We start from the raw sequence: 784,638 nt of genomic DNA, 5'->3' as shown, positions 1-784,638 counted from the left end.
CGGCGCCGGATCATCTCGGGACCCCACGCTGGGACGCTGTGACGTCGCCCGGTGCGGTGGCCGGGTTCGCCGATCTACGTCCGGTCATGCCGTTCGAGTGCGAACTGCCACCGCCGACCGCCCTGCAGCCGGGCACCCTTGATCTGAACCTGTATGTGCAGCCGCAGTGGCGTCGACGAGGGATCGGATCGCGGCTGCTGGCCGCCGTCGGTGCATACGCCGTGGGACGGCGGCTGATCGTGGAGATCGCCCCGGATCCGGCCGCGCAGTCGTTCTGCGAGCGGCACGGATTTCGGCGCACCGGATCCAGGATCCATGACCTGCTCGCCTACCGCGATATTCGCCATGCCTGGCTGGGTGAGTTGGTCGACGTCGAGCACCCCGGATACCGACTGCGTCACTGGACCGGGGACCCGACTGGCGCGAACAGCGTCGAGCAACTACTTCGGTATCCGAGCCGACCGGGTAATGCGGTGGTGAGCACCGCCGAGGCGGACGGTGGCGTGGTCGCCTATGTCTTGGCGATGACGGGTGCACCGTCGCAGCGTCGCGCCCGCCAGTACGGCCCTGCCGTGCTCGTCGGTCATCGCGGACGGCGGCTGGGGCTGTGGGTCAACGCCGCTCTGCTCACGCGACTGCGCGAGATCCACCCACACGTCGAGGAGATCGAGACTCGCACCGCCGACGAGGACTCCGACCTGGTCGCCCTGCATCGACACCTGGGCTTCCGCCCTCTCGGGCGGCGTCTCCGCTACGAACTCACCCTGCCGTAACCCGCGGCCCTGACCCCGGTCCAGCAGCACCGGGCCGACGCGTCCCGCTGAAGAGAGGTTGTCATGAAAGATGCTCTCCGCCCCCGGACGCGCACCCACGACCGCCGGATGCGGGCTTGGTTCGCCGCCACGCACCTACAGCTACGTGCCGGCCACGTGGAACAACTCAGCGAGAGGACCGGCTGACGCCGGCACCCGCCGCGACGGCGGTGCCCGGGGCGAAGAGAACCTCAGAGGGGAATGGCGAGTAATGGAGACTGACGTAATCATCGTGGGCGCCGGTCCGGCGGGCCTGATGTTGGCCGGGGAATTGCGCCTGGCCGGAGCCCGAACGGTGGTGCTGGAGCGCCACCCGCAGCCGCGAGACATCCCGAAGGCCAGCGGCCTCGGCGGGCGGATCCTGGACCTGCTGCGCCACCGGGGAATTCTGGAGCGATTCGAGGAGGCCAGCAGCAATCCCCAGGTGGCCCCTCGATTTCCGTTCGGCACCATGCACCTGGACTTCACGCACCTGGTGGATCCGCCGATGCGGGCGATGCCAATTCCGCAGCGGGAGGTCGAGCGACTGCTCGAGGAACGCGCGCGGGAACTCGGCGCTGACGTCCGTCGCGGACACGACGTGGTCGGGGTGACCCAGGACGATGCCACGGTGACCGCGGACGTGCGTGGGCCGGACGGGCCCGCGCGAGTGACCGCTCGATACCTGGTCGGTTGCGACGGTGGGCGCAGCCGGATCCGCGACCTCGCGGGGATCGCGTTCCCCGGCGTGACCTACCCGGAGGTCAACAGGCTGGGCCAAGTCACCGTGCCCGACTCGGTGACGGTGCTGGACAACGGTGACATCGACGTTCCCGGGCTGGGCCGGATCCGCGCGGGGTTCACGCGGACGGACCGCGGTGTGTTCGCGTTCGCGATCACCTCCGGCGTCATGTCCGTGCAGATCACCGAGGACGACACCACCGAGTACGACGACGACGAACCGCTGACCCTGACCGAACTCGCAGACAGCGCTCGGCGTGTGCTCGGCGCGGACCTTCCCCTGGGGAAGCCGATCCGGCTGTCGCGCTACACGTTCAAGGATCGGCAGGCCGAACGATACCGCCACGGGCGGATCATGCTGGCGGGCGACGCAGCCCACCTGTTCCCCGCCACCGGTACGGCACTCACCGTCGGCATGCTCGACACGGTCAACCTCGCCTGGAAGCTGGGTGCCGACATCCACGGCTGGGCGCCGGCCGGCCTGCTGGACACGTACCACGACGAGCGCCACCTCGCCGGTGCACGTGCACAGCTGCAGACCCGAGCCCAGGCGGCCATGAGGCGCGGACAAGACCCGGCCGCCGAAGCGCTCCGGCAGGTCTTCCAGGAACTGGTCGCCGACGAGCCGGCGCTGCGCCGGATGGGAGCACTCGTCGCTCATGCCGACGTCCGCTACCCGATGCCGGGCACCGGCCACCACGCCTTGGCCGGCACCTTCGCACCCGACCTCACCCTGCACACCGACCAGGGCATCACCAGCGTCGCGGAACTCATGCACACCGCACGGCCCGTCCTCCTCGACCTTGCCGACCGCCCCGAGTTGCGCCAGATTGCCAGAGACTGGGTCGCCCGCGTCGACATTCGCACCGCGAAGACCGACACCCGACCAGCAGACGTCCTCCTGATCCGTCCCGACGGGCACGTCGCCTGGGCCGCGACGCTCGACGAACCCACCGTCACCGCCGGGGCCACGTTGCGAGACGCGCTCTCCCGCTGGTTCGGCACACCGCCAAAGCCAAGGGGAGTGCCAGCTGTCGAGTACGGATGCTCGAACGGGCCGGCGTCGTGAAGGTGGTACGGACGCGGAAGCTGCGGGGACAGCTGGGGGCGCGGTTACAGGCCCCGGTCGCTCTGTTCCACCCGGCACCGCGCGAGCGCGTCGAGGGAGGTGCCAGGCGACCTCAGACGTGCGGAGGTTGCCGGCCGGGTTCGGGCGGCTGTGGGCTGCGCCTCGACACCCTCGCGGTCGACCAACCCGCCGCCTGGCAGCGGGCCGACGAACTCATCGCCACGAAGAAACCCCGCGTGTGGCTCCTGGGGCTGTCGATGCACTCATTCGATCGGGTTGCTGCCACGGGGTCGTCAAGCGCCACCATCGGCCCCAGTTCGTCCTCCACCTGCTGCCCGGCCGCGACGACCTGGTCGTAGTCGGCCATCTCCACCTCGACGGACAGCGCTCGGCTGCCAACCGCGCGTTACCTCGGCGGCGGCGTCCCAGTCCGGTGCGTTTGTGGCCAGCGGCGCGATGGCGATGACCCGCTGGGCGAGCAGCCGGGCCGCGACCCGGCCAAGCGGGCGCCCGCGCACGCGCTCGTGCCGCTGCGCGGCCCCGCACGTCCGCGCATCGGTTCGGGGCTCGGATCTGGCTTGGGACACGGGTCTGCTCTCTGTGGGTGACCGGCAGATGACGTGAGCGTGATCCTCATGTTTGACTATGTGTATGCGGGCGGGGGAGGCGCGGCTATCGATCGATTGCGGCACGGCGACCACCAAGGCGGTCCTCGCTTGGCCCGATGGCAGCTCGACGTCGTTGTCGTTCGACGCCGCCCCGTACCTGCCCAGCGCGGTCTACGTGTCGCCACATGGTGAGATGTGGACGGGCCAGCCGGCGCGACAGGCCGCCGCAGGGGAGCCGAACCGGCTCATCCCGAGCCCCCGCCATCCCGCCGATGACGATGCGGTCGTGGACGGGACGGCGGTGGATGTGCTGGAGCTGGCGGCAGCGCCGCTGCGCCGCGTCGGGGTGGAGGCGGAGCGGGTTGCGGGTGGGCCGGTGCGGGATGTGCGGCTGGTGGTGCCGGCGGGCTGGGGCCCGAGACGGCGCACCTGGATCCGGCAGGTCGCACACCGTGCTGGGTTGTCGCAGCCGCGTCTGGTGGAGGCTCCGGTGGCCGTCGCAGGGCACCTGCTTTCCACCGGTGTGCACCTGCCGGTGGGGTCGTTCATCGTCGTCTGTGACGTCGGGGCGGGTGCGGAGGTGACTGTGTTGCGCCGCGGTCCCTTAGGTTTCGAGGTGCTGGCGACTCTCGCCGACGCGTCCGCCGGCGGCACTGCCATCGACCGGGCGCTGACCGCGGCCCTCACCGGCGCTTTGGACGCGCCCGACGGGGGTACTCGTCCCCGCACGCGCGGGGATACTCCAGTGGACGCCGCGCTCGTCCGCGTCGGCGTCGACTCGTCCCCGCACGCGCGGGGATACTCCGAGCGCGGCGCCGGCCGAAGCCAGGACGACCGCCTCGTCCCCGCACGCGCGGGGATACTCCGGGGGTCATCGCGCACCGTCCTCGGCGTCGCGCCTCGTCCCCGCACGCGCGGGGATACTCCCCGAGCTGCACCGTCGACGAGCTGCCGCCCCTGCTCGTCCCCGCACGCGCGGGGATACTCCGCCGTACACCGACGCGGACGTGCTCGACCTGCACTCGTCCCCGCACGCGCGGGGATACTCCCCCGGACCTCTGCCGGGTGTCCGTGGTGACGCTCTCGTCCCCGCACGCGCGGGGATACTCCGGGCCGCCGCGACGTCTACGAAGCACTGCGCAACTCGTCCCCGCACGCGCGGGGATACTCCCGGCTCGCAGTTCGTCGAGCTGATCCCGAGCACCTCGTCCCCGCACGCGCGGGGATACTCCCCCGTGGGTCGCGCAGCGCGTCCGGCCGGGCTTCTCGTCCCCGCACGCGCGGGGATACTCCGGTCTCGGGCGTACAGCGGGTTCCCGTCCAGGGCTCGTCCCCGCACGCGCGGGGATACTCCGCCGATCGCGGGCAGGCCGGTGCGGGCGTGGATCTCGTCCCCGCACGCGCGGGGATACTCCGGCCGTGCAGCGGCACCTGAACGCCCACGGGGCCTCGTCCCCGCACGCGCGGGGATACTCCCGGGTACGGATCACGTCGCACAGTGCCTCCCACCTCGTCCCCGCACGCGCGGGGGTACTCGCTCCCGATCACCGATGAACACCTTCACGTCGAACTCGTCCCCGCACCCGCGGGGGTACTCCCGCCGGCCCGCAACCGTACGCCCACACGGTGCCCTCGGCCCCGCACACGCGGGGGTACTCCCACGCCATGGGCGGGCGCGAAGCGGCCGCTGGGCTCGTCCTCGCACGCGCGCGGTACTCCGACCCTGGACAGTGGTAGCCCTGCCCGCGCCGACTCGTCCCCGCACGCGCGGGAGTACTCCGGCCAAGGACGGGCAGATCCGGGTACGTTGACGACTCGTCCCCCCGCACGCGCGGGGGTACCCCCCACACCGCCCAGGCCGTCCTCGACGCCCTGGCACGTTCCGCACGCGCGGGGGTCTTCCCGGGCGGCGTAGCTACAGCGGCACGCTGCGGTCGTCCCCGCATGGGCGGGGGTCTTCCCGTCAGCTCCAGCGTGTAGTCCGGCTTCGGTTTGTCCCGCAGATGCGGGGGTTTCCGGAGGGATCGTTTCACCTGAACGACGGCGCGGCGTCGGACCCACGCGCGGGGGTCTTCCCCTCTCCCGGATCACCACGCCGACCGGGGTCGGGTCGTCCCCGCACGCAGGCGGCGGACTTCCGTGGGATGCCTGATCAGGTGGTGGTGTCCGGCCTGCCTGTCGTCCCCGCGCCCGTGCCCTATTGCCGGCCGCCGCGGCACGGGTTGCCTGAGCCTGGGGTCTGTAACGTCGCGTGGCCATCGGGTCAACGTCGCGTGGCCATCGGGTCGTTCGGGTCGGTGATCACCGAGGCTGAGCATGGACAGGCCGCGAGGAGGCGTCGGATGAGTGGAGCCCAAGATCATCGGGTGAGCGGGCAGAGCCTGGCGTTGACGCAATTGATCCGCCCGGTCGGACACGCCGAGTTCGATGGCGACGGTGAACGGGACCCGTCGTTGAGATGTTGCTGATTGTCGTGATCTTCGATGATGTGTGGGATGTATGCTCTCCAGCAGGTGCCAACCCGGGTCAACCAGTTGCACCACCCGCCAACCCGGGCCACGGGCCCCGGTCGTCGACGTGATCCGTGTGGTCGACGTGTGGTCGGCGTGTGGTCATCGCCTGCCCGTACGGGCTGATCAACCCAGGTCAACGCGGGCCAGTCCCTGCCATCCCGGGTCGACGCGCAGGTCGCTAGACTGAGCGCTCGCGCCCTCGTAGCTCAGGGGATAGAGCAACGGTTTCCTAAACCGTGTGTCGCAGGTTCGAATCCTGCCGGGGGCACCAGGCATACGTAGATCCGTGGGAGACGATCCCTCGGTTGGGGTCTCCCGGGGTCACCGGCTCGCGTCCGGCGGCCACCACCCCGCAGCCCGTCGCCACCGCGCCGAGATCATCCGTTCCCTCCCCTCGTACGCGCCAGCGGCCCGTGAACTCTTTCCTCGCCTCCTGCGGATAACAGGGTGAAGGTTCCCGGCGCTGCGGAAGGTCGTGCATGAATCGATTGAGACGAGCGAAGCCGGCCGACGTCGGCGCGCTGACGGACGCGGCGGTCATCCAGCGGTCCGTTCGAAATCCCGAGAGCTTCGCGGTGATCTTCGACCGGCACGCGCCCCACATCCACCGCTACCTGGCCCGGCGGCTCGGTGCGGTGATCGCGGACGACCTGGTCGCCGAGACGTTCCTGGCGGCGTTCCGGCGCCGAGAGCGGTTCGACACCGCCCACCCGGACGCCCGGCCGTGGCTGTACGGCATCGCCACCAACATCCTCAGCCAGTACCGGCGCGAGGAGGAGCGCGAGTACCGGCTGCGGCAGGCGTACGCCCCGGCGACGAGCGAGGTGTCGCACGCCGATCGGGTCGCCGCCGTGGTGACCGCGCAGTCACTGCGCGGGACGCTGTTCGGCGCCCTGACCGCGCTCTCACCCGGAGACCGCGACGTGCTGCTCCTGATCGCGTGGGAGGAGCTGACCTACGAGGAGACGGCCGCCGCGCTGGCGATCCCCGTCGGCACCGTGCGATCCCGACTCAACCGAGCCCGCAAGCTGCTCCGCGACGAGCTGAGCGGCGATCCCACCCTCACCATCGAGGAGGCACTGAGCAATGGATGACCTGCGACTGCTCCGGCAGGTCGGCGAGGAGATCCCGCCGGCATCCCCTGAGCGGCTGGCCCCGGCCCGCGACCGGCTCCTGGGCGCGATGACCACATCGCCCGCTCCCACGACGATCCGGCGTCCGACCCGGACCCGCTGGCGGCTCGCGTTCAGCGGGGTGGCGGCGGCGGGGGTGGCGGCAGCCGTCACCTCGGTGCTCGTGCTCGCGCCGGACCGGTTCGGCGGTGACGCGCCACCCGCCCGCGCGGACGCCGGCCAGGTGCTGCGGAACGCGGCGGCCGCCTCGCTCCGCACGCCGGACGTCGCCCCCCGCCCCGACCAGTTCATCTACCGGCGCATCCAGAGCGGGCCGTCGACGCACGAGAGTTGGATGTCGGTGGACGGCACCCGGGACGGCGTGGTGCGCGAGACCACCGCGAGCGGCGTCACGGAGACGCCGGTTCCGGGGTGCCGCAACGGGCGGATGGCGGCGGTGAAGGGCGGCCAGGTGGTGCCGGGACGCACCGAGCGGTGCACGCCGGAACCCGCGTACCGCTCCGACGTGCCCACCGACGCGGCGGCCATGCGGGCCTACCTGGCCGGGCAGCGTGGCGACGACGAGCCGGGCGACTCCAACGCCGCCGGTAAGGACGTGCTCCACCTCGCCGAGACCTATCTGCGGCCGCAGGCGCGGGCGGCGCTGTACGAGGCCGGGGCGACGGTCCCGGGCCTGCGCGCCGTGCAGGACGTCACGGACGGTGCGGGCCGCCCCGGCATCGGGATCGCCTGGCCGTCCACCCGTGGAGCGGGGGAGATCGTTCTCGTGTTCGACGCCGGGACCTACGCCTACCTCGGCGTCTCGGGCGCGGCGGGATCCTCGGCGATGCTGGCCCTCGACGTGGTCGACGAGGTCGGTCAGACCAGCTGAGCTCGCGTACCACGGCAGGCGGGTCGCCACGCGCGGCCCGCCTGCCGGTGCGCGCGGGCTGACCGCGACTCAACCCTGGCCCGCCTCCGCGCGGTACCGCGCGATCCACTGCCGGTTGAGGTCGTCGGCCTGCCGCTGGTGGCGCGCGACGACGGTCCCGCCCCGCGGCGCGGCGAGCCCGAGGAAGTCGAGGATGCGGTGCGTGGTGGCGACCATGTCCGTGTCGAGTTCCTCGTACGACAGGGTGAGCGGGTGGATCCCCCGCGACGCGAACCAGGCCTCCCAGGCGGCGTTCTGCTCCCGGATCGTGTCGAGGTGGCCCCGGATCCCGTCCGCGTCGAAGCGGGGCGCCCGCCCGTTGCCCGCGCTGCCGCTGATCTCCCCGTTGCCGCCGACGAACCAGGCGGCGGTCTGCTCCGCGCGTAGCCAGGACACCGCCTGCGCCAGCACGTCGTGGCGGCGCAGGAACACGAAACGGGTGCGGCCGAACGCCCGCTCCAGCAGCGCCACGTCGTCGCCGCGCAGGTCGGGGTGGACCCCGGCGAGCTTGTCGACCACCTCGTCCAGCGTGCCCCACATGAGCTTCGCGCCGAAGACGCCGTTGCCCGTCCGCCCGGCCCTCAGCGCGGCCCGCACGTAGTCGGCGTAGTCGAAGCCGCCGTCGGCCGTGCGGGGCAGCCGCCACCGCTGCGCCCACAGCGGCTCGTCCGGGGAGCGGAAGTACGCCTGGGGGCGGCCGGCGACCCCCGTGGACTCCAGCAACCCGAGCAGCAGCGAGCTGCCGGTTCGCGGGGTCGCGCAGATCAGGTACGAGTCGGCGCGGTCCTCGGCGTCCGTCGGCATGCCCCGAGGTAACCGCAGGGCAGGGCCACGGGCAACCGGATTCCCCACCACGGGGCGCCGCCGGCCGCTGACCAGGGGGTACCCGGCCGGCGGCCGTCCGGCGGCGCCCGCGACGGTCGTGGGCGCGGGAGTCAGACGAGCCCGCCGAGCGCCGGGTCGGTGATGCTGTCCCTGCCGTTCTCGACGTGGCCGGCGCAGCGGTACGCGAAGCGCGGGTCGCCCGACAGGGTGACGGTGAGGTCGTACCAGCCGTGGGTCCGGGCGAGCGTCCAGTGTGCGCGGTCCGTCCCGCCGGGGCGCAGGGTCAGTTCGACGGGGCGCGAGTGGTAGCCGTCCCGGACCGTCACCACGATCCGCTTCGATCCGTGGTTCCGCAGGTCGAGGGTGATCCTGTGGTCGTGCTCGTCGTACGACGGGGTGACGTCGAGGACCGCGTCGACACCCGCGAACCGCCGGAAGAACCCGTTCGGCCCGTGGACCGACAGGTCGTAGCCGGATCCGATCTCCCAGGTGTCCGTCAGGCGCTTGCCGGGCTCGACCGTGTAGGTGCGCGGCGCGTCCGGGCTGCCGGCCCGGCGCACGTGGAAGACCGCGCCCGCCTCGCCCGCGTTGCGGAAGTCGACGCGGAACCCGTCCGCCCCGATCCGCCCGTCGGCGTGCAGGGTGTACGGCAGGGCCCGCGCCGGTCGTACGCCCCGCTCCTGCTTCGGAAGCCGCTGGTCCACCGGCGGGACCGGTACCTCGTCGGGGTGCCGCACCAGCTCCTCGGGCTTGAAGTCGTCGGTGTCCGGCAGCGTGATCCGCTCCGACCGGTTGGGGTGGCGGAAGTCGAAGGCCGTGGTGAGGTCACCGACGACCGCGCGGCGCCACGGCGTGATGTTGGTTTCGACCAGGTCCGGCCGGCCGTCGCCGAACCGCGCCTCGAGAAACCTGATGAGGGAGGTGTGGTCGAACAGCTGGGAGTTGACCCAGCCGCCGCGCGTCCAGGGCGAGACGACGATCATCGGGACCCGGACGCCGAGGCCGTAGGGGCCGGCCGTCAGGTTGGCGTCGCCCGGGAAGATCTCGTTGGTGATCGGCACCGTCGAGAGTCCGTGCGCCCGCGTGCGCGGGGGCGTCGGCGGGACCACGTGGTCGAAGAAGCCACCCTCCTCGTCGTAGGTGACGAAGAGGGCCATCTTGCTCCAGACCTTCGGGTTCGAGGCGAGGATGTCGACGACCTGGGAGATGTACCAGGCGCCGAAGGCCGGCCCCCAGTTCGGGTGCTCCGTGTACGCCTCGGGGGCGGTGATCCAGGAGACCTGCGGCAGGCGGTCGTGTTCGACGTCGGCGCGGAAGTCGGCCAGCAACGCCTCGGGGTCGCGGCCCTCGGTCCTGATCTCGGTGCCGGTCTTGGCCCGGTCGGCCAGCGGCGTTCCCGGCGCCGCGTTCTGGTACTGGTGGAAGTAGAGCAGCGAGTTGTCGCCGTAGTTGCCGATGTACGGGTCGCTGGTCCAGCCCCAGGAGCCGGCGGCGTCGAGGCCGGTGCCGATGTCCTGGTAGACGCGCCAGGAGACGCCGTTGCGCTCCAGCCGTTCCGGGTACGTCGACCAGTCGTAGCCCGCCTCGGCGTTGGTGACGACCGGTCCACCGCCCTCGCCGTCGTTGCCGACCCAGCCGCTCCACATGTGGTAGCGGTTGGGGTCGGTCGGCCCCATGAGAGAGCAGTGGTAGTTGTCGCAGACGGTGAAGGCGTCGGCGAGCGCGAAGTGGTAGGGCAGGTCCTCACGGGTGTGGTAGGTCATCGCCGTGACGCCCTTGTTCGGCACCCACTGGTCGAAGCGGCCGTCGTTCCAGGCGGCGTGTCCGTCGTTCCAGCCGTGCGGCGGGTCCGGCAAGAAGGTCTGGCCGAGGTCCGGGACCTCGGGCCGGAACGGCAGCAGCTCGCCACCGCCGTTGCGCTGGTGCCACACGCTCTTGCCGGAGGGCAGGGTCACCGGGTGCGGGTCCCCGAAGCCGCGGACGCCCCGCATCGTGCCGAAGTAATGGTCGAAGGAGCGGTTCTCCTGCATCAGGATGATGACGTGTTCGACGTCCCTGATGGAGCCTGTCCGGTTGTTGGCCGGGATGGCGAGTGCCTTGCTGAGGTCGGGCAGCGCCGCCCCGACCGCGGGCGCTCCCACCATCTTGAGAAACGTACGGCGATCCGTGCCCATGGCTCACCCCTCGTGATTGCTGTCCGGGAACCTGGCGACGGGACGCTATCGGCGCCCGGTGGACGGGAGATGGCCGTGACGGGGTGGTTCTCCGACCGTTCGGGCGACCCGGGGTGGCCGGAGGGGTCCTGGACCGCCCCTACCGCTCCGCGCGGTGTTGTCCATCGTGGATGGGTCTGCGCGCCACCAGGTACGCCTGTGGCGTCGACTCCGTCCCGCCCGCGTACGGCTCCGGTTCCCGCAGCAGCTGCGCGCGCATCTCGAACCCGGCGGCCAGCAGCAGCTCCGTGACCTGTTCCGGGCGCCGGCGGCGGAAGGCCAGCGAGATCTGGCGGCCGAACGCCTCGGTGCGGACCACCGGCTCGTCACCGACCTGGAAGACCATGGCGAGGTGACCGCCGGGGACGAGCGCGCGGTGGAACCCGGCGAAGGTCGCCGCGAGCAGCTCGTCGGGCACGTGGATGATCGAGTACCAGGCGGTGATACCGCCGAGGCCGTGCTCGGGGAGGTCGAGGGCGGTCATCGAGGCCTCCTCGAACCGCAGCCCGGGGTGGTGGCGCCGGGCCACCGCGAGCATCTCCGGCGAGAGGTCGATGCCGAAGACGTCCAGTCCGAGACCGGCGAGGAACCCGGTGACGTTCCCGGTGCCGCAGCCGATGTCGGCGACCAGGCCGTTCCCGTCCCGCCGCACCAGTTCCGCGAATGCGGTGAGCATGGCGCGGTCGAACGGCTTGCTGGCCAGCTCGTCCCGGAACTGGCGGGCCATGTCGGTGGCCACCGCGTCGTAGGCGGCCCGGGTCTCGCGCAGGAAGTCCGCTTCGATCATCCCGGCACGCTACGCCGCGGCACCGGCGACCCGGGGGTACGCCGCACCGGGGTCACGTAACCACCCCGCCCGCGAGCGCGGGCGGGGTGGTGAGCCGGACGTGTTCAGAGAGCGGAGCGGATCGCCTCGGCCAGGGTGACCGGCTCGCGGCCGATCAGCTGCCGCAGGTCGTCACCCTCGACCCGCAGCTCGCCCTGCGCCAGGCCACGGTCACCGTCGGCGAGGACGGCGGCGTAGTCGGCGGGCACGCCGGCGCCGACCAGGACCTCGATGTACTTCTCGCCGGGCAGGTCGGTGTAGGTCACCTCACGGCCGGTCTGCCGGGACAGCTCCGCGGCGAACTCGGCCATCGTGAAGGGCGCCCCGCCCAGCTCGTACACCTTGCCGGCGTGGCCCTCGGTGACCACCACGGCGGCGGCCGCGTCGGCGTAGTCGGCGCGCGCGGCGGCGCTGACCCGGCCGTCACCGGCCGCGCCGGCGATGCCGTGCTCCAGGTACGTGGGGATCTGGGGGAGGTAGTTCTCGAAGTACCAGCTGTTGCGCAGAAAGACGTACGGCAAGCCGGAGGCCCGGATCTCCTGCTCGGTGCCGCGGTGCTCCTCGGCGAGGATCAGGCTGGAGGTGTCCGCCCGGGGGATGCTGGTGTAGGCGATCAGCCCGACGCCGGCCTCCCTGGCGGCGGCCACCACGTTGCGGGCCTGCTCGACTCGCCGGCCGATCTCGGTGCCCGAGACGAACACGAGCTTCTCGGCGCCGGCGAAGGCGGCCCGCAGCGACGCGGGGTCGTTGTAGTCGGCCCGCCGGACGGTCACCCCGCGCTCGGCGAGGTCGGCGAGGCGGTCGGTGGCCCGGCCGAGGGCCACGATCCGATCGTCCGGTACGCCCCGGTTGAGCAGGGATTCGACGGTGAGGCGGCCGAGGTGACCGGTGGCGCCGGTGACGACGATGGACATGCGCGCTTCCTTTCGGGTTGCGGAACATCCCCTTCAACCGGAGCGCCGACTCATCACTTCCCAACAGAGAGTAGGCACCTTGAAGTGCGTAACGCCCTGTGGGAGAGTGGAGAGGTGGAACCGGACCTCTACGACCGCAAATGCGGCAGCCGGCAGGTCCTCGACCGGATCGGCGACCGGTGGAGCGTCCTCGTGGTGCTGACGCTCGCCGACGAGACCAAGCGCTACGGCGACCTGGCCCGACGGATCGACGGGATCAGCCAGAAGATGCTCACCCAGACGCTGCGTGGGCTGGAACGCGACGGACTGGTGACCCGCGAGGTGCACGCCTCCGTGCCACCCCGGGTCGACTACGCCCTCACCGACCTGGGGCGCAGTCTGCTGGATCTGGTCTCCGGCCTGGAGTCGTGGGCCACCACCCACCTCGCCGAGGTGGAGGCCGCCCGGGCCCGCTACGACGCGAGCCAGACCGTTCAGTGATGTAACAAGAATTCGTGCGAAGACGCTGCGACGCGAGCGGGCGCGCCGCAATTCCTCCGCACATAGGCTCGCACTTATCGACAATCGACAGATTGTGGCATTCCCACGGTCGGCCGTCGGACGCGAATGAGGGGGCGTGTCCGGCACCGGTGTGGGTGCCTGTGCGATTCGGCCTGGCTGAGCCGGGACGACGGCGGCCGGCGGGACCATCGCCGGCCGCCGTCGCGTCTCAACCGGCCGGCAGCTCCTCGGCCCGGGTGATCACCTGGTCGATCAGCCCGTACTCGCGTGCCTGCTCGGCGGTGAACCAGCGGTCGCGGTCCCAGTCCCGCTGGATCTCGTCCAGCGTGCGCCCGCTGTGCTGGGCGATGAGCTCCTGCATCGTGCGCTTCACGTGCAGCATGTTCATGGCCTGGATCGTGATGTCCGCGGCGGTGCCGCCCATTCCCCCCGAGGGCTGGTGCATCATGATCCGCGAGTGCGGCAGGGCGTAGCGTTTGCCGGCCGCCCCGGCGCAGAGCAGGAACTGCCCCATCGACCCGGCGAAGCCGAGTGCCAGGGTCGCGACGTCGTTGCGGACGTAGCGCATGGTGTCGTAGACCGCCATGCCCGCGCTCACCGAGCCGCCCGGCGAATTGATGTAGAGGTAGATGTCCCGCCCGGGATCCTCGGCGGCGAGCAGCAGGATCTGGGCGCAGATCTGGTTGGCCGTCTCGTCGGTGACCTCGGTGCCGAGGAAGACGATCCGCTCCCTGAGCAGCCGTTGGAACACCTGGTCGCCGAAGGACGGCTGCCCGCCGTCCAGCATCCGCACCGGCTCGTACCCGATCATCGTGCCCGCCTTCCACCGCGCCGGCGGGCGGTGGGACCGCCCGGGGGACCGGCCCCTCCAGCGTGCGCCCGGCGGTGGTGGCGTCCCCAGCCGTTCTGCCGGCGGCAGATTCGCCGTCGGCAGAACGCCCGCTAGACCGCGGTCAGGCTCCGGCCGGTGTGGGCCCGGCGGCAGCCGAGCAGCCCGCCGGTGCGCGGGCCGGAGCGCCCGGCCGGCGCGGGACCGGAGCGGCCGACCCGCAGCGTCGGGCCCCCCGCGCCCGGGCCGCGGTGCAGGATCGCCCGTGGGGTGCGCGGACCGACCCGCGGGCGGGGCCCCGACTCGGGCCGGGGCGCCGGCAGCGCCACCAGCGTGGCCGGCCCGGAGCGGGGCGCGACCGGCAGGCGGGGCTCGACCTGGCGCAGGTCGTCCCGGGCCTCCTCCAACAGCTCGGAGAGGTGGATGCCGAGAGCCCGGCAGATCGCCGCGAGCACCTCGGAGGAGGCCTCCTTGCGCCCGCGTTCCACCTCGGACAGGTAGGGCACGGAGACCCCGGCGGCCTCGGCCACCTCACGCAGCGTCCGGCCCTGGCGCAGCCGCAGCCGCCGCAACACCCCACCGATCACCCGTCGCAGCAACGACATGCCGGCCTCGCTTCCACGCCTCGTCGTCCCGGGGACACCTCCATCATGCCCGCTGCGGCTGCTCCGGGCCGCCCCGGAGGCCCACCCGGTGGCCGGGGACGGCGCGGACGGGCACGTGGCCGCGCACCCCGGTCGTGACCCGCCCCCGGCCTGGCCGGGCCGAGGTCACCACCCGGACATGCGACATTCGCCGCACCCGCTATGTTGTGCACGTGCAGGCGACGGGGCAGGTGCGACGGTGATCCATTTTCCCGCGCAGCGCCGGAGTCCGCTGAGTGCGCTCAGCCTGCGACTGGCCGCTGCGCTGGCGCTGGTGTTCGCCACCGTCGCGGTGGTCTACCTGGACCGCGCCGGCTACCGCGACGTCAACGAGGACGGGCTCACCCTCCTCGACTGCTTCTACTACGCCGTGGTGACCCTCTCCACCACCGGCTACGGCGACATCACACCGGTCAGCCACAGCGCGCGGCTGGTGAACGTCCTGTTCATCACGCCGGCCCGGGTGATCTTCCTGATCATCCTGGTCGGCACCACCCTCGAAGTCCTGACCGAGCAGTACCGGACCGGCCGGCGCCTGACCCGGTGGAGGAAGACCGTGAAGGATCACGTGATCATCTGCGGCTACGGCACCAAGGGCCGTAGCGCGGTCTCCGCCCTGCTCGAGAACGGGCTGGACAAGTCACGCATCATCGTCGTCGAGCGCAGCGGCGCCGCGCTGCGGCAGGCCACCGCGGCGGGGCTCGTGGCGATCGAGGGCTCCGCGACCCGGTCGGCGACGCTGAACGAGGCGCACGTGAAGAACGCCAAGGCGGTGATCATCGCGACCGACAGCGACGACGCGTCGGTGCTGGTGGCGCTGACCGTCCGGCAGCTCACGGCCGGGCAGGTGCGGATCATCGCGGCCGCCCGCGAGGCGGAGAACGCCCCGCTGCTGAAGCAGAGCGGAGCGCATCACGTGATCGTCTCGTCGGCGACGGCGGGTCGGCTGCTCGGTCTCTCCACGTCCGCGCCGCCGCTGATCGACGTCGTCGAGGATCTGCTCACCCCCGGTCAGGGGATGGCGCTGGCCATGCGCTCGGCCGAGCGCAGCGAGGTGGGCCGCTCGCCGCGGGAGTTGGACTCGCTGGTCATCGCCCTGGTGCGGCGGGGCAAGGTGGTCACGCTGGCGGACCGGGCCGGTGCGGTCATCGAGACCGGAGACATGCTGGTTCACGTCCGGGACGACCGGCCGCACACCACCACGTACTGAACGGGGCCGGCGCGACGTCAGCAGGCGTTCGGGTCGGCGCCGTCCTCCGTGGCAGTGCAGATGATCTGCCAGCCGTGGGTGGCCCGGCGGAGTAGGCAGTAGAGCGACTCCCGCTCGCTCGGTTCCAGCGCGCCGAGCACCTCGTCCTCCGCCGTCTCGAGGGCGCACTCGGCTTCGCGGAGCCGCTTCTCGCCGCTCTCGGTGAGGAACACGACGTGCCGGCGGCGGTCCTCGGGTGACCGTCGTCGCTCCACCAGCTGCGCCGTCTCCAGGTCGTTGAGCAGCCCGACCACGTTCGTCCCGTCGATCTGAAGGGTGGCGGCGAGGGCCTGCTGGCCGATTCCCCCGGCGTCGCGCAGCACGGTGAGCGCGACGAGGTGTCGCGGCCGCAGGCCGAGCGGCGCCAGCACGGACTCCGACCTGAGTCGCATCCGCCGGGACAGGTGATCGAGCAACGGCCCGACGCGGCGCTCCGGGTGGACGACCGGCAGGTCAGGCATGTGAGCCAGTTTACCTCGACGCCCAGGATCGGTCTGCTATAAATGGTTGGCGCTACATCAACGATCCATGGTTCGCGGAGGATTAGTTCATGGCACACCTGTTGCACATCGACTCCAGCATCCGGGGCGAGCACTCGATCAGCCGACGGCTCACCGCCCGGGCCGCCGCGGCCTGGCGGGCCGCCCACCCGGACGGCACGGTGACCTACCGGGACCTCGGCAAGGAGCCGCTGCCCCACCTGGACGCGGCGGGTGGCCTGGCGAGGCTCGTGCCCCTCGACCAGCACACCCCGGAGCAGCGCGCGTCCTGGGAGCTGACCGAGCAGCTGGTCGCCGAGGTGAAGCAGGCCACGACGGTGCTGCTGGGCCTGCCGCTCTACAACTACGCGGCGCCGAGCAGCGTGAAGACCTGGGTCGACCACCTCATCGCGCCCGGCATCGCGTACGACCCGGCGACGGGTGCGGGGCTGCTCGGTGACCGCGAGTTCATCGTGCTGGCCAGCCGCGGCGGCGGCTACGGGCCGGGCACGCCCCGGGAGGGCTGGGACCACGCCGAGCCCTGGCTGCCGCACGGCATCTCGCAGACCGGCCTGGAGCCACGGTTCATCGCCGCCGAGCTCACGCTCGCCCCGGTGAACCCGGCCATGGCTGAGCTGATCCCGCTGCACGAGGAGAGCCTCGCCGCGGCCGAGCGCGCCGTCGACGAGCTCTGGATGCCGGCCCGGACCGCCGCCTGACCCCGGGCCCCGGTCGACTCCCGCCGGGCACGCGAGGCGAGCCCGGTACGAACGAGCGGGCGGGCCGTTCCCGTGGGAACGACCCGCCCGCTTCGTGTGTGTCGCGTCAGAGGATGGTCCAGGTGTCCCCGCTGCTGAGGAGACCGGCGAGCTGCTGCTCCGGGGTCTCGGTGACCTCCGCCCGCGCGGCGTCGAGCTGGGCCCGCACCACGTTGTCGTAGGAGGGCCGCTCCACCGACCGGAAGACGCCGATCGGGGTGTTGCGCAGGTCGAGGCCCGGCAGCCGGGAGAGCGCGAAGGCGTACGCCGGGTCGGTGACGGTCGCGTCGTGCACGACGATCTCCTCCGGGGCCGTCGCCGCGGTCTCGCGTACCTCCAGGCCGAAACCGCCCGGGGGGTGTACGACGCAGAACTGGCCGTCCTTGCCGAACGTGATCGGCTGCCCGTGCTCCAACCGGATGAGGTAGTCGTCCCGGGTGGCCGGCTCCTTCAGCTGGTCGAACGCGCCGTCGTTGAAGATGTTGCAGTTCTGGTAGATCTCCACGAAGGCCGAGCCCTGGTGCTCCGCGGCGGCGCGCAGCACCGACTGGAGGTGCTTGCGGTCGGAGTCGATGGTGCGGGCCACGAAGGTCGCCTCGGCGCCGAGCGCCAGCGAGATCGGGTTGAACGGCGAGTCCGCGGAGCCGACCGGCGTCGACTTCGTGATCTTGCCGACCTCGGAGGTGGGCGAGTACTGGCCCTTGGTCAGCCCGTAGATCCGGTTGTTGAAGAGCAGGATCTTGAGGTTGACGTTGCGGCGCAGCGCGTGGATCAGGTGGTTGCCGCCGATCGAGAGCGCGTCGCCGTCGCCGGTCACGACCCAGACCGAGAGGTCCGGCCGGGTCGCCGACAGACCGGTGGCGATCGCCGGGGCGCGGCCGTGGATCGAGTGCATCCCGTAGGTGTTCATGTAGTACGGGAAGCGGGACGAGCAACCGATGCCCGAGATGAAGACGATCCGCTCCCGCGGGATGTTCAGCTCCGGCATGAAACCCTGAACGGCGGCCAGGATCGCGTAGTCACCGCACCCGGGGCACCAGCGCACCTCCTGGTCGGACTTGAAGTCCTTGGCGGTGAGCTTGAGGGCGATGGGCTCAGACATTCTTCAGGACCTCTTCCAGCATCGTCTCCAGCTCAGCGGCCGTGAAGGGCAGGCCGCGGACCTGGTTGTAGCCGATCGCGTCGACCAGGTACCTCGCGCGGATCACGTGCGCCAGCTGGCCCAGGTTCATCTCGGGGATGACCACCCGGTCGTACGAGCGCAGCACCGACTCCAGGTTGGCCGGCATCGGGTTCAGGTGCCGCAGGTGTGCCTGGGCGACCGGCAGCCCCCGCTGGCGCAGGGCGCGGCAGGCGGCCCCGATCGGGCCGTACGTCGAACCCCAGCCGAGCACCAGCACCCGGGCGTCGCCGTCCGGGTCGTCGACCTCGACGTCCGGCACCGGGATCGTCTCGATCCGGGCGGCCCGGGTACGGACCATGAAGTCGTGGTTCGCCGGGTCGTACGAGATGTCGCCCGTCTTGTCGGCCTTCTCCAGCCCGCCGATCCGGTGCTCCAGCCCGGGGGTGCCGGGGATGGCCCACGGCCGGGCCAGGGTCTCCGGGTCGCGCAGGTACGGCAGGAAGGTGCTGCCGTCCTCGCTGTTGGGCGCGGCGGCGAACTCCACCCGGAGGTCGGGCAGGCTCTCCACGTCGGGCAGCAGCCACGGCTCCGACCCGTTGGCGACGTAGTTGTCCGACAGCAGGATCACCGGGGTGCGGTAGGTGAGGGCGATCCGGGCCGCCTCCAGGGCCGCGTAGAAGCAGTCGGCCGGCGACTTCGGCGCGATCACCGCGACCGGCGCCTCACCGTGGCGACCGTAGAGCGCCATGTTCAGGTCGGCCTGCTCGGTCTTGGTCGGCATGCCGGTGGAGGGCCCCGCCCGCTGCACGTCGACGATGACCAGCGGCAGCTCCAGCGCCACCGCCAGCGAGATCGTCTCGCTCTTGAGCGCGACGCCCGGGCCGCTCGTGGTGGTGACCCCGAGCGCGCCACCGTACGACGCGCCCAGCGCCGCGCCGACCGCGGCGATCTCGTCCTCGGCCTGCATGGTGAGCACGCCGAACCGCTTGTGCTTGCTCAGCTCGTGGAGGATGTCGGAGGCCGGGGTGATCGGGTACGCGCCGAGGAAGACCGGCAACCCGGAGCGGACCCCGGCGGCCACCAGCCCCAGCGACAGCGCGGCGTTGCCGGTGATGTTGCGGTAGGTGCCCGGCGGCATCTGCGCCGGCTTGACCTCGTAGCGGACCGCGAAGTCCTCGGTGGTCTCGCCGAAGTTCCATCCGGCGCGGAAGGCGGCGATGTTCGCCGCCACCAGCTCCGGCCGGCGCGCGAACTTGCGCTCCAGGAACCGCAGCGTCGACTCGTAGGGACGCGAGTACATCCAGCTGAGCAGACCGAGGGCGAACATGTTCTTGGCCCGCTCGGCGTCCTTCTTGGACACGTCCTGGTCGGCGAGGGCGCCGATCGTCATCGAGGTCAGCGCCACGGGGTGCACCACGTAGCCCGCGAGCGTGTCGTCGTCGAGCGGGTTGACCTGGTAGCCCACCTTGGCGAGGTTGCGCTTGGTGAACTCGTCGGTGTTGACGATGATGTCGGCGCCGCGCGGCAGGTCGGCCAGGTTGGCCTTGAGCGCCGCGGGATTCATCGCCACCAGCACGTTCGGCGCGTCGCCGGGCGTGAGGATGTCGTAGTCGGCGAAGTGCACCTGGAAGCTCGACACCCCGGGCAGCGTGCCGGCGGGCGCGCGGATCTCGGCGGGGAAGTTGGGCAGTGTCGAGATGTCGTTGCCGAGCTGGGCCGTCTCCGACGTGAACCGGTCACCGGTCAGCTGCATGCCGTCGCCGGAGTCGCCGGCGAACCGGATGACCACCCGGTCCAGTTGACGGATCTGCTTGCTCACGCCTGCACCTCGCTTCGCTGCGCGCGGTGGCGGCCCGAGTTGATGGTGGTCTCGCCTTGCCCGGCCACTCGACCTCCTGACGCACCGTGGCACCGCGCCGGCCGTGGCTGGTCCGGCCCGCATGTGGTTTCTCACCTCAGAGCCTACGTCGGACCGACCCGTCACTTTCCCCGGAGGTTCGCGGACTGGGACCGGATCGGGGGGTGAAATTCACCACTTCGTGGCGTTTCGCGTCTCTGGTCGGTAACGGAGATCACCGTCGGCCGATGTCCGTCCGGACCCGTGATCGACTCGTCGGGCGGCTGCCCGCGTCACTCCTGCGGCGGGACCACCGGGTCGGTGAGGCGCCCGCGCAGCGACCGTACCGCCAGCCAGAGCGCCAGGGCGACCAGCACCGTCGACCCCGCGATGAGAGCGATCACCAGTCGGCGCACCGAGGCGCCGTCCGGGGGGTCCGAGGCCGCCGGGGCGGCCGCGCCCAGCACGCCCTGCGAGCCGGTCGGCGCCGGTGCCGCCACCGGGATCGCCAGCGCGGCGACCGCCGTGATCCGGAAGCTCATCCGCACCTCCCGCGGCGCTCCGCTGCGCGGGTCGAGCCGGCCGACCACCGCTCCCGCCAGCGGGGCGTCCCGCTGGGCCGAGGCGGTCGCCTCGACCGGCAGGCGCAGGTCGAGGCGCTCTCCGGCCGCAACCGCGCCCAGGTCGCACCGGGTCCGGGTGGGGTCGAGCGGTTGGCAGCCCGCCGGCGGGGCGGGCACCGTCACCCCGGCGGGGAGCACCACGTCGATCCGGCCCGTGGCGTCCACGGTGCCCGTGTTGGCGAGCCGGACGGCGAGGTCCGTGCCGGCCCCGCTGACGTCGAAGGTCACCTCGTCCGCCTCCAGCCGGATGCCGGGCGACGGGGGCCCCGGCGGGAAGAGGACCGCGAAGCCCTCGTCGTCACTCGCCGTGCCGGCCACCCCGGGGGCGCTCGCGGTGACCGCGACCGACCCGACCAGCGGCATCCGCCGCCAGGCGTCGCCGGAGACCCGGACGCGGATCAGGGTGCTGAACCGCGCGCCGGCCCGCACCGTCCACTCCCCGCAGCGGTACGCGCCGTTCCCGGCGCTCGCGCACCCGGCCGTGCCGGCGTCGGTCAGCCCGGCGGGGAGCGAGTAGGAGAGGCGGATGCGCTCCGCGACGCCGCCGGTGTTGGTCACGGTGACGCGCAGCGTGGTGACCGTGCTGCCGGCGTTCCAGTACCCGCCGCCCAGCGTGACGTCCCCCGTGGTCACCCGCACCCCGAGCGGGTCCGGCGCCGGGCTGCCCACCGGCGCCGACGGGCGGACGGGCGGGGTCGCCGGACGGGTGGGCACCTCCGGGGTCGGCGGCGCGGTCGTGGGCGCGACGGTCGCCGGCGAGCTGGTCGCCGGGGCCGGGGTGCCGCTCGTGGGCGGCGGGGTCGTCTCCTCCGGCGGCTCGATCGTGGGCGGCGCGGTGGTGGGTGCCGGTTCCACCGTGGGCTCCGCCGGCGGGGTCTCCCCGCCCTGGTCGCCGGGCTCGGTGGCCGTCACGACCGGAGGGGCGGTGGCGCCGAGGGCGACCGCCCCGCCGGACGGCACGACGAGCGCGGCGAGCACGGCGAGGGCGAGCGGCACGCCGTACGCCGGCAGGTGTCGCCGACTGCGCGCCCGTCGCGCGGGCGGTACGTCCACGGCCATCGGGTCCTCCGCTGACGACGGATCAGGAGTCCCATCGTCGGTACTGTTGTCACCCGGCACTAGTCCCGTCCGGAAACAAATTCGTAACGTGTCCGGTACCGCAGTCCGAACCGGGCGGTAGGCTGCCGAGCGTGACCGGTTACCTGGGCTCGTACGCGACGCTCGGGCTCCTGCTGCTCGTCAGCGTGCTCTTCTTCGCCGTGGCGTTCACCGCCAACCGGGTGCTGCATCCGGGGCGCCCCGCCGACCCGCCGGGCAAGCGGGCGACCTACGAATGCGGGCTCGATCCGGTCGGCGGCGACTGGGCGCAGATGCAGATCCGCTACTACGTGTACGCGTACCTCTACGTCCTCTTCGCCGTCGAGGCGGTGTTCCTGTTCCCCTGGGCCGTGGTCTTCGACCGGCCCGGGTTCGGCCTCGTCACGGTCGTCGAGATGGCGATCTTCGTGGCCGTGCTGGCCCTCGGCATCCTCTACGCCTGGCGCCGCAACATCCTGCGCTGGACCTGAGCGCGCACGACGACGGGTCAGGCGAGGCCGCGCCGGGTCGCCACCGGCGGGCGGTCGCCGCGGATCGAGGCCACCATGTCGAGCACCCGGCGGGTGGGACGCACCTGGTGGGCCCGGAACACCCGGGCGCCCAGCCAGGCCGAGACCGCCGTCGCGGCGAGCGTGCCCTCCAGCCGCTCGGTGACCGGCAGGTCCAGCGTCTCGCCGACGAAGTCCTTGTTGGAGAGCGCGACCAGCAGCGGCCAACCGGTGGCGGTCAGCTCGTCGAGCCGGCGGGTGATCTCCAGCGAGTGGCGGGTGTTCTTGCCGAAGTCGTGCGCGGGGTCGATGAGGATCCCGTCCGGGCGTACGCCCAGCGCCACCGCGCGTTCGGCGAGCCCGGTCACCGTCGCGACCACGTCGCCCACCACGTCGTCGAAGGCGGCCCGGTGCGGGCGGGTCCGTGGGGCGAGCCCGCCGGCGTGCGAGCAGACCAGCCCCGCGCCGGTCTCGGCGGCGACCCGGGCCAGCGCCGGGTCGGCCCCGGACCAGGTGTCGTTGAGCAGGTCGGCGCCGGCGGCGACGGCCTCCACCGCGACCTCGGCCCGCCAGGTGTCGATGGAGATCACCACGTCGGGGAAGGCGGCCCGGACGGCGGCGATAGTGCCGACCGTGCGCCGGATCTCCTCGGCCGCGTCGACCTCGGCGCCCGGGCCGGCCTTCACCCCGCCGATGTCGATGATCTCCGCGCCCTCGGTCACCGCGCGCTCCACGGCGCGCAGCGCGCTGTCCGCCGCGAAGGTGGCCCCACGGTCGAAGAACGAGTCCGGCGTGCGGTTGACGATGGCCATCACCACCAGCTCGCCCGGGCCGAACGTCCGCCCACCGAGCCGAAGCTCACCGGCCATTGCCGCCTCCCTCGCCGACGCACCGCCGGCGGAGCCCGCCGCCGGCCGGTCCGACGCTAACCGGTCGGTCGACCCGGCGTCCGCGCGGTCCGCCGCGCCGGCGTCGGTGGCGGGGTCGCTCCGGCCCGGCCGGCATGCCACGATCTGTGCATGGGTCAGGTTCTGCTGATGCTCGTCGCGGCGCTGACCGTCGCGGCGGTGGTGTTCGGGGTGACGGTGCTGGTCACCGGCCGTGATCCGGGCCTGGTGCCGGCCGAGCCGGACGGGCGCGCCGTGCCGTTGCCGGGCGACCGCCCGCTCCGGGAGTCGGACATCACCGACGTCCGGTTCGACACCGCCCTGCGCGGCTACCAGATGGCCCAGGTCGACCGCGCGTTGCGGCGCGCCGCCTACGACATCGGCTACAAGTCGGAGCTGATCAGCGTGCTGGAGGCGGAGGTGACGGCGCTGCGGGACGGGCGGACGGCCGACGCGGACGTCCTGCGGCGCGCACGCGAGCAGGCCGCCGGTCAGGCCACGTCCGTCAACGGCGTCGCGGCGGTGCCCGGCACGGCCCCCGGGAGCGACCGGGCCGCCGAGCCCACCGACGGCCACCCCGAGGTGGTGGTCGCCGCCGCCCCGTTCGCGCCGGTCGCCGACGACGCCGAGCCCCGGCGCGGCGGCGCGGACGAGCGGAAGGCGGCCAACGGAGGCTTCGACGTCATCTCGTCCGAGGACCGGACCGGCGGCCGGCCCGCCCGGGGCGACCGGGCCGACGCGGCCGACGCCGGGCCCACCGACGAGGAGTCGGCGGACGAGTCGGAGAAGCCGGGCCCGGCGGTGCGCTCGGAGTCGGTGTGACCGCAGCGGAGGGCGGGGAAGACCTGCCCGGGGCGGCCCAACCGGGCGCCGGAGAGGTGACCGCGACGGTCATCGTCGACGCCCCGGCGGAGCGGGTCTTCGCGGCGCTGCTGGCGTGGGAGCGGCAGTCGGAGTGGATCCCCTTCACCCGGGTGCGGGTCGTCGAGGGCGACGGCCGCGAGGGCAGCCTCGTCGAGGCGGTGACCGGCCTCGGTCCGGCGGAGGTGCGCGACGAGATGCGCGTGGTCCGCGTCGACGAGCCCTACGAGATCGGGGTGGTGCACTGCGGCCGGCTGCTGCGCGGTCCGGGCGTGCTGCGCTGCACCCCGCTGGCGCGCGACCGCACCCAGGTGGTGTGGCACGAGTGGTTCCACCTGCCCGGCGGCCCGGCCGGTCGCGTCGCCTGGCCGGTGATCTGGCCCGGCTCGAAGGTCGGGCTGACCCGGGCGCTGCGGCGGTTCGGCCGGCTGGTCGAGCAGGGCCGGCTGCCCTGACGGGTCAGGCCGGCCGGCCGGGTGCCGGCGTCGGCGCGGCCGCCAGCGGCTCGCCGGAGGTCGGGGGCACCGGTCCGGCCGGGTCCGGCCGCCACCCGGGCGAGCGGAACAGGTGCCCGGCCCGGTGCCGCCAGTTCGCGGCGGCCCGCAGGTCGCGGCCGATCGAAGCGTACTCGTGGAAGGCCACCCGGAGCGGGTTGTACGTCCCGATGTTCTTGGTCAGCCCGTAGACGCAGCGTTCCCGCTCGGGAGCGAACGTGCCGAAGAGCCGGTCCCAGACGATCAGGATTCCGCCGAAGTTGCGGTCCAGGTAGCTGCCCTGCGACGCGTGGTGGACCCGGTGGTGCGACGGCGTGTTGAACACCGCCTCGTACCACCGGGGGAGCTTGTCGATCCGCTCCGTGTGGATCCAGAACTGGTAGAGCAGGTTGACCGAGCCGGCGAACGCGACGACCGCGGGGTGCACGCCGAGCAGGATCATCGGGATGTAGAAGACCCAGCCGGTCACGCTCGTCCACGGCTGGCGCAGCGCGGTGGAGAGGTTGAACCGCTGCGACGAGTGGTGCACCACGTGCGACGCCCAGAGGATCCGGATCACGTGGTGCCCCCGGTGCGACCAGTAGTAGCAGAAGTCCTGGGCGAGCAGGATCAGCGGCCAGGTCCACCACACCTCGGCCACGCGCAGCGGGGTGAGGGCGTAGAGCAGCGAGTACGCGGCGGCGATCGGCACCTTCCAGAGCAGGTCGGTGAAGACGCTGCCCAGCCCCATCGTGAGGCTCGCCGCGGTGTCGGCCCCTCCGTAGCCGATGTCGTCGTCGTCGCGGTGGAGCAGGTAGGAGATCCGCTCCAGCACGATCAGCAGCAGGAAGGCCGGGATCGACCAGGCGATGATGTCCGGGAACTCCTTCATGGCAGCCTCCCCGCGTGCCCCGGGCGTCGTGCCCGCCGGATCGTCCGGCGACGCCGCGCTCCTACTGGCCGGTAACCATGCACGATAGGCAGCCTTCGCTGGACTGGCAATGGGGTGTCGGAGGTTTGGCCTAGCCTGTGGGCCGTGACTGACCTGGTGATCGGCGCCGACGGGCTGCCGCGCTGCGCCTGGGGGGCGAGCACTCCCGACTACGCCGTCTACCACGACACCGAGTGGGGGCAGCCGCTGCACGGCGACGACGCGCTCTACGAACGGATGACGTTGGAGGCGTTCCAGTCGGGGCTGTCCTGGCTGACCATCCTGCGCAAGCGGCCCGCCTTCCGGCTCGCCTTCGACGAGTTCCGCATCCCGACCGTGGCCGCCTACGGCGAGTCCGACGTCGCCCGGCTCCTGGCCGACGCGGGCATCGTCCGCAACCGGGCCAAGATCGAAGCGGCCATCGCGAACGCGCGCGCGGCCATGGAGCTGTCCGAGGGGCTCTCCGCGCTGCTCTGGTCGTTCGCCCCGGCTCCGCGGCCGGCTCGCCCGGCCTCCTTCGCCGAGGTCCCGGCGATCACCCCGGAGTCCACGGCCATGGCCAAGGCGCTCAAGAAGCGCGGCTTCCGGTTCGTCGGGCCCACCACGGCCTACGCGCTGATGCAGGCCACCGGCATGGTCGACGACCATCTCGACGGCTGCCATGTGAAGCCGACGGGGACGGCGTGATGGGATGGTGGGCATGACGACCGACACCGCGCACCGGGCGGGCGGGGCGAGCCGGGCGCCGCGCACCGGCGCCTGGGCCGTCCTCCTGCCCGCCGGCCGCTACGACGCCGAACGGCTGGTGCATCACGACACGCTCGAACTGACCGGCCTGGACGAGACCGTGCGTCCCCGCCCCGGCGACGACGTGGCGGTGCTGATCGACGAGCCGCCGCGGGTCGTGGCGCTCGGCCGCGTCGCCGCGCCGACCGGCGTGCGGGCCGACGACCCGGACGACCCGCAGTCCGACCGCGAGGCAGCGCTGGTGGTGACCTACAGCAGGCGGGCCTTCGACGACCCCGTGCCAGCCGGCCCGCTCACCCTCGACGGCCCGGTGACCCCGCTCGACCCGCAGGTGCACCGGGCACTGGCCGACCGGCTCGGCCCGCCGCCACCGCGACGCACCTGGCTGGTCAGCCTCGACCTGCCGATCGAGGCCGACTCACCGGCCGAGGCGGTGCGCCTCTTCTGGGCGTACGTGCAGGAGCTGGGCCCGCGCGAGCTGCCCGCGTTCGTCTCGCCCGCCGGCGACGAGCTGGCCATGCAGGCGTTCGTGCTCGGCGCCGAGGCCAACCAGGATCCGGAAGAGGACGACTGACCCACCGGGGGCGAGCTGCTCAGCGCCCCTCGAAGACGGGCCGCTCCTTGGCCACGAACGCCTTGGTGGCGGCCCGGTGGTCGGCGGTCGCCCCGCAAATCGCCTGCGCCTGGCCCTCGGCCGCGAGCGCGTCGGCGAGTGTGCCGGCGTCGGCGATGGAGAGCTGGCGCTTGATCGCCCCGTACGCGACCGTCGGCCCGGCGGCCAGCCGCGCCGCCAACTCCTGGGCGACCGGCAGCACCTGCTCGTCGTCGTCGACCAGGCGGTTCAGCAGCCCCAGCCGGCACGCCTCCTCGGCGCGCACCGGCTCGGCCAGCATCAGCAGTTCGATGGCCTTGGCGTGACCGACCAGCCGGGGCAGCGTCCACGAGGCGCCGGTGTCGGCGGCGAGCCCGACCTTGGCGAACGCCATGAGGAAGCTGGTGCTCGGGCCACCGATGCGGATGTCGGCCAGGAAGGCCAGTGAGGCGCCCGCCCCGGCGGCCATGCCTCGCACCGCGGCCACCACCGGCTTCGGCAGGTTCGCGAGCCGGGCGGCGATCGGGTTGTAGTGCGCCCGCACGGTGGCGAGCGGGTCGTCGTTGCCGGACTCCAGCGTCGCCACGTGCTCGCGCAGGTCCTGGCCGGCGCTGAACGACCCGCCCGCGCCGGCGAGCACCACGGCCCGGCAGCTCCGGTCGGTCTCCAGGTCGGACAGGGCGTCCCGGAGTGCCTCCTTGAGCGCCACGTCGAACGCGTTCATCGCCTTCGGGCGGTTCAGCGTCAGCGTGACGACGGCGTCGGTCCGGTCGACGAGCAGTGGCTCGGTCACTTGATCAACGACCCTTCTGTCGGGCGATGCGGTTGCCGGCGTCGAGGCACTGCTCGACGTACCGGTCGGCGGCCGGCCGCAGCCGGGCCGCGTGCCGGTCGAAGAAGCTCGCCGCGGCGGTGCCGGGCCAGCGTTCGGGGAGCAGGGCGGGGGGCAGCTGCGGGTCCCGGAAGAGGAAGGTACGCCACGCGTGCACCAGCCGGAACCGGGCGGCGTACGCCTCCTCGTCCTCGCTGCGGACGGTCACCTTCGTCAGCAGTGGCCGCTGCTCCGCCACGAAGCGCTCGTACGCCCGCCCGATCTCGTGCAGGTCCCAGGCGCGACGAACCACCGCCATGGCGCCCGGCGTGCCGGCCGCGTGCGCCGCGGTGAACCGCTCGTACCGCACGCCCGTCTCGTTGAGCAGCACGTCCACGTCCTCACCGGGGCGGGTGGCCACCCAGGTGCACTCGTCGAGCGTGCCGTAGCCCAGGAAGGTCAGGTTGGCGGCGAGCCGCTGGCGTTCCCGCCGCGACGTCGGCGCCTCCAGCACCAGGAGGTCGAACCGGCCGTCCCAGCTGACCCGCCCGGTCCGGTAGATCCGGGCCGCCGCCTCGTCGAGCCGACGGGCGGCTTTCGCGGTGATCGAATACCCCGGCCCGGACGGCAGTTTGAGCGGGTCGAGCCAGCCCTGGCGGACCATGCGCGAGACCGCGGTGCGTACGGCCGGAGGGGCGATGCCGAGGGGCGCCAACAGCTTGACCAGGGCGGCCACCGGTGCCCGGCCACCCCTCGACCGGAGGTAGTCGCCGTACAGGTCGAAGAGTGCCGACCGTGCCTGCATGACCGCACATTGTGACAGGCCTTCTCAAGATAAGCTAGATGCTGTTACATCAATGCTGCTTCGGTTTGGGTCCGGCGGTGTTCATCAGGGAAAATCGTTGGTCGACGCCCCCGCGATGGTTGCGGGTGGTCGTGACGAAGTGGCTGTGGGGCAACCCACCGACCCTGGTGTAGGTCTGAGGGGAGACAACATGGCGGCGATGAAGCCGCGGACGGGCGACGGTCCGCTGGAAGTCACCAAGGAGGGCCGGGGCATCGTCATGCGGGTCCCGCTGGAGGGCGGTGGCCGGCTCGTCGTCGAGATGACTCCCGACGAGGCGAACGCGCTCGGTGACGCGCTGAAGGCGGCCGCCGGCTGATCGAGGAGCGGTCCGGGCGGCGTCCGCCGTCCTGACGGTTCGTCATACCCTGAGCCACCGGCCCCGGCCGGTGGCTCAGGGCTTCACCGGTGCGGAACGTCCCGCGCCGCGATCTTCCTTGGAGGTGCGGTCCCGCGTGCTCGCGATCCGTCTGCTCGCCGAGCCCGACCGGCTCGACACGCTCGTGCTACCCGTCCGACCGGGCGAGACGACGGAGGGCGGGGACGCCCCGGCCGCGCCGCTCCCGACCGCCGGCCCGCTGCCCGACGGCGTCGCCGACGAGGCCGCCGCGCTGGCCCCGGCGGCCCGGCTCACCGGCCGCGCCGGTGAGGTCCGCGCCCAGCTCCGTCCGGGGCGTACCCCCGGCGTGCTGGTCCTGGTCGGCGTGGGCGACGGCGACGAGGCGGGCTGGCGGCGGGCGGGCGCCGCGGTCGCCCGGGCCGTGGCGGACGAGGAGCACGCGACGATCGCGCTGCCGGCCGACGCGACCCCGGCCACCGTGCGCGGACTCTGCGAGGGGCTGCTGCTGGCGTCGTACCGGTTCCGGCTGACCGATGCCGGGGAGAAGCCCGCGTTGACCGGGATCGACCTGCTCGTGGCCGACCCGGCCGAGAACCGGACCGCCGTCGAGACGGCCCGTGCCACCGCCCGAGTGACGTGGTGGGCCCGGGACCTGACCAACACCCCGTCCTCGGTGAAGAACCCGGAGTGGTTCGCCGGGCAGGTGGCCGAGGCCGCCACCGGCGTGCCCGACCTGCGCCTGCGGGTGCGCGGGCCCGCCGAGCTGGCCGCCGAGGGCTTCGGCGCGATCCTCGCCGTCGGTGGCGGGTCGGCCAGCGGCCCCCGCCTCGTGGAGCTGGACTGGCACCCGGCCGACGCGCGCACCCACGTGGTGCTCGTCGGCAAGGGCATCACCTTCGACACCGGCGGCATCTCGATCAAGCCGGTGCCCGCGATGAAGCTGATGCGCAAGGACATGGGCGGGGCGGCCGCCGTCGTCGCCGCCACCCTCGGCGCGGCGACGATGCGGCTGCCCGTCCGGGTCACCACGCTGGCGCCGCTCGCGGAGAACGCCGTCAGCGGGTCGGCGTTCCGCCCCGGCGACGTCATCCGCCACTACGGCGGGCTCACCAGCGAAACGGTCAACTCGGACGCCGAGGGCCGCCTGGTGCTCGCCGACGCGATCAGCTACGCCGTCCGGGAACTCAAGCCGGACCTGCTCGTCGACCTGGCCACGCTCACCGGCGCGAACGCGGTCGCGCTCGGCAAGCGCACCGCCGCTCTCTACAGCGACAACGACGGGCTGGCCGCCGACCTGCTCGCCGCCGTCGAGGAGGCCGGCGAAGCGGCGTGGCGGATGCCGCTGCCGACCGACTACGTCGAGTACCTCGGCAGCGAGGTGGCCGACCTGTTCAGCGCCCCCTCGGAGGGGGCCGGCTCGGTGGTCGCCGCGCTCTACCTGCGCGAGTTCACCGGCGACCTGCGCGACCGCTGGGTGCACGTCGACATGTCGGCGCCGTCGTGGGCCGACGCGGACGACGCCGAGCTGACCAGGGGCGCGACCGGTTGGGGCGTACGCTCCCTGCTGCGCTGGCTGGCGACGCTCAGCTGAGCGGCGGAGGGTGCCCACGCCCGGCGCGGCGCCGGCCCGCCGGGCGGCTCAGCACTTCACCGCGGCGAGCAGCCCGTGCCCGGTCGGCAGCAGCGCGGGGATCCAGTGCTCCGACTCCCGGATCGCCTTGATCGTCTCGCGGACGGTGACCGTCTCCGCGTCCCGGGCGGCCGGGTCCCCGATCCGGCCGGCGGCCAGGGCGCCGTTCAGCACGAGCACCCCGCCCGGGCGCAGCAGTCGCAGGGCCGCGTCGACGCAGGCGTGGAAGCCGGTCGCCTCGGCGTCGACGAAGACCAGGTCGTACGCGCCGTCCGCGAGCCGGGGCAGCACGTCGAGGGCCCGGCCGGTGATGATCCGGGTGCGGCCGGCCGGGAAGCCCGCCTCGGTGAAGATCCGCCGCGCGATGCGCTGGTGCTCCACCTCGACGTCGATCGTGGTGAGCACGCCGTCCGCGCGCATCCCGCGCAGCAGCCAGACCCCGCTGACCCCGGTGCCGGTGCCGATCTCCACCACCGCCCGCGCGTTGCCGGCGGCCGCGAGGAGCCGCAGCGCGGCGCCCGCGCCCGGGGTCACCGCGTCCAGACCCACCTCGTGCGCGAGGCTGCGGGCGGTGCGCAGGACGAGGTCCTCGGTGACGTACGACTCGGCGAACGACAGGGCCGAGTTCGTCGAACTGCCGGAACCGGCGACCGTGGCGATGGGGCACCTCCGGGCGGCGAGTGGTGCGAGGGGCGTTGGCGGCTATGAGCCTAGAGCCGCCCGTCCGTACGCGCAGCCGCGCGTCCCGCCCACGCGATCAAGGCGGCAACCGCTGACCCCATCCGGGACATCCGTGCAATCCTGGAAGCGGTGTCCCGTCAGTCGCGGCCTGGGCGCTTCGAGGGCCGTGCGACGCGGGGCACGGGGGACGGACTGGGAGGCACCGACGTGACCGACGGCTGGGACTGGCGCCGGCCCGGTGATGCGACGGCATCGACGGCACCGCCGGGGGCGGGCGGCCCGGCCACCGGGCCGGGGAGCCCCGGAAACCAGGGTGCGTCGCCGTGGTGGTCCGACGCGCTGGCCGATCCGTGGCGCGATCCGACGGCGCCCGCCGCGGTGGTCGTACCGGCGGCGACCGGTGTCGGCACCGAACTGGAGCCGGTCAGCGACCCGGACGCCCCCGGCCGGCCGAAGCTCCGCCAGTTGCTGCTCATCCCGCTGATCACCGCGCTGCTCGCCGGCTCTCTCGGTGGTGCCCTCGGGTACGCGCTGGCGGTGCGCGGGGGCGCGGCCGCCACCGTCCTCGGCGCCGACCCGGGTCAGGCGCCCGCGATCGCCCAGCGGCGACCGGACTCGCTGGCCGGGGTCGCCGAACGGGTACTGCCCAGCGTGGTCACCGTCCGGATGAGCAGCCTCGGCGGGACGAGCGAGGGCTCGGGCTTCATCGTGAGCGCCGACGGGCACGTGATCACCAACGACCACGTAGTGGCCGGCGGCACCGGCAAGGCCTCGGTGATCTTCAACGACGGGAGCTCGGCCCCCGCGACCCTGGTGGGCCAGGACCCGGAGTCGGACATCGCCGTCATCAAGGTCGAGCGCCGCAACGGGCTGCGACCCGTGGAGTTCGGCGACTCCGACGCGTTGGCCGTCGGCGATCCGGTGCTCGCGATCGGTTCGCCGCTGTCGCTGGCCAACACGGTCACCGCCGGCATCGTGAGTGCCCTCGACCGGACCATGCAGGCCGGTGAGCCGGGCGGTCCGGTGCGCTACTACGCGGCCATCCAGACCGACGCGGCGGTCAACCACGGCAACTCGGGCGGCCCGCTGGTGGATGGCGCCGGCCGGGTGGTCGGGGTCAACTCGACGATCAAGTCGCTGGTCTCGGACGGGCAGGAGGCCGGCAACATCGGCCTCGCCTTCGCGATCCCGATCAACCAGGCGAAGCGGGTGACGCAGGACATCATCGGCACGGGCAAGGCCCGGCGTACGGTGATCGGCGCCCAGGTCGGCGGGCCCGGCGCGGCCGTGCCCGGTGGTGGGGTCCGGCTGGCGTCGGTGGAGCCGTCCGGCCCGGCCGCGGAGGCGGGTCTCCGGACCGGCGACGTGATCATGCGCCTGAACGGCCGGCCGATGACCGAGCCGAGCGACCTCATCGCGCTGGTCCGGAAGTTCGCCCCCGGCTCGGTGGTCACCGTGGAGTACCGGCGGGGTTCGACCAGGCAGAACGCCTCGGTGACGTTGGCCGCAGATGCGAAGTGAACACTGGGTCACCCCCTCCCCGGCAGGGCCGCCCCGTGCGTAGTCTTGCTGCTGACGCCGAGAGGGGGCCCGCAGGATGCTCGACAACCTGAACTGGTGGGAGATCGGTGCGCTGCTTCTCGTGGCGCTGCTGATCTTCGGCGACCGGCTGCCCGCGGTCATCAGCGACGGGCTGCGGATGGTGCGCAACCTGCGCAACATGGCCCGTAACGCCACCACCGACCTGAGCCGCGAGCTCGGCACCGACATCCAGCTCGAGGACCTGCACCCGAAGGCGTTCATCCGCAAGCACCTCCTCAGCGAGGAGGACGAGCAGGCGATCCGGAAGCCGCTGCAGGGCGTCTACGACAACCTGCGCGCGGACGTGACGGGCGTGCACAACGAGCTGAAGGACGTGGCCAACGCGGCCGACCCGCGGTCGAACGGCCGGACGTCCACCGCCACGGACAGCGCCTCCCCGGCGCCCGCGCCCGCCCAGCGCGTCAGCTACGACGACGCCACCTGACCCCTACGTGACGTGCCGCCCTGCGCGGCGCGCGGTGTCAGCGGCCGGACGGCTTGAGGCCCAGCGGCTTGCCCAGCAGCGACTCCCGCCGCACGGCGAGCCGGTCGGCCACCTTGCCGAGCGCCACCGCCGCCGGCGACTCCGGCTCGGCCAGCACGATCGGGTCGCCCGCGTCGCCGGCCTCCCGCACCCGCGTGTCGAGCGGGATCTGCCCCAGCAGCGGCACCTGGGCGCCGATGGTGCGGGTCAGCGACTCGGCGACGGTCTGCCCGCCCCCGGCACCGAAGATCTCCATCCGCGAGCCGTCCGGCAGCTCCAACCAGGACATGTTCTCGATCACACCGACCACCCGCTGGTGGGTCTGCAGCGCGATCGCCCCGGCGCGCTCCGCCACCTCGGCGGCCGCGGCCTGCGGGGTGGTGACCACGAGGATCTCCGAGTTGGGCAGCAGCTGGGCCAGCGAGATGGCCACGTCGCCGGTGCCGGGCGGCAGGTCGAGCAGGAGCACGTCCAGGTCGCCCCAGTAGACGTCCGCGAGGAACTGCTGCAACGCGCGGTGCAGCATCGGCCCACGCCACACCACGGCGGCGTTGCCGGCGGTGAACATGCCGATAGAGATGACCTTCACGCCGTGCGCCTGCGGCGGCATGATCATGTCTTCCACCCGGGTCGGGAGACCGTCCGCACCGAGCATCCGCGGCACCGAGTGGCCGTAGATGTCGGCGTCGACCACGCCGACGGAGAGCCCGCGGGACGCCAGCGCGGCCGCCAGGTTCACGGTGACGCTGGACTTGCCGACACCGCCCTTGCCGCTGGCCACCGCGTAGACGCGGGTGCGGGAGCCGGGCTGGGCGAACGGAATCACCGGCTCGGCGCTCGCCGCACCGCCCCGCAGCTTCGCCTGCAGCGACTGGCGCTGCTCGGGGCTCATCACCCCGAAGTCGATCTCCACGCCGGTGACCCCGGGCACCGCGGCGACCGCGGCGGTGATGTCCTCGCGCAGCTTGTCCCGCAGCGGGCAGCCGGCGACGGTGAGGAGCAGCTCGACCCGTACCACGCCGTCCGGGCCGATCACGGCGGACCGGACCATGCCCAGGTCGGTGATGGGGCGGCGGATCTCCGGGTCGTTGACCGTGGCCAGAGCGGCCTGGATCGCGTCCTCGACGGTGCTGGCGGGTGCTGACATGCCCGCAATGCTACGTCGGCGGTGATCCGTGGCCGTCGCAGCGGGGGCCGGTGTGAGCGAATCGATGGTGCCCGACGAGGGCCGGACGAGGGCTGGACGGGGAACCGGCGAAGTGGGACGATCGAGACGAACGCCGCTCGCCTGGCCCCTTGAGGCGCGCGGCGTTCAGGTGTTCCCGGGCCGGCTCACCCCTCGCTGCCGCGAGGTGACGTCGAGCCCGGCTGCCCGTCCCGGCTGAAGTCGCCGTCCAGCTCGTCCCGGGGCTCCTCCAGCCCGTCCGGGCCGGCGCCGCGGCCCGCCTTCTCCTGCTGGCGCCGCTCGAGTCGCTGGCGGCGCTGGCTCGCCTCGTCCAACTCCTCGGCCAACCGGGCCAACTCCGTACGGACGAAGTCGCGGGTCGCCACCTCACCCAGGGCGATCCGCAGCGCGGCGATCTCCCGGGCCAGGTACTCGGTGTCGGCCTTCTGCGCCGTCGCCCGCCGCCGGTCCTCCTCCAGGGCCACCCGGTCCCGGTCGGCCTGCCGGTTCTGCGCCAGCAGGATCAGCGGCGCGGCGTAACTGGCCTGCAGGGACAGCACCAGGGTGAGGAACGTGAAGGTGTACGGGTCGAAGCGCAGGTGGGGTGGCGCCAGGGTGTTCCAGCCGAACCAGATCCCGATCACCGCCGTCATGTAGACGATGAAGTTGGCGGTGCCCATGCTCCGGGCGATCCCCTCCGACCAGCGGCCGAACGCCTCCGGGTCGAAGCGGGGCAGCTTCACCCCGCGCGGCTCGCGCGGCTGGTCCAGCCGCTCCGCGCGACGCTGCTCAGCCATCGGTCTCGTCCAGCGTCTCGGTTGCCGCCGGGGCGGGGATCGCGTCCCGGTCTCGCCAGTCCCGAGGGAGGGAGTGGTCCAGCACGTCGTCGACGGTCACCGCACCCACCAGCCGGTTGTTGTGGTCGATGACCGGCATGGCCACCAGGTCGTACGTGGCCATCCGGCGGGTGATCTCCGGCAGTGGAGTGCTGGGCTGCAGCGGGTCGATGTCGTTGACGACCACGCCGCCCAGCAGGTCGGCCGGCGGCTCGCGGAGCAGCCGCTGGAAGTGGACCATGCCGAGGTAGCGCCCGGTGGGGGTCGTCATCGGCGCGCGGGCCACGAACACCTGCGCCGCCACGGCGGGGGAGAGCTGCGGCTCGCGGATCCGCGCCAGCGCCTCGGCCACCGTGGCGTCCGGCGGCAGGATCACCGGCTCGGAGGTCATCACACTGCCCGCGGTGCCGGGGCTGTACTTGAGCAGCTGGCGCACCGGGTCGGCCTCGTCCGGCTGCATCAGGTCGAGCAGCACGTCCTGCTCCGGCGGGGGCAGCTCGCTCAGCAGGTCGGCGGCGTCGTCCGGATCCATCTCCTCCAGGATGTCGGCGGCCCGCTCCCGGTCCAGCGCGGCGAGGATCTCCACCTGGTCGTGCTCGGGCAGCTCGCTCAGGACGTCGGCGAGGCGCTCGTCGTCCAGCGCGGCGGCGACCTCGTTGCGTCGCGCGTCCGGCAGGTCCTGCAGGGCGTTGGCCAGGTCGGCCGGGCGCATCTCCTCCAGGACCGCGAGCAGGTTGGCCGTGCCCCGGCTGTCGGCGATGCCGGTGAGTCCGCGCACCCGCTCCCAGTCAACCTGGTGCAGGTGGCCACGCCGGGTGAGCCGGCCGGTGTGCTCGCGGACGGCGACCCGGGTGAGCGACCACTCGCCGCCCCGGCTGCACTCCATCGCCACGTCCACCACGGTGCCGGCCTGGCCGCCCGGGTCGAGGCTCACCCGCCGGTCCAGCAGCTCCTGGAGCACCAGCAGCTCGTTCGGGCGCTTCTCGAAGCGGCGCAGGTTGAGCGTGCCGGTGCCGAGCACGACGGCCTCGGCGTCGATCGAGGTGATCCGGTTGATGGAGAGGAAGATCCGCCGGCGCATCGGCATCTCGGCGACGAGCCCCACCACCTCCGGCGGACGCTGGGTCGGTCGGAGCCGGGCCACCGCGTCGCGGACACGGCCCACCTGGTCGCCGTTGGGATCGAAGACGGCGACTCCGGCGAGCCGGGCGATGTAGACCCGGGTCGGGGTTGTCACGGCCACCAGCCTAAGCGCCTAGGGTTTATCAGCATGTCGACCTTGTCCTACGAGATCGTGGACGTCTTCACCGACCGTCCGTTCGCCGGAAACCCGCTCGCCGTGGTGTTCGGCGCGGAAGCCCTGGCCGCCGAGCAGATGCAGGCACTCGCGCTGGAGTTCAACCTCTCCGAGACGGTGTTCGTGCTGCCGCCCACGCAGGTCGGCGCCACCTACCGGGCCCGCATCTTCACACCCGCGGAGGAGCTGCCGTTCGCCGGGCACCCCAGCGTGGGGGCGGCGGTGGCGGCGAGCCGGCGGGGCATGTTCGGCGAGGGCCAGGTCATGCAGGAGTGCGGTGCCGGCGTGCTGCCGATCGAGGTCACCGCGACCGGCGCGACGCTGACCGGCGGGCTGCCCACCCTGGGGCCCGAGCTGGACCCGGAGCCGTTGCTGGAGATCGCGAGCCTGCGCGCCGACGACCACGCGGGCCCGGCGCCCCGGGTGGCGGGGTGCGGGCTGGAGTTCCCCTACCTGCCGGTGCGCCCGGAGGCGGTCGCCCGGGCCCGGGTCAACCCGGCGGCGGCCCAGCGGTACGGCGTGGATCATGTGTGCGTCTTCTCCTGGGACGCGGCCACGCAAACCGCGCACAGCCGGGTCTTCGTGCCGGGCCTCGGCGTTCCGGAGGATCCGGCGACCGGCTCGGCGGCCCTCGGTCTCGGCGTGTGGCTGGTCGCGACCGGGCTGCTCCCCGGCGACGGTCGGGCCACCTACGACGTGCGTCAGGGCATCGAGATCAGGCGCCCGTCCGCGCTGGCCTGCACGGTGACGGCGGCGAACGGCGCGGCGGTGGGTGCCACCGTGGCCGGGCAGGTCGTCCCGGTGGCCCGTGGCGAGATCATGGTGCCGCCGTTCGTGGGCTGAGCGGCGCGGCACATCCGGCAAGGCTGACGTGATCGAACCGGCGTGGGGGAGGATGCCGCTGTGACGGACGAGGACGGGCGGCAGAGCACGCCCCTGGTCGACGAGGTCGTCAAGAAGGCAGCCGTGGCCTGGGTGGCCGTCTCCGGTGGCCCGCCCCGGGCACTGTGGTGCGCCACGCTGGAGAACTCGCTGCTGGTGGTCAGCGGCCCCGGCGAGCAGGCCGCGCCCGGGCTGGCCGACGCCACCGAGGCGCAGGTCACCATGCGCGGCGACCACGGCGGCCGGATCGTGACCTGGCCGGCGCGGGTGAACCGGTTGCGGCCGGGCACCGAGGAGTGGGAGACGGTCGCGCCGCTGGTGGCCGCGAAGCGGTTGAACGCGCCCGGGCCGACCGCCGAGCTGGTGCGGCGCTGGGCCGACGAGGGGTGCGCGCTCACCCGGCTCACCCCGGCCGGCGAGCCGGTCTCCGGCGACGCCCTGCCGAGCGGGTCGCTGGCCGAGCCGCCGCGGGAGACCCCGGCGGCCCGCCCCACACGCCGGCCGTTCCGGCTGCACCGGGTGCGCCGCCGCTGACCGTCGCGCCCGTCACGAGGGTTGTCTCGCCCATCGGCGGGAGAACCAGCCCGGCCCGCAGCGCCGGCGCGAACGGCGGGGCAGGGCGGGGTGGTCGAGCGGACGACCGGCCGGGACGGCGCCGGTGTCGGCGTCGACCAGGTCGAGCACCTCGCCCAGCGAGCCGAGCACCGGGCCGCGCCAGGTGAGGTCGGCGTTGAACACCATGTGCTCGGCCAGGTCGGGCGCGGCCAGCCGGGCGGCGCTCATCCCGGCGCGTTCCGCGCCGGTGAGTTCCTGGCTGCCGCCGTCGCCGACGTAGAGGCAGTCCTCCGGGGCCAGCCCGAGCCGGCGGCACGCCGCCAGGTAGAGCTCCGGATCCGGTTTGCAGCGCCCCACCTGCACGGAGAAGACACGGACGTCGAGCAGCGGGGCGACCGCCAGGTCCGGCAGGAAGGCTGGCAGCTCGTGGGTGCAGTCGCTGATCACACCGGTGCGCAGGCCGCGTCCGCGCAGTGCGGCCAGCGTCGTCACGGCGTCGGGGCGCAGCCGCGTGTCCGCGCGTACGGCCAGGTGCCGGGCTGCCACGGCCGCGCGCAGCGCGCTGTCCGGCGGGTGCACGCCGGCCTGGGCGCAGACCCAGCGCAGGGTCGCCTCGGCGTTCCCGAGCCGGCCGGTGGCGCGCTCGTAGAAGGTGCGGTCCAGCACCTCGGTGAAGGTGTCGGGAGGACAGCCCAGCAACCGCGCGGTGCCCTGATGGCCGGCGCCGCGCCGCACCGACCGGGTCAGCGTGCCGAAGAAGTCGAAGAGCACCGCCTGGAACCTGGGCATGAGGGAGCGCCTCCGGGCGTGAGGGGTCACCAGCGCGGACCGCGTGATCGTAACCGAGTGCTGACGGTCCGTGGTGGCCCGGGGCGTGTGACTATTGCTCACCGTGTCCCCCGCTCAACACCGCCCGCCGCTCGACCCGGTGACCACCGGGGCGCTCGTCCTGGCCGTGGCCGCCGTCTCGTCCTCCGCCCCGCTGATCGCGTTCGCGGCCGCCCCCGCCCTGGCCGTCGCGTTCTGGCGCAACCTGTTCTCGGTGGCGGCGCTCGGGCCGTTCGCGGCGACCCGCCGGCGCGCGGAGCTGCGGGCACTCACGGTGGGCGCGGGCCGGCGCGAGGGCTGGTACTGCGTGCTCTCCGGCGTCGCGCTCGCCGCCCACTTCGCGACCTGGATGCCGAGCGCGCAGCTGACCTCGGTCGCCGCGGCGACCGCCCTCGGCGCCACGCAGCCGGTGTGGCAGGGGCTGATCGCCCGGGCGCAGGGGCGGCGGCTGCCCGTGGTGGTCTGGGCCGGCATCGGCGTGGCGGTCGCGGGTGCCATGTTCGCCACCGGAGCCGACTTCGCGGCCTCCGGCCGCGCGTTCGCCGGTGACCTGCTCGCGGTCGCGGGCGGGATGTTCGCCGCGATCTACACCGCGTTCGGCGAACGGGCCCGCGCGACCGTCAGCACCACGGCGTACACCACGATCTGTTACAGCGTCTGCGCCCTGATCCTGCTGGTCGTCTGCCTCGTCGGCGGAGTGCCGGTGGTGGGCTTCGACGGCCGGACCTGGCTGGCGATCCTCGCCCTGGTGGCGGGCGCCCAGCTGCTGGGGCACTCGATGTTCAACTACGCGCTGCGGCGCGTCTCCGCCACGACCGTGAGCGTGCTCGTCCTGCTGGAGGCGCCGGGCGCCGCCCTGATCGGCTGGGCCTGGCTCGGTCAACTGCCCCGGCCGCTCGCCCTGCCGGGGCTGGCCCTGCTGCTCGCCGGTGTCGTCGTGGTGGTGCTCGGCGGCGCCCGGGCCGGCCGCCGTCCCGAGCCCGCCCCCGTACCCGCCGACGCGGCTCCGCTGGCCGACTGACGCCCTGCCCGTGGCGAGTGTCGCCATTCCGCCCCTGAGTCGCGCCCTTTCGGTGAGAGTGCGGAAGGAGGGCGCGAGGAGGGGCGGGCCATGCGGCGGCGCGGCGGCGGGCAGGACGAGGGCACACCGGGGACGGTGGTCACGCCCTCGGCCGAGTTCCCGCCGCTGGACGAGGAGGAGCTGGGCGCGCTGCGCCGCATCGGCGAGCAGTGGCGGGCCGCCGCGGACGGGCCCCCGCCCGGTCCGGAACAGATCCCGCTCGATCCGACCCTCCACCGCCACCACGCCGAACCCGTGCCCGGCCGGTTCGGCCGGCTCGCCCCGATCGCCCTGTTCACCGCGGGCGATCCGGGTGAGCTCGTCGCCACCGAGCCGGCGAACGCGCCGGGCACCCCGGCCGGCCGGGCGCTGACCCGGTTCCGGCGGGCGCTGCTCGGGCCGCCGCTCACCAGCGCGGCCGTGCTCTACGAGCGGATGCGCAAGCTGGTGGCCCTTCCGGTGCTCTCCTCCGACCTGCTCAGCTCCGTGGCCTACGGGCCGGAGGCGATGCTGGCCGTGCTGGTGCTCGCGGGCGGGGGCGCGCTCGGCCTGTCGCTGCCGCTGGCGGCCGTGCTGGCCGTGCTCATGGTCGCCGTGGGGCTGTCGTACCGGCAGACCGTGATCGCCTATCCGCACGGCGCCGGCTCCTACGTGGTGGCCACCGACAACCTCGGCGTACGGCCGGGTCTCGCCGCCGCGGCGGGCCTGCTGGTCGACTACGTGCTGACGGTCGCGGTGTCGGTGGCGGCCGGGGTGCACGCGGTCACCTCAGCGATCCCCGCGCTGACCCGGTACGCCGTCCCCCTGGGCGTGCTCACCATCGTCGTGCTGCTCGCCGGCAACCTGCGTGGCGTGCGGGCCGCCGGCAACCTCTTCGTCTGGCCGACGTACGTCTTCGTCCTCGCGCTGCTCGCGGTGCTCGTGGTCGGCTACGCGCGGGCCGGCGCACGCGGTTTCGAGCCGGTGCCCGCCCCGGCGGTGCCGGCCACCGAGGGGCTGGGTCTGCTGCTGGTGCTGCGCGCGTTCGCCTCCGGCGCGGTCTCCATGACCGGGATCGAGGCCGTGTCGAACGCGGTTCCCGCGTTCCGACCGCCGGAGTCCCGCAACGCGCGCACCACACTCAGCTGGATGGTGGGCATGCTGGTCGTGCTCTTCGTCGGGTTGACCGTGCTGATCCACCTGGGCGGGCTGGTGCCGAGACCGGAGGCCACCCTGCTGTCCCAACTGGCGCGGGCCACGTTCCCCACCGGCCCCTGGTACGCGCTCGTGCAGGCCGCCACCGCGCTGATCCTGCTGCTGGCCGCGAACACCGCCTTCAACGGCTTTCCACGCCTGCTGTTCTTCATGGCCCGGGCCGGGCACGCGCCGCGCCGGTTCCTGCACATGGGCGACCGGCTGGCGTTCAGCGGCGGTCTCGTCGCGCTCGCCGTCGCGGCGGGGGCGGTCTTCGTCGCGTTCCGTGGTCTCACGGCGTCGCTGATCCCGCTCTACGCGGTCGGGGTCTTCCTCGCCTTCACCCTCTCCCAGGTCGGAATGGTGGTGCACTGGCACCGGCGGCGTGGCCGCGGCTGGCGGCGGCGGCTGGCGGTCAACGCGTTGGGCGGCGCCCTCTCCGGCCTGGTGTTGGTCATCTCGGCGCTCACCAAGTTCACCGAGGGCGCGTGGGTGGTCGTCGCGGCCGTGCCGCTGCTCATGCTGCTGTCCCTCGCCATCCACCGGCACTACCGACGGCTGCGCGAGTCGCTGGCGCTGCACCCGCCGCCGAACGGCCGACCTCCCGGGCCGATGGCCACGGCGCCGCTGCCCGGCGCGGTCGAGCCCGGGGCGCCGGGCGAGGCCCAGGAGCTCCCACAGCAGGTGCGGCACCTCGTGGTGGTCCCCGTCGCCCGGCTGAACCGGGCCTCGCTGCGGGCCCTCGCGTACGCGGCGTCGCTGCGCCAGCCGACCCTCGCCGTCCACATCGCGCCGGAGGACGCCGAGTCGGACCGGTTCCGGGAGCAGTGGCAGGCCTGGGGCGACCACGTACGGCTGGAGACGATCGTGGCGCCGTACCGGACGGTGATCGGCCCGCTCGCGCACTACCTGGAGGCGCTGCACGTCTCCCGGCCCGACGTGCTGGTCACCGTGGTGGTGCCCGAGGTGGTGGTACGCGGTCCCTGGCAGCGGCTGCTGCACAGCCGGGCCGAGCACCGGCTGCGCCGGGCCCTGCGGGCCCTGCCGGGAGTGGTGGTGACCAGCCTGCCCGTGCACCTGGCCGACTGACGATCCGTCCGCGTCGGGCTCGCCGCCCCCGGTCGGCCGCCGCAGAATGAGCCTCCGGGGCGGAGTCTCCTTCCCTCCACGGTGGCCCCGCCGGGCGTCTGTCCGGGGGAGGAGGGTGACTTGAGCACTGAGGAGCGGGCACGATCCGACTTCGCCGACTTCGTGCGGGCCCAGAACGCCGGGCTCACCCGGTTCGCGTACCTGCTCGTCGGCGACCGGCACCACGCCGAGGACCTGGTGCAGACCGCGCTGGCCCGGGTGGCGGTGCACTGGGAGCGAATCGACGACCCGGCGGCGTACGTGCGGCGGACCCTCTGCACCCAGGCGGCGAGCTGGTGGCGGTGGCGCCGGGCCCGCCCGCCGGAGCAGCTCGGTGCCACCCTGCCGGAGAGCACCTCCCGCCCGGTCGACGACGCCGACCTGCGGCTCGTGCTGCGGGCGGCGCTGGCCCGGCTGACCGTCCGCCAACGGGCCGTGCTGGTGCTGCGCTACTACGAGGACCGGTCCGAGTCGGAGACCGCCACGCTGCTCGGCTGCCGGGTCGGCACCGTCAAGAGTCAGACCCGGCACGCGCTCGCCCGGCTGCGCGTCCTCGCCCCCGAACTGGCCGACCTGGTCGGTGACACCCCGCAGGAGGTGACGCGATGAGCAGCCGCCTCACCGACGCGCTGCGGCGGCTCGCGGACGAGGTGCCGGCCGCCGCCGTACCGGAGGGGCTCTTCGACACCGCGCGGACCCGGCGCCGTCGTCGCCGGGCCGCCGCCGCCACCGCCGTCGCCATCCTCATGCTGCTGGCCGGCACCGGGTACGCGCTGCGCCCGGTCGCGCTGCCGGCGCCCGCGGCCCCGCGGGTGGACGCGCCCGGTCTCCCGACCCGCCTCGTCGCCCCGCCGCTGCGCACCGCGTCGGTGCGCGACTCGGCCCCCGGCGCGGTGGCGATGCTCTTCGGCGGCCCGGACCTGCGCACCGACTGGTTCGAGCACCGGCTGGGGGTGGTGGCCGCCGACGCCGACCGGTACCGGGTGCTGGACGCCGGTCCGCGCGTGCCCGGCTTCGAGGTGCTGCTCTCGCCGGACGGCCGCCTTCTGTGGGAACAGGGACGGCTGCTCGACCTGACCACCGGCCGGTCCGTGCCGGACGCGCCGCCCGACCATCCGCTGGCCTTCGCGCCCGCCGGTGACCGGCTGGCGTACGCCGGTCCGGAGACCTTCTCCCCGCCGAACACCTACGCCACCCCGTACGTCGGCGTGTACGACCGCGGGCTCCGGGCCGAGGTGCTCCGGGTGCCGGTGGGAAGCGCGTGGATCCCGCCGGGGCAGGCCGCCGCGCTCTCGCCGGACGGCGGGGAGCTGGCCCTCCAGGTGCGCGACGAGGTGTGGCTGACCCGCGTCGGCGACGCGGGCGCGGATCGCACGGCCGCGCCGTACCGGAAGCTGCCGCTGGCCGGGGGTCGCCTGGCCGGGGCCGGGTCCTGGTCGCCGGACGGCCGGTCCGTGGCCGTCCTGGAGCGCTCGCGGTGCACCGACTGCCCGGTGCCGTCGTACCCGCGCACGTGGCGGCTCGCGACCCGGGCCGCCGCCGAGGACGCCCCACGGGCCGGCGCCCCCTTCCCCGAGCTGCGTTCGCGCACCTACGTCCAGGTGCTCGGCTGGCGTTCGGCCGACGAGGCGGTGGCGCTGGTCGGCGTGCCCGGGCGCGCGGCCGTGGACCGCCCCGACGACCACGACATCGCCTGGAGCCCCTACCAGGAACCGGGCACCGAGGCGGTCGAGCTGGTGCTGCTACGCCGGGGCGCGCCCGCGCCGGAGGTGCTCTTCCGCACGCCGGCCGGGATCACCGACCTGTCGGTCGCCGCCGACCTCGCCATCGACGGCGCCGTACGCCCGTCGGGTCGCCCCGACTTCGGCCCGCCGCCGTTCTGGCTGGTCGCGCTCGGCCTGCTCGGCGTGGCGGCCGTCGCCGTCCCGGCGCTCGCCCTGCTGAGCCGCTGGCGGGCACGTCGGGGTTCGCGCGGGCGGAGGTGGGCCCCCGGGCCCTGATCCCGCGTGTCCCGTCCCGCCGAGGGACCCCGGCCGCCGCCGGTGCGGACGCCGCTCCGGTTATTCGGGGACGCCGACGGCCTTGGCGCTGGCCGTCCAGAGCCGGGCGGCCAGCTGCGGGTCGGTCGCCTTGCGCAGCGGGCGGCGGAGCCGGCGGTCGTAGTAGTAGCCGCCGCGGACCAGCCGCGCCGGGTCGGAGTTGACCAGCCAGAGCAGCGTCTGTGCCCCCTTCTCGGGGCTGCGGAACGGCAGCAGCCGCATGCCGAGCGCCACGAGGCGGCTCTCGTTGCCGAACCGGGTGCGCACCACGCCCGGGTGGAAGCTGTGCGCGGCGACCTCCGGCCAGCGCCGGGCCGCCTCCGCGGTGAAGAGGATGTTCGCCTGTTTGCTGGTGCCGTACGCGGTCATCGCCCGGTAGCGGCGCAGCGGACGGTTGAGGTCGTCCGGGTCCAGGATGCCGCTGCGGTGCGCGCCAGAAGCGGTGACGACCATTCGGCCGATCCGGTCGCGCAGCAGGTTGCTGAGTAGGAACGGAGCCAGGTGGTTGGCCTGGATGGAGAGCTCGAACCCGTCGACCGTGGTGACCGGCTGGAGCACGATCGCCCCGGCGTTGTTGACCAGCACGTCGATCCGGTCGTACGCGGACCGCAGCTTCTCGGCCAGCCGGCGTACGTCGTCGAGCACCGCGAAGTCGGCCCGGAACAGCTCCGGCCGCTCCCCGGACGCGTCGCGCACCCGGTCACCGGCGGCTTGGAGGCGGGCCGGGTCCCGCCCGACCAGTACCACCTGGTCACCGCGGCGCGCCAGGTCGACCGCGGCCGCCAGGCCGATGCCCGAGCTGGCGCCGGTCACCACCACCAGGCGGCGCCCAGTGAGATCTTCCACAGCTCCATTCACCGCGGTCATGGCGTGAGGTTACCGTGGCGTAACACCCTTTGGGATCGTTAAGTACCCGGTCTTCGTCAGCTGGCGTCGGCGTGCCCGTCGGACGCCGGAAGGAGCGCATCCATGGCCGCTGTCGGTCGCCCCCGCCGGTCCTGCCTCGCGGTACCGGGATCCAGCGTCAAGATGCTCGGCAAGGCCCAGGGCCTCCCGGCCGACCAGGTCTTCCTCGACCTGGAGGACGCCGTGGCGCCGCTGGCCAAGCCCGACGCCCGCAAGAACATCGTGGCCGCGCTCAACGAGGGCGACTGGGCCGGCAAGACCCGGGTCGTACGCGTCAACGACCTCACCACCCCGTGGACCTACCGGGACGTCATCGAGGTCGTGGAGGGCGCCGGCGCCAACCTGGACTGCGTCATGCTGCCGAAGGTGCAGAACGCCGGCCAGGTGCAGTGGCTCGACCTGACCCTCACCCAGCTGGAGAAGACGCTCGGCCTGGAGGTCGGCCGGATCGGCATCGAGGCGCAGATCGAGAACGCGGCCGGCCTGGTCAACGTGGACGAGATCGCCGCCGCGTCGCCACGCGTGGAGACCATCATCTTCGGTCCGGCCGACTTCATGGCCTCGATCAACATGAGGTCGCTGGCGGTCGGCGCGCTGATCCCGGACTACCCCGGCGATCCCTACCATTACATCCTCATGCGGATCCTCATGGCCGCCCGGATGCACGACAAGCAGGCCATCGACGGCCCGTTCCTCCAGATCCGCGACGTGGACGGATTCCGCGAGGTGGCCAAGCGCTCCGCCGCGCTGGGCTTCGACGGCAAGTGGGTGCTGCACCCCGGCCAGATCGACGCGGCGAACGAGGTCTACTCGCCGGCCCAGGCCGACTACGACCACGCCGAGCTGATCCTCGACGCGTACGAGCACTACACGTCCGAGGCGGGCGGCAGGCTCGGCGCCGTGATGCTCGGCGACGAGATGATCGACGAGGCGTCCCGGAAGATGGCGCTGGTCATCGCGGCCAAGGGCCGGGCGGCCGGGATGACCCGCACGTCCTGGTTCACCCCACCCGCCGAGTGAACGCGCGCGTGCCGTCCGGGACGCCCCGGACGGCACGACCGCGCTCAGGGCTGGTTCGCCGCGTAGACGATCGCGATGATGATGCCCGCCGCGGCGAGCAGCGCGATGGCCGTGGAGACCCAACCCATGATGATGCCGGCGGTGGCCATGCCCTCGCCGCTCTCGCCCCGTTCACGGATCTGCCGCTTGGCGATGTGACCGAGGATCGCGCCGACGACACCGATGATGCCGCCGACGCCGTAGCCGCAGAGACCCATGATGCCGGTGATGCCGACGACCATCGCGGCGACCGCCATCCCGTTGGTCTGGGGCGCGGGCGGGTAGCCGTAACCCGGGTAGCCCGGCGGGTAGCCGGGCGTGCCGTACGGGGTGGCGGCGGGCGGTTGCGGCGCGGCGGCGTACGGGTCGACCGGCGCGTACGGGTCGACCGGGCCGGGCTGGGTGGGCACCGGCTGGCCGGTGAACGGCACTGTCGGGTCGACCGGCGGGGTCGACGGCGGACCCGGTTGCTGAGCCGACCCCGCCGGATCGTTCCAGCCGGACGGTGGGGGATAGGTCATGCGTCCTCTCCATTGCGTGAAGGTGCCGTCAGGGTAGCCAGCACAGCGCAAACCCGATGACCTGCGCCCCGGGTGCCGCGTTGCCCTGACCGGCCGGAACGGGCAGGATCCCAGGCATGGCCATCGACGCGCGCGCCGCGGACCGTTCCGGCAGCCGACCGAGGAGGGACGCCAGCCGTCCGGTCTTCGCCCGGCGCAGCCGTGCGTCCGCACCATCCACTCTGGCCGACGTGGACGAACCCGCCGCGCTGCCCGAGCCCGTGACGATGCGGCTGGACGGCCGGGTCGCCCTGGTCACCGGGGCGGGCAGCCCGGACGGCATCGGTTACGCGACGGCCCGGCGACTCGCCGATCTCGGCGCCCGGGTGGCCATCGTGTCCACCACCCGGCGGATCCACGAGCGGGCCGAGGAGCTCGGGGTGACCGGCTTCGTCGCCGACCTGACCGACGAGTCGGAGGTGGGCGCCCTGGCCGACGCGGTCGCCGAGCAACTCGGCGACGTCGAGGTGCTGGTCAACAACGCCGGCCTGGCGAGCCGGGCCAGCCCGGAGGTGCTCCGGCCGGTCGCCCAGCTCACCTACGACGAGTGGCGCGGCGAGATCGACCGCAACCTGACGACCGCGTTCCTGTGCAGCCGGGCGTTCATCGGCGGGATGGCCGAGCGTGGCTGGGGGCGGATCGTGAACCTGGCCGCCACCGCGGGGCCGGTCAACGCCCTGCCGACCGAGGCGGCGTACGCGGCGGCCAAGGCGGGCGTCGTGGGTCTGACCCGCGCGCTCGCCATGGAGGCGATCGCCGACGGGGTGACGGTGAACGCCGTCGCGCCCGGCACCATCTACACGGCGGCGTCCACAATGGCCGAGATCAAGCAGGGCCTCGGCACGCCGGTCGGCCGGCCGGGCACACCCGACGAGGTGGCCGCCGCCATCGCCTTCCTCTGCTCGCCGGCCGCGTCCTACATCACCGGGCAGATGCTCGTGGTGGATGGCGGCAACAGCGTCCGCGAGGGCCAGTTCCGCTGACTCCGCCGGTGGCGGCGCCCGCCGCGCGACCGGTCAGTAGGTGGTGTTGTTCACGCCGGTGAGCAGCACCACCGCGATCCAGCCGCAGCAGGCCAGCAGCCCCAGGCCGGTGAAGACGTAGCTGAGGATCAGCCCCCAGGTGGCGAGCTGGTCGCCCTCCTCGCCGCTGGTGCGCAGCTGCCGCTTGGCCAGGTGGCCGAGGACGATGCCGGCCGGCGCGAAGACGAACGCGAAGATGAGGGACAGGATCGCGAGGACGTTCGTGCGGACCGGGCCGGTGGGTGCGGGACCGTACTGCCCGTAGGGCGGCTGCGGGGCGTACGGCGGCTGGTGCCCCCACTGCGGCCCGGGCGGGTAGCCGCCGCCCGGCTGCCCGAAGGGCGGCTGGTCGGGTGCGGGTGGGGTCGGCTGGTCGCTGGGCGGGCCGTACGGCGAGCGCTCGGGTGGCGGCCCGAACGGTGACGGGTCGTCCGGGGGCGGTGCGTAGGGCGAACGATCCGACGGGGGCTCGTACGGCGACGGAGGCTGCTCCCGGCCGGACGGCTCGGACGGGTCGGGCGGCGGCGGGTTCGTCACGGTCTCCTCCTCCTGCCGGCGCTGGTCGTGAGCCCTCTTGCCGGACGCTACCCGCAGCGGTGAACCTTTTCACAGCGGTTGTGTGGACTGGTCACCTTGGCCTCGCCGCCCCGGCGACCGATACTGACCGAGCGTTCAGTTACCCATGAGTAATGCGCCGACCCCGGAGGCTCACATGGCTCGACTCGCCCAGACGCCCGGCCTGACCGATGTGCAGCGGTCGATCCTGGAGACCGTCCGGGAGTTCGCCGACAAGGAGATCATCCCGCACGCGCAGCGGCTCGAGCACGCCGACGAGTACCCGACCGACATCATCGACGGGATGCGCGAGATGGGGCTCTTCGGCCTCACCATCGCCGAGGAGCACGGTGGGCTCGGTGAGTCCCTGCTGACGTACGCCCTGGTGGTCGAGGAGCTCTCCCGGGCCTGGATGTCCATCTCCGGCATCGTCAACACCCACTTCATCGTGGCGTACCTGATCTCCCAGCACGGCTCCGCCGAGCAGAAGGCCCGGCTGCTGCCGAAGATGGCCACCGGCGAGGTGCGCGGCGCCTTCTCCATGTCCGAGCCCGAGTGCGGCTCCGACGTCTCCGCCATCAAGTCCAGGGCGGTCCGCGACGGCGACACCTACGTCCTCAACGGCCAGAAGATGTGGCTGACCAACGGGGCGTACTCCTCGGTCGTCGCCACCCTCGTGAAGACCGACACCGGGGCCGACTCCGTCTACGGCAACATGAGCACCTTCCTGCTGGAGAAGGAGCCCGGCTTCGGTGAGACCGCCCCCGGCCTCACCATCCCCGGCAAGATCGAGAAGATGGGCTACAAGGGCGTCGAGACCACGGAGATGATCCTCGACGGCGTGACCGTCCCCGCCTCCGCCGTCCTCGGCGGCGAGGAGAGGGTCGGCCGCGGCTTCTACCAGATGATGGACGGCATCGAGGTCGGCCGCGTCAACGTGGCCGCCCGCGCCTGCGGCATCTCCATCCGGGCCTTCGAACTCGCCGTCGCGTACGCCCAGCAGCGCCACACCTTCGGCCAGCCGCTCGCCCGGCACCAGGCCGTCGCGTTCAAGCTCGCCGAGATGGGTACGAAGATCGAGGCCGCCCACGCCCTCATGGTGAACGCGGCCCGGCTCAAGGACGCCGGCCAGCGCAACGACGTCGAGGCGGGCATGGCCAAGCTGCTCGCCTCCGAGTACTGCGCCGAGGTCGTGCAGGAGGCGTTCCGCATCCACGGCGGCTACGGCTACTCCAAGGAGTACGAGATCGAGCGCCTCATGCGCGAGGCACCCTTCCTGCTCATCGGCGAGGGCACCTCGGAGATCCAGAAGACGATCATCTCCCGCGGGCTGCTCAAGGAGTACAGGCTCTGAGGCACTACGCCGTGCGCAGCAGCCGCAGCTGACCGATCTCCGCCACGTTCTTCATCAGCTCGGCATTGACCCAGGCGACGGTGTGCGCGGCGGTGTTCCCCGAGTCGGGCGGCCAGGGGAAGCCGGTGGCGGCGCCGAGGTCGGCGTCGGCGAAGCCGTCGAGGAGCGCCAGCCACTCGGCGCGCAGCCCTCGCAACCAGGAGACCGTCGCCTCGCCGGGCCCCGGCCACCCGACGTCCTCGCGCCGCCGGGCGGGTCGCCCGCGCAGCTCGTCGATCGCCACCGACCACCACCAGCCGACATGCCAGGTGAGCCAGGCGATCGTCGGCACCGGAACCGGGTCCGGTTCGGTGTCCGCCCAGTCGGGTGTCCACCCGCCGTCGGGCTTCGGGTGCAGCGTCCAGCAGGACCCGGCCGGCTCCCAGAGGAAGTCACCCGGTTCGAGCCGTTCGAGGTGGTACTCGAACAGCGACCAGGTCAGGTCGAACTGCCAGCGTAGGAGCGTCCGGGGCGGCGGGGGCATCCCGGATGATGCCGCCGGCGTGCCGTCCGGGCGACCGAATTTCAGCCCCGCCGGGTGAGAGCGCCGACCGCGCGCTCCACGGCCAGGCAGCGGTCCTCGACGTAGTCGACTCCCGCCTCCTCGGCGATCCGCCGCGCCTCCGCCGACACGATGCCGAGCTGAAGCCACACGGCCGGCGCACCGATCTCGACCGCCTGCCGCACCACCTCCACCGCGTCCTTCGCGGGCCGGAACACGTTCACGAGGTCCACCGGGTGCGGAATGTCGGCCAGTGACCGGTAGACCCGCTCCCCGAAGAGTTCGTCGGCCGTCGGGTTGACGGGGATGATCCGCCAGCCGTGCCGCTGCATCTGCAACGGGACGCTGTGCGCCGGTTTGAGGGGGTCGCGGGACGCGCCGACGACGGCGATCACGGCGGATTCGGCGAGGATCTGCTGAGCGGTACGCACCCGGCGACTGTAGCTCCGGATGCCGGGATCCGCCGGCGCCGGTCAGAGCAGGGTGAGCTGCTCGGCGGCCGGGGGTGACGACTGCGGCAGGTCGCGGTTGTCGCCCCGCTCACCCCGGTGCAGACCGTGCCGGCGCGCGGCGATCCGCACCCGCGCGGTCAGCTCCCGCTGGTAGGCCTGCGGCGCGTAGGAGCCGGCGCGGTAGAGCTCCCGGTAGCGGGGCACCAGGTGCGGGAACTCGCGGGCCAGCCAGTGGGCGTACCACTCCCGGGCGCCGGGGCGCAGGTGCAGCGGGATGGCTGTCACACCGGTCGCCCCGGCCGCGGCGATCGCCGCCACCGTGGCGTCGATCGACTCGTCGTCGTCGCTGAGGCCGGGCAGGATCGGCGCCATCAGCACGCCCACCGAGAAGCCCGCGTCGGTGAGCGCCCGCACGGCGTCCAGCCGGCGACGGGGGCTCGGGGTGCCCGGCTCGACGGCACGCCAGAGCCGCTCGTCGACGAAGCCGACCGAGTAGGAGATGCCGACCCGGGTGACCTCGGCGGCCTGACGCAGCAGCGGGAGGTCGCGCAGCAGCAGGGTGCCCTTGGTGAGGATCGAGAACGGGTTGGCGAAGTCGCGCAGCGCGGCAATGATCTGCGGCATGAGCCGGTAGCGCCCCTCGGCCCGCTGGTAGCAGTCCACGTTCGTGCCCATGGCGATGTGGGCACCCCGCCAGCGCGGCGCGGCCAGCTCCCGCCGGACCAGCTCACCGGCGTTGACCTTGACGATCACCTTCCGGTCGAAGTCGGCCCCGGCGTCCAGGTCGAGATAGGTGTGGGTGTTCCTCGCGAAGCAGTAGACGCAGGCGTGGCTGCAGCCCCGGTAGGGGTTGATCGTCCACTCGAACGGGACGCGCGAGGCGCCCGGCACCCGGTTGATGATCGACTTGGCCTGCACCTCGTAGAACGTCATCCCCGTGAAGCCGGGAGTGTCGAAGGTGCGGACGGTCGCGCCGGGCAGCGCCAGCGGCAGGGGTGGCGTCGCTGGCGCTGCCCGCTCGGGAGCCCCCTCGGCCGGGGGAGCGGCGAGGTTGTCCCAGCGCATGGCCAATATTCGAACACACGTTCTAGCGCTGCGCAACCCGGCTCGCCCGGCCGGCGCGATGGTGCCGGGCGAGAGTGAGTGCCCGAGCCTGGCGGTGACACGGTGTGTCGACACGCACCGTAGGTGCGGCGGAGCGGCGACCGACCCGGGCTTCCCGCGCTTTGCTCTGCACCTGCTGGTGCACCACCCCGCTGACCTCGCTGGACGGTCCCGGCGCCGCACGGCGGCGTGCGGTGTCACCACGCAGGGTGACCGGTGCAGATCGGGGTGCAGAGCAAAGGGGGGCGAGGGGTGGGGCCGGGGCGACGTCCTCGTCACCGTCCGTGTCCAGGCCCGGCGTGTGCCCCGCCACCTCAACGTTCCGGCCGCGGCCCGCGGGTGGAGGATGGAGGCATGGAGACGTCGACGTTCGTCTACGACGGGGACTGCGCGTTCTGCACCCGCTGCGCCGAGTTCATCGAGCGCCACATCCCCACCTCGGCCCGCGTGCTGCCGTGGCAGTTCGCCGACCTGGCCGCGCTGGGCCTGACCGAAGTCGAGTGCGAGCAGGCCGTCCAGTGGGTCGGCGTCGACGGCGTACGGGCCGCCGGCCCCGACGCCATCGCCCGGCTGCTCGGCGACAGCGGGCCGCTATGGCGGGTTGCCGGTGCGGGGCTGCGCCTCGCGCCGGTACGCGCCGCCGCCTGGCCCGCGTACCGCTGGGTGGCCCGCAACCGCCACCGGATGCCCGGCGGCACGGCGGCGTGCGCGGTGCCCACGGCCCGGCAGCACTGAGCCCCGTCAGCCGGGCAGCCCCGTGCAGGCGGTGTCGTCGACCGCGCAGGCGGTCGGTGCGGAGCTGACGGGCGCGCCGCCCACCCGGAACGTCACGCGGGCCGAGCCCCGGCCGGGTAGCGGAGCGGTCCCGTCGGGCACGAACGTCCAGGTGGCGCCGTCGCGGCTGGCGCGCGCGCCGGTCACCGCGCTGACCGTGAGCGACTCGCGGGGCAGCGTGACCACGAGTGTCCAGTCCGGGGCTGGGGCCGCCCCCGGGTTGTTGATGGTGACCGCCGCCCGGTAGCTGAGCAGGGCGCTCTCCTCGATCGCGAACTCCGCCCGCAGCGGCACGGGGGCCGGTGCGGACGTGGCCGTGGCACTGCGCGACGGCGGTGCGATGGTCGGGCTCGGCGTTCCGGACGTGCGCCTCGGCGGGGGATGGGCGGAGGCGGCCGGTCGGGCCTCCGCACCCGGAGTGCCGGGGTCGGACGCGGCCGGGACGGGGGGTTGGGGCGGCGGGTCGAGGGCGACGGGCGCCAGGCGCTCAGGGGTCCGCAGCACGAGTACGACGGGTATCACGGTGGCGACCAGCATCACCAGCGAGGCGAGGAGCACGAAACGGGTGGCCGGCGACCCGGTGGCCAGACCGGCGACCGTGCTCCGGAGTGTCCTGGCGAACGCGACGATCCGGTCGAACACGATGATCGCCACGGTCCGTCGTGGCTGCGGCGGTGATGCCGGCACTACCTACTTCCCCCTTCAGATGGTCCGACGGCGCCGTCGGGGCGAGCCCGTCGCGGTGGGCCGCCCGTTCAGAGCGCGCGGAGCCCGGCGAGCAGCTCCCTGAGGAGTTCCTCGGAGGGCAGCTCCGCGAGCGTCGGCGGTTCGTGGGTCTCGATCATTCCGGCGGCGAGCAGGTCCCCGAGGAGCACCCGGACGGTGCCGACCGGCAGGTCCAGCTCCGCGCCGATCTCCGCCACCGACAGCGGCCGGACGCACATCTCGACGATCGCCGCCTGCTCGGGGAAGAGCCGCCCGGTCGCGGGCAGCGGACCCCGGGCGACGACCAGCGTGATGAGGTCGAACCGGCCCCGATCCGGGGCGGCCCGGCCCCCGGTCATGGTGTACGGCCGGACGACCGGCCCGGCGTCGTCGTCGTACCACGCCTCGTCAGCGGCGCCCGTCGGCTGCACCGATCTCCCCGCCCGTCGCAGTGGAGACCGGCTCCAGGTACACCGGCAGGTGCCGCTCGGCCTGCCCCACGAAGAGCGCCACCTCGTACGCCATGTCACCCACCTCGGCGTCGGCGCCGATGCGGACGGTGAGGATCGCGCCGTGGCGGGTGGTGGCGACGAAGAGGAACGCGCGTGCCATCTGCACGACGATCTGCCGCAGCGCGCCGCCGACGCAGACGCGGGTGGCGGCGAGCCCGAGCGCCTCCAGCCCGGCTACCAGGCTGGAGAGCTGCCCGGCCAGCTCGTCGTCGACGTCGCGGCTGGCGCCGAGCAGCAGCCCGTCGGGGGAGAGCACCACCGCGAACTCGGCGCCGTGCACCCGGTCGACCAGGTCGTTCAGGGCGTCGGTCAGGCCGTCGGCGGTGACCACTGGATGCGTCATGAGTGTCCTCTCGCTGCTCTGGGGACCGGTATCTCGACCGTGTCGGGCCCGACCCGGCCCGGCCCGGGCCACCCGTGCCCGGGGTGTCGGGTCCGCACCGGCAGCTCGCCGGCGGCGCCCGGTCCGGCGGCCGACCGCGCCGACGGGGCGGGCCGGTGGCCACGCGGTCCGGGCGCCGCGCCGTCCGGCCCGGTCTGCGCGACCAGGGTGCTCGGGAGCAGCACGGTCGCCGCCGTTCCGCCGCGGGGACCGGATTGCAGCCAGATCCGGGCACCGCACCGGGCGGCGAGCAGGGCAGCAGCGTACAGGCCGGTGTGGCCGATCGGGGGGCCCGCCGTCGGCGGATCGGCCAGGAGCCGGTTGGCCGCGGCGAGAGCGGCCGGGTCGAGGCCCGGTCCGTCGTCGGTCACGACGACGGCGTACCCGTCGACCCGCCGTTCGCCGGCCACGCGGACGGCGGTGTCGGCGGCCGAGAACGTCAGCGCGTTCTCGATCAGCTCGGCGAGCAGGTGGATGACGTCGGTGACCGCCGGGCCGGCGAGCGACCACGGCCAGTGCGGCGCGACGAGCACGCGCTGGTAGTCGGGGACCTCCGCGACGGCGCCGCGCGCCACGTCGAGCAGGGGCACCGGCCGGCGCCAACGCCGGGCCGGTCGGGCGCCGGCGAGGGTGACGAGCTTCTCGACGTTGCGCCGCAGACGGGTGGCGAGGTGGTCCAGGTGGAACAGCTCGGCGGTCTCCTCGGCGTTGTGCTCCCGGCGCTCCATCGTGTCCAGCAGGATGAGCTGTTCACGCAGCAGGGCCTGGTTTCGCTTCGTGAGGTGGAGGAAGAACTCGCGGGTGGCCGCCCCGGGGTCGCCGTCGTGCCGGTCCCGAGCGGCGGCGGGTTCCGGCGTCCGCATCGGAGGGACCGGTCGCGAGCGGTCACCGGGCGTGGCCACCGCGGGAGACGGTTGCGGCACCACGGGGACCGGCTCCGTCGTCGCGGCGTCCGGCCAGGGCGTTCCCGCGTGCTCGGGCGCGGCGGTCAGCCGGCGGAGGGTACGGGCCCCGGTGACAAGCAGCACGGGTAGCGCTATCAGGCCGAGTCCCAGCACCAGACCGGAGCGGGCGACCACCAGGGCGGCGCCGGGCGTGGCCCGCTCGACGCTGTCCCGGGCCGTGGAGCGGACCAGTTCGTGCAGCCCGGCCAGCGCGGGAATCGCCGCCGCCTGCCACTCCTCGGCGTCCGGTCCGGCGGGGTCGTCGCCGGGTCGCAGCAGTCGGTCCTCCAGACCGCGCAGCGCGGCGAACCGGGGGCCCTGCGTGAGGGCCGCGTAACTCTCCTGGTCACTCCCGGGCAGCCCGGCCACGGCCTCGGTGAGCGCGTACCGGCGAACGTTGACCAGCTCGGTGAGGCGGCGGCGGTCGTCGACGGTGACCCGACCGCCGGTGAGGGCACCGGTGAGCAGGGTGTCCTCCCGGGCGAGCAGTTCCCGGGCGCGGGCGAGCGCCACCACCGCGCGCGTCTCGGCGGCCAGATCGCTCTCCCGGGCGCCCCACTCCGGGCCGTAGACCGCGAAGGCGCTGTCGATGAGCTGGTCGTAGCCGCTGACCGCCTCGACCCGGCCGCTGTCCGCCTCACCGCGTAGTTGGGTCAGCGCGTCGAGTTGGCGGAGCAGGGTGTCGGCCCGGTCACGTACCGCGCCGGCGGTGAGCAGCCGCAGGTCGGTGCCGCCGGCGGCGTCGCGGAGCGCGGCCGTCGCGCCGTCGGTGGCGTTGCGCGCCTCGCCGAGCGCGGCCCGTTCCCGGGTACCGCCGGCGATCGCGCCCGCGGTGAGACGGCGTTCGGCCTGCAGGTCGAGGATCAACCGGTCGGTGGGCTGTCCGAGGGTCTCCGCCAGGGCCCGGATCCGCAGCAGGTCGGCGGCGTCGCGACCGGTCTGTACGGCGGCGTACGACCAGAGCGCGACCAGCACCACGGCGGCGGTCGCGAAGAGCCGCCGCAGCGGTGGGCGGCTCGTCGGCACGTGCGCGTTCACCGGGTCGGCCGTTCCGGCCAGGGCTGCCCGGCGGCGGTGTCCGGCCGGTGCGCCACGATGGTCCGCAGCAGGGCCAGCAGCTCCGCCCGGCTCGCGCAGTTGAGCCGGGACCGCATGCGGGCCACGTGGTGCTCCACGGTCTTCGCGGAGATGAAGAGCCGGTCGCCGATCTCCCGGTAGGTGAGGCCCGACAGCACCAACTCGGCGACCTCCCGCTCGCGGTCGCTGAGCCGGTGCGCCGCCGGCGCCGTGATCGCGTCCGCGACGGGACCGTCGCCGCTGCCGGAGGGCCCCTGGCCCGCCCGGGCTCCGGTGGGCCGTCCCTGGAGCATCCGGGCGCAGTCCAGCAGCGTGGTCATGGCCCGCCGGTCGGCGGTGCGGATGGCGGCCTGCCCGGCGAGGCGAGCGCCGTCCCAGCAGAGTCCCGCGTCGTGCAGGCCCCGGGCGGCGGCTTCCACGCGCACCGGGTCGATCACTCCGCGCAGCACGTCCACCCAGCTCGCGGCAGCCGCGGCCACCACACCGGCGTACCGGCTGTGTGGCGCGGCGGCGAGCAGCGCGGCCACGTGCTCGTCGGCGACGGCCGGTTCCTCGGTGAGGATCGCCGCGTGCAGGCCGCTCCAGTGCAGGGGTGCGCTCCACAGCGGCGGATCGCCGAGCCGGGCGAGCAGCGTGCGGGCCTGGTGCAGGTGCGGCGCCAGCCGATCCAGTTCGCCGAGGCGGGCGCCGACGACGGCCAGCTCGCCGAGGGGGAGGAGCGTGAACAGGTCCACCGGGTGGCGAACCACCGCTTCCAGGGCGTGCCCCCAGCGGCGCTGGAGCGCACCGAGGTCGCTGTTGCGCCGTGCGATGCCCAGCTCCAGCGCGGTGGCGAAGAGCAGGTCGCGCGACTCGAGCGGCCGGCCGCGGCCGACGACCGTGCCGAGGCGGTCGAGGGCGTCGGCGGTGCGGCCCCGGACCATCAGGATCCACGCCTGGAGCAGCCGGTGTCGGCGGTACAGCAGGGGACCGCCGATGCCGGTGGCCACCGCCCGGTCGAGCACCCGCTCGGCGATGTCGAGTTCACCGCAGTGCACGGCGGTCAGGGCGGCGAGCGCGGCCGGGCTGTCCGGCAGCAGCACGGCCCGTCCGTCCGGCTCCAGCAGCGCAGCCGCCTGCACCAGGGTGGACAGCGCGGCGGTGGGTGCGCCCGCGATGCTCTCCCGCACCCCGTCGGCCATCAGGCGGGCAGCGCCGGCGTGCAGGGTGGGCGGCCCGTCGTGGTCGTCGGCACGGCTGCCGGCCGGGTCGGTGGGATCGCCGCCGGCGAGCGCGCCGATCGCGGCGAACGCCGCGGCGGGGGCGGCGCCCGACCAGCGGTAGAGCTCCACGCTGCGGCCGACCTGGCCCCGGTGGGCGAGTGCCGTCGCGGCGACCAGTGCCGCCTCGCCGCGTTCCGTGGGGCTCGCGGAGGCGAGCAGCCGGTCGGCGAGGCGGAGGGCGGCGTCGAGGTCGCCGGCGAGCGCGGCGGCGACCGCCTGGCGGGCGGCGGCCGGTCGCCCCGCGGCCGCCGCCGCGGCGAAGAGCTCGGCCGCGAGCGCCGGCTCGGAGGTCAGCGCCTCTTCGGCGGCCGCCTCGAGCGTCCCGGCCGGGCAGTCGCCGACCACGCCGGCCGCGAGCAGCGCGCGGACCAGGGGCAGCACCGGGCCGCCCCGGGCCAGCTGCACCTCGCTGAGCCGGCGCCAGACCGCGGTGCGTTCGGTGGCCGGGCTGAGCGCGGTCACCGCCCGGCGTACCAGCGGTGCGAGGCGGCCGTCGGCGCCGAGCAGGCCGGCGGCCCGGGTCGCGGCGACGAGCGCGTCGACCTCGGCGGGCTCGCGGCCGAGGAGCGCCCCGAGCAGGTCCACCGGCAGTGGTACGCCGGCCGCGACGGCCAGCAGCAGCCGCCGGACGTCGGGTGCGAGGTCGTCGAGGTCGGGACCGAATTCGAGGACGACCCGCCGGGGCGGCTCGGTCACGCCGTCCGGCCGGTGCTCCTCCCCGCGCAGCGCCCGGACCAGCCGCTCGACGTCGCGGGGTACGCCGGCCGTCTGCGCGTGCACGAAGTCGACGAGGTCGGCGCGCCGCCCCAGCTCGGGTACGGCGGCGAGGTAGGCCGCGGTCTGCTCGCGGGCGAACGGGGTGAGCAGGACGAGCTGGCCCTCCCGCCGGACGGCGTCGGCCAGCTCGACCAGCGCGGCCGGCCGCGGCCAGGGCCGGTAGCCGACGACGAGCCGGTGCCGTCGTTCGGCGACGAGCCGGCGCAGCGTGCGGAGGCGGGCGTCGTCGAGCAGGTGCGCGTCGTCGACCAGGAGCACGGCGTCCGGGTCCACGGCGTCGGGCGCCTCCGGTGCGGACTCGTGCACCGCGATCCCGGCCCGCCGGTAGATCCGGGCGAGTTCCTGGAGGTAGGCGGTGCGACCGTGCCCGCCGGGGCCGGCGACCGCCAGCAGGAGCGGTCCGGTCGGCTCGGCGGCGACCCGGTCGAGCAGGGCCCGCGGCGCGGGGTCCAGCACCAGCCGGTGTCCGGCGAGGGCGCTCATCGTCATCGTGGTCATCCTTCGCGTCCCCGGCTCCGGCTCAGGACGAGGCGCGAGGGCCTCGGCAGCTCCAGCGGAGTGATCCGGACCGGCGGCCGGGGTGGCGGTTCACTGTGGACCAGGCGGTCGTGGTGGGGGCGTCGCTGTGCGGGCACGGCGGGCGCGGTGTCGCGGCGGGGCTGCCCGGCGGCGGGCGTCCGGGCGGGCTCGGCCGGCCGGGGCCGTGGTGACACCACCTGACAGGCGGCCAGCGCCGCGCCGGTGGCGGCGGTGAGTTGCGGGTCGGGTTCCAGCTCGACCGGCACCGGGAAGGCGGCGGTGAGCAGCTCGGCGACGAGCGGGATGCGGGTGGAGCCGCCGGTCAGCAGGACGGCGTCGAGGTCGGCCGGTCGCAGCCCCGCGGAGAGCACGGTGCGCGACAGCAGCTCCACCGTGGCGCGCACCACGGGACGGATCATCTCCTCGAACTCCGCCCGGGTCACCGGTACGCGGACGGGCCCGCCGGGCAGGGTGAGCACCACGTCGGCCTCGGTGCCGACGGTCAGGTCGCGCTTGGCCCGTTCGCACTCGGCGCGCAGGGCGCGCAGGGTCGCGTACGTCTCGCGCCGCCCGGCGGTGGCGAGTTCGCGGGCCAGCGCGGCGCGTACGTGTGCGGCGAGGGCCTCGTCGAAGTCGGCGCCGCCGACGTGGTCCAGCCGTTGCGGCAGCCCGAGGGTCTCGTACCGGCCGTGCGGATTGCGCCGGACCAGGGCCGCCTCGAAGCTGTCGCCACCGAGGGCGTAGACGGCCGCCGTGCTGCCGGCGTACCCGCGTGCGGCGTGGCTCTCGGCCACCGTGACGGTGCGTGGCAGCAGCGTCACGTGGGACAGTCCCAGCTCCCAGAGGGAGGCGTGCAGCAACTCGCGACGGTGCCGGCCCCAGCCGGCGGGGTGGCTGAGCACGACCGCCTCGGCCGGCTCGCCCTCCCGGTCGAGGACCCGCTCCACCACCCAGGTCGCCAGGACGGCGGTCAGCAGCTGGGGTGGGCAGGCCTCGCCGGCGAGCAGCAGGGGCACGTCGTCGCCGACCCGGTGCACGAAGCCACGGGCCGTGCGGGTGCCGTCGTCGGTGCCGGACTCGCCGACCACCAGGGTGCCGTCCGCGCCGAGGTGCAGCACCGACGGCACGGTCGCCGTGGCGGTGTCGAGGGCCACGACCTCGGGGCGGGACCAGCCGGCCCCGCTCCGCCGGGCCAGGGTGGCCGCGGTGGTCGTGCTCCCGATGTCTATCCCCAGGACGTACGCCATGCCATCTTCCTTCACCGCGAGTCGGCCGGCCGCGGGCCGCGGGTTTCCCGCGGAGTGAACGACCCACCCCCGGCGAATCCCCGTGGGCTCCTACGTTCGTACCAGAAGTAGCTCCGGCATCAAGACCCTAAATCTGGCCCGCCCGGCCCCCCCATTCCCCCTAACGGACGAGGGGGCGGCGACCCTAACCGAGCGGGTACGGATTGCGGGCCGATCCCCGATGACCGGTGCGGCCCGGTGCCCATAGCGTCGCTCTCGATCAGCGGCGACCGACGACGCACACATCCGAGGAGAGACCGGCACATGGATCAGACCCTGCACGACTTCGTGCTCAACCTGCTCACCGACCCCGACGCCAAGTCGGCGTTCGACCTCGACCCGGAGGGTGCGCTGCGGGCCGCGGGCCTCACCGACATCACCGCCGCGGACGTGCAGGACGTGGTGCCGCTGGTGGTCGACTACGCCCCGGTGCAGGGGCTCGCGCCGGTCGCCCCGGTGGTCGGTGAGCTCGGCGCCGAGCCGCTTGTGACGGACGTGACCGACGTGGTCGGCCAGCTGCAGACCGTCACCCAGCAGCTCGCCGTGACCAGCAGCTACTCCGGTGTGGACGTGAAGGCCGGCGTGCTCGGCACCATCGCGGTGGACCCGAGCGCGGTCGCCGTCGGGGCCACGGTGCTGCCCGGTGTGGGCGTCGGCGTCGGACCCGGCGGGATCTCGACCGACCTGACCGGTGTGCACGACGTCGCGCACACCCTGGACGCCGACGTGGTCGGCACCGTGGACTCGGTGGCGGACCCGGTGGTCGGCGACGTGACCAGCACGGTCGGCAGCCCGACCACCGTGCTCGACGCGACCGACCACGGTCTGCTCGGCACCCCGGACGGCCTGCTCGGAGGGACCCTCTCCGGCACCACGGGTCAGGTCGGCGGCCTCGTCGACTCGCTCGGCGTGGACGACACGCTGGGCGGGCTCGGGCTGCACGACGGCGGCAGCGGCGTCGTCCCGCCGCTCGACGTGCCGGGCACGGTCGGCGGCGTGACGCACCAGGTCGACGGACTTCTTTCCGGCGTCACCGGCACGGTGGGCAGCGTGACCGGTGGCGTCACCGACGGTGTGACCGGCGACGCCGGGGTCCACGGGGACGCTTCCGCGTCTCACGGCGGCGGTCTGCTGGGCATCACCGACGGTCTGCTCTGACCGCCCCCGGTCCGAGCGGGGAGGCCGGGTCGCCTACGGGCGGCCCGGCCCTTCCCCGTTCCCGGCCCCTCTTGATAATTGAGCCGAAATCAGCACACTTGGTGCGGTGATAGCGGGGATCTGGCTGGACGTGCTCGACGAGATCGCCCGCACGTGCCGCGAACACGGGCGTGGTGACCTGCTCCAGGCAGTCCGGCAGAAGCGCGCGCAACTGCTCGACCCGACGCTGCGCGTGCTGGTGGTGGGGGAACCCAACCAGGGCAAGAGCCAACTGGTCAACGCCATCGTCAACGCGCCGGTCTGCCCGGTGGGCGACGGGCGCACCACCGTGCTGCCGACCGTGGTGCAGCACGCCGACGCGGCGGCGGCCGCGGTCGTACAGGCGCCGCCGGCCGCCCCCGGCCGGTCCGCCACCGCGCTCGCGACCACCATGGAGCGCACGCCGGTGCCCGTGGACCGGATCGCGGCCGGTGTGGCCGGCACGTACGGCCGCCGGCCGGGTGGTGGCCCGGCGTACGTCGAGATCGGACTCCCGCGCGCACTGCTCGGCGCCGGTCTGGTCCTCGTGGACACACCCGGCAGCGACGAGGCGGGCGCGTTCGGCGCGGGCGCTCCCGTCACCGCACTGAACCGGGCCGACGCCGTGCTGCTCGTCTCCGACTCCACCCGGGAACTCTCCGTCGCCGAGCTGAACGTGCTGCTGCACGTCACCCGCTCCCACCCCAACGTGGTCGTCGTGCAGACCAAAATCGACCTGGTGCCGGACTGGCGGGCGGTCGCCGAGCGCAACCGGCGGCACCTGGCCGAGGCGGGTGTGCCCGCCACGCTGATCCCGGTGTCGGCGGCGCTGCGGCTGCGCGCGGCCGCCGCGGACGACCGCGCGCTCAACGCCGAGTCCGGCTTCCCCGCGCTCATCAGCCGGCTCCAGCGCGACCTCGCCGGCAAGGGTGACGTGCTGGCCCGGGCGGCGGTGGGGCTGACCGCCCGCACGGTGGTCGAGCAGCTCGCCGCCCCGTTGCGCGCCGAGCTGGAGAGCCAGCAGGCCGAGGAGCAGACCGGGCCGATGTCCCGGCTGCACGCGGCGCAGCGTGAGGTCGAGGAGTTGCGCCGGTGCTCCGTACGGTGGCAGAACACGCTCAACGACGAGATGGCCGACCTGCTCTCCGACATCGAGTACGACCTGCGTGACCGGACCCGGCAGATCCTGCGGGAGGTCGACGACGCGTTCGAGACCGCGGATCCCCTGGTCGCCTGGGAGACCTTCCAGGAGTGGCTGGCGCGCAGCCTCACCGAGGCGGCCGAGGCCAACCACGAGTGGCTGGTGCAGCGGTGCGACTTCGTGGCCCGGCGGGTGGCGGGCAACTTCGCCCGGTACGGCTACGACCTGCTGCCGCCCTGGTCGATGACCGTGCCGGACGACCTGGCCGAGCGGCTGCCGGAGATAGAACGCCCGAGCATCGACCGCTTCACGGCCAGCCAGAAGGTGATCACCGGTATGAAGGGCTCGTACGGGGGCCTGCTGATGTTCGGCCTGGCGATGACGCTCGCCGGGATGCCCATGATCAATCCGGTCTCGATCGGTGCGGGCGCGCTGTTCGGCGGCAAGAGCATTCGGGACGAGAGCAAGCAGCTGCTGCGCCGCCGGCAGGCCACGGTCAAGACGGCGGTCCAGCGACACGTCGACGACTTCTTCGTCCGGGTGGTGAAGGACTGCCGGGACGCGACCCGCCAGGTGCAGCGGATGCTGCGGGACCACTTCGCCGCGCTGACCGACGAACTCCAGGTGGGCATCGTCGAGTCCCTGCGTAACGCCAAGCAGGCCGCCGACACCGACGCGGCGGTGCGCGACCAGCGCCAACGGGAGATCAAGGTGAAGATGACCCGGCTGGCGGCGCTCTACGAGCAGGCCCAGCAGCTGACCGCCGCGCGGCCGGCGGCGGTGCCGCTGGAGCCGCGGGTATGACCGTCGGCCTGCGGCTCGACGAGGCTGTCTGGGGACTGCTGCACCGGGCCGTCGAGCTCTACCGGGACAATCCCCGGGCCACCGGGCACCTGCGGCGCCAGCTGGCCCGCCTGGAGGAGCCGTTGCGCCTCGCGATCGCGGGCCCGTGGCGGGCCGGCAAGTCGACGCTGCTCAACGCGCTGATGGGTGAGGAGGTCGCCCCGGTCGTCGGCGCCGACGGCAGCGGCGTGTTCACCTGGTACGAGGACGGTCCGCAGGCGTCGGCGACCGCGTACTCGGCCCAGCATCCGCCGCAGGAGCTGGCGATGGCGAAGTCGGCCACCGGGATGCGGGTGGACCTCGTCGGCTGGCGGGCCGGCGAGCTGAGCGACATCGTGGTGCGCTGGCCCACCCGGGCGCTACGGCAGGTGACCCTCATCGACACGCCCGCGATCGGCGGGCCGGGTGAGCACGGCCGGTCGCCGGTGATGGACCGGGTGCTGCGGGACGCGGACGCGGTGCTCTACCTGACGCGCGACGGCCGCCCGAGCGACCTGCGGGTGCTGGAGGCCGCCCGGGAGAGCGCGGTGGGCCAGGCCGCGCCGGTGAACGTGATCATGGTGCTGTCCCGGACCGACGAGACCGGCGGCGGGAAGATCGACGCGCTGCTCACCGCCCGGCAGCTCGCCCGGCGCCAGCACCGCGACCCGAGAGTCGACGCGCTCAGCGTGACCGTGGTGGCGTGCAGCGGTCTGATCGGGCTGGCCGGCCGGGTGCTCAGCGAGTCCGATTTCGCGGCGCTCGCCCAGCTGGCCGCGGTGCCCCGCCCGGAGCTGGAGGCGTACCTGCTCTCCGCGGACCGGTTCCTCCGCGGCGAACTGCCGGTGCCGGTGGACGCCGACGTACGCGGTGGCCTGCTGGACCGGCTCGGCCTGTTCGGGGTGCGGCTCGCCACGACCCTGGTCCGGACCGGCTGCGACAGCCGCGCCAGCCTCTCGGCGGAGCTGATCCGCCGCAGCGGTCTGACCGAGCTGCGCGAGTCGGTGCACCGGTTCTTCGTCGACCGGCGGGAGACCCTCAAGTCCCGCTCGGCGCTGGCCGCCGTGGAGGCGCTGCTGCGCGCCGAGCCCGGCCCGGGCACCGCCGAGCTGCTCGGCACCGTCGAGCAGATCCTCGCCGGCGCGCACGAGTTCCAGGAGCTGCGCCTGCTCGCCGCGCTACGCGACGCCCGGCTCGGGTTCGACGCCGAGCTCACCGCGGAGGCGCGACGGCTTGTCGGCGGGGACGGTGTCGGCCTGGCCGCCCGGCTCGGGGTCGAGCACGACGCCGGCGTGCAGCGGCTCTGGGAGGTCGCCGCCGACGCCCAGTGGCGCTGGCGGGACCGCGCCGAGGACCCCCTGCTCGGGCTTGCCCAACGGCGCGGCGCGCAGGTCGTCGTCCGCAGTTGCGAGGGGATGCTCGCCGAGCTGGCCGAGGGCGGTCGGTGACGAACGGTTCCACCGCCCGCGCAGCCAGTGGATCGGGCGCACCCGCTCCAGGGGGAGGAAGGCGGCCATCGCCGCCAGGTGCGGGGCGAACGAGATCGTGATGGTCGCGAACGTGACCACGTGGAACGAGTAGAAGAAGCCCACGGTGGCGAGCCGCCAGCGCTCGGGCAGCACGAAGACCAGGGGGCTGGCCAGCTCGAAGACGATGATCCCGAACTGGGCGACGATCAGCAGGTAGGGCACCTGCGCGATGAGGTCGGCCAGCTCGGTGCCCCGCCGGATGATCGCCCGGGCCAGCACCGAGCCGGTCAGCCAGTCCAGACCGCCGAAGCGCAGCTTCGCCCAGGCCGCCAGGAAGTACGTGCACACCACCGCGATCTGGGTGACCCGCAGGGCCCAGCCGGCCGCCTCGGCGCGGGTCTGGTCGCCGTGGCGGGCGCGTCCCGCGGTGGGGAGCACGGCGAGCGCGACGAGCAGGCCGAACCGGTCGTGGTCGACCTTGCCGTAGCTCATCGCGATGATCATCCACTCGAGGTAGAGCGCGAAGACCGACCAGCCGAGCAGCCGCGGCGCCCGTCCGGTCGCGGCGAGCAGCGCGAGCGCCAGCAGGGCCCAGAAGATCACCGCCACCAGCGTCGGCGTCGGTGTCGGCAGGTGCAGCAGCCGACCGATCAGCAGCGGCTGGTACAGCTCGCCGGGCACGCTCACCCGGGTGCGTACCCAGGGGGTGAAGAAGACCAGGTCGGCGGCGACGAAGAGGTAGATGAGCGTGCGGAAGGCGGCGACCCGCCCACGCGGCACCGGCTCGGTCAACCAGCGGATCATTGGGGCACCCGCCAGCTGACCACGGTCTCGTCGGTGTATCCGCCGGTCGGGCGGCCGGCCTCGATGCCGAACCAGCGGATCACGATCCGCACCTCGACGAGGTCGGGGGCGTCGGGGTGCCGTTCGGTGTACGCGTCGGCCACCTCGGCGAGGCGTGCCGGGTCGGTCACGTACCGGCTCTGCTGGCCCTCGATCTCGGCCCGGCGGATGCCGGTCGCCTCCTGGCCGAGGCTCACCACGGCGCCGGTGCGGTCGACACCCTCGACCCGCGTGTCGGGTGCGGGCGCGTTCGGCGGGTTCGAGGTGGCGTACATCCGGAACGGGCCGAACGGGAAGTCGTCGTCGCTACCCCAGAGCGTGCCGGCGAGCAGCACGGCGAGGCCGAGCGCCGTCGCGCCGACACGCACTGCCCGTCCCCGGCGGGTCAAGGTCTCCATCGGTTCGTGACCATACGGGAAGGAACGCCCGGTCCGGGTCCCACCGGCGGTCAGCGTCCCTCGACCGGTACGCCGACGGCCGGGCTCCCGAGGGGCCCGGCCGTCGGCGGTGCGGCTCTGCTGTCGCAGGCCTCAGTGCTTGTGCTCGGCCAGCTGTCGGCGGACGTCGTCCATGTCGAGGGCCTCGACCTGCTCGATCAGGTTCTCCAGCGCCGACTCCGGAAGGGCGCCCGGCTGCGCGAAGACGATGACGCCGTCACGGATCGCCATGATGGTCGGGATGGAGCGGATGTCGAACTTGGCGCCCAGCTCCTGCTGCGCCTCGGTGTCGACCTTGCCGAAGACGATGTTCGGGTGCTTCTCGGACGAGCGCTCGTAGACGGGGGCGAACCGCTTGCACGGGCCACACCAGTCGGCCCAGAAGTCGACCAGGACGATCCCGTCCTTGCCGGTCACCTCGTCGAAGTTCGCCGTGGTCAGCTCGACGGTTGCCATTTGCACTCTCCGATCACCGCGGATTACCTACGACCCGTAGAACCAGGGATGACCGCAACGCATTCCCGGCCCACCGCGGGCCAAACCGCCGCCGCGCCGGTCGCACCGCGGGTCATCGACCCGCGTCTGTCCGTAGCCGCCGTGCGGAACGCAAGTGCATGTCGCAGTTGCGTGACGCCTTGTGATGGGAGCGTTTCCAAGGAGATCCACACGATTGACCGGCGCGAATCGGTAACCGGGGGCTTGACAAGCCGCTATCCCGCAGTGGAGATCGCCTTTCGGGCAATCCCCGATTACTCACCGTAGTGTTACAAAAGAATAAATGTGATCCAGCTCTCTGTCCGAGCAGGACACGCGTACGGCAGAATCTTCCGCATCAGAGCGTGGGCGGCGGGTGCCGGGGAGGGCCCCGCCGCTCATTGCGTCTCCCCCCGGATGTGGCCGGTGTGACATTTCCGCCCGCCGCCCGACCCGAGCAGCGCCTTAACAATCGATAAGGCATGCTGTGCCGAACTCATCGCCCTCCGTCGAAGGGGACCAGGATGCAGTTCGGCCGCTACTACGAGGAGTTCGAGGTCGGCGCGGTCTACCGGCACTGGCCGGGCAAGACCGTCACCGAGTACGACGACCACCTCTTCTGCCTGCTCACCATGAACCACCACCCCCTGCACATGGACGCCCACTACGCCCAGTCGGCGACCCAGTTCAAGCGCAACGTCGTGGTCGGCAACTACATCTACTCGCTGCTGCTGGGCATGTCCGTCCCTGACGTCAGCGGCAAGGCCATCGCCAACCTGGAGGTGGAGTCCCTCCGGCACGTCGCCCCCACCTTCCACGGCGACACCATCTACGGCGAGACGACGGTGCTGGACAAGCGGGAGTCCGCCTCCAAGCCCGACCGGGGCGTGGTCTCCGTGGAGACCCGCGGCTACAACCAGGACGGCACGATGGTCTGCGTCTTCCGCCGCCGGGTGATGGTGCCCAAGCGGGAGTACGCCGCCAGCACGGTGCCCGAGGGCGTGGACCCGGAGCGGCCGAGCTTCCCCGACCCGCGCTGACGATCGGCCGCCCGCGCGGAGCCGACGGCCGCGCCGGGGTGACCTGCTCAGGGCGGCCTCCGCGGGCCCTCCCCGACCGGCGTTGACGATCGGCCGCCGCGGCGGCCCGCCCCTGCCGGTGGTGAGAGTCGGTCGCCGGCGGCGGCGGTCCGGCGTCCCCGGCCGGCGGTGATCCGTGGTCGACCTCGTCGGGGTGTCGCGGGAGCCCCTTCCCTCGGTCCCCCGGCCACCGGGCGGAGTTCCGCCACGGCGCGCCCGGCGTTCCCCTGGGAAGGGGCTCTTTTCGCGTTCCGGGGCATATGCTGACGCCGGAGGTCCCCATGAGCCACTCCGTCGCCGGAGAGCCGCCCTCTGCCGGCCGTCGCGCCGCACCACTGACCACCGCCGCCTACTCCGCCACCGAGTGGCACCTGCTCACCGACCTGCCCGGGCGGGTCATCGTGGCCGCCACCGCGCCCGGCCCCGGCCGGCCCCGCCGGGGCACCGCCGAAGGCCTTGCCGGCCTGGAGGCGGTCGCGGCGGGACGCTCCTTCGACAGCGATCTGGTGCGCGCGGTGGTCACCGCGATCTACGCCCGCGACGACGGCCAGCCGCTGCCCGAGGACCGCGGTGGCGACCTGGTCGACCTGCTCGCCGCCTGCCGGGCGGCGGTACGGGTGCTCGACCGGCGAGCCGATCCGGCGGACTCGGCGGCGTACCGCCAGTGGGTGCAGTCGATCGCGGCACGGGTGTGCCGGGCCGTCCCGCCGGGCCGGACCCGGCCCCTGGTGGACTCACCCGCTCCCGCCGACCGCCGCTTCCTGGACCGCCTGGGTGACGCCCTGGGCCTCCGCTGACCCCGCCCACCCCGCCCCCGGCACCTCGCCCCCGCCCCGCCCGCGGCCGGCCCCGCCCCGGCGATCATGCAGATGTGGTGGTGGAGGAGAGCCGCTGACCGGGGCATCTCGGGTGCCACAAGTGCATGATCGACGAGGAGGGCGGCGGGGGCGGTGGTCCGGCGGGTCCGTACGCTCTGATGACCGTGACCGATGACCAGCTCGACGTCGGTGTGGGCCCCTGGGTGGGTGACCCGCCGGACGACCCGCGCTACGATCCCGAGCTGCTCGCCGCGGGTGACCGCCGCAACGTGGTCGACCGCTACCGCTACTGGCGACGGGAGGCGATCGTCGCAGACCTCGACCGGCGCCGGCACGACTTCCATGTGGCGATCGAGAACTGGCAGCACGACTTCAACATCGGCACGGTGGTCCGCAACGCCAACGCGTTCCTCGCCGCCGAGGTGCACATCGTGGGACGGCGGCGGTGGAACCGGCGCGGCGCGATGGTGACCGACCGCTACCAGCACGTCCGGCACCACGAGACGATCGAGGAGTTCGTGGCCTGGGCGGCGGCGCGGGATTTGCCGGTGGTCGGCATCGACAACCTGCCCGGGTCCCGACCGCTGGAGACCGCCACCCTGCCCCGGCGGTGCGTCCTCCTCTTCGGTCAGGAGGGGCCGGGCCTCTCCGAGCCGGCGCGGTTCGCCTGCGGCCAGGTCTTCTCGATCGCCCAGTACGGCTCCACCCGTTCGATCAACGCCGGCGTCGCCAGCGGCATCGCCATGCACGCGTGGATCCGTACGCACGCCGGCCCGCCGCCCGACTGAACCGGTCGGCGGGCCCGCCCGTCCCGGCGGACCCGCGCGACGAGCGGTCCCCCCGGACCCCGGTGGCGTGTCCTCGCCGCGCCCACGGACGGGTGACGGCACGGCGTGTCGCCCCTTCTCCCCACCCGGCGGGGATCTGGCCGCTCCGCTTGACGGCACCGCCCGGCGGGGTGACGGTGGGTTCATGAGTGTCACGGTGAGCTGTCCACGATGCGGTGGGTCGGTCCGGCCACCGGGCCTCATGGACTCCGAGTCGCGGTGCGTGCGGTGCGGGCCTGTCGCGCCGCTGCACGTGCCGGAGCACATTGGAGCCGAGATCGTGGCGAGCGTGGTGGAGCGGATCGTCGCCGACGCCGACCCGCCGGGGCGGCTCCCCGCGCCGCTGTGGTGCCCCTGGCCGCTGCCACCGGGTTGGACGATGACCGGGGTGGCGTACGCGGGTGACGACCGCACCGGCGTACGGGCCACCGCCGTCGCCTGCGCGGGCCCCGCTCCGCTCGGCGGCGGCCCGGCCGACCTCGTCTTCGTCGCCGAGGAGCCCGGCGTGGGGCTCGGCACCCGGTTCGCCGGCATGGCCGGGCCGGATCCCGGGCCGCAGCTCGCGGAGGCGTTGACCGATCCGGGCCCCGGCCATCCCGAGCACGTCGGCCAGGCGCGGATCAGGGTGGCCGGTCACCCCACTCCACTGTGGCTGGTGCACTCGCCGGAGGATCGAAGCGCGTACGCCGGCGAGGCTCGGGGATTGTGGCTCCATGCGATAGCCTGGCCGGCGAGCGCGGGGCATCTGCTCGCGGAGGACGTGGCGCTGCACGACCTCACCGAGTGGACTCCACCCGAACTCGTGTACGGCGCACCGTCTCCGTACCTGCACGGGAAGGCTTGACAGCCCGACCGGAATGACGGAGAACGGACGCAGATATTCACTGTACGACACCGCACTGATACTCTGGGTGCCGCTGCGGTAATGGGACCCGGCGCCGCGCGAGAGGATGGCCCGCCATGGTCAAGAAGGTCCTCACCTGGGCCGGTATCGCATTCTTGATCTTCTTTGTCGCCTACCGGCCGAACTCCGCCGCGGACGTGTTCAAGTCCCTCGGCGGCGGGATCATGGACATCGCCCAGGGCTTCGGCGACTTCTTCACCAGCCTGGTGGCCTGATCGCCGATGGGTAGCCCCTCCGGTCCGCCCTTCGACCCCGACGACCCCGACCGGGAACGTCGGGAACGCGACACGGAGCCGATCCCCCGAGTGCCCCCGGACGAGGGGCCGGGCTACGGCTCCGGTCCCGGGCTCTCCGACGGTCCCTCCCTTTCGGACGACGCCGGCTACGGCGACGGTCCCGGCTACGCCGGTGAGGGCCGCTCCGGGCGTGCCTGGATCCGCGACCCGGAGGGCGGCTACCAGCCCCCGGTGATCTCGGAGGACGAGCTGGCCGGGCTGCGTGCCGACGCGGCCGGCAACACCCCCCGGCGGGTGCTCCCGCTGGAGGACGAGCCCAGCTCGCTGGTCGCCCGCTACCTCTTCCCGACCGAGCGCTACCGCGGCGAGTGGAAGCGGCACTGGATCCACCTCGCCACCCCGATCCTCGTCGGGATCGCGGCCACGTTCGTGCTCGGCTACCTCTCCGGCTTCCTCGCCGGGCAGGACGTCGGCGCGCTCACCACGGTCGCGGTGCTGCTCTGGTTCGCGGTGATGGGTTGGGTGGCCTGGCGGGTCGCCGACTGGTGGTACGACCGCTTCATCCTCACCAACAAGCGGGTGATGGTGGTCAACGGCATCATCACCCGCCGGGTGGCCATGATGCCGCTCGTCCGTGTCACCGACATGAAGTACGAGCAGACCCCCACCGGCCGCGCCCTCAACTACGGCACCTTCGTCCTGGAGTCCGCCGGTCAGGAGCAGGCGCTCCGGGAGATCAAGAACCTGCCCAACCCCAACGAGCTCTACCTGCGTGTGGTCGAGGAGATGTACGAGCCGCAGGCGGTCGAGGCCCGGCTGGGCAAGGAGGCGGACGAGGCCAAGGCGGACGACGGGGCCTGACGTCTTCGCCCGAACATAGGACGAACTGCACACCTTTGGACCTCGACCTGGGCGTTCCCGCCGTGTCAGCCTTGACCGCCCGGGTGTGGAGGTGCGCAGTGGCAGACAGGGATCAGCTGGAGGAGGAGTTCCGCGAGTTCGTCGCGGCTCGCTCCGCAGCCCTGCTGCGCACCGCGTACCTGCTGGCCGGCGACTGGGCCACCGCCGAGGACCTGCTCCAGACCGCGTTGACCAAGACGTACCTCGCACTGCGCCGGCTCGGCGGGATCGAGGCGATCGAGCCGTACGCCCGACGCGTCCTGATCAACACCTCGACCAGCTGGTGGCGGCGGCGTTGGCACGGCGAGCGCCCCACCGAGGTCCTCCCGGAGCGACCCGGCGTCGACGAGATCGAGCAGCAGCTCGACCGGGACCTGCTCTGGCGGCACCTGAACGCCCTCCCCGCCCGGCAGCGGGCGGTCCTCGTGCTGCGCTTCTACGAGGACCTGTCCGAGGCGCAGACGGCCGCGTTGCTCGGTATCTCGGCGGGCACGGTGAAGAGCCAGACCAACCGGGCCCTGACCACGCTGCGCCGCCGGATGGGCGCCGACGCCGCGCTCGACCTGACGGCGGATCCGGCGCAGCCGGGCGGAGCGGTTCGGGCCGCGCGCCCGTCCCGCCCCCGGCCGGTCGAGCCGCGCGTCGACCCGGGTGTGCCGGCGCAGAGGTCCGCGCAGCCCACCGACGGCCGGTCCGGCGCGTCGCCGGAGCCCGTCAACGCGCCGCTCGCCGCGGCGGTGTCCGACGACGTACCGACGGGCCTGCCGACCGCCGCGACGCGTCGCTTCCCGGCGCCGCCGGACGGCGCCACCCCGGCCCCCGTCGTCGTCGCCCTCTCCGGTGCGCCGACGGCGGCCACCTCCGGGGAACAGTCATGACCCCGCGCGGGAGTGACAACCGTTCCGGCACCCCGACGCGTCCATTCCACGTGACGCAGGACGAGCTGGAACGGGCGGTCCGGGAGACGTTCGCCCAGCAGGTCGCCGCGCCCCGACCACACGCCGTGGACCCGGCCGGCGCGGCGATCCGGCGCGCCCGGCGGATCCAGCGGCGGCGCGCCGTGACCGGGCTCGCGCTGGCCGCCGTGGCGACCGTGGGGGTCAGCGCCGGGGTGGCGCAAGTGGGCGACGCGACGGGCGGGAGCAAGCCCCCCACCATCGTGCTCGGCGACCCGTCCCAGCAGGCCCGACCCGAGCCGCTGCCCTCGACCTCGGCCGGCCCGGGCGGTCCGCCCGTCGGCGCGGCGGCCGACCTCCTTGTCGGGAACGAGATCGTCAGCGCCGACGGTGAGCGGGTGCGGCTGACCGGCATCGGCCCGGCGGAGCGGGTCCAGCGGCTGCCGGAGAACGCCGGGTGGCTGGTCACCGGCGCCTCCGCGACCGCCGGGCGGTCGCTCTGGGCGGTGCCGCGTGAGGGCACCCCACAGGTGTTGCTCGCCGGTGCCGACGCCATCGCGATCTCGCCGGACGCCCGCCAGGTGGCCTGGCGCGACGGCGACGGACTGGCCACCGCCGGGGTCGTCGCCAACCAGTTGATCGCGCCGGTCCGTACGCCCGCTCCGGCCCCCGCGGTGCCCGTCGGCTTCGTCGGGAACGCCGTGCTGGTCCGGCTGGACCCGGAACGGCCCGGTCACACGCTCTGGAGTCCGGCCGGCGCGGCTCTCGATGCCGGCCGGGACCGGGAGACGCTGAACATCTACGGCGCGCTGCCCGACGGTCGACTCGTCGGCCAGGTGCCCGACAAGACCTCCGAGAATCCGTGCCTGGCCCTGCTCAACCCGGGCGACTCGCTGGCCCCGGTGCAGACCGCGTGCGGCCCGGCGTTCAGCGAGGACGGGCTGGGCGCGGTCTCGCCGGACGGGCGTTGGCTGTTGCTCAACGGCCGGACCACCGGCTCGACCGGCTCGCTGCTCGTCGACCTGACCCGGATCGGCAGCGTCCGACCATCCGGGTCCGACGGGCAGCTGACGGCCCGCCGCGCCGGCCCTCCCCTGACCGGAGGGGTCGCCTGGACGTCGGCCGAGGGGGCGACGTACGTCGACGACTCCGGCCGGCTGGTGGAGCTGCGGACCGACCGGGTGCAGGCCGGTGAGGCGGGCACCGTGAGGTCGGTCACCGGCGCCGACGCGGCGAACCCCCCGGTGGTGGTGACCGGCTCCTGACCCGGGCCTCGTCCGGGTGCCGGACCGGCACCCTCGGCGGCGGGGCGCCCGTGCCCGGTCAGCCGGGCGGCGCGAGCGGGGGGCGGCTCCTCCGGCACGCGGGCGGCGGGTCCGGCCGGTGGCGGGGGAGGCCGGCGGGGCCGGTAGCGTCGGGCGGTGACCTCCCGTACCGGGCCGGTGCAGCGGATCGACCTGCACGCCCACTCCACGGCCAGCGACGGCACGCTGAGCCCCGCCGAGCTGGTCCGGGCTGCCGCCGACGCCGGGCTGGACGTGGTGGCGATCACCGACCACGACACCACGGCCGGCTGGGCGGCCGCGGTGGCCGCACTGCCGTCCGGACTGCGCCTGGTGCGGGGCGCCGAAATCTCCTGCCGCTGGTTCGGCGCGGATCCGCCGGTCCCGCTGCACCTGCTCGCGTACCTCTTCGACCCGGAGCATTCGGAGCTGGTGGCCGAGCTGGCGCGGGTGCGGGCGGCGCGGGAGGAGCGCGGCGAGCGGATCGTCGGCCTGCTGCGCGCCGACGGGATCGACATCAGCTGGGCGGAGATCCTCACCGCCGCGGGTGGCGGCACGGTCGGTCGGCCGCACATCGCCCAGGCGCTGATCCGGGCCGGTCTCGTCGGCACCACCAGCGAGGCGTTCGGGCCGGACTGGCTGGGCGAGCGCTACCGGCTACCGAAGGAGGACATCGAGGTCTTCCACGCGGTCCGGCTGGTCCGGGCCGCCGGGGGCGTCCCGGTCTTCGCGCACCCGCGGGCCACCCGTCGCGGCCGGGTCGTGCCGGACGAGCTGATAGCCGAGCTGGCCGCCGCCGGGCTCGCCGGCCTGGAGGCCGACCACGAGGACCACTCGCCGGCCGAGCGGGCGCACGTCCGCCGCCTCGCCGCCGAGCTGGGCCTGCTGGTGACCGGCTCGTCCGACTTCCACGGCACGCACAAGACCGTCCGGCTCGGCGCGTTCACCACCGACCCCGAGGCGTACGAGAGGATCGTCGCCGGTGCCGGCGGCGTGACCGGGATCGCTTCCGGCTGATCCGCGTTTCGGCTCCGGAGAGCGCGGCTAGGTTGATCGCGTGGATCTGAAGCTTCTCGGCGAGGTCTTCGTGACCCTGCTGGTGATCACCGACCCACCGGGCATGATGCCGATCTTCCTCGCCCTGACCGGCCCGTTGCCGGCGAAGGACCGCAACCGTGCGGCCTGGCAGGCGGTCGCGCTGGCGCTCGGTGTGATCGTGGTCTTCGCGGTGGCCGGGCAGACGCTCCTGGACTACCTGCACGTCGACCTGCCGGCCCTCCAAGCGGCCGGCGGCCTGCTCCTCGTGCTCGTCGCCTTGGAGCTGCTGACGGGCAAGGGCGACGAACCGAGCGGCCAGTCCACGTCGAACATCGCGCTGGTGCCGCTGGGCACACCGCTGCTGGCCGGTCCCGGTGCGATCGTGGCCACCATGCTCTTCGTCCAGCAGGCCGAGGGGCTGGGCGACTACAGCGCCATCGCCGCCGGGATCATCGCCGTGATGATCGCGGTCTGGATCGTCCTGCGCTTCTCCGGTGGGATCGTCAAGATCCTGCGGCCGGGTGGGATCGAGGTGCTCACCCGGATCGCCGGCCTGCTGCTGGCCGCGATCGCCGTGCAGCTCATCGCGGACGCGGTGGCCGCGTTCGTCAGGCACTACATCGCCACGGCCTGAGCGGCGGCGCCGCTGTCGTACCGGGATGGCAGGATCCCAGGCGTGCGACGACCCTCCCCAGCCGGACGACCCTCCGCCGGTGGCCGAGCCCCCCGCCCCCGCGAGGGGCAGGCCGAGCAGCTCGGCTTCGAGGGCATGCCGGAGCGGCTCTTCGTCTGCACCCCGAGCAAGCTCGGCACCTATGCCGACTGCCCCCGTCGCTACCGCTACTCCTACCTCGACCGTCCGTCCCCGCCGAAGGGGCCGCCGTGGGCGCACAACTCCCTCGGCGCCAGCGTGCACACCGCCCTGCGCAACTGGTACGCCTTGCCGCCCGACCGCCGTCGGCCAGAGGCGCTGGCCGGGCTGCTGCGCGGCACCTGGGTGCGAGAGGGCTACCGCGACGAGGAGCAGGAGCGGGCCGCCTACCGACGAGCGCTGGGCTGGCTGGAGGCGTACGTCGATACGTTGGAGCCGGATGCCGACCCGCTCGGCGTGGAGCGGGTGGTCGCGGTGAAGACGGCGGTGCTCGCCTTCAACGGGCGAGCCGACCGCATCGACTCCCGCCCCGGCCCGGAAGGCCCGGAGCTGGTCATCGTCGACTACAAGACCGGGCGCACGGGGCTCGACGCCGACGACGCCCGAGGCTCGCAGGCGCTGGCGCTCTACGCGTACGCGGCCGAGCGGACATTCCGCCGGCCGTGCCGGCGGGTGGAGCTGCACCACCTGCCGACGGGCACGGTCGCCGGGCACGAGCACACCGTCGAGTCGCTGGCCCGGCAGGTGAGCCGGGCGGAGGAGACCGCCCGCGACATCATGGCCGCCGAACGGGCGGTCGCCGAGGGCGCCGATCCGGACGCCGCCTTCCCCACCACCCCGAGCCCCCGGTGCGGCTGGTGCGACTACCGGCGCGTCTGCCCGGCCGGCGCGCAGACGCCGGGTAAGGAGCCGTGGGCGGCGGTCGAGCGCCCCGCCGAGGGGGCCCCGGCCGGGGAGTGATGCCGTCCCGCCGCATCGCCCGGCCGACCGGCGACGTGGTCAGGCGTGCGCGGCGGCGACGCGGGCGGCGCGCTCCTTCGCGGCCTGCAGCAACGGGCCCTCCCGCCAGCGTTGCGGCAGCGCGGCGAGCGCGAGCCGGAGCCCCCGGACGCTCAGGTCGGCCGACAGGGCCGTGGTCGGCAGGCCGAGGCCGCCGTACATCCGGCGGGCCCAGGGTGGCAGCAGGGCGAGGGCGGTGCCGGCGATGCCCAGGTACGCCCACCGCGGCGGGCCCAGCGTGAGCCCGAGCCGCAGGGGCAGGCTCACCTTCCACGGCAGCGGCGGTGCGGTCAGGAAGAGGGCCGTCTCCGCGGCCTCCCGGGTCATCCGCAGCTCCGGCCGGACGCCGCGGTAGTACTCCGCCACCTCGGCGGCGGTGCCGGGGACGGTGGCCGGGTCCAGCCCGACCAGCGCGGCGGCCCGCCGCTGCTCGGTGTAGTAGCCGTCCACCTCGGCGGGCGTCAGCGGCAGGCCGGCCCGGCGTGCCGTGTCGAGGAACGACTCGACCTCGGCCACGTGCACCCAGCGCAGCAGGTCGGGCTCGTCGACGCGGAACCGCTCGCCGGTGGCCGGGTCGACCGCGGACATCCGGGCGTGCAGCCGGCGCAACCGCCGCCCCGCCTCCTCGGCCTCGGCCGTGGTGCCGTAGACGGTGGTGGCGACGTAGGTGGCGGTGCGCACGAGGCGCCCCCAGGAATCGGTGCGGTAGTTGCTGTTCTGGGCCACGCCGGCCATCGCTCTCGGATGCAGCGCCTGGAGGTAGAGGGAGCGGAGGCCGGCGACGATCAGGATCGGCTCCGCGTGCACCTTCCAGGTGACCGAACCGGGACCGAAGAGGCCGAGGTCATCGGAGTCCACTGACCCAGGGTGCCACGACGCGGCCGTGGGCGGGTCACTCGTCGATGCCGCGCCGGGCCTGACAGCTCGGGCAGAGCCCCCAGAAGGTCACTTCCGCCTCGTCGACCTGGAAGCCGTGGGCCATGTCCGCGTCCAGGCAGGGGGCGGCGCCGACGGCGCAGTCGACGTCGGCGACCTCGCCGCAGCCCCGGCAGACCACGTGGTGGTGGTTGTCGCCGACCCGGGCCTCGTAGCGAGCCGGGCTGCCGGCCGGCTCGATGCGGCGCGACAGGCCGGCCCGGGACAGGGCGCCGAGGACGTCGTACACCGCCTGCGTCGAGACCGAGTCGAGGCGTTCCCGCACGCGGCGGGTGATCTCCTCGACCTCGAGGTGGCCGCCGGCGGCGAGCACGTCCAGCACGGCGAGGCGGGGCCGGGTGACCCGCAGGCCCTTCGACCGGAGCAACTCCTCAGCACTGGACATCTGCCAATGACAGCACGGGTCACGGGGGTCGACAACCGGGTGGTGGCCGCGGACACAGCGCGGAAAGGGGTCCGCGGCGGGTGAACCGGTTTCGGACCCGGTGCGTGTAGCCGATCGAGAACCCTGCGCGCGACGGGTCTGCACGTAGGCTGGCAACCCGCGACGGTGATCTTCCGGAGGTGCCGATGTTCGAGCGGATTATGGGTCTGCCGGTCCACGTCCTGGTGGTGCACGCGGTCGTCGTGTTCGTGCCGCTGCTGGCGCTGCTCGCGGTGGCCTATGTGGCGCTGCCGAGGTGGCGTGGTCGGCTGGACTGGGCGGTGGGGATCCTCGCCGTGATCGCGCCGGTCACCACGTTCGTCGCGGTCCAGTCGGGGGAGGCCTTCACCGACGCGCTCGTGGCCCGCGGTTTCCAGGGGCCGGTCCTCGACCAGATCTTCGACCACTCCCGCTACGGGGACATCCTGTTCCGGATCGTCGTCCCGCTCGGCGTCGTGGTCCTCCTGCTGCTGGCGGCGACGAGCGGCCACCGCCGGGTCGCGAACCTGCCGCGACTGGTCACCCCGGTGCTGTCCGTGGCGGTGTTCGGTCTGGCGGTCGCCGCGCTGGTCTACGTCTACCTGACCGGTCACTCCGGTGCCGAGACGGTGTGGGGCAACACGTTCTGACGCCCGGCCGACGGACGGCTCAGAAGAGGACCCGCGAGCAGAGCAGGCACACGAGGACCAGCAGCACCACCCCGGCCACCGCGCCGACGGAGTAGGTGAGGCGCTGGGCCCGTTGTTCGGCCGCGTCGAGGCCGGCCATGTCCTGTGCGGGCAGGGTGCGTGGCGGGGCCGGCTCCACGTGCAGGGGCGGACGCCAGCCGGCCGGCGGCGGCGTGCTCCTCGGCGGCCCGGTGTATCCGCCGGCTGCCGCGCCGCCAGCTGCCGCGCCGGGCCCGGCCTGCGGCGGTGCCGACTGCTCCGGCGGCCCGTCGCCGCCCGCCGGAGGCCGCCGCCAGTAGTCGTCGGGGGAGCTTCCGCCGGTGGGGGTCGTCACGCCGTCCGACGCTACCAACGCGGTCGTCCGCCCGCCCGGACGACGCGGCCGAGCGCCCGGGCCGGTGAGGCGCGGTCGTTGGCCGGTAGGGCGGCCGGAGTGTCTGGGTGGGGGTGTGGCGCCCTTCGGGGCTGATGCGAGTCAGCGGGCGGCGGCGTGCCGCGCGCCGGGCGTGTCCGGCCGACCGGCTCGGCCGCGCCGCTGCGCTACCCTTACGGCTCGTGAGCACCGAGGACCCGGGTTTCCGCCGCGACGACGACCGCACCGTCGAGCTGAGCGACGAGTTCGTGGTGCTGCCCGAGCAGACGAGCGACGACACCGACCACGGCTGGGGCGAGCGGGCCGCCGGCAACGACGACTGGCTGCTCGCCGAGCGCCCCCCGCACTGGGACTGACCCGGCGCGGGCGAGGAGACGCTGCGGCTCGTCGCCCGCCGACCCGAGCCTGACGGCGGGCTCTCCGTGAGCGCGGGCGGCGAGTTGCCGCACGTCTCACCCCCGTACGACGACCGCGAACCGGCTGCCCTCCGGCTGGCCGACGGTGCGCTGGGCCTGCTCGGCGCTGAGCGCCAGGTAGAGCGAGGCCGAGCCGTCGGTCTCGCCGACGCCCATCACGTCGAGCACGAGGGCGCGGCCCGCCAGCAGGGTCGCCTCACCGGGGCGACCGCCGGCCGGCGCCGAGAGCAGGTCGACCCGGGCGCCGGGGCGTACGACCGCGAGGGCCGCCGGCTCGGCCAGCCGGACCGGCACGCCGACGCTGCCGGTGGGCAGCGGCAGCGGGCCCTCGCCCCGGCGTACGCCCTCGGGCTCCGCCGCCGCCCCCGGCCGGGTGGCTGATCCCTCCGCCGACCGGGGCGTCACCGGGGCCGGGGTCGGGCCGGAGCCTGCGCTCGGCGGCGCCTGGGCGACCGGCGGCGGGCAGCCGGCGGGGGCGTGCAGCAGGGCCGCGGCCAGGCCCAGGAGCGCGGCGACCAGGGCGGTGCGCAGCAGCGTGGTGCGGCGCGGCAGGCGCGGCCGGCGTACGGGGCGCAGTGGATCCGCCGTGCCCGCCATCGTGCCTCCCGTCGCCGGTCGGGCGCCCGCGCGGCGCCCCCTTGGCGAGCAGGCTAGGGGCCGCCGGGGCCGCGGACGGTGCCCCGGGAGGCGACCTGTGGACAACCGGGCGGCCTGTGGACAACGCCCGTGTCGAGGCCGGATCTGCTAGCCGCACGACCCGGCGGGCCGGGGGAAGAGACGGCGACCCGGGTCACCGTGCTGGTGACCCGGGTCGGGTGTTCGGGGTGCGGCGTGCGCGTCAGGAGGTGGTGCCGGCGCTGCTGGCCGCCGGGGCCTTGGCCGACGACGAGCCGCCACCGGACGACGAGCCGCTGGAGGACGAGCCGCTGGACGACGAGCTGCCCGACGAACCGTTCGACGAGGAGCCGTTCGACGTGGTCGAGCCGGCGGAGTCGGCCTTGGCCGGCTTGCTGGAGGCGTCGGAGCCGGACGAGCGCGAGTCGGTGCGGTAGAAGCCCGAGCCCTTGAACACGATGCCGACCGAGTTGAAGACCTTGCGCAGCCGGCCCGCGCACTCCGGGCACTCGGTCAGCGGCGCGTCAGAGAAGGACTGCACCGCCTCGAGCTGGTGGCCGCACGCGGTGCAGGCGTACTGGTACGTGGGCACGTTCTCCTCCGGATGGCATTCGGCCGGTTGGCACTCGACGTCTTCGAGTGCCAATGTTGCGTCATCCGCCCCGGGTTCGTCCAGCGGAAGTGTGGGGCGCGACACCCGGCGGCGTGACCCCGCCGTCGGGTAGGGCGGGGTCAAGCGTACGCAGGCCGTCGGCGGGTGTGACCACCGCGCGGACCGGCCGGTCGTGCGGCTCGGCGGGCACGGCGGGGACCAGCTCGCCGTCGTGCAGCGGCACCACGGTCAGGGTCGCCGCCGGCACCCGGGCCAGCGCCCGGTCGTAGGAGCCGCCGCCGCGCCCCAGGCGCAGCCCGCGCCGGTCGACCGCGACGGCCGGCAGCACCACCAGCCCGGCGCCGGCGACGGCGTCCACCCCGAGCCGGGGGCCGGTGGGCTCGCGCATCCCCCGACCGGCGGCGGCGAGGGAGTCCGGCCCGGCGTAGGCGGCCCAGTCCAGGTCGAGGTCGGGGAGGAGCACCGGCAGCAGCAGCTCGCCGCCGGTCGGCAGCGCGTCGCGCAGCACCTCCGGAAGCTCCGGCCCGCCCGGCTCGGTGCCCACCGGGACGTACGCCGTCACGCGGGCCGGGCGGAGCCGGCGCACGAGCGCGACCAGCTCGGCCTGGACGCGGGCGGCGGCCCGGGCCCGGTCCTCGGCGGTCAGTTCCCGGCGGCGGGCGAGCAGGGCGACCCGCATCTTGCGTTTCGCCACATGGGTCACTTCCGCTCCATCAGAAAAATCCGGCACGCAACACTCCTGACGCAACGCCTCCCACACGGTTGCTCTGTGTCAGCATCGCAACAACGGAGGCGAAACTTCCGGGGGGACCGAGTGACGCTACGTGGGCGGTTGACGGCGGCCTTCCTCGCGGTGGTCCTCGGCCCGGTCCTGCTCGGCGCGCTCTTCGTCGCCTCGACACTGCACTCCGTGGACCGTAGCCGCTCCACGGAACGGCTGGCCGTGGCCGCGGCCGCGGTGCGTACCTCCGTCGACGCGCTCTGCCAGCAGTTGCGTGCGGCGGCCGACGCGGTCGCGGTCAGCGGCGGCGACCCGGCGGGCGCCGCGGGCCAGGTGGTGAGCCGCGGCCTGGCCGCGGCGGTGGTGGTCAGCGACGTCTCCGGGCAGGTCACCTTCACCACGCCGGGTGCGCCGTCGGCCCCCTGGCAGGAGTGCGCGGGCGCGGCGACGAGCGGCCCGGTCCGCGCGCTGACGGTCCGGGTGGACCGGCGCGACCGCGGCGGCGCGACGCTCGGCACGGTGGCCGCGGCACAGCCCGTCGACCCGGCGTTCGTGGCCCGGCTGGCCGCGGTGACCGGCGTCGCGGTCACCCTGCTCGACGACGACGCCGGGCCCGCGCGGGTCAGCCACACGACCGAGGCGAGCGAGGTACGCGACGCCGTGCTGGCGGCCGCCGGCACGCTCGACGACGAGCAGGTCACCGAGACCGCCGACGGCCGGTACGTGCGCCGGATCGGCCCGTCGTCCGGTCAGCCGTTGCCGCTCGTGCTCTCGGTGCCCAGCGAACGGCCGCCCGGGCTGCACTCCGCGCTGGTCGCGGCCGTGGTGCTGGCCGCGCTGCTCGCCGTGCTGGCCGCGTGGCGGCTGGCCCGGGTGACCACCCGTCCCCTGGTCGAGCTGGCGGCGGCGGTCGACCGGGTCGCGCACGGCGACCTCGGCGCCCGGGTGCCGGTACGCAGCCGCGACGAGCTGGGCCGGCTCGCCGGGGCGTTCAACCGGATGACCCGGGAGACCGGTGCGTACGTGGCGGCGTTGACCAGCAGCCGCGACCAGCTGCGCGGGCACCTGGCCGTCCTCGGGGACACCCTGGCCAGCACCCACGACCTGCAACGCATCCTGCGGGTGATCCTGCACAGCGCGATCGCCGCGACCGGGGCCCGCGCCGGCGCCGTGCTGCTCGTCGACTCCGGTGGGGTGCTCGTCGCCCAGTGCACCGACGGGCTGGACGGGCGCTGGCCGACCGCGGACGGCCCCACGACCCTGCGGGTGCCCGTCGGCAGCGGCATCGTGGGCGCGGTCGCCGCCACCGGGGTGCCGTTGCGCGGCCGGATGGGCCCGGACGACGTACCGCCGGGAGAGCCGCGCTGCCGCACCTACGTCGCGGTGCCGTTCGCGACCCCGGCCGGTCCCGGCGGTCCGGCCGGTCCCGGCGGTCCGGCCGGTCCCGGCGGTCCGGCCGGTCCCGGTGCTTCCGGCGGAATCGGGACCTCCCGCGCGGACGCGCCCGCCCCTGGCGAGCCGGGACGGGGCGGCGAACCGGGACCGACCGGAGCATCCGGCAGGCCCCGTGAGGTCGGCGGGCCCGGCCAGGGCCCCGTGACCCCTGCCGGGCCCCCGGTCACCGGCGGACCCGACGACACGCCGACCGTCGAACTTCTCGGCGGCCGGGCGGGCGGCACGGACGGGGCCGCCGCGCTCGGCGTGCTCGCCCTCTACGACCGGCTCGGCGCGGACGAGTTCGACGACGACGACCTGGTCACGCTGCGGACCTTCGCCAGCCACGCCGCCGTGGCGGTGGAGAACGTGCGGATGCACGAGGAGGCGCAGCGGCTCTCGCTCACCGACCCGCTGACCGGGCTGTGGAACTACCGCTACCTGCGCGAATCCATCCGCCGGGAGGTCGAGCGGGCCAGCCGGTTCGGCCGGATGCTCAGCGTCCTGGCCCTGGACCTGGACCGGTTCAAGACCGTCAACGACACCTACGGGCACGCCGCCGGGGACACGGTGCTGGCCGAGTTCGCCCGCCGGGTGCGCGGCGAGATCCGCGAGGTCGACCTGGCCTTCCGGCAGGGCGGCGAGGAGTTCGTCCTGCTGCTGCCGGAGACCGACGCCCGCGGCGCGGCGATCGTCGCGGAGCGGCTCGGCGCGGTGATCCGGGACACCTCGATCGCGGTCGAGACGCACGCCGGGGCGCCCGTCCAGGTGCGGGTGACCGTCTCCGTCGGCATCGCCGTCTACCCCGACCACGCGGCCACCGGCCAGCAGGTGCTCGACGCGGCCGACGACGCGCTGTACGCCGCGAAGGCGGCGGGCCGGAACACCTACCGGGTGAGCACCCGCCGGCCGCTGACCGCCCGGGAACTGCCCGTGCCGGCGGCCGCCGTGAGCCCGCCGGACGGGCTGCCGCGAGCCGGCCGCGCCACCGTGCCCACCCGTGCCGAGCCGCTCGCGCCGGCCTGCGCGGACGCGGCGCCCGCGCAGGCCGGCACCGGGGACGACGCGCTCGGCCCGGCGCTCACCGGTCCCGACGTCACCCGCGCCGGACCCGGTGCCCCGCGACCCGCCTCCGGAGGCGGCGCGTCTTCCGGGCCACACCCGCCGCGGCAGAGCCGTGGCCGATAGTCTCGCGACATGTCGGTGCACTCAGCGAACTCCTCAGCGACGGCCGCCGCGACCGGTCGTTCCCGCGCGGTGAAGGCCGTGATCCCGGCCGCCGGTCTCGCCACCCGGTTCCTGCCAGCCACGAAGGCGGTGCCCAAGGAACTACTGCCGGTGGTCGACCGGCCGGTGTTGCAGTACATCGTCGAGGAGGCCACCCAGGCCGGCATCAACGACGTGCTGTTGATCACCGGACGGGGTAAGACCTCGATGGTGGACCACTTCGACCGCCGCCCCGACCTGGAGGCCCGGCTGGAGGAGAAGGGTGACGAGAAGACACTCGCCGCCGTGCGCCGCCCCAGCGAGCTTGCCGAGATCTACACCTGCCGGCAGCCGGAGCAGCTCGGCCTCGGCCACGCCGTGGGGTACGCCGAGTCGCACGTGGGCGACCAGCCGTTCGCGGTGCTGCTCGGCGACGAGTTCGTGAAGCTCGACCAGCCGCTGTTGCCGGCCATGCTGGAGCTCCAGGCCCGCACCGGCGGTGTGGTGCTCGCGTTCTTCGAGGTCGACCCGGCCGAGACGAAGCGCTACGGGATCGCGTCGGTCGAGCCCGCCGAGTCCGAGCTGACCGACATCGGAGAGGTCGTCAAGGTCACCGGCATGGTCGAGAAGCCCAAGCCGGAGGAGGCGCCGAGCAACCTCGCGGTCCTCGGCCGGTACGTGTTGCCGGGCCGGATCTTCGACGCGATCCGGCGTACGGAGCCGGGCAGCGGCGGCGAGATCCAGCTGACCGACGCGATGGAGCTGCTGCGCACCGAGGGCACACCGGTGCACGCGATCGTCTACCGGGGCACCCGCTACGACACCGGCATGCCGCTCGGTTACCTCCAGACGGTCGTGCAGATCGCCGCCGAGCGGGAGGACTTCGGCGCCGAGTTCCGCAAGTGGCTTGTCGACTTCGTCAACTCCGACGCGTCGGGCGGTTCCAATACATGACCGCGACGGCCGACGCCGAGGCGGCCGCGAACGAGTTGACGCCGCTCGCCGACTACCTGGGCAGTGTGCTGCGCAGGTTACGCGCGCTGCCTCCGCTCGACCTCGACCTCACCCAGGCGTACGGCAACGTCCTCGCTGAGGACGTCGTCGCGCCGCACGCGTTCCCGGCCTTCGACCAGGCGGCTGTGGACGGGTACGCGGCGCGCTGGGAGGACATCTCCGGCGCGGGCCGGGCCGCCGGTGGACGGGCGGTCCGGCTCAACGTCGTCGGCGACCTCGGCGCGGCCAGCTGGCGGCCGGTCCGGCTCACCCCGGGGTCCTGCTTCTCGGTGGCCGCCGGGGCGCCGCTGCCGATCGCCGCCGACGTCGTGGTGCCCGTGGAGTGGACCGACCAGGGCATGGCCGCGGTGGAGATCTACCGCACCCCCAAGCGGGGGTACGGGGTGCGCCGGGCCGGGGAGGAGCTGCCCGCCGGGGCGCTGCTCGCCCGGGCCGGCACGTACGTCACCCCGGCGCTGGTCGCGGTCTTCGCCGCCACGGGCATCGGGCACGTGGTGGTCCGCCCCAGCCCGCGGGTGGTCGTGGTGGCCACCGGCGACGAGCTGGTCGACGTGGGCCGGGGCAGCCAGCCCGGCCAGGTGGTGGACGCGAACTCGCACGCGCTGACCGCGGCGGCGGCCGAGGCCGGCGCGCTCGCGTACCGGGTCGGGATCTGCGACGACGACCCGGAGGGGCTGCGCGGGCTGCTGGAGGACCAGACCCTGCGCGCCGACCTGATCATCACGACCGGCGGCACCGGCACCGGCCCCGGTGACATGGTCCGCCGCATCCTCTCCCGCCGCGAGGGTGGCCGGGCCGGGCCGGTCACGTTCACCGACGTGGCGCTCTATCCCGGCACGGCGCTCGGGTTCGGCACGGTCGGGGCGGAGGAGGTGCCGGTGGTGTGCCTCCCCGGCGACCCGGGCGCGGCGCTGATCGGGTTCGAGGTGCTGGCCCGGCCGGCGATCCAGCTGCTCGCCGGCGCCGAGCCGGTGTTCCGGCCCAGCGTCCGGGCGCACCTGCTGGAGACGGTCTCGTCCCCCGGCGGGCTGCGCGAGTTCCGCCCCGCCCACGTGGCCGAGCGGCGCGGCGGCGGCTACACGGTCCAGCCGCTCAGCGGCGGGCCGTTCACCCTGGCCGGGCTCGCCGAGGCCAACGGGCTGCTCGTGCTCGGCGAGCGGGTCACCACGGCTGCCGCCGGTTCCACCGTGGACGTGCTCCTGCTGGACCGCCGGCGGTGACCGTGCCCGCCGGTTCGCCCCCGAGTCCCGAGTGGAGGACGTGCCGGGGGAGCCGGCGGAGCACCCTCGCGAGCCGTCGGGTCGTGGGCGTAGGGTCCGCCCCGTGAGCCTCTTCGGAACCGGACGCGCGCCCGGTTGGCCGGTCGTCCTGGTGGACGGTCCGGTGGTGCTGCGCCCGTACCGGCGGTCGGACGCTGCCGCCTGGTCGGAGGTGCGGCGGGCCAACCAGAGGTGGCTGGCGCCGTGGGAGTCGTCGTTGCCCGGCGACTGGGACGAGCTGAACTCCCGGGCCGCGTTCCGCTGGGTCTACCGCGACCAGAGGCGCTCGGCGCGTACCGGCGAGGGGATGCCGTTCGCCGTCTGCCTGCGCGAGGACGGGCAGGAGCGGCTCGTGGGGCACCTCAACCTCGGCAGCATCGTCCGGCGGGCGTTCTGTTCGGGGTACGCGGGCTACTGGGTCGACCACCGGGTCGCTGGCCGCGGGGTGATCCCCACCGCGCTGGCGCTCGCCGTGGACCACGCGTTCGGCCCGGGCGGCCTGCACCGGATCGAGGTCAACATCCGCCCCGAGAACCGGCCCTCCCGCCGGGTGGTGGAGAAGCTCGGCTTCCGCGAGGAGTCGTACCACGTGCGCTACATGCACATCGACGGTGCCTGGCGTGACCACATCGGATACGCGATGACCAGCGAGGAGGTCGCCGCCGAGGGCGGGCTGCTGGCCCGATGGCACCGCGTACGCGCCGGGGCCAGGTGAACCGTCCCACGCACGGGATCGGCGCGGCGCGTCGGCATCACGCTCCGTCGCCCGTAACCTCAAGTAACTGCAAGCTGTGGCAAGCGCTGCCCGTTCGTACGATCGACGCGGCCGACACCGGTCGGCGAAAGATCCTTCGGCCGGGCAGGGGTTGCTCCGAATTCGGTGACGGGAGGGGTGAGGGTGCCGACCTCGGTGCTCCTCGCCGTCCTCGCCGCCGCCGGCCTGCTCGCCCTCGCGCCGGCGCTCGTCCGCCGGTACGACGCCACCGAGCGGCTGGTGGCGGAGCGGGCGCAGTCGACGGCGCGGGTGCTCCAGCGCCAGCGCCGCCGCCGCACTGTGCCGGGACGGCGGCCGGTGCGCCCGCCGCGACACCTCGTCGTCATCCTCAGTGAAGATCCGGCCACGGGCCGTCTCGACAGGCCCGTCTCCGCGCCACCCGCCCCCGCGCGCCGCTCGGGGCGGCTGCGCGCCGTACCGCCCGCACCGAACCGGGCCCGCCGCCGGCCGCCGAGGCGCCGCCACACCCCGGCCGTCTACCGGCGCCGTCGGGTGCTCGCCGCGCTGCTGCTGCTCAACGGCGTCGAGCTGATCGGTGTCGTGGTGGTCGGCCCCGGGTTCTGGATCAGTTTCGCCGTCACGGGCACGCTGCTCGTGGCGTACGTCGTGCACCTGCGGCACCGTGCCATCGCCGACCAGCGCCGGCGGCGGGCGCGGGCCCGGGAGGCGGCCTGGCTGGCCGCCCGGCAGGCGGAGGTACGCCGGGAGCAGGCCCGCCGCGCGGCGGCCCGCCGGGAGGCGCAGCGCCGGCTCGCGGCCCAGCGGGAGGTCGTGCGCCGCGCCGCCATGGGCCTGGACCGGCCGGCCGACCTGCCGCCCGCGGCCAGCGGCGGCTCGGTCTCCTACCGGCGGGCCGGCGGCCTCCGCGGCCGTGCCTACGAGGCCGGCCGGGGCAGCCACACGGCCTGAGCGCCGCGTCCCCCCGGGCCCCTTCGGTGATCAACGCACGCTCGGCGAGCGGCCGCTTCGGGCCGGGACGCCACCGGATCGCCGACCCCGACCCGGGTGGACCAACGGCGCGCCTGCCGGGGGTGATTCGCGGTGGAGGCACCGGACCTGTTAGCCTTGTCGCCGGCCCGCCCGGTGAAAGCCGGGTGGGACCGACGCCGGCACGCCGGCGGAGGGGCTGTGGCGCAGACCGGTAGCGCACCTCGTTCGCATCGAGGGGGTCAGGGGTTCAAATCCCCTCAGCTCCACCCAACTTGAAGGCCGTTTCCGCTCGCCGGAGACGGCCTTTTCGATCTTGTGCAGCGGTGTCGCTGGGGGCGACACGTCGCTCTTCTACGTCAACCTCGGAGCTGTCCCTAGCCGGGGAGGACGTCGCTGGGGAAGCGCTCGTGGCCCAGCACCCGCAGCAGTTGGAGCTTCTCGTAGCCCTCGGTGCGCGGCGGCGCCGTGAGCACGAGCAGCGCCTGGGACTGGTCCTCGGTGAACAGCGCCTGGCAGTCCAGCTCGATCCCGCCGAGTTCGGGGTGGATGAGCGTCTTGTGGTCCTCGAAGCGCTTGCCGACCTCGTGCCGCTCCCACAGCCCGGCGAACTCGGGGCTGATCTTCCGCAGCGCCCGGACCAGCTCGCCGGCCCGCGACTGCGCGCCCATCGACCCGTACGCGGCGCGCAGGTTCGCCACCAGGGCCCGGCTCTGCCGGTCGCGGTCGTCCTCCGGGTAGTGCAGCCGCTCGGTCGGGTCGGTGAACCAGCGGTAGATCTCGCTGCGGGCCAGGCCGGTGTAGCCGGACTTGTCCCCGAACAGCGCCGCGGCCATCCGGTTCTGGACGAGCGTCTCCCCGAGGTTGGACAGGATCAGTGCCGGGGTGTCGTCGAGCCGGTCGAGCACGCGCAGCAATGCGGGCGCGACGTGCGTCGTGGCCGGCACGGTGGAGGGGGCGTTGCGCCCGGCCACCCGGAACAGGTAGTCGCGTTCGCTGCTGGTCAGCCGCAGCGCCCGGGCCAGCGACGCGAGCATCTGCTCACTCGGCTGCGGGCCGCGCTGCTGCTCCAGCCGGGTGTAGTAGTCGGTCGACATCGCGGCGAGCGACGCGACCTCCTCCCGCTTCAGCCCCCGGGCGCGGCGCCGTGGCCCCGGCGGCAGCCCGACGTCCTCGGGCTGCAGCGCCTCCCGGCGGTGGCGCAGGAAGTCGGCGAGTGCGGCGCGGTCCATGATCCCAGTATCCGCCGGGGGAGGGCGCGAACCAGGGATTGGCGGTCCCCCGACGAGCGCTCTCTGCCCCCGTTCCGCGCCGTCGCCCAGTCTCGAAGCATGAACATCTCCGGAAACACCATCTTCATCCCGGGCTCGACGAGCGGGATCGGTCTGGCCCTCGCCCTCCAGCTGCGCGCTCGTGGCAACACGGTCATCGTCGGCGGTCGCCGTACCGACCTGCTACGGCAGATCGCCGAGGAGCACCCGGGCATCGACACCGTGGAGATCGACACGGCGGACGCGGCGAGCGTGGACGCGGCGGCGAAGGAGGTGCTGGCGCGGCACCCGGACCTCAACGTCCTGATCACGATGGCCGGCATCATGCGCGTCGAGGACTGGCGCCGGCGGGAGACCTTCCTCGCGTCGGCGGAGTCGGTCGTGACCACGAACGTGCTCGGGCCGATCCGTCTCATCGCCGCCTTCATCGAGCACCTGCAGACCCGGCCGGACGCCACGATCGTCACCGTCTCCTCCGGTCTCGCGTTCAGCCCGCTGAAGGTCACCCCCAGCTACAACGCCTCCAAGGCCGCGATCCACATGCTGAGCGAGTCGCTGCGGCTCCAGCTGGCCGGCACGAGCGTCAAGGTGCAGGAGCTGGTGCCCCCGTCCGTGCGTACCGGGCTGGTGCCGGGTCAGGAGAGCAACGAGCTGGCCATGCCGCTCGACGAGTTCGTGACGGAGGCCGTCCACCTGCTGGAGACGCAGCCCGACGCCAGGGAGATCCACGTGGAGCGGGTGAAGTTCCTGCGCTTCGGTGAGGTGCGCGGCGACTACGACCAGGTCGTCGCGACGCTGAACGCGCACGACCCGCACGGGAAGTAGCGGGCGCCGGTGCGGGGCGCCCCGTGCCGCGAGCGGTGGTCCCGCCCGCCGGGATCACCGCTCGTCGAGGCGCCCCGAGCGCAGCTCCGTGCAGTGGGCGACCGTGGCGTCGTCCGGAACGAGACCGTCAGGGCCCGTGGTGGACCGGGCTTCGGCCAGCCGTACGCGGCGGATGATCTCGGCCGGCCCGGCGGCTGCCAGCAGATCCCGCAGGCCGGACCAGGTGGTCAGGCCGTACGGGCTGACGATGCGGCTGGCGCCGTTGCTGAGCAGCGCGACGCCGTCCAGGTCGTCGAGGGGCCGGCTGCCGCTCACCGCCTCCTCGGCCGCCCGCGGATCGTCCTTCGCGATCCAGTAGCCGCCCGGCTGGTTCCGGCGAACCCGCAGCGCCCGGGCGCAGGATTCCCGGACGCGGTCGTACTCCGGGGTGCCCCTCACCAGCCCGTCCAGGGGCGCGGAGCAGGCGCGCCGGGCGGCCACCTCACGCTCGTCCGTGACGACCTGCGGGTGGTCGCGGCCCGGGTCGAGGACGAGAAAGGTGTCCGCGAGCAGGAGATGCTCCAGGCGGCCCCGGTGGGCGCGGACGATCAGCACCGTGGCCTGCGGGCTGGCGGGGTGCCGGAGGTCGCAGGTGCCACGGTGACCGGCGGCTGTCTCGTCGATCGCGTCGGCGAGGACGGCCGCGAGGTCCGGCCCGTCGTCCCGCGACAGCCGGCCGAGCAGCGCACCACCGAGCCGCCGGACATACCAGGCGACGCCGTGGGAGCAGATCGACCCGGTGCCGGGGATGCCCGCGCCGTCGAGCAGCACCGCGGCGCCGGGCACCGCGCCCGCGAAGTCCTCGTTCGGCCGGCCGGTCCGACCGGCGCTGGTCGCCATGCTGACGCGCACTCGAAAAGCTCCTCGGGCCCGGCATCGCCGTACCCCAGCATCGTCCCGGTCCGGGCGGGACACCTCAACGTGGGGCGCTAGCGTCCGACGCTGATCCGGTCGGCCGCGTACAGCTCGCGGGAGCCGTCGGCCCGGAAGATCACGATGACCGGGATGCCCTCGCCGATCCCCAACTCCCGCCGCTCGGTCGCGGTCGGCATCCGGGCGGAGGCCGTGTCGCCCTTGAGCAGGGTGACCGTCTCGGCCGGCTCACCGGCGCGGACGAAGGCGCCGCGCGGCGGGTCCTCGACGACGAGGCCTTCCGACCGGAGCAGGGCCACGGCCTCGCGGACGCTGGTGCGGCTCAGCCCGTGCTCCTCCATCAGCCGCGACTCGCTGGGCAGCGACGCGCCGGGCGCGAGATCACCGGACGTGATCTGGTCACGCAGCAGGTCGGCGAGCTGCTGGTGCACGGCCCGATCGGCGCTGGGGTCGATCACGGATGACACGCTACGTGCCGGCCCGCCCGCGGTCGGGCCGTATCGGCGGCGCTCCGTCGTTACGGTGACTGCTGCCGGTTTTGTCCCCTACACCCCGATCGGTGACAGAGTGAACGCCATGGCGACTGATCGGGCATCCGGTGTCGACGACCCGGGCTACGCGGCCGCGCTGGACACGGCGGAGCGACTCCTGGGCTTCCGCCTGGAGCGCTTCCTCGGCCCCACCCCCGGCGAGCCCGCCAACGGCGCCGACTTCAAGCGCATCGCCACGACGCACGCCTTCGGCGACGTCTGGCCCCGCACCGAGCACCTCGACACGCCGACGCGAGCGCTCGTCTCCGTGGCCATCGCGGCTGCGCTCGGCCTCTCCGAGCCGCTACGCGGTCAGCTCCGCATCGCGCTCCACGCCGGCGCCACCCGGGAGTCGGTCGTCGAGGTCTTCCTCCAGATCGCGGTGTACGCCGGCGTGGCGCGCGCGTTCGACGGCTACCAGATCGCCGCCGAGGTGTTCGCGGAGAATCCGCGGCGCTGAGCGGCTGTCCCGGCCCGCCTAGCGCAGCGACCGGAACCCGGCGCGGATCTCCTCCGAGAGCAGCTGCGGCTGCTCCCACGCGGCGAAGTGCCCGCCCCGGTCGAGCCGGTTGTAGTGGATGAGGTTCGGATACGCCTGCTCGGCCCAGCTGCGCGGCGCCTGGTAGAGCTCGTCGGGGAAGACGCTCACGGCGGTCGGGACCGAGACGCCCTTGGTGGCGAAGAACGAGAGCTTGTTCTCCGCGTACAGGCGGCCGGCGGAGACCGCCGTGTTCGTGAGCCAGAAGAGCGTCATGTTGTCGAGGACGTCGTCCCGGGACAGACCTTCCGGCTGCCCCGCGAAGGATCGGGAGATCAGTGCCAGGCTGGCCGCGTCGTGGTCGAGCAGGAACGCCGCCATGCCGACCGGCGAGTCCGCGAGGGCCGTCAGCGTCTGCGGACGCGACGCCGAGATGACCGCGTAGCCGACGTGCTTCCAGACGAAGTCCAGCTGCTCGCAGGCGCGCATCTCCTCGTCCGACAGGTTGGCCGGCAACCTGCTCATGGCGTTGGTCGCGCCGGTGATGTCGGATTGGAACAGCGCGTCGATCTCGGGCGGCACGGTGCCGGGCATGTTGGTGTGGATGCCCAGCAGCTCCGGCGGCGCCTGCACACCCATCAGGTCCGTGACGATCGCGCCCCAGTCGCCGCCCTGCGCCACGAACCGGTCGTATCCCAGGCGCCTCATCAGCTCGATCCAGGCCCGGGCGATCCGCTCCGGCCCCCAACCGGTCGTGGTCGGCTTGCCGGAGAAGCCGTAGCCGGGCATCGACGGGATCACCAGGTGGAACGCGTCGGACGCGGCGCCGCCGTGCGTCGTCGGGTCCGTGAGTGGCCCGACGATCTTCAGCTGTTCGATGATCGAGCCGGGCCATCCGTGCGTGACGATGAGCGGCAGGGCGTTCTCGTGCCGTGAGCGCACGTGGACGAAGTGGATGTCGAGCCCGTCGATCTCGGTGATGAACTGCGGAAGCGCGTTCAGTCTCGCCTCGACCCCGCGCCAGTCGTACTCCCTCTCCCAGTAGCGCGCTACCTCCTGGATCAGCCCGAGCGGCACGCCCTGCGACTGGTCGGGCACGGTCTCCTTCTCCGGCCAGCGGGTGGCCGCGATGCGCGCGCGCAGATCCTCGAGTTGCCGCTCGGGGATCTCCACCGTGAACGGCCGCATCTGGGCGGTGCCGGCCGGCGCTTCGGTCTTGACAGCCATGCGTGCCTGCCTCTCCGTTTCGGCTCGCCGGAGGTCGAGCGGTACCCCTGGTCCTCCTGCTGCGACGGACGGCGTCTCCCCAGGTACGTGCCCTCGACCGGGCAAGCCGCTCCGATCGGAGCGTAAAACTCTTCACGTTCATCTCGGGGCGGTACGGGGATTTCCAGGCCGCGGGCCCGCCCCGGCCGGCACGGCGGCTGGTTGAATCTCGACATGGAGGATCAGCCGCTGCTGTCCGCCGACGAACTGCTGGACGTCGTCGACGAGCACGACCGGGTGGTGGGGCAGGCGCGGCGCGCCGAGGTGTACGCGAAACGGCTGCGGCACCGCTGCGCGTTCGTCCTGGCGAGGGACGCGGAGGGGCGCGTCTTCGTGCACCGCCGCACGGACCGGAAGCTCGTCTTCCCGTCGCTCTACGACATGTTCGTCGGCGGCGTGGTCGGCGCGGGCGAGTCGTACGACGAGGCCGCGCTGCGTGAGGCCGAGGAGGAGCTGGGCGTACGGGGGCTCCCCGCACCGGTGCACCTGTTCACGTTCCTCTACGAGACGCCCGAGCACAGCTGGTGGTCCGCCGTCTACGAGGTGCGCTGCCCCTCGACCGTCGAGCCGCAGACCGACGAGGTCGCCTGGTACGCGTTCCTTCCCGAGGACGAGGTGACGCGGCGGCTGGCCGAGTGGCCGTGGGTGCCCGACGGCCTGGCGGCGTACCGGCGGCTGCTCGCCTGGCGCGGCGCGCACGCCGTCGGCGACCCGGACGGCGCGCGCTGACCCGACGGCCGACGGGCGCGGGGGCCGGCTCACGGAGCCGGCCCCCGCGCGCCGTCAGGGCCGCCAGGATCCGGCGGTCTGGAAGCGGTGCAGGTACTCGATCACGCCGTCCTTGTCCGCCACGTTGAAGACGACCGTGCCGGTCCGGGTGCGGCCCGCGGTGACCTCGCCCGGGTCGAGGTTCTTGCCGCAGCCGGAGAACATCCCGGCGATGGCGTTCGTCTCCGTGCCGTCCGCCGCGACCCATTGGAAGAAGAGCGGGTTCACCGAGGCGCTGCCCTTGGTGACCTCGATGGTGACGTCCGCGATCAGGTAGACGCCCTTGTCCGGTTCCGGCGCGAACGAGGTGCAGCCCTTCGTCCTGGTGCTGACCTTCGTCACGGTGATCTCGACGGCGCTGTCGTCGTCCGTGATCACCAGCGTGTCCCCGATCGCCATGTTCCGCGTCTCGCCGTCGGTCGTCCCGCTCGCGCCGTCGCTGGGTTCGGCGGGAAGGGTCGGCGCGGCGGTCGGCGCCCCGCCGGCGTCCGTGGTCGTGCCCGGGGTGGGCAGCGACTCGGCGATCTCGTCCGCCTGGTTCGCGCCGTAGATCAACGCCGCGCCGCCGCCCACGCAGCAGAGCAGCCCCAGCACGGCCACCACGATGAGCACGATGAGCAGGGTTTTGTTCGACTTCTTCTGCGGCGGCTGCGGTCCACCCGGCGGGAAGCCCGCCCCACCAGGTGGGAAGCCCGTCCCACCAGGCGGATATCCGCCGGGCGTCGCGGTGTAGGGGGCCTGCGGCGGGTACGGCCCGGGCGGCGTCGGCTGGTGTGCACCCGGCGCGGCCCACGGACTCCCGGCGACCGGGGGCTGCGGTGCCCCGGACACCGGCGGCTGGGGTGTGCCGGGCGCGGCCCACGGACTCCCGGAGACCGGGGGTTGCGGCGCGCCGGAGACCGGCGGCTGCGGCGCGGCCCACGACTCGCCGGGCGCGGGCGGGGCGGAGGTGGGCGGCTGCGGCGCGCCGGCGAGCGGCGCGGTGGGAGCCGGCGGTGGCGCAGTCGGTGCCGCCCACGGGCTGGTCGGTGCCGGCGGTTGTGGGGCGCCGGAGACCGGGGTGCCCGGGACCGGCTGCTGGGGAACCGTGGGCACCTCGCCGGGCTGCGAGGCACCGCCGATCGGCCCCCAGGGGTTGTGCGGCATCGGCGTGGTCGCGTCCGCCGAGGCGGCCGGCGGCATCGCCACGGTCGAATCGCCGGAGGCGGACGGGGCGGCGGGCATCGCGACGGTCGGGTCGGCCGGGGCCGGCGGCATCGGGGTGGTCGCCTCACCGGAGGCGGGCGGGGCCGCGGGCATCGCCACGGTCGGATCGGCCGGCGCGGGCGACATCGGCAGGGTCGCGTCGCCGGGCGCCGGCTGCATCGGAACGGTCGCCTCACCGGCGGTCCCGCCCTGCGGCGCCGGCGGCATGGGGGCCGTCGGGAACGCCTCGGTCGGCGGCTCCGGGTGCGGCTGGTCGGGGTCGTGCGGCCGGGGCGGCTCGGGGTGGCTCACCGTGCTCCTTGATGGTGGCGTGGGAGGGCGGGACCCGCCGACGCTACCGCGCGCGGGCAACGCGCTCCGCCCCGCGTGAGCCCGGCGGCCGACGGTCAGGGCAGGAGGAGCACCGCGGCGGTGCGGACCAGCCCGTCGGCCACCGTGAACCGGCCGCGTACGGTCGTCGGCGGCGCCTCGACGGGCGCGGCGTCGACGCGGGCGGGCGCGATCCGGGCGGTGAACGCGCCGGCCTCCGGGTCGATCTCCAGCCGGGCGTCGGCGAAGTCGAGCCAGGTGCCGACCACCGGGTGCCACACCTTGTAGACGGTCTCCTTCGCGCTGAACAGCACGGCCGGCCAGGAGACGCCGCCGGGCAGGCGGGCGAGGTGCTCCTCCTCCTCGGGCAGGCAGATCAGCCGGCGTACCCCCGCGCTCAGCTCCCGGTGCTGCTCCGCGTCCATCCCCACCGAGCGGACCTCGCTGCTGCGGGCCGCGGCCGCCGCGCAGTAGCCGCGCGTGTGGGTGATGGTGCCGACCACTCCGGCCGGCCAGAGCGGCGCCCGGTCGGCGGCGGCCGGCACCGGTGCCACCGGCAGTCCGAGGGCCGTCATGGCCCGCCGGGCGCAGACCCGCCCGGCGGTGAAGTCCCGTCGCCGGCTCTCCACCGCGCGTTCGCTGAGGCAGGCCAACTCCTCCGCGAGCAGGTGGCCGGTCCAGTCGTCGGGGCCCGCCACGGCGACCGCGACCTCGGGCGGCAGGAGGTCACGCACGGCCCGTCACACCGGCGTACGCCCGGCCGACATCGACCCGATGACCCGGCCCGCGACCGGTGCCGTGCCGGCTGTCCCGCGCGGACCGTTGCACCGACCGCGCGAATTCCGGGCCAACCGTCAACTTTCTGACTGTCATGAATGGCCAAAGTACCGGAAGCATGTAACACCGGATCGTCTCGAAGCGCTGAGGTCCACGCGCGGCACGGGGGAGATCGTTGGCCGCCGCGATCGATCCCGAGCCGGCCGAGGCGTTCGGCCCTGTGAGGAACCGAGAGGGAGTGCGATGACCCGTGGTGCGGAGCCGCCCGGCCCGGCGAGCGACGAACACGCCCCCGTGACGCCCGGCTGGAGCTGCGGCTCCTGCGGGGAGGAGTGGCCCTGCGCGACGAAGCGCGGCCGGCTGCTCCAGGAGTACGGCGACCGGGCGACGCTCAGCGTCTATCTCGGGTCCTGCCTCGCCGCCGCCAGCGAGGACCTTCGCGCCGGCTCGGTGAGTGCGCTCCAGGACCGGTTCATCGGGTGGCTGCCCCGAGGTCCGCGGACAAACTGACCTTCCGTCCGCCGGTTCCGCCCCGGGCTCGGTGGCCCGGGGCGGAACCGGTCGCGGATGGCGCCGCCGGCTGGTCGCGCCGGTGCGGACGCGTCAGCCGCGCCGCGGACGGCGGGACGGCCGGTCAGCGCGAAGGCGGCGGCGCCGGTGCGGACGCGTCAGCCGCGCCGCGGACGGCGGGTCAGCGCGAAGCCGACCACGCCGGCCACCGCGGCGAGGACGCCACCGACGCTGGTCCAGATCCAACGGGAGCCCAGCGCGGGCAACAGGTCGTCCAGCCAGCCGCCCTGCTCCTGCGCGTCCGCCGCCGGTGCGGCGGCCCGCTCGTCGGTGAGCAGCGCGCCGGCGCGGGTGTTCGGGACCAGCGGTACGGCCAGTTCGCCGTCGTCGGCCGGTACACCGCCCTCGCCGTCGGTGCCCACCAGCAGCTCCACCTCGACCGGTGCGCCGAGGTCCGGCTCCGGGATGTCGGTGACCGAGAGCCGGATGTAGTAGGTGCCGGGCAGCGGGTCGCCGGACCAGGGCTCCGCCCACGGTCGTACCTCACGCAGGGTGCAGCCGAGCGCGGTGCTCTCGGCCGTCGCGTCGACCGTCGGGGTCTGCGCCCCGGCCGTGCACGCCTGCCGGCGACGCAGGCCGTCGAAGATCTCGATGGTCCACGTGGAGGCGCCGCTGCGGTCGCGGGGGAAGGAGATCGCCGCGGTGATGTCGTGCACCTGCCCGGCCTTGGCGTCGAACGACCAGTAGAGGTAGTCGCCCGTGGAGGCGTCGACCCGGACCGGCTGGCCCGCGGAGATCGCCGTGGCGGTGAGGAACGAGGTGCCGGCCCGCGTCACCGTCGCCGCGCCGGGGGACGGGGTCGGCGGGTCGGTCGGCGCGGCGAGCGCCGCGGCGGGCAGCAGCGTGGCCCCGGCGGTGGCCACCAGCCCCGCCAGCGACCGGGTCAGAGTGGTACGCACGCTCACTTCTCCCTCCAGGTGGCCACCCACCAGCGGGTGAGCAGTCCGGCCAGCAGGCCGGTGACCAGGCCGGCCAGGGTGAGCAGGGCGAGCAGCGCCCAGCCCCGGCCGAGGTCGGGGCCCTCGGGAGCGGGCGAGGCGGCCACCACGTCGACGGTCAGCTCGACCGGCATGCCGGGGCTCGTCCCGGTCCCGGCACGCGGGGCGAACGAGTTGCTGACCACCAGGCACACGGTCGTCGGCGCCGCCGCCTCCGGGTCGGTCGCCGCATCGTCGTCGCGCCCGCCGTCGTCGCGGTCGTCCGTGTCCTCGTCCCGGTCGTCCGACCAGCGCAGGCCGGCGGAGACGACGTCTGCCCGACCGCTGCCCGCGTCCGCGCCGCGTACCAGCTCGCGGCCGTCCGTCGCCACGGCCCGCAGCAGTACGCCGTAGTCCGGGTTGACCGGCCGGTCCAGCGCGACGCTCACCGAGGCCCGCAGCTCCTGGCCCGGCCGGACCGGGACCCGGTACCAGCGGTGCTCGGAGAACTTCTCCCGGTCGGTGTAGACGCCGGGGGCGAGCAGCGGCGCGCCCTCGCAGACCGCGCCGCCGCCGACCACGGTCGGCGTCCGCGTGTAGGTCTCCCGGGCGCGGTCCACCAGCTGCTTGATCCGGTTGGTCAGCTGGTCGGTGCTCTGCGCCGCGGTGTACGTGCCACCGGTGGCGGCGGCGATGCAGAGCAGCTGCCGGCGCACCTTCTCGTCGGGAGCCAGTCCCAGCGTGTCCACCACCAGGCGGGTGCCCTGGGCGGCCAGCTCGCGGGCGACCTCGCACGGGTCGGGCGGGGCGCAGGTGTCCTCCCCGTCGGTGATCAGCACGATCCGGCGGGTGGTGGCGCCGGTGCCGAGGTCCTGGGCGGCCGCGCGCAGGGCGAGCCCGACCGGGGTGAAGCCCGTCGGTCGCAGTGTGGCCACGGCGTCCTTCGCCTGGACCCGGTTCACCGGGCCGACCGGGACGATCTGCTGGGTGTCCTGGCAGCCGACCTTCTTGTCGTCACCCCTGTACGTCGCGCCGAGTACCCGGATGCCGAGCTGGGTCTCCTCCGGCAGCGCGTCGACGACCTCGTTGAACGCCTGCTGGGCCACCGAGATCCGGCTGCGGCCGTCGATGTCGCGGGCCCGCATCGAGCCGCTCACGTCGAGGACCAGCTCCACCCGGGGTGGCTCGGCGGGAGTCGGCTCGTCGGCCACCGCGGGCACCGGCCCGAGCAGCGCGGAAGCCACCACCAGTCCGGCGAGGACGGTGGTGCCACGTCTTAAGTTGATCACCGGGCGAAGTGTAGTGAGGTCCACATTGGATGATCATCCGGGTGGGGCGGCGCTGCCGGGCGCCGCGACGGCCCGGCGGGGGTGGCCGTGCCCCTGGTCCGGGCCTGGGGGGCGGATACCACTCGATCCAGGAGACAGCGCGGTCGTGGCGCGGGCGCGGTCACTGTCCAGCAGGGACGTGCCGGACGCTTGACCGTGACCCACCGTCAGCTGCTGATTCGTTCCCGTCACCACTGGGGTGTCCGTCGGAAATCTGACCCAAGTCGACCCGTTGTGCCGGTGGTGCCCGGTGGTTAAGCTTTTCGTGCGCGCCCCAATCGCCCGCTTCCCCCGTGGCAGGCGATCGGGGCGCGCTTCTACGTCTCACGGGCCCGGCCGCGTGCGCGTCCGGACCCGTCGGCGTCCGACGGTCGCCGTCAGATCCAGCGGCCGCCCAGCCACATCCGGGCCGACCAGTCCGCGTACGGCATGACGGTGCCGACGAAGATCGGATGGAAGTACGCGAAGCAGAGCGCCACGAGCAGGACGTAGGCGCCCGCGATGACGCTGCCGATCAACCGCCGGTCGTACCCCGCTCCGCCCGTTTCGCGGCTCTCGGCGACCCCCGCCCCGGCCGGCGAGATGATCGCGCCGAGCACGTAGACCACCGCCAGCACCAGGAACGGCAACGCCGGCGCGGTGTAGAAGGAGAACATCGTGCGGCCCTCGGTCACCGCGAACCAGAACCAGGGGAGCAGGCCGGCGGCCACGCAGAGCAGGATCGCCCCGGCCCGCCAGTCGCGGCGTGCCAGGCCGAGCCAGGCGACCGCCACCAGGGCCGGCAGGAACGACCACCAGAGCAGCGGGGTGCCCAGCAGCAGGACCTCCGAGGCGCAGCTCGCCGCGCCGCAGGGGCCGTTGCTCGACCAGTGGAACGCCACCGGGCGGCCGAGGAGGAGCCACTGCCACGGCCAGGACTGGTACTTGTGCGGGTCGTCCAGCTGCGAGTGGAACCCGTACGCCGCCTGGTGGTACTCGAAGAGGTTGATCAGCGGCCCGATCACGGGTCTGTCGCTGAGCGGGGCGCCCGGGTAGTTGGCGGCGAGGCGGTAGTAGCCGTCGTCGGTGAAGAGCCAGCCGGACCAGGTGGCCAGGTAGGTGACGACCATCAGCACTCCGGCCAGCGCCAGCCAGGGCACCTCGTCCAGGAGCGCGGACCGCCACGGCCGGCGCACTCCCGCGGAGCGGCGCAGGCCGACCGACCAGAGGATCACCAGCAGCGCGAACGCCGGCAGGAAGTAGAGCGCGCTCCACTTGACGGCGCAGGCGCAGCCGAACAGCACCCCGGCGGCGAGCCGCCACCACGGCCAGCCCCGCCATCCGTCGGCCGGTCGCCCGGCCCGCCCCGGCTCGGTCGGGTCCAGCCCCGCGTCGAGGGCGCGCGCCCACTGGCGCCGGCGGGCGTCGCGGTCGAGCACCAGCGCGCCGAACGCGGCCAGCACGAAGAAGAGCAGGAAGATGTCGAGCAGCGCCGTGCGGGAGAGCACGAGGTGGAAGCCGTCCAGGGCGAGGAGCAGGCCGGCGGCGCAGCCGAGCGCGGTGGACCGGAACAGCCGCCGACCGATCCGCACGAGCAGCAGCACCGACAGGGTGCCGATGACCGCCGCCGAGAAGCGCCACCCGAACTCGGGCGCGGTGGTGAGGAGGTGCCCCGGCACCGAGATGCCGCTCTCCGCGTCCTGGTAGCCGAAGGCCCACTCCCCGAGCCCGATGAGCCACTTGCCCAGCGGCGGGTGCACCACGTACGACGGGCCGCCGTCCTTGTAGTTCCACTCGACGCCACGGGAGATGAGCCCGTACGCGTCCTTGGCGTAGTAGGTCTCGTCGAAGATCTTTCCCGGCGGGTCGGCGAGGCCGACGAAGCGCAGGATGCCGGCGATCAGCACGACGACGCCGGTGGCCAGCCACGACCGCCCGTCGAGCCGCGCGTCGATCGTGGCCAGGCGGGCGCGGACGACGCCGGGGACCGTCGCGGGGGTCGTGGCGGCCGGTCCGCCCTCGCCCGTACGCTCCGACGCCACCCGGGCCGCGTTCGCGCTCTGTGCTGTCGACGCACTCGTCACCCGGCGATCGTAGGCTGCGGAGGTGGCCGGTGGCGTACGTCGCCCCCAATCCCGCCACCGCCGTCGATCGAGGAGCAGCGACCCGTGGGTGATATGTCGGATGAGGGGCGTCTCGTCCTGCTCGGCGCGCCGCTGGGAAACCCGGGCGACGCCTCCGCCCGGTTCCGGGAAATGCTCGCCAGCGCCGACGTGGTGGCGGCTGAGGACACCCGCCGGCTGACCCGGCTGGCCCGGGACCTCGGCGTCACCGTGCCGGGCCGGATCGTCTCCTACTTCGAGGGCAACGAGGAGCGGCGTACGCCGGAACTGGTGGAGGTGATCAAGGCCGGCTACGTCGTCGCCCTGGTCACCGACGGCGGCATGCCCAGCGTCTCCGACCCCGGCTACCGGCTGGTCCGAGCCACGCTGGACGCGGGCGCGCCGGTCACCGCCGCGCCCGGGCCGAGCGCCGTCACCACCGCTCTCGCCCTTTCCGGGCTGCCCTCCGACCGGTTCTGTTTCGAGGGGTTCCTGCCCCGCTCGCCCGGCGCCCGGCGGTCCCGGCTGCGGGCACTCGCCGGCGAGGAACGCACCCTGGTCCTCTTCGAGGCGCCGCACCGCGTCACCGGCGCGCTGGCCGATCTGGCCGACGCGTTCGGCCCCGACCGGCCGGCCGCGCTCTGCCGGGAGTTGACCAAGACGTACGAGGAGGTGCTCCGCCGGCCTCTCGGCGAGCTGGCCCAATGGGCCGCCGAGGGCGCACCGCGCGGTGAGATCACGCTGGTGGTGGCCGGTGCGCCCGCGACCGTGTCCGAGCGCCCCGACGACGACACCCTCCGGGCGGCGGTGGCCGACCGGGAGGCGGCCGGCATGTCCCGCCGGGACGCGATCAGCGACGTCGCCACCGCCTACGGGCTGCGCCGACGGGACGTCTACGACGTCGTGCACCGCTGACCGGGTTCCCGGCGAGGCCCCCCGGCCGTCGCCCGGAGGTGCGCCAGGCGAGCCGGAGTGACGGTCACCAGGCCGCGACGAGGAAGCCGACGGTGATCAGCGCCGGGCCGGCGAACGCCGCGCCGATCGCCCAGCGTCGGGCGCGCTGCCCGGTCAGTCGGGTGGCGCCCGTCCAGCGGGCGATCCCGGCGCCGCAGCCCGCCACGGCCAGCAGACCGAGCAGCCAGCGCAGGTGCGGGCCGGTGCCGCCGGTGTCGACGTACGCGGTCCCACCGTCCGGTCCGGTCATCCGGGCCGCCAGGGTGCTGCCGGCCGCGCTCCGGTCCGAGGGCACGCCGCTCACGCGTACGCCGTGGGCCACGAAACGCCCGCCGTCGGCCGTGAAGATCCCCCGGCAGCGCTGGGCGAGCCCGCTGCCGGTGCAGTCGGTGACCACCGCCGTGCCGCCCGTGGCGTGGCCCAGCGCGACCCACAGCGGGCCGGCGCTCACCCAGGCGAAGAACGCCGCGACCAGGCTGAGCGCCAGCAGCGCGGCGAGACCGGGCAGGGGATCCGGCGGATGCGCGGTGCGGCGGGCGCGCCGGCCGCGGGCCTCGCGGGCCGGACGGTCCCGATCCTGCGCGGGCTCCTCCCGGATCGGGGTGCCGTCCCAGTGCACCTACTCGATGGGCGGCCAGAACGCCGGGTCGTCCTCGGCCGCCGCGTCGCCGCCGCCGCGGGCGAGGCGACGCCGGAGCTTCGGCTGCCGTACCGGCACGCGGCGGGGCAGCGCGTCCCGCGGCGCCCCGGTCGTCGGTTCCACCTCGTCGGCCGGCTCGTCGCGCCCCTCGGTCGGGGCGGATCCGGCCGCCCGGCGGGGCGCCGCCACCCGGGGCGGGCCGGCGGACGGCGGGTCGTCCCGGTCGGGACCGGCGGGCGGTGGGGGCGCCGGCCGCGCGGGAGGGGTGGGGCGTGCGGGGGCGGTCGGCTTGGCCGGCGGGGCCGTCTGGTCGGGCCGTGGCCTCCGGGCCGGTGGGGTGGTCTGGGGTGGCCGGCTGGGGGCGGGTGGGGTGTCCGCCCCGGGCACCGGCCGGGGCTGCGGTGCGACGCCGGCCCCACGGCCCGGGCCGGGGCGCGGGGGCCCCTCGCCGGGCGCGCGGTCCCCGGCGGCGTCCCCGCCGGCCGGAACGGTCTGCCGGCTTGGAGCGTCGCCGGCGGCGGGGTCACCCCGGCCGTGAGCGAGCGCCGCCCCCGAGGGGCGTTCGTCCTGCTTACGAGGCGCTCGTCTGCCAGCCACGACGTTCATTGCACACCCGTCGCGGGGGCGCGCCGGGCAGCTGGGGCCGCGTGTCGGGGACAAATCGGACCAACGGCCGACCCCGTCCCACCGGACCGCCGACCCGCGGGCCCTATTGGTTCGCGGCTGCCCGGCACGGGTCACTACGCTTGCTGGTCATGAGTCACGTTCTCGCGGCGGTTGCCTGGCCCTACGCCAACGGCCCGCGCCACATCGGCCACGTCTCCGGTTTCGGCGTTCCCTCCGACGTCTTCAGCCGGTACATGCGGATGGCCGGACACGACGTGCTCATGGTCTCCGGCACGGACGAGCACGGCACCCCGATCCAGGTGCAGGCCGACGCCGAGGGGGTCACCCCGCGCGAGCTGGCAGACCGCTACAACCGGGTGATCGTGGAGGACCTGCACGGCCTCGGCCTGTCCTACGACCTGTTCACCCGCACCACGACCCGCAACCACTACACGGTCGTGCAGGAGCTGTTCGAGGGGTTGTACCGCAACGGCTACATCGTGCCGAAGACCACGATGGGGGCGATCTCCCCGTCCACCGGCCGGACGCTGCCCGACCGCTACATCGAGGGCACCTGCCCGATCTGCGGCTACACCAGTGCCCGGGGCGACCAGTGCGACAACTGCGGCAACCAGCTCGACCCGATCGACCTCATCGACCCGAAGTCGAAGATCAACGGGGAGACGCCGGAGTTCGTCGAGACCGAGCACTTCTTCCTGGACCTGCCCGCCCTGGCCGACGTGCTGCGAGGATGGCTGGACACCCGGGAGGGCTGGCGCCCCAACGTGCTGCGCTTCTCGAAGAACCTCCTCGACGACCTCCAGCCCCGGGCGATCACCCGGGACCTGGAGTGGGGTGTGCCGATCCCGCTGGAGGGCTGGCGCGACCGCCCCGACAAGCGCATCTACGTCTGGTTCGACGCCGTGATCGGTTACCTCTCCGCGTCGATCGAGTGGGCCCGCCGCTCCGGCGACCCGCAGGCGTGGCGCAGGTGGTGGTCCGCCGACGGGGAGGGCAAGGACGCCCGGGCCTACTACTTCATGGGTAAGGACAACATCGTCTTCCACTCGGTGATCTGGCCGTCGCTGCTCGCCGGCTACTCGGGCGAGGGATCGCGCGACGGCGAGCCGGGCGAGCTGGGCCGGCTCAACCTGCCCACCGAGGTCGTCTCCAGCGAGTACCTGACGATGGAGGGTCGCAAGTTCTCGTCGTCCCGCCGGGTAGTCATCTACGTGCGCGACTTCCTGGAGCGCTACGACGCCGACGCGCTGCGCTACTTCATCGCCGCCGCCGGCCCGGAGAGCAACGACACCGACTTCACCTGGGCGGAGTTCCTGCGCCGCAACAACGACGAGCTGGTCGCCGGCTGGGGCAACCTGGTCAACCGGTCCATCTCGATGGCGGCGAAGAACTTCGGCGCCATCCCGCCGGTCGATCCGGCCGGGCTCACCGAGGCCGACGAGGCGCTGCTCGCCACCGCCCGGGCCGGCTTCGCCACGGTCGGCGACCTGATCGGCCGCCACCGGCAGAAGCAGGCGATCGGCGAGGCGATGCGGGTGGTCGCCGAGGCCAACCGCTACCTCTCCGAGCAGGCCCCCTGGAAGCTCAAGAGCGAGGCCGAGAAGCCCCGCATGGGCACCATCCTGCACGTCGCCCTCCAGGTGGTCAGCGACGCCAACACGCTGCTCACCCCGTTCCTGCCGCACTCCGCACAGAAGGTGCACGAGCTGCTCGGCGGCACCGGCGTGCACGCGCCCATGCCGTCGATCGTCGAGGTGGAGGACCTGGACGGCGGGCCGTCGTACCCGGTGCTCACCGGGGACTACACGCAGGGCGCGCGCTGGGAGTCCGTACCCCTGGAGGTGGGCCGGCCGCTCGCGGCGCCGAAGCCGGTGTTCCGCAAGCTCGACCCCTCCATCGTCGACGAGGAGCTGGCCCGGCTGGGCGGCTGACCGACGGCCCACGGCGCCCGTCTGGGCGTCGGACCGGGCACCGGTCGCGGAGACGGCGGTGCGGCCCGGGGCATCCCCGGACCGCACCTCACCGGCCGGCCGTTCGGGCCGGCCGTGCCCGGCCCGCGCCCCGCACCGGGCGCGGGCACGGGGTGGCGTCAGGCGCGAGCCATAGCCGGCGCGCCGATGAAGTCCATGATCGCCCTGTTGACCTCGTCGGCGTTCGTCCACGGGATGCCGTGCGGGGCACCCTTCAGCGTGATCAGCTGGCTGCCGGCGAGCATCGGTTGCAACCGCTGGCCGGTCTTCGCGTACGGCAGCACGTTGTCCTTGTCGCCCTGCACGATCAGCACCGGCACGTCGATCTGCGGCAGGTCCCCCCGGAAGTCGGTCAGCCAGGCGTCGACGGAGTCGTACGTGCCCTTCGCCGAGGCCCGCGCGCCGATCTCCCAGTGCGCCCGGTACGCCTCCTCGCTGACCAGCTTCCCCTTGTTCTCGTCCCAGTTGAAGAAGTTGTTGCAGAACTGCGTGAGGAAGGCGAACCGGTCGGAGATGATCGCCTGCTGGAACCCGTCGAAGAGGCTCTTCTCGACCCCCTCCGGGTTGTCCGACGTCTTCAGCAAGAACGGTGCCAGCGGCGCGAGCAGCACCGCGCGGTTCACCCGCTGCGACCCGTACGCGCCGAGGTAGCGGGTCACCTCACCGGTGCCCATCGAGTGCCCGATCAGGATCGTGTCGCGCAGGTCCAGCTCGGACATCAGGACGTCGAGGTCCGCGGCGAAGGTGTCGTAGTCGTAGCCCATCGTCGGCTGTGCGGAGTTGCCGAACCCCCGCCGGTCGTACGTGATCACCCGGTACCCGGCGTCGAGCAGCGGCATGGTCTGCTTCTCCCACGTCGCCCCGTTGAACGGGAAGCCGTGGATCAGCACGATCGGCTGGCCGGAGCCATGATCCTCGTAGTACAGGTCGATGGGCGCGGAGTTCTCCGTCCCCACGGTGATGAACGGCATGCTCTTCTCCTGAAGTCGGGCTCGGTTTCTCCTCGCCCGCCCGCATTCCCGCCCGGTGCGCCGATATGCCGACCGCTCAGAGGGCGTACCGGACGTCCACCACCTGGTCGTCCGTCACCTCCGGGCCCGGCGCCCAGGTCTCGTAGACGCCCCGGTCGTGGCACTGTGCCCCGGTGACCGCCACGGCGTCCGGATCCGGTCGGCGCAGCCGCAGCCGCAGCCAGCCCGCCTCCTCGCGCAGCACCAGGCAGGGCACGCCCCGCCACCGGGCGACGCGCAGCCGCCGGGCCGCCGCCTCCACCGGGTAGCGGGCCGCGCGGGTCATGGCCAGCACCCGGAACCCGCCGGGCAGGTCGGCCACCGCCTCGTACTCGTTCCCGCCGTACGCACCGACCAGCTGGGTGGAGCGGGGCGCCTCGCCGGTCGGCAGGTACTCCTGGTCCGGTGACAGCCCGGGCACGCTGGCGAGCAGGTGCCGCCACTGCGGCCCGACCATCCGCAGCCAGCCCCGCTGCTCGGCCTGGTAGGTGTAGAGCACGACCTCCACCCCCTCCGCCGGGTAGGCGAGCAGGGTGGCGTTCGCCGGCATCGGCAGGTCGGCGAACTCCCGGGTGACGAACTCCGGGATCAGTTGGGTGCTGCTGGGCACGAAACCGGTGCCGAGCACCGGGGGGCCCACCCGGTCCCGGGGGGACAGCGCGGCCAACCCGGCGTGCGCGCCGCCCACCGGCACGTCGTAGTCGTCCGGGTCGACGGCCCGCCAGCGCAGCGCGTACGCCACGTCCAGACCGTCGCGGCCCACCTCGCCGTCGGTGCGCAGCAGGGCCGCCGCGGCCGGCGTACGCAGGTGCGCGACGTCGTACTCGCGGTAGCAGAAGCCGTGCGGCAGCCAGCCCCGCACGTAGCCGGCCAACTGCTGCGCGGAGAGCATCTTCACCATCCGGGTGCCCCGCCGGATGACCGCCGACGCCCGCACCGCGGTGAGCACGGGATCGCCGGCCGCGTCCGGTCGTTGGCTGAGCTGGTGCACGTACGCCCAGCCCCGCTCCCGGTGCGCCGGCATCATGAGCGGCGTCTCCGGCTCCTCCGACGGCTCGGGCGCCCCGTGCACCGCGGTCACCTCGGTGACGTGCACGAAACGCCGCCACGGCAGGACCGAACCGGGGCGTGGCGACCACTCGAAGCCGGGCACCTCGTCGGCGCTGAACAATTCGTACGCGGCGCCCTTGGCGATCTCCTCCGCCGGATAGACGGCGCCGCCGTACGCCACCCGCAACCCGGTCCGTTCGCCCGCGGCGCCGCTGGCCTGAGGTGCGCTGCTCATCGCGTCACCTCGTCCCTGCCGGCGCGTCCCGCCCACTCGCGTCGCCGCTGTGCGCCGGCGCGAGCGCCACGCCGCGGTGCCGGATGGTTCGCTGCGTTCCGCTCGCTCACGCCGCGACCGTAGAGTCGCCCTCGGTAATCGAGGTGAACAGCAGGTGGCGGGCGGGTGGACCGGCCCGGTGTGTGATCCTTTGGTTGATGAGCCAGCCAACCGAACAGACGACCGAGTCCCGGCGCGCCCGGGCGGCGCGCCGGGCGGGTGAGTTCCCGCCCGCTCCCGAGCCGCTGCCCCGCCCGGTGCTCGACAGCCACACCCACCTGGACATCACGGTCAGCGAGGCCGGTGTGCCCGGCGGCGGCCCCACCGACGACCCGGTCGCCACCGCCATCGAGGTTGCCGCCCGCGTCGGCGTGGACCGCCTCGTGCAGGTCGGGGTGGACGTCCCCTCCTCCCGGTGGGGTGTGGAGACCGCCGAGCGGTACCCCGCGGTGGTGGCCACCGTGGCGCTGCACCCCAACGACGCGCCCCGCCTGCCCGACCTCGACGAGGCGCTGCGGGAGATCGAGGCGCTCGCCGCCCACGACCGGGTCCGCGGGGTCGGCGAGACCGGCATGGACTTCTTCCGTACCGGTGACGAGGGGCGCGCCGCGCAGGAGGAGAGCTTCCGCGCCCACATCGCCATCGCCAAGCGGTACGGCAAGGCGCTGGTCATCCACGACCGCGACGCGCACGCCGAGGTGCTGCGGATCCTCGATGACGAGGGCGCCCCGGAGACGGTCGTGCTGCACTGCTTCTCCGGTGACGCCGACTTCGCCGCCGAGTGCGTACGTCGCGGCTACCTGCTCAGCTTCGCCGGCACGGTGACGTTCGCCAGCGCGGGAGCGCTGCGGGAGGCCGCCGCGCTGACCCCGCTCGACCAGACCCTCGTGGAGACCGACGCGCCGTACCTGACCCCGACCCCGCACCGGGGCCGCCCCAACGCGTCCTACCTGGTCCCGCTGACCGTCCGGGCGCTCGCCGCGACCACCGGCGCCGACCTCGACGCGCTCTGCGCCGCCATCTCCGCGACCGGCGACCGCGTCTTCGGCCCCTGGTGAGAGCGTCGGCCCCGCACCCGGGTCCCCTCGGTGCGTCCCGACCCGGCCGCATACGCTGCTGCGCATGACCGGTCTCCTCGGCCCGGCGGAGATCCGGGAACTGGCCGCGCGGCTGGGCGTCGCACCCACGAAGAAGCTCGGGCAGAACTTCGTGCACGACCCGAACACCGTGCGGCGCATCGTCACCACCGCCGGCCTCGCCCCCGACGACGTGGCGCTGGAGGTCGGCCCCGGGCTCGGGTCGCTGACGCTGGCCCTGCTGCCGGTCGCCGCCCACGTGCACGTGGTGGAGATCGATCCGGTGCTGGCCGGGGCGCTGCCCGAGACCGCCGCCCGCCACGCCGGGCCGTACGCCGACCGGCTCACCGTGCACCACGCCGACGCGCTGCGGGTCCACGCGGCGGACCTCACCGACCCGACGCCCACCGCGCTGGTCGCGAACCTGCCGTACAACGTCGCCGTGCCGGTGGTGCTGCACCTGCTCGCCGAGCTGCCCGAGCTGCGGTACGGCCTCGTGATGGTGCAGAAGGAGGTCGCCGACCGGCTCGTCGCCGGTCCCGGCTCCAAGGTGTACGGGATCCCGTCGGTCAAGCTCGCCTGGTACGCCCGCGCCCGCGCCGCCGGGCGGGTCCCGCCGAACGTCTTCTGGCCGGTGCCGAACGTCGACTCCGGCCTGGTCGCCTTCACCCGACGGGAGCCGCCCCGCGACGACGTGCCACGGGAGCGGGTCTTCGCGGTGGTCGACGCGGCCTTCGCCCAGCGGCGCAAGACGCTGCGGGCCGCCCTGGCCGGCTGGGCCGGCGGCGCGGACCGGGCCGCCGCCGCGCTCATCGCGGCGGGGGTCGACCCGGGGGCCCGCGGCGAATCGCTCACCGTCGAGCAGTTCGCCGCCATCGCCGCGTCGGCTCCGGCCGCCGCGCCCGCCGGGCAGTAGGCTGGCGCGGTGCCCGCCGGCCACGCCGACGTGGGCATCCCGCACCACCGGCGGATCCCGGGGGATCCGCAGCACGGGTACGCGTACGACCCGGGTGGCGGCCGGCGCGAGCCGGTGGCCGACCCTGCCGAGGAGCTGATCGTGGAGAAGCCGTCCGACATCCACCCGCGTCTGCGAGGCGTCGCCCCGTGACCGAGGCCTGGCGTCCGGGGGGCGAGGACGAGCGGCGCGGCACCGGCGGCCCGGTGAAGGTCCGGGTGCCGGCGAAGGTGAACCTGCATCTCGGGGTGGGTCCGCTGCGCCGCGACGGCTACCACGAGCTGAACACCGTCTACCACGCGATCTCCATCCACGACGAGCTGACCGCGCGCCCGGGGGACCGCCTCACCCTCACCATGGAGGGCGAGGGCGCCGGCGAGCTGGCCCTGGACGACTCCAACCTGGTGATCCGCGCGGCCCACGCGCTCGCCGGGTACGCGGGGGTGCTCCCGCAGGCCCGGCTGCACCTGCGCAAGCAGATCCCGCTCGCCGGCGGGCTGGCCGGCGGCAGCGCCGACGCGGCGGCCACCCTGGTCGCCTGCGACGCCCTGTGGGGCACCGGGCTCTCCCGCGACGAGCTGGCCGGCATCGCCGCCGACCTCGGTTCGGACGTCCCGTTCCTGATCCACGGCGGCACCGCGCTCGGCACCGGCCGCGGCGAGGCGGTCAGCCCGGTGCTGGCCCGCCCGACCTCCTGGCACTGGGTGGTCGGCATCGCCGACGGCGGCCTCTCCACCCCGGCCGCCTACCGCGAGCTGGACCGGCTCCGGGAGGCCGGCACCGCCGGCCCGCCGCTCGGCAGCACCGACGGCCTGCTCGCCGCGCTGCGCCAGCGCGATCCCCGGGTGCTCGCCGCCGCGCTCGGCAACGACCTCCAGGACGCCGCCCTCGCCATGCGCCCGGCGCTGGCCGACACGCTGAAGGCCGGCGAGGCGGCCGGTGCGCTCGCCGGCATCGTCTCCGGCTCCGGGCCCACCTGCGTCTTCCTCGCCGCCGACGAGGGGCACGCCGAACGGATCGCCGCCGACCTGGCCGCCGCCGGCGTGTGCCGGGAGGTGCGGGTGGCCCACGGCCCGGTGGCCGGCGCCCGGATCGTCTGAGCCGCCCGCGGCCCCTCGGGGCGTGATCCGATCCGGATCGGCGGCACGGCGCGCCCGGGGGACGCCCCGCGCCCCGCCGGCGGCCGGGCCGCGGCGGCCGGGAGGTCCGCGTACGCTGGTAGGCCAGGCGTCCCGTGCCCGACCGGCACCGGGACGCTTTGATCATGGAAGGTAGGTCGTGGCCAACATCGTCAACCTGGACCGCGTGTCCAAGGGCTACGGGGCCGCCGGGCCCCTGCTCACCGACGTCTCCCTCGGCCTCGACGACGCCGACCGGATCGGCGTGGTCGGCCTCAACGGCGCCGGGAAGTCCACCCTGCTGCGGCTGATCACCCGCACCGAGTCGCCGGACGACGGCCGCGTCACCCACCGCCGCGACCTGCGGGTCGCCTGGCTGCCGCAGAGCCTCACCCTCGCGCCGGACGCCACCGTGCGCGACGTCGTGCTCGGCACCGAGTGGCTCGACGAGAGCATGGGCGCCGAGCACGAGTGGGCCGGCGACGCCGGCGTCCGCGCGATCCTCGACGGCCTCGGCATGCCGCACCTCGGCCTCGACCAGCCGGTCGGGCCGATGTCCGGCGGTGAGCGCCGCCGCGTCGCGCTCGCCGCCCTGCTGGTCCGCGACTCCGACCTGCTGATCCTCGACGAGCCCACCAACCACCTCGACGTCGGCGGCGTGGACTGGCTCGCCCGGCACCTGCTCGGCCGCAAGGGCGCCCTCGTCGTGGTCACCCACGACCGGTGGTTCCTCGACGCCGTCTGCACGACCACCTGGGAGGTCGCCGACCAGACCGTCCGCTCCTACGACGGCGGCTTCGCCGCCTGGACGCTCGCCCGCGCCGAGCGGGAGCGGGTGGCCGCCGCCACCGAGGCCCGCCGGCAGAACCTCCTCCGCAAGGAGATCGCCTGGCTGCGCCGCGGCGCCCCGGCCCGCACCTCCAAGCCGCGGTTCCGGATCGAGGCGGCCAACGCCCTGATCGCCGACGTCCCACCGCCGCGCGACACCATGTCGCTGCAACGGCTCGCCACCGCCCGGCTCGGCAAGCAGGTGTACGACCTGGAGAACGTCACCCTGCACGCCGGCCCCAAGGAGATCCTGCGGGACGTCACCTGGCAGGTCGGCCCCGGCGACCGGATCGCCATCCTGGGCGCGAACGGCGCCGGCAAGACCACCCTGCTGCGGATGCTGGCCGGGGTGACCCGCCCGGACGCCGGCCGCTTCGCCGCCGGCTCCACCGTCCGCCCGGCGTTCCTCTCCCAGGAGCTGGCGGAACTCCCCGGCCACCTGCGGGTGCTGGAGGCCGTCGAGGAGGTGGCCCGCCGGGTGCAGTTCGGCGACCGGGAGATCTCGGCCGCGCAGCTCGCCGAGATGTTCGGCTTCACCGACCGGCGCCTGTGGACCCCGGTCGGCGACCTCTCCGGCGGCGAGCGCCGCCGGCTGCAGATGCTCCGGCTCCTCGCCGGCGAGCCGAACGTGCTCCTCTTCGACGAGCCCACCAACGACCTGGACACCGACACGCTCGCCGCGCTGGAGGACCTGCTCGACTCCTGGCCGGGCACGCTGGTCGTGGCCAGCCACGACCGGTATCTCATCGAGCGGGTCACCGACGTCGCGTACGGCATGTTCGGCGACGGCCGGCTGGTGCATCTGCCGGGCGGGGTGGACGAGTACCTGGAGCGCGCGGCCGCCCGCCCCGGCTCGGCCCGCGCCGAGGCCGTCCCGGCGGCCACCCCGGAGGCGCCGGCGCGTTCCGGCCTCTCCGCGGCCGAGGTGCGGCAGGCCCGCAAGGAGCTGACCCGGCTCGAACGGCAGATCGGCAAGCTGGAGCAGCGTGAGGCGGCGCTGCTCGACCAGCTCGCCGAGCACGCCACCGACTACGCGAAGGTCGCCGAGCTGGACGGCCAGCTCAAGGACCTGCGGGTCGAGCGGGAACGCACCGAGGAGGCCTGGCTGGCGCTGGCGGAGGAGCTTCCCGCCGACTGACGAATGTGCGGTGGAGGTCGCGGGCCGTCCGGCGCCAGGCCGTCGGCCGACGGCCGGCGGCGAGTGGCGCGTCCCCGCGCAGGTGGGGGCCCGTGTGCGGCGTCACAATCCGACATGCGGGAGAATCGTCGTCGACCCTCACCCGAACGGCGTTGGAGACTCAGACATGGCCCACACCCCCGTCAACCACCCCGCGCGGCCGATCTACCGGGCGATCGGCGGGCTGACCGGTCTGTACCTGGTCGTCTTCGGTGTGCTCGGCATCATCGCGAGCGCCGGCGGCGAGGTCCTCGCCCAGGACGACACCCAGGTCCTGGGGCAGGGCACCAACCTCGGCTTCTCGCTGCTCAGCACCCTGCTCGGGATCCTGGTGCTCGCCGGCACCGCGCTCGGCCGCAACATCGACGTGGTGATCAACCAGTGGCTGGCGTACGTCCTCATGGCCCTCAGCCTCGCCGGGCTCGCGTTCATCCGGACCGACGCCAACATCTTCAACTTCACCGTCCCCACCGTCATCGTCCTCATGGTGGCGGGCCTGGTGCTGCTGATGGTCGGCATGTACGGCAAGGTCGGCACCGACGAGGAGAAGGAGGCGTGGCAGAAGGCCCGCCTCGTCCTGTGACTTCCCGGGCACGCCGGGACCCGACCGCTCCGGGCGGTCGGATCTGACCGTCGCCGCGGTCGGGTTCCGGTGGCACCCGTCGTGGTCCCGCTCCGTCCGGCGCCTCCGGGCAGGTGGAGCGGGACCTCTTCGTTGCCGGGCACCGACCGGTGGGTTCGCCGGACAGCCGGCACCCCGACGAGCGACAATCCTCCGGAACCGGTCATCTCGGGCGGAGGAGAGGCTCATGGCGCACTTCCCGGTGAACCATCCGGCGCGGCCGATCTACCGGGTCCTCTCCGGGCTCATCGGGCTCTACATCCTGGTCTTCGGCGCCTGGGGCGTCGCGCAGACCGCCGGCGAGGCGCTGTTCGGGCGCGGCAGCCACTGGGTGCTCGGCCTCCGCACCAACCTCGCGTTCTCGATCGCGTCGGTGATCTTCGGCGCCTTCCTGCTGATCGGCGCGTCCCGACGCACCAACCTCGGCCACTACATGAACCTGACCGCCGGGATCGTCTTCCTGGTCACCAGCATCCTCATGATGTCGCTGCTGCAGACCGAGGCGAACTTCCTCAACTTCTCCATGTCGACAGTGATCGTGTCGATGATCTTCGGCCTGGTGCTGCTCGGCACCGGCCTCTACGACAAGGTCGGCACGCCGGAGCACGCCGAGGCCGAGCGGCGCCGCCGCGACCACCAGATCTCCCAGGCGAACAGCCGCTGAGACCAGCCCGCCCGGCGCGACACCAGGCCCCGGCTCAGCGCCCCCGGGACGAGATCAGCGTCGGCTTCTGCTCCAGGTGCGACAGACCGTTCCAGGCCAGGTTCACCAGGTGCCCCGCCACCGTCTCCTTGCGCGGCTTGCGCACCTCCAGCCACCAGCGGCCCGTCAACGCCACCATGCCGACCAACGCCTGCGCGTACAGCTCGGCGAGCTTCGGGTCGTACCCCCGGCTCTTGAACTCGGCACCCAGGATGTGCTCGACCTGGTGGGCCACGTCGTTGAGCACGCTGCTGAAGTTGCCCGTCGCGGACAGCAACGGTGACTCCCGGACCAGCACCCGGAACCCGCTCGTCTCCTCCTCGATGTAGCTCAGCAGGGCCATCGCCGCCTGCTCCAGCAGCTCCCGAGGGTGACCGGCGGTCAACGCCGTGGTGATCCGGTCCAGCAGCGCCCGCACCTCCCGGTCGACGACGACCGCGTAGAGGCCCTCCTTGCCGCCGAAGTGCTCGTAGACGACCGGCTTGGAGACCTTCGCCCGCGCCGCCACCTCCTCGACCGAGGTCGCGTCGAAGCCGCGCTCCGCGAAGAGCTGCCGGCCGATCGAAATCAGCTGTTCCCGGCGCTGGGCCGCCGACATGCGCACCCGCGACGACGACTTGCCGCCGGCCGCGGGCACCGCCCGCCGCCGGCTCGTGCCATCGTCGTTGCCTGGGCTGTCCGCCATCTCGTCACCTCGCTGGCGCTCGGTGACGCCCTGCCGTGGGATGGTGCCTCCGCTGTGCCCGCTCACATCGCCGCCTCACTGGCGTACGGCCGGATGGCGCTGACGCGCCGCCCGACCGTACCCGTCCCGCGCAGGGCCCCCCTGATGCCGTGGCGCGCGACCTGCCCCCCGCCTCGTTCGGTCACCTGGCCATACTGCCAGGTAACCTCCGAGCACATCGTCCGGATCACCGGGTGGCCGGCGACACCATCTTCGCCGCGAGCCGCTCCGGCTTCGGCCAGCGCACGTCGTACGCCGCGCCGACCTTCTCGAAGAACCAGATCACCCGGGCCGAGATGTCCACCTGGCCACGCAGGACCCCGTGCCGGGCGCAGGTCGGGTCGGCGTGGTGCAGGTTGTGCCAGCTCTCGCCGAAGGAGAGGATCGCCAGCGGCCAGAAGTTGGCGGCACGGTCGCCCTGGCGCATCACGAACGGGCGCTCGCCGTAGACGTGGCAGACCGAGTTGATCGCCCACGTCACGTGGTGCAGCAGCGCGACGCGGACCAGGCCGCCCCAGAAGAGCGCGGTGAGCGCGCCCTGCCACGACCAGGTCAGCAGGCCGCCCATGAGCGCGGGGCCGAGCAGCGAGGTCGTGACGAGCAGCGGGAAGAGCCGGTCGACGCGGTTGATGTCGCGGTCGGCGACGAGATCCGGGGCGAACCGGCTCCGGTTGGACAGCTCGCGCTTGAACATCCAGCCGATGTGCGCGTGGAACAGCCCGCGGGTCAGGCCCCACACGCTCTCACCGAACCGCCAGGGGGAGTGCGGGTCGCCCTCGACGTCGGAGTACGCGTGGTGCCGGCGGTGGTCCGCCACCCACTGGATGATCTCGCCCTGCACCGCGAGCGAACCGGAGACCGCGAGGCCCACCCGCAGCCAACGGCGGGCCTTGAAGGAGCCGTGGGTGAAGTAGCGGTGGTAGCCGACCGTGACGCCGAGACCGGACAGCACGTACCAGAAGGCGGCGATGCCCACGTCGGTCCAGCTCAGCCAGCCGCCCCACGCCACCGGCACGGCGGCGACCAGGGCCAGGAACGGGATCACCACGAACGCCCAGAGGGCGATCAGAATGCCGGGCGACTGCGTGCCCTGGGTAAGCGGTTTTGGTCCGGACGCCTTCGGTTCGAGCAGAGCGGTCGACATGGCACCTCGCAGCACAGGGGTTGGGGAAGATCGGAAGCTACGCTTACGTCACCGTAACTTACGGAACCGTAGATCGCACGGGGAAGTTCGTGAAGAGGCTTCGTCGTACCGTCGCCCTAGCGTCGACCCATGACCGACCCCCTGGCCGCCGAGGTGCGCCGCCTCCGCACCGTCGAACAGCTCTCCGTTCGCCAGATCCGGGAACGCACCGGGCTGGGCCGCAACCGGGTGTACGAGTTGCTCCGAGGCGTTGCCCCACCGGAGTGGACCCGCCGCCCCAACGCGAAGGACGATCTGCGCGCCAGGGCGATCTACCTCCGCACCCGGGGATGCTCGCTGTCGGAGATCGCCAGCCGCATTGGAGTGGCGAAGTCGACGGCCTACCAGTGGGTGCGCGACGTCCCGCCCCTGGCTGACGAAGAGTCTGTCCGCGTACGGCGTCGGGCGCACGCGAAGGCCATGACGGACGCCCGCTGGGCCGCGCGCCGGGCGGAGCGTGAGGCGGCCCGTGCCGGGGTGCATGCCATGGCGTCCGCCGCGGTCGGGCGGCTCGACGACCGAGACCTGCTTCTCCTCGGGGCCGCCATCTACTGGTGCGAAGGGGCCAAGTCCAAGCCATGGCGCCGGGACGACCGTGTGCAGTTCATCAACAGCGACCGGGGCCTGTTGGCCCTGTTCCTGCGTTTCCTGGAAACCTGCGGCATCGACCGGTCGATGCCGACCTACCGCGTCAGCATCCACGAGACCGCGGACGCCGACGCCGCCGCCAGTTGGTGGGCGCACGAACTCGCTCTGCCCGTCGAACGTTTCCGCCGGCCGACGGTGAAGCGGCATCGCCCGGCCACCGTCCGCCGGAACACCGGTGCCGGCTATCACGGATGCCTTGTGATCACCGTGCCGCGTAGCCGCGAGCTCTATTGGCGGATCGAAGGTATGATCGCCGAGCTGTTCCAGAAAGCAGGCGGCGCGGGCCTTGAAATAGCGGACCGTTAGGCTTGACATTCATTGGGGTGTGGGGTAACGGCAACCCGCAGGCCTTTGGAGCCTTGAGCTCCTGGTTCGAATCCAGGCACCCCAGCTCGACACGCAGGTCCGCCGCATTCGTCACGGCCCTGCAAATGACCGGTCGATGTCTGGATAGCATGGCCGCGAACGTGTCGCCGTCCCGACGGGAGCCTCGTCGTGTCCCAGCCCCACCTCCGCACCGTTGTCGTGCTCGCCGCCGGTGAGGGCAAGCGGATGAAGTCGGCACTGCCGAAGGTGCTGCACCCGCTGCTCGGCCGTACGCTGCTGGGCCACGTGCTGAGCGCCGCGGCTCCGCTGCACGCGGATCGGACCGTGGTGGTCGTCGGTCACGGCGCTGACCAGGTCCGCGCGCACCTGAGCGAGATCGCGCCGGACGCGATCCCGGTGCTCCAGGCCCAGCAGCTCGGCACCGGTCACGCGGTGCGGATCGCGCTGGAGGCGGTGCCGGACGCCACCGGCACGGTGGTCGTGATCAACGGGGACGTGCCGCTGCTGCGCCCGGAGACGGTCAGCGCCCTGGTCCACGCGCACGAGGAGGCCGGTGCCGCCGCGACGGTGCTCGCCGCCGAGGTGCCCGACCCGACCGGCCTGGGCCGGATCGTGCGGTCGGCCGACGGCCGGTTGGAGCAGATCGTCGAGGAGCGGGACGCCACGCCGGCGCAGCGCGCCATCCGCGAGATCAACGCGGGCAGCTACGCGTTCGACGTGGTGCGGCTGCGCGACGCGCTGGGCAAGCTCTCCACCGACAACGACCAGGGCGAGGAGTACCTGACCGACGTCTTCGGCCTGCTGGGCTCGGCGGGCGAGCCGGTGACGGTGCACGTCGCGCCGGACCACGTGGAGACGCTGGGCTGCAATGACCGGGTCGAGCTGGCGGCGCTGCGCCGGCTGCTGCGCGACCGGATCAACGAGGGCTGGATGCGCACCGGGGTGAGCCTGCTCGACCCGGAGACCACCTGGATCGACGTGACCGTGGCGCTGGACCGGGACGCGGTGATCGACCAGAACACCCAGCTGCGCGGCTCCACGGTGGTCGGCTCGGGCGCGGTGGTCGGCCCGGACGTGACGCTCGTCGACACGGTGGTCGGCGAGGGCGCGACGGTGCTGCGCAGCCACGCGGTGGGCGCCGAGGTGGGCCCGGGGGCGAGCGTCGGCCCGTACGCCTATCTGCGTCCGGCCGCCCGCCTCGCGGAGAAGTCGAAGGTCGGCACGTTCGTCGAGGTGAAGAACACCGAGGTCGGCCCGGGTGCGAAGGTGCCGCACCTGTCGTACGTGGGTGACGCGACGATCGGCGCCAAGGCGAACATCGGCGCGGCGACGATCTTCGTGAACTACGACGGGGTCAACAAGCACCGGACGGTCGTCGGCGAGGGCGCGTTCATCGGCTGTGACACCAGCCTGATCGCGCCGGTCGAGGTGGGCGCCGGGGCGTACGTGGCGGCGGGGAGCGCGATCAGCCAGGACGTGCCGCCGGGCGCGTTGGCGGTGACGCGGGCGCCGCAGCGCGCCATCGAGGGCTGGGTGGCCCGTAAGCGTCCGGGCACGGTCTCGGCCGAGGCGGCGGAGCGGGCACTGCGTGCCGCCGAGGGTGGCGCGGCGGGGGGCGCGGCGGCAAGCGAAGGTGAGGCAATCCACGGGGATGCCCAGGCCCTGGGCGGGGAATCCCGTGAGGGAGATACTGCAACCGACTAGTCCCCGGCCCACCACCACCGTGCCGGGCACCACCGACCAACGGGAGCAGACGGGCCCATGGGCAGCATCGTCGCCGAAAACCGCAAGAGCCTGATGCTCTTCACCGGACGTGGCTTTCCGGAGCTGGCCAAGGAGATCGGCGAGGTGCTCGGCGTCGCGCCGACCCCGGCCGACGCGTACGAGTTCGCCAACGGCGAGATCTTCGTGCGGTACAGGGACTCCGTGCGTGGTTCGGACGCCTTCGTGGTGCAGTCCGTCACGCACGGTGTGAACACCTGGGTCATGGAGACCCTGATCATGATCGACGCGCTGAAGCGCGGCTCGGCCAAGCGGATCACCGTCGTCCTGCCGTTCTACCCGTACTCCCGGCAGGACAAGAAGCACCGCGGCCGGGAGCCGATCTCGGCCCGCCTGATCGCCGACCTGCTCAAGACCGCGGGGGCGAACCGGATCCTGACCGTGGACCTGCACACCGCGCAGATCCAGGGCTTCTTCGACGGGCCGGTCGACCACCTCTTCGCGATGGACGTCCTGGCCGAGTACGTCGAGCGGCAGTACGCGGGCCGGCCGATGACGGTCGTCGCCCCGGACTCGGGCCGGGTGCGGGTCGCCGAGCGCTGGACGGACCGCCTGGGCGGCTGTCCGCTGGCGTTCATCCACAAGACCCGGGACCCGCTGAAGCCGAACCAGGTGGTGGCGAACCGGGTCGTCGGTGACGTCGAGGGCCGGGTCTGCCTCATCGTGGACGACATGATCGACACGGGCGGCACGATCTGCCGGGCGGCCGACATCCTGAAGGAGTCCGGCGCCGCAGACGTGATCGTGGCGTCGACGCACGCGCTGCTCAGCGACCCGGCGACGGAGCGGTTGAAGAACAGCCCGATCAGCGAGGTCGTGGTGACGAACACGCTGCCGTTGCCGCCGGAGAAGCAGCTCGACAAGATCACCGTACTGTCGATCGCCCCGCTGCTGGCGCGGGCGATCCGGGAGGTCTTCGACGACGGCTCGGTGACCACCCTCTTCGGTGGCCTGAGCTGAGGGCGCGCTGACGGGTCGGTGGCTGTCGCCGACGGTCACCGACCCGGCTGCGGCACCCCGACGGGCGGGCGGGGGTCGGCAGCCCGCGGGAGGGCGGCAGACGACCCGCGGAGACGGCCTGCGGGCGGGCGTCGACCGTGATACGGGGACTGGCGGAAGGCCGGGAATTCGCTCGGGTAGACTGGTGCGGTTGCCACGGCGAGGGTGCCCGGCGGGCCGCTGACGAAGCGCCGCACGGAGGCACCGTCATCGACGCGGTGCTCCGGGCAGTCGTTCATGACGCATGAGCCCCAGCGAGCCCCTCGCCCCCAGCACCGCCAGACGACAAGCCGCCGTAGCGAAGCATCAGGAGTTTCCCCGTGTCCGAGGTAAAGATCAGCGCCGAGCCCCGCACCGAGTTCGGCAAGGGTGGTGCCCGTCGTACCCGCCGGGCCGGCAAGGTGCCCGCCGTGCTGTACGGCCACGGCGAGAAGCCGAAGCACATCGCGCTGCCGGCCCGCGAGTTCGCGGCCGCGATCCGCAAGGGTGGCGCGAACCAGCTCTTCGCCATCGAGGTGAGCGACGGCACCCAGGTGCTGGCGCTGCCGAAGGCGATCCAGCGTGACCCGATCAAGGACACCTTCGAGCACGTCGACCTGCTGCTGGTCCGCCGTGGCGAGAAGGTCACGGTCGAGGTTCCGGTCGAGCTGACCGGCGAGGCCGCGAACAACACCCTGATCGTGCACGACCACGACACCCTCTCGGTGACCGCCGACGCGACCCGCGTGCCGGACCACCTGGAGGCCTCGATCGAGGGTGCCGAGCCGGGCGTCCAGGTGACCGCCGCCGACGTGAAGCTGCCGAGCGGCGTCGAGCTGGCCGCCGACCCGGAGCTGCCGGTCGCCACGGTGACCGCGGCGCCGACGGCCGAGCAGCTCGAGGCCACCCTGCCCGAGGTCGAGGAGGCCACCGAGGAGGCCGAGGCCGAGGTCGGCGAGGTCACCGAGGGTTCCGAGGGTGCGGAGGCCGCTCCGGCCGCCGAGGGCGAGGAGAACGCCGAGGCGCGCACCCAGGCCTGATTTTCGGCCGCATGCCGTGCGACAGGCGTCCCCGAGCCGTCGGGGGCGCCTGTCGGCGTATCAGGGTCCGGGTGACGGGGACTGCGGGAAGGGCGAGTGGTGACGGACGAGGCGGGGCCGTGGCTGGTGGTCGGCCTGGGCAACCCGGGCAGGGAGTACGCCGGTAACCGGCACAACGTCGGTTTCATGGTGGCGGACCTGCTCGCGCAGCGGGTGGGTGCGAGGTTCGGGCGGCACCGGCGGGCGGTGGCGGAGGTGGCCGAGGGGCGGTTGGGCTTCGGCGGCCCGCGGCTGGTGCTGGTGAAGCCGCTGACCTATATGAACCTGTCCGGTGGGCCGGTGGCCGCGCTGGCCCAGTTCTACAAGGTGGTGCCGGGGCAGGTCGTCGCGGTGCACGACGAGCTGGACATCGGCTACGGGCAGCTGCGGGTGAAGTGCGGTGGCGGCGAGGGCGGCCACAACGGGCTGCGTTCGATGACGAAGTCGCTCGGCACGAAGGACTACGTGCGGGTGCGGTTCGGCATCGGTCGCCCGCCGGGGCGGCAGGACCCGGCCGACTACGTACTGTCGGATTTCGGCTCGGTCGAGCGCAAGGAGCTGGATTTCCTGGTCGACCGGGCGGCTGACGTGGTGGAGTCGGTCATCACCCGGGGCGTCGAGCCCACGCAGAACCTCTACCACGGCGGCTGAGCCGGGCGGGGCGTACGCGTCTCCACCGGCGCGGGCCGGTAGTCTGCGCCTTTCGATGTGGGCGACCGGTGGCGCGGGTCGCGGGGGACGATCCGGGCCGTGGCGAGGCGACGGGAGCGGGACCATGGGCAGTCCTCCGATGATCGACGGTGCGTTCGCCCGGTGGCTGGCGGCGCGGGCGGGCCAGGCGCTGCTGGGGTTGCGGACGGAGATGGGGTTCGCCGACCCGGGGGCGTTGAAGTCGGCCGGGGACAAAATCTCGCACGACCTGATCCGTACGGAGCTGGCGAAGTGGCGTCCGGGTGACGGGGTGCTCTCCGAGGAGGACGAGGGGTCGCGCCTGGCCTGGGCGGCGGAGGTGAACGCCGGGACGGTGTCGCGGTTGACCGCGGACCGGGTCTGGATCGTGGACCCGCTGGACGGCACCCGGGAGTTCGCCGAGGACGGCCGGTCGGACTGGGCGGTGCACGTGGCGCTCTGGTCGCGCACCGCGCCGACCCCGCACGGGCTGGTCGCCGCGGCGGTCGGGCTGCCCGCGCAGCACCGGGTGCTGGCCACGGACTATCCGCCGGCCTACCCGCCGATGACGCTGGAGGCGGCGACCGCCGGCGGCCGGGTGATCCGGTTGGCGGCGAGCCGGAGCCGGCCGCCGGTGTTCCTGACCGACCTCGCCGAGGACGTGGGGGCGCACCTGGTGCCGATGGGGTCGGCCGGGGCGAAGATCGCCGCGGTGGTGACCGGTGAGGTCGACGCGTACATCCACGCCGGTGGTCAGTACGAGTGGGACTCGGCGGCGCCGGTGGCTGTGGCGACGGCCACCGGACTCCACGCTTCCCGGATCGATGGTTCTGCGCTGAAATACAACGAGGCGGATCCGCGCCTGCCTGACCTGCTGGTCTGTCGCAAGGATCTCGCCCCCCGGTTGCTTGCGGCGCTGCAGAGGCATTCCGGGTAGCCTGAGCGCACTTCTTGACATGCCCGACCTGAAAGGTCTGGAAATCGGATGAGCGAGCGAATCGAGCCCGGGTCATGACCGCCCCCGCCTACCAGGTCTCGCACCTCGACGCCTTGGAGGCCGAGAGCGTCTTCGTGATGCGCGAGGTGGTCGCCGAGATGGAGCGGCCGGTGCTGCTCTTCTCCGGCGGCAAGGACTCGATCGTGATGCTGCGGCTGGCGCAGAAGGCGTTCGCGCCGGCGAACGTGCCGTTCCCCGTGATGCACGTCGACACGGGGCACAACTTCCCGGAGGTCCTGGACTACCGCGACCGTCGGGTGGCGGAGCTGGGCCTGCACCTGGTGGTGGCGAGCGTGCCGGACGCGCTGGCGCGCGGCCTGGTGCGCGAGTCGCCCGACGGCACGCGCAACCGGATCCAGACCCCGGTGCTGCTGGAGGCGGTGGAGCGGCACCGCTTCGACGCCCTCTTCGGTGGCGCCCGCCGGGACGAGGAGAAGGCCCGGGCGAAGGAGCGGGTGTTCAGCTTCCGCGACGAGTTCGGCCAGTGGGACCCGAAGAACCAGCGCCCCGAGCTGTGGGCGCTCTACAACGGCCGGCACCACCCGGGCGAGTCGATCCGGGTGTTCCCGCTGTCGAACTGGACCGAGTTGGACGTCTGGCACTACATCGCCCGGGAGCGGATCGAGCTGCCGTCGATCTACTACGCGCACGAGCGTGAGGTGGTCGAGCGCGACGGCATGCTCTACGCGGTCAACGAGTTCATCCGGCCCCGGGCGGGTGAGGAGCAGTTCAAGGCGCGGGTGCGGTACCGGACGGTGGGCGACGCGTCCTGCACGGCCGCGGTGCGTTCGGACGCCGACACGGTGGAGAAGGTCATCGAGGAGGTCGCGGCGACCCGGATCACCGAGCGGGGCGCGACCCGCGGTGACGACCGGGTCAGCGAGGCCGCCATGGAGGACCGCAAGCGGGAGGGTTACTTCTGATGACCGTGGAGATCGCCGCGCCGGCCGGCGCGGACGCGGCGTCCGCCGGGGCGCGGCGCATGGACCTGCTGCGCTTCGCCACCGCGGGCAGTGTGGACGACGGCAAGTCGACGCTGATCGGCCGGCTGCTCTACGACACGAAGTCGCTCTTCACCGACCAGTTGGCCGCCGTGGAGGCGGTCAGCGCGGCGCGCGGCGACGAGTACACGAACCTGGCGCTGCTCACCGACGGCCTGCGGGCGGAGCGGGAGCAGGGCATCACGATCGACGTGGCCTACCGGTACTTCGCCACACCGCGGCGGAAGTTCATCATCGCCGACACCCCGGGGCACATCCAGTACACCCGGAACATGGTCACCGGGGCGTCCACGGCGGACCTGGCGCTGATCCTCGTCGACGCGCGCAAGGGCCTGGTGGAGCAGTCCCGCCGGCACGCGTTCCTCTGCTCCCTGCTGCGGGTGCCGCACCTGGTGCTGTGCGTCAACAAGATGGACCTGGTCGACTTCTCGCAGGAGGTCTTCGAGCGGATCGCCGACGAGTTCACGGCGTTCGCCGCGAAGCTCGACGTGCCGGACCTGACGGTGGTGCCGGTCTCCGCGCTGAAGGGCGACAACATCGTCACCCGGTCGGAGAACATGCCCTGGTACGAGGGGCCAGCGCTGCTGCACCACCTGGAGCGGGTGCACATCGCCAGCGACCGCAACCTGGTCGACGTCCGTTTCCCGGTGCAGTACGTGATCCGTCCGCAGTCGACGACCGTCACCGACTACCGGGGCTACGCGGGGCAGGTCGCCTCCGGGGTGCTGAAGCCGGGCGACGAGGTGATGGTGCTGCCGTCCGGCTTCACCAGCCGGATCGCCTCGGTGGAGACCGCCGACGGGCCGGTCGCCGAGGCGTTCCCGCCGATGTCGGTGACCGTGCGGCTGACCGACGAGATCGACATCTCGCGGGGCGACATGATCTGCCGGCCGAACAACGCCCCGGCGGTGGCGCAGGACATCGAGGCGATGGTCTGCTGGATGGACGAGACCCGACCGCTCCAGGTCGGCGGCAAGTACGCGATCAAGCACACGACCCGGTCGGCCCGGGCGATCGTCCGGGGGCTGCACTACCGGCTCGACATCAACTCGCTGCACCGCGACGACTCGGCGGCCGAGCTGCGGCTCAACGAGATCGGCCGGGTGCGGCTGCGCACGACGGTCCCGCTGCTGGCCGACGAGTACCGCCGCAACCGCACCACGGGCGGGTTCATCATCATCGACGAGACGACCAACCGTACGGTGGGCGCCGGCATGATCGTCGAGGCCGGCTGACGGGTCCGGCGCGGCTCGGGAGGCCGTCGGCGGACCTCCCGCTCACCCCTTCGGGGTGACGGTGGCGCGCGCGGCCAGGCGGCCCCAGAGCCGGTACCCGAGCCAGCGGATCGCCGGGTTCGCCCGGCGGGAGAGCTGCCGCCACAGGCGGACGGCGAGCACCGCGCCGGCCGGCGCCAGCAGCAGGGCGCTGAGCGCTCCGGCCGGGCTCTCCGTGGCCGGCGCGAGGCCGTTGAGCACCAGCGCGCCGGTCGCGGCCAGGGTGGCCAGCGCGCAGACCCCGACGCTCGTCGAGCGCAGCTGCCGGCGTAGCTGCCAGCGCACCGCCTCCGGTTGTCCGCGCCACACGAGCGCCGCCCACCCGGCGACGGCCGCGAGGGGGAGCAGCGCGGCGGCGAGCCGTACGGGGCGGGCCGGCTCGGCGAGCAGCGCGAACAGCGTCCAGTGCGCCACGGCGGCGAGCGCCACCACGTCGAACACCCGCCAGATCAGGGCGGCGGCGACGGCCGCGTGCCCGATGGCGGCCCGCGCCTGCTGGGGGTCGGCGGCGAGCGCGTCGGTGAACCCGCGGGCGGCCCGCCGGGTGCGGTCCTGCCCGGCGTCGAGCAGGGCGAGCTGACGCAGCGCCGGCTCGTACGTCGGGTCGAGGTGCAACGCCCGCCGGCAGGCCTCCCGGGCGGCCCGGAGCCGGCCGGTGCGGGTGTGCAGCCGGGCGTCGAGCAGGTGCACGTCGGGGACCTGCGGGGCGAGTTCGAGCGCGGTGTCGGCGTACCGGCGGGCGACCACGACCCGGGTGGGCCCGCCGGTCGTGAGCAGGGCCTCGGCCAGCAGGGCGTGCGCCTCCCAGAGGCGCGGCGCCCGCTCCAGCGCGGCGTGCGCCGCGGCGGCCGCGAACCGCGGCTCACCGGCGGCGAGCAGGATGCGGGCCTTCTCGGTGAGCAGGTGCTCCTGGGCCGAGGCGACACCGAGTGCCTGGTCGATCAGGCGCATGGCGTCGGCGAGCCGGCCGAGCGCGCGGTGGCAGCGGGCCAGTTGGTGCAGCGCCCCGACATGCTCGGGCCGCTCGGCGAGCAGGCCGTGCAGCACGGCGATCGCCTCGGGGTAGCGCCCCACCTGCATGAGCGCCGCCGCCCGCTGCTGGACGTCCGGGCCGGTGTCCGTCACGTCGCCTCCCCCGGTGATGTCGCGGACGCCGGACAGGTCCGAGATCGCGGTGGCCTGCCCCGGTCGGGGCGACACATTACCGACCGTCGCTTCCGGACGCACCGGGGCGGCCGGCCGGGATCGACCGGCCGGCCGCGCGGGCGCTCAGTCCAGGCGGGCGGCGCCGGCGGCGGGAAGCACGGTGACGTGCCCCGGGGCCTGGAAGCCCTGCTCGGCGTACGCGGCGGTGACGGCGTCGGCCACCTTGTCGGCGGCGTCCGCCTCGACCAGGGCGAGCACGCAGCCGCCGAAGCCGCCACCGGTCATGCGGGCGCCGAGCGCGCCGGCCGAGAGCGCCGCCTCGACGGCGGTGTCGATCTCCGGCACGGTGATCTCGAAGTCGTCGCGCATCGAGACGTGGGACGCGGTGAGCAGCGGCCCGATCTCGCGGGCGCGGCCGGCGCGCAGCAGCGCCACGGTGTCCAGCACCCGCTGGTCCTCGGTGACGACGTGGCGGACCCGGCGGCGGGTCTCCGGGTCGTCGAGGCGGGCGAGCGCGGCGTCGAGCTGAGCCACGTCGATGTCGCGCAGCGCCGCCACGCCGAGCTGGGCGGCCCCGGCCTCGCAGGAGCGGCGGCGGGCGGCGTACTCGCCGTCGGCGTGGCGGTGCGGGGCGTGGCTGTCGATCACCAGGACGGCGAGCCCGGCGGCCTGGAGGTCGAACGGGATGTGCTCGACGGCCTCGGTGCGGCAGTCGAGGAAGAGTGCGTGCCCGGCACGGCAGCGGATGGCCGCGGACTGGTCCATGATCCCGGTGGGCGCGCCCACGTAGCGGTTCTCGGCGCGCTGGGCGAGCCGGGGCTGCCGCTCGGCGGGCAGGTCGAGGCCGCCCAGGTCGACGAGGGCGGTCAGCACCGCCGCCTCCAGGGCGGCCGAGGAGGACAGCCCCGCGCCGAGCGGTACGTCGGAGGCGATGGCCAGGCGGGCGCCCGGCACGTCGTGGCCGGCCTCGCGCAGTGCCCAGACCACCCCGGCGACGTACGCGCCCCAGCCGGTGACTCCGCCCGGTTCGTCGACCTCGTGGGCGCCGAAGCTGATCGTCTCGCCGGACAGCTCCGACCAGACCGTCCAGCGTGCGCCGTCCTGCCGGTCGGCGGCGGCCACCGTGCGCAGGGGCAGCGCGAAGGGGAGGACGAAGCCGTCGTTGTAGTCGGTGTGCTCACCGATGAGGTTGACCCGCCCCGGCGCCGCCCAGCGGCCGGCGGGCGCCTCGCCGAACTGCTGGCGGAAGCCGTCGGCGGCCCGGTCGGCGATCCGGCTCATGCCTGCTCCAGGATGTGCGTGCGGTAGAAGGCCCAGGCGTCACCGACCATGTCGTGCAGCGTCGGCTTGCGCGGCACCCAGCCCAGTTCCTCGCGGGCCAGGTGGGAGCTGGCGACCAGCTCGGCGGGGTCGCCTTCGCGACGCGGCGCGACCTCCACGGGCAGCGGGTGCCCGGTGACCTCGCGGACCACGTCGACCACCTGCCGGTTGGTGAAGCCGTTGCCGTTGCCCAGGTTGTAGATCCGGTGCTGGCCGGGGGTGGCGGCGTCCAGCGCGAGCAGGTGGGCGCGGGCGAGGTCGGCCACGTGGATGTAGTCGCGTACGCAGGTGCCGTCGACGGTGGGGTAGTCGTCGCCGAAGAGCTGGAGCTTCTCCCGCCGGCCGGCGGCGACCTCCAGCGCGATGGGGATGAGGTGGGTCTCCGGGTCGTGCCGCTCGCCGAGGGCGAGGTCGCCGGTGAGGTGGGCGCCGGCCACGTTGAAGTAGCGCAGCGAGACGGCGGCGAGGCCGTGCCCGATCGCCTCGGACGTGAGCGCCATGTCAACGGCGAGCTTCGTCGCCCCGTACGTGTTGGTCGGCGCGGTCACGGCCGTCTCCGGGATCGGCAGCTCGGTGGGGTTGCCGTAGACCGCGGCGGTGGAGGAGAAGACCATGCGGGGTACCCCCGCGGCGCGGACCGCGTCGATCAGCGCGATCGACCCGATGGTGTTGGTGTGCCAGTAGAGCTCCGGCTTCACCATCGACTCGCCGGCGGCGATGAGGGCGGCGAAGTGCAGCACCCCGTCGAAGCCCGCCTCCCGGGTGACCACCTTGGCCGCCTCGTGCACCGGTAGGTCGACGTGGGTGGCCTCGGGGGCGAGCGCCACCCGGTGCCCGGTGCGCAGGTCGTCGAGGACGACCACCTCGTGGCCGGCGTCGAGCAGCATCCGGGTCACCACGCTGCCGATGTAACCGGCGCCCCCGGTGACGAGAAGTTTCACCTCGTAGCCTCCTGCCTGGCCGGCTCGGCGCGCGGCCGGTATCGGTGCTCACCCTACGGGCGGGCGCGGCGGCCCTGCTCCGCCCGCCGGGAAAACTGATTCCATCATAAACTCTCACGATTCAACAGAGTTGAACACGGTGGCGGGGTCGCGGACCCGGCGCCGGGGGCCGGGCGACGCGCGGTCGCCGGTGGCCGAAGGCCGGTGCGGGAAGGCCGCCGCTGTCTACCATCTCTGACATGCGGGAAGCGGGCGGTCCCGAGCACCGGCGACGCGCGCGGCGACGCCCCGGCCGGGAACCGGGGCCCGTCGCCCGCGCCGTGGCCCGGATGGTGGTGCGGGCCGCCGACGCGGCGACCCGGCGCGTCACCGGCCTGCTCGGGGCGAGCCCCGCGGCCGGCCGGGAACGCATCAGCGAGGCCGAGCTGCGTGACCTGGTGGCGGCGAACACCCTGCTCGACGCGGACGAGCGCCGGATCATCGACGAGGTGCTGGTGGCCGGCGCGCGGCTGGTGCGCGAGGTGATGATGCCCCGCACCGAGGTCGTCTTCCTCCCCGCCGCGCTCACCATCGTCGAGGCGGCACGGCTGGTCCGCCAGGAGACGCACACCCGCTACCCGGTCACCGACGGCACCCACGACGACGTGGTCGGCTTCGTCCACCTGCGCGACGTGCTGCTGCGCCCGGACGTCGACCCGTGCGTCACCGTCGGCGAGCTGACCCGGGAGGTGAAGCGGCTGCCCGGCAGCAAACGGGTGCTCGCCGCGCTGACCGAGATGCGCCGGGAGGGGCAGCACCTCGCGGTCATCGTCGACGAGTACGGCGGCACCGCGGGGATCGTCACCCTGGAAGACCTGATCGAGGAGCTGGTCGGCGAGATCCACGACGAGTACGACGACGCGCCCGACCCGGTGTACGCCGGACTGCCCGCCGTCGTCGACGGTCGGCTCAACCTCGCCGACTTCGCCGAGCGGACCGGGATCCCGCTCCCCGCGGGTCCGTACGAGACGGTCGGCGGGTACGTGATGGCGGCGCTGGGACGGCTGCCGGTCGCCGGCGACGAGGTGCCGGTGCCGCCCGGACCGGCCGACACCGGCGCCGGTGGACCGGGCGAGCAGCCCGGCGGCTGGCTGCTGCGGGTGCTGGCGCTGGAGGGCCGGCGGGTGGCCCGGCTCGCGGTCTCCGCCGTACGCCTGCCGGAGCAGCGGCGGGAGGTCGCGACGCCGGCGCCGGCACGCGGCGGCCGACCCGCCGGGCCGTCATGACGGCCGCTCGGGCGTGCTGACAGAATTGACGCCATGCCCGACGTTCCCGCCCGACCCCGCGTCTTCTCCGGCATCCAGCCGACGGCCGACTCGTTCCACCTCGGCAACTACCTGGGCGCGTTGCGGCACTGGGTGGCGTTGCAGGACACGCACGAGGCGTTCTACTGCGTGGTCGACCTGCACGCGATCACCGCCGGGCACGACCCGAAGGTGCTCCGGCAGCGGTCCCGGATCGCCGCGGCGCAGCTCTTCGGCCTGGGCCTCGACCCGGAGCGCAGCACCCTCTTCGTCCAGTCGCAGGTGCCCGAGCACCCGCAGCTGGCCTGGGTGCTCGGCTGCATCACCGGGTTCGGCGAGGCCAGCCGGATGACCCAGTTCAAGGACAAGTCGCAGAAGCAGGGCAGCGACCGCTCCAGCGTCGGCCTCTTCACCTACCCGATCCTCCAGGCCGCCGACATCCTGCTCTACCAGGCCGACGCGGTGCCGGTCGGCGAGGACCAGCGGCAGCACCTGGAGCTCTCCCGCGACCTGGCGCAGCGGTTCAACTCGCTGTTCGGCAAGACCTTCACGGTGCCCGCGCCGCACATCGTGAAGGACACCGCGAAGATCACCGACCTGCAGGAACCGACCGCGAAGATGTCGAAGTCGTCGTCCTCACCGGCCGGCATCATCGACCTGCTGGAAGATCCGGCGCGCACGGCCAAGAAGATCCGCTCGGCGGTCACCGACACCGGCCGGGAGATCGTCTTCGACGCCGAGGGCAAGCCGGGCGTGTCCAACCTGCTCACGATCTACTCGGCGCTCGCCGGTCGCGACATCGACGACCTGGTCGCCGCGTACGCCGGCAAGGGCTACGGCGACCTCAAGAAGGACCTGGCCGAGGTGGTGGCTGAGTTCGTCCGCCCGATCCAGGAGCGCACCCGCGGCTACCTGGACGACCCGGCCCAGCTGGACAAGCTGCTCGCGACCGGCGCCGAGAAGGCCCGCGCGGTGGCCGCACCGACGCTGGCCACCACGTACGAGCGGATCGGCTTCTTCCCGCCCGTGCGCGGCGAGTAGTCGACGCGACGCGAGGCGGTGGGACGGGCCGGTGGCCGGAGAGGTGGCGCAGAGCGTGGAGCGCAGGGACGAGGCGCCGAGGGAGGGCGACCTCATCCAGATCGGCGTCGCCGTGGACATCCCGGAGCCGTGGGGCGCCCAGCTCACCCGGCGACGGGCCGAGGCGGGTGACCCACAGGCGGCGGACATCCCCGCGCACGTGACACTGCTCGGGCCGACCGAGATCCCGGTGGCCGCGCTGCCCGCCGTGGAGCGACACCTCGCCGGGGTCGCCGCCGCGCACCTGCCGTTCACGCTGCACCTGCGGGGCACCGGCACCTTCCGCCCGGTCACGCAGGTGGTGTTCGTGGCGGTCGCGGCCGGCATCAGCGAGTGCGAGCTGCTCGCCGCCGCCATCGGCGCCGCGCCGGAGCTGCGCCGGGAGGCACGGTTCCCCTACCACCCGCACGTCACGGTCGCGCAGGACGTCGCGCCGGAGGCGCTCGACAAGGCGTACGAGGACCTGGCCGACTTCTCGGCCATGTTCGAGGTGGAGGCGTTCACTCTCTTCTCGCACAGCGGGCAGGCCCGGTGGCAGCCACGCCGGGACTTCCGGCTGGGCGCCTGACCGCCCGGGCCGCGGGCTCGCCCGGGAGGGTTGCTCCCGCAACGCGACGACATCGGCGAGGATGACGGCGTGAACGTGATCGGCCGGGTCGAGGCGGCGATCGGTCGCCGGGTGGAGGCCGCCCGCGGCCGGTCACCGGTCTTCGACCACGTCTGGCGTGCGGGTGAGCTGTACGGCCGGGTGATCGGCGGCCGGCTGGCCGCCGCGATGGCCTACTACGGCTTCTTCGCCGTCTTCGCGCTCGCGCTGGTCGCGTACGCGATCTTCGGCGCGATCCTGGACGACAACGACGAGGTCAGCGCCGCCGCGGCCGACTTCCTCCGGGACAACCTCCCGTTCCTCGACCCGGAACAGATCAACAACAGCAGCGGCACCGTCGGCGTCATCGGCCTCGTCATCCTGGCCTTCACGGGCATCGGGTGGATCGAGGCCATCCGGTCGTCCCAGCGGCTGATCTACGGGTTCAACCAGCAGCCCGGCAACTTCGTCATCCGCCGGCTCGTGGACATCGGCGTGATGGTCGTCGTCTTCGTGCTGCTCGGCCTGTCGGTGGCCGCTGTCGACGCGCTCGAGTCGGTGCTGCGCTGGCTGCTGCGCAGCACCGGGTCGCTCGGTCTCACGACGCTCAGCGCGGTGCTCAGCGTGGTGGTCAACGCGGTCCTCGCCACGCTGCTGCTGGTCGCGGTGCCCCGGCTGCGGATGAGCCGGTCGCGGCTGCGCCCGGTGGTGTGGCTGATGGCGGTCGGCATCACGCTGCTCAACACGGTCGGCCGGTACTACGTCGTGCGCACCGAGCGGAACCCGGCGTACACCGTGGTGGCCGGCGCGGTCGGGTTGCTGCTCTACCTCTACCTGCTCAACCAGTTGCTGCTGTTCGGCGCGGCCCTCGCCGCGACCAGCAGACGGGGCCGCGTGGTCGACCTGGCGGAGGGGCCGGCCCCGGCGGACCTCGACGAGGAGACCGAGCCCGGCGTACCGGGAGGTGCCGGATGACCAGCCAGGAGCCGGACATGTTGATCTCGGTGGACCTGAACTCGTCCGTGCCGCCGTACGAGCAGGTACGGGGGCAGCTGGCCGAGATGATCGGGGACGGCCGGCTGCCCGTCGGCACCCGGCTGCCGACCGTGCGGCAGCTCGCCGCCGACCTCCACCTCGCGCCGAACACGGTTGCCCGGGCGTACCGCGAACTGGAGGGCGCCGGGCTGCTCGAGACGCGGGGTCGCAACGGCACGTTCGTGGCGCCGGGGCGCGACGACGCGATGGACCGGTTGCAGCGGGCCGCCGCGGAGTACGCCTCCGTGGCCCGCCGGCTCGGTGTGCCGCCGGGCGCGGCGCTCGCGCTTGTGCGTTCGGCCCTCGACGCGTCCCGGCCCGGCTGAGGCGCCGGGCGAGCACGTCCGCGACCCCTGCCGGACGGGAGGAGGATCGGGCGAATCCTCCACGGAGGTTCGGGGTAACGGACCATGATGAGCCGGTGGGCGCACTCGTGACGTTGGACCTGCCGAGCGACTCGCCGATGCTCGGCCTGCCGTGGATCATCACGTTCGGCCCGCTCGGTGACGACGACGAGTGGGAGCCGGTGGTTTGCGGCCCGTACGAGCGCCCACACGCGCTCGCCCTGGCCGAGGCGGTGGTCGCCGAGGAGCAGCTGATGGCCGTCGTGGAGCCGCTGCTGCCGGCCCTCTCCGCCGAGGAGATCCGCAGTGAGATCGCGGCCGCGCAGATCGCCGCGGCCGACGAGGCGGCGCAGGCCGACCAGGCCGACCTCTACGGCGACTTCGAGGACACCATCGACGAGGAGTTGGACGCGGCGGCGGACGAGGCCGGGCGCGGGGAGCCGGTCGCCCCGCCGACCGAGGCCGAGCTGCGGGCCGGGTTCCGCCGCATCGCGGAGATCCTCACCGCCAAGGGAGCCTGAGCGGAGACCGCTCGCGCCTCCCGGTCGACCGCGCCGCCACGCATCCGCAGCAGGTGCCGAGCCGCCGGCGGCGGGCCGGCGCGTGCGGGTGAACGCGCGTGTCCGCCGACCGGGGCGCGAGGCGGCCCGGTCAGGGTCGGACCGGTGCCTGGTCCAGCACGCAGAACTCGTTGCCCTCGGGGTCGACGAGCACCACGAACTGCTCGTCACCGGTCTGGCCGACGTCCGCCGTCCGCGCGCCCAGGCCGACGAGGCGTCGTACCTCCGCCTCCGCGTCCCCGTCGCTGACCAGGTCGAGGTGCAGCCGGTTCTTGCCGTGCTTGGCGGTGCCGGAGCCCTGGAGCCACATGGTCGGCCCGCTCTCACCTCGCGGCGGCCAGAGCTTCGCGCTGCCGTCGTCGCCCTTCGCCACGGTGTAGCCGAGCGCGGCGGACCAGAAGGCCACCATGAGGTCGATGTCCTCGACGTCGAGCGTGTACTGGGTCACCCGTGCCACCATCACGCCACCTCCGATCCCGGTCCCCCTTGCGGTACCCGGGCGGGACGGCGCCGACACACGGGACCGGCCACTGTGGCGCGACGAGGTCGGCGAACCGGTCTTCGCCGGACCCGGGACGGGCGCCGGCCACGGGTCGGGCGGGCGGCGCGGACGGACGCCGGCGCCCCGCGGAGCGGAACCCCGCGAGGCGCCGGTGCCACCTCACCCCCCACCACAAGGGGTCGGTGCCCAGCCGCCCGCCGGCGCGGAGCACGACGGACGACCAGGTCGCTGACGGCTTACCCGCTCAGCGGCGTTCGAACCAGGCGGCGGCGTCGACCGGGAGCAGGTGACCGCCGTTCCGGGCGGTGAGCGGCTCGCTGGTGACGACAGGGTCGCCGTATCCGCTGATCAGCGCCGGTGCGTCGCTGATATTGACCACGCAGGTCAGCACGGCGTCGCCTCCGGTCCGGGAGAAGGCCAGCACGCCGGGCGCGGTCTCCAGCCAGGTGATCCCGCCGTCGGCGGCGGCCAGCGCCGGGTGCGCGCGCCGGACCCGCAGCGCGGCGCGGTACAGCTCCAGGGTCGAGCCGGGCACGCCGGTCTGGGCGGCGACCGAGAGCGCGGCCCAGGTCGCCGGGGCCGGCAGCCAGCTCAGCTCGCACCCGTCCGGCCCGAAGCCGTACGGGGGCAGCTCGCCGCTCCACGGGATCGGCACCCGGCACCCGTCCCGGCTCTCGCCGGTGCGCCGGAACGCCGGGTCCTGGCGTAGCTCGTCGGGCAGGTCGAGCACCTCCGGCAGGCCCAGCTCCTCGCCCTGGTAGACGTACGCGCACCCGGGCAGGGCGAGCATGAGCAGGGCGGCGGCGCGGGCCCGCCGCAGGCCCTCCGGCCCGTCGCCGTAGCGCGTGACGTGCCGCTGCTTGTCGTGGTTCGACAGCACCCAGGTGGTCGGCGCGCCGACGATGGCCGCCTCGGCCAGGGCGGTGTCGATCACCTTGCGGAAGGATTCGGCCGACCAGGTGGCGTCGAGGAAGTCGAAGTTGAACGCCTGGTGCAGCTCGTCCGGGCCGATGTAGCGGGCGAGCCGCTGCGGGGTCTCGGCCCACGCCTCGGCGACCGCCATGCGTCCGCCCGGGTAGCTGTCCAGGATGGGTCGCCAGGCCCGGTAGATCTCGTGGATCTCGTCCTGGTCGAAGTAGGGGAGCCGCCCCTTGCCGAGCAGCTCGACCTGTCGCCGGCCGGTGGTCATCGTGCTGAAGCCGACGTCCGGCAGCCCCTCGGCCTTGATCATTCCGTGGGCCACGTCGATCCGGAAGCCGTCGACCCCACGGTCCAGCCAGAAGCGGAGGATCTCCTCGAACTCGGCGCGGACCTCGGGGTGCCGCCAGTTCAGGTCCGGCTGGGCCGGGTCGAACAGGTGCAGGTACCACTGGCCGTCGGGCACCCGCGTCCAGGCGGGGCCGCCGAAGATGCTCTCCCAGTCGTTGGGCGGCAGTTCGCCCTGCTCGCCCCGGCCGTCGGCGAAGAGGTAGCGGGCGCGCTCCGGCGAGCCGGGCCAGGCGGCGAGTGCCGCGACGAACCAGGGGTGCGCGCTGGAGGTGTGGTTGGGCACCAGGTCGACGATGATCCGCAGCCCCAGGGTGTGCGCGGTGTCGATCATCGCGTCGAAGTCGGCGAGCGTGCCGAAGATGGGGTCGACGTCGCGGTAGTCGGCCACGTCGTACCCGCCGTCGATCATCGGCGAGGTGTAGAAGGGGGTCAGCCAGAGCGCGTCGACGCCGAGGTCACGCAGGTACGGCAGGCGCCGCCGGATGCCGGCCAGGTCACCGACGCCGTCACCGTTCGCGTCGGCGAAGCTGCGGACGTAGACCTGGTAGACGACTGCGGAGCGCCACCAGTCGGGGTCGTCGGTCAGCGGGGTGGGGCGGTTGGCGGTCATGGGACGGTCCCCGTTCTCAGGCGCGGTACGGCGGCGCCCGGCACGCGGACGGCACGGGCGTCTGAGCAGAATGCCGGCCGGAAGCTGAAAGCGTCAAGCATTTCTTGCGCAAGAGTTTCGTCGCTCGTGGAGCGCCGCTCGCCGTTCGGCGCTGGCGCTCGTCGCGCGTTCGCTCGCGGAGCGCCGCGGGCGTCAGGCCGGTACGGCCAGCGCGGGCGGGGACGGGCGGCGCCCGCCCGCCGCGGCCCCGGCCGGGCGGGCCGGCGCCGCGGGCGCGACCGCGGTGGAGCCGCGGACCACCAGCTCGGGGCGGAACAGGTACTCCGAGTTCGGGGCGCCATGCCCATTGATCTCGTCGACCAGGGCCCGCACGGCGGCCACCGCCATCGCGGTCACCGGCTGCCGCATGGTGGTCAGCGGCGGGTCGGTGAAGGCCATCAGCGGCGAGTCGTCGTAACCGACCACGGACAGGTCGGCCGGCACGGACAGGCCGCGCTGCCGGGCCGCCCGGACGGCGCCGAGGGCCATCAGGTCGGAGCCGCAGACCACGCCGGTGACCCCGCGGTCGAGCAGCCGGCCGGCCGCCGCCTCGCCGCCCTCGACGCCGAAGAGGGTCAGCTCGGCCAGCTCGTCCAGGTCGGACTCGGAGAGGCCGGCCAGCCGGGTCATGGCGTTGCGCCAGCCGGCGACCTTGCGCCGCACCGGCACGAACCGGTCGGGGCCGGTGATGAGGCCGATGCGCCGGTGGCCGAGCGCGACCAGGTGCGCGACGGCCAGCTCGGCCGCCTCGCTGTCGTCGCAGGAGACGAAGGGGGCGGCGACGTCCGGCACGTACCCGTTGATCATCACGATCGGGAGCGGGCGGGCGATCAGCGCCCGGTAGCGGTCGTGGTTGGCCGCGGTGTCGGCGTGCAGGCCGGAGACGAAGACGATCCCGGAGACCTGCCGGTCCAGCAGCATCTCGACGTACTCGTCCTCGGTGACACCGCCGGCCGTCTGCGTGCAGAGCACCGGGGTGAAGCCGCTCTGCGCGAGGGTCGACTCGATGACCTGGGCGAAGGCGGGGAAGATCGGGTTGTCCAGCTCCGGCACCACCAGGCCCACCAGGCCGGCGCTGCGCTTGCGCAACCGGGCCGGGCGCTCGTAGCCGAGCACGTCGAGGGCGGTGAGGACGGCCTGGCGGGTCTCCGGGGCGACACCGGGGCGGTCGTTGAGCACCCGCGACACCGTGGCCTCGCTGACTTCGGCCTGTTGGGCGATGTCGGACAGTCGAGCGCGCATGGCGGCACTCTAGCCCAAGGGCAAGTTCTTGCGTACAGGCTTGCAAGCCCTTCCATTATCTGAAACCCCTTGCTAACGTCCCGGCAACACACGTGAGCAGCGGCGCTGCGTACGCGCGCCGGTTGGCAAGAACCTTCGGAACGTTTCCACTGGCGGCCCGCCCTTCCCCCGGCAGCGCCGCCATGACGACAGGAGTACCGATGCGCATCCGTACCGCGGGTGTGGTCGCCGTCCTCGCCCTGGCACTCGCCGCCTCCGGCTGTGGCGGCGACAGCGACGAGCCGGCCACGAACGAGTCCCCCACGGCGACCGGCGGCAAGCTGGTCATCTGGGCCGACGACAAGCGGACCGAGGCCCTCAAGCCGTTCGCCGAGAAGTTCGGCCAGGAGAACGGCGTCACCGTCGAGGTGCAGGCCGTCTCGAAGGACCTGCAGACCAACTTCGTGACCGCCTCGCAGCAGGGCAGCGGCCCGGACGTCGTCGTCGGCGCGCACGACTGGATCGGCAACATGGTGCAGAACGGCGCCATCGATCCGGTGCAGCTCGCCGCCGACCAGAAGAGCGCGTTCAACGAGACCGCCGTCAAGGCCGTCACGTTCAACGGTCAGGTCTACGGCGTGCCGTACGCCATGGAGAACCTGGCGCTGATCCGCAACACGGCGCTGGCCCCCGAGGCGCCGAAGACCATCGAGGACCTGGTCGCCACGGGTAAGAAGCTCAAGGCGGACAAGAAGGCCAGCGAGATCCTCTGCCTCCAGTCCGGGCAGAACGGCGACGCCTACCACATCTACCCGCTCTACACCTCGGCCGGCGGCTACCTCTTCGGCACCGGGGCGAACGGTGACTACGACCCGAAGGACCTGGGCGTCGGCAAGCCGGAGTCGATCGAGGCGTTCAAGAAGATCGGCGCGCTGGGGGAGAAGGGCGAGGGGGCGTTGAAGCGCTCCATCACGCCGGAGAACTCGATCGCCACCTTCACCGGCAAGAAGTGCGCCTTCCTCGTCTCCGGGCCGTGGGCCGTGGCGGACGTCAAGAAGGCCAACATCACCTACGACATCACCCCGATCCCGGGCTTCGCGGGCGGCAAGGAGGCGCAGCCGTTCGTCGGCGTGCAGGCCTTCTACGTCGCGTCGAAGGGCAAGAACAAGGCCCTGGCGCAGGAGTTCGTGACGAACTACGTGACCAAGCCGGACCTGGCCGTCGCCCTGTACCAGGCCGAGCCCCGGCCGCCGGCGCTCACCGCCGCGCTCGACCAGGTCAAGGGCTCCGACCCGGACCTGACCAAGTTCACCGAGGCCGGCAGGAACGGCCAGGTCCTCCCGGCGATCCCCGCGATGGCCGCGATCTGGGACCCGTTCGGCAAGGCGGAGGCGGCCGTCATCGGCGGCGCCGACCCGGCCAAGACCATCACCGCGGCCGGCCAGACCATCGCAGGCCAGATCAAGTAATGAGCACGTCGCTGTCCGGCCCGGGGTCCGCGCAGGCCCCGGGCCGGGAGCCCGTCGGCTCCCGGCCCGCGAAGCGCCGTACCGCGCGTGACCACGCGCCGACCACCCTGACCGGCCTCGCGGTCAAGGTGGTCCTGCTCGGCCTCGTGGCCGGGATCGCGATCTGGGCGGCCTTCCCGCTGGTAGAGGCGGAGAAGTGGGTCGGGCTGGCCCTGCTGGTCGCCACCACCGCCGGCCTGTTCTACCTCTATCTCACGCGTCGGCACGTCCCGGCCAAGTACCTGGTGCCGGGCACCCTCTTCCTGATCGCGTTCCAGGTCTTCCCGGTGCTCTACACCGCCAGCACGGCGTTCACGAACTTCGGTGACGGGCACCGGGGCAGCAAGCAGGACGCGGTGGTCGCCATCCAGACCGCCTCGGTGAAGCAGGTGCCCGGTTCCACCGAGTACGCCCTCTCCGTCGCCACCGAGGGCGATCCGGCCACCGGTGCGCTGGTCTTCCTGGTCACCGACCCGGGCACCGGCACCGTCTCGGTCGGCGACGCCGACGGGCTGCGCCGGCTCGACGCCGGGGACGTCACCGTGGCGCCGGGCGGGAGGGTCACCGCCGCCGACGGCTACACCGTGCTGAACTTCGGCCAGGCCAGCGCGCGCAGCCAGGAGATCACCGAACTGGTCGTGCCGACCGCCGGGGGCGCCCTGCGCTCCGCGGGCCTGTCCCGCGCCTACGAGGGCAAGGCGGTCCGGGCGTACGACGCCGCGTGCGACTGCGTCCGCGACACCGAGACCGGCCGGACCTGGACGGCGGACGAGTCCGTCGGCTCCTTCGTGTCCGACGACGGCGAGCGGCTGGCGCAGGGGTGGAAGGTCAACGTCGGGCTGCACAACTTCACCCGGGTGCTCACCGACCCGAACATCTCCGGACCGTTCCTCGGCACGCTGATCTGGAACTTCGCCTTCGCCATCGGCTCCACCGGGGGCACGTTCCTCCTGGGCACGCTGGTCGCGCTCGCGCTGCACTCGCCGCGGGTGCGGGGCACCAACCTCTACCGGGTGCTGCTGATCCTGCCGTACGCCATGCCGTCGTTCGCGATGCTGCTCGTCTGGCGGGACATGTTCAACACCGACTTCGGCCTCATCAACAACCTCTTCGGGCTCGGCGTGAACTGGTTCGGCCAGGAGTGGTCGGCCCGGGCCGCGGTGCTGCTCGTGCAGCTCTGGCTCGGCTACCCGTACATGTTCCTGGTGGCCACCGGGGCGCTCCAGGCCATCCCGCGCGAGCTGACCGAGGCGACCTCGGTGGACGGCGCCTCACCGTGGCAGTCGTTCCGCGCCGTCACGCTGCCGCTGCTGCTCGTCGCGCTCTCGCCGCTGCTGATCTCGTCGTTCGCGTACAACTTCAACAACTTCAACGCGATCTACCTGACCACCGAGGGTGGGCCCTTCCCGGCCGACAACTCGACCAACGGCGCCACCGACCTGCTGATCACCTACACCTACCGGTTGGCGTTCGGTGGGCAGGGCGCCGAGTTCGGGTTCGCCGCGGCCATCTCGCTCTTCATCTTCACGATCGTCGCGGTGGTCTCGGCCGTCAGCTTCCGGCGCACCCGCCAGCACGAGGAGGTGTACGCGTGACCGTCCGCACCGCTCCCGCCGGTGGAGGTGTGACCGGCTCCCCGCCGACCGGGCGCCCCGCCGGCCGGCGGAACGACCGCTGGTTCGCGCAGGTCGGCTGGCGGCACCTCGTCGCCGTGCTCGCCGTCCTGTTCAGTCTCTTCCCGATCGTGTTCGTGCTCTCCGCGGCGCTCAACCCGCTGGGCACCCTCTCCTCGACCGCGCTGGTGCCGACCGAGGGGGTGTCGTTCGGCAACGTCGGCGAACTGTTCGCGCGGACCGCGTTCGAACGATGGTTCGTCAACTCGCTGCTCGTGGCCGGCCTCGCCTCGCTGGCCTCGATCGTCCTCTCGGCGCTGGCGGCGTACGCCTTCTCCCGGATGCGGTTCCGCGGCCGCCGGGTCGGGCTGCTCTCGCTGCTGCTGATCCAGATGTTCCCGCAGTTCCTGGCGATCGTGGCGATCTTCCTGATCTTCACGACGGTCACCGACCTGTGGCCGGCGATCGGCTTCAACACGCCCTGGGGGCTCTTCCTCCTCTACATGGGTGGCGCGCTGGGGGTGAACACCTGGCTCATGAAGGGCTTCTTCGACACCCTGCCGAGGGAGCTGGACGAGTCGGCCACGATGGACGGCGCCTCGCACGCCCAGATCTTCTTCCGGATCATGCTGCCGCTGGTGACGCCGATCCTCGCGGTGACCGGGCTGCTCGCTTTCATCGGCACCATCAACGAGTTCCTGATGGCGAACGTGTTCCTCACGAACACCGGGTCGAAGACCCTCGCGGTCGGCATGTACGGCCTGCTGCAGGGCGACGAGCGCAACAACAACTTCGGGATCTTCGCGGTGGCCACGCTGCTCACCGCGATCCCCACCGTGCTGGTCTTCCAGTTCCTCCAGCGCTACATCGTCTCCGGCCTCACCTCCGGAGCGGTGAAGGGATAGCTCCGTGCCTCTCGAACCTCACCACGACGGTTCCGCGCTGTACGTCCCCGAGCAGGCCCCGTCGCTCGGGGACACCGTCGACGTCCTCGTCCGGGTGCCGGCCGGGACGGACGTCCGCCAGGTGCACGTGCGGACGACAGGCGACGGTGAGCCCCGGTTCACCGAGGCGGTGGTGGATCGGGTCGACGGTGACGAGGTGTGGTGGCGGGCGCCGGTCGAGGTGCGCAACCCGGTGAGCAACTACCGGTTCCTGCTCACCGGCGCCCGCGGCTACCGCTGGCTCAACGCGGCCGGCCTGGTCGACCACGACGTTCCGGACCATGGCGACTTCCGGCTGGTCAGCCACGCCCCGCCGCCCGACTGGGCGCGCGACGCCGTGATCTACCAGATCTTCCCGGACCGGTTCGCCCGATCGGCGGCGGCCGAGGGAAGGGTCCTGCCCGGGTGGGCGATCCCGTGCGACTGGGACACCCCGGTGATCGGCCGGGGCCCGGAGACGCCGTACCAGGTCTACGGCGGCGACCTGGACGGGATCACCGAGCACCTGGACCACCTGGACCGGCTCGGGGTGAACACCGTCTACCTGACCCCGATCTTCCCGGCCCGCTCCAACCACCGCTACGACGCGTCCGACTTCGACTCGGTGGATCCGCTGCTCGGCGGGGACGCCGCGCTGGCCCGGCTCGCCGACGCGGTGCACGCCCGCGGGTGGCGGCTGCTCGGCGACATCACGAGCAACCACACCGGTGACGCCCACCGGTGGTTCACCGCCGCGGCCTCGGACGTACGGGCGGCGGAGCGTGGCCTGTACTACTTCGACGAGGTGACCGGCGACTACGAGTCGTGGAACGGGGTGAAGTCGCTGCCGAAGCTCAACTGGGGCAGCGCGGAGCTGCGCCGCCGGTTCGCCACCGCGCCGGACTCGGTGCTGCGGCGCTGGCTGCGCGAGCCGTACGGGCTCGACGGGTGGCGCGTCGACGTCGCCAACATGACGGGCCGGCGGGGCGCCGACGCGTACACCCACGAGGTGGCGGCGCTGCTACGCGCGGTGGTCACGCAGACCCGACCGGACGGCCTGCTGATGGCCGAGCACGGTCACGACCACACCGGTGACCTGGACCGGGACGGCTGGCACGGCACGATGAACTACGTCGGCTTCACCGACCCGGTGTGGTCCTGGCTGCGTCACGGCGACCAGCCGGTGCCGAACTTCCTCGGCACGCCCGGTGGGGTCCGCCACCGCGACGCCGGTGCGGTGCTCGCCACCATGAACGCCTACCGCAGCCTGGTGTCGTGGCGCTCGTACGCGCACTCGTGGCAGCTGCTCGGCTCGCACGACTCGGCGCGCATCCGGACGGTCGTCGGTGACGCCGCCCGGCAGGAGGTGGCCGCCGGCCTGCTCGCCACGATGCCGGGCACTCCGATGATCTTCGCGGGGGACGAGCTGGGGCTGACCGGCACCAACGGCGAGGCGTCCCGTACGCCGATGCCGTGGCACCGGCCGGACCGGTGGGACGAGACGACGTTCGCGGCGTACCGCGCGCTGGTCGCGCTGCGCCGCCGCGAGCCGGCGCTGCGCCACGGCGGCCTGCGCTGGGTGCACCACGACCCGGACACCCTGGTCTTCCTGCGCGAGTCCCCGGCCGGCAGCGTCCTGGTGCTGGCCCGCCGCGCGGCCACCGGCCCGGTCCGGCTGTCCGGACTGCGGGCCGCGGAGAACGTCTACGGCGGCGCGCCCGCGTTGCGCCCGGACTCCGGCGGCACGGTGTCGCTGCCCGGTGACGGCCCGACCTTCCAGGTGTGGCGCATCGGCTGACGCGTTCCGTGGAGTGTCCGAGCGGGACCGTCGGTGTCGGATTGACGGAAGCTCGTGGAGCGCGACCGGGGCGGCGGTCTACGCCGGGCGTGCGGTGCCGCCGAGCAGGGCGCGGACCCCGGCGAGGTACGTGGCCCGGTCCGGGCCGCCGGTCAGGATGCGCTGGGTGAACCAGCCGGGGACCAGGGCGAACAGCGCCGCCGCGGTGGCGTCCGGATCGGCGTCGGCGGGCAGTTCGCCGGTCTGCTGGGCGCGCCGGACCAGCACGCCGAACTGGGTGCGGAACCCGGAGTAGGTCTCCGCCACGAAGGCGGCGAGCGTGGGGTCGCGTTGGGCCTCGCCCCACACCTGGATCGCGATGGGCAGGACGCCGTCCGGGCCGAGCTGGGTCTCCACGAAGCCCAGCAGCCGATCCAGCGCCTCCAGCAGCGGCAGCGGCGGCTCCTGCTGGGCCACGTCGGCCAGCACCTGGCCGGCGCCGCCGATGGCCTGCTCGGCGATGGCGTTGATCAGGTCGTTCTTGCTGGGGAAGTAGCGGTAGACCGCGCCGACGGAGAGGCCGGCCTCGGCGATCACGTCCTGCATCGAGGTGCGGTGGAAGCCCTCCCGCAGAAAGCACCGGCGCGCGGCGTCGATGATCTGCCGGCGTCGCGCGGCGCGGTGTTCGTCGGAGACTCGTGGCACGTCGCACAGCTTAAAGCGAACGTTCGTTCTTGACAGGGGTGGTGGCGACAGCGCAGCCTCGTATCAGAGAACGAGCGTTCGTTTTATGAGGAGACCGCGATGTCCCCGACACCCATCCACAGCCGCCCGCCCGTGCGGCTGGCCCTCCTGGTCGCCGTCCTGGCCGTGGCGGTGCAGGCGCTGCTCGTACCGCTCTTCGCCGCCCCGGCGGCCAACCTGGCGCCGCGCGACCTCCCGGTCGCGGTGGCCGGACCCGCGCCCGTGGCCGCCGAACTGGCCGGCCGACTCGCCGCCGCCCGGCCCGGCGCCTTCGCCGTGACCACGCTGCCCGACGCCGCGGCGGCCGACCGGGCGCTACGCGACCGGGACGTGTACGCCGCGTTCGTGGCCGGCCCGGACGGCGTCGCCCTGCACACCGCGCCAGCGGCCAGCCCCACCGTGGCCGCTCTGCTCACCGAGGCGGCCGGGCAACTCTCCGGCGGTCAGGCGGTGCCGGTCGTGGCGGTCGTGCCGGCCGCTCCGGACGACCCGCGTGGCGCCGGGTTCGCCGCCGGCTTCCTGCCGTTGGTGATGACCAGCATGCTCGCCGGGATCCTGCTGGCCCTGCTGGTGCGGGGCCGGGCCGCCCGGCTGACCGGGCTGGTGGCCTACGCCGTGCTGGCCGGCGCGGTGGGCGCGGTCGTGCTGCACGACTGGCTCGGCGTGCTCGGCGGGAACCGCCTCGCCGAGGCGGGCGTGGTGGGGCTCTTCGCGCTGGCGGCCGCTGCCACGGTGGCCGGGCTGGGTGCGGTCCTCGGCCGGCCGGGGATCGGGCTCGGCGCCCTGCTCGTCTTCCTGATCGGCAACCCGCTCTCGGCGGTCTCCGCCGCCCCGGAGCTGCTTGCGCGACCGTGGGGCGAAGTCGGGCAGTGGCTGCCGGTGGGTGCCGGCGGCACGGCGCTGCGGTCGACGGCCTTCTTCGACGGCGCGGGTGCGGGCCCGGCCCTGGCGGTCCTGGCGGCGTACGCCCTGGTCGGACTGGCCCTGGTGCTGGTCGCCCGCCGGGCCGCCCCGGAGCGGGCGCCGGCGGACCGCGGCACCGTCGTGGCCCCACCTCCGGCGGTGGCGGCGAGCTGAGGAGGTTCCGGGGCGCGACGCGCCCCGGGCCCCCTACTACAAACTGTCGTTGATAGGGGAGGATGGGGTGCGTGGAAGCACTGAGGCTGATCCTTCTCTACGTCCATCTGATCGGATTCGCGCTGCTGCTGGGTGGCTCCCTGGCCCAGTACTTCAGCGGTCGGCTGCGCATCAATGCGGCCATGCTCTGGGGCGCCGTGATCCAGCTACTCACCGGCATCGGGCTCGCCGCCCCGCTGCGGGACGGCGACGAGCCGTCACCGGCGAAGCTCGCCACCAAGGGCGTGATCGCCGTGCTGATCTTCGTCATGGTCTTCTTCTCGCGGAAGCGGGAAACGGTCAACCGGGGGCACTTCCTCGCAATCATCGGGTTGACCCTGGTCAACGCGGCGGTCGCCGTCTTCTGGCGGTAACGTCGGCCGTAGCGGACGCCTCCGGAACCGGACTTTCACGACGCGGGGTGCAGGTCCACCAACACGAAGAGTGATCTGCCCCACGCAACGGTTACGTAGGGGTAACAGCCACTCAACAGTCGTGCACGATTGTCGGCCGGTGGGTGGGCGCGGGCGTACGCTCCCGTCCGTAATCTGGGATGCCGGCGGCCTAATCGCAGGCCGGCTCAAGGGCAGCCACCGCACAAGGCGCGGTGTGCGATGGGAAGGAGACGTCTTGCGCTCGGTGCGTGGGATGCGGATCGCCTCGATCGTGGCGGCGGGTGGGCTCGTGCTGAGCGCCGCCGCGTGTGGGGAGGCGCCGGATGAGAACAACGGCGCCGGTGACGGTGGCAAGAAGTTCAGCGCCTGCATGGTGACCGACGTCGGCGGCATCGACGACAAGTCGTTCAACGCCTCGGCCTGGAAGGGTCTCGAGGAGGCCAAGGCCGCCAACAGCAACATCGACATCAAGTACGTCGCGTCGAAGGCCGAGGCCGACTACGAGCCGAACCTGACGCAGTACGTCAACCAGAAGTGCGACTTCATCCTGGCCGTCGGCGGCCTGATGGAGAACGCCACCAAGAAGATTGCCCAGGCGAACCCGAACCAGCAGTTCGGCATCGTCGACGCCAACCCCGGTGTGGACAACATCTACCCGATGCAGTTCGACACCGCCCAGGCCGCGTTCCAGGCCGGTTACCTGGCCGCCGGTATGACCAAGACCGGCAAGGTGGGCACCTACGGCGCGATTCCGATCCCGCCGGTGACCATCTTCATGGACGGCTTCGTGGACGGCGTGGCGTACTACAACCAGACCAAGGGCAAGAACGTCCAGGCGCTGGGCTGGAACAAGGAGACCCAGCAGGGCTCCTTCACCAACGACTTCGCCAAGCAGGACGAGGGCAAGAAGGTCTCCGACACCCTGGTCGCGCAGGGCGCGGACATCGTCATGCCGGTCGCCGGTGGCTCCGGCCTCGGCACCACCGCCGCGGCGAAGGCCTCGAACGGCCGGTTCAGCACCATCTGGGTGGACGTCGACGGCTGCGAGAGCACCCCGGACTGCTCGGCGATCCTGACCACCGTGGTCAAGAACATCCCGGACGCCGTCAAGGAGGCCGTGCTCAAGGCCGCCGGTGGCGAGAAGCTCCAGGCCAAGCCCGGCTTCGTCGGCACCCTGGCCAACAACGGCGTCTCCCTCGCCCCGTACCACGACTTCGACAGCAAGGTCCCGGCCGAGCTGAAGTCCGAGGTCGACAAGATCAAGGCGGACATCGCCGCCGGCACCATCACCGTCACCTCGAAGGCGCAGCCGACCAAGTGACGATCGGCCGGCCCTCCCGGTGGGAGCATCGGGGAGCCGGCGGGCACCAGGTACGACCGATCCGGCCGCTCCGGCTCCGCGGGTAACCGTCGGGCCGGGGCGGCCGGTCGCGCGCCACGGCGACCGGCGCCGAGGCCGCGCCGGCCAGCAGCTACGCTGCACCATCGCTCGCACTCCCGGGAGGTTGCGCTGAGACTCGAACTGCGCGGCATCACCAAGCGGTTCGGTGATCTGGTCGCCAACGACCACATCGATCTGACGGTGGAGCCTGGTGAGATCCACGCCCTGCTCGGCGAGAACGGCGCGGGCAAGTCGACCCTGATGAACGTGCTCTACGGGCTCTACCAGCCCGACGAGGGCGAGATCCTGGTCGACGGCGAGCCGCTGAAGCTGCGCGGGCCCTCCGACGCCATCGCGGCGGGGATCGGCATGGTGCACCAGCACTTCATGCTGGTGCCGGTCTTCACCGTCGCCGAGAACATCATGCTCGGTGCCGAGCAGGTCCGGGGCGGCATCGCCGGTTTCCTGGACCGGCGCCGGGCCCGCCGGGAGGTCCTCGAGGTCTCCGAACGGTACGGCCTGCGGGTCGACCCCGACGCGGTGATCGAGGACCTCCCGGTCGGCATCCAGCAGCGGGTGGAGATCGTCAAGGCGCTCACCCGCGACGTCGACCTGCTGATCCTGGACGAGCCGACCGCGGTGCTCACCCCCCAGGAGACCGAGGAACTGCTCACGGTCATGCGGTCGCTCAAGGCGGCCGGCAAGTCGATCGTGTTCATCACCCACAAGCTGGGCGAGGTGAAGGCGATCGCCGACCGCATCACCGTGATCCGGCGCGGCCGGACCGTCGGCACCGCCTCCCCCGAGGCCAGCCGGGACGAGCTGGCCGCACTCATGGTCGGCCGTAACGTCCGGCTCACCGTCGAGAAGGCCCCGGCGAAGCCCGGCAAGCCGGTGCTCGAGGTGGCCGGCCTGGTCGTCGACGACGACCGCCAGATCCGCGCCGTCGACGGCATCGACCTGACCGTGCACGCGGGTGAGGTGCTCGGCGTGGCGGGTGTGCAGGGCAACGGCCAGACCGAGCTGATCGAGGCGATCATGGGCCTGCGCCCGGCGCTCGCCGGCTCTGTCACCCTCGACGGTGAGCGGATCGACGGCTGGTCGACCAAGAAGGTGCTCCGCGCCGGTGTGGGCTACGTGCCCGAGGACCGCAGCGTGGACGGGCTGGTCAAGGAGTTCAGCGTCGCCGAGAACCTGGTGCTGGACATCTACGACCGGCCGCCGTTCGCGGGTGGGCTCGCGCTCAAGCCGGACGCGATCGCGAGCTCGGCGAAGGAGCGGATCGCGCAGTTCGACGTCCGTACCTCCTCCGCCGAGGCGCCGGTGGGCACCCTGTCCGGCGGCAACCAGCAGAAGGTCATCGTGGCCCGGGAACTCTCCCGGCCGCTCAAGCTCTTCATCGCCGCGCAGCCGACGCGCGGCGTCGACGTCGGGTCGATCGAGTTCATCCACAGCCAGGTCATCCACGAGCGGGACATCGGCACCGGGGTCCTGGTGGTCTCCAGCGAGCTGGACGAGGTGCTCGGGCTGGCCGACCGCGTCGCGGTCATGTACCGGGGCCGGATCATCGGCATCGTGAGCCCGGACACCCCCCGTGAGGAGATCGGCCTGCTCATGGCCGGCATCAGCCCGGAGGTCGCGGCCGAGCGGACCGGCGCCGCGGCGGACGGTGACGGGGCGGCGGCGAGCACCGAGGGCCCAGGTAGCGAGGACGAGGCATGAGCGAGCGTCAGCGAGCGGATCATCAGTACGGCGCGGTGATGCCCCGTGGCGGCGCCGAGCGCAGCGAGGTGACGGCATGAGTTCCCCCCACGCGCAGTCGGGCTCGCCGGACAAGGAGCCGGCGAGCAAGGCGCAGGCGGCCCGGGACTCGCTCGACAACACCGAGCGCGCCGAGGCGGCCACCATCCCGCAGGCCGGGCCGGCGGGTGGCGGTCCGGGCGTTACGCCGGAGCCGAAGCCGTCCCTGGGCCGGCTCTTCGTGGACAACCTCTGGGCCGCGAACACGGTCACCGTGACCCTGCTGTCGCTGGTGCTGGCGATCGTGGTCGGCGGGATCCTCATGATCATCTCTGATCCGGAGGTCCTGTCCACGTACTCCTACATCACGGCCCGCCCCTCGGACGCGCTCGAGTCGAGCTGGACGCTCGTCAGCGAGGCGTACGCCAACCTCTTCAAGGGTGCGGTCTTCGACCCCGAGGCGTTCTCCGGCTGGTTGAACGGCGACAACGGCTGGCAGGCCGTCCTGGCGCCGATCTCCGAGACGCTCACCTACACCGCGCCGCTGGTCTTCACCGGCCTGTCGGTCGCGCTCGCGTTCCGCGGCGGCCTCTTCAACATCGGCGCGCAGGGTCAGGCCACGATCGGCGTGATCCTGGCCGCGCTGGCCGGCTTCCTGCTGCCGCTCCCGCCCGGCCTGCACCTGATCGTCGCGGTGCTCGCCGGCGCCCTCGGCGGCGCGATCTGGGGCTTCATCCCGGGCATCCTCAAGGCGCGTACCGGCGCCCACGAGGTGATCATCACGATCATGCTCAACTACGTCGCCACGTACTTCCTGACCTGGCTGATCGTGCAGAACGGGGTGCAGGACCCGACCCGCACCGACGCGATCAGCAGGCCGGTGGACGCCTCGGCGCAGCTGCCGCGGCTGCTCGGCGACAACCTGCGGGTGCACGCCGGCATCCTGCTGGCCGTCCTGGCGACCTGGGCGGTGGCGTGGCTGCTGAACCGCTCCACGCTCGGCTTCGAACTGCGGGCCGTGGGGGCCAACCCCGACGCCGCCCGCACCGCCGGCATCAGCGTCACCCGGACCTTCGTCCTCATCATGGTCTTCGCCGGTCTCCTCGCCGGCATGGGCGGGTCGAACATGGTGCTCGGCTCGACCGCCAGCGCGCTCACGCCGCTGGTGGTGGCCCAGATCGGATTCGACGGCATCCTGGTGGCGCTGCTCGGCCGCCTGAAGCCGTGGGGGGTGGCGCTCGCCGCGCTGCTCTTCGGCGCGTTGCAGGCCGGTGGCAACCGGATGCAGTCGTACTCCGGGATCTCGCTGGAGCTGGTCACCGTGCTCCAGGCGTTGATCGTCATCTTCATCGCCGCGCCGGCCCTGGTGAAGGCGATCTTCCAGCTCCGGGCCGCACGGGCCGCCCGGTTGCAGACGAGCCTGGCGAAGGGCTGGTAACTCATGTCCACCATGGCTGTCCCCGACGTGGCGGTCGCCCCGGTCGACGAGGGATTCTGGACCCGCAGCCGCAAGGCAGGCCTCGTGCTGCTGGCGCTCGGCCTGCTCGCGGCGGTGCTCTTCGGCGCGCTCGCGACCGACCAGCAGGCCCGCTTCACGCTCAGCGAGGACGCGGCCGGTGCCGCGCTGAAGATCAACGGCACGTTCGGCGCGATCCTCTTCGGTGCGATCGCGGCCGCCGCCGGCGCGGTGCTGCTCGCCGCGCTGCCGAAGCGGTGGTTCCTCCCCGTGCTCGTCGTCGGGCTCGTCGCGTTCGTGCTGTCGTTCCTCTGCTGGCAGGTCTCCGCGGCCCCGGCCGGGCAGAACTTCATGCCGTTGGTCAACATCATCCGTGGCACGTTCATCCTGGCCCTGCCACTGATCTTCGGCGCGCTCGCCGGTGTGCTCTGCGAGCGGTCCGGCGTGGTCAACGTGGCCATCGAGGGGCAGCTGCTGATGGGCGCCTTCAGCGGCGCCCTCTTCGGCAGCATCTCCGGCAGCGTCTGGGTGGGCCTGGTCGCCGCGGCGATCGGTGGAGCGGTCATCTCGCTGCTGCTCGCCGTGTTCTCCATCCGCTATCTGGTCGACCAGACGGTCATGGGGATCGTGCTCAACCTGCTCGCGGTGGGTGTCACCGGCTTCCTCTACGAGCGGCTGATGCAGACCAACGCGGAGAAGTACAACAGCGCGCCTCGGTTCAGCAACTGGGAGATCCCGCTGCTCAAGGACATCCCGGTGCTCGGGCCGGCGCTGTTCCGGGCCAACATCTTCCTCTACCTCGGCCTGCTGCTGGTGCTGGTGATCCACTTCGGGCTGTTCCGCACCCGGTGGGGCCTGCGGACCCGTTCGGTCGGCGAGCACCCGACCGCCGCCGACACGCTGGGCGTACGGGTGCTCGGGCTGCGCTACCGCAACGTGCTGCTGGCCGGTGTGGTCGCCGGCATCGGTGGCGCCTCCTACACGCTGGCGCTCTACTCGTTCACCAAGAACATGATCGGCGGCAAGGGCTTCATCGCCCTGGCCGCGCTGATCTTCGGCCGGTGGAACCCGACGGGGGCGCTCCTGGCGGCCCTCTTCTTCGGCTTCGCCGACCAGCTCGCCACCTACCTGGGCGCGATCAACAGTGTGATCCCCAGCCAGTTCCTGGCCATGCTGCCCTACCTGGCGACGATCCTGGCCGTGGCCGGGCTGGTCGGTAGGGTGCGGGCACCGGCCGCCGACGGCAAGCCGTACGTCAAGGGCTGACAGGAGAGCACGACATGGAGATCGACTGGGCGCGGCTGCGCGCCGCCGCCACCGAGGTGATGCGGCACGCGTACGTGCCGTACTCGAAGTTCCCGGTCGGCGCGGCGGCCCTGGTCGACGACGGCCGGGTGGTGGTGGGCTGCAACGTGGAGAACGCCGCGTACGGCGTGGTGCTCTGCGCCGAGTGCGGCGTGGTCTCGTCGCTGCACGCCACCGGCGGGGGCCGGATCGTGGCCCTGTCCTGCGTCGACGCGACCGGCGAGCCGCTGATGCCGTGTGGCCGCTGCCGGCAGCTGCTCTGGGAGAACGGTGGCCCGGAGTGCCTCATCGAGGCGAAGACCCGCCCGCTGCGCATGGCCGAGCTGCTGCCGTACGCCTTCGGCGTCGAGGATCTGGAGGCGGTGACCGGCGAGACGCCGCTGCCCGTGGTGCCGGAGCGCCTGGCGGCGTGGCGGGGCCGCGGCACGGTGTTCGTGCACCCGGACCTCTCCGCCGGGCAGCAGGTCTGGACGGCGTACTGGGAGCGGTCGGCCGGGGACGACGTGGACGCCGAGACCGGCGTGCTGGAGGAGGGGCCGAGCTGGGACGACCCGGCGGAGGCGATCACCTGGGGGTTGGCGCGTACCCCCCGGGTGGTGGTGGTCGACGCGACCGGCACCATCTTCTGGGCCGGTGAGGGTGAGCCGCCGCTGGAGATCCCGGTCCGCTGGGCGGGCTCCTGAGCTGCCGCCCCTTCGCCCGCAGGTCAAGCTCGGGGATCGGCGCGATCCTCGGTGGTGGCGGAGTCCCGTCGGTCACCGCCGTGGGTGTCTCCGTGGTCGCCGGCGGCGGGCCGGTATCGCCATGACAACGAGGAAAGATCTTTCTGATGAGTGGTTTTGCGGCCGTTGACGTCATCCGGACGAAGCGGGACGGGGGTGTGCTGTCGGACGCCCAGATCGACTGGGTGGTCGACGCGTACACCCGGGGCCTGGTGGCCGACGAGCAGATGTCGGCGCTGGCCATGGCGATCCTGCTGCGCGGCATGAGCGCCCCGGAGATCGCCCGGTGGACCGCCGCGATGATCGCCAGCGGTGAGCGCCTGGACCTCTCCGCCGTCGACCGGCCGACCGTGGACAAGCACTCGACGGGCGGCGTCGGTGACAAGATCACCCTGCCGCTCACCCCGCTCGTCGCGGCCTGCGGCGCCGCCGTGCCACAGCTCTCCGGGCGGGGCCTCGGCCACACCGGCGGCACGCTGGACAAGCTCGAGTCGATCCCGGGCTGGCGGGCCGCGCTCACCAACGACGAGTTCATCGCCCAGCTGCGCGACGTCGGGGCGGTGATCTGCGCGGCCGGCGCCGGGCTCGCCCCCGCCGACCGGAAGCTGTACGCGCTGCGCGACGTGACCGGCACCGTCGAGGCCATCCCGCTGATCGCCAGCTCGATCATGAGCAAGAAGATCGCGGAGGGCACCGGCGCCCTGGTGCTCGACGTGAAGGTCGGGTCCGGCGCCTTCATGAAGTCCGTGGAGCACGCCCGCGAGCTGGCCCGCACCATGGTCGAGCTGGGCGGCGCCCACGGCGTCCGCACCGTCGCGCTGCTCACCGACATGTCCACCCCGCTCGGCCTGGCCATCGGCAACGCCGTCGAGGTGACCGAGTCGGTGGAGGTGCTGGCCGGCGGCGGGCCGGCCGACGTGGTCGAGCTGACCCTCGCCCTCGCCCGCGAGATGCTCGACGCGGCCGGCCTGACCGACGTGGACCCGCAGGTGGCGCTCCGCGACGGCCGGGCGATGGACGTGTGGCGGGCGATGATCCGCGCCCAGGGGGGCGACCCGGACGCGCCGATGCCGACCGCGCCGGAGGTGGAGGTGGTCCGGGCGGAGGCCGACGGTTACGTCGAGGAGATCGACGCGTACGCGATGGGTCTGGCAGCCTGGCGGCTCGGCGCGGGCCGGGCGCGCAAGGAGGACCCGGTGAGCGTCCCGGCCGGGGTGGTGCTGCACAAGCGACCCGGTGACGCGGTGCGCGCCGGTGACCCCCTGTACGAGCTGCGCGCCGAGCAGGCCGACCGGATTCCCGCCGGGCTGGCCGACGCGGCCCGCGCGGTGCGGATCTCGCCGACTCCGCCGGCCGCGTCGCCGCTGGTGATCGAGCGGATCGGCTGACCGCTCACGGGCGGGGCGGCATGGTGCGCAACCCGGTGGAGCGCTATCCTCCCTGGCCAGGGGGGACCACCGGCGCCTGGCCGCCGCGAGCAAGGGAAACGCCGTGACCGTACCTGCCCCCGACCCACGTGAGGTGCGCGAGGCGAGCCTGGACGAGCTGTCCCGGCTGGGCCTGCCACTGCCGCCGCCGCAGTTCCCGCTCGTGTGGGAGCCGGGAGACCAGATCGAGCTGAGGCCCATTGCGGAGATCGAGGCGCGGATCGCCGTGCTGCACCTCATCCTCGCCCGCTGTTTCGGGATGCCGCCGCAGGCCGCGATGAGCTGGCTGCTCGCCTCGCATCTCGTGGAGATGGTGACCCCGCCCGAGTGGCAGTTCGTCACCGGCAGCAAGGGTGACCACCGCTCGTTCGTGCTGCACCACGACGCGCTGTTCTCGTTGGCCTGGGTGCTCGGCCTGACGAAGCTGCTCGACCCGACGCTGCCCGTGGACGAGCGGCTGGTCGAGCGGATGCCGGACATCGCCCGCGGGGAGACCTTCGCCCAGTGGCGGTCCCGGATCCTCGCCGCGCCGCAGCACCCCGCCGACGCGGCCGCCCTGCTCGACCTGCACTACTGCCTGGACTGGGCGTACCTGGAGCTGGAACGGCACGGCGGGACGCCGCCCGGGCTGGTCGACGCGAACGCCATCGGCCAGCGACGGTGGGCATTGGAGTGGGCGGTGATCCTGCGCGGGCCGTACCACGACGAGCCGCCGGGCTGGGAAGAGGTCGACCTCTCCACCTGAGCGGCGGTCAGCGCGGCGCCGGGAGCCACACGGCGAGCCGGACGGCCGCGGTGACCCGGACCGGTTCGGCCAGCGCGGCGATCCGCGCCGCCAGCCCCGCCGGGTCGGTGTGCCAGGCGCTGGGCCCCATGCCGACCAGCGTCGCCACCTCCGGCCGGGTCAACGCCAGCTCGCGGCGGTGCACGGCGACGCGCCCCCGCGCGAAGTGCCCGCCCAGGCTGCCGGCCACCCGCTCCTCCTTCGCGGGGTCGACCCGCAGCAGCCCGAGCGGGCCGACCAGCTCTGCCAGGTGGTCGTCGGCCGGCGTCACCACGAGCAGCGCCCCGCCCGGGGCCAGCACCCGGGAGAACTCCGCGCCGTTGCGCGGTGCGAACACGTTCAGCAGCAGGGCGGCGGCGCCGTCGGCGAGCGGCAGCCGCTGCCAGGTGTCGGCCAGCGCGGCGGCCGCTCTCGAGTGCGCCCGGGCGGCCCGTCGCAGCGCCGGCTTCGACACGTCCAGCGCCAGGCCGAGGGCCTGCGGCAGCGCGTCCAGCACCGCCGCGAGGTGCCGGCCCGTCCCGGCGCCGGCGTCCACTACCAGGGGGTACGCCCCGGCGGTCGGCCCGATCGCGGCCCGCGCCGCGTCGGCGAGCGCCCCGGAGATCAGGTCGTAGTGGCCGGCGGCCAGGAAATCGGCCCGGGCGGCGACCATCTCGGTGCTGTCACCGGGGTGCGGTGCGCGCCCGGCGACCAGGTTGACGTATCCCTGTCGGGCCACGTCGAAGCTGTGCCGTCGCGGGCAGCGCAGCGTGCGGGCCGTGCCGGCCTCGGACTCGGCCAGCGGTTCGCCGCACACCGGGCAGCGAAGCCGGTCGAGGATGCGGGGGTGCATGTCAGGCGTCCAGATAGGTCAGCACCGCGCGGACCCGGCGGTGGTCGTCGTCGCAGTCGTGCAGGTCCAGCTTTGCGAAGATCGAGTTGATGTGTTTGCTGACCGCCTTCTCGGTGATCGTCAGCCGTTGGGCGATGGCACCGTTCGCGCGCCCCTCCGCCATCAGTGTCAGCACCTCGTGCTCCCGGGGGGTCAGCCGGCGCAGCGGTGCGGCCCGGGCCGGCCGTGCCAGCAGCTGCGCGATCACCTCCGGGTCCATCGCCGTCCCGCCGCCGGCCACCCGGTGCACGGCCTCGACGAACTGGGTCACATCGGCCACCCGGTCCTTCAGCAGGTAGCCGACCGCACCGGCGCCGTCGGAGAGCAGCTCCCGCGCGTAGAGCTGCTCTACGTACTGGGAGAGGACGAGCACCGGCAGGCCGGGTAGCCGGTCCCGGGCGGCCAGCGCGGCGCGCAGCCCCTCGTCGGTGTGCCCGGGCGGCAGCCGCACGTCCACCACCGCCACGTCCGGGCGGTGCTCCAGCAGGGCCGCGAGCAGGTCGTCGCCGGTCTCCACGGCGGCCACCACCTCGTCGCCGTACGCGGTGAGGAGGCGGATCAGGCCGTCGCGGAGCAGCACGAGATCCTCCGCGATCACGATCCGCATGGCAGCTCCACGTCGACCACGGTAGGCCCACCCTCCGGCGAGTCGATCCGCACCCGGCCGTCGAAGGCCGCGAGCCGGCGGCGGATGCCGGCGAGACCGCTGCCCCGGTCCGGGTCGGCGCCGCCGTGCCCGTCGTCCCGGACGACGAGCCGGACCGCTCCGCCGTCCCGCCACAGTCTCACCTCGACCCGGGTCGCCCCGCTGTGCCGGGCGGCGTTGGTGATCAGCTCGGCCACCGTGAAGTAGAGCGCCGACTCCAGCGGGGGCGCCAGCCGCTCGGGCAGGTCGACCTCCGAGGTGACCGGCACCGGGGCGCCGAGGGCGAGCGCCGCCACCCCGCCCGCGAGACCCCGGTCGGCGAGCACCGGCGGGTGGATGCCGCGTACGACGTCGCGCAGCTCGGCCAGGGCGGTGCCGGCGGCCGACCGTGCCTCGGCGACCAGGTCGCGGGCCGACTCGGGGTCGTGCGCGATGAGCTGCTCCGCGAGGCCGAGGTTCATGGCCACCGCCACGAGTCGGGCCTGCGCGCCGTCGTGGAGGTCCCGCTCGATGCGGCGCAGCTCGGCGGCCTGGGCGTCGACCGTCTGTGCCCGGGTGCCGGCGAGCTCCTGCACGCGCTCGGTCAGCGCCGCGCGGGCGGTCGGCCCCAGCAGCGCCCGGGTCAGCCGGCCCTCCAGGTGCACGAGGCCGCGCGGCAGCCAGTACGCGCCGGTCGCCACGATCAGCCCGGCGAGGGTGACGAGCCAGGCGTCGCGGGGGGACCCGACCGGAATCCCCAGGTAGGCGCCGATCAGGCTGGGTCGGACCTCGTGCAGGACGGGCATGGCCACCCCCTGCGCCGCGCCCAGCCAGAACGCCACCGGTAGCAGCACCCCGGCCAGGCTCAGCGGGAGGTGGGCGAACTGGAACACGAGGTCCCGGTAGGAGGCGGGATCGGTGAGCAGCACCGGCAGGCGGAGGAGGAACGGTCCGCTGGCGGGACGGTACGGGGACGGTACCGGCTCGCCCGGCACCCGCCGGCGCTGCCGGTCGAGGAGCGACCGGGAGCGGGTCACCGCCCAGTCGAGCAACGGCAGCCCGATGCCGAGCAGGCTCATCGTGGCGGCGACCACGGTGGCGACGCCGAGCAATCCGCCGGCCAGCGCGACCGGCACCGCCGCCACCAGGTGGCGCAGGTCCCGTATCGCCTGGCGCGCGAGGCTCACCGGTTCATTCTCCCCGCCGTTCCCGGCCGCGGCGGTGGGCCGGGAAGTCATCGCCGGGCCACCGAGCCCCGTCACCGCCGTCGTCTCCATCGCCGCCTCCGCGAGCGCCGTCGGCCTACTGTGCCGATGTCCCGACGGTAGGCCGCTCCCGGCGGCACTTCGATGGTGCTCGCACGAGACCTCATGGTGGTGCTGGCACCACCTGCGGGACTCGCCGCCCGGTGGCTCTGCGGCGTGGTCGGCGGCTGACTAGGGTCTGGGCATGGTCGCGACTATCCGGTACGAGGACATCGTCAAGGTCCCGAAGGCGTTGCTGCACGACCACCTCGACGGCGGCCTGCGCCCGGCGACGATCGTGGAGCTGGCCGCGGAGGTGGGGCACGAGCTGCCCAGCACCGACCCGGACGCCCTCGGGCGCTGGTTCGCGGAGTCCGCCGACTCCGGTTCGCTGGAGCGTTACCTGGAGACGTTCGCGCACACCGTCGCCGTGATGCAGACCGCGCCCGCCCTGCGGCGGGTCGCCCGGGAGTGCGCGCTCGACCTGGCCGCCGACGGGGTGGTCTACGCCGAGGTGCGCTTCGCGCCCGAGCAGCACCTGGAGCGGGACCTGACCCTCGACGAGGTGGTGCAGGCGGTGCTCGCCGGCTTCGCCGAGGGCAGCAGCGAGGCGGCCGCGGCCGGCACGCCGATCCGGGTGGGCACCCTGCTCACCGCGATGCGGCACGCCGCCCGCTCGCAGGAGATCGCCGAGCTGGCCGTCCGGCACCGGGACGTGGGCGTGGTCGGCTTCGACATCGCCGGCGCGGAGGCGGGGTTCCCACCCACCCGGCACCTGGACGCCTTCGAGTACCTCCAGCGGGAGAACTTCCACTTCACCATCCACGCCGGGGAGGCGTTCGGTCTGCCGTCGATCTGGCAGGCGATCCAGTGGTGCGGCGCGGACCGGCTCGGCCACGGGGTGCGGATCGTCGACGACATCGCCTCCGACGGGTCGGAGCCCGTCCTCGGCCGGTTGGCCGCGTACGTCCGGGACAAGCGGATCCCGCTGGAGCTCTGCCCGTCGTCGAACGTGCAGACCGGCGCGGCCGCGTCGATCGCCGAGCACCCGATCGGCCTGCTGCGCGATCTCCGCTTCCGGGTGACGGTCAACACGGACAACCGCCTGATGAGCGGCACCTCGATGTCCCGGGAGATGGCGCTGCTGGTGGACGCGTTCGGTTACGGCTGGGCCGAGCTGCGCTGGTTCACGATCAACGCGATGAAGAGCGCCTTCATCCCGTTCGACGAGCGGCTGCGGATCATCGACGAGGTGATCAAGCCGGCCTACGAGCCGCTGCTGCGGGGCTGAGAGGTCCGGTGGGGGTGGCCGGCGAGCAGCACGGCCACCCGGTGCAGGACCTCCCGGCCGCGGGCCGCCTCGGCGCCCAGCCCGGTCTGCCGGCGCAGCACCGCCGGTTCGGCGCGGAGCAGGGCCACGCCCCGCTGGAGCAGGATCCGGGGTGCCTTGCGCTGTTCCGACAGGTCGCGGGCGAGGCGGCGGAGGAAGGTCGCGCCGCGGGGGCGGCGAAGCGCGTACGCCCCGGCGAGCACTCCCCGTCGGCGGCATTCCGCGACAATGTCGGCGGCGAAAATCCCTTCGGCGACAAAAAGTGGCGATCCGGCCAGATCGAATGTCCGGGTGGCCACTCGTCGATCGGCGCCGATCGCATAAACGGGCACTTCTGCCCGACCCTCCCGGGCCAACCGGGCAATCGTTTCCACCGCCGCTTCGGCATCCCAGGACAGGGGCGACTCCCAGTCCACCTGGCCGTCTCGTCGCGGCAACGTAGGGTCATCACCGTCCTTGTAAAAGTCGTCCAGGCAGAGCACCGGAAGACCGGTTCGCTCAGCTATGTACGACTTTCCGGAGCCCGAGGGGCCGGCGAGCAGGACGACGCGGTGGGGATGATCCATTACCTTCAGTAACTCCGGCCAGACGGACTGCTATCAAAACGCTTCAACATCTCATCACACCATCGGCGGCGGCCAACCTGGGCTTTCTTCTTGCCGGGCGGCGTGATGGAATCTCGGGGGTCCGACCCGCCGGGTCGGTCGCTGGGCGTTGCCCGGGGCAACGCGCGGAAGCTGCATTCACGAGGGCGGTGACGTGAGCAAACGGCCAAAGACGGCGGGCTCCTTCCTGTCGCGGCTGCGCCAGCCGGCCAGCCGGCTCCGGGACATGCCGATCTGGTCCAAGCTCGGTCTCATCATGATCGTGCCGACCATCGCCACAGTCGTGGTGGGCACCAACGGCCTGGTCAATCACCTGGAGACACTCAACAATGCCAACCGGGCGGGCGACCTGGCCAACCTCTCCGGCTACTCCGGTGACCTGATCGACACCCTCCAGGACGAGCGCACCACCGCCGTCCTGCTGCTGGTGTCCCCTCCCGGCCAGGCGAGAGCGCAGTACCAGGAGGCGTACAACCGGGTCAACACCCGGGTGGACCAGTCGAAGAACCCCTACCTGCGGCAGCGCGCGACGATCAGCGACCTCCCGAACAGCCTGGAAGGGCTGCTCGACGCCATCGACCAGACCCTGACCGACCTCCCGGGTGTCCGCAGCCAGGTCTACAACGGCAAGCTGCGACCGACCGACGCGGCCCAGGAGTACGAGGGCCTGATCACCCAGCTGCTCGCCATCCGCGACTCGGCCACCCAGCTGGCCGGTGACAACGACCTGAGCGACCGGATGCGGGCCGCCGCCGCGGTGGCGCGGGAGAAGGAGTTCCTCTCCGTACGCCGGATCGTGGTGCACCAGGCGTTGGCGCAGGAGCGGCTGAGCCCGAACCTGCGCACCCAGTACATCGCCAGTGGCACCGGCGAGGAGCAGGCGGTCCAGAGCTTCAAGGCCGTGGCCACCGAGGACGAGATCCGGTTCCACGACCAGACCATCGCCGGCGGTGACCGGCGCCAGGCCGAGCAGTACATCGGCTGGATGAACAGCAACAACACCGGTGACATGAAGAACGCGCCGTTCGGGCCCGACCAGTGGGACGCGGCGATGGTGGCCAACGCGAAGCTGATCCGGACCGTCGAGACGAAGCTCGACCGGGACGCCGTCGGCATGGCGGAGGAGATCCGCTCCGACGTGCAGCGGCAGGTCTTCCTGGAGACCGGCCTGCTGCTGAGCATGCTGTTGCTCGCCATCCTCTTCGCCTACCTGGTCGCCCGCTCGATGGCCCGGTCGCTGCGCGAGCTGCGGCAGGGTGCCCTCGCGGTGGCCCAGTACGGCCTGCCGCAGGCCGTGGCCCGCCTGCGTGATCCGCAGGTCACCGGCCAGCTCACCCCGGCGCAGCTGGCCAACCAGATCGCCGAGCCGCTGCCGGTGCGCAGCAAGGACGAGTTCGGCCAGGTGACCGAGGCGTTCAACGCCGTCCACCTGGAGGCCGTCCGCACCGCCGCCGAGCAGGCGGCACTGCGTGCCTCCGTCGCGACGATGTTCGTCAACCTGGCCCGCCGGTCACAGATCCTGGTCGACCGCCTGATCGGTCACCTCGACCGGCTGGAGCGCGGCGAGGAGGACCCGGACCGCCTGGCCGAGCTGTTCCAGCTCGACCACCTCGCGACCCGGATGCGCCGCAACGACGAGAACCTGCTGGTGCTCGCGGGCGCCGACTCCACCCGTGTCCAGCGGGAGCCGGCCGCCCTGATCGACGTGCTCCGAGCCGCCCAGTCCGAGGTCGAGCACTACACCCGGATCGAGTTCGGCGTCATCGACCGGGACATCGAGATCGCCTCGCACGCCGTCAACGACCTGGTGCACCTCGTCGCCGAGCTGTTCGACAACGCCACCGCGTTCTCGCCGCCGGACTCCCAGGTGATGGTCGAGGCCCGCCGCGTCGGTGACCGCGCCTCGCTCTACGTCGAGGACCGGGGCATCGGCATCAGCGCCGACCAGCTGGCGGAGCTGAACGAGCGGCTCGCCACGCCGCCGCAGGTGGACGTGGCCGTCTCCCGGATGATGGGCCTGGTCGTGGTCGCCCGGCTGGCGTCCCGGCACGGCGTGCGCGTGGAGCTGCGCCCCGGCTCCCAGCGGGGCACCGTGGCGGATGTCACGCTCCCCACCTCGGTCCTGGTGCCGCGTGCCCTCTCCGGCCGCGTCCAGCAGCCCGCGGCGCTGCCCGCCACGGCGGGCGCCCCGCCGGCGGCCGGGCCGGGCGCGGGTCCGGTGCCGGCCTTCGGCGCGCTGCCGGCGCTCGGCATGCGGCAGAGCGAGTCCGGCAACCAGGTGACCCTGGGCGGTCGACCGTTCGACCCGACGACGCGCAACGGCGCCGACGACTCGGCGTTGACCGGGCCGACGCGGGGCATGCCTGCCTGGTCGGACCTCACCGGCGCCGCGGGGACGAACGGTGTCAGCCCCTTCACGCCGCGCCCCGCCAACGGGCAGCCGATCGATCCCCTGCCGCAGCGGCGGTCCGGTGACGAAGGCGACATGGCCAACGGCCAGCAGCCCGCCATCCCGCGGCAGCTGCCGAGCAGCCCGGAGGCCCCCTACTCGCCGCCGCCCGTCTCCGCGCCGCCGACCTCGGGCGGCCCGGTGTCCGGCTCGCCGGTCTCCGCGCAGCCCTACTCGAGCCCGCCGGTCTCGGCCTCGCCCTACGCGGGCGCACCCACCTCGGCCTCGCCCTACGCGGGTCCGCCGACGTCCGCGTCGCCGTACGCCGGCTCGCCGGTCTCGGCGCAGCCGTACTCGGCGCCGCCCGTCTCGGGTCAGCCGTACTCGGCCCCGCCGGCCGGCGCCCGGCCCTACTCGGCCCCGCCGGCGGTCGGCCAGCCGTACTCCGCCCCGCCGGCCGTCGGCCAGCCGTACTCGGCCCCGCCGGCCACCGGGCAGCCGGAGTCGGCCACCCCGCTGCCGTCCCGCCCGACGACGAGTGCCTCGGCGCCGCCCGCCTGGCCGCCGGTCGCCGGCACGGAGCGCGACGCGGCCACCCCGCCGGTGCCCGAGCGCCTCGCCGCGGCGCTGGACATGACCACCGAGCTGCCGCGCGTGTCGCGGCCGGAGGGTCAGCCGGCCGCCGGGCCGACGCCGCCCCCCGCCGCGCCGCAGACGCCCAGCCGGCCCGCGCCGGCCCCTCAGGCCCAGACCCAGCAGCGGTACGCGGACGAGACGATGGAGCTGCCGATCTTCCGGGAGCTCGAGTCGGCCTGGTTCCGCACGCGCCGGCCGGGGCCGGAGGAGGCGGCCGCTGCCGCACGGCCGGCGGCGACGACGAACGGTGCGGCGACCCAGCAGTTCGCCGCGGTCGACGCCACCGGTCAGGCCGTCCAGAAGACACCACCCGGGACGACAGGTAACGCACCGATGGCAGACACTCCGACGGCCGCGGGGGCGGCGTGGGAGAGCGGGCCGAGCGTGAGCGGGGGCAACCCCAACGGCGCCGAGAGCCTGCCCACCCGCCGGCCTTCGCAGCAGACCAACGGTTGGCAGACCGCCGCCGACGACGGGTGGCGGGCCGCCACGGCGGCCAGCGAGGTCCCGGTACGGGCGACCACGCCGACGGGGCTGCCGAAGCGCACCCCGATGGCGCAGCTGGTGCCGGGCGCGGTGGAGAAGCCCTCCACGTCCGTCCAGCGGCGTACGCCCGAGGGCGTCCGCGGCCTGCTCTCGGCGTACCACCGAGGCGTGCAGCGCGGTCGCACCAACCCCTCGGAGAGCAACCCGACCAGCCCGGAGGCGACTCCGGGAGGGCAGCAATCCTCGCAGTCTGACTCAGGCCCTGTGGCCGGGAGCGGGCAGAAGGAGCAAGAACGATGACTAGTACGCAGGATCTCGGTTGGCTGCTCGCCAACTTCGCCGACCGGGTGCCGGGGGTCGCGCACGCGGTCGCCGTCTCGGCGGACGGCCTGCTCCTGGCGGCGTCACGGGATCTCCCGCGGGACCGGGCCGACCAGCTGGCGGCGATCGCCTCCGGCCTGGTCAGCCTGACCCAGGGTGCGGCCCGTTGCTTCGAGGGAGGCGCGGTGCTGCAGACAGTCGTGGAGATGGACAATGGCTTCCTGTTCCTGATGTCCATCTCGGACGGCTCGTCCTTCGCGGTCCTGGCCGCCCGCAGCTCCGACGTGGGCCAGGTCGGCTACGAAATGGCGTTGCTCGTCGACCGGGTGGGTGACGCGCTCACCCCGGCGCCGCGAGCGGCTGCGGGAATGTTGGGCTGACGCTCTGCTGACCGACGTCGGCGGGGCAGCAACGACGACAAGTGCGGCTCCACCGCGTGGAGCCGGTGCCGGGTACGAAGGAGGTGAGCGGCGACATGGCCGATCGTGACGAACCGACCGGAGCATTGGTCCGTCCCTACGCCGTGACCCGTGGTCGTACCCGGCCCCGACTCGACATCGCGCTGGAGGCGCTGGTCGAGACGACGGTGCGCGGCCGGGCCGCTGCGAACGGCAGTGGCGGCCAGGGCCGCGAGCACCAGTACATCGCCGCGCTGTGTGACGGACGCGTGCAGTCGCTCGCCGAGATCGCGGCGCGGATGCAGCTCCCGCTCGGTGTGGCCCGGGTGCTCATCGCCGACATGGCGACGGACGGCCTGGTCGCGGTCCACGAGCCGACCATCCTGGACGACTCGGACGACGCGGTGGGCACTGAACTGCTGGAGAGGGTGCTGAGTGGACTTCGCAGGCTCTGACATGTCGCACCGCCCGCCGACGCCGAGCGGGCGCGTGACGTCGGCGAAGATCGTTATCGCCGGTGGTTTCGGCGTCGGCAAGACGACGCTGGTCGGCTCGGTCTCGGAGATCACGCCGCTGACCACGGAGGCGATCATGACCTCCGCCGGCGTGGGCGTCGACGACACCCGGCAGGTGCCGGGCAAGGCGACGACCACCGTGGCCATGGACTTCGGCCGTATCACCATCGACCGGGACCTGATCCTGTACCTGTTCGGTACGCCGGGTCAGACGCGGTTCTGGTTCATGTGGGACGAGCTGGTGCGCGGCGCGATCGGCGCCGTCGTGCTGGTGGATACCCGCCGGCTGGCCGACTGCTTCGCGGCGATCGATTTCTTCGAGCACCGGCGGCTGCCGTACCTGGTGGCCATCAACTGCTTCGACGGGATGCAGTACCACGACCCGCAGGACGTCCGCGAGGCGCTGGCGATCTCTAGCGACGTGCCGGTGGTGGCCTGCGACGCCCGTAACCGGGAGTCGACGAAGCACGTGCTGATCTCCCTGGTCGAGTACGTGCTCACGATGCGTCGCTCCCGCGCGGTCGCGCCGGCCTGACCGACAGCTGCCACGCGCCCGGTGCGGTCCCGACCGCACCGGGCGCTCGTCGCTGCCCGGTCCACAGTGGCCGAAGGATCAGGTGAGGCGGGAACTTCCCTGAAGTAGTGCGATCTCGTCTGCCGCCTCTGTGCGGATCCGGGTGCCGTCTGGCGTGGACACCGCACCGTCCCGGCGATCCTGCCGCCATCCCCCCAGGCGCGCCCGCGCGTCCGCTGTGGACCCGACAGGTGTCCACCGCCGACGGCCGACACGGATCGCCGACCCGGCGCCGATCACCGGCACAGCGAAGAGCCCCCGCCCCGATCCGGCCTCGGCCGGGCCCGGGCAGGGGCTCTCGTGGTAAAGGTCAGGAGCGGTAGCCGGCGGACCGGTACTCGTACTCCCGGTCGTCGTCGCGGTCGCCGTGGTCGCGGCTGAAGTCCCAGCCACCGGCGGCCTCCCGGCCGGGGCGTCCGCCCACCGCGAACCCGCCGATCTCCTGGCCGCGGCGCCAACCGCGGAAGTAGCCGGTGGTGTTCTCGGCGAGGCTCGCGGCGTCGCGAACTATCCGCAGTGGACGCTCCTCACGCAGCGGCGAGCCCGGCACCAGGTTGGCCTGCGGCACCCGCTTGGGCAGCCCGGCCCTGGTTTCCGCGCCCACCGCGGGGCGGGCGGCCTGCTCGGCTGCCTGCCAGCCGGTGTCGGCCGTCGTCGACCAGTCCAGGTCGACGTCGTCGGTGTGCCCCACGAACCAGGCCGACTTCGCCTGGGCGAAGATCAGCAGATCACCGTCACCGCTCTCCTCGGCCACCGGCGGCGGCCGGTGTTCGACCGGTGGTGGCGGCCGGTGCTCCACCGGCGGGCGCTCGCTGCGGGCCGCGGAGCGCGGATTCCGGCCGGAGTCCGGGCCGTCGACCAGCCGCAGCGGGGGCGTCTCCAACTGTGGGTCGGTGTTCTCCCGCAGTGCGCGATCGGCCAGCGGCGGCGGCTCCACGAGCCGCAGCATCGGCGGTTCCTGGGGCAGGTCGTCGGCGAGCCACGGCGGCGTCACCCGCCCCTCGCCCGTGCCGGGATCGGTCGGCGCGTCCACGCCGCGACCACCGTAGGAGTAGGCGGGCGGGTTGTTCGCGGAGCTGTCGGCCGGGTCCTCCGGGTTGTTGACGAGCGGCCAGTTGGCCCGGGAGCCGGGCGGCGCCGACTCCTGGTCGGGCCGGGGGGCGGGCACGGGGACGCTCAAATCGGTGACGCTGAAGCCACCGGTGGGCGGCTCGGCGCCGCCGTTGGTCTTCGGCCTGGGCGGGATCACGGTGCGCTGCCGCTCGGCCCGGGCACTGTTGATCGCCGCCGTCGTCAGCGTGGGCCGGAACGGCTCGCCGGCCTCGGCGGGCGGCACCTTGCCCCGCTGCACCGGAGCGATCGGAGTGATGCCCGGCGGCGGCGGAGGCGGCGAGGAGACCGGACGGTTCGTCGGCGCGTCGACCGGACCCGCCGGTCGCGCGGGCGGGGAGGAGACCGGGGGACCGGCCACCGCGGCGGGGGTCACGGGCTCGGGCGCGACCGGCGGCGGGGCGACCGGCTCGGGCGCGACCGGCGGGGGCGTGAGGGGCCGGGGCGCGGGCGACGGGCTGCCCGCGGAGATCGGCTCGGGACGACTGCGGCGGCCACCCGAGGCGGGCTCGGTCGTGGCCGGACGGATCGTGCGGAGCCCGGAGGTGCTGCCGGTCAGCCCGGGCAGCTCGCCCACCGTCTCACCGCGACGGGCGGCGGCACGCCGGCCGGCGGCCGGAGCGGGCGTGGTGACGCGGGCGTTGAGAGCGCCCACGAGAGCATCGCAGCCGGCATCGCAGGCCCGGACCGAGGCGACCGCCTGCCGGACCGTCTCCGCCACCGCGGAGGTGAGGGCCCGGTTCACGGTGGCCCGGCGGGGGGTCTCGGAGATGGCCACCCGCAGCGCGGTCACGGCCTCGTCGATCTCCTCCGCGTCGGCGACGCCGTCCGCGGCGAGGTGCGCGGCGACGGCGTCGGCCGCGACGGAGGCGTCCCGGCCGCGAGTGGCGGTGCCGCCCAGCATGCCCGGCTCGGGCAGCGCGTCCAGCACGGCCAGCGGCACCGGCTCGGCCGGGTCGGGGTACGCCCGCAGCGCCGCCGGGTAGAGCTCGCGGAGCACCTCGCGCAGCGCCACGGCGGCGGAGTGCCGACCACTGGCGAGCGCGGCGTGCGCGGAGAGGACCTGCTTGTAGCCGGCGAGGTCCCGCGGGGCGGGGAGGGTCACCGCGGAGAGCGCGCCGGCCTGCAGCGCCCGGGCCAGGCCGACCGCGCGGCGCTCGACCTGCGGCGACTGCATCTCCTCCAGCGAGTCGTCGTCGGCGAACCGCTCGGCGAAGTCGTCGACGGAGTCGTCGTCCGCGATGGCGAGCGGGCGCCCGGCGGCGCTGAGCAGCGACGTGACCGTGTGGTCGTCGCTGTCGGCGGCGATCGCCGCACCGCTCGGCCCGCCCGACCGCTCCACGAGCAGCGCGACCAGTTGGGCGTAGCCAGCCGGGTCGTCACCGATCTCGCAGACATGCAGCAGACGGCCTGCGTCGTCGACCACAGCGGACGTCAGCGTCGAGCCGGCCGAGGCCGGTCGGTCGGCCGGATCCGCCGAGGCCAGACCGCAGTACACGCGCACGAGCGCCACGGCGTCGTCCTCCTCCCGGGACAGGTGTTCCTCTGCCAGAGACTGATGCTCCCCGGTGAGGGGTCAGTCGCGCCAGTCCACGACCGCAGAGATCTTGCCGACAATGGTGCGCCAACCGAGACTTGCGGTTTGTGCCCCGATTTTCTTGAGCCGGCGGCGACCGAGGAAACCGCCGATCCCGCCGTTGACCGTGGCCCGCAGCGCCTCGTCCAGGTCGTCGAGGCTGGAGCCGGCGGAGAGCATGTCGAGCACGGCGGGTAGCCGCAGGGCGTACGAGATGTCACGCGCGACCTCGCCGGCCTCGATCAGGAGCGTGGGATCCCACGTGTCGTGCCCGCCGCGGAGGTTCTCCACGACCAGGTCGAGCTCGTAGATGTCCTCGTCCAGCGGGGCGATGTCGCCCGGTTCCACCCGTTCGGACAGTTCTCCCCAGCTGTCCAGTTGGGACAGATCGTTGGGCGCGCCGGATCGGATGAAACTGACCAGGGACTCCGGGGACTTGAAGAGCAGCAGCCGGCCCTTGTGGCTGAGGAAGACCGGCACCTCCTCGTCGCCGGCCTCGTCGGCGGCCTCGTCCTCGTCGGTGTCGGCCTCGTCCGACTCCCGGCGGCGGAGCTGGTCCTCCTTGTCGCTCTCGGCGAACTCCTCGGCCAGCTCCTCGTCGAGGATCACGACGGTCTCGTCGTCGTCCTCCTCCTCGATGACCTGGCGACGAGCGAGGAACGGGTCGTCCTCGTCGCGCTCGGCCACGTCGGTCGGGGTCAGCTCCCGGGCCGGCCGGTACGCCCGCAGTGTGAACCCGGTGCCGGCGGGAAGGGCGATCTCCACCGGGTCGATCCGGACCGCTTCCCAGAGCGACCGGTCGATGTCGACCGCGGGGCGACCGGCCTCGGTCTCCTCCGTCTCGGCCGGTTCGGCGGTGTCGTCGAGCTCGGGCTCGTCGGCGTCGGGCCGTTGAGGCGACTGGCGGGCCACGCTGACCTCCGTGTGCTTCGGGCTGCCCACCCCCCGGCGCTCCGCCGGCGAGTGACTCTGGGCACATACCCTAGTGGGCCGCTCCGGAACACCGGTGGCCGCACCCCGTGGGTCCGTCGTCGCCGGTGGCGCTCCGGCGCGTAGACAAGTAGCGTAGCTACGTATGAAGGCCCAGGCGCTGCACGGACACCTCGACGCCCTGCTGCTGGCGGTGCTGGAGGGGGGAGCGCTGCACGGCTACGCCATCATCGAGGCGCTGCGCGCGCGCAGCGGCGGCACTCTCGACCTGCCGACCGGCACCATCTATCCCGCCCTGCGCCGGCTGGAGCGGGCCGGGCACGTGGTGAGCACGTGGAGCACCGTCAACGGACGCGAGCGGCGGACGTACCAGCTCACCGACGCCGGCAACCGGGCGCTCGCCGGCGAGCGGGCCGGCTGGCGCGAGTTCAGCGCCACCGTGGGGCGGTTCCTCGACCCCGGCACCGCACCGGCCTGATCCGGCCGGCCGCCGGTCACCCTCGCCGACCGGCGAGCGGGGGGCACGCCACCCCATCCGGGCCGCCGCGCGTCTGCCCGCCCCCGAGGGCGCTGCCGTCAGCGGGCGGCGAGCACCCAGCCGCGTGCGGCGTGCCCCACCCACAGGTAGCCCGCACCCGCCAGCAGCGCACCGATGATCATCGGCGGCCAGGTGAGGGCGGCGTCCCAGAGGAGGGCCGACCAGGCGAAGAGGCCCGCTCCGGCCGGCACGCCCAGCACCAGAGACGCGGTGAGCCCGGTGCCGACCAGCCGGGCGAGCACGGTGAGGGCGGGACGGGCCGACCGGGCGGCCAGGCCGACCAGCAGGAAGCCGGCGACCGACAGCGCGAGGGCGGCCACCCAGAGCCCGCTCACCGAGGCGGAGAGGAGCAGGTAACCGGCGGGTGGGCGGCCGCCGGTCCAGCTCGCCCCGCGCCAGGTGAGATCGCCGGCGGCGACCAGCGTCGAGGCGACCGCGAGGGCCCGCAGGGACAGCCCGCGCAGGGCTCCCATCGCCAGCTCCGCCTGCCAGGTCGGCACCAGCTGCGCCGGGCTGCCGAACTCGGCCACCGCGCGCCGCTCGGCCTCCGTCTCCGGCAGACCGTCCGCGCGGTACGCCTCGGCCGCGTCGAGCAGCCCGTGCCGCGCCTCCGTCAGCAGGTCGGCCTTCATCCTGGCCGGCCCGCGCAGCCGCTCGGCCAGCTCTCGCAGGCGGTCCTCCATCAGGGCGTCGTCGCAGCGCGGCATGAGACCCACACTGCCACGGCGGGGCGGCTCACGTTGTCCGGGAAAACCCTGGTTGGACCCGGAGAGCGGTCACGGGGCCAGCGACAGGTAACCGCGTTCGGCCGCCTCCTGGAGCAGCCACTGGTCCCGGTACCAACCGGGGCTGGCCACCAGGTCGGCGTGCCGCCCGCGCTGCGCCACCCGCCCGGCCTCGAGCACGACGACCTCGTCCAGCTCGGCGAGGCCGGTGAGCCGGTGACTGATCAGCAGCACCGAGTGCCCGGCGGGTGTGGCGGCCAGCGCGGACGCGAGCACCGCGTCGGCGGTCGCGGGGTCCAGCCCCTCGGTGGGCTCGTCGAGCACCAGCACCGGCGGCGCCGCGAGCAGGGCCCGGGCCAGGGCGAGCCGCTGTCGCTGCCCGCCGGAGAGCTGCCCGCCCTCCTCACCGACGACCGTGTCCCAGCCGGCCGGTTGCGCGCGTACCCAGTCGCGGAGCCCGGCCGCGGCCGCGGCGTCGGCGAGGTCGTCCTCGCCCGCACCGGGCCGGCCGAGCATCAGGTTCTCCCGGACGGTGGCGTGGAAGACGTACGCCTCGGCGAGCAGGCCGCCGACCACGCGCGGCAGCTCGTCCTCGGCGTAGGTGCCGATGTCGCGGCCACCGACGGTGACCTCACCGTCGGTGGGCCGCACCGCGCCCGTCAGGACGGCGGCCAGGGTGCTCTTGCCGGCCCCGCTGGGCCCGACCACCGCGACCCGCCGGCCCGCCGGCAGGTCGAGGCTCACCCGGTCGAGCGCCGGCGCGGCGCCGCTGCGGTAGCGGACCGTCACAGCGTCGAGCCGGACCTCCGTCGGTCCCGCCTCCGGGGTCGTGCCGACGGCCGGGGGCGCGGCCTCGGCGGAGTCGCCGAGCAGCGCGGCCACCCGGGTCAGGCCGGTGCCGAGCTGGGTCCGCTGCCGGGCCGCGCCGACCAGCGCCAGCGCGATCTCGACCGCGCTCAGCGTCCCCACGGCCAGTACGCCCACCAGCACCCCCGGCACGTCCGCGGCGAGCGCGACGAACACCACCGCGCCGGCCGTGAGCCCGGCAACCAGCGTGCCGGCCGCGTCCACCGCGAACCCGGCGGCGGCGAGCCGGCGTTCCAGCCGGGCCAGCCGCCCGGCGCGGCCGGTGGCGGCGCGCAGCGCGGAGTCGGTGGCCCCGAACGCGGCGAGGTCGGCCGCGCCATGGGTCAGGTCGATCGCGTCGGCGGCGAGCGCGCCGCGCAACGGCGCCAGCTCGGCCGCGCTGCGGCGCGTCAGCGCGGTGGCCAGTACGGGCAGTCCCACCCCGGCGACGAGCAGACCGACGGCGAGCACCGCGGCGGCCGGCGGCGACACGAGCGCGGCCCAGCCCACCGCCAGCACGCTCACCAGGGTGGCCGCGGCACCCGGGACCAACACCCGCAGCAGCAGGTCCTGGACGGTCTCCACGTCCGACACGAGCCGGCTCAGCGCGTCGCCGGTGCGCGGCGGGGCGGCCCGCCGGGCGGCGAGCGTCGCGAAGACCCGGGCCCGGACGTCGGTGATCAGTCGGAGCACCGCGTCGTGCCCGGCGAGCCGTTCCGTGTAGCGGAACACGCCGCGGCTGATCGCGAGCGCGCGGACGGCGACGATGGCGACCGTGAGCCGGTCCAGCGGCGGCCGGCCGGCGGCGCTCATGAGCAGCCAGGTCGCGGTCGCCATCAGGGCCAGGCCGGCGGCCTCGGTGGCCGCGGCGAGCAGCCCGGCCCCGACCAGCCGGCCGAGGTACGGCCGGGCCAGCCGCAGCACCGCCCGCTCCGCCGCGCCGGCGCGCCCGGCCGGCTCCGCCCGGTCGGCCGGGTCGGGCATCCGGACGGCCGGGTCCACGGCGGCGGGCCCCGCCACGTCGAAGCCGGCGGCCACACCGGCCGGAGCCGGCGGGACCGCGCCGGCCACGGGCGGGCCGATCGCACCCGCTGCGTCGAGGCCGCCGGGGTCGACCGCGCCGGCCGCGTCGAGGCCGCCGGGGCCCACCGCCGCGCCGCCAGGGTCGGCGGTGTTGTCGGGGCCGGTCGGAGTCGGGCGGGCCCGGCCGCCCGGGTCCGGTACGGGGTCGCGTCGTGGTGCGGGGCTCACGGGGCCGCCTCTCCGGTCGGCACGGGGGTCAGCTCGGTGACCCTGCCGTCCTCGACCCGCAGGATCCGGTCGGCGTCGGAGAGCAGGGCCGGGCGGTGCGCGACCAGCAGTGCCGTACGCCCGGCGACCAACCGGTGGGTGGCCGCCAGCACCACGGCCTCCGAGGCGCTGTCGAGCCGCGCGGTCGGCTCGTCGAGCAGCACCACCGGGGCGTCCCGGAGGAACGCGCGGGCCAGCGCCACCCGCTGCCGCTGCCCGCTGGAGAGGCCGTGCCCGCGCTCGCCCAGCACGGTGTCGAGCCCGTCGGGCAGGCCGGCGAGCACCTCGTCGAGGGCGGCGTCGTGGATCGCCGCGGCGAGCCGGTCGTCCGGGGTGTCGGGGGCACCGAGGCGGATGTTGTCGGCCACGGAGGCGGCGAAGAGGTGGGCGCGCTGCGGCACCCAGGCGACCTGGCGGCGCCAGGCGTCCAGGTCGGTGTCGGCGAGGTCCACCCCGTCGACGATGACCCGGCCGCTGGTCGGGGTGACGAAGCCGAGCAGCAGCCCGAGCAGGGTGCTCTTGCCGGCGCCGCTGGGCCCGATGACCGCGATCCGCTCGCCCGGTCGGACGGTCAGCGTGACGTCGCGCAGGGCGGTGGTGCGTTCGTACGCCACGGTCACCGACTCGAACCGGATCTCGCCGCGGCCGTCGGGCACCCGGCGGACCTCCCGCCCGCCCTGTGGCACGGGCGCGCCGGCCTCCACGGCGAACGCCTCGTTGAGCGCGGTCAGGCCCTCCATGCTGGCGTGGAACCGGCTGCCGGCGGCCCGCAGCGGCAGGTACGCCTCCGGCGTGAGCAGCAGCACCAGCAGCGCGGTCTGGAGGGCGAGCCCGCCGCCGAGCAGGCGGATGCCGACCGGCACCGCGACGAGCGCCACGGACAGGGTGGCGACCAGCTCCAGCACCAGGGCGGAGAGGAAGGCGATGCGGAGGGTACGCATGGTGGCGACCCGGTGCCCGTCGGCCATCCGGCGCACCACACCGACCTGGGCGCGGGCACGGCCGAAGGCCCGCAGGGTGGGCAGCCCGGCGATCATGTCGAGGAAGTGCCCGCCGAGCAGGGACAGCCGCCGCCACTGGCGTTCGGTGGCGGCCTGCGCCTGCCAGCCGAGCAGCGCACCGAAGATCGGGATCAGCGGCAGGGTCAGCGCGATGATCAGCGCCGAACTCCAGTCGGCGAGACCGATCCGGGCGAGCACGGCCAGCGGGACGGTGACGCTGAGCACCAGTTGCGGCAGGTATCCGGTGAAGTACGCGTCCAGCGCGTCCAGCCCGCGCCCGGCCAGGGTGGCGAGCTGACCGGCGCGCTGCCCGGCGACCCAGCCGGGCCCGTTGCGGCCCACGGCGGCGAGCAGGTCGGCGCGCAGCGCGGCCTTGACCGTCGCGGCCGCCCGGGCGGCCACCGTGCCCTGCGCCCACACGACGAGCGCGCGGGCCCCGACGGTGGCGGCGAAGCCGGCCAGGGCGGGGCGGTCCAACCGACCGTCGAACGCGGTGGCGAGCAGCGCGGCCAGCGCGGTCGCCTGTGCGACCACCAGCCCCGCGGCGAGGACGCCCAGCAGCGCGAGCAGCGCAAGGTCGCGGCGGGCCGCGGGGACCCGACGCAGCAGACGCGGGTCGAAGGGGCGGCGGTTCACCAGTACACCGGTGCCCTGCCGTCCGTCCGTCCCCGGAACACCCACCAGCACATCAGTTGAAAGCCTAGTAGGGCCGGTACGAGGGGCAGCGCGAGCCAGCCGAGCAGGCGGAGGGTGGGCGCGCTCGCGGCGGCGTCGGCCACGGTCAGGGACGCGCCCGGATCGACCGTGGAGACCAGCACGTACGGCCACAGGGTCGCGCCGACCAGCGCCACCGGTAACGCCAGGGCCACCGCGGTGGCGGCGAAGGCCCGGCCGGGTCGCCGCCGGGCGAGCGCCGCGCGGGCCGCGAGCAGCGCCGCGACCAGCAGGACCGGCAGCAGTACGCCGACCAGTGGCCGCTGTGCGGTGGCGCGTACCCGGTCGGAGAGGAGACCGACGACGGTGGCCGCGCCGACCGCGGCGAGCGCCACCGGGACGAGCCGGCGGGCCAGCCGCCCGACCCCGGCGGCGTCGGCGGCCGGGAGCCGGAGCGTGAGGAACGTCGCACCGTGCACGGCCACCAGCGCGACCATGGCCAGTCCGGCGGCGGCGGCGAACGGGGTGAACAGGTGGGTGAGCCCGACGACGTGACCGTCGGCGTGCAGGGGCACCCCCTGGAGCAGCCCGGCGAGCACGGCGCCCCAGCCGAGCGCGGCCAGCACGCTGCCGACGACCACGACCCGGTCCCACCGCGCGCGGACCCGTTCGCGGGCCGGGCGGCTGCGCAGCTGCACACCGGCGGTCACCAGGATCACCCCGGCGAGCGCGCCGAGCACCGCTGGGTAGAACCCGGAGAGCAGCTCGCCCTCGAGCACCGGGAAGGCGCCGAACAGGATGCCGACGGCCGCCACCAGCCAGACCTCGTTGCCGAGGAAGAACGGGCCGACGGCGTTGAGCGCGGCGCGACGGCGGCCGGGTTCGGCGCTGCGGGCGAGCAGCAGACCCACGCCGTAGTCGTAGCCGCCGAGCACCAGGTAGCTGGCGAAGAAGAGACCGAGCAGGGCGTACCAGGCGAGTTCCACGGTCGGCTCCTCAGGCGAAGGCGGGTTCGGAGGGGAGGTCGGCCGCCTGCCCCGGTGGGCGGCCGAGGGCCGGGTCGAGCGCTCCCCGCGCGGCGTGCCGCGCCATGAGCACCCAGTTGGTGACGGCGAGCGTGCCGAGCAGCAGGCTGAAGCCGATCAGCGAGGCGAGCATCACGGGCGCGGCGACCGGCGAGACGGCCTGGTCGACGGGGAGCAGCCCGTACGCGGCCCAGGGCTGGCGGCCGACCTCGCGCGCGATCCAGCCGAGGATCGCCGCGACGAAGGGCAGCGGCAGGGCGAGCAGGATCAGCCAGAGCGGGAACCGCAGCCGGATGATCCAGTCGCGCCAGAGCAGCGGGAGGAGCAGCCAGAGCGCGCCGAGGGTGAGGCCGATCAGGATCATGAAGCCGAGCCCGACGTTGGCGAGCACGGGCGGGGTGTAGTCGCCGGGCCCGAACCGGGTCGTCCACTCGGCGGCCAGGGCCTCCGCGTCGGGGCCCGCGCCGAACTTGGTGGGCTGCACCTCGCCGACCGGGCCGAACTGGGCGAAGCCGAACCCCTGCACCATCGAGATCGCCAGCGCGGCGGTGACCAGACCGATCCGCAGCGAGGTGCGGTGCAGCGCGTGGTCCGCTGTGCGCCGGATGAGGTGGCCGGCGCTGACGGCGGCCATCAGCATCCCGCCGACCAGCAGCGCCGCGGAGACGACGTGGCCGAAGGCCATGCCGAGGCTGGGATTGGCGAGCAGCGCGGCGAAGTCCGTGAGGTGCGCCAGGCCGTCGCGCAGCTCGTAGCCGACGGGGTTCTGCAACCAGGAGTTGGCCACCATGATCCAGAACGCCGACGCGTACGCGGTCAGCGCGACGCCCCAGAGCAGCGCGAGGTGCGCCCCACGCCGGAGCCGGTGCCATCCGAAGATCCACATCCCGAGGAACGTGGACTCCAGGAAGAAGGCGACCAGCGTCTCGATCGCCAGGGGCGCGCCGAAGACGTTGCCGACGTAACGGGAGAGGCCGCTCCAGTTCAGCCCGAACTGGAACTCCATCACGATGCCGGTCGCGATGCCCAGCACGTAGTTGATCACGTAGAGCTGCCCCCAGAACCGGGTCAGCCGCTCGTACTTCTGTTTGCCCGTGAGCACCCACGCCGTCTGGAGCCCGACCAGGAGGGTGACCAGGCCGAGCGTGACGATCACGAAGAGGAAGTGGATCGACGTGGTGGTGGCGAACTGCAGTCGGGCGAGGAGCAGGGTGTCCATGCCGGCACTCCAACGGTTGGCTCGCTTGTCGTAGCGAGCCTACACGTAGATTCACTACACATCACTACTACGTGCTGTCGTAGTAAATATTACGACAGGACGTAGTAGCCCGGTAGGTGCCGGATCAGTTGAGGAAGAGCGAGATCGGAAGCGCCACGAGTGTGGAGGCGACCGCCAACGCGACGGCGCCGACCAGCCGGGCCGGCTCGTCCGCGACCAGCAGGCGCTGGACCCGGACGTCCAGGTCCCGGTCGCCGAGACCGAGCGCCCCGGCCGGGGTGATCCGGTGACCGGCCGTGGCGAACCGCCGCAGCGCGCCGGCCAGCGGGGCCTCGGCGTGCAACTCCCGGGCCTTGTCGTCGGCCCGCATCTCGACCAGCAGGGCGACCCGCTCGTGCGCGTCGCGTACCCACCCGAACCAGGGCAGCGCCCGGCCGAGCGCGGTGAACGGCAACAGCACGAGATCGTGGCGCTCCTGCGCGTGCGCCCGCTCGTGGGTGAGCACCGCGGCCAGCTCGGCGCGGTCCAGCAGGCTCAGCGTGCCGGCGCTCACCACCACCTGCGGCTTCACGCCGGGCAGGCAGTAGGCGGCAGCGCTCGGGTGGTCGAGCACCAGCGCGCCGGGCGCGGCCGGGTCGTCCCGCGCCACGAGGGTCAGCAGGTCCCGGTGGCGGCGCTGGGCGCGGAGGGTGGCGTGGATGCTGCGCACCGTCGTGGTCAGCAGCACCGCCCCGATGCCGAAGCCGACGCCCACACCGGCCAGGTGCAGCACGTTCACCCCGGCGGGGAGCCGGTTGTGCAACAGGTCGTCGAAGAGCGCGACCAGCGCGCTGCCCGGCGGCAGGTCGTACGCGCTGAGACCCAGGGACATCGGCAGGCCCATCGCGGAGAGGCCGAGCGCCAGCCCCACGGACTGCCAGCAGACGATGGCGACGCGCGGGCTGCGCCACGGCCAGGTCGAGCGGGCCAGCACCTGGGCGGTCACCCAGCAGGCCAGTATCGTCAGGGCGAAGTGCAGGGCGTACGCCATGGCCGCCGCCCTACCTGTCCGCTGCCTCGTCGGAGGTCGGGCGGTCGACCCGCCCGCTGGTCGGCGCCTCGATCCGGTCGGTCAACCCGGCGGGCCCCGCGTCCCGCGCCTCGGCCCCGAGCGCCGCGCGCAGCACCTCGGCCTCGGTGCCGGTCACTGAGCGGGCGAAGCGCACGAGTGCCGCGTCCCGGCTGCCGCCGAGGTCGAGCGCGTCGAGCATCAGCTGGGCGATGTGTGCCTCCCGGCTGGCCGCGGCCCGGTAACGCCAGGCCCGCCCCTCCCGTTGGCGCTGCACCATGCCCTTGCCGGCCAGCCGGTCCAGCACCGTCATCACGGTGGTGTAGGCCAGCTCCCGGCCGGCCAGCGCGTCGGCGACCTCGCGCACGGTCACGCCGTCCGACGTGCTCGGGACCGAGTCCCACAGCACGTCCATCACCGCACGTTCGAGATCACCGAGCCGAGTCACGCACCAATCCTACCCCCGGTAGTAGACCCAGCCACTCCGACCGGCCCACCGACCCCCGCCGGGCCGCACCCCCCGGTGGGCGGCCCCGCCGCGGCGGCGAGGCCGTACCTTCCGCGAGGTAGTGGCCTCGACCCCGCAGGGAGACGACAACTTCCGGGACGTCGCTCGGATCATGACGGGCTAGGGGCTACCGGACCCGCAGCGGGACGACCGGGACGGCCCTCACACGCCCTTCGGGTGCCAGACCGTCTTCGTCTCCAGCAGCGCGGTCATGCGGGTCAGGCCCGGGTCGGCGAACCAGTCGTGGTCGGCCGGGGCCGGGCGCAGCACCCGCTTCAGGTTCTCCGCCGCCTTGACCTCCAGGTCCGCCGCCAGGTCGGCGTCGTCCACGCCGGTCAGGTCGATGGCGTTGACGTCCATGTGCGCGGCCAGCGTCGGCACCGTCTCGGCGATCCGCCCGGTGAGGATGTTGACCACACCGCCGGGCAGGTCGGAGGTGGCCAGCACCTCGGCCAGGGTGACCGCCGCGAGCGGCTCCGCCGGCGACGCCGCCGCCACCACGGTGTTGCCGGTCACGATGGCCGGGGCGATCACGCTGACCAGCCCGAGCAGCGCCGGCCGCTCCGGGGCGACCACGGCCACCACACCGGTCGGCTCGGGCGCGGAGAGGTTGAAGTACGGGCCCGCGACGGGGTTGGCGCCGCCGTACACCTGGGCGAGCTTGTCGGACCAGCCCGCGTACCAGACCCAGCGGTCGATCGCCGCGTCCACCTCGTCGACGGACGCGCCGAGCGCCACGAACTGGTCGCGGCGGCCCTCCAGCATCTCGGCGACCCGGTAGAGGATCTGACCCCGGTTGTACGCGGTCGCCCCGGCCCACCCCTTCACAGCGGCGCGGGCGGCGACCACGGCGTCCCGCGCGTCCTTGCGCGAGGCAAGTGCCACATTCACAGTGCCGTCACCGCTCTGCACGAGATACGACCGTCCCGACTCGCTGCGGGGGAACTTCCCGCCGATGAAGAGCTTGTACGTCTTGCGTACCGCGACCCGCTCAGACATTGAGGTACGCCTCCAGCCCGTGCCGGCCGCCCTCGCGACCGTAGCCCGACTCCTTGTAGCCGCCGAAGGGCGACGTGGGGTCGAACTTGTTGAACGTGTTGGCCCAGACGACGCCGGCGCGCAGCCGGTCGGCCATCCAGAGGATCCGGGAGCCCTTGTCGGTCCAGATCCCGGCCGACAGCCCGTACGGCGTGTTGTTCGCCTTCTCCACGGCCTCGGCCGGCGTGCGGAACGTGAGCACCGACAGGACAGGCCCGAAGATCTCCTCGCGGGCGATCCGGTGCGCCTGGGTGACCCCGGTGAAGATGGTCGGGGCGAACCAGAAGCCCCGGTCGGGCAGCTCACACGGGGCGGACCAGCGCTCGGCGCCCTCGGCCGAGCCGGCGTCGGAGAGTTCCCGGATCCGGGCCAGCTGGGCGGCGGAGTTGATCGCGCCGATGTCGGTGTTCTTGTCCAGCGGGTCGCCGAGCCGCAACTGGCTCATCCGCCGCTTCAGCGACTCCAGGACCCGGTCGGCGACCGACTCCTGCACGAGCAGGCGGGAACCGGCGCAGCAGACGTGGCCCTGGTTGAAGAAGATGCCGTTGACGATGCCCTCGACGGCCTGGTCGATCGGCGCGTCGTCGAAGACGATGTTCGCCGCCTTGCCGCCCAGCTCCAGAGTCAGTTTCTTCCGGGTGCCGGCGACCGAGCGGGCGATCGCCCGGCCGACCTCGGTCGAGCCGGTGAAGGCGACCTTGTCCACGCCCGGGTGCTCGACGAGGGCCCGGCCGGTCTCCCCGGCGCCGGTGACGATGTTGACCACACCGGGGGGCAGGTCGGCCTGCTGGCAGATCTCGGCGAAGAGCAGCGCGGTGAGCGGCGTCGTCTCGGCGGGCTTCAGCACCACGGTGTTGCCGGCGGCCAGCGCCGGCGCGATCTTCCAGGCCAGCATCAGCAGCGGGAAGTTCCACGGGATGACCTGCGCGGCCACGCCGAGCGGCCGGGGAGCCGGGCCGAACCCGGCGTGCTCCAGCTTGTCGGCCCAGCCGGCGTAGTAGAAGAAGTGGGCGGCGACCAGTGGAAGATCGACGTCCCGGGACTCCTTGATCGGCTTGCCGTTGTCCAGGGACTCCAGCACCGCCAGCTCGCGGGAGCGCTCCTGGATGATCCGGGCGATCCGGAACAGGTACTTGGCCCGGTCGCGGCCCGGCATCGGGCCCCACACCGTGTCGTACGCCGCCCGGGCCGCGCGGACCGCCCGGTCCACGTCGCCGGTGCCGCCCTCGGCGATCTCGGCGAGCACCTCCTCGCTGGCCGGGTTGATCGACTTGAAGCTGCCGCCGTCGGCCGGCTCGACGAACTTCCCGTCGATGAAAAGCCCGTACGCGGGCTTGATGTCCACCACCGAGCGGGACTCGGGGGCGGGGGCGTATTCGAACATCGCGCTCAGTCCAGGGTGAAGTAGTCGGGACCGGCGTAGACGCCGGTCTTCAGCTTGGTGCGCTGCATCAGCAGGTCGTTCAGGAGGCTGGAGGCGCCGAAGCGGAACCAGTCCGGGTCCAGCCAGTCCGGGCCGACCGTCTCGTTCACCATCACCAGGTACTTGATCGCGTCCTTGGTGGTGCGGATTCCGCCGGCCGGCTTCACCCCCACCTGACGGCCGGTGGCCTCGCGGAAGTCGCGGACGGCCTCCAGCATCACGAGGGTCACCGGCGGGGTGGCGGCCACCGGGACCTTGCCGGTAGAGGTCTTGATGAAGTCGGCACCGGCCAGCATCGCGAGCCAGGAGGCGCGCCGGACGTTGTCGTAGGTGGCCAGCTCGCCGGTCTCCAGGATCACCTTGAGGTGGGCGTCGCCGCAGGCCTCCTTGGTGGCGACGATCTCGTCGTAGACCTCGGCGTAGCGGCCGGCCAGGAACGCGCCCCGGTTGATCACCATGTCGATCTCGTCGGCGCCGGCCGCGACGGCGGCCCGGGTGTCGGCGAGCTTGACCTCCAGCGGCGCCTGCCCGGACGGGAAGGCCGTCGCCACGCTGGCCAGGTGCACCTGGGATCCGCGCAGCACCTCGGCGACGTACGGGACCATGGCCGGATAGACGCAGACGGCGCCCACGTGCGGGCACGACGGGTCGGCCGGGTCGGGGCGCAGCGCCTTCGTCGCCAGCGCCCGCACCTTGCCCGGGGTGTCCGCGCCCTCCAGGGTGGTGAGGTCGACCATCCGGATCGCGAGGTCGATCGCCTCGGCCTTGGCGGTGGTCTTGATGGAGCGGGTGCCGAGCTGTGCCGCCCGCTGCTCCGCGCCGACCTGGTCCACGCCGGGCAGGCCGTGCAGGAAGGTCCGCAGAGCGGTCTCGGATCGTCCCAGCTCGGAGAGGTCCGACCGGGCCGACGTCGCTGTCGCCGTCATGGCAGGAAGTCTACGCATCCCGCCCGTGGGTGATCTTGGTCACGTGGGCGTCGCCCGTCCGGGGTGAGCGGCGTCGCCCCGTCACCCCGCGCCGGCACCGCAGCGCGGGGTGGGGCGGTAGGTTGAGCGATCGTGGATGTACACGTCATTGACCACCCGCTGGCGCAGTCCCGACTGACCGCCATGCGGGACGAGCGCACCGACTCCGCCTCCTTCCGGGCGGCGCTGCACGAACTCACCACCATGCTGGTGTACGAGGCGGCGCGCTCCTTCCCGGTCGAGCGGTACCCCGTACAGACTCCGGTGACCGGCACCGAGGGCACCCGGTTGGCCAACCCGCCGCTGCTGGTGCCGGTACTGCGCGCCGGTCTGGGCATGGCCGACGCCGCCCTTGGGCTGCTGCCCGAGTCCTCGATGGGCTTCGTGGGGCTCGCCCGGGACGAGCAGACCTACGAGCCGCGCGCCTACATGGAGTCCCTGCCCCGCGACCTGACCGGCCTGCCGGTGCTGGTGCTGGACCCGATGCTGGCCACCGGCGGGTCGCTGGAGCACTGCTGCCGGCTGCTCGCCGACCGGGGCTGCGACGACATCACCGTGCTCTGCGTGCTCGCCGCGCCGGCCGGCATCGCGCGGCTGGAGCGCTCCGGCCTGCCGCTGCGCCTCGTCACCGCCTCGATCGACGAGGGCCTCAACGACCGGATGTTCATCGTGCCCGGCCTCGGTGACGCCGGGGACCGCCAGTTCGGCGGCATGCCCCGCTTCTGACGCCCCGCCCCACCGGGCCCACCAAGCGGTGGACCGGCAGGCACGGCCTGCTCCGACGGCCCGCCGACCCCAGCGGTCGGCGGGCCGTCGCCATGTGACGGCCGGGCCGACACGCGGTGCCTGCTCCTTGCCGGTGTCGCGCTGACCGGTAACGATCCGCCCCCGTCGCGACACATAACCGTTGTCCATGCAGCGACGACGGTCGGGAGAGCGATCTGATGAAACCCGTGGGTGAGCGGGGCGAGGACTGGTTCACCAGCCTCTACGCCACGCACTACCCGGACATCGTCCGGTACGGCCTACGCCGGCTCCCCGACGCCGAAACGGCTGCGGAGCTTGCCCAGGACGTGTTCGTCGTCGCCTGGCGGCGGCGGAGCGAGGTGCCCGAACGGGCCCTCCCGTGGCTCTACACCGTGGCCCGCCACACCATGGCGAACCGGTGGCGGCACGGGCGGGGCGTGCCCACGCTGCTTCCGTTGGCCGAGGCGGACCGGGTGCCGGGGCGGCTCGTCGACCCCGACGCCCTGGCGCCGATCCTCGACCTGCGTCGCGCGCTGCGCGCGCTACCGGAGGCGGACCAGGAGATCCTCCGGCTGGTCGGCTGGGAGGACCTCAGCGTCGGGGACGCCGCCGCCGTCCTGCGTTGCAGCCGGTCCGCCGCGGCGGTGCGACTCTTCCGAGCCCGACGTCGACTCCGCGCCGCCCTGGCCGCAGCCACTCCGGCCCACCACTCACGGCCGGCGTCCGCCCATGTCTGAGAGGAGCAGCATGCGAGCGCAGCAGCAGGTTCGGGACCTTCTGGGCCCGGCCGATCCGGCGCGGGACGCGGTCGTGACACCGGCGCCCCTCACCGCGCACGACGTGATCCTTCGCGCGGAGAGCACCATGCCGTCCCCGCCGATGCCGTCCCACCGGCTGCACCGCCGCACCCTGATGGCCGGTGCGGCCGCGACGGTGACGGTGCTCGCCTCCGCCGGGGTGGCGCCGCTCCTGCGGGACCGGACGGCGCACCCATCGGCGCCGGTCGGCGGGGCCGTCCTCGAACCGGTGGCGTACGAGATCGCCACCGACACCGAACCGGCCGGCCCGCACCTGCGGGCGCTCGCCGCGCGCCTCGTGGAGGCGCCGTACGACCGGGCGCGGGGCCGGTACGCGTACCACCGGGTCACGTCGTGGGGCGGCGCGATCCAGGAGTCGCCCGAGGGGCACGTGGCCAGCTACGTGGAGGAACGCCGTAGTTGGGTGACGGACGACGGCAGGCGCTGGTCGGAGCGGCGGACCCTGGACATCGAGTACCCCGACGAGGCGTCCCGGGACTACTGGACGGCACGCCTGCCGCGCACCGTGGACCCGAGCCCCGGCCAGCCGTCTCCGGACGGGGGCCCGGTCGAGGAGCCGCGTGAGCCGGACGCCCGGCGGCTGCCCACCGATCGGGCGGAACTCGCGCGCCGGCTCCGGACCGACCTGCCGGCCGGCGACGTGGCGAGGGCGGTGTACCAGACGTACGCCCGGCACCTGGTGCCGCGCGGGACGCGGGCGGACATCCTCACCGTCCTCGCGGGTGAGCCCGGTTTCGTGTGGCGCGGACGGGTCGTCGACCGGGCAGGTCGCCCGGGTCTGGCCGTCACCGCCGACCTCGTTCCGCCGGCGGATCGGCCGCAGAACCCGGAGAAGGCACAGATGTTGCTGATCTTCGACCCGTCCACCGGTGTGCTGCTCGCCCACGAGTATGTCGAGCTGGCGCCGCAGCGCCGGGTGCTCTACTACGGGCTGCTGCGCGACGCCGGTCGCACCGACGCGCTCGGCTGACGGTGACGCCGGCGAACAGGGGCGGCGTTACCGGGGCGGCGGGGCGCCCCACCGGCGCGGAGTCGTGCGCGCCCGTGCGGGAAGCGGCTACCGTTCCGGGCCATGACTGGTGTTGCGCTCGCCGAAGAGTTGCTGCTGCTGGCGTACGACGACGAGACGGGCAAGGCGACCATGCCGCGGATCAGCCTCGACCTGGGGATGGCCGCCGCGGTCCTGATCGAGCTGGCCCTGGCCGGCCGGATCGCGTACACCGACGGGAACCTGACCGTCGTCGACCCGACGCCCACCGGCGAGCCGGTCACCGACGGGGTGCTGGCCCGGATCGCCGCCGACACGCCGCACACCCCGTCCTCCTGGGTGCAGCGGCTGCGCCACGGCCTGCGCGACCGGATCCTCGGCGACCTGTGCAGCCAGGGTGTGGTGCGGGACGTGGACGAGACCGAGCTGGGCTTCATCCACGTGCACCGCTACCCCGTGGTGGACGCGTCCGTGGAGGCGGACACCCGGCGGCGGCTGGCGACGGCGCTCACCGGCGGTGTGGCCCCCGACGAGCGCACCGCCGCGCTGGCCACCCTGGTGGCCGTGCTGCGCATGGAGTCCGCGCTGGGGGTGAGCGGTGAGGCGGCCGAGGACGCCCGGCGCCGGCTCGCCGAGATCGCGAGTGGCGCGGGCTTCTCGGGTGAGGTGAGCCTGGACGACTCCGTGGTCCGCCCCTCGGTGGGCCTGGTGGTGGCCGCCCTGGCCCGGGCGGTGGACGCCGCCCTCGGCCCCCGCCGCTGACCCGCCCCACCGCCGACCGCCCCCCGTTGACCAAGAGGTTCCCGTCAGGATCACGCTCCCGGTGACGCGAACCTCTTGGTCAACACGTCAGAGGCCGAGGGCGGTGGCGATCTCGGTGCGGAGGCTGGTGACCGAGGATTCCGCGCGGGTGCGGGCGGCGGCCACGTCGCCGTCGGCGGCGACGGGCTCCACCACCTCCAGGTACGCCTTCAGCTTCGGCTCGGTGCCCGACGGGCGGATCACCACGCGGGCCGTGGCGGTCCGCAGGATCACCACGTCCGCCTCGGGAAGCAGGTCCTCGGCCTTCTCGACCGGGTGCCCGAGCAGGCTGGTGGGGGTGGCGGCCCGGATGCGGGCCATCGCGTCCGCGATCTCCCGCAGGTCGTCGACGCGCACCGAGAGCTGGTCGGTGTGGTGCACACCGAACTCGGCGGCCAGCTCGTCGAGCCGGTCGGTGAGCGTGCGCCCCTGCGCCTTGAGACCGGCCGCCAGCTCGGCGACGGTCAGCGCGGCGGTGATGCCGTCCTTGTCGCGTACCAGGTCGGGGGCGACGCAGTAGCCGAGCGCCTCCTCGTAGCCGAAGACCAGCGGCGTCGAGCCGCCACCGGCCCGGACGATCCACTTGAACCCGGTGAGGGTCTCGTCGTACGGCAGGTCCCGAGCGGCGCACATGGCTTTCAGCAGGGACGACGAGACGATCGTCGTGGCGTAGAGGCCAGCGACCCCGCGACGCATCAGGTGGTCGGCGAGCAGCACACCCACCTCGTCACCGCGGAGCATCCGCCAGCCCGCCCCACCGCGGTCGCGTACGGCAACCGCGCAGCGGTCCGCGTCGGGGTCGTTCGCGATGGCGATGTCCGCCCCGGTGGTGTTGGCGAGCCCGACCAGCAGGTCCACCGCGCCCGGCTCCTCCGGGTTGGGAAAGGAGACCGTCGGGAAGGCCGGGTCCGGCTCGGCCTGCTCGGGCACGATCCCGGGCACCGGGAAGCCGGCCCGCGCGAAGGCGGCGGTGAGCACCGCGGCGCCCACGCCGTGCAGCGGGGTGTACGCCACCGACAGGTCCCGCGGGCCGTCCGGCGCGATCACGGCGGCGGCCCGCTCGACGTAGGACGCCACCAGGTCGTCGCCCAGCACCGTGCCGGGCGGGCCGAGCGGCACCTCCGCCAGCGGGCCGACCGACCGGATCGCGGCCTCGATCCCGGTGTCGGCGGGGGGCACGATCTGCGCACCGGCGCCGAGGGCCCCGCCCAACTGCGCACCGAGGTAGACCTTGTAGCCGTTGTCCTGGGGCGGGTTGTGGCTGGCGGTGACCATCACCCCGGCGACGGCGTCGAGGCGCCGCACCGCGTACGCCAGCACGGGGGTGGGCAGCGGGCGGGGCAGCAGCAGCGCGGGCCGTCCCGCCCCGGTCGCCACCTGCGCGGTGCGCTCGGCGAACTGGCGGGAGCCGTGCCGGGCGTCGTACCCGATCACCAGTGGCCCGGTCCCTCCCTGGGCGGCGAGCCAGGCGACCAGCCCGGCGGCCGCCTGGGTGACCACGGCGAGGTTCATCCCGTTCGGGCCGGCGCGCAGCGGGCCGCGCAGCCCGGCGGTGCCGAAGGTCAGCGGCCCGGCGAACCGGTCGGCGAGGTCCGGTGCGCTCGCGGGCAGGGCGTCGAGGACGGCCTGCAGCTCCGCCCGGCTGGCCGGGTCCGGGTCGTCGTCGAGCCAGCGCCGGGCTTGCTCGCGAATGTCGTCGATGTCAGTGGTGTCCGCCGGCATGCCTCTTGATAGCACGCCGGCGGATCACCGCTGACAGTTCCCTCCGCTCAGCTGGCGTCGGTGAGCTTGAAGGTCCTGACCATCTCGTCGAAGATCGGCTTGCTCTCGGCGAACCGGGCGTCGGTCGAGGTCAGGTAGAACGAGTAGGACTTGCCGCCGGCCGCCACCCCACGCCACACGCCGTGCCGCATGGCGTCGCCCTCGCCGCAGGTGTACTCGAACTCGGCGGCCGCCTTTCCGGCCAGCTGCTGCTCGGTCATGGAGATCTGGTTGTAGGGCGACGGGCAGCTCTTGGCCTTCTTGAGACCGTTCGCGGCCACCTCCGCCCACCGGGCGGAGGTGCTGGTCCACTTCTCGGTGATGATGCGGACCTTGCGGCCGTTGTCCTCCGGGTCGATGTAGTCGACGTAGCTGCCGCCGGTCGCCCGCTCCCAGCCCTTGGGCACCATCACCTGGACACCCCGGGCGGCGTGCTCCTGCATCTCGATCCCCGGCCCGTCCGGCGCGGTGGCCGTCGGCTGCGCCTGCGGGGCCGGCGGGGTCTCGTCGTCGCCGCCGGACAGCGCGACCACCCCGACCAGGAGGACCACGGCGAGCCCGCCGGCGGCGGCCAGCTGGATCTTGCGCGGCCAGCCCCGCACCGTACGGACCAGCTCGGAGCCCATCCGGCGCACCCGGTCGACCGGGCTGCCACCGGCGGCGGACGGGCCGGCCGGCGCGGCCCATGGCTGCCCCGTGCCCGGCACCGACCACTGGCCGCCGCCGTAGGTGCCGCCCACCCGCTGGGTGGCGTCGGGCGCCCCCGCGTACGGCACCGCCTGCGTGGCGTCCGGCCGGACACCCCACCTGACCGGCTGCGTCGCGTCGGGCTGGGCGCCGGCGTCCACCCGCTGGGTCGCCTCCGCGCCCCCGTAGGTGCGGCCCGGGGCCGGCATGGTGCCGGTGGGGGTGTGCAGGGGACCGGCGAGCGCGTCGGCGCTGGTCTCGTCGAGGGCGGCCGCGCCCGTCCCGGCGGGCGACGTGGGCTTCTCACCGCGACGCAGCGCCGCCAGCCGGTCGGTCAGCGACTCGCCCGGCGCGAGCATGGCCCGCCCGCCGATCTGGCCGGACGGCTTCGGCTCCGGCTGGATGGCCGGAGGCGGGCTGACGGGCCGCTGCACCGGCACCACCGAGTACGGGTCGGTCACCGAGTGCACGGCGGCGGCGTTGTTGCTCAGCGCGCCGGCCAGCAGCTCGCGGAGCATGGCCCGGGAGGTGTGCACGTCCAGCCGGCGGGCCGGGTCCTTCTCCAGCAGCCCCATCAGCACGCCGGTCAGAGGGCCGCTGCGCTGCGGCGGTGCGGGCGGGTCCTCCACCACGGCGTGCATGGTCTCGATCGGGTCGCCCTTGTCGAACGGGGGTCGCCCCTCCACCGCGGTGTAGAGCGTCACGCCGAGCGAGAAGAGGTCGCTGGGCGGGCCGAACTCCTGCCCCATGGCCCGTTCCGGCGAGATGAAGTGCGGGGAACCCAGCACCATCCCGGGCGTGGTGAGCTGGACGTCGGTCGGCATCCGCGCCACACCGAAGTCGGTGAGCACGCAGCGCCCGTCGGTGCAGATCAGCACGTTGGCCGGCTTCACGTCGCGGTGCAGCACGCCGATCGCGTGCGCCACCTCGAGCGCGCCGAGCAGCGCGATGCCGATCTTGGCGACCACCCGGGGGGCCACCGGCCCGTCCTCGATCACCATGTCGGCGAGGCTGCGGGCGTCCAGCAGTTCCATGACGATCCACGGCCGGCCACCCTCGGTGACCACGTCGTAGACCTGCACCACCGCGGGGTGCTGGATCGCCGCGGCCGCCCGGGCCTCGCGAAGGGTCCGTTCGTACATGGCGTCGCGGTCGCTGGGGGCCAGCCCCGGGGGGAGGACGACCTCCTTCACCGCCACGTCCCGCCGCAGCAGGGTGTCTGTCGCACGCCAGACCGTACCCATGCCGCCGTTGCCCACCGCGGAGCGCAGCTCGTAGCGACCACCGATGGTGGTGCCGGGTGCCGCGCGTCCACTGGGGGGACTGACAGGTCCGCCGCTCCAGGTCGGGATCTGAGTCACAGAAGAGCCACCGGGGGATATCGAGGGGGCTGGGACACAACCCCCCTATCTTGCTTGTTCGGACGCCCGATGCGGAAGCCGACGCGTCGGACGTTTATCGAAGTCGACAATCCGTGCCCGGGCGTTCACCTGCCGTCGACCTTCCGGGACGCAGTGTGCGGTATCCCTCACCCGCAGCCGTCGCGGCTCGTCCTACCATCCGGGGATGAGCGAACGGCGGTCAAGCGAGTCCGGTTTTCCGATCAAGGGCGTCTATACGGCGTCCGACCTCCCGGAGAACCTGGACGCGCGGCTCGGCGCACCGGGGGACTTCCCGTACACCCGCGGGGTCTACCCGACCATGTACACGTCCCGCCCGTGGACGATGCGCCAGTACGCCGGCTTCGGCACGGCCACCGAGTCCAACGCCCGCTACCACCAGCTGCTGCGCGCGGGGACGATGGGCCTCTCGGTCGCCTTCGACCTGCCTACCCAGATGGGCTACGACTCCGACGACCCGATCGCGCACGGCGAGGTGGGCAAGGTCGGGGTGGCGATCGACTCCATCGAGGACATGCGGCTGCTCTTCGACGGCATCCCGCTGGACAAGGTGTCCACCTCGATGACCATCAACGCGCCCGGCTCGGTGCTGCTCCTGCTCTACCAGCTGGTCGCCGAGGAGAACGGCGTGGCCGGTCCCGCCCTGAACGGGACCATCCAGAACGACATCCTCAAGGAGTACATCGCCCGCGGGACGTACATCTTCCCGCCGAAGCCCTCGCTGCGGCTGGTCGCCGACACGTTCGGCTACTGCCGCAAGGAGGTGCCGAAGTGGAACACCATCTCCATCTCCGGCTACCACATGGCCGAGGCCGGGGCGAGCCCCGCGCAGGAGATCGCGTTCACCCTGGCCAACGGCGTGGAGTACGTCCGGGCCGCGCTCGCCGCGGGGCTGGCCGTCGACGACTTCGCCCCCCGCCTGTCGTTCTTCTTCGTGGCCCGCACCACGCTGCTGGAGGAGGTCGCGAAGTTCCGCGCCGCGCGACGGATCTGGGCCCGGCTCATGCGCGACGAGTTCGGCGCGAAGAACCCGAAGTCGATGATGCTGCGCTTCCACACCCAGACCGCGGGCGTGCAGCTCACCGCCCAGCAGCCCGAGGTCAACCTCGTCCGGGTCGCGGTGCAGGGGCTGGCGGCGGTGCTCGGCGGCACCCAGTCCCTGCACACCAACAGCTTCGACGAGGCGATCGCGCTGCCCACCGAGAAGGCGGCCCGGCTCGCGCTGCGTACGCAGCAGGTGCTGGCGTACGAGACGGACCTGACCGCCACCGTCGACCCGTTCGCCGGCTCGTACGTGGTCGAGGCGATGACCGCCGAGCTGGAGGCGGCGGCGACCGAGCTGATGGACCGGGTGTTCGACCACGGGTCGGCCGTGGACGCCATCGAGGCCGGCTTCCAGAAGCGGGAGATCGAGCAGTCGGCGTACCGGATCGCCCAGGAGATCGATTCGGGTGAGCGGGTGGTGGTCGGGCTCAACCGGTTCCAGATCGACGAGGAGGAGCCGTACGAGCCGCTGCGGGTCGACCCGGCGATCGAGGCGGCGCAGGCGGAGCGCCTGGCCGAGCTGCGGCGCACCCGCGACGGTGCCGCCGTGCGGCGGGCCCTCGACGAGCTGCGGGCGGCCGCCTCGGGCACCGAGAACGTGCTCTACCCCATGAAGGAGGCGCTGCGGGCCCGGGCCACCGTCGGCGAGGTCTGCGGGACGCTGCGGGAGGTGTGGGGCCAGTACCGGCCCAGCGACCGCTTCTGACCGCCCGTCGTCAGCCGCCCGGTGCCCGGCGCCACCCGGGCGGCTGACGTGTTTCCGCTGGTCAGACGCTCGGCCGGCGGCCTCGTGGGGAGCTACAGTCGAAGCAGTTCCTCGGCCGGCGCGACGTGGCTTCGCCCCCGGGGCGGTACGCGCGGCGTTGCCCGTGCCGTCGCGGGTCGCAGCGGGGCGGCGCGGCCCCTGACGGGACGCCGGCGTGTGTCCGCGAGGTTTGCGGGTACCCCGGCCGGGTGAACGGTGACGGACACCATGTGCGTTCCTGTCGTACGGCTGCGTGTGAGCGTCTGTTCCGGCTCGTTGCGGAGAGTGGTCGGCTAATTGTCGGAGTGTCAGTTAACCAGCCCGACTAATGCGACAATTCGCAACGAAGGCCCACGTAGGGCGCGCTCGGATTCGTGACCGCCGATTCGGTTACGCGTTGTAGGAGGTGAGGCGGCAGATGACGGCGTTCGACCGCGATCTACCTGCTGTCCCTCGTATCTCCGAGCGCTCCCAGCAGGGCATTCGTGACGCTGCGCGCTCCGATCGCTACCGGAACGAGGTTGCGCAGCGTCACCGGCGGAGGTCTAGGCTGTCTGCGGTTCATGATGATCCATCCATCTCTAGTGAACGAGAATTCGACGTGACGAGTGCGTTGACGCTGCCGACGAGCAGCCAACTGGCGTCCTCCTGGCCGGAGGCGCCGTCCGGGTCCCAACCGCTGCCCTTCGCGCTGGACGAGTTGCTCGCGCTCCGCGTACCCGGGCTCATCGCCACCCGTCGTCACATCCACGCGCACCCCGAACTCTCCGGCAACGAGTTCGACACCGCCGCCCTGATCGCCCGGGAGCTGACCCTGGCCGGGCTGAACCCGCGGCTGCTGCCGAAGGGCAACGGGGTGCTCTGCGACATCGACGGCCGTCCGGACGGCCCGGTGGTGGCCCTGCGCGCCGACATCGACGCGCTGCCGCTCACCGACATCAAGGACGTGCCCTACCGCTCCACGGTGGAGGGCGTCTGCCACGCCTGCGGCCACGACGTGCACACCACGATCATGCTGGGTGTCGCGATGCTGCTGGGCAAGCTGGCCGAGCGCGGCGAGCTCGACGGCCGCGTCCGGCTGATCTTCCAGCCGGCCGAGGAGATCCTGCCCTGCGGCTCCCTCGAGGTCATCGAGGCCGGCGGCCTGGACGACGTGGTGCAGATCTTCGCGCTGCACTGCGACCCCAACCAGCCGGTCGGCCGGATCGGCCTGCGGGTCGGTCCCATCACGGCGGCCGCGGACAACGTCACCGTCCGGCTGACGGGCCCCGGCGGGCACACGGCCCGCCCGCACCTGACCGTCGACCTGGTCGACGCGCTCGGCCGGCTGGTCACCGAGGTGCCGGCGCTGGTGAGTCGCCGGGTGCCGGCCAACAGCGGGCTGCTGCTGGTCTTCGGCCACGCCTCGGCCGGCACCCGCTACAACGTCATCCCCTCGGAGGCGTGCGCGGCCGGCACCCTGCGGGTGATGGACCGCGACACCTGGGAGCTCGCGCCGAAGATCGTCGGTCAGGTCGTCCGGGACGTGATCGCGCCGACCGGCGCCACCGTGGACCTGGAGTACCTGCGCGGTCGCCCACCGGTCAGCAACGACGCCAAGGCGATCCAGATCCTCACGGCGGCCACCACGGCGGCGCTCGGCCCCGAGGGGGTCGCCGAGACGCCGCAGAGCATGGGCGGCGAGGACTTCTCCTGGTACCTGGAGTACGTCCCCGGCGCGCTCGCCCGCCTGGGCGTCGGCCGCTCCGGGCCCAACGTCGACCTGCACCGCGCGTCGTTCGACGTCGACGAGCGGGCCATCCCGGTCGGCATCCGGGTCATGGTGCAGACCGCGCTGCGGGCACTGGAGGCGGCGCGCTGACCGGTGGCTCCGGGCGCCGGCGTCGCCGCCGGCGCAGCACCGCGAGCAGCACCGCCAGCGGTACGCCGAGCGCCACCAGCCACGGCAGCAGTGCCCCGAGCACGGTCAGCAGGAGGGTCATCGAGGTCAGGAAGACCTTCCAGCCGCCCTTCAGCCCGGTCAGGAAGCCCAGCTCCGTCTCCTCCTCCGGCACGGTCGTCTCCGGGCCGACCAGGGACAGCGTGATCGTGGAGAGGGCGGTCAGGTCGGCCAGGCGGCGCTTCTTCGCCTCCAGCGAGGCGAGGTCGGCCTCCCGCCGGCCCAACTCGTTCTCCAGCGACACGAGGTCACCGATGGTCGTGGCCCGGCTGAGCAGCCTCCGGGCACTGTCCACCCGCGCGCGCTGGGTGGCGATGCGGGCGTCCAGGTCGACGACCGCCTCGGTGACGTCCTCCGTGTTGATCTCGCGCTGCTCCGGCCGCCCGAGCGTGGCCAGCTCGTCGACGACCGCGGTGAACCGCGCCGCCGGCACCCGCAGCTGCAGGTCGGCCCGGGCGTCGTCGTCGGAGCTGTGCCGCTGGTCACCGCCCACGAAACCGCCGGCCGCGGTGACCACCCGGACGGCGGCCCGCGCCGAGGCGTCCACATCGTCCACCCGTACCCGCATCGATCCCGTGTAGATGATCGACCGCTGGTCGACCCGCAGGTCGGGGGTGGCCGCGCCGCCCTCGGCGGGGGCGCCCGCACCGCTCTCGGCGGGGGCGCCCGCACCGGCGTCAGCGTGCTCCGGCGCGACCGCGCCCGTCGCGGCGGTGTCGCTCGTGGCCTCGTCGCCCCCCGACGAGCTGCATCCGCCCACCGCCAGCGCCGCCACCAGCACCACCGCCAGCGCGGCGACGTGCCGGCGTCCTCTCCGTACGTCCATCCCCACTCCCATCTCCGCCCGCCAGGTGGGCGATAGCTCGGACGTGGCGCGCCAGCACGCCGGTTCCGGCAGACTGCGCTCAGGACGTCACGATTCGATAATCGAGGAGTCACGATGCAGCTCACCAAGTACGCCCACTCCTGCGTCCGGGTGGAGCACGACGGGGGAGTGCTCGTCATCGACCCCGGCGTGTTCAGTGACCCGGCGGCGCTGGACGGGGCGGACGCGGTGCTGATCACCCACGAGCACCCGGACCACCTGAACCTCGAGGCGGTCACCCGGCAGCTCGACCGACGGCCCTTCGTGGTGCACGGCCCGGCCGCGCTCTCCGCCGCCCTCGGCGACGCGGCCGAGGTGCTGCGTCCGGTCCAGCCCGGCGAGCAGTTCACCGCCGCCGGGGTGGCCGTCCGCGCCTACGGCGGACGCCACGCGGTGATCCACCCGGACATCCCCGTGGTGGAGAACCTCGGCTACCTCGTCAACGACGTGGTCTACCACCCGGGTGACGCGCTGGTGGTGCCGGACCTCCCGGTCGACACGCTCTTCGCGCCGATCCACGCCCCCTGGTCGAAGTTCTCCGAGGTGGTCGACTTCATCCGGGCGGTCGCGCCACGGCGGGCGTACGCGCTGCACGACGCCCTGCTGAACGACAACGGGTTCGCGGTGCTCGACCGCCAGTACGCGGCGCTGTCCCGCACCGAGTACCGGCGGCTGGAGCCCGGCACCCGGGTGGACGCCTGAGGCGATGCCCGGCCCCTCGCCCGAGCTGGTCCAGCAGCTCTACAGCACGCCGCCCGACCGGTTCGTCGCCGCCCGGGACGCGGCCGTCGCCGAGGCCCGCCGCGCCGGGGACGCGGCCGCCGCCCGGCAGATCGCCCGGCTGCGCCGCCCCACCGTCGCCGCCTGGCTGGTCAACCTGCTCGCCATCCGCCGTCCCGAGCTCGTGGCCGATCTCGTGCAGCTCGCCGAGGCGCTGCGCGCCGCCCAGCGGGAGCTGCGCGGGCCGCGGCTGCGGGAACTCTCCGCGCAGCGCCGGGCGGTGGTCGGCGCGCTCGTCGCCGAGGTGCGAAAGCTGGCCGCGCAGGCCGGTGGGCCGTCGGCCGGCAAGCTCCCCCTGGCCGAGGTGGAGCAGACCCTCAACGCGGCGCTCTCCGACACCGAGGTGGCCGAGCAGGTCCGCGCCGGCCGGCTGCTGCGGGCCGCCAGCTACGCCGGCTTCGGTGAGGTGCCCCGCCCGCAGCTGCGCCTGGTCACCGGGGGCGAGGACGAGGAGAGGACGGGGCGACGGGAGAAGGGGCGGGCGCCCGCCCAGCGGGAGCCCGGCGGGCGGGCGGCCGAGCGGGCCGCGGAACGGGCCGAGCGGGCGGCGCGCGCCGAGCGGACACGGCAGCGTCGGGCGTTGGACCGCGAGCTGGCGAAGGCGCGTACCGAACAGGAGCGGGCGGAGTCCGAGCTGGCGGCGGCCGTGGCGGCCGAGCGCGACGGCGCCGCCACGCTCGACCGGATCGAGACGGAGCTGGCCGAGCTGGAGCGGCGGCGGGCGGTCGCCGAGCAGGAGCTGAGCCGCGCGAAGCTGGCGCGACGCGGCGCGGAGCGGGGGCTCACCGCGGCCCGGCGGCGCACCGGCGAGGTCGAGGCCGCCGTGGAGGCGTGGGAGGCGGAGGAGGAGGGGGCTGCCGGGACGGGCGCCGGCGAGGCAGACTGACGTCGATGGACGGACGTGGGGTACGGGTGCGGTGGGCCGGCCGGCGCGGAGGGTCCCGGTGACACCCGAGCAGGTCGCCGCGGCGAGTAAGCCGCTCGTGCTCGACCTCGGTGACGCGTTCAGCCGCTGCCCGGTCACGCTGCGCCGGGCCCGGCTGCTCGGCATCTCCGGTTGGGCCTTCTACGTCACCGGCCGGGCCGGCGCGCTCGGTGACGTCCGCGCCGAGACGGTGGCCGCCGCGCTCGGGTTCCTCGCGCCGGACGCGGTCGCGGACGGCTGGGCCGGCGCCGTCCGCACGGTCCGGCCGTCCGAGGTGGCCGCCGCGACCCTCGCCGAGTGCTGTCGGTGGGGTTCGCAGCACCTGGACGGCGCACCCCGGGTCGAGCGGCTCGTCGGGTTGCTCGAGCGGGTGGTCCACGCGGCCGACGCCAGTGGGATGCCGCTCTTCGCGGCCTGGCGGGCGATGCCGGCCCCGGGGGGCACCTCCGGGTCGCGGGCGGCCGTCGCGCTGCGCCTGCTGCGGGAGTACTACACCGGCGCCTACCTGGTGGCGGTCCGCGCCAGCGGGATGACACCCCTGGAGGCGGTGCTGGCCGGGCCGGAGGGCGAAGCCGGTGCGATGACCTGCGGCTGGGCGCCCCCGTACCCGCCGGTGGGGCCGCTGGTCCGGCGGCGCCTCTGGGCGGAGGCGGTGACCGACCGCCTCGCCGCGCCCGCGTTCGCGGCGCTCGGGTCGGTCGACGGCGCCGAGCTCGTCGAGCTGCTGACCGTGACCCGGGCGCATCTCGGCACGGTGGCCCGCTCGCACCCGGCCGCCTGACCTGTGGGGCGGCTAATTGGGGAGCGCGGGCGGGGCGTGCCCTGCCAGGATCGCGCCGTGACCCTTCCTGCTGGCTGGACCGCGCGCCGCCCCGCCCTCGACGACGTCCCGGCGATCCTCGCGGTGGTGCACGCCGCCGACACCTTCGCCGTCGGCTACCCCGACTTCGACGCCTCCGACGTGGAGGCGGCGCTGACCGCCCCCCACGTCGACCCGTCCCGAGACTCCTGGCTGGTGCAGGACCCGGAGGGCGCCGTCGTCGGATGGTCGATCGTCGACAATCCGACGGGTGTCGGCCGGGAGTTCGTGGAGGTCTACGTCGACCCGGAGCGGGGCGCGCACGTCCGCGGGCCGCTGCTGGCCCGCCAGCTCGACCGGGTCGCCGAGCGGGCCGCCGAACGGTCGGTGCCGGCACTCACCGTGCGCTGCGCGGTGTTCGAGCCGGAGCGGGACTGGGAGCGCATCCTGCGCGAGACCGGGTTCACCCTGGCGAAGCGGTACGTCCGCATGAGCCGCTCGCTGGCCGACCTGCCCGCCGAGCCACCTCCGCCGGCCGGGGTGACGGTCCGCCCGGTCCGGCCCGACGACGACCGTGACCTGCGGGAGTTCCACCGGATCTTCGACACCGCCTTCCGGGACACGCCGGACTACGAGCCGGTGGGCTACGCCGAGTGGCGCAAGAAGATCACACAGCACGGCACCACCTGGGACGAGTGGTTCGTCGCCGAGGTGGACGGCGTCGCGGCCGGCGCCCTCCAGTCGTCCGACCAGGCGCTCGACCAGGACGAGGGCTTCGTCCGGAGTCTGTCGGTGCTGCCCGCCTTCCGGCGGCGGGGCGTGGGAGCCGCCCTGCTGCGGCGGGCCTTCGCCCGGTACGCCGAGAAGGGGCGGACCGCCGCGGGCCTGGGGGTGGACCTCACCAACCCGACCACCCCGCTGTCGCTCTACCGCTCCGTGGGGCTGCGGGAGACCCGCTGGACGGACATGTACGAGCTGGTCGTCCCCGCCGCGCCGCCGTCGGCCGGCTGAACGGCGTCGACGAGGCGGGGCGGTGGTCGGCTGTCCCCGTCGTTCCGGGCGGGGAGGCCGCGCGCGGTGTGTGATGGGCGACCCTCGTGGGGGCCGACGGGCCGCGCGGGCAGGGCCGGGAGCAGACTGGACGGGTGCGATGGACGCTACGCCGACGCGGTGCCGGTGGGGCGGGACCGCAGCTCCGTGACGTAGTCGTCCGGCGCTCCCGCCTTCTCGGCCGCGTTCGCGATCTCCGACAGGTACCACGAGGTCGGCAGGCCGCCCTCGTACCCGTCGAAGACATAGATCCAGGCCGTCACGTCCCCGTCGAGCGTGGAGACCCGGACGTGCAGCTTCCGGTAGGTGCCGGCCGTCACGCCCTCGATCTCGTCGAGCTGGGCGGCGTCGTACGGGTGGATGTCGTAGAGCGCCACGAAGACCCGGTCGCCGGGGGACTCGACCACGGTGCTCACCGCGCCCTCCCAGCCGATCACGTCCTCGCCCGCGAAGGTCAGCCGCCAGCCCTCCAGCCAGCCGGTGCCCACCATCGGCGAATGCGGGCAGTAGGCGCGCATCCGGCCGGGGTCGAGGTTTGAGCCGTAGGCGGCGTGAAGACGCACGGCGATGACGATAGCCGGGTGAACCGGTGGGGGAGAATACGACGGTGCGTGTCGGACGCGTTCAGGAGAAGAAAGTCACTGTGAGCATCGACGAAGGGCGAGCGCTGTGAGCCGCATCGTGATCATCGGCGGCGGGCCGGCCGGCTACGAGGCGGCCCTGGTGGCCGCACAGCTGGACGCCGACGTGACCGTCGTGGAGGCCGAGGGCGCCGGCGGGGCCTGCGTGCTGTCCGACTGCGTACCGTCGAAGACCTTCATCGCCAGCTCCGAGGTGGTGACCGGCTACCGGGACACCGAGGAGTTCGGCGTGCACTCCGACGGCCTGGAGGCGGTCACGGTCGACGCGCGGGCGGTGCACGAGCGGGTCAAGCGGCTCGCGCTCGCCCAGTCGGCCGACATCCACGCCAAGCTGCTCAAGGCCGGGGTCACCTTCGTGGCCGGCACGGCCCGGCTCGGCGAGGACACGCTCGGTCACACCCACCGGGTGGTGGTCAACCCCGCCGATGGTGAGGGGGAGTACACGATCGACGCCTCGACGGTGCTGATCGCGACCGGCGCCACCCCGCGCCAGCTGCCGACCGCCGTCCCGGACGGCGAGCGGATCCTCACCTGGCGTCAGGTGTACGACCTGCCCGAGCTGCCGGAGCACCTCATCGTGGTCGGCTCCGGCGTGACCGGCGCCGAGTTCGCCAGCGCGTACCTGGCGATGGGGATCGAGGTGACCCTCGTCTCCAGCCGCGACCGGGTCATGCCGCACGAGGACGCCGACGCGGCCCAGGCGATCGAGCGGGTCTTCCGGGGCCGGGGGATGAGCATCCTCAACAACTCCCGCGCCAACGCCGTCCGTCGCACCGAGACCGGCGTCGAGGTCGAGCTCTCCGACGGCCGCAAGGTGTACGGCTCGCACGCGCTGATCGCGGTCGGCTCGATCCCGAACACCGCCAACCTGGGCCTCGCCGAGTACGGCGTGGAGCTGGCCGAGGGCGGCTACGTCACCGTCGACCGGGTGTCCCGCACGAACGTGCCCGGCATCTACGCCGCCGGTGACTGCACCGGGGTGCTCCCGCTGGCCAGCGTCGCGGCGATGCAGGGCCGGATCGCCATGTGGCACGCGCTCGGCGAGGCGGTCCGCCCGCTGCGCCTGCGCACGGTCGCCGCGAACGTCTTCACCGACCCCGAGCTGGCGACCGTCGGCGTCTCCCAGGACGAGGTGGACGCCGGCAAGGTCCCGGCGCGGCAGGTGATGCTGCCGCTGGCGGGCAACGCCCGGGCGAAGATGGACGACCTCGCCGACGGCTTCGTGAAGCTCTTCTGCCGGCCCGCCAGCGGCCAGGTCGTCGGTGGCGTGGTGGTCGCCCCGAAGGCCAGCGAGCTGATCCTGCCGATCACGATGGCCGTGGAGAACAACCTCACGGTCAACGAGCTGGCCCAGACGATCACCATCTACCCGAGCCTCTCCGGCTCGATCACCGAGGCCGCCCGCCAGCTCATGCTCCACGAGTTGGAGTAGCGGCCGCCCGCCGGCCCGCGCCGATCATGCGCTCGTGGCGCCCGCCTCCTGACGGTTCGCCCAGTACGCGAGGTGTCACAACTGCGTGATCGCGGGGCACTCGGCGGGACAGGGCCACGCTCAACGCGAGCGTGGTGATCAGGGCCACCTCGGTCACGATGAGCACCCGCTCGACCAGACCGATGAGCACCCGGTCGCCCGGGTACGCCGACCAGACCATCGCGGCGGCGAGCACGCCGCTGGCGATCGCGAGCCGGCGTACCCACCGCGCGGCGGTGCCGGGCAGCCGGCCGGTCAGCAGCCACCCACCGACCGGCATGGCCAGGAACGCGACGACCGAGGCGTACCGGTGGACGTACGCCGCCGCGTCCATCGGTGAGCCGGGTTCGTTCGTGGGGATCACCGCGGCCAGCAGCAGCCCGCCCACCCAGGCGACGACGAGGGCCTCGGCCCACGCGTACCCGCGTGGCCGGCCGGGGCCGACGGGCCCGCCGGCGGCGGCGAGACCCCGGGGCGGCGGCGTGGGCCGGGCCCGGCGCAGGGCGGGCAGCAGTGCCGCGGTGGCCGCCGCGAGCACCACCATCGCGACGTCGATGACGCCGCCCCGGTCGGAGACGGCGAAGTCGCTGACGGTCAGCGACCAGGGCGACAGGTCTTCGTTCACCTCGACGTGGCCGATCACCGCCAACACCGCCGCGAGGGCGATGCCGCCGAGGGCGAGCAGGCCGGCGTTCCGGGTTCCAGGCATGCCTCAGCCTGTCGCCGGAGCCACCCGAAACGGATCGGGGCCGGCCACCGAAATCGAACCCGGGGACGACCCCTAGGAGCCGCGCGCCGCGACCCGGAGAACCGGTCGGCGCGTCGTCACGTCCTGGACGACTCGGCGACGGGCGCCGGGACGGGGAGCTCGGCGTCGCGGCGACGGGCGCCGACGATGGTCATCACCCAACCGGCGGCGGCGAAGCCGGTCGCCGCGATGGCCGCGATCACGGCGAGCCGCCAGGTGGACGAGGTCAGCGCGGTCCCGCCGAGGTGTCCGACCAGAGCCCCGTAGCTCGCCCAGGCCAGCGCCGCGATCGTCTCGTAGAGCAGGAACAGGCGGTACGGGTAGCGGCTGCGGCCGGCGGAGAAGCAGGCGGCCATCCGGCCCCCGGGCACGAAGCGGCACAGCAGGATCACCATGGGCCCCGGGCGGCGGAGACCGCGGGTCACCCGGTTGGCCACCCGGCGGGTGCGGCTCGACGGGCCGGGCGGGCGTGCCCGCCGGTCCGGCGCCGTCCGCCCGAGCAGGTAGCACGCGAGGTCCCCGGCGATCACGCCGGCCGCGCCCACGGCGATCGTCAGGGGCAGGTCCAGGCCGCCGTAGACGGTGAGCGCCCCGCTGGTGATCATGATGACCTGGGTGGGGATCACCGGGACGAAGGCGTCCAGGAGCAGCAGGGCGAGCAGCAGCAGGTACGCCCACGTCGGCGACGCGACGTCAGTCAGAAGTTCGGGCACGCCTGCCACCTCGTCGGATGCGGCCGATCGGATGTACCGAGCCTGACGACGTGTCCGCCGTCACCGAGGGGAGCCCTGGCCGGGGGTGACCACGGACACGGCAGGGCCACCCAGGTACAACGACCCGCCGGCACTCCGGTGACGGTCGGCGGATCGGCAGGCGTCGGCGTACCGTTGCGGGCGCGGCTCCCCGTCGGGTCCCCCGTTCTCGACGACCGGGCCGCACCGGGCCGCCGGCAGGTCCCGTGCCGGCGGCCCACCCCGGCCGCCCGCCCCCCGCTGGAAATGCGGGTGCGGCCGCCCTCCACCCACGCGTACCGTCGCGGCATGCGCAGTGCGAATCCGACCACGACGCCGGGAGACCCCGGCGTGCCGCACTGACGTTTCCGTCCAGAGGCCCCGGGGCGATCCGCCCCCGAGGGCCTCGCGGCGTTCGGTGACCAGGTCGCCTCCGGGTCGTACGCGATCAAGGAGAGCGACATGATCGACCACCGGAGGCTCGGCCGCGAGCTGGAGTTGTTCGTCTCCGACCCGCTCGCCGGCGCCGGGCTGCCGATCTGGCTGCCGGCCGGCGCCGCTGCCCGGCACGCCGTCGAGGAGTACGTCCGCGAGCTGGAGCGGCGGGCCGGCTACCGCCACGTCTACTCGCCGCCGCTCGGCAAGCGGGAACTCTTCGAACGTTCCGGGCACCTCGGCTACTTCGCCGACGACATGTTCCCCCCGATGCGCCTGTCGGCCGACGACGAGTTCGTCCTCCGGCCGGCGCTCTGCCCGCACCACGCGCTGGTGTTCGCCGCCCGCGGCCGCTCCTACCGGGAGCTGCCGCTGCGCGTCGCCGAGCTGGGCGGAATGTACCGCGCCGAACGCTCCGGCGTGCTCGGCGGCCTCTCCCGGGTACGGGCCATCTCGCTCAACGACGCACACAACTTCTGTGCGCTGGACCAGGTGGGGGAGGAGGTCGCCGAGATCCTCCGGCTGATCCGCGAGGCGCACGCGGCGCTCGGCGTACGGCCCGCCGGGTTCCGGTTGTCGCTGCGCGGGCCCGATCAGCGGTACGCCGGCGACGACGCGCAGTGGGCCCGTGCCGAGGAGCTGCTGCGGGCCGCCCTGGACGGCATGGAGTACGTCGAGGCGCCCGGCGACGCCGCCTTCTACGGCCCGAAGATCGACATCCAGATCGTGGACGCGGGGGGCCGGGAGTCGACCCTGTCGACCGTGCAGCTCGACTTCGACAAGCCGGAGCGGTTCGACCTGTCGTACACCGACCGGGACGGGGCGCGGCGGCGGCCGGTGATGGTGCACCGGAGCCTGGTCGGCAGCATGGAGCGGCTCTTCGCGTACCTCATCGAGGTGCACGAGGGCGCCTTCCCGGCCTGGTACGCCCCGGTCCAGCTGGTGGTGCTGCCGGTGGACGACGCGCAGGGCGGCGCCGCGGCCGACCTGGCCGGGCGGGCCGAGGCGGCCGGGCTGCGGGTCGACGTCGACGCGGCCGGCTCGCTGGGCGCCCGGATCCGGGACGCGTCCCGCCGCCGGGTGCCGTACGCCGCGGTGGTCGGCGCCCGCGAGGCCGCCGCCGGCCGGGTGTCGCTGCGGCTGCGTGACGGGCGGGTGCTGGACCCGCTGCCCGTCGACGCCGCCCTCGGCCTGATCGGTGACGTGGTGGCCGCGCGCTCGGCCGAGCTGCTGCCCGGCTGACGCGGCAGCGACGTCGCCCACCCGGCGGTCGGTGGCGTGGGGCAGTCCGCCCCACGCCCGGCCGGCCGGGGCGCGCGCGGGACGCCCGCCCGCCCCGGCCGGCTCGTGGCCGAGCCCCCGCCCGGTCGGTCGGGTCACCCCGACAGCGCCCCCTGGGCCGGTGCCGGCTGCCGAGGCGCGCCGTCCACCTGCTCCTCCTCCTCGGTGAGCGCCTGGCTGAACTGCGACAGGTAGAGCCGGTGGTACGCGCCCCGCGCGGCCAGCAGCTGCTCGTGGGTGCCCTGCTCGACGATCCGGCCGCTCTCCATCATGAGGATCAGGTCGGCGTCCCGGATGGTGGAGAGCCGGTGCGCGATCACGAAGCTGGTCCGGTCGGAGCGCAGCGCGGCCATCGCCCGTTGCAGCAGCACCTCGGTGCGGGTGTCGACCGAGCTGGTCGCCTCGTCGAGGATCAGCAGCGACGGCTCGGCGAGGAAGGCCCGCGCGATCGTGATGAGCTGCTTCTCGCCCGCGCTGACGTTGCTGCCCTCCTCGTCGATGACCGTGTCGTACCCGTCGGGCAGGCTGCGGACGAACCGGTCCACGAAGGTGGCCCGGGCGGCCGCGAGGATCTCCTCCTCGGTGGCGTCCGGTCGGCCGTAGGCGATGTTGTCCCGGATGGTGCCGCCGAAGAGCCAGGTGTCCTGGAGCACCATCCCGATCCGGCCGCGCAGGTCGTCGCGGCGCATCGTGGTGATGTCCACGCCGTCCAGCGTGATCCGGCCGGCGTCCAGCTCGTAGAAGCGCATGATCAGGTTGACCAGCGTCGTCTTGCCCGCGCCGGTCGGCCCGACGATCGCCACCGTGTGGCCCGGCTCGGCGACGAGGGACAGGTCCTCGATGAGCGGCTTGTCCGGCTCGTAGCGGAAGGACACGTCCTCGAACTCGACCCGGCCGTGCGGCTGCGCCACCCGGGCCGGCCGGATCGGGTCGGTGCTCTGCTCGTCGGCGTCCAGCACGGCGAAGACCCGTTCCGCCGACGCCACCCCGGACTGGAGCAGGTTGGCCATCGAGGCCACCTGGGTCAGCGGCTGGGTGAACTGCCGGGAGTACTGGATGAACGCCTGCACGTCGCCGAGGCTCATCGACCCCGAGGCGACCCGGAGCCCGCCGACCACGGCGATCGCCACGTAGCTCAGGTTTCCGATGAACATCATCGACGGCATGATGATCCCGGAGATGAACTGCGCCCCGAAGGCGGCCTTGAACAGCTGCTCGTTCTTCTCGGTGAACGCGGCCTCGACCTCGCGCTGCCGTCCGAAGACCTTCACCAGCTCGTGGCCGGTGAACGCCTCCTCGATCTGGCCGTTCAGCTCACCGGTGTGCGCCCACTGGGCGATGAACTGCTTCTGCGACCGCTTCGCGATGCGCTGGGTGACCAGCACGGACAGCGGTACGGCGACCAGCGCCACCAGGGCCAGCAGCGGCGAGATCCAGAACATCATGCCGAGGACGCCGACCACCGTGAGCAGCGAGGTGAGCAGCTGACTCAGCGTCTGCTGGAGGCTCTGCGAGATGTTGTCGATGTCGTTGGTGACCCGGCTGAGCAGCTCGCCCCGCGGCTGCCGGTCGAAGTAGGGCAGTGGCAGCCGGTTGAGCTTGTCCTCCACGTCGGAGCGCAGCTTCAGCACGGTCCGCTGCACGATGCCGTTGAGCAGCCAGCCCTGCCACCACATGAGCAGGCTCGCGGCGAGGTAGAGGCCGAGCGCCAGCAGCAGCACCCGGCCCAGCGCGTCGAAGTCGATGCCGGCGCCGGGCACCGGGTCCATCCGGGCCAGCATGTCGGCGAAGGCGTCGTTGCCGCTGGCGCGGGCCGCCGCGACGGCCTGCTCGGTGGTGGTGCCGGCCGGGAGCTGCCGGCCGATCACTCCCGTGAAGATCAGGTCGGTCGCGTGGCCCAGGATCTTCGGCCCGGTGACGCTGAACCCGACGCTCACCACCGCCAGCGCGATCACCACGCCCAGCTGGAACCGCTGCGGCCGGAGCCGGGCGAGCAACCGACGCGCCGACGGCCCGAAGTTCATCGACCGCTCGGCGGGCATCCCCGCCCCCATGTGCGGACCGCCGCGCCCACCGGGGGGCAGGCGGCGCGGCGTCGGATCGCCGGCGGCGGGTTTCTGCGCGGGTACGGCCGAGGCACGCTCGCTCATGCCGCCACCTCCCTGCGGTCGGCGGCGGCATGAGGCTCGTCCGCACTGTGCCCGATGATTCGCTCGCTGCGCTCGCTCATGCCCGCCACCTCCCTGCGGTCGGCGGCGGCATGAGGCTCGTCCGCACTGTGCCCGATGATTCGCTCGCTGCGCTCGCTCATGCCGCCACCTCCGCGGTCTGCTGGGAGGCCACGATCTCGGCGTATGTCGGGCAGGTCTTTCGCAGTTCCTCGTGTCGTCCCATCCCGACGACTCCCCCGTCCTCGAGCACGATGATCTGGTCGGCGTCGACGATCGTGGAGACCCGTTGGGCCACGATCACGACGGCGGCGTCCGCGGTGACCGGCCGCAGCGCCGCTCGCAACCGCGCGTCGGTGCCCAGGTCGAGCGCGGAGAACGAGTCGTCGAAGAGGTAGATCTCCGGTTTCCGGACCAGGGCCCGTGCGATGGCCAGTCGTTGCCGCTGCCCGCCGGAGACGTTGGTGCCGCCCTGCGTGATCGGGGCGTCCAGGCCCCCGGGCATCTCCGCCACGAAGTCGGCGGCCTGGGCGATCTCCAGTGCGGCCCAGAGGTCGCCGTCGGTGGCGTCGGGGTTGCCGTAGCGCAGGTTGCTGGCGACGGTGCCGGTGAACAGGTACGGCCGTTGGGGCACCAGGCCGATGCGCCGCCACAGCTGCTCCGGCGCCAGGTCGCGCACGTCCACCCGGTCGACGAGCACCGCGCCGGCGGTGACGTCGACCAACCGGGGAATCAGCGACAGCAGCGTGGTCTTGCCCGCCCCGGTGCTGCCGATGATCGCCGTGGTGGTGCCCGGCGTGACCCGGAAGGAGATGTCCCGCAGCACCGGCTCGGCCGCGCCCGGGTACTGGAACCGGACGTCGCGCAACTCCAACTCGGCGTGCGCGGGCACCTCGACGACGGGTGCCGCGGGCGGCGCCACCGAGGTGTCGGTGCCGAGCACCTCGACGACGCGCTCGGCGCAGACCGCGGCGCGGGGCACCATCATCAGCATGAAGGTGGCCATCATGACGGCCATCAGGATCTGCATGAGGTACTGGAGGAAGGCGGTCAGCGCGCCCACCTGGATGGCGCCGGCGTCGACCCGCTGCGCGCCGAACCAGAGCACCGCGACGCTGGAGAGGTTGAGCACCAGCATCACGACGGGGAAGATCAGTGCCAGCAGGCGGCCGACCCGGAGCGCGGTCGCGGTCAGGTCCTCGTTGGCCGTGCCGAAGCGCCGCGTCTCGTACGGCTCGCGGACGAAGGCCCGGACCACGCGGATCCCGGTGATCTGTTCGCGCAGCACCCGGTTGACCGTGTCGATGCGGGTCTGCATGAGCCGGAAACCGGGGACCATCCGCCGGATGACCAGCGCCAGCGCGACGGCGAGCACCGGTACGCAGACGAGCATGAGCCAGGAGAGGCCAAGGTCCTCCCGCAGGGCCATCACCACCCCGCCGACGCTCATGATCGGAGCGGCCACCAGCATGGTGCAGCTCATCAGCACGAGCATCTGCACCTGCTGCACGTCGTTGGTGGTGCGGGTGATCAGCGAGGGCGCGCCGAAGCGGGCGACCTCGCGGGCGGAGAAGCGGTTCACGTGGCCGAAGATGGCGGCGCGTACGTCTCGCCCGAAGCCCATCGCCGTGCGCGCGCCGAGGTAGACCGCGGCGATCGAGCAGACGATCTGGACCAGGCTGACGGCCAGCATCCAGCCGCCCGTCCGCACGATGTAGCCCGTGTCACCGCGGGCCACGCCGTTGTCGATGATGTCGGCGTTGAGGCTCGGCAGGTAGAGCGAGGCCATGGTGCCGACGAACTGGAGCAGCACCACCGCCGTGAGCGGTCCCGGGTAGGGCCGCAGGTGGTCGCGGAGCAGTCGGATCAGCACCGGCGACCTCCTGGTTCGTCCGTGGACGCGGTCATGCGCGGGTCCTCTCCACTACCGATGGCCTCCAGCAGGAATGCGCGGATCACGGCTGCCTTCTCCGGGTCGGCGTCCACGGAGGTGAGCGGCCTCCGGGAGCGGATCAGGGCGGTGAGCGCGGCCACCCGTTCCCGACCGGCGGGGGTGATGGCGAGCCGTACGCTGCGCCGGTCGTTCTCGTCCCGCTGCCGCTCGACCAGCCCGTCGCGTTCGAGGGTGTCGATGATCCCGGTCAGCGTGGCGGGCCGGACGAAGCCGCGCTGGGCCACCTCACGGTGCGGGAGCGCGCCGTGTTCGGCGAGCGTCATGAGGGTGACCATGCCGGCCTGGGTGAGGTTGAACTTCTCGGCCAGGAAGCGGTTCCACCGCTGACTGACCACGTGGCCGGCGACCACGAGGAGTCGGGCCAGCGGCACGTCGTTGAGGGTGACCAGATCCACGAGGAGCAGATTAGCCCCCTAATCGTCAGGGGCCAAACGAAATAACCGCGGCGGTGGCGAGGAACAGGACCTGCAGGGCCGTACGTGGCGCCAGCGGGGTGACGGGCCGCCCGGCCAGCGTCAGTCGACGCCGGGCCGCCGAGACGTTGGCCGGGAACATGGCGAGCATCAGGAGCCCCAGCCCGGCGGCCGCCCAGCGTGCCGTGGCGGGGATCAGCAGGCCCACCGCGCCGACCAGCTCCAGCACCCCGGTCAGCGTGACCAGCGGACCGGGGTGCGGCAGCCGTGGCGGCACCATGGCGATCAACCCGGAGCGGCGGGGCTCGGCGAAGTGCGCGACACCGGTGAGGACGAACATCACGGCCAGCCCCACCCGCAGGGCGGCCAGCCAGCCGTCCAGGGGGTCGAACCCGGCCAGGCCGGCGACGCGCGCGAGTGCGGTGCCGGCGATCAGTGCGATCAGGGGGGCCATGGGTCATCTCCCGTCGTCGAACTTGTCGGTGACAAGATGCCGTGCCGTGCGCCATCTTGTCAATGGCAAGATACGATCGCGGCATGACCCCGACGCGTGGTTACCATCACGGAGACCTCCGGCGTGCGCTGCTCGACGCCGCGGTGGCGGTGATCGGCGAGTCCGGCCCCGGCGCGCTCAGCCTGCGCGACCTCGCTCGGCGGGCCGGCGTCTCACACGCCGCGCCCGCGCACCATTTCGGGGACAAGGCGGGCCTGCTCACCGCGCTCGCCGTGCAGGGCTTCGACCTGCTCGCCGAGACACTGCGCGGCGCCGGTGACGACCTCCTCGGCGCCGGCGTCGCGTACGTCGACTTCGCGGTCAGCAACCGTGCGCACTTCGAGGTGATGTTCCGGCCCGACCTCTACCGCGCGGACGATCCCGCCGTGCGGGCGGCCAGTGACCGGGCCGGCGACGTGCTCCGCGCCCGGGTCGCCGGTTTGCCGGCGCGTGACGGCGGGCGGAGCGACCCGGGGCGGGACGCCCTCGCCGCGTGGTCGATCGTGCACGGGTTCGCGACGCTCTGGCTCGCGGGCGCGCTGCCGCCCCGCATCGGCGACGACCCGCGCGAGGCGGCCCGGGTCGTCATCCGCCGGCTCTTCGAGTGACGGCCGACAGCCGCGTCACCAACTGGTCGGCAGCGGCATCCCCTCGGTGTAGCCCGCCGTGCTCTGCACGCCGACGACAGCCCGCTCGTGGAACTCCGGAAGGTTGCGGGCGCCCGCGTAGGTGAAGGCGCTGCGCACGCCCGCGATGATCTCGTCGATCAGGTCCTCGACGCCCGGGCGGTTCGGGTCGAGGTACATCCGGGCGGTGGAGATGCCCTCCTCGAAGACCGCCTTGCGGGCCCGGTCGTACGGGCTGTCCTCGGCCGTGCGGGCGCTGACCGCCCGGGCCGAGGCCATGCCGAAGCTCTCCTTGTAACGCCGGCCGTCGGGGTCGGTGTAGAGGTCGCCCGGCGACTCGTAGGTACCGGCGAACCACGAGCCGATCATCACGTTCGAGGCTCCGGCGGCGAGCGCGAGCGCCACGTCCCGCGGATGCCGGACGCCGCCGTCGGCCCAGACGTGCCGCCCGAGCGACCGGGCCGCCGCCGCGCAGTCCAGGACGGCGGAGAACTGCGGCCGTCCCACCCCGGTCATCATCCGCGTGGTGCACATCGCGCCCGGCCCGACCCCGACCTTCACGATGTCGGCGCCCGCCTCGACCAGGTCGCGTACGCCCTCGGCGGTGACCACGTTGCCGGCCGCCACCGGCACCGCCGGGTCGAGCTTGCGCACCGCCCGCAGCGCGGAGATCATCCGTTCCTGGTGACCGTGCGCGGTGTCCACGACGAGCGTGTCCACCCCGGCCTCCAGCAGGGCGGCGGCCTTGCCGGTGACGTCGCCGTTGATGCCGATGGCCGCCGCGATGCGCAGCCGCCCCTGGTCGTCGACCGCCGGCCGGTAGAGGGTGGCGCGCAGCGCGCCCTGCCGGGTGAGCACGCCGACGAGCCGTCCGCCCGGGTCGACCACCGGGGCGAGCCGGCGGCGACCGGCGGAGAGCAGGTCGAACCCGGAGCGCGGGTCTGCGTCGACGGGCACCGTGTGCAGCTCCGAGGACATGACGTGGCGCAGCTGAGCGAACCGGTCCACGCCCACGGTGTCCGCCTCGGTGACCACCCCGAGCGGCCGGCCGGCCTCGTCCACCACGATCACCGCCCCGTGCGCCCGCTTCGGCAGCAGGTGGATGGCGTCGCCAACGGTGTCCGTCGGGCCGAGCGTGATCGGCGTGTCGTACACCAGGTGCCGCCGCTTGACCCAGGCCACCACGGTGGTCACGACGTCGATCGGGATGTCCTGCGGGATGACCGCGATCCCGCCGCGCCGGGCCACCGTCTCGGCCATCCGCCGGCCGGAGACGGCCGTCATGTTCGACACGACGAGCGGGATGGTGGTGCCCGTGCCGTCGCCGGTGGAGAGGTCGACGTCGAGTCGGGAGCCGAGGTCGGAGCGGGACGGCGCCATGAAGACGTCGTTGTAGGTCAGGTCGTGCGCGGGGACCGCGCCGTGAAGGAACCGCACCCGGCAATCATGGCTGGCCGACGCGCCTCCCGCCCCCGCCGGTAGCGGAAAACACCCCCGTCCCCGCCCCGGCCGGCCCGCCCCGGGAGGGCTAGGTGAGCAGGAGGGTCGCCGCCAGGGCGGTCATCAGGGTGGCGATGGCGCCGTCCAGGAGGCGCCAGGCGGCTGGCCGCGCCAGCAGCGGCGCGAGCCGGTGCGCCCCGACGCCGAGCGCCGTGAACCAGACCACGCTGGCCAGGGCGGCGCCCACGCCGAAGAGCCAGCGGTGCGGGTGCTGCTGGGCGATCCCGCCGACGAGCAGCACGGTGTCCAGGTAGACGTGCGGGTTGAGGTAGGTGAAGGCGAGGCAGGCCAGCAGGGTCGCGCCGAGGGTGGCGGGGGGCCGCTCGGTCGGCACCAGCGCGCCCGGGCGCAGCGCGCGGCGGGCGGCGAGCGCGGCGTAGCAGAGCAGGAACGCGGCGCCGCCCCAACGGACCGCGGTGAGCAGCCCCGGGCGGCCGGCCACCAGCGTGCCGAGCCCGCCGATGCCCGCCGAGATCAGCAGCGCGTCCGAGGCGGCACAGGTCAGGACGACCGGTACGACGTGCTCACGGCGCAGCCCCTGCCGCAGGACGAAGGCGTTCTGTGCCCCGATGGCGACGATCAGGGCGATGGACACGGTGAAACCGGCGACGGCGGAGCTGAGCATGCGACCGAAGGTAGTGAGCATCGCCGAATCAGTCGAACTAAACATTCTGAGGTTACTTAAGCTGGACTGATGGAAGGTCTCGACTTCGCGCAGCTGCGCACCCTCGCGGCCGTGGTCTCCGAGGGCAGCTTCGACGCGGCGGCGCGGCTGCTGCACGTCACCCCGTCGGCGGTCAGCCAGCGGGTCAAGGCGCTGGAGGAGGCGGTCGGTCAGGTGCTCGTCCGCCGGTCCCGACCCTGCGTCGCCACGGACGCGGGTGCGCCGCTGCTGCGCCTCGCCGGTCAGCTCGTGCTCCTGGAACGGGAGGCCCTGGCCGACGCCCGCGGCCCGCTGACCGGGGGCGGCGCCCGGACCCGGCTGGCCGTGGTGGTGAACGCCGACTCGCTGGCCACCTGGTTCCCCGCCGCGCTGGCCCGGCTGCCGCACGGGCTCGGTCTCTCCTTCGACATCCGGCAGGACGACCAGGACCACACCGCCGAACTGCTCCGCGACGGTGTCGTGACGGCGGCGGTGACCGCCCAGCGCGAGGCGGTGCAGGGCTGTCGCGTACGCCGGCTCGGGGCGATGCGCTACCGTGCCCTCGCCGCGCCGGCGCTGGTCGAGGCGTACTTCGCCGACGGGCTGACCCCGGCGGCGCTCGCCGCCGCCCCGATGGTCGTCTTCGACCGGAAGGACCGGGTCCAGCACCGCTTCGTCCGCGCCGTGACGGGGCAGGTGCTGGATCCGCCCGTGCACTACGTGCCGTCGGTGCCGGCGTTCGGCGCGGCCGTACGACTGGGCCTCGGCTGGGGCATGGTGCCCGAGCAGATCGCCGGGGACGATCTCGCCGCCGGGCGCTACGTCGACATCGCGCCCGGACGGCATCTCGACGTGCCCCTGTACTGGCAGCACTGGCGGCTGGAGTCCGACGCGCTGAACGCCCTCACCACGGCCGTGCGCGCGGTGGCCGCCGACGTCCTCCGCTGAGCGGCGGGGCCTCGGTGGGAGGCCCCGCCGGGGCGGTTCAGGAGATGGTGCAGATCGCGGCGCCGGCGGTGATCACCGCGCCGACCTCGGCGGTCAGTCCACTGACGGTGCCCCCCTTGTGGGCGTGCAGCGGCTGCTCCATCTTCATCGCCTCGAGCACCACGACGAGGTCGCCCTCGGCGACGGTGTCCCCGTCGGCCACGGCGATCTTCACGATCGTGCCCTGCATGGGGGAGGTGAGCGCGTCACCGCTGACGGTGGCGCCGGCCTTGGCGGCACCGCCGCCCCGGCGGGCCGGCTTGCGGCCGGCCGGTGCGGCGGTGGCCGTACCGGCGCCGAGGCCGGCGGGGAGCGTGACCTCCAGCCGCTTGCCGCCCACCTGACCACGACGGTTTCCCGCTCGGCCGGCTCCGCGACCGGGCCGGCGGTGGGGCTGAACGGCGGGACCGTGTTGTCGAACTCGGTTTCGATCCACCGGGTGTGGACGGTGAACGGCTCGGCCGTGAAGGCCGGGTCCCGGACCACCAGGCGGTGGAAGGGCAGCGCGGTCGCCATGCCGTCGACCACCATCTCGTCGAGCGCGCGGCGGGCCCGCTCCAGGGCCTCCGTACGCGTCTCGCCCACGATGATCACCTTGGCCAGCAGCGAGTCGAAGTTGCCGCCGATCACGTCACCGGCCGTGATGCCGGCGTCCACCCGGACGCCGGGGCCGCTCGGCAGCCGCAGGGCGGTGATGGCGCCCGGGGCGGGCAGGAAGCTGCGGCCCGGGTCCTCGCCGTTGATGCGGAACTCGATGGCGTGCCCGCGCGGGGTCGGGTCCTCGGTGAGGCGCAGCTTCTCCCCGTCGGCGATGCGGAACTGCTCGCGTACCAGGTCGATGCCGGCGGTCTCCTCGGTGACCGGGTGCTCGACCTGGAGCCGGGTGTTGACCTCGAGGAAGGAGATGGTGCCGTCCGCGCCGACCAGGTACTCGACCGTGCCGGCGCCGTGGTAGCCGGCCTCGCGGCAGATGGCCTTGGCGCTGTCGTGGATCTGGGCCCGCTGGGCGTCGGTGAGGAACGGCGCGGGCGCCTCCTCGACCAGCTTCTGGTGCCGCCGCTGGAGCGAGCAGTCCCGCGTGCCCACCACGATCACGTTGCCGTGCTGGTCGGCCAGCACCTGCGCCTCGACGTGGCGGGGCTTGTCCAGGTAGCGCTCGACGAAGCACTCGCCCCGACCGAACGCGGCGACCGCCTCGCGGGTGGCCGACTCGAACAGCTGGGGGATCTCCTCCATGGTGCGGGCCACCTTGAGCCCGCGACCGCCGCCGCCGAAGGCCGCCTTGATGGCGACCGGCAGGCCGTGGTCGACCGCGAAGGCCATCACCTCGTCGGCGCTGCCCACGGGGTCCGGGGTGCCGGGCACCAGGGGGGCGCCGGCACGCTGCGCGATGTGCCGGGCGGTCACCTTGTCGCCGAGGTCGCGGATCGCCTGCGGCGTCGGGCCGATCCAGGTCAGCCCGGCGTCGATGACGGCCTGGGCGAAGTCGGCGTTCTCGGAGAGGAAGCCGTAGCCGGGGTGGACCGCGTCGGCGCCGGACTTGGCGGCGACGTCGATCAGCTTGTCGATGCGCAGGTAGCTGTCGGCCGCCGTGTCCCCGCCGAGGGCGTACGCCTCGTCGGCGAGCGTGGCGTGCAGTGCGTCCCGGTCGGAGTCCGCGTAGACCGCGACGCTCTCCAGGCCGGCGTCGCGGCAGGCGCGGATGACGCGGACGGCGATCTCGCCGCGGTTGGCGATGAGTACCTTGCGCACCGTGGGGGCTCCTCCCGGGAGGTCGTTGACCGGGAGTGTATAGGCCGAGCTGCGGGCCCTAACGATCGCTCAATGTGGGATGGCGCACGATCACATCGCGCTCTAGTCAAACTTGCTTATTACGCTTGTGCGATGTCCGCCACTCGCATGATGATTCTCGGCCTGGTGCGCTGGATGCAGCCCGTCCACGGCTACGACGTGCGGCGCGAGTTGCTCAGCTGGAGCGCCGACAAGTGGGCCAACGTGCAGCCCGGTTCGATCTACCACGCGCTGCGCAAGCTGACCGAGGAGGGGCTGTTGCGCGCGGTCGCGACCGAGCAGGTGGGTGGTCGGCCGGCCCGCACCACGTACGAGATCACCGAGAAGGGGCAGGACGAGTTCGAGTCCCTGCTGCGCGGGCTCTGGTGGCAGCTCGACGAGCCGGCGGACCCGTTCGTGGCGGCGTTCTCCTTCCTGCCCGCGATGCCCCGGGAGGAGGCGGCGGCCGCGCTGCGCAACCGGGCGAACCTGCTCCGGGCCGGCATCGCCTGGATGCAGACGTCACTGGAGTCGGGCTGGCTGCGCGACACGAAGCCGGTGCACGTGGGGTGGATGTTCGAGCTCTGGACGGCCCGCGCGGAGGCGGAGATCGCCTGGTGCGAGCGCGTCGCGGAACGGGTCGAGTCAGGCGTGTCGTACCTGCCTCCGGGGCTCGAGCGGGCGGAGGGTTGGTCCGGGTGGCAGGAACGCCTGCCCGAGCGACCGGAGAACGAACAATAATCAACGTTGACCACAGACGTTATATCGCGTTAGCCTCTCCCGCGAACGTGACGCGGCGCCCGGCGCTGCCCACCGACGGACCGTTGGCCGGCCGCACCGGCCCGGACGACCAGGAGCACGCATGATCGAGACCAGAGGGTTACGCAAGTCCTTCCGCTCGCGTGCCGGGCGGGAGACGAAGACCGTGGAGGCGGTGCGCGGCGTCGACCTCACCGTCGCCGAGGGGGAGATCTTCGGGTTCCTCGGCCCGAACGGCGCCGGCAAGACCACCACCCTGCGGATGCTCGCCACACTCATCGAGCCGGACGACGGCCACGCCACCATCGCGGGAGCCGACCTGCGCAAGGCGCCCGGCGAGGTGCGCCGCCGCATCGGCTACGTGGCGCAGGGCGGCAGCACCTGGGACGAGTCCACCGCCCGGGAGGAGCTGGTGCTCCAGGCCCGCCTCTACGGCATCGGCAAGGCCGAGGCGCACCGGCGCGCCGTCCGCGCCCTGGAGGCCTTCCAGCTCAGCGAGTTCGCCGACCGCAAGTGCAAGACCTACTCCGGCGGGCAGCGCCGGCGCGTCGAGATCGCCCTCGGCATCATCCACGAGCCGAAGATCGTCTTCCTGGACGAGCCGACCACCGGCCTCGACCCGCAGAGCCGCGCGCACATGTGGGACGAGATCCGCCGACTGCGCAGCGACGGCATGACCGTCTTCATCACCACGCACTACCTCGACGAGGCGGACGCGCTCTGCGACCGGATCGCGATCATGGACCACGGCGAGGTGGTCGCCGAGGGCACCCCCGCCGACCTCAAGCGGGAGATCTCCGGCGACGTCGTCCAGGTCGGCCTGGACGTCACCGTCACGCCACAGGCCGCGAAGGCGCTCGACGGCGAGGCGTACGTCCGGAAGTTGGAGACCGTCGAGGAGGGCGGCCTGCGGTTGTACGTGGACGAGGGGGCGACCGCCATCCCGCAGATCCTCCGCCGGCTGGACCAGTCGGGCCTCGCGCTCTCCTCGATCGAGCTGCACCGCCCCAGCCTGGACGACGTCTTCCTCACCAAGACCGGCCGCTCGCTGCGCGAGTCCTGACCACCCGGAGACCGATCATGAAGCTCGCCCGCGACACCTGGCTGATCTTCCAACGCCAGTTCCAGCTGCTCATCCGCAACCCGGTGTGGGTCTTCGTCGGCGTCTTCCAGCCGGTGATGTACCTGCTGCTCTTCGCCCCGCTGCTCAAGCCGGCGCTGAACGCGCCGACCCAGGCCGAGGCGTACAAGATCTTCGTCCCCGGCCTGCTGGTGCTGCTCGCCATCTTCGGTGGCCTGTTCCAGGGCTTCGGCCTCATCGCCGAGCTGCGTGCCGGAGTCATCGAGCGGTCCCGGGTCACCCCGGTCAGCCGACTCGCCCTGCTGCTCGGCCGCTCGCTGCGCGACGTCGTCTCGCTCATCGTGCAGGCGGTCATCATCACCCTGCTGGCCCTGCTGTTCGACCTGCGGGTCGTCCTCGGCGACCTGCTGCTCGCGTACCTCATGCTGGCGCTCATCGCGCTCATGACCTCGGCCGTCTCCTACGGCGTGGCACTGAAGGTCAAGAGCGAGGACGCGCTCGCCCCGCTCATGAACACCGTCGCCCAGCCGGTGCTGCTGCTCTCCGGCATCCTGCTGCCGCTCAGCTTCGCGCCCGGCTGGCTGCAGGGCATCGCCGACTGGAACCCGTTCTCCTGGGCGGTCGACGGCACCCGGGCCCTCTTCGCCGGTGATCTCGGCAACGACAAGGTCTGGCAGGGGCTGACGATCATCGCGGTGCTCGCGGCGCTCGGCGTCTTCTGGGCGGCCCGACAGTTCGCCCGCAGCGTCCGCTGACGGGGAGAGTTCGCTCTCACCAGGGGCGGGGCGCCGGACCTGCGCTTGTAGCGTAAGGGCCGTGCCCCGCCTCGCCCATGACCGGATCACCTGGCTGATGTACGCCCAGCTGGGGCTGTGGGGCTTCTTCCTCTACGGCTTCGGCCCGATCGTGCCGCTGCTGCGCGACGAGCAGAACACCAGCGCGGCCGTCGCCGGCCTGCACAGCACCGCCATCGCGGTCGGATCGCTGGTGGGCGGGGCGGTGTTCGCCCCGCTCGCCGCGCGGATCGGCCGCGGCCCCGCGATCTGGACCGGCCTGGCCGGCGTGGCCGCCGGCGTCGTCGCGTTCGGCACCCTCCGGACGCTGCCCGCCACGCTCACCGCCGCAGCCGTGATCGCCACCTTCGGCATGATGGTGATCAGCGGGGTCTCCGTGGTGCTCACCGCGCGGCACGGCCCGGCCGCGCCCGCCGCGCTGACCGAGGCGAACGCCGCGGCGGCCGGCATGGGCATCCTCGCCCCGCTGGTGATCGGCGCGTCCGTCGGCACCGCGCTCGGCTGGCGGCTGGTGCTGGCCGTCGAGGTCGGGCTGATCGCGCTGGTCGCGCTCGCCGCGACCGGGTTTCGCGTACGGATTCCGAGGGGCGGGTCCGCTGCCGCGGCTACCGACGAGCAGCCCGGTGTGACCGCCGCCTCCGTCACCGACCCGCCCGGTGCGGCTGTGACCGAACGGCCCGGCGCCGTGCCCCCGGCCTCCGTCGGCCGAGCACCCGCGCCCGACGCGTCGGAGCGGCTGCCGAGGGCGTACTGGATCGCGTGGGCCCTGATGGCCGTCACCGGCTCGATCGAGGTCTGCCTGTCGCTGTGGACCGCCGACGTGCTCCGCTCGCACGCCGGGCTCAGCGCCGGCACGGCCAGCGCCGCCGTCGCCGCCATCGTCTGCGGGATGTTCCTGGGCCGGCTCGCCGGTGGACGCGTCGCCCTGCGGCTGCCGCCGGTGCCGCTGCTGCTCGGCGCGCTCGGGGTGTCGCTGACGGGTTTCCTCGTCTTCTGGACGGCGACGGTCGGATGGCTGGCGGTCACCGGGCTGGTCGTGCTCGGCCTGGGCAACGCGCTGCACTATCCGCTGGCGCTCTCCATCGCGCTGCGGGTGGCCGGCGCGGCCGCGGACCGGGCGGCCGGCGCGTCGGCGTACTCGATGGGCATCGGCTTCGGTATCGCTCCGGTGGTGCTCGGCCGGGTGGCGGACGGCATCGGCGCGCACACGGCGTTCCTGCTGCTCCCGGCGTTCATCGCCGTGGCCGTGCTGCTCGCCGTCCGCCTCGGCCGTTCACTGCGGGTCAGCCGACCGAGCGGGGAGCGCGAACTCGCCCCGTCCAGAGCCTGAGCCCCCCTTCCGCCGGTGCCCGGCCGGTGGCGGCCTCCGGCACCGACCGGTGGCCGGTCCCGCCTCCGGTCAGTGCACGCGGGCCAGGGTCACCCCGTCCGCGATCGGCAGCATCACCGCGTCCACCCGCACGTCGGCGAGCACCTCGTCGTTGAAGGCGGCGATGGCCCGGTCGTCGGCGTTCTGCGGTGCGATCACCCGGCCACCGCGCAGGACGTTGTCGACGGCGATCACACCGCCGGGCCGCATGCGCGGCACCAGCTCGGCCCAGTAGATCGGGTAGCCCGTCTTGTCGGCGTCGATGAACGCGAAGTCCAGGTACCGCTCGTGCGGCAGCTCGCGCAGCGTCTCCCCGGCCGGGCCGATGCGCAGCTCGATCCGGTCGTCGACGCCGGCGCGCGCCCAGTAGCGGCGGGCCACCCCCGTGTACTCCTCCGAGATGTCGAAGCAGGTGAGCCGGCCGCCCTCGGCGAGCCCCCGGGCGATGGCCAGGGACGAGAGCCCCGTGAACGTGCCCACCTCCACCGCCTGCCGTACGCCCAGCAGCCGGGTCAGGAAGGTCAGGAACGCGGCCTGTTCCGGTGCGACCTGCATGCTCGCCCGGTCGGGCAGCAGTGCGCGGGTCTCCTCCGCGAGGTCACGGATGATCTCGTCGGGCGGGGAGCCGTGCCCGACGAGGTACGCGTGCATCTCGTCGGTGAGCGGGATCGACTTGGTCGTCATGGGTGGACGCTAACCGAGCGGCTCGACGGATTGGCCCCCCGGCGCGACCTTCGTCCAGAGGTCGGTGATCCGCAGGTCGAGTTCGGCGAGCAGGCGACGCAGCAGCGGCAGTGAGAGGCCGACGACCGTGCTCGGATCCCCCTCGATCCGCTCCAGGAACGGGCCACCCAACCCGTCGATCGTGAAGGCACCGGCCACGGCAAGCGGCTCACCCGTCGCGACGTACGCCTCGATCTCCTGATCGCTGATGTCGGCGAAGTGCACGACGGTGGACGCGACCGCCTCGGCCCGCCGCCCGGCCGTCGCGTCGATCAGGCAGTGCCCGCTGTGCAGCACCCCGCTGCGGCCACGCATCCGGTGCCAGCGCCGCGTGGCGTCCGCGGCGTCGGCCGGCTTGCCGTACGTCTCCCCGTCGAACTCGAGCACCGAGTCGCAGCCGATGACGAGAGTGCGCTCGTCGGCGGCCGGCCGCAGCCGCGTCAGCACCGCCTGCGCCTTCAGCCGGGCCAGTTCCAGGCAGAGCAGGTCTGCCCGGTCGGTGACCACCTGGGATTCGTCGACGCCGCTGACCAGCACGTCCGGCTCGACGCCGGCGGCCTGAAGGATCTTGCGGCGGGCGGGACTCGCGGAGGCGAGCACGAGGCGGAGCGGCAACTGGTCACGCACCCCGCTGACGTTACCGGCTGCCGGACCCCCGCCCACACGATGGCTCGCGGCGGCCGCGCCAGCGGGTGCGGTGCCTCGCGCGGTTCCCGGTGCTCCTGCGATGCCCCGCGGCTCTCGGTGGCCCGCGCAGGAAGGTGGTCTCGCCGCGTCACCGTCTCGTGTGACCGTCTCGCAACGTCAGGGAGGTAGTGGCCTCCGCGCGTCACCGCCTCGCAACGTCAGGGAAGTAGTGGCCTCCGGCCGCGGGAGGGAACTACTTCCTTGAAGTGGTTGCCTCCACGGGTGACCGTGCGCATGACGCAGTTCAGTGGCTGATTCGGGGCGGAGGGTCGTCGCTGCGTCGCCGCCGCCGGGCGATGAGGGCCCAGGTCACCCCGCCCGCCACGATCACACCGAGCGTGACCAGCCCTCGGATTGTGGCGGCCTGATCGCTGGCACCCTCGTCTCCGGTCGGATCCGCGCCAGCCGTCGTGCTCGCGTCGCCCGCCGGCGCGCTCGCCGTCGCCGACTCAAAACCCAGCGGTGGTACGTCCGCAGTCAGCGCCGCCACGATGTCGATGACCCCGTAGCCGTACTCGTCGTCGCGCCCGGGTGGCCCCTTGTCGACCGCTGTGGCGGTCAACCGGTGTACGACCTCCCGCGCGGGAAGGTGCGGGTACTTGGATCGGATGAGCGCCACAGCCCCGGCCACGATCGCCGTAGCACCCGATGTCCCCGTGCCCTTCGAGTACTTCCCGTCGTAGCTGGTGCTGTAGATATCCACTGCCGGCGCGACCACGTCGACTTCTGGTCCGGTAACGGAAACGTCCGCATGGTCCCCCGATCGCCCCACACCACCGACGGCTATAACGCCTTCCTCGGACGCCGGAAAAGCGACAGTGCCATCTGAGGGCAAGTTCCCTGCGCTTGCTACGACAACGATGTCTGAGGCGAGGGCAGTCTGGATCGCTTGCCGAAGACGTGGAGTAGTGCCACCTCCACTAGAGACACTGATGATGCCGACCTTGTGTTCAATCGCGTATTCGACGGCCTGTGCTAGTGCATCGGGTTGGCCATCGTGCTGGGGTGGCGAATCGTATATCGGAAGGATCTTTGCCTGGGGTGCAACCCCGAGTGCCCCGGTGTCGCCGCTCTGTCCGTGGGCAGCGATAAGGCCAGCCATCGACGTCCCATGGCCATCTCTGTCTTGCTGGCCGGTCCCTGATCCACCCGGGATTATGTCGACTCCTGGCAGCAGGTTCCTTCGCAAATCAGGATGCTTGTCGACGCCGGTGTCTGGAACGGCGACTACTACACCAGCGCCTCGGGAAATCTTATGGGCTTCCGAGATGCGGAGGAAGCTCAAGTGCCACTGGTTTCTTCGAATGGGATTCGTGGTTGCGTAGTCGAGATTAGCCGGCTCTTGTGCCGAGGTTGGCTTAACGGGCAAGCAGATTGCGGTGAGTGCTGTTAATAACGCAAGTGCAGCGGTCGTCGCGCGAGTGTTCAACGGTTCGTACCGATGGCCGGGCCTGGGTCGATGGGGCCGTTTTCCTCCGGCGGCTCGAGGACGGGAGGAACACCAGGGTCAACTACCCATGGCTCATCAGGGTTCCAGGTTCGGTGTTCGCTGCTTCCAGCACCCTGCTCCGAAGTTCGATCCCGGTTTAATCCGGCTCGCGTAGCGGTGCTGGTTGGCCCGGCAGCATGCGAAATGCCAGCGGGGGGATTACCGAAGCTGCGACTACCCCCTGGGCGAGAGCCGGCCCCGCCCGTTGGTGCCGTACCTGCATTGCCGCCACCGATCAATCCGCCGATCGGATTAATTCGACGTGCCTGCGAATTGGCGGTTGGATGGCCCGTGATCGCGCCTGGAGTACCCCCAATTACCCCTCCATGTGGCACCGGAGATTGTGGAGCACGTGGAGCAGACGGATTTACGTTGGGAGCATTGCTTCGGCCGAGAGGACTTGGTGAATCGCCGGGTCTTAACGGCGGCGACCATGGACTGTAATTTGGCAGCCGGTGTGATGTTGTTGGCAGGTGGCCAATTGTAGATTCCGGGCCTTTGGGGGGACCCGGAGGGACCGATCCCGTCACCTGCGCTGGATCGAGGCGAGGAGCCGCGCCGATGCCAGCGCCGCCGAGTACTGGCCCCGAGTTGGATGTGGAGGGCGTCCCGGGCGGTCGGGTGTCCGCGCTTTCTGGAAACCTTGGTTGAGGTCGATTAGTAGCGTCGTACGTCACCGGAACGATTGGGGGGATAATTGGTGCCGAACTAGTGCCGTAGACGTCAGGGTTGCCCTCCTGTTGCGGCGGCCTTGTCGGTGGAGGGGGCTGGCGGAGCGTTACCTGGGCTTGTTGGAGTTCCGCGCTGAGGCCGTACATGATGCCGCGCGCCTGGACGTTCAACTGCTCCAGATCGGCGTCGGTCACCGGACGGTCCGGTACGCGGCTGCCCATGGCGGCCTTCGGGTCGGCCGCCGTCGCCTCGTACGCCTGCTTCTGCTGGAGCTTGGCCGCGTACTCCTGGTGAATCTTCTCCAGCCGCGCGCGCGTGCCGCCGATGGCCTGCGTGGCGGCGGCGAGCGCCGTGTAATTGGTGGCGGCGGCGTCGTGGGTGCGCCGCACCTTCTCGATGAGCTCGTCGAGTTGGGCGAGGTACGCGCGGGCGGCCTCGTTTGTGGCCGGCGGCCAGGCCTCGGCGAGGCCCCGCCGGTATTGCTGGAGTCGGCTCAGGTGCGTCTGCGCCAGGTCGCAGATCTTGCGCCAGCCGGCGACCTGCTTCCAGTGGTTGGTGGTGTCGTGGTCCTGAAGGCAGGCCCACATGCTGTCCACGTCCATCAGGTGCCAGTCCGTGAGGCCGGACGTGCGGCCGCCGCCCCGCTCGATCATGGCAGCACCACCGGCCCGGTCTCGGCCGCGGTGGGATCCCGCAGCACGACCGGCGGTGTGCCCGCGGACGTGACCATGCGCGGGTCCGCGAGGGCGTGCTCGACGTCGACGACGCGGGCGGCGGAGAAGGCGTCGGTGTCGGCGTACCGCTCGGCGATGGTGCCCGCGGCGGCGGCGAGGTGACCGGTGGCCCCGCACACGCCCCAGACCATGTCGACGCTGGCCTGCTGGGTCTCGTGGTGCGCCTGCAGAAAGTGGACCAGCTCGATGAAGGCGTCGCAGGGGTTGGGCAGTGGGGCCGTCACATCCTCGGCGATGTGCGACAGGTGCGGCGCGTAGTTGCGTTCCACCTCGGCCGCGAGCCGGTCGGCGAACTCCCGCAGCTGCCGGATGTCGGCGTCGATCGCGCCGTTCCCGCTCAGCCACGCCGCGGGGCGATCCTCCTCAGGGATCATCGACCCTCCCATACCGTCACCGCACCGTTTCCCTGAGTGAGGTTAACGGCTCCCAGCCACCCTGGCAGCCCCACGACGAGTGGGATCCGCCGCGACCGCCGCTGGACGGGCGTGCCCCGACGGAGGCGCACCGATCTCATTCAGACGGGCGCGACCAGGCAGAACTGAGGCTTGCCCGCGCGACCCACGTGTGACGACGGGGGCGCCGGCCGCATGCGACAGCGCCCCAGGCCCGAGCGCTCGGCCGGCCGGCGTGACGAGGGCTCAGTGAGGCAGGCCGGAGGCCCGCCACGCCCCGGGCCCGGCGGCGATGCCGCCACCGGTCGGCCGTCCGCTGCGCGCCCAGGCGGACGCCGGAACGGGGGCGGGTGCGGCGGCGGGCCGGGACCGGGTGACGATCGCGCCCACCAGCGCGGCCAGTTCCTCGGCGGTGGGGACCCCGCGGACGACCCGGAACAGCGGCTCTTCGGCAGACATGCGGCCAGCGTACGCGCCCGGGAAGTTGACCTTCGCCGCACTGTGGCGTGCCGGCGGTGTGCCTGTCGGCGTCGCCGGGTACCGTCTCTGCGATGTCGAACGCGCTTCCCCAACTCGTCGCTGACCGATACCGGCTCATCTCGCCGCTCGGTCAGGGTGGCATGGGTCGGGTGTGGAAGGCGCGCGACGAGGTGCTGCACCGCGACGTGGCGATCAAGGAACTGGTCCCGCCGCCCAGCCTCACCGACGACGAGCGGCGCGAGATGCGGGAGCGCTCGCTGCGGGAGGCGCGGGCCATCGCCCGCCTCAACCACATCAACGTCGTCCGCATCTTCGACGTGCTGCGCACCGACGGCGATCCGTGGATCGTCATGGAGTACGTCCCGTCGAAGTCGTTGCAGGACACCCTCGCCGAGTCCGGCCCGGTGCCGCCAGCCCAGGCGATCGAGATCGGTCTCGGCGTGCTGGGGGCGTTGAAGGCCGCGCACAAGGCCGGTGTGATGCACCGCGACGTCAAGCCGGGCAACGTGCTCCTCGGCAACGACGGGCGCGTGGTGCTGACGGACTTCGGTCTCGCGACGATCCCCGGCGACCCGAACGTCACCCGCACCGGCATGGTGCTCGGCTCGCCCGCCTACATCGCACCCGAGCGGGCACGCGACGGCACCGCCGGGCCGGAGGCCGACCTCTGGTCGCTGGGCGCCACGCTCTACGCGGCGGTGGAGGGCAAGTCGCCGTACGCCCGGCCGTCGGCGATCGCCACGCTCGCGGCGCTGGCCACCGAGCCGTTGCCGCCGCCGAAGAACGCCGGCCCGCTCAAGCCGGTGCTCCAGGGCCTGCTGCGTAAGGACCCGAGCGAGCGGATGAACGCCGAGACGGCGGAGCGGTTGCTACGCCGCGCCAACGGTCGGCGCTCACGGGGCATCTCGCTGCTCGAAGGCGTACGCCGGCCGGGGCCGAACGGTCCGCGCGTGCCCCGCCCGACCGTCCTGCCGGCACCGCGACCCGCCGAACCGTCCGCTCCGCCGGTCACTCCACCGACGCCGCGCACCCCGTCGACCGTGCGTGGCGCGGCCATGGCGGGCGCGGCGGACGCCACCGCGAAGGTGTCGGCCGACGCCGCGCCGACGGCGAAGGTGGACCGGCCGGCGTCCGCGGTGGACGCCGCGCCGACCGCGAAGGTCGAGCCGCCGACGACCGGCACGGAGCCGAAGGCCGACCGTCCGACCTCCGACGCCGAGCCGACCGCGAAGGTGGAAGCCTCGACCGCCGGGGCCGGCGACGACGCCACGACCAAGGTCGACGGCAGGGCCGTCGGGGCGGACGCCGATCCCACCACGACGGTCGACGGCCGGGGGGTCGGGGCGGTCACCGAACCGACCACGACGGTCGAGGGCCGGGCGGTCGGTGTGGACGCCGACCCGGCCACGACGGTCGACGGCCGGGCTGCCGAGGCGGACGCCGACACGAGCGGCGCCGGGGAGCCGGCCACGAGCGCCGGCCACACGGCTGAGAAGGCGGCCGCCGGCCCGACGACCGAGGCCGGGACCACGACCGAGGCCGACGGGTCGACCGCCACGGTGGAGAGGGCCGCCGACCAGGCCGGGTCGACGCGGACGCAGCCGGCCGCCGAGCGGCGGCCCGAGGCGACGGCACCCGAGCCGCGTCGACCCGCCCCGACCTCCCTGCTGCCGGCGACTCCGGCGGCCGCCCCGACCGGGCGGGCGTCGATCCCGGCGGTCGCCACCACGACGACCGACCACAAGCGGCGCAACCTGCTCGTCGGCGCGCTGGTGGCCGTACTCCTGATCGGCCTCGCGGTGGTCGTGCCGCTGCTGAGCAGCGGCGACGACCCCGAGGGCGGTGATACGCCGCAGGCCGGCAACAGCAGCGTCGCGTCGGCGTCGGCGACCGCGCCGCAGACCTCCGCGCCCGCCGCCCCGCCCCCGACCAGCGGCGCGCCGAGTGTGACTCCGAGCGCCAGCCCGTCGGCGAGTACCTCCCCGGGTGCCGGCCTGCCGCCCGGGTGGACGCTTCGCCGGGACCCGGTCGGTTTCCACCTGCCGGTGCCGGACGGGTGGACCCGCAGCGCCGGGGGCACCTGGGTCAAGTACGAGGACCCGAACGGCGTCGGCGAGCTGACCATCGACCGGACGGACCGCCCGGGATCGGACGCCGAGCAGGCCTGGCGGGACATCGAGCCGGCCCGGAAGAACCTGGTGAGCAACTACCGGCTCCTCGGCATCCGGTCGATCGACTGTCGCTGGAGGACCTGCGCGGACTGGGACTGGCTGGAGCGGCGGGACGGCACGCAGATCCACGTCCGCAACCGTGGCTTCGTGACCGCCAGCAACCGGGGCTTCGCCCTGCGCTGGGAGGTCGCGGACAAGGACTGGAACGCCCAGCTGCCCAACTTCGAGATGATCTTCCGCGAGTTCGTGCCGGACCGGCAGGACTGACCGCGGGATTCGCGCAGGTGCGAGTGGCGCTCGCATGACCTCCCCCCGTCCGGGGTATCTGGAGCCGGACGACGGAAGGAGGTACGACATGGGTTACCGACGGAGGGACACCCGGCCGCGGATCGCACTGTGGATGCTCGTCGCGCTCGGCGACGCGGTCCTGCTCCTGGCCAGTGTCGGGATCCCGGCGCTTGTCGCGCTGTTCAGCGTCGTGGCCGTCACCGTCGCCGGGGTGGGCGCCTGGCTGGTCTCCCGGCGCGGCGCGCTGGTCCGCGAGGAGGCGCTGCCGGCCCGGGTCGCGGTGCCGGTGGGCGACCGGCGACGGGCCTGATCCCGCACACGCCGCGGTGGCGGCAGCCGGACCGTCTGTCGACCGTACGGTGACAGTCGACCCCGCTGCCGCCACCTGCCACGCGGGATCAGGCGGTGTTGTTCGCCAGGGCGATCAGCCGGGTGCGGTCGCCGTTCCAGTAGTTGCGGTCGACGTTGCCGCTGATGCCGGGGACGCTGCCGGTGCTGGTGTACTGCCAGAAGCTCCAGAACGGGGCGCCGGCCGGCAGGGTGCCGGGCGCGCTGGCCCAGCGGGCGATCCACAGCGGGTGGTTGCCCCACGGGCCGCTCCAACTGCCGGTGCACTGGTTCCACCAGCTGGTGGTGGTGTAGATGACCGCGTAGCGGCCGGTGCGTGAGCGGTAGGTGTTGAGGAAGTCCTGCACCCAGTTGCGCATACCGGTGGTGCTGAGGCCGTAGCAGTAGCCGCCGCTGTACGGGTTCGCCTCCAGGTCCAGCGCAGCGGGCAGGGTGCGGCTGTCGGCGGACCAGGCGCCGCCGTTGGACGCCAGGTAGTTCGCCTGGACCGCGCCGGACGAGATGTTGGGCCGGGCGAAGTGGTACGCGCCGCGGATCACGCCCGCGTTGTACGCGGCCACGTAGTTGGTGTTGAACTGCGGGTCCTTGTAGCTCGTGCCCTCGGTGGCCTTGATGAAGGCGAACTGGATGCCGGCGTTGCGGACGCTGGTCCAGTTGATGGAGCCCTGGTAGTGCGAGACGTCGATGCCGGGGACCGTGGCGGCCGCGGCGGGTCCGGCGGTGGCGACGAGCGTCGCGGCCGCGGTGGCGAGGACGGTGAGGCCGGCCGCGAGGAACCGGCGCAGCGGCGATCTGGGGGTCATGGGGGTGCCTCCAACCGGGGGTAATCGATTGATGTAAATCATTGGAGGTATCCGCCCAAGGTCGCAAGAGTGCCTAAAGAAATTTTCATCGTCGACCGGGTGGCGGGCCTTCGCCGGGACCGTGCGTGTTCGGTGGATCACGTCACGTGACGATCGGTATCGGTCTCGACGTCCGGACGCGACGGACCGGTAGGCTCGCGCCCCATGGTGTCGTTCGACGGGCTGACCGACCTCTGGGACCGGCTGTTCGGCGCGCAGCCGGACCCGCCGCCGCTGCTGGTGCTGCTGACCGGGCTCGCCGCGCTGCTCGTGGTCTCGACCCGGCTGCCCTGGCGGGTCGCCCGCAACGCGATCACCATCGCGCACGAGGGCGGGCACGCGCTGGTCGCCCTGCTCACCGGACGGAAGCTCCGGGGCATCCGGCTGCACTCGGACACCTCGGGGCTGACCCTCTCCGCCGGCCGGCCCACCGGACCGGGCATGATCCTCACCCTGCTCGCCGGCTACGTCGCCCCGCCGCTGGTCGGGCTGGCCGGCGCGTGGCTGCTCGGCGGCAACCGGATCACCCTGCTGCTGTGGGTGGCCGTGGTCCTGCTGCTGGCGATGCTCGTCATGATCCGCAACGCCTTCGGCGTGGTGTCGCTCCTGGTCACCGGTGGTGTGGTGCTCGCCGTCTCCTGGTACGCCTCGCCCCAGGTCCAGGCGGCGTTCGCGTACACCGGGGTGTGGTTCCTGCTGCTCGGCGGCGTACGGCCGGTGGTCGAGCTGCAACGGCTGCGGTCCCGGGGCCGGATGCCCGCCTCGGACGCCGACCAGCTCGCCGGACTCACCCCGTTCCCGGCGTTCTTCTGGGTCGCCGTCTTCGCCCTCGTCAACCTGGCCGTACTGGCCCTGGGCGCCGTCCTCCTGGCCAACCCCCTCCTGGAAACCCCCCTGCCCACCCTCTGACATCCCACCCCTTGACCGCGACGGCAAGGGAGGGCGGACGTGGAGGGCAGAATGAGCGGCGTGCGGTACGTGATCATTGGGGCCGGCGCGGTCGGCGGGACCATCGGCGGGCGGCTGGCCGCCGCCGGGCACGACGTGACGCTCGTGGCGCGGGGCGGGCACCTCGCGGCGATCCGGGAGCGTGGGCTCACCCTGCGACAGCCGGAGCAGGAGCAGACCCTACGGCTGCCCGCGGTGGACGGACCGGACGGGCGACCGCTGCCGGCCGACACCGTGCTGCTGCTCACCGTCAAGTCGCAGGACACCGCCGCGGCCCTCGCCGCCTGGGTGGACGCGCCCGTGGCCGGTGGCGGTACCGCGGGTGAGCGGCTGCCGCTGTTCACGGCGCAGAACGGGGTCGCCAACGAGCCGGCCGCCCTGCGACTCTTCGCCCGGGTCCACGGCGTGTGCGTCTGGCTCCCCGCCACCCATCTCGAACCGGGCGTGGTGGTGGCCAACGGTCACCCGCACCCGGGGATGCTCCACCTCGGCCGCTACCCGTCCGGTTCGGACGACACCGACCGGGCGGTGGCCGCCGACCTGACCGCCGCCGGCTTCGTCGCCCCGGTGCGGCCGGACGTGATGCGCTGGAAGTACGGCAAGCTGCTCGGCAACCTCGGCAACGGGCTCCAGGCGCTTTTCGGTCGTGATCTCCCGGAGCACCTGGCCGAGCGGATCCGGGCCGAGGGCGAGGCGGTGCTCGCCGCGGCCGGCGTCGCGCACACCACCCGGGCGGAGGAGGCCGACGACCGCGGCGACCTCGTGCAGCACCGCCCGGTCGGCGGTGCGCAGCGGGCCGGCGGGTCCACCTGGCAGAGCCTGGCGCGGGGCACCGGCTCGGTCGAGACCGACCACCTCAACGGTGAGATCGTGCTGCTGGGCCGGCTGCACGGCGTCGACACGCCGGTCAACGCCGCGGTGCAGCGGGCGGTCCGGCGCGCGGCGCGGGAGCGGATCCCGGCCGGGGAGTTCCCCGAGGCCGAGTTGACGAAAATGCTCGGCTGACCGGGCAACCGTGGGGAGCCTCCGGCGCGTGTCTCCTGCGAGCCACGGGGGAGGTAGCAGGTGCCCGACGTCGAAGGCTTCGACGAGTTCTACCGGGGCAGCCGGCAACGGCTGCTCGGGTTCGTCTACGTGCTCACCGGCAACCTCGCCGAGGCGCAGGACGCGGTCCAGGAGGCGTACATCCGGGCCTGGCAGCGGTGGTCGACGGTGGGTGGCTACGAGGACCCCGAGGCGTGGACGCGGGTGGTGGCCACGCGGATCGCGGTCAGCCGGTGGCGGAGCCTGCGGAGCCGGGCGCGGGCGTACCTGCGCCACGGCGCCGTCGAGACCGCCCCACCGCCCGGCACGGAGACCGTCGACGTGGTCGCCGCGCTGCGGCGTCTTCCCGAGGAGCAGCGCACCGCGATCGCGCTCTACTACCTGCTCGGCATGCCGGTCGCCGAGGTCGCCCGGGAGACCGAGGCCCCGGTCGGGACCGTCAAGGCCCGCCTCTCCCGGGGGCGCGCCGCGCTCGCCGGGCTGCTCGCCGTCTCTGACCTGGAGGAGGCCGCCGATGCGTGACCACGACCCGCGCTTCGTCGAACGGGTCCAGCGGGACCTGCGCGACGTGCGGTGGCCGGAGCCGGCCGAGATCCGGGCGACCGCCCGGCGACGCAGCCGGCGGACCATGCTGGCCGCCACCGTGGCGCTCGCCCTCGCGGGGACCGGCGCCGTCGCCCTGATGGGTCCCGATCGTTCCTCGACCCCCCCGGTCGCCGCACCCGGCCCGGCCGCGTCCCCCCGGGCCGAGATCACATCGGAGGCTCTGCTCCGGCCGGCCGACCTGGGGTTGGCGTCGGCGGACACCCAGCTCACCGGCTCGGGGCTCGCGGAACCCATCCGGATCGACGACCTGCTCGAAGCCTGTCGGACGAGCAAGGGGCTGTCGCAGACCTGGCCGTCCCGCTGGTCGCGCTCGCAGACTCTCCTCAGCGAGCGGGCCGACGGCGTCGACCTCGCCGGTGACGTCCTGGCGATGCAGGACGTCTACCGGCTCACACCGGAGGGCGCCAGGGCGTTCCTCGCCGACCTCGACCAGGTCGTCGCCCCGTGCGCCCAGTGGCGCAGCGTCGGGCCGTACGAGTGGGAGGGGCGGGCCGGCACGGCGGAGGCGGTGCACGAGTGGCGGATCGTCCGGCGCGGTTTCGCGGGCGACGACGCCGCCATGGTGCGGCACGTCGCGTCCCGGCCGCGCGACGTGAAGACCGGTGAGACGTACGGCGACGAGCCGCAGCCGACCTACCGGGCGGTCATCCGGGTCGGTGACCTCGTGGCCGTGCTCGGCCTCGGGCGGTCCGCCACCGAGTCCGAGCTGCTCCAGCTCGCCGTGGTGGCCGCGGCGCGGATGTGTCAGGCGGCCAACCCGGGCTGCTGAGCGCCCGTCGATCCGCGCACCTTCGGAGAGAGCAGGCTCTCCCGCCCTCGGGAGGCGACACCGCCGAAGGTGCGCGGATCTCGGCTACAGCGGGATGTTGCCGTGCTTCTTCGGCGGCAGGGTCTCGCGCTTGGTGCGCAGCACCCGCAGCGCCCGCACGATCTGGGTCCGGGTCTCGTGCGGCGGGATGACCGAGTCGACGTACCCGCGCTCGGCGGCGACGTACGGGTTGGCGAGGGTGTCCTCGTATTCGGTGATCTTCTCGGCGCGCAGCGCCGCCGGGTCCTCGGCGTTCGCCAGCTCCGAGCGGTAGAGGATGTTCACCGCACCCTGCGCGCCCATCACCGCGATCTGCGCGGTCGGCCAGGCGAAGTTCAGGTCCGCCCCGAGGTGCTTGGAGCCCATCACGTCGTACGCCCCGCCGTACGCCTTCCGCGTGATCACGGTGACCTTCGGCACCGTGGCCTCGGCGTACGCGTAGATGAGCTTCGCGCCCCGACGGATGATGCCGTCCCACTCCTGCCCGGTGCCGGGCAGGAACCCGGGAACGTCCACGAAGGTCAGCACCGGGATGTTGAACGCGTCGCAGGTGCGGACGAACCGGGCGGCCTTCTCCGAGGCGGCGATGTCCAGGGTGCCGGCGAAGTGCATCGGCTGGTTCGCCACCACGCCGACCGGACGCCCCTCGACCCGGCCGTAGCCGACGACGATGTTCTGCGCGTACAGGGGCTGGACCTCCAGGAACTCCCCGTCGTCCAGCACGTGCTCGATCACCCGGTGCATGTCGTACGGCTGGTTGGCCGAGTCGGGGATCAGCGTGTCCAGCTCCCGGTCGGTGTCGGTGACGTCCAGGTCGGCCGGCGCGTCGTAGACGACCGGCTCGTCGAGGTTGTTCGACGGCAGGTACGACAGCAGCGCCTTCACGTACTCGATCGCGTCCTCCTCGTCGCTGGCGAGGTAGTGCGCGTTGCCGCTGCGGGTGTTGTGGGTGCGGGCGCCGCCGAGCTCCTCCATGCCCACGTCCTCGCCGGTGACCGTCTTGATGACGTCCGGGCCGGTGATGAACATGTGCGAGGTCTGGTCGACCATGACGGTGAAGTCGGTGACGGCCGGTGAGTAGACCGCGCCACCCGCGCACGGGCCCATGACCAGCGAGATCTGGGGGATGACGCCCGAGGCGCGCACGTTGCGGAAGAAGATCTCGCCGTAGAGGCCGAGGCTGACCACGCCCTCCTGGATGCGGGCGCCACCGGAGTCGTTGATGCCGATGACCGGGCAACCGATCTTCATGGCGAGGTCCATGACCTTCACGATCTTCTCGCCGAAGACCTCGCCGAGGGAGCCGCCGAAGACGGTGAAGTCCTGGGCGAAGACGCAGACCTGCCGGCCGTCCACCGTGCCGTAGCCGGTCACGACACCGTCGCCGTACGGGCGGGTCTTCTCCAGCCCGAAGTTGGTCGACCGGTGCCGGGCCAGCTCGTCCAGCTCGACGAAGGAGCCCTCGTCGAGCAGCATCTCGATGCGCTCCCGGGCGGTCTTCTTGCCCCGGGCGTGCTGCTTCTCGACCGCCCGCGCCGATCCGGCGTGCACCGCCTCGTCGACCCGGCGCTCCAGGTCCGCCAGTTTGCCCGACGTGGTGTGGGTGTTGATCCCGGTCTCGGTAGTCACCCAGGGAATATAACGATGGTTCAGCGGCGGGCCGCTGTGCAGTACACCTCAGTACCCGCCGCCGGCCCGGCCCGTAGGCTGGCGGGATGCCGGGCTCCCCGTACACCGATCTGGACCGCCCGCCGCTGTCGGCGGCGCGGCTGCGCCGGGCGTTGGTCGCCCCGTACGGCCCGTGGGCCCGGCTGGAGCTGCGGGCCGAGACCGGCTCGACCAACGCCGACGCGGCGGAGGCCGCGCGCGCCGGTGAACCCGAGGGCCTCGTGGTGGTCGCCGAGCGGCAGACCGCCGGGCGTGGGCGGCGGGGGAGGGTGTGGCAGTCGCCACCGCGCGCCGGCATCGCGACCAGCGTGCTGCTCCGCCCCGGCCTGGCCGTGCCGGAGCGCGGCTGGTCGGCCGCGCCCGCTACCGGGTACGGCTGGCTGCCGTTGCTGGCCGGCGTCGCGCTGGTGGAGGCGGTGGCCCGCCTGGCCGAGCTGGACGCCGCGCTGAAGTGGCCCAACGACCTGCTGATCGACGGCGCGAAGTGCGCCGGGGTGCTCGCCGAGGCGGTGCCCGGCGCCTCGCCGGCCCAGCCACCGGCCATCGTCATCGGCATCGGGCTCAACGTCACCGTGCGGGCCACCGAGCTGCCGGCGAACCCCACCGGTCTGCCGGCCACCTCGCTCCAGCTCGCCGGGGCCGCGGCCACCGACCGGGACCCGCTGCTGCGGGCGCTGCTGCGCTCGCTCGCCGACTGGTACGACCGCTGGCGCACGGCCGGCGGGGACGCGGTCGCGAGCGGCCTGCGGGAGGCGTACGTGGCGGCCTGCGGCACGATCGACCGGCCGGTGCGGGTGCTGCTGCCCGACGGGGCGGAGCTGACCGGCACGGCGACCGGCGTGGACCCCGACGGTCAGCTGATCGTCGAGACGTCCGAGGGGACACGCCACCTGGCCGCGGGGGACGTCCTGCACCTGCGCTGAACGGGATCGGTGGGGCCGGTGACGCCCGACCGCGCGGCGGATGGTCGGATGTGCGGCGACCGGTTACGGTCACCGCGTCCGTTTCTGCGAGGAGGTTCGCGTGGCGTTCCCTGAAGACGTGCTCACCGCGGACGAGCATGTCGTGTTGCACCTGCACCCGCACTGGAAGGCCCTGATCCGGCCGGTCGTGGTGCTGGTGCTGGCCGTCGCCGCGGTGGTGGCCGGCGCGGTCCTGCTCCCCTCCGGTACGGGCGGGTCCATCGGGCTGGCCGTGATCGGTGCGCTCGCCCTGGTGGCGGTGATCTGGTTCGCGCTCTGGCCGTTCCTGGTGTGGCGCACCACCCACTACCTCTTCACCAACGAGCGGGTGCTGCTCCAGCACGGTGTCTTCTCTCGGGACCGGCGGGACATCCCGCTCACCCGGGTGAACGACCACGCCATGAGCCAGCGGTTCGTCGAGCGGCTGCTGGGCTGCGGCACGCTGACCATCGAGTCGGCCGGCGAGCGGGGCCAGACGGTCCTCGCCGACGTGCCCGGGGTCGGCCAGGTGCAGACGAAGCTGTACGAGCTGGTCGAGGAGCAGCACGACAAGCATTCGCTGGGCGACGGCGAGATGCGGGAGATCCTGGCGGACATGCGCGAGGGCAAGCCGCTGCGCGACCCTTCCGCCTGACCGGGCCCGCGACCTGAGCCACCCCGCCCGCTGGCGCAGAGACGCGGCCGGGGTGGGCTCAGCGGCGGGGCCTGGGCGGGGTGATCGGTTCGAGCTGGGCGGCCAGCTCCGCGTCCAGGTCGGCGTCGGCGAAGCCCGGGTCGAGCCCGGCCAGCCGCTTCTGGGCCGGCGGGGTCAGCCTGCCGTTCGTGGGCGTCCCGGCCGGGCGGCTCTGGTCGCTGCCCGACGACTCGGCCTCCTCCAGCTCGGAGACCGACTCGGCCAGCTCGGCGACCGGGTCCATCTCGGCCATCGTGTCCCACTCGTCCCGCGGGATGCTGTGCCACGTCTTCTCTTCCTTCGCCGCCGCCGCGGGCGCGGGCTGGAAGACGAACGTGCGGTAGGACCAGAAGCGGAACATCGTGGCCAGCAGGACACCGGCCGTCTTGGCGACGTTCAGGGCCAACAGGCTGGTCACGCCGAGGCCGTACTTGGCGGCCGCCAGCACGCCCAGCTCGATGAGCAGGCCGGTGGCGTTGAAGAGGAAGAACAGGGCGTACTCGCGACGGAGGGCCGATTTCGGCCGATCCCGGTACGTCCAGTGACGATTCATCAGATACGAGGTGATCGTCGCCACCACGGTGGCGATGACCGTCGCCTTCAGCTGACCGTCGACAAAAACGGTCAGTGCCAGCGCATTGAACACCGCGTAATTGATGACGGTGTTGATGCCACCAACGATGCCGAATTTGAGCGCCTCGTGGATGAACTTCTGCCAGCGCTCGGGCAGCAGACGGACAAGACGCATGCGGAACACCTTAGGGCAGTGAGTTGGGCCGGCAGGTTCCGGCCGGACGGGATGGGCGGCAGGTCACGCCCCGTGGTCTCGGTCGTGCTTCACTTCCGGCACCGCTGGGGTTCCCGCTTCGGGGAAGACGAACCGCCGGTAGGACCAGAACCGGAACAGCGTGCCGAGCCCGGTGCCGACGACGAAGCTGGCGATGTTGTCGGCGAGCGGGGTCCGGAACACCTCCGGCCAGAGGCTGCCCAGCCCGTAGCGGCTGATCGCGAGGCAGGCGACCGCGATGCCCAGGCCGACGCCGTTGAAGAAGAAGAAGAGAGCGTACTCGCGCGCGGGGTTGTTGCGCTGGCGGTGTCGCCACGTCCAGAAGCGGTTGCCCAGGAAGGCGATGGTGGCGGCGAGGACCGTCGAGATGATCTTCGCGGTGACCTGCTCCGCGCCCTGGACGAAGGCCAGGTAGTTGAAGAGTGCGAAGTCGATCAGGAAGGCGATGCCGCCCACGGTCGCGAACTTGCTCAGCTCGCGGATGAGGTGGCCGAAACGGTCGAGCAGCGCGCCGATCAGACCTCTCCGGGTCTGTTGAGAGCTTTCCTGCTCTCCCGTCATGGTCACGGCCACCCGGCGAGCTTACCGGCTCGGAGCGGACGGCACGGGGAGCAACGGCGAGCAGGCACGGCCCGCCTCGCCGGAACCCGCGGCGGCCGTGCTGGACATGAACAGAGCGTAATCGGGTGGACCACGGATCCGGGCCGGATCGGTGGAAGCCGTACGCCCCGGCGGTTCGCGTCCGGAACGCGCCGGTCGATCGCCGGCCGATCCCCGAGCGAGAGGTTCACCGCAGGATTTGCGTGAAACTGCGCGCAAAAACGGGTATCAGATCGCGATGCCGCAGCGTGGCCGTACCTTGTGCAGTTCTTCACAACCAGTCCCACTGACTGGGGAGGCTGCCCGGTTTACGCTGAGGCCAATCCCAGGTTTCCACGAAGGCGCAGCGGTTCCCGCCCGCCGAGACTCGTGCATCCCATAGATCGGTCAGCGTCGACCACAAGGAGATGTGTCATGGTTGCTCCGGCTACTGTTCGGGGTATCGATCAGGCCCCGACGTCCCATCCGAAACTGCTCGCCTGGGTTCGTGAGGTCGCGGAACTGACCACACCCGACCGGGTGGTCTGGGTGGACGGGTCCGACGAGGAGTGGCGCCGCCTCACCGACGAGCTCGTGGAAGCCGGCACGCTGATCCGGCTGAACCCGGAGAAGAAGCCGAACTCGTTCTACGCCCGTACCGACCCCACCGACGTGGCCCGGGTCGAGGAGCGCACCTTCATCTGCTCGGTGGACGAGGCGGACGCCGGCCCCACCAACAACTGGATGGCCCCGGCCGAGATGAAGCGCGTCATGACGGACCTCTACCGGGGTTCGATGCGCGGCCGCACCATGTACGTCATTCCGTTCGTGATGGGGCCGGTCGAGGCGGAAAGCCCCATGTTCGGCGTGGAGATCACCGACAGCCCGTACGTGGTGGCCTCGATGCGGATCATGACCCGGATGGGCCGGAAGATCCTCGACGCGATGGGCACCGACGCGGACTTCGTTCACGCGCTGCACTCGATCGGCGCGCCGCTCGCCCCCGGCCAGAAGGACGTGGCCTGGCCGTGCAACGAGACCAAGTACATCTCGCACTTCCCGGAGACCCGTGAGATCTGGTCGTACGGCTCCGGTTACGGCGGCAACTCGCTGCTGGGCAAGAAGTGCTACTCGCTGCGGATCGCCAGCGTGATGGGCCGGGACGAGGGCTGGCTCGCCGAGCACATGCTGATCCTGAAGATCACCTCGCCCGAGGGGCGGGTCTACCACATCGCCGGCGCCTTCCCGTCGGCGTGCGGCAAGACGAACCTGGCCATGCTCGAACCGACCATTCCCGGCTGGAAGGTCGAGACGATCGGCGACGACATCGCCTGGATGCGGTTCGGCCCGGACGGCCGGCTCTACGCGGTCAACCCGGAGTACGGCCTCTTCGGCGTCGCGCCCGGCACCGACTGGAAGACCAACGCCAACGCGATGCGGACGCTCGACCGGGGCAACTCCATCTTCACCAACGTGGCCCTCACCGACGACGGCGACATCTGGTGGGAGGGGATGGGCGAGCCGCCGGCCCACCTCATCGACTGGAAGGGCAACGACTGGACGCCGGAGAGCGACAGCCTCTCCTCGCACGCGAACAGCCGTTTCTGCACCCCGATCACCCAATGCCCGATCCTGGCCGAGGACTACTACGACCCGAACGGCGTGCCGATCGACGCGATCCTCTTCGGTGGCCGGCGGCGGGACACCATCCCGCTGGTGACCGAGGCGCGCGACTGGGTGCACGGCGTCTACATGGGCGCCACGCTCTCCTCGGAGACCACGGCGGCCGCCTCCGGCGCCGTCGGTGTGGTCCGGCGCGACCCGATGGCCATGCTGCCGTTCATCGGCTACCACGCCGGTGACTACTTCCGGCACTGGATCGAGATGGGCAAGGGCGCCGACGGCGACGAGTCCAAGCTGCCCCGGATCTACTACGTCAACTGGTTCCGCAAGGACCCGGAGGGCAACTTCCTCTGGCCCGGCTTCGGCGAGAACTCCCGTGTGCTCAAGTGGATCGTCGAGCGCATCGAGGGGCGCGCCGAGGCGGTCGAGACGCCCATCGGCATGGTGCCGGCGCCCGACGCGCTCGACGTCGAGGGCCTGGACATGACGCCGGAGGACGTCCGGATCGCGCTGAAGGTCGACCCGGAGGAGTGGCGCAACGAGCTGCCGCTGGTCACCGAGTGGTTCGAGAAGTTCGGCGACAAGCTGCCCGGGGTCCTCTGGGCCGAGCTGGACGCCCTGCGCGCCCGGCTCGACGCGGAGCAGCCGCAGCGATAGGTGTACGCCGCCCCGTGGCGGGGCATCATCGGATCCCATGAGGACGGCCGCCGAGACCGAGGTCCGGCGGCCGTCCGCCGTCCGGGCGCTGACCGCGCTGCTCGCGGTGACCGCGGCGGCCACCGTCGCGGTCGAGCTGCTCAACTGGTGGTACGCCCCGGAGCAGGGCGTCGGCTTCGCGGTGCGGACGGGCTGGGCGATGCTGCGCTCGCTCGGCTTCCTGGTGCTGATCGGGCACGTCCGTCGCGGTCGGACGGTCGCCCGCCCGTTCGGGCTGATCCTCGCCGTCACCACGGTCTTCGCCGTCGGGCGGCTCGTCGTGCCCCGGGCCGGCGTCCCGCCGCTGCCCGGTGTCCTCGGCTTCGCCCTGCTCACGGGGCTCTGCGTGGCCGTGGTCTGGCTCCTCTACCGTTCACCGGCGCTGGCCGGCCACCTCGTCCGGCACCGTCCCCGGCTGGTCATCGGCCGCTCCGGTGTCTCCTGGCGGGAGGTTCCGCCGCGCCGCCCGGAGGTCAGCGGCTGGCTGCTCACGAGCCGCGCGGCGGCGTTCACGTACAGCCCGCTCATGCTCGTGCCGGCGCTGGTCGCCGTGGGAGCGGCGCTGGACGGGCGGCTGATCGCCGTCCCGGCCGTGCTGGCCTGGATCGGCGCCGGGATCGCCGCGAGTTACGCGGTGCTGTTCTGCACGGCCTTCCTCCTGCGTGGCCGCCGCTGGGCCCGCGGTCTGCTGGTCGTGGTCACGGTGCTCGTGCTCGCCGTCGACCTGCCGCTGTGCCGGTGGCTGCTCGGCGTGGACGGGCTGGTCCGCGACGGCGGGCCGCTGGTCGTCGCCGCCGGGGTGGCCCTGTACGGCGTCTGGCGCGCCGGCCGGGCCGAGCGGGCCGCCCCACCGCCCCCACCCGGTTGATCCCGACGTCCACGGCGGCCCCGACCGCCCCGAGCCTCCCGATCGGTGGGCGATCGGGGAGGAAGCCCGGTGCGGTGACCGTGCTCCCGCGCGTGGACGGGGCAGGATGGGCCCACGGGGCGAGCCGACCCGGTGCCTCGGGTGACTGCCGGAGGAGGACGCGGTGAGCGACGACTTCGACGTGGTGGTGGTCGGGGCCGGCCCGGCGGGATCGGCCGCCGCCCTGGCGGCCCGGCGGGCCGGTGCCCGGGTGCTCCTGCTCGACCGGTCCGACTTCCCCCGGGACAAGGCCTGCGGGGACGGTATCGCCGCGCACACCCTGGACGTCCTCGCCGAGCTGGGCGTGCCGGACGCGGTCGCCGGCTACCCGCCGCTGCCGGCGCTGCGGCTGGTCGGCCCGGGCGGCGGCAGCGTGGCCCGGCCGCTGCCCCGGCCCGCGTACACCGTGCCGCGGACGGTCTTCGACGCCCGGCTGGTCGCCGCAGCGGTGGCGGCCGGGGCGGAGCTGCGGCGGCACACCGTGCGCCAGGTGGAGCAGCGCGACGACGTCGTCGTCCTCGACGGGGAGCTGACCGCCCGGGCCGTGGTCGGCGCGGACGGCGCCGGTTCCGTCGTGCGGCGGGCGCTCGGGAACCCCGTGAACCCCGACCGTCACCTCGCGCTGGCCATGCGGGGGTACGCGCCGGCACTCCCCGGCCCCACGGAACAGCTCATCGTCACCTCGCAGGCGCGCTGGCCGGCGTACGCCTGGTCGTTCCCGATCGGCGACGGGCGGGCGAACGTCGGGTACGGGGAGGTGCTGCGGGGCGAGCCGCTGACCCGCGCGTACCTCCTCGACCGGCTCGCGTCGCTGCTCCCGGAGATCGACCCGGCGACGGTCGAGGCGCTCCGCGCCCATCACCTGCCGCTGTCGACCCACCGTCCGCCACCCGGGCGGGGGCGGGTGGTGCTGGCCGGTGACGCGCTGTCGCTGATCAACCCGTTCACCGGCGAGGGGATCTTCTACGCCCTGCTCTCCGGAGCGCTGGCGGGCGCCGCCGCCGCCGCGGCGCCGGCGCAGGCCGCCCGCCGGTACGCCCACTCCCTGCGCCGGCGGCTCGGCACCCACCTGCGGCACAGCTCGGTCGCGGCCTGGCTGGCCCGGCACCGTCGGGTGGTCGACGCGGCGGTCCGTGCGGCCCGGCGGGACGAGCGGGTCTACCGGGGCGTCGTGGAGCTGGGCCTGGGCGACGGACGGCTGGACGCGCGTACCCTCGTGATGATCGGCATTGGTCTTCCGGGCCGGGATGAGGCTCCGCGGCGCTGATCCCGCCGGCAGGTCGCTACGCTGCTAGGTGATGTCTGTGCGGAACCTTGTCTACTCCGTGTACGAGCGACGCCTCAAGGCGAAGCTCGTCGGCAAGCCGGTGCCCCGGCACGTCGGCGTCATGTGCGACGGCAACCGCAGGTGGGCCCGGGAGATGGGGTACGTCGACCCGAATGACGGGCACCGGGTCGGCGCCGCCAAGATCAAGCACGTGTTGGGCTGGTGCGACCAGGCCGGAATCGAGCACGTCACCCTCTACCTGCTGGCCACCGACAACCTCCGCCGCCCGGCCAGCGAGCTGGATCCCCTGCTCCAGATCATCGAGGACCTGGTGGTGGAGCTGGCCGAGGAGGGCAACCCCTGGCGGCTGCGGATGGTCGGCGCGCTCGACCTGCTCCCCGCGCAGACCGCGGCCGCCCTCAAGGCGGCCGAGGAGCGCACCCGCGGGCGCAGCGGCGGGGCCGAGGTCAACATCGCGGTCGGCTACGGCGGGCGGCGGGAGATCATCGACGCGGTGCGCTCGCTGCTGCTGGAGCACGCCGCGACCGGCGGCACCATCGAGGAGCTGGCCGAGGAGCTGGACGTCGAGCACATCGCGGAGCACCTCTACACCCGTGGGCAGCCCGACCCGGACCTGGTGATCCGCACCAGCGGGGAGCAGCGTCTGTCCGGGTTCATGCTGTGGCAGTCGGCGCACTCCGAGTTCTACTTCTGCGAGTTGAACTGGCCCGACTTCCGCCACATCGACTTCCTCCGCGCGCTGCGCTCGTACGCCAACCGCCAACGCCGCTACGGCGCCTGACCCGCCCCCTTCTTCCGGCCGCCCTTCTCCGCCCGCCCCTTCTCGTCGATCACGCAGTTGTGGCGCCCGGATCGCCCCTTCGGTGGCTTTTGTGAGGTGCCACCAGTGCATGATCGACGCGACCGGGGCTGAGGGCCGGTGCGGGGTGGGGGCCTGGGAGCGGGGGCCGTCAGGTGAGGCGGTTGGTCGCCTCGGTGAGGAAGTCGCCCAGCGCCGCGGGGGAGTCGATGGTGAGGTCGGCGGCGTCCGCGACCTCCTGGCCGGTCTCCGGGTTGTTCACGGCGACGCACACCCCGAAGAAGTCGGGGTCGGCGGCCGCCCGCGCCCGCAGCGCCGCGAAGGCCTTGATGTCGGAGACGTCGTCACCGAAGTACCAGGCGGCGTGCGCCCCCTGGATGACCTCGCCGATCACCATGCCCTTGTCGCGGTCGACCGGCGGCTTGAGCTCCAGCACCATGCGACCACCCTGCACCCGCAGGCCGAGGCGGTCGGCCTGGGCCCGGCCCCACTCCTGCACCGCCTCGCCGAGCTGTGGCGCGGTGCGCCAGTGCAGCGCCACCGACAGCCTCTTGAACTCGACCAGCGTGCCCAGCGGAAGCTCGGCCCGGGCCAGGTCGGCCAGCTCGGCCATGGTGGGCACCCAGGGCAGCGCGGCCGGCTCGGTCACCGTCTCGCCGCCCGAGTGGCTGTGCTCGAGGCCGTAGAGACCGTAGAGATCCACCCCGGCGAGGCCGCCGAGGCGGTCACGGAGGAAGTCCACCGGTCGGGCGGAGACGATCGCGATGCGGCGCACCAGGGGAGCGAGCGCCTCGATCGCGGCCAGCACCTTCGGTGCGGGCTGGACCGCGGTCGGGTCGTCGCCGACCGGCGCGAGGGTGCCGTCGAAGTCGAAGAAGAGCACCGTCCCGGATGCCCGGTCGGCGGTGGTCCGCCAGGCCTCGTCGGCGTTCAACGGGGTCCCTGGCTGCTGGTTGCCCAAGTTCAACGGCGGCACGCGCGTCAGCGTACCCCGGCTTCGGCGGCTCAATCGTGGCCGAGCGTGGCCCCTCGGCTCGGGCGGTGGATCACCGTTCGGCGGCTCCCCGCTCCCGCCGTCCGAACGGCACGACCGCCGCCTCCTGGCCGTGGCTGAGCAGGTAGCCCTCCACGAACCCGGTGTTGCGGTCGCCGGCGCGTGACTCGATCTCGTTCAACCGCGCGACCAGGAACTCGGTGAGCGCACTGACCCGGTCGTTCATCCGCTCGTGCAGCTCGGCCAGTACGGCGAGAACCACCGCGGTGCCGGCGGCGGTGAGCGCGAAGAGATTGACGAGCAGGGGAAGCTGCCCGCCGTCGACCACGAGTGTCACCGCGTTACCTGTGACGCACAGTGTCATGGACACGGTGGCCACCACGACTGCCAACCATTTCAGGGTCATGAAAAGACCCCTCCTTCTGTCCCGCAGGGCTGGGTTCGGCCTTGTCCCGTCCCCCCGCCGACGACGAGCCCAAGCAGTACGAATACGGACGCTAGCGTGCCCGTTCCTGCCCCGGAGCGAAACGAAAGAGTCTGACCTGCCGTTCTTTCGCTATCTGAGGAACTACCCGGCCTGTTTACCCCGTTTACGGACATCGACCGGGAGAGTCGGGCGATAAGCGAGGTATCGAATGGTTTCGCGAATGTGGAACTTCTCCGCGTCCGACACGTTCGGATCCACCAGCCGGCGCAGCAACGCCTCCACGTCCGGGTCCATCGGCGGGGCGGGTTCGTTGCCGCGCGGGGCGGTGGCGGTCCGGTCCCAGCCGAGCGCGGCGAAGGCGGTGGCGGGATTCAGGCCCAGGCCCTCGCAGAAGGCGACCACGCGCTCCGCCTCCGGATCGCTCGCCCAGTCGCCGCGGACCCACCGGTTGATCGTCTGCCGGGAGACGCCGGTGCGTCGGGAGACCTCTGTGCCACTCCAGGCCCGTGTCGCCCGCGCCTCGTCGAGCGCGCGGCGGACGAAGGTGGCGAATGCGATCTTCCGTGCGTTGGCGGTCTCGGTCACCTCGTGACGGTACGACCAGTCGACTCGGGACGCCGACCCTGGCACGCGGTTGTCACGCGAACGTGACGGGGTGCTCGGATTTCCGGTAAACGATCCAGCACCGCTTCTGAGGGGCATCACGCGGGCAGAATAGATGACCGTAGGTGTCGGCGTAAACGGACGAAAAGCTGATACTGTCACGTCCATGGGACATCCTACGGTGTGTCACGTGCCTGAGACGACTGGTGCTCACATGCGTCACGCCCCCGGTGCGAGGGGGGTGTGGTGACCGAACTCGCGACGCGTGCCCAGGCCTTCGGCCTGATCGCCGAGGGCGTCGCCGCCGGCCTGAGCGCCCCCTGGCGCCTCTATCTGGCCCGGGGCTGCCGTTACCTCTCGCTGAGCGTGGGCGACCGGACCGAGTGGGACGCCTGGCGTACCCACCTCGGCTGCCCGGAGCTGAGCGTGCGGGTCTACGACGCCGGCGGGGAGATCCGCCGGTCGTCGGTGGCGGAGGTCGTCCTCGACGGCTGCCGGATCAGCGTCGAGCTGGTCGAGGAGATCGGCACCGCGGACCTGGACAAGCTGCTGCTCCCGGACCCCGCCTCGGCCGAGCCGGAGGAGCGATGAGCCCCTTCCTCGCGATCTTCCTCGTGCTGGTCCTCGGCGCGACCAGTTACGCGGCCGGGCGGCTGCACGGCCAGTTGAGCTACCGCATCGGCTACCGGTTCGGCTACCGGCAGGGCTACTTCGACGGAGACCGGGGCGCGTGGAACCGGCGCCGTCGGGACGCCCAGGCGGCCATCGCGTCGGCGCTCGCCGCGTCCCCGCCCAGCACCATCCGGGTGAGCGGGACGGTGGCCGGTCCCGGCACCACCTACACTGGCTCGTCGTTCTCGGCGCCGGCCGCCCCGGTCACCGGGCGGCACCCGACCGGCACCCTGGTCAGACGGACCGGTTGAGACGGCCGGCGGAGGCGCCCCGGCCGCGCCCCGCCGACCGGCACCAGGCGCGGTGCGTCGTCCGCGGCGGACACGCACCGTCGGGGCCACGTCAGACCGGTGACGGTGGTCCCACCGGCCGGGATGCGCGCAGGGGGCATGCATCCCGGCCGGCTCCGCCGCCCGCGGCTCGGTAGCCGGCGCGCCCGATCGCGCCGGCTACCGCTGTGACGTGCTGTTCATGTACCGGTCGGCGGAGAGCCACGGCCAACCTCTAGCCGGGATGCCCGTACGCCGCTAGCGTCTAGGCATGGCACGGGGTTCTCCCGGGCCAACCGGCAAGCCCGGACCTGCGATCCTCGCACACGGGGCCCGCATCCGACCCCGTGTCCCCGGGCACCGGAGGAGGCGGAACGCGGATGGCCGGGTGCACATCCGCCGGAGCAGGCCTGTGACGACTCGCCGTACCACCGCCGGTGCCGACCAGACCCCGGCCGCGACTGCCACGACCCGCCGCGCCACCCGGAGCCGCCGCACGGCGGCCAGCGCGCCGGCCGACGCCAAGGAGCCCCGACCAGCCGGCCAGGCCTTCGTCCTGGACACCTCGGTGCTGCTCTCCGATCCGGCGGCGTTCCACCGCTTCGCCGAGCACGAGGTGGTGCTACCGCTCGTGGTGATCTCCGAGCTTGAGGGGAAGCGGCACCACCCGGAGCTGGGCTGGTTCGCCCGGCAGTCGCTGCGCATGCTCGACGAGCTGCGCGTGCGACACGGCCGGCTCGACCGGCCGGTGCCCGCCAACGACCTCGGCGGCACGCTCCGGGTGGAGCTCAACCACACCGACGACGGGGTCCTCCCGCCCGGCTTCCGCAACGAGAGCAACGACGCCCGCATCCTCTCCGTGGCGCTCAACCTGGCCGCCGAGGGGCGGGAGGTCACGCTGGTCAGCAAGGACATGCCGCTGCGCGTGAAGGCCGCCTCGGTGGGCCTGCGCGCCGACGAGTACCGGCACGGCCAGGCCAGCGACCCGACCTGGACGGGCATGGCCGAGTTGCAACTGACCGAGGAGCAGATCGGTCAGCTGTACGCCGGAGAGACGCTCGACGTGGACGAGGCGGCCGGCCTGCCCTGCCACACCGGGCTGGTGCTCCACTCCACCCGGGGGTCGGCGCTCGGCCGGGTCCTGCCGGACAAGACGGTGCGCCTCGTCCGCGGCGACCGGGAGGCGTTCGGCGTCCACGGCCGCTCGGCCGAGCAGCGGATCGCTCTGGACCTGCTGCTGGACGAGTCGGTCGGCATCGTGTCGCTCGGCGGCCGGGCCGGCACCGGCAAGTCCGCGCTCGCCCTCTGCGCCGGCCTGGAGGCCGTGATGGAGCGTCGCCGGCACAAAAAGGTGATCGTCTTCCGCCCGCTGTACGCCGTCGGCGGCCAGGAGCTGGGCTACCTGCCCGGCACCGAGTCGGAGAAGATGTCGCCCTGGGCCCAGGCGGTGTTCGACACGCTCGGTGCGGTGGTGCACGAGCACGTGCTGGAGGAGGTCACCTCCAGAGGCCTGCTCGAGGTGCTCCCGCTCACCCACATCCGGGGCCGCAGCCTGCACGACGCGTTCGTGATCGTGGACGAGGCGCAGTCCCTGGAGCGCGGGGTGCTGCTCACCGTGCTCTCCCGGATCGGGCAGGGCTCCCGGGTCGTGCTGACCCACGACGTCGCGCAGCGGGACAACCTGCGGGTCGGCCGGCACGACGGGGTGACGGCGGTCATCGAGGCGTTGAAGGGCCATCCGCTCTTCGCGCACGTCACGCTCAGCCGTTCGGAGCGGTCGCCGATCGCCGCAATGGTGACGGACCTGCTGGAGGACATCCCGACGTGATGACCCGTTAGTGGGCTTTTGCCTACATAAATTCTGTGGCGCAAGTCACAAATCCGTCTCTTGGTTTCCCATCGGCCTCACCGTGCGCGATGGTGTCCCACGAGCGCCCACGCACCGGAAAGATCGTCAGGGATCATTCGTCACACCCGCCACGACACCGGTACGTCGGCTGCGGCCGGCGACGGTCGGGGCGCTCACGGCGCGGGACCGGCCCTCGACGGCCCGGCACCGCGCCGTGTCCTTGCCCCCGACGAAGGGACCACTTCGTGAGTCGGCTGTGGAGCCGGTTGGGTGCCCGTACGGCCGCCGTCGCGTTGCTCTCCGTGGGCGTCGCCGGCGGCTTCTATCTGGGCGAAGACCGACAGACCCAGCAACAGGGCCTGACCGCGCAGGTCGGCGCGGAGGTCGACCAGGCGGAGTACGAGTACCAGCGCGAGCGTCAGGCCGTCCACCAGGTGCAGTCGGCCCGGCAGCGTGCCGCCGAGTACCAGGCCAAGCTCCGGGCCGCCGAGGCGGCCAAGGAGGCCGCCGAGCGGGCCCGCCGGGCCGAGGAGGCGGCGGCGTCCCGCAAGCGGCAGCGCGAGGCCGAGAACGCCGCCCCGAAGCCGTACGACGGACCGATCCCGGCCTCGTGCGAGGAGTACAGCGGCAACCGGAAGATCGGTTGCGCGGAGATGATCAATGCGGGCTTCCCCATCAAGGAGTTCCCCTGCCTGGAGAAGCTCTGGACGAAGGAGAGCGGCTGGAACCACAAGGCCCGCAACTCCTCGTCGGGCGCCTACGGCATCCCGCAGGCCTACCCGGGCAGCAAGATGGGTTCCGTCGCGGACGACTGGCAGACCAACCCGGCCACCCAGATCAAGTGGGGGCTGGGCTACATCAAGGGTAGGTACGACACGCCCTGCGGAGCCTGGGGCTACTTCCAGAGCAACGGCCACTACTGACGCGGTCGACGGTGGGGGGTGGGTCGACCACCGCCCCACCGTCGCTCGTACCGGCCCGCCCGGGCGGGACGCGAGTGGCGGCCGGCCGCATTTACTGATAGCAGTTGGAGGGTGACCCTGCTCCCCGGCAACGGCGACCCGCACCGGTTCGGCACCGAGGCGTTCTACGCCTCCATCGGCCGGGCGTTCGTCGCGATGTGCGCGGTGGTGCCGTTCCTCTTCCTCATCGAGGTCGCCGACCAGGGTCTCGCGTTCGGCCTGGACGCCACGGCGGGCATCATTCCGAAGCGCATCGACGGGCTCGACGGGGTCTTCTTCTCGCCCTTCCTGCACCACGGGTTCGACCACCTCTACAGCAACAGCATCCCCCTGATCCTGCTCGGTACGTTCGTGCTCGCGGCTGGCGCGCGCCGCTTCCTCTGGTCGACGCTGTTGATCATCCTGGTGAGCGGCCTCGGCGTCTGGTTCACCGGCTCGCCGAACTCGGTGGTCGTCGGCGCCAGCGGTGTGATCTTCGGCTATCTCGGCATCCTGCTCACCCGGGGCATCTTCGAACGCAGCTGGTGGAACTTCGCCGTCTTCCTGCTGGTCGGGCTCCTCTACGGCTGGCAGCTGGTGGGCGTCCTGCCCACCGACGAGCGGATCTCCTGGCAGGGGCACCTGTTCGGGCTGCTCGGCGGGGTGATCGCGGCCATCCTGTTCCGCCGCCGCCGCCACGACCCCTACCGCTCCGAGTCCACGCTCTCCCTGCCCTGAGGCGCGCCGTCCGGGACGTGCTTGCCCCGGGCCGCCACGTCGCCCTACCGTCGGCATCAGCACGCGTTGATCGCCGAGCGGGAAGCGACGGTACGCCATGCGCGAGGTCGATGTCGCCGTCATCGGAGCCGGCCCTGCCGGCCTCTTCGCCGCGTACTACGCGGGCTTCCGGGGGCTGTCGGTGGCACTGATCGACGCGCTGCCCGAGCCGGGCGGCCAGGTCACCGCCATGTACCCGGAGAAGCTGATCCTCGACGTCGCCGGGTTCCCGTCGATCAAGGGGCGCGAGCTGGTGGCCAACCTGGTCGCCCAGGCCGCGCCGTTCGACCCGTGCTACCTGTTGGGCACGCGCGCCGAGCGGCTCTCCTACGACGACGGGCGGCCGGTGCTGGGGCTCGCCGGGGGAGGGCAGCTCCGCTGCGGCGCGGTGATCGTGACCGGTGGGCTGGGCAGCTTCACGCCGCGCCCGCTGCCCGTCGCCGAACACTTCGCCGGCAAGGGGATCGTCTACTTCGTACCGCAGCCGGCGGAGCTGGCCGAGAAGGACGTGCTGATCGTCGGGGGAGGCGACTCCGCCTTCGACTGGGCGCTCACGCTGCATCCCCTGGCCCGCTCGGTGACCCTGGTCCACCGGCGGGAGCGGTTCCGGGCGCACGCCGCGACCGTCGCCCGGGTGCTGGCGCTGCCGATCAGGGTGGTCGTCAACGCCGAGGTCACCCGGCTGTACGGAGACGGCGCGGTCAGCGGCGCCGAGATCACCGTCCGGGGCGGTGCGGCCGAGACCCTGCCGGTCGACGCCGTGGTCGCCGCGCTCGGGTTCACCGCCGACCTGGGCCCGCTCGCCGACTGGGGGCTGCGGCTGGACCGCAGGCACGTCCTCGTGGACAGCAGGATGGCCACCAACCTGCCCCGGGTCTTCGCGGCCGGCGACATCACCGAGTACCCCGGCAAGGTCCGGCTGATCGCCACCGGGTTCGGGGAGGCCGCCACGGCGGTGAACAACGCGGCGGTGGCCATCGACCCGAACGCGCACCTCTTCCCGGGCCACTCCTCCGACGGCGGTTGAGCCCCCACCGGTACGGATCCACAGCGCGGGTCGTGCTGCTGCTGGCCGCGTTGGTGGTGCTCGTTCCACCGGGCTCGCCGTCGCCGCGTTCTTCGCGCTCGCACCCCTGCTGCTCGTGTGGCGGCGTGGCGACGTACCCCTCCGTGTCGACCGCGCCGTGGGCCCTGACCGCCGTTCCGGCCCGCGTCGCTCCGGCCCCGTCCGGGTACGGCTCGCCGGTGAGGCGTGCGCGTGCTCAGCGGGGCGCGGGCGGTGCCAGGGCGGCGACCAGCACGGCGACCAGCGTCAGGGCGGCGCCGGCGAGGGTGGTGAGACCGGGGTGTGAGGCCGCCGTCGGCAGCGCCAGGTCGAGCAGGACGGCGCCGACGACCTGGCCCGCGATGGTGGCCAGGCCGAGCAGCAGCACGCCGGTGAAGCGGACGATCGCCGCGGCGAGGGCGATGAAGACGATGCCGATGGGGCCGCCCAGGTAGAGCCAGGGCTCGGCGGGCAGGCTCCCCGCGGGCCAGCCCCGCACCGCGATGTCGACGGCGAACGCGACGAGCAGGGCCACCGTGCCGACGGCGAAGTTCACCAGCGTGGCGGTCAGCGCGCTCCCCGAGGCCACCCGTACCCGCCCGTTGACCGCCTGCTGCCAGGCGATGGCCACGCCCGCGAGCAGCGGAAGCACGGCCAGGACCAGGGCGTCCGGCTGCCCGAGCCGGTCGCTGACCGCCAGGAGCACCGCGACCACGGTGAGCGCCGCGCCGACCAGGCGTTGACCGGTGACCGGCTGCCGGCCGGTCGGGCCGAGGCCCAGACCGTCGACCGCCAGGCTGCTGCCGGACTGACCGGCCACCACCGCCACGGTGAAGACGGCCACCCCCAGCGTGCCGATGGTCAGGCCCTGGGTCGCCACCAGGAACGCGCCGCACACGCCGCCCAGGCACTGCCAGGGCCGCAGCGTGCCGGCACTGAGCGCCTCCCGCAGGGCGACCAGCCCGCGCCGCCCGGTCGGGGCGGCGGGGACCAGCACCAGCAGCACGATCAGCCCGAGGCCGAAGGAGATCACCGCGGCGGCGAAGCCGTCGTCGAGGCGTACGCCCAACTCGCCGTTGATCCGCGACTGCACGGCCACGGCGAGGCCGGAGAGGGTCGCGAGTCCCACGCCCACGATCCGCTGGGTCGCGGGCAGGAGGGACCGTTCGGTCGTCGCGGTGCTCACTCCTGCTCGGCCAGCGGTCGGCCGTCGAAGTCGACGGCCGAGTAGAGCGCGAGCTTCTCCAGCCGGTGGTACGAGTCGATCACCCGGATGGTGCCGCTCTTCGAGCGCATCACGATCGACTGCGTGTACGCCCCACCGGCCCGGTAGCGCACCCCGCGCAGCAGGTCGCCGGAGGTGACGCCGGTGGCCACGAAGAAGCAGTTGTCCCCGGTCACCAGGTCGTCGGTGAACAGCACGCGGTCGAGGTCGTGCCCGGCGGCCAGCGCCTTCTCCCGCTCCTCGTCGTCCTTGGGCCAGAGCTTGGCCTGCATCACCCCGCCCATGCACTTCAGCGCGCAGGCCGCGGTGATCCCCTCCGGCGTGCCGCCGATGCCCATCAGCACGTCGACGTCCGACTCGCCCCGGGCGGCCGCGATGGCGCCCGCGATGTCGCCGTCGGAGATGAAGCGGATGCCCGCCCCCGCCCGCCGGATCTGGTCGACCAGGTCCTTGTGGCGCGGCCGGTCGAGGACGCAGACCGTCACCTCGGAGACGTCGGTGCCCTTGACGCGGGCGATGCGCCGCAGGTTCTCGGCCACACCCGCGTTGATGTCCACCACGTCGGCGTAGAGCGGGCCGACGGCGAGCTTCTCCATGTAGAAGACGGCGCTCGGGTCGAACATGGCACCCCGCTCGGCCACCGCCAGCACCGCGAGGGCGTTCGGCATCCCCTTGCTCATCAGCGTGGTGCCGTCGATCGGGTCGACCGCGACGTCCACCTCCGGACCGGTGCCGTCGCCGACCTCCTCGCCGTTGAAGAGCATCGGGGCGTTGTCCTTCTCGCCCTCGCCGATCACCACGACGCCCCGCATCGGGATCGAGTTGATCAGCTTGCGCATGGCGTCGACGGCGGCCCCGTCGCCGCCCTCCTTGTCGCCACGGCCGACCCACCGGCCGGCGGCCATCGCGGCCGCCTCGGTGACCCGAACCAGGTCCAGGGCGAGGTTGCGGTCCAGATTCTGCGGGATCCGGGTCCTGGTGTTCGTCATGACGGCTCCTCCTCGCGACGTTGCGGGGCGGACCGGCGTCACGGATGTCCGTCGCCGCCGGCTCTGTCGCTGATCCTCACACGATGGCGGACGGAGCGCCGGAGCGGGGCGGCGATGGCCCGGATACCGCCGGTCGGGGCGGCTGCGAGAATGGAGAGGTGGAACCCGCACACCCTGCCGACCGCGTACCCGCCGACCGGAATCCGACCGACGACCCGGCTGCCGGAGCCGACCCCGGCGTGGCCCGCACCGGTGCCGTGGGCGCGCCGGACGCCGAGGCCCGCGGTGTCGTTCCCGCACCGGACGCCCCGACCCTCGCCGGCGCGGCCGACCGCCCGGCGGCGGAGGCGGTAGGGGAGCCGGCGCTCGTCGAGCCGGCGGGAGCGCGGCGGGAGCCGGCGACCGTCGGGGCCGGGACTGCCGAGGACGTCACGGTGGACGCGCCGGCCCCTCCGGCCGTCACCGACGCGCGCCGCTCCGACGGCCGTTCGCCGAAGGACATGGCGATCTCGCTGCTGGTGCTGCTGATCCCGATCGCCCTGCTGCTGGCCTTCTACCGGGGCTTCCTCGGTGGTGACCAGCCGACCCAGGTCGACGCCACTGCCGCGATCGACCAGGCCCGGGCGGCGAACGCCTTCACCGTGAGCCAGCCCGCCGACCTCGGCGACGACTGGCGTACGGTCAACGCCCGCTACCAGACGGTGGAGGGCGGCTCGACGCTGCGGCTCGGCTACGTCACCCCGGAGGGGCGGGGCGCCCAACTGCTGCAGAGCAACGTCCCCGCCGAGCGGTTGCTCCCGAGCGAGCTGAGCGACCGGGCGCAGCCGCAGGGGCAGATCGAACTGGGCGGACGCACCTGGCAGCGCTACGACGCGCGGGAGAACGAGCAGGCGCTGGTGCTGCTGGAGCCCGGCCGGACGGTGATCGTGGTGGGCGACGCCCGGGAGAACGAGCTGCGCCGCCTCGCCGTGTCGTTGCGCTGACGTCGTGCCGGTCGGGTGGTCCGGTCTCGCGCCGGCGGGCGTCGCGCGGAAACCGGACAGCCGGGTGATTGTGTGACCCCGGGGCAGGGAACAGGAGTGGTGTGAGCCGAGCGGGCCGGCGGACCGCCGGAACCTGGGCTCGCGCGACGCAGCCGAGGACCGCTGCGTCGCCCGTTCCCGGCGCGCGAGCCCGCGCCCGGTGACTCTCGGGAGACACTGATGACTGTTCGAAGGCTGGGCGCCGGTCTGGTGGCCGCCGCCCTGTTCACCCCGGGTCTCGCCGCCTGCAACGCCACCGGCACCCCGTCGGCCTCGCCGAGCGCGTCCGGTTCGGCGTCCGCCTCCGCCACCGGCACCGCCGCGCCGGTGACCGGCACGGCCTCCGCCGGCGCGGGCGACGCGAAGCAGGCGTTGCTGGCCTCCACCAGCGCGATCCGTGACGGCAACTTCCGCTTCACGATCAGCGGCGGCGGCAGCAACGCGGAGGGGCAGGTGCACGAGCCGAGCCAGAGCGCCCAGATGCGGGTGTCGCTCGGTGACGCCTCGTCGGACCTGTCGATGACCCTCGACGTGATCCACTCCAGGCCCGACAGCTGGGTGAAGGTGGACCTGGGGGGCCGGGCGGCGAGCAGCATTCCCGGCCACGAGCGGCTCAACCTCGGCAAGTACCAGCACCTCGACCAGACCCGGATCAAGGGCGATCGCAACCTGGGCTTCGACTTCGACCGGCTCGACCCGGCCGGCAGCGAGGTGCTGACCCAGGGCATCACCGAGGTCCGGCAGACCGGCGAGGGCGCGTACGCGGGCACCATCGACGTGTCCAGGGCGGCCGAGGCCGGCTCGCTCGACGCCAGCATGATCAGCGCGCTCGGGGCGCAGGCCCGGTCGGTGCCGTTCACCGCGAAGCTCGATCCGCAGGGTCGACTCGGCGAGCTGGTGATCCAGATCCCGGCCGCCGGTCAGCACAAGGCGCAGGACGTGAAGATCACCTACTCCGACTACGGCGCCGCCACCGCGGCCCAGAAGCCGCCGGCCGACCAGGTCGTGGAGGCCCCGCCGGAGCTCTACAACCTGTTCAACTGACCCGCCCTGCTCGCTCGCCCGCCCGACCCAGCGGCGGGCCGGGCGCGCGGGCTTGGGTCAGGTGGGTTGGTTCTCGCGGGCGGCGTCCAGGCGGGCGCGGGCGCCGTCCAGCCAGCGCTGGCAGATCACCGCCAGGGCCTCGCCCCGCTCCCACAGTGCCAGCGACTCCTCCAGCGAGGTGCCGCCGGCCTCCAACCGCTCCACCACCGACGCCAGTTCGGCGCGCGCCTGCTCGTAGCTCAGCCGCTCGTCCGGCCCGGCCTTCGTCTCCTCAGTCATCGGCTCCATCCCAGCACACGGCCACCCCGTCCGGCGAGCGGCGCCACGTCGCACGCGACCCACGGCCCGGGCGAGACCGTCACCCGTCCACCGTCGCGGCCAGCTCGCCGTCGGCGAGGCGTACGCGCAGCGGGTCGCCCTTGCCCACCTCGGCCGCCGCCCGGACCACGTGCCCGTCGGCGCGCTGGACGATCGCGTAACCCCGCTCCAGCGTGGCCGCCGGGGAGAGCGCACGCAGCCGCGCGAGGGTGTGGCGCAGCTCGTCCTCGCCGGCCGTCAGTCGGTGCTGCAGGCAGCGCCCGGCCCGCTGGCGCAGCATTCCCAGCTCGGTGGCCCGCTGGTCGACCATCAGCTGCGGTCGGGCCAGCACCGGGCGGGAGCGCAGCGCGTCGAGCCGGTGCGCCTCGCGGTCGACCAGGTTGCGTACGGCCCGTTCCAGGCGGTGCCGGGCCTGACCGATGAGGCGCACCTCCTCCGCCAGATCGGGCACCACGCGCTTCGCCGCGTCGGTGGGCGTCGACGCGCGCAGGTCGGCGACGTAGTCGAGCAGCGGGGCGTCCGTCTCGTGGCCGATGGCGCTGACGACCGGGGTGCGGCACGCGAAGACCGCCCGGCAGAGCGCCTCGTCGGAGAACGGGAGCAGGTCCTCGATGCTGCCGCCACCCCGGGCGATGATGATCACGTCGATGGCCGGGTCGGCGTCCAGCACCTTGAGCGCGTCGACGATCTGCGGCACCGCGCTCGGCCCCTGCACGGCCACGTTGACCGTGCGGAACTCGACGGCCGGCCAGCGCCGGCGGGCGTTTGTCAGCACGTCCCGCTCGGCCGCGGAGGCCCGCCCGGTGATCAGGCCGACCCGGTTGGGCAGGAACGGCGGGCGACGTTTGCGGGCCCGGTCGAAGAGGCCCTCGGCGGCGAGCAGCTTCTTGAGCTTCTCCAGCCGGGCCAGCAGCTCGCCGAGGCCCACCTGGCGGATCTCGTCGGCCCGCAGGCTCAGGGTGCCCCGGGCCGGATAGAACTCGGGCTTCGCGTGCAGCACGACCCGTGCGCCCTCGCGCAGCTCCGGCGCGCCGATGTCGAGCACGTCCCGGTTGGTGGTGACCGTCAGACTCAGGTCGGCCGACGGGTCCCGCAGGGTGAGGAAGACGGTGCTCGCCCCGGGGCGGCGGCTGATCTGCGCCACCTGACCGTCGACCCACACCCAGCCGAGCCGGGCGATCCAGGCCCCGATCTTCTGGCTGACCACCCGGACCGGCCACGGCTCCTCGGACGTGCTCCGCTCCACCTCACCCGTGCTCACGAGCCCACCCTACGGCCCGCCCCCGACCGGTCCGTGTCGATCATGCACGGGAACGGCGGTGTCGATCTCGTGGTGACGGTCGCAGCCGATGTCGGGTTCCCCGCCGGCACGTACGATGGGCGGGTGACCGAGGCTCAGGCGACCCCCCAGACCGGCAAGCGCGTGCTCCTGGCCAAGCCCCGCGGCTACTGCGCGGGAGTCGACCGCGCGGTGCAGACCGTGCAGGAGGCGCTCAAGCTCTACGGCGCCCCGATCTACGTGCGTAAGCAGATCGTGCACAACAAGCACGTCGTGCGGACGCTGGAGGCCGAGGGGGCGATCTTCGTGGAGGAGAACGAGGAGGTGCCGGAGGGCGCCACCGTCATCTTCTCCGCGCACGGCGTCGCCCCCGAGGTGTACGAGCAGGCGAAGGCGCGCTCGCTGAAGGCGATCGACGCGACCTGCCCACTGGTCACCAAGGTCCACCAGGAGGCGAAGCGCTTCGCCGCCGAGGACTACGACATCCTGCTGATCGGTCACGAGGGGCACGAGGAGGTCATCGGCACCTCCGGCGAAGCCCCGGAGCACATCCAGCTCGTCGACGGCCCCGACGCCGCCGACACGATCACCGTCCGCGACCCGAACAAGGTCGTCTGGCTCTCCCAGACCACCCTCTCCGTCGACGAGACGCTGGAGACGGTCGCCCGGCTCAAGAAGCGGCTGCCCCTGCTCCAGTCGCCGCCCAGCGACGACATCTGCTACGCCACCTCCAACCGGCAGCACGTGGTCAAGCAGATCGCGCCGGAGTGCGACGTGGTGATCGTCGTCGGCTCGCGCAACTCCTCCAACTCGGTGCGGTTGGTCGAGGTGGCGCTCGACGCCGGCGCCCGCGCCGGCCACCTGGTCGACTTCGCGCACGAGATCGACGACGCCTGGTTGACCGGCGCCCGCACGGTCGGTGTGACCTCCGGGGCGAGCGTGCCGGAGGACCTGGTGGAGCAGGTGCTCGCACACCTCGCCGAGCGCGGCTTCACCGACGTCGACGAGGTCACCACGGCCAACGAGCGGCTCACCTTCTCGCTGCCGCAGGAGCTGAAGCGTGACATGCGGGCCGCCGCGGCGGCGCGTGGCTGACCGGGCGGAACTTCCGGCCGCCCCGAGACGTCCGATACCGGTATGAGGACCCTTCGGCTCGCCGCCGTCGCCCTGGTCGCCGCCGCCGCGCTCAGCGCCTGCGGTAACGCGGACGACGGCACTCCGACCACCATGCCCACGTCGACGGGAGTCTCCCCGGTGACCGAGCAGCCCAGCCCGTCTACCGACCCGGCCACGCCGACCCCACCGACCGCGTCCCCGCCGGCCGTCCCGACGAAGAGCCCGGGTGGCCCCACCCTGCCGCCGCCGGTGGGCGCCACCGAGCTGACGGGCACGGTCGTCGCCGGCGTCGAGCCCAACTGCCTGCTGCTCGACGACTACCTGCTCATCGGCGGCCCGCGGGACGTGCTCGCCGTGGGCGCGACGGTGGTCGTCACCGGCCGCGTGGAGCCCGGCATGATGACCACCTGCCAGCAGGGCACGCCGTTCGTCGTGGAGGGCGCCCGACGCGGCTGACCCCGCCCGCCGCGCGGGGTCAGCGGGCCGGAAGGTCCCCGTCGGCCGGGTCGAGCAGTTCGGGCGCCTGCGGCTGCCGGGGTGCCAGCTCGACCTGCGCCGGGGCGGCCAGCTCCTGGTCGGAGACGCCCAGCTCCGCGAGCTTGCGGGCGCTGACCAGCACCCGCGCCTCCAGCGAGCCGACCGCCCGGTTGTACGCCGTCACCGCGCTGCCCAACGCCGAGCCGAGCTTGCCGACGTGCTCGCCGAGCGTGGCCAGCCGGCCGTGCAGCTCCCGGGCCAGCGAGTGCACGGCGGCCGCGTTGCGGGCCAGCGCCTCCTGCCGCCAGGAGTAGGCCACCGTGCGCAGCAGCGCGACGAGCGTGGCCGGGGTGGCCAGCACCACGTTGCGGGCGAAGGCGTGCTCCAGCAGCGTCGGGTCGCGCTGGAGGGCCACGTCGAGGAACGGGTCGGCCGGCACGAACAGCACCACGAACTCCGGGGTGCTGTCGAAGGCGGCCCAGTAGGTCTTCGCCGCCAGTGCGTCGACGTGGGCGCGCAGGTGCCGGGCGTGCGCGTCGAGGTGGCTGTCCCGGCCGCGTTCGTCGCGCGCCTCCATCGCGGTCAGGTAGGCGTCGAAGGGCGCCTTCGCGTCGACCACCACCGACCGACCGCCGTGCAGCCGGACGACCAGGTCGGGGCGGACCCCCTGGTGGTCGGTGGCCGCCGTCACCTGCTCGGCGAAGTCGCAGTGCTCGAGCATGCCGGCCGCCTCGACGATGCGGCGCAGCTGGTGCTCGCCCCAGCGGCCCCGCACCTGGGGGGCACGCAGCGCCGCCACGAGTTGCTTGGTCTCGGTGCGCAGCTCACCGGAGACGACGCTCATCGAGCGCACCTGCTCGCGCAGCTCGGCGTAGGCGTCGACCCGATCGCGCTCCAGCTCGGCCACCCGCTGCTCGTAACGGCGCAGGGTCTCGTGCAGCGGGGCGACGGCCCGGGCCACCGCCTCCTGCGACTGGGCGGTCGCCTCGTAGCTCAGCGCCCGCAGGGACTGCTCCAGCCGCCCCTCGCCGTCGCGGGTGGCCCGCAGGGTGGCGTCCAGCCGGGCGATCTCGGTCGCGGAGCGGGCCCGGGCGGCGAGCCACCCCACCGCGCCGCCGGCGCCGAGACAGACCACCACCACGGCCAGCGTCGGGAAGTCCATCACCGAAGCTTGCCAAACGGGTACGACCTTGCCGTCGTGGGTACCGTCGTGGTCATGGAACTTCTGCTGGTGGTCCTGCTGGCGGTGCTGGTGGTGCTGGTGATCGGCGCGGCCGTCTGGTGGCGGCGCGAGGCCGTCGCCCGCCAGGCCCGCGAGCTGGCCGACGCGCGGGCCGACGCCCAGCGCTGGTACGAGCGCCTCGGCGGCCAGGTGATGAACCTGCACGGGGACACCCCGGCGGTGCGGCAGGCGCTCGTCGACGCCGGGGAGCGCTACAACGCGGCCGGCAGCCAGCTCGAACAGGCCCGCACGGTGCAGCAGTACCGGCTGGCCCGGGAGACCGCGCTGGAGGGCCTGGCCTACGTGCGGGCCGCCCGCGTCGCGCTGGGCATCGACCCCGGCCCCGACCTGCCCCCGCTGGCCGCCGCGGCGGGCGCCGGGCAGCTCACCCGGGAGCGCCAGGTCGAGGTGCAGGGGCAGACGTTCAAGGCCGGGCCTCAGCCGGGGCGGGACACCCCCTACTACTACCCGGGTGGGCGTTTCCAGGGCCGGCCCGTGCCCGCCGGTTGGTACTCGACGCCCTGGTGGAAGACGGCGCTCGGCGCCGGCGCCGGGGTGCTCGGCGGCCTGCTGATCGCCGACGCGCTCTTCTCGCCCGCGTTCGCCGACCCCGGTTACGGCTACGAGGCCGGCTACCAGGAGGGCTTCGGCGACGGCGCCGACTACGGCGACCAGGGCGACGTCGGTGGCGACCAGGCGCAGGCCGGTGACTTCGGGGGCGGCGACTACGGCGGCTTCGGCGGCGGCGACTTCGGCGGCGGCGACTTCGGCGGTGGCGGCGACTTCTGACCCGCTGGGGTGAGCGGCGCGCGGTGGTTCGCTGCTCGGGTGCCTCGCCGGGTCCGTGGCCCGTGCGGGGCGCGACCGCCGCGGGGACGGCACCGGCCGCGAGCCGGATGCCGTCGAGCACGACCCCGAGGCATCCGGCGTCGACGAGGAGCCCGGGCCGGGGCCCCGGTGCGGAGGGTCAGCCGGTGTTGCGCATGCCGGCCGCGATGCCGTTGACCGTGGTCAGCAGCGCCCGCTCCAGCGCCGTACCGTCGCTCGGCGGCCGGCGGCCACCCGGCGCGGTGGCGACCGCCCGGCCGGCGGCGCCGGAGTCCCGGTACTGGCGCAGCAGCGCCACCTGGAGGTGGTGCAGCGGCTGGAGGTAGGTGTCGCGCACCGCCAGGGTGCGCTGGAGGACCGGGGAGTTGTCGAGCAGTGCGGGCGAGGCCGTCACGGCCAGCACCTCGCGCCTCGTCAGCTCGTACTCCTGCTCGATCTTGTGGAAGATCGGGTGGAGCTGCTCCGGCACCAGCGTCTCGACGTACCGACGGGCGATGGTCAGGTCGGTCTTCGTCAGCATCATCTCGACGTTCGACAGGAACGTCCGGAAGAAGTGCCAGTTGCGGTGCATCTCGGCCAGCACGTCGGCCAGCCCGGCCTCCCGCGCGGCGGCCAACCCGGAGCCGACGCCGAACCAGCCCGGGACGATCTGCCGGGTCTGCGTCCAGCCGAACACCCAGGGGATGGCCCGCAGCCCGGACAGGCCGGCGCCGGTGTTCGGCCGCTTCGCGGGACGGGAACCGATGTTGAGCGCGCCGAGCAGCTCCGTCGGGGTGGATGCCCAGAAGTAGGCCGGCAGGTCCGGGTCCTCCACGAGGGAGCGGTACGACCGGTACGCCGACTCGGAGACCACGTCCATCGTGGCGTCCCAGCGTTCGAGCAGCTCGGCGGGCTGCCGGGGCGCGGTGTGCAGCAGGGTGGCCTGCAGTACCGCCGCCAGGGTGAGCTCCAGGTTCTCCCGGGCCAGCGACGGCAGGGTGTACTTGTCGGAGATCACCTCGCCCTGCTCGGTCACCTTGATCGCGCCGTCGAGGGTGCCGTACGGCTGGGCCAGGATCGCCTCGTGCGTCGGCCCGCCGCCGCGCCCGACCGTGCCGCCGCGGCCGTGGAAGAGGCGCAGGTGCACCCCGTGCCGGGCGGCCACGTCGCGCAGCGCGCGCTGCGCCCGGTGGATCGACCACTGGCTGGTGGTGATCCCCGCCTCCTTGTTGGAGTCGGAGTAGCCCAGCATGACCTCCTGCACGTCGCCGCGCGCGGCGACCAGCGCCCGGTACGCCGGCAACGAGAGCAGTTCGTCGAGCAGCTCGCCGCCGGCGTTGAGCTCGGCCGGGGTCTCCAGCAGCGGCACGAACCCGATGCGGGCGCGGCCGCTGTGCACGTCCACCAGGCCGGCCTCGCGGGCGAGCACCACGGCGGCGAGCACGTCGTCCACGCCGAGGGTCATGGAGATGATGTACGACTCGATGACCTCGCTGCCGAACCGGTCCTGCGCCTCGCGGATGGTGCCGAAGACGTCGAACGTCTTGCGGGCGGCCTCGGTGAGCGGGGTGTCCAGGGTGGAGAGGGGACGGCGACCGGTCAGCTCGTCGGCGAGGAGCTTGGTGCGCTCCAGCCGGGTCAGCGACGGATAGTCGGAGACCTCGCCGACGGCGGCGTAGAGCTGGGCCAGCACCGCGTGGTGCGCCTCGGCGTGCTCCCGGACGTCCATCGTGGCCAGGTGCAGGCCGAACGCGGAGACCGTGCGGATGGTGGAGGCGAGCCGGCCGACCGCGGTCAGCTGACCGGAGTTGCGGGCCAGCGAGGCGCGCAGCAGCTCCAGGTCGGCGATCAGCTCGGCCGAGCCGCGGTAGTCGCGGCCGGGCACGTGCGGGGTGCCCTGACGCAGCCGCTCCCGCGTGTTGGCCAGCTTGGCCTTCACGCAGCGGGCCTTGAGGCGGTAGGGCTCCTCGGCGTTCACGCGGCGGAACCGGGGTGCGACCTCCGGCAGCGCGTCGAGGTCGGCGGCGAGGCTGGCGGAGAGGTCGAGGGACACGCCGCGCAGCCGACGGGAGACGGAGACCTCGTTGATCAGGTGCTCCATGGCCGACTCGGTGGCCTGGATGCCGTGCTCGTGCTGGATCCGCAGCACCTCACGGGTCACCGTCGGAGTGACGAACGGGTTGCCGTCCCGGTCCCCGCCGATCCAGGTGCCGAACGTCAGCGGGCGGGCGGTCGGCGAGGTCTCCACGCCGAGGGCGCGCAGCGTGTCGGCGAGGTCGTCGAGCACCTGCGGGGCGGCGTCGGCGTACAGGTCGCGCAGGTAGTAGATGGCGTTGCGGGCCTCGTCGGTCGGGTCCGGCCGGTCCAGGCGCAGCTCGTCGGTCTGCCACATGAGATCCAGCAGCTCGGCCAGGCGCCGGTTCGTCGGCCCCTCGTCGCTCGCGCCGTAGAGGATCGCGTTGGCGGTCTCGGCGTCCAGCTCGTCGGCGATCGCGCGCAGCTTGGACAGGATCGACCGGCGGGCCGCCTCGGTGGGGTGCGCGGTGAAGACCGGGCGTACGGCGAGGCGCCGGGCCACCGCGGCGATCTCCTCCGCCGGTACCCCGCGCTCGGCGATCATCTTGGCGGCCTGGTCCAGCCAGCCGCCGTGCGTCGCGCGGCGTCGGCGCAGGTCGCGGGCCCGGTGCACCTGTTCGGTGATGTTGGCCAGGTGGAAGTAGGTGGAGAAGGCGCGGGCCAGCTTGGTGCCGGTGGTGACGTCGAGGGTGGCCAGCCGCTGGGCGGCGGTCGGGGCGTCGGAGCGGACCAGCGCGCGGATCTCCTCGACGAGGTCGAGCAGTGGGCGGCCCTCCTGGCGGGCCAGCGTCTGGCCGAGCAGGGTGCCGAGGCGGCGGATGTCGGCTCGCAGGGCGGCGTCGGGGCCGTCGTGGTCGTGCTGGTCGGTCACGGGGCGCTCCTTACGTGGCGTACGAAGGACAGCGCTGTCCGACTATCTCGAATCGTATCCGCGAGGACGGGGATGGAAGGAGGGGACCCGTGTTATCGCCTTTCTCATAGGAGGGGTGCTTGCGTTCGCCTCAGCCGTCGGGTCGGAATGCCTGTGCGGTGGCGGCGGCGGTTCGGCGGCGGGCGCGGAACAGGGTGGCGGTGAGCAGCCCGACGGCGCCCGCGACCGCCCAGAGCGCCAGGCCGGCGGCCGGCCAGCCGGCCGACCGCCAGTCGAAGTAGACCACCGACTTGGTCAGGTCGTTGGCCAGCCCGGGCGCGTTCCACCGGTGCATGCCGCGCAGCGGATCGGGCAGGAACTCGGGGGCGAAGATGCCGCCGGAGCCGGGATTGCCGAGCACCACCAGGAGCAGGATGACCAGCGCCGTGCCGAGGATCCCCAGCCAGCCCTGGATGGCCGTGGCGATCATCGCCGCCGCGAAGACGGTCAGCGTGCCGGTCGCGATGATCGCTGGCACGTCGTGGTGCCAGATCCCCAGGCCCGGCCCGACGAGCAGCGCACCGGCGACGCCGAGCAGCAGGCTGTAGACGGCGAGCGCAGCGATCCGCAGGCCGGCGCGGCGCAGCGAGCGCGGGGTCGTGCCGACGCCGATCCCGAGCACCGTCGAGGCGAGGTAGCCGCCGAGCACGAACCCGACGTTGAGGTAGAACGGCACCACCCCTCGCGGGTCGGTCGAGGCGACCGGCACTTCGTCGGTCACGGTCAGCGGGGTGCCGGCGCGTCCGGCGGCGGCGCGGAACACCTCGGTGACCGCACCCGTGGCGGACGGCCCGGACGCACTGGCCACGGTGAGCAGCAGGCCCTGCGGATCGGAGCGGAGGACCGCGTACACCTGGCGGTCCCGCAGGCCGTCGTCGGCGTCACCCGGGTTGTCGTACTCCACCGGTTTGACGATGTTCGTCTGGTTTCGTACGGCCAACAGGGTCTGCGTCGCGCGCTGGTCGCTCAGCACGAAGCCGACGGGCAGGTCCCGGGGCGTGGGGTCGTGCAGGGCGCCGACGTACGCGGCGATGAACGCGGTCGCGAGCACGAGGGTGCCGAGGAGCAGGCCGGCCGTGCGTGGCAGCCAGTCCCGCGTCCACCTCTCCGCCGACTCCGCCACGCCGTCAGCGTATGGGGATCCGGTCGCTTCTGTGGCGTTTCGTCTTGGCGGAAAACCGGTGGTCGCGCCCGCTAGCGTTCGATCATGGAACCGTTGCGATACCCCCCGAAACCGAGGCCGGGCGACCGGGTCGCGGTCGTCTCACCGTCCGCGGGGCTGCCGGCTGTCTTCCCCCACGTGTACGAGCTGGGCCTGCGCCGGCTGCGCGAGGAGTTCGGCCTGGAGCCCGTCGAATACCCGACCACGCGGACCATGGGCGCGGACCCACGCGACCGGGCCCGCGACCTCACGGCGGCCTTCGCCGACCCGACGATCACCGCGGTGCTCGCCACCGTCGGCGGCGACGACCTGATCACGGTCACCCCGCACCTCGACGACGAGGTGATCCGCGCCAACCCGAAGCCGTACTTCGGGTACTCGGACAACACCAACATCCTCAACCACCTCTACCGGCTCGGCATGGTCGCCTACCACGGCGGATCTGTCCTGGTGCACCTCGGCCGCCCCGGCGCGCCGCACCCGCTGACCTTCGACTCGCTGCGCGCCGCGCTCTTCACGTCCGACTGGTACGAGCTGACGGCGGCGAAGGAGTGGGGCGACGAGCCGCGCGACTGGCGTGACCCGGCGACGCTGCGCGAGGAACCGGTGATGTTCCCCGGCGAGGGGTGGCGCTGGCAGGGCCCGGCGCGCGTGGTGCAGGGGAGGACCTGGGGCGGCAACCTGGAGATCCTGCACTGGCTGATGGCCGCCGACCGGATCCCGTCGGCGGCGGAACTGGCCGGATCCGTGCTGATCCTCGAGACCTCCGAGGAGCTGCCGTCCGCCACCGAGGTCTTCCGGATCGTGCGCAACATGGGGGAGCGGGGGCTGCTGGCGGCCTTCCCGGCGATCGTGGTCGGCCGCCCCAAGGCGTGGGACTTCGAGAAGCCGCACACCCTGGAACAGCGGCTGGACTGGGCCGCCGCGCAGCGGGAGGCCGTCACGAGGGCACTGTCGGCGTACCACCCGGACGTCGTGGCGGTCTTCGACGTCGACCTCGGCCACACCGACCCGCAGGTGATCATCCCCTACGGCGGGGAGATCCGGGTGGACGCCGTCGAGCGCCGGATCGCGGTGCGTTACTGACCCCGGCTGGTCCGGGGTGCCGGGTGGGCCTTCCGGGCCGGTGCGGCCGGCCGGCCGCCGTCCTCAGGCGTCGACGACCGCGAACGCGCGGGCGGGGAAGGTGCCCATGCCGGCGACCCGGGGCGGGGCGGCGGTGAAGCGGAAACCCTCCGGCGGCAGCGCGTCGAGGCCGGTCAGGTGCTCCACGATCGGGATTCCGGCGGCCAGCAGAGCGGTGTGCGCGGGGCGCTCCCCGCCCGCGGCTCGGCTCATGTCGTCGATGTTGATCGAGTCGATGCCGACCAGCGCGGCGCCCGCCTCGGCCAGGGCCCCCGCCGCCTCGCCGGAGAGGTACGGCGCGTCCGGCGACCCGTACCGCTCGGTGCCGAAGTACGCGTCCCAGCCCGTGTGCAGCAGGACCGCCTTCCCGGCCACGTCGTACGGGGCGAGCATCAGCCGATCCACCGCCCGCGTGCCGGCCGGCAGCCGGACCACGAGCCCGGGCAGGTCGGCGAGGCGGTCCAGCGGCATCCCGGCGAGGTCCACGCCGTCGGCGAACCGGTGGGCCGGGGTGTCCACGTACGTGCCGGTGTTGGCGATCATGTCGATCCGGGCGACCCGGAACTCGGTGCCGGGCGCGTAGTTCGCCCGGGACGCCGCGAAGGTCAGCCAGTCGTCGATCCGCGGCGACGGCCAGCCGGGCAGGGTGACCATGCCGTCACTGATCACGTGGCTGAGCTCGACCAGTCGCCGTCCCGGCCCCGGCTCGGTGGCGTCGACAGCGCGACCGCCCTTGTGCGGCTCCCGGACGACCGTCTTGTTGCTCACCCGCACCTCGGCCACCATCAGCAGGCCGAGATGCCGCACCAGCAGCGCGCCCAGGTCCGCGTCGCTGATCTCCCGGCCGGGGATGTCGAGCCGGAACCCCTCCGTACGCAGCCCGCCGCCGTTGGCGAAGCTCACCTCCGCGTCGAACTGTGCCCGCCACTGCTCGCTCATCCCGAAACAGGACCACGCCCGCCCGGCCAGGTCAAGATCCACGCAACTTCAGGGAACTGGTGGGGTCGCGGTAGCTCCAACGCCACTACTTCCGTGAACCTGCGGCCTCGGAGGGCAGGGTGCCCGGACTCGCAGGTGGTGGGCGGGGGCGGGTCGGGGACTGGTGTCGGTCGGCGGAGATAGGCTGGATTCGTGCACCCCCCGTCCGTCCGGGCGCGGGGGATCTGTCGTGTGCCGCGAGTGCACCCCGCGCGTCGACTCCCCTGGAAGTGATCGCAGATGCTCACCGGACTGTTCTCCGCCGCCCTGGCCGACCCCGGGCTGGCCCGGGCGCGTGACCTGGCGCGCTCCGGTGCCGCGCGGGTCGACGGGCTCGACATCACCGCCCCGACCGCGCTGCGTCCGTTCGCGGTCGCCGCCGTCGCGGCCGACCCCGGCGACGCCGGCCCGGACGGCAAGCCGACCGGTGGTGCGGGGCGGCCGGTGCTCGCGGTCACGGCGACCACCCGGGAGGCCGAGGATCTCGCCGCCGCGCTGGGCAGCCTGCTCCCGCCCGAGCAGGTGGCGGTCTACCCGTCCTGGGAGACGCTGCCGCACGAGCGGCTCTCGCCCCGGTCCGACACGGTCGGAAGGCGGCTCGCCGTGCTGCGCCGGCTCGCGCACCCGGAGGCCGCCGACGCGCACGGGCGCACCGGCCCACTGCGGGTCGTGGTCGCGCCGGTGCGTTCGCTGCTGCAACCGCAGCTCAAGGGCCTCGGCGACCTGGAGCCGGTGCAGCTGTCCCCGGGCGCCGAGGCCGACCTGGAGGAGGTCGCCCGCCGGCTCACCGACATGGCGTACGCGCGGGTCGACCTGGTCACCAAGCGTGGCGAGTTCGCGGTGCGCGGTGGCATCCTCGACGTCTTCCCGCCCACCGACGAGCACCCGTCCCGGGTCGAGTTCTGGGGCGACGAGGTGGAGGAGATCCGCACCTTCGCCGTCGCCGACCAGCGCACCATCGAGCAGGTCGAGCGGCTGTGGGCGCCGCCCTGCCGGGAGCTGCTGCTGACGCCGGACGTGCGTGAGCGGGCCGCGGCGCTGGCCGAGCGGCACCCGGAGCTCGCCGAGATCCTGGACAAGCTCGCCGAGGGCATCCCGGTCGAGGGGATGGAGTCGCTGGTTCCGGCGCTGCTGGGCAACGAGAGCCTGGAGCTGCTGCTGGACGTGATGCCGGCCGGCACCCACGTCCTGCTCTGCGATCCGGAGCGGATCCGCACCCGGGCACACGACCTGGTGCGTACCTCCGAGGAGTTCCTCCAGGCCAGCTGGGCCGCGGCGGCCGTCGGCGGCCAGGCCCCGGTCGACCTCGGCGCCGCCGCCTTCCGCGGCCTCGCGGAGGTACGCGCGGCCGCTGGCAAGCTGGGGCAGCCGTGGTGGACGCTGTCCCCGTTCGGGCTGGCCGAGGCGGAGGCGGCCCCGGCGAGGCAGCCGTGGGAGGACGAGCCGGCCGAGGTCAGCGTCACGCCTGACGACGCGATCGCCGTGACGCTCGCCGCGCAGCCGGCGCCGCTCTACCACGGTGAGACGTCCCGGGTGGTCGACGACCTGAAGCGGTGGGCCGGCGAGGGCTGGTCCGTCGCGCTGGTCTTCGAGGGGCACGGGCCTGCCCAGCGGGCGGTCGAGGTGCTCCGCGACGGCGGGCTGGGCGCCCGGCTCATCGAGCACGTGTCGAGCGCGCCGGCCGCCGGGGAGCTGCTGGTCACCTGCGGGTCGCTGAGCGCGGGGTTCGTCGACGAGGCGTCCCGCCTGGTCCTGCTCACCGGCAACGACCTCACGGGCGGGCGGGGCACGTCGACCCGCGACATGCGCAAGATGCCGAGCCGGCGGCGCAACACCATCGACCCGCTGGAGCTGAAGGCCGGCGACTACGTGGTGCACGAGCAGCACGGCATCGGCCGCTACATCGAGCTGGTGCAGCGCACGGTCAACGGCGCCAGCCGGGAGTACCTGGTCATCGAGTACGCGCCCAGCAAGCGCGGCCAACCCGGTGACCGGCTCTTCGTCCCCACCGACCAGCTCGACCAGCTCAGCCGGTACGTCGGCGGTGAGCAGCCCACCCTGCACAAGATGGGCGGCTCGGACTGGCAGAAGTCCAAGGCCCGGGCCCGCAAGGCGGTCCGCGAGATCGCCGCCCAGCTGATCCAGCTCTACGCCGCCCGCAAGGCGTCCAAGGGGCACTCGTTCGGCCCGGACACCCCGTGGCAGCGGGAGCTGGAGGACGCGTTCCCGTGGCAGGAGACGCCCGACCAGCTCGCCGCGATCGAGGAGGTCAAGCGGGACATGGAGCAGTCGGTCCCGATGGACCGGCTGATCTGCGGCGACGTCGGCTACGGCAAGACCGAGATCGCGGTTCGGGCGGCGTTCAAGGCGGTGCAGGACGGCAAGCAGGTCGCCGTGCTGGTGCCCACGACGCTGCTGGTGCAGCAGCACTACAACACGTTCGCCGAGCGGATGAGCCAGTTCCCGGTGACGATCCGGCAACTGTCCCGGTTCCAGACGCCCAAGGAGGCGGAGCAGACGCTGGCCATGGCGGCCGACGGCACGGTCGACATCGTCATCGGCACGCACCGCCTGCTCCAGTCGGCGACCCGGTTCAAGCAGCTCGGGCTCGTGATCGTCGACGAGGAGCAGCGGTTCGGCGTCGAGCACAAGGAGCACCTGAAGACGATGCGGGCCTCGGTCGACGTGCTCAGCATGTCGGCCACCCCGATCCCGCGCACGCTGGAGATGGCGATCACGGGTATCCGCGAGATGTCCACGATCGCCACGCCGCCGGAGGAGCGGCACCCGGTGCTCACCGCCGTCGGGGCGTACGACGACCGGCAGGTGGCCGCCGCCATCCACCGGGAGCTGCTCCGCGACGGGCAGGTCTTCTACCTGCACAACCGGGTCGAGTCGATCGAGCGGGCGGCGCGGCGCATCCGTGAGCTGGTGCCCGAGGCGCGCGTGGCGGTGGCGCACGGGCAGATGAGCGAGGAGGCGCTCGAGAAGGTCATGGTCGGCTTCTGGGAGAAGGAGTTCGACGTGCTGGTCTGCACGACCATCGTGGAGTCCGGCATCGACATCCCGAACGCCAACACCCTGATCGTGGAGCGCGCCGACCTGCTCGGCCTCGCCCAGCTGCACCAGATCCGCGGCCGGGTGGGCCGGGGCCGGGAGCGGGCGTACGCGTACTTCCTCTACCCGCCGGACAAGCCGCTCACCGAGCACGCGCACGAGCGGCTGGCCACCATCGCCCAGCACACCGAGCTGGGCGCCGGCATGTACGTGGCCATGAAGGACCTCGAGATCCGTGGCGCCGGCAACCTGCTCGGCGGCGAACAGTCCGGGCACATCGAGGGCGTCGGCTTCGACCTGTACGTGCGGATGGTCGGCGAGGCGGTGCAGGCGTTCAAGGGCGAGCGCCCCGAGGAGGAGACCGACGTCAAGATCGACCTTCCGGTCGACGCGCACCTGCCGCACGACTACGTCGGGGTGGAGCGGCTGCGGCTGGAGATGTACCGCAAGCTCGCTGAGGCGCGGGACGAGGAGCGGCTGCGCGAGGTGGTCGCCGAGATGACCGACCGCTACGGCGAGCCGCCCGCGCCGGTGCAGAACCTGGTGGCGGTGGCCCGGTTCCGGCTGCTGGCCCGCCGCTACGGCCTCACCGACGTCTCGATGCAGGGCAAGCACGTGCGGTTCGGCCCGCTGCCGCTGCCGGACTCGAAGCAGATGCGGCTCAAGCGCTACCACCCGGACGCGGTCTACAAGCAGGCCACCGACCAGGTCAGCGTTCCCCGGCCGAGCACGCGGCGGGTCGGTGGCGAGCCGCTGCGCGACCAGGCGCTGCTGGAGTGGTGCGCCCAGCTCCTGAAGGACGTGCTGGGCGAGCCCGCCCTGGTGGCGGCGAGCTGACCACTCCCGCGCCGCCGCGCCCCGCGTACCCGGGACGCGGCGGCGGGCGGCGGGGACGCGCGGCGCGTGGTGTGGTGGGGGGCGTCACAGGTGCCGGCCCGGCATGAGAGAGTGACGCACATGCGTGCTCGTCGTCTGATCGCCGCCGCCGGCGTCGCAGCCCTCGGTCTTGTCTCCCTCACCGCCTGTGGCAGGTCCGCTCCGGACGTCGCCGCGTACGTCGGCGACACCGCCTACCGGGTGGACCGGGTCGACGCGATCCACGAGGAGGCCCGGGCGACGTACGTCGAGTCCGTCCGCGGGGCGGCCCGGCAGGAGAACGGCCCGTCCGCCTCGACCAGCCCGGAACAGCCGCGGTGGGACGTCGAGCGGCAGGACGTCCTGAACCTGCTCGTCGGGCTGGACCTGGCCAAGCGGATCGCCGCGGAGAAGCGGATCCAGGTGCCGAGGCAGGTCGATGCCCAGCAGCTCGGCCAGGAGCTCTCCGTTCCCGACACCGAGTACGCGGCGCTGGCCGCCGACTGGTACGACCACTACCTGGCACTCCAGGGCTCCCTGCCCCTCACGGAGCTGACCGACGAGGCGCGGGCCACGGTCTACGACCGGATGGTGGAGGCCGGTGTCGCACCGCCCGGATGGTCGGTCGACGACCAGCGCATGCAGTTCGGGCAGCCGGAGATCGCCGGGCAGGTGGCGGCGGTGGTGGCGCTCAGCCGGGAGTTCCAGGAGGAGGTGGGCCGGGAGGACGTCGTGGTCAACCCGCGTTACTCCGCACTGGAGATTCCGGCGCTCCTCCAGTTGCCGGGTGCGGGTGTCCGCTTCTACGACCTGCCCTACCTCAGCCAGGAGACCCCGGTCACCGACATCTCCACTCCGGAGCCGCCGACGGCGTCCGAGCCGGCTGAGGCCGCCGGCACCGACGGTTGAGCATGACCGCTCGGATCGTCCTGCTGGTCACCTCACCCCGGCTGCCGGCCGGGCTGCTGACCGCCGCCGCCTGGGACGTCGTCCGTTCCGCGCCGGTGCTGGCCGGTGCGGAGAGCGAGTTGACCGTCGCGATCCGCAACGCGGGTGGCACGGTCAGCGTGGTGGACGGGCCGGCGACGCAGGCGTTGCTCGACGCGGTCGACGCGCACGGCACCGTGGTCTGGCTGGCCGGGCCGACCGGTGACGAGTCCCTGGCCCGCGAGTTGGGGCTGCGGCTGGCCCGGGAGCCGGGCCTGGCCGAGCTGGAGCTGATGTACGGCTCGTGGGACCCGCCGGGTGCCCGGCTGCTCGACGCGGTGGCGGTGATGGACCGGTTGGCCTCGCCCGGCGGCGACCCGTGGAAGCGGGCGCAGACGCACCAGAGCCTGGCCCGGTTCCTGCTGGAGGAGTGCTACGAGGCGTACGACGCCATCAACGCCGCGGACACCGACGCCCTCCGCGAGGAGCTGGGCGACGTGCTGCTCCAGGTGCTGCTGCACGCACGGCTCGCCGAGGAGCTGCCCGAGGGCGAGCGGTGGAATGTGGACGACGTCGCCGGCGGGCTGGTCGACAAGATGATCCGCCGCAACCCGCACGTCTTCGCGGGCGCCGAGGCGGGCACCCTGGACGAGATCACGGCCAACTGGGAGCGGATCAAGCGCATCGAGAAGCCCCGCGGCTCGGTGCTGGACGGTGTTTCGCCCAGCCAGCCGGCGCTCGCCCTGGCCGCGCAGATCCTGGAGCGTGCCGGCCGGATCGGGCTGGCGGTGCCGCCGCCGCTGGCCGAGGGGCAGGTCGATCCGGAGGCACGCCTCGGCGCGGGCCTCCTGGCCACGGTCGCCGCGGGCCGCGAGGCGGGGCTGGACGCCGAGGCCGCCCTCCGCCGGGCCGCCCTGGCCTACGCCGACGCCGTCCGCGCCGCCGAACCCCGCGCCCCCGGACCCGCCCCCGGCCAGGCGAGTTGACCAAGAGGTTCGCGTCGGGATCTCCGCCGCTGGTGACGCGAACTTCTTGATCACGGCGGACGAGGTGGGGGCGGGTGCCGGTAGGGTCGGCGGGTGGAATCGTTCGCCCCGCTGGCCGAGCGGATCGTCGAGGCGCTGCTGGAGAGCCGTCCCGGGCTCGCCACGTCCGCCGGTGACCACCGCTTCGACGACCGGCTGCCCGACTTCTCGCCCGACGGCCGCGCCGCCGACCGCAGCATGCTCACCGAGGCGGCCAACGCGCTCTCCGACCTCGACCCGGGCATGCTGGAGGTCGAGGAGCAGGTCGACCACGCCCTGCTCAGCGCGCTCGTCGACCGGGAGCTGTTCGAGCTGACCGAGATCCGGTCGTACGAGTGGGACCCGCTGCGGCACAACCCCGGCCCGCTGCTGCACGCGATCGTCGCCCGCCCGTACGCCCCCGCGGACGTACGGCTGACCCAGCTCGCCGGGCGGCTCGCCGCCATCCCGGACACGCTGGCGATCGCCCGCGGAACGCTGCGGGACATGCCGAGGATCCACGCGGAGACCGCGGTCGGGCAGTTCACCGGCACGGCGGCGCTGATCCGCGACGAGGTGCCGGCGCTGCTGACCCAGGCCCCGGAGCTGCACGACCGGGTCGAGCCGGCCGCCACCGCGGCGATCGCCGCGCTGGAGGAGTTCGTCGCCTGGCTGCGGGCCGGGCTGGCCGCCGACTCCGGCCCTGGGCGAGACCCGCGGCTGGGCCGGCGCCGCTGGGAGGCCCGCCTCTGGCACACCCTCGACACCGAGCTGGGCGCCGCGGAGATCCTCAAGCGCGCGTGGGCCAACCTGGACCGGGTCACCGCGCAGATCCGGGAGGCGGCCGTCGAGCTGGTCGGCGGCCCGGCCGACGACGAGACCGTACGGCGGGCGCTGGACCTGCTCGCCGCCGAGCACCCGGACGACCACACCATCGTGGACCTGGCGGGGGTGACCCTGGACGAGGCGACCGACTTCGTCCGCGCCCACGACCTCGTGACCCTGGTCGACGACCCGTGCGTGATCCAGGAGATGCCGGAGTTCGCCCGGGGCGTGGCGGTGGCCTACTGCGACTCGCCGGGCCCGCTGGAGACGGCGGATGTGCCCACGTTCTACTGCATCGCGCCGACCCCGGTGGACTGGCCGGCGCACCGGGTCGAGTCGTTCTACCGCGAGTACAACGACCACATGGTCCGCAACCTCACCGTGCACGAGGCGATGCCCGGGCACTTCCTCCAGCTCGCGCACGCCCGCCGCCACGCCGGGACGACGCGGGTGCGGGCGCTGGCGCGCTCCGGCCCCTTCATCGAGGGCTGGGCGGTCTACGCCGAGGAGGTGATGACCGGGCTCGGCTTCGGCGGGCTGCCGGTGCGGTTGCAGCAGCTCAAGATGCAGCTGCGGATGACCATCAACGCGTTGCTCGACCAGCTGGTGCACTGCGAGGAGCTGCCCGAGGCGGAGGCGATGGCGCTGATGACCGGGCGCGGATTCCAGGAGGAGGGTGAGGCGGCCGGGAAGTGGCGGCGGGCGCTGCTCACCTCCACCCAGCTCTCCACGTACTTCGTGGGCTACAGCGAGATCGCCGATATCGCGGCGGCCCGGCCGGAGGGCGTGTCGCGGCGCGACTGGCACGATGCGATGCTCGCCCACAACTGCCCGCCGCCGCGCCATCTGCGCACCCTTCTCGGCCTCTGACCCCGCGCGCCTCAGCCCGGCGGGGCGACGCCGGGAGACGGGCGGCGGGCGCCGGTCGCGGCGGCGTCGATCAGCCAGCGGGAGATGGAGTACGCGGGCGGCAGCTCGGTCGGCAGCGCGTCGAGCGGGAACCAGCGCGCCCGCACGAGTTCCCGGCCGTCCACCACCGGCTCGGCGTTCGGCTCGGCGGCCGTGGCGGTGAAGCCGGTGAGCAGCACACCGGGGCCGGACATCGCCCAGGGCTGGCTGCCGAAGTAGGCCAGGTCGGTGACGGCCACGCCGACCTCCTCGCCGACCTCCCGGTGCACCGCCGCCTCCAGGGTCTCGCCCGCCTCGACGAAGCCGGCCACCAGTGCCCACAGCCCGGTCGGCCCGTACGAGTGCCGCACCAGCAGCAGCTCGTCGGGGCGGTTGGCGGGCCCGGGACGGGTGATCGCCACCAGCACCGCGGGGGAGAGCTGCATCGGCACGTAGAGCGCGCAGTCGGGGCAGCGGCGGGCCGCCTCTCCCGGCACGTCGGTCATCTCGGCGCGGCAGGCTCCGCACCAGCGGTGGCTGTGCCGCCAGGCCGTCACCTGCAGGGCGCGACCGGCCAGCGCGGCGAGCGAGCCGGGCAGTTCGGCGGCGAGGACCGGCCAGGTGACCCAGCGCCCGGGCGCGCCGGCCGTGACCGTGGTGCCCCAGGCCGGCACACCGTCCAGCCGGCCGAGTGGCACCCAGCCGGTGCCCGTGGGCACGTCGGCGATCCGGGGAAACCGCCCGTCGGGGCCGAGCAGCAGCTTGCGGTCGGCCACCGCCAGGGCGACTTGCTGCGGCTCGGGCGTACCGGCGATCGCGGCGCCGGGCACGAACACCGGCTCGCCCGCGCCGGGCCGGTCGGGCGAGGGCCGGTCGGTCACGAGGTGGTCGAGCGCCGGTCGACGACGCCGGCGCCGGGCGGCAGCTCGAACGCCGCGCCGTCGACCGTCTCCGAGTAGTTGCTCAGCGCCAGCTCCACGGACCGGCCGTCGACCAGCCCGGTGAAGCTGCCCAGCGCCCCCTCGGTGGTCACGCAGGCGCTGAACTCCTCGCCCGTACGGTCCACCTCGACGCAGGTGGCGTGGTGCCCGGCCACGGTGGTGTCGCTCTGCTCGATGACCGCCGCGGGGTCGAGCGCGGCGGCCGTCAGCATGCCCACCACCACCGGCGGGGTGACCAGGCCGCGCCGCTTGGCCTCGGTGAAGACGGCCACCGAGGGCTTGCCGCCGGGCACCGGCGGCGGGGCCAGCGTGCAGACCGTACGGTCGCCGGCCGCCTCGCACAGGGTGGTCGCCTCGTCGGTGACGGTGACCTTGCCGCCCGGATAGCTGTACGCGGACCGGGCCGGGTCCTGCGCCTGGGCGATGGAGGCGGTCTTCCCGCCGGAGAGCTGGTAGTCGGCCGAGTACGTCAGCTCGAGCGCCCGGTCCAGCCGGGAGGCGAGGTCGTTGACGAGATCGGCTCGCCCGACCACCTGTCCGGCGTCGTCCAGGGTCTGACAGCCGGTTACCGTGAGCGACGCGATCACCGTCGCGGCGAGCATGCGGAGTTTCGTCGAGGCGGCGGGCATGTGACCCAGCCTTATAGATCGAGTCCACACGACGCAAACCCGTTGCCGGTTGAGGCCGGAGAATCCGGGAATGTCCGGGCACGATGTTGCGAACGGCAGGTTTCGGATGGGCGTCCGTGCGCCCGGACCGCCCGCGCCCAATCGTCGCCCGCTACGCTGCGTTCAACACCTGCCTCAGCCGCACCGTCGCGGCCCGCACCCGAACGACACATACGAGGAGCGACTCAGTGGCAACCATCGAGGGAATCGTCGCCCGGGAGATTCTCGACTCGCGGGGCAACCCGACCGTCGAGGTCGAGGTCGGCCTGGACGACGGCACGGTGGCTCGCGCCGCGGTGCCCTCCGGCGCCTCCACCGGCGCCTTCGAGGCGCTCGAGCTGCGCGACGGTGACGCCGACCGCTACCAGGGCAAGGGCGTCGAGAAGGCCGTCTCGAACATCGAGGACCGCATCGTCGACCAGATCATCGGCTACGAGGCCAGCGAGCAGCGCCTGATCGACCAGAAGATGCTCGACATCGACGGCACGGACACCAAGTCCGAGCTGGGCGCGAACGCGATCCTCGGGGTTTCCCTGGCGGTAGCGAAGGCGGCGGCGGGCAGCGCCGAGCTGAGCCTCTTCCGCTACCTGGGCGGCCCGAACGCGCACCTCCTGCCGGTGCCGATGATGAACATCCTCAACGGTGGCGCCCACGCCGACTCCAACGTCGACATCCAGGAGTTCATGATCGCGCCGATCGGCGCGCCCAGCTTCCGCGAGGCGCTGCGCTCCGGCGCGGAGGTCTACCACGCGCTGAAGTCGGTGCTGAAGAAGAAGGACCTCTCCACCGGCCTCGGCGACGAGGGCGGCTTCGCGCCGAACCTCCCGACCAACTCGGCGGCCCTGGACCTGATCGCCGAGGCGGTCGAGAAGGCTGGCTACCGGCTCGGCAGCGACATCGTGTTCGCGCTCGACGTGGCCGCGACGGAGTTCTGCGAGAACGGCGTCTACACGTTCGAGGGCGCGCAGAAGTCCGCCGAGGAGATGAGCAACTACTACACCAAGCTCATCGGCGACTACCCGATCGTGTCGATCGAGGACCCGCTCTCCGAGGACGACTGGAGCGGCTGGCAGACGCTGACCGCCGCGGTCGGCGACCGCATCCAGATCGTCGGCGACGACCTGTTCGTGACGAACCCGCAGCGCATCGCCCGGGGCATCGCCGAGAAGGCGGCCAACGCGGTGCTGGTCAAGGTGAACCAGATCGGCTCGCTCACCGAGACCCTCGACGCGGTGGACCTGGCCCACCGGGCCGGCTTCATGTGCATGATGAGCCACCGCTCCGGCGAGACCGAGGACACCACCATCGCCGACCTCGCCGTGGCCACCGGCTGCGGCCAGATCAAGACGGGCGCCCCGGCCCGTTCCGACCGGGTCGCCAAGTACAACCAGCTCCTGCGGATCGAGGAGGAGCTGGGCGACGCGGCGCGGTACGCCGGCGCGGGCGCGTTCCCGCGCTACCGTTCCGCCTGAGACGCGCGAGGCCTCGGGGGAGGGGTGTGACGATGCAGCAGCGCCGCACACCGGGTGGTCAGCGTCCCGCCCGCCGGCCCGGCCAGTCCGGCCGGCCGGGCGGGGCCCGCGCCGCCCGGCCGGTCCGGGAGGCCGGCGTCCGGGCCGAGCCGCGGGGCACCGCCGGCCGCGCGCCGGGTGCCGTGCGCGGCGTCGACGGCGTACGCTCCGCGAGCCGACCGGCCGCGGCCCGGCGCACCGGCGCCGGTGGCCCGGTCAAGCGGCTGTCCGCACCCCGCCCCCGACGCTTCACCGGTCGGGCCACAGTCCTCTTCGCGGTGCTCATCGCGCTCGCGCTGGCCTACACCTACCCGGTGCGGGTCTACCTCGACCAGCAGGCCGACATCGAGCGGATGGAGGCCGCCCAGGCGGAGCAGGAGCGGCTGATCGCCCGGCTGTCGGCCGAGGCGGAGAACTGGAACGACCCGGCCTTCATCGAGACGAAGGCCCGGGAACGCTTCTTCTACGGTCGGCCCGGGGAGAAGCTGGTGATCGTGCTCAACGACCCGGAGGGCGCGGCCCGGGACGCGGGGCGGACGACGCCGAGCGCGCCGGCGGAGCCGGATCCGTGGTACGACACGCTCTGGTCGAGCGTGCGGGCGGCGAACGGCGAGCAGCCCACCAACTGAGCACCAGCCGAGCAGCGAACGAGAGATGGGGACCGTGACTGTCGTACCACCGCAGGAGCCGGCGGCGGATTCCGTGAGCCCGCCGGAGCGGGAACCGGCCACCGAGGCCGACCTCGCGGCGGTGGCCGCGCAGCTGGGCCGCCCGCCGCGTGGCACCCGGGCGGTGGCGCACCGCTGCCCGTGCGGCCTGCCCGACGTGGTGGAGACGACGCCGCGGCTCGCCGACGGCACCCCCTTCCCGACGCTGTTCTACCTGACCTGCCCTCGCGCGACGGGGGCGTGCAGCCGGCTGGAGTCGGCCGGGCTCATGAAGGAGATGGCCGAGCGGCTGGCGGCCGACCCGGAGCTGGCCGACCGCTACCGGGCCGCGCACGAGGACTACCTGGCCCGCCGCGAGGCGATCGGCCACGTCCCGGAGATCGCGGGCATCTCCGCGGGCGGGATGCCGGGGCGGGTGAAGTGCCTGCACGTGCACCTGGGCCACGCGCTGGCCGCGGGCCCCGGGGTGAACCCGTTCGGCGACGAGACGTTGTCGCTCGTCGAGCCCTGGTGGACCACGGGGCCGTGCGTGGACGTGCCGGCGGCCGAGTGAGCCCGCGGTGACCGACGAGATCGTGGTACGGCGTGCCCGCACCCGTGACGTGCGGGGGATCCGCCGGCTGGTGGACACCTACACCGACGACCGCCGGTTGCTCAGCAAGGCGACCGTCACGCTCTACGAGGACGTGCAGGAGTTCCGGGTCGCGGCGCGCGCCGACGACGACACCGTGGTCGGGTGCGGCGCCCTGCACGTGATGTGGGAGGACCTCGCCGAGATCCGTACGGTCGCCGTCGACCCCACCTACCGGGGGCGGAAGATCGGGCACCGCATCGTCGGCGAGCTGATCGACGCGGCGCGAGAGCTGGGTGTCGCCCGGATCTTCGTGCTCACCTTCGAGACCCGGTTCTTCGGGTCGTTCGGCTTCACCGAGATCGACGGCGCTCCGGTGCCGCAGCCGGTCTTCGAGCAGTTGCTGCGCTCGTACGACGAGGGCGTCGCGGAGTTCCTCGACCTGGAGCGGGTGAAGCCGAACACGCTCGGCAACACCCGGATGCTGCTGCGACTCTGACCAGCGAGCCGTTCCGGTCAGGAGCGGCGCGGGTGGGCGGCGAAGAATTCCCAGATCAGCTCGGTGGCGGTGAGCCCCGCGTCGGGGTCGGCGAGCTGTCCGCTGGTCGCTCCGGGCCACGAGTGACCCATCTCGGGCAGGGTGTGGACGACCACGTCGCTGCCGTCGGCACAGCGGGCCTCGGTACGGCTCGCTCCGCGCGGGCCGGCCGGACCGGCCGGTGCCGCCTCGCACCTCAGCCGTCGCTGCCAGGTCCGCACGCCGTCGCGGAAGACGTCGGCGTAACGGTCCTGCCCGCCGATGAAGGTGATCACCGACACGGGCTGCTTCGGCACGTAGTCGTCCGGCTCGGTGCGAGGGCCGCTGTAGCCGCCGCTGACCGCGCCGATGGCGGCGAAGACACCGGCCGCCTCCACGGCGGCCCGGAAACTCATGTCACCGCCGTTCGAGATGCCCGTGAGGTAGATCCGGTCGGGATCGGCGCCCCAGGCGTCCACCAGATGCGTGGTGAGGGCGGTGAGGAAGCCGACGTCGTCCTCGTCGCCGCAGCAGATGAGGGCGTTGAAGCCGCCCGAGACTCCGTCCGGGTAGGCCACCAGGGCGTTCTCCCGGTCGGCGACGGCGTCGAACCCGGTCATCTCCCGCATCGCGGCGCCGGTGCCCGGATAGGGGTGCAGCGCGACGATCAGGGGGATCGGCTCCGTCCGGTCGTAGGCGGGCGGGGCGTGCAGGAGATAGCTGCGCTCGCCCCCGCCGTGGCTGAGGGTCAGCCGGTGGTCGCCGGGGCCCGGCGCCACCGTGCTGCCGGTCGCCGAGGGCCCTGGCGTGGCGGCGCCCCCGTCACACGCGGTACCGGTGAGCACCAGTCCCGCCGCCGCCAGCGCCAGAAGCCGTCGCATGCCCCGTCCCTTCGTCCCCGATGGCGCACACCCTCGGACGCGAGCCGGCGCCCGGTCAACCCTTTCGGCGACGGCCGAAGGCGGGCAGGCTCATCGCATGCTTCGACTCCGGCTCCGCCCGGCGGACCTGCGCAACGTCCGCTTCGCCGACCGCCTGCACCCGGTCGGCACGGCGGTGCTCGCCAGCCAGGCGCTGCGCGGTCCGACGGCCGCCGCCACCGCGCCCGCACTGGCGGAGCGGGCCGCCGAGGTGGCGGCGTACGACGACGTGCGGGCCGCCGCCGCCGCGCTCCGGCACCTGCTGCCCGCCCGTGGCCGGCTCCCGGACTTCCTGACCCCGTTCGACGGGCTCGACTCGCTGGCGGCGGGCCTGGACGCGATCCGCGCCACGCCGGTCCGACGGGTGCGGGCGGACGTCGTCGACGCGTACGCCGAGCTGCCGGCCACGCCACTGCGCCGGCGCTTCGCGGCCGCCGACCCGGAGGTGTTCGACCTGCTCGCCCGGGCGACTCGCACCTGGTTCGACGCGGTGCTCGCACCGCACTGGGCGGACCTGGCGCTCGCCCACCGCCGTCAGGTGACCGCGGCGGCCGAGCGGTACGCCACCACCGGGCTGGATGGGCTGCTCGGCGGGCTGCACCCGCTCATCCGCTGGAACCCGCCGGTGCTGGACGTCGACACGTGGTGGGACGGCGACCTGCCGGGCACCGGCCACGGGTTGATCCTGGTGCCGTCCGCGCTGGCCGGGCTGCGTCCCCGGGTGCGCGTGGAACCGGGCCGACCGGTGCTGCTGGTCTATCCCGTCGCGGTCGGTGCTCCCGCGCGGGCACCCGAGGGGGATCCGCTCGCCCGGGTGCTCGGCCGGACCCGGGCCGCGGTGCTTCGCCGCCTCGCCGAGCCGGGCACGCACAGCACCACGACGCTCGCGCGGGCCACCGGGATCAGTCTCGCCTCGGCGTCGGAGCACGCCACGGCCTTGCGCGCGGCCGGTCTGCTCGCCACCGACCGCGACGGCGGGGCCGTCCGGCACCGGTTGACGTCGCTGGGCGAACACCTGCTCGGCGCGCCCCCGCCGTGACGTCGTGACGCGTGGGCCGGCGGCGGGGAGCGGCGGGGACTCCGGTCCGGGCCCGCGGGCTGCCGTAGGGTGGCGGGCGTGACGACGCGCGTGGCCGCCATCGACTGCGGAACGAACTCGATCCGGCTCCTGGTCGCCGACCTGCCCGACCCCGACGCCGGGCCGGAGGCGCCGCTGGCCGACCTCAGCCGGCGGATGGAGATCGTTCGGCTCGGGCAGGGCGTGGACCGGACGGGTCGGCTCGCCCCGGAGGCGATCGAGCGGACCCGGGTGGCTCTGGCCGACTACGCCGCCGAGATCGAGCGGTTCGGGGCTGAGCGGGTCCGCATGGCCGCCACCTCGGCGACCCGTGACGCCGCGAACGCCGACGAGTTCCGTGCCATGGTCGAGCGGACCCTGGGGGTCGCTCCCGAGGTGGTCAGCGGTGACGAGGAGGCGCGGCTGTCGTTCACGGGTGCGGTGCGGGGCCTGCCCCGCGACGCGAAGGAGCCGTTTCTCGTGGTGGACATCGGCGGTGGCTCCACGGAGTTCGTGGTGGGGTCCCGCGAGGGCGGGGTGCGGGCGGCGGTGTCGATGGACATCGGCTGCGTCCGGATGACCGAGCGGCATCTGCATGGTGACCCGCCCACCCCGGACGAGGTGGCCGCCGCGCAGGCCGACATCGCGGCCGCCGTCGACCGGGCGCTGGAGGTCGTACCGGGCCGCGAGGCGGCCACGCTGGTCGGGCTCGCCGGGTCGGTCACGACCGTGGTGGCCATCGCCCTGGGCCTCGAGGCGTACGACCCGGGGCGCATCCACCACGCCCGGGTTCCCTACGAGGCGGTCGCGGAGGTGACCGGGGACCTGCTGACCAGGAAGCGGGAGCAGCGGCTGGCCATCCCGGTCATGCACCCGGGCCGGGCGGACGTGATCGGTGCGGGTGCACTCGTGCTGCGAGTGATCATGGAACGGGCCGGCATGCCCTCCGTGGTCGCCTCCGAGCACGACATCCTCGACGGCATCGCCTGGAGCCTCGCGTAGCCGACGGCGCCCGCCCGTGGGGTGCGCGCCGGGCCGGGACGTCCGGGGACGGGCGGTCGCGCGGGCGACCCCTTGTCGCGGTGGTCAGGCGCGTTCGGTGGCGAGGCGGACGCCGAAGCCGAGCAGGGCGACCCCGGTGAGGCCGTCCAGCCAGCGGCGGACCCGCCGTCGGGAGAGCACCTGCCGGGCGCGGTGCAGCGCGCCGACCAGGACGAGCAGGTAGGCCAGCGAGAGCACCGCGTGGCTGAGCGCGAAGGCGACGAGCACGGCGAGAGGCGCCGACCCGCCGACGAACTGGGGGAGCACCGCCAGATAGAAGGCCAGCACCTTCGGGTTGGTGATGTTGGACAGGAAGCCCTGCCGGAAGCCGGTGAGCGCCTGGCCGGGCGGGGCCTCACCGTCGACGAGCGGCGGATAGTGCCCCAACCACGCCGAACGCCACGCCTGCACACCGAGGTAGGCCAGGTAGGCCACGCCGGCCCAGCGGATCGCCTCGAACAGCGGCTGGGAGCGGACGACGAGCGCGCCGAGCCCGGCCGCCGCCGCGATGCCCTGGACGGCGTTGGAGACGGTCACGCCGAGGGCGCTCCACCTCCCACGACGCCGGCCGGAGGCCAGGGTGTTGCGGGTGACCACCGCGAAGTCCGGGCCCGGGATGAGGATCAGCACCAGGGCGAAGACCAGGAACGATCCGTAGCTGCCCCACGACATGGTTCGACCCTACGCCGCCCCGCCGACACACCACCGGCCCCGCGGACCGCCCGTGCGGCGCAGGGCCGGTCCACTGTGCACCGTCAGGCGACGCGGCGTCGCTACCGCGTCCTTGACGGTATTACGCATCGCGCACTAGTGTGCGATGCGTGGATACCACCCAGCTCCTCAAGGGCGTGCTGGATCTCGCCGTGCTCGCGGTGCTCCGTGACGAGGACGGTTACGGCTACGACATCCTCCGCAGGCTGCGGGAGGCCGGTCTCGACGAGGTCGGTGACGCGTCGGTCTACGGCACCCTGCGCCGGCTCTTCGCCGCCGGGCTGCTGACGACCTACGTCGTGCCGAGCGAGTCCGGCCCGCACCGGAAGTACTACTCGCTGAACGCGGCCGGGCGGGACCAGCTGACCCGCTCCGGCAAGACCTGGCGCTCGTTCGCCACCACCATGGACACACTGCTCGACGAACGGGGGGTGGCGGCGTGACCGTCACGGAGCAGGAGATCACGGATTACGTCGGCCGGGTCCGGGCGGCCCTGGCCGACCTGCCGCCGTCGGTGCTCGACGAGTTGACCGAGGACCTGGCCGAGCACCTGGCCGAGGTCGCCGCGGAGGCGGGCGGCTCGCTGGTCGACCGCCTCGGCGCACCCGAGACGTACGCGGCCGAGCTGCGGGCCGCGGCCGGCGCGCCGGCGCGCTCCGGACGCAACCTCGACCAGCGGCTGGCCGTCGCCGTGGGTCGGGTGCGCCGCCGGTTGCGCGCCCTCGACGTCCGGCTGGGCCCCCCGCTGGGGTACGCGACCGCGAGTGACTTCCTGCGACTGCTCCGACCGGCCTGGTGGGTGCTGCGCGGCTATCTGGCCGCCCTGCTGGTCGCCACGATGCTCGGGGCCGACTTCGGCCTCCTGCCCCGGCCGTTCCTGAGCGAGTTCGCCGGGCTGGTGCTGCTCGTCGGCTGCGTGCTCGCCTCGATCTGGCTCGGCCGTCGTGGCGTCCGACGGCGGTGGCCGCGCTACGCGCTGTACGCCGCCACGGTGGTGCTCGTCTTCTTCGGCCTGGTGACGGTGGTCAACGTCGACGAGCGCGCCCAGTGGGGCGGCGACTACGGCTACCACCCCGCGGGCGTGGTCAACCCGTACGACGAGGTCCGGGACGTCTTCGTCTACGACAGCGAGGGGCGGCTCGTGGAGAACGCCCGGCTCTTCGACCAGAACGGCAACCCCATCCGGCTCGGCTATCCGGACTGTGTGGACGAACGGGACCCGTACCACGGCAACCCGCTGCTGCGCCCGTACCCCTACTGCCCGGAGCAGGCGCCCTTCGCGCCGCGGGCGCCGAGCGGCGCGTCGCCGTCGCCGGTCCTGCCACCGCTCGCGACCCCGTCGTCGACCGGCGCGCCGGACCCCACGGCCAGTGCCGGTGCGAGCGCCACGGTGGCCCCGAGCGCGACGCCGGCGCCGACTGCCAGCTCCGCGCCGACGGCCACGCCCAGCGCCACCCGCTGAACGTCCGCCGCGGGCTCCCGGTCGCCGCCACCCGGCCGACCGGGAGCCCGAAGCTGTGAGGTAGCTGGACAAGCTGGGAAATGGCTGAACGGATGAGGCCGACGGGGCGGCGGGCGGAGTTGATGATCGCTACGGTGTCGTCTGCTCATCCACCCCTCGGAAGGAACCCCCGTGTCAGAGCAGGTCGCACCGCCCCCCTCGGCCAACCCCGAGCAGCCTCAGCCGGGCGCGCAGCCCGAGCCGGGCGCACAGGTGCCGCCCCCGGCCGAGCCGGAGGCGAAGAAGTCCGGCGCGAAGAAGGCGCTCGGCATCGTCGGCGCGATCGTCGTGTTCGTGGTCATCGCGGGTCTCAAGTTCGGCCTCGCCAGCGCGATCGGCAACTTCTTCGACAAGGACCCCACGGCGGAGGCGAAGGCCGGCGACTGCATCGCCGAGCTGCCCGAGGTCACCGGCACCGAGGAGGAGGAGGTCGACGACGCCAAGGTCGTCGACTGCACCTCGACCGAGGCGGCGTACAACGTGGTCGGTCGCGTCGACGGGCAGACCGAGGCGCAGGCCCAGGCCGGCACCGCGTGCGAGCAGTACATCAAGGAGAACGAGGAGGGCTACCTCTTCTACAGCATCGAGCCGGGCAAGACCGGCTACCTGCTCTGCCTGACCAAGAAGTCCTGACCACCCCCGGCCGGCCGGTTCGACCGGCGTGAGCCATCGACGACGGCGGCGCGAGCTCCTCGCGCCGCCGTCGCCGTACCCGGCGCGAGCACCGGTGAACGGGAGGTGAATGCCACTGCTCCGGCGTCTTCCCGGCGCGGTCCCGGCGTGGCAGGCTACCGGCACTGGGCGACCAGCCAACGATGACTGACCGCTGGGAGGATGGGCCGATGGGCGAAATGGTGAGGTACCGCAGTGAGGGCGCGGGTGAGGGGTATCTCGCGATACCCTCCGGCGGTGCGGCCAGCCCGGCGGTCATCGTCATCCAGGACTGGTGGGGTCTCGTGCCCCACGTACGGGCTGTCGTCGACCGGTTCGCCGAGGCGGGCTTCGTGGCCCTCGCTCCGGACTTCCGGCACGGCGGGCCGGCCAGCAAGCCGAGCGAGCCGCGGCAGATCCTGAACAGCGTGCAGATGGACGAGGCGGCGGCCGACATCTCCGCCGCGGCCGACTACCTCGCCGGCCGCACCGAGGTCGCCGGCAAAATCGGGTGCGCCGGCTTCTGCGCCGGGGCCAGCCTCGCCCTCTGGGCGGCCACCAAGTCGGAGCGGATCGTGGCCACCGCGGCCTTCTACCCCCGCCTTCCCTGGGACGGGATGAGCGGCGAGTGGCACGACTACGCGGGCAAGGCGGCGGTCGTGCACTGCTCCGAGGCCGACGGCACCTCCGCCGACGAGGGCGTGCAGACCGTACGCCGGGCCATCGAGACCGCCGGCGGCACCTGCCAGACGTACGACTACCCGGGCACCGCGCACGCCTTCTTCAACGAGGACCGGCCGGAGAACTACGACCAGCGTGCCGCCGCCACCGCCTGGGCCCGCACCCTCGAACTCTTCCGGGCCAAGCTTGGCTGAGCCGCGTACGCCCGACGAGGTGGTCGACCGCGCGTCGCGGGCGACCAGCCTCGCGGACCTCGACGCCGCCGTGAGCGACTGCTCCGCCTGCCCCCGGCTCGTCGACTGGCGGGAGGAGGTCGCGCGGGTGCGTCGCGCGGCCTTCCGGAACCAGCGGTACTGGGGCCGCCCGGTGCCCGGCTTCGGAGCCCCGGACGCCCGGATCGCCATCCTCGGCCTGGCCCCCGCCGCGCACGGCGGCAACCGGACCGGCCGGATCTTCACCGGTGACCGCTCCGGCGACGTCCTCTTCGCCGCGCTGCACCGTGCCGGCCTGGCCAACCAGCCGACCAGCGTCGCCGCCGACGACGGCCTCACCCTGCGCGACACCCGGATCTTCGCCGCGGTGCGCTGCGCTCCGCCGGACAACAAACCGACGCCGGGGGAGCGCGACACGTGCGCGCCCTGGCTGCATCGCGAGGTGACACTGGTCCGGCCCACGCTTCGCGTGGTCGTCGCGCTGGGCGCCTTCGCCTGGGCCGCCTGGTGGCCGGCGCTGCGCGCCGTGTACGGAATGCACCCGCCCAGCCCGCGACCGGCCTTCGGGCATGGGGCACACTGGTCCGGCACGGCCGTACCGGACCTGCTCGGTTGCTACCACGTCAGCCAGCAGAACACCTTCACGGGGCGGCTGACACCAGGAATGCTGGACGATGTGTTCGCCCGGGCGAAGCAGCTGGCCGGAGTGGACTGAAACCGCGTGGGACGGTGGCGATGACGGACGGCACGCGCCAGGCCACGTCGTACGCCCCGGGCGCCGAGGGTGGCGGGCGGACCGCTCTGGCCCGGCTCCGGCGCTGGTGGCCGGTGGCGGCGGTGGCCCTGCTGCTCGCCGCCGCCGCGGTGTCCGCCGCCCACTCGTCGATCGGGGCGAGCCGGATCCCGCCCGCCGCGGAGGACATCCCGTGGGTTCCCGAGTATCCGACGGCCGAGCCGTCGCCGTCGATCCCCATCGAGCCCCGCGACGCCGGTGAGGCGACCCGGGCGCACGTACCGCGGTGGATCACCACCGTCGCGATCGTCCTGCTCGGGCTCGCCGTCCTCGCCGCGCTCGGCTACCTGGTCTGGGTGCTGCTCCGGGGCGCGCTGCGCCGCACCAGCCGGGCGCTGCCCCGGCAGCGGGGCCGGCGCACCGCCGCCGGCACCGCCGAGGAGGTGATGGCCGCCGTCGACGCCGGCCTCATCGACCTGGACGACCGGGACGTCGACCCCCGGGTGGCCGTCATCGCCTGCTGGGTCCGGTTGGAGGAGGCCGCTGGTGCGGCGGGGGTGCCGCGGCTGGCCGGCGACACGTCGACCGACCTGGTCACGCGGCTGCTGCGCGGGGATCCCGCCGCCGGTGTGCCGGCGATCGTGAGCGCCGACGTGCTGGCCGAGTTCGCCCACGTCTACCGCGAGGCGCGGTACGCGACCCGGCCGGTCGACGAGCGCACCCGCGACCAGGCGCGGGCCGCGTTGCGCCGGCTGCGCGGCGAACTGACCCTGGGCGAGGTGCCGGCATGAGCGGGCGGGGCGCGCGGGGAGGGCTCGCATGAGTGGCAGCGCGAGCATCGACGACCTGCTCACCTTCGAGGAGGAGCGCCCTCGCCGGGGGGAGCGGGACGGTCGCAGCCGGCTGGGGCAGCTGCTGCGCCTGCTGCTGGGGGTGGCGTCGGTCGTCGTCGTCCTGATCGTCGGCCTGCGCGCGGTCGGGCTGAAGGTCTCGCTGCTGATCCTCGTCGCCGGCGTCCTCGCGCTGTTCGTCGTGCGCCGGATCGTCGCCACGCTCGCGCCCGGGCCGCTCCCGCCCGCGTCCCGGCCGGCCGCCGGCGTGACCGCGCCGGACGACGGCACCTGGAACTGGGGCGCCCGGGACGCGCTGCGCACCGCCATCAACGGCTGGGAGGTCCCGCTGGACTGGTCCACCACCCGGCCCGAACGGTTCACCGGTGTGATCCTTCCCCGCCTCGGCGAACTGGCCGACGAGCGGCTGCGCCTGAGACACGGCGTGACGCGCGAGTCGGACCCGGCCCGCGCCCGCAGCCTGCTGGGCGAGCGGCTCTGGACGTTCCTGGAGTCCCCGCCCCGCCGCACCCCGTCGCCGCGCGACCTCGCGGTGATCGTCGCCGAACTGGAGAGGATCTGATGAACGACGTGGACCGGAGCATGCCCGCCGTGGAGGTCGGCCACCTGGCCCGAGCGGTGCTGGACGCGGTCGGCTCGGTCGTGGTCGGCAAGCGGGACGCGCTGGAACTGGTCCTCGCCGGCATCCTGGCCGGTGGGCACGTCCTGCTGGAGGACCTCCCGGGGCTCGGCAAGACGCTGACGGCGCGCTCGTTCGCCCAGGCGCTGGGGCTGGACTTCCGTCGGCTCCAGTTCACCCCCGACCTGCTGCCCGCCGACGTCACCGGCTCGTTCCTCTACGACCAGCGCAGCGGCGACTTCTCCTTCCGGGCCGGTCCGGTCTTCACCAACCTCCTGCTCGCCGACGAGATCAACCGGACTCCGCCGAAGACGCAGTCGGCGCTGCTGGAGGCGATGCAGGAGAAGCAGGTGTCGGTCGAGGGCGTCACCTACCGGCTGGACGAGCCCTTCCACGTCCTGGCCACCGCCAATCCGGTCGAGTACGAGGGCACGTACCCGCTGCCCGAGGCGCAGCTCGACCGCTTCCTGCTCCGCGTCTCCTTCGGCTACCCGGAGCACGAGGAGGAGTGGGAGGTGCTGCGCCGGCGCATGGCCCGCCGCCGCGAGGAGGCCGAGATCAAGCCGGTGGTGGACGCCGCCACCCTGCGTGCCATGCAGGCCGCGCTGGAGGACGTGGTGGTCGAGGACTCGATCGGCCGCTACATCGTGGCGCTCACCGCGGCCACCCGCGAGCACGCGTCCGTGCTGGTCGGCGCGTCGCCCCGCGGATCCCTGGCGCTGCTGCTGCTCTCGCGGGTCCGGGCCGTGTTCGCCGGCCGGGACTACGTGGTGCCGGAGGATGTCAAGGAGGTCGCGGTGCCGGCGCTCGCGCACCGGATCACGCTGCGCCCCGAGATGTGGCTGCGGCGGGTCGATCCGTCCTTCGTGGTCGGTGAGGTGCTGGAGGCCACCCCCGCGCCCGCCAGCGGCGCCCTGCCCAGCTACGCGGCCGGCCGGCCGGGGCGCTGATGGCCGGAGCGGGCGTGTCGGACCAGCAGCCGACGACCGGCTGGGTGCCCACCCGGGCGCTCGGCCGGGCCGTGCTGCTCACCGGCCTGCTGCTGGTGGCCGCGGTGGTCCTCGGCCGGATCGACCTGATCGTGCTGGCCACCCCGTTCGCGCTCGGCACCGCGTACGCGCTGCGCCGCCGGCCCGTCGCGCTGCCGCAGGTCTGGGTGGAGGGGGAGGACGGCCACCTGGTCGAGGGTGGTGAGCTGGCCGGCAGGGTCAGCGTCGGCAACCCGGACGAGGTGGAGTACGAGGTAGCCGTGGTCCGGAGCCGCGTCTCGCCGTGGCTGCGGATCGAGCGGGCCACCCTCGCCGGTGGTGCCCGGGTCGAGGGGGCCGCGCTGACCGACCGCCCGTTCGTGACGTCGGTGCCCGCCACGGCGGCGGTCGACCTGGAGCTGGTCGGCACCGCGCTGCGGTGGGGGCGGCACCCGCTCGGCCCGGCGGGCGCCCGGGTCGCCACGGCCGGCGGGCTGCTGATCTCCCGTGCCGTGGTCACCGAACCCGCCCTCGTGCGCGTGTACCCGAAGACCGAACCGTTCGACGCCGTGGAGGCCATGCCCCGGGCCGCCGGGCTGGTCGGCGCACACCACTCCCGCCGCTCGGGCGAGGGCGGTGAGCTGGCCGGCGTACGGATCTTCGCGCCGGGGGATCGGCTGCGGCGGATCGACTGGCGCGTGTCCCTGCGGGCGCGGCAACTGCACGTGGCCGCCACCCTCTCCGACCGGGACGCCGAGGTGGTGGTGCTGCTCGACGTGCTCGCCGAGGCGGGCCGCTCGGGCGGCGTCTCGGGCGCGGCGTCGGTGCTCGACACCACGGTGCGGGCGTCCGCGGCCATCGCCGAGCACTACCTGCACCGCGGGGACCGGGTGTCCCTGCTGGAGTACGGGCCGGCCGCCCGCCGCCTGCGCCCGGCGACCGGTCGCCGGCAGTACCTGACCGTCCTGGAGTGGCTGCTCGACGTCCGCGCCGAGGCCAGCCCGCACGAGCCGTACGACCAGGTCTTCGGTCCGCAGCTGCTCTCGGCGGACGCGCTCGTGGTCGTGCTCACCCCGTTGCTGGACGAACGGTCGGCGCAGATGCTGGCCCGCCTCGCCCGCTCCGGCCGTTTCGTGGTGGCGGTGGACACCCTCCCCGCCGACCTGACGCCCCCGACGGACCGGGGATGGGCCGAGGTCGCGTACCGGTTGTGGCGACTGGACCGGGACACGATGATCGCGCAGCTGCGTGAGCACGGTGTGCCGGTGGTGCGCTGGGCCGGCGCGGGCAGCCTGGACGAGGTGCTGCGCGACGTGGCCCGGCTGGCCACCGCACCGCGGGTGGGTGCCCGGTGATCGAGGCCCTGACCGAGCGGGTGCGGACCCTGCGGTCGGTCGTCGTCCGTGTCAGCCTGACGCCGCTGCTGGTGCGGGCCGCCGTCTTCCTCACCGTGCTGGCCGGCTTCGTGCTGGCCTTCCCGGCGCAGGCGCTCACCGGCCGCGCGCTCGGCCTGCTGGTCATCGCGGCGCTGCTGCCCACCGTCGGGCCGCGTCGCGTCTGGCCGACGTTCGCGGCGCTGGTCACGGTGGGCGGGTGGCTGCTCGCCTCCGACGGGTACGACCGGTCGGTGGCGCTCTGGCGGCTGCTCGCCCTGACCGCTCTGCTCTACCTGGCGCACACCCTCTGTGCGCTGGCCGCGCTGCTGCCGTACGACGCGGTGGTGGATCCCGAGCTGATCACCCGCTGGCTGCTCCGGGCGGGTGCGGTGCTGTTGGCGTCCGCGGTGCTCGGCGTGCTGCTGACGGCGGCCGGCGGTCTGGGCGGCGACGGCGGCCACCGGCTCGCCACGGTGGCGGGGCTCCTGGTCGCCGTGGCGGTGACGGCGATGCTCGCCTGGCTGCTGCGCCGGCGGTGAAACCGGCTCCCCGGGAACGTTGCGCAGGTCACAGCGGTTGTGCTCCGTCACATAAGGGGGGCGCGATCGGGATTAGCTGAGCGGGCCGGGGAAAGATAGTAGGCGTGAATCCGAAGCGGATCCTTGTGGTGGGTGCCGGTCACGTCGGCCTCTACGCGGCCCTGCGCCTGTCGAAGAAGCTCAGCTCTCTCGAGGCTGAGGTCATCGTGGTGGACCCCCAGCCGCACATGACCTACCAGCCCTTCCTGCCGGAGGCCTCGGCGGGCAACATCTCCCCCCGGCACTCCGTGGTGCCGCTGCGACGGGAGTTGCGCCGCTGCACGGTGGTGGCTGGTGCGGTCACCCGGATCGAGCACGCCCGCAAGGTCGCGACGGTGCAGCCGATCGCCGGCCCGCCGCGGGAGATCTCCTACGACCACGTGATCGTGGCGCCGGGCTCGGTCTCCCGCACGCTGCCGATTCCCGGCCTGCACGAGCACGGCATCGGCTTCAAGACCATCGGCGAGGCCATCTACCTGCGCAACCACGTGCTGGAGCGGCTGGACGTCGCCGCGGCGACCTCCGATCCGGAGATCCGCCGCACCGCGCTGACCTTCGTCTTCGTGGGCGGTGGCTACGCCGGCATCGAGGCGCTCGCCGAGATGGAGGACATGGCCCGGGACGCCCTGCGCTACTACCCGGAGCTCAAGCCGGAGGACATGCGCTGGGTGCTGGTCGAGGCCACCCAGCGGGTGCTTCCCGAGGTCGACCGGGACATGGGCGCCTACACGGTGCAGCAGCTACTCAAGCGGAACATGGACATCCGGCTGGACACCCGGCTCGAGTCCTGCGTCGACGGCGTGGTCAAGCTCTCCGACGGCGACAGCTTCCCGGCCGGCACCATCGTCTGGACGGCCGGCGTCAAGCCGTCGCCGCTGCTCGACAAGACGGACCTGCCGCGCGGTGAGCGGGGCCACATCACCTGCGTGCCGACGCTCCAGGTGGTCGACGGTGACCGGATCGTCGAGGGCGCGTGGAGCGCGGGCGACTGCGCCGCCGTGCCCGACCTGACGAAGCCGCCGGGCGCCTACTGCTCGCCGAGCGCCCAGCACGCCGTGCGTCAGGCCGCCCGGCTGGCGGACAACATCGCCGCCGTGATCCGGGGCCGGGAGCCGGTGGAGTACCGCCACAAGCACGCCGGCAGCGTCGCCAGCCTCGGCCTGCACAAGGGCGTGGGCCAGGTGTACGGGTTCAAGGTGAAGGGCTGGCCGGCCTGGTTCATGCACCGCACGTACCACATGAGCCGGATCCCCTCCTTCAACCGCAAGGTCCGGGTCGTGGTGGACTGGAGCCTGGCGTTCTTCCTCAAGCGTGAGGTGATCGCCCTGAACCAGCTGCACGACCCGCGCGAGGAGTTCCTCGAGGCGTCGCAGCCGGTGCCCGCCCGCCAGGGCTGACCCGTGTCGACGCGGCCCCTCCGCGCCGCGGCGGAGGGGCCGCGTCGTGTCTGCCCCCGGTCACCCGGCCGCGCTCACACCCGCCAGATCCAGGCGTCGGCGACGCGGGTGGCCGGACCGTAGAGCTGTTCCAGTGTGGCCCGCAGACTGTCGCCGTGCGGGGTGCCGTCGGCCAGCACGACACAGGACGCGCCCCAGTGGTCGACGTCCCGCGCCGCCTGCCGGCGCTGCTCGCCGCCGATGACCGGTCGGTCGCCGCGCCGGGCCACCTCGGCCAGCAGGCCGGACGTCGGGCGCGGGTAGGCGCCGAAGGCGGCGCTGCCCCGGCGGCCGTACGGGCCGATGAAGAAGCCCTCCGGCAGGCGGAAGGCCGCGTCGGCGGCCGCCGCCCAGCGCATCGGCCAGGGCTCCTTGGGGCTGGGCAGGGGCACGGGCACCAGGACGCCGCCCGGTGGGACGCACGCCCGCCAGTGCCCGCCCGTCACGAACTCGGGCAGCGGCGGCCGGTCGGCGGTCGGCAACGGCCCGGGGACGAGCGGCAGCAGCGCGGCGCCGACCGCCGCCGGCACCAGCCGCCGGGCGCGCCCGGTGCCGCGCAGCGCCCGGTCCACGGCCAGCACCAGCAGCGTCCCGGAGAGCGGGAGCACGGCGAGGGCGAAGCGCATCGGCAGCGCGCCGTCCACGACCGGCAGCCCGGAGAGCAGGACGTACGGGCCGGGCAGGCCGGTGCGGGTGCCGCCGACCACCAGGCTCGGGCCGAGCGCCAGCGCGCCCATCACCAGCGCGGCCACCGCGCAGGCGAACGCGGCGAGCGTACGGCGGCCGAGCCGGACCGCGCAGGCCACGGTGACGAGCAGCAGGGGCCAGCCCAGGAACGTGTTGTACTCGGCCGGCCCGGTGGTCAACCCGGCCGCCTCCGCGCTGCCGCCCACCGACAGCGGCGAGATCGCCCACCAGCTGCGCAGGTCGGCCGAGAAGTGGCGCGGATCGAAGACGCCGTCGGCGACGCCCTGCGGGCCGGCGAACTGGAACCACAGCGGGTACGCGAGCACCAGCAGCGCCAGTCCGGTGGCGAGCGCCATTCCGCCGGCGAAGCCGGGCAGCGCGCGGCGGGCCAGGTCCCGGTCCACCACCGCGCAGGTGACCGCCATGACCAGCAGGGTCACCGCCGCGAGGAACAGCACCTCCTCGCCGATGAAGACCTGGGCGGTCACCGCGGCGGCGAGGCCGGCCGCCGAGCTGACGATGCGGCGTACGTCCCGGCGTGGCGCGCCTGCGGCCCCCGTACGGGCCGGATCGGCCGCGCGCAACAGCCGCACCACCAGCCAGACGATCACCGGGACCAGCCACTGCGCGGTCATGTGCAGGTGGCTGTTCGACTGCGACACCATGCCCGGGCCGAAACCGCACAGGCCCGCCCCGAGCCCGGCGGCGAGCCGGCGGGCCCGCAGGGTCCGGGTGAAGAACAGGTACCAGGCGATCGCCGTGCCGGCCAGGTTGCCCGCCGCCAGCAGGGCGAAGGTGACCGGCGGGCCGAGGAGCAGGGTGATCGGGGCGAACACGACGCCGAGCGCGATGACGCTGGTGTTCGCCATCAGGTTCACCCCGTCGGGTGCGTTCAACCGGTCGGTGAGCAGCCCGAAGTCACCGAGCAGGGCCCGCGCGTCGACCGCGAGGAACCACTCGTAGAGAGCCTGGTCGGCGGGGTTCAGCGCCAGCGTCCGGGCGGTCGGGTCGGGCCAGAGCCCGTGGGTGAGCCACCCCGCCGAGACGACGAAGAACAGGGCGACGGCGAGGTCCGGGCGGTGCCGCCCGAGCGCGGCCCGGAGCCGGGCCGGTCGGGACCGGCCGGTGGCCCGTCCGGTCGGCCGCGGAACGGGCTCGGGGACGACGTCGGTGGTCGTGGGGGCAGCCATGCTCACAATCCGGCAACGGCGGCGGGGTACGCCGGGTCGCGGCCGACCCGATAACGTGGCACTGCACCGCTGCGTGTCGACGCGCCGGTGCCGACCGGCCCGGGTGGTGGAACGGCAGACACGGCCGCCTTAAAAGCGGCTGCCGCAAGGCGTGCGGGTTCGACCCCCGCCCCGGGCACCGGCATATTTGCCCCTTCCTCGTACGGTCGGTGATCTCCATGGACCGGCGCGGCCGTTTACTCTTGTGTGTGCGCGTTCACGTGCATGACGACCCCCTGAGGGAGGCCAGACAGTGAAGACCTCGAACCCGGTGCTCGCCCGGCTCGGCCAGGCGGCCGAGCGCGAGCGCTCCGCCGGGTACGCCCCGACCGGGCCGTACGGCGCGCCCGGCATTCCGCAGCAGTACCCGACCCAGGCCGGCTACCCGGCGGCGCCGCCCACCGTCGCCCCCATGTCCATCGACGACGTGGTGGTCAAGACCGTCGCCCTGCTCGGCATCCTCGGCGTCTCCGCCGCGGCCGCCTGGGTGCTCGTTCCCGACGCCCTGACCGGCGTGGCCTGGATCGGTGCCGCGGTCGTCGGCCTGGTCCTCGGCCTGATCATCTCCTTCTCCCGGATGGCGAACCCGGCGCTGGTCGTCACCTACGCCGTCGTCGAGGGTGTCTTCGTCGGCATGGTGAGCAAGACCTTCGAACGGGCCTACGACGGCATCGTGCTCCAGGCCGTGGTGGCGAGCTTCGGTGTCTTCTTCCTGATGGCCATGCTCTACAAGGCGCGGGTCATCCGGGCCACCCCGGCGTTCGTCAAGGGCATGATCGCCGTGATGGCCGGCCTCTTCGCCGTCATGCTGATCAATCTGGTGCTGGCGTTCGCCGGTGTCAACACCCATCTGCGCGACGGCAGCAAGTTGGCCATCGGCTTCAGCCTGCTCTGCATCGTGGTCGCCGCGCTGAGCTTCGTGCTCAGCTTCAAGGAGGTCGAGGACGGCGTCCGGATGGGGCTGCCGCAGCGCTACTCCTGGGTGGCCGCGTTCGGCATCCTGGTCAGCCTCGTCTGGCTCTACCTGGAGCTGCTGCGCCTGCTGAGCTACTTCCAGGGCGACGACTGACGCTCCGCCCGCCCGACACCGGCGCCCGTCCCCGCACCGCGGGGGCGGGCGCCGTCGTGTGCGACCCCCGGCCCGCGCCGGCCGGCCCCGCCGTTTTCCCGCCGCCGTGGCACGCACCGGTGCAGAGTGACTGCGAGGGGTACGGGCGGCGAGGGGGGTGGCGCGGTGCGCAGCAGCAACCCGGTGCTGAACCGGCTCGACGAGACCACCCGGCTCGAGGGCCGGGTGCTCGGCGTCGGCGTCGCGGACGAGATGACCGTCGACGACGTGGTCGTGCGCACCGTCGGCCTGCTCCTGCTCACCGGGGGCACGGCCCTGGTGGCGTGGCTGTTCGTGCCGCAGGCGGTGTGGCTGCCGGCCGCGCTCGCCGGCAGCGCCCTGGCCGCCGTCGTGCTGGTGTTGGTGATCTCGCTGCGCGGCATCACCCACCCGGCGCCCATCGTCGGGTACGCGGTGGTGCAGGGCGCGCTGCTCGGCGTGGCGAGCCGCTCGTTCGAGCTGGTCTACCCGGGCATCGTGGCGCAGGCGGTGGCCGGGACCTTCGGCGTCTTCCTCGGCATGGCGGCGCTCTACCGGGCCCGGCTGGTCCGGGCGACGCCCCGGATGGCCCGGCTGGTCATCGGCACCCTGCTCGGCATCGTGGCGATCACCGTGGTGAACCTGGTGATCTACCTGGTGACCGGACGGCAGGGCGTGCAGGTCTACAGCCTGACCGGGAACGTCGGCGGATGGGCGTACGTGATCGCCGTGATCGCGATCATCGCGGGGGCGTTCAGCTTCATCCTCGACTTCGACCTCGTCGAGCGGTCGGTCCGGGCGGGACGGCCCCGCCGGTACGCGTGGCTCTGCGCGTTCGGGCTGCTCACCGGCCTGGTCTTCCTGTACTGGCAGCTGCTGCGCCTGCTCAGCTACGTTCGCCGGTGACTCCCGGCCGGTCCGCCCGACCGGGGCGCGTGCGGGCACCCGGCCGCCGGCCGGTCCGTACACTCGGCGGCGATGAGCGCAGCAGAACTGGAACGGGCCGTGGAGCTGCTGGTGCGCCAGGTCGGGCACTGGCAGCAGCCCCGCTGGGCGGCCAAGGCGGATGCCGGCAACGCGCCCCGCGCGGACGTGGTGCACCGGCTGGTGCAGGAGATCGCCAACCTGGCGGCCGACGCCGAGGGCCTGCCACGTCGTACGGTGCCCCGGTTGCCGAACGACCTGGCCCTGCCGGACCAGCTCCGGGTGGTCGCCGCGGACCTGATCACGGCCGGTGCGACGCCGGAGGTGCTGGCCCGGGCCGCCGCCGAGGTGACGGCGACCCGGAGCGCGCTCTGATCCGCGCCGGCCAGCGGGCGGCTGCCCGGCTCAGCTGAGCCGCTCGACGACCATGGCCATGCCCTGGCCGCCACCGACGCACATCGTCTCCAGGCCGATGGTCTTGTCGTGCCACTCCAGGGCGTTGAGCAGGGTGCCGGTGATCCGGGCACCGGTCATGCCGAACGGGTGGCCGACGGCGATCGCGCCGCCCATCACGTTCAGCTTCTCCAACGGGATGCCGAGCTGCCGGTACGACGGGATGACCTGGGCGGCGAACGCCTCGTTGATCTCGACGAGGTCGACGTCGTCGATGGTCATACCGGCCCGCGCCAGCGCCTGCCGGGACGCCTCCACGGGGCCCAGCCCCATGATCTCCGGGGAGAGCGCGGTGACGCCGGTGGAGACGATCCGGGCCAGCGGCGTGATGCCGAGGTCCCGCGCGCGCTGGGCGCTCATGACCACCACGGCGGCGGCGCCGTCGTTGAGCGGGCAGCAGTTGCCCGCGGTGATCCGCCCGTCGGGCCGGAACACCGGCTTCAGGCCGGACACGCCCTCCAGGGTCACGCCGGGGCGCGGACCGTCGTCGGTGCCGACCACGGTGCCGTCCGGCGTGGTGACCGGCGTGATCTCCCGCGCCCAGAAGCCGTCGGCGATGGCTTTCTCGGCGAGGTTCTGGCTGCGTACGCCGAACTCGTCCATCTCCTCGCGGGTCACGTCGTACACCTGGGCGAGGTTCTCCGCCGTCTGCCCCATGGCCAGGTAGATGTCGGGCAGCTCGCCGGACTCGCGGGGGTCGGTCCAGACCTCGGCGCCGCCCTGGGCGCGAGCCTTCGACCGCTCCCGCGCGGCCGCGAAGCGCGGGTTCTCCCAGCCGCCGCCGACCAGGGCCTGCGCCTCGGGAGGGAGACCGTCGGAGTTGCCCCGGGCGTAGCGGGAGACGGTCTCGACGCCGGCCGAGATGAAGACGTCACCCTCGCCGGCCCGGATCGCGTGCATCGCCATGCGGGTGGTCTGGAGCGAGGAGGCACAGTAGCGGGTGAGGGTGGCACCGGGAAGGCCGTCCAGACCCATCAGGGTGGCGACGACGCGGGCCATGTTGAAGCCCTGCTCGCCGCCGGGCAGGCCGCAGCCGAGGTAGAGGTCGTCGATCTCGGTGGGGTCGAGCTGGGGGATCTTGTCGAGGGCGGCCTGGACGATGGTGGCGGCCAGGTCGTCCGGGCGTACCTCGCGCAGGGAACCCTTGTGGGCCCGGCCGATGGGGGAGCGGGCGGTGGCGACGATGACGGCGTCGCGGGACGACTCAGTCGACATGGAGCAACGTTAACTCGTCGGTAACATGGCGCGGAAGCTGCCCGCCCGACGGGAAATGTCACTCCCGGCCACTCCGGACCCGCGCGGGTGCCGGCCGCGGCCGCCACGTCACGAGCGGCCCCAGGACGGGTGGACGGGGTCAGCGCGGCGAGGCGACCGCGGCCGCCGCGGCGACCGCGGGAAGCAGGGCGTGGGCCCAGACCCGGTAACCGTCGGCCGAGGGGTGGTAGCCGTCGTGGCAGAGGGTGCCGGCGTCGGCCCGGAAGACCGGGCCCGTCTCGGTCGCCAGGTCGACCACCGAGCCGCCGGCGTCCAGCACGGCGACGGTCTGCGCGCGGGCGACCCGCCGCCCGGACCAGCCGACCACCTGGCGCAGCGGTGGGGCGATCGCGCGGACCGCGCCGAGATCGGGACAGGTGCCGACCACCACCTCCACCCCGGCCTCACGCAGCCGGTGCACGGCCGCGCCCAGGTAGGCCGCCGCGTCGGCGGGACGGCGCAGCCCGGTGGCGTCGTTCGCCCCGATGAGGATCAACGCCACGTCGGGTCGCTCGCCGAGCAGCGCCCGGGCCACCTGGGTGGCCAGGTCGGTCGAGCGGGAGCCGGAGACCGCCACGCTGGAGAGATGCACGAGACGGCCGTTGGGCCCCTCCGCCAGCAGGTTGGCCAGCTGGCCGCCGATCGTCTCGTCGAGCCGGTCGACGCCGACGCCCAGGGCCGACGAGTCGCCGAGCAGCACCAGCCGCAGCGGTGACGCGCCGGCCCGGCCGACGGTCGCGCGCAGGGCCAGCCCGAGTTGGGGCTCGGCGTAGCGCCGATGCCGGGCGAGGAACGCCTCGCCGGCCAGCACCGCGGCGCCGCCCACCGTGCCGGCGATCAGGGTGAGCGCGGCCGCGCGGCCGAGCCGGCCGGCGACCCTCCTGGCGACCTCCCGCTCGCTCATGCCGCCGCCTCGCTGCGCTCGGCGCCGGCACGAGGCACCAGCGCACCGTGCTGATGATTCGCTCGCTGACGCTCGCTCATGCCAGTCCCTCCACTGTGGGTGAATCGGAGGCGGGACCGGACTGCGGTACCGCTCCGACGCCGAAGAACGCCCGACGTCGCAGCTGAGCCCACCGGCCGGCCGGCCCGCGGTCGTGGCCCCGGACCTGGGCCCCGCTGACCTCCGTGCCGGCGTGCCGGGCCGCCTCCTGCGCCGCCTCGGGAAGTGACCGTACGCCCCGAGCCAGCACCGGTGCTGCCCGCCGCTCCGGCCCGACGCCGAGCGCGGAGAGCACGGTGGGCAGCATGGCGGCGGCGGCCACCGCGTAGCCCTCGGCCGACGGGTGGAACCGGTCCCAGGCGAACATCCGGGCCGGCTCGGCCGCGAACCGGGGGCCGAGCAGGTCCCCGAGGGAGACGGTCCAACCGCCGGCCTCGACCACCGCCACCGTCTGGGCCGCGGCGAGCTGGCGGCTCCACCGCCGGGCCAGCCAGCGCAGCGGCGGCTGGATGGGCTGGATCGCCCCCAGGTCCGGGCAGGTGCCGACGACCACCTCGCAGCCGGCCGCGCGCAACGCGCGGACGGCCTCGACCAGGTAGCGCACCGCCAGGGTGGGCGGGGTGCGGTTGGTGACGTCGTTGCCGCCGATGAGGATCACGGCGACGTCGGGCTGGCACTCCAGCGCCGCCTCGACCTGGTGCCGGAGGCCGGCCGAGATCGCGCCGACGACGGCGAAGCGGCGCAGCCGCACCGGCCGCTGCGTACGCCGGGACAGCCCGGTGGCGAGCAGCGCGCCGGGTGTCTCCCGGCGACGGTGCACGCCGTAGCCGGCGGCCGAGGAGTCACCCAGCACGACCATGGTGAGCGGGGGGCCGTGGAACTTCGCGCCGTAGACGCCGTCGCAGCGCGGCGGAGGGGCCTCGGCCATCGGGATGGTGCGCCGGGCCTGACGGGCCTGCCCGAGCAGCACACCGGCGGTGGCCACCACGGCCGCGGCGGTGGCGCCCGTGCCGATCGCCGCGAGGCGGGCGACCTGCCGGGCGCGCTGCCAGCGCGGACCAACCGGTGCGACGGAACCAGCCACCCCCATACCGCGACAGTATCGCGCCGGGCCGACAGACCGCTGTCGTCGCAGCGGCAGAGCGAGTGGGACGCACCGCGCCCATCTGGGTACTACCTCCCGCGACCCGTCCGGCGCGGTCGGGTCCGCCTCCGGAGCGGCCGGGCGCCCGGCGGACCCGCCACGAGGGGCCGGTCCGGCCGGGCCGCGTCACCCGGGCCCGACCGTCGTCCGTGCTTGCGCCCGGACGGCATGCTGACCGCGGGAAGGAGCACGAGGATGGCGAAGACACTGAAGCGGAGCGCCGCGTTCGCGGCCCTGGCCCGGGCTCTGGCCTCCGGTTCGCGCGGCGGCCCGCCGCTCGGCGCCCGGCTGGTCGCGCTGCCCCGGATGATCAGGGCGACCGCCCGGGGGGAGTACGACGGCGGCCTCCGGCTGGCGCTCATGGCCGCCGCGACGGCGTACATCGCCTCCCCGGTGGACCTGGTGCCGGAGATCCCGCTGGCGATCTTCGGCCTGGCCGACGACGCGGTCATGGTCGCCTGGCTGGCCGGCAGCGTGCTCGCCGAGACGGAGCGCTTCCTGGAGTGGGAGGCGCGTCGTGAGCAGGTCATCCCCGGGCGTGTGGTGCCCTGACGGCACGTACCCTGGGCGCTGGGACCCCGCCCAGTCGCCCGGCCGCCCGACGCCGGCGCCGAGGAGAAGGACACATCGAGGTGCAGTACTACGACAACGTCGTCGACATGATCGGAAACACCCCGCTGGTACGCCTGCGGAGCGTCACGGAGGGCATCCAGGCCACCGTGTTGGCGAAGGTGGAGTACCTCAACCCGGGCGGCTCGGTGAAGGACCGCATCGCGCTGCGCATGGTGGAGGACGCGGAGGCCGCCGGCCTGCTGAAGCCGGGCGGCACCATCGTCGAGCCGACCAGCGGCAACACGGGCGTCGGCCTGGCTCTGGTGGCCCAGCTCAAGGGCTACCGCTGCGTGTTCGTCTGCCCGGACAAGGTCAGCCAGGACAAGCAGGACGTGCTGCGGGCGTACGGCGCCGAGGTGGTGGTCTGCCCCACCGCGGTCGCCCCGGAGGACCCGCGCTCGTACTACAACGTCTCCAACCGCCTGGCCCGTGAGATCCCCGGCGCGTGGAAGCCGGACCAGTACAGCAACCCGGCCAACCCGCGCTCCCACTACGAGACCACCGGCCCCGAGGTGTGGAAGCAGACCGAGGGCCGGATCACGCACTTCGTGGCGGGCGTCGGCACCGGCGGCACCATCTCCGGCATCGGCCGCTACCTGAAGGAGGCCTCCGACGGGCGCGTGCGCGTCGTCGGCGCCGACCCGGAGGGCTCGGTCTACTCGGGCGGCACCGGCCGGCCCTACCTGGTGGAGGGGGTCGGCGAGGACTTCTGGCCGGAGACGTACGACCGCGGCGTCGCCGACGAGATCGTCGAGGTCTCGGACAAGGCCTCGTTCGAGATGACCCGGCGGCTGGCCCGCGAGGAGGGCCTGCTGGTGGGCGGATCCTGCGGCATGGCCGTGGTGGCCGCCCTGGAGGTGGCCCGCAAGGCCGGCCCGGACGACGTGGTGGTGGTGCTGCTGCCGGACGGCGGCCGCGGCTACCTCTCCAAGATCTTCAACGACGACTGGATGGCCCGGTACGGCTTCCTCGACAACTCCGGCACCGAGCCGACCGTGGCCGACGCGCTCGCGAGCAAGCCCGGCGGCCTGCCCGAACTGGTGCACGTGCACCCGACCGAGACCGTCCGCGACGCGATCGACTACATGCGCGAGTACGGCGTCTCGCAGCTGCCCGTGCTGAAGGCCGAGCCCCCGGTGGTCACCGGCGAGGTGGCCGGCTCGATCGCCGAGCGGGACCTGCTCGACGCGCTCTTCACCGGCCAGGCGCACCTGCACGACACGATCGAGCGGCACATGGCCGCGCCGCTGCCGATGATCGGTGGCGGGCAGCCGGTGACCGAGGCCGTCGCCCTGCTGGAGAAGTCCGACGCCGCGCTGGTGCTGGTCGACGGCAAGCCCAAGGGCGTGCTCACCCGGCAGGACCTGCTGGCCCACCTCGGCGCCCGCTGACGAAAGTCCGCCGACCCGCGACAGCCCGCCGACCCGCGACCGGGCCCCTTCTCGTACGGGAAGGGGCCCGGTCGTGCGGTGGCACCGGTGCGGCGCTCAGCGACCGAGCTCGGTGGGTACCGCCACCACGTCGACGAACGCCCCCTTGCGCAGCACCGTCACCGGCAGGCGGTTGCCGATCGCCGAGCCGAGCATGAGTCGTTGCAGCCCCTGGCCATCACCGATCGGGCGACCCCCGGCCGAGAGGATCACGTCGCCCAGGTAGATCCCGGCCAGTCCGGCCGGGCTGCCCGGCACCACCTCGACGACCCGCAGCCCGCGCCGCTGGCCGGTACGCGCCGCCACCTCCGGCGGCAGCGGCACCGGGGCCCCCGCGACGCCCAGCCAGGCCCGGCGCACCCGGCCGTCGCTCGCGAGGTCCGCGATGATCTGGCGGGTGGTGGCGTTGATCGGCACGGCGAGCCCCAGCCCGTACCCGGCGACCGCGGTGTTCACCCCGATGACGCGTCCGGCCGAGTCGGCCAGGGCGCCACCCGAGTTGCCCGGGTTCAGCGCCGCGTCGGTCTGGATCACGTCCTCGATGAGCCGGGTCACCCGGCCGTCGCGGGCCGGCAGCGACCGGCCGAGACCGGAGACCACGCCGGCGGTGACCGAGCCGGCCAGCCCCATCGGGTTGCCGACGGCCACCACGAGCTGGCCGATGCGCAGCCCGTCGGCGTCGCCCAGCTCGACCGGCGGGACGGTGGTCTCGTCCACCCGCAGCACGGCGAGGTCCGACAGCGGATCGGCGCCGACCACCCGGAAGCGGGCCTCGGTGCCGTCGCCGAACGCGGCCGTGCCGTCCCGCGCGCCCTGCACGACGTGTGCGCTGGTCAGCAGGAGGCCGTCGGTGCCCACGGTGACCGCCGAACCGGCGCCGGCCCCGCGCGCGGTCCGCACCGACAGGGCGGCCACGCTGGGCAGCACCCGGGCCGCCACGGTCGTGACCACCTGGGAGTACGCGTCGAGAGCGGCGGCCTCGGCCCGCTCCGGCGCGGTGTGCTCGGTGTCCATGACGGGAGCAACGCGGCCCGATCGACGGTCATGCCCGGACCGGCTCCGCCCAGAGCGAACAGCCCGCCGCCCGGCGGCGCATCGGGACGGGGAGCGCACCGCCGGGGTGGGGGGACAGCACCGGTGCGCCAGCGTGCCGGATCGGGTGCCCTTCGGTCTACAGCGGGCGGGTGTAGCGCAGCTGGGTGACGGGCGCCGAGCCGATGAGGTCGACGCGCTCGCCGCCGGTCGGGGTCCAGCCGCCGCGCGCGTAGAAGCGCCGGGCGTGCGCGTTCCGTTCGAGCACCCACAGCGCCGCCCGCCGCCACCCCCGGTCCCGCATGGTGGCCAGCACGTCGATCATCAGGGTCCGGCCGGTGCCCCGGCCGCGCTCGGCCGGGTCCAGATGGATCGCGTTGAGCAGGCCGGTGGCCGGGTCGTCCTCGTCGTCCGGGCCGAGGTAGCTGAAGCCGACCAGCTCCCCGTCGCGCTCGGCGACCGTCATGAGGTGGCTGTCGCGCTCCCACCCCCAGCGCTCCACCCAGTACCGCCCCATCGCCTCGGCGGTCGGCTCGGCGAGCGCCTCCGGCGGCAGGAAGGGCGAGTACGCGGCGACCCGCGACCGCTGGTGCAGGGCGCCGACCGCCATCAGGTCGTCGGCGGTGGCCGGGCGGAGCGTGACCGTCACCCGGCCGAGGCTACCCGGCGGGGCGGGACCTGCACCGTGGTCAGGTCCGCAGCGATGACCAGGTCCCCGTCGAAGTGCGCCCGCGCCTCGTCGAGGAACCGGCGCGGATCCGCGTACCGCTGGGAGAAGTGGGTGAGCACGAGCCGGCGTACGCCCGACTCGGCCGCCACCCGCGCGGCCTGGGCTGCCGTGAGGTGGCCGACCTCGGCGGCGAGGGCGGCCTCCGGCTCCAGGAAGGTCGACTCGATGACCAGCAGGTCGGCGTGCTCGGCGAGGGCGTACACGCCGTCGCAGAGGCCGGTGTCCATCACGAAGGCGAACCGCTGCCCGGGCCGGGCCACGCTCACCTCGTCGCGGCTGACGCGGCGGCCGTCGAGGTCGAGGTGGCCGACGCGGATCAGCTCCCCGACGGCCGGGCCGGCGATGCCGTACGCCGCCAGCCTCTCCGGCAGCATCCGGTGGCCGTCCGGCTCCACCAGCCGGTAGCCGTACGTCTCAATGGGGTGGCGCAGCCGGCGCGCCTCCAGCGTGCCGCAGCGCAGCGCGATCCGCTGCCCGTCGGTCTCGATCGGCTCGACCCGCAGCTCGGCGGTCTCGTAGAAGCTCGTGGCGTACCGCAGCCGGGCGAAGTACTCCGCGCCGCCGGCCGGGAAGTGCACCGCCACGGGGTGCGGCACCCGGTCCAGGGAGAGACGTTGGATGGTGCCGGGCAGGCCGAGGCAGTGGTCGCCGTGGAAGTGGGTCACGCAGATCCGGGTCAGGTCGGTGGCGGTGACCGTGGTGTGCAACAGCTGTCGTTGGCTGCCCTCACCCGGGTCGAAGAGGATCACCTCGTCGTCCCAGCGCAGCACGTAGCCGTTGTGGTTGCGCTGCCGGGTCGGCGCCTGGCTGGCCGTCCCGAGCACCACCAGCTCGCGCATCGACACGGTGTCCTCCGGCGCATATGAAGCGACCCCCGGGGTGTCCGCGCTCGCGCGCGGGCCGGCTGGACTTGGGCCGGCACCCCGGGGGTCGGGTGGCTGTCGTGGATTCGCCGCACCGCTGCCACACGGTCTCGACGATGGTGCCTGTGCCCGCCTCGCGGCGGACGGGATTACTGTCGAGGACAGCGGCTAGCGGACAGCCACCTCACGAGTCCGATTGCTATACAAGTCTGGACCACCTCCTTTCCCGTGTACCGCCACGCTATCCAGTCCCCGGTGGCCTCGGCAACGGATTTCGATCACAGCGGTGGTGGGAATGCGCGCCGCCCGCGGCGCGGGGCCACGGGCGGCGGGATCGGTGGGTATGTCGGGTCAGCCGGCGGTGCGCGCGATGCCGACCGGGCAGCTCAGCCCGTTCGGCCCGTGGTTGCAGTAGCCGTTGGGGTTCTTGGTGGGGGCGAGGTACTGCTGGTGGTAGTCCTCGGCGAGGTAGTACGCACCGAGCCGGTCGATCTCCGTGGTGATCTCACCCTTGCCGGCGCGCGCCACGATCGGCGCGAACGCGTCGCGGGAGGCGGTCGCGGTGGCCAGCTGCTCGTCGGTGGTCGCGTAGATCGCCGACCGGTACTGGGTGCCCACGTCGTTACCCTGGCGCATGCCCTGCGTCGGGTCGTGGTTCTCCCAGAAGACCTTGAGCAGGTCCTCGTAGGTGATCTTCGTGGGGTCGTAGACGACCTGGACCACCTCGGCGTGCCCGGTCATCCCGGAGCAGACCTCCTCGTACGTCGGGTTCGGCGTGTAGCCGCCCGCGTAGCCGGCGGAGGTGGTGATCACGCCCGGCAGGGTCCAGAACAGCCGCTCGGCGCCCCAGAAACACCCCATGCCGAAGACGGCGACCTGGCTGCCCTCCGGGAAGGGCCCCTTCAGCGGGGTGCCGAGGACCTCGTGCCGGTCGGCGACCGGCATGGCGATCAGGCGGCCCGGCAGGGCTCGGTCAGGGGAGATCATCTCGGCCTTCATGCGGCGAAGGAACACGGTGGGACTCCTCTCTTGGCTTTCCCAGCCTGTGCAACACCGCCGGGTCACCCATCCTTACCCGCTGAGCCTGCGCGCAGGCAGGTCCCGCCGGCTCGACAGAGATCTTGGTGGTGGCCGGCCTCTCCCCGGGCCTGTTCCGACCAGGATCTCGACGGATCAGAGGGCCTTCGTCACCCGGTCGGCGTACGACCGCGCCTCGGCGTCGTCGGTGTAGCGGGTGCGGGGCCAGAAGAAACCCCGCAGCCCGTCGCCCTTCGTCCTCGGCACGACGTGGGTGTGCAGGTGCGGGACGGACTGCGACACCTTGTTGTTCATGGCCACGAACGTCCCACCGGCCCCCAGACCGGACTCGACCGCCACCGCCAGCCGCTGCACGAGCCCGAAGTAGCCGGCCAGCGAGTCGGCGGGCAGCTCGGCGAGCGTCACCAGGTGGGTGCGCGGCACCACCAGCACGTGCCCCTTGAAGACCGGCCGGGTGTCCAGGAAGGCCACGCCGTCCGGCTCGTCGGCCACCCGGAACGCCGGCACCGTACCCGCCACGATCCCGCAGAAGACACATTCCGCCACGCCGCCAGGCTATGCGGCGCCCCTGTCCGGCACCACAACGCCGATCCGGCGGGGCGGCGGGTCGGGACCCCGCCACCGCGGCGACCCGCCGCCCACGCGCGCCGCCGCCCGCGGATCCGGCCGGCCGGATGACGTCGTGACGCGCGCCGGGTTGCGCCCGGTCTGCGGGGCCGGCGGACTAACGTCACGGGAATGAGTCACGGCTTCGAGACGCTCGCCATCCACGCCGGTCAGGACCCCGAGGCCCGCACCGGCGCGGTGATCCCACCCATCTACCAGACCAGCACGTACGCGCAGGACGCGGTCGGCGCGCCCCGGCTCGGCTACGAGTACAGCCGGTCCGGCAACCCGACCCGCGACGCGCTCCAGGAGTGCCTGGCCGCGCTGGAGGGCGGCGCGGTCGGGCTCGCGTTCGCCAGCGGGCTGGCGGCCGAGGACACGCTGCTGCGTACCGTCTGCAAGCCCGGTGACCACGTGGTCATCCCGGACGACGCGTACGGCGGCACCTACCGGCTCTTCGCGCGGGTGGTCGAGCGGTGGGGGCTGGAGTTCACCCCCGCCAAGGTCTCCGACCCGGACGCGATCCGGGCCGCGATCCGCCCGGGCAGCACGAAGATCGTCTGGGTGGAGACGCCCACCAACCCCCTGCTCGGCATCGCCGACATCGCCGTCCTGGCCGCCGTCGCGCACGACGCGGGCGCCCTGCTGGTGGTCGACAACACGTTCGCCTCGCCGTACCTGCAGCAGCCGATCGCCCTCGGCGCGGACGTGGTGGTCCACTCGACGACCAAGTACATCGGTGGTCACTCCGACGTGGTGGGCGGCGCCCTGATCACCGCCGACGCCGCGCTCGGCGAGGAGCTGCGGTACCACCAGAACGCCATGGGCGCCGTCAACGGGCCCTTCGACGCGTGGCTCACCCTGCGCGGCCTCAAGACGCTGGGCGTACGGATGGACCGGCACTGCGACAACGCGGAGCGGCTGGCCGCGTACCTCGACGGGCACGCCAAGGTGGCGCAGGTGATCTACCCGGGGCTGCCCTCGCACCCCGGCCACGAGGTGGCCGCGAAGCAGATGCGGCGGTTCGGCGGCATGATCTCCTTCCGCGCGGCCGGGGGCGAGGACCACGCGGTCGAGATCTGCAACCGGGCCAAGCTGTTCGTGCTCGCCGAGTCGCTCGGCGGCGTGGAATCCCTGATCGAGCACCCGGGCCGGATGACACACGCAAGCGCTGCGGGCTCGCCGCTTGAAGTTCCCGGCGATCTCGTGCGACTGTCTGTCGGCATCGAGACGGTCGACGACCTGCTCGCCGATCTGGAGCAGGCGCTGGGCTGACCGCTGGCTGGGGAGGGTGGCCGTGCAGGACATCATGCCGACCTGGGTCGGGGCGACCGCCAAGCAGATCGCCCGGGGCGTACGGCGGGGCGACGTCTCCGCCACCCAGGTCGTCGCGGACCACCTCGACCACATCGTGCGGGCCGACGCCGACCTCGCCGCGTTCCGCGCGGTGCGCGGCGGGGAGGCGATCACCGAGGCGGAGAAGGTCGACGAGCAGGAGGACCTGGCGAACCTCCCGCTGGCCGGGGTGCCGGTGGCGGTGAAGGAGAACACCCCGGTCGCCGGCCTGCCCACCTGGAACGGGTCGGCCGCCGTCCGTACGCCCGTCGCCGAGGCCGACCACGAGGTGGTCCGCCGCCTGCGCGGCGCCGGTGCGGTGATCCTCGGGGTGACCCGGATGCCGGAGCTCGGCCTCTGGGCGCTCACCGACGACGAGAGCGGCGTGACGCGCAACCCCTGGGACACCCGGCGTACGCCCGGCGGGTCCTCCGGCGGCGCGGCGGCCGCGGTGGCCGCCGGCCTGGTGCCGATCGCGCACGGCAACGACGGCCTCGGCTCCATCCGCATCCCCGCGGCCTGCTGCGGCCTGGTCGGGCTCAAGCCCGGCCGGGGTGTCATCCCCTGCCAGCTCGGCGCGGACGACTGGTTCGGTCTCACCGAGCACGGGATGCTGACGACGACGGTCGCCGACGCGGCGGTGGGCTTCTCGGTGCTGGCCGGGCGCCGCCCGGAGAAGCTGGTGCCTCCGCAGCGGCTGCGGGTCGGCGTGTCGCTGCGCTCCCCGGTGCGCGGGGTGTCGCCGGACGCCCCCAACCGGGACGCGGTCGCCGCCGCGGGGCGGCTGCTCGCCGCCGCCGGGCACGACACCGTGCCCGCCGACCCGGTCTACCCGACGCGGCTCGGCCTCCAGGGGATCGCCACCTGGTTCGCGGCGGCCGCCGCCGAGGTGCAGGCGAGCGGCGTCGACCGGCACGGCCTCCAGCGGCGCAGCCGCCGGCACGTGGCGCTGGGCGAGTGGGCACAGCGGCGCGGGTACGTGCGGGAGGCCGACCGGGCCGCCTGGCGGGACCGCTCCATCGGCTTCTTCACCGACCACTCGGTCGACGTGCTGCTCACCCCGGCGCTGGCCGGGCCGCCACCGGAGGCGACCGGCTGGTCGTCCCGCTCGTGGCGCGCCAACATGGCGGCCAACATCCGGTACGCCCCGTACGCGGCGCCGTGGAACATCGCCGGCCTGCCGTCGATCGTGGTGCCCGTGGGGCGGCGCCCGGACGGGCTGCCGGTCGCCGTGCAACTGGTCGGGCCACCCGGGTCGGAGCTGCTGCTGCTCGGCGTCGCCGGCCAGTTCGAGATGCAGTCCCCGTGGCCGCGGCACGCTCCCGGCTACCCGAGGGTGGGCACCGGATCGCCCGCCGTGGCGTGATCATCCGGCCTGTGTCGCGAGGCTGACGGCCCGGGGGCGTCGCCGCCGGAGCCGGCGTGGCCGGGTGGCACGATCGGGGCATGACGGAACTGGTCGGTCTCGCCGACGTACGGGCCGCGCGGGAACTGCTCGCCGGCGTCACCCGCACCACCCCCCTGGAGCCTTCCCGGCCGCTCAGCGCCGTCCTGGGTGGCCCGGCCTGGCTGAAGTGCGAGAACGTGCAGCGGGCCGGGTCGTACAAGGTGCGCGGCGCGTACGTGCGGATCTCCCGGCTGTCGGAGGAGGAGCGGGCGCTGGGGGTCGTCGCCGCGAGCGCCGGCAACCACGCCCAGGGCGTGGCGCTGGCGGCCGGGCTGGTCGGCACGCACGCCACGGTCTTCATGCCGGTGAACGCGCCGCTGCCGAAGGTGGCGGCTACCAAGGGGTACGGCGCGCAGGTCGAGCTGGTCGGCAACACCGTCGACGAGTCGCTGGTGGCCGCACAGACGTACGCGGAGCGCACCGGGGCGGTGCTGATCCACCCGTTCGACCACCGGGACGTGATCGCCGGCCAGGGCACGGTGGCGCTGGAGATCCTCGAGCAGTGCCCGGACGTCAAGACGATCATCACCGGCGTGGGCGGTGGCGGCCTCGTCTCCGGGATCGCGGTGGCCGCCAAGGCGCTGCGCCCCGACATTCGGGTGATCGGCGTCCAGGCGGTCGGCGCCGCCGCGTACCCGCCCTCGCTGAGCGCCGGGGAGCCGGTGCGGCTGCCGGCGTTCAGCACCATCGCCGACGGCATCGCGGTGGGCCGCCCCGGTGATCTCACCTTCACCCACGTGCGGAAGCTCGTGGACGAGGTGGTCACCGTCTCCGAGGAGGACATCTCCCGGGCGTTGCTCATGCTGCTGGAGCGGGGCAAGCAGGTCGTCGAGCCGGCCGGGGCGGTCGGCGTCGCGGCACTGCTGGCCGGGGTCGTGCAGGTCGAGGCGCCGGTGGTCGCGGTGCTCTCCGGCGGGAACATCGACCCGCTGCTCATGCTGCGGGTCATCGAGCACGGGTTGGCCGCCGCCGGCCGCTACCTGCGGTTCACGGTGCGCTGCTCGGACCGCCCGGGCCAGCTCGCCTCGCTCCTCGGCGAGATCGCCGAGCACCGGGCGAACGTCGTGGACGTGGTGCACCAGCGGGCCCACCCGCACCTGCACCTCGGCGAGGTGGAGGTCGCGCTGTCGGTGGAGACGCGCGGCGTGGAGCACTCCGACACGCTGATCAGCGCCCTGCGGGCGAGCGGCTACCAGGTCGTCTTCGCCGACGAAGCCTAACCCCCGTCCCCGCCCGATCTTGGTGGGTACGTGCGCGTGGTGGGGCTGAACGGCACCACCATCCCTTGCTTCCCGGGGCCCTCAGGCGGCGAGGCGTGGCACCGATGGTGCCACGCCTCGCGAGGTCGGGTGCGGGGCCGGTCGAGCGGCCCGCGGGGCTCAGCCGCCGAACGGCTCGAAGCTGACCACCGTCACCTTGATCTCGGCGCCGCTGGGCGCCGTGTAGGTGCAGGTCTGACCGGCGCGGCCGCCCATGATGGCCTTGCCCAGCGCCGACTCCGGGCTGTAGACGGTGAGGTCGGTCGTGGACGCGATCTCCCGCGAACCGAGCAGGAAGGTCTCGGTGTCGTCCTTGTCGTCGTCGAAGTAGATCGTCACCACCATGCCGGGTGCCACCGCGTCGGCCGACGGCGCCTCGCCGACCTTGGCGGTGCGCAGGAGCTCCTGGAGGTAGCGGATGCGCCCCTCGGCCTTGCCCTGCTCCTCACGGGCGGCGTGGTAGCCGCCGTTCTCGCGCAGGTCGCCCTCCTCGCGCCGAGCGTTGATCTCGGCGGCGATGACCGGACGGTTGGCGATCAGCTCGTCGAGCTCCGCCTGGAGTCGGTCGTAAGCGTCCTGCGACAGCCAGGTGGCGGGCGCCTCGTTGCCAGTGGACACAGGCGATCTCCTCAGATGTGCGTGGCCGGCTACAGGTGAACCTCCAAGTTACCAGTGCGCTACGACACGGCGTGGCGACGATCACCACCGGTGGGCGCTCCGGGCACCGGCGGTGAGCCGCCCCGCCGGCGCGCGGGCGCGGCCGCGTTCGCCGCGTACGCCCTGGTCAGCAGGCTGTCGGCGGCGCTGGCGTCAGGCCGCCGGCCGGCACCGCAGCACCTCGCCGATGAAGGCGCGGCCGGTGGTCGTCAGCCGGTGCTGGACGGTCACGTGGCGTTCCCCGGCCGGCGCGGTCACGGTGACCTCCTCGCGGGCCACCTCGTTGCCGGCCCGGTCACGGGCGCGCAGCACGCAGACCGCCGAGCCGCCGGACGGAACGGTCACCCGGAAGTCGACCCGCACGTGGGTGTCCGTGACGTCGGTGTAGGTGACGACCTGGGCGTCGTAGTTCGGGTCGCCGTACTGCCGGTAGAGGCGGACCGCGATCACGCTCAGCACGGCGAGCAGCGCGACCAGCGCCACCACCGCCAGGACCTTCGGACCGCGCCCGCCCGGCTCCCGGCGGCGGCCGTAACGGCCGGGCGGGAATACCGGGGCTCCCGGTGTGATTGTGGTGTGCGTCTCGCTCACCGGCGGGTATCTCCTGGCGTCGTTGTCGGCGGCATCGGCAAGAATGGCTCTTGTCCATCCTCTCAGCCCGGATCCGCCTCAAGCATGGCAGGTCGGCTGTCGGAGGTGACCGCCCGGCGGGGCGCCGGGTGGGAGGATTTTGGCAGGTCACCGGCCCGGCCGGGTCGACCGCCCCAGACGAGGAGTGCCCACGTTGGCAGAACAGCTGCGCCTCATGGCCGTCCACGCGCACCCGGACGACGAATCCAGCAAGGGTGCCGCCACCATGGCCAAGTACGTGGCCGAGGGCGTGGAGGTCCTCGTGGCGACGTGCACCGGGGGTGAGCGCGGCAGCGTGCTCAACCCGAAGCTCGACCGGCCCGACGTGTGGGCCAACATCGGGGAGATCCGGCGCGCCGAGATGGACGCGGCCCGCGCCATCCTCGGCGTCGAGCAGGCCTGGCTCGGCTTCGTCGACTCCGGGCTGCCGGAGGGCGACCCGCTGCCGCCGCTGCCCGGGGGGTGCTTCGCCCTCCAGGAGGTCGAGGTCGCCGCCGGCCCGCTGGTGCGGCTCATGCGCGAGTTCCGTCCGCACGTCGTGACGACGTACGACGAGCGCGGCGGCTACCCCCACCCCGACCACATCATGTGCCACAAGATCACCGTGGCCGCCTTCGACGCCGCGGGCGACCCGGAGCGCTACCCCGACCTGGGCGAGCCGTGGCAGCCGCTGAAGCTCTACTACGACGCCGGGTTCTCCCGGGGCAAGATCATGGCCCTGCACGAGGCGATGCTCGCCGCCGGGCTGGAGTCGCCCTACCAGGACTGGCTCAAGCGCTGGGAGGAGGAGCCGGACGACGCGCGTCCGGAGATCACCACCCGGGTGCCGTGCGGGGAGTACTTCCCCGTCCGCGACGACGCGCTGCGGGCCCACGCCACCCAGGTCGACCCGGACGGCTTCTGGTTCCGCGTGCCGATGGAGATCCAGCAGAGCGCCTGGCCCACCGAGGACTTCCACCTGGCCCGCTCGCTGGTGGACAGCCCGGTCCCCGAGTCGGACCTCTTCGCCGGCGTCCGTGAGACGGTGCATGCTCGCTGATCCGGGGCGGCGCTACGCTGGTCACCAACCGCATCTCGGAGGAACGCCATGCTGACCGCTGCACAGGTGCTCGCGGAGAACAACTTCGGGGACACCCGCACGGGTGGCCTGGCCGGCCCGATGGGTCTCTTCCTCATCCTGCTGCTGGGCACCGCCACCGTCCTGCTGATCCGCAACATGAACTCGCGGCTGCGCCGCCTGCCCGACCGGTTCCCCCGGCAGGGGCGACCGGGTGAGCCCGGCCGGGCGGACGCGGCGGCCGTCGATCCGACGGACGGGACCGGAGGACAGGATTCATCCGCGGACGCTCCCACCGGGCACCAGCAGCGCCGAAACGGGTAGTTCGCGCGTGAATCACGCTGAACCCGGCGGTCGCCCCCTGTTGCGACCATCGGGTTTGGCTTAGCCTTCCGCCGGGGGGACCGAAAGTCCCCGAGCCGTGCGCGGGAGGGGGCGCCGATGACCGTCACAGCAGCGGCTGCCCGCCGTACGGCCCCACGGGCAGCCCACGGAGCGGGTCGGTGACGTCCGGCAGGGCCGGCGAGCAGGCCGATCGGCTCGGGGTGCGCGGGGTCGCGCCGCAGGTGCTGGTGCTGACCGTCGCGGTCGCCCTCACCAGCCTCGCGGCCGCGCTGGTCGGGCTCACCCTGCCCCACCGGCTGCCCGCCGACGACCCGCTCCCCCCGGCGGCCCGCTACGGCATCGCGGTCGTCGTGGTCGCCCTGGCCCAGCTGGTCCGGCTGCGGTTCCGCGCCCCGGCCGGCATGGTGAGCATCGGCTGGGGCGAGGCCGCCCTGATCATCTGCCTCCACCTGGTGCCCACCGGCTGGATCCCCTCCGCCACCCTGCTCGGCGCCGGGCTCGCCTGGTCGGCGCTCTCCGCGTTCGGTGAGCGCCGACCGGTGCTGGAGACCGTCCGGATCGCGGCGTCGCTGGCGGCCGCGTCCGCCCTCGCCGTGGCCGTCACCACCGCGCTCGGGCAGCCGCTCCTGGCGCCCTTCACGCCGGGGCTGGCGGCGGCCCTGATCGCCGGTGCGGTGACCTACCTGCTCGTCACGGTCGGCCTCAGCGCGGCCACGTTGGGCCTGCGGCACGGCGTCTCGATCGGGGCGCTGCTGCTCGCCACGCTGCGCGGGAAGCTGCTGATGTTCGTCGGCAACGTCGTGGTGGGTCTGGTGGTGGTGCTGCTGCTCCAGATCGACCCGCGCTGGCTGCTGCTGCTCCCGCCGCCACTGTGGCTGCTCCACCAGACCTACCGGCACCGACTCCGGGCCGACCAGGAACGCCGCACCTGGCGTACCTTCGCCGAGGCCACCTCGGCGCTCAACCAGCTCGACGAGCGGGGCGTGGCCGCCGCCGCCGTCAACGGGGCGCTGGCCCTGTTCCACGCCGAACTGGTCGACGTGGACGTGGCCCGGGGTGACGGGCGCTGGCGGCGCTACCGCGGGGACGCCGCGGGCGGCCTGGTCGACCGGGAAATCGCCGAGCCGGGGCCGGGGGAGCCCGTGGACCACGAGCTGGTGCGCCTGCTCACGGTCGGCGACACGCCGGTCGGGCGGCTGCGGGTCCGCTTCCCCCGGTCGGCGCCGCCGAACGGACGGGAAAGGGACGCGGTGGCCGCCTTCGGCGACGCGCTCGCCGCCGCGCTGCACGACGCCGCGACCCACCGCGAGCTGCGCCTCGTCACCGCGCGGTCGTCGTACGAGGCGGTGCACGATCCGCTCACCGGGCTGGTCAACCGCTCGGCCATGCTCAGCAAGGGCGACCAGGCGTTGCGGCAGCTCGCCCACGACCACCCGGTGGCGCTGCTGCTGCTCGACATCGACCAGTTCAAGGAGGTCAACGACACCCTCGGGCACGCGGCCGGTGACCAGTTGCTGCGGTTGGCCGCCAACCGGCTGAGCGCGCTGGCCCGTCCCGGCGACCTGCTGGGCCGGCTCGGCGGCGACGAGTTCGCGCTGCTACTCACGTCGGTCCCGGTGATCGGCGACCGCGCCGCGCCGATGGCGTACGCGCTGCGACAGGCCCGCGAGATCGCCGAGCGGCTGGCCGCGCCCACCGAGGTCGCCGGGGTGCGGATGTCCGTCGAGGTGTCCGTGGGCGTCGTGGTGGCCGACGCCGGCACCGCCGACCTGACGGAGCTGCTCCGCCGGGCCGACATCGCGATGTACCAGGCCAAGGAGGGCGGCGGCAACGTCGCCGCGTACGACAGCACCCGGGACGCGGCGAGCACCGACCAGCTCGCTCTCCTGGCCGAGCTGCGGGAGGCCCTGGAGGTGGAGGACCAGCTCGTCCTGGCGTTGCAGCCGGCGGTCGACCTGGCCACCGGCGCGCCGACCGGCGTGGAGGCGCTGATCCGGTGGCGGCACCCGCGGCGCGGCTGGCTCAGCCCGGTCGACTTCATCCGGCCCGTGGAGAACAGCGAGCAGCTCGGCACGTTCACCCGGTACGTGCTGGACAAGGCCCTGGCGGTCGCCGCCGGCTGGGGTCGGCAGGGGTTGGACATCCCGATCTCGGTCAACCTCTCCGCGCGCAGCCTGCTCGACCCGCGCCTGCCCGACGAGATCGCCGAGGCGCTGCGCCGCCACCAGGTGCCCGCGCACCGCCTGGTGCTGGAGATCACCGAGACGGTGGTGATGAGCGAGCTGGAGGTCATCGACGAGGTGCTGGCCACGCTCCGGTCGATGGGCGTGCAGCTCGCCGTGGACGACTTCGGCACCGGCTTCTCGTCGCTGACGTTCCTCACCCGGATCGCCGTGGACGAGCTGAAGGTGGACCGCTCCTTCGTGATCCGGATGGCCGATTCGCCGGAGGCGGCGGCGATCGTGCGTACCACCGTCGGTCTCGCCCACGAGCTGGGCCTGCGGGTCGTCGCGGAGGGGGTGGAGACCGCCGAGCAGCGCACAGCGCTGGCCGAGCTGGGCTGCACCGCCGCCCAGGGCTACCACTTCTTCAAGCCCATGCCGGCCGACAAGATCGGGGCGGTCCTCGGCACCCTGCTCGACGACGCCCGCCCCAACGTCTTCCCCCTCCGCGCCGACGGCGCCTCCTGACCCCCTGAGCCCGGTGATCAGGAGATCCCCTCATCGCGGGCGGCGGTTTCCTGACGCGGCGCCCCTGCTCACCGAGCAGGTGGGCGGGGGGCGGACGGGCGGAGCGCGGGCGGGGTACGCGCCGGCTGGTTATGGTCGTCGGGTGAACCGACTCGCTGACGCCACGAGCCCCTATCTGCTCCAGCACGCCGGCAACCCGGTCGACTGGTGGCCGTGGTGCGAGGAGGCGTTCGCCGAGGCGCGCCGGCGTGACGTGCCCGTGCTCATCTCGGTCGGCTACGCCGCCTGCCACTGGTGTCACGTGATGGCACACGAGTCGTTCGAGGACGAGTCGGTCGCCGCCCTGATGAACGCCGACTTCGTGTCGGTGAAGGTGGACCGGGAGGAACGGCCGGACGTCGACGCGGTCTACATGACCGCCACGCAGGCCATGACGGGCCAGGGCGGCTGGCCCATGACCGTCTTCGCCACCCCGGACGGCACGCCGTTCTTCTGCGGCACCTACTACCCGAAGGCCACGTTCCTGCGCCTGCTGTCGTCGGTGAGCACCGCCTGGCGCGACCAGCGGGACGACGTGCTGCGCCAGGGCGCCGCGGTGGTCGAGGCGATCGGCGGCGCCCAGGCCGTGGGCGGCCCGTCCGCCCCGCTGGAGGCCGCGCTGCTCGACGGCGCGGCCGCTCAGCTCGCCAAGGAGTACGACGGGACGAACGGCGGCTTCGGCGGCGCCCCGAAGTTCCCGCCGCACATGAACCTGCTCTTCCTGCTCCGGCACCACCAGCGCACCGGCTCGGAGCACAGCCTGGAGATCGTGCGGCACACCTGCGAGGCGATGGCGCGCGGCGGCATCTACGACCAGCTCGCCGGTGGCTTCGCCCGCTACTCCGTCGACGCGCACTGGACCGTGCCGCACTTCGAGAAGATGCTGTACGACAACGCGCTGCTGCTGCGGACGTACACCCAACTGTGGCGGCTGACCGGTGACCCGATGGCGGCCCGGATCGCCGCCGAGACCGCCGCGTTCATGATCGACGACCTGGGCACCCCGGAGGGCGGTCTCGCCTCCGCGTTGGACGCGGACACCGAGGGCGTCGAGGGGCTCACCTACTCCTGGACGCCGGCCCAGCTCGTCGAGGCGCTCGGCGAGGAGGACGGCCGGTTCGCCGCCGACCTGTTCGCGGTCACCGAGGCGGGCTCCTTCGAGCACGGCACCAGCGTGCTGCGCCTCGCACGCGACGTGGACGACGTGGACCCGGCCGTCGGCGCGCGGTGGGAGCGGGTCCGAGCCCGGCTGCGCGAGGCCCGCGACGCCCGCCCGCAGCCGGCCCGCGACGACAAGGTAGTCGCCTCCTGGAACGGCCTGGCGGTCACCGCGCTGGTCGAGCACACGGCGCTGACCGGCGACCCGGTCACCGGCGCCGCCGCGATCCGGATCGCCGAGGTGCTCGCCGAGCGGCACCTCGTCGACGGCCGGCTGCGGCGCGTCTCCCGGGGCGGTGTGGTGGGCGAGCCGGCGGGGGTGCTGGAGGACTACGGCTGCGTGGCGGAGGCGTTCTGCGCCGTGCACCAGCTCACCGGCGAGGGGCGGTGGCTGGAGCTGGCCGGTCGGCTGCTCGACGTCGCACTGGAGCGGTTCGCCGCCGGTGACGGCGGGTTCTTCGACACCGCCGACGACGCCGAGCAGCTGGTCACCCGGCCAGCGGACCCGACCGACAACGCCACCCCGTCCGGCCGCTCGGCGATCGCCGCCGCGCTGGTGGCGTACGCCGCGCTGACCGGCGAGACCCGGTACCGGGAGGCGGCCGACGCCGCCCTCGCCACCGTCTCCCCGATCGTCGCCCCGCACGCCCGCTTCACCGGGTACGCGGCGACCGTCGGAGAGGCCCTGCTCTCCGGGCCGTACGAGATCGCCGTCGTCACCGACCAGCCGGCCGGCGAGCCGCTGCTCGCGGCGGCGCACCGGCACGCCCCGCCCGGCGCGGTGATCGTGGCGGGTCGGCCCGACCAGCCCGGGGTGCCGCTGCTCGCGGACCGGCCGATGATCGACGGGCGGCCCACCGCGTACGCCTGTCGGGGTTTCGTGTGCGAGCGCCCGGTCACGGAGGTGGACGACCTGGTCGGCCAGCTCGGCCGGCGCTGAGCCCGCCACGGACGGACGTGTGATTCGCCATCCGGCGACGGTGTCGACCAGCGGCCCCGATAGGCTGGCGCCGCTATGGATTCCCGTACCGGTCTGCCCGTTGTCGGCATGGTGGGTGGCGGCCAGCTGGCCCGGATGACCCACCAGGCCGCGATCGCCCTCGGCCAGTCACTGCGCGTGCTCGCGCTCGCCCCCGACGACGGCGCCGCGCTGGTCGCCGCCGACGTCCAGTACGGCGACCACACCGACCTCGCGGCGCTGCGCACCTTCGCGAAGGGCTGTGACGTGGTCACCTTCGACCACGAGCACGTGCCGAACGAGCACGTCCGCACCCTCGCGGCGGAGGGCGCGACGCTCTACCCGCCGGCCGACGCGCTGCGCTACGCGCAGGACAAGCGGGCGATGCGGGAGCGGCTCACGGAGCTCGGCGCCCCGGTGCCGGCCTGGCGGCCGGTGGGCACGCCGGACGACCTCGTGACGTTCGGTGCCGAGGTCGGCTGGCCGGTGGTGCTGAAGGCGGCGCGCGGCGGCTACGACGGTCGGGGCGTCTGGATGGTGACCGACGCCGCGCACGCCGCGGAACTCGCCGCCACGTTGCTCGCCGGAGGCACCGAACTCATCGTCGAGGAGCGGGTCCCGCTCCGCCGGGAACTCGCCGTGCAGGTGGCCCGTTCTCCGTTCGGTCAGGTCGCCGCGTATCCGGTGGTCGAGACCGTGCAGGTGGACGGCATCTGCGTGGAGGTCCTGGCCCCGGCGCCGGACCTGCCCGAGGAGCTGGCGCTCGGCGCCCAGCAGCTCGCCATCGACCTGGCCACGTCACTCGGCGTGGTGGGTCTGCTGGCGGTCGAGCTGTTCGAGGTGGTGGACGCCGCCGGCCGCCCGGCGATCGTCGTCAACGAGCTGGCGATGCGCCCGCACAACTCCGGGCACTGGACCATCGAGGGTGCGCGGACGTCGCAGTTCGAGCAGCACCTGCGGGCGGTGCTCGACTACCCGATGGGGGACACCTCGCTCGCCGCGCCGGTCGTGGTGATGGCGAACGTGCTCGGCGGCGAGCCCGGCGGAATGTCGATCGACGAGCGGCTGCACCACCTCTTCGCCGCCGAACCGGGCGCGAAGGTGCACCTCTACGGCAAGCAGGTCCGGCCGGGCCGCAAGATCGGGCACGTCACGGTGCTCGGCGACGACCTGGACGACGTACGGGCGCGGGCGGCGCGGGCCGCCCGCTGGCTGCGGGAGGGGCAGGAGTGACCACGGTCGGGCTGATCATGGGCAGTGACTCGGACTGGCCGACCATGAAGGCCGCCGCCGAGGTCCTCGACGACTTCGCGGTGCCCTACGAGGTAAGCGTGGTCTCCGCGCACCGCACCCCGGTGAAGATGATCGAGTACGGCCAGACCGCGGTCGAGCGGGGCCTCAAGGTGATCATCGCGGGGGCGGGCGGCGCAGCCGCTCTGCCCGGTATGGTCGCCTCGGTCACCCCGTTGCCGGTGATCGGCGTGCCGGTGCCCCTCAAGCACCTGGACGGCATGGACTCGCTGCTGTCCATCGTGCAGATGCCGGCCGGCATCCCGGTCGCCACGGTCTCGATCGGCAATGCCCGCAACGCCGGCCTGCTCGCCGTCCGGATCCTCGGCGCCGCCGACCCGGAGCTGCGCGCCCGGATGGCGACGTTCCAGGAGGACCTGGAGCAGATGATCAACGAGAAGGACGCGGCGCTGCGCGCCGCCGTGGCTTCGCCGGCCTGATCGACGCTCTCGGTCCGCCGCGACCTCTTCCCCCTGATCGGCGCTCTCGGCTCGCGCTGTCGCGCGACCCCTTCCCCCTGATCGGCGCTCTCGGCTCGCGCTGTCGCGCGACCCCTTCCCCCTGATCGACCGGCTCTCGGCGTACGTTCCCCACCGCGTCGCTCTCCACCGAGCCGGGAATTCCTGATCACCCGGTCAGTTCCGCTGGCCCACCCGGGGCCACTCTCCGTGTTCACCAGGAGAGAAACGACTCTCGCTTGCGCGTCCTTTGCTCTGCACCCGTATCTGCGCCACGTGCGGACAGTGACGAGGGGTGCGGCCGAGGCTGGACGAGGCTCGCGGGTTTCCCCTGGTAGGGAGGGGTGGTGCACACAGGGGTGCAGAGCAAAGGAGAGCAGGTGGGGTGGGCCCGCTCGCCACGCGGTCACGTTCCGTGATGAGGGCGGGATGTAACGATGAGTGAAACTCTGGGGCACGGCCGGCCCGGTCAGCGCATGCCGCGCAGCGCCGTCTGGAGGCGCTCCTGGGCGCGGCGGCGGCGTTCGTTGCTCGCACCGAGCACGAGCAGCAGGATGCCGATGGGGATCAGCGCCAGCCACGGCCCGAAGGCGAAGAGCGCGTGGATGGCGGTGATCGCCGTGACCGTCGCGCCGACGATCACCGGCGCCTGCTGCCGGCTCGACGAACCGAAGATCAGCACCGCGACGGCGCCGAGCAGCAGCAACACCTGCCGCAGCGTCGTCGACCCGGTGGCGAGCACGATGGCCAGGCTCGGCAGGAACGCGGTGACGAGCGCCGGGCCGTACGCCACCCAGCTGCTGAGATCCGGCCGATGGCGGAGTTCGAGCACGCCCACGAGCAGAGCCAGCGCCGCGAACGGCAGTGTGTACGCCTCGGGCAGCGCCACGTCGGCGACCCGCATGAGGATCCACCAGGCGGTGATCTCGCAGATCACGACCGCCCAGAACAGGACGCGACGCTCCACCGGCCGGCGGTTGGGCCGCGTCGCCGCCACCCCGAGCACCGCGCCCCACGCGGCCAGCAGCGCGGCGATGTGCCGGGGCGAGTCGAACGCCAGCGCCAGCGCGATCAGGGCGGCGGCGTGCCCGCTCCACTCCACGGTGGCCGCCTCGCGCTGCGCCTCCGGCCGGCGCAGGCGCGGCAGCAGGGCGGCGAAAACCTGTAGCGCGGCACCGACGGCGAGGACCCCGAACGCGGACCAGACCGCGGCGAACCCGGCGACCAGGCCGGCGGTCAGCACGAAGAGTTGCGCCATCAGTGAGGCGAAGAGCCAGCCCAGGATCCGCGCCCGCTGCGTCGTGCCGAAGAGCGCCGCGACGGTGCCGACACCGACGGCGCCGCCCAGCGTGAAGAGGGTCAGCTCCCGGGTGGCCAGGCTGCCGGCGAGCCCGGCGCCGCCGGCGGCCAGACCGATGAGGAAGACCAGGACGCGGGCCAACCGCAGCGACCGAGCCGGCTCCACCAGCGGTGGGGGCGGCGTCAGGGCCAGCCCGAGCATCGAGATCGTGAACACCGCCAGCGCGGCGAGGACACTGGCCGGCCAGCCGTTGCCCAACGCGGTCGGCGTGATGAGCAGCGTGACCGCCGCGCCGGGCAGCACCACCGGCACCGCCCGCGTACGCCGGCCGCCGCTGAAGCCGGTGGCCGCGAGGGCGGCCGTCGCGGTCAGCAGGAGCGCGGTCAGCACGTGCGTCGGGTCGACCGCCCCGGGCGCCGGGGTCAGCAGCTCCGGCGGTGGTCCCTCCCAGACACGGGCCAGCGTCCGATGTGGCTCCACGAGAGCCACTTCCAACGCCCGCGCGATCGAGGCGAGCGCAAGGATGGTGGGCAGGACCGCCGCGGCCAGCGCACCGGCGGCCGGGCTGACGCGCCAGCGACGCTGGTCCGGGTCGTCCGGCAACCGGCGGAGCGCCCCGTCCAGCAGCACCGACCAGCGGCGGACCGGCTGGGCCGCGCCGGCCGGCGGAACCGTGGCGCCACGGACCAGCTCGGCCAGCACGCCGAGCAGCGCCGCGGCGGCGGCGTACACGCCGACGGCGAGGCCCGTGGGGAAGGCGGCCAAGGCGCTGATCGTGGCACCGCCGGCCACCGCCACGCTCGCCCAGGGCAGGTACTGGGGGATCCGGCGGCGGGCGGCGGCCACGGCCGCCAGCCCGAGACTGGACGCCGCCAGCGCGGCGGTCAGCACCACCTGTGCCGAGTGGCCGAACTCGGCGGACAGCGCGGCCAGCGCGCCGGGGAGCGCGAGCAGCGCCGCCCCGGCCGCCGCGCCACCGATCTGCGCCAGGTGCGGCGGCATGCCCTCGGTCTCGACGTCGTCCACCAGCGTGCCGGAGAGGTTGCGGGCCAGCGCCGCAACGACGAGACCGATCAGCGCGATGCTGCCCAGCGCGAGCGCGGTCGTCCACGGACGGACGAGGCCGGCGCCCGCCGCGTGCAGGGCCACCACCCCGGCGACGGTGGCCCGGGACAGCGCGGCGCGCGGCTCGACGGCCGCCACGGCGGCCATGGCGAAGACCGTGGCGACCATCGCGCCGACCAGGATCGGCGACCACCAGGGCAGCGCGAACGCGGCCGGCGTCCCGATCGTCGCCAGGACGACCGCAGCGCCGGAGACGTCGTACTTCCAGGGCGGTGGCAGCAGGATCGCGGCCGCCAGGGCGAGCAGCACCAGGGCGACCGGCGCTTGCCAGCTGGAGCCGCCGGTCGGCGCCGCCGGCCAGCCGGAGAGGTCACCGGCCCAGATCGGGCCGGGCGTGGCCAGCACGCCGACGCCGCCGCGCAGGGCGGTCCAGCCGGCCACCAGACCGATCAGCAGGCCGCCCACGGCCATGCCGAGGATCGGCCCTCGCCGCCACTCCTCCGGCAGCGCGCGGGCGGCCACGGCCACCACGAGCACCAGGCCGGCGGCGACCGCGAGCTGGCCGCCCGGGGCGAGGACCGCCGCGATGCGGACCAGCGTGGCGATCAGCGCGGCGGTGACCGCGGCGGCCGCGAGGTCCGACCCGTCGAGGGTGAGATCGGAACGGCGCCCGGCGTCGATCGACGGGGCCAGGAAGAGCAGCACGGCGGCGACCAGCAGCAGCGCGCCGACCCAGGCGTCGGCCACGGTGGCGCCGGGCGCGCCGAAGGCGGCGGCGGTCACCACCAGCGCGCCGAGCCCCGTGCCGACCGCCAGCGGTGCGGGGATGTGCCGCTGGGACACCTGCACGATCGCCGCGTAGCCGAGGGTCACGCAGACCGCCAGGAAGGCCGCCGCGAGCACCGGCACCGTCGCCTCGCGCAGGCTCGCCGGCGTGGGCGTCGCGCCGGTCGGCACGGTGGCGGCGACGAAGGCGGCCACGGCGCCGGGCAGGGCGAACGCCGCGCCGCCGGCGGCCCAGGCGGAGACCAGGTCAGCCGGCGCAGGGGCGATCCGGACCCGGGGCGCCACCGCGACGAGGACACCCGCCACGAAGAGCACGATCAGCACCGCCGCCGTGAGCGCCGGCCGGGCCAGCGCGGCACCCGCCCCGAAGAGGCCGACCGCCGCCGCGGCCACCGAGTGCGCCTGCGCGGCCCGCGGGGTGCGGGCGGAGAGCCCCGTGGCCCCGATGCCCACGGCGGCCAGCACCATCGGCCACGGCGCGGCCGCCCAGCCCAGGCCGAGCGAGGCGGGTACGGCCAGCGCCGTCAGCGCCGCCCCGGCCACGGCGAACTCCCGGCGGATGTCGGCCGGCAGCGCCAGCACCGCGGCGATCGTGAGCAGGAAGGCGCTCGCGGCCAGCTGCCAGGCGGTCGGACCGACCGCGGCGGCCAGCTCGGCGGCGTACCCGTCAAGGTCGGCGGCCCACGCGGGGAGCGCGGCGCGTACGGGGGCCACGCCGGCGCGCAGCGCGCCCCCGGCCACGACCATCCCGCTCACGGTGAGCGCCACCGCGGAGGCGAGCTGAGGGCCGCGCCGGGCGGCCTCCGGCACGGCGCGGACGGCCAGGCCGGTGACCGCGATGACCGCCGCGATCAGCAGCAGCGCCCGACCCGGCAGCGCCACCGAGGCGACGCGGCTCAGCGCACCGATGACGGCGAGGGTGAGGATGCCGGCGCCGACGTCGGGCAGGGGTGGACGGCGCAGCGCCAGAGTGCCGGCCAGGCTCGCGGTGGCGGCGAGCAGCAGCACCAGTCCGGCGCCGACCGCGGCCGGTACCGTAGCGGCGCGCAGCAGGGCGGTGACCGCGTACGCCAGGGCGATCGCGACGGCGATCCCGTGCAGCAGCCAGGTCAGCTCCCGCAACCCGGGCACCGGTCGGGCGGGGGCGTCGACCGCCACGGCCTCGGGCGGTGACACCACCTCCCCGGCTTCCTCCGGGGCCCCCTCCGGGCGGGTGTCGCCGGACCGTTGCCGCGGCGCGGTCGGCGTGGTCGGAGGCTCCGACGGCGGCTCGGGCAGGTCGCGGCGGACGGGCCGTTCCACGACGACGCCGGAGCGGGCCAGCCAGAGGTCGAGCAGGGCGACCGCGGTGAGCGCCAGCGCCCAGCCGACGGGCCCGCTGATCCGGTCGTACGCCAGCAGTGGCACCACGGGTTGGGCGGCGAGCACGGTGGCGAACCGGGGTGCGCGCAGCCCGGTCCAGGCGGCGTAACCGACCGAGACGCCGGCGGTGGCCGCGAAGATCAGGCCGGCGAAGACCGCGCCGGATGCGCCGCCGTTGCCGATCCGGTCCACGGCCCAGAGGGCGTACCCGGCGAGCGGCACCAGCAGCAGGCCGACCGCGGCGATCGTCTCGGCGGTGGAGGTGAGCCCGCGTCGGGCGAGGAACGGCGGCGCGAGGAGCAGCAGCACGGTGGCGACGAGCAGGATGCCGAGCCGGGCGAGGGCGTCCATGGAGCTGGTCGCCACGGCGGCGAACACCACCGCGGCCACCCCGAGCAGCAGGGCGCCGAGCCCGAGCGGGATGTTCTGCACCTCGCGCGAGGACGCCTCCGGCGGGTGCTCCGGGTTGTCGGCGTCGAGCCAGGTGGCGGTGGGCGGTGGTGGTGGCGGCTCGCTGGCGCCGGGTGGGGTGCCCTGCCGGGGAACCCGGGGCGGGGCGCCGGTGGTGGCGGTCGGGGGACGGCGGCCGGGGCGGCGACGCAGCACCCGGCGTGGCCGGGTGGCCTGCTTGAGTCGCTCCTCACCGGCGTGCGCGAGGATGTCCCGTTGGAAGAGCGCGGCCTGCATCTTCGCGGCGATCTGCCGCTGCTCGCGGGCGATGGCGGCGTCGCGCGCCTTCATCTCCGCGATGGAGCGCTCGATCTCCGCCAGGTGCTCGACCCACTGTGGCTGTTCGGCACCGCAGTGCGGGCAACGGACGGCCGGCTTGATGTCCCGGCCGCACGAGGAGCACTGAAAGCTCGCCACGACACCCCTCCACCCGCACTGTGGACTCCCACTGTCGCAGCATGCCCAAATCCGGCGCGTTTTTCGACAGTTGTCGGCGGGTCCAGGACCAACGAGTCGGCTCCGCAAAGGAAACGGCCGGCCGCGGAACAGGTCCGCGGCCGGCCGTGGTGGCTCGTCCGGGTCAGGGTCGGCCGAGGCCGCGGTACTCCCAGCCGGCCTGCGTCCACAGTGCCGGGTCGAGGCAGTTCCGCCCGTCGACGACCTTCCGGCCGGCGGCCAGCTCGCCCAGCGCCACCGGGTCGGCGTTGCGGAAGTCGGCCCACTCGGTGAGGACGCAGACCAGGTCCGCGCCGGTCACCGCGTCGACGATGCTGGCCTCGTAGGTGAGTTCCGGCATCGCCCGGCGGGCGTTCCCCATGCCCTCGGGGTCGTAGACGTGCACGTCGGCGCCGGCCTTGTGCAGCAGGCCGGCGACGGCGAGCGCCGGCGCGTCGCGTACGTCGTCGGTGTTGGGCTTGAACGTGGCGCCGAGAACGGCGATCCGGGTGCCGGAGAGGTCCGGGCCGGCCGGGCCGGAGCGGCGGCCGAGCAGCTCCGCGGCGAGTTGCAGCACACGGGTGCGGCGGCGCAGGTTGATGAGGTCGACCTCGTGCAGGAAGCGCAGCGCCTCGCCCGCGCCCAGCTCCTGGGCCCGGGCCTGGAAGGCGCGGATGTCCTTGGGCAGGCACGCGCCGCCGAAACCGAGGCCGGCCTGGAGGAACCGGTTGCCGATCCGCGGGTCGAAGCCGATCGCCCGGGCGAGCTGGGTGACGTCGCCGCCGGCGACCTCGCAGACCTCGGCCATGGCGTTGATGAACGAGATCTTGGTGGCCAGGAAGGCGTTCGCGGCGACCTTGACCAGCTCGGCGGTGGCGAAGTCGGTGACGACCAGCGGGACCTCGCGGTCCTCGGTGGCGGCCAGGTCGAAGACGCCCTTGTGGGCGGCGTAGAGCATGCCGTTGGCCCACTCGCTCTTCACGCCGACGACGATCCGGTTGGGGCGCAGCACGTCGTCGACGGCGAAGCCCTCCTGGAGGAACTCGGGGCTCCACGCCACCTCGACGCCGAGGTCGGCCGGGGTGTGCTTGCCGACCAGCTGCTCCACCCACTCGGCGGTGCCGACCGGCACGGTGGACTTGCCGACGATCAGCGCCTTGCGGGTCAGGTGCTGGGCGAGGCTGGTCACCGACGCCTCGACGTACGACAGGTCGGCACCCATGCCGTCGGCCCGCTGCGGGGTGCCGACGCAGATGAAGTGGACGTCGCCGAAGTCGGCGGTCTCCGCGATGTCGGTGCTGAACCGCAGTCGACCGGCGGCGAGGTTCCGCTTGAGCAGCTCGTCGAGGCCGGGCTCGTGGATCGGCACCTCACCGGCGTTCAGCTTGGCGATCTTGTCGGCGTCCACGTCGAAGCCGAGCACCTCGTAGCCCAGTTCCGCGTAGCAGATCGCGTAGGTCGCGCCGAGATAGCCGGTGCCGAGGAACGTCACGCGGGGTCGGGAGGCACCCGACGGCGGCGTGACCGCGGTGATGGGAGGCACCGGCTGGCTGTTGGGGTACGGGGTCGTCACGCCTGATTTCTCCGCTCGCACTGGGCGGCGCACCGTCGCGTCGCGTACTGCTGCGGCGCCTGGCTGGGCACCGAGGGGAATCCGTTGTTCTTCTATGGTCACCCGGCGACGTTGGCGTTCGTCGAGAACTAGCCTACGCCGCGGTAACTTGTAGCTAAACCTTGTCGCTATCCTTCAGTCTGCGCGGTGACCGGTCAGGAGACCGTACAGACTGCGCATGATAGCGGTGAAGGGGAGGGGCCGGCATGCCCGCTGAGGAGTCGTTCGACGTCTACCGTCTGCCGGAGGAGCACGAGGCGATCCGGGAAGCGGTTCGTGAGGTCTGCGCGGCGAAGGTCGCCCCGCACGCCGCGGAGGCGGACGAGACCGGCGAGTTTCCGAAGGCGTCCTACGACGCCCTGCGCGCCGCGGACTTCCACGCGCCGCACATCCCCGTCGAGTACGGCGGCGCCGGCGCGGACGCCCTGGCCACCGCCATCGTGATCGAGGAGGTGGCCCGGGCCTGCGCCGCCTCGTCCCTGATCCCGGCCGTGAACAAGCTCGGCACCATGCCGCTGCTGCTGGCCGGCTCCGAGGAGCTCAAGCGCCGGTACCTGACCCCGGTGGCCGCGGGTGACGCGATGTTCTCGTACTGCCTCTCCGAGCCGGAGGCCGGCAGCGACGCGGCGTCGATGACCACCCGGGCGGTGCGTGACGGGGACCACTGGGTGCTCAACGGTGTGAAGCGGTGGATCACGAACGCCGGTGTCTCCGAGTACTACACGGTCTTCGCGGTGACCGACCCGTCCGCCCGGTCGAAGGGCATCTCCGCCTTCGTGGTGGAGAAGTCGGACGCGGGGGTCAGCTTCGGGGCGCCGGAGAAGAAGCTCGGCATCAAGGGCTCGCCGACCCGCGAGGTCTACCTGGACAACGTGCGGATTCCGGCGGACCGGATGATCGGCGCGGAGGGGACGGGCTTCGCCACGGCGATGCGGACCCTCGACCACACCCGGGTGACGATCGCCGCGCAGGCCGTCGGCATCGCCCAGGGCGCGCTGGACTACGCGAAGGGCTACGTCCAGGAGCGCCGGCAGTTCGGCAAGGCCGTCGCGGAGTTCCAGGGAATCCAGTTCATGCTCGCCGACATGGGCATGAAGCTGGAGGCGGCCCGGCAGTTGACGTACACCGCGGCCGGCAAGTCCGAGCGTGGTGACGCGGATCTCACCTACTTCGGCGCGGCGGCCAAGTGCTTCGCCTCGGACGCGGCCATGGAGATCACCACGGACGCGGTGCAGCTCCTCGGCGGCTACGGCTACACCAAGGACTACCCGGTCGAGCGGATGATGCGGGACGCCAAGATCACTCAGATCTACGAGGGCACCAACCAGGTGCAGCGCATCGTCATGGCCCGTCAGCTGCTGCGCGGCTGACGCGGCACACGGCATCGGCGCGGTCCGTCACGGCGGGATCCGCGCGCTGGTCGGGGGCGGGCCGGGGTGACCCGGCCCGCCCGCGGTCTCAGCGGATGCCGCTGCTCTCCTCCGGCTTGCGCGGCGGCGCCGACCACGGCGACTCGCCGGCGGTGCGCCGGGGCAGCGGTTCGGTGGGCGTGGAGTCGGGGTACGCCAGCGTGATCGGGGCGGTCGTCTCCTGGTCGGCCGAGCTGGCCGGCGGCCAGTCGGTCAGGGTGTCGTCGGTCTTGCCGTTCCCGGTCGCCTCCGCCACCGCCGCCGGCTCCGGTGCCGGGGCCGGCCAGCGGCGCCAGCGCTGCACGCTGAACGTCGCCATGATCAACAGCAGGCCGATCAGGAACAGGGTGCCGTTCTCCACCGGAAGTTGAAGCGGCAGCGGATCGCCGAACACCTTCCAGCCGTCGGGGATGCGGTCGCGCACCTCGAACGGCGCGACGAACATCCCGACGTACGGGGTGACCAGCAGCAGCCCGGCCACCAGCGGGCCGAGCGGCGAGATGCGCAGCGTGCCGAGCAGGCCCAGGAGGACGCCGCCGACACCGAGGTAGACGGCCGGTTCGATCAGGTTGGCGGTGTTGAACTTTCCGATCTCCGCCCAACGGCTGACCGTGCCGCCCGACCCGTCCTGCCCGAGCGTGACCAGCACCCACGTGACAGGCGCCACCACCAACCCGGCGAGGAAGCTCCAGAGATGTCGCATCCGCGCACCGTACCGTTTTCGTCATGACCGAGCACCCCTCGACCTCACCGGCGGGAAAGCCGACCTCCTACTCCCGGGTCACGCTGAGCCGCATCATGACCGCCGTCGACGTCAACCTCTACGGCACCGTGCACGGCGGCGTGCTGATGAAGTTCGTCGACGACGTGGCGGGGGCGGCGGCGGCCCGGCACAGCGGCGGGACGGCGGTTACGGCGGCGATCGACGAGATCGTCTTCTCCGAGCCGGTGCGGGTCGGCGACCTGGTGCACGCCCACGCCCAGGTCAACTGGACCGGCCACAGCTCGATGGAGGTCGGTGTGCGGGTCGTCGCCGAGCGGTGGGACTCGGCCGAGGACCAGCCGATCCGGGTGGCCACGGCGTACCTGGTGTTCGTCAGCGTCGACGTGGGCGGCTCGCCACGCCCGGTCCGGCCGGTGCTGCCGGAGACGCCGGAGGACGAGCGGCGTTACCGGGAGGCGGAGATCCGTCGGGCACACCGGCTGGCCCGCCGCCGCGCCATCCAGGCGCACCGCGCGGGCTGAACCCCACACAGGAGGCCTGGTCGGCATGTGGGCCGGCCATGCCCCCTCCGGGCCGGCGGGTGCGGACAATGGCGCTTCGAGGTAGGGCAAGATGGCGCCACGGCCCATCGCACAGTGTCGTGTCCGGGGCCGGGGGAGGGTGGAGCAGTGGGTGACGTGCTGTGGACGCCGCCGGCGGACGTACGCGAGCGGTCCCGGATCGGGAACTACCTGCGCTGGCTGCGGGAGCACCGCGGCCTCGACTTCGCCGACTACGACGCGCTGTGGCGGTGGTCGGTCACCGACCTGGAGGCCTTCTGGCGCTCGATCTGGGACCACTTCGAGGTGGTGGCGCACACCCCGGCGACCGCCACGCTGGCGGACCGGGCGATGCCGGGGGCGCGCTGGTTCCCCGGCGCGACGCTCAACTACGCCGAGAACGTGCTGCGGATGCCCGGGCGGGCCGACGACGACCCGGTGGTGATCGCGCACGGCCAGACCCGGCCGCCGGTCACGCTGACCGCCGCCGAGCTGCGCGATCAGGTCCGCCGGGTGGCGGCCGGGCTGCGCCGGCTGGGTGTCACGGCCGGTGACCGGGTGGCGGCGTACGCGCCGAACATCCCGGAGACGTACGTGCTGCTGCTCGCTACGAGCAGCATCGGCGCCATCTTCTCCTCCTGCGCGCCCGAGTTCGGCACCCGCAGCGTCACCGACCGCTGGCAGCAGATCGAGCCGACGGTGCTGGTGGCCGTCGACGGCTACCGGTACGGCGGGAAGGCCGTGGACCGGCGGGCCGAGGTGGCGGCGATCCGCGCCGCCCTGCCGTCGCTGCGGCACACCGTCGGCATCGCGTACCTCGACGAGGCCGGGGCCGACGGTCGCGATCCGGCCTCCGCTCCCGACGGCGTGATCCCCTGGGCCGACCTGGCGGCGCCGACCGACGAGCCGCTCACCTTCACGCCGGTCGCCTTCGACCACCCGCTCTACGTGCTCTACTCGTCCGGCACCACCGGGCTGCCCAAGCCGATCGTGCACGGGCACGGGGGCATCCTGCTGGAGCACCTGAAGATGCTGGCCCTGCACCACGACCTCGGCCCGGCCGACCGGTTCTTCTGGTTCACCACGACCGGCTGGATGATGTGGAACTTCCTGGTGTCCGGCCCGGCCGTGGGCGCCACGATCGTGCTCTTCGACGGCAACCCCGGTCACCCCGATCTCGGCGCGTTGTGGCGGTTGGCCGAGGAGAGCGGCACCACGTACTTCGGCACCTCCGCGCCGTTCCTGCTGGCCTGCCGCAAGGCCGGCCTGGTGCCGAGGGAGATCGCCGACCTCTCCGCGCTGCGGGGCCTCGGCTCCACCGGCGCGCCGCTGCCCGCCGAGGGCTTCACCTGGGTGTACGAGGCGGTCGGCGATGGCCTCCAGTTGCAGTCCCTCTCCGGCGGCACCGACGTGTGCACCGGTTTCGTCGGCGGCGTGCCGCTGCTGCCCGTGCACGCCGGGGAGATCACCTGTCGGGCGCTCGGCGCCAAGGTCGAGGCGCGCTCGGCCGACGGCACGCCGGTCATCGACGAGCTGGGCGAGCTGGTGATCACCGAGCCCATGCCGAGCATGCCGGTGGGCTTCTGGAACGACCCGGACGGCTCGCGCTACCGGGAGGCGTACTTCGACGTCTACCCGGGCGTCTGGCGGCACGGCGACTGGATCACGATCAACTCGCGGGGCGGCTGCGTGATCACCGGCCGCTCCGACGCGACCCTCAACCGGGGCGGCGTACGCCTGGGCACGGCGGAGTTCTACTCCGTGGTCGAGGGGCTGGACGAGGTGGTCGACTCCGTCGTGGTGCACCTGGAGGACGACGAGGGCGGCGCTGGTGAGCTGCTGCTCTTCGTGGTGCTCGCCGAGGGCCTTGAGCTGGACGACGCCCTGCGCGCGAAGATCTGCCGCGAGCTGCGGACGGCGCTCTCGCCGCGGCACGTGCCCGACGAGATCCACCAGGTGCGGGCGGTGCCGCGCACGCTGTCGGCCAAGAAGCTCGAGGTGCCGGTCAAGAAGATCCTCACCGGCACCCCGGTCGACCGGGCCGCGGCGACGGGCGCCCTGGCGAACCCGGAGTCCCTCACCGCGTTCGCCCAACTGGCCCAGCGCCGAGCCCCCGAGGACCACCGGACCCCGGCCTGACCGACCCCGCCGCCGCCCCCGCCCCGCCGACCGGGGCGTGGGCCGGCGGGGGAGAGTTCAGGCCAGGATCCTGGTGATCTTCTCCGCGGTCTCGCGGGTGCGCAGGTGGGACGCGTCCAGGTTGCCGCAGAGCACCACGGTGGCGCCCGCGGTGAGCGGGGCGAGCAGCCAGTCCACCGGGTCGGGATGGCGGGCGGCGTCGATCAGCACCCGGTCACCCGGGGCGAGACCGAACTCCTCGGCCCGGGCGCGCGCCGCGCCGATCAGGTCCGCGTCGGCCGCGCCGCCCGGGGCGTACGGAGTGAAGTCGTCGCCGTACCCGCGTACCTCGACCACGTAGTCGACGAAGCCGGTGGGCACCTCGCGCAGCGGCAGGGCGAACGGGGCCAGCGCGAGTGCGTACCGCTCGTTCGCGGGCCAGGCGTCCGCCTCGGCCACCCGGTCGGCGGCGGCGAAGAGCACGTCGACGGGGCCCGGCGCCTCGGCCACCGTGAGCCCGGCGGACCAGCAGCCGAGCAGCACGGCGGCGGCCTGCCAGTGCGGCGGGAGGAGCACCCCGGCGGTGTCGTCGGGACCGAGCGCCATCCCGTCGACCAGCAGGTTGCCGGTCTTGGCCACCCAGTTGGCGAGGGTGGCGCCGGAGAGTTCGGTGCGTTCGCCGGTGGCGTCGTCGTACCAGGTGAGCAACGGTCGGGTCGGGTCGGGCGTGATCGCGTCGGCGAAGACCCGGGAAATGTTCTCGGCCATCGGCGCGAACGATACGCCGCCGCGGTCCGTACCTGACGGCGATGACAAGTCCGCGTACCGTCGGGTCGCAGTCACCGCCCGGGCGGGGCTCGGGCGTAGGCTTGCCACCGGAGTGTCCTTCCCCACATACCCGCCAGCAAGGAGTCGCCCCGTGACCGCCGGTCGCCCGCCCCGCGTGCTCATCGACGCCACGAGTGTCCCCGCCGACCGCGGCGGCGTCGGTAGATACGTCGATGGCCTGCTCGGCGCGTTGGGAAAGGTGTGCGGGTCGGGCCTGGAACTGGTCGTGGTGAGCCTCCGCACCGACCTGGAGCGCTACTCCCGGATGCTGCCCGACGCCGAGATCGTTCCGGCACCGGCGGCCGTGGCGCACCGGCCGGCCCGGCTCGCCTGGGAGCAGACGGGGCTGCCCCTGCTCGCCCAGCAGGTCGGGGCGCAGGTGCTGCACTCGCCCTTCTACACGTGCCCTCTGCGGGCGGGATGTCCGGTCACGGTGACCGTGCACGACGCGACGTTCTTCACCGAGCCGGAGCACTACGACAAGTCACGCCGCACGTTCTTCCGCAGCGCCATCAAGACGTCGCTGCGCCGCGCCGACCGGGTCATCGTCCCGAGCAAGGCCACGCGGGACGAGCTGATCCGCCTGCTGGACGCCGACCCGACCCGGATCGACGTCGCCTACCACGGTGTCGACCACGCCGCCTTCCACGCCCCCAGCGAGGAGGAGAAGGCGCGGGTGCGCGCCCGCCTGGGTCTGGGCAGCAGCAGCTACGTCGCCTTCCTGGGCGCCAAGGAGCCGCGCAAGAACGTGCCGAACCTGATCCGGGGCTGGGCCCGGGCGGTCGCCGACCGGCCCAACCCGCCGGCGCTCGTGATCGCCGGTGGTCAGGGGCACGACGACGACATCGACCGCGCCGTCGCCGAGGTGCCCTCGCACCTGCGCCTGCTGCGCCCCGGCTACCTGCGCTACGCGGACCTGCCCGGCTTCCTGGGCGGGGCGCTCGTCGCGGCCTACCCGTCCTACGGTGAGGGCTTCGGGCTGCCGATCCTGGAGGCGATGGCCTGCGCCGCACCGGTGCTCACGACGCCCCGGCTCTCGCTGCCGGAGGTGGGCGGTGACGCCGTGGCGTACACCAGCGAGAGCCCCGACCAGATCGCGACCGACCTGGCCGCTCTGCTCGACGACGAGCCGCGCCGGTTGACGCTGGCGAAGGCCGGGTTCGACCGGGCGAAGGAGTTCACCTGGGAGTCGTCGGCCGAGGTGCACATCGCGGCGTGGAGCCGGGCCCGGTCCTGACGACGGGGGCAACCTCCCTTCCCCACGTGCGCCCGTCGGGCATGATGTGCTGATGCTCTATGCCGTCATTCCGGCGGGTGGCAGCGGCACAAGGTTGTGGCCGCTCTCGCGTGCCGGTCACCCCAAGTTCCTCCACCCGCTCACCGGGACGTCCGCGTCGCTGCTCCAGGCGACCGTGGAGCGGCTGGCGCCGCTGACAACACCCGAGCGGACACTGGTGGTGACCGGGGCGGCGCACGTGGCCGCGGTGGCCCGGCAGCTCACCGGCCTGCCGGAGGAGAACATCCTGGTCGAGCCCTCGCCGCGCGACTCCTGCGCGGCGATCGCGCTGGCCGCCGCGGTGATCGCGCTGCGCGACCCGGACGCGGTGATGGGCTCCTTCGCCGCCGACCACCTGATCGGTGACCCGCAGCGGTGGGCCGAGACCGTACGTGAGGCGATGCGCGGCGCCGAGCAGGGCCTGCTCATGACGGTGGGCATCACCCCGACCCGGCCGGAGACCGGCTACGGCTACCTGGAGTGCGGGAACCTGATCGGTGACGGCCCGCTGCGCATGGTCGCCGAGTTCAAGGAGAAGCCGGCCTTCGACGTGGCCGAGGCGTACGTGCGCTCCGGGCGGCACCTCTGGAACGCCAGCATGTTCGTGTGGCGGGTGGACGTGTTCCTCGCCGAGCTGGCCCGCCAGCAGCCGGCGCTGCACGCCGGTGTCACGGCGATCGCGGCGGCGTGGGGCACCCCGGAGCAGGACGAGGTGCTCGGGGCGGTCTGGCCGACCCTGCCGAAGATCTCCGTCGACTACGCGGTCATGGAGGGCGCGGCGACGGCCGGGCGGGTGGCGACGGTCCCCGGCGACTTCGGCTGGAACGACGTCGGCGACTTCCACACCCTCGGCGACGTGCTGGCCGCCGACCCGGCGGGCAACGTGGTGCTCGGCGCCGCGAAGCCGGGCGTGCTGCTGCGCGACAGCAGCGGTCTGGTCGTGGTGCCGCACTCGGGGCGCCTGGTGGCCGCGCTCGGGGTGCGTGACCTCGTGGTGGTGGACACCCCGGACGCGGTGCTGGTGTGCCCGCGCGAGCGGGCCCAGGACGTCAAGGCCCTGGTCGACGAGCTCAAGGAGCGGGGCGAAGAGGGCTACGTCTGAGGGCTGCCCGGGCCGGCGCGACGAGTTGGACGGTCGCGTCGGCCAGCGGCTCGGGCAGCCGGTCGGGCGGGAACCAACCGAGCGCGGCGGACTCGTCGCTGACCCGCTCCACCGCACCCGCCGGGGCCACCACGGCGAAGCGCACGTCGTAGTGCAGCGACCCGCCCTGGCAGCCGACGGGGTGGATGTCCACGTCGATCGGCACCGGGTCGATCCGCAGACCGCGGATGCCGGATTCCTCGGTGGCCTCGCGCAGCGCCGCGCCGGCGAGGGTCCGGTCCCCGGCCTCGCAGTGACCGCCGAGCTGCACCCAGCGCCGGAGCTTGCCGTGCAGGCAGAGCAGCACCCGCGTGCCGGTGGCGTCCAGCACCAGGGCGCTCGCGGTGACGTGGCCGGGTCGGTGCGCCCGGCTCATCGCCACCGGCCCGGCGTCGAGCAGCGCCAGGGTGCGTTCCCGGGCCGCGGCTGCCCCCGGGCTGGTCGGGGTCCAGCGGCCGAGCAGGGCGGTGGCGTCCGCGTGCAGGGCCGCGAACGTGTCGTCGGTGTCCGCGGGTCGGGTCGGCCGGGGGTCGGTGGGCGCGGGCGGGGCGTCGGGCATCCCGCCACTGTACGAGCCGGCCCCGCCTACCCTGGCCGGGTGACCCTGCGACTCGTCGAGTTCGTCGTCGCCGGCAACGAGGCCAGCGACCTGCTGCCGGTCCGGTCGGCGGCGTTGCTGCGCGCCCACCATGCCCGGCGCGGCTTCTGGACGGTGCTGGACGAGGGGCCGGTGGAGCGCTGCCTCGCCCTGCTGCTGGAGCGGGAGGACGGCACCTGGGTCGCCCACCACGTGCCCGCCGACGCCGGGGCGGAGAACGGCCGGACCGAGGACGGCGAGGCCCTCGCCCACCACGACGGCTGGGTGTACGTCTTCGGCTCCCACTTCGGCTCCAAGGCGGGCCCGCTGCGGCCCCGGCGGGCGTTCGTGGCCCGCTTCCGTGAGGAGGACGCGGCTCGCGGTCCGCTGCCGGTGCACGTGGTGCGGAACCGGTTCCGGGCGCACCGGGCGATCAACGACGCGTTGGCCGGCTCGGCGCTGACCCCGCTGCCGCCCGGGGAGCGGGTCCGGGCCCGGTTCATCGTCGAGACCCTGGCGCGGGGCACCGCCCGGGCCAAGAGCTGGGTCAGCCGGTTGAGCCCGGACGACCTGCCGCTGAACGTGGAGGCGGCCGCCTTCACGGCGGCCGGGACCGTGCTGCTGGGGCTGCGTTTTCCGGTCACCGTGGACGGTGAGCCGATCCTGGTCGAGCTGGCCGACGTGCCGGCCATGTTCGACACCGAACCCGCCTGGCCGCGCCCGGTCGGTGCGTACGCCCTGACCGGGGTGACCCCGCCCGGCGCGCTGACCGGCTTCCGTGCGATCGCGCCCACCCGCGACGGCGGGTACGCGGCGGTGACCGGCTCGATCGACGCGCTCGGCAAGGGCTCGGTGCTGCTCGACGACCATCCGTTGGGTGGGGACGTCACGTCGCGCCACGTCCGGTTCCGCCTCCCCGACGCCAACAGCGTGGGGCGTGCGGGCGGGTCGACCCATCTGCTCGCCGGTGAGGTGGTCGCCGACCTGGCGCCGTTCCGCCACGTGGAGGGGCTCGCCGAGCTGGACGGGCAGTGCTTCTACGTCACCGACGAGGACCATCGGGTGGCGCTCTGGGTCGGCTGACCGGAGGCGACGGGCGGGTCACGTCGGCGGGGGAGCGGCCGGGCGGCACCCCTGCGGTGCAAGGGCCGCAGACCCTCGTGGTGCCGCCCGGTCGCCGGCCCTCCCCGGCCCCGGTGCCCGGTGCCGTGCGCGGTCGACGCGCCGGCACCACCGGGCAGCGCAAGCATGCCCAACGGGGGGCGGGGACGTCGAGCTTTTTCAGCTCACGCTTAAAGATGGAGATAAGTGCCGGCCGGTAGAGTGCAAGAGGTCGCTCGGCACCCCCATGCCGGGCGAGCGGGAGCGCGCCATGTTGAAGATCTACTTTTCGGGTGAGGACGTCCTGCGGACCCGCGTCGCACCGGCAGCCGACGCGGTCTGGGAGCTGATCCTCAGCCTGCACCTGCTGCAGGGCCGCAGCCGGGATCCGCTGATGGCCACCTGGCGGCGTACGGTGGCCCGCGGCCTGCGCCAGGACAGCGCCTCCGACCAGCTGCGCCTCCTGTTCGCGCTGAACCCGCCCCGCGGCTACTTCCCCGACTTCCTCACCCCGTACGCGAGCCTGAGCGGCTTCGAGGCGGGCCTGGACGCGGTGCGCAGCACGCCGACCCCGCTGCTCGAGCACGACCTGACCGTGCTCGCCTCGGAGAACGCGCTGCCCACGTCGACGTCCGCGCTGGCCCGGGGTGAGCCGCAGGCCCTGCGGCACCTGACCGATTCGATGGAGCAGTACCGCGCGGTGGCGATCAGCCCGTACTGGGCGCGGATCCAGGCCGCGGTGGAGGCCGACCGGACGCGGCGGGCCCGCGCCCTGCTCGATGGCGGCGTGGAGGGGCTGCTCGCCAGCCTGCGGCCGGCGATGCGCTGGGACTCCGGCGTGCTGGAGGTACGCGACTATCCGGACAGCCGGGAACTGCACCTCGACGGCCGGGGACTGCTGCTCGTGCCGTCGTTCTTCTGCGCGCGTACCCCGGTGGCGCTGCTCAACCCGGCGCTCCCGCCGGTCCTGGTCTACCCGGTCGACCGGCTCGGCGGGCTGCTCCCGGCCGGGAGCGAGGGCGGCGTCGCCGGCCCGGCGGCCGGTCGGGAGGCGCTCGCCGCGCTGCTCGGCCGGACGCGGGCGGCGGTCCTGGAGGCCAGCGACGACGGCTGCACCACCGGGGAGGTGGCCCGCCGGCTGAACATCTCGGCCGCGGCGGCCAGCCAGCACACGGCGGTGCTGCGCAACGCCGGCCTGCTGGTGAGCCAGCGGGACCGCAACACGGTGCTGCACACCCTCACCCCGCTGGGCCGGGCCATGCTCAACGCCTGACCGGCCGGGGTCGGCGGCTCCTACAGCGCCAGCGAGGCGTTGGCGGTGCTGGCGGGGGGTGGTGGCAGGAGCAGGGACGGGACCCCTTCCACGGCCAGCGCGATGCGCAGCCGGTGCAGGTCGGCGCCGAAGCGGACCAGGTCGGTCGGGTCGACGGGGGTGGGCGCCGCGCCGAGGATCAGCGCGGTGGCCCGCTCCGGCCAGCCGGGGACGGCGGCGGTGAGCCCGGGACGCGTGTCCTCGTCGACGAGCGTGAAGACCGTGCCGGGCGCCACGAGCCCGGCCACCGCGTCGATCGCGCGCCGTACGGCGGCCGGGTCGGCCGGCTCCGGGCCCGGCCCGTCCGGCAGGGCGGCCCCGGCGGCGAGGCCCGCGGCCCGCGCCTCGGCGGTGCCGAGGGAGAAGAGGTCCTGCGCCGCCTCCCGGACCAGCGTCGCCGCCCCCGGGCCGTCCTCGTCCAGCGGAGCGGTGAGGTAGCCGCGGATCACCGCGACGGGCACCTGGTCGATCTTCCCCTTGATCAGCTCACCGGCGGCGGCCAGTTCGTCCACGACCGCCATCTGGGTCACGTGCAGTTCGTTGCCGTACGGGTCGACCTCGCCGCGATGGTCACGGATGGCGGCCATCCCGGCCACGCCGAGCGCCACGTCGGTGAGGCCGTTGCGCCACGGCCGGCCCATGGTGTCGGTGACGATCACGGCGACGTCGAGGTCGTACCGCTCGCGGAACGCGGCGCGCAGCAACCGGGCCGACGTGTCCGGGTCCTTCGGCAGGAGCACCAGGTGGGTCCTGTCGACGTTCGAGGCGTCGATGCCCGCCGAGGCCATCACGAAGCCGTGGTGGGTCTGCACGATCCGGGTCGTGCCCCGGGTGGCGACCACCCGGGCCGTCTCCGCGGCCAGCACGTCGTCGCGGGCGACCTGCCGCTCCGGGTCGTCGGCGGGGATCTCCACCAGCCGGCCCTCCGCCTTGGAGACGATCTTGCTGGTCACCACCAGCACGTCCCCGTCGCGCAGCCAGGGCGCCGCGGTCGCGATCAGGGCAGCCAGGTCGTCACCCTCGGACACGTGGCCGATGCCCAGCACCGGCAGGATCTCCAGCTTCACCGCATCTCCACCGCGGCGCGGACCATCGCCGCCGTCGCCGCCTCGTCGGTCATCCGCAGCGGTACCGCGCGGACGGTCACCTCCGGCACCAGGGTGCCCTCGTCCTCCTCGGCGACCAGCCAACCGTCCAGCAGGCCGCCCGTCGACCGGCCGCCGTAGAGGCCGCCCACCCCCGCCGCGCTGCACTCCACGCCGAGCACGGCGAGGCAGCGGTCGGCCATCCCGCGTACCGGGGCGCCACCGATGATCGGCGACACGCCGACCACCGGCGCCGGTCCGTCGGTGACCGCCTCGCGCAGGCCCGGCACGGCCAGGATCGGCGCGATGCTGACCACCGGGTTGCTCGGGGCGACCAGCACGACGTCGGCGGAGCCGATCGCGTCGAGCACGCCGGGCGCCGGCTTGGCGGTCTCCGCACCGACGAAGACGAACCGGTGGGTCGGCACGTCCGCGCGGTGACGCACCCACCACTCCTGGAAGTGGATCGCCCGCTGGCCGCCGTCGAGGTCGACCACCGCGTGCGTCTCCAGCCGGTCGTCCGTGGCGGGCAGCAGGCGTACGCCGGGCTGCCAGCGCGTCGCCAGCGCCTCGGTCACCGCGGAGAGCGGGTAACCGCCGGTGATCATGGTGGTCCGCACCAGGTGGGTGGCGATGTCCTTGTCGCCCAGACCGAACCAGGTGGGCTCCGCCCCGTACGCGGCGAGCTCCGACTTGACCGTCCAGCTCTCGCCCACACGCCCCCAGCCCCGCTCCGGGTCGGCGCCGCCACCGAGCGTGTACATGACGCTGTCCAGGTCGGGGCAGATCTTCAGGCCGTGCAGGTACAGGTCGTCGCCGACGTTGACCACGGCGGTCACCTCGGCGCCCACCTCACGGGCGTACGCGCGTACGCCCACCAGGAACCGGGCGCCTCCGATGCCACCCGCGAGTACCACGATGCGCATGGCAACCATCCTCCCGCACGCCACGCCTGCGGTCCGCCGGTGGCCCGGGAGACTAGGCTCACGTCGGCAACTGTCCGCTTCGCCCCAGGGAGAGCTCGTGACCAGCCCCGCCGAGCCCGCGTCCGCCACCGACGCGACGCAGGCCCGCCAGCTGACCAAGCCGCTACGCGAACTGGCCGCGCTCGCGCTGCTCGGCGCGAACGCCGTACTGCTCTTCGTCGGCCTCATCCGCCTGCTGGCACCGACCGACTACGGCGACTTCACCGGCCGGGCGGGCAACGCCTTCTTCGCGTTCGTCGGCGTCGAGGCGGTGGTGCTGCCGGTGCTGGCCGTGCTGCTCGCCACGCACGTCTCGCCGGTGCTGTCGAAGGCGAAGACCATCACGCAGGTGGCGCTGGTCGAGTACGCGGTCAGCGCCTTCTTCGGTGCGCTGACCGTGCTCATCTGGACGGTCGGCCGACTGGCCCGGGCGGAGGTGCTCGACGCGCTGCTCGGCCTGCTCACCCGGCTGGCCTGGATGGCGATCTTCGCGGTCGCCGCCTTCGTGGTCTGGACCGTCTGGCGTGCGCTCTACTACGTGCCGAAGCCCAAGCCGCAACCGGGCGTCTACGGGTCGCCGCAGCCCGGCTGGCCGCAGCAGCCCGGTGGCTGGCCCGGCGCCGGCCAGCCCGGCGGCTACCCGGTGCCCGGTCAGCCCGGGGCGTACCCCGCCCCCGGCCAGCCGTCCGGCCCGTACCCCGGACACCCCGGCCAGTACGGCCAGCCGACTCCGCCGTTCACCCCGGCGCCGCAGTCCGCGCCGCCGGCGAACCCCGCGCCGCAGTCCGCGCCGCCGGCCAACCCCGCCCCGCCGTACGGTCAGCCGCAGCCTGCCCCGCCGTTCGGCCAGCCGCCGTCGGCCGACCCGACGCAGGCGATTCCGCGTCAGCCCGCCGAACCGACCCAGGCGCTCCCGCGCCCGACCGAGGGCGGGAGCGACCGGACCCAGGCGATCAACCCCGGCGACGACCCGAACAACAACCCGCGCTGACCGACACCAGCGGGACCACCCGGCCGCGCCCGAGGGGGCGGAGCCTCCGCACGCACCTTCAAGGGGTGCCTCCCCGCGGTTGGAAGGCGACAACTTCCCGGAAGTCGTCGCCTTCACGGCGCCGGGCCGTGCCCGGCCGTCGGCTCGACCCGGCCACCGGCGGGCGCCCGGGTCGGGTTCGCCCGTCCGGGGTGTGGGATCGCGGAGGTGTGGTTCCCCACGGAGCGGGCGGAGCCGTCGGGGCCGCGCCGATCACCGCTTAGTCTGGGCGGATGGTTGATCGAACCGACTCCGCGCCGACCGAGGCCGGCGTGCGCAGGGCACTGCGCCGGGCCGCCACGGGTCGGGCGCTGGACGTCGACGAGGCGACCGCGCTGCTCGGCGCGCGCGGCGACGCCCTCGACGAGCTACTGGGCATCGCCGCCGGGATCCGCGACGCCGGCCTGCGGGACGCCGGGCGGCCGGGCGTCGTCACGTACTCCAAGAAGGTCTTCATCCCGCTCACCCGGCTCTGCCGGGACCGGTGCCACTACTGCACGTTCGCCACGGTGCCGCACCGGCTCCCGGCGCCCTACCTGGACCGCGACGAGGTGCTGGCGATCGCCCGGGCGGGCGCGGCGCAGGGCTGCAAGGAGGCCCTGTTCACCCTCGGCGACCGGCCGGAGGAGCGCTGGCCGGCGGCCCGGCGCTGGCTGGACGAGCGCGGCTACGACTCCACCCTGGACTACCTGCGCGCCTGCGCGGTGGCCGTGCTGGAGGAGACCGGCCTGCTGCCGCACCTGAACCCGGGGGTGCTCTCCTGGTCGGAGCTGCAACGGCTCAAGCCGGTGGCGCCGAGCATGGGGATGATGCTGGAGACCACGGCGACCCGGCTCTGGTCGGAGCCGGGCGGGCCGCACTTCGGTTCGCCGGACAAGGAGCCCGCCGTGCGCCTGCGGGTGCTCGACGACGCGGGCCGGGTCGGCGTGCCGTTCACCACGGGGATCCTCATCGGCATCGGGGAGACCCACGCCGAACGCGTCGACGCGCTCTTCGCGATCCGCCGGGCGCACCGGGAGTACGGCCACCTCCAGGAGGTGATCGTGCAGAACTTCCGCGCCAAGCCGGACACCGCGATGCGCGGCATGCCGGACGCGGAGCTGCACGACCTGGCCGCCACGGTGGCCGTCGCCCGGGTGCTGCTCGGCCCGCGGGCGCGCATCCAGGCGCCGCCGAACCTGATCGAGGGCGAGTACGACCTGCTGCTGCGCGCCGGGATCGACGACTGGGGCGGCGTCTCACCGGTGACACCGGACCACGTGAACCCGGAACGCCCGTGGCCGCAGCTGGACGAGCTGGCCCGGCGTACGGCCGACGGCGGCTTCACCCTGCGTGAGCGGCTCACGATCTACCCGGAGTACGTCCGCGCCGGCGACCCGTGGCTCGATCCGCGCCTGCTGGCGCACGTGAGCGCCCTGGCCGACCCGGCGACCGGGCTGGCCGTCGAGGACGCCCGTCCGGTGGGCCGGCCGTGGCAGGAGCCGGAGGAGGTGTTCGGCGGGCGGACCGACCTGCACGTCACGATCGACACCACCGGCCGTACCGACGACCGGCGTGGCGACTTCGACAGCGTCTACGGCGACTGGGCCGAGGTGGCCACGAAGGTGACCACCGGTCCGGCCGCGGCCGGTGACCGGGACCTGCGTGCCGGGCTGCGGCTCGCCGCCGAGGACCCGGCGGCGTTGCTGGAGCCGCGGCACACCGACGCCGCGCTGGCGTTGTTCGGGGCCGACGGCCGGGAGCTGGACGAGCTGTGCCGGATCGCCGACGACGTGCGGCGCGCGACGGTCGGCGATGACGTCACCTACGTGGTCAACCGCAACATCAACTTCAGCAACGTCTGCTACGTGGGCTGCCGGTTCTGCGCCTTCGCCCAACGTGAGCGGGACGCGGACGCGTACCGGCTCTCGGTGGACCAGGTCGCCGACCGGGCCGAGGAGGCGTGGGCCGCCGGGGCGACCGAGGTGTGCCTCCAGGGCGGCATCGACCCGAAGATGCCGGTGACCGGATACGCCGACATCGTCCGGGCGATCAAGGCGCGGGTGCCGGAGATGCACGTGCACGCGTTCTCGCCCATGGAGATCGTCACGGCGGCCGCCAAGGCGGGCGTGCCGGTGCGCGAGTGGCTGACGCGGCTGCGCGAGGCCGGGTTGGACACCATTCCGGGGACCGCCGCGGAGATCCTCGACGACGAGGTCCGCTGGGTGCTGACCAAGGGGAAGCTGCCGGCCGCCGCCTGGGTCGAGGTGGTCAGCACCGCGCACGAGCTGGGCATCCGGTCCAGCTCCACGATGATGTACGGGCACGTCGACCACCCGGGGCAGTGGCTCGCCCACTTCCGGGTGCTGGCCGGGGTGCAGGACCGCACGGGCGGCTTCACCGAGTTCGTGGCGCTGCCGTTCGTGCACACCAACGCCCCGATCTACCTGGCCGGGATCGCCCGCCCCGGGCCGACGTGGCGGGAGAACCGGGTCGTGCACGCGATGGCCCGGCTGCTGCTGCACGGTCGGATCGACAACATCCAGTGCTCCTGGGTGAAGCTCGGTGACGCCGGAACGGTGGCGATGCTCCAGGGTGGCTGCAACGACCTGGGCGGCACGCTCATGGAGGAGACCATCTCGCGGATGGCGGGTTCGGCCAACGGCTCGGCTCGTACGGAGGAGCAGTTGAGGGCCATCGCGGCCGCCGCGGGCCGGCCGGCGCGCCGGCGGACCACCGCGTACGGCGCCGTACGACCCTGAGGTCGAACCGTTCCGCGCCGCCGGCCGTACCCCTGGGGGCCGGGACTCCGAACAGGGAACCCCAGACCGGGACCAGGGACCGGGAGCGGAGACCGGGGATCGGGATCGGGGAGCGGGAGCGGAGACCCGGGACCGGAGACCGGAGGTTGGGGCAGAGTTCGCGCGAGGGCCGAGACCGTCCCACAACCCGGGCGTGCTGACGTCGGCTCCGCGCGCCGCTGCGCCACAAGATCCGCGCAACATCAGGAAAACAGTGGCTTCGCGAGCCCTCGAAGCCACAACTTCCCTGAAGTTGTGCGGATCTTGTTAGGTCTCATGCGGGTTCTGCACGGGACGGGACGGGGAGCAGGGACCGCACGGGAGCTGAACGGCCGCGGGGCCGGGACCGGGCGGGAGCAGGGACCCGACGGGAGCGGCGGCGCTCGCCGTACGGCGGTGCCGGTTCGCGGACCGGGATCGACGCGGCGGGTGGCGTTTCCGGGCCGGGAAAGGCTCTTCTCCCGGCCGCTCTCGTGGAGAACGCCCGCACGATGATCGCCGATTGAGTGACGTAGCAACGTGAGGCGGACGACGCCCTCGGTTCGGGACGGCGTGTCGGCCACGAGACCGATATCGGGTCGCCGCGCCGGCTTCACCGCGCCGGCGAATTCGTCTCCGGGTGCGAATTCGCGCAGCTTTCTTTACCGATCGCGACGGGTGGGGCTCGGGGGAAACGGATCGCGGATCCGTCCCGGATCGCGGGGCGGGTCCGTGCGGACGTGCCGGTCGGGTAACCCGTTGTTCACACGAGCCGGTTCCGGCCGCCCCGACCGCGAACCGGTGGCGGCGCGCCCGTCCGGTCGCTGCCGCAATGGCGCGTCGCCCCCCCGGGGGCTGCCCTGTGGACGGTGCCCGGCAGCAGCCAGGTCGGTGACGGGCCCTCCGTCGCGGGCGCTCCTCCACTGTGCCGTCCGGCGCGCCCCACCCGGGCCGTGTACCGGTCAGTGGGACGACCGGATGCCGGATCAGCCACTGTGTCCGTAGGTCCGCGGCGGGCGGGGTTCGGCCGATGGCCCAGGATGTCGGCCGGACGGCGGCCGTCCGGTCCGACGCGCGCGACCTGCTCCGTCCATCATGTGGAAACGGTGCCCTCGTGCGGAGCCGCTCGACGGGCGGTCCGGCGTGAGTCGCGTTAACCTGTGCCCCACCAAGATCAGCATGGCTGTTCGGGGCGCGCCCCGGCGTCTCGCCGCGGGCTCCGTGCGGGCCGGTGCCGGAGCGCCACGGGAGAAAACTCCGGCAACTCGCCGGAGAGGGCGTTACTCGGCCGGGGTCTGAATCGATAGGGCAGGTTGCGAGGCCGGGTGGTCGGATGGCCGTCCGGGGCGTGTCGGGAGGGCGACTCCATTATCAAGTTTGGCTTGACGGCGCACGCATTACACGCGTGTAATTTGAATGGGGTTGTTCGCACGGAACGCATCAAAACGGGACCGGACGGACAAGCACGCCTTTCGCGTGGGGGGTTGCAGCGGCGATGACGCCGGTGCGCGACAAGGAGGCATTTGATGGACGGCCAGCTTGAGGTGGCCGACCTGCTCGGAAACGCGCCGGAGTGGCAGGAGCGGGCGCTCTGCTCGCAGACCGACCCGGAGGCGTTCTTTCCCGAGAAGGGCGGCTCGACCCGCGAGGCGAAGCGGATCTGCTCGCGCTGCGAGGTCAAGACGGAATGCCTCGAATACGCTCTCGGCCACGATGAGCGGTTCGGGATCTGGGGCGGCCTCTCCGAGCGGGAGCGGCGGAAGCTGAAGCGGCGGGCCGCCTGACGAGAACGCCGGGCCCGGGCGGTGGGGGCCGCCCGGCTCAGGTGTCGACACGCGGCGGCACCGCGTGTCGGGCCGCTCAGGCCAGCTCGTCCGGGTCGACCCCGAGCAGGTTCGCCACCTGCTCGATGATCACGTCGTGCACCAGGTCGGCGAGATCCTCGCGGTCCATCGCCCGGAACTCCAGCGGCCGCCGGTAGAGCACGATCCGGGGCGGCACCTCCTGCCGGCCTGGCCGGCCGGGCAGCAGGCGGGCCAGCGGCACCTCGCCGTCCTCCAGGACGTCCGAGTCGTAGACGTTCAGCTCCGGCGGGACGTCCTCCACCGCGAACTCGACGCCGGCCAACTCCTTGGCGAACCGCCGTTCGAGCGTCTCCACCGTGTCCAGGACGAGGTCGTCGAAGACCTCCGCCTTGGTCCGGGCGAGGGGCACCGTGGCCGGCACCAGCCGTCCGCGCAGGCCGCGCCCGTGACGGTCGCGGTGGGCGCGCCGGCCGGAGCCGGGGCGGCGGTGTTCCGGGCTCGTCATGAGGCAAAGGGTAGCCCGCCCACCGGCCTGGCCTGCGGTAGCGCCACCACTGCGGCGCGCCGGACGCCGGACGGCGCGTCGGCACGGTGAATTGTGATCACCACGACGGGCGTGTCGCAACGCGAACCGGTGCGCCGGACCCGGTAATGGAGATACCCTGCCGCCGTGAGGTCACCACGGCGCTGCTCCCGTAACGGCTGCCCCCGGCAAGCGGTCGCCACGCTGACCTATGTCTACAACGAGTCCACCGCGGTGGTGGGTCCCCTCGCGGCCTTCGCCGAGCCGCACACGTACGACCTCTGCGAGCCGCACGCCCGCAACCTGACCGCGCCGCGCGGCTGGGACGTGGTCCGTCACGAGGGCGAGTTCGAGCCCCCGCCCCCGACCACCGACGACCTGGTCGCCCTGGCCGAGGCGGTCCGTGAGGCCGCCCGCCCGGCTCCGCGCCCGCCGGGCGACGACCAGGATCCGCAGACGAACCCCACCGGCCGCCGCGGCCACCTCCGGGTCATCCCGCCGAACGCCTGACCGGCGGCAGCGCGCCGTGCCGGCCCCGGTGCTCAGCCCAGCGGCACCTGGACCGCGACGTCGTGCCTCGGGTAGTAGTCCCGCACCTGGTCCGCGCCGTACTTCTCCCGGAACATCGCCACCACGTGGCCGACGCGGTCCGGCTCGGTGATGGGCGTGGCGGTCGAGTTCACCGCCGTGCCGTTCGCCGACACCCGGATCACCGGCGTCCGCTGGATGTTCTTGAACCAGTCGCTCTCCGAGCCGGTGACCGGCACCAGGAACATGCTCTGCTCCTCCTGCACGAACCACACGGGGTGCGTGATCTGCCGCCCGGTCCTCCGCCCGGTCACGGTGATCTCGACCTCGCGCTCGTCCGCGAACGCGTCCATGACCGCCTCAGTGCTCACCCTGGCCTCCGTTACGGGCTCCGAGCCGTTCCCTGCTGTTCAGGCTAGGCAGCCGGCCGGCGGGTCGGTGCCGGTTCCGGCACACCCGGGGGACGGCCGCCGGGGTCAGTGGCCGAGGAAGCGACCGAACAGCGCGGCACGCCGCGACGGGCGGCCGCTGCGCGCCTCCGCCGCGTCGGCCGAGAACATCACCCGCAGGCCCGCGTTCACCGCGAGCCAGCGCAGCGGCTCCGGCTCCCAGCGCGGTGACCGGTGCCCCACCCACGGCAGCCTGGTGAGGTCGCTCGGCACGCCCCGGATCAGGTCGGCGAGCGTACGCCCGGCGAGGTTGGTGGTGGAGACCCCGTCGCCGACGTAGCCGCCGGCCCGGGCGAGCCCGGTGGCCCCGTCCAGCCCGACCGAGGGCGACCAGTCCCGGGGCACTCCGAGCGGACCGCCCCACGCGTGCGTGACCGGCACGTCCGGCCCGAGCACCGGGAAGAGGTCGCCGAGCGTACGACGCAACGCGGCGAAGACCCCGGGTTCCCGGTCGTAGGCGGCGCGGACCCGGGACCCGAAGTGGTAGGGGGCGCCCCGCCCGCCGAACGCCAGCCGCCCGTCCGCGGTGCGCTGCCCGTAGATGATCACGTGCCGGTGGTCCGAGAAGGTCTCCCGCTCGGCCAGCCCGATCCGGGCCCAGGTCTCCTCGGGGATCGGCTCGGTGGCGATCATCAGCGAGTACACCGGCACCACGGCCCGCCGCTGGCCCGGCAGGGTCGGTGTGTAGCCCTCGGTGGCCCGGACCACCACGGGCGCCCGCACCCGCCCGCCGGGGGTCGAGACGACGCCGGGCCGGACCCCGACGACCGGCGTCCCCTCGTGGATCGTCACTCCGCGCCGCTCCACCGCCCGCGCCAGCCCTCGGACCAGCTTCGCGGGATGCACCGCCGCGCAGTGCGGCGTGTACGTGCCGCCGCGGACACCCTCGGCGGCGCAGCGCGCGGCGGCCTCGGCGGCGTCGAGCAACGTCAGGTCCTCCGGGCCGAAGCCGAACGCCCGTGCCTCCTCGACCGCGGCGCGGGCCCGGCTGAGCTGGACGTCGCCGCGGGCGAGCACCACCGTGCCACCGGCCGCCCAGTCGCAGTCGATCCCCTCGGCCGCGACGACCCGACCCACCTCGCGCACCGTCTCCTGCATGGCCCGCTGCATGGCGATCGCGGCGTCCCGGCCGTGCCGCCGGGCCAGGCCGGTGAGCGAGGTGGGGAAGAGGGCGGAGCACCAGCCGCCGTTGCGTCCGGACGCTCCGTAGCCGGCGATCTCCCGCTCCAGCACGACGATCCGCAGCGCCGGATCGGCGCGGGCCAGGTAGTAGGCCGTCCACAGCCCGGTGTAGCCGGCCCCGACGATCGCCACGTCCGCGTCGGAGTCGCCGGGCAGCGCGGGACGCCGTGCCAGCGACCCGTCCACGGTGGACATCCAGTAGGAGAGATCTCGGTAGCTCATCGCCACCGCACCCGCCGGCTCGTGGCTCGACCCCGTCCCGCCGCCGCTCAGAGTCGCTGCCACGCCTCGGTGAGCACGCCGCGCAGGATCTGCTCGATCTCGTCGAACTGCTCCTGACCGGCGATCAGCGGCGGGGCGAGCTGCACCACCGGGTCGCCCCGGTCGTCCGCCCGGCAGTAGAGGCCGGCCTCGAAGAGCGCGCTGGAGAGGAAGCCGCGCAGCAGCCGCTCCGACTCCGCCTCGTCGAACGTCTCCCGGGTCGTCTTGTCCTTGACGAGCTCGATGCCGTAGAAGTAGCCGTCGCCGCGTACGTCACCGACGATCGGCAGGTCGTTCAGCTTCTCCAGGGTGGCGCGGAAGGCCCCCTCGTTCGCGCGTACGTGCCCCGTCAGGTCCTCGCGGGCGAAGACCTCGAGGTTGGCCAGGGCGACCGCGCAGGAGACTGGGTGGCCGCCGAAGGTCACCCCGTGGGCGAACATGCCGGTCTCGGTGAGGAACGGCTCCATGAGCCGGTCGCTGGCGATCATCGCCCCGAGCGGGGCGTAGCCGGAGGTGATGCCCTTGGCGGTGGTGATGATGTCCGGCTGGTAGCCGTAGCGGACGGCGCCGAAGTACTCGCCCAGCCGGCCCCAGGAGCAGATCACCTCGTCGGAGACGAGGAGCACGTCGTACGCGTCGCAGATCTCCCGCACCCGTGCGAAGTACCCGGGCGGGGGCGGGAAGCAGCCGCCGGAGTTCTGCACGGGCTCCAGGAAGACCGCCGCCACCGTGTCCGGCCCTTCCCGCTCGATCGCCCGGCCGATCTCGTCGGCGGCCCAGCGGCCGAACGCCTCCGCGTCGTCGCCGTGCTCCGGCGCCCGGTAGAAGTTGGTGTTCGGCACCTTGATGCCGCCGGGCACCAGCGGCTCGAAGTCCGTCTTGATGCCGGGCAGGCCGGTGATCGACAGGGCGCCCATGGAGGTGCCGTGGTAGGCGATGTAGCGGCTGACCACCTTGTGCTTGGTCGGCTTGCCGACGCGCTTGAAGTAGGCGCGGGCCAGTTTCCAGGCCGCCTCGACCGCCTCGGACCCGCCCGTGGTGAAGAAGACCCGGTTCAGGTCGCCCGGGGTGAGCGAGGAGATCCGCTCCGCCAGCTCGACCGCCTTCGGATGGGCGTACGACCAGAGCGGGAAGTAGGCCAACTCCGCCGACTGCTTGGCGGCGGCCTCGGCCAGTTCGGTGCGGCCGTGGCCGGCGTTGACGACGAAGAGGCCCGCGAGCCCGTCCAGGTAGCGGCGGCCCCGGGTGTCCCAGACGTACGCACCCTCGCCGCGCACGATGGTCGGCACCTCGCCGGCGGAGTAGCTCGCCATCCGGGTGAAGTGCATCCAGAGGTGGTCGGTGGCGTTGGCCATGTCAGCCCCATCGGGTCTCGGGCCGGTCGGGGGGTCGTACCGGCCGCTCTGCCCACGGTTATCGCACAGCCGTAGCCGCCATGGCAAGTGGTATCGGTGGCGCTTGGTCGATTTCGCGACGGATTCTGCGAGCTGCTGTGTGGAAGGCGACGGATTCCGTATCAGCGATGGTGGCGGCGGCGAACCGGGCTCAGGCCGTACCCCAGGTGTAAGTCTGCTTGCGCAGCTTGAGGTAGACGAACGCCTCGGTGGAGAGCACGCCCTCGACGGCCCGCAGCCGTTGCAGGATCTCCAGCAGGTGGTCGTCGTTGCGGCAGACCACCTCGGTGAGCAGGTCGAACGAGCCGGCGGTGATCACCACGTAGTCGACCTCCTCCAGCTCGGCGAGGCGGTCGGCCACCGCCTCCAGGTCGCCGTCGGTCCGCAGGCCGATCATCGCCTGCCGCGGGAAGCCGAGCTGGAGCGGATCGGTGACGGCCACGATCTGCATCACCCCGGCGTCGAGCAGCCGCTGCACGCGCTGCCGCACGGCCGCCTCGGAGAGGCCGACCGCCTTTCCGATGGTGGCGTACGGCCGGCGCCCGTCCTCCTGGAGCTGTTCGATGATCTGCTTGGCCACGTCGTCGAGCAGTGCGTGAGTCGCGCCCTCACGCACGGTGAGCCGGCGCCCGCCATTGCCGTTCTCCTGCTGCCGGTTCGTCATCGACCGCTCCCCATGTCCAATCCGCGCTGTGAGCCTAATGCCTCGGGCAGTGTGGCGTATTTCGTCGTCCAGAGCTAATCCCGCAACGGAATCCCTTGTAAGGAAGGTCACCCCATGCCAGGATCAGTCGTCAATCGCACATGACCCTCCCGCCGGCGTCGCCACCCCCGTCCCCGCCGCCGACGATGACCCCCCTAAGGAGTCGTCTCATGCGCACTCCCTTCCGGCCCGTCTCCCGGCGCGGGCTGCTCACCGGCGCCCTCGGCTCGGCCGCCCTGCTCGCCGCGGGCGGCGCGCTGACCGGCTGCGGTACGAAAGGCGCACAGCAGACCGAGGCCGGCTGCGTCAGCGAGGATCTCTCCGGCACCGAGAAGAAGCTCGCGTTCTCGAACTGGCCCCAGTACATGGACGTCGACGAGGCGGACGAGTCGAAGCGGCCCACCCTCGACGCGTTCATCGCCAGCAGCGGCGTCCAGGTGACGTACACCGAGGACATCAACGACAACAACGAGTTCTTCGGCAAGGTGCAGAACCAGTTGGCCGCCTGCCAGCCCACCGACCGGGACATCGTGGTGGTCACCGACTGGATGGCCGCGCGGATGATCCGCCTCGGCTGGATCCAGAAGCTCGACCCGGCCAAGATTCCCAACGTCCAGGCGAACCTGCTGCCGTCGCTGCGCGGGCGCTCCTTCGACAAGGAGAACCAGCTCGCCGTGCCGTGGCAGTCCGGGCTCGCCGGCATCGCGTACAACGGCAAGGTCACCAAGGAGCTGCGGACGGTCGACGAGCTGCTCACCCGCCCCGACCTGAAGGGCAAGGTGACGGCGCTGTCCGAGATGCGCGACACCATGGGGCTGCTGCTCCAGTCGAACGGCCACGACCCGGCGAACTTCACGGCGGCACAGTTCGACGACGCGCTCAACACGCTGAAGAAGGCCGTCGACTCCGGCCAGATCCGCAAGTTCACCGGCAACGACTACGCGCCCGACCTGGCCAAGGGGGACATCGCCGCGTGCATCGGCTGGTCCGGCGACGTCATCCAGCTGGGCTTCGAGGACGAGAACGTCAAGTTCGTGGTGCCCGAGTCCGGCGTGATGCTCTGGTCGGACAACATGCTGGTGCCGAACAAGGCCAGCCACAAGGGCAACGCCGAGCAGCTCATGAACTACTACTACGAGCCGGCGGTGGCCGCGAAGCTGGCCGCATACGTGAACTACATCTGCCCGGTGCAGGGCGCCCAGGCCGAGATGGAGAAGATCGACCCGGAGCTGGCCGCCAACCCGTTGATCTTCCCCGACGACGCGATGCTCGCGAAGGCCAAGGTCTTCATGGCTCTGGACGAACAGCAGGAGCGCGAGTACGAAGGCAAGTTCCAGCAGGTCATCGGGGCCTGACGAGCAAGATGGGCGGGACGACAGTGGGACGCGACACCCCGGCCGGCGACCTGCGACTGGCCAACCTCACCAAGCGGTTCGGCATCTTCACCGCGGTCGACGAGCTCGACCTGACCATCCCACAGGGCTCGTTCTTCGCCCTGCTCGGGGCGTCCGGGTGCGGCAAGACCACCACCCTCCGGATGATCGCCGGGCTGGAGGAGCCGACCAGCGGGCAGGTGCTCCTCGGAGAACGGGACATCGCCCGGCTGCGGCCGTACAAGCGGCCGGTGAACACGGTGTTCCAGAGCTACGCCCTCTTCCCGCACCTGGACATCTACGAGAACGTGGCGTTCGGGCTGCGCCGGCGCGGTATCCGCAAGGTCGACGAGCAGGTCCAGCGGATGCTGGCGCTGGTGCAGCTCGACGGCTACGGCCCGCGCCGGCCCGCCCAGCTCTCCGGCGGCCAGCAGCAGCGGGTCGCGCTGGCCCGGGCGCTCATCAACCACCCGCAGGTGCTGCTGCTCGACGAGCCGCTCGGCGCGCTGGACCTCAAGCTGCGGCGGCAGATGCAGATCGAACTCAAGCGCATCCAGACCGAGGTCGGCATCACCTTCGTGCACGTCACCCACGACCAGGAGGAGGCCATGACGATGGCCGACACGGTCGCGGTGATGAACGCCGGCCGGATCGAGCAGCTCGGCGCCCCGGCCGACATCTACGAGTTCCCGGCCACCGCGTTCGTGGCGAACTTCCTCGGCCAGTCCAACCTGCTGGCCGGGGAGGCCGCCGGCGCCACCGGGGGAGAGGTGCCGGTCACGGCGTACGGCGCCCGCTACTCGGTGCCCGCCGGCCGGGCGCGGGCCGACCGGGGGCCGGTCCACCTGGGCGTACGCCCGGAGAAGCTGCACCTGATCGGCTCCGCCGACCAGGTTCCCGCCGGCCACCAGCACCTGGCCGGAGTGATCACCGACGCCTCGTACGTCGGGGTCAGCACCCAGTACCTGCTGCGTACCGCCTGGGGGAGCGAGCTGTCGGTCTTCGCGGCCAACAGCGGCAGCACCGAACGCCTGGCGGTCGGCACCGAGGCGGTGGCCCACTGGGATCCCCGGCACAGCTTCCTGCTGGCCCGCGATCCCGGCGAGCCGCAACCGGCCACGGCGCCGCTCGACGAGCCGGTCGGGGCGTCCTCGTGACAGCCCTCGCCCACGTACCGACCGGCACACCGTCGGCCACCCCGGCACCGGCCGCACGACGGGGGCGGCACCGGCTCCTGCCGTACCTGCTCCTGCTGCCCGGCGGGGCCTGGCTGCTGCTGTTCTTCGCCCTGCCGCTCGTGCAGCTCGCCGCGGCCAGCCTCTACGACCCCGCCGGCTCCCTCGCCACCGGGTACGCGCTGACGTGGGAATTCGGCAACTACCCGGACGCGCTGGCGGCGTACTGGCCGCAGTTCCTGCGCTCGTTCGGCTACGCCGCGGCGGCGCTGGTGCTGGCGCTGCTGATGGGTTACCCGCTGGCGTACGCGATCGCGCAGAAGGCCGGTCGTTGGAAGAACCTGCTGCTGGTGTGCGTGGTCGCGCCGATGTTCACCAGCTTCCTGGTCCGCACCCTGGCGTGGAAGACGATCCTGTCGGACAACGGCTGGGTGGTCGGGTTGCTGCGCGACGTCCACCTCCTCGGCCCCGACGGGCGGCTGTTGGCCACGCCGATCGCGGTGGTGCTCGGCCTGACGTACAACTTCCTGCCGTTCCTCGTGCTGCCGCTCTACGCGAGCCTGGAGCGGCTGGACTCCCGGCTGCTGGAGGCGGCGAGCGACCTGTACGCGAGCCCCGTCCGGGCGTTCCGCACGGTGACCCTGCCCCTGTCGATGCCCGGCCTGGTCGCCGGCACGCTGCTCTTCTTCATCCCGGCGAGCGGCGACTACATCAACGCCGAGCTGCTCGGCACCCCGAACGAGTACATGATCGGCAACGTCATCGACTCGGCGTTCCTGGTCCGGCTCGACTACCCGCAGGGTGCCGCGCTGTCGTTCCTGCTGATGGCGGCGATCCTCGCGGTGGTCTTCGTCTACCTGCGGCGCAGCGGCACGGAGGAGGTGCTCTGATGGCGCGGTTCTGGCGCTGGGTCGCCGACCGGTGGGTGCTGGGCGTGGCGCTGCTGGTGCTCGGCTACCTGTCGCTGCCGATCGTGGTGGTGGCCGCGCTGTCGTTCAACCGCCCCACCAGCCGGCTCTCCTACGACTTCCACGAGTTCACGCTGGACAACTGGCGCAACCCGTGCGCCACCTCCGACATGTGCGACGCCGTGGTGCGCAGCGTGCAGATCGGTTTCCTCGCCACGGCGGTGTCCACGGTGCTCGGCACGCTGATGGCGTTCGCCCTGGTCCGGCACCGGCTCCGCGGCCGGGCCGGGATCAACGTGCTGATCTTCCTGCCGATGGCCACCCCCGAACTCGTGATGGGCACCTCGCTGCTCGCCCTCTTCGTCGCCGCCGGGGTGCCGCAGGGCTTCTGGACGATCGTCATCGCGCACGTCATGTTCTGCGTCTCGTTCGTGGTGGTCACCGTCAAGGCGAGGCTCGCCGGTATGGACTCCCGCCTGGAGGAGGCCGCCATGGACCTCTACGCCAGCGAGTGGCAGACGTTCCGGCGGATCACCCTGCCGCTGGTGCTGCCCGGCATCGTGGCCGCCGCGCTGCTCGCCTTCTCGTTGAGCTTCGACGACTTCATCATCACGAACTTCAACGCCGGCACCACCGTCACGTTCCCGATGTACGTCTGGGGCGCCGCCCAGCGCGGCATCCCGCCGCAGGTCAACGTGATCGGCACCGCGATGTTCCTCGTCGCGCTGCTGCTGGTGCTCGCCAGCACGCTGCGCGGACGCCGGGCACGGCGGGCCGCGCTGCCGGTCGGCCCGCCCGACACCCGAGCGGCACGGCGGGTGTCATGAACCCCCGGCAGGCCGGCCGCACCCTGACCGACGCGGCGCCGGTGCCGTACTGGCTGGACCGTCCGGAGCGCCCGGACCCGCTGCCGCCGCTGTCCGGGGCCGACTCCACCGACCTGCTGGTGATCGGCGGCGGGTACAGCGGGTTGTGGGCCGCCCTGCTCGCCAAGCGCGACGACCCCGGTCGGGACGTGTTGCTGGTCGAGGCCGGCACCTGCGGCTGGGCCGCCTCCGGGCGCAACGGCGGGTTCTGCGCCGCCTCGCTCACCCACGGGTTCGCCAACGGCGCCGAGCGGTTCCCGGGCGAGATCGACGTGCTGGAGCGGCTGGGCCGGGAGAACCTGGACGCGATCGCCGCGACCGTCGCCGAGTACGGCATCGACTGCGACTTCGAGCGCACCGGGGAGCTGGCCGTGGCGGTCGAGCCGTACCAGCTCGACGGGCTCGCCGAGGACGCCGAGCTGGCCCGCCGGTACGGCCACGACGTGCGGCTGCTCGACGCCGACGAGGTGCGCGCCGAGGTGAACTCCCCGACGTACCTCGGCGGGATGTGGGACCGGGACCGGGTGGCCATGGTCGACCCGGCGAAGCTGGCCTGGGGGCTGCGCCGGGCCTGCCTGGGCCTCGGGGTGCGGATCGTCGAGCACACCCGGGTCGCAGGGCTGGGCCGCGACGGCGCGGCGCTGCGGGCCACGACGGTGGGCGGCCCCGACCGGGAACCCGGGTCGGTGCGGGCACGCCAGGTCGTGCTCGCCACCAACGCGTTCCCGCCGCTGCTGCGCCGGCTGCGCGCGTGGGTGGTGCCGGTCTACGACTACGCGCTCATGACCGAGCCGCTCGGGGACGACGAGCGCCGGTCGATCGGCTGGGCGAACCGGCAGGGCCTCGCGGACACCGGTAACCAGTTCCACTACTACCGGATCACCGCCGACAACCGGATCCTGTTCGGCGGATACGACGCCGTCTACCACTACGGCAACCGCGTGGCCCCCTCGCTGGAGCAGCGGTGGGACACCTTCTGCACGCTGGCGGGGCACTTCTTCACCACCTTCCCGCAGCTCGACGGCCTGCGCTTCAGTCACCGCTGGGCGGGGGTCATCGACACCTGCACCCGGTTCTGCCCCTTCTTCGGCACCGCGTACGAGGGGCGCCTCGCGTACGCGGCCGGGTACACGGGGCTGGGCGTCGGAGCCACCCGGTTCGGTGCCCGGGTGATGCTCGACCTCCTCGCCGGCGCGGACACCCCGCTGACCCGGCTCGACCTCGTCCGCACCACACCGCTGCCGTTCCCGCCGGAGCCCTTCCGGGCGGCCGGCATCAACCTCACCCGCTGGTCCCTGGCGCGCGCCGACGCGCGGCAGGGCCGGCGCAACGTCTGGCTCCGTACGCTCGATCGTCTCGGTCTGGGGTTCGATTCCTGATGCGTATCCTCCTCGTCGGCGCCGGTGGCGTCGGCTCCGCCGCCGTCGCCATCGCGGCCCGCCGTACCTTCTTCGACGCCCTCGTGGTGGCCGACCACGACGTCGACCGGGCGACGCGGGCCGTCGCCGGGCGCGACGACCGGTTCACGGCCGCCCGGGTGGACGCCTCGTCGGCGGCGGAGGTCGCCGCGCTCTGCCGGGCGCACCGGATCACGCACGTGCTGAACGCGGTCGACCCGCGGTTCGTGATGCCGATCTTCGACGGCGCGTTCGCGGCCGGCGCGGACTACCTCGACATGGCGATGTCACTGTCCCGGCCGCACCCGTCGCACCCCTACGAGCGCACCGGGGTCAAGCTCGGCGACGAACAGTTCGCGCGCGCCGACCAGTGGGCCGGGGCGGGCCGGCTGGCGCTCTGCGGCATCGGTGTCGAGCCCGGTCTGTCCGACGTGTTCGCCCGGTACGCCGCCGACGAGCTCTTCGCCGAGATCGACGAGATCGGCGTACGCGACGGGGCGAACCTGACCGTCGACGGCTACGACTTCGCTCCGTCGTTCTCCATCTGGACGACGATCGAGGAGTGTCTCAACCCGCCGGTGGTCTGGGAGTCCGGCCGCGGCTGGTACACCACGCCGCCGTTCTCCGAGCCCGAGGTCTTCGACTTCCCCGCCGGCATCGGCCCGGTCGAGTGCGTCAACGTGGAGCACGAGGAGGTGCTCCTCATCCCGCGCTGGGTGCCGGCGAAGCGGGTGAGCTTCAAGTACGGCCTCGGCGACGAGTTCATCGGGGTGCTCAAGACCCTGCACAAGCTGGGCCTGGATGCCACCTCCCCGGTGCGCGTCGGCGACGTGTCGGTGTCGCCCCGGGACGTGGTGGCCGCCTGCCTGCCCGACCCGGCCACCCTCGGCCACCGGATGCGCGGCAAGACCTGTGCCGGTACGTACGTGACCGGCACGGGGGTCGACGGCCGGCCGCGGCGGGTCTACCTCCACCACGTGGTCGACAACGAGTGGTCGATGCGGGAGTACGGCCACCAGGCGGTGGTCTGGCAGACCGCCGTCAACCCGGTGGTCGCGCTGGAGCTGCTCGCCTCGGGAACGTGGGCCGGCACCGGGGTGCTCGGCCCGGAGGCGCTGCCCCCGCGGCCCTTCCTCGACCTGCTGACCGACTACGGCTCGCCCTGGGGCATGGAGGAGCGATGAGCCGCTACGGCGCCATGTACGGGCCCGACCTGACCTTCCTCGGCGTGCCCGCGTGCGACCTGACCGACCCGGCGTCCTTCGCCGACGCCGACGTGGTGATCGTCGGCGCGCCCTTCGACGGAGGCACCTCGCACCGGCCGGGCACCCGCTTCGGCCCGTCCGCCATCCGGCAGGCCTGCTACCTGCCGCACGACGGCTCCCGCCCGTCCCTCGCCCTGCGTGTGGACGCGTTGCGCGACCTGCGGGTGTACGACGCCGGTGACGTGGAGATGTTCGCGGGCGACATCGAGCGGTCGCTGACGGCGCTGGAGAGCGCCGTCCACGTGGTCGCCGCGGCGGGGGCCGTCCCGATCGTGCTCGGCGGCGACCACTCCATCGCCCTGCCCGACGCTACCGGGGTGGCCCGCCACCACGGTCTCGGGCGGGTGTCGCTGGTGCACTTCGACGCGCACGCCGACACCGGCGACGTCGAGTTCGGCAGCCTGTACGGCCACGGCCAGCCGATGCGGCGGCTGATCGAGTCGGGGGCCGTCCGGGGCGACCGGTTCCTCCAGATCGGACTGCGCGGCTACTGGCCGGGGCCGTCGACCCTCGCCTGGATGGCCGCGCAGCGGATGCGCTCGTACGAGATGACCGAGCTGGTGGCGCGCGGGCTGGACACCTGCCTCGCCGAGGCGTTCGAGATCGCGGTGGACGAGTGCGAGGGCGTCTTCCTCTCCGTCGACGTGGACGTGGTCGACCCGGGCATGGCGCCGGGCACCGGCACCGCGGAACCTGGCGGGCTCACCTCCCGGCAACTGCTCGACGCGGTCCGCCGCTGCTGCTACGAGCTGCCGATCGTGGGGGTGGACGTGGTCGAGGTCGCGCCGCCGTACGACCACGCGGACATCACGGCGTACCTCGGCAACCGGGTGGTGCTGGAAGCCCTGTCGGCGATCGCCCGTCGCCGCCGCGACGCCGCCGGCGGCCCTGCCTGGAACCCCCACCAGCCCCTCCTCGACGGCCGCTGAGCCCGGCCGGGCCCGTGTCGGCCGTGGCGCGCGGCCATAATCGGCGCATGGCTGCGACTCCTGTCGATCCCCGCCGACCCGATCCGCGGGCCACCATCCTGGTCACGCTGGCGTGGTACGTCGCCGTGGTCGTGGTCTTCGCGGGCGGGCTGGCGCTGCTCTCCGACGCCGTGCCCCAGGGCTGCGGCGACGAGTGCGCCTCGGAGCGGGAGCGGTGGCTGCTCTTCGGTCTCTACACACTGGTTCCGGCGCTGTTCGCGGCGACGCTGGCCAGCCTCGTGTTGCTCTGGCTCACCGTACGGCGTGGCCGGCTCCGGTCCCCGGCGGTCGCCGGCACGCTGTCGGCCCTGCCCGTGCTCCTGCTGGCCGGGGGCCTCGCCGCGGTCACTCTGCGCTAGCCGCGACTCCACCGCGAGTCCGGTTCCTCAGTGGCCGATCGGCTCCTCGGCGGCACCGGTGGTTGACACAACAACTACTTTCAGTGTCGATCTGTGCCCGCGTCGACGCCGCCGCCGACGGTCGTCGCGGGCGATCAGGCAGGTAAGGGGATCTGCCACACGGTCGAGTGCCGCGAGACTCGCGGCGTGACACATCAACCGCCACCGTTCTCGCCGCCGCCGGGCGCGTTCGTGCCGCCGCCCCGCAGGAGCTGGTTCAGCCGGCTCAGCCCCGCTCAGCGCGCCCTGACGATCGTCGGCGCCGGAGCGCTGTCGTTCGTGCTGTTCTGCTGTGGAGGCACCACGGTCGTCGCCGCCGTCTTCGGAGACCCGCAGCCCAGCCCGTCGTCGGGTGCTCCGGCCAAGCCGGGCCAGGCCGTCGCCGCCGCCGAGCCGGAGATCCCGGCGAGCGTTCCCACGGAGCCGTCGACGGCGGCGACTCCGCCACCGACCACCCCCGCCGCGACTCCGTCCCCCGCCGGCACGTCCACCCCGCCGTCGCCCGCCGCCAGGCCCAGCCCGAGGGTGCAGACGCGTACGGTCACCGAGACGGCCACCATCAAGCACGGTCGGCGTACGGTGAAGGACCCGAATCTGGCCGAGGGCAGGCGGGTCACCCGGACCAAGGGTGTCAACGGCGTGCGGACCCTGACCTACCAGGTGACCCTGACCAACGGCGTGCAGACGGGCAAGAAGCTCGTGAGATCCGTGGTCACGAAGCAGCCGGTCACCGAGGTCGTCGCGGTGGGGACGAAGGCCGCCCCGACCTGTGACCCCAACTACGGCGGGTGCGTCCCGGTGGCCAGCGACGTCGACTGCGCCGGCGGCGGAGGCAACGGCCCCAGGTACGTGACCGGCCCGGTGAAAGTCATCGGCACCGACATCTACGACCTGGACCGCGACAACGACGGCTACGGCTGCGACGACTAACCCCTCCCCTTCTCGCGTCGATCATGCAGTCGTGGTGCCAGGCTTCGTGCCGATTCACGCCTTTCGTGAGGTGCCACAACTGCATGATCGACGGGGTAGAGGGGGAGAGTGGGGGTCAGGCCAGGTGGGAGCGGATCAGGAAACGGACGCCCTCCGGGGCTTCCAGGGAGAAGCCACTGCCCCGCCCGGGCACCACGTCGACGGTGAGCCTCGTGTGCTTCCACAGCTCCCACTGGGAGCGGGACATCCAGAACTGCACCGGCTCCGGTACGCCGTCGACCACGAGCGACGCGAGCAGCACGTCCGAACCGCCCGTCCGGAACTCGCCCGCCGGGTAGCACATCGGGGCGCTGCCGTCGCAGCAGCCGCCGGACTGGTGGAACATCAGCGGCCCGTGCTGCTCCCGCAGGGTCCGGATCAGCTCCGCCGCGGCCGGCGTCAGCGACACGGGGTCCGGCGCGGGGGGAAGCGAGATCCCGGACGGAGCGCGGGGGAGCGGGGCCGGGGAGGGCGGCGCCGCGGCGCCCGGCGTACCGGGAACCGCGGCGCCCGACGGATCGGTGCCCATCAGAAGAAGCCGAGCTTCTTCGGGGAGTAGCTGACCAGCAGGTTCTTGGTCTGCTGGTAGTGCTCCAGCATCATCTTGTGGTTCTCCCGGCCGATCCCGGACTGCTTGTAGCCGCCGAACGCCGCGTGCGCCGGGTACGCGTGGTAGCAGTTCGTCCACACCCGACCGGCCTGGATCGAGCGGCCAGCCCGGTAGGCGGTGTTCATGTCCCGCGTCCACACGCCGGCGCCCAAGCCGTACAGGGTGTCGTTGGCGATCTTCACGGCGTCGTCGAGGTCGGCGAACGAGGTCACCGAGACGACCGGGCCGAAGATCTCCTCCTGGAAGATCCGCATGGAGTTGTCGCCCTCGAAGATGGTCGGCTCGACGTAGTACCCGCCGGAGAGCTCGCCGCCGAGGTCGGCCCGCGCCCCACCGGCCAGCACCCGCGCCCCCTCCTGCCGGCCGATGTCCAGGTACGACAGGATCTTCTCCAGCTGGTCGTTGGACGCCTGCGCCCCGATCATCGTGTCCGTGTCGAGCGGGTGCCCCTGCCGCACCGCCTTCGTCCGCTCCACGGCGGCGGCGAGGAAGTCGCTGTAGTGGCCCTGCTGGATCAGCGCCCGGGACGGGCAGGTGCAGACCTCGCCCTGGTTGAGGGCGAACATGGTGAAGCCTTCGAGCGCCTTGTCGAAGAAGTCGTCGCGGGCGGCGCTCACGTCGTCGAAGAAGATGTTCGGGCTCTTGCCGCCCAGCTCCAGGGTGACGGGCTTGATGTTCTCGCTGGCGTACTGCATGATCAGCCGCCCGGTGGTGGTCTCGCCGGTGAACGCGACCTTGGCCACCCGCGGCGAGGAGGCGAGCGGCTTGCCGGCCTCGACACCGAACCCGTTGACCACGTTGACGACGCCGGGCGGCAACAGGTCGGCCACGAGCGACAGCCAGTAGTGGATCGACGCGGGTGTCTGCTCGGCGGGCTTGAGCACCACCGCGTTGCCGGCGGCGAGGGCCGGGGCGAGTTTCCAGGTGGCCATGAGCAGCGGGAAGTTCCACGGGATGATCTGGCCGACGACGCCGAGCGGCTCGTGGAAGTGGTACGCGACGGTGTCGTCGTCGATCTCGCCGAGGGAGCCCTCCTGGGCGCGGATCGCCCCGGCGAAGTACCGGAAATGGTCGATGGCCAGGGGGATGTCGGCGGCCAGCGTCTCGCGGATCGGCTTGCCGTTCTCCCAGGTCTCGGCGATCGCGAGGGATTCGAGGTTCTCCTCCATCCGGTCGGCAATCCGGTTGAGGATGCGGGCCCGCTCGGCCACGGACGTGCGGCCCCAGGCGTCGGCGGCGCCGTGCGCGGCGTCGAGGGCCTTCTCCACGTCCTCGGCGGTGCCCCGGGCCACCTCGCAGAAGGTCTGCCCGGTCACCGGGGTGGGGTTCTCGAAGTACCGGCCGCCGTGCGGCTTCACGTACTCGCCGCCGATGAAGTGGTCGTAGCGGGACTGCCAGTGGGTGGGGGCGTCGTAGCGCGTCATGGGTACCTCCGCCGTCCGTCACGGGTGGACGGCGGGGACGTTAGTGTCAGCGACGTTGCAGGGACGTTGCGCGCGGCAGCTCGTACTCCTCGGCGAGCTGGCGGGCCCGGGCGAGGGCGAGGGGCCGGCGGGGCGCCCCCGGCGGCAACGCCCGCGCCAGCGCCTGCCACGCGGTGAGGTCGTCGGCGCCGGCGGGCGTCGCCGTCCAGGCCGCCAGCAGCGCCGGGTCCGCGGCGGCCAGGACGGCCGCGCGGAGCTGCCCGTCGACGAGGCGGCGCAGCCGGGCCACTCCCGGCGCGTCCGACGCGGGCAGCAGCGGCCCGCGGTACGCCCGCAGCGCTCCCGCCGGATCGCCGCGTTCGAGCAGCTCGGTGACGGTGCCGAAGTCGGCGCGTACGGTGCCGCGCAGGCGGTAGGGGCGGGAGTCGAGCAGCTCCTCGCCGAGCACCCGGCGCAGTCGGGACAGCTCGGCGCGCAGGGTCACGGGGTGCAACCGGTCGTCGCCGTAGAGGTCGAGGCCGAGCTGTTCACCGGTGCGCCCCTCGGGGTGGTCGCAGAGCAGCACGAGCAGTTCGCTGTGCCGCCGGCCGAGGCGGATGCGCCGACCGCCGACGCGTACCTCCGCCTCGTCACGGCCCAGCGCGGCGACGTGCACGACCGCCGGGTCGGCGGGCGCGTCGCCGGCCAGGAACGCCTCGGCGGCGCGCGCGGTGGCCCGCACCAGGGCGAGGCTCTGCGGCGTGGCCAGGTGGTCCCCGCCGGTGATGTCGATCGCGCCGAGCGGCCGGCCGGTGACCGGGTCGTGGATCGGGGCGGCGGCGCACGTCCAGCGCTGCACCGGCCGGACGAAGTGCTCGGTGGCGAAGATCTGCACGCTGTGGTCGACGGCGAGGGCGGTGCCGGGGGCGTTGGTGCCGGCGTGCGCCTCGTCCCACCGGGCGCCGGGCACGAAGTTCATGCGTTCGGCGCTGCGGCGCACCCCCGGATGGCCTTCCACCCAGAGCAGCCGCCCGAACTCGTCGCACACCGCCATGAGGTGCGCGCCGTCGAAGGCGATGCCGCCGAGCAAATCGCGGAAGAGCGGCAGCACCCGGGCCAGGGGGTGCGCCGCCCGGTAGCTCTCCAGCGTGTCGTCGGCGAGGTCGACCGGGGCGGTGGCCTCCGGGTCGACCAGCGCGGACCGCTCCCACGACCGCCGTACGACCTCGCGGACGCGGTCGGGGGCGGTGCCGGCGGTGAGGAACGCCTCGTGCGCGGCGGCGACCTGCGCGATCCGCTCCGCCGGATCGGCGCCGAATTCCAGGGCGAGCCACGGGTCAGCCACCGGCGACCTCCTCCCGCCCCATCGTGACCCACATCACCGCCGGACGCCAAGGGCGATCGGAGCGCCCGCCGGGGCGGCCCATGGGGTGATTCAGGTCACTCCGCGCTGCTTCGCGGCGGCGTGAGCAGGGACGAAGAGCCCAGACAGCGCAGGACCGACGCTCGCTGGCGCACTCCGGCTTGACACCATTTGTCCTTGTGCCCCCGGAGTGGAGGATGGCCCCGGTGGCTCTTACGGAACCCTTATCTCCTGGCTGGGACCGTATGCCTGACAACGAGGAACCACGGGGGAAGAGAGCGTGCGGGTACTGGTGGCGGACGACGAGCGCCTGCTGGCGGACACGGTCGCCGAGGGGCTGCGTCGCTTCTCGATGGCGGTCGACGTCTGCTATGACGGCGACGGTGCGCTGGAGCGGATCGCCGTGAACCGGTACGACGTGGCCGTGCTGGACCGGGACATGCCCGGACACACCGGCGACGAGGTGTGCCGCAGCCTAGCCGGGTCCGACGCCGGCACCCGGGTGCTGCTGCTCACCGCGGCCGCCGGCATCCGGGACCGGGTGGAGGGCCTCGGCCTCGGCGCCGACGACTACCTGACCAAGCCGTTCGCCTTCGCCGAGCTGGTCGCCCGGGTGCAGGCCCTCGGGCGGCGGTCCGCGCCGGCCGTACCGCCCGTGCTGGAGCAGCATGGTGTGGCGCTCGACGTGGCCCGGCACACGGTCAGCCGCGACGGGCGCCAGGTCAACCTCAGCCCCAAGGAGTTCGCCGTCCTGCACGTGCTGATGCGCGCGAACGGGCGGGTCGTCAGCGCGGAGGACCTGCTGGAACAGGCGTGGGACGAGTTCGCCGACCCGTTCACCAACGCGGTGCGGGTGACGGTGATGACCCTGCGCAAGAAGCTCGGCCAGCCCGGCATCATCCACACGGTGCCCCGGGCCGGCTACCGGATCGGCGGGCCCGAGTGACCCCCCGCCGCCGGGTTGTCCTGGTCGGCGCAGTCGCGCTGTTCGCCGGGCTCTACATGCCCGGCCTGACCAGGTGGTTGCTGGGCATGCTCTGGCGGCCGGCCCTGGAGATCTGCAGCCTGCCGGTGCCCGGGCTCTCCGTGGCGTGCGAGCCGGCCCGCCAGCTCGACACGGCGATCCCGGGGGCCATCGAGCTGCTCCTCGTGCTGGCCGCCCTGGCGGCGCTCTGGGGCGCGGCGCAGTGGTGCCTGCGGCCGGTGCGCGACCTCGCCGAGCCGATCGGGCACGTCGGGCCGCAGAACCTCGGCTACCGCATCCGCCGTCACGGCCGTGACGAGCTGGCCCGGCTCTCCTCGGCCATCGACCAGATGATGGAACGCATCGCCGCCGGGTACGAGGGGCAGCGGCGGTTCGCCGCGAACGCCTCGCACGAGCTGCGGACGCCGCTGGCGGTCCAGCGGACGCTCATCGAGGTGGGCATGGCGCAGTCGCTCACCGGCGACCAGATGGAGCTGCTGACCGCCCAGCTGTTGCAGACCAACGAGCGCAACGAGCGCCTCATCGAGGGGCTGCTCGCGCTCAGCGAGAGTGACCAGGGGCTGCGCTCCTCGACCCCGCAGCGCCTCGACGAGATCGCCCGCGCTGTGCTGGCCGCGCACCAGGACCGCGCCACGGCGGCCGGCGTGACGGTGCAGCACCACCTCGCTCCCCGCGTCGTGATGGGCGAGCGGGTGCTGCTGGAGCGCCTGGTGACCAATCTCGTGGAGAACGCGATCAAGTACAACTGTGCCGGCGGCTGGCTCACCGTCACCGTCGGCCGGGCCCCCGCGCTGAGCGTCGCCAACAGCGGTCAGGTGGTCCCGGCCGAGGCGGTCGCCGGCCTCTTCGAACCCTTCCGGCGCCTGGCCCGGGACCGCACCAACCAGAGTGGCGGCGCCGGGCTCGGCCTCGCCATCGCTCGCTCGATCACCCAGGCGCACGACGGCATCATCGCCGCCCGACCCGTCGACGGCGGCGGCCTGCGCGTCGACGTGGAGCTGCCCGCCCCGCACCTGACCTGACCCGACCCACCAGACCCGACCGTTCGCCCCAGGGATCCGCGTCGCCGGAACCCGGTTCCGGCCTGCCCGGAAACGACCGGTCCCGCCGCGGTGCCCCGGCACCGGCGGCGCCGCCGGAGAGGAGACACGTTGAGCACCGCCACCCAGCCGTTGCCCACGGTCACGGCCGCCCCGAAGGCGGGCCGCGAGATGTGGGCCGACGTGGCGAAGGGCGCCTGCATCATCCTCGTCGTCGTCTGGCACGTGATCGTGAAGGACTACCTCCAGATCGACTGGCGGGTGGGCGTGCCGGTGCCGGGGGCGTGGGGGCTGCTCGGGGAGCAGCTCCTGCCGCTGCGGATGCCGCTCTTCTTCACCATCTCCGGCATCTTCGCGGCCAACGCCGTCGCCCGGTCGTGGCGGGTGTCCGGCCGGCCGCGGATCGCCCGCAACCTCTACCTCTACGGCGCGTGGCTGCTGATCCACACCGCCCTGCTGGCGCTCGCCCCCGGCTTCCCGACCGACCGGGCCACCAGCCTCGGCGGGTTGTTCGCCCAGCTCACCGTCACGCCGTCCAACCTCTGGTACCTGTACGCGCTGGCTGTCTACTTCGTGGTGGCCAAGGCGCTGCGGCGGGTCCACCCCGGGGTCGTGCTCGCGGCGGCGGGAGTGCTGTCGGCCGTCGCGGCCGCCGGCCTGCTCGACACCCCCGGCAACCGGGGCGGCGTCTACCAGAATCTCGTGTTCTTCCTGGCCGGCGTGCACCTGCGCCCGCGCCTGACGCGCTGGGCGTCGACCGCCACCCGCCGTCGCCTGGTCTGGACCGCCGTGGTGTACGCGGTGGCGCTGGCCGCCATGGGGCTGGCCGGCGCCGAGCGCTGGTTCGGCGTGTGGCCGCTCGTCTCCGTCACGGCGGTCGCGTTCGGCCTCACCGTGGCGGCCGTCGTCGCCCGGCGGCAGCGGGTGCTCGGCCGGGCCCTCGCCGCGCTCGGCACCCGCACGCTGCCGATCTACGTGATCCACATGCCGGTGCTCGCCCTGCTGCACCGGCTCGTCGCCGACCCGGTCACGCAGCTGAGCGGGCCGGAACGGGCCCTGTTGGTGGCCGGATACCCGGTCCTGCTCACCGCGATGGTGCTGGCACTCAGCCTGGCCGTCCACCGCGGGCTGCTGGCCGTCGGCGCGTGGTGGCTGTTCGAGCTGCCGCCCCGCGCCGACCGGAGGCACAAACCCGAAGGAGAGAAGATGTCCCGCACAGAACCGCCGGCCCCGGCCGCGCCACCGGTCCTACCGGACCGGGCCCGTGTGCAGGAGGCCGCCTGGTGGCTGTCCGGCCGGGTCGTGCGTACGCCGGTGCTGAACTCGCCGACGATCGACCGGCTGGCCGGCGTCCGGATCCTCATGAAGGCGGAGAACCTGCAGACCGGCGGCTCGTACAAGATGCGCGGCGCCATGCTGGCGGTCGGGCGGCTCGCCGCGGCCGGGCACACCGGGGTGGTGGCGCAGAGCACCGGCAACCACGGGGTGGCGGTGGCACTGGCGGCCCGGCGGCACGGGCTCACCGCGACCGTGGTGCTGCCCGTCGACGCGGCGGCGACCAAGGTGGCCCGGGCCCGGGCGGCGGGCGCGCAGCTCGTCTTCGCCGGCACCACGCTCGAGGAGCGGATCGCCGCCGCCCGCCACATCAGTGAGACGCAGGGCCACCCGCTCATCGACGCCTACGACCACCCGGACGTCATCGCCGGGCAGGGCAGCGCGAGCCTCGAGCTGATCGAGGAGGCGGAGCGCGCCGGCACCCCGCTGGACGCGCTGGTATTGCCGGTCGGCGGTGGCGGTGGTGTCGCGGGGGCGTGTCTCGCGGCCGCCGGGACGCCGATCGAGGTGTACGGCGTGGAGCCGGTGGGCTGCGACTCGCTGGCCCGCAGCCTCGCGGAGGGCCGGCCCACCCCGGTCTCGCCGGCGCCCACGATCGCGGACGGGCTGCGCCCGACCTGCGTCGGCGAGCTGCCCTTCGCCGTGGCGCGGGACGCCGTCCGCGGTGTCGTACGGGTCGACGACGACCAGATCGCCGCGGCGTTCCAGCTGCTCCTGATGGAGCTGAAGGTGCTCGCCGAGCCGTCGGGGGCGGCGGGGCTGGCCGGCGCGCTGCGGTTGGCGGCCGACCTGGGCGAGGCGGTCCACCGGCCCGGCGCCGTCGTGCAGGGCCGGGGGCGTGAGCGGTACCGCACGGTCGGCGTGGTGCTGACCGGCGGAAATGTCGAAGCGGAACTGGTCGCCCGGTTGGCGACCCGGCAGTTCGCCGACCTGGCGACGATGGAAGGGGTGGCGGCATGAGCACGCCTGTCCGGATCGGAATTCTGTTCGGCGGCCCGTCCGCGGAGCACGAGGTGTCCTGCGCCTCGGCGCTCGGCGTGGCCCGGGCCCTGGCCGACGCCGGCCACCGGGTGGTCGCCATCGGCGTGACCCGCACCGGCGGTTTCCGGCTCGTGCCGGATGCCACGTTCGCGGAGCTGCGCGTCGGTGTGGGTGGCGGCCGGGCCATCGACGACCGGCTCACGGTGACCGGGCCGCTGGTGGAGCTGCGGGCCGGCAACCGCGCGGGCACGGCGGTCGTCACGGCCGTGAACGCCTCCGGCGCGGTCCACGCCGAGCTGGACGTGGTCTTCCCCGTGCTGCACGGCCCGTTCGGCGAGGACGGGGTGGTACAGGGCCTGCTCGAGTCGATCGGCGTCCCGTACGTCGGCTGCGGCATCCTCGCCTCCGCCATCGGGATGGACAAGGTGGCCATGAAGCGCGCCCTGCGGGCCGAGGGGGTGCCGGTCACCCCGCAGGTCTCGTTCGACGCGCAGACCTACCGGGCCACCGACGACCCGGAGAAGCTGGTGGTGGGGCTGAACCGCCCGCTGTTCGTCAAGCCGTCGCGGATGGGCTCCTCCATCGGCATCTCCCGGGTGGGCGAGGGCGACGACCTGGCGGCGGCCGTCGAGGAGGCGCTGCGGCACGACAACGTCGTCATCGTCGAGCAGGGCGTGACCGGTCGTGAGCTGGAGTGTGGCGTGCTCGGCGGCTGGCGTCCGGAGGCGTCGGCGGTCGGCGAGGTGCGGGTGGAGGGCGGCTGGTTCGACTACCGGCAGAAGTACTTCGGCGACTCCGACCCGATGATCGTCCCGGCGGTGCTGCCCGACGAGGTGGCCGAGCGGATCCGGGAGCTGTCCGTGCGGGCGTTCCAGGCGATCGGCGGTTGGGGGCTGGCCCGGGTCGACTTCCTCTACGACGAGGCGAACGGCGAGCTGTACGTCAACGAGCTGAACACCATGCCCGGCTTCACCGCGCACTCCATGTACCCGAAGGTGTGGGCCGAGTCCGGCGTCGGCTACCGGGACATCGTGAACCGCCTGGTCGACCTCGCCTTCGCACGGCACGCGGAGCGGCCCACGGGCGTACGGCCGGAGAGCCAGGGATGATCCTGCTCTCCGATCCCCGGGTGGCGGCGGTGCCGAGCACGGACGACGGGGATCCCTTCGTCGACCTGCGCGAGCTGACGGAGCTGCGGGTGGACACCCGCGCCGCCGATCCCGCCGGGGCGTACGCCCGGGTGCGGCGCGGTGTGGCGGAGCGTCTGCTGGCCGCGCAGCGCGCGCTGCCGGCCGGCCTGCGGCTGCTGGTCATCGAGGGCTACCGCCCCTACGAGGCGCAGCTCTCCATCTTCACCGGCTACCGGGACGAGCTGCGGCGGCGGTACCCGCAGTGGTCGCCGGAGCGGCTGCACCGGGAGACCACCAAGTTCGTCTCGCCGGTGGAGGTGGCGCCGCACAGCACGGGTGGCGCTGTCGATCTTACCCTGTGTGACGACGATGGTGTCGAGCTGGACATGGGCACGGCCGTCGACGCCACCCCGGAGGCGAGTGCGAACGCCTGCTTCACGGCGGCGGAGCACATCTCGGCGGCGGGCCGGCGGAACCGGGAGATCCTGGTGGCGGCGCTCGGCGGGGTGGGGTTGGTGAACTACCCGACCGAGTGGTGGCACTGGTCCTATGGGGAGCGGTACTGGGCGCTGATGACCGGAGCGGGGTCCACCCGCTACGGACCGTCGTGACTCGCGGACGCCGCTGAACGTAATCGGCCCGCCGTCCGTACCAGGCGTCGTACGACACCAGCGGACGACGGGAGTGACACGTGAAGGTGCAGCGCAGGCACATGCTGGCGGCGACGGTGGCGGTGGCCGCCGCGGCGGTCGTGGCGGTGGGCACCGGGCTCGGTTTCGCCGACACCGCTCCGGCGGCAGGGCAGTCCGTCTGCTCCGGCTCGGTGACGTTCTCGGCGGAGGGGGGCGCTCCGGCGGCCACCAGTGGCCGCTTCCCGGTGGGCACCCGGTTGCGGGTGACCAATCTGGACAACGGGCGGGCGGTGACGGTGGCGGTGACCGGCCCGTCGGGCAGTTGTGTGCTGTTGAACGCGGCGGCGATGGACCAGGTCCGCGAGCCGGGCCGGAACGTGATCCGGCGCAACGTCGTGGAGCGCCTCGACGACGGGGTGGCCGCGCCGACTCCGGGCGAGACCCGGCCGGGCAGCGCCCAGCCGGGCGCGGCCCGGCCCGGCGCGGGCCAGCCTGCCGCCCCGGCGCCCACCGGCGGTGCGACGGCGCGCGGTGTCTGCACCGGCTCGGTGACGTTCTCGGCGGCGGGGGGCGCTCCGGCGGCCACCAGTGACCGCTTCCCGGTGGGCACCCGGTTGCGGGTGACCAATCTGGACAACGGGCGGGCGGTGACGGTGGCGGTGACCGGCCCGTCGGGCAGTTGTGTGCTGTTGAACGCGGCGGCGATGGACCAGGTCCGCGAGCCGGGCCGCAACGTGATCCGGCGCAACGTGGTCGAACTGCTCAGCTGACGTTGAGGGAGCAGGGGGGGCGGGCGCCACCCGCCCCCCTGCTCCGCCTCCCACGACCTCGCTGCCGTCGCGCCCGGCGGACCCGTCCGGCACGTCGTCGGGCCGCCCGGCGGGAGCCGGCGGGCACATCGCCGCCGGGCGGCCCGTCAGGCCACCCGGCGGAGTCGTCGGGCGGCGAGGTAGAGCAGCACCGCGGCCAGCGCCACGAAGATGCCGGCCTCGATGCCCTGGAACAGCCAGAACCGGTCGGCCGGCTGGTAGAGCTGCCAGTTGTAGGCGCCGGCGCCGAACTCCTGCAACGGTCGGCAGGGCCCGCCCGCGGGTCCGGTGGCGTTTTGCGGGCACCACGCCTGGGCGCCGGACATCACCATATTCCCGCCGGCGTCCCGGATCCCCTTGTCGATGATCCAGTCACCGAACGTGCCCGGCTCCCCGGCGGTGCCCTCGATCGGGAGGGTCCGCGTCTCCTGGGGCAGGTAGTGCGGTCTGGCTAGGAGGGTCAGGACGACCCTCAGGCCGATGAACCCGCCGAGCGTGACGGCCATCGCCGGCACCATGCGCGGCCAGATCACGCCGGCGCTGACGCCGAGGGCGACCGCGAAGAGGGTGTACCCGATCGGGACGACGCCCTGCATGTCGAAGATGAAGACGTCGAAGCGGCTCTGCTGCCCGGCCCCGCTCAGCGGCGCCGCCCACCAGCTCATGCCGAGACCGTAGGCCACGGCGGTGAGCGCGGTGATCGCGCCGACGAAGCCGAACTTGACCAGTGCCCACCGCCGGCGGCTGACGCCCTGCGTCCAGGCGAACCGGTGGGTGCCCTGCTCGACCTCGCGGGCCACGAGGGGAGCCCCCCAGAACAGCCCGACGAGCAACGGCAGGACGAGGAACAGCACCCCGAGCAGGTTCATCGACTCGAACCGGTCGGTGAACTGGTGCAGGACCCGGTTGCAGGCCTCGGCGCGGTCGGGGTCGGGCTGCCCGTCGCGCAGCGTCTGGAGGCACCCGGCGAGGCCCTTGTCGGCGTACGCGTCGCGCATCAGCAGGCCGGTGGGCACCATGAGGGCGGCCAGGACGGCCAGCCCCAGTGCGGTGAACAGCGCCTGCCGGCGGTGCTGGCGCCAGGTCAGCCAGATCACGCGGGCACCTCCCAGTCGGTGCGAACGACGGCGGTGCCGTCGTCGGCGAGGTAGGCCAGGATCACGTCCTCCAGCGTCACGTCGTGCACCGTCCACTCCGGGTCGACGACCCCGGCGATCCGGGCCAGCAGGGTCGACTGGCGGTCGGTGTGCCGGGCGCGTACAACAGTCCCGACGCCCGCGATCGGCTCGCCGGCGTGCCGGGGCCCCACCAGCTGCCGGTGCGCGGCGACCAGGTCGTCGACCGGGCCGGCGAGCCGGACCCGGGAGGAGTTCAGGACGATCAGGTGGTCGCAGGTGCGCTCCAGGTCGGCGAGCAGGTGCGAGGAGAGCAGCACGGTCGTCCCGGAGTCCGTGACGCTGCCCATCAGCGACTGGAGGAACTCGCGGCGGGCGAGCGGGTCGAGACTGGCGACCGGCTCGTCGAGCAGCAGCAGCCTCGGCCGCTTGGCGAGGGCGAGCGCGAGGGCGACCTGCGCGCGCTGCCCGCCGGAGAGCTTGCCGACCGCCAGCTTCGGCGGGATCCCGAGCTGGGCCAGCCGATCCCGGGCGAGTGCCGCGTCCCAGCGCGTGTTCATCCGGCCACCGAGGTGCACCAGCTCCGCGGCTGTGAAATCGCGGTAGAGCGGCGTGTCCTGTGCGACGAAACCGATGTCCGGCAGGACCGCCGGGTTGTCGTACGGCGATCGACCGAAGACCCGCACCTCGCCGGAGTCGGGTCGGAGCAGGCCGACGGCGAGGTGCAGGAGGGTGCTCTTACCCGCGCCGTTGGGGCCCACGAGGCCGACGATCCCGCCGGCCGGGAGGCTCAGCGAGCAGTCCTGCAGGGCCCACCGCCGTCCGTAGCGCTTGCCGAGCCGGTCGGCCTCCAGCGCGATGTCCATCTGCTCTCCTCTCATCCTGCCGCGGCGGTCTGCGCGCGGGCCGCGTCGGCGGCGAGCGTGGCCCGGAGGGTGGTCTCGACCAGCGCGACGACGTCCTCGGGGGTGAGGCCGGCGGCGCGGGCGCGACGCAGCCAGACCACCAGCTCGTCACGCAGGTCGGTCTGCTCGGCGAGGGGAGGGCCACCGAGGGTGCGGCGGACGAACGTGCCCACGCCCGGCCGTCCCTCCACGAGACCCTCGATTTCCAGCTCGCGGTACGCCTTCAGCACCGTGTTCGGGTTGATCGCCAGCGACTGCGCCACGTCGCGGACCTTCGGCAACTGGTCGCCGGGTGCCAGCAGCCCCACCCGTAGGGCCTGCTTGACCTGCTGGATCAGCTGCACGTACGTGTTCACCTTGGACCGGGCGTCCAGCACGAACTCGATCACCTACGAAGGCTCCCCTCTATTGTCCTACGACAGTAGGACTATAGGACAAGACGGGTCGCCGTGGTGCCCGGTGGTGGGAAGTCGCGTGGTGTCGAGAGACGGTGCGGTGACGGGGTGGCACACCACGGGTGGGACCTGGGGGGAAACGCACACCCGTGGCGTGCCACGAACAGGGCCGACCTCGGTCAGCCGAAAGCGGCCTCCAGGATGTCCAGGCCGCGGGCCAGCTCGCCGTCGGAGATGACGAGCGGGGGGAGGAAACGCAGCACGTTGCCGTACGTGCCGCAGGTGAGGGTGAGCAGGCCGGCCGCGTGGCAGGCCGCCGAGACCGCAGCCGTCGCGGCCGGATCGGGGGTCAGCGTGCCCGGCCGCACCAACTCCACGGCCAGCATGGCGCCCCGGCCGCGGACGTCCGCCACGCGCGGGTCGCGCTCGGCGATGGCGCGCAGGCGGGGCGTCATGACGGCGCCGATCCGCCGGGCCGCGGCCGCCAGGTCCCGCTCGCGCATCGTCTCGATGCTGGCCAGCGCGGCGGCGCAGGCGAGCGGGTTGCCGCCGTACGTCCCGCCGAGCCCGCCCACGTGCACCGCGTCCATCAGCTCGGCCCGCCCGGTGACCGCGGCCAGCGGGAGCCCGCCCGCGATCCCCTTGGCGAGCGTGACCAGATCCGGTTCCACGCCCTCGTGCTCGCAGGCGAACCAGTCGCCGGTCCGGCAGAACCCGGTCTGGATCTCGTCGGCCACGAACACCACGCCGGCCGACGTCGCCCACTCGCGCAGCGCCGGGAGGAAGCCCTCGGCCGGTACGACGAAACCGCCCTCGCCCTGGATCGGCTCGATGAGCAGCGCCGCCACGTTCTCCGCACCGACCTGCTTCTCGATCGTCTCGATCGCCCGCGCCGCGGCCGTCGCGCCGTCCAGGCCGCCGTCGCGCAGCGGGTACGACATCGGCACCCGGTAGATCTCCCCGGCGAACGGCCCGAACCGGTGCTTGTACGGCATGTTCTTCGCGGTCAGCGCCATGGTCAGGTTGGTCCGCCCGTGGTAGGCGTGGTCGAAGACGACCACGGCCGGCCGCCCCGTCGCGTGGCGCGCGATCTTGACGGCGTTCTCCACCGCCTCGGCGCCGGAGTTGAACAGCGCCGACCGCTTCTCGAACCCGCCCGGGGTCAGCCCGTTGAGCTGCTCGCAGATCGCCACGTACGACTCGTACGGCGCCACCATGAAGCAGGTGTGGGTGAAGCGTTCGACCTGCGCGCGGACCGCCTCCACGACGCGCGGAGCGGCGTTGCCGACGTTGGTGACCGCGATGCCCGCCGCGAAGTCGATCCACTCCCGCCCGTCGACGTCGGTGACCGTGCCGCCCGCCGCGCTGTCCACGTAGGAGTCGATGACGCTGCCCACACCCCGGGCCACCGCCGCCGTACGCCGCTTGTGCAGCTCCGCGGAGCTGGTCACCGCGCCAGCCCCGGTACGCGGCCGGGGCGTGCCCGCGGATGTGCTCGTGACCTCCACCGGTCAGCCCTCGATGTGGTGCATGACGTGCTTGATCCGGGTGTAGTCCTCCAGGCTGTAGACCGAGAGGTCCTTGCCGTGCCCCGAGTGCTTGAAGCCGCCGTGCGGCATCTCCGAGACGAAGGGGATGTGCGTGTTGACCCAGACGCAGCCGAAGTCCAGCCGGCGGGTCATCCGCATCGCCCGGCCGTGGTCCTTCGTCCAGACCGAGGCGGAGAGGCCGTACTCGACGCCGTTGGCCCAGCGCACCGCCTCGTCCTCGTCGGAGAAGCGCTGCACGGTGATGACCGGGCCGAAGACCTCCTGCTGGATGATCTCGTCGGCCTGGCGCACCCCGGAGACGACCGTCGGGGAGTAGAAGTAGCCCCGCTCGCCGACCTGCGTGCCGCCGGTGTGGAGCCGGGCGTGGTCGGGCAGCCGGTCCACGAAGCCAGCGACCCGGGCGAGCTGGTTGGCGTTGTTGAGCGGCCCATAGAGCACGTCCTCGTCGTCCGGGGCGCCGGTCCTGGTGCCGCGGGCCTGCTCGGCGAGCGCCGCCACGAAGTCGTCGTGGATGCCGGGGCCGGCCAGCACCCGGGTGGCGGCGGTGCAGTCCTGCCCCGCGTTGAAGTACCCGCCAACGGCGATCGCCTCGGCCGCCGCCGCGACGTCCGCGTCGTCGAAGATGACCACCGGCGCCTTGCCGCCCAGCTCCAGGTGTGTGCGCTTCAGGTCGGGGGCCGCCGCCGCGGCGACCTCCATGCCGGCTCGGGTCGAGCCGGTGATCGACACGAACTGCGGCGTGGGGTGCGAGACGAGGGCCCGGCCGGTGTCGCGGTCGCCGCAGACCACGTTGAACACCCCCGGCGGGAGGAACTCGGCGGCCAGCTCGGCGAGCAGCAGCGTCGAGGCCGGCGTGGTGTCCGACGGCTTGAGCACCACCGTGTTGCCGGCGGCGAGCGCCGGGGCGATCTTCCAGACCGCCATCATGAGCGGGTAGTTCCAGGGCGTGACCTGGGCGCACACGCCGATCGGCTCGCGCCGGACGTACGACGTGTGCCCGGCCAGGTACTCCCCGGCCGAGCGGCCCTCCAGCAGGCGGGCCGCCCCCGCGAAGAAGCGGAACTGGTCGACGCAGGGCGGCAGCTCCTCCTCGGCGGTGAGCTGGCGGGGCTTGCCCGTGTTGCGCACCTCCACGTCGACCAGCTCGGCGGCGCGGGCCTCGACCGCGTCGGCGAGCTTGAGCAGCGCCTTCTGCCGCTCGGCCGGGGTCACGTCCCGCCAGGTCTCGAAGGCGTCGGCGGCGGCCTTCATGGCCGCGTCCACGTCGGACGCGCCGGAGACCGGCGCCTGCGCGAAGACCTCGCCCGTGCACGGGTCGATCAGGTCGGCGTATCCACCGTCCACCGGGTCGACGTACTGGCCGTTGACGAAGTTGCGCAGCTGCTGCTGGTCACTCATGGGAGTCTCCGAGGGGGGTGGCCGGGGATGAGGTCAGCGGAGGTTATCGCAGTTTGACTGCCATCTTGGCTACTGAATTCGCGGCATACAAGCCCTTGGGCGACTGTTTCCGTGAACCGGAGGGTCGTCTAGGCTGCGGACGTGGAGTCGAGAGCCTTCTACGTCGCCGGTCGTCCCGCCCACGGCGAGGGCGAGCTGACCGTCCACCACCCCTACGACGGCCGGCCGGTGGGGCGTACCACCCTGGCCACGCCCGACCAGTGCGAGACGGCCGTCGCGGCAGCCGCCACGGTGGCCGCGGAGGCCGCGGCCCTGCCGGCGCACGTCCGCGCCAGCGCGCTCGACCACGTGTCCCGGCGGCTCGCCGAGCGGGCTGACGAGATCGCGCGGCTCGTCACCGACGAGAACGGCAAGCCGCTGAAGTGGGCCCGCGCCGAGGTGGGGCGGGCCGTCTCCACGTTCCGGTGGGCGGCCGAGGAGGCGCGGCGGTTCTCCGGCGAGCTGCAACGGCTCGACACCGACCCCGCCGCCACCGGCCGGATCGCCCTCGTGCGCCGCGTGCCGCGGGGGCCCGTGCTGGGCATCACGCCCTTCAACTTCCCGCTGAATCTGGTGGCGCACAAGGTGGCCCCGGCGATCGCGGTCGGTGCGCCCATCGTCGTCAAGCCGGCGCCGGCCACCCCGCTCTCCGCGCTGCTCCTGGGCGACCTGCTCGCCGAGACCGAGCTGCCGGCCGGGATGTTCTCGGTGCTGCCGGTGCCCAACGACCGCGCCGGCGACCTGGTCGCCGACCCGCGGCTGCCCGTGGTGTCCTTCACCGGCTCCGGCCCGGTCGGCGCGGCGATCCGCCGCTCGGTGCCCGACAAGCACGTCACCCTGGAACTCGGTGGCAACGCGGCCGCGGTCATCTGCGCGGACTGGGCCGCGGACGAGGACCTCGGCTTCGCCGCCCAGCGGATCGCGACCTTCTCCAACTACCAGGCCGGGCAGTCGTGCATCGCGGTCCAGCGGGTCTACGTGCACGAGTGGATCTACGACGGCTTCCTGCCCCGGCTGGTCGCCGCCGTCCAGGAGCTGCGCACCGGCGACCCGGCCGACGAGCGGACCGACGTGGGGCCGATGATCTCCGTCGAGGCCGCGCGCCGGGTCGAGGCGTGGGTCGACGAGGCGGCGACGGCCGGCGCGACCATCGAGGTCGGCGGCCGGCGCGACGGGGCGACCTACCCACCGACCGTGCTCTCCGGGGTGCCCGCCGACGCCCGGGTCGTCGCCGAGGAGGTCTTCGGCCCGGTGCTGGTGGTCAGCCGGGTGCAGGACGACGACGCCGCCTTCGCCGCCGTCAACGACTCGGCGTACGGGCTCCAGGCGGGCGTCTTCACCCACGACGTACGCACCGCGTTCCGGGCCGGCCGGGTCCTGGAGGTGGGTGGGGTGATCGTCGGCGACGTGCCGTCGTACCGCGCCGACCAGATGCCGTACGGCGGGGTGAAGGGCAGCGGCGTCGGCCGCGAGGGGCTGCGCAGCGCCATGGAGGACTACACCGAGCCACGGGTGCTCGTCCTCACCGGCGTGCAGCTGTAGAAGCCGCCGGTGGTCGTACTCGGGCAGCACGTGGGCGACCACGATCAGCCCGGCGTGCCGGTCGCCGCCGCGGACCAGATGGCCCGTGGGCAGCTCGTCGACCAGCGGCGGGCGGGCGACCCGGCCGCCGATCCGGCTCTGGGCACGGACCAGGGGCAGTAGCCGGAAACGGCTTGCGGGCCACGGTGGATGTGCACGAGGGTCGCGGTATGGCCGACTCGCCCGACCCCGACGCCACCGACAAGGCCGCGCACCGGCCCACGCAGAACTTCGCCTGGTCGAACATGTTCATCCACCCGGACGAGGATCCGCGCTCGGAGGGTGGCTTCGACGACGAGCGGTCCATCCTCGTCGAGTACCTCCGCGACCAGCGGCTCACCCTGCAGCTCAAGTGCGCCGACCTCGACGCGGAGGAGCTGGCCCGGCGCGCCGTACCGCCCTCGACGCTCTCGCTGCTCGGCCTGGTCCGGCACATGGCCGAGGTGGAGCGGGGTTGGTTCCGCCGGGTGATGGCCGGGGAGGACGCGCCGCCGATCTACCGTACGGACGAGGACCCGGACGCCGACTTCAACGGCGCGATCGCGGATTCCGAGACGGTGGCCGAGGCGTGGCGGAACTGGCGGGCCGAGATCGAGTTCGCCGACCAGCTGGTGGGCCGGACGGACCTCGGCGCCACGGGACGCAAGCGCGATGGGGAGGTCATCTCGCTGCGCGAGCTGCTCGTCCACATGATCGAGGAGTACGCGCGGCACAACGGCCACGCGGACCTGCTCCGCGAGCTGATCGACGGTCGGGTCGGCCAGTAGCCGGGGGCACCCGAGGAGGGGCGACAGCCGTGCCGGACCCGACGGCGACGCCGCGCAGCGTGGCCGAGGCGGTGGCCGTACAGGAGGAGTTGCGTTCGCGCGTCGACCTGGTCGGGCCGGGCCCCTCCGCGCCCGCGACGGTGGCCGGCCTCGACGTGGCGTACGCCGGGAGCGGCGACCTGCTGGCCGCCGCCGTCACCGTGCTCGACGCCCGGACGCTCGCGGTGGTCGACCGGGCGGTGAGCGTGGGCCGGCCCGCGTTCGCGTACGTCCCGGGGCTGTTCGCGTTCCGGGAGTTGCCCGCGCTGCTCGCCGCGCTGGATCGGCTGACCGTCCGCCCCGAGCTGCTCGTCTGTGACGGGCACGGGCTGGCCCATCCGCGCCGGTTCGGGCTCGCGTGCCACCTCGGCGTCGTCACCGGCCTGCCGGCGATCGGTGTCGGCAAGACGCCGCTCGTGGGTGAGTGGGCGTCGCCGGCCGCGGAGCGGGGTGCCTGGTCGGCGCTGCGGGACGGAGATGAGGTGGTGGGCCGGGTGGTGCGTACCCGCGAGGGAGTGAAGCCGGTCTTCGTCAGCGTCGGCCACCGGATGAGCCTCGACAACGCTGTCGCGCAGGTGCTGGCGCTGACCCCGTGCTACCGGCTGCCGGAGACCACGCGGACGGCCGACCGTCTCTGCCGGGACGCGCTCGCCACCGCCGAGCAGGCATCGGGTCGCCGTCGGGGCGGCGGCTGACCGGCGCCCACCGGCCGCGGCGCACGGCCGCCCGCCCGGCCCCCGGACCCGCCCCGCCGGGGGCGAGCGGTCCGGCCGAGAGCGGTTCGTCGCCCTCGGACGCGCTCGTCGGAAGAGGGTTGACCTGCGGGGAGGAGGGTAATGCGGCGCACATCCGGGGCGCTCTATGACCGGTGGGCCGGGTGGGGCGGTAGTAGCCTGGCCGCCGTACCCCACCCGGGGAGGAACGGCGAGGTGATCATGTCGATACGTCGGCACGCGGCGCGACTCGCGACCGTCTGCGCGCTGCTGGGTGGCCTGGTGCTGCTCGGCGGGTCGCCGGCGTTCGCCGACGACGACTCGGTGCAGGTGCGGTCCGCCGGCAGCTTCGAGGCCGGCGACTCGGCCGAGGGCGTGACCATCTCGGTACGCAAGCGCACCGACGGCTGCGTGATGCTGCGGACCACGCTCGGGTTCCGCCTGGACGGCCTCCGCCCGGAGCAGGTGAACGTCGACGTCAACCACGGTGGGCGCTGGTTCCCGGTGCCTGTCAGCGGTGCCGGCGGCTCGGTCTACACGGCGGCCGTCTCGCCCGCGAAGCCGACCCTCTGCAAGGGCAAGGGCATCACGGTGCGTTACCGGGTGGCGTTCGTCGAGGGTACGCCGGGCGGCCGGCTCGACGTGATCGGCGAGGCCACGAACGCGACCGGGCGGTCGCTCGGGCGGGGCTCCGACTCGGCCCGGCTGGAGGGTGCGCGGGTCACCGCCTCCCCGACCCCGTCGAAGAAGCCGTCGCCGAGCCCGACCCCGGAGCCCACCGAGGCGGCGGGAGCCGGTGCGACGCCGGCGGCGTTGGCCCAGCCGACCGGGGCGCCGGACACCACCGACACCTCCGGGTCCTCGAAGATGTCTCCGGTGATGTTCGTCGGTCTGGCCCTGGTCGCTCTCGGCGCCCTGCTGATCGTCCTGCTGCTGCGCCGGTCCAAGGCGGACAAGGCCTCGGTCGAGGAGCACGCCGTGCCGGTGCTGCCGAGCCCCGGCGGCACCACCTACCGCTCCACCGGGGGCACGGCTCCCACGCCGGGCCGACCCGGCCAGGTGTACGGGGCGCCGCCCGCGCACGGCGGTGTCTACGGCGTGCCGTCGCAGCGCCCGGCGGGCGGGGTGTACGGCGCTCGCCCGACCGCCGGCAAGGACGTGACGCGGCCGTTGCCCGGTGAGTCGGACATGACGCGGCCGTTGCCCGGTGAGTCGGACATGACGCGGCCGTTGCCCGGCGGGCCGGACGCGACCCGGCCACTGCCGGGTGAGCGGAACGCCCAGGTCTCGGCCCCGCCGGCCCGGATCCCGACGCAGCCGGGTGCCGTCCCGCCCGTCGTTCCCGGCTCGACTCCCGCCGCGTCCGGCCCGGAGGGTGACCCGAAGGCGACCGGCGCGGGCGGCGACCACACGGTCTTCATGCCCCGGCTCCCCGGCTGAGCGAGGCGCGGGGGGCGCCCTCCGATACGCTCAGGGTGCGTGACGACCTGCGGCCAAGGAGTGAACTGGTGTCTGATCTGTCCCAGATCGTAAAGGCGTACGACGTCCGCGGGACGGTGCCGGACCAGTGGGACGAGCGGGCCGCGGAGGTGCTCGGTGCCGCGTTCGCCCAACTGCTCAACGCCACCGACGAGCCGGGCGACGCCGTCGTGATCGGGTACGACATGCGAGCCACCTCGCCCGGCCTGGCCGCCGCCTTCGCGAAGGGCGTCCGCGCCGAGGGGCGTTCGGTCATCGAGATCGGTCTCGCCTCGACGGACATGCTCTACTTCGCCGCCGGGTCGCTGGACCTGCCCGGGGCGATGTTCACGGCGAGCCACAACCCGGCGCGCTACAACGGCATCAAGATGTGCCGCTCCGGCGCCCGCCCCATCGGGCAGGAGAGCGGTCTCGCCGAGATCCGCGACCGGGCGCAGGCGTTGCTGGACAAGGACGAGCCCCGGCCGACGGGCGAGCCGACCCGTCCGGTCGAGCGCCGGGACATGCTCGCGGACTACGCCGCGCACCTGCGCAAGCTCGTCGACCTCTCGCACATCCGTCCGCTGCGCGTGGTCGTCGACGCGGGCAACGGCATGGCCGGGCACACCGTGCCGAGCGTGCTCGGCGAAGAGGTGCTGTCGGCACTCCCGCTGGAGATCGTGCCGCTCTACTTCGAACTCGACGGCACCTTCCCCAACCACGAGGCCAACCCCCTCGACCCGGCGAACCTGGTCGACCTCCAGCGGGCCGTCGTCGCGCACGGCGCGGACATCGGGCTGGCCTTCGACGGCGACGCCGACCGCTGCTTCGTGGTGGACGAGCGGGGCGAGCCGGTCTCGCCGTCGGCGATCACCGCGATGGTCGCCGCGCGGGAGCTGGCCAAGCACCCGGGCAGCACGGTCATCCACGGCCTGATCTGTTCGCGTGCCGTGCCGGAGATCGTTCGCGAACACGGCGGCGAGCCCGTGGTGGCCCGGGTGGGGCACTCCTTCATCAAGGCGGAGATGGCCCGCACCAACGCGGTCTTCGGCGGCGAGCACTCCGCGCACTACTACTTCCGCGACTTCTGGTTCGCCGACACCGGCATGCTCGCCGCCATGCACACCCTGGCCGCGCTCGGCGAGCAGTCGCTGCCGCTGTCGGTGCTCGCTGGGGAGTACGAGCGGTACGTCGCGAGCGGTGAGATCAACTCCACCGTGGCCGACCAGGCGGCGACGATGCGCGAGGTACGCGAGGCGTACCCGGACGCGGAGGCCGACGAGATGGACGGCCTCACGCTGCGCTTCCCCGACGGTGCCTGGTTCAACCTGCGCGCCTCCAACACCGAGCCCCTGCTGCGGTTGAACGTCGAGGCGCCCACCCGGGACCGGATGACCTCCCTCCGTGACGAGGTGCTCGACCGGGTTCGCCGATAAGATCGCCTGCGCCGCCCGGCACCGCCGGCGGTGAAGCCGCACACGTGGAAGGAGCCGCGCCGTGGCCCTGGATCCGCAGTTGCTCGAGATACTCGCCTGCCCGGACACGCATCACGCACCGCTCGACTACGACGCGCAGGGGCAGACGTTGACCTGCACCGAGTGCGGCCGGATCTTCGAGGTCCGCGACGACGTGCCGGTGCTGCTGCTCGACGAGGCGCGCGGCGGTCCGGGGCAGCAGCCGTGATCGACGGTACGGCCGGGGTCAGCGGGCACCGGGAGGCCGACGAGGCGCTCCTGGACGACGCCGGCGGGCTCGCCGAGCGCGACCCGGGCGGCATGCTGCGACACACCGCCTCCGCGGGCGCGCAGGTCCGCGAGTCGGCCGCGCTGGCGGCCGAGGCGAACCTGTCCCTGCTCGCCGACGAGGGACGGCCGCGCGCCGTGGTCATCGCCGGTATCGGCACCGCCGGCCGGACCGGGGACGTGCTCGCCACGGTCGCCGGCCCGCGCTGCCCGGTGCCGGTGATCCCGCACCGGAGCGCCGGCGTGCCCGGCTGGGTGGGCGCCGCCGACGTCGTCATCGCGGTGAGCGCGTCCGGCCGCAGCCCCGAGGCGCTCGGCGCCGCCGAGGCCGCGCACCGCCGGGGCGCCCGGCTCGTCGCGGTCGGCGCACCCGACTCCCAGCTCCAGTCGGTCGCCGAGCGGGCGCGCGCGCCGTTCATCCCGGTGCCCCGGCGCGCCCCGGCCCGGGCCAGCCTCTGGGCGCTCACCGTCCCCGTGCTGCTCGCCGCCCGTACGCTCGGGCTCGTCAAGGTCAACGAGGCGGACCTGGCCGAGACCGCGGCCCGGCTCGACGCGGACGCCGACCGGTGCCGACCCACCGCCGAGTCCTTCGTCAACCCGGCGAAGTCCCTGGCCCTGGGGCTGGCCGGGTCGATCCCGATCGTCTGGGGCTCGTCGCCGCTCGCCACCGTCGCGGCCCGCCGGTTCGGTGACACCCTCTCGGCGAACGCGCGCTACCCGGTGGTGACCGGTGCGCTCGGCGAGGCCGGGCGGGGCCGCGTCGGGCTGCTGGACGGCGTCTTCGGCGGCCTGGCCGAGGGGGAGCGGGACATCTTCGCCGACCCTGACGAGACCGACGGGGAGGGGACGCGGCTGCGCCTGGTGCTGCTGCGCGACGGCGGGCTCAACGCCGAGGACGACGCGGACGAGCCGCTCGCCGTCGAGGAGCGCCGCGCCGAGGCGGTGCAGACACTGGCCGAGCGGCGGGGCGTGCGCTGCGACGTGGTGACCGCCGAGGGCGGCTCCGCGCTGGAGCGGCTCGCCTCGCTGACGGCGGTGCCGGACTTCGCCTCGATCTACCTCGCCCTGGCGCACGGGCTGGACCCGATGGCGGTACCGGCCATCACGGAGATGAAGGAGCTGTCGAACCAGTGATCGGACGTTGTGGGCGGCGTGGGACCCGGGCGTCGGCCCGGGTCGCGCGGCCCGGGGGAGCGGTGAAGTGAGCACCGAAGGCGGGACCAGGGCGATCGTCGCCGCGCTGCTGGCGAACATCGGCATCGCCATCACGAAGTTCGTGGCGTTCCTGCTCACCAACTCCTCGTCGATGCTGGCCGAGGCGATCCACTCCGTCGCGGACTCGGGCAACCAGGGTCTGCTGCTGCTCGGCGGGCGCCGGGCCAAGCGGGAGGCCACGCCGCAGCACCCGTTCGGCTACGGTCGGGAGCGCTACATCTACGCGTTCATCGTCGCCATCGTGCTGTTCAGCGTCGGTGGGCTGTTCGCGCTCTACGAGGCCTACCACAAGTGGTCGGACCCGCACCCGATCGAGAGCTGGCACTGGGTGCCGGTGGGTGTGCTGGTCGCGGCCATCGTGATGGAGTCGTTCTCGTTCCGGACGGCCATCAAGGAGTCCAACCCGCTGCGGGGCAAGCAGTCCTGGGTGAAGTTCATCCGCCGGGCGAAGGCCCCGGAGTTGCCGGTCGTGCTGCTGGAGGACTTCGGCGCGCTGGTCGGCCTGATCTTCGCGCTCTTCGGCGTCAGCATGACGCTGGTGACGCACAACGGCCGGTGGGACGCGTTGGGCACCGCGATGATCGGTCTCCTGCTGGTGACCATCGCCATCGTGCTCGCCATCGAGACGAAGAGTCTGCTGCTCGGTGAGGGCGCGGAGTCGCACGACCTGGCCGCCATCGAGCGGGCCGTGACGGCCGGCCCGGAGGTCGAGCGGATCATCCACATGAAGACGCTCTACCTCGGCCCGGAGGAGCTGATGGTGGCCGCGAAGGTGGGTGTGTCGGCGTGCGAGACCGCCGAGGAGGTGGCCCGGGGCATCAACGCCGTCGAGGCGCGCATCCGCGCCGCCGTGCCGATCGCCCGGGTCATCTACCTGGAGCCGGACATCTACAGCGCCTCCGCCGCGCGCGCGGGCACCGGATCCGCGTCGCACACCGCCGCGCCGGCTCGCGAGGACACGACCGACGACGCGGCCCAGCGGCCGGGGAGCTGACACGTGGAGCTGTTGTACGGCCCGATCCGCGACTACGCCTGGGGATCCCGCACGGCCATCGCGTCCCTGCAGGGGCGTCCGGTGCCGAGCGACGGCCCCGAGGCGGAGCTGTGGCTCGGCGCCCACCCGGGTGCCCCGGCTGCCGTCGAGCGTGACGGCAGCCGGGTCAGCCTGCTGGACGTCCTCACGGCCGAACCGGAGCGGTGGCTGGGCCGGGACGTCGCCAACCGGTTCGGTGCGCGGTTGCCGTTCCTGCTCAAGGTGCTCGCCGCCGACGCGCCGCTGAGCCTCCAGGCCCATCCCGACGCCGGGCAGGCGCGGGCCGGGCACGCGGCGGATCTGGCGCGCCCGGCGGGGGAGCGCAACTACGTCGACCCGTACCACAAGCCGGAACTCCTGGTGGCGCTCTCGCCGTTCCAGGCGCTCTGCGGGTTTCGCGATCCCGCGGACTCGGCTCGGGCGCTCGCCGCGTTCGGCGTACCGGAGGTGGAGCCGGTCGTGGCGGCGCTGCGGACCGGTCTGCCGGGTCTGCGTACGGCCGTCCGCACGCTGCTGACCTGGCCGCAGGAGGAGCGGGCGGGGCTGGTGGCGGCGGTGGTGGCCGCCCCGGCGGAGGGGCCGGACGCGGAGCTGGCCCGGGCGCTGGCCGCCAAGTACCCCGCCGATCCGGGGGTGCTGGTCGCGCTGCTGCTCAACCACGTCGAGCTGGCGCCCGGTGAGGCGATCTGGATGCCGGCCGGCAACCTGCACGCCTACCTGCACGGCTGCGGTGTCGAGATCATGGCGGCCAGTGACAACGTCCTGCGCGGCGGGCTCACCCCGAAGCGGGTGGACGTGGACGAGTTGCTGCGGGTGTTGCGGTTCGAGGTGCTGGAGAAGCCGGTGCTCTCGGCACAGCCCGAAGGGCCGGGGCTGGACTCCTGGCCGGTGCCGGTGGACGACTTCGTGCTGCACCGGGCGACGGTCGGCGGCGAGGCGTCGGAGGTGGACCTGCCGGTCGTCGGTCCGCGCGTCGTGCTCTGCGTGAACGGCACGGTCACGGTCGACGACGGGACCGGCGTGCTGACGTTGTCGCGGGGCCAGGCGGCGGTGGGCAGCGCGGAGGCGGGGCCGCTGAAGATCAGCGGGGCTGGCGAGGCGTACGTGGCCTCGTGCGGCGTGCGCTGAACCGGCCGACGTGGGGCGGGCGACTGGTCGTCGAGGATCGGCGCTCAAGCGCAAGTCCGACTTTCCCGAAATAGCTTGACGCAGGCCTAGCGCAGTGTGACTCTATGGGTACGCAGCGTTATCGCGACGACGGTCCGAGAACGCGCGGGGAACCAAACCGGGGGGATGCACGGGGCGGCCGGCTGGTGGACGGAGAGTCCGTTCACGACCGACCGCCCCGTGCGCTGTCCACGGTCGCCGACGCCGGCCGCCCCCGACGCGCGTCCGTCGGCGCGCGTAAGGTGGAGGGTCGCGCAGCACATCGTCCGACAGGAGCTTCCATGACCAGCACCCTCCCGGCGGCCAGCGGCACGCCGTCCGAGGCCCGGCCGAGCAGCGTCGCCGACGGCGACTACAAGGTGGCGGATCTGTCGCTCGCCGAGTTCGGGCGCAAGGAGATCCGGCTCGCCGAGCACGAGATGCCCGGCCTGATGGCGATCCGCCGCGAGTTCGCCGACGCGCAGCCGCTGGCCGGCGCGCGGGTCACCGGGTCGCTGCACATGACCATCCAGACCGCGGTCCTGATCGAGACCCTGGTCGCGCTCGGCGCGCAGGTCCGCTGGGCGTCCTGCAACATCTTCTCCACCCAGGACCACGCCGCCGCCGCGATCGTGGTCGGGCCGAACGGCACCCCCGACGCGCCCGCCGGCGTCCCGGTCTACGCCTGGAAGGGCGAGACGCTGGAGGAGTACTGGTGGTGCACCGAGCAGGTGCTCACCTGGCCGGACGGGCAGGGCCCGAACATGATCCTCGACGACGGCGGTGACGCCACCCTGCTCGTGCACAAGGGCGCCGAGTTCGAGAAGGCCGGCGCCGTGCCGCCGGTCGAGTCCGCCGACTCCGAGGAGTACGCGGTCATCCTCAAGCTGCTGCACCGCTCCCTCGCCGAGGACGGCCAGCGCTGGACCCGGATCGCGGCCGGCATCAAGGGCGTCACCGAGGAGACCACGACCGGCGTGCACCGGCTCTACGAGATGCAGCGCGACGGCACGCTGCTCTTCCCGGCCATCAACGTGAACGACTCGGTGACCAAGAGCAAGTTCGACAACAAGTACGGCTGCCGACACTCGCTCATCGACGGCATCAACCGGGCCACCGACGTGCTGATCGGCGGCAAGATGGCGGTCGTCATGGGCTACGGCGACGTGGGCAAGGGCTGCGCGGAGTCGCTGCGGGGCCAGGGCGCCCGGGTCGTGGTGACCGAGGTCGACCCGATCTGCGCGCTCCAGGCGGCGATGGACGGTTACCAGGTGGCCACGCTGGACGACGTGGTGGAGCAGGCCGACATCTTCGTGACGGCCACCGGGTGCTTCAACGTCATCACCCACGAGCACATGGCCCGGATGAAGCACCAGGCCATCGTGGGCAACATCGGCCACTTCGACAACGAGATCGACATGGCCGGCCTGGCCAAGCGCCCCGACGTCACCCGGGAGAACATCAAGCCGCAGGTCGACCTCTGGCGCTTCGACGACGGCCACGCGATCATCGTGCTCTCCGAGGGGCGCCTGCTGAATCTCGGCAACGCGACCGGTCACCCGAGCTTCGTGATGTCGAACTCGTTCTCCAACCAGACGATCGCGCAGATCGAGCTGTTCACGAAGACCGAGGAGTACCCGATCGGCGTCTACGTGCTGCCGAAGCACCTCGACGAGAAGGTCGCCCGCCTGCACCTGGACGCCCTTGGCGCCAAGCTGAGCACCCTCACCAAGGAGCAGGCCGCCTACCTCGGCGTGCCGGTCGAGGGCCCGTTCAAGCCCGAGCACTACCGCTACTGACCCGAGAGTCACCCGCACCGGGCCGGCCGCGCACGCGGCCGGCCCGGTGCGCGTCTACGGCCTCCGTGCGCGGAGAGCGGTCCCGCCGGGGCGGACCGGCCGACCGGCAGGCCAGCGTCCACCCGCGTGGTCGGGGCCCGGTCGGCCCGGGGTCGCGGCGCGCGAGTCCGGAGTCGGGGTGCGGGGTCAGTCCGGGCCGCGGCGGCGGGGGCGCACCCAGGTCCAGACGCACCAGGCGAGCCAGGCCAGCGAAACCGCCGTCGCGAGCGGCCGCAGGCGCAGCGCGCTCAGCAGGACGACCACGGCCAGCACCGCGAGCCAGGGGCCGAAGCCCCTCACCGTCGCGGCCCGACCGTCGGGGCGCCGGCGGGCGCGATGAGGCGGGTGGAGACGTCGTCAGGCACGGTCGTCCTGTCTGCGCGTAGGGACGTGCCGGAATCCTGCCACAGCCGCCGTGCGGTGGGGTGTCCGGTCAGCCGCCGGGCTGCGGCGGCGCCGGAGGCCGGGGCGTCTGTGCGGGCGGGCCGGGCGGCGCCGGAGGCCGGGGCGTCTGTGCGGGCGGGCCGGGCGGCGCCGCTGGCCGGGGCACCGGCGCGACCGTCTCGGGCACGGCCGGCCGGATGGACCTGGTCCGCGGCGCGGGCACCAGCTCCGGCCAGAGCGCCGCGGTGGCCGCCCGCGACCGTTGCAGCCGGTGCACGGCCCGGCGGTGCCGTTCGCCGAGCACGGCCGCCAGGTAGACGGTCTCCGGCGCGGCCAGCGGCGGGGGCGGTGTGGTCACGGCCGCCACCTCCGCCCAGAGCCCACGGGCCAGTCGGGTGCGGTCCGGCTCCACGAGCTGGTGCACCCGCGCGAGGTAGTGCCGCGCGGCCAACGCCAGGTCGTCGTCGAGCCGGCTCAGGTCCACCGTGTACGCCCAGTTCACCAGCGGCGGCACGGCGGTCGGGACCGGCCGCCAGACGGCGGCGGTACGGGTGTGCACCACCAGCGTGCCGGCCACCAGGTCGCCGAGGCGGCGGCCACGACGGTCGGTGAGCATCACGGTGACGCCGGCCACCCAGCTGACCAGCGGCAGGATGAGGCCGGGCCACTCCACGGCGACGCCCACGAGCGCCCGGGTGAGCGACTGCCGCAGCCCGACGCGACTGCCGTCCGCGCTGATCACCCGCAGGCCGACGGCGAGCTTGCCCACCGTCCGGCCGTTGTTGAGCCGCTCCATGAGCACCGGGTAGCCGACCAGCACCAGGACCATCGAGAGGGTGCCGGTGGCGCTGTTCAGCGCGGCGTCGACCAGCTCGAACGGCAGCGCGGCGAAGAGGAGCGCCATCAACACGGCCAGCACCAGCGCGGCCGCCAGCTGGACCAGCACGTCGAGCAGGAGGGCGAGCACCCGGGAGCCGAGCCGGGCCACCCGGACGTCCAGCTCCACGGCCTCACCGCTGATCAGCCCGGCGTCGTTCCAGCGGAGGGCGCCCGGACGGGCGGGCGTCGGCGACGACGGTTGCACGCTCACCCCGACAGTGAACACTATGATCGCCGGACGGGGGTGAGCGTGGATCTCGACGCGTACGTCATGGAGCACGGTGGTCAGTGGCGGCGCCTCGACGAGCTGTGCGGGCGTCGCCATCTCGACGCCGCCGAGGTGGACGAGCTGCTCGCCCTCTACCAGCGGACGGCCACGCAGCTCTCCGTGCTGCGCAGTCGCGCACCCGATCCCGCGCTGGTCAGCCAGCTCTCCCAGTTGGTGCTGCGCGCCCGGACGCGGATCACGGGCCGCCCCCACCCGTCGCTGCGCGCCGTCACGCACTTTCTGGTCGCCGGTTTCCCGGGAGCGGTCTACCGGGCCTGGCCGTGGTGGTGCGCTGTGGCGACGGGCTTCAGCGCGCTCACCTTCTTCCTGATCTGGTTCGTCGGCGGCAATCCGGACAGCGCCGCGGCGCTGATCGGCGACGAGGCGGCGGCCGAGCTGGTGGAGTCGGGCTTCGCCGGCTACTACACCGAGTTCTCCGCGCCGACCTTCGCCTTCCACCTCTGGACGCACAACGCCTGGATCGCCGCGCAGTGCCTGGCGTCCGGGGTGCTCGTCGTGCCGGTGTTCTACCTGCTCTGGCAGAACGCGCTCAACATCGGCGTGGTGGGCGGCGTCATGGTCTCCTACGGCCGTGAGGAGGTCTTCTTCGGCCTCATCACCCCGCACGGCCTGCTGGAGCTGACGGGGGTGTTCGTGGCCGCCGGGGTCGGGCTGCGGACCGGCTGGGCCTGGATCTCGCCTCCGGCGGACCTGACCCGAGGGCAGGCGGTGGCGCGCGCCGGGCGGGCGGCGATCCTGGTCGCGGTCGGGCTCGTCGGGGTGTTCGCGGTGTCCGCGCTCGTCGAGGCGTTCGTCACCCCGGCGCCGGTGCCGGTCCCGCTCCGCGTCGGCCTCGGCGCCGCCGTGTGGCTCGCCTTCCTCGCGTACGTCCTCATCCTCGGCCACCGGGCCGTCCACCCGCCGACCGACGGCGCTTCCCCCGATGAGCGCGGCTCGGTGGGTGCGGAACCGCGCGAAGGCGCGCGATGAACGGCGTGCCGACGCGGACGTCCTCGCCTGGCGCGGGCGCGCGGCACCGGTGACCGTCGGCGCCGAACGCCACGCTGCATCACATCACGGACGGTCACCATCCTCGCGGGATCGACGAGCCCCCTTCCGGCGCTTTGCTCTGCACCCGCATATGCGCCATCGTCTGGACCTGCGCAGACGCGTGCGAGGTGCCGGCGTTCGTGGTGAGGAGCCGTGACGCGGCGTCACCGGTGCACATTCGGGTGCAGAGCAAAGGGGGTGGTGCGGGTGGGTGGGACGCGACGGTCGGTCACGCATCGTCATCCAGCGGCCACGGGAGTCGGCTAGAGCTGCGCCTGGGACTTCAGGCGCAGGTAGGCGTCCGCGAGAGAGGTCGCCAGCGCACCGGCGGGGGCGTCCACCACGGTGACCCCGTAGCGGGTCAGCGCCGCCCGCACCCGGTCCCGCTCGGCCAACGCCCGCCAGCCGGCCGCCGCCGCGTAGGCGTCGGCCGCCCGCGTCGGCGTGCCGGTGACCATCGCCGTCAGCACCGGATCGTGGGTCGCGGCGATCACCACCCGATGCCGGGCGGCCAGCCGGGGCAGCACGGGCAGCAGACCCTCGCCGAGGGCGCCCGGCTCCAGCGCGGTGAAGAGCACCACGAGGCTGCGTTGGCGCCGCCGACGCAGGATCTCGCCGGCGATCAACTCGAAGTCCGTCTCCACGAGGGCCGGTTGCAGTGGGGCGAGGGCGTGCACCAGCCGGGGGAGCAGCGCCGGCCGACCGCTACCGGTGACCGTGGCGCGGATCGCGTTGTCGGCCGCGAGCAGGTCGACCCGGTCGCCGGCCCGCGCGGCCAGCGCGGTCAGCAGCAGCGCGGCGTCGATCGCCGTGTCGAGGCGGGGCTCGTCGCCGATCCGTACGGCCGAGGTGCGGCCGGTGTCGAGCACACAGACGAGCCGCCTGTCGCGTTCGGGCCGCCAGGTGCGCACCAGCACGTCCGCCTGCCGGGCGCTCGCACGCCAGTCGATCGACCGCACGTCGTCGCCCACCACGTACTCGCGCAGCGTGTCGAACTCGGTGCCGTGGCCGCGCCCCCGGGTGACCTGCGTACCGTCGATCACCCGCAGCCGGGCCAGCTTCTCCGGCAGGTGCCGCCGGGAGTCGAAGCGGGGCAGCACCCGCAGCGTCCACGGTGGCGTGGCCGGCCGGCCCGCGCGCTGCCGGAACGCGAGCCGCAGCGGCCCGTAGGAGCGGACGGTCACCGCCACCGCCGGCCGGTCGCCGCGCCGGGTCGGCGTCAGCCGGGTGGGCAGCACCAGCGTGTCGCCGGGCGCCACCGTGACCGTCTGCCGCGGGGGCACGTCGGGGTGGGCTCCCGCCGAGGGCACCCAGGCGTCGCGGACCTGCGCGCGCAGCGTACGCCCGGAGGTGTTGCCGAGCCGCAGCACGACGGTGGCGGTGCCGCCCAGCCGTACCGCCCGGTCGCCCTCCCGTTCGGCGCTGAGCGCGGCGGGCGGGACGGCCAGCAGCCGGTCGACGAGGACCAGCAGCAGCACCGCGCCGGTCATCACCAGCACGCCGGCGAACGGCGACGGCCAGAACGGCAGGGTCAGCGCCCCCGCCGCCAGCAGCAGCGCCGCCCGCCAGGTCATCGCGGCGTCGGCACGGTGGCGAGCACCGTGTCCAGCACCGAGTCCACCCCGACGCCCTCCAACTCGACCTCCGGCCGCAGCCGCAACCGGTGACGCAGCGTCGGCCGGGCCACCGCCTTCACGTCGTCCGGCACCACGTGGTCGCGCCCCGCCAGCCAGGCCCAGGCCTTCGCGGTGCCGAGCAGCGCGGTCGCGCCGCGCGGCGAGGCGCCCAGCTCCAGGGCCGGGGTCGCGCGCGTCGCGCGGCAGAGGTCGACGAGGTAGCCCAGGAGCGGCTCGGCCACGTGCACCCGGCCGACCGCGGACCGGGCGGCGGCCAGATCCGCGGCGGTGGCCACCGGCCGTACGCCGGCCGCCGCCAGGTCACGCGGGTCGAAGCCGGCGTGGTGCGCCCGGAGCACGCCCAGCTCCTCCTCCCGGCTGGGCAGCGGCACGGTGAGCTTCAGCAGGAAGCGGTCCAGCTGCGCCTCGGGCAGCGGATAGGTGCCCTCGTACTCGACCGGGTTCTGCGTCGCGGCCACGATGAACAGGTCGGGCAGCGGACGCCGGGCGCCCTCCACCGACACCTGCCGCTCCTCCATGACCTCCAGCAACGCAGACTGGGTCTTCGGCGGCGTCCGGTTGATCTCGTCGGCGAGCAGGAGGTTGGTGAAGACCGGACCCTCGCGGAAGGTGAACGCGGCGGTGTGCGGGTCGAAGATCAGCGAACCGGTGACGTCGCCGGGCATCAGGTCGGGGGTGAACTGCACCCGCTTGGAGTCGAGGTCCAGCGCGGTGGCGACGGTGCGGATCAGCAGTGTCTTCGCCACGCCGGGCACGCCCTCGAGTAGCACGTGCCCCCGGCAGAGCAGGGCGATCACCAGGCCGGTGACCACGGCGTCCTGGCCGACGACCGCCTTACCGACCTCGGTCCGCAGCCGGTGCAGGGCGGCGCGCGCGTCGTCGGGGCCGATGGTCGGCGGCTCGGCGGTTCCGGCGGGTCGGGTCACCGGGGTCCTCCTTCGGTGGGGTCGGTGCGGTGCGGGTCGGCGGGGCGCGCCCGCTCGGGTGGGGACGCCGCGACGGTACGGCCGATCGCGTCCAGCGACCGCGCCAGGTCCAGCAGCTCGGCGTCGGTGTCCGGGTCACCGCCGTACAACAGCTCCTCGACCTCGCCCGGTTCGTCGCCCGTACGCGCGGCGACGGCCTCGGCCACCTGCTCCGGCGGCGCGTCCGCTGGCAGGTTCAGCCAGGGCAGCACGCGGGCCAGGGTGGCCGCCCGCAACGTCCGGCCGGCCGCCTCCCGGGCGCCGTTCTTCTGATAGAGCCGGGCCCGGCCGAGCGCGGTCTCGGCGGACCGTACGGTCACCGGCAGCGGCTCGGGCGCGGGGGGCCCGAGCCGGCGGGCACGCCAGAGCGCGGCCAGCAGCAGGGCCAGCGCGAGCTGCGCCAGCACCGCCCAGAACCAGGGCGGGAAGGCGCCCCAGAGCGGGTTGGACGCCGGGCCGTCACCGCCGTCCGCGTCGGCCGGGGGCGGCACCCCGGAGTCGCCGCCCGGACCGGGACGGCCTTCGCCGGTGCCGCCGGGGTCGGGGGAACCGTGGCCCGTGCCGCGCGGGCCGGGTGACCGGGACGGTGACTCGCTGCCGCTGCTCGGCGGGGGCGGCTCGGGACCGGCCAGGTCGAGCCAGACGACCCGGTCGTGCAGCCCGAGCAGGCCGGCGGCGAGAGCGTGGTTGTCGTGCTCGCCGATCCGGTCGTTGCGGAAGGGATCGTCGGCCCCGACGAGCACCGTCTCGACGGGGCCGGGGAGCCGGGCCAGCCCCGCCGAGAAGCAGAGGTCGGCGGGGACGCTGTCGTCGTCGGCCGCGTACCGCTGGCGTTGCGCGGCCGCCCGGCGCACAGCGGCCAGTTCGGGGAGGGCACACACCCGGTCGGCGGCGCCCGGACCGACCACCCGGGTCGCCCAGCGCCGGTCACCGCGCGTCAGCGGCAGGCCGGCGCTGACGAGCGCCCGCTGCGACGGGTCGACCAGCACCACCCGGGTTCCGCCGGGCAGGCGGGTCAGCCCGGCCAGGGTGCTCGGGCGCAGGTGGTCCGGGGCCGGCACGAACACGGTGGCGGGCCCGGTATGGGCGGCCCGCAGCGCCGAGGGCACCTCGGTCTCCCGCTGCACCACGACGCCGCGTTGGCGCAGGGCATCGGCGAGGCGACTGGCGCCCTGCTCGCCGGCCTCCACGGGCGAGAGGTAGCCCGGGTCGGACGGGTCGGGGCGGTCCAGCGCCTGGGCGACCAGCGTGGTGACGAGCAGCGCCGTGACCAGCCCGAACGGGATCACCAGCCGGTGCCAGCGGCGTCGGCGGCGAGGCGCGGGACGCGGGTTCGCCGGGCGGGGGTCGGCCGGCGCGGTGGCCGGCGGGGCGGCCGTCATGCGCGCTCCTCCCGCGCCGTGGGGTGCTCGCCGGATCCGCCCTGTCCGGGTACGGCGGGTGGGCCCGGGACGGTCAGCACCCGGTGCAGTTCATCGGCGAGTTCCCGCATCCGCCGGTCGTGCTCGGCGGAGGCGGGTCGCTGCGCGTACCAGAGGTCGGAGAAGATCGCCCCGGCCGCGGCCACCGGCGGGCCGGTGGGCGGGCGGTTCCGGGCCGCCGTGGCGCCGACTTCGCGCACGGTCAGGCCCGGCTGTGGAGGCACCACCTGCCGCGCGGCGAGCTCTCCGATCATGGTGCGGAGCCGTTCCCGTACCGCCTCGGCGTAGCGTCCCTCGGCGGCGAGCCGGTCGGCGAGCGAGAGGTGGGCCGGGAGCGGATCGCCCGGCTCGGGGGTCGGAGCCGGCGTCGGTGGGGGCGTCACGTCGGGGGCGTCCGGGCGGCGCCGACGCCGGAACCAGGACAGCGACGGCCGCCAGCGCAGCCGGGGCCAGCGCAGCCGGGGCCGGCGTGGCCGGGGAAGCCGGAGCCGGGGCAACCGCACCCGGGGCAGCCGGGGGAGACGGCGGGGCACCCAGGCCGGGAACGTGTACCAGGCCAGCGCGACCACTGCGGCGGCGACGACGAGCAGCAGCGCGAGCAGCGACAACGGGATGTGATCGCCGATCGCCGCTGTGGTCTCCGTCCACCACCGGCTGAAACTCATCGCTCGGCCGCCAGCAGGGACCGCGCCGGCAGGTCGGCCGGCGCCCGGGCGAGCAGGATGTCCAACCCCTCGGTACGCATCCTGGTCTCCAGGTGCAGCACGGCGTCCAGGCAGGCGAGCCCCGCGTAGGCGACGGTGTTCACCGCCGCCCAGGCCAGCAGGGCGGCCGGCATCCGCCAGTCGGGGTCGAAGAAGTCGAACCCGGCGACCCCGAGGAGGATCCCGCTCGCCAGGCCGACCCGGAGGATCCACCAGCCGACGTAGCCGAGCACACGGATCATGCCGGCCCGCATCGCGCCCCGGCCGGCCAGCGCGACGGCGCGGGGCAGGACGCGCGACAGCGGCACCCGGTCGACCACGAGCACCGGAGCGACCGCCCCGAGCAGGAGGAAGCCCACGAACCAGAGGGGCCCGCAGAGCGCGGCCGTGTACATCAGGGCGCCGACCGTGAGCGCGAACAGCAGCGTGGCCGGCCAGCGCCCCCCGGACGGCCGGAGCACCTCGCCGGGACGGGCGGTACGGCCGAGCAGCGCCGCCGCGGCGGCCCGGGCGGCCGGGTTGCCGAGCAACGCGATGATCACGCCTTCGGTGGCCGCCCCGGTGGCCAGCAGCAGCCAGTACGCGGCGAACGAACCGTCGGAGAGCCACCAGATCGGCGGGACGGTGTCGGCCGCGAGCCGCAGCGGCAGCAGCACGAGGCACTGCTCCGCCGCGGCGAGCACGGCGGCGAGCGGCAGGAGCACCCGAGCCTGCTCGCGCAGGAGCAGGACGGCCGAGTCCAGCAGCTCGCCCACCGTGAGCGGGCGGTGCGGGAGCACGGCGATCGGGCCGGCGTCGGGCACGCGTACTCCTGGGAGGCGGACGACGGTGGCGCGCGACGGCGCACGCGGGGATCATGGTGTCACGCCCGGAGCGATCCGGTGGACCCGCAGGTGGCCGCCGGCGCGCGGTCTCCCAGCGGCCGGGACCGCTGTGGCAAGCTTGCCGCGGCGATACCGTGCCGGGTGACGCCGGTCCCACCGACATGGAAATGGGGATGGAAAATTAATCCCATGAGAGCACGGGTACTGGTGGTCGACGACGACCCCGCGCTCGCCGAGATGCTCGGCATCGTGCTGCGCAGCGAGGGGTTCCTGCCGTCCTTCGTCGCGGACGGGGAACGGGCACTCGCCGCGTTCCGTGACAACCGGCCGGATATCGTCCTGCTCGACCTCATGCTGCCCGGAATGAGCGGCATCGACGTGGCTCGCGCGATCCGGGCGGAGTCCGGCGTGCCGATCGTCATGTTGACCGCGAAGAGTGACACCGTCGACGTGGTCCTCGGGCTGGAGTCCGGCGCCGACGACTACGTGGTCAAGCCGTTCAAGCCCAAGGAGCTGGTGGCCCGGATGCGGGCCCGGCTGCGCCGGGGCGAGGACGTGGCGCCGGAGATGCTGACCATCGGCCCGCCCGGCAACCAGATCAGCATCGACGTGCCGGCGCACACCGTGAGCCGCAACGGCGAGGAGGTGAAGCTGACGCCGCTGGAGTTCGACCTGCTGGTCGCCCTCGCTCGCAAGCCGCGTCAGGTCTTCACCCGTGAGGTGCTGCTGGAGCAGGTCTGGGGCTACCGGCACGCCGCCGACACCCGGTTGGTCAACGTGCACGTGCAGCGGCTGCGCGCCAAGATCGAGCCGGATCCGGAGCGACCGGAAATCATCCTCACCGTGCGTGGCGTGGGCTACAAGGCGGGCACCGGATAACCTGGGGCGCACTGTGGCCTCCTCCGCGCTCCCTTCCCCCGAGCCAGCGACGCCGCGCCGGATCGGCGCCGGTCGCGAGCTGTGGCGTGCGCTGGTCGGCCGGGTCACGCGGCTGACGGCCGGGGTGCACCGGACGTGGCGCCGTTCGCTCCAGTTCCGGGTCGTCACCATCACGCTGGTGGCGTCCAGCCTGCTGGTGGGCGGTTTCGCGTACCTGATCGCCGACAAGATCACGAGCATCCTGCTGGAGAACGCCGAGACCGACGTCCGGCTGCGCCTCGACAGCGGCGCGGACTACGCCGCCAAGCAGGTCTACCTCTTCGGCCAGCCGCAGGAGGCCCAGCTCCAGGAGACCATCGAGGGGACGGTCAACTACCTCGCCGGCGGTGACCCGCAGCAGACCAGCGGCGTGGTGGTCGCCATCACCGCCGCGGGCTACCCGGGGACCATCCAGACGCGCAGCGCCCCGGCCGTCGACGTCCAGCCGCTGATCAGTCCGGAGCTGCGGGCCGCGGTGGCCGGCGGCAACGTGGCCAGCCAGATCGGCACGGGCCGGCTCACCGGCGAGCGGACGAAGTACCTGGCGTACGGCTCGCCGGTGCCGACCCGGTTCGGCCAGATCGAGCTGTACTACCTCGTGCCGCTGGCCCGGCAGGACGCCACCGCCGCCGACGCCCGGGCCACCGTGGGGGCCACCGGCGCGGCCCTGGTGGTGCTGCTCGGGCTGCTCGCCGCACTGGTCACCCGGCTGGTGGTGAACCCGGTACGGGTGGCTGCCCGCACCGCCCAGCGGCTCTCCGCGGGCCTGCTCGACCAGCGGATGGTGGTCAACGGCGAGGACGACCTGGCGTTGCTGGCCGCGTCGTTCAACCAGATGGCCACCAACCTCCAGCGGCAGATCCTGCGGCTGGAGGAGATGTCCCGGTTGCAGCGGCGGTTCACCTCCGACGTGTCGCACGAGCTGCGTACGCCGCTCACCACGGTCCGGATGGCCGCCGACCTGATCTTCGCCGAGCGCGACGAGTTCGACCCGGCGGTGGCGCGCAGCGCCGAACTCCTCCAGGCCGAGCTGGACCGGTTCGAGGAGCTGCTCACCGACCTGCTGGAGATCAGCCGCTTCGACGCGGGCTTCGCGATGCTGGACGCCGAGCCGACGGACCTGGTGCCGATCGTGCACCGCGTGGTGGAGCGGTTGGCCGGCCTGGCCGAGCGGGTGGGCGTACCGATCGAGGTGGAGCTGCCGGAAGACGAGGTGATCGCGGAGGTGGACCCGCGCCGCGTCGAGCGGGTGCTGCGCAACCTGGTCGGCAACGCGGTCGAGCACGGTGAGGGCCGACCGGTGCTGATCCGGCTCGGCATGGACGAGACCGCGGTGGCGATCACCGTGCGGGACCACGGGGTCGGGCTGAAGCCGGGTGAGGAGAAGCTCGTCTTCAACCGGTTCTGGCGGGCGGACCCGTCGCGGGCGCGGCAGACCGGCGGCACGGGGCTCGGCCTGTCGATCAGCCTGGAGGACGCGCGGCTGCACGGCGGCTGGCTCGAGGCGTGGGGCGCGCCCGGGCAGGGCGCCCAGTTCCGGCTCACCCTGCCGGCGCGGGCGGGTGACCGGTTGACCACCTCGCCGCTGCGCCTGGTGCCGGAGGACGCCCGGCTGCCCTACGGCGGCCCCGCCGACGGCGCCCCGCTGGCGATCGGCCCGGGTGCCGGCGGTGCCCTGGCGATCGGCCCGGCGGCGGCCGACGGCACGGAGTCGGTACGGGCGGAGGTGCGGTCGTGAGGGGTCGCTTCGTGGCCGGTGCGCTCTGCGGTGCCCTGGCCGTGGCGGGGTTCTCGGGGTGCGGCATTCCGGAGCGCTCCGAAGTCAAGATCGACGAGCGGCGGGAACCGGCGACGGAGTCCGGCGCGGTCAACGCCTGGCGCCAGGAGCCGCCGAGCCGGGCGAGCAGCGGGGCCGACCGGAAGCTGTTCGTCGACAACTTCCTCTCCGCGGCGGCCGGCGAGCCCGACCGGGCCTACTACCGGGTGAAGCAGTTCATCGACCCGCAGGGCAAGAGCCGCCTCCAGGAGAAGACGGGCAGCGAGGTCAGCCTGACCGTGGTCCGCCTGCTGGAGTCACCGGAGTTCACCGACAACAGCGACGGCACCACGACGGTGCGCATCAAGGTGCAGCAGATCGGTCTGCTCCGGGCCGACGGCAGGCTGGTGCGGCCGGTGTCCACCGAGAAGCAGTACGAGTTCCGGCTGCGCAGCGGGTCCCCGCTCGGCGCGGCCGACGACGGGGCGGGGCTGTACGTCCTGGATCCGCCGCCGAACGTGCTGCTGCTCAGCGACACAGCCCTGCAGACGTACTACGAGAGCCACTCGATCTACTTCTGGAGTTCGGACCGCAAGCGGCTGGTGCCCGACCAGCGTTACCGGCTCGTGAGCGTGCCCGCGGAGCGGCGGCTCAACGAGGTCGTGAAGTGGCTGGTGGACGGCCCGTCGGACTGGCTGACCCCCGGTGTCGTGGGTCTGCCCGACCGGACCGAGCTGATCAACAACGCCACCGGCGGGAACGGCCGCTGGGAGGTGAACCTGGACATGCCCGGCGACGACGCCGTCCGGGTCGACCAGTTCATCACCCAACTCGCCTGGTCGCTGCCCGATCTCGACGGCAAGATCGAGGTGAAGATCCGCAACAACTCGAAGCGGGTCGAGGACCTCGACCAGCGCCGTTCGATCTGGCCGCTCTACCGGTTGCCGGACGGGCCGCGGCGCTACTGCGTCTACGAGGGTGCGATCCATCCGCTCACCGTGCCGGGGGAGCCCAGCGGCACGGTGCCGCTCGACCCCGCGGCGAACCGGGACGTGCTCTCCGCCGCGCTCACCCGGACCCCCGAGAAGATCCTCGCCGCGCTGGTGGTGGGCACCTCCGGCGGGCGGCAGAGGCTCAGCGTGGGCACGGGACAGGACCCGGTGACGACCTTCGCCCAGGGCGGCGAGCACGCCGCGATCGGCCGTCCGGTCTGGCTGCGCGCCAGCGACTCCACCCAGCCGCAGGGGCTCGTGGTGGCGGACGACCGGCTCTACCGGTTCGACCAGAGCGCACGGATGACCGAGGTCCCGCTCAACCTGGGGAAGGTGACGGCGGTCGCCGCCTCGCTGGATGGCCAGCGGATCGCGCTGATCGCCGGTGGGGTGCTCTACGTGGCGGCGCTCAACCTCGACGGTGGCGGGGCCTCCATCGGGCCGCCCCAGGAGGTGGCCACCCTGCTGACGGGTCTCACGGCGGTCGACTGGGGCGACGAGAACCGGCTCATCGTCGCCGGGTCGGCCGGCCGGCCGGCGATCGACGAGATCAGCGTGGACGGTGCGCTGCGGACCCGGCTCATCGACGAGGCGGGCGCGAAGGTCACCCATCTGTCGGCGTACCCCAGCAATCCGACCATCCAGCTGCCCTCGGGCGCCTTCATGTACGAGGCGAACGGGGTGGCCTACCGCAGCAGCCCGTTCGAGCGGATCCACCGGGAGCAGGTGCTCGAGGTGACCCCGCCCCCCACCGGGGTGCGCCCCGGTAACCCGTCCGCCCCCTTCTTCGTCTTCTGACGCCGTGCGCGGCCTCGGCGGGCTCTGGACGGACCTCGGCGACCTGGTGCTGCCCGCCGACTGCGCGGGGTGCCGGCAGCGCCGCCCGGGGCTGCGGCACGGGGTCTGCCCGGAGTGCGTGGCGGCGTTGGAGTCGCAACCGCCCCGTCCCGTGCGACCCACGCCCGCCCCGGCGGGTCTGCCGCCCTGCTTCGCCCTCGGCCCGTACGCCGGTCCGCTGCGGGAGGCGCTGCTGGCGTACAAGGACCATGGGCGGCACGGACTGGCACGCCCGCTCGGCGCGCTGCTCGCCGAGGTGGTCGCCGCGGCCGTGCGGCCGGTCAATCCGGTGGCGCTGGTCCCGGTGCCGGACACCGCGGCGGCGGCCCGCGCCCGCTACGGCGACCACCTGGACCGCCTTGCCCGGCACTGCGCGCGGCGGCTGCGCCGCGCGGGATGGCCGGCGCGGGTCATCCGGCCGCTGCGCGCGCTGCCCCGACCGGACTCGGTGACGCTGGACAGCGCGGGCCGTGCCGCGGCGGCCGAGGCCGCGTTCCGGGCGCGGCCCACCCGGCGGGTCGACGCGACGGTCGTGGTGCTCGACGACATCGTCACCACGGGCGCCACCCTCGCCGCGGTGAGCCGGGCCCTGGCTGCGACGGGCCTGTCACCCACGGTCGCCGCGGTGCTCGCCGCGACCGAAAAGCGACACCGGGGGTGACTCTTCGTGTTTCATTTTCACCCGATGGTGTACGACCTGCGAGAAATCATGACGGTCTTGGCAACCGGGGGTGACTGCCCCGAGAACAAGAGTTAGCGTCAACGTGTCGGGGGTAGGAGGTCTTTCCACCCGCCCCCGGCGGTGAAAGGAGGCGTAGCCGCACTGACCGGTCGACGCCGAGCAGGGCCTCATCCCTAGGGGCGAACGACCGGGTTACCGATCGAAGACCGTCCGAGCCAGGGAGGTCACGTGGACATCGTGGTCAAGGGCCGAAACGTCGAAGTGCCGGACCATTACCGGGTACACGTAGCTGAGAAACTCGCCAAGATCGAACGCTACGATCACAAGCTCATCCGGGTGGACGTGGAGCTTTTCCACGAACGCAATCCGCGCCAGTCGGACCACTGCCAGCGGGTGGAGATCACCTGCATTTCCCGAGGCCCGGTGATTCGGGCCGAGGCCTGCACCAACGACTTCTACAGCGCGCTCGACGCCGCCATCGCGAAGCTCGACACCCGGCTGCGCCGGGCGGCCGACCGGCGCCGGGTCCACCGGGGCCGCCACGCCCCGCTCTCCGTCGCCGCCGCCACCGCGGCCCTGCCCGTCAGCGACCTGGGCGCCGACCCGCTCGGCGCGCTGAGCGACAACGGGCGCGCCGCCACGGCCGTGGCCGACCGGGTCGAGGCCGAGGAGGAGTACGACGACCAGCCCTGGCACATCGCGCGGGAGAAGGTGCACCCCGCCGAGCCGATGACGGTCGACGACGCCCTGTTCCAGATGGAGTTGGTGGGCCACGACTTCTACCTGTTCCTCGACAAGGAGTCCGGCCGCCCGAGCGTCGTCTACCGCCGCCACGCCTACGACTACGGCATCATCTCGCTGGCCGTCTGAGCCCCGCGCCGATCAGGGGGCCGTCGCGACCACGGCTCCCTGATCCGTCAGCGGAGTTCCCCGGCCAGGAGGCCGAAAACCAGGTCGTCGACGCGGGTTCCGGCCAGGCCGGGGAGCCGGCCGCGCTGGGTTCCCTCCGCGAGGAAACCGACCCGCTCCAGGACCCGGTGGGAGGCGACGTTGTCCGGCATCGTGCCGGCGGTGAGCCGGCCGAGCCCGACCGGTCCGAAGGCCCAGCGGGCGAGGAGCCGGACGGCGCGGGTCGCGTACCCACGGCCGCGCCACTGCGGCAGCAGCGCGTAACCGACGCTGCCCTCACCGTCGCTCAGGCCGGTCAGCGAGAGCCCGCAGCTGCCGACCGCGGCGCCGCTCGCCGCGTCCACGATCAGCAGCCGGGCCAGCTCGCCCGTGAGCCACCGGCTCGCCGCCGACCGGCAGCGCCGTTCGATCGCGGCGCGGTCCGGTGGCACGGGCGGGGCCTGGTTGGCCACCACCTCCGGCCGGGTGTGCAGGCCGTACATCACGTCGGCGTCGTCGGGGCCCAGCGGGCGCAGGGTCACCACCGAGTCGGTCAGCCGGCCGTCGGGGAGGTCGGGCAGCCGCCGGGGCGTGGGGGCCGCGGGGTCGGCGGCGAGACGGACCCAGGCGAGCAGGTCGTGCCGCCCGCCGTCGCGGGACCCGCCGGCGGCTCGGCGTACGCCCTCGTAGCGGAAGCCGGCGCCGAGGGCGACCCGCTGGCTGGCCGCGTTCTCGGCGTCGGTGAGCAGCTCCAACCGGACCGTGCCGGTGGCGAACGCCTCCTCGGCGAGCGCCCGGGCCGCCGCCGTGGCCACGCCGCGCCCCCGGGCCGCCGGTGTCACCCAGTAGCCGATCTCCGCCTGCCCGCGCTGGGCCACCGCGTTGCTGAGGCCCACGGTGCCGAGCAGCCGGTCGTCGGCCGGGTCGGCGATCGCGTACGCGGCCCCGCCGCCGGCCCGGGCCGCCGGTGCCGCCTCGGTGATCCAGGCGCGTGCGTCCGCTTCCGTGTACGGCACGGGCAGGCCGGTGAGGTAGCGCGCGGTCAGCGGGTCGGTGCACCCGGTGACCACGTCGGCGGTGTCGTCGAGCCGGAACGGGCGCAGCCGCACGCCGTACGCCTCGATGACCTCTCGGGTCATACCAGGTCCTCGGGGAGCAGGGCGCCCACCCAGACGTCCACCCGTTCGTCCCGGTGGGCGAGCGCGCCCCGGGCGATGCCCTCGACGGTGAAGCCGGCCTTCTCGGCCGCCCGACGGGAGGCGGTGTTGCCGACGTTGGCCCGCCACTCGATCCGGGCCAGCCCGAGCGTGGTGAATCCCCAGGCGCAGAGGGCGGTGAGCGCGGCCGGCATGAACCCTCGACCGCGCGCGGCCGGGGCGGTCATGTAGCCGACGTCGGCGAGGAGCGGGTCGGTGGGGGACAGCCGCAGGTCGACGGAGCCCGCGTACCGGTCGTCGGGGCCGGTGAAGACGTAACCGACGCTGGTGCCGGCCGCCCACGTCCCGCGCAGGAAGTCGAGGAACGACTCGGCGTCGGCCCGCTGGTACGGGTCGGGCACGCTCGTCCAGCGGACGGTGTCGGGGTCGCGGCAGGTCTGCACGATCGCGTCGAGGTCGCGCTCCTCCATCGGGCGCAGTCGCAGCTCTTCACCGCCGCTGGCGGCGAAGAGGGTCGGTTGCGGGCGCCCGAAGACGGCGGCCCGGCGGGCCTGAAGGGTCCCGGGACCGGCGGGGCCGGGTGCGCCGGGTGCGGGCACCTCGCCGGGCAGGAGGGAGCCGACCCAGGCGTCCGGCCGGCCGTCCGGCGCCGGGTGGGCGAGCCGGAGCCGCCCCTCGATCCGGAAGCCGCAGCGGAGCGCGACCAGCCGGGAGGCGTGGTTGCCCACCTCCGCCTGCCAGACCAACCGGCGCAGCTTCAGCGAGTCGAACGCCCACCGGGCGACCGCGCGGGCGGCTCGGGTGGTCACGCCCCGGCCGCGGGCCCAGGGGGCGGCCCAGTAGCCGATCTCGCCGGAGCCGAGGTGGGTGTCGAGCGCGACGAGCCCGCAGGAGCCGAGCAGTTGACCCGTGACCGCGTCGCAGACCGCGAACGGGGCGCCGGTGCCCTCCGCCCAGGCCCGGGCGGAGAAGTCGGTGACGAACTCGTTGGCCCGTTCGGGCAGGTACGGGCGGGGTACGGTGGTCCAGCGTTGGATGTCCGGATCCTGGCACGCGCGGTGCACGGCGTCGGCGTCCTCGGCCCGCCACGGGCGCAGCAGCAGGCCGTCCTCGCTGATCTCCACTGGCTCCACCCGAGCATCGTGCCGGATCGTTCGCCCATGGCGTAACCGGATATCCACCGTGGTTCGTACCGGCCGCGTCTTATGTCGGTTTCGGCGGTCCGGTCCGTCGCCACCACTGACCATCGGGCCGATGGAGCGCCTACGATGGTTCGAGACCGTCTAGGGGAGCGTTGATCCGTGTCGATTCTGGAAAGGGTCCTCCGCGCTGGCGAGGGCCGCATGCTGCGTCGGCTCAAGGCCATCGCGGCCGCCGTCAACTCGATCGAGGACGACTACGTCAACCTCACCGACGCCGAGCTGCGCGGCATGACCGAGCAGTTCAGGGAACGGCTGGCCGACGGCGAGACCCTCGACGACCTGCTGCCCGAGGCGTTCGCGGTGTGCCGCGAGGCGGCCGCCCGGGTGCTCGGCCAGCGTCCGTACGACGTCCAGGTGATGGGCGGCGCGGCGCTGCACTTCGGCAATATCGCCGAGATGAAGACGGGTGAGGGCAAGACCCTGACCTCGGCGTTGCCGGTCTACCTGAACGCGCTCTCCGGCAAGGGCGTGCACGTGGTCACGGTCAACGACTACCTGGCCCAGCGTGACGCCGCCTGGATGGGGCGCGTGCACGAGTTCCTCGGGCTCACCGTCGGCGTGGTGCTGCCCAACCGCCCCGCCGACGAGCACCGGGCCGCGTACGCCTGCGACATCACCTACGGCACCAACAACGAGTTCGGCTTCGACTACCTGCGCGACAACATGGCCTGGTCGAAGGACGAGCTGGTGCAGCGCGGGCACAACTTCGCGGTGGTCGACGAGGTCGACTCGATCCTGATCGACGAGGCCCGGACGCCGCTGATCATCTCCGGCCCGGCGGAGCACTCCGCCCGCTGGTACCAGGAGTTCGCCGCCGTGGTGGCCCGGCTCCAGTCGGGCAAGGACGGCGAGGGCGACTACGAGGTCGACTACGCCAAGCGGACGGTCGCGATCACCGAGCGGGGCGTCGCCAAGGTCGAGGACCGGCTCGGCATCGACAACCTCTACGAGTCGGTGAACACTCCCCTGGTCGGCTACCTGAACAACGCGATCAAGGCCAAGGAGCTCTACAAGCGCGACAAGGACTACATCGTCAGCGACGGCGAGGTCCTCATCGTCGACGAGTTCACCGGCCGCATCCTGCACGGGCGCCGCTACAACGAGGGCATGCACCAGGCGATCGAGGCCAAGGAGGGGGTGGAGATCAAGCAGGAGAACCAGACCCTGGCCACCATCACCCTCCAGAACTACTTCCGTCTCTACGAGAAGCTCTCCGGGATGACCGGTACGGCGCAGACCGAGGCGGGCGAGTTCAACAAGGTCTACAAGGTCGGCGTGGTCACCATCCCCACCCACCGGCCGATGATCCGGCAGGACCGGCCGGACGTGATCTACAAGACCGAGAAGGCCAAGTTCAACGCCGTGGTGGAGGACATCGCGGAGCGGCACGAGGCGGGCCAGCCGGTGCTGGTCGGCACCGTGTCCGTGGAGAATTCCGAGATCCTCTCCCAGCTGCTGCGCCGCCGGGGCATCCCGCACTCGGTCCTCAACGCGAAGTTCCACGCCCGGGAGGCGGAGATCGTCGCCCAGGCCGGGCGCAAGGGCGCGGTGACCGTGGCCACCAACATGGCCGGCCGTGGCACCGACATCCTGCTCGGCGGCAACCCCGAGTTCCTCGCCGCGAACGAGCTGCGCCAGCGCGGCCTCGATCCGGTGGAGCACGAGGAGGAGTACGCCAAGGCGATGGAGGAGGTCCTGCCCAAGTGGAAGCAGGCCTGCGACGCCGAGGCCGAGGAGGTGGCCGCCGCCGGTGGGCTCTACGTGCTCGGCACCGAGCGCCACGAGTCCCGCCGCATCGACAACCAGCTGCGTGGTCGCTCGGGCCGGCAGGGTGACCCGGGCGAGTCCCGCTTCTACCTGTCGCTGCAGGACGAGCTGATGCGGCGGTTCCGCGCCGGGGCCGTCGAGGCGGTCATGGAGCGCTTCAACATCCCCGAGGACGTGCCCATCGAGTCGAAGATGGTCACCCGCCAGATCAAGACCGCGCAGGCCCAGATCGAGGGGCAGAACGCGGAGATCCGCAAGAACGTCCTGAAGTACGACGAGGTGCTCAACAAGCAGCGCCAGGTCATCTACGCCGAGCGGCTGCGGGTGCTCAACGGCGAGGACCTCTCCGAGCAGGTCCGCAACATGATCGACGACGTGGTCGAGGCGTACGTGCGGGGTGCGACGTCGGAGGGCTACGGCGAGGAGTGGGACCTCGACCAGCTGTGGACCAGCCTCAAGCAGCTCTACCCGGTCGGTGTGACGATCGAGGAGCTGGAGGAGGAGGTCGGCGGCTCCCGCGCCGGCATGGACGCGGACTTCCTGGTCGCCCGCCTCAAGGAGGACGCGCACGCCGCGTACGACCGGCGTGAGGAGCAGCTCGGCGAGGAGGGCGTCCGGCAGCTCGAGCGGATGGTCCTGCTCCAGGTGATCGACCGGAAGTGGCGCGAGCACCTCTACGAGATGGACTACCTCCAGGAGGGCATCAGCCTCCGGGCGTACGCCCAGCGCGACCCGGTGGTCGAGTACCAGCGCGAGGGCTTCGACATGTTCGCCACCATGATGGACGGCATCAAGGAGGAGACGGTCGGCTTCCTCTACAACCTGGAGGTCCAGGTCGCCGAGCCCGAGCCGGAGGCGGAGGCCGAGGAGGTCAAGCTGCTCGACAAGCCGGTGGAGCTGCGCGCGAAGGGCCTCAACCGGGCTCCCCAGCAGCAGGGCCTCCAGTACTCGTCGCCCACGATCGACGGTGAGGCGGGCGCCGGTGGGGTCGCGGTGGAGCAGGCCGACCAGCAGGCGCCGGCGCTCGGCGTCGGGCGGGCCGCCAAGTCCGCCCCGGCCGCGCCGGGGAGGACGGCTCCGTCGGCGCCGCAGCGCCCCGCCAGCGGGATGAGCGGGCCGGCCGTCGCGGGGAGCGGCGCGCGGCGGGTGGCGCCGGGTCAGGCCGAGGCCGGCAACGGGCCGTCCCGGAACGCGCCGTGCCCGTGCGGCTCGGGTCGCAAGTACAAGCGGTGTCACGGCGCGCCCAACGGCGGCGCCTGATCCTGAGCTGAGGTGGCCGCCTCGGGGCTTCGGCCCCGGGGCGGCCGTCGCGTGCCGGTCACAGCACGTGCAGGGCGGTGCAGAGCCAGCGGCCGCGGCGGTGTTCGAGGCGTAGCGCGAGGGCCCAGGTGCGCCCCTCGGCGACGGTGAGCACGGCGGCTGCCTCCACCGCTCCGGTGCGGGGCTCGCCCACGCGCAGCCGGCGCAGCCGCACGGTGGGGCGGGTAGGCCGGGCCGAGCGGCGGCGGGTCGCACCGGTGCGTGCCCCGGCGCGGGACAGCTCGGGCAGGAGTTCGTGCGCCCGGGCCGGATCGAGCAGGTGACGCAGCTGGGCCGGGGGCCGGTAGCCGTTGAGCACTTCCACACAGGTGCCGACGAAACGATGGGCGGCGCGGGTGGCCTCGGGGGTCGCCGTCACCAGCGCGGCGGGTGGCAGGGGCGCGGGGCAGCCGCGCCCCGGGCCGGTGGGCACCGGACGGAGCCCGACCCGCCGAGCGGGCGGGTGGTCGCTGTCGGACCGGGTCGATCCGAAGAGGTCGAGGGCGAGCTGACCGTGGGTGGGCGGTGACCAGGCGGTGGTCTCGTCGAGATACGGCGGATCGAGCGGCGGCGCGGGGCGGAGTCGGATGGCGGGCCGGACCGGCCCGGGGCGACGGTTCATCGGCTGCTCCCCGTTCCTTCTGTTTGCCTTCGTTTGCCTTCGACTTCCTTTCATTGTTGGTCAGGGGAGCGGCAACGGTCAATGCCGGGTAGCTGGCCGACTACTCCTCGTCGCGCTCGACGAGCGGGTTTCCCCGCACCCACTCCGCGGTCTCCTCGTACTTGCGCTGGATGTACTCCTCCAGCCGGGCCCGCTCCACCCGCCACTGCCCCCGGCCGCCGATCTTGATCGCCGGCAGCTCGCCGCTGCGGACCATGTGGTAGACCTGCGAATCCGACACGTTCAGCTCGGCGGCCACGTCGGAGAGGAGCAGGAACCTCGGCTCCACGAAGACTCCCTCGTTTGATTGCGGTTGCCTCAGTTTGCCATCAACGGCCGACGTGCCCCAGCCTCCCGCGCCCCTCGGCGTCGAGCGGCTGTCGACACACCGGTGACGGAACTTCCACAGGTCGGGCGCGGGGTGTATGACGGTCACGGCGTACGGCATGATCGGCGCCCGGGCCGGCGGACGCCGGTGGAGGACCTGAGCGGGGAGACGACCGGTGACCGACCAGCTTGTCCGGGTGTACGTCCCGGCGACCGTACCCATGCTGGCCCGGCTGCGCGAGCACGGGCTCACCGCCGCCGAGGCGCACGCGGTCACTCCGGCGCTGCGGGAGTGGTACGCCGAGGGCGACGAGGAGGAGTTGGAGTACGTCGCGTTCACGCGCGCGGCTCAGGACGCGCTGCTCCTGCTCCGGGCCGACGCCGCGGCGCCCCGCCGCCGGGTCGTGGTCTCCGCCGACCTGCCGGCCGCCGCCGTGGGCCGCGGTGACCCGGAGCTCGGTTCCAGCACGGTCGGCCTCACCGCGCCCGTGCCGGTGGCGGCCGTCGCGGCGATCCACGTCGACGGCGCGGAGGCCGTCGGGGACGTCGCCGCCGCGGCCGACGTGGTGACGGAGGCGCTCGCCGGTGACCCGGACGCCCAGTTCACCGTCGACGGCGCGGAGGACCACGAGCTGGAGTGGTACGACGTCACCGAACTGGACCTGCTGCTGCGTACGGTCGACTGACCCCGGCCGCCCCCGGGCCCGTGCCCGGCGCGGCCCCGCCCGGTCAGCGTCCCGCGCCCGCCGCCACGGTCTCGTCGGCCGGCTCGTCCCCGCTCGGGCTCGGGCCCAGCGTGCGACCGAACGCGATCATGGCGGTCAGCGCCCCCACGAAGAGCACCCAGATGGCGTTGTCCACGCGCGACGTGCCGAGCAGGGTCTGGGCCACCGCGTCCGCCTCGCTGAGCGCGCCGGCCAGGTCCAGCAGGGCGCGCCCGCCGATCCGCATGACCACCTCGGTCACCAGCAGGAGCAGGCCCGGCCCGGCCCCGGCCAGCAGGTAGGCGGGCCAGCGCGGCGTGGTGGCGGCCGGGTCGTGGCGGAGGGCGCGACGCCGCGCCCAGGTCAGGTACGCGAAGGCCAGCAGCCCGGCCACCAGCCCGGCGAGCAGGGACTCGGTGCGGGACACCCACTTGGCGGCGTTCGCCAGCGACTCCTGGGTCTCGCCGGCGCCGAAGAGGTCGAAGAGCGGGCCACGGGCCCGGCTGAACGCGACCACGAAGATCAGTACGCCGAGGCCGGAGGTCGCCATGGCGCCCACCACCGGGGCGCTGCGGGCGCCCGCGACCGCGCCGCCGATGATCGCCGCGGCCACGGTGGTGCCCGCGATGGTGTTGGTGGTGGCGTTGTCGGCGTAGGTCAGGTTCACCGCCATGGCGGCGGCGAAACCGACGAGCAGACCGGTGCCGATCGCGGTCAGGAAGCGGAGGGTGGCGCGGTCGCCGCTGCGGCCGGCGAGCACGTTCCCGGCCAGGAGCGCGACCGCGGCGCCCGCCACCAGCGCGGCGGAGATCACACCGGGCAGGGCGAAGGCGGAGAGGCTGATCGCGGTGACGCCGATCCCCTCCGAGTGGATGGCCTCCCGGGTGGACCAGAGCATCGCGGTCAGCCAGCCCAGCGACAGCAGCGTGAGCACCGCCGCGCCGGGGGCGGGCACGGGGCCGACGGTCGCCTCCGCGGCGGCGGGCTCGTCGTCGACGGCGGCGTCGGCCGTCTCCGGTGCGGCGACGGCAGCCGGGGCGGCCGCACCGTCCGTGCCGGCCTCGGTGTCGCCGACGGCGGGCTGGTCCGGCTCCGCGGCCTTCGGGTCGCCCGGCTGCTTGGTCATCGTTGTCCCTTCGCGGGTCGGCAGGTCACCGGCCCTCCAGGGTAGCCGCCCCCGGTCCCAGCGCCCCGTCGACGCCGGCCGCGCGGACGGTCCCCCGGCCCGCCTGGCCGCCCGGGCCCACGGACCGGGCCGGCCCGGCCCGATCCTGACCCGCCGGTGCGCCCGGCGGCGCCCGGTCACGGGTCACCCATCGACGCGCGGCGGCGGAGGCGGGGTGGTTCCCCGAGCGTGGGAGAATCGCGCCAGGTCCCGCCGTCGTGGCCGGTCAACCCGGTGCGGCGTGCGGCGTCCGGCCGTCCGGTCGGTGCCCGCGGGTCCGGTTCCGCCACCGCTGTCGAGATCGCCAGGAGCCTTCATGGACGCCGTGTTCTCCGTCCCCGAACCGCGCAACGAGCCGGTACGCACCTACGAGCCGGGCAGTGCCGACCGGGAGCGGCTCCAGCGGCGGTTGACCGAGCTGGCCGCCGAGCGGATCGACCTGCCGATGACCATCGCCGGCGAGCAGCGGATGGCCGGCGGCGAGTCGATCGACGTGGTCCAGCCGCACAAGCACGCGCACGTGCTGGGTGTCACCGCCCACGCCACCCACGACGACGCCCGCGCGGCGGTCAAGGCCGCGAAGGACGCGGCCCCGATGTGGCGGGCCCTGCCGTTCGAGGAGCGCGCGGCGATCTTCCTGCGCGCGGCCGACCTGCTCTCCGGCCCGTGGCGCGACACCCTGAACGCCGCCACCATGCTCGGCCAGTCGAAGACCGCCGTGCAGGCGGAGATCGACTCGGCCTGCGAGTTCATCGACTTCCTCCGGTTCAACGTCCACTTCGCCCGCAAGCTCCTCGCCGAGCAGCCGCTCTCCTCGCCCGGCACCTGGAACCGGTTCGACCACCGGCCCCTGGAGGGCTTCATCTACGCGGTGACGCCGTTCAACTTCACCGCGATCGCCGGCAACCTGCCGTCGGCACCGGCGCTGCTGGGCAACACCGTGGTCTGGAAGCCGGGCCCGACGCAGCAGTTCGCCGCGCACTTCACCATGCGGCTGTTCGAGGCGGCCGGCCTCCCGCCCGGCGTGATCAACATGGTCACCGGGCGGGGCGAGGAGGTCTCCGACGTGGTGCTCGCCGACCCCGACCTGGCCGGCATCCACTTCACCGGCTCGACCAAGGTCTTCCAGCACCTGTGGCGGACCGTCGGCGAGAACATCGCCCGCTACCGGGGCTACCCGCGGCTGGTCGGCGAGACCGGCGGCAAGGACTTCGTCGTGGCGCACTCCAGCGCCGACGTCGACGCCCTGCACACCGCGCTGATCCGCGGCGCCTACGAGTACCAGGGCCAGAAGTGCTCGGCCGCGTCCCGGGCGTACATCCCCCGCTCGATCTGGGAGGGTGGGCTGCGCGACCGGCTCGCGGCGACCGCCGACGGGCTGGCGTACGGCGACGTCACCGACTTCCGCAACTTCGGCGGCGCGGTGATCGACGACAAGGCGTTCGGCCGGCACACCGCGGCCCTCGACCTGATCTCCGGTGACGACACCTGCCGGATCCTGGCCGGTGGCACCGCCGACGACTCGGTCGGCTACTTCGTGCGGCCGACGCTCTTCGAGTGCACCGACCCGGCGCACGAGACCTTCACCACCGAGTACTTCGGGCCGATCCTGGGTGTGCACGTCTTCGACGACGCGCGCTTCGACGACGTGGTGGCCCAGGCCGAGTCGATCGCCCCGTACGCCCTGACCGGGTCGATCTTCGCGACCGACCGGGTGGTGGTCGACCGGGTGGCCGAGAAGATGCGGTACGCGGCCGGCAACTTCTACATCAACGACAAGCCGACCGGCGCCGTGGTCGGGCAGCAGCCCTTCGGCGGCGCCCGGGCCAGCGGCACCAACGACAAGGCGGGCTCCTGGCACAACCTGGTCCGCTGGATGTCGCCGCGGACGATCAAGGAGACGTTCGTCCCGCCGACCGACCACACCTACCCGCACATGGGCTGAGACCCGCCGCGAGGGGCCCCCTGTCGGACAGGGGGCCCCTCCGCGCCTCAACGGACTGTCGTCGGCCGACAGTGCACATTGGAAGTCCTGTCGGGTGGCAAACCGCCAAATCCTGGACGGCGCGCAAGCAAAGTGGCAGCGTAGTGCCCATGGCGGATTCCGGAGTCAACCCCACGGCAGCGGCCCTGCTCGGGCTGCTGCACGAGGGCCCGATGACAGGCGGCCAGCTGATGGCCGCCGCTGAGCGCCGTCTGGCGCCGTACTGGTCGATGACCCGCAGCCAGGTCTACCGCGAGTTGCCGGTGCTGGCCGAGCGGGGTCTGGTGCGGCTGGGCAAGCCCGGGCCGCGGTTGAGCCAGCCGTACGCGATCACCGCGGCCGGAAAACGGACGTTCTCCAAGTGGCTGGCGGAGAACCCGGGGCGGGACACCATCCGCAACCCGATCGCGCTGCGGATGGCCTTCGGCGACCTGCACTCGCCCAGCCAGCTCAAGAACCTCTACGCCCAGGCCAACGAATACCACAGCGAGGCCCTGGCGCAGGTCCGGGAGCAGGTCAAGAACGCCAAGAAGGAGGGCGAGACGTACGACGCGAGCGCCCTGGAATTCGCCGTCGCCTACCACAAGGCGGCGCTGTCCTGGCTGAAGACCGCCCCCGTCGGGTGAACCCGTGGGGTGTGCACCGCGCGGCGGGCGACCGAATGGCGCGCCACCCGAGGCCCGCGGGGCTCCTCCGCCCCCCGCGCACCGGCTTTTTGCCCGCGACGGCGGGGCTCGGGGGCTGACTCGCCGCCCCTCGCAGTACGCTTGTCAGTCGTGACCGCTGCCGACTACGCCGAACAGCTCAAGGAACTCGACGCCACCCTGCGCAACATCGAGGCCGTGCTCGACCTTGACCGGCTGCGCGAGGACAAGGCCCGACTGGAGCAGGAGGCCTCCGCGCCGGATCTCTGGGACGACCAGGCCAAGGCGCAGGAGGTGACCTCGCGGCTGTCGTACGTCAACGGCGAGATCAGCAAGCTCGCGAGCCTCCGCTCCCGGCTCGACGACGCCCAGGTGCTGCTGGAGCTGGCCGAGGCGGAGTCCGACCCCAGCGTGCTCGGCGAGGTCGAGAGTGAGATCACCGGGCTGACCAAGGCCATCCAGGAGATGGAGGTCCGCACCCTGCTCTCCGGCGAGTACGACTCCCGGGAGGCGCTGGTCGCCATCCGGGCCGGCGCCGGTGGGGTGGACGCGGCGGACTTCGCCGAGATGCTCCTGCGGATGTACCTGCGCTGGGCGGAGCGGCACGGCTACCCGACCGAGGTCTACGAGACCTCGTACGCCGAGGAGGCGGGCCTCAAGTCGGCGACGTTCACGGTCAAGGTGCCCTACGCCTACGGCACGCTCAGCGTCGAGTCGGGCACCCACCGGCTGGTGCGGATCAGCCCGTTCGACAACCAGGGCCGCCGGCAGACCAGCTTCGCCGGCGTCGAGGTGCTGCCGGTCGTGGAACAGACCGACCACATCGACATCCCCGAGAACGAGATGCGGATCGACGTCTACCGCTCCTCGGGTCCCGGTGGGCAGAGCGTCAACACCACCGACTCGGCCGTGCGGATCACGCACATCCCCACCGGCATCGTGGTGACCTGCCAGAACGAGAAGTCCCAGCTGCAGAACAAGGCATCCGCCCTGCGGGTGCTCCAGGCGCGACTGCTGGAGCGCAAGCGCCAGGAGGAGCAGGCCAAGCTCCAGGGGTTGAAGACCGAGGCGGCCGGCTCGTGGGGCGACCAGATGCGCTCGTACGTCCTGCACCCGTATCAGATGGTGAAGGATCTCCGAACCGAGCAGGAGACCGGCAATCCGAGCGCGGTCTTCGACGGCGACCTGGACGACTTCATCGAGGCCGGAATCCGTTGGCGTAAGCAGCGGGAGCTTGCCGGCGACAATGCGTGACGGCCCGTGGGCGCAGCGCGTCATCGATCTCCACAGAACCGGGTAAATCGATGACGCGCGCCGGGTCGGTGGGGCGTGGGGCTTGGCTCTTCCGTTACACCGCGTAGACTCACCACCCGTGATTCAGCTTGAGCAAGTGACGAAGACGTACCCGAAGGCGTCCCGGCCTTCGCTCGACAACGTGTCCGTCTCGATCGAGAAGGGCGAGTTCGTCTTCTTCATCGGTCCATCTGGCTCCGGCAAGTCCACCATCATCAAGCTGTTGCTGCACGAGGTCACGCCCAACAAGGGTCGGGTCATCGTGAACAGCAAGGACGTCACGTCGATGCGGTCGTGGAAGCGGCCGCACTTCCGGCGCTCCATCGGCTGCGTGTTCCAGGACTTCCGGCTGCTGCCGAACCGGACGGCGTACGAGAACGTGGCGTTCGCCCTCGAGGTGATCGGCAAGACCAAGGCGGTCGCCCGCCGGGTCGTGCCCGAGGTGCTCGAGCTGGTGGGCCTCGGCGGCAAGGAGCACCGCTACCCGCACGAGCTCTCCGGCGGTGAGCAGCAGCGCGTCGCGGTGGCCCGGGCGTTCGTGAACCGCCCGCTGATCCTGCTCGCCGACGAGCCGACCGGAAACCTGGACCCGGACACCTCGATCGAGATCATGCGCCTGCTGGACCGGATCAACCGCACCGGCACGACCGTCGTGATGGTCACGCACGACTCCAACATCGTGAACCAGATGCGTCGTCGGGTCATCGAGATCGAGAGCGGCCGCATCGTGCGTGACCAGGCCCGCGGCGTCTACGGGTGAGCCCACGCTCCCACCCCGCCGTACGACCTGACGACGAACACCTCATGCCGGAGACCCGGAGGAATTCCCGATGCGGATGAAGTACGTCCTGTCCGAGGTACTGGTCGGACTGTGGCGCAACGTGACCATGACCATCGCGATGATCATCACGATGGCGGTCTCCCTGACCATGCTCGGCGCCAGCGGTCTCATGTACCGCCAGGTCGACGACATGAAGGACCTCTACTACAAGAACATCGAGGTCTCGATCTTCCTGACCCAGGATGTGACGGACCCGCAGGTCGAGGAGCTGCGGGCCAAGCTGGAGAGCGACCCGCTGGTCAAGGACAGCATCTTCGTCAACCAGGACGAGGCCTACAAGCGCTTCCAGGAGATGTACCAGGACGCGCCGGACCTGGTGAACGCGGTGAAGCCGGACCAGCTGCCGAAGTCCTTCCGGCTCAAGCTCGTCAACCCGGAGCAGTACAAGAACATCTACGACCAGTACAAGGACACGGCGGGCGTCGACGAGATCGTCGACCAGAGCCGGTTGCTCGACAAGATCTTCGACATCCTCACGGCGATCCAGAACATCGCCCTGGCCGCCGCGATCGTGATGGCCATCGCGGCCCTGCTGCTCGTCGCGAACACCATCCAGGTGGCCGCGTACAGCAAGCGGCGTGAGGTCGCGGTCATGAAGCTGGTCGGTGCGTCCAACTGGTTCATCCAGGCGCCGTTCGTCCTGGAGGCGGTGGTCGCCGGCCTGATCGGCGCCCTGCTCGGTCTGGTGGCGCTCATCCTCGCCAAGTACCTGCTCTTCGACGGGTCACTGGAGGCGTTGCAGGGCCTGCTCTCGCCGGTCAGCTGGGGCGACATCCTGTTCGTCTTCCCGTTCATGGCGGTCATCGGTGGTCTGGTCAGCGCCGTCACCGCGTGGGTGACGCTCCGCTTCTACCTGCGGGTCTAGCCTCCGCCCGGGTCGTCCGCATCGTCGCAAGGGCCCTCCCGCCGCCGGAATAAACGGCGCGGGAGGGCCCTTGTGATTCCGGTAGCATGATCTCCGCCGTCCGGCCGGGTCGTCCCGGTCGTCGGCGTACCGGAAGGGAGGTGGCGCCGATGCCACGGGAAAAGGGACGCAAGGTGGTCGCCTCCAACCGCAAGGCGCGGCACGACTACGCCATCCTCGACACGTACGAGGCGGGCATGGCGTTGACCGGCACCGAGGTCAAGTCGCTGCGCGCCGGGCGGGCCTCGCTCGTGGACGCGTTCGCGCAGGAGCGCAACGGCGAGCTCTACCTGCACGGCATGCACATCCCGGAGTACACGCAGGGCACGTGGACCAACCACGAGCCGCGGCGCACCCGGAAGCTGCTGCTCAAGCGCCTGGAGATCGACCGGCTCGTCGGCAAGACCCGGGAGGCCGGCCTCACCCTGGTGCCGTTGCAGGTCTACTTCTCCGACGGCTGGGCGAAGGTGGAGATCGGCCTGGCGAAGGGTAAGAAGTCGTACGACAAGCGGCAGGACCTCGCCAAGCGCGACGCGGACCGGGAGATCGCCCGGGTCAGCGGTCGTCGCCGCAAGGGGATGGATGACTGATTTGTCTGCTTTGCGCGGGTCGACGCTCCGGGCCGGGGCTCGGGATGAAACCCGTTGCGGTAGGCGTTAGGCTAGACGGTGCTGCCGACAGGGCAGCCTGTCGAGGGGGTGACTGGTTTCGACTTCGTACGTTGCGGCAGGGGAAGCGAGCCGAGGAAGCCGACGTCGTCTCGTGAATCGTTCGTCGGAAAACAATAAGCGCCAAGCAGAATCGCGCTGACTTCGCTCTCGCCGCCTGAGGCGAGTAGCAAGTCTGTCGGCCTGGGAGTGCCTTCGACCCAGTTAGCCGGCATCAGCTAGGAGGCTGGCCAATCGGACCCGGTCGCGGGGTCCGTGCGGCGAGATCAATCAGCGACTGGGCCCGTCACACCGACTCGCTCGCGTGATCGGAGGGGCCGAGTAGAGGCACAGCGAGCTGCGCTCGGAGAAGCCCTGACAAGGCGGCGAAGGACCCGGGTTCGATTCCCGGCACCTCCACCACCTGACCTGTGCGCCCCGGTCCACGCGGACCGGGGCGCACAGTCGTCTCGAGGCCCGTCCGGCAGGCGTCCTCGCCGGGCCATCCTGCTCGGAACCGGGGGCCCGGGTGGCCCGTCCAACCTCGCATGCGCCGATCAGTTCTCCTCCTGGGCCTGCCGCTGCTGCTCACCGCCGGCTGCGCGCCGGCCGACGCCCCGCACACCACCCTCCCCACCGGCGGCCTCGTGCGCGACCAGCCGGGCGAGGACTTCGCCCAGCGGGCCACCGAGGTGGCGGAGGCCTGGCGGCCGGGCCCGGCCTGGACGAGCGGGTACGTGCCGCTGCAGGGGCCGACCCTGCTGACCGGGGACCCCGGGTTCACCGCTGCCACCGAGACGGCCTTCCTGGCCGGTTGGTACCGGGAACAGATCGCGATGCCCGCGGCCCGGCCCGCCGACGGCGAGATCCGGTTCCCGGACGGCGCCCTGACCGTGCCCCTGATCAGCGCCGCCGACGCCTACCGTGAGCTGGACCAGGGTGACCCGCCGCCGTGCCCGGGCCGGCCGAAGGCGCCGCCCCGGACCAAGGGCGGGCCCACCATCGAGCCGGGGCCGGACGGCTGGGTCGCCAGCGCCCCGGAGGCCGCCTGCGTCCCGCTCACGGTCACCGCCGTCCGGCTCGGCACGGCGCCCGTCCGCACCAGCCGCGGCGAGGCGCGGGTGCCCGCGTGGCTGTTCACGGTCGAGGAGCTGACCAGCCCGGTGGCCCGGCTGGCGGTCGCCCCGGACGCGGTCACCGCCGCCCCGGAGCCGGCCGCGCCGACCCGGCCGGCCCCCGCCGGGGTGGTCGGCGCCCAGGACCTCGAGACGGTGGACGGCAACCGGATCACCTACCGGCTGGGCGTCGGCGCCTGCGACACCGGGATCACCCCGCTCGTACGGGAGCACGACGACGTGGTGGTCCTCGGCGGCGCCGTCACCCGCGCCACCGGGGTCTGCACCGACCAGCTCGTGCTCGCGCCCGTCACCGCCACGCTGAAGGCGCCGCTGGGCGCGCGGGCCGTCCTGGACGTCCTCACCGGAGCCCCGCTGCGGTTCGGCTCCACAGGGGTCAGATGATCCGCGGCAGGTCGGTGGTGATCGGCGCCGGCAGCACGGTGGGGCCGTCGCGGCGGAGCCCCTTCGCGAACTCCTCGCCGAGTTGCTCGGGTGTCTCCACGACCGCGGTGGCGCAGCCGTACCCGGAGGCGACCGCCGTGATGTCCAGACCGGGCAGGTCCAGCCCGGGCACGCCGGGGGTCTCCTTGAGCTCGGCGAACGCCTTGAGGATCGCGTACTGCTGGTTGACCGGCACCACGACGACGAGCGGCAGCCGCAGCCGCGCGGCGGTCCAGAGGGCCTGCACCGAGTAGTGGAACGAGCCGTCACCCACCACCGCGATCACCGGTCGCTCGCGGCCGGTGTCCCGTTCGGCGAGCGCCACCCCGACGGCCGCCGGCAGGCCGTACCCCAGGCCGCCGCTCGCCATCGTGAAGTACGACGCCGGCCGGGTGATCCGCAGCTGCCGGCGCAGCGCCGGCAGGTTGGACGGGCTCTCCTGGACCAGCACCCCGTCCTGCGGCCACTGTGCGGCCAGCGCGGCGAAGAGCGCGTCCGCGGTGAGCGGCCGGGTGATCTCGGGCGGCGTCGGGGTGGGGCGGGGCTCCGGTGGCGGCCGGTCCGCCGTCGGCAGCAGGTCGACCAGCGCGGCGAGGGCCAGCCCCGGGTCGGCGAGCAGGGTGTCGCCGACCGGCGCCCGCGCGGCCTCGTCCGGGTCGTCGGTGACGTGCAGCAGCCGGGCCCCGTCGGGCAGGTAGGAGCCCGGGACGTAGGGGTAGTAGCGGAAGACCGGGGCGCCCACCACGAGCACCGTGTCGTGCCCGTGCAGCGCCTCGGCGAGCGGGCCGATGGCGAACGGCAGCACCCCCCGGTAGTGCGGGTGGTCCTCGGGGAAGCCGGCGCGCTCCGGCGCCGGGGCCGACCAGGCCGGGGCGGCGAGCCGCTCGGCGAGCGCGGCGGCCAGGGGCCAGCCGTCGGCCCGGTCCACCGCCGCGCCGAACACCAGCGCGGGCGAGCGGCTCGCGGCGAGCACGGCGGCGAAGTGACCGAGCTGCTCGGGGTCGGGCGCGTACCGGGTGGCCACCGAGCGCAGCGGCGGCGGCGGGTCGGCGGGCTGCGCCCAGTCGTCCAGTGGCAGGGAGAGGAACACCGGGCCGGCGGGCGGCTGCACGGCGGTCGCGTACGCCCGCAGCAGCGCCGCCGGGATGTCCTGCGCGCGGACCGGCTCGTAGGCCCACTTCACGTACGGCTGGGTGAGTTCCGCCGCGCGGCGGCTCGTGAGCCGGGGTTCGAGCAGCAGCATCTCGCGGGTCTGCTGGCCCGCCGTGACGATCAGCGGGGTCTTGTTGTGCCAGGCCGTGACGAGGTTGCCCATGCCGTTGCCGGTGCCGGGGGCGGTGTGCAGGTTGACGTGCGCCGGGCGGCCGGTGGCCTGGGCGTACCCGTCGGCCATCCCGACCGCCGACGCCTCGTGCAGCGCGAGCACGTAGTGGAAGTCGGCGGGGAACTCCTGGAGGAACGGCTCCTCCGTGGAGCCGGGATTGCCGAAGACGGTGGTCATGCCGAGGCCGCGCAGCAGGTCGTACGTGGTGTCCCGGACGGTTGCCATCGCCACCTGCCTTCGTGTCGCGGCGTCTGCTGCGGCTCGCCGGTGATGGCTGGCTGCCCCCGACGATCCCGAATCTATCGGGACCAGACGGGCAGGTCGGGCGTTTCCCCGTCGCTGTGTGCGGGGTCTCCGGGGCGCTACCGGCCGTGTGGACCTGCTCAGGGCAGCGCGAAGGGCAGCCGGATGCCGTCCAGCGCGTGCCCGCAGGCGCAGTCCCGCTCGACCGGCAGGGCGGCGAGCGCGTCCAGCAGCACCCCGCGTAGCCGGTCCGTGTTCTCCCCGAAGACCCGGAACACCTCCGCCTGGGTCACCGTCTCGCCGGCCGTCAGGCCGGCGTCCAGGTCCGTGACGAGCGCGATGCTGGCGTAGCAGAGGGCCAGTTCGCGGGCGAGCACCGCCTCCGGGTGGCCGGTCATGTTGACCACCGTCGCGCCGATCGAGGCGTACCACCGGGACTCCGCCCGGGTGGAGAAGCGCGGCCCTTCGACGACCACCACCGTGCCGCCGTCGACCGCCGTCACGCCCCGATCCGCCGCGGCCGCCAGCAGGGTGCGGCGACCGTTCGGGCAGTACGGGTCGGCGAAGGGGACGTGGACGGCGCCGGCGTCGTAGTACGTCTGCGTCCGCCCGCTGGTCCGGTCGATCAGCTGGTCGGGCACGACGAAGGTGCCCGGGCCGAGGTCGGGGCGCAGCCCGCCGACCGCGCACGGGGCCAGCACCTGGCGCACCCCGAGGGACCGCAGCGCCCAGAGGTTCGCCCGGTACGGGATCAGGTGCGGCGGATGCCGGTGATCCCGGCCGTGCCGGGGCAGGAACGCCACCCGCCGGCCGCCCACCTCGGCGATGGTGACGGCGTCCGACGGCGGCCCGTAGGGGGTCTCCACCTCGTGGGCGGTGGCCCCGTCCAGGAGCGCGTAGAGGCCGGAGCCGCCGATCACCGCGATCTCGGCCGTAGGAACCATCTGCCGCTCCCTCTCCCGCTCCGGATCAGCGCCGGTCAGACCTTAGCCAGCGCCCTGAACGCAGGCTATGGTGCCAGGCATGGCATTGACAGGGTGGGTGCCCGGCGACGACTCCCGTGCCGGGCAGCACGGGTGACGGGTGTGTGAGATGCACGGAGAGGGCCAGGCGATCGGCGGGCGGGCTATGGAGTCGATGACCGGGCGGCTGCTGGTCGCGACTCCGGCGCTGAAGGACCCGAACTTCGACCGTACGGTGGTGCTGCTGGTCGCGCACGAGCCGAACGGCGCGCTCGGCGTGGTGCTCAACCGGGCCACCGAGGTGCCGGTGGCCGACGTCCTCCGCGACTGGAGCGACCTGGCCCGTCACCCGGCCGTGCTCTTCGAGGGCGGGCCCGTGCAGCCGGACTCCGCGATCTGCCTCGCCCGGATGCGTCACCCCGTCAAGCGCCTCAAGGGCTTCCACCAGGTCTCCGGCGCGGTCGGCACGATCGACCTGTCGGTGGACCCGGAGCGGCTGCGGGAGAGCATCGGTGGCATCCGGGTCTTCGCCGGCTACTCGGGCTGGGGCGCGGGTCAGCTGGAGCAGGAGATCGAGGAGGGCTCCTGGTTCGTGCTCGACGCGCTGCCTGGTGACGCCTTCGTCGACCGGCCCGACGACCTGTGGCCCATGGTGCTGCGCCGCCAGGGCGGAATGATGGCCGCCGTGGCGCACTTCCCACCTGACGTGCTGATGAACTGAGCCCGGGACGGGGGCGGGCGGTCCGCCGGCCGAGGGGGACCCCCGCGAGATGACCCTCGCGGCCGGCATGTGTATAGTTTCGCCAGTGCCCGGGCGACCGGGGACGACAGCAAGGGGCCGTGGCGCAGCTGGTAGCGCACCACACTGGCAGTGTGGGGGTCAGGGGTTCGAGTCCCCTCGGCTCCACCCAAGCAAAACGCCCTGGTGAGGGACCGAATCCCCCACCAGGGCGTTTGTCATTTCTGATCTTCTAGGGCCGATGTGTGCCAGATCCGTGCCAGATCAGACGCTGATCTTGCCTCTCGCTTCCTCGATCAGCGCGTCCAGGGCGGCAGCGATGGCGTGATCGCGGTCACGGGTTGCGTGTTGGTAGATCATGGCGGCGCGGGTGCTGGAGTGCCCAATGCGCGCCATCAGTTCTTTGAGTGTCGCGCCGCTCTGTGCTGACCACGTGCTCCCGGTGTGGCGTAGGTCGTGGAGGTGCAGCCCGAGGCTTTCCGGGATACCTGCGGCGGCCAGGGCCTTGCGCCATACGCGGTTGAAGTTGCGGCGGCGCGGGATTCCGCCCTGAGCGCCAAGGAACAGCCGCCCGTTTGGGCCACCCTCGGCGAACTGTGCCAGGTGCCACTCAACATCGCCGCGTAGACCGGGCGGCAGACTGATCGGCCGCTTCCCCGCCTCGGATTTCGGGTCGTTGTCAATCTGCGTACCGTCCTCCATCTCGGCCGTCGCGCGGCGTACCCGCAGCTCCATCGCGCGTAGGTCGATGTCCCGGCGGCGCAGCGCCACCAACTCACCGAACCGCAGTTGCGCGAATGCGGCCAGGAGGACGAGTAGGCGGTAGCGCGGCTGGATGGCCTCGGCGATAGCGAACACCTGTTGCAGCGTGGCGGTAGGTCGTTCCTCGGCTTTGTCCTGGCCGGCACCCTTGATGCGGCAGGGATTCCGGCGGATCAGGTCGCATCAACGGCGGTAGCAAAGATCGCGTGGAGAATGCGATAGGTCTTTGCCGCGGTCGGTTTGCCGATCCCGTCGGCTAGCCGGTCCGCGCGCCATTTCCGAATGTGCGGCGCGGTGATGGCGTTTAGCGCCTGGTCGCCGAGCTGGGGCCGGACGTGGAGCCGAATGTGCCGGGCGTACTCTTCCCGCGTGCGTACCTTGAGGTCACCTTCACGTAGCCATCGATCGGCGTATTCGGTGAGAGTTATCTTTCCGGCATCGGGGTCGAGCCATTCCCCGCGCAGCATTTCCGCCTCGGTCTCAACTAGCCACTGCTCGGCGGCCCGCTTCGTGTCGAAGGTGTGCGGTGCCTTCCGGGGCAATCCGTCCGGGCCGGCGTAGCGGGCTTGCCACGCACCGGACGGCAACTTGCGCACGTTGCCGAATCGGCGCTTGCGACCCTTGGTGTTGCCCCCCACTAGGCAGCCCTCCGTCCCCGGCCGAGGTGACGCACCGGGGCAACCGTGCAGGTGGCACGCTGGTGGAACGGCTCATGGGGTCGGCTGACTCGCCGCGACGTTTGGCTGACTCGCGAGGTGCGGTGGCAGTCACGGCGCGGTCCGGCGACTCCGAGACAGGCAGGGTGCTCCGCTGGGAGTTCGGCGACGAGGAAGAGGCGCGCAAGATGGTTCAGCGGCTGATCCGGGCTGACGGTGGTCAGTGGCGCGAGCAGCCGAGTCAGCCAGAGCCCGCCGAGCTAGGCCGTGCCAGATCCGTGCCAGGTGGACGAGTCGGGGCCGGTGAGTAGCGGGGAACCAGAGGGAGTTTCGCGCCGCTCTGCCTGATCCGGGCCGCGCTGGTCATGCCGTGGCAGCGAGAGCCCCCTGGAACGGCCGCTTTGCTGAGCTGGGCTGGGCGAAGGGCTTCAACTCCTCAGGCTCTATGGTGAAGGACGTGGTGTGGAAAGCAGGATCGCCCAAGAGCGCGGTAGTGACCGAACCGTACAGGCAGCGCTGGTGACGAGCCTGCGCCGGTCACTGCCGGCCCTGGCGGCTGCGGTGGGGATTCTCCTCACCGCAGCCTGCGGGCTAAACAGCAGCAGCAGTTCCTCGGCCGGCGGGCAGCGGTCGTCGGCGGCCCCGCTCAGCACGAGCTCTGCGCTTACCGGGGTGCAGTCACCTCATGACTTCGCCCCAGGGGTCGAGGAGCAGATCGGCGAGGTGCTGATCGGGCCAGATCTTGATGTCGCCGATGTTCGGAGCGTGCCGCTGGAGTCGCCGTACGCCGACGACGTCCTGTCGCCTGTCTGCGGGAACCGTCCGGGCGACGGGGTCTACCTGAGCGCGTTCGGGCAGCGTCGTGAGTGGACCGGCCCGGATCTCGAGATCGAACAGTTCTCCGGCGCCTGGGGCGTGATCTCGGCGGCCGAGGCTGTCGCCCAAGTCCGCGGCAAGCTGGGCTGTGGCACGTACCGGGAACGCGAGGGACTGCACCGTTTCCTCGGCGAGCGGCACTTGCCCAAGTTGGCCGGGCTGGACGGCCAGCTCATGTTCTGCGAGGTGGTCGATGAGGACGGTCCGGAGCGGCCGACATATATCTGCACGGCGTTGCTGGCGCGGGATGGGGTCGCTACCCGGATCCAGGCCCGTGCCACCGGTGCCGACCAGGCCGAGCAGTTGGTTGGGGAGTTGAGCGTTCACGCAGCGCGCGCGCTTACGGCCGAGCCCTGACACCCGGTCCGGTTCTGGTAGAAGATCGCGTCCACGATCTCCCGCAGGTCATAGTCATTCTCACGACCCGATACCGAGACCGCGACCCGCTTGGCTTTCCATGCCTGCAGAAACGGTCCGATCAGCTCCCACTGCTCGTCGCTGACGTCACTGGGGTACGGCTTTCGATCACCCATGACCGGGCTAACGCCACAGCCGCCCGACGGTCACGACCAGAACTGACATTCAACCCATCGACCCACTGCTATCTATAGCGACCCCGCCGGAAGGCCATCCACCAGACGCAACGCATAGATCAGATCAAGCTACCGCGGACCGCCCTCTCAGGCTGAGTAGCTCATGACGCCAGCCCGGGGCCTGAGCCGGATGCTCAGGCCCTGGGCCGCGGACTCCCACGGCCAGCACTATCAACCAGGCAGCAAAAGCTCAGCCGATCACCGGTTTAGGGTGGTGCAGATGAGGGGCACCTACGATCCCGAACTGGCCCAACGCAGCGTCCACAAGTTGGCAGCCGTGTTGGATATCGAGTTGGCCGCCGACATTCGGGCCGCGTACACCGACCTTGTTGACCTGGCCGAGCAACGACGGCAGGCGGGCGGCTGGCCAAGTGAGCACTGGGATCGGGTGGCATACGCGGTCCTCCTGAAAGCCGAGATGCTCTGACGGGTGTACCTGACGATGCACCGCTGACCCTTCTGGAAAGGGCGGCTTCTGGACCTCGTGGCCAGTGGTGGCCGACTCGACCGGCAGCGGCCCAGGCGTTGGCCGCCGCTGTCGAGCGGCTTCGGATCGCCATCAAAGCGCGCCCGGCTATGGTGGCTGGCTGCCGGCGGCTCACTGCTGGGGAGTAACCGGAACTCCGCCCCGGACTGGACCCGCTCTCAATCCCAGGTATCCGCGCAGGTGCGTGTGTGGATCACCCCGTTCGACAGGGAGGGGCGCCCTTTGAGCCACCGACGGTAGCGCTTGGGTAAGCAGGAACAATCCGCCCAGGTGTGCATGTGGGAGGGTCAAATTCAGGCGGTCTGCACGAATGTTGTCGCGGCTGCAACGCTCTCGTCGACTGCATCGGGTAGCGCTACCTGGAGGGTGGGCGGACGGGATGGCACGAAGCCTCCCACGCCGATCGTGGTCACATTGGTGGTCACAGCCCAAGATTAAATAGTCATCATTGCGCGACATGTGGCGACAGGGGGTGTGATTTGACGTAGAGAATTTTCCCTGATCAAAGCACCTGTCGGCATCCGGCGGAACGGCGTGACAGAATCGTTACCATACTGGCAGTGTGGGGGTCAGGGGTTCGAGTCCCCTCGGCTCCACCCTTCGCGGTCGGGGCGTTCGTCGAAAACGACGGGCGCCCTTCGTCGTTCGGCGGGTCGGTCCGGCCCGCACCACCGGCGGGTCCGTGGGGTCAGCTCGCCTCCGTCGAGCAGCAGGAGCAGCCGGGTCGGCAGCCGCACGCGTCGCCCGCCTCGGTGGGGTGCCCGCCGCCCGGGGCGGCGGTGCGGGAGCCGGTCAGCGGGACGGTGCAGCAGGCGTCACCCCGCCACGCCTCGCGGCCCTCCTTGACCGCCACGGCGGCGATGACCAGCGCGGCGACCGGATCGGCCCAGGACCAGCCGAACAGGCTGTTCAGTCCCAGCCCGACGAGCAGGACGGCGGACAGGTACGTGCAGAGCAGGGTCTGCTTCGAGTCCGCGACCGCCGAACGGGAGCCGAGTTCGCGGCCGGCGCGGCGCTGCGCGTACGACAGCACCGGCATGATCGCCAGCGAGAGCGCGGCCAGCACCAGGCCCACGTTGGAGTGCGCGGCCTCGGCGCCACCGACCAGCGCCCGCGCCGACTCCACCGTGACGTAGGCGGCGAGGGCGAAGAACGAGACCGCGATGATCCGCAGCGCCACCTTCTCCCGAGCCTCCGGGTCGCGGCCGGCGAACTGCCAGGCCACCGCGGCGGCCGAGGACACCTCGATCACCGAGTCCAGCCCGAAACCGATCAGCGCGGTCGACGACGCGATCGTTCCGGCGGTGATCGCCACGACCGCCTCGACGACGTTGTACGCGATGGTCGCGGCGACCAGCAGTCGCACCCGGCGGGCGAGCACCTGACGGCGCGCTGGCGACGGGCCTGCCAGTGTCAGGTCGATGAGGGGCAGGTTCATCAGCAGCAGCCCCTCTCGTCCGCGTCGGGGCACGCGGCCGGGTCGACAGCCAGCACGAGACCGAGCAGGTCCGCCAGGGCGTGGGCCAGGCGCGGGTCGGCCAACTCGTATCGGGTGCGGCGGCCCTCCGGTGCGGCGACCACCAGCCCGCAGCCGCGCAGGCACGACAGGTGGTTCGACAGATTCTGCCGGGTGGTGCCCAGCAGCTCGGCCAGCTCGGCCGGGTAGCCCGGCCCGTCGCGCAGGGCGAGCAGCAGCCGCGCCCGGGTCGGATCCGACAGGGCGTGGCCGAAGCGTGCCAGCACCTGCCCGTACGTCGATGTCTGCACGCCCTGATGGTACATCGGGCGCTGTACTATTCAAGGGGATCGGTCAGTCGGGCGCGGCCGGAGCGCGGTCCCGTGGTCGTCGTGCAGCAGCCGGGAGAACTGGGTGAGGGCGAACGCGAAGGACAGGTCGAAGAAGAGTTCCTCCCACGTCACCGCCCTCCGGTCGGTGGCCGGAGTCGGGGTCTTCCCGATGGTCGTCACCGGAACCACCCCCGACGGCGCGATCTGAGGCGATGTTAACAGCGCATATCAGAGGATTGTCCGGTTTGGCCCGCCCGGGCGCCGCCGGGGCGCGGGTCCTCGCCGGGGTGCGCACAACCGGACCGAGGACGGCGAATGACGGGAACCGTGGCGGGGATGCGTGTGGTGAGCCGTGACCACGACGAAAGGCATCTCATCATGAGCAGCGCGACCTCGACCAATGGCGGCACCCCGACCGTGGTGCTCGTCCACGGGGCCTTCGCGGACAGCTCCAGTTGGAACGGCGTCGTCGAGCGCCTCCAGGCCGCCGGCGTGCCGGTGAAGGCCGTGAGCAACCCGCTGCGGGGCGTCGAGGAGGACGCGGCGTACGTGGCCAGCGCCCTGCAACAGACCGACGGCCCGGTGCTGGCCGTGGGGCACTCCTACGGTGGGGCGGTCATCACGAACGCCGCCGCCCGGGCCGAGAACGTGGTCGGACTGGGCTACGTGGCGGCATTCGCCCCGGACGAGGGCGAAAGCCTCATGGCGATCGAGGGCAACTCCCGCGACAGCGTGCTCACCGATTCGCTGGTGGAGGTGAAGTACCCGACCGCGCAGGGGATGGAGAGCGAGTTCCTCATCGACCCGGCGAAGTTCCGCGGCGCGTTCGCCGCCGACATCCCGGAGAAGGACGCCGCCGTCATGGCGGCCACGCAGCGGCCGGCGTCCGCGCTCGCCTTCGGCCAGCCGACCGGGACGCCCGCGTGGCGAGACCTGCCGTCCTGGGCCGTGGTCGCCACGGGTGACAAGGCCGCCGGCACGGACGTCCTGCGGACGATGGCCGAGCGCGCCGGAGCCGTCGTCACGGAGATCGACGCGTCCCACGTCGTGATGGTCAGTCAACCGCAGGCCGTCACTGACGTGATCATGCAGGCGGTCAACGGCGTCCGCGGCGCCTGACCCCCGGAAAAGCGGATGGCGCCGTCGCTGTCGCGACGGCGCCATCCGGGGTGGTTCAGCCCTGCCGGCCCTTCCAGCGCGGGTTGGCGCGGTTCACCACGACCGTCCGGCCACGGCGGCGTACGACCACCGAACCCGGCTTCTGCTTCAGCGAGCGCAGGGAGCTACGTACCTTCATCTCGACCCTCCTCGGGGTGGGGTCTCGTCGGTTCCGTGGATGAGAACGCCGAGGCCACCCCGGGGATTCCCGGCCGTGGCAGGGCCGGAGGACCTCAGCCCAGCAGGCGCTCGATCTCGGCGAGCTCCTCGGCGGTGAGGTCGAGGTTGTCCAGGGCCGCGACGTTCGTCTCCAGCTGCGGCACGCTGCTCGCCCCGATGATCAGGCTGGTCATCCGCGGGTCCCGCAGCGCCCAGGCGAGCGCGAGCTGGGCGAGCGACTGGCCGCGCCGCTCGGCGACCCCGCCGAGCCCGCGGATCGTCGCCATCCGCTCCTCGCTGAGATCGCTCTCGTTGAGGAAGACGCTCGTGCGCACCCGGGAGTCGGCCGGGATGCCACCGAGGTAGCGGTCGGTGAGCAGGCCCTGCGCCAGCGGGCTGTACGCGATGCAGCCCGCGCCGACCTCCTCCAGCGTGTCGAGCAGGCCGTCGTCCTCGGTCCAGCGGTTCAGCATCGAGTACGACGGCTGGTTGATCAGCAGCGGCGTGCCCAGGTCACGCAGGATGGCCGCCGCGCGGGCGGTCTGCTCCGAGTTGTAGTTGGAGATGCCGACGTAGAGCGCCTTGCCGGAGCGGACGATGGCGTCGAGCGCGCCCATCGTCTCCTCCAGCGGCGTGTCCGGGTCGAACCGGTGCGAGTAGAAGATGTCGACGTAGTCCAGGCCCATCCGGCGCAGCGACTGGTCGAGCGAGGAGATCAGGTACTTGCGCGACCCCCACTCGCCGTACGGGCCGGGCCACATCAGGTAGCCGGCCTTGCTGGAGATGACCAGCTCGTCCCGGTAGGGCTTCAGGTCGGTCGCGAGCATCCGGCCGAAGTTCTCCTCGGCGGCGCCGGGCGGAGGCCCGTAGTTGTTGGCCAGGTCGAAGTGGGTGATCCCCAGGTCGAACGCGCGGCGGACGATGTCGCGCTGCCGCTCGTAGGGGCGGTCCGGGCCGAAGTTGTGCCACAGGCCGAGGGAGACGGCGGGCAGCCGCAGGCCACTGCGGCCGCTGCGCCGGTAGGTCATGGAGTCGTAGCGGTCGTCCGCGGCGAGGTAGGTCACGATCATGAAGCCTACGCCCGCCCGGGGCCGCGTCACCCGGCCGCGCACCCGGGAGTTGACCACCACGGCGGCATCCGAACGGGGGGGCCAGATGGACGACATCACCGCGATGATCATGGACGACCATGCCGCGTTCCGGCGGGGTTTCGCCCGGCTCGACGACGCCCGGGACGAGCAGGAGCTGCTCGCGATCTGGGAGGCGCTCGCCCTGCACCTGGACATCCACGCCGAGGCCGAGGAGGCGATCCTCTACCCGCACCTGGTGCGCCACGGTGATGACGGCGAGGCCGAGACCAGCGACGCGGTCGGCGACCACAACAAGATCCGCGACGCGATCGCCGAGTCCAAGGTGCACCCGGTCGGCAGCGACCAGTGGTGGGCGGCGGTCTGGCGGGCCCGCCGGGAGAACAGCGAGCACCTCGCCGAGGAGGAGGACGACGCGCTGCCCGACTTCCGCCGGCACGCGAGCGCCGAGCTGCGGGCCGAGCTGGGGCACCGGTGGCTGACCTTCTACGGCGAGCACAAGAACGGCCGCAACCTCACGTTCCACGACAAGGACCCGGAGCGGTACGTGCGCGAGCACCGCTGAGATCTCCCCGGCACGGGGGAGTCGCCGCCCGCCGCGTCGACGCGAGAATGGGGCGATGAGCCCGCGCGCCGCCCTGGCACCGCTGCTGGCCGCCAGCACCTGGCGGCGTGGTGTCTTCCTGCTGCTCGGCGGCGTGCTCGTGCTGCCGTACGTGCTGCTCGTGGTGGCGTTCCGGCAGGTCCTCACCGGGCCGGCGGTGCCCCGGCCGCTCGGGCTCGGCCTGCTCGTGGTCGCCGTTCTGATCGCCGGGGTGCCACTGCTGCTGGAGGGCAGCCGGGCGTTGGAGATCGCGGCGGCCCGGGCCCTGCTCGGGGTGGACCTCCCGGATCCGGCCCCCGCGCACCGGGCCGACCGGGAGACCCGGCTGCGCGCCGCCCTCTGGATCGCGACCCACCTGGTGGTCGGTGGGCTGCTCGTCCTCGCGCTGCTCATGACGGTGCCGATGGCGCTGGCGTTCATCGCCCAGCAGTTCGGCATCGGCGTGGAGCTGCTCCGGGAGGAGCGGTTCGGCCCGCTCGACGGGCGGGACACCGGATGGCTCACCCTCACGGGGGTGGTGCTGCTCGTCGGCCTCGGCTACGCCGTCGCCGGGCTCGGCACGCTGGCCACGACCATGGCGCCGGTGCTGCTCGGGCCGGCGCAGGCCGAACGGATCGCCGCGCTGGAGGCCCGCGCGGCCCGGCTGGCCGAACGCAACCGGCTGGCACGGGAACTGCACGACTCCGTCGGCCACGCGCTCACCGTGGCGACCCTGCAGGCCGGGGCGGCCCGCGCGGTGCTGGACAGCGACCCGGAGTTCGTCCGCCGGGCGCTGGCCGCCATCGAGGAGGCCGGCCGGAACGCCATGGACGACCTCGACCACGTGCTCGGGGTGCTCCGGGAGCCCGAGCACCGCCGGCCCGCGCCGGTGCCGCAGCGTACGCTCGCCGACCTGGACCGGCTGGTGGCGGACACCCGCGCGGCGGGCCTGGCCGTGGACGAGCGCCGGACCGGCGACCTGGCGGCCGTGCCGGCCGTGGTCTCTCGGGAGGGGTACCGGATCGTGCAGGAGGGGTTGACCAACGCGGCGCGCTACGGCCGCGGCCCGGTCGAGCTGCGGCTCGACGTCGGGCCGGACGCGCTTGAGCTGGAGCTGGTCAACGAGCTGCTGCCCGCGCCGCGCCGCCCGGGGCACGCCGGTGGCGGCCGTGGCCTGGACGGCATGCGGGAACGGGTGCTGCTACTCGGCGGGCAGCTCGCCGCCGGACCGGCGGGCGGCCGGTGGCGGATCGGCGTGCGACTGCCGTACCGGGAGGCGCGATGACCATCGGAGTGCTGATCGTCGACGACGACGAGCTGATCCGGGTCGGGTTGCGAACCATCATCGACGCCCAGCCGGACCTGCGGGTGCTCGCCGAGGCCGCGGACGGCGCCGAGGTGCTGCCGCTGGTCGCCCGGCACCGGCCCACCGTGGTGCTGATGGACGTCCGCATGCCGGGTATCGACGGGATCCAGGCCACCCGGCACCTGCTGGCCGCCTCCGCCGAGCCGCCCCGGGTGCTGGTCGTCACCACCTTCGCCAACGACGAGTACGTCTACGACGCGCTGCGCGCCGGTGCCAGCGGGTTCCTGCTGAAACGGGCCCGGCCGGCCGAGGTGGTGGAGGCGGTGCGGGTGGTCGCGGCCGGCGAGTCCCTGCTGTTCCCGGCAGCGATCCGACGGCTTGTCGGTGCGTACGGCCGTGCGGGCGGTGACCGGCTGCGCGCCGCCCGGCTGACCGAACGGGAGGCCGAGGTGCTGCGGCTGATGGCCGGCGGACTGTCCAACCCGGAGATCGCCGCGCACCTGGTGGTGGGGGTGGAGACGGTGAAGACGCACGTCGGCAACGTGCTGGCGAAGCTGGCGGTGCGGGACCGGACCCAGGCGGTGATCGTCGCGTACGAGTCCGGGTTCGTCACCCCGGCGGGCTGACAGATCCCCCGGCCGGGGGAGCGGGTTCACCGACGTCCGGGAGGGTTTTCGGGACGCGCCGGCCGACGCTGAGGACATGACGATCACCGATGCGCCACCTCGCCCGGCCATTCGTTGGCCCGACCGACTCGCCCCCCTCGCGGCCGGCTGGCTCGGCCTCTGGGGCGTCCTCGCCCTGCTCGCCACGATCACCGGCGCCGGCTACCCGTTCGGCGCGAACGACCCGAACGGCGACGTGAACCTGCTCCGGCTGGTCCCCGTCCCGGTCGGCCCGCCCCTGTTCGCCGTCCTGCTGCTCACCGCCGCGGTCGCCGTGCTGGCCATGAGCCGCCCCGCCGCCCGTCCACCCCGCCCGCTGCGAATACTGCTCGCCGGCTACGGCTGGGCGGTCGCGGCCTTCCTGGCCCTGGTCGTACCGGACGCCCGGGTGCTGGTCGTGCTCGGCTACGCCCCGATGCTGATCATCGGTGCGCCGTTCGGCTGGCACCAGGACGACTACTCCGACGTCTTCACCTGGTCGCTCTTCGCCCGCTTCGCCGCCGTGGTCGGTGGCCTACTGCTCGCCGGTGCGGTGCTGGCCTGGCAGCGGCGTACCGCCGGGGCGTGCGTGGCCTGCGGTCGCGGCGACGGCGAGCGGGGCTGGACCACCCCGGCCACCGCCGCGCGGTGGGGCCGGTGGGCCGCCGGGATCGCCGCCGCCATCCCGCTGACGTACGCGGTGACCCGCTTCGCCTGGGCGGCCGGGGTCCCGCTCGGCATCTCCCGTGAATTCCTCACCGAGATGCAGGAGAACGGCGCGGTCTGGGCGGGATTCGGGCTGGGCGCGTTCGCCACCGTCGGTGCGGTCCTCACCCTCGGTCTGGTCCAGCGCTGGGGCGAACGGTTCCCCCGTTGGATGGTCGGCCTGGCCGGTCGCCGGGTGCCCGTCCGGCTCGCCGTGATCCCGGCCACCCTGGTCGCGGTGGCGGTCACCGCGGCCACGCTCGGGCTGGTGGGGCAGTCGAAGTTCTGGGAGCTGGGCGGTGCGCAGTTCAGCTCGGCCACCGCGCCGATGCTGCTCTGGCCGGCCTGGGGGCCGGCGCTGGGCCTGGCGACCTACGCGTACCACCTGCGTCGCCGGGGCACCTGCCGGCGGTGCGGGCGCGGCTGAGGGTGGGAGCGGGGGTACCCGTCAACGCGCGGGCGCCCCCGCCCCGGCCGCGCTAGCGTGGGTCGGGTGACTGCGCCCAACCCGGTAATCCCGGTTCCACCGGCCGACCTGCCCCGCACGCTCGGTGAGCTGCGCGCGGCCGGCCACCGCTACCGCACCGTCAAGCAGGAACTCCGCGACAACCTCATCGCCCGGATGCGCGCCGGCACGGCGCGCTTCCCCGGCATCGTCGGCTACGAGGACACCGTCCTGCCCGAGGTGGAGCGGGCGCTGCTCGCCGGGCACGACCTGGTGCTCCTCGGCGAGCGCGGGCAGGGCAAGACCCGCCTGATCCGTTCCCTCGCCGCGCTGCTCGACGAATGGACCCCGGTCATTCCCGGCTCGGTGCTCAACGAGCACCCGATGCACCCACTCACCCCCGCCTCGCGCGCTCGGGTCGAGGAGGCCGGCGACGACCTGCCGGTCGGGTGGCTGCACCGCTCGATGCGCTACGGCGAGAAGCTCGCCACGCCGGACACGAGCGTCGGCGACCTCATCGGCGACGTCGACCCGATCCGGATCGCCGAGGGGCGGACGCTGGGCGACCCGGAGACGATCCACTTCGGCCTGGTGCCGCGCACGAACCGTGGCATCTTCGCCGTCAACGAGCTGCCCGACCTGGCCGAGCGGATCCAGGTGGCGCTGCTCAACGTGTTGGAGGAGCGGGACATCCAGGTCCGCGGCTACCAGCTGCGACTGCCGCTGGACCTGCTCCTGGTCGCCAGCGCCAACCCGGAGGACTACACCAACCGGGGCCGGATCATCACCCCGCTGAAGGACCGGTTCGGCGCGGAGATCCGCACCCACTACCCGGTCGACCTGGACCTGGAGCTGGCCCTGATCCGCCAGGAGGCCGACCTCGTCGCCGAGGTGCCGGAGCACGTGCTGGAGGTGCTGGCCCGGTTCGCCCGGGCGGTGCGCGAGTCGCCGTCGGTGGACCCGCGCTCCGGCGTCTCCGCCCGGTTCGCGATCGCCGCCGCCGAGACGGTGGCCGCCGCCGCGCTGCGCCGGGCCTCGCTGCTCGCCGCCGCGTCCGCTTCCGGCGACGGGGAGGTACGCGCCGAGGCGCCGGTCGCCCGCGTGGGCGACGCGGTGTCGGTGACCTCGACGCTGCGCGGCAAGGTGGAGTTCGAGAGCGGTGAGGACGGGCGCGAGATCGAGATCCTCGCGCACCTCCTGCGTACGGCCACCGCCGACACGTTCCGGGCGCGGCTGGCCGGGCTGGACCTCTCCGGGTTCACGGACCTGGTCGCCGAGGGCACCACGATCGAGACCGGCGAGCTGGTCGGGTCCGCCGACCTGCTGCGCCAGGTGGGCACGGTGCCGGGGCTGGCGAAGGTGCTCGACCGGCTCGGGATGGGCGACGCGCCCACCCCGGCGGAGGCGGCCGCGGGCGTCGAGTTCGTGCTGGAAGGGCTGCACCTGACCCGCCGGCTCGGCAAGGACGTGACCGACTCCGGCCGCACCGTCTACGGCGGCCGGGGCTGAGCATGGCCGGCAACCGGTTCCGGTACGGGCAGTGGCGCGGCGGGCCGGACCCGCTCGCGCCCCCGTACGACGTGCGCGAGGCGGTGGACGCCGTCGGTGCCGAGGTGCTGGCTGGCGGCAGCCTGCGGGAGGCGCTGCGCGACCTGCTGCGCCGCGGCCCGCACGGGCGTGGCGGGCTCGACGAGCTGGCCGCACGCGCCCGGCGGCTCCGCCGGGAGGCGCTGCGCCGGGGCGACCTGGACGGCGCGGTGACCCGGTCGCGGGCCCTGCTCGACCAGGCGCTCGCGGCCGAGCGGGACGAGCTGCGTGGCCGCGACGACGACGCCGCGCGTTTCGCCGAGGCGGTGCTGGACAATCTGCCCCGCTCTACCGCGCGGGCGGTGCAGGAGCTGTCCGGCTACGAGTGGGCCAGCGAGGACGCCCGGCGTACGTACCAGCAGATCCTCGACGGGCTCCGCGACGACGTGCTGGGGCAGCGCTTCGCCGGCCTGCGCGACGCGGTGCGGGCCAGCGCCGACCCGGCGGCCCAGCAGCGGCTCGCCGAGATGATGCACGACCTGAACGACCTGCTGGCCCGCCACGCTCGCGCGGAGGACACCACCGACGCGTTCGCCGAGTTCATGCGCCGGCACGGTGAGTTCTTCCCGGAGCAGCCGAAGGACGTCGACGAGCTGGTCGACGTCCTGGCCCGCCGGGCGGCGGCCGGCGAGCGGCTGATGCGTTCACTCTCCGACCGGCAGCGCGAGGAGCTGGCCGGGTTGATGCGGCAGTCGCTCGGCGAGCGGCTGGCCGGTGAACTCTCCGCGCTCGACGCCCACCTGCGCGCGCTCCGGCCCGACCTGAGCTGGGGGCGGGGGGAGCGGGTCCGGGGCGAACGCCCCCTCGGCTACGGCGAGGCGGCCGGCGCGCTCGACGAGATCGCCGAGCTGGACGACCTGCTCGACCAGCTCGACCAGGAGCACCCCGGCGCGACGCTGGACGACGTCGATGTGGACGCGGTGGCCCGGACGCTGGGCCGGGACGCGGCCGATGACGTCCGGCGGCTGCGGGACCTGGAGCGGGAGCTGCGCCGGCAGGGCTGGGTCTCCCGCGACGCCGAGGGGCTGACGCTGAGCCCGAAGGCGCTGCGCCGGCTCGGCGGCACCGCGCTGCGGCGGGTCTTCGCCGACCTGACCGCCGGGCCGCGCGGCCAGCACGACCTGCGCTCCGCGGGAGCGGCCGGCGAGGTGAGCGGCGCCTCCCGCCCCTGGGAGTACGGCGACGAGCAGCCGCTGGACGTCGTCCGCACGCTGACCCGGGCGGTGCGCCGGGCCGGCCCGCGGGTGCCGGTGCAGCTCGCGGTCGAGGACTTCGAGGTGGTGGAGACCGAGCGCCGGGCGTCCGCCGCGGTGGCGCTCTGCGTCGACCTGTCGTACTCGATGATCTCGCAGGGGCGGTGGGGGCCGATGAAGCAGACGGCGTTGGCCCTGTCGCACCTGATGGCGACCCGCTTCCCGCAGGACGCGCTCCAGATCATCGGCTTCGGCCGGCAGGCGATGCCGCTGACCCAGCAGGAGCTGGCCGGCATCGATCCGGACTACGAGCAGGGCACCAACCTCCAGCACGCGCTGCGGCTCGCGGGCCGGCACCTGCGCCGGCACCCGGACGCCGAGCCGGTGGTGCTGGTGGTCACCGACGGCGAGCCGACCGCCCACCTCGACCCGGACGACGGGGAGGCGCTGTTCCACTGGCCGCCGCTGCCGGAGACGATCGAGGCGACCATCCGGGAGGTGGACCGGCTGGCCCGGTACCGGGCCACGCTGAACCTGTTCATGCTCGGCGACGACCCGGGGTTGCGCCGCTTCGTCGACGCGGTGGCCCGCCGGTCGAAGGGCCGGATGTTCACACCGGACCCCGACGACCTCGGTGAGTACGTCGTCTCCGACTACCTGCGCTCCCGCCAGCGCCGTCGCTAGTTCCCGACGATCACGCAGTTGTGGTGGGACAAAGCCCCTCGTCCGGGTGAACCGGGCACCACAACCGCGTGATCGTCGGGGTGGGGCGGGGTTGACTGGGGGAATGGACAGCGCGCGGCTGCGGCGGGCGTACGAGGAGGTGCTCGCGGAGATCGACGCGGGGGGCTTCGGCCCGCCGCCGGAGGGGCAGCTGAGCGCCGAGGAGATCGTCGCGCACCTCGCCGCGAACGACGAGCTGATGGTCGAGGCGACCGAGGCGGTGCTGGCCGGCGCCCCGTACGCCTACTATGACCTGGAAGACATCCACCGCCCGCAGGTGGACGCGCTGGTGGCGCAGTGCGGCGGGCTGGACGGCCTGGCCGCGCTGCTGCGCGGCACGAGCCAGAAGCTGTGCGCGCTCGTGGAGCGGCTCGGGTTGGCGGCGGAGACCCCCGTCGAGACCCACCTGCGCGAGGGCTTCGACCTCCGCGTCGACGACAGCCTTCCCTGGGGCCGCACCCTCGACCTGCACACCAGCGTGCACCTGCCCAAGCACCTGGCGCAGCTGCGCATGCTGCGCACCTGACCTCCGCCCCCGCGAGGGGATCAGGGGGTGCGGCGGAAGGTGCGGCGGTAGGTCGACGGCGCCACCCCCACCCGCTGGTGCAGTTGCTGACGCAGCGCGGCGGCGGTGCCGAAGCCGGCGCGGCGGGCCACCTGGTCGATGGTGAGGTCGGTGGTCTCCAGGAGCAGCCGGGCATGCTCGGTGCGCTGCTGGAGCAGCCACTGCGCCGGGCTGAGCCCGGTCTCGGAGCGGAACCGCCGGGTGAAGGTGCGGACGCTCATCCGTGACCGCTCGGCCATGTCGCGCAGGTTGACCGGCTCGTGCAGCCGCTGCCGGGCCCACTCCCGGGCGGGCGCGGTGCTGGTGTCGGCCACCTTCGGCACCGGGCGCTCGATGTACTGGGCCTGGCCGCCCTCCCGCCACGGCGGGACCACGCAGCGCCGGGCCGCCTGGTTGGCGACCTCGCTGCCGTGGTCGGTGCGGATGACGTGCAGGCAGAGGTCGATGCCGGCCGCGACCCCGGCCGAGGTGAGGACCCGGTCGTCGTCGATGAAGAGCACGTCGGGGTCGAGGTCGACGGCCGGGTGCAGCCGGCGGAATTCGTCGGCGTGGGCCCAGTGGGTGGTGGCCCGGCGCCCGTCGAGGAGTCCGGCCGCGGCGAGCACGAACGCGCCGGTGCAGATCGACATGATCCGGGCGCCCCGGTCGTACGCGTCGCGCAGCGCGGCGCGCACCTGCGGGTCGATCGTGCCGTCGGTCAGGGCCGGCCCGCCGTGGATGCCCGGGACGATCACCGTGTCGGCGCTCTCCAGCAGCTCCAGCCCGTGCTCGGGGAGCACCTGGTAGCCGCCGCTGGCGCGGATCGGCCGCCGGTCGGGGGTGCAGACCTCGACCCGGTACCACCGCCGGCCGTCGGGGTCCCGGGCGGTGCCGAAGACCTGGGCGGGGGTGCCGAGGTCGAGACCGACGACATGGTCGAGGGCGAGCACGGCGATCCGGTGCTGGGGACGGGCCATGGCCCGATTATTGCGCATCATGGCTTTCCGGCCACTCGTCGCCGGGCTCGCCGCTCCCGAGACTCGTAGCGTGACCACACGCCGCCCACACCCCGCCTGGATCGTCGCCGCCGTCGCCTTCGTCGCCCTGGTGGGCGCGGCCGGCTTCCGCGCCACCCCGTCGGTGCTGCTGCACCCGCTGCACGCCGAGTTCCGCTGGCCGCTGGCCACCATCTCGGCCGCGGTCTCGGTCAACCTGCTCCTCTACGGGCTCACCGCGCCGTTCGCCGCCGCGCTGATGGACCGGTTCGGCATCCGGCGGGTGGTCGCCGCGGCACTGCTGCTGGTCGCGGCGGGCAGCGGACTGACCGTGTTCATGACGGCGAGCTGGCAGCTCGTCCTCTGCTGGGGCGTCCTCGTCGGGCTCGGCACCGGCTCGATGGCGCTGGCCTTCGTGGCGACCGTCACCGGGCGCTGGTTCGTCAGCCGCCGTGGCCTGGTCACCGGGGTGCTGACCGCCGGCGGGGCCGCCGGGCAGCTCGTGTTCCTGCCGCTGCTCGCCCTGTTGGTGCGGGACCACGGCTGGCGGGCGGCGGCGCTCGTCGTGGCCGGTGCCGCGCTCGCCGTCGTACCGCTGGTGGTGTGGCTGCTGCGCGAGCACCCGGCGGATCTCGGCCTGCCGGCCTACGGTGCGACCGAGGTCACCCCGGCGCCGGTGGCGACCGGCGGGGCGGCCGCCCGCGCGCTCGGCGCGCTCGCCCGGGCCGCCCGGACCCGGCCGTTCTGGCTGCTGGCCGGCGGCTTCGCGATCTGCGGCGCGACCACGAACGGCCTGGTCGGTACGCACTTCGTGCCGGCCGCGCACGACCACGGCATGGCGGAGACGACCGCCGCCGGCCTGCTGGCGCTCGTGGGGCTCTTCGACATCGTGGGCACCGTCGCCTCGGGCTGGCTCACCGACCGCGTGGACCCTCGGGTGCTGCTCGGCGCCTACTACGCGCTGCGGGGTGCGTCGCTGCTGGTGCTGCCGAGCCTCTTCGCGGGCCGGGCCGAGCCGAGCATGCTGGTGTTCATCATCTTCTACGGGCTGGACTGGGTGGCCACGGTGCCGCCGACCGTGGCGCTCTGCCGGGAGTACTTCGGCACCGCCGGGGCGGTCGTCTTCGGGTGGGTGTTCGCCGCCCACCAGTTCGGCGCCGCGATCGCCGCCAGCGCCGCGGGGCTGGTCCGCGACCGGCTGGGGGACTACGCGCTGGCCTGGTACGTGGCCGGGGCGCTGGCGATCGGCGCGGCCGGTCTGTCGCTGCTGCTGCGCCGCCGTCCGGCCCGGATCACGCCGGTCCCGGCACTGGCCGCCGCCGGGCCGGCCGCGGCGAGGGCGTGGCGCTACCGGGGCTGACCCCACGCTCGCCCGTCGCCGCCCGCAGGGGCGGCGACGGGCGAGCGCTCAGTCGACGACCCGGACGTCCTTCCAGAACGCGACCCGGTCGCGCACCATCTCCGCCTCCGGCTTCGGGTCGGGGTAGTACCAGACCGCGTCGGCGCTGGCCCGCCCGTCGTGTTCGAGGCTGTAGTAGGAGGCGGTGCCCTTCCACGGGCAGCGGGTGTGGGTGTCGGAGTCGCGGATCACGTCGTCGCGCAGGGCGGAGCGGGGGAAGTAGTGGTTTCCCTCGACCACGACGGTGTCGTCGCTCTCGGCGATGACCAGGTCGTTCCAGACGGCTTTCGGCATGCGCTACACGCTATGCCGCCCGCTCCGCCGCGACCACCGGGTCGGGTCACCGGCTCGTCGGACGCCGGACCCGTCAGCGACCCGGCTCCGGGTCGGTGACGTCCGCGACGGTCGCGCCCAGCGCGGCGAGCGCCGCGTCGGCGTCCACCGCCACCGCCACCCCGTGCTCGCCCGCGCCGAGCGTGATGGTCCGCCCGCGTACCCGCTCGTCGGCGATCACCGGCCAGGCGGTGGTGGCGCCGAACGGGGTGATGGTGCCCCGCTCGTAGCCGGTGACGGCCTTCGCGGTGGCCGCGTCCGGCATGGAGATCCGGTTGACGCCGAGCAGGGCGCGCAGCTTCGGCCAGGAGATCACCCGACCGCCGGGGGTGAGCACGAACAGGTGGTCGTCCGGCCCGCGCCGCACCACGATCGTCTTCACCACGTCGGGCACCTCCACGCCGCGTACGGCCGCGGCCTCCGCGAGGCTGGACACCGCCTGGTGCCGGATCACCCGGTAGGGCAGACCGGCGGCGTCGAGGGCGGCGAGTGCGGGTGACGACATGCCGTGCACCGTAACGCGTGGTGAGCTGGCCGGAAGTGTGAAAAGGCCAACGTGGACATCCGGTGCGGAGGACGCCTTCGGGCGTACAGTGATCACATGTGCGCGGTCCGTGTGGATCATCAACCGGTCGATCACGAGAGTGCGGTGGCGGCGCTGCGGCGGTCGTACGACGCCGTCCCGCCCGGCGAGCCGGTGCGGCTCGCCAAACGCACGTCGAACCTGTTCCGCCCCCGGGCCACCGTGGACCGGCCGGGTCTCGACGTCAGCGGGCTGACCGGCGTGCTGTCGGTCGACCCCGACGCCCGCACCGCCGACGTGCAGGGCATGTGCACCTACGAGGATCTGGTCGACGCGACCCTGCCGCACGGCCTGATGCCGCTGGTGGTGCCGCAGCTGCGCACCATCACGCTCGGCGGCGCGGTCACCGGGCTGGGCATCGAGTCGACGTCGTTCCGCAACGGCCTGCCGCACGAGTCGGTCGTCGAGATGGACGTGCTCACCGGGTCCGGCGAGATCCTGACCGTCCGCCCCGACAACGAGCACGCCGACCTCTACGCGGCCTTCCCCAACTCGATGGGCAGCCTCGGCTACGCCACCCGGCTGCGCATCGAGCTCCAGCCCGTCCGCCGGTACGTGGCGCTGCGCAACATCCGGTTCACCAGCCTGGAGGCGCTCACCGACGCGGTCGCCGAGGTGACCGCCGGCCGGTCCTGGGCGGGGGAGCCGGTAGACGTGATGGACGGGGTGATGTTCAGTCCGGGCGAGGCGTACCTGGTGCTGGGCCGGTTCACCGACGAGGCGGGGCGGCCGAGTGACTACACCGGCCAGGACATCTACTACCGGTCGCTGCGCCGACGCGTCCGCGACACGCTGACCACCTACGACTATCTGTGGCGCTGGGACACCGACTGGTTCTGGTGTTCGGCGGCCTTCGGCGTGCAGCACCCCGTGGTGCGCCGGCTCTGGCCGGCGCGCTACCGGCGCAGCGACGTCTACCACCGGCTGGTCCGGCTGGAGCACCGGCACGGTGTCGCCGCCCGGGTCGACCGGCTGCGCGGCCGGCCCGCCCGGGAACGGGTGGTGCAGGACGTGGAGATCCCACTGGAGCGGACGGCCGACTTCCTGCGTTGGTTCGCGGGGAACGTCGGGATGACCCCGGTCTGGCTCTGCCCACTGCGACTGCGTGAGCCGGCGGGTCCCGGCTCGGCCCGGGCCTGGCCGCTGTATCCGCTGCGGCCGGGGCAGGACTACGTCAACATCGGTTTCTGGGGGAGCGTGCCGATCGCCGAGGGCGCCGCCGACGGTGACGTCAACCGGTTGATCGAGCGCGTGGTGTCGGAGATGGGCGGGCACAAGTCGCTCTACTCCGACGCCTACTACGACCGGGACTCCTTCGAGCGCCTCTACGGCGGGCCCACCTGGCGTGCCGTGCGGGAGCGCTACGACCCGGAGCACCGGCTCACCGGACTGTACGAGAAGGCGGTAGCACGAGCATGAGCCTGACCGACCGAGACCAGGGGGCCGCGAGCGTCCCCAGCACACCGCCGGCGGGGGGCCGGCGCCCGCGTACGACCGTGGCGGACGTGGTCCGCGCGGTGACCATCGGTGACCTGCCGGTGCGGGTCACCGCCTACGACGGCAGCGCCGTCGGTCCGGCGGACGCCGGCATCACCCTCGCCGTCCGCTCCGAGCGGGGCCTGTCGTACCTGCTCACCGCCCCGGGCGACCTGGGCCTGGCCCGGGCGTACGTCAGTGGGGACCTGGGGCTGGAGGGTGTGCACCCGGGTGACCCGTACGAGGCGTTCCGGGTGCTCAAGGACGACCTGAAGCTGCGCATGCCGGCGCTGGGCGAGGCGCTCAACCTGGTGCGCGGGTTGGGCTGGGAGCGGCTGCGTCCGCCGCCCGCCCCGCCGCAGGAGGCACAGCCGCGCTGGAAGCGGGTGATGGGCGGCCTGCGGCACTCCCGCGCCCGGGACAGCTCCGCGATCTCACACCACTACGACGTCTCGAACGCCTTCTACGAGCGGGTGCTCGGCCCGTCGATGACGTACACCTGTGCGGTCTTCCGCTCTCCGGACGACACGCTGGAGCAGGCGCAGGCGTCGAAGTACGACCTGGTGGCCGGCAAGCTGGCGCTCAAGCCGGGGATGCGCCTGCTCGACGTGGGGTGCGGCTGGGGCGGCATGGTCCGGCACGCGGCCCGCGAGTACGGCGTGAAGGCGCTCGGGGTCACGCTGTCCAAGGCGCAGGCCGAGTGGGCGCAGGCGGCCATCGAGCGGGAGGGGTTGTCCGAGCTGGCCGAGGTGCGGCACATGGACTACCGGGACGCGCCGCACGAGCAGTTCGACGCGGTCTCGTCGATCGGGCTGACCGAGCACATCGGAGTGCGCAACTACCCGGCCTACTTCGGTGCGCTGCGGGACCGGCTGCGCCCCGGTGGGCGGTTGCTCAACCACTGCATCACCCGCGCGGACAACCGGGCCCCGCACCGCTCCGGCGCGTTCATCGACAGGTACGTCTTCCCCGACGGCGAGCTGGCCGGGCCGGGCCGGGTGATCAGCGAGATACACGACGTCGGCCTGGAGGTGCACCACGAGGAGAACCTGCGGCAGCACTACGCGCTGACGCTCGCGGGCTGGTGCCGCAACCTCGTGGAGCACTGGGACTTCTGCGTCTCGGAGGTCGGCGCGGGCACCGCCCGCGTCTGGGGCCTCTACATGGCCGGCTCCCGGCTGGCGTTCGAGCGCAACGACATCCAGCTGCACCAGGTGCTGGCCACGCGCAACAATCCGGACGGCAGCAACGGCTACCCGCTGCGCCCGGACTGGCTGCCCTGATCCGTACCTGACCGCGACGAGAGGCCGCGCGACACGCGCGGCCTTTCGTCGACGCCATTGACAAACAAGTTTTGTACGTACAAACTGATTTTGCCATGAGAGACGTCCTGTACCTGGAGCAGATCGAGCAGGCCGAGGCCCTGCTCAAGCCGCAACGCGTGGAGGTGTTGCGGCAGCTGGCCGAGCCGCGCACCTGCACCGAGGTGGCGGCCCGGCTGGAGCAGACGCCGCAGCGCGTCTACTACCACGTCAAGCAACTGGTCGCGGCCGGCCTCGTCGACCTGGTCGCCGAGCGCAAGGTCCGCGGCATCACCGAGGGCATCTACCAGGCGGCCGCCCGGTCCTACTGGCTCTCGCCCCGCCTGGTGGGCCGCATCGGGCTCCGCCGCGCGCGTGACGAGCTGAGCCTGAGCTACCTGCTCGACCTCATGGAGGAGGTCCAGGCCGATATCGCCGCACTCGACCGTGCCGCGCCCGAGCTGCCCTCCATTGGGGTGTCCGGCGAGATCCGGGTGCCGGCGGAGCAACGCCAGCAGTTCCTGCACGACCTGCAGACCGCGCTGCAGGACCTTTTCACCCGCTACGGCGGCGCCGAGGGAGACGCGTTCAAGCTCGCCGTGGCCTGCTACCCGAAGGGGAAAGACCGTGAGTGAACCGATGAAGCTGCACGCCCGCCTCGCCGCCCCGGTCGAGGCAGTCCGTCGGGCCCTGACCGACCCCGCCGAGCTGCGCGTGTGGCTGGCCGAGCACGCCGAGGTCGACCTGCCGAAGCGCTACGAGTTCTGGGGCCGGCACACGCCCGAGGGCGACGCGCCGCACCAGCGGGTGCTGCACGTCGACGACGACACGCTGCGCTTCGCGTGGCTGCTCGACGGCGTGGAGACGACCACCGAGTTCAGCCTCCGCGCCGAGAGCCCGACCACCACGATCCTCACCCTCAGCCAGAGCCACTTCAACCTGGAGGAGGCGATCAGCGGCACCGGCGGCATCCGCGGCGTGCTCCAGACCTACTGGAGTTTGTCCATCGCCAACCTCGCCGCCCACCTGGAGGGCGCCCCCCTGCTGCCGAAGGTCGACTTCACCTCGACCGACTTCCGGGGCGAGCTGCTCATCAACGCGCCGATGGCCAAGGTGTACGAGTCGCTGACCGACTCCGAGCAGGCCAGCGCCTGGTTCGGTTACCCGATCGGGATCGAGCCGTGGGTCGGCGGTCGCTACGCCATGGGCGGCTTCGAGAGCGGCTACGCGGCGAAGGTCGTCGACCTGGAGCCGGGCCGGAAGGTGTCGGTCGACTGGGGCCCCACGGGCGTGACCACCTGGGAACTCGCCGAGACCGACGGGAAGACCAAGCTCACCTTCGTGCAGAGCGGCTTCGACGAGTCGAACCCGCCGTACGCCGCCTGGGCCGGGTCGGTCAGCGGGTTGGCCGAGCTGCGCCGCTTCCACGAGGTGGCGGACTGGCAGCCCATCTGGCTGCCCGAGGCCGAGACGGCGACCGCGGCCGGCTGACGGCCCCGGTTTCGCCTGCCACACCGCGAAGCGCCCGATCGCCGGGGACGGGATCGGGCGCTTCGCCGTGTACGGCGTGCGGACGGCACGGACGACGCGGGTGGTGCCGCGGGGCGTGGAAGGTCCCTGACGGTCGGATCAGCGAATAGGGTTCGCGTATCCCCTGAACATGGGACAATTTCACCATAGGGCGCGAATTGCTGCACGTGTCGGAGTCTCCTGACCGGTGTCCCACCGACGCGTGGCGCCCTCGCGCGCCCGCGTCCGGCGCGGCCGGCCTCATCGCGCCGCGGTTCCGGGCTCGGGATGACATTCCGAGAAGGGAGCAGTAGTGATGATGGGACGTACGCGGCTGTGGGCCGTGACGATCGCGGCCGGCGCGGCGGTGGCGGTCGGCGCCCTCGGGACCGCCGCCATGGGCGACGGGAAGGACGACTCGGGCGACAAGCGTGAGTCGCACGACCAGCGGGGCGACTCCGGCGACTCGCGCCACCACAAGGACAGAAAGCTGACCCTGCGGGCCGACCTGAGCGGCTACCAGGAGGACCCGCTCACCATCTCCACCCCGGGCAGCGGACGGTTCGAGGCCCGGGTCGACGAGAAGCACCAGGAGATCACCTACCGGCTGAGCTACGACGACCTGGAGGACGTCGAGCAGGCGCACATCCACTTCGGTGGGCGGCACCAGAGCGGTGGGATCGCGGTCTTCCTCTGCTCGAACATCAAGGACGGCAAGGGCGGCCCGTCGAAGGACGTGGAGTCCTGCCCCGAGGCGCCGGCCACGATCAAGGGCACCATCAAGCCCGAGGACGTCGTCGGCCCCGCCGACCAGGGCATCGAGCCCAAGGAGTTCGACGAGCTCGTCGACGCCATCGAGGCCGGTGTCACGTACGTCAACGTGCACACCAAGAAGTACCCGAACGGCGAGATCCGTGGCCAGATCAAGGCCGACGAGGACCGCGAGGAGAAGAACGGCTCGCGGGGCGGGGACGAGCGCGACGAGTCCCGGGGCTGGAACGGCGACGAGGGCGACGAGTCCCGGGGCTGGAACGGCGACGAGGGCGACGAGTCCCACGGCGGCTGGAACGGCGACGACGAGGGCCGGGGCTCGGACAAGGGCGACGAGTCCCACGGCTGGAACGGGAACGAGGAAGGCTGGGGCTCGGACGAGGGCGACGAGTCCCGGGGCGGTAAGGACGACCGGGGTTCGGACAAGGGTGACGAGTCCCGGGGCGACGACAAGGGCGACAAGCACTGGGACGGGTGGGTGAACGGCGAGGCGTGATCTCGACCGGCGCGTCCAGGACGCCCGACCCCGTCACGGGGTCGGGCGTTCCCTGTCGACGGCCGTCGGGTTACGACCGACGGGTGATGAACGGGCTCGTGCGGGGTACTGCCGGGCGATGTTCCTCATCTTCGGGCTCCGCACCAAGGTCGACCGCTCCGGTGTGGCGCAGCAGGTGTGCCGCAACTGCGGTAACCTGGCCGCACAGGTGATCACCCGCCGGTCCACCCGGTTCACCCTCTTCTTCCTTCCGCTGATCCCCGTCCGCACCCGGTACGCGCAGCAGTGCACGTACTGCGGCGCCCAGTACGAGATCGCCAAGGCCGAGGCCGAGCGCCTCGCGGTGGGTTGAGTCCGGTGCCACGCTTCCTCTGCTGGCTGATCGGGCGGCGACCGCTCGCCGCCCCGGTGACCGCGGGCCGGCGCTGCACGCCCGATCGCCGTCCGCGTCGCCGCGTCCGCCGGCCGAGCGCCGGGACCGCCCTGCCCCGCTCCCCCTGGAACCGGTCGGCCGGCCGTTAGTCCCGACCGTCTCGGAGCTGTGATCTTCCACCCGGCCGGGCGTCGCCCCCACCTGCCGCAACTACGCTGAGGCGGCCGTCCGAACGGGAGAACGTGTGCGCAACCACCCGGCGATCGTGCTGGTCGCCGTCCTGCTGTCCACCCTGTCGTTGCCGATGTCGCTGACCGGCGCCTCCGTCGCCCTGCCGGACATCGGCCGCGATCTCCACGCCGAACTGGCCGGAGTGCAGTGGGTGGTGAACGGCTACAACGCCACCTTCGCCAGCTTCATGCTGGCCACCGGTGCCCTGGCTGACCTGCTCGGGCGGCGCCGGGTCTTCGCCACCGGCGTGACGATCTTCGCCGGCGCCGGGCTGCTCGGTGCGGTGGCCGGCGACATCCTGCTGCTCGACGTGCTCCGGGCGGTGGCCGGCATCGGCGCGGCCGCCGCCGCGACCAGCGCCTCGGGGCTGCTCGCCGACGCGTTCCAGGGCCGTGCCCGGGCCCGCGCGTTCAGCCTGTTCGGCACGACCATCGGCGTCGGTCTCGCCTTCGGTCCCTCGATCGCCGGGCTCCTCATCGACACGCTCGGGTGGCGGGCCGTGTTCGCCGTGCCGGCGGTGGCGGCGCTCGTGGTGCTCGCCCTCGTGCCATTGCTGCCGGAGTCCCACGGCACCCGGGCGGGACGCGTCGACTGGCCGGGCACCGTGACGTTCACCTCGGCGCTGCTGCTGCTCATCTTCGGGTTCGTGCAGGGCCCGGAGTTCGGGTGGGCCGACCCGCGGATCGTCGCCGCGTTCGTCGCCGCGCTCGTGTTGCTGGGGCTCTTCGTGCCGGTGGAGCGGCGTCGGGCCGAACCGATGTTCGACCTGGCCCTGCTGGCCAGTCACCGGTTCCTCGGCATCTGCCTGGCGGCGGCCACCATCGTCGCGGTGCTGGTGCCATTGCTGGTCTACCTGCCGTCGTACCTCACCACGGTGGTCGGTCTGACGCCCGGCGTGGCCGGCGCGACGCTCATCCTGCTCACCGCGCCCACCCTGGTGCTCCCGATGCTGACCGGGGCGCTCACCCGCCGGGTGCCGGCCACGCTGGTGGTCGTCGTGTCGGTCGCGGTGGTCGCCGTCGGCGCGGCGTGGGCCACGGTCCTCGGCCCGGACAGTCGCCCCGCCGCACTGGCCGGCCCGCTGCTCACCATCGGCGTCGGGGTGGGGCTCTCCATCGGATTGCTGGACCAGATGGCGATCGGCAGCGTGGCGGCGAACCGGGCGGCGACCGGCGCCGGGATGATCAACACGGCGCGCCTGGCCAGCGAGACGGTCGCCATCGCGGTGGTCGGCGCGGTGCTGGCCAGCACCACGGCGGGGCGGCTCGCCGACCCCGGTTTCACCGGCGGCCTGCGCACGGTGCTCTGGACGATGGCCGGCCTGGCGCTGGTCGCCGCCGCGACGACCGCGCTGCTGGTCCGTCGCCGGAGCGCCCTGCCTGCCGGACCGGCGGTGACCGCCTATCGTGGCGGGTCATGACGAGCAGCGAGCAGCGACTGGCCGCGATCCGGGGCGAGGCCCCGCCCCGCCGGCATAACGCCCGGACGATCGCCGCGCTGACCGGCAACCCCGGTTGCACGCGGCGGGCGTTGCTCGACGGGGCGGGCGTGGACAAGCCGAGGCTCGCCGAGCGGATCGGCTTCCCGGCCCGCTTCGGCCAGTCCCGCTTCGCCATCACGCGGGGCAACGCGTTCGAGGCGCAGGTCAAGGCCGACGGAGGGGCCGAGCTGCTCCGCCTGGTCGCCGAACGGCTCGGCGTCGAGCCCGGTGAGCGCGCCGACTGGACCGATCTCGGGGCCGACGACGACCTGCCCGAGCGGCACGCGCGGTCGCGGGAGCTGTTGACGGCGGCCGCGCCCACGGCCCGGGACCAGCCGGCCGCGCTCTTCGACCACCCACTGCTCGGCCTGGACGTGGCCGGCCGCCGGGTGCACCTGGAACCGGACCTGGTCGCCGCCCGGCTGGGCGGCCGGTTCCACGTGGTCGAGATCAAGTCTTTTCCGGTGATCGACGGGCAGGCCGACCCGGCGAAGGTGTCGGCGGCCGCGACCCAGTCCGCCGTGTACGTGCTGGCGCTGCGGGAACTGCTCGCCGACAGCGGCCTCGACCCCGAGCTGGTGTCGCACGACGTGGTGCTGATCTGCCCGAGGGACTTCACCAACCGGCCGGTGGCCAGCCTTCTCGACGTGCGCAGGCAACTCCTGGGGCTGCGCCGCCAACTGGCCCGGATGGCCCGCCTCGACGATCTGCTGGCGACCGTGCCGGCGGACTTCACCGCCGACCTGACCGCCGATCCGGCGGCGCTGACCGCCGCGCTGCACCGGGTGGAGGCGCGCTACGCGCCCGAGTGCCTGGCCAGCTGCGAGCTGGCGTACTTCTGCCGGCACGAGGCGGGCGGCCACACGGCCGCGCTGGGCCGGCCCGTCCGCGAGGCCCTCGGTGGGCTCGCCACCGTGGCGGAGGTGACGGCGCTCGCCAGCGGCGAACGCGCTCCCGACCCCGAGCAGGCCGAGGCCGCCGCGCTGCTGCGCGCCGCCGCCCGGTTGCGCGCCGACGCCCTGGGCGTTCCCGCATGAGTACGCTGCGCGCGCTCGCGAAGGCGCAGGCCGTCGCCTCCGGGGTGGCCCAGCCGGTGGCGACCGTACGGCACCTGCACCTGCACGAGCGACCGCTGGTGCTCGTGCCGCTCGCCCTGGCCGGTGAGGCGAACGCCCCGCTCGCCGCGCTCGTCGGGGCGGCGCCGGACGAGGCGCGGCTGCTCGTCGTCCCGCAGCCGCGCAACCGGGATCAGCGTTTCCGGTTCGCCGCCGACCTGGCCTCGATCGTGCTGCCCCACCTGGACGCCCACCGGTCGGTGAGCGAGGCGGTGCCGGTCGACCGGGGCCGCGACGTGCGGTACCGGTACGTCGACGCGCCGCAGCTGCTGGTGCCCAACCCGGCCGGGATCACGTTCCTGCGCCTGCTCGGCCGCTCCACGAGGTTCCGGCGGCCGGACGGGGAGTACCCCGTGCACCCGTCGGTGCCGCTGCTCGGCCGGTGGTTGACGTTCTTCGCCGAACGGGCCGAACATCCCGGCTCGTCGGCGCTCGTGGCGATGACCGACGCGTTGACGCTGCACTGGGCCACCGGGCAGAGCGCGGTCGAGGACCTGCACCTGCCGGCGCTGCTCGGCTGGATCGACCCGCCGCCGGGGCTCACCGGCGCCGAGGCGGCCGCCTCGGCCGAGGACCCGGCCACCCACCCGCCGGCCGGGCCGGCCACCGATCCCGACTTCGACAACCACCGGCTCGCCCCGGCCATTGAGGCGTACGCCGCGGCGGAGGGCGACCCGGCGGCGCTCGCCGAGGCGTACGCGACGCTGGAGGCTCTGCTGCGTGACCAGCTCGCGCCCACCTGGGAGCTGATGTGGCGCGGCGTGGGGCTGCTGCGCCGCCTGCCGCCGGGTGCCCGGGTCGAGGCGCGCTGGGCTGCCGACCGCGACGCGTTCACCGCGCACGCCGAGCACGTCGACTCGGGCGGCGGGCCGCAGCCCCGACGGGACGGCGCGGTGGCCGCCGCGGTACGGCTGCACCGGCTGGAGCGGGCGCTGACCTCGTACGCGGTGCAGCGCGCCTATGACGATCCGCTGGTGATGGCCGAGCACCGCCTGACCGGTGAGGCGTTCGTCGGCGAGGTGATCCTGGCCGATCCGAAGCGGGTCGACGACACCGGCAAGCGGCCGGTACTGCGCCCCCGGATCCAGTTGGTGACCACCGAGCCGGTGCTGGTACCGGTGGGCGCGACGCTGTACTCGCCGGCCCGGCCGGAGCAGAAGGCCCGCGTGGTGTTGCTGACCCCGGCCCCGGACGGCAAGACCGAGGTGGTGCTGGAGCTCTCCGGCGGGATGGGACGCGGGCTGACCGCGCCGCCGGGCAGCGTCCCGGAGGTGGGGGAGCGGCTCTGCTACACGACGCTGTCGGACGCGTTCCTGCCCGCCGGCGCGTTCCCGGCTCCGGAGGAGACGCCGTGGACGCACGGCGGCCCCCCGGCCACCATCCCCGAACCGGCCGCGCCCGGTCCTGCCGCGCTCGGTCCTGCCGCGCCCGAACCGGCCTCGTCCGGTCCTGCCGCGCCCGAACCGGCCTCGTCGGGATTGGACGGCGACCCCGACGAAGAGTGGGCCTGAGCGGCACCCCGCGACTCAGGTCGTCAGTGGCCCGGGCCGGGACGGTCGCCCCGAGGTTCGTCCCTCGGGCAACTCCGGGGCGGTCGGTCTTGCGTTCGTCCCTGGTCTGGATGACGGGCCGGCCCTGCGGCCTTGGACCGCCCCCCCCGGGCCGGTCGGGAACGGGTCGACTTCGCGCCCGCGCCCCCATTGGGAGCGCTCGCGGACGGGCGCTCATAGGGGTCTGACACGCTGTCGAGCTGCCCCAGATCTGGGACACGTCGGCGGTGCGGACGGGCCCCGGGGTCTGGGCTACGTCGGTGGTGCGGACGGGCCCCGGGTCTGGGCTACGTCGGTGGTGCGGACGGGCCCCGGGTCTGGGCTACGTCGGTGGTGCGGACGGGCCCCGGGGTCTGGGATACGTCGGTGGTGCGGACGGTCCCCAGGTCGGGGATACGTCGGCGGTGCGGACGGGCCCCGGGGTCTGGGCTACGTCGGTGGTGCGGACGGGCCCCAGGTCAGGGACACGTCGGCGGTGCGGATGGGCCCCGGGTCTGGGACACGTCGGCGGTGCGGACGGTCAATCAAGGCGAGCCGCACACGGTCCCCGGTCCCGAGGCGGGCCGCGCCTCATGTCTGGGGCAGTCAGGTCGTCGGTCCCCAGGCGCGCCTGCCCCATTTCTGGGGCAGGTCGACAGGACGCGCTCAGGTATAGCGCTGACCGTAGGCGGCCCGTTGACCCGCCGGTCGTGACGCAGGCGCAGACCGCTGGCCCGCGCACCGCGCGCACCGCGCGCACCGCGCGCACCGGTCGCACCGCGCGCACCGCGCGGTTCGCCTCGCACACATCCCGGCGTTCGCCGGACCGGGGCCGGTCGAGGCGTTGGCCCGGCGGACGCCCGCGAGCGGGTGCCGGGCGCAGCCGGGGCGCGTCGAAGGCCCGGGACGCGTCGGCCAGCGCGGGCCCTCACCGTCAGGGCACCTGCGGACCGCCCCCTCGTCGTCAGGAAACCACCGGCACCGTCGGCGTCGGCAGGCGGGACTGGGTCGGCAGGCGGGACAGGGCGGCGCGGTGTGCCACGTCGAGGGCCTCGGCGGCCGGTGACTCGACGTCCGGGGTCACACCGGTGCCCTCCCAGTTGGTGCCGCTGACCGGGTGGACCGGGCGGGCCACCGGCACGGTGACCTCCAGGTGGGCGTGCGCCCGGAAGCCGACCCGCGGGTGCGCGCCGCCGGCCGTCCGCTCGCCCACCACGGTGGCCCGGCCGAACTGCTGGAGGTTGTAGGCCAGCTCCTCGCCGCCGGAGAAGGTCCGGGCGCTGGTGAGCACGTAGACGGGCTTGTCGGAGGCGTACCGGGGACCGGGGAGGTAGGCGGCGCTCCAGGACTGGCGGACCGGCTCTCCGGCGCGGTCGTACATGGTGTGCAGCAGGGTCGGCTCGTCGAGCAGCCAGCCGCAGACGAGAGCCACCATGTCGGGGCTGCCGCCGACGTTCTCCCGCAGGTCGAGCAGGAGGGCGTCGGTGCCGGCGAGCAGCCGCAGCGCCGCGGTCACCTGGTCACCGGCGAGGGGCGGCGGGAAGAGCAGCGGCCGGATCTCCAGCACCCCGACGTTGCCGTCGAGGTGCTGCACCCGACCCACGCCGCCCATGGTGCCGGCGGCCAGCCGCGCGATCCGGTCGTCGTCCGGATCCTCCTGCCGGTCGGGCAGCGCCTCCTCGTGGTACTTGAGCCGCAGGTGCAGGTCGCCGTTGAGCGACTGGAGGTCCGCGGTGACCAGCGCGCCGAGCGCCCGCGGGTCGGGGGCGTCGGCGTACCGGCCGGCGGCGAGGTTGCCGGTGAGCAGGGTGGTCAACCGTGCGGCCACCTCGGGAAAGACGTAGTGCTCGTCGACCAGTTTCGCGGTGCGTTCCACAGCTTCGGTGATCTCGGCCTGGCGCATGGTGGTCTCCTGCTGACGGGGACGTGGGTGCCCAGCAGTAGAGCAGCCGATTGACAAAGCGTCAAGAGAATTAGACACTTTCTGGCATGGCCGACGCGCTCCCCGACCGCCCGCTCGACGAGTTGCTGGAGGTCACCACCGCCGAGCAGTTCAAGGCGCTCGGGCACCCGTTCCGCCAGCGGCTGCTCTTCGCGCTCGGCCAGCGACCGGCCACCATCAGCCAGCTCGCGGCGGGGCTCGGGTCGGCCAAGGGCAACGTGGCACACCACCTCAAGGTGCTCCGGGACGCCGGCATGGTGCGCGTCGTGCACACCCGGCCGGTGCGCGGCGGCACCGAGCAGTACTACCAGCGCTCCGCGCGGCGGTTCTCCGTCGCGCCGCGCCACCCCGGCGCGACGGCCGCGATGCTCGGCGCCGTCGCCGAGGAGATCGCCGCCGCGGCGGACGAGCCGCTGCTCCAGCTGCGGCACCTGCGGCTGACCGCCGCCCAGGCGGAGCGGCTCCGGGCCGCGCTGCTCGAACTGGTCGAGGGTGCCGAGGACGCCGGCGGCGACGAACCGCGCCACGGCGTGCTCGTCAGCCTCTACCGGGAGGGCACTCCGCCACCGTCCTGACCGCCCGTGGCCGGGGGGCGACCCGCCACAATCGGGCTTGACCCTCACGTAACGGCAGGGCGCAGCCTTGATGCCGGAAGGGAGGGAACCATGGCGTACACGGTGGGTCAGGTGGCGAAGCTCGCCGGCGTGACGGTGCGGACGCTGCACCACTACGACGAAGTCGGGCTGCTCTCGCCCAGCGGGCGCAGCAGCACCGGCTACCGCCGCTACGACGACGCGGACCTGGAGCGGTTGCAGCTCGTCCGCTACTACCGGGAGTTGGGGTTCCCGTTGGAGGAGATCGCCGCGATCCTGGACGACCCGGCGGCCGACCCGGCGGCGCACCTGCGCCGCCAGCACGAGCTGCTGTCGGTACGGATCAAGCGGTTGCAGGAGATGGTCACGGCGATCGAGTTCGCGTTGGAGGCGAAGAAGGTGGACATCCGGCTGACCCCCGAGGAGCGGTTCGAGGTCTTCGGGGACTTCGACCCGGAGGCGCACGCCGACGAGGCGGAGCGGCGGTGGGGCGGCAGCGAGGCGTACCGGGAGTCGAACCGGCGGGTGGCCCGGTACGGCAGGGACGACTGGCTGCGCCTCAAACAGGAGAACGAGGACTGGGGCCGGCGCATCGTGGCGGTGATGTCCTCCGGCGCGCCCGCGGACAGCCCCGAGGCCATGGAGCTGGCCGAGGAGCACCGGCAGATCATCGGGCGCTGGTTCTACGACTGCTCCTACGAGATCCACACCGGGCTGGCCGACATGTACCTGGCCGACGAGCGCTTCACCGCGCACTACGAGAACATCGCGCCCGGCCTGGCCGCGTACCTGAGCGAGGCGATCCACGCCAACGCGATCAGCCGCGCCTGACGTACGTCGGCCCGGCGGGTGGGACACGAATCCCGCCCGCCGGGCCGTCCGGCTCACTCCTCGTACGCGGCGGACCCGACGAGGTAGTCGTAGACGGTGCGGGCCAGCCGGCGTACCGTCTCGTCGCCGCCGGCCATCGGGCCGGAGGTGAGGAAGGCGACGGCGACCTGGGAGCCGGGGATGAGGTAGTAGCCGACGTGGTGCGAGGCGTCCGGCAGGTCGCCGGTCTTGTGGGCCACCGGCACGCCGGGCGGCAGCGCGGCCGGGATCTTGGTGTTCAGGGTCTGCTCGGCCATGAAGCCGATCATCAGGTCCCGGGACGCCGGCGTGAGGATCTGCGCGTCCCAGACCGCGCCGAGCAGCGCCACCACGTCGTCCGGGCTGGTGTAGTTCTCCTCGCCGCACATCGCGGCCTCGGTGTCGAGCATCTTGCGGGCCAGGATCGTTCCGGGGGCCGGCCCGGCCGAGGAGCGGGCCGTGGCGATCGGCGGCGCCGAGGTGCACCGCTACGCGATCTCGGCGGTCGAGACGCCGCGAGGCGTCCCGGTCACATCGGTGGTGGGGCCGCCACCGGTTCGGCGGGCAGGCCGGGCGCCAGCCGGCGCAGCGAGGTGAACGTGGGCACCAGCGCGTCGTACAGCTCGGCGAAGAGCGGCAGCAGCGTCGCGTACGTGGCGGCGGCCGCCGGGTCGGGTCGGATGATCTCCTCGATCCGGACCAGGTCGGCGGCCACGTCGATGGAGGGGATCAGGCCGAGCGCCTGCATGCCGAGCAGCGCCGCTCCGAAGCTGGACCCCTCGTGCCCCGCCGGGAAGCTCACCGGCACGCCGAGCGCGTCGGCGAGCATCTGGCGCCACAGGCCGCTGCGGGCGAACCCGCCGCTGGCCCGGACGTCGCGGACCTCGTTGCCGGCGGAGCGCACCGAGGCGAGCACCAGGGCCAGCTGCTGGCAGACGCCCTCCATGGCCGAGCGGACCAGGTGCTCCCGGCGGTGCCCGTGGGTCAGCCCCACGTAGGCGCCCCGGGGCAGCGCGCTCCAGTGCGGCGCCCGCTCGCTGAGCAGGTACGGCAGCATGATGAGCCCACCGGAGCCCACGGGCGCGCGGGCGGCCAGGGCGACCAGCTCGTCCTCGGCGTGCGCGCCCAGGTCCGGCGCGAGCGCGTCGCCGGCCCAGTGCAGCACGATGCCACCGTTGTTGATCGCGCCGCCGACCGCCCAGCGGTCCTCGGTGAGCGCGTAACAGAACACGCCCCCGAGCGGGTCCACCCCGGGGTGTTCGACCATCACCCGCATCGCGCCGCTGGTGCCGATCGAACAGGCCACCATGCCGGGATGCACCGCCCCGAGCCCGAGGTTGGCCAGTGGACCGTCGCCGGCACCGACCACCACCGGCGTGCGTACGGGCAGGCCGGTGGCGGCCGCGGCGTCGGTGGTGAGCCGGGGCAGCACGGCGGTCGTGGCGACCAGCTGCGGCAGCTTCTCCCCGGTGATGCCGGCGATCGCCAGCGCCTCGGCGTCCCACTCCAGCCGGTGGATGTCCATCAGGCCGGTGCCCGAGGCCACCGAGTGGTCGGTGACCAGCATCCCGCAGAGCCGCAGCAGCACCCAGTCCTTGATCCCCACCCAGTGGGCGACCCGCTGGAAGAGCAGTGGCTCCTGCTCGGCGTACCAGAGCAGCTTCGGCAGCGGGGCCATCGGGTGGATCGGCGTGCCGGTACGCCGGTGCAGCGCGAGCCCGGACGGGACGGCGCGCAGCCGCTCGGCCTGCCGGCTGGCGCGCGAGTCGGCCCAGGTGACCGAGGGGGTGAGCGGGCGGCCGTCGGCGTCGAGGCCGATCAGGCTGTGCATCGCGGTGCTGAACGACAGCCCGGCCACGGGGCGGTCGAGCTCGCGCACGGTCGCGCGGATCGACTCCTGCACCGCGTCCAGGATGCGTCGCGGATCCTGCTGGGCGTACCCGGGCTGCGGCTCGTCCAGCGGGTAGCCGACCGAGTTGGTGGCGAGCTGGCGTCCCTGCGTGTCGTACGCGACGGCCTTCGTACTGGTGGTCCCGATGTCGACGCCGAGCACCACCGGCGGCGCGCCGCGTGTCCCGGCCATCGCCCTCCCACCCCTCGACAGACCGGCGGCCCGGCCGGCTGCGGCTGACGTTACCGAGGGAGGTAGCCGTCACGCAGCGTTATCGGCCCTGCTCGGGTCGGTGCGACCGCGCGCTGTACCCCGAATCGCGAAGCGCCGCAGCATAACCGCCTACTCGTCCGAATTGGTCAGCCGATCGGATGATTCGTCCACTGCGGCGTGACCGCGCCGGACGCCGCCGTAGTTAACACGTGTGACACCCCGGTTGGTGGCCTGCGCGGCGAAGGAGTCGGCATGGCAAGGACTGATTCGACGGGTTCCACATGGCGGTACCGGTGGGCGCACCGGCAGAACGAGCGCCGGCACCGGACCTACCGGGCCGCTGAGGCGGCCTGGCGGCGGCGTGACGACGAACTACGACGGCTGCGCACCCTCGCCGCCGACTTCCAGGGCTCCGCGGCGGCCGGCGCCGGGCTGCCCCTCGAACTCGCACCGGACGAGGCCGTGCTCTGGGTGTGGCCGGCCGCGCAGCTGGTCGAGGTCCGGCACACCGGTGTCCTGCCCGCGCCTGACCTGGCCGTCGGCCCGGAAGCGACGCCGCTGCGCGCGCGCCGCCCGGACGGCGTCCGGGTCACCGACGCCGGCATGGCCGTGATCACCAGCCGTCGCCTGGTGCTGCTCGGCGGTCGCGGCCGGCGCGACTGGTCGTACGGGAAGATGACCGGCCTGGCCCACGACCCGACGGCGCCGGTCACCCTGATCCAGGTGCTCGACCGCCGCCGGACCTCCGGTCTGATGCTGCCCGTCAAGGCGGCGGCCGACTTCCGGTTCAAGCTGACCCTGGCCTTCGCCGACGCGATCGAACAGCGGGCCGCGGTGCTCGCCCAGCTCGACGACCTGATCGCCGAGCACGCCGAGCTGAAGCCGTTCCGGCCGGCTGTCGCGACCCCGGCCCAGGCTCGGCTCTCCGGGCTGGTGCCCGGCGGCCGGCGGACGGTCGCGGTGGCCGCGGCCATCGCGCTGCTGGTGCCCGCGGCACTCATCGAGAGCGGGCCCTCCGACCCCGGCGCGGAGGTGGCGGCCGCCGCCACGCCCGGCTCCAGCGCCGGCCCGACCCCCGGTCCCGCGCCGGTGCTGGCGCGCCCGGCCGCCTCCGCCCCGGCGGCGGCGAATTCGACGCCCAAGCCGAAGCCCACGTCGGCATCGCCGACCGCGACGCCCCGCCGGGAGCGGCTGTGCGGCGCGCCGGAGAACCCGATGGGGTACGACTTCTGCGGCGGGAACCGGATCCGCAAGCCGGCCGCCGAGATTTGCGACTACTTCGACTGCGCCCAGGAGTTCTGGGCCGGCCGGGGCTACCTCGTGCAGTGCCGCGACGGCGCGGTGAGCCTGACCGGCGGCCACCGGGAGGCCTGCGCGCAGCACCGCGGCGTGCGTCGCACGGTCTGGACCTGACCCACATGCCGGTCCACCGCTCGGGCGGACGACGCCGGTCAGCCAGCTGTCGCTTCGGCCTGCGGGCGGAGCGGTAGGAGGCCGGCGAAGATGAGCGCACCGCCGACCGGGAGCAGGTCGAGGTTGGCCGCCAGCGCCACGAAGCCGACGAGGACCAGGGGTGGAGCCCAGCGCGGCAGCCGGCGGGGTCGGAGGGTGGTGGCCAGGACGAGCAGCGTCAACAGCCCGAGCTGGAACAGCAGCGGCCCGACGGCGAAGAGCGGGTCCGGCAGGGGCGCGGCCTCGGCGAACCCGGAGAAAAGGTCGCCGAGGATCACCCAGAGGAAGCTCGCCGCGCCCGCGAGCGCCGCCACGGTGGCGGCCCCGGTGAGCGTACGCAGCCGCGGCGCCTCGGTCCGCAGCATCCGGCGCAGTTCGACGGCGAGGACCGCGAAGGCGACGATCGAGAGGAGGAACGACGTGTGGCCGATGTTCCACGCCGGGCCCGGCCCACGGTGGCCGTCGAGGCCGTCGGCCAGCCGGCAGATCCCGTAGAACAGGAGCAGGAGGGGCGCGGCGACGGCGGCCGCGCGCATCCGGGGCACACGGCGGACGGTGACGCGGGCGGTCGTGGCAGTCATACCCCCAGCGTCGTCCCGTGGTCCCGCCCCGACCATCGGGATGTCCCCGTAACCGCCCCGGAGTCGCCACCCCGAGACGGTCGGGGAGCCCTGAGCCGATCATGCGCCCGATTTCTTCCTCAAAGTCACTCTGTGTCCGAGATGATGGGAGGTATGGAGATACGCTCCGACGATGGTGCGCGGCTGAGGATCCGGCCGGTCGGCTACCAGCCGGGCGTCGAGCCGCCGGCCGATCCCGAACTGGCGGGGGAGTGGGACGACTGGCTCCTGATCGAGGCGGACGCCCGCACGGCCGACGGCCAGGCCTGGTCCCGCTGCGATCCGTGCCTCACGGTGGCCGAGGCGGGCATCCTCGCCGAGTGGTTGCGCCTCCAGGCCGACTTGGCGGCGACCCCCGCGATGCTGCCCGCGGTGCTGCGGTTCACCGAGCCGAATCTCGCGTTCCGGACCCGGGTCATCCGGCGTCGCCGGGTGGAGCTGACCGCCGAGTTCTCCCACGAGTCGCTGCCGCCGTGGATGCGTCGGCCGCTGAGCGCCGTGTACGCCCTGCCGCTGACCGTCTCCGCCGACGCCCTCGATCTGGCGGCCGCGCAGTGGGCGCGGGAGGTCGAGGCGTACCCCCAACGGGTCATTTCCTGACGCCGCGACGAGCCCCGGCGGCCAAATCTCTCTTATCGGAATAAAGGGAAGCATCGATCCCTCGTGCGTGACCTGTCACTCTGATGGGCGGTTGTACCGCGTGTGACCACCACATCACCGGGCACCCTTCTACCGGCGACCGCGCTCCCCACCTGGCGGGTCGCCTGGGCCGACCGCGAGAACGACCGGCGGCGGCGCGTCCACCTCGCCGAACTCGACACCTGGCGCCGGCGCGCCGACGAACTCACCCGGCAGCGGATCGAAGCGGCCACCTTCCTCGGCTGCACCGAGCCGCGCACCGGCCTGCCGGTGGAGCTCGACCGCGACGAACTCGTCTTCCGGATCCTCCCCACGGCGGAGCTGGTCGAGGCCGTGGCCCGGCACGTGCCCGGGCTGCCCCAGCCGGCGCTCACCGTCGGACCGCACGCCCCGACCGGCCGTACGCTCCCGAAGGGCCTGCGGGTCGCCGACGCCGGCGTCGCCGTCGTCACCAACCAGCGCGTGGCGTTCGCCGGGCGCGAGGTCCGGCGCGAGTGGTGGTACGCGGACCTGGCCGCCCCCGCCCACCACCCCGACGTGCCGCTCACGCTGCTGCACCCGCGGCGCCCCGGCCGGCTGGGCGGGCTGCGGGTGCCCGAGCCCGCCGCCGCGAACGCCCGCTTCTACCTCACCCTCGCCGTCGCCGCCGCCCGCGACGAGCGCGACGCCGTCGTCGCGGAGATCGACACGCTCATCGCGGCCCACCAACGCCACCGCCCGATGCCGCCGATGCCGGTCCAGCCGTGGCAGGCGCCGATGACCGCGCGGCGGCCCGACCGGCGGGCCACCGCGGTGGCCACCGTGGTCGCCGCCGCCGCGTTCGCGACGCTCACCGTCAGCGCGCACGGGTCGGAGGAGGAGATCCCGCGTCACCGCGCCGAGGCGGGCGGCATGCTCACCGTCGAGCCGCCCGTGGGGATCGGCGCCGTGCTCCCGACGCTCGCCCCCGCGCCAACCGGCCCGGCACCCACCGGCCCGGCCCTCGCCGGCCCGGCTCCGGTGCCGGGAGGCACCTCCGGCGGCGAGTCGGTCCCGCCAGCGGGAGCGACGGGCTCGGCCGACCGGTCGGCAGCCGGTGGGGTGGCCGCGTCGGCCGGCGACACCGCCCGTCCGGGGGCCGTGACGCCGCCGGGGTCGGCGCCCGTGCCGGGAGTGCCCGCCGGGCCCCCGCCACCCCCGCCCACCACCGCGCCCCCGCCCACCACCGCGCCGCCGCCCACCACCGCGCCACCGGCCAGCCCCGCGCCGGACCCGACCACGCCGCCGAGCAGCAGCCCGCCCCCGCCGGCCGCACCGGACACCGAGCCGACCACCACGCCGCCCGCGACCGACACGCGGCTGCTCACGGTCTGCCTGGACCCGCTCAGGCTGCCGCTGATCGACCCGCTGCTCTGCCCACGCACCGACTCGTGACCGGAGCACCGCGCCGGCGCGGCGCCCCGCTCAGCCCGTGGTGCCGAAGTCGGGCACGGTGAGGGTGCCGTCGGCCGCGAGGGGGAAACCCGGGTTCCAGGCGATCTCCCAGACGTGGCCGTCCGGGTCGGCGAAGCAGCCCGCGTATCCGCCGTAGAACGTCTCCGCCGCCGGGCGCGTCACCTCGGCCCCGGCCGCGACGGCTGCCGCCATCAGCTCGTCGACCTCGGCGCGGGAGCGGACGTTCTGGGCCAGGGTGATCCCGCCGAACCCGCTCCCACCCGGCTCGTCGACGCCCGCGTCGGCGGCCAGCTTGTCGCGGCCCCAGAGCACCAGCGCCAGGCCACCGGCCTGGAAGAAGACCGTCTCCTCGACCTCCTGACCCCGCCAGCCCAACCGGGTGTAGAAGGCCGAGGCCCGGCCCAGGTCGGCGACGCCCAGGGTGACCAGACTGATCCGCTGCTCCATGCGACCCTCTCCGCTCACTCCGGGGCGTGGCAGACGGCCTCGACGTTGTTGCCGTCCGGGTCCCGGACGAACGCGCCGAAGTAGGTGGGGTGGTATTCCGGCCAGAGGCGGGGCTCGTGCAGCACCTCCGCGCCGATCGCCACGGCCGCGTCCCGGAACGCCCGGACGGCGGCGCGGCTGTCGGCGGTGAACGCCACGTGCGCCTCGCGGGCGGTGCCGGGACTCGTCGTCGGGCCGAGCCAGAACTCCGGGCGCTCGCGGCCGTAACCCACGACGTCGGAGAACTCCAGCAGCCGCCGGCCGCCGAGCGGGGCGAGCACGGCGTCGTAGAAGGCGGCGCTGGCCGCGACGTCGCGGACCTGGACGGACAGATGGTCGATCATCACACTCCTCCGGGTGTCGTCGGCCCCACGCTAGGCCCCACCTCCGACAAACCTCACCGGCGTGCCGGAATCCGGGCCAGGTGGCGAACCGACGGCGCGGAGACCGCGCTCGGTGCCGGCGGGGCGACGCCGACCGCCGCGGACGGTTCCGCACCTGCTCGGACGCCCCCGGTGCCGGCCCGCCGGACCGGGCTGATGTCATGGTCCGGTGGAAGAATCCGAGGTGCGGCGCACGGTGGAGACCGTGTGGCGGATGGAGGCCGGGCGGGTCGTCGCCGCCATCGCCGCCATCGTCCGCGACGTCGGGCAGGCCGAGGAGCTGGCCCAGGACGCGCTGGTCGCCGCCCTCGAACAGTGGCCGCGTGACGGCGTACCGGGCAACCCCGGCGCGTGGCTGACGACCGTCGGCAAGCGGCGGGCCGTCGACCTGGTGCGCCGCCAGCAGACCGGGCAGCGCGTCGTCGCCGCACTCGGCCGCGAACTCGACGAGCACGTCCTGCCCGACTTCGACGCGGTCGGAGAGGACCGGATCGAGGACGACCTGCTCCGGCTGATCTTCGTGGCCTGCCACCCGGTGCTCTCGCCCCTCGCGCGGGCCGCGCTGACCCTGCGGCTGGTCGGCGGCCTGACCACGGGTGAGATCGCCCGCGCCTTCCTCACCACCGAGTCCACCGTCGGGCAGCGGATCACCCGCGCCAAGCAGACCCTCGCCAACGCCGGTGTGCCGTTCGAGGTCCCCGGCCCGGCCGACCGCGCCGAACGCCTCGACTCGGTGCTGGAGGTCGTCTACCTGATCTTCAACGAGGGGTACGCGGCCACCGCCGGGGACGACTGGATGCGTCCCACCCTGTGTCAGGAGGCGCTGCGGCTGGCCCGGCAGTTGCAGGCCCTGATGCCCGACGAGCCCGAGGTGCACGGGCTCGCCGCGCTGCTGGAGATCCAGGCCTCCCGCACCCGCGCCCGCACCGGCCCCGACGGCGAGCCGATCCTCCTCAACGACCAGGACCGCGGACGCTGGGACCAGCTGCTCATCCGCCGGGGCCTCGCCGCCCTCGACCGGGCCCGCACCGATCGGCCCGGCCCGTACGCCCTCCAGGCCGAGATCGCGGCCTACCACGCGCGGGCGCGTACGCCCGAGGAGACCGACTGGGGGCGGATCGCCGCGCTCTACGGGGAGCTGGCCCGGCTGGTGCCCTCGCCCGTGGTCGAGCTGAACCGCGCCGTCGCGATCGCGCAGGCCCACGGCCCCGCCGCCGGCCTGGAGGCGGCGCGGGCGCTGGCCGACGAACCGGCGCTCGCGCAGTACCATCTGCTGCCCGCCGTGCTCGGTGACCTGCTCAGCCGGCTCGGCCGGTACGACGAGGCCCGGCGCGAGTTCGAGCGCGCCGCGTCCCTCGCCGGCAACGCGCGCGAGCGGGCGCTGCTGCTCGACCGGGCCGCCGAAAGTCGCCGGAAAAATCTTGAGACGTGATGTCGGATCGCGCCCGGCCCGCTCGACGCGTCAGTGAAAGCCACCAGGGTCCGCACTCGCGGGCCGCTTCGGAGAGGAACATCTGAGATGCGCTACATGCTCATGCACAAGCTCGACGAGAACCAGCCCGGCGCCTTCGACCCGAGCCCGGAGTTCATGGCGCGGATGGGTGCCTTCGTCGGGGAGGCGGTGAACGCGGGCGTGCTGCTCGCGGGCGAGGGCCTCGAGAAGAGCAGCAAGGAGTCCGGGCGGATCACCGTCGAGAAGGGCAAGACCACCGTCGTCGACGGCCCGTTCACCGAGACGAAGGAGCTCATCGCCGGGTTCGCGCTCATGGAGGTGCGGTCCAAGGACGAGGCGATGGAGTGGGCGAAGCGGTTCGTCGAGCTCTTCATCGAGGCCGGGCTGGACGTCGAGGTCGACGTCCGCCGAGTCAACGAGGGCCCGGCCGAGGCCTGACCCCGGCCGTACGCGGACGAGGACGCGGGCCCGCCGGCACGCATCCTCGTCCGCGTCGCCGCTGACGGTGCGCGCGACGCCGCCAGTCTTCGCGGTTCGGCAATCTTCGCGTCAACGTTCGCTCAGGTCCCGTGACCTCGTCGGTCACCTGTGGTCGAAACGATCACCGGGTTTCCGCCCGCCCGCCGAGCGAATGAGAGTCCACTGTGCCGTCCCCCCGTCGTGCCCGGCGCCGTTTCCGGCGCCACGCCTGGGGACTTCTGGCGCTGGTGCTGCTCGTCGGGCTCGCTCCGGACGCCGCCTCGGCGCATCCCTTCGGGGCTCCACAGCAGATCGAGGTCGATGGTGAGGGCGAACGCGGTGTGCGGGTCCGCTGGCGGGTGGGCGGCACCGACGACCTGACCCTGCTCGGCATCTCCCTCGGGGTGCTCCCGAAGGATCGGGTGATGCTCGACGGCGCGGTCACCTACGAGGCCTCCGACGCGGCGGCGCTGGCCCACGCGCCCGCCTTCGCCGGCTACCTGGCCGAGCGGATCACCGTGACCCAGGACGGGCGGTCCTGCGCCGGCGACGTCGACGTCGCCGAGGACCTGGCGTCCCGCGGCGCCGAGCTGCGCTTCACCTGCGCCGCGCCGGTCGGCACGGTGACCGTGACCGCCCGGATGCTCACCGACCTGCACGAGGCCTACCGCACGCTCGCCCGTGGTCCCGACGGGCAGACGGCGGTGTACGACGCCGCGCACGAGTCGGCGCAGTGGCGGGTCGGAGACGGTTCCGGCCCCGCGTCGACCCGGACCGCCGCCGCGACCCCCGCGGAGCAGAGCGCCCGGCAGCTCGTGGTCGTCGGCGGCGTCATGCTCGCGGCCGTCGCCGCCGGGATCTTCTGGTACCGCCGGCGGCGACGAAAGGCCTGACCCATGAACGCCACCAGCAGCGTCGGCGCGTCCGCGGCCGGCCTCGGGCTCGACCCCCGGGCACTGCTCCCCGCCGACCTGTTCGGAGCCGCCGAGCTCGGCGACCGCCTGGTCGGGGCGGTGCAGTCACCGGGCTTCGTGCCGGTGGCGTTGGTGATCGCCTTCGGGGCGGGAGCGGCGCACGGCCTCGCGCCCGGCCACGGCAAGAGCCTCGCGGCCGCGTACCTGGTCGGCTCCCGAGGCCGGGTCCGCGACGCCGCCTGGCTGGGCCTGTCGGTGGCCGCCATGCACACCGTCTCGGTGCTGGCCGTCGCGGTCGCCTGGACCTTCTTCACCCTCTCCGACCTGGTCAGCCTCGAACGCCTGACCACCGGGCTGCAGCTGGTAGCCGGCCTCACCGTCGTCGCCGTGGGCCTCTGGCTACTGGGACGCCACCTGCGCCATCGTGGCCACGGCCACCCGCACGACCACTCCCACGGCCACACTCACGACCACGGCGGCGCGTCCCGGCCGGGGCTCCTCCTGCTGGGCGTGTCCGGCGGTCTCACCCCGTCGCCGGCGGCCTTCCTCCTGCTGGTGACCGGGATCTTCGCCGGCCGGGCCGGTTTCGCGCTCGTCCTCGTGGCCTGCTTCGGCCTCGGGCTCGCCACGGTCCTGTTCACCGTGGGGCTCCTGGCGCTGACCGGACGCTCCCTCGTGGTGCGCGCCGCCTCGTCCCGTTCCCTCCTGCGGCGGGCCGCGCGGGTCGCCCCCGTGCTGGCGGCCTGCGGGATCACCCTCATCGGCCTCGGCATCTCCGCCGCCGCCGTGACCGGCCTGCCCGGGACCTGACCAATCCTCGCCCCGACGCGGATGCCGCCCAACGACCCCCTCCCACACCCAGAGAAGTAACCCCAGAAAGGAGATGTCGTGGCGACACGACTCCATCCGATGGCCCGAGGGTGGCGCCGTCTCGGCGCGTCCGCCCTCGGGCTCGTGGTGGCCGGCGGCGCGTTGCTGCTGCCCGCCCAGGACGCGCCGACCTCGAACCTCGACCCGGCGGCCGCCGCCGTCACCGTCCCCGCCGCCGACGTGCTCGACGTCGCCTTCACCGGCGGCGCCGCCACCGACCGGGCCCAGGGCCTCGCCCCCACCACCTGGGGCGCCCCCACCTACCGCACCGACGCGGCGTTCGGCCACGACATCCTGCGGGTGGACGGCGTCGACGACGCGGTCTCCTTCGACCTCGCCGACCAGTGGGGCCGGTTCTCCACCGGCTTCGCCATCGAGTGCGTCTTCCGGATCGACACCACCATGCCGGTGAGCGGCGAGAAGGACCTCTGCTCCGACAAGGAGGGCGGCGGCTTCTCGGTCTACGTCAACGGCGGCAACCTGGGCACGATGGCCCACATCGGCGGCGGCTACAAGTCGGTGCTGACGCCGATCGCCGGCAACCGCTGGTACCACGCGCTCTCCGTCTGGGACGGCCAGACGCTGCGCCTGTACCTCAACGGCCAGCTCGCCGGCTCCACCCCGGCCAGCGGCGTGCTCGCGCTACCGGCCGCGACCGCCCGCCGGTTCGTGATCGGCGCCGACGCGGCGCCCTCCGGCATCGGGCAGGTCGCCCCGCCGTCCTCCTTCGCCGCCAGCAAGGTGTGGGACGCGGCGCTGGACCCCGCCCAGGCGGCCGAGCTGGCCTCGGCGTACGGGCTCACGCCGCCGGTGCCGGTCGCCGACGTCCTCGACGTCGACTTCGACGACAACACCCCGCGCGACGACGCGCAGAACCTCGCCGTCACCACCGTCGGCGAGCCGGTCATCGCGCAGGACAGCGCGGTGAAGGTGCCGGTCGCGTCCTTCGACGGCGCCAACGACGCGTACGCGTACGCGATGGGCGACGCGCAGTGGGAGAAGATCCGCAACCAGGTCTCGATCGAGTGCACCTTCAAGGACAACGGCACCCTGCCCAACTCCGGCGAGCACTCGGTCTGCTCGGAGAAGGAGACCGGCGGGTACTCGATCGTCGTCTACGGCGACAAGTTGACCTTCGCCGTGTACGCCAACGGCGCCTACCGCAACGCCCAGGTGCCGATCTCATCCGGTCGCTGGTACCACGCCGTCGGCACCTGGGACGGCGCGGTGGCCCGGCTGTACGTCGACGGCGTCCTGGCCGCCACGGTCGCCGCGCCCGCCCCGCTCGGGCTGCCCGGCGGCGCCGCCCGCAACTCCTTCTACGTGGGCGCCGACTCGGTCAACCAGTTCTGGGCGCCGGCCACCGTGCGCAACGCGCGGATCTACTCCCGGGTGCTCACCCTGGACGAGGTGCAGGCCCTCAACGTCGCCGCGCTCGGCACCGTCCGGGACGCCGGTGTCACCGTCACCTCGACCGTCCCGGCGCAGGGCGCCCACCTGAGCCGGCCCACGGAGCTCCAGGTGACGGTGACCAACCAGGGCAACGCCACCGGCTGGCGGTACCTGCTCGACGGCACGCCCGTCCAGGTCGGCCAGGAGGTCGGCGCCGGCCTGAAGTCCGGCACCCACACCCTGGAGATCACGGCCACCGACGTCTTCGGCAAGGCGGTCACGAAGACCGTCACCTTCACCTCGGACGCCATCCCCACCTCCGGCGGCACGGACGTCGGCCAGGGCAGCGGCCGCGTGACGCTGTCGGCCATCGCGCACAACCCCGACGGCGGCCCGGTGACCACCACCTTCAAGCAGGCCACGCCGAGCGTGCCGGTGGGCGGCTTCCAGGGCGTCGTGCCCGTCATGCCGTCCACGCTGGACTTCTCCTACACCGAGGGCGGCCAGATCGGGGCGAGCCCGCGTCCCGACGGCAAGCTGGCGACCAGCCCGTCCACGGGCAACATCCCGTTCCAGCGGTTCGACGTGCAGGTGCCGGCGTCGGGTGAGCGCCGCCAGATCCTGTGGAGCGGCGTGGTCGACCCCGAGCGGGCCGTCTCGCTGCTCGCGTGGGACACCACCGCGCGGGCGTGGACGCAGTTGGCCACCGCCCGCGGCCAGGCCGAGGGTGACACCGCGCTGAAGGCCGTCGTCCGGCCCGAGCTGGTCGACGGTGGCGTGGTCCACGTGCTGGTGGTCGGCGCCGACCCGTTCGCCGACGACCTCGCCCCGCGCGACGCGTCCGCCAACGACCCGGCGAACCGTGACCACTTCGAGGACCCGTCGACGTACGACTTCTCGCTCGCCCACTTCACGGACACCCAGTACCTGGCGGAGGGTGCCGCCGGCGGCACGTACGACGACTTCGACGGCGTCGACGAGCCGACCGACAAGATGACGATGGAGGAGCGGGCACTCTGGCAGAAGTCCTACCGGGACACCACCCGGTGGTTGGCCGACAACGCCGGCGGGAAGAAGATCGCGTACACCGCGCACACCGGTGACGTCATCGAGAACGACTACTCCGACCCGCTCGCCAGGGACTCCAGCGGCAACCTGCTCTACCCGGGGCTGGACGAGCAGGTGACCCGCGAGTTCCAGTTCACCTCCGAGGCGCAGCGGACGCTCGACGACGCCGGACTCGTCAACCAGGTCGTCGCCGGCAACCACGACAACCAGGGCGGCAACGAGACCGGCCCGACCTCGCGCTTCAACCGCTACTACGGCCCGGACCGCTACTACGAGGGGTCCCAGAAGTGGCCGGCCGTGTCGAAGGCGTCCTACCACGCGTGGGACGAGACCACCGACCCGGCGGGCAACACGGTCACCCGGGGCAGGGACAACCAGAACAACTACGTCCTGTTCACCGCGGGTGGCCTGGACTTCGTGGCGGTGGGCCTGTCGTACGGCGTCACGCAGGCCGAGGCCGACTGGGCCAGCTCGGTGTTCCAGCGGTACCACGACCGCAACGGCATCCTGCTGACCCACGCGTACCTCGCGCCGTCGACCACCCCGGACGGCCGCGGCGCCAACTTCTCCACCGACGGCTCCCGGGCCTTCTCGACGATCGTCCGGAACAACCCGAACGTGTTCCTGGTCCTCGCCGGCCACGAGCACGGCGTCGGCACCAACCTGAAGACCGGTGTCGGCGTGACGGTGGCGCACGACGTGGTGGAGCTGCTCGCGGACTACCAGTTCTACAAGATGACCGCGGGGGAGCTGTGGCCGGAGAAGGTCGACGCCAACGGCAACCTCGACCTCGACGGCGACGGGACCGTCGACCACAGGGCGAGCGACCTGCTCCAGTTCGGCGCGAGCTTCCTGCGGCTGCTGCAGATCGACGTGGACCGGTCCGAGATGAGCATCGACACCTACTCGCCGATGCTCGACAACTTCGGGGCCACCGAGTACGACGACCGCAAGCGCTACAACGGCGCCGAGGACAACATGGTGCTGCCGATCGACCTGTCCAGCCGCACCACGAGCTTCGGCACGGACAGCCTGGCCGTGGTCACCCCGACCGACACGGTGATCGGTGAGGCCACCGCGAAGTCCGGGTGGCCGGCCAGCGTGGAGTGGAAGGGCCTGACCGAGGGCGAGCTGTACGCGTGGACGAGCACCAGCCGCACCGGCGACGGCGAGCAGGTCGGCTCGGTGGACCAGTTCGGCGGCGTCTTCACGGCCACCGCGGCCGGCACGGACGTCACCCCGCCGGTGCTGACCGTCCCCGCCACGACCACGGTGAAGCAGGGCGCGGCCTTCGACCCGTTGGCCGGCGTCACGGCGCGGGACAACACCGACGGCGACGTCACCGACCGGATCCAGGTGGTCGGCGCCGTCGACACCCGTACCCCGGGCAGCTACCCGCTCACCTACCTGGTCTCCGACACCAACGGCAACCAGGCGGTCGCCAACCGCGTGGTGACCGTGACGAAGGCCGCGGGCGAGGAGCTGATCCGGACGTCGGTGCACGCCGACGACGTGACGGCGACCTGGCGCAAGAGCGTCAAGCTGACCGCCACGGTCAAGCCGGGTTCGGCGACCGGCCCGGTGCAGTTCCTCATCGGTGAGGACGTGCTCTGCGAGGCCAAGGTGAAGAAGGGCGTCGCCAGCTGCACGGTGGACCGGCTGCCCCGGCCCGGCACCCACCAGGTGCGGGCGGTGTACGGCGGTGACAGGAAGCACGCGCCGTCGTACGACGACTTCACCCTGACGGTGGTCGAGCGCCGCCGCTGATCCAGGGGTACGCCCCACAAGCGGGGCCGGTCCGCAAGGGCCGGCCCCGCTCCTCGTTCCGGCCAGCTCAGACGGTGTACGCCGGAGGTATATACGCGAGGTATACCCTCGGGGTATGGTGATCGCATGAGCGTTCCCATGACCCTCCTCGGCCTGCTCGAACGCGAGCCCAGTCACGGCTACGACCTCAAGCGCGACTACGACACCTTCTTCAGCCGGGGCAAGCCCCTGCCGTTCGGCCAGGTCTACGCGACCCTCGGCCGCCTCGTCCGCGACGGGAAGATCGTGGTCGGTGAGGTGGAGCCGGGCGTCGGGCCCGAGCGCAAGCGCTACGTCATCACCGACCGCGGCGCCACCGAGGTCGAGTCGTGGCTCACCGAGCCCGTCGAGGCCGAGCCCAATCTCCAGACCGTGCTCTTCACCAAGGTCGTGCTGTCGCTCATGCTCGGCCGCCCCGCCGAGGAGTACCTCGACGCCCAGCGCGCCACGCACCTCCAGCGGATGAAGGAGCTCACCGACATCAAGCGCGGCGGCAACCTGGTCGACACCATGCTCGCCGACCACGGCCTGTTCCACCTGGAGGCCGACCTGCACTGGATCGACACCACGGTCGCCCGCCTGGACGCCCTCAAGGAGATGGTGGTACGCCCATGAAGTCCGTCGAGGCCCGCGACGTCGTCCTCTCCTTCGGCGAGACCCCGGCCCTGCGCGGCGCCAGCGTCTCGGTCGCCCCCGGCGAGATCGTCGCCATCATGGGGCCGAGCGGCTCCGGCAAGTCCACCCTGCTGCACTGCCTCGCCGGGATCCTGGTGCCCGACGCCGGTGAGATCCACTTCGACGGCCACCGCATCGACACCCTCAGTGAGAGCCGCCGCAGCGCCCTGCGCCGCGACCAGTTCGGCTTCGTGTTCCAGTTCGGTCAGCTCGTGCCCGAGCTGACCGCCGAGGAGAACGTCGCCCTGCCGCTGCTGCTCAGCGGCGTCAAGCGCACCGCCGCCCTCAAGGCCGCGCGACCCTGGTTCGACCGGCTCGCGCTCGGCGGCCTGGAGCAGCGCCGCTCCGGCGAGCTGTCCGGCGGTCAGGCACAACGGGTCGCGCTCGCCCGTGGGCTGGTGGCCCGGCCCGGCGCGCTCTTCGCCGACGAACCGACCGGCGCGCTCGACTCGCTGACCGGCGAACAGGTCATGGACCTCCTGGTCACCTCCGCCCGCGAGCAGGGCACCACCGTCGTGCTGGTCACCCACGACGCCCGCGTCGCCGCGTACGCCGACCGGCAGGTCATCGTCCGCGACGGCACGGTGAACGCGCTGGTGCGCGCATGATCCGCTTCGCCGTACGCCTCACCCTGGCCGGCGGGCGCGAGGCCGCCACCCGGCTCGCCGTCATCGCCACCGCCGTGGCGCTCGGCGTCGGCATGCTCCTCACGGCCCTCGCCGGCATGAACGCCGTCGGCGGGCAGAACCAGCGGTACGCGTGGCTCAACACCGCCGTCGCCCCGGCCTCCGCGGACCCGACCGACGACGCGCTGTGGTGGCTGATCCGGGAGGACTACCACCAGGGCGAGTCCATCGGCCGCGTCGACCTGGCCGCCACCGGCCCGGGCGCGCCCGTCCCGCCGGGCCTGCCGCGCCTGCCCGCGCCGGGGGAGTACTACGTCTCGCCCGCCCTCGCCGAGCTGCTGCGGACGACCCCCGCCGCGGAACTCGCCGACCGGTTCCCCGGCCACGACTTCGGCACGATCGGCCGCGAGGCCCTGCCCTCCCCGGACTCACTCCTGGTCGTCATCGGCCGCACCCCGGCCGAGCTGCAGCAACTCGGCGGGCGGCAGGTCGACCAGATCATGACCACCTCGCCCAGCGAGTGCCCCAACGGCTGCTACATCGGTTTCAACAAGGCCGCGATGACGCTGCTGCTCTCCGTCGTCGCCGCCGCGCTGCTCTTCCCCGTACTCATCTTCATCGGCACCGCCACCCGGCTGGCCGCCACCCGCCGCGAGCAGCGCTTCGCCGCGATGCGGCTGGTCGGCGCCACGCCACGGCAGATCGCCCTCATCTCGGCCGTGGAGTCCGCCCTCGCCGCCGCCGTCGGCACCGCCGCCGGGTTCGGCCTCTTCCTCGCCCTGCGGCCCGCCGTCGCGGCCATCCCGTTCACCGGCGAGCGGTTCTTCGCCGCCGATCTGTCACTCACCACCGTCGACGTGCTGCTGGTCGCGGTCGGCATCCCGCTCGGCGCGGTCGTCGCGTCCTGGCTGGCGCTGCGCCGCGTGCAGATCTCCCCGCTGGGCGTCAACCGGCGCGTCACCCCGAATCCGCCGCGCGCCTGGCGCCTCATCCCGCTCGTCGCGGGGCTCGCCGAGCTGGCCTACTTCATCGGGCGGCGCCCCGCCACCACCAACGGGCAGCTCACCGCGTACCTCTCGGGGTTCCTGCTGATCCTCGTCGGCCTGGTGCTCGCCGGGCCGTGGCTGACCATGACGGGTGCCCGCGTGATGGCCGGGCGGGCCAGCCGGCCGGCGGCGCTCATCGCCGGGCGGCGGCTGGCCGACAATCCGCAGGCCGGCTTCCGCTCCGTCAGCGGCCTGATCGTGGCGCTGTTCGTCACGAGCGTGGCGACCGGCACCATCACCACGTTCGTCGCCAACCGCGGCGCGCCGAGCACCGCGTCGATCGCCGCCACGTCGCTGTCGAAGACCTTCTGGCCGGAGGACGGGCCCGCACCGACCGCAGACCAGATCCCCGCCGGCCTCGCCACCATCCCCGGGGTACGCAGCGTGACCGTCCTGCGGGAGAACCCGGACCCGGACGGGTGGCACGGCCTGATCACCTGCGCCGAGCTGGACCGCCTGGAGGTGTTCGGCAGATGCCCGGCCGGCGCCCAGGTCGCCGCGGTGCCCGTCGACCTGATCGGGCTCAACGCCGACGACCTCGCCGACGGCGACCACGTCTGGGAGGCCGCCGCCGTCACCCCCGCCAAGGCGGACCGGCAACCGATCCTGTCGCTGGTCGTCAACACCACCAGCCCGGCGGCGTTCGAGCAGGCCCGCACCGCGCTCATCAACGCCTTCCCGCTCGGACGCTTCCCCGCCAGCGGCGCCGAATGGGCAGCCCAGTCCGCGCGGCAGCTCATCCAGTTCCAGCAACTGGCCAACGTGGTCATGCTCGCCAGCCTCCCCATCGCGGGCTGCAGCCTCGCGGTGAGCGTCGCCGGCGGGCTCAGCGACCGGAGGCGGCCGTTCGCCATGCTGCGCCTCACCGGCGTGCGGCTGCGGACCCTGCACCGGGTGGTCGCCCTGGAGACCGTGGTGCCGCTGCTGGTCGTCGCCGTTGTCGCCATCGGCATGGGCTTCCTGGCCGCGCACCTGTTCCTCCGCGCGCAGCTGGAGTACACGCTGATGGCGCCGAAGCCGACGTTCTGGCTGATGGTGGCCGGTGGGCTGGTGGTGTCGCTCGGGATCATCGCCTCGACGCTGCCGCTGCTGCGGCGCATCACCGGCCCGGAGACGGCCCGCAACGAGTAGCCGCTGAGCGGCGCGGACGGGCTCGGGCGGCGCCGGGTCCGTCCGCCCGGCCCCCTACCGTGGTACGGGGGCGAGGATGCTACCGGGGAGTGACGCCGGTGCCGGCACTCCCCGCTTAGCGTCGCCGCCATGAAGAAGATCCTCATGGGCTTCGGGGTGCTGCTGGGGCTGTACCTGATCGTCCGCGCCGCCGCCGAGCCGTTCGTCATCGACATGACCGACCCCGCTAGCTACCGGCTCGACTGGGGCGGCCCGAGCCTGGCCGGGGTGCTGCTGGTCCACTGTGGGCCGGGCGTCGTCTCCGCGGTGCTCATCGGGCGAGCGCTGCGGTCGTGGTGGCAGCGCCGGCGGCCGCGAGATGACGGGCAGGACGGTCTGCGGATCTCCTCAGCGCGGTAAGACCCGGCGAACCGAAGCCGATCGCGGCATGGGTGTCTGCCGGGATTCACATCGCAGCTGTGGTTGAGTGGCGCGGTACATGACCGCTCTGCCGCATGGGGACGCGATGGCCGACGCCGTTCGAGAGATCGAGGTGAAGTATCGGGTCACCGATCCTGTCTCACTGGTCCACGCGCTCAATCATCGTGGGTGCCTGCTCTCCGAGCCGATCCGGCAGGACGATCAGGCGTACGCGGCGAACGGCTGGAGCTACGGACAGAGCAAGGTCGGTCAGACGTTTGCGCGGCTGCGGACTGAAAATGGACGACACACCTTCTGTGTGAAGAAGCCACACGACAATGAACTGGCCTGCGCCGAGCACGAGACCGAGGTGCTCGCTCGGGACGAGATGCACTCCGCGATTCTGGCTATGGGCTTCTATCCGACTACCCGGATCGTCAAGGTCCGTCGGACAGCCCGGCTGGGCTGGATGATGCTCTGCCTCGACGAAGTCGAAGGGCTGGGCACCTTCTTCGAAATCGAGGCGATGGTGGGGGATGGGCGGCCAGCGAGCGAGGTGCAACAGGAACTGGACGCCTTCGCTCGTTCCCTGGGTGTGGAGCTGGACAGGAGCACCGAGACCTACGACTCGCTGCTCCGGGCAGCGTTGTCCGCCAAGCGCTGACCGCTCGGATGGCCCAGCAACAGCCGTACCCGGATGTGTACCTCACTTGCCACCTGCTCCGCTGTCTGCTCGCCCACCTCGTGCAGGTGCACCGGGAACCCTACTGCCGCCAGGTCTACCGCCGCTTGCTCGTATCGCTCCCGTTCCTGTCGACCGGCCTCTGCGCCGCCCCGGTGGAAGCGGCTGTGAATGCCGCGAGCTTCAGCCCTGGCACGGGAGCGGACCGGGTCGCCGGTCAAGATGATCGTCAGGTCGGGTCGGTCGATATATCGGTTCAAAGTCCAGATGAAGTTGGCGTCCACGCCGTCCATCTGTTGCAGCACCAGACTGGTGGGGAGGTAGCGGTCGCAAAGCACGACCTTGCCGGCGGCGAGTGCGGGCCGGACCTCGGTTGCCAGATGGTGATAACGGTCCGCAGTGACCAGACAGGCGAGGGCCAACCCACGGTATTCGTCTGTGCCGTAGCGGGCCGTCTCACCCAAGCGACTTCGGGTGGGCTCCTTGGTCTGATGCACGCGCCAGCCGTCGGCCTGCAACAACCCTGCGAGCAGGCGAGTGACGGTCGTCTTGCCGACGCCGCTGGGCCCGTCGAGGACGACGAAACGGCCGCTCACCGGCTGGTCATCCTTTCGTGCTGGCCTCGGGCCAACTCGATGAGCCGTCGACGTATATGAGGCAACTCGACCTCCCCGAACTGGAGATTTACCGAAAAGTTGAACTCGTCTCGGGCTCGCATCGCCTCGTCGAGACCCTCGTCGGTGAGATCGACTGCCGTGTAGGCGAGGAGCTGTCCTGGCTCGTACCGGCCGGTTGCTAGCAACCGGTTCCACTCGGGCGTGCCCGGATAGGGCCGGAACTCGAAGACGCTTGCCCGGAAGTCGCCCGGTTCGTTCTCGCTGAGGTCCCACAGCTCGCGTACGTGCCGGACCGTCGTCTCCAACTCGGCGCGGGTCTCGGTCGGTAGGCCAAGGATGAAGTAGCCCTTGACGTTGATGCCGTTTCGAGTGAGCCGCCGGACTACCTCCCTGGTGAGACCCGGTGTGATGCGTTTGCCGATGTACCGCAGGACGCGTTCGCTGCCGGACTCGATCCCGAGGGCCACTTCACGGCAACCGTTCCTGGCGAGGGTCTCCAGCAGGGCATCGTCGGCGCGGGCCAGGACATTGATGCGACCGGTGGCGTCCCAGACATATCGGCCGCCGACATTTGCTTCGGTAAAGGCCGCCATACAGGCGCGGATGAATCGTTCATAGCCCAGGAACAGGTCGTCGACGAACCGGAAGGCCGTCACGCCATAACGACCGTGGAGGTCGTCCATCTCCGCAATGATGTTGGAGGGTTCGCGGGTCCTGATCGTCACGTCGGGGTTGGCGCTGACGGCAGCGCCGCAGAAGGAACAGTCGTACGGGCAGCCTCGCGCACCCACCATCGCCGCTTCTAACGGGCCACCGTCGGTTCGGTACGGATCTGCGGCGAAGAAGCGGCGATCGAGGAACGGCAGCGCGTTGATATCGGGGGCCAAGTGCCATGCCCGGCCGGGTAGGCCCCCGATTACCGGCCTTCGGAGTATCGGATCACGCCACATCACCCCCGGCAATTCGGCCCGCCGGCGGTGATCGTCGAGCAGCTCCGCGACCCGGGTCTCGCCCTCGCCGATAATCAGCGCCTCCAACCGTTGGAACCGCGGATCCTCGATGATGGCTTTGGGCATGGCCTTGGCCTGGTGTCCGCCGACCATTACACGGATCGCTGGGTCGAGACCAGCCGCAATGCGCGCGCTCAGCTCGTAGGTAGGCGCGAGAAGGTTGAAACCCGCCCAGCGCGGCGAGGCCTCGTTGACGATTGCCTGGATGCGGTCGATGCCGAGGCCAAGCGATTCACCGTCGAGGACGCCAACCGTGAATCCCTGGGCGGCGGCATAGGTCGCGAGGTAGCCCATGCCCAGAACGGGAAGAGTGAAGTCGTTGACGCGAGGCCGGAGCGAGTAGTCGCGAAGCGGCGCGTTGACCAGCAGAAGGTCGATCTGTTCATTCGATGCTGCGCCGAGGATTAGCTCCTTAGAGAGCTGCGACGTGCCGGTTTCCGTGGGCGAGGGTGAGCACGGTATAGACGGCGAGCTGCTCACCGGTCACTCGCCGCCACTCACGAACGAACGCCGGCTCCTCGTTCGGCCATGGGTGGTTCGGGCTGGCGTGCCGCGCCCACGTCCGCACGGCCAGGTCGCCATAGGGATAGAGCGACCAGTCGTGGCTCCAATCGGCGACCGCGGCGCCGGCACTCCATGGCCCGATTCCGGGAACGGCTTGGAGCTCCTTGACGAGGACGGATGGCGCGAGTTCCAGCCAGGACGGCTGATGGGTGAGGAAGGCGGCAGCGGCGTTTCGGAGGGTGCGACGCTTGAAGGCCATGCCACTCTCCGTGAAGCTGTCATCGCTTAGTGTTAACACACGTTCTGGCGGGGGGAAAGCATGCAGATCGATCTCTTCGGATAGTGCGATCCGGTCTCCGAAGCGGTGGCAGAAGTTCCGGTAGAGCTTTCGTGCATGTGCCGCCCTGATCACCTGACGGATGATCGCTGTGGCAAGTGCTTCCCACAGGCTCGGTGTGCGCATCCGGGCCACTGTTCCTGCCGGCAGCAGCGACGCGTGCAGCAGCCTCGCTTGTCCGGGCGGATCGGATGGCAGTGTGAAGACGTCGACGGCCGGCACAGGCAGCGCTGTAGAAATCTCGCGTCCGACGACGTCGACTACGCCGACGTCCCCTGAGTCGAGCAGCACAGCGCGTACGTGATGTGAGCCGTCGGAGTGCCAGGCGGGATGATCCGTCATGAGGAAGTCGAAGGTCACGAGTGCCCCTGCCGCTGGTCGATCTGCCGGTCCCGGATTCTGACACCACAGGTCGTGACCTGCTGCCCCGCCGCGCCGTGCTAGTCCATCAGGCAGCGATCGCCCGAGCGGCGGCGTACATGTCGGCGGGAAGTGGGTGGTGAAGCTGCCAGATGACGCGCATGGGACGGTCACCGGTGTGCTCGCGGTAGGACATGGTGCCGGCGTAGAGGTACGCCGGCGCGCCGAGGTCGCGGTCGGCGATCTTCGTCTCGCGGATGAAGAGGTGCACCGTCGAGCCGCGCTCTTCGTGGTTGATGTAGCGCTGCCCAGTCGCTGATGTCGACGAGGTGGTGCTCTGCGACTCCCATTGGAAAATGGTGTCGGTGATGGCCCGATCGGCGTACATGGTGGTGGGGGAGTAGTGCTCCTCGGACTTCACGAGGGTGACGAAGAAGAGATCGGCCTGTTCGTTCGGCAGCCACTTGACCCCTTCCCGCAGCGAGCCCGGGTTCGCCATGCCAAAGGCGGCGCACGCCTCGTTGCGGCTGTACCGGGCGTGCACCCGCAGTGGCAGCCCTTCGACGGGCAGGGTCACCCGGCGGATGCGGTCGCGCAGCACCTCAGCCACCTGCCACAGCTCCGCGCAGCGCGCCGGCTCGGCCCAGAGCCGCGCCAACCGCTCCTCCCGTTCGGTCAGCGGGACATCCGACCCCCAGAGGTCGAAGTGCAGCATGTCCCAGAGTCGCCCGGCCGCCGGCGGCTCGCCCGCCGCCACCCGGGCCAGCAGGTCGAGCCGGTCCGGGTCGTCGAGGTGCAGCATCCGGCCGATGCCCCTGCCCAGCCTGGGGTCATCGGGCCCGGGCGACGAGGTCTCCAGCCCGGCGAACCGCCGCAGCCCGGTCCACCCGCCGATGCTCGCCGACCGGTAGATGTCCTCGATCTCCACGCCGGCCTCGCGCAGGAACTCAGGCAGGCTGACGTCCCCGAGTAGCCGCAGCTCCCGTATCAGGCCGGTCTTCGAGGTCGGCATCGCCGACCTTAGGTTGGCCAGCACAATCTCCTTCGCCACCCGGTCGAGCTGGATGTGGCACCCACTTGGCAGGGACGGGAAGTCATCCCGTACGGCTTCGGTGATCGCTCGCCGGCTCACCCCGGTCAGGGCACGCCAGCGCAGGTCGAAGCGGAAGTTGGCGTGCTGCCCGCCAATGAAATCGAGCACGGTCAGGCACGGCTTGTCGTCGTCCAAGCGCAGACCGCGGCCGAGCTGTTGCAGGAAGATCGTGGCGCTCTCGGTGGGGCGCAACATCAGGATGGTGTCGACCATCGGCAGGTCGACACCCTCGTTGAACAGGTCAACGGTGAACAGCACCCGCAGCGTGCCGTCCCTGAAGGCCTTGATGAGGGCCTGCCGCCCGGCGGGGTCGACCCGGGACGTGATGGCCGCCGACTGCACGCCGTGCTCGGTGAACCAGTCCGCCATGAACTCGGCATGCCCGATGCTCACGCAGAATCCCAGCGCCCGCATCCGTCCCACATCAACCGTGTCCCGTACCGCCTGGAGCACCATCCGCGCCCGCGCATGGTTGCCGGTGTAGACGCCATCCAGCTCCGCCGGGTCGTACCCTTGCCCGCGTTTCCACCGCAGCTGGGATAGGTCGACGTCGTCGTGCAGCCCGAAGTACTGAAACGGTGCCAGCAACTGCCGCTCCAGCGCCTCCCACAGGTGCAGCTCCACCGCGGCGCGGCCGTCGAACCACCGCCGCACATCGCCGCCGTCACTGCGATCAGGGGTCGCGGTCAGCCCCAGGAGTACGCGTGGCCGCAGTCGCTCCAACAGTCGGGCGTAGGTCGGTGCCTCCGCGTGGTGGAACTCATCGACGATCACCATGTCGTACGCCTCGGGGTTGATCTCCCGCCGGTGCAGCGACTGGATGGAGGCGAAGACGTGCCGCCAGTGCTGCGGCTCGCGGCCGCCGACGAGCGTCTCGCCGAAGCTGCCGTCGCCCATTACCTGGCGGAACGTTGCCAGGCTCTGCCGCAGGATTTGCTCCTGGTGAGCGACGAAGAGCAACGAGTCCACCGCCTTGTCGCGGTAGAGCCGCCGGTAGTCGAGTGCCGCGACGACGGTCTTGCCGGTACCCGTCGCCATGACGACGAGGTTGCGCCAGCGGCCGTGGACTGTGCGCTCGGCGTCAAGGTCGGCCAGGATCTCGGCCTGGTATGGGTACGGCCGTACGTCTAGGTTGGCGATTTCGGTGGGCGCGTCGTCGGTGCGCTCCCCGCGCAGCGCGATCCTGAGCCGGTCGGCGTCCCTGTCGGGCTCGTAGTCCTCGAAGGCCGGGTCGTTCCAGTAGTCCTCGAAGGTAGCGGTGAACGTGTCGATGACGTGCGGCTGCTCGATGTTGGAGATGCGCACATTCCACTCGACGCCGTCGACCAGCGCGGCCTTGGAGAGGTTCGACGAGCCGACGTAGGCCGTAGACATGCCGTTGTTGCGGCGGAAGAGCCACGCCTTGGCGTGCAGACGGGTAGTGCGGGTCTCGTAGGAGATCTTGATGTCGGCGCCCAACTCGGCGAGGCGGTCGAGGGCGCGCTGGTCGGTCGCGCCGAGGTAGGTCGTAGTGATGACCCGGAAGCTGCCGCCGCGCTTGATCAGGTCGCGGATGGCCGGCTCGACGATGCGCAGGCCGTGCCACTTGATGAACGCGCAGAGCAAATCAACCTGGTCGGCGGAGGCCATCTCGTGACTAACCTCATGGCCGATGCGCGGCTGGTGACGGCCGTTGACCAGCAGCGCGCCGCTGGAGAGCGGGGTGGTGGGCCGCGACGGAAAGGCAGGCTGCGCGGGCGGGGTTGGCGGGGCGGCGATGGCGTGCAGGAGACGCTTGCCGTCTGTGATGTGGTCGGCAGCGGTGGCAGCCTGCGGATTGAGAGCGGCAATGCTCTCCGCGATGCGATTGGCGAGCTCAACCTGGCGGCGGAGTTTATCGTCGCCGCCACCGACAGCGTGCAATGCGCGGTGTGCCATGGTGGCGATGTGACGGGCGAGGGCATGGGGCGCGTCGGCCGGGTCGAGGTTCGCCTGTTGGATCAGCGCGGAATCGACATGCTGGAGGCGGTCGGCCAACTCACGCGTGATGAGGTGTTCGTAGATGCCCCACTCAAGATCACCCATCACCGCAAAGTAGCGACCTGAAGGGCTTCACCACAGTCCCGCCACGGAACGACTTTGCTGTCAAAACGACGACACATCAAGTCGGTCGAGGACAAGTCGCCAATCCAACTCAGCAGACAGGGGTGCCACGGCGACGGCCGCGTCCTGCAGAAGCCGCAGGTGACGGTCGTAGCTCGGATGAGTGGCCAACTGCTCCTTGACGTTGGGGAACGCGTATACCGGAATGCCGGCGCCGAGCGCCTCGTTGAGGATGCCGAGCGCAAGGGTGTCGTTGACGCCCTGCGCCCACTTGTTGATCACGTTGAAGGTGGCGGGCACGACGGCGACGGCCGTGGCCGGCGGGTGCGGTTCGGGTTCGTTGGGCTTCCGCCACTGCACCCGGACGGGGTAGCCGGTTTGCTGGGCAAGGGCTTCCCGGTCGATCCACGTTGCGGCGGTCGGCGTAGCGGTTATGCAGACTGTCCAGTCCTCGTCCTGCAGCAGGTTGATCAGTTCACCGATCCGCAGCACCGGGGGCGCGGCGCAGACGACCAGGGCAAGCACTCGTCGCTGAGTCATGCCAGCAACCCGGCCCGCTCCGCGAGCGGACGCAGCCCTGGCGTTGCCGCTCGGCGCTCCTTCGACAGGAGGTCGAGCAGTAGCGTGCGGGCTTGCACGTTGGCGTGGACCATTTCGGCGCCCACTCGTTCGGCTTCGAGCAGGTGCAGCACCGCGACGGACCTGTCACCCGACATCAGTGCCGCCACGGCTACGTCGACGTGTACCTGCGCTCTGCGGCCGACGAGCACTGGCGGCAGCCGCGACGTGTCGAGTGCGGTTCCGATCTCGATGGCGTGGTCCGCGTTGCCGGCTCGGACGGCGGTGGATACCGCGTGAATGACGACGTTCGTCGGCCCGAAGCCGGTCCATAGCCGGTTGCGGTCGGCGCCCAACCTTGTCGCCAGCGATTCGGCGCGGGCCAGGAACTGGCTGGCTTGCTTCGGCGCGCCTTGCCCGGCAGTCATAACGGCCGCCAGGAGCAGCAACGCGCCGTACGCGGACAACAAGTCGGGATCGGCGACCGGACGGGCTGCGGCCAGCCTATCGATGCTGGTTCTTACGATCTGCTCGGCCTCGGCTGCTCGTCCTGGCTGCGTCATCAGTCCGCACGCTGCCTGGCATGCGGCAACCGCTGCCAGTGCCTGATCGTCGGCGAGGCGGGCGGCAGTCGATGCCCGGTCGGCCGTCAGTAGCGCCGCCTCGCCATCACCTACCTTGACGGCGAGCTTGGATGCGGCGATGTAGGCGGCGGCGAGCAACCGAAAGGCTGTGCTGCGGTGGATGCCGCTTGCGCCGCTGGTTAAGGCCGTCGCTTGGGTGAGCACAGTCGGTAGGTGTCGGGCCGCGGAGATGTAGCTTGCCCGCTGGTAGAGGTTGTGCAACCTGCCCACAGATCGCCGCACCTCGACCAGCGATGGAGCCGGGTGGATGGAGTCCGTCAGATAGCTGGTGAGGAAGGTCCGGAGGCCGCCTAAGAGATCGGGCCGGGCAGCGGCAGCAGCGGTATCACGCCCCATGTCTTTCACAGTCTGCCCTCGATGTGCTGCCACCGACACATCGACGAGCATGCCGTCGAGTTGTTCGAGCGCAACTCCCAAAGCGTTGGCGATCCGGGCTCGATGCCAGGGCTGCGGATCCGTCTCGGCGTTCTCCCAGCGCACCACGGTTGACCGCTCCACCCCGAGAAGGTTGGCGAGATGCTCCTGGCTGTATCCGAGGGCCTTCCGCCGCTGACACAGCCGGTGTCGCTTCAACGCCACGGTCGACCTCCCTCCGCTTTGCCGCCACTGTATTAACAAGCCGTCGATTGGGTGAGTACGTAAACGCCACATTTCTGCGTCACGCAGGCTTCTCCGCCGCTGTAGTACCCGGTCAGCTCATCGCGAAGGCTGGGCGCGTGGCCCGGGGCGGGTGCTGGGCTCCGGCGGCGTCGACCTGAACGACGAGCGCCATCCCCGCCCGCCTCGGCGCCCCACCAACGCGAGGGAGGGACATGTACTCGACTGACGGGCTGCTCGAAGCGTTGCCGCTGTCGTACGTAACTGCCGGTGATGTCGGCCTCGCTGTCAGGGCATGGACCGTAGAGGGCGGCGAGCAGGAGGCGGCGCAGCGATGATTTATGTGATCGGCGAACGCCTATACCCGCACCACGTTTGTGCTGCCTGCTTCGACACCCGCTGGCGCGGTTTCGATCCGACGCAGGTCAACGACTACCTCAACCGGATCGCCGACGAGCTCGACCGGCTGCGGCGGGAGGTGGTCACCGCGAACACCGAGGCGGAGCGCATCCGCCAGGCGCTGCGACAGTGGCAGTCCAGCCACGCCGGCTGCCGCCACACCACCTCCGGTTCCCCCAACGGCAGGTGGCAGCGATGAGCGCACCCCGCTGGGTCATTCATCTCCCCACTACGCTGACCAACCGCGACGAGACGACGAGACTGGCGGCAGCACTGCGGGAATCGTTCGGTCACGTCACCGTCATCGACTTCGGTGAGACCACCCTCAGCGAGGAGGATCGCCAGTTCCTGCGTATCCGAGTCTGGTGTGACGCCCGGCTCGACGGCGCCCGCCGCTGCCTGCGCCGCAACGAGCACGACGGCCCGTGTGGGGTGACGGCGGAGTAGCGGCCGGATGGCTGATGCCACGCCCGAGTCGGCTTAGCCCGGCAGAGCCGTGCGGTATCCAGGCAGCACGGCTAGCGGACGAGGACCAGGAAGGTCGGAACGCCGTCGCGGTCACCAGCTCCCAGCCAGGCCGCGGCATGTGCGCGGTGAGCTGCTTGCGGTATCGCTCGGCGGTGTAGCCCGGCGCGTCGTGCGCATGGGCGTCCTGTAGATGTCGGCGAGCTGCTCCATCGACGCCTGTGCGTCCTTGGCCGCAAGTCCGGTAGCCAAATTCCTTCCGGCCGGCAACACCAGCGTCAGGTCGTAGCGGTCGATGACTTCCTGGGCACCGGCAGCGAGGTGCCCTTCCGCGCTCGGATCGTACGGGCGGACGCCTTCGAATCGATGACGCCCCTGGGGGCGAACCCGGAGGCGATTCCGGGTCGGCCACGGAGTGACCTGAGTAACTTTCACCGCTAGCCTCGGTCGGACCTGGACCGTCATCGATCGGGGGAGGACGTCCCATGCACCACCACCAGCGAGTCGCCCGATGAAGCCCCGTCCACTCGTCGCCGTCGCCACCGCGCTCGGGCTGGTCGCCGCCGGCCTCACCGTCACGGGCGGCACCGCCGTCGCGCACGGCGGCGGCTACTCCGCGCTGATCCAGCGCGCCTCCTACGGCGTCCCGCACATCACCGCGCGCGACTTCGCGAGCCTCGGCTACGGCGTCGGCTACGCCCAGGCGGAGGACAACGTCTGCCTGATCGCCGAGCAGATGGTCACCGTGCGCGCCGAGCGTTCGCGCTGGTTCGGCGCGAGCACCGCCAACGTCAGCAGCGACCTGTTCCACCAGAAGGCCATCGACGACCGGGCCGCCGAGCGGTGGCTGACCGGCCCGCGGGACGGCGTCCGGTCACCCTCCAATGAGGTACGTGACCAGATCCGCGGCTTCGTCGCCGGCTACAACGCCTACCTGCGCGGTGCGAAGCTGAGGATCACCGACCCGGCCTGCCGGGGACAGGGCTGGGTACGCCCCATCAGCGAGCTGGACATGTGGCGGGCCAACTGGGCCCGCATGGTCCGGGCCAGCTCGGGCGCCCTCGCCGACGGCATCCTCGCCGCCACCCCACCCGGGAGCAGCAACGGGAACAGCGCCGCCGGAGGGACCGCGAGCGCCCCGGGGGCCGAGGCCGTGGTCACCGCCCGCGACGGCGCGCCGGCCGGGGTGGGCAGCAACGCGTACGGTCTGGGGCGCGACGCCACCGCCAGCGGCGCGGGCATGCTGCTCGCGAACCCGCACTTCCCGTGGGACGGCGGCGAGCGCTTCTACCGGATGCACCTGAAGGTGCCGGGCCGGTACGACGTCGAGGGCGCGGCCCTGGTCGGTGACCCGCTGGTCGAGATCGGCCACAACGGGCGGATCGCCTGGTCGCACACGGTCTCCACGGCCCGCCGCTTCGTCTGGCACCGGTTGAGCCTGGTGCCCGGCGACCCGACCAGCTACCTCTACGACGGCAAGCCCCGCAGGATGGTCACCCGCACGGTCACCGTGCGGACGCCGGGCGGGCCGGTGAGCCGTACCTTCTACGACACGCACTTCGGCCCGGTGGTCGTGGTGCCGGGCCGGTTCGACTGGACCGCGCAGGCCGCGTACGCCATCACCGACGTCAACGCGGCCAACAACCGCGCGCTCGACGGCTGGCTCGCGATGGGGCGGGCGAAGTCGGTGAGCGAGCTGCGGTCGGTGCTGGACCGGCGGCAGTTCCTGCCCTGGGTCAACGTCATCGCCGCGGACCGCGACGGCCGCGCCCTCTACGGCGACCACTCGGTGGTGCCCGGGGTGACCGACGCGCTCGCGGCCGCGTGCATCCCGGCCCCGTTCCGGGAGCTCTACGCGACCAGCGGCCAGGCGGTCCTCGACGGCTCCCGCTCCTCGTGCGAGCTGGGCCGGGACCGGGACGCCGCGGTGCCCGGCATCCTCGGGCCGGCGAACCTGCCCGTGCTGGTCCGCGGCGACTACGTGACGAACTCCAACGACAGCTACTGGCTGGCGAACCCGGCCCGCCCGCTGGAGGGCTACCCGCGCATCGTCGGCGACGAGCGCACCGAGCGCAGCCTGCGCACCCGGCTCGGCGTGCACCAGGTGCGGCAGCGCCTCGCCGGCACCGACGGGCTCCCCGGGAAGGGCTTCACCACCGGGCGGCTGTGGGACGTGACGCTCGGCAACCGGGCGTACGGGGGCGAGCTGGTCCGCGCCGACCTCGTGAAGGTCTGCGAGGCGCAGCCGACGGCGACCGCGTCCGACGGCACCACTGTCGACCTGACCGCCGCCTGCGCGGCGCTGCGCGGCTGGGACCTGAAGGTCGACCTGGGCAGCCGGGGTGCGCACCTGTTCACCGAGTTCGTGCTGGCCCGCGGCCTGCGCTTCGCCGAGCCGTTCGACGCGCGCTCCCCGCTGACCACGCCGAGCCGGCTCGCCGTCGACGACCCGAGGGTACGCACCGCCCTCGCCGACGCGGTCCGCAAGCTGGCCGGCGTCCCGCTCGACGCCCGCCTGGGCGACGTGCAGAGCGAGCCGCGCGGCGGCGAGCGCATCCCGATCCACGGCGGTCGAGCGGAGGCCGGTGTCTTCAACATGATCGTCGGGGTGCTGGAGCCGGGCGCCGGTTACCCGAAGATCGTTCACGGCACGTCGTTCCTGATGGCCGTCGAGCTGGGCCGCGACGGGCCGTCGGGTCGGCAGATCCTGACCTACTCGCAGTCGGCCAACCCGAACTCGCCCTGGTACGCCGACCAGACCCGGCTCTACTCGGGCAAGGGCTGGGACACCGTCAAGTTCACCGAGAAGCAGCTGCGGGCCGACCCGAACCTGGTCACGTACCGGGTGGGGGAGCGGCGCCGCTGACCCGGCCGGCCTCCGGGCGCGACCCCCGGCCCGCAATGGAAGGGGCACCTGCCACCGTGGTGGCAGGTGCCCCGGCAACCGGACCGGCTCAGATCAGGCGGTGCCGCCCGGCTGGACGGCCCCGTTGACCTTCAGGGTGTACGGCGCGTACTGGTTGACCTGCTCGGTCGGCTCGTCGTACGCCACGACGGCGACGACCTTCGGGAAGATGCTGAGCAGGGCCAGCTGCACCCGGTTGAGAGTCAGATCGGACCTGCCGTCGAACTCGAACTGCCAGGCGAGCGAGTGCTTCTCGTCGATGCCGATGAGGCGCAGGTTCCAGTTGGCGACGGCGGTCGGCTTGATCTCGGTGGGCGAGTCGAACGGCGTGAGGCCGCTGCCGTCGCTGACCGTGGTGCCGCCGACGGTGATGTCGTCGATGAGCCAGCCGCCCTCGTTGACGCCGCCGTCGCTGACGTAGCGGAAGCCGAGGAGGACCGACTTGCCGGCGTACGCCGACAGGTCGTAGCTGTGGGCCTCGAACCCATCGGTGGTGCCGTTGACGCCGGGGCCGAGCGGCCCGTCGACCGTCTTGTCACCGGGGACGGCGGTGTAGGTGGCGCCCCCGTCGGTGGAGACCGTGACGTAGCCGTAGTCGAAGCCCAGCTCGGCGCCGTACTTGGCGACGAAGCGCAGCGTCGGGTCGGTGGTCGGCACGGTGAGCCGGGTGACGGCGGCGGCGTCGGTGTTGTTGCCGTTGCCGGAGAACAGCACGGGGTTGCCGGCGCGGTCCGGGTCGTCGTTCACCACGGTCCAGGCCAGCGGCAGGGCGGGCAGGGTCTTGCTGCCCTGGAACGACAGCGACTTCAGGTCCTTGCCGCGCAGCAGCTTGCCGTCGGCCTTCCGCAGCGGCACGTAGTCGGCGCCGTTGGGGGCGGCGCCCGGGGTGGCGTACGCGGCCGGGTTGTCCAGGTTGACCGTGGAGCGCAGGCTCTTGCTGGTCACCCGGCTCTTCGGCACGCCCAGCATGACGCCGAGCTTGGCGTCCCCGACTATCTTGTCCACCAGCGTCATGGTCTGGTAGTCGTGGATGACCTGGTACATGTCCCTGGCGCCCTCGGCCTTCAGCGCCTCCTCGAGGCTGGCCAGGCCCTGGCGGTCACCGTCGTTGTGCAGGCGGTGGACGATGTCGGCGCCGTACCGGTCGTAGAGGAACTGGATGAACGAGTACGCGTTGCCGTAGTCGGCGAGCACCGCGTTGGCGTTGGGGCTCTCGTCCCACAGGTTCAGCGAGTTCTCCGGGCCGCCGCAGTCGCGCGGGTTGGCGTTGTACGGCGTCTTCACCGTGCCGAAGCCCTGGTAGCAGTAGAGGTGGCTGTCGGCGCCCCGGTCGAAGACGGTGGCCTTGGTGTCGACGTAACCGGTCAGCGTCTGCGCGAAGTCGGACAGGCCCTCGTTGATCCAGGTGCCCTCGAACGGGTCGGTGTAGTACTGGGCCAGGTGCTGCCACTCGTGGGCGAAGGTGCCCTCGTAGCTGTGCGGGCGGGCCGGGCGGCTGGTGCACAGGTCGTCGGTCGGCTCGTCCGGCGGGTTCGCTCCGGTGCGGTGCAGCCAGTCGAACGCGTCGATGGTCATCACGTTGCGGTCGAACAGCTCGTTGAGCTGGGCCGAGAAGAAGCCGGCGATGTAGGTCGGCGCGGCCGGGAACTGGTAGTAGTTGTCGTCCCGGACGTTGTCGACGAGGGTGACCGTCTTGTTGCCCGCGCCGGTGTAGACGCCGCCGTTGCCGTCGGCGTCCGGCCCCACCAGGGCGTTGCTGCCGTCCCGGTCCGGCGGCCGGGAGAAGGCGACCGTCTCCTTCGGGTACATGTTGGTGTCGAACTCGTGGACGAAGTTCTGCACCTGGGCGTCGGTGATCTGCGTCGACGAGGCCACCTGGTTGCGGCAGTCGTTCGCCGGGAACCCGAGGTCGTTGGCGACCCACACTTCGATGTTCTCGCCGACGCCCCGCAGCGTGTAGTCCTTGCGGTAGTAGGCGCCGGTGGTGTCGTCGAGCCCGAGCCACTGGCGGACCGTGCCGACCGCCGGCGTCTCGACCGCGGCCTGCGCCCTCGACCGCGCCTGGGCGCGCGGCTGGTAGCGGGCCGGCGTCTCGACCTTCCGGCCGTCCAGCGTGAAGTCCTTGCGGGTGAGCTCGCGGGTGTCGTCGCTGGGCCGGTCGGTCTGCGCGGCGGGCTGGGCGGGAGCAGCCGCCGCGCCGGACGCGGGAAGGAGGCTCAGGAACGGTAGGACGAGTGACATGGCTGCGGCACCGGCGATCCGGCTGCGTGCCATTGGCCCCCCTTGGGTCTCGTGGGCCCGGCGACGGAGCTGTGTCGCCGGGATGGCCTCACCTTCGTACTGCCAGATGGTTGCCTTTGGCAATGATCTCCGCGGATGATCCACCGCACTGATATCCGTCCACACGGGCCGGCCGGGCCCGGCGACAATGCCGGACCCGGCCGGTGACACACCCGACTCGACGGGCGGTCGGCGCAGGTCAACCCGCCCGCAGGGCGGTGGCCGCCACCGGCCAGGTGCGCGCGTCGGTGACGTCGGCCAACGTGATCCCCTTCAAGATCTTGACCATCTCCGCGTCGGAGAGCCGGCCGCCACTGGACACCTGGATGGTGGTCGCGCCGTCGTGGCTCCAGGCGTTGCAGAAACCGTTGAAGCACTTCGGCTCGGCCGGCGGTCGCTCGCCGTCCGCCAGCGCCTGGTTGGACTCGGCGTCGGGCAGTACGAAGATGCTGAAGCTGCCCGCCGGCTCCTCGCCGTCGACCCCGCCGTACGGCTCGGTGAGCCCGGTCGTGGGCAGGGCCGGAGCGGCGAAGACCGCGCCGCCGTAGGTGCCGTCGCCGGCGCTCGCGATGCCGTTCAGGCCGGGGAACGCGTGCTGACCGAGCTCGGCGGCCCGATAGCCGGCGGGCAGGTAGCCGACGCTGAACGGCACCCGGGCCGGCACCGGGACGCGGGGCCGCAGCGCCGCCACCAGCCCCCGCAGGTCGGCGGCGCTCACGTGGGACGGCTCCGCGAAGGTCTCCGCGACCGCCCAGGCGTTGTCGGTGTACTCCCAGGCGAGCCCGCGGCCCAGGTTCGCGCCGTACGACGGCCCCTCCCGCTCGATGGCGCGCCGCCCGTCGACGGTGACCCGCGCCCCGGGGTACCTCCCGGCGTCGAACGCGCCCGGCCGGTACACCGTGAGGTAGGCGTAGACCTGCCGCTCGTCCGCGGGCGGCGGTGCGGACGCGGACGGGGAGGGCGGCGCCGACGGGGGCACGGCCCGGTCGTGGGTGACGAGCCCGTCGATGTGCAGCGGGGCGATCTGGTACGCCCTCGACACGACGATCGGGTCCCGCACGTGGAGCGCACCGGCGTCGAACCGCTGGAAGACGTACGTGAACGGGTCGTCCGGGAACTCCCAGTCGGTCGCCGGGGCGGGCGCCGTGGCGGTCACCACGGCGGCGGCCTCGCCGACGACGGGCCGCTGGGTGGCGTCCGGCAGGCCGATGCCGACCGCCGCGACCACGCCGGTGACGGCGAGCGCCGCGGAGGCCACGCTCCATCCGGTCCGGCGGCGTCGCTGCACCTTCCTGCCGGCCGCCACGATCTCCTCCACCGTGTAGCGCGGCGGCGGCGCGTCCGAGGTCGCCGTCTCCACCAGGTCAGGTACGTGCACCGGCCCTCTCCCTCTCTGTCTCGATGGTCTCGTCACGGTCGGCCCGTTCGGGCGCCAGCACCTCGCGCAGCCGGGCGAGTGCGCGGGAGGTCTGACTCTTGGCCGTACCGATGTGCCAGCCGAGCACGCTGGCCGTCTCCGCGAGGCTCATGCCGAGGTAGTAGCGGCAGACCACGGCGGCGCGCTGCCGGGGCGAAATCACCCGCAGCGCGGCCCGGACCCGGATCCGTTCCTCGACCGACGCCGTCGCGTCGCTCTGCGCCAGGTCCGGAAGCGCGTCCCCGGCGGCCCGCTCGCGCCGCCACGGCCGGCGCAGCTCGTCGATGGCGGCCCGGACCACCATCGTCCGCGCGTACAGGTCGGGTCGGTCCAGTCGCGGCCAGCGCGGGTACAGCTTGGCCAGGGCCGTCGCCGTCGCGTCCTCCGCCGTGTGCCAGTCACCGCAGGTGACGTACGCCAGTTTCCGGAGCGCGGGCAGTTGCACGGCGACGAACTCCCGGAAGCCTTCCTCGTCCTCGGCTCTCACAGCGGTAGGACGGGTCGGACCCCACCGGGTGTTGCCACCGAGGCGAAAATTTTTCTCCGGAGCTGCGGGTCGGGTCGCACCGCGCCGCACAATTCGCCGAAGTGTCAGCTGGAGTCGGTTTCGTGGTTCCACGGCGCCGCGAGGGTCGGGACATGACTGTTTCCCCTTCCGGCCTGCCCGGCCTTCGCCGTGTCGGCGCCCTCGCGGTCGCCGCGCTGGCCGCGATCAGCCTCGGTGTCGCGCCGGGTGCGCGCGCCGAGGCCGCCGCCGGCACTCTCCCGCTCGGCGACGCGGACCTGACGGAGGTACGCACCAGCCAGGCTCTCGCCGACGGCGTCACCCTCACCCGGATCGTCCGCGGCACCGAGCCCGCACCGACCGACCAGATCAACACGACCACGCGGGGTCCGTGGGTGGTCAACGTGCTCACCATCGATCCGCGCCGCGCACGGGGCCACCTGAAGGCGACGTACGGCCCCGACCTCGCCCGGGTCGAGAAGACCACCGACCTGGTCCGCGCCTCCGGCGCCCTGGCCGGCGTCAACGCCTCCTTCTTCACCTTCACCGCGAGCCAGCTCTACCCGGGCGACCCGGTCGGCCTGGGGCTCTTCGGCGGGAAGCTGCTCAGCGAGCCGCTCACCGACCCGGCCGAGGCCAACTTCGTCGTCGACGCCGACAGCAACCGGGCCCTGACCGGCAAGCTGAGCTGGTCGGGCAGTGTCCGCAACCGGTGGACCGGGGCGAGCCTGCCGCTGGAGTTCATCAACCACCCGCCGGTCGTACCCGCCGGCTGCGAGGCCCTCGCCGACCAGACCCAGTGCGCCGCGCCGGGTGACCTCGTGCGGTTCACCCCCGAGTTCGCGGCGGCCACCCCGTCCGGCGCCGGCGTCGAGGTGGTGCTGGACGAGCGTGGCTGCGTGGTGCGGACCGCCACCACGCGGGGCACCGCGCTGACGGCGGGCCAGACCTCGCTGCAGGCGACGGGACGGGACGCGGCGGCCCTGCGTGACCTCACCGCCCGCGGCTGCGTCGAGCAGACCTCGACCCTGACCGACCAGGACGGCCGGAAGCTGCCCCTGCGGCGCGGCCTGTTCGGCGTGACGGGGCGGTACCAGCTGACCCGGGACGGCCAGATCGTCGTGCCCGACGGCGCCCCCGGCGACAGCTTCTTCGCCCGCAACCCGCGGACGATCGCCGGCACCACGCGCGACGGGAAGATCGTGCTCGCGACCGTCGACGGCCGCCAGACCACCAGCGTCGGCACCACGATGGCCGAGACCGCCGCCGTCGCCCGCGCGCTCGGCATGGACGACGGGATCAACCTCGACGGCGGCGGCTCCACCGCCATGGCCGTCGGCGGTGCGCTGGTCAACCACCCGAGCGGGGCCGAGCGGGCGGTCGGTGACGCGCTCGTCTACGTGAACGGCCCGTACCGCGGCGGGAACTGACCGCCTGCCACGACGACGGCGCGGCCGGTCCTCGGACCGGTCGCGCCGTCGCTTGCTCGTGCCTGAAGTCGACGGTGCGGGGACGGAGGGGCGACCAGCAGCAGAATGAATGGATTCACGCCGCCGTTGATCGCTGACATTCATGTCGTCGTCCCGATAGAACGACCGTTCAGCTGATCAACGTCCGTCGATAGCGTGTCGCGCAAAGGCCGTCACGGAAAGGGCGGACGATGAACGACACGATTCCCTCGCTCTCCCGGCGACGCGTCCTCGTGGGGGCCGCCGCGGCCTCCGCGGCGGTCGCCGTCACCGCCGCCGGCGCCGCCCACGCGGCCCCGGTCGCCGCCGGGAGCCCCGCACAGGCCGCGCCGCAGCCGCTCGTCACCCGGCACCGGATCGCGGGCGCGCGGCTCGTCGGCGGGCCGGTCCGCGTCCAGGCGGACTTCGCCGACCGGCTCGACGACTGGCTGGCCTTCTGGTCGGCCAACTCGCCCCCGCGGTGGGGCAGCCCGGTGGAGGTGGACGGGGAGGTCAGCGCCACCGGTGAGACGTTCATGCTGCGCGCCATCCGGGTCGTCCGCGACGACGAGCCGGTCGAGGCGTTCGCCTCGGGTCGCACCGACCCGGCGCACCTCGCCACCCTCGCGAGCCTGCACCACCACTTCCCGCTGGTCGACGTCGTGGCCGGCGGTGGATTGCGGGTGACCGACGGCCCGGCCGGCTTCACCGGCACGCCCGGGCAGGTGGCGTTCGCGGTCGCCGCCTGCCGCCAGCTGTGGGGTGTGCGGACGGCCGACGCCGCCACCTGGCGAGACCAGGTGGGCGGGCGGCGGGCCGACGCGTGGGCGGCCTTCACCAGGGCGAGTCTGCGGCGCGGGCTGCGGACCGAAGCGTACTGACCATCGGAGGTAGACATGGCACGCAGCGAGTTCCGGTTCGTGGTCGACGGCGTGGAGCTGACCACCGAGCAGCAGAGCCTCATCGCGAGTGAGATCCAGAAGGCGGGGCTGAAGGCGCTGAACGTCGCCGGTGCGCGGCTGTCCAACCCGTTGTCCGTGGGGCACGCCAACCTGAAGCTGCGCCCCGAGTGGTACGGCCTCTGGGTGCTCGACGGCCCGTTCGCCGACGACCTCGGCCACAAAATCAACGACATCGGCTTCTGGATGCAGAAGTGACCGACACCGCCCACCGGCCGGACGCGCCGGAGCGGATGTGCCCGAGCACACCGGCGGCCAACGCCACGGTGTTCCTCGGCATGATCACCCCGGCGGGCCGGGTCGCGTACGTCACGCCGCAGATGCCCGCCGACGTGGCCCTCGCGACGGCGGGCCCGGACACGACGGTCGAGTCGCAGTACCGGCTCGCCGGCCCGTGCGTGACGTCCCGGTGCGGCTTCTGGACCGGCGACCACTGTGGCCTCGGCGAACGGCTCGCCGAGTCGTACCGGGAGACGGCCGGCCCGGCCGAGGTGGACCTGCCCCGTTGCGCGATCCGGCGCAGCTGCCGCTGGTACGCCGAGCAGGGCCGGGCCGCCTGCGCCGCCTGCTCCCACATCGTCACGGATTCCCGCTGACGTAACGGGCGAGCCCCCGCCGCTCCCCGGGGAGAGGGAGCGGCGGGGGTCGGGCCCGGCGCTACATCCGGGCGTGACGGCGGCTCGTGACGGTCGCGGCGGCGAACGTCGCGACCAGGAGCGCCGCGAGGATGGCGATGGGAACGGCGGAGACACGCAGGTCGCTCGCCGCGGATCCGGTATGGAGCAGGTGGTAGCAGACGCGGGCCGCGGCCGGCGCCAGGAGCAGGGCGAAGGCGACGATCGGTGCGCGCGCGTCGACGGGCGCCGCGAGGAGCGCCAGCGCCGCGAACGCGTAGAGGGAGAGGGTGCGGGCGTCCGACCAGTCATTGAGCGGGCTGGGGGTCAGGGCGAGCACCGCCAGCGCGGTGGGAACGAGCCAGACCCACGGCCGCCTCACGCGAGCGCGGGGCGCCCGCAGCAGCGGCAGCAGGGCCAGCGCGGCCAGCAGGGCGGGCCACAGCTGGGAGTCGACCAGGTGGCGGAGGATGTCGGTCGGCCAGGTCGCGGCGAACACGCCGGCCTGCGCGTGCTGCGCGACCACGGTCAGCGCGGTGGCCGCGAACGCCACCCGGTAGGCGCCCCACACGATGGCGAGCAGCGCGACGGCGAGGGTCGCCACGATCGCGACACCCCACTCGTCGACGATGCCCAAGGGCGCGCCGTACGCGATCTGGGTCAGGTCGGCGACCGGCGCCGTGGCCGCGATGGTCAGGCAGTAGACGAGCAGGGCCAGGGCGGACAGCCGCAGCGCGGACCGGCGCAGCGTCGCGGGGGAGCGGAGCCGGTCCGCGCCGGTGCGGGCGCGCAGGCCGCCCAGCACGAGCGACGCCGCCTCCCGGGTGCTCGGCCGTCGCTGGTGCGCGTCGGCCGTCGCGAGCAGGGTCTCCAGCATCTCGTCGGTGCGGTACTCGCGGTAGGGGCGGGGGTAGATCTTCAGGAGCCAGCGGTAGCGGCGCTCGAGGTCGTCGGTCACGCCGGCACCGTCCGGACCCGCGCCGCCGGCCGGGGCCGCCGGTCGCGTACGACGCGGGCCGCCGCGGCCAGCCGCTCCGCCTCGGCGTGCAGCGCCGACCGGCCCGCGTCGGTCAGCTCGTAGGTGCGGCGGTGGCGGCCGTTGACCACCGACTCGCCCGCCACCTGCACCAGCTCCTCGCCGGTGAGGCGGTCGAGCGCGGCGTAGAGGGTGCCCGTGGTCAGCCGTACGCGCCCGTCGGACAGCTCCTGCGCCCGCTTGACGATCGCGTAACCGTGCAGCGGCTCATCCTGCAACGCCGCGAGGATGAAGTACGTCGGCTCCCGCATGGGTCTCACGGAGTCAGTCATGCCGCCATCATATGACGATGACCAACCTATAGGTCAAGCGGAGACCCTCACCGTCCCGGCGCCTGGTAGGTCATCTGCTTCCCGACCGCCTCGTCGACCTCTTCCGGTGTCAGCAGGGGGACGACACGCGTGTCGACGCCGCCGGCCGCCCGGATGGCGATGGCCAGGGCCGCCGCCGTCTTGTGGTCGGGCAGCTCGCACATCACGTACGTGTCGTACTCGCCGAGGCCGAAGCAGAGCGACTCCACCCGGCCGCCGGCCGCCTCGATCGCCTTCGTGGCGATCTCGGCCCGCTTGCTGCCGCCGTCCTTGACCAGACCCTTGACCCCGTCGAGCGTGAAGGTCGACTTGAGCAGGAACTTTGCCACCTCGACACCACCTCTCGGGTGCTGCGGCGTCCCTGCCCGGGACGCCGGCTCCGACCGCGCTCACGCCGGACGAGCGGTCGCCCTCACGTCCCCTGCCGCTGCACGCGCTCGCCGCCCTCGACCTTGGCCCGGCCCTGGTCGCGCTCGCTCCCGGACGTCCCCGTCGCGGCGCGCAGCTGCCGGCGGTGCGGCGACCGCTCCACCTCCGACCCCTGCCGGCCCCGGGCACCGCTGCCCGGATGCCGCCGCCCGCGCGCCGACTCGCCGCCAGGGTCATGCTTGTTCGGCTTCTGACTACCCATGGGCGGCGCGTACCCGGTCCCCGGGCCGCTAGTCCTCCCGCGCCCGTGCCCGCCGAGAGCGGCACGGCTCGACTCGCGCCTGCCACCCGGTAGGGTGCCGGCAGCGGCGAGCGGGAGGGGTGAGGCACATGCTGGCCGGGCTGGAACTGCCACCCGCGGTGGAGGCGGAGCGCGTGATCACGGCCGTCCTGGCCGACCTGCGCTCCGGTGACCACCGCGGCGTCGTGGTCGACTCACCGCCCGGAGCCGGCAAGTCGACCCTCGTGGTGCGCGCCGCCGTCGAACTGGCCGAGGCCGGCGAACCGCTCATCATCGTGGCGCAGACCAACGAGCAGGTGGACGACCTCATCGACCGCCTGGCCCGCAAGGCCCCCGAGCTGCGGATCGGCCGGCTCTCCGCGGCCGACTACCGGCCCTCCGAGCGGGTCGCGGAGCACCCGACGGTCCGGGTCGCCGCGAAGGTCGCGGACCTCGGCGGGCCGGCCGTCATCGTCGGTACGGCCGCCAAGTGGGCCACCCTCGGCGAGGGCCGTTGGCCGTGGGCGATCGTCGACGAGGCGTACCAGATGCGCTCGGACGCCCTGCTGCGCGTGGCCGGCCGGTTCGAACGGGCGCTGTTCGTGGGTGACCCCGGCCAGCTCGACCCGTTCTCCACCGTCGACACCACCCGCTGGACGGGCCTGACCTGGGACCCGATGCAGTCCGCGGTGGCGGTGCTGCTGCGGCACAACCCGGACCTGCCCGTGCACCGGCTGCCCGTGTCCTGGCGCCTGCCCGCGTCGGCGGCACCGGTGGTCGCCGAGGCCTTCTACCCGTTCACCGGCTTCCGCGCCGGCACCGGCCCCGCCGACCGGGCGCTGTCACTGACCACCCCCGGGCCGGCGGACGCGGTCGACGCCGCGCTCGACCAGGCCGCCGCGACCGGCTGGGGGCTGTACGCCCTGCCGGAGCGGCACACCCCGCGCACCGATGTGGAGGCCGCCTCGGCGTGCGCGGCGCTCGCCGTGCGGCTGCTGGAGCGGAGCGCGGTCGCCGTCTCCGAGCAGAACCCGGCGGGCGCACCGGTCACCGCGGACCGGATCGCCATCGGCGCGGCCCACCGCGACCAGGCCGCGGCCATCCGCGCGCAGCTCGGCGCGGCCGGCGCGGCCGTCACCGTCGACACCGCCAACCGGCTCCAGGGCCGCGAGTACGACGTGACCGTCGTGCTGCACCCGCTGTCCGGACGGCGGGACGCGACCGCGTTCCACCTGGAGTCCGGACGGCTCTGCGTGCTCACGTCCCGCCACCGCCACGCGTGCCTCGTGGTGGCCCGGGACGGCATCGCCGACCTGCTCGACGCGCACCCGTCGACCGAGCCGATGCACCTCGACGTGCCGGTGAAGTTCCCCGACGGCTGGGAGGCGAACCACTCGATGATCTCGTACCTGCGGGAGCGCGGCCTGCCGCGCTGAGACCCGGCGCCGCGGGCCGCGCTCCCCGTGCCGACCGGCCCGGTCAGCGGACGAAGATGCCGATGCCGTTGGCGACCGCGCGCTCCGTGCCGTCGGAGGGGTTGTTGCGGGCGGTGGCGCTCGTCTGCCCCGGCTCCCGGACCGCGATCGTGGTCGAGCCGCCGCCGTCCAGGTTCACCGCGGCGTCCGCGCCGAGCGCGCGCATCAGGTCGGCGAGTTCGGCGATCGTGAAGCCCGCGCTGGCGGGGGCGCGGCCGGCCAGCGCCACGAGGTACACGGTCCTCCCGTTGGCGCTCACGCCGGCCGAGCTGCGCACGGCGGCCGTCCTGGTGTCCAGCCCGGCGAGCGGCTGCCCGTCACGCAGGATCGGGGCGCCCCCGACCGCGAAGGTCAGCTTCGGCCGGCCGACGGGGACGAGCTTCTCCGCCACCCGCACCCGGTCACCGATTACGAGGTCGTCGAGCTGGTCCGCCCCGCCCTCGCGGCCGACCAGCACCTGGGTGTCGGCGGGGATCGCACCGGCGCCCGGCGTCGTGCTCACCGAGGTCACCACGCCGTCGCGCACGGTCACCTCGTACGTGTGGGTGCTGCACGGGTCGTTGCGGCTGGTGTCGCTGCCGCAGGTCGACCGGACCCGGGACGCGGTGCCCCAGGCGGCGGTGAACAGACCGACCCCGCCGACCGGGAGCGCGTACTGGTTGAGGCCGCCGAGCGCGATCGTGCCCTTCCTGCTGCGCACCTCACCGGCGAGGCTCAGGGTGTCGACGCGCGCCTTGCCGTCGACGCCCACGCCGAACACGTCGCGGGTGGAGGTGCCGGGCGCGAGCCCGGGTCCGAAGCGCTGCGCGTTCGGCACGGCGAACTTCAGCTCCTCGCCGCCGGCGATCTCCGGCCCCGAGGCCGCACCGGTCGGCGCGACCCCGGCGTGGGTCTCGCTGATGTTGAAGAAGTCGCCGTTCACGCCGGCGACGGCCCCCTGCGCGTTCGTCATCGCCGAGACCACCTGGCGCTGCGCGACGCTGCCGGGGTGCAGCAGGTCGAGGGAGACCCTGTTCTTGCGCAGGTCGGCGGTGAGCAGGTAACCGACGGTGGTGCCCCGCGGGGTGTCCACCTGGAAGGAGTCGTACGTCACGCCGGGGGCGAGCCGTGTGGTCGAGGTGACGGTGATCGGGGGTTCCGCCGCGGCGGCCTGCGCGACGGCGGTGGTCGCGGCGTGGGCGGTGCCCGGCGGCACCGCGAGCGTACTCAGCCCCGTGGTGAGCAGCAGCGCCAGCGTGGGGCGTACGAGGTTCGACGACCTCATCGCCGCTCCTTTCTTCCGGTTCCGGGCGGTGCCCGGACGTTCGAGCTGGCCGGACGGGCGGCCGGACCAGCGAGAATGCGTCGCGGGCAGCCGATCATGCGAGAGTGAACGGCCGAAATGATCAAGCTGAACCGTCGGTGCCGTCTTGCCCGTCCGCCGCGCGGCCGGGGGCGGGCGGCGTCAGTAGCGGCGTGGGCCAAGGCGGGGTACGGCGGCGACGGCGAGGAGCACGGCGCTCGCGACGGCACCGACGCCGACCGGCGGCAGCAGGCGCAGCACCGGCGTCGCCGCGACCAGCACCAGCGCACCGGCGGGCAGTCGCCACAGCGTCAACCGGAACACCTTGTAGGCGTAGAGGGTGCGGCCGGCGAGGAAGACCACCGGGCCCGCGACCATGAGGGCCAGGTTCTCGGGCGACGTCTCGGAGGTGGCGCCGCTGATGATCGTCTCTCCGCCGGCGGCGGTCAGCACGATGCCCGCCACCATGATCAGATGCGTGTACGCCACGACCAGCGCCTCGCGGCCCGCGTCGGCCGCCCGTTCGAGACCGACCGCGAGATGCTCGGCGCCGTACGCCACGTAGATGCGCCACATCGCCACGGCGTTGGCGAACAGCAGCAGCAGCCCGGCCCCCGCCGCGGAGACGAAGCCGCCCGCGCCGAACTTGAGGGCGCCGACCAGGAGGATCTCGCCGAGCGCGACGATGAACATCTGCCGGTAGCGCTCCGAGATGTGCTCGCCGATGATCCGTAGATCCGGGGCGGCGATGCGGCCGAGCTTCGGCACCCAGTAGCCGGCGAGGCCGGCCAGGTAGTCCAGCGTGACCGCCACCGCCCAGACCGCCAGCCGGGCGGGGGCGGGCAGGAGCGCGCCGCCCAGCCACAGCACGCCGGTCGCGGCGAACCAGATGAGCACCCGCAGCGGTCGTATCCGCAGCTCGTGACCGCGCAGCGCGGTCACGAGGATCAGGCCGCGGAACAGGTGCAGACCGACGTACGCCCCGGCGAAGGCGAGGCCGTCCCAGCCCTCGAACGCCTGCACGGAGGCCATCGCCATGACGTATCCGCTGAGCAGGACGCCGAGGACGATGACCTGGACCAGGAGCTGGTCCGGGTCGTACCAGTCCGTCGTGTACGCGGTGACGGTCCACACCCACCAGATGGCGGCGAGCAGGACCAGCGTCTGCAGGATGTTCAGCAGGCTGAAGTCGTCGAGCAGGCGCAGGGACAGCCGGGACAGCGCGACGATGAGCCCCAGGTCGAAGAGGAGCTCCAGGTACGAGATGCGGGGACGGTCCTCCCGGGGGCGCAGCAACCAACCCGACCGCTCCCGTGCCACACATCTCCCGTTTCATCCGGTCCCGGTTGTTTCGTACCACGCGGGTCCGGGACGGCGTGACGACTTGCGGAAGTGGCCCGGCCGCGAGCGACCGGGCCACTTCCGCAGGATCACGGCGTCCGGTGTCCGCGCTGCGCCGCTCGGGTGTGCCGCTCCAGCGCCCGGTGATGCGCGTACGCGATCAGGCGCTCCACCTCGGTCCGGGTGCGCGGGCCGGGGTTGAGCACGCACGCCCACCCCGCCGTGCCGTAGAGCGGATTCGGCAGCACCTCGTCGAGGGCCGCGAAGTCCACCGACGAGCGGTGGTCGGTGAGGCGCGCCGGCGGGTAGCCGAAGACCCGCTCGAACTCGCGCCGCCCGAGATCCAGGTTCAGCCGGAACACGCCCGGCCGGTCCAGGCGCGACTCCTCGTCGAAGCCGGCCATGTCCCGCTCCCCGATGGTGGCGAACGGCATCTTCCGGTCCGGACCCACGAAGAAGAACCGCCAGCCCCACGCCGCCTCCGGCGCGCCCGAGGCCTCGTCGGCCACGACCACGGCCACCTCCGGCAGCGCGAGGATGCGCTCGGCCGCGTCGTCGGCGGTCAGGGCCCCCTCGGCCTGCGGTGCCGGGCCTGCGGGAGCGGGGGCCGTCACGTGGAGAACGGCGTCGCAGTGCGCCAGCGTCTCGGCGTCGAGCGGGAAGTATCCCTGCTCGGGCGTGACGTCGGTCCGGGTGCGCAGCCCGGCGACCCGGCGCAGCGGCAGGGGGTCGACGAGGACGGCCCGACCGCCGGGGGTGGAGTCGTCCGGACCGCCCGGCGCGGCCTCGGCGGGGCCGGACTCCCCGAGGGCGGCGCCGCCGACGGCCGTCGACTCGACCAGGGCCCTCTCGTACGTGCCGGCGGCCGGCTCGCCCAAGCCCAGGGCGGTGCTGGCCCCGAGGCTGCCGACGACGACCGCGTACCGGTCACCCAGCAGGGACGACACGATCGCCCCGGCGCCGGACCAGCGCAGGTCCATTCCGGAGAGCTGCCACGTGCTCGGGTGCCGCTGGAGGTGCCGGTTGTGGGCGAAGACCAGCGTGGGCCCCCGGTGCTGCTCCGCGGCGCGGATGTCGAGCAGGTTCTGTGCCATCCACGCGTCCCGCACGCCGAGCATCCGGGAGGTGCGTACGGCCGGCGGGTCGGCCTCGGCGGCCTGCGCGTGGTAGCGGAGCAGCCCCCGTGCGGCGGTGGCGTGCAGCCGGGCACGCCGCCACTCGTCCCGCGAGGACGCGGCCACCAGGGCCGGGGCCGCGGCGTAGAGGGCGGTCAGCAGGTCGTCCGCGACGATCCGCAGGGTGACCGCCTCCGGTGACCCGCCGACGGAACGAGCCGGATCCAGGACGGCGGCGGGGTCGCTCCACCGCTCGTCGTCGCCGAGCAGCGCGTCCAGCTCGGCCCGGCGGGGGCGGCACGCGTCCGGCCCGAGGTGCCGGCTCAGGTAGTCGTGCACGTGGCGCAGGTACCGGCCGGGGCTGGGTGCGGTCGTCATCTCCAGCGGCGCGTCGAAGCCGTGGAAGGTCACCCGCTCGGCGGGCGGACGCCCCTCGTTGTGGGCGCGCAGCCAGGCCACCAGTTCGCGGTTGGCGTCGAGCTGTCCCATGCCGTGGCTGAAACCGCCGGCCAGCACGGCGTCGAGACTGGCGTCACCGCCCTGGACGTAGGCGTCGACCGCGCCGCCGGCCACCCGGTCGGACTCGACAGCGATCGACCGGAAGCCGTGCGGGACCAGCGCCTCCAGGAGTCGGTTGCGCAGCCGGGGGAACGCGGGCTCGCCGTGCGTGGGCTCACCGACGGCCAGGATCTCCGGTGGGGCGGGCAACACGGCCAGCAGCGACGTGACCGTGCGGTGCGGGGCGTACGAGGGGCCGGGTGCGGGTTCAGGAGCCATGACCTTCACCGTATCGTTGAACTACCTGTTGAGACTTAGAGCGGAACTCGACCCGGAGGAGCGCAGCTGAACCCTCAAAATGCGCGACACCGCTACCGGCCCGTGGACCTCGCCCGGGAGCACGGCATCTCCACCCAGGCCGTCCGCAACTACGAGCGCGACGGCGTCCTCCCCGCCGCCGAGCGCAGTGCGAGCGGTTACCGCGCCTACACACCTCTGCACGCCGCGGCGCTGCGCGCCTACCTCTCGCTCGTCCCCGCGTACGGCTACGCGGTGAGCGCCGAGATCATGCGGGCGGCGGTCCGCGGCGATGTCGACGAGGCCCTGCGTGCCGTGGACCGCGGTCACGCGCAACTGCTGCGCGACCGCGAGACCCTCGACGCCGTCGAGGCGACCGTCGGCGTGCTCACCAACGCGCCCGCCGGCGACCGGCCGGGCCGGCCGCTGACCGTCGGTGCCCTCGCGCACCGGCTCGCGGTCACTCCGGCCACGCTGCGCAAGTGGGAACGCGCCGGCATCCTCACCCCGGCCCGTGACCGCCCGAGCCGGCAACGCCTCTACGGGCCGGACGACGTACGCGACGCCGAGCTGGCCCACCTGCTGCGTCGCGGCGGATACCTGCTGGACCACATCGCGACGGTCATGCGGCAGGTCCGCGCCGCCGACGGGCCGGGACCGCTCGCCGCGTCCCTCGACGGGTGGCGGCAGCGGCTCGCGGCCCGGGGTCGCGCCATGCTGCGCGCGGACGGCCGCCTCGCCGACTACCTGGAGTCGGCCGGCCTCTGACCCGGCAAGATCTTGGTGAGGAGACGCCCCTCCAGGGGCGCTACCCCACCAAGATCCCGGCGGGAACGAGCGTGCGACCGCGAGATCCCTGTGCTGTCGGACCTGTGGGCTACCGTCGGGAGGTCATGGATCCGCGCTACGGCCAGACCCTCATCGGGCGGGAGCACCCCGCCGGTCTGCTGCGCGCCGAGCTGGACCGGGCCACCAGCAGCCACGGGGGTCTCGTGCTGGTCACCGGCGAGCCGGGCATCGGCAAGACGACGCTGGTCACGGCGGCGGCCCGGGAGGCCCGGCAGCGAGGCGCGCTGGTGCTCGGGGGCGCCTGCTGGGATTCCGACAGCGCACCCGGCTACTGGCCGTGGGTGCAGGTGCTGCGCGGCCTCCAGCGCTCCACCGACGACTGGGCGGCGGCACGCGCCGTCGCGGAGCCGGCCCTCGCGACCCTGCTCGGCAGGACGACCGCCGATGCCGCGACGGGCGTCGGGTCCGGCGGTGGTGCCGCGACGGGCGTCGGGTCCGGCGGTGGTGCGGCGGAGGGCGCCGGGCCCGCCGGCCTCGCGAGGGTCGTGGGCTCGCCCGCTGGTGGTCCCGCGGGTCTCGGCGATGCGGTGGCCTCGGCCGGCGACCTCGTCGAGCAGGTCGGGCCGGCCGTCGGCGACGACGCCGACCGGGAGGCGTTCGCCCTCTTCGACGCGGTGACCACCGCGCTGGTCACGGTCTCCCAGCGCCGGCCGGTCGTGGTGGTCCTCGACGACCTGCACTGGGCCGACCCGGCCTCGCTGCGCCTGCTCGGGTTCGCCGCGCAGCACACCTGGTTCGAGCGGCTGCTGCTCGTCGGCACCTACCGGGACGCCGAGGTCGAGTCCGGCGACCATCCGCTGCGCCCGTCGCTCATGCCGCTGCTCGCCAAGGCGACCACGCTGACCCTCACCGGCCTGTCGCGCGACGAGGTGGGCGCGCTGATGACCCGCACCGCCGGGCGCGAGCCGGAGCCCGATCTGGTCGACGAGGTGCACCGACGCACCGGTGGCAACCCGTTCTTCGTGGAGCAGACCGCCCGGTTGTGGCGGGCCGGGGGCGGCGTCGGCACCGTCGCCCCGGGCGTTCGCGAGGCGGTGCGCCGCCGCCTCGGTCAGCTGCCCGACCCCGTGGTCGAGGCGCTCACCGTCGCGGCAGTGCTCGGTCGGGAGTTCCACCGGCAGGTGCTCGCCGCCGCCGCGGCGATCCCGGTGGCGCAGGCCGACCGGCTGCTCGACCACGCGGCCACCGCCCGCCTCGTGGTGGCCCGCGGCGGTGGGCGCTTCGCGTTCGCCCACGACCTGGTTCGCGAGACGCTCTACGACGGGCTCACCGACGACGACCGGCGCGGCCGGCACGCCACCGTCGTCCGGGCGCTGGAGGTAGCCGCAGATCTCGCCGACCGGCTGGTCCCCGCCGACCTGGCCCGGCACGCCCACCTCGCCGGCGCGGACCTCGACCCGGCCAGGGCGACCGAGCTGTTGCTCGCGGCGGCCCGCGACGCCAGCGGTCGGTTGGCCACCGACGAGTCCGTTCTCCACTTCCGCCGTGCGCTGGAGACGGTCCAGGACCTGGCGCACCGGGTGAAGATCGGGATCGAGTTCGCCGACCTGCTGATGCACTGCGGGAGACCGGGCGAGGCCCGTCAGCTCCTCGGCGAGACCGCGGCGCTCGCGGTCACCCTCGACGAGCCGGTGGCGCTGGCCCGCGTGGCGCTCACCGTCCAACGGCACGAGCACGCCGGAGGCGCACGCTCCGGCGACTCGGAGGCGTTGCTGCGGGAGGCGTACCAGCGGCTGATCGGTGAGGCCGGGGACGACCTCCCGGTCGCCACGCTCGTCACCGATCTGATCACGGCAACGGAGACGCTGGCCCGACGTGGCCGGGACGACGAGGCGCTCACCTTCAGCCTCTGGGCCCGCCACGACACCACCTGGGGCCTCGGCACCGCCACCGACCGGGCCGCCCTCACGGCCGAGATCCGGCAGGTCGCGCGCCGCACCGGCGACCGGGAGACCGAGCTGTGGGCGACCTCGCTGCGCTGGGTGGCGTTGCTCGAGCTCGGCGACCCGGGCTACCTCGACGAGCTGACCACGTTCGTCACGGGGGCACGCGCGGGCGACGTGGCCCGGCACCGGATGGCGGCGGCGATCGACGCCGGCATCATCGCGGCGTTCCGGGGCGACTTCGCCGAGGCCGACCGACACTTCGCCGCTCTGGACGACGTCGAGGAGCACGCGCCCGCCGACTTCGCGTTCATGGTGCACCACCTGCGCTGGGCCCGACTGCTGCTCCAGGGCCGGTTCGACGACATCGACGCCCTGCTCGACGCGATCGACCCCACCGACTACCCCTATCTGCGGCTGGCCCGGGCCATCACCGCCGCCGAACGCGGCGACCCGGAGACCACGCTGCGGATCACCGAGGAGATCGAGGCCGCCGGCACCACGTACGCCCGCCCGGTCTCGCCGCTCTGGCTGCGGCTGCGGGCGCAGGCCGCCGCCGCGACGCGCGACCCGCGGCGGTGCGCCGAGGCGCGGGAGGCCCTCGCCCCCTACCGCGGCCAGTGGACCGTCGCCCTCTTCGGCTGCGACATCGGCGGCCCGGTCGACCAGTGGCTCGCGGTGCTCGACGCCGCCGAGGGGCGCTGGGACGACGCGGTCGCCGGCTTCCGCGCGGCCCGCGACGCCGCGGACCGGATGGGCGCGCGCCCGTGGTCGGTGACCGCCCGTGCCGCTCTCTCGGGCGCGCTGGAACGGCGCGGCCGCCCCGGCGACGCGACGGAGGCGGCCGCGCTGCGCGCCACCACCGAGCGGGACGCCGCGGCCCTCGGCATGCGCCACGTGCTCGACCGGCTGGCCGTGGTCGCACCGGCGGCAGGCACGGCGGGAGGCGCGATCGGCGGTGCGAGCGCGGCACCCGGTCCGGCCGGGGTCGCCGCCATGGTGGCGGGCAACGCCTCCGGCGGCCCGGCGGGGCAGGTGGCGGGGACCGCCGTCGGTGGCCCGGTCGGACGCGCGGCCGCCGCCGTGACCACGGCCGTTGGCGCGCCCGCCGGTGCGGTCGTGCCCGCACGGATGACCGGTGCCGCGTTGGCCGACGGCGTCCCCGCTGTCGGCGGGCGGCCGGGCGGCGGGCCGGCGGAGCCGCGGTACGAGTTCCGCCTCGACGGCGCCGTCTGGCAGCTCGCCTACGCCGGCGAGGTCGTCCACCTGCCCGACGCCAAAGGGCTCCGCGACCTGCACCTGCTGCTCAGCCGGCCCGGCACCGACATCCCCGCCGTCGAGCTGCTCGACCCCGCCGCCGGGCCGGAGCTCATCGCCGCCCGTCGGCTGGGCGCCGATCCGGTGCTGGACGACGAGGCGAAGGCCCGCTACCGGCGTCACCTGGAACGCCTCGACGACGAGATCGACCGGGCCGCCGCCCGGGACGACACCCGGAAGGTGGCCGCGCTGGAGGCCGAACGGAGGGCGCTCCTCGACGAGCTGCGTGCCGCGGCCGGGCTCGCCGGGCGGACCCGCCGCCTCGGCGACGAGGCCGAGCGCGCGCGCAAGGCGGTGACCGCGCGGATCCGCGACACGCTGCGCAAGCTCGACGAGCGCCACCCGGCGCTCGCCGCGCACCTGCGGGACGCCGTCTCCACCGGCGGCACCTGCCGCTACCTTCCGGCCGAGCCGCTGCCCTGGCGCCTGTAGGCCCGCGCTCCCACGGCGTCGGGCGTCGCCACCGAGGTGACGACGCCCGACCGGGTCGAGCAGGGTCAGCGGCGGTTGTAGCGGTACATGGTGAGCGTGCCGAAGACCACCACGAAACCGGCGCTCCACAGCAGCAGCCACATGGTGTTGCTCGGGTCCGACTCGCCGGCCATCGCGGCGCGTACCGACGCCACCAGGTGGGTGATCGGGTTGACCTTCACGAACGCCTGGAGCCAGCCCGGCATGGTGCTGGGCTCGACGAAGACGTTGCTGAGGAAGGTCAGCGGGAAGAGCACCATCATGCTGACGCCCATCACCGACTTCTCGCTGCGCAGCACCAGGCCGAAGAACGTCCAGACCCAGGAGAACGCGAACGAGAAGACCACCAGCAGGCCGATCCCGGCGGCCACGCCCATCACGCCGCCGTCCGGCCGGAAGCCCAGCACCAGGCCGACGCCGAGGATCACCACGGCCGCCAGCACGTACCGCAGCACGTCGCCGAAGATCATGCCGACCAGGGCGGCGGGGCGCCAGACGGGCAGCGTACGGAAGCGGTCGAAGATCCCCTTCTCGATGTCGGTGTTGAGCCCCACGCCGGTGTACATGGTGATCATGACGACGGAGGTGACCATGATGCCGGGCAGGAAGAACTGCAGGTAGGCACGCGGGCTGTCGGCGAGCGCGCCGCCGAACAGGTACGTGAACATCAGCACCATGATGATCGGGAACGCCGTCACGTCGAACAGCTGCTCCGGCACGTGCTTGATCTTCAGCAGCGCACGCCAGCCGAACGTCAGCGACGCGGACAGGGCACCGGGTCTGGCCGGGCGCTCGCCGGGGGCGAGGACGGTCGCCAGCGCCTCGGCGGACGGTACGTAGACCGACGGCGCCCGGTCGGTCGTGGTCGCGGCGTTGCTCATCGGGCCGCCTCCAGCTGCTCGTCCCGCTCGTCGGCCGGTACGGCGGGGTGGTCGGTCAGGGCCAGGAAGACCTCGTCCAGGCTGGGCTGGCCAAGGGAGAAGTCGTCGACGATGATGCCGGCGCGGGACAGGTCGGCGAGGGCTCGGGCGGCCTGCTCGCTGGCGGCGAGGTCACTGCCCTCGCCGCCGACCCTGGCGGTGAGGGCCAGCGGGTCGGCTTCGAGCTGCACCGGTACGCCGAGCGCCGCCCGCAGCACCTTCTCGGCCTCCGGTCGCTGCTCCGCGTCCCGCAGCCGCAGGTGGACGGTGCCCGAGCCGACCGAGGACTTCAACTCGCCCGGGGTGCCCTCCGCGATCACCCGGCCGTGGTCGACCACCGCGATCCGGCCGGCCAGCTGGTCGGCCTCGTCCAGGTACTGCGTGGTCAGCAGCACGGTGGTGCCGTGCGCGACCACCGCTCGCACGATCTCCCACACCTGGTTGCGGCTGCGCGGGTCCAGGCCGGTCGTCGGCTCGTCGAGGAAGAGCAGGTCCGGGGTGTTGAGGATGCTCGCCGCGATGTCGATGCGCCGCCGCATGCCGCCGGAGTACTTCTTCACCTGGCGGGTGCCCGCCTCGGTCAGCCCGAACGCCGCCAGCAGCTGGTCGGCCCGCTCGCGGGCGGCCGGTTTGCGCAGCCCCGTCAGCCGGCCGAGCAGCACCAGGTTCTCGATCCCGGTCAGGTCCTCGTCGATGGAGGCGTACTGGCCGGTGAGGCTGACGCGGGAGCGTACCTTGTCGGCCTCGGCGACCACGTCGTGCCCGAAGACGCGCGCCCGGCCGCCGTCGGGCCGTATCAGCGTCGCCAGCACCCGGACGGCGGTGGTCTTGCCGGCGCCGTTCGGGCCGAGCAGGCCGTAGACGGTGCCGGCCGGCACCTGGAGGTCCATCCCGGCCAACGCCCGGGTTTCCCCGAACGACCGGGTCAGGCCCTCGGCCTCGATGGCCGGGCCGGTCGTGCGCTTACTCATGATCCGTACCTTCCTTCTCGTTCACGAGACGTAGGGGCGCGCGGCGCGGGCGTCGCGCAGCGCCAGGCCCCACCAGGCGAGCTGGTCGAGCAGCACGCGGGCGTCCCGGCAGAGCCGGTCCGCGTGCGGCGGCGACGGCTCGCCGCAGAGCAGGTCGACACCGACGACGTCACGCACCGTCGTCGCGTGCAGCGCGGTGAAGACCGTGCGGAGCTGGTCCACCGCGTGCAGGCCGGTCGACTGGCAGCCGTACGCGACGAAGCCGACCGGCTTGGCCTGCCACTCGTCGTACGCAAAGTCGATCGCCTGTTTCAACGAGGCCGGGAAGCTGTGGTTGTACTCGGGGGTGACCACGACGAACGCCTCGGCCCGCCCGACCTCCCGCACGAACGACCGGATCGCCTCCGTGGGCTCGGCGGGGTAGCTGGTGGGGAACGCGTAGTCGGCGAGGTCGAGCACGCTCACCGCCAGGTCGTCCCGCCGGGTGGCCTGGCCGACGAACCAGCGGGCGACCTTCTCGCCCGCCCGCCCCTCCCGGGTGCTGCCGATGATCACGGCGAGGCGCAACGGTGTCATGGTGCCCCCTTCCGGCCTCCCGGTGCTCCACCCCTGTGGCGCGAGACGGCGGCGGGCGGGCCGCCAGATCCGATCTAGCGGCCCGGCTCGCGGGGACGCGACGGGCGATCGCCCCGTCTTGTCGGTGCCGTGGGGTTGACTGGTGGCGATGACGACGAATGGCAGGGCCGAGGTGGGCATCAGGCCGTGGAGCGAGGGCGACCTCGATCTGCTGCGGCGGCTCAACGCGCCGGAGATCCGGGCGCACACGGGGGGCTCGGAGACCGACGAGCAGGTGCTGGTGCGGCACGAGCGTTACGTGCGGTTCGGCGGCACCGGCCAGGGCTGCATGTACGCGCTGGTGCTGCCCGACGGCACGACGGCCGGCAGCGTCGGCTACTGGGAGCGTGAGTGGCGCGGCGAACAGGTCTACGAGATGGGCTGGGCGGTGCTCCCCGAGCAGCAGGGCCGGGGGCTGGCCACGGCGGCGGTGCGCGCGGTGGTGGCCGTGGCCCGGGCCCGCCGGACGCACCGGTGGGCGCACGCCTACCCCTCGGTCGACAACCCCGCCTCGAACGCGGTCTGCCGCAAGGCGGGCTTCACGCTGCTCGGCGAGACGGAGTTCGAGTACCCGCCGGGGCACCTGATGCGCTCCAACGACTGGTGTCTCGACCTGGCCGCGGCGGAGACCGGGTCGTCCGCGTGACGCCCCGACGTGGCGCCCCCACCGACGCGGGTCCCCCGTCGCCGCGGGTCCGGGGTTCCGCGCGGCCACTAGCATGGCGGGATGCGGGACGGGGACGGCAGCGCCACACGTGACCGCGAGCCGGACGCCACCACGGAGACCGGCGTGGCGGTCGAGGTCACGGACCTGACCGTCACGTACGGGTCGACCACCGTCCTCGACGGCGTCGGCCTACGGGTGCCCACCGGTGTCGCGCTCGCCCTCACCGGCGAGAACGGCGTGGGCAAGTCGACGCTGCTGCGCTGCGTGACGGGCCTCCAGGAGCCCTCCGGCGGCGCGGTGCGCGTCTTCGGCGAGCGGCCCGGGCAGGGCGTGGTGTTCTGGCGGCAGGTGGCGACCACCGTCGAGGCCCCGGCGTGGTACCACGGCCTGACCGTGCGCGAGCATCTCGACCTGGTGCGCGTGGCCAACGGCGGCGACCCGGCCGACGGGCGCATCGACGAGGTGTCCGAGCTGTTCGGCATCGCCGGTCTGGCCGACAGCCTCCCCCTCACCCTCTCCTCCGGTCAGCGGCAGCGGTTCCTGCTGGCGGCGACGTTCGTCCGCCCGAGCCGGCTGCTGGTGCTCGACGAGCCGGAGCAGCGCCTCGACGCCGTGGTCAAGCGGGCCCTCGCCGCGCACCTGCGGGACTACCTGGCGACCGGCGGGACGCTGCTGATGGCGAGCCACGACGAGCCGTTCTGGCGCGACGTCGGCGCGGCCGAGGTCGTCCTGCGCCGGCCGGAGACCTGAGCCGGTGACCGAGACCCGCACACGGACCCCGGCGCCGGCCGCTGCCGCCGACGTACGACGTCAGATCCGGCGCATGCGGATCGCCGCGGTGGGCCGTGTCGATCCGAGCAGCGTCTACTGCGTGGCGCTCGGGATCGTCATGGCCGTGGCCCTGTTCGGCCGGCCGCTCACCGCCGTCGTGTGGCCGGCCCGCGCCGGCGGGCCGTCGGTGCCGTTGCTGACCGGCACCGCCCTGGTGCTGCTGGCCTTCCTCGGCGTGCTCCGGCGGCTCGGTCCGGTGGTGGTCAGCCGCGCGGACGCCACCTGGCTGCTCCCCGCGCCGGTGTCCCGGCGGACGTTGCTGACGCCGGCGCTGCTGCTGACCGCGTTCGGTGGGGTCGTGACCGGTGGCCTCGCGGGGCTCGCCCTCGCGGGCCGGGTCGCCCACCGGCCGGCCACGGCGACCGCCGTCGGCGCGGGCCTCACCGGCGGTGCCGCCGCCGGGCTCCTCCTGGTCCTGGCCGCGGTGCACGCCCAGCGCCGGCCGCGCTCCGGACGGGTCGTCGACGTGGTCGCCGGTGCGACCGCGGGGGCGGTGGTCGTCGCGGCGGCGGGTGAGCGGCTGGCCGGCGGCTACGACCCACCCGACGTCCTGCCGTCGGCGTCGACCGCGCTGCTCGTGGCGGCCGCGGTGCTCCCGGTCGCCGTCGCCGCCGTCGCCCACCTGTGGTGGCGGCTCGGCGACTGGCCCACCCACCGGATCGTCGAGGCTTCCGCCACCACCGGTTCGTACGCGGACGCGGTCTACGCGGTCGAGCCGTCGTTCCTGGCCGAGCAGAGCAGCCGCCGGTACTGGCGGCGCCGGACCGGTGTGCGCACCTCCGGGTTGCTGCGCGGGGGCCGGGTGCCGCCGCTGGTGGCGCAGGACCTGCTGCACGTGCGGCGGCGGCCCGGCCGGCTGCTCTGGCTGCTCGGCACGGCCATGGCGCCCGTCGTCGTCGCCGACGGGCCCGTCTGGCTGCTGGTCGGCGTCGTCCTGGTCGGTGCCCTGGCCGCCGCCGGTCTCACCGGCGAGTCGACGCACACCGACGCGACCAATCCCGCCGTGCTGCGGCTGCTGGGGCTCACCACCCGGCGGGTGCTCGCGCAGCGGCTCCTGGTGCCGAGCGGGGTCGCGGCCCTCTGGGGAGCGCTGGCGCTGGGCGTGGTGCAGGCGGCCGGTGTGCTCTCCGGCCCCTGGTGGGCGCTGGGCGTCGCGGCCGGCCCGGCCGCCGCCGTCGCCGCCCTCTACCGCGCCAAGGTCAGCGCCAACAGCGTCGGCACCATCTTCATCGACACCCCGCTGGGGGCGTTCCCCAGCGGGGTGCTGCTCTGGCTCGTCAACGGCCTGGACGTCGTGGCGGTGCTGGCCCTGCCGACGCTGCTCGGCCTGGTCACGGTGCGCCCTCCGGAGGCGCTCGACTGGTCCTGGGTGCTGGTGCAGGCGGCGCTGTCGGTCGCCGCCTGCCTCGGGTGGCTGCTGCGTGGCCGCACGGCCCGTACGGTCGGCGTGTAGGGGCCGGTCACCCGACGGCGCGGTACGCGGCCAGCCGCGCGCGGGCGGCCTCGACCAGCCCTTCCGGGTCGTCGGCGTGAAAGCGCAGCTCGGTGACGGCGGCGCCGCGGGCCTTGCGGACGGGCACCGTGATCGGCTCGCGTAGCAGCACGTCGACGCTGGTCTGGCTGGCCAGGCCGAGGCTCAGCGTGACCCCCGTGTCGTTCTTCTCCACCTGGGTCTGGCCCTCGGGCGGCATCGAGCGGCGGTGCACCCGGATCGTCTCCACCGCCGACCACGCGACCGTGTGGTCGAGGGTGATGCCGTTGCGCACCCGCAGGCCGGCCGCACCGACCACGTGGGGGTGCACCTTGATGCTGGCCAGCAGGCCGAACATCCAGATCAGGCCGTAGACGCCGAGGATCAGCACGATGTCGGAGGCGAGGTCCCAGGGCAGGATGAGCTCCAGGACCGGGATCTCGACGGCCGAGACGATGATGAAGACCCACATCAACGTCATCACCGCGCCGGAGTAACCGAACGTCTGGTCACCGGGCGTCAGCCGCTCGGGCCGGCGGAAGATCCACCGGTAGAGGCTGTGCCACAGGCGCAGCTCGTAGCGGACCACGGTCCGGAGCAACCGGAGCACCGCGTTCACGTCGCCTCCTCACGGATCTCGGGGGACAGGCCCTGCTCGCGCAGCCGGCCCAGGATCTCGTCCAGCCCGGCCACGAAGGCGTCGAGCCGCTCGGCCGGCATCCGCGCGAAGAGCAGCTCGGCGAACTCCCGCTGCCCCTGCTCCAGCCCCTCCACCGTGGACAGGCCGTGCGGGGTGAACGTCACGAGGAACGCCCGGCGGTCGGTGGGGTGCGGCTCCCGGGTGACGAACCCGGAGGCGACCAGGCCGTCCACCAGCCCGGTGACGGTCCGGGCGCTCACGCCGAGCGCCCTCGCCAGCTCCCGCTGGGTGACCGGCCCGGTGCGACGCAGCGTCCACAGCAGGGTGGCCCGGGACTCGGTCAACCCTTCCCGGGCCAGCCCACGACTCATGTCGTCACCGAGCACCACCACCAGCTCGAGCACCCGGTCCAGCGCGGCCGTCCACCGCTCCCGATCCGACACCGTTACCCACCTTCATAGTGATGCCCGCTCACTATGATGCCACATCACGGCAGGGGGACGATACCGGCGTCGACGCTGGTCGCCGGCCCGGTCACCAGGGCAGGACGCCGTAGCCGCCGCCGGCGTCGGCGAGGTGCCCCCAGAGCTGGCCGCTCGGGCCGTCCGCCGGCAGCGTGGCGAGGTGCACGCTCACCTCCGCGCCCTCCTCGGCGGTGCGGAAACCGTGGTGGCCGTTCAGGTCCGTCGCGCAGTAGCCCGGGTTCGCCGCGTTGACCTTGATCGGGGTGTCCCGCAGCTCCTTGGCGTACATGGCGGTGATCATGTTCAACGCCGCCTTCGACGAGGGGTACGGCACCGAGGTCAGCCCCCAGATGAAGCTCGCCGGGTCGCTGATCGTGGCGATCGAGCCGACCTCGCTGGAGACGTTCACGATCCGACCGGCGGGGGACCGGCGCAGCAGCGGCAACAGCGCGTTGGTGACCGTCACCACCCCGAAGACGTTCGTCTCGTACACCCGGCGCAGCGTCGCCGGCGTGGTCTCGCTGGGCAGCGACCGCTCACCGTCGCCGAGCACGATCCCGGCGTTGTTGACCAGCACGTCGAGGCGGCCGTGCTCCTCCTCGACAAGCCTCGCGGCGGACGCCACCGACGCCTCGTCGGTGACGTCCAGCGGCACGAACCGGGCGTCGGTCCCGCCCTCCCGCAGCGCGGCCTCGGCCGCCCGGCCCCGCTCGGCGTCCCGCGCGCCGACCAGCACGGTCATCCCGCGCGCGCCCAACCCGCGGGCGGTGGCGAAGCCGATTCCCTTGTTGGCCCCGGTGACCAGGGCGATCATGTTCGTCATGTCCCCGACGCTGCCCCCGGGCCGGCCGGGGTGGGAGAGACGGGCCGAGGCTGGTACCCGCCGTACCTCCCTCGCCGCCACCGGTCGAGGCAAGCTGGACGGCATGACGAGCACCGGCCTGCGCCGTGACGAGCTGGCGGCGTTCCTGCGCAGCCGCCGCGCCCGCCTGCGCCCCGCCGAGGTGGGCCTCCCCGAGGGCGTACGCCGTCGCACGCCGGGCCTGCGCCGTCAGGAGGTGGCGCAGCTCGCGGGCATGTCCGTCGACTACTACATCCGGCTGGAGCAGGCCCGCGGGCCGCACCCGTCCCGGCAGATCCTCGCCGCGCTGGCCCGGGCGCTGCTGCTCAACCGGGACGAGCGCGCGTACCTGTTCCGGGTGGCGGGGGAGAGCCCGCCGCCGTCGGCGGGGCCCAGCCGCGAGGTGAGCCCCGGCATCCAGCACCTGATCGACGCGATGACGGAGACGCCGGCGTACCTCGTCGACGCCGCCTACCACGTGCTGGCCTGGAACCGGCTGGCCACGTACTTCATCGGCGACCTCTCGGCCGTGCCGCCGGCCGAGCGGAACACGATCCGCTGGACCTTCCGGCAGCCGGCCGACGACACCCACTGGGACGACGAGGACGTCGTCCGGTTCGTCCGCGGCTCGGTGGCCGACCTGCGCGCCGCCTACGGCCGTTACCCGAACGACCCGAGCATCCGGCGGCTCGTCACCGAACTGCTCGGCGCCTCGCCCCGCTTCGCCCGGCTCTGGGCCGAGCACGACGTGCAGGAGCGCCGGCCGCTCGTCAAGCGGGTGGCCCACCCTGAGCTGGGGCCGATGGAGTTCGAGTGCCGGGTGCTGCACGTGCCGGAGGGGGACCAGCGACTGATCGTCTACGTCCCCGCGCCCGGCTCGCCCACCCAGGCGGTCTTCCGTCGCCTCGCCGAGCGGTTCGTCTCGGCCTGACCCGCACCCGCCGAGGCGGGCCGCGGCGTCGGCGGGCGGCCTCCCTCGGTCAGGTGGCCTCCCGCAGGGCGGCCTCGGCCAGCGGGGCGATCTTTCCGAGCAGCGCGGCCCCGGCGGCCAGGTCACCGTTGCCCGCCGAGACGTCCACCTCCATCACCATGTTGCCCCGCGCCAGGACCAGGGAGCACTGGTGGCGGGTCGACTCGCCCTTCAGGCGCTCGCAGAACGTCACCACGTCGGGCCCGTTCGCCACCGGCGGCGGCGACGGCTGCACGACGGTCGAGGTGCGCCCGTCGTTCGGCACCTCGTACCGCTCGCACGTCTTCAGCACCGAGCGCAGCTCGTCGGCCAGCTTGCGGCCGGGCACCGCCAGGTAGCCGACCACGTACTGGCGGATCCACACCGTCTCGCCGTCCCAGACCCGCTCCCGGTAGGCGGTGCGCTTGCGGTCCGACGGCAGGCTGTCCCGGCACAACGAGATCAGCTTCCAGGCGTCGGTGTTCTCCTCCGTGTGCGTCGCCGTCTCCGGGTGGAACTCCTCGGTGAGTTCGAGCATGGCCGCACTGACCCGGCTGCGGACCTCGGCGGTGGAGGTTGGCGCGGGCCGGGGCGGCGGGGGCGTGGGGGACACGGAGGTCGGGGCGGACCAGACGGGCGTCTCGGCGGCCGCGCCGGAGCCGCAGGCCGCGGGGACGAGCAGGAGCAGTGACAACAGGGCCAGCGGGGCGCGGCGGGGGGACATCGGGAGCGGCCTGACCTTTCGTACGCGTGCAGGGGGCCCGGTCCCGGGCCCCCTGCCGTCAGCGCCGCGGCCGGCGGGGGTGTTACGCCGGCACGTAGTCGAAGGTGTCCGGGTGGGCGCCCTGCCGCCCGGCCTCGCCCCGGTCCAGCGAGGTGATCCGCTCCATCGCGGCGTCGTCCAGCTCGAAGTCGAAGATCCGGAAGTTCTCCTCGATCCGGGACGGCGTGACCGACTTCGGGAAGATGATGTCGCCGCGCTGCACGTGCCACCGGAGCACCACCTGCGCGGGCGTCCGGCCGACGAGCTCGGCGATGTCGGTGACGGTCGGGTCGCCCAAGACGTTGCCCTGCGCGATCGGTGACCAGGCCTCGGTGAGGATGTTGTGCTTGCGGCCGTAGTCGCGCACCTCGGCGTTGCCGAAGTACGGGTGCACCTCGATCTGGTTCACCGCGGGTGCGACCTCCGCCTCGGCGGCCAGCCGTTCGAGGTGCGGTACCTGGAAGTTGGACACCCCGATCGAGCGGGCGCGCCCGTCGCGCTGGAACTCCTCCAGCGTCTTCCAGGTGGAGACGAAGTCGCCGTCGTAGAGCGTGGGCAGCGGCCAGTGGATCAGGAACAGGTCGACGTAGTCCATCCGCAGGGCCGCCAGGGTGGCGTCGAACGCCCGGCGGGCGTCGTCCGGCCGGTGGGCGGCGTTGCTGAGCTTGCTGGTCACGAAGATCTCGCTCCGGTCGACGCCGGAGGCGCGGATCCCCTCGCCGACCTCGGCCTCGTTGCCGTACATCTCCGCGGTGTCGATGTGCCGGTAGCCGATCTCGATGGCCCGTCGGACCGCCTGCGCGGTCTCCTTCGGCGGGACCTGGAAGACCCCGAAGCCGAGCTGCGGAATCGTGTTGCCGTCGTTCAGGCTGATGCTGGGAGTCGTGTTCGCCACTGCGGGCTCCTTCGCGCGTCGTCGTCGGCCGGGGGCTCGCGCCGCCCCTGGGCCGGACCTGCCGATCCACTCCCATACCCGACCGAGCTGCCCCTGCACGTGATCGGCCGGACGTGATCTCCACCACGGAGCCGCCGCGCGGTTCACCCGGCCTCGTCGAAGAGCACCGGCCACGGCCGTTGGGTCGGCGCCGGCGGCGGCCCGGACCGGGACGACGCCGGTTCGGCCTCGGCCAGCACCTCCGCGGCGAGCTGGGCGAACATCGCCGCGGCGGGGTGCGCCGAGTGCTCGGGCCAGGCCGCCGAGGTGCGTTTCACGAGGGTGGCGCCGGCGACGGGCCGCCACGCGATCCGGGGCTCCCGGCGGGCGACCGCCGCCGGCTCCACGGCCACCCCGCCGCCGGCCAGCACCAGCCCGAAGAGGAACTCCGGGTTGCGGGCCGGACGCACCCGCCGTGGCCGGAAGCCGTGGCGCCGGCACACCTCCAGCAGGTGGTCGTGCCAGCCCGGCGCGGTGGCCCGCGGTGCGGTCACCAGGTCCAGCCCGTCGAGAGCGGCGAGTTCCACCTCGCGCGCCCGGGCGAGCGGCGAGGTGCGCGGCAGCAGCACGCCCAGGGGCACGTCGACCGGGGTGCCGAACCGCAGGCCGTCCGCCTCGACCGGGTGGTGCACCAGGCCCACGTCGAGCCGCCGCTCGGCGAGCACCCGCAGCTGCTCGCCGCTGGTCAGCTCGTGCAGTTCGACGTCCAGGCCGGGCGCCCGGTCGGCGAGCCGGTCCAGCAGCGCGCGCAGGGTCACCGCGGGCGTCTCGGGGGGCACCCCGGCGCGCAGCACGCCGAGCGCGCCCGCCCGTACCTGCCGCATCAGGTTGCGCAGCCGCCCCTCACCGGCGAGCAGCTCCTCGGCCTCCCCGAGCAGCAGCTCGCCGGCGGTGGTGAGGCGGATCTGGCGGCGGGACCGGTCGAAGAGCTCCACGGACAGCTCCCGCTCCAGCCGTTGCACGGACTGGCTGAGCGGCGGTTGGGCCATGCCGAGCAGCTCGGCCGCCCGCCCGAAGTGCAACTCCCGGGCGACCACCACGAAGTGCCGCAGGTGCCGGAGCAGGTCCACGGGCGGACCCTACGCCAGCGGCACGGGCGGGCCGATACCGTGCCGGGGTGACAGTGGGGACGCGGCTCGAGGGCATCTTCGACCGGGCGGGGGTGACCGCCAACCTGCACGTGGTGGAGATCGACGCTCGGGCCGGCGGTACGGCGGCCGGCGGGCCGGAGGTCGCCGTCCGGGCGGACGAGCAGGTGGTGATCGCCTCCATCTTCAAGATCCTGCTCGTGCTGGAGTTCGCCCGGCAGGTCGTCGCGGGGCAGCTCGATCCCACCGAACGGGTCCTGATCGGCGCCGAGGACCGCCTCGGCGGCTGGGGGCTGGCGGGCTGCGCCGACGACGCCGAGGTGTCGCTGCGCGACCTGGCGTACTTCGCGATGTCGGTGAGCGACAACACCGCCGCCGACCTGCTGCTGCGCCGGGTCGGCCCGGATCTGCCGGCGATGCTCGCCGCCGAGCTGGGGCTGTCCCGTACCCGCATCGTGGGCGGGCCCCGGCAGCTCGTCGAGGTGATGCTCGCCGACGTCGGCGCGCGCACCGAGGCGGACTTCGCCCGGATCTTCCCCACGCTCTCCGCCGAGCGCGTCCGGGCCATGCGCGTGTTCGACCCGGAGCAGACCACCTCCAGCACCGCCCGGGAGATCACCCGGTTGCTCGGGCTGATCTGGCGGGACGAGGCCGGCCCCGCCGAGGCGTGCGCCATGGTGCGGGGCTGGATGGCCCGGCAACTCTTCTGGACCCGGCTGGCCGCCGGCTTCCCGCCCGGCGTGCGGGTGGCCGGGAAGACCGGCACCCTGCCCGGGCTGCACCTGGAGGCCGGCGTCGCCGAGTACCCCGACGGCGGCCGGTACGCGATCGCCGTCTTCGCCCGCACCGACCAGCTCGCCACCCGCCGCATCGACGTGGACCTGGCCATGGGGGAGGCCGCGCGGACCGCGGTCGAGGCGCTGCGCGGGGAGTGAATTTTCCGGCCTTCACCGGCCGTCGACAACCGGTCTGAGCAGGTCTCATATCGCGGCGGATATCGGTGGCTCCCGTGGTCGATCTTGGACCTGGCCCGTACGACGCTGGTTGGCTCCACCCCGACCGATCGCCCAGCAGACGGGGAGCAGACATGTCCCATCTCGACCGCCGCCGTTTCCTCCGCGACGCCGCCGCCTCCACGGCGCTCGTCACCGCCGGTGGCCTCGCCTCGACCGCGCTCGCCGCGCCGGCGCAGGCCGCCCCGCTCGCCGCGTCGGGACCCCGCGCCGCGACCAGCCGACGCGCCGGCCGGGTCAGCTTCCGCTGGTGGGGCACCGCCGGCTGGCGCATCGACGTCGGCGACCGGACCGTCCTGGTCGACCCGTTCCTCAGCCGCATCGACACCGGGCTGTTCAAGGGCGCGTTCGACGAGTCCACGGGCCTCACGGTGCGCGCCGATGTCGTCGACCGGTACGTCGACCGCGCCGAGACGGTGCTGGTGACCCACACCCACTGGGATCACTTCATGGACGTGCCGTACATCGCCGGTCGCACCGGAGCGCGGGTCTTCGGCACGCTGACCGCCTACCACCTCGGGCTCGCGTACGGGGTGCCGTCCGGGCAGCTCAGCCCCGTCAAGGGTGGTGAGGTGATGGACTTCGGCGACTACACCGTCGAGGTGGTCGCCTCGCTGCACAGCCGCAACCCGTCGTACTCGATGGCTTTCCCCGGGGTGCGGGTGACGCCGCCCGCGAAGCCGGCCACCGTCCGCGACCTGCCCGAGGGCGACACCCTGAACTACGTCCTGCGGGTCGACGGCGGCCCGTCGGTGTTCTTCATGGGCGCCAGCGACTTCGTGGCGCGCAACCTGACCGGGATCGCGCCGGACGTGGCCATGGTGGCGCTGAACAGCACCAGCGTGACCGCCGACTACGTCTCCCGGCTGATGGCGGCCCTGGACCACCCGAAGGTCGTGGTCCCGGTGCACTTCGACAACTTCGAGACCGCGCTGACCAACCCGCCGACCGTCGCACCGGCCGACCGTGACCGCCTCGACCAGTTGATCGCCGCCGTCCGCCGGTCGTCCCCGCGCAGCCGCGTGGTCGTGCCCGAGTACGAGACCGCGTACCACTTCTGACCCGAAAGGGGTGGGTGGCCGCGCCCCGCGTGACCACCCACCCCGGCCCCGCTACCCCGAGGACCGGGGATCGGCCAGGTCGGCCAGGGCCCGCACCGACCTCCAGTTGCGGGTGGTGGCCACCACCCCGAGCTTCTTCTCCAGGTGGGTGTTGGTGAACTTCGACCGGCCGTAACCGCCGTCGGGGTAATGCAGGTAGACCTCCCGACCGGTCACGGTGAACGCGAGGTCGGACGACCCCACTGAGCTTTGCACGCTAGTACGTAACTACGTATTATCGAAGGATGACGGACGTGGAGCAGCGGCTGGCGGCGCTGGAGGCGCAGGTGGCCGCCCTGGCCGAGCGGGTGGCCGCGGGCGCGCGTTCCGCCGACCCGGCGGCCGGTGAGGCCACGTCGGCCGGGCCGCACGGTGACGTCTTCTGGGCCCTCGACGGGCTCAAGCGGCGCCTGCCGGAGGGCGGCACGGGCGCCGTGCTCTACACCGGGGCCGTCCGCCTCGGCGGCCAGCACCACGACTGGCAGTACGGCCTGCCCGTCGACGCCGTCCTCGACTCCGACTGGGCGGAGCTCGCCGGCACCCTGACCGCGCTGGCCCACCCCGTCCGGCTCCAGCTGCTGCGTGAGATCCTCGGCGGCCGGCACGGCACCGCCGACCTCGCGGAGATCGAAGGGCTCGGCACCACCGGCCAGCTCCACCACCACCTGCGCCAGCTCACCGCCGCCGGATGGCTGCGCACGGGCGGGCGGGGGCGCTACGTCGTCCCGGCCGACCGGGTCGTCCCGCTGCTCGCCATCCTCACCGCCGCCCGCCGCTGACCCCGACCGCACCCGATCTCCCCGGCCCCTGGCCGACCCGGCGGCCGGGCCGACGGAAGGAGCAGGAATGCGCAAGCCGACCGCCCTCACCCTCGTCGCCGGGCTCGTCGCCGCCGTGGTCGCGTTCGGGGTCGCGCCGGGCGCGCCCCGCCTGAACGCCCGCCACACCGGCGACGCCGACCTGGCCACCGCCGTCCGGACCGCGGTGGGTGACGCCCGGGGGTACCGGGGTCTCGCCGTGGCCCTGATCGAGCCGGGCCGCGTACGCGCGGCCGGGCTCGGCGACCGCGCTCCCGGCGGCACGCCCGTCGACTCCCGCACGCCGTTCGAGATCGGCTCGGTCGGCAAGGCGCTGACCGGGATGCTGCTGGCCCACCGGGCCACGACCGGCGCGGTCGGCCCCGACGACCCGCTCGGCACCGCCCTCCCGCGGGTGACCGGGCCGACCCGCGAGGTCACGCTCGCCGAACTCGCCAGTCACCGCTCCGGCCTGCCCCGGCTCGCCCTCGGGCCGGTGGACCTGGCCGGGTCCGCCTGGGCGAACCTCACCGCCGGCAACCCCTACGGCGGGTGGGACACCGACCGCCTGGTCGACGCCGCCCGCACGGAGCATCCCGGCGACGGGCGCGGCCGGGTCCACTACTCGAACCTCGGCACGGCGCTGCTGGGGCAGGCGTTGGCCGCCCAGGCCGGCACGTCCTACCCGGAGCTGCTCGACCGTGAGCTGTTGCGGCCGTTGGGCATGACGCGGACCGTGGTCGCCACCGAGCCCGGGCAGCTGCCGTCCGGTCGGGCGGAGGGGGCGAAGCTCGGCGGCCGGGCCGCCGACCCCTGGCTCGGCAGCGGCTACGCCCCGGCCGGCATCGGCGTCTGGTCGACCGCCGAGGACCTGGCCCGGCTGCTCGCCGGGCTGCTCGACGGCACCGCGCCCGGCGCCGACGCGGCGACCGCGCGCTTCACCTCCGACGACCGGAACCGGATCGGCTACGGCTGGTTCACCACCCGGCACGGCGACCGGGAGGTGGTCTGGCACAACGGCGGCACCGGCGGGTTCCGGGCGTACGTCGGGGTGGAGCGGGCCGGCGGCCGGGGCGTGGTGGTGCTGGGCAACACCGAACGCGACGTCGACCACATCGGCCTGCGCCTGCTGGGCATCCCCGACGAGGGCGACCGCTCCATGCCGCTCGCCGGCTGGGTCGGCGCCGGCCTGGCCCTCGGCTTCTCGTTCCTCGGCGGGGCGAGTCTGCTGTGGACGGCGCGCCGGATGCCCGACCGGCTCCGCCTCGCGTCCGGCGCCGCCTGGGCGCTGCTCTACCTCGGCCTCGGGCACCGGCTGGGCAACTGGGTCCTGGTGCCCGGCTGGCTCTGGCCGGTCGCCGCCGGGCTGTCGGTGGCCGGGCTGGTCGCCGCCGCGTACCGCTGGCGCGTCGTGCCGACGATCGCCGGTGCGCCGCGGTGGACGCGGCTGGCCTCCCTCGCCGGCTCGGCGCTCGTCGCCGCCGCGGCGCTGATCGCCATCGTCTCCTGAGCGGCGGCCCGGCCGCCGCCCCGGCCCGGCGCGGCCGGCCGCCTCGTCCGGTTCGCACCACCGTGCACCGTCGTCGTCGCCGTTCGTGATGCATCTGTGACCCGACGACCCTTCGCGATTCACCGTCCGAAGTGGTCTTCTGAGGGAAGAAACCCCAGGTCAGGGGCGGTTTCGGTGCAGCGTCACCGGGGCCGGAAACGTTACATCCAAGTTGTTGGATTGACGGTCGGGTGTTACTTCCACCCACCCTCACGCAGGAGGCAACCGCGTGCGAATGAGACGACCGCGCCGGACGGCGGCCGTGGTGGCGGGCGTGACGGCGCTCGCCTTCACGATCTCGTCCCCGGCCCAGGCGGACGATCACCTGAACCTTCCCGGCGAGCCGACGATCACGCTGCCGATCAACGACAGCGCGGCGGGCGGCACGTACAACCAGGACTTCACCCGGGTGTACGCCAACACGACCCCCGACGGCACCCCGGTCTACATCTACGTCCCCGAGGGCACCCCGCTCGACGGCACCGCGCCGGTCGGTGTGGCGAGCCTCGACCCGCAGTTCGACCACAACCCGGGCGACGAGTTCACCCCGTGCGCCACCGCCACGGCGGCGCAGTTCACCCTCACCCAGGCGCAGGTCGACTACGTCGGCGACAAGCTGGCCGACCAGATCGTCGCCGTGGACGAGGAGCACTTCGGCCCGATGGACGCGGCCGACGCGGACGAGCCGGCCAGCGACTCACTGGTGATGGTCCTCTACAACATCCAGGACGAGGCCTACTACGACTGCGCCGTCACGTCGTACACGGCCGGCTACTTCGCGCCGGACTTCATCGAGAGCAACGGCATGAACGTCATCGTCGTCGACGCCCTCGACTGGGCCAACCGGGTCGGGCCGGACGACGCGCCGTGGCGCGACGACGACCCGGCCAACGACCGCCCCGAGCTGTACGAGGGCACGGTCGCCCACGAGCTGGAGCACCTGCTGCACCACTACAGCGACCCGGGCGAGCTCTCCTGGGTCGACGAGGGCCTGGCCGACTTCGCCATCTTCCTCAACGGCCTGGACGCGGGCGGCTCGCACCTGTCGAACCAGCAGGTCTTCTACGAGGAGACCTCGCTGACCCGCTGGGGCGGCACGCTGGCCAACTACGGCGCCGCGTTCACCTACTTCCAGTACCTCTGGGAGCAGGCGGGCGGCAACGGCGACGGCACCTTCACCCCCGACCGGCAGTACGACGCGGCCGGCGGTGACCTGCTCATCAAGAAGATCTTCGAGGAGCAGGCCGACGGCATGGCCGGCGTACAGTCCGCCATCGACGCGTTCAACGCCGAGACCGGGGCCGACCTGCGCGGCGCCGACGCGCTGTTCCGGGACTGGTCGGTGGCCGTCTACCTGGACGACGAGGACTCCCCGGTCTACGACATCAAGGCGTTCGACTTCGGGGACGCGGCCGACACGACCTGGACGATCGACATCGCCGACGACGTGTACTGGGGTGGTCGGGGCAGCTACCAGGGCGCCACGCCGGCCGCCAAGTGGGCACGGCTGAAGAACCGTCCCGACACCACGGCCGTGCCGTTCGGCCTGTCGGTCGAGCGGTTCCGCAACCCCGGCCCGACCGTGGCGGTGGCGTTCGACGGCGACGACGAAACCGTGATCGAGCCGCACACCGGGACCACCCACTGGTACGCCGGCTACGAGAGCCAGTCCGACAACGTCCTCGACGTCACCACCTCCGGCCCGGTCACCTCGCTTGACTTCTGGAGCTGGAACTTCATCGAGGAGGGCTGGGACTACGGCTTCGTCGAGGCCCTGGTTGGCGGCGAGTGGGTCACCGTGCCGCTGCGTGACGACGCCGGACAGGTCGTCACCACGGACACGAACCCGCACGGCAACAACGAGGAGGGCAACGGCCTGACCGGCACCTCCGGCGGCGAGTACTTCGTGGACGACCCGGTCTACGTGCACCTCACCGCCGACCTGCCGGCCGGCGCCACCGATGTCCGGTTCCGCTACTCCACGGACGCCGCGTACCTGGACACCGGATGGTTCGTGGACGACGTGCGGGTCAACGGGGCCGACGCCACCCTCTCCTCGGCGGCCGGCAACTGGTTCACCACCACCGGCGCCCAGGACAACCACTGGACCGTGCAGGTCGTGTCGCACTGCGACCTCACCCCCGGTGTCACGTCGGCGGGGGAGACCACCGACGACGCGGGCAACTGGGTCTACCGGTTCACCGGTGACCAGTTCACCGCCGGCAACCTGAAGACCAAGTGCGCCAACGGCCCCCAGGACGACTTCGCCGTCCTGATCTCCAACCTGCCGACCGGCGACCTGACCTTCCTGGACGCCGACTACACCTTCCAGGTGCGCAACACCGGGAACGGCGGCTAGCACCAGCCGTCGCGCGGGCCCGCACCGGTACCGTCGGTGCGGGCCCGTCGACCGGGCGCGGGGCATCGTCCGGCCGGCCGGCGGGCTACCGTGCGTCAATGAGAACCGCGCGCCCGGCCGGGCTGCTCCTCGCCGTCGCCGCCGTGGTGCTGTGGGCGGTCAACATGACCGTCCTGCAGCCGCTGACCGAGCCCCTCGGGCCGGGGGCGCAGACCTCTCCGGGGAACCACACCTACTGGGCCCGTGACCTGCGCTTCATGACGATCGGCGTGATCGTCCTCGGGCTCGTTCTCGCCGGGCGGGGCCACCTGCGGTGGAGCCGCCCGGCGGTGCTGCTCGGCGGGTTGTGGGTCGCCGCCGACCTGGTGGTGGACCGGGCCGACCCGACCGGCACCGGGACCACCGTGCTGCTCGCCGTCGGCGGCTGCGCGGTGCTCGCCGTGCCGGCGGCGTTCCTCGTACGCCGGGAGCGCCACGCGCTCGCCCTCGGCCCGCGGCGTCGGCCGCTGGCTGCGGCCGCCTGTGTCGCCGCGGTGTCGGTACTCACGGCCGCCATGATCGAATCGCCCACCGATCGGGAGCCCGAGCTGAACCCGGCCTCCGTCGCCACGGCCGCGCTGCTGGTCGTGACGGCCCTCGCCGCCGCGTTGGCCGCGGCGCCGGACCGTTTCCGGGTACGGGCGGGGCTGGCCGTCGTCGTGGGCGTCGCGGCCCTGCTCGGCGTCGGGTGGATGCGCGAGGTACCACCCGGTGCCCGGCTGCTGCCGCTGGCTGCCCTGAGCCTGGTGCTGATCACCGGGCTCAGCCTGCTGGCCTGGGACTGGCCGCACGGTCGCCCCGACTGGGGCCGGCACGGTCTCACCGCCGTCGCCGGGCTGATCGGGACGCCCGTGCTGCTGGCCGTCGTGATCATCATCATGACGGTGACCCGGGTCGGCGCGCCGTTCAGCGCGCTGGCCGGCAACACCCCCATCCACAGCGCCGACTCGGACATCCTGTACTCCCTCGGCGGGCTGCTCGCCGGCCTCGGCATGGCCCTGCTGCTGGCCTGGCCCGGCGCGCTGGCCGCGCGTTCCGGTCGGGCATCGCCCCGGCCGGCCACCCGCGAGAGCGGAGCGCGCCGCCCGACCGCTCGCGGAGCCTGACGCCGCGTCGGCAGCACCGGCACTGCGCGGCGTCGGTCTCGTCCGGTGCTCGGTGGCGGTTCCCCCGAGCGGCGGCTAGCGAACGTCGGCCTCCGGCTCGCTCGCCGCCGGCTCGTCGGTGCCGGCGAGCACGGCGCGCCCGGTCACTCGCCAGTACTGCCGGCGCTGCTCGTCCCGGACGACCACCCCGATGCGGCTCAGTTCCCGGCGCAGCTCCCGGGCGTCGTCGCGGCGATCCTTCCCGATGGCCCGCTCCCGGGCCCGCAGCAGCGCGTCGGCGCCCGCCGGCAGGCCGGGTAGCCCGGCCACCCAGAGCCGGTACGCGCCGCGGTACGGATCCTCCTCCGCCCACGGCCAGCCGTGCTCCCGGAAGGCCGACCGCAACCGGTCGGCCTTCAGGTCGCAGCGCTCGCGGGCCAGCTCACCGCCGTCGGCGTCGAGTAGCACCAGGTCCGGGTCGTCCATCAGGACGACCCGGACGTCGCGCCTGGACACCTCCCGGCCGCGGCCGTCGCGTCGTAGGTCGACCCGCTCCCGGTCGACTGTCACGGTGAGCCGCTCCGCGGTGCCGGCACCGGCGAGCAGCAGGCCGGCCACGGTGCCGACCACCGTGGTGCCGATCGTGACCTGCGGCTGCGGGAGCCGGGACAGCGCCTCGAACAGGCCCTGCAGCGGTGCCCAGGGCAGGTCGGACACCCAGCCGGCCGCGGTGGCGAGCAGCCAGCCGGCCCCGGCGCCGAGCAGCGGGAAGCCGCCCCACATCAGGGCCAGCTCGCCCGCTCCACCCCCGACCCGGGTGGGCGAGCCGGGACCGCCCGCCATGGTCAGGCCACCTCCCGGCGCAGCGTCCGGACCAGACCGGCGACCAGCGGTACGACCATCCAGACCAGCAGCGACACGCCCAGCCGGCCCCACTGGCCGGCGTCGAGGGAGTCGGTGAAGAGCGGCTCCATGGTGCGGCCGGTGTCCAGCCAACCGGCCGGCCGCTCCAGCGCCGGCACCATCCCGCCGACGATCGACCACACGGTGGGCAGCAGGAAGTAGGTCACGATGGCCAGCGGGGTGTTGAGCAGCAGCAGCCCGAACCCGGCGCCCATCAGCACGTTGGCGACCTGGAAGACGACGGCGTTCAGCAGCAGCGCCTCGTCGAACTCCCACCGGCCCGCACCGCCGGTCGCGCCGGAGATCAGCGTCCCGACCGCCGCCACGGCCAGGCTGACCAGTACGGACGCGAGCGCGGCCAGCACCACCGCGATGAGCTTCGCGGCGACGACCCGCTCCCGGCGGGGCACCAGGGCGTACGTGACGAGCGCTGTCCGCTGCGACCACTCGGCGGTGATCGAGAGGATGCCCAGCACCGGCAGGAGCACTCCCACCGGCAGCAGCGACGGCACGAAGAACGACGCGAAGGTCTGCCCGTCCTCCTCGGCGTAGATGAGCTGGAGCGTGACGATGGCCGCCGTGGTCAGCCCGATCGTGATCAGCAGCCAGAGCCCGGCCCGGGTGTCGGCCAGCTTCCGCAGCTCCACCCCGGTCAGGCGGAGCAGCGACGGCCGCGGCACGCCGGGACGGTGGCGCGGCTGCACGGTGCTGGCGGGGGATGCGGTCGCGGTGGTCACTTCGTGGCCTCCTTGGTCGGCTCGGCGGTGAGGGTGAGGAAGAGCTGCTCCAGCCCGGCGCCGGCCGGGCGCAGCTCGGTCAGCACGACGCCGGCGTCCGCCGCCGCCTGCCCGACGGCCTCGGACTCGGCGCGCACCAGCAGCCCGTCCGGCACGTCGCGGACGGCGAGACCCGCCGCGTCCAGGGCCCGGCGCAGGGCCTCCGCGTCCCGGGCGCGGACCAGCGTGCCGTCACCGGCGAGCAGTTCGGTCTTGTCTCCCTGGGCCACGACCCGGCCGCCCCCGATGACCACCAGCCGGTCCGCGACCGCCTCCACCTCGCGCAGCAGGTGGGAGGAGAGCAGCACGGTGCCGCCCCGGTCGGCGAAGTCGCGCAGGAGCCCGCGCATCCAGAAGATCCCCTCCGGGTCGAGCCCGTTGGCCGGCTCGTCGAGGATGAGCACCCGCGGGTCCCCGAGCAGCGCCAGCGCCAGCCCGAGACGCTGCCGCATGCCCAGCGAGTACGCCCGGACCCGCCGCTTGGCCGCCGCCCCGTCCAGCCCGACCAGCTCGAGCTTGGCGGCGACCTCCCGCCGGTCCAGCCCCATCGTCTGCGCCGCGACCGTCAGCGCCTCCCGGCCCGTCCGCCCGGAGTGCTGCGCCGAGGCGTCCAGCAGCACACCGATCTCCCGCCCCGGGTTGTCCAGTTCCCGGTAGGGGCGGCCGCCGACGGTGGCCCGACCTGCGGTCGGCGGGGTCAGCCCGCAGATCATCCGCAGGGTGGTGGACTTGCCCGCTCCATTCGGCCCGAGGAACCCGGTCACCGTGCCGGGCTCGCAGCGGAACGACACGTCGTCGACGGCCGGGTGCCGGCCGTACCGCTTGCTCAGGTTCTCCACGCTGATCATGCGTCGAGCCTGCCCGCGCCGCCCGGTCGGGCGCTGCGGCCAGCGGTCTGCCCTCGGGCCGACCTTGGTCGCGCCGGGGTCTCGACTTTGGTAGCTGGCTGCCCGCGGCCGGGGCTGCCTAGCATGGGCGCGTGACCAGCGCCGTCGTGCCGGACCACCCCTGGCTGCTGCCCGGGGCGCTCGCCGTGCCGGTCGACCGGGACCGGGCCCGGGCCCAGCCGAGGCGCACCACCCGCGACTGGATCGTCGACAGCGTGGCCTTCGTGTTCTCGCTCCTGTGGGTGCTGCTCGCCACGCTGGACGCCCTCACCCCGACTCCGGAGTTCGCCACCCGGCTGCCCTACGGCTGGATGATCGTCGCGGACGCCATCGTCGGGCTGGTCTGCTGCGGGCTGCTGTGGCTGCGCCGGCGCTGGCCGCTCGGGCTGGCGGTGGCGACCCTGCCACTGACCGCGTTCTCGATGGCCGGTGCAGGTCCGCTGCTGATCATCTACTTCACCGTGGTGGTGCACCGGCGCACGGCGGTCGCGCTGGCCGTCACCGCGGCCGGGCTCGTCACGAACTTCGCCTTCGGCTACCTGCGCCCGGAGCCGAGCATGCCGTACTGGGCGGCCACCATCTGGGGCGTGGTGATCAGCGTGACGGTGCTGGCGTGGGGGATGTTCGTCCGGGCCCGCCGGCAGCTCGTGCTGTCGCTGCGGGAGCGCGCCGAGCGGGCCGAGGCGGAGCAGCAGCTGCGGGTGTCGCAGGCCCGCCAGTTGGAGCGCACCCGGATCGCCCGCGAGATGCACGACGTCCTCGCGCACCGGATCTCGCTGCTCAGCCTGCACGCGGGCGCGCTGGAGTTCCGTCCGGACGCCCCACCGGAGGAGGTGGCGAAGGCCGCCGGGGTGATCCGCGGCAGCGCCCACGCCGCGTTGCAGGACCTGCGCGAGGTGATCGGTGTGCTGCGCGCCGAGTCCGGTGGGGAGGGCGACCCGGAACGCCCGCAGCCCACCCTGGCCGACCTGCCGGCGCTCGTCGAGGAGTCCCGGTCCGCTGGCGTACGGGTCAACGCCACGAATCTGGTGGCGGATCCGGAGGCGGTGCCCGCGGCGGTGGGACGCAGCGCGTACCGGATCGTGCAGGAGGGGCTCACCAACGCCCGCAAGCACGCCCCCGGCGCGGTGGTCACCGTCGGGGTGGCGGGTGCGCCGGGCGCCGGACTCACCGTGGAGATCCGCAACCGCTGGCCGGTCGGTGGCGCGGCGGACGCGCGGATCCCCGGCGCCGGCACCGGGCTGGTCGGCATCACCGAACGGGTCACCCTGGCCGGCGGGCGGCTCGAGTACGGGCGGGACGACGACGGCGACTTCCGGTTGGCGGCGTGGTTGCCGTGGGCGGCATGACGGGGTCAGGGCCGGACGCGCCGCGGTGGGGCGGTCCGGGGGCCGCAACGGCCGGGCCGGGGTCGGGTGGGAGCGGCGACGGGCCGTCGCCGGAGCCGGTGCGGGTGCTGATCGTCGACGACGACCCGCTCGTGCGGGCCGGGCTGTCGATGATCCTCGGCGGGGTGCCGGACCTGCGGGTGGTGGGCGAGGCCGCCGACGGCGGCGAGGTGCCGGACGCCGTCGCGGCGGGCCGGCCCGACGTGGTGCTGATGGACATCCGCATGCCGAGGCTCGACGGGTTGGCCGCGACCGAGACCCTGCGGTCGCTGCCCGACCCGCCCGAGGTGCTGGTGCTGACCACCTTCCACGCTGACGAGCAGGTGCTCCGGGCGTTGCGTGCCGGGGCGGCCGGCTTCCTGCTGAAGGACACCCCGCCCGCCGAGATCGTGCGGGCGGTGCGACGGGTGGCGGCGGGGGAGGCGACCCTCTCCCCGGCGGTCACCCGCACGCTGATCGCGCACGTCACCGGCGCCGCGGCCGCCCCGCCCGGGCCGGATCCGCGTCGGGAGCGCGCGCTGCGCCTGCTCGCGGGGCTCAGCGAGCGGGAGCGGGAGGTCGCCGTCGCGCTCGGGCAGGGCCGGACCAACGCCGAGATCGCGACGGAGCTGTTCGTGAGCGTGGCGACGGTCAAGGCGTACGTCTCGCGGCTGCTCACCCGGCTCGACCTCAACAACCGGGTGCAGGTGGCCCTGCTGGTGCACGACGCCGGCCTGGTCTGATCTCGCCGGCCGTCGGCCGGATTGAACCGCTGCGCGGCGACGGCCGTACCCCTGCCCGAGGATGCGGGTGCGGCGGGCCCGCCGCACCGCTGCCGAGCTGCGGGAGGCCTGCCGTGCGTGTTGGTGAGCAGTCGACGGATCCCATCGACCAGGTGCTGGGGGAGCTGCCGGTGCCGGCGTCGCCGACCCCCGAGGACGTCCGGCTCGCGGTGCGGGCCGTGGTGGTGCACGCGGCGGAGGAGTGGCCGGCCGGGCCGAAGTGCCGCAACGACGCGGCGGCGTACCCCTGCCGGCTGCACCGCTGGGGCCGCAACGTCCTGCTCGCGCACGGGCTCAACGACCGCCAGGTCGACGCGCTCGTCCGGCACGGCAACCCGTTCGTGCACGTCCCGTTCCCGTTCACGGCCACCGGCCCGACGCGCCCCGACCGGCCGGTCCGTTACCCGGCGCGCAGCCCCGTGGACCGCTCCACCCCGGCCGTCCGAGGCCAGTCGGCCCGGGCGGTGCCGCCTGGCGTACGCCCGGCGGTCGGCTCCGGAAACGGCCGGGCGGTGGCGCCCCCCGCCACCGCGCCGCGCTGGCCCCGGGCCAGCTGAGCGGGGGCCCGCCCGCCGGCCCCGGGGCGGAAAGGCGCAGGCCCGGCGCGGTGAGACTCCGCGCCGGGCCGGCGTCACGCCGCTGGTGCTCAGCGGACCCCGCAGTCCGGGGCCGACCAGCTGGTCGTGTTCCGGGTGCCGTCGGCGTTGTTCTCCCGACGCGAGTCCAGGTGCACGTGGTCGTCGTGGTCGGGGTAGCCGGGCCCGAAGATCCCGCTGAAACCGTGGTTGCGGGAGGCGCGGGCCACCTCGCAGAGGGACGAGGTGCGCGACACGACGTCCGCGGCGGTGCCGTAGAGGTGCTGGCTGTCCGACGCGCCGCCGACCTGGTTGTTGCAGGACCGGCTGCGGAAGCCGCTCGTCACGTAGAGGGGCTCGTCACCGAGACTGCGGCGCAGCGCCTCCAGCTTCCACATGGTGCGCAGCGCGTTCTGCCGGGTCTCGCCGGCGGGAAGCGGGCCCCCGCTCCACCCGCCGCGACCGCAACCGTCGTCCAGCTCCGTGTAGCTGAAGTGTCGTGGTGTGCAGTCGTTGTCCTGGAGTTCGTAGAGCTTCGCGTACGTCTCGGGGCCCACGACGCCGTCCACCTTCAGCCCGTACGCCTGCTGGAACCGCCGGACCGCGGCGGCGGTCTTCGGCCCGAAGATGCCGTCGGTCTCCACGATGTCCCGGTTGCCGGCCCAGCCGGCGACCCGGACCTGGAGTTCGCGGACGTCGGCACCGGACCGCCCCTGGTAGAGGTTGCGGTTCCACGTGTAGCAGCCGTCGGCATGGGCCGCTGGCGCGGCGACCACCGCGGCGATCGCGGCCCCCGGCAGCGCCAGGGCGAAGGCGACGGCAGCTCGCTTCAGGGTGTTTACGCGCACAGAAGTCCTCCCGATAGGAGCGTGAATGGGGTGGCTTCGGGCCATCGACCGGGACGTCCCGCGGTTTCCACCCTGACACCTGTCGGGCCGGTTGGGGGCGATTAACGAGAATTGTCCTCACAATTTGGAGTTGCTGAGCGGTTGCTGAAAAGAGGTCCCATTCTGCGAACCGGCCATTTTTCCCAGGGAGCGGTGAGCAGCGAGAAACACACCGAACGTCGCGTGGCGGCGCACCGAGGGTGATGTTCTCCGGCCGCGGGCAGGCGGTAACGTCAGCGCCCGGGGCTGGCGCGGCGGTCGGAGGTGCACGTGGCGCGGGGAGGAGTCTTCTGCGTCGAGGGTCAGTGGCATCGCGACCTCAACGAGCGGGGTTCGGTGCTGCCGACGCTCGAACTGCTCGAACGACTGGGCAAGATCCGGTTCATCCACAAGGACGCGGCGACCCGCGACGAGCTGTTCTACTTCCTGGACCGGTGGCTGCTCAAGCAGTACGCCGACCATCGGGTCGGGTTCTTCGCGATGCACGGTGAGCCGCACCGACTCTGCCTCACCGACTGGAACTCGGTCGAACTCTCCGACGTCGCCGAACTGATGGCCGGCCGTTGCGAGGGCCGTCGCCTCTACTTCGGCAGCTGTTCCGTGCTGCGCGCCTCGGACGCCGCGCTACGCGAATTCCTCGACGTCACCGGAGCGGCTTTGATCTGCGGCTTCACTCGTGACGTGGACTGGGTGGAATCGGCGGCCTTCGAAACCGTCCTGCTCGACGTGCTGGCCAACGGCCAACGGCACAACGCCGCGGAGCTGCGGATGGGGTCCGCCCACTGGGCACCCCTCGCGTCGTACCTGGGCTTCCGCGTGATCTACGCCAACGGGCGGGCCTGGCGGCCGTCGACACGGCCCCGTGTGCCGGCCCAACACGCTCCCGACCGGGCCCTCCCCGGGCCCCGCTGAGCCGGCGGGGCACACCGGCTCGGCCGCGGCGACCGGGGCTGGTAGAAACGACGGGTGGCACGCAGCATCGCGACGAACACGACAGTCGACCGGGACGGCCTGATCGAGTTCCTCCGGCCCCGGCACCGCGTGGTGCTGATGACGACGCGGGCGGACGGCCGGCCCCAGGCCTCGCCGGTGACCGCGGGCGTGGACCCGGCCGGCCGGTTGGTGATCTCCACCTACCCCGAGCGGGCCAAGGCGGCCAACGTCCGCCGCGACCCCCGGGTCTCGGCCTGCGTGCTCTCCGACGACTGGAACGGGCCATGGGTGCAGCTCGACGGCACGGCCGAGGTGCTGGACCTGCCCGAGGCGCTCGAACCGCTGGTGGAGTACTTCCGCTGCATCTCCGGTGAGCACCCGGACTGGGACGAGTACCGGGCGGCCATGGTGAAGCAGGGTAAGTCGCTGATCCGGGTCACCATCGACCGCTGGGGCCCGATCGCCACCGGCGGCTTCCCCGCCCGCCTCGCCGACTAGGGCACGCCCCGCCGATCGTGTGGCGGTCGATCCGTCAGGTGACGGCGTCGAGCAGACGGAGCCGCTCCGCCGATTCCGTGCCGTCCTCCGCGCCGCTGAAGATGATCCGCACCCCGGGCTCATCGGTGAGCCGGACGACCTCTTCGTTCAGGATCATGCTGCCGACCCGCGGGTGCCGGTACTCGCGTACCGAGTGCGGGCAGTCGCTCACCGGATGCTCGGACCAGATCCGGACGAAGTCCGGGCTGCGGACGCTCAACTCGCCGACAAGCGCGTGCAGCTCATGATCGTCCGGAAACTGCGCGGCGGCGTGGCGTAGATAGGCGGTGACGTCCCTCGCCTGCGCCTCCCAGTCCGGGAAGAGGTCCCGGGCCGACGGGTCGAGGAACGTGATCCGGGCGATGTTCGGCTGGGACTCGCGGGACCCGCTGTCCGGTGCGGGCAGCCCCCACAGAGCGAAGCCGAGCCGGTTGCCGCCCAGCAGGTCGGCGCGTCGTCCCACGATGATGGCGGCCTGTCCGGTGGCGGCGTCGACGAGGGCCTGAACCGAGGGGCGTACCCGTTCCGGTTCGGCGGTGGAGCGGCTGGTCCGGTCCGGCCGGGCCAGCCGGACCAGGTAGGCGCGCTCGTGCGGGGCGAGTTTGAGCACGCGCGCCAGGGAATCCAGGACAGAGTCCGAGATCTGGTGGCTTTCCCCCTGCTCCAGGCGCGTGTAGTAGGTCACGCTGATGCCCGCGAGTTGGGCCAGTTCCTCACGTCTGAGACCGGGCACGCGGCGTTGCCCGCAGGAGGGCACGCCCACCTCCTCGGGGGTCAGGGCTGCCCGCCGGCTGCGCAGGAACGCACCCAGCTCCCTCGACGACGACCACCTGCCGTTCATCTCTCCAGTGTCCCCACGAACCCCGGTGCCCTGCCCAGCCATGCGGTGGATACCCGGCCGCGTCAACCGCCGCCGGAGCCGGAGCCTCCGGGGAGTCCGTCCGACCGCACCGGTCTTGCGGAGTCTTGTCGGAAATATTCCGTCGGCTGGGTATCCATCGCAGAGCCTGGTTGGGCGTCTCGGGTCGCAGCACAGTGAGGGCATGAACACGTCGTCCTCACCCACCGTCACCCCGGCGGCGCCGGGACCGGACCTCGTCGTCGTCACCGCGGCCACCAGTGCCACCGGTTCAGCCGTCGTCCAGGCTCTGCTGGACCGCGGACCAATGGTCGTGGCCGTGGGACGCGATCACCACCGACTGCTTCCGTACGCGGAACGCGGCGCCCTGGCCTACCTCAGTCCGCTCGACGACCCGGACCGCCTCGCCACCGTCCTGGCCAACGCCACCGGCGCGTTCGTCATGATCGCTCCGGGTCTCATCCCCGACAGCTCGGACTTCACGGCCTACCAGCGGGCCGTGATCGCCGCGCAGGCGCACGCCGTACAGACCGCGCACCGCTACGGTCGGCTACGGCGCGTGGTGACCCTCAGCGGCTGGGCGGCCAACTACCCCGAGGCACGCGGACCGGTGTGGGGGCTCAGGCGCCTGGAGCAGGCGATCGACGCCACCGGAGTGCCGGCGGTCCACCTGCGGGCGGGGTCGTTCATGGAGAACCTGCTCCCCGACGTCGCCGCCATCCGGGCCACCGGCGCCACCGGCGGGCTTCTTCCCCCCGACCTTCCGCTGCCGATGATCGCCACCGCGGACGTCGGGCGCGTCGCGGCGGAGTTCCTGCGTGGCGACCGCCCCTTCACGCCCGGATCGGTGGAGGTGATCGGCCCGGCGGACCGGACGCTCGCCGAGGCCGTCCGGCTGATCGGCACGGCGGTCGGCGCTCCGGATGCCCGGTACGAGGTCCGGACCGCCGACGCCGTACGCGCCGCGCTGAGAGCCGGCGGATTCTCCGAGCAGATGGCGAACGGCACCGTCGACATGACGCTCGACGTGGCGGAACGACGTATCCGGGTGCACCGCCCCGACGGAACGATCACCACCACGACCACCCTCGAGGAATTCCTCAGGGCCGCCGTCATCGCCGGGTGAGCACGCCCCAGACACCTGAGCACCCGCTACAGAGAGAGGACACCGCACCATGCTCAGCCAGCCGACGCAGGCGCCCGGCTTCCAGCGGTTCCGCATCGGAAACCGCCTGATCACCGCCCTGTACGACGGGTACGTGCCCATCCTCGCCGCGGACCTGCGGGGCATACCGCCAGAGCTCGTACGGACTCGTCTGACCGACGCCCACCTCCCCCCGGAAGGCGACCCGTACACCGCCGTCATCGCGTTCCTCGTCGAGGAGGACGGCCGCCTCGTACTCGTCGACTCCGGCAGCGGCAGCACACTCGGCGCGGACACCGGCCACCTGCTCGACAGCCTGTCCGCCGCCGGCGTCGCCCCGGACGACATCGAGCACATCCTCATCACACACCTGCACCCCGACCACTCCGGTGGCCTCGTCACCGCGGACGGTGCGGCCGTCTACCCGCGCGCCACAGTTCACGTCGCGCGGGACGACGTCGGGTACTGGCTCGACCGGGAGCGGGCCGCACAGGCCGAGGGCGTCCAGCGGGAGATTCATCAGGCGGCCGCCGCCAGCCTGGCCCCGTACCGGCGCGCCCGGCGGCTCGACGCCTTCGACACCGTCGACGTGCTTCCCGGCGTACGGGCCCTGCACCAGCACGGGCACACGGCCGGACACACCGGCTACCTGTTCGGCGACGGGGCGGAGGCGGTGCTCTTCTGGGGCGACATCGTGCACAGCCACGCCGTCCAGCTGCCGCACCCGCAGGTGTCCATCGCGATCGACAACGAACCGGGCCTCGCCGTGCGCGCGCGAAGCGACGTGTTCGAGCTGGTCACCGAGCGCCGCTGGTGGGTGGCGGCAGCGCATCTTCCCTTTCCCGGGATCGGTCACCTGCGCCGCGCCACCGAGGGGTACGCCTGGGTCCCCGCCCACTTCCGGCCGCTGCCGGTCAGTACGCGACCGTGAAGCGGGTGTTCTCGTGCCGTGGGCTCTCGATCTCGTCGACGATCGCGACGGCGAGGTCCTCGTAGGTGAGCACCGACCGGCCCTGGTCGTCGGTGACCGGCTGGTCCGTGCCCGTGCGGTAGTGCCCGGTCCGCTCGCCGGGGTGGAACTCCAGTGGCGGTGGGGAGACGTACGTCCAGGTCACGCCGTCGGCCTCGGCGCGGTAGTAGTCGAGGGCGTCGGCCTGGCCCCGCGCCGAGTCGAGATACTCCTCGGGGAAGTCCGGCTCGTCCAGATAGCGCGTCCCGTTCGGGGTGAGCAGCGTCGACCCGCCGCCGAGGTGGATGATCCGGGGCGCCTCCGGCATCCCGCGCAGCGTGCTGACCAGCGTCCGCGCCGCGTCGAGCCAGAGCCCCTGCTCGCCCCCGCCGATCGCCACGACCATGACGTCCGCCTCCGGCGCCAACTCCCGAACGCTGCGCTCGCTGGTGGCGTCCCCGGTGACGACCCGCACGCCGGCCGGCAGGTAGGAGGTGGCCTCCGGACGGCGCACCGCCGCGGTGACCCGGTGCCCCCGGGTGACCGCCTCGGCGCTGACCCGGGAGCCGGCGGTGCCACCCGCGCCGAACACCACGATGCTGCTCATGAGCGCCCTCCCACCGGACGTAGCCCCGTCCTCAGGCTATTGACCGCTCCCGGTCGCCGGTGGGCGTTACCCGAAGAACGCTCCGGTGACCGCGGGTCAGTCGACCAGGGCGGAGTAGACCAGCTGCCGCAGCTGCGGTCGGATCGGGTAGGTGCTGGAGGGCAGCAGCTGGGTGAAGAACAGCGCGGTGATCTCCTCGACCGGGTCCACCCAGAACGCGGTGCTCGCCACGCCGCCCCAGTAGTACTCGCCGACGCTGCTCGGCACCCGGCTGGGGATCGGGTCGTCGACGACCGCGAAGCCGAGCCCGAAGCCGATCCCGTCGAGGGTGGTCTCGGCGAACCCGCCGGTGGAGAGGGCGCCCAGGTCCTGACCGCCGGGGAGGTGGTTGCGGGTCATGAAGCGCACGGTGCGGGAGCCGAGCAGACGTACGCCGTCCAGCTCGCCGCCGCGCAGCAGCATCTGGGTGAACCGGTGGTAGTCGCCTGCGGAGGAGATGAGCCCGCCGCCGCCGGAGAGCATGGTCGGCTTCCGGTGGGCGAGCGCGCCGAGCTGGTCGAACCGCACGGCCTGCCCGGTCTGCGGGTGGGGCGCGTAGAGCGCGGCGAGACGCGCCGCCTCGTCGCCCTCGACGTACCAGTGGGTGTCGGTCATGCCCAGCGGGCGGAAGATCCGGTCGGTGAGGAAGGCGTCGAGGCTCTGGCCCGAGACCACCTCGATCAGCCGGCCGAGCACGTCGGTGGCGACGGAGTAGCCCCAGGCCGTGCCGGGGTGGAAGAGCAGCGGCAGCCGGGCGAAGGCCTCGCAGGCGCCGGCCAGGTCGACGCCCGACGGCGGGTACAGGTCGTAGCCGGCCGCCCGGTAGAGGCCGTCGACCACCGACGTCTGCATGAAGCCGTACGTCAGGCCGGAGGTGTGCGTGAGCAGGTGCCACACCCGGATCGGCTCCACGGCCGGCACGGTGTAGGGCTTCAGCGTCGAGCCCTTGGCGTAGACCCTCAGGTCGGCGAACTCGGGCAGCCAACGGCTGATGTCGTCGGTCAGCTCGAAGTGGCCCGCCTCCCAGAGCATCATGGCCGCGACCGAGGTGATCGGCTTGGTCATCGAGTAGATGCGCCAGAGGGTGTCGGCCTCGACGGGCGCGCCCGACTCCCGGTCCCGCAGGCCGTACGTGGCCGAGTGGACGATCTCGCCGCGTCGGCTCACGACCGCCTGCCAGCCGGCGAGCCGGCCGTCGTCGACGTACCTGCCGAAGTGCTCGTCGATGCGCGCCAGGCGCGCCGGATCGAAGCCGATCTGGTCCGGGTCGATGCTCCGCGCCACACTCACGCCGCCGAAGGTACTAGCCGGTACGGCCGCCGCGGAAGGGCGGCCGGCCACACTTGTCGGCGCCCGTGGGTAGCCTGGCCCGATGCCGGAGCAGACCGAGGGAGTCACCTACCGCGACGAGGACTGGTACGCCGAGGAGCTGGTCGACCGGCACTTCACCCGCTGCGAGTTCCACCGCGTGGATCTCACCGAGGCGATCTCCCGGGGCGCCGTCTTCACCGAGTGCACCTTCGGCAACGTCCAGTTCAACGCCTCGGGGCACACCGACTCGGCCTTCCTCCGCTGCACCTTCACCCGGTGCAACCTCTTCGAGGCCGAGTTCACCGGCTGCAAGCTGGTGGGCAGCACGTTCGCCCAGTGCGATCTGCGGCCGCTCACCGTCACCGGCGGTGACTGGTCCTTCGTGGCGCTGCCCGGCGCCGACCTGCGGGGGGTGCGCCTCGTCGACGTACGCATGCGCGAGGTCGACCTGACCGGTGCGAACCTCACCGGGGCGACGGTGACCGGCGTCGACCTCTCCGGCGCCCAACTGCACCGCGCGCGTCTCGACGGCGCCGACCTGCGCGGCAGCGATCTGGACGCGCTCGACCCGCTGACCGTGGAGCGGGCCGGCGCGGTGATCGACCCGGAACAGGCGGTGGTGATCGCCCGGGCGCTCGGTTTCGAGGTTCGCTGACGAAAAGGTGACGCCGGCTGTCAGTCATGCCTGGCATGGTGGGCGGCATGACGTGGTGGTCAGATCTCCAGTCCGAGGAGCCCGACTTCGCCGAGCGGGTGCGCGCGCGGTTCACGGTGCGCAAGCACGGCACGATGGCGACGCTGCGCCGGGACGGCTCGCCGCGGATCAGCGGCACCGAGTTCGACTTCGACGCCGAGCACCTGCGGCTGGGCAGCATGGCCGGCGCCCTGAAGGCGCTGGACCTGCGCCGTGACCCGAGGGTGGCGTTGCACTGCCCGCAGGAGGACGCCCCGGAGGGCGACCCGACGGCCTGGGGCGGCGACGCGAAGATCAGCGGGATCGCGCACGAGGAGCCGCTCGCGGAGGACGGCTCCCACCGGTTCCGGATCGAGTTGACCGAGGTGGTGCTGACCCGGGTCGGCGACCCGCCGGACCACCTGGTCATCGAGAGCTGGCACCCGGGGCGCGGCCTGCGCCGCCGGGAGCGGCGGTGACCGCCGGGCGGCTCCTCTGCCGCCCGCCCTGCTGAGGCACCCGTCCCACCGTCGTCCGCGACCACGTCCGGGCCGTGGTGGGCGCGGCTCCGGCCTCCCATTGTCCACTATGGTCGATGACGGATCGCCCGTCCGCCCGGCCAGCAGGGGGAAGGCGGGAAGGGGCCCGCCGGTTGGTGGACCGCGATTCCGCTTCCGACCGATGTCCGCTACCTTGCCCTACCAGACCGGGCACGTGGACTGTCCGGTTCCGGTGTGGAAGCGGGCGAAGCGCCCGGAGGGCGTCCGGTCTCGTGCGGGCGACTCGGGGTGATGCCGGTCGGTGGGAGCGGAGGGTCGGTGACCGAGGAGGATGTCTCTCCGGCGCGTGCGTCCGGCCGCGGGTCCGCCCACCGGGCGGCCCTGAGAACACCCCGGCACCGTTCGGCCGCCGGGTCTTCGCTCCGTTCCGTGCCGCGGTGGGGGCTCGCCGCGGCCCGTCCGGCGCGCGGGCTGACGGCGGGGCTCGCCGCGGCCCGTCGGCTGGCGGCCGGGTTCGCTCCGCCGCGCCGGTACCGCTGGCTGGCCGTCGGTGTCGCCGTGCTGGCCTGCCTCGTCGCCCTGCTGGCGTACCTCGGCGGCCGTCCCGAGTCGATTTCCGGCGGCCCCGGCGGGCCGCCCATCGAGGCGCGTCGCCCACCCGGCCTTCCCCCGGCCGAGGTGGGCGGCGAGGACTCCGCCCCGGCCACCCCCGGACTGCGGCCCCGGCAGCGCCCGCCGTCCGCCTCACCCAGCCCGTCCGTCAGCCGACCCGTGGCCCCGGTGTCCCCGCTGCTCACCGTGACCCAGCGCGACATCCCGGCCGAGGTCGACCTGACCGCGGCCGGGACGCGCGACTGGGTGCACTGGGGGCTGCGCGGCGGAGGCTCGACGGTCCGGAAGCGGGGCGGCTCCGGTGAGATCCTCGACGAGGGCGGCAACGGCGCCCGCAACAGCTGGGACGGTAACCAGGAGCTGTTCACCTGGCGCGACGGCAGGTCGGTCCCGGCCGTGGGCGGCACGTCGAACGGCGTCTACACCTGCGGCGTCGGCAACGGGTTCAAGCTGGCGGTGGCCGGCGACGGGGAACTGCGGACGGTGCGGCTCTACGCGGGACTGTGGATGGCGCGGGGGCGGCTGGAGGCGCGTCTGTCCACCGGCGGTCCGACGACGACGCTGCGCCTGGAGGACCCGCACACCAGCCGCAGCGCCGAGTTCACGCTGCGCTTCCGCGCGCCGAAGGGCGCCCGGCTCCTGATCACCTGGACCAGCGAGGCGGTGTTCTCCCGCGACTGCGGCAACGTCGGCCTCCAGGCCGTCGCGCTGCGCTGACCGGTGCGTCGCTCCGCGCTTCGGCGGGCGGGGTTCGGGAGTAGCGTGGGTGCGTCGCGCAGGAAGATCCGGAGGGAGCCGTCGATGCCCGCGAGCGAAGAGGTGCTGGACAGCCCGACGAGCTGGGTGGCCAGCCACATCCGCCGCTACCTCGAGACCGGCGGGGCCGAGGGGCACGAGTGGCGTCCCGGTGTGTTCACGCTGCTGCTCACGACCCGGGGCCGCCGGAGCGGCAAGATGCGCCGTACCGCCCTCATCTACGGCCGTGACGGCGAGGACTACCTGGTCGTGGCCTCGCAGGGTGGTGCCCCCCAGCACCCGGCCTGGTATCTCAACCTGCTGGCCGACCCCACCGCCGAGGTGCAGGTGGGCGCCGAGCGGTTCACCGCCCGGGCGCGCACCGCCACCGCGGAGGAGAAGCCCCGCCTGTGGGCGACGATGGCGCAGATCTGGCCGGCGTACGAGGACTACCAGGCGCGGACGGCCCGGGAGATCCCGGTGGTGGTGCTGGAGCGCGTCTGACGGGGATGGCTCGGGGCGAGCAACCCTTGCCGCCGCGGCTCTGCCGCACACCGTGTGCGGCGCTCAGGATGCGGGACAGTTTGTCCGTCGCCCTCCGTTGGTGCCGTCGTAACTTTCTGCTGTCCCGGTCCGACCATCCCCTGTGGAGGGTTGCACAGATGAGCAGCAGTACCGCGCATCGCGTCCGTCCGGCCGCCTCGACCGGTGCCGTCGAGCCGTCCGGCGACCTGCTGCGGGAGATCCCGCTGCCGCCGTACGTCACCGGCGAGGACGCCCAGTTCGCGGTCCGGGCGGTGGTGGTGCACGCCCCCCGGTCCTGGTCCGGCGGGACCATCTGCCGCAACGACGCCCATCCGCACCCGTGCCGGCTGCACCGCTGGGGCGTCCGGGTGCTGGCCTTGCGGGGGCTGCGCGACGACGACATCGCGGCCCTCATCGAGCGGGGCGACCCCGCCGCGTCGCTCCCGCCCCGGCCGAGCGCATGAGACGCCACGGCCCCCTGCCGGGACGGCAGGGGGGCGGACGGAGCGGGGTGTGCGCGGCTCCTAGCAGGCGATCGGCTTGACCCAGGAGCACTCGAGCCCCTCGGGGCCCTGCGGTGCCGAGGGCGCCGCCGGCGGCGCCACCCGCGCCGTGCTGACGCTCTGTTCGCCGTACGTGGCGAGCGCGATCGCGATCTGGTCCTCCAGCCCCTTCACCGACGAGGCCAGGTAGTTGTTCAGCAGGATCGAGAACGCCAGCACCCGGCCGTCGGCGTCGGTGACGTAGCCGGAGAGGCTGGAGACGCCGGTGAGGCTGCCCGTCTTGGCGTGCACGTTGCCCGCCGCCGCCGTGCCCTGCATGCGGCTGCGCAGGGTGCCGCCCACGAAGCGCTCCGCCTGCCCGGCGATCGGTAGCGCCGCGTACCAGGTGTCGAACCAGGGTTCGGCGCGCACGGCGGTGAGCAGGTCGACGAACTCGTCGGCGGGGATCAGGTTGCGCCGGGAGAGACCGGAGCCGTCCCGCTGGCGGAGCGTGCCGGTGTCCATGCCGGCGCCCGCGACGTACCCGTTGATCGCGGCGAGACCCGCCGACCAGGTGCCGGCCCCGGAGGTCACCTGCCCAATCTCCTTGGTCAGCACCTCGGCGTGCCCGTTGTTGGAGAGCTTGAGGAACGGCACCATCAGCTCCGCCAGGGGCATCGAGTCGTGCCGGGCCAGGGTGGCCGCCCCGGCCGGCGTGGCCCGGCCGAGGACCGTACGGCCCAGCACCCGCACGCCGTGGCGGGTGAGCGCCGCCCGGAACACGTCGGCCGCGTAGCCGGTCGGCTCCCAGACCGTCACCCAGTCACTCGCCGGCTCGCCGCCCACCGCGATCTGGCCGGTGACCACGATCGTGTTGCCGCCGTGCTCGCGCTCGAAGGAGATCGACGTCTCCCCGTCGGCGACGGTCTTCGCACGGTTGTCGAAGCGCAGGTAGCCGGTCGGTGGGGTGGTGGTCAGCACCGGGGCGGCGCCGGCCCGCCTGCCGGGCGCCGCGTGGACGATCACGGTGCCCGCGTCGTAGTCGGTGTCGGGCGCGACGGTCAGCGCCGACACCTGGGCGGCGTAGTAGTAGGGCTCGTCGTCCCAGGTCCAGTCCGGCCCGAGCCGGGTCCGGTCGTAGCGGGTGTCGTCGGCGACCAGGTCGCCGGTCACCACGCGTACGCCCGACGCCGCCACCTTCGCGGCGAGCGCGTCGTAGTCGGCGGCCAGCATCGTCGGGTCGCCGCCGCCGCGCAGGTAGACGTCGCCGGAGAGCACCCCGCCGTGTCGCCTGCCGCTGCCGCGAACGTCGGTCGTGAAGCGATGGTCGGGGCCGAGCAGGGCCATGGCGGCCGTGGAGGTCAGCAGCTTCGTGTTGGAGGCGGGCACCAGCCGCCGGTCGCCGTTGCGGTGGTAGAGCGTCTCGCCGCTGGCGGTGTCGACCACCACCACCGACGCCTGTGCCCCGGCGAGCCGGGAGTCGGCGAGGATCGCGTCGATGGTCGCGTGAAGTCGGGTCACGGAGGGGGCGGGGGCCTCGGCGGTGGCGCCCGGGGCGCCGGCGGTGGCCGCGGCGGCGACCAGCGCCACGAGCGCGAGCGTCCGGGGAAAGAGACGACGTTGCATGCGCCGATGCTGTCATGGCGATAATCGCCCGAGAAGGGCCAAGGGCGAAAGTTTTTGCCGTACGGCGCCACCGGCTCAGCCGGCGAGGCGGGTGGCGGTCACGGTGGACGCGTCGCTCTGGGGCGTCACCACGGCCACCGCCCGGTCGACCAGGCCGTCGTCGACGAGCACCAGCCGCGCGCAGCGAGGGTCGCCGGTGCGCTCGGGCAACCGCCCGGCCAGCGCGCGGACCCGCTCGGCGGAGGCCTCGTCCAGCACGAAGCCCTCGTCCCGCCACCGGCCGTCCGCCGTGAAGAACGCCTGGCTGTCGCGCTCCAGGTCGCCGTTGAGCACCACCGTCCGGTCGTCGCCGCCGAGGTCGCTGGACGCCTCGTTGAGCCCCCAGACCTGGTACGAGGCGCGGCCCTCGGCCGGCGCGTCGGCCACCCCGACGCCCGAGCACCCACTCGACAGCAGGCCGAGTGTGAGCCCCGCGAGCAGCAGCACCGACCGTGCGCGCCGTCTCCGCATCCCGCCTCCCCGCTCGCCAGTCGACAGAACAGACGCCAGGGGGGAACGTCCGGTTCCGTCGAGGTGACGGCGGCGAACAGTGGTGACCGCCGTCCGCGTGGCGGGCCGCGGCGGCCGCGCCCGTGACGCCGCGCCGGCCCGCGGTGCCGGCCCGCGGAGTCCGGCGTGCGGTGTCGGCTCGGACGGTGTCGGCCGGGACGGTGGCGGGTGTGGCCTGGCCGGTGCGGATCAGGCCGGGCCGGGTCGAGGGTCCGGCTCCACGGTCTCCGCCGGTTCGCCGGGCGGGGCTCCCGGCCGGGCGAACAGTGGCGCCACCAGTGCGGCCAACGCGCCGCCGAACAGCGGGAAGACGATGAACACCCAGAGCTGCCGCAGCGCCGGGCCGCCCTCGAAGAGGGCGGGGCCGAAGGACCGGGCCGGATTGACCGATGTGCCGTCCAGGGCGACACCGACGAGGTGCGCCACGGCGAGCGCGAGCCCGATGGCGACACCGGCGGCGGCGGTCTGCTCGACGCGACTGGTGACCACGAGCACGACCAGCACGAAGAGGAAGGTCAGTATGGTCTCCAGCAGCGCGGCGCCGAACCGGTTGATGTGGGCGCCGTACCCGTTGCTGCCCAGCGCCCCCGTCTGGTCGACCACGTCACCCCAGCGGGTGAGCACCCACAACAGGAAGGCGGCGACGGTGGCGCCGGCGAACTGGGCGATCCAGTAGCCCACCGCGCCGCGCCCCGAGATCCGGCCGGAGACCAGCATCCCGAGCGTGACCGCCGGGTTCACGTGGCTGCCCGAGAGCGGACCGATCGTGTAGACGAGGGCCAGCATGACGAATCCGAACGCGAGGGCGACCACCACCACGCCGCCCTCGACGCGGGCCGCCACCGCGCTGCCCACGCCGAAAAAGACAAGCAGCAGGGTGCCGAGGAACTCGGCGGTATAGCGCCGCATATCCGTCATGCCGTGAGCTTATGGGCATGAGCGGGCAATCTGGTGGTGGTCGGGCGGCGAGCCGGCTCGAAGGTGTGATCGAGTCGACGCGCGGGCGAGGGCAGAGCGGCGAGGCGCTTCCCGTTGCAGGAGAGGTGGATGAGCGCTCCGTCGACGTGGTGGTGATCGGTGCCGGCCAGGCCGGCCTCTCCGCCGGCTACCACCTGCGCCGGACCGGTTTCAGCCCCGGCCGCGGCTTCGTGATCCTGGACGCCGACGACGGCCCGGGCGGGGCGTGGCGGCACCGCTGGCCCACGCTGACCGTCCAGCGGGTGCACGGCTTCCACGACCTGCCGGCCATGCCCTTTCCTGCCGCCGCGCCGGACGAGCCGGCGTCGCAGGTGGTCAGCGACTACTTCGCCGCGTACGAGCGGGAGTTCGGGCTGCCGGTGGAGCGCCCGGTCCGCGTGACGGCGGTTCACTCGTCGCCCGGCGGCCGGCTGGACGTCCGTACCGACCGGGGGCAGTGGAGCGCGCGGGCCCTGATCAACGCGACCGGCACCTGGAGCCGGCCGTTCTGGCCGCACTACCCGGGCCGGGCGGAGTTCCGTGGGCGGCAACTGCACACGGCCGACTACCGGGGACCGGGCGAGTTCGCCGGCCGGCGGGTCGTCGTGGTGGGAGCGGGCACCTCCGCCGTTCAGCTCCTCGGCGAGATCTCCCCGGTCGCCGCGAGCACCACGTGGGTGAGCCGGCGCCCACCGGACTTCCGGGAGATCGAGTTCACCCCGGAACACGGTCGGGCCGCGGTCGCCCTGGTCGAGGAGCGGGTGCGGGCCGGACGCCCGCCGAGCAGCGTGGTCGGGGTGACCGGCCTGCCGGTCACCGCGGAGGTCCGGCGGCTTCGCGCGCAGGGCGTGCTCGTGCGGCTACCCATGTTCGAGCGGATCACACCCGACGGGGTGGCGTGGGCCGACGGGCGTTTCGTGGCCGCCGACGTGATCCTGTGGTGCACCGGCTTCCGGGCCGCCCTCGACCACCTCGCCCCGCTGGGACTGCGCGCGCCGGGCGGGGGAATCGTGATGGACGGCACCAGGGTCGCCGCGGACGAGCGGATCCACCTGATCGGGTACGGACCGTCGGCGAGCACCATCGGCGCCAACCGGGCCGGCCGCGCGGCCGTACGGGAAATCCGCGCGCTGCTCGCCCGCGACCCCGTTCTCGACTGACGGGCCTCTATTTGACGGATCGCCCAGGGGCGGGCACCGTAGGCGGAGAGGGGCCCTTGACCTGCCCCTGTGGCGGCACCGACGAATCGCCGCCCGACCACCTCCCACGTGTACCCCGGACGCGGGCCGATCACTGGTCTGCGCCGTTCCGACCGCGATCCGAGAGAATCCACGAGGAGTTCCACCATGCTCACCATGACCGACAACGCTGTCCTGGTCATCCGTGATCTCGCCAATCAGCAGGACGTCGCGGAGGACGGCGGTGTGCGTATCGCCGCCGACGCCGACGCGGGGTCCCTCACCGTCGAGCTCGTGGCCGGGCCGACACAGGGTGACCACGTGGTGGACAACCAGGGCGCCCGCATCTTCCTGGACCGCGACGCGGCGGAGATCCTCGGCGACGCCTCGGTCGACGCGACGGTCGACGACCAGGGCATCGTCCAGTTCGGCTTCACCGAGAAGCAGTGACGCCGACGCGGATGTGGTGCCCGACGATAGGGTCGGGCACCACATCCGCGTGATCAACGCGTCCCGAGGGACGACCGCTCAGTCGTCGTCCCCGTCGTCGTCGCCGTCGTCGTCCCGGTCCTGCTCGGCCCGCAGCACGGTGCCGTTCTCCCGGTCGACGTCGATGTCGTGCTCGACACCGCCGGCCACCACCTCCACGCTCCACACCGGGCGGCCGTGCTCCTGCTCCGCCTCGATCTCGACGATCCGGCCACCGCCCGCCTTCGCCTGGGCGATCTCGCCCGCCCGCTGCGGGCTGATCTCGCCGCCACCGCCGGGGGCGGTGCTCGCCGACGGCGCACCGGCGCTCGGCGTGCCGGCGCTCGCGCTGTCGTCCGGCGTACCGGGAGTGGCGCTGTCGTCCGGCGTGGCGGGCGCGGTCGTGGCAGCGGCCAGCGTCGTGGCCCGCGGCTCCCTCTCCTCGGCCACCGCTGCTCCGATCGCCACGCCGGCCACCGCCAGCACCGCGGCGCCCCCGACCGACGCCAGGAGCATCGAACTGCGCTTCATGGTTCTCCACCTCTCCTCGAAATCTCCCATCGAGGATCGGTCGCCGGTGGCTAGGGCCGCGCTGTCCGGGTGCTAAGGCGACGTTAAGCCCTCGACGCCCGGTCAGGGCCGCCTCGGCGTGCCGACGACCGGGGAGGTTGGCGGGCCCAGCCGAAGGAGCACCTCCGCTCCGCCGCCCGCCGCCGCGCCCAGCTCCAGCCGCCCGCCCGCGGCCTGCGCCGCCCGGTGCGCGATGTCGAGCCCGAGCCCCGTCGAACCGGCCGCGCTCGCGCCTCGGCGTACCGCGTCGGCTGGCAGGCCCGGCCCCCGGTCGGCAACGGTCAACACCACCTGCCCGCCCTCGCGGACCAGCCGCACGGTGAACGGGGTGCCGTCGGGCGTGTGCGCGAAGACGTTGCCGAGCAGCGCGTCCACCGCTGCGGCCAACTCGTCGGCGGGCACGCCGACCGGCAGCGGCCCGGGTGCCAGGTCGAGCGTCACCGGTCGGCCGGTGTCCTCGGCGAGCACGGACCAGAACGCCACCCGCTCGCCGACGATCGCGGCGGCGTCCGAGCCGGTGGGCCCGGCGTCCGGCGTCCGGCGCCACCGAGCCTCGCGGATGAGGCCGGTCACCGCCCGTTCGAGGCCGTCCACGGCCGCCGTGACCCGGGCCGCGTCGTCCGGGTCGCGCAGCGACTCCGCCTCGAGCCGCAGGGCGGTCAACGGCGTACGCAGCCGGTGCGACAGATCCGCCACCTGCTCGCGCTCCTGCACCAGCAGCACCTGGATGCGGCTGGCCAGGTGGTTGAGGGCGCCGGCGACCTCGCGCAGCTCACGGGGCCCGGACGGGGTGACCCGGGCGTCCAGCTCCGCGTTGGCGAGCCGGTGCGAGACGGCCGAGAGCGCGCCGATCGGCCGGACCAGGGTGCGGGCCAGCCGATCGGCGACCACCAAGCCGATGAGCACCAGGAGGAGCCCGAGCAGGGCCAGCACGAGCCAGGCCCGGCCGACGCCCGCGGTCAGCTCGTCCCGGGGCACGCCGACCCGGATCACGCCGGTGCCGTCCGCCCGGCCCTGCACGGCGATGACCACCTCCCGACCGGACTCCGACTCGCCGGTCAGGCTCTGGCCGCGCGCGGCCAGAGCGACGGCCGCGGTGCGGGGGACCGGGGTGCCGAGGACGGTGCCGTCGGGCAGGTACACACTGACCGGCCGACCCGAGTCGGCGGCGAGCTGTTCGACGGTCAGCCGGATGGTGGCCGCGTCGGCGGTCCCCACCACCGGGACGAGACTCTGCGCGTCCGCCGTGGCGCGCACGGTGGCCCGGTCCTCGGCGACGGTACGCACGAGCAGCGCCAGCGGCACCAGGAACGCGAGCAGGATGAGGACGCTGACCGCGGCGACCAGCAGCGCGAGTCGCGCTCTCATCCGGTCGCCCGAGGCGCTTCCAGCCGTACCCCGACACCCCGCACGGTGTGCAGGTAGCGCGGCGTCTGGGCGCTCTCGCCCAGCTTGCGGCGCAGCCAGGACAGGTGCACGTCGACGGTCTTGTCGGCGCCGCCGTACGGCACCTGCCAGACCTCGGTGAGCAGCTCCCGCTTGGTGACCACCTGACCGGGCCGGGCGGCGAGGTGGTGCAGCAGGTCGAACTCGCGCGGGGTCAGCTCGATCGGCGCGCCGTCGAGGGTCACCTGCCGGGAGCGCGGGTCGACGTGTAGCCCGCCGACGACGAGCGCCGGGTCGGGGGCGTTCGCGCCGCCCGGTGCCCGGCGCAGGACGGCCCGGGCGCGGGCGTCGAGCTGCGCGGCGGTGAACGGCTTGACCACGTAGTCGTCGGCGCCCGCGTCGAGCACCCGTACGATCTCCGTCTCGTCGTCGCGGGCGGTCGCCACGATGACCGGCACCGAGCTGACCGCGCGGAGCATCCGCAGCAGCTCGCGACCGTCCAGGTCGGGCAGCCCGAGGTCGAGCACGACGAGATCGGGCCGGTCGTCGAGGGCGTCCCGCAGCCCGGCCATGGCGGTCGAGGCGGCGGCCACCGCGTGTCCCCGCTCCCGCAAGGCACGGATGAGCGGGGTCCGGATGGTGAGGTCGTCCTCGATGAGCAGCAGGCGGGCCACGCTGGCAGGCTAACCGCTACGCGTACCCGCACGGCAGCGCCTTAACCGTCGCTTAGCGTGCCGCTGTGCCGTGGCCAACCTTCGGTCGGGCAGACTCGGCGCATGTCCCGCCGCTGGTTTCTCGTGGCCCTCGGGTGGTTGGCGACCGCCGCCGTCGCCACCCTGATCGGGCTCGGCGCGATCCGGCTCGTCGGCGAGAGCATCGCCGGCACGCCGGGCGGCGTACGCGGTGAGGACGAGATCGCGCGCGCCCTCGCCGCGGCTCCTTCCCCCTCCGTCCCCTCCGTCGCGCCGTCCGGCAGCGCGCCCGTGGCCATCCCGCCGCCCTCGGGCGGCTCCGGAACCCAGCGCAGCTTCACCACGGCCGGCGGCACCGCCGTCGGGGAGTGCACGCCCCAGGGGGTGCGGCTGGTCTTCGCGGCACCGGCTCAGGGCTTTCGTGTGCGCGACTACGACCGTGGCCCGGATGACGACGTCGAGGTGCGCTTCGAGGGCGCCGAGGGGGAGTACGAGCTGAAGCTGCGCTGCCACGGGCAGGAGCCGGTGGCTGTCGAGGACGACTGACTCCCCGGCAGGTCGGCGGAGGTGAGGCGGGTTCGCCTAATCGACATGTGTCCATGATCGGACAGATCTTCGACTGGTTGCCGCCGCGAATCCCGACCTAGGTTCGAGACAAGGGGTGCGATCGCCGCTGATCCCCCGTTGCTTGACAAACCCCCACCGCTGCCGGCCGAGCCGGCCAGCAGGGAGGACCGCACATGCCCAGCTCACGATCCCGGCGGCTGTCGGCGGCCCAGCCCGCACCGGAGGAGGGCGATGCCGTCCGCGCCGACGACGAGGTGACCACCTGCGCGCACGTCGGCCTGCCGGCGACCTCGCGAGTGCTCTTCGCCGTGGTGAACGCGGACGGCGCCCTGATCCGAGGTCTCGGCGTGGCCACCGCCAGCCGTCTCGCCACCGGGATGTACCAGGTGATCTTCGACCAGGACGTGTCGGCGGCCGGCTACGTCGGCACGCTCGGACTGCCGGGCAGCAGCGGCCTCGCACCAGCTGGGGTGATCTCGGTGGCGGGCCGCACCGGCATCCCGAACGGCGTCTTCGTGGAGACCTTCGGCAGCGACGGCACCGCCGCCGACCGGCCGTTCCACCTCGCGGTGCTGTCCTGAGGCGTCCCGGCGCAGACGAGCGCACGGCGCCGCCCGACCCCGGGTCGGAACGTCGCCGCGCTCTGGCCGTCTCCCACCACCGCAGCCGTTCGGCGGTACGACAGCGGGGACCTGGCTCGACCGGCGAAGCACCGGTCTGGGAAGGTCGATCCCCGCACGCTCCGGGTTCAAACCTCAGGGAAGTGGCGAATTCCACCATCTGCGAGTCCCGGCGTGGCGCGGCGACGGAACGGGTATGAGCGCCGCATGGAGCATTTCACGATCGCGACCGTCGCCGAGAAGAGCCCGGACTTCCGGCGGGTGCTGTGGACCGGGCAGCACACGCAGCTAGTGATCATGACGATTCCGCCGGGCGGCGAGATCGGCGAAGAGGTGCACGAGGACATCGACCAGATCCTCACCTTCGTCAGCGGCACCGGTGAGGCCCGGGTCGCGGGGGAGAAGAGGGAGGTCGTGCAGGGCGACCTGGTGGTGGTGCCGGCCGGCACGAAGCACAACTTCGTCAACACCGGCCCCAACCCGCTGGTGCTCTACACGGTCTACGGCCCCCCGGAGCACGCCGACCAGGCCGTGCACCGGACGAAGGAGGAGGCGGACGCCGCGGAGGCCGCGGGCGAGGACGAGCCGCCCCAGTGAGCCCGGGCCGGTGATCCGGCCCGTTGGATCCCGGGCGATCCGGGTACCCGACGCCGATGGAGCAGGCGGCGATCTCCGACTACGGATTCCTCTCCGACTGCCGCTCGGGGGCGCTGGTGGGCCGGGACGGCTCGATCGACTGGTGGTGCCCGGACCGCTTCGACGGGTCAGCCGTCTTCGCCCGACTGCTCGAACCGGGGGCCGGCCACTACCGGCTGGCCCCGGTGGGCGTCGGCGGCCCCGGCCACCGGGTCGAGCGGATGTACCACCCGGACACGCTGGTGCTGCGCACCGTGCACCACACCCCGGAGGGCAGCGTCGCGGTGACGGACGCCCTGGCGACGGACGGCGGCGACCGCGGGCACGACATCGGCATGAACTCACCAGCGGTGCTGGTGCGGGTGGTGGAGGGGCTGTCCGGTCGGGTGCGGATGGCGCTGGAGTTCGTGCCCCGCCCGGAGAGCGGTCTGCTCACCCCGTACCTGCGCGAGGACCCCGAGGGCGGGGTCATCGCCGAGGCCGGGCCGATGCTGCTGGTCCTGCGGGCCACCGGCCTGCCACTGCGGCGCGGACGGGACCGGGTCCGGGCGGAGTTCGAGGTCTCCGCCGGCCAGGTCATCGGCTTCGACCTCGCGTTCGGGCAGGCGTACGGGGAGCCGCCGGCCCGTCTCGACCCGCTGTCCGCACTCGAGGAGACGGTGCGGGCGTGGGAGGCGTTCCGGGAGACGCACCAGTACGCCGGCCGGTACCCGGAACTGGTCCGGCCCAGCGCGACCGTGCTGACCGGTCTGACCTACGGCCGCAGTGGCGCGGTCGCGGCGGCGCTCACCACGTCCCTGCCCGAGCAGCCGGGCGGCGACCGGAACTACGACTACCGCTACTCCTGGCTGCGCGACTTCTCCATGACCCTGCGCGCGCTCTGGGTCGCGGCCTGCCCGCACGAGGCGTCCCGCCTCTTCGACTGGGTGACGCGGTCGATCGGCCAGATTGGCGACGAGCCGGTGCCGGTCCTCTTCGGGCTGCGCGGGGAGCGGGACCTCAGCGAGCACGAGTGTCCCCACCTCGGCGGCTACGGCGGCAACGGCCCGGTACGCGTCGGCAACGACGCCTGGCGGCAGCGGCAGCTCGACGTGCCGGGCGAGATCATGTCCGCGGTCTGGCGGCTGCGCGACTACCTCGGCGACCCGTTCGCCGAGGAGCTGCGGGAGATGGTGCTCGGGTTGACCGAGCAGGTGGCGCGCACCTGGCAACTGCCGGACCGGGGGATGTGGGAGACCCGCGACGTCGAGCGCCACTACCTGTCGTCGAAGGTGCTGTGCTGGGCGGCCATGGACCGGGCGGTCAACCTGGCACACCGCCTCGGCGAGCGGGCCGACCCCCGGCGCTGGGCCGCCGTGCGGGACGAGATCCGCGAGACTGTGCTCCGCGAGGGTTGGAACGAGCGGATCGGCGCGTTCACCAGCGCGTTCGGGTCGACCGAGATGGACGCGTCGGCGCTCTTCCTGCCGGTGGTGCGCTTCCTGCCGGCCGACGACCCGCGGATGCGCTCGACCATCGCCGCCGTGGAACGCGAACTCAGCACCGAGGACGGTCTCGTCCGGCGGTGGAACACCGACCCGGCCGGCTTCCTGCTCTGCTCGTTCTGGCTGGTGGAGTGCCTCGCCATGACCGGCGAGCGCAGGCGGGCCGAGGAGATGTTCACGCGGGTCGCCGGGTACGCGAACGACGTGGGCCTGTTCAGCGAGCAGGTCGACCTGGTGAGCGGGGCGCAGGTGGGCAACGTCCCGCAGGCGCTGTCGCACATCGGTCTGATCAACGCCGCGTGGCGTCTGACCGACCCGAGCGCCCTGTGACCAACACCCGGACGCCGGGCGAGAGTGCGCGCACAACCCCTGGCAGGGCTGCTCAGGCCACCACCGGCACCGCCGACACGTCCACCGTCTCCGGGTACTTCAGACCGGCGCCGGTGTTGAGCACGACCACCCGCTCCCCGGCCCGAATCCACCCGCCGGCCCGCAGCTGGCGCGCGGCGGTGAGACAGGCCGCACCCTCCGGGCAGAGCAGCAGCCCTTCCCGGGCGGCGAACGCGTGCAGGTCGGCCAGGATCTCCTCGTCGGGCACGGCCACCGCGGTGCCGCCGCTGGCGCGCAGCGCGGCCAGGATCAGCTCGTCGCCGAGCGGGGCGGGCACGGTGATGCCGAAGGCGACCGTCCGGGCGTCCGTCCACGGCTGCGCGCGGTCCTCCCCGGCGGCGAAGGCCCGTACGATCGGCGCGCATCCGGTGGACTGCACGGCCACCAGCCGGGGAAGCCGGTCCTCGATCCAACCCAGCTCGCGCATCTCCTGCAACGCCTTGTGGATGCCGATCAGCCCGACGCCGCCGCCGGTCGGATAGATGATCACATCGGGCACCTGCCAGCCGAGCTGCTCGACGATCTCGTATCCCATGGTCTTCTTGCCCTCGAGCCGGTACGGCTCGCGCAGCGTGCCGGCGTCGAAGACGGCGCCGTCGGAGTTGGCCACGAGGTCGGCGACCCGGCGTCCGGCGTCACTGATCAGCCCGTCGATCAGACGCAGGTCGGCCCCGGCGGCCACGCACTCGCGCCGGCAGATGCTCGGCGCGTCGAGCGGCATCACGATCGTCGCGCCCATGCCGGCCCGGGCCGCGTACGTGGCCCAGGCCGCGCCGGCGTTGCCGTTGGTCGGCATGGCGATCCGCCGCACGCCCAGCTCTCGGGCGCGGCTGATGCCCACCGCGGCGCCCCGGGCCTTGAACGAGCCGGTGGGGACGAGCCCCTCGTCCTTGATCATGAGGTCCGGAATGCCGATCTCCGCGCCGTAGCCCGGGGTGCGCAGCAGCGGCGTCCACCCCTCGCCCAGGGTGGTGACGTGCCGGGGGTCGGCGACCGGCAGCACCTCCCGGTAGCGCCAGAGGTCGGCCGGGCGCAGCGGGAACTGTTCCGGGGTGACGGCCTTGGCCACGGCGGCGAGGTCGTAGCGGGCCAGCAGCGGCGAGCCGCAGTCGCAGAGGTTCTGTGGCCGGTCGGCGGCGTGTTCCTTGCCGCAGCGGGGGCACTCCAGGTGGGTCAGGTACACGTCGCTCCTCGCCGTCAGGTCGCGTCGATGCTCAACCAGCGCCGGCTGCGCCGTCCCGGCTCGTAGCCCGAGTCGAGCCGCTTCGCCACCACGCCGGGCAACCCCTGCTCGCGGCTCGCGCGCAGCGCCTCGGCGCCGGTGCCGGGGAACCACGGCGGAGTCTGCCAGCGTGGGCCGCCGAGCGCCAGACCGTCGAGCAGCTCACGGCGCTGGGCGTACGGCAGATCGAGGCAGCTCACGCCCTCCAGCCAGAGCAGGTCGACCACGAGGTACTGGGCGCCCGAGGGCACCCGGCCGCCCGTCGTGGTGGGGGCGGGACGCACCCGCCCACGGTCGTCGATGCGGACGAGCAGGCCGTCCAGCACCGCCTCGGTGGGCGCCATCGCCTCGGCCAGGTCGCGCAGCCACGAGTACTCCCGGGTGATCTCCTCGTCGCTGTCGGAGAGCAGCCGCAGCCGTCCGCCGGACACGTACGCCACCGCGCGGGTTCCGTCCCAGCGCAGCTCGTACCCCCAGTCGGCGTGGTCGCGGGGGAGGCGGGCCGCCGGCGTGGTGTGCATGGGGCGGACCAGCTCCGGCATGCTCGTCCAGCCCTCGGGCGGCGGGTCCATCCGGCGGACCATCCAGTCGCGGTCGTCCCGGCCGGTCGCGAAGAGGACGTACCGCCCGGAGGTGCGCTCACCGTCGAGCACCACGATGACCTCGTCGTCGCGCCACTTCTCGCAGCGGTAGGTGCCGCGGTCGTGGATGGTCATCCTGCCGCCGCCGTACTCGCCGGCCGGGATCTCGCCGTGGAAGTCGAGGTACTCCATCGGGTGGTCCTCGGTGTGCACGGCGAGGTGGTTTCGGCCGCTGTCACGGGGCAGCCCGCGGGGCACCGCCCACGAGGCCAGCACCCCGTCACGCTCCAGCCGCAGGTCCCAGTGCAGGCTGCGGGCGTGGTGCTGCTGGATCACGAACCGGCCCGTGTCGCCCCGCCCGCGCCGGCGCGGAGTCCTCTCCGGCACCGGCTCCGGCGTGCGGGCCGCGTCCCGTCGGCGTCGGTACTCCTCAAGCCGGTCCGCCACACCCGCATTCTCCGGCACGGCGGGCGGGCACGCCGGGTGGTCGCGGGTGCGGTTGCGCCGCATGTGGCGGCGAGGTCGGGTAGAACGGTCGTCATGGACCACGAAGACCAGCCCTCCGTCCTGCTGCCGGGCGAGGTGCGGATGCCCCTGCTCGGCTTCGGCACCTGGCGGGCCACCGGGAAGGCCGGCTACGACGCCGTGCTGGCCGCCCTCGACGCCGGCTACCGGCACATCGACACCGCCACGATCTACGGCAACGAGAAGGAGGTCGGCGAGGCGTTGCGGGAGAGCGGTCTGCGCCGTGAGGACGTCTTCCTCACGACGAAGCTGCCGCCGGACAGGGTGGGCCGGGAGCGCGAGACGCTGGAAGCGAGCCTGCGGGCACTCGGCACCGAGTACGTGGACCTGTGGCTGATCCACTGGCCGCCGTCCGCCGCGGGCGACAGCCTGCCGATGTGGCGGGAGCTGCTCGCCGCCCGGGACGAGGGCCTCGTCCGGGCCGTCGGGGTGAGCAACTACAGCACTCCGGAGATCGACGAGCTGATCCAGGCCACCGAGGAGAATCCGGCGGTCAACCAGATCCGGTGGAGCCCGTTCCTGTACGACCGGCAGCGGCACGCCGAACACCGGGACCGCGGCGTGGTGCTGGAGGGGTACAGCCCACTCGACACCAGCGATCTCTCCGACCCGCTGCTGGCCCGGATCGCCTCGGCGCACGACGTCTCGCCGGCCCAGGTGGTGCTGCGCTGGCACATCGACCACGAGATCGTGGTGATTCCGAAGAGCGTCACCCCGGAGCGGATCCAGGCCAACGCGGACGTCTTCCGCTTCTCGCTGACCGCGGAGGAGATGCGCGAACTCGACGCGCTCGGCTCGGCCTGACCGGTCACCACTTCTGCCAATTTCCTTCAGCCGTGCGCCCGCTCCTGAAGGGTATCGACATCGACGTATGTGGAGATGTAGCGTGCCGCCATCACGTACGTCGATGTTTCGTGATCCCTCCGCACCGCCTCGCACGAAGGAGTGCCATGGCTCCCTCCCGAACCGTCCGTCTGCGCCGCCGGGGTCTGCTCGGCGTTCCCGCCCTGGTGGTCACCGCGCTGACCGCCGCCGCCGTGCGGCCCGCCCCGGCGGTCGCCGCGCCGCTCGACACCGCGCCGAAGGCCGAGTGCCTCGCCGACCTGCTCGGTGGTGCCTGATGGCCACCATTCCCTGGCTCGTGGACGTGCTGCGGTCCGCCGGTGTCCAGGTCGTCGTCGAGGGCGACTGGCTCAACCGGATGCGCCCCGGTGACTTCAACCCGATCGGGGTGCTCTGGCACCACACCGCCGCCACCTCCAGCGCCAGCAACCCGCACCCGGCGCTCAACATCTGCATCAACGGCCGGTCCGACCTGCCCGGCCCGCTCTGCCAGGCCCTCGTCGACTACCACGGCGTCTTCCACGTGATCTCCGCGGGCCGGTGCAACCACGCCGGCGCCAGCCGAGGCAGCGGGCCGATCCCGGCTGGTGACGGCAACACGCTCATGATCGGGTGGGAGATCGACTACAACGGGGTCAACCAGGAGATGACGGCGGCCCAGTACAGCGCGTCGATCGCGGCGACCGCCGCGGTGCTCACCCGGCTGGGCAGGGACGCCAGTCACGCCCGCGGGCACCGGGAGACCAGCACCACCGGCAAGATCGACCCCTCCTTCATCGACCTGAACGTGATGCGCGCCGACGTGGCCGCGAAGATGGCCGGCGGCGGCACCGCCTGGTCGTCTGTCGTGGACAACACCACTGCCGGCCGGTTCACCGCGAGCGCGAGTTGGGGGATCTCCTCCTATTCGGCGCAGCGCTACGGCACCGACTACCGGTACGCCGACCCCGTGGCGGCGAGCGATCCGGCCTGGTACCGGTTCAACGTCCCGGCGGCCGGCAACTACCGCGTCGACGCCTGGTGGCCGGCGAACTCCGGCTACAACAGCGCCACGCCGTACGTCGTGGCCACGTCGAGCGGGAACCGCACGGTCTACGTCGACCAGCGGGCCACCGGCGGGCAGTGGCGGACCCTCGGCACGTTCGCGTTGCCCGCCGGCGACGCCGATCGGGTGGCGGTCAGCCGGTGGAGCTCGGCCGGCGGCCTGGTCATCGCCGACGCCGTGCGGCTCACCCGCGTCTGACCACCGTGACCGGCCGGCAGGGGGCGCCGCTCGCGCCCCCTGCCGGCGGCCCCGTCAGCCCCGGGTGCAGGCGGTCCCGTTCAGGCTGAAGCTGGTCGGCGACGCGTACGCGCCGCTCAACGTCCCCTGGTAACCGAAGCTCGCCGTGCCGCCCGGCGCGATGGTGCCGTTCCAGCCCAGGTTCCGCGCGGTCACCGTCGACCCACTCTGGCTCACCGTGGCGTTCCAGGCGTTGCCGACCTGCTGCCCGGCCGGCAGCTGGTAGGTGAGCGCCCATCCGTTGACCGGGCTCGACCCGGTGTTGGTGATCCGGACGTCGGCGGTGAAGCCGGTGCCCCACGCGTTGGCCGTGTACGACACCGCGCAGGCGGCTCCGGGCGGCGGGGTGGTCGGGGGCGGTGTGCCGCCGCCGGTGACCGCCGCCGAGAACGAGTTCACCGCCAGCCCGGCGCCGCCCTGCCACGGCTCGAAACCGGCCTGGATGCTGGTCAGGTACCAGCTGTCGGTGATCGCACCGCGGTTGCGCACGTCGGCGATGAAGTCGAGCACGCTGAAGCTCAGACTGGTGATCGGCGACGGCGCCACGTACGACACGACGTTGTTGGCGCCGTTGCTGCCGCGCCAGACCTCCCAGGTCCGGCCGGCGAGGGTGGCCGTGCCGACCGGGGAGCCGATCGGCTGGATCGGGCCCTGGCGGTTGAGCCAGATCATGATCTCCATCTGGTTCACCCCGTCGCGCTTCGGTGTCGGGTCCAGCCAGATGTCGTAGGACGCGTTGTAGGTGGCGCCGCTGACGTAGCGGTAGCTGATGCTGCTGGTGGCGCTGCTGATCTGGCTCACCTGGATCGGCAGGGTCGTGCCGGGTGAGCAGTTCGTGTAGTGGCAGCCCAGGAAGACGGAGGGGTACGCCGTCGGCGCGCCGTTGGTCGGGTTGCTCCCCTCCTGGGTGGTGATCTCGAAGCCGGTGTCGGTGACGTTGATGCACTGCTGCGCGCTGGTGCCCCACCGGTTGTTCTGTACGACGTACCGGCCGCCGATGACGGTAGAGCCGTACTGCTCACAGATCTGGGTGTCGGCGGACGCGTGCCCGCCGAGGGCCACGGCGATGAGGGAGCTGCCGGCCAGCAGGCCGGCGGCCATCAGGGCCCGAAGTGGACGTCTCATGTTGCTCCTCGGGATCGGCGCTGCCCGGGCGCCGGTGTACGAGTGATATCGGGAGCGCTCCCACGCTCGTCACACATTGACATCCGTGAAACAGGTGCGCAACCGCTCGGGGCCTATGCCCGGAAAGTCAGGTCTTGCGCGTCGCGCGGGAGCCGGACGTACGACGCGGTGTCGCCGCCCACGTGGCACCCCGGCTCCACCGAAGTGGGGAGGTGACGCCTCCGGGTGACCGGAGGCTGCCGCCACGTGACCGGCGCCGAAAGTCCCGCCAGCGATACCCGGGGGCCGATCGGCCCTGGTGTGCGCCGATTGCGCCGAGTAGTGTCCTGTATCCGACGCGTGCCGAAACCCCTCCGGAGGCGTACCGCACCATGCGTGGCTCCCCCCTGCGCATCCTCATCGTCGGCGCGGGCATCGCCGGCCTCGCCGTGGCCCGGGCGCTGCGGATGGCGGGCTTCCGCCCCGACGTGACCGAGAAGCTGCCGCCGGGGGAGTCCCACGAGACCGGCCTCTATCTGCCCGGGAACGCCGCCCGCGCACTGCGGCGCCTCGACCTCGACGGGCCGGTCCGGCCGCTGGGGCACGTCGTGCACCGGCAGCGCTTCCTGGACGCGGCCGGCGATCTGCTCTGCGAGGTCGACCTCGACGCGCTCTGGGCCGGAGTGGGCGAATGTCGGGCGCTGCCCCGGGCCGAGCTGCACCGGGTGCTGCTCACCGGCGCCGGTGGCGCCGTGCGGCACGGCGCCGAGGTGCGCACCCTCGATCTGCTTCCCGCCGGCGTCGGCGTGACGTTCGTCGACGGCACCACCGCCGAGTACGACCTCGTCATCGGCGCCGACGGCCCGCGCTCGTCGGTGCGTTCGCTCGCCGCGCTCGGCGGCCCGCCCCGGCCGGCCGGGCAGGTCGTCTACCGCACGGTCCTGCGTGACGCGCCGCCCGTCACCGAATGGACGGCCCTGCTCGGTCAGCGCGCCGGGTTCCTGATGGTGCCGATCGGCGCCGGGAGGCTGCACTGCTACGCCGACGAGGCCGGCACCGAGCCGCCCGCCGATCCGGTGGCCCGGCTGCGCGAGCTGTTCGGCTCGTACGGCGGCCCGGTGCCGGAGGTGCTCGACGCGGTGCAGTGGGTCAACGTCGGGCTCACCGACGAGGTGGAGCTGGGGCGCTGGTACCGGGGACGGGTGCTGCTCGTCGGGGACGCCGCGCACGCCACCGCGCCGACGCTGTCCCAGGGCGCCGCGATGGCCCTGGAGGACGCCGTGGTGCTCGCCGAGTCACTCACGGCCGCCGGCACCGTCGAGGCGGCCCTGGTGGCGTACGAGAGCCGGCGCCGCCCGCGTACCCGGTGGGTGCGGGACCGCACGCGCGACCGCAACCGGACCCGGGACGTCCCGCCGGCGTTGCGCGACCCGCTGTTGCGCGGCCGCGGCGACCGGATCTTCGGTGAGCACTACCGTCTGCTACTGGGTCCGCTCTGAGCGCTCGGCGCGGCGGAAGATCGTAGCTGGCCACCCCACGCGGCGCTGCCACCTGCCGGGGACTATCCTCCTTGCGGATGACGGCTCGCCCATAAACAGCGCGTGCCGAGCGGGACAACCGAGAACCGGAGGCCATTCGTGACCACCGTCGCACCCAAGCCGGTCGTGACCCGGCCCTGGCCGGTCCGAGAGCCGGTAAAGGGGTCGGCCATCGCGCGGCTGCTGCGCACCACGGACGCGAAGCAGATCGGGATCATGTACATGGTCACCGCGTTCGCGTTCTTCATGATCGGTGGCCTCATGGCCCTGATCATGCGCGCCGAGCTGGCGCGGCCGGGGCTGCAGTTCCTGTCGCCGGAGCAGTACAACCAGCTCTTCACCATGCACGGCACGATCATGCTGCTGTTCTTCGCGACGCCGATCGTGTTCGCCTTCGCCAACTACATCGTGCCGATCCAGATCGGCGCGCCGGACGTGTCCTTCCCGCGGCTGAACAGCTTCGCCTACTGGCTGTACCTGTTCGGCGGCACGATGGCGACCGCCGGCTTCATCACCCCGGGTGGCGCCGCCGACTTCGGCTGGTTCGCCTACGCCCCGCTCAGCAGCGTGGAGCACTCCCCGGGCGTCGGTGCCAACATGTGGATCATGGGTCTGGCCATCTCCGGTCTGGGCACCATCCTCGGCGCCGTCAACATGATCACGACGGTGCTGACCCTGCGGGCGCCCGGCATGACCATGTTCCGGATGCCGATCTTCACCTGGAACATCCTGGTCACCAGCCTCCTGGTCATCCTGGTCTTCCCGCTGCTGGCCGCCGCGCTCTTCGCGCTCGCCGCGGACCGGCTCCTCGGCGCCCACGTGTACGACCCGGCGACCGGCGGACCGATGCTCTGGCAGCACCTGTTCTGGTTCTTCGGCCACCCCGAGGTCTACATCGTCGCGCTGCCGTTCTTCGGCATCATCAGCGAGATCATCCCGGTCTTCTCCCGTAAGCCGATCTTCGGCTACAAGGGCCTGGTGGCCGCGACCCTGGCCATCGCCGCGCTCTCCATGAGCGTGTGGGCGCACCACATGTTCGCGACCGGCCAGGTGCTGCTGCCGTTCTTCAGCTTCCTGAGCTTCCTGATCGCCGTGCCCACCGGTATGAAGTTCTTCAACTGGATCGGCACCATGTGGCGCGGTCAGGTCAGCTTCGAGTCGCCGATGCTCTGGTCGATCGGCTTCCTGGTGACGTTCCTCTTCGGTGGTCTCACCGGTGTGCTGCTGGCCAGCCCGCCGCTGGACTTCCACGTCTCCGACTCGTACTTCGTGGTGGCCCACTTCCACTACGTGCTCTTCGGCACCATCGTGTTCGCGGTGTTCGCCGGCATCTACTTCTGGTTCCCGAAGATGTTCGGCCGGATGCTCGACGAGCGGCTCGCCAAGGTGCACTTCTGGCTGACCATGATCGGCTTCCACACCACGTTCCTGGTGCAGCACTGGCTGGGCAACGAGGGCATGCCCCGTCGGTACGCCGACTACCTGCCCAGCGACGGCTTCACCACGCTCAACACGATCTCCACCGTCGGTGCCTTCATCACCGGTATCTCGACGCTCCCGTTCATCTACAACTGCTGGAAGTCGTACAAGACCGGTCCGGTGGTCGAGGTCGACGACCCCTGGGGTCACGGCAACTCGCTGGAGTGGGCCACCAGCTGCCCGCCGCCGCTGCGCAACTTCGACCGGATGCCGCGGATCCGCTCCGAGCGGCCGGCGTTCGACCTCAAGTTCCCGGAGCTGGCCGCCGGCGGCCAGAGCCTGGCCGGCCCGCCGGAGGGTGGCGCGAAGCCGCTCACCAGCGAGTCGGACGGCGGCGCCCGCTACACCGAGGACACCGCGAGCAACATCGACCGCTGACCGCCAGCTCCACGTCCGACGGGCGCCACCTCACGGGTGGCGCCCGTCGCCGCTTTACCCCCCCGCTCCACCGGCCGCGCGCGTCACGGTCCGGTCGGGTGTGACCAGCCGGTTCCCATGCCCGACTCCTCGGTGGCCCGGTGCATCAGGGTCGCCTCGCGGAGCTTGTTGCGCTGCCCGTCGGCGACGATGACCTCCACCACGACGAGCCCGACACAGCAGGCGGCGAGCTGCCCGAGTGCGCTCAGTGCCCGAGCGCCGTCGGTGAACGGGACGAGCGCGATCAGGATCACGACCACCGCCAGGCGGGGCCAGATGATCGTCCTGAGGATCCCGGTGATCCGGAGCTGGAAGGCGATGTGGGTGAGCAGGAAGAGCGCGACTCCGCCGTAGAGCGTGTACAGCTGGAGCCCCTCCAACCGCCAGCCGTGTGCTCCGTCGCGCGCGTCGGTGATCACCTCCTTCAGCCCGACGGCGTACAGGATGATGCCGGCGATCATCGGCAGGTGCAGGTACGTGTAGCCGTCCCGGGCGAGGTTCACCCGCCGCACCGGCGGGCACCGGCGCATCGACTGCTCACCCGCGAGCGCCACGACGTCGAAGTAGAGCCACTCGAGGGCCGCCGCGATCACGAGACCGAGCGCCGACGCCCAGAGGAGCCACCACGAGATCGGGACGTCCAGGCTGCTCAGTCCGATCGCGATGATCGATTCCCCCAGCGCCACGAGGACGATGAGCCCGTGTCGTTCGGCCCAGTGCCGTGCGGACAGCACCCTCCGCCGCGCCGGGAGGCCCATACCCAAGCCGAAGTCGACGGCGACGGCGGCGCCCCAGAACGCGGTCTGCGCGAGATCGGCCTGCCACGGGGCGTCGAACAGTCGCTGCGGCACGAGAGCCGCTGCGAACAGGAACACGCCGCCGCCGGCCAGCGGCACCGTCATGACCACGAGGTCGCGGACGGTCATCTCCGGAAGGGCGTACCACCGTAGGGACAGCATGAACGCCCGCACGAGCACGTAGCAGGTGGCGAACACGAGCGGGCCGCTCACACCGCCCGGGCCGTCGCGGAACGCCTCCCGCGTCGAGATCGCGAGCAGGAACAGGATCGCCGTAACGGCGAGCAATGCCGCCCTCGTCACACCGAAGTCGGCTCTTACCCGGTTGGCGACCCAGACGGAGATGGACCAGGACCACCACAGGATGGTGAGGACAAGCATCCCGTTGATGACCCCGTGGAGCGTGAAGTCCTGTGTCACCAGGGTGGTGACCTGGACGAACGCGAAGACGAACACCAGGTCGAAGAAGAGCTCCGAGGTGGTGGACGAGGTGCTCTCCACGACCTTCTTCGTGCCTGGCGGTGCCGGGTGGCCCCTTTCGCTCGCGTCGTCACTGCTCGTCACCGGTCGATTCTCGCAACGCGGCGGCGCAGACCGGTTACTTATCGCAAGAGCGCGGCGGTCTTCTGCCGCAGCCGGGTTCGGCGCGGGCCGTGACAGAGAGTCCTGGCTGGTTACCGCTCAGGGGGTGACGGCGGGTTCCCGCTCGGTTTCGGCGGGCACCGCGACGGCCGCCGTGCGGCGGTGGCGCAGCTCGATCGGCAGCACGGCGAGCGCCACCAGCGCCCCGATCACGCCGGTGACCGCGAACCCCCACCAGGGGGCCCGCGCGTCGATGACCGCGCCGGCCAGCGGGGCGCCGACCGCGAGGCCGATGGTGACGGCGGAGCCGTGCAGGCCCATCGCCTCGCCCCGTACGGCTGCGGGGGCCAGCCGGCTGACCGCGTCGGCGGTCGCCGCGATGGTCGGGGCGCAGAGCGCCCCGGCCGGGATCATGGCCAGGGAGAGCAGCCACCAGTGGGATCCGCCCAACCCGACCGGGATGGTGCAGAGGCTCAGCCCGGCCATGAGCGCGAGCGGCGAGACGGGGCGGTGGGCGGCGCCGTACGCGAAGCCGCCCACGAGCGAGGCGACCGCCCACATGGCCAGGACCGCGCCCGTCCAGCCGGCCTCGCCGCTCTCCCGCAGCACGGCGACCACCGCCACGTCGGTGCCGCCGAGCACGAGGGTGGCGGCGAGGCTGACGGCCAGCACGGCCAGCAGCCGGGGCGTCACCCACTCACGCCGGCGCACCCGGCGCCGTGGCGTGTCCGCCTCCTCGCTGGCCTCCGCGGTGGCGGGGTTGAGCAGCCAGAACGCGGCTCCGGCGGCGACGATGCCGGCCCCGACCAGGTAGAGGGTGTAGCGCGCGGAGATCGCGGTGGCCATGGCCACCGCGAGCGCCGGGCCGACCATGAACGACAGCTCGACCGACATCGAGTCGAGCGCGTACGCCGGGCGGCGCCGCTCGGCGGGCACCATCGCGGCGATGGACTGCCGGACCACGGAGAAGATCGGTAGGGCGAGTGAGCCGGCGACGAACGCGGCCGGCAGGAGCAGCAGGTACGGCAGCGAGGGCGCCGTGGACCAGAAGACCGCCTCGACGATCCCGGTCAGCAGGAGCACGGGCCGCAGCCCGTGGCGGTCGATCAGCCGACCGAGCACCGGGCCGCCGATCGCCGCGCCGACCGTGATCGCGGTGCCGACCAGCCCCGCGGCGGCGTACCCGCGGCCGAGGTCCTGGACCACGTAGAACGTCAACGTCACCCCGGTCGCGGTGAGCGGGATGCGGGCGAGCACCGCCACCAGCAGCAGCGTCCGGAGCCCGGGCAGGGCGAGTGCCTCCCGGTAAGGCTTGAGATTCACGACGGTCCGTACCTCCGGCGCCATCCTCGCCGGAGGAGCCCCGGCGCCGCCAACGGATTACCAGATCATGCGGTCCTGATCACAGGCGCGCCCCGCAGCGTGACGCCGGCGCCCTCCAGGGCCCGCAGCGCCACGTCGGTGGTCGTCGGGGCGACGGCGGCCGTGAGGTCCAGCAGCACGGTGGTGGCGAAGCCCTCCCGGGCGGCGTCGAGCGCGGTGGCCCGCACGCAGTGGTCGGTGGCGATGCCGACCAGTTCGACCCGGTCCACGCCGTGCCGGCGCAGCCAGTCGGCCAGGCATTCGCCGTCCGCGGCGTGCCCCTCGAAACCGGAGTACGCGGCGGCGTGCTCGCCCTTGTGGAAGATCTCCTCGATCCGCCCGGTCTCCAGGGCCGGGTGAAACTCGGAGCCGGGCGTGCCGACCACGCAGTGGCGGGGCCACGAGTCGACGAAGTCGGGCGGGTCGCCGAAGTGGGCACCGGGGTCGACGTGGTAGTCCTTCGTCGCCACCACGTGACTCCACCGATCGGGTTCGGCGGCGAGCAGCCGGGTGATGGCGGCCGCCACGTCCGCCCCACCGCCGACGGCCAGCGAGCCGCCCTCACAGAAGTCGTTCTGCACATCCACGATGATCAGCGCGTTGCTCACCGTTGCTCCCTTCCGACGACTGGGCGTGGGCCCCCTCGGCCCGGAGTACGTGCCACCGTCACTCCGCCGGCACGACGGTCACCGGGATGGCCGGGTCGCCCGCGGAGAGCTTCAGACCTTCCCAGGGGATGGAGATGAGGCACTCCCGCAGGTGCTCCCGCGACTGGTTGAGCGTCGGCAGGTCGACCGGCTCGCCGCCGGCCACGAACGGGCGCTGGAGCAGCCGGTCGTTGGGCTGCCGCTCCGGCACACCCTGCGGGACGATGACCTCCTCGGTGGCGGTGCCGGTCGGCTTGTGCCGGCGTACGGCGACCTTGCGGCCGCCGATGGTCGCCTTGTGCTCCGACCGCTTCACCACCGGCCGGCCGTCGACCTCGACCAGCTTGTAGACCAGGCCGACCGTGGGTGCCCCGGAACCGGTGACGACGGCCGTGCCCGCGCCGTACATGTCCACCGGCTCGGCAGCGAGCGCGGCGATCGCGTACTCGTCCAGATCACCCGATACGATGATCTTGGTCTCGGTGGCGCCGAGGGAGTCGAGCAGTTCGCGGGACTGCTGGGCGATCACCGCGAGGTCGCCCGAGTCGATCCGCACCGCCCGCAGGTCCGTCCCGGCCACCGCGATGGCGTTGCGGATGCCCTGGCTGATGTCGTACGTGTCGACGAGCAACGTGGTGTCCTTGCCCAACGTCGCGACCTGCGAGGCGAACGCCGCCCGCTCGTCGTCGTGCAGCAGCGTGAACGCGTGCGCCGCCGTGCCGGCCGTGGGGATGCCGTAGCGCCGACCCGCCTCCAGGTTGGAGGTGAACCCGAACCCGGCCAGGTAGGCCGCGCGGGCGGCGGCCACCGCCGCCCCCTCGTGCGCGCGCCGGGAGCCCATCTCGATGAGCGTACGACCGCGGGCGGCGGTCACCATCCGGGCGGCGGCCGCGGCCACGGCGCTGTCGTGGTTGAGCACGGACAGCACCAGCGTCTCCAGCACGACGCACTCGGCGAACCCGCCGGAGACGGTGAGGACGGGGGAGTTGGGGAAGAAGAGCTCGCCCTCGGCGTACCCGTCGATGTCGCCGGTGAAGCGGTAGTCCCGCAGCCAGGCGGCGGCCTGCTCGTCGACCACACCGGTGCCCAGCAGGAAGTCCACCTCGGCCTCGTCGAACCGGAACTCGCGGATCAGCTCGATGAGGCGCCCGGTGCCGGCGACCACGCCGTAGCGGCGCCCGGCCGGCAGCCGGCGACTGAACACCTCGAAGACGCAGCGGCGGTCGGCGGTGCCGTCACGCAGGGCCGCGCTGACCATGGTCAGCTCGTAGTGGTCGGTCAGCAGTGCGGGGCGAAGGGTGCTCACCGCCCCAGCCTAGAGTTCACCCGGCGTCTCCGCCCTCGTGGCCCGGGATCGCCCGCAGCGCCGCCCGCAGGTCCGTGCGGTTGGTCACGCCGAGCTTGGCGTAGACGCGCTGGAGGTGGTTCTCCACCGTGCGCGCGGAGAGGTAGAGCTTCTCCGCGATGGCCTTGCTCGTCGCCCCGTGGGAGGCGAGGCGGGCGACCTCCCACTCCCGGTCGGTCAGCACCGGCGTGCCGGCGCGCAGGGCGGGTGTGTGGATGAGGTCGCAACGGTTGAGCAACGCGGCGAGGCGTTCCCGCGCCCGCGCCGCATCGGCGGGCTGCTCCCGGCGCAGCCGGCGCACGGCGGCGGCGGTCGCCTCGGCGGCGAAGACGTTCAGCTCGCGCGCGGCGAAGTCCTCGGCGACGGCGAGCAGGTCGGCCGGGCAGCCGGAGACGACCGCGCGGGCGTGCCGGGCCAGCAGCGGCGGCAGCTCCCCGTCGACCCGCTCGGAGAGCTCGGTGAGGCGTTGGGCGACCGTGCGGCGGCTGCCGTCGGAGCAGGTGGGGCCGATCGGAGCGGCCGCCTGGTCGAGCCGGACCAGGTCGTGCAGGACGTGCACCTCGTGACCGGCGAAGCCGTCCCCGCGTAACCGGTCGGCCAGCTCGGTCAGCTGCTTGACCGCACCGGGCAGGTCACCGGCCGCGGCGAGCGCCGCACCGCGCGCCTGCTCCAGCCACGGGTAGAGCACCGCCATGCCGGGGGCGTGGGTGCGGTCGGCCTCGGCCATCGCCTCGGCGGCCTGGGCCGCGTCGCCGCGCAGGGCCGCGGCCTGGGCGCGTTCGGCCTGCGCCAGGCCGGCGTAGACGCGGCTGGTGGCGAGCACCGCGCAGGCGCCGAGGCTCGTCCGCAGCGCGGCGTCGCTCTGCCCGCGCAGCCGCGCCGCATACGCCTGGAGGATGGCCAGGTAGCCGGTGCCGAGCCGGAAGTCACCGGCGCCCGCCAGGTCGGCGAACTCGTCGACCACGATGGCGTCGATGCCGGCCAGGTCGCCGGCGAGCGTGAGCCGGGTGCCCCGGGCCAGCTCCAGGGCGAGTTGCAGGTACGGCATGTCGGCACGCCACCGCGCCGCCTCCGAGTGGGCCTGGGCGATGGCCGTGCCGCTGCGGCGCAGCTGCCCCTCCGCGGCCTGCAGGTACGCGATGGTGCACCGGGCCAGCTCCCGCGCGGCGACGCTGGCGGCGGGACGGTCGAGCACACCCTGGCTGAGCCGCAGCGCGGTGGCCGTGTCGAGCCGGTGCAGGCGCATGATCGCCTCGAACGCGCGCACCCGGGCCTGGTCGGCCGAGTCGGTCAGGGCCGCGGCGCGCGCCGCGATCTCCTCCACGGTGGACTCCTGACTGAGCCCCCAGTAGGTCACCATCCCGCGGACGGTGAGCCACCGGGCGAACCGCTCGCCGTCGGTGGGGTCGGGGGAGACGGCGTCGAGCACCTCGATCGCCTCCTCCGGCCGGTCGGCGAACATCAGGATGGTGGCGAGCAGCTCGGCGGCGCCGAACCCGCCGCCGGCCTCGAGCGCCGCCCGGGCCAGCCGGGTCGCCAGGGGCACGTCGTAGCGGCTGAACGCCTGACCGGCCGCTTCGAGCAGCAGCCCGGCGTCCTGGGCGGTGCCGGAGTCGAGCCGCCACACGGCCACCCGGAGGAGGTCGTCGCGTCGCCGCTTGCCCACGCCCTCCAGCAGCTCGGCGAGGTGGGCCTGCAGGCGCCGGGTGCGGCTGACCGGGCAGCGGCGGCGCATGACCTCGCCGTAGAGCGGGTGGGCCAGGCGGACGTTGGTGCGCCGGTCGTGCTGGACCACCGTGATCAGCCCGCGCTCCTCGGCGATCTCCACGTCCTGCCGGTCGACGGCCTGGTCGAGCAGGTGCAGGCCGAGCGGTTCACCGAACGCGACAAGCTCGACCACCGCCCGGACGCCGGGGGTGAGCTGCCCGATCCGGGTGTCGATCAGGTCGGACAGGTTCGGCGCCAGCTCCAGCCGGCCCGTCCACTTCCAGATCCCGTACGTGCGGGTCAGCTCCTCGCTGCCGGAGGCCGCGTGCACCAGCTCCCGCAGCAGCAGCGGGTTGCCGGCGGAGAGCCGGCCCAGCCGGTCGGCGGAGCCGGCGTCGACGGGGCCGCCCAGGATCGCGGCGAGCAGGCCGGCGGTCTCCGCCGGTGCCATGGGGCTCAGCTCGGCCTTGTCGACCAGGTCGTCCGTCCACAGTGCGCGGATCGGCAGCGGGATCTCCTCGCCGTCGCGCAGCGTGCCGATCACGGTGGCGTTGTCGGCGCGGGCCACGAGGTGCACGAGCGCCGCCGAGGGCGGGTCGAGCAGATGCGCGTCGTCGATGGCGAGCACGATGCGTCGCCCGGCCGCCTGCTGCTGGAGCACGTCGAGCGCCCACCGCAGGATGCCGGCCGGCGACAGTCCCTGCGGCTGCTCGGCGGGGAGCACCTGCACGAGCCCGCCGAAGGGCAGCGCCGCGGTGGTGGCGCTCGCGGCGATCGACCAGATCGCGTACTGCTCGGTGGGTAGCGCGGCGACGCCCTCGCGGAGCAGGCGGCTCTTGCCGATGCCCGCGCTGCCGCTGAAGAAGAGCCCCCGCCCCTCCGTGCCGGTCACCGCCGACAACAGACGGTTGAGCTCATCCGTACGCCCGACGAAACTCCACCGACTCATCCCGGCAGCATATCCATCGAAATCGGTCCGCGTGCAGACCGTCACGCAGCGAAGTTGAGTAATCTGGCGATTACTGGTGAGTATCCGTTCTGTTCCGCCTGGACAGGGCCGCGCTCGTAGTCTTCCGGCATCCGGGTTGCTTCACCGGAGTTTTCCACACGGCCAGCCGACGCCGATCCGCCTGCCTGGGAGGTCGCCCTGATGAAGCCGGGTCCTCTCCCCTCCGTCGACGTGCCCGGCGACCTGCCCGGGCCGGGCGACATGCCCCGGTGCGCGCCCCTGCCCACCCGGCTCGGCGTGCCCCGGCCGGGGCCGGACGAGCCGCTCGGCGTCCTCGCCGTCGGTCCCGCCGGCGCCGGCCGCCGCACCGTGCTCGCCACCCTGCTGGAGATCGATCCCGCCCTGCTCGGCGTGCCGGACGGCAGCTGGCTCGTGATGAGCCACGCGGCCACCTCGACCCGGGCGGCCTACGTCCCGGGCTACCGCCAGCCCCACGCCTACGGCACCGACCGGACGGCGGCCGGGCCGGCGCTCGCCCGTCCGCCGCGCCGGGTGGAGCTGCACCTGCCGGATCCGCTGCTGCGCCACTTCAGCCTGGTCGACACCGTCGACACCGGTGTGCTCGGCGTCGCCGGGGCGCGGGTGCTGCTCGACGCCGCCGGGCGGGCCGGCGCGGTGCTCTTCGTGATCGCCGCCGACCAGGCGTTCACCGCCGCCGAGCTCAACCTCCTCGCCGAGATCGCCCGGGCCCAGGTCCCGGTCTTCTTCGTGGTCACCCCCGGCCCCACCGGTTGGGCCGGGGCCGACGGCACGGCGCGGACGGAGGACGCGGGGGCGTCTGTCCCGCCGCCCGGGGCCGGGTCCCCCTCGCCCGGCCCCACGGTCGACCCCGTGGCCGTGACGGTGGCGGCGCACCGCGCCGCGCTGCTCTCCGCTGTTCCCGGTCTCGCCCAGGCACGCTGGTGCGCGCTGCACGGCGACGGGGCCGCGGCCGACCTGCGGCGGGCGCTGGTCGGCTGGGCCGCCGACGAAGGGCTGCGCCGGGCCAGCTCCGATCCACCGGTCCTGCCCGGTGAGCACGTGCGGGTGAACGTGGCGGCCGATCCGGGCGACTGGGCGGAGCGGCTCGACCGGCAGACCCGCACCTGCGCCCAGCGGATCCGCCAGCACCTCGCGCTCGAGCTGGCCAACATCCACCTGCGGGTGGTCCAGGAGATCGTCTTCGGGGTCGGCTGCGCCGGGCTGCCCCAACTGCTCGACCGCGAGATGGAGGCGCTCTCGCTGCTGGCCACGGCCCAGTGCGACCGTGCCGTGCGGGGCGTCATCGACGAGTCCCTCGCCCGGGTCTTCGGCGCACCGCTGCCCGACGGCGTGCGCCAGCGGGTCGTCAAGGCGATGCGGTTCGGGCTGACCGAGGACCGGCTGGCCCGCGAGCTCGACCGCGTACTGCTGGTCACGAGCACGGCCGGCGTGGCCGGGTTGACCGGCGCCGGGGCCATCGACGCGCTCGCCGGTTACCCCGTCACCGTGCGGTCCGAGGTCCTCCCGCCGGTCGCCGTCGCCCTCTCCGGCGGCTGCTGGCAGCACTGGCGCAGCCCCGGCAACGACGACGCCAACCAGGCGCGCGCGTGGGCCCAACGGGCGCTGCGGGAGGTCGAGTTGGAGCTCGCCCGGGACATCTCCCGACGCTTCGAGGTCGTCCGCCTCTCCCTGGGCGCGGTGCTCTCCGATGCGGTCGACCACGGCATCCTGCTCGCCTGACAGCGGGGCGACCCTCGGATCCGTCGGGCGCGCCCGCCCACCCCTCGGGCGCCGCATCGACGGGTGGGGGTCGCCCCGCCACGGCGATCCGAGCGGCTCCGGCGCTCCGGTTCCTCGGTTCCGGGAAACCGGTGGCACGATGGGGGGCATGGCGGCTCCGCAGGTTGCACCGGTCGAGACGCCGGCCACCGAAGAGGTGCCGGTCTCCGACCGGCCATGGGTGACGATCGTGTGGGACGACCCGGTCAACCTCATGACGTATGTGACCTGGGTCTTCCAGAAGCTCTTCGGCTACAGCCGGGAGAAGGCCGAGAAGCTGATGCTGGACGTGCACCACAAGGGGCGCGCCGTCGTCTCCACCGGCGCGCGGGAGCGGATGGAGCACGACGCGTCGCAGCTGCACGCGTACGGGTTGTGGGCGACGGTGGACCGCTCGTGAGCATGTTCCGCAGGCAGAGCGGCCGCTACGTCGCCACCTTCGCCTCGGACGAGGTCCGGGTGCTCCGCAAGGTGGCCTCCGAGGTCGTGGGTCTGCTCACCGACGGCTTCGACCACTCCGATCCCGTGGTGGGCCGGCTCTTCCCGGAGGTCTACCCGGACGACGCGAGGAGCACCGCCGAGTTCCGCCGCTACACCGAGGGTGACCTCAAGACCGCCAAGATCGACCAGGCCGGCGCGATCCTCGCCGCGTTGCCCGGGGAGGCCGGCGGGGAGGTGCGCCTCGACGGTGAGGCGGCCGAGGCGTGGCTACGCGCGCTGAACGACGCCCGGCTCGCGATGGGCGTCCGGCTGGAGATCAAGGACGGCACCGACCTCGGTGAGGAGCTGGACGAGGCGGTCGCCGAGGACCCGACGTCCAGCCGGGTGTTCCAACTGTCGGTCTACGCGTACCTCGGCTATCTCCAGGAGTCCCTGCTCAACGCCCTGATCGACGAGGCGTGACCGCTGCCACCTCGCCGGCCCACCGGGCCAGGCGTTAGGCTGGACCGCGTGCTGAGCATCGACCGGTCGATCGTCGACGCGATCGTGGCCCACGCGCGCCGGGACCACCCGGACGAGGCGTGCGGCGTCGTCGCCGGTCCCGCCGGCAGCGACACCCCGACCCGGCACATTCCGATGGACAATGCCGCCCGCTCCATGACGTTCTACGAGTTCGACTCGATGGAGCAGTTGCGGGTGTGGCGAGAGATGGACGACCGGGACGAGGAGCCCGTCGTCATCTACCACTCGCACACCGCGACCGAGGCCTACCCGTCCCGCACGGACGTCTCCTTCGCCGGTGAACCGGGCGCGCACTACCTGCTCGTCTCGACCCGCGATCCCGACACGGAGGAGATCCGCTCCTTCCGGATCGTCGACGGCGTGGTCACCGAGGAGCCGGTCCGGATCGTGGACGCCGCGGTGGACCCGCACGCCGTGCAGTCCTACATGTTCGGGCAGAGCCCGACGACGGTCGACTACGAGTGTTCCGGCCGCTGACTCCCGCGCCGTAGCACCCGTCCACGTCCCGTCACCGAGGCACACCCGAGAAGGAGCACGACATCATGGCCATCGAGGTTCGCATCCCCACCATCCTGCGCAGCTACACCGGCGGCGCGAAGGTCGTCGAGGGCACCGGCGACACGCTGGGCGACCTGCTCACCGACCTGGACTCCCGGCACGGCGGCCTGAAGGCCCGCCTCGTCACCGACGCTGGCGCGCTGCACCGCTTCGTGAACGTCTACGTCAACGACGAGGACGTCCGCTTCCTCGGGGCGCTGGACGCCAAGCTCAACGACGGCGACAGCGTCACCATCCTGCCGGCGGTCGCCGGTGGCGCGTTCGGCTTCGCCGCCGCCGCGGCGCTCGGCCAGCAGAAGCTGGCCGCCGCCGAGCGGCCGACCGGGCGCACCTCCGTCACCCTCCGCTGAGGCGGCCGCCATGGCGCGGTACGACAGCCTGCTCGACGCCTGCGGCGGAACGCCCCTGGTCGGCCTGCCCCGGCTCTCGCCGACGGTGCCCGAGGGGGCGCCGCCGGTGCGGCTGTGGGCGAAGCTGGAGGACCGGAACCCGACCGGCAGCATCAAGGACCGGGCGGCCCTTTTCATGGTCCGCGCGGCCGAGGAGGCCGGCCGGCTCCGGCCGGGCGACACCATCCTCGAGCCGACCAGTGGCAACACCGGCATCTCCCTGGCCATGGTCGCGAAGCTGCGCGGCTACCGGCTGGTCTGTGTGATGCCCGAGAACGTGTCGACCGAGCGGGTCCAACTGCTCCGGATGTACGGCGCGGAGATCATCTTCTCGCCGGCGGCGGGCGGCTCCAACCAGGCGGTCGCCACCGCAAAGCAGATCGCCGCCGAGCACCCCGACTGGGTGATGCTCTACCAGTACGGCAACGAGGCGAACGCCCGGGCGCACTACGAGACGACGGGCCCGGAGCTGTTGCAGGACCTGCCCTCGATCACCCACTTCGTGGCCGGTCTCGGCACGACGGGCACCCTCATGGGCACCGGCCGCTACCTGCGGGAGAAGGTCGAGGGCATCCAGATCGTCGCCGCCGAGCCGCGCTACGGCGAGCTGGTCTACGGGCTGCGCAACATCGACGAGGGGTACGTACCGGAGCTCTACGACGCCACCGTGCTGTCCCGGCGGTTCTCCGTCGGCACCCGCGACGCGGTGCTGCGTACGCGCCAGCTCGTGGAGGTGGAGGGCATCTTCGCCGGCTTCTCCACCGGTGCCATCCTGCACGCCGCGCTCGCGGTGGCGCACGAGGCGGTGCGTGCCGGCCGCCGCGCCGACGTGGCGTTCGTGGTCGCCGACGGCGGCTGGAAGTACCTCTCCACCGGGGCGTACGGCGGCACGCTGGCCGACGCCGAGGAGGCCCTGGAGGGGCAGCTCTGGGCCTGAGCCCGGCGGCAACCGGCGCCACGGCGGGTCCGGCCTTCCACGGCCGGGCCCGCCGACGTCCGTCCGGTGGCGAGCCCCCGCGCGGATCCTGCCCGCCGTGTCCGGCGCCGAGTCGGCAGCGCTCGGCGTTCACGCACTGCCACGGTCGCCCAGCTCCGACCGCCGCGTGCGGGTACGCGTACGGGGCGTGACCGCGCGAGCGGTGTCACCTTGATGACAACTTCCAGCGGATGATTCTTGCGCCCCCGCGTGTCGGCGTAGGCTGCGCAGCGTGGCGTACGCGTCGGTCGAGATCGTGAGCCGAGCGATGGTCGGCGTGGCGGCTACGCAGCGTGACGGCGAGACGACCCGATGCGACTGACCGTCCTGGGCTGCGCGGGAAGCTTTCCCGGACCGGAGTCCCCCTGCTCCGCCTACCTGGTCGAGGCCGACGGCTTCCGGCTGCTGATCGACTTCGGCTCCGGCTCGCTCTCCAGCCTCCAGCGCTACGCCGGTCTGCACACGCCCGACGCGATCCTCCTGACCCACCTGCACTGCGACCACATCCTCGACGCGGTGTCGTACGTGGTGGTCCGCCGCTACGCCCCCGACGGGCCGTACCCGGCCCTGCCGGTCTACGCGCCCGCCGGCGCACCCGACCGCCTGACGGCCGCGTACGGCGACGAGGGTGCGATGGACGACGTCTACCAGTTCTACGGCCTCCAGCCCGGCACGTTCCCGATCGGTCCGTTCACCGTGACCGTCGAACGGGTCAACCATCCCGTCGAGACGTACGGGGTGCGGCTGGAGCACGACGGTCGGGTGCTCTGCTACTCGTCCGACACCGCGCCCTGCGACGCGCTGCTGCGGCTGGCGCAGGACGCCGACGTCTTCCTCTGCGAGGCGAGCTACCTCGACGGCGTGGAGAACCCACCCGACCTGCACCTGACCGGTCGGGAGGCCGGTGAGGCGGCGACCAAGGCGGGTGTGGGCCGGTTGCTGCTCACCCACCTGGTGGCCGCCTGGGGCAGTGAGGCGCACACCGTGGAGTCGGCCGCCTCCGCGTACGCCGGCCCGCTCGAGGTGGTCCGGGCCGGCGCCAGCTACGAGATCTGACCGGCGGCATCGACCGCTCTTGTCGTAGTGTTCGCCGGCCGGTCAGGATCCGGTCGCCTGGCGCACCCGTGACGCCCGCACGGTGTGGGCATGCGGATCGCCATCGTGACCGAGTCGTTCCCGCCGGACGTGAACGGCGTCGCCCACTCCGTCGTCCGGACGGCCGAACACCTGGTCGCCCGGGGCCACGAGCCGCTGGTCATCGCGCCCGCCCCGCCCGGTGCGGCCCGGCACGACGCCGGGACGTACCCGTACCCCGTGGTGCGGATCCCCAGCGTGCCGCTGCCCCGGTACCAGGGCTTCCGGCTCGGCGTGCCGACCGCTCCCCGGCTCTCCGCGGCGCTGCTGACGCACCGGCCCGACGTGGTCCACCTGGCCAGCCCCTTCGTCCTGGGTGCGCGGGCGGCCACGCTGGCCGTGCGCCACCACCTGCCGACCGTGGCCGTCTACCAGACCGACGTGGCCTCGTACGCCCGCGCGTACCGGCTCAGCTGGGGAGAGGCGGCCGCCTGGCGGCGACTGCGCGAGATCCACAACTCGGTGGGCCGCACCCTCGCACCGTCCACCCGCGCGGCGGCCGACCTCATCGCCAACGGGGTGCAGCGGATCTGGCTGTGGCGCCGGGGTGTGGACGCGGAGCGGTTCCAGCCCGCCAAGCGCAGCGACGAGCTGCGCGCCCGTCTCGCGCCGGACGGTGAGCTGCTCGTCGGCTACGTCGGCCGGCTGGCCCCGGAGAAGCGGGTCGACCTGCTCGCCGCCACCGCTCAGCTGCCCGGCGTACGGGTGGTGGTGGCCGGTGACGGCCCGGCGCGCCGGCAGCTGGCGCGCGCCCTGCCGGAGGTCGCCTTCCTCGGCGTGCAGCAGGGCGAGGAGCTGGCCCGCCTCTACGCCAGCCTCGACGTCTTCGTGCACACCGGCCCGCACGAGACCTTCGGCCAGACCGTGCAGGAGGCGCTGGCGAGCGGGGTGCCGGTCGTGGCGCCCGCCGCCGGGGGCCCGGTGGACCTGGTGGAGTCGGGCGTGACCGGGCTGTTGGTGCCGCCGGCCGACGGGGATGCCCTCGCCGCCGCGGTGGCCGAGCTGGGCGCGGACGAGGCCCGGCGGGAGGCGTACGGGCGGGCCGCGCGAGCCGCCGTGCGCCGCCGGAGCTGGGCGACGGTCGGCGACGAACTGATCGCCCACTACGAGGCCGTCCGCGCTGGCGCGAGCCCGCTCGCCGACCTGCCCGCCGCGTCGTGACCGGCGCCCCGGACGGTCGGCTGCGGATCGTCCGCCTGGCCAACTTCGTGACCGCCCGCTCCGGCGGGCTGCGGACCGCCCTGCACCATCTGGGGATGGGCTACCGTGCGGCCGGGCACGAGCCGGTGCTGGTCGTCCCCGGGCCGCGCGACGCCGACGAAGAGCACCCGTGGGGGCGGGTGATCACCCTGACCGGCCCGCGGCTGCCGGGCAGCGGCGGTTACCGCCTGCTCGTCGGGCGGCGTCGGCTCACCCGGCTGCTCGCCGACCTGGCGCCGGACCGGCTGGAGGTCTCCGACCGCTTCACGCTGCGCTGGACCGGCGGTTGGGCCCGGGCGCACGGCGTGCCGGCCGTGATGGTCTCGCACGAGTCGCTGACCGGCCTGCTCGGACAGTGGGGAGCGCCCTACGCGCTGGCTCGCCCCCTCGCCGACCGGCTGAACCGGCGCACCGCCGAGGCGTACGACCGGGTGGTCTGCACCACCCGGTGGGCGGCGGACGAGTTCGCCCGGATCGGCGCGCGCAACCTCGACCTGGCGCCGCTGGGGGTGGACCTGGAGACCTTCCACCCCGACCGGGCCGACCCGGGCCTGCGGAGCCGGTACGCCGAGCCGGGTGAGGTGCTGCTGGTGCACTGCGCCCGGCTGTCCCCGGAGAAGCGGCCGGACCTGGCCGTCGACGCGCTCGCCGCGCTGCGCCACGCGGGCGTGCCCGCGGTGCTGGTGATGGCCGGCGACGGTCCGATGCGCGCCTCCCTGCGGCGGCGCGCGGCCGGGCTGCCCGTCACCTTCACCGGCTTCCTGCCCGACCGGCTCACCGTCGCCGCGCTGCTCGCCAGCGCCGACGTGGTGCTGGCGCCCGGACCGGTGGAGACGTTCGGCTTGGCCGGCCTGGAGGCGTTGGCCTCCGGCACGCCCGTGGTGGTGAACGCCGCGAGCGCGCTGCCCGAGGTGGTCGGCGCCGCGGGGCTGGCCGCGTACGGCACACCGGCGGACATCGCCGCGGCCGTGACGCGACTGCTCGCCCGGCCGGAGACGGAGCGGCGCCGGGCCGCGCGGGCGCGTGCCGAGGAGTTCGGCTGGCCCGCCGCGGTGACCAACTTCCTCCGCGTGAACGCGGCGCACGAGGTGGCGTCGGCGCGGACCTGACCGGGGCGCCACGGCACCACGCGTGCCCCGGCGAGGGAGCCGTCGTCGGGGGTGGGAACGGCGGCCGGTCGGGACACCGCGCGCGGCCCGGTCGGGCACCGCATAGGGTGCAGGCATGGCACGACCCGACGGGCGAGCGCCCGACCAGCTCCGACCGGTGACGCTGACCCGGGGATGGAGCACCCATCCGGAGGGCTCGGTGCTCGTCGAGTTCGGCGCGACCCGGGTGCTCTGCACGGCGAGCGTGACCGAGGGGGTGCCCCGCTGGCGCAAGGGCTCCGGCCTCGGCTGGGTCACGGCCGAGTACGCGATGCTGCCGCGAGCCACCAACACCCGCTCCGACCGGGAGAGCGTCAAGGGGAAGATCGGCGGTCGTACCCACGAGATCTCCCGGCTGATCGGTAGGAGCCTGCGCGCGTGCATCGACCTGAAGGCGCTCGGTGAGAACTCGATCGTGCTCGACTGTGACGTGCTCCAGGCCGATGGCGGCACCCGCACGGCGGCCATCACGGGCGCCTACGTCGCGCTGCACGACGCGGTGACCTGGCTCGCGGAGCGTAAGGCGCTGACCGGCAAGCCGGAGGCGGTGATGCACCGGTCGGTGGCCGCGGTGAGCGTGGGCGTCATCAAGGGCGAGCCGCGCCTGGACCTCTGCTACGCCGAGGACGTGGCCGCCGAGGTCGACATGAACGTGGTCTGCACCGGCACCGGCGACTTCGTCGAGGTGCAGGGCACCGGGGAGGCGGGCGTGTTCCCCCGGAGCCAGCTCGACGCCCTGCTCGACCTGGGTGTGGCGGGCTGCGCGGAGCTGGCCGAGATCCAGCGGAAGGCGCTGGCATGAGCGCGGGCAGCGAGGCGTCCCGGAACGGGTTCGTGCAGGTCGTAGTCGTGAACGAAGGCGGAACGCAATGAACAAGGTGCTGCTGGCCACCCGTAACCGCAAGAAGCTGGTGGAGCTCCAGCGGATCCTCGACGGCGCGCTCGGCGCGCACCGGGTCGCCCTGCTCGGCCTGGACGACGTCGAGGAGTACCCGGAGCTGCCGGAGACCGGCCTCACCTTCGGCGAGAACGCGCTGATCAAGGCGCGGGAGGGGTTCCGCCGCACCGGGCTGCCCACGGTCGCCGACGACTCCGGTCTGGCCGTCGACGCGATGGGCGGCATGCCGGGCGTGTTCAGCGCCCGCTGGTCCGGCCGGCACGGTGACGACCAGGCGAATCTCCAGCTGCTGCTCGACCAGATCGCCGACCTGCCGGACGAGCACCGCACCGCCTCGTTCGTCTGCACCGTCGCGCTGGTGCTGCCCGGCGGCAAGGAGCACCTGGTTGACGGCCGCCAGCCCGGCCGGCTGCTGCGCGCGCCGCGCGGCGACGGTGGCTTCGGCTACGACCCGATCTTCATCGGCGACGGGCAGACCCGCACCAACGCGGAGCTGACGCCCGAGGAGAAGGACGCGATCAGCCACCGCGGCAAGGCGCTGCGCGAGATGGCAAAATTGGTCGCCAAGGTGCTTCCCTCGAGCCCCGCCTGACGGTGCGGCTTCCGCCCGTCGGCGGCAAGGGCGCTCAGAGGACCAGGCATGCCAGTCTTGGAGGGTGTTCCAGCGAGCGTGGTTCGGCTGGACCGGTCGGTGGGGAGACAGGATGGCATCGGCCAGGACCCGCGTAGGTATCGCGGCGTTGGCCGCCGTTGTCATCGTCATCGTGAGCGCCGGCTTCGTGGTCGCCTCGAGCGAGACGGCCCCCGCGGAGGATGGGCCCTCCGGCGTCTGGTCCTCCCGCTCTCCCGACCCGGTGCCGGTTCTGAGCCCCACACGGGACCGCGAGAGCGGATTCGTGCATCCCGGCGTGCTGGTCAGCGGCTACCAGCTGGACTTCGTAGTCGGAAAGCTCAGATCCGGTGAGGAGCCCTGGCAATCGGCATGGCTTGCGACCCAGCGCAGCCGCTTCGCCCAGTTGTCGTGGCAGCCGAAGCCGGTGGCCACCGTGGACTGCGGCTTCTACTCCAAACCGGACCGAGGGTGCACCCAGGAGACGGAGGACGGCGTCGCCGCCTACACGCACGCCCTCATGTGGTACTTGACGCGGGATCGTCGGCACGCCGAGAAGTCCATCGAGATCATCGATGCCTGGGCGCAGGTGTTGAGGGGGCACACCAACACCAACGCTCCGCTGCAGGCGGGTTGGTCGGGGGCCTCGTTCGTACGGGCCGCAGAGCTGATCAAGCACAGCTACCCTGGGTGGCGGCCAGAGAGCCTCGCCAGGGCGGAGCGAATGTTCCGTGAGGTGTATCTGCCGTTGCTGATGCGGGGGGTGAGCCCGCAGCGCGCGGGGAACTGGGAACTGATCATGCTCGACGCGGTCGTCGGCATGGCGGTGTTCCTCGACGACCGCCCCACCTTCACGAAGGCGATCAGCAAGTGGCGGCTCCGCCTGCGCTCCTACGTCTACCTGGCGACCGATGGTCCCATCCCGAAGCCGCCGCCGGGGGAACGGTTCACGCGGGCGCAGACCGTCGCGTACTGGTTCGGGCAGACGAAGTTCGTCGACGGGATGGCGCAGGAGACCTGCCGCGACTTCCTACACACCGGATGGGGACTCACCGCGGCGGCGCACGTCGCCGAGACCGCGTGGATCCAGGGGCTGGACCTCTACGCCGAGGCGCGCCAGCGGCTCGTCCCGGCGTTCGAGTTCCACGCGGCCTACGAGATGGGCGATGTGGTGCCGTCCTGGCTCTGCGGCGGTCGCCTGCAGACGGGACTCGCACCGTCTCCCGAGATCGCCTTCAACCACTACTCGACGAGGATGGGGTACGAGCTTCCGAGGACCAGGGAGCTGATCCGGGCCGAGCGCCCGTCCGGCGCGGGCTTCTTCTACGCGTCGGAGACCCTGACCCACGCCGGGAATCCTCGCTGATCCGCCGGGTACCGCCCACCCGCGGGCCGGCGGCCGTGTCCCCGCCTCTCGACCCTCCCCGGGCGCCGGCGCGACGGAACCCGCTATAGGCTCACCGTCGCCAACGGCGGCGACGGCGGGGTTGAGAGGCTCTGGTCTCTTCATACGGGGTGGCGAGGACAGTGACAGAGTCTGTGGAGGGGTGCCGCGCGGCTCTGCGGCGCGAGATTCAGTGGCTACCGGCTCTCGCCGTTCTCCCGGTGCTGCAGTTCCGCTCCGGGAGACGTCCGCATGGTGGGGTGGACCCATTTTCGTCGAGACGAGGGCTGCTGCACCGTGGTGGTCGGCAACGTCCTCGTGTATCGGGACATACACCCCAGGACAGCGAGCTTCGCGCATACTCTCGCCCCCCGTCTCGTCGAGGGCATCGACGGAGGACCGGCTCGAGGGGAGAGGCCGCGCACCCGTCTCCGTCGAGCCCTGAACGTCGGTGTGGGCTCGTCACGGTGAGACGTGCCCGGAGGCGGCGGCAGAGTCGATCTTCGGTGGCTCCGGGCTGGCGTATAGTGCCCCCGACAAGACGCTGTGGGGAGGATCGCGACGTGCGCAGCTACCTCGGGCAGGAGCGGTCGTCCGAGCCGCGACCCTCGGCCGTAACCGGATGAGCCGCCCGGTGTCGGATCTGCGCGTCGAGCCGAGCACCGCCCCTCCCGAGACGCGACGCCGTCTGGAGTCGCTGACCTGGCTCGTGCTCGTCGCCGCGCTGGCCCTCCTCGGTCTCAAACCGCTGTCCGACATTCCCGGCGAGAAGACCGCCCAGGACACGATGGATCTGGGCTTCGTGGTCAGCACGGTCGGTGCCGTGCTCATGGTCTCGGCCTTCGTCCTGACCCTCGCGGCCACCCGCCGGCTTCCGGGCAGGTTGGTCGTCGCCCTGGTCGCGCTGGTGGTCCTGGGCGGGTTGTCGGTGATCAGCCTGCTCGCCGTGTCCGCCCGCGCGGACTTCATCGACCAGTTCGCGGTCACCGGGCTCCGGGACATCTTCGGTTCCTACGTGGACCCGGCCCGCGGGACACTCACCCAGGCGGCGCAGCTCGCCGTCGGCTTCGCGCCCGTCACCCTGCTCGCCATCATGCTCGTCAGGCCGCAGTGGTTCACCATCGAACGCATCCGTTGGGTGCTGTGGCTCGTGCTGTTCGGCGCCGTCGTGCACTCCGCGATCGCCTGGCTCCAGGTCGCCGGGATCGTCGACTACACGTTCTTCTTCAAGCTGCCGGGTGGAAACATCGGGCGCGCCTCAGGTGGCTATTTCCACCCCGCGTCGCTCGGCCGTCTTCTGATCTTCGCCGTCTTCATCCTGTACGTCGCCGGTGACCAGCTCCGGATCAAGCCCCTGCCCCGCTTCGCGCTCCTTGCGCTGATGGTCGCCACGGCGCTGGTCTCCACACACCGCCTGACCATCCTCTGCGTGGGCATCCTGGTCGTCGCCATGGAGGTGCGGCGCCTGCCCAGACTGCTCCGCTGGATCCGGGGCCTGCCCCGCCGGGGGACGATCCCCGCCGGCCTGGTGCTGTTCGCGGGTCTGCTCCTCGCGATGATCCAGTGGGGTCCCGCCTTGTGGGACCGCCTCATGTTCCTGGTGACCCAGATCGGCTCGCTCGACCCCAACTCCAAGGACTTCATCCGGGGACGCGGGGAGATCTGGTTCGAGATCGCCCGGGTGTGGCGGGACGCGCCGCTGGACGTGTGGCTCTTCGGGCTGGGCTACGAGCCGTGGAACACGCACAGCGACCCGATCCGGGTGTTCGTGGTGTGGGGACTGCTCGGCCTGGCCTGCATGACGGGCATCTGTGTCGCTCTCTGGCGGTCCACGAGCGAACGCGCGGCCTTCGACGGGCAGTGGGCGCTCGTCGTGCTCTACTTCACGGCGGCCGTCTTCGCGACCACGCAGAAGCCGACCTCCTACTCGTACTTCATGTGGTTGTTCCTGTTCTCGCACATCCTGGTCGTCGCGGTGCACCCCCGTCAGGCTCACGGAGCCGGCGCCATCGGAAATGGTGATCACAGATGAGTCAGCCCCTGTTCATCTCCTGGAAGCGATATCAGCGGCGGTCGGACGTGCTCGCCGAAGCGCTCGGCGCCGAGATCGTGTGGCGTCCGCACCGGGCCACGTCGAAGGTGCTGCGCCCCTCGGACTACCTGGCACACAGCCGGGACGATCTGGCCATGATCCGCTCCCGTCGACCTTCGTACGTGATCGTGCAGACCCAGCCCCACCTGACCGGTCTGGCACCGCACCGCGCCAAGGTCCCGTACGTCGTCGACGCGCACAACGGTCAGTTCCAGTCGTGGTGGCGCAAGGTGCCGGGGACCGAGCGGATCCTGCGCGGCGCCCAGCTCGTGCTGACCCACAACCAGGAGGCCGACGCGATCGCCCGCGAGGCGTTCCCCGGTCTGCGCACCCTGGTCGTCCATGACCCGCTGCGGCCGATCGCACCGGCGGCGCCCCGTGACTGGGTCTTCGTCGTCGCCTCGGCCGCCGCCGACGAACCCATGGACGTGCTCCTCGACGCGATCGAGGCCGCTCCCGAGATCACCTTTGCCACCACCGCGCCGCTGCACCGGCTGCCCGACCCGCTTCGGGAGCGCGCCGCAGGTCTCCGCAATCTCGTATCGCTCGGCTTTCTCGACCTGCCCGACTACGAGGCAGCGCTGGCAGGTGCGCGTGCCGTGGTCGTGCTGACCGACCGTGACGGCTGCCAGCCGAGCGGGGCGTGCGAGGCGTTGAGCGCCGGGCGGCCCCTGGTGCTGTCCCGGACCCGCACCACCGAGAACCTCTTCGGCAGCTTCGCCCACCTCGTCGCCAACGAGCCCGCGGCGCTGACCGCCGGGGTACGCGCGGCCGTCCAACCGGACACCGGTCACGGCGTCCGAGTCGCGGCGGCACGGGAGGCATGGGTTCAGCGCACCGCCGACGAGTTGGCGCAGATCAGCTCCGCCGTGGCGGCGCAGGTGGCCCGGTGAGGCCGACCGCGCGGGCCGGGAGTGCGCGGCGGTGACCGACACACTGGTCGAGGCCCGGCCGGGCGCCCATCGGCGACGGCCAAGCGGGCTCCTTCGCCGGCTGCGACAACTGGGCATGCTCGGCGTGAGTCAGGTCGGGCTCACGCTGCTCGCGTTCCTGGTGCAGGTGCTGCTGGCCCGTACGCTGCCGCAGGCCGAATTCGGCGCCTTCATGTCCATCCTGTCGTTGATGACGTTGGCCGGACCGGTGGCGCTCTTCGGCATCGCTGAGTTCTGGCTGCAGCGTTTCGGGCGGGAGGGGCCACGAGCGCTGCGCTGGGTGCGTCCGTCGCTGGAGTTGGTGCTCGCCTGCTCGGCCCTCCAGATGGTGCTGATGATCATCTGGGGGCTGGCGGACCGGAGTGACCCCCTCATCGGGGATCTTCGGATGATCCTTGCCCCGATCATCCTCGCGCAGGCCGGGATGGCGCTGTCGGTCTCGGTCCTCCAGCTGCGCGGCGCCTACGGGCAACTGTCCGTGCTGCAACTCGCCCCGCATGCCGGACGGCTGCTGGTCGCGGTGTGCGGTGTGGTCTACGGCGTGTCGGCGACCGCCGCAGCGTCGGGGTACGCCCTGGTGGCGGCGCTCACCGTGCTCCTCAGCGCGCTGGTCATCGTGCCGTTCAGCCGTGGGCGCGGCCGGTTGGAGGGCTATCCCGCCCAGGAGATCCGGCCCGGTCGGCCGCCGCGGTTGCGTCACCTGGTCGGTGGCGCCGCGCCGTTCATGTTCGGCAGCCTCTTCTACCTGCTCGGCATGAACCTGGGTGTCGTCGTCAGCGCCGAGTTCCTGAGCGTCGAGGCGGCAGCGATCTTCGCCGTGCCCATGACCCTGCTGACCGCGATCTACCTCCTGCCCCGGGTGGTCTACCAGCAGTACTTCCTTGCGAAGCTGCACCGGTGGTCCCGGTCCGACCGGGACGCAGTTCTCGTCGCCTACCGCGCGGGCACGGTGGGCATGATCGTATTGGGCCTGGTGATCGGCGTCGTCGTCGCCGCCGGTGGCCGATTCGCCATCCCACTGGTCTTCGGTGCCGAGTACCGCGACTCCGTTCCGGTGATGGCCCTGCTCGCCCTCGCGATCCCGCTCCGGTTCGGCTCGGCTAGCGTCGCGTCGCTGCTGACCAGCGGCGGTCTCCTGCGCAGGAAGGTCCTGTATCAAGGGCTCGGCTCGGTGGTGTTCCTGGCCACGTTGGCGCTCGCGATTCCGCCGTTCGGTGTGATCGGTGCGGCCTTGGGCACGGTGCTCTCGGAGGCGTTCCTGCTCGTACTGTTCTGGATTTGCGTCAAACGGAACGTCGTGGCCGGAGCTGAGCTGCCCTCCTGGGCCGAGATCCGTCGGCGCCTGACGAAGGGATGAGAAGGTGAGTGTCGATCGCCGGCCGGGTGAGGCCCGCCGACCCCTCGTGGTCGGTTACTACGGCATGCGCAACGTGGGGGACAACGCCTTCTGCGTCATCCTCGACTGGGCGCTGTCGCGCTACTGGGGCACGGAGGCGCCCACCTTCGCCGCGCCACCGATGGTCGACCTGCCGGCCGACCGTACCGGGATGAGTCAGAACCTGTTCGAGTCGCTCGATCCGGTGCGCCGGGCGGGCAAGCTCGTCAACAAGGCGAGCCTGCTCAGCAACGCCACGATGCTCCTCTTCGGTGGCGGTTCGGTCTTCCGGGACATGGGCCCGTTCAGCGAGAAGAAAGTCTTCGCCACCTGGTCGCGGCTCACCCGGCGGCCGATCGCCGCGGTCGGGGTCTCCGTCGGGCCCTTCGTCTCGTCGGCCGCGCAGCAGCGTCTCGGCGAGGTGTTCCGGCACATCGACTACGTCGGGGTCCGCGACGCCGCGTCCGTGGGCCGGCTCCGGGAACTCGACTACCCGGGCATCATCGTTCCGGCCGGCGACCTTGCCGGCCTCCTTCCGGAGGCGCTCGGCGACGTCGCCCCGGCGTCGGTACCCCGCTGGCACGGCCGGGCACGGTTGGGCGTCACGTTGCTCGGGTCCGACACCGACCTCTCCGAGCCGGAGCAGCGCAGGCGGGAGCAGGCGCTGATCGCCGGTATCCGGTCGTTCGTCGACACGGAGCCGGTCGATGTCACGATCTTCGTGTTCAACACCCACCCGGTGCGGGGCGACATCGGCCCGAGCGAGCGGTTGCGGGCGGCCCTCGATGGCCGTTGTGACGTGCGCTCGGTATCCGCCGACGACGGTGTCCAGGCGGTGTGGAGCGAGATGCGGGCGTGCGACTTCGGCCTGCACATGCGGATGCACGGCGGGATCTTCTCCTACGTCGCGGACGTTCCCTTCGCTCTCGTGCCCTACCACCGCAAGTGCGCCGACTTCCTCGACGAGATCGGTCAGCCCGCCTCCCGGCAGCTTCCGGTGCAGCCGGACGATCCCGGCGTGGTCCACAAGGTGCTCGCCGGCATGCTCGCCGACGGTGCCCGACCCCGACTCGACCTCGGGGAGTTCGCCGACCGCGCGCGACTCAACTTCACCCGCGCGCCCTGGGCGATCGCCCGCTGAGCCGCTGAGGCGGCCGGCCACCGCCGGCCGCCTCACCCCGCTCAGCCGAGCGGGCCCACCTCGCGCTCGATGGCCGCCCGCAGGGCGGGGCCGCGCAGCACCTCCCGGGCCGCCTCCATGAGCGGGGCGAGGAACACGTCCGGCCCCGGCTCACCGGCGACCCCGCCGAGCGCCTCGACCGCGGCCCGCCCGGCCGGGGACGGGGTCAGCGGGGCGCGGAGCTGGAGACCGCGGACCGCGGCGAGCAACTCGACCGCCAGCACGCTGGTCAGGTTGTCGAGCACCGTCCGCAGCTTCTTGGCCGCCGCCCAACCCATCGAGACGTGGTCCTCCTGCATGCCGCTGGTCGGTAGGGAGTCCACCGACGCGGGCGCGGCGAGCCGGCGGTTCTCGGCGACGATCCCGGCCGCCGTGTACTGGGCGATCATCAGCCCGGAGTTGACCCCCGCGTCGGGGGAGAGGAACGCGGGCAACTCCCGGGAGCGGGTGACGTCCAGCAGCCGGTCGACCCGCCGCTCCGCGATGGCCGCCACCTCGGAGGCGGCGATGGCCAGGAAGTCGGCGGCGAAACCGAGCGGCGCCCCGTGGAAGTTGCCGGTCGACTCGACCCGGCCGTCGGGCAGCACCACCGGGTTGTCCACCACCGAGACCAGCTCCCGGTCGGCCACCGTGCGGGCGAAGTCGAGCGTGTCCCGGGCCGCGCCGGCGACCTGCGGGGCGCAGCGCATCGAGTACGCGTCCTGCACCGCGTGCGCGAGGTCGTCCCGGTGCGAGTCCATCACCGCGGAGTTCTGCAGCAGCCGGTGGATGTTCGCCGCCGACGTGGCCTGCCCGGGGTGCGGGCGGATGGTGTGCAGCTCGGGCAGGAACGGCCGCTCGGAGCCGAGCATCGCCTCGATGGCCAGGGCGGCGGTCACGTCGGCCATGGTGAACAGGTGCGCGGCGTCGTGCAGGGCGAGCAGCAGCATGCCGAGCATGCCGTCGGTGCCGTTGATCAGCGCCAGCCCCTCCTTGGCGGCCAGCTCGATCGGCGTCAGGCCGGCCTCGCGCAGCGCGTCGCCCGCGTCGACCCGCTCACCGGCCGGGCCGAGCACCCAGCCCTCCCCGAGCAGCACCAGCGCGCAGTGCGCCAGCGGGGCCAGGTCGCCGGAGGCGCCGAGCGAGCCGTGCTCCGGCACCCACGGGGTGATGTCGTGGTTGAGCAGGTCGACGAGGGCCTCGGCGACCAGCGGCCGGACGCCGGAGCGGCCCAGCGCCAGGGACCGGACCCGCAGCAGCATCATGGCCCGGACCACCTCGCGCGGCATCGGCGCGCCGACGCCGGCGGCGTGCGAGCGGATCAGCGCGTGCTGGAGCTCCGCCCGGCGCTCCGGAGCGACGAACGTGTTGGCCAGCGCGCCGAAGCCGGTGGAGACGCCGTAGACGGGACGCCCGGCCGCCTCGATGCCGTCGACGATCGCCCGGCTGGCCGCCATCGCCTCCACGGCGGCGGGATCGAGCATCACCTTGGCGGTGCCGCGGGCGACGGCGAGCACGTCGGCGGGAGTGATCCCGGTGGGCTGGATGGTGACGGTCATTGCGGTACTCCGTTGTGCAGGACCCGGTGGATCAGTGGCACACCGGGCCGGTAGGCCAGGTGCAGGTGGGACGGGGCGTCCAGGACGACCAGGTCGGCCCGGGCCCCGGGGCGCAGCACCCCGATGTCGTCGCGGCGCAGCGCCCGCGCTCCACCGGCGGTCGCGGCCCAGACCGCCTCCGCCGGGGTCATGCGCATCTCGCGTACGGCGAGGGCGATGCAGAAGGGCATCGACGAGGTGTACGACGAGCCGGGGTTGCAGTCGGTCGCCAGCGCCACCGTCACGCCCGCGTCGAGCAGCCGGCGCGCGTCGGGATAGGGCGAGCGGGTGGAGAACTCGGCGCCCGGCAGCAGCGTGGCGACCGTGCTCGTGCCCGAGCCGTCGTCCGCCGACGTCGAGGCCAGCAGGTCGACGTCGGCGTCGGACAGGTGGGTGCAGTGGTCCACGCTGGCGGCGCCCAGCTCCACGCCGAGGCGTACGCCCGGGCCGGGGCCGAGCTGGTTGGCGTGCACCCGTACGCCCAGGCCCACCGCCTGCCCGCAGGCGAGGATGGCCCGGGCGTGGTCCACGTCGAAGGCGCCCCGCTCGCAGAACACGTCGATCCAGCGGGCGTACGGGGCGGCGGCGGCCAGCATCGGCCCGCAGACCAGGCCGACGTAGTCGTCGGGGCGGTCGGCGTACTCGGCGGGGACGACGTGCGCCCCGAGGAACGTGGTGTCCTCGGTGAACTCGCCGGCGATCCGCAGTGAGCGGGCCTCGTCCGCGACGGTGAGGCCGTACCCACTCTTGATCTCGACGGTGGTGGTGCCCTGCCGCAGCGCCTCGCCGCGCAGCCGTCGCACGGTGGCCCGCAGCTCGTCGTCGGTGGCGGCCCGCGTCGCGCCGACGGTGGTGCGGATGCCACCCCCGGTGTACGGCTCGCCGGCCATGCGGGCGGCGAACTCGGTGGCCCTGTCCCCGGCGAAGACGAGGTGGGCGTGGCTGTCCACGAAGCCGGGCAGCACCGCCGCCCCGTCGGCGTCGATGCGCCGGTCGGCGTGCGGGGCGTACCGGGCCGGCCCGATCCAGGCGACCTGCCCGTCCTCGACCAGCAGCGCCACGTCGCGCCGGATGCCCAGCGGCCCGCCCGCGCCGCCGGGGGAGTTGGTCACCAGCTCCCCGATGTTGTCGACCAGCAGACTGCCGCTCACGGCGCCCCCTCCCACGGTGCGACCGCCGCGACGGCGTCACGCAGCTCGGCCGGCACGTCGATGGTCCGGTGCCGGCCGTCGGCGACGACCGTCCGCCCGTCGACGACGACGGTGGTGACGTCGGCGGCGCCGGCTGTGTGGAAGACACCGACCGGCGGCGTGCCGGCGGTGCGGGCGCTGTCCAGCCGTACCGTCACCAGGTCCGCCCGGGCCCCGGCGGCGATCCGGCCCGCGTCGGTCCAGCCCAGCGCGGCGTGGCCGCCGGCCGTCGCCGCGGTCAGCAGCTCGACGGCGGTGAAGTGACCGCGCCGTCGGGTACGCAGCCGTTCGTCCAGCTCGACCGCCCGGGCCTCCTCGAACAGGTCGATCACCGCGTGGCTGTCGCTGCCGAGGCTGAGCGGGCTGCCCACGTCGGCCATCCGGCGGGCCGGCCCGATCCCGTCGGCCAGGTCCCGTTCGGTGGTGGGGCAGAGGCAGACGCCGGTGCGGCTCTCGCCGAGCAACGCCAGGTCGGCGCTGGTCGGGTGGGTCGCGTGGACGGCGGTGGTGGATCGGCCGAGCACCTCGTGGTCGGCGAGCAGCCGCGTCGGGGTGCAGCCGTGCACCGCGCGGCAGGCGTCGTTCTCGGCGGGCTGCTCGGACAGGTGCACGTGCAGCGCCGTGTCGCGGTCGCGCGCCCAGCGGGCCACGGTGTTCAACTGCTCGGCGGGGACGGCCCGCACCGAGTGGACGGCCGCGCCGACCCGGGCGTGCCCGCCAGCCGGCGTGAAGGCGGCCGCCCGCTCGCCCCACCGCACCGCGTCCCCGTCGCCGAAGCGCAGCTGCGGCCCGGTCAGCGGCCGGCCGTCCACCGAGGCGGTCAGGTAGCACGCGTCCAGCAGGGTGATCCGGATCCCGGCCTGCGCGGCGGCCTCGACCAGGGCGGCGCTCATCGCGTTCGGGTCGTCGTACGGGGTGCCGTCCGGGCCGTGGTGCAGGTAGTGGAACTCGCCCACACAGGTGATCCCGGCCAGCGCCATCTCGGCGTAGGTGGCCCGGGCCAGGTCCAGGTAGGTGTCCGGGTCGAGGCGGGTGGCGACGCCGTACATCTGGTCGCGCCAGGTCCAGAAGTCGCCCCGGCCGCCGTGGGTCCGGCCACGCAGCGCCCGGTGGAAGGCGTGCGAGTGCGCGTTGGCCAGCCCCGGGAGGGTCAGCCCGGGCAGCCGTACGGCGTCGGCGAGCACCTCGACCCCCGCGGTGGGCTCGCCGCCGCGCGTCAGCGGCGTCACCGCGGTGAACCGCCCGTCCTCCGCCTCGATGAGCACGTCGGGGGTCGGCTCGGCGTGGTCGGGGAGCCAGGCGTACTCGGCCAGCCAGCGCGTCGCGGTCATGCGGCGCGCCCCGTGTCGAACGGGATCGTCTGCGACATCACCCGATCCTGACGGCTCCGGACGGCGAGCCGCGCCACGCAACGCGGGCGACGCCGGACACCGGGGGACGGGACGCCCGCCACCGGCCGGGCCGGGGCGGTCAGCACGTCAGCTCCGTCAGCACCCGGGCCAGCGCGTCGATCCCGGCCGCGCAGTCCGCGTCCGTGGCCGTCTCGGCGGGGGAGTGCGACACCCCGGTCGGGTTGCGGACGAACAGCATCGCGGTCGGCAGGTGCCCCGCGAGGACACCGGCGTCGTGCCCCGCGCCGGTCGGCAGCACCGGCGCGTCCAGCAGCCGGGCCAGCCGCTCGGCCAGTCCGCCGTCGAAGGCGACCAGCGGCGTGCTCGACTCCTCGGTCAGCGTGACCTCCGTGCCGTCCCGCCGTGCCCGCTCCACGGCCTTGTCCCGCACCGCCTCGACCAGGCCGGTCAGCGTCTCCGGCTCCGCCGCGCGCGCGTCCAGCCAGCCGGTCACCCGGGACGGGATCGCGTTGGTGGCGTTCGGCTCCACCGCCACGCGCCCGACGGTCGCGTGCGCCCCGCGCAGGCGGGCCTCCTTGTTCGCCGCCAGCACGGTGAAGGCGTACGTCAGCATCGGGTCCCGCCGGTCGGCCATGCGGGTGGTGCCCGCGTGGTTGCCCTCGCCGCTGAAGGCGAAGCGCCAACGGCCGTGCGGCCAGATGGCGCTGGCCACCGCGACCGGCGCGGGCGTGTCGGCCAGCGCGCGGCCCTGCTCGACGTGCAGCTCCACGAAGGACCGGAACCGGCCCAGCAGCTCCGGGCGGGCCCCCGCCGGGTCGTGGCCCAGTGCCTCGGCGAAGCTGACGCCGTCGGCGTCGCGTAGCGCCGCCGCCCGCTCGACCGGCAGCGCGCCGGTGAGCAGCCGCGACCCCAGGCAGGGCACGCCGAACCGGGCACCCTCCTCCTCGACGAACGCGCCGACGGCCAACGGACGGGCCGGGGTAACCCCCGCGTCCCGCAGCTCGTCGAGGGCGAGGAAGGCGCTCACGATGCCGAGCGGCCCGTCGTACGCCCCGCCGTGCGGCACCGAGTCGAAGTGGCTGCCGGTCAGCACCGCGTCACCGGCCTCCGGGTCGCCCCACCAGGCGAAGAGGTTGCCGTTGCCGTCCTCGGTCACGGGCAGGCCGCGCTGGGCCGCCTGGTCCCGGAACCAGGCGCGCAGCCGCAGCTCGGGCTCGGTGAGCGCGTACCGCAGGTAGCCGCCGCTGCCGGCGTCCCGCCCGACCGGCGCGATCTCGTCCCAGAGCTTGCGGAACCGGGCCGCGAGGTCGCTCACCGCGCACTCCCGACGTTCGCGACCGCGGGGCTCCGCTGCGCTGCGCTCCTCGCGCTCACGGGGGCCTTCCTGGTGTTCGCGACTGCGGGGCTCCACTGCGCTGCACTCCTCGCGCTCACGCGGCACCCTCCGCCATGGGCACCCGCACGCCGGTGCGCTCGGCGACCTCACGCGCGGCGTCGTAGCCGGCGTCGACGTGCCGGATCACACCCATCGCCGGGTCGTTGGTGAGCACCCGCTCGATCTTCTGGCTGGCGAGGGCGCTGCCGTCGGCCACGCACACCTGCCCCGCGTGGATGGAGCGGCCCATGCCCACCCCGCCGCCGTGGTGGATCGAGACCCAGGACGCCCCGCTGGCCGTGTTGACCAGCGCGTTGAGCAGCGGCCAGTCGGCGATCGCGTCGGAGCCGTCGGCCATCCCCTCGGTCTCCCGGTAGGGGCTGGCCACGCTGCCGGTGTCCAGGTGGTCCCGACCGATGACCACCGGTGCGGACAGCTCGCCGGAGGCGACCATCTCGTTGAACCGGACGCCCGCCTTGTCCCGCTCGCCGTAGCCCAGCCAGCAGATGCGGGCCGGCAGGCCCTGGAACGCGACCCGCTCACCGGCCATCCGGATCCACCGCGCCAGTGACTCGTTCTCCGGGAACAGCTCCAGGATCGCCCGGTCGGTGGCGGCGATGTCGGCCGGGTCGCCGGAGAGCGCCGCCCACCGGAACGGGCCCTTGCCCTCGCAGAACAGCGGCCGGATGTACGCCGGCACGAAACCGGGGAAGTCGAAGGCCCGCTCGTAGCCGCCGAGCTTCGCCTCGCCCCGGATCGAGTTGCCGTAGTCGAAGACCTCGGCGCCGGCGTCGAGGAAGCCGACCATCGCGGCCACGTGCCGGGCCATCGAGGCGCGGGCCCGGTCCGTGAACTCGGCCGGCTTCGCCGCCGCGTAGTCCCGGGCGTCGGCCAGCTCGACCCCGACCGGCAGGTACGACAGCGGGTCGTGCGCGCTGGTCTGGTCGGTGACGACGTCGATCTCGACGCCCTTCACCAGCAGCTCGGGGAAGACCACGGCGGCGTTGCCCACCACGCCGACGCTCAGCGCCCGCCGCTCGCGCTTCGCGGCGAGCACCCGCGCCACCGCGTCGTCCAGGTCGTCGGCGACCTCGTCGAGGTAACGGTCGCGCACCCGGCGCTCGAGCCGGCTGCGGTCCACGTCCACGATGAGGCACACGCCGCCGTTCATGGTGACCGCGAGGGGCTGGGCGCCGCCCATCCCGCCGCAGCCGGCGGTCAGCGTCAGCGTGCCGGCGAGCGTTCCGCCGAACCGCTTGGCGGCCACCGCCGCGAACGTCTCGTACGTGCCCTGGAGGATCCCCTGCGTGCCGATGTAGATCCAGGAGCCGGCCGTCATCTGCCCGTACATGGTGAGCCCGAGCTGCTCCAGGCGGCGGAACTCCGGCCAGGTCGCCCAGTCGCCGACCAGGTTCGAGTTGGCCAGCAGCACCCGCGGCGCCCACTCGTGGGTGCGCAGCACGCCGACCGGGCGGCCGGACTGCACCAGCATGGTCTCGTCGTCGCGCAGGTCGGTGAGGGTACGCACCAGCGCGTGGTACGACGGCCAGTCCCGGGCGGCCTTGCCGGTGCCGCCGTAGACCACCAGGTCCTCGGGGCGTTCGGCGACCTCCGGGTCCAGGTTGTTCATCAGCATCCGCAGCGCGGCCTCCTGCGGCCAGCCGCGGGCGGTGCGTTCGGCGCCACGGGCGGCGCGGACCGGACGGGACATCTCGATCTCCTGTCAGTCGAGGAACAACTGTCGGCGGGCGGCGGACGCCTCGAACGCTTCCAGCCGTTGCTGGGTGTCGGCCGGCGCGGCGTCGCAGATCGCCTGGAGCAGCACCATGGCCAGGGTCATCGGGGCGGTGTGCAGGTCGAAGACGAGGTCGGTGCCGACGGCGGCGGGCAGCAGCACGTCGGCGTGCTCGGCGGCCGGGCTGACCGGCGAGTCGGTGATGGCCACGACCCGGAGCCCGGCGTCCCGCGCCTCGCGGAGGGCGTCCAGGGTCTCCCGGGGGTAGCGGGGGAGCACGAAGGCGAGCAGGGCGCTCGCGCCGGCCGCGGCGGCCTGCTCCAGACGGTCGGTGAGCAGAGTGCCGGCGTCGTCGAGCACCCGGACGTCCGGGTGCACCTTCGCGGCGAAGTAGGCGAAGTACGCGGCCAGCGGCGCGGCGGCGCGCAGGCCGAGCACCGGCAGCGGGCGGCTCGCCGACAGCAGGCGGCCGGCGTCGGCCACCCCGTCGCGGTCGGCGAGCTGGTCGGCGAGCCGATCCAGGTTGCCGATCTCGGCGCGTACCGCCTGCTGAAGTTCGTTGCCGGCGTCGGCGCGCCCCTCCGGCGAGCCGGTGGCCAGCTCGCGCAGCCGGCGTCGCAGCGCGGGGTAGCCGTCGTGGCCGAGCGCGACGGCGAACCGGGTGACCGACGGCTGGCTGACTCCGGCCAGCTCGGCCACCTCGGCGGCGGAGAGGTACGCCACGGCCGGCCCGTGCTGCACGAGGCAGTGCGCGATCCGGCGCTGGGTGGGAGTGAGCCGGACCCCGTGGAACAGGTCGAGCACCCGCTCGGTGGGCGCGGCGACAACTCCTTCATTCACGTTGCGACTCTATGCATGAAAACTTTCAGAGGGCAACCCTCGGATGCTCGCGGAGGCGGCGGTCGCCTGGCCGACCGGCGGGCGACCCCTCGTGCGTCCCCTCTGTAGGATCCGCAAGGCGGTCGAGCAGAGGAGTGCGTATGCAGTCGGTTGGCCCGTACCGGTTCACCCACATGCTGGGCACCTGCCCGGTGGGTAAGGCCTGGGCCGCCATCGATGGACAGGGCAGGTTCGTCACGGTCGCCGTGCTCGACGTCGCGGCCGCGAACACCCCGGGCTGGCGCGAGGCCTTCGCCGGCGCCGCCAACGCCATGCAGACGCAGGGCGGCCAGAGCTACACGTACGCCGACTTCTCCGCTGCGGAGCCCTGGGTCGCCTATCCGGCGGAGGTCGGGCCGGGCGCCGAGAAGCTGTTCCGCGCGCTCGGCCAGGAGTACGAGCCGTTGCCATCGGAGGCCGAGGGAGCGGTGCCGGTCTCCGGCGTGCCGCATCAGGTCTCCGGTCCGCCACAGTCCGTGTCGGGTCCGCCGCAGTCCGTCTCCGGTGCCCCGCTACCCACGTCGGGGGGCCCGTCGGCGCCCTGGGCGCTGCACACCGGTCCACTCCCGACGGTTCCGCCGGCCGCGCAACCGGTCGCCGCGGCGCCGGGCGCGCCCACCGCCGCCGACTCACCCCCACCCGTGACGACCGAGAGTGTCCAGTCGCCGGTGAGCCCACCCGCGCCCGTTCAGCCCTACGACCCGTTCGCCGACCCAGCGCGCCGGATCGTCCCCTCCGCCTCACCGGCGCGACCGAACGTGTGGGCCCTCGTCGCCGCGGTCGTGCTCCTGCTCGCGGGCGCCGGTGGCGGCATCGTCGCCCTGGCGTCCACCGGGTCGGACGGTCCGGCGCCCGGCGGCCCGCCGTCGATGGCCTTCCCGACGGTGTCGCCGTCGGGGCCGGCGTTCCGGCCCTGGACGGCGTTCCCGCCGTACAGTGCCCAGGAGCGCGCGTTGGCGGTGGCCTCACCGTCACTGGTCTTCCTCGACGTGGTGGTCTCGGGTTACCTGCGCGACGGCGCCACCAACAAGGTGCTGCGTTCCACCCCGATCACGTTCAGCAGGCGATGCAGCGGGTTCCTGGTCACGTCGAACGGTCACGTCCTGACCAACGGCGCCTGTGCGAAGCCCTCCGAGCAGACCGCGAAAGAGATCGCCCTGGACTCCCTGGCCCGGACGCTCGTGCGGGAGAAGCGGCTCGTTCAGGGCCAGGTGCAGAGCTACGTCGCCACCAACATGCCGAAGACCCGGTTCACCGGCGCCGAAGCGGGATCCCCCGTCGACATCACGGTGCGTGGGCAGCTGAACTCGGCACGCAGCAACGCCGACGAGCAGTCGGTGGTTCAGGGCGAGCTGGTGTCCGCCTCGCCGGCCGACGCGGGAAACGTGGCGCTGGTGAAGCTCTCCGGGAGCAACTACCCCGTGGTGGAGCTCGGCCCCGCGGGTGAGCTGCAGAGCGGCACGTCCCTACTGCTTGTCGGCTTCGCCACTGAGGACTCGGACACCCGTACCGCGGTCTACCTTCCGCAGGCCAAGGCCGCGACGGTCACGGATACCAGCCGGCGAGGACCGGTCTCCATCTACCGCATCAACAGTGACGTGGGCCGGGCCTCCCACGGTGGCCTCGCGCTCGATCCGAGTGGGCGTGTGGTGGGCATGATCGACCAGGATCAGGCCAGGCCCGACCGGGCGAACCGGGTGGTGGTGCCGGTCAGCGAGTTGGCGAGCCTGCTGAGCGCCGCCGGGGTTCGCAACGAGCTCGGCGACACCGACCGTCTGTATCGCAGTGGGCTCGACGCCTACTTCAGCGGGGACGTCTCGACCGCGATCGCCCGACTCGACGACGTCGCGGCCGCCGCGCCCGCGAATCGCCTCGCGCAGGCCTACCGGCAGAACGCGGTCGAGCGCCAACGACTGGAGGGTGCGCCCGGGGAGCGGGCGGGCCTGAACGTGCCGCTCGTGGTCGGCTCTGCTGTCGTGCTGCTCGCCGGCGTCGTCGTCCTGGTGCTGGCGCTCGTGCGGCGGCGCCCACGCCGGTGAGTACGCGCCCGTCGGCGTCGCCCGGGAGAGCATCCCTGGCCCGTTTGCCGGGGTAGGTCGGACAAATGGTCCGGTACATCGACAGGGGGAACGAATACGATCTGGCCAGCTCGCAATTAGACATTCGGCTGACCGAGAATCGTCCGTAACGGGCAGAACGGCTGACGATGCGAGCAGTCTGTCCGATGCGTACAGACGGCATGTGGCCAGCGGGTTTCTGATGACGCGCCGGCGCCCTGCCCGCCTATGATGGCGGACGGGCGGATAGTGGTGCACGAGTTCGGCGATAGATATACTCCGTCTGCGCGCGATAGATCTTCGTTGTCGTCGATCAGGATGGGTCCTGCCGGCGCGTCGCCGAAAATGTCGCTGCAAATGGTGACTATTCATGGGGGTGGCGTAGAGATGGTGGTGTGGGGTCCCGATCCTGCTCTGACTGGTCAGGCCGCTCGGCGGAGCTGTCCGATCGGCTCGCGTGGGCTTAGGAACGGCTACCGTCCGTGACGGGTCACTCGGCATATCCCTATCCCTCTGTGCACGAGCCTGCCGGCACGCCGGCGCCGTCCAGGTACGACTCGCCCTCTAACGAGATCGACGCTCCCACCATGCCGATCTTGCCGGCCGTGCAGCGCCCCACGCCGAACGTCGACGCGCCCACAGTGCCGTCGATGCGCGCGGTGGAGCCGGTGACGCCGGCGATCTCGGTCTGCATCGCCGTTCGGGACCGGCCGCAGCTTCTGGTGAAGTCCATTCGAAGCGTGCTCGCGGGCAGCTTCGGCGACTTCGAGATCGTCGTTGTCGACGACGGCTCTGAGGTGCCGGTCCGCGACGGGCTGGCCGAGGCGGGCCTGCTGACCGACCGGCGGATCCGCGTCGTGCGGCAGCAGCCGACCGGGATCAGCGCTGCCCGCAACACGGCGTTGCGCGCCGCGCGCGGCCGGGTCGTCACGGTGCTCGACTCCGACGACGAACTGGCCCCCGACGGGCTGGCGCGCATCCACGACTTCCTGGCCCGCACGGGCGCCCGGTGGATCTACACCGACTACGAGGAGATGGTCGACGGCGGGGGTGCGAAGGTGATCGCCCTGCCGTCCTTCCCCAGCGCACGTCGGATGCTGTGGTCGGTGCTCACCCGTCCGCGGTTGCCCTTCAAGCACTCCGGCATGTCCATCGACCGGGAGTTGCTGCTGCACCTCGGCGGCTACGACGAGCAGATGTTCATCAAGGTCGATGTCGAGCTCGTGCTGCGTGCCCTGAGCAAGGGAGTCCACCTTCAACGTCTCGATCATCCGGTGGTCCGGTTCTACCGGCACAGCGGCAACATCAGCCGGCGCCGCCTCGCCGGTCTCGCCGCCTGGCGCAGGATGATCAAGAAGTACAGCCGGCCACGGATCCCGGGTCTCGCCCTCTGCATCGTGACGGTACGGACGGCCAGCGAACTCGGTAAGTGGCTGGTGACCGCCGCTGGGCGGTGACACCTCGCTCGCGAAACGGGCTGGTGGCACTCGCCCTGGCGCTGTCGCTCGTCGTCGGAGGCTTCCTCGTCACCCGGTCGCGGGACGATGCGACGCGGACAGAGCGGGTCGCCGCGCCCTCCGCGTCGGCGGCGTCGGTCAGGTCCGGCCTGCGCAGTGTCGCTCCGCCGACTCTGCGTATCGGCGCGGCCGTAGACGCGCGGCTGCTCGACACCAACGCGCCCTACCGTGCGACGCTCGCCGACAACTTCAACGCGGTGACCGCCGAGAACGCCATGAAGTGGGCGAACCTGGAGCCCCGACGCGGAAGTTATGACTGGGCCGCGGCCGATCGGATCGTTCGGTTCGCGCACGAGCAGGGCCAGGTCGTGTACGGGCACGCGCTGACCTGGCACACCAGCGTCCCGTCCTGGGTCAACGAGGAGTGGCCCAGGGAGCGGCTCCGCGCGTTGCTCCGAGACCACATCACCACGGTCGTGTCCCGTTACCGCGGCAAGGTCTGGGCATGGGACGTGGTGAACGAGGTGCTGAACGACGACGGCTCCCTGCGCGACACCATCTGGCTCCGCAAGCTCGGCCGGGGCTACATCGCCGACGCGTTCCGCTGGGCGCACGATGCCGACCCGAACGCCAGGCTTTTCATCAACGAGTTCGGTGCCGAGGAGCGGACCACGAAGGCGGACGCGCTGCTGCGCCTGGTCCGCGGGCTGAGAGCGCAGGGCGTTCCCGTCCACGGCGTCGGCTTCCAGAGTCACCTGCGCGTGGAGCAGGCCCCCACGGATGTCACCGAGAACCTGAGGCGCTTCGCGGAGCTCGGCGTCTCGATCGCCATCACGGAGCTGGACGTCCGTGTGCACCTGCCGGTGACGCCGCAGAAGCTGGTGTCCCAGGCCCTGCTCTACCAACACATGCTCAAGGCATGCCTGGCCGTCACGACCTGCGAATCCTTCACGTTGTGGGGGTTCAGTGACGCCAGCAGCTGGATACCCGCCCACTTCCCGGGCTACGGCGCCGCCTGCGTCTACGACGAGCACTTCACGCCGAAACCGGCCTACGAGGCGTTGACGTACGAGCTGCGCGCCCTCCGGTCACCGCCGGTGGGCTGAACAGATGACCGTAGGAGCGGCCGTGCCGCCACTAGGCAGGACGATCCTGGGGGCATAGGGTGCTCGTCGCGCTCTCCAACGGGGGCATTGTGGAGGAAGGAAGGCAGTGGCCGCGCACACACAGATCCTCACCGCAGTCGTGTCACAATCGGCACCGCGGTTCGACCCCGATCTCGGGGTAATCACGCCGCCCTCGAACGGTATGCCCCGGTCCGCCTTCGGGCGCCCCGTGGCGCCGCGGGCGGTCTGGCGCCGGCGGTACGCCGCTTGGCTAGTCCTGCTCGACCTCGTCGCCGCGCTCGCCGCCAGCCGCACGGTGGACTCGCTGCTTCCCTCGGCCAACGCCGGCTTCTGGGACCAGAAGGCCTTCGGAGTCAGCACGTTCGCACTGGTCGCCAACGTCGGCGTGCCGCTGTTGTGGCTGCTGATGCTCGTCGCGGGCGGTGCCTACGACCGGCAGGTACTGGGGCACGGCACCGAGGAGCTCAAGCGCGTCGTCCGAGCCAACGTGGCGACCGCGGCCACCGTGTCCTTCCTGGCCCTGGGCTTCAAGAAGGACCTGTCCCGGATGACGGTCGCGGCCATCATCATCTGCCTGCTGCTCTACACCGTGGTAGCCCGTTTCGCGGCCCGGCTCGTGCTGCGCCGGATCCGTCGCACGGGGCGGGCATCCCAGAAGATGCTGCTCGTCGGCAAGCTCTCCGACGCGCTCGCGCTGCACGAGGTGGTGACGCGGAACTCGGGTGCCGGGATGCGTCCCGTCGCCATCCACCTACCGACCCATCCACTTCCGGGCGAGCGGGTGACCGCTCCGGTACCGGTCTATGTCGGCTGGGACCTGGTCCCGCTGGTGCAGCAGCTGGGTGCCGACACCATCGCCGTCTGTGGCCCGGCCAGCCTGGAGTCGTACGAGCTGCGCAAGCTGGCCTGGCAGCTGGAGGGAACGGGACTGAACCTCGTGGTGGTGCCGCAGGTCACCGACGTGACCGGCCCCCGCATCCACGTCCGGCCGATCGAGGGCCTGCCGCTGCTCAACGTCGAGGAACCGACCATCTCCGGCCTCTCGCTCCTGGCCAAGAGCGTGCTGGATCGGGTCGCGGCGCTCGTCGGACTCGTGGTGCTCAGCCCGGTGCTGCTGGGCATCGCGCTGGCGATCAAGATGAGCGATCCGGGGCCGGTGATGTTCCGGCAGACCCGGATCGGTCACCAGGGCAAGGCGTTCAAGGTGTGGAAGTTCCGCACCATGTACACCGACGCGGAGCAGCGGCTCGAGGCGCTGCGGGGCCTGAACGAGAGCGACGGGCTGCTCTTCAAGATGAAGGACGACCCGCGCGTCACGCCGATCGGCAAGCACCTGCGGGCGCTCTCGTTGGACGAGCTGCCCCAGCTGATCAATGTGCTCTGTGGGCAGATGTCGTTGGTCGGCCCGCGGCCGCTGCCCACGGAGGACGACGACTACCGCGGCGACGTCCGGCGCCGGCTGCTGGTGCGGCCGGGCATAACCGGGCTCTGGCAGATCTCCGGCCGGTCCGACCTGACCTGGGACGACGCCGTGCGTCTCGACCTCCACTACGTGGACAACTGGTCGCTCGCGTACGACCTGGGCATCCTCTGGCGGACGGTCAGCGTGGTGCTGGCACGCCGCGGGGCGTACTGACAGTTCGACAACGACGACGGGCGGCGGCCGAGAAGGCCGCCGCCCGTCGTCGTCCGCTCCGCCCAGGTCAGGCGTTGCCGACTGCTACTTCTTCTTGCTGCCGAGGGAGATGATGTCCGGTACCTGGTCCTGCCGGACAGCGTCGTAGAAGGGCTTGACCCGGTTGTCGTCCGAGAAGACGACGCTCTCCGACCCGACTCGGCCCGTCCCCTTGGTCGGGCTCGTGATGAACGTCAGGTTGCTGCCGCGGACGCCGCGCATCTGGTTCGCCATGTCGAACAGCGACATGTTCTTGTCGACCGACACGGCACTGGAGGTGGCCTGGAGGAACGAGTTCAGCTTGCCGGGGTTGGTCAGCAGCCCGCCGGAGGCCGCCTTGTCGAGGATCGCCTTGATGACCTGCTGCTGGTGCCGGATCCGGGCGAAGTCACCGTCCGCGAACTGCTTGCGCTGCCGCGAGTAGTCGAGCGCGGCCTCGCCGTCCATCTCCTGTAGGCCCTTCTCGAACTTCCGGAACGGCGGGTGGATGGAGGTGAAGTTCTTCTCCACATCGACCTCGATGCCGCCCAAAGCGTCGATGATCTCCTTGAACCCGGCGAAATCGATGATCGCGACGTGGTCGACCCGGACGCCGGTGAACGACTCCACGGTCTGCACCATCAGCGGCACGCCACCCCACGCGTACGCGGCGTTGATCTTCGCGTCCCGGCCGCCGTCGCCGTTCTGGGACTTCGGCACCGCCACCCAGGTGTCCCGGGGGATCGAGATGAGCTGAGCGCTCGACCGGTCCTTCGGAAGGTGGGCGAGGATGATGGTGTCGGTACGCGAGCCCTGGGTGCCCTCGGGATCGCGCGAGTCGCTGCCGAGGATCATGATGTTCATGGCCCCCTCGACGGCCTGCTGCGGCCGGCTCTCCTCCGGCACGCCGTCGAACGCGTCGACACGGTCGATGCCGGACTCGACCGACTTCAGGTAGAGGCCGACGGCGGTCACCCCGCCGCCGCCGAGCAGCAGAACCACCACCAGGCTGATCAGGCCGATTCGGCGCCAGCGACGACGGCGTGACGATCGCGGCGACTCCTGGCCGTCGGCCGGCTCCGGCACGTTCGCCGCGGAGGGCTCCGAGCCGCGGTACTCCGAGCCGAAGTACGTGGTCTGTTCGTGACGAGGCATGGCGCGATGCTACTGACTCGCCCTGCCGACCGCGTACCCTCGTCCGGTCACGATCGCCGTGCCGGCCGGTCGCATGTCCCGGCCTTCCGGGAAGCAAACATTCTCAGCCATTCGTCATCGTCAGCTGGTATGAAAACAGCCGTGGATGCAACGAAGCTCCGGCGGGCCATCGCCCGCACCCCCCTCGCGCCGGTCGCCGCCTTCCCCAAGCGGTTGGCCCGGGTCGCCCGTCACGACGCCCGGGTGCTGCGCACCTCGGCGCGGTGGCTGGTCACCTCCCGAGAGCACCACAACTACACGTACGAGCTGACGAAGCTCAGCCGCCACCACCTCGCCTGGTTCGTGAGCGTCGTCTGCGACGTGCCGGTGAAGCAGGTGCGCGGTTACTTCGCCGAGATCGAGTCCGACGACGGGCTGCGGCGGCACATCGAGCAGGCGACCGCCGCAGCGGCCCGCCGCGGCCTCGCCGACCGGCAGGTCCGCTACGCCCGGCGGATCGGCTGGTACGCCATCGTCCGCGCCTCCCACCCCGCCCACGTCGTGGAGACCGGCGTGGACAAGGGGCTGGGCAGCTGCGTCCTGGCCTCGGCCCTGCTGCGCAACTCCGAGGAGGGGCACCCGGGGCGGCTCACCTCGCTGGACATCAACCCCGAGGCGGGCTACCTGGCCCGCAGCGCTCCCTGGTCGGAGGTGGTCGACCTGGTCATCGGCGACTCGATCGCCTCGATCACCGCGCTGGACCGGCCGGTCGACCTCTTCCTGCACGACAGCGACCACAGCCGCGCGCACGAGCGGCGCGAGTTCGAGGCGGTCGAGGCCAAGCTCGCCCCCGGCGCGCTCCTGCTCACCGACAACGTGACGTCCACCAACGTCCTCGCCGAGCACGCCGAGCGCACCGGCCGCCGGTTCCTCGCCTACCGGGAGACCCCGGCCAACCACTGGTATCCGGGGGACGGCATCGGGGTGGCATGGTGAGCCGGTGCGGCTGAGCACCATCCACACGTACCCGGTGAAGGGTTGCCACCGGCTCGAGCACGACGCAGCGCTGGTCGAGCCGTGGGGCCTGGCCGGTGACCGGCGGTGGATGGTGGTCGACGCCGACGGCGTCGGCGTCACACAGCGCGAGACCCCCCGCCTCGTGGGGCTGCACGCCACGCCCCGGGGCGGCGGTCTGCTGCTGCGCGCCGAGGGGCGCCCCGACCTGGACGTGGCCGAGCCGGCCGGCGGTCAGCCGGTGCCGGTGCGGACGTTCCGCAGCCGGAAGGCGCCGGTGCGGCGCTGCCCGCGGGGCCGGCCGCCGACGCGTGGCTCGGCGCGCTGCTCGGCCGGCCGGTCCGGCTCGTCTGGCTGGCGCGACCCACCCGGCACCTCGGCGCGCACGAGCGGGAGCACGACACCGGCGACCAGGTCAGCTTCGCCGACGCGTACCCGCTGCTGCTGGCCAACGCCGCCTCGCTGACCGCCCTGAACGACTGGCTCGCCGAGGCCGGCGAGGACCTGGTGCCCATGACCCGGTTCCGGCCCAACCTGGTCGTCGAGGGCGCACCGGCGTGGGCCGAGGACGGCTGGGTCGGCCGGTCGTTGCGCGTCGGCGGGGCGTCGTTCCGCGCCGCCGGGCCGTGCGACCGCTGCGTGGTGACGACCACCGACCAGGAGTCCGGCGTACGCGGCCGGGAGCCGCTGCGCACCCTCGGCCGGTACCGCAGAGTCCGGCAGAAGCTCCTCTTCGGACTCCACCTCGTCCCCGTCGGGACCGGCTTGCTCGCCGTCGGCGATTCGGTGACCGCGGGCGTCTGAGCGGGCCTTGTGGGCCCCGAGCAGGCGATCGATGATGGTCGTAGCGGCGGGCCGGAGGTGGCGGGATGGCGGTGCGGCACCAGGCCCGGGTGGCGTGGGACGCGGCCCGGGTCTTCGTGGGATCGGTGCACGACGACGATCTCTACGGCTGGCTCAGCGCGGAGGTGGGCGAGTTGCTCGGCGTGTCCTGGCAGGCGGAGCTCGACCAGACGCGTGAGCGCGTGCGCCGGGCGACCGACCAGCAGCCCGGCCTCGCCGAGGCCGGGAGATGGCGGGTCCGGCTGGAGGACGAGCTGCGCGGCCGGCCGCAGCTCACCGAGCCGTTGCGGTCGCTGACCACGATCGCCGCCGGCCTGCTGCGACAACGACGGGGGACCGGGTGGCCGGCCTAGCTGCTCCGCCCGGTGGTCGTGTCGCGCGGGAGGTCGAGCCACATGAGGACCTCGTCGCGGTCGTCGCCGGGGGCGACCCGCAGCGCGCCGGGCAGCCGGCCGATCTCCCGGTAGCCGAGCCGCCCGTAGAAGTGGTGCAGCCCGAGCCCGTCCCGCAGGGTCACGTGCAGCGCGTCGAAGCCCAGCTCGCGGCCGACCCGCTCGGCCTCCCGCATCAGCTCCAGCCCGTACCCGCGGCCCTGGGTGTCCGGGTGGACCATCACCCGCTTCAGCACGCACCAGTGTGCCTTCAGCGCGAACCGGTTGTCGGCGAAGATCAGCGCCGCGACGGGCCGGCCGTCGGCGTACCCGACGAGCAGCCGGTCCGGGCCGTCGGCGATCCCCGCGAACGTCGGGTCGGCGAGGGCGCGGACGTCGGCGGTGGTCACCGGCGGGACGAAGCCGACGGCGCCGCCGGCGTTGCTGACGTCCGTCCAGAGCGCGACGATCTGCTCGCGCAGCTCGGGAGTCAGCTCGGGGTCGAGGACGAAGCGCAGGGTCACGCCCGCCATCCTGGCCCCGGCGGGTCGCGGCGCGCGCATGATCGTGACGCGCGCTACAGCCGCTGCTGGTGCGGGAGGGGGGATTCGAACCCCCACGTCCTTACGGACAATAGGACCTAAACCTACCGCGGCTGCCGTTACGCCACTCCCGCGTGCGTGCTGAGTCTAGAGCCAACGGCCGAGACGGTGTCGAAGCAGAGGCGTCTGATCGGTCCCGATCCGCCGCCGTGCCGGCCCCGCCGCGGCGCCGACCTCGGCATCGGCCCCGAAGCGGCGCCGATGCCGATGCGGCGGCGGGTGCGTTTCGACCCCCGCCGCGGCCCCCGCCGGTGCCTGGCCGTCAGTCGAGGCCGAGGTCGCGCCGGAGCTTGGCGACGTGACCGGTGGCCTTGACGTTGTAGAGCGCGCGCTCGATCTTGCCGTCCGGGTCGATGACGAACGTGGAGCGGATGACGCCGGTCACCGTCTTGCCGTAGAGCTGCTTCTCGCCGAACGCGCCGTACGCGGTCAACACCGCCTTGTCGGTGTCGGAGACGAGCGGGAAGGTGATCGCGTCGCGCTCGCGGAACTTCGCCAGCTTCTCCGGCTTGTCGGGCGAGATGCCGACCACCTCGTAGCCCGCGGCCTGCAACGAGGCGAGCGAGTCGCGGAAGTCGCAGGCCTGCTTCGTGCAGCCGGGGGTCATCGCGGCCGGGTAGGCGTAGAGGATGACGCGCCGACCGCGGAGGTCGGCCAGGGAGAGCGTGTCACCGGTGTCGGTGGGGAGGGTGAACTCGGGCGCCGGGTCACCCGGGGAGAGGCGGTCGGTCATGGCCCCGACCCTACCGCCGGCCCCGGCCGCCGGGCGGGTCCCGGCGCACCGTGGTGTCGTGATCAAAGCCATGCTTGTTGCCACACCTTGGCAACTGAGAGGCGCGGGAAATAGTCTGACTCCGCTGGCGAGGACTGGCCCGCCGGCGCGTGGGAGGTCGCATGGAAACCCTGGCGATGCACATCTCCAACGGGATCATCAACGGTCCGGTCGCCGCGATCTTCGCGGCGCTCGCCCTGGCCGCCCTGACCGTCTGCGTACTGCGGGGCCGGCGTGACCTCGACGACCGGCTGGCCCCGATGGCCGGCCTGGTCGCGGCGTTCATCTTCGCCGTCCAGATGCTCAACTTCCCCATCGTGACGGCCGGCGTGAGCGGCCACCTGCTCGGCGGGGCGCTCGCCGCGATGCTCGTCGGCCCCTGGGTCGGCGCCCTCTGCGTCGCGGTCGTGCTGGTCGTGCAGGCCCTGGTGTTCGGCGACGGTGGTGTCGCGATGCTCGGCCTGAACATCACCAACATGGCGCTGCTGGGCACCGCCGCGGCGTACCTGCTCATCGCCCTGTTGCTGCGGGTGCTGCCGCGTACGCCCGCCGGCCTCGCGGTGACCGCCTTCGTCTCCGCCCTGCTCAGCGTGCTGGTGGCGTCCCAGGGCTTCGTGGTGCAGTACTGGCTGGGCGGCACCACCGACCTCGGCGGGAACCTGGCCGGCCTGGCCGGCACGATGGCCGGCTTCCACCTGCTCATCGGCATCGGTGAGGGTCTGATCACCGCGACCACGGTGGTCACCGTCGCCAAGGTGCGCCCCGATCTCGTCTACGCGTTGCGCGGGTTGCGCCCCGCCGCCGCGCCCGCCGTTCCGGTGGCTGGAGGTGTCCGGTGAACAAGCGTCCCTGGGCGTTCGTCGTCGGCGGGCTGCTTGTCGCCCTGCTGCTCGCCGGGGTGGTGAGCAACTACGCCTCCCCGCACCCGGACGGGCTGGACTCCTCCCTGCTGAAGGGGTGCACGGTCGACGCCGAGCACAACATCACCGGCGGCAGCTGCCCGGCTCAGCAGGCCAAGGACCACGAGCTGGCCGACAGCCCGCTGGCCGACTACGGCGTACGCGGCGTCGACAACGGTTTCCTCTCCACCGGCCTGTCCGGCGTGCTCGGCGTGCTGCTGACCTTCGCCGTGGGCGCGGGCGTCTTCTGGCTGGCCCGGCGCCGCTCGCCCGCCCCGAGCACCGAGGCGACGCCGGGCACCGGCGAGGCGCCGGACGCGGTGGGCTCGACGGCCGGCGACGGCACGACGGGCGCCGCCACCGGCCCGGCCACCCGGAGCTGACGACGGTGGGAGCCGGTCACGCGCACGTCCTGTACCGCGAGGGCACCTCGCCCGTGCACCGGCTTCCCCCCGAGGTCAAGATCGTGGCGATGGTGGTCTTCACCGTCGCGGTGGTGGCCACCCCCCGCGAGGCGTTCTGGGCCTTCGGCGCGTACGCCCTGTTGGTGGCGGTGGTCGCGGCGCTGGCCCGGGTGGGTCCGGGCTGGCTGCTCAGCCGGGCGCTCATCGAGCTGCCGTTCGTGCTCTTCGCGCTCGCGCTGCCGTTCCTCGGCGCGGGGGAGCGGGTCGGCGTGGCCGGCCTGCACCTCTCCGTGGACGGCCTCCTGGGCGCCTGGAACATCCTCGCCAAGGGCACCCTGGGCGTCCTCGCGTCGCTGCTGCTCGCCGCGACGACCACCACCCGCGACCTGATCCTCGGCCTGGACCGGCTGCGCTGCCCGCAGCTGCTCACCCAGATAGCCACCTTCATGCTGCGCTACCTCGACGTGCTCGTCGGCGAGGCGCGGCGGATGCGGATCGCCCGCGTCTCCCGTGGCGACGACCCGCGCTTCCTCTGGCAGCTGCGCGGCTTCGCGGCCGGTGTCGGGGCGCTCTTCCTGCGTGCCTTCGAGCGCGGCGAGCGGGTCTACCTGGCGATGCTCTCCCGCGGCTACACCGGGCGGATGCCCGCGGTGTGGCAGGGCGCGGGCGCGGCCACCGCCGGGCAGTGGCTGGTCGCGGCCACCGTGCCGGTCGTGGCGGCCACCATCGCCGCCACCGCCGTCGTCCTGACATGATCGGGGACGTGCAGCCGACGACACCCAGCCTGGACATCCGTGGGGTCCGCTACGCGTACCCGGACGGGCACGTGGCGCTGCACGGCGTGGACCTCACCGTGCCGCGCGGCGAGCGGGTGGCCCTGCTCGGCCCGAACGGCGCCGGCAAGACCACCCTGGTGCTGCACCTCAACGGCATCCTGACCCCGACCGACGGCAGCGTGAGCGTCGGCGGGCTGACCGTCACGCCGGACCGGGGCACCCTCGCCGAGGTGCGGCGGCGGGTGGGCATCGTCTTCCAGGACCCGGACGACCAGCTCTTCCTGCCCACGGTCGGCGAGGACGTGGCGTTCGGCCCGGCCAACCTGGGGCTGCGGGGCGCGGAGCTGGCCGCGCGGGTCGACGAGGCGCTCGCCGCGGTCGGGATGGCCGAGCACCGGGACCGCGCCCCCCACCACCTGTCGTTCGGGCAGCGCCGCCGGGTGGCGGTGGCCACCGTGCTCGCCATGCGCCCGGAGATCCTGGTGCTCGACGAGCCGTCGTCGAACCTCGACCCGGCGGCCCGGCGGGAGCTGGCGGAGATCCTCCGCGCCCTGCCGGTGACGATGCTCATGGTGACCCACGACCTGCCGTACGCCGCGGAGCTCTGCGACCGCTCCGTCATCCTCGACGGGGGCCGGATCGTGGCCGACGCCCCCACCGCCGACCTGCTCGCCGACGCCGACCTGCTGGCCCGGCACCGGCTGGAGCTGCCCTACGGCTTCGACCCCCGGGCCGCCGCCCGCCCCTGACCTGCGGTGCCGCCGGCCCGGGCCGCCGCCCGGGTCAGGACGGGGACGGGGCCGGTTCCGGGGCGGCGTCGGCCGCCGGGGTGCGGGCGGCGTGCAGGCGCAGGGCGCCAGCGGCGGTGGCGCCCGCACCGGCGACCAGGACGAGCGTGACGAGCACCCGCCCGGAGGTGGCCGGCCAGGGCACCGGGGCGACCGCGCGGGAGAAGACGGCGGCGTTCGCCACACCAGCGAAGAGCGCCAGGCAGGCGCCGGCCAGCGCGACGGTGAAATCGGCGGCGGGTCGGCGGGCGACGGCGTACCCGCCCGCCGCGATCGCCCCCAGGCCGGTGAGCAGCGCCCAGAGCTGCCCGCTGAGCAGGCCCAGCAGCAATCCGCCGATCCCCTGGGCGCCGGCGTCCAGCTCCCGCCCCACCGTGTAGGCGACCGCGGCCAGGCCACCGGCGGCCAGCAGCGCGCCGAGCGCGGCGAGCGCCGGCCCACCGGGCGCGGAGGCTGCGGGCAGCAGCCCGAGCGCGCCGACCGCGAGCAGCCCGACGACGGTCACGGCCCACCAGGTGTACGCGTCCGGAGGTGGCACCCAGTCGAGCGTGCCGCGGATCTCCACCGGCTCGGCGCCGTCGCGCAACGGAATCGCCCAGTCACGGATGCGGTGCTCGCGGTCCGGGGCGGCCCGGGTCACGGCGGGCGGCGCGGCCTCCCGGTACAGCGCGCGCTGGTCGTGCCAGCGCACGCTCGACCCGTCCGCGACCCTCCGCCACGACGGCTCGGCGGCCGGGTCGGCCTCCGGCGGGAGCGTCGTGTCCCCGGCGATGGTGCGGTTGAGGTAGGTGGCGGGGGAGCGGGTGTTCTCGTAGACGCCGTCCGGGCCGACGCGCAGGTACGGCTCGCCCGAGTAGCCGATCACCTCGACCGGCCGGCCGGTGTGGTTGGTCATCTCCAGGCGGGCGCCCGCCTCGACGGTGCGGATCTCCAGGCCGGCGCGGGCCGGGGAGATGCCGGTCACCGTGGTGCGGTAGTCCGTGCCGTCGGGAGCGTCGGCGCCGTGGGCGGCGGCCGGGGCGGCGGTGGCGAGCGTCGCGGCCACCGCGGCGGCGGCCACCAGCCCGGCCCGGCTCAACAGGGTGCGGATCACCTGCCGGCCGCCTCCACGGCCGCCCTGATCCCGTCCGGGCTGCGGTCGGCGACCTGCTCCCCGTCGATGACCACGGTGGGCGTGCCGGTGACGTTGTTGCGGCTCGCCGTGTCGGTGACGTGTTCGGTCCACGCCGTGAAGGTGCCGTCGCGCACGCAGGAGCCGAACGCGTCGCGGTTCAGCCCGACGCCGGCGCCGATGTCGATCAGCTCGTCGTCGGTGAGCCCGGCGCTGCCCTCGGGCGGCTGCCGGTCGTAGAGCGCCTTGGCGTACTCGGCGAACTTCCCCTCGTCCGCCGCGCAGCCGGAGGCGGCGGAGGAGCGGGTGGAGTACTCGGTGGTGGAGAAGCGGTTGAGGTACGCCACCGGGTGGTAGACGGCGCGGATCTTGCCCTCGCTGATCAGCTGGTCGATGGTGGCGCCGGTGGTGTCCTGGAACTGCTTGCAGACCGGGCAGAGGAAGTCCTCGTAGATGTCGACGGTCACCGGGCCGGAGCCCACCACCGCACCCGTGCCGCCCTCCGCCGTGTTGCGGGGGGCGGTGAACTCGTCGGAGCGCTGGCTGGACCAGACGCCCCAGCCGATCAGGCCGGCGATCAGCAGGACGGCCACCGCCGCCACGGAGACCCAGAGCGTGCGCCGTCGCCGCCGCTCCCGGGCGAGCTGCTGCTGGACGACGCGGGCCGCGCCCTTCTGCCCCTTGCGACTACTCATCCTCGTCCTCCACGACGGGTGCGCCCGTCAGCCAGCCGTCCACGGAGACGGGCGTACGGGGCCAGATCAGTAGGAATCCCGCCATCACCAGGAATCCCAGGTCCCGGAGGATCTCCGGGAGGTAGCTCGGCGCCTGCCCCTCGGCGAGTTGCCCGCCGCTGCCGAAGCAGCCGCAGTCGATGGAGAGGCCACGCGCCCAGGCCGAGGCGATGCCGGCGATGAAGACCACCAGCAGGGCCGCCGAGATGCCGGCGCTCAGGCGGGTGGCCAGCCCGAGCAGCAGGAGCGCGCCCAGTGCCAGCTCGACGAAGGGGAGCGCGGCGCCGACCACCGTCGACACGTCGTACGGCAGGATCTGGTAGGCGTTCACCGCCCGGCCGGAGGCGGCCAGGTCGTCGACCTTCGACGCCCCGGCGAGCAGCCAGACGGCGGCCAGGCCGAGCCGGGCGGCGGTGCCGACCCAGGGCCGGACGGCGGGCCACGCCGGGGCCCGCGTGCTCGGTGCTGTCACGGTCATTAGTCGCTCCGCCTTCGCCGGAAGTTCCGCCCGGTCACCCGGCCAGGGCGTTACCGACCGCCGCGACCAGGTCGTCCCGCGCCCGGGCCACGCGCGACCGGATCGTGCCCACCGGCACCCCCTCCACGGCGGCGGCCTCGGCGTAGGAGAGACCGAGCACCTGCGTGAGCACGAAGGCCTCGCGCCGTTCCGGGGGCAGGCGGCGCACCAGGTCCGCCGCGCCGAGCTGCCCGGCCGGGTCCGGGTGCGGCCGGTCGGTGTGCGCGTTGGCGGCCAGCCGGGCGTCGAGCCGCCGCCGGCGCACCACCGTCCGCAGATGATCGGCGCAGGTCCGGCGGGCGATGCCGAGCAGCCACGTGCGGGCGCTGGAGCGGCCCTCGAACGCGGGCAGCGCCCGGAACGCCCGCAGGTAGGTCTCCTGCGTCAGGTCGTCCGCGCTGTCCGGATCCACCAGCGCCGCGGCGAACCGCCACACCTCCGGCTGGGTGAGCCGGACGAACGCGGCCTGGGCCCTCGGGTCACCGCCGCGGGCGGCGAGCGCCCAGTCGGTGGCCGGATCCCGCGCAGCGCCGGTCGCCTCGGCGGGGCCGGCGGTGGCGTCGCGCGGGGCGGGGATCACGACAACCCAGGTTACGCGCCGCGTGAGCGGCCGTGAGGGTCCTTGGACTCTTCCATGGCCTGCGCCACGCCGGGAACTTTTCCCGTACCCGGGCCGACTACCCCCTCATGACATGCGACGACGTACGCGCGGCGCTGTCGGCACGGCTGGACGGGGAGGATCCGCAGACGGAGCCGGTGGTGCTGGACGCGCACCTGCTGGGGTGCGCCGGATGCCGGGCCTGGCTGGCGCGCGCCGAGGAGGTCACCCGACTCGTCCGCGTGCCGACGGTGGAGGTGCCCGACCTGACCGCGTCGGTGCTGGCGGCCGTGGCGGCCGATTCGCTCGCCGCCGGCACCGCGCGGGCGGCGGCGCGGCGCGCCCGGCGGCAGGTGCTCCGGGTGGCCGTGGCCGTGGCCGCGGTCGCCCAGCTCGCCGTCGCCCTGCCGGTCCTGCTCGGCGGCTTCGGCGTGAGCCTCGACCCACACACCAGCCGGGAGATGGCCTCCTTCGACGTCGCGCTGGCCGTCGGCTTCGCGCTGGCGGCCTGGCGTCCCGAGCGCGCCCGCGCGTTCGTGCCGGTCGCGTTCGTGCTGGCGGTCTGCCTGGCCGGCACGAGCGCGGTCGACATCGCGAACTCCACGACCGCGCTGGTGCACGAGGCCGGCCACCTGGCCGCCGTGGTGCAGGCCGGCCTGCTCTGGGCGCTCGGCCGGGTCAGCGGGGACGCCGCGTCGCCGCGACTCGGCCCGGCGCTGGCTCCGGGGCGCGGGTGAGGCGGGGTGGCCGTGACCCCGTGGTGTCGGCAAGCATGATCGCCATGACCGCTGCCCCTCGCCGCTGGCTCGCCCGGTTCTGCGCCACCGCCGGCCTGCTGGTGACCGCCGTCGCCCTCCTGATCGCCCCGGCCTCTCCCGCGAGCGCCCACGCGGTGCTCGTCAACTCCAGCCCCGCCGCCTCGGCGGTCGTCCCGAGCGGGCCAGCCGAGGTGGTCCTGAATTTCAGCGAGTCGGTCCGGAAGGTGCCCGACAAGATCCGGGTGATCGCGCCGGACGGCTCCCGGGCCGACCGCGGCGAGCCGTCCTTCCAGGGTGCCGTGGTGACGATCCCGGTCGACCCGGCCGGGGAGCGGGGCACCTACCTGGTCAGCTATCGGGTGATCTCGGCCGACAGCCACCCGGTCTCCGGCGCGTTCACCTACTCGGTGGGTGCCCCGTCGCCGCCGCCCGTGGACAACGGCGACACCAGTCGGGCCGACCCGGTGGTCGGCACCGCGGTCAAGGTCGCCAAATACCTCGGGTACGCCGGCCTCGTGCTGTTGATCGGCCCGGCGCTGGTGCTCGCCGCGCTCTGGCCACGGCGGCTCAGCCGGCGCGGTCCGGCCCGACTGGCGTGGGCGGGCCTCGGCCTGGTCGCCTTCGCCACCGTCGCCGATCTGTGGTTGCAGGTCCCGTACACCGGCGGTGGTGGGCTCCTCGACGTGAGCGGTGAGGGGTTCAGCAGCGTGCTGGGCAGCACCTTCGGCGCCACCCACCTGGTCCGGCTGGGCCTGCTCGCCGCGGCGGCCTTCCTGCTCCGCCCGTTGCTCGCCGGCCCGATCGGCCGGGCGGACGCGATCATCCTCGCGGTGCTCGGTGCGGCCGCCCTCGTGACCTGGCCGCTGGCGGGGCACCCGGCCGCGTCGCCGGCCCCGGCGGTCTCCGTGGTCGTCGACACGGTGCACCTCGGGAGCATGGCGGTCTGGCTCGGCGGCCTGCTGATGCTCGCCGCGTTCCTGCTGCGCCGCGCCGACGAGCGGGAACTGGGCGCGATCCTGCCCATCTGGTCCCGCTGGGCCGCGCTGGCCGTCTCGGCGCTGCTGCTCGCGGGCGTCGTGCAGGGGCTCATCGAGGTGGCCACCCCGGCTGCGCTGGTCAACACCACGTACGGCCGGCTGCTGCTGGCCAAGATCGGGCTGTTCGTGCTGGTGATGGCGGTGGCCGCCTACTCGCGGCAACTGGTGCGCCGGCGCGTCGCCGAGCGGCGGCCGGCGCCCGTCCGGCGGGCGGTCTGGGTGGAGCTGGCGGTCACCGCGGTGGTGCTGGGCGTCACCGCGACCCTCGTGCAGACCCCGCCGGCCCGCACCGCCGCCGAGGTGGCCGAGTCGTCCGCCGGCTACTTCAGCACCACGCTCAGCAGCACCCTGCTCAACGTCCAGGTCGAGCTGGACCCGGCCGAGCGGGGCAACAACTCCATGCACCTGTACGCGTACACCAAGGACAACCGGCCGCAGCCGGTGGTGGAGTGGAAGGCGACCGCGTCACTGCCGTCGGCCGGGATCGAACCCATCGAGATCCCGCTGCTGCCGTTGACCGACAACCATGCGACCGGCGAGATCAACCTGCCCGCCTCCGGTGACTGGCAGCTGAAGGTGACCGCCCGTACGTCCGACATCGACCAGGCCACGGTGACCGCCACCGTGCCGATCCGTTAGAGAGGGTCCAACCCATGATCCGTACCCGGCGTACCGCGACCGCCGCCGCCCTGGCGCTCGGCGTCGTCGCCACCGCGGTGCTCGGCTTCGCCGCACCCGCCTCGGCCCACGTCACGGTGAACCCGAAGGAGGCGACCCAGGGCGGTTACGGCCGGATCGCGTTCCGGGTGCCGAACGAGAGCGACACGGCGTCGACGACGAAGCTGGAGGTCGTGCTGCCGGAGAACGCCCCGGTCGGTTCGGTCTCCACGATGCCCGTGCCGGGGTGGACGGTGGCGGTGGAGAAGCGCAAGGTCGACCCCCCGCTGGAGGTGCACGGCAGTCAGATCACCGAGGCGGTCTCCAAGCTGACCTGGACCGCGACCGGCGACGCGGCGATCAAGCCGGGCCAGTTCCAGGAATTCCCGGTCTCCCTCGGGCCGCTGCCGCAGGTCGACACGATGGTCTTCAAGACGCTGCAGACCTATTCGGACGGCCACGTGTCGCGGTGGATCGAGGAGCCGACCCCGGGTGGGGAGGAGCCGGAGAGCCCGGCGCCGGTGCTCACCCTTGCCCCGGCGTCGTCGGCGTCCCCGTCGGCGGCTCCCGTCGCCGCCACGGCGCCGGAGGCCGACGATGACGACGACGAGGCCGAGGGGAACGGCCTCGCCACCGGGCTCGGCATCGCCGGCCTGGTCGCCGGGCTCGCCGGCCTGGCGCTGGGCGGGCTCGCGTTCTCGCGGACCCGTCGGGAGCCGGCCGCGAAGGCCTGACCCGTACCCCGTCGTGTGGGCCCGCCGGACCTCCGGCGGGCCCACACCCGTTCCTGGCGATCGCGTGCCGTGGATATCCGCTGATCGGCGGGCCGACGTCGGTAAGGTCGACCGGGTGTCTGGCTACGGAGGGGGACGGAACGGATGCGGTTCGTGCGCGCGTTCGCCGGAATGCTGCTGCTGATCATCGGTGTTCCGACACTGCTCGCCGGGGCGACACTGTGGCTCGTCACCCGGCACGCCGATCCGAGTGGGGCGTTCACGGCCCGCTTCGAGGCCGTGCAGACGTCGGGCCACGCGGTGGTCGTGACGGACCTCGACCGGCTCCTGCGGCGGGAGATGCCGTTCACCCGGATCGGAGACACCCGCCTGCGGCTGGAGGCGCGCACGACGGAGGGTCCGGCGTTCCTCGGCCTGGCGCCGACGGAGGAGGTGCGGCGCTGGCTGGAGGGCGTACCGCACGCGACGGTGCGGCGCGTCGCACCGGCCCGCGGGCCGCTGCCGGTCCGGCTCGACCCGGCGGGCGAGGCGCCCGCGGCGCGGACCGCGGGGCCCGGGCCGGAGGACACGGCCGCCGGGCCCACTCCCGTCGGGCATCCGATGTGGGTACGCGAGGGGCTCGGCGCCCTCGAATGGACTCCCGACGACCTGACCAATCCCGCGCTGAGCCTCGTGGTGATGCGCCCGGACGGCCGCGCGGACCTCGCCCTCGACCTGCGCGCGGAGCTGACGGCCGGCTGGGCGGCGCCCGCGACCTGGGGGCTGCTGGCCGCCGGCGTGCTGCTGGTGACGTTCGCCCTGCTGCTCGTGCGGCCGGTGCGCCCCCGTGAGGTGGTCTTCGTCGTCGAGCCGGACCAGGTGCCGGTGCTCGCCGGCCGGCTCGGGGTCAGTTCCCTGAGCGGCCTGGGTGCCCAGCCGAGCGGCGCCGGCGACCGCGCGGCGGTCGCTCAACGCCAGCTCGTGGCGGTGGGACCGGGCGCGCCGGGGCGGTCGGCCATCGGCGCGGTGCCCGCTCGCCGGCCGGCCAGCCTCGCGGACCTCGTCGACGGCGAGGGCCCCGCCGAGGGAGCGATGACGCCGGGGCGCGACGGGGACGTCGTCCGGCCGCCAGAGGTGACGCTCACGCTGGCCTGGCCGCCGGCGCAGCCGGAGGCCACCGCGCACCCGCTGTCGGTGGACGGTCGGGGCCGGCCCGCGGAGCCGACGGAGGGGGACCGGCGGTCGGTCTGACGGCCGGCCGTTGACACCGAGCGGCCCTCCGCGCTGCCGACGCGGAGGGCCGCTCTCCACCGGGGGATCGGTGCCGCTACCCGAGTTGTCCGTGAGGTAGGTGAGGTCAGATTAGCGCTGATGGTGGTTACTCGGGGCCTCTGTCCATTTGGTGCAATTTCTCGCGCTCGGCGGGCGGCCGGGTCACCTCATCCGGCGCGTCGACCCGCCGGATCGGCAACGCGGCTAGCAACAGCAGGCTGAGCAGCACGTACGCGTTGCGGACCAGGAACTCGTCCGGCGTGTCCGTCCGCACCGGCGCGACACCCCAGTCCTGGAACGTGACGACACCGTAGATGATCACGGCGGCGGTGACGACCGCCAGTACGACCAGCCAGCGCCGCCGCCACGGGCCGTCCACGCCGGACGGGCCGGCGCCGGTCGGGGGCGTGCGCAGGGCCGCGTCGGCGAGCACCACCACGGCCGGGATGAACCAGTAGAGATGGTGGGTCCAGGTGATCGGGCTGACCAGCCCACCGACCAGCCCGGTCAGGGTCAGCCCGGCGATGTGGTCACCCGCCCGGGCGGCGCGCGCCGCCCGCCACAACCCGTACGCGGCCACCGCCGCCACCAGCAGCAGCCAGAACACGCGACCCGGCTTCTCCGGCGCGGTGAAGCGGCTCAGCAGGCCGAACAGTGACTGGTTGCCGGTGTAGTCGGTGCGTCCCACCCGGTCGGTGGCCCACAGCTCGTGGGTCCAGAACCGCCACGAGTCGTTCGGCGCGACGGCCGCCGCCAGCAGGGTCGCCGCCGCGGCCGTCGCGCTGGCCACCGCCGCCGCCCACCATCGCCGGCAGGCCAGCAGGTAGACGATGAAGATGCCGGGGAAGAGCTTGAGCGCCGTCGCCAGCCCGATGCCGACCCCGGCCCACCGCCGGGCCTGCGGTACGGCGAAGAGCAGGTCCGCGAGGATCAGCACGACCAGCAGCATGTTGATCTGGCCGAAGGTGATCGTCTCCCGGGTGCTCTCCACCCCCAGCACGAGCAGCACCGCCACCGTCACCGTGAAGACGCGGGGCAGGCCGTGCCGGCCGATCATCGGGCCGAGCAGCCAGCAGGTGGTCACGACGACGCCGAGCACCGTGAGGATCGTGAAGATCGCCACGGTGGCGCCGAGCGGGATCAGCGCGAACGGCCGCAACAGCAGGGCACTGAACGGCGGGTAGGTGAAGTACAGCTCGCCCTGGACCCGGTCCGGCTGGACGTAGTCGTAGAGCGGGTTTCCGTCCGCCCACCACCGCATCGCCCGCATGTAGATCTTCAGGTCGAAGAAGTCGTGGACCCGACCCGGCAGGTAGAGAGCGGGTAGCACGGCGGCCAGCGCCACCACGGTGACGAGGCGACGGACCGTACGGCCACCGGGGTCGTCGTCGGTGACGGCAGGTGGTGCGACGGGTTCGGGTGGCACGGTGGAAACCCTAGCGGGCTGGTCCGCGTGGAGCCCGCAGCCGCGACACGTGGGCTGCGCGTAGTCTGTGCCGGTGGCTGATCTTCTCGTCTGGATCGACTGTGAGATGACCGGGCTGGACCTCGGCAGGGACAAGCTGATCGAGGTCGCCGCGCTGGTCACGGATCCCGAGCTCAACGTCCTGGGGGACGGTGTCGACGTGGTGATCCACGCGGACGACGCCGCCCTGGACGCGATGCCGGAGATCGTCCAGACGATGCACGCGAAGTCCGGCCTGACCGAGGAGGTTCGCCGCTCCACCGTCAGCCTGGCCGAGGCCGAGGACCGGGTGCTGGACTACGTCAGCACGTACGTCAAGGATCCGCGTACGGCGCCGCTGTGCGGCAACTCGATCGCCACCGACCGCGGCTTCATCGCCCGGGACATGCCGCGGCTCGACAACCACCTGCACTACCGCATGATCGACGTCTCCTCGATCAAGGAACTCTGCCGGCGGTGGTACCCGCGCGTGTACTTCGGCCAGCCGGCGAAGGGGCTGGAGCACCGGGCGCTGGCGGACATCCGGGAGAGCATCCGGGAGCTGGAGTACTACCGGCGGACGATCTTCGTGCCGCTGCCCGGCCCGGACGTGGAGAGCGCCAAGGCGATCGCCGCCGGGCTCTGACGCCCGGCGGCCCGCCGCGGCCGGGCGGCCGGGTCTCCGCGACGGGGCTGCACGGCGTGGTCCCGCGGCCCGGCGGCCCGGTCTCCGCGGGCGGGTGCAACCCGCTGGACGCGGTCGCCCGGGAGGGGGCTATTATTGGTCCGCACCCGCCCGGGGCGTTCGACCGGGCCGGCGGCGTGGTGGCTGTAGCTCAGTTGGCAGAGCACCGGGTTGTGGTCCCGGTTGTCGTGGGTTCAATTCCCATCAGTCACCCCAGCACGTGGCGCGTCCACGGCACTCAGGCCCCCTCCCGAGGGGGCCTGAGTCGTTTCGCGGCCGGCCGCCGCGCGCCCGTGGTCCACACACACCGAGGGCCCCCTCCGTGCGGAGGGGGCCCTCGTGTCGCTCTGCGGGAGGCGCGCTCAGTTGGTCGTGCCGGCGCTGGCGCTGGTGTCCGGGTCCGGGCTCTCCGCGGTGTCGGGCTCGGCCGGCGGCTCGTACGGAATGGCGCTGCCCTTCACGTACTCCTCCCAGCTCATGTTCCAGTCGGTCCAGCCGTTGCCGTTCTGGAGCTTGCGCTCGGTGCCCTTCACGGTGATCGGGTCGCCGATCCGGGTGTTGGCGAAGAGCCAGGCGCCGTTGGCCATCGAGACGTTCACGCAGCCGTGCGAGACGTTCACGCTGCCCTGCTGCCCCTCCGACCACGGGGCCGCGTGGATGAACTCGCCGCCCCAGGTGAGCCGCTGGGCGTAGTCGATCTTCGTCCGGTAGCCCTCCTCGGGACCGAGCTCCTCGAACGTGTCGAAGACCGTCTTGCGCAGCTTCTCGATCACGACCATCGTGCCGCTGGACGACGGCGTGCTCTTCTTGCCCAGGCTGACCGGGATGGTCTTCACGACCGCGCCGTTGCGGGTGACGGTCATCCGCTTGGTCCTGTTGTCCACCGTCATGATCAGCGAAGGGCCGATGTTGATGTCCACGGTGAGGTCGGCGCGGCCGTACCAGCCGTCGCCCATCGGCAGGCCGCCGGCCTGCACGCGGTACGACACCTTGCTGTTGGGCTTCCAGAACTGCTTCGGCCGGTAGCGGATCTCGGTGGGGCTCACCCAGTGCCAGATGCCCTCCTGCGCGGGCACCGAGGTCACCGTCATCCGCCGCTGCACGTCGTCGCGGTAGTCCTCCGGGACGGCGCGGCTGAACTTGACGATCAGCGGCATCCCCACGCCCACCGTCTGGCCGTCACCGAGGAAGCTGCTCACCCGGATCTGCTTGCCGGGCTTCGCCATGGTCGTGAACGTGCTCGTCGCGGTGGCGGGACGGCCGTCGTCACCGGTGGCGGTCACGGTCGCCGTGTACGTCTCGCCGTACTTCAGGACGCCGGAGGGGAGCCAGGTCTTGCCGTCGGCGGCGAGCTTGCCCTCCACCGCCTCGCCGCTGGAGTCCTTCAGCTCGATCTTCGTGTCGACCGCGTCGTTCGTCGCGAAGGTGATCCCGGTCGACGCCGGCACGTCCTTGGCGTCGGCCTGCGGCTCGCTGATGGTGGCCGACGCCTTCGGGGGCGGGGCCTCCGAGGAGCCCTGCCACGACGACGGCTTGCCGCCGCCACCATCGGTGCAGCCGGCGGTGAACGCCAACGCGGCGACAACAGCCGCGGCGAGCGCGCGGCGCCGCCCCACGGGCCGGCCGTGGCGGCGCCGGGTCAGCTTGTCCTGGTCAGCTCGCATGTTTCCCTCACAGTTGTGGTCCCCGCACAAGCCATCGTCTCTTTAGACGCACCAGAACTGGTACCCGTTGCCGGGGGTGAAACGAAACACCCGGCGACATGATGTCGGATTGTTGCTAGAATTCGCGGTTTGCGAGAACGCTTCATGCCGAAGAGGCGGCCGCGCCGTCGTCAGGCCGCCGGCTGACCAGCCTACGCCTCCGGCGCCGGCCGTGAGGGTGCGAGCCTACGCCTCCGGCGCCGGCCGCGAGGGTGCGAGCCGGCGCCGGAGGACGCTGGTCAGAGCAGCGGGTCGGCTCCGCCGTCGGGCACCGGCAGGGCACTGCCCTTGACGAACTCCGCCCAGCTCAGACTCCAGGCCGTCCAGCCGTTGCCGGCGGCCAGGCGACGCTCCGTGCCCTTGATGGTGATCGGGTCGCCGATCTTCGTCTTCTCGAAGAGCCACCGGGCGTTGGCGGTGGAGACGTTCACGCACCCGTGCGACACGTTCTGCCGGCCCTGCACGTGCTCCGACCAGGGCGCGGCGTGGATGTACTCGCCGCCCCAGGTGAGCCGCTGGGCGAACTCGATGTCGGTGACGTAGCGGTTCGCCGGGTCCGGATCGTCGCGGGTGTCGAAGACCGTCTTCTCCTTCTTCTCCATCACCACCATGGTGCCGCTGGAGGAGGGGGTGCTCTTCTTGCCGAGGCTCACCGGCATCGTGCGGACCACCTTGCCGTTCTCGTACACCGTCATCCGCTTGGTCGCGTTGTCGACCTTCATCACGAACGAGCTGCCGATCTTGCCGGTGGCCTTCCGGTCGACGTCACCGTAGCGGCCGTTGCTCAGCGGGATGCCGGCCAACGCGATCCGGACGTCGAGCGTGGTGCCCGGCTTCCAGTACTCCGGGGCCCGGTAGTAGGCCTGGCTGCCGTTGGACACCCAGTGCCATGCCCCCGGCTGCGGCGGATCGGTCCGTACGAACATCCGCTTCTGCACCGCGGCCCGGTCCTTCTTGGGGATGCCGGGGTGGAACTCGACGACGACCGGCATGGCCACGCCGTACGTCTTGTCGTCGAAGAGGTAGAGGCCGGAGCCGATGGTCGACTTCGGCTTCTTCATGGTGGTGAACGTGCTGGTGCCCTGCCGGGTCGCCCCGTCCGGGCCGGTGGCGGTGACGGTCGCGGTGTAGCTCGTGCCGTACTTCAGCGGGGTGTTCGGCACCCACGACGAGCCGTCGGTGCGCAGCTTGCCCTGGACGGGCTTGCCGTCGGCGGTAACCAGCGCGACCTCGGATACCTTCGCGCCGTCCGGCAGCTCGGCGCTGATCTCGGTGCTGACCGGCTTGTTCTTCGACCCGTCCGCCGGGGTGACCGGCAGTGGCGGACCGGCCGGCGTGGCCGGCTCCGACGCGTTGCCCGTCGCCGCGTCGACGCTCGTGCTCGGCGACGCGCCGCCGACGAACGACGGCTTCTCGCCGTCGCCGCAGCCGGTCAGTGCCAGCGACGCCACCAGGGTCACGGCGCCCACCAACGCCTTGACCCGCGTGAACCTGCCCATCCCCACCTCTGTTCTCGCGTGCCTGGCGGACATCGTGCCGCATGCCGGCGGGCCGCCACCGCCCGCGCGCGAGCTACCTGGGGCTTTTGGTGCTTTCGCCCGTTAAGCTCGCCCGAAGGGGGGAGCCGGGTATCGGATTGGAACCCCACTCCGGGGCCGTGCTAAGGTTCTCCCCGTTGCCAACGAGCGCCGCTAGCTCAACTGGCAGAGCAGCGGACTCTTAATCCGCGGGTTCGGGGTTCGAGTCCCTGGCGGCGCACCAGCGATCGAGGCTCTGGTCCGATGTTCGGGCCGGGGCCTTTCGCGTTTTACGCAACGGAGCGGCGGCCATCGGGGGCCGGCCAGAATGAGGCCATGCGAGCCGCGTACATCGAGCGTCCCGGGTCCGCCGCCGACATCCGGTTCGGCGAACTGCCCGCACCGCGCCCGGGCCCGACTGACGTCCTCGTCGACGTGATCGCCACCACCGTCAACCCGGTGGACACCTTCGTCCGCTCCGGAGCATTTGCCACGCCGCTGCCGCTGCCCTTCGTGGTCGGCCGCGACCTGGTCGGCCGGGTGGCCGAGGTCGGACCGGGCGCCGCCGGCCTCCAGACCGGCGAGCTGGTCTGGTGCAACAGCCTGGGGTACGAGGGCCGCCAGGGCAGCGCCGCCGAACAGGCCGCGGTGCCCGCCGACCGCCTGTACCGGCTGCCCGCCGGTGTCGACCCGGCCACCGCCGTCCCCGTGCTCCACCCGGCCGCCACGGCGTACCTCGCGCTGTTCGTCCACGGCCGGCTGCGGCCGGGGGAGACCGTGGTGGTGGCCGGTGGCGGCGGCAACGTCGGCACCGCCCTGGTGACGCTCGCCGCGGCGGCCGGCGCGCGCGTCGTCGCGACCGCCTCGGCGGCGGACCTCGACCACTGCCGGTGCAGCGGTGCGAGTGAGGCGCTCGACTACCGCGCCCCCGACCTGGTCGGGCAGCTGAGATCGGCCTGCCCGGACGGCATCGACGTCTACCTGGACACCTCCGGCCGCAACGAACTGGAGTCCGTGGTCGACCTGCTCGCCCTGCGCGGGCGGATCGTGCTGCTCGCGGGGGCCGCCTCGCGGCCGGTGCTGCCGGTCGGCGCGCTCTACCAGAACGACCGTGCCGTCATCGGCTTCGTCATCTCCCACGCCACCGTCCCGGAGCTGGCCGAGGCCGCCCGGACGGTGAACCGGATGCTCGCCGCCGGCAGACTGTCGGCGCGCGGGATCGTGCCGCTGCCGTTGTCGGCGGTGGGGGAGGCGCACCGCATGCTCGAACAGGGTGAGCTGCGCGGTCGGCGGGTGGTGATCCGGCCCTGACGGCAAGGGGGCGGTGGCCGGCGGTGCCGGTCCGGGGTCGTGCTAGCGTGCTCCCCGTTGTCAGCGAGCGCCGCTAGCTCAACTGGCAGAGCAGCGGACTCTTAATCCGCGGGTTCGGGGTTCGAGTCCCTGGCGGCGCACCAACAATCAAGGCCCTGACCTGGCGTTTCACGCCGGATCAGGGCCTTTCTCGTGTCTCCGCCAATGACTGGGTGCTCGCTAGGTGCTCGGAAGCGGTTGGACGGTTCCGGCAAGCCATGGACGCCGTGCCGTGATCGTGGACACAAGCCACCCGAACCCGTGGGGCGAGCGCAGCACGGGTTGGCGTCGACGCTGGACGTGGCACACGCGGTGGTACGAGGTGACGGCCGAAGGGACCGAGGTGCTTCGCGGCGACCTGGTGGCCTCGGGGCGGCCGGTGCCTCTGCAGCTCGATCGCAGTCGACCAAGTCCGGCAGACGCGCTGCTGTTCCTGCCGTTGATCGAGGTGTCGCGGCGGAACCCCGGATGGTGTGAGCTGTTCCAGTGGCTGGCGACCATGGAGACCTCGGCATGGCTGCGCCAGCCCGACCTGGCACAGCTGCGAGCCGACGGGTACGGCATCTGGCTGGAGGACGGCCGATGCCTGCGGTTCCTGGTGCACGTCGACCGGGGCCCGGTAGGCGACGCCATCGCCGAGCGGGAGAAGCGGACGTCGGGACTGAGTGGGCTGCTGACCGGCTATCGGCGTACCGACTGAGTGGTGCCCGTCGGGGCGGTGTTGATCATCGCTCAGGACGCCGAGCGGGGAGAGCAACTGCTGGCCGACCTGGTTCGCGATCCGCTACGACCGCAGATTGCGGTGACCACCAGGGAGATGCTGTGTCGCCACTGGCCCAATGATCAGGTGTGGAGGCTGCCCGAGGACGGCAAGGCCCGGCGGCTCGCCGACCTCGGGGCCTGATTCGTCTCGTTGGACTCAGCTGCGATCAGTACTGCCGGCCGGCACCTCGCCGGTCAGCCGGGTCGCCGCTTCGAACGCCGTCGCCCACGGGAATGCCTTCTGGCGGCTGTTGCCGCCGCCGGGCGGGTGCGGCTCCCATCCGTCGTCGGTCCCGAGAAGGACCCGGACGCGCTCCCCACGGAGGTTCGCCACGGCACGTTGGAAGGGTGCGCGGGCGGCCAGGGCGGCGTTGACGAATGGGACGACCACGGTCGGCACCTGCCGGCCGATCAACTCGGCGACCGTGGTCATCGCGTAGTTGTCGGCGATGCCGAGGGCGATCTTGTTGAGGGAGTTGTAGGTGGCGGGGGCGATGATGAGCGCGTCTCCGGCGGGGAGCGAGCGGCGGCTGCCGGGGGACGACCGGTAGGTGGATCGGACCGGGTGCCCGGTCAGCCGCTCTATCGCATCCGCGTCGAGGAAGTCGAGGGCGCTGGGGGTGGCCGCGACGGCCGTTGTCCAGGATTGTTGCGTTGCGGTGGTGATCAGTCGTGTCACGTCTGTGGCGGGCCCGGCAGCGCAGACGACGATTTGTAGGTGGCGGCGAGTCATACGTGGATCCCGGCTTGCTGGGCGAAGTCGATGACGGTGGTGCGGACGTGCCCGTGGGTGAGGACTGCCAGGTCGCTGGCGATGCGCTGCACCGCTGGCCTGCACCGGATCTCCTGTGGGGCCACCTCATACGCGCTGCGTAGCGCGTTCAGGCCGTGCTCGTAGCGACCCCATTGCGTGTAGGCGCGTGCCACGTCGACGAACAGGGAGGCCTTGCGTTCGGCGAGGTCGATCTTGTCCAGCGGCACCTTGCGGGCGAGAGCAATCGCGGTGCCGGCGTCGCCGAGGGTCAGCGCGATGTTGACGCGGTGCAGCAGGACGTTTGTGGCACCGAACCCGGTCCACCGGTCGTTGCCGTCGTAGCCGAGTCGTCCGGCGGCGTGGGAGGCCTCGTCGAGCATGGCTTGTGCGCTGTCTCGGTTGTCGTCACGGGCTGCGGCGATAGCACCGCGCAGCAGCAGCGCGCCGTAGACGGCGATCGCGTCGGTCGAGGCGAGCCGGGTGCCGCGTCGAAGGGTCTCGGCCGCGCCTTCCGCGAGCTGCCGTGCCTGATTGCTGTGGCCGTTGCTCATGAGGGCGTGGGTCATGATCCGGGCACTGGCGGCCATCGCCACCGGGTCCTGACTGATCGAGGCGGCGCGGGTGCTGCGTTCGGCGGCAACCAGAGCCATGCCCTTGTCACCGACCTTGAGCAGCACGCTGCCGACGACGTGGTACAGGTCGCTGGCCAGGGCGTCGACCTGCGCTCGCTGCTCGCCCTCGGCCTCCGCGCGAGTCGGTTCCAGGGCGGGCAACAGGGCCACGAGCCCGGCGAGAACCTGCTCGTACCGGCAGGCCTGGTAGTCCGTCTTGGCTGCGGCGACGTCTCGAGCGAACTGCCGGAGCGGTAGGGCAACTGACTCGGTGTTTCGAGAGGGTGGTGCGACCAGTGCGTTGAGCAGGGGTGCGGCGCTCGGCAGGGCCATGCCGCTGATCGTCACGCCTGCCAGGAGGTCTCTGCGCCGCACGTCGCCGTCCGAGTCGAAGTCGTGAATGCCGCCTTCGCCAGTATGGAGGTGCGTGGCGGTGGCGGGCATCGTCGCGTGATCCGCAAGTGCACCGCTGGTACCTGCTTTCACCAGCGTTTCGAAGCGCTCGCGGACGTCCGGGGTGGCCCGCGCCAACACCGTGTCGAGGGCCGCCTGCATGTCGGCCCGCAGGCGGACTTTGTCGCCCTGGCTGCTCCACTTGGCCACCGTCCGTCGGGCCGCGCCCAGGTGTTCAGCGAAGCCGGTGACGCTCATCCGCAACGCCCGGCGTAGCGCGTTTGCTTCCCGGCCGGTCCAGGTCGTCACTGCGGCCATCGCACGTCCTTCCCGTGGCGACAGTTGTCAGCCGGACGATCGTAACGGCACTCGGCGTGCTTGCAGGTGCACCGTGAGTGCACCGCCAGGACATCCCCATCGCCGTGCCTGTCGAGCGAACCTGATCGTGCCGGTGCGCCGCTTTGGTGAGTAGACGGCCGGCACCCTATCGCAGCCTCACGCCAGGGAGTTCGATATGAACGACGGGACCACTGGACGGCAAGGGTATGCCCCGGCACGTCGGCCGGCCCCATCGTGTAACGCACCTCTACACGTGCGGCTGAGGCCTCGCCTGCGTACTGCCATGGGGGCTGCGTGGGTGAGTGATCGGCGGGCTGCTCCCAGCCGCCGCGGTGCGGCGGTGGGCTCGCCTTTCCCCCGGCGAGCCCACCGCTCACCGGCTCGAATGGGAGCGCCGAAATGACGGTGTACGTCTCGATCAATGCGAGGGCCGACCAGTCCTGGCGACCTGAACCTCTTGCGCACGTTCTCCCGCGGCAGCAGGCGCGGTCTGTTGATCCGCCGTTGCTCACCCACGTCTGGCGTCGGCTATTCGAGCAGCAGGCCCGAGAAGGCGATCGCCGATGACCCGGGAGCAGCCTCACGTTCCGGCCCTTCGGGTCGCGCCCGCACCGGTGGAGCATCTGCCGTTGCGCCCGCTGTGGCTGTGCCGCCGGTGCGGGCAGCCGTGGCCCTGCGGGGCGGCGAAACTCGCTCTCCTCGCCGAGTACCAGGGCAGTCTGGTGAGCCTGTTCCTTTACCTGGCCAGCTGCCTGCACGACGCGATCGACGATCTGCACCGGCTCAATCCCAATGAGACGGGCAGCGCGGCCGACATGTTCGACCGGTTTCTCAGCTGGCCCACCCGGTACACCCGCGCCTACCGGGTCAACACGATCGGGGCCACCCAAGGCGAGGAGACGTCACTGTGAACGGCATCGGCGTCATCAAGGCGAACGGTCAACCGGCGATCGCGAGCACCTTCCACACCCTGGTCGTGCAGCCGACCAGCTTCTGCAACCTCTCCTGCACCTACTGCTACCTGCCCGACCGCAAATCCCGCCGCCTGATGAGCGATACGGTGGCGAAGGGGTGCGCCGAGTCGATCGCGCAGCAGAACAGCAGTCATCCGGTGAGCGTTGTATGGCACGGGGGCGAACCCACCGCCACACCCATCGGCCTGTTTCGGGATCTGCTGGCCCCGTTCGAGGAGCTGCGGCGTACGGGGATGGTGCGTCATGAGATCCAGACGAACGCCACGCTGATCAACCGACAGTGGTGCGAGCTGTTCAGTACTTATGGGTTCGAGGTCGGGGTCAGCATTGACGGGCCGGGCGTGTTGAACCGTAACCGCCTCGACTTGGCCGGCAACCGGACGGACACCCGAACCCTGCACGGTATGCAGGCCTTGGCCGACGCCGGTTTGAAGTATTCGGTGATCTGCGTCGTCACACCGGAAACCATCGACCACGCGGACGCCCTCGTCGACTTCTTCACCGGCCTGCCCGGCTGCGAGTCGGTGGGCTTCAACATCGAAGAGCAGGAGGGCGCCGACCGGGCGGCGGTGCCAGAGGACGCTGCTTACCGGTTCTGGCAGCACCTCATCAAGCGCCGGGTCGGCGGCAGCCCGCTGCGGATTCGCGACGTGGACCGCCTGGCCGACTACCTCGCCGCCACCCGCGCTGGACACGTCGACCATGCCCCGTACGAACCGATCCCCACCGTCTCCTGGGATGGGCAGGTGGTGCTGCTGTCACCGGAGCTGCTCGGCATCACCGAGCCGCGATACGGCGACTTCATCGCCGGCAATGTCCTCGACGAGCCGATCACCGCCATGCTTGCCCGCGCCGGCGACCTGCGCTACGTCGCCGAATTCGTTACCGCGCTCAACGACTGCGCCGATCACTGCGCTTTCTACGAGTTCTGCCGGGGCGCCCAGGCCGGCAACCGCTACTTCGAGCACGGGACGTTCGCCGCCCGGGACACCACCTACTGCCGGAACACCCGTCAAGCCCTCGTCCGCGCCGCCGCGGATCACCTCACTCCTCAAGGAGGAGCACCATGACCAACGCCCTGGCGACCCTCGTCAACGCTGCACCCGAACAGCTCGCCCGCCTGGGCGTCAACCCGGAGCGGTCGGTAGCGTCAATCGACGCGGCGAAGTTCGACAACCGCCCCACCTGGGACAACCGAGGAAAGTTCGACAGCCGACCCGGCTGGGACAACTGGAACAAGAAGAAGTAGCCCCCGCCACGGAACGCGCGGGGTGGCGTGCCCACCCCGCGCCCACACAGGTTGAGGACACATGCGCACCACCACGATCGGCGACGTGAAGGTCCTGCTGCCGGACCTCGACCCGGACGACCTCGACAACACGACGGACCTGGCCGACGGCCTCACCGAGGCCCTCGTCGAGGGCGCAGCGTGGCACGGTGCGCAACTTGAGGACGCCAGCATCCGCAGCAGCCTGATCACTGGCGTGGACCTCAGCGAGAGCATCTGGGAAGCCGGCAGCCTCTACGGCTGCGAGATCACCCGCACCGACTTTTCCGGCGCGACCCTGACCGGCATCACCATCGAACGCTGCGCCATCACCGGCTCACGGTTCACCGGCACCAGACTCACCGACGTACGCCTCCAGGACGTCCTGTTCGACGGCTGCCGCTTCGACTACGCCACCCTCCAGCGCGTCGCCGCCGCCGGCTCGGTCGCGTTCACCCACTGCATTCTCACGAACGGCGCGTGGTCTTCCTGCCGGCTACCTCGCCTGGTGCTGCGGTCATGTGACCTCGCTGGCCTGGAACTGGATTCCTGCCACCTCGTCGGCACAGACCTGCGGGGCAGCCGCCTCCACGGGCTCAAGACGTCCCTCGACAACCTGCGCGGCGTGACCGTCGGCCGGGACCAACTTCCTGACCTCACCGAGCTGACCATCGACGTCCTCGACCTCACGGTCCGCAACGAGTGAACCCGAGGGTGCATCGTGCTCGCTGAACCCACTGGCAGCCCGGACACGATCCTCGTCTGCATTCGGGGCAACTCCGGCTCGGGCAAGAGCAGCATTGCCCGGGAGCTGCGGCGCCGGCACGGCCGGGGCTGCGCCCTGGTCGAGCAGGACTACCTGCGCCGCATCGTGCTGCGCGAGCGGGACCTGCCCGGCGGCATCGCGCCGGCGCTGATCGCGCAGACCGTCCGGTTCACCCTCGACCACGGCTATCACGTGGTGCTGGACGGCATCATGCACAGCAGCCGCTACCGGAGCATGCTGACGGCCCTGCGTGACGGTCACCGAGGGCGGTCGCTGTTCTGCTACCTCGACGTGTCCCTGGCCGAGACGCTGCGCCGGCACCTCACCCGCCCGCAGGCCAGTGAGTTCACCGCCGAGCACATGAGCGGCTGGTACGCCGCTCACGACGTCCTGGGCTGGCCCGACGAACTCGTCCTACCCGAGACCACCACCCTGTACGAGGCCGTCGAGGCCATCGCGGCTGCCGCCGGGCTACCCCAGACCGGACGCGACGACGACCTGCTTCCGAGCGTTCCGTCCCCGTAGAGGAGCCCGGCCGGGCTGCCAGCGCCCCGTTCCGGTGCACCGTTCGCCAACGTCGGTCCCGAGTGGCTAGACGGCCGTCAAGCATGGCGACCGCGACAGCATCGAGCTCGCCCTACCGCGCCCGCATGAGCCAGCTCTCAATGACAATGAAGTCGCGCTCGGTCAGCCCGCGACGTGGATCGACCCGATGCAGCAGGGCCAGACCGTGGTGATGAGTCCGCACCCACTCCTGATCGGCGTGGGAGATCTCGTCGTCGACCCAGACGAAGGGGCGTCCCTGCGCCCACTCGACCAGCCCACGGGTCTTCCAGTGCAGGACGCCAACCTCGTCAGAGTCGGGCCAGTCCACCACTGGCAGGGTCGGCAGCCCGAGCAGCGGCGCGAGCACGTCGTTCGCGTCACTCATCCAGGTCGACACCCACACAAGATCACACGGCAGCGCGGTAGTAGTCGCGCAGGATCTTTCAGTTTTTCATGCGGCTCAGGGCCGTGTTCGACCTGCACGCGGCGGGTGCGGTGCTGTTTGTTCAGGTATTGCTTCCAGTCGGGTACCTGGGTGCCGTCGGTGGGCTTGCGGTACGCGATGATCACCTCGGGGTTGCCCGCGGTAGCCGCCGTCGGCCATGACCGGCCTACCGATGACCCGGTGTGCGGCCGAGTGCGACACCCCGAACAGCGGGCCGATCTGCCGCATGGTCAGGTTCGTGCGCCAGTAGGTGGCTATCAGCAGCACCTGGCCGGCGAGGCCCAGGGCCCACTGCCGGCCCGCCGGCTGTCGGCGATCGCGTCGCCGCCACCTTCGGCGACCAGACGGACCAGCTTGCGGAACTGGGCCGGCTGCAGACCGGTGAACGGAAAGATCTACTCCCGGCGCGCTGCGGTGATCATCACCCCGCCATCCTCGATGATCGTCCCTGCCGGTCAGGCACGGCCAGCCGACTGCGTCTCAAAAGCAACCCTCATTTCTGTCGGTAACCAGACTGAAGTCCCCGCTCGGTCATCCATGGCCGTCTGGATGGCTGACCTGCCGACCTGAGTTCTCGATGTCCCGTCGGGAGCCACGGCGCTAGTTTCGTCGGACCGTGGTGACGCTCGGGGGAAACAATGGGATACCGCTTCAACGCACCGCCGAACTGGCCAACGCCGCCTGCTGGATGGGTGCCGCCTGCCGGCTGGACACCAGATCCCGCCTGGGGTCCTCCTCCGCCGGGGTGGCAGTTATGGATCCCGGATTCGCCGGCTCCGGCCCCGCCGGGGCCCGCCCCGCAGACTGCTGCTGCTCCCGTAGTCGTCTCACAGCAGCGCAACGGAAGTTCAGACATTCCTCTGTTCGGTGCCCGGGGCAAGGCGTGTGAACTGGCGGCGGAAAATGCACAGCTACGCGGCGAGCTGGATCAGGTACGGGTAGAGCTGACGGGTCTGCGGGCGGAGATGTCACGGCTTGGCGTGCTGTCCGCGATAGAGCTGGAGCAGCACAGGGCACGACTCAGTCGTGAGGTCGCCGACCTGGCAGCCAAGGGCGAAGCCCAGAAGGCCGAGCTCGATCGACACCTTCGCGGACTTCGGCAGCAGATCGTGGTCACCGAGGAGACCGTGCTGCTGCAGGAAGCCGGTGTTTATCAGTATCGGCATCCCCTGTCGGACGCGGTCGCCTACCAGAGCCAGCTCAGCCAGCTGCAAGACCAGATCAAGGCTATGACCAGGAAGGATGGGGGAGCGGTCAAGGCTGCCACCGGATGGACGGTCAACGGCTCGGCCGCCGAAGGCCGAGCAATGGTCCGGGACTTCTCCAAGCTCATGCTTCGCGCCTACAACGCCGAGGCAGACAACCTGGTACGGGGGTTGAAGCCGTACAAGCTTGACTCGGCCGTCGACCGACTGGGGAAGGTGGCGGCGACCATCGCCAAGCTCGGCAAGACGATGCACATTCGGATCGCCGAGGAGTACCACCGGTTGCGGGTCAAGGAGTTGGAACTCACCGCCGACTACCAGGAGACGCTGGCTGAGGAGAAGGAGCGGGAACGGGAGGAGAAGGCCCGGCTTCGCGAAGAGCGACGTGCCCAGCAGGAGATCGAACGCGAACGCGCCCGGCTCGATAAGGAACGCCAGCACTACGCCAACGCCCTGGCAGCCTTGGAGGCCAAGGGCGATGCCGATGGTGCCGCCCAGATGCAGGACCGTTTGGCCCAGATCGACACCGCGATCCAGGACGTCGACCGGCGGGCCGCCAACGTCCGAGCCGGCTACGTGTACGTGATCTCCAACCTTGGTGCGTTCGGCGAGAAGATGGTCAAGGTCGGCATGACCCGTCGCTTGGACCCGCTGGACCGGGTACGGGAACTCAGTGACGCCTCGGTGCCCTTCAACTTCGACGTCCACGCCCTGTTCTTCTCCGAAGACGCCGCCGGCATCGAGGCGAAGATGCACGCACGGCTGGCCGACCGGCGGGTCAACCTGGTCAACCATCGTCGCGAGTTCTTCTACGCCACGCCGGAGGAGGCCAAGGAACACCTGCTGGCGTTGACCGGCAACCTGCTGCAGTACGAGGAGGTCCCGGAGGCCCTGGAGTACCGGCAGAGCCTCACCCAGGCGCAGGAGCAACGAGTCGCGACCACATGACCTTGCCGAGGCCTTGGATGGCGGGTGCCCGCTAAGCCGGTCGGTCCAACGGATCACTCGTGCACGCGGCCGTTCTGGTGACTGTCATGAGCATCTGTCGCTGGAGGGCCAGCCGCTCCGCCCTCTACGACCTGCTGTCCGGGACCGTGCACGCCCGCACGTGGGGGCTGTCGGACAGCATGAGCATGCACGGAGACGAGGCGGCCTGGACCGCGAATGTCATCGACGTGAGCGCCTCGGCGCTGACGGGGTTGTTGGCTGCGCAGCGCGCCGGAGCGATGTTCGCCACCTACCGGGGCTTCCCGGACGACCCCGGCGTCGCGCAGATGCGGGACCAGCACACGAACTTCGATCAGGAGATGGTCCGCTACGGTCGTGCTGCCGGCCTTCTGACCGGTGTGGGTCCGGTGACTGGGTTCCTCGACTGACTTGCGCCTGGGGTCGGTCTCGCCGCGACATCCGACATTCCAAATGGTGTGCACACCCCGGCCACCGACTCCGTCGTTGATCATGGTGACGGGCTGGCGAGCGATGTCCTCTTACTCGCTTCGGGTTGGTGGCACCGACGATGGGCGTGTACAAGTAACGGCTGATTGAAATGCTCATGGCTGACACTCCCGGAAACCGGATGGTCGCACATCCGGGTGCCCGGCGGGTGCTCGGTCGCCGTGGACAGGGTCGGCGTCGTATGGACTTATGGTACGTGCGTCCGGTGGGATCAGCCGAGACTTGCCGAAGCGTGGACTGGTGGGAAGCGTGGGCACGCGGGGTATCGATCGACGCGGACTCTTAATCCGCGGGTTCGGGGTTCGAGTCCCTGGCGGCGCACCAACAAGGCTCCGGCACGGTGGTCCTCCCCTCCACCCGTCCGGAGCCTTTTGCGTTCGCCTGTCGGCCGGGTGCTCGGCGCCGAGGCCGCCGGTTCATATCCGAACGCCTACGCTGACGAGATGATGGTGTGGAGCAGAAGCCGGATCGGTCCCCGTTGCGGGGGGCGTGGAGGGGATCCGGCTGCGGCTCTGTTGTCGGCCGGGCGCTGATGGGCGGGCGTGCGACAGGTCCGGTCTCTTCTTCGATTCCCGATGAGATCCGGGCGGACGTGGAGACGCTGTGGCGTTACCACGACATGCAGCACGAGTTGCATCCGTGCGACGTGGGGATCGGACTGGGCAGTCATGATCTGGGCGTCGCGGTGATCGCGACGCGCTTGTTCCACGAAGGCCTGTTCCCGTGTGTCGTGTTCACCGGTGCCAACGCACCGACGACGGTGGAGCGGTTTCCGCGCGGTGAGGCGGTGCACTACCGGGAGTACGCGGTTGCGCACGGCGTACCCGCGGAGTCGATCCTCGTGGAGCCGCGCGCGACGAACACGGCCGAGAACCTTGAGTATTCGCGTCACCTGTTGGCCGAGCGGCAGATCGGGGTGCGGTCGGTGCTCATCATGTCGCGCCCATATCAGCAGCGGCGGGCCTATGCCACCTGCAAGCGGATCTGGCCGGAGGTCGACGCCGTATGCGCGTCCAATCCCCTGGGGCTCGACGACTACGTGTGCAGCATCGGCGACCACCGACGCGTGGTGGACATGCTGGTCGGCGACACGCAGCGGATCGAGGTGTACGCGGAGCGCGGCTTCGCGATTCCGCAGGAGATGCCGGATGAGGTGCACGCGGCGTTCCGCCGCCTGGTGGCCGCGGGTTATACGAGCCGGCTGATCTGAATCGGCTACCACCGAGGAACCGCGGGATGCACACCCATGCGCTCGCTGAGTTCGACGGCCAGACGGGGTGGTCGGGGTCGGGCGAGGATCTCCCGGATGAGATCACGAGACAGTTGGTGGTAGCGCACCTGGTCGGGGCCGATGGCCTCGGCGTCCAGGAGTGCGGCGAGGGCATCGTCGATCCGGTTCCATCGGGCGAGGGCTCGCGCCGTCTCGATGGTGTGACGGACCTGACGCTCGACTGGCAGCGGGGTGGTATCGAGAGGGCCACCGATGGCGATGGCACGCTGGACGTCGCCGAGCTCCATGGCCACGGTCGTCTTGTGGATCGCCACGTTGGTCGGCCCGAATGCGGTCCATACGTGGTTTCCGTCGGCGCCGAGCCGGGTCGCTGTCGCGTCAGCCTCGCCGATATGGATGTCGGCGGAGGCGCGGTCATCGCTGCGGGCCGCGGCGAGCGCGCAGACCAGGTGGAGGCTGCCGTAAACCGACAGCAGTTGCGGGGTGGGTCTCGCCAGTCGGGGTTCGAGGAACTGCGCTGCCGTGGCGGCGAGGCCCATCGCCTGGGCGTATTCGCCGATCGAGACGAGTGAGTGAGCGGCGGAACGGCTGAGTGAGCCGATGACGACGTGGTCCCCACTTGCGTTCGCCGCGGTCAGGCCTCGGCTGGCAGCGGTCCAGGCCAGATCCCCTTCACCGAGCTTGGTCAGGAACAGCGCGGCCAGCTGGTGCGCATAGGCGGTCATCGCATGCGCCCGTCGACCGTCGTCCCCGTCGTAGGCCTCGGTTGCCGTGAGGCAGGCGTGGATGAGGTGCGGGAGCCGGCGGGCCAGGGTGCCGTAACGAGAGTCCTGGTAGGCGGTCCAAATTTCCGCCACGTCGTTCTCGATCTCGTGCAACGCGGCAGCACCGACCCCGGTCGGGCCGGCCAGCGCGGGCGCAAGGTGCCGGTAGTCGTGCAGCGCCGCTCGCAACGCGGGGATCGTTTCCCGCCCTGAGTCGTCGGACCACGTGAACAGGCGCGGTGTGCCGATCAGGTCACCGAGGGAGACGTCGAGGGCGCCGGCGATCGCACGGATGACCGAGAGGCGGTCCAGCTCGGCGCGGTTCGTCTCGACCTTGCGCAGCCACTCGTGGGTCTTTCCCACCAGGCCGGCCAACACTTCCTGAGAGAGTCCGCGTCGGCGCCTGTAGAAGGCGACCCGCTGCCCGATCGTCATGTCGTCCGTGATGCCTCGCACAACATCACCTTGCCTGTGGATAGCTAGGGAACCCGGTACAGATTTTCCCGGTCTCTCATGCAGGTCGCGCCTACGTTCAGTTCACCTCGCATCACCGGCCCGTGTCGATGCCGGTGCCCGATCACCTGAGAGGGAGCACCAGGTGGAGTGTCCAACGGTCGGCGCAACGTACTGCGATCTCGATCGCCCGTCCGGCGCGCCGTGCAGAATCCCGTCGCGCTCCTCGTCCCACCGTCGCCGCTGCTTACTCACGATTGGCGTCGGCCCTCTGGATCGCAGTCCCGAGAGCTGCCGCCGATGACCGGTCGGCAGTCTGAACCCCCGGCCCCTCGCGGGACCGCCGTCCCGGTGGAGCATCTGCCGCTGCGTCCGCTGTGGCTCTGCCGCCGGTGCGGGCAGCCGTGGCCCTGCGGGGCGGCGAAACTGGCGCTCGTGGCCGAATACCAGGGCAGCCCAGTGGGCCTGTTCCTCTACCTGGCCCGCTGCCTGCATGACGCGATCGACGACCTGCACCTGCTCAACCCGGCCGAGACGGGCAGCGCCGCTGACATGTTCGACCGGTTCCTCGGCTGGCCCGCCCGGCACACCCGCTCCTACCGGGTCACCGCGTTCGGGGTGGCGGAGGGCGAAGAGACGTCACCGTGACCAGCGGGGCGGGCGGCCGGCATCCCGCGTGTCGTGCGGCTCAGGGTCTTCATCCCCGATAATCGGCATCTATGGGTAGCCCCATTTATCTCTTCTGTTGGTGTCGTCGGCATCTTCCACCGCCCAGCCCTCGCCAGGAGCCAGGCAATCAGCTGTACGCGCGGCGGCGGGAGTGCCCCCGGTGCCGGCGCCTGTGGGAGGTGCAGCCGCACCGGCCCCGCCGCTGGCAGCGAGTGCCGGACAGTTGGGGCGGTGCTTCCGGCTCGTGAGCGCGGGGGAGCCGCCGGCAAGGGTCCGCTCAGGTCGCCGTCGTGCCCAGGGGTTCCACGTCGAGGGTTCGCCTGTCCCAGCCGGGAGGGGCGGGCACCAGGCGAAGGGTCACCGCCGTGCCGTACGTCTCGGTGGCGACCGCCAACCTGCCGAGCGCGGTCAGTGCCTCGGCGAAGTCGCCGGTGAGCAGCCACCAGGATCGGCTGGAACTGTCGTATTCGGCGCCGGAGCCGCGTACCAGCTTGAGCTGTTGATCCCACCGCTCGTCGTCGGCGGGTGCCAGATGGATGCGCGCCTGGAGAAGAAACCGTCCGTCATCGGCCACCTACCCAAAGTATCGACGGTGGTCTACCGGTTCAATCCGCCGTCCGGATGGCGGGCAACGACCCGTCAGCGTCCGCAGGCCGGGCAGTGTCCATGTGGTTCTACGCCTAGCGCATCGGCGGCGACTCCCGCACGACGGCGGAGGGTTATCGCGCCCGCGACGCCCAGCGCACCGGCGGCGAGGATGGCGACGGCCATCCCGCCGACGAGTGGGAGGGGCGGCTGGCTGGCGCCGACCAGATGCGCCACGGACCAACTCAGTGGGTGCAGGGCGAGCAGGCCGGCGGGGGCGAGCAGAACGAGGGCGGCCCACAGCCCCCGGGCGTCCCCGCGTAGGGCGAGCACGGCCGCCGTGACCAGGGCTGTCAGCAGCAGGAGCGCACCGGCCTCCGGAAGGAAGAAGTCGCCGTCATTCCACCGGTAGGGCCAGTTCCCGTCCCCCGTGAGGACCGTGACCGCGGCGAGGGCGCCCACCAGCGCGCCTGCCAGCGGTGCCGGCCGGAGCCAGCTCGGAGCGTGGCCGGGGGTCGCGAGCGCGAGCAGGCCCAGCGTCGCCTGGGGCAGCAGGACGAACAGCGACGGGCGTGGCAGATCGGCCACGGCGGTGACGGGTACCACGCCGATCGTGAGCAGGAGTGCCAGGCCGATGGCCGCGCGAGTGAGCCGTGCCGAGCCTCCGGCGTGGACGGCGGCCGCCACCAACCAGGCGACCCACACGAGGATGCCGGTGGTGGCGAAGGGCCCGAAGGTCGGCGCTCCCCACTTGGCCGCCGGTGCCACATGCTCTACCGCCGTCCAGCAGCCCGCCAAGGCGACCGCCGTGAGAAGAGCGAGGCTGCCGGCGAGGCGCGTGCCGGGGACGAGGTCGGCGGCGCCGACGGACCGCAGGCGCTCCTGGCCTGCGCCGGTCAGAATGTCCGCGACGTCGAGGGCGGAGGGCCGGCGGCGGCCGGGGTGGGCGAGGTCGAGGTACGTCCCGAGGATCTCCTCGCCGCGCTCTCGGCGGTACGCGGCCGGGTAGGCCCTTAGCAGTCGGCGGTAGCGCCGCTCCAGGTCTCTCAATCCGACCCCCTGGCCTCGTGCCGCCTCGTGGCCCACCCGTGGATCACGGTCAGGATCCGGGGGGCGCCGTCTCGTGCCGCTCCGTCCATCGTCGCAATATATCGGTGACGAGGGCATCAACCGGGCGAACCACCGAAGTCGCTAGGCGAAGCGTCGCCGTGTGGCGTCGCCGCGGTACTCGGCCCAGCCCTGCCGGACGAGCGCGTCCGCGCCCTCGGCGGCGAACGACAGCCAGGCCGCCCGCAACGGCCCGCCGCGCTCGCAGACCTCGGCCCAGCTCCGCCCGGCGAGCATCGGCGCGTCGGCCCACGCGGTCTCGTCGCCGAAGAGCAGCGGGAGATCGCTGCAGTGGCAGGCGCGGTACGGCGACGTCGACGCCTCGTCGAGCTCGTACGCGAAGACCCGCGCCCCCGAGTCGGCCAGCATCCGGCCGAACCGGAGCGTGGGCCCGGCGAACACCCGGCGGGTCGCCAACCCGATGAGGCCGGCCTCGACGGCGCGCCCGACGAGGGGCACCCGCCGGGAGAGCGGGCCACCGGCCAGGAAGTAGGCGATCTCCCGTCGGGTGGTGCCGAGCACCACCTCGAGGTCCTCCGCGCCGGCACGGCAGGCGGCCTGCCAGTCGCGCACGTCGGGCAGCGGGTCCACTCCGGCGACCGGTCCGTACGCCGGGGCGAGCCCGAACCGGGTGTGGCGGGCGAGATCGCGTTCGGCCAGTTGCTGAGCGGTGATCATCTCGGCCGGCGACGCCTCCCGGGGGTCGCGGGCGAGCCGGGCGAGGAAGCGCGCACCGACGCGTTCCGCGAGCGCCGCACGCCCCAGACCCAGACCGAGTGGCGGGCTCTGGAGCACCGCGCGGCGGAACAGCGGCCGGGCCGCCGCCACCCCCAGCAGGCAGGCGACCGAGTGGGCACCCGACGACTGCCCGACGAGGGTCACGTTGTCGGGGTCGCCGCCCAGGTCCGCCGCGTTGTCGCGGACCCAGCGCAGCGCCTCGATCTGGTCGAGCAGACCGAGGTTGCCGGGGGAGATGCCCGGCGCCCGCAGATAGCCCAGCGCGCCCAGCCGGTGGTTCACGCTCACCACGACCACGTCGCCCTCCCGGGCGAGCCGGTCGGTCCGGTAGCGGTCCCAGGACCCGGCGCCGGTCCGGTACGACCCGCCGTGCAGCCAGACCAGCACGGGCCGGCGCGCGCCGTCGGTGCCCGGCGCCACGATCGTCAGGTTGAGGCAGTCCTCCGACTGGTCGCCCACCGGCGCCCAGCCGGCCGGACCGCCCGATCGGCCCGGCGGCTGCGGGCTGACCCCGCCGTGCTGCCGGGCCTCCCGCACCCCGGCCCACGGCCGCTCGGGCACGGGTGGGCCGAAGCGCTCCGCGCTCGCGTACCGGACACCACGCAGGATGGTGAGCCCGCCCTCCCGTGCGCCGCGCAGGACCCCGCCGCGCACGGTGACCAGCACGTCCTCCGTGGCCGGTGTCGCCCCGCCGTGGTGGTGGCCGACGGTGGCCGGCTCCGACCTCACTGTCACCTGCCCCTCCCGCCGACGCCGCCAGGCGTCCGGCGGCGACGACCCACCCGCCAACAGGCGCAACCGTAGCCCCGGGCCGGTGGGCCCGACGATGGCGTACGTCTCCGGGAGACGTACACCATCAGGCCGTGCGGCGGCCGCGTCAGAACAGGGTCAGGGGCTCGACCGGCACCGGTTCGGGAAGCGGCGCGAGCCCGGGTACGCGGGCGCGTACCTCGTCGTGGAACCGGCGGGCGAGCAGCGGCGCCTCGGCGTTGTCCGGGGTGTGGATGAACACGGTCGGGGAGCGGCCCTCGCGCAGCCAGGCGGCGGCGACGCCGATCCAGCGCTGCCAGCCCTCGACCGTGCGCGCGGTGTCGTCGCGGCCCAGATAGCGAACGATGGGCCGGTCGGTCAGCGCTACCGTGCGCAGCGGCATGCGGGGCTTCTTCGTCCAGGCGTCGCGTTCCGCGTCGCTGGTCGGCGGGCTCGCGAAGAGCGCCGTGGTGTCGAACGGGATCCACTCGGCGCCCACACCGCCCAGGGCCTCTTCGAGGAGGCCGCTCGCGCGAGGGTCGTCGAAGAACGCGGGGTGGCGGACCTCGACGGCGTACCGGTGGGACTGCGGGAGCCTGCGCAGGAAGCGCGCGAGGACGGGCACGTCGGCGGGGGCGAACGATCCGGGGAGCTGGACCCAGAGGGCGTGGGCGCGTGGGCCGAGGGGTTCGATCGCGTCGAGGAACCCCCGCAGCACCGTGTCGCCGCCGTCGCCGAGCCGGTGCTCGTGGGTGACGAGCCTCGGCAGCTTGAGCACGAACCGGAAGTGCGGGTCGGTCTGCTCCGCCCAGGACGCCACCGTGTCCCGGGCCGGGGTAGCGTAGAAGGTGGTGTTCCCCTCGACCGCGTCGCACCAGCCGGCGTACTGACGCAGGCGCTCGGCGGGCGCCGGCGGACGCGCCAGGAAACGGCCCTGCCACGCCTTGTGGGTCCACATCGCACAACCCACGTGAAGACGCACGGTCACGACTCCTCCCCGCCGCCGGCGCCTCCGCGGTCGCTTCCTCCCGGTGCGTCGGCAGTGCCGGAAACGGTATACGGGGTGGAGCGAACCCGGACGGCTGGGGACCGCCGCCGTTTGCCGCCGATGGCTGCGGGTAGCCACGCATCTCCGGATGGGGAAGGACGGGTCATGGCCGAGCTGAGCTTCTTCGACAAGGTGGCCGACCGGGCGGGTGTCCCGGCGGAGACCGCCCGTGCCCTGACCGAGGCCACCCTGCGTACGCTCGCCGAGCGGATCAGCGGCGGCGAGGCCGCCGAACTCGCCGACCACGTGGCGCACGAGCTCCGCCCGCTGCTGACCCGGGCCGCCGCCGAGGAGCCGGAGCTCTTCGGGTACGACGAGTTTCTCCGCCGGGTCACCGAGCGCGCCCAGGTGAGCCCCCTCGTCGTCGAACAGGGCGCGGGAGCCGTCCTGCAGACCCTGCACCGCGTGGTCGGCCACCGGGAGTTCCAGCAGGCGCTGGCGCAGTTGCCCACGGAGATCCAGGCCCTGGCCGAGCCGGTGCCCCACACCCCCTGAGCGGGCCGGGCTACGCGGGCAGGGCGTCGAGCACCTTCCGCAGCGTCTGCTCGTACCCGTCGGGGTTGCCGAGGCGCTCGAAGCTGCTCAGGGTCACGGTGAAGGTGCCCACGTCGCGGATCAGGACGAGCTGGCCCTCGATGTCCTTGACCGCGAGGAAGCCCTTGCCTCCCTGGTCGAGGTCGGTCACCCGCTGGTAAACCTGGTCGGCCTGCTTGCGCTGGTAGTCGTACGTCATCTCACCGGCCGTCTTCGAGGCGGTGGTGACGGTGAGGGAGGCGACGCCCTTGCCGTCGCCGAAGAGGCAGTTGCCCTGGTCCACCATCGGCTGGCCGACGAGGTCGGACGCCTGGGCGGCGGTGAACGGGCAGGCCGGCGGTGGCGCGTCGGCGACGACGCCGCCGTCGATCGGGGCGTCGACGTCCGCGCCCGGGTCCGGGGTGCTGGGGTCGCCGCCACAGCCGGCCAGCATCAGGGCGGCCGTGCAGAGCGCGGGCACGATCAGTCGGCGCACGGGACTTCCTCCGTATCTCCGGGTCGGGACCGCGACGCCGCTCGGCGGAGGCGGCGAGCGCCCGGACGGCGGCGACCGGCAGGTCGTGTCGTCGACGCTACGGGCGGCGGGCCCGGCGGGAATCGGGTGTTTCCCTAGCCTTTGAACACGCCGCGCCGCCCGCGCCCGAGGGCCGACGGTCGTCAACCCGTGGTTGACGCCGAGCATGCGTCAACCTAGAGTTGACGCATGACGAATCCACTCCCCATGGAGAACCCGGTACGCCTCGACGACCTCATCCAGGCGATCAAGAAGGCGCGCAGCGAACCGCTCGACCAGCTGTCCGACGCGGTGCTGGTCGCCGACCACCTCGGCGAAGTGGCCGACCACCTGATCGGCCACTTCGTCGACCAGGCCCGCAGGGCGGGTGCCTCGTGGACCGACATCGGCCGGAGCATGGGCGTCACCAAGCAGGCCGCGCAGAAGCGGTTCGTCCCGCGTGGCACGGAGAGCACCCTCGACCCGCAGCAGGGCTTCAACCGCTTCACCCCGCGCGCCCGCAACGTGGTGATGGCCTCGCAGAACGAGGCGCGCGCGGCCGGGCACGCCGAGATCCGCCCGGAGCACATCGTGCTCGGGCTGCTCAGCGAGCCGGAGGCGCTCGCCGCCAAGGCGATCGTCGCGCAGGGCGTCACCCTGGAGCGGGTCCGCGAGGCCGCGACCGCCGCGCTCCCGGCGCCGTCCCCCGAGGAGCCACCGGCCCTCATCCCGTACGACGCGCAGAGCAAGAAGGCGATGGAGCTGACCTTCCGCGAGGCGCTGCGGCTGGGCCACAACTACATCGGCACCGAGCACGTCCTGCTCGCCCTGCTCGAACTGGAGAACGGCAGCGGGGTGCTGGCCGACCTCGGCGTCGACAAGGCCGCCGCCGAGGCCAACATCGCCGCGGCGCTCGAGGCCGTGGTGCGCAAGCAGGCCTGAGCGGGGACGCGCTCAGGAGGCGGCGGGGAAGCCGTACCGGGCGGCGTGCTCCGGGTCGGCCGGATCGATCTGGCGGATCCCGGCGTCGGCGAGGCGCTTGTTGACCTCGTCGAGCCGCTCCCGCACCAGCCGGGCCTCCTCCTCGGTGACCCGGCCCCGGTGCGGCTTCCCGGCGTGCTCGATCGTGCCGTAGTCCAGCCGCTCCGCGCTCTTGCGCGCCTTCGGCGGGCGGACCCGCTCGGCGGTCTTGAGCAGCTGCGCCATCGGCACGTCGGTCGCCATGGCGTCGAACTCGCTCGCGGTGAGTACCACCCGACGCGGCTCACCGCCGCCGTGCCGGTCGTAGATCTCCACCACCGCGACGTCCAGGGAGGCGTCGTCGATGCTCTCCACCTCGACCGGCGTGGCCTCCAGTTGCACGGGCCCGGCCACCAGGTCAGGGTGCTCCAGCACCACGAGGCGCACCACCTCGTCGTCGGGCTGCAGGACCGTGCCACTGAAGTCGGAGACGCGGATCGTCTTCTTGCCCATGCGCGGAGCTACTCCTGTCGTCGGCCGGATTCGGGACCAGCAGACGTTACCCGACAGGTGTGCGAAAGGCCGGCGTGCACGCGCTCCGGTGTGTCGCTCCTCCCGCCGTCAGCGGCCGTGGCGCCCCTGCCGGGCCGACGCCCCGGCGGGCAGCCGGTTCAGGTCGGCCCAGCCCAGCCCACGGTGCGGGTCGCGGCCCGCCCGGGCCCCGACGTACGGCGGCTGGGCGGGGAAGCGCGCGGCGTCCTTCGTGGCGCGCCAGAGGCGCTCGGTGTCCTGCTGGTACCGGTCATTCGGCTGATTCGGCATGACCTTACCGTCCCAGAGAAAGGTGTACATGTATGGAAATGGATGTGACGTGGGGAGCGGGCGCCCGGTTCCCCTGCCCGGTAAGGAATCCGGCCTGATTTCCGTGCTACCCCGCGGGCGTCACCGCTAACCGCGCTCCGCCGGACACCCACCCCGGTCGCCTCCGCCCGGAGATGTGCCCAACCCGGCCGTCCCGTCGGCGTACGGTATCGGCGACGCAAGCCGGCGGGCCCGGCGCGGGGCGCCCACCGCCGGGAACCGGGCCGGGGCGGACGGACGCGGGAGGTGGTGACGTGCTCGACCGGCGACTCCACCTGCACCTGGCGACCTGGCTCGGGCAGTGGCCGGCCGGGCCCGGCCTGCACGTCGTCGGCTCGCACCGGCGGGCCCGGCCGGCCTGGGACAACCGGCTGCGGCCGGCGCTCGCCGTCGCCACGCCGCGCAGCACCGTGCTCTCCGTGCCGCCGGAGCGGGTCGTCGAGGTCCGGGCGCTCGCCGGCCTTCCGGTCGACCGGCTGATTCCGGCGCTGCCCGCGGCCGTCGGCCTGCCCGACTGGCCCACCCACCACGGTGCCTTCCGTTGGAGCCTGGCCCCGGCGCCGCTGCCCGACGCCGGGGAGTGGGTGCCGCCCACCACGCCGGGGCTGCCTCCCTGGCTGCGCCTCTTCGACGACGAGGTGCTGGTCGTCCGCGCGCCCGACGGCCGTTACCTGGCCGGAGTGGGCATCAAGCGGCACGACGCGTACGGCCACGAACTGGCCGTGGGGACCGTGCCGGCGGCACGCGGCCGGGGGTTGGCCCGGCGCCTGGTCGCCCAGGCGGCCCGCCGGGTGCTCGACGACGGCGCGGTGCCGACCTACCTGCACGATCGGGACAACCGGGCGTCGGCGCGGGTGGCGGAGGCCGCCGGCTTCCCCGACCGGGGCTGGCGCGCCTTCGGCGTGTATCCCGCCTGATCCGTCGGACACCGGGCGCGGACCGTGGATCCCGGGCCGGATCCACGGTCCGCGGCCTTCCCCCCAGGTCCCCGTCGGGGCGACCGGCGCACCCGCTCGGTCGCGCGTCCCGCCGATCACGCTACGTATCGAACCGACCCGGGGCAAGACGCGCGCCACCGGTTCGGCGTGTCGAATAGCGGACTTGACCTGGAGCGACGGCCCATCGTCCGGACCGCGCCTCGGTGACTCAGCGTGCCAGCACGGTGGTATCCCGGGGACGCGCGGGCGTACGGCGGTACAGCGCCCCGGGCGACCCGGCGAAGCAGCCTGCGCCGCGCCTCCACAGCGCGCGGCGGCCGACGGACGGGTATCGTCCACTGGCACCGGCCAGCAGGCCGGCGATCCGGGTATCTCTGCGCTGGGGCGGCCGATGGACGTGCATCTGCACGAGGCGGGTGCGGGAGAGATCGTCCTCCGCCCGGTGGGCGAGGTCGACATGGCCACCGCCGACACGCTGCAGGACGCCCTGACCGCCGTGCTGACCCGCCCGGAGGTTCGCGCGGTCGTCGTCGACCTGGCCGGCCTGGGGTTCCTCGACTCCTCCGGGGTGCGTGTCCTGGTCAACGCCGCCACCACGGCCCGGCGCGAGAACATCGCGTTCCGGGTGGTGGACCCGCAGCCCGTGGTGGCGCGGGTCCTGCGGATCACCGCGGTCGGCGCGCTGCTCGGCCTCGCGGAGGATGCCCCGGCGTCGCCGGCGCCCGGATTCCGCGGGCTGCGCTAGACGTCCCCGTCCGTCGTACGGTCAGGGCTCCGTCCGTACCGCCGCCGCCCGGTCCCACTCGACCAGCACCAGGGTGGCGTCGTCGCGGAGCGGGCCGTCCTGGTGCTCGGCCACCGCGTGGCTGAGCCGGCGCAGCGTCTCGGCGCTGGGCAGTCCGGTCGCGATGTGCCGTTCGGCCAGGTCGGCCAGGCGCGCCAGGCCGAACAGCTCGCCGCCCTCGTTGCGCGCCTCCACCACCCCGTCGGTGTGCAGCAGGAGCCGGTCGCCGGGCTCCAGCCGGACGTGGGCGACCTCGGGCTCCTCGTCGCGCAGGCCGAGCGGCAGCCGTCGACCCCCGTCGAGCGCCCGCACGGCCCGCCCTCGGCGCAGCACCAGCGGCGCCGGATGGCCCGCGTTGACGTAGCGCAGGACCCCGGTCCGCGTGTCGAGTTCGGCCAGCACCGCCGTGACGAAACGCGCGTCCTGCCACTGCCCGGCGATCGCGTCGTCGGCCGCCCGCGCCAGCCCGGCCAGGTCGGCGCCCGCGCGGCGGGCGGCCCGCATTGCGGCGAGCGCCACAGAGGTGGTGAGGACGGCCGGCAGCCCGTGACCGACGCCGTCGAGGACGGCGGACCGCAGCACGCCCCCGTCGAGCGCGTAGTCGAACGCGTCCCCGCCCACCTCGTAGCACGGCTCCAGCACCGCGCTGACCGTCGTGTTGTCGGTGGCGAGAGTGAGCGGTGGCAGGAGCTGCCAGAGCAGTTCGGCGGAGACACCCATCGTCTGGCTGCGCCGGGCCCGGTGCAGGTTGTCGCCGTACGGGCTCTTGCTCGTCACCGCGTGACCGATCAGTCCGGCGATCAACCGGCATCCGTCACGCAGGGTTTCGTCGCCGAGGTCCGCCCCGGGAGCCGGTACGACCTCGAGGAGCCCGAGCCGGTCGGTGCCGTCGACCACCGGCACCCAGAGCCGAGGCGGCGGCCCCTGCCCGGCGTGCACCTCGACCTGTGTGAAGGCGCGACCGGCGAGGCTCGCGTCGATGGAGAGCGGCTCCGGCGCCGGCCGACCGGGCTCGGGCAGCGGGCGCAGGTCGCACTGCTCGGTGTCGACCAGGTAGACGGTCGCCGTGGCCCGCAGCGGCCGAAGGGCGGCGTTGACCGCCGCCGGCAGATCGTCCGGCGGCAGCCGGTGCGACCGGGACAGCAGGTCTGCCAGCGCCCGGTGCCAGGCGTCCGTGGCGGTCATACCCACCGAGTACCCCACCCGTGGCTCCGCAAGCCGGGTTTCCCGGCGACGGCGGCGGAGCCGAATGGCTCACCCGGTCAGGCCCAGCGCCTCGGCGGCCGCGCGGCCGTTGGCGTGGCTCGCCCCGAAGGTGGTGACGAAGGCCCGTACGCCGGCCGGGCGCCACTGCGCCGGCCAGCCCATCTCGACCACGGTCACCGGGTGCTGGGCGGCCAGCGCGGTGACCAGTTCCGGCCCGTTCGGCAGCCGGTGCACGTGCCGCCCGACCAGCACGATCGGCCGGTCCCCGGCGAGCCGGCGCAGGGCGGCCGGATCGGTCTCGGCCGCGACGACCCGGATCTCCTCGACGTCGGCCAGGTGCGGGCCGAGCCCCCAGGGGACCCGGCCCTCGGCGATGGTGGAGGCGGCGTGCAGCTGCACCACGAGCGGCCGGGTGAGGCCGGTGAGCACGCCGTCGATCTTCACGGCGCGGCGCGCCGCCGCGTACCCCAGATCGGTGCCGCCGCCGGCCGGGGGATGGCTCGCGGCCCGGGTCCAGGCGGCGAGCGTGGCGGCGCGACCCGCGGCCTCCTCCACCCGGGCACGCTCCAGCCGCCCGTCCTGGAGTGCGCCGACGATCTCGGCGGCGACCTGCTCGACCAGCCCGGCGTCGACCTTCGCCCCGATGCAGAGCAGGTCCGCGCCGGCGGCGAGGGCCCGCACGGCCGCCGGCCCGACGCCGCCGGCGGCGACCGAGGCGCCCTTCATCTCCAGCGCGTCGGTGATGACCGCTCCCCGGAAGCCGTACTCGGTGCGGAGCAGGTCGACCAGGACCGCCCGGCTGAAGGTGGCCGGGCCGGTGCCGGTCAGCGCCGGCACCCGGATGTGCGCGGTCATCACGGCCTGGGCGTCGGCGGCGACCACCGCGGCGAAGGGCGGCAGGTCGCGGCGGCGCAGCACGTCGAGCGGCACGTCGACGGTCGGCAGCTCGTAGTGCGAGTCGGCGACCGTCGCGCCGTGGCCGGGGAAGTGCTTGGCACAGGCCGCGACGCCGGTGGCCTGGAGCCCGGCGACGGCGGCGGCGGAGTGCGCGGCGACGCGCACCGGGTCGGCGCCGAAGGAGCGGGTGCCGATCACCGGGTTCTCGTCGGCGGTGTTCACGTCGACCGTCGGGGCGAGGTCGACCGTGATGCCGAGCGCGGCCAGCTCGGCGCCGATGGCCTCGTAGACCCGGCGGGTCAACGCCACGTCGCCGATGGCGCCGAGCGCGGCGTTGCCCGGGTAGGGGCTGCCGGTGGCGTGGGCCAGCCGGGTGACGTCCCCGCCCTCCTCGTCGATGGCGATCAGGACGTCCGCCCGCCCCTCCCGCAGCGCGGCGGTGCTCGCCGCCACCTGCGCCGGGTCGTGCACGTTGGTGCCGAACAGGGTGTGCCCGGCGAGGCCCTCGGCGACGAGGTCGACCGCCCAGTCCGGCGGGACCGGCCCCGGATACGCGGCCAGCAGCGTGCCGAGCGCGAGCCGGCGCAGTCCTGGATCGAGCCCCACGTGATCTCCCCCTAACGGTGCCCGTCGGCACCGGCGTGTGTCTCGGCTTCCGGCCGTCCCGACCGCGCAGCGCTGCCGGGTTGACCGAGTTCTCCGGCTCGGGGCGGCCGATACGCTACGGCTACCCGTTCCGGAGTCGTTTACAGTTAGCAAGGTTTACCAAATCAGAGGACGTGGCATGAGTGCGACCCGGCTGCCCGGCACCCCCCGCCTGTTGCGGGCGCTCAACGACCGTGCGGCACTGGAACTGCTGCTCGAACGGGGGCCGTTGACCCGCGCCCGGCTCGGCGAGCTGACCGGGCTGTCCAAGGTGACCGCCTCGCAGCTGGTCGAGCGTCTTGAGGAGCGCGGGCTGGTCACGCGGGTCGGCGAGCAGGCCGGCGGCCGGGGCCCCAACGCCCAGCTCTACGCCGTACGACCGGGCAGCGCGCACGTGATCGGGGTGGACGTCGGCCCGGACCGGGTGGTGGCCGCCTGCGCGGACATCACCGGTGCCGTCATCGGCCGGGTGGAGCAGTCGACCCGGGACACCGACGACCCGGTGGGCGTGGTGCACAACGCGGTGGTCCAGGCGGCAAGCGACGCCCGGGCGGAGCTGTCGAGCGTACGGCGGGTGGTGCTCGGCACGCCGGGTCTCGTCGACCCGGGCACCGGGGACATCACCTTCGCCTTCAACCTGCCGCGGTGGCACCGGGGTCTGCTCGCCGCCCTGCGGGAGGACCTGCACACCCCGGTGGTCTTCGAGAACGACGTGAACCTCGCCGCGGTCGCCGAGGCGCAGTCGGGCGCCGCCCAGGGCCTGTCGGACTTCGTGCTGGTCTGGATCGGCGCGGGTGTCGGTCTGGCGATCATGCTGGGTGGGCGGCTGCACCACGGAAGCAGCGGCGCGGCCGGTGAGATCGGCTACCTGCCCGTGCCCGGCGTCCCGATCCCGCGCGACGTCGCCCGCCGGGCCAAGCCGGCGTTCCAGCAGCTCGTCGGCGCGGACGCGGTCCGCGCCGTGGCCCGCGAGCACGGGTTCCCCGCCGGGCAGGCCGCCGACGCGGTGCGCGCCGCGATCGCCGCCGGCACCGACGGCGGCGCGGCGCTCGACGAGCTGGCCCGCCGGCTGGCGCTCGGTGTGGCCAGCACGTGCGTGGTGCTCGACCCGCCGCTGGTGGTGCTCGCCGGCGAGGTCGGTCAGGCCGGCGGGGCGGCGCTCGCCGACCGGGTGCAGCAGGAGGTCGCCGCCATCACGCTGGTGCGGCCCCGGGTGGTGCCCACCGGGCTGACCGAGGAGCCGATCCTGCAGGGGGCTCTGCGTACCGCGTTGGACGCCGTCCGTGACGAGGTCTTCGGCTCGACCGTCGGGTGACCCCGGTCGCGTCGGCTCTCTCCGCCGCCGCGGCGTGATGGTCCGGCGCGACCCCAGCCGTCTGGGTCGGGGCGCGCCGGAGTCCGTCATGTGAAGGAATTCTTCACGATCGGTCTTTCGGCTGCAAGGCGTTGCCCTGCGCGGGCCGACCGCCGCTCAGATCAGGTCCCGCCGGCGGAACGCGGTGAACGCGACCACCGTGAGCGCACCGGTCAGACCCAGCAGCACCGCCAGCGCCGGTCGCCAGGTCAGCGTGTAGATCTGCTCCTCACAGAAGCCGCCGATCCCGCGGCAGGCCTGGCTGTCCCAGAACTCGGCTCGACCGGTCAACCAGGCGCCGATGTGACTGGAGAGCATCAGCTGGTCGGGGCGGCGCAGGTCCACGATCTCGAAGACCACCCGCGCGCCCAGCTCCCAGACCACCGCGTACGCCGCCGCCGTGCCGAGCGCGGCCGAGGTGTGCCGGCCCAGCGTGGCGAGTGCGAAGCCGAGCGCGGTGGCGAGCAGCACCAGCACCATGCCGCGCCCGTGTACGGCGGCCAGATCGCGCCAGAACGCCCCGCCGAGCTGTTCCGAGAAGCCGGCCGTCTGCCCGATCACCCAGAACGTGGCGAGGTACGCGACCGACGCGAGCAGCGACAGCGCGAGCACCGCGCCGAGCAGCGTGCCCAGCTTCGCCCCGAGCACGGCCAGGCGCCGGGGCCGCCAGAGCAGCAGGTTCACCACCCCGCCCGAGTTCAGGTCGGCCCCGATGTAGGAGGCGCCGACGAGGAACCCGAAGAGCACCAGGAACGCGATCAGGAAGTAGAGCAGGGGCTGGGCCTGCCGGGCGAAGCTGAACACGCCATCGAGGAAGTCGCTCGTCACCGGCAGCCGCTCCTGCCGGGCCGGATCGATGTCGCTGCAGTCGACGGGGAAGTACTCCGGGTCGGTGCCGGGCGCCCGGTCGTCGTTCACGCGGTCCACGCAGCGCTGGTAGGTCGCCTCCATCTGCTGGCGCGCCTCAGCCGCCTTCACGCGGGCGGTCGACACCTCCTGCGCCGTCGGCCGGTGGGAGCCGGCGAGGGTCGTCGAGGCCGTCACCGCGAACGCCAACAGCAGCAGGAGGACCATGAGCTGGACGAAGCGGCGCGCGCTCAGCCGCTCCAACTCCGCACGGAGCAGGTTCACGCGTCCCCTCCCTTGCGCCCGCCGACGCCGGCGTCCAGGTCGATCACCACATCGTTCGGCGCCTCGCCGGCCGAGCCGTCGACCTGGCGCGGGAGCGACGGGTGTGCGCCCTCACCGGTCAGCTCGAGGAAGACGCTCTCCAGGTCGGGCCGCAGCGGCGTCAGCTCGCGCACCCACAGCCCCTGCTCGCCGAGCACCCGGCTGACCTGGCTCGGGTCGCCCACCTGGCTCACCAGCAGGTGGTCGCCGTACGTCTGCACCGGCAGCCCCGCGGAGCGCAGCAGCTCGCCCGCCCGCTCCGGCTCGTCCACCACGACCCGCCACTCGTGCTGGTCGAAGCGCGCCAGCACCTCCTCGACCGGGCCGGCGGCCACCTGCCGGCCCTGCGAGATGATCGTGACGTGGTCGCAGATCAGCTGGATCTCGGCGAGGATGTGGCTGGACAGCAGCACCGTCACCCCGGCCGCGGAGAGCGAGCGCATCAGGTCCCGCATCTCCCGGATGCCGGCCGGGTCCAGGCCGTTGGCCGGCTCGTCGAGGATGAGCAGCTCCGGGTTCTTGAGCAGCGCCGACGCCACGGCCAGCCGCTGCTTCATGCCGAGCGAGTAGCCCTTCACCCGCTCGTGGCCGCGGCCGGCCAGACCGACCTGTTCGAGCACCTCGTCCACGCGGCTCACCGGCACGCCACCCGCCCGGGCCAGCAGGCGCAGGGTGCGGTGCGCGGTGAAGTTGCCGAAGAACTGCGGGCTCTCCACGATCGCCCCTACCCGCCCGGCCACCTGCGGCAGCTGCCCGGGCGACGGCACGCCGAGCACGCTCATCCGCCCGCCGTCGGCCCGCACCAGCCCGAGCAGGGCGCGCAGGGTGGTGGTCTTGCCCGACCCGTTCGGGCCGAGGAAACCGTGCACCTCCCCGGCGCCGACGGTCAGGTGGAAACCGTCCACCGCGACGCGGCGGCCGTGGCGCACGCTGTGAAAGACCTTGTACAGTCCCTCGATCTCGATGACCGCGCTCATCCGCACGACCCCCCGCCCAGACCCGGCATGGACCGTCCTTCACATGTGGTGACCAACGACACGGCGCCCCACCCTACGGCCGGCGCCCCGCCCGTGGGGGGCACCGCCGCGCTGCGTGGTTGGATGGAAGGGTGACTGGTGACCTGATCCCCGGCGCCGCCGGCGCCGCCCCCGCCGCCGCCCCCGTGGACCCGGATCTGGTGGTCAGCCTCGACGGCGTCGGCGTGCGCCGCTCCGGCACGGCGCTGGTGCACGACGTGACCTGGCGGGTCGAGCTGGACGAGCGCTGGGTCGTGCTCGGGCCGAACGGCGCCGGCAAGACGACCCTGCTCAACCTCGCCGCCGGTCGGCTGCACCCGACCACCGGCTTCGTCTACGTGCTGGGTGAGCGGATCGGCCGGACCGACGTCAACGAGCTGCGCACCCGCATCGGCCTCACCACCGCCGCCCTGGCGGAGCGGCTGCCGGCCGAGGAGCGGGTCACCGACGTGGTGGTCACCGCCGCCTGGTCGGTGGTCGGCCGCTGGCGGGAGAGCTACGACCAGACCGACGAGGCGCGGGCACGCGCGCTGCTCGGGCAGCTCGGGGTCGGCAACCTCGCCGACCGCAGCTACGGCACGCTCTCCGACGGGGAGCGCAAGCGGGTCCTGATCGCCCGTGCCCTGATGACGGACCCGGAGCTGCTGCTGCTCGACGAGCCGGCCGCCGGTCTCGACCTGGGCGGGCGCGAGGACCTGGTCGGGCGGCTGTCCGAGCTGGCGTACGACCCGGACGCGCCCGCGATGGTGCTGGTCACCCACCACGTCGAGGAGATCCCGCCGGGCTTCACCCACGCGCTCCTGCTGCGCGAGGGCGGCGTGGTCGCGCAGGGGCTGATCGGGGAGACGCTCACCGGCGACAACCTCTCCAAGACGTTCGGCCTGCCGCTGATCGTCGAGCGCTCCGGCGAGCGTTACACCGCCCGCGCCGCCTGAACGGCGCGGCCCCAGCAGTCCCGTCGGCTCTGGAACAGGAGGTGCCGGTGCCCCAGACGCGGGTGGCCGTGGTCGGCAGCGCGAACATGGACCTGGTGGCCACGGCCCCGGCCCTGCCACGGCGTGGGGAGACCATGCTGGGCAGCGACTTCGTGATGGTGCCCGGGGGCAAGGGCGCCAACCAGGCCATCGCCGCCGCCCGTGCGGGCGCCTCGTGCGCCTTCATCGGCGCGATCGGCTCGGACTCGTTCGGGGTCACCCTCAAGGCGCGGATCCGGGCGGCCGGGGTGGACACCGCGCACCTGCGGGTCGTCTACGGCACGTCCGGCGTGGCCCTCGTGATGGTCAACGCCGAGGGGGAGAACGCCATCCTCGTCACCCCCGGCGCCAACGACGCGCTGAGCGGCCTCACCGAGGAGGAGCTTGCCACCGTCCGCGCCGCCGACGTGCTCGTCGCCCAGCTGGAGATTCCGGTGGAGACGGTCACCGAGGCGGCCGTGGCCGCGCACGCCGCCGGCACCCGCGTCGTCGTGAACGCCGCGCCGGCCCGGCCGCTCCCCCGTGACCTGCTGGACGCGGTGGACGTGCTCGTCGTCAACGAGCGCGAGGCGCAGGCGCTCACGGGCCGGGGTCGCGAGGAGCCGCGCGCGCTGCTGGAGCTGACGCCGCGCGCCGTTCTCACGCTCGGTGCCGAGGGGGTGTGGTACGGCGACCGTGACGGGACGGCCGTGCACGTGCCTCCGGTCAAGGTGGACGCCGTCGACTCCACCGCCGCCGGTGACGCGTTCACCGCGGCGCTGGCCGTGGGCTGGGGCGAGGGACGGGACCTGGTGGACGCGGTGCGCTGGGCGGCGGCGGCCGGTGCGGCCTGCGCCCGCCGGCTCGGCGCCTCCGTGGCGCTGCCCTACCGGACCGAGATCGACGAACTCTACGTGCCGGCCTGACCTGTGCCCCGGCCGGTGGGCGACCTCACGGCGCCCCGCGTCACGGTCGCCTGCGACTGCTAACCGGCCTGGTCGGCCTCGTCGGTGAGCTTCTCGCCGCGTCGGCGCAGCATGCCCAGCCCCGGGATGCCGGCCACCGCGAGCTTGAGGTCGCGGGTGACCTCCAGGAGATCGTGCAGGTCCGGGCCGACCCGGTCCAGAGTGGCCAGGATCGGCAGCACGTCGGCGGTCAGGTGCTCACGCAGCTTCGGCAGTTCGTCCACGAGCCGGATGGCCGCGGTCACCTCCTCGTGGCTGAGCTGTTGGACGAACCGCGTCGCCATCGGCGCGCCCCGGCGCAGCGCCGGCTCGTACGCCTCCAACAGCTCAGCCGCGGTGGCCGCCGCCTCCGCCGCGGTGCCGACCGCTCCGGCCGCCCGCCCGGCGACCGCGTCCGCCTCCGCCACCACGGTCGCGGCGCTGCGGGCGACCTTGTCGGTGTCCTCGACCAGGGTGGCGGCCGCGGCGGCCACCCGGGTGGCGGTCTCGATGGCGCTGGTCGCGGCGGCGCTGATCGTGGCCACCTCGCGCACCGCCGTCTCGGCGTCGCCGACCACCCGCTCGGTGCGGTCGAGGGTCCGCTCGATGCGGTCGACCACGCCGTTGATGCGGGCCACCAGCGCCTCGACGTCGTCGAGCACCGCGAACGCGCGGGCCGGTACGGCCGCGAGCGAGGCCGCCGAGCCGAGCGCCTGGTCGAGGGCGGAGCGGGTGAGGCCGACGACGGCGGAGGGCCGGGGAAGGGGAATCGCCATGCGTTCCAGTGTGCGTCCGTCGCGCCCGCGTCGCCCGCTGGGTGATCGTCGGCGCTGCGCCGGTCAGCGCCGGTCCGAGTGCTGCTCGACGGCGCGCTGCACGGCCCGGTAGATCTGCCCGAACCGCAGCGCGTCCGGCGTGCGCAGCAGCAACTCCTCTCGGCCGTGGTGCTGCACCCACAGTTCGTGCACCTGGTTGCCGCGCTCGTAGGAGCGGTCCAGCCAGCTCAGTGGCAGCTTCAGGAACGGCGTCAGCGCCAGCGCGCCGACCACGCAGCCGGCGAGGATGAGCAGGGCGAGCGTCCATTCGCCGCGGTCCTGCGCCGACCAGACGAGCGAGACGACGCAGACCAGCGCCACCAGCGGCGGCAGCGACAGCAGCAGGACCAGGACGCCGCGCCCCACCACCCGGCCCCGCACGGCGAGCGTCGCCCGCCCCCGGGCGTGCCAGACGTACGTCACGTCGGCGAGCGCGATCTCACGCCCGCCCGACCGGATCGATTCGGAGGTCACCCGCACCGCGTCGTCCCGGTAATAGACCGCCATCACTAAGCCTAACCATGCCCCGGCAAGCGGGGTGGGCGTGTTTCCCCTCACGTCCTGTCGAGCTGCCCTTTCTGGGACGCCAGGCCGCGCACCCCGCCCCGCCCCGCGCCGACGCCCGCCCCGCCTCGCCCGCGTCGGCGCCGTCTCGCTTCGCCCGCGCCGTGCCGCCTCGCCCGCGCCGTGCCGCCTCGCCCGCGCCGTGCCGCCTCGCCCGCGCCGTGCCGCCTCGCCCGCGCCGTGCCGCCTCGCCCGCGCCGCGTCGCCTCGCCCGCGCCGTGCGGCCTCGCCCGCGCCGCGTCGCCTGGCCCGGGCCCTGCGGATCTTCGCCCGCCTGGTCAAGGAGAAGGTCGAGCGCGTGGGCTGCCCGCGCGGCCCGGGGCATCGAGGTCGGGGCGTCCCACGTTCGCGGGCGGGAGTTCGGCGCCCCATCGGTGGGGCAGCTCGACAGCGGCCACGCGAGTATGCCGGGCCTCCGGATGCCCGACCGGGTCGATCGGCCGGCCGGGGTGGAGCAGGCCACCGAGGTGCCGGGCGCGTACCGTTCCGACATGGACGCGGAGTCGATCACCGGGCGGCTGACGGGCGAACAGCAACGCAACGTCGAGGTGGTGCGCCGGTACCTGCGGACGTTCGTGACGAAGGACCTGGCCGAGTTGCGGGCGGTGGTCGCCGAGGACGTGCTGATCTACGGCTCCGGCAGCGAGGTGCGGGGCCGGCACCTGGTCGAGCAGGCCGTCACCTCGCCGGGGCTCACGGTGCTCGACCAGCAGATCCTCGAGATCGTCCCGGCCGGCGACCGGGTGGCCGCGGCACTCGCGCAGACCTACCGGCGCGACGCCACGGGTGCGACGGCGGTGCAGAGCGCCTGCAAGATCTACCGGCTGGCGGAGGGGCGGATCGTGCAGTTCTGGGGCGAGCAGGACCTCTACGGTCTCCTGCGCGGCCTCGACATGCTGCCAGCCACACCGATCCGCTTCTAGCCCCGCTGCCCCCGGGGTCGGGCGGGGCGGGTGGGCGTCACGGCGGGGCGTCCGGGTGGCGCCGGCTGCCCGTGCTCGACGGCCCGCTCCAACGCCCGGTAGATCTGGCCGAACCGCAGCGCGTCACCGGTGCGCAGCAGCTGGACCGGCCGGCCGCGCCAGCGCACCCAGATCTCCCACTGCCGGCTGCCCCGGGCGTACGAGCGGTCCAGGTGCTCGAAGAGGAAGTCGGCGACCGGGCCGACCGCGAGGCCGACGAGCACCGACGTGCCGACGATAGCGATGGTGACCGTGGGGGAGCGGTCCAGCCAGACCGCCACGCCCACGCCGAGGACGGCGGCCACCAGCGGGCCCACCATCGCCGCCCCGATCGCGCCGCGCCCGGCGAGCACCCGCCAGGACCGGCTGCCCCGCCGGTGCCAGACCATGCTGATCTCGGCGAGAGGGTACGCGCGACCACTCACGCGGATGGCGGTCGAGGTCACCTGCACCGAGCTGTCGTCGTAGTACGTGATCATCGCTGGACTCCCGGGTGCGGGGCTACCACCAGACTACGTACCCCAACGAGCCGGGCCGTATGGTTGGCACGCGACTTCGACGAGGAAGTGAGGGCGGCGTGAGCGAGTTCGTGCGGCTGGAAGTTCAGGACGGCATCGGCACCATCCGGCTGGAGCGGCCGCCGATGAACGCGCTCAACACCCAGGTGCAGGAGGAGTTGCGCGCCGTTGCCGAGGCGGCCACCGCCGACCCCGAGGTCCGCGCAGTGATCGTGTACGGCGGGGAGAAGGTCTTCGCCGCGGGCGCGGACATCAAGGAGATGGCCGACATGTCCTACGTGGACATGGCGGCGCGGGCCGCCGACCTGTCCAGCGCGCTCGGCGCGTTCGCCCGCATCCCCAAGCCGGTCGTCGCGGCGATCACCGGGTACGCCCTCGGCGGTGGCTGCGAGTTGGCCCTCGCCTGCGACTGGCGGGTGGTGGCGGACGACGCGAAGCTCGGGCAGCCCGAGATCAAGCTCGGCATCATCCCGGGCGCCGGCGGCACCCAGCGGCTCGCCCGGCTGGTCGGCCCGGCCCGCGCCAAGGACCTCATCATGTCCGGGCGCATGATCGACGCCCAGGAGGCGCTGCGGATCGGGCTGGCCGACCGGGTCGCCCCGGCCGCCGAGGTCTACTCGACCGCCGTCGCGATGGTCCGCCCGTACCTCGACGGGCCGACCCACGCGCTGCGCGCGGCGAAGCTCGCCGTCGACGGCGGCCTGGACATGGACCTGAACTCGGGCCTGGCCTGGGAGAGCCAGCTCTTCGCCGCGCTCTTCGCCACCGACGACCGGCGGGAGGGCATGGCCGCCTTCGTCGAGAAGCGCAAGCCGAACTTCACCGGCCGCTGAACGGGGCGCCGGGCCGGCGGTCGATCAGACCCAGCCCCGGCGGACCGCCTCCATCCCGGCCTGGAACCGCGTCTCGGCGCCGACCATCGTCATGATGCGGTGCACGTGCCGGTGCACCGTCCGCACGCTCCAGCCCAGCGTGCGGGCGATCCGTTCGTCCGTGGCGCCACCGGCGAGCAGGCCGATGAGCTCGATCTCGCGGTCGGAGAGCCGGTCGGGGTGGGCGTCGTCGGCCTGCTCGACCATGCCGTCACCCGGCTCTGCTCGGTTCACGGCGGACCGGTTGATCGCGATGGCCCGTTCCCAGAGCGCCTCGAACAGCTCGCAGACCGCGTCCAGCAGCGACGACGGGTGGATCAGGTACGCAGCGTCGGCAAGCTGCCCGCCCGTGATGACCGGGATGAGTGCGAGCCGGTCGTCGGAGAGCATCATCTTCATCGGCACGTTGCTGGCGACCCGGGCGCGTTCGCCGCTCTGGATGCCGCGCCAGATCTCCGCCATCCGCCCGGGGATCTCCAGCGCCGACCGGTCGTAGATGACCCGGTAGGTGAGGCCGCGGTCGGCCAGCTGGTGCGTCTCCTCCGAGTTGCCGCTCACCGGGTTGTCGAGGTACGGCGGCCGGTCCAGCCCGCGGATCTGCACCCGTGCCTCGCGCTGCAGGCGTACGAGCGTGGCCCGCAGGTTAGCCGGTCCCTCGATCACCTCGACCAGCTCGGCCGGGTGGCGGCCCGTCCCGTCGTGCCGGCGCAGCTCCTTGGCGAGCTGGTCGGCGTGCGTACGCAGGCGGAGCAGGTCACGTTCCCGCTCGGCGATCAGGAAGCTGGCCACCTGGTCGGGCGGCGTCGCCGCGTAGCGGGTCGGGCGCCCGGAGAGTCGGCTGGCCAGGCCCCGGTCGACGAGGCGGCCGAGTGTGCGGGTCAACTGCGCCCGGGAGAGCGCGACGTCGCCGAGCAGATCCGCCGCCGTCGCCTGTCGTCGCCGGGCCAGTGCCTCGTAGACGCGCTCTTCGGGCTCGGAGACGCCGACCACATGCCACATCCGATGCCTCCGTCGGGAACCCGCCAGCTGTCCGGAACATGAACGTCCCGGGACATTGTCCGCGTCTTCGCGCCCGTGCCAAGATCGCCCGTCAATGCGTGCCGCTTTCGTGTCCGGGATCACCGCGTGTCCTGACAGGAGGGTGCGTCGGGCCTCAGCGTCGAGGTGTGTCCGTGGCGTCACTGGTAAGGAGTAGTGGAATGTCCGTGCCCTTACGGCGAAGGTGGTCCCGCGGGGGCCGCCTCGGCGGGCTGATCGCAGCCCTCACACTGTCGCTGCTCGCCACCGGTCCGCTGCCCGCCAGCGCACAGGCGGCGCCAACGGCGGAGCCGTCCTCCTCGTCCCCGAGCTGGGCGGCGATGCGCTACAAGCCCGCCGGCTGCAACACCGCGACGACGGGCACCCCGCTGGCCCGCTGCTACGCGCTCGGTCTCGCCACCGAGGACGGCCGGCTGGTCCAGCGGGTCGCGGAGCCGCCGGAGGGTGCGCTCGGGCCGGCGGACATCCGCTCGGCCTACCGGCTGCCCGACGGCGGTGAGGGGAGAACCGTCGCCGTCGTGCTCGCCTTCGGCTACGAGGCCGCCGAGGCCGACCTCGCGGTGTTCCGCGAGCACTACGACCTCCCGCCGTGCACCACCGCCAACGGCTGCTTCCGGAAGGTGGACCAGCGCGGCGGCACCGACTACCCGCCGGAGGACGCCGAGTGGTCGATCGAGGCCGCCCTGGACCTCGACGCCGTCTCCTCCGCCTGCCCCAGGTGTGACATCCTCCTCGTCCAGGCCGACGACAACTCGCCGGCCAGCCTCGGCGCCGCCGTCGACACGGCGGCCGAACTCGGCGCGGACGTCATCTCCAACTCGTACGGCATCGCCGGCGAGACCCCCTTCCAGGAGCTCTACAACGCCCACTACGACCACCCCGGCATCGCGGTGGTCGTCGCCAGCGGCGACCTCGGCAACGTGCAGAGCTACCCGGCCACCAACCCGAACGTCGTGGCGGTCGGCGGCACCCGGCTGACCCGGGACTCGTCACCGCGCGGCTGGAACGAGACGGCCTGGGTGAACGCGGGCAGCGGCTGCTCGCTCTACGAGCCCCGCCCGGCCTACCAGGCCGACGTGGACACGCGCTGCGGGGACAAGCGGGCCACCGCCGACATCTCCGCCGTCGCCGACCCGGAGAGCGGGCTGGCCGTCTACAACACGCTCGGCCAGGACGGCTGGGCGCAGTGGGGCGGCACCTCGCTGGCCGCTCCGCTCGTCGCCGGGATGTACGCGTTGGCCGGCGAGCCGCTCGCCGGGACGTACCCGGTGACCTACCCGTACCGGAAGGACAAGGCGGCCGGCCTCTTCGACATCACCGAGGGCTCCAACGGCTGGTGCGGCGACCTGCTGTGCACCGCCGGACCGGGCTGGGACGGCCCGACCGGGATCGGCACCCCCAACGGCGTGTCGGCCCTGACCCTCGGCGAGACGGGCCGGATCTCGGGCACCGTCACCGCCGGCCGGCACAGCGGTCCCGTCGCCGGAGCGACCGTCACCGCCACGGACGCCACCGGCGCCACGTTCCGTGCCGTGGCCGACGCGAACGGCCGCTACAGCCTGACCCTGCCCGCCGGCGGGTACGACCTCGTGGCCGCCCAGTTCGGCTACCAGGCCCCGAAGGCCGTCGCGGTCACCGTCGCCGCCAAGGCCGAGCTGACCCGCGACTTCACCCTGACCGCGCTCGCGAGCCGCACCGTGACCGGTACGGTCACCGACGCCTCCGGGCACGGCTGGCCGGTCTACGCCCGCATCGCCATCGACGGCTACCCGGGCGGCGCGGTCTTCACCGACCCGTACACGGGCCGTTACGAGGTCGACCTGCCGGTCAGCAACAGCTGGACGCTGCACGTGTCCCCCGTGGACATGCCCGGTTACGTCACCGGCACGGTGACCACGCGGGTGGACCCGCAGCCGAAGGGGCGGCCCAGCGCCGTACGCCAGGACGTCCGGCTCTCGGTCGACGCCTCGTCCTGCACCGCCCCCGGGTACGCCGCCCGGTACGAGGGCGCCAGCGCCGACTTCACCGGCTGGACCGGCGGCCCGCGGGACGGCTGGCGGGTCACCGACGAGGCCGGCGGCGGTCAGACCTGGCGGTTCGACGACCCCGGGTCCAAGGGGAACCTGACCGGCGGCGACGGTGGGTTCGCCAGCGTCGACGGCTGGAACCAGCCGGGCCGCATCGACACGAGCCTGATCAGCCCGCCGGCCGACCTGACCGGCATCGCCGAGCCGGTCATCGGGTTCGACACCGACTACTCCAGCTGGGACGAGCAGACCGGTGACGTCGAGCTGAGCCTCGACAACGGCGCCACCTGGGCCGGCGTCCGGCACCTCGCGACCGACGCCGTCAACGGGCACGTGGAGATCCCGGTGCCGCAGGCGGCGGGGAAGTCCGGTGTGCTGGTCCGGTTCCGCTACCAGGGCGAGTACGACAACTGGTGGCAGCTGGACAACGTGTTCGTGGGGCGCCGGTCGTGCGCCGCCGTGCCGGGCGGGCTCGTGGCGGGGCAGATCCGCGACGACAACACCGGTGCGGCGGTCATCGGCGCGATCGTGAAGACCGGCGGTGCGGCGGCCACCAGCCGGGCCACCACCGAGGACCCCCACCTCGCCGACGGCTTCTACTGGCTCTTCGTCCCGGGCGGCGGCTCGGTCCCGGTGACCGCCAGCGGCCTGCGCTACGGCGACAGCACGGCGAAGGTGCGGATCGATTCCGACGGCGTCGTCCGCCGCGACTGGCGGCTGGAGGCCGGTCGGCTGAGCGTCCACCAGTCGGACCTCACGATCTCCGTACGACCCGGGCGCACCGTCACCCGCCAGGTGCGGCTCACCAACGACGGCGACCGGCCGCTGCGCGTCGACCTCGTCGAGCAGGACCGGGGCTACACCCCGGCCGCCGGCGCGCGCCGGCCCGCCGCCACCGGGGCGCCGCTGGTGCGGATCGCCACCGAGGCCTCGGTATCGGCCCGAACGGGCGGGCACAGCCCGCGGCCGACCCCGCCGCAGGACGCGTCGGACGGCACCGCGTGGACGGCGCTGCCCGACTACCCGACGCTCGTCATGGACAACCTGGTCGCCGACAACGACGGCACCGTCTACTCGGTGGGCGGCAGCGGCGACGCCGGTTCCCTGGTCGAGGGGTACGTCTTCGATCCGCAGGCACGGACCTGGAACCGCATCGCCGACCTGCCCGAGCCCCGCGCGGCCGCCGTCGGCGGCTTCGTCAACGGCCGGCTGTACGCGGTCGGCGGTTGGGACCAGGCGAGCAACGCGGCGTCCAGCACGTACGCCTACGACCCGGCCACCGACCGGTGGTCGCGCCGCGCCGACCTGCCCGGCGGGGTGACCGCCGCCGCGGCGGCCTCCGTCGACGGCCGGTTGTACGTGGTCGCCGGCTGCACCACCGGCGAGTGCGAGCCCGCGTCGAACCGCACCTACCGGTACGACCCCGCCGCCGACCGGTGGACCCGGCTGGCCGACTACCCGTTGGCCGTCGCCTTCCTGGCGTGCGCCCCAGCCGGTGACGGAGTGGTCTGCGCGGGCGGGATCGACCCGACCGAGCGGGTACCGGTGAACGACACCTTCCGGTACTTCGCAGACTCCGACACCTGGGTCCGCACCACCGGTCTGCCGATCTCCGTGTGGGGCATGGCGTACGCCGGCGTCGGCGGCAAGCTCCAGGTCATCGGCGGTATCGCCGCGGGTTCGGTCACCAACCAGGCGCTCGAGTTCGACCCGGGGACCGCGACCTGGTCGGAGCTGCCGAACGCGAACAACGCGCTGTACCGGGGCGGCGCCGCGTGCGGCCTGTACCAGGTGGGCGGGTCGCTCGGATCGTTCGCCATCACCCCGTTCGCCCAGCAGCTCCCGGGTCACGACGCCTGCGTGCGGGGCAGCGACGTGTCGTGGCTGTCGGTGGACGGGACCGCGCTCACCATCCCGGCGGGTCGCTCCGTCACGGTGACGGTGCGGGCGTCCGCCCCGGCCGTCGCCGGCCACGGCGAGCACCGGGCGCGACTGGCGTTCGAGACGGACAGCCCGTACCGGACGGAGCCGCTCCCGGTGGTGATGAAGCTGCGCTGACACCCCCGAGGACCGCGCCCGCCCGGACCCCCCCCGGGCGGGCGCGGGCCGTTCCGGCAGCCCGGGGGCCCGGCCGGCGGCGGTGCGATCCGCCGGCCGGGGCGCGGCGCCGGGTGATGGTTGACCGGCCGGTAACCTGTGACCCCGGCCACGGACGAGGGGAGCGACCATGACGGAGCGGATCGAGGGTCACGGTGGGGAGCTGGCGCTCGCGGCGCTACGCGCGTACGGGGTCCGGGAGATGTTCACGCTCTCCGGCGGGCACGTCTTCCCGCTCTACGACGCCGCCCACAAGAACGACTTTCCGATCTACGACGTGCGGCACGAGCAGTCCGCCGTCTTCGCGGCCGAGGCGGTGGCGAAGCTCCAGCGCCGGCCCGGCCTCGCCGTGCTCACCGCCGGCCCGGGCGTGACCAACGGCATCTCGGGTCTGACCAGCGCGTTCTTCAACGCGTCCCCGGTGCTCGTGCTCGGCGGCCGGGCGCCCGCGTTCCGCTGGGGCTCCGGCAGCCTCCAGGAGATGGACCACCTGCCGCTGGTCGCCCCGGTCACCAAACACGCCGAGACCGTGTTCAGCACCGACGACATCCCGCGCGCCGTGACCGCCGCCCTCACCACCGCGCTCACCCCGCACCGGGGGCCGGTCTTCCTCGACTTCCCGCTGGAGACCGTCTTCTCCGTCTCCGACGCGGAGCTTCCCGCGCTGCCGGGGATCGCCCCGGCCGAGCCCGACCCGGAGGAGGTCGCCCGCGCCGCCAGCCTGGTCGCCGCCGCCGAGCGCCCCGTCATCATCGCCGGTTCGGACGTCTACGCCGGCGACGCGACCGCCGCGCTCCGCGAGGCGGCCGAGGCGCTGCAGGTGCCGGTCTTCACCAACGGCATGGGCCGCGGTTCGCTCCCCCCGGAGCACCCGCTCGCCTTCGCGAAGGCCCGCCGCGCCGCGCTCTCCGGTGCCGACGTCGTCGTGGTGGTCGGCACCCCGCTGGACTTCCGGCTCAACTTCGGCGACTTCGGCGACGCGAAGGTGGTGCACATCGTCGACGCGCCCAGCCAGCGCGCCGGCCACGTCCAGCCCGCCGCGGCCCCGGCGGGCGACCTGCGGCTGATCCTCTCCGCGCTGGCCGACCACCCGGGTGACCGCGCCGACCACGCCGGCTGGATCGCCGACCTGCGCGCCGCCGAGGACGCCGCCAAGGCCCGCGACGCCGAGGAGATGGCCGCCGAGACCGACCCGATCCGCCCGGCCCGGATCTACGGCGAGCTGCGCAAGGTCCTGGCCCGCGACGCGATCACCATCGGCGACGGCGGCGACTTCGTGTCGTACGCCGGGCGCTACCTCGAACCGGCGCAGCCCGGCACCTGGCTCGACCCGGGCCCGTACGGCTGCCTCGGCACCGGCCTGGGCTACGCCATGGGCGCCCGGGTCAGCCACCCGGACCGGCAGATCTGCGTGCTCATGGGTGACGGCGCCGCCGGCTTCTCACTGATGGACGTGGAGTCGCTGGTCCGGCAGAAGCTGCCGGTCGTCATCGTGGTCGGCAACAACGGCATCTGGGGCCTGGAGAAGCACCCGATGCGGGCCATGTACGGCTACGACGTGGCCGCCGACCTCCAGCCGGAGCTGCGCTACGACCAGGTGGTCACCGCGCTCGGCGGGGCGGGCGAGACCGTGGCGAAGTCGGCCGACCTCGGGCCGGCCCTGCAGCGCGCCTTCGACTCCGGCGTGCCGTACCTCGTGAACGTCCTCACCGACCCGACGGACGCGTACCCCCGCTCGTCGAACCTCGCCTGACCACGTCGCCGGGCGCCCCGCCACCGTGCGGGGCGCCCGGCCCGGCCGGCGCGTCAGCGGGATGTCAGCGTCGGGCCGCCCCGCGTCAGCGCCGGATCGCCGTGCTGTCAGCGCTGTCGTCGATGGTGTTGCCACCAGAGACGACAGGAGTACGCGATGGAGTACGCGATCCGCGCCGAGGGACTGGTGCGTCGCTTCGGCGCCACCACCGCCCTCGCCGGGGTTGACCTTGCGGTACCCGCCGGGACCGTCTTCGGCCTGCTCGGGCCGAACGGCGCCGGCAAGACGACCGCCGTGCGGGTGCTCGCCACACTGCTGATCCCCGACGAGGGGCGGGCCGCGGTGGGCGGCCACGACGTCGTGCGCGACGCCCACCGGGTGCGGCAGCTCATCGGCCTGACCGGCCAGTACGCCTCGGTCGACGAGACGCTGACCGGCACCGAGAACCTGCTGCTCATCGGCCGCCTGCTCGGCCTGAGCCGGGCCGACGCCCGGGCCCGGGCGGCCCGGCTGCTCGCCGACTTCCAGCTGACGGAGGCGGGCGACCGGGCGGCGAAGACCTACTCGGGCGGCATGCGCCGCCGGTTGGACCTGGCGGCCAGTCTGGTCGGCCGCCCACAGGTGCTCTTCCTCGACGAGCCCACCACCGGCCTCGACCCGCGCAGCCGCAACGAGCTGTGGGACGTCGTCCGGTCCCTCGTCGCCGACGGGGTGACCGTGCTGCTCACCACCCAGTATCTGGAAGAGGCCGACCAGCTCGCCGACGAGATCGCGGTCGTCGACCACGGCCGGGTCATCGCGCAGGGCACGCCCGAGGAGCTGAAGGCGAAGACGGGCGGACAGACGCTGGTGGTGCGTCCGGTGGACGCCGACGACCTGCCGACGGTGGTGAGCGTCGCCGGAGCGGTGGCCGGCGTCGCTCCCGAGGTCACCCAGACCACCGTCACCGTCCCGGTGAACCGCCCGCGGGCGCTGCCCGAGGTGGTCCGGCGCCTGGCGGACGCCGAGGTGGACGTGGCGGAGCTGGCGTTGCGCGGCGCCAGTCTGGACGAGGTCTTCCTCTCCCTGACCGGCCACCGCGCCGAGGACGAGCCGGCCGCCACCCGACTGGAAGGGACCCCGGCATGACCGCCGCCACCCTGGACACCCCGCTCGCCCCGGCCCGCCGGCTCGGGCTCGGCGCCGGCCTGCGGCACACGTTCACCCTGGCCTGGCGCAGCCTCGTGCAGATCAAGCACAATCCGATGGAACTGCTCGACCTGAGCATCCAGCCGGTCATGTTCGTGCTGCTCTTCACGTACGTCTTCGGCGGTGCGATCTCCGGTTCGCCCGGCGACTACCTGACGTTCGCGCTCCCCGGGATCATCGTGCAGAACGCCTTCTTCGCCACGATGACCACCGGGTTCGGGCTGAACAACGACCTCACGAAGGGAGTCTTCGACCGGCTGCGGTCGCTGCCGATCGCCCGCTGGTCGCCGCTGGCCGGGCGGATCCTCGCCGACACGGTCAAGCAGGCCTGGTCGGTGGCCCTGCTGATCGGGGTCGGCATGATCCTCGGGTTCCGGCTCGGCGACGGCGCGCTGGGGCTGCTCGGCGCGTTCGTGCTGCTGCTCGCCTTCTCCCTGGCCGCGTCCTGGATCTCGGTCCTGGTCGGTGTGCTGGTGAGCGAGCCGGACAAGGTGCAGATCTTCGGCTTCATGGTGATCTTCCCGCTGACCTTCACCAGCAACGCGTTCGTGCCGACCGAGACGATGCCCGGCTGGTTGCAGCGCTGGGTCGAGGTCAATCCCGTCACCGTGCTCGCCGACGCGTTGCGCGGCCTGTTGGTGGGCGGCCCGGTGGCCGGGCCGGTGGCGCGGTCGTTGGTCTGGGCGGTGGCCATCGGGGTGGTCTTCGCGCCGCTCGCGGTGCGGGCGCTCAGGCGCCGAGTGTGACCCGGACCAGCTCCCCGGCGCCGTCCATGCGGACGATCCGGCCGTCCGCGTACGCCTCGGCGAACCCCGGTTCACCGAGCGCCGCGCGGGCGGCCCGCCGCACTCGGGCCGCGTCCAGGGCTCCGCGGTCGGTGCCGCCGCGGACGCCGTCCGCCCCGCCCAGCAGAGTTGCCGCCGCGGCGGGGCGTTCCGCCCGTAGCGCAAGATCCGCGTAGCCGATGAGCACGATCGAGACCACCGGCGCGTCCGTCGACTCGATCGCCAGGTCCATGGCCCGGTCCAGATGCGCCCGGGCCGCGTCCAGGTCCCCGGCGGCGGCGCTCACGTGCCCGAGCGCGGTGGCCACCATGGCCCGCCACTGCGGCGCCACGTTGCGCCGGCCGACCACGTGCGCGGCGCGCTCGGCCCACCGGGCCGCCTCCGGCCAGTCACCGGCGTCGCGCAGCAGCTCGCTCCAGGCGAACGCCACCCCGGCCCGAGGCTCGTCGGCGCCGAGCCGCTCGGCCTGCCGGTACGCCTCGTCGAGCAGCCGGCGGGCCTGTTCCCGGTCGCCGGCCTGCCACCACAGGTGCGCGAGCTGGGCCCGCATCTGCGGCACGTCCTCAAAGGCCCCGAGTTCCTCGACGTCGCGGAGGGCGTCCCGCAGGTGGCCGATGGCGGTAGTCCGGTCACCGGTGCGCGTAGCGAGGTCGGCGAGGGAGAACCGGCTGGTGGAGGTGCCCCACCGGTCACCGGCTGTCCGGAACAGTTCGAGCGCGGTGCGGAAGTGCGCCAGTGCGTCCTCGGCCGGCGACCCGCAGTTGAGCACCATGTGCCCGTGCATCAGCCGGGCCACCGCGGCCACCCACGGCTCCGGGTCGGTGAAGAGTTTCCGGAGCCCGGCCAGGCACGCCTCCTGGTCGGCGAGGTCGAACATCCCGGACATCGGCCCGATGAGGCGCAGCATGACGTGGTCCGACGTCTCGTCGGCCAGGCCGGCGGCACGCTCCATCCAGACCCGGGCCCCGTCCATGTCGGCGTGACCGGCCACCAGGTTCATCGCGCCGACCGCGTACGCCGTGGCCAGCGCCTCGGTCCGCAGTGGCGTGGCCGCCCGCTCGGCCAGGTCGAGGGCGTCCCGGCTGAGCTCGGCGCCCTCGGCCCGCTGGCCTCGTAGCCACCAGTACCAGCCGAGCGCTCCGGTCAACCGGACCGCCATGTCGGCGTCCCCGGTGCCGACCGCCCAGCGCAGCGCCGCGTGCAGGTTGTCGTGCTCCGCGCGCAGCCGCGCGATCCAGCGCAGTTGCTCCGGCCCCCGAAGCCGTGGGTCCGCCTCCTCGGCCAGTGCGAGGAACTCGGCGGCGTGCCGTCGCCGCACCTGCTCCGCCTCGCCCGCCTCGGCCAGTCGGTCCAGGCCGTACTCGCGAATCGTCTCCAGCATCCGGTAGCGCGGTTCGCCGTTACCGGCCACGACCACCAGCGACTTCTCCACCAGCGCGGAGAGCCGGTCGAACACCTCGTCCGGGGTCAGCTCGCCGCCGCCGCAGACCCGTTCCACCGTCTCCACGGTGAAGGCCCCGGTGAACACGGCCAGCCGTCGCCAGAGCGCCCGTTCGGCGGGGTCGAGCAGGTCCCAGCTCCAGTCGACGACCGCGCGAAGTGTCTGGTGCCGCGGCAGCGCCGTACGGCTGCCGCCGGTGAGCAGCCGGAACCGGTCGTCCAGCCGGGTCGCGACCTGGTGGGCCGTCATCGACCGCAGCCGCGCGGCGGCCAGCTCGATGGCGAGCGGCATGCCGTCCAGGTCCCGGCAGATCCCGACCACCGGTGTCACCGTCTCGGCGTCCACCTTGAAGTCCGGCCGGACCGCGGCGGCCCGGTCGGCGAAGAGCCGCACCGACGGGTATCCGAGGGCGATCACCGCGTCGGCGTCGGCCGGCGGCAGGGCGAGCGGCTCGACGGGGTGCAGCGCTTCGCCGGTGATGCCGAGGGGTTCGCGGCTGGTCGCCAGCACCCGCAGGTCGGGGCAGGAGCCGAGCAACCGGTCGGCGAGCGTGGCGGTGGCGTCGAGAAGGTGCTCGCAGTTGTCCAGCACGAGCAGCGCACGCCGGGTGGCCAGGGCGTCGACCAGCCGGTCGGTCGGATCGGTGGCCTCACCCGACGGGACGCGGGACCGGCTGGTGGTGATCAGGGTCTGCTCGCGCAGCCCGAGCAGGGCCAGCACGGCCTGGGGCACCTCGGCGGGATCGGTCACCGGGGCCAACTGCACCAGCCAGACGCCGTCCGGGAAGCGGTCGGTCACCGTTCGGCCGGATTCGATGGCCAGGCGGGTCTTGCCCGCCCCGCCCGGCCCGGTGAGGGTGACCAGTCGGGAGCGGGCCAGCAGGTCGCCGACCCGGTCCACGGCGGCCTCCCGGCCCACGAAGCTGGTGAGGGCGGCGGGCAGCCCGCGGCCGCCCGGTGCGGGGCCGTCGGGGAACGGCCCGGAGGTGTTCGGCGCGTCGGCGAACCCGGGTCGGTGGTGTCGCGTGTCGGCGAGCCCCGGCCGGGTCGCGGGGCGCGGGGCACCCGTGGTGGTGGCGCTCTCCTGACGGTCCGGCGCCGTGCCGGCGTCGGGAGCCGCCGTGGGTCCGCCGGCGGCCGGGGAGTTCGGCGGCTCGCCGCGCAGCAGCGCCAGGTGTAGTGCGGTGAGTTCGGGTCCCGGGTCCGCGCCCAGCGTCTCGGCGAGCGTCGTACGCAGCCGGTCGTACTCGGCCAGCGCCTCGGCGGGGCGGCCGGCCCGGTGCAACGCGCCGATGAGCTGGCCGGCGAGGCGCTCGCGCAGTGGGTGGGCGGCGACGAGTTCCCGCAGCCGGGGCAGGAGCGCGGCGGGATCCTCGGTGGCGGCGCGGGCCTCCATCAGGGCCTCGGTGCCGGCGAGGCGTAGCTCGTCCAGCCGGGCCACCGGGGCGCGGGCGAAGTTGGCGTCCGCGACGTCGGCCAGCGCCGGCCCGCGCCAGCGGGCGAGGGCCGCGTCCAGCCGCCGCGCCGCGTCGACGGGGTCGGTGGTGAGCAGCGCCTGCCCGGCCGCCAGTTCCGCCTCGAACCGGTGCACGTCCACCGCGTCGGGGTCGACCGCGAGCCGGTAACCGCCCGACCCGGCGTCCACGGGCAGGCCGGGTGCGGCCCGGCGCAGCCGGGAGACCAGCGCCTGGAGCGCGTTGGCCGCGCCGGCCGGCGGCTCGCCGTCCCAGACCGCGTCCACGAGCCGGGCGGTGCTGACCAGGCGCCCGGGATCGAGTGCCAGCACGATCAGCAGGCGACGCAGCCGCGCGCCGCCGACCTCGACCGGCGCCCCGGAGTCGGCGCGGACCTCCAGCGGCCCGAGCAGGCAGATCTGCACGTCGTCGATTCTGCCGCGCCCGCGCCCGTGGTAGATCACCTACACCTCGGGGCGGTCCTCCTCGCGCGGCGGCTCGCCCTCGCGCGGGCGTGGCTGCGGCGCCCCGCCCTCCCGGCGGCGGGCGTCCCGCTCGCGGCCGGACGGCTCCGACCCGTCCGGCGCGGCGCCCTCCCGACGGCGCAGGTCCTCCTCGCGGCGGCGCAGGTCCTCCTCCCAGCGCCGGAACAGCTCCTGGTCGTCCGGGCGGGACCGCTCGGCGATCGACTTGAGGAACTCGGGGTCGTCGTCCGGCGCGACCGGCGGACGCCGGTCCCGTTCCGAGAACCCGTTCCCCACGGGCCACCGGCTTCGGGTCGACCGGGCGGCCGGCTCACGGCCGGCGACGAACCAGGCGATCGAGCCGACCAGCGGGAAGAACAGGATGATCAGCACCCAGGCGACCCGGGGGAGAGCGCGGATCTGCCCCTCCTCGGCGGAGAGGCAGCTGATCAGTGCGCAGACCGCGAGGACGATCTGCGCCAGGAAGAGAAGCCCGTACAGGCGAACCATGCCGGACATCATGGCGCAGGGACGACGTTCACCGCAGCCCACGCAGCACCAGCGCCACACCCAGCAGCGCGAGCGCCGCGGTGCCGAGCGCGGCCAGCGGTAGCGACCGTCCGCCGGTGCGGGCCGGTCCGCGCCCGGTGCCCCGCCGCCAGCAGACCGGCAGCACCCCGCCCCAGACGACCAGGGCCGCGCCGGCGAACAGGGCGCCGCCGTCCAGGTCCCCGGTGAACGCCAGCCGGACCGCCAGGACGGTGACCACGGTGAGGGCGAGCGCGGTTCGGCGCCAGGCCAGCCGGGTGCGCTCCGGTTGGAGGCCGGGGTCCCGGGTCGACGCCGGCTCCGGGTCGGGGGCGCCGGGGCGCCTCGTCACCGGTCGCCGATCGCCCTGACCAGCACCGCGACCACCAGCAGCAGCGCGCCGAGGCCGACGGCGAGGGCGAGGACGGCGGGGAACCGGGAGGCGGGCAGCTCCTCGCCGAGCCGGATGGCGCGTTCGGTGCGCGCCCAGTGGTCGACCGCGCGGACCGCGACGGCGCCGCCGAGCAGCAGCAACGCGACCGCGATGACCTCCCGCAGGTGCCGCAGCGGCAGCGGGGGCAGGAACTGGGCGGCGGCCAACCCACCGGCGACCAGCGCCAGCCCGGTCCGCAGCCAGGCGAGGAAGGTCCGCTCGTTGGCCAGCGAGAACCGGTAGTCGGGGGTGCTGCCCACCGAGCGCAGCTCCCGCGGGTCGAACCAGCGCCTGATCGCCTCCCACACGATGCCGATTATCCGTTGGCCGGCGGTCGTAGCCTGAAACGATGACGGATCTTGATGCGACCACCCTCCGCGCCGCGTACGACACGCAACTGCGGCCGGAGCTGCCCGACCCGGTGCCGGCCGGGGTGACGATCGAGCGGGACGGGCCGCTGTACCGCGTGCTGGGCGGCCACCACCGGGGTTTCCTCACCTACCGGGACCTGGGCGGCCTCACGGGCGCGGCGCTCGACGAGCTGATCGCCCGCCAGGTCGAGCTGTTCCGGCAGCGGGGCGAGGCCGTGGAGTGGAAGCTCGCCGGGCACGACGAGCCGGCGGACCTGCCGGACCGCCTGCGGAACGCCGGATTCGTGCCGGAGGACCGGGAGACCGTCGTGATCGGGCCGGTCGCGCCGCTCGCCGCCGCGCTGCCGGTCCTGCCCGAGGGCGTACGCCTGCGGGAGGTGACCGCCCGCGCGGACCTGGACCGGATCGTGGCGATGGAGGAGGAGGTCTGGCAGGGCGACCGCAGCCACCTCGCGGACTCCCTGGAGGAGGAGATCGCCACCGACCCGCAGTCGATCAGCGTGGTGGTCGCCGAGGCGGGGGAGACCGTGGTGAGCGCCGGCTGGGTCCGCTACCTGGCGGGCACCGGTTTCGCCTCGCTCTGGGGCGGCTCCACCCTGCCGCAGTGGCGGCGTCGGGGCATCTACCGGGCCCTGGTGGTCTACCGGGCACGGCAGGCCGCCCAGCGCGACCGGACCCTGCTCCAGGTGGACGCCTCCGACGACAGCCGTCCGATCCTCGAGCGACTCGGCTTCGTCGCGGTCACCACGACCACCCCGTACGTCTACACTCCGTGATCATGGCCCAGGAGTTGACGGACGACGAACGGCTGACGCTCAAGACCGGCGCGTTCGGTGCGGTCTTCCTGGTGTCGAACGTGGAACCCGGCATGGTGGCGGTGCTCAAGGAGAGCCTGGCCGCGTCGGGGGTCTTCGCCGACGCGTCCGGCGTGGTCCGTGAGGCGCTCACCACCGGGCCGCTGCCGCGGCTGCCCCGTGACTCGGAGCTGGAGATCGAGTCGACGGTGCTGCCGGCGCTGGGGCGGGCGGTGCGGATCCTGCGGGAGAAGGCCCCGGCGGACGTGGCCGCGTACCGCGAGGTGGTGCTCGCCGCCGCGCACCGGGCGGCCCGCGCGCACGCCGGCGTCGCTCCGGCCGAGGCGGCGGTGATCGAGCGGATCAGGGCCGCGCTGGCCGACGCTCCCTGACCGGGCCGATGGCCGGGACGCGCAGGCGTGCCGGTGCCCACAGCATCCCGACGACCGCTCGTACGCAGCGGTCCCGGACGCGACCGCAGGCGCAGCGGTACGTGTCGGGCAGGAGCCGGTGGGGTGCGCGCGGAGGGTCGGCCTGCGGGCCGGCCCGGTCGGGACCGGGTCGGACCTGCGACACCGCGTAATCGGACATATCCGGCACCTCCCGATCCGAAGCTTACCCGGCGTGGGTGCCTCGGGTGAGCTGTGTCACTCTGTGTGCCCGAGAGCCGGAAGCTACTGGCAGGTAACATGGCGGCCGTGGGCAACTGCACAGCAGCTCGCGGTTGACCGACCGTTAAGTCTCGCGGGAGGCTGCGCCCCAGACCGGGCGAGCGATTCGCAACACCACACAGGAGGGTCGTCGAAGCGCGATGAACATCGTCGTACTCGTCAAGCAGGTGCCCGATTCGGGCGCGGACCGCAACCTGCGCAGTGACGACAACACCGTCGACCGCGGTTCGGCGAACAACGTCATCAACGAGATGGACGAGTACGCCATCGAGGAGGCGTTGAAGATCAAGGAGGCGCACGGCGGCGAGGTCACCGTCCTGACCATGGGTCCGGACGGCGCGACCGAGTCGATCCGCAAGGCGCTCTCCATGGGCCCCGACAAGGCCGTGCACGTCCTGGACGACGCGCTCCACGGCTCCTGCGCCGTGGCGACCTCGAAGGTGCTCGCCGCCGCGCTGGGCACCCTCAACGCCGACCTGGTCATCTGCGGCGCCGAGTCGACCGACGGCCGGGTCCAGGTCATGCCGCACATGATCGCCGAGCGGCTGGGCGTGGCGGCGCTGACCGGCGCCCGCAAGCTCACCGTCGACGGCGGCACGCTCACCATCGAGCGGCAGACCGAGGAGGGCTACGAGGTGGTCACCGCCTCCACCCCGGCCGTGGTCTCCGTCTGGGACACGATCAACGAGCCGCGCTACCCGTCCTTCAAGGGCATCATGGCCGCGAAGAAGAAGCCGGTGCAGACCCTCTCCCTGGGTGATCTCGGCGTCGCACCGGCCGAGGTCGGCTTCGACGGCGCGACCAGCGCCGTCGTGGAGCACAGCAAGCGACCGCCGCGCTCCGGCGGCGCGAAGGTCACCGACGAGGGCGACGGCGGCGTGAAGCTTGTCGAGTTCCTCGCCACCGAGAAGTTCGTGTGAGAGGTCTGGACATGTCTGAGGTTCTCGTCGTCGTCGAAGCCACCCGCGAGTTCGGCGTCAAGAAGGTCACCCTGGAGATGCTCACCCTCGCCCGCGACCTGGGCACGCCCAGCGCGGTGGTGCTCGGCGGCCCCGGCGCGGCCGAGGCGCTGGGCGCCAAGCTGGGCGAGTACGGCGCGGAGAAGATCTACGCCGCGGAGAGCGAGGAGGTCGACGGCTACCTGGTGGCCCCCAAGGCCACCGTCCTCGCCGAGCTGGTCCGCCGCGTCCAGCCCGCCGCCGTGCTCCTCGCCTCCTCGCAGGAGGGCAAGGAGATCGCCGCCCGCCTCGCCGTCAAGCTGGACAACGGCATCCTGACCGACGTGGTCGGCCTGGCGGCCGACGGCACCGCCACCCAGGTCGCCTTCGCCGGCTCCACGATCGTGAAGTCCAAGGTCACCCGGGGCCTGCCGCTGGTCACCCTCCGGCCGAACTCGGTCAACCCGGTGCCCGCCGCCGCCAGCCCGGCGATCGAGCAGCTCAGCGTCACCGTCTCCGACACCGACAAGCTGGCCAAGGTGGTGGACCGGGTCGCCGAGCAGAAGGGCTCCCGTCCCGAGCTGACCGAGGCCTCGGTGGTCGTCTCCGGCGGCCGTGGCGTCGGCAACGCGGACAACTTCAAGCTGGTCGAGGAGCTCGCCGACCTGCTCGGCGGTGCCGTCGGCGCGTCCCGGGCGGCCGTCGACTCCGGCTTCTACCCGCACCAGTTCCAGGTGGGCCAGACCGGTAAGACGGTCTCCCCGCAGCTCTACATCGCGCTCGGCATCTCCGGGGCCATCCAGCACCGGGCCGGCATGCAGACCTCGAAGACCATCGTCGCGGTGAACAAGGACGCCGAGGCGCCGATCTTCGAGCTGGCCGACTTCGGCGTGGTGGGCGACCTGTTCAAGGTCGTACCGCAGGCCGCCGAGGAGATCCGCAAGCGCAAGTGACCCGCCCCCGCGGGTGGTGACGCCCGGGAAACGGCGAGTGGCCGTCCGGCATGCCGGACGGCCACTCGCCGTTGCGCGTCTCCAGCCCTGCGCCGGCACCGGGCGCACGTGGTGGCACCCGGGCCGACTGCGAGATCGCCGTGGACGCGTGGCGCCGGCGGTGTGTGGGTGCCCGAGCGTTTCGGGGAGGCGAGGGAGCTGATCGGCGGGCCGGGGAGCTGAGCCGGCCCGCCGATCAGCCCGTCTTCGATGCCCCCGGCGTGCGGTCGCCCGTGGGGCAGGCTGGCTGTCGGTCGCGAGCGGACACCGGTGCGGGCCGCTCGACGGAGACGTCGACAACCGAGTATGCCTGACGGACCGTCGTCCATGTCGCCCGAGGCCGCCTTCCGCGGGTCGGCGGCTCGGGGTTCCTGGTACCCCGCAACGCCAAGGAGATTCGCGGCGCCGCCGATCGGTCCGCCGTACGTGTCGGTGCCTCCGGGCGTCGGCCGTCCGTCGACCGGCCGTAGGCTGAACGGTGATGGCTTACCTGGATCACGCGGCGACCACCCCGATGCTCGACGAGGCATTGGAGGCGTACGTCGCCACCGCCCGAGAGGTCGGCAACGCGTCGTCGCTGCACGCGGCCGGCCGGCAGGCCCGTCGGCGGGTGGAGGAGTCCCGGGAACGGGTCGCCGCGGTTCTCGGTGCCCGTCCCTCTGAGGTGATCTTCACCGGTGGCGGGACCGAGAGCGACAACCTGGCCGTCAAGGGCATCTTCTGGGCGCGCCGGGCGAACGGCTGTCGCCGGGTGGTCTCCAGCTCGGTGGAGCACCACGCCGTGCTGGACTCGGTCGACTGGCTCGGCGCGCACGAGGGCGCCGAGGTGGGTTGGCTGCCCGTCGACGCGGCCGGCCGGCTGGACCCGGCCGTCCTGCGCGCCGAGCTCGACGCGCACGGCGACCGGGTGGCGCTGGTCACGGCGATGTGGGCCAACAACGAGGTCGGCACCGTGCAGCCGGTCGGTGAGCTGGCCTCGGTCGCCGCCGAGCACGGGGTTCCGTTCCACACGGACGCGATCCAGGCGGTGGGCCAGGTGCCTGTCGACTTCGGCGCCAGCGGCGTCTCCGCGCTGACCGTCACCGGGCACAAGCTCGGGGGGCCCGCCGGGGTCGGCGCCCTACTGCTCGCCCGTGACGTGACGGCCACCCCCGTGCTCCACGGCGGCGGCCAGGAACGCGACGTCCGCTCCGGCACCCTGGACACCGCCGGCATCGTGGCCTTCGCGGTGGCGGTCGAGGCGGCGGTCAAGGGCCAGCAGGAGTACGCGGCCCGCGTCGCCGCGCTCCGCGACGAACTCGTCGAACGGGTCCGCCTCGCGGTCCCCGAGGCGATCTACAACGGCGACCCGGTGAACCGGCTCCCCGGCAACGCGCACTTCTCCTTCCCCGGCTGCGAGGGCGACGCGCTGTTGCTGCTCCTCGACGCGCAGGGCATCGCCTGCTCCACCGGCTCGGCCTGCTCGGCCGGGGTGGCGCAGCCCTCGCACGTCCTGCTGGCCATGGGTGCCGACGACGACCGCGCCCGGTCCTCGCTGCGCTTCACCCTCGGCCACACCTCTACCCGTGACGACGTGGACGCGCTGATCGCCGCGCTGCCGGCGGCGGTGGACCGCGCCCGCCGCGCCACCGCCTACCGCACCCCCCGCTGACCCACCCACCCCTCCGCGCCCCACCCCCGGCCCCCGCGCCCGCCCCCGCGCGCCCCCGCGTCCACCCCGCCCCCGCCGCGTCCTCGTCGATCATGCAGATGTGGCGCCGGGTTCCTCCCCTTAGACCCCTTTCGTTCACGACCACAACTGCGTGATCGACGGAGCGGGGGCGGGAACCGGGTGGGGGCGGGGTGAGGGTGGTGCGGGGGAGTGCGGGTGGGGACACGTGTGAGGTGGTCGGGGTGGGGTGGGGGCGGGGGGCGTGGTTAGGGTTGAGGGGGCGAAGGGAGCGAGTCCGTGAGGGTTCTGGCGGCGATGTCCGGCGGGGTGGATTCCGCCGTGGCGGCGGCGCGGGCGGTGGAGGCGGGTCACGACGTGACCGGGGTGCACCTCGCCCTGTCCCGCAACCCGCAGACCTACCGCACCGGCGCCCGGGGCTGCTGCACCCTGGAGGACTCCCGGGACGCGCGCCGCGCCGCCGACGTGATCGGCATCCCGTTCTACGTCTGGGACATGGCCGACCGCTTCCACTCCGACGTGGTGGACGACTTCGTCGCCGAGTACGCGGCGGGGCGTACGCCCAATCCCTGCCTGCGCTGCAACGAGAAGATCAAGTTCGCCGCGGTGCTGGACCGGGCGGTGGCCCTGGGCTTCGACGCGGTGGTGACCGGCCACCACGCCCGGCTCGGCGCGGACGGCCTGCTGCGCCGCAGCGTCGACCTGGCGAAGGACCAGTCGTACGTGCTCGCGGTGCTCACCCGCGCGCAGCTCGACCGGTCGATCTTCCCGCTGGGCGACTCGACGAAGGCCGAGGTTCGGGCCGAGGCGGCCCGGCGCGGGCTGGCGGTCGCCGAGAAGCCGGACTCCCACGACATCTGCTTCATCGCCGACGGCGACACCCGGGGCTTCCTCGCCCAGCGCCTCGGCGAGCAGCCGGGTGACGTGGTCGACGCGACCACCGGAGCGGTGGTCGGCACCCACAGCGGCGCGTACGCCTACACCGTCGGCCAGCGGCGGGGCCTGCACCTGGACCGGCCCGCACCGGACGGCCGGCCGCGCTACGTGCTCTCCATCACCCCGAAGTCCAACACCGTGACCGTCGGCCCGGCCGAGGCCCTGGAGGTCTCCCGGGTCCGCGCCGAGCGTCCGCTCTGGACCGGCGGGCCGCGCCCGGACGGGCCGGTCGAGTGCGAGGTCCAGTTGCGGGCGCACGGCGACGTGGTGCCCGCCACCGTCGTGCTCGACGGCGACGCGCTGCACGCGGAGCTGCGCCGGCCGGTGCGCGGTGTGGCCGCCGGCCAGGCCGTGGTGGCCTACCGGCCGGACCCGGCCGGCGACATCGTGCTGGGCTCGGCGACCATCACCGTCTGATCCCCTGTCGCCGTCGGCGGGGTGGGGCCGGTCGCGGACCGGATACCCTTCGGCCGTGACAGATCAGGCGTGGCCGTGGCCGGCCGGCGCGGCGACCGGCATCGGATCCCTGCCCGGCACCGACATCGCCGAGGCGCAGCGGATAGTCCTCGGTGAACTCCCGACCCTGCCCCACCTGCCGGAGCTGCCGGCCCGCGGCCCGGGTGCCGACCTGATCGGCCGCACCGCCGGCCTGCTGGTCGAGCTGCCCGTCGAGCTGTACGCGGCCCGCTGGCGGATCGCCCCGCGCCCCGGGCGCGACCTGCGCCGGGCCCGCGACCTGATGGAGCGCGATCTCGACCAGCTGGCGGAGCAGGCCGAGGAGTACGCCGGGCCGGTGAAGGTGCAGGCGGGCGGGCCGTTCACCCTGGCGGCCGCCCTGGAGCTGCCCATCGGCGGCCGGCTGCTGCGCGACCCGGGCGCGGTGCGTGACCTGGCCGGCTCGCTCGCCGAGGGGCTGCGCGACCACGTGGCGGCCGTCACCCGGCGCCTGCCCCGGGCGTCGGTGCTGCTCCAGCTCGACGAGCCGTCGCTGCCCGCGGTGCTGGCGGGGCGGGTGCCCACCGAGAGCGGGCTCGGCACGTACCCGGCGGCCGAGTCCGGTGTCGTGGCGACCCTGCTGCGCGAGCTCATCGCGGCTGTCGGGGTGCCGACCGTGGTGCACTGCTGCGCGCCGGACGTGCCGGTGGAGCTGATCCGGTCCACGGGGGCCGTCGGGGTGGCGCTCGACCTGTCGCTCGTCACCGACCTGGACCCACTGGGCGAGGTGATCGACGCCGGGCTCGGGCTGGTCGCCGGCGCCGCGCCGACCACGCCGCCGTCGACCGGTCGCGCGCCGACCTCCGCCGAGGTGGCCGACCGGGTACGCGCCCTCTGGGACCGCCTCGGCTTCCCTCGGGCCCGCCTCGCCGAGCAGGTCGTCGTCACCCCGGCCTGCGGGCTGGCCGGGGCCACACCGGCGTACGCCCGGGCCGTGCTGACGGCGTGCCGCGACGCCGGCCGGCGGCTGGTCGAGGAGTGACGTTTTCCTGTCGTACGCGCCGGGCACGATGACCGGCATGATTGGACAGCTGCGTTCGACGGTGATCGACTGCCCGGATCCCCGGGCCCTGGCCGCGTTCTACTCCGAACTGCTCGGCCTCGACCTGATCGAGAGCGACTCCGACGGCGACGAATGGGTCGTGCTCGGCGGCCCGCCCGGCCACCAGCCGCGCGTGGCGTTCCAGCGGGCACCGGGCCTGCGTCCGCCGACCTGGCCGGATCCGGAGCGGCCGCAGCAGCTCCACCTGGACGTCACGGTCGACGACATCGAGTCCGCCGAGAAGGCGGCGCTCGCGCTCGGTGCCCGGCGGCTGCCCGGCGAGGGTGAGGGGTTCCGGGTCTACGCCGACCCCGCCGGCCACCCGTTCTGCCTCTGCTGGGACTGACCGCCCGCGGTGGAGGCCGTTCCATGCCGGTCCCGCCGCCGTGGCGCGGGTTGCGCTCGGCGGGCATGATCACTGGCATGGCCGATGACGCGCGTGACCGGGCCGCCGGGTCGCTGTTCGGGCTCGCCTACGGCGACGCGCTCGGTCGGGAGACCGAGTTCCGCACCGTCGCGGAGATCGTCCGCCGGCACGGGCCCGGTGGCCCGCGTGAGCTGGTCGGCGATCCGGTACTGGTCACCGACGACACCCAGATGGCGTTGGCGGTCGCCTGGGCACTGCGCGACGCGCCCGAGTTCACGCCGGCCGCGGTGGAGCCGGCGCTGCGCCGCCGCTTCCTGGAGTGGGCCGCCAGCCCGGACAACAACCGGGCCCCGGGTGCGACCTGCCTGCGGGCCTGCGCCAACCTGTCCGGCGGGCTGCGGTGGCAGGAGGCGACAGTGGCCGACTCGAAGGGTTGCGGCGCGAACATGCGGGTCACCCCGGTCGGTCTGCTCGACGTCGACCTCGACACGCTCGCCGGGTTGGCCCAACTGCAGGCGGGCCTCACCCACGGACACCCGACGGGCCTGGCGGCCAGCGAGCTGACCGCGTACGCCGTGCGGCTGCTCCGCGACGGCGCCGCGCTCGCCGAGCTGCCCCGCCTGCTCACCGAGCGGGCGACCGCCCAACGACGGGTCTACCGCGCCGACTGGCTCGGCGACCTGTGGCGGCACGCCGGCGGGAGCAGCCCGCAGGAGTTCATCGCCCAGGGCTGGGACGAGTGTCTCGACGCCCTGGGCCGGCTGGCCGACGCGCTGGCCCGGCCCGACGACGGCGGCGACCCGTGCCGACTCACCGGGGAGGGGTGGGTCGCCGAGGAGGCGCTGGCCACCGCGCTGTACTGCGCCCTGCGTCACCGCGACGACCCGGTGGGCGCGCTGGCCCGGGGCGCCACCACCGCCGGTGACTCGGACTCCATCGCCGCCCTGGCCGGCGCCTTCGTGGGCGCGGCCGTCGGCATGTCCGCCTGGCCTCCCGACTGGGCCGGCCGAATCGAGTACGCCCACCACCTGACCGCCCTGACCCCACCCCCCGCTCTCGGGCGGTGATCAGGAGGTTCGCGGCAGGACCGGTGGCCGGCGTGACGCGACGCTCTTGATCACCGGCGGCTGCGGGATCCGGGTCGCGCCCAGGGGGGCCGGTACGGCGGGTGGGCGCCGGGTTGTCACACCTGCCGGTTACCGTGCGGAGGTAGCGTGATCAGGGAGGGCGAACCGGTGTCCGAAGGTGGCGGCGTGTCCGAGGAGCAGATCGGCCAGCAGGTCAGCCCGGCGCAGGAGGCGGCGGCGGGCGGCGAGCCGACCCCGGAGGCGCGGGAGCGGCACGCGACGCTCAGTCGTGAGCTGACCGAGCACCAGTACCGCTACTACGTGCTCGACTCGCCCACCATCTCCGACGCGGAGTTCGATCGTCAGCTGCGGGAGCTGGAGGCGCTGGAGGAGCAGTTCCCGGCCCTGCGTACCCCCGACTCGCCCACCCAACGCGTCGGTGGCACGTTCTCCACGGACTTCACGCCCGTCCAGCACGCCGAGCGGATGCTCTCGCTCGACAACGCCTTCGCCGACGAGGAGCTCGCCGCCTGGGCCGAGCGGGTCGAGCGTGACGCCGGGGGGCCGGTGTCCTACCTCTGCGAGCTGAAGGTCGACGGCCTCGCCATCAACCTCACCTACGAGCGCGGCCGGCTGGTCCGGGCGGCCACCCGCGGCGACGGCCGCACCGGCGAGGACGTGACGGCCAACGTCCGCAGCATCCGCGACGTTCCCGGTCAGCTGACCCCGTCACCCGAGTTCCCCGACGTGCCCGAGCTCCTCGAGGTCCGCGGCGAGATCTACTTCCCGGTGGCGGCCTTCGCCGACCTCAACGCGGGCCTCGTGGAGCAGGGCAAGGCACCCTTCGCCAACCCGCGCAACGCCGCGGCCGGCAGTCTGCGGCAGAAGGACCCGCGGATCACCGCGTCCCGGCCGCTGCGCCTGGTGGTGCACGGCATCGGCGCCCGGCGCGGCTTCCAGCCCGCCGCGCAGTCCGAGTCCTACGCGGCGCTGAAGGCGTGGGGGCTGCCGACCAGCGACCGCTGGCGGGTGGTGCCCGACCTGGCCGGCGTCGCCGAATACATCGCCTACTACGCCGAGCACCGGCACGACGTCGAGCACGAGATCGACGGTGTGGTGGTGAAGGTCGACCCGGTCTCCATCCAGGGCCGGCTCGGCTCGACCAGCCGCGCGCCGCGGTGGGCGATCGCCTTCAAGTACCCGCCGGAGGAGGTGACCACCAAGCTGCTCGACATCGACGTCAACGTGGGCCGCACCGGCCGGGTCACCCCGTTCGCGGTCCTCGAACCGGTCCGGGTGGCCGGCTCCACCGTCGCCCTCGCGACCCTGCACAACGCGCGCGAGGTCGAGCGCAAGGGCGTGCTGATCGGCGACACGGTCGTCATCCGCAAGGCGGGCGACGTGATCCCCGAGGTGCTCGGCCCGGTGGTCGACCTGCGCCCGGCCGACGCCCGGCCCTTCGTCATGCCCACCTCCTGCCCGGCCTGCGGCACCCCGCTCGCTCCCGCCAAGGAGGGCGACGTCGACATCCGGTGCCCCAACACCCGCAGCTGCCCCGCGCAGCTGCGGGAGCGGGTCTTCCACCTCGCCGGCCGGGGCGCGTTCGACATCGAGGTGCTCGGCTACAAGGGCGCGGCGGCCCTGCTCGACGCGGAGATCATCCGTGACGAGGGCGACCTCTTCCAGCTCGACGCGGAGCAGCTGTCCCGCTCACCGTTCTTCGTCAACAAGGACGGCAGCCTGGGCAGCAACGCGGTCAAGCTGCTCGACAACCTGGCCGTCGCCAAGGAACGCGACCTGTGGCGCGTGCTCGTCGCGCTCTCCATCCGGCACGTCGGCCCGACCGCCGCGCAGGCGCTCGCCCGGCACTTCCGGTCCATCGAGGCGATCGACCGGGCGAGCGAGGAGGAGCTGTCCTCGGTCGACGGTGTCGGCCCGACCATCGCCGCGAGCATCCGGGAGTGGTTCGCGGTCGACTGGCACCGCGAGGTGGTGCGCAAGTGGGGCGAGGCCGGCGTACGGATGGCGGAGGAGGCGGTCGACGAGGGCCCGCGACCGTTGGAGGGTGTCACCGTGGTGGTCACGGGCACGCTGACGGGTTTCTCCCGGGACCAGGCCGCCGAGGCGGTGCAGAGCCGCGGCGGCAAGGTCAGCGGCTCGGTCTCCAAGAAGACCGCCTTCGTGGTGGTGGGCGACAACCCGGGCTCCAAGGCGGACAAGGCCGCGAGCCTCAAGGTGCCGGTCCTCGACGAGGACGGGTTCCGCGTGCTGCTCGACAAGGGGCCGGACGCCGCCCGCGCGGTCGCCCGCGTCGAGGGCTGACGCCCGGAGCGGCGCCGGTCACGGCCGTCGCCGGCGCCTGCTCGCCCCGTGAAGGGCGGCATCCCGGCTGTCCCGGACACCCACGGGGCGCTGCCGGTCGACTCCGGCGCGTATACCAACTTAATTACGACTACGACCGATTCGTGACTGTCATACCGGGAAAGCCGGCACCGAGGGCGTTTCATTGGTGCACGGCGTGTGAACGCGCACGCCGACGGTTGTCCGGGAGGTGTGATGGAGGTCGCCGACCCGCGCAACGTCGTCCCGCCCGGGCGCGTGGCGCCGTTCACCGCCTTCATCGCCACCATCCTGGCCCTGGCGGTGCTCGTCGCGGCCGGCCCGCTGGCGGCGTTGCCGGACCAGCTGCCCGAGATGCCGGTGGCGTTCTGGACGATGGCGGCGCTCGCGGTGTTCTGCGACGCCCGTCCGTTCGTCCCGCCGGGGCGGCGGCAGTCGTCGGCGGTCTTCCCGTCCACCTGCTTCACCTTCGCCATCCTGCTCGGCTGGGGCCTCGGCCCGGCGGTGGCCGTGCAGGCGGTCGCCGTGATCGTCTCCGGCTGGCGACTGCGGCACGCCGTGTGGCGCACGGCGTTCAACGTCGGCCAGTACGCGTGCGCCCTGGCCGCCGCGTACGCGGTCACGCGGCTCGGCCCGGGCACCCTCTTCTCCGGCGGCGACCTGCACGGCTCCGACGTGGTGGCGGTCGGCGGTGCGACGGTCGCCTGGTTCGTCGTCAACTACGTGCTGGTCAGCGCGGCCGTACGCCTGCGCTTCGGTGACCGGTGGTGGCCGAGCTTCCGACAGGGCCTCGGCTTCGAACTGCTCTCCACCGGGTCGCTGCTGCTGCTCGCCCCGGTGCTGGTCGCCGCGGCACGCACCAGCGCGGCCCTGATCCCCCTGGTGCTGGTGCCGCTCTTCGCCGTCTACCGGATGGCCCGGCTCACGGTCGAACAGCAGCAACTCGCCTCCCTGGACCCGCTCACCGGCCTGCCGAACCGCAAGGCGCTGCTGGCCGAGGTCGCCGAGCAGGTGCACCTGCACGCCGAACGCTCCGCCCGCGGTGAGCCCGACGGGCACCTGGCGCTGCTGCTGATCGACCTGGACCGGTTCAAGAACGTCAACGACGCGCTGGGCCACGCGGTGGGGGACCGGCTGCTGGTCGAGGTCAGCCAGCGGCTGACGACGCTCGTCGGCGGCCGGGACATGGTGGCCCGGTTGGGCGGGGACGAGTTCGCCATCGTCATGACCGGGCTGACCGACGTCGGCGAGGCCCGGGACCTGGCCGACCACGTGGTGCGGACCCTCGCCGAGCCGGTAGCGCTCGACGGGTTGCCGCTGGACGTCGGCGGGTCCATCGGCATCGCGCTCTTTCCCGAGCACGGCGAGGACTTCGCCACGCTGATGCGCCACGCCGACGTGGCGATGTACGACGCCAAGCACCGCAACGACACCGTCGCCGTGTACGCGGCGGAGTCCGACCACAACTCCGCCGAGAGGCTCGGGTTGCTGGCCGACCTGCGCCGGGTGCTGGAGGCCGGTTCCGCCGTCGACGACACGCCCGGCCGGTCGTCCCTGTCCACGGCGGGGCAGGAGTCGCCCCTCGGCGCCCGCGGGGGCGACGGCGCCGCCCTCACCCCGGGAGGCGACGGCGCTGCCCTCACCCCGGGAGGCGGCGGCGCCCGCACCCCGAGAGGCGATGGTGCGACGTCGGGTGCCGGTAGCGCCGCGGCCCGCGGCGGCGGCTCGGCGGGCAGCGGTCCGGCCGGTGGTCGGTGGGGGCGGTGGTGGCCGCGCCGGCGGGGACGCCGCCCCGAGGTGGTGCCGGACGACGAGCTGATCAGCCGGATCGTGGCGGGTGCCGACCCGACCCGCCGCCGCTCCGGTCGTCCCGTGACAGCCCTGGTCGACCGGGGGCCGGTCGTCGATCGGCGACCGCCGAACGGCCGTACCCCGGGCGACGTGCCGCCGAACGGCAGCACGCCGGGCGACGTGCCGCCGAACCGTGCCCCCGTCGGTGAGCCGCCGAGTGGCCGTGCCCCTGCCGACCCGTCGGCGGACGCCCGCGTTGCCGCCGGCGAGCCGGCGACCGCGACGGCGGCCGCGGCGGTCGCTGACACCGCGTCCGGGACGTTCTCGTCCGCGGCGGCGGACGACGCGGCGGTCGGCGCGGGTGGGTCGGCCGCGAGGCGGTCGAGCGGGGCCCACCTCGGCGGGCCGGGCCGGCACGGGGCGCGGACCGGCGGGCGGGGTGGGGACGCCGACCCGGCCGTCGACGTCGGCGAGATCACCATGTACTACCAGCCGCAGATCGCCATCGCCACGGGCGAGGTGGTGGGCGTCGAGGCGCTGCTGCGCTGGCGGCACCCGCGACGCGGGATGGTCGACCCGGAGGAGCTGATCCGGGTCGCCGAGCAGAGCGCCGTGATGCGGCTGCTCACCCGCCGCGTGGTCGACGACGTCGTGGAGCAGCTCGCCAAGTGGTCGGCCGCCGGGGTCGGCCTCCGGGCGGCCCTCAACGTCAGCGTGCGCGACCTGCACACCGGCGAGATCGCCGACCAGATCGCCGACCGGTTGGCGCGGTACGGCGTACCGCCGGACCGGCTGCAGCTGGAGATCACCGAGGGCGCCCTCATGGCCGACCCGCGCCGGGTGCTCGCCACGATCTCCCGGCTGCACCGCATCGGGGTGGCGATCGCGCTGGACGACTTCGGCACCGGCTACTCGTCGCTCCAGCACCTGCGCCGGCTCCCGCTCTCCGAGGTCAAGGTGGACCGCAGCTTCGTCCTCGGCATGGCGGAGGACCCCGACGACGCGGCGATCGTCCGGTCGATGATCGAGCTGGCGGGCGCGCTCGGCCTGCGGGTCGTCGCGGAGGGCGTGGAGGACGAGCGGACCTGGCGGATGCTGTACGCGGCCGGGTGCGACGCCGCGCAGGGCTGGTTCTACGCGCGGCCGATGCCGGCGGAGGAGCTGGTGACGTGGCTGGCCCGGTACCGGCCGGTGCGGCCCACCGGCGGCCCGGACCCGGACACCCGCCGCCGGCACGCCCGCTGACCGCCACCCGGACCCGGACACCCGCCGCCGGCACGCCCGCTGACCGCCGCCCGGAGCCGTACGCCGCCGGCACGCACGCCGACCCCCGCCCACGGACGGGCGACCGGGGGAGCCGGACGCGTCGGGGCGACGCAGGCCCGGGCCGGCTGGAATCCGACGGCGCCGCCGGGGCGGAGGGGGAGTCGGGGACGCCGGGCCGGCGCGGAACAATAGACTCGCTCCGGTCACCGCGCGTCACTCGGTATCGCCGCGCGGTCGGCACACAGGCCGGACCAGGACCGTCACGAAGGGGGCACCCGATGGCCGCCATCTCCCGCGAGGAGGTCGCGCACCTCGCGCGCCTGTCGCGGCTCGCCGTCACCGAGGAGGAGCTGGACACCTTCGCGGGCCAGCTCGACGTGATCCTCCAGGCGGTCGCCCAGGTCGGCGAGGTCGCCGCCGCGGACATCCCGCCGACCTCGCACTCGGTGCCGCTGACGAACGTCCTGCGTGAGGACGTCGAGACGCCGTGCCTGACCCCGGAGGAGGCGTTGTCGGGCGCGCCCGACGCCGAGGACCAGCGGTTCCGCGTCCCCCGGATCCTGAACGAGGACCTGGCGTCATGAGCGGGCGCAGCGAGCGGATCGGCACGACCGGCGCGCCGTCGCGGCACGGCGCGGGTGAGCGAAGCGAGGCGGCGGCATGAGCGACCTGACCACGAAGACCGCGGCGGAGATCGCCGCCCTGGTGGCCGACGGGGAGACCTCCGCCGTCGAGGTCACCCAGGCCCACCTCGACCGGATCGCGGCGGTCGACGACCGGGTGCACGCCTTCCTGCACGTCGACAGCGAGGGCGCCCTCGCCGCGGCCCGCGCCGTCGACGAGCGTCGCGCGGCCGGTGAGCCGCTCGGCCCGCTCGCGGGCGTGCCGGTGGCCGTGAAGGACGTGCTCGCCACCCGGGGCGTGCCGACCACCGTCGGCTCCAAGATCCTGGAGGGCTGGCGTCCGCCGTACGACGCGACGATCGTCGAGCGGCTGCGCGCGGCCGGCACGGTGATGCTCGGCAAGACCAACATGGACGAGTTCGCGATGGGCTCCTCCACCGAGTACTCGGCGTACGGCGCGACCCACAACCCGTGGGACCTGAGCCGGATCCCGGGCGGCTCGGGTGGTGGCAGCGCCGCGGCGCTGGCCGCGTACGAGGCGCCGCTGGCGATCGGCTCGGACACGGGCGGTTCGATCCGCCAGCCCGGCGCGGTCACCGGCACCGTCGGGGCGAAGCCGACCTACGGCGGCACCTCCCGCTACGGGCTCGTCGCCTTCTCCTCGTCGCTGGACACGCCGGGCCCGTGCGCCCGGACGGTGCTGGACGCCGCGCTGCTGCACGAGGCCATCGGCGGGCACGACCCGCGCGACTCGACCTCGATCCCGCAGCCGGTGCCGGACGTGGTGGCGGCCGCGAGGCGCGGCGCGACCGGCGACCTGAGCGGCGTGAAGCTCGGCATCGTCACCGAGTTCGCCGGTGAGGGCGCCGAGCCGGGAGTGCTCGCCGCGTTCCGCGAGGCCGTCGACACGCTCACCAAGCTGGGCGCCGACATCGTCGAGGTCTCCTGCCCGCACTTCAAGTACGCGCTTCCGGCGTACTACCTGATCGCGCCCAGCGAGTGCTCCTCCAACCTGGCCCGGTTCGACGGCGTCCGGTTCGGCCTGCGGGTCGGCGACGACGGCAACCGGTCGCTGGAGGAGGTCATGTCGCTGACCCGCGAGGCCGGCTTCGGCCCGGAGGTCAAGCGCCGGATCATGATCGGGACGTACGCGCTCTCGTCGGGCTACTACGACGCCTACTACGGGCAGGCCCAGAAGGTCCGTACGCTCATCACCCGCGACTTCACGGCGGCGTTCGAGCAGGTGGACGCGTTGATCTCGCCGACCACCCCGTTCGTGGCGTTCCCGATCGGCGCGCGCACCTCCGACCCGTACCAGATGTACCTCGCCGACCTGTTCACCATCCCGACGAACCTGTACGGCGGGCCGGGCATCTCGGTGCCGTGCGGCCTGTCCGACGGGCTGCCGGTCGGTCTTCAGGTCATGGCGCCGACGATGGCCGACGACCGGATGTACCGGGTCGCCGCCGCGCTGGAGAGCGCCGTCGGCACGTTCACCCCACCGGCACTGTGAGGCAGGAGCTCCGATGACCACGACACTGCCCTCGTACGACGACGTCGTCGCGCGCTACGAACCGGTGATCGGCCTGGAGACCCACGTCGAGCTGGGCACCCGGACGAAGATGTTCTGCGGCTGCCCCACCGACTTCGGCGGCGAGCCGAACACCCGGGTCTGCCCGGTCTGCCTGGGCCTGCCCGGCTCGCTGCCGGTGGCGAACAAGGCGGCCGTCGAGGCGACGATCCGGATCGGCCTCGCGCTGAACTGCTCGATCGCGCAGTGGTGCCGGTTCGCCCGGAAGAACTACTTCTACCCGGACATGCCGAAGAACTTCCAGATCAGCCAGTACGACGAGCCGCTCTGCGTCGACGGCTACCTGGACGTCGAGGTGAACGGCGAGACGGTGCGGATCGGCATCGAGCGCGTGCACCTGGAGGAGGACACCGGCAAGACGCTGCACGTGGGCGGCGCCACCGGCCGCATCCACGGCGCGACCGAGTCGCTGGTGGACTACAACCGGGCCGGCATCCCGCTCGTCGAGATCGTCACCAAGCCCATCCCCGGCACCGGGGCGCTCGCGCCCGAGGTGGCCCGCGCGTACGTCACCGAGCTGCGGGACGTGATCCGCTCGTTGGGCGTCTCCGACGTCCGGATGGAGGAGGGTTCGCTGCGCTGCGACGTGAACACGTCGCTGAACCTCCCCGGCGAGGAGTGGGGCACCCGGACCGAGACGAAGAACGTCAACTCGCTGCGGTCGGTGGAGCGGGCGGTCCGCTCGGAGATGCTGCGCCAGGCGTCGGTGCTCGACGCGGGTGGCCGGATCACCCAGGAGACCCGGCACTTCCACGAGGACACCGGCGACACGACGCCGGGCCGCTCGAAGGAGACGGCGACCGACTACCGGTACTTCCCGGAGCCGGACCTGGTGCCGCTCGCGCCGGACCCGGCGTGGGTGGCCGAGCTGAAGGCGGCCCTGCCGGAGCTGCCCCGGGTGCACCGGCGGCGGCTCCAGGAGCAGTGGGGCCTGTCCGACCTCGACATGCAGTCGGTGCTCAACGCCGGCGCGGTGGAGCTGATCGAGCAGACCGTGGCCGCCGGTGCCACCCCGGCCGCGGCCCGCAAGTGGTGGCTCGGCGAGCTGTCCCGGCGGGCCAACGAGACCGGCGTGGAGCTGGCCGACGTCGGGGCCACCCCGGCACAGGTCGCGGAGCTCCAGGGCCTCGTCGACGCCGGCAAGCTCAACGACAAGCTGGCCCGGACGGTGCTGGAGGGCGTGGTGGCCGGCGAGGGCTCGCCGACCGAGATCATGACCAACCGCAACCTGGAGGTGGTCTCCGACACCGGCGCGCTCACCGCCGCCGTCGACGAGGCGATCGCCGCCAACCCGGACATCGCCGAGAAGGTCCGCAGCGGCAAGGTCGCGGCGGCGGGCGCCCTGGTGGGCGCGGTCATGAAGACCACTCGCGGCCAGGCCGACGCCAAGACCGTCCGGGAGCTGATCCTGCAACGCCTGGGCGCCCAGGGCTGACCCCCACCCCACCCCCAACCCCCACTCCCGGCCGGACCCCGTCGACCGTGTGGTGAGCGGCAGTGTGAGACGCCCGCACACCCACGGTCGACGCCGGGGGCCGTCGGGGACCCCCGTGGGCGTCAACGGCGACGCCCGGATGGAGCCACCGTGAACCAGCACGACCTCGACGTCCTCGACGAGATCCAGCGGCGGGTGCTCTGGCTCGCGACGCGGATCGTGGACGCGGCCAACCACGACCGGGACACCGGCGACGGGGTGAAGGTCGGCGGGCACCAGGCGTCCAGCGCCTCGCTGGTCACCGCCATGACCGCGCTCTGGTTCGCGCACCTGGACGCCGCCGACCGGGTGGCCGTGAAGCCGCACGCGTCGCCGGTGTACCACGCCATCCAGTACCTGCTGGGCAACCTGGACCGCTCCTACCTCACCCGGCTGCGGGCCCGCGGCGGCCTCCAGTCGTACCCGTCGCGCACCAAGGACCCGGACGGCGTCGACTTCTCCACCGGCTCGGTCGGGCTCGGCGCGGCGGCGCCGCTGTTCGCGGCGGCCACCCGGCGGTACGTCGACGCGCACTTCGGCCCCCGGCCCCGGTCCCGGTTCATCGCGCTGATCGGCGACGCGGAGCTGGACGAGGGCAACATCTGGGAGGCCGTCGCCGACCCGGCCACCACCGGTCTCGGTGACGTCATGTGGCTTGTCGACTTCAACCGCCAGTCGCTGGACCGGGTGGTGCCCGGGGTGCGGATCAACCAGTGGCGGGGGCAGTTCGAGGCGGCCGGCTGGCATGTCGTCGAGGTCAAGTACGGCCGCCGGCTCGCGGCGGCGTACGAACGGCCGGGCGGGTCCGCGCTGCGGGACTGGATCGACGCGATGCCCAACGAGCAGTACCAGTCGCTGTTCGGGCTCGCCGGGGCGGAGCTGCGCAAGCGGTTCCTCGACGGCGCGCCCGAGGCGGTCGCCGCGTTCATCGCCGACATCCCCGACGACGAGTTGGGCCCGCTCGTCACCGACCTCGGCGGGCACGACCTCGCGGCGCTGCTCGACGCGTACGCCCAGTGCGACGCCGTCACCGACCGGCCCAGCGTGGTCTTCGCGTACACGGTGAAGGGGTGGGGGCTGCCGATCGCCGGCAACCCGCGCAACCACTCCGCCCTGCTCACCACCGAGCAGGTCGACGCGTTGCGCGCCGCGCACGGCCTGACCCCGGAGACCGAGTGGGACCGGCTGGACCCGGCGACGCCGGCCGGCATCCGAGCCGGTGAGCGCCGGGAGGCGCTGTCCCGACCGCCGCGCGAGCGGGCGCTGGGGGTCACCGTCCCGGAGACCACCCGGATACGCGCCACCAAGCCGATCTCCACCCAGGAGGTCTTCGGCCGGGTCCTCGTGGACCTTGCCCGCGACCCGGAGGTGGGCCGCTACCTGGTGACCACGGCCCCGGACGTCGCCACCTCCACCAACCTGGCCGGGTTCATCAACAAGACCGGGGTGTTCGCCCCGACCGCTCAGCGCTCCTGGACGGAGGACCGGATGCTGCGCTGGACGGAGACCCCGTCCGGGCAGCACATCGAGCTGGGCATCTCGGAGATGAACCTGTTCCTGCTGCTGGGCCAGCTCGGCCTGGCCTGGGACCTGTCCGGCCAGCCGCTGTTGCCGGTCGGCACCGTGTACGACCCGTTCGTGCTGCGCGGCCTGGACGCGTTCCTCTACGGCACGTACTCCGGTGCCCGGTTCGTGGTCGCCGGCACCCCGTCCGGGATCACGCTCGCCCCCGAGGGCGGGGCACACCAGTCGACCATCACCGCCTCCGTCGGGCTGGAGCTGCCCGGCGTGACGTTCATCGAGCCGGCGTACGCCGTGACCCTGGACTGGCTGCTCTGCGACGCGCTGGGCCAGATCGCGGCCGGCGCGGCGCCGTCGGCGACGGCCGCGCCGGCCGAGGACGGGGCGTACTACTTCCGCCTCAGCACCCGCCCGGTCGACCAGGCGCCGTTCGAGGCGGCGCGCGCCCGGTTCGGCGACGCGGTGCTGCGCCGGCAGGTCGTCGCCGGTGCGTACCGGCTGGTCGACGCCCACCAGGCGTACCCGCACCTGGCGGACGCGCCGGTCGTGCAGCTGGCCGCGTCCGGGGCGGTGCTGCCCGAGGTGCTGGCCGCCGCCGCGGAGCTGGCCGAGGAGGGCGTCGCCGCGCACGTCGTGGACGTGACCTCCCTGGACCGGATCTACCGGGCCTGGCAGCGCACCCTCCGCCAGGGTGTGCGTACGGCGACCGTGCCGAGCGTGCCCGGGGCGCTCCGCTCCGCCTTCGACGACCGGGCGCCGCTGGTCACCGTGCACGACGCGGCGTCGCACGCGATGGCCTGGCTCGGCTCCGCGCTCGGCGTGCCGGCGGTGCCGCTCGGGGTGGACGAGTTCGGCCAGTCCGGCAGCGTCGCCGAGCTGTACGAACTGCACGACCTGCTCCCCGGCAGCATCGTCAACGCCGCTCTGGCGGCGCTCGCACTGCGCCGCTGACCTCAGCGGGTGGGGCTCGGCGTCGCCGTCGGGCTCCCGCTCGGGGTGGGGGAGACCGGCCCGCCCCGGCTCGGTGTCGGGGTGACGGGCACCTCGTCTCCGGCCTTCGGATCCTGGATGACGTGCCGTTCCAGGTTCACCTGGGCCTCGCCGGTGCCGCCCACCGTGATGTCGTCGTACGCCTGGAGCAGCTTGTCCTTGTCGAAGTACAGGACGCTCATCGACAGCGGGGTGGGCTTCTCGCCCTCCAACCCGCGCAGCCCGGCGCCGCCGGTGGAGCCCTCCACCATGAGCTGGGTCGGCATCTGCCCGGGCAGCTGCGGCAGCTTCGAGACCTGCCGGGTGTGCGTGTGCCCGGCCAGGACGAGCGGGCAGGTGCCGGAGAGCGGCCCGGCCGACGCCGGGTCGTGCACCAGCGCGATGTTCACCGGGCGGGGGGACTTGCGGATCGTCTCGGCGAGCTGCTCGCCGGACCCGATGACCTGGTCGGCCACCTGCTGGGTCATCCCGCTGCCGGCCGGCGAGGTGTTCTTGTCCGGGGTGAAGCGCGGGTCGCCGATTCCGGCGATGGTCAGCCCCGCGACCGTGGCGGTCGAGTTGTTCAACACGATCGCGTTCGGCTGACGGGCCACCGCCGCCGCCGTCCGGGCCGAGTCGTGGTTACCGCGGATGTAGACGTACGGCTTGCGCAGCACGCCGATGGAGCCGACGAAGGACGCCTCCGGCTCGCTGCCCCAGTCGGTGATGTCGCCGGTGTCGATCACCACGTCGATATCGAACTGGTCCACCACCGTGCGGATCAGCTGCCACCCGGTCGGGTTGAGGTGCATGTCCGACACGTGCAGCACCCGGGTGGTGTCGGGCGCCGGCTCGAACACCGGCAGCCCGGAGACGGTGGTGTAGAGCTGGCTGACGTTGCCCACCAGACGTTGGAGCTGTTCGGCGTAGCGCGTGTAGTCGTTGGCGATGCGCCGCGCGTCACCGACGATCGCCGGCGCGTTCACCAGCAGCCCCTCGTAGCGGGGCTCCTCGATCGCCTGGGGGCGCAGGGTGGTCGCGGCCGCACCCAGACTGCCCGCCGTGACGACGAGGGCCAGGCCGCCCGCCCAGGCGGTGCGGCGGACGTTCCGGAACACCAGCCCGGCGAGGAGCAGCGTGGCCAGCACCGCCGAGGCGACCGTACGCAGGCCGAGCCGCATGATCCCGGCGCGCACGTCCTCGACGGCGGAGACGCTGGCCCGCTGGATGCTCGCCGGATCGTCGATCAGTGCCTCGGTGCGGGTCTGGTCGAGCGCCCCCAACCGGACGGTGAGGTGGGTCGGCCCGTCGTGGCTGTCCAGCAGGAGCGCGCCCAGCGGCGGGATGTCGACGGTGGTGCCCCCCGCGGTGTCGGGGGAGAGGGTGAGGGTCGCCTGGAAGGGCCCGATGTCCGTGTCGACCCGACCGCCGGCGAACACGCCGAGCACCACACCGGCCAGGGTGACGACCAGCACGGCGAGGGTCACACCGGCCATGCGCAGCGGGCCGCGCCACCCGGCCGGCGCCGCGCCGCGCCGCGGCGACCAGCGACGCCGGCCCGCCACCGAGGCGTCCCCGGCGGCGTGCTGCTCGTTCCGCTCCCCGTCCATGCTGACGATTGTGTCTCGCTCGGATCAGCTTCGTCCGGCGCCGCCGTCGGCGAAGACCAGTCGCAGGATCCGGTCGTCCTCCGGAACCGGCTGCCCTCGCCCGTCGTGGTTGGAGGTGGTCACCCAGATGGACCCGTCGGGCGCCTTGGCGACGGCCCGCAGTCGTCCGTACCGGTCGGTGAGCAGCTCGTGCGGCTGGCCGAGCACGCTGCCGGTGTCGGTCAGCTCGACCACCCAGAGCCGCTTGCCGCGCAGGCAGGCGGTGACCAGAAGCCGGTCCACGGCGGCCAGACCGGAGCAGGAGGCGTCCGAGGTCGGCCACTGGGTGATCGGATTCACGTAACGCTTGTCGTCGCCGCGCCCCTCGACCTCCGGCCAGCCGTAGTTCTTCCCCTTGGCGATCTCGTTGATCTCGTCCCAGGTGTTCTGGCCGAACTCCACGGCGTACATCCGTTTGGCCGGGTCCCAGGCGAAGCCCTGCACGTTGCGGTGCCCCAGCGACCAGACGGGCGAGTCGGGGAACGGGTTGCCCGGCGCGGGCTTGCCGTCCCGGGTGATCCGGAGGATCTTGCCGCCGAGGTTCTTGACGTCCTGCGAGTTCGGGCGGTCGCCCGCGTCGCCGGTGCTCGCGTAGAGCTGACCGTCCGGGCCGAACCCGAGGCCACCACCGTTGTGGATCCCCGCCTTCGGGATGCCGGTGAGGATCGGGGTCGGCTCTCCGCCGAGCTGGAGCCGGACGATCCGGTTGTCCCGCTCGGTGGTGTAGTAGACGAAGAGCGTCCGGTCCCGCTGGTACTGCGGGGAGACGGCGATGCCGAGCAGGCCGCCCTCGCCGTCCGCCGCCACGTCGGTGACGGTGTGGGCCACGGTGACGCGCAGCCCGTCCGGCCCGGACTCGGGGCCGACCTTCAGGATCCGGCCGCTGTCGCGCTCGGTGACCAGGGCGCCGCCGTCGGGGAGGAAGCCGATCGCCCAGGGCACGCGCAGCCCCTTCGCCAGGACCGTGGCGATGACCTGCTGGCCGGCGCCGCCCTCGCTCGCGGAGGTCGAGGGGCTCGGGAAGGTGGGCGGCTCACCCGCCGGGTCGGGTTCCGGCTCGCCGAAACTGCATCCGGTGGCCGCCAGCAGCAGTGCCGCGCAGGACGCCGCGAGTGCCCGACGGGCGCGGCGGACGCGGGGGTACGGGGGACGGGCGCTCACCCGGCCCAGGGTATCCCGAGCGAGGGCCGCAGGCGGGGTGTGCGGCGGTCCGGTCGCCGCCGCCGGGGGCTACAGTCGGCGGGCGTGAAGGTATGGATTCCGCACGAGGCCGGGTTGACGCTCCTCGGTGAGCTGCCCCCGGAGGTCACCGTCGAGGTCGTCGAGCAGCCCGACAAGCTCCCCTCCGAGGCGGCGGGCGTCCGGTTCTGGGTGCCACCGTTCCTCTCCAACTCGGACGCCGCGTCACTCCTGGACGAGCTGCGCGACCTCGAGGTGGTGCAGCTGCTCTCCGCCGGCGCGGACGCCTGGGTCGGCCGGACGCCGGAGGGCGTGACGCTCTGCGACGCCCGGGGCGTGCACGACCCGTCGACCGCCGAGTGGGTGGTGACCGCGATCCTCGCGCAGCTGCGGGCGTTCCCCGCGTTCGTCCGGGCACAGGCGCGGCGGGAGTGGGCGTTCGGCGCCGTGGCCCCCACCGACGAGCTGTCCGGCAAGCGGGTGCTGATCCTGGGCGCCGGCTCGATCGGCACCGCGGTGCGTGACCGGCTCGCCCCGTTCGACGTCAGCTTCACCCTGGTGGCCCGGACCGCCCGGCCCGAGCAGGGGGTGCACGGCGTCGAGGAGCTGCCCCGGCTGCTGCCCGAGGCCGACGTGGTGGTGGTGCTGGTGCCGCTCACCGACCAGACCCGCGGGCTGGTCGACGCGCGGTTCCTGGCCGCGATGCGCGACGGCGCGCTGCTGGTCAACGCCGCCCGCGGGCCGGTGGCGCGCACCGGGGACCTGGTCGCCGAACTCGCCACGGGGCGGATCTCCGCCGCGCTGGACGTCACCGACCCGGAGCCGCTGCCGGCGGAGCATCCGCTCTGGGAGCTGCCCAACGTGCTGCTCACCCCGCACGTCGCCGGGTCGGTGCGCGGGCTGCTTCCGCGCGCGTACCGGCTGGTCGGCGACCAGGTGCGCCGGTTCGCCGCCGGCGAACCGCTGATCAACACGGTGGTCGACGGCTACTGACCCACTTCTGCTTCGTTGATCAAGAGGTTCGCGTCCCGCCCCGATTCCTGACGCGAACCTCTTGATCACCGATGATCGACAGGACGGACCCTAGGCGGTGGTGTCGGGCAGGGCCTGACCGGTGGCGGAGATCAACCGGGGCAGGTCGTTGCCGCGTACCGCCGGGAGGACGACCTGCTGGCCGTCGTCGAGCCGGGCCACGGCGCGCCCGCGCGGATCGGCGGCCAGCTCGACCACCTGGTCCCAGGCGATCCGGCGCTGCCCGACGAGCGCCCGTACGCGCAGCTCGCGCGCGTCGACGTCGGTGCCCGCCCGCCAGGCCCAGATGCCCACGGCCAGCGGGACGAGCAGCACCGGCAGCAGGTACGTCCGGGCGTTGGCCAGCGGCAGGGCGCCGATGAAGGCGATGATCGCCGCGGCCAGGAGGGCCTGGTTGTGCCGGAAGCGGACGGTGGCGGGCTTACTCACCCTCCGATGATCCCACCTCGGTCGGATCAGGCGTGCGCCGGGCGGTGCCGGGCGGTCTCGCGGCGACCATGGTGACGAGCGTCACTGCGTCGGCGGATGTGCGGCACGTAACCGTCAGCCCTCACCAATCGTTCCGGACCATTGGGCAGCGGACTCACCCTCCGTCGCCCTCGCGCACCGCCCCCGTGCCCCCTCACGAAGGCGACCGCCGTGCTCCTCGCCGCCCCTCTCCGCGCCCTGGCCCCAGGTCGGGCCGCGCTGGCGGCCGCCGTGCTCGCGGCGGTCCCGCTCCTCGTCCTCGCCGCCACCGCCCACCTGCTCGCCGTCGTCTCGGTCGTGGCGCTCGCCGGTGGCGCCGGTGCCGCGCTCGCCGGGCTACGCCTCTCCCGGCTGGCCGTCCGGTCACCGGCGGCCCGCACCGGCATCCTGCTGCTCGACGCTGCCGTGGTGGCGGCCGGGCTGACCGCGGCCCTGCTGCCGCTGGCGGGCACCGGGCACCAAGTGGCGGCGGGCGTGGGCCTGGTCGTGACCGCGGGCCTCGCCGGCCTCGGCCTGCGCCGCCTGCCCGGCCGCGCGCGACCGCCGGCGCGGGTGCGGCTACGCCGCCTCGCCGACGCGGGCGCCCCGACGGTGGGGCTGGCCCTCGCGGGCTGGCTGTCGCTGCACCGCTCCGCGCTTCCGGAACTGGTCCGACTGCCCACGGCGGTGCTGCTGGGAGTGCTCGGCATGGCCGGGCTCACCTCGCTGACCGGCCCGCACCGCCGTCCGGGCGCGGCCGTCTGCCGTGGCGGCGTGGCGCTCACCCTGCTGGGTCTGCTGTTGCTGACTGTCGTCCCGTCGCGAGCCGTGGCGGATGCGCCGGCACTGGCGGCCGTACCGCCGTTGGTGGTCGGGATGCTGCTCGTCGCCGCCGGCGCGGTCCGGGCGGTCGACGCTGGTGCGGCGGTCACCCGCCCGGCGCCCGCCTGGCTCCGGGCGGTGGTCCCCGCGGTGACCGTGCTGGCGGCCGTCGGCCGGCACCTCGGCGCCGGTCTGCCGACCGACACCACCACCGTGCTCCTCGCTCTCGCGGCGGTGCCGCCGCTGGTGCTCCGCGAACTGCTCCGGGCCGGTGACGCCCGCCCGCACGCCCGGCACAGCGAGCCGGACGGCGTCGGCGCGGCCCCGGACGAGCCCGACGGCGCCGGCACGAGCCCCGACGAGCCGGGTGGGCGACAGCGCGCGCGCCGCCCGGCGGACGCGACGCCGGGGCCGCCGGCCGGCCGGTCGACGGAGCAGGAGCAGGAGTCGGGAGCGGCGCCGGAAACCGCCCGGCCGGCCGCGACCGCGCCGGTGGCGCCGCTCGCCGACCGGCCGGCGCTGCTGCGGGCCCTCGCCGCCCTGGGCGGCGCGCCGACGCCGACGGGGGCGCTGCTGGCGGTGGAGTTGCACCTGCCCGGCCCCGACACCGCCTCCCCGGTGCTGCGCGACGACCTGTGGGCCGAGGCGACGCGCCGGGCCAGGTCGGCCGTCGGCGGGCGGGACCTGCTCGCGCGGCTGGACGGTGGCGGGTTCGCGGTGGTCACCTCGGTCGGGCCGGTGCTCGCGTACGCGTTGGGCACCCGGCTGCTCGCCGCGCTCGTCGAGCCCTACCGGCTCGCCGGACGCGTGCTGCGGGTGCAGGCGAGCATCGGCCTGGCGGAGGTCACCGCGGACACCCCCGAGGACGTGCTGCGCCAGGCCGACCTGGCCCGCCGTCGGGCCGTCCAGCTCGGCCGCGACCGGGTCGAGTGGTACGACGCGTTCCTGGAGGAGCAGCTCGTCCGCCGGCTCGACCTGGAGCGGGAACTGCCCGGGGCGGTGGCCCGCGGCGAGCTGGACCTGGTCTACCAGCCGGTGCTGGGGCTCGGCGACCGGCAGCCCGTCGGCACCGAGGCGCTGCTGCGCTGGCGCAGCCCCGTGCTCGGCACGGTGCTCCCCGCCGAACTGCTCCCCGTCGCCGAGGACCTGGACATCGGCGGCGAGCTGGAGTGGTGGGTGCTGGACCGGGCCTGCCGGCAGCTCGCCGAGTGGTCCGCGAACGGCCGGCAGCTCTGGATGGCCGTCAACGTCACCACGGGCGAGCTGACGACGCCGGACTTCGTGCAGCGTACGGGCGCGATCCTCGCCGCGTACGGGGTGCCGCCGGAGCGGCTGGTGGTGGAGGTGGCGGAGCCGAGGATCGGCGGCGAACTGTCCACCGTGGTCGCCCGGCTGGCCGGGCTGCGCTCGCTCGGCGTGCGGACGGCGCTGGACGACTTCGGCGCCGAGCACGCCTCGCTGGCGCGGCTGCGGCGGCTGCCGATCGACCTGCTGAAGGTGGGCGCCCACCTCGTCGACCCGGGGCCGGACGCGCACCGCCCGCTCATCGAGGTGGTGGTCAACGTCGGCGACCGGCTCGGGGTGGAGGTGGTGGTGGAGGAGCTTGAGTCGACCACCCAGGTGCAGGGCGCGCACCGGGCGGGCTGCCGCTACGGGCAGGGCTTCGCGCTGGCCCGTCCGGCCACCGCGGAGCGGGTGGAGGCGTACTTCGAGGAGTTCCCGTCCGCGTCCCGTTGACCCCCGAGGGCGGTTGTCCGCCGGCGTCGGCGGTGGAAGGGTTACCGAGTCCGGGGACCCGGGGGAAGGCACGGTGAGATCGTGGGTCAGCGAGCGCTGCACGACGGGTGGGTGCTGAGGGCGGTGCCCGGCCCGCAGGTGCCCGAGGATGTCGCCGGGCAGGTGGTCCCCGCCACGGTGCCCGGCTGCGTGCACACCGACCTGCTCGCCGCCGGCCTCGTCCCCGACCCGTTCCTCGACGACAACGAGCGTGCGCTGGCCTGGATCGGGCGCACCGACTGGGTCTACGAGACGCGCTTCCGGCACGAGCCGGCCGCCGCGGATCGCACGGACCTCGTCTGCGCCGGGCTGGACACGGTGGCCACCGTGAGCCTGAACGGCGTCGAGGTCGCCCGCACCGAGAACATGCACCGGGGCCACCGCTTCGACGTGCGTTCGCTGCTGCGGGCCGGTGACAACACGCTGACCGTCCGCTTCGACTCCGCCTACCGCTACGCCCAGGCGCACCGTGAGCGGCTCGGCGACCGTCCGAACGCCTACCCGGAGCCGTTCCACTTCATCCGGAAGATGGCCTGCAACTTCGGCTGGGACTGGGGGCCGACCCTCGTCACCGCCGGGATCTGGCAGGAGATCGGGCTGCACGACTGGTCGACGGCGCGGCTGGCGACCGTACGCCCGCTGGTGACCCTCGACGGGGCCGACGGCCGCGTGACGGTGCACGTCGAGGTGGAGCGGGCGGGCGACGGGCCGCTCACCGTCCGGGCCGGGGTCGCGGACGCGACCGCCGAGGCGACGATCGCCGCGGGGCAGCGCACGGCCGTGGTCGACCTCACCGTCCGCGCGCCGGCGCGCTGGTGGCCGCGGGGGTACGGGGAGCAGCCCCGGTACCCGCTGACGGTGACGCTGCACGACCGGGACGGATCCACTCTGGACGGCTGGTCGCGGCGGGTCGGCTTCCGGTCGGTCCGGCTGGACACCGCGCCCGACGAGCACGGCTCCGCGTTCACCCTGCACGTCAATGACGTGCCGGTCTTCGTGCGGGGGGTGAACTGGATCCCGGACGACGCCTTCCCGACCCGGATCACCCGCGGCCGGCTGGCCGAGCGGCTCACGCAGGCCGTCGAGGCCAACGTCAACCTGGTGCGGGTCTGGGGCGGCGGCCGGTACGAGTCGGAGGACTTCTACGACCTCGCCGACGAGCGGGGTCTGCTCGTGCAGCAGGACTTCCTCTTCGCCTGCGCCGCGTACCCGGAGGAGGAGCCGTTCCGCACCGAGGTCGAGGCCGAGGCGCGGGAGCAGGTGACCCGGCTCGCCGCGCACCCGTCGCTGGTGCTCTGGACCGGCAACAACGAGAACATCTGGGGCTGGCACGACTGGGGTTGGCGGGACGCGCTGGCCGGGCGCACCTGGGGGCGCGGCTACTACCTGGACCTGCTGCCCCGGGTGGTCGCCGAGCTGGATCCGACCCGGCCGTACTGGCCGGGCAGCCCGTGGTCGGGGCGCGAGGACCTGCACCCGAACGACCCGGCGCACGGCACCACGCACATCTGGGACGTCTGGAACACCGACGACTACACCCGGTACCGGGCGTACACGCCACGGTTCGTGGCCGAGTTCGGCTATCAGGCGCCGCCCGCGTACGCCACCCTGCGGCGGGCGCTCTCCGACGAGCCGCTCGCCCACGACTCGCCCGGCATGGCACACCACCAGAAGGCGGCCGACGGGGACGCGAAGTTGCGACGCGGCCTGGAAGCGCACCTGCCCGTGCCGCGCGACTTCGACGACTGGCACTTCCTGACGCAGCTCAACCAGGCCCGCGCCATCCAGCTCGGGGTGGAGCACTTCCGCTCGCTCCGGCCGGTCTGCGCGGGGACCATCGTCTGGCAGCTCAACGACTGCTGGCCGGTCACCTCGTGGTCGGCGATCGACGGCGACGGCCGGCGCAAACCGCTCTGGTACGCGCTGCGCCGCGCGTACGCCGACCGGCTGCTCACCGTCCAGCCCCGTGACGGCGGGCTCGCCCTGGTCGCGGTCAACGACGGTCCCGACGACTGGCGGGCGGTGGCGGCGGTGACCCGGCTGACCCTGGCCGGCGAGCCGCGGGGCAAGACGTCCGTGGAGTTGGCCGTGCCGGCGCGCTCCTCGGTCACCGTGGCGCTGCCGGCCGAGCTGACCCGGCCGGACGAGGCCACCCGGGAGCTACTGGTGGCCGAGGCGGGCGGCGCGGAGCGTGCGCTGTGGTTCTTCGCCGAGGACCGGGACGTCGACTGGCCGGCGTCCCGCTGCGACGCGACCGTCGAAACCGTCGAGGGCGGGCAGCGGGTGCACGTCACCGCCCGCACGGTGCTGCGCGACCTGACCCTCTTCCCGGACCGCCTGCACCCGGCGGCCACCGTGGACGAGGCCCTGGTGACCCTGTTGCCCGGCGAGTCGGTCACCTTCACCGTGCGCGCCCCGGCCCCCCTCGACCCGCCCGCACTCACCAGCCACCCGGTCCTCCGTACGGTCAACTAGGGCTGTGGGGTTGTTCGCGCGAAGTGCGAACAACCCCACAGCCTCGATGACCTTGGTCAGAAGGTGCCCGTGGAGGGGCGGTTCCCGACCAAGATCCAGGTCAACCGCGGGCCGCGGAGAGGACCTGGCCGACCAGGTCGGCCGAGGTGCCCGACCGCTCGTACTCCGGGCGGTGCAGGCTGCCGCCCATCAGCGGGCGGGGGTTGCGGTGCACGGCCGGGCTGTCCGAGCTCACCAGCGCCGCGAAGTGGTACTCCTGCGCGCCGGTGGCCTCGATGATCCGGGCGATGTTGCGCGGGGTGATGCCGCCGCCGGGCATGACGACGATGCGGTCGCCGGCCCGGCGCACCAGCTCGGCGATGAGCGGCGCGCCCTCCAGCACGCTGACCTCCTGGCCCGAGGTCAGCACCCGGTGCACGCCCAGCTCGACGAGCTGCTCCAGCGCCTCGAACGGGTCACGGACCATGTCGAACGCCCGGTGGAAGGTCACGCTGGCGTCGCCGGCGGCCTCGATGAGCTTGCGCGTGGTGGGGACGTCCACGTCGCCCTCGGCGGTGAGCGCGCCGATCACCACGCCGTGCGCCCCGGCCTCGACCGCGGCGCGCACGTCGCGGACCATCGACTCGATCTCGGTGGGGGAGTAGATGAAGTCGCCGGCGCGCGGCCGGACGATGACGTGCACCCGGATCCGGTCCACGCTGCGCAGGGCCGTCTCGATGGTGCCGATGCTCGGGGTCAGCCCGCCGTCGAACAGCGCGGAGCAGAGCTCCACCCGATCGGCGCCGGCCGCCTCGGCGGCGATCGCGCCCTCGACGCTGTCGATGCAGATCTCGAATGTCGTCATCAGTCTTCCTTCTCCGTGCGGAACGTTCCCGCGGTGAAATCGATGGCGGCGGTGACGGCGCCCACCGGCTCACCCCCGCCGAGCACCGGCACGCGGCGCAGCTCCGGGGCACCGTCGACCGCCGCGCCGGCCTCGGCGAGGGCGGCGAGCGCGATCACGGTGGTGGCCCGCGGGCTGCCGTCGATCGCCTTGACGGCGACGGCGTACCCGTCGGCGGTGGCCACCCCGAGCACCCCCTCGGCGCCGCCCTTGGCGAGCACCCCCGGCAGGGCCCGCATGAGGTCCGTGTTCGGGTGGCCGTTCCACCCGCCGACGTACTCCGGGTGCTGCCGCATGGCCTCGGCCACCCGGGCCGGCGCGCTACCCGGCTCGGCGAGGGCCAGCGCCTGGAAGGTGCGGGCCAGCCCGGTGAGCGGCAGCCCGAAGAGCGGGGCGCCGCAACCGTCCACCGCCGTGGTGCTCACCGGTGCGCCGGCCAGCCGCTCGACGGCGGCGGCGGCCTCCCGCTGCAACGGGTGCGCCGGATCCAGGTAGTCGTCCGTCGACCAGCCTCGGGCGACGGCGGCGACCAGCATGGCGGCGTGCTTGCCCGAGCAGTTCATCCGGATCCGGGTGCGCTGCTCGCCCTCGCGGATCAGCCGCTCACGGGTCGCCTCGTCCTCGGGCCAGTCGACCGGGCAGCGCAGCGCGTCCTCGGTCAGCCCGGCGGCGGCGAGCAGCTCGCGTACCACGGCCACGTGCCGGTCGTCACCGGTGTGGCTGCCGGCGGCGATCGCCAGCGCGGGACCGGCGAGCACGCCGGCGAGCGGCGACGCGCCGCCGGCCGCCTCGGCGGCGCTCAGGCAGGCCAGCGCCTGTACCGGCTTGAGGGTGGAGCGCGGCAGCACCGGTTCGTCGGGCACGCCGGCGCTCAGCACGACGGCGCCGCTCGGGTCGAGCACCACGGCGCTGCCGAAGTGCCGGCTCTCCACGAAGCCGTTGCGGGTCACCCGGGCCAGTTCGGCGTACGGGGCGGTGGTCATGGGGCGGTACTCCCTGGGGTGAGCGGCGGCGTCACCGCGTCCCGCGCGGCCGATCGGCCGCGGGTGGTGAGCCGCCCGTTACGGGCCTGCAGGACGCGGGCGAACTTCGACAGCGACGCGTTGACGACGAGGTAGATCAGCGCCACCACCAGGAACGTCTGGATCAGCAGGTGGGTGTACGAGGCGAGCACCTGGCCGCTGTACAGCAACTCGGTGTAACTCACCACGAAGCCGAGCGAGGTGTCCTTGAGCAGCCCGACCAGCTGGCTGACCAGCGAGGGGGTCAACGTGAGCAGGGCCTGCGGCAGGACGACGAGCCGCATCACCTGGCCCCGGCGCAGGCCGATCGCGAGACCCGCCTCGGTCTGGCCCCGGTCCAGCGCCTTGATGCCGGCGCGGAAGATCTCGGCGAAGGCCGCCGCGTTGGAGACCACGAGCGGCACCACGAGCTTCCAGAACAGCGGGAAGTTCAGGCCGTACTTGGGCAGCGCGAAGAGCGTGATGTACACCAGCAGCAGCGCGGGTACGGTCCGGAAGACCTCCACGTACGCGCCGGCCAGCCAGCGCACCGGCCGATGTGTCGAGAGGCGGCCGAGCGCGAGCAGCAGCCCCAGCACGGAGCTGAGGACGGCGGTGGCCGCGGCGGCCAGCAGGGTGGCCCAGAGCGCGTCCAGCAGGTAGCGCCAGATCGGCCAGGTGGTGAAGGGCTGCCACCGCTCGGCGGCGAGTTCGCCGTGGCTGGCGAACTGGTGCACCGCCCAGGCGAGACCGCCGACGATGACGAACGCGCCCACCACGGTGGCGATGCGGATCCGGCGCTGCGCGCGCGGCCCCGGTACGTCGAAGAGGATCTGCTGGTTCTGGTTCATCGCACGATCGCAAACCTTCGTTCGAGCGCGCCGGTGAGGCGGCCCATCAGCAGCGCCAGCAGCATGTACGCGAGGCCGGCGCCGGTGAAGACGGCGATCGGCTGGGCCTCGACGAGATTGACGTTGTTGGCCGCCTGGGTAAGTTCCACGACGCCGACCGCGGCGGCCAGCGAGGTGTTCATCAGCAGCGCGATGCAGATGGTGCCCATCGGCTGGATCACCGCGCGCAGCCCCTGCGGCAGGATGACGTACCGCAGGGACTGGCTGAAGGTGAGCCCGATGGCGCGCGCCGCCTCGGCCTGCCCGATCCCCACCGTGTTGATCCCGGCGCGGATCGCCTCGGCCAGGTACGCGCCCTCGTACGCGGCGATCACGATGGCCGCCGAGGTGAAGAGCGGGAACGTGATGCCGATCGTGGGCAGGGCGAAGACGAAGAGGACGAGCAGGGCCAGCAGCGGCAGGTTCTGCAGCACCTCGACGTAGACCGTGCCGATGCCGCGCAGCAGCGGCACCGGGCAGATCCGCAGTGTCGCCACGAGGACGCCGAGCAGCAGCGCGCCGATGGTGGTCACGACGGTCAGGTGGACCGTCGTGACCAGCCCGTGGCCGAGCTCGCCGAGGTGAGCGGTGAGGGCTTCCATGGCGGGGTCGGGATCCTCAGGAGCCTTCGACGGACCCGATCGCCGGCGGGGTGGGCGTGCCGCCCTCCACCACCGAGCCCAGGGTGTTCTGCCAGACCTTGGCCCAGGTGCCGTCCGCCTGGATCTTCTTGAGCCAGTTGTTGACGAACTCCTTGAACTGGGTGTCCTCGTGGTTGAGGCCGATGCCGTACGCCTCGGTGGTGAACGGCTCGCCGACCACCTTCATCCCCGGGTTCGACTTGGCGTTCGACGCGAGCAGGGTGAAGTCCTGCACGTACGCGTCGCCGCGCTTCTGCAGCAGCGCCTGCACGGCCTGCGGGTCGGTGGCGAACGCGACCTGCTTGGAGCCGGGGGCGGCGCTGGGCAGGGCGGTGACCGCCGGGGTGTTGGCGCCCACGATGACGGTCTTGCCGGCCAGGTCCTGGACGCCCTTGATGCTCGTCTCGTCCTTGCGCACGGCGACGGCCAGGCCGGAGGTCAGGTACGGGCCGGCGAAGGCGACCTGAGTGGCCCGCTGCGGGGTGATCGTGTAGGTCTGGAAGACTGCGTCGACCTCCTTCGCCTGCAGCATCGCCTCCCGGGTCTGGGTGCCGATGGTCACGGTCTTCACCTCGGGCTTGCCGATGATGTACTTGGCCAGCAGCTTGGCCATGTCGGCGTCGAAGCCCTCGATCTGACCGGTGACCGGGTTCTGCTGCGAGAGCAGGGGAGCGTCCAGCGAGCCGCCGACGCTGAGGTACCCGCGCTTGCGGATGGCGTCCATGGTGGAGCCGGCCGGGATCTCGGCGTCCGAGGCCACCGGCGCCGCGTCGAACACGGACTGGGCGCCCTTGTCGCCGCCGCCGGCGGCGCCTGGCAGGGCGGGGGCGGATCCGCCGTCGCCGCAACCGGCCGCGGCGAGCGCGACGGTGACGGCCGTGGCGGCGAGCGTCAGCGCCCGGCGCCGTGTGACGGTGGTGGAGAAGATCGACATGTCACCCTCCTTCGGGGGTCAGTGCTGGAGGATCTTGGAAAGGAAGTCGCGCGCCCGCTCGGTGCGCGGAGCGGCGAAGAACTCGTCGGGGGTGCCGGACTCGACGATCCGGCCGTCGTCCATGAAGACGACGCGGTCGGCGGCGCGGCGGGCGAAACCCATCTCGTGGGTCACCACGATCATGGTCATTCCCTCGGCGGCGAGGGAGACCATCACGTCCAGGACCTCGTTGACCATCTCGGGGTCGAGGGCCGAGGTCGGTTCGTCGAAGAGGAGCACCTTCGGTCGCATCGCGAGCGCGCGGGCGATCGCCGCGCGCTGCTGCTGACCGCCGGAGAGCTGGGCGGGGTACCGGTCGGCCTTGTCGGCGATGCCGACCCGGTCGAGCAGGGCCATCGCCTCCTCGCGGGCCGCGGCCTTGGGCACGCGCCGGACCCGGATGGGGCCGAGCGTGACGTTGTCCAGCACCGTCCGGTGACCGAAGAGGTTGAAGGACTGGAAGACCATGCCGACGTCCGCGCGCAGGCGGGCGAGCTTCCGTCCCTCGGCGGGCAGCGGTTCGCCGTCGATCTCGATGCTGCCGGCACCCGCGACCTCCAGGCGGTTGAGGCAGCGGCAGAGCGTGGACTTCCCGGAGCCGGAGGGACCGATCACCACCACGACCTCTCCGGGGGCGACCGTCAGGTCCACGTCCTTGAGCACGTGCAGCGGGCCGAACCACTTCTGCAGGCCGCGCACGGCCACCATCGGCCGGTCGGGGCGGGTGGGCCCGGTCCGGTCCGCGAGGTCCGATGCCGCTGTCGGTGCCACAGCTCGCCTCACTTTCTTCGACAGTCGAACAAAGAACTGTTCATCTCGAATCAACGGGGCCATCTAATGCGAGACACCAAAGCAAGTCAACTAGTTGCTTGAAGAAAGCGGGGATGCTAAGAACCTGGCGTGACGATTGCCGACGCCTCACGGGACGGTCTCCGTGGCGGCCCACACGAGCTGCTCCGGTTGGTGGCCACCGGAGCGGCGGCGAGCCGGGCCGACCTGGCCCGGCTCTCCGGGCTGTCGCCGTCGACCGTCTCCCAACGGGTCGAGGCGCTGATCAGCGAAGGGCTGCTCGAGGAGACCGGGAGCGGCAAGTCACGGGGCGGTCGCCGCCCCCGTCAACTGGCGGTGCCCACCGGCGGCGCGCTGATCGGCGCGATCGACCTGGGTGCGCACCACGCCCGGCTCGGCACCCTCGACCTCACCGGACGGGTCGTCGAGGCCCGGTTCCGGCCGGTACGCATCGAGGACGGCCCGGAAGCCGTGCTCGGCGCGCTCCTCGACGAGGTGGCCGCGCTGGTGCCCGTCGTCGCCGACGCGCCGGCCCCGGCGTCGGGTGCGCCCGCCGCCGCACCCGGTACGCCCGCCGCGGCACCTGACGATTCCGTCCCGACCCCGGGCGCGTCCGGCACGGTGCCGGGGCAGCGGGGAGCGGCCCGTTCCGGTGGGCTGCGCGGCATCGGCATCGGCATCCCCGGCCCCGTGCAGTTCGACACCGGCCGGATCGTCAGCCCGTCCCGGATGCCCGGCTGGAACGGCTTCGACGTGCGCGCGTTCTGCGCGGAGCGCACCGACGTGCCGGTCGTGGTCGACAACGACGCCAACCTGATGGCGCTCGGCGAGCACCAGGCCACCCACCCGGACCTCGACCACGCGGTCTACGTGAAGGCGGGCACCGGCATCGGTGCCGGGGTCATCTCCGGAGGGCGCCTGCACCGGGGCGCCCAGGGCTCCGCCGGGGACATCAGCCACTGCCGGGTGGTCGCCGACGCGGCGCCGCTGTGCAGCTGCGGCAACACCGGCTGCCTGGAGGCGGTGGCCAGCGGTGCGGCCCTGGTGACGGCGCTGCGCGAGCAGGGTGTGCCGGTGGAGGACCTCACCGGCGTGATGCGGCTCATCGACGACGGGGACCGACACGCGACCGCGCTGGCCCGCCGGGCGGGGCGGTCGATCGGCGAGATCCTCGCGGTGGTGGTGAACTTCTTCAACCCGCAGGTCGTCGCGATCGGCGGTCGGCTCGCCGACTGCGAGCCGTTGCTGGCCAGCATGCGGGCGACCCTCTACGAGCGGTGCCTACCGCTGGCGACCCAGGCCCTGCTCATCGAGCGCGTCGTCGCCGGCCCCGACGTGGGCATCATGGGCGCCGCCCAACTCGTCCTCGACCGCGTGGTGAACCCCGCCTGACCCGCCCCGGCCGGGCCCGCGCCGCCGCTGGGCCCGAGCGGATCTCGGCGCGGACCAGCCCCTTCCGGGGCATGGGCCAACCAAGATCCGCGTGAGGGTCTGGGTGGCGGACCGACGCCGGGGCGGGGGCGGGGTCTACTCCGGGACGCGGCGGTAGGCGCCGTCGCTGGCCGAGGTGGCCATCGAGGCGTACGCCCGCAGCGCCGCCGAGACCGGGCGCTGCCGGTCGGTCGGGGTGTACGGGCGGTCCCGCTTCTCCTCGGCCACCCGGCGAGCCTGGAGCACGTCCTCGGGCACGTTCAGCTCGATCGAGCGCGCCGGGATGTCGATGACGATCTCGTCGCCGTCCCGCACGAGCGCGATCAGCCCGCCGGAGGCCGCCTCGGGTGAGACGTGCCCGATCGACAGGCCCGAGGTGCCGCCGGAGAACCGACCGTCGGTGAGCAGCGCGCAGGCCCGCCCCAGCCCCCGGCCCTTGAGGAACGAGGTGGGGTAGAGCATCTCCTGCATGCCGGGGCCGCCCTTCGGGCCCTCGTACCGGATCACGACGACGTCGCCGGCGACGATCCGCTTGTTGAGGATGGCCTCGACCGCGTCGTCCTGCGACTCGAAGACCTTCGCCGGGCCGCGGAACGTCAGGCACTCCTCGGGCACCCCGGCGGTCTTCACCACGCAGCCGTCCGGCGCGAGGTTGCCGTGCAGGATGGCGAGTCCGCCGTCGGCCGAGTACGCGTGCGCCACGTCCCGGACGCAGCCGCCCGCCGCGTCGGTGTCGAGGGAGGACCAGCGGTTGGTGGTGGAGAAGGGCTCGGTGGTGCGGACCCCGCCCGGGGCGGCGTGGAACAGCTCGACCGCCTCCGGCCGGGCCGAACCGCCGCGGACGTCCCAGTCGGCCAGCCAACGGTCCAGCGAGGGCGAGTGCACCGCGTGCACGTCCCGGTGCAGCAGCCCGGCGCGGTTCAGTTCGCCGAGGATCGCCGGGATTCCGCCGGCGCGGTGCACGTCCTCCATGTGGTACTGCGGCGAGTTCGGGGCGACCTTCGCGAGGCAGGGCACCCGGCGGGAGATCTCGTCGATGTCGGCCACGTCGAAGTCCAGCTCGGCCTCGCGAGCGGCGGCGAGCAGGTGCAGCACCGTGTTCGTGGAGCCGCCCATCGCCACGTCGAGCGCGACCGCGTTCTCGAAGGCCGGCCGGGAGGCGATCGACCGGGGCAGCACCGAGGCGTCGTCCTGGTCGTACCACCGCCGGGCCAGGTCCACGACGGTCCGCCCGGCCTCGACGAAGAGCGACCGGCGGGCGGCGTGGGTGGCCAGCGTCGAACCGTTGCCGGGCAGGGAGAGCCCGATCGCCTCGGTGAGGCAGTTCATCGAGTTGGCGGTGAACATGCCGGAGCAGGAGCCGCAGGTGGGGCAGGCCGACCGCTCGATGGCGCCGAGCTGGTCGTCGGTGACCGCCTCGTTCGACGAGGCGATCATGGCGTCGATCAGGTCGATCTTGCTGTGCACGATCCCCTCGATCGCGACCGTCTTTCCGGCCTCCATGGGGCCGCCGGAGACGAAGACGGTGGGGATGTTGAGCCGGAGCGCGGCGAGCAGCATGCCCGGAGTGATCTTGTCGCAGTTGGAGATGCAGACCAGCGCGTCCGCGCAGTGCGCGTTGACCATGTACTCCACCGCGTCGGCGATGAGCTCGCGGCTGGGCAGCGAGTAGAGCATGCCGCCGTGCCCCATCGCGATGCCGTCGTCGACCGCGATGGTGTTGAACTCCCGGCCCACGCCGCCCGCCTCGGCCACCGCGTCGGCGACCAGGCCGCCGAGGTCCTTGAGGTGTACGTGGCCCGGGACGAACTGGGTGAAACTGTTGGCGATGGCGACGATCGGCTTGCCGAAGTCGTCGTCGGTCATCCCGGTGGCCCGCCAGAGGGCCCGGGCGCCGGCCATCGTCCGACCGTGCGTGGAGGTCTTCGACCGCAGCTCAGGCATGCGTACCAGTCTTGCACCGCGCCGGCCGCGGGGCCGGTGCGCGGGCACCGTGTCCCAACAGATGCACATCCGGTACCCCACGGTCCGCGCTCATCCGGCACAGTGGGGGCCGTGCATCTCCCCCCGGGCGTGGCCGCAGGCGCGGGCCTGAGCTGGCTCGTCGCCGCGTCGGCGACGGTCCTGCTGGCGGCCGGTGTCCGGCGGCGCACCGGGCCGCAGCGCCCGGCCGCCCTGTTGCTGGCGGCCGGCGCGGGCGTCGCCCTGCTCAGCCTGCTGGCCGGGCTGGGCGCGACGCTCGCCGCCGTGCCGCACTGGGCGCACGAGCAGGGGCACCGCACGAGCTGGGCCACGGTGGTCTCGGTCGCCGCCGCGGTGGGCGGGCTGCTCCTCCTCGCGGGGCTGCTCCGGCTGCCCGGGGTGGCGGCCCCGGCGGCGACGACCCTGCGGCTCACCCTCGACGGGCTGGTGACGGCCGCTTCCCTCTGGTTCGTCGGCTGGGTGCTCGTGAGCGAGCCGACCCGCATCCTCGGCGACGCCACGCCCATGGCCTGCACCCCGATCCTGCTCGCCACGGCCGGCGCGGCCCTGACCGCCGGGGTGGGGCCGGTGGCCGTGGCCCGGGCCGGGGGTCCGCGCGCGCACCTCGGCGTCCTCGCCGCCGCCGTGATCGCGGTGACCGTCGGCGGGCTCGGTGTGGCGGCCGGGCTCTGCCAGGCCGGGACGGGCGTCGCGCTGACCGGCGCCGGTCTGCTCGCCGCCGGCCTGCTGGGCGTGGCGCTGTCGGCGCTGCGCCCGCGCCCGGCGCGGCCGGTCGAGCCGGCCGGGGTCGACCGCAGCGGCGACCACGCTCTCGTGCCGATGCTGGCCATGACCGGCTCGGCGACCTACCACCTCGTCCAGGGCGGCCGGTTCGACGCGCTGGCCATCCTCGTCTGCGCCGTCGAGGGCTTCGCCCTGGTGGCCCGGCAGCACCTGGCCGTGCGCGACGTCCGGGCGTACGCGGAGCGGTTGGCCGAGCGCGAGGCGCACTTCCGCGAGCTGGCCCACACCGACCCGCTGACCGGGTTGGCCAACCGGCGCGGGTTGCTGCGAACGCTGCGCCGCTGCGCCGAGACCGGCACCGGGTGCGTGCTGCTCGGCCTCGACCTCGACGGGTTCAAGCACGTCAACGACATGCGCGGGCACGACGTGGGTGACGCGGTGCTCGCCGAGGTGGGGCGGCGGCTGCGCGAGACCCTGCGCCCCGGCGACGTGGCGGCACGGCTCGGCGGTGACGAGTTCGCGGTGCTGGTGCCCGGTCAGCCGCAGGACGGCGCGGTGCTGGCCGAGCGGTTGCTGGCGGTGCTCGGCCGGGCGTACGACCAGGTGGACGGCCCGGTCTTCCTCTCGGTGAGCGTCGGGGTGGCCGGCTGCGGCGGTCAACCCGACGTGGAGCTGCTGCTCCGCCACGCGGACCTGGCGCTGCGCTACGCCAAGCAGCGCGGCAAGAACCGCATCGAACGGTACGACGCCGCGTACGACCAGCTGCTGCGCCGGCGCACCACGCTGGAGCACGAGCTGCGCGGGGCCATCGACCGCGACGAGCTGCGGCTGGTTTTCCAACCGGTCGCCTCGCTGCCCTCGGTCCGCCCGGTCGGCGCCGAGGCGCTCCTGCGCTGGCGCCACCCGGAGCTGGGCAACGTCCGCCCCGACGAGTTCATCCCGCTGGCGGAGGAGTGCGGGATGATCGCCACGCTCGGCGCCTGGGTGCTCAACCAGGCCTGCCAGCAGCTCTCCCGCTGGCTCGCCGCCGGGCACGACGTCTGGGTCTCGGTGAACGTCTCGCCCCGCGAGCTGCACGACCCGGCGTACGTGGGGCTGGTCACCGAGGCGCTGCGCGCGCACCACGTCCCGCCCCAGCGGCTGGTGCTGGAGGTGACCGAGCACGCGGTCGCCACCGACCTCGACGAGCTGATCCGGCGGCTGGCCGCGCTGCGCCTCACCGGGGTGCGGATCGCGCTGGACGACTTCGGCGCCGGCTACTCGTCGCTGGGGCAGCTCCGCCGGCTCCCGATCGACATCCTCAAGATCGACCATGGCCTGGTCGCCGAGCACGAGCCGGTCCGGCCGGTGGGGCGGGACGGCCCGGCGTTCGCGCCGATGGTCGACGTCGTGATGCGGCTCGGTCACCAGCTGGGTCTGGAGGTCATCGCCGAGGGTGTGACGACCCCCACCGAGCTGGCCGCCGTGGTCGCCGCGGGCTGCCGGTTCGGCCAGGGGGCGCTCTGCGGCTGGGGCGTGCCGGCGGAGCACCTGGAGGCGATGCTGGACGCGGCCACCTCGCCGGGCGCCCGGCCGGCGGGCGCCGCCACGAGCGTTCGGCAGGCGGGCGACTCCGTCCGCTCCGCGGGCGGTGTGCGGTCGGTCGCGCTGCCCGGGCCACGCGCCCCGGAGACCGGGTCCGAGCAGGTCACGCCGCGGTTCGAGGGCGCGTCGCGGGGCGACGCGCCGACACCTGTGAACCAACATGTGGGATCAGTTGACTCATCGCGTGAGATGCGTCAGGCTTGAGCCCATGTCGTCGTACCGGTCGCTGCGAGTACTTATCTGAGCGCACTCTCCCTGGTCGAGAGTGCGCTGGCCCCGTGCATCTGCACGAGGGCCGTTTTTATTGCCGTCGGAAGCCAACCGGAGCGGGCCCCTGCCGCGCTCCCTCCGCACCATCTGCCGCACACACTCCAGCCGAAGGCCTGAACCGCCATGACGAGACCCACGCCAGAGACACTCGCCCACTCCGCCCGCAGGGCCCGCGCGGCCGCCGCGGCGGTGACCGACACCGACCCCGCCGCCCGGGCCGCCGCCGGCCCGGCCGTTCCGGCCGTACGGACACCCACCCCGGCCCAGGTCTCCGGCGCCGGGTCGCTCGTGCGGTCCCTCGAGGCGCTCGGCGTCGACGTCGTCTTCGGCATCCCGGGCGGCGCGATCCTGCCGGCGTACGACCCGCTCTACGACTCCACCGTCCGGCACATCCTGGTCCGCCACGAGCAGGGCGCCGGGCACGCCGCCACCGGTTACGCGCAGGCCACCGGGCGGGTCGGTGTCTGCATGGCCACCTCCGGCCCGGGCGCGACCAACCTGGTGACGCCGATCGCCGACGCGTACATGGACTCGGTGCCGGTGGTCGCCATCACCGGTCAGGTGGCGCGGCCCGCGATCGGCACGGACGCCTTCCAGGAGGCGGACATCCAGGGCATCACCCTGCCGATCACCAAGCACAACTTCCTGGTGCAGAGCGCCGAGGAGATCCCGCGGGTGCTGGCCGAGGCGTTCCACCTGGCGAGCACCGGCCGGCCCGGCCCGGTCCTGGTCGACATCCCGAAGGACGTGCTCCAGGCCGAGACCACGTTCACCTGGCCGCCGACCCTCGACCTGCCCGGTTACCGGCCGACCCTGCACCCGCACGGCAAGCAGATCCGCGAGGCGGCCCGGCTGATGAGCAGCGCCCGCCGTCCGGTGCTCTACGTCGGCGGGGGCGTGCTGAAGGCCGGCGCCACCGAGGGGCTGCGCCGGCTCGCGGAGCTGACCGGCATACCGGTGGTCACCACGCTGATGGCGCTCGGCGCGTTCCCCGACTCGCACCGGCAGCACCTGGGCATGCCGGGCATGCACGGCACGGTCGCCGCGGTCTACGGGTTGCAGAAGGCCGACCTGATCGTGGCCCTGGGCGCCCGCTTCGACGACCGGGTCACCGGCCGGCTGGACTCCTTCGCCCCGGACGCGGCCGTCGTGCACGCCGACATCGACCCGGCGGAGATCGGCAAGAACCGGCACGCGGACGTGCCGATCGTCGGCGACGCCCGGCACGTCATCGACGAGCTGATCGCCGCGGTCACCGCCGAGCGGGAGTCCGGTCCGACGGCCGACCTCGCCGACTGGTGGACCCAGCTCGACGACCTGCGCCAGCGCTACCCCCTCGGCTACGAGGAGCCGGCCGACGGCACGCTCTCCCCGCAGTACGTGATCAAGCGGCTGGGCGAGATCGCCGGCCCGGACGCGATCTACGTGGCCGGCGTGGGCCAGCACCAGATGTGGGCGTCGCAGTTCATCTCGTACGAGAAGCCGTACACCTGGCTCAACTCCGGCGGCGCCGGCACCATGGGCTACGCCGTGCCGGCGGCGATGGGCGCGAAGGTCGGCAAGCCGGACACGGTGGTCTGGGCGATCGACGGTGACGGCTGCTTCCAGATGACCAACCAGGAGCTGGCCACCTGCGCGTTGGAGGGCATCCCGGTCAAGATCGCGGTGATCAACAACGGCAACCTGGGGATGGTCCGGCAGTGGCAGACGCTCTTCTACGGTGAGCGCTACTCCAACACCGACCTCGGTACGCACAAGCACCGCATCCCCGACTTCGTGAAGCTGGCCGAGGCGCTCGGCTGCATCGGCCTGCGCTGCGAGAACGCCGCGGACGTCGACAAGACCATCGCGGCCGCCATGGAGATCAACGACGCCCCGGTGGTGATCGACTTCGTGGTCGGCAAGGACGCCATGGTGTGGCCGATGGTCGCCGCCGGCACCAGCAACGACGAGATCATGTTCGCCCGCGGCGTCCGCCCGGCCTTCGACGAGGATGACATCTGACATGACTGAGCGAAGCGAACGCGCCGTGACCGCACGAAGCGAGGTCGTCGCATGACCATGCACACGCTGAGCGTGCTCGTGGAGAACAAGCCGGGCGTCCTGGCCCGCGTCTCCGGCCTCTTCTCCCGCCGCGGTTTCAACATCGACAGCCTCGCCGTCGGCGAGACCGAGAACCCGGACGTCTCCCGGATCACCATCGTGGTCAACGCGGAGTCGTCGCCGCTGGAGCAGGTCACCAAGCAGCTCAACAAGCTGGTCAACGTGCTCAAGATCGTCGAGCTGGACCCGCAGGTCTCGGTGGCCCGGGAGCTGCTCCTGGTCAAGGTCCGCGCCGACCGCTCGGCGCGCAGCCAGGTGCTCGACACCGTGAACCTGTTCCGCGCCCGGGTGGTCGACGTGGCGCCGGACACGCTGACCATCGAGGCCACCGGCACCCCGGACAAGCTGGACGCGCTGCTGCGCGACCTCGAGCCCTTCGGCATCAAGGAGATGGTCCAGTCCGGCCTGGTGGCGATCGGGCGCGGGTCGCGTTCGATCACCGCCGGCCCGGCCCTGAGGGCCGCCTGAGCCACCTGCGGGCCGGCCCCACGGCCGGCCGCGCGGGCCGCCTGACCCATCCGCACAACCACGACGGGCCGCCCGGGCCGCCGTACGAAAGGGAAGTTTCCAATGAGCGTTGAGGTGTACTACGACGACGACGCCGACCTGGGCCTGATCCAGGCCAAGAAGGTCGCGGTCATCGGCTACGGCAGCCAGGGCCACGCCCACGCGCTGTCGCTGCGCGACTCCGGTGTCGACGTGGTGATCGGCCTGCCGGTGGGCTCGAAGAGCCGGCCGAAGGCCGAGGAGCAGGGCCTGCGGGTGGTCACCCCGGCCGAGGCGGCGGCCGAGGCCGACGTGATCATGGTGCTCGCCCCGGACACCGTGCAGCGCAGCCTCTACGCCGAGGCGATCGCGCCCAACCTGGCCCCGGGCAAGGCGCTCTTCTTCGGCCACGGCTTCAACATCCGCTACGACCTCATCAAGCCGCCGGCCGACGTGGACGTGGCGATGGTCGCGCCGAAGGGCCCGGGTCACCTGGTCCGCCGGCAGTACGTCGACGGCAAGGGCGTGCCGTGCCTGGTGGCCGTCGAGCAGGACGCGTCGGGCACCGCCTTCGCGCTGGCCCTGGCGTACGCCAAGGGCATCGGCGGCACCCGCGCCGGCGCCATCCGGACCACCTTCACCGAGGAGACCGAGACCGACCTCTTCGGCGAGCAGGCGGTGCTCTGCGGTGGCGCGGCGGCGCTGGTGCAGACCGGGTTCGAGGTGCTCACCGAGGCCGGCTACGCGCCCGAGATCGCGTACTTCGAGTGCCTGCACGAGCTGAAGCTGATCGTCGACCTGATGTACGAGGGCGGCATCGCGCGGATGCGCTACAGCGTCTCCGACACCGCCGAGTACGGCGACTACTCCCGTGGCCCCCGCGTGGTCGACGCCCGGGTCAAGGAGGAGATGCGCAAGATCCTCTCGGAGATCCGGTCCGGCGAGTTCGCCCGCGAGTGGATCGCCGAGGACGACGCCGGCCGCCCGAACTTCGTCAAGTGGCGGGCCGAGGGCGCGGCGCACCCGATCGAGGAGACCGGCCGGAAGCTGCGCGGAATGATGAGCTGGGTCGACCGCCCGATCACCGAGACGGCCTGAGACCGCCCCGTCGGCCGCCCGTCGCGTACGCCCGGGCGGCCACCCACCGACGGCCCCGACCCGGCGCCCTCCCCGGCGCCGGGCCGGGGCCGTCGGCCGTCTCCCGGTCGATGTCCACCTGCCGGGACCGGTGAGCGGCACCCGTGCCGCCGCCGTACGCGCGCCGGTGCCGGTGGCGGGCCCGTGAGCGCCGGATGAACGTCACATGACCGCTGCTCCACCACGGTGTGTGAGGGCGCTCACCCCGCGGTCCGGAACATACCGGCCAGCCCGACCCCTACGATCGCGATAGGTGCGCGAAGTCGGCACCTGACGGCCATGACCCGGTTCGGCGCAGGGCGCAGTGCGGCGTCCGACAGCCCGGCCGACCGTTCTGACTACAGCTACGAGGACCGATGAATCCTGTCGTACTGATCGCCGAAGAACTCGCCCCCGCCGCCATCGAGGTGCTCGCGCACGACTTCGACGTCCGCCACGTCGACGGCACCGACCGCCCCGCACTGCTCTCCGCCCTCGCCGAGGCCGACGCCGTCATCGTGCGCAGTGCGACCCAGATCGACGCCGAGGCGATCGCCGCCGCGCCCCGGCTCAAGGTCGTCGCCCGCGCCGGTGTGGGCCTGGACAACGTCGAGGTGCCGGCCGCCACCGCGCGTGGCGTCATGGTCGTCAACGCCCCCACCTCCAACATCGTCTCCGCCGCCGAGCAGGCCGTCGCACTGCTGCTCGCCGTGGCCCGCAACACCGCCAGCGCCAGCGCCGCGCTGAAGGCGGGGGAGTGGAAGCGGTCCAAGTACACCGGCGTCGAAATCCAGGGCAAGACGGTGGGCGTGGTGGGGCTCGGCCGCATCGGTGTGCTCTTCGCCCAGCGGATCGCGGCCTTCGGCACCCGGCTGATCGCGTACGACCCGTACATCCAGCCGGCCCGCGCCGCGCAGCTCGGCGTCCGCCTGGTCGGCCTCGAGGAGCTGCTGCGGGAGAGCGACTTCATCTCCATCCACCTGCCGAAGACGCCGGAGACCGTCGGCCTGATCGGCGAGAAGGAGCTGGCGATCGTCAAGCCGGGCGTCCGGATCGTCAACGCGGCGCGTGGCGGTCTCGTCGACGAGCAGGCCCTCGCCGACGCGATCGCCGAGGGGCGGGTCGCCGGCGCCGGCGTGGACGTCTACGCCAAGGAGCCCTGCACCTCCTCCCCGCTGTTCGCCTTCGACAACGTTGTGGCCACCCCGCACCTCGGCGCCTCCACGAACGAGGCGCAGGACAAGGCCGGTCTGGCCGTGGCGAAGAGCGTGAAGCTCGCACTGCAGGGCGAGTTCGTGCCGGACGCGGTCAACGTGCAGGCCGGTGGCGTGGTCGCCGAGGACGTGCGACCGCTGCTGCCGCTGGCCGAGAAGCTCGGCCGCGCGTTCACCGCGGTCGCGGGCGGGGTCGCGGCCAGCGTGACCGTGGAGGTGCGCGGCGAGATCGTCAACCACGACGTGTCGGTGCTCAAGCTCGCCGCCACCAAGGGTCTGTTCAGCTCGGTGGTCGAGGAGCAGGTGACCTACGTCAACGCCCCGCACCTGGCGGCCGAGCGGGGCGTCGAGGTGTCCCTGACCGCCCAGGCCGAGACCGCCGACCAGGGCAACCTGGTCACCGTCCGCGGCGCGCTGCCCGACGGCCGTACGGTCAGCGTCTCCGGCACGGTGACCAGCACCGGCGCGCGGGACGTCATCAAGCTGACCGAAGTGGACGGTTTCGACGTGGAGATCGGCGCGGAGGGCATCCTGCTCTTCCTCCGCTACGCGGACCGGCCCGGTGTGGTCGGCACCGTCGGCACGCTGCTCGGCGAGGCCGGCATCAACATCGCCGCCATGCAGGTGGCCCGCCGCGAGGCCGGCGGCGAGACGCTCATGACCCTCACCGTCGACCAGGCGCTCGGCGCGGACCTGCTCACCTCCGCCGCCGACTCGATCGGCGCGACCGCGGCCAGCGCCGCGGACCTCCGCGACGAGTGAGCTGAGGGCAGCACGACGGGGGCCCGGCGGATCCGCCGGGCCCTCTGACGTACCGGGCCGGGTCTGCCGGCGCCGGTGTCAGCCGGGCAGTCGGGCCGGTGGCGGGTAGACCGAGCCGTCCTGCGCGTCGAACAGCATCAGGCCGTGCTCGCCGGCGAGCCGCTCGATGTCGAGCAGCACCTGGTCCTCGCAGGCCGGGTTCAGGTTCATCTCGACGTGGTCACTGGCCGCGTGCAGCGGGGCGACCTCCCAGGGGGTGTCGGGCCGGGCCGGCCGGTCCGGGTAGGCCGCGGTGATCGCGCGGTAGAAACCCACCACCCGGGGGTCTGGCTGGCGCTGCGCGTGCTCTCCCTGCCGGCACCGCTGCACCGCCGCTCGTACGTCCTCGGGCGTCGCCCCGTCCGCCAGGGCCCACACGCTCAGATCGAAACTCACGGCGGACAGAGTGCCATTCAACGTTCACCGTGTCGAAACTGCCCCGCCGCAGGCCAGCCGTCGGGTTGTCGTCATCCGGTGCGGACGGTCCGCTGTGGAGACTCTTGCGTCGAGTTGCGTCGATTCGCTAGCGTACCCGTGCGGTTACCGGCCGAGCACCGCGACGTCGACCCGTCTTCGGGTGGCGCGGTCGACCCCGGCCCGACCGGCCCGCACCCCTCGAATGCGCGAGCCACGCGCACTCGTCGCTGACCGGCCCCCACGGTCGTTGCCGCGGGCGTGGGGGCCGATCGCCGGCCTGGCCGGCGGCGGGTCACCGGCGGTGGGCGAAGAGCGCCCGGTAGTCCGAGCTTCCCCTGAACCAGGCCAGCCCGGCCGGGCCGGCGGCGTAGAGCGCGGTCGCGTAGGCGTCGGCCACCGCGAGGTCCGGGCCCACCACGGTCGCAGCGACCAGCTGGTCGGCGGGTTCGCCGGTGTGCGGGTCCACGACGTGCCCCTGCCGGCCGGAGACTCCCGACGTGCCGACCGCGCCGGCCGTCATCTCCAGCAACAGCGGCGGCCGGTCGGGCTCGGTCGGGTGGTGCACGGCCACCCGCCACGGCCCGCCGTGCGGGGCGTGGCCGCGGACCACCAGGTCGGCGCCGGTGACGACGGCGTAGTCGTGGACCCCGTTGGCGCGCAGCCGGGCGGCGGCCCGCTCGACCGCCCAGCCGCCGAGCAGGCCGCCCGGGTCGAACCCACCCGGCACCGCCCAGGCGTCGAACCAGCCGTCGGTCGCCGCGCGCATCGCGGCGCAGCGGTCCACCAGGTCGGCGAGCGGGGCGTACGACTCGGGGCTGATCTCGCCGCGGCGCAGCCGGGAGACGAGACTGTGCGGGCGGGTCGGCCCATAGGTGAGGTCGACGGCGCGCAGCTCGGCCACGGCGTCCCGCAGCGCCTCCCCGACCCGCCGGCGCCCCAGCGCGGCAGGTGCGTTGAGCAGCAGCGTGTACTCGGCGGTCGCGGTCCGCACGGTATGCTCCACCGCGATCCGGTCGCCGCCGACCGTGCCGGGGCGGTCCACGCGGTGGGTGGGGCTGCCGAGGCGGAGATCCGGGCGGCGGTGGCGGAAGGCGGCAGGGTCGGGCCAGCGTGTCCGCGGCTGCTCGTCGATGCGCATGGCGATCGCCCCCTAGCGAGTGGTGGTCGCCCCGACGCGCCCACCGGCACGGGCCCCCGTTGACCCGCTCAGGGACAGGCTAGGCAGCGAAGATGACTGCCTCATGAAACTCAGCTGGGAGGGTCCTGTGCGTCGACGATTCCCATGATGCGGACTCCGTGTACCGGGGGGCGGGACAGCGGCGTACCGTGGTGCGGACGGCGAGCAGAGGGAGCGCAGGCGTGGCACGGATCGCGGTGGTGGCCGGGGACGGGATCGGTCCCGAGGTGGTCGCGCAGGCCCGTAAGGTCCTCGACGCGGTGCTTCCCGGCGTACAGGCCACCGAGTACGACCTCGGTGCCGCCCGCTGGCACCGCACCGGGGAGGTGCTGCCCGACTCCGTCCTCACCGAGCTGGCGGAGCACGACGCGATCCTGCTCGGCGCGGTCGGCGACCCGAGCGTGCCACCCGGCGTGCTGGAGCGCGGCCTGCTGCTCAAGCTCCGCTTCGCCTTCGACCAGTACGTCAACCTCCGGCCGTCCCGGCTCTGGCCCGGGGTGCCCGGCCCGCTCGCCACCGTGAAGCCCGGCGAGGTCGACCTGGTGGTCGTGCGCGAGGGCACCGAGGGGCTCTACGCCGGCGCCGGCGGGACGCTGCACCGCGACACCCCCGCCGAGGTCGCCACCGAGGAGAGCCTCAACACGCGGCACGGTGTGGAGCGGGTGATCCGGGACGCGTTCGCCCGGGCGAGCCGCCGGGAACGGCGCAAGGTCACCCTCGTGCACAAGACCAACGTGCTCACCCACGCGGGCTCGCTCTGGTCGCGCACCTTCGCGGCGGTCGCCGCCGAGCACCCCGACGTGGCCACGGAGTACCAGCATGTCGACGCGGCGGCGATGTTCCTGGTCACCCAGCCGCAGCGCTACGACGTGGTGGTCACCGACAACCTCTTCGGTGACATCCTCACCGACATCGCCGCCGCGGTGACCGGCGGCATCGGCCTCGCGGCCAGCGGCTGCATCAACCCGGAGGGGACGTACCCCTCGATGTTCGAGCCGGTGCACGGCTCGGCGCCGGACATCGCCGGCCAGGGGGTGGCCGACCCGGTGGCCGCCGTGCTGTCCGCCGCCCTCCTGCTCGATCAGCTCGGCCACCCCGACGCCGCGGCGCGGGTCACCGCCGCCGTCGCCACCGAGCTGGCCAACCGGGTACCGGGCGTACCGGTACGCACGGCGGAGGTGGGCGACCGCCTCGCCGGTCACGCGGCCGGCTGAGCAGCGGCGCTGGTCCGCCCGAGTCCCGGGCGGCGGCCCCACCCGAACCGCGACGCGGGCGGCGGAGACACCGGCCTGGCCCCGCCGCGCCGCCCGGCCGGCGCCGCGCCCGCGCGAGCGCGGCGGGCGGAAGCCCCCATCCCGCACCGTTCTTTCGGCGCCGCCGACGGCCCGGGCGGCGCTACCCGCTGAACGAACGTTCGGGGTAAGTTTCTGAGCACCAGTGAGTCGGCATGCTGATCCCGCATGCCGTTGTCCGGCAGGGAGGTCAGCGCGATGAGCGGTGGTGACAAGCTCGACTTCGAGATCCGTCCGAATCCCGCGCCGGTATCCGCCGCGGATCGGGCCGCGCTGCTGACCAACCCCGGCTTCGGCCGGATCTTCACCGACCACATGGTGACCATCCGGTACGCCGACGGCAAGGGCTGGTACGACGCCCGCGTGGAGGCCCGCGCGCCGATCCCGATGGACCCGGCCGCCGCCGTGCTGCACTACGCGCAGGAGATCTTCGAAGGGCTGAAGGCCTACCGCACCGCCGACGGCGGGGTGACCCTGTTCCGTCCCGAGGCGAACGCGGCCCGCTTCGCCGCCTCCGCCCAGCGCATGGCGATGCCGCAGCTCGCCCCGGAGGCGTTCATCGACTCGTTGCGCCGGATCATCGAGATCGACCGCGAGTGGATCCCGACCGACCCGGACGGCAGCCTCTACCTGCGGCCGTTCATGTTCGCCAGCGAGGTCTTCCTCGGCGTGCGCCCGGCGAACGAGTACCTCTACACGGTGATCGCCTCGCCGGTGGGGGCGTACTTCAGCGGCGGGGTCAAGCCCGTGTCGGTCTGGGTCTCCCCGGACTACACCCGTGCCGCGCCCGGCGGCACCGGGGCGGCGAAGTGCGGCGGCAACTACGCGGCCTCGCTCGTGGCCCAGGCGGAGGCGATCGAGCACGGCTGCGACCAGGTGGTCTTCCTCGACGCGGTGGAGCGGCGCTACGTCGACGAGCTGGGCGGCATGAACGTCTTCTTCGTCTACGACGACGGCAGCGTGGTGACGCCGCCGCTGACCGGCACGATCCTCCCCGGCATCACCCGCGAGTCGGTGCTCACGCTCGCCGGCGAGGCCGGGCACCGGGTGGAGGAGCGCCCGGTCAGCTTCGCCGACTGGCAGGCGGACGCGGCCAGCGGCCGGCTCCGGGAGGTCTTCGCCTGCGGCACCGCGGCCGTCATCACCCCGATCGGCCAGGTCAAGTTCCCCGACGGTGAGTTCCTGATCGGCGGGGGCGAGCCCGGTCGCGTCACCATGGCGCTGCGCCAGCAACTGGTCGACATCCAGCGCGGCAACGCCGCCGATTCCCACGGCTGGGTCACCCGCGTGCTCTGAACGGGGACGGCCCCTCCGCCACGCCGGTCGCGGTGGAGGGGCCGTCGTCGTCTCTCGTCAGCGCGCACCGGTGCGCGGGCGCCCGCCCCTCACGCCAGCAGGTGCTCCCGCAGCGCGGTGAGCTGCGCGTCGGTGACGCCGGCGTGGCGAAGGTAGTCGTCGACCGAACCGTAGCCCTCCCGTAGCTCGGCAAGGAAGAGAGTCATGGCCTCGGCGGGGCAGGCCAGCGGTGGCATCCCGAGCCCGACCTGCGCGGCCAGCTCCTGGAACCGGGCGAGGTTCTCCCCGCTCAGCGCGTAGTCCGCGGCGATGTCCTCGTCGGACACCCCGAGCACGGCGAGCGTCAGCCCGCAGACGATGCCGGTGCGGTCCTTCCCGGCCACGCAGTGCACCACCACCGGCGCGTTGACGGAGTCGGCGATCAGCCCGACCGCCTCGGCCAGCCCCGCGGTGCCGGTGCGGGCCAGGTCGGCGTACCGGTCGGCGAGGTAGCGGGCCAGGTCGCTCTCCGGCTGGTACGGCCGCTCGGTCCACTCGGCGTGCTCCGGGTGGATGTTCCGCCAGGTCAGGCCGTCGAAGTGCGGGACCCGGCCGTCACGCTCGACCTCCCGCGGGCGACGCAGGTCGATGACGGTGCGGACGCCGAGCGACGCGAACGCGGCCCGGTCGGTGTCGTCCAGGCGGTGCAGCGAGTCGGAACGGTAGAGCCGTCCACGGCGCACCTCGCGGCCGCCCCGGCTCCGAAGACCACCGACGTCGCGGAAGTTGAAGATCGTGGTGAACGGGATGTGCCGGCTGACCTCGGTCGTGTCCACCCTGACACGGTACCGGCCGGCGGGGCGTCGCCCCACCGGCCGGGTGAACAGGATCCACCGTCAGCGAGCGGTACCCGGAGGAATGGCCGAGTACGTGTCGCTGTAGTAACCGCCGAGCTTGTCCCGGTAGGTCGGGTCGGTGTCGGCGGTCTCGTCGAACTCGGGCGCGGCCTTGATCTGGTCCTTGCTCCGGTCGACGTACACCTTCCGCTCGTCGTGGTCGACGTGGTTGACGGTGCCGGCAGGGATCATGACCTTCTTGCCGAAGATCCACGGGCCGGTGTCGACCACGAGGTAGCTGGAGTTGACCTCGTGGCTGGACCGGTCCACCTTGCCGATGCCGCCGTCGTTCGCCTCCACCTTGTAGCCCACCAGGTCGACGCCGGTCACTCCGGCGTCGTCGCGGTAGCGCCACGGGTCGAACGCGCCGCCGGGTGCGCCACCCGGGAAGACGCCTCCGTCGATGGGCGCGAGCGGATCCGGCGTCCCGTGGGTCGTGCGAGGGTCGAGCCGCTCCATGGCGTTTCACTCCTCTACTCGACTGATCGGGGGTTGGTGCCCTGTCGGTCTGTTGTCCTACCCGTTGTCGAGATCGTTACACCTCGTCGCGTGCCAGGTGGCACGCCGCGCGCCCGCTCGTCTCCGGGCTCAGCCGAGCGTGGCCTCCGTGGCGTATGCGACCGCGGCGGCGTGGACGGCGGCGGCCACGCGCAGCGCCTCGTTCACCTGCTCGCGGCCGAGGCCGGCGGCGCGCAGCTTCCGCTCGTGCGACCGGACGCAGACGTCGCAGCCGTTGATCGCGGAGACGGCGAGGCACCAGAGCGTGAAGTCGGTCTTCGCCACGCCCGGTCGGGCCACGATCCGCATCCGCACCCGGGCCGGGATCGAGGCGTACTCCTCGTCGTCGAGCATGTGCTTCGCGCGGTAGTAGACGTTGGTCATCGCCATGACGGTGGCCGCCGCCTTGGCCGCCTCGATCCCCTCGGGCGGCAGGTGGTCGGCGGCCTCGGCGGCGATCTCCCGGAGCACGACGGGTTCGCGCGCCGCCACCGCGCAGGCCAGTGCGGTGCCCCACACCTGCGCCGGGGTGAGGGTCGACTCGCCGACGGCCGCGAGGAGGGTGAGCCGGATGTCGTCGGCGTAACCGGGCAGGCCGGCGCCGACCGCGTCGAGCCCCACGTCAGGCGCCGGTGCCGGCGGACGGTCCGCCCTCGGTGCGGCGGTGGTGGGCAGCGGGCACGGGGTCCTCCTCGACGGCGGCACGGGATCCGGCCGGGCAGGTCCTCCGGGCCCGGTCACGGCGGCCCGCGACGCCGGCGCCGGGAGACGCCTGGTGTCCCCGGGATTCCGGTCCCGACGGTAGCGCACGGAGCCGCCGTCCCGGCATGTGGATTTTGCCTCCCAAAACCGGGCCGGGGTGGCAGAGTAGCGATCGTGACCAGCACCGCCCTGATTCTTGGCAGCTAGCGCGCCCGGCCCCGTCCGCCGAGCGCGCAGACCTCCCGCATCCGCGGGGGGTCTTTTTGTTGCTCCGCGGCCCCTCCGGTCCGGCCCGCTCGCCGCTCTCGCCACCCGCGTACAGAGGAAGGCACGCCATGACGTTCCAGGTCTACGACACGACGCTGCGCGACGGCGCGCAGCGCGAGGGCCTCAGCTACTCGGTCGTCGACAAGCTGGCCGTGGCCCGGCTGCTCGACGAGTTCGGCGTCGGGTTCATCGAGGGCGGCTGGCCGGGCGCGGTGCCGAAGGACACCGAGTTCTTCCGGCGCGCACGCACCGAGCTCGACCTGCGGCACGCGCTGCTGGTGGCGTTCGGCGCGACCCGCCGCGCGGGTGTCGCCGTCGCCGAGGACCCCCAGGTCCGTGCCCTGCTCGACGCCGAGACGCCGGCCGTGGCCCTGGTCGCCAAGGCCGACCTGCGGCACGTCGAGCGGGCGCTGCGCACCACCCCGGCCGAGAACCTCGCGATGATCCACGACACGGTGGCGCACCTGGTCGCGGAGGGTCGCCGCGTCTTCGTCGACGGCGAGCACTTCTTCGACGGCTACCGGCACGACCCGGCGTACGGGGCCGCGGTGGTGGAGACCGCGCTGGCCGCCGGCGCCGAGGTGATGGTGCTCTGCGACACCAACGGCGGCATGCTCCCGTCCCAGGTCACCGCCGTGATCGCCGACCTGACCGCCCGGGTCGGCGTCGGCCCGGAGCGGCTCGGCATCCACTGCCAGAACGACACCGCCTGCGCGGTCGCCAACACGATCGCCGCCGTGGAGGCGGGCGTCCGGCACGTCCAGGGCACCGCCAACGGGTACGGCGAGCGGCCCGGCAACGCCGACATCTTCGCGGTGGTCGCCAACCTCCAACTCAAGCTCGGGCTGCCTGTCCTACCGGAGGGCTGCCTGGAACAGATGGTGCGGGTCTCGCACGCCATCGCCGAGATCGCCAACATCGCCCCCGACACCCACCAGGCCTACGTCGGGGCCGCGGCCTTCGCCCACAAGGCGGGACTGCACGCGAGCGCGATCAAGGTCGACCCGTTGCTCTACAACCACGTGGACCCCTCGGTGGTGGGCAACGACATGCGGATCCTGGTGACCGAGATGGCCGGTCGGGCCAGTGTCGAGCTCAAGAGCCGCGAGCTCGGGCTGGACCTGGCCGGCCATCCGGAAACCCTGTCCCGGGTCACGAGCCGCGTCAAGGAGCTGGAGGCGGGCGGCTGGTCGTTCGAGGCGGCGGACGCCTCGTTCGAGCTGCTGGTCCGCTCGGAGCTGCCGGAGGGCGCGCCGGCCCGGCCGTTCGCCCTGGAGTCGTACCGCGTGATCGTGGAGCATCGGGAGGACGGCGCGGTCGTCTCCGAGGCCACCGTGAAGCTCCGCGTCCGCGGTGAGCGGGTCATCTCCACCGCGGAGGGGAACGGCCCCGTGAACGCCCTGGACGAGGCGCTGCGGCAGGGGCTGGTGCGGCACTACCCGGAGCTGCGCGAGTTCGAGCTGGCCGACTACAAGGTGCGCATTCTCGAGGGCAGCAGCGGTACCGGTGCCGTCACCCGGGTGCTGCTGGAGACCGCCGACGGCGCGGGCCGCGACTGGACGACCGTCGGGGTGCACCCGAACGTCGTGGAGGCGAGCTGGCACGCTCTCGTCGACGCCCTCACCTACGGCCTGGACCGCACCAAGGTCTGACCCCACCCCCACCCGCGGGGCGCGGGGTTAGGGGGTGGGGAGGGTGAGGGTCGCCAGGACGGGGCGGTGGTCGGTGCCGGGGAGGCGCAGCACGTCGACCTCGCGGGCGGCGATCCGGCGGTCGACCAGGACGTGGTCGATCGTGACCGGCGGGATCAGGTCGCCGTCGTACGGGCCCCAGGTGCCGACGAGCCCCTTCCCGGTGGCGTCGGCCGCGTCGACGTAGCCGGTGCGCAGCAGGGCGCGCAGCGGGGAGTGGTCGAGGGTCGCGTTGAAGTCCCCGGCCAGGATCCGTAGTGCGCCGTCCGGGGTCGCGGGTGGCTGCGCCGCCAGGTCGTCGCGCCAGAACCCGACCTGGTCCAGCGCGTACGGGGCGGACGGGTGCGCGGACTCCACCCGCACCGGCGGGGCGCCCGGGACGGCGATCGTGCCGTACGCCTGGGTGAAGCCCCAGCCGCCGCGGTGACGTCGCACTCCCGGGTCGCTGATGGGGAAGCGGGAGTAGAGGCCCGAACCGGGTGTGCCGTCGAGCGGGTTGAGCTGCCGGTGGGGGAGCAGCCGGTCCAGGCCGAGCCGGTCGAGTTCGGCCTGCGCGCCGGGCGTGAACTCCTGCACCGCGAGCACGTCGACGCGGTGCCGGCGGACCAGGTCGACGAGGACCCGCGGATCGGCCGTGCCCGCGAGCAGGTTCGCGGTCAGCAGCCGTACGGTCGGACCGGCCGCCGGGGGCGGTGTGGTGGCGAGCGCCCGGGGCGCCACCAGCCCGACCAGCGCCACCACGGTGAGTGCCGCGACCACCGCGGGCCGGCGGCGTCGCAGGGCGAGTGCCAGCACGAGGGGCACCGGGCTCCAGGCCGCGACGTACGGGGTGAAGGCGAGCGCCTGCACCAGTGGGCCCCGGTCCAGCCCGGCGAGCCGTAGCGCGGCCCAGGCGGAGCCGGGGAGCACCGCGAGCCAGCAGAGCAGGGCCGTCGCACGCCGTCTCCGGTCACCGGGGGGCCGCTCCGGAGCGTCGACGATCACCCGCGCAACCTATCCCGGAAGTGCCGACGGCGGGGGGAGGGGCGCCCGGCCGACGATTTCGCGAATCTCCTCGCATTCACATTTCACAAATTTGTGGGGCGGGCTGTCGGACATTTTTCAGCACCTCTTCGCTATTGACGCCCAACTTTTTTCGGTGCTACGTTCCACCTGGTCGGAAGCCCGCAACTATGAGTAGTAATACCTGCTCAGAGTGGGTGCGATCACCGAGGAAATGATGTTGAGGTGCGCTTGATCCCATTCCTCGATGATGTGTTACGGGTGCTTTCGATCACGGATAGGGCAGTCATCCGTCCCGCCCCGCGGGTCGGCCGAATTCGCACGGTCACACAAGGGGGACCTGTCATGGCCACACCATTCCGACGTAAGGCGATCGCGGTCGCGTTCGCCGTCCTCGGGCTCACCCTCGCCGGGGGCGGCATCGCCGTCGCCCAGCCGGCGGCGCAGGCGCCGGGGGCCCAGCCCGCCGCACGTGCCAGCAACTCCCAGCCGCCGGTGACGGCGGAGTCGTCCCGTTCGGCGCGGGCCGCGCTCAAGTCGAGCGTCAGCACGATGGTCGCCACCGCCACCACGGTCGTCGTCAACGCGAACGGCACCAAGGCGCGTGGCACCGGCACCGTCATCAAGTACGGCCCCGGCCAGTACGAGGTCCAGTTCGGCTTCCTCGTCACCTCCGGGGTGTACGTGGCCACCATCGGCCGCGCGGACTCCTGCTGCGTCCCGCCGGCCGGCGAGATCTCGGTGGCCCCGCGCCTCAGCACACCCAACGCGGTCTTCGTGCAGACCCGCAACTCGGCCGGCACCCCGGTCGACCTTCCGTTCCACCTGGTCGTCCACACGTCCTGACGGCGCAGGCGCCGGCCCCCGCGGACCCGCGCGGGGGCCGCGTCGCGTCCCCGCACGTCCGGTCCGGCGCCCGCTGCGTGGCTTGCTCGTCGCGTCCACCATCCGGGCGGATCGTCCCGCTCCAGCCGGGTTAGGGCCGTCGAGGCGCTGATAATCCGACGTTTGTCGCGTGGGTGGCTCGGGAAGCAAGCACCGTGACGGACATCTCGGACACCCTGGCCAGCGTGCCCAGCCCGGTCGAAGACCAACCGACAGCCGCCGACCTGGAACAGACCCTCTCCGAGGTCAAACGCGTGATCGTGGGGCAGGATCGCCTCGTCGAACGCCTGCTCATCGCCCTGATCGCCGACGGGCACTGCCTGCTGGAGGGGGTGCCGGGCGTGGCGAAGACACTGGCCGCGCAGACCCTCGCCACCGTGGTCGGCGGCACCTTCTCCCGGATCCAGTTCACCCCCGACCTCGTCCCGTCGGACATCGTCGGCACCCGGATCTACCGGGCCTCCCAGGAGAGCTTCGACATCGAACTGGGCCCTGTCATGGCGAACCTGGTGCTCGCCGACGAGATCAACCGGGCCCCGGCGAAGGTGCAGTCCGCGCTGCTGGAGGCGATGGCCGAGCGGCAGGTCTCGATCGGCGGGCGGAGCTTTCCCGTGCCGTCGCCGTTCCTGGTGCTCGCCACCCAGAACCCGATCGAGTCGGAGGGGGTCTACCAGCTGCCGGAGGCGCAGCGGGACCGCTTCCTGCTCAAGGTCCTCGTCGACTATCCCAGCGACGCGGACGAACTGGCCATCCTCTACCGGATGAGCACCGACCGGCCCAGCCCGCGGCAGGTGCTCGACCCGGAGCGGCTGCGGCAGCTCCAGCGCCGGGCCGAGCGGGTCTTCGTGCACCACGCGGTGGCCGAGTACGTGGTGCGCCTCATCCTGGCCACCCGGGACCCGGGACGGTTCGGGCTGGCCGAGATCGGGTCCATGCTCGCCTACGGGGCCAGCCCGCGGGCCACGCTCGGCCTGGTGGCCGCGGCCCGCGCCCAGGCGCTGCTGCGGGGCCGGGACTACGTGCTGCCCGAGGACGTACGCGAGCTGGCCGGGGACGTGCTGGCCCACCGGCTGGTGCTCTCCTTCGACGCGGTCGCCGACGGCGTCACCGCCGAGTCGCTGGTGCGGCGGCTGGTCGATGCGGTGCCCCCGCCGCGGCTCGCACCGCAGCCGGAACAGGCGTCGGACCTGGCGGCGGCATGAGGCGCACGGGCAGAGCACCCGCGCCCGTGCCGGCCGACCCGGGCCTGGCCGAGCTCGCTCCCGACCAGCGACTGCGCCGGCTGGAACTCACCATCACCCGCCGTTTGGACGGGCTGCTGCACGGGCAGTACCGCGGTCTGCTTCCGGGGCCGGGCAGCGAGCCGGCGGGCAGCCGTGAGTACCGGCCGGGAGAGGACGAGGTCCGCCGGATGGACTGGGCGGTCACCGCCCGGACCACGGTCCCGCACGTGCGCGAGGTCGACGCCGATCGGGAGCTCACCACATGGCTGCTCGTGGACGCCAGCCCGAGCATGGAGTTTGGCACCGCCGAGCTGGACAAGCGGGAACTCTCCGTGGCGGCGGTCGCCGCGGTCGGCTTCCTCACGGCGGGGGTGGGCAACCGGCTGGGCGCGTTGCTGCTCGCGTCGACCGGGCTGCTCCGGTTTCCGGCGCACAGCGGCCGTACGCACCTGTTGAGCCTGCTGCGGGCGTTGCTGGCCGTGCCGCGGACCGGTGGACACGACGAGGCGAGTGCCCCGTCGGCGGCGCAGGGTCTCGTCGACGCCCTGGCCGCCGCGGCGCGCGTGGCGCACCAGCGCGGACTCGTCGTGGTGGTCTCCGACTTCCTCGACGGGTTGCCCGACGACCCCGGACAGCCGCCGGCCTGGGAGCGGAGCCTGCGCCGGTTGGCGGTGCGGCACCAGGTACTCGCGGTCGAGGTGACCGACCCGCGTGAGTGGGAGCTGCCCGACGTGGGGATCGTCACGCTGGTCGACCCGGAGACCGGCCGCCGCCGGGAGGTCTGCACCTCCGACCGGTGGCTGCGGGAGCGGTACGCGGACGCCGCCGCCGCCCAGCGTGAGCAGGTACGCGACGCGCTGCGGCGCAGTGGCGCGACGCATCTGGCGCTGCGCACCGACCGGGACTGGTGCGCCGACATCGTGCGGCACGTGCAGTCCCAGCGCCGGCTCGCCGCGGCGCCGGCCCGTCCGGTCCGGGGAGGTGCGGCGTGACCTGGCTGTCACCGGGCCGGCTCTGGCTGCTGCTCGGGGTGCTCGCCCTGGCGGTGGGGTACCTGCTCATGCAGCGGCGGCGCAGCCGCTACGCCGTCCGCTTCACCAACCTGCGGCTGCTCGACCGGATCGCGCCCCAGCGCCCGGCGTGGCGCCGGCACGTGCCGGCGGGGCTCTTCCTGGCGATGCTCGCGCTGCTCGTGGTCGGCTTCGCCCGGCCCACCGCCGAGGTGCGGGTGCCCCGGGAGCGCGCCACCGTGATGGTGGCGGTCGACGTCTCCACCTCGATGCTCGCCACCGACGTGGACCCCGACCGGCTGGCCGCCGCGAAGGGCGCGGCGAAACGCTTCGTGGACGGGCTGCCCGACGAGTTCAACGTGGGGCTGGTCGCGTTCGCCGGCAGCGCCGCCGTGCTGGTGCCGCCGGACACCGACCGGGAGGCGCTGCACGAGGGCATCGAGCGGCTCGCCGAGGGCATCACCGGCGTCCAGGGAACCGCGATCGGCGAGGCGATCAACACCTCGCTCGGCGCGGTGAAGGGTCTCGACAGCCAGGCGGCGAAGGAGCCGCCACCGGCCCGGATCGTGCTCCTCTCCGACGGGGCGAACACCTCGGGCCTGGACCCGATGGAGGCGGCCGCCGAGGCGGTCGCCGCGAAGGTGCCGGTGCACACAATCTCGTTCGGCACTCCGGGTGGGTTCGTGGACCGGGGCGGCCGCCCGATCCAGGTGCCGGTGGACGGTCAGACGCTCGAGGCGGTCGCCGAGGAGACCGGCGGGATGTTCCACGAGGCCAGCACGGCGGACGAGTTGCGCGCCGTCTACGAGGACATCGGCACCTCGGTTGGCTACCGCACCGAGCGGCAGGACGTCTCGGCCCGCTTCATCGGTCTCGGGCTCGTGTTCGCGATGGGCGCGGCGGCCGGGTCGATGCGTTGGTTCTCCCGCCTTCCCTGACGGAGCGCCGGCCGGGCCGGCGCCGCAGGACCCCGACGTGAGGAGTACGCATGGCAGTACAGACCGGACTGGGCGAGCCCCGCGGTCCCTGGTTCGTCTCGCCCGAGCTGGATCCGGACGGGCGGGCGCGGTGGGACGGGCCCGGATCGGGACGGGACGGCGGCGGCCGGCGGTGGCGCGCCCGGCTGCTGGGCGCGCTGGCGGTGGTGGCCCTCTCCGCGGCGTCCGGCGCCGCGGCGGGCGGCTGGGTGGCCAGCCGGGACGGTGCGCCGGGGGAGTCGGCGGCCGCCGCGGCCCCGGTGCCGGCGGAGTTGGTCACGGCCGCCGAGCGCACCGTGCCCGGCGTCGTCTCGGTGCTGGCCGGCGGCGGCGCGAACGCCGCCAGCGGCTCCGGGTTCGCCGTGGACAACGAGCAGCACATCATCACCAACGACCACATCCTGGCCAAGGGGGGCGGGGGGTCCGTCACGGTCGAGCTGCCCGACGGTCGCCGCTACGCGGCCGAGGTCGTCGGCCGGGAGGCGAGCAGCGACCTGGCCGTGCTCAAGGTGCCGGCGGACGCGGGTCTGTCGGCGCTGCCGCTGGCGAAGCCGAACTCGACCCGGGTCGGTGAGCCGGTGCTCGCGGTGGGCTCACCGCTCGGCCTCTCCGGCACGGTCACGGCGGGCATCGTGAGCGCCCTGGACCGGCAGGTGCGCCTGGGCGCGAATCGGCACCGGGCGGTGCAGACGGACGCGTCAATCAACCCGGGCAACTCGGGCGGCCCGCTGGTCAACGCGCGGGGCGAGGTGGTCGGGGTGAACACGGCGATCGCCACCATCGACGGCAACGGCTCCATCGGCATCGGCTTCGCCATCCCGATCGAGCAGGTGCAACAGACCGCGGACACGATCATCGGCAAGGGTGGCTGACCACTGCTCATGGGAAGACGCCCAGTGTCGGATATCCGGCGCGGGACCATCGGGGAATGGAAATATTACGCTGAGTATGGATACTGGCGTGGGTGGAGCGTCCTCTCATCGCGGTCCTCCTGCTGGTGGGCCTGCTCATCGGGTGTGGTGTGGGGTCGGCGTACACCCGCGCGCGACGCGGCTGGGCCGACTACCAGACGGTCAAGAAGAGCGTGCCGACGGCCCGGCGGACCGCCTGGCTGCTGATCCGGGCCGTCACCACGAAGGTCGGCGTGATCGCGCTGCTGCTGATCGGCGCCGTCGCGTACGCCGCGGTCGGCCCCGACGAGGAGGCGGCCGGGCCGGCGCCGACCCCGTCCGCGACCCCGAGCGACCGGTCGGGGCGTTAGCCTCGGGGTGTGGATGGCGACGTACGGGTGAACGGTCGCTGGGTCGTCCCCGCGGCCGAGTTGCGTGAGCGCTTCTCCCGGTCGTCCGGCCCCGGCGGGCAGGGGGTCAACACCGCCGACACCCGGGTGGAGCTGAGCTTCGACCTGGCCCGCTCGCCGAGCGTGCCCGAGACCCTGCGCGCGCGGGCGCTGGACCGGCTCGCCGGCCGGCTGGTCAACGGCGTGCTGACCATCACGGCCAGCGAGCACCGCGCCCAGTTGGCCAACCGCGAGGCGGCGCGGGAGCGGCTCGGCGCGCTGCTGCGCGAGGCGGTCGCCCCGCCACCTCCGCCCCGCCGGCCGACCCGCCCGTCCCGGGGCGCCAAGGAACGGCGGCTCGCCGAGAAGAAGCGTCAGTCCCAGCGCAAGCGGGACCGCCGCGTCGACGGCGAGTAGTTGGCGCCGGTCTGGTCGACCGTCGGCGTCTGCGCGCGCGAAGCGGACGGCCCACACCGCAGGTGCAGCACGAAGAGTCAGCAGCGTGCCCGAGGGGTCGGCCCGCTCACTCGCCGACGGCGGCGAGCAGCCGGTCGCGCAGCACGGCGGCCCGTGCCGCGAAGGTGCGCTGGGCGGCGGCGTACTCGGCGCGGCCCTCCGCCGTCTCCACCCGCACCGGCGGGTACCCCAGGGCCGCCAGGTCGTACGGGCTGGCCCGCATGTCCAGGGTGCGGATCTCCCGCGCCAGCTCGAAGCAGTCCGCGACCAGCTCCGACGGGACCAGCGGGGAGAGTTTGTACGCCCACTTGTACAGGTCCATGTTGGCGTGCAGACAGCCCGGCTGCTCCAGCGCGTGCTGCGTCTCCCGGGTGGGGGTGAGCAGGTTCAGCGGCCGGGCGGGCGCCGTGAAGAACCGGTACGCGTCGAAGTGGCTGCACCGGACCCGGTTCGCCTCGACCGTCCGCGCGGTCTCCTCCGGGCTCAGCCGCAGCGGCCACGCGTTGTGCCGTACCTCCGCCTGGGTCTGCCGGTAGACCATCGCCCACTCGTGCATCCCGAAGCACCCGAAGTGCGGCTGACGGCCGGCGGTGGCCGCGAGCAGCGCACGGATCCACTCGATCGACTCGGCCCGCCGCGCGCGCACCCCGGCGGCGTCGAGCGTCACCCCGACGGCGCCGGCCCGGTAGTCGCGGCCGAACTCGGCCGGGTCGGCGTCCCGCAGCTCCACGCCCGCGCCCGGGTGCCACCGGCGCAGCTGGGCCGGACGGTACGAGTAGTAGGTGAAGAGGAAGTCCTCCACCGGGTGCTTCTCGCCCCGGTGCCGCCTCGCCAGGTGCGGGCGCAGCCAGGCGTCGACCCGCTCCTCGTGCGCGTGACGCCGGGCCCGCCAGGCCGCCGCGTCCAGCGCGGTGGCAGGGGTGAGGGCGGCGGTCACCGCACCAGCGTACGACCGCCGCCCACCGACCCGGTCAGGGCACGTCCACCCGCACGCCCGCCGAGAACACCCCGCTGCGCAGCTCGATCTGCTTCGGCGGCTCGCGTCCGTCGAACGTGAAGACCAGCGGCAGCACCACCCGGCTGCCCGCGCCCAGCGGCTGGGCGAAGACGTCCCGGCCCAGGTTGGCCATCCGGGTGGCCGGCACGTCGGTGGTCACCCAGCGGCCACCCGGCAGGTAGGCCCGCTGTAGCTCACCGTGCCAGGCCTGCTGCTCCGGCGTGAGGTTGCGCACGCCGACGGTGGCCTGGCACTTCCGCGTCGGGGCGCCGGCGGCCCCGCAGGCGACCCGGTAGACGGTGAACTCGAAGGCCGACTCGCGCAGCGGCACGCCCACCGGCCCGGAGACTCCACTGCCCCGCCAGGCACCGCTCGTCGGCTGGCTGTCGGTGTCGATCGCGGTGACCCGGCGGGTGGCCGTCCAGCCGGCCACGCCGACGACGCCCACGAGCACCGCCACCGCCGTCACGACCAGCGCCCAGACGGGAGGCGTACGCCGTCGCTTCGTCACCGGGGGCGCCGCCGGACGGGGATAGATCGTGCCCCGGCCCTGGCGGGGGTCCCGCGCCGGCCCGTCGCCGGTGGCGAGGGCGGCCGCGACCGGGCGGCGACGGCGACGCCGCCACAGCCACCAGCCTGCCGCCGCGGCCAGGAGCACGATCGCGCCCAGCACGCCGAACAGCACCGGGGGCTGCCGCCACGCCGGGGTCGGTGCCGCTTCGGTCGACCCGCCCGCCGCCGCGCTCCAGGTGGCGGTGGCGCAGTCGTACGGCCGCGCGCCGTCGCTGGTGAAGGCACAGGCGGGCGCTGTCACCGCCTGACCCGTCGGAGCCGCCGCCAGCGAGGTGTTCAGCGTCGTGACGCTCCTCGCGGGCAGCTTCAGCCGCCAGGTCACCTCGCTCGCCGAGTGGCCGGCGACACGGCTGGCCTGGCCGCCGGCGGTGATGAGCGACGGTGCCGCGCCCGGTGGCAGCTCCTGCCGGATCGTGGTGTCCACCGGCGTGCTGCCGGTGTTGCGGACGTGGATCCGGTAGGCCGGCGCCGGGGTGGGCGCGGGCGCCACCGCCACGGTGACCGGCGGTTTCGGCGGCGGTGGCAGCGCCCGGGTGGGCGTGGGGACCGCCGGCGGCGCCGCGGGCATCCCCGGCTGCTGCGAGCCGGGCGGTGACGACTCCGAGGGCGAGGGCTCGGGAGCCACCGCGGGTCTTGGCCGCGCGGCGGCCGGGTCGGGAGCCACCGCGGGCAGAGCCGGCACGGCGGCGAGGATGCCGAGGCAGTGTACGAACACCGCGAGGGCCTTGTGGCGTCGTGTCGATGCAGGCATGCGAACGAACCTCCGGAGCCGACGCTAGGGGCGCGGGCACGTCGTGCGGGTATGAAGTGCCGAAACCCGCCCCGTCGAGCGGCGGCTCGCGTACCCTGCCCACCCGAAGGTGGGGTGCGACGCCCCTGGGCACGGCCGTCTCGCGCGGGCCGTCGCCGCTGCCGCACGGCGGAGGTGGTCCGGATGCCGACGGGGCTAGATTTGCCTGGTGCGTATCGTTCGTTTCGCTCATGCCAAGGGAATGTCGTTCGGGGTCGTCGAGGGCGAGCCGGAGGCCGGGCCGCAGGGCCTGACCGTCGCCGAGATCGAGGGGCACCCGTTCGGCGAGATCACGTTCACCGGAGGCCGCTGGGCCCTCTCCGACATCCGCCTCCTCTCGCCGATCCTGCCGAGCAAGGTCGTCTGCGTCGGCCGCAACTACGCCGAGCACGCCGCGGAGCACGGCAGCGACGTGCCGAAGGAGCCGCTGCTCTTCCTCAAGCCGTCCACCTCCGTGATCGGGCCCCGGGACGCGATCCGGCTGCCGATCTTCTCCAAGCAGGTCGAGCACGAGGCGGAGCTGGCGGTGGTCATCGGGGCGACGGGGGCCCGCCGCGCCGACCGGGCCGCCGCCGAGCGGGCCATCTTCGGCTACACCTGCGCCAACGACGTGACCGCGCGGGATCTCCAGCGGTCCGACGGGCAGTGGACGCGGGCGAAGGGGTTCGACTCGTTCTGCCCCATCGGACCGTGGATCACCACTGGGCTCGACGTCACCGATTTGGAGATCCGCTGCGAGGTCGGCCCGGATCCGGACGCCATGGAGGTGCGCCAGCTCGGCCGTACGCGGGACATGGTCTTCGACGTCCCGGCGCTCGTGTCGTACATCTCGCACGTGATGACGCTGCTGCCCGGTGACGTCGTGCTCACCGGCACGCCGGCGGGGGTTAGCCCGCTCACCGACGGGGATACGGTCACTGTGCGGATCGAGGGGATCGGCGAACTCACCAACCCGGTGGTGCCGGTCGCCTGATCCGGCTCCGACGCCCGATACCCGCAGGTCAGGTGGGGTTCGGGGGGTTGGATTTGGCCCGTCGGCGGCGGGAGGGTAAAGTTCATTCCCGGCGCCGCAAGGGGCCAATGGGGTATGGGGTAATTGGCAGCCCGACTGATTCTGGCTCAGTTAGTCTAGGTTCGAGTCCTGGTACCCCAGCAGCCGGTGTTCGTGAGAATGTCGGTCGCTGGATTCTGTGAGAGTCCCGCGCCGACCCCGCGAGGGGTTGGCCGCGATGTCTGATAGGGTTCAGCGGCGCCGCTCGCAGGAGCGGTGAGGGAAAGATGGTTCTGGCCCCGTCGTCTAGCGGCCCAGGACGCCGCCCTCTCAAGGCGGTAGCGCCGGTTCGAATCCGGTCGGGGCTACATCCGGGTGCGGCCCGTCTCGTTTCGGCGAGGCGGGCCGTGTCGCTTCTCCGCGGCTTACCCACCCGGACCCGCTCCACACCCACCCCGGACCCGGTCCACACCCACCCGGGGGTCGCCGCTAGACTACAGCGGCACCGCCCGCGAGGGCGGTGGAGCACGGAAAGTGCCTGGCCCCGTCGTCTAGCGGCCCAGGACGCCGCCCTCTCAAGGCGGTAGCGCCGGTTCGAATCCGGTCGGGGCTACGTCCAGCAGCGGCCCGTCTCGCGTACGCGAGACGGGCCGTTCGGCGTTCCGACACTCTCGCCCCGCCCTCCCTCGCTGATCACGAGGCGCGCGCTCGGGAGACCGTCCGGCCGCGAAGCGCCGTGATCAGCGCATCGGGGCCGGGAGGGTCAGAGGCCGGAGAGGCGTTGGCCGGCGCGGACCACGGCCATGGCGTGACGCTCGCCGGGCCGTCGGCCGAGGCGCTCGATCGGGCCCGAGATGCTGATCGCGGCGATCACCCGACCCGTACGGTCCCGGATCGGCGCCGAGACGCTCGCCACACCCGCCTCGCGCTCGGCGACGCTCTGCGCCCAGCCGCGGCGCCGCACCTCGGCCAGCGTGCGGCCGGTGAACTTGGCCCGGGGCAGCAGCGGCATCACGGCCTCCGGCGGCTCCCACGCGAGCAGGATCTGCGCCGCCGAGCCGGCCGTCATGGGCAGCACCGACCCGACCGGGACGGTGTCGCGAAGGCCACTCGCCCGCTCCGCGGCCGCCACGCAGATGCGCTCGTCGGCGCGGCGCAGGTAGAGCTGCGCGCTCTCGCCGGTCGCGTCCCGCAGTGCGGACAGCAGTGGTTCCGCCGCGGTGAGCAGGACGTCCGGGGCCGCGTTGGCGAGTTCACCGAGCCGTGGGCCCGGTCGCCAGCGCCCCTGGGTGTCCCGTACCAGCATCCGGTGGATCTCCAACGCCTGTGCCAGCCGGTGCGCGGTAGCCCGCGGCAGCTTGGTGCGTTCAACGAGTTCGGCCAGGCTGGCGCCGTCGACGCAGGCGGCCAGGATGACCACCGCCTTGTCGAGAACGCCGACACCGCTCATACTGTGTCCCACAAGCCGAAACTTACCTCCCAGAATTTAGGATGTCCAGATGGTGGGAGTCACTACCGAGCCAAGGACCTTGGCCGAGAAGGTGTGGGACGCGCACGTCGTACGGTCCGCCGCCGGTGAGCCGGACCTGCTCTACATCGACCTGCACCTGCTGCACGAGGTGACGAGTCCGCAGGCCTTCGACGGGCTGCGGCTCGCCGGGCGCCGGGTGCGCCGCACCGACCTGACGATCGCGACCGAGGACCACAACACCCCGACGGGCTACGCCGACCCGGCGTTCCGTCAGCGGCGCGGCGACCTGCTGACCGTGGCGGACCCCACCTCGCGTACGCAGTTGGAGACCCTGCGCCGCAACTGCGCCGAGTTCGGCGTGCGGCTGCACCCGCTGGGCGACGAGAACCAGGGCATCGTGCACGTCATCGGGCCGCAGCTCGGGCTCACCCAGCCCGGCATGACCATCGTCTGCGGCGACTCGCACACCGCCACCCACGGGGCCTTCGGCGCGCTCGCGTTCGGCATCGGCACCAGCGAGGTCGAGCACGTGCTGGCCACCCAGACGCTGCCGCAGAGTCGCCCCAGGACGATGGCCGTCAACGTCACCGGCCGGCTCGCCCCCGGGGTCACCGCCAAGGACCTGGTGCTGGCGCTGATCGCCCAGGTGGGCACCGGTGGCGGTCGCGGGCACATCGTCGAGTACCGCGGCGAGGCGATCCGCGCCCTCTCCATGGAGGGGCGGATGACCGTCGCCAACATGTCCATCGAGTGGGGCGCCAAGGCCGGCATGATCGCGCCGGACGAGACCACGTTCGCCTACCTGAAGGGGCGGCCCCACGCGCCCCGGGGCGCGGACTGGGACGCGGCGGTCGCCTACTGGCGGACCCTGCCCACGGACGAGGGGGCGGTCTTCGACGCCGAGGTGACCCTGGACGCCAGCCAGATCACGCCGTTCGTCACCTGGGGCACCAACCCCGGCCAGGGCGCCCCGCTGGGCGCGCGGGTGCCGGACCCGGAGGAGTTCGTCACCGAGCCCGAGCGGGCCGCGGCGCGGCGTGCGCTGGAGTACATGGACCTGCGTCCCGGCACCGCGCTGCGCGAACTGCCGATCGACGTGGTCTTCGTCGGCTCCTGCACCAACGGCCGGCTGGAGGACCTGCGGGCCGCCGCCGACGTGCTGCGCGGACGCAAGGTGGCCGACGGTGTGCAGATGCTCGTGGTGCCGGGATCCGCCGCGGTCCGCGAGGCGGCCGAGGCGGAAGGGCTCGACAAGGTCTTCACCGATGCCGGCGCCGAGTGGCGCTTCGCCGGCTGCTCCATGTGTCTGGGCATGAACCCCGACACGCTGCGGCCGGGCCAGCGCTCCGCCTCCACCTCCAACCGCAACTTCGAGGGCCGCCAGGGCCGGGGCGGGCGCACGCACCTGGTCTCCCCGCCCGTCGCCGCGGCCACCGCCGTGGTGGGCCGGCTGGCCGCTCCCGCCGACCTGTAGAGGGGATCCGCTGATGGAGAGCTTCACCACCCACACCGGGACCGCCGTCCCGCTTCGGCGTTCCAATGTGGATACCGATCAGATCATCCCGGCCGTGTACCTCAAGCGGGTGACGCGGACGGGTTTCGCCGACGGACTCTTCAGCGCCTGGCGCGAAGATCCGGAATTCGTGCTCAACGATCCCTCGTATTCGGGCGCGTCCATTCTTCTGGCCGGCCCGGAGTTCGGCACCGGGTCCTCGCGGGAGCATGCCGTCTGGGCGCTGCGCGACTGGGGGTTCCGCGCGGTGATCGCCCCCCGCTTCGGCGACATCTTCCGGGGCAACGCCCTCAAGGAAGGTCTGCTTCCGGTCGAGCTGGAATTGAAAGCCGTCGAAGAACTCTGGGATCTCGTCGAGTCCGACCCGACCACCCCGGTCACCGTCGACCTGACCGCCCGCGAGGTCCGCGCCGGCCAGGCCACGTGGTCGTTCCCGCTGGACGACTTCAGCCGGTGGCGGTTGATGGAGGGCTTGGATGACATTGGACTCACCCTCCGGCACGAGGCCGAGATCAGTGCCTACGAGGCGACCAGACGGCCCTTCCTGCCTTCCGTCGCGTAGCCTCCGAGCCGACCCGTAGAACGCTTTCGCCCCCACCGGCCCCGCCGGTGGGGGCGAATCCGTTACGACACAAGGGCTTTTTTCGACCGAATGTTTGTGTCCCGGCAGCACAGGGCATACCGTGCGCGCAGAATGGCTCGCGTCGAGTCAGTTGCACAATCGGGAGGAAGTCGTGAACAAGGCCGAGCTCATCGAGGCGCTCGCCGTTCGCCTGGGGGACCGGAAGACGGCGACGGCCGCGCTCGACGCGGTCCTCGCTGAGGTCCAGGCGGCGGTCACCAAGGGCGAGAAGGTGGCGATCACCGGTTTCGGAGCGTTCGAAAAGCGCGTACGGGGCGCGCGAACAGCCCGGAACCCCCGGACCGGCGAGGCGGTGAAGGTCAAGAAGACCTCCGTCCCGACCTTCCGCCCGGGCGCCGGTTTCAAGGAGATGGTGGCCAGCGGCAAGGTGCCGAAGGCCACGGCGGCGGCGAAGAAGACCGCCGCGGCCACCAAGACCACGGGCGCCAAGGCGACCGGCGCGAAGGCGACCGGCGCGAAGGCCACCGCCGCCGCGAAGAAGACCACGGCGACGAAGACCGCGGCCAAGGCGACCAAGACCACCGCGGCGACCAAGGCCGCTGCCAGCAAGAAGGCCGCTCCGGCGCGGAAGACCGCGGCGGCGGGCCGGACGGCCGCGGCGAAGAAGACCACGGCGTCGGCCGCCAAGAGCACGGCGGCGAAGAAGGCGCCGGCGAAGAAGACGGCGGCCAAGAAGGCGCCGGCGAAGAAGACCGCCACCCGGCGCTGACCGGTCGGCTCGAACGGGCGCCCACCGCTCCGGTGGGCGCCCGTTCGCGTGTCCGCACGCGGCGCCGGCACACCCGCGTGCCCCGGTCCGGGCGTTGACCGCGTCCACCGTCGCACGGAGAATCGCCGTGCCGGCCACCCCCGCCGGCGTCGACGGGAAGAGGCTGCCGGTGCGTCCTCGCCAACTCGCCACGGCTCTTCTCGCGCTGGGCGTCGTCCTGCTCACCGACGTGCTGCGGGTCTGGCTGCCGGGCATCATCACCATCTTCGGCCAGGCCGCGTCCACCCCGGCCGAACTCATGGGCGCCTTCGCCCTCGGCTGGTTCGCCCTCGCGCTCGCCACACCGGCCGTCATCCGTCGGGTCGGCGCCCGTGCCGTGACCGTCACGGCGGCCGTGCTGCTCGCCGGTGCCCGGCTCGCCCTGACCGCAACGCCCGGCGGCCGCCTCCAACTCTGGCTGGCCACCGCTGGTCTGCTGGCCGGGCTGGTCTGGCTGGCCGGCGTCGCCGCCACGACCGCCCGGCCGGTGCCGGGGCTCGCACTCGGCCTCGCCGTCGGGGCGGCCGGCCACGCGGTGCTCGACACGTACGACCTGGTCTGGCAGGAGCGGTGGGAGGCCTGGCTGGTCAGCGGCCTGCTGGCGGCGCTCTTCGTCGCGGGGCAGGTGCCGCCGGCCCGGCCCGAGGGCTCCGGGGGCGTACGGTCCTGGGCGCTGGCCGGGCCGGCGCTGCTGCTCGGCGGCATGGTGGGGCTCTCCCCGGCCGTGGCCCGCACCGGAAACTCGTACCTCCAGGGCGAGGCGGGCGTCGCCGAGTCGCCGCTGCTCGGCCTCGCGCCGCTGCCGGTCGCGGTCGCCGGCTTCCTGCTGGCTGCGCTGGCAGCCGGCGACGGGCGGCCCACCCGGCTGGCCGGTCCGTCCGCGCTGCTGGCCGGCGCGGCGCTCTTCGCCCTCGACCGGGGAAGCCTGCTGCTGCCGGCGCTCCTGCTCACCGCCGTGGGGCTCGGCGTCTGCCTGGCGCGCACCGCCGCCGAGCCGGTCGCCGGCGCCGGGGACGCGCGGGTGGCGTCCCGTCGCGGGTACGCGGCCACCACCGGCATGCTCGTCTTCGCGCTGGCCGCGGTCGCCTACTACTCCGCCTACGACCTCGGCTACCCGAACGCCGCCGTTCCCGTGCTGGTCGCCGTCCTGGTCGCCGTGGTGGCCGCGACCGCCCGACCCACCGGTCGCCGGGGCACGTCGGTGCTGCCGCCGGGCCGGACCACCGCCGCGGTCACCGCCCTGGCCCTGCTCGCGCCCGTGGTCGCCGACGACGTGCCCCTCACCGGCAACCGGGACGGCCCGCCGGAACGGCTGACCCTGGTGGCGTACAACATCCGGATGGGCTTCGGGCTGGACGGGCGGCTCGACGTGCCCGGTCTCGCCCGCGCCCTGCGGCCGCAGCGGCCCGACGTGGTGCTGCTCAGCGAGGTGGACCGCGGCTGGTTGCTCAACGGCGGGCACGACACCCTCGACCTGCTCGCCGACCGCCTGGGCATGGCGTACGCCTTCGCGCCCGCCGCCGACCCGCTCTGGGGCGACGCGGTGCTCAGCCGGTGGCCGATCACGGACCCTCGGACCCGTCCGCTGCCCGCGGTCGGCGCCCCCACCGGAGCGCAGGCCCTCGCGGTGACGCTGGACCTCGGCGACGGGGTACGCCCCGCGGTGGTGAGCACCCACCTGCAACCGCCGCCCGGGCGCCAGCCGGTGGTCCAGGCGCGGGCGGTCGCCGAGTTCGCCAGGGGGTACGCGGGCGGCCGCCCGCTGGTGGTGGCCGGTGACCTGAACACCGAGCCCGGCGACGAGGCGTTCGCCGAGTTCACGCGCGCCGGTCTCGTCGACGCCCTGGCCCCGGCCCGACCGCTGCCGACGAGCCCCGCGGACCGTCCCCGCGAACAGATCGACCACGTCTTCGTGACGCCCGGCCTCACCTCGCGGGAGCCGGTCGCGCCGGCCTCCACGGCGAGCGACCACCTGCCCGTGGCCGTCACCCTGCTGCTGCCGCCGCGCTGACCCGCCCCCGTCGCCCGCCCGCGCGGTCCGGTCGCGCCCAGGAGGGCGCAGCTCAGAGGCGTTCGGTGGCGAGCACCGTGTCGCCGGTGAAGGCCAGCAGCCACCCCCCGCCCTTCGGCGTGGTGAAATCCGCGCCCACGCGGCCGGTGAGCCGCTCCAGCGCCCCCGGAATCACCTTGCCCTGGCTGCACACCGCCACCTGGCCGCCGTTGCCGGCCAGGTCGAGGAGGCGGGCGGCGAGGACCAGCGACCGCTCGTCACGCTGCTGGCCCGGCTGCGGCTCGTCCAGATCGCCGCACACCTCGATCGGCAGGTCCAGGAGGGCGGCGGCCGGATCGAGGGTCTGTACGCACCGCCGGGGCGACGCGGAGAGCAGCCGGGCCGGGCGTACCAGCGCCACCAGCCCCGCCAGCGCCTCCGCCTGCGCCCGGCCCTCGGCGTCCAGCGGCCGGGCGGTGTCCGGCCCGCTCCAGGTGGCCCGCGTACCGGCGTGGCCGTGCCGGACCAGCGCGATCGTCGCGGTCACCGGAGGAAGCGCCGCGAACGCGCCGAGCACCTCGGCGTCGTGCGGGTAGCTGACCAGCCGGACGGCGTCGTCCACGGGGAGCCACCGCACCTCGTCCACCTCGGTGTCCGGCTGGAAGCCGCCGCTCGCCACCGCCCGCATCGACCAGTAGTCGACCACCTTCGGGCGCCCCTCGCTGCGGTAGTGCGCCGACGGCAACCGGACCTGCGGCACCCCCCGCACGTCCGTCTCCTCGGCCAGCTCGCGGACGGCCGCCACCAGCGGATGCTCGGCCGGCTCCAGCTTGCCCTTCGGCAGCGACCAGTCGCCGTAACGCGGGCGGTGGACCAGGCAGACCTCCGTGCCGCCGGGCGTGGGCCGCCAGGCGACCCCGCCGGCCGCGCGGATCTGCGTCATCGCGGCCGGCTCGTCGACGTCGGCCGGGCGCCGGGCGAGCGCCCGTTCCGGGCGCCGCCGCCGGTCACCGGCGCCGGCGGGAGCGGGCGCCACGGTCGGACGAACGCGGCGGGCAGCGCCGACCGTGCCACCTCGCCCGTCGGCTGCTCCCGGCTCACCCCGTCAGCCTATGCCCGACCCGGTCAGCCCGCGGTGCCACCGGCGCGGCTGAGCAGCAGTTCCTGAAGGTGCGCCAGGGGCGCCTCGGCGGTGCCGGTCCGGCGCGTCCAGCTGCCGTCGGCGGTCAGCTCGAACGCCTCCACCTCCGGGCTCATGGCGTCAGTCAGCACCTGGTCCAGCTCGGCCCGGGCCACCGGGTCGGTGACCTTCACCAGCGCCTCGACCCGGCGGTCCAGGTTGCGGTGCATCAGGTCGGCCGAGCCCATCCAGAACTCCGCGTCACCGTTGTTGCCGAACCGGAAGATCCGGGAGTGCTCCAGGAACCGGCCGAGGATCGAGCGGACGCGGATGTTCTCCGACAGCCCCGGCACCCCGGGCCGCAACGCGCACATGCCGCGGATCAGCAGGTCGACGTGGACGCCGGCCTGGGAGGCACGGTAGAGCGCGTCGATGATGGCCTCGTCGACCAGGGCGTTCACCTTGAACTGCACCAGGCCGGGCATGCCCAGCCGGACGTGGGTGATCTCCCGCTCGATCCGCTCGACGAGGCCACTGCGGATGCCCTGGGGGGCGACGAGCAGCCGGCGGTACGCGGTCTGCCGGCTGTAGCCGGTGAGCACGTTGAACAGATCGGTGAGGTCGGCGCCGATCTCCGGGTCGGCGGTCAGCATGCCGAAATCCTCGTAGAGCCGGGCCGTCTTCGGGTGGTAGTTGCCGGTGCCGATGTGGCAGTAGCGGCGGATCTGGTTGCCCTCCTGCCGCACCACCAGCGCGGTCTTGCAGTGCGTCTTGAGCCCGACCAGCCCGTACACCACGTGGCAGCCGGCGCGTTCGAGCGTGCGTGCCCAACCGATGTTGGCCACCTCGTCGAAGCGGGCCTTCACCTCGACCAGCACCACCACCTGCTTGCCGGCGGCCGCCGCGTCCACCAGCGCGTCGACGATGGGGGAGTCGCCGCTCGTGCGGTAGAGGGTCTGCTTAATGGCCAGCACGTTGGGGTCGGCGGCGGCCTGCTCGATGAAGCGCTGCACGCTGGTGGCGAACGAGTGGTACGGGTGGTGCACCAGGATGTCGCCGTCGCGCAGCGTGGCGAAGACGCTGCGCGGCACCTCGCCCTCGGTGAGCCGCGGATGGGTCGCCGGCACGAACGGCTTGTCCTTCAGGTCGGGCCGGTCCGCCTCGTTGTAGAGCTGCCAGAGGGCGGAGAGGTCGAGCAGGCCGGGCACACGCAGCACGTCCTGGTCGTCCATGTCCAGCTCGCGCACGAGCAGGTCGAGCATGTGGTCGCTGATGGAGGCGGCCACCTCCAGCCGTACCGGCGGGCCGAACCGGCGCCGTGCCAGCTCCCGTTCGAGGGCCTGGAGCAGGTCCTCGTCGCGGTCCTCGTCGACCTCCACCTCCGCGTTGCGGGTGACCCGGAACAGGTGGCACTCGACCACCTGCATACCGGAGAAGAGCTGCCCCAGGTGCACCGAGATGAGGTCCTCCACCGGCAGCATCCGTACGCCCGGCAGGTCCCGCCGCACCCGGACGAACCGGGGCACGTTGTTGGGCACCTTCACCCGCGCGAAGAGCTCCGACCCGCCGTCGGGGTCGCGGACCGCCACCGCGAGGTTGAGCGACCGCCCCGAGATGTACGGGAACGGGTGCGCCGGATCCACCGCCAGCGGCGTGAGCACCGGGAAGATCTGCTCCCGGAAGTACGCGCGCAGCCGCTCCCGCTCGGCGTCGTCCAGGTCGCCCCAGCGCACGATCCGGACGTCCTCCTCGGCCAGCCGCGGCAGCACGTCGTCGACGAAGCACGCGGCGTGCCGGGCCACCAGGGCGGCGGTCTTCTCGGCGACCAGGTCCAGTTGGGTGCGCAGCGGCGTCCGGTCGCCCCCGCGCACGGGCAGCCCGGCCTGGAGGCGGCGCTTCAGCCCGGCCACCCGGACCATGTAGAACTCGTCCAGGTTGCTCGCGAAGATGGCCAGGAACTTCGCCCGCTCCAGCAGGGGCGTGCGCGGGTCCTCGGCGAGCGCCAGCACCCGGGCGTTGAAGTCGAGCCAGGAGAGCTCGCGGTTGAGGAACCGGTCCTCGGGCAGCGGCGAAGCGGTCGGCGGCTCGTCCTCGCGGCGACCGGCGGCGTCGGGGCGGATGTCGGCCGTGCCGGGCTCGGCCACCGGGTCCAGCACCTCCTCCAGGCCGCTCGACGCGGCTGCCGGGTCGGCGCCGGGCGTGTCCTCGGTCGTGGGTCGGGCGTGCTCCGTGCGTTCGCCCCGCGCCGGCTGGTCCGCGCGGAAACGACCGTCGGCGCCGCGCAGGCGGGTGCCGTTGCGGGTGGGGGGCGACTCGGTGGGGTGTTCGCGAGGGGTGCTCACCCGCTCATAATCACCCGATTCCGGTGAACGCAAAATGAACTTGGCGGCGACTCGTCAGATCATCGTCGGCAACGTCACGCGCACCACCTCGCCGGACGCGTCGGTCTCCACCCGGACCCGCTGGCCGAGGCGGAGCAGGCGCAGCCCGGAGGCGTCGAAGGCACGCGCCGGGAAGGGCAGCTCGGTGCCGTCGTCGAGGAGCAGCAGACCGCTGCGGGTCGCCGCGTCGTAGGTGGCCACCGTGCCCTGCATGCCAGCACCGTACACCGGTGCGCGGGTTCAGCCGGCCGGGGCGGCGGCGGCGACGGCCGCGGTGTGCGGGCCCAGCCCGAGGCGGGTGGCGGCGGCCAGGTCGGCCATGGTGTCCACGTCCCGGCGCAGGCTCGGCCAGTCGCCCACCAGCGGCAGCGCCCCGCTCACGGCGTGCGCCGCCGCCGAGCCGACCCCGAAGCGCGGGTCCAGCGGCACCCCGGGCGGGGCGGTGAGCAGCACGGTGCCGTCGCCCGGGGCATCGGCCACGTACCGCCGTACCGCCGGGCCGTGCTGCGCGGCCCGCAGCGCGGCGGTCAGCTCCGGCGGGCGCAGCGCGGGCAGGTCGGCGGTGAGCCCCGCCACCCAGCCGGCCGGCGCCGCGGCGGCGCCGTGCCGGAACGCGGCGTTCAGCCCGGCGGCCGGGGTGTCGGCCAGCACGCGGGCGCCGTCTGCCCGGACGGCGGCGGCGACGTCGGGGTCGTCCGTCACGACCAGCACGTCGGCGACTGCCGGGGAGGCCAGCACCGCCCGGACCGTGTCGGCCGCCAGGGCCAGCGCCAGCTCCTCGTGCGGTACGCCCGGCAGCGCGCCCCGCAGGCGGCTCTTCGCCACCGTGAGGCGCTTCACCGGCACCACGATCGCCCACGTCGGCTGACTCACGCCCACAATCCTGCCAGCCCTCCGGCGGGACCCTCGCTGGCCCGCACCACGGGGGAGCAGGCATGATTTCGGCTGCGGGCAGCGCCCGCGGGTCCGGTGCGCGGACCCAGGTGGCACGAGGAGGCGTGGTGGCACGGCGGAGACTGGGATTCTGGCCACGGTTGGCCGCGGTGCTGGTGAAGCCGGTCATGACCGTCTGGACCCGGCGAACCTGGCGGGGCATGGAGCACCTGTCCCGCGAGGGCGGGGTGATTGTGGTGGCCAACCACCTGTCGCACGCCGATCCGCTCGTGTCGGCCCACTTCATCTACGACGCCGGTCGCTGGCCCCAGTTCCTGGCCAAGGCCAGCGTTTTCCGGGTGCCCGTGCTCGGGTGGATCCTGCACCGCTGCCGGCAGGTCCCGGTGGAGCGCGGCACCGTGGACGCCGCGAGGTCGCTCGACTCGCTGGTCGCCGCGTTGAAGGCCGGCGGCACCGTGGTGATCTACCCGGAGGGCACCACCACCCGGGAGCCCGACCTGTGGCCCATGCGGGGCAAGACGGGGGCCGCGCGGCTCGCGCTCACCACCGGCGCGCCGGTCATCCCGGTCGCCATGTGGGGCCCGGAGCGGATCTTCGACCCGCGTACCAGTCGGCTCAGCCTGCGCCCGCGGATCCCGGTGACCGTGGTGGCCGGCCCGCCGATCGACCTGAGCCGGTGGGCCGACGCCGCGCCCAACCGGGGCACGCTGGAGGAGGTCACCGACACGATCATGCTGCGGCTGCGCGACATGGTCGCCGAGATCCGCGGCGGCACCCCGCCCCCGCTGTGGGACCGGCCGGGCCGCGCGCAGCGCCAGCAGCAGGGCGAGGCGGCGTGAGCGAGCGCAGCGAGCGAACCATCAGGCACAGCAGCCTGGCGCTCGCGCCGGTGCGAAGCGCCGGCGTGAGCGAGCGCAGCGAGCGAACCATCAGGCACAGCAGCGGGGCGCCTCGCGCCGCCGCGGAGCAGAGCGGAGCGGCGGCGTGAGCGAGCGGGGTGGGCATGTCGCCGTGCTGGGCGCCGGGTCCTGGGGCACGGCGTTCGCCAAGATCCTCGCCGACGCCGGCCGGGACGTGACGCTCTGGGCGCGGCGGCGGCCGGTCGCCGACGCGCTGCGCACCGAGCGGCGCAATCCGGAGTACCTGCCGGACCTGCTCCTCCCGGAGCGGGTGACCGCGACCGCGGACGCCGCCGAGGCGATCACCGACGCGGAGCTGGTGGTGCTGGCCGTGCCGTCGCAGACGCTGCGCGCGAACCTCGCGGAGTGGGCCGGCTTCGTGCACCCCGACGCCACGCTGGTGTCGCTCATGAAGGGCATCGAGCTGGGCACCACCAAGCGGATGAGCGAGGTGATCGTCGAGACCGCCGGGGTGACGGGCGACCGGGTGGTGGTCGTGTCCGGGCCCAACCTGGCCCCGGAGATCGCCGCCGAGCAGCCGGCCGCCACCGTCGTGGCCGGTACGGACAGCCGGCGCACCGCGCTCGTGCAGTCGTCGATCCGGACGCCGTACTTCCGCCCGTACACCAACGACGACGTGGTCGGCTGCGAGCTGGGCGGGGCGGTCAAGAACGTGATCGCCCTGGCGTACGGCATCGCCACCGCGATGGGCTTCGGCGACAACACCCGGGCCATGCTCATGACCCGGGGGCTCGCCGAGACGGCCCGGCTGGGTGTGGCGCTCGGCGCCGACCCGATCACCTTCGCCGGCCTGGCCGGCATGGGCGACCTGGTCGCCTCCTGCTCCTCGCCGCTGGCCCGCAACCGCACCTTCGGGGAGCACCTGGGGCGGGGCGAGACGATGGAGCAGGCGCAGGCCGCCACCCGGCAGACCGCCGAGGGTGTGAAGAGCTGCCTGTCCATCCGTGACCTGGCCCGCGCCCACGGCGTGGAGATGCCGATCACCGAGCAGGTGGAGCGCATCTGCCACGAGGGGATGGACCCGCGGATCGCGGTGGACACGCTGATGAGCCGGACCGCCAAGCCCGAGTCGTACGAGTGAGGACCGATGAGCGAACTGGGTGACGGCACCCGCTGCGTCCGCGCCGGGCTGCCCGAGCCGGTCCCGGGGCAGCCCTTCCTGCCCGGGCCGGTCTTCGCCGCGCCGTACCACCTGGACCCGTGGCAGGGGCCGGCCGGCGCGCCGAACGGCTACGGCCGCCCCGACAACCCGACCCGGCGGCTGCTGGAGGCCGCGGTGGGGGAGCTGGAGGGCGGCGACTGCCGGGTCTTCGCCAGCGGGCAGGCCGCCATCACCGGGCTGCTGCTCACCGTGCTGCGGCCGGGGGACACCGTGGTGCTCCCCGCCGACGGGTACTACACGGTGCGCGCGTTCGCCGGCACCGCGCTGGAGCCGATCGGCGTACGGGTGGTCCTCGTGCCGACGGTCGGGCCGTACCCGTCCCTGGACGGGGTGCGTCTCGTGCTGGTGGAGACGCCCGCGAACCCGGGGCTCGACGTGGTCGACGTGCCCGCCCTGGCGGAGCGGGCGCACGCCGCCGGTGCCCTGCTGGCGGTGGACAACACGACAGCCACCCCGCTCGGGCAGCGGCCGCTGGACCTCGGGGCGGACGTGGTGGTCGCCTCCGGCACGAAGGCGCTCACCGGCCACTCCGACCTGCTGCTGGGCTACGTGGCGAGCCGGTCGACGGAGCTGGTCGAGGCGGTCACCGGATGGCGCAACACCACCGGGGCGGTGCCGGGCGCGTTCGACGCCTGGCTGGCCCACCGGTCGCTGGCCACCATGGACCTGCGGCTGGGCCGGCAGTCCGCCAACGCGGAGGCCGTCGCGGCGCTGCTGGCCGACCGCCCGGACGTGACGGGCCTGCGCTGGCCCGGCCGGCCCGAGGACCCGGCGTATCCGGTGGCGTCGGCGCAGATGCGCCGGATGCCCGGCGTGCTCTCCTTCGACCTCGGCGACGCCGACCGGGTCGCCCGCTTCCTCGACGCCTCCCGGCTGGTGGTGGCGGCCACGTCGTTCGGCGGCCTGCACACCACGGCCGACCGGCGGGCGCAGTGGGGGGACGACACCGCGCCGGGCTTCGTTCGGCTCTCCTGCGGTGTGGAGGACACCGGGGACCTGGTGGCCGACATCGCCGCCGCGCTGGACGCGGCCGGTCCGGTCGGCTGACCGTCGGGCCGGTCGTCCGGCGGCCGGTGCCGCGGGTTATCGTTCCGCAAGGCCCGTGCCGGGCTCCGACCAGAGGAGGTGAGTCCGATCCGTCCCATGGCAGGACCGGCGCTCCCTCCCGCGCTCACGCCGCCCCGATAGCGGCCACCGGGGGCGCCGACGAGCGTTCCCGGAGGTTCCCCATGACCGTGCCGTCTTCCATCGACCGTTCCGCCCTCGTCCGGCGGCTGCGCGCCGCCGGCTGCGTCTACGCCGAGGACGAGGCGGAGCTTCTCATCGACGCCGCCGTCGACCCGGCCGCGCTCACCGGGCTCGTCGCGCGCCGGATCGCCGGCGAGCCGCTGGAGTACCTGCTCGGCTGGGCCGAGTTCTGCGGGCTCCGGGTGGCCGTCGACCCCGGGGTGTTCGTGCCCCGCAGCCGTACCGCACTGCTGGTCGACGCCGCCGCGGCGCTCACCGGCCCGGCGCCTTCAGTGGTGGACCTCTGCTGCGGCTCCGGCGCGACCACGCTCGCGCTGGCGCGGCGGCTGGCGCCGCGCTGGATGGCGGCGGTCGACATCGACGCGGCCGCGGTGGCCTGCGCCCGGCGGAACCTCGCCGAGCTGGCCGTGCCCGTGTTCGCCGGTGACCTGTTCGCCCCGCTGCCGGACGGGTGGCGGGGGCGGCTCGACCTGGTCGTCGCGAACGCCCCGTACGTCCCGACGTCGGCGGTGGCGCTGCTGCCCCAGGAGGCGCGGGTGCACGAGGCCGAGGTGGCCCTCGACGGAGGACCCGACGGGCTCGCCGTGCTGCGTCGCGTCGCCGTGGGCGCGGCCCGCTGGCTCGCTCCCGGCGGGCACCTCGTGGTGGAGTCCTCGGCCGGGCAGGCCGACGCGCTGTGCGCGGAGTTCCGGGCGGCGGGGCTGTCACCGCGCGTGTGGCACGACGAGGAGCGGGAGGCGACGGCGGTCACCGGACGCCGGACCGGTTGAGCCACGCTGGTCGGGCCCGGCCACGCTGGTCGGGTGGCCGTCCGGGGCATGGCGGCCCGGCGGGCACCGAACTAGCCTCGCATCAGTGTCGGTGGGAGGGGTGCGGGTGGGCAGCACGGGAGTCCCGGTGGTCGTCGGCCTGGACAACGGGGGGACCAGCAACAACGCGACGGTCCTGAGCCTGGACGGCCGGTTCCTGGTGGACGGGCTGGTCGAGATACCGAGCGAGGTGCACGCCGGCCCGGAGGCGGCCGTCGAGGCGCTGGCCCGCGCGTTGGACGGCGTCCTGGCCCGGACGGGTGTCCCGCGTGAGCTGGTGCGCGCGGTGGGGCTGGACACTCCGGGCCCGGCCAGTGCGACGGGTGTCATCTCCTCGCGGGGGTCGACCAACTTCTCCGAGCCGGCCTGGCGCGGCTTCGACGTGCGGGGCGCGCTCGAACGGCGGCTCGGCCTGCCGGTGGTCTACCACAACGACGGCAACGCGGCGGCGCTGTACGCGCACCATGTCCACTTCGGAGCCGACGCGATGACCCGGTCGTCGGTGTCGGCGATCGTGGGCACCGGTCTCGGCGGCGGGGTGGTCGAGAGCGGCCGGGTCGTCGCCGGGGCGGCCGGGATGGCGGGCGAGCTGGGCCATGTGCACATCCCGCTCACCGGGCTGCTCGCGCCGGACCAGCCCGTGCCGGTCTGCGCCTGCGGGTTCGCCGGTGACGCGGAGAGCATCGCCTCGTTGACCGCCATCGAGCGGAACCTGCTGCCGTACTGGCTGACCCGCTACCCCGGGCACCCGCTGGCCGGGGAGGCGCCGGCGCGGGCGGCACGCGCGGTGCGCGGCCTGGGCGAGCGGGGCGACCCGCTGGCCCGCGCCATCTTCGCCCAGCAGGCCATGGCGATCGGCCGGCTCTTCACCATCGCCGCCAACTTCACCGACCCGCACGCGTACTTCGTGGGGGGCGGCGTCGTGGAGGCGGCGCCGGAGTTCCGTGACTGGTTCCTGGCGACCGTCCGCGAGCACACCACGTTGCGGGCGGAGCAGGCGGCGGTCGCCACGTTCGCGCTGGTGCCGGAGCGGGACATGGCCGGTGCGCGGGGGGTCGCCATCGCGGCGCTGGAGGCGCTGCGCAGCGGGCCCGCGCCCCGGCCGGTGGTCACCTGAGCGGCGCTCGCGCCGCCCCGCGACCGGCCCGCCCGGTCGCCGCCCACCGACGGCCGGACGGAGGTCCCGGCGCCCGGCCGTCGCCCACCGGCGGCCGGACGCGCGGAGGTCAGCGGCGCGGCGGCGCCTGGGCGAACGCGGCCCAGGCGGTCGGGGAGAAGAGCAGGGCCGGGCCCGAGGGGTCCTTGGAGTCGCGCACGGCCACCAGGTCGGGAATCACGGCCACCTCCACGCAGGCGCCCTCGTCACCGCTGCGGCTGCTCTTGCGCCAGCCGGCCGCGGCCAGGGCCGCCTCGATCGTCGGTGTCATCCGTCCTACCGTCCCTTCAGGAGTTGGAGGAGCTGGTCGCGGCTGTCCGCCGGGCTCAGCGCGACCGTCCGCAGGTGTTCCATGATCTTGGTGCAGGTCCGCAGGTCGCTGGGGCGGTCGAGGATCATCTGACCCGCCACCGTCTCCACGGAGGCGATGATCGGGTCCTCCGGGTCGGCGAACTCCAGGATGTGCAGGGAGCCCCGGGTGCCCCGGTGGTAGCCGGCGCTCAGCGGGATCACCTGGACGGTGATGTTCGGCAGCTCGGCCATCTTCACCAGGTGCCGCAGCTGGCCCTCCATCACCGACCGGTCGCCCACCGGTCGCAGCAGCGCGCCCTCGTCGATGATGGCGTCGAAGATCGGCGGGTCGTCGCCGGTGAGCCGCTGCTGGCGGTCCAGCCGCAGCTTCACCCGCTGCTCCACCTGCTCGTCGCCGAGCGTGTGCGGGCCGCCGCGCATCACGCCGCGGATGTAGTCGGCGGTCTGGAGCAGGCCGGGCACCACGGACGGCTCGAAGTTGGCGATGCCCGTGGCCTCGGCCTCCAGGGCGATGAAGTCGATGGTGCGCCGGTCCAGCAGGTAGGAGTAGGAGACCCACCAGCCGGGTTTGCGCGCGTCCTTGGCCAGCTGCACCGCCGCGGCCACCTCGTCGGGATCGACGCCGTAGAGGGTGAGCAGCGCGCGCACGGTCGCGGGCGTGACCGGCGACTGGGCGTTCTCGTAGCGGGAGAGCGTGCTGCGAGTGCTGTTGATCTCGTCCGCCGCCGCCTCCAGGGTCAGGCCGGCGGCCTCCCGGTGGGTGCGCAGTGCGAGCCCGAGGCGGCGGGCGCGGGCGGTCTTCGGGGCCATGCATCGATGGTTGCACACATTTCTGGGAATCGGTACATGAGAGAACGCCGGTGAGAGTTGCATTCACGCCTGCACACCTGTCAATCTGTTACCGCGTCCTCACCGCCGGTTGTCGTGGCGACGGTGGTGGTGAGCGACCGGAGGGGATGGGGCGCGCGGCGATCGGGCTATTCCCCCGTGTCCGATCGCCGCGTGCCGCGCCGTCCCCGCCTGCCGGAAGGGAGTGAGCGTGCGTACCGGTCCGCGAGTCCACCCCGACCACCCCGGGAGCCGGCGATGACCCGCTTCCTGGTGGTGCTCACCGACGTGCGCCCGATCGAGACGAGCGGCCGCAACGAGCGGACCTGCCCGGAGCGCCGTCGTCAGGTCGTCGGCGCGAGCAGCCGGGAGGCGGCGGACCGGATCGCCGGCGCCTTCATGGCGTTGGGCATGGTGCGGGCCGGCCGGCAGCGGGTCAAAGTGATCGCCGTCGGGCGCCGGCGCGGCCGGGACTGACGCGTCGGGCGGTCAGAGCAGCTTGCGCTTCTTGAGGTACGCGACCAGGTCGTCGTAGACGCCGCCCTCGTTCGCGAACATTGCGACGTTGCGGGCGGTGGCCATCCACGGCCGGGTGGACGGGCGCACCTCCGTCAGCGCCCGCTCGAGATCCCGCTGCTCGATCATGCGTACCTCGCCGCTGCGCACCGAGTCGGCCATGGCGTACTCGGCGGCGGTCTCGCAGAGGTGGGCCAGGTCGGCGCCGGAGAAGTCCTCCGTCGCCGCCACCACCCGCTGCAGGTCGATGCCGGCGATGGGGCGCTCCCGCAGGTGGTACTCGAGGATGGCCGCCCGGGCCTCGGCGTCCGGCGGCAGCACCAGCACCACCCGGTCCAGTCGACCGGGGCGGCGCAGCGCCGGGTCGACGTCCCACGGTGTGTTGGTGGCCGCCAGCACGAAGACGCCCTCGTTGTTGCCCTCCATGCCGTCCAGCTCGGCGAGCAGCTGGTTGCCGAGTGTCCGCATCGAGCTGGAGCTGACCTGCGAGCGCTTGTGCCCCAAGGCGTCGATCTCGTCGAGGAACAGCACGCAGGGCGCGTTACGGCGGGCCGCCTGGAACAGCTCGTGCAGGTTGCGCTCGGAGTTGCCCATCCACATGTCGAGCACGTCCACGATGGAGAGCGAGACGAACTTCGCGCCCATCTCCCCGGCCACCGCCCGCGCCAGGAACGTCTTGCCGCAGCCCGGCGGCCCGTAGAGCATCAGCCCGCCGCGAAGGCTCTTGCCGTACATCTTCCGCAGCTGCGGGTTGCGCAGCGGGCCGAGGAACGCCAGCTCCAGCCGCTCCTTGACCGCCGACATGCCGCCCACGTCGGCGAGGCGGACGGTCGAGGTCTCCACGTCGTACAGCCGGTCGTCCTCACCCGCGACCGGCTCCGGCTCGTCGCCCGCGCGGGCGAAGCGCGGCGGGACGACGTCGGCAAGCTCCTGCTCGTAGGCGGAGAGGGGGTCGCCCTGGGACCCGCCGGGTGCGGGCCCCGGCGCGGGTGGTCGCGGCGTGGCCGCGACCGGGCCCGGGCCGGCCGGCGGCGCCACCTCCGGGGCGTTCCGCGGCGGGGGTACGGGGACGCCGAGCGCCCGCTGCATGAGCGCCTGCGCCTGCGCGTTGCCGGGATCGCCCGCGAGCGCCTGACCGATCTGCGCGATCGCCTCCCCGCCCCGGCCCGCGTCCAGCAGCAGCGCGGCGAGGTGCAGTCGCAGGGGAAGGTCGTCCGGGCGCGCGTCGAGGGCGGCCAGCAGGCTGTCGATGAGGGCGTCGGAGCTCACAGCGCAGCAGAGTAGTGGGGCGTGGGCCGGGCCCGCTCGCCCGCGCCGCCCAGGCGAGCATCCCGGCCGGCTGGGTGATTACGCACCGTATGCGCCTGCTGACGGGATCCCGCGCGCTGCCGCGTCAAGGCGGGTATCACCCTCGCCCGCTCGCCACGCACAGTAAGGTCACCGGTGAGCGAACAGCGCACCCGACCCGAGAGGTGACCGGAGTGACCACCCCAGGCAAGACCCGCGTGGCCGTCGTCTTCGGCGGTCGCAGCCCGGAGCACGGCATCTCCTGCGTCAGCGCGGGCAGCGTGATCGGTGCCCTCGATCCGGACGAGTACGAGGTGGTGCCGGTCGGCATCACCCGTGCGGGGCAGTGGGTGCTCACGAACGGCGACCCGGAGCAGCTCGCCATCCAGGCGCGGCGCCTGCCCGAGATCACCGCGGAGTCCGGTGTCGACCTGGTGCTGCGCGCCGACCCCACCGGAAACGGCCTCATGGTGCTCGACCCGGCCGAGGGCCCGCGGGCGCTCGCCGACGTGGACGTGGTCTTCCCGGTGCTGCACGGCGCGTACGGGGAGGACGGCACGATCCAGGGGATGCTCGAGATGGCCGGCATCCCGTACGTCGGGGCGAACGTCTTCGCCTCGGCCGCCGCCATGGACAAGGAGTTCACCAAGAAGCTCTGCGCGGCCGAGGGCATCCCGATCGGCCCGTACGCGGTGCTGCGCAACGGCATGACGCTGAGCGAGGCGGACAAGGAGCGGCTCGGCCTGCCGGTCTTCGTGAAGCCGTCCCGGGCCGGCTCGTCCTTCGGCGTCTCCAAGGTCAGCGACTGGTCACAGCTCGACGCGGCGGTCGCCGCCGCCCGTCAGATCGACCCGAAGGTGCTGGTCGAGGGGGCCATCATCGGCCGCGAGGTCGAGTGCGGCGTGCTGGAGGGCGAGGCCGGCGGAAGCCCGGAGGCGTCCGTGCTCGCCGAGGTGCGCCTCGTCGCCGACCACGAGTTCTACGACTTCGAGGCGAAGTACATCGACTCCGCCGAGTCCTGCGAGTACGACGTCCCGGCCAACCTCCCCGAGCGGGTGGCCCGGCAGATCCAGGAGTACGCCGTCCGCTCCTTCACCGCCCTGGACTGCGCGGGTCTGGCGCGGGTGGACTTCTTCGTCACCCCGGAGCTGGACGTCTACCTCAACGAGGTCAACACCATGCCCGGCTTCACCCCGTCGTCGATGTTCCCGCGCATGTGGGCGGCCGCGGGCCTGGAGTATCCCAAGCTGGTCGACCGCCTGATCCGCACCGCCCTCACCCGCGGCGTCGGCCTGCACTGAGGCGCGTCCGCCGCGAAGGGGGAGCGGCCGCCCGGATCGGGACGGCCCACCCCGGTGACACGGGGGCCCGAGTGGCGCACCCGTGGGGCGGTCAGCCCTGGCAGCCGGCGGGGACGTCACCGCCGGAGGGCACCGAGGCGACGATCGTGTCGGAGACCGGGGCGACCCACTGCAACGGCTGCTCGTACGCCCGGGGCACCCGCACCGTCACCGCCGTCTCCCGGTCGACCGTGGTGAGCACGGTGGCGTCGGGCTGCTCGTCGGCGTACCAGCAGACCTTGTTGACCATCCAGACGTCGCTGGTCTGCGGGATCGTCGGCTCGGCGCCACCACAGGCCACGGTGAGCGCCGGGTCGCCGTACGCGGCGTTCTGCTCGGGACCCGCGCTGACCGGACGCTGCGGCAGGTCACGCACGGTCGGCGGCAGCTGTGACAGCAGGGCGCGGCAGAGCGTGGCCGGCCGGGCGGCCAGCGCCGGGGCGGCCATCTCGACCGGCACGGTGGACTGGACCCGCGGGGCGGTCGCCGACGGGCTCGCCTCGGGCGCCGGGGCGTCCGGGGCGAGCTGGGCGAACGTGAGCCCGGCCACGACCAGCGTGATCGGCAGCGCGACCAGCGTCGCGATCAGGGCCGCCCGCCGGTTGGCCCCGTCCTGGCCCGGTCGGGTGCCGGTCTCGGCCTCGGTCTCGTCCGGGCGCTCGTCGGCCCGGTCCTCGACAGGGGTAGGAGTGATCTTGTCCACTTACAGGCGCACCACCGAACACGTGAGGGTGCGAGTGATGCCGGGCACCATCTGCACCTTGCTGACGATCAGTTTGCCCAGCTCGTCGACGGTGTTCGCCTCGGTGAGGACGACCACGTCGTACGGACCGGTGACGGCGTCGACGCGTACCACGCCGGCGAGGTCAGCGATCAGGCCGGCCACGTCACGCGCGCGGCCGACCTCGGTCTGGATGAGGATGTACGCCTGTACCACGACTTGACCTCCCTCCGCCGCCGCGTCAGCGGCCTGAAGGGTGAAACTACCGTACGGTGCAGGTCCGATCCCTATCGGTGGTCGAGGAGCAGCGGTGAGCGAGCACGGCGGGGCCGGGCGGCAGGAGCGGAACGAGGGTGGCGGGGTGAGCGTCGCGGGCGTCGGCGAGTTCGGGTTGATCGAGCGGGTGACCTCACGTCTGGCGTACGGGCCGGCGACCCTGCTCGGCCCCGGCGACGACGCGGCCGTGGTCGCGGCGCCGGACAGCCGGGTCGTCGCGTCCACCGACGTGCTGGTCGAGGGGCGGCACTTCCGACGCGACTGGGGTGGTGCCCGGGACGTCGGGCACCGGGCGGCGGCGGCGAACCTCGCCGACATCGCCGCGATGGGGGCCACCCCGACGGCCCTGCTCGTCGCCCTCTGCATGCCGGCGGATCTGGAACCGGGCTGGGCGGAGGAGCTGGCCGACGGGCTGGCCGCCGAGGCGGCCACGGTGGGGGCGAGCGTGGTCGGCGGCGACATGTCGGCCAGCCCCACGCTGACCATCGCGGTGACCGCGCTGGGGGACCTCGGTGGGCTGGCGCCGGTGCGGCGCTCCGGCGCCCGACCGGGGGACGTGGTGGCTCTCGCCGGCCGTACCGGCCACGCGGCGGCCGGGCTGACGGTGCTCTCCCGCGGGTTCCGCACACCACGGCTGCTCGTCGAGGCGTACCGGCGGCCGGAGGTGCCCTACGCCGCCGGGCCGGAGGCCGCCCGGCTCGGGGCCACCTCGATGATCGACGTGTCGGACGGGCTGCTGGCCGACCTGGGGCACGTGGCGAAGGCCAGCAAGGTCGGTGTCGACCTGCGGCGGGACGCGTTCGAGGTGCCCCGGCAGATGCGGGACGCCGCGCAGGCGCTCGGCGTCGACCCGTACGACTGGGTGCTGGGCGGTGGGGACGACCACGCCCTGGTCGCCACCTTCCCGCCGGAGGTGGCCCTGCCACCGACGTGGCGCCCGATCGGTCGGGTGGCCGCCGGGGCGGGAGTGACCGTCGACGGTGAGCCGTACGCCGGATCGCCAGGCTGGGACCACTTCCGGTAAGGGCCCGAGGCGGGTCGTAACCTTTACCGGTGAACGAGATCGAGATTCACACCGTGCCGTTCGACTCGCCCGTGGCGCAGCAGCTCATCCGGGCCGCGCTCGCCGATCTGGGCGCCCGGTACGGCGGCAGCGGCGACGAGACCCCGGTGGACCCGGCGGAGTTCGTCCCGCCGGTCGGTGCCTTCCTCGTCGCCCACCTCGACGGGACGCCGGTGGGTTGCGGCGGCTGGCGCAGCCACGGTGAGGAGGGCGACACCGCCGAGCTGAAGCGCATGTACACGGCCCCGGAGGCGCGGGGACGCGGGGTGGCGCGCGCGGTGCTCGCGGCGGTCGAGCGCTCGGCCCGCGAGCACGGGCGCAAGCGCATGATCCTGGAGTGCGGCGACCGGCAGCCCGAGGCGGTCGCCATGTACACCTCGGCCGGCTACGAGCGCATCCCGAATTTCGGCTTCTACAAGGACGCGCCCGGCTGCATCTCGTTCGGCCGCACGCTCTGACCCGAGCCGGCCCGCCCCGGATCAGGCGGTGGCGATCTGGATCTGCTCGGCGGCCTTGGCGGCGCTGGCGGTGGCCTCGGTCGGGTCGACGCCCCACGCCATGACGTGCCCGCTGCGGGCCAGCGAGTTGGTCACCTCGCCGACCGTGGCGCCGGTCGTGACGTCGAGCTGCACGTTCAGCACCCCGGGCACCCGCCGGGCGGCCCGGACGCCGTCGACGCCGGTGACGGTGCCCGGCGTGGCCACCAGGAACTCCACGGCCGCCCCACCGGTCGTGCGGGTGGGGAGGGTGGGCCGCTCACCGCGCAGCGTCCGCAGGTACGCCTCGATGAACCCGCACTCGTACGCGATCGAGATCAGTGCGGTGATCATGTCACCGGGGAGCCGGGCGGCGCACTCGACCAGGGTGGGCACGCCCTCGGCCACGATCCACTCGCTGTGCAGCACGCCGGTGCGGAAGCCGGCGGCGCGGCCCAGCCGGGCGGCCGAGTCGAGCAGGGCCCGCCGGACGTCGTCGGGCAGCTGGGACGGGACGGTGTGGCCGGACTCCACCGGACGCCGCCCGGGCAGCACCCGCTTGTCGGTCACGTTGCCGAAGATGACCTCGCCGTCGGCGACCAGCAACTCGACGCTGTGCTCCCGGCCGTCGAGCACCTGCTCCACGAGTACGGCCGTGGGCAGCCCGCGCTCGGTGGCCTCCGGCGGCGCCTCCGGGCTGGCGGTCTCGCCCCAGTGCGCGGCGATCTGCTCCGGATCGGTGAGGATCTGCACCCCGAGGCTGCCGGAGCGGCGGGTGGGCTTCAGCACGCACCGGCCGCCGTGCCGGCGGGCGAACGCGACCGCCCGGTCGGGATCATCGACCAGCTCGAAGGCCGGATTGGCGAGGCCGGCCTCGGCCGCCAGCAGCCGCATCCGGTGCTTGTCGGAGAAGACGTCCGCGGCGGCGACCCCGGCGCCGGGCAGACCGAGCGCGTCCGCGAGCCGGGCGGCGGCGCCCACCGCGTACTCCATGCCGGGCATCACCAGCCGGGCGGAGCGGAGCCCGGGCTCGCGGGTGAGCAGGGCTTCGGCGTCCAGGCCCGTCTGGTACTCCGCCGGGACGAGCCGGGAGATGAAGGGCAGCTCCCGCGCGAGGCGCACGATGTCGCGACGGTCGATCACGTCGGGTTCCTCGACGAGCACGACGCTGCCGGCGGGCAGGTCGTCGGCGAACCAGCGCAGCATGCCGTGCGAGGCCCCGAAGATGATCATTTCGTCGCGGCCCAGGTCCCGCACGACACGCCCTCCCCGTCATCGCCGCACCGGACGATCCGGCACCCGGCGCAGGGAGACCCTAACCGGACGTACGGCCCCGGTCCATCCGTCGTCGTCAACCCGTCAGCGGCGGCCGGCCGACTGGCACGCCGGCGGCCCGCCGGCCGTCACGGCGACAGGGCGGCGGCGCGCCCGGCGGTGGGCACGACAAAAGCCGGCGGACCATGCGGTCCGCCGGCTGTGCCGTCGATCAGAGTGTGTCCGCTACCGGATCAGGCGCGGGTGACCTTGCCGGCCTTGATGCACGAGGTGCAGACCTTCATCTTCCGGGTGGTGCCACCACCGGCCGGGGTACGCACCGACTGGATGTTCGGGTTCCAGCGGCGGTTGGTCCGCCGGTGCGAGTGGGACACGTTGTGGCCGAAGCCCGGCCCCTTGCCACAGACGTCGCACACGCTAGCCACGGGATACTCCTGAGATTGAAACGTTCATGAGGTCGCCGGCGGCAGGCGCTGCCCGGGCAACCTGGCCAGGTTACCCGATGACCGGCCGCCCCGCCCAACCGGGCCACCTGCCGGCGACCACGGGCCCACCGGCCGCCGGCGGAACGGAGCCGCAGGCCAGGATAGCGGGCCGCCCGGGACACGCCGGACGAGCCCGGCGGCTGTCGGCGCGCGCCAGTAGGCTTCTCGCCGTGCTGGAGATCCTCGACGCCGCCGCGGTCCGCCGTTGGTGCGCGGGTGGGCTCGCCACGCTCAAGCGGCACCAGACCGAGATCGACCAACTCAACGTCTACCCGGTGCCCGACGGCGACACCGGCACCAACCTGGTGCTCACCCTGACCTCGGCGCAGCAGGCGCTCGCCATGGACCTCGACACCCTCCCCGACGGCGAGGCCACCGCGCACGGGCACGCGCTGCGGCTCATGGCCCGGGGCGCGCTGCTCGGGGCCCGGGGCAACTCGGGGGTGATCCTCTCGCAGATCCTGCGCGGCTTCGCCGACGCGGCCGGCGCCGTGCCCGCGGTGCGCGGGCGAGCGCTCGCCGCCGCGCTGCGCGACGCGACCACCGCCGCCTACGCCGCGGTCGCCCGGCCGGTGGAGGGCACTGTGCTCAGCGTGGTCGCCGCGGCGGCCGCCGGGGCCGAGCGCGCCGACACCGACGACCTGCGCGCCGTGGCCGGCGCGGCGGCCGGGGAGGCCGCCGTCGCGCTCGCGCGGACCCCCGACCAGCTGCCGGCGCTGGCCCGGGCCGGCGTGGTCGACGCCGGTGGTCAAGGGCTGTGCCTCCTGCTGGACGCCCTGGTCGAGGTGGTCACCGGGGAACGCCCCGCCAGGCCGGCGCCCGCGCCCCGGGCCGTCGCCCCGCCGGCCGTCACCGTCCGGGAGACCGGCTCCGACCGGTACGCCTACGAGGTGCAGTTCCTGCTCGACGCGGAGCGGGAGGCGGTGGAGCGGATGCGGGGCGTCCTCGACGCGCTCGGTGACTCCGTCGTGATCGTCGGGGACGGCGCCGGGGGCGCGGGCACCTGGAACGTGCACGTGCACGTCATCGACGTCGGCGCCGCGATCGAGGCGGGGGTGGTCGCCGGCCGGCCGCACGGGATCTCGGTGACCCGCTTCGCCGACCAGATCCCGCCCCCACCCGCGGCGACCGACGGCCGGGCGGCCGTCGTGGTGGCCCCCGGCGCCGGGATCGCCGAGCTGTTCGGCGCCGAGGGCGCGACGGTGGTGCCCGGCAACCCGTCCACCGGTGAGCTGCTGGACGCCATCCGCTCCACCGGCGCGGCCCGGGTCGTGGTGCTGCCCAACGACCCGAACACGGAGGCGGTGGCGAGCGTGGCGGCGCGGGAGGCGCACCAGCTCGGGGTCAAGGTCAGCGTCGTGCCGACCCGTTCGCCGGTGCAGGCGCTCGCCGCCCTGGCCGTCCGCGACCCCGGGCGCCGTTTCGAGGACGACGTGATCGCGATGGCCGAGGCGGCGGGGGCCTGTCGCTACGCCGAGGTCTGCTACGCCAGCCGCGAGGCCCTCACCGTGGCCGGTCCCTGCCAGCCGGGCGACGTCCTCGCCCTGGTCGAGGGGGAGGTGCACCTGATCGGCACCGACCTGGTCGACACCTGCGCCGCCGTGGTCGACCGGATGCTGGGCGGTGGTGGCGAGCTGGTCACCCTCATCTCCGGGGCGGACGCCCCGGCCGGCCTCGTCGACGCGGTTCGCGGGCACGTCGGGCAGCGGTGGCCGTTCGTGGAGGTGCAGGCGTACCCGGGCGGGCAACCGCACTACCCGCTCCTGGTGGGGGTCGAATGAGCGGGCGGAGCACGTGGAGGGCGGGAGTGGCGGCATGAGCGATCCGGCCACGGTGGACACACCGCTGAAGAAGCTGGTCGGCGAGCGGACGGCCAAGGCCCTCGCCACCCATCTCGACCTGCACACGGCCGGTGACCTGATCTACCACTTCCCGCGCCGTTACGACGAGCGCGGCGAGCACACGGACATCCGCTCGCTGGCCGTCGGCGAGCAGGTCACGGTGCTGGCGCAGGTGCAGCGCACCGCGGTGCGCCCGATGCGCCAACGGCGGGGCAACCTGCTCGAGGTGACCGTGGGCGACGGCTCCGGCGGCGTGCTGACGCTGACCTTCTTCGGCAACCAGGCGTGGCGCGAGCGGGAGCTGCGCCCCGGGCGGTGGGGGCTCTTCGCCGGCAAGGTCACCGAGTTCCGGGGCAAGCGGCAGCTCAACGGCCCGGAGTACGTCCTGCTGGGCGAGGGCGGCGAGGGTGAGGCGGCCGCCAACGAGGAGGTCGAGGAGTTCGCCGGCGCGCTGATCCCCGTCTACCCGGCCGCGGCGGCCGTGCCGACCTGGGTGATCGCCCGGTGCGTCCGGGTGGTGCTCGACACCTTCACCCCGCCGGACGACCCGCTGCCCGCCACGGTCCGGGCCAGCCGCAACCTGGTCGGCATCGGCGCCGCGTTGCGGGAGATCCACCGCCCCTCCAGCAAGGAGGAGCTCTACCGGGCCCGGCGCAGGCTCAAGTGGGACGAGGCGTTCGCGGTGCAGCTGACCCTGGTGCAGCGCAAGCACCGGGCGGCGGACTGGCCGGCGAAGGCCCGGCCGCCGCGGGCTGGTGGCCTGGTGGACGCGTTCGACGCCCGGCTGCCGTACGAGCTGACGCCCGGCCAGCAGGCCGTCGGGCGGGAGATCGCCGCCGACCTGGCCACCGCGCACCCGATGCACCGGCTGCTGCAGGGCGAGGTGGGTTCCGGCAAGACCGTCGTCGCGCTACGGGCCATGCTCCAGGTGGTCGACGCCGGCGGGCAGGCGGCGCTGCTCGCCCCCACCGAGGTGCTCGCCGCCCAGCACTACCGGGGCATGCTCGACCTGCTCGGTCCGCTCGCCCGCTCCGGCGAGCTGGGTGCGGCCGACGACGCGACGCGGGTGGAGCTGGTGACCGGCTCGCTCGGCGCGGCGGCCCGGCGGCGCGCGCTGGCCGAGGTGGCCGAGGGGCGGGCCGGCATCGTGCTCGGCACCCACGCCCTGCTCTACGAGGGCGTCGACTTCCAGGACCTCGGTCTCGTGGTGGTCGACGAGCAGCACCGCTTCGGCGTGGAGCAGCGGGACGCGCTGCGCGCCAAGGCCGACCAGCCGCCCCACGTGCTCGTCATGACCGCCACCCCGATCCCGCGGACGGTCGCGATGACCGTCTACGGCGACCTGGAGATCTCCACGCTCTCCCAGCTGCCGCAGGGGCGCTCGCCGATCGCCTCGCACGTGGTACCGGCCGCGGAGAAGCCGGCCTTCCTCGACCGCGCCTGGCGCCGGCTGCGGGAGGAGGTGGCCGCCGGCCACCAGGCGTACGTGGTGTGCCCGCGGATCGGTGAGGGGCCGCAGAGCGACGAGGAGGCGCCGCGGGAGGACGACTCCGGGCGGCGGCCACCGTTGGCGGTCACCGAGGTGGCGCCGCTGCTCGCCGAGGGGCCGCTGCACGGGCTGCGCATCGGGGTGCTGCACGGGCGCCTGCCGGCCGACGAGAAGGACGCCGTGATGCGCTCCTTCGCCGACGGCGATCTGGACGTGCTGGTGGCGACCACGGTGGTCGAGGTGGGCGTCAACGTGCCCAACGCCACCGTGATGATCGTGCTGGACGCCGACCGGTTCGGGGTCTCCCAGCTGCACCAGCTGCGGGGTCGGGTGGGCCGGGGCTCGGCGGCCGGCCTGTGCCTGCTGGTCACCGAGGCGCCGGAGGGGAGCCCGGCCCGGGAACGGCTCGACGCGGTGGCGTCCACCACGGACGGGTTCAAGCTGGCCGAGCTCGACCTGGAGCAGCGTCGCGAGGGTGACGTGCTCGGCGCCACCCAGTCCGGGCGCCGCTCGCACCTGCGCCTGCTCTCGCTGCTGCGGGACGCCGATCTGATCCGGGACGCGCGGGCCGAGGCGATGACGCTGGTCGAGGAGGACCCGGAACTGACCCGGCACCCGGCGTTGGCCGCCTCGGTGGCCGCCCTGGTGGACGAGGAGCGGGCGGAGTACCTGGAGAAGGGCTGACCTCGGTCGGTTGGTAGGCACGCGGACACGCCGAGGGCGCGCCGACCGGCTGGTCGACGCGCCCTCGGACCGTACGGTCAGGCGGTTCAGGCGGTGAAGCGCACCTTGCGGCGGCGGGCCACCAGGAACAGCGCCACACCGGCGGCCAGCAGCACGGCCGCGCCGGCGATGATGCCGCCGGTGGCGGCGCCGGTCAGCGGCAGCGTCGGCTCGTCACCGCCACCACCCTGGCCGGGGGTGTCGCAGTCCTTCGGCTTCTCCCAGGCGATCGGCTCGGTCTCGTCGAGGCCCTCGGCGCTCGGGGTGACCTTCAGGCCCTCCTCGGCCGGGAACGCGACGGTGCCGGTCTTGCCGGGCTCGACGGTCAGGGTCTTGGCCTCGCCCTTGTTCGGGGTGAGGGTGATCGTCACCGTCTTGCCGTCCTCCGGGTTCGAGACCTCGATGATCAACTCGTCGCAGGTGGACAGGTAGCCGCCCGAGGGCTCGCCGGGCTTGACGCAGTCCTTGGCCTCGGCGGGCTTGTCGTCGAAGAGCGGCTTCTCCTGGCCCGCCTCGGTGACGGTGATCTTGTCGGCGTTCTCGGCCGGAACCTTGACGGTCGCGTCCTCGCCCGGCTCGACCTCGACCTCCTTGGTGAAGTCCTTGCCGCCGGTGACGGTGAAGGCGGCCGGCTTGGTCGCCTCCTTGCCGTTCTCCAGCTTCACCGCGACCTCGCCGGTGCAGTCGGCGGTCACCGTGGCCTTCGGGTTGGCGGTGGCCGGCGGCGGAGTGACGACCTTGTCGCAGCTCTCGCTGAACTTGATCGAGGCGCCCTTGTCGTCCTCCTCCTTCCACTTGTTGTCCCACTCGGCGCGGACGCTCAGCGAGGCCTCGGTGACGTCGCCCGCGAGCCGGGCCGTGCCCACGACGGGCTTGCCCACCTCGTACGGGTACGACTCGTCCTGGGTGGCCTGGATGCCGTCGATGGTGAACGCGGTGGCCTTGTCACCGCTCCTGCTCTCGGCGTCGGCCTTCGTGAGCTTGTAGGTCTGCACGCCCCGGGGGGCGACCGTCGTGACGGTCCAGGTCGTGACCCACTCGCCGGCGGCGGTGTCGCACTCGGCAGTGACCTTGACCTCGCTGTGGTGGGCGCTGGCCGGGGCGGCGAAGGTTGCGACGCCACCGAGGCCGATCAGCGCGCCGGCGGCAATCGCCGTGACGCGCCGGAGGTTCAGACGATTCACGTCTACTCCTGATTCGGGGTAACCGGAGACTGTGTCGGACGGGGCGGAATGGTCACACGACGCCCGACACCCGGCAGACCATAGCGATCCGCCTCGACCTGTCACAGCTCTCAGCGAAACCTAAGAGTGATGATGCGAATTCGTGATCTTAGATATACCCGGTGTCGCGTCCCGGTTTCGTTGCGATCACGCAAGTGTTGCGCCGCACGGGTCGCGGGCGGTGCCCGACGACGGAGCGCCGGTCCGCCGTCGCGTAGCGTCGGGGCATGAGCAGGAGGAAGCCGTGACCCGGATCGTCGCGGGGGCGTTCGGTGGGCGACGCATCGCCGCGCCGCCCGGCGCCGGCACCCGGCCCACCTCGGACCGGGTGCGGGAGGCGCTGTTCAGCGCGGTGCAGGCGGAGGTGGACCTGGTGGGAGCGCGGGTCGCCGACCTGTACGCCGGCTCCGGCGCCGTCGGGCTGGAGGCGTTGTCCCGGGGCGCCGAGCACGTGCTGCTCGTGGAGTCGGACGCGCGGGCGGCCCGCGTGATCCGGGAGAACGTCGCCGCGCTCGGCGCGGCCCCCGCGGCCCGCCTGGTCACCGGCCGGGTCGCCACCGTGCTCGCCGCGGGGCCCCAGGCCGGGCCGTACGACGTGGTCTTCGCCGACCCGCCGTACGCGGTGCCGGACGAGGAGATCGCGGCGATGCTCACCGCGCTGGTGGAGCACGACTGGCTGGCCCCGGACTCGCTCGTGGTGGTGGAGCGGTCCAGCCGGGGCGGCCCGCTGCCCTGGGTGCCGGGCATCACCGGAGAGCGCAGCCGCCGTTACGGGGAGACCACGCTTTGGTACGGTCGCCGATCATGAGACGTGCGGTCTGTCCCGGCTCCTTCGACCCGGTCACGAACGGACACCTCGACATCATCGGCCGGGCGAGCCGCCTGTTCGACGAGGTGATCGTCGGCGTGCTGGTGAACCAGTCGAAGAGCGGCCTGTTCACCGTCGAGGAGCGCATCGACATGCTCCGCGAGGTGACCGCCTCGTACGACAACGTGCGGGTGGAGTCGTTCCGCGGACTGCTTGTCGACTTCTGCCGCGCGCAGCAGGCGAGTGTGTTGATCAAGGGCCTCCGTGCCGTCAGCGACTTCGACTACGAGCTCCAGATGGCGCAGATGAACATCGGGCTGGCCGGCGTCGAGACGCTCTTCATGCCGACGAACCCGCTCTACTCGTTCCTGTCGTCCAGCCTCGTGAAGGACGTGGCCAAGTGGGGCGGCGACGTCTCCGCCCACGTCCCCGACCGGGTCCGGGCGGAGCTCGAGTCCCGCCTGACCCCACCTCCGCGCTCCTGACCCCTCCCGATCTCGGGCTCTCGGCCCGCGCGACGCGCCGGGGGACCGGGGGCGGGGGCGGATGCCCGCGCACGCCATGATGAGTGGAGCGGGAAACCGGCCGTAGCCCGCATCATGTAGGTCGGCCGACGAACGACAGGAGTGAGGTACCGGTGGACCCGCTCGATCGCATCGACGAACTGATCGCCATGGTGGAGGCGGCGCGGTCCGTCCCGATGTCCCGGAACAACTGCATGGTCGACCGGGGCGAGATGATCGCCGCCCTGGACGAACTCCGCGCCGAACTCCCCGCCGACCTGCGCCGGGCCGCCGCCCTGCTGGAGGAGCGCGACAAGATCATGGAGGCCGGCAAGCGCGAGGCCGACCGGATCATCAGCGAGGGCGAGGCGGAGCACGCCCGACTGGTCTCGGTGAACGAGATCACTGTCTCCGCGGAGCACGAGGGCGCCCGGATCATCGCGGAGGCGCGGGCCGAGGCCCAGCGGCTGCGGGAGGAGGTCGACGACTACGTCGACACCGCCCTGGCCAACTTCGAGCAGTTCCTGACCAGGGCGCTCGCCTCGATAGAGCGTGGGCGCGACAAGATGCACGCGCTGCGCGAGATCGGGACCTTCGCCGGTGACGAGGCGGAGCGCCCGCTACCCTTCTGAGCGGCACCACGGCAGCCGGCGCGTGGGGCCGGCGTCGCCCCCGGTTCGACGTTCGGGCGACCGCCCAGGTAACCTCGTATGTCGGCCTCGCACCGGCCGGAGTCTGACTATGCCCAAACACTCGCCAAGCCCACTCGACCCCAGGTCGCCGCTGGTCCTCGACACGAGGGACCTGCCGCGTCGGCCTGGCGCGTTGCGTACGGTCAAACGGGTCGTTCCGGCACCGGAGGACCTCGGCGTGGAGCTGATCGGCGTGCCGGAGGGCGCGGACCTCGACCTCGACCTGAGGCTGGAGTCGGTGTCCGAGGGTGTGCTCGTCTCGGGGACCGTCAGCGGTCCCGTCCGGGGCGAGTGCAGCCGCTGCCTGCGCGAGATCAACGACTCGGTGGTCGTGCGGATTCAGGAGCTGTACGCGTACGAGAACAGCACCACGGACACCACGACCGACGAGGACGAGGTGGGCCGGATGCAGGGCGATCTGATCGACCTGGAACCGGCGTTGCGGGACGCGGTGGTGCTCACACTGCCGACGAACCCGCTCTGCCGGGAGGACTGCCCAGGCCTGTGCCCCGAGTGCGGGGTGCACTGGGACGATCTGCCGGCCGACCACAGCCACCAGCAGATCGACCCGCGATGGGCAAGCCTGTCGCAACTGACCCGTAAAGAGGAGTAAGAACCGTGGCCGTCCCCAAGCGCAAGATGTCGCGCAGCAACACCCGGTCCCGCCGGGCGCAGTGGAAGACCGCGGCGGTCGCGACCGTGGCGTGCCCGCAGTGCAAGTCCCCGAAGCTGCCGCACGCCGCCTGCTCCGTCTGCGGCACGTACAACGGCCGTCAGGTCCTCGAGGTCTGACCTGGACGCCGAGTGACGCCCCCGACCCCTGGTCGGGCGGCGCGCACACCCTGGCAATCGCCCGGTGCCCCGGCTCCCACCGACGCCGACCGGCCCGCTCCGGCCGGCGTTCCTGTGGAGCCGGGCACCGTGCGGATCGCCGTTGACCTCCTCGGCGGGGACGATGCTCCCGCCGTCGTGGTTGACGGCGCTCTGCGGGCCGTACGCGCCGATCCGGACCTGCGCCTGCTGCTCGTCGGCCCGCCCGAGGCCGCCGAGCCGGTGATCGCCGCCCTGGACCCGGTCGACCGGGCCCGGATCGCGGTGCGCCCCGTCCGGAGCGCGGTTGGTATGGCCGACCATCCCAGCGCCGCGCGTGCGGAGAGCACCGTCCGGGACGCGGTCGAGGCCCTGCGCGACGGCACCGCCGACGCGGTGGTCTCCGCCGGCTCGACCGGCGCCACCGTCACCGCCGCCGCCCTCGCGCTCGGCCGCTGGCCGGAGGTCCGCCAGCCGGCCCTCGTCGCCACCCTGCCGGCGCTCGCTGGCCCCGTCGTGCTGCTCGACGTGGGCGGCTCCCTCGTACCCCGCCCGGCCACCCTCGCCCGGCACGCCGTGCTCGGCGCCGCGTACGCCGCCGTGGCGCACGCCGTCGACGCCCCGCGGGTGGGGCTGCTCTCCGTCGGCACCGAGGCGGGCAAGGGCGACCAGGTACGCCGCGCCGCCGATCCGGTGCTCGCCGCCGAACCGTTGCCCTGCGGCGCCCGCTACGTCGGTCTCGTCGAGGGGTACGACGTCTCCCTCGGCACGCGCGCCGACGTCGTGGTCACCGACGGGTTCACCGGTAACGTGCTGCTCAAGGCGGTCGAGGGCGCGTACGCGCTGGCCGGCGGTCCCCCCGCCGGCGCCGCACCCCGCGGGGCCGCCTTGCTCGGCGTCGCCGGCACCGTGGTGGTCTGCCACGGCGCCGCCGGCGCCGACGACGTCGCCTCCGGCATCGCCCTCGCCGCCCACCTGTGGCGACGCCGCGCCGCGGACCAGGTCGCCGCGCTGGTCGCCGCGCACGCCCTGAGGGCTCCTGACCACATCATCGACACCGAGGTAGCCACATCATGAGCAACGACAAGCGTCGGCGGGCGTCCGTCGGTCACCTCGAGGCCGCGTTCGGCGTGTCACTCGACCCGGCGCTGCTGGAACGCGCGCTGACACACCGCTCGTACGCGTACGAGAACGGTGGTCTGCCCACCAACGAGCGGTTGGAGTTCCTCGGCGACTCGGTGCTCGGCGTGGTGATCACCACGGCCCTCTTCCACAACCACCCGGACCTGCCCGAGGGGCAGCTGGCGAAGCTGCGTGCCAGTGTCGTCAACATGCGCGCGCTGGCCGACGTGGCCCGCGGCCTCGGGCCGGAGGGCCTCGGCGCGTACCTGCTGCTGGGCAAGGGCGAGGAGACCACCGGCGGCCGGGACAAGGCGAGCATCCTCGCCGACACGCTGGAGGCGCTGCTCGGGGCGATCTACCTTCAGTACGGCCTGGACACGGCCGCCAAGGTGATCCACCGGCTCTTCGACCCGCTGATGGCCGAGTCGGCCGGTCGCGGCGCGGCCCTGGACTGGAAGACCAGCCTTCAGGAGCTGACCGCCGCGCTGGGCCTGGGGGTGCCCGAGTACCGCATCGAGGGCACCGGCCCGGACCACCTGAAGACGTTCACGGCGTGGGTCGTCGTCGCCGGCAACCGCTACGGCGGTGCCGAGGGGCGCAGCAAGAAGGAGGCCGAGCAGCGGGCCGCCGAGGCGGCCTGGCGGAACCTCACCGAGCAGGCGGAGCGGGCCGGTCAGCGCGACGGTGGGGCCAGCGCCGCCCGGCCGGGCGACGCCGGGGGCAACGGATCCGCCGACGGCAACGGCGCCGGCCCGGTGAGCGCCGACGGGACGCCGGGGGCCGAGCCCGCCGGCTCGGAGTCCGCGCATGCCTGAGCTGCCCGAGGTCGAGACCATCCGGCAGGGGCTCGCCCAGTGGGTGACCAACCGCAGGATCGCCTCCGTCGAGGTGCGCCACCCGCGGGCCGTGCGCCGCCACACCCCCGGCGGCGAGCACTTCGCCGACGTCCTGGTCGACCGGACGGTGCTCGACGTACGCCGGCGCGGCAAGTACCTCTGGCTGCCGCTGGACAGCGGTGACGCGGTGGTGGGGCACCTCGGCATGTCCGGTCAACTGCTGCTGCAACCCGCCGACGCCCCCGACGAGACGCATCTGCGGGTCCGGTTCCGGTTCGCCGACGACGGGCCCGAGCTGCGCTTCGTCGACCAGCGCACGTTCGGAGGGCTCGCGGTGAGCGAGGGCGGCGCGGAGCTGCCCGCCGAGATCGCGCACATCGCCCGGGATCCGATGGACCCGCTCTTCTCCGACGCGGCGTTCGTGGCCGCGCTGCGGCGGCGGCACACCGAGGTCAAGCGCGCGTTGCTCGACCAGACGTTGATCTCCGGGGTCGGCAACATCTACGCCGACGAGGCGCTCTGGCGGGCCCGGTTGCACGGGGCGCGGCCCACCGACGCGCTGACCGGGCCGGCCGCGCAGCGGCTGCTCGGGCACGTCCGCGACGTGCTGGGCGAGGCCATCAAGTCGGGGGGCACGAGCTTCGACGCCCTCTACGTCAACGTCAACGGCGAGAGCGGGTACTTCGACCGGTCGCTCAACGTCTACGGGCGGGAGGGTGAGCCGTGCCCCCGCTGCGGCGCGCCGATCCGTCGCGAGCCGTTCATGAACCGCTCCTCGTACAGCTGCCCGCGCTGTCAGCCCCGCCCTCGGGGATCGCTTCGGGGATGACCCCGAGCCGGGTCGGGGGCGCGGGCGGCGTGTCCCGCCCGGACGCTCCGGGACCCACCGGGCCGCTCCATCCGTTCGTCCGGCGTCCGGCCCCCCGCCCGTTCCGCCGGTCCCGTGGGGGCCGGCTCCGGGGCGGGCCGGGGGCGCTCCCGGATGTCCACGCCCCGTCGCGTCCCTAACGTCGGCACCGTTGGCAGGGGGTCGAGCGAGACGGGGGACGAGGCAATGGGGGCGAGACCGGTGACGGTCCGGCTGGCGCGGTGGAGCGCCGAGCATCCGTGGCGCGCCATCGCGCTGTGGGTGGTGTTCGTGGCGGTCTGCTTCGTGGGGGGAAACGCGGCCGGGCTGAACGAGGCGACCGACGCCGACCAGGCGATCGGTGAGTCCGGCCGGGCCGGGCTGATCGTGGACGGGGGGAACTTCCACGAACCGGCGGTGGAGAACGTCCTCATCACCGCGCGCACCGGCACCCTGGATCAGGCGGCGGCGCGGGCGGCGGCCGACGACGCGGCAACCCGGATGCGCGACGTCACCGGGGTCGCCGAGGTGGGGCAGGCGATGCCGGCCCGGGACGGCTCGGCGCTGCTGCTGCCCATCACCCTCTCCGGTGATCCGGAGAGCGCCTCCGACCGGCTCCAGCCCCTGCGGGACGCGACCGCCGGTGTGCAGGCCGCCCACCCGCAGCTGCGGGTGGAGCAGGTCGGCGGCCCGTCGATCGGCAAGGCGCTGGACGACACGCTCGGCAAGGACTTCAAGCGGGCCGAGCTGCTCAGCCTGCCGGTGACCCTGGCCATCCTGATCATCGCCTTCGGCGCGTTGATCGCGGCGGGCGTACCGGTGCTGCTGGCGCTCTCCTCGGTCGCGGCGGCGATGGGGCTCTCCACCCTCGCCTCCCACCTGGTACCGGCGACCGACGTGACGGCCAGCGTCATCCTGCTCATCGGCATGGCCGTCGGCGTCGACTACTCGCTCTTCTACGTCCGCCGCGAGCGCGAGGAACGGGCGAAGGGGCGGTCCGGGCTCGACGCGGTGGAGATCGCCGCGGAGACGTCCGGCCATGCCGTGGTCGTCTCGGGCGTCGCCGTGATCATCTCGATGGCGGGGCTGCTGCTCGCCAACGACGCGGTCTTCTCCAGCCTGGCGGTGGGTTCGATACTCGTGGTCGCGGTGGCGGTCACCGGCTCGCTGACCGTGCTGCCCGCGCTGCTGGCCAAGCTGGGCCGCTGGGTCGACCGGCCCCGGGTGCCGCTGCTCTGGCGGTTGACCGCGCCGCGCACCGGGCGGCACGGCGCGCCGGCGGCGCCGAAGCTCTGGCCCGCGCTACTGCGCCCGGCGCTGCGGGCGCCCGTGGCCACCCTCGTGGTCTCGGTCGGGCTGCTGCTCGCCCTGGCCGCGCCGGCGCTCGGCATGAAGCTGAAGTTCCCCGGCATGGAGGACCTGCCCCGCAGCACGCCCGCGATGCAGGCGTACGACCGGCTGACCGCCGCCTTCCCGAGCACCGGCACCAGCCACACCGTGGCGGTGCGGGCGCCGGCGGCCGAGGCGGACCGGGTGCGTGCCGCCCTCACCGACCTGGCCGCCCGTGCCGGCGGTGACCCGCTCTTCGCCCCGGTCGAGGCGGACGGGCCGAAGATCCTGGTGTCGGAGGACCGGCGGGTCAGCGTGCTCGACGTCGCCACGCCCTACGCCAGCCGGGACCAGAAGGCCGTCGACTCGCTGCACCGGCTCCGCGACGACCTGGTCCCCGCCGAACTGCGCGGCATCCCCGGCGCCGAGTACGCGATCGGCGGTGGCGTGGCCGCCAGCGAGGACTACGCGAAGCACGTCCGCGAGAAGCTGCCGATCGTCATGGGGTTCGTGCTGGCGCTCACCTTCCTGGTGATGACGTTCACGTTCCGCTCGGTGGTGGTGGCCGTCAGCTCGATCGTGCTGAACCTGCTCTCGGCCGGCGCCGCGTACGGCCTGCTGGTGCTGGTCTTCCAGGGCGGCTGGGCGGACGACCTGCTCGGCTTCACCTCGATGGGGGCGATCGTCTCCTGGCTGCCGCTCTTCCTCTTTGTGGTCCTGTTCGGCCTGTCGATGGACTACCACGTGTTCGTGGTGAGCCGGATCCGCGAGGCGATCCGTGGCGGCATGTCCAACCGCGACGCGGTGGCGCACGGCATCACGTCCTCGGCGGGGGTGGTGAGCAGCGCGGCGATCGTGATGGTCGGCGTCTTCTCGATCTTCGCGACGCTGAGCACCATCGACATGAAGCAGCTCGGCATCGGCCTCGCGGCGGCGATCCTGCTGGACGCCACGATCATCCGTGCGGTGGTGCTGCCGGCGCTCATGACCCTGCTCGGCGACGCGAACTGGTGGGCCCCCCGCTTCCTGCGCGGCCGGTCCGCCACCACGCCGACGGACCCGCCGGCGCCCGCGCCGGAGCTGGTCACCGTCCGCTGACGACCGGTGCCGGGGGCACCGTACGTGGCCTCCGTCGCCCGGGAGCGGGCCGCGCGGAGCGCGGCCCGCTCTTCCCGTCCTCCCCCGTGGCCGGCGCGGTTCGCTCGGCCGCTCTCCGGCGGCCCCGCCCCTGGTCAGGGCAGCGCGCAGGAGTCCCGCCAGGCGTCGAGGGCGCGCTGCTTGCGGATCGACGCGAAGCCGTAGCCGACCGTGGTGACGCAGAAGTCGGCGGTCGAGCCGGTGTACTCGACGTGGAAGACGGGCTTGCCAACCTCGACGAACGGCAGCAGCTTGGCGCACTCGCCCCGCCGGACGCACTCCTCGTTGACCGCGAAGTCGAAGTCCGGGGCCAACGCCGCGAGCTGGGGCACGTCGTTCATCAGCCCGGGGGAGAGGTCCAGGGAGCGGACGAGACCGGCGACCCGGCGGTTGAACCGGAGCTGGTCGTCGAAGTCGAGCGGGAAGCCGGAACGGTGCAGGTAGGCGTCCGCGTCCGCCAGCGCGACGGCGCCGAAGCCCTTGCCGCGGCAGAGCCGGAACCGGTCGGCCAGCGCCGGTTCGAGCGCGCTCCACTGGCGTACGTCCAGCCACCGGCTCTCCGGGCGCGGCCCGGGCTCGCCCATGGCGCTCGCGGGGAAACGGCTGGCGTCCGGGTCGTCGGGCCGGACCGACCCGACGTGCACCTGACAGACCAGCCGGCGGTCCCGCGCGCGCAGCTCGGCCGTCTCGGCCGAGGTGGTCCGTACCGCGTCGAGCAGGAAGACGTCCGCGTCCACGTCCGGATCGACCCGGCCGGTGAGCTGCCACTGCCACTGCCAGTGGCGGGCCGACGCCGCCGGCCACGGGGTGGGCGCCCCGGGCGGGGCCACCTCCAGCCGGCAGCCGGACATCGGTAGCAACAGGAGCAGCACGACCCCGGTGCGCAACGCGCGACGCCGCCGCGCGGCGCGTCGGCGCGGCCGGACAGGCATCGGCAGCTCCCGGGTCCCGGACGGCGCCCCGCCGTCCGCACCGGTACGCCGCCCCCACACCGGCGCACCTCACCCGGTGAAACGAGCGCGGCCCGCCGACGACTCGCCGACCGGCCCCAGCGCCGGAGTCCCCGGGTCAGCGCGGCGCGGCGAAGACCTGCGTCCAGTACGGCCCGTTGCTGTTCGCGATGCCGACGCCGATCTCGGTGAACGCGCAGTTGAGGATGTTGGCCCGGTGGCCGGGGCTGTTCATCCAGGCGTCCATCACCGCGGCCGGCGTCTTCTGGTTCCAGGCGACGTTCTCACCGTAGGTGCGCCATTCGTAGCCCACCCGGTCGATTCGGTCGCCCGGGTCGCTGCCGTCGCTGCCGGTGTGCGACATGTTCTGGTGGTCGGCCTGGTCCTGGCTGTGCCGCTGGGCGGCCGTCATCAGCTTGTCGTCGACGCTCACCGGGTCGCAGCCGGCCTTCGCCCGCTCGGCGTTGACCAGGTTCACCACCTCGCGGGCCTGGCTGCTGACGGTGCCACCCGCCGCGGTCGTGGTGCCGCCCGTGCTCGGGGCGGTGCTCCGCTCGGCGGTGCGCCGAGACGGCGCGGTGGTCCGCGACGGCTTGGGGGCAGGGCGGGTGGTGCGGCTCGCCGACGGGGTGGGGCGCAGCGTGCTCGGCGAGGCGGTCGGGGAGGGGGAGGTCGCCTCCGGAACGGGTACGCCCTCGGTGGTCAGCTCCGGAGCGGCGGCGGCGGTGTCGTCGACCGCGGTCGTCCGGGCCGCCCCGCTGTCGTCACCGGGCAGGGCGAGCGCACCCACGCCGAGACTCACCACGAGGGTGGCCGCCGCCGCGGCGCCGCCGATGAGCAGGGGACGACGGAGCCGCCGCCCGGGGTGCCGTCCCTCGTCGCCCGACCGGCCGTCGGGGTCGCCCGTCCGGCCCCATCCACCCCGATCATCGCCGGGGGCGTGCGGCGTGACCGGGTGCAGCGGGGCGGTGTCGTCGAAGGCCCGACCCGGGGCGGCCGCCTCGGCGGCCCAGCCACCGGGCCGCACCCCGTACGCGGTGCCGTCTGCGGCGTATCCGCCCGTACGGTTCGTCCCCTCGTCGCCGGCCCAGGCGCCGGCGGCCGCCGACCAGGAACCACCGTCGCGCTCGTCCGACCAGGCCCCGCCGGTCCGCTCGTCCGACCGGGGCTCGTCGGCGTGCCGGTCGGTCCAGGGCTCACGGGCGTGCGCGCCGGTCCACGACTCGGTGCGCTGCTCGTCGGCGTGCCCGCCGGACCAGGGGGCGCCGGTCCCTCCGGACGCGGTGTGCTCGTCCGCCGACCACCCGTGCGCGCGGCGCGCGGACCACGGCGTGCTCTCCCCGGCGGTCCAGCCGCCGTGCGGAGCGTCACCGTGCCGGTCGGCCGGCCGGTCGTCGTACGAGGACGGCTCGGGCGACCACCGGCCGGTCGGCTCGTCGCGCCAGCCGGGCGCCGGCCGGTCGGCGTGCCAGGTGCCGGTCCGGTCGGTGTCGGCGGGCCAGCTGTCGGCGGCCCCGTCGCGCCCGACGCCGGTGGACTGCTCGGGGTCGTCGCCGAAGAAGTAGGCGGACCGTGGCGCCGGACGGTCGGTGAGCCACGACGGTTCGTCGCTCGGGGGCTCCGGGCGCCGGTGAGCGCCGTCCGGGTCGTTGGGGTCGGTCCAGCCGTACACGCCTGTCGCCTCCACGGGTCGGTTGCGGGCCGGGCTGACGCTACGGGTGCGCCGTGACCTGCGGCAATGTGGCTAAGAAAGAGTTAAGGGGAGAACGGTCACCGGGGTGCGGACTTCCGGCCAACGCGGGCGTACAGTTAACGCGTCCGGACAGAGCGTGTCCGTGCCTCGTGGCAGCCCCCCGACGAGTGGTCAGGTCGACGCCGAGATGATCTACGGCCTGCGAAAACTTGACGACGAGGGGGTTTGCGGCTCAATATATAGGTGTCGCCAGTCGCGCCCGGCCATGCCCAGATACTCCTGGATTGGCAGTCGCGAACACGTGGGCGCGCGTTGGCCGGCCTTTCCGGCAGCGCATATCAAGGAGTCAACATGGCGAAGGCCCTCTACGGCCACGTAGGTGCAGCGCCCGACCGGCGTCTGCTCGACGAGGTCACCCGACTGCGTGCCAGGGTTCAGGCACTGGAGTTCGAGCTCACGCGTCTGCGCGCCGAGAACGATCGGCTCGTCGCCGCGGCCAACGAGGCGGACGATCTGCTCCGGCTCGCCGAGCCCGCGCTCACCTGATCCACGCTCGGGAAAACTGAATCGCACCACGCAAAAAGCGCGCCGACACTTCTGTGCCGGCGCGCAGCTTTGTCTCCACGATTTCCCCGGCCTCCGATCGTTCGATCTTGTCGCACTCCGCCGGAAGTCCGCGCTGGCGCAGGAACGGTGGCCCGACTCGCGTGTCGTCGGTCACACAATGCCGGGAAAGGGCCGACGCTGGACGGGCCGCTGCCGCCGCGCGGGGGCGGGTCGCGTACCGGCGGCCCGGGGGCGCCGGGTTAGTCTGCGAGTTCACCAGGTCCGCGCAGCCGGCGACGGTACGGCGGCCACCGGACGAGGATCGAGAAGGTGCATCTCAAGAGCCTGACGGTGAAGGGCTTCAAGTCCTTCGCCTCCGCGACGACGCTCAAGCTGGAGCCAGGGATCACCTGTGTGGTCGGTCCGAACGGCTCCGGCAAGTCCAACGTCGTCGACGCCATCGCCTGGGTGCTCGGCGAGCAGGGCGCCAAGGCGCTGCGCGGCGGCAAGATGGAGGACGTCATCTTCGCCGGCACCGCCGGCCGGGCGCCGCTGGGCCGGGCCGAGGTCACGCTCACCATCGACAACACCGACGGCGCGCTCCCCATCGAGTACACCGAGGTGTCGATCACCCGCCGCATGTTCCGGTCGGGCGAGAGCGAGTACGAGATCAACGGCAACTCGTGCCGCCTGCTCGACATCCAGGAGCTGCTGTCGGACTCCGGCATCGGCCGGGAGATGCACATCATCGTCGGGCAGGGCCGGCTCGACGGCATGCTGCACGCCAAGCCGGAGGACCGGCGTTCGTTCATCGAGGAGGCGGCCGGCGTCCTCAAGCACCGCAAGCGCAAGGAAAAGGCGCTGCGCAAGCTCGACGCGATGCAGACCAACCTCAACCGGCTCACCGACCTCACCACCGAGCTGCGCCGCCAGCTCAAGCCGCTGGGCCGGCAGGCCGAGGTGGCGCGCCGGGCCGCGGCCATCCAGGCGAACCTGCGTGACGCGCGGCTGCGCCTGCTCGCCGACGACCTCGCCACGCTGCGTGCCACCCTCGACAAGGAGATCGCCGACGAGACCGCGGTGCGGGAGCGGCGTGAGCAGGTCGAGGCGGAGCACGCCGAGGTGCAGCATCGCCTCGGCGAGCTGGAGGCGGCGCTCGCCGAGGACGCGCCGCTGCTGGCCGCGGCGCAGGACACCTGGTACAAGCTCTCCGCCCTCCAGGAGCGGTTCCGCTCGATCGAGCAGCTGGCCCTGGAACGGCTGCGGCACCTCAGCGCGACGCCGGACGACGAGCGCCCCGGGCGCGATCCGGACCAGCTGGAGGCCGAGGCGGAGCGGGTCCGCGAGCAGGAGGAGGAGCTGCGCGCGGCGCTCACCGACGACCAGATCCGGCTCGCCGAGGCCGTCGAGCACCGGCAGGAGCTGGAACGGCAGCTCGCCGCCGCGGAGCGGCAGCTGGTCGCCGCGGCCAAGGCGATCGCGGACCGGCGGGAGGGGCTGGCCCGGCTGACCGGGCAGGTCAACTCCGCGCGGGCGCGCACCACCAGCGCCGGAGAGGAGATTGAGCGGCTCGCCGCCGCGCACTCCGACGCGCTGACCCGGGCCGAGAAGGCCCAGGCCGACCTGGACGCGGTGGCCGCCCAGTCCACCGAGGCGGACCGGGACAACGCCGACCTGGACGAACGGCACGCCGAGGCGGTCGCCGTCCACGAGCGGGCCCAGGCGGCCGTACGCTCGCTGTCCGACGCCGAGCGCGCCGCGGAGAAGGACGCCGCCACCTGGAAGGCGCGTGAGGAGGCCCTCGCCCTCGGTCTGCGCCGCAAGGACGGGGCCGGTGCCCTGCTCGCGCGGGCCGGCGAGGTGCCGGGTCTGCTCGGCAGCCTCTCGGGCCTGCTCACCGTCGCGCCGGGACACGAGGCCGCGCTCGCCGCCGCGCTCGGTGGCCTGGCCGACGCGGTGGCGGTGACCGGCGTGGACGAGGCCGTCGAGGCGATGCGCCTGTTGAAGATCTCCGACGCGGGCCGGGCCGGGTTGCTGGTCGGCAGTCCCGCCGGGCCGGGCATGGACGGCCCGGCGGACGCGCTGCGGCCGAAGCTGCCCGACGGCGCCCGTTGGGCGCCGGACCTGGTGGAGTGCGCCGAGCCGCTGCGGCCGGCGGTGCACCGGGCGCTCCGTGACGTGGTGCTCGTCGGGGACCTCGCGGCGGCGGCCGAGCTGGTGGGCGACAACCCGGAGCTGCGCGCGGTCACCCCGGACGGGGACGTGGTCGGCGCGTACGCGGCGGCCGGCGGTTCGGCGAAGGCGCCCAGCTTCATCGAGGTGCAGGCCGCCGTCGAGGAGGCCCGGGCTAACCGGATCGCGGCCGAGCAGGGCGCCGCCGACCTGCGGGAGCAGTTGGTGCAGGCGCGGGCCGAGGTGGCCGCGGCCAAGGAGGTCGTACAGCATGCCGCCGCCGCGAAGCGGGAGGCGGAGAGCCACCGCAACGCGGCCGCCCGACGGCTGGCCGAGCTCGGCGCGGCGGCCCGTTCGGCGAAGGCGGAGTGCGACCGGCTCGGGGAGTCCCGGGCGCGGGCGGAGGCGGCCCGGGAACGGGACCTGCTGGCCCTGGCCGAGCTGGAGGAGCGGCTGCGGCTGGCCGAGGAGACGCCGATCGACGCCGAGCCGTCCACCGAGGAGCGGGACCAGCTCGCCGCGATGGTGCCGCAGGCACGGCAGAACGAGATGGAGGTCCGGCTGGCGGTGCGTACCGCCGAGGAGCGCGTCGCCTCGATCGCCGGTCGGGCCGACTCGCTGCGCCGGCAGGCGACCGCGGAGCGGGCGGCGCGGGAGCGGGCCGCGGCCCGGCGGGCCGCGCGGACCCGGGGCGCGGCGATCGCGCGGGCGGTCGCGGGCGGCGCGCGGGAGGCCCTCACCCGGCTGGCGACGTCGATCGCCACGGCCGAGGAGCAGCGCGACGCGGTGGCGCGGGAGCGCGCCGCACGGGAGGCCGAGCTCCAGGAGGTACGCGGCGCGGCCAAGCGGCTCGGCGCCGAGCTGGAGCGGCTGACCAGCCAGGTGCACCGGGACGAGGTGGCCCGCGCCGAGCAGCGGCTGCGCATCGAGCAGTTGGAGGCGAAGGCCGCGGAGGACTTCGGGCTGGACGTCGAGACCCTCGTCGCCGAGTACGGGCCGACGCAGCTCGTCCCGCCCACCCAGGCTGACGTCGCCGCCGCCGAGCGGGACGGCCTGCCGGTGCCGGAGCCGGTCCGTTACGAGCGTCCCGTGCAGGAGAAGCGGGCCGCCAAGGCGGAGCGTGAGCTGGCGCTGCTGGGCAAGGTGAACCCGCTCGCGCTGGAGGAGTTCGCCGCGCTGGAGGAGCGTTACAAGTTCCTCTCCGAGCAGCTGGAGGACCTGAAGGCCACCCGGCGGGACCTGCTCACCGTCGTCAAGGACGTCGACGACCGGATCCTCGAGGTCTTCGCCAGCGCGTTCGCCGACACGGCCCGCGAGTTCGAGCAGGTCTTCGAGGTGCTCTTCCCCGGCGGCGAGGGGCGCCTCGTGCTCACCGACCCGGACGACCTGCTCACCACCGGGGTCGAGGTGGAGGCCCGCCCGCCGGGCAAGAAGATCAAGCGGTTGTCGCTGCTCTCCGGCGGCGAGCGGTCCCTGACCGCGGTGGCCATGCTTGTGGCGATCTTCCGCGCACGACCCAGCCCGTTCTACATCATGGACGAGGTGGAGGCCGCGCTGGACGACGTGAACCTCGGCCGGCTGATCACCCTCCTCGCCCAGCTGCGGGAGAAGAGCCAGCTGATCGTGATCACACACCAGAAGCGGACCATGGAGATCGCCGACGCGCTCTACGGGGTGACCATGCGCGGCGGGGTGACCCAGGTGATCAGCCAGCGGCTCAACCGGGCCGACGACGACGGGCAGGAGACGAACGGGTGAGTCGGGAACGCGCGACGGCGCTCCTGGTGGACTTCGACGGCGTGCTGCGCCGCTGGGACCCGGCGGTCGCCGCCGAGGTCGAGCGGCGCTACGGGCTTCCCGAGGGGGTGCTCCTCGAGATCGCGATGCAGTGGGGGCGGCTCCAGCCGGTGCTCACCGGGCAGGTGAGCCACGCCGACTGGATGGCCAGCGTGGCCGACGCCCTGACCGGCCCCGCCGGTGACGCCGACCGCGCCCGCGACGCCGTCGAGGAGTGGCAGCGGTACCGGGGCGAGGTGGACACCGAGGTGCTCGACCTGGTGCGGGAGGCACGGGCCGGTGGCATCCGGGTCGGCCTCGCGACGAACGCCACCGACCGGCTCGACGACGACCTGGCCGCGCTCGACCTGGTCGGCGAGTTCGACGCGGTGATCAACTCATACCGGCTCGGGGTGAACAAGCCGGCCAAGGAGTACTTCCAGGCGGCCTGCCAGGCCGTCGCCACCCCGCCCGACCGGGTGCTCTTCGTCGACGACGAAGACTGGTCGGTGCGCGGCGCCCGGGCCGCCGGGCTCTCCGCCCACCGGTGGACGGGCCCCGGCGACCTGCGCTATCTACGGGCGGCGCTGGCGTACTGACCGCCCGCCGTGTCACTCGCCGGTGACGCCGTCGATGCGTTCGCGGATCAGGTCGGCGTGGCCGTTGTGCCGGGCGTACTCCTCGATCATGTGCAGGTAGACCCAGCGCAGGTTGAACGTGCGTCGCTTCGGGCCCACCTCCGTGAAGGTCTCGTCGAGGGACCGGCCGGCGGCGGCGGCCCGGGCCAGCGCGACCTCGCGGTGGTAGGTGGCGAAGTCGGCCTCGGCGTCGGCGTTGCCGACGTCGTGGTCGGCGTCCGGATTTTCCGGCGTGAAGTACGGGTAGTCCACCCGCTCCCCGGCGAAGTTCTCCCGGAACCACCAGGCCTCCACCTCGGCCAGGTGGCGCACCAGGCCCAGCAGGGTCAGCCCGGACGGCTCGACGCTGGGCGTGCGCAGTTGCTCGGCGGTCAGCCCGGCGCACTTGAGCAGCAGGGTCTGCCGGTGGTAATCCAACCAGCTCTCGAGCATGGGGCGCTCGTCGCCGACGCTGATCTCTGGGGTCCGGTCGATCGCCGGTGCGGTCCACGTCATGCCGGGCATCCTCGCGCGAACCCCCGACGACCGGCGAGCGGGTTTGTCAGGGCACCACGACGACAGGCCAGCGGCCGGTGCGGACGAGCCGGGTGGCCACCGAGCCGACCAGCCGGTGGCCGGCCTGCTCGGACGCGCCGACCACGACCATGTCGGCCTGGAACTCGTCGGCGGCGTCGCGCAGCTCGGCGAAGGGGTCGCCGCGCCGGCACTGGAAGGTGATCGGGAGGCCCAGCTCCTCGGCGGCGCGCTGGATGTCACGACGCAGCTCCCCGGTCAGCTCGTCCTGGGTGCGCTGCACCGCGCCGGCGTCCACGCCGGGCATCAGCGCCGTGAGGCCGTTCGGCGCGTTGACGAAGACGACGACGAGCGACGCGCCCTGCCGACGGGCCAGGCCGGCGGCGTACCAGCCGGCCCGCTCGGAGGTGCGGGTGCCGTCCACGCCGACCAGCACCACCCGGGGGCCGTCCGTGCCGCGCTCGAACGGCAGCGGGCGGGCCTGCGGGCCGTACTGCTCGCGGTCCGGTGCTCCGACGCTCATGAACCCTCCCTCGGCTGCGCCCGACGGCCGTGCCGCGGTCGCGGTCGGCTCCCGCTTCTGTCAACGCCGGCTGCCGCGTGGTTGTGCCGGGATGTCGGCACGACCTTGACGACACTCGTAGCACCAGGTTGCCCCAGGCAACTATTGATTGGCAACCAACCGGAAGGCGGGGACATTCCACGTGGACGGGCCGGGACGGCCCACGTCAGGGCCAGGCGTCGTTGAACTGGGCCAGCAGCCGGGCGAACTCCGCCACGTCCCGGTCCGGCCAGCTCTCCAGGACCCGCCGGATGTGCGCCAGGCGGGCCGCGCGCGCCGCGTCGAAGCGCTGCTGACCGGTCTCGGTGAGACTGAGCTGGGAAGCGCGCCGGTCACTCGGGTCCGGGGTCCGGCGGACCAGGCCGAGCGCCTCCAGGGCGCGGATCTGCCGGCTCAGCGTGCCCTTGCCGACGCCCAGCCGGGCGGCCAGGTCCGTGAGCCGGGCCGAGTCGTACCGGCGCAGCCAGAGCAGCAACCCGTACGCGTTCGGTTCCAGGTTCGGGTGCACCTCCCGGGCGACGTCCCAGGAGACCGCCCGGCCGCGCCGCAGCAGGGCGGTCAGCTCGTGCTCGACCGCCCGCAGCGTCTCCGCCTGCTCGTCCACGCCGTACAGGCTACGGTGCGCGGCGGTCTCAGGCCGCGTCGGTGAGCCGCTGACGCATCACCGGTCGCAGGTGCCCGTCACTCGTGGTGCCCTCGATGGTCACCTCGGCGCTGCGCCCCCGGTGGACCAGGGTGCCCACGGCGTTGCCGAAGTACGGGCCGGCCAGCTTGCGCCACCGCACCCCGGTGCGGCGCACGCCCGCCGAGCGGGCCAGCGCGCGGGTGGCCGCGGCCGGCCCGGAAGACCAGCCGAGGCGCATGAGCGGGCGTATCGCCGCCGGCACCTGGTTGTGGATGGGCGAGCAGGTGAGCTGGTGCACGGGCGTGCTCACCCCCGGCTCGTCGAAGCGGGCGCGGGCCACGTACGAGTGGTGCACGTCGCCGGAGAGCACGCTGATCGACGCCGGTGGGGCGTACGCCGGACCGGCCCCCACCCGGTCCCCGGTGCGGCCGGGAGTGCCGCTGCCGATGCGGGCGAAGGTCGCGCCGAGCGCCTCGAACGACCGGCGGAACGACGCCCAGTGCTCCAGGTCGAGGGCCCGGCGCAGCTTCTCGGAGGCGCCGGCCACCCAGCCCCGGCGGGAGTCGGCCAGCCGCTCGTTCCACGCCTCCACGTGGTGGATGCCGGGCGGAAGCAGCCAGGGCAGCGAGGCCCCGACCACCAGGTGGTCGTAGACGCCGTGCGCCTGGTCGAGGAACCAGGCCCACTCGCCCGGCGGCAGCATCGCCCGGTTGGCCGGGTCGAGCACCCGGCTGCACCGGTTGTCCAGCACGACCAGGCGGGTCCGTCCGAGATCGAGCGCGTAGCTCCACTGGTACTGCACGGCGCGCCAGCGTTCCGTGTCGTGCGCGAGGTCGGACTCGGTGTCGACCCGCCGGCCGAACTCGCGCAGCACCCCGGTGGCGTCCTCGGCCGCGCTGACCTTCGCGAAGACCGGGTCGGCGGCGATCTCCTCCGGGGCGAGGTTGCCCAGGTGCTGGTAGACCCAGTACGAGGCGAGGCCGCTGCCGATCCGCTCGGCCCACCAGGGCTGCCGCCGGGCGTCAGCCCGCCAGGAGGCCGAGGTGTTCCAGTCGTCGATGATCTCGTGATCGTCGAAGATCATCACACTCGGCATGGTGGAGAGCAGCCAGCGGATCTCCGGGTCTCGCCAGGACTCCAGGTAGAGCTTCGTGTACTCGTCGAAGCTCACGACCTGGTGGGCCGGGGCGCCCTCCGGGCGGCGGCGGCGTCGCCGGAGCAGCCGGCGCACCGTGGGCGAGGTCACGTCCGCGTAGACCTGGTCACCGAGGAGCACCAGCAGGTCGGGCAGCGCGGACGGGTCGAAGTCGGCCATCAGGCGCCGGGCGTACGCGTCCAGCGCGTCCGGGGGCAGCTTGCGGGCGGTCGAGTGCTGGGTCGTCTCGCGGCAGGACCCGAAGAGCAGCCGGACCGGCTGGTCGCGGTCGTCGGCGGCCCGGGTGCGGATCACGCTCGGCGGGAAGGCGTCGCCCGGCAGCGGCCACACCACCTCGTCGTCGACCAGCACTTCGTAGGTGGTGACGCTGTCCGGGGTGAGCCCCTCGACGACCACGAGCGCGTAGTGGTGGTCGTACGCCGTGAAGGTGGGCGCGGTGCCGGTGGCGCCGTCGGCCGTGCGGACGGTGACCACGGCGGGCGCCGCGGTCTCGACCCAGACGGTGGCCCGCGTCCCGACCACCCGACGCAGCAGGGGACCGACGAGCAGGTGTGCGGCGTGCATGCGGGACCTCCGGGATGAGCGGACTTCATCTTTCATTACCCGGCCGGCGGTCGCACCACTGCTGGCTGTGACCGAGCCTACCGCCGCCGCTGCCGCGCCGGTTCGGGTGCGGTGGCTGGGACGCCGTCGCCGGCATCTGACAGGATTTCGGCATGACGGATTACCTCCTCATCGCACTCGCCCTGCTCGGTGTGCTGATCCTCGGCACGCTCGGGCTGGTCGTGCCGCGCCTGCGCCGCCGCCCGGAGCCACCGCTGCCGACGACGGAGGTCGAGACACGGGCGGAGGAGGACCTGGCCGGTCCGCCGGTCGAGGCACCGGAGTCGGATCTCTCCACCGGGGTGCTCGTCGAACCGCCACCCGTGGTGGAGGCCCCGGCGCCGGTGCTGGAGGTCCCGGAGCCGACCGCCGGCCGGCTCGTGCGGCTGCGCACCCGGCTGTCCCGCTCGCAGAACGTCTTCGGCAAGAGCCTGCTCGGCCTGCTCAGCCGGGACCGCCTCGACGAGGACACCTGGGAGGAGATCGAGGACAGCCTGATCACCGCCGACGTCGGCATCGACGCCACCCGCGAGATCGTCGACCGGCTGCGCGAGCGCACCCGGGTGCTCGGCACCCGCACCGCCGGTGAGCTGCGGGCCCTGCTCGCCGCCGAGCTGGTCAACGCGCTCGACCCGACGATGGACCGCTCGCTGCGGACCGCCGGCAAGGAGGGCGTCCCCGCTGTGCTGCTGGTGGTCGGGGTCAACGGCGCCGGCAAGACCACCACCTGCGGCAAGATCGCCCGGGTGCTGGTCGCCGACGGCCGCAGCGTGCTGCTCGGCGCGGCCGACACGTTCCGCGCCGCCGCGGCCGACCAGCTGGAGACCTGGGGCGGCCGGGTGGGCGCCGAGACGGTGCGCGGCCCGGAGGGGGCCGACCCGGCCAGCGTCGCCTTCGACGCCGTCCGGCGGGGCATCGACACCGGCGTCGACACCGTGCTGATCGACACCGCGGGCCGCCTGCAGAACAAGGTCGGCCTGATGGACGAGCTGGGCAAGGTCAAGCGGGTGGTGGAGAAGCACGGCCCGATCGACGAGACGATCCTGATCCTGGACGCCACCACCGGCCAGAACGGGCTGGAGCAGGCGCGGGTCTTCACCGAGGTCGTCAACGTGACGGGCGTGGTGCTCACCAAGCTCGACGGCACCGCCAAGGGCGGCATCGTGATCGCGGTGCAGCGCAAGCTCGGCATCCCGGTGAAGCTGGTCGGCCTCGGTGAGGGGCCGGACGACCTGGCGCCGTTCGACCCGGCGCAGTTCGTCGACGCGCTGCTGGGTACCGAAACCGCCGCACGGGACGCGTAGGCTCGGGTGAGCACTGACGATCGTGCGTACGCGGGCTGGCGCGACCCGAGCCACCCCTCGCAGCGCCTGGGGAGACCGTACGTGACGTCACAGGAGATCCCGCTGCACGGCGGGAACGTGAGCACCGTGGTGCGGGTCGGCGACACGGTGCGGCGCAACGCCGGCCCCTGGACGCCCTCCGTGCACGCCCTGCTGCGCCACCTGGAGTACGTCGGGTTCACCGGCGCCCCGCGCGCGCTCGGCATGGACGAGCGCAACCGGGAGGTCCTGTCGTACCTGGAGGGGGAGTGCGGGGAGTACCCGCTCGCCCCGCACTGGGTGACCGACGAGGCCCTGGTGACCGTCGCCACCATGCTGCGGATGTTCCACGACGCCCAGTACGGCTTCGTGCCGCCGCCGAACGCCGTCTGGCGCTCGTTCGGGCCGCCGCCGCCGGACACCGAGGTGATCTGCCACCACGACGCCGCGCCGCACAACGTCATCTGGCGGCCGGACGGCACCCTCGGGCTGATCGACTTCGACCTGGCCTCGCCGGGCGCCCGGATCTACGACGTGGCGTACGCGGCGTGGACCTGGGTACCGATCTTCTCCGACCGTGACTCGATCACGCTCGGCTGGAAGCACCCCGACCGTCCGCGCCGGCTGCGCCTCTTCGCCGACGCGTACGGGCTCATCCCGCGCGACCGGCATCGGCTGATCCGCACCATCCGCAAGCGGATCGTCGACCACGTCGAGGGCATCCGCCGGATGGCCGCGGCCGGTGACCCGGCGTTCGTCCGGATCGTGCACAAGGGGCACCTGCGCCGGCCCATGCGCGACCTGCGGCTGCTCGACTACGAGCGGCACGCCCTCGAGGACGCCCTGCGCTGACCCCAGGCGGTGGATCGCGCCGACCGGTAGGACATCGACGACCGCCGTACGGCCGATCCACCGCCGTCCATCCGACGAGGCGGATGTCCGCCGTCACACGTACGAAACAACCCGTCACGGAACGGAAACCCGCCGGAGTCCCTGGGTGAAACAGCGGCCGACGAGGCTTCCCGCAGCCGGCGTACGGGCGACGCTGCCCCGGAAGCCGCAAAGGAGGGAACTTCACCTATAGGAGGCCAGCGTGCCTGATGCACCGACGATCGACTCCGGCAACACCGTCTGGCTGCTGGTGTCGACTGCGCTCGTGCTGCTCATGACGCCCGGACTGGCGCTGTTCTACGGCGGCCTCAACCGGGCCAAGGGCGTGCTCAACATGATGATGATGAGCTTCACCGCCATCGGGCTCATCTCCGTGCTGTGGTGGTTCTACGGCTTCAGCATCGCCTTCGGCAGCGATGTCAACGGCTTCTGGGGCGACCCGGCCGCGTACCTCGGCACCAAGACGTTCCTCGCGGAGACCGACCTGTGGGGCGCCACCGCCGACAACCCGAGCGGGATCGGCGTCCCGCTCTACGTGTTCATGGCGTTCCAGATGGTCTTCGCGGTGATCACGGTGGCGCTCATCAGCGGCGCCATCGCCGACCGCGCCCGCATCGCCGGGTGGCTGCTCTTCGCCTTCGGCTGGGCCACCCTGGTCTACTTCCCGGTCGCCCACTGGGTCTGGGGCGGCGGCATCATCGGCGGCGACATCCACGCGCTCGACTTCGCGGGCGGCACCGCCGTGCACATCAACGCCGGCGCCGCGGCGCTCGCCGTCGCGCTGGTGCTCGGCAAGCGGCTCGGCTGGCCGCGCGAGGGCATGAAGCCGCACAACATCCCGCTCGTCGCGCTCGGCGCCGGCCTGCTGTGGTTCGGCTGGTTCGGGTTCAACGCCGGTTCCGAGCTCACCGTCGACTCGGTGGCCGGGCTCGCCTTCGTCAACACCCAGCTGGCCACCGCCGCGGCCGTCCTCGGCTGGATCGTCGTGGAGTGGATCAAGGACCGGAAGCCGACCATGGTGGGCGCCTCCTCGGGCGCCGTCGCCGGCCTGGTCGCCATCACCCCGGCCTGCGGCTTCATCGCTCCCTGGGCGTCCGTGCTGCTCGGCCTGGTCGCCGGCGCGGTCTGCGCGCTGGCGGTCAGCCTGAAGTACAAGCTGGGCTACGACGACTCCCTCGACGTGGTCGGGGTGCACTTCGTCGGTGGCTGGATCGGCTCGCTCTGGCTGGGCCTGTTCGCCACCAACTCGGTGAACTCCGCGATCAGCGACGTGGTCGGCGCCTCCGACGGCCTGTTCTACGGCGGCGGGCTGACCCAGCTGGGCCGGCAGGCCCTGGCCGGCCTCATCGTCAGCGTGTGGTCGTTCGGCGTCGCCTGGTTGATCGCCTTCGCCATCGAGAAGACGATGGGCTTCCGGGTCCGCGCCGAGGCCGAGGTCGGGGGCATCGACATCGCCGAGCACGCCGAGAGCGGCTACGACCTCTCCCCGGCGGGCGGCAGCGGCGGCGCGTTCGCGATGGCCGGCATCGGGACGCCGGCCGCGAGCGGCACCAAGCCGGACGGCGAGCCCGCCGCTCCGGTCAGCGAGAAGGTCGCCGGTTAACGTTTCGGATGGAGGGGTTGGACATGAAGCTGGTGACCGCTGTCATCAAGCCCTACCAGCTGGACGCGGTGAAGGAGGCCCTGCACGCCCTCGGCGTGGCCGGGCTGACCGTCAGCGAGGTCCAGGGGTACGGGCGCCAGAAGGGGCACACCGAGGTCTACCGGGGTGCCGAGTACACGGTCGAGTTCCTGCCGAAGATCCGCGTCGAGGTGCTCACCGACGAGATCGACGTCGAGAAGATCGTCGACGCGATCGTCACGGCCGCGCGCACCGGCAAGATCGGTGACGGGAAGGTCTGGGTGACCTCCGTCGAGGAGGTCGTGCGGGTCCGCACCGGCGAGCGCGGGCTCGACGCCCTGTAGGAGACGGGAAACGCGATGACCTCGTTGACCGGACGGGCCGCGTCGGGAGCCCCCGTTCCCGCCGCCGGCCCACCGGTCGACGAGGTCGTCGGCGTTCCCGGCATCGGCGAACAGGCCCGACAGCGGCGGGCCGCCGCGTACGACGGGTTCCTCACCCGCCTGCTGCCGTCCCGACCCGGGGTGGCGCTGATCGCCGTCGGCGGGCTCGGCCGCCGGCAGTGCGCCCCGCACGGCGACCTCGATTTGGTGCTGCTGCACGCCGGGGTGCCCGGCGTCGACGAACTGGCCGCCACCGTCTGGTACCCCGTCTGGGACGCCGGCCTGCGGCTCGACCACTCGGTGCGTACCGTCGCCGAGGCGCTCTCGGTGGCCCAGGACGACGTCAAGGTCGCCCTCGGCCTGCTCGACGCCCGCCTGGTCGCCGGCGACGCGGCGCTCGCCGACTCCCTGATCCGCACCGCCGCCGACCACTGGCGCCGCACCGCGGTACGACAGCTGCCGCGGCTGCGGGAGATCACCGCGGCCCGCTGGCAGGCCCACGGTGAGCTGGCCTTCCTCCTGGAGGGCGACGTGAAGGAGGCGGCCGGCGGCCTGCGCGACGTCGGGATCCTGCGGGCGATCGCGACCGCCGGCGTGACCGACGCGCTGCGCCCCGCCGTGCGGGCCGCGCACCTGCGGCTCCTGGACGTCCGCGACGCCCTCCACGAGCAGGTCGGCCGCCGGGTGGACCGGCTGCTCGCCCAGGAGCGCGACGGGGTGGCGGCGCGGCTCGGGCTGCGGCAGCCCCCGCGCGGCGACGCCGCCGCGGCGGTCATCCGCGACGGGGACCTTCTGCTCCGTCGGGTGTCCAGCGACGCACGCACGGTGAGCCACGCGCTGGACGACGCGTTCCGCGCCGCCGAGCGGCTGCGCGCGGGGCGATCCCGGGTCGGTGCCCGCCCCACCCGCCGTCCCGTGGCCCGGGACGTGGTCGAGCACGACGGCGAGCTGGTGCTGGCCCGCACGGCCATCGGGGCGCGGCCCGACCCGAGCCTGTCGCTGCGGGTCGCGGCCGCGTCGGCCACCACGGGGCTGCCGATCGCCCGGGCCACCTGCGAGTGGCTGGCCGTGTACTGCCCGCCGCTGCCGGCGCCCTGGCCGGCGGAGGCCCGGGCCGCGCTGACCACCCTGCTCGGCGCCGGTGCCGGTCTCGTGCCGGCGTGGGAGACCTGCGACCGGTACGGACTGGTCGACGGGTGGCTGCCGGAGTGGACGCGGGTGCGCGGCCTGCCCCAGCACAACCCGGTGCACCGGTACACCCTCGACCGGCACCTGGTGCAGACCGCGTGCGAGGCCGCCCGGCACACCCGCGACGTGGAACGCCCCGACCTGCTGCTCCTCGGCGCCCTGCTGCACGACATCGGCAAGGGCCTGCCCGGTGACCACAGCACCGTCGGCGCGCCGATCGCCGAGGCGGTGGCGAGCCGGATCGGCCTGCCCGGGCCGGAGGCGGCGCTCATCGGCACGCTCGTCCGCCTGCACCTGCTCCTGCCCGACGTGGCCACCCGGCGGGACCTCGCCGACCCGGTCACCATCTCCGCGGTCGCCGACGCCGTCGGCGACCCGGCCACCCTCGACCTGCTGCACGCCCTCGTCCGGGCCGACGCCGCCGCCACCGGCCCGGCCGCCTGGTCGGAGTGGAAGGGCCGGCTCGTCGCCGAGCTGGTCACCCGGGTCCACACCGCGCTCGACACCGGCGCCCTGCCCGCCCCACCCGCGCCGGACCCGGCGTTGCTGGCCGAGCCGCTGCCGGTCGTCCAGGTGACCGGCGACCGGGTCGCCGTCGCCGCCGCGGACCGGCGGGGCCTGCTCGCCACGGTGGCCGGCTGCCTGGCCCTGCACCGGCTGGAGGTGGTCGCCGCGGACGCCTCGGCGGTCGACGGGCGGGCCCTCGTCGAGTGCCGGGTGCAACCCCGGTACGGCCTGACGCCCGACCCGGTCGCCGTGCGCGCCGACCTGCGGCGGGCCGTGGCCGGCGACGTCTCGGTCACCCAGCGGCTGCGCGGCCGGGCCCTCGCCGCCCGCGGCTCGGGCGCCGCCCCGCGTGTCGTCTGGCACCGGGAGGCGGCCACCGACGCCGTGCTGCTGGAGCTGCGCGCCGCCGACGCGGCCGGCCTGCTCTACCGGGTGGCCTGCGCCCTCGACGAGGCGGGCGCGCTGGTCCGGGCGGCCCGCATCTCCACCCTCGGCGGCGACGTCGTGGACGCCTTCTACCTCGTTGGGGGCTGGCCCGACGACGCCACCCGCGCCCGGCTGGAGGCGGCCGTCCTCGCCGCCGTGTGACGGCTCGCGTGCGCCGCCCCACGCCGCTACGTCCCGGGACGTAGCCCGGGGGCCGCCCCCGGCACGACGCGCCGTGGCCGCGCCGGCGGCATCGTCGAGACATGGACCCGCGGCGTGACATCCTCTGACGACATGGACCCCCGGCAGCAGGCCCGGGCCGGCGGCACCCGGGCCACGGCGGGCGTCGTGGACCGCGTATCCGGCCGTGGCGCCCCGTGGCGGTCGCTGCTCTCCGACGCCGCGCTCGCCGTCGGACTGGTGCTGTTCGGGCTGGTCGGCACCGGCCCGGCGAGCACCAACCAGCCGGGCACCGTCCCGCCCGACGGGCGCGCGTACGCCGCCGTGGTGGTGGCGGCGCTCGCGCTGGCCGTACGCCGCCGGCGGCCACTCGTCACCCTGGCCGTGACCAGCGTGGCGACGGCGGTCTACCTGGCCCTCGGTCACGCGTACGGCCCGATCCTGGTGAGCTTCTTCGTGGCCGTGTACACGGTCGCGGCGTACCGGCCGGTGGTGCCCGCGGCGCTCGCCGCCGCCCCGGCGCTGGGGCTGCTGCTCGTGCACGTGTTCGTCTCCGCGGGCGACCCCCCGGGCCTGGTCGGGCTCGTGCCCGGCGCCGCGTGGGTGGTCGTTCCGTTCGCGGTCGGGGTGACCGTGCGCCTCAGCCGGGACGCCGCGACCCGCTCCCGCACCGAGCAGGCCCGCCGGCTGGCCGACGAGGAGCGGCTGCGGGTCGCCCAGGAGGTGCACGACGTCGTCGGTCACGGCCTGGCGGCCATCCACCTCCAGGCGGAGGTGGCCCTGCACCTGATGGCGAAGCAGCCCGAGCAGGCGCGTACCGCGCTCACCGCCATCAGCCGGACCAGCAAGGAGGCGCTCGACGAGCTGCGGGTCACGCTGACGGTGGTCCGCCGCGGCGAGGACGGTGGCGGGCGTACCCCGGCTCCCGGGCTGGCCCACGTGCCGGCGCTGCGGGAACGCCTCGCGGGAGCGGGGCTGCCGGTCACCGTCGAGGTCGCCGGCCGGCCGCGGGCGCTGCCGACCGCCGTGGACCTCGCCGGGTACCGGGTGGTGCAGGAGGCCCTCACCAACGTGCTGCGCCACGCCGGGGCGGCCACCGCGACCGTGCGGATCGGGTACGCGCCGACCGAGGTGTCCGTCGAGGTGACCGACACCGGGGCGGGCGCCACCGCGGGCCGGGACGCCGCGGGCCACGGCCTCGCCGGGATGCGCGAGCGGGTCACGGCGCTCGGCGGGGACCTGCAGGTCGGGCCGGGCCCGGCGGGCGGTTTCCGGGTGTACGCTCGCCTCCCCGCGCCCCCGGTGCCCGGCCAGGAGGTCGCATGATCCGCGTGGTGCTCGCGGACGACCAGGACCTGGTCCGCCTCGGCCTGCGCGCACTCGTGGAGAGCGAGGCGGACCTGGCGTTCGCCGGGGAGGCCGCCGACGGGCTCGCCGCCGTGGAGCTGGTCCGCCGCGAGCGTCCGGACGTGGTGCTCATGGACGTACGCATGCCCGGCGTGGACGGCATCGAGGCGACCCGGCGGATCGTCGCCGATCCCGGGCTGGCCGGCACCCGGGTGATCGTGCTGACCACCTTCGAGCTGGACGAGTACGTCTTCGACGCGCTGCGGTACGGCGCGAGCGGGTTCCTGACCAAGGACACCAGCCCGGCCGAGCTGCTGCGGGCGATCCGGCTGGTGGCCGAGGGAGAGGCCCTGCTCTCGCCCTCGGTGACCCGGCGCGTGGTCCGCGAGTTCGCCACCCGGCCGTCCCGGGCGCCCCGCCCGCATCCCCGGCTGGGCACGCTCACCGACCGGGAGCGGGAGGTCGTGGGGCTGGTCGGCGAGGGGCTGAGCAACGCCGAGATCGCCGAGCGGCTGGTCGTCAGCCCGGCCACCGCGCGTACCCACGTCAGCCGGGCGATGGTCAAGCTCGCCGCCCGGGACCGGGCCCAGCTGGTCGTCTTCGCGTACCAGTCGGGGCTCGTCAACTGATGATCGTCTGGCTCGACGGCGTACCCCTGTCGAGGTGGCCGCGGAGATCGTGGCGCGCCCCGGCCCGCGGGTCGCAAGATCGCGCTCTTTCCTGGATGTAGTGGTCTCAGCGCCCCCGGATGCCACTAGATCCAGCAACAGCACGATCTTGGGGTGGGGTGGGCGGTGAGGAGCAGGGGTGACGGCGGCGGGCTACCCTAGCGATGGCCGGACTCGAGGGAGCCGGCCGTCTCGTGCCCGCCGAAACACTGACAAACGGGATGTTCGCGTGTTTGACACCTTGAGTGACCGCCTCTCCGGGATCTTCACCAAGCTCCGCGGCAAGGGCCGGCTCACCGACGCCGACATCGACGCCACCGCGCGTGAGATCCGTCTCGCGCTGCTGGAGGCGGACGTCGCGCTGCCGGTGGTCAAGGGCTTCATCGCCAACGTCAAGGAGCGGGCCCGGGGCGCCGAGGTCTCCCAGGCGCTCAACCCGGCACAGCAGATCATCAAGATCGTCAACGAGGAGCTGATCAACGTCCTCGGCGGCGAGGGGCGCCGGCTCCAGTTCGCCAAGCAGCCGCCCACCGTGATCATGCTCGCCGGCCTCCAGGGTTCCGGTAAGACCACGCTGGCCGGCAAGCTGGCCCGCTGGCTCAAGGCGCAGGGGCACCAGCCGATGCTGGTCGCCGCCGACCTCCAGCGGCCCAACGCGGTCGGGCAGCTCCAGGTGCTCGGTGGGCGGGCCGGGGTCGAGGTGTACGCCCCGGAGCCCGGCAACGGCGTCGGTGACCCCGTCCAGGTGGCGCGGGACTCGATCGAGCACGCCCGGCGGGCCGCTCGCGACATCGTCATCGTCGACACCGCCGGCCGGCTCGGCATCGACGCCGAGATGATGCAGCAGGCCGCCGACATCCGCGACGCGGTCGACCCCGACGAGGTCATCTTCGTCATCGACGCGATGGTCGGTCAGGACGCGGTCCGCACCGCCGAGGCGTTCCGCGACGGCGTCGGCATCACCGGTGTGGTCCTCTCCAAGCTCGACGGCGACGCGCGCGGTGGTGCCGCGCTCTCCGTCCGCGAGGTCACCGGGCAGCCGATCCTGTTCGCCTCCACGGGCGAGAAGCTGGAGGACTTCGACGTCTTCCACCCCGACCGGATGGCCAGCCGGATCCTCGGCATGGGCGACGTCCTCACTCTGATCGAGCAGGCCGAGGCGGCCTTCGACGCCGATCAGAAGGAGAAGATGACCGCCAAGCTGATGGGCGGTGAGACCTTCACCCTGGAGGACTTCCTCGACCAGCTCATCGCGGTCCGCCGGATGGGCCCGATCGCCAACGTGCTGGCCATGATGCCGGGCATGGGGCAGATGAAGGACCAGCTCGCCGAGCTTGACGACAAGCACTTCGACCGGGTCACCGCCATCATCCGGTCGATGACCCCGACCGAGCGCACCAACCCGAAGATCATCAACGGTTCTCGTCGGGCGCGGATCGCCAACGGCTCCGGCGTCACCGTCATGGACGTCAACCAGCTGCTCAACCGCTTCGCCGACGCGCAGAAGATGATGAAGCAGATGGGCGGCATGATGGGCCTGCCCGGTGGCCGGCGCAAGGCGACGAAGTCACCGAAGAACAAGCGCAAGGGCACCAAGGGCGGCGGGCGGCCGCGCGCCGGGGCCGGGATGCCGGGCGGCTTCCCGGGCGGCATGCCGCAGCTCCCGCCGGGGCTGGACCCGAACGACCTGGCCGGTCAGGGGCTCCCGCCGGGCTTCAAGCTGCCGAACATCGACTTCAACAAGCTCGGCAAGGACAAGAAGGGCTGAGCGGGGCGCCGCTCAGTGGCATCGGCCGCGCCGCCGAGGGAGATGAACCCCCGGTGGCGCGGCCGAAGCCGTGTCAGAGCGTGACCAGGCCGAGTTTGACCAGGCTGTCGACGGTGTCGGCGATCGTCCGCTCGGTCGGCCTTGGGCGCCAGCCGAGCACGTCCCGGGCCTTCCCGTTGCTGATCACCGGGATCCGGCCGCCGAGGCGCGCGGCCTCGCGCAGCGCGGGCTCGGTCGTCGCGGCCTCCCGCACCTCGTCGCCGCCCTCATGTCATGGAGCGTTCCCGGGTTGAAGCGCTTCAAGTCAAGCCGTGTGACCGGGAACTCCGGTGCGGACGCGCGTGGCGCGCGGCGATCCGGTAGGACTGTCCGCATGGCTTTGCATGTGCGCGGTGTGCTGCTCCCCGACGACGAGGTCCGTGATCTCTGGCTGGTCGGTGACCGGGTGACCTTCGAGCCGGTGCCCGGCGCCGAGACGGTGGTGGACGGCGGCTTCGTGCTGCCCGGGCTCACCGACGCGCACTGTCACATCGGCATCGCCCGGGGTGGTGCCCCGATCACCTCCGTGGAGCAGGCCCGGGAGCTGGCCCTGGTCGACCGGGACGCGGGGGTGCTCGCGATCCGCGATGCCGGTTCGCCGTACCCGTACCCCGAGTTGGACGACGCGGCGGACCTGCCCCGGCTGGCCCGGGCCGGCCGGCACGTCGCCCCGCCGAAGCGTTACCTGCGGGACATCGGGGTGGAGGTCGGTGCCGCCGAGGTGACCGCCACG

Annotated in this window: 723 protein-coding genes, 14 tRNA genes, 1 other RNA gene, 13 pseudogenes and 1 CRISPR repeat array (1 of these 752 running past the window's edge); of the genes and pseudogenes, 445 read left to right on the top strand and 306 right to left on the bottom strand. The window is 73.4% G+C overall.

Annotated features, from left to right (window positions below):
• From SM573_RS06770 to SM573_RS06745, 6 genes and pseudogenes are all read left to right on the top strand, one after another.
• Positions 1-773 (top strand): GNAT family N-acetyltransferase (locus SM573_RS06770; RefSeq protein WP_474615707.1); only part of this gene is annotated, 773 nt, incomplete at its 5' end.
• Between the two features lie 250 nt (positions 774-1,023).
• Positions 1,024-2,601, top strand: a complete 1,578-nt coding sequence (locus SM573_RS06765) for an FAD-dependent monooxygenase (RefSeq protein ID WP_474615746.1) — start codon at positions 1,024-1,026, stop codon at positions 2,599-2,601.
• A 645-nt stretch (positions 2,602-3,246) separates the two neighbouring features.
• Positions 3,247-3,882 (top strand): annotated as a pseudogene (locus tag SM573_RS06760) (Hsp70 family protein); the annotation flags it as partial.
• Positions 3,883-3,925: 43 nt separating this feature from the next.
• Positions 3,926-4,868: direct repeats of the CRISPR family, unit length 28 nt; unit sequence CTCGTCCCCGCACGCGCGGGGATACTCC.
• Positions 4,869-5,917: 1,049 nt separating this feature from the next.
• Positions 5,918-5,993, top strand: a tRNA-Arg gene (locus SM573_RS06755).
• Between the two features lie 208 nt (positions 5,994-6,201).
• Positions 6,202-6,816: an RNA polymerase sigma factor gene (locus SM573_RS06750; protein WP_474615706.1), complete on the top strand. Its 615-nt coding sequence runs from the start codon at positions 6,202-6,204 to the stop codon at positions 6,814-6,816.
• Positions 6,809-7,726: a CU044_5270 family protein gene (locus tag SM573_RS06745; protein WP_474615705.1), complete on the top strand. Its 918-nt coding sequence runs from the start codon at positions 6,809-6,811 to the stop codon at positions 7,724-7,726. The genes SM573_RS06750 and SM573_RS06745 overlap by 8 nt, the downstream gene beginning before the upstream one ends.
• Before the next feature lie 69 nt (positions 7,727-7,795).
• Here the strand turns inward: SM573_RS06745 and SM573_RS06740 are convergent, their stop codons facing one another.
• The 4 genes from SM573_RS06740 to SM573_RS06725 all read right to left on the bottom strand — a co-directional run bounded on the left by SM573_RS06740 (position 7,796) and on the right by SM573_RS06725 (position 12,543).
• Complete coding sequence (locus SM573_RS06740) at positions 7,796-8,569, bottom strand: Stf0 family sulfotransferase (RefSeq protein WP_474615704.1); 774 nt, start codon at positions 8,567-8,569, stop codon at positions 7,796-7,798.
• Between the two features lie 131 nt (positions 8,570-8,700).
• Positions 8,701-10,734, bottom strand: coding sequence for a phosphocholine-specific phospholipase C (locus tag SM573_RS06735; protein WP_474615703.1), 2,034 nt, complete (start codon positions 10,732-10,734; stop codon positions 8,701-8,703).
• A 169-nt stretch (positions 10,735-10,903) separates the two neighbouring features.
• On the bottom strand, positions 10,904-11,590 hold the full coding sequence (locus tag SM573_RS06730; protein WP_474615702.1) for a class I SAM-dependent DNA methyltransferase: 687 nt from the start codon (positions 11,588-11,590) through the stop codon (positions 10,904-10,906).
• 104 nt (positions 11,591-11,694) lie between these two features.
• Positions 11,695-12,543, bottom strand: coding sequence for an SDR family oxidoreductase (locus SM573_RS06725; RefSeq protein ID WP_474615701.1), 849 nt, complete (start codon positions 12,541-12,543; stop codon positions 11,695-11,697).
• Between the two features lie 84 nt (positions 12,544-12,627).
• Here SM573_RS06725 and SM573_RS06720 point away from each other — a divergent pair, with 84 nt between their 5' ends.
• Positions 12,628-13,023, top strand: a complete 396-nt coding sequence (locus SM573_RS06720) for a winged helix-turn-helix transcriptional regulator (protein WP_474615700.1) — start codon at positions 12,628-12,630, stop codon at positions 13,021-13,023.
• 229 nt (positions 13,024-13,252) lie between these two features.
• Here the strand turns inward: SM573_RS06720 and SM573_RS06715 are convergent, their stop codons facing one another.
• Together SM573_RS06715 and SM573_RS06710 are read right to left on the bottom strand one after the other, a co-directional pair.
• Complete coding sequence (locus SM573_RS06715; protein WP_474615699.1) at positions 13,253-13,855, bottom strand: ATP-dependent Clp protease proteolytic subunit; 603 nt, start codon at positions 13,853-13,855, stop codon at positions 13,253-13,255.
• Between the two features lie 131 nt (positions 13,856-13,986).
• On the bottom strand, positions 13,987-14,478 hold the full coding sequence (locus tag SM573_RS06710) for a helix-turn-helix domain-containing protein (RefSeq protein ID WP_474615698.1): 492 nt from the start codon (positions 14,476-14,478) through the stop codon (positions 13,987-13,989).
• A gap of 238 nt (positions 14,479-14,716) precedes the next feature.
• On the opposite strand from SM573_RS06710, the gene SM573_RS06705 reads away from it, so the two are divergent.
• Positions 14,717-15,727 carry a potassium channel family protein gene (locus SM573_RS06705; RefSeq protein WP_474611527.1) on the top strand — a complete coding sequence of 337 codons (1,011 nt, stop codon included), beginning with the start codon at positions 14,717-14,719 and terminating at the stop codon, positions 15,725-15,727.
• Between the two features lie 17 nt (positions 15,728-15,744).
• Here the strand turns inward: SM573_RS06705 and SM573_RS06700 are convergent, their stop codons facing one another.
• The gene (locus SM573_RS06700; RefSeq protein WP_474611528.1) at positions 15,745-16,227 is read right to left on the bottom strand and encodes a MarR family winged helix-turn-helix transcriptional regulator; all 483 of its coding nucleotides are present in this window, start codon (positions 16,225-16,227) and stop codon (positions 15,745-15,747) included.
• An 89-nt stretch (positions 16,228-16,316) separates the two neighbouring features.
• Between SM573_RS06700 and SM573_RS06695 the strand changes: the two genes are divergently transcribed.
• A complete protein-coding gene (locus tag SM573_RS06695; RefSeq protein WP_474611529.1) occupies positions 16,317-16,964 on the top strand; it encodes an FMN-dependent NADH-azoreductase in 648 nt (215 codons plus the stop codon).
• Positions 16,965-17,070: 106 nt separating this feature from the next.
• On the opposite strand, the gene SM573_RS06690 is transcribed toward SM573_RS06695, so the two are convergent.
• The 3 genes from SM573_RS06690 to SM573_RS06680 all read right to left on the bottom strand — a co-directional run bounded on the left by SM573_RS06690 (position 17,071) and on the right by SM573_RS06680 (position 21,645).
• Positions 17,071-18,105: a 2-oxoacid:ferredoxin oxidoreductase subunit beta gene (locus SM573_RS06690; RefSeq protein ID WP_474611530.1), complete on the bottom strand. Its 1,035-nt coding sequence runs from the start codon at positions 18,103-18,105 to the stop codon at positions 17,071-17,073.
• A complete protein-coding gene (locus SM573_RS06685; RefSeq protein WP_474615697.1) occupies positions 18,098-19,945 on the bottom strand; it encodes a 2-oxoacid:acceptor oxidoreductase subunit alpha in 1,848 nt (615 codons plus the stop codon). The genes SM573_RS06690 and SM573_RS06685 overlap by 8 nt, the downstream gene beginning before the upstream one ends.
• Before the next feature lie 311 nt (positions 19,946-20,256).
• The gene (locus tag SM573_RS06680; RefSeq protein WP_474615696.1) at positions 20,257-21,645 is read right to left on the bottom strand and encodes a hypothetical protein; all 1,389 of its coding nucleotides are present in this window, start codon (positions 21,643-21,645) and stop codon (positions 20,257-20,259) included.
• Positions 21,646-21,776: 131 nt separating this feature from the next.
• On the opposite strand from SM573_RS06680, the gene ndhC reads away from it, so the two are divergent.
• On the top strand, positions 21,777-22,154 hold the full coding sequence (gene ndhC / locus SM573_RS06675) for an NADH-quinone oxidoreductase subunit A (RefSeq protein WP_474615695.1): 378 nt from the start codon (positions 21,777-21,779) through the stop codon (positions 22,152-22,154).
• 17 nt (positions 22,155-22,171) lie between these two features.
• Here the strand turns inward: ndhC and folP are convergent, their stop codons facing one another.
• Entirely contained in the window at positions 22,172-23,041 is an 870-nt protein-coding gene (folP, locus tag SM573_RS06670; RefSeq protein WP_474611534.1) for a dihydropteroate synthase, read from the bottom strand.
• Positions 23,042-23,191: 150 nt separating this feature from the next.
• Here folP and SM573_RS06665 point away from each other — a divergent pair, with 150 nt between their 5' ends.
• Both SM573_RS06665 and SM573_RS06660 read left to right on the top strand, forming a co-directional pair.
• Positions 23,192-23,881: a DivIVA domain-containing protein gene (locus tag SM573_RS06665; RefSeq protein ID WP_474615694.1), complete on the top strand. Its 690-nt coding sequence runs from the start codon at positions 23,192-23,194 to the stop codon at positions 23,879-23,881.
• On the top strand, positions 23,878-24,375 hold the full coding sequence (locus SM573_RS06660) for an SRPBCC family protein (protein ID WP_474611536.1): 498 nt from the start codon (positions 23,878-23,880) through the stop codon (positions 24,373-24,375). Before SM573_RS06665 ends, SM573_RS06660 begins: the two co-directional genes overlap by 4 nt.
• A 4-nt stretch (positions 24,376-24,379) precedes the next feature.
• Here the strand turns inward: SM573_RS06660 and SM573_RS06655 are convergent, their stop codons facing one another.
• Positions 24,380-25,285: a sterol desaturase family protein gene (locus SM573_RS06655; protein ID WP_474615693.1), complete on the bottom strand. Its 906-nt coding sequence runs from the start codon at positions 25,283-25,285 to the stop codon at positions 24,380-24,382.
• A gap of 144 nt (positions 25,286-25,429) precedes the next feature.
• Here SM573_RS06655 and SM573_RS06650 point away from each other — a divergent pair, with 144 nt between their 5' ends.
• Together SM573_RS06650 and SM573_RS06645 are read left to right on the top strand one after the other, a co-directional pair.
• The gene (locus SM573_RS06650) at positions 25,430-26,011 is read left to right on the top strand and encodes a DNA-3-methyladenine glycosylase I (protein ID WP_474611538.1); all 582 of its coding nucleotides are present in this window, start codon (positions 25,430-25,432) and stop codon (positions 26,009-26,011) included.
• A gap of 13 nt (positions 26,012-26,024) precedes the next feature.
• On the top strand, positions 26,025-26,645 hold the full coding sequence (locus tag SM573_RS06645; RefSeq protein WP_474611539.1) for a hypothetical protein: 621 nt from the start codon (positions 26,025-26,027) through the stop codon (positions 26,643-26,645).
• Between the two features lie 19 nt (positions 26,646-26,664).
• Here the strand turns inward: SM573_RS06645 and SM573_RS06640 are convergent, their stop codons facing one another.
• Both SM573_RS06640 and SM573_RS06635 read right to left on the bottom strand, forming a co-directional pair.
• A complete protein-coding gene (locus SM573_RS06640; protein WP_474611540.1) occupies positions 26,665-27,456 on the bottom strand; it encodes an enoyl-CoA hydratase-related protein in 792 nt (263 codons plus the stop codon).
• A gap of 4 nt (positions 27,457-27,460) precedes the next feature.
• Entirely contained in the window at positions 27,461-28,279 is an 819-nt protein-coding gene (locus SM573_RS06635; RefSeq protein ID WP_474611541.1) for a PaaX family transcriptional regulator, read from the bottom strand.
• A gap of 190 nt (positions 28,280-28,469) precedes the next feature.
• Here SM573_RS06635 and SM573_RS06630 point away from each other — a divergent pair, with 190 nt between their 5' ends.
• Positions 28,470-28,637 carry a DUF3117 domain-containing protein gene (locus SM573_RS06630; RefSeq protein ID WP_007455245.1) on the top strand — a complete coding sequence of 56 codons (168 nt, stop codon included), beginning with the start codon at positions 28,470-28,472 and terminating at the stop codon, positions 28,635-28,637.
• A 136-nt stretch (positions 28,638-28,773) separates the two neighbouring features.
• A complete protein-coding gene (locus tag SM573_RS06625; protein WP_474615692.1) occupies positions 28,774-30,249 on the top strand; it encodes a leucyl aminopeptidase family protein in 1,476 nt (491 codons plus the stop codon).
• Positions 30,250-30,297: 48 nt separating this feature from the next.
• Here SM573_RS06625 and SM573_RS06620 read toward each other — a convergent pair whose 3' ends face one another.
• Positions 30,298-30,906: an O-methyltransferase gene (locus SM573_RS06620; RefSeq protein WP_474612040.1), complete on the bottom strand. Its 609-nt coding sequence runs from the start codon at positions 30,904-30,906 to the stop codon at positions 30,298-30,300.
• A gap of 255 nt (positions 30,907-31,161) precedes the next feature.
• On the opposite strand from SM573_RS06620, the gene SM573_RS06615 reads away from it, so the two are divergent.
• Together SM573_RS06615 and SM573_RS06610 are read left to right on the top strand one after the other, a co-directional pair.
• Positions 31,162-32,490, top strand: a complete 1,329-nt coding sequence (locus SM573_RS06615) for a S1C family serine protease (RefSeq protein WP_474612041.1) — start codon at positions 31,162-31,164, stop codon at positions 32,488-32,490.
• A 76-nt stretch (positions 32,491-32,566) separates the two neighbouring features.
• Positions 32,567-32,995, top strand: coding sequence for a twin-arginine translocase TatA/TatE family subunit (locus tag SM573_RS06610; protein WP_474611543.1), 429 nt, complete (start codon positions 32,567-32,569; stop codon positions 32,993-32,995).
• A gap of 37 nt (positions 32,996-33,032) precedes the next feature.
• Here SM573_RS06610 and SM573_RS06605 read toward each other — a convergent pair whose 3' ends face one another.
• The 3 genes from SM573_RS06605 to SM573_RS06595 form a co-directional block, all read right to left on the bottom strand.
• Entirely contained in the window at positions 33,033-34,181 is a 1,149-nt protein-coding gene (locus tag SM573_RS06605; RefSeq protein ID WP_474611544.1) for an Mrp/NBP35 family ATP-binding protein, read from the bottom strand.
• 185 nt (positions 34,182-34,366) lie between these two features.
• The gene (locus tag SM573_RS06600) at positions 34,367-34,996 is read right to left on the bottom strand and encodes a DUF1003 domain-containing protein (RefSeq protein ID WP_474611545.1); all 630 of its coding nucleotides are present in this window, start codon (positions 34,994-34,996) and stop codon (positions 34,367-34,369) included.
• Positions 34,989-36,272: a magnesium transporter MgtE N-terminal domain-containing protein gene (locus SM573_RS06595; protein ID WP_474611546.1), complete on the bottom strand. Its 1,284-nt coding sequence runs from the start codon at positions 36,270-36,272 to the stop codon at positions 34,989-34,991. Before SM573_RS06595 ends, SM573_RS06600 begins: the two co-directional genes overlap by 8 nt.
• Before the next feature lie 33 nt (positions 36,273-36,305).
• Between SM573_RS06595 and SM573_RS06590 the strand changes: the two genes are divergently transcribed.
• Complete coding sequence (locus SM573_RS06590) at positions 36,306-37,175, top strand: PhzF family phenazine biosynthesis protein (RefSeq protein ID WP_474611547.1); 870 nt, start codon at positions 36,306-36,308, stop codon at positions 37,173-37,175.
• Between the two features lie 60 nt (positions 37,176-37,235).
• Positions 37,236-37,748 carry a hypothetical protein gene (locus SM573_RS06585; protein ID WP_474611548.1) on the top strand — a complete coding sequence of 171 codons (513 nt, stop codon included), beginning with the start codon at positions 37,236-37,238 and terminating at the stop codon, positions 37,746-37,748.
• Positions 37,749-37,760: 12 nt separating this feature from the next.
• Here the strand turns inward: SM573_RS06585 and SM573_RS06580 are convergent, their stop codons facing one another.
• The gene (locus SM573_RS06580) at positions 37,761-38,558 is read right to left on the bottom strand and encodes an HAD family hydrolase (protein ID WP_474611549.1); all 798 of its coding nucleotides are present in this window, start codon (positions 38,556-38,558) and stop codon (positions 37,761-37,763) included.
• Between the two features lie 103 nt (positions 38,559-38,661).
• Between SM573_RS06580 and SM573_RS06575 the strand changes: the two genes are divergently transcribed.
• The 4 genes from SM573_RS06575 to SM573_RS06560 all read left to right on the top strand — a co-directional run bounded on the left by SM573_RS06575 (position 38,662) and on the right by SM573_RS06560 (position 43,958).
• Positions 38,662-39,618 (top strand): DMT family transporter, encoded by a 957-nt coding sequence (locus SM573_RS06575; protein ID WP_474615691.1) that lies wholly within the window; start codon positions 38,662-38,664, stop codon positions 39,616-39,618.
• Positions 39,619-39,708: 90 nt separating this feature from the next.
• A complete protein-coding gene (locus SM573_RS06570; RefSeq protein WP_474611551.1) occupies positions 39,709-41,919 on the top strand; it encodes an APC family permease in 2,211 nt (736 codons plus the stop codon).
• A gap of 120 nt (positions 41,920-42,039) precedes the next feature.
• On the top strand, positions 42,040-42,567 hold the full coding sequence (locus SM573_RS06565; protein WP_474611552.1) for a SigE family RNA polymerase sigma factor: 528 nt from the start codon (positions 42,040-42,042) through the stop codon (positions 42,565-42,567).
• Positions 42,564-43,958 (top strand): hypothetical protein, encoded by a 1,395-nt coding sequence (locus tag SM573_RS06560; RefSeq protein ID WP_474615690.1) that lies wholly within the window; start codon positions 42,564-42,566, stop codon positions 43,956-43,958. Before SM573_RS06565 ends, SM573_RS06560 begins: the two co-directional genes overlap by 4 nt.
• A gap of 60 nt (positions 43,959-44,018) precedes the next feature.
• Here SM573_RS06560 and SM573_RS06555 read toward each other — a convergent pair whose 3' ends face one another.
• Positions 44,019-44,843: an SDR family NAD(P)-dependent oxidoreductase gene (locus SM573_RS06555; RefSeq protein WP_474615689.1), complete on the bottom strand. Its 825-nt coding sequence runs from the start codon at positions 44,841-44,843 to the stop codon at positions 44,019-44,021.
• Positions 44,844-44,966: 123 nt separating this feature from the next.
• On the opposite strand from SM573_RS06555, the gene SM573_RS06550 reads away from it, so the two are divergent.
• A complete protein-coding gene (locus SM573_RS06550) occupies positions 44,967-45,923 on the top strand; it encodes an HpcH/HpaI aldolase/citrate lyase family protein (RefSeq protein WP_474611554.1) in 957 nt (318 codons plus the stop codon).
• Between the two features lie 44 nt (positions 45,924-45,967).
• On the opposite strand, the gene SM573_RS06545 is transcribed toward SM573_RS06550, so the two are convergent.
• On the bottom strand, positions 45,968-46,483 hold the full coding sequence (locus SM573_RS06545; protein WP_474615688.1) for a DUF4190 domain-containing protein: 516 nt from the start codon (positions 46,481-46,483) through the stop codon (positions 45,968-45,970).
• Between the two features lie 116 nt (positions 46,484-46,599).
• Here SM573_RS06545 and SM573_RS06540 point away from each other — a divergent pair, with 116 nt between their 5' ends.
• Entirely contained in the window at positions 46,600-47,505 is a 906-nt protein-coding gene (locus SM573_RS06540; protein WP_474611556.1) for an SDR family NAD(P)-dependent oxidoreductase, read from the top strand.
• 33 nt (positions 47,506-47,538) lie between these two features.
• On the opposite strand, the gene SM573_RS06535 is transcribed toward SM573_RS06540, so the two are convergent.
• Positions 47,539-48,081, bottom strand: a complete 543-nt coding sequence (locus tag SM573_RS06535; protein ID WP_474615687.1) for a DUF4190 domain-containing protein — start codon at positions 48,079-48,081, stop codon at positions 47,539-47,541.
• A 175-nt stretch (positions 48,082-48,256) separates the two neighbouring features.
• On the opposite strand from SM573_RS06535, the gene SM573_RS06530 reads away from it, so the two are divergent.
• Positions 48,257-49,453: an acyl-CoA dehydrogenase family protein gene (locus tag SM573_RS06530; RefSeq protein WP_474615686.1), complete on the top strand. Its 1,197-nt coding sequence runs from the start codon at positions 48,257-48,259 to the stop codon at positions 49,451-49,453.
• Positions 49,454-49,457: 4 nt separating this feature from the next.
• Here the strand turns inward: SM573_RS06530 and SM573_RS06525 are convergent, their stop codons facing one another.
• Genes SM573_RS06525 through SM573_RS06515 form a run of 3 tightly spaced genes read right to left on the bottom strand, consistent with a single transcriptional unit; the run spans position 49,458 to position 51,511 of the window.
• Positions 49,458-49,976, bottom strand: a complete 519-nt coding sequence (locus SM573_RS06525) for a DinB family protein (protein WP_474615685.1) — start codon at positions 49,974-49,976, stop codon at positions 49,458-49,460.
• 41 nt (positions 49,977-50,017) lie between these two features.
• Positions 50,018-50,425 carry a CoA-binding protein gene (locus tag SM573_RS06520; RefSeq protein WP_474611560.1) on the bottom strand — a complete coding sequence of 136 codons (408 nt, stop codon included), beginning with the start codon at positions 50,423-50,425 and terminating at the stop codon, positions 50,018-50,020.
• A 42-nt stretch (positions 50,426-50,467) separates the two neighbouring features.
• The gene (locus SM573_RS06515) at positions 50,468-51,511 is read right to left on the bottom strand and encodes an Rv2578c family radical SAM protein (RefSeq protein WP_474615684.1); all 1,044 of its coding nucleotides are present in this window, start codon (positions 51,509-51,511) and stop codon (positions 50,468-50,470) included.
• 393 nt (positions 51,512-51,904) lie between these two features.
• On the opposite strand from SM573_RS06515, the gene SM573_RS06510 reads away from it, so the two are divergent.
• Positions 51,905-52,285 carry a thiol-disulfide oxidoreductase DCC family protein gene (locus SM573_RS06510; RefSeq protein WP_474615683.1) on the top strand — a complete coding sequence of 127 codons (381 nt, stop codon included), beginning with the start codon at positions 51,905-51,907 and terminating at the stop codon, positions 52,283-52,285.
• 6 nt (positions 52,286-52,291) lie between these two features.
• Here the strand turns inward: SM573_RS06510 and SM573_RS06505 are convergent, their stop codons facing one another.
• The 6 genes from SM573_RS06505 to SM573_RS06480 all read right to left on the bottom strand — a co-directional run bounded on the left by SM573_RS06505 (position 52,292) and on the right by SM573_RS06480 (position 59,749).
• Entirely contained in the window at positions 52,292-52,978 is a 687-nt protein-coding gene (locus SM573_RS06505) for a hypothetical protein (RefSeq protein ID WP_474611563.1), read from the bottom strand.
• Between the two features lie 101 nt (positions 52,979-53,079).
• Positions 53,080-53,460 carry a DUF742 domain-containing protein gene (locus tag SM573_RS06500; RefSeq protein WP_474615682.1) on the bottom strand — a complete coding sequence of 127 codons (381 nt, stop codon included), beginning with the start codon at positions 53,458-53,460 and terminating at the stop codon, positions 53,080-53,082.
• Complete coding sequence (locus tag SM573_RS06495) at positions 53,438-53,884, bottom strand: roadblock/LC7 domain-containing protein (RefSeq protein ID WP_474611565.1); 447 nt, start codon at positions 53,882-53,884, stop codon at positions 53,438-53,440. The genes SM573_RS06500 and SM573_RS06495 overlap by 23 nt, the downstream gene beginning before the upstream one ends.
• On the bottom strand, positions 53,881-55,905 hold the full coding sequence (locus SM573_RS06490) for a nitrate- and nitrite sensing domain-containing protein (protein WP_474615681.1): 2,025 nt from the start codon (positions 55,903-55,905) through the stop codon (positions 53,881-53,883). The genes SM573_RS06495 and SM573_RS06490 overlap by 4 nt, the downstream gene beginning before the upstream one ends.
• Positions 55,902-58,472, bottom strand: coding sequence for a helix-turn-helix transcriptional regulator (locus SM573_RS06485; protein ID WP_474615680.1), 2,571 nt, complete (start codon positions 58,470-58,472; stop codon positions 55,902-55,904). Before SM573_RS06485 ends, SM573_RS06490 begins: the two co-directional genes overlap by 4 nt.
• Before the next feature lie 5 nt (positions 58,473-58,477).
• The gene (locus SM573_RS06480; RefSeq protein WP_474615679.1) at positions 58,478-59,749 is read right to left on the bottom strand and encodes an Hsp70 family protein; all 1,272 of its coding nucleotides are present in this window, start codon (positions 59,747-59,749) and stop codon (positions 58,478-58,480) included.
• A gap of 303 nt (positions 59,750-60,052) precedes the next feature.
• Here SM573_RS06480 and SM573_RS06475 point away from each other — a divergent pair, with 303 nt between their 5' ends.
• Positions 60,053-60,946, top strand: coding sequence for an IniB N-terminal domain-containing protein (locus SM573_RS06475; protein ID WP_474611569.1), 894 nt, complete (start codon positions 60,053-60,055; stop codon positions 60,944-60,946).
• A gap of 106 nt (positions 60,947-61,052) precedes the next feature.
• The gene (locus SM573_RS06470; RefSeq protein WP_474611570.1) at positions 61,053-62,909 is read left to right on the top strand and encodes a dynamin family protein; all 1,857 of its coding nucleotides are present in this window, start codon (positions 61,053-61,055) and stop codon (positions 62,907-62,909) included.
• A 1,196-nt stretch (positions 62,910-64,105) separates the two neighbouring features.
• Here the strand turns inward: SM573_RS06470 and SM573_RS06465 are convergent.
• The 3 genes from SM573_RS06465 to trxA form a co-directional block, all read right to left on the bottom strand.
• Entirely contained in the window at positions 64,106-65,200 is a 1,095-nt protein-coding gene (locus tag SM573_RS06465; protein WP_474615678.1) for an MFS transporter permease, read from the bottom strand.
• Complete coding sequence (locus tag SM573_RS06460) at positions 65,197-65,637, bottom strand: hypothetical protein (RefSeq protein WP_474611572.1); 441 nt, start codon at positions 65,635-65,637, stop codon at positions 65,197-65,199. Before SM573_RS06460 ends, SM573_RS06465 begins: the two co-directional genes overlap by 4 nt.
• A gap of 132 nt (positions 65,638-65,769) precedes the next feature.
• Positions 65,770-66,132, bottom strand: a complete 363-nt coding sequence (gene trxA / locus SM573_RS06455) for a thioredoxin (protein ID WP_474611573.1) — start codon at positions 66,130-66,132, stop codon at positions 65,770-65,772.
• Positions 66,133-66,674: 542 nt separating this feature from the next.
• Here trxA and SM573_RS06450 point away from each other — a divergent pair.
• The 11 genes from SM573_RS06450 (at position 66,675) to SM573_RS06400 (ending at position 75,743) form a co-directional block, all read left to right on the top strand.
• On the top strand, positions 66,675-67,190 hold the full coding sequence (locus tag SM573_RS06450) for a MaoC family dehydratase (RefSeq protein WP_474615677.1): 516 nt from the start codon (positions 66,675-66,677) through the stop codon (positions 67,188-67,190).
• A 299-nt stretch (positions 67,191-67,489) separates the two neighbouring features.
• Positions 67,490-68,026, top strand: coding sequence for a hypothetical protein (locus SM573_RS06445; protein ID WP_474611575.1), 537 nt, complete (start codon positions 67,490-67,492; stop codon positions 68,024-68,026).
• 179 nt (positions 68,027-68,205) lie between these two features.
• Entirely contained in the window at positions 68,206-68,835 is a 630-nt protein-coding gene (locus tag SM573_RS06440; protein ID WP_474611576.1) for a TrmH family RNA methyltransferase, read from the top strand.
• Between the two features lie 184 nt (positions 68,836-69,019).
• A complete protein-coding gene (locus SM573_RS06435; RefSeq protein ID WP_474611577.1) occupies positions 69,020-69,718 on the top strand; it encodes a DUF6758 family protein in 699 nt (232 codons plus the stop codon).
• A 116-nt stretch (positions 69,719-69,834) separates the two neighbouring features.
• Complete coding sequence (locus tag SM573_RS06430; RefSeq protein ID WP_007455302.1) at positions 69,835-69,993, top strand: hypothetical protein; 159 nt, start codon at positions 69,835-69,837, stop codon at positions 69,991-69,993.
• Positions 69,994-69,999: 6 nt separating this feature from the next.
• A complete protein-coding gene (locus SM573_RS06425; protein ID WP_474611578.1) occupies positions 70,000-70,875 on the top strand; it encodes a PH domain-containing protein in 876 nt (291 codons plus the stop codon).
• Between the two features lie 98 nt (positions 70,876-70,973).
• Positions 70,974-71,792 (top strand): SigE family RNA polymerase sigma factor, encoded by an 819-nt coding sequence (locus SM573_RS06420; RefSeq protein ID WP_474615676.1) that lies wholly within the window; start codon positions 70,974-70,976, stop codon positions 71,790-71,792.
• 50 nt (positions 71,793-71,842) lie between these two features.
• Positions 71,843-73,075 (top strand): hypothetical protein, encoded by a 1,233-nt coding sequence (locus SM573_RS06415; protein ID WP_474615675.1) that lies wholly within the window; start codon positions 71,843-71,845, stop codon positions 73,073-73,075.
• Positions 73,076-73,231: 156 nt separating this feature from the next.
• Positions 73,232-74,110 (top strand): PHP domain-containing protein, encoded by an 879-nt coding sequence (locus SM573_RS06410; protein WP_474615674.1) that lies wholly within the window; start codon positions 73,232-73,234, stop codon positions 74,108-74,110.
• Between the two features lie 40 nt (positions 74,111-74,150).
• Positions 74,151-74,765 (top strand): MarC family protein, encoded by a 615-nt coding sequence (locus SM573_RS06405; RefSeq protein WP_474615673.1) that lies wholly within the window; start codon positions 74,151-74,153, stop codon positions 74,763-74,765.
• A 135-nt stretch (positions 74,766-74,900) separates the two neighbouring features.
• On the top strand, positions 74,901-75,743 hold the full coding sequence (locus SM573_RS06400) for a RecB family exonuclease (RefSeq protein ID WP_474612043.1): 843 nt from the start codon (positions 74,901-74,903) through the stop codon (positions 75,741-75,743).
• Positions 75,744-75,782: 39 nt separating this feature from the next.
• On the opposite strand, the gene SM573_RS06395 is transcribed toward SM573_RS06400, so the two are convergent.
• Positions 75,783-76,640: an oxygenase MpaB family protein gene (locus SM573_RS06395; RefSeq protein ID WP_474615672.1), complete on the bottom strand. Its 858-nt coding sequence runs from the start codon at positions 76,638-76,640 to the stop codon at positions 75,783-75,785.
• A 34-nt stretch (positions 76,641-76,674) separates the two neighbouring features.
• Complete coding sequence (locus SM573_RS06390; RefSeq protein ID WP_474611584.1) at positions 76,675-77,103, bottom strand: Fur family transcriptional regulator; 429 nt, start codon at positions 77,101-77,103, stop codon at positions 76,675-76,677.
• 185 nt (positions 77,104-77,288) lie between these two features.
• Here SM573_RS06390 and SM573_RS06385 point away from each other — a divergent pair, with 185 nt between their 5' ends.
• Positions 77,289-77,771 (top strand): DUF2231 domain-containing protein, encoded by a 483-nt coding sequence (locus tag SM573_RS06385; protein WP_474615671.1) that lies wholly within the window; start codon positions 77,289-77,291, stop codon positions 77,769-77,771.
• Between the two features lie 19 nt (positions 77,772-77,790).
• On the opposite strand, the gene SM573_RS06380 is transcribed toward SM573_RS06385, so the two are convergent.
• On the bottom strand, positions 77,791-78,144 hold the full coding sequence (locus SM573_RS06380) for a hypothetical protein (RefSeq protein ID WP_474615670.1): 354 nt from the start codon (positions 78,142-78,144) through the stop codon (positions 77,791-77,793).
• Between the two features lie 221 nt (positions 78,145-78,365).
• Between SM573_RS06380 and SM573_RS06375 the strand changes: the two genes are divergently transcribed.
• Positions 78,366-78,539, top strand: coding sequence for a hypothetical protein (locus SM573_RS06375; RefSeq protein ID WP_474611587.1), 174 nt, complete (start codon positions 78,366-78,368; stop codon positions 78,537-78,539).
• Positions 78,540-78,635: 96 nt separating this feature from the next.
• On the opposite strand, the gene SM573_RS06370 is transcribed toward SM573_RS06375, so the two are convergent.
• The 3 genes from SM573_RS06370 to SM573_RS06360 form a co-directional block, all read right to left on the bottom strand.
• The gene (locus SM573_RS06370; RefSeq protein WP_474611588.1) at positions 78,636-79,196 is read right to left on the bottom strand and encodes a flagellar biosynthesis protein FlgA; all 561 of its coding nucleotides are present in this window, start codon (positions 79,194-79,196) and stop codon (positions 78,636-78,638) included.
• A 241-nt stretch (positions 79,197-79,437) separates the two neighbouring features.
• A complete protein-coding gene (locus SM573_RS06365) occupies positions 79,438-79,860 on the bottom strand; it encodes an FmdB family zinc ribbon protein (RefSeq protein WP_474615669.1) in 423 nt (140 codons plus the stop codon).
• A gap of 7 nt (positions 79,861-79,867) precedes the next feature.
• Entirely contained in the window at positions 79,868-80,557 is a 690-nt protein-coding gene (locus SM573_RS06360) for a 5-formyltetrahydrofolate cyclo-ligase (RefSeq protein WP_474611590.1), read from the bottom strand.
• A gap of 84 nt (positions 80,558-80,641) precedes the next feature.
• Here SM573_RS06360 and SM573_RS06355 point away from each other — a divergent pair, with 84 nt between their 5' ends.
• The 6 genes from SM573_RS06355 to SM573_RS06330 all read left to right on the top strand — a co-directional run bounded on the left by SM573_RS06355 (position 80,642) and on the right by SM573_RS06330 (position 87,432).
• Positions 80,642-83,170, top strand: coding sequence for a diguanylate cyclase (locus SM573_RS06355; protein WP_474615668.1), 2,529 nt, complete (start codon positions 80,642-80,644; stop codon positions 83,168-83,170).
• Positions 83,171-83,179: 9 nt separating this feature from the next.
• Positions 83,180-84,142, top strand: a complete 963-nt coding sequence (locus SM573_RS06350; RefSeq protein WP_474611592.1) for a UTP--glucose-1-phosphate uridylyltransferase — start codon at positions 83,180-83,182, stop codon at positions 84,140-84,142.
• A complete protein-coding gene (locus tag SM573_RS06345) occupies positions 84,139-85,422 on the top strand; it encodes a molybdopterin molybdotransferase MoeA (protein WP_474611593.1) in 1,284 nt (427 codons plus the stop codon). The genes SM573_RS06350 and SM573_RS06345 overlap by 4 nt, the downstream gene beginning before the upstream one ends.
• Before the next feature lie 103 nt (positions 85,423-85,525).
• Positions 85,526-86,176: a GNAT family N-acetyltransferase gene (locus SM573_RS06340; RefSeq protein WP_474611594.1), complete on the top strand. Its 651-nt coding sequence runs from the start codon at positions 85,526-85,528 to the stop codon at positions 86,174-86,176.
• Positions 86,177-86,353: 177 nt separating this feature from the next.
• Entirely contained in the window at positions 86,354-87,145 is a 792-nt protein-coding gene (sepX, locus tag SM573_RS06335) for a divisome protein SepX/GlpR (RefSeq protein WP_474615667.1), read from the top strand.
• Between the two features lie 213 nt (positions 87,146-87,358).
• Positions 87,359-87,432, top strand: a tRNA-Ala gene (locus SM573_RS06330).
• Positions 87,433-87,540: 108 nt separating this feature from the next.
• Here the strand turns inward: SM573_RS06330 and SM573_RS06325 are convergent.
• The gene (locus tag SM573_RS06325) at positions 87,541-88,395 is read right to left on the bottom strand and encodes a helix-turn-helix transcriptional regulator (protein WP_474611596.1); all 855 of its coding nucleotides are present in this window, start codon (positions 88,393-88,395) and stop codon (positions 87,541-87,543) included.
• A gap of 99 nt (positions 88,396-88,494) precedes the next feature.
• Here SM573_RS06325 and SM573_RS06320 point away from each other — a divergent pair, with 99 nt between their 5' ends.
• The gene (locus tag SM573_RS06320; RefSeq protein ID WP_474615666.1) at positions 88,495-89,259 is read left to right on the top strand and encodes an SDR family oxidoreductase; all 765 of its coding nucleotides are present in this window, start codon (positions 88,495-88,497) and stop codon (positions 89,257-89,259) included.
• 54 nt (positions 89,260-89,313) lie between these two features.
• On the opposite strand, the gene SM573_RS06315 is transcribed toward SM573_RS06320, so the two are convergent.
• Both SM573_RS06315 and SM573_RS06310 read right to left on the bottom strand, forming a co-directional pair.
• Complete coding sequence (locus tag SM573_RS06315) at positions 89,314-90,150, bottom strand: hypothetical protein (RefSeq protein ID WP_474615665.1); 837 nt, start codon at positions 90,148-90,150, stop codon at positions 89,314-89,316.
• Positions 90,151-90,227: 77 nt separating this feature from the next.
• Positions 90,228-90,629: a winged helix-turn-helix domain-containing protein gene (locus SM573_RS06310; protein ID WP_474615664.1), complete on the bottom strand. Its 402-nt coding sequence runs from the start codon at positions 90,627-90,629 to the stop codon at positions 90,228-90,230.
• Positions 90,630-90,747: 118 nt separating this feature from the next.
• Between SM573_RS06310 and SM573_RS06305 the strand changes: the two genes are divergently transcribed.
• Positions 90,748-91,161, top strand: coding sequence for a carboxymuconolactone decarboxylase family protein (locus tag SM573_RS06305; protein ID WP_474615663.1), 414 nt, complete (start codon positions 90,748-90,750; stop codon positions 91,159-91,161).
• Positions 91,162-91,179: 18 nt separating this feature from the next.
• On the opposite strand, the gene SM573_RS06300 is transcribed toward SM573_RS06305, so the two are convergent.
• Positions 91,180-92,406, bottom strand: coding sequence for an epoxide hydrolase family protein (locus SM573_RS06300; RefSeq protein ID WP_474615662.1), 1,227 nt, complete (start codon positions 92,404-92,406; stop codon positions 91,180-91,182).
• A 213-nt stretch (positions 92,407-92,619) separates the two neighbouring features.
• Between SM573_RS06300 and SM573_RS06295 the strand changes: the two genes are divergently transcribed.
• The gene (locus SM573_RS06295; RefSeq protein WP_474615661.1) at positions 92,620-93,174 is read left to right on the top strand and encodes an NUDIX hydrolase; all 555 of its coding nucleotides are present in this window, start codon (positions 92,620-92,622) and stop codon (positions 93,172-93,174) included.
• Between the two features lie 54 nt (positions 93,175-93,228).
• On the opposite strand, the gene SM573_RS06290 is transcribed toward SM573_RS06295, so the two are convergent.
• On the bottom strand, positions 93,229-94,710 hold the full coding sequence (locus SM573_RS06290) for a DUF4352 domain-containing protein (protein ID WP_474615660.1): 1,482 nt from the start codon (positions 94,708-94,710) through the stop codon (positions 93,229-93,231).
• A gap of 95 nt (positions 94,711-94,805) precedes the next feature.
• Positions 94,806-95,462 (bottom strand): 4'-phosphopantetheinyl transferase family protein, encoded by a 657-nt coding sequence (locus tag SM573_RS06285; RefSeq protein WP_474611604.1) that lies wholly within the window; start codon positions 95,460-95,462, stop codon positions 94,806-94,808.
• Positions 95,463-95,748: 286 nt separating this feature from the next.
• On the opposite strand from SM573_RS06285, the gene SM573_RS06280 reads away from it, so the two are divergent.
• Entirely contained in the window at positions 95,749-96,015 is a 267-nt protein-coding gene (locus SM573_RS06280) for a hypothetical protein (RefSeq protein ID WP_474611605.1), read from the top strand.
• A 158-nt stretch (positions 96,016-96,173) separates the two neighbouring features.
• On the opposite strand, the gene SM573_RS06275 is transcribed toward SM573_RS06280, so the two are convergent.
• The 3 genes from SM573_RS06275 to SM573_RS06265 all read right to left on the bottom strand — a co-directional run bounded on the left by SM573_RS06275 (position 96,174) and on the right by SM573_RS06265 (position 100,341).
• Complete coding sequence (locus tag SM573_RS06275; protein WP_474615659.1) at positions 96,174-96,974, bottom strand: peptidase; 801 nt, start codon at positions 96,972-96,974, stop codon at positions 96,174-96,176.
• Between the two features lie 2 nt (positions 96,975-96,976).
• On the bottom strand, positions 96,977-98,281 hold the full coding sequence (locus SM573_RS06270; protein ID WP_474611607.1) for a VWA domain-containing protein: 1,305 nt from the start codon (positions 98,279-98,281) through the stop codon (positions 96,977-96,979).
• A gap of 416 nt (positions 98,282-98,697) precedes the next feature.
• Positions 98,698-100,341 carry a dolichyl-phosphate-mannose--protein mannosyltransferase gene (locus tag SM573_RS06265; protein WP_474615745.1) on the bottom strand — a complete coding sequence of 548 codons (1,644 nt, stop codon included), beginning with the start codon at positions 100,339-100,341 and terminating at the stop codon, positions 98,698-98,700.
• A gap of 135 nt (positions 100,342-100,476) precedes the next feature.
• Between SM573_RS06265 and rsmI the strand changes: the two genes are divergently transcribed.
• Positions 100,477-101,316 carry a 16S rRNA (cytidine(1402)-2'-O)-methyltransferase gene (gene rsmI / locus SM573_RS06260; protein WP_474615744.1) on the top strand — a complete coding sequence of 280 codons (840 nt, stop codon included), beginning with the start codon at positions 100,477-100,479 and terminating at the stop codon, positions 101,314-101,316.
• 64 nt (positions 101,317-101,380) lie between these two features.
• On the opposite strand, the gene SM573_RS06255 is transcribed toward rsmI, so the two are convergent.
• Entirely contained in the window at positions 101,381-101,974 is a 594-nt protein-coding gene (locus SM573_RS06255) for a hypothetical protein (RefSeq protein ID WP_474615658.1), read from the bottom strand.
• Positions 101,975-102,118, bottom strand: a complete 144-nt coding sequence (locus tag SM573_RS06250; RefSeq protein ID WP_474615657.1) for a hypothetical protein — start codon at positions 102,116-102,118, stop codon at positions 101,975-101,977.
• A gap of 632 nt (positions 102,119-102,750) precedes the next feature.
• Between SM573_RS06250 and metG the strand changes: the two genes are divergently transcribed.
• Positions 102,751-104,553, top strand: a complete 1,803-nt coding sequence (gene metG / locus SM573_RS06245) for a methionine--tRNA ligase (RefSeq protein WP_474615656.1) — start codon at positions 102,751-102,753, stop codon at positions 104,551-104,553.
• 158 nt (positions 104,554-104,711) lie between these two features.
• On the opposite strand, the gene SM573_RS06240 is transcribed toward metG, so the two are convergent.
• Positions 104,712-105,563: an alpha/beta fold hydrolase gene (locus SM573_RS06240; protein WP_474611610.1), complete on the bottom strand. Its 852-nt coding sequence runs from the start codon at positions 105,561-105,563 to the stop codon at positions 104,712-104,714.
• Between the two features lie 76 nt (positions 105,564-105,639).
• Positions 105,640-106,887: a hypothetical protein gene (locus SM573_RS06235; protein WP_474615655.1), complete on the bottom strand. Its 1,248-nt coding sequence runs from the start codon at positions 106,885-106,887 to the stop codon at positions 105,640-105,642.
• A gap of 197 nt (positions 106,888-107,084) precedes the next feature.
• Between SM573_RS06235 and SM573_RS06230 the strand changes: the two genes are divergently transcribed.
• The 7 genes from SM573_RS06230 (at position 107,085) to SM573_RS06200 (ending at position 113,366) form a co-directional block, all read left to right on the top strand.
• Positions 107,085-107,984 carry a TatD family hydrolase gene (locus SM573_RS06230; RefSeq protein WP_474615654.1) on the top strand — a complete coding sequence of 300 codons (900 nt, stop codon included), beginning with the start codon at positions 107,085-107,087 and terminating at the stop codon, positions 107,982-107,984.
• A 64-nt stretch (positions 107,985-108,048) separates the two neighbouring features.
• Positions 108,049-108,918 (top strand): 16S rRNA (adenine(1518)-N(6)/adenine(1519)-N(6))-dimethyltransferase RsmA, encoded by an 870-nt coding sequence (gene rsmA / locus SM573_RS06225; RefSeq protein WP_474615653.1) that lies wholly within the window; start codon positions 108,049-108,051, stop codon positions 108,916-108,918.
• Positions 108,919-108,927: 9 nt separating this feature from the next.
• Entirely contained in the window at positions 108,928-109,110 is a 183-nt protein-coding gene (locus tag SM573_RS06220) for a Uma2 family endonuclease (protein WP_474611614.1), read from the top strand.
• Positions 109,107-110,057: a 4-(cytidine 5'-diphospho)-2-C-methyl-D-erythritol kinase gene (locus tag SM573_RS06215; protein ID WP_474611615.1), complete on the top strand. Its 951-nt coding sequence runs from the start codon at positions 109,107-109,109 to the stop codon at positions 110,055-110,057. The genes SM573_RS06220 and SM573_RS06215 overlap by 4 nt, the downstream gene beginning before the upstream one ends.
• Positions 110,058-110,235: 178 nt before the next feature.
• Entirely contained in the window at positions 110,236-112,041 is a 1,806-nt protein-coding gene (locus tag SM573_RS06210) for an ABC-F family ATP-binding cassette domain-containing protein (protein WP_474611616.1), read from the top strand.
• Between the two features lie 166 nt (positions 112,042-112,207).
• On the top strand, positions 112,208-112,663 hold the full coding sequence (locus SM573_RS06205) for a DUF4383 domain-containing protein (RefSeq protein ID WP_474615652.1): 456 nt from the start codon (positions 112,208-112,210) through the stop codon (positions 112,661-112,663).
• A gap of 226 nt (positions 112,664-112,889) precedes the next feature.
• Complete coding sequence (locus SM573_RS06200; RefSeq protein ID WP_474611618.1) at positions 112,890-113,366, top strand: DUF4383 domain-containing protein; 477 nt, start codon at positions 112,890-112,892, stop codon at positions 113,364-113,366.
• A 34-nt stretch (positions 113,367-113,400) separates the two neighbouring features.
• Here the strand turns inward: SM573_RS06200 and SM573_RS06195 are convergent, their stop codons facing one another.
• Complete coding sequence (locus SM573_RS06195; protein WP_474611619.1) at positions 113,401-114,090, bottom strand: TetR/AcrR family transcriptional regulator; 690 nt, start codon at positions 114,088-114,090, stop codon at positions 113,401-113,403.
• Positions 114,091-114,316: 226 nt separating this feature from the next.
• The gene (locus SM573_RS06190) at positions 114,317-115,273 is read right to left on the bottom strand and encodes an acyl-CoA desaturase (RefSeq protein ID WP_474611620.1); all 957 of its coding nucleotides are present in this window, start codon (positions 115,271-115,273) and stop codon (positions 114,317-114,319) included.
• Between the two features lie 129 nt (positions 115,274-115,402).
• Between SM573_RS06190 and SM573_RS06185 the strand changes: the two genes are divergently transcribed.
• The 9 genes from SM573_RS06185 (at position 115,403) to cysN (ending at position 124,028) form a co-directional block, all read left to right on the top strand.
• Positions 115,403-116,266, top strand: coding sequence for a helix-turn-helix domain-containing protein (locus tag SM573_RS06185; protein WP_474615651.1), 864 nt, complete (start codon positions 115,403-115,405; stop codon positions 116,264-116,266).
• A gap of 13 nt (positions 116,267-116,279) precedes the next feature.
• Positions 116,280-116,351 (top strand) — tRNA-Gln (locus SM573_RS06180).
• A gap of 104 nt (positions 116,352-116,455) precedes the next feature.
• Positions 116,456-117,991, top strand: coding sequence for a bifunctional UDP-N-acetylglucosamine diphosphorylase/glucosamine-1-phosphate N-acetyltransferase GlmU (gene glmU, locus SM573_RS06175; protein ID WP_474611622.1), 1,536 nt, complete (start codon positions 116,456-116,458; stop codon positions 117,989-117,991).
• A gap of 57 nt (positions 117,992-118,048) precedes the next feature.
• The gene (locus SM573_RS06170) at positions 118,049-119,029 is read left to right on the top strand and encodes a ribose-phosphate diphosphokinase (RefSeq protein WP_474611623.1); all 981 of its coding nucleotides are present in this window, start codon (positions 118,049-118,051) and stop codon (positions 119,027-119,029) included.
• Between the two features lie 359 nt (positions 119,030-119,388).
• Complete coding sequence (locus tag SM573_RS06165; protein WP_474611624.1) at positions 119,389-120,087, top strand: 50S ribosomal protein L25/general stress protein Ctc; 699 nt, start codon at positions 119,389-119,391, stop codon at positions 120,085-120,087.
• 99 nt (positions 120,088-120,186) lie between these two features.
• Positions 120,187-120,777, top strand: a complete 591-nt coding sequence (gene pth / locus SM573_RS06160) for an aminoacyl-tRNA hydrolase (protein ID WP_474611625.1) — start codon at positions 120,187-120,189, stop codon at positions 120,775-120,777.
• 124 nt (positions 120,778-120,901) lie between these two features.
• Entirely contained in the window at positions 120,902-121,732 is an 831-nt protein-coding gene (locus tag SM573_RS06155) for an inositol monophosphatase family protein (protein WP_474611626.1), read from the top strand.
• A 74-nt stretch (positions 121,733-121,806) separates the two neighbouring features.
• On the top strand, positions 121,807-122,715 hold the full coding sequence (gene cysD / locus SM573_RS06150) for a sulfate adenylyltransferase subunit CysD (protein WP_474611627.1): 909 nt from the start codon (positions 121,807-121,809) through the stop codon (positions 122,713-122,715).
• Positions 122,715-124,028, top strand: coding sequence for a sulfate adenylyltransferase subunit CysN (gene cysN / locus SM573_RS06145; RefSeq protein WP_474611628.1), 1,314 nt, complete (start codon positions 122,715-122,717; stop codon positions 124,026-124,028). The genes cysD and cysN overlap by 1 nt, the downstream gene beginning before the upstream one ends.
• A gap of 42 nt (positions 124,029-124,070) precedes the next feature.
• Here the strand turns inward: cysN and SM573_RS06140 are convergent, their stop codons facing one another.
• The 3 genes from SM573_RS06140 to galE all read right to left on the bottom strand — a co-directional run bounded on the left by SM573_RS06140 (position 124,071) and on the right by galE (position 127,474).
• Positions 124,071-125,267 carry a tetratricopeptide repeat protein gene (locus tag SM573_RS06140; RefSeq protein ID WP_474611629.1) on the bottom strand — a complete coding sequence of 399 codons (1,197 nt, stop codon included), beginning with the start codon at positions 125,265-125,267 and terminating at the stop codon, positions 124,071-124,073.
• A 69-nt stretch (positions 125,268-125,336) separates the two neighbouring features.
• Positions 125,337-126,494 carry a galactokinase gene (galK, locus tag SM573_RS06135; protein ID WP_474611630.1) on the bottom strand — a complete coding sequence of 386 codons (1,158 nt, stop codon included), beginning with the start codon at positions 126,492-126,494 and terminating at the stop codon, positions 125,337-125,339.
• The gene (gene galE, locus SM573_RS06130; RefSeq protein WP_474611631.1) at positions 126,491-127,474 is read right to left on the bottom strand and encodes a UDP-glucose 4-epimerase GalE; all 984 of its coding nucleotides are present in this window, start codon (positions 127,472-127,474) and stop codon (positions 126,491-126,493) included. Before galE ends, galK begins: the two co-directional genes overlap by 4 nt.
• 239 nt (positions 127,475-127,713) lie before the next feature.
• Between galE and SM573_RS06125 the strand changes: the two genes are divergently transcribed.
• The 6 genes from SM573_RS06125 to SM573_RS06100 all read left to right on the top strand — a co-directional run bounded on the left by SM573_RS06125 (position 127,714) and on the right by SM573_RS06100 (position 132,323).
• Positions 127,714-128,739 carry a hemolysin family protein gene (locus SM573_RS06125; RefSeq protein WP_474611632.1) on the top strand — a complete coding sequence of 342 codons (1,026 nt, stop codon included), beginning with the start codon at positions 127,714-127,716 and terminating at the stop codon, positions 128,737-128,739.
• A 33-nt stretch (positions 128,740-128,772) separates the two neighbouring features.
• Positions 128,773-129,798 (top strand): tryptophan--tRNA ligase, encoded by a 1,026-nt coding sequence (trpS, locus tag SM573_RS06120; protein WP_474611633.1) that lies wholly within the window; start codon positions 128,773-128,775, stop codon positions 129,796-129,798.
• A gap of 43 nt (positions 129,799-129,841) precedes the next feature.
• Positions 129,842-130,405, top strand: a complete 564-nt coding sequence (locus SM573_RS06115) for a 2'-5' RNA ligase family protein (protein WP_474612046.1) — start codon at positions 129,842-129,844, stop codon at positions 130,403-130,405.
• Between the two features lie 69 nt (positions 130,406-130,474).
• Positions 130,475-131,398: a YihY/virulence factor BrkB family protein gene (locus SM573_RS06110; protein ID WP_474611634.1), complete on the top strand. Its 924-nt coding sequence runs from the start codon at positions 130,475-130,477 to the stop codon at positions 131,396-131,398.
• A complete protein-coding gene (locus SM573_RS06105) occupies positions 131,395-131,784 on the top strand; it encodes a GntR family transcriptional regulator (RefSeq protein ID WP_474611635.1) in 390 nt (129 codons plus the stop codon). The genes SM573_RS06110 and SM573_RS06105 overlap by 4 nt, the downstream gene beginning before the upstream one ends.
• Before the next feature lie 95 nt (positions 131,785-131,879).
• Positions 131,880-132,323: a hypothetical protein gene (locus SM573_RS06100; protein WP_474611636.1), complete on the top strand. Its 444-nt coding sequence runs from the start codon at positions 131,880-131,882 to the stop codon at positions 132,321-132,323.
• A 130-nt stretch (positions 132,324-132,453) separates the two neighbouring features.
• Here SM573_RS06100 and SM573_RS06095 read toward each other — a convergent pair whose 3' ends face one another.
• From SM573_RS06095 to SM573_RS06085, 3 genes are all read right to left on the bottom strand, one after another.
• Positions 132,454-132,822: a VOC family protein gene (locus tag SM573_RS06095; RefSeq protein WP_474611637.1), complete on the bottom strand. Its 369-nt coding sequence runs from the start codon at positions 132,820-132,822 to the stop codon at positions 132,454-132,456.
• Between the two features lie 286 nt (positions 132,823-133,108).
• Positions 133,109-134,743 (bottom strand): glycoside hydrolase family 13 protein, encoded by a 1,635-nt coding sequence (locus SM573_RS06090; protein WP_474611638.1) that lies wholly within the window; start codon positions 134,741-134,743, stop codon positions 133,109-133,111.
• Between the two features lie 192 nt (positions 134,744-134,935).
• Entirely contained in the window at positions 134,936-136,024 is a 1,089-nt protein-coding gene (locus SM573_RS06085) for a LacI family DNA-binding transcriptional regulator (RefSeq protein ID WP_474611639.1), read from the bottom strand.
• A 200-nt stretch (positions 136,025-136,224) separates the two neighbouring features.
• Between SM573_RS06085 and SM573_RS06080 the strand changes: the two genes are divergently transcribed.
• From SM573_RS06080 to SM573_RS06065, 4 genes are read left to right on the top strand one after another with little or no spacing between them, the layout of a single operon-like run.
• Positions 136,225-137,472 (top strand): sugar ABC transporter substrate-binding protein, encoded by a 1,248-nt coding sequence (locus SM573_RS06080; protein WP_474611640.1) that lies wholly within the window; start codon positions 136,225-136,227, stop codon positions 137,470-137,472.
• Positions 137,472-139,106, top strand: a complete 1,635-nt coding sequence (locus SM573_RS06075; RefSeq protein WP_474611641.1) for an ABC transporter permease subunit — start codon at positions 137,472-137,474, stop codon at positions 139,104-139,106. Before SM573_RS06080 ends, SM573_RS06075 begins: the two co-directional genes overlap by 1 nt.
• Positions 139,103-140,029 carry a sugar ABC transporter permease gene (locus SM573_RS06070; RefSeq protein ID WP_474611642.1) on the top strand — a complete coding sequence of 309 codons (927 nt, stop codon included), beginning with the start codon at positions 139,103-139,105 and terminating at the stop codon, positions 140,027-140,029. The genes SM573_RS06075 and SM573_RS06070 overlap by 4 nt, the downstream gene beginning before the upstream one ends.
• A 4-nt stretch (positions 140,030-140,033) precedes the next feature.
• On the top strand, positions 140,034-141,845 hold the full coding sequence (locus SM573_RS06065) for a glycoside hydrolase family 13 protein (protein WP_474611643.1): 1,812 nt from the start codon (positions 140,034-140,036) through the stop codon (positions 141,843-141,845).
• A gap of 78 nt (positions 141,846-141,923) precedes the next feature.
• Here the strand turns inward: SM573_RS06065 and SM573_RS06060 are convergent, their stop codons facing one another.
• Positions 141,924-142,529, bottom strand: coding sequence for a TetR/AcrR family transcriptional regulator (locus SM573_RS06060; protein WP_474615650.1), 606 nt, complete (start codon positions 142,527-142,529; stop codon positions 141,924-141,926).
• 99 nt (positions 142,530-142,628) lie between these two features.
• On the opposite strand from SM573_RS06060, the gene SM573_RS06055 reads away from it, so the two are divergent.
• From SM573_RS06055 to SM573_RS06015, 9 genes are all read left to right on the top strand, one after another.
• Positions 142,629-143,645 carry a hypothetical protein gene (locus SM573_RS06055; RefSeq protein WP_474611645.1) on the top strand — a complete coding sequence of 339 codons (1,017 nt, stop codon included), beginning with the start codon at positions 142,629-142,631 and terminating at the stop codon, positions 143,643-143,645.
• Between the two features lie 71 nt (positions 143,646-143,716).
• A complete protein-coding gene (locus tag SM573_RS06050) occupies positions 143,717-144,058 on the top strand; it encodes a hypothetical protein (RefSeq protein ID WP_474611646.1) in 342 nt (113 codons plus the stop codon).
• 274 nt (positions 144,059-144,332) lie between these two features.
• Positions 144,333-145,400 carry a BMP family lipoprotein gene (locus tag SM573_RS06045; protein WP_474612047.1) on the top strand — a complete coding sequence of 356 codons (1,068 nt, stop codon included), beginning with the start codon at positions 144,333-144,335 and terminating at the stop codon, positions 145,398-145,400.
• A 156-nt stretch (positions 145,401-145,556) separates the two neighbouring features.
• Positions 145,557-147,182: an ABC transporter ATP-binding protein gene (locus SM573_RS06040; RefSeq protein WP_474615743.1), complete on the top strand. Its 1,626-nt coding sequence runs from the start codon at positions 145,557-145,559 to the stop codon at positions 147,180-147,182.
• A gap of 76 nt (positions 147,183-147,258) precedes the next feature.
• Positions 147,259-148,638 carry an ABC transporter permease gene (locus SM573_RS06035; protein WP_474615649.1) on the top strand — a complete coding sequence of 460 codons (1,380 nt, stop codon included), beginning with the start codon at positions 147,259-147,261 and terminating at the stop codon, positions 148,636-148,638.
• Between the two features lie 3 nt (positions 148,639-148,641).
• Positions 148,642-149,922, top strand: coding sequence for an ABC transporter permease (locus SM573_RS06030; RefSeq protein ID WP_474611648.1), 1,281 nt, complete (start codon positions 148,642-148,644; stop codon positions 149,920-149,922).
• A 14-nt stretch (positions 149,923-149,936) separates the two neighbouring features.
• Complete coding sequence (locus tag SM573_RS06025; protein ID WP_474615648.1) at positions 149,937-150,644, top strand: cytidine deaminase; 708 nt, start codon at positions 149,937-149,939, stop codon at positions 150,642-150,644.
• A gap of 146 nt (positions 150,645-150,790) precedes the next feature.
• A complete protein-coding gene (locus SM573_RS06020; protein WP_474615647.1) occupies positions 150,791-152,071 on the top strand; it encodes a thymidine phosphorylase in 1,281 nt (426 codons plus the stop codon).
• Positions 152,072-152,174: 103 nt separating this feature from the next.
• Complete coding sequence (locus SM573_RS06015) at positions 152,175-152,855, top strand: DUF4272 domain-containing protein (protein WP_474615646.1); 681 nt, start codon at positions 152,175-152,177, stop codon at positions 152,853-152,855.
• A gap of 7 nt (positions 152,856-152,862) precedes the next feature.
• On the opposite strand, the gene SM573_RS06010 is transcribed toward SM573_RS06015, so the two are convergent.
• Genes SM573_RS06010 through SM573_RS06000 form a run of 3 tightly spaced genes read right to left on the bottom strand, consistent with a single transcriptional unit; the run spans position 152,863 to position 155,577 of the window.
• Positions 152,863-153,726, bottom strand: a complete 864-nt coding sequence (locus SM573_RS06010; RefSeq protein ID WP_474615645.1) for a putative RNA methyltransferase — start codon at positions 153,724-153,726, stop codon at positions 152,863-152,865.
• Position 153,727: 1 nt separating this feature from the next.
• A complete protein-coding gene (locus SM573_RS06005; protein WP_474611653.1) occupies positions 153,728-154,372 on the bottom strand; it encodes a response regulator transcription factor in 645 nt (214 codons plus the stop codon).
• Complete coding sequence (locus tag SM573_RS06000; RefSeq protein WP_474615644.1) at positions 154,360-155,577, bottom strand: sensor histidine kinase; 1,218 nt, start codon at positions 155,575-155,577, stop codon at positions 154,360-154,362. Before SM573_RS06000 ends, SM573_RS06005 begins: the two co-directional genes overlap by 13 nt.
• 262 nt (positions 155,578-155,839) lie before the next feature.
• On the opposite strand from SM573_RS06000, the gene SM573_RS05995 reads away from it, so the two are divergent.
• Positions 155,840-156,925, top strand: coding sequence for an adenosine deaminase (locus SM573_RS05995; RefSeq protein ID WP_474615643.1), 1,086 nt, complete (start codon positions 155,840-155,842; stop codon positions 156,923-156,925).
• Here the strand turns inward: SM573_RS05995 and SM573_RS05990 are convergent.
• The gene (locus SM573_RS05990) at positions 156,901-157,530 is read right to left on the bottom strand and encodes a uridine kinase family protein (RefSeq protein ID WP_474611656.1); all 630 of its coding nucleotides are present in this window, start codon (positions 157,528-157,530) and stop codon (positions 156,901-156,903) included. The two genes, SM573_RS05995 and SM573_RS05990, sit on opposite strands and share 25 nt — an antisense overlap.
• Positions 157,531-157,723: 193 nt before the next feature.
• Here SM573_RS05990 and SM573_RS05985 point away from each other — a divergent pair, with 193 nt between their 5' ends.
• From SM573_RS05985 to SM573_RS05970, 4 genes are all read left to right on the top strand, one after another.
• On the top strand, positions 157,724-161,380 hold the full coding sequence (locus tag SM573_RS05985; RefSeq protein WP_474615642.1) for a sensor histidine kinase: 3,657 nt from the start codon (positions 157,724-157,726) through the stop codon (positions 161,378-161,380).
• Positions 161,377-161,781, top strand: coding sequence for a roadblock/LC7 domain-containing protein (locus SM573_RS05980; protein WP_474611658.1), 405 nt, complete (start codon positions 161,377-161,379; stop codon positions 161,779-161,781). The genes SM573_RS05985 and SM573_RS05980 overlap by 4 nt, the downstream gene beginning before the upstream one ends.
• Before the next feature lie 95 nt (positions 161,782-161,876).
• On the top strand, positions 161,877-162,254 hold the full coding sequence (locus SM573_RS05975; RefSeq protein WP_474611659.1) for a DUF742 domain-containing protein: 378 nt from the start codon (positions 161,877-161,879) through the stop codon (positions 162,252-162,254).
• Position 162,255: 1 nt separating this feature from the next.
• Positions 162,256-162,849, top strand: a complete 594-nt coding sequence (locus SM573_RS05970; RefSeq protein ID WP_474611660.1) for a GTP-binding protein — start codon at positions 162,256-162,258, stop codon at positions 162,847-162,849.
• Positions 162,850-163,198: 349 nt separating this feature from the next.
• Here SM573_RS05970 and SM573_RS05965 read toward each other — a convergent pair.
• From SM573_RS05965 to SM573_RS05955, 3 genes and pseudogenes are all read right to left on the bottom strand, one after another.
• Positions 163,199-163,669: pseudogene (locus SM573_RS05965) on the bottom strand (transposase); the annotation flags it as partial.
• 68 nt (positions 163,670-163,737) lie between these two features.
• Positions 163,738-165,535 (bottom strand): annotated as a pseudogene (locus tag SM573_RS05960) (transposase); the annotation flags it as partial.
• 39 nt (positions 165,536-165,574) lie between these two features.
• On the bottom strand, positions 165,575-166,516 hold the full coding sequence (locus SM573_RS05955) for a PTS glucitol/sorbitol transporter subunit IIA family protein (RefSeq protein ID WP_474611661.1): 942 nt from the start codon (positions 166,514-166,516) through the stop codon (positions 165,575-165,577).
• 133 nt (positions 166,517-166,649) lie between these two features.
• Between SM573_RS05955 and SM573_RS05950 the strand changes: the two genes are divergently transcribed.
• Positions 166,650-166,982, top strand: a complete 333-nt coding sequence (locus tag SM573_RS05950) for a PadR family transcriptional regulator (protein WP_474615641.1) — start codon at positions 166,650-166,652, stop codon at positions 166,980-166,982.
• Positions 166,983-167,080: 98 nt separating this feature from the next.
• On the opposite strand, the gene SM573_RS05945 is transcribed toward SM573_RS05950, so the two are convergent.
• The 10 genes from SM573_RS05945 to deoC all read right to left on the bottom strand — a co-directional run bounded on the left by SM573_RS05945 (position 167,081) and on the right by deoC (position 178,745).
• Entirely contained in the window at positions 167,081-167,749 is a 669-nt protein-coding gene (locus SM573_RS05945) for a permease prefix domain 1-containing protein (RefSeq protein ID WP_474611663.1), read from the bottom strand.
• A gap of 69 nt (positions 167,750-167,818) precedes the next feature.
• The gene (gene cydC, locus SM573_RS05940) at positions 167,819-169,597 is read right to left on the bottom strand and encodes a thiol reductant ABC exporter subunit CydC (RefSeq protein WP_474615742.1); all 1,779 of its coding nucleotides are present in this window, start codon (positions 169,595-169,597) and stop codon (positions 167,819-167,821) included.
• Between the two features lie 263 nt (positions 169,598-169,860).
• Positions 169,861-171,540 (bottom strand): thiol reductant ABC exporter subunit CydD, encoded by a 1,680-nt coding sequence (cydD, locus tag SM573_RS05935; protein ID WP_474615640.1) that lies wholly within the window; start codon positions 171,538-171,540, stop codon positions 169,861-169,863.
• Complete coding sequence (locus tag SM573_RS05930; RefSeq protein WP_474615639.1) at positions 171,537-172,544, bottom strand: cytochrome d ubiquinol oxidase subunit II; 1,008 nt, start codon at positions 172,542-172,544, stop codon at positions 171,537-171,539. Before SM573_RS05930 ends, cydD begins: the two co-directional genes overlap by 4 nt.
• 10 nt (positions 172,545-172,554) lie before the next feature.
• On the bottom strand, positions 172,555-173,802 hold the full coding sequence (locus SM573_RS05925; RefSeq protein WP_474615638.1) for a cytochrome ubiquinol oxidase subunit I: 1,248 nt from the start codon (positions 173,800-173,802) through the stop codon (positions 172,555-172,557).
• A 124-nt stretch (positions 173,803-173,926) separates the two neighbouring features.
• A complete protein-coding gene (locus SM573_RS05920; protein WP_474611667.1) occupies positions 173,927-174,832 on the bottom strand; it encodes a M56 family metallopeptidase in 906 nt (301 codons plus the stop codon).
• 10 nt (positions 174,833-174,842) lie between these two features.
• A complete protein-coding gene (locus SM573_RS05915) occupies positions 174,843-175,298 on the bottom strand; it encodes a BlaI/MecI/CopY family transcriptional regulator (RefSeq protein WP_474611668.1) in 456 nt (151 codons plus the stop codon).
• Positions 175,299-175,520: 222 nt separating this feature from the next.
• Positions 175,521-176,357: an aldehyde dehydrogenase family protein gene (locus SM573_RS05910; RefSeq protein WP_474615637.1), complete on the bottom strand. Its 837-nt coding sequence runs from the start codon at positions 176,355-176,357 to the stop codon at positions 175,521-175,523.
• Positions 176,350-177,780: an aldehyde dehydrogenase family protein gene (locus SM573_RS05905; protein WP_474615636.1), complete on the bottom strand. Its 1,431-nt coding sequence runs from the start codon at positions 177,778-177,780 to the stop codon at positions 176,350-176,352. The genes SM573_RS05910 and SM573_RS05905 overlap by 8 nt, the downstream gene beginning before the upstream one ends.
• A gap of 5 nt (positions 177,781-177,785) precedes the next feature.
• On the bottom strand, positions 177,786-178,745 hold the full coding sequence (gene deoC / locus SM573_RS05900) for a deoxyribose-phosphate aldolase (protein ID WP_474611671.1): 960 nt from the start codon (positions 178,743-178,745) through the stop codon (positions 177,786-177,788).
• A 132-nt stretch (positions 178,746-178,877) separates the two neighbouring features.
• On the opposite strand from deoC, the gene upp reads away from it, so the two are divergent.
• The 4 genes from upp (at position 178,878) to SM573_RS05880 (ending at position 182,099) form a co-directional block, all read left to right on the top strand.
• Positions 178,878-179,510, top strand: coding sequence for a uracil phosphoribosyltransferase (gene upp, locus SM573_RS05895; protein WP_474611672.1), 633 nt, complete (start codon positions 178,878-178,880; stop codon positions 179,508-179,510).
• A gap of 218 nt (positions 179,511-179,728) precedes the next feature.
• Complete coding sequence (locus SM573_RS05890) at positions 179,729-180,268, top strand: RNA polymerase sigma factor (protein ID WP_474611673.1); 540 nt, start codon at positions 179,729-179,731, stop codon at positions 180,266-180,268.
• 10 nt (positions 180,269-180,278) lie between these two features.
• Positions 180,279-181,319: a CU044_5270 family protein gene (locus tag SM573_RS05885; RefSeq protein WP_474615635.1), complete on the top strand. Its 1,041-nt coding sequence runs from the start codon at positions 180,279-180,281 to the stop codon at positions 181,317-181,319.
• A gap of 102 nt (positions 181,320-181,421) precedes the next feature.
• Positions 181,422-182,099, top strand: a complete 678-nt coding sequence (locus SM573_RS05880; RefSeq protein ID WP_474611675.1) for a GOLPH3/VPS74 family protein — start codon at positions 181,422-181,424, stop codon at positions 182,097-182,099.
• Positions 182,100-182,186: 87 nt separating this feature from the next.
• Here the strand turns inward: SM573_RS05880 and SM573_RS05875 are convergent, their stop codons facing one another.
• Both SM573_RS05875 and SM573_RS05870 read right to left on the bottom strand, forming a co-directional pair.
• Entirely contained in the window at positions 182,187-183,860 is a 1,674-nt protein-coding gene (locus SM573_RS05875; RefSeq protein ID WP_474615634.1) for a phospho-sugar mutase, read from the bottom strand.
• A gap of 47 nt (positions 183,861-183,907) precedes the next feature.
• A complete protein-coding gene (locus SM573_RS05870; protein WP_474611677.1) occupies positions 183,908-185,947 on the bottom strand; it encodes a serine/threonine-protein kinase in 2,040 nt (679 codons plus the stop codon).
• Positions 185,948-186,152: 205 nt separating this feature from the next.
• Between SM573_RS05870 and SM573_RS05865 the strand changes: the two genes are divergently transcribed.
• A complete protein-coding gene (locus tag SM573_RS05865) occupies positions 186,153-187,736 on the top strand; it encodes an acyl-CoA mutase large subunit family protein (protein ID WP_474615633.1) in 1,584 nt (527 codons plus the stop codon).
• A 640-nt stretch (positions 187,737-188,376) separates the two neighbouring features.
• A complete protein-coding gene (locus SM573_RS05860; RefSeq protein WP_474611679.1) occupies positions 188,377-189,636 on the top strand; it encodes an amidohydrolase in 1,260 nt (419 codons plus the stop codon).
• Here SM573_RS05860 and SM573_RS05855 read toward each other — a convergent pair.
• Positions 189,593-190,540 (bottom strand): DUF4349 domain-containing protein, encoded by a 948-nt coding sequence (locus SM573_RS05855; RefSeq protein ID WP_474615632.1) that lies wholly within the window; start codon positions 190,538-190,540, stop codon positions 189,593-189,595. The genes SM573_RS05860 and SM573_RS05855 overlap by 44 nt on opposite strands.
• A 114-nt stretch (positions 190,541-190,654) precedes the next feature.
• Between SM573_RS05855 and SM573_RS05850 the strand changes: the two genes are divergently transcribed.
• Genes SM573_RS05850 through SM573_RS05835 form a run of 4 tightly spaced genes read left to right on the top strand, consistent with a single transcriptional unit; the run spans position 190,655 to position 194,094 of the window.
• The gene (locus tag SM573_RS05850; RefSeq protein ID WP_474611681.1) at positions 190,655-191,281 is read left to right on the top strand and encodes an MBL fold metallo-hydrolase; all 627 of its coding nucleotides are present in this window, start codon (positions 190,655-190,657) and stop codon (positions 191,279-191,281) included.
• A gap of 4 nt (positions 191,282-191,285) precedes the next feature.
• Entirely contained in the window at positions 191,286-192,245 is a 960-nt protein-coding gene (locus SM573_RS05845) for a hypothetical protein (RefSeq protein WP_474611682.1), read from the top strand.
• A 58-nt stretch (positions 192,246-192,303) separates the two neighbouring features.
• Positions 192,304-193,065: an SCO6745 family protein gene (locus SM573_RS05840; protein WP_474615631.1), complete on the top strand. Its 762-nt coding sequence runs from the start codon at positions 192,304-192,306 to the stop codon at positions 193,063-193,065.
• A 57-nt stretch (positions 193,066-193,122) separates the two neighbouring features.
• Positions 193,123-194,094 (top strand): GNAT family N-acetyltransferase, encoded by a 972-nt coding sequence (locus tag SM573_RS05835; RefSeq protein WP_474615630.1) that lies wholly within the window; start codon positions 193,123-193,125, stop codon positions 194,092-194,094.
• A gap of 146 nt (positions 194,095-194,240) precedes the next feature.
• Here SM573_RS05835 and SM573_RS05830 read toward each other — a convergent pair whose 3' ends face one another.
• Entirely contained in the window at positions 194,241-194,696 is a 456-nt protein-coding gene (locus SM573_RS05830; RefSeq protein ID WP_474611685.1) for a gamma-glutamylcyclotransferase, read from the bottom strand.
• Between the two features lie 106 nt (positions 194,697-194,802).
• Here SM573_RS05830 and SM573_RS05825 point away from each other — a divergent pair, with 106 nt between their 5' ends.
• On the top strand, positions 194,803-196,206 hold the full coding sequence (locus SM573_RS05825; RefSeq protein WP_474615629.1) for an NAD(P)H-quinone dehydrogenase: 1,404 nt from the start codon (positions 194,803-194,805) through the stop codon (positions 196,204-196,206).
• On the opposite strand, the gene SM573_RS05820 is transcribed toward SM573_RS05825, so the two are convergent.
• Together SM573_RS05820 and SM573_RS05815 are read right to left on the bottom strand one after the other, a co-directional pair.
• The gene (locus tag SM573_RS05820) at positions 196,184-196,954 is read right to left on the bottom strand and encodes a DUF998 domain-containing protein (protein ID WP_474615628.1); all 771 of its coding nucleotides are present in this window, start codon (positions 196,952-196,954) and stop codon (positions 196,184-196,186) included. The two genes, SM573_RS05825 and SM573_RS05820, sit on opposite strands and share 23 nt — an antisense overlap.
• A gap of 116 nt (positions 196,955-197,070) precedes the next feature.
• Positions 197,071-197,706: a DedA family protein gene (locus tag SM573_RS05815; RefSeq protein ID WP_474615627.1), complete on the bottom strand. Its 636-nt coding sequence runs from the start codon at positions 197,704-197,706 to the stop codon at positions 197,071-197,073.
• Between the two features lie 465 nt (positions 197,707-198,171).
• Between SM573_RS05815 and thrS the strand changes: the two genes are divergently transcribed.
• Positions 198,172-199,401 carry a threonine--tRNA ligase gene (thrS, locus tag SM573_RS05810; protein ID WP_474615741.1) on the top strand — a complete coding sequence of 410 codons (1,230 nt, stop codon included), beginning with the start codon at positions 198,172-198,174 and terminating at the stop codon, positions 199,399-199,401.
• A 134-nt stretch (positions 199,402-199,535) separates the two neighbouring features.
• On the opposite strand, the gene SM573_RS05805 is transcribed toward thrS, so the two are convergent.
• From SM573_RS05805 to SM573_RS05785, 5 genes are read right to left on the bottom strand one after another with little or no spacing between them, the layout of a single operon-like run.
• Complete coding sequence (locus tag SM573_RS05805) at positions 199,536-201,590, bottom strand: ABC transporter ATP-binding protein (RefSeq protein ID WP_474615626.1); 2,055 nt, start codon at positions 201,588-201,590, stop codon at positions 199,536-199,538.
• On the bottom strand, positions 201,587-201,751 hold the full coding sequence (locus SM573_RS05800; RefSeq protein ID WP_474615625.1) for a hypothetical protein: 165 nt from the start codon (positions 201,749-201,751) through the stop codon (positions 201,587-201,589). The genes SM573_RS05805 and SM573_RS05800 overlap by 4 nt, the downstream gene beginning before the upstream one ends.
• On the bottom strand, positions 201,748-203,481 hold the full coding sequence (locus tag SM573_RS05795; RefSeq protein WP_474611689.1) for an ABC transporter ATP-binding protein: 1,734 nt from the start codon (positions 203,479-203,481) through the stop codon (positions 201,748-201,750). The genes SM573_RS05800 and SM573_RS05795 overlap by 4 nt, the downstream gene beginning before the upstream one ends.
• A complete protein-coding gene (locus tag SM573_RS05790; protein WP_474611690.1) occupies positions 203,475-203,957 on the bottom strand; it encodes a MarR family winged helix-turn-helix transcriptional regulator in 483 nt (160 codons plus the stop codon). The genes SM573_RS05795 and SM573_RS05790 overlap by 7 nt, the downstream gene beginning before the upstream one ends.
• Positions 203,958-203,982: 25 nt before the next feature.
• Positions 203,983-204,429, bottom strand: coding sequence for a DoxX family protein (locus tag SM573_RS05785; protein ID WP_474611691.1), 447 nt, complete (start codon positions 204,427-204,429; stop codon positions 203,983-203,985).
• Positions 204,430-204,512: 83 nt separating this feature from the next.
• On the opposite strand from SM573_RS05785, the gene SM573_RS05780 reads away from it, so the two are divergent.
• A complete protein-coding gene (locus SM573_RS05780) occupies positions 204,513-205,076 on the top strand; it encodes a TetR/AcrR family transcriptional regulator (protein WP_474611692.1) in 564 nt (187 codons plus the stop codon).
• A gap of 15 nt (positions 205,077-205,091) precedes the next feature.
• Here the strand turns inward: SM573_RS05780 and SM573_RS05775 are convergent, their stop codons facing one another.
• Both SM573_RS05775 and SM573_RS05770 read right to left on the bottom strand, forming a co-directional pair.
• Positions 205,092-206,531: a GuaB1 family IMP dehydrogenase-related protein gene (locus tag SM573_RS05775; RefSeq protein ID WP_474611693.1), complete on the bottom strand. Its 1,440-nt coding sequence runs from the start codon at positions 206,529-206,531 to the stop codon at positions 205,092-205,094.
• Positions 206,532-206,622: 91 nt separating this feature from the next.
• A complete protein-coding gene (locus SM573_RS05770; protein ID WP_474611694.1) occupies positions 206,623-207,219 on the bottom strand; it encodes a LysE/ArgO family amino acid transporter in 597 nt (198 codons plus the stop codon).
• Between the two features lie 69 nt (positions 207,220-207,288).
• Between SM573_RS05770 and SM573_RS05765 the strand changes: the two genes are divergently transcribed.
• Positions 207,289-208,185, top strand: a complete 897-nt coding sequence (locus SM573_RS05765) for a LysR family transcriptional regulator ArgP (RefSeq protein WP_474611695.1) — start codon at positions 207,289-207,291, stop codon at positions 208,183-208,185.
• 37 nt (positions 208,186-208,222) lie between these two features.
• Here the strand turns inward: SM573_RS05765 and SM573_RS05760 are convergent.
• Positions 208,223-209,976: pseudogene (locus tag SM573_RS05760) on the bottom strand (acetyl/propionyl/methylcrotonyl-CoA carboxylase subunit alpha).
• A 132-nt stretch (positions 209,977-210,108) separates the two neighbouring features.
• Here SM573_RS05760 and SM573_RS05755 point away from each other — a divergent pair.
• The 4 genes from SM573_RS05755 to SM573_RS05740 all read left to right on the top strand — a co-directional run bounded on the left by SM573_RS05755 (position 210,109) and on the right by SM573_RS05740 (position 213,958).
• Positions 210,109-210,735, top strand: coding sequence for a PadR family transcriptional regulator (locus tag SM573_RS05755; protein WP_474611697.1), 627 nt, complete (start codon positions 210,109-210,111; stop codon positions 210,733-210,735).
• Positions 210,736-210,856: 121 nt separating this feature from the next.
• Positions 210,857-211,816: an ATP-binding cassette domain-containing protein gene (locus SM573_RS05750; protein WP_474611698.1), complete on the top strand. Its 960-nt coding sequence runs from the start codon at positions 210,857-210,859 to the stop codon at positions 211,814-211,816.
• A 17-nt stretch (positions 211,817-211,833) separates the two neighbouring features.
• Positions 211,834-212,589, top strand: coding sequence for an ABC transporter permease (locus tag SM573_RS05745; RefSeq protein WP_474611699.1), 756 nt, complete (start codon positions 211,834-211,836; stop codon positions 212,587-212,589).
• 61 nt (positions 212,590-212,650) lie between these two features.
• Entirely contained in the window at positions 212,651-213,958 is a 1,308-nt protein-coding gene (locus tag SM573_RS05740; RefSeq protein ID WP_474615624.1) for an MFS transporter, read from the top strand.
• Between the two features lie 69 nt (positions 213,959-214,027).
• Here the strand turns inward: SM573_RS05740 and SM573_RS05735 are convergent, their stop codons facing one another.
• The 6 genes from SM573_RS05735 to SM573_RS05710 all read right to left on the bottom strand — a co-directional run bounded on the left by SM573_RS05735 (position 214,028) and on the right by SM573_RS05710 (position 219,153).
• Complete coding sequence (locus tag SM573_RS05735) at positions 214,028-214,681, bottom strand: O-methyltransferase (RefSeq protein WP_474611701.1); 654 nt, start codon at positions 214,679-214,681, stop codon at positions 214,028-214,030.
• A 9-nt stretch (positions 214,682-214,690) separates the two neighbouring features.
• Positions 214,691-215,347: a Maf family protein gene (locus SM573_RS05730; RefSeq protein ID WP_474615623.1), complete on the bottom strand. Its 657-nt coding sequence runs from the start codon at positions 215,345-215,347 to the stop codon at positions 214,691-214,693.
• 304 nt (positions 215,348-215,651) lie between these two features.
• Complete coding sequence (gene mycP, locus SM573_RS05725; RefSeq protein WP_474615622.1) at positions 215,652-216,836, bottom strand: type VII secretion-associated serine protease mycosin; 1,185 nt, start codon at positions 216,834-216,836, stop codon at positions 215,652-215,654.
• Positions 216,833-218,221, bottom strand: a complete 1,389-nt coding sequence (locus tag SM573_RS05720) for a hypothetical protein (RefSeq protein WP_474615621.1) — start codon at positions 218,219-218,221, stop codon at positions 216,833-216,835. Before SM573_RS05720 ends, mycP begins: the two co-directional genes overlap by 4 nt.
• On the bottom strand, positions 218,218-218,676 hold the full coding sequence (locus SM573_RS05715) for a hypothetical protein (protein ID WP_474611704.1): 459 nt from the start codon (positions 218,674-218,676) through the stop codon (positions 218,218-218,220). Before SM573_RS05715 ends, SM573_RS05720 begins: the two co-directional genes overlap by 4 nt.
• A gap of 264 nt (positions 218,677-218,940) precedes the next feature.
• Positions 218,941-219,153: an acyl-CoA carboxylase subunit epsilon gene (locus tag SM573_RS05710; protein ID WP_474576109.1), complete on the bottom strand. Its 213-nt coding sequence runs from the start codon at positions 219,151-219,153 to the stop codon at positions 218,941-218,943.
• A 92-nt stretch (positions 219,154-219,245) separates the two neighbouring features.
• Between SM573_RS05710 and SM573_RS05705 the strand changes: the two genes are divergently transcribed.
• Together SM573_RS05705 and SM573_RS05700 are read left to right on the top strand one after the other, a co-directional pair.
• Positions 219,246-221,612 (top strand): serine/threonine-protein kinase, encoded by a 2,367-nt coding sequence (locus SM573_RS05705; RefSeq protein ID WP_474615620.1) that lies wholly within the window; start codon positions 219,246-219,248, stop codon positions 221,610-221,612.
• A gap of 88 nt (positions 221,613-221,700) precedes the next feature.
• Positions 221,701-221,943, top strand: coding sequence for a hypothetical protein (locus SM573_RS05700; protein WP_474611706.1), 243 nt, complete (start codon positions 221,701-221,703; stop codon positions 221,941-221,943).
• Positions 221,944-222,031: 88 nt separating this feature from the next.
• On the opposite strand, the gene SM573_RS05695 is transcribed toward SM573_RS05700, so the two are convergent.
• Complete coding sequence (locus SM573_RS05695; protein WP_474611707.1) at positions 222,032-222,784, bottom strand: GH25 family lysozyme; 753 nt, start codon at positions 222,782-222,784, stop codon at positions 222,032-222,034.
• Between the two features lie 204 nt (positions 222,785-222,988).
• Between SM573_RS05695 and SM573_RS05690 the strand changes: the two genes are divergently transcribed.
• The 4 genes from SM573_RS05690 to SM573_RS05675 are packed head-to-tail and all read left to right on the top strand — an operon-like array spanning position 222,989 to position 226,190.
• Complete coding sequence (locus tag SM573_RS05690; protein WP_474615619.1) at positions 222,989-223,732, top strand: M50 family metallopeptidase; 744 nt, start codon at positions 222,989-222,991, stop codon at positions 223,730-223,732.
• A 51-nt stretch (positions 223,733-223,783) separates the two neighbouring features.
• Positions 223,784-224,776 (top strand): ketopantoate reductase family protein, encoded by a 993-nt coding sequence (locus SM573_RS05685; protein WP_474615618.1) that lies wholly within the window; start codon positions 223,784-223,786, stop codon positions 224,774-224,776.
• Between the two features lie 60 nt (positions 224,777-224,836).
• The gene (locus SM573_RS05680; RefSeq protein WP_474611709.1) at positions 224,837-225,337 is read left to right on the top strand and encodes a SigE family RNA polymerase sigma factor; all 501 of its coding nucleotides are present in this window, start codon (positions 224,837-224,839) and stop codon (positions 225,335-225,337) included.
• The gene (locus tag SM573_RS05675; protein WP_474615617.1) at positions 225,330-226,190 is read left to right on the top strand and encodes a hypothetical protein; all 861 of its coding nucleotides are present in this window, start codon (positions 225,330-225,332) and stop codon (positions 226,188-226,190) included. The genes SM573_RS05680 and SM573_RS05675 overlap by 8 nt, the downstream gene beginning before the upstream one ends.
• An 84-nt stretch (positions 226,191-226,274) precedes the next feature.
• On the opposite strand, the gene SM573_RS05670 is transcribed toward SM573_RS05675, so the two are convergent.
• Complete coding sequence (locus SM573_RS05670) at positions 226,275-227,858, bottom strand: acyl-CoA carboxylase subunit beta (RefSeq protein ID WP_474611711.1); 1,584 nt, start codon at positions 227,856-227,858, stop codon at positions 226,275-226,277.
• Between the two features lie 86 nt (positions 227,859-227,944).
• Here SM573_RS05670 and SM573_RS05665 point away from each other — a divergent pair, with 86 nt between their 5' ends.
• Together SM573_RS05665 and SM573_RS05660 are read left to right on the top strand one after the other, a co-directional pair.
• Positions 227,945-228,820, top strand: coding sequence for a biotin--[acetyl-CoA-carboxylase] ligase (locus SM573_RS05665; RefSeq protein ID WP_474615616.1), 876 nt, complete (start codon positions 227,945-227,947; stop codon positions 228,818-228,820).
• A 100-nt stretch (positions 228,821-228,920) separates the two neighbouring features.
• Positions 228,921-229,493, top strand: coding sequence for a PH domain-containing protein (locus SM573_RS05660; RefSeq protein ID WP_474611713.1), 573 nt, complete (start codon positions 228,921-228,923; stop codon positions 229,491-229,493).
• Positions 229,494-229,551: 58 nt separating this feature from the next.
• Here SM573_RS05660 and SM573_RS05655 read toward each other — a convergent pair whose 3' ends face one another.
• Together SM573_RS05655 and SM573_RS05650 are read right to left on the bottom strand one after the other, a co-directional pair.
• Positions 229,552-230,280, bottom strand: coding sequence for a GtrA family protein (locus SM573_RS05655; protein ID WP_474611714.1), 729 nt, complete (start codon positions 230,278-230,280; stop codon positions 229,552-229,554).
• A 63-nt stretch (positions 230,281-230,343) separates the two neighbouring features.
• A complete protein-coding gene (locus SM573_RS05650; RefSeq protein WP_474612054.1) occupies positions 230,344-230,880 on the bottom strand; it encodes a GtrA family protein in 537 nt (178 codons plus the stop codon).
• Between the two features lie 453 nt (positions 230,881-231,333).
• Here SM573_RS05650 and SM573_RS05645 point away from each other — a divergent pair, with 453 nt between their 5' ends.
• From SM573_RS05645 to SM573_RS05630, 4 genes are all read left to right on the top strand, one after another.
• Complete coding sequence (locus SM573_RS05645; RefSeq protein ID WP_474611715.1) at positions 231,334-233,178, top strand: phosphoenolpyruvate carboxykinase (GTP); 1,845 nt, start codon at positions 231,334-231,336, stop codon at positions 233,176-233,178.
• Between the two features lie 37 nt (positions 233,179-233,215).
• Positions 233,216-234,085 carry a hypothetical protein gene (locus SM573_RS05640; RefSeq protein WP_474615615.1) on the top strand — a complete coding sequence of 290 codons (870 nt, stop codon included), beginning with the start codon at positions 233,216-233,218 and terminating at the stop codon, positions 234,083-234,085.
• A gap of 163 nt (positions 234,086-234,248) precedes the next feature.
• Positions 234,249-235,391 carry a geranylgeranyl reductase family protein gene (locus SM573_RS05635; RefSeq protein ID WP_474615614.1) on the top strand — a complete coding sequence of 381 codons (1,143 nt, stop codon included), beginning with the start codon at positions 234,249-234,251 and terminating at the stop codon, positions 235,389-235,391.
• A gap of 31 nt (positions 235,392-235,422) precedes the next feature.
• Positions 235,423-236,193 (top strand): isoprenyl transferase, encoded by a 771-nt coding sequence (locus SM573_RS05630; RefSeq protein ID WP_474611718.1) that lies wholly within the window; start codon positions 235,423-235,425, stop codon positions 236,191-236,193.
• A 169-nt stretch (positions 236,194-236,362) separates the two neighbouring features.
• On the opposite strand, the gene otsB is transcribed toward SM573_RS05630, so the two are convergent.
• The 3 genes from otsB to SM573_RS05615 all read right to left on the bottom strand — a co-directional run bounded on the left by otsB (position 236,363) and on the right by SM573_RS05615 (position 238,217).
• A complete protein-coding gene (otsB, locus tag SM573_RS05625; protein ID WP_474611719.1) occupies positions 236,363-237,187 on the bottom strand; it encodes a trehalose-phosphatase in 825 nt (274 codons plus the stop codon).
• Between the two features lie 70 nt (positions 237,188-237,257).
• Positions 237,258-237,611, bottom strand: coding sequence for a hypothetical protein (locus SM573_RS05620; protein ID WP_474611720.1), 354 nt, complete (start codon positions 237,609-237,611; stop codon positions 237,258-237,260).
• Positions 237,612-237,773: 162 nt separating this feature from the next.
• The gene (locus SM573_RS05615; protein WP_474611721.1) at positions 237,774-238,217 is read right to left on the bottom strand and encodes an XRE family transcriptional regulator; all 444 of its coding nucleotides are present in this window, start codon (positions 238,215-238,217) and stop codon (positions 237,774-237,776) included.
• A gap of 264 nt (positions 238,218-238,481) precedes the next feature.
• On the opposite strand from SM573_RS05615, the gene SM573_RS05610 reads away from it, so the two are divergent.
• The 6 genes from SM573_RS05610 (at position 238,482) to SM573_RS05585 (ending at position 243,770) form a co-directional block, all read left to right on the top strand.
• A complete protein-coding gene (locus SM573_RS05610) occupies positions 238,482-238,826 on the top strand; it encodes a hypothetical protein (protein ID WP_474611722.1) in 345 nt (114 codons plus the stop codon).
• Positions 238,823-239,158, top strand: coding sequence for a hypothetical protein (locus tag SM573_RS05605; RefSeq protein WP_474611723.1), 336 nt, complete (start codon positions 238,823-238,825; stop codon positions 239,156-239,158). Before SM573_RS05610 ends, SM573_RS05605 begins: the two co-directional genes overlap by 4 nt.
• A 430-nt stretch (positions 239,159-239,588) precedes the next feature.
• Positions 239,589-241,004, top strand: a complete 1,416-nt coding sequence (locus SM573_RS05600) for a PhoH family protein (protein WP_474611724.1) — start codon at positions 239,589-239,591, stop codon at positions 241,002-241,004.
• Between the two features lie 266 nt (positions 241,005-241,270).
• Positions 241,271-241,948: an aggregation-promoting factor C-terminal-like domain-containing protein gene (locus tag SM573_RS05595; RefSeq protein ID WP_474611725.1), complete on the top strand. Its 678-nt coding sequence runs from the start codon at positions 241,271-241,273 to the stop codon at positions 241,946-241,948.
• A gap of 111 nt (positions 241,949-242,059) precedes the next feature.
• On the top strand, positions 242,060-242,704 hold the full coding sequence (locus SM573_RS05590) for a rhomboid family intramembrane serine protease (RefSeq protein ID WP_474611726.1): 645 nt from the start codon (positions 242,060-242,062) through the stop codon (positions 242,702-242,704).
• 97 nt (positions 242,705-242,801) lie between these two features.
• Positions 242,802-243,770 carry an NAD(P)/FAD-dependent oxidoreductase gene (locus SM573_RS05585; protein ID WP_474611727.1) on the top strand — a complete coding sequence of 323 codons (969 nt, stop codon included), beginning with the start codon at positions 242,802-242,804 and terminating at the stop codon, positions 243,768-243,770.
• A gap of 235 nt (positions 243,771-244,005) precedes the next feature.
• Here the strand turns inward: SM573_RS05585 and SM573_RS05580 are convergent, their stop codons facing one another.
• The gene (locus SM573_RS05580) at positions 244,006-244,944 is read right to left on the bottom strand and encodes a DMT family transporter (protein ID WP_474612055.1); all 939 of its coding nucleotides are present in this window, start codon (positions 244,942-244,944) and stop codon (positions 244,006-244,008) included.
• 26 nt (positions 244,945-244,970) lie between these two features.
• Complete coding sequence (gene glpX / locus SM573_RS05575; RefSeq protein ID WP_474611728.1) at positions 244,971-246,002, bottom strand: class II fructose-bisphosphatase; 1,032 nt, start codon at positions 246,000-246,002, stop codon at positions 244,971-244,973.
• A gap of 158 nt (positions 246,003-246,160) precedes the next feature.
• Between glpX and SM573_RS05570 the strand changes: the two genes are divergently transcribed.
• Both SM573_RS05570 and SM573_RS05565 read left to right on the top strand, forming a co-directional pair.
• Positions 246,161-246,985 (top strand): DUF4245 family protein, encoded by an 825-nt coding sequence (locus tag SM573_RS05570; protein ID WP_474615613.1) that lies wholly within the window; start codon positions 246,161-246,163, stop codon positions 246,983-246,985.
• A gap of 219 nt (positions 246,986-247,204) precedes the next feature.
• The gene (locus SM573_RS05565) at positions 247,205-248,068 is read left to right on the top strand and encodes a hypothetical protein (protein WP_474611730.1); all 864 of its coding nucleotides are present in this window, start codon (positions 247,205-247,207) and stop codon (positions 248,066-248,068) included.
• Between the two features lie 57 nt (positions 248,069-248,125).
• Here the strand turns inward: SM573_RS05565 and SM573_RS05560 are convergent, their stop codons facing one another.
• Positions 248,126-248,347, bottom strand: a complete 222-nt coding sequence (locus SM573_RS05560) for an exodeoxyribonuclease VII small subunit (protein WP_474611731.1) — start codon at positions 248,345-248,347, stop codon at positions 248,126-248,128.
• Between the two features lie 79 nt (positions 248,348-248,426).
• Positions 248,427-249,647: an exodeoxyribonuclease VII large subunit gene (gene xseA / locus SM573_RS05555; protein ID WP_474611732.1), complete on the bottom strand. Its 1,221-nt coding sequence runs from the start codon at positions 249,645-249,647 to the stop codon at positions 248,427-248,429.
• Positions 249,648-249,770: 123 nt separating this feature from the next.
• On the opposite strand from xseA, the gene SM573_RS05550 reads away from it, so the two are divergent.
• Both SM573_RS05550 and SM573_RS05545 read left to right on the top strand, forming a co-directional pair.
• Complete coding sequence (locus tag SM573_RS05550; RefSeq protein WP_474611733.1) at positions 249,771-250,760, top strand: 4-hydroxy-3-methylbut-2-enyl diphosphate reductase; 990 nt, start codon at positions 249,771-249,773, stop codon at positions 250,758-250,760.
• 42 nt (positions 250,761-250,802) lie between these two features.
• Positions 250,803-251,237 (top strand): hypothetical protein, encoded by a 435-nt coding sequence (locus tag SM573_RS05545; protein ID WP_474611734.1) that lies wholly within the window; start codon positions 250,803-250,805, stop codon positions 251,235-251,237.
• 19 nt (positions 251,238-251,256) lie between these two features.
• Here SM573_RS05545 and SM573_RS05540 read toward each other — a convergent pair whose 3' ends face one another.
• Positions 251,257-252,420 carry a DNA recombination protein RmuC gene (locus SM573_RS05540; RefSeq protein WP_474611735.1) on the bottom strand — a complete coding sequence of 388 codons (1,164 nt, stop codon included), beginning with the start codon at positions 252,418-252,420 and terminating at the stop codon, positions 251,257-251,259.
• A gap of 54 nt (positions 252,421-252,474) precedes the next feature.
• Between SM573_RS05540 and SM573_RS05535 the strand changes: the two genes are divergently transcribed.
• Positions 252,475-253,269 (top strand): hypothetical protein, encoded by a 795-nt coding sequence (locus SM573_RS05535; protein ID WP_474615612.1) that lies wholly within the window; start codon positions 252,475-252,477, stop codon positions 253,267-253,269.
• A gap of 178 nt (positions 253,270-253,447) precedes the next feature.
• Here the strand turns inward: SM573_RS05535 and ppc are convergent, their stop codons facing one another.
• Both ppc and SM573_RS05525 read right to left on the bottom strand, forming a co-directional pair.
• On the bottom strand, positions 253,448-256,234 hold the full coding sequence (gene ppc / locus SM573_RS05530) for a phosphoenolpyruvate carboxylase (protein ID WP_474611737.1): 2,787 nt from the start codon (positions 256,232-256,234) through the stop codon (positions 253,448-253,450).
• 130 nt (positions 256,235-256,364) lie between these two features.
• Complete coding sequence (locus SM573_RS05525; protein WP_474611738.1) at positions 256,365-257,396, bottom strand: YhgE/Pip domain-containing protein; 1,032 nt, start codon at positions 257,394-257,396, stop codon at positions 256,365-256,367.
• Between the two features lie 84 nt (positions 257,397-257,480).
• On the opposite strand from SM573_RS05525, the gene SM573_RS05520 reads away from it, so the two are divergent.
• Positions 257,481-258,521 (top strand): S66 family peptidase, encoded by a 1,041-nt coding sequence (locus tag SM573_RS05520; RefSeq protein ID WP_474611739.1) that lies wholly within the window; start codon positions 257,481-257,483, stop codon positions 258,519-258,521.
• Between the two features lie 63 nt (positions 258,522-258,584).
• On the opposite strand, the gene SM573_RS05515 is transcribed toward SM573_RS05520, so the two are convergent.
• Entirely contained in the window at positions 258,585-259,499 is a 915-nt protein-coding gene (locus SM573_RS05515) for a cyclase family protein (protein ID WP_474615611.1), read from the bottom strand.
• A gap of 279 nt (positions 259,500-259,778) precedes the next feature.
• Here SM573_RS05515 and mfd point away from each other — a divergent pair, with 279 nt between their 5' ends.
• From mfd to SM573_RS05495, 4 genes are all read left to right on the top strand, one after another.
• Positions 259,779-263,432 carry a transcription-repair coupling factor gene (gene mfd, locus SM573_RS05510; RefSeq protein WP_474615610.1) on the top strand — a complete coding sequence of 1,218 codons (3,654 nt, stop codon included), beginning with the start codon at positions 259,779-259,781 and terminating at the stop codon, positions 263,430-263,432.
• A gap of 120 nt (positions 263,433-263,552) precedes the next feature.
• On the top strand, positions 263,553-264,359 hold the full coding sequence (locus SM573_RS05505; RefSeq protein WP_474611742.1) for a hypothetical protein: 807 nt from the start codon (positions 263,553-263,555) through the stop codon (positions 264,357-264,359).
• A gap of 2 nt (positions 264,360-264,361) precedes the next feature.
• Positions 264,362-265,363 carry a nucleoside triphosphate pyrophosphohydrolase gene (locus SM573_RS05500; protein WP_474611743.1) on the top strand — a complete coding sequence of 334 codons (1,002 nt, stop codon included), beginning with the start codon at positions 264,362-264,364 and terminating at the stop codon, positions 265,361-265,363.
• Positions 265,364-265,456: 93 nt separating this feature from the next.
• Entirely contained in the window at positions 265,457-267,076 is a 1,620-nt protein-coding gene (locus SM573_RS05495; RefSeq protein ID WP_474611744.1) for a DUF885 domain-containing protein, read from the top strand.
• An 11-nt stretch (positions 267,077-267,087) separates the two neighbouring features.
• Here SM573_RS05495 and nudC read toward each other — a convergent pair whose 3' ends face one another.
• Together nudC and SM573_RS05485 are read right to left on the bottom strand one after the other, a co-directional pair.
• Positions 267,088-267,975 carry an NAD(+) diphosphatase gene (nudC, locus tag SM573_RS05490; RefSeq protein WP_474615609.1) on the bottom strand — a complete coding sequence of 296 codons (888 nt, stop codon included), beginning with the start codon at positions 267,973-267,975 and terminating at the stop codon, positions 267,088-267,090.
• Complete coding sequence (locus tag SM573_RS05485; protein WP_474611746.1) at positions 267,972-268,664, bottom strand: hypothetical protein; 693 nt, start codon at positions 268,662-268,664, stop codon at positions 267,972-267,974. The genes nudC and SM573_RS05485 overlap by 4 nt, the downstream gene beginning before the upstream one ends.
• A 227-nt stretch (positions 268,665-268,891) precedes the next feature.
• On the opposite strand from SM573_RS05485, the gene eno reads away from it, so the two are divergent.
• From eno to SM573_RS05465, 4 genes are read left to right on the top strand one after another with little or no spacing between them, the layout of a single operon-like run.
• Complete coding sequence (eno, locus tag SM573_RS05480; RefSeq protein ID WP_474611747.1) at positions 268,892-270,175, top strand: phosphopyruvate hydratase; 1,284 nt, start codon at positions 268,892-268,894, stop codon at positions 270,173-270,175.
• Positions 270,176-270,207: 32 nt separating this feature from the next.
• Entirely contained in the window at positions 270,208-270,843 is a 636-nt protein-coding gene (locus tag SM573_RS05475) for an FtsB family cell division protein (protein WP_474611748.1), read from the top strand.
• A gap of 34 nt (positions 270,844-270,877) precedes the next feature.
• Positions 270,878-271,435 (top strand): DUF501 domain-containing protein, encoded by a 558-nt coding sequence (locus tag SM573_RS05470; protein ID WP_474611749.1) that lies wholly within the window; start codon positions 270,878-270,880, stop codon positions 271,433-271,435.
• Positions 271,436-271,442: 7 nt separating this feature from the next.
• On the top strand, positions 271,443-271,952 hold the full coding sequence (locus SM573_RS05465; RefSeq protein ID WP_474611750.1) for an amino-acid N-acetyltransferase: 510 nt from the start codon (positions 271,443-271,445) through the stop codon (positions 271,950-271,952).
• A 17-nt stretch (positions 271,953-271,969) separates the two neighbouring features.
• Here the strand turns inward: SM573_RS05465 and SM573_RS05460 are convergent, their stop codons facing one another.
• On the bottom strand, positions 271,970-272,851 hold the full coding sequence (locus SM573_RS05460; RefSeq protein WP_474611751.1) for a CE1 family esterase: 882 nt from the start codon (positions 272,849-272,851) through the stop codon (positions 271,970-271,972).
• Positions 272,852-272,948: 97 nt separating this feature from the next.
• Between SM573_RS05460 and SM573_RS05455 the strand changes: the two genes are divergently transcribed.
• On the top strand, positions 272,949-273,929 hold the full coding sequence (locus SM573_RS05455; RefSeq protein WP_474615608.1) for an ArsR/SmtB family transcription factor: 981 nt from the start codon (positions 272,949-272,951) through the stop codon (positions 273,927-273,929).
• A gap of 90 nt (positions 273,930-274,019) precedes the next feature.
• A complete protein-coding gene (locus SM573_RS05450) occupies positions 274,020-274,949 on the top strand; it encodes a Ppx/GppA phosphatase family protein (RefSeq protein WP_474615740.1) in 930 nt (309 codons plus the stop codon).
• An 84-nt stretch (positions 274,950-275,033) separates the two neighbouring features.
• Here the strand turns inward: SM573_RS05450 and SM573_RS05445 are convergent, their stop codons facing one another.
• A complete protein-coding gene (locus SM573_RS05445) occupies positions 275,034-275,660 on the bottom strand; it encodes a LysE family translocator (protein ID WP_474615607.1) in 627 nt (208 codons plus the stop codon).
• Between the two features lie 149 nt (positions 275,661-275,809).
• Between SM573_RS05445 and SM573_RS05440 the strand changes: the two genes are divergently transcribed.
• The 11 genes from SM573_RS05440 (at position 275,810) to SM573_RS05390 (ending at position 285,266) form a co-directional block, all read left to right on the top strand.
• Complete coding sequence (locus SM573_RS05440; RefSeq protein WP_474615606.1) at positions 275,810-276,142, top strand: PadR family transcriptional regulator; 333 nt, start codon at positions 275,810-275,812, stop codon at positions 276,140-276,142.
• A complete protein-coding gene (locus SM573_RS05435; RefSeq protein ID WP_474615605.1) occupies positions 276,139-277,161 on the top strand; it encodes an HAAS signaling domain-containing protein in 1,023 nt (340 codons plus the stop codon). Before SM573_RS05440 ends, SM573_RS05435 begins: the two co-directional genes overlap by 4 nt.
• 171 nt (positions 277,162-277,332) lie before the next feature.
• On the top strand, positions 277,333-277,833 hold the full coding sequence (locus tag SM573_RS05430) for an LppU/SCO3897 family protein (RefSeq protein ID WP_474611756.1): 501 nt from the start codon (positions 277,333-277,335) through the stop codon (positions 277,831-277,833).
• A 209-nt stretch (positions 277,834-278,042) separates the two neighbouring features.
• Positions 278,043-278,726, top strand: a complete 684-nt coding sequence (locus SM573_RS05425) for a dienelactone hydrolase family protein (RefSeq protein WP_474611757.1) — start codon at positions 278,043-278,045, stop codon at positions 278,724-278,726.
• 19 nt (positions 278,727-278,745) lie between these two features.
• On the top strand, positions 278,746-279,459 hold the full coding sequence (locus SM573_RS05420) for a uracil-DNA glycosylase (protein ID WP_474615739.1): 714 nt from the start codon (positions 278,746-278,748) through the stop codon (positions 279,457-279,459).
• 20 nt (positions 279,460-279,479) lie between these two features.
• On the top strand, positions 279,480-280,268 hold the full coding sequence (locus SM573_RS05415) for a DUF4129 domain-containing protein (RefSeq protein WP_474611758.1): 789 nt from the start codon (positions 279,480-279,482) through the stop codon (positions 280,266-280,268).
• 28 nt (positions 280,269-280,296) lie between these two features.
• A complete protein-coding gene (locus tag SM573_RS05410) occupies positions 280,297-280,890 on the top strand; it encodes a hypothetical protein (protein WP_474611759.1) in 594 nt (197 codons plus the stop codon).
• Positions 280,890-281,897 (top strand): AAA family ATPase, encoded by a 1,008-nt coding sequence (locus tag SM573_RS05405; RefSeq protein ID WP_474611760.1) that lies wholly within the window; start codon positions 280,890-280,892, stop codon positions 281,895-281,897. Before SM573_RS05410 ends, SM573_RS05405 begins: the two co-directional genes overlap by 1 nt.
• A gap of 14 nt (positions 281,898-281,911) precedes the next feature.
• The gene (locus tag SM573_RS05400) at positions 281,912-283,270 is read left to right on the top strand and encodes a DUF58 domain-containing protein (RefSeq protein WP_474615604.1); all 1,359 of its coding nucleotides are present in this window, start codon (positions 281,912-281,914) and stop codon (positions 283,268-283,270) included.
• Positions 283,270-283,830, top strand: coding sequence for a hypothetical protein (locus SM573_RS05395; RefSeq protein ID WP_474615738.1), 561 nt, complete (start codon positions 283,270-283,272; stop codon positions 283,828-283,830). The genes SM573_RS05400 and SM573_RS05395 overlap by 1 nt, the downstream gene beginning before the upstream one ends.
• 104 nt (positions 283,831-283,934) lie before the next feature.
• Positions 283,935-285,266, top strand: coding sequence for an NAD(P)/FAD-dependent oxidoreductase (locus tag SM573_RS05390; RefSeq protein WP_474611762.1), 1,332 nt, complete (start codon positions 283,935-283,937; stop codon positions 285,264-285,266).
• Between the two features lie 74 nt (positions 285,267-285,340).
• Here SM573_RS05390 and SM573_RS05385 read toward each other — a convergent pair whose 3' ends face one another.
• A complete protein-coding gene (locus tag SM573_RS05385; protein ID WP_474611763.1) occupies positions 285,341-287,182 on the bottom strand; it encodes a DUF6311 domain-containing protein in 1,842 nt (613 codons plus the stop codon).
• Positions 287,183-287,279: 97 nt separating this feature from the next.
• Between SM573_RS05385 and SM573_RS05380 the strand changes: the two genes are divergently transcribed.
• The 4 genes from SM573_RS05380 to SM573_RS05365 all read left to right on the top strand — a co-directional run bounded on the left by SM573_RS05380 (position 287,280) and on the right by SM573_RS05365 (position 289,607).
• A tRNA-Leu gene (locus tag SM573_RS05380) sits at positions 287,280-287,360 on the top strand.
• A 114-nt stretch (positions 287,361-287,474) separates the two neighbouring features.
• Positions 287,475-288,290, top strand: a complete 816-nt coding sequence (locus SM573_RS05375) for a Bax inhibitor-1/YccA family protein (protein WP_474611764.1) — start codon at positions 287,475-287,477, stop codon at positions 288,288-288,290.
• A gap of 165 nt (positions 288,291-288,455) precedes the next feature.
• Positions 288,456-289,214, top strand: coding sequence for a Bax inhibitor-1/YccA family membrane protein (locus tag SM573_RS05370; protein ID WP_474611765.1), 759 nt, complete (start codon positions 288,456-288,458; stop codon positions 289,212-289,214).
• 72 nt (positions 289,215-289,286) lie between these two features.
• Positions 289,287-289,607, top strand: a complete 321-nt coding sequence (locus SM573_RS05365) for a hypothetical protein (protein WP_474611766.1) — start codon at positions 289,287-289,289, stop codon at positions 289,605-289,607.
• A gap of 30 nt (positions 289,608-289,637) precedes the next feature.
• Here the strand turns inward: SM573_RS05365 and SM573_RS05360 are convergent, their stop codons facing one another.
• The 3 genes from SM573_RS05360 to SM573_RS05350 all read right to left on the bottom strand — a co-directional run bounded on the left by SM573_RS05360 (position 289,638) and on the right by SM573_RS05350 (position 292,972).
• Positions 289,638-290,900: an acetyl-CoA C-acetyltransferase gene (locus SM573_RS05360; RefSeq protein WP_474611767.1), complete on the bottom strand. Its 1,263-nt coding sequence runs from the start codon at positions 290,898-290,900 to the stop codon at positions 289,638-289,640.
• A gap of 139 nt (positions 290,901-291,039) precedes the next feature.
• Positions 291,040-291,843: an SGNH/GDSL hydrolase family protein gene (locus SM573_RS05355; protein WP_474611768.1), complete on the bottom strand. Its 804-nt coding sequence runs from the start codon at positions 291,841-291,843 to the stop codon at positions 291,040-291,042.
• Positions 291,844-291,919: 76 nt separating this feature from the next.
• Positions 291,920-292,972, bottom strand: coding sequence for an SGNH/GDSL hydrolase family protein (locus tag SM573_RS05350; RefSeq protein WP_474611769.1), 1,053 nt, complete (start codon positions 292,970-292,972; stop codon positions 291,920-291,922).
• A 249-nt stretch (positions 292,973-293,221) separates the two neighbouring features.
• Between SM573_RS05350 and SM573_RS05345 the strand changes: the two genes are divergently transcribed.
• Entirely contained in the window at positions 293,222-293,578 is a 357-nt protein-coding gene (locus SM573_RS05345) for a YkvA family protein (RefSeq protein ID WP_474611770.1), read from the top strand.
• A gap of 80 nt (positions 293,579-293,658) precedes the next feature.
• Positions 293,659-295,029 (top strand): cystathionine beta-synthase, encoded by a 1,371-nt coding sequence (locus SM573_RS05340; RefSeq protein WP_474611771.1) that lies wholly within the window; start codon positions 293,659-293,661, stop codon positions 295,027-295,029.
• 96 nt (positions 295,030-295,125) lie between these two features.
• Here the strand turns inward: SM573_RS05340 and SM573_RS05335 are convergent, their stop codons facing one another.
• From SM573_RS05335 to SM573_RS05315, 5 genes are all read right to left on the bottom strand, one after another.
• On the bottom strand, positions 295,126-296,082 hold the full coding sequence (locus SM573_RS05335; protein WP_474615603.1) for a S1C family serine protease: 957 nt from the start codon (positions 296,080-296,082) through the stop codon (positions 295,126-295,128).
• Between the two features lie 157 nt (positions 296,083-296,239).
• On the bottom strand, positions 296,240-296,749 hold the full coding sequence (locus tag SM573_RS05330; protein WP_474615602.1) for an N-acetyltransferase family protein: 510 nt from the start codon (positions 296,747-296,749) through the stop codon (positions 296,240-296,242).
• Positions 296,746-297,675 carry a ribonuclease Z gene (locus SM573_RS05325; RefSeq protein ID WP_474611774.1) on the bottom strand — a complete coding sequence of 310 codons (930 nt, stop codon included), beginning with the start codon at positions 297,673-297,675 and terminating at the stop codon, positions 296,746-296,748. The genes SM573_RS05330 and SM573_RS05325 overlap by 4 nt, the downstream gene beginning before the upstream one ends.
• Before the next feature lie 369 nt (positions 297,676-298,044).
• Complete coding sequence (msrA, locus tag SM573_RS05320; RefSeq protein ID WP_474611775.1) at positions 298,045-298,707, bottom strand: peptide-methionine (S)-S-oxide reductase MsrA; 663 nt, start codon at positions 298,705-298,707, stop codon at positions 298,045-298,047.
• Positions 298,708-298,866: 159 nt separating this feature from the next.
• Positions 298,867-299,277, bottom strand: a complete 411-nt coding sequence (locus tag SM573_RS05315) for an HIT family protein (RefSeq protein WP_474611776.1) — start codon at positions 299,275-299,277, stop codon at positions 298,867-298,869.
• A gap of 192 nt (positions 299,278-299,469) precedes the next feature.
• Here SM573_RS05315 and SM573_RS05310 point away from each other — a divergent pair, with 192 nt between their 5' ends.
• The 3 genes from SM573_RS05310 (at position 299,470) to ilvA (ending at position 303,339) form a co-directional block, all read left to right on the top strand.
• On the top strand, positions 299,470-300,612 hold the full coding sequence (locus tag SM573_RS05310) for a cystathionine gamma-synthase (RefSeq protein ID WP_474611777.1): 1,143 nt from the start codon (positions 299,470-299,472) through the stop codon (positions 300,610-300,612).
• A 16-nt stretch (positions 300,613-300,628) separates the two neighbouring features.
• On the top strand, positions 300,629-302,038 hold the full coding sequence (locus SM573_RS05305; RefSeq protein WP_474615601.1) for an amidase: 1,410 nt from the start codon (positions 300,629-300,631) through the stop codon (positions 302,036-302,038).
• 80 nt (positions 302,039-302,118) lie between these two features.
• Entirely contained in the window at positions 302,119-303,339 is a 1,221-nt protein-coding gene (gene ilvA, locus SM573_RS05300; protein ID WP_474611779.1) for a threonine ammonia-lyase, read from the top strand.
• A gap of 159 nt (positions 303,340-303,498) precedes the next feature.
• On the opposite strand, the gene greA is transcribed toward ilvA, so the two are convergent.
• Positions 303,499-303,996 carry a transcription elongation factor GreA gene (gene greA, locus SM573_RS05295; protein ID WP_474611780.1) on the bottom strand — a complete coding sequence of 166 codons (498 nt, stop codon included), beginning with the start codon at positions 303,994-303,996 and terminating at the stop codon, positions 303,499-303,501.
• A gap of 192 nt (positions 303,997-304,188) precedes the next feature.
• Positions 304,189-304,626, bottom strand: a complete 438-nt coding sequence (locus SM573_RS05290) for a DUF4307 domain-containing protein (protein ID WP_474615600.1) — start codon at positions 304,624-304,626, stop codon at positions 304,189-304,191.
• Between the two features lie 193 nt (positions 304,627-304,819).
• Here SM573_RS05290 and mca point away from each other — a divergent pair, with 193 nt between their 5' ends.
• The 7 genes and pseudogenes from mca (at position 304,820) to purE (ending at position 312,642) form a co-directional block, all read left to right on the top strand.
• Positions 304,820-305,704, top strand: a complete 885-nt coding sequence (gene mca / locus SM573_RS05285) for a mycothiol conjugate amidase Mca (protein ID WP_474611782.1) — start codon at positions 304,820-304,822, stop codon at positions 305,702-305,704.
• Between the two features lie 48 nt (positions 305,705-305,752).
• Positions 305,753-306,046 carry a hypothetical protein gene (locus tag SM573_RS05280; RefSeq protein ID WP_474611783.1) on the top strand — a complete coding sequence of 98 codons (294 nt, stop codon included), beginning with the start codon at positions 305,753-305,755 and terminating at the stop codon, positions 306,044-306,046.
• A gap of 221 nt (positions 306,047-306,267) precedes the next feature.
• Positions 306,268-308,757, top strand: a complete 2,490-nt coding sequence (locus SM573_RS05275) for a putative bifunctional diguanylate cyclase/phosphodiesterase (protein WP_474615737.1) — start codon at positions 306,268-306,270, stop codon at positions 308,755-308,757.
• 142 nt (positions 308,758-308,899) lie between these two features.
• Positions 308,900-310,130: pseudogene (locus tag SM573_RS05270) on the top strand (thioredoxin domain-containing protein); the annotation flags it as partial.
• A gap of 53 nt (positions 310,131-310,183) precedes the next feature.
• Positions 310,184-310,894, top strand: a pseudogene (locus SM573_RS05265) (hypothetical protein); the annotation flags it as partial.
• A gap of 75 nt (positions 310,895-310,969) precedes the next feature.
• On the top strand, positions 310,970-312,145 hold the full coding sequence (locus SM573_RS05260) for a 5-(carboxyamino)imidazole ribonucleotide synthase (RefSeq protein ID WP_474615599.1): 1,176 nt from the start codon (positions 310,970-310,972) through the stop codon (positions 312,143-312,145).
• On the top strand, positions 312,142-312,642 hold the full coding sequence (gene purE, locus SM573_RS05255) for a 5-(carboxyamino)imidazole ribonucleotide mutase (protein ID WP_474611785.1): 501 nt from the start codon (positions 312,142-312,144) through the stop codon (positions 312,640-312,642). The genes SM573_RS05260 and purE overlap by 4 nt, the downstream gene beginning before the upstream one ends.
• A 487-nt stretch (positions 312,643-313,129) precedes the next feature.
• Here purE and SM573_RS05250 read toward each other — a convergent pair whose 3' ends face one another.
• Both SM573_RS05250 and SM573_RS05245 read right to left on the bottom strand, forming a co-directional pair.
• Positions 313,130-318,040, bottom strand: a complete 4,911-nt coding sequence (locus SM573_RS05250; RefSeq protein WP_474615598.1) for an SCO7613 C-terminal domain-containing membrane protein — start codon at positions 318,038-318,040, stop codon at positions 313,130-313,132.
• A gap of 163 nt (positions 318,041-318,203) precedes the next feature.
• Positions 318,204-319,631, bottom strand: a complete 1,428-nt coding sequence (locus SM573_RS05245; RefSeq protein WP_474611787.1) for a UDP-glucose dehydrogenase family protein — start codon at positions 319,629-319,631, stop codon at positions 318,204-318,206.
• Positions 319,632-319,876: 245 nt separating this feature from the next.
• On the opposite strand from SM573_RS05245, the gene SM573_RS05240 reads away from it, so the two are divergent.
• Positions 319,877-321,040, top strand: a complete 1,164-nt coding sequence (locus tag SM573_RS05240; protein ID WP_474615597.1) for an acyl-CoA dehydrogenase family protein — start codon at positions 319,877-319,879, stop codon at positions 321,038-321,040.
• Positions 321,041-321,128: 88 nt separating this feature from the next.
• On the opposite strand, the gene SM573_RS05235 is transcribed toward SM573_RS05240, so the two are convergent.
• The gene (locus tag SM573_RS05235) at positions 321,129-321,782 is read right to left on the bottom strand and encodes a hypothetical protein (protein ID WP_474615596.1); all 654 of its coding nucleotides are present in this window, start codon (positions 321,780-321,782) and stop codon (positions 321,129-321,131) included.
• A gap of 23 nt (positions 321,783-321,805) precedes the next feature.
• Here SM573_RS05235 and SM573_RS05230 point away from each other — a divergent pair, with 23 nt between their 5' ends.
• Together SM573_RS05230 and SM573_RS05225 are read left to right on the top strand one after the other, a co-directional pair.
• Entirely contained in the window at positions 321,806-322,324 is a 519-nt protein-coding gene (locus SM573_RS05230) for an acyl-CoA thioesterase (protein WP_474611790.1), read from the top strand.
• A gap of 147 nt (positions 322,325-322,471) precedes the next feature.
• The gene (locus SM573_RS05225; protein ID WP_474611791.1) at positions 322,472-324,481 is read left to right on the top strand and encodes an acetoacetate--CoA ligase; all 2,010 of its coding nucleotides are present in this window, start codon (positions 322,472-322,474) and stop codon (positions 324,479-324,481) included.
• A gap of 57 nt (positions 324,482-324,538) precedes the next feature.
• On the opposite strand, the gene SM573_RS05220 is transcribed toward SM573_RS05225, so the two are convergent.
• Positions 324,539-325,228: a TIGR03089 family protein gene (locus SM573_RS05220; RefSeq protein ID WP_474615595.1), complete on the bottom strand. Its 690-nt coding sequence runs from the start codon at positions 325,226-325,228 to the stop codon at positions 324,539-324,541.
• A 151-nt stretch (positions 325,229-325,379) separates the two neighbouring features.
• Here SM573_RS05220 and SM573_RS05215 point away from each other — a divergent pair, with 151 nt between their 5' ends.
• Positions 325,380-326,525 (top strand): glycosyltransferase family 4 protein, encoded by a 1,146-nt coding sequence (locus tag SM573_RS05215; protein ID WP_474611793.1) that lies wholly within the window; start codon positions 325,380-325,382, stop codon positions 326,523-326,525.
• A 52-nt stretch (positions 326,526-326,577) separates the two neighbouring features.
• Positions 326,578-327,666 carry a mannose-1-phosphate guanylyltransferase gene (locus tag SM573_RS05210; protein WP_474615594.1) on the top strand — a complete coding sequence of 363 codons (1,089 nt, stop codon included), beginning with the start codon at positions 326,578-326,580 and terminating at the stop codon, positions 327,664-327,666.
• On the opposite strand, the gene SM573_RS05205 is transcribed toward SM573_RS05210, so the two are convergent.
• Positions 327,635-328,264: an NUDIX hydrolase gene (locus SM573_RS05205; RefSeq protein ID WP_474615593.1), complete on the bottom strand. Its 630-nt coding sequence runs from the start codon at positions 328,262-328,264 to the stop codon at positions 327,635-327,637. The two genes, SM573_RS05210 and SM573_RS05205, sit on opposite strands and share 32 nt — an antisense overlap.
• Before the next feature lie 39 nt (positions 328,265-328,303).
• Here SM573_RS05205 and SM573_RS05200 point away from each other — a divergent pair, with 39 nt between their 5' ends.
• Positions 328,304-329,365 (top strand): hypothetical protein, encoded by a 1,062-nt coding sequence (locus tag SM573_RS05200; RefSeq protein WP_474611796.1) that lies wholly within the window; start codon positions 328,304-328,306, stop codon positions 329,363-329,365.
• A gap of 289 nt (positions 329,366-329,654) precedes the next feature.
• A complete protein-coding gene (locus SM573_RS05195) occupies positions 329,655-330,656 on the top strand; it encodes an ArsR/SmtB family transcription factor (RefSeq protein WP_474611797.1) in 1,002 nt (333 codons plus the stop codon).
• A 20-nt stretch (positions 330,657-330,676) separates the two neighbouring features.
• Here the strand turns inward: SM573_RS05195 and SM573_RS05190 are convergent, their stop codons facing one another.
• Both SM573_RS05190 and cofD read right to left on the bottom strand, forming a co-directional pair.
• Positions 330,677-331,762 (bottom strand): coenzyme F420-0:L-glutamate ligase, encoded by a 1,086-nt coding sequence (locus SM573_RS05190; RefSeq protein ID WP_474615592.1) that lies wholly within the window; start codon positions 331,760-331,762, stop codon positions 330,677-330,679.
• Complete coding sequence (cofD, locus tag SM573_RS05185) at positions 331,759-332,706, bottom strand: 2-phospho-L-lactate transferase (RefSeq protein ID WP_474611799.1); 948 nt, start codon at positions 332,704-332,706, stop codon at positions 331,759-331,761. The genes SM573_RS05190 and cofD overlap by 4 nt, the downstream gene beginning before the upstream one ends.
• Before the next feature lie 97 nt (positions 332,707-332,803).
• On the opposite strand from cofD, the gene SM573_RS05180 reads away from it, so the two are divergent.
• The 3 genes from SM573_RS05180 (at position 332,804) to SM573_RS05170 (ending at position 338,318) form a co-directional block, all read left to right on the top strand.
• Entirely contained in the window at positions 332,804-333,736 is a 933-nt protein-coding gene (locus SM573_RS05180; RefSeq protein ID WP_474611800.1) for a hypothetical protein, read from the top strand.
• 272 nt (positions 333,737-334,008) lie between these two features.
• Entirely contained in the window at positions 334,009-336,516 is a 2,508-nt protein-coding gene (locus tag SM573_RS05175; protein ID WP_474615591.1) for a bifunctional FO biosynthesis protein CofGH, read from the top strand.
• A gap of 1,544 nt (positions 336,517-338,060) precedes the next feature.
• On the top strand, positions 338,061-338,318 hold the full coding sequence (locus tag SM573_RS05170) for a WhiB family transcriptional regulator (protein WP_007455784.1): 258 nt from the start codon (positions 338,061-338,063) through the stop codon (positions 338,316-338,318).
• Positions 338,319-338,394: 76 nt separating this feature from the next.
• Here SM573_RS05170 and SM573_RS05165 read toward each other — a convergent pair whose 3' ends face one another.
• A complete protein-coding gene (locus tag SM573_RS05165) occupies positions 338,395-338,844 on the bottom strand; it encodes a metallopeptidase family protein (RefSeq protein ID WP_076471216.1) in 450 nt (149 codons plus the stop codon).
• A 165-nt stretch (positions 338,845-339,009) separates the two neighbouring features.
• Between SM573_RS05165 and SM573_RS05160 the strand changes: the two genes are divergently transcribed.
• Positions 339,010-339,372, top strand: a complete 363-nt coding sequence (locus SM573_RS05160) for a DUF3499 domain-containing protein (protein ID WP_474611802.1) — start codon at positions 339,010-339,012, stop codon at positions 339,370-339,372.
• Between the two features lie 32 nt (positions 339,373-339,404).
• Here the strand turns inward: SM573_RS05160 and SM573_RS05155 are convergent, their stop codons facing one another.
• The 4 genes from SM573_RS05155 to SM573_RS05140 form a co-directional block, all read right to left on the bottom strand.
• The gene (locus SM573_RS05155) at positions 339,405-339,761 is read right to left on the bottom strand and encodes a nitroreductase/quinone reductase family protein (protein ID WP_474611803.1); all 357 of its coding nucleotides are present in this window, start codon (positions 339,759-339,761) and stop codon (positions 339,405-339,407) included.
• Positions 339,762-339,866: 105 nt separating this feature from the next.
• Positions 339,867-341,243, bottom strand: a complete 1,377-nt coding sequence (locus SM573_RS05150; RefSeq protein ID WP_474615590.1) for an NAD(P)/FAD-dependent oxidoreductase — start codon at positions 341,241-341,243, stop codon at positions 339,867-339,869.
• Between the two features lie 47 nt (positions 341,244-341,290).
• Positions 341,291-342,637 (bottom strand): aspartate aminotransferase family protein, encoded by a 1,347-nt coding sequence (locus tag SM573_RS05145; RefSeq protein WP_474611805.1) that lies wholly within the window; start codon positions 342,635-342,637, stop codon positions 341,291-341,293.
• A gap of 190 nt (positions 342,638-342,827) precedes the next feature.
• Positions 342,828-343,340 (bottom strand): Lrp/AsnC family transcriptional regulator, encoded by a 513-nt coding sequence (locus SM573_RS05140; protein ID WP_474611806.1) that lies wholly within the window; start codon positions 343,338-343,340, stop codon positions 342,828-342,830.
• A gap of 209 nt (positions 343,341-343,549) precedes the next feature.
• Between SM573_RS05140 and SM573_RS05135 the strand changes: the two genes are divergently transcribed.
• The 9 genes from SM573_RS05135 (at position 343,550) to SM573_RS05095 (ending at position 352,659) form a co-directional block, all read left to right on the top strand.
• Entirely contained in the window at positions 343,550-344,734 is a 1,185-nt protein-coding gene (locus SM573_RS05135; RefSeq protein ID WP_474615589.1) for a polyamine ABC transporter substrate-binding protein, read from the top strand.
• Positions 344,735-344,742: 8 nt separating this feature from the next.
• Complete coding sequence (locus SM573_RS05130) at positions 344,743-345,909, top strand: ABC transporter ATP-binding protein (protein WP_474611808.1); 1,167 nt, start codon at positions 344,743-344,745, stop codon at positions 345,907-345,909.
• On the top strand, positions 345,906-346,817 hold the full coding sequence (locus tag SM573_RS05125) for an ABC transporter permease (RefSeq protein ID WP_474615588.1): 912 nt from the start codon (positions 345,906-345,908) through the stop codon (positions 346,815-346,817). The genes SM573_RS05130 and SM573_RS05125 overlap by 4 nt, the downstream gene beginning before the upstream one ends.
• Complete coding sequence (locus tag SM573_RS05120; protein WP_474615587.1) at positions 346,817-347,662, top strand: ABC transporter permease; 846 nt, start codon at positions 346,817-346,819, stop codon at positions 347,660-347,662. Before SM573_RS05125 ends, SM573_RS05120 begins: the two co-directional genes overlap by 1 nt.
• Complete coding sequence (locus tag SM573_RS05115) at positions 347,659-349,080, top strand: NAD(P)/FAD-dependent oxidoreductase (RefSeq protein WP_474615586.1); 1,422 nt, start codon at positions 347,659-347,661, stop codon at positions 349,078-349,080. Before SM573_RS05120 ends, SM573_RS05115 begins: the two co-directional genes overlap by 4 nt.
• Entirely contained in the window at positions 349,080-350,282 is a 1,203-nt protein-coding gene (locus tag SM573_RS05110) for a saccharopine dehydrogenase family protein (RefSeq protein WP_474611812.1), read from the top strand. Before SM573_RS05115 ends, SM573_RS05110 begins: the two co-directional genes overlap by 1 nt.
• The gene (gene speB / locus SM573_RS05105; RefSeq protein WP_474615585.1) at positions 350,279-351,292 is read left to right on the top strand and encodes an agmatinase; all 1,014 of its coding nucleotides are present in this window, start codon (positions 350,279-350,281) and stop codon (positions 351,290-351,292) included. Before SM573_RS05110 ends, speB begins: the two co-directional genes overlap by 4 nt.
• Positions 351,293-351,339: 47 nt before the next feature.
• A complete protein-coding gene (locus SM573_RS05100) occupies positions 351,340-351,690 on the top strand; it encodes a hypothetical protein (protein WP_474615584.1) in 351 nt (116 codons plus the stop codon).
• 186 nt (positions 351,691-351,876) lie between these two features.
• Positions 351,877-352,659, top strand: coding sequence for a G5 domain-containing protein (locus tag SM573_RS05095; protein WP_474615583.1), 783 nt, complete (start codon positions 351,877-351,879; stop codon positions 352,657-352,659).
• 115 nt (positions 352,660-352,774) lie between these two features.
• On the opposite strand, the gene SM573_RS05090 is transcribed toward SM573_RS05095, so the two are convergent.
• From SM573_RS05090 to SM573_RS05080, 3 genes are all read right to left on the bottom strand, one after another.
• Positions 352,775-353,134 carry a DUF779 domain-containing protein gene (locus SM573_RS05090; protein ID WP_474612060.1) on the bottom strand — a complete coding sequence of 120 codons (360 nt, stop codon included), beginning with the start codon at positions 353,132-353,134 and terminating at the stop codon, positions 352,775-352,777.
• Between the two features lie 92 nt (positions 353,135-353,226).
• Positions 353,227-354,732: an aldehyde dehydrogenase gene (gene adh / locus SM573_RS05085; protein ID WP_474611816.1), complete on the bottom strand. Its 1,506-nt coding sequence runs from the start codon at positions 354,730-354,732 to the stop codon at positions 353,227-353,229.
• 46 nt (positions 354,733-354,778) lie between these two features.
• Positions 354,779-356,056: a GAF domain-containing protein gene (locus SM573_RS05080; protein WP_474611817.1), complete on the bottom strand. Its 1,278-nt coding sequence runs from the start codon at positions 356,054-356,056 to the stop codon at positions 354,779-354,781.
• A gap of 298 nt (positions 356,057-356,354) precedes the next feature.
• On the opposite strand from SM573_RS05080, the gene SM573_RS05075 reads away from it, so the two are divergent.
• The 6 genes from SM573_RS05075 (at position 356,355) to SM573_RS05050 (ending at position 362,947) form a co-directional block, all read left to right on the top strand.
• Complete coding sequence (locus tag SM573_RS05075; protein WP_474611818.1) at positions 356,355-357,020, top strand: response regulator transcription factor; 666 nt, start codon at positions 356,355-356,357, stop codon at positions 357,018-357,020.
• Positions 357,017-358,081 carry a sensor histidine kinase gene (locus SM573_RS05070; protein ID WP_474611819.1) on the top strand — a complete coding sequence of 355 codons (1,065 nt, stop codon included), beginning with the start codon at positions 357,017-357,019 and terminating at the stop codon, positions 358,079-358,081. Before SM573_RS05075 ends, SM573_RS05070 begins: the two co-directional genes overlap by 4 nt.
• A 129-nt stretch (positions 358,082-358,210) precedes the next feature.
• Entirely contained in the window at positions 358,211-360,394 is a 2,184-nt protein-coding gene (locus tag SM573_RS05065; protein WP_474615582.1) for a pyridoxal-phosphate dependent enzyme, read from the top strand.
• Positions 360,391-361,524 carry a D-alanine--D-alanine ligase family protein gene (locus SM573_RS05060; RefSeq protein ID WP_474615581.1) on the top strand — a complete coding sequence of 378 codons (1,134 nt, stop codon included), beginning with the start codon at positions 360,391-360,393 and terminating at the stop codon, positions 361,522-361,524. The genes SM573_RS05065 and SM573_RS05060 overlap by 4 nt, the downstream gene beginning before the upstream one ends.
• Positions 361,521-362,156, top strand: coding sequence for a M15 family metallopeptidase (locus SM573_RS05055; protein WP_474615580.1), 636 nt, complete (start codon positions 361,521-361,523; stop codon positions 362,154-362,156). Before SM573_RS05060 ends, SM573_RS05055 begins: the two co-directional genes overlap by 4 nt.
• An 80-nt stretch (positions 362,157-362,236) precedes the next feature.
• Positions 362,237-362,947, top strand: coding sequence for an RlpA-like double-psi beta-barrel domain-containing protein (locus tag SM573_RS05050; RefSeq protein WP_474615579.1), 711 nt, complete (start codon positions 362,237-362,239; stop codon positions 362,945-362,947).
• A 146-nt stretch (positions 362,948-363,093) separates the two neighbouring features.
• On the opposite strand, the gene SM573_RS05045 is transcribed toward SM573_RS05050, so the two are convergent.
• From SM573_RS05045 to SM573_RS05025, 5 genes are all read right to left on the bottom strand, one after another.
• Entirely contained in the window at positions 363,094-364,083 is a 990-nt protein-coding gene (locus tag SM573_RS05045) for a transporter (protein ID WP_474615578.1), read from the bottom strand.
• Positions 364,080-364,967, bottom strand: a complete 888-nt coding sequence (locus SM573_RS05040) for an ABC transporter ATP-binding protein (protein ID WP_474611825.1) — start codon at positions 364,965-364,967, stop codon at positions 364,080-364,082. Before SM573_RS05040 ends, SM573_RS05045 begins: the two co-directional genes overlap by 4 nt.
• Positions 364,968-364,978: 11 nt before the next feature.
• Positions 364,979-365,395, bottom strand: coding sequence for a GntR family transcriptional regulator (locus SM573_RS05035; RefSeq protein ID WP_474611826.1), 417 nt, complete (start codon positions 365,393-365,395; stop codon positions 364,979-364,981).
• A 185-nt stretch (positions 365,396-365,580) separates the two neighbouring features.
• Positions 365,581-366,852 carry a 4-aminobutyrate--2-oxoglutarate transaminase gene (gene gabT, locus SM573_RS05030; protein ID WP_474615577.1) on the bottom strand — a complete coding sequence of 424 codons (1,272 nt, stop codon included), beginning with the start codon at positions 366,850-366,852 and terminating at the stop codon, positions 365,581-365,583.
• A 60-nt stretch (positions 366,853-366,912) separates the two neighbouring features.
• On the bottom strand, positions 366,913-368,349 hold the full coding sequence (locus SM573_RS05025; protein ID WP_474611828.1) for a gamma-aminobutyraldehyde dehydrogenase: 1,437 nt from the start codon (positions 368,347-368,349) through the stop codon (positions 366,913-366,915).
• Positions 368,350-368,490: 141 nt separating this feature from the next.
• On the opposite strand from SM573_RS05025, the gene SM573_RS05020 reads away from it, so the two are divergent.
• The 11 genes from SM573_RS05020 to ahcY all read left to right on the top strand — a co-directional run bounded on the left by SM573_RS05020 (position 368,491) and on the right by ahcY (position 379,881).
• Positions 368,491-369,930: an aldehyde dehydrogenase family protein gene (locus SM573_RS05020; protein ID WP_474611829.1), complete on the top strand. Its 1,440-nt coding sequence runs from the start codon at positions 368,491-368,493 to the stop codon at positions 369,928-369,930.
• A gap of 9 nt (positions 369,931-369,939) precedes the next feature.
• Entirely contained in the window at positions 369,940-370,092 is a 153-nt protein-coding gene (locus tag SM573_RS05015; protein ID WP_474611830.1) for a hypothetical protein, read from the top strand.
• A gap of 47 nt (positions 370,093-370,139) precedes the next feature.
• Entirely contained in the window at positions 370,140-370,736 is a 597-nt protein-coding gene (locus SM573_RS05010) for a DinB family protein (protein WP_474611831.1), read from the top strand.
• 29 nt (positions 370,737-370,765) lie between these two features.
• Positions 370,766-371,470 (top strand): deoxyribonuclease V, encoded by a 705-nt coding sequence (gene nfi / locus SM573_RS05005; protein WP_474611832.1) that lies wholly within the window; start codon positions 370,766-370,768, stop codon positions 371,468-371,470.
• A 240-nt stretch (positions 371,471-371,710) separates the two neighbouring features.
• Complete coding sequence (locus SM573_RS05000; protein WP_474615576.1) at positions 371,711-372,928, top strand: hypothetical protein; 1,218 nt, start codon at positions 371,711-371,713, stop codon at positions 372,926-372,928.
• A 68-nt stretch (positions 372,929-372,996) separates the two neighbouring features.
• On the top strand, positions 372,997-374,382 hold the full coding sequence (locus SM573_RS04995; protein ID WP_474615575.1) for a phosphomannomutase/phosphoglucomutase: 1,386 nt from the start codon (positions 372,997-372,999) through the stop codon (positions 374,380-374,382).
• Between the two features lie 61 nt (positions 374,383-374,443).
• Entirely contained in the window at positions 374,444-374,629 is a 186-nt protein-coding gene (locus tag SM573_RS04990) for a Trm112 family protein (protein ID WP_474611835.1), read from the top strand.
• On the top strand, positions 374,626-375,822 hold the full coding sequence (locus SM573_RS04985) for an SIS domain-containing protein (protein WP_474611836.1): 1,197 nt from the start codon (positions 374,626-374,628) through the stop codon (positions 375,820-375,822). The genes SM573_RS04990 and SM573_RS04985 overlap by 4 nt, the downstream gene beginning before the upstream one ends.
• Before the next feature lie 67 nt (positions 375,823-375,889).
• Positions 375,890-376,897 (top strand): cation diffusion facilitator family transporter, encoded by a 1,008-nt coding sequence (locus SM573_RS04980; protein ID WP_474611837.1) that lies wholly within the window; start codon positions 375,890-375,892, stop codon positions 376,895-376,897.
• A gap of 3 nt (positions 376,898-376,900) precedes the next feature.
• Positions 376,901-378,064, top strand: a complete 1,164-nt coding sequence (gene manA / locus SM573_RS04975) for a mannose-6-phosphate isomerase, class I (RefSeq protein WP_474611838.1) — start codon at positions 376,901-376,903, stop codon at positions 378,062-378,064.
• Between the two features lie 320 nt (positions 378,065-378,384).
• On the top strand, positions 378,385-379,881 hold the full coding sequence (gene ahcY, locus SM573_RS04970) for an adenosylhomocysteinase (RefSeq protein ID WP_474611839.1): 1,497 nt from the start codon (positions 378,385-378,387) through the stop codon (positions 379,879-379,881).
• A gap of 186 nt (positions 379,882-380,067) precedes the next feature.
• Here ahcY and SM573_RS04965 read toward each other — a convergent pair whose 3' ends face one another.
• Both SM573_RS04965 and SM573_RS04960 read right to left on the bottom strand, forming a co-directional pair.
• Positions 380,068-380,220 (bottom strand): hypothetical protein, encoded by a 153-nt coding sequence (locus tag SM573_RS04965; RefSeq protein ID WP_474611840.1) that lies wholly within the window; start codon positions 380,218-380,220, stop codon positions 380,068-380,070.
• A gap of 133 nt (positions 380,221-380,353) precedes the next feature.
• Positions 380,354-381,394 carry an RDD family protein gene (locus tag SM573_RS04960; RefSeq protein WP_474615574.1) on the bottom strand — a complete coding sequence of 347 codons (1,041 nt, stop codon included), beginning with the start codon at positions 381,392-381,394 and terminating at the stop codon, positions 380,354-380,356.
• 33 nt (positions 381,395-381,427) lie between these two features.
• Between SM573_RS04960 and SM573_RS04955 the strand changes: the two genes are divergently transcribed.
• A complete protein-coding gene (locus SM573_RS04955) occupies positions 381,428-382,441 on the top strand; it encodes a stage II sporulation protein M (RefSeq protein ID WP_474611842.1) in 1,014 nt (337 codons plus the stop codon).
• Positions 382,442-382,764: 323 nt separating this feature from the next.
• Here SM573_RS04955 and SM573_RS04950 read toward each other — a convergent pair whose 3' ends face one another.
• From SM573_RS04950 to SM573_RS04930, 5 genes are read right to left on the bottom strand one after another with little or no spacing between them, the layout of a single operon-like run.
• Positions 382,765-384,075, bottom strand: a complete 1,311-nt coding sequence (locus tag SM573_RS04950; protein WP_474615573.1) for a DUF58 domain-containing protein — start codon at positions 384,073-384,075, stop codon at positions 382,765-382,767.
• Entirely contained in the window at positions 384,072-385,028 is a 957-nt protein-coding gene (locus tag SM573_RS04945) for an AAA family ATPase (RefSeq protein WP_474615736.1), read from the bottom strand. The genes SM573_RS04950 and SM573_RS04945 overlap by 4 nt, the downstream gene beginning before the upstream one ends.
• Before the next feature lie 32 nt (positions 385,029-385,060).
• On the bottom strand, positions 385,061-386,485 hold the full coding sequence (locus SM573_RS04940; RefSeq protein ID WP_474615572.1) for a DUF4350 domain-containing protein: 1,425 nt from the start codon (positions 386,483-386,485) through the stop codon (positions 385,061-385,063).
• Positions 386,482-387,189, bottom strand: a complete 708-nt coding sequence (locus SM573_RS04935; protein WP_474611845.1) for a DUF4129 domain-containing protein — start codon at positions 387,187-387,189, stop codon at positions 386,482-386,484. Before SM573_RS04935 ends, SM573_RS04940 begins: the two co-directional genes overlap by 4 nt.
• Positions 387,186-388,031 carry a hypothetical protein gene (locus SM573_RS04930; RefSeq protein ID WP_474611846.1) on the bottom strand — a complete coding sequence of 282 codons (846 nt, stop codon included), beginning with the start codon at positions 388,029-388,031 and terminating at the stop codon, positions 387,186-387,188. Before SM573_RS04930 ends, SM573_RS04935 begins: the two co-directional genes overlap by 4 nt.
• A 210-nt stretch (positions 388,032-388,241) precedes the next feature.
• Between SM573_RS04930 and mtrA the strand changes: the two genes are divergently transcribed.
• The 5 genes from mtrA (at position 388,242) to hpf (ending at position 394,107) form a co-directional block, all read left to right on the top strand.
• Positions 388,242-388,931 carry an MtrAB system response regulator MtrA gene (gene mtrA / locus SM573_RS04925; protein WP_120330083.1) on the top strand — a complete coding sequence of 230 codons (690 nt, stop codon included), beginning with the start codon at positions 388,242-388,244 and terminating at the stop codon, positions 388,929-388,931.
• Positions 388,932-388,944: 13 nt separating this feature from the next.
• Entirely contained in the window at positions 388,945-390,708 is a 1,764-nt protein-coding gene (gene mtrB, locus SM573_RS04920; protein ID WP_474615571.1) for an MtrAB system histidine kinase MtrB, read from the top strand.
• Positions 390,705-392,516 carry an LpqB family beta-propeller domain-containing protein gene (locus SM573_RS04915; RefSeq protein ID WP_474615570.1) on the top strand — a complete coding sequence of 604 codons (1,812 nt, stop codon included), beginning with the start codon at positions 390,705-390,707 and terminating at the stop codon, positions 392,514-392,516. Before mtrB ends, SM573_RS04915 begins: the two co-directional genes overlap by 4 nt.
• Positions 392,517-392,520: 4 nt before the next feature.
• The gene (locus SM573_RS04910; RefSeq protein ID WP_474611849.1) at positions 392,521-393,216 is read left to right on the top strand and encodes a ComF family protein; all 696 of its coding nucleotides are present in this window, start codon (positions 392,521-392,523) and stop codon (positions 393,214-393,216) included.
• A gap of 249 nt (positions 393,217-393,465) precedes the next feature.
• The gene (hpf, locus tag SM573_RS04905; protein ID WP_474611850.1) at positions 393,466-394,107 is read left to right on the top strand and encodes a ribosome hibernation-promoting factor, HPF/YfiA family; all 642 of its coding nucleotides are present in this window, start codon (positions 393,466-393,468) and stop codon (positions 394,105-394,107) included.
• Positions 394,108-394,154: 47 nt separating this feature from the next.
• Here hpf and SM573_RS04900 read toward each other — a convergent pair whose 3' ends face one another.
• A complete protein-coding gene (locus SM573_RS04900) occupies positions 394,155-395,264 on the bottom strand; it encodes a GNAT family N-acetyltransferase (protein WP_474615569.1) in 1,110 nt (369 codons plus the stop codon).
• A complete protein-coding gene (locus SM573_RS04895) occupies positions 395,261-396,415 on the bottom strand; it encodes a GNAT family N-acetyltransferase (RefSeq protein ID WP_474615568.1) in 1,155 nt (384 codons plus the stop codon). The genes SM573_RS04900 and SM573_RS04895 overlap by 4 nt, the downstream gene beginning before the upstream one ends.
• 168 nt (positions 396,416-396,583) lie before the next feature.
• Between SM573_RS04895 and secA the strand changes: the two genes are divergently transcribed.
• Positions 396,584-399,511 (top strand): preprotein translocase subunit SecA, encoded by a 2,928-nt coding sequence (gene secA / locus SM573_RS04890; RefSeq protein ID WP_474615567.1) that lies wholly within the window; start codon positions 396,584-396,586, stop codon positions 399,509-399,511.
• Positions 399,512-399,569: 58 nt separating this feature from the next.
• On the opposite strand, the gene SM573_RS04885 is transcribed toward secA, so the two are convergent.
• A complete protein-coding gene (locus SM573_RS04885) occupies positions 399,570-400,172 on the bottom strand; it encodes an Rv3235 family protein (protein ID WP_474615566.1) in 603 nt (200 codons plus the stop codon).
• 100 nt (positions 400,173-400,272) lie between these two features.
• Positions 400,273-400,500, bottom strand: a complete 228-nt coding sequence (locus tag SM573_RS04880; protein WP_474611855.1) for a helix-turn-helix domain-containing protein — start codon at positions 400,498-400,500, stop codon at positions 400,273-400,275.
• 214 nt (positions 400,501-400,714) lie between these two features.
• On the opposite strand from SM573_RS04880, the gene SM573_RS04875 reads away from it, so the two are divergent.
• On the top strand, positions 400,715-401,224 hold the full coding sequence (locus SM573_RS04875; protein WP_474611856.1) for a DUF6912 family protein: 510 nt from the start codon (positions 400,715-400,717) through the stop codon (positions 401,222-401,224).
• A 43-nt stretch (positions 401,225-401,267) separates the two neighbouring features.
• Here SM573_RS04875 and SM573_RS04870 read toward each other — a convergent pair whose 3' ends face one another.
• Positions 401,268-402,368, bottom strand: a complete 1,101-nt coding sequence (locus SM573_RS04870; protein ID WP_474615565.1) for a hypothetical protein — start codon at positions 402,366-402,368, stop codon at positions 401,268-401,270.
• Positions 402,369-402,723: 355 nt separating this feature from the next.
• On the opposite strand from SM573_RS04870, the gene pruA reads away from it, so the two are divergent.
• The 8 genes from pruA (at position 402,724) to SM573_RS04830 (ending at position 410,240) form a co-directional block, all read left to right on the top strand.
• Positions 402,724-404,352, top strand: coding sequence for an L-glutamate gamma-semialdehyde dehydrogenase (gene pruA, locus SM573_RS04865; protein ID WP_474611858.1), 1,629 nt, complete (start codon positions 402,724-402,726; stop codon positions 404,350-404,352).
• A 149-nt stretch (positions 404,353-404,501) separates the two neighbouring features.
• Positions 404,502-405,017, top strand: coding sequence for a PadR family transcriptional regulator (locus tag SM573_RS04860; protein ID WP_474611859.1), 516 nt, complete (start codon positions 404,502-404,504; stop codon positions 405,015-405,017).
• 150 nt (positions 405,018-405,167) lie between these two features.
• A complete protein-coding gene (gene prfB, locus SM573_RS04855; protein WP_474611860.1) occupies positions 405,168-406,289 on the top strand; it encodes a peptide chain release factor 2 in 1,122 nt (373 codons plus the stop codon).
• A 118-nt stretch (positions 406,290-406,407) separates the two neighbouring features.
• Positions 406,408-407,088, top strand: coding sequence for a cell division ATP-binding protein FtsE (gene ftsE, locus SM573_RS04850; RefSeq protein WP_109904753.1), 681 nt, complete (start codon positions 406,408-406,410; stop codon positions 407,086-407,088).
• Positions 407,089-407,158: 70 nt separating this feature from the next.
• The gene (ftsX, locus tag SM573_RS04845; protein WP_474611861.1) at positions 407,159-408,034 is read left to right on the top strand and encodes a permease-like cell division protein FtsX; all 876 of its coding nucleotides are present in this window, start codon (positions 407,159-407,161) and stop codon (positions 408,032-408,034) included.
• A 149-nt stretch (positions 408,035-408,183) separates the two neighbouring features.
• On the top strand, positions 408,184-408,663 hold the full coding sequence (smpB, locus tag SM573_RS04840) for an SsrA-binding protein SmpB (protein ID WP_474611862.1): 480 nt from the start codon (positions 408,184-408,186) through the stop codon (positions 408,661-408,663).
• A gap of 104 nt (positions 408,664-408,767) precedes the next feature.
• Positions 408,768-409,143: a transfer-messenger RNA gene (ssrA, locus tag SM573_RS04835) on the top strand.
• Between the two features lie 125 nt (positions 409,144-409,268).
• A complete protein-coding gene (locus SM573_RS04830) occupies positions 409,269-410,240 on the top strand; it encodes a hypothetical protein (protein WP_474615564.1) in 972 nt (323 codons plus the stop codon).
• Here the strand turns inward: SM573_RS04830 and mdlC are convergent.
• Together mdlC and SM573_RS04820 are read right to left on the bottom strand one after the other, a co-directional pair.
• Positions 410,233-411,828 carry a benzoylformate decarboxylase gene (gene mdlC, locus SM573_RS04825; RefSeq protein ID WP_474611864.1) on the bottom strand — a complete coding sequence of 532 codons (1,596 nt, stop codon included), beginning with the start codon at positions 411,826-411,828 and terminating at the stop codon, positions 410,233-410,235. The genes SM573_RS04830 and mdlC overlap by 8 nt on opposite strands.
• A gap of 158 nt (positions 411,829-411,986) precedes the next feature.
• Positions 411,987-412,790, bottom strand: coding sequence for an S-methyl-5'-thioadenosine phosphorylase (locus SM573_RS04820; RefSeq protein WP_474611865.1), 804 nt, complete (start codon positions 412,788-412,790; stop codon positions 411,987-411,989).
• A 148-nt stretch (positions 412,791-412,938) separates the two neighbouring features.
• On the opposite strand from SM573_RS04820, the gene SM573_RS04815 reads away from it, so the two are divergent.
• Both SM573_RS04815 and SM573_RS04810 read left to right on the top strand, forming a co-directional pair.
• Positions 412,939-413,529, top strand: a complete 591-nt coding sequence (locus SM573_RS04815; RefSeq protein WP_474611866.1) for a YqgE/AlgH family protein — start codon at positions 412,939-412,941, stop codon at positions 413,527-413,529.
• 113 nt (positions 413,530-413,642) lie between these two features.
• Positions 413,643-413,715, top strand: a tRNA-Ala gene (locus SM573_RS04810).
• A 96-nt stretch (positions 413,716-413,811) separates the two neighbouring features.
• Here the strand turns inward: SM573_RS04810 and SM573_RS04805 are convergent.
• A complete protein-coding gene (locus tag SM573_RS04805; protein ID WP_474615563.1) occupies positions 413,812-414,405 on the bottom strand; it encodes a tyrosine-type recombinase/integrase in 594 nt (197 codons plus the stop codon).
• Positions 414,406-414,482: 77 nt separating this feature from the next.
• Positions 414,483-414,947, bottom strand: coding sequence for a tyrosine-type recombinase/integrase (locus tag SM573_RS04800; protein WP_474615562.1), 465 nt, complete (start codon positions 414,945-414,947; stop codon positions 414,483-414,485).
• A 480-nt stretch (positions 414,948-415,427) separates the two neighbouring features.
• Here SM573_RS04800 and SM573_RS04795 point away from each other — a divergent pair, with 480 nt between their 5' ends.
• On the top strand, positions 415,428-416,198 hold the full coding sequence (locus SM573_RS04795) for a hypothetical protein (protein WP_474615561.1): 771 nt from the start codon (positions 415,428-415,430) through the stop codon (positions 416,196-416,198).
• Here the strand turns inward: SM573_RS04795 and SM573_RS04790 are convergent.
• Positions 416,195-416,374 (bottom strand): annotated as a pseudogene (locus SM573_RS04790) (transposase); the annotation flags it as partial. The gene SM573_RS04795 and the pseudogene SM573_RS04790 overlap by 4 nt on opposite strands.
• Positions 416,375-416,654: 280 nt before the next feature.
• Between SM573_RS04790 and SM573_RS04785 the strand changes: the two are divergent.
• Both SM573_RS04785 and SM573_RS04780 read left to right on the top strand, forming a co-directional pair.
• Complete coding sequence (locus SM573_RS04785) at positions 416,655-416,861, top strand: hypothetical protein (RefSeq protein WP_474611870.1); 207 nt, start codon at positions 416,655-416,657, stop codon at positions 416,859-416,861.
• A 583-nt stretch (positions 416,862-417,444) separates the two neighbouring features.
• Positions 417,445-417,517: transfer RNA gene (locus SM573_RS04780), tRNA-Ala, on the top strand.
• Positions 417,518-417,609: 92 nt separating this feature from the next.
• Here the strand turns inward: SM573_RS04780 and SM573_RS04775 are convergent.
• From SM573_RS04775 to SM573_RS04765, 3 genes are read right to left on the bottom strand one after another with little or no spacing between them, the layout of a single operon-like run.
• Positions 417,610-418,359, bottom strand: coding sequence for a cation efflux transmembrane domain-containing protein (locus SM573_RS04775; RefSeq protein WP_474615560.1), 750 nt, complete (start codon positions 418,357-418,359; stop codon positions 417,610-417,612).
• On the bottom strand, positions 418,359-418,703 hold the full coding sequence (locus SM573_RS04770) for an ArsR/SmtB family transcription factor (RefSeq protein WP_474615559.1): 345 nt from the start codon (positions 418,701-418,703) through the stop codon (positions 418,359-418,361). Before SM573_RS04770 ends, SM573_RS04775 begins: the two co-directional genes overlap by 1 nt.
• A 15-nt stretch (positions 418,704-418,718) precedes the next feature.
• Positions 418,719-418,889 carry a hypothetical protein gene (locus SM573_RS04765; RefSeq protein WP_474615558.1) on the bottom strand — a complete coding sequence of 57 codons (171 nt, stop codon included), beginning with the start codon at positions 418,887-418,889 and terminating at the stop codon, positions 418,719-418,721.
• Positions 418,890-419,087: 198 nt separating this feature from the next.
• Here SM573_RS04765 and SM573_RS04760 point away from each other — a divergent pair, with 198 nt between their 5' ends.
• Positions 419,088-419,828 carry an alpha/beta fold hydrolase gene (locus SM573_RS04760; protein ID WP_474611874.1) on the top strand — a complete coding sequence of 247 codons (741 nt, stop codon included), beginning with the start codon at positions 419,088-419,090 and terminating at the stop codon, positions 419,826-419,828.
• Between the two features lie 55 nt (positions 419,829-419,883).
• Here SM573_RS04760 and SM573_RS04755 read toward each other — a convergent pair whose 3' ends face one another.
• Together SM573_RS04755 and mgrA are read right to left on the bottom strand one after the other, a co-directional pair.
• The gene (locus SM573_RS04755) at positions 419,884-420,006 is read right to left on the bottom strand and encodes a 50S ribosomal protein L36 (protein WP_474611875.1); all 123 of its coding nucleotides are present in this window, start codon (positions 420,004-420,006) and stop codon (positions 419,884-419,886) included.
• A 94-nt stretch (positions 420,007-420,100) separates the two neighbouring features.
• Complete coding sequence (mgrA, locus tag SM573_RS04750) at positions 420,101-421,096, bottom strand: L-glyceraldehyde 3-phosphate reductase (protein WP_474611876.1); 996 nt, start codon at positions 421,094-421,096, stop codon at positions 420,101-420,103.
• Between the two features lie 85 nt (positions 421,097-421,181).
• On the opposite strand from mgrA, the gene SM573_RS04745 reads away from it, so the two are divergent.
• The 7 genes from SM573_RS04745 (at position 421,182) to SM573_RS04715 (ending at position 428,826) form a co-directional block, all read left to right on the top strand.
• Positions 421,182-421,679: a hemerythrin domain-containing protein gene (locus SM573_RS04745; protein WP_474615557.1), complete on the top strand. Its 498-nt coding sequence runs from the start codon at positions 421,182-421,184 to the stop codon at positions 421,677-421,679.
• A 55-nt stretch (positions 421,680-421,734) separates the two neighbouring features.
• Positions 421,735-422,982 (top strand): sensor histidine kinase, encoded by a 1,248-nt coding sequence (locus SM573_RS04740; protein WP_474615556.1) that lies wholly within the window; start codon positions 421,735-421,737, stop codon positions 422,980-422,982.
• A complete protein-coding gene (locus SM573_RS04735) occupies positions 422,979-423,629 on the top strand; it encodes a response regulator transcription factor (protein WP_474611879.1) in 651 nt (216 codons plus the stop codon). Before SM573_RS04740 ends, SM573_RS04735 begins: the two co-directional genes overlap by 4 nt.
• Positions 423,630-423,705: 76 nt before the next feature.
• Positions 423,706-424,779, top strand: coding sequence for a hypothetical protein (locus SM573_RS04730; protein WP_474615555.1), 1,074 nt, complete (start codon positions 423,706-423,708; stop codon positions 424,777-424,779).
• A gap of 57 nt (positions 424,780-424,836) precedes the next feature.
• Entirely contained in the window at positions 424,837-426,306 is a 1,470-nt protein-coding gene (locus tag SM573_RS04725) for a magnesium chelatase ATPase subunit I (RefSeq protein WP_474611881.1), read from the top strand.
• Between the two features lie 2 nt (positions 426,307-426,308).
• Positions 426,309-428,261 carry a VWA domain-containing protein gene (locus SM573_RS04720; protein ID WP_474611882.1) on the top strand — a complete coding sequence of 651 codons (1,953 nt, stop codon included), beginning with the start codon at positions 426,309-426,311 and terminating at the stop codon, positions 428,259-428,261.
• Between the two features lie 103 nt (positions 428,262-428,364).
• Entirely contained in the window at positions 428,365-428,826 is a 462-nt protein-coding gene (locus SM573_RS04715; RefSeq protein WP_474611883.1) for a hypothetical protein, read from the top strand.
• 20 nt (positions 428,827-428,846) lie between these two features.
• Here the strand turns inward: SM573_RS04715 and SM573_RS04710 are convergent, their stop codons facing one another.
• Positions 428,847-429,839, bottom strand: a complete 993-nt coding sequence (locus SM573_RS04710; protein ID WP_474615554.1) for a GlxA family transcriptional regulator — start codon at positions 429,837-429,839, stop codon at positions 428,847-428,849.
• A gap of 52 nt (positions 429,840-429,891) precedes the next feature.
• Between SM573_RS04710 and SM573_RS04705 the strand changes: the two genes are divergently transcribed.
• Positions 429,892-431,199, top strand: coding sequence for an MFS transporter (locus SM573_RS04705; protein ID WP_474611885.1), 1,308 nt, complete (start codon positions 429,892-429,894; stop codon positions 431,197-431,199).
• Between the two features lie 48 nt (positions 431,200-431,247).
• Here SM573_RS04705 and SM573_RS04700 read toward each other — a convergent pair whose 3' ends face one another.
• Positions 431,248-431,532: a DUF427 domain-containing protein gene (locus SM573_RS04700; protein ID WP_474611886.1), complete on the bottom strand. Its 285-nt coding sequence runs from the start codon at positions 431,530-431,532 to the stop codon at positions 431,248-431,250.
• A gap of 73 nt (positions 431,533-431,605) precedes the next feature.
• A complete protein-coding gene (locus SM573_RS04695) occupies positions 431,606-432,076 on the bottom strand; it encodes an aminoacyl-tRNA deacylase (protein ID WP_474611887.1) in 471 nt (156 codons plus the stop codon).
• A 96-nt stretch (positions 432,077-432,172) separates the two neighbouring features.
• Here SM573_RS04695 and SM573_RS04690 point away from each other — a divergent pair, with 96 nt between their 5' ends.
• From SM573_RS04690 to SM573_RS04650, 9 genes are all read left to right on the top strand, one after another.
• Positions 432,173-433,573 (top strand): FAD-binding oxidoreductase, encoded by a 1,401-nt coding sequence (locus SM573_RS04690; protein WP_474611888.1) that lies wholly within the window; start codon positions 432,173-432,175, stop codon positions 433,571-433,573.
• Complete coding sequence (locus SM573_RS04685; RefSeq protein WP_474611889.1) at positions 433,570-434,913, top strand: class I SAM-dependent methyltransferase; 1,344 nt, start codon at positions 433,570-433,572, stop codon at positions 434,911-434,913. The genes SM573_RS04690 and SM573_RS04685 overlap by 4 nt, the downstream gene beginning before the upstream one ends.
• A gap of 95 nt (positions 434,914-435,008) precedes the next feature.
• Entirely contained in the window at positions 435,009-435,566 is a 558-nt protein-coding gene (locus tag SM573_RS04680; protein ID WP_474615553.1) for a helix-turn-helix domain-containing protein, read from the top strand.
• Positions 435,559-436,422: an SRPBCC domain-containing protein gene (locus SM573_RS04675; protein WP_474615552.1), complete on the top strand. Its 864-nt coding sequence runs from the start codon at positions 435,559-435,561 to the stop codon at positions 436,420-436,422. Before SM573_RS04680 ends, SM573_RS04675 begins: the two co-directional genes overlap by 8 nt.
• 334 nt (positions 436,423-436,756) lie before the next feature.
• Positions 436,757-437,707 carry a CHRD domain-containing protein gene (locus tag SM573_RS04670; RefSeq protein WP_474615551.1) on the top strand — a complete coding sequence of 317 codons (951 nt, stop codon included), beginning with the start codon at positions 436,757-436,759 and terminating at the stop codon, positions 437,705-437,707.
• A 118-nt stretch (positions 437,708-437,825) separates the two neighbouring features.
• Positions 437,826-438,059, top strand: coding sequence for a zinc-ribbon domain-containing protein (locus SM573_RS04665; protein ID WP_474611893.1), 234 nt, complete (start codon positions 437,826-437,828; stop codon positions 438,057-438,059).
• Positions 438,060-438,324: 265 nt separating this feature from the next.
• The gene (locus tag SM573_RS04660; RefSeq protein WP_474611894.1) at positions 438,325-439,731 is read left to right on the top strand and encodes an MFS transporter; all 1,407 of its coding nucleotides are present in this window, start codon (positions 438,325-438,327) and stop codon (positions 439,729-439,731) included.
• A complete protein-coding gene (locus SM573_RS04655) occupies positions 439,728-440,828 on the top strand; it encodes a hypothetical protein (protein ID WP_474615550.1) in 1,101 nt (366 codons plus the stop codon). Before SM573_RS04660 ends, SM573_RS04655 begins: the two co-directional genes overlap by 4 nt.
• Positions 440,825-442,417 (top strand): hypothetical protein, encoded by a 1,593-nt coding sequence (locus SM573_RS04650; RefSeq protein WP_474615549.1) that lies wholly within the window; start codon positions 440,825-440,827, stop codon positions 442,415-442,417. The genes SM573_RS04655 and SM573_RS04650 overlap by 4 nt, the downstream gene beginning before the upstream one ends.
• Positions 442,418-443,399: 982 nt before the next feature.
• Here the strand turns inward: SM573_RS04650 and SM573_RS04645 are convergent.
• On the bottom strand, positions 443,400-444,338 hold the full coding sequence (locus SM573_RS04645) for a S41 family peptidase (protein WP_474615548.1): 939 nt from the start codon (positions 444,336-444,338) through the stop codon (positions 443,400-443,402).
• Between the two features lie 86 nt (positions 444,339-444,424).
• On the opposite strand from SM573_RS04645, the gene SM573_RS04640 reads away from it, so the two are divergent.
• On the top strand, positions 444,425-444,952 hold the full coding sequence (locus tag SM573_RS04640; RefSeq protein WP_474611898.1) for an ArsR/SmtB family transcription factor: 528 nt from the start codon (positions 444,425-444,427) through the stop codon (positions 444,950-444,952).
• 90 nt (positions 444,953-445,042) lie between these two features.
• Complete coding sequence (locus SM573_RS04635; RefSeq protein ID WP_474615547.1) at positions 445,043-445,801, top strand: MerR family transcriptional regulator; 759 nt, start codon at positions 445,043-445,045, stop codon at positions 445,799-445,801.
• A gap of 53 nt (positions 445,802-445,854) precedes the next feature.
• On the opposite strand, the gene SM573_RS04630 is transcribed toward SM573_RS04635, so the two are convergent.
• Both SM573_RS04630 and SM573_RS04625 read right to left on the bottom strand, forming a co-directional pair.
• Positions 445,855-446,241, bottom strand: a complete 387-nt coding sequence (locus SM573_RS04630) for a serine hydrolase (RefSeq protein ID WP_474615735.1) — start codon at positions 446,239-446,241, stop codon at positions 445,855-445,857.
• Positions 446,242-446,348: 107 nt separating this feature from the next.
• Complete coding sequence (locus tag SM573_RS04625) at positions 446,349-447,902, bottom strand: gluconokinase (RefSeq protein ID WP_474611901.1); 1,554 nt, start codon at positions 447,900-447,902, stop codon at positions 446,349-446,351.
• A gap of 273 nt (positions 447,903-448,175) precedes the next feature.
• Between SM573_RS04625 and SM573_RS04620 the strand changes: the two genes are divergently transcribed.
• Positions 448,176-449,336 carry a hypothetical protein gene (locus tag SM573_RS04620; RefSeq protein WP_474611902.1) on the top strand — a complete coding sequence of 387 codons (1,161 nt, stop codon included), beginning with the start codon at positions 448,176-448,178 and terminating at the stop codon, positions 449,334-449,336.
• 38 nt (positions 449,337-449,374) lie between these two features.
• Here the strand turns inward: SM573_RS04620 and SM573_RS04615 are convergent, their stop codons facing one another.
• Positions 449,375-449,956, bottom strand: a complete 582-nt coding sequence (locus tag SM573_RS04615; protein ID WP_474615546.1) for a hypothetical protein — start codon at positions 449,954-449,956, stop codon at positions 449,375-449,377.
• A 153-nt stretch (positions 449,957-450,109) separates the two neighbouring features.
• On the opposite strand from SM573_RS04615, the gene SM573_RS04610 reads away from it, so the two are divergent.
• Both SM573_RS04610 and SM573_RS04605 read left to right on the top strand, forming a co-directional pair.
• On the top strand, positions 450,110-450,595 hold the full coding sequence (locus tag SM573_RS04610; protein ID WP_474611904.1) for a WapI family immunity protein: 486 nt from the start codon (positions 450,110-450,112) through the stop codon (positions 450,593-450,595).
• Positions 450,596-450,697: 102 nt separating this feature from the next.
• Positions 450,698-452,047 (top strand): hypothetical protein, encoded by a 1,350-nt coding sequence (locus SM573_RS04605; protein ID WP_474615545.1) that lies wholly within the window; start codon positions 450,698-450,700, stop codon positions 452,045-452,047.
• 30 nt (positions 452,048-452,077) lie between these two features.
• Here SM573_RS04605 and SM573_RS04600 read toward each other — a convergent pair whose 3' ends face one another.
• A complete protein-coding gene (locus SM573_RS04600; RefSeq protein WP_474615544.1) occupies positions 452,078-452,515 on the bottom strand; it encodes a VOC family protein in 438 nt (145 codons plus the stop codon).
• 14 nt (positions 452,516-452,529) lie between these two features.
• A complete protein-coding gene (locus SM573_RS04595; RefSeq protein ID WP_474611907.1) occupies positions 452,530-452,898 on the bottom strand; it encodes a VOC family protein in 369 nt (122 codons plus the stop codon).
• A gap of 253 nt (positions 452,899-453,151) precedes the next feature.
• Between SM573_RS04595 and SM573_RS04590 the strand changes: the two genes are divergently transcribed.
• From SM573_RS04590 to SM573_RS04545, 10 genes are all read left to right on the top strand, one after another.
• Entirely contained in the window at positions 453,152-454,369 is a 1,218-nt protein-coding gene (locus tag SM573_RS04590; RefSeq protein WP_474615734.1) for an RNA polymerase sigma factor, read from the top strand.
• Between the two features lie 87 nt (positions 454,370-454,456).
• Positions 454,457-454,828: a YciI family protein gene (locus tag SM573_RS04585; RefSeq protein ID WP_474611908.1), complete on the top strand. Its 372-nt coding sequence runs from the start codon at positions 454,457-454,459 to the stop codon at positions 454,826-454,828.
• Between the two features lie 206 nt (positions 454,829-455,034).
• Positions 455,035-455,742, top strand: coding sequence for a hypothetical protein (locus tag SM573_RS04580; RefSeq protein ID WP_474615543.1), 708 nt, complete (start codon positions 455,035-455,037; stop codon positions 455,740-455,742).
• 3 nt (positions 455,743-455,745) lie between these two features.
• Positions 455,746-456,573, top strand: a complete 828-nt coding sequence (locus SM573_RS04575) for a cobalt transporter (protein WP_474615542.1) — start codon at positions 455,746-455,748, stop codon at positions 456,571-456,573.
• Positions 456,574-456,651: 78 nt separating this feature from the next.
• A complete protein-coding gene (locus tag SM573_RS04570; RefSeq protein ID WP_474615541.1) occupies positions 456,652-460,860 on the top strand; it encodes a LamG-like jellyroll fold domain-containing protein in 4,209 nt (1,402 codons plus the stop codon).
• A 126-nt stretch (positions 460,861-460,986) separates the two neighbouring features.
• Complete coding sequence (locus SM573_RS04565; RefSeq protein WP_474611912.1) at positions 460,987-461,514, top strand: PadR family transcriptional regulator; 528 nt, start codon at positions 460,987-460,989, stop codon at positions 461,512-461,514.
• Positions 461,511-462,182, top strand: a complete 672-nt coding sequence (locus SM573_RS04560; protein ID WP_474615540.1) for an ABC transporter ATP-binding protein — start codon at positions 461,511-461,513, stop codon at positions 462,180-462,182. Before SM573_RS04565 ends, SM573_RS04560 begins: the two co-directional genes overlap by 4 nt.
• Positions 462,179-464,377, top strand: coding sequence for an FtsX-like permease family protein (locus SM573_RS04555; RefSeq protein ID WP_474615539.1), 2,199 nt, complete (start codon positions 462,179-462,181; stop codon positions 464,375-464,377). The genes SM573_RS04560 and SM573_RS04555 overlap by 4 nt, the downstream gene beginning before the upstream one ends.
• A 129-nt stretch (positions 464,378-464,506) precedes the next feature.
• Positions 464,507-464,776, top strand: coding sequence for a hypothetical protein (locus tag SM573_RS04550; protein WP_474615538.1), 270 nt, complete (start codon positions 464,507-464,509; stop codon positions 464,774-464,776).
• Positions 464,777-464,855: 79 nt separating this feature from the next.
• The gene (locus SM573_RS04545; RefSeq protein WP_474615537.1) at positions 464,856-465,440 is read left to right on the top strand and encodes a class IV adenylate cyclase; all 585 of its coding nucleotides are present in this window, start codon (positions 464,856-464,858) and stop codon (positions 465,438-465,440) included.
• Here the strand turns inward: SM573_RS04545 and tmk are convergent.
• The 6 genes from tmk to SM573_RS04515 all read right to left on the bottom strand — a co-directional run bounded on the left by tmk (position 465,398) and on the right by SM573_RS04515 (position 473,242).
• Positions 465,398-466,054, bottom strand: coding sequence for a dTMP kinase (tmk, locus tag SM573_RS04540; protein ID WP_474615536.1), 657 nt, complete (start codon positions 466,052-466,054; stop codon positions 465,398-465,400). The genes SM573_RS04545 and tmk overlap by 43 nt on opposite strands.
• Positions 466,051-467,565, bottom strand: a complete 1,515-nt coding sequence (locus SM573_RS04535) for a B12-binding domain-containing radical SAM protein (RefSeq protein ID WP_474615535.1) — start codon at positions 467,563-467,565, stop codon at positions 466,051-466,053. Before SM573_RS04535 ends, tmk begins: the two co-directional genes overlap by 4 nt.
• Positions 467,498-468,286, bottom strand: coding sequence for a DNA glycosylase family protein (locus tag SM573_RS04530; RefSeq protein ID WP_474615534.1), 789 nt, complete (start codon positions 468,284-468,286; stop codon positions 467,498-467,500). The genes SM573_RS04535 and SM573_RS04530 overlap by 68 nt, the downstream gene beginning before the upstream one ends.
• Before the next feature lie 88 nt (positions 468,287-468,374).
• Positions 468,375-471,443 (bottom strand): DEAD/DEAH box helicase, encoded by a 3,069-nt coding sequence (locus SM573_RS04525; RefSeq protein ID WP_474615533.1) that lies wholly within the window; start codon positions 471,441-471,443, stop codon positions 468,375-468,377.
• Between the two features lie 60 nt (positions 471,444-471,503).
• The gene (locus SM573_RS04520) at positions 471,504-472,001 is read right to left on the bottom strand and encodes a flavoprotein (RefSeq protein ID WP_474615532.1); all 498 of its coding nucleotides are present in this window, start codon (positions 471,999-472,001) and stop codon (positions 471,504-471,506) included.
• On the bottom strand, positions 471,998-473,242 hold the full coding sequence (locus SM573_RS04515) for a helix-turn-helix transcriptional regulator (RefSeq protein ID WP_474615531.1): 1,245 nt from the start codon (positions 473,240-473,242) through the stop codon (positions 471,998-472,000). Before SM573_RS04515 ends, SM573_RS04520 begins: the two co-directional genes overlap by 4 nt.
• A 352-nt stretch (positions 473,243-473,594) precedes the next feature.
• Between SM573_RS04515 and SM573_RS04510 the strand changes: the two genes are divergently transcribed.
• The 3 genes and pseudogenes from SM573_RS04510 (at position 473,595) to SM573_RS04500 (ending at position 476,990) form a co-directional block, all read left to right on the top strand.
• A complete protein-coding gene (locus SM573_RS04510; RefSeq protein ID WP_474615530.1) occupies positions 473,595-473,858 on the top strand; it encodes a DivIVA domain-containing protein in 264 nt (87 codons plus the stop codon).
• Positions 473,855-474,103, top strand: a pseudogene (locus tag SM573_RS04505) (hypothetical protein); the annotation flags it as partial. The gene SM573_RS04510 and the pseudogene SM573_RS04505, both read left to right, overlap by 4 nt.
• Positions 474,104-474,635: 532 nt before the next feature.
• Complete coding sequence (locus tag SM573_RS04500; RefSeq protein ID WP_474615529.1) at positions 474,636-476,990, top strand: acylase; 2,355 nt, start codon at positions 474,636-474,638, stop codon at positions 476,988-476,990.
• Between the two features lie 93 nt (positions 476,991-477,083).
• On the opposite strand, the gene SM573_RS04495 is transcribed toward SM573_RS04500, so the two are convergent.
• From SM573_RS04495 to SM573_RS04485, 3 genes are all read right to left on the bottom strand, one after another.
• The gene (locus SM573_RS04495) at positions 477,084-479,303 is read right to left on the bottom strand and encodes a choice-of-anchor J domain-containing protein (protein WP_474615528.1); all 2,220 of its coding nucleotides are present in this window, start codon (positions 479,301-479,303) and stop codon (positions 477,084-477,086) included.
• Between the two features lie 205 nt (positions 479,304-479,508).
• Positions 479,509-480,687, bottom strand: coding sequence for a hypothetical protein (locus SM573_RS04490; RefSeq protein WP_474615527.1), 1,179 nt, complete (start codon positions 480,685-480,687; stop codon positions 479,509-479,511).
• The gene (locus SM573_RS04485; protein ID WP_474611919.1) at positions 480,674-481,213 is read right to left on the bottom strand and encodes a SigE family RNA polymerase sigma factor; all 540 of its coding nucleotides are present in this window, start codon (positions 481,211-481,213) and stop codon (positions 480,674-480,676) included. Before SM573_RS04485 ends, SM573_RS04490 begins: the two co-directional genes overlap by 14 nt.
• A gap of 152 nt (positions 481,214-481,365) precedes the next feature.
• Between SM573_RS04485 and SM573_RS04480 the strand changes: the two genes are divergently transcribed.
• The 4 genes from SM573_RS04480 (at position 481,366) to SM573_RS04465 (ending at position 484,234) form a co-directional block, all read left to right on the top strand.
• Positions 481,366-482,661: a phosphodiester glycosidase family protein gene (locus SM573_RS04480; RefSeq protein WP_474611920.1), complete on the top strand. Its 1,296-nt coding sequence runs from the start codon at positions 481,366-481,368 to the stop codon at positions 482,659-482,661.
• 230 nt (positions 482,662-482,891) lie between these two features.
• Positions 482,892-483,560, top strand: coding sequence for a hypothetical protein (locus SM573_RS04475; RefSeq protein WP_474615526.1), 669 nt, complete (start codon positions 482,892-482,894; stop codon positions 483,558-483,560).
• A 15-nt stretch (positions 483,561-483,575) separates the two neighbouring features.
• Complete coding sequence (locus SM573_RS04470; RefSeq protein WP_474611922.1) at positions 483,576-483,836, top strand: hypothetical protein; 261 nt, start codon at positions 483,576-483,578, stop codon at positions 483,834-483,836.
• On the top strand, positions 483,833-484,234 hold the full coding sequence (locus tag SM573_RS04465) for a hypothetical protein (protein ID WP_474615525.1): 402 nt from the start codon (positions 483,833-483,835) through the stop codon (positions 484,232-484,234). The genes SM573_RS04470 and SM573_RS04465 overlap by 4 nt, the downstream gene beginning before the upstream one ends.
• A 61-nt stretch (positions 484,235-484,295) precedes the next feature.
• Here SM573_RS04465 and SM573_RS04460 read toward each other — a convergent pair whose 3' ends face one another.
• From SM573_RS04460 to SM573_RS04445, 4 genes are all read right to left on the bottom strand, one after another.
• The gene (locus SM573_RS04460) at positions 484,296-485,210 is read right to left on the bottom strand and encodes a hypothetical protein (protein WP_474615524.1); all 915 of its coding nucleotides are present in this window, start codon (positions 485,208-485,210) and stop codon (positions 484,296-484,298) included.
• Positions 485,207-485,560 (bottom strand): PadR family transcriptional regulator, encoded by a 354-nt coding sequence (locus SM573_RS04455; RefSeq protein ID WP_474611925.1) that lies wholly within the window; start codon positions 485,558-485,560, stop codon positions 485,207-485,209. The genes SM573_RS04460 and SM573_RS04455 overlap by 4 nt, the downstream gene beginning before the upstream one ends.
• A gap of 47 nt (positions 485,561-485,607) precedes the next feature.
• A complete protein-coding gene (locus SM573_RS04450) occupies positions 485,608-485,928 on the bottom strand; it encodes a GYD domain-containing protein (protein ID WP_474611926.1) in 321 nt (106 codons plus the stop codon).
• A gap of 83 nt (positions 485,929-486,011) precedes the next feature.
• Entirely contained in the window at positions 486,012-486,230 is a 219-nt protein-coding gene (locus SM573_RS04445; protein ID WP_474611927.1) for a hypothetical protein, read from the bottom strand.
• Between the two features lie 128 nt (positions 486,231-486,358).
• On the opposite strand from SM573_RS04445, the gene SM573_RS04440 reads away from it, so the two are divergent.
• Complete coding sequence (locus SM573_RS04440) at positions 486,359-487,684, top strand: AAA family ATPase (RefSeq protein ID WP_474615523.1); 1,326 nt, start codon at positions 486,359-486,361, stop codon at positions 487,682-487,684.
• 43 nt (positions 487,685-487,727) lie between these two features.
• On the opposite strand, the gene SM573_RS04435 is transcribed toward SM573_RS04440, so the two are convergent.
• The 3 genes from SM573_RS04435 to SM573_RS04425 form a co-directional block, all read right to left on the bottom strand.
• Complete coding sequence (locus SM573_RS04435; protein WP_474615522.1) at positions 487,728-488,987, bottom strand: phosphodiester glycosidase family protein; 1,260 nt, start codon at positions 488,985-488,987, stop codon at positions 487,728-487,730.
• Positions 488,988-489,167: 180 nt separating this feature from the next.
• Positions 489,168-490,325 (bottom strand): low temperature requirement protein A, encoded by a 1,158-nt coding sequence (locus SM573_RS04430; RefSeq protein ID WP_474611930.1) that lies wholly within the window; start codon positions 490,323-490,325, stop codon positions 489,168-489,170.
• A 110-nt stretch (positions 490,326-490,435) separates the two neighbouring features.
• Positions 490,436-492,238 carry a DUF6194 family protein gene (locus SM573_RS04425; protein ID WP_474615521.1) on the bottom strand — a complete coding sequence of 601 codons (1,803 nt, stop codon included), beginning with the start codon at positions 492,236-492,238 and terminating at the stop codon, positions 490,436-490,438.
• 102 nt (positions 492,239-492,340) lie between these two features.
• Between SM573_RS04425 and SM573_RS04420 the strand changes: the two genes are divergently transcribed.
• Positions 492,341-493,024 (top strand): TioE family transcriptional regulator, encoded by a 684-nt coding sequence (locus tag SM573_RS04420; RefSeq protein ID WP_474611932.1) that lies wholly within the window; start codon positions 492,341-492,343, stop codon positions 493,022-493,024.
• Between the two features lie 125 nt (positions 493,025-493,149).
• Positions 493,150-496,737, top strand: a complete 3,588-nt coding sequence (locus SM573_RS04415; RefSeq protein ID WP_474615520.1) for an ATP-binding protein — start codon at positions 493,150-493,152, stop codon at positions 496,735-496,737.
• Positions 496,738-496,802: 65 nt separating this feature from the next.
• On the opposite strand, the gene SM573_RS04410 is transcribed toward SM573_RS04415, so the two are convergent.
• The 3 genes from SM573_RS04410 to SM573_RS04400 are packed head-to-tail and all read right to left on the bottom strand — an operon-like array spanning position 496,803 to position 499,243.
• On the bottom strand, positions 496,803-497,657 hold the full coding sequence (locus SM573_RS04410; protein ID WP_474611934.1) for an ABC transporter permease: 855 nt from the start codon (positions 497,655-497,657) through the stop codon (positions 496,803-496,805).
• Entirely contained in the window at positions 497,654-498,667 is a 1,014-nt protein-coding gene (locus tag SM573_RS04405; protein ID WP_474611935.1) for an ATP-binding cassette domain-containing protein, read from the bottom strand. Before SM573_RS04405 ends, SM573_RS04410 begins: the two co-directional genes overlap by 4 nt.
• Positions 498,668-498,688: 21 nt before the next feature.
• Positions 498,689-499,243, bottom strand: coding sequence for an NADPH-dependent FMN reductase (locus SM573_RS04400; RefSeq protein WP_474611936.1), 555 nt, complete (start codon positions 499,241-499,243; stop codon positions 498,689-498,691).
• Between the two features lie 148 nt (positions 499,244-499,391).
• On the opposite strand from SM573_RS04400, the gene SM573_RS04395 reads away from it, so the two are divergent.
• The 3 genes from SM573_RS04395 (at position 499,392) to SM573_RS04385 (ending at position 502,233) form a co-directional block, all read left to right on the top strand.
• Complete coding sequence (locus SM573_RS04395) at positions 499,392-499,928, top strand: GNAT family N-acetyltransferase (protein WP_474611937.1); 537 nt, start codon at positions 499,392-499,394, stop codon at positions 499,926-499,928.
• Between the two features lie 81 nt (positions 499,929-500,009).
• Complete coding sequence (locus SM573_RS04390; RefSeq protein ID WP_474611938.1) at positions 500,010-500,699, top strand: ABC transporter ATP-binding protein; 690 nt, start codon at positions 500,010-500,012, stop codon at positions 500,697-500,699.
• A gap of 73 nt (positions 500,700-500,772) precedes the next feature.
• Positions 500,773-502,233: a DUF6297 family protein gene (locus tag SM573_RS04385; protein ID WP_474611939.1), complete on the top strand. Its 1,461-nt coding sequence runs from the start codon at positions 500,773-500,775 to the stop codon at positions 502,231-502,233.
• Positions 502,234-502,240: 7 nt separating this feature from the next.
• Here the strand turns inward: SM573_RS04385 and SM573_RS04380 are convergent, their stop codons facing one another.
• The 3 genes from SM573_RS04380 to SM573_RS04370 form a co-directional block, all read right to left on the bottom strand.
• Complete coding sequence (locus tag SM573_RS04380) at positions 502,241-502,870, bottom strand: PH domain-containing protein (RefSeq protein WP_474611940.1); 630 nt, start codon at positions 502,868-502,870, stop codon at positions 502,241-502,243.
• Positions 502,867-503,334: a MarR family winged helix-turn-helix transcriptional regulator gene (locus SM573_RS04375; RefSeq protein WP_474611941.1), complete on the bottom strand. Its 468-nt coding sequence runs from the start codon at positions 503,332-503,334 to the stop codon at positions 502,867-502,869. The genes SM573_RS04380 and SM573_RS04375 overlap by 4 nt, the downstream gene beginning before the upstream one ends.
• A gap of 91 nt (positions 503,335-503,425) precedes the next feature.
• Positions 503,426-504,178 (bottom strand): SDR family oxidoreductase, encoded by a 753-nt coding sequence (locus tag SM573_RS04370; RefSeq protein ID WP_474611942.1) that lies wholly within the window; start codon positions 504,176-504,178, stop codon positions 503,426-503,428.
• 103 nt (positions 504,179-504,281) lie between these two features.
• On the opposite strand from SM573_RS04370, the gene SM573_RS04365 reads away from it, so the two are divergent.
• Complete coding sequence (locus tag SM573_RS04365) at positions 504,282-505,127, top strand: helix-turn-helix transcriptional regulator (RefSeq protein WP_474611943.1); 846 nt, start codon at positions 504,282-504,284, stop codon at positions 505,125-505,127.
• A 49-nt stretch (positions 505,128-505,176) separates the two neighbouring features.
• Here the strand turns inward: SM573_RS04365 and SM573_RS04360 are convergent, their stop codons facing one another.
• From SM573_RS04360 to SM573_RS04350, 3 genes are all read right to left on the bottom strand, one after another.
• Positions 505,177-505,869, bottom strand: coding sequence for a hypothetical protein (locus SM573_RS04360; protein WP_474611944.1), 693 nt, complete (start codon positions 505,867-505,869; stop codon positions 505,177-505,179).
• Between the two features lie 82 nt (positions 505,870-505,951).
• Complete coding sequence (locus SM573_RS04355; RefSeq protein WP_474611945.1) at positions 505,952-506,803, bottom strand: aldo/keto reductase; 852 nt, start codon at positions 506,801-506,803, stop codon at positions 505,952-505,954.
• 143 nt (positions 506,804-506,946) lie between these two features.
• Entirely contained in the window at positions 506,947-507,912 is a 966-nt protein-coding gene (locus tag SM573_RS04350; protein WP_474611946.1) for a LysR family transcriptional regulator, read from the bottom strand.
• A gap of 47 nt (positions 507,913-507,959) precedes the next feature.
• Between SM573_RS04350 and SM573_RS04345 the strand changes: the two genes are divergently transcribed.
• Positions 507,960-508,865: a serine hydrolase gene (locus SM573_RS04345; protein ID WP_474611947.1), complete on the top strand. Its 906-nt coding sequence runs from the start codon at positions 507,960-507,962 to the stop codon at positions 508,863-508,865.
• 152 nt (positions 508,866-509,017) lie between these two features.
• The gene (locus SM573_RS04340) at positions 509,018-510,004 is read left to right on the top strand and encodes an MBL fold metallo-hydrolase (RefSeq protein WP_474611948.1); all 987 of its coding nucleotides are present in this window, start codon (positions 509,018-509,020) and stop codon (positions 510,002-510,004) included.
• Positions 510,005-510,055: 51 nt separating this feature from the next.
• On the opposite strand, the gene SM573_RS04335 is transcribed toward SM573_RS04340, so the two are convergent.
• Positions 510,056-510,247 carry a hypothetical protein gene (locus SM573_RS04335; protein ID WP_474615519.1) on the bottom strand — a complete coding sequence of 64 codons (192 nt, stop codon included), beginning with the start codon at positions 510,245-510,247 and terminating at the stop codon, positions 510,056-510,058.
• A 41-nt stretch (positions 510,248-510,288) separates the two neighbouring features.
• Here SM573_RS04335 and SM573_RS04330 point away from each other — a divergent pair, with 41 nt between their 5' ends.
• The 4 genes from SM573_RS04330 to SM573_RS04315 all read left to right on the top strand — a co-directional run bounded on the left by SM573_RS04330 (position 510,289) and on the right by SM573_RS04315 (position 515,893).
• Positions 510,289-510,822: an ArsR/SmtB family transcription factor gene (locus SM573_RS04330; RefSeq protein WP_474611950.1), complete on the top strand. Its 534-nt coding sequence runs from the start codon at positions 510,289-510,291 to the stop codon at positions 510,820-510,822.
• A 67-nt stretch (positions 510,823-510,889) separates the two neighbouring features.
• A complete protein-coding gene (locus tag SM573_RS04325; protein WP_474615518.1) occupies positions 510,890-512,350 on the top strand; it encodes a serine hydrolase domain-containing protein in 1,461 nt (486 codons plus the stop codon).
• Between the two features lie 274 nt (positions 512,351-512,624).
• Positions 512,625-514,748: a hypothetical protein gene (locus SM573_RS04320; RefSeq protein WP_474615733.1), complete on the top strand. Its 2,124-nt coding sequence runs from the start codon at positions 512,625-512,627 to the stop codon at positions 514,746-514,748.
• A 98-nt stretch (positions 514,749-514,846) separates the two neighbouring features.
• Positions 514,847-515,893 carry a hypothetical protein gene (locus SM573_RS04315; RefSeq protein WP_474615517.1) on the top strand — a complete coding sequence of 349 codons (1,047 nt, stop codon included), beginning with the start codon at positions 514,847-514,849 and terminating at the stop codon, positions 515,891-515,893.
• Between the two features lie 75 nt (positions 515,894-515,968).
• Here the strand turns inward: SM573_RS04315 and SM573_RS04310 are convergent, their stop codons facing one another.
• From SM573_RS04310 to SM573_RS04300, 3 genes are read right to left on the bottom strand one after another with little or no spacing between them, the layout of a single operon-like run.
• Positions 515,969-516,715: a YqeB family protein gene (locus SM573_RS04310; RefSeq protein ID WP_474611953.1), complete on the bottom strand. Its 747-nt coding sequence runs from the start codon at positions 516,713-516,715 to the stop codon at positions 515,969-515,971.
• 2 nt (positions 516,716-516,717) lie between these two features.
• Positions 516,718-517,512 (bottom strand): ABC-2 transporter permease, encoded by a 795-nt coding sequence (locus SM573_RS04305; RefSeq protein WP_474615516.1) that lies wholly within the window; start codon positions 517,510-517,512, stop codon positions 516,718-516,720.
• Complete coding sequence (locus tag SM573_RS04300) at positions 517,509-518,399, bottom strand: ABC transporter ATP-binding protein (protein ID WP_474615515.1); 891 nt, start codon at positions 518,397-518,399, stop codon at positions 517,509-517,511. Before SM573_RS04300 ends, SM573_RS04305 begins: the two co-directional genes overlap by 4 nt.
• A 131-nt stretch (positions 518,400-518,530) precedes the next feature.
• Between SM573_RS04300 and SM573_RS04295 the strand changes: the two genes are divergently transcribed.
• From SM573_RS04295 to SM573_RS04285, 3 genes are all read left to right on the top strand, one after another.
• Entirely contained in the window at positions 518,531-519,787 is a 1,257-nt protein-coding gene (locus tag SM573_RS04295) for a sensor histidine kinase (RefSeq protein WP_474615514.1), read from the top strand.
• Positions 519,766-520,548 carry a response regulator transcription factor gene (locus SM573_RS04290; protein WP_474611957.1) on the top strand — a complete coding sequence of 261 codons (783 nt, stop codon included), beginning with the start codon at positions 519,766-519,768 and terminating at the stop codon, positions 520,546-520,548. The genes SM573_RS04295 and SM573_RS04290 overlap by 22 nt, the downstream gene beginning before the upstream one ends.
• Positions 520,549-520,661: 113 nt before the next feature.
• Complete coding sequence (locus SM573_RS04285; RefSeq protein ID WP_474611958.1) at positions 520,662-521,144, top strand: hypothetical protein; 483 nt, start codon at positions 520,662-520,664, stop codon at positions 521,142-521,144.
• Positions 521,145-521,233: 89 nt separating this feature from the next.
• Here SM573_RS04285 and SM573_RS04280 read toward each other — a convergent pair whose 3' ends face one another.
• A complete protein-coding gene (locus SM573_RS04280) occupies positions 521,234-522,010 on the bottom strand; it encodes a D-Ala-D-Ala carboxypeptidase family metallohydrolase (RefSeq protein ID WP_474611959.1) in 777 nt (258 codons plus the stop codon).
• Positions 522,011-522,319: 309 nt separating this feature from the next.
• Between SM573_RS04280 and SM573_RS04275 the strand changes: the two genes are divergently transcribed.
• Together SM573_RS04275 and SM573_RS04270 are read left to right on the top strand one after the other, a co-directional pair.
• Positions 522,320-522,961, top strand: a complete 642-nt coding sequence (locus SM573_RS04275; protein WP_474615513.1) for a DUF6642 family protein — start codon at positions 522,320-522,322, stop codon at positions 522,959-522,961.
• A gap of 54 nt (positions 522,962-523,015) precedes the next feature.
• Entirely contained in the window at positions 523,016-523,480 is a 465-nt protein-coding gene (locus SM573_RS04270) for a PPOX class F420-dependent oxidoreductase (protein ID WP_474611961.1), read from the top strand.
• A gap of 34 nt (positions 523,481-523,514) precedes the next feature.
• Here SM573_RS04270 and SM573_RS04265 read toward each other — a convergent pair whose 3' ends face one another.
• Complete coding sequence (locus tag SM573_RS04265; RefSeq protein ID WP_474611962.1) at positions 523,515-524,360, bottom strand: helix-turn-helix transcriptional regulator; 846 nt, start codon at positions 524,358-524,360, stop codon at positions 523,515-523,517.
• Between the two features lie 202 nt (positions 524,361-524,562).
• Between SM573_RS04265 and SM573_RS04260 the strand changes: the two genes are divergently transcribed.
• Together SM573_RS04260 and SM573_RS04255 are read left to right on the top strand one after the other, a co-directional pair.
• On the top strand, positions 524,563-525,504 hold the full coding sequence (locus SM573_RS04260; RefSeq protein WP_474615512.1) for an NmrA family NAD(P)-binding protein: 942 nt from the start codon (positions 524,563-524,565) through the stop codon (positions 525,502-525,504).
• Between the two features lie 49 nt (positions 525,505-525,553).
• Entirely contained in the window at positions 525,554-526,453 is a 900-nt protein-coding gene (locus tag SM573_RS04255) for an MBL fold metallo-hydrolase (RefSeq protein WP_474615511.1), read from the top strand.
• On the opposite strand, the gene SM573_RS04250 is transcribed toward SM573_RS04255, so the two are convergent.
• Together SM573_RS04250 and SM573_RS04245 are read right to left on the bottom strand one after the other, a co-directional pair.
• Positions 526,437-527,078: an NAD(P)-dependent oxidoreductase gene (locus SM573_RS04250; protein WP_474611965.1), complete on the bottom strand. Its 642-nt coding sequence runs from the start codon at positions 527,076-527,078 to the stop codon at positions 526,437-526,439. The two genes, SM573_RS04255 and SM573_RS04250, sit on opposite strands and share 17 nt — an antisense overlap.
• Before the next feature lie 96 nt (positions 527,079-527,174).
• Entirely contained in the window at positions 527,175-528,407 is a 1,233-nt protein-coding gene (locus SM573_RS04245) for a serine hydrolase domain-containing protein (RefSeq protein ID WP_474615510.1), read from the bottom strand.
• Positions 528,408-528,489: 82 nt separating this feature from the next.
• On the opposite strand from SM573_RS04245, the gene SM573_RS04240 reads away from it, so the two are divergent.
• From SM573_RS04240 to SM573_RS04220, 5 genes are all read left to right on the top strand, one after another.
• Positions 528,490-529,083 (top strand): pentapeptide repeat-containing protein, encoded by a 594-nt coding sequence (locus tag SM573_RS04240; RefSeq protein ID WP_474611967.1) that lies wholly within the window; start codon positions 528,490-528,492, stop codon positions 529,081-529,083.
• Positions 529,084-529,130: 47 nt separating this feature from the next.
• Positions 529,131-529,580 (top strand): pyridoxamine 5'-phosphate oxidase family protein, encoded by a 450-nt coding sequence (locus SM573_RS04235; protein ID WP_474611968.1) that lies wholly within the window; start codon positions 529,131-529,133, stop codon positions 529,578-529,580.
• Positions 529,581-530,030: 450 nt separating this feature from the next.
• Positions 530,031-530,930: a hypothetical protein gene (locus SM573_RS04230; RefSeq protein WP_474611969.1), complete on the top strand. Its 900-nt coding sequence runs from the start codon at positions 530,031-530,033 to the stop codon at positions 530,928-530,930.
• Positions 530,931-531,014: 84 nt separating this feature from the next.
• Positions 531,015-531,452 carry a nitroreductase family deazaflavin-dependent oxidoreductase gene (locus SM573_RS04225; protein ID WP_474611970.1) on the top strand — a complete coding sequence of 146 codons (438 nt, stop codon included), beginning with the start codon at positions 531,015-531,017 and terminating at the stop codon, positions 531,450-531,452.
• 158 nt (positions 531,453-531,610) lie between these two features.
• Positions 531,611-531,937: a hypothetical protein gene (locus SM573_RS04220; protein ID WP_474615509.1), complete on the top strand. Its 327-nt coding sequence runs from the start codon at positions 531,611-531,613 to the stop codon at positions 531,935-531,937.
• Between the two features lie 60 nt (positions 531,938-531,997).
• Here SM573_RS04220 and dacB read toward each other — a convergent pair whose 3' ends face one another.
• From dacB to SM573_RS04205, 3 genes are all read right to left on the bottom strand, one after another.
• A complete protein-coding gene (dacB, locus tag SM573_RS04215) occupies positions 531,998-533,581 on the bottom strand; it encodes a D-alanyl-D-alanine carboxypeptidase/D-alanyl-D-alanine endopeptidase (protein ID WP_474615508.1) in 1,584 nt (527 codons plus the stop codon).
• Between the two features lie 75 nt (positions 533,582-533,656).
• On the bottom strand, positions 533,657-534,091 hold the full coding sequence (locus SM573_RS04210; RefSeq protein WP_474611973.1) for a hypothetical protein: 435 nt from the start codon (positions 534,089-534,091) through the stop codon (positions 533,657-533,659).
• Between the two features lie 228 nt (positions 534,092-534,319).
• On the bottom strand, positions 534,320-535,048 hold the full coding sequence (locus SM573_RS04205; RefSeq protein ID WP_474615507.1) for an MIP/aquaporin family protein: 729 nt from the start codon (positions 535,046-535,048) through the stop codon (positions 534,320-534,322).
• A gap of 125 nt (positions 535,049-535,173) precedes the next feature.
• Here SM573_RS04205 and SM573_RS04200 point away from each other — a divergent pair, with 125 nt between their 5' ends.
• On the top strand, positions 535,174-536,247 hold the full coding sequence (locus SM573_RS04200) for an NAD(P)-binding domain-containing protein (RefSeq protein ID WP_474615506.1): 1,074 nt from the start codon (positions 535,174-535,176) through the stop codon (positions 536,245-536,247).
• Between the two features lie 186 nt (positions 536,248-536,433).
• Positions 536,434-536,715: an adhesin gene (locus SM573_RS04195; RefSeq protein WP_474611976.1), complete on the top strand. Its 282-nt coding sequence runs from the start codon at positions 536,434-536,436 to the stop codon at positions 536,713-536,715.
• A 78-nt stretch (positions 536,716-536,793) separates the two neighbouring features.
• Here SM573_RS04195 and SM573_RS04190 read toward each other — a convergent pair whose 3' ends face one another.
• The 3 genes from SM573_RS04190 to SM573_RS04180 form a co-directional block, all read right to left on the bottom strand.
• A complete protein-coding gene (locus SM573_RS04190) occupies positions 536,794-537,264 on the bottom strand; it encodes a PepSY domain-containing protein (RefSeq protein ID WP_474611977.1) in 471 nt (156 codons plus the stop codon).
• Positions 537,265-537,366: 102 nt separating this feature from the next.
• Positions 537,367-538,671: a HAMP domain-containing sensor histidine kinase gene (locus SM573_RS04185; RefSeq protein ID WP_474615505.1), complete on the bottom strand. Its 1,305-nt coding sequence runs from the start codon at positions 538,669-538,671 to the stop codon at positions 537,367-537,369.
• A complete protein-coding gene (locus SM573_RS04180; RefSeq protein WP_474611979.1) occupies positions 538,668-539,363 on the bottom strand; it encodes a response regulator transcription factor in 696 nt (231 codons plus the stop codon). Before SM573_RS04180 ends, SM573_RS04185 begins: the two co-directional genes overlap by 4 nt.
• A gap of 102 nt (positions 539,364-539,465) precedes the next feature.
• On the opposite strand from SM573_RS04180, the gene SM573_RS04175 reads away from it, so the two are divergent.
• The 4 genes from SM573_RS04175 to SM573_RS04160 all read left to right on the top strand — a co-directional run bounded on the left by SM573_RS04175 (position 539,466) and on the right by SM573_RS04160 (position 543,018).
• Positions 539,466-539,927 carry a septum formation initiator gene (locus SM573_RS04175; RefSeq protein WP_474615504.1) on the top strand — a complete coding sequence of 154 codons (462 nt, stop codon included), beginning with the start codon at positions 539,466-539,468 and terminating at the stop codon, positions 539,925-539,927.
• Positions 539,928-540,121: 194 nt separating this feature from the next.
• On the top strand, positions 540,122-540,529 hold the full coding sequence (locus SM573_RS04170) for a hypothetical protein (protein ID WP_474611981.1): 408 nt from the start codon (positions 540,122-540,124) through the stop codon (positions 540,527-540,529).
• Positions 540,530-540,775: 246 nt separating this feature from the next.
• Complete coding sequence (locus SM573_RS04165; protein WP_474611982.1) at positions 540,776-541,165, top strand: cupin domain-containing protein; 390 nt, start codon at positions 540,776-540,778, stop codon at positions 541,163-541,165.
• 56 nt (positions 541,166-541,221) lie between these two features.
• Positions 541,222-543,018: a glycoside hydrolase family 15 protein gene (locus SM573_RS04160; RefSeq protein ID WP_474611983.1), complete on the top strand. Its 1,797-nt coding sequence runs from the start codon at positions 541,222-541,224 to the stop codon at positions 543,016-543,018.
• A gap of 52 nt (positions 543,019-543,070) precedes the next feature.
• Here SM573_RS04160 and SM573_RS04155 read toward each other — a convergent pair whose 3' ends face one another.
• Together SM573_RS04155 and SM573_RS04150 are read right to left on the bottom strand one after the other, a co-directional pair.
• Positions 543,071-544,261, bottom strand: a complete 1,191-nt coding sequence (locus tag SM573_RS04155; RefSeq protein ID WP_474615503.1) for a threonine synthase — start codon at positions 544,259-544,261, stop codon at positions 543,071-543,073.
• A 14-nt stretch (positions 544,262-544,275) separates the two neighbouring features.
• Positions 544,276-545,328 carry a DNA polymerase ligase N-terminal domain-containing protein gene (locus SM573_RS04150; RefSeq protein ID WP_474615502.1) on the bottom strand — a complete coding sequence of 351 codons (1,053 nt, stop codon included), beginning with the start codon at positions 545,326-545,328 and terminating at the stop codon, positions 544,276-544,278.
• 93 nt (positions 545,329-545,421) lie between these two features.
• On the opposite strand from SM573_RS04150, the gene SM573_RS04145 reads away from it, so the two are divergent.
• From SM573_RS04145 to SM573_RS04135, 3 genes are all read left to right on the top strand, one after another.
• On the top strand, positions 545,422-546,210 hold the full coding sequence (locus SM573_RS04145; protein ID WP_474611986.1) for an aldo/keto reductase: 789 nt from the start codon (positions 545,422-545,424) through the stop codon (positions 546,208-546,210).
• Between the two features lie 146 nt (positions 546,211-546,356).
• On the top strand, positions 546,357-546,527 hold the full coding sequence (locus SM573_RS04140; RefSeq protein ID WP_474611987.1) for a hypothetical protein: 171 nt from the start codon (positions 546,357-546,359) through the stop codon (positions 546,525-546,527).
• The gene (locus SM573_RS04135) at positions 546,527-547,492 is read left to right on the top strand and encodes a golvesin C-terminal-like domain-containing protein (RefSeq protein WP_474615501.1); all 966 of its coding nucleotides are present in this window, start codon (positions 546,527-546,529) and stop codon (positions 547,490-547,492) included. Before SM573_RS04140 ends, SM573_RS04135 begins: the two co-directional genes overlap by 1 nt.
• Before the next feature lie 54 nt (positions 547,493-547,546).
• Here the strand turns inward: SM573_RS04135 and SM573_RS04130 are convergent, their stop codons facing one another.
• On the bottom strand, positions 547,547-548,656 hold the full coding sequence (locus tag SM573_RS04130; protein ID WP_474615500.1) for a glycoside hydrolase family 12 protein: 1,110 nt from the start codon (positions 548,654-548,656) through the stop codon (positions 547,547-547,549).
• 371 nt (positions 548,657-549,027) lie between these two features.
• On the opposite strand from SM573_RS04130, the gene SM573_RS04125 reads away from it, so the two are divergent.
• Both SM573_RS04125 and ctaD read left to right on the top strand, forming a co-directional pair.
• Positions 549,028-550,134 (top strand): FAD-dependent monooxygenase, encoded by a 1,107-nt coding sequence (locus SM573_RS04125; protein WP_474611990.1) that lies wholly within the window; start codon positions 549,028-549,030, stop codon positions 550,132-550,134.
• Positions 550,135-550,272: 138 nt separating this feature from the next.
• The gene (ctaD, locus tag SM573_RS04120; protein ID WP_474611991.1) at positions 550,273-552,030 is read left to right on the top strand and encodes an aa3-type cytochrome oxidase subunit I; all 1,758 of its coding nucleotides are present in this window, start codon (positions 550,273-550,275) and stop codon (positions 552,028-552,030) included.
• 83 nt (positions 552,031-552,113) lie between these two features.
• Here the strand turns inward: ctaD and SM573_RS04115 are convergent, their stop codons facing one another.
• The 5 genes from SM573_RS04115 to SM573_RS04095 form a co-directional block, all read right to left on the bottom strand.
• The gene (locus SM573_RS04115; RefSeq protein WP_474611992.1) at positions 552,114-553,430 is read right to left on the bottom strand and encodes a low temperature requirement protein A; all 1,317 of its coding nucleotides are present in this window, start codon (positions 553,428-553,430) and stop codon (positions 552,114-552,116) included.
• 117 nt (positions 553,431-553,547) lie between these two features.
• Entirely contained in the window at positions 553,548-554,795 is a 1,248-nt protein-coding gene (locus tag SM573_RS04110) for an MFS transporter (RefSeq protein ID WP_474611993.1), read from the bottom strand.
• Positions 554,796-554,836: 41 nt separating this feature from the next.
• Complete coding sequence (locus SM573_RS04105; RefSeq protein WP_474615499.1) at positions 554,837-555,418, bottom strand: isochorismatase family protein; 582 nt, start codon at positions 555,416-555,418, stop codon at positions 554,837-554,839.
• A 58-nt stretch (positions 555,419-555,476) separates the two neighbouring features.
• Entirely contained in the window at positions 555,477-556,763 is a 1,287-nt protein-coding gene (locus tag SM573_RS04100) for a nicotinate phosphoribosyltransferase (protein WP_474615498.1), read from the bottom strand.
• 16 nt (positions 556,764-556,779) lie between these two features.
• Complete coding sequence (locus SM573_RS04095; protein ID WP_474615497.1) at positions 556,780-559,458, bottom strand: LuxR C-terminal-related transcriptional regulator; 2,679 nt, start codon at positions 559,456-559,458, stop codon at positions 556,780-556,782.
• Between the two features lie 201 nt (positions 559,459-559,659).
• Between SM573_RS04095 and SM573_RS04090 the strand changes: the two genes are divergently transcribed.
• The 16 genes from SM573_RS04090 to SM573_RS04015 all read left to right on the top strand — a co-directional run bounded on the left by SM573_RS04090 (position 559,660) and on the right by SM573_RS04015 (position 576,058).
• Positions 559,660-561,219, top strand: coding sequence for a P-loop NTPase family protein (locus SM573_RS04090; RefSeq protein WP_474611997.1), 1,560 nt, complete (start codon positions 559,660-559,662; stop codon positions 561,217-561,219).
• A 148-nt stretch (positions 561,220-561,367) separates the two neighbouring features.
• The gene (gene clpS, locus SM573_RS04085; RefSeq protein ID WP_474611998.1) at positions 561,368-561,658 is read left to right on the top strand and encodes an ATP-dependent Clp protease adapter ClpS; all 291 of its coding nucleotides are present in this window, start codon (positions 561,368-561,370) and stop codon (positions 561,656-561,658) included.
• A 2-nt stretch (positions 561,659-561,660) separates the two neighbouring features.
• The gene (locus SM573_RS04080) at positions 561,661-562,161 is read left to right on the top strand and encodes a DUF2017 domain-containing protein (protein ID WP_474612065.1); all 501 of its coding nucleotides are present in this window, start codon (positions 561,661-561,663) and stop codon (positions 562,159-562,161) included.
• 48 nt (positions 562,162-562,209) lie between these two features.
• Positions 562,210-562,698, top strand: coding sequence for a M67 family metallopeptidase (locus SM573_RS04075; protein ID WP_474611999.1), 489 nt, complete (start codon positions 562,210-562,212; stop codon positions 562,696-562,698).
• Positions 562,699-562,763: 65 nt separating this feature from the next.
• A complete protein-coding gene (locus tag SM573_RS04070; RefSeq protein WP_474612000.1) occupies positions 562,764-563,129 on the top strand; it encodes a MoaD family protein in 366 nt (121 codons plus the stop codon).
• Positions 563,130-563,139: 10 nt separating this feature from the next.
• Complete coding sequence (locus SM573_RS04065; RefSeq protein ID WP_474612001.1) at positions 563,140-564,105, top strand: PLP-dependent cysteine synthase family protein; 966 nt, start codon at positions 563,140-563,142, stop codon at positions 564,103-564,105.
• A 351-nt stretch (positions 564,106-564,456) separates the two neighbouring features.
• The gene (locus SM573_RS04060) at positions 564,457-565,200 is read left to right on the top strand and encodes an MBL fold metallo-hydrolase (RefSeq protein ID WP_474612002.1); all 744 of its coding nucleotides are present in this window, start codon (positions 564,457-564,459) and stop codon (positions 565,198-565,200) included.
• Between the two features lie 90 nt (positions 565,201-565,290).
• Positions 565,291-566,439, top strand: a complete 1,149-nt coding sequence (locus SM573_RS04055; RefSeq protein WP_474612003.1) for a glycosyltransferase family 4 protein — start codon at positions 565,291-565,293, stop codon at positions 566,437-566,439.
• Positions 566,436-567,587: a glycosyltransferase gene (locus tag SM573_RS04050; RefSeq protein WP_474612004.1), complete on the top strand. Its 1,152-nt coding sequence runs from the start codon at positions 566,436-566,438 to the stop codon at positions 567,585-567,587. The genes SM573_RS04055 and SM573_RS04050 overlap by 4 nt, the downstream gene beginning before the upstream one ends.
• A 115-nt stretch (positions 567,588-567,702) precedes the next feature.
• A complete protein-coding gene (gene rph / locus SM573_RS04045; protein ID WP_474612005.1) occupies positions 567,703-568,428 on the top strand; it encodes a ribonuclease PH in 726 nt (241 codons plus the stop codon).
• A 67-nt stretch (positions 568,429-568,495) separates the two neighbouring features.
• A complete protein-coding gene (gene rdgB, locus SM573_RS04040; RefSeq protein ID WP_474612006.1) occupies positions 568,496-569,116 on the top strand; it encodes an RdgB/HAM1 family non-canonical purine NTP pyrophosphatase in 621 nt (206 codons plus the stop codon).
• Positions 569,117-569,228: 112 nt separating this feature from the next.
• The gene (locus SM573_RS04035; RefSeq protein ID WP_474612007.1) at positions 569,229-570,500 is read left to right on the top strand and encodes an alginate lyase family protein; all 1,272 of its coding nucleotides are present in this window, start codon (positions 569,229-569,231) and stop codon (positions 570,498-570,500) included.
• A gap of 652 nt (positions 570,501-571,152) precedes the next feature.
• Positions 571,153-572,550 (top strand): O-antigen ligase family protein, encoded by a 1,398-nt coding sequence (locus tag SM573_RS04030; protein ID WP_474612008.1) that lies wholly within the window; start codon positions 571,153-571,155, stop codon positions 572,548-572,550.
• A complete protein-coding gene (locus tag SM573_RS04025; RefSeq protein WP_474612009.1) occupies positions 572,547-573,503 on the top strand; it encodes a glycosyltransferase family protein in 957 nt (318 codons plus the stop codon). Before SM573_RS04030 ends, SM573_RS04025 begins: the two co-directional genes overlap by 4 nt.
• A gap of 31 nt (positions 573,504-573,534) precedes the next feature.
• Complete coding sequence (locus SM573_RS04020; protein WP_474612010.1) at positions 573,535-574,899, top strand: oligosaccharide flippase family protein; 1,365 nt, start codon at positions 573,535-573,537, stop codon at positions 574,897-574,899.
• Between the two features lie 4 nt (positions 574,900-574,903).
• On the top strand, positions 574,904-576,058 hold the full coding sequence (locus SM573_RS04015) for a polysaccharide pyruvyl transferase family protein (RefSeq protein WP_474612011.1): 1,155 nt from the start codon (positions 574,904-574,906) through the stop codon (positions 576,056-576,058).
• A gap of 41 nt (positions 576,059-576,099) precedes the next feature.
• On the opposite strand, the gene hutH is transcribed toward SM573_RS04015, so the two are convergent.
• From hutH to SM573_RS03985, 6 genes are all read right to left on the bottom strand, one after another.
• Positions 576,100-577,635 carry a histidine ammonia-lyase gene (gene hutH / locus SM573_RS04010; protein WP_474612012.1) on the bottom strand — a complete coding sequence of 512 codons (1,536 nt, stop codon included), beginning with the start codon at positions 577,633-577,635 and terminating at the stop codon, positions 576,100-576,102.
• The gene (hutI, locus tag SM573_RS04005; protein ID WP_474615496.1) at positions 577,632-578,825 is read right to left on the bottom strand and encodes an imidazolonepropionase; all 1,194 of its coding nucleotides are present in this window, start codon (positions 578,823-578,825) and stop codon (positions 577,632-577,634) included. The genes hutH and hutI overlap by 4 nt, the downstream gene beginning before the upstream one ends.
• Complete coding sequence (locus SM573_RS04000) at positions 578,822-580,195, bottom strand: formimidoylglutamate deiminase (RefSeq protein ID WP_474615495.1); 1,374 nt, start codon at positions 580,193-580,195, stop codon at positions 578,822-578,824. Before SM573_RS04000 ends, hutI begins: the two co-directional genes overlap by 4 nt.
• 139 nt (positions 580,196-580,334) lie before the next feature.
• On the bottom strand, positions 580,335-581,531 hold the full coding sequence (locus tag SM573_RS03995) for an allantoate amidohydrolase (protein ID WP_474615494.1): 1,197 nt from the start codon (positions 581,529-581,531) through the stop codon (positions 580,335-580,337).
• A gap of 115 nt (positions 581,532-581,646) precedes the next feature.
• Entirely contained in the window at positions 581,647-583,302 is a 1,656-nt protein-coding gene (hutU, locus tag SM573_RS03990; RefSeq protein ID WP_474615493.1) for a urocanate hydratase, read from the bottom strand.
• Positions 583,303-583,314: 12 nt separating this feature from the next.
• A complete protein-coding gene (locus tag SM573_RS03985) occupies positions 583,315-584,166 on the bottom strand; it encodes a MurR/RpiR family transcriptional regulator (protein ID WP_474612017.1) in 852 nt (283 codons plus the stop codon).
• Between the two features lie 140 nt (positions 584,167-584,306).
• Between SM573_RS03985 and SM573_RS03980 the strand changes: the two genes are divergently transcribed.
• From SM573_RS03980 to SM573_RS03965, 4 genes are all read left to right on the top strand, one after another.
• On the top strand, positions 584,307-586,244 hold the full coding sequence (locus SM573_RS03980; protein ID WP_474612018.1) for a trypsin-like peptidase domain-containing protein: 1,938 nt from the start codon (positions 584,307-584,309) through the stop codon (positions 586,242-586,244).
• A 605-nt stretch (positions 586,245-586,849) separates the two neighbouring features.
• Complete coding sequence (locus SM573_RS03975) at positions 586,850-587,719, top strand: glycosyltransferase family 2 protein (RefSeq protein ID WP_474612019.1); 870 nt, start codon at positions 586,850-586,852, stop codon at positions 587,717-587,719.
• A 23-nt stretch (positions 587,720-587,742) separates the two neighbouring features.
• Positions 587,743-588,825 (top strand): endo-1,4-beta-xylanase, encoded by a 1,083-nt coding sequence (locus SM573_RS03970; RefSeq protein ID WP_474612020.1) that lies wholly within the window; start codon positions 587,743-587,745, stop codon positions 588,823-588,825.
• Positions 588,826-589,027: 202 nt separating this feature from the next.
• Positions 589,028-590,482: a sugar transferase gene (locus SM573_RS03965; protein ID WP_474612021.1), complete on the top strand. Its 1,455-nt coding sequence runs from the start codon at positions 589,028-589,030 to the stop codon at positions 590,480-590,482.
• An 84-nt stretch (positions 590,483-590,566) separates the two neighbouring features.
• Here the strand turns inward: SM573_RS03965 and SM573_RS03960 are convergent, their stop codons facing one another.
• Positions 590,567-591,655, bottom strand: a complete 1,089-nt coding sequence (locus SM573_RS03960; protein ID WP_474612022.1) for an LCP family protein — start codon at positions 591,653-591,655, stop codon at positions 590,567-590,569.
• Positions 591,656-591,796: 141 nt separating this feature from the next.
• Here SM573_RS03960 and SM573_RS03955 point away from each other — a divergent pair, with 141 nt between their 5' ends.
• The 3 genes and pseudogenes from SM573_RS03955 to SM573_RS03945 all read left to right on the top strand — a co-directional run bounded on the left by SM573_RS03955 (position 591,797) and on the right by SM573_RS03945 (position 593,844).
• On the top strand, positions 591,797-592,630 hold the full coding sequence (locus tag SM573_RS03955; protein WP_474612023.1) for a class I SAM-dependent methyltransferase: 834 nt from the start codon (positions 591,797-591,799) through the stop codon (positions 592,628-592,630).
• 4 nt (positions 592,631-592,634) lie between these two features.
• Positions 592,635-593,452 (top strand): annotated as a pseudogene (locus tag SM573_RS03950) (MOSC domain-containing protein).
• Between the two features lie 65 nt (positions 593,453-593,517).
• Positions 593,518-593,844, top strand: coding sequence for a hypothetical protein (locus SM573_RS03945; RefSeq protein WP_474615492.1), 327 nt, complete (start codon positions 593,518-593,520; stop codon positions 593,842-593,844).
• Here the strand turns inward: SM573_RS03945 and SM573_RS03940 are convergent.
• The 3 genes from SM573_RS03940 to bcp form a co-directional block, all read right to left on the bottom strand.
• Entirely contained in the window at positions 593,841-594,386 is a 546-nt protein-coding gene (locus SM573_RS03940) for an N-acetyltransferase family protein (protein WP_474615491.1), read from the bottom strand. The genes SM573_RS03945 and SM573_RS03940 overlap by 4 nt on opposite strands.
• Positions 594,387-594,452: 66 nt before the next feature.
• Positions 594,453-594,538, bottom strand: a tRNA-Leu gene (locus SM573_RS03935).
• A 188-nt stretch (positions 594,539-594,726) separates the two neighbouring features.
• Complete coding sequence (gene bcp, locus SM573_RS03930) at positions 594,727-595,197, bottom strand: thioredoxin-dependent thiol peroxidase (RefSeq protein WP_474615490.1); 471 nt, start codon at positions 595,195-595,197, stop codon at positions 594,727-594,729.
• 161 nt (positions 595,198-595,358) lie between these two features.
• On the opposite strand from bcp, the gene SM573_RS03925 reads away from it, so the two are divergent.
• The 4 genes from SM573_RS03925 to SM573_RS03910 are packed head-to-tail and all read left to right on the top strand — an operon-like array spanning position 595,359 to position 598,064.
• The gene (locus SM573_RS03925; protein ID WP_474612028.1) at positions 595,359-596,075 is read left to right on the top strand and encodes an energy-coupling factor ABC transporter permease; all 717 of its coding nucleotides are present in this window, start codon (positions 595,359-595,361) and stop codon (positions 596,073-596,075) included.
• Entirely contained in the window at positions 596,072-596,518 is a 447-nt protein-coding gene (locus SM573_RS03920; protein WP_474612029.1) for a PDGLE domain-containing protein, read from the top strand. The genes SM573_RS03925 and SM573_RS03920 overlap by 4 nt, the downstream gene beginning before the upstream one ends.
• A 5-nt stretch (positions 596,519-596,523) precedes the next feature.
• Positions 596,524-597,294 (top strand): cobalt ECF transporter T component CbiQ, encoded by a 771-nt coding sequence (cbiQ, locus tag SM573_RS03915; protein WP_474612030.1) that lies wholly within the window; start codon positions 596,524-596,526, stop codon positions 597,292-597,294.
• Entirely contained in the window at positions 597,291-598,064 is a 774-nt protein-coding gene (locus SM573_RS03910) for an energy-coupling factor ABC transporter ATP-binding protein (protein ID WP_474612031.1), read from the top strand. Before cbiQ ends, SM573_RS03910 begins: the two co-directional genes overlap by 4 nt.
• Positions 598,065-598,098: 34 nt before the next feature.
• Here the strand turns inward: SM573_RS03910 and SM573_RS03905 are convergent, their stop codons facing one another.
• From SM573_RS03905 to SM573_RS03890, 4 genes are read right to left on the bottom strand one after another with little or no spacing between them, the layout of a single operon-like run.
• The gene (locus tag SM573_RS03905; protein ID WP_474615489.1) at positions 598,099-599,196 is read right to left on the bottom strand and encodes a hypothetical protein; all 1,098 of its coding nucleotides are present in this window, start codon (positions 599,194-599,196) and stop codon (positions 598,099-598,101) included.
• Positions 599,193-599,909 (bottom strand): DsbA family protein, encoded by a 717-nt coding sequence (locus tag SM573_RS03900; RefSeq protein ID WP_474615488.1) that lies wholly within the window; start codon positions 599,907-599,909, stop codon positions 599,193-599,195. Before SM573_RS03900 ends, SM573_RS03905 begins: the two co-directional genes overlap by 4 nt.
• The gene (locus SM573_RS03895; protein ID WP_474612034.1) at positions 599,902-600,426 is read right to left on the bottom strand and encodes a MauE/DoxX family redox-associated membrane protein; all 525 of its coding nucleotides are present in this window, start codon (positions 600,424-600,426) and stop codon (positions 599,902-599,904) included. The genes SM573_RS03900 and SM573_RS03895 overlap by 8 nt, the downstream gene beginning before the upstream one ends.
• 34 nt (positions 600,427-600,460) lie before the next feature.
• Entirely contained in the window at positions 600,461-601,045 is a 585-nt protein-coding gene (locus tag SM573_RS03890) for a sigma-70 family RNA polymerase sigma factor (RefSeq protein ID WP_474612035.1), read from the bottom strand.
• 107 nt (positions 601,046-601,152) lie between these two features.
• Here SM573_RS03890 and SM573_RS03885 point away from each other — a divergent pair, with 107 nt between their 5' ends.
• The 4 genes and pseudogenes from SM573_RS03885 to SM573_RS03870 form a co-directional block, all read left to right on the top strand.
• Complete coding sequence (locus tag SM573_RS03885) at positions 601,153-601,800, top strand: zf-HC2 domain-containing protein (RefSeq protein WP_474612036.1); 648 nt, start codon at positions 601,153-601,155, stop codon at positions 601,798-601,800.
• Between the two features lie 44 nt (positions 601,801-601,844).
• Positions 601,845-603,497, top strand: a complete 1,653-nt coding sequence (locus tag SM573_RS03880; protein WP_474612037.1) for a copper resistance CopC/CopD family protein — start codon at positions 601,845-601,847, stop codon at positions 603,495-603,497.
• A gap of 14 nt (positions 603,498-603,511) precedes the next feature.
• Positions 603,512-604,249: a YcnI family copper-binding membrane protein gene (locus tag SM573_RS03875; protein WP_474612038.1), complete on the top strand. Its 738-nt coding sequence runs from the start codon at positions 603,512-603,514 to the stop codon at positions 604,247-604,249.
• Positions 604,250-604,945: 696 nt separating this feature from the next.
• Positions 604,946-605,479, top strand: a pseudogene (locus tag SM573_RS03870) (hypothetical protein); the annotation flags it as partial.
• Between the two features lie 127 nt (positions 605,480-605,606).
• Here SM573_RS03870 and SM573_RS03865 read toward each other — a convergent pair.
• The gene (locus SM573_RS03865; protein ID WP_474615487.1) at positions 605,607-606,926 is read right to left on the bottom strand and encodes a glycosyltransferase 87 family protein; all 1,320 of its coding nucleotides are present in this window, start codon (positions 606,924-606,926) and stop codon (positions 605,607-605,609) included.
• Positions 606,927-606,993: 67 nt separating this feature from the next.
• Here SM573_RS03865 and orn point away from each other — a divergent pair, with 67 nt between their 5' ends.
• Together orn and SM573_RS03855 are read left to right on the top strand one after the other, a co-directional pair.
• Positions 606,994-607,590 carry an oligoribonuclease gene (orn, locus tag SM573_RS03860; RefSeq protein WP_474614732.1) on the top strand — a complete coding sequence of 199 codons (597 nt, stop codon included), beginning with the start codon at positions 606,994-606,996 and terminating at the stop codon, positions 607,588-607,590.
• A 179-nt stretch (positions 607,591-607,769) separates the two neighbouring features.
• Positions 607,770-607,845 (top strand) — tRNA-His (locus SM573_RS03855).
• A 146-nt stretch (positions 607,846-607,991) separates the two neighbouring features.
• Here the strand turns inward: SM573_RS03855 and SM573_RS03850 are convergent.
• Both SM573_RS03850 and SM573_RS03845 read right to left on the bottom strand, forming a co-directional pair.
• The gene (locus tag SM573_RS03850) at positions 607,992-609,293 is read right to left on the bottom strand and encodes a L,D-transpeptidase (RefSeq protein WP_474614733.1); all 1,302 of its coding nucleotides are present in this window, start codon (positions 609,291-609,293) and stop codon (positions 607,992-607,994) included.
• 278 nt (positions 609,294-609,571) lie between these two features.
• Positions 609,572-610,831, bottom strand: coding sequence for a L,D-transpeptidase (locus tag SM573_RS03845; RefSeq protein ID WP_474615486.1), 1,260 nt, complete (start codon positions 610,829-610,831; stop codon positions 609,572-609,574).
• Positions 610,832-611,017: 186 nt separating this feature from the next.
• On the opposite strand from SM573_RS03845, the gene SM573_RS03840 reads away from it, so the two are divergent.
• From SM573_RS03840 to SM573_RS03820, 5 genes are all read left to right on the top strand, one after another.
• Positions 611,018-611,093 (top strand) — tRNA-Lys (locus SM573_RS03840).
• Between the two features lie 92 nt (positions 611,094-611,185).
• Entirely contained in the window at positions 611,186-612,160 is a 975-nt protein-coding gene (locus tag SM573_RS03835; protein ID WP_474615485.1) for an NADPH:quinone reductase, read from the top strand.
• A 67-nt stretch (positions 612,161-612,227) separates the two neighbouring features.
• Positions 612,228-612,303, top strand: a tRNA-Lys gene (locus SM573_RS03830).
• Between the two features lie 128 nt (positions 612,304-612,431).
• Positions 612,432-612,899 (top strand): hypothetical protein, encoded by a 468-nt coding sequence (locus tag SM573_RS03825; protein WP_474615484.1) that lies wholly within the window; start codon positions 612,432-612,434, stop codon positions 612,897-612,899.
• 3 nt (positions 612,900-612,902) lie between these two features.
• Positions 612,903-613,103, top strand: a complete 201-nt coding sequence (locus tag SM573_RS03820; protein WP_474615483.1) for a hypothetical protein — start codon at positions 612,903-612,905, stop codon at positions 613,101-613,103.
• Positions 613,104-613,118: 15 nt separating this feature from the next.
• Here SM573_RS03820 and SM573_RS03815 read toward each other — a convergent pair whose 3' ends face one another.
• Entirely contained in the window at positions 613,119-613,694 is a 576-nt protein-coding gene (locus tag SM573_RS03815) for a flavoprotein (protein ID WP_474615482.1), read from the bottom strand.
• The gene (locus tag SM573_RS03810; protein ID WP_474615481.1) at positions 613,691-615,037 is read right to left on the bottom strand and encodes a hypothetical protein; all 1,347 of its coding nucleotides are present in this window, start codon (positions 615,035-615,037) and stop codon (positions 613,691-613,693) included. The genes SM573_RS03815 and SM573_RS03810 overlap by 4 nt, the downstream gene beginning before the upstream one ends.
• Before the next feature lie 420 nt (positions 615,038-615,457).
• On the opposite strand from SM573_RS03810, the gene amcA (SM573_RS03805) reads away from it, so the two are divergent.
• The 6 genes from amcA (SM573_RS03805) to SM573_RS03780 all read left to right on the top strand — a co-directional run bounded on the left by amcA (SM573_RS03805) (position 615,458) and on the right by SM573_RS03780 (position 618,590).
• Positions 615,458-615,625 carry a multiple cyclophane-containing RiPP AmcA gene (gene amcA, locus SM573_RS03805; protein WP_474615480.1) on the top strand — a complete coding sequence of 56 codons (168 nt, stop codon included), beginning with the start codon at positions 615,458-615,460 and terminating at the stop codon, positions 615,623-615,625.
• Positions 615,622-615,969 (top strand): hypothetical protein, encoded by a 348-nt coding sequence (locus SM573_RS03800; protein ID WP_474615479.1) that lies wholly within the window; start codon positions 615,622-615,624, stop codon positions 615,967-615,969. The genes amcA (SM573_RS03805) and SM573_RS03800 overlap by 4 nt, the downstream gene beginning before the upstream one ends.
• On the top strand, positions 615,966-617,102 hold the full coding sequence (gene amcB / locus SM573_RS03795; protein ID WP_474615478.1) for a cyclophane-forming radical SAM peptide maturase AmcB: 1,137 nt from the start codon (positions 615,966-615,968) through the stop codon (positions 617,100-617,102). The genes SM573_RS03800 and amcB overlap by 4 nt, the downstream gene beginning before the upstream one ends.
• The gene (amcA, locus tag SM573_RS03790) at positions 617,099-617,281 is read left to right on the top strand and encodes a multiple cyclophane-containing RiPP AmcA (RefSeq protein WP_474615477.1); all 183 of its coding nucleotides are present in this window, start codon (positions 617,099-617,101) and stop codon (positions 617,279-617,281) included. The genes amcB and amcA (SM573_RS03790) overlap by 4 nt, the downstream gene beginning before the upstream one ends.
• Positions 617,282-617,342: 61 nt before the next feature.
• Complete coding sequence (locus SM573_RS03785; protein WP_474615476.1) at positions 617,343-618,005, top strand: pentapeptide repeat-containing protein; 663 nt, start codon at positions 617,343-617,345, stop codon at positions 618,003-618,005.
• 15 nt (positions 618,006-618,020) lie between these two features.
• The gene (locus SM573_RS03780; RefSeq protein ID WP_474615475.1) at positions 618,021-618,590 is read left to right on the top strand and encodes a kinase; all 570 of its coding nucleotides are present in this window, start codon (positions 618,021-618,023) and stop codon (positions 618,588-618,590) included.
• A gap of 112 nt (positions 618,591-618,702) precedes the next feature.
• Here SM573_RS03780 and SM573_RS03775 read toward each other — a convergent pair.
• Together SM573_RS03775 and SM573_RS03770 are read right to left on the bottom strand one after the other, a co-directional pair.
• A pseudogene (locus SM573_RS03775) lies at positions 618,703-619,032 on the bottom strand (hypothetical protein); the annotation flags it as partial.
• Positions 619,033-619,057: 25 nt separating this feature from the next.
• Positions 619,058-619,451: pseudogene (locus SM573_RS03770) on the bottom strand (helix-turn-helix domain-containing protein); the annotation flags it as partial.
• A gap of 243 nt (positions 619,452-619,694) precedes the next feature.
• Between SM573_RS03770 and SM573_RS03765 the strand changes: the two are divergent.
• From SM573_RS03765 to SM573_RS03750, 4 genes are all read left to right on the top strand, one after another.
• Complete coding sequence (locus SM573_RS03765; protein WP_474615474.1) at positions 619,695-621,209, top strand: SNIPE associated domain-containing protein; 1,515 nt, start codon at positions 619,695-619,697, stop codon at positions 621,207-621,209.
• A 59-nt stretch (positions 621,210-621,268) separates the two neighbouring features.
• On the top strand, positions 621,269-621,637 hold the full coding sequence (locus tag SM573_RS03760; RefSeq protein ID WP_474615473.1) for a hypothetical protein: 369 nt from the start codon (positions 621,269-621,271) through the stop codon (positions 621,635-621,637).
• A gap of 336 nt (positions 621,638-621,973) precedes the next feature.
• Positions 621,974-622,040: transfer RNA gene (locus SM573_RS03755), tRNA-Ser, on the top strand.
• A 208-nt stretch (positions 622,041-622,248) separates the two neighbouring features.
• Positions 622,249-622,926: a YdcF family protein gene (locus SM573_RS03750; RefSeq protein ID WP_474615732.1), complete on the top strand. Its 678-nt coding sequence runs from the start codon at positions 622,249-622,251 to the stop codon at positions 622,924-622,926.
• A 5-nt stretch (positions 622,927-622,931) separates the two neighbouring features.
• Here SM573_RS03750 and SM573_RS03745 read toward each other — a convergent pair whose 3' ends face one another.
• The gene (locus SM573_RS03745; protein WP_474615731.1) at positions 622,932-624,158 is read right to left on the bottom strand and encodes a helix-turn-helix domain-containing protein; all 1,227 of its coding nucleotides are present in this window, start codon (positions 624,156-624,158) and stop codon (positions 622,932-622,934) included.
• Positions 624,159-624,464: 306 nt separating this feature from the next.
• Between SM573_RS03745 and SM573_RS03740 the strand changes: the two genes are divergently transcribed.
• On the top strand, positions 624,465-624,812 hold the full coding sequence (locus tag SM573_RS03740; RefSeq protein WP_474615472.1) for a hypothetical protein: 348 nt from the start codon (positions 624,465-624,467) through the stop codon (positions 624,810-624,812).
• A 298-nt stretch (positions 624,813-625,110) separates the two neighbouring features.
• Here the strand turns inward: SM573_RS03740 and SM573_RS03735 are convergent, their stop codons facing one another.
• The 4 genes from SM573_RS03735 to SM573_RS03720 form a co-directional block, all read right to left on the bottom strand.
• Entirely contained in the window at positions 625,111-625,407 is a 297-nt protein-coding gene (locus tag SM573_RS03735) for a hypothetical protein (RefSeq protein ID WP_474615471.1), read from the bottom strand.
• 65 nt (positions 625,408-625,472) lie between these two features.
• On the bottom strand, positions 625,473-626,468 hold the full coding sequence (locus SM573_RS03730) for a hypothetical protein (RefSeq protein WP_474615470.1): 996 nt from the start codon (positions 626,466-626,468) through the stop codon (positions 625,473-625,475).
• 141 nt (positions 626,469-626,609) lie between these two features.
• The gene (locus tag SM573_RS03725) at positions 626,610-627,998 is read right to left on the bottom strand and encodes a carboxylesterase family protein (protein WP_474615469.1); all 1,389 of its coding nucleotides are present in this window, start codon (positions 627,996-627,998) and stop codon (positions 626,610-626,612) included.
• Positions 627,999-628,140: 142 nt separating this feature from the next.
• On the bottom strand, positions 628,141-628,971 hold the full coding sequence (locus SM573_RS03720; protein ID WP_474615730.1) for a DUF72 domain-containing protein: 831 nt from the start codon (positions 628,969-628,971) through the stop codon (positions 628,141-628,143).
• Between the two features lie 195 nt (positions 628,972-629,166).
• Between SM573_RS03720 and SM573_RS03715 the strand changes: the two genes are divergently transcribed.
• A complete protein-coding gene (locus SM573_RS03715) occupies positions 629,167-629,556 on the top strand; it encodes a DUF2267 domain-containing protein (protein ID WP_474615468.1) in 390 nt (129 codons plus the stop codon).
• Positions 629,557-629,566: 10 nt separating this feature from the next.
• Here the strand turns inward: SM573_RS03715 and SM573_RS03710 are convergent, their stop codons facing one another.
• The gene (locus SM573_RS03710) at positions 629,567-630,070 is read right to left on the bottom strand and encodes a hypothetical protein (protein WP_474615467.1); all 504 of its coding nucleotides are present in this window, start codon (positions 630,068-630,070) and stop codon (positions 629,567-629,569) included.
• A gap of 228 nt (positions 630,071-630,298) precedes the next feature.
• On the opposite strand from SM573_RS03710, the gene SM573_RS03705 reads away from it, so the two are divergent.
• Positions 630,299-631,030, top strand: a complete 732-nt coding sequence (locus SM573_RS03705) for a Clp protease N-terminal domain-containing protein (RefSeq protein WP_474615466.1) — start codon at positions 630,299-630,301, stop codon at positions 631,028-631,030.
• A 12-nt stretch (positions 631,031-631,042) separates the two neighbouring features.
• Here the strand turns inward: SM573_RS03705 and SM573_RS03700 are convergent, their stop codons facing one another.
• Together SM573_RS03700 and SM573_RS03695 are read right to left on the bottom strand one after the other, a co-directional pair.
• Positions 631,043-631,561 carry a hypothetical protein gene (locus SM573_RS03700; protein ID WP_474614777.1) on the bottom strand — a complete coding sequence of 173 codons (519 nt, stop codon included), beginning with the start codon at positions 631,559-631,561 and terminating at the stop codon, positions 631,043-631,045.
• Between the two features lie 108 nt (positions 631,562-631,669).
• Positions 631,670-631,870: a DNA repair protein gene (locus SM573_RS03695; protein ID WP_474614778.1), complete on the bottom strand. Its 201-nt coding sequence runs from the start codon at positions 631,868-631,870 to the stop codon at positions 631,670-631,672.
• Positions 631,871-632,163: 293 nt separating this feature from the next.
• On the opposite strand from SM573_RS03695, the gene SM573_RS03690 reads away from it, so the two are divergent.
• Positions 632,164-632,826 (top strand): GNAT family N-acetyltransferase, encoded by a 663-nt coding sequence (locus SM573_RS03690; RefSeq protein ID WP_474614779.1) that lies wholly within the window; start codon positions 632,164-632,166, stop codon positions 632,824-632,826.
• Positions 632,827-633,238: 412 nt separating this feature from the next.
• Positions 633,239-633,592, top strand: coding sequence for an STAS domain-containing protein (locus tag SM573_RS03685; protein WP_474615465.1), 354 nt, complete (start codon positions 633,239-633,241; stop codon positions 633,590-633,592).
• A gap of 21 nt (positions 633,593-633,613) precedes the next feature.
• On the opposite strand, the gene SM573_RS03680 is transcribed toward SM573_RS03685, so the two are convergent.
• Positions 633,614-634,816 carry a PP2C family protein-serine/threonine phosphatase gene (locus SM573_RS03680; RefSeq protein ID WP_474615464.1) on the bottom strand — a complete coding sequence of 401 codons (1,203 nt, stop codon included), beginning with the start codon at positions 634,814-634,816 and terminating at the stop codon, positions 633,614-633,616.
• A 69-nt stretch (positions 634,817-634,885) separates the two neighbouring features.
• A complete protein-coding gene (locus tag SM573_RS03675; protein WP_474615463.1) occupies positions 634,886-636,340 on the bottom strand; it encodes a glycoside hydrolase family 3 N-terminal domain-containing protein in 1,455 nt (484 codons plus the stop codon).
• A gap of 178 nt (positions 636,341-636,518) precedes the next feature.
• Between SM573_RS03675 and SM573_RS03670 the strand changes: the two genes are divergently transcribed.
• On the top strand, positions 636,519-637,694 hold the full coding sequence (locus tag SM573_RS03670; protein WP_474615462.1) for an ROK family transcriptional regulator: 1,176 nt from the start codon (positions 636,519-636,521) through the stop codon (positions 637,692-637,694).
• Between the two features lie 156 nt (positions 637,695-637,850).
• Here SM573_RS03670 and SM573_RS03665 read toward each other — a convergent pair whose 3' ends face one another.
• Together SM573_RS03665 and SM573_RS03660 are read right to left on the bottom strand one after the other, a co-directional pair.
• The gene (locus SM573_RS03665) at positions 637,851-638,864 is read right to left on the bottom strand and encodes an ABC transporter permease subunit (protein WP_474615461.1); all 1,014 of its coding nucleotides are present in this window, start codon (positions 638,862-638,864) and stop codon (positions 637,851-637,853) included.
• A complete protein-coding gene (locus SM573_RS03660; RefSeq protein WP_474614785.1) occupies positions 638,861-639,880 on the bottom strand; it encodes an ABC transporter ATP-binding protein in 1,020 nt (339 codons plus the stop codon). The genes SM573_RS03665 and SM573_RS03660 overlap by 4 nt, the downstream gene beginning before the upstream one ends.
• A 131-nt stretch (positions 639,881-640,011) precedes the next feature.
• Here SM573_RS03660 and SM573_RS03655 point away from each other — a divergent pair, with 131 nt between their 5' ends.
• Both SM573_RS03655 and SM573_RS03650 read left to right on the top strand, forming a co-directional pair.
• The gene (locus SM573_RS03655) at positions 640,012-640,854 is read left to right on the top strand and encodes an ABC transporter ATP-binding protein (protein ID WP_474614786.1); all 843 of its coding nucleotides are present in this window, start codon (positions 640,012-640,014) and stop codon (positions 640,852-640,854) included.
• 47 nt (positions 640,855-640,901) lie between these two features.
• Positions 640,902-641,798, top strand: a complete 897-nt coding sequence (locus SM573_RS03650) for a ribokinase (protein ID WP_474614787.1) — start codon at positions 640,902-640,904, stop codon at positions 641,796-641,798.
• Between the two features lie 59 nt (positions 641,799-641,857).
• On the opposite strand, the gene SM573_RS03645 is transcribed toward SM573_RS03650, so the two are convergent.
• Together SM573_RS03645 and SM573_RS03640 are read right to left on the bottom strand one after the other, a co-directional pair.
• On the bottom strand, positions 641,858-642,592 hold the full coding sequence (locus SM573_RS03645; protein ID WP_474614788.1) for a hypothetical protein: 735 nt from the start codon (positions 642,590-642,592) through the stop codon (positions 641,858-641,860).
• Between the two features lie 63 nt (positions 642,593-642,655).
• On the bottom strand, positions 642,656-643,138 hold the full coding sequence (locus SM573_RS03640) for a DUF6232 family protein (protein ID WP_474615460.1): 483 nt from the start codon (positions 643,136-643,138) through the stop codon (positions 642,656-642,658).
• Positions 643,139-643,614: 476 nt separating this feature from the next.
• Here SM573_RS03640 and SM573_RS03635 point away from each other — a divergent pair, with 476 nt between their 5' ends.
• The gene (locus tag SM573_RS03635) at positions 643,615-644,118 is read left to right on the top strand and encodes a nuclear transport factor 2 family protein (protein ID WP_474615459.1); all 504 of its coding nucleotides are present in this window, start codon (positions 643,615-643,617) and stop codon (positions 644,116-644,118) included.
• Here the strand turns inward: SM573_RS03635 and SM573_RS03630 are convergent.
• Entirely contained in the window at positions 644,115-644,636 is a 522-nt protein-coding gene (locus SM573_RS03630) for a DUF6232 family protein (protein ID WP_474614018.1), read from the bottom strand. The genes SM573_RS03635 and SM573_RS03630 overlap by 4 nt on opposite strands.
• A gap of 98 nt (positions 644,637-644,734) precedes the next feature.
• On the opposite strand from SM573_RS03630, the gene SM573_RS03625 reads away from it, so the two are divergent.
• Entirely contained in the window at positions 644,735-645,508 is a 774-nt protein-coding gene (locus SM573_RS03625; RefSeq protein WP_474615458.1) for an enoyl-CoA hydratase/isomerase family protein, read from the top strand.
• A 24-nt stretch (positions 645,509-645,532) separates the two neighbouring features.
• On the opposite strand, the gene SM573_RS03620 is transcribed toward SM573_RS03625, so the two are convergent.
• Positions 645,533-646,546: a helix-turn-helix domain-containing protein gene (locus SM573_RS03620; RefSeq protein ID WP_474615457.1), complete on the bottom strand. Its 1,014-nt coding sequence runs from the start codon at positions 646,544-646,546 to the stop codon at positions 645,533-645,535.
• A 359-nt stretch (positions 646,547-646,905) separates the two neighbouring features.
• On the opposite strand from SM573_RS03620, the gene SM573_RS03615 reads away from it, so the two are divergent.
• From SM573_RS03615 to SM573_RS03600, 4 genes are all read left to right on the top strand, one after another.
• Positions 646,906-650,670, top strand: coding sequence for a Kelch repeat-containing protein (locus tag SM573_RS03615; protein ID WP_474615456.1), 3,765 nt, complete (start codon positions 646,906-646,908; stop codon positions 650,668-650,670).
• A gap of 169 nt (positions 650,671-650,839) precedes the next feature.
• Complete coding sequence (locus SM573_RS03610; protein ID WP_474614014.1) at positions 650,840-652,462, top strand: acetolactate synthase; 1,623 nt, start codon at positions 650,840-650,842, stop codon at positions 652,460-652,462.
• Between the two features lie 156 nt (positions 652,463-652,618).
• Positions 652,619-653,590: an ATP-binding cassette domain-containing protein gene (locus tag SM573_RS03605; RefSeq protein ID WP_474615455.1), complete on the top strand. Its 972-nt coding sequence runs from the start codon at positions 652,619-652,621 to the stop codon at positions 653,588-653,590.
• Entirely contained in the window at positions 653,587-654,396 is an 810-nt protein-coding gene (locus SM573_RS03600) for an ABC transporter permease (RefSeq protein WP_474615454.1), read from the top strand. Before SM573_RS03605 ends, SM573_RS03600 begins: the two co-directional genes overlap by 4 nt.
• Here SM573_RS03600 and SM573_RS03595 read toward each other — a convergent pair.
• The 4 genes and pseudogenes from SM573_RS03595 to SM573_RS03580 all read right to left on the bottom strand — a co-directional run bounded on the left by SM573_RS03595 (position 654,380) and on the right by SM573_RS03580 (position 659,062).
• On the bottom strand, positions 654,380-657,754 hold the full coding sequence (locus SM573_RS03595) for an AfsR/SARP family transcriptional regulator (protein ID WP_474615453.1): 3,375 nt from the start codon (positions 657,752-657,754) through the stop codon (positions 654,380-654,382). The two genes, SM573_RS03600 and SM573_RS03595, sit on opposite strands and share 17 nt — an antisense overlap.
• 165 nt (positions 657,755-657,919) lie before the next feature.
• Positions 657,920-658,303: pseudogene (locus tag SM573_RS03590) on the bottom strand (PLD nuclease N-terminal domain-containing protein); the annotation flags it as partial.
• Between the two features lie 28 nt (positions 658,304-658,331).
• Positions 658,332-658,673, bottom strand: a complete 342-nt coding sequence (locus SM573_RS03585; protein ID WP_474615452.1) for a DUF202 domain-containing protein — start codon at positions 658,671-658,673, stop codon at positions 658,332-658,334.
• Positions 658,670-659,062, bottom strand: a complete 393-nt coding sequence (locus SM573_RS03580; protein WP_474614009.1) for a YidH family protein — start codon at positions 659,060-659,062, stop codon at positions 658,670-658,672. Before SM573_RS03580 ends, SM573_RS03585 begins: the two co-directional genes overlap by 4 nt.
• A gap of 41 nt (positions 659,063-659,103) precedes the next feature.
• Here SM573_RS03580 and SM573_RS03575 point away from each other — a divergent pair, with 41 nt between their 5' ends.
• The 15 genes from SM573_RS03575 to SM573_RS03505 all read left to right on the top strand — a co-directional run bounded on the left by SM573_RS03575 (position 659,104) and on the right by SM573_RS03505 (position 679,653).
• Positions 659,104-659,901: a GNAT family N-acetyltransferase gene (locus tag SM573_RS03575; protein WP_474614008.1), complete on the top strand. Its 798-nt coding sequence runs from the start codon at positions 659,104-659,106 to the stop codon at positions 659,899-659,901.
• Positions 659,902-659,903: 2 nt separating this feature from the next.
• Positions 659,904-660,311, top strand: coding sequence for a hypothetical protein (locus SM573_RS03570; RefSeq protein ID WP_474614007.1), 408 nt, complete (start codon positions 659,904-659,906; stop codon positions 660,309-660,311).
• A 419-nt stretch (positions 660,312-660,730) separates the two neighbouring features.
• Positions 660,731-661,510, top strand: a complete 780-nt coding sequence (locus SM573_RS03565) for an electron transfer flavoprotein subunit beta/FixA family protein (RefSeq protein WP_474614006.1) — start codon at positions 660,731-660,733, stop codon at positions 661,508-661,510.
• 11 nt (positions 661,511-661,521) lie between these two features.
• Positions 661,522-662,481, top strand: a complete 960-nt coding sequence (locus SM573_RS03560) for an electron transfer flavoprotein subunit alpha/FixB family protein (RefSeq protein WP_474615451.1) — start codon at positions 661,522-661,524, stop codon at positions 662,479-662,481.
• Positions 662,482-663,001: 520 nt separating this feature from the next.
• Positions 663,002-664,171, top strand: a complete 1,170-nt coding sequence (locus SM573_RS03555) for a cysteine desulfurase family protein (protein WP_474614004.1) — start codon at positions 663,002-663,004, stop codon at positions 664,169-664,171.
• Positions 664,172-664,468: 297 nt separating this feature from the next.
• On the top strand, positions 664,469-665,542 hold the full coding sequence (gene mnmA, locus SM573_RS03550; RefSeq protein WP_474614003.1) for a tRNA 2-thiouridine(34) synthase MnmA: 1,074 nt from the start codon (positions 664,469-664,471) through the stop codon (positions 665,540-665,542).
• 55 nt (positions 665,543-665,597) lie between these two features.
• Positions 665,598-666,602 (top strand): methionine synthase, encoded by a 1,005-nt coding sequence (locus SM573_RS03545; RefSeq protein WP_474615450.1) that lies wholly within the window; start codon positions 665,598-665,600, stop codon positions 666,600-666,602.
• 37 nt (positions 666,603-666,639) lie between these two features.
• A complete protein-coding gene (locus SM573_RS03540) occupies positions 666,640-667,008 on the top strand; it encodes a VOC family protein (protein WP_474614001.1) in 369 nt (122 codons plus the stop codon).
• Between the two features lie 77 nt (positions 667,009-667,085).
• Positions 667,086-668,096: an ADP-ribosylglycohydrolase family protein gene (locus SM573_RS03535; protein ID WP_474614000.1), complete on the top strand. Its 1,011-nt coding sequence runs from the start codon at positions 667,086-667,088 to the stop codon at positions 668,094-668,096.
• Between the two features lie 186 nt (positions 668,097-668,282).
• Entirely contained in the window at positions 668,283-670,418 is a 2,136-nt protein-coding gene (gene ligA / locus SM573_RS03530; protein ID WP_474615449.1) for an NAD-dependent DNA ligase LigA, read from the top strand.
• Between the two features lie 234 nt (positions 670,419-670,652).
• The gene (locus SM573_RS03525; RefSeq protein ID WP_474615448.1) at positions 670,653-673,472 is read left to right on the top strand and encodes an EAL domain-containing protein; all 2,820 of its coding nucleotides are present in this window, start codon (positions 670,653-670,655) and stop codon (positions 673,470-673,472) included.
• A gap of 299 nt (positions 673,473-673,771) precedes the next feature.
• Positions 673,772-674,077 carry an Asp-tRNA(Asn)/Glu-tRNA(Gln) amidotransferase subunit GatC gene (gene gatC, locus SM573_RS03520; protein WP_474613997.1) on the top strand — a complete coding sequence of 102 codons (306 nt, stop codon included), beginning with the start codon at positions 673,772-673,774 and terminating at the stop codon, positions 674,075-674,077.
• A gap of 76 nt (positions 674,078-674,153) precedes the next feature.
• On the top strand, positions 674,154-675,629 hold the full coding sequence (gene gatA, locus SM573_RS03515; protein ID WP_474615447.1) for an Asp-tRNA(Asn)/Glu-tRNA(Gln) amidotransferase subunit GatA: 1,476 nt from the start codon (positions 674,154-674,156) through the stop codon (positions 675,627-675,629).
• Positions 675,630-675,642: 13 nt separating this feature from the next.
• On the top strand, positions 675,643-677,142 hold the full coding sequence (gatB, locus tag SM573_RS03510) for an Asp-tRNA(Asn)/Glu-tRNA(Gln) amidotransferase subunit GatB (RefSeq protein ID WP_474613995.1): 1,500 nt from the start codon (positions 675,643-675,645) through the stop codon (positions 677,140-677,142).
• 150 nt (positions 677,143-677,292) lie between these two features.
• The gene (locus SM573_RS03505) at positions 677,293-679,653 is read left to right on the top strand and encodes a transketolase-like TK C-terminal-containing protein (RefSeq protein ID WP_474615446.1); all 2,361 of its coding nucleotides are present in this window, start codon (positions 677,293-677,295) and stop codon (positions 679,651-679,653) included.
• Positions 679,654-679,655: 2 nt separating this feature from the next.
• On the opposite strand, the gene SM573_RS03500 is transcribed toward SM573_RS03505, so the two are convergent.
• Both SM573_RS03500 and SM573_RS03495 read right to left on the bottom strand, forming a co-directional pair.
• Positions 679,656-681,281 (bottom strand): metallophosphoesterase, encoded by a 1,626-nt coding sequence (locus SM573_RS03500; RefSeq protein ID WP_474615445.1) that lies wholly within the window; start codon positions 681,279-681,281, stop codon positions 679,656-679,658.
• A 24-nt stretch (positions 681,282-681,305) separates the two neighbouring features.
• Entirely contained in the window at positions 681,306-682,481 is a 1,176-nt protein-coding gene (locus tag SM573_RS03495; RefSeq protein ID WP_474613992.1) for a PQQ-dependent sugar dehydrogenase, read from the bottom strand.
• An 84-nt stretch (positions 682,482-682,565) separates the two neighbouring features.
• Here SM573_RS03495 and SM573_RS03490 point away from each other — a divergent pair, with 84 nt between their 5' ends.
• A complete protein-coding gene (locus tag SM573_RS03490) occupies positions 682,566-683,492 on the top strand; it encodes a 2-hydroxyacid dehydrogenase (RefSeq protein WP_474613991.1) in 927 nt (308 codons plus the stop codon).
• Positions 683,493-683,582: 90 nt separating this feature from the next.
• Here the strand turns inward: SM573_RS03490 and SM573_RS03485 are convergent, their stop codons facing one another.
• Positions 683,583-683,960 (bottom strand): PH domain-containing protein, encoded by a 378-nt coding sequence (locus tag SM573_RS03485; protein WP_474613990.1) that lies wholly within the window; start codon positions 683,958-683,960, stop codon positions 683,583-683,585.
• 210 nt (positions 683,961-684,170) lie between these two features.
• Between SM573_RS03485 and SM573_RS03480 the strand changes: the two genes are divergently transcribed.
• Both SM573_RS03480 and SM573_RS03475 read left to right on the top strand, forming a co-directional pair.
• The gene (locus tag SM573_RS03480; RefSeq protein ID WP_474615444.1) at positions 684,171-686,537 is read left to right on the top strand and encodes an EAL domain-containing protein; all 2,367 of its coding nucleotides are present in this window, start codon (positions 684,171-684,173) and stop codon (positions 686,535-686,537) included.
• A 78-nt stretch (positions 686,538-686,615) separates the two neighbouring features.
• The gene (locus SM573_RS03475; protein WP_474615729.1) at positions 686,616-689,051 is read left to right on the top strand and encodes a glycoside hydrolase family 2 protein; all 2,436 of its coding nucleotides are present in this window, start codon (positions 686,616-686,618) and stop codon (positions 689,049-689,051) included.
• Between the two features lie 100 nt (positions 689,052-689,151).
• Here the strand turns inward: SM573_RS03475 and SM573_RS03470 are convergent, their stop codons facing one another.
• From SM573_RS03470 to SM573_RS03445, 6 genes are read right to left on the bottom strand one after another with little or no spacing between them, the layout of a single operon-like run.
• The gene (locus SM573_RS03470) at positions 689,152-689,895 is read right to left on the bottom strand and encodes a copper homeostasis protein CutC (protein ID WP_474613988.1); all 744 of its coding nucleotides are present in this window, start codon (positions 689,893-689,895) and stop codon (positions 689,152-689,154) included.
• Positions 689,895-690,917: an asparaginase gene (locus SM573_RS03465; protein ID WP_474613987.1), complete on the bottom strand. Its 1,023-nt coding sequence runs from the start codon at positions 690,915-690,917 to the stop codon at positions 689,895-689,897. The genes SM573_RS03470 and SM573_RS03465 overlap by 1 nt, the downstream gene beginning before the upstream one ends.
• Complete coding sequence (locus SM573_RS03460; protein ID WP_474615443.1) at positions 690,914-691,786, bottom strand: amino acid ABC transporter permease; 873 nt, start codon at positions 691,784-691,786, stop codon at positions 690,914-690,916. Before SM573_RS03460 ends, SM573_RS03465 begins: the two co-directional genes overlap by 4 nt.
• Positions 691,783-692,427, bottom strand: coding sequence for an amino acid ABC transporter permease (locus SM573_RS03455; RefSeq protein ID WP_474613985.1), 645 nt, complete (start codon positions 692,425-692,427; stop codon positions 691,783-691,785). Before SM573_RS03455 ends, SM573_RS03460 begins: the two co-directional genes overlap by 4 nt.
• Before the next feature lie 16 nt (positions 692,428-692,443).
• A complete protein-coding gene (locus SM573_RS03450; RefSeq protein ID WP_474613984.1) occupies positions 692,444-693,400 on the bottom strand; it encodes a glutamate ABC transporter substrate-binding protein in 957 nt (318 codons plus the stop codon).
• 18 nt (positions 693,401-693,418) lie between these two features.
• Positions 693,419-694,147 carry an amino acid ABC transporter ATP-binding protein gene (locus SM573_RS03445; RefSeq protein WP_474614035.1) on the bottom strand — a complete coding sequence of 243 codons (729 nt, stop codon included), beginning with the start codon at positions 694,145-694,147 and terminating at the stop codon, positions 693,419-693,421.
• Positions 694,148-694,339: 192 nt separating this feature from the next.
• On the opposite strand from SM573_RS03445, the gene SM573_RS03440 reads away from it, so the two are divergent.
• Positions 694,340-695,620, top strand: coding sequence for an ROK family transcriptional regulator (locus SM573_RS03440; RefSeq protein WP_474615442.1), 1,281 nt, complete (start codon positions 694,340-694,342; stop codon positions 695,618-695,620).
• Between the two features lie 135 nt (positions 695,621-695,755).
• Here the strand turns inward: SM573_RS03440 and ilvD are convergent, their stop codons facing one another.
• Complete coding sequence (gene ilvD / locus SM573_RS03435) at positions 695,756-697,603, bottom strand: dihydroxy-acid dehydratase (protein ID WP_474613982.1); 1,848 nt, start codon at positions 697,601-697,603, stop codon at positions 695,756-695,758.
• Between the two features lie 111 nt (positions 697,604-697,714).
• Here ilvD and SM573_RS03430 point away from each other — a divergent pair, with 111 nt between their 5' ends.
• The 5 genes from SM573_RS03430 (at position 697,715) to serA (ending at position 705,900) form a co-directional block, all read left to right on the top strand.
• Positions 697,715-700,153, top strand: a complete 2,439-nt coding sequence (locus SM573_RS03430; RefSeq protein ID WP_474615441.1) for a putative bifunctional diguanylate cyclase/phosphodiesterase — start codon at positions 697,715-697,717, stop codon at positions 700,151-700,153.
• 189 nt (positions 700,154-700,342) lie between these two features.
• A complete protein-coding gene (locus SM573_RS03425; RefSeq protein ID WP_474615440.1) occupies positions 700,343-702,223 on the top strand; it encodes an acetolactate synthase large subunit in 1,881 nt (626 codons plus the stop codon).
• Between the two features lie 51 nt (positions 702,224-702,274).
• Positions 702,275-702,790, top strand: a complete 516-nt coding sequence (gene ilvN, locus SM573_RS03420; protein WP_120328573.1) for an acetolactate synthase small subunit — start codon at positions 702,275-702,277, stop codon at positions 702,788-702,790.
• 102 nt (positions 702,791-702,892) lie between these two features.
• Entirely contained in the window at positions 702,893-703,906 is a 1,014-nt protein-coding gene (gene ilvC, locus SM573_RS03415) for a ketol-acid reductoisomerase (protein ID WP_474613979.1), read from the top strand.
• A 395-nt stretch (positions 703,907-704,301) separates the two neighbouring features.
• The gene (serA, locus tag SM573_RS03410; protein WP_474613978.1) at positions 704,302-705,900 is read left to right on the top strand and encodes a phosphoglycerate dehydrogenase; all 1,599 of its coding nucleotides are present in this window, start codon (positions 704,302-704,304) and stop codon (positions 705,898-705,900) included.
• Between the two features lie 78 nt (positions 705,901-705,978).
• On the opposite strand, the gene SM573_RS03405 is transcribed toward serA, so the two are convergent.
• On the bottom strand, positions 705,979-706,335 hold the full coding sequence (locus tag SM573_RS03405) for a hypothetical protein (RefSeq protein WP_474613977.1): 357 nt from the start codon (positions 706,333-706,335) through the stop codon (positions 705,979-705,981).
• 313 nt (positions 706,336-706,648) lie between these two features.
• Positions 706,649-707,494, bottom strand: a complete 846-nt coding sequence (locus SM573_RS03400; RefSeq protein WP_474613976.1) for an FAD:protein FMN transferase — start codon at positions 707,492-707,494, stop codon at positions 706,649-706,651.
• A 221-nt stretch (positions 707,495-707,715) separates the two neighbouring features.
• Here SM573_RS03400 and SM573_RS03395 point away from each other — a divergent pair, with 221 nt between their 5' ends.
• Positions 707,716-708,747, top strand: coding sequence for a 3-isopropylmalate dehydrogenase (locus tag SM573_RS03395; protein ID WP_474613975.1), 1,032 nt, complete (start codon positions 707,716-707,718; stop codon positions 708,745-708,747).
• Between the two features lie 276 nt (positions 708,748-709,023).
• Positions 709,024-710,121 (top strand): branched-chain amino acid aminotransferase, encoded by a 1,098-nt coding sequence (locus SM573_RS03390; RefSeq protein WP_474613974.1) that lies wholly within the window; start codon positions 709,024-709,026, stop codon positions 710,119-710,121.
• A gap of 89 nt (positions 710,122-710,210) precedes the next feature.
• Here SM573_RS03390 and SM573_RS03385 read toward each other — a convergent pair whose 3' ends face one another.
• The 3 genes from SM573_RS03385 to ahpD all read right to left on the bottom strand — a co-directional run bounded on the left by SM573_RS03385 (position 710,211) and on the right by ahpD (position 712,115).
• A complete protein-coding gene (locus tag SM573_RS03385; protein ID WP_474613973.1) occupies positions 710,211-710,936 on the bottom strand; it encodes a tyrosine-protein phosphatase in 726 nt (241 codons plus the stop codon).
• A gap of 60 nt (positions 710,937-710,996) precedes the next feature.
• Entirely contained in the window at positions 710,997-711,455 is a 459-nt protein-coding gene (locus SM573_RS03380; protein ID WP_474613972.1) for a PRC-barrel domain-containing protein, read from the bottom strand.
• Positions 711,456-711,584: 129 nt separating this feature from the next.
• Positions 711,585-712,115 carry an alkylhydroperoxidase, AhpD family gene (ahpD, locus tag SM573_RS03375; RefSeq protein ID WP_474615439.1) on the bottom strand — a complete coding sequence of 177 codons (531 nt, stop codon included), beginning with the start codon at positions 712,113-712,115 and terminating at the stop codon, positions 711,585-711,587.
• A 416-nt stretch (positions 712,116-712,531) separates the two neighbouring features.
• Between ahpD and cimA the strand changes: the two genes are divergently transcribed.
• On the top strand, positions 712,532-714,115 hold the full coding sequence (gene cimA / locus SM573_RS03370; protein WP_474613970.1) for a citramalate synthase: 1,584 nt from the start codon (positions 712,532-712,534) through the stop codon (positions 714,113-714,115).
• Between the two features lie 27 nt (positions 714,116-714,142).
• Here the strand turns inward: cimA and SM573_RS03365 are convergent, their stop codons facing one another.
• Positions 714,143-715,081 (bottom strand): endonuclease/exonuclease/phosphatase family protein, encoded by a 939-nt coding sequence (locus SM573_RS03365; protein WP_474614034.1) that lies wholly within the window; start codon positions 715,079-715,081, stop codon positions 714,143-714,145.
• A gap of 420 nt (positions 715,082-715,501) precedes the next feature.
• Between SM573_RS03365 and SM573_RS03360 the strand changes: the two genes are divergently transcribed.
• The 7 genes from SM573_RS03360 to arfB all read left to right on the top strand — a co-directional run bounded on the left by SM573_RS03360 (position 715,502) and on the right by arfB (position 720,947).
• Complete coding sequence (locus SM573_RS03360) at positions 715,502-716,002, top strand: hypothetical protein (RefSeq protein ID WP_474613969.1); 501 nt, start codon at positions 715,502-715,504, stop codon at positions 716,000-716,002.
• Positions 716,003-716,196: 194 nt separating this feature from the next.
• Positions 716,197-717,243: an AAA family ATPase gene (locus SM573_RS03355; protein WP_474615438.1), complete on the top strand. Its 1,047-nt coding sequence runs from the start codon at positions 716,197-716,199 to the stop codon at positions 717,241-717,243.
• Positions 717,244-717,269: 26 nt separating this feature from the next.
• On the top strand, positions 717,270-718,256 hold the full coding sequence (locus SM573_RS03350; protein WP_474613967.1) for a DUF58 domain-containing protein: 987 nt from the start codon (positions 717,270-717,272) through the stop codon (positions 718,254-718,256).
• Positions 718,253-719,212 (top strand): VWA domain-containing protein, encoded by a 960-nt coding sequence (locus SM573_RS03345; protein WP_474615437.1) that lies wholly within the window; start codon positions 718,253-718,255, stop codon positions 719,210-719,212. Before SM573_RS03350 ends, SM573_RS03345 begins: the two co-directional genes overlap by 4 nt.
• A gap of 50 nt (positions 719,213-719,262) precedes the next feature.
• Positions 719,263-720,123: a S1C family serine protease gene (locus SM573_RS03340; protein WP_474615436.1), complete on the top strand. Its 861-nt coding sequence runs from the start codon at positions 719,263-719,265 to the stop codon at positions 720,121-720,123.
• 92 nt (positions 720,124-720,215) lie between these two features.
• Positions 720,216-720,512, top strand: a complete 297-nt coding sequence (locus SM573_RS03335; RefSeq protein ID WP_474613964.1) for a hypothetical protein — start codon at positions 720,216-720,218, stop codon at positions 720,510-720,512.
• A gap of 27 nt (positions 720,513-720,539) precedes the next feature.
• Positions 720,540-720,947: an alternative ribosome rescue aminoacyl-tRNA hydrolase ArfB gene (gene arfB, locus SM573_RS03330; RefSeq protein ID WP_474615728.1), complete on the top strand. Its 408-nt coding sequence runs from the start codon at positions 720,540-720,542 to the stop codon at positions 720,945-720,947.
• Positions 720,948-721,053: 106 nt separating this feature from the next.
• Here the strand turns inward: arfB and SM573_RS03325 are convergent, their stop codons facing one another.
• Together SM573_RS03325 and SM573_RS03320 are read right to left on the bottom strand one after the other, a co-directional pair.
• Positions 721,054-721,923, bottom strand: coding sequence for a 3-methyladenine DNA glycosylase (locus SM573_RS03325; protein ID WP_474615435.1), 870 nt, complete (start codon positions 721,921-721,923; stop codon positions 721,054-721,056).
• 34 nt (positions 721,924-721,957) lie between these two features.
• A complete protein-coding gene (locus SM573_RS03320) occupies positions 721,958-723,307 on the bottom strand; it encodes a hypothetical protein (protein WP_474613962.1) in 1,350 nt (449 codons plus the stop codon).
• Between the two features lie 208 nt (positions 723,308-723,515).
• Between SM573_RS03320 and SM573_RS03315 the strand changes: the two genes are divergently transcribed.
• The 4 genes from SM573_RS03315 (at position 723,516) to SM573_RS03300 (ending at position 724,950) form a co-directional block, all read left to right on the top strand.
• Positions 723,516-724,319: a fumarylacetoacetate hydrolase family protein gene (locus SM573_RS03315; protein ID WP_474613961.1), complete on the top strand. Its 804-nt coding sequence runs from the start codon at positions 723,516-723,518 to the stop codon at positions 724,317-724,319.
• Between the two features lie 108 nt (positions 724,320-724,427).
• Positions 724,428-724,499 (top strand) — tRNA-Gln (locus SM573_RS03310).
• A 133-nt stretch (positions 724,500-724,632) separates the two neighbouring features.
• Positions 724,633-724,705, top strand: a tRNA-Glu gene (locus SM573_RS03305).
• Between the two features lie 172 nt (positions 724,706-724,877).
• Positions 724,878-724,950, top strand: a tRNA-Glu gene (locus tag SM573_RS03300).
• Positions 724,951-725,100: 150 nt separating this feature from the next.
• On the opposite strand, the gene SM573_RS03295 is transcribed toward SM573_RS03300, so the two are convergent.
• A complete protein-coding gene (locus SM573_RS03295) occupies positions 725,101-725,787 on the bottom strand; it encodes an IclR family transcriptional regulator (RefSeq protein ID WP_076470465.1) in 687 nt (228 codons plus the stop codon).
• Positions 725,788-725,836: 49 nt separating this feature from the next.
• Here SM573_RS03295 and leuC point away from each other — a divergent pair, with 49 nt between their 5' ends.
• The 4 genes from leuC to SM573_RS03275 all read left to right on the top strand — a co-directional run bounded on the left by leuC (position 725,837) and on the right by SM573_RS03275 (position 730,723).
• Entirely contained in the window at positions 725,837-727,282 is a 1,446-nt protein-coding gene (gene leuC / locus SM573_RS03290; protein ID WP_474613960.1) for a 3-isopropylmalate dehydratase large subunit, read from the top strand.
• 13 nt (positions 727,283-727,295) lie between these two features.
• A complete protein-coding gene (gene leuD, locus SM573_RS03285; protein WP_474613959.1) occupies positions 727,296-727,883 on the top strand; it encodes a 3-isopropylmalate dehydratase small subunit in 588 nt (195 codons plus the stop codon).
• 172 nt (positions 727,884-728,055) lie between these two features.
• The gene (locus SM573_RS03280; protein WP_474615434.1) at positions 728,056-728,673 is read left to right on the top strand and encodes an HU family DNA-binding protein; all 618 of its coding nucleotides are present in this window, start codon (positions 728,056-728,058) and stop codon (positions 728,671-728,673) included.
• A 127-nt stretch (positions 728,674-728,800) separates the two neighbouring features.
• Positions 728,801-730,723 (top strand): endonuclease/exonuclease/phosphatase family protein, encoded by a 1,923-nt coding sequence (locus SM573_RS03275; protein WP_474615433.1) that lies wholly within the window; start codon positions 728,801-728,803, stop codon positions 730,721-730,723.
• A 52-nt stretch (positions 730,724-730,775) separates the two neighbouring features.
• On the opposite strand, the gene SM573_RS03270 is transcribed toward SM573_RS03275, so the two are convergent.
• The 4 genes from SM573_RS03270 to cofC form a co-directional block, all read right to left on the bottom strand.
• Complete coding sequence (locus SM573_RS03270; RefSeq protein WP_474615727.1) at positions 730,776-731,645, bottom strand: NUDIX hydrolase; 870 nt, start codon at positions 731,643-731,645, stop codon at positions 730,776-730,778.
• 182 nt (positions 731,646-731,827) lie between these two features.
• Entirely contained in the window at positions 731,828-734,164 is a 2,337-nt protein-coding gene (locus SM573_RS03265; protein ID WP_474613956.1) for an RNA degradosome polyphosphate kinase, read from the bottom strand.
• Between the two features lie 54 nt (positions 734,165-734,218).
• Positions 734,219-734,416 carry a cold-shock protein gene (locus tag SM573_RS03260; protein ID WP_474613955.1) on the bottom strand — a complete coding sequence of 66 codons (198 nt, stop codon included), beginning with the start codon at positions 734,414-734,416 and terminating at the stop codon, positions 734,219-734,221.
• Positions 734,417-734,443: 27 nt separating this feature from the next.
• Positions 734,444-735,076: a 2-phospho-L-lactate guanylyltransferase gene (gene cofC, locus SM573_RS03255; protein WP_474615432.1), complete on the bottom strand. Its 633-nt coding sequence runs from the start codon at positions 735,074-735,076 to the stop codon at positions 734,444-734,446.
• A 128-nt stretch (positions 735,077-735,204) separates the two neighbouring features.
• Here cofC and SM573_RS03250 point away from each other — a divergent pair, with 128 nt between their 5' ends.
• The 5 genes from SM573_RS03250 to SM573_RS03230 all read left to right on the top strand — a co-directional run bounded on the left by SM573_RS03250 (position 735,205) and on the right by SM573_RS03230 (position 740,353).
• Entirely contained in the window at positions 735,205-735,936 is a 732-nt protein-coding gene (locus tag SM573_RS03250; RefSeq protein ID WP_474613953.1) for a lysophospholipid acyltransferase family protein, read from the top strand.
• Between the two features lie 145 nt (positions 735,937-736,081).
• Complete coding sequence (locus SM573_RS03245; protein ID WP_474613952.1) at positions 736,082-737,098, top strand: NAD(P)H-dependent glycerol-3-phosphate dehydrogenase; 1,017 nt, start codon at positions 736,082-736,084, stop codon at positions 737,096-737,098.
• 6 nt (positions 737,099-737,104) lie between these two features.
• Positions 737,105-738,226 carry a cystathionine gamma-lyase gene (locus SM573_RS03240; RefSeq protein WP_474615431.1) on the top strand — a complete coding sequence of 374 codons (1,122 nt, stop codon included), beginning with the start codon at positions 737,105-737,107 and terminating at the stop codon, positions 738,224-738,226.
• 182 nt (positions 738,227-738,408) lie between these two features.
• A complete protein-coding gene (locus tag SM573_RS03235) occupies positions 738,409-739,197 on the top strand; it encodes a putative protein N(5)-glutamine methyltransferase (protein ID WP_474615430.1) in 789 nt (262 codons plus the stop codon).
• Positions 739,198-739,303: 106 nt separating this feature from the next.
• Positions 739,304-740,353 carry an ROK family protein gene (locus SM573_RS03230; protein ID WP_474615726.1) on the top strand — a complete coding sequence of 350 codons (1,050 nt, stop codon included), beginning with the start codon at positions 739,304-739,306 and terminating at the stop codon, positions 740,351-740,353.
• A 109-nt stretch (positions 740,354-740,462) separates the two neighbouring features.
• Here SM573_RS03230 and SM573_RS03225 read toward each other — a convergent pair whose 3' ends face one another.
• Together SM573_RS03225 and SM573_RS03220 are read right to left on the bottom strand one after the other, a co-directional pair.
• Complete coding sequence (locus tag SM573_RS03225; protein WP_474615429.1) at positions 740,463-740,663, bottom strand: DUF397 domain-containing protein; 201 nt, start codon at positions 740,661-740,663, stop codon at positions 740,463-740,465.
• Between the two features lie 5 nt (positions 740,664-740,668).
• Positions 740,669-741,514 (bottom strand): helix-turn-helix domain-containing protein, encoded by an 846-nt coding sequence (locus SM573_RS03220; RefSeq protein ID WP_474615428.1) that lies wholly within the window; start codon positions 741,512-741,514, stop codon positions 740,669-740,671.
• A 276-nt stretch (positions 741,515-741,790) separates the two neighbouring features.
• On the opposite strand from SM573_RS03220, the gene SM573_RS03215 reads away from it, so the two are divergent.
• Entirely contained in the window at positions 741,791-742,009 is a 219-nt protein-coding gene (locus SM573_RS03215; protein ID WP_474613947.1) for a hypothetical protein, read from the top strand.
• 12 nt (positions 742,010-742,021) lie between these two features.
• On the opposite strand, the gene SM573_RS03210 is transcribed toward SM573_RS03215, so the two are convergent.
• Positions 742,022-743,317, bottom strand: a complete 1,296-nt coding sequence (locus SM573_RS03210; protein ID WP_474615427.1) for an ATP-binding protein — start codon at positions 743,315-743,317, stop codon at positions 742,022-742,024.
• Positions 743,318-743,529: 212 nt separating this feature from the next.
• Between SM573_RS03210 and SM573_RS03205 the strand changes: the two genes are divergently transcribed.
• Positions 743,530-744,636, top strand: coding sequence for a D-alanine--D-alanine ligase family protein (locus SM573_RS03205; protein ID WP_474613945.1), 1,107 nt, complete (start codon positions 743,530-743,532; stop codon positions 744,634-744,636).
• A gap of 91 nt (positions 744,637-744,727) precedes the next feature.
• Here the strand turns inward: SM573_RS03205 and SM573_RS03200 are convergent, their stop codons facing one another.
• Positions 744,728-745,369 carry a DUF3515 family protein gene (locus SM573_RS03200; RefSeq protein WP_474615725.1) on the bottom strand — a complete coding sequence of 214 codons (642 nt, stop codon included), beginning with the start codon at positions 745,367-745,369 and terminating at the stop codon, positions 744,728-744,730.
• Positions 745,370-745,378: 9 nt separating this feature from the next.
• A complete protein-coding gene (locus SM573_RS03195; RefSeq protein WP_013284547.1) occupies positions 745,379-745,612 on the bottom strand; it encodes an Lrp/AsnC ligand binding domain-containing protein in 234 nt (77 codons plus the stop codon).
• A gap of 145 nt (positions 745,613-745,757) precedes the next feature.
• Between SM573_RS03195 and SM573_RS03190 the strand changes: the two genes are divergently transcribed.
• The gene (locus tag SM573_RS03190; protein WP_474615724.1) at positions 745,758-746,696 is read left to right on the top strand and encodes a thiamine-phosphate kinase; all 939 of its coding nucleotides are present in this window, start codon (positions 745,758-745,760) and stop codon (positions 746,694-746,696) included.
• A gap of 29 nt (positions 746,697-746,725) precedes the next feature.
• Positions 746,726-747,193, top strand: a complete 468-nt coding sequence (locus SM573_RS03185; protein ID WP_474613944.1) for a GNAT family N-acetyltransferase — start codon at positions 746,726-746,728, stop codon at positions 747,191-747,193.
• 21 nt (positions 747,194-747,214) lie between these two features.
• Here the strand turns inward: SM573_RS03185 and SM573_RS03180 are convergent, their stop codons facing one another.
• Together SM573_RS03180 and rpmB are read right to left on the bottom strand one after the other, a co-directional pair.
• Positions 747,215-748,468 carry an ATP-grasp domain-containing protein gene (locus SM573_RS03180; protein ID WP_474613943.1) on the bottom strand — a complete coding sequence of 418 codons (1,254 nt, stop codon included), beginning with the start codon at positions 748,466-748,468 and terminating at the stop codon, positions 747,215-747,217.
• Between the two features lie 251 nt (positions 748,469-748,719).
• Positions 748,720-748,911, bottom strand: a complete 192-nt coding sequence (gene rpmB / locus SM573_RS03175) for a 50S ribosomal protein L28 (RefSeq protein WP_120328530.1) — start codon at positions 748,909-748,911, stop codon at positions 748,720-748,722.
• Positions 748,912-749,141: 230 nt separating this feature from the next.
• On the opposite strand from rpmB, the gene SM573_RS03170 reads away from it, so the two are divergent.
• Together SM573_RS03170 and recG are read left to right on the top strand one after the other, a co-directional pair.
• Positions 749,142-750,752: a DAK2 domain-containing protein gene (locus tag SM573_RS03170; protein WP_474615426.1), complete on the top strand. Its 1,611-nt coding sequence runs from the start codon at positions 749,142-749,144 to the stop codon at positions 750,750-750,752.
• A gap of 34 nt (positions 750,753-750,786) precedes the next feature.
• Positions 750,787-752,985, top strand: a complete 2,199-nt coding sequence (gene recG / locus SM573_RS03165) for an ATP-dependent DNA helicase RecG (RefSeq protein ID WP_474613941.1) — start codon at positions 750,787-750,789, stop codon at positions 752,983-752,985.
• Between the two features lie 86 nt (positions 752,986-753,071).
• Here the strand turns inward: recG and SM573_RS03160 are convergent, their stop codons facing one another.
• Positions 753,072-754,208 carry an LPXTG cell wall anchor domain-containing protein gene (locus SM573_RS03160; protein WP_474615425.1) on the bottom strand — a complete coding sequence of 379 codons (1,137 nt, stop codon included), beginning with the start codon at positions 754,206-754,208 and terminating at the stop codon, positions 753,072-753,074.
• 283 nt (positions 754,209-754,491) lie between these two features.
• On the opposite strand from SM573_RS03160, the gene rsmD reads away from it, so the two are divergent.
• The 9 genes from rsmD (at position 754,492) to SM573_RS03115 (ending at position 762,292) form a co-directional block, all read left to right on the top strand.
• Positions 754,492-755,055, top strand: a complete 564-nt coding sequence (gene rsmD, locus SM573_RS03155; protein WP_474613939.1) for a 16S rRNA (guanine(966)-N(2))-methyltransferase RsmD — start codon at positions 754,492-754,494, stop codon at positions 755,053-755,055.
• Positions 755,052-755,540, top strand: a complete 489-nt coding sequence (gene coaD, locus SM573_RS03150; RefSeq protein WP_474613938.1) for a pantetheine-phosphate adenylyltransferase — start codon at positions 755,052-755,054, stop codon at positions 755,538-755,540. The genes rsmD and coaD overlap by 4 nt, the downstream gene beginning before the upstream one ends.
• 152 nt (positions 755,541-755,692) lie before the next feature.
• Positions 755,693-756,190: a hypothetical protein gene (locus SM573_RS03145; protein ID WP_474613937.1), complete on the top strand. Its 498-nt coding sequence runs from the start codon at positions 755,693-755,695 to the stop codon at positions 756,188-756,190.
• 109 nt (positions 756,191-756,299) lie between these two features.
• Positions 756,300-756,863 (top strand): YceD family protein, encoded by a 564-nt coding sequence (locus SM573_RS03140; protein WP_474613936.1) that lies wholly within the window; start codon positions 756,300-756,302, stop codon positions 756,861-756,863.
• Positions 756,864-756,868: 5 nt separating this feature from the next.
• Positions 756,869-757,042, top strand: coding sequence for a 50S ribosomal protein L32 (rpmF, locus tag SM573_RS03135; protein WP_076470490.1), 174 nt, complete (start codon positions 756,869-756,871; stop codon positions 757,040-757,042).
• 114 nt (positions 757,043-757,156) lie between these two features.
• Positions 757,157-758,137 carry a phosphate acyltransferase PlsX gene (locus SM573_RS03130; protein WP_474615424.1) on the top strand — a complete coding sequence of 327 codons (981 nt, stop codon included), beginning with the start codon at positions 757,157-757,159 and terminating at the stop codon, positions 758,135-758,137.
• Entirely contained in the window at positions 758,134-758,997 is an 864-nt protein-coding gene (gene rnc, locus SM573_RS03125; protein WP_474613934.1) for a ribonuclease III, read from the top strand. The genes SM573_RS03130 and rnc overlap by 4 nt, the downstream gene beginning before the upstream one ends.
• A complete protein-coding gene (mutM, locus tag SM573_RS03120) occupies positions 758,990-759,847 on the top strand; it encodes a bifunctional DNA-formamidopyrimidine glycosylase/DNA-(apurinic or apyrimidinic site) lyase (protein ID WP_474613933.1) in 858 nt (285 codons plus the stop codon). Before rnc ends, mutM begins: the two co-directional genes overlap by 8 nt.
• 225 nt (positions 759,848-760,072) lie before the next feature.
• A complete protein-coding gene (locus tag SM573_RS03115; protein ID WP_474613932.1) occupies positions 760,073-762,292 on the top strand; it encodes an MMPL family transporter in 2,220 nt (739 codons plus the stop codon).
• 134 nt (positions 762,293-762,426) lie between these two features.
• Here SM573_RS03115 and SM573_RS03110 read toward each other — a convergent pair whose 3' ends face one another.
• Entirely contained in the window at positions 762,427-763,263 is an 837-nt protein-coding gene (locus SM573_RS03110; RefSeq protein ID WP_474615423.1) for an endo alpha-1,4 polygalactosaminidase, read from the bottom strand.
• Between the two features lie 136 nt (positions 763,264-763,399).
• Positions 763,400-764,953, bottom strand: a complete 1,554-nt coding sequence (locus tag SM573_RS03105) for a CAP domain-containing protein (RefSeq protein ID WP_474615422.1) — start codon at positions 764,951-764,953, stop codon at positions 763,400-763,402.
• A gap of 372 nt (positions 764,954-765,325) precedes the next feature.
• Between SM573_RS03105 and SM573_RS03100 the strand changes: the two genes are divergently transcribed.
• From SM573_RS03100 to SM573_RS03090, 3 genes are all read left to right on the top strand, one after another.
• The gene (locus tag SM573_RS03100; RefSeq protein WP_474613929.1) at positions 765,326-765,520 is read left to right on the top strand and encodes a hypothetical protein; all 195 of its coding nucleotides are present in this window, start codon (positions 765,326-765,328) and stop codon (positions 765,518-765,520) included.
• 330 nt (positions 765,521-765,850) lie between these two features.
• The gene (gene smc, locus SM573_RS03095; protein WP_474615421.1) at positions 765,851-769,450 is read left to right on the top strand and encodes a chromosome segregation protein SMC; all 3,600 of its coding nucleotides are present in this window, start codon (positions 765,851-765,853) and stop codon (positions 769,448-769,450) included.
• Positions 769,447-770,067 (top strand): HAD-IA family hydrolase, encoded by a 621-nt coding sequence (locus tag SM573_RS03090; protein ID WP_474613927.1) that lies wholly within the window; start codon positions 769,447-769,449, stop codon positions 770,065-770,067. Before smc ends, SM573_RS03090 begins: the two co-directional genes overlap by 4 nt.
• Positions 770,068-770,079: 12 nt before the next feature.
• Here SM573_RS03090 and SM573_RS03085 read toward each other — a convergent pair whose 3' ends face one another.
• The 4 genes from SM573_RS03085 to SM573_RS03070 form a co-directional block, all read right to left on the bottom strand.
• Positions 770,080-770,601: a DinB family protein gene (locus SM573_RS03085; RefSeq protein ID WP_474613926.1), complete on the bottom strand. Its 522-nt coding sequence runs from the start codon at positions 770,599-770,601 to the stop codon at positions 770,080-770,082.
• A gap of 46 nt (positions 770,602-770,647) precedes the next feature.
• A complete protein-coding gene (locus tag SM573_RS03080) occupies positions 770,648-771,142 on the bottom strand; it encodes a universal stress protein (RefSeq protein ID WP_474613925.1) in 495 nt (164 codons plus the stop codon).
• A gap of 205 nt (positions 771,143-771,347) precedes the next feature.
• Positions 771,348-771,785 (bottom strand): MarR family winged helix-turn-helix transcriptional regulator, encoded by a 438-nt coding sequence (locus SM573_RS03075; protein ID WP_474613924.1) that lies wholly within the window; start codon positions 771,783-771,785, stop codon positions 771,348-771,350.
• A gap of 28 nt (positions 771,786-771,813) precedes the next feature.
• Positions 771,814-773,526: an alkaline phosphatase D family protein gene (locus tag SM573_RS03070; protein ID WP_474615420.1), complete on the bottom strand. Its 1,713-nt coding sequence runs from the start codon at positions 773,524-773,526 to the stop codon at positions 771,814-771,816.
• A 152-nt stretch (positions 773,527-773,678) separates the two neighbouring features.
• Here SM573_RS03070 and ftsY point away from each other — a divergent pair, with 152 nt between their 5' ends.
• The 8 genes from ftsY to ffh all read left to right on the top strand — a co-directional run bounded on the left by ftsY (position 773,679) and on the right by ffh (position 783,866).
• Positions 773,679-774,869, top strand: coding sequence for a signal recognition particle-docking protein FtsY (gene ftsY, locus SM573_RS03065; protein WP_474613922.1), 1,191 nt, complete (start codon positions 773,679-773,681; stop codon positions 774,867-774,869).
• A 6-nt stretch (positions 774,870-774,875) separates the two neighbouring features.
• Entirely contained in the window at positions 774,876-775,739 is an 864-nt protein-coding gene (locus SM573_RS03060; RefSeq protein ID WP_474613921.1) for a phosphotransferase, read from the top strand.
• A gap of 241 nt (positions 775,740-775,980) precedes the next feature.
• Positions 775,981-777,381 carry an ammonium transporter gene (locus SM573_RS03055; RefSeq protein WP_474613920.1) on the top strand — a complete coding sequence of 467 codons (1,401 nt, stop codon included), beginning with the start codon at positions 775,981-775,983 and terminating at the stop codon, positions 777,379-777,381.
• Positions 777,382-777,404: 23 nt separating this feature from the next.
• Positions 777,405-777,743 (top strand): P-II family nitrogen regulator, encoded by a 339-nt coding sequence (locus SM573_RS03050; RefSeq protein ID WP_474614028.1) that lies wholly within the window; start codon positions 777,405-777,407, stop codon positions 777,741-777,743.
• 15 nt (positions 777,744-777,758) lie between these two features.
• Complete coding sequence (locus SM573_RS03045) at positions 777,759-780,065, top strand: [protein-PII] uridylyltransferase (protein WP_474615419.1); 2,307 nt, start codon at positions 777,759-777,761, stop codon at positions 780,063-780,065.
• A gap of 114 nt (positions 780,066-780,179) precedes the next feature.
• Complete coding sequence (locus tag SM573_RS03040; protein ID WP_474615418.1) at positions 780,180-781,409, top strand: sensor histidine kinase; 1,230 nt, start codon at positions 780,180-780,182, stop codon at positions 781,407-781,409.
• A complete protein-coding gene (locus tag SM573_RS03035) occupies positions 781,406-782,059 on the top strand; it encodes a response regulator transcription factor (protein ID WP_474613917.1) in 654 nt (217 codons plus the stop codon). The genes SM573_RS03040 and SM573_RS03035 overlap by 4 nt, the downstream gene beginning before the upstream one ends.
• 268 nt (positions 782,060-782,327) lie before the next feature.
• Positions 782,328-783,866, top strand: a complete 1,539-nt coding sequence (gene ffh, locus SM573_RS03030; RefSeq protein WP_474613916.1) for a signal recognition particle protein — start codon at positions 782,328-782,330, stop codon at positions 783,864-783,866.
• 73 nt (positions 783,867-783,939) lie between these two features.
• Here ffh and SM573_RS03025 read toward each other — a convergent pair whose 3' ends face one another.
• Positions 783,940-784,119 carry a hypothetical protein gene (locus tag SM573_RS03025; RefSeq protein ID WP_474615417.1) on the bottom strand — a complete coding sequence of 60 codons (180 nt, stop codon included), beginning with the start codon at positions 784,117-784,119 and terminating at the stop codon, positions 783,940-783,942.
• Positions 784,120-784,239: 120 nt separating this feature from the next.
• Between SM573_RS03025 and SM573_RS03020 the strand changes: the two genes are divergently transcribed.
• A protein-coding gene (locus tag SM573_RS03020) for an amidohydrolase family protein (RefSeq protein WP_474613914.1) crosses the window boundary here: on the top strand, positions 784,240-784,638 show its beginning. The gene runs 681 nt beyond the window's last position; only the first 399 of its 1,080 coding nucleotides appear in the window; it begins with the start codon at positions 784,240-784,242; its stop codon lies beyond the right edge, outside the window.

The sequence above is a fragment of the Micromonospora xinjiangensis genome (assembly GCF_056150165.1).
Note: the sequence above shows the minus strand (reverse complement) of the source record. Positions and strands in the feature narration are given on the sequence as shown.

Coding starts and splice junctions, on each gene's coding strand:
- SM573_RS06765 (WP_474615746.1), top strand. CDS start 1,024: ATGGAGACTGACGTAATCATCGTGGGCGCCGGTCCGGCGGGCCTGATG.
- SM573_RS06750 (WP_474615706.1), top strand. CDS start 6,202: ATGAATCGATTGAGACGAGCGAAGCCGGCCGACGTCGGCGCGCTGACG.
- SM573_RS06745 (WP_474615705.1), top strand. CDS start 6,809: ATGGATGACCTGCGACTGCTCCGGCAGGTCGGCGAGGAGATCCCGCCG.
- SM573_RS06740 (WP_474615704.1), bottom strand. CDS start 8,569: ATGCCGACGGACGCCGAGGACCGCGCCGACTCGTACCTGATCTGCGCG.
- SM573_RS06735 (WP_474615703.1), bottom strand. CDS start 10,734: ATGGTGGGAGCGCCCGCGGTCGGGGCGGCGCTGCCCGACCTCAGCAAG.
- SM573_RS06730 (WP_474615702.1), bottom strand. CDS start 11,590: ATGATCGAAGCGGACTTCCTGCGCGAGACCCGGGCCGCCTACGACGCG.
- SM573_RS06725 (WP_474615701.1), bottom strand. CDS start 12,543: ATGTCCATCGTCGTCACCGGCGCCACCGGTCACCTCGGCCGCCTCACC.
- SM573_RS06715 (WP_474615699.1), bottom strand. CDS start 13,855: ATGATCGGGTACGAGCCGGTGCGGATGCTGGACGGCGGGCAGCCGTCC.
- SM573_RS06710 (WP_474615698.1), bottom strand. CDS start 14,478: ATGTCGTTGCTGCGACGGGTGATCGGTGGGGTGTTGCGGCGGCTGCGG.
- SM573_RS06700 (WP_474611528.1), bottom strand. CDS start 16,227: ATGCCTGACCTGCCGGTCGTCCACCCGGAGCGCCGCGTCGGGCCGTTG.
- SM573_RS06695 (WP_474611529.1), top strand. CDS start 16,317: ATGGCACACCTGTTGCACATCGACTCCAGCATCCGGGGCGAGCACTCG.
- SM573_RS06690 (WP_474611530.1), bottom strand. CDS start 18,105: ATGTCTGAGCCCATCGCCCTCAAGCTCACCGCCAAGGACTTCAAGTCC.
- SM573_RS06680 (WP_474615696.1), bottom strand. CDS start 21,645: ATGGCCGTGGACGTACCGCCCGCGCGACGGGCGCGCAGTCGGCGACAC.
- folP (WP_474611534.1), bottom strand. CDS start 23,041: ATGGCCGGTGAGCTTCGGCTCGGTGGGCGGACGTTCGGCCCGGGCGAG.
- SM573_RS06665 (WP_474615694.1), top strand. CDS start 23,192: ATGGGTCAGGTTCTGCTGATGCTCGTCGCGGCGCTGACCGTCGCGGCG.
- SM573_RS06655 (WP_474615693.1), bottom strand. CDS start 25,285: ATGAAGGAGTTCCCGGACATCATCGCCTGGTCGATCCCGGCCTTCCTG.
- SM573_RS06645 (WP_474611539.1), top strand. CDS start 26,025: ATGACGACCGACACCGCGCACCGGGCGGGCGGGGCGAGCCGGGCGCCG.
- SM573_RS06635 (WP_474611541.1), bottom strand. CDS start 28,279: ATGCAGGCACGGTCGGCACTCTTCGACCTGTACGGCGACTACCTCCGG.
- SM573_RS06630 (WP_007455245.1), top strand. CDS start 28,470: ATGGCGGCGATGAAGCCGCGGACGGGCGACGGTCCGCTGGAAGTCACC.
- SM573_RS06610 (WP_474611543.1), top strand. CDS start 32,567: ATGCTCGACAACCTGAACTGGTGGGAGATCGGTGCGCTGCTTCTCGTG.
- SM573_RS06605 (WP_474611544.1), bottom strand. CDS start 34,181: ATGTCAGCACCCGCCAGCACCGTCGAGGACGCGATCCAGGCCGCTCTG.
- SM573_RS06600 (WP_474611545.1), bottom strand. CDS start 34,996: ATGGCTGAGCAGCGTCGCGCGGAGCGGCTGGACCAGCCGCGCGAGCCG.
- SM573_RS06590 (WP_474611547.1), top strand. CDS start 36,306: ATGTCGACCTTGTCCTACGAGATCGTGGACGTCTTCACCGACCGTCCG.
- SM573_RS06580 (WP_474611549.1), bottom strand. CDS start 38,558: ATGCCCAGGTTCCAGGCGGTGCTCTTCGACTTCTTCGGCACGCTGACC.
- SM573_RS06570 (WP_474611551.1), top strand. CDS start 39,709: ATGCGGCGGCGCGGCGGCGGGCAGGACGAGGGCACACCGGGGACGGTG.
- SM573_RS06560 (WP_474615690.1), top strand. CDS start 42,564: ATGAGCAGCCGCCTCACCGACGCGCTGCGGCGGCTCGCGGACGAGGTG.
- SM573_RS06550 (WP_474611554.1), top strand. CDS start 44,967: ATGGCCGCTGTCGGTCGCCCCCGCCGGTCCTGCCTCGCGGTACCGGGA.
- SM573_RS06545 (WP_474615688.1), bottom strand. CDS start 46,483: ATGACCTATCCCCCACCGTCCGGCTGGAACGATCCGGCGGGGTCGGCT.
- SM573_RS06540 (WP_474611556.1), top strand. CDS start 46,600: ATGGCCATCGACGCGCGCGCCGCGGACCGTTCCGGCAGCCGACCGAGG.
- SM573_RS06530 (WP_474615686.1), top strand. CDS start 48,257: ATGGCTCGACTCGCCCAGACGCCCGGCCTGACCGATGTGCAGCGGTCG.
- SM573_RS06525 (WP_474615685.1), bottom strand. CDS start 49,976: ATGCCCCCGCCGCCCCGGACGCTCCTACGCTGGCAGTTCGACCTGACC.
- SM573_RS06515 (WP_474615684.1), bottom strand. CDS start 51,511: ATGCGCTGGGACAACCTCGCCGCTCCCCCGGCCGAGGGGGCTCCCGAG.
- SM573_RS06510 (WP_474615683.1), top strand. CDS start 51,905: ATGGAGACGTCGACGTTCGTCTACGACGGGGACTGCGCGTTCTGCACC.
- SM573_RS06495 (WP_474611565.1), bottom strand. CDS start 53,884: ATGACGCATCCAGTGGTCACCGCCGACGGCCTGACCGACGCCCTGAAC.
- SM573_RS06485 (WP_474615680.1), bottom strand. CDS start 58,472: ATGACGATGAGCGCCCTCGCCGGACACCGGCTGGTGCTGGACCCCGCG.
- SM573_RS06480 (WP_474615679.1), bottom strand. CDS start 59,749: ATGGCGTACGTCCTGGGGATAGACATCGGGAGCACGACCACCGCGGCC.
- SM573_RS06475 (WP_474611569.1), top strand. CDS start 60,053: ATGGATCAGACCCTGCACGACTTCGTGCTCAACCTGCTCACCGACCCC.
- SM573_RS06465 (WP_474615678.1), bottom strand. CDS start 65,200: ATGATCCGCTGGTTGACCGAGCCGGTGCCGCGTGGGCGGGTCGCCGCC.
- SM573_RS06460 (WP_474611572.1), bottom strand. CDS start 65,637: ATGGAGACCTTGACCCGCCGGGGACGGGCAGTGCGTGTCGGCGCGACG.
- trxA (WP_474611573.1), bottom strand. CDS start 66,132: ATGGCAACCGTCGAGCTGACCACGGCGAACTTCGACGAGGTGACCGGC.
- SM573_RS06450 (WP_474615677.1), top strand. CDS start 66,675: ATGCAGTTCGGCCGCTACTACGAGGAGTTCGAGGTCGGCGCGGTCTAC.
- SM573_RS06445 (WP_474611575.1), top strand. CDS start 67,490: ATGCTGACGCCGGAGGTCCCCATGAGCCACTCCGTCGCCGGAGAGCCG.
- SM573_RS06440 (WP_474611576.1), top strand. CDS start 68,206: ATGACCGTGACCGATGACCAGCTCGACGTCGGTGTGGGCCCCTGGGTG.
- SM573_RS06435 (WP_474611577.1), top strand. CDS start 69,020: ATGAGTGTCACGGTGAGCTGTCCACGATGCGGTGGGTCGGTCCGGCCA.
- SM573_RS06430 (WP_007455302.1), top strand. CDS start 69,835: ATGGTCAAGAAGGTCCTCACCTGGGCCGGTATCGCATTCTTGATCTTC.
- SM573_RS06425 (WP_474611578.1), top strand. CDS start 70,000: ATGGGTAGCCCCTCCGGTCCGCCCTTCGACCCCGACGACCCCGACCGG.
- SM573_RS06400 (WP_474612043.1), top strand. CDS start 74,901: ATGCCGGAGCGGCTCTTCGTCTGCACCCCGAGCAAGCTCGGCACCTAT.
- SM573_RS06390 (WP_474611584.1), bottom strand. CDS start 77,103: ATGTCCAGTGCTGAGGAGTTGCTCCGGTCGAAGGGCCTGCGGGTCACC.
- SM573_RS06385 (WP_474615671.1), top strand. CDS start 77,289: ATGTTCGAGCGGATTATGGGTCTGCCGGTCCACGTCCTGGTGGTGCAC.
- SM573_RS06370 (WP_474611588.1), bottom strand. CDS start 79,196: ATGGCGGGCACGGCGGATCCACTGCGCCCCGTACGCCGGCCGCGCCTG.
- SM573_RS06350 (WP_474611592.1), top strand. CDS start 83,180: ATGTCGGTGCACTCAGCGAACTCCTCAGCGACGGCCGCCGCGACCGGT.
- SM573_RS06345 (WP_474611593.1), top strand. CDS start 84,139: ATGACCGCGACGGCCGACGCCGAGGCGGCCGCGAACGAGTTGACGCCG.
- SM573_RS06325 (WP_474611596.1), bottom strand. CDS start 88,395: ATGGACCGCGCCGCACTCGCCGACTTCCTGCGCCACCGCCGGGAGGCG.
- SM573_RS06320 (WP_474615666.1), top strand. CDS start 88,495: ATGAACATCTCCGGAAACACCATCTTCATCCCGGGCTCGACGAGCGGG.
- SM573_RS06305 (WP_474615663.1), top strand. CDS start 90,748: ATGGCGACTGATCGGGCATCCGGTGTCGACGACCCGGGCTACGCGGCC.
- SM573_RS06300 (WP_474615662.1), bottom strand. CDS start 92,406: ATGGCTGTCAAGACCGAAGCGCCGGCCGGCACCGCCCAGATGCGGCCG.
- SM573_RS06295 (WP_474615661.1), top strand. CDS start 92,620: ATGGAGGATCAGCCGCTGCTGTCCGCCGACGAACTGCTGGACGTCGTC.
- SM573_RS06280 (WP_474611605.1), top strand. CDS start 95,749: ATGACCCGTGGTGCGGAGCCGCCCGGCCCGGCGAGCGACGAACACGCC.
- rsmI (WP_474615744.1), top strand. CDS start 100,477: ATGTCGGATGAGGGGCGTCTCGTCCTGCTCGGCGCGCCGCTGGGAAAC.
- metG (WP_474615656.1), top strand. CDS start 102,751: ATGAGTCACGTTCTCGCGGCGGTTGCCTGGCCCTACGCCAACGGCCCG.
- SM573_RS06240 (WP_474611610.1), bottom strand. CDS start 105,563: ATGCCGTTCATCACCGTGGGGACGGAGAACTCCGCGCCCATCGACCTG.
- SM573_RS06235 (WP_474615655.1), bottom strand. CDS start 106,887: ATGAGCAGCGCACCTCAGGCCAGCGGCGCCGCGGGCGAACGGACCGGG.
- SM573_RS06230 (WP_474615654.1), top strand. CDS start 107,085: ATGAGCCAGCCAACCGAACAGACGACCGAGTCCCGGCGCGCCCGGGCG.
- rsmA (WP_474615653.1), top strand. CDS start 108,049: ATGACCGGTCTCCTCGGCCCGGCGGAGATCCGGGAACTGGCCGCGCGG.
- SM573_RS06205 (WP_474615652.1), top strand. CDS start 112,208: ATGGCCCACACCCCCGTCAACCACCCCGCGCGGCCGATCTACCGGGCG.
- SM573_RS06200 (WP_474611618.1), top strand. CDS start 112,890: ATGGCGCACTTCCCGGTGAACCATCCGGCGCGGCCGATCTACCGGGTC.
- SM573_RS06195 (WP_474611619.1), bottom strand. CDS start 114,090: ATGGCGGACAGCCCAGGCAACGACGATGGCACGAGCCGGCGGCGGGCG.
- SM573_RS06190 (WP_474611620.1), bottom strand. CDS start 115,273: ATGTCGACCGCTCTGCTCGAACCGAAGGCGTCCGGACCAAAACCGCTT.
- SM573_RS06185 (WP_474615651.1), top strand. CDS start 115,403: ATGACCGACCCCCTGGCCGCCGAGGTGCGCCGCCTCCGCACCGTCGAA.
- SM573_RS06170 (WP_474611623.1), top strand. CDS start 118,049: ATGGGCAGCATCGTCGCCGAAAACCGCAAGAGCCTGATGCTCTTCACC.
- SM573_RS06155 (WP_474611626.1), top strand. CDS start 120,902: ATGGGCAGTCCTCCGATGATCGACGGTGCGTTCGCCCGGTGGCTGGCG.
- cysD (WP_474611627.1), top strand. CDS start 121,807: ATGACCGCCCCCGCCTACCAGGTCTCGCACCTCGACGCCTTGGAGGCC.
- cysN (WP_474611628.1), top strand. CDS start 122,715: ATGACCGTGGAGATCGCCGCGCCGGCCGGCGCGGACGCGGCGTCCGCC.
- galK (WP_474611630.1), bottom strand. CDS start 126,494: ATGAGCCGGATCGCCGACCGGGCCGCCGACGGCTTCCGCCAGCAGTTC.
- SM573_RS06125 (WP_474611632.1), top strand. CDS start 127,714: ATGCGGGAAGCGGGCGGTCCCGAGCACCGGCGACGCGCGCGGCGACGC.
- trpS (WP_474611633.1), top strand. CDS start 128,773: ATGCCCGACGTTCCCGCCCGACCCCGCGTCTTCTCCGGCATCCAGCCG.
- SM573_RS06105 (WP_474611635.1), top strand. CDS start 131,395: ATGACCAGCCAGGAGCCGGACATGTTGATCTCGGTGGACCTGAACTCG.
- SM573_RS06095 (WP_474611637.1), bottom strand. CDS start 132,822: ATGGTGGCACGGGTGACCCAGTACACGCTCGACGTCGAGGACATCGAC.
- SM573_RS06090 (WP_474611638.1), bottom strand. CDS start 134,743: ATGACCGCCAACCGCCCCACCCCGCTGACCGACGACCCCGACTGGTGG.
- SM573_RS06085 (WP_474611639.1), bottom strand. CDS start 136,024: ATGCGCGCTCGACTGTCCGACATCGCCCAACAGGCCGAAGTCAGCGAG.
- SM573_RS06080 (WP_474611640.1), top strand. CDS start 136,225: ATGCGCATCCGTACCGCGGGTGTGGTCGCCGTCCTCGCCCTGGCACTC.
- SM573_RS06075 (WP_474611641.1), top strand. CDS start 137,472: ATGAGCACGTCGCTGTCCGGCCCGGGGTCCGCGCAGGCCCCGGGCCGG.
- SM573_RS06055 (WP_474611645.1), top strand. CDS start 142,629: ATGTCCCCGACACCCATCCACAGCCGCCCGCCCGTGCGGCTGGCCCTC.
- SM573_RS06045 (WP_474612047.1), top strand. CDS start 144,333: ATGCGGATCGCCTCGATCGTGGCGGCGGGTGGGCTCGTGCTGAGCGCC.
- SM573_RS06035 (WP_474615649.1), top strand. CDS start 147,259: ATGAGTTCCCCCCACGCGCAGTCGGGCTCGCCGGACAAGGAGCCGGCG.
- SM573_RS06030 (WP_474611648.1), top strand. CDS start 148,642: ATGTCCACCATGGCTGTCCCCGACGTGGCGGTCGCCCCGGTCGACGAG.
- SM573_RS06025 (WP_474615648.1), top strand. CDS start 149,937: ATGGAGATCGACTGGGCGCGGCTGCGCGCCGCCGCCACCGAGGTGATG.
- SM573_RS06020 (WP_474615647.1), top strand. CDS start 150,791: ATGAGTGGTTTTGCGGCCGTTGACGTCATCCGGACGAAGCGGGACGGG.
- SM573_RS06010 (WP_474615645.1), bottom strand. CDS start 153,726: ATGCACCCCCGCATCCTCGACCGGCTTCGCTGCCCGGTGTGCGGCGAA.
- SM573_RS06005 (WP_474611653.1), bottom strand. CDS start 154,372: ATGCGGATCGTGATCGCGGAGGATCTCGTGCTGCTCCGCGACGGCCTG.
- SM573_RS05995 (WP_474615643.1), top strand. CDS start 155,840: ATGGTCGCGACTATCCGGTACGAGGACATCGTCAAGGTCCCGAAGGCG.
- SM573_RS05990 (WP_474611656.1), bottom strand. CDS start 157,530: ATGGATCATCCCCACCGCGTCGTCCTGCTCGCCGGCCCCTCGGGCTCC.
- SM573_RS05980 (WP_474611658.1), top strand. CDS start 161,377: ATGACTAGTACGCAGGATCTCGGTTGGCTGCTCGCCAACTTCGCCGAC.
- SM573_RS05975 (WP_474611659.1), top strand. CDS start 161,877: ATGGCCGATCGTGACGAACCGACCGGAGCATTGGTCCGTCCCTACGCC.
- SM573_RS05970 (WP_474611660.1), top strand. CDS start 162,256: ATGTCGCACCGCCCGCCGACGCCGAGCGGGCGCGTGACGTCGGCGAAG.
- SM573_RS05950 (WP_474615641.1), top strand. CDS start 166,650: ATGAAGGCCCAGGCGCTGCACGGACACCTCGACGCCCTGCTGCTGGCG.
- SM573_RS05945 (WP_474611663.1), bottom strand. CDS start 167,749: ATGCCGCGCTGCGACGACGCCCTGATGGAGGACCGCCTGCGAGAGCTG.
- cydC (WP_474615742.1), bottom strand. CDS start 169,597: ATGCCCGACCCGGCCGACCGGGCGGAGCCGGCCGGGCGCGCCGGCGCG.
- SM573_RS05925 (WP_474615638.1), bottom strand. CDS start 173,802: ATGGACACCCTGCTCCTCGCCCGACTGCAGTTCGCCACCACCACGTCG.
- SM573_RS05920 (WP_474611667.1), bottom strand. CDS start 174,832: ATGGCGTACGCCCTGCACTTCGCCCTGACGATACTGGCCTGCTGGGTG.
- SM573_RS05910 (WP_474615637.1), bottom strand. CDS start 176,357: ATGTCTGAGCGGGTCGCGGTACGCAAGACGTACAAGCTCTTCATCGGC.
- SM573_RS05905 (WP_474615636.1), bottom strand. CDS start 177,780: ATGTTCGAATACGCCCCCGCCCCCGAGTCCCGCTCGGTGGTGGACATC.
- deoC (WP_474611671.1), bottom strand. CDS start 178,745: ATGACGGCGACAGCGACGTCGGCCCGGTCGGACCTCTCCGAGCTGGGA.
- SM573_RS05890 (WP_474611673.1), top strand. CDS start 179,729: ATGAAACCCGTGGGTGAGCGGGGCGAGGACTGGTTCACCAGCCTCTAC.
- SM573_RS05885 (WP_474615635.1), top strand. CDS start 180,279: ATGCGAGCGCAGCAGCAGGTTCGGGACCTTCTGGGCCCGGCCGATCCG.
- SM573_RS05880 (WP_474611675.1), top strand. CDS start 181,422: ATGACTGGTGTTGCGCTCGCCGAAGAGTTGCTGCTGCTGGCGTACGAC.
- SM573_RS05875 (WP_474615634.1), bottom strand. CDS start 183,860: ATGCCGGCGGACACCACTGACATCGACGACATTCGCGAGCAAGCCCGG.
- SM573_RS05865 (WP_474615633.1), top strand. CDS start 186,153: ATGAGCGAACGGCGGTCAAGCGAGTCCGGTTTTCCGATCAAGGGCGTC.
- SM573_RS05855 (WP_474615632.1), bottom strand. CDS start 190,540: ATGGACGTACGGAGAGGACGCCGGCACGTCGCCGCGCTGGCGGTGGTG.
- SM573_RS05850 (WP_474611681.1), top strand. CDS start 190,655: ATGCAGCTCACCAAGTACGCCCACTCCTGCGTCCGGGTGGAGCACGAC.
- SM573_RS05845 (WP_474611682.1), top strand. CDS start 191,286: ATGCCCGGCCCCTCGCCCGAGCTGGTCCAGCAGCTCTACAGCACGCCG.
- SM573_RS05820 (WP_474615628.1), bottom strand. CDS start 196,954: ATGCCTGGAACCCGGAACGCCGGCCTGCTCGCCCTCGGCGGCATCGCC.
- SM573_RS05805 (WP_474615626.1), bottom strand. CDS start 201,590: ATGAGCGAGCGTGCCTCGGCCGTACCCGCGCAGAAACCCGCCGCCGGC.
- SM573_RS05800 (WP_474615625.1), bottom strand. CDS start 201,751: ATGAGCGAGCGCAGCGAGCGAATCATCGGGCACAGTGCGGACGAGCCT.
- SM573_RS05785 (WP_474611691.1), bottom strand. CDS start 204,429: ATGGCCCCCCTGATCGCACTGATCGCCGGCACCGCACTCGCGCGCGTC.
- SM573_RS05780 (WP_474611692.1), top strand. CDS start 204,513: ATGACCCCGACGCGTGGTTACCATCACGGAGACCTCCGGCGTGCGCTG.
- SM573_RS05770 (WP_474611694.1), bottom strand. CDS start 207,219: ATGCTCAGCTCCGCCGTCGCCGGTTTCACCGTGTCCATCGCCCTGATC.
- SM573_RS05765 (WP_474611695.1), top strand. CDS start 207,289: ATGGAAGGTCTCGACTTCGCGCAGCTGCGCACCCTCGCGGCCGTGGTC.
- SM573_RS05755 (WP_474611697.1), top strand. CDS start 210,109: ATGTCCGCCACTCGCATGATGATTCTCGGCCTGGTGCGCTGGATGCAG.
- SM573_RS05750 (WP_474611698.1), top strand. CDS start 210,857: ATGATCGAGACCAGAGGGTTACGCAAGTCCTTCCGCTCGCGTGCCGGG.
- SM573_RS05745 (WP_474611699.1), top strand. CDS start 211,834: ATGAAGCTCGCCCGCGACACCTGGCTGATCTTCCAACGCCAGTTCCAG.
- SM573_RS05735 (WP_474611701.1), bottom strand. CDS start 214,681: ATGACGACCAAGTCGATCCCGCTCACCGACGAGATGCACGCGTACCTC.
- SM573_RS05720 (WP_474615621.1), bottom strand. CDS start 218,221: ATGATCGAGCGGGGCGGCGGCCGCACGTCCGGCCTCACGGACTGGCAC.
- SM573_RS05715 (WP_474611704.1), bottom strand. CDS start 218,676: ATGATCCCTGAGGAGGATCGCCCCGCGGCGTGGCTGAGCGGGAACGGC.
- SM573_RS05710 (WP_474576109.1), bottom strand. CDS start 219,153: ATGTCTGCCGAAGAGCCGCTGTTCCGGGTCGTCCGCGGGGTCCCCACC.
- SM573_RS05705 (WP_474615620.1), top strand. CDS start 219,246: ATGTCGAACGCGCTTCCCCAACTCGTCGCTGACCGATACCGGCTCATC.
- SM573_RS05700 (WP_474611706.1), top strand. CDS start 221,701: ATGGGTTACCGACGGAGGGACACCCGGCCGCGGATCGCACTGTGGATG.
- SM573_RS05695 (WP_474611707.1), bottom strand. CDS start 222,784: ATGACCCCCAGATCGCCGCTGCGCCGGTTCCTCGCGGCCGGCCTCACC.
- SM573_RS05690 (WP_474615619.1), top strand. CDS start 222,989: ATGGTGTCGTTCGACGGGCTGACCGACCTCTGGGACCGGCTGTTCGGC.
- SM573_RS05685 (WP_474615618.1), top strand. CDS start 223,784: ATGAGCGGCGTGCGGTACGTGATCATTGGGGCCGGCGCGGTCGGCGGG.
- SM573_RS05675 (WP_474615617.1), top strand. CDS start 225,330: ATGCGTGACCACGACCCGCGCTTCGTCGAACGGGTCCAGCGGGACCTG.
- SM573_RS05665 (WP_474615616.1), top strand. CDS start 227,945: ATGCCGGGCTCCCCGTACACCGATCTGGACCGCCCGCCGCTGTCGGCG.
- SM573_RS05655 (WP_474611714.1), bottom strand. CDS start 230,280: ATGCGTCTTGTCCGTCTGCTGCCCGAGCGCTGGCAGAAGTTCATCCAC.
- SM573_RS05650 (WP_474612054.1), bottom strand. CDS start 230,880: ATGACGGGAGAGCAGGAAAGCTCTCAACAGACCCGGAGAGGTCTGATC.
- SM573_RS05645 (WP_474611715.1), top strand. CDS start 231,334: ATGGTTGCTCCGGCTACTGTTCGGGGTATCGATCAGGCCCCGACGTCC.
- SM573_RS05640 (WP_474615615.1), top strand. CDS start 233,216: ATGAGGACGGCCGCCGAGACCGAGGTCCGGCGGCCGTCCGCCGTCCGG.
- SM573_RS05630 (WP_474611718.1), top strand. CDS start 235,423: ATGTCTGTGCGGAACCTTGTCTACTCCGTGTACGAGCGACGCCTCAAG.
- SM573_RS05620 (WP_474611720.1), bottom strand. CDS start 237,611: ATGACCCTGAAATGGTTGGCAGTCGTGGTGGCCACCGTGTCCATGACA.
- SM573_RS05605 (WP_474611723.1), top strand. CDS start 238,823: ATGAGCCCCTTCCTCGCGATCTTCCTCGTGCTGGTCCTCGGCGCGACC.
- SM573_RS05585 (WP_474611727.1), top strand. CDS start 242,802: ATGCGCGAGGTCGATGTCGCCGTCATCGGAGCCGGCCCTGCCGGCCTC.
- glpX (WP_474611728.1), bottom strand. CDS start 246,002: ATGACGAACACCAGGACCCGGATCCCGCAGAATCTGGACCGCAACCTC.
- SM573_RS05565 (WP_474611730.1), top strand. CDS start 247,205: ATGACTGTTCGAAGGCTGGGCGCCGGTCTGGTGGCCGCCGCCCTGTTC.
- SM573_RS05560 (WP_474611731.1), bottom strand. CDS start 248,347: ATGACTGAGGAGACGAAGGCCGGGCCGGACGAGCGGCTGAGCTACGAG.
- SM573_RS05545 (WP_474611734.1), top strand. CDS start 250,803: ATGAGGACCCTTCGGCTCGCCGCCGTCGCCCTGGTCGCCGCCGCCGCG.
- SM573_RS05540 (WP_474611735.1), bottom strand. CDS start 252,420: ATGGACTTCCCGACGCTGGCCGTGGTGGTGGTCTGTCTCGGCGCCGGC.
- SM573_RS05535 (WP_474615612.1), top strand. CDS start 252,475: ATGGAACTTCTGCTGGTGGTCCTGCTGGCGGTGCTGGTGGTGCTGGTG.
- SM573_RS05520 (WP_474611739.1), top strand. CDS start 257,481: ATGGAACCGTTGCGATACCCCCCGAAACCGAGGCCGGGCGACCGGGTC.
- SM573_RS05515 (WP_474615611.1), bottom strand. CDS start 259,499: ATGAGCGAGCAGTGGCGGGCACAGTTCGACGCGGAGGTGAGCTTCGCC.
- mfd (WP_474615610.1), top strand. CDS start 259,779: ATGCTCACCGGACTGTTCTCCGCCGCCCTGGCCGACCCCGGGCTGGCC.
- SM573_RS05505 (WP_474611742.1), top strand. CDS start 263,553: ATGCGTGCTCGTCGTCTGATCGCCGCCGCCGGCGTCGCAGCCCTCGGT.
- SM573_RS05500 (WP_474611743.1), top strand. CDS start 264,362: ATGACCGCTCGGATCGTCCTGCTGGTCACCTCACCCCGGCTGCCGGCC.
- SM573_RS05485 (WP_474611746.1), bottom strand. CDS start 268,664: ATGCCCGCCGCCTCGACGAAACTCCGCATGCTCGCCGCGACGGTGATC.
- SM573_RS05475 (WP_474611748.1), top strand. CDS start 270,208: ATGCAGCAGCGCCGCACACCGGGTGGTCAGCGTCCCGCCCGCCGGCCC.
- SM573_RS05460 (WP_474611751.1), bottom strand. CDS start 272,851: ATGCGACGGCTTCTGGCGCTGGCGGCGGCGGGACTGGTGCTCACCGGT.
- SM573_RS05455 (WP_474615608.1), top strand. CDS start 272,949: ATGCTTCGACTCCGGCTCCGCCCGGCGGACCTGCGCAACGTCCGCTTC.
- SM573_RS05445 (WP_474615607.1), bottom strand. CDS start 275,660: ATGTCGTGGGGCAGCTACGGATCGTTCCTGGTCTTCGCCCTGGTGCTG.
- SM573_RS05425 (WP_474611757.1), top strand. CDS start 278,043: ATGGGCGAAATGGTGAGGTACCGCAGTGAGGGCGCGGGTGAGGGGTAT.
- SM573_RS05415 (WP_474611758.1), top strand. CDS start 279,480: ATGACGGACGGCACGCGCCAGGCCACGTCGTACGCCCCGGGCGCCGAG.
- SM573_RS05410 (WP_474611759.1), top strand. CDS start 280,297: ATGAGTGGCAGCGCGAGCATCGACGACCTGCTCACCTTCGAGGAGGAG.
- SM573_RS05405 (WP_474611760.1), top strand. CDS start 280,890: ATGAACGACGTGGACCGGAGCATGCCCGCCGTGGAGGTCGGCCACCTG.
- SM573_RS05385 (WP_474611763.1), bottom strand. CDS start 287,182: ATGGCTGCCCCCACGACCACCGACGTCGTCCCCGAGCCCGTTCCGCGG.
- SM573_RS05365 (WP_474611766.1), top strand. CDS start 289,287: ATGAGCGCAGCAGAACTGGAACGGGCCGTGGAGCTGCTGGTGCGCCAG.
- SM573_RS05360 (WP_474611767.1), bottom strand. CDS start 290,900: ATGTCGACTGAGTCGTCCCGCGACGCCGTCATCGTCGCCACCGCCCGC.
- SM573_RS05355 (WP_474611768.1), bottom strand. CDS start 291,843: ATGAGCGAGCGGGAGGTCGCCAGGAGGGTCGCCGGCCGGCTCGGCCGC.
- SM573_RS05350 (WP_474611769.1), bottom strand. CDS start 292,972: ATGGGGGTGGCTGGTTCCGTCGCACCGGTTGGTCCGCGCTGGCAGCGC.
- SM573_RS05345 (WP_474611770.1), top strand. CDS start 293,222: ATGGCGAAGACACTGAAGCGGAGCGCCGCGTTCGCGGCCCTGGCCCGG.
- SM573_RS05335 (WP_474615603.1), bottom strand. CDS start 296,082: ATGGACACCGAGCACACCGCGCCGGAGCGGGCCGAGGCCGCCGCTCTC.
- SM573_RS05310 (WP_474611777.1), top strand. CDS start 299,470: ATGAGTCACGGCTTCGAGACGCTCGCCATCCACGCCGGTCAGGACCCC.
- ilvA (WP_474611779.1), top strand. CDS start 302,119: ATGACGGAACTGGTCGGTCTCGCCGACGTACGGGCCGCGCGGGAACTG.
- SM573_RS05280 (WP_474611783.1), top strand. CDS start 305,753: ATGCTGACCGCTGCACAGGTGCTCGCGGAGAACAACTTCGGGGACACC.
- SM573_RS05260 (WP_474615599.1), top strand. CDS start 310,970: ATGGATTCCCGTACCGGTCTGCCCGTTGTCGGCATGGTGGGTGGCGGC.
- SM573_RS05240 (WP_474615597.1), top strand. CDS start 319,877: ATGCCCGCTGAGGAGTCGTTCGACGTCTACCGTCTGCCGGAGGAGCAC.
- SM573_RS05235 (WP_474615596.1), bottom strand. CDS start 321,782: ATGCGACATCTCTGGAGCTTCCTCGCCGGGTTGGTGGTGGCGCCTGTC.
- SM573_RS05230 (WP_474611790.1), top strand. CDS start 321,806: ATGACCGAGCACCCCTCGACCTCACCGGCGGGAAAGCCGACCTCCTAC.
- SM573_RS05220 (WP_474615595.1), bottom strand. CDS start 325,228: ATGGCCGAGAACATTTCCCGGGTCTTCGCCGACGCGATCACGCCCGAC.
- SM573_RS05210 (WP_474615594.1), top strand. CDS start 326,578: ATGCTCTATGCCGTCATTCCGGCGGGTGGCAGCGGCACAAGGTTGTGG.
- SM573_RS05205 (WP_474615593.1), bottom strand. CDS start 328,264: ATGCCCGACGCCCCGCCCGCGCCCACCGACCCCCGGCCGACCCGACCC.
- SM573_RS05195 (WP_474611797.1), top strand. CDS start 329,655: ATGTTGAAGATCTACTTTTCGGGTGAGGACGTCCTGCGGACCCGCGTC.
- cofD (WP_474611799.1), bottom strand. CDS start 332,706: ATGCGCATCGTGGTACTCGCGGGTGGCATCGGAGGCGCCCGGTTCCTG.
- SM573_RS05175 (WP_474615591.1), top strand. CDS start 334,009: ATGGTTGATCGAACCGACTCCGCGCCGACCGAGGCCGGCGTGCGCAGG.
- SM573_RS05170 (WP_007455784.1), top strand. CDS start 338,061: ATGGACGGCCAGCTTGAGGTGGCCGACCTGCTCGGAAACGCGCCGGAG.
- SM573_RS05165 (WP_076471216.1), bottom strand. CDS start 338,844: ATGACGAGCCCGGAACACCGCCGCCCCGGCTCCGGCCGGCGCGCCCAC.
- SM573_RS05150 (WP_474615590.1), bottom strand. CDS start 341,243: ATGAGCTACCGAGATCTCTCCTACTGGATGTCCACCGTGGACGGGTCG.
- SM573_RS05145 (WP_474611805.1), bottom strand. CDS start 342,637: ATGGCCAACGCCACCGACCACCTCTGGATGCACTTCACCCGGATGGCG.
- SM573_RS05140 (WP_474611806.1), bottom strand. CDS start 343,340: ATGACGAACCGGCAGCAGGAGAACGGCAATGGCGGGCGCCGGCTCACC.
- SM573_RS05135 (WP_474615589.1), top strand. CDS start 343,550: ATGCGCACTCCCTTCCGGCCCGTCTCCCGGCGCGGGCTGCTCACCGGC.
- SM573_RS05130 (WP_474611808.1), top strand. CDS start 344,743: ATGGGCGGGACGACAGTGGGACGCGACACCCCGGCCGGCGACCTGCGA.
- SM573_RS05120 (WP_474615587.1), top strand. CDS start 346,817: ATGGCGCGGTTCTGGCGCTGGGTCGCCGACCGGTGGGTGCTGGGCGTG.
- SM573_RS05115 (WP_474615586.1), top strand. CDS start 347,659: ATGAACCCCCGGCAGGCCGGCCGCACCCTGACCGACGCGGCGCCGGTG.
- SM573_RS05110 (WP_474611812.1), top strand. CDS start 349,080: ATGCGTATCCTCCTCGTCGGCGCCGGTGGCGTCGGCTCCGCCGCCGTC.
- speB (WP_474615585.1), top strand. CDS start 350,279: ATGAGCCGCTACGGCGCCATGTACGGGCCCGACCTGACCTTCCTCGGC.
- SM573_RS05100 (WP_474615584.1), top strand. CDS start 351,340: ATGGCTGCGACTCCTGTCGATCCCCGCCGACCCGATCCGCGGGCCACC.
- adh (WP_474611816.1), bottom strand. CDS start 354,732: ATGACGCGCTACGACGCCCCCACCCACTGGCAGTCCCGCTACGACCAC.
- SM573_RS05060 (WP_474615581.1), top strand. CDS start 360,391: ATGAGCACGCCTGTCCGGATCGGAATTCTGTTCGGCGGCCCGTCCGCG.
- SM573_RS05055 (WP_474615580.1), top strand. CDS start 361,521: ATGATCCTGCTCTCCGATCCCCGGGTGGCGGCGGTGCCGAGCACGGAC.
- SM573_RS05040 (WP_474611825.1), bottom strand. CDS start 364,967: ATGGACATCGCGCTGGAGGCCGACCGGCTCGGCAAGCGCTACGGACGG.
- SM573_RS05025 (WP_474611828.1), bottom strand. CDS start 368,349: ATGAGTGACCAGCAGCAGCTGCGCAACTTCGTCAACGGCCAGTACGTC.
- SM573_RS05010 (WP_474611831.1), top strand. CDS start 370,140: ATGGCCGACTCGCCCGACCCCGACGCCACCGACAAGGCCGCGCACCGG.
- SM573_RS05000 (WP_474615576.1), top strand. CDS start 371,711: ATGTCGATACGTCGGCACGCGGCGCGACTCGCGACCGTCTGCGCGCTG.
- ahcY (WP_474611839.1), top strand. CDS start 378,385: ATGACCAGCACCCTCCCGGCGGCCAGCGGCACGCCGTCCGAGGCCCGG.
- SM573_RS04950 (WP_474615573.1), bottom strand. CDS start 384,075: ATGACCTGGCGGGCGGCGCTGCTGCTGGCGGCGGGGGCGCTGACCCTG.
- SM573_RS04940 (WP_474615572.1), bottom strand. CDS start 386,485: ATGACGGCCGCCCCGCCGGCCACCGCGCCGGCCGACCCCCGCCCGGCG.
- SM573_RS04935 (WP_474611845.1), bottom strand. CDS start 387,189: ATGAGTTTCAGCCGGTGGTGGACGGAGACCACAGCGGCGATCGGCGAT.
- mtrA (WP_120330083.1), top strand. CDS start 388,242: ATGAGAGCACGGGTACTGGTGGTCGACGACGACCCCGCGCTCGCCGAG.
- SM573_RS04900 (WP_474615569.1), bottom strand. CDS start 395,264: ATGACCCGAGAGGTCATCGAGGCGTACGGCGTGCGGCTGCGCCCGTTC.
- SM573_RS04885 (WP_474615566.1), bottom strand. CDS start 400,172: ATGAACCGTCGCCCCGGGCCGGTCCGGCCCGCCATCCGACTCCGCCCC.
- SM573_RS04870 (WP_474615565.1), bottom strand. CDS start 402,368: ATGACCAAGCAGCCGGGCGACCCGAAGGCCGCGGAGCCGGACCAGCCC.
- pruA (WP_474611858.1), top strand. CDS start 402,724: ATGGACGCCGTGTTCTCCGTCCCCGAACCGCGCAACGAGCCGGTACGC.
- SM573_RS04860 (WP_474611859.1), top strand. CDS start 404,502: ATGGCGGATTCCGGAGTCAACCCCACGGCAGCGGCCCTGCTCGGGCTG.
- ftsX (WP_474611861.1), top strand. CDS start 407,159: ATGCGGATGAAGTACGTCCTGTCCGAGGTACTGGTCGGACTGTGGCGC.
- smpB (WP_474611862.1), top strand. CDS start 408,184: ATGCCACGGGAAAAGGGACGCAAGGTGGTCGCCTCCAACCGCAAGGCG.
- SM573_RS04830 (WP_474615564.1), top strand. CDS start 409,269: ATGCGCCGATCAGTTCTCCTCCTGGGCCTGCCGCTGCTGCTCACCGCC.
- mdlC (WP_474611864.1), bottom strand. CDS start 411,828: ATGGCAACCGTCCGGGACACCACGTACGACCTGCTGCGCGGCCTCGGC.
- SM573_RS04820 (WP_474611865.1), bottom strand. CDS start 412,790: ATGGTTCCTACGGCCGAGATCGCGGTGATCGGCGGCTCCGGCCTCTAC.
- SM573_RS04815 (WP_474611866.1), top strand. CDS start 412,939: ATGCACGGAGAGGGCCAGGCGATCGGCGGGCGGGCTATGGAGTCGATG.
- SM573_RS04785 (WP_474611870.1), top strand. CDS start 416,655: ATGAGGGGCACCTACGATCCCGAACTGGCCCAACGCAGCGTCCACAAG.
- SM573_RS04775 (WP_474615560.1), bottom strand. CDS start 418,359: ATGAACCTGCCCCTCATCGACCTGACACTGGCAGGCCCGTCGCCAGCG.
- SM573_RS04770 (WP_474615559.1), bottom strand. CDS start 418,703: ATGTACCATCAGGGCGTGCAGACATCGACGTACGGGCAGGTGCTGGCA.
- SM573_RS04760 (WP_474611874.1), top strand. CDS start 419,088: ATGAGCAGCGCGACCTCGACCAATGGCGGCACCCCGACCGTGGTGCTC.
- SM573_RS04755 (WP_474611875.1), bottom strand. CDS start 420,006: ATGAAGGTACGTAGCTCCCTGCGCTCGCTGAAGCAGAAGCCGGGTTCG.
- mgrA (WP_474611876.1), bottom strand. CDS start 421,096: ATGATCGTGACCTACCTCGCCGCGGACGACCGCTACGACTCCATGACC.
- SM573_RS04745 (WP_474615557.1), top strand. CDS start 421,182: ATGGACGACATCACCGCGATGATCATGGACGACCATGCCGCGTTCCGG.
- SM573_RS04740 (WP_474615556.1), top strand. CDS start 421,735: ATGAGCCCGCGCGCCGCCCTGGCACCGCTGCTGGCCGCCAGCACCTGG.
- SM573_RS04735 (WP_474611879.1), top strand. CDS start 422,979: ATGACCATCGGAGTGCTGATCGTCGACGACGACGAGCTGATCCGGGTC.
- SM573_RS04730 (WP_474615555.1), top strand. CDS start 423,706: ATGACGATCACCGATGCGCCACCTCGCCCGGCCATTCGTTGGCCCGAC.
- SM573_RS04720 (WP_474611882.1), top strand. CDS start 426,309: ATGGCCGGCAACCGGTTCCGGTACGGGCAGTGGCGCGGCGGGCCGGAC.
- SM573_RS04715 (WP_474611883.1), top strand. CDS start 428,365: ATGGACAGCGCGCGGCTGCGGCGGGCGTACGAGGAGGTGCTCGCGGAG.
- SM573_RS04710 (WP_474615554.1), bottom strand. CDS start 429,839: ATGCGCAATAATCGGGCCATGGCCCGTCCCCAGCACCGGATCGCCGTG.
- SM573_RS04700 (WP_474611886.1), bottom strand. CDS start 431,532: ATGCCGAAAGCCGTCTGGAACGACCTGGTCATCGCCGAGAGCGACGAC.
- SM573_RS04695 (WP_474611887.1), bottom strand. CDS start 432,076: ATGTCGTCACCCGCACTCGCCGCCCTCGACGCCGCCGGTCTGCCCTAC.
- SM573_RS04690 (WP_474611888.1), top strand. CDS start 432,173: ATGTGCGCGGTCCGTGTGGATCATCAACCGGTCGATCACGAGAGTGCG.
- SM573_RS04685 (WP_474611889.1), top strand. CDS start 433,570: ATGAGCCTGACCGACCGAGACCAGGGGGCCGCGAGCGTCCCCAGCACA.
- SM573_RS04680 (WP_474615553.1), top strand. CDS start 435,009: ATGAGAGACGTCCTGTACCTGGAGCAGATCGAGCAGGCCGAGGCCCTG.
- SM573_RS04670 (WP_474615551.1), top strand. CDS start 436,757: ATGATGGGACGTACGCGGCTGTGGGCCGTGACGATCGCGGCCGGCGCG.
- SM573_RS04665 (WP_474611893.1), top strand. CDS start 437,826: ATGTTCCTCATCTTCGGGCTCCGCACCAAGGTCGACCGCTCCGGTGTG.
- SM573_RS04655 (WP_474615550.1), top strand. CDS start 439,728: ATGACGAGCAGCGAGCAGCGACTGGCCGCGATCCGGGGCGAGGCCCCG.
- SM573_RS04650 (WP_474615549.1), top strand. CDS start 440,825: ATGAGTACGCTGCGCGCGCTCGCGAAGGCGCAGGCCGTCGCCTCCGGG.
- SM573_RS04645 (WP_474615548.1), bottom strand. CDS start 444,338: ATGCGCCAGGCCGAGATCACCGAAGCTGTGGAACGCACCGCGAAACTG.
- SM573_RS04640 (WP_474611898.1), top strand. CDS start 444,425: ATGGCCGACGCGCTCCCCGACCGCCCGCTCGACGAGTTGCTGGAGGTC.
- SM573_RS04635 (WP_474615547.1), top strand. CDS start 445,043: ATGGCGTACACGGTGGGTCAGGTGGCGAAGCTCGCCGGCGTGACGGTG.
- SM573_RS04625 (WP_474611901.1), bottom strand. CDS start 447,902: ATGGCCGGGACACGCGGCGCGCCGCCGGTGGTGCTCGGCGTCGACATC.
- SM573_RS04620 (WP_474611902.1), top strand. CDS start 448,176: ATGGCAAGGACTGATTCGACGGGTTCCACATGGCGGTACCGGTGGGCG.
- SM573_RS04615 (WP_474615546.1), bottom strand. CDS start 449,956: ATGACTGCCACGACCGCCCGCGTCACCGTCCGCCGTGTGCCCCGGATG.
- SM573_RS04610 (WP_474611904.1), top strand. CDS start 450,110: ATGGAGATACGCTCCGACGATGGTGCGCGGCTGAGGATCCGGCCGGTC.
- SM573_RS04600 (WP_474615544.1), bottom strand. CDS start 452,515: ATGGAGCAGCGGATCAGTCTGGTCACCCTGGGCGTCGCCGACCTGGGC.
- SM573_RS04595 (WP_474611907.1), bottom strand. CDS start 452,898: ATGATCGACCATCTGTCCGTCCAGGTCCGCGACGTCGCGGCCAGCGCC.
- SM573_RS04590 (WP_474615734.1), top strand. CDS start 453,152: ATGGAGGCCGGGCGGGTCGTCGCCGCCATCGCCGCCATCGTCCGCGAC.
- SM573_RS04585 (WP_474611908.1), top strand. CDS start 454,457: ATGCGCTACATGCTCATGCACAAGCTCGACGAGAACCAGCCCGGCGCC.
- SM573_RS04575 (WP_474615542.1), top strand. CDS start 455,746: ATGAACGCCACCAGCAGCGTCGGCGCGTCCGCGGCCGGCCTCGGGCTC.
- SM573_RS04565 (WP_474611912.1), top strand. CDS start 460,987: ATGAGCGTTCCCATGACCCTCCTCGGCCTGCTCGAACGCGAGCCCAGT.
- SM573_RS04560 (WP_474615540.1), top strand. CDS start 461,511: ATGAAGTCCGTCGAGGCCCGCGACGTCGTCCTCTCCTTCGGCGAGACC.
- SM573_RS04555 (WP_474615539.1), top strand. CDS start 462,179: ATGATCCGCTTCGCCGTACGCCTCACCCTGGCCGGCGGGCGCGAGGCC.
- SM573_RS04550 (WP_474615538.1), top strand. CDS start 464,507: ATGAAGAAGATCCTCATGGGCTTCGGGGTGCTGCTGGGGCTGTACCTG.
- SM573_RS04545 (WP_474615537.1), top strand. CDS start 464,856: ATGACCGCTCTGCCGCATGGGGACGCGATGGCCGACGCCGTTCGAGAG.
- SM573_RS04525 (WP_474615533.1), bottom strand. CDS start 471,443: ATGGGTGATCTTGAGTGGGGCATCTACGAACACCTCATCACGCGTGAG.
- SM573_RS04520 (WP_474615532.1), bottom strand. CDS start 472,001: ATGACTCAGCGACGAGTGCTTGCCCTGGTCGTCTGCGCCGCGCCCCCG.
- SM573_RS04510 (WP_474615530.1), top strand. CDS start 473,595: ATGATTTATGTGATCGGCGAACGCCTATACCCGCACCACGTTTGTGCT.
- SM573_RS04500 (WP_474615529.1), top strand. CDS start 474,636: ATGAAGCCCCGTCCACTCGTCGCCGTCGCCACCGCGCTCGGGCTGGTC.
- SM573_RS04495 (WP_474615528.1), bottom strand. CDS start 479,303: ATGGCACGCAGCCGGATCGCCGGTGCCGCAGCCATGTCACTCGTCCTA.
- SM573_RS04480 (WP_474611920.1), top strand. CDS start 481,366: ATGACTGTTTCCCCTTCCGGCCTGCCCGGCCTTCGCCGTGTCGGCGCC.
- SM573_RS04475 (WP_474615526.1), top strand. CDS start 482,892: ATGAACGACACGATTCCCTCGCTCTCCCGGCGACGCGTCCTCGTGGGG.
- SM573_RS04470 (WP_474611922.1), top strand. CDS start 483,576: ATGGCACGCAGCGAGTTCCGGTTCGTGGTCGACGGCGTGGAGCTGACC.
- SM573_RS04455 (WP_474611925.1), bottom strand. CDS start 485,560: ATGACTGACTCCGTGAGACCCATGCGGGAGCCGACGTACTTCATCCTC.
- SM573_RS04445 (WP_474611927.1), bottom strand. CDS start 486,230: ATGGGTAGTCAGAAGCCGAACAAGCATGACCCTGGCGGCGAGTCGGCG.
- SM573_RS04440 (WP_474615523.1), top strand. CDS start 486,359: ATGCTGGCCGGGCTGGAACTGCCACCCGCGGTGGAGGCGGAGCGCGTG.
- SM573_RS04435 (WP_474615522.1), bottom strand. CDS start 488,987: ATGAGGTCGTCGAACCTCGTACGCCCCACGCTGGCGCTGCTGCTCACC.
- SM573_RS04425 (WP_474615521.1), bottom strand. CDS start 492,238: ATGGCTCCTGAACCCGCACCCGGCCCCTCGTACGCCCCGCACCGCACG.
- SM573_RS04415 (WP_474615520.1), top strand. CDS start 493,150: ATGGATCCGCGCTACGGCCAGACCCTCATCGGGCGGGAGCACCCCGCC.
- SM573_RS04410 (WP_474611934.1), bottom strand. CDS start 497,657: ATGAGCAACGCCGCGACCACGACCGACCGGGCGCCGTCGGTCTACGTA.
- SM573_RS04405 (WP_474611935.1), bottom strand. CDS start 498,667: ATGAGTAAGCGCACGACCGGCCCGGCCATCGAGGCCGAGGGCCTGACC.
- SM573_RS04400 (WP_474611936.1), bottom strand. CDS start 499,243: ATGACACCGTTGCGCCTCGCCGTGATCATCGGCAGCACCCGGGAGGGG.
- SM573_RS04395 (WP_474611937.1), top strand. CDS start 499,392: ATGACGACGAATGGCAGGGCCGAGGTGGGCATCAGGCCGTGGAGCGAG.
- SM573_RS04390 (WP_474611938.1), top strand. CDS start 500,010: ATGCGGGACGGGGACGGCAGCGCCACACGTGACCGCGAGCCGGACGCC.
- SM573_RS04385 (WP_474611939.1), top strand. CDS start 500,773: ATGCGGATCGCCGCGGTGGGCCGTGTCGATCCGAGCAGCGTCTACTGC.
- SM573_RS04370 (WP_474611942.1), bottom strand. CDS start 504,178: ATGACGAACATGATCGCCCTGGTCACCGGGGCCAACAAGGGAATCGGC.
- SM573_RS04365 (WP_474611943.1), top strand. CDS start 504,282: ATGACGAGCACCGGCCTGCGCCGTGACGAGCTGGCGGCGTTCCTGCGC.
- SM573_RS04360 (WP_474611944.1), bottom strand. CDS start 505,869: ATGTCCCCCCGCCGCGCCCCGCTGGCCCTGTTGTCACTGCTCCTGCTC.
- SM573_RS04340 (WP_474611948.1), top strand. CDS start 509,018: ATGTCCCATCTCGACCGCCGCCGTTTCCTCCGCGACGCCGCCGCCTCC.
- SM573_RS04330 (WP_474611950.1), top strand. CDS start 510,289: ATGACGGACGTGGAGCAGCGGCTGGCGGCGCTGGAGGCGCAGGTGGCC.
- SM573_RS04325 (WP_474615518.1), top strand. CDS start 510,890: ATGCGCAAGCCGACCGCCCTCACCCTCGTCGCCGGGCTCGTCGCCGCC.
- SM573_RS04320 (WP_474615733.1), top strand. CDS start 512,625: ATGAGACGACCGCGCCGGACGGCGGCCGTGGTGGCGGGCGTGACGGCG.
- SM573_RS04315 (WP_474615517.1), top strand. CDS start 514,847: ATGAGAACCGCGCGCCCGGCCGGGCTGCTCCTCGCCGTCGCCGCCGTG.
- SM573_RS04310 (WP_474611953.1), bottom strand. CDS start 516,715: ATGGCGGGCGGTCCCGGCTCGCCCACCCGGGTCGGGGGTGGAGCGGGC.
- SM573_RS04300 (WP_474615515.1), bottom strand. CDS start 518,399: ATGATCAGCGTGGAGAACCTGAGCAAGCGGTACGGCCGGCACCCGGCC.
- SM573_RS04265 (WP_474611962.1), bottom strand. CDS start 524,360: ATGAACGGCAGGTGGTCGTCGTCGAGGGAGCTGGGTGCGTTCCTGCGC.
- SM573_RS04260 (WP_474615512.1), top strand. CDS start 524,563: ATGAACACGTCGTCCTCACCCACCGTCACCCCGGCGGCGCCGGGACCG.
- SM573_RS04255 (WP_474615511.1), top strand. CDS start 525,554: ATGCTCAGCCAGCCGACGCAGGCGCCCGGCTTCCAGCGGTTCCGCATC.
- SM573_RS04250 (WP_474611965.1), bottom strand. CDS start 527,078: ATGAGCAGCATCGTGGTGTTCGGCGCGGGTGGCACCGCCGGCTCCCGG.
- SM573_RS04240 (WP_474611967.1), top strand. CDS start 528,490: ATGCCGGAGCAGACCGAGGGAGTCACCTACCGCGACGAGGACTGGTAC.
- SM573_RS04235 (WP_474611968.1), top strand. CDS start 529,131: ATGACGTGGTGGTCAGATCTCCAGTCCGAGGAGCCCGACTTCGCCGAG.
- SM573_RS04225 (WP_474611970.1), top strand. CDS start 531,015: ATGCCCGCGAGCGAAGAGGTGCTGGACAGCCCGACGAGCTGGGTGGCC.
- SM573_RS04220 (WP_474615509.1), top strand. CDS start 531,611: ATGAGCAGCAGTACCGCGCATCGCGTCCGTCCGGCCGCCTCGACCGGT.
- dacB (WP_474615508.1), bottom strand. CDS start 533,581: ATGCAACGTCGTCTCTTTCCCCGGACGCTCGCGCTCGTGGCGCTGGTC.
- SM573_RS04210 (WP_474611973.1), bottom strand. CDS start 534,091: ATGCGGAGACGGCGCGCACGGTCGGTGCTGCTGCTCGCGGGGCTCACA.
- SM573_RS04205 (WP_474615507.1), bottom strand. CDS start 535,048: ATGACGGATATGCGGCGCTATACCGCCGAGTTCCTCGGCACCCTGCTG.
- SM573_RS04195 (WP_474611976.1), top strand. CDS start 536,434: ATGCTCACCATGACCGACAACGCTGTCCTGGTCATCCGTGATCTCGCC.
- SM573_RS04190 (WP_474611977.1), bottom strand. CDS start 537,264: ATGAAGCGCAGTTCGATGCTCCTGGCGTCGGTCGGGGGCGCCGCGGTG.
- SM573_RS04185 (WP_474615505.1), bottom strand. CDS start 538,671: ATGAGAGCGCGACTCGCGCTGCTGGTCGCCGCGGTCAGCGTCCTCATC.
- SM573_RS04175 (WP_474615504.1), top strand. CDS start 539,466: ATGTCCCGCCGCTGGTTTCTCGTGGCCCTCGGGTGGTTGGCGACCGCC.
- SM573_RS04170 (WP_474611981.1), top strand. CDS start 540,122: ATGCCCAGCTCACGATCCCGGCGGCTGTCGGCGGCCCAGCCCGCACCG.
- SM573_RS04165 (WP_474611982.1), top strand. CDS start 540,776: ATGGAGCATTTCACGATCGCGACCGTCGCCGAGAAGAGCCCGGACTTC.
- SM573_RS04160 (WP_474611983.1), top strand. CDS start 541,222: ATGGAGCAGGCGGCGATCTCCGACTACGGATTCCTCTCCGACTGCCGC.
- SM573_RS04145 (WP_474611986.1), top strand. CDS start 545,422: ATGGACCACGAAGACCAGCCCTCCGTCCTGCTGCCGGGCGAGGTGCGG.
- SM573_RS04140 (WP_474611987.1), top strand. CDS start 546,357: ATGGCTCCCTCCCGAACCGTCCGTCTGCGCCGCCGGGGTCTGCTCGGC.
- SM573_RS04135 (WP_474615501.1), top strand. CDS start 546,527: ATGGCCACCATTCCCTGGCTCGTGGACGTGCTGCGGTCCGCCGGTGTC.
- SM573_RS04130 (WP_474615500.1), bottom strand. CDS start 548,656: ATGAGACGTCCACTTCGGGCCCTGATGGCCGCCGGCCTGCTGGCCGGC.
- SM573_RS04125 (WP_474611990.1), top strand. CDS start 549,028: ATGCGTGGCTCCCCCCTGCGCATCCTCATCGTCGGCGCGGGCATCGCC.
- SM573_RS04110 (WP_474611993.1), bottom strand. CDS start 554,795: ATGGCGCCGGAGGTACGGACCGTCGTGAATCTCAAGCCTTACCGGGAG.
- SM573_RS04095 (WP_474615497.1), bottom strand. CDS start 559,458: ATGAGTCGGTGGAGTTTCGTCGGGCGTACGGATGAGCTCAACCGTCTG.
- SM573_RS04090 (WP_474611997.1), top strand. CDS start 559,660: ATGAAGCCGGGTCCTCTCCCCTCCGTCGACGTGCCCGGCGACCTGCCC.
- clpS (WP_474611998.1), top strand. CDS start 561,368: ATGGCGGCTCCGCAGGTTGCACCGGTCGAGACGCCGGCCACCGAAGAG.
- SM573_RS04080 (WP_474612065.1), top strand. CDS start 561,661: ATGTTCCGCAGGCAGAGCGGCCGCTACGTCGCCACCTTCGCCTCGGAC.
- SM573_RS04070 (WP_474612000.1), top strand. CDS start 562,764: ATGGCCATCGAGGTTCGCATCCCCACCATCCTGCGCAGCTACACCGGC.
- SM573_RS04065 (WP_474612001.1), top strand. CDS start 563,140: ATGGCGCGGTACGACAGCCTGCTCGACGCCTGCGGCGGAACGCCCCTG.
- SM573_RS04060 (WP_474612002.1), top strand. CDS start 564,457: ATGCGACTGACCGTCCTGGGCTGCGCGGGAAGCTTTCCCGGACCGGAG.
- SM573_RS04055 (WP_474612003.1), top strand. CDS start 565,291: ATGCGGATCGCCATCGTGACCGAGTCGTTCCCGCCGGACGTGAACGGC.
- rph (WP_474612005.1), top strand. CDS start 567,703: ATGGCACGACCCGACGGGCGAGCGCCCGACCAGCTCCGACCGGTGACG.
- rdgB (WP_474612006.1), top strand. CDS start 568,496: ATGAACAAGGTGCTGCTGGCCACCCGTAACCGCAAGAAGCTGGTGGAG.
- SM573_RS04035 (WP_474612007.1), top strand. CDS start 569,229: ATGGCATCGGCCAGGACCCGCGTAGGTATCGCGGCGTTGGCCGCCGTT.
- SM573_RS04025 (WP_474612009.1), top strand. CDS start 572,547: ATGAGTCAGCCCCTGTTCATCTCCTGGAAGCGATATCAGCGGCGGTCG.
- hutH (WP_474612012.1), bottom strand. CDS start 577,635: ATGACCGTCACCATCCAGCCCACCGGGATCACTCCCGCCGACGTGCTC.
- SM573_RS04000 (WP_474615495.1), bottom strand. CDS start 580,195: ATGACCGCGACGCGCTGGCTGGCCGAGTACGCCTGGCTCCCCGACCAC.
- hutU (WP_474615493.1), bottom strand. CDS start 583,302: ATGTCCCGTCCGGTCCGCGCCGCCCGTGGCGCCGAACGCACCGCCCGC.
- SM573_RS03980 (WP_474612018.1), top strand. CDS start 584,307: ATGCAGTCGGTTGGCCCGTACCGGTTCACCCACATGCTGGGCACCTGC.
- SM573_RS03975 (WP_474612019.1), top strand. CDS start 586,850: ATGCCGATCTTGCCGGCCGTGCAGCGCCCCACGCCGAACGTCGACGCG.
- SM573_RS03965 (WP_474612021.1), top strand. CDS start 589,028: ATGCCCCGGTCCGCCTTCGGGCGCCCCGTGGCGCCGCGGGCGGTCTGG.
- SM573_RS03960 (WP_474612022.1), bottom strand. CDS start 591,655: ATGCCTCGTCACGAACAGACCACGTACTTCGGCTCGGAGTACCGCGGC.
- SM573_RS03945 (WP_474615492.1), top strand. CDS start 593,518: ATGGCGGTGCGGCACCAGGCCCGGGTGGCGTGGGACGCGGCCCGGGTC.
- bcp (WP_474615490.1), bottom strand. CDS start 595,197: ATGACCGACCGCCTCTCCCCGGGTGACCCGGCGCCCGAGTTCACCCTC.
- SM573_RS03925 (WP_474612028.1), top strand. CDS start 595,359: ATGGAAACCCTGGCGATGCACATCTCCAACGGGATCATCAACGGTCCG.
- SM573_RS03910 (WP_474612031.1), top strand. CDS start 597,291: ATGATCGGGGACGTGCAGCCGACGACACCCAGCCTGGACATCCGTGGG.
- SM573_RS03900 (WP_474615488.1), bottom strand. CDS start 599,909: ATGAGTAGTCGCAAGGGGCAGAAGGGCGCGGCCCGCGTCGTCCAGCAG.
- SM573_RS03895 (WP_474612034.1), bottom strand. CDS start 600,426: ATGACCGTGACAGCACCGAGCACGCGGGCCCCGGCGTGGCCCGCCGTC.
- SM573_RS03885 (WP_474612036.1), top strand. CDS start 601,153: ATGACATGCGACGACGTACGCGCGGCGCTGTCGGCACGGCTGGACGGG.
- SM573_RS03880 (WP_474612037.1), top strand. CDS start 601,845: ATGACCGCTGCCCCTCGCCGCTGGCTCGCCCGGTTCTGCGCCACCGCC.
- SM573_RS03875 (WP_474612038.1), top strand. CDS start 603,512: ATGATCCGTACCCGGCGTACCGCGACCGCCGCCGCCCTGGCGCTCGGC.
- SM573_RS03850 (WP_474614733.1), bottom strand. CDS start 609,293: ATGCGAGCTGACCAGGACAAGCTGACCCGGCGCCGCCACGGCCGGCCC.
- SM573_RS03845 (WP_474615486.1), bottom strand. CDS start 610,831: ATGGGCAGGTTCACGCGGGTCAAGGCGTTGGTGGGCGCCGTGACCCTG.
- SM573_RS03835 (WP_474615485.1), top strand. CDS start 611,186: ATGCGAGCCGCGTACATCGAGCGTCCCGGGTCCGCCGCCGACATCCGG.
- SM573_RS03815 (WP_474615482.1), bottom strand. CDS start 613,694: ATGACTCGCCGCCACCTACAAATCGTCGTCTGCGCTGCCGGGCCCGCC.
- SM573_RS03810 (WP_474615481.1), bottom strand. CDS start 615,037: ATGGCCGCAGTGACGACCTGGACCGGCCGGGAAGCAAACGCGCTACGC.
- amcA (WP_474615480.1), top strand. CDS start 615,458: ATGACGGTGTACGTCTCGATCAATGCGAGGGCCGACCAGTCCTGGCGA.
- SM573_RS03800 (WP_474615479.1), top strand. CDS start 615,622: ATGACCCGGGAGCAGCCTCACGTTCCGGCCCTTCGGGTCGCGCCCGCA.
- amcA (WP_474615477.1), top strand. CDS start 617,099: ATGACCAACGCCCTGGCGACCCTCGTCAACGCTGCACCCGAACAGCTC.
- SM573_RS03785 (WP_474615476.1), top strand. CDS start 617,343: ATGCGCACCACCACGATCGGCGACGTGAAGGTCCTGCTGCCGGACCTC.
- SM573_RS03765 (WP_474615474.1), top strand. CDS start 619,695: ATGGGATACCGCTTCAACGCACCGCCGAACTGGCCAACGCCGCCTGCT.
- SM573_RS03750 (WP_474615732.1), top strand. CDS start 622,249: ATGGGCGGGCGTGCGACAGGTCCGGTCTCTTCTTCGATTCCCGATGAG.
- SM573_RS03740 (WP_474615472.1), top strand. CDS start 624,465: ATGACCGGTCGGCAGTCTGAACCCCCGGCCCCTCGCGGGACCGCCGTC.
- SM573_RS03720 (WP_474615730.1), bottom strand. CDS start 628,971: ATGTGGACCCACAAGGCGTGGCAGGGCCGTTTCCTGGCGCGTCCGCCG.
- SM573_RS03715 (WP_474615468.1), top strand. CDS start 629,167: ATGGCCGAGCTGAGCTTCTTCGACAAGGTGGCCGACCGGGCGGGTGTC.
- SM573_RS03705 (WP_474615466.1), top strand. CDS start 630,299: ATGACGAATCCACTCCCCATGGAGAACCCGGTACGCCTCGACGACCTC.
- SM573_RS03700 (WP_474614777.1), bottom strand. CDS start 631,561: ATGGGCAAGAAGACGATCCGCGTCTCCGACTTCAGTGGCACGGTCCTG.
- SM573_RS03695 (WP_474614778.1), bottom strand. CDS start 631,870: ATGCCGAATCAGCCGAATGACCGGTACCAGCAGGACACCGAGCGCCTC.
- SM573_RS03685 (WP_474615465.1), top strand. CDS start 633,239: ATGGACGTGCATCTGCACGAGGCGGGTGCGGGAGAGATCGTCCTCCGC.
- SM573_RS03680 (WP_474615464.1), bottom strand. CDS start 634,816: ATGACCGCCACGGACGCCTGGCACCGGGCGCTGGCAGACCTGCTGTCC.
- SM573_RS03670 (WP_474615462.1), top strand. CDS start 636,519: ATGAGTGCGACCCGGCTGCCCGGCACCCCCCGCCTGTTGCGGGCGCTC.
- SM573_RS03660 (WP_474614785.1), bottom strand. CDS start 639,880: ATGAGCGCGGTCATCGAGATCGAGGGACTGTACAAGGTCTTTCACAGC.
- SM573_RS03645 (WP_474614788.1), bottom strand. CDS start 642,592: ATGGCGATTCCCCTTCCCCGGCCCTCCGCCGTCGTCGGCCTCACCCGC.
- SM573_RS03640 (WP_474615460.1), bottom strand. CDS start 643,138: ATGGCGGTCTATTACCGGGACGACGCGGTGCGGGTGACCTCCGAATCG.
- SM573_RS03635 (WP_474615459.1), top strand. CDS start 643,615: ATGCCCGACCGGGTCGATCGGCCGGCCGGGGTGGAGCAGGCCACCGAG.
- SM573_RS03630 (WP_474614018.1), bottom strand. CDS start 644,636: ATGATCACGTACTACGACGACAGCTCGGTGCAGGTGACCTCGACCGCC.
- SM573_RS03620 (WP_474615457.1), bottom strand. CDS start 646,546: ATGTGGCATGTGGTCGGCGTCTCCGAGCCCGAAGAGCGCGTCTACGAG.
- SM573_RS03615 (WP_474615456.1), top strand. CDS start 646,906: ATGCGCTACAAGCCCGCCGGCTGCAACACCGCGACGACGGGCACCCCG.
- SM573_RS03610 (WP_474614014.1), top strand. CDS start 650,840: ATGACGGAGCGGATCGAGGGTCACGGTGGGGAGCTGGCGCTCGCGGCG.
- SM573_RS03605 (WP_474615455.1), top strand. CDS start 652,619: ATGGAGTACGCGATCCGCGCCGAGGGACTGGTGCGTCGCTTCGGCGCC.
- SM573_RS03600 (WP_474615454.1), top strand. CDS start 653,587: ATGACCGCCGCCACCCTGGACACCCCGCTCGCCCCGGCCCGCCGGCTC.
- SM573_RS03575 (WP_474614008.1), top strand. CDS start 659,104: ATGACGGATCTTGATGCGACCACCCTCCGCGCCGCGTACGACACGCAA.
- SM573_RS03570 (WP_474614007.1), top strand. CDS start 659,904: ATGGCCCAGGAGTTGACGGACGACGAACGGCTGACGCTCAAGACCGGC.
- SM573_RS03565 (WP_474614006.1), top strand. CDS start 660,731: ATGAACATCGTCGTACTCGTCAAGCAGGTGCCCGATTCGGGCGCGGAC.
- SM573_RS03560 (WP_474615451.1), top strand. CDS start 661,522: ATGTCTGAGGTTCTCGTCGTCGTCGAAGCCACCCGCGAGTTCGGCGTC.
- SM573_RS03555 (WP_474614004.1), top strand. CDS start 663,002: ATGGCTTACCTGGATCACGCGGCGACCACCCCGATGCTCGACGAGGCA.
- SM573_RS03540 (WP_474614001.1), top strand. CDS start 666,640: ATGATTGGACAGCTGCGTTCGACGGTGATCGACTGCCCGGATCCCCGG.
- SM573_RS03535 (WP_474614000.1), top strand. CDS start 667,086: ATGGCCGATGACGCGCGTGACCGGGCCGCCGGGTCGCTGTTCGGGCTC.
- SM573_RS03525 (WP_474615448.1), top strand. CDS start 670,653: ATGGAGGTCGCCGACCCGCGCAACGTCGTCCCGCCCGGGCGCGTGGCG.
- gatC (WP_474613997.1), top strand. CDS start 673,772: ATGGCCGCCATCTCCCGCGAGGAGGTCGCGCACCTCGCGCGCCTGTCG.
- gatA (WP_474615447.1), top strand. CDS start 674,154: ATGAGCGACCTGACCACGAAGACCGCGGCGGAGATCGCCGCCCTGGTG.
- gatB (WP_474613995.1), top strand. CDS start 675,643: ATGACCACGACACTGCCCTCGTACGACGACGTCGTCGCGCGCTACGAA.
- SM573_RS03500 (WP_474615445.1), bottom strand. CDS start 681,281: ATGGACGGGGAGCGGAACGAGCAGCACGCCGCCGGGGACGCCTCGGTG.
- SM573_RS03470 (WP_474613988.1), bottom strand. CDS start 689,895: ATGACGACATTCGAGATCTGCATCGACAGCGTCGAGGGCGCGATCGCC.
- SM573_RS03465 (WP_474613987.1), bottom strand. CDS start 690,917: ATGACCACCGCCCCGTACGCCGAACTGGCCCGGGTGACCCGCAACGGC.
- SM573_RS03460 (WP_474615443.1), bottom strand. CDS start 691,786: ATGAACCAGAACCAGCAGATCCTCTTCGACGTACCGGGGCCGCGCGCG.
- SM573_RS03455 (WP_474613985.1), bottom strand. CDS start 692,427: ATGGAAGCCCTCACCGCTCACCTCGGCGAGCTCGGCCACGGGCTGGTC.
- SM573_RS03450 (WP_474613984.1), bottom strand. CDS start 693,400: ATGTCGATCTTCTCCACCACCGTCACACGGCGCCGGGCGCTGACGCTC.
- SM573_RS03445 (WP_474614035.1), bottom strand. CDS start 694,147: ATGGTGGCCGTGCGCGGCCTGCAGAAGTGGTTCGGCCCGCTGCACGTG.
- ilvD (WP_474613982.1), bottom strand. CDS start 697,603: ATGCCTGAGCTGCGGTCGAAGACCTCCACGCACGGTCGGACGATGGCC.
- SM573_RS03425 (WP_474615440.1), top strand. CDS start 700,343: ATGACGAGACCCACGCCAGAGACACTCGCCCACTCCGCCCGCAGGGCC.
- ilvN (WP_120328573.1), top strand. CDS start 702,275: ATGACCATGCACACGCTGAGCGTGCTCGTGGAGAACAAGCCGGGCGTC.
- ilvC (WP_474613979.1), top strand. CDS start 702,893: ATGAGCGTTGAGGTGTACTACGACGACGACGCCGACCTGGGCCTGATC.
- serA (WP_474613978.1), top strand. CDS start 704,302: ATGAATCCTGTCGTACTGATCGCCGAAGAACTCGCCCCCGCCGCCATC.
- SM573_RS03400 (WP_474613976.1), bottom strand. CDS start 707,494: ATGCGCATCGACGAGCAGCCGCGGACACGCTGGCCCGACCCTGCCGCC.
- SM573_RS03390 (WP_474613974.1), top strand. CDS start 709,024: ATGAGCGGTGGTGACAAGCTCGACTTCGAGATCCGTCCGAATCCCGCG.
- SM573_RS03380 (WP_474613972.1), bottom strand. CDS start 711,455: ATGGAGCGGCTCGACCCTCGCACGACCCACGGGACGCCGGATCCGCTC.
- cimA (WP_474613970.1), top strand. CDS start 712,532: ATGACGTTCCAGGTCTACGACACGACGCTGCGCGACGGCGCGCAGCGC.
- SM573_RS03360 (WP_474613969.1), top strand. CDS start 715,502: ATGGCCACACCATTCCGACGTAAGGCGATCGCGGTCGCGTTCGCCGTC.
- SM573_RS03340 (WP_474615436.1), top strand. CDS start 719,263: ATGGCAGTACAGACCGGACTGGGCGAGCCCCGCGGTCCCTGGTTCGTC.
- SM573_RS03320 (WP_474613962.1), bottom strand. CDS start 723,307: ATGCCTGCATCGACACGACGCCACAAGGCCCTCGCGGTGTTCGTACAC.
- SM573_RS03295 (WP_076470465.1), bottom strand. CDS start 725,787: ATGAGCGGTGTCGGCGTTCTCGACAAGGCGGTGGTCATCCTGGCCGCC.
- leuC (WP_474613960.1), top strand. CDS start 725,837: ATGGTGGGAGTCACTACCGAGCCAAGGACCTTGGCCGAGAAGGTGTGG.
- leuD (WP_474613959.1), top strand. CDS start 727,296: ATGGAGAGCTTCACCACCCACACCGGGACCGCCGTCCCGCTTCGGCGT.
- SM573_RS03270 (WP_474615727.1), bottom strand. CDS start 731,645: ATGACGCAGATCCGCGCGGCCGGCGGGGTCGCCTGGCGGCCCACGCCC.
- SM573_RS03260 (WP_474613955.1), bottom strand. CDS start 734,416: ATGCAGGGCACGGTGGCCACCTACGACGCGGCGACCCGCAGCGGTCTG.
- SM573_RS03240 (WP_474615431.1), top strand. CDS start 737,105: ATGAGCGAACTGGGTGACGGCACCCGCTGCGTCCGCGCCGGGCTGCCC.
- SM573_RS03235 (WP_474615430.1), top strand. CDS start 738,409: ATGACCGTGCCGTCTTCCATCGACCGTTCCGCCCTCGTCCGGCGGCTG.
- SM573_RS03225 (WP_474615429.1), bottom strand. CDS start 740,663: ATGACACCGACGATCGAGGCGGCCCTGGCCGCGGCCGGCTGGCGCAAG.
- SM573_RS03220 (WP_474615428.1), bottom strand. CDS start 741,514: ATGGCCCCGAAGACCGCCCGCGCCCGCCGCCTCGGGCTCGCACTGCGC.
- SM573_RS03215 (WP_474613947.1), top strand. CDS start 741,791: ATGACCCGCTTCCTGGTGGTGCTCACCGACGTGCGCCCGATCGAGACG.
- recG (WP_474613941.1), top strand. CDS start 750,787: ATGAGCGATCCGGCCACGGTGGACACACCGCTGAAGAAGCTGGTCGGC.
- coaD (WP_474613938.1), top strand. CDS start 755,052: ATGAGACGTGCGGTCTGTCCCGGCTCCTTCGACCCGGTCACGAACGGA.
- SM573_RS03140 (WP_474613936.1), top strand. CDS start 756,300: ATGCCCAAACACTCGCCAAGCCCACTCGACCCCAGGTCGCCGCTGGTC.
- rnc (WP_474613934.1), top strand. CDS start 758,134: ATGAGCAACGACAAGCGTCGGCGGGCGTCCGTCGGTCACCTCGAGGCC.
- mutM (WP_474613933.1), top strand. CDS start 758,990: ATGCCTGAGCTGCCCGAGGTCGAGACCATCCGGCAGGGGCTCGCCCAG.
- SM573_RS03115 (WP_474613932.1), top strand. CDS start 760,073: ATGGGGGCGAGACCGGTGACGGTCCGGCTGGCGCGGTGGAGCGCCGAG.
- SM573_RS03110 (WP_474615423.1), bottom strand. CDS start 763,263: ATGCCTGTCCGGCCGCGCCGACGCGCCGCGCGGCGGCGTCGCGCGTTG.
- SM573_RS03100 (WP_474613929.1), top strand. CDS start 765,326: ATGGCGAAGGCCCTCTACGGCCACGTAGGTGCAGCGCCCGACCGGCGT.
- SM573_RS03085 (WP_474613926.1), bottom strand. CDS start 770,601: ATGACGTGGACCGCACCGGCGATCGACCGGACCCCAGAGATCAGCGTC.
- SM573_RS03080 (WP_474613925.1), bottom strand. CDS start 771,142: ATGAGCGTCGGAGCACCGGACCGCGAGCAGTACGGCCCGCAGGCCCGC.
- SM573_RS03070 (WP_474615420.1), bottom strand. CDS start 773,526: ATGCACGCCGCACACCTGCTCGTCGGTCCCCTGCTGCGTCGGGTGGTC.
- ftsY (WP_474613922.1), top strand. CDS start 773,679: ATGACGGATTACCTCCTCATCGCACTCGCCCTGCTCGGTGTGCTGATC.
- SM573_RS03050 (WP_474614028.1), top strand. CDS start 777,405: ATGAAGCTGGTGACCGCTGTCATCAAGCCCTACCAGCTGGACGCGGTG.
- SM573_RS03045 (WP_474615419.1), top strand. CDS start 777,759: ATGACCTCGTTGACCGGACGGGCCGCGTCGGGAGCCCCCGTTCCCGCC.
- SM573_RS03035 (WP_474613917.1), top strand. CDS start 781,406: ATGATCCGCGTGGTGCTCGCGGACGACCAGGACCTGGTCCGCCTCGGC.